Genomic DNA, 916,687 nt, shown 5'->3' on the forward strand with positions numbered 1-916,687 from the left:
GCATGCGCGGGTGATGACACCGAGTACTTGGCTGTTTGACATTGAATCAGCTGTGAATCGCCCCACCCCCGAGCAAAGCCTTCGCCTTTGTCGCTGGAGGAGGCAGCGACAAAGGCCGTGCACGCCCGGTCTACGTCCGAAACTGCCGACGATACAGCCCAGACTCGCGGGCGATCCTCTTGGACAGTTCCTGTGCGCGCGATGTTTCATCCGGCGTCATCGCCGCGGTCTGCGGGACCCAGTTTTCGCGTTTCACCGGGAAGCATTGCGCAATCGGCGTGCCCTTGGGCAACACGCCGTTGAAATTGGTGTCGTGCCAGCGTGCCGGGAAATGAATCCAGCTGTCGTGAAACAGATCGCAATCGACCAGGCCGGTCAGTGTGGTGAAGGGCAGGTCGAACCGATTGACCGGATGCGTGAAGAACAGCGAGTAGCCCGCCGGCGCCTCGATGGTCCACAGATTGACAAACTTGATGACGAAGCGGTCGGCCTCGAACAGCGGCGAGCCGACCACCTGGCTTTCGTCGTGGAATCCGACCGGCGAGCGCGGGAATTCGAGCTCGCCCCCGGCCGGAAGATCGTTGTCCCATGTGATCGCGCCATTCTCGACCTTGAGATCGCACACCAGCGGCAACAGGAAACCTGATGTCATCGCATCGACGAATGGCGGGCAGCGCTTGACGGTATCCTCCTCGCGATTGCTCATCGCGTTGAAGGACTGCGTCGGCATCGCCTTGAGCCATCCTGGAAGACCCAATGACGCGGGCACCGGCGGCGGAATCTTGCCCTCGAGCTCCGCCGGACAGCGGAATTTGATGGTCATCGCTTCGTTGTTGTTGGACACGGCTTTGGCCCTTGGTTCGTTCAATGTCGGCAGCGCCCTTGCGCCAGTCGATGCTGATCTAGCACGCGATGACGCCGCGGAGAAAGCAGCCGCATCTGCCGCGGCGCGAACCGCGGTATGGAGCTATAAGCTGTTGTTATCGTGACGGATAAGGCAAGTCCTCTATTCCCGGTTCGACGCACGCCAATGCTGCTTTGTCGCGTCGTTCCGTTCGCCGGTGTGCAAGACTCAACCGACAGGCATTGGCTTTCGATGCCTGTCGGGCGCATCATGGCGGGTGTCGCTGACGACGGGATTTGCAAGAGGTAACGGAGGGACCGATGGCCGAATCGAAGGTTGAGACCGCCAACACCGCGGGCGCCGCGCCACCCTCCGGCGAGAGCGGCGGCGTGAGCGAGCTTGCGATCGCAACCGTCCGCACCGTGCCGATCGAGCAGGCGCAGTCTCGCACCGAGCACGATCTGCTCGGCGAGGACGATGTGCCGGCCAACGCGCTGTGGGGCATCCATACCAAGCGCGCGGTGGTGAACTTTCCGATCACCGGCGTGCCGGTCGGCCATTTCCCGGAATTCGTCCGCGCACTGGCGCTGGTGAAGCAGGCGGCCGCCCGCGCCAACAAGCGGCTCGGCTATCTCTCGCCCGAAAAGGCCGATGCGATCGATAAGGCCTGCACCCTGATCGCGACCGACAAGGTCTATGCCGAGTCTTTTGTCGTCGATGCGATCCAGGGCGGCGCCGGCACCTCGACCAACATGAATGCCAACGAGGTGATCGCCAACGTCGCGCTGCGATTGATGGGCAAGAAGCCTGGCGACTATCACACGCTGCATCCGAACGACGACGTCAACATGGCGCAATCGACCAATGACGCCTATCCGACCGCGCTGCGGCTCGCGGTGATTTTTGCCACCCAGCCGCTGGTGCGCGCGCTGGATGACCTCGCATATGCCTTCAAGGGCAAGGCGGTGGAATTTGCCGACGTTTTGAAGATGGGTCGCACCCAGCTCCAGGACGCGGTGCCGATGACGCTCGGTCAGGAGTTCGACGCCTTCCACGCCACCGTGAAGGAAGACGTCGCACGGCTGAACGAGATCTCCTCGCTGTTCCGCGAGGTCAATCTCGGTGCCACCGCGATCGGCACCGGGATCAATGCCGACCCGCGCTACGCCGCACTTGCGGTCGAGGAATTGTCGCGGCTGTCCGGCCAGCCGATGGTGCTGGCCTCGAACCTGATCGAGGCGACGTCCGACCTCGGCGCCTTCGTGCTGTTCTCGGGCGTGCTGAAACGCGTTGCGGTGAAAGTGTCGAAGATCTGCAACGACCTTCGCCTGCTGTCGTCGGGGCCGCGCACCGGCATCGGCGAGATTCGGCTGCCCGCCGTGCAGGCCGGCTCATCGATCATGCCCGGCAAGGTCAACCCGGTGATCCCCGAGGTGGTCAACCAGGTCGCTTCCCTCGTGATCGGGCACGATCTCACGGTGACGATGTGCGCCGAAGGTGGCCAGCTCCAGCTCAACGCGTTCGAGCCGACCATCGGCTACTGCGTGCTGAGCTCGCTGCGCATGCTGACCGCGGCGATCGACACGCTGACCAAGCGCTGCGTCGACGGCATCGAGGCCGATCGCGAGCGCTGCCGCAGCCTCGTGCAGGGCTCGATCGGCCTGATCACGGCGCTGGCGCCGGCGCTCGGTTATGAGGCCTCATCGCGCGTGGCGCGCCGCGCGCTGAAGGAGAATCGCTCGGTCGCCGATATCGTGCTGGAGGAAAAGCTCCTGACCGAGGCGCAGCTCAACGAGTTGCTCGAGCTCGAAGCCATGACCCGCCCGGCGCGCCGGCAGCCGGTGCCGAAGGGGTGAGGGGGCTGCGAAGGAGCTGTGCTCCCTCTCCCGCTTGCGGGGGAGGGCCGGGGTGGGGGCGAGTCGCAATGCGGAGAGAGCCCCCACCCGCATCGCATCTTCGATGCGCTGCGACCTCCCCCGCAAGCGGGAGAGGTCGGCCGCGAGACCGATGCAAGCAAAGCCCATCCTACTCAGAGCGTCTTGATGAACTCGATCAAAGCGCGGCGCTCGTTTTCCGTCAGCTCCGGCCCGATCACGCCGGCACGCTTCTCGTTCGAGAATTCGTGTCCGGAGTTGCTGTTGCCGCGCTTGGTGGTGTCGAGCACGAAGCCGTTCTTGACCTTGTCCTTCCAGGCATAGCCGAGATCCTTGGGATCATACTCGCGGCTGCCGAGATAGAAGGTCGAGGGACGCTCCTTCACCGGCGACAGCAGTGCGTAGATGGTCGGGACCGATCCGTTGTGCAAATAGGGCGGCGTCGCCCAGATGCCGTTGAGCGGCCGGACCTTGTAGGCGAGCGGCGCCTGGATCTCGTTCGGCCGGTAGCCGTTGATGCGCTTGCGATCCTCCGGCGGGGTCTTGTTCTGGTCGTACCAATAGTCGACGGCCTTCTCGACGAGGTCGCCGAGCGCGGGGCCAAAACTGGCGTCCTTGATCTTCAGATTGGCCGGCGTCTCGACCGTACGGCTCGCAAGGCCCTCGGCCTGCGCGCCGTCGGTGCCGATCAGGCTGATCGGAATCATCTCGACGTCGAGCAGCGGCTGGCCGGCGTCGTTCTTGATCCAGCGCTTCTTGTCCTTGAACAGCGCAAAGGCTTCGCTCGCGGGCAGCGCCTTGCTGTCGATCGCCGGGCCATGGCAGCCCTGGCAGCGCGTCTTGTAGAGCCCGCCGCCGATCTTCGCGAGATCCATGTTGATCTGCGGCAGGATGTTCTCCGGCCATTTCGGCGACGCCAGGCCACCAAAGCCCTTGTCCTCGCTGGGCGGCTCGCCGGCGATCATCCGCTCCATCTCGTGCAGCACGTCGATCCGCGCGCTCGACTTGAACAGGCCCCTGGATTCGTCGAGCAGATTGAGCTCGGCGCTGACGCCGAGCGCCTCGCCGGCGTTGCGTACCATCGGCTGCATGATCGAGCCGTCATATTGCACCCAGCTGAACCATGGCGCGTTCCAGATCCGCGGGAAATGCACTGGCGCCGAATGCGAGGCGTAGTTGTCCGGATTGTTCAGGTCGATCGAGAACACCTGGTTGCCGATCCGGTTCAGCGCGTCGAGCCGCGCATAACCTTCCTCGACGCTGTTGGCGGCGACCTTGGTCTCCAACGAGTTGATGTTGGCGTATTGCTTCAACACCAGGTCGAGTTGGCCGCGCAGCGCCATGCGCTCGTCGAGGCTCGCATCCTTGCCGAGGATATCGTCGGCAAAGCGCGAGAAGCGGCCCGGCCAGAACCGTGTCAAGAGCAGCGAGACGCCGACGCTCTTCTGGAATTCGAACAGATTGGTGTTGGCCGGCCCGCCGTCGATCACGATCTCGGTGCCGCGATAGGTGAAGCTTCCGGTGTGACAGGCCGCGCAGGTCAGCCCGACCCCGGTCATGTCGGCCTTGCTGTGCGGGTTGCGCCAGGGCGCGCCATTGGCATCCGCCATCGGACTGCCCTGCGCGAAGCCGATCGGCAGCGCATCGGGCTTGCCCGGGATCACAGTGTCGGGAATAAAGCCGAAGCGGCCGAGATAATTAGTCTCGCTGAGCCGCGGCGCCGCCGTGAACAGCGGCCAGACCGTCGGCTGTTCCAGCGCCATGAACCATTCATGGGGAATGCCGAAGGTCCGGGTGCCCTGGTCGGCGTGGTAGAACCAGCGCAGCCGCTCGGCGCTGACATTCTGATCCAGCCACACGCTCTTTGCCGGCGGCTGGTAGTCGACGACCTTGACGCGGAAGCTGCTGACCACCGTCTCGATATCGTCCTTGAAGTAGAGGACGCCGGCGACAATCAGCAGTCCGATGAAGAAGATCGTCTTGCGAGGCATGCCCCGTCCCCCGATTCGTGGTACCCGCGCGTCATATGGACGAGATGTTAAGAATCGCCGAAAACAAGTTCGCGTTCTGCGTGTATCATGCTGCGCGCTATCCTACAGTGGCGCCTCTTGGTCTAACAACGGAAATGTTGCAAAGGCAATGTTGCAAAGGAAATATTGATCGGCTGTGAGCCGGTTCACTTACGGCATCGCTGTCGCGGCGGCATTTGCGCGCATCAAGGCGTGCGGCTAGAACTAACGGCACAACAATTCTACGAGAAGTCATCTTGAACGCGTCAGGCGCGCAACCGATCACGATCACGGTCTCCGGCGATAGCACGGTGTCCGCGCTGCTGCTGCGCCCGGCGCAGGCGCGTGCGGTCTATGTGCTTGCGCATGGCGCCGGCGCCGGCATGGCCCATGCCTCGATGGAGTCGATTGCGGTCGGCCTCGCCGAGCGCGGCATCGCGACGCTGCGCTATCAGTTTCCCTACATGGAGAAGGGCAGCAAGCGGCCCGATCCGCCCGCCGTCGCGCAGGCAACGGTGCGCGCCGCGGTGGCGGAGACCGCGCGGCGTTGCGGCGAACTGCCGATGTTCGCCGGCGGCAAGTCGTTCGGTGGACGCATGACCTCGCAGGCGCAGGCGAAAGCGCCGCTCGCCGGCGTGCGCGGGCTGGTGTTCCTCGGCTTCCCCCTGCATCCTGCCGGCAAGCCGTCGAGCGAGCGGGCCAAACATCTCACCGAGATCAAGGTCCCGATGCTGTTCCTGCAGGGCACCCGCGATGCGCTGGCCGAGCTCGACCTGCTCGAGCCTGTGGTGGAGGCGTTGGGTAGCCGTGCGACGCTGCATCTGGTGCAGGAGGCCGACCACTCCTTCCATGTCCTCAAGCGCTCCGGCCGCAACGACCGCGAGGTGATGGCCGAGCTGCTCGATGCGTTCGCGGCGTGGGTCGCCAAGCATTCGTGAGTCGTAACCCATGACCAAGATCCTGATCGTCAATCCCAACACCACCGCGTCGATGACCGCGACCATCGCCACCGCCGCGCAGGCGGTTGCCGCATCCGGCACCGAGATCGTGGCGGTCACCTCGTCGATGGGGCCGGCCTCGATCGAGGGCTTCTACGACGAGGCGTTTGCCGTTCCCGGCCTGATCGAGGCGCTGTTGAAGACGCCCGATGCGGACGTCGGCATCATCGCCTGCTTCGACGACACCGGGTTGGATGCCGCGCGGTCGGCAGCGCGCTACCCCGTGGTCGGCATCTGCGAAGCGGCGCTGGTCACGGCCGGACAGATCGCCAAACGCATCGGCATCGTCACCGCGCTGCCGCGCTCGATCGTGCCGCTGGAAGAGCTGGTCCGCCGCTACGGCTTTGCCGATCGCGCTGCGGTCACGGCCTGCGACGTCGCAGTGCTCGATCTCGAGAAGCCGGGCTCTGGCGCAAAACCAAAGCTGCAGGCGGAGATTGCGCGGGCGCTGGAGAAGGGCGCCGACGCCATCGTGCTCGGCTGTGCCGGCATGGCCGATCTTGCACATGAGCTGTCGATGCAATTCGGTGTGCCGGTGGTCGATGGCGTCGCCGCCGCGGTGAAGCAGGCGGAGGCGCTCGCCGGTCTCAAGCTCACGACGTCACGCCGCGGCGCCTACGCCTCGCCCGCGGCGAAGGTCTATTCCGGGCCGTTGGGGAAGTTCGCGCCGCCGTCAGCCTGACGTCGCACCGCCATAGATCCGGTCGCGCAGCCGGCGCATGCCGGAGAGCCAGCGCTCGCGGTTGGTGGCTTTGCGCTGCATGTATTCCTGCACCTGCGGATGCGAGAGAATCAGGAAGCGCTCTTCGGCCATCGCCTCGATCACCATGCGCGCGACTTCGCCCGGCTGCAGCACGCCGTCGACGCGCGCCGCGCTCGGGCCCGGCGTCGTCATGCCTGTCTGCACCGATTGCGGACAGAGCACGGAGATGCGGATGCCGCGATCGCCATACTGGATGGCGAGATGCTCGGCGAGCGCGACCGCGGCGCTCTTGGTCACACCGTAAGGCATCGAGTTCAGCGAGGCCAATAGCCCCGCGGCCGATGCGGTGTTGATGAGATAGCCGGAGCCGCGCGCCAGCATGCCGGGCACCAGCACACGCGCCGCGAACACGTGACTCATCACATGCACCCGCCAGCTCACGTCCCAATCGGCATCGGTCGCGGCTTCCTGTCCCTTGCGCGACAATCCGGCATTGGAGAAGAACACGTCGACCGGACCATATTTGTCCTCGGCCGCGGCGATCAGCGCCTTGATGTCCTCTTCGAGCCCGACATCAGCGGTGACCGCAAGCCCGTCGATATCGCCGGCGACATTGGCGAGCCGGTCGCGCGAGGTCTTGAGATCGGCGACCACGACGCCGCGGGCGCCGGCCTCCGCATAGGCCCGCGCCACCCCTTCGCCGATCCCGCTCGCACCGCCGGTGACGACACAGACCTTGTTCTTGACGTGCATGGTTCGATGTTCCTGCTTGTGATCGTGGTGGGGCGGATTGTCAGCCCTGGTACAGGTCCTTGTCACGCGCCTTCTGGATCGCGAGCGCGGCCATCAGGTCGAGCATCGGGGTCGAGAGATCAGCGGCGCGGGCAAACGCCGCCGGGGCGCGCACCAGCACGTCGATCTCCATGGCGCGGCCGAGCTCGTAATCCTGCAGGATCGAGGGCTTGTGGTCGGGCGCCGGCCCGCTGCGGGTGACGCGCTTGACCGCAGGGAGATAGCGAGTCGCCACCGCATTGGCCTCGTCGAGCAGGCGCGGGATCACGTCCTGCATGACAGGATCGTCGCGGACGGCACGCGCGGTCAGTCCGGTCAACAGGCACAGCACCGACATCGACATGTTGGTGAGCAGCTTCGACCAGATCGTCTCGCGGATTTCCGTGACCTCGGGCGATTCGATCGAGGCTTCATTCAGCGCCGCGCGCAGAGTGGCAATGCGCTCGCTCTGACGGTCGTCGCACTCGCCGATCAAAAGGCGGTTGCGATCCGGCGACAGGTTTGCCGCCACGCCGGGCGCGATCACCTCGTTGGACGAGAAGATCACGCCGCCAATGATCCGTTGCTTCGGGATGGCGCTGCGCAGCCGCCCGCCGGGGTCGAGGAAGCCGAGATCGGGGATGGCGGGATGCTGTGGCGGCAGGCCGAGATCGTACCACCAGGGAATGCCGTTCTGCGCGAACACGATGGCGGCGTCGCGTTGAAGCAACGGCGGGAGCCCGGTCGCGAGCGCGCCGATGCCGGTGGCCTTCAACGTGCAGATGACGACGTCCTGCGGACCCAGCTCGGCGGGATCGGCCGACGCCTTCACCTTTGCGGTGAGCCTGGTGCCGCCGACCTCGAGCGTCAATCCGTTGGCCCTGACCGCGTCGAGATGCGGCCCGCGCATCACGCAGGACACGTCGTGACCGGCGCGTGCCAGCCGGACCGCGAAATGGCTGCCGACGGCGCCCGCGCCGAAAATGCAAATACGCATGAGTGGAACAATTCCTTGCAAACGTGCCGCGTCAGTTTCCACAAGCGCGGGGCATCGCGCAACCCGTCATGCGCGTGGCGCGGTCGCGCGCGCTTGAAAGTGATGGATCAAGGCATCTCCGCTCGCCATAGTGCGAGGCTAGTACAAGGCAAGAGCAATGCCGAACGAGGGAGAAAAATCATGTCGGCCAGCCCAGTCCTGTGGAGCCTCGATGCGCGCGGGGTCGCGACCGTCACGCTGAATCGCCCCGAGGTCAACAATGCCTATGACGGCGCGCTGATTGCGGGCGTGCTGGCCGCGATCGACGATCTCTCGACCAAGCCGGTGCGCGTTGTCGTGCTCAAGGGCAATGGCAAGCATTTCCAGGCCGGCGCCGACCTGAAATGGATCAACGGCGTGCGGCCGAAATCATCAGAGGAGAACGAGGTGGCGTCGCGCGCCACGTTCGAGGCGGTGCAGCGCCTCAACACGCTGCCGGTCCCGACGGTCGCACTGGTGCAGGGCGGCTGCTTCGGCGGCGGCACCGGCGTGATCTCGGCCTGCGACATCGTGATCGCGGCTGATAACGCGTTGTTCTCGATCACCGAGGTGCGCTGGGGCCTGACCGCGGCGATCATCATCCCGCAGCTCTGCGACGCCATCGGCGTGCGCCAGGTGCGCCGCTACGCGCTGACCGGCGAACGCTTCGGCGCCGAGGATGCGCGCCGCATCGGCCTCGTGCATGAGGTGGTGCCGCTCGCCGATCTCGAAAGCGCCGGCGCCAAGGTCGTGGAGCAGCTGCTCGGCAACGCACCGGATGCGATGGCCGAGACTAAGAAGCTCGCGATGGAAAGCTCGTTCGGCGGCATGGGCGTGGACGACGACGCCTACAAGCGTCTCGTCCATCTGCATTCGGCCAAGCGGCAGACCGCCGAGGCGGCCGAAGGGCTCGCGTCCTTCGCCGAGAAGCGCGCGGGGCGATGGGGCGGTGGCACGGCGTAAGTCTCTCTGTTTCGTTCAGCAGCCGTTGCAGATGCCGCGCATGCTCCGGTAGACCTCCGCGTCGTCGCGGCGCATCTGTTGCAGCTGATCGAATGTCTTCGATTCGCTCGACCGCGTCACAGGCGCTTCGGGCTTGCGCCGGGCCGCCAGTTCCTGCTCCTGGCGGTGGTAGCAGGCCTCGCGTTCCGCCTTGGCCTCGATGAAGCGGCAGGTCTCGATCGCCGCCGCGGGCCCAGCGACGATGATGAGGCCGAGCGAAACCGAGATCAGGAGTTTCAAGCGGGCGATCCTTTCGTGGTCTTGTCTCAGGTCCGCGTGCGAGGGGCAAGGCTGTCGTCGGATCACAGCGATTGCGACAGCATTTTTTTCAATGTCCTTAGCAGCGCCTGCACGGCGGCGGCATTGATGCGGCGTTCCGGAACGGCGGCCTTCACCCACAGTTCCGGGATCGGAAACTCAGTGAGCACCGGCTGCAGGACGCCGTCGCGCAGCGCGTCCGCGACCAGATAGTGCGAGAGCAGGGCGATGCCGTTGCCGGCGATCGCGCTTTGCGTCAGCACACGGCCCTCGTTCGACGAGAGAATCGGGCGCACCTGGATATTGATGCGGCCACGCGGCCCCTCGAACGGCCATTCCGGCCCGGTCGGCAGGAAGCTGAGGCAGCGATGATCGACCAGGTCGCGCGGATGCTTCGGTGTGCCGTGCTTCTTCAGATACACAGGCGAGGCGCACAACAGCCGCGGCAGCCGGCACAACGGCTCGTCGACGCCGCCGCCGAACGAATGCGGGAAGGCGCCGATCGCGATATCAAAACCCTCGGTCACCGGATCGACCGGACGGTCGATCATCACGATCTCGAGCTTCACGCTGCGGTTTTGCTTCTGGAAGATCGTGAAAGCATCGGCGAGCCGCGCCACCGTCAGCGATGTCGGTGCCTTGACGCGGAGGTGATCGGTGAGATCGCGCTGCTTCTCGCCCATCCGAGACAAGAGATCGCCGACATCGGCAACCACGCCGCGGGCGCGATGGACATATTGCTGCCCGGCCTCGGTCAGCCGCAACTGGCGGGTCGAACGATGGAACAGCGCGGTGCCGATCCGTTCCTCTAGCTGGGTGACGCGCTTGGCGACGACTGACGTTGCGACGTTGAGCTTGCGCGCAGCGGCGGAGAAGCCGCCGGCGTCGGCGGTGGCGAGGAAGGCCTCGAGGTTAACAAGCGTATCCATCCGCTCTTACCTTTTTCTCCCTTTGCCTTTCTCGATTCGCGAAAGCTGATTACATAATTTGGTGGATTGTACTGCAATCCGCATCAATTCATAGTTGGCCCAATCAACTTTGTTCAGGGCGGAAATGATGCGAGCGAGCACGATCGAAGAACCTGCGCGGCAGGTCCCCCTCTATGGCGAATATGACGTGGTGGTGCTCGGCGGCGGACCGGCCGGCATCGCGGCGGCCGTCGGCGCGGCACGTGCCGGACGGCGGACGCTGCTGATTGAACGCTACGGATTTCTCGGCGGCATGGGCACCGCGGCGGGCGTGACCAACTTCTGCGGACTGCACGCCAACATCTTCGGCGAGATGCACCGCGTGGTGCAGGGCATCGCCTCCGACTTGCTGGCGCGGATCGACCGTCTCGGCGGGTTGAACGCGCCGCATCTGATCCTCAGCAAGATCCTTGCGCAGGCGTATGACACCGCCGCCTACAAGATCGCGGCGGACGATCTGCTGGCGCATCACAAGGTCGACATCCTGTTCCACGCACTCGGTGCCGGCGTTGTGATGGACGGCGCGCGGATTCGCGCGCTAATGGTGGAAACCAAGGCCGGCCGGCAAGCGGTGCTGGCCGGCATCTTCATCGACTGTTCCGGCGACGGCGATCTCGCGGTGTGGGCGGGCGCGCCCTATGAAGTCGGCGACAACCAAGGCGGCATGCTCTACCCCTCGATGATGTTCCGCCTCAACGGCATCGATCCGGCGAAAGCGGGCGACGCGTGGCGCACGATCCCGGCGCTGATGGCGGAGGCCGAGGCCGCCGGCACGCATAAATTCCCGCGCAAGTCGGCGATCGTGCGGCCGCAGAAATCGCAGATCGAATGGCGGGTGAATTTCACGCAGGTGACGCGGAGTGACGGCGGCGCCATCTCGGGCATCGACCCCGATGACATGACGCGCGGCGAGATCGAGGGCCGCCGCCAGGCGGTCGAGGCCTTCGCGTTCCTGCGCACGGTGCCCGGCTTCGAGAACTCCTACATCGTCGATCTGCCGCCGCAGCTCGGCATCCGCGAGACGCGGCGCGTGATCGGCGGTTACATGCTATCAGGCGAAGACGTGCTGGGCTGCGCCTCGTTCGAGGATTCGATCGGCGTCAATGGCTGGCCGAAGGAGTCGCATGTTCCGGGCGACGTGATCTTCGAATTTCCGCCGATCCCGGAGAGCCGCGGCTACAACGAGTTGCCGTACCGCATGCTGGTGCCTGAGGGTGTCGACAATCTCCTGGTTGCCGGCCGTTGCGCCTCGATGACCCATGAAGGGCAGTCGGCCGCGCGCGTCTCCGGTGCCTGCTTTGTGATGGGCGAGGCGGCGGGAACCGCGGCTGCGCTGGCGCTGTCGGGCAACACGATTCCGCGCGACATTTCCGTCGAAAAGTTGCAACAACTGCTCGGCAAGCAGGGCGCGTTCATCGGCCGCGATCAGGCCGTGCCCGAAGGACTTTAGGCGGAGGACGGCAATGAAGGGTTGGACGCGGCTCGCACTCGCGGGTCTGCTGGTCTGGGCCGCGAGCGGCATCGCGCAGGCCGATGATCTCCTCAAGGCGAAGATCGGCGTCTTGCGCCTGTCGTCATCCGCACCGGTGTTCATCGCGCAGGACAAGGGCTATTTCCGCGACGCCGGCCTCGACGTCGAGCTGAAATTCTTCGATGCGGCGCAGCCGATCGCGGTTGCGACCACCTCGGGCGACATCGATTTCGGCATCACCGCGTTCACCGCGGGCCTCTATAACCTCGCCGGCAAGGGCACGCTGAAGGTGATCGGCGGCATGAGCCGCGAGAAGGCCGGCTATCCCCTGATCGGCTATTTCGCCAGCAACAACGCCTATGCTGGCGGCCTCAAGACGCCGAAGGATCTGGCGGGCAAGCGCGTGGCGGTGACCCAGGTCGGCTCCAGCTTCCATTATTCGCTCGGCCTGCTCGCGGACAAATACGGCTTCAAGCTGTCCGACGTGAAGGTCGTGCCGCTGCAGTCGCTGTCGAACGCCGCGGCGGCGCTGAAGGGCGAGACGGTCGATGCGGCGCTGCTGCCGGTCTCGACCGCGCGGACGCTGATGGATTCCAACGGCGCGAAGTTTCTCGGCTGGGTCGGCGACGAGACGCCGTGGCAGCTCGGCGCCATCTTCGCTTCGCCGAAGACGCTGACCAACGCACCGCTGGTGACCCGGCTGCTCACCGCGCTCACCCGTGCCGACCACGAATATCACGACGTGATCCTCACAGCGATCAAGGACGGCGTGGTGCCGATCAACGACAAGACGAGGCCGCTGCTCGAGATCATCGCCAAATACACCAACCTGCCGGTCGGGCAGGTGGTCGGCAACTGCGCCTATATCGATCCCGACGGCAAGCTCGACGTGAAGAACGTCGACAACCAGATCAAATGGCTGCAGGCGCAGGGTTTTGTCGACAAGGGCTTTGATGCCGGCGCGATCATCGCCAAGGACTATGTGAAGGCGGATTGATGTCGAGCCGCGTGCACCATAGTCCACCCGTCATCCTGATGAGCGCGCACTTGCGCGCGTCTCGAAGGGATGCACGGCCGAGCTGCATCCGGGCCGTCGACCCTTCGAGACGCCGCTGCGCGGCTCCTCAGGGTGACGGATCAGATAATGAGCCTCTAACATGGACCTGATCGCCGACCATATCAGCCATCGCTTCGGCGCGCTCGACGTGCTCGATGATGTCTCCTTCCAGGTCTCGGCCGGCGAGATCGTTGCGATCGTCGGTCCGTCCGGCTGCGGCAAGAGCACGCTGCTGTCGATCCTCGGTGGGCTGCTGCGGCCATCCGCGGGCGCCGCCGAGCTGCGCGGCGCGCCGCCGGCCGGCAGCCTTAATCCGCTGACCTTCGTGTTCCAGGATTTTGCGCTGTTACCTTGGAATACGGTCGAGGAGAACGTCGCCTTTCCGCTGTTGCACACGCCCCTGAGCGCCGGCGAGCGCGATGCAGTGATCGACGACGCGCTGCGCCGCACGGGCTTAACGGATTTTCGCGCGGCCTACCCGAAGCAGCTGTCCGGCGGCATGCGTCAGCGCGTCGGCATAGCGCGTGCGCTCGCTGTCCGACCGGCGATCCTGCTGATGGACGAGCCGCTGTCGGCGCTGGATTCGCAGACCCGCGAGCTCCTGATGGAGGATTTCGTAGGCCTGCTTGCCGACGGCACGATGGGCGCGGTCTATGTCACGCATAACCTTGAGGAAGCTGTGCGGCTCGCCGACCGCGTCGTCGTGCTGTCACGCCGCCCCGGCCGCATCAGGGAGATCGTGACCATTCCGATGACGCGCGCCGAACGCGGTGCTGTGGATGCGCGCGGGCCGCTGGCCGCCCTTCAAGGGGAGCTGTGGTCGCTGATCCGGAAAGAGGCGATCGATGCCGAGCGCGAGGTTCAGCATGCTTGACCGCGCGCCGCAGGAGACGAACGATCAGTCGGCGGAAGCAACACGGCCGGTCGCGTTTCGCGGTGCCGGCTTTACCCCGGGCGGCAGCCGCTATGCCGGCTGGATCGCGCTCGCGCTTGTGATCGCGGTCTGGCAACTCGCGGGCAGCGCAGGATTGGTCAATCCGCTGTTCCTGCCGGCGCCGTCGGCGATCGCGGTTGCGATCACCAAGCTCGCGATGTCGGGCGCGCTGTGGCAGCATTTGTCCTGGTCAATCATGCGGATCGGCACCGGCTGGATCATCGGCACGGTCGCCGGCGTCATCGTTGGTTTCGCGATCGGGCTGTCGACCCTGGCACGCGGTGTCGGCATCACCTTCATCTCGGCGCTGTTCCCGATCCCGAAGATCGCACTGCTGCCGCTCCTGATCCTGTGGCTCGGGATCGGCGAGGAGCCGAAGATCGCGACCATTGCGCTCGGTGTGTTCTTCTCGACCGCGATCTCGGTCTATAGCGGCGTCGATGCAGTGCCGCGCAATCTGATCCGGATGGCGCAAAGCTTCAACGTGCCGTTCCACGCCATCGTCCGCCGCGTGATCTGGCCGGGCGCGCTGCCCTCGATCCTCGCCGGCTTCCGCATCACCGCATCGGTTGCGCTGCTGCTGGTCGTCAGCGCCGAGATGATCGGCGCGCAATACGGCATCGGCGCCTTCGTGCTGCAGGCCGGCAATCTGATGCAGACCGATCAGCTGCTCGCCGGCGTCGTGATCCTGTCGCTGTTCGGGCTAGCGGTGGGGAAGCTGATCAACTGGCTGGAGACACGGCTGCTGCACTGGCGGTGAAAGCCGCGCCGTTCGCCACACACCCGGTGTCGTCCCGGCGAAAGCCGGGACCCATAACCACCGGGCATGGTTGTCGGAGACGAATGCAGCCCCAGCGCCTTCGAACAACCGAGCCCTGTGGTTATGGGTCCCGGGTCGCGCTTCGCTTGCCCGGGACGACGGGTGTTACGCGTTCCCCCTGTCCTCGCGGAACAGGTCGAGCTTCTGCTGCACCGGGCGGTCGGAGAACGAGAACAGCACGGAGTCGGCATCGGCCTCGTGGGTGACCCAGTGCCAGCTCGGCACCACGAACAGGTCGCGCGGGCCCCACTCGAAGGTCTGGTCGCCGATCCGTGTGCGGCCCTTGCCCTCGATCGCGGCGAACACGGTCGCGTCGGTCGCGCGATAGCGCGCGGTCTTGAAACCCTTCGGCAGCAGCTGGATGAAGGTGCCGATGGTCGGCATCGCAAAATCACCGGTCTCGGGATTGGAGAATTTCAGCTTCAGGCCGTGGCAGGCGTCCCATTCGTCGCTGCCCTTGGCCTTCTCCAGCGCCTCGCGGGTGTATTCATAGGGGTAGTTGAAGATCGGCGAGGTCTTCGAGGTCCGCTTCTGGTCAACAGGCAGCAGATTGTGGCCGTAGCGCGCGAAGCTCGCGCCGGCTGGTTTCGAGATCGACTGCTGATCTTCCTTGGCGCCTTCGGCGAACGAGCAATCGAAGAACTGCACCATCGGAATGTCGAGCCCGTCGAGCCAGAACATCGGCTCGCTGGTTTCGTTGGAATGGTCGTGCCAGGTCATCGACGGCGTGATGACGAAATCGCCCGGCGCCATCGCGGTGCGCTCGCCATCGACGGCGGTGAAGGCGCCCTTGCCCTCGAGCACGAAGCGCAGCGCTGACTGCGCGTGACGATGGGCGGGGGCGATGTCGCCCGGCACCACCATCTGCACGCCGGCGAACAGCGAGGTCGTGATTTTGGACTGGCCGCGCAGGCCGGGATTTTCCAGCACCAGCACGCGCCGCTCGGCTTCCTTGGCCGTGATCAGCCTGCCGGCCTCGTTCATGTAGTCGCGGATCTGGTCGAATTTCCAGAGGTGAGGGCGGCAGGCGCTCTTCGGCTCCGGCGTGATCAGATCGTTCATCACGTTCCACAGTGCCGAGAGGTTTTGGCCGTCGATCTTCCTGTAGAATGCCTCGCGCTCCGGGGTTTTCTGCACGGCTTCCATGGCAAGCCTCCCATCATTCTTGTCGGTTCAATTTAATTGACAGTATACTGACAATATGGCTAGCGTCAATGAAACAAGCCAATGACGAAATGCAAGGGAGGTTCCGATGAAGCTGCATGGCTATTTCCGGAGCAGCGCGTCCTATCGGGTGCGAATCGCCCTCAATTTGAAGGGGCTCACGCCGGAGCATCTGCCGCATCATCTGCGCAAGGGCGAGCAATGCGCGCCGGCCTACCTCGCGATCAACCCGCAGGGGCTGGTGCCGACGCTGGAGGATGACGCCGGCGCGATCCTCACCCAGTCGCTCGCGATCATCGAATGGCTCGACGAGACCCATCCCAATCCGCCGCTCTTGCCAAACGATCCGCTGCGGCGTGCCAAGGTGCGGGCGTTCGCGCAGGCGATCGCCTGCGACACCCACCCGGTGCAGAACCTGAAGGTGCTGGCGCGGCTGCGTCAGCTCGGCCTGCCGGAGGCGCAGGTGACGGAGTGGGCGGCCTGGGCCAATCGCGAGGGTCTGTCGGCGTGCGAGACCCTGATCGCGCAAGAGGCGGGACCGTTCTGCTTCGGCGACCAGCCGACCCTGGCCGATCTCTGCCTGGTGCCGCAGCTTGCCAATGCGCGGCGCTTCGGCGTCGAGCTCGCCGCTTATCCGCGCCTGCTCAAGGCAGAGGCCGCGGCGAAACAGGTCAAGGCGTTTGCCGACGCCGCCCCGGACAAGCAACCCGATGCCGAATAGCAAGCCAACGCCCGTCACCATGGACGCGGTCTACACCGCGCCCGGCTATCTGTTTCGACGGATGCAGCAGATCGCGGTCGCGTTGTTCATCGAGGAGTGCAAGGCGTTCGACTTGACGCCGGTGCAGTACGCCGCGCTGGTGACGATCTCGACCCATCCCGGCATCGACGCCACCCGGCTCTCCGCGGTGATCGCGTTCGACCGCTCCACGCTCGGCAATGTGATCGAGCGGCTGCAGGCCAAGGAGTTCATCGCCCGCAAGCCGTCGCCCGAGGACAAGCGCGTCAAGCTGCTCTATCTCACCAGGGCCGGCGCCGCCGTGCTCAACGACATCATGCCTTCGGTCGACAAGGCGCAGGCGCGGATGCTGCAGCCGCTGAAGCCGGCCGATCGCAAGACGCTGCTGGCGCTGCTGACGCAACTCGTCGACCTCAACAACGAGTCCTCGCGGGTACCGCTGCGCGCCGAGGACGCGCTCGAACATCTGGGGAGGTCGGGCTGATGGCAGACAGCAAGCCGGTCCTGATCGCGGGCGGCGGCATCGGCGGTCTCGCCGTGGCGCTGGGCCTCGCGCAGAAGGGCATCCGCTCGATCCTGCTGGAGAAGGCCGCAGCACTCGGCGAGATCGGCGCCGGCATCCAGCTCGGGCCGAATGCGTTCCACGCCTTCGACTATCTCGGCGTCGGCGAAGCCGCGCGCAACATGGCCGTCTATATCGACCAGCTGCGGCTGATGGATGCGCTGACCGCCGACGAGATCACCCATATCGATCTTGGCGACAGTTTTCGGGCGCGGTTCGGCAATCCCTATGCGGTGGTGCATCGCGGCGATCTGCATGGCGTGTTCCTGCGCGCCTGCCAGAACCACGAGCTGATCGAGCTCCGCGTCTCCAGCGAGGTTGTCGGCTACGAACAGGATGGTTCATCGGTGACTGCAAAACTCGCCAGTGGCGAGCGCATTACCGGACGTCTCCTGATCGGCGCCGACGGACTGTGGTCGAATATCCGCAAGCAGGTGACATCAGACGGACCGCCGCGCGTCTCCGGCCACACCACCTATCGCTCCGTGATCCCGACGGAGCAGATGCCGGAGGATCTGCGCTGGAACGCGGCCACACTGTGGGCCGGCCCGAAATGCCACATCGTGCATTATCCGCTGTCAGGCTGGAAGGTGTTCAACCTCGTCGTCACCTACCACAATGACGCGCCGGAGCCGGTCGCCGGAAAGCCGGTCTCCGAGGACGAGGTGATGAGGGGTTTTACCCACGTCCACGAGCGTGCGCAGAACATCATCCGCCACGGCACCAACTGGAAGCTCTGGGTGCTGTGCGACCGCGATCCCGATGAGCGCTGGATCGACGGCCGCGTCGTGCTGCTCGGCGATGCCGCGCATCCGATGCTGCAATATTTCGCGCAAGGCGCCTGCCAGGCGATGGAGGACGCAGTCTGCCTGTCGCACATGCTGGCCTATCACGATGATCAGGCGGCGGCACTCGATGCCTATCGTATCAGGCGCTTCCCGCGCACCGCGCGCGTGCAGCTGATGTCACGCGCGATCGGCGAGCACGTCTACCATCCCGCCGGCGAACACGCCCGCATCCGCAACGCGATCATGAGCGCGAAGTCGCAACAGCAGTGGTGCGACGATATTGCGTGGCTGTATGGCGGGACAGGGCTGGGTAGCTAGCTCCCCCGTCGTCGTCCCGGACAAGCGAGCGCGATCCGGGACCCATAACCACGAATGTCTATGAGGTTGCACGCTGGGGCCACAGTGCAATGCATCAATAAGCATTGGTGGTTATGGGTCCCGGCCTTCGCCGGGACGACAGCGAGCAAGTGGTGGCGTCGCGGCCCTCACATCCGCATCACCGCCTGCCGGTCGATCTTCCCCGTGCCGGTCTTCGGCAGCTCGTCGATGAACTTCACCTCGCGCGGATATTTGTATGGCAGCAGCTTCGCCTTGACGTAATCCTGCAGCCGCCGGGTTGCCTCATCGGTATCGAAGCCGCCCTTGTTCATCACAACCACGGCGCACAGCGTCATGCGGCGGTCCGGCAGTTCGGCGGCGTAGACGGCACATTCGCGGACGTCGGGGTGATCGGCGAGGCAGAGCTCGACCTCGAGCGGATAGACCCACTGGCCGGAGATCTTGATCAGATCGTCGGCGCGGCCGCGGAAGAAGTGGAAGCCGTCGCCGTCGCGGACAAAGCGGTCGCCAGTGTAGATCCAGCCGTCCTCGCGCACGGTCTCGGCGGTCTTGTCCGGCCGGTTCCAGTACAGCGGGGTCGCGGAATCGCCGCGTACCCACAAAATGCCTTCCTCATTGTCGCCGACCTCGCGGCCGTCGCTGTCGCACAGCATGATCTCGTAGCCGGGCACGCGCAGGCCGGCGGCGCCGAGCCTTTTCTTTTCCGCGCGGTTGCAGAGATAGATGTGCAGCACCTCGGTCGAGCCGAGGCCCTCGATGATCTCGAGCCCGGTGAGCTCTTTCCAGCCGTTGAAGACATCGGCCGACAGCACCTCCGCGGCCGAGACCGCCATCCGCAGCGAGGAGAAATCGGCAGCGTCCGCGCCTTCGGCCTTGGTCAGCGAGATGTAGAGCGTCGGCAGGCCGAAGAACACGGTCGGCCGATACTGCGCGATGGCTGCGAAGATCGCCGCCGGCTTCGGCTGGCCCGGCAGCAGCAGCGTCGCGGCGCCGACCGAGAAAGGAAACGTGATCGAATTGCCGAAGCCATAGGCGAAGAAGATCTTCGGCACCGAGAAGCAGATATCGCCGGGCGAAAGCTTCAGCACGTTGCGGGCAAAGGCGAGCTCGCTATAGGCCATGTCGTGCTGCAGATGCACGATACCCTTGGGACGGCCGGTCGAGCCCGACGAATACATCCAGAACGCCATCTCGTTGCGCTGCGTATCGGCCTCGTCGAGCTCGCCCGGAAACGCCTGCAGCCAGTCGCCGGCGTTGCGCATCTCAGGCACGGCATGCTCGCCGGCAGCGCCGTTGACCACAATCAGCGTGCGCAGCGGCGTGTCCTTGCAGGCCTCCGCGTTGAAGCGCGTGCAGAATTCGGCATCCGTCACCGCCACCTGCGCGCCGCCGTCGGACAGATAGAACTGCAGCAGCTCTGATGTCGTCAGCGTGTTGATCAGCAGCGGCACGAAGCCGGCGCGCACCGCGCCGAAGAATGCGGCCGGGTAGGCCGGCGTGTCGTCGAGGAACAGCAGCACGCGGTCGCCGCGCGTCAGTCCGAGCGATTTGAAGGCGTGGCCCCAGCGCGCCGCCTCAGTGCAGAGCTCGCGATAGGTCCGCGTCCCGGCGGGACCGATCAGCGCCAGGCGTTCAGCGTTGCCATTGCCGAGATTGTCGAACAGGATGCGGCTCGCATTGTAGTGCTCGGGTATCGCAAAGCCGATCTCGCGCGCACCGGGATTGTCCAGCGGAACCTGGTCGGCGATCCCTGTCATGAGTGTCCCTTTGCGGCTTCATAGCGGGCCATGAAGCCGGGCGACATCGCGCGCAGCCGCGCGTCGTCGATCCGGCCGGAGCGGGTGATGTAGCTGTAGGCGAAGTCCATCAGGTCGCGCTTCATATGCGCGGGGAAATGCTCGTACCAGTCGGCGCTGGTCCGCGCCGCGGTGACGAGCTTCTTCACGATCGGCTTGCGCTCGCTCTCGTAGCGCCCAAGCGCGGCGGCGATGTCGGCCTCGGTCTCCAGCGCCTTGGTCAGCGCGATCGCGTCCTCGATCGCAAGCCGCGTGCCCGAGCCGATCGAAAAATGTGCCGAATGCAGCGCGTCGCCGATCAACACCACGTTGCCGTGCGACCAGCGCTCGTTCCAGATCCACGGAAAATTGCGCCACACCGATTTGTTCGAGATCAGCCGGTGGCCGTCCAGCGTTTCGGCAAACACTTGCTCGCAGATCGCCTGCGATTCTTCGATGCTCTTGTCGGCAAAGCCGTAGGCCGCCCAGGTCGCCGCGTCGCACTCGACCAGGAAGGTGCTCATGTCCCTGGCGTAGCGGTAATGATGGGCGTTGAAGCTGCCGCGCTCGGTTGCCACAAAGGTCTGCGACAGTGTCGCAAAGGTTTTGGTGGTGCCGTACCAGGCGAATTTGTTGGTCGAATGCGAGACCGACGCGCCGAACGCGGTCTCGAAGCCGCGGCGGACCATCGAGTTCAGCCCGTCGGCGGCAACGATCAGGTCGTAACCCCTGAGCTCCTCGACCGATTGCACCACGGTGTCGAAGCGCGGCGTGATCCCGACGCTGCGCACGCGCTGCTGCAGGATCGTCAGCAGTTCCAGCCGGCCGATCGAGGAAAACCCGACGCCGTCGATCTCGACGCTCTCGCCGCGCAGGTTGAGGGTGATGTTCTTCCAGCTCTCCATCCGCGGCGCGATGGCGTCGACCGTCTCGGGGTCGTCGGCGCGCAGGAAGTCCAGCGCCTGCTCGGAGAACACCACGCCGAAGCCCCAGGTGGCGCCGGCGGCGTTCTGCTCGAACAGTTCGATCTCGGCGTCAGGGTGACGCTTCTTCCAGAGATAGGCGAAATAGAGCCCGCCGGGCCCTCCGCCGATCACGGCGATCCGCAACGTCTGCCTCCCAGATTGACAGTGTACTTACTATTTGCTCCACACTAATCTCCCTCCGGCGGGAACGCCAGAGGGAAAATGCGCGAGGCGACTATCCTGTTGGCGCTGAAAGGCTCAGTAGCAGCGGCGGACCTTCACGCCGCCGACCCATACCCAGCGGCAGCCGGCGACGACGGGGTTGCGGACAACGACGGCGCCGCGCGCGCCGGCGCATCCGGCGCGATAGACGCCGCGGGCGCAAACCACCGCGCTGGCGTCGGAGGATTCAAAGGTCATGGTCGCGGCAAAGGACAAAAGGGCCGCAGCGATCAGCAAAAATGAACCGCATAATATTCCCTCTCCCGGGGTGAGGCTTGATTGGCCTGTGATTGATCAACAAGGTGCTACGGCTCCGTGACCGGCAATCGCCGGGCACATGTCGTCTCACCGCCTGCGCGGCTACTTCTTTTCCGCCTCCGCCAGCACCTTCTTGCAGGCCGGCGTCAGCTTGTCGCTCTGCTTGGCGAGACAGGCGATGATGCGCCCGCCGCCGGGCGTCACGCTCTTGCAGAACTTCTCGTAGTCGCCCATGCAGGCGTCGCGTTGGGCGTTGGTCAGCTCCTGGGCGTAGACGGCGGTCGTGCCGCAGAGCAGTGCGGCAGTCAGGACAATACGCAGCATCGTTGGCTCCCTTTGCGGTCAGTCTCGTGACAACAGGATTACCGCGCCGCGAACGGCGCCAGCACGTCGCGGCATTCCGGCGAGAGCGAGCCGGCATTGGTCGCCAGGCATTGCAGGATCCGACCGCCGCCGGGTTGGACGCCGCCGCAGATCGAGCGGACGTCGGCGCCGCAGGCCGAGCGCAGCACCAACAGCTCTTCGCGCGGGCGCATCGGCCGCAGCACGATCACAGTCGGTGTTGCCGCCGGTGCCGCGGCCGGCGCAGCTGTCGTCGCAGCAGCGCCGGCGGCCGGCGCGGCGCCACCGCCGGCGGCGGCCACCGCCTTCTCGCAGGCCGGCGAGAGTTTTGCCTTGTTCTTCTCAAGGCATTGCAGCGCAGGCGCGCCGCCGGTCGGCACACCCGCACAGACCTTGGGATAATCGGAGCGGCACGCGCTGCGGATCGCCGAGATCTGTGCATTGGACGGCGTCCCAGCCGCCTTCGGTGCGGCCGCCTCAGCGGCGGGCTTGGCCGCCGTCGCCGGAGCTGCGTCGGTCTTGGCTGCATCGGTCTTGGCTGCCGCGGGCGCGGTATCCGCCTTTGGCGCCGCGGCCGGCGCTTCCACGGCCTTCACGGCGCTGGCGCAACCCGGTGCGAGGCTTGCCATGTTCTTCTGCAGACATTGCAGCGACGCTTCGCCGCCTGGCGGAACGCTGGAGCAGTGCGCGATATAATCATTGCGGCATTGTGACTTGATGGCGTCGCGCTGCGCCTGGCTCGGCGCCTGCGACATCGCCGGTGCGGTGCTCATCAGTGCCGCAAGCGCAAGCCATGCGGATAGCTTCGTTGCTCGTGTCAACGCATTGATCATCTGACTAAATCCTCTCGTCGCGCCGGAAGCCTCCGGCTCAACTGAACTGCGTTCTGAAAAGTCTTGCTCTAACAACCTTCGCGAGCGGCATCATTTTCGGTTTCGAGTTCCGCTGCAAGCGGATTGTTGCTATGAAAGAACCAGGCTGTTTTTTTTGCTCGCTTCGACATCTCTATCCTTGAATTAAGTCATTTGAATTGAGGCTCGGAAATGAGGCATGCGCGCGCATCGGCACATTTCATGCGGAGCAATTTTGTGCGGCTGCGAAACGCGCCACTGACGCGTTCGGCTTTCGTCATATCCGCCTTTGTCAGTTTAAGTGCCTGCGAGCAAAACAGTTTTGTTGCGCCTCCGCCACCCAAGGTCGAGGTTGCGCCGCCGGTGCAGCGCGCCATCACGCGCTATCTGGACGCCACCGGAAACACCGCGCCGATCAAGACCGTCGATCTGGTCGCGCGCGTGCAAGGCTTCCTGCAGTCGATCAATTATCAGGACGGCGCTCAGGTCAAGGACGGCACCACCCTGTTCACGATCGAGCCGGAGACCTACAAGCTGAAACTGGAGCAGGCGCAGGCGGCCGAAGTCGGCGCACAGGCGACGCTGAAGCAGGCCGACGCCGACTTCAAGCGGCAGACGGATCTGGTGCAGCGCCAGGCGGTCTCGCAGTCGACGCTGGATAGCTCGACCTCGGTGCGGGACAACGCGCAGGCCAGTCTGCAGCAGGCCCAGGTCAATACCAAGATCGCCGCGGTCAATTACGGCTACACCAATGTGGCGGCGCCGTTCGACGGCATCGTCAGCAACCATCTGGTCTCGGTCGGCGAACTGGTCGGTGTGGCGTCGCCCACCCAGCTTGCCACCATCGTGCAGCTCGACCCGATCTATGTGAATTTCAACGTCAGCGAACAGGACGTGCAGCGGGTGCGCGACGAGGCGCGCCGCCTCGGCATGACGGTCAACGACATCAGACAGCTGCCGGTCGAGGTCGGCCTGCAGACCGAGACCGGCTATCCGCACAAGGGCAAGCTCGATTACGTCTCGCCGACCGTCAATCAGTCGACCGGAACGCTGCCCGTCCGTGGCTTGATACCCAATCCGGATCGCGTGCTGCTGCCGGGCTTCTACGTCCGGGTTCGCGTGCCGTTCACCAAGCAGGAGAACGCGCTGCTGGTGCCTGACGTCGCGATCGGCAGCGATCAGGCCGGCCGCTACGTGCTGGTGGTCAACGCCGACAATGTGGTCGAGCAGCGCAAGGTGACCACCGGGCCGCTCGACGGAGGGCTGCGCGTCATCGAAAGCGGGCTGAAGGCAGACGATCGCGTCGTGACCGCCGGGCTGCTGCGCGCGATCCCCGGGCAGAAGGTCGATCCGCAGGTGCAGAAGGGCGACGCGGCGCCGGCACCGGCCAAATAGGGGCGAGCCATGATCTCGAAATTCTTCATCGAGCGCCCGGTCCTTTCCAACGTCATCGCGATCCTGATGATCCTGCTTGGCGGCGTGGCGCTGTACAATCTCGCGGTCGCACAGTATCCCGACGTGGTACCGCCGACGGTGCAGGTGACGACGCGCTATCCCGGCGCATCGGCCAAGACGGTGGTCGACACCGTGGCGCTGCCGATCGAGCAGCAGGTCAACGGCGTCGAGGACATGCTGTACATGCAGTCCTACAGCGGCGCCGACGGCACCTACACGCTGACGGTGACCTTCAAGATCGGCACCGATCTCAACTTCGCGCAGGTGCTGGTGCAGAACCGCGTCTCCTCGGCGCTGGCGCAGCTGCCGTCCGCGGTGCAGAACCAGGGCGTCACGGTGCAGAAGAAGTCGACCTCGATTCTTCTCTTCGTGACCCTGACCTCGCCGAACAGGACCTACGACAGCCTGTTTCTGTCGAACTTCGCCACCATCAACATCCGCGACGAGCTGTCTCGGCTATCAGGCGTCGGCAACGTCACGGTGTTCGGCGCCGGCCAGTATTCGATGCGGGTCTGGCTCGATCCGAACAGGCTGCAGGTCCGCGGGCTGGTGCCGCAGGACGTCATCCAGGCGATCCAGCAGCAGAGCCAGCAGGTCACCGCCGGCCAGGTCGGCGCGCCACCGACGCCGGCGGGGCAGGCGTTCCAGTACACGCTGAACGTCAACGGCCGCCTCGACGACAAGAGCCAGTTCGAGGACATCATCGTCAAGACAGGCACTGTCGGCGACGTCACCCGCGTCCGCGACGTCGGCTGGGTCGAGCTTGGCGCGCAGACCTACAGCCAGATCTTTTCGCTGAACCAGAAGCCGGCGACCGGCATCGGCGTGTTCCAGTCGCCGGGCGCCAATGCGCTGCAGGTCGAGAAGGCGGTCGAGAAGAAGATGGCGGAGCTGGCCAAGCAGTTCCCGCAGGACATCCAATACGACACGCCGTTCGACACCACCAAATTCGTCAACGCCTCGATCGAGGAGGTCTACAAGACCCTGATCGAGGCCGGCTTGCTGGTGCTGGTCGTGATCCTGATCTTCCTGCAGGACTGGCGAGCGATGCTGGTGCCGGCGACCACCGTGCCGGTCACGATCATCGGCGCGTTCGCAGGCATGGCCGCGCTCGGCTTCACCATCAACCTCTCGACGCTGTTTGCGATCGTGCTGGCGATCGGCATCGTGGTCGACGACGCCATCGTCGTGGTCGAGGGCGCGGCGCACAATATCGAGCGCGGCATGTCGGGCCACGACGCTGCGATCAAGGCGATGGACGAATTGTTCGCGCCGATCGTCGGCATCACGCTGGTGCTGATCTCGGTGTTCTTGCCGGCGGCGTTCCTGCCGGGGCTGACCGGGCGGATGTACGCGCAGTTCGCGCTGGTGATCGCCGCCACCGCGCTGCTCAGCGCGGTCAATGCCGCGACGTTGAAGCCGACGCAGTGCGCGCTGTGGCTGCGTCCGCCCGCGCCGCCCGAGCAGCGCAACTTCTTCTATCGCGGCTTCAACGCGGTCTATGACCGGCTGGAGCGTGGCTATGCAAGGCTGGTCGGCGGCATTGCCGGGCATGCCAAGACCTCGGTCGCGGTCGCGCTTGTTATCATCGGGCTCGCCGGCTACGGCCTGTCGCGGGTGCCGACCGGATTCATCCCGATCGAGGACCAGGGCTATCTGCTCGCCGCGGTGCAATTGCCCGACGGCTCAGCGCTCGACCGTACCCAGCAGGTGCTCGACCAGGTCACGGAGATTGCCGGCAAGACGCCGGGTGTCGACCAGGTGGTCTCGATCGCCGGCATCTCCGCACTCGACAACTCCTCGAGCCTCGCCAATGCCGGCGTCGCCTATCTGATCCTGAAGGACTGGAGTGCCCGCGGGCCGGGCGAAGATCTGCGTTCGCTGGTCTATGGTCTCAACGACAAGCTCGCGGTGATCCCGGAGGCGCGCATCCTGGTGATCCCGCCGCCGCCGATCCAGGGCATCGGCAACGCCGCCGGCTTCGCCATGCAGGTCGAGCTGCGTGACGGCAATGCCGATTACGGCAAGCTGCAGGCGGTCACCGGGGCGATCGTCGCCAATGCCCAGACCCAGAGCGCGCTGCAACGCGTCCAGTCGTCGTTCCGTTCAATGGTGCCGCAGTTCGACGTCGAGGTCGATCGGGTCAAGACGCAGATCCTGCACGTCACCCCCGACCAGATCTTCGCAGCGCTGTCGACCTATCTTGGCGCCAGCTACGTCAATCAGTTCACCAAGTTCGGCCGCACGTTCCAGGTCTATACCCAGGCCGAGGCGCAGTACCGCCTGTCGCTGCGCGACATCGAGAACATGATGGTGCGCAACAGCAATGGAGACATGATCCCGCTCGGCACGGTGGCGAAGATCACGCCGTCGGTCGGGCCGTCGCTGATCAGCCTCTACAACCTCTATCCGTCCGCCACCATCATCGGTCTGCCGGCGCAGGGCTATTCGTCCGGCCAGTCGATGACGCTGATGGAGGAGATCGCGGCAAAGACGCTGCCGCCGGGTTCGGGCTTCGAATGGACGGCGATGTCGTACCAGGAGAAGGAGGTCGGCGGCCAGATCTACTATGTGTTCGCGCTGGCGCTGTTACTGGTCTACCTCGTGCTCGCAGGACAATATGAGAGCTGGTACGCACCGATCTCGGTGATCCTGGCCGTGCCGCTGTCGTTGCTCGGCCCGACGCTGGTGCTGCTCAGCCTGCGGATCGAGAACAATCTCTACACCCAGATCGGCATCATCCTGTTGATCGCGCTGTCGGCCAAGAACGCGATCCTGATCGTCGAGGTCGCGCTCGAGCACCATCTACGCGACGGGCGGTCGGTCCTGGATTCGGCGATCGATGCGGCGCGCGCCCGGTTCCGGCCGATCCTGATGACGTCGTTCGCCTTCATCCTCGGCGTGCTGCCACTGGTGCTCGCGACCGGCGCCGGCGCCAACGCCCGCAAGTCGATCGGCATCACCGTGTTCTCCGGCATGATCGCCTCGACCTGCCTCGCCGTGCTGTTCGTGCCGGCATTCTTCGTCGTGGTGCAGACGTTCGAGAACTGGCGCAAGGCGAAGAAGGGCAAGGTCGCGCTGCCGCAAGCCGCACCGCAGGCGCCGGGCACGGTGCACTGATCTCCCTCGCCCCGTTCTTCACGGGGAGAGGGTTGGGGTGAGGGGCTCCATCCACCAGGAGGTGCGAGTTGCGAGGCCTGTACCCCCTCACCCGGATTGCATCTAACGATGCAATCCGACCTCTCCCCGCAAGCGGGGCGAGGTAAGAGAAGGCCGAGCGCGGTCCAGTAGCTCCGCCCATTTCAGACTTTCCCCGTCACCCTGAGGAGGCCGCGAAGCGGCCGTCTCGAAGGGCGAACGGCCCGGCTTTCTCCGCGCTGCCGCAGCCGGGCCGTGCATCCTTCGAGGCGCGCAAGGGCGCACCTCCAACGCCAAAGGCGAAGCCTTTGCGCGGGGATGACGAATTGAGAGCTATCTCTGCCGCCTACACCTTCACCATGCGCTTGCCGCGGTTCTCGCCGGCCAAGAGCCCGATCAGCGCTTGCGGGGTGTTCTCGATCCCGTCGATCACGTCCTCCTGCACCTTGAGCTTGCCGGAGGCGACCCAGGACTGCAGGTCGGCGAGGGCGGCCTGGCTCTGGTCCATGTAGTCCATCACGATGAAGCCCTGCATGACGAGCCGCTTCACCACGATCAGGCCGGGCACGCCGCGCGGGCCGTGCGCGGAGGGGACGCCGTCATATTGCGAGATCGCACCGCAACAGGCGATGCGGCCGCGATTGTTCATCTGCGCGAGGCACGCCTCCAGGATGTCGCCGCCGACATTGTCGAAGTAGACGTCGATACCCTTCGGCGCGGCGGCACGCAGCGCTTTGTAAGTGGCGCCGTCCTTGTAGTCGACCGCGGCGTCGAAGCCGAGCTCTGAGGTCAGCCAGTGGCACTTGTCCTTGCCGCCGGCGATGCCGACCACCCGGCAGCCCTTGATCTTTGCGATTTGCCCGACGATCGAGCCGACCGAGCCCGCGGCGGCCGACACCACCACGGTCTCGCCCTCCTTGGGCTTGCCGACATGGAGCAGGCCGAAATAGGCGGTCAGGCCGGCGATGCCGTACACGCTGAGCAGATGCGTCATCGGCTCGAGCTTCGGCATCTTGGTCAGATGCCGCGCGGGCACCGCGGCAAAATCCTGCCAGCCGGTGTCGCCGAACACGATGTCGCCCGGCTTCAGGCCGGGGTCCTTCGACGCCACCACCTCGGCGATGCCGCCGCCGGCCATCACGGTGTTGGCCTCGACCGCGGCGCGGTAGGTGGCGCCGTGCATCCAGGCGCGGTTGGCGGCGTCGAGCGAGATGTAGCGCGTTCGCACCAGCGCCTCGCCGTCCTTCGGCTCGGGGATCGCACCCTTGGTCAGACGGAAATGCTCGGGGCCAAGCTTGCCGGTGGGCTTTTCAACAAGCAGGATCTGGCGATTGACGGTGTCGTTCATTGGCGGTGTCTCCCCTCGCGTTGGTCGTTTCGCATGCAGTTTGACTGCGGTGCGCGCAGCTCTCTGCACAGATTGTGCGCTGCATGAACGCTAGTCCTCGCGCTGGCATTCCACAACGGGAACATTTCGGCAAAGGCCCGCTCGGCGCGAAGCGTGTTGCTTAGCTGCGTAAATCTGCCACACTTGCCGTTCGTCGGGAACTTACGGGGGTAAGAGAATGTCGAACAGGTTTACGCAGTACATCCTGATTGCGATGGTCCTTGGCATCGCGATGGGGACGATTGTCTTCAACTACTTTCCTGACAGCCGTGCCGAGATCGCAGCAGACGTCAATTTGATCGCGATGCTGTTCCTGCGCCTGATCAAGATGATCATCGCGCCGCTGGTGTTCGCAACCCTCGTCGGCGGTATTGCCCATATGGGAAGCGGCGCCCGTCTCGGCCGCATCTTCGCCAAGACCATGGGCTGGTTCGTCACCGCATCATTTGTCTCGCTGCTGCTCGGCCTCGTGATGGTCAATTTGCTGCAGCCCGGCGCCAACTTCCCCGGCACGCTGCCCGACAAGGCGCAGTCGACCGGCCTGCCGGTGTCGGCTTTCTCCTTTGAAAAATTCTTGACCCATTTGATCCCGACCTCGATTGCGGACGCGATGGCGCAGAACGAGATCCTGCAGATTGTGGTGTTCGCGGTGTTCTTCGCGGTCGCGCTCGGCGCCATGCCTGAGCGGGCCAAGCCGATCATGGGCCTGATCGACGACCTCGCGCATATCATGCTCAAGGTCACGGGTTATGTGATGCTGTTCGCCCCGCTCGCGGTGTGGGCCGCGATCATGGCCACCGTCTCGAAGAACGGCCTCGGCGTGCTCTGGAAGCTCATCGTCTTCATGGGCGGCTTCTATCTGTCGCTGCTGATCCTGTGGAGCATTCTGGTCATCGTCGGGTTCATCGCGATCGGGCCACGCTACAGCCACCTGCTGCGGCTGATCCGCGAGCCGCTGATGATCGCGTTCTCGACCGCCTCTTCGGAGGCGGCCTATCCGAAGACGCTGGAGGGGCTGAACCGGTTCGGCGCCTCCTCGCGCATCTCGGCCTTCGTGCTGCCGCTCGGTTATTCCTTCAACCTCGACGGCACGATGATGTACTGCACCTTCGCGAGCATCTTCATCGCGCAGACCTACCACATCGAGATGTCGCTCGGTACGCAGCTCGCGATGCTGGCGACCTTGATGATCACCTCGAAGGGCGTGGCCGGCGTGCCGCGCGCCTCGCTGGTGGTGATCGCCTCGACGCTGGCGCAGTTCAACATCCCCGAGGCCGGGCTATTGATGATCATGGGCATCGACACCTTCCTCGACATGGGCCGCAGTGCCACCAACGTGATCGGCAACTCGCTGGCGACCGCGGTGGTTGCGAAGTGGGAGGGCGAGCTGAAGGCCGAGCACGAGCTCGGGCCCGACGACGCGGTGCCGCAGGATGCGGTGCCCGGCGCCGTGATGGCCGGCCATTGACGGGAGGTATGCATGCATCGCGCCCGCTGGAGGCCGATACGGGCTGAGAGGCTACTGCTGTCAGCATGTTTGCTGGCAGCAAGCCTGCTCGCCGCACCGGTGTCCGCACAGCCGGCGGGCGAGGGGCTCAGCCCCACGCTCGCCAACATCAAGGCCACGCACACGGTGCGGATCGGCTATCGCGAGAGCTCGCCGCCGTTCTCGTTCCTCGACCACTCGAACCGTCCGATCGGCTACAGTCTCGAGCTGTGCGATGCGATCGTCGAGGAGATCGGGACCGAGGTCGACGACGCCAACCTCAAGGTCGACTATGTCAAGGTCACTTCCGACGACCGCATTCCGGCGGTTGTCGACAAGAAGATCGATCTCGAATGCGGATCGACCACGGCGAATGCCGAGCGCGGCAAGCTGGTCGCGTTCTCGCCGCTGATGTTCGTGGCCGGCACCAAGCTGATGGTGCCGAAGGCCTCGGGCGTCACCCAGGTCGGTGACCTGAAGGGCAAGACGGTGGTGGTGACCAAGGGCACCACCAACGAGCAGGCGATGCACAATGTCGACGCCAAGCAACAGCTCGGCCTCAACATCGTCACCTCGCCCGACCACGAGCAGTCCTACCAGATGCTGGTGGACGGCAAGGCGGATGCGTTCGCGACCGACGACATCCTGCTCTACGGCCTGATCGCGCGGCACAAGTCGCAGGACAAGTTCCGGGTCACCGGCGACTATCTGTCTTACGATCCCTACGGCATCATGTACCGCAAGGGCGAGCCGCAGATGAAGGAGGTGGTCGAGCGCGCATTCCGCAAGCTCGCCTCGAACCGCGACATCGTCCCGCTCTACAACAAGTGGTTCGTCGCCCGCCTGCCGACCGGCGAGAAGCTCAACGTCGCGATCTCGCCGCAACTCGAAGAGGCCTTCAAGGTGCTCGACGAGAACCAGTAGGGTAAACACCCGTGTCGTCCCGGCCTAGTGGGCAATTGCGCACTAGGCCGGGACGACGAAGTTACGCGAACACCTGATCCAGCGCCGCCGAATACGCCGCCTCGACCAGCGCCGGATGCCGGCGGCCCAGCGCTTCCATCTTCACCCCGGAATTCACCTCGAGGATTTGCCACGCGCGGTCGGCGCGCACGACGTCGATTGAGGCAAAGCGGATGCCGACGGCCTGCGCGGCCTTGATCGCGAGCGCGACGCAGGCCTCACGCGTCGCGTCGTCAGTGAGCAGCACGGGCTCGGCGCCGGCATCGAGATTGTGCCGCCAGTTCAACAGCCGCCGCTCGCCGGCCGGTGGAATGGCGTCGAGCGCGGCGGCGTCAAAATCCTCGGTGATGGTCTCGAGCTGCTCCGCCGTCGCGGTCGCCTGCGCCAGCGCGCGCAGCGAATGGACGCCGTCGCCAATCACCGACGGGCGCGTCTTGCCGTAGACGATCAGCGCGCGATCATCGAGCAGCACCACGCGCACCTCGTCCTCGATCTCGACGTAAGGCGAGATCGCAAGGCTCGGATGCGCGGCCAGGATGCGCGCGACCGCGGTCTCCAACTGCCCGCGCGTCGTGACGCGAAAGACGAGCTCGCCGGATGTCCCCTCGTTGGGTTTGACGACAAGCCCGCGCGGATGCTCGTCGAGCAGACGCTGCATCGCCTCCAGCGAGTCCGATCCCGGGATGTGCTTGCTGAGCTTCGCGCCGAGAACCAGCGTGTGCGGAGTGGCTGATACGCCGGCCGATGCCAGCACCTCGGCGCAGGCCGATTTGTCGTTGGCGACCTGATGCGCGACCGCGCTGTTCAGCCCGATGTCGTAGCCGATCACGAGCCGCCGTTCGCTGCCCCTGGTCATGATGACCAGCCAGCCGCTGGAGCGCACCTCGACCGCGATTCCGCGCGCCAGACAATATTTTTTGATGGTTTCCAGGAAGATTCGCTGGCTGATCAGGACCACGAGATCATTTTCCCTTCGCCGCGGTTTTCGTAGCAATTATTTGCCAGATCGGCGCGGATATCAGCAAGTAAATTACGTGCAGCACCACGCGTTAACGATGTCGTGGTTGAACCTCTGCGCGAAATCGAACGACTGCCATTCCGAGATCGCAATTGCACGCCAGTTGATCTTGACTATCTCACGTATAGGCGCAATGGACACGCGAGATCTTCAGTGATTTTGGCCACTTCTGCGCCGTCGCGAGCAGTCTAGAAATCAAACCATTCTAAATCTGGTCAGTCGAGAAAACGAAAACACATGAGCGCGTTCTATCGAGAGAAAGTTCTTTCCGTTCAGCACTGGACCGATACGCTTTTCAGCTTCCGGGCGACCCGTGATTCCGGTTTCCGCTTCCAGAACGGGCAGTTTGCCATGATCGGCCTCGAGGTCGACGGCCGGCCACTGCTGCGCGCCTATTCGATGGCGAGCGCCAATCACGAGGAAGAGCTCGAGTTCTTCTCGATCAAGGTGCAGGACGGCCCGCTCACCTCCAAGCTGCAGAAGATCCGCGAGGGCGACACCATCCTGGTCGGCCGCAAGGCGACCGGCACGCTGATCACCGACAATCTCATTCCCGGCAAGCGGCTGATGCTGCTGTCGACCGGCACCGGCCTCGCGCCGTTCGCCAGCCTGATCAAGGACCCCGAGGTCTATGATCGCTACGATCAGATCCTGCTGGTGCATGGCTGCCGCCAGGTCTCCGAGCTCGCCTATGGCGAGGAGCTGGTCGCCAAGCTGCGCGACGACGAATTGTTCGGGCCGCTGCTGTCCGAGAAGCTGTCGTACTATCCGACCGTGACGCGCGAGCCGTTCCGCAACCGCGGCCGCATCACCGACCTGATCACCTCCAACCAGCTGTTCACCGACCTGCACCAGGGCCCGCTCGACATCGAGACCGACCGCATCATGATGTGCGGCAGCCCGGGCATGCTGGAAGAGCTGAAGCAGCTGTTCGAGACCCGCAGCTTCAAGGAAGGCAGCGGCAACACGCCCGGTCACTTCGTGATCGAGAAGGCGTTCGTCGAGCGCTGATCCTTGTCGTCCCGGCCAAGCCAACGGGTCGCGCGAATGCGCGCCCGATGACAGGCTCCGCGCGAGCCGGGACCCATAACCACCGCTACCGATTTGACGAAGGCTGGGGCCCCATCGGGCTCCAGCCTTTGCATGTGTGGTGATGGGTCCCGGCCTTCGCCGGGACGACGACAGTGTTTGTGGTACGCAGCATTCCCGCGCTGCTATAACGCCCCCAACGCCGCGCAGCCGTTTCCCGAACGCGGCGAGTAAGGGAGCTGCACCTTGTCCATCACCGATCCGGATGCCCCGAAGACCGCCTTTGTGTTTGCCGGCGGCGGCAGCTTTGGCGCGGTCCAGGTCGGCATGCTGCAGGCACTGGCTGCCCACGGCGTGGCCGCTGACATGGTGGTCGGCTCCAGTGTCGGCGCGCTGAACGGCGCGTTCTATGCCGGCGACCCGACGGTCGCGGGCGTCGCGCGGCTCGCCGAGATCTGGCGCGGCCTGAACCGGAATGACGTGTTTCCGGTGACCTGGAAGACGCTGGTCGGTTTCCTGTGGCGGCGCGACTTCCTGATCCCGCATGACGGCGTTCGCAAGCTGATCGACGACCACATCCCGTTCCGCAATCTTCAGGACGCGCGGATCCCGATCCACATCGTCACCACCGACATCATCAGCGGCGACAGCGTGGTGCTGTCGGAAGGCTCGACGGCGGAGGCGATCGTGGCATCGACCGCGATCCCCGGCGCGTTCACGCCGGTGCGTTATCGCGATCGCTTCCTGGCCGATGGGGCGATCTCCAGCAACACGCCGGTCCGCGTCGCCGTGAAGCATGGGGCGAAGCGCCTGATCGTGCTGCCGACCGGGCACGCCTGCGCCAACCAGGCGCCGCCGGTCGGCGCGCTTGCCAACGCGCTGCATGCGCTGACGCTTCTGATCGCGCGGCAGCTCGTCAATGAGCTCGAGAACATCGGCCCCGATGTCGAGTATTTCGTCGTACCGCCGCTCTGCCCGCTGGTCGGGTCGCCCTACGATTTCTCGCGGACCTCGGATCATATCGCACGCGCCCTCGACACCACCAACGCGTGGCTGGAGAGCGATGGCCTGAAGGCGGGCCGCATTCCGCACGAGCTACAGCCGCACGACCATTAAGCGAACGGCGCTTTCACCTCTCCCGCTTGCGGGGGAGGTCGCATAGCATCGTAGATGCAATGCGGGTGGGGGCTTTCTCTACGGAAAGAGCCTCGCGTGTGGAGGCACCCCCACCCCAACCCTCCCCCGCAAGCGGGAGAGGGAGCGCAGTCTTCACGCAACCCCCTTCGTTGCACTGCAACAGATGGGATCAAATTGAACGATCATGACCGGCAACCGCCCATCCGGGCGGTTGTCACATCTGTGACTGCTCGGCCGTATAACCGTGGTGCACTTGTTCCGCGAGTTGGATTAGGCTCGCGGCCGACAGGGGATTTCAGGCAGACCGGTTGAGGGTTTCCATGGACACGATACTGCTTCCGTTCTCGCCACGCTTCATCGTGCTGACGATCTGCGCCGTCGTCACCGCGCTCCTGCTGCTGGTCGGGATTTTCGATCCCAAGGTGTTCAAGATCGTTCTGATCCCGCTGATCATCTTCGGCGCGCTGACATTGCTCGGCATCCGCGACCTCACCCAGAAGGGCCACGCGGTGCTGCGCAACTATCCGATCTCGGCGCATGTCCGCTTCCTGCTCGAGGAAATCCGCCCGGAGATGCGGCAGTATTTCTTCGAGAGCGAGAAGGACGGCATGCCGTTCTCGCGCGACACCCGCGCGGTGGTCTATCAGCGCGCCAAGATGGTGCTCGACAAGCGGCCGTTCGGCACCCAGGAGGACGTCTACCGCGAGGGCTATGAGTGGATGCACCATTCGGTGGCGCCGAAGCCGCATGCCGACCAGAAATTCCGCATCACCATCGGCGGTCCCGACTGCACCAGGCCGTATTCGGCCTCAGTCTTCAACATCTCGGCGATGAGTTTTGGCGCGCTCAGCCCGAACGCGGTGCGGGCGCTCAATGCCGGCGCCAAGAAGGGCGGCTTCGCCCATGACACCGGCGAGGGCGGCGTCAGCCCCTATCACCGCGAGATGGGCGGCGACATCATCTGGGAGGTCGGCTCCGGCTATTTCGGCTGCCGCAACCGCGACGGCACCTTCAATCCGGAGCTGTTCGCAAGCGTCTCGGGCGACGACCAGATCAAGATGGTCGAGCTCAAGATCAGCCAGGGCGCCAAGCCCGGCCACGGCGGCGTGCTGCCGGCCGCGAAGGTGTCGGAGGAGATCTCCAAGATCAGGGGCGTGCCGATGGGCGAGGACTGCATCTCGCCGGCCTATCACAAGGCGTTCTCGACGCCGCTGCAGATGATGGAATTCGTCGCCCAGATGCGCAAGCTGTCGGGCGGCAAGCCGGCCGGCTTCAAGATGTGCATCGGCCATCCCTGGGAATTCCTGGCGATCTGCAAGGCGATGAAGGAGAGCGGGCTCTATCCCGACTTCATCGTGGTCGACGGCAATGAGGGCGGCACCGGCGCCGCGCCGCTCGAATTCATGGATCATTTGGGCATGCCGATGCGCGAGGGCGTCAATTTCGTCCATAACGCGCTGGTCGGCATCGGCGCGCGCGACCGCATCAGGATCGGCGCCTCCGGCAAGATCGCGACCGCCTTCGACATGGCGCGCGCGATGGCGATCGGGGCCGACTGGTGCAATTCGGCGCGCGGCTTCATGTTCTCGCTTGGCTGCATCCAGTCGCTGAGCTGCCACACCGACCGCTGCCCGACCGGCGTGACGACGCAGGATCCGATCCGCAACCGCGCGCTCTACGTGCCCGACAAGATCGAGCGCGTGTACAATTACCACCACAACACGCTGCACGCGCTGACCGAGCTGCTCGCGGCCGCCGGCCTCGAGCACACCAAGGATCTGCGGCCGATCCACTTCTCGCAGCGGAGATCGACCACCGAGGTCTCCTCCTTCGCCGAGCTCTATCCGGCGCTGCGCCCCGGCGAGTTGCTCGATGGCACCCAGGACCGCCGCTACCGCGACGCCTGGGCGATGGCGCGCGCGGATTCGTTCCAGCCGGCGGGGTAGGGCGGTAGCGGTTTCGGTTCACCTCTCCCGCAAGCGGGAGAGGTGACGCAGTCCCGATGCTGCTACCGCTTAGACTCCATCTGTTCACGCAGCAGTCACGCCGAACCATTTGGTCAGCGCCTCGGTCAGTCCTACCTGCGTTCGCTCGCCAACCCACGCCACATATCCGTCGGGCCGCACCAGAACCGCGGCCGGCGTCGGAACGGTTCCGAGCACCGGAAGCTCCCACGCGCCGTTGTATGTCGCGTCGATCCGCTGAATCCGGTCGGGCCATCCAGTGCTATCGATGGTACCGAGGCCACCAAAATTGATCAGCAGCGGCCGGGCTTCGTGCAGTAGGGCGAAGACCCGAACCCCACCGTCAGGCAGGACCAGATCGAGATCCGGCATGCGGCGTCCAAGCAGCGGATGGCCGTCGGCAAGGCCGTAACGAATGTCCAGCCCGGACATCATGCCGGCGTGGCGCTTGCGCGGTTCGTCCATTCTGAGCAGTTCGGACACGAACTCGTCCAGCGCCTTGCTGCGGTCGTCGGTGCGGCGAAGCGCGACCTGCGCCAACGTGTTGCGCAGCACGCGGACGCCGATCGGATGGCGTTCAGCGTGATAGCTGTCGAGCAGACCGTCAGGTGAAATGCCCATGATCACTTGTGCCAGTTTCCACCCCAGGTTCACCGCATCCTGCACGCCGATATTGAGCCCCTGTCCACCCATCGGCGCATGCACATGCGCGGCGTCACCGGCGAGCAGGACGCGCCGGTCGCGGTAGGCGGCGGCCTGACGTGCCATGTCGGTAAATCGTGAAATCCAGGTCGGATTGTTGATCCCGAAATCAGTTCCGTAGACGGCGATCAGCGCTGCGCGCACATCGCTCAAGCCAGGCTCCGTGGTCTGCAACTGCCGCTCGGTCAGCACCAAGCGTATGCCGCGCCCGTCCTCGAGCTTGCCGATCCCGTGGATGCCGGCGGTATCGTGGCGGAAGCCAAATGGCGGCTCCTCGGACATCTGCGCTTCCGCGATCAGCCAGCTCGTGGTCGGATTCCAGCCGGGGAACTCGATGCTCGCTGTCTTGCGGATCAGGCTGCGTCCTCCGTCGCAGCCGACGAGATACTGCGCTCGCAGCGAATGCCCGTCAGACAGCGCGATGTCGACGCCGGCGTCGTGCTGCGCAAAGCCGGTCACCTCACGTTGGCGATAGATCGGCACACGGAGCTCGCCGACCCATCCGGCCAGGATGCGCTCGATATGGTTCTGCCAGAGCGCGAGCGTGTAATTGTGCCGGGTCGGAAAGTCGCTGAGGTCGAGCGGCATCGGGTGGACGTGCACGACTGGATGGCGCTTTCCTTCGGAGACGAACCGATCCGCGATGCCGCGCTGGTCGAACACCTCGAGCGTTCGTGCATGCAGGCCGCCGGCGCGCGAACCGGTGAGGTCCTGGCTGGCGCGCCGCTCGACAATCGCCACGTCGATATCAGCCAGTGCCAGTTCCCCCGCCAGCATCAGCCCGGTCGGACCTCCGCCTGATATCACCACCTGATGTTCGTTCATCCCGCGCGCTCCCTCGGTTCGATTGGGCGCGCGTTCTACGGGATGACCCCGGGCTTGCGGCAAGCCCGGGGGGTCTACATATATCTGAGTGGGGAGAGGGCTTTTGCCGCCCCGATCAATCCAGCCATCATTGCCTGAGAATCCGTAGCCCGGATGGAGCGGAGCGCAATCCGGGATTCTTTGCCGCGCGGATAAAGCAGCCCCGGATTTCGCGGAGCCTGTCATCGGGCGCGCGTTCGCGCGACCCGTTGGCTTCATCCGGGCTTCTGTAACGGGCCTTTGTAAGTCAATCCCTTTTTGCGTGATCCACTCGCCGGGCACTTGCTTCTGTACGGGATCGGCGCGAAGGCCGTCGCCTGATGGGGTGCATTGAGGAGCCGGCCGGCCAATCTACGGAAGCGTGGTTGTGAGCCACTTCCCGGATGGCGGCCTGACCGGATCCATCGTCCCGGCGCAGGGACCTCGCTCAGGGAGAGCCTGGTGTCGTGGCCCGCCCAGAACCGATTGCTGCTCCTTGCTTAGGTTGCCGAGGCCTTGGCCATCGGGTTGAACGGTTTGGCGTCGGCGAGCATGCGATGCAGAACGACGGCGAGCTTGCGTGCGAGCGCCACCTTGGCCTTGCGCAGGCCTGCGCGCCGGGCGATCCGCATCGCCCAGCCTTTCAGCGCCGAGCAGTTCCTGACCGGCTTGGTCAGCATGACGTGAGCCGCCTGATAGAGCGCCTCGCGCACGGAGGCATCGCCGATCTTGCTGATGCGGCCGGTATAGTCGGTTTCGCCCGATTGGTACTTCTTCGGGGTGAGGCCAAAATGCGCTCCCGTCGCCTTCGAGGACCGGAAGCGCTTCGGGTCGTCGACCGCCGAGGCGTAGGTAAGCGCCACGATCGGGCCGACGGACGGTGTCGTCATCAGGAGGCGGGCTTGAGGGTGCGACCTGGCGAGCTTTTGGGTGTGCTTATCCAGGCCATTGAACTCGCGCCGCAGCACGGCGTGGGCTTCGAGCAGCGCCTGTGCCACGATCTCAAGTCCGGGATGGCCCGCTACGAGCTCCCGGATGCGTTCGGCGAACGTGCGCTCGGTGGTCGTGCCGACCTTCAGACCGAAGCCGCGGAGCACGCCGCGCAGGCTGTTCTCGATGTCGCGCAGCTTGGACTGCAGCAGCTTGCGTGCCGTCAGAACCGCCCGCGTCTCCTGCGCTTCGATCGACTTGCAGTGCACCGGCCGGAACCAGCCCAGCCGCATCAGTTGCGCGATCCCGCGGGCATCGTTGCGGTCCGACTTCACCGGCATCGCCTTGAAGGCATCGCGGACGTGCCGCGTCTCCAACAGTTCGACTGCCAGGCCCGCATCCCGCATCGCTGCGTAGAGCCATTGCGACAGCGGACCAGCCTCCAGCCCGATCCGTTCCAGCACCAACCCCAGCGACCGCAACCAGGTGATCAAGGCCTCCGGCTCACTCGCAACCCTCGCCTCGCGCAAAATCTTACCTGTCCCATCGACAAGGCAGACGCTCGAGCATTCCAAAGACACGTCGATTCCTGCATAGTGGTACATGGTCGTCCCTTAATGATGCTTGGAGCGGGCTTGCCCGACTCCGTTTATTGACACCATCAGTTTGAGGGACGACCGCCTTCCAACCAACAGGCCGCTCGCGAGCGCGCTTCCAAATCGCGCCGTAGCGAGCGGGCGGCCGGCCCGTTACCCCATCTACGCTAGCTAGCTCCGAGACATCATTGCGAAGAACGGCGCGGCAAATTCACTGTCGTCCCGGCGCAGGCCGGGACCCATAACCACAGGGTGTTGTATTTGCCTCGCTGTGGCCCCGGCCTGCCATAACCACATACAGCGGTGGTTATGGGTCCCGGCTTTCGCCGGGACGACGTGGGGAGATTGCGCGTCTCAAAACTCCCCGTGGATGCGGCCGGAGAAGATGTGCACCGGGCCGCGGTCGGCGTTGTAGGCGGGGTTGGTGATGAACTGATAGTCCGCGGTCAAGGTCAGGTTCTTGTTCACCTGATAGGCGTAGTAGGTCTCGAAGATCCGCTCCGGGCTGTAGTTCAGCGCGCCGTCGCCGATCAGGAGGCCAAGGCCGCCGGCGGCGAGATAGTCGTGATGCGCGGCTGACAGCCCGTTGACCGCGCCGCCGATGCCGATCGTGTCGTTGGCCCGTCCCCAGCGGCTGCCCTTGATCGACAGGCCGCCGGAGATGCTGCGGTCGACATCGGTGAACGACAGGATCTCGTTCTGGCCGTCGTTCCAGCTGAGGCGGCCAAACAGGCCGACGTCGGTTGCGATCTGCTGCTCGCCGTTCAGATAGAAGCCGTATTTCAAATTGTCCTTGCGGATGCTTGCCATCACGTCGTTGATGTCGAGCCCCGGATTGGCGTCCTCGATCGCGAGCGCTTGGCGGTAATTGCCGGTGTTGCCGCGATTGCCGAACACGCCGACGCGCAGTTTGCCGGGTTGGTCGAAGATCGAATAGCGGCCCTCGAACTCCACCACCGCGCCGCCGGTGTTGAACACCAGGACGTCGCTGTTCGGCGCATTCGGCACCTGGAACACGCCGGCGCGCACCGCCCAGTCCTTGCGGTTGAGCTCGACCACGGCGCCGCGGGTATAGCCGGGCAGGTCGGCCGGGAAGTCGTAGGCGGCAGAAACCCACATCGCCCAGTTCATGAAGTCGGCGCGCGGGTCCTTGGCGTAGGAATTGCCGTCGAAGAAGTCGCCGACCGCAAAGCGCCCGACCACGACCGTGAGGCGGTCGATGTCGCGCTTGCCCGCGATCTGGTTCGGACCGTCGGCGACGTCTTCCTGCTCGCCGCCGAAGCCGAAGGTCTGCTTGAAGTAGTAGCGCTGCGGCCGGATCTTCGGGTATGGCGCGCCGGCCTTCTGCGCTTCGCCGTTGGAGAAGCCGGCGAGGCCGAGCGTGCCGTTGAGGCCAAAGCCCTGCGCCGTTTCCGGATTGAAGTAGAACTCGCCGCCCTCCCAGAGCCGCACGCCGAGAAATGCCGTGGTGGTCCAGGTCTGCTGCATCTGCCCGGCGCCCGGAAGGCTGTTGGTGCCGGAATACGGCGCGCGGAACGAGGCGTAGCCCTGCGGGAGCAGCGTCGTCTGCGCGTGCACGCTCCAGTCGGTGGATTCAGGCAGCAAGGTCTGCGCCGGCGTCGCCGACCATGGCGAGTCGCCGAACTGGTAGTTCAGGCCGAATTTCAGCAGGTGAATGCGCGGATCGATGCTGACGCCGGGCATGCCGAAGTCGGCGAGACCGAGCGTGCGGCGCGACAGGTCGATGTAGTCGTATTCGACCTTGGCGGTCCAATTGCCGCTCACCGCAAACTCGGCGCCGGCGCCGGCGGTCCAGCCGGTCTGGTACTGGCCGGGCTCCGAGATCACCTCGCCGTCGGTGTCGTTGACCCTGACCTGGCTGTGTCCCCAGGCGAAGCCGCCGGTGACATAGGGCATCCAGGTGCCGAAGCTGTAGCCGGCACGGCCGCGCACCGTGCCGACATAGTCGATCGACGAGTTGAACGGGCCGAGCCTGCGCCGCGGCAGGTCGGTCGGGCCGGTGAACGTCGCGTCGGCCTCGACGCCGAGCACGAAGCGGTTGGCGAATTCCTTGTTGTATCCAACCTGGAAGCCGCCGATCCCGCCGGTGATCGTGGGCGGAAAGAACACGCCCTGTTCCAGAATTGGGTTGGTGCCGGGGCCGAGCGTGCCGTCGCCATAGCCGACATGGGCGCCGACATAGAAACCGGTCCAGCTGTAGACCGCCTTGGCGGCAGGAGACTTGAGCGCCAGATCGGCCGCAGTCGCCGGCGTGCCGAGGGTGGCCGCGCCGAGCGCTGCGCCGGCGGCGATCTGAACCCGGAAGAGGCGGACGCAGGTCATGACGCGGCTTTCGGCGAACGGTTGGCGGTTTCGCCCGGCATCACTGCAGATTTGGCGGCCGCTTGCCACCCGAGATTTGAAATCATCGCCCGCCGTCCCCGGTCCGATCCGTGTCGGTCCATCCAAAGCCAGATCAGCACCTAGCATCCCTGTTGCTTATTGCAAATAATTCGCAATAGCAACTGAGGCGCCCCAGATACCTCCTCGATTTGCACGCCACCATGACAGTCACGTAACAGCGCCAGCTGGCATGCCTTGTCCGCTGCGATCGGCCGCGCCTCCGCGGCGAACAGGTCGAGGGCACGACCCGATCAATCGACACCACCATCGTCTTCGTCCCTTGTTTTGCCGAACGCCGGTTGCGCTGTGCCGCCGAGCACGACCCGTGCGCCAGCCCGTTCGACACATCGCGCCATGGACAGCGCTGTCCGCATCCCGGCGTCTGAAATCACGCGTCGCTGATAGAGCGCGGTCGCGCCGCGCAGGATGGCGCTTGCCAGCCTGAGCAACACGATCGCGCCCCATCGCCGTCTGCGGCCAGGCGCGGTCACGCTCCCACCGTGGCGAGCTGGACGATCCGCAGCAGCACGAGACCGGCGGCGACGACCAGATAGCCACGCAGCACCAGCATCCAGATCCGGCTCAGCGGGCTGAGGCGCGCCTTTGGCAGCCGGTCGAGCGGCGGCATCCGCCAGCTGTCGCGGTCGAACAGCGGCGGCTTCAGCTTGGGGCGGAAGGAGGCGTTACGGTGCGACGACATCTCGTACAGCTTGACGAGCGCGGTGAGCGCGAGCGCAAGCCCGCTGCCGCCGACGAGGATGCCGATGATCCATTGCTCGCCGAGGTCGGGGAATAGCACCGCCGCGGTCAGGATCACCGACAGCATCACCAATGCCGCGACCACCGCGCCCGTGAACAGGTTCAGTTTGGTCGAATTGGCCCAGGGCCCAAGGATGTGGCGGTCATTGCACAGCAGGAGCAGGAACACGGTTGCGCTGGGCAACAGCACGCCGGCCAGCGTTTGCACCGCGTTGGTGAGCAGCCCGAGCGGCGTACCCGGCGTCAGCACCAGCACGGCGGCGAGCACGATCAGGCCGCAATAGACGGTGTAGAAGCCCTTCGCATCCCACGGCTTGCGATGCAGCGAGTGCTTGACCGCGAACACGTCGCCGATCGCGTAAGCCGTTGCGAGCGAGACCGCCGCCGCGCCGATGATGCAGGCATCGAGCAGCGCGAGGGCGAACAGCACCGCCGGCAGCCGGCCGGCATATTTCTCGAGCCCGACCGCGGTTCCCAGCGCGTCGGTGTAATTGCCGAATTCGGGCCGTCCGGCGAACACCGCCGCACAGAACGAGATCATCGCCACGGCGCCGACCACCACCAGCGCGATGCCGATGCACAGATCCATCCGCTCATAGCGGATGAAGCGCGGCGTGATCCGCTTGTCGACGATGTAGCTCTGCTGGAAGAACAATTGCCATGGCGCCACCGTGGTGCCGACGATGGCGACGATCAGCAGCATCACCTCGCTGAGCCTGGCGTCGTGCGGCATCTTCGGTACGAAGAAATCGGCCGCGATCTGCCCGATCGGCGGATGCACCATCAGGATGACGGGCACCAGCAGCAGGCTGCCGACCACCAGCACGATGCCGAAGCGTTCGAAGCGGCGGAAGTCTCCGGTCGAGACCGCCAGCATCACGATTCCAGCTGAGGCCAATACGCCCCAGAACTGCGAGACGCCGAGAAAGCTCAGCGCGAGCGTGATGCCGATGAATTCGGTGACGATGGTCAGCGCGTTCAGCACCAAGAGGTCGATGACGCTGAAGGTGCCCCAGAACTTGCCGAAGCGCTCGAAGATCAGCCGCGCATGGCCGACTCCGGTGACCGCGCCGAGCCGCACCACCATCTCCTGGTTGACATAGAGCACCGGGATCAGGAGCAGCAGCGTCCACAGCAGCGTGGTGCCGTAATTCTGTCCGGCCTGGGTGTAGGTGCCGAAGGCGCCGGCATCATTGTCGCCGACCATCACGATCAGGCCGGGCCCGACGATCGCGAGCAGTGTCTTCAGCCGGGCCAGCCAGGTCGCGCGCGGCGCGGTGTCGTCGCGGGCGATGCTGCCGAGCGCGCCGTGGATGTCGCCGGCATGCGCGGTATCGAGAATGGCGGTTGGGGTGGTCGTGGTTTCGGTCATTTCGCGTCTCCTCGCCGCCCTCTGGGGCACGGCGGAGGGACGCGGAGCCGTCAGGCGCGCACGTCTCCGCTGCCGTGAGCAGCGGCATTTCCAAATGTCATGCAGTTCGAGAATCCCGCTGCAGCGCCTGAGTGGCGCGCAACGGGGCAACTAGGTCCTTCGTCCATGTCGGCCTCCTAAATCCGCGCCGCGGCTTTCACCACGTGGCGCGGTAATGTTGCGCGCGGGCCAAGGCGTCGGCCCGCGCGTCGCTGTTGATCGAGATCGCCGCTGGTGTTGTCGATGGTCCACCGGCATTCCAACTGGCCATCGATCAGGACCCAATGACAGACCGGGGTTGGACGCCGGCGGTCCGTCGGGCGGCGAAAGCCCGGCCGATTGTCATTGCAATGCATGGCCGGCCGCGGCGGCATGCGCCGCGGCTCGACAACACGCCGCGGGCTTGCTTGCCGGAATTTTGCGAGCTTTTCGAACATCGCTCACCTCCACTTCCGCTGGTCGCGGCAGGCCGGTGAGGAGCGGGCGGTCAGCTGAAGCGCGACCGCCTGTCCACGCAGGCGATATCTGCGCGATCAGTCTTGCTGTGTTGCGGCGTCAATGGTCCCGGCGTTGCGGGGCTACTGTCGCCAGAGTTGCTACTGCCCATGTGCCTTCTGTGCTGGCTCGTGGTCGGGTTGACGTCCGGGGGCGAACCCGGTGCGGAACGATTGTTCCGGCAATCGGGCACTACGCCCGGCCCAATGGCCTGTCAAGCCGATTCTGCTATCCTCCCGGGAGGATCGTGATTATCCTCCCGGGAGGATAGGAGAACCGCATGTCCGACGACCATCCGCACGCCGCGATCGCGCGCCGCCTGAAGCGCGCCAACGGCCATCTCGAGACCATTGTCGAGATGATCGAGCAGGGCCGGCCCTGTGCGCAGATCGCCCAGCAATTGCAGGCGGTGGAGAGCGCGATCGAAAGCGCCAAGAAGGCGCTGATCCACGATCACATCGGCCACAGCCTGGAAGACACGCTGAAGGCCGGAGGTCCGAAGGGCCGCGCCGTGCTGCGCGACTTCCGGTTGATCGCGAAATATCTGTGAGCTGGGCCCGCCTGTCGCGAGCTCACAACGATTGACCCGCCCGGGGGGATTACCGGGCGGGTCGGTTGCGGCACGGGGTGGATGAGGACCCGTGCCGAACACCGGATCCGCAGCCTTAAATGTCGTCGATCAATAGCAGGAGCGCACGCGGCCGATATAGTTGCCGAAGGCGTCGTACTGGCGCACCCAGGCGCAGCGCCGATAGCCGCCGTTGTAGGTGTAGCCGTCGCTGGCCGCGATCGCGCTGCCGACAACGGCGGCGCCGACGAGGCCTGCGCCAACGCCCCAACCCCAGCCATACGGCCTGGCTTCAGCCTGCGAGGTGGTGGACGCGATGGTGCCGGTCACGGCGAGCGCGGTGAGGGCGATGGCGGCAAACTTGGTCTTGATCGACATGGAATACTCCATCCTGTGTGGGCGCGGCGCCGGTGTGGTCCGCATGCCCGTTGGACGGAGGCTTCCCGGTTCCGGTTCGAGAGATGAGGCCGGAAATATGGTTTCGTGAATTGTTTCGTCGCCATTGCCCCGACGAAGCAATTCCGATCAGCTGCCGCGAAAGATGCTCGGATCGAACCTGTCGACGTCGGCGAGCAGTTCGCAGAACGCGCGTGCGCCGTGCTCGATCAGCTGCTCGCCCTTCTCGGCCGAGGCTTGGGTCGCATCGCCGATCGCGCCGCTCGGATTGAGGTCCTGCGCCTGCCAGGCAAACGGCGCCGGCCGTTGCGTCGACAGCAAGCGATAATCCTTTTCGATTCTTACGCTGGCGGGCTTGAAGTCGGCGATCGCATCCTGGCGCACGGCGTGCGGATATTTCGCCAGCATGATCGAGGTCTCGACCGCGCCGCCATGGATGCCGTGGCGCAATTCGTCGGCATCGAACAGCCCGTCCGGCGCACCGAAGCGCGACCAGCTCGTCGTCACCACCAGCATGCCGTGTTGCGCGCGCAAATCTTGCGCCACGAGCTGCATCGCGGCGGAGTTGCCGCCATGGCTCGTCACCATCACGAGCTTCTTCACCCCGGCGCGCGCCACGCTCGCGCCGAGCGCCATCCAGCTGTTCAGCGCCACCCTGGTCGGCAGCGTCAGCGTGCCCGGAAAATCGATGTGCTCGGTCGAGATCCCGACCGGCTGTAGCGGCAGGAACGTCACAGACCGGGACGCCGGCAGCAGCTCGCGCACCCGCGCCAGATAGGCCTCGCCGATCATGACGTCGGTTCCAAGCGGCAGATGCGGCCCGTGCTGCTCGGTCGCGGCCAGCGGCAGCACCGCGATCCAGCGCGCGGCCGCGTCCCCGGCGATATCGGGCCAGTGGATCGCAGTCCAGTCACGGGGCGGAAGCTGAGAAGTCATCAAGCAAGCGTTTCATTGGGTGGATTTGCAGGCTAGTTCGTTTAACATCATAGAGGCGTCTGCGTCTTCGGGCGCGATCCTCGTCGCCGGGGCATGATCCGCGCCCCGGCCTTCCATCATGGGCCATAATGTCAGACGGAGTCCAACCATGATCCGGGCCTTTTTGCCGCGAGCGTTAACCACGAGCCTTCTGGCTGCCGCCCTTTGCGTTGCCGCGGCCATCGTCCCGGCGCAGGCACAGACGCTGGACAAGGTCTCGTTCGGCACCAACTGGGTCGCCGAGGGCGAGCATGGCGGCTTCTTCCAGGCGGTCGCCGACGGCACCTACAAGAAATACGGCCTCGACGTCACCATCGTGCCCGGCGGTCCCAACGAGAACAACCGCATGCTCCTGATCGCGGGCAAGCTCGACTTCTTCATGAGCGCGAACTCGCTGCAGACCTTCGACGCCGTCACCAACAACGTGCCGCTGGTCGCGGTTGCCGCGATGTTCCAGAAGGACCCGCAGGTCTTCCTGACCCATCCGGAGGTCAAGGCCAGCAAGATCGAGGACCTGAAGCCGCTGACGCTTTTGATCTCGAAGGAGGGCATCACCAGCTACTTCCAGTGGCTGAAGTCGGAATACGGCTTCGACGAGAACAAGGTGAAGCCCTACACCTTCAACCCGCAACCCTTCATCGTGAACAAGCAGACCGCGATGCAGGGCTACGTCACCTCGGAGCCCTTTGCGGTGGAGAAGGCCGCCGGCTTCAAGCCGAACGTGCTGCTGCTCGCCGATTACGGCTTCAACTCCTACTCGACCCTGATCGAGACCCGCCGCGACCTAGTCGACAAGAAGCCGGATCTGGTGCAGCGCTTCGTCGACGCCTCTGTTGTCGGCTGGTACCATTACGTCTACGGCGACAACTCGGCCGGCAACGCGATGATCAAGAAGCTCAATCCCGACATGAACGACGAGTTGCTGGCCTATTGCGTCGCCAAGATGCGCGAGCACGGCATCGTCGATTCCGGCGATTCCATCAAGAACGGCATCGGCGCCATGACCGACGAGCGGATGGCGAGCTTCTTCGACAAGATGGTGCGCGCCGGCGTGGTCAAGAGCACCATCGACTATCGCCAGGGCTACACGCTGCGCTTCGTCAACAAGGCGGTCGGCGTCGAGCTCCGGCCGAAGAACTGACGGCCGGATGGCGGGGGCTGCGTTGTCTGGATCGAATGCCCGGTCAGCCGTGCGCCTGCGCGGCGTCATCAAGACCTATGACTCCGGCGTGACGGCGCTCGGGCCGCTCGACCTCGACGTCGACAGCGGCGAATTCGTCTCGCTGCTCGGGCCCTCCGGTTGCGGCAAGTCCACCGCGCTGCGGCTGATTGCCGGCCTCGCCACGCCCAGCGCCGGCACGGTCGAGATCGCCCATCACGGCACCGAGCAGCGCGGCAGCCACAGGATCGGCTTCGTGTTTCAGGAGCCGACCCTGATGCCGTGGGCCAATGTGCGCGACAATGTCCGCCTGCCGCTGAAGCTCGCCCGGGTGCCTACGGCCGGCGCCGATGCACGCATCGATGCGGCGCTGGATCAGGTCGGGCTCAGCGAGTTCGCGACCGCCTATCCGCGCGAATTGTCCGGCGGCATGAAGATGCGGGTGTCGCTGGCCCGCGCGCTGGTCACCGATCCGGATATCCTGTTGATGGACGAGCCGTTCGCGGCGCTCGACGAGATCACGCGCTTTCGCCTCAACAACGACCTGCTGTCGCTGTGGCGCAATTTGCACAAGACCGTCATCTTCGTGACGCACTCGGTGTTCGAGTCGGTTTATCTGTCGCAACGCGTGATCGTGATGACCGCGCGCCCGGGCCGGATCGGTGCCGAGTTTCGCATCACGTCCTCCGAGCCGCGCGGCGAGGAGTTCCGCACCTCGGCCGAATATGCCGCGTTCTGCCGCGAGGTCTCGGGCGCGCTTGCGCCGTCCTATGCAGGGCAGGCGGGCGCATGAAATCTCCGCAGGATCTCGTGCGCTTCCTGCTTCCCGTCGCGGTGTTCGCCGCGGGCCTCGTGCTCTGGGAAGCCATCGTCCGCGCCTATGCCATTCAGCCCTATGTGCTGCCGAGCCCGCTATTGGTGCTGAAGACGCTGGTTGCGGACTGGCCGGTGCTGTCGCAATCGCTCGGCGTCACGCTGTTGACCACGCTCGAAGGCTTCGTTGCCGCCGCGATCGGCGGCGTCGCGCTGGCGCTGCTGTTCAACCAGTCGAAATGGCTGGAATATTCGCTGTTTCCCTATGCCGTGGTGCTGCAGGTCACGCCCGTGATCGCGATCGCGCCGCTGCTGTTGATCTATCTGCAGCAGCAGACCGCCGTGATCGTCTGCGCCTGGATCGTGGCGTTCTTTCCGGTGCTGTCGAACACGACGCTCGGCCTCAACTCGGTCGATCGCAACCTCGCCGGATTGTTTCAATTGTATGGCGCCTCACGGCTGCAGACGCTGCTGTTCCTGAAGCTGCCAGCGGCGCTGCCCTATATCCTCGGCGGCCTGCGCATCGCCGGCGGGCTGTCGCTGATCGGCGCCGTGGTCGCGGAGATCGCGGCGGGCAGCGCCGGCGCCGGCTCGGGCCTGGCGTTCCGGATCGCTGAATCGGGCTACCGGCTGAATATTCCCCGCATGTTTGCAGCACTTCTGCTGCTATCGCTGGCCGGGATTGTCATCTATGGGGTGCTGGCGCTAGTTTCGCACGTTCTGTTGCGGCGTTGGCATGAGAGCGCGTTAGGAAAGGACAATTGATGGCCCCGATTTCTTCCGAAAAGATCGATCTGTTGATCTATGGACCTGTCAGGCCAATCCTCGAAAACGGCTTTTCCGATCAATACGTGCTGCACCGGGCCGAAAGCCGCGGCGACCTCGAACGGCTGACGCCCGACACGCTCGCCAAGATCCGCGGCATCGCCGTCACCTATCACACGATGGCGACCGACAAGACCGCGATGGCGCTGTTTCCGAAACTCGAGATCGTCGGCAGCTTCGGCGTTGGCTACGACCACGTCGATTCCCATTACGCCCGCGATCACAATATTGTGGTCACCAATACGCCCGATGTGCTGACCGAGGAGGTCGCCGACGTCGCGATGGGGCTGTTGATCGCGACGCTGCGCGAGTTCGTCAAGGCCGACCGCTACGTGCGCTCCGGCCTGTGGCAGACCCAGAACTATCCGCTCAGCGTCGGCTCGTTGCGCGACCGCAAGATCGGCATCGTCGGCATGGGCCGGATCGGCCAGGCGATCGGCCGCCGCCTCGAGGCGTCGCGCGTGCCGGTGTCCTATCACTCGCGCAATCCGTCCAAGGACGTCGCCTACAAGCACTATCCCGATCTGATCGAGATGGCGAAGGCGGTCGACACCCTGATCGTCATCGTGCCGGGTGGCGCTTCGACGGCGAAGATGATCAATGCCGACGTGCTGAAGGCGCTCGGCCCGCGCGGCGTGCTGATCAATGTCGCGCGCGGCTCGGTGGTCGACGAGCCGGCGCTGGTCGCGGCGCTGAAATCCGGCACGATCCTGGCCGCCGGCCTCGACGTGTTCGCGGCTGAGCCCAACGTGCCGGACGAACTTAAGGCGATGCAGAACGTCGTGCTGCTGCCGCATATCGGCTCGGCCTCGGTGGTGACGCGCAATGCGATGGACCAGCTCGTGGTCGACAACATCAAGAACTGGTTCGCCGGCAAGCCGCCGCTGACGCCGGTTGCCGAGACCCCGGTGAAGGACCGCTGATGTCATCGTCCCGCTTCAAGGTCGCGCTCCTGCTGCTGCTGGCCGCATGCGGTCCGGCAGCGGCGCAGGATGCCTCGACGTTGAAGAAGGACATGATCGGGCAGTGGGAGCTCGCCACCACCGAGCGCAGCAAGACCTGCGTCGTGACGCTGAAACCGGATGCGACACCGCAAGGCTTCAAGCTCGAGCTCGAGCCGGCCTGCGCCGCCGCGCTGCCCTTCACCAAGGACATCGCCGGCTGGAGCATCAAGGGCCTCGGCGACATCGTGCGGCTGCAGAACGCGGCCGGCGAGGCGGTGATCGATTTCACCGAGGTCGAGACCGGCATCTTCGAGGGCATGCGCACCAACGAAGGCGTCTACATCCTGCAAAACCTCGCCGCCGCCCGTTCGCTCGCCAAGTCGATGGACCAGATGATCGGCGACTGGTCGATGGTGCGCGGCAATGGCCAGGCGATCTGCGTGCTGGTGCTGACCAACACGGAGGCTGGCAACGACAATTTCCAGGTGTTCCTGAAAGGCAAATGCGATCCGGCGGTCGCGGCCTTCAACCCGACGCTGTGGCGGCTCGACCACGGCCAGATGGTCCTGATGTCGCCCAAGGGCGAGACCTGGCAGTTCGAGGCCGACGACAACGCCCAGTGGCGCCGCGTCCCCGACAGCGCCGACCCGCTGATCATGCTGCGGGAGCAGTAGGGTCGCTTGCCTCTCCCGCTTGCGGGCCTAGTTCTCCGTCATCCTGAGGAGCCGCGAAGCGGCGTCTCGAAGGATCGACGGGCCACCAGCCGGGCCGCGCACCCTTCGAGGCTCGCCCAGCGGCGCACTTGCGCCGCAAGGCTCGCACCTCAGGGTGACGGGGAGGGGGTTGTCGCCCTCTTACGCAGCAATACTCAAAAATAATTCCCAGCCCCCTGTCGATCCTGCCCGCCCCGGATCGTCGTCCCCCATAGCGAGCCGATTTCACCGCAATAATCCTGCCGCTCGCCGGGAACAGGAGCATTTCATGCGCTTTATGTCGATCGTCCTCTCGTCTCAGCCGCCACAGCAGCCGACCCCGGAACTGCTGGAGGCGATGCACAAGCTCGCCGACCGCGAGATCAAGGCCGGCCGCATGATCGACAATGCCGGCCTGATGCCGCTTGCCACCGGTGCACAGGTTCGCCTGGTCGGCGGCGAGCTCAGCGTCGTCGACGGCCCCTTCGTCGAGGCCAAGGAGGTGATCGGCGGCTACGCCATCTCGGAGCTGCGCAGCAAGGAGGAGGCGGTGGCGCTCGCGGTCGAGTTCATGCAGCTGCACAGGGACCACATGCCGGGCTGGGAAGGCACTTGCGAGGTCCGCGCCTTTGCCGGCTTTGCCGGCCAGTGCGGTGAATAGAGGAGGGCACGCGATGCGCTTCATGTATGTCCTGGTCGCCGAGAAGCCGATGTTGCCAAATCCCGCGCTGCGCGAGGCGATCGGCAAGCTCGCCGACCGCGAGATCGCGGCCGGCCGCATGCTTGATACCGGCGCACTGCTGCCCCGAACGGCGGGCGCGGAGGTGAAAATCAAGGACCGCAAGCTCACCGTCACCGATGGTCCTTTCATGGAGGCCAAGGAGGTGGTCGGCGGTTATGCCGTTTTCGAGCTGAAGGACAAGGAGGAGGCCGTGGCGCGCGCGGTCGAGTTCATGCAGCTTCATCTTGACCACATGCCGGATTGGGAACTGTCATGCGAGGTTCGTCCCTTCATGGAGTGCTGACGATGATGGTGTGTTGCCGGTGTCCGGCGTGACCGCGGACGACATCCAGCGCACCATTCTCGGTGTATGGCGCATCGAGCAGCCGCGGCTGATCACCAGCCTGTCGCGGATGCTGCGCGACGTGCCGCTCGCCGAGGACCTGACCCAGGAAGCGCTGATCGCGGCGCTCGAGCATTGGCCGGTCAGCGGCGTGCCGGAGAAACCGGACGCCTGGCTGATGGCCACCGCCAAGCGCCGCGCGCTCGATCATCTCAGGCGCAATCGCATGCTCAGCCGGCGGCACGGCATGCTTGCGCACGATCTGGCGCGGGAGCAGGAGACCATGCCCGATTTCGATTCCGCGCTAGACGACGATATCGGCGACGAATTGCTGCGGCTGATCTTCACCGCCTGCCATCCGCTTCTGTCGCGCGAGGCCCGCGCCGCGCTGGCGCTGCGGATGATCTGCGGCCTGACCACCGAGGAGATCGCGCGCGCCTTCCTGCAGACCGAGGCGGCGATCGCCCAGCGTATCGTGCGCGCCAAGCGCACGCTGTCGGAATCCGGCCTCGCCTACGAAACGCCGCGCGGCGCGGAATTGTCGGAGCGGCTCGCCTCGGTGCTCGAAATCGTCTACCTCATCTTCAACGAGGGCTATACCGCGGCGACCGGCGACCAATGGCTGCGGCCGCAGCTCTGCAACGAGGCGCTGCGCCTGGGCCGCGTGCTGACCGCGATCGCCCCATTGGAGCCGGAAGCGCACGGCCTCACCGCGCTGATGGAGCTCAACGCCTCGCGGATGGCGGTGCGCACCGATGCGAACGGCGAGCCGATCCTGCTGATGGACCAGAACCGTGCCCGCTGGGACCGCCTGCAAATCCGCCGCGGCCAGCTCGCACTGGCGCGCGCCCGCGAGCTCGGCGGCGCCGGCGGCTTCTATGCGCTGCAGGCTGCGATCGTCGCCTGCCATGCCGAGGCCGGGACATCGGACGCGACCGATTGGCGCCGCATCGCTACCCTCTACGGCGATCTCGCCGCGCTGGTAAATTCGCCCGTGATCGAGCTCAACCGCGCGGTCGCGATCGGCATGGCGGAAGGCCCGCTCGCCGCGCTTGCGATCGTCGACGGTCTCGCGCACGAGCCGGCGCTGAAATCCTATCATCTGCTGCCGAGTGTGCGCGGCGACCTGTTGCACCGCCTGAGCCGCTTCGAGGAGGCCCGCGTCGCGTTCGAGGCCGCGGCTGATCTCGCCGGCAATACGCGGGAGCGCGAATTGTTGCAGCGGCGTGCGGCTGCGGCCGCGCGCGCCGCGCAGGATCACGGCTGCCGCTGACGGCTTCGCGGTTTCGACGCAAAGCGCAACCACGTAGCCCGCATGAGCGCAGCGACTTGCGGGTCTTTGCGGTGACCAACCCCGGGTATCGCTTCGCTCACTCGCTCTACGAGGCTGCATGCTCCGGAAAGTGTGCGCTGCTGCCGTGCAGCGCTGGGTCAGGCCTTGGGCGCAACCAGCGCCGCCTTGCTGCGCAGCCCCCACAGCAGCAGGATCGATGCTGCGATGATCGCAAGGCCGATCGAGATGAATCCTGCGGTCACGAGCGTTTCCTGCCATGGCGCGGCGCTGAGGCCGGGCGCGGTGATCGGCGAAAGTGCGCCGGTTCCGAGAATGGCGGCGATCGTGGCCACGGCCCAGTTGCCGTAGGTCCCGCACAGCAGCGCCCAGTAGGCTATCGTGCTGGCGCGGGACGGCAGCCTGACCTCGCTCCAGATCGCACCGACCGCGAGCAGGAAGGTGCCATTCATCACGCCTTCGAGATGCGCTGCGAGCGCCATCCGCACATTGCTGAAGTGCTGCTCAAGAAGGCCGGTGACCAGCCCAATCAGGAACAGGGCCATGCCGTGAAAAAGCAGTCGTCGCCGATAATCCATTCCCGTCCCCTCAAATTGCCTAAGTGAATGTCGGTCGACCATAGCAGAAAGCGCGAGGGCGTCGGCGTTCCGCGCGGTCGCTGCCCGGGGCGGGCCGAAGGCCGGCCGCCGCGAGGGCCGGGCGGTTGTGACCGGCAGCAACCTATGACAGCATCCCGATTTCGATTTGTCGTGACGTCTGGAGACCCATGCCGCGCCCGAACTATGCCTGGGAGAAGCTGACCGATGAGCAGTTGCTGGAGCAGCGCCTCAGCAGCCTGAGGGTGAAGGTCGAGGGCACCTGGCTGGCGGACTGTGTCCGCACGCTCAATGAGGAGCTCGATGAGCGGGGGCTGCGGCTGCGGCCGCACGCATGGATCTCGAGCGAATGGTTCAGTCCGTCAAATACGCCGGGGATCGCGATCCCGTTCTATCTCGCGCATCCCCGCCTGATGAAGCTCGAGAAGAAGATGATGCTCGACGTCGAGGGCGGCACCTGGTCCGAGTGCATGGCCATTCTCCGTCACGAGGCAGGCCATGTCATCCAGCATGGCTACCAGCTGCAGCGCCGCCGGCGCTGGCAGCAGCTGTTCGGTCCGTCGTCGCGCCACTACCCGCGCTACTATCGGCCGAATCCGGCCAGCCGGAGTTATGTCCAGCATCTGCGGCTCTGGTACGCGCAGAGCCATCCTGATGAGGATTTTGCGGAAACCTTCGCGGTGTGGCTGCGGCCGCGCTCGAACTGGCGGACGCGCTATGCCGGCTGGCCGGCGCTGAAGAAGCTCGAATATGTCGACGAGCTGATGGGCGAGATTGCCGGCAAGCGGCCGCTGCTCACGGCGCGCGAGCGCGTCGATCCGTTGCATTCACTCAAGCAGACCCTCCGCGAGCACTACAAGAAGAAGCAGGCGTTCTACGCCTTCAATCCACCGAAGACCTACGATCGCGACCTGTCCAAGCTGTTCTCCGCCGATCCACGGCATCAACGGCATCCGGCCGCCTCACTCTTCATTAGGCGGCACCGCGCCCAGATCAGGCAGCTGGTGGCGCGCTGGACCGGCGAGAACCAGCTGACGCTCGACGCCGTGCTTGATGATATGATCTCGCGCTGCCGCGAGCTCAATCTGCGCGCGGTCGGCCCTGAGCAGAAGCTTGTGGCCAACTTCACCATCCTGCTCACCGCCAAGACCATGCACGCGCTGTTCGGCCCGTCGCGCCGGAAATGGATCGCGCTATGAAACGTCTTCGCATTCTCGTGCTGATGCACCCGGACTTCGTGCCGCCGGATTCCTCGGACGGCTACTCCGCCCAGGAGATCAATGCCTGGAAGACGGAATACGACGTCGTCAGCACCTTGCGCGCGGCCGGCCACGAGGTCCGTCCGCTCGGCGTGCAGGAGGAAATCAAGCCGGTCCGCGACGCCATCGAAGATTTCAAGCCGCATGTGGTGTTCACGCTGCTGGAGGAGTTTCACTACGAGGTGGTGTACGACCAGCACATCGCGAGCTATCTCGAGCTGATGAAGATCCCTTATACCGGCTGCAACCCGCGCGGCCTGATCCTGGCGCGCGGCAAGGATCTGTCCAAGACGCTGGTGCATCATCGCCGGATTCCGGTGCCGGCCTTCGCCGTGTTCCCGATGCGCCGCAAGGTCAAGCGGCCGCCGCGTCTGGAGCTGCCGCTGATCGTCAAAAGCCTGAGCTCGGATGGATCGCTCGGCATCTCGCAGGCCTCGATCGTCGACACCGACGAGAAGCTTGCCGAGCGGGTTGCCTTCATCCACGAACGGATCGGAACCGCCGCCATCGCCGAGCAGTTCATCGAGGGGCGCGAGCTCTATGTCGGCGTGCTCGGCAACAACCGGCTGCGGGTTCTGCCGGTCTGGGAATTGAAGTTCGGCAGCATGGGCGGTCACAGTGCGCGGCACATCGCCACCGAGAAGGTCAAGCACGATCCGAGCTATCAGGAGCGCATCGGAATTGAGGACGGGCCGGCCGGGAATCTGACGCCGGAACTATCCGCCCATATTCAGCGGCTGGCGAAACGCATCTACCGGACGCTCGGGCTCGACGGCTATGCGCGCATCGACTTCCGCCTCTCGACCAATGGCGTTCCCTATTTCATCGAGGCCAATCCCAATCCTGAAATCGCCAAGAGCCAGGAATTCGCAACCGCGGCCCTGCATGACGGACTGGACTACGCGGGTCTGCTGCATCGCATTGTGACCCTGGGCATGAGCCGCGCAAAGGCGGGCGTATCCCTGGGCTGAACCAGAAGCCACTATAGGCTGCGCTGCATCGGCGTATGGCGCCGGCCGTCCCTGGGGATGAACATCGCAAACGTTTCCCTAACGCGCGCCGCCGGCGTCGGGTCGGCAGCGGCGGCTGAGACCGGGGCGGCCGTGGGACGGAACGCATCCCCTTCCGGCCAGCGCTGTGCAACGACGTCGCCGACCGGCGCCATCATGAGCAAGTCGACGTTGCGGCAGGCGTCGTAGACGTACAAACTGGCAAGAAAAATCGATACGGCAACAAGAATCGTCCTGAAAATCGGCATTGTGATTGCGCCTTCTTGATTGAGGCGAACAATGCCCTGCGACAGTGAACCGCGCGTTTAGCGGTCCGATCGATCGGTCGATACGGTTCCCACGTGGTGAAACGGTTCCCACTTCGTGCGATGGCTGCGTAAACGGCTCGCTTACCAATGCCCTCAAGGTTGCAGCAACCAGCTTTCCTCACCGGGGCGAAAGAAGTCTCTGGCATTGAGAGACCAAGAAAAACACTGAGGAGGCACCATGTTCGTCGCCATTCGAGTCATGATCCTGATCGCCAGTGCTTATGCAGGCTCGGCCGTCGCCGAGATGCAGTTTGCGCCGTTGCCGAGCCCAGCGGTTTCGTCCGCGCCGTAGGACCGGCAGGCGACGCACATCTTCCAGCGCGGTTACACCGGATTGGGTGCGGCGGCCCCGATTGCGCGGGCCGCGTTCTCCGTCATCCGGGTCGCCGTCAGTCGCAGGAAATACAGCGACAGTCCTGGATTGCGCTCGCACAGCTTCTTCAGCGCAGCGTCGCTGATCCACAGCAGATCCACATCAGTCGCCGCCACGGCTGTCTGAGTACGACGCCGTTCAAGGGAAAACAGTCCGATCTCTCCGAACAGTTCGCCTGCCGATACCCCGCGATCGATCTCGGGAAACCTGACCTGCCCCGACACGACCATATAGAGAAGGTCGGCATCGTCGCCTTTCCTGAAGATCGTTTCTCCCGCCTTGATGTGCTTTGCGTGCATGAACGGTTGCAGCCAGTTCGGAGAAAGATCCGTCGCCGCAGCAAGCTTGGCCTTGCGGAGCAGGCGGACCATCTGGAACAGCAGCAGCACGTTCAGCGGCAGCAGAATGATGTGCAGGATGAGCACCGGATAGATCCGGTCGCCCAATCCATAGCTGATGAACGCCAGATTGCTGAATATCGCGACGGTGCGCAGGCTCAACATGGTGCTCATGCAGAACGTCAGCAATACAAGCGCCGACGCGAGGTAACCCAAGCCATCGATCAAGGTCATGGCAGCACCCACTGGAAAATGAACTGCAAGAAAAGTGTTCTGAAAGCGACTTCCAACCTTTGCTAGAGCGCTCATTTTCTTGGGCGGAAATGTGGCCGTCGGGCGCCCCTGCCAGTGAGTTGCCCGACGGCGCAAGCCCTCGCAGCAGAGCAAGGATGGGTGGAGCGAAGCGAAACCCATCGATTTATGCCCGCGGCGCAGATGATGGGTATCGCTTCGCTCCACCCATCCTACGAGCCGTCAATCCTCGGCTATCTCGTTCGGCTTTTCAGAATTTTGCTTGACACCTGACCCAACTCAGATGTTCAATATGCCCGTCTCATCCGATCGAGGGGCGCTTCGCGGTCGTCACGAACGCGGTGTGAGATGCGGTGGACGCCGAGCGTGTGACTGACGAGAGCACGCGAAGCGGACGGTGAAGTCGTGTGGTCCTGACGCCCTAGCGGCAGGTGTCTCGTCGCAACACGCGAAGGCGTGATGCGAAGGCGGTGACAAGCAAGCCCAGTCTCGCCGGGGAGAGCACTAAGTAAGCCGTAACCCATCGCGCAGGGAAAGCCGGATTGCTCCGGTTACACCTGTGGTCCTACCCCCGAGCTTACTACCCATTGCTCGGGGCCCATGGGTGCGATCGGCACCCGGCTTTCCCTGCGCCCTCTGCGAGAGGAGGGTGGAACGAAGAGCAAAGCTCGGACAAATCATGTCGCGAGAACGCGAAGCTGCGTCCCAACCCAAACTGTCATCGCCCGGCTTGACCGGGCGATCCAGTACGCCGCGGCCCGTCGGCTCAAGCGCTGGCGTCTCTGGAATACTGGATCACCCGCATGCGCGGGTGATGACACCGAGAGCCTGGCTGTTTGACATTCGAATCGCATCCCCCGTCTCCCCGCGCAACGGCCTCGCCGTCGTGCCCGGAGCGGCCGCATCACGATTGACGCATGCCAGCACACACCGGCCATGGCAGACGGTCGCGCGAATCAGCGGTGAAGATCGTGTGCCTTAGGGTCGAGACGCGGCAGCGGCCCTACTGGTCCGTCTTCGGCGTCTTGCCTGCAATGTCGAGGCCGAGCCGGAGCGCGCGCTCATGGCGCTCTTCGGTCAGGAGCTTCAGTTCCCGTTCCAGCGACCGCACCACCTCCTCCTGCGTTTCCTTGGAGTGGCGGCGGGAGCCGCCTTGCGGTTTGGCCGGTTGGGCAGTCACGGGAGGCCCCTTGTCATCACACTGTCATCGCCCTGATGACACGGCCGGAGTCGCCGCGACAATCAAAAAGAATTCAGCGGCCGCACGTTTGGTATGTTTGTTGTGCGTCTGACTCAAATTTGGGCAGAAAATTCTCTTTGCCTTTGTCTCGAATGGAGCCGAAGCCGGTCGGGCCCGCGGTCTCATCAATTGGGATGAGAGAGGCCGGTTCCGACGAAATCATTTCCGGATTGGCACGAAGGCGTCCTGAAACCGACAAGGTCTAACCTTAGTAGCGTTGTGAGGACGGACGCCTGGTGAGACGCTGATGATCTCGGTCGTGAGATTCACGACCAGGGTCGTGAGACTGGTCAGTGCTCCCAGGACGTGGGGATGATCTCGGAATGAAGAAGCTGAATGCTGTGCCATATGTCTGGGCGGCCGCGCTGATCGCGGTCGCGGTCTGGGGCGTGAGCGGCACCCCGCAGATGGCGCACACCTCTGCCAGCACGCATTTGGCGCGGGCGCGGTAAGGCGTTTCCCCTAAAGCTTCGGCCGCAGCGAGCGCTGCATGTCCATCGTGTAGGTGTAGCGCCCTTCAGGGTGCGTGGTGATGGTGACCTCGAACAGTTCCTCGCGCAGGCCGTAGTAGCGGCGTACCACGGTGAGCGCCGGCGAGCCGGTCTTGACGCCGAGCGCCTTGGCAATCGGCGCCGGCATGCCCCGCACGAAGATTTCCATCTGGGCGCGCTCGGTGACCTGGCCGTACATCTTGGCGATCTGCTCGTGCACCGGGGTGCGCCCATGGTCGCTGCGGGTCACGACATCGGCGAACCGGCGCAGCACGTAGATCTCGGTCCAGCCGAGCGGCGCGGCGAACTGGTCGGAGCGGCGTACCGCCTCGATCAGGAACCAGCTCCTGCCGGGCTCGCATTTCAGGAGCCCGGCCAGCTTGCGGTCGGCGACGATATCGCTGCTTGCCACGACGTCGCGGTAGGTCTCGTTGGAATAACGCAGCCACTCGCCCAGCGACTTGACGCTGTGGGTGAACAATACCGGCGGCTCGGACGCGATCACCACCGAGCCGAGGCCGGCGCGGCGCACGATCAGGCCCTGCTCGATCAGGATGCGCAGCGCCTCGCGCACGGTTTGGCGGCTCGCACTGAAGCTTGCCATCAGCTCGGTCTCGGTCGGCAGCAGATTGCCGACCGCGTAGGTGCCGAGACGGATGTCCCTCTGTAGTCCGGTGGCGATGTCGCGATAGCGGGACGATCTCGCCCTGTCCGGTTGTTCAGACATGGTGGGTCACTGGTATGCCATATGGCAGGCGGCCGGGTGTCCTGTCTGCATCGACTGCAGTGCGGCCTCGAATGCAGCGAGCGTTGCCAGCACATCTGCCTCCGGCACCGGGAACGGCTGCTTGCCCTCGACCGCGTCGGCAAAGGCGGAAAGTTCCGCGGCGAGCGTGTCGACCGCCGGATAGCGTGTCGTCGCGGGCGCCTCCCCGGATTTCCGCAGCACCATCGTCACCTCGTCGAGCACTTCGGCAGATCCCTTCGTTCCGAACACATGCACGCGCCAATAGAACGGTGTTGCGCGGATTGTCGCAAGGGTTGCGCTCACGCCATTCACAAATTCAATCGCCAAGGTTGCAGTGTCGAGCGGCGGCGGTCCGGCCTCGCGCGCACTCAACCGGGCATAGACCTGGCGTGCCGGGCCGAGCAGGCTGACGAAGCCGTCGAGCACATGCAGTCCGGCGCCGGTCAGCCCGCCGCCGGGCGACTCTTCGGGCGACAGCCGCCAGCCCTGCGTGATGGTCTGCGAGTTCTCGTTGCTGTTGTGGCCCTCGACATGCAGGATCGTGCCGAGCCCGCCACCGGCTGTGATCGCGCGCAGCGCCCGCATCGAGGGCCAGAACCGGCGATTATGCCCGACCGCGAGCAGCACGCCGGCGTTGCGGCAGGCCGCGAACATCTCGGCGGCGTCGTTGCGCCGAAGCGCCAGCGGCTTCTCGCAAAGCACCTGCTTGCCGGCCGCGGCGGCCGCGATCACTTGGCTCCGGTGCAGCGAATGCGGCGTCGCCAGCAGCACGGCGTCGATCTCGGGCGCGGCGAGCACGGCCTCCAGGCTCGTCGCGGCGGATAGGCCATGAGCCGCGCAAAAATCGGCGGCGCCGGTGATGTCGGGTTCCACCGCGCTTGTGATCCTGAGCCGCGGCTCGTTCTGCGCGGCCTCGACCAGCGCGCGGCCCCAGCGGCCGAGGCCCACGATCGCACAATTGATCATGAATGCCCCTCATCCCGGCCGCGCCCGGCACGGATCGCCTCGATCACGGCGGCGCTGTCGCTCTCGGGGCCTTCGAGCGCGATCGCCGCGCGCAGCAAGTCGGCCTGCACTGAGGTTAGCGGCAAGGCAAGGCCGTGCCGGCCGGCCTCCTGCAGGATCAGCTCGGCATCCTTCAAGGTCTGCGCGATATGCGATTGCGGCGAGAAATCGCGCGCCAGCATTTTCGGTCCCTTGCTGTCCATTACCCTGGAATATGCCGCCGATTGCCGCGCCGTCGCAAGGAACGTCGCGCCGTCGAGGCCGAGGCTCTCGGCAAAGGCGATGCCCTCGGCCAGCGCGGCGCGGTTGTTCTGCAGGATCAGGTTGATGGCGAGCTTGGTGCGGCTCGCATTGCCGATCGCACCGACATTGATCTGCTGCGGGCAGAGAATATCGAGCGTCGCTGCGGCAGCTTCGATGACATCGGCATCGCCGGCGACCAGCGCGGTGGCGGTGCCGGCGCGGACCTCGGCGCTGGTGCCCGAGATCGGCGCCTCGATCAAGGCAAGGCGCGAGCGCGCCGCGAATTCGGCGATCACAGCGATCTCGCCCGGCGCGCAGGTGGTGGTGCAGATGACGAGCGGCGGCACCGCCGCGTTGGCGAGGTCCGGCAGCAATCCCTTGACCTGGGCCGCGTCGTACACCGCGATGACGATGGTCCGGCAGTGGGCCGCCACATCGGCGGCGAAGGCGGCGAACTCGGCGCCGCTGGCCCTCAAGCCGTCGTTCTTCGCGGCATCGATGTCGAAGCCGATTACGCCGACGCCGGCGTCGATCAGCCGCGCGGAGAGGGCCGATCCCATGAGCCCCAGGCCAATCATGCCAACAGGTGTCTCGCGAGCCATGATGCGACAGAGCTCTCGTCTATTGCGGCTGGATGCCGGCCGCCTTGACCTCCGCCGACCAGCGCACGACCTCGCTCCTGACGAAGGCGCCGAACTCGGCGGGCGCCAGCGGCGCCACGATCACGCCGACATCGGCGAGCTTCTTCTTCGTCTCCGGCATTGCGAGGTACCTGGCGCATTCGGCGTAGATCCTGTTGACCACCGGCTCCGGCGTGCCGGCGGGCGCGAACAGCCCGTACCAGATCGTGGCCTCGAAGCCGGGCATCGCTTCCGACAGCGCGGGCAGGCCCGGGGTGAGCTCGTTGCGGGTCGCCGACGTCACGCCGATGCCACGCAAGGTGCCACCCTGCATCTGCGGGATCGCGACCGAGAAATCGCCGAACGTCAGGTCGATCACCCCCGCCATCACGTCGGTCATCGCCTGCGGCACGCCGCGATAGGAGGCGGCGATCAGCGACAGGCCGCCGCGCGATTGCAGCTGCGCGATCGAGATCTGCGACGCGCCGGAGCCGTAACCCGCGGTCAGATTGGGGGTGGCCTTGGCGTAAGCGAGGAACTGCGGCAGGTCCTTGGCCGCAAGCTTCGGGTTGACCAGCAGCACCATCGCCGTCGTGGTGGTGCGGATGACGGGCGCAAAATCCTTCACCGGGTCGTAGGGCAGGCTCTTGAGCGTCGCGACGTTGCTGGCATGGGTCGTGTTGGTGCCCATCAGCAGCGTGTAGCCATCGGGCGCGCTGCGGGCGACTTCCTGGGCGCCGATGCTGCCGAGCGCGCCGGCGCGGTTCTCGATCAGCACGGTCTGGCCGAAGGCGTCCTGCAGATGCTGGCCGACCAGCCGCGCGACATTGTCGGGGCCGGCGCCGGCCGGGAAGGGCACGATGATCTTGAGCGGCCGTTGCGGAAACCCGTCCGCCGTGAGAGCCGGCAGGACCGGAAGTGCCGAGAGCAGGACGGCAAGCAGCCCCAGCCGTAACTTCATTCCGGTCCCCTCCTGTGCCTGCTTTGATAAATTTATACGGACAAATACGTCAGAAATGCAAGCGGAAGGCCCATTGCAATATTGAGGTGCGCCATAATTATCCGTATAAATAGCCCATACAGGGAGCCAGACGATGGTCGACATCAGCGATCTCCATGCGCGCGGGCTGCGGCGGCGTCAGAAGATGTTCGGCGAGGTCGACGTCGCCAAGCGGATGGCGGCCGCGGGCGATTTTGGCACGCCGCTGCAAAACATCATCAATGCTTATGTCTACGGTGACGTCTGGGAGCGCAGCGGCCTGTCCGACCAGATCCGCAGCCTCGTGATGCTCGGTATCACCGCGGCGAGCAGCAAGCCCGCTGAGTTCCGCGTTCATGCCAAGGGCGCGCTAGCCAACGGCTGCACCGCCGCGCAGGTGCAGGACGTGCTGCTGCTGGTCGCGATGTATTGCGGCATTCCGGCTGCGATCGAGACCAGCAAGATCGCAGCCGAGGTGTTCGGCGAGGTGCCTGCGGAGGGGTAGGGCGCAGGGCTGCGCCGTGATAGGGACGTTGCCGACTGCGATCGGCAACAGGATGCGCCCAAGGATCTGTCCATGTCCGGCTTCCCCGCTTCGACCACCGTGCTCGATTCCGTGCTGTTTCGCGATGCCTTCGGCACAAGCGAGATGCGCGAAGTGTTTTCCGATCTGCGGCTGATCTCCCGTTATGCCGAGGTCGAGGTCGCGCTGGCCAGGGCCGAAGCGCGCTGCGGCGTGATCCCGGCGGAAGCGGCGGAGGAGATCGCTGGCCGTACCGATGTCGCCGCGTTCGATTTCGATCTGCTGCGGCAGGAGACGGACGTCGTCGGCTACCCGATCCTGCCGCTGGTGCATCAGATGGCGAAGCAGTGCGGTGAGGCCGGACGCTATGTCCATTGGGGCGCGACCACGCAGGACATCATGGACACCGCCGTCGTGCTGCAGCTGCGCGACGGCCTCAGGATTGTCGAGGCCGACATTGCTGCATTGCGCACCATCCTCGCCGATCTCTCGAAACGCTATCGCGACACGCCGATGGCCGGCCGCACCCATCTGCAGCAGGCGCTGCCGGTGACCTTCGGCTACAAGACCGCGATCTGGCTCGCTGCCTTCGATCGCCATGCCGCGCGCTTGGCGGAGCTGAAGCCGCGAGTGCTGGTCGGGCAGTTCGCCGGCGCCGCGGGCACGCTGGCCTCGCTGGGCGACAAGGGCTTCGACGTGCAGAAGGCGCTGTGCGAGGAGCTTGGCCTCGGCGTTCCCGTCTCCACCTGGCATGTCGCGCGCGACGGGCTGGCGGAGGCGGTGAATCTCCTGGCGCTGGTCACGGGAACGCTCGGCAAGATCGCGCTCGACATCATGATCATGGCCTCGACCGAGTTTTCCGAGGTCTACGAGCCGTTCGTGAAGGGACGCGGCGCGTCCTCGACCATGCCGCAGAAGCGCAATCCGATCTCGTCGGAGCTGATGCTCGCCGCCGCCAAGGCGGTGCGCCAGCATGCCGGCCTGATGCTGGATGCGATGGTGCAGGATTTCGAGCGCGCCACCGGCCCGTGGCACGCCGAATGGATGGCGATCCCGGAAAGCTTTGTGCTGACCGCCGGAGCCCTTCACCAGGCAAGGTTCGCGCTTGGCGGCTTGATCGTCGACGAGAAGCGGATGGCCGACAATCTCGACATCAGCCGCGGGCTGATTGTGGCTGAAGCCGTGATGATGGGGCTGGCGCCGGCGATCGGGCGGCAGGAGGCGCATGATGTGGTCTACGACGCCTGCCGTGTTGCCAACGACAAGGGTCTGACGCTGGCCGAGGCGCTCGCCGCGGACGATCGCGTCGCAAGCCGGATCGATCGGGCGACGATTGATCGCCTCACCGCGCCGAAAAACTATCTCGGCCTCGCGCCCGAGATGGTCGACCGGGTGCTTAATTCAGTGAAGCGGTAAAATTCGAGGCAATTGCTCGCCGTCGCGTGATCGGGCGCGGCGGGCGGGAACCTTGCGAATGCGGATCGAATTGGACTACGAATCCCAAAACCCTCAAACGACACGGCCGGACACTTCATGACCGCACATCAACGCAACCTTTCCGCCTCGATCGATCCTGTAAAACTCGATCGGCTCGCCGAAGTCGCGATCAAGGTCGGTCTGCAGCTGCAGCCGGGGCAGGATCTGCTGCTGACGGCGCCCTCAGTGGCAATGCCGTTGGTGCGGCGGGTCGTGGAGCATGCCTACAAGGCCGGCGCCGGTATCGTGACCCCGTTCTTCTCCGACGAAGAGCTCACGCTGGCGCGCTACCGCCACGCCAACGATGCGAGCTTCGATCGCGCCGCGGGCTGGCTTTACGAGGGCATGGCGAAGGCGTTCGGCGCCAACACCGCGCGGCTTGCGATCGTCGGCGACAATCCGATGCTGCTGTCGGGCGAAGACCCGGCGAAGGTCGCGCGCGCCAGCAAGGCCAATTCGATCGCCTACCAGCCGGCGCTGGAGAAGATCGTCAATTTCGACACCAACTGGAACATCATCGCCTATCCGAGTGCGTCCTGGGCGAAGCAGATGTTCCCCGATGATGCCGAGGACGTCGCGGTCGCCAAGCTGGCGGATGCGATCTTCGCCGCGTCACGGGTCGACCAGGACGGCGCCGTCGCCGCCTGGGACAAGCACAATGCCAGACTGCGCGAGCGCACCGACTGGCTCAACGGCCAGCGCTTCCATGCGCTGAAATATTCCGGTCCGGGAATGGATCTCACGATCGGGCTCGCCGACGGTCATGAATGGGAAGGCGGCGCCTCGACCGCCAAGAACGGCATCGTCTGCAATGCCAACATCCCGACCGAGGAAGTCTTCACCACGCCGCATTGCCGGCGCGTCAGCGGCCACGTCGTCAGCTCCAAGCCGCTGTCCTATCAGGGCACGCTGATCGACAATATTTCGGTCAGGTTCGAGGAGGGCCGCATCGTCGAGGCCAAGGCCTCGCGCGGCGAGGAAGTCTTGAACAAGGTGCTCGACACCGACGAGGGTGCGCGCCGCCTCGGCGAGGTCGCGCTGGTGCCGCATTCCTCGCCGATCTCGAAGAGCGGGCTGTTGTTCTTCAACACCCTGTTCGACGAGAACGCCGCCTCGCATATCGCGCTCGGCCAGTGCTACTCGAAATGCTTCGTTGGTGGCGACAAGCTGACGCCGCAGCAGATCGCCGAGCAGGGCGGCAACAAGAGCCTGATCCACATCGACTGGATGATCGGCTCAGCCCACACCGACATCGACGGCATCCATGCCGACGGACGCAGCGTGCCGGTGTTCCGGAAGGGCGAGTGGGCGTAAGGCGCGGCTAGCCCAGCTTGCGCTCGCGCGCGGCGATCAGTTCGCCTCGCGGGACGCTGAAGCGGCAGGTCTCGTGCTGCGGCCGGAAGCCGAGCCGGCGGTAGATTTTCAGCGCGGGGGCGTTGCGGCTCGAGACGTTGAGCCAGCAGGGATGCTCAACCGAGACGTCGTGTGCGCTCAGCACGCGATAGACCAAGAGCTGGCCGAGCCCGCGTCCCTGCCGCGCCGGGTCGACGGCGACCGATTCGATCCACATCGAGTTCCGCTCTGGCTCGGTCAGGCAGAATCCCGACACCTGCCCATCCTCCGACGCGATCCAGACCTCGCTCTCGGTCAACACCTGCGCCATCTCCTCCGGTGAATACAGGCGGAACGCGGCGTCCGAGGCATAGGCGGCATTGTGGATCCGTGCGACCTCGGCCGCGCAAGCGGTCACGTCGGTCACCTGCTCGATGGTGGCGCGGGCTGCCGCGAGCGTGCGCGCCGGTTGCAACGGCTCGACGCACTTCATCCCGATCTCGGACTCGACATGAACAAAGCCGAAGGCGGTCACGAAGGCCATTCCTGCCGGCCAATCGCTGCTCACCAGCGTCTGCACGGTGAGATCGGGATCGGCATCGATCGCAAGGATGTCGTCGATCAGCGCGAGGCCGATCCGGCGGCGGCGCATCTCGGGCGCCACGACGATCTTGAGGAACCGGGAATGATGCGCGCCCTGGTCACGCAACGAGGATTCGGCGAGGCCGACGAGCCGGCCATCCCGCTCGGCAATACGAAAGTCGCGCCCGCCACGGTTCTGCGGCAGCTTCAGGAACTGGTCCCATTGCGGCAGCGTGACAGGTCCCAGCCGCGGTTCCACCGCAGCTGCCTTCGCGTAAAGTGCGACCACCGCTTCCGCATCAGCCTCGCGAAGCGGTCGGATGGTGATGCCGTCATCCATGAGTCGAGAGCTTACCCGATATCGAGCCGATAGACATCCTTTGCCGTCTTCGAGAACAACGCCGTCTTCTCGGCTTCGCTATATTGTGAAGCAAGCCGTTTAAAGGTGTTAAAGATCACCTGGTAACTGCACTGCCCCTTATCAGGTGGGAAGTTGCTCTCGAACATGCAACGGCTTGGGCCGAAGGCCTCGACGCAGGTTTCCACATAGGGCCGCCAGGCGGCGGCGAGTTCCTCCGACGACGGCGGCCGGGGGCGGAGGTGGAAGTCGTAGCCGAGCAGGCACATTGCAAGCCCCCCGAGCTTGACCACGACGTTCGGGCATGTGGCGATCTCCTGGATCGACGCCTTCCAGACCGGAAAGGTCTCCGCGCGCTTGCCGGCGAACCGGCCGGTGCCGACCGGGCCGCCGCAATGGTCGAGCACGATCCTTGTGTCGGGGAAGGCGCGGGCGAGGTCGGTGAGCTCGCCGATCTGCGGGTGGAACAGCCAGGCGTCAAAGCTGAGACCGAGCGGCGCCAGGCAGGCAAAGCCCTTGCGGAAGGTGGAATCGAGCAGAATTCCCTTCGGCCGGTTCGCATACATGTGGGCGACGTTGGGGTCCTCGTCCCAGGCCGAGGAATGGCGGATGCCGCGGAACCGGCCGTTGCCGGCGGCGATCTCCGCCTCCAGCACCGCCTTGGCCTGGTCGCCGATCAGAAGATTAACGTGGCTGACGATGCCGGCGCAGATCGCTGCCTTGCCGTAGCCGCCGCTCGCCGCCATCGCCGCGACGCCGTTGGCGAACTCGACCTCGCCGACCGGGCGGAACGCCTCCGGGCCGTCGGCGCGATACATCGACCGGCAATCGACATAGACGGTGGCAACGATGTTGTGGCCGGAGGCGATGTCGTCGCGCATCTCCTCGATCAGATAGCGCAAGCCCCCGCGGTCCCAGAGATGGTGATGCGGATCGACGATCGGCCGGTCAGGATCGATGATCTCCTCGGCATATTGGGCGAGCCAGTCCTCGCGCGGATTGGCATAGAGCCCGCTGGCGGAGGCGGGCAGAGTGCTGGTGCTGGTGGCCATCGATTCTTCACTCCCGTTTGGTTTTGCTTCTTCTTGTAAGAGACTTCACACCCCGTCGAGGATGATCACCGTCGGCGTTGCCGGCAGGGTGTCGCGCGAAATCCGCAACGTGCGCTCGCCGCCGCGGCGGTCGATCTCGAATTGCTGGCCGATCAGGCGCATGAACTCGTCGAGCGGGGTGGCGAAGCGGTGCATCGGCAGCACGACGGCGGCACGCAGCCGCTTGGTGATCTCGGAGACGCCGTCGAGCGACATCGTATAGGTGCCGTCGATCGGCACCATCACGATGTCGAGCCGGCCGATCGCGGCGAAATGGCTGTCGTCGAGCTTGTGATGCAAATGGCCGAGATGGCCGATGCAGAGGCCGGCGACCTCGAAGATGAAGATCGAATTGCCGTCCTTGATCATCTCGCCGCCGGTGCCCTCGCCCCAGTAGCGGCGGATGTCGGTGGTGACGTTGCGGATATAGACGTCGCCGATCCGCATCGCATAATGCGCGGCCTCGCCCTTCTCGCCCCAGCCATGCAGCACGTGGGGAATCCTGGGGTCGGGAAACAGCGTGTAGTGCGTCGCGTGGGCCCGGTTCATCGTCGCGACATCGGGCAGCCGCCCGGTCTGATAGACGCCGTTGTAGTCGGTCGCGATCCGGATACCGCCCGGCGTGTCGATGTAATAGGTCGAATGGCCGGCATAGGTGATCGCGACCTCGTCGGCTTTGGCCGCGACGCGCCGGTAGTTGACGGGTATGGCGCGCGGCGGCGCATTCGCCATCGCCAGGCATTCGCTGCGCTGGGCGTCCTGCGCGAAGGCGTGGCCGGTCAACGTTCCGAGCAGGACGAGTGCGGCGAGCAATCTCAGCATGACCTGTTCCGTCTGCGGCGGCATCCGTGGCCGCGAGACTATCGCGCAATTGGCGTGCCGTCATGATGAGACCGGCGCATCGCTCCATGGCGCTGAGTGCAACACGATCCGGGGGATTAATCCGGCAGGACGCGCTACCATGCCGAGCAGATCACAGCATCAGGGAGTTATGCGTGACTGATACTGCCCCTTCGCCGCGCGCGCCTTCGACCAAACGGCTCGAGCCATTGCGCCATGTCGACGCAGGCGTCCTCAACATCGGCTATTACGAGGCCGGCCCCGCCGACGGTCCGGCGGTGCTGCTGATGCACGGCTTTCCCTACGACATCCACTCCTATGTCGACGTCGCGCCTGACCTGGCCGCGCAGGGATGCCGGGTCATCGTGCCCTATCTGCGCGGCTACGGGCCGACGGTCTTCCGCGACAAGGCGACGCCGCGCTCGGGGGAGCAGGCGGCGGTCGGCGCCGACATGATGGCACTGATGGATGCGCTCGGCATCAAGCGCGCGGTGTTCGCCGGCTACGATTGGGGCGGCCGCGCTGCCTCGGTCGGTGCCGCGCTCTGGCCGGAACGATGCATCGGGCTCGTCTGCACCAATGGCTACATGATCCAGGACATTGCACATGCGATGGTGCCGGCGCGGCCGGATCACGAGGCGGCGCTCTGGTATCAGTATTACTTCCAGCTCGAGCGCGGGCGCGCCGGGCTTGCCGCCAACCGGCGCGGCATCGCGAAGCTATTGTGGTCGCAATGGTCGCCGAGCTGGGCGTTCGACGAGGCCTGCTTCGAGCGCAGCGCGATCGCGTTTGATAATTCCGGTTATGTCGACGTCGTGATCCACAGCTACCGGCATCGCTTCGGCCTCGCCGATGGCGATCCGCAATATGCGGAGGTGCAGCGTCGGCTGGCCGCATTGCCGGTGATTGCGGTCCCGACGATCTCGCTCGACGGTGCCGACGACGGCGTGACGCCTGCGCGCGACGGCGGCGCCAGCGCGGCAAAATACACCGCCCGCCGGGCGCATCGCGTGATCCCGGGCGCCGGTCACAATCTGCCGCAGGAAGCGCCGGAGGCGTTCGCCGCGGCGGTGATGGAGCTGGTGAAAGGCTAGAGCGTTTTCGAGCGAAGTGGATACCGGTTCGCGTGAAGAAAACGCGTCAAACTAGAATCTACCGCGGTCTCACGCGCGCCGCGGGCTGATCTTCCAGGCGATGACGAGCGTCAACAGCGTCAGAATGCCGCTGACGAGCGCGGCCGACGGGATCGTCAGGACGAGCGCTGCGGTTGCCGCCCAGCCGATCGAGGAGAAGGCCTCCGCGAAGGTCGCGATGCGGGAGGAGGTCTGGCGCCGGCGGAACTGGCTGCGCTTGGCCTGCGCGCGGAACCAGAGTTGAATCCCGGCGGCCGATGCGGTCGCGATGACGATCGCGATCGCGGTGACCGCGGCCTGCTGCGGCGAGGCAAATGCCAGCGCGGCCACCAGCGGCGCGAAGATGGCGGCGATCGCGATCAGCACGACCTCGACCTTGGCGCGGGTCACGCGCGACGGCGGCAGCGGCGCGGTCGCCACCAGATCGGGCGCGTCCTCGCCCGAGATAGTCAGCCAGGCAAGCCCGCCGGCGAGCTGGCCTGCGGCCATCACGATGACGGGCGTGATCAGCACGATCGCGGTCGAGGTGCCGGAGAAACTGCGCCACAGCATCAGCGCCGGCGGCACCAGATAGAGCATTTGCATCAGGGTCTGCGAGAGCAGCCACGGATCGCGGCGCAGCAGCAGAAACTCCTTGCGCCGCAGCGCCTGCTGGCGCGAGCCGGAGCGGAACGCGCGGGCGCGCCCCCGCGTCACCGCGGCCGGATTGGCGGCGACGCTCGCGACGGTGTCGGCAAACCGTGGTGCGAACACCGCCATCACGACGCCGAGCATCACCAACGCCAAGGCGAGCAGCAGCATCATGATGTCGAGATCGCCCAGCGATGCCCGCGCCGGCCACCACAGCAGGCTGTCGGGGGCGGGGGCAATTCGCGCCGCGGTATCCGAGGTCAGGAAGGCAAAGCGCGACAGCGTGCCGTAGGACAGCACCGCGACCACCTGCAGGGCGATGACGAAGCCCGCGCCGATCACGGCGGAGACGATCTGCGCCACCAGCCGGGTCCGGCTCGGCCCGATCAGGCGAAACAGGAAGGCGGTGACGGCGATCGCGGCAGCCGCCGCCGACAGCCCGATCGCAAGGACGACGCCGAAGCCGGCGAGCCAGCGCGGGCCGCCGAGATAGACCAGCACGTCGACGAATGGCGTCGACAGCAAGAGCGCCATGCTGCTCACCGTCAGCGCGATCGCGGCGATCCGGATCGAGAAGATGTTGGTCAGCTTCGCCGGCGACGACATGATCAAATCGAGATCGGCGCGGGCATAGAACACCCGCGTCACCGACTCGATCGCCTGCGACAGCATCAGCGCCCAGGACAGGAAGATCGTCGCGGTCAGCACGATCAGCGACGACGGGTCGAGCGGAAACCGCAGGTCGACATAGCGGGCGACCACCGCATAGGCCGGCAGATGCAGGATCGCCGCGAACAGCAGCAGGCCGATCACGGCGCGGTTGCGCCGGCGCCGGCCGCCGGTCATCATCGCCAGCCATTCGCGCCAGGCCAGGCGGAATTCGTGGCGGACGAACCAGGTGAGGTGGGCGGTCGAGCTCACGCCGCCGCCGCCTCGGTGTCGACCAGCGCGATGAACATGTCCTCGAGGGTCGTGTCATTGCGGCCGTTCTGCTCGCGCAGCTCGGCCAGCGTGCCCTCGGCGATCAGCCGGCCGGCCGCGATCACGCCGATGCGGTCGGCCATCCGTTCGGCGACTTCGAGAATATGGGTCGTCATGATCACGGTGCAGCCGGCGCGGACACGCTCCTGCAGCAGGCCCTTGACGTGACGCGCCGACAGCGCGTCGAGGCCTGTCAGCGGTTCGTCGAGAATGATCAGGCGGGGATCGTGCACCAGCGCGCCGGCGAGCGCCACCTTCTGGCGCATCCCCTTGGAGAAGCCTTCGCAGCGCTGGTTGAGATGCGGCTCGAGCCCGAGCGAGGCCAGCAGATCGCGGGCCGACAGCTCCGACGTGCGGGGGTCGATGCCCCAGAGGCCGGCGACGAATTCGAGATATTCCAGCGGCGTCAGCTTGTCATAGATCATCGGCTCGTCGGACACCCAGGCCATGATCTGCTTGGCGGCGACCGGATCGGCCAGCGCATCGATGCCCAGGATCGACACCGAGCCGGCATCGGGCCGCAGCAGGCCCGCCACCATGCGCAAGGTCGTGGACTTGCCGGCGCCGTTCGGCCCGAGCAGCGCGTAGAATTCGCCGGTACGAATGGTGAGATCGAGCGCGTCGACCGCCGGGCGGTCAAAACGCTTGGTTAACCCTCGCACGGCGAGTGCCGACAGTTCGGATGTCATGGTGTGGTGGCGATCCGGGATTGCGCTCTTCGGTTGCGTGACCTTGGACAAAAACCGTTTCGGTGCGGTGAATCGCACGGGGCAAATCGAACGCGATATCCGTATTAGTCCGTGCTGCGGCATTTATCCGCAAATGTGACGATGCTTACGGATCAAGGGTTTGTTGACAGGGATCGGGCCTTTTGGCTCAATCGGGGCGGACATAGGCAGCTTTCAGCGCTTCCGACACAAGGGCGCGAAGGCGGGATGCAACGAGCGATCGGAAAGAATCGCCGGGCATCGGGGAGGGAAGGATGCTGGACTTTGTTCAGCAGCTCGTCAGCGGCATCGCGCTCGGCTGCGTTTACGGCCTGATCGCGCTCGGATTCGTGCTGGTCTACAAGGCAACCGAGGTCGTCAATTTCGCGCAAGGCGATTTGATGATGCTGGGCGGCTTTTTCGCCTTCACCTTCATCGGCATGCTCGGGCTGAATTACTGGGTCGGATTCGCCGGCGCGGTGATCTGCATGGCGTTGTTCGGCATGCTGGCCGAGCGGGTCGTGGTGCGGCCGATCCTCGGCTATCCGCAATTCTCCATCATCATGGCGACGATCGGGCTCGGCTATTTCCTGCGCTCGATCTCCGGCATGATCTGGGGCACCGACGACTTCAAGATCGAAACCCCGTTCAGCCAGGGCGTCTTGAGAATCGGCAGCCTGGTGCTCGCCTATGACAAGCTGTCGGTGATCGCGGCAACCATCATCCTGTGCGCGCTGCTCTATCTGTTCTTCAACCGCACCACGCTCGGCACCGCGATGCGCGCCAGCTCCGAGAACATGCTGGCTGCCTATTACATGGGCATCCCGGTCAAGCGCGTGGTCTCGATCGTCTGGGCGATCTCGGCGGCGGTGGCGACCTGCGCCGGGGTGCTGCTGGCGCCGATCACCTTCATCCATTCCAATGTCGGCTTGGTGCTGGGGCTGAAGGCGTTTCCGGCCGCGGTGCTCGGCGGCTTCGGCTCGATCCCCGGTGCCGTGGTCGGCGGCGTCCTGATCGGCGTGATCGAGAGCATGGCCGGCTTCTATTTGCCGCAGGGATGGAAGGACGTCGCGCCCTACATCGTGCTGCTCGCGGTGCTGCTGCTCAAGCCCGAAGGCCTGTTTGGCCATCACGTCCGCAAGAAGGTTTGAGGAGCGACATTATGCGGTTTCTCTTCAAGACCAATTATGAAGACGACATCAGGCTGTTCCCGCATTCGGGCTATGTCTATTCCTACGGCCTGTTGCTGGCGGTGCTGCTGATCGCGCCTTACGTGCTCTCAAGCTACCTGATGAGTCAGCTCGTCTTCGTCTGCATCTATGCAACCGTCGGCGTCGGGCTCTTGATCCTGACCGGCTTCACCGGACAGGCCTCGCTCGGCCACGCCGCGTTTCTCGCGATCGGCGCCTACACCGCGGCCTATCTGCAGCAATTCAACGTGCCGTTTCCGGTCTATTTCCTGGCGGCGGGGCTGTTGACCGGCGTGGTCGGCGCGCTGGTCGGATTTCCGGCGCTGCGGCTGCAGGGCATTTATCTGGTGATCGCGACGATCTCGTTTGCCTTCATCGTCGAGGAAATCCTGGCGCGCTGGGAAAGCGTGACCCATGGCAATGAGGGCATGCGGGTCAAGGCCATACAGTTGTTCGGCACCACGATGTCGCGCGACGGCCCGACTTTCTATTATCTCTGCCTCGCGGTGCTGGTGCTGACCATCGTCGGCACGCTCAACCTGTTGCGCTCGCCGACCGGGCGCGCCTTTGTCGCGATCCGCGACAGCGAGACCGCGGCGCGCAGCATGGGCATCAATGTCGCGCTCTACAAGGTGAAGTCGTTCGCGATCTCGGCGGCGATCACAGGCTTCGCCGGCGTGCTGTTCGCCCACAAGCTCTCCTTCATCTCGCCCGAGATGTTCACGCTGCAGCTGTCGATCGAGTTCATCATCGTGATCCTGATCGGCGGCACCTTCAGCCTGCATGGTGCGGTGCTGGGCGCGATCTTCCTGGTCATGATCGATCCGTTCCTGACCTATCTAAAGGACGACATGCCCGGCGTGATCGCCGGCGTCGCGGCCACCCTCGGCGCCGGCACGGAGCGCGCCGGACATATCCAGGACGCGGTCGCAGCCTTTGCTTCCGCCAACGGGCTGAAGGGCGCGATCTACGGCGTCATCATCGTGGTGTTCGTGCTGTTCGAGCCGCTGGGGCTCTATGGCCGCTGGCTCAAGATCAAGCTCTTCTTCCAGCTGTTCCCACTCTACAAGCGCGCGACCTTCAAGCGGCAGAAGATCTACGTGAAATCGGAGCGGAACAGATGAGCTATTTCCGCGCCGAGAACCTGTCGCTGCATTTCGGCGGCCTCAAGGCGGTCGATGCCATCAGCTTCGCGGTCGAGAAGGGCGAGATCCTGTCGATCATCGGACCCAATGGCGCCGGCAAAAGCTCGATATTCAACCTGATCTCGCGGATCTATCCGCCGACCTCGGGCAGGATCTTCTTCGAGGATCAGGACATCACCCAGGAGCCGGCCTACGATATCGCGAGGCTCGGCATTGCCCGTACCTTCCAGAACATCGAGCTGTTCGAGAATGCCACCGTGCTGAGCAATCTGCTGGTCGGACGCCATCGCCATTCCACCACCCAGCTCTGGCAGGAGCTGTTATTCCTGCCGAGCGTCCGCGCCGGCGAGAAGGCGCATCGCCGCCGCGTCGAGCAGGTGATCGAATTCCTCGATCTCGAGCCCTATCGCGACAAGCTGATCTCGGGCCTGCCGTACGGCGTGCGCAAGGTGATCGAGTTGGCGCGGGCGCTGTGCTCGGAGCCGAAGCTGATCCTGCTCGACGAGCCGTCCTCGGGCCTCAATGTCGAGGAGACCGACGACATGTCGTTCTGGATCCGCGACATGAAGAGCGAGCTCGGCATCACGGTCTTGATGGTCGAGCACGACATGACGCTGGTCAACCGGGTCTCCGACCGCGTGATTGCGCTGAACTACGGCCGCGTGCTGGCGATGGGCTCGCCGTCGGAGGTGCAGCACCATCCCGACGTCGTCGCAGCGTATCTCGGCGCATGAGGATGATGCCATGACCACATCAGACATCATCCTGAAACTCTCCAACATCGAGAGCTATTACGGGCCGATCATGGCGATTCGCGGCATCAGCCTCGAGGTGCCGCGCGGCCGGATTGTCACGCTGCTCGGCGCCAACGGCGCCGGCAAGACCACCGTTTTGAAGACGATCTCCGGCATCCTCGATCCGCAGAAGGGCTCGATCGAATTCCTCGGCAAGCCGATCCAGCGCATGGAGGCCGATCGGATCGTGCGGCTCGGCCTCAGCCATGTACCGGAGGGACGGGAGGTGTTTCCGTTCCTGTCGGTGCGCGAGAACCTGATGATGGGCGCCTATCTGCGCAAGGACCGCGACGGTGTGGCGCAGGACCTCGAGCGCGTCTATGGCTATTTTCCACGGCTGAGGGAGCGGCTCGGCCAGCCGGCCGGGCAGCTTTCGGGCGGCGAGCAGCAGATGCTCGCGATCGGGCGGGCGCTGATGAACCGGCCGACGCTGCTGCTGCTCGATGAGCCGTCGCTTGGGCTGTCGCCGATCCTGGTGAAGGAGATCTTCACCATCATCCGCCGCGTCAATGAGGAGCAGGGCATGTCGATCCTGCTGGTCGAGCAGAATGCCAAGATCGCGCTGGAGACGGCGCATTACGGCTATGTGCTGGAGATCGGCCGCGTCGTGATGAACGACACCTGCGAACGGCTGATGAATTCGCCCGATATCCAAGAGTTCTATCTCGGCGCCAAGGAAGCGGGCGCGCGGGGCGAGCGGCGCTGGAAGAAGAAGAAGACTTGGCGGTGAAGGTTGGCGGTGAAGATCGGCGTTGAAGAAAGCCGGCGCTGAGGAAGATTGACGTCGACTAAAGTTGGCACTGCGAAGGTTTGGCGTTGGGAACGAGTTGGAGCTAGATTTCAAGCCTGTTGCACGAACAAGACCGGCACGAAAGCCCGGCACGTGAGGCAGGCGGCAGAGGAGGGAGCGCGCATGGCAGGACCAGCGGTTCTGACGGTTGCCGACACGATCGCGAGGAGCTTTCTGCTCGCGGTACAGACGCGTGGCGACAGGCCCGCGATCCGCGAGAAGAAGTTCGGCATCTGGCAGCCGACCAGCTGGCGCGAATGGCTGCAGATCTCCAGGGATATCGCCTTTGGCCTACATGCGACCGGCTTCCGCCCCGGCGATGTCGCCTCGATCATCGCCAACGCGGTGCCGGAATGGGTCTATGCCGACATCGGCATTCTGTGCGCCGGCGGCGTCTCCTCCGGTATCTACCCGACCGATTCGGCGGCGCAGGTCGAATATCTCGTCAATGATTCCGGCACCCGGGTCATGTTCGTCGAGGACGAGGAACAGCTCGACAAGGTGCTGACCTGCCGGTCGCGCTGTCCGACGCTGGAAAAGGTCGTGGTCTTCGACATGGAGGGCCTGAGCGGCTTCTCAGATCCGATGGTGCTGTCGCTTGCCGAGTTCACGGCGCTCGGCCGCAATCATGCGCAGGGCAATGACGCCTTGTGGGACGAGATGACCGGCAGCCGCACCGCCTCCGATCTCGCGATCCTGGTCTACACCTCGGGCACCACAGGTCCGCCCAAGGGCGCGATGCATTCCAACCGCAGCGTGACGCACCAGATGCGCCATGCCAACGATCTCTACCCCTCGACCGACAACGAGGAGCGGCTGGTGTTCCTGCCGCTCTGCCACGTCGCCGAGCGGGTCGGTGGCTATTACCTCTCGCTCGCGCTCGGCTCGGTGATGAATTTTGCCGAGAGCCCGGAGACGGTGCCGGACAATCTGCGCGAGGTGCAGCCGACCGCGTTCCTCGCGGTGCCCCGGATCTGGGAGAAGTTCTATTCCGGCATCACCATCGCGCTGAAGGACGCGACCCCGTTCCAGAACTGGATGTACGCCCGGGCGCTCGCGATCGGCAACCGGATGACCGAGTGCCGGCTTGAGGGCGAGACGCCGCCGCTGTCGCTGCGGCTCGCCAACCGCGCGGCCTACTGGCTGGTGTTCCGCAACATCCGCCGCATGCTCGGGCTCGACCGCTGCCGGATCGCGCTGACCGGCGCGGCGCCGATCTCGCCGGATCTGATCCGCTGGTATCTCGCGCTCGGCATCGACATGCGCGAGGTCTACGGCCAGACCGAGAATTGCGGCGTCGCGACCATGATGCCGGCGGAGCGCATCAAGCTCGGCTCGGTCGGCAAGGCCGCGCCCTGGGGCGAGGTGATGATTTGCCCGAAGGGCGAGATCCTGATCAAGGGCGACTTCCTGTTCATGGGCTATCTCAACCAGCCGGAGAAGACCGCCGAGACGATCGACGCGAAAGGCTGGCTGCACACCGGCGATGTCGGCGCGATCGACAATGAAGGCTATGTCAAGATCACCGACCGGATGAAGGACATCATCATCACCTCCGGCGGCAAGAACATCACGCCGTCCGAGATCGAGAACCAGCTCAAATTCTCGCCCTACGTCTCGGACGCCGTCGTGATCGGCGACAAGCGGCCGTATCTCACCTGCCTGATCATGATCGATCAGGAGAATGTCGAGAAATACGCCCAGGACCAGGACATCCCCTTCACCAATTACGCGAGCCTGTGCCGTGCCCGCGAGATCCAGGACCTGATCCAGCGCGAGGTCGAGGCGGTGAATACGAAATTCGCCCGCGTCGAGACCATCAAGAAATTCTACCTGATCGAGCGACAGCTCACACCCGAGGATGAGGAGCTGACGCCGACCATGAAGCTGAAGCGCAGTTTTGTGAACAAGCGCTATGCGACCGAGATCGACGCCATGTATGGCGCGCGGGCGGTGGCATAGAGCATGATCCGCCGCGACAAACGCGCAGCGTTTGCGCGGAGATCATGCCTAAGGAGAGATGCGACGACGGACTTGGCGAAGGAGCGAGCAGGCCCGACCCTTCGCTCAACATGGGCCACTGAAGGAGGAGACTGCAATGTCGAAATCGCTGAAGGCGCTGGGCCTTGCGGTGAGCGCGCTGGCGCTGACCTGTCTGCCGGCCGCGGCCCAGACCAAGGTCACCAATGAAGGCATCTCGCCGACCGAGATCGTGATCGGAACGCATCAGGACCTGTCCGGCCCGATCAAGGTCTGGGGTGTTCCGGTGTCCAACGGCATGAAGATGGCGGTGGAGGAGATTAATGCCAGCGGCGGCATCAACGGCCGCAAGATCAAGATGATCCTGGAAGACAACGGCTACGACCCGAAGAAGGCCGTGCTGGCCTCGCAGAAGATGGTCGAGCGCGACAAGGTGTTCGCGATGATCGGCCCGATGGGCTCGCCGACCGTGCTCGCCGCGCAGGACATCCTGTTCGATGCCGGCGTGCTGCAGCTGTTCCCGCTGACCGCCGCCGAATTCACCTTCAAGTTCGATCCCGCCAAGCCGCAGGAGCGGCTGAAGTTCAACAACCTCTTGCCCTATGTCGAGAGCACGCGCGCCGCGCTCAAATACATGATGGACTGGAAGAACTTCAAGAAGCCCTGCATCATGCATCAGGACGACGAGTACGGCAAAAACGTGCTCGACGGCTTCACTCAGCAGCTCGGCGCGATGAAGGTGCAGCCGGCCTCGGTGACGAGCTACAAGCGCGGCGCCTCCGACTTCTCGGCGCAGGTCGCCAAGATGAAGTCCGACGGCTGTGACCTCGTCGTGCTCGGCACCGTGATCCGCGAGACCATCGGCGCGATGAACGAGGCGAAGAAGCTCGGCTGGGACGTGACCTTCCTCGGTGCTACCCCGACCAACGTGCTCGAAGTGCCGGCGCTCGGCAAGGAGGCCGTCGAGGGACTCTACGCGGCGTCAGGCTTCGAGATTCCCTATGAGGACACGGCCAAGGGCAAGGTGAAGGACTGGCTGCTCAACTACAAGAAGATGTTCAACTCCGACGCCAACACCCAGGCGATCATCGGCTATAACGCGGTGATGACCTTCGCCTTCTACGCGCAGAAGGCGGGCAAGGATCTCACCGGCCAGAAGATGCTGGACGCGCTGGAGTCAGGCGACAAGTTCCTCGACATCTTCTCCTCGCCGCCGACCAAGTTCTCCAAGACCGATCATCTCGCCAACACCATCACGCAGGTGCAGCAGGTCAAGGGCGGCCGCTGGGTGCTGGTGAAGGACAATTTGATGTTCTGAGCGGCGGTCCAGACGTCGGGATAACCGTCATTGTGAGCCACCGGGCCGGCCATCGGCCGGACCCGTTGGCGCCTCGTAATGACGGAAACGAGTTTCGATCGCCTGGTTCAATGCATCCGCGCCGGCCGCCACGCGGCCTCGGCGACGAGCGGCGGATCGACATATCGGCTGACGCCATGCTGGTCGATCACGAAGGTCGGCCGAAAACTCCTGATGTCGCTGTCCTCAATCATCGCCATGCGGCGGTTGTCGAGCGTCAGCCAGCGGCCGTCGAGCCGCGCCGCGACCACGGCATGGTCCTCGCCGCCGATGAGGTCATGCATGACGACGATCCGCAGATCCTCCGGCGCGACGCCGGCGATGCGCAGGGCCACGAACTTCGCGATCGCATAGTCCTCGCAATCGCCGCTGCCGCGGGCAAAGGTGGCGAGCGGCGTCGCCCAGACATCGGGCTCGCCATAAGTCGCAAGATCGTTGCCCGGGCGGATCGCGAGGTTGATCGCGCGGTTGATCGCACCGAGCCGGGCGCGGCCGTCGTGCGCCCGTCCGGCATCGACGATCGCGAGGAAACGCAGCGCCTCCGGCGATGCACAACCGGTGCGGTCGCCTTCACAGATGGCGAGCTGCACCAGCTCGTCGGCGAGCTGGCGCTGCACGCCGCGCCATTTGTCGTGCAGGCCGCCGTCGGCAAGCAGGCTGGTGGCCAGGCCAAACGGCTCGGTCGATTGTCTGAACAGCGTTGCCGGGCCGGGCGAAAGCAGCGAAGCGGCATTGAGCTCGGCGACCGGCGCGGCCAGCGCCAGGCCGATGCCCAGCATGACGGCGCGCAGCGCAAATGAGCGAAGCGAGAATCCCATGTGACACCCCCTGTCCGCTCTTCGGCGGGTGGATGCTGCACCGCGCACGCGACCGGATCGTTTCATGCCGTCCAGCATGGCAAGCGATCCGTTCGAATCGATTTAAGATGTGGGGAAACTGGACAAGAGGCTGAAGGGCGCGTGGGCCGGGTCCCGAAAACTTTACCGGTTTGTGAAACGAACCGGCGAACCTTTATCCACCGTCTTCCGTCTCATGCTTGCCTCCTGGTTAACCGGCCGGTCCGCGCGCGGGACTGCTGTGATTTGTAAGCTAACTCACAGCTTTGGCCGGGAATTTGGAGTCAAATGCCCTCTCGGGGCTGCGGGGAAATAGAGGCAAGTACAGAAATGACGGTCAATACCACGAATACGTGGTCAAATACGTATCTTGGCTGCAATCCCACCTTATGGTACCGTCTCACAAATCAGAACTACACCACTCATACAAGAGTGAGCCAAGTCACACCCGCTCAAACGGCGCGATCGAAGCACCTTGCGCAAGCACAGGACAGTTTCGTCGAGCTTTATCCGATGATATGCAGGCAAAATCATTCGGATATTCTTGAGTCATTAACCTTCGTGGTGCGGTGATCCGCAGTGAACTTTGTCGAGAAATTCGACGGCCTTTTGCCGAACGCGGATGCTTATGCCCGTGGGTCGGTCCACGTCGACAGCGTTTCCACGCACGCGCCGCGCGGCGCGATCACCGTCGACGACGGGCAATTGCTGTTCACCGGCGACTTCAAGCGGACGGGGCTCGACCTCGTCATCGCGAAGGATGATCGGGAACTCGTCCTCCACGACTACTTCAAGGGCGAGAAGCGCGCGGCGCTGGCGTCACCCGATGGCGCACATCTCACCGGCGACCTCGTCAACGCGCTCACCGGCTACACCCAGTATGCCCAGGCCGGCGGCGCGGCCGAACCGGCCAAGGTCATCGGCCATGTCACCAAGCTGACGGGCAGCGCCACTGCCGTCCGCAACGGCGTCGCGGTCGTCCTGAACCAGGGCGACAACGTCAACAAGGGTGACGTGGTGCAGTCCGGCAGCGACTCGACGCTGGGCATCACCTTCATCGACGGCACCGTGTTCGGTCTCGGACCGAACGCCAAGATGGTGCTGAACGAGATGATCTACGACCCGAACGGGTCGAGCAATTCGTCGCTGATGAGCCTCGTCTCGGGCACGATCTCGTTCGTTGCGGGCGCGACCGCCAAGCACGGCGACATGAAGGTCGATACGCCGGTCGCGACCATGGGCATCCGCGGCACCGCGGTGCTGGTCGAGATCGATTTCGACGTGCAGGGCTCGGGTGGCGTGCCGCCGGCCAAATTCCAGGTGCTGGTCGAGCCTGACGGGACCACCGGCTCCTACATCCTGTTCGACAAGACGACGCTCAATCCGATCGCAACCGTCGATCAGGCCGGCACCCAGACCATCGTCAACGGCCAGGGCAGCGTCAGCTTCGTCTCGTCGGCGCAGCTGTCCGCCGACGCGCAGCGGCTGATCTCGGACGTGTTCGCGCTGAAGTTCACCGACAACAACAATCCCAATACCAAGCTCACGACGAACTTCACCGACAGCGTCGTTCCGGTCACGACCACCCTCAAGCTTGCCGGCGGCGACGTGACCTTGCCGATAAGCTTTCTGCTGGCCTTGACCGGCCATGCCGGACCAGAAGCCCCCTCCAGCAAGACCGACCACGCACCCGGGGCGCCGGCGGTCGTGACACAGAATGCGGAATTCGCCGAGCAGGCCGGGCAGACCCATAGCGGACTACTCGACACGGCGACGGGCCGGATCGCATGGGTGGACGTCAATCTCGGCGACAAGCCGAGTGCGATCGTCAGCTTTACCTCGTCCAGCTATCGGGACGCAGAGGGTAACGACGTGACATCGTCGCTGACGGCGGCACAGCTTGCGGCCATCCATGCTGTCGAGATCCCGCTGCAGCTCGTGCACGATCCGCTGAACAACAATATCGGTTCGGCGACCTGGACCTACAACATCGCCGACGGCGCCTTCGACTTCCTGGCTGCCGGCGAAACGCTGACGCTGACCTATACCGCGCGCGTGGACAACAACTACGCTCCGAGCAACGAGACCGCGTTCAGGACATTCACCGTCACGATCACCGGCGCCAACGACACGCCGGTGGTGACGTCCTCGGCGCAGTTCGGCTCGATCACCGAGCTCGCAGCGACGACGAACTCCGCCGTGCCGGATGGGGTGCACGGCACGTTGACGTTCACCGATACGGATCTGACCGATACGCATTCGGTCACCATCACCGGCGTCACCGAGGCCGGCGTCACCACCGGACTTGCCAACCATGCCACCGTGCTGAGCTGGCTGTCGCTGGGCGCGCTGACCGATTCGACCGATGGCGTGACGGGATCGCGCGCCTGGACGTTCTCGGCCGCCGACAGGAGTTTCGACTATCTCGCCGCAGGCGAGACGCTGACGCTGACCTACACGGTCCAGATCGACGACCATCAGGGCGGCGTCGTCACGCTCCCGGTCACGATCACGATCGTCGGCACCGACGACACGCCGGTGATCACGTCGCCGACCCAGGCGGCAGCGATCACCGAACATGTCGGGACGACCGGCTCGGTGATATCCGATACCGCGTCCGGGACGGTGACCTTTACCGACGTCGATCTCAGCGACACCCACACTGTCACCGTGGCCGGCGTCACCGGAACGGGCGTCACCGCGGGCCTTCCCAACCAGGCGACGATGCTGAGCTGGCTGTCGCTCGGTACGCTGGCGGATTCGACCGGCGGCGTGACCGGATCGAGCCATTGGACCTTCTCGGCGGCCGACAGGAGTTTCGACTATCTCGCCACCGGCGAGAAGCTGACGCTGACCTACCTGATCCAGGTCGATGACCATCATGGCGGCGTCGTCACCCAGCCCGTGACGATCACGGTCACCGGCACCAACGACACGCCGACGTTTGCGTCGGCGCCGGGGACCGCCGCGATTCCCGAGCAGCCCGACGAGACGGGTTCATCCAAGCCGGACGGCGCAACGGGCGCGGTGACGTTCGCGGACGTCGATCTCAGCGATATCCACACCGCGTCCATCACCGGTGTCGCGGAATCCGGGACCACTACGGGTCTCCCCGAGGACGAGTCCACCGTCCTGAACTGGCTCTCGCTGGGGACGCTGACCGACTCGACCGGCGGGGTCACCGGATCCCAGTCCTGGACCTTCTCGGCCGCCGATCGGAATTTCGACTATCTCGCCGATGGCGAGACACTGACCCTGACCTATACGGTGGAGGTCAACGATCATCATGGCGGCGTCATCAGCCAGCCGGTGACGATCACGGTCACCGGCAGCAACGATTCGCCAATCGTCACCTCGGGGGCGCAGGCGGCGACCATCCCCGAACTGCCCGACACCACGGATTCATTGAAGCCGGACGGCGCGACGGGCACCGTGACGTTCACCGACGCAGACCTCAGCGACACTCACGGCGTGACGATCATCGGCGTGGCCGAAGCCGGCTCGACCACGGGCCTCCCCGAGGACGAATCCACCATCCTCAACTGGCTGTCGCTGGGCACGCTGACGGACACGACCGGCGGCACGACGGGGTCGTCGACCTGGACCTTCTCGGCCGCGGACCAGAATTTCGACTATCTCGCCGCCGGCGAGACGCTGACGCTGACCTACACGATCCAGGTCGACGACCATCATGGTGGGGTCATCACCGAGCCGGTAACGATCACGATCAACGGCGCCAACGACGCGCCGACGCTCGCCGACGTCAACGCCGGCACGCTGACCGATACCGCCGCCGATGACACTTTCAGCGCGCTCACCGGCGCACTCCACGGCCACGATGTCGATCACGGCGAGACCGCGACGCTGACCTATGCCGCGCTCAACTCGGACCACGTTGCGGTCAACTCGCCGATCGCAGGCCTCTACGGCTCGCTCACGGTCAATGCGGACGGCACCTACAGCTATGTTCCGGACGCCGCCGCGATCAACGCGCTGGCCAAGGGCAACTATACCGACACGTTCACCGTCGAGACGATCGATGCGCATAACGCTGTCGGGACGGCGACGCTGACGATCGACGTCGTCGGCGCCAACGACGCGCCTGTGATCCACGCCGACAACGTCAGCATCACCGAAAATCGCGACGGGACCGAGACGATCACCGGCCTGACGGTGACCGACGCCGATGCGACATCGGACGAGATCTTCACCGTGGCGGCTACGCCGACGGCCGGTTCGGGCAGCAGCGTCACGCCTCCATCGCAGGAGGGGCTCCTCTCCGGTATCAACACCGCGCTCGGGACGCCGGGCCTCATCTACAACCCCGGCCAGACGCCGCCGGCGACCGACAAGATCGCGCTCGCCGTGACCGACGGCCATGGCGCGACCGACACGGTCAACCTGATCTTCAACGTCCAGCAGGATCCGCCCCAGCCGGTGACGCTGACCGGCACCAGCGACAAGGACGTGTTTTTCGGATCTGGTTTTCAGGACAAGTTCGTGTTTGACCAGAATTTCAACCACGACACGATCGTGAACTTCACGCCCGGCCTCGACCAGATCGACCTTTCGGCGATCCTGTCGACCGGCGGTATCGATCCCGATACCTGGATCAGCGAGCACGTCACGCAATCGCCGACCAACGCCGCGGATACCCTGATCACGGTCGACAGCGCCGACACCATCACGCTTCGCAACGTCACGCCCGCGCAGCTCAGCCACAACGACTTCCTGCTTCACGTGACCTGACGGACGTGCGGCCTTGCCGCCATTGGCGGTGCCGCCTGGCCGGGCCGTTTGTGCACCGCGGGTGCTTGTTCGATTGGAACAATGCTCCGCGCGTGATATCCAGAGGGCATGAGACGGCTGAAGGCGATACGACGGTGGTTCGGACGGCGCTTCGGTTATGCGCGGCTGGTCTGCGTGGTGCTTTTGATCGGTATCGCGGCGCTGCGGGTGATGGACCCGGCTCCGGTGCAGGAGCTGCGGGTCAGGACCTTCGATACCTTCCAGTTGATCGAGCCCCGCAAGAAGACCGCGCGTCCCGTCACCATCGTCGACATCGACGAGAAGAGCCTCGCCGATCCCCGGCTCGGGCAGTGGCCCTGGCCGCGGACGCGGATCGCCGAGATCGTCACCAATCTCACCAGGCTCGGCGCCGTCGTGATCGCATTCGACGCGGTGTTCGCCGAGCCGGACCGTCTCAACCCTGACATCGCAGCCGATACGTTCGGCAATCTCGACGAGGAGATGCGCGCCAGGCTCAGGCAGCTGCCGAGCAATGACAGCATCCTCGCCGAGGCCATCAGGAACTCGCGCGTCGTGCTCGGCGAGTCCGGCGGTCCCAATGTGCGCGCCGATCTCAACGAGAAGCTCCCGGTCACCGGACTGGCGATGCTCGGCGAGGCGCCGCAGCGCTTCATGTTCGAGTTCGTCGGCCTGCTGCGCAACGTCCCGGTGCTCGAGGAGGCCGCCGCCGGCCGCGGCCTGTTCACAATCAGGCCGGAACGCGACGGCATTGTGCGCCGCGTGCCGATGATCATGGTCGCCCAGGGTATCACCATGCCGTCGCTCACCTTCGAGATGCTGCGGGTGGCGAGTGGCGCGGGCACCATCCTGATCAAGACCGACCAGGCCGGCATCAAGAGCCTCGGCGTCAAGGGCTTCACGATCCCGACCGATCTCAACGGCCAGCTCTGGATCCGCTACGCGCGCCGCGATCCCTCGATCTATGTCCCGGCCATCGACGTGCTGGAGGGGCGTGTCGCGCCGGAGAAGATCGCCGGCAAGCTTATCCTGATCGGCACCTCCTCGATCGGGCTGAACGACATCAAGACGACGCCGGTCACGCCCGCAATGCCCGGTGTTGAGATTCACGCCCAGGTGCTGGAGAGCGCGCTGACCGGCGACGTTGTTGCGCAGCCCAATTACGGCATAGGCATCGAATTCTTCGCCGCGCTGATCATGGGGCTGCTGGTGATCGCCTTCGCGCCGAAGTTCGGCCCGGTGACGCTGGTCGTTGTCGGCGGGATGTTTGCCTCGGTGCTGATCGGCACGTCCTGGTATTTCTATTCCCAGCATCGGCTCCTGATCGACTTCACCTATCCGCTGATGTCGACCACGGCGATCTACCTGACGCTGATCTTCTCCGCCTTCGTGCGCGAGCTGCAGCAGCGTCGGCAGATCAGGTCGCAGTTCGTGCAGTACATGTCGCCTGCGCTGGTCGAGCAGCTAGCTAACGCGCCGGAACGGCTCGTGCTCGGCGGCGAGGAGCGCGAGATGACCATCATGTTCTCGGACATGCGCGGCTTCACCTCGATCTCGGAAACCTACAAGAGCGATCCGCAGGGCCTCACGCAGCTGATGAATCGCTTTCTCACACCGCTCACCAACGCGATTCTCGCCCGCAAGGGCTATATCGACAAATACATGGGCGACGCCATCATGGCATTCTGGAACGCGCCGCTCGACGACAAGCAGCACCACCTCAATGCCTGCGACGCCGCGCTCGACATGCTGCAGCGCGTCGACGAACTTAACCAGGAACGCGAGCTGGAAGCGCAGGAGGGCGGCCACGTCTATGTGCCGCTCAACATCGGCGTCGGTCTCAACACCGGCACCTGCGTGGTCGGTAACATGGGTTCTGATCTCAAATTCAACTATTCGGTGTTGGGCGACAGCGTCAATCTGGCCGCGCGCCTGGAGGGGCAGTCCAAGGAGTACGGCTTCCCGATCATCGTGGGATCGAAGACCGCGCTCGAGGTGAAGGAGAAGTTCGCGATCCTCGAGCTCGACTTCATCATGGTCAAGGGCAAGAAGGAGCCCGAGGTGATCTATGCGATCGCCGGCCGCGAGGACGTTGCGCAATCGGGCCGCTTCCAGCGGCTGCGCAACCTGACCATCGAGATGCTCGCCTGCTACCGCGGCCGCGATTGGGACGGCGCGCTGGCCGCGATCGAGCGCGGCCGCAAGACCGACGAGGCGCAGACGCTGCAATACTTGTATCGCCTCTATGAGGCGCGGATCCGCGCCTTCCAGAAAGAGCCGCCGCCGCAGGATTGGGACGGCGCATTTGCGTTGACGACGAAATAGGCGCCAAAAATTCGGTGTCGTCCCGGCGAAGGCCGGGACCCATAACCCCAACTGTCAAATGTTGAGAGGCGCTGGGGCCACAGCCTTATCACGTGCAACGGTGGTTATGGGTCCCGGCTTTCGCCGGGACGACGACGGAGAGGTTCGTGCAACGGCAACCGAGGCTTACTCCAGCCCGATCTGTGTCAGATCCTGGAACCAGTGCTGCGCCTGCACGAATGTCTTCACCTTCGGCGACAGCGCGTGCGGATTGGTATCGTGCACCACCCATACCAGCGCGGCATCGTCGACGATCAGCGCGTGCGCCTGCGCCAGCAGCGCGTCCTGCTTGGCAGGATCGAAGGTCTGCTTGGCCTCGTCGATCAGCGCGTCGACCTTCGGGTTCTTGTAACCGCCCCAGTTGACGCCGACCGGAGCGACCTGGCCGGAATGGAAGAACCGCACGATGGCGTACAGCGGGTCCGACGTCACATAGGCGATGTTGTTGGCCGTGATGCCGGCGTTCATCTCGTCGGCCGCGCCCTTGCGCCAGTGCGTATAGAGCGTCTCGAGCTCCACCACCTTGAAGTCGACATCGATGCCGATCTCCTTGAAGCTTTGCTGCAGGAACTCGTTCATCGGCAGCGACAGCATCTGCCCGGTGCCGCCCTGGGCGATGATGAAGGTCGTCTTCAGCGGCTTGTCCTTGGAATAGCCGGCTTCCTCCACCAGCTTCTTCGCGGCCGCGAGGTCGTATTTCAGTTCGAAGGTCGGCTTGCCGAACCACGGGCTCGACGGGTCGACCTGGCCCTTGGCGGGCTTTGCCAGCCCGTTCATCAGGGCAACGACCGCGTCGCGGTCGATCGCGAGGTTGAGCGCCTTGCGCAGGCGGATGTCGGCCCAGGGCGAACCGGGCAGCACGCTCAGATGATAATTCCAGACGTGCGGCGTCACGTTGTCGACGATCTTCATGCCGGCGGCCTTGAGCTGCGGCACGGCGTCGGGCGCCGGCGTTTCGATCAGGTCGACCTGGCCCGCCAGCAACGCGTTGGTGCGCGTCAATGCCTCCGGCATCGGGATCAGGATCATCTTGTCGACCTTCGCAAGCCGCTTCTTGTCCCAATAGTCCGGGTTCCTGGTCAGCTCGGCGAGTTCGCGCGGCACGAGTTTCGTCAGCTTGAATGGGCCGGTGCCGGAGGGCTGGCTGGCGAACTTGTCCCAGTCCTTGCCGAGTTTTTCATATTGCGCGGGGCTTGAGACCAGGAACCAGAGCATCTGGTAGGGGAAGAAGGAGTCGACCGTCTTGGTCGTGATCTCGATGGTGGAGTCGTCGATCTTGGCGTAGCTCGCGACCGAGGGCAGGCGGGTCTTGACCTGCGCACTCTGCCGCTTGTCGAATTGCGGTGCCTTGTCGTTCAGCACCTTGTCGAGATTCCAGATCACGGCGTCGGCGTTGAAGTCGCTGCCGTCGTGGAATTTGACGCCCTTGCGCAGCGTGAAGCGCCATTTGGTCTTGTCGGTGTCGTCGACCTTCCATTCGGTCGCGAGCCCCGGCACCAGCTTGCCCGGCCGGTCGGCAACATCCATCTCCCAGGCCACCAGCGGATCGTAGATCGTGTAGGCCGTGAATTGATAGGCGCCGGCGCCGCGATCGGGCTGGCCGGTCGTCAGCGGAATGTCGGCCATCGAAATGCCGTAGCGCACAATGGACTCCGCTCGCGCAGACAAGGCAGGCCAGCCCGCGGTCAGGGCAAGCGCCATTGCTGCCATCAGGATCGAATTGCGCGCACGCATATAAAGGCTCCATTGGTGGGAAGTCGGAACCAAATCTTGCAAGCGTGATGCCAGAATAGGCACTATTGCCCCGTCTTAGTCTAAGGTGGGAAGAAATGACGCGCCCAGCGGTTATTTGCTGAAGAACTATTCCCCTTGGCACAGGCATTGCATACGCTTGCCCAAGAAATAATCACCAAAACGTCACCGGACTCGAAGGGGTTGCTCAGATGCGTAACGGGAAGACCAATGCGACAGCGATCATGCTGGCGCTCGCGATTGCTGCCGGTGTGCCGGCGATCGCCCGTGCCGAGACCGTGCTGCGTATTGGCATGACGGCTGCCGATATTCCGCGCACCCTCGGGCAGCCGGACCAGGGGTTTGAGGGCAATCGCTTCACTGGGCTCACGATGTATGACGCGCTGACGATGTGGGACCTGTCGTCGTCGGACAAGGCGAGCGCGATGATTCCGGGCCTCGCCACCGAATGGAAGGTCGACGATTCCGACAAGACCAAGTGGGTGTTCAAGCTGCGTCCCGGCGTCGCCTTTCACGATGGTTCGCCGTTCAATGCCGATGCCGTGGTCTGGAATGTCGACAAGGTCCTGAAGCAGGACGCGCCGCAATATGATGCGAGCCAGGTCGGCGTCACCGCCTCGCGGATGCCGACGCTGGTCTCCGCGCGCAAGATCGACGACATGACGGTGGAGTTGACCACCAAGGAGCCGGACAGCTTCCTGCCGATCAATCTCACCAATCTGTTCATGGCGAGCCCGACCAAATGGCAGCAATTCTACGACAAGGCCGAAGGCGCCGATGCCAAGGCGAAGTCGCAGGCCGCATGGGCCGCGTTCGCCAAGGACGCTTCGGGCACCGGCCCCTGGAAGATGTCGAGCTTCACTCCGCGTGAGCGGCTCGAACTGGTGAAGAACGACAACTACTGGGACAAGGCCCGCGTGCCGAAGACGGACAAGATGGTGCTGCTGCCGATGCCGGAGGCCAATGCCCGCACCGCGGCGCTGCTGTCGGGGCAGGTCAACTGGATCGAGGCGCCGGCGCCGGACGCGCTGCCCGAGATCAAGCAGCGGGGCTTCTCCCTCTATTCCAACGAGGAGCCGCATGTCTGGCCATGGCAGTTCTCCCGCGTCGAGGGCTCGCCCTGGAACGACATCCGCGTCCGCAAGGCCGCCAATCTCTGCATCGATCGCGAAGGGCTGCGTGACGGCCTGCTCGCGGGCCTGATGGTGCCGGCGACCGGCACCTTCGAGCCCGGCCATCCGTGGCGCGGCAATCCGACCTTCCAGATCAAATACGACAAGCCGGCTGCGCAGAAGTTGATGCAGGAGGCGGGTTTTGGGCCGAACAAGAAGCTGACGGTCAAGATCCAGACCTCGGCGTCCGGCTCGGGCCAGATGCTGCCGCTGCCGATGAACGAATACCTGCAGCAGGCGCTGGCCGAGTGCTACTTCGATGTGCAGCTCGACGTCATCGAGTGGAATACGCTGTTCACCAACTGGCGGCGCGGCGCCAAGGATCCGTCGGCCAACGGCTCGAATGCGACCAACGTCACCTATGCGGCGATGGATCCGTTCTTCGCGCTGGTGCGCTTCCTGCAATCGGGCATGGCGCCGCCGGTCTCGAACAATTGGGGCTTCAACAACAACCCGAAGTTCGACGAACTGGTGAAGAAGGCCCGCCAGACCTTCGACCCGGCCGCCCGCGACGCAGCGCTCGCCGAGCTGCATGCGGCCTCGGTCGACGATGCGGCGTTCCTCTACGTCGCGCACGACGTCGCGCCGCGCGCGATGAGCCCGAAGATCAAGGGCTTCGTGCAGCCGAAGAGCTGGTTTGTCGACTTCTCACCGGTCTCGATCGTGCCGTGAGGCATTAGACGCGCAATCGGTGCACCCTCTCCCCTTGTGGGAGAGGGTGGCTTCGCGAAGCGAAGCCGGGTGAGGGGTTGTCTCCGCGGACGCTCCTCCCCGATCTGCAATGACGTTGTCCGCGGATAGAACCCCTCATCCGGCGCGCTCCGCGCGCCACCTTCTCCCACAAGGGGAGAAGGAAGAAAGAGCGCAACGTGTTCGCCTATACGTCCAGACGGATCGTCTACGTCATTCCGATCGTGCTCAGCGTTGCGCTGGTGTGCTTCCTGCTGGTGCACATCACGCCCGGCGATCCCCTGGTTGCGGTGCTGCCGGCCGATGCCTCGCAGGAGCTCGCCGCGCAATTGCGTGCCGCCTATGGCTTCGATCGGCCGCTGCCCGTGCAATTCGGCCTGTGGCTGTGGCGCGCGATCCATGGCGATCTCGGCAATTCGATCGCGACGGGGCGGCCTGTCCTGACCGAGGTGCTGCGCGCGGTCGGCAATACCGTGATGCTGGCGATCGCGGCTGCGATGATCGGCTTCACGCTCGGCCTGCTGTTCGGCCTGATCGCCGGCTATTTCCGCGACACCTGGGTCGACAAGGTCGCGACCTCCTTTGCCATCGCCGGCGTCTCGCTGCCACATTACTGGCTCGGCATGGTGCTGGTCATCATCTTCTCGGTGCAGCTCAACTGGCTGCCCGCGGTCGGCGCCGGTCCCGGCGGCTCCGGCGCCTGGGCGTGGGACTGGGAGCATCTGCGCTATCTGGTGCTGCCCGCCATCACCACCTCGGTGATTCCGATGGGCATCGTCACCCGCACCGTCCGCGCACTCACCGGCGATATCCTGAGCCAGGATTTCGTCGAGGCGCTGCGCGCCAAGGGCCTGCGCGAGACCGAGGTGTTCCGCCATGTGATCAAGAATGCCGCGCCGACCGCGCTCGCCGTGATGGGCCTTCAGTTGGGCTACATGCTCGGCGGTTCGATCCTGATCGAGACGGTGTTCTCCTGGCCCGGCTCGGGCCTGCTCTTGAATTCGGCGATCTTCCAGCGCGATCTGCCGCTGCTGCAGGGCACGATCCTGGTGCTGGCGCTGTTCTTCGTGCTGCTCAATCTCTTGGTCGACATCGCGCAGGCCGCGATCGATCCGCGCATCAAGCGGAGCTAACCATGAGTGCGATGAGCGATACCGCATTGCGGGCGGCACCCGCGACCAAGGCACGCGGCTACTGGGCGACGGTTGGGCGCCGCATCAGGCGCGACAAGGTCAGTATGGCCTGCGCCATCATCCTGGTGCTGATCTTTGCCTCGGCGCTGCTGGCGCCCTGGTTGCATCTCGCCGATCCCTATCAGGGCTCGATGATCCGCCGCCTCCGCCATATCGGCACGCCGGGCTATCCGCTCGGCACCGACGAGCTCGGCCGCGACATGCTGGCGCGGCTGATCTATGGCGGACGTCTCTCGCTGGTGATCGGCATCCTGCCGGTGATCCTCGCCTTCGTGATCGGTACCTCGCTCGGCCTCGTCGCCGGCTATGTCGGCGGCAAGCTCAACACCGCGATCATGCGCACCGTCGACGTGTTCTACGCCTTCCCCTCGGTGCTGCTGGCGATCGCGATCTCCGGCGCGCTCGGCGCCGGCATCACCAATTCGATCGTGTCGCTGACCATCGTGTTCGTGCCGCAGATCACCCGCGTCGCCGAGAGCGTCACCACCGGCGTGCGCAACATGGATTTCGTCGAGGCGGCGCGCGCCTCCGGCGCCGGTCCCTTCACCATCATGCGCGTGCACATGCTCGGCAACGTGCTCGGCCCGATCTTCGTTTACGCCACCGGCCTGATCTCGGTGTCGATGATCCTCGCCGCCGGTCTCTCCTTCCTCGGGCTCGGCACCAAGCCGCCGGAGCCGGAATGGGGCTTGATGCTGAACACGCTGCGCACCGCGATCTATGTCAATCCATGGGTCGCGGCACTGCCGGGCGCGATGATCTTCGCGGTCTCGATCTGCTTCAATTTGCTGAGCGACGGCATGCGCAGCGCCATGGACATCAGGAACTAGTGCGATGGGTGACGCCAATCTCTCAGCCGACATGCTGGAGCCGGTCGCCGACATCGGCGGCGCTGCGCAGCCGCTGTTGCAGGTCAAGGGGCTGACAAAACACTTCCCGGTGCGCGGCGCGCTGTTCAGCCCGCGCAAGACCGTGCGCGCCGTCGACGACGTCACCTTCGCCGTCATGAAGGGCGAGACCGTTGGCATCGTCGGCGAGTCCGGCTGCGGCAAGTCGACCACCGCGCGGCTGTTGATGCATCTGATGCCGCGCGACGCCGGCGACATCGTCTATGACGGTTTGCAGGTCGGCCCGTCGCTGTCGCTGCGCGATCTGCGCCGCGGCATGCAGATGGTGTTCCAGGACAGCTACGCCTCGCTCAATCCGCGCCTCACCATCGAGGAATCCATCGCGTTCGGGCCCAAGGTGCACGGCATGGCCGACGGCGCGGCGCGGGCGCTGGCGCGCGAGCTGCTCGGCAAGGTCGGTTTGCGGCCGGAGATCTTCGCCAACCGCTATCCGCACGAGGTGTCCGGCGGCCAGCGCCAGCGCGTCAATATCGCCCGCGCGCTCGCGCTATCGCCGCGGCTCGTGATCCTCGATGAGGCGGTGTCCGCGCTCGACAAATCGGTCGAGGCGCAGGTGCTCAACCTGCTGGCCGATCTGAAGCGCGAATTCGGCCTGACCTATCTGTTCATCAGCCACGATCTCAACGTGGTCCGTTACATCTCCGACCGCGTGCTGGTGATGTATCTCGGCGAGGTCGTCGAGCTCGGCCCGGTCGACGCTGTCTGGGACGCGCCAGCGCATCCCTATACCCGCGCGTTGCTGGCGGCGATGCCGTCATCCGATCCCGACAAGCGCACCGAGGTGCCGCCGATCTCGGGCGATCCGCCCAATCCGATCGATCCGCCGCCGGGCTGCCGGTTTCACACCCGTTGTCCGTTTGCGGAGCCGCTCTGCGCAAACGACACGCCAAAACTCAGCGATCTCGATACAATGGGCCATCAAGCGGCGTGCTACATGGCCATTCCTGGCTCGGGGCACAGCCGCGCGCCGGCAAAAGCAAAAGGAGAAAACGCGGCATGACCAGACCCACTCCCAAGGACGTCAAGGTGATCGCGCACGTCGCCGACGTGCCCGTCGATGACGAAACTGCCACCCGCATCGCCAATTCGATCGGGCCCGCCTTCGACGGTTTTGCACCGATCTCCGGCACGCTGCCTCTCGATCTCGAACCTGCGAGCTTCCTGCTGGCGCAGATCGCAAAGGTGTCGAAATGAGCACCGAGCCGGCCCTGATGACGCTGACCGCGGTCGCCAAGGCGATTGCCGACAAGAAGGTCTCCTCGCATGAGGTGACGCGCGCCGTACTGCATCGCATTGCAGAGTGGCAGCCGCGCCTCAACGCCTATATGGCGGTTGAATCCGAACAGGCGCTCGCCGCCGCCGCAGAGGCCGATGCCGCGCTCCCCAAAGGCAACAGTCGCGGTCCGCTGCACGGTGTGCCGCTGGCGCACAAGGACATGTATTACGACGCCGGCAAGGTCGTGACCTGCGGCTCCCTGATCCGCCGCGACTTCGTGCCGAAGACCACAGCGACGGCGCTGCAGCGGCTCAAGGATGCCGGACAGGTCCGGCTCGGCTCGCTGCAGATGGTCGAGTTCGCCTATGGGCCGACCGGCCACAACGTGCATTACGGCGCGGTGCGCAATCCCTGGAATACCGAGCACATCACCGGCGGCTCGTCGTCGGGCTCGGGCTCGGCGGTCGCCGCGCGGCTCACCTTTGCGGCGCTCGGCTCCGACACCGGCGGCTCGGTGCGCATGCCCGCGCATTTCTGCGGCGTCACCGGGCTGAAGACGACGGTCGGCCGCGTCAGCCGCGCCGGCGCGATGCCGCTGTCGCAATCGCTCGATACCGTCGGCCCGCTGGCGCAGACTGCAGAGGATTGCGCGCTGCTGCTCGGCCTGATGGCCGGCGCCGATCCGGAGGATCTCACCGCGTCGACGCAGCCGGTGCCCGACTATCTGGCCGCGACCAGACAGTCGCTGAAGGGCGTCAAGATCGGTGTGCCGACGGCATTCTATGTCGACGACCTCGATCCTGAAGTCGCGCACATCCTCGACGAGACGGTTGCCACCCTGAAGAAAGAGGGCGCCGAGATCGTCAAGGTCGAGTTACCCGATCAGCGCCAGCTCAGCGCGGCGTCGCAGCTGGTGCTCGCGGCCGAGGCCGCAGCCTTCCACAAGCGCTGGATGATCGAGCGGCCGCAGGATTACGGCGCGCAGGTCCTGATGCGGCTGCAGAACGGCCTCACCATTCCGGCCGTCAGCTATCTCGAGGCGATGCGCTGGCGCGGCCCCGCGCTCGCCGCACACAACGCGGCGGTCAGCGGCGTGGATGCTGTGATCGCGCCGTCGGCCCCGGTGCCGGCGCCGACGATCGCCGAAAGCGACGTCGGCAATGGCCCGGGTGCGGAAGCGGTGATTCAGCGGCTGACGCGGTTCACCCGGCCGGTCAATTATCTCGGCGTGCCGTCGCTGTCGATTCCGGCGGGCTTCACCAGAGCGGGTTTGCCGGTCGGCATGCAGCTGATCGGCCGCTCCTTCGAGGAAGCCACATTGCTTCGGATCGGCGCCGCGTTCCAGCGCGCGACCGATTTCCACGCCAGGGTGCCCAAGCTCGCATGACCAACCTCGTCGAGATCAACAACCTCAACATCCGCTTCACCGGCGATCGCACGGTGCATGCCGTGAACGATCTCAGCCTGTCGCTTGGCGAGGGCGAGGTGTTGGGGTTGCTCGGCGAGTCCGGCTCGGGCAAGAGCGTGACCTTGCGCGCGTTGATGCGGCTGTTGCCGAAGAAGCGCACGCAGATCTCCGGCAGCGTGACAGTGCTGGGTCGGGATGTGCTGGCGATGGACGACGAGGCGCTGTCCGCATTCCGCGGCCAGACCGTCTCGATGATCTTCCAGGAGCCGGCGCTGGCGCTCGATCCGGTCTACACCATCGGCCGCCAAATCGCGGAGACGGTGATGCGCCACGAGGGCAAGAGCGAGCGCGACGCCACCGCGCGTGCGCTCGAAATGCTCGAAGTCGTGCGAATCCCCTCCGCCAGGCGACGGCTGGAATCCTATCCGCACGAGATGTCGGGCGGCATGCGCCAGCGCGCGATGATCGCGCTGGCGCTGGCCTGCAAGCCAAAAATCCTGCTCGCGGACGAGCCGACCACGGCGCTCGATGCCACCGTGCAGATCCAGATCCTGCTGCTGCTGCGCGAGCTGCAGCGCGAGTTCGGCATGTCGGTCATCTTCGTCACCCACGACATCGGCGTCGCCATCGAGATCTGCGACGCGTCGCGGTGATGTATGCCGGCCAGATCGTCGAGCAGGGCGCCCTCCGCGACATCGTGCGCACGCCGATCCATCCCTATGCGAAGGGTCTGCTGGCCTCGACCATTCACGGCGCGATGCGCGGCCAGCGGCTGGAAACCATCCCGGGCACGCCGCCCTCGCTCGATCACGCGCCGGCCGCTTGCTCGTTCGCGCCACGCTGCAAGTTCGCCGAGCCGCGCTGCAGCGAAGGCTTGCCGCCCGCCGTACAGGTCGCGCCCGGCCATCTGGCGCGCTGCGTCCTCGCGGAACCGGCGGTCGCCGCGGTTTAGCTCGCCCTGGCGACCGCGTCGGCGATCCAGCGCCGCACCGCGGCAATACGCCGGTCGCGCGCCTGTTCGGTGCGGGAGATCAGGTAGATCGTCTCGCTTGGCGCAGCCTCGAACGCGAACGGCGCCACCAGTTTCTTGCCGAAGCCCGGCCGCGCCTTGATCAGGGGAGCGATCGCGATGGCGACGCCGAGTCCGTGTTCGGCGGCCTCCAGCATCGCCGGCACGCTGTCGAGCCAGAGGTGTCCTCGTGGCGCAAGATTCGGCAGCCCGGCCTGCTGCAGCCAGGCCGGCCAGGCCCGCGGCTGCGTCGTGACATGGATCAGCACCTCGCGCGACAGGTCCTCCGGCCGCCGCAGTCCGGCCTTGACCAGCGCCGGCGTGCAGACCGGCTGCCCGCTGACCCGGACCAGCGGCTCGACCTTCAGCCCGGCGGCATGCTCTCGTCCGTAGCGGATCGCGACGTCGACGCGCGAGCCGATGAAGTCGGCATATTGATGGGTGGCCTCGATCCGCAGCGTCAGCTGCGGATGGCGCCGCTTGAACTCCGGCAGCGCCGGCAGCAGCACGGCGCTGGTGAAGAACGGCAGTGAGCTGATCCAGAGCTCGCCGCTGCTCTCGCGGCGTTGCCGCAGCATGTCGCGGCTCGCCTCCTGCAGCGTCGCCAGCGCGGCCGACACCTTTGCGAGATAGCGCTCGCCGTCCAGGGTCAGCCGCACCGAGCGCGCGCCGCGGACGAACAGTTTTGTGCCGAACTGCTGCTCCAGTCCGCGGATCTGGTGGCTGATCGCCGACGGGCTCAGCGACAGGTCGCGCGCGGCGCCGCGGAAGCTCAGCTGTGTGGCCGCGCGCTCGAAGGCGAGCAGCGCCGCGAGCGGCGGGATCAGGCGAGGATCCGGAGCATCCAATGGGTGAATTTTGTTCACCTGAAGTGATGAATGGCCTTTTGTCATGGCCACTATTCTTGGCTCAGATTGCCAGATCGCTCAATCCTGCTCACCTCAGGGAACGTCACCTTGGCCATCTTCGAACCGCTCGCCACGCCCCACCACTGGAAGCCCGCCGCGCTGGCGGCGGGGCCGTTCGCAGGCCTGCAGGGCGGGGCGGTCGCAAGCCTCTTGACCGCCGAGGTCGAGGCGATGGCCGTTGCGCGCAACTGGGGCACCGCGATCTCAGCTTCGGCCTGGTTCCTGCGGCCGACGCCGATGGCCGAATTGCGCACGCAAGTCACCGTCGTGACCGAGGGCGGCCGGGTCAGCGTCGTCGACAACACGCTCTGGCCGGCCGGCGAAGCGCAGCCCTCTGCGACGGTGCGCGTGACGCTGTCGCGCGAACGTGCCGTCGAGGTGCCGGGCCTTGACGGAAGTGCAGCCGACCCGGTCGATCCCACGGCCTTTCCGTTGCGCAATCTGCGCGCCGTCCATGGCCATGGCCGCAGCTGGTTCATGGATGCGATGGAAGCCCGTGTCGGCGGCGAGGCTGCCTGGTTTCGCATGCACCATGACGTGACGACCGATGCCGGCCCGCTGGCGCGGGTGCTCGGTCCCGCCGACTGGACCCACGGCATCGCTCGCCCGGTCCAGAACGTGGTGGCCGACCCCAATCCGAACCTTGCGGTGCAGCTGTTCAGGCCACCGCAGGGCGCGTGGATCGGTGTTCGTCCCGAGGCCCGCTGGCGCCCGGAGGCCGGCCTTGGCGTCGGCAGCGGGGTATTGCTCGATGTGAACGGCGAGATCGGCCGGGTCTCGATGTCGGTCATTCTCGTGCCCTTTCCAAGAACTGCACCTGTTACCGCGCTGGGTTCCGCGGCCGGTTAACCCTAATTATTCCGTCAACTGTCTGTGGGATCACAAAAATAGCCCGCGAACCATGCTCTGGTCGACGCGACTTGAAATGGACGATGGCCGCAAACGCCTATACAAGGTGGTCATCACGTAACGCTTTTGTTTGCAGAGATCAGTTTTCATGACAGCCGCGCCCGCTGTCCGGCGTTCCGAACTGGCTGAGGCGTTGCGCGCATGTCGCAGTGCCTTCATCGGCGTCGGTCTCATCAGTTGCATGATCAACCTGTTGTACCTGACAGGTTCGATGTTCATGCTGCAGGTCTACGACCGCGTGCTGCCGAGCCGCAGCGTTCCGACCCTGGTCGGCCTCGTGGTCATCGCCGCGGTGCTCTACATCGCCCAGGGCGTGCTCGATCTCTTGCGCGGACGGATCCTCGGCCGCGTCGGCACCTCGCTCGACGAGGCGCTCAATGCGCGGGTGTTCGACACCATCGTGCGGCTGCCGCTGATGGCCGGCAATCGCAGCGAGGGCCTGCAGCCGCTGCGCGATCTCGACAATGTACGCTCCTTCCTCGGCAGCATGGGTCCCGGTGCGTTCTTCGACCTGCCCTGGCTGCCGTTCTACATGGCGATCTGCTTTGCGTTCCATTGGCTGCTCGGCGTCACCGCGCTGGTCGGCGCCGTCATTCTGGTGACGCTGACGCTGATCACCGAATACATGTCGCGCTCGCCCGCCAAGGAAGCGATGTCGCTCGCGGCGCGGCGCAACGATCTCGCCGCCTCCAGCCGCCGCAACGCCGAGGTGCTCGTGGCGATGGGCATGGCCGGGCGCATGAACAAGCGCTGGAACGAAGCCAACGAGGAATATCTCTCCGGCAACCAGCACGCGAGCGACGTCACCGGCGGGCTCGGTGCGGTCGCCAAGGTGCTGCGCATGATGCTGCAATCCGCGGTGCTCGCGGTCGGCGCCTATCTCGTGATCCACCAGGAAGCGACCGGCGGCATCATCATCGCCGGCTCGATCCTGAGCGCGCGGGCGCTGGCGCCGGTCGATCTCGCGATCGCGCATTGGAAGGGCTTTGTCGCCGCGCGGCAGAGCTGGCAGCGTCTCAACCGGCTGCTGCAACAGATTCCGGCGCGCCCCGAGCAGACGCTGCTGCAGGCGCCGGAGAAGAAGCTTTCGGTCGAGGCGGTGACCATGGTTGCGCCCGGCGACCAGCGCGCCATCGTGCAGGACATCACCTTCGCGGTCGAAGCCGGCAGCGGCGTCGGCGTGATCGGCCCGAGCGGTTCCGGCAAGTCGTCGCTGATCCGGGCGCTGGTCGGCGTCTGGGTGCCGGCGCGCGGCAAGGTGCGGCTCGACGGCGCCGCGCTCGACCAGTGGTCGTCGGACGAACTCGGGCGCCATGTCGGCTATTTGCCGCAGGACGTCGAGCTGTTCGCCGGCACGGTGGCGCAGAACATCTGCCGGTTCGATCCGGACGCCAAGTCGGACGGCATCATCGCCGCGGCCAAGGAAGCCGGCGTGCACGAGATGATCATCAAGATGCGCGAGGGCTACGACACCCAGGTCGGCGAGCAGGGCACCGCGCTCTCCGCCGGTCAGGCGCAGCGCGTCGCGCTGGCGCGCGCGCTCTACGGCGATCCGTTTCTGATCGTGCTGGATGAGCCGAATTCCAACCTCGACAGCGAAGGCGACGAGGCGCTGACCCGCGCGGTGCGTGGTGCCCGCGAACGCGGCGCCGTCGTCATCGTGGTCGCGCACCGGCCGGTCGGCATCGAGGGCGTCGACCAGTTGCTGGTGCTGAAGGACGGTCGCATGCAGACCTTCGGGCCGAAGGAGACCGTGCTCGCCCAGGTGCTGCAGCGCGTCGCGCCGCCGGTGCCGACGCCGATCAAGATCGTCGCCGATGCGGGGGCAGCCAAATCATGAGCGATCGCATGACCGATCAGCCGCGCAACGCACATCTTTCGATCCGCAAGCATCTGCTCGTCGGCCTCGTCGTGGTTCTGGTTCTGGGCGGCGGCGTCGGTGGCTGGGCGACCACGGTGCCGATTTCGGGCGCGCTGATCGCGCCGGGCTCGGTGGTGGTCGAGTCCAACGTCAAGAAGGTGCAGCATCCGACCGGCGGCGTGGTCGGCGAGGTCCGGGTGCGCGACGGCGACGTGGTCAAGGCGGGCGACATCGTCGTGCGTCTCGACGAGACGGTCGTGAAGGCGAGCCTTGCGATCGTGGTCAAGACGCTGAACGGCCTCTATGCGCGCGCAGCCCGGCTCGAGGCCGAGCAGCGGGGCAGCGACAAGATCGCCTTCCCGCCGCAGCTCACGGAGCAGGCCAAGGATCCCGACGTTCGTGACATCATGGCGAGCGAAACCAAGCTGTTCGAAGTCCGCGTCAACGGCCGCAGCGGCCAGAAGGCGCAGCTGCGCGAGCGCGTAACCCAGCTCAACGAGGAAATCTCCGGCCTGCAGGCGCAGGAAGCCGCCAAGGACAAGGAGATCGCGCTGGTGCAGCAGGAGCTAGTCGGCGTCCGCCAGCTCTATGAGCAGCATCTGGTGCAGCTCACCCGCCTGACCACGCTGGAGCGGGACGCGGCGCGGCTCTCCGGCGAGCGCGCGCAATACATCGCCTCGCGCGCCCAGGCCAAGGGCAAGATCACCGAGACCGAGCTGCAGATCATCCAGGTCGACAAGGACATGGTCTCCGAGGTCTCGAAGGACCTGCGTGAGACCAACGACAAGATCGGCGAATTTGTCGAACGCAAGGTGACCGCCGAAGACCAGCTTCGCCGCATCGACATCCGCGCGCCGCAGGACGGTGTCGTGCTGCAATCGACCGTGCACACGGTCGGCGGCGTCATCACCGCAGGCGACGCCATCATGATGATCGTGCCGAAGGCCGACGATCTGTCGGTCGAGGCCAAGGTCAATCCGCAGGACATCGATAAGCTGCAGGTCGGACAGAAGACCGTGCTGCGGCTCTCCGCCTTTAACCAGCGCACCACGCCCGAGCTGAACGGCGTCGTCACGCGCGTCTCCGCCGACGTCAACACCGATCAGCGCACCGGGCAGAGCTACTACACCATCCGCGTCTCGATGCCGCCGGAAGAGGTCGCGCGCCTCGGCAGCGAGGTCAAGATCATCCCGGGCATGCCGGTGGAAGCCTTCGTTCAGACCGGCGACCGCACCATGCTGTCGTATCTGATGAAGCCGATGAGCGACCAGTTCATGCGCTCGTTCCGCGAGAAGTGAGTTTTCGCGGCTATCCATAGTCGACCCGTCATCCTGAGGTGCGAGCGGAGCGAGCCTCGAAGGATGCACGGCCCCACTCTGGCCGATTCATCCTTCGAGGCTCGCCGAAGAGGCTCGCGCCTCAGGATGACGGGGAGAGCTTGAGCAAGCGTAGCCCGGATGAAGCGAAGCGAAATCCGGGGCCGCGCGCACCGCGGATAGAGCAGCCCCGGATTGGGCTGCGCTCCATCCGGGCTACGGCGTCATAGTTGAGCGGCGGTCCTTCCCCGCGTCGTCCCGGCGAAAGCCGGGACCCATTACCACCGCAGATCATCGTGGCGCACCGCTGTGGCCCCAGCACTCTTGAACGCTGACAGTCGTGGTTATGGGTCCCGGGTCGCGCTTCGCTTGCCCGGGACGACGGCAGAAAATTACTGTGCGAGATTCCTCAGCAGCAGCTCCAGTGCCGCCTTGGCGAACGCCTGCATGTTGGCCTGCCGGTCGCCGCTGGCGGTTTCCAGGGTGATGACCTGCTGCTGCGGACCGGCGACCGCCATGCAGCTGTGGCCGGCGGCATCGCCGTAGCGGTTGCCGGTCGGGCCGGCGGCGCCGGTTTCCGACAATCCCCAATCGGTCGCGAGGCGTTCGCGGATCTGGCGCGCGAGCGGCTGAGCATAGGGTTCTGACGACGAGCGGAGACCGCGCATCGTGTCGTCGGAAATGTCCATCAGCGCACGCCGCGCGTCGCGGGTGTAGATCACGCCGCCGCCGAGGAAATAGGCCGACGCGCCGGGCACCGCGAGCAGCGATGCGGAGATCAGTCCGCCGGTGGAGGATTCCGCGACCGCAATCGTCTGCTTGTTCGCGATCAGTTTCGCGGCGACCTGCTCAGCGATGGATATGAGTGCGTTCATCGGCGCTCTTTCTCGTTGCTTGCCATGAAAATCCTGTAGGGCGTTCTGCCTTCCTAGCACACCACACCGGCCCCTGCCGAGTTGCGGATCGCAGCACGGACTGATTGAATGTCGGACAACAACCAAGCGGCGCCCCGACAGTTGTTGTGAGAGCGTGCGCGGAGGAAACACCATGACGTCGCCGATCGCGGGCGGCGTGGATTGCGATCTGCATCCCGCCGTACCTCACCTCACCAGCCTGCTGCCTTACATGAACGACTACTGGCGCGACCAGGTGACGACGCGCGGCATGACGGATCTGATCTCGCAATCCTATCCCACCAATTCGCCGATCTCATCGCGGCCGGACTGGCGCCCCGCGCAGGGCAAGCCGGGCTCGAGCCTTGCCGACATGCAAAGCCACGCGCTCGACAGGTTCGGCACCGCCTACGGCATCTGCAATCCGCTCTACGGCGTGCAGATGGTGTTTTCCGAAGACATGGCCGATGCGTTCTGCCGCGCGCTGAACGACTGGCTGGTCAAGGAGTGGCTCGACAAGGACGATCGCCTGCGCGGCTCGATCGTGATTCCTGTGCAGAGCATCGACAAGGCTGTGGCCGAGATCGAGCGCTGTGCGCAGGACAACCGCTTCGTGCAGGTGCTGATGCTGGTGATGGGCGACATGCCGCTCGGCAAGCGCCACTATTGGCCAATCTACGCGGCGACGGAACGGCTCGGCCTGCCGATCGGCATCCATGCCGGCAGCGCCTATCACAACCCGCCGACCTCGGTCGGTTGGGGCTCCTACCACATCGAGGATTACGTCGCGCAGGCGCAGGCGTTCCAGACCCAGCTCACCAGCCTGATCGTCGAGGGCGTGTTCGCGCGCCATCCAGCCTTAAAAATGGTGATGCTGGAGTCCGGCTTCACCTGGCTGCCGCCGTTCCTGTGGCGGCTGCACAAGTTCTGGCGCGGTGTGCGCATGGAAACGCCGTGGGTCGACCGTGCGCCGCTGGAGATTGTGCGCAGCAACATCCGTTTCTCGCTGCAGCCGGTCGACGCGCCGCCGGAAGGCGACACCCTGAACCGGCTGTTCGACCATATGCAGTCGGACGAATTGATCCTATTCTCGACTGACTATCCGCACTGGCAGTTCGATGGTGACGAGGTGCTGCCGAAGGGGTTGTCACCGGATCTGGTCCGCAAGATCATGATCGACAATCCGCACGCAACCTATGGACGGTTGAAGGTGAAGGAGATGACGCCATGAACATCCAGGTTCGGGAACGTCCCGAGGCGGCCGCGTCGACCGGCATCAAGACCGCGATCGCCGATTGCGACATCCATCCGGCGCGCGCGACCAAGGATGAACTGTTTCCGTACCTGGCCAAGCGCTGGCACAGCCATCTCGAAACCTTCGGCGTTCACGCCTATCAGGGCATGATGGAAGGCCCGCCCTATCCGAAGGCGCAGCCCAACGCCTCGCGCCGCGATGCCTACCCGCCGGAAGGCGGGCCGCAGGGCTCGTCGCTGTCCTTCATGCAGAAGCAGCATCTCGATCCCAACAATGTCGCGCTCGGCGTGCTCAATCCGCTCAACACCGGGCAGGGCATCCGCAACCAGGATCTCGCCGGCGCGATCTGCTCGGCGATCAACGACTGGCAGATCGAGAAATGGACCAGCAAGGACTCGCGCCTGAAGGGCTCGGTCGTCGTCGCCAATGAGGACGGCGTGTCGGCGGCAGCGGAAATCCGCAAGCGCGCAGGGGATAAGAATTTCGTCCAGGTGCTGCTGCTCAGCCGCAATGTCGAGCCGCTTGGCCAGCGCCGCTACTGGCCGATCTATGAGGCGGCGCAGGAGGCCGGATTGCCGATCGGCGTGCACGCCTTCGGCTTCGGCGGCAACCCGATCACCGCATCGGGCTGGCCGAGCTATTACATCGAGGAGATGGTCGGCCATTCGCAGTGCCAGCAGACCGCGCTGGCGAGCCTGGTGCTCGAAGGCGTGTTCGAGCGCTTCCCGAAACTGAAGATGGTGATGGTCGAGGCCGGCTTCGGCTGGGCGCCGTCGCTCGCCTGGCGGCTCGACAAGGTGTTTGCGCGGCTGCACGCCGAGGTGCCGCATCTGAAGCGCAAGCCGTCGGAATACATCCGCGACCACATCTGGTGGACCACGCAGCCGATGGAGGATCCGGAGAGCCGCGACTATCTGTTCCAGACCATTGAATGGATCGGCTGGGACAGGCTGCTGTTCGCGACCGACTATCCGCATTGGGATTACGACGAGCCGTCGCGCGTGCTGCCGGCCGGCGTCAGCGATGCCAACCGCCAGGCGTTCTATCTCGACAATGCGAAGCAGCTTTACGGTATCTCATAGATGGCGCGTCATGTGATTGCCCCGGTGGACGAATTGCCGCCGGGGTCGCGAAAATTCCTTGAGATCGAGGGACGGCCGATCGCCGTGTTCAACGTCAAGGGCGAGTTCTTCGGCCTGTTGAACCGCTGCCCGCATCAGGGTGCGGCGCTCTGCGAGGGGCCGCTGATCGGGCTGGCGTCGTCGTCGGATCCCGGCGAGATCGAATACACCAAACTCGGCGAGATCCTGCGCTGCCCCTGGCATGGCTGGGAGTTCGACATCCGCACCGGCCAGTCCTACTGCGACCCGCGCCGCTTCCGTGTGCGCGCCTATTCGGTCAGCGTCGAGCCGGGCACCAATGTGGTGAAGGGGCCGTATGTCGCCGAGACCATCAAGGTCGCGGTGGAGAGTGATTACGTGGTGGTGGATCTCTGACCACTGTCATTCCGGGGCGCGTCGAAGACGCGAACCCGGAATCTCGAGATTCCGGGTTCGATGCTGCGCATCGCCCCGGAACGACGCTTACTCTGCCTTGCCCTGCATCATCATCTGCCGTTCCCGCGCATAGCGCACCAGCGCGACGAAGCGGTAAATGCCGTGCACGAATTTTCCGTAGGGCATGGTGATGAACAGCGCGAACACCACGCCGAGGTGCAGCGCCAGCAGCGGGCCCATCGCGGCGGTCTCGCGCCACAGCAGCAAGGCGAGGCCAGTGATGCTGGTCAGGAACAGCATCAGGATGAACGCGGTGTCCATGCCCATCTGCTTTTCGTCGACCAGCACGCGGTCGCGCTTCCATTTCTCTGACAAGAGCCCGATCGGGCCGACCACGAGCCCGATGCCGCCGAGCGTGCCGAGCACCACCGGCAGATCCCACCACGCATAGGGCGCCTCGCGCGCCAGCAGATAATGGTACAGCGTACCGACGCAGGTCGCGGCGAAGCACAGCGCGAAGCCGTAGAAGGTGAAGTGGTGATACAGCTTGCGGCGGTCGGTCGGACGATCGTCCTCGTTGAAGCAACCGACGCCGCCACCGTCGAGATAGCGCAGCTCGCCGGCATCGCGCATCGCCTGCAACAGCGATTTCGGGTCCGTTTTCATGCCAATGGGCTCGCCGATCGCGCGCCAGAACGCGCGCACGCCCATCACCAGCGCCAGGATGGCGTAGAGCAAAGCGGCGCCGAACAGCAGCGCCATCGCATTGTGCGGCATCAATTTGTAGAACGCGCCGGGCCCGGTGTGGATGCCATAAAGTACGCCGCGGTCATTGATCGCGGCGAAGCCGAAGATGAAGGCGGCGACGCTCAGCGCCGCGATCAGGCTGATGACGAGGCCGTTGCGCGCAAACGCGCCGGCGAAGGCGCGCGGCCAGGCATAGGCGGCATAGGATTCGGCGCGCGCCACCGCCAGCGTCTTCGGCACATTGACGTTGAATTCGTGCGGCGGCGAGAACTGGCAGTCGGTGTAGCAGGCGCCGCAGGAATGGCAGAGATTGGCGAGATAGTTGAGGTCGCCGTCGGAGAAGGCGCGGCGCATCTCCATCGCGGGAAACACCGCGCACAGGCCCTCGCAATAGCGGCAGGAATTGCACACCGTCATCAGACGGTCGGCTTCCTGCAAGATCCTCGTCCCGTGCATCGTGCCAGCCTAGCCCTTAGTTCCGCGCATTCTTCGCCGCTTCCCGCCCGGCGACGCGGCCGAACACGCTGCCGATGGTCATGCCGATGCCGGCGGCGTAGCCCTTGCCGAGCACATTGCCGGCCATGATCTCGCCGGCGGCGAACATGTTGGCGGACGGCTTGCCGTCCTTCATCAGCATCCGCGACTGCCTGTTCACGCGGGTGCCGAGATAGGTGAAGGTGATACCGGGCCGCACCGGATAGGCGAGATAGGGCGGCGTCTCGATCCTGCGCGCCCAATGCGTCTTCGCCGGTGTGATGCCTTCGGTGCGGCAATCGTCAAGGATGGTGTGGTCGAAGGTGCCGGGCTGCACCGCGGCGTTGAACCCGGTGATGGTCTTCTCCAGTGCGGCGGCGTCGAGCTCGAGCTTGCCGGCGAGTTCGGCAATCGTCGCGCCCGCGATCGGCGGAAACAGTGTCGGCATGAAGCTCGTCACGACGGTCGAATCGAAGATGATGTAGGCGATCTGGTCGGGCTGCGCGGCGACCAGGCGGCCCCAGATCGCATATCGCTTCGGCCAGATGTCCTCGCCCTCGTCGTAGAAGCGCTCGGCGTGCTTGTTGACGACGATGCCGAACACGACCGAATCGTGGCGCGTGATGATGCCGCCGTCGAATTTTGGCGCACGGGCGTCGATCGCCACCGCATGGCACTGCGTTGGATCGCCGATCTCCTGCACGCCTTTCGCCAGCAGCATCTTCAGGATCGCGCCGCGATTATACGGCGTGCCGCGGATCAGGAAATTGTCGGCGGCCTCGCCCCAATATTGTTTCAGCCATTCGATATTGGCCTCGAAGCCACCGGCAGCCGCGACCAATGTCGAGGCGCGCACCTCGGTCCTGCCGCCGACCGGCTGCTTCAGCTGGGCCGAGAGGAACATGCCGTCCTCGATCTTGAGCTCGATCACCTCGGCATCGTAGAGGATGTCGACGCCGAGCTCCTCGGCCGTGCGATACAGCGCGTTCAGCATCGCGCGGCCGCCGCCGAGGAAGAACGAATTGGTGCGGCCGAGGCTCAAGGTGCCGCCGAGCGAAGGCTGCCAGCGCACGCCCTGTTCGACGATCCAGTTCAAGATGTCCTTGGACTCGTGGATCATGAAGCGGGCCAGTTCCTCGTCGGTCTGGCCGCCGGTCACCAGCAGCAAATCCTGCCAGAATTCCTCCTCGGTGTAGGGACCGGTGAGGATTTCGGTCGCCGCGTCATGGGCGCAGCGCATGTTGCGGGTATGGCGGGTGTTGCCGCCGCGGTAGAACTTTGGCGCGCCTTCCAGTACCAGCACCGAAGCACCGGCGCGCCGTGCGCTGATCGCAGCGCAGAGCGCGGCGTTGCCGCCGCCGATCACCAGCACGTCGAACCTGCGCGTCAGATCAACCATGCGCTCTTGTTATCGTTGTTGGCATGGAAAGCAACAGGGGCGGGCGAATGAGCATGATCCGGAAAAGTGTGTAGCGGTTTTCCGAAAGATCATGCTCAAATAAAGAGTCTGCCCCAATTGCATGCGCACGATCAGGCCGCGACCGCCTCGCGCTGCTCGATGGTCTGGCCGTCACGATAGACGATCAGCGCGGCGACGATGCCGAGCACAGAGGCGCACATCAGCCAGTAGCCGGGCGAAGCCTTGTCGCCGGTCTGCTGGATCAGCCAGGTCGAGGCGAACGGCGTGAATGTGCCGAACAGCCCGGCCGCCAGCGCGAAGGCCAGCGAGAAGCACGTGGTGCGGACATGCGCAGGCACGATCTCGACCAGAGAGCCCAGCATGGTGCCGCTGTAGACGCCGAAATAGAACGAGAACATCATCTCGACCGCCAGCATCTTGCCGAAGCTCGGATTGGTCACCAGCCAGTGCAGCGCCGGATAGGCCGTCACCAGCGACAGGCCGGCGATCGCCAGCAGCACCGGCTTGCGGCCGATCCGGTCGGACAGCGCGCCGCCGACCGGATTCCAGATGAAGTTGGTCACCGCAACCAACAGCGTCACCAGCAGCGCATCCTGGGTCGAGAGCTTCAGCACGGTCTTGCCGAAGGTCGGCGTGTAGACGGTGACGAAGTAGAACGTCGTGGTGGTCAGCACCGCGATCATCATGCCGAGGATGACGATGCGCCAGTTGGCGAGCGCCGAGGCAAACACCTCGCTTGCCGTCGGATGCGTCTTCATCGCCAGGAACGCCGGGGTCTCCTCCAGCGTCCGGCGCAGGAAGAAGATCACCGGAATGATCAGGCAGCCGACGAAGAACGGGATGCGCCAGCCCCAGTCCGCGACGGTTGCGGCCGGCATGCTCTCGCTCAGGATGAAGCCGAGGATCGAGGCGACGAAGATCGCCACCTGCTGGCTCGCCGACTGGAACGAGGTGTAGAAGCCGCGGTTGCCGGGCGTGGCAATCTCCGCGAGGTACACCGAGACGCCGCCGAGCTCGACGCCAGCGGAGAAGCCCTGCAGCAGGCGGGCAAGCAGGACGATAATCGGAGCGGCAATGCCGATGCTTGCGTAGGTCGGGCAAATCGCGATCACCACGGTGCCGACCGCCATGATCGCCAGCGTCACGATCAGGCCTTTGCGGCGGCCGATCTTGTCGATGTAGGCGCCGAGCACGATGGCGCCGACCGGGCGCATCAGGGCGCCGAGCCAGAAGACACCGAAGGCGTTGAGCAGCGCCGCGGTCTCGTTCTCGGAGGGGAAGAAGGCCTTGGCGATCAGGGGCGCATAGAAGCCGAACAGGAAGAAGTCGAATTGCTCGAGGAAATTGCCGCTGGTCGCGCGCAGGATGGCGCCAAGACGCGACTTGATTTGCGGGACTTGTGGTGAACTCGACTGCGACATAACGCCTTTTCCTTCCCCGAAACAAAAGGGCCGGCGAAAATTGTCTCGCCAGCCAAGGCAGTTACCCTGCCATGTGCGGCAATTTGGCACGCCTGTCCGGCGCGACCAACCCCGAAATCACGCCGAGGCCATCGGAAAAAAGCCGTAGGTGGAACTGCTGGAAGCGCCTTCGAGCGAAGCTTGAGCGCAACGTGCGCCGCTTCAAGGCGCGGTATGTGCCGCAGCGCCGAGCCAGGACCGGAACGCGGAGAGTTTTGGCGTATCGGCGCGTCCCTGCGGCGACACCAGATAGAAGCCGGCGTCCGCCGGCAGTGCGATCTTGAAGGGAACCACGAGCCGGCCCTTGGTGATGTCGTCCTGCACGTAGGAGGTGCGGCCCATCGCGACGCCGATCCCGTCGATCGCAGCCTGGAGCGTCACGAACAGCAGGTCGAAGGTCACGCCCGGCTGTTTGGAGACGTCGGTCGGCAGGCCCGCCGCGGTCAGCCACAGCCGCCAATCGTCGCTGTTGGCATTGCTGGTGTGCAGCAGCACGTGATCCCTGAGATCCTCAGGGCATTTGAGCGGCTTGCCTCCCTGCAGCAGCGAGGGGCTGCACACCGGAAACAGCTCGTCCGCCATCAGCCAGTCCGCGCGCAGGCCGGCCCATTGGCCGCGGCCGTAACGGATCGCGGCGTCGACCTTGTCGCGGTGGAAATCGACCAGGCTGGTCGAGGTGGTGATGCGAACGTCGATGCCGGGATGCGCCTCCTGGAATGCCGACAGCCGCGGCAGCAACCATTTGGCGGCGAGCGACGCCAAGGTCGAGACCGTCAGCACGTGATCGTCGTCCCGGCGCAGTAGCCGATCGGTCGCGAGCCGGAGGTCGTTGAAGGCGGCGCGGACGCCGGGAAGGTATTCGGCGGCATCCGGCGTCAGGCTCAGTGAGCGGTTCTGGCGGACGAACAGGCGGACGCCGAGTTCCTCCTCGAGCCGCCGGATCTGATGGCTGATCGCGGTCTGCGTCACGTTCAGTTCGGACGCCGCCAGCGTGAAGCTCATGTGCCGCGCGGCGGCCTCGAATGCCCTGAGACCGTTCAGCGAAGGCAGGCGGCTGGTCATGCCAGAAAGGTCTCCTAATGCATGACGTTAATTCATGCGAAGCGGTACAAAGTGTCGTTTGTGAACAGGCCGAATAGCTCCGATATTACCGCCAACAGGTTACCGATAGGAGCCGCAAATGTCCATTTTCACCCATGAATCGATGACAAATCATCATACGCCCGATCATCATGCATCGGGGCTGCTGAACCAGGTCGGCGAGACCCTGCATGTCTGGTGGGAGCGCTACGAGCGCCGCCGCGAGCTGTCGCAGTGGACCGAGCGCGACCTGCACGACATCGGCATGTCCCGCAGCGACATCGTGTTCGAGACCGACAAGCCGTTTTGGCGGGCCTGAGAAGGACGCCGTCGCTGGCGCCGCCTCCATCGAGGGGCGCCGGCCAATTTCTTCACCCGAGGAGCGTGTCATGGTTGCGCTGCGTCTCGACGATCTCAAGCAATACTCTGATGTGCTGCGCGCCAAGGACGGCAGCGAGATCAAGGTGCGCTTTGTCGAGCCGCGCGATCGCGAAGAGCTGCAGAACTACATCCGTTCGCTCTCCGCGGGTTCCCGTTATAACCGCTTCCTGGGCGCACTGAGCGAGCTGCCGAAGACGGAGCTCGAGCGTTTCATTCATGTCGGCGAGGCTGACCGGTTCACGGTGGTCGCGACGATGCTGGTCGATGGTTTCGAAACCATTGTCGGCGAAGCCCGCTATGCCTTCCATGCCGATACGTCGAGCGTCGAGTTCGGCCTGTCGATCGATGACCGGTGGCAGGGCCACGGCATTGGCAAGGCGCTGCTGAAGAATCTCGAATGCCGCGCGGCGTCCCTCGGAGCCGAGCGCATTTTTGGCGACACGCTGCGTTCCAATGCGACGATGATCGGGCTCGCCCGCAAGTCGGACTATGCCTTTATGCAAAGCCCCGGCGACTGGAAGCTGGTGCGCTTCGCGAAAGAGATCCACGTCGAGCCGCAAGACATTCCCTGTGCCAGCTGGCGGCTTGCCGCCACTTCCCGCTTGGCCGCGATGTCCTCGCTTGCGGTTTGACTGACTAGGCCCGGTTCTGGCCCCTCCAGAACCGGGCCCTTTTCTTTGCTTCTGCCGCGTTTGCTCTTACCTCCCCTTGAAAAGGGGAGGTCGCTTTGCTCGTCAGAGCAAAGCGGGTGGGGATCCTCTCTCTCCACGAGCAACCGTGCGTGTGGCTGACCCCCATCCCGACCTTCCCCCTTTCAGGGGGAAGGAGAAGATCGCGCGGACGCTTCTCAATTGCCCCGGAACACCGGCTTGCGCTTCTCGATGAAGGCCTGCACCGCCTCCTTGTGATCTGATGTCGTGGTGAGGCGGATCATCCGCTCGGCCTCGTGGTCGCGCGCGGTGGCGAAGTCGAATTGCAGCGCCTCGTCGAGATTGTCCTTCATGTAGCGCAGCGCCAGGGTCGGGCCCTCGGCCATCGACTTCGCCAGCGCAAAGGCTTCGTCCTGCAGCGTCTCGTCCGGCACCACGCGATTGACGAGGCCGATCTGCTCGCATCTGGTCGCATCGACCTTCTCGGACGTGAACATCAATTCGCGGGCGCGCGAGGTGCCGACCAGCCGCGTCAACAGCCAGGCCATGCCGTAGTCGCCGCTCAGCGCCACGCGCAGATATCCGGTCGAGATGAAGGCGGATTGCGCGGCAATCCGGATGTCGCAGGCCATCGCGATCGCAAGGCCCGCACCTACCGCCGGACCGGGCAGCGCCGCAATCGTCGGCTTGCGCACCGAAGCGAGTGCGCCGGTGAGCAGGCGTTGGCGCTCCTGAAGGTCCGCGACCTTGTCTTCATAGGACATTTCGAGCTTCTTCGGGTCGCGATGCGCGCCCATGCCCTTGACGTTGCCGCCGGCGCAGAACGCCTTGCCGGCGCCGGTGATGAGCAGCACGCCGACCTCGGGGTTCTCGCCGCAGGTCCGGATCATCGTGCGCAGCGCCGGCGTCAGCGTGTCCGACAGCGAGTTGCGGGCATCCGGACGGTTCAGGGTGATGATGGCGACGCGGTCGCGGATCACGCAGAGCAGTTCGTCGGTGCCGGTTTCGATCTTGATTTCGCTGGTCATGTCACTCCCCGTAGTCGTTTCGTTTGCTAAGTCATTCCGGGGCGATGCGAAGCATCGAACCCGGAATCTCAAGATTCCGGGTCTGGTGCTAACGAACCATCCCGGAATGACGAAGAATATCTTTCGAAGGCTAGCGCGAATGCGGGCACGTTGAGCACGCAGCCTACGCTCTATAGATGATTTACGTCATCTCAAAACTTCTCAACCCAGGGCCGCAATTCCAGCTCCCAGCTCCAGGCGCTGCGCGGCTGTTGCAGCACGTTCCAGTAGCTCAGTGCAATCGCGTCGGGATCGAGCATCGAATCCGGGCGGTCGGCGGGCTCGGCGCGGGCGGCGCTGCGGATGCCGCCGTCGATCACGAAATGCGCGACATGGAGACCCTGCGGCGACAGTTCCCGCGCCATGCTCTGCGCCAGCCCGCGCAATGCGAACTTGCCCATCGCGAACGGCGCCGATTGTGCATAGCCCTTGACGCTGGCGGAGGCGCCGGTGAACAGGATCGCGCCCTTCTTGTTGGGCAGCATGCGCTTCGCCGCTTCCTGCGCCACCAGGAAGCCGCCGAACGCCGAGACCGCGATCGCCCGCTCGACCTCGGAGGGGACGAGTTCAACGAAGGGCCCACGCGAGCGGCCGGAAGCGTTGTAGACCACGATATCAGGGGTTCCGATCTCGCGCTCGACGAGGCCGAACAGACGCTCGACATCCTCGGCCTTGGTGGCATCGCAGGCATAGGCGCGCGCGCCGGTTTCGGTGCAGAGCGCGCCGAGCTTCTCGATGCTGCGGGCGCCCAGCGCCACGCGAATTCCCTCCCGCGAAAATAGCCGTGTCAGCGAGGCGCTGAGGCCCTCGCCGGCGCCGACGATCAGGGCGATCTTGTATTTTGGAATATCCATTGGGCTTTCCTTTGCTCGGCCGGAGGAGGATAGTCGTGCCCAAACAAATGAGAAGCGAAGCCGGGAATTCAATGCAGCCGCTCACGCAGGATTTGAAAACGTCGTCCACCAGCCAGCCGGGACTGCTGGCCCCCGATACGACGGGAATGAATTTCTACCGGGCCGATCCCGCGCTGACCGATCTCCTGAAGCTGCATCTGCCCGAAGCGTTGTTCCGCCACATCGAGCCGCATCTCGACCGTCTCGGTGGACTCGCCGGTGGCTTTCTCGACGAATGCGCACGGCTTGCCGACCGGCATACGCCGGTGCTGCACCAGCGCGACAAGTTCGGCCGCGACGTGCAGCACATCGAATATCATCCGGCCTATCGCGAGATCGAGAAGGTCGCGTTCGGCGAGTTCGGCATTCACGCGCTGTCGATCCGCAAGGGCATCATGGGCTGGCCCGACAAATATCCTGTGGTGGCCAAGCACGCCTTCACATTCCTGTTCAACCAGACCGAATTCGGCATGGGCTGCCCGATCAACGTCACCGACGGTTGCGCAAAACTGCTGGCGAATTTCGGCAGCGAGGCCTTGAAGGCGAAATATCTCGACGGCCTGACCCAGACCGACATGAGCAAGCTGATGCAAGGCGGCCAGTTCATGACCGAGAAGGAAGGCGGCTCCGACGTCGGCACGCTGACCACGCGCGCCGTGCAGGAGGGCGACCACTGGCGGCTCTACGGCGAGAAGTGGTTCTGCTCGAACGCCGATGCCAAGGTGGTGATGCTGCTGGCGCGGCCGGAGGGTGCGGGGCCGGGGACCCGCGGCGTCGGCCTGTTCCTGATGCCGCGCATCCTCGACGACGGCTCGCAGAACCACTACCGGATCGTGCGCCTGAAGGACAAGCTCGGCACCCGCTCGATGGCCTCGGGCGAGATCAAGTTCGACGGTGCGATCGCTTACGCCGTCGGCAAGCTCGACCGCGGCTTCGTGCAGATGGCCGAGATGGTGAATTCGTCGCGGCTTTCGAACGGTGTGAAGTCGACGGCGCTGATGCGCCGCGCCTTCCACGATGCGATGACGGTCGCGAGGGGCCGCGTGGTGTTCGGCCAGCGCATCATCGATTTGCCGCTGGCGCGGCGGCAGCTGATGAAGATCATGCTGCCGACCGAGCAGGCGTTGTCGATGAGCTTCCTGACGGCTGACGCGCTCGACCGCGCCGAGGCCGGCAGCCAGGATGCCGCGGCGCTGCTGCGAATCCTGACGCCGACGCTGAAATTCCGCGCCACCCGCGATGCCCGCAAGGTCTGCGGCGATGCGATGGAGATGCGCGGCGGCATTGGCTACATCGAGGAATTCGTCACGCCGCGGCTGCTGCGCGACGCGCATCTCGGTTCGATCTGGGAAGGCACCGGCAACATCGTCGCGATCGACGCGTTGAAGCGCGCGGTCGGCCGCCATGGCGCCGACAATGCGCTCGCGGCCGATCTGCATGCGCGGCTCGATGACAGCCAGAACGTCCCGCAAGCCTGGCGCAACCGGCTGCGCGACCTCGGCGACCGCGCGATCGCGTTTGCGCGCGAGGTCGCTGGGAGCATCGACAACGAGGGCGATGCGCGGCGCGCCACCAGCCTGCTCTATCATGTCGCAAGCGCCGTGGCGCTGGCATGGGAGGGTGGTCGCATCCACGAGATGCGCGGCGATGCGCGTCGGCTGTTGCTGTCGCGGATGGTGATCGATCATCGCATGCTGCCCGGCGATCCGTTCCGGCTTGCGGAAAATACCGTTCAGCGCAGGATGACCGAGCATCTGCTCGGCGATCGCGCCATCGGCATGGCCGAGGTTGGCGAATTGCTCGTCGCAGCGTAGGCTGCCGCGCGAGCGCACCGTTCAAACAATCAAAAACGCCAAGGGAGACACTGATGAAGGCCGCTGTCCTGCATGAAGTCAACAAGCCGCTGGTGATCGAGGATGTCAGCGTGCCCAATCCGGGGCCGCGCGAGGTCCTGATCCGCACCGCGGTCGCGGGCCTCTGCCATTCCGACCTGCACTTCATGGAAGGCCTGTATCCGCACCCGCTGCCGGCCGTGCTCGGCCATGAATCGGCCGGTGTGGTCGAGAAGGTCGGCTCCGACGTCAACTACGTGAAGCCCGGCGATCACGTCGTCACTTGCCTTTCGGTGTTCTGCGGCACCTGCGACAATTGCACCACCGGCCGCACCGTGCTGTGCACCGACACCACGGTGAAGATGCTCCCCGGCGCCTCCAACCGGCTGTCCTGGAACAGGTCGGAGAAGCTGCACCAGTTCCTCAACCTGTCGTCATTCGCCGAACAGATGCTGGTGCACGAGAACGCCATCGTGAAGATCAAGAGGGATATGCCGCTCGATCTCGCCGCGCTGATCGGCTGCGGTGTCATCACCGGCTATGGCGCCGTGGTGAACACCGCGAAGGTGACCGCCGGCGAGACCGTGGCGGTGATCGGCTGCGGCGGCGTCGGCATGGCCGCGATCAACGGCGCGCAGATCGCCGGCGCCGGCCGCATCATTGCGATCGACACCAATCCGGCCAAGCTACAGCTTGCGACGAAACTCGGTGCCACCGACATCGTCGATCCCGCCCGCGGCGATGTCGTCCAGCAGGTGCGCGAACTGACCGGCGGCGGCGTACAGCATTCCTTCGAGGTGCTCGGCCGCAAGGATACCGCCGAGCAGGCCTTCGGCATGCTGGCGCCCGGCGGCACCGCGACCATCGTCGGCATGATCCCGTTCGGCCAGAAGATCGAGCTGCACGGTTTTGACTTCCTGCGCGAGCGCAGGATTCAAGGCTCCTCAATGGGCTCCAACCACTTCCGCGTCGACATGCCGCGCCTCGTCGACTTCTACATGCGCGGCAGACTGCATCTGGAGGACTGGATCTCGGCCAAGCTGAAGCTTTCCGAAATAAACGAGGGCTTCGCCAACATGAAAGCCGGCAAGACGCTGCGCAGCGTGATTATGTTTGATAGCTGAGGTCGTGTCGTCCCGGCGAAAGCCGGGACCCATACGCCGCGGCTCCGCTTGGGGCACAGAGGTGGACGACCTTCTTTAGTCACCACAAATAGCGGTGGTTATGGGTCCCGGCGTTCGCCGGGACGACGGTTGAGATTGTTGTCAGCCGTCATCGCGCGACATGCGCGGACACGGCGAGCCATTTGCCGTTCTGCCGCGCCCAGCAATCGGTGTAGCGGCCGTGCGCGGGCTCGCCGTCGGCGTTGGTGTAGCTGGTCTTCGCGTGGATGATGGCGAAATCGCCGAGGATGCGGATTTTGACGTCCTCGGCCTTCAGGCCCTTGATCTTCACCGGGATCGCCGTCTGCTTCAGGAAGGCGGCGCGGTCGACCAGGCTCTTGTCGGGATTGGTGCAGTAAAAATCCTGCGCCAGGATTTCGTCGAAGCGCTTGACGTCGCAGTTCTGAACCGAGTCGACGTAATCCTTGTTGAGTTTTGTCAGGTCTTCGAGATCGTTGCTCATTGGTTTCTTCCCTGTTGCTATTGTTCGTATTGCTGTGCGAGCGCCGTAGCGGCGCTGTCGATACCGTCATCCTGAGGTGCGAGCTCTTGCGAGCCTCGAAGGATGCACGGCCACAGTCAGGCCGTCGACCCTTCGAGACGGCCGCTCGCGGCCTCCTCAGGGTGACGGTGATGGAGTTAGGTGCGCCTCACTGCTCTGCAATGACGGGTCACCTAGTCATCAAACATCTTCGGCGGCACGAAGCCGCCGAACTCGCGCTCGATCAGCTCGGCGAGCTTGAGCGGCGTGCGGTCCTCGAGCCATGCGCCGACGATCTGCACGCCGAGCGGCAATCCGTCGGGCGCAAAGCCGGTCGGGATCGCGGTCGAAGGCAGGCCGGGCAGCGTCGCGATGCCGGGCCAGGCGAGCTGGTCGGTGTAGATGTGCGGTTCGCCGTCGATCAGGATTCTGCGTTGTTCCTGATCGGGCGAATGATCGTGCGGATAGGCCGGCGTCGGCATGATCGGGCAGATCACCGCGTCGAAGGACTGGAAGAACTCGCGCCATTGCGCGCGCAGCCGCGAGCGCGCCGCCGTCGCCTGCACCCAGTCGCGATGGCTGAGCGCGATGCCGCGCAGCCGCTCGGCCTGCAGGCTGGTGTTGTCGGCCGGCAATGCCGCCGCCGCCGCGCAGGCGCCGGCATAGACCTCGGGCGGGAAGTTCGCGCCGAGGAACGACAGCAGCATCCGCATATAGAGCCGCGACGACGCCGCGAAATCCGGCAGCAAAGGGCTCGCGCGCGAGACCTTTGCGCCGGCCTTGTCGAGATGGCTGGCGAGCTTGTCGATCGTGCCGCGGACCGCCTTGTCGGTCGGCAGCACCGGATCGGTGTCGATGACGAGGATACGGAAATCCCGCAAGTTCGCATGCCGCGCCGCCGGCAGTTCGAGTTTGTAGGCTTTGCCGGCGTCGAGCGGATCGGGGTCGGCCATCACGTCCAGCAGCAGCGACAGGTCGGCCGCGCAGCGTGCCATCGGGCCGGTCACCGCGAGGTCGCGTTCATAGATCAGCGGCGGCGCCGGCGGCGAGGTGTGGCCGCGCGACGGCAGCAGCGCGAAGGTCGGCTTGTGCGCATAGACGCCGCAGTGGAATGCCGGCACGCGTAGCGAACCGCCGATGTCTGAGCCGAGCGACAGCGCGCCGTAGCCCGCCGCGAGCGCCGCCGACGATCCGCCGGAGGAGCCGCCCGGCGTGCGGCCGAGGTCGTAAGGGTTGTTGGTGGTGCCGTAGATCTCGTTGTAGCTCTGCCAGTCGGCGAGCCCGACCGGCACGTTGGTCTTGCCGAGGATCACGCCGCCGGCGTCCTTCACCCGCGTGATCGAGAGCGCGTCCTCAGTCGGCGTGAAGTTCTTCTGCGCCGGATAGCCCCAGGTCGTCGGCAGGCCCGCGACGTTGAAGGATTCCTTCACCGTCATCGGGATGCCGAGCAGCGGCTTGTGCTCGCCGCGTGCGATCGCGGCATCGGCCGCGCGTGCCGCCGCGAGGCCGCGCTCGAAATCGCGCACGCAGACCGCGTTGACCTTGCTGTCGTGGCGCTCGATGCGACCGATCGCGTCCTGTGCGAGCTCGACCGCCGAGACCTGCTTCCTGCGCAGCGCCTCCGACAGTTCGACGGCGGTCCTGAAACTCCATTGCGATTTGGCCACGGCGTGCTCCCGGTTCTGGTTGGCGCGATGATGGGCAGTTTGGCTGCCGCCCGCAAGCGCTGTAGCCGCCGCATGGCTGCCGCGTTTGATCGGAATTGCGGGTGCGTGATCGAAGGCAATGCCCATTTCACCTCGCCCCGCTTGCGGGGAGAGGTCGGATCGCATCGCAGATGCGATCCGGGTGAGGGGGTACAGGTCTCACTGCGTTCACAGCTTGCGGAAGCAGCCCCTCACCCCAACCCTCTCCCCGTAAAGAACGGGGAGAGGGGGAACGATCGATTGCTACGCCGCGCCGATCAGGATGCCGACCGCGAGCACGATCGCGCCGCCGAGCACGATCTGGAACACCGCCTGCAGGAACGGTGTGTCCATGTAGCGCGAGCGGATGAAGGCGATCGCCCATAATTCGAAGAACACCACGATGCCGGCGATCGCGGTCGCGATCCAGAATGCGTTCGGCCAGGCGTCGGGCACCAGATAGGGGATGGTGTGGCCGAGGCCGCCGAGCGTCGTCATCAGGCCGCAGGTCAGGCCGCGCAGCCAGGGCGAGCCGCGGCCGGTCAGCGAGCCGTCGTCGGACAGCGCCTCGGCAAAGCCCATGCTGATGCCGGCGCCGATCGAGGCGGCAAGGCCAACCAGAAAAGTCTGCCAGTTGTGATGGGTGGCGAAGGCGGCGGCGAACAGCGGCGCCAAGGTCGAGACCGAGCCGTCCATCAATCCGGCGAGCCCCGGCTGGACATATTGCAGCACGAACATCCGCCGCCGCGTGCGGTCTTCCTCGGCGCGCACATCGGGCTTGAGGATGTCGCCGGTCAGCTTGACCGCGAGCTTCTCGTGGCCCTTCTCCTCCTCGGCGAGATCGCCGAGCAGCCGGCGCACGCCGACATCGTCGGCATTCTCGGCGGCGCGGATATAGAAGCGCTCGGCTTCCAGCTCCATGGTCTCGACTTCCTTGCGGATGGTGTCGAGCGGCAGGTTCTTGGTCAGCCAGATCGGGCGGCGACGCAGAAAGCCTTTGACGTCCTCGCGCCGGATCGGCGGCAAGTGCTGACCGAAGCGCTGCTCGTAGGTTTCCAGCAGCCGGTGGCGATGGCCGCGCTCCTCCTCGGCCATCTCCTCGAAAATCTTCGCGGTATCGGGATATCGCCCGGCGAGGTCCTCGGCGAAAGACATGTAGATGCGGCTGTCCTCCTCCTCGGAGGCGATCGCGACCGCCAGCACCTCGCGCTCGGTCAGATCGGCAAAGTTCTTCACGGCAACGCACCCTGTTCATGCAGTTTAGAATTAGAATAGTTCTAAACTATAAAAGCGCGCCGCGGCCGGGTCAAATCAAGGTGGCCCCGAATCCGCAACCGCGCCGGGCCGCAGCGCGGTTCTGGCGAAGAACGCGTTTCAGAACAATGAGATGAGCTTGGATCGATCGGCGCGCTCAGGGCCGGGAGCCGGCCTCTCGCAGGAATGTGAGCAGGAGCCGGCTGACCTCCTCCGGCTGCTCCTGCTGCACCCAGTGGCCGGCGCCGTCGACCAGATGGCAGCCGATCATCCTGCTGCAGGCCTTCGCCTGCAACGCCTCGAACACGCCGGGCCGCTGATAGGTGCCCCAATCCTGCTTGCCCGAGATGAAGGCGGAGGGCTGGTCGATGCTGCGGCCGCTCCAGGTCTGCAATTCCGGGGTGAACGCGCCCGAGGTGCCGCAGCGATACCATTGCAGCCCGCCCTGGAATCCGGTGCGCTGATACTCGGCGCTGTAATAGGCGAGCTCCCGATCCGGCAGCCAGGTGTTTGCGGCGATCGCCTCAAGCGACGGCATCTCTTCGGCCACCGTCGCCGCCATGTCCTTGGCGATATCCATCACGTAATAGGTCGGCAGTTTGGCCAGCTCGCCCGCCGACCAGGACTGCAGCGGATACGGCCTGTTGTCTTTCCAGTCCGCGCTCTTGTGATGGTAGTAGGCGCGCAGGAAATCATGCACGCCCTGCGGCGCGCGATGCATGTCGTCATTGGCCGGGCGCGTCGAATAGTACCATTGATAATGCTTGCGCGGCCGCGACAGCGCGGCGAGCTCGCGATGTACCGGATCTTCGCTCACGGGTTTCGCCGGCGCGTTGGCGATGTTGAACGGCAAAGTCGGCGGCCCCGCGAACGGCGCGCTCATCATCACGACCGCGCGGAACACGTCGGGCCGGATCAGCGCGCACCATGCCGCGACCGACGAGCCGAAATCATGCCCGATCACCGCATCGACATGCGTATAGCCGAACGCTGCGACCAGCCCGAGCGCATCGCGCACCAGGTTGGGCAAACGGAATGAGGCGAGGTCGCCGTCATAGTCCGCGCTCCAGCCGGTGGTGCGGCCATAGCCGCGCTGGTCCGGCGCGATCACGTGATAGCCGGCGGCAGCCAGCTTCGGCATCACCTTGCGCCAGGAGAACGCCAGCTCCGGAAAACCGTGCAGCAGCAGCACGCAGGGACGGCCGGATGTTTCGAAGCCGGCTTCGAGCACATGCATGCGCAGGCCGTTGATCCCGTCGACATAGCGCGAGCGGAGGGTGGCGGGGAGCGGGACGTCGGGGAGGGCTGCCATCGTAAGGATCACCTGTTCAGGACAGCCGCAGAACCAGCGCATTTGGCTGTATGCTGGCGGTCATTGTTCTCACGATAGCAACTTTGGCCAGGGGATGCATACCGCATGCGCCACGCGAGGATTGCAATGCTGCCCGGCTGGATGGCGCGTTCCGTTCTGGCGATCGTGGCCGCAGGCCTGCTGCTGCTGCCGGCGGCGCGTGCCGCCGATATCAAGGAGCTGACCGAAAAATTTCCGCACGCCTATATCGGCGAATTCCTGTGGGATGGTGACAAGACGGTGCAGAATGTCGTCATCACCTTCGACCAGGTGCACGCCCTGAACGAGCAGAACGCGGAAGCGCTCGGCTGCGGTTCGTATGAGGTCGGCCGTCGCGTGACCAAGATCAAGGTGCGGATGTTCGTCCGGCTGTCCGATCTCGAGGTCGAGCTGTTCGAGCGGTCGCCCGACGGCGACGGCTCGTTCGAGACCGGCGGCAGCCATCGCGGCAAGCTGTCGGAAGATTTTCAGCAGATCGACGCGCAGTGGACCACCACGGCCACCGGCCAGCACGGACAACTCCATCTGCGCGCCGTGGCGTCGGCCGCCTGCGAGCCGGCGGCGGCGCTGTAGCGGAAGATCAAGCCAGCAGCCCCGAGAATGGAATAACGTGCAGCCCTCCCTCCCTTGAGAGGGAAGGCTACGGCCATGCCGATGCGGAGATCAGGTTGTCGTCAGTTGCCTGCCGCAAGTTGTTGCATCGCCTCCGCCGAAGGTTGCTTGGCGTGAGGCGCGCGTTTCATCCAGCGCAGATATTTGCCGGGTTCACGACGCTTGATGATCCGCCACGTCCAGGCCATCGCCCGGACGACGTTGCCGTCCTTGTCTGCGAGCCAGATACGACCGGCACCGACAGGTATCGGCGCCTGATCGATCTGCTTCCAGGTTTCCTCGTCAGAAACTTTCCCGAACAGATTCCAGAAAGCCATGGGACCCCCGCATCCGGTTATCCGCAGGTCTGTAGTATGGCTGAAACGTTGCCGCTTTTGAACCGGCTTTCCGTCAGGCGGCGATCCCCCTTAAGGGGGAGATCTGCAGGGTGGGGGAGGGCGGCGGCACCGCGCTCACCTGCCGATCTACGCCTTGCCCGCCGCCTTCGGCCAATACCGGTCACGCAGATGGCGTTTCACCAGCTTGCCCGTCGGCGTCCGCGGCAGCTCAGCTTCGAAGTCGATGCTCTTCGGGCATTTGATCGGCGACAGATGTTGTCTGCAGAACGCGATCAGCTCGGCCTCGAGATCCTTGCCGGCCTTGGCCATGTCGTGCGGCTGCACCACGGCCTTGACCTCTTCGCCCATCTCTTCGTTCGGCACGCCGAACACTGCGACGTCGGAGACCGCGGGATGCGTGATCAGCACGTCCTCGGTCTCCTGCGGATAGATGTTCACGCCGCCGGAGATGATCATGTAGCTCTTGCGGTCGGTCAGATAGAGGAAGCCCTCTTCATCGAGATAGCCGACGTCGCCGAGCGTCGACCAGCCCTTGGCGTTGTAGGCCTTCTTCGTCTTCTCGGGATCGTTGTGATAGGTGAAGGCGGGCGCGTCGGCGAAATAGACCTGGCCGATCTGCCCGGTCGGCGCCTCCTCCTCGTTCTCGTCCAGGATCTTGACCTTGCCGACCACGGCGCGGCCGACCGTGCCGCGATGGGTGAGCCATTGCTGCGAGGTCGAGACCGTGACGCCGTTGCCCTCGGAGCCCGCATAATACTCGATCAAGATCGGTCCCCACCATTCGATCATCTTCGCCTTGACGTCGACCGGGCAGGGCGCCGCGGCGTGGATCGCGCCTTTCAGTGAGGAGACCTTGTAGCGGCTGCGCACCTCATCGGGCAGCTTCAGCATGCGCACGAACATCGTCGGCACCAGCTGGGACTGCGTCACGCTGTGCTTCTCGACCTGCTTCAGAAATTCCTCGGCGTCGAAATGCTCCATGATCACGGAGGTGCCGCCGAGCACGGTCGCCATCATGTTGAAGCGCAGCGGGGCCGCATGATACAGCGGCGCCGGCGACAGATAGATGCTGTCGGCGTTCATGCCGCACATGTCGGCGGTGAGGATCCGCAGGAATGGGTTCGGCACGTCGATCCGGTTGCCTTCGAACTCTTTCTTGATGCCCTTGGGCCGGCCGGTGGTGCCGGAGGAATACAGCATGTCGTAGCCCGCGACCTCGTCGGCAACCGGCGTGGTCGGCTGCGCGCCGGCTTCCTTGTCGTAGGAGCGGAAGCCAGGGGCCGGTTCGTCCATCATGTAGAACAGCGGTTCGCCCGGCTCGCCCTTGATCAGGCCCTTCACCTTGTCGGCGCATTGCGGCGTGGTGATGAACACTTTCGCCCCGCAATCCCTGATGATGTAGGCGATCTCATCTTCCGTCAGGTAGCGGCTGATCGCCGTGTAATAGAGCCCTGAGCGCTGCGCCGCCCAGCAGATCTCCATGAAGGCGAGGCGGTTTTCCATCAAGAGCGCGATGTGGTCGCCGGCCTTCAGGCCGAGCGAGCGGAACAGATGCGCGCCCTGGTTCGAGAGCTCGTCGAGCTCGCGATAGGTGATGGATTTGCCGGACACCGCCATCTGGTAGGCGATCTTGTTCGGATGGTTGCGCGCGTGGATGGAGGGGTGGGTCACAAGGCGTTCCTCAAACAAGGTGGTCGTCCCTGCCTAGTGCGCAATTGCGCACGGGAGCCGGGACCCATAACCACCGATCTTATTTATTGAAATGAGCTGGGGCCTCAGCTCGCCATAGCCACATCGACCTGTGGTTATGGGTCCCGGCTCAAGGCCGGGACGACACCTTTTGTATGGAGGCTCTTGCGGCCTCTCAAACGCTTCTTAAAGGTCAGGCGCTCTTACAGCCGCTCGACAATCGTCACGTTCGCCATGCCGCCGCCTTCGCACATGGTCTGCAGGCCGTAGCGCTTGTTGCGCTGCTTCAGCGCATGCAGCAGCGTGGTCATCAGCTTGGTGCCGCTGCCGCCGAGCGGATGGCCGAGCGCGATCGCGCCGCCGTTGACGTTCAGGCGCGCCGGATCGGCGCCGGTGGTCTTCAGCCACGCGGTCGGCACCGAGGCGAAGGCCTCGTTGACCTCGAACAGGTCGATGTCGTCGACCTTCATGCCGGCCTTCTGCAGCGCGCGCTGGGTCGCCGGCAGCGGCGCTTCCAGCATGATCACGGGGTCGCCGCCCATCATGGTCAGGTGATGGATGCGCGCCATCGGCTTGACGCCAAGCGCCTTGAGGCCCTTCTCGTTGACGACCATCACGCCGGAGGCGCCGTCGCAGATCTGGCTCGCGCTCGCCGCGGTCAGCTTGCCGTTCTCGGCGATCAGCTTGACGCCTTTGATGCCGTCGAGGCTGGCGTCGAAGCGGATGCCCTCGTCGATATGGTGGGTATCGGTCGAGCCGTCGGCGCGGGTGATCTTGACCGGCACGATCTCGTCCTTGAAGCGGCCGGCTTGCGTCGCCGCGATCGCGCGCTGATGGCTGTTGTAGGAGTACTCGTCGAGCTCATCCTTCGACAGGCCGTACTTCTCCGCCATCATCTCCGCGCCGGTGAACTGGCTGAAGATGATGTTGGGGTACTTCGCCTCGATGCCCGGGCTCTTGTAATGGCCAAAGCCGTTCTTGGCGGGCAGCGAGGAGGCGAGCCCCATCGGCACGCGGGTCATCGATTCCACGCCGGCGGCGATCACGCAGTCCATGGTGCCGCTCATCACGGCCTGCGCCGCGAAGTGCAGCGCCTGCTGCGAGGAGCCGCACTGGCGGTCGATCGAGGTCGCCGGCACGCTCTCCGGCAGCTTGGAGGCCATCACCGCGTTGCGCGCGACGTTGTTGGACTGCTCGCCGGCCTGCATTACGCAGCCCATGATCACGTCCTCGACCTGTGCCGGGTCGGCGCCGGAACGTTCGACCAGCGCATCGAGCACGGTCGCGGCCAGATCGGCCGGATGCCAGCCGGCGAGACGCCCTCCCTTGCGGCCGCCCGCGGTGCGAGCGGCGGCGACGATGTATGCCTCGGCCATGTCTGATCTCCCTGATGTTCTGATTGGGCGGTTTTGAAAGTTGGGCCGGATTTAAGGGGCGGCTCCGCATTTAGTCAATCAATCAATTAACTCTTGAGTGCAGCCCCGCCATGGGCTTATGTGCGGCCTCGATTTACCGGCGAACCCGGAACCAAGAGCGGGACCAGAGCGCAGTTGAATACCAGCGTACCGACGAAACTTGCTGCGGGCAAAAACGCCACTGCGGACAAGCTATTGGTGGCAGCCAGCGAGCTGATGATCGAGCGCGCCTCGATCGAGGTCTCGCTGTCCGACATCGCGCAGAAGTCGGGCGTCAACGCCGCGCTGGTGAAATATCATTTCGGCAACAAGGACGGGCTGTTGCTGGCGCTCTTGGCGCGCGACGCCGCGACCGAGATCTCGCAACTCGAATATCTGCTGGCGCAGCCGATCTCGCCATCCGCGAAGCTGCGGCTGCATATCGGCGGCATCATCCGCGCCTATCACCAGTTCCCCTATATGAACCGGTTGATCCATTATCTGCTGCACGAGAGCTCGGCAGGCGCTCCGGACGAGGTGTCGAAATTCTTCGTCGCGCCGCTGCTGGATTTTCATCGCCGGCTGTTGGCCGAAGGCATCAAGGCCGGCGAGTTCCGCAAGATCGATCCGGTGCTGTTCTACACCAGCCTGATCGGCGCCTGCGATCATCTGTTCTTCGGCCGCCACGCGATGTCGCGCGCGGTCGGCGTCGGTCCGGTCACCGACGAGGTCTGCCGCGAATACATCAAGCACATGGAAGCCTTGATCTTCGGCGGCGTGCTCAATCCCGATAAGGAAACGGCGGCTGTCGCCGCCGGATAACAAAGTTCGAAGTCCAGAGAAGAAACGCCCAAGGAAAGGTTGCTCCATGCAGTTGAAAGACGTTGCCGTTCTCATCACCGGCGGCGGCTCCGGCCTCGGCGCCGCGACCGCCCGCGCCATGGCCGCCAAGGGCGCCAAGATCGGCGTGATCGACCAGAACAAGGAAAACGCCGAGAAGGTCGCCGCCGAAGTGAGGGGCGTCGCCCTGCACGCCGACGTCACCGACGAGGACGCGATCAAGGCGGCGATCGCCAAGGCCGAGGACGCCCACGGCATCGCGCGCGTGCTGATGAACTGCGCCGGCATCGGCGGCTCGCAGCGCATCGTCGGCAAGGACGGCGTCTATCCGCTGGCGAAGTTCGTCCGCATCATCAACGTCAATCTGATCGGCACCTTCAACGTGCTGCGCCTGTTCGCCGAGCGGCTGGCGACCGAAGCCCCGATCGGCGAGGAGCGCGGCGTCGCGATCAACACCGCGTCGGTCGCGGCCTATGAAGGCCAGATCGGCCAGATCGCCTATTCGGCCTCGAAGGGCGGTGTCGTCGGCCTCACGCTGCCGGCCGCGCGCGACCTCGCCAGCCTGAAGATCCGCGTCAACACCATCGCGCCCGGCCTGTTCCTGACGCCGCTGCTGATGGGCCTCAACGAGGAAGCCCGCAAGAGCCTCGGCGCCCAGGTGCCGCATCCGGCCCGCCTCGGCGATGCCTCGGAGTACGGCAACCTCGCCGTCCACATCGTCGAAAACCCGATGCTGAACGGCGAAACCATCCGCCTCGACGGCGCCATCCGCATGGCCCCGCGCTAGCGGCGAATTCCGCCGTACTTCCCTTCTCCCCTTGTGGGAGAAGGTGGCGCGGACGTAGTCCGCGACGGATGAGGGGTTCTCCCCGCGGAGACAGACCCCTCACCCAACCGAATGCAAGGCTAATAGCGAACATGCCCTCTCCCACAAGGGGAGAGGGCACAGTAACGAGCATCGCGTTCGCTGAACGGTCGGGAGGACCATGCGCGTGTCTCAACCGCTGCTGATCGAACATCACGACGGGGTCGATTGGGTCACGCTCAATCGTCCCGAAAGCCTGAACGCGCTCGATCCCGCCATGATCGATGCGCTCAACAGCTACTTCCAGGGCCTGCAGCGCAACCGCGACACCCGAATCGTGGTGCTGAAGGGCGCCGGTGCGAATTTCTGCGCCGGGCTCGACCTCAAGCACGCGATGGCGCGCCGCGGCGGGCAGACCGAGCCGCCCGGCGTCACCGAGTCGCTCGACTCGCAGCGCAGCATTGCCGACATCGTGATGCTGATGCGGCGCTGCCCGCAGCCGATCATCGCGCTGGTGCAGGGCGCGGCCGCCGGCGGCGGCTTTGCGCTGGCGCTCGCCGCCGACATCCGCATCGCCGCAAAGAATGCGCGGATGAACTGCGCCTTCATCAAGCTCGGCTTGGGCGGCTGCGACATCGGCACCAGCTATTTCCTGCCGCGCCTCGTCGGCGTCTCCGTCGCGTCCGAACTGATCCTCACCGGGCGCTTCATCCATGCCGATCGCGCACTCGCCGTCGGCCTTGTCTCCGAGGTGGTCGAGGCCGCCGATCTCGACGCCGCCGCCAATCCTTATGTCGAGGCGATGATGACGGCCTCGCCGGTCGGTCTCCGCCTCTCCAAGGAATGCATCAACATGAGCGTCGATGCCGGCTCGATCGAAGCCGTGATTGCGATGGAGGATCGCAATCAGGTGCTGTGCAGCCGTTCGGAAGATTTTCAGGAGGGCATCAGGGCCTTCCTTGAGAAACGAAAGCCTGTCTATATCAGGCGCTGACAAAAAGTCCGCAAAGGACAAGAAATTCCGGGAGACGCAAAATGGATGGTGACGCGGCGATGCTGACAAAACCCGCCTTTCGCAAGGTGGACTGGCTCGCGCGTGACATCGCGGTCGAGCGGCGCGACGACGGCACCGTCGTGCTGCAGTCGCGGATTCCGCTCCAGGCTTATGAGACGCACATTCCGGCCTATCTCGCCAAATGGGCGGCGCAGGCGCCGGAGCGCATCTGGCTCGCGCAGCGTGGCGGTCCCGACCGAGCGTGGCGCAAGCTCTCCTATGGCGAAGCCAAGCGCACCGTCGATGCGCTGACGCAGGGCCTGCTCGATCTCGGCATTGGTGCAGACCGGCCCGTCGCGATCCTCTCGGGCAATTCGATCGAGCATGCGCTGATGACGCAGGCGGCGATGCAGGCACGGTTGCCGGCCGCGCCGGTGTCGCCGGCCTATTCGCTGATGAGCCAGGATCATCTCAAGCTCAAATATCTGTTCAACCTGATCAAGCCCGCCGTCGTGATGGTGCAGGATGGACCTGCCTTCGAGAAGGCGCTGAAGGCGATCGATCTCACAGGGATCACCGTCATTCACGTGCTGCGTCCGTGCGAGGGCATCAAGAGCGTGGCCTTTGCCGAGCTTGCCGCAACGCCGGTGACATCCGCGGTCGGTGAGTCCATCGCGAAGATCACGCCCAATACCGTCGGCAAGCTGCTGTTCACCTCGGGCTCGACCGGCATGCCCAAGGCCGTCATCAACACCCAGGAGATGATGTGCGCCAATGCGGCGATGATGATGCAGGTGCGCCCGCGTGAAACGGCTGGGCCGATCCCGACCGTGCTCGACTGGATGCCGTGGAATCACACCATGGGCGGCAACGCTGCGTTCAATCCGGTGCTGGTCGACGGCGGCACGCTCTATATCGACGACGGCCGGCCGATGCCGGGCCAGCTCGAGGAGACCATCAGGAACTTACGCGAGGTCTCGCCGACCTATTACGCCAACGTGCCGGCCGGCTATGCCGCGCTCGCAGCCGTCATGGAGAAGGACGAAGCACTGTGCCAGAGCTTCTTCAAGAACCTCGCGATCATGGGTTATGGCGGCGCGCGGCTGCCTGACGATCTCTACGACCGCATGCAGACGCTGGCGGTGAAGACCACTGGCGAGCGCATCGTGTTCTACACCGGCTGGGGCTCGACGGAGACCGCGCCGACCTCGACCGGCACCTATTGGGACACCGAGCGCGTCGGCCTGATCGGCTTGCCGTTCCCCGGCGTCGAGCTGAAGATGGTGCCGTGCGGCGCGAAATACGAATTGCGGTTGCGCGGCGTCAATGTCACGCCCGGCTATTTCGGCCAGCCCGATCTCACGGCCAAGATGTTCGACGAGGAAGGCTTCTACTTCATCGGCGATGCCGGTGTGTTCGTCGATCCCGAGGACCCGCTGAAAGGCATCATCTTCGCCGGCCGCGTGGTCGAGGACTTCAAGCTGACCACCGGCACCTTCGTCCATGTCGGCTCGCTGCGCACCGATGCGATCGCGGCCGCGACGCCGGTCGTGCATGACGCGCTGGTGGCGGGGCAGGACCGTGAGTTCATCGGCCTGTTGTGCTGGCCGAACCTGCATGCCTGCCGTCAGCTCGTCGGCAATGCGGACGCGAGCTATGAGGACGTGATCCGGCATCCCGACGTGGTGGCCTGCCTCAAGAAGGGTTTGCAGGCCCACAACGCGTCGACCACCGGCAGCAGCATGCGCATTGCACGTGCGATGCTGATGGTCGAGCCGCCGTCGATCGACGGCAATGAGCTCACCGACAAGGGCTACATCAACCAGCGCGCCGGCCTCGAGCGCCGCGCCGCGCTGGTCGAGCAGCTCTATGCCGACAAGCCCGGCGACGAGGTGATCGTTTTGAACTGACCGTAGGATGGGTAGAGCGCAGCGAAACCCATCATCTGACCAAGCAATCGATGGGTATCGCTTCGCTCCACCCATCCTACGAAGCCAAACAACAACGCGGGTAGCGCCATGAATTTCGATTTCTCCGACGAACAGAAGCAGATGCGCGACGAGGCGCGGAAATTCCTGAGCGAACAATGCCCGCCGAAGGCCGTGCGCGAAGTGCTCGACGGCAAGGTGCCCTACGACAAGGCGCTGTGGAAGGGCCTTGCCGAGATGGGCTTCCTCGGCGTCGCGATCCCGGAGCAGTTCGGCGGCGCGGGCGCCGGCCATCTCGAGCTTTGCGTGATCGCCGAGGAAATGGGCCGCGCGCTGGCGCCGGTGCCGTTCTCGTCGACCGTCTATCTCGCCGCCGAAGCGATCCTGATCGCCGGAAGTGACGCGCAGAAGCAGAAGTGGCTGCCGAAGATCGCCTCCGGCGATGCCATCGGTACGCTCGCGCTGTTCGAGGGCCACGGCAACCCGTCGCCGAAGGCGGTCAAGGTCACTGCCAATGGCGGCGTGCTCAACGGCGTCAAGAAGCCGGTCGCCGATGGTGCGATCGCCGATTTCGCCGTGGTCGCCGCGCGCACCGGCTCGAGCGGACGTGAATCCGATATCTCGCTGTTCATCGTCGACCTCAAGGCCTCAGGCGTCGAGGTCAAGTCGCTCACCAACATCGATCTGACCCGCGGCCAGGCCGAGATCACCTTCAAGGACGCCAAAGCCGAGCCGCTCGGCGCCACTGGCGAGGGCTGGAGCGTGATCACCCAGGTGCTGGATCGCGCGGCGGTGCTGACCGCGTTCGAGCAGGTCGGCGGCGCCGACCGCGCGCTGGAGATGGGCCGCGACTACGCGCTCGACCGCATCGCCTTCGGCCGTCCGATCGGCTCGTTCCAGGCGGTGAAGCACATGCTGGCCGACATGTATGTCTCGGCGACGCTGGCGCGGTCGAATTGCTATTACGGCGCCTGGGCGCTCTCGACCAATGCCGGCGAGCTGCCGGAAGCCGCCGCCGCCGCGCGCATCAGCGCGACGCAGGCGTTCCAGCACTGCGCCAAGAACAACATCCAGGTTCACGGCGGCATGGGCTTCACTTGGGAGTTCGACTGCCACATGTACTACCGCCGCGCCAATGCGGTGGCGCTCGGCCTCGGCAGCCTGTCCTATTGGGAAGACGCGCTGATCGACCGCATGCGCAAGAAGAACGCGGCGTAAGGGGTGCTCGTGTCCCGGACGCGGTGCAGCGTGAAACGCTGCTCCGCAGAGCCGGGACCCATCGGGCTACTATGGACCCCGGAACAGCAGCGCACCACTCCGTGCTGCGCCGCATCCGGGGAACGCAGGAGAGGACAGAGTCATGAATTTCGACGACACTCCGCAGGAAGCCGCATTCCGCGCCGAGGCGAAAGCCTGGATCGCGGCCAATGCGCCGAAGCAATATGAGGAAGAGCTGCGCAAGGCCTCGCTCGGCCGCTTCCAGCTCAAGGGCGCCAATATCCTCGAGGTCGCCAAGGCCTGGCAGAAGAAGAAGGCCGACGCCGGCTGGGCCTGCCTGCACTGGCCGAAGGAGTATGGCGGCCGCGGCGCATCGCCGATCGAGCGCGTGATCTGGCAGCAGGAGGAGGGCCCGTTCGGCCGCCTCAGCTCAATGTTCATCATCGGTCACGGCATGTGCGGCCCGACCATGATGGCGTTCGCCGGCGAGGAGCAGAAGCGCTCTTATCTGCCGCCGCTCGCCTCCGGTGAGAAGATCTGGTGCCAGCTGTTCTCCGAGCCCGCCGGCGGTTCCGACGTCGCGGGCCTGCGGACCCGCGCCGAGAAGCATGGCGACGAATGGGTGATCAACGGCCAGAAGATCTGGACCTCGGGCGCGCACTATTCCGACTACGGCATCCTGCTCACCCGCACTGATCCGACCGTACCGAAGCACAAGGGCCTCACCATGTTCTTCCTGGACATGAAGAGTCCGGGCGTCGAGGTGCGGCCGATCAAGCAGGCGAGCGGCGCTTCCGACTTCAACGAGGTCTATTTCACCGACGTCCGGATTCCGGACTCGCAGCGGCTCGGCAATGTCAATGACGGCTGGAACGTGTCGCTGACCACGCTGATGAACGAGCGCATGTCGATCGGCGCCGGCGTCTCGACCGGCTTCCCCGAACTGTTCGACTTCTGCAACAGCCTGATGCTCGAGGACGGCCCGGCGATCGAGAACCGTGCGGTGCGCTCGAAACTGGCGAACTGGGCGGTGAAGGCGAGCGGGCTGAAATACACCAGCATGCGCGCGATCTCGGCGCTGTCGAAGGGCGAGCGGCCGGGGCCGGAGAACTCGATCGGCAAGCTGGTCGCCGGTTCGATGATCCAGGACGTCGCGACCTACGCGCTCGACCTGCAGGGCGCCGCCGGTGCGCTGAGCGGGGTAGAGGATGCCGAGGTCGCCGGCAAATTCCAGGCGATGCTGCTGCGCGCGCCCGGCACCCGCGTCGAGGGCGGCACCGACGAGATCATGCGCAACATCATCGCCGAGCGCGTGCTGGGCCTGCCCGGCGACATCAGGGTCGACAAGGACGTTCCCTTCAACAAGATCCCGACCAAGGGAAGAGCTTAACCGTCGTTCCGGGGCGGCGCGTAGCGGCGAACCCGGAACCTCGAGCAACATAATAAATCTCCAGATTCCGGGTTCGATGCTTCGCATCGCCCCGGGATGACAGAACAAAGGAGCCGCCATGAATTTCGATGACACGCCGCAGGAAGCCGAATTCCGTGCCATCGCCCGCAGCTGGGTCGCAGCCAATGCGCCGAAGGAGTTCGAGGAGGAGCTGTCAAAATCATCGCTCGGCCGCATCAAGCTCGCCAAGCACGACATGGTCGAGGTCGGCAAGGCCTGGCAGAAGAAGAAGGCCGAGGGCGGCTGGGCCTGCCTACACTGGCCGAAGGAATATGGCGGCCGCGGCGCCACCCCGATCGAGCGCGTGATCTGGCAGCAGCAGGAGGGTGTCTACGGCAAATTGACCCAGCCGTTCCAGATCGGCGAGGGCATGTGCGGCCCGACCGTGATGGCCTGGGGCAGTGAAGACGCGAAGCGCCGCTATCTGCCGAAGCTTGCGTCGGGCGAGGAGATCTGGTGCCAGCTGTTCTCCGAGCCGTCGGCCGGCTCCGACGTCGCGGGCCTGCGCACCCGCGCCGAGAAGAAGGGCGTCAACTGGGTCGTCAACGGCCAGAAGATCTGGACCTCCGGCGCGCATTATTCCGACTACGGCCTGCTGATCGCGCGCACCGACCCGAATGTGCCGAAGCACAAGGGCCTCACCATGTTCTTCCTCGATATGAAGAGTCCCGGAGTCGAGGTGCGGCCGATCAAGCAGGCCAACGGCATGCAGGAGTTCAACGAGGTCTATTTCACCGACGTCGTGATCCCGGACAGCCAGCGCCTCGGCGCGGTCGGCGAGGGCTGGAGCGTGTCGCTGACCACGCTGATGAACGAGCGCATGTCGATCGGCTCGCGGCTCGCGACCGGCGTCCCCGAGATGTTCGAGTTCTGCTCCAATCTGATGCTGGAGGACGGGCTTGCGATCGACGATCCGGCGGTGCGCTCCAAGCTCGCGAGCTGGGCGGTGAAGGCGAGCGGGCTGAAATATACCAGCTACCGTGCCATCTCGGCGCTGTCGAAGGGCGAGCGGCCCGGTCCGGAGAACTCGATCGGCAAGCTGGTCTCCGGCCTGATGCTGCAGGACATCGCGACCTATGCGATGGACCTCGAGGGCGCGGCCGGCAGCCTCACCGGCACCGATGAGGAGCAGGCCAACGGCCAGTTCCAGCAGATGCTGCTGTCGTCGCCTTCGATGCGCATCGCCGGCGGCACCGACGAGATCCTGCGCAACATCATCGCCGAGCGTGTTCTCGGTCTGCCCGGCGACATCCGGGTCGACAAGGACGTGCCCTACAACAAGATCCCGACCAAGGGGCGTTGAGCATGGATGCCGTGACCAAGCCACGTTACGCCACAGAAGATCGCATCGGCGCGCTCGAGGAGCTGCTCAACGAGCGTTACTCGGTGCGCGCGTTCCAGCAGCGCGAGGTGCCGCGCGAAATGATCGAGCACATCCTCACCACCGCGCAGCGCACCGCGTCCTGGTGCAACAGCCAGCCCTGGCAGGTCCTGATCGTGTCCGGCGAGGCCAAGGAACGGTTTCGCAAGGCGATCTATGCCGATGCCTCGCGCGGTCTCGGCGAGGATTACGACTTCACGCCGCCGCGCGAATATGTCGGGGTCTATCTGGAGCGCCGCCGCGAAAGCGGCTTTCAGCTCTACAACACGCTCGGCATCACCAGGGGCGATAAGGCGGCCTATGCCAAACAGGCGCTGGAGAACTACAATTTCTTCGGCGCTCCCCACATTGCCGTGATCCACACCAACGAGCCGCTCGGCATCTACGGCGCGATCGATTGTGGCGGCTATGTCTCGAACTTCATGCTGGCGGCGCAGGCGCTCGGGCTCGGCACCATCCCGCAGGCCGCGATTGCCCGCCATTCCGGCCTGATCCGCCGCCATTTTGGCCTGGCCGACGACCGCCGGGTTGTCTGCGGCATCTCGTTCGGCTATGCCGATCATGCACACAAGGTGAACAGCTACCGCACCTCGCGTGCGACCGTGGCCGATACTGTCACATTCGTGGACGTATAATTCCCTGAAGGCTGAGTCCGCCCGGGACAAAAGCGACCAAGACAAGAAACGACAAGAAAAAAAGCGACAACAAGAACAATGGCGAACGACGCCTCGCTCACGGCGGGCAGGATCAACAGGCAGCTGCACCGTCTCCCCGCGCTCGAACGCGACGCGTTCATCGCTGCGCATTATCTGGGCCAGCCGGTCGCCTGGGAAACCCGCTTCTTCGACGCGATCGACTGGGGTGCGGGCTCGGTGCTGCAGTTCAGCTTCCTGCAGCGCGGCTGGCACCGCCATTCGCGGCTCGACAATCCGATCTATGCCCATATCGATATCGAGCAGCATCCTGAAACGCGCGGCCTGCGCCGCGGCCGGCGCATCGATCTCTACGGCACGATCAAGGGCATCGACTTCGTGACCGGGATTACGCTGACGCTCGACCGTTTCGAGATCCTGCCGGTCAATTTTCTCGACCGCTTCGTGATCAGCTCCGATAGCCGGTACTAGCGCCGGGCCGCGCGGCGCGCCTGCCTCTCGGCATAGCGCGCGAACATCGCGCCCGCCAGCTCGGCCATCTTCTCGCGCAACTCCGCGGGCGCGATCACCTCGGCCTCGGCGCCGAGCCGCAGCAGCTCGGTCGCCGCATGCCACACCGTCTTGCCGACCGGCATGGTGGCGACCCGCCAGCCGTCGGGCTCGGTGCCGTCAGCAAGCTGCATCCGCGCCTTCACGTAAGGATGCGCCAGCGCATCGAACAGTTTCAGCCCGAACGGCGACAGCCGCACCGTGGCCTGGTTCGGATGCAGCTCGGCCTCAAGCCGTTCGATCGAGGCGCGCCAATAGGCGGCGAGGTCGAACTCCGCCGGCCGCGCGAATGGCGTCTCAAGTGTCTCACAATCCAGCACGCGAGCCACCCGATAGGTGCGCACATTGCCGTCGACGAGGCCGGCGAGATACCAGCTGCCGCCCTTCAGCACGAGCCCGAGCGGCGCCACAAGCCGCCGCTTCTCGGCCTTCCAGCTCTGGTAGCGGATCTCGATCAGATTTTCGCGCAGCACTGAGGCTGCAATGGCGCGCAGATGCTTCGGCTCCTCGGTCTCGCCGAACCAGCCGGGCGCGTCGAGATGGAAGCGCTGCTGCATGCCCCGCGCGTTGGGCCGCAGATTTTCCGGCAGCGCGGCCATCAGCTTGCTCTGCGCCGCGACCATCGCGGTGTCGAGGCCGAGTGCCGCGGCGGGGCCGGGCAGGCCGGCCATGAACAGCGCCTCGGCCTCGCCCTGCGACAGCCCGTTCAGCCGCACGCGATAGCCGTCGAGCAAGCGATAGCCGCCCTCGGCGCCACGGTCGGCATAGACGGGCACCCCGGCGGCCGAGAGCGCGTCGATGTCGCGATAGATCGTGCGCACCGAGACCTCGCAGGCCTCGGCCAGCTCGGGCGCGGTGACCTGCCCCCGCGCCTGCAGGGTGGTGAGGATAGAAAACAGCCGGCTTGCGCGCATGGCCAGATCATACCTGACACAAGATGTCAGGTATAGGCGGACATAAGGAGGCCATGCCGCCCGACGGCGCAAGGAGACTGCCCATGACCACCGCTGCCACCACCGACCGCGTCACGCTGTATTACTCGCCGCAAAGCCGCGCCACCGGCACGCGCGTGCTGCTCGAGGAACTCGGTGCGCCCTATGATTTGCATGTCCTCAACATGAAGGCGGGCGAGCAGCGCAAGGACGCCTATCTCGCCATCAATCCGCTCGGCAAGGTGCCGGCGATTCGCCATGGTGGCGCGCTGGTCACCGAGCAGGTCGCGATCTTCATCTATCTCGCCGATCTGTTTCCGCAGGCCGGCCTGACGCCCGCGCTCAACGACCCGCGCCGCGGCCCGTATCTGCGCTGGATCGCCTATTACGGCGCCTCGTTCGAGCCGGCCGTGATCGACCATTTCATGAAGCGCGAGCCGGCGCCGATCACCCAATCGCCCTACGCCGATTACGACAGCATGCTGGGCGCACTGGAGGCGCAGCTCGCGAAAGGGCCCTATCTGCTCGGCGAGCAGATCACGGCGGCCGATATCCTCTGGGGCATCGCGCTCAGCTGGACCATGATGTTTGGCATCGTGCCGAAACGGGATGTGTTCGTCCGCTATGCCGAACGCATCACGGCGCGCCCGGCTTTCGCAAGGATATCGAAGGCCGACGACGCGATGGCGGCGCAGCATGCTGCAGCCGCCGGCGTGTGATACGATCGTCGCGATGGCCAAGACACTGCAAAAGATGCCGCACAGCCCACTGCACAGCACCAACTGCTTCAACACCTTCATCCGCGTGGCGGAGGATTGTCCGGCGCGGAGCGGCGAGGAGCCGCAGCCGCGCGGCGGCCAGCCGACGGTCGCCGTGCTGCAATACCGGATGATATCAGGCGCGCCGTACACATACACTTCCGACGACGTGGTGTTCGCCACGTCGGCGGCCGGCCGCGCGCTCGATGCCAAGGCTGCAAACAGCAAGGTGGCGAAGCAGGCGCGCAGCCTCGCCCGCGAGGCGTTCTTCTCGCGCGGCCAGGCCTGCATGCGCGCCTCGCCGCTCGGCAAGCGCTTCGGCTGGGGCGTCCACGCCGATGCCGAAGGCCGCATCGCGCTCTACGCGGTCGACAGCAAGCGCTACCAGGCCCTCGCCGGCGATCCGGAGATCGCGCAAGTCCCTGCGATGCGGTCGAAGCGGGCGTAAGGGGAGAGTGAAGCGTCGCGCGTCGCTGCTAAGCCCGTCATCCTGAGGAGCGCGTAGCGCGTCTCGAAGGATGCACGGCCACACTCGGGCCGTCGACCCTTCGAGACGCGCGCAAGAGCGCGCTCCTCAGGGTGACGGTACTATCGATTTGGAGCGCTGCGTTAGAACTTCGGCGCCCGCTTCTCGGCGAATGCCTGGATGCCTTCCTTGATCTCGTCGCCGCGCATGCTGTCGCGGTGGCGGGCGTCGGCTGCGGCTGCATCGAGCTCGCCGCGGGCGAATTCGTTGACCGCGCGCTTCATGCCGGCCATCGCCTTGGGCGCATTGCCGGCCAAAACATTTGCAAGCTTGTCGACCTCCTCGTCGAGCAGGTCGATTGGCACCATCGCAGTGAGGTAGCCGATCCGCAGCATCTCGGGCGCGGTGATCCTCGAGGCGGTCAGGAACAGCATCTTCGCGTTGTCGACGCCGAGCCGTGTGACGTAGCGCTTGATGCCGCTGGTGTAATAGTGCAGACCGAGCCGCGCCGCCGGCATGAACATCTCCGCGGTATCGACGCCGATCCGGAAGTCGCAGGCGAGCGCGAGGTCGGTCGAGCCGCCATAGACGCCGCCATTGAGCCGGCAGATCGTCGGCACGGCCAGATCTTCCAGACGGTTGACCACGACCTCGAACGCCGAGCCCGCACTCTGCTGCTCGCTGGCGCTCACCGCGCGCTCGGCCACCGAGTTGAGGTCGTAGCCGGCGGAGAACGCGCGGCCGGTTCCGGTCAGCACCAGCACGCGGATCGCAGGATCGGCCTCGATCCAGTCGAACAGTTTCAGGAGCTCGCCGAGGTCCTCGGCCTGCAGGCGGTTGAGATGCTTCGGCCGGTTGAGGCGGATGGTGGCGCGCGCCCCCGCAATCTCGAGCACGGGTCCGCTGGCGGTGTCGGCCGCGTCAGCCATCTTGGTCTCCATTATTGGTTCTCACGTTCGCGCCGCTTCGCCTCGGCGTCGATGGTCTCGGCGAGATCGGGATGCCTTGCCATCAACAGTCGGAAATCAACCAGGTCAAGCACCAACAGCCGGGTCACCTTGCTGGTGGCGACGCTGGCGGCGCGCTTGGCGTTGCCGAGCAGCGCCATCTCGCCGAAGAACGCGCCTTCGCCGAGCTTGACCTTGCGCCCGGGCAGGTCGACCTCGACCTCGCCGGCGGCGACGAAATACATGCAGTCGCCATTGGTGTCCTTGCGGATGATCATGGTACGCGGCGGCAGGTCCATGGTCCGCAGCACCTGGGTGACGTCGGCGATCGCGGCCGGCCCGAGATGCGCGAAGAACGGCACCTTGCTGACGGTCTCCCAGGTCTTCAGAAAATTGTCGCGCCGGGTTTCCGCGGCAAAGCCGGTCGCCAGGATACCGGTCCACAGCCCGAACACGCCGAGGCCCGAGATCATCACCATGGCGGCGACCACGCGGCCGAGCGGGGTGATCGGCACCACATCGCCATAGCCTGTCGTGGTGAGCGTCACCACCGCCCACCACAATGCCGCCGGCACGCTGCCGAAGGTCTGCGGCTGGACGTCCCGCTCCAGCAAATATTCCGCGACGGAAGCCAGGAACACCACCATCAGGAAGATCACGAGCACGCTGAGCAGCGGGCCGGACTCCACCACCAGCACGCGCCGGAGCTGGCGCAGGCCGGGAATGCCCGGCACCACCTTGAGCACCCAGAGCACGCCGAACAGCCATGCCGTCTTCGGCTCGAGGCCGGAGAGCAAGGCGAGCGGCACCGCCAACGCGCCGATTGCATCAACCACGCCTGCGCTGGACAGCGCGTAGAACCAGAGCTTGCCCTGCCGTCGCATATGGCGCAGCCGCACCACCCATTCGAACACGAAATAGGCAAGGCAGGCCGAGAGCAGCGCACCGATCCAGTGCGGGGCGGCGTCATAGGCCGGCTGCACCGTCAGCAGCGTCATCATGGCGATGCCGGTCGCGACCGCGACATAGGCCGCCGTGGTCATGTTGCGGCCGGCGGTGGCCGAAACGAAGGCGGTCAAAGCCGGAAGGACGAGCCGCTTGGACATCAGGACGGAGGTTGCCTGTCGATGAACTGCTGGAATCGGGCCCCGCGCGCGGCGGAGCCTGCGTCACAACGTGCCCGTCCTCCTTGAGGCCGTCAACGCGCGGGCCATTCGCGCATCAAGTCAGCAGGGCAGCCGTTCGTTGGACGAATGGCCCAAAAGGCCTAACCATCCTGCCCCGATTTTGCGCCCGCGAATGTGAGAAATCGGACAAATCGTCGCTTTTTCACCGTATATCAGGGATGCTGGCGGCCGATACGACCCCGGCCGGAATGAAGCGACTAATAAGACGATCTATTCACTTCTTGAGCATTGGTTGGTTTCCGATGGACACCTCACACCTCGCGGAACACGCCGGCGCCGCCGGCAGTCTGTTCGCATCGATCTTCGTGGTCGCCACGCTGTCGATGCGGACCATGATCCCGTTGCGCGTGTTCGCCATCCTGACCAACATCATCCTGATCGCGACCGCGATCCCGACCCACAATTACGCCGTGCTGATCCTGCATTCCGTGCTGCTGCCGGTGAACACCTACCGCCTGCACCAGATGCTGCAGCTGGTCCGCAACGTGAAGAAATCGGTCAACAGCGATCTGTCGATGGAGTGGCTGAAGCCGTTCACGACGGAGCGCAAATGCACGGCGGGCGAAGTCCTGTTCTACAAGGACGAGAAGGCCGACAGCATGTTCTACATCGTCAGCGGCCGCTTCCGCCTGGTCGAATCGGGCATCGAGCTGCCGGTCGGCGCCATCGTCGGCGAGTTCGGCATGCTGTCGCCGTCGAACACACGGACCCAGACGCTGGAATGCGTCGAAGGCGGCATGGTGCTGTCGGTAACCTATGACCAGGTCGAGCAGCTTTACGTCCAGAACCCGGCGTTCGGCTTCTACCTCCTGCGGCTGTTTAGCGCCCGCCTGTTCCAGAATATCTCGACGCTCGAGCAACGGCTCGCGCAACACACCACGCCGCAGGTTGCGGAGCCAAAACCTGCATGAGCCCGCCGTGACCAGTTCTGGAGGCGCCGCAGTGCCGGATGACGATAGTCTCCTGGCTTCGCTCCGCTATCTCTTCGCCGACATCATCGGTGACGAGGACGAGGGGCCGCCCGTGCTGCCCGAGGCTTGTCCGGATCATCTCGAGCCCGCGGTCACCGAGGCCATCCATCTGTTGATCGCCTATCAGAGCACGAGCTATGCCCAGCTCTATATCGACCGGCTCAAGCGCTTCGTCGGACGCCGCGGCGTTGACGATGCCCTGCTCGCCGACATCGCGCGGCTGATGGCGGAGCGGATGGCCTATGAGGATGCGATCCGGATCGCGCAGCTCAAGCTCGGCGAGGTCAATGCGGCGGGCGGCCTTGCGGCGCGCTCGGCCGACGACGTCAAGCGATTTCGTCTCGACGAGCTGATCGACGCCTTGCCGGCGGTGGTTGCCGATCCGATCCTCGCCGTGCTCGATCAGTTCGGCTGGCGCCGCCGCAGGGTCTCGATCCGCTTCAGCGCCAACAACCGCTTCAGCGTTCGCCGGCTCAGGATCGAGGCGGGCCTGAAGCGCTGGCGGCTGTTCTCGGTGCGCTATGCCAAGGAGCGCGTCTGGGTCGAGCGCTGGCTGCACATGATCGACCGCAGCCTCACCAAGCAACCGGCCGCCGCATCGGCGGTGGTGCAGACCGCGACCATGATCCAGGGCTATGGCGATCCCTATCGCCAGGGCATCGCGGACTGGCACGCGATCATCGACGGGCTCGCCAAGCCGACCTTCGACGGCGTGCTCGCGCTTCCCGATCTCGCCGCCGCTATTGCGGAAGCCCGCGCCGCCATCATGCCCGATCCCCGGCAGGCCGCACTGAAGCGCAAGATCGCGGAGATCCGCGCCCGGGTGCCGGCGGTGGCGCTGTAAGAGGCGCAGACGTTCTCGCTCGTGATGACGTGTAGAACGTAGACCGTCACCCTGAGGTGGCCGCTTCTTCAGCGGCCCTCGAAGGGTCGACGGCCCGGCTGTGGCCATGCATCCTTCGAAGCTCGCGTTGCTCGCACCTCAGGATGACGGGTCTAGCGGGGTTGCATCGGCGCGTCAGGCACGATCAAGCCCTCAAACGCGTAGGCGCCGCCGGCGGCCAGGATGACCAGGAGGCCGATGCTGATTGCAATGCGCATGCGTAGCTGCCTCTGCAAAGGCATGGAGCAGCAAGGCAGGTTGTAGCGGCTATTCCGCCGCGGCGGTGACCTTGGTCAGCGCCTGCTGTCCGGCTTCAGTGAGCTCGGAAAGCGTCGTTCTGCCGCTGCTGGCGCACTTGATGATGTATTTGGCAACGTATTTTCGGGTGGCGTGTTCCTCGCCATGACGCGCCTCGGCGCAAACCCGGTCGAGCGCAAAATTCATGATGGCGAGTGTATGTGAGTCGAATCTCTCCTCGATCATCGCAGCCCCTCCCTATGGGCCGGTGTCCGGCGCGGCTTATTTGCGGAGCGTCAGCCACTCGCTGACTTCCATCACCGTCTCGGTCTGTCTGGCTCTCTTCATCAGCGTTTCGCGTTCGCGCCCCGGCGGCAGCTCGCGTGCCGCAAGGCGTGCATCTTCGGCAAATTTTTGCAGACGGTCCTCGAACGATCCCGGGGGACGCGCCCTATTGCGTTTCTTCTTGATCATGCCGCCTCCAGTCTGGAACCGGGAATACTTGGCATGCTCCCCGGAGGCCGTCGTTAACCCATGACATCAGCGGATCGAATTCGTCTTTTGCATCGCAGGAACGATCTCCGCCGCCATGCGTAACACCCGTGCGTTCACTGCTCTTCACCCCGGGAGCAGTGGACCACTCCGGTGACGGGCCTCGGCGAATTTCATCGTCGGGGCCCGCATGGCTTAGAGGATATCAGCCAAGGGATCTCAGCGATGGCACATTCCAATCACGGTATCGTCAAGGACGACAAGGGTCAGGAGCAGCCGGCCGACAAGGAGCGCGCGCAGAGCGCTCACAAGACCGACCCCCGAAAGTCGCAAACGCGCGAAGCGACGCGGGACCCGAAGCTGAATGACGCCGGCAAGACGCCGGGCTCGGGCATGACGCCTGACGACAGCGGCGATCCCCCGACAGGCTGAACGTCGTTTTGCCCTGCAGCAACTGCGCAATGCGGCAGGAACGATGACCCTGGTCCATCGTTGGCCTCGGAAGATCACAGGAGATTTGACATGGCGACAGACGCAAAAGAAATCGGAAACCTCATCGGCAGCGACAAGGTCGAGGGCACCGCGGTTTACGGATCGGATGAGCGCAAGATCGGCTCGATCGAACGCGTCATGATCGACAAGACAAGCGGACGGGTGTCCTACGCCGTGCTCGGCTTCGGCGGCATTCTCGGCCTCGGCAACGACCATTATCCGCTGCCTTGGCAATCGCTCAAATACGACACAAGGCTGGGCGGTTACGTCACGGGCGTGACCGAGAGCCAGCTGCGCGGCGCACCGAAATACGGCAGCGAGCGGGACTGGAATTGGGCCGATAACGGCACCACACGCGCGGTCAACGATTATTACGGCGTGCCGCTCGTCTGAATGACGTCGGCCTGAAGGCGTCACGTTTTGCTGGACGCCGCCCCGCTGGCACCGGATCTGTACCGCGCTTGAGGACATTACCGTTGCGTCCTCCGGCGTGTGTACACTAGTGAACAGACGGCAATAGCTATGCAATGTAACATACGTTATTGAAAACGGAGCGGCGGTTACCCGATTTAGCATCCGGGGAGACCAATGTCGTTGGCGTCGCTAGTCCGGAAATTGGAGCAGTTCGTACGGCTTTCGCCGGTCGACCACGCTATTCTCAATCGCGCGTCGACCGAGCGCGTCCGTCACTTCGGTCCGCGCGTCGACATCGTCCGTGAAGGCGAGAAGCCGAAGGACGTCCATTTGATCCTGTCCGGCTGGGCCTGCCGCTACAAGCAACTCGAGGATGGCCGCCGCCAGGTGGTGTCGTTCTTCCTGCCCGGCGATATCTGCGACGTGAACGTCTTCATCCTGCGCGAGATGGATCATTCGATCGGCACCATCACGCCGGTGTCGATCGCCGACCTCTCCCGCGAGTTCTTCGACAAGGTCGCGGCCGGACATCCGCGCATCGTCACCGCGTTCTGGTGGGAGACGCTGGTCAACGCCGCGATCCAGCGCGAGTGGACCATGAGCCTCGGCCAGCGCACGGCGCTGGAGCGCATGGCTCACCTGCTCTGCGAGATCTGGCTGCGCCTGCGTCTCGCCGGCCTGACCCAGGGCGACAGCTGCGACTTCCCGCTGACCCAGGGCGATCTCGCCGACGCCACCGGGCTCTCCAAGGTCCACGTCAACAGAACGCTGCAGGAGCTGCGCGCCGACGGCCTGATCGTGCTCAAGGGAAAGACGCTCGCCGTCCCCGATCTCGACCGGCTGATGCGCGCCGGCCTGTTCAACCCGAACTATTTGCACATGGATCACGAGGGACGGCAGCTCGATGCCGTCGGGATGCCAACGGACGCAGCGGCCGGGTGATCGGTGGGTCGATTTGTCGAGGCGCACGGCGCTCTCCTCGGCGGGCGCGGGTGGAACAGGCAATTAAGACGCCCGGCACCTCGATGGCGGTCGATGAGCCCGGCCGCCCCCTCCAGCTGGCCCTCGCCCCTTTACGCTGCGCTGTCGCGGTTAGCGACGATCGGATGCGCGAGCTTCAACTGGATCACACTGCCCCTTAGGCCGCTTCGGCGTTCACCGCGGAGACGGCAATCGAGGTCAGCGTCTCGTCGGTTTTCTTTTCTTCATTCAGGGTCTGACCGAGCAGCTTGACGGCATCCGGCATGTTCAGCTTGTCGGCCCAGGCTTTGAGCGTGCCATACCGCGAGATTTCATAGTGCTCCACCGCCTGGGCGGCAGCGAGCAGGCCGGCGTCCAGCGCGGGCGCGTCGGCGTATTCCTCCATGATTTCCTTGCCCTCGTCGAGAATGCCTTCGATGGCATCGCACTTCTTGCCACGGGCGGGCTTGCCGAGCAGCTCGAAGATCTTTTCGAGGCGTTCGATCTGGCCTTCGGTCTCGTCGTGGTGCTTCTCGAAGGCGGCGCGGAGCTTGTCGGACGCAGCCGCCTTCGCCATTTTTGGCAGCGATTTGTAGATCTGCTTCTCGGCGTAATAAATGTCCTTGAGGGTATCGAGGAAGAGAGCGTTGAGGTCTTTTTCTGACATGGTCGACTCCGTTGCGAATGATGGTGCAGATGAGCCTTCCAACACACGGCCGTGATCGACGTTCCTATTCTGGCTGATGGCGCCTGCCGAAATCACGTCCTGTCAAGCACGTGGCCCATCTGTCGCAGGGCGACGCAGGAACGAAGGCCTCTCTCCTCGGTTGATCGGTCTCCAAATAACGGAGGTCGACGATGGATTGGAATCGAGTTGAAGGAAACTGGAAGCAGGTGAAGGGGAAGGTGAAGGAGCAATGGGGCAAGCTGACCGATGATGACCTCGACGTCATTGCCGGCAAGCAGGACCAGCTCGAGGGCCGTCTGCAGCAGCGCTACGGCTACGCCAAGGACCAGGCCCAGAAGGAAATCGACACCTGGTATGGCCGCCAGAAGTGGTGAGCAAAAAAGCCCCGCACTCGCGGGGCTTTTTTTGCAAGGATCTCGGCCAGAGAGAATGATGTTGGGCAGGGTGCGCCCCTGTTGGCACCTGTGCGATCGCGGGGTCTCGATGAGACCCCGCTTTCCAGTGACCGCATCCCGCGGGCGGCGTCAGATCCTTGCGCCGGGACCGGCTACTTGCCTTCCGGGACCCAGGTCGTGCTCGCCTTGTCGTATTTGAAACCCGGGGCGGTCTTCAAACCGTCCTTGGACTCGTTCAGGGTCAGCCACCATTTGTTGTCCTTCTTCGCCGTCTTGACGGCGGTGAATGGAACGATGACGTCCTTCTCTCCCGCACCGAGAAAGCCGCCGACGCCGATCACCAGACCGTTGACCTTGCCGGACTTGTCGACGAGCACATCATCGATGTCGCCGATCTTGTTTTGCTGCGGATCGTACACCGACTGCTTGTAATAGTTGGTCACGGTCCAACTCTCAGCGGGCGCGGCCGACATGGTCTCCGCGGCATGCGCCGCTGTCATCATTCCAGCCGCAACGATGCATCCTGCAATCAACTTGTTCATTTTCTTCTCCTCCATATGAGGCATTTGTAACCTCACGCCTTTGAAGAAGTTCCTGTTCAGTGGAGTTGCTGGACGTTCTTCGGCTTGTTGCCGACGAACGACCATGCCTCATCAAGTTCTAGGCGTTCGGTGCGGATGCCGACGCCTTCGCAAAGCGCGGCAATGACTCAGGAGGTCTCCAACCTCCCCGAGGCGACGGTCACGATTACCTTTCCGAAGCAGCTTTCCATGGGAGAGCGACCAGGACGTGGAGGATCAACTGAGTTTGCTTTTGCGTCGCGTTAAGCGACCGGCGAACAAGGACGATGAGGCCGTCAACTGAGGCAGCCTTTCAGGCATCCCATGATCGACCGTGTGCCGCGCGCAGTGCTGTTGTTGCTGGCGCTAACGCTAGGTGGCCGCTTGCGCGGTGATCTTGTGAAGCAAGCCAACTGAGCTGACGCTCAAGCGCACAACGCGACCAAGCTGTATAAGACTTGGCGGCGCTGGCACTTAAACTGGAAACTGCAATCCTCCAGTATGAGGGATACGTTTGGGCGCGCAAAACGTTGCTATGCGTGGCGGCTCGACGCGCAAGTCGTTGGTTGGTCTCTACTGGGGAGGTCGAAGCTCGGTGGATCGCAGCCACTCGCTCATATGCGATCCGGTCTCAGCCTGTCTGGCCTTCTTCAAAAGGGCTTCCCGATCAGGCCCGGGTGTGAGCGCGTGAGCTTGCCGGCGCAGGAGTTGCGCCTCGTCAGCCAAACGTTCTTCCAGCGATTGTGTTTGCTTGAAACGACGCCGTTGCATGGCGCGCTCCTTTCCATATGAGGAAGGCGGGAGCGCAACCAGGCGGTCTCGTCACCGATAGTAGCCACGAGCGGGGCGGTGATAGCGATATCAAGCATCATTAATGCCCTTGGTTCTGTCCACTAGTGTACACAGCGGCGGAAATAGTTTCGGCCGCAAACCGGAAGGACAGATGGCGAGCTATGGGAATTTATGTGCCCAGAACTGAATAGGCTTCTCAGTAGTCCTGCCGAGAACATCGACCAAGCCTTGGTTTCTGTTCGCTTAAAGCAAAGCAGGTCACTCCCAAATTCAACCCATCGCGCGCGGAAAGCCGGAGTGTTTCCGGTTACACCTGTGGTCCTACCCCCGAGCTTTCTACCCATTGCTCGGGGCCCATGGGTGCGATCGGCACCCGGCTTTCCCTGCGCCCTCTGCGAAGAGGAGAGGGCGGAACGAGATGCAAAGCTCGGACGATTCATGTCGCGAGAAGGCGAAGCTGTGTCTCCACCCACACTGTCGTCGCCCGGCTCGACCGGGCGATCCAGTACGCCGCGGCCTCTCGGGTCAAGCAACGGCGTCTCTGGAATACTGGATCACCCGCATGCGCGGGTGATGACACCGAACAAGTTGCCTCACCCGCTCGCCGCCTTCACTACCACGATATTTTCATCCGGTGCCGCCGGGTGGCGCTTGAGATGATCGCGGCGCAGTGCGATCTCGTCGCGGACCAGCTCGTAGCCGAGCTTGAAGGTGTCGAGCCCGTCGCCGGACACGGTGCCGTCGCGCAAGCCGATCACCGCACCGCGCAGGATCGCCTCGAGCTCGTCCTGCAATTCGTCGAGATGTTCGGCGCAGGTGGTGTGCTCGACGCGCTCGCCGATGTCGAGGATCCGGCCCGCCAGCTCGCTCGCCTTCGCCGGCGCGACGCGGGTGATCTTGGTGTAGATCGCGGCGAAGATCGAGCCGATGATGCTGAGCGCGGCGGCGCCGAGATACATCACGTCGCTGTAGCGATCCATGAACGACTTGGTGTCGTCGTTGATGTACTCGGCGGCGCCCTGATGGGCGACGATGAAGGCGTCCTTGTCGGTCTCCGCCGGCTCGATCTTGGAGGCGAAGCCGTCGTCGAGCGCCAGCTCGGACTTGTTCTCATAGACGATGCGCGCGAGCTCGGCGGCCGTCGTCGTGGACATCCAGGATTGCGCGACCAGGAGCCATTCCAGTCCGATGGTGTCGACGTCGTCATCGGGGATCGCCGGCGAGGACGACAGCATGCCGGTCGAGACCGTCTCCTCCGAGATCGCCGGGTATTTGCGCGCCAGCGCCTTGGCCGCGTCGATCGCGTTCAACGTGAAGCCGCCGGAGCGCTTGGCGTATTGCTCGTAGGTCTTGTCCTTTATGATCTTCGAGGCATGCTCGATCGCGACCACGGCGGAAAAGCCGGAAGCGAACAGTTTGTCGAACGGGGTGTTCGGCGGCGCCTGCTGCACCCGCTGCGCAGCATCCGGGCTGTCGGAAATCTCCAGCGCGCTGCGGACGAAATTGACGCTGTTCTCGCCGTCGCCGACCACGGCGATCTTCTTCTTCTTGAGCTCGGCGAGCGACTTGATCTTCTTGCCGCCGGGGCTGAGCACCAGCACCACGTCATGTTCGAGGATCGCAATCGCGCGGGCGCGCGGCGGCACTTTTGCATCGGTGCGCAGGATGGCAAGCGCGGCGTCGCGGCGATCGAACTGCGCCAGCGCCTTGGCGTTGTCGGGGTTCGGCGCGATCTTCAGCCGCAGCCGCGACGAATTGGTCGTCAGCACGGTGGCGAGACGTGCCGCGAACTTGGCCTCCGGGCCCTTGGCATCGCCGACCGCGAACACCAGCGTCTCGGAATTGCGCAGCCAGACCCGGCCGCCGACCACCGTGATCGCGCTCAAGAACAGCGTCAGCAGGGTGAAGACGATGATCTGCGCGCGGTTGCTCTTGGCGACCGGGGGACGCGGCCGCGGCGGCATTGGCGAAGGCGAGGGGGCTTCGGCACTCATGGCTGATCACCTGGCTCATCACCCGCCCGGGGCTGCGCTTGACGGCCCTCGGCCGCAACCGGATCGGCGCGGCGCTGCCCGGTGAATCCGTAAATGACTATAAAAGAAAGAAAATTTCCTGCATCCTGACGATATACCTCCCGGGCGGGAATGCAAACCGGCGAGCCGCCGTAACCTTAACCTCGGCTGCCCCGCGTTGCGTTGCCGCATGACCATCGCCACTATCGACGCCGGGAGGAGGATGTGATTTTCGCAGCAACCGCTGGTGCATTCCGCCGCCGGAGATGTCATAAATGAGACAAGCTTCGGTTCGCGGAATTGTGCTGACGGCCTGACCCGGATTTCCTGCAATCACTTTCATCGAAGTAAAAGGGCGTCAGCTTGTTGTTTCCTGCCATGTCATCGTCGGTGTCGGTTGGTGCCCTGGTGGGATGGATGTTGCTTCTCACCGCGAAGCACATCATCGCCGACTTCATGCTGCAGAACGCCTGGATGGCGATCGGCAAGGACCAGAAGACCGGCTGGGCGATGCCGCTGCTCGCGCATTGCCTGGTGCATCTGGCGGTCGCGCTGGCGCTGATCCTGGTGGTGGCGCCGCGGTTCTGGTACGTCGCCTTCGTCGACTTCGTGATCCACATCATCGTCGATCGGTGCAAGGGAATCTGCGCCTCGCATTTCGGTGTGACGCTGGAGTCAGGCCATCCCTGGTTCTGGACCCTGATCGGGGTCGACCAGGCGCTCCACCACCTCACCGGCTTCGCACTGTCGATCTACATGGCCGCGAACTGAGCGGCTCCCGGACCTCTCTTCTCTCGATTCGAATCACTGACCATCCGCCCGCTTCGGCGCGGATGTGATTCGCGTGCAACGGGCAAGGGGCCCCGGAAACGACCGGAGGCCGTGGTTAACCTTTCGTTAGAGGATTGCGCGGCATCTTCCGGATCAAGGGGGATTTGCAAATGTTTTCAAGCCGCGACGCATTCGATAACGATGCCTGCCCAGTTGCGGACGACCTGCTCGGCCAGATGTACCGCGCCAATCCCAACGGGCTTTCGCTGCTGGTCGCCAATGTCGCGCCCGACGCCAGGGCGAGGCTGGCGCTGTTCTGCTATCGCCGCAGCCATCTGCACGCACTCGCGGTCGCGATTGCGTCGAGCTGCACCGAGCGCGAGCTGATCAATTTCGGCGGCCGCGTCGGGTCGACGCTCTACGCGCTGGCGCGTGAACCGGCCCGCGTTGCGACCGTCTCGCATGGCGGCCGCAAGCCGATCACGCTGTCGACCAAGCCGCTGTCGACATTTGCGCCTGTTGTCGATGACGAGATCGACGACGAGGAGTTCACCGCGACGGTGACGGCTTAAGCAGCGCGATCAAACCGGCTGCGCGCTCGGGATGAGCGGCAGCCCGTGCCGGCGCCGTGCCATCGCGCATTCCGCGTCGCCCGGCAAGCAGGTGCGGCACACCTCCGGCCGCGCCGCATAGACCTCGCAGCGCGTTGCCTCTCCCACCCGCCCCGACAGTGCCGAGCAGCGATCGCCGTCGCAGCGCATCCCTGACTGTCGCGTGTTGACGAACTGCGCAGGGATCAGCTCGAGCTGCGCGTCGTCCTCGACGGTAAAGCGCGGCCAGTTCTCCGAATAGCTGCAGCAGGCGCCGCAGGACTGGCAGGGGCTTGCCTCCGTCGCGTCGATCTCGCTGTCGGCCATCAGGTGTCCCTCGGCGCTTCCCACACCAGGCTGCGCCGCCAACGCGCCCTGAGCAGGTCGCGCCGCTCCGGATATTTCTCGTCGTGATAAACAGCAGTGACCACGCGATCGGTGCGGAAGCTGCGAAAATCCTTGCGCAGCTCGCACCAGGCGGCGAGCAGCCGCACCGCCTCATGATAGCCGACCGCGATCGGCCAGACCGTACGCTCCGAGTCGCGGCCATGCTCGTCGCGATAGTTCAGCGTGATCTTCTTGCCCTCGTGGATCTGGCTGCGGGTCCTGACCATGTCGATGCGGTCGGGCTCCCGGTTCCAGGCCGAGCGGGCGCGGCTCGCCGGCTCCAGCACGAATGGCCGCAGGCGGTCGGGCACGGTCTCGGCGATCTTGGCCATCAGGTCCTCGGCCGCACGCGCCAGCGCCGGATCGGCGTGACCGACCACCCATTGCGCGCCGAGCACGCAGGCCTCGATCTCGTCGGGTGTCAGCATCAAGGGCGGCAGGTCGAAGCCCTTCTCCAGGATGTAGCCCATGCCGGCCTCGCCGCGGATCGGCACCCGCTGCTCGATCAGGCTGGCGATGTCGCGATAGATCGTCCGCTTCGATGTCTCGAGCTCGGCTGCGATCGCATCCGCGGTCAAAGGCTTACGGGTGCGGCGGAGCACCTGGATGATCTGAAACAGCCGGTCGGCGCGTCTCATGGCAACTCTCTTGGCAATTCTCTGGTCGCTCTCTTCTCAGGTCTGTTCTCAGCTGTCTTGACGAGTGTCTTACAGGCGTCTCGGCAGCTCTGTTGGTCTCTCGGCGCGTCGGCTTTTCTGCGTCCCGTCCAACTGCTGCTGACAGCATGTTGGCAGCAGGTGGGGGCTATATCAGGACAACACCTCAAGTGAAGGGAATTTGTCCATGACGAATCTTGATGAACTCGGTTTCCGGCAAGCGCAGAGCTTCGCGCTGGAACAACTGGTCACGGTCTACTCCACCTCCGGCGACCTGCGCTGGGCCCTGGTTGCGCTGGTCGCACAGTCGATCGGCGCTGCCTGGTCCTACGGGCGGGCACGGCTGGTCAAGCGCGTTCGCGAGGCGGTTCGCCGCCTCGCACCGGTCGGCCCGCTCGACAGTGAATGCCACTACTGCTGACACCATGCTGGCAGCAGGGGGCCGCTAGCTTCACTTCACGACCACAGGCGATCGGGAGCTTCATATGATTACGCTTTTTGGCTTTGGCACGGGTTTCGGCCTGCCTGAAATCAGCCCCTTCGTGACCAAAACCGAGGTCCAGCTCAAGATGGCCGGGCTCGCTTACGTCAAGGAAAAGGCGATGCCGCCCGCCTCTCCCAAGGGCCAGCTGCCCTTCATCGCCGATGACGGCGAGACGATCGCCGATTCGACCTTCATCCGCGCCCATATCGAGGGCAAATACGGCTTCGATTTCGACGCGCCGCTCAGCCTGCAGGCGCGCGCTCAGGCCTGGGCCTTCGAGCGTATGATCGAGCATCACGTCTACTGGGCGCTGGTCGGCGCACGCTGGGTCGACGACACCAATTTCGCCAAGGGCCCGGCACACTTCTTCGACGGCGCGCCCGATCACATGCGCGACAAGCTGCGCGAGGACGCCCAGTTCCGCGTTGCCGAGAACTATCTGCTGAGCGGACTCGGCCGCCATGGGCCCGATGAGGACGTCGATCTCGCGCTCCGCTCGCTGTTCGCGCTGTCGGTCCAGCTCGGCGACAAGCCCTATCTGATGGGCAACGCGCCCTGCGGCACCGACGCCACCGCGTTCGGCGCGCTGGCGGGAATCCTGACACCGTTCTTCGATTCGCCGCTGCGCGAGCGTACCGAGAAGTTCGACAACCTCACCGCCTATGTCGGCCGGATGATGCAGCAATATTATCCGGAATTCGCCTGGGCGCCGCTGCAGCAGCAGGCAGCCTAGCTCGTTGCGGCGAGAGCGGGCTGGCCTTTCAGTGCGGCCAGCTCCGCCTCGAGCTCGGCAATGCGCTGGTCGCGTGAGGCGAGCGCCGTCGCCACATCGGCAGCGTCGAATCTCTGCGGAATGTGCTGCGGGCAGTTGGTGTCCCATGCCGTGACCTTGAACAGGATCACCTGTTCCGGCCGCGCCCGGTAGCCCTGCGGCATCAGCGAGCGCAGCAGTGCCGGATCGTCTTCCACCACCTGCGCCTCGCCCCAGATCTTCACGCGCTGCCGGTACGCATAGTTCATCACGAAGATATAGGCCTTCGGGTTCTCCGAGAGATTGCCCTGGGTGATGAACTGCCGGTTGCCGCTGTAATCGGCAAACGCGATGGTGTGCTTGTCGAGCACCTTGATGAAGCCCTTCGGCCCGCCGCGATGCTGGATGTAGGGCTGTCCATCGGCCGAGGCGGTCGCGAGATAGAAGCTGTTGGTGTTGGCGAGGAAGGCCCCGAGGGTTTCATCGACCTCGGTCCGCCAGCCGCCATGTTCCTCGACCTCTGCATAGGTATCGCGCGAGCCCTTGCGGGTCTGGATCGCCTTCACGGCAGGCGTGAACCCGACATCGCTCGGATAGCTGCGAACGTCTGACATCCTGAGCCTCCCGCCACGGGCGACAAAGCGGTCGTCCTCGCCCGCTAACATGGGTATTTCCGGATCGTAGGCAATCTTGTGAATTGACACTTCACTGTTGCCGATTATGCAATAGTGTCATGGACCGGATCGACGCCATGCAGGCCTTTGTCGCGGTGGCGGACCTCGAGGGTTTTGCCCCCGCCGCCCGCAAGCTCGGCCTGTCGCCCTCGGCGATCACACGGCTGATCGCGGCGCTGGAGGAGCGGCTGGGGGCGCGGCTGCTGCAGCGGACCACGCGGCAGGTGACGCTGACCGACGCCGGCTCGCGCTATCTGGAGCGGGCGCGGCGGATCCTGGCCGATGTCGAGGAGGCCGAGGACGCGGTGGAGAGCGAGCGCACCCGCCCCGAGGGCCGGCTGGTGATCTCGGCGCCGTTCGGCTTCGGGCGGCTCCATGTCAGCCCGGTCGTATCAGTCTATCTGAAGCGCTATCCCGATGTCGGTGTCGACCTGCGGCTGTCCGACCGCAGGATCAACCTCGTCGAGGACGGCGTCGACCTCGCGGTCAGGCTCGGGCACCTGCCGGATTCGACGCTGGTTGTACGGCATGTCGGCCAGATGCGCCGGATCGTGGTGGCGTCGGCCGGCTATCTGAAGCTCCGCGGCGAGCCGAAGCGGCCGGCTGATCTCATCACCCATGACACGATCCAGTTCGGTGCCATGACCGCGACGCCGGATTGGCGCTTCATGGAGGACGGGCAGGAGATTCGCATCACGCCTACGCCGCGCTTCACCAGCAACAGTTCGGACGCGGCCATCCAGTACGCCGAGCAGGATGGCGGATTGACGCGGGTGATGGCCTACCAGGCCGCCGAATCACTGAAAGCGCGGCGGCTCAGGATCGTGCTCGCCGAGTTCGAGCAGCCGGCGGTGCCGATCCACGTCGTCTATCCGACCACGCGGCTGCTGTCGGCCAAGGTGCGGACCTTCATCGATCTCGTCACCGAGATCACCGACTGGCATTTTGGTTAGCTAGCGCAAGCGGTCCGTCATTTGGCGTCCTTGTTCAGTTCGATGGTGACCTGCGACAGCCAGGAGCCGGGCGCTTCCATCACGAACGACTGGTGGCCGCCCTTGGTTCGGATCGTCACCAGCGCGGCAACCGTCTCGCCCTCGATGCGCGCCTCGATCAGTCCGTCGGAGTTGGTCCCCGAGATTTTGCCTCCCTGCCGGTACTCGCTCTCGAACCAGTTGCCCGAAAGCTGCGTTTCGTTCTGCTCGATGTTTGCAGACAGCGACATCTTGTAGGCATCGCTTGCGCATCGGAGGTCCAGGCTGATCGCCTTGCCTGGCTTGGTGACGTTGTAGGCGACCTTGCAGCGGACCTTCTCCCAGTCCCCGTTCGAGGGCTTCATCGAACCGGATCCGGACCAACCGCCTGCCAGGCTGTCCAGACTTGTCGCCGCATACGACGAGCCCGAGGTCACCAGTGCGAGGCACGCCGCGATGCCGGTTCGCACGATGGAAAATTTCCAAGACATTTGAGCCGATCTCCAAATCGCAATGCGATTGACCCTACCCGCGCCCGGTCGTGGAGATATGGCGGCGACGTTAAGAGATGTTGCGGAATTTGCCTTTCTGTTTACCGCGGCAAGCCGTGCGCTCCGCTCGAGAGCACCTCAAGTCACGGGCGCCTTCTTCGGCACCACGCGGAACGTGCCGCTGGCGCGCGCGATCGTGACGCCATCGGCCTTGATCAGGCTCTGCGCGAAGCAGATCGTGCTGCCGGCCTTGATCACATCGCTCTCGATCGCGAGCCACTGTCCGACATTGGCGGAGCCTACGAAATCGACCGCGAGCGATATCGTCACGAACGAGGTGGTCCAGCCGGTCGCCTGTCCGCAGCTATAGCCCATCGCGTTGTCGGCGAGTGCGGCGATCAGCCCGCCATGGATCAGGCCGCGGCCGTTGGTGTGCGGCCTGGCGAGCCGCAGGCCGATGATGACGGCCCGTTCGGTCTTCTTTTGGTAAAGCGGTTCCCAAGGCTCCGTGAGCGGGCTCTTGCGGAACAGCGGCTCGAAGCCTTGAGGGACGTCTTGGGGGATATCGGGGGCGACGGAAGTATTGGTGGTCATCTGAAGCTCGCATATGGCGTTGCGTGACGCCATTGAACGCGATGTCGATGACGGTTTCACCGCCTACAAAGTTTTAAACGGGATTCGCGCCTGTGTTTGAATGTGGCTCCGGCCTGTCGCCACATTTCCCGCTGTCATCGCCCGGCTTGACCGGGCGATCCAGTATTCCAGAGACCGCACGGCATGATTCGAGAAGCCGCGGCGTACTGGATACCCCGCATGCGCGGGGTATGACGCCTGAGGGTGTAACGACGAGGTTGCTCGACGAAAGAAACAGCGACCTCGTCTAGAACGGCAGCCCGACATAATTCTCCGACAGCGAGGTCGACGCTGCCTTCGAGCTGACGAGATAGTCGAGCTCGGCGATCTGGATGCGCGCGGCGAAGTCGCCCTCGTCGGGGAATTTGTGCAGCATCGAGGTCATCCACCAGGAGAAGCGCACCGCCTTCCAGACCCGCGCCAGCGCTTTCGCCGAATAACCGTCGAGACCGGCCGAGGACTTCTCGTCGTAGAATTCGCGCAGCGCCTGCGACAGATAGTGCACGTCGCTGGCCGCAAGGTTCAGGCCCTTGGCGCCGGTCGGCGGCACGATGTGCGAGGCGTCGCCGGCCAGGAACATCCGGCCGAACCGCATCGGCTCGGCCACGAAGCTGCGCAGCGGCGCGATGCTTTTTTCGATCGAGGGGCCGGTGACGATCTCGTCGGCGGCCTTCTGGTCGAGGCGCCGCTTCAATTCGTCCCAGAACCGCTCGTCCGACCATTGGTCGACATGATCGTCGAGCGGGCACTGCACGTAATAGCGGCTGCGGTGGGACGAGCGCATCGTGCACAGCGCAAAGCCGCGCTCGTGGTTGTTGTAGATCAATTCCGGCGAGACCGGCGGGGTCTCGGAAAGAATCCCGAGCCAGCCGAACGGATACACCCGCTCGTAGCTGGTGATCGCCGAAGCGGGGACGCTGGCGCGGCTGACCCCATGGAAGCCGTCGCAGCCGGCGATGAAATCGCAGGCGATTTCGTGGGCGACGCCGTCCTTGACGTAGCTGACGCGCGGATGGTCGGTGTCGAAATCATGCGGCTTGACGTCGGCGGCGGAGTAGACCGAGGTCAGTCCGGCCGCCTTGCGGGCGTTCATCAGATCGAGCGTGACCTCGGTCTGGCCGTAGATGGTCACGGTCTTGCCGGTCGCCGCATGCATGTCGATGCGGTGCCGCGCGCCGCCAAACGCCAGCTCGACGCCGTGATGGACCAGGCCCTCCTGATGCAGGCGGGTGCCGGCGCCGACCTGGTCGAGCAGGGAGACCGTGCCTTCCTCGAGCAGGCCGGCGCGAATCCGCCCCAGCACGTAGTCCGGGGTCTGCCGCTCAAGAATGACGTTGTCTATGCCGAAAGAATGAAGTAGTTGCCCAAGCAACAGTCCGGCCGGACCTGCGCCAATGATTGCTACTTTTGTCCGCAATACCTGCTCCTCCCGATACGATAGGCTGACGTCGGGCGCCCGCGCCGGGGCGTGCGCCATCCACTTGCCAAGGCAACTATATCATATAGCCGTCCTGGCAAAGGGCGTTTCGCCCGGGAAAAGTGTTCGCCGCAATGCGAGATGCACAGGGGTCGGCCCGGGGGCGGAGGTGCGACGAGGCGTCCACCATGCGGATTTCGGCTTGAATATGCGCTCGAATTAGATAACATGTTAAGTAATGAGGCGGGTACCAAGCCCGTCCTGGAGAGGAGGAGACGTGATGAGGAATAAATTGTTGGCCCTGCTGATCGCAGCGGCCGTCGTGCCGGCTGCAGCTCCCGCCGTGGCGCAGGACAAGACCGTCTATCTCAAAGTGTCGCTCTGGGTGCCGCCGGCGCATCCGCTGGTGCCGGCGACGCAGGCCTGGGCCGCCGATATCGACAAGGCGTCGGGCGGCACCATCAAGGTCACCGTGTTCCCCTCCGAGCAGCTCGGCAAGGCGTTCGACCATTACGACATGGCGCGCGACGGCATCGCCGATGTCACCTATGTCAATCCCGGCTATCAGCCCGGCCGCTTCCCGATCGCGGCTGCCGGCCAGCTTCCATTCGTGTTCTCCGACGGCAAGAAGGGCACCCTGGCGCTGAACGAGTGGTACCACAAATACGCGCCGACCGAGATGAAGGACACCAAGCTGTGCTTCGCCTTCATCCACGATCCGGGCGCGCTCCACGGCAAGAAGAAGATTTTGCTGCCGAGCGATCTCTCTGGCGTGAAGGTGCGTCCGGCGCAGAGCACGATCGGCGAGATGGTCAAGATGTTCGGTGGCACCAATGTGCAGGCCTCCGCGCCGGAATCGCGCGATGCGATCGAGCGCGGCGTGGCCGACGAGATCACCTTCCCCTGGGGCTCGATCTTCCTGTTCGGCATCGACAAGGTGGTGAAGTACCACATGGACGTGCCGCTCTATTCGACGGTGTTCACCTACAACATGAGCCTCGCCAAGTATAATTCGATGTCGGACGCCCAGAAGAAGGTGATCGACGATCACTGCTCGCCGGAATGGGCCTCCAAGGTCACCGACCCCTGGACCGATTTCGAAGCCAATGGCCGCACCAAGATGAAGGCGCTGGAAGGCCATGAGGTCTATCCGCTGACATCAGATCAGCTCGCCGAGTGGAAGAAGGCGGTCAAGCCGCTGCGCGACAGCTGGGCCGAGGCCGTGAAGAAGGCCGGCGGCGATGCGGAAAAGATCGATGCCGATCTGCAGGCCACGCTGAAGAAGTACGAGGCGGGGATCTGATCTCGTCATTCCGGGGCGCGCGTCAGCGCGAACTATGGTGCGCTGTTGCGCACCTGAGAATCTCGCGCCACAACCTCTAGATTCCGGGTTCGCTCGCCTTGTGAGCGCCCCGGAATGACCGTCCCTGACAGCGATCGTCCGACATCATGGCTGCCAACTCCGAAGTGACCCAAGACGGCGCGATCACCGGTCCACCCGAACCGGTGCGCAAGAACTTCATGGACCGCTTCATCGATTCGATCGAATGGGTGGCGGCCTTCTTCGTCGGCGTCGTCGCGCTCAACACCTTCACTGCCGTGTTCATGCGCAAGTTCTTCTCGGTGACGATCCCCGACTACTACAATTTCGGCCAGTTCCTGCTCGGCATCCTGATTTTCTGGGGCATTGCGGCGACGAGCTATCGCGGCACCCACATCACCGTGGATCTGGTCTGGGCCAATGCCTCGCCGCGCTACCAGCGCTGGATCGACATCTTCGCGACGCTGGTGCTGCTGTTCGTGGTGACGGTGCAGACCTACACGTTGATCGACAAGGTGATCGACACCAAGAACGGCCACATCGTCACCATGGACCTCGGCGTGCCGATCTGGCCGTTCTTCCTGGTGTCGTGGATCGGCGACGTCTCGGCGGTGCTGCTGATCGCGATCCGCACCTACCGGCTGATCTTCCATCCGGAAGAAATCCACGATGCCAAGATCAAGACCGCGGAGTAGACGGCCATGAGTCTCGACCTGAGTCCGGAGACTGTCGCCGTCATCGGCTTTGTCAGCCTGTTCGCGCTGATGCTGCTCCGCGTGCCCGTCGGCATGGCGATGGGCCTCGTCGGCATCACCGGCTTCGGCTATCTCACCGGCCTCGCGCCGGCGCTGAAGCTGATCGGCCAGACCACGATGCGCACGGTGACGGATTATTCCTTCGGCGTGATCCCGATGTTCCTGCTGATGGGTGCCTTCGTGTCCGTTTCCGGCATCAGCCGCGAGCTGTTCCGCGCCGCCAACACCTTTGTCGGCCACTGGAAGGGCGGGCTCGGCATCGCCACCATCGCGGCCTGCGGCGGCTTTGCCGCGATCTCCGGCTCGTCGGTCGCGACCGCCGCGACCTTCTCGGCGGTGGCCTATCCGGAGATGCGCCGCTTCGGCTATCCGCAATCGTTCTCCACCGGTGTGATCGCGGTCGGCGGCACGCTGGGGGCGATGCTGCCGCCGTCCACCGTGCTCGCGGTCTACGGCATCATCACCCAGCAGGACATCGGCAAGCTGTTCATCGCGGGCGTGGTGCCCGGCCTGCTCGCGATCCTGATGCACATGATCACGATCGGCATCATCGGCGTGACGCGGCCGGGTTTCCTGCCGGCGGGCAAGAAGGCGTCGTGGCATGAACGCTTCGTCGCGCTGCGCGACGTCTGGTCGCCGTTGCTGCTGTTCCTGTTCGTGATCGGCGGCCTCTATGGCGGCTTCTTCATCCCGACCGAAGCCGGCGCGGTCGGCGCCGTCGGCGCCTTCATCATCGGCATCTTCCGCGGCAAGCTGACCAAGGACGGCATCCTGCAATCGCTGCTGCAGGCGACGCGCACCGCGGCAGCCGTGTTCACCGTGCTAATCGGCGCGCTCTGCTTCGGCTATTTCCTCACCATCACCCAGACACCGCAGAACGTCACCGCCTTCCTCACCGGGCTCGGCATCGGCCCCTATGGCGTGCTGGCGCTGATCCTCCTGATGTATCTGGTGCTGGGCTGCCTGATGGACGCGATGGCGATGGTGATCCTCACCGTGCCGATCGTGTTTCCGGTGGTGACCGCGCTCGGCTTCGATCCGATCTGGTTCGGCATCATCATCGTCATGACCGTCGAGCTCGGCCTGATCCATCCGCCGGTCGGCATGAACGTGTTCGTGATCAAGAGCGTGATCAAGGACGTCAACATGTCGACGATCTTCGTCGGCGTGCTGCCGTTCGTCATCACCGACCTGATCCGGCTGGTGATCCTGATCCTGTTCCCGCTGCTCGCGACCTGGCTGCCGCAGCGCATGATAGGTTAAACCCATGGCACCGGAGCTTCAGACCAGATACGTCTTCACCATCACCGCCCGGATCGCCGAGGTGACGTCCGCCGGCGACATCGGCACCGGCGTCCGTCGCATCATCCCGATCATCGGCGGCGAGGTGAGGGGTGAGACCGTCAACGGCAAGGTGCTCTCGTTCGGCGCCGACTTCCAGATCATCCGGCCCAACGAGCTGATCGAGCTGGAAGCGAAATATGCCTTTGAGACCGACGACGGCGCCGTCGTCTATGTCGAGAACAAGGGCATCCGCTTTGGGCCGGTCGAGCTGCTCGAGAGGCTCAAGCGCGGCGAGCCTGTTGACCCGAAGCTGATCTATTTCCGCACCGTGCCGAAATTCGAAACCGGCGCCAAAAAGTACCGCTGGCTGATGGAGCATATCTTCATCGGCTCTGCCGCCCGCCACGCCGACCGCGTCGTGATCGACGTGCATCAGGTGCTGTAGGCGGGCGCGCGTGAGGAGAGTACGAGCGGAAGGGTTCCCTTCTCTTGCGGGCCACGCAAGGGCAGGGAGCATGGCTGATGCGCTCACCTCACTCGCCGAGCTGATGCAACCATCGCTGCCGCGCCGGGCAAAGTGCGTCCCAAGCAATATCGAGAGCGTGAGCAGGCCTTGACGTCGGACTATTTTGTATCTACAAAATAGTCCGTGAGGATCATTTGGGACGAACCAAAGCGGCTCGCCAATCTCGACAAGCACGGGATGGATTTCGCCGATCTCAACGAGAAATTCTTCGATACCGCTATCGTTTTGCAAGCCAAGCGAGATCGATATCGCGCAATCGGCGTGAACATTCGCGGCGTCGTTTCTGTGATCTTCGCGGTATACGGCAAGGAGGCCGTCAGCATCATCAGCATGCGCCACGCCAGCAAACCAGAAAGGGAGCTCTATGAAGCGAACCGTCGCTAAGAAGCGCTATACGGCCAGCGATATGCGTGCTGTAAGCGATAACCCGGAATGGACTAAGCGCGACTTTGAAGAGGCAAAGGCCTTCGACGAGGTCTTCCCAACGATGCGCAAGGGCCGCGGCCCCAATAAGGCACCGACGAAGAAGCTGGTTTCGCTACGGCTCAGCCCCGTTGTCTTAGATCATTTCAAGGCCGGCGGCCCCAATTGGCAGAGCAGAATTGACGCAGCGCTTGTGAAGATCGTCAAGCGAAAGGCCGGCTAGGAGACGTACTTTGGTCGGCGCTGCAATCGCGGTGAGATAATTTCTTATTTTCAGAATTATCTCTTGACGCGCACCCCAACTCAGCGATCTAATGCCGCCGTCTCACCCGATTGAGGGGCGTTGCGCACGTCACGAACGCGCGGTGGGATGCGGTGGATGCTGATTGTGCGACTGACGAGTGCGCATGAGGCGGACGGTGAAGTCGTGTGGTCCTGACGCCCTAGCGGCCGGTGTCCCTCGCGAAACGCGAAGCGTTTTACGAAGGCGGTGACAAGCAAGCCCAGTCTCGCCGGGGAGAGCGCGTATAAGCCGTAACCCATCGCGCAGGGAAAGCCGGGATGTTTCCGGTTACACCTGTGGTCCTACCTCCCGTGCTTTTTGTTGCACGGGACCCATGGGTGCGATCGGCACCCGGCTTTCCCTGCGCCCTCTTCGAGGAGAGGGCGGATAGAAATGCAAAGCTCGGGCAAATTATGTCGCGAGAATGCGGATGTATGATCCACAAGTGGCGCAAAAAACTCAGTGTCGTCCCGGCGAAGGCCGGGACCTATAACCACCGACGGTGATTGTTGCGCGACGCTGGGGCCACAGCTTTCCTCACCAACCCAATCCTGTGGTTATGGGTCCCGGCCTTCGCCGGGACGACGGTGGTGTGTGTAGAGGCGGTCCTGTGACAAACGCGATGCTGCGTCCCCACTCGCATCTGTCATCGCCCGGCTCGACCGGGCGATCCAGTACGCCGCGGCCTCTCAGCTCAAACACGGACGCCTCTGGAATACTGGATCACCCCCATGCGCGGGTGATGACGCCGTGAATGGAATTGGGCCTTGCGCGCAATGACGAACGTTCCGCCGGTCTCCCAACATGCCCATATTGACTCTCTCGCCAATAGTTATAAAACATAACTATTCTGAACAGGAAGCAATAACGCCATGGGAAACGCTGCCGACGCGGGTGACGCCTCGCTGCTCAAGATCGAGACGCGGGGCGCGGTGCTGACCGTCGGGCTCAACCGGCCCGCCAAGCGCAATGCGCTGAACGACGGCATCATCCTGGCGCTGCGGGACTGCTTTTCGGCGATTCCCGATGACGTCGGCGCGGTCGTCATCCATGGCGTCGGCGATCACTTTTCGTCTGGCCTCGATCTCTCCGAACTGACCGAGCGTGACGCCACCGAGGGCCTGGTGCATTCCCAGATGTGGCACCGCGTGTTCGACCGCATCCAGTATTGCCGCGTGCCTGTGATCGCGGCGCTGAAGGGGGCGGTGATCGGCGGCGGGCTGGAGCTCGCCTGCGCGGCGCATATCCGCGTCGCAGAGCCGTCGGCCTATTTCGCGCTGCCCGAGGGCCAGCGCGGCATCTTCGTCGGCGGCGGCGGATCGGTGCGGCTGCCGCGCCTGATCGGCGTGCCGCGAATGGCGGACATGATGCTGACCGGCCGGGTCTATTCCGCGACCGAGGGCGCAGCCTACGGCTTCTCGCAATATCTCACCGAGGCCGACGGCGCGCTGCCGAAAGCGCTGGAGCTTGCCGAGCGCGTCGCTGCCAACGCGCCGCTGACCAACTTCGCCGTGTTGCAGGCGCTGCCGATGATCGCCGAGGCCAATCCGCAGACCGGCCTATTAATGGAATCGCTGATGGCGACGGTGGCGCAGAGCGACAAGGAAGCCAAAAAGCGCATCCGCGCCTTCCTGGACCGCAAGACCGCCAAGGTGAAGCCGACATGAGCGCCACGCCGTCCGTATCCGCTGCGAGCGCGCATCCGCTGCGCCCGATCTCGTTCGGCAACCCCGACGTCACCGTCGAGCTCCGCGACGACGGCACGATCTATCTTCGCCCGAAGCTCAGTCTGACCGATTATCCCGTTCGGCTCACCGATCGCCTGCATCACTGGGCGACCGCCGAGCCGAACCGCGTGTTCATGGCCGAACGCGCAAGCGGCGGCGGCTGGCGGCAGATCAGTTACGCGCAATTGCTGGAGACGACCCGGCGCATTGCCTCCGCGCTGATCGCGCGCGGGTTGTCGGTCGAGCGGCCGATCGTGATCCTGTCGGGCAACTCGATCGACCACGCGCTGATGGCGCTCGGCGCGCTCTATGCCGGCATTCCGTTCTGCCCGGTGTCGCCGGCCTATTCGCTGGTGTCGCGCGACTACGGCAAGCTCAGCTTCGTCATCAAGCTCCTGACGCCGGGCCTTGTCTTTGTCGACGACGCCGACAAATTTGCCGATGCGCTGCGTGCCAATGTCGCGCCTGATGTCGAGATCGCGGCCAGCCGCGGCGCGGTGCCCGGCCGCGACGTGACGCGGCTCGCCGGTCTCATGGCGACGCCGGAAGATCCGCGTCTCGACGCGATCAACGGCGGAATCGGGCCGGACACGATCGCGAAATTCCTGCTGACGTCGGGTTCGACGGGCAATCCCAAGGCCGTGATCAACACCCAGCGCATGATCTGCGCCAACCAGATGATGCTGCGCGAGACGCTGGCGTTCCTGAAGGACGAGCCGCCCGTGATCGTCGACTGGCTGCCGTGGAATCACACCTTTGGCGGCAACCACAATGTCGGATTGACGCTCTATAACGGCGGCTCGATGTATCTCGACGAGGGCAAGCCGATGCCCGGCGGCATCGAGGAGACCGTGCGAAACCTGCGCGAGATTGCGCCGACGGTCTATTTCAACGTGCCCAAGGGTTATGAATCGCTGCTGCCCTATCTGCGCGACGACGCCGCCTTGCGGGCAAGATTCTTCGATCGGCTGCATGCGATGTTCTTCTCGGGCGCCGCGCTGTCGCCGTTCATCTGGAACAGCCTCGATGCGCTCGCCGTGCAGGAGAAGGGCTATCGCGTTCCGATGCTGACAGGGCTCGGCGCCACGGAGACCTCGCCGTTCTTCGTGTCGGTGCGTCCCGATACCAGCCGTTCCGGCCATGTCGGCCTTCCGGTGTCGGGCAATGACGCGAAGCTGGTGCCGAACAACGGCAAGCTCGAGGTGCGTGCCAAAGGTCCGAACGTGACGCCGGGCTACTGGCGTCAGCCCGAGCTCACCGCCAAGGCATTCGACGAGGAGGGCTTCTACAAGTTCGGCGATGCGCTGAAGCCCGCCAACGCGAGCGATCTCGCTGCCGGTTTTGATTTCGATGGCCGCATCGCCGAGGATTTCAAGCTGGCGAGCGGCACCTGGGTCAGCGTCGGTCCGTTGCGGGCGCGCTTTGTCGGCACCTGTGCGCCGCTGGTGCGCGACGTCGTGATCGCGGGGCTCAACCGCGACGAACTCGCGGCGATCGTGATCCTCGATCTCGACGGCTGCCGCCTGATCAATCCAGAGCTTGTCGCGGGCGACATCGCGGCCGCGGCCAATGATCCGCTGGTGCGGGCTGCCTTCCGCGAACGCTTCGCGCGCGTGCTTGCCGGCGCTACCGGCTCGTCGAACCGGATCGCGCGGGCGATCCTGCTGGATACGCCGCTGTCGATCGATCGCGGCGAGGTCACCGACAAGGGCTCGATCAACCAGCGCGCGGTGCTGGAGCATCGCACTGACATCATCGAAGCGCTCTATGCGCCGGTGCCGCAGGCATCGGTGATCACGTCAGTCTAAAATTTGAAGAGGAGAATGCCATGCAGTTGAAGGATCAGGCCGCCATCGTCACCGGCGGCGCATCGGGATTGGGCGCGGCGACCGCGCGCCGGCTGGCCGCGCAAGGCGCCAAAGTCGCGGTCTGCGACCTCAATGCCAAGCTCGCCGAGAGCGTGGCGGCCGAGATCGGCGGCATTGCTGTTGTCTGCGACGTGGCCGATGCGGCGGCCGCCGAGGCTGCGGTCGCTGCCGCCGCCAAGGCGCATGGCCCGGCGCGGGTGCTGGTGAACTGCGCCGGTATCGGCGTGGCAAAACGCGTGATCGGCCGCGAGGGACCGATGGCGCTGGCTGACTTCGACAAGGTGATCAAGGTCAATTTGATCGGCTCGTTCAACATGCTGCGGCTTGCGACCGCTGACATGGCGAAGCTCGAGCCGCTCGCGACCGGCGAGCGCGGTGTCGTGATCTCGACGGCCTCGGTCGCGGCCTATGACGGCCAGATCGGGCAGGCGGCGTATTCGGCCTCCAAAGGCGGCATCGTCGCGATGACCTTGCCGATCGCGCGCGAGCTCGCGCAATTCGGCATCCGCGTGCTGACCATCGCGCCCGGCCTGTTCATGACGCCGTTGCTGGCCGGCCTGCCGCAGGAGGCGCAGGATTCGCTCGCCGCTGCGATCCCGTTCCCGCGCCGATTGGGGCAGGCCGACGAGTTCGCCTCGCTGGCGTTGCACATGATCGACAATCCCTATCTGAACGGCGAAGTGGTGCGGCTCGATGCCGCGCTCCGGATGGCGCCGCGCTGACGCATGATCCGGAAGAGCATGAAACGCTCTTCCGGATCGATCACGCTCAATCGAGGGTAAATCATGTTCGTCCATCGGCGCGACGTGCAGATCCAGTGGGGCGATTGCGACCCCGCCAACATCGTCTACTACCCGCGCTATTTCGCGATGTTCGACGACTCGACCTCGATCATGTTCGAGGCCGCCGGCTGCTCGAAGCAGGACCTCATCCACAAATACGGCTTGGTCGGCATTCCTATGGTCGACACGCGGGCGAAATTCCACATCCCGTCGACTCATGGCGACTGGATTACCATCGAGAGCAGGATCGACAGCATCAAGCGCTCGAGCTTCGAGGTGGTGCACCGCGTGTTCAAGGGCGAGGCGTTGGCGATCGAGGCATTCGAGACAAGGGTGCTGGTCGGCCGTCATCCGGACGATCCCGACAAGCTGAAATCGGCGCCATTTCCGCTGGAGATCATCGACCGCTTCATGAAGGGCTGACTCGCTGTCCTTCATGACCTAAAGAAGGGGCTGAATTGGCCCGCAAAACCGGCTTAAACCCAAAAGACTTACTTGCAGGGAGGAATGAATGAGGAAGGCCACTCTCGCCGCCGCGGCGCTCGCAGCTGTAATCGCGCTGCCGGGCGCGCCCGCGCAGGCGCAGACCAACGAAATCACCATCGGCATCACGATCTCGACCACCGGGCCCGCCGCGGCGCTCGGCATCCCCGAGCGCAACGCGCTCGATTTCGTGCCGAAGGAGATCGCCGGCGTGCCGCTGAAGCTGATCGTGCTCGACGACGCCGGCGATCCGACGGCTGCGACCACCAATACAAGGCGCTTCGTCACCGAGTCCAAGGCCGACATCATCATGGGCTCCTGCATCACGCCGACGACGATCGCGGTGTCGACGGTCGCCAACGAGGCCGGCATCCCGCATCTCGGGCTCGCGCCATTCCCGATCAATGAGGCCCGCGCAAAATGGTCGGTGGACCTGCCGCAGTCGATCCCGATCATGGGCAAGGTGCTCTACGAGCACATGAAGGCGCACAACATCAAGACCGTCGGCTATATCGGCTATTCGGACTCCTACGGCGATCTCTGGGTCAACGACTTCAAGGCGCAGGCCGTGCCGATGGGCTTGACCATGATCGATGAGGAGCGCTTCGCGCGCCCGGATACATCGGTCGCGGGCCAGGTGCTGAAGCTCGTCGCCGCCAATCCCGACGCCATCCTGGTCGGCGCGTCCGGCACCGCCGCGGCGCTGCCGCAGACCGCGCTGCGCGAGCGCGGCTACAAGGGCCTGATCTACCAGACCCACGGCGCCGCCACGATGGACTTCATCCGCATCGCGGGCGCGTCGGCGGAAGGCGTCATCATGTCGGCCGGCCCGATCATGTCGCCGGAAACGCAAGCGGACAGCGCGTTGACCAAGAAGCCGGGCCTGACGCTGAACGCCGCCTATGAAGCCAAATACGGTGCCAACAGCCGCAGCCAGTTTGCCGGCCATGCCTACGATGCCTTCGAGGTGCTGAAGCGCATCATCCCGACGGCGCTGAAGACCGCCAAGCCCGGCACGCCGGAATTCCGCGAGGCGATCCGCCAGGCGTTCATCTCCGAGAAGGAGATCGTCGCGAGCCAGGGCGTCTACAACTGGACCGAAAAAGACCGCTACGGCCTCGACGACCGCTCGCGCATCCTGCTGACGGTCAAGGACGGGAAGTACATCCCGGCGATGTGAGCGGGTCACGATCCGCTGAGGTAACAAGCCGGCCTTCGAAAGAAGGCCGGCTTCGCCGTCTAAACCGCGCTCTCGCCTTCGTGCTGGAAGCCGAGATAGCTCGCGGCGACGCCCTTGTTGGCGGCGATCTCCTTGGCGGGACCCGACAGCACGAATTCGCCGAGCTCCATCACATAGGCGCGGTCGGCGATCTGCAGTGCGGCCTGGGCATTCTGCTCGACCAGCAGCACCGAGACGCCGGCCGAGCGGAGCTCGCCGACGATGCGGAAGATGTCGGCGACGATGATCGGGGCAAGCCCGAGGCTCGGCTCGTCCAGCATCAAGAGCTTCGGCGCGCCCATCAGCGCGCGGCCCATCGCCAGCATCTGCTGTTCGCCGCCGGACAGCGTGCCGGCGAGCTGCTTGCGCCGCTCCTTGAGCCGCGGAAACAGCGTGTAGACCCGCTCCAGCGAAACGGCTGCGGTTGCCTTCGCGATCCGGAAGGCGCCGAGCTCGAGGTTGTCCTCGACGTTCATGGTGCCGAACAACTCGCGATGCTCGGGCACCAGGCTCAGGCCCGTGGCGACGCGGTCCTCGATGTCCAATGGCGCCATGTCGACGCCGGCGAAGGTGGTGCGGCCCTTCAGCGGCAGCACGCCCATGATGGCGTTGAGCAGCGTGGTCTTGCCGGCGCCGTTGGCGCCGATGATGGTGACGATCTCGTTGTCGGCGACGTCGAGCGAGACGCCGCGCACGGCCTCGACCTTGCCGTAGGCGATGTGGACGTCGGTAACCGACAGCAGCGCACTCATGCGGCGGCTCCGAGATAGGCCTTGATGACGTCGGGATTGCGCTTGATCGCGGCCGGCGTGCCTTCGGCGATCTTGGTGCCGAAATCCAGCACCACGATGCGGTCGGCGAGATCCATCACGAACCCCATGTCGTGCTCGACCAGCAGCACCGACATGCCGCCGTCGCGCAATTGGCGCAGCAGCGCGGCGAGCCGCTGCTTCTCCATATGGCGCAGGCCGGCGGCCGGTTCGTCGAGCAACAGCAGCATCGGATCGACGCACAGCGCACGCGCAATCTCGACGATGCGCTGCTGGCCGAGCGACAGCGAGCCCGCGAGTTGGTCGATCTGGTCGGACAGGCCGACGCGCGCGATCTGCCGCGCGGCCTCCGCCAGCAGTTTTGCCTCATCCGCGCGGTCGAACCGCAGCATGCTGGAAATCGCCCCGGAATTCCCACGCAGATGCGCGCCGATCGCGACGTTTTCCAGCACGGTCATGTCGGGCACCAGCTTGACGTGCTGGAAGGTTCTGGAAACGCCGAGCTTGACCACTTCCTGGGGCGGCGCGTTCTCCACTTCCTTCCCGAGCACGGAGATCTTGCCGCCGGTTGCGGTCAGGACGCCGGTGATCAGGTTGAAGGTCGTGCTCTTGCCGGCGCCGTTCGGGCCGATCAGCGCGACGATCTCGCGGGCGTTGACGTCGAACGAAACGTCGTTAACCGCGACCACGCCGCCGAACTGCTTGCGCGCCTTGTCGATGTGCAACAGCACCGAAGACGAACCGGGCGCGCGCTCGCGATGCTCCAGCTTCAGCGATGTGTCCGGCGTCTTGCGGGCCGGCTTGAACGGCAGCCGCGACATCAGCCAGGGCCAGACGCCTGATGGCGCGAGCTGCAGCAGCAGCACCAGCATGATGCCGAACACGATGGTCTCGAGCTGGCTCTGGCCGCCAAAGATGTAGGGCAGGTAGCTCTGCAGCACCTCCTTGAGGATCACGACGATGCCGGCGCCGAGCACGGCGCCCCAGACGTAACCGGCGCCGCCGACGACGGCGATGAACAGATACTCGATGCCGGCCTGCGCGCCGAACGGCGTCGGGTTGGCGGCGCGCTGGAAATGCGCATACAGCCAGCCGGACAGGCCGGCCAGCACCGCTGCATAGATGAACACCAGGAGCTTGGCGCGCGGCGTCTGCACGCCGAACGCTTCGGCTGCGACATGGCCGCGCCGTAAGGCGCGGATCGCGCGCCCGGTGCGGGAGTCCAGGAGATTCATGGTCAGCAGCGCAGCGATCAGCACCGCGACCCAGATCGCGTAGTAGATCGTATCCGGGCTCAGCATCTTGAACGAGCCGATCGAGAGTGGCGGAATGCCTGAGATCCCGTCATTGCGGCCGAGGAATTCGAGCTTGCTGAACAGATAGAACAGGCCGATGCCCCAGGCGATGGTGCCGAGCGGCAGATAATGGCCCGACAGCCGCACCGTGACGATGCCGAGCAGAACCGCCGCAATGCCGCTGACCACGAGCGAAGCCGGCAGCGTCAGCCAGGGCGAGACGCCATAGGCGGTGGTCAGCACCGCCGTGGTGTAGGCACCGAAACCGCAGAACGCGGCCTGCCCGAACGAGGTGAGGCCGCCGACGCCGGTGAGCAGCACCAGCCCCATCGCGACCAGCGCGGCGAGGCCGATATTGTCGAGCAGCACGATCCAGAACGGCGGAATGCCCGGGACGAGCGGGACCACCGCCAGCACGAGCGCGAAGATGATGAGAGGGAGCCGCTGCGTCATCGCGCTCAATCCTTCTCTTCTTCGACCGCGGGCGCTGCAAGCGAGCGCAACACGAGCACGGGGAGGATCAGCGTGAACACGATGACTTCCTTGAAATTGCTGGCGTAGAACGATGAGAAGGCTTCGACGATGCCGACCACGATGGCGGCGACCGCGGTCAGGGGATAGCTGACCAGGCCCCCAATGATGGCGGCGATGAAGCCCTTCAGGCCGATAAGGAAGCCGGTATCGTAATAGAGCGTGGTGATCGGAACGATCAGGATGCCGGAGATGGCGCCGATCACCGAGGCGAGCAGGAATGCGATCTGGCCCGACAGCGTGGTGCGGATGCCGACCAGGCGGGCGCCGAGGCGGTTGACCGCGGTAGCGCGCAACGCCTTGCCGGTCTTGGTGTAGCCGAAGAACAGCCACAGCGCGACGATGAAGCCGACCGTCAAGGCGTAGACGGCGAGGCTTTGGCCGGTGAACCGCAGCGGGCCCGCAGTCAGCGCGGCATTCGACAGCGCCGGGGCGCGCAGGCCTTCGGCGCCGAAGAACACCAGGCCCAGGCCCTGCAGCGCAAGGTGGCAGCCGACCGAGGCAATCAGGAGCACCAGCACCGATGTGTGCGCAATCGGCTGGAAAGCGATGCGATAGAGAAAGACCCCGATCGCCGCCACGATCAGGAGCGCCAGTGCAATGTTGACGGCGACCGGCGTGTTGGGACCAACCAGGACGTAAACGAGGCCGAGCAGCGCGAACGGGAAGACGATGTTCAGCGCGACGGAGCGCATCACCAGCCGCGCATGCAGCGCCTTGCGAGCGAAGAACAGGTCGAGGGCGAAGGCGACGAGGCCCATCGCGACGGCTAGCCGCACCGTGCCGGGCACCTGGCCGGTCGCCAGCATGGCGTAGCTCAGCGCGCCGTAGGTCACGAATTCGCCCTGCGGGATCAGGATGACCCGCGTGACCGCGAACACCAGCACCAGGGCCAGCCCGAGCAGTGCGTAGATCGCGCCATTGGTGATGCCGTCCTGCAGCAGGAACAGCATGATCGTTGTGTTCAAGGCCGAGCGCTCCCCCTTAGGCGTCGGACCGCCGCTACCGGTTGTGCCGGTCGGGTCGGCCGATATCGGCTGTTGATAGGTGCCGATATTTGATATAGTGCATAACGATTATTAGATATAATCTCAAGGTCCCCGAGCGTCCCGCGGGGTTTTTGTACCGGGATTGCGAGCCTGGAGCGATGACTGTTTCCAAGACCGCCGCCGATGCCGTCCGATCACCGCGTGCCCTGCGCAGGGAACCGGTCGATCCTGCCGGGGACGACAGCATGCTGCAACTGGGCGAACTGTCCGGACTGCTCGGCTATTCGCTGAAGCGTGCGCAGCTCAAGGTCTTCGAGGACTTCCTGCGCTGCGTCGCGCCGCTGCAGCTGACCCCGGCGCAATTCTCGGTGCTGCTGCTGCTCGACAAGAATCCGGGCCGCAACCAGACCGAGATCGCCAACACGCTCGGCATCCTCAGGCCGAATTTCGTCGCCATGCTCGACGCGCTGGAGAGCCGCGACCTTTGCGCACGGATGCGCTCCACCAACGACCGCCGCTCCCACATCCTGGTCCTGACCGACAGGGGCCGTGCCGTGCTGGCGCGCGCCAAGAAGCTGGTCGCCAACAAGCACGAGGCGCGGCTGATCGAGGTGCTTGGCCCCGCCAACCACGCCGCGTTGCTGGAGATGCTGGCGAAGCTCGCGCAGGAGTTTTGAGGGGGCGTGACGGCCCATCCGCTCGCAATGACGCGCTGGGTTGATACGTATCCGGCATGCGGGCGCCGCCAAGCGACCACGGTCTAAAGCTTGTAGCCGATGTTTCGCAGCAGATCCTTCCGCCACGCTATGTCGGCGTCGGTCTCGACACCGAGCGGCGAGGCGCCATCCACCACGCCGAGCACGCCGCGCCCGAGCTCCGTCTGCGCGACGATCACCTGTGTAGGATTGGCCGTCGCGCAATAGATGTGGCAGACCTCCGGCACCGCGCGCACCGCCGCCAGCACGTTAACGGGAAAGAACCCGTCGCCGAGGAAAATCAGGAAGGTGTGACCGGCGCCGATCGCCAATGCGTTGTCGCGTGCCAGGGCGAACGAGGCGTCGTCGTTACCGGAGCAGCGCACCAACCGCTTGCCGGAGGCCTCGCAGAAAGCCACCCCGAAGCGGATGCGCGGTACCGCGCCCACCAGCGCTTCGTGAAGGTCTTCCACGGTCTTGATGAAATGCGACTGGCCGAAGATGAAGTTGGTCTCATCCGGCTTGACGATGGGCACCACGGTGAGTTCCATGGCTTCGCTCCTGCACGGTGAGCTCCCCAATCCATGGTAGGCCGTCGGAGGGCGTTTGCAAGCGGCCACAGGCGGTCAAATGTGCCGGCTGTCTGCTTCCGGCTCACGCCGACCAGACCCAGCATCCGTACTCACGACGGCCTCTCAAGGGAAGGCCGGAAATCGCCGGGAGGGTTGCGCGCCCAAGGGCGGGAACTGTGGTATCCTCCGTCAAGCGCGACATGGTGCGCCCGAATGTTGCATGGCCCCTCGCCAAAGTGGCCGCAAAGCGTACCGAGCGTTTGCTAACGGATCTGAAGGGATCGCTTCCGGGGGGCTCGAGGAGGATCAACGCCGTGAAGCGGGACTTCGACCTCATCGTCTATGGCGCGACGGGTTACACCGGCCGTCTCATCGCCGAATATCTGGCGACATCCTATCGCGGGGACGATGCTCCGTCTTGGGCAATTGCGGGACGCTCGACCGACAAACTCCAGAAGATCCGTGCCGACATCGGCGCACCGGACGATTTGCCGTTGGTGAAGGCGGATGCGGCCGAGCCGGCCAGCCTGCGTTCGATGTGCGAGCGCGCGGCCGTGGTCGTCACCACGGTCGGGCCTTATCAGCTTCACGGTCCCGAGCTAGTGGCGGCCTGCGCGGCCACCGGCACGGCCTATGTTGATCTTTGCGGCGAACCGGGCTGGATGCGGCGCATGATCGACGTCCATCACGAAGAGGCGAAACGGACCGGCGCGCGCATCGTCTTCTCCTGTGGCTTCGATTCCATCCCGTTCGACCTCGGTGTGCTCACGTTGCAGGAGAAAGCGCGCGAGAAATTCGGACGCCCGGCGCGGCGGGTCAAGGCCCGTCTGCGCAAGGTGAAGGGCGGCATGTCCGGTGGGACCGCGGCGAGCGCTCAGGCGACGCTGGCCGCCGCGGCGCGCGACCCGGCCCTGATCCGGTTGCTGACCGATCCGTTCGCGTTGACGCCCGGCTTCACCGGGCCGTCTCAGCCGTCGGGTCTCGTCCCCGAATATGACACGAGCATGCACGCGTGGCTCGTGCCGTTCCCGATGGCGCCGATCAACACCAAGAACGTGCACCGCACGAACTTCCTGTTGGGACATCCCTACGGCAGGGACTTCGTTTATGACGAGATGATGGTGGCGCCGGGACTTGGGGACATCGCGAGCGTGACGACGGAGGCGTTCGCCACGGTGGTGTCCTTGTTCGGGACCGGCGGTCTCAAACGCGGCGCAGGCCCGACCCGAGAAGCGCGCGAGAGGGGCTTCTACGACATCTTCTTTCTGGGCGAGGTGCCGGACGGCGGACGGGTCGAGGCCGTCGTCACCGGCGACCGCGATCCGGGCTATGGCTCGACCAGCAAGATGATCGCCGAGAGCGCACTCTGCCTCGTGCGCGACGTGCAGGGCGAGGGCGGCATCTGGACGCCAGGTGCGCTGATGGGGCCGGCCTTGCGCGAGCGTTTGAAGGCGCGTGCCGGCCTCACTTTCAGCGCGCGTTGAGGTCGCACTCAGAATTGGGGCGGCGTGCTGGGTTGCTTGCGCCATCGCCAAGGTTTCGGCGGACAAGTCGCGGAGCCCGTCATGCAATGACTGGATGGTTACGCGCCATTCCGGGGCGCGCGTCAGCGCAAACCCGGAATCCAGAGGTGGTCGAGTGAGATTCCGGGGTCGATGCTACGCATCCCCCCGGAATGACGATGGATCAATCCACCAGGATCACGCGCACATCGTTGACGTTGGTCAGCGTCGGCCCGGTCAGCAGCAGATCCCCGGTCTGCGCGAAGAAGCCCGTGGCGTCATTGTTCTCGAGATAGGCCCTCGGATCGAGGCCGGTCGATTTCATCTTCGCGAATGTCGCCTGATCGATCACGGCCCCGGCGGGGTCGGTGGCGCTGCCGGCGCCGCCATCGGCGCCGTCGGTGTCGGCGGCAAGCGCGGAGATGTCGGGCGTGTCCTTGAGCAGATCGGCCAGCGCCAGCGCGTATTCCTGGTTGGGGCCGCCGCGGCCATTGCCGCGCACGGTCACGGTGAGCTCGCCGCCGGAGATGATTGCGATCCGCTTGCCTTCGCTGCGCGCCTTCAGCGCGAGCCGCGCGTGCTCGGCCGCGACGTCGCGGGCCTCGCCTTCGAGATCGGCGCCGAGCGCGATGGTCTCATAGCTGGCGTCCTGCGCGACCTTCACGGCGGCATCGATCGAGGCCTTCGGCTTCGCCAGCAGTTCGAACGTCGCCCGCGCAAAGGCGGGATCGCCGGGCTTGCAGCTCTCGTTCCTGGGATCGTCAAGCGCACGGCGGACCGCGTCATCGACGGAGAGATTGTATCTGGCGACCAGCGCGCGGGCATCCGCTAGCGTGGTTGGATCCGGCACCGTCGGTCCCGAGGCGATCGCGGAGGGATCGTCATGCGGCACGTCTGATATCGCCAGCGTGACTATCTCGGCGGCGTGCTGGCCGGCGCGCGCCAGCCGTCCGCCCTTGATCCGCGACAAATGCTTGCGGACGATGTTCATCTCGCCGATCGGCGCGCCGGAGCGCAGCAGCGCGCGGTTGACCTGCTGCTTCTGGGCGAAGCTCACGCCCTCGACGGGCGCGATCCAGTTCGCCGAACCGCCGCCGGTCAGCAGCACCAGCAGCAGATCGTCTGCCGTCGCCTCGGCGGCGAGCCGCAGCGTATCGTCGGCTGCGCGCAAGCCGGCCTCATCGGGCACCGGGTGGCCGGCCTCGACCACCTTGATGCGGCGGGTCGGCACACCATGGCCATGGCGGGTGGTGGCGATGCCGACCAGCCGCGATGGCGCAAGGCCGAGCGTGTCGAGATAGTGCCGTTCCGCCGCCGCGGCCATGGCGCCGGCGCCCTTGCCGGCTGCGAGGCAGATCACGCGTCCCTTCGGCGCCGGCCGCAGCCGCGATGCCAGCACGACATCGGGATGCGCAGCCGCCACCGCGGCATCAAAGATCGAACGCAGGAAGGGACGACGGTCGGTCATGGCTATACCTTCGCGAGAGCCGGGACGTGGGTAAATTGGGCCGCATTACACGCTGTGTTCCCTCTCCCGCTTGCGGGGGAGGGTTAGGGTGGGGGTGCTGCCACGAGTCGTATTGCGGAGAAAGCCCCCACCCGGATCGCATCTTTGATGCGATCCGACCTCCCCCGCAAGCGGGAGAGGTGAAGGAAGGTTGCGGTGCCTCCAATCGAAACAAGCTCCGTTCCGTCTCTAGTTTCCGGCGACTTCGCCGCTGATGACGTCGCCGAACAATTGCCAGCGCTCGCCCTTGAACTGCATCAGCTGCAGTTGCTCGATCGGCTGGAAGTCGTCGGGACTTGTACTCAGCGTGACGCCGGGCAACAGGCCGCCCTGCGCAAACTGCTTCAGGCTTGCGGCCTGCTTCATCACATTGGCGCGGGTGAGGTCGTCGCCGCAGCGGCGCAGCACCTCGACCATGGTGGTTGCCATGTTGTAGCCGGTCATCGCCGAGGCATCGACGCGGTTGGTGTCGGGCATGTATTTGGCGAGCAGATCGTCGAACGCCTTCATGCCGGCGTCGTCCTTCCACTGCGGATCGCTGGCGTCCTTGGCGTAGGCCGCCGAGATCACGCCTTGCGCATTGTCGAGCCCGGCCGGACGCATCACCGTCGCGGTGGAGGCCGAGACGTTGGACACGATCGTGACCGGCTTCCAGTTCATCTCGCCGAGCTTCTTGATCGCCTGAGCGCCGAATTTCGGCGTGGTGAAGAAGATGATGACATCAGGGTTGGAGGATTTCAGCCGCACCACATGGGAATCGATGGTCGGTTCGGCGACCTCGTAGCTCTCCTTGGCGGCTATCCGCACCGGATCGCTGGCGAAGCCGTCCTCGAGGCCCTTGAGGTAGTCCTTGCCCATGTCGTCGTTCTGGTAGAGCACCGCGACCTTGGCGGCCGGCTTCTCCTTGAGCAGGTACTTCGCGTAGATGCGCGACTCGCTCTGGTAGCTGGGCAGCCAGCCCATGGTCCAGGGGAAGCTCTTCGGGTGTTCCACTTGGTGGCGCCGGTGGCGACGAACAGCTGCGGCACCTTCTTGGCGTTGAGATACTTCTGGATCGCGGTGTTGGAGGCGGTGCCGAGCGTGCCGAACAGGAACAGCACCTCGTCGCTCTCGACCAGCTTGCGGGCCTGCTCCACGGCCTTCGGCGGCGAATAGGCGTCGTCATAGGAAACGAAGTTGATCTTGCGCCCGTTGATGCCGCCGTCGTCGTTGACCTTCTTGAATACGGCGGCCATCGCCTTGCCGACCACGCCATAGGCCGACGCCGGGCCGCTATAGGGCACGATGTTGCCGATCTTGATTTCGGTATCGCTCGCACCGGTGTCGTATTTCTTCTGCGCCCATGCGGCATTGCCGGCCGCGGTGGCGACGGCGAGGCCGAGCAGGGCGGTTGCGACACGGTGTCGGATCGGCATCGGCATTTCCCGAAAGCTCCTTGTTGTTGCCGCCGCGCGAGGGGCGGTTTCTTGCGGGATTTCCTAGCGCATTGCCGGGCAAAGTGTAAGCGGCATCGCCCGGGCCGGTCGGCGGGCGGATGCCCCGGCTAATGAAAAGCCCCCTGCGACGGTATCGCAGGGGGCCATTCTCAGCCTGCAATTTGCGGGAAATCAGCCGCCGACGTCTGCGCTGATGACGTCACCGAACAGTTCCCATTTCTCGCCCTTGAACTTCATCAGCTGCAGCTGGCTGATCGGCGCGAAATCATTCGCGGCGGTGTTGATCTTGATGCCGGGCAGCAGCACCTCGGTGCGGAAGTCCTGCAGGTTCGCCGCCTGCTTCATGATGTTCTCGCGGGTGAGGTTGTCGCCGCACTGCTTGAGCACCTGAACCAGGGTCTGGGCCACGCCGAAGCCGACCACGGTGCCGCCGTCGAGCTTGTCGCCCTCGGGGAAGTCCTTGGCCATGAAGGCGTAGAATTCCTTCATGCCGGGATCATTGTCCCACTGCTTGTCGGAGGCGTCCTTCAGATAGGCGGCGGAGATGATGTCCTGCGCGTTCTCGAAGCCGGCCGGCTTGATCACGCTGCCGACCGAGGCCGACACGTTGTTGAGGAAGTGGGTCGGCTTCCAGCCGATCTCGGCAATCTTCTTGATCGCCTGCGCCGCGAATTTCGGCGTCGCGATGTCGATGAAGACGTCGGCGTTGCTGGCCTTCAGCTTGACGATGTTGCTGTCGATCGTGGGCTGGGAAGTCTCGAAGCTCTCTTCGGCCACGATCATGCTGGCGGCCTTCTGGCCAAGGCCGTCCTTGAGACCCTTCAGATAGTCCTTGCCGTAATCGTCATTCTGGAACAGCACCGCGATCTTGGCGTTCGGCATGTTCTTCAGAATGTATTTTGCGTAGATCTGGGTCTCGCTCTGGTAGTTGGGCTGCCAGCCCATGGTCCAGGGGAAGTCCTTCGGGTCATTCCACTTGGTGGCGCCGGTGGCGACGAACAGCTGCGGCACCTTCTTGGAGTTCATGTATTTCTGGATCGCCGAGTTGGACGGCGTGCCGAGCGAGTTGAAGATCAGCAGCACCTCGTCGCTCTCGACCAGCTTGCGGGCCTGCTCCACGGCTTTCGGCGGCGAATAGGCGTCATCGTAGGAGATGAAGTTGATCTTGCGGCCGTTGATGCCGCCGGCGTCGTTAATCTTCTTGAAATAGGCGGCCTCGGTGCGGCCGATGATGCCGTAGGCGGATGCGGGTCCGCTGTAGGGCATGATATTGCCGATCTTGATTTCGGTGTCGCTGGCGCCGGTGTCGTATTTCTTCTGGGCAAACGCGGCGCTGCCGGACGTGGCGACGAGCGCGAGCGCGGCCCCGAGGACCGCAAGTCTAGTGGTAGCGGACATTGATGTGTCTCTCCCTGTTGTCAGACGGATGTGTCGCGGCCCCCTTGTTTCGAGGGCTCTCTTATTTGGCTGTAGTGATTAGCATTTTAGGCGGTCGGTCTCAATGAAAAGCCCCTGCGACAACGCCGCAGGGGCTCTCGTCTTTAGTCGACAATTTCGGGTTAGCCGCCGACGTCGCCGCTCAAAATTTCACCAAATCGCTCCCAGGTCTCGCCCTTGAACCGCATCAGTTGCAGTTGCGAAAGCGGCGCGAAGTCGGTCGCCGAGGTGTTGACCTTGACGCCCGGCAACAGGCCGCCGAGCTCGAGGTCGCGGATGCCGGCGGCCTGCTTCATGATGTTCTCGCGCGTCAGATTGTCGCCGCACGCCCGCAGCACGTGCTCGAGGCCCTGCGCGACGGTGTACGCGTACATCACGGACGCGTCGGCGCGGTTTGCTTCAGGGTAGTACTTATCCAGGAACTGGTTCCAGGCGATCATGCCCTTGTCGGTCTTCCACTGCGGATCGGTCGGATCCTTCAGATATTGCGACGAGATGATGTCCTGGGCGTTCTCGAAGCCCGCCGGCTTGATCACGCTGCCGATCGACGAGGAGACGTTGTTGAGGAAATGCAGCGGCTTCCAGCCGAGCTCGTTGTTCTTCTTGATGGCCTGCGCCGCGAATTTCGGCGTCGTGATGTTGAAGAATACGTCGGCGCCGGTGGCCTTGAGCCTGACGATGTGGGAATCGATGGTCGGCTCGGTCACCTCGTAGCTGTCCTCGGCGACGATCATTGAGGCGGCCTTGGCGCCGAGCCCGTCCTTGAATCCCTTCAGATAGTCCTTGCCGTAATCGTCGTTCTGGTAGAGCACCGCGATCCTGGCGTCCGGCTTGTTCTTCAGGATGTACTTCGCATAGATGATGGACTCGCTCTGGTAGTTGGGCTGCCAGCCCATGGTCCAGGGGAATTCCTTCGGGTCGTTCCACTTGGTGGCCCCGGTGGCGACGAACAGTTGCGGCACCTTCTTCTGGTTCATGTATTTCTGGATCGCCGAGTTCGGCGGCGTGCCGAGCGAATTGAAGATGATCAGCACCTCATCGCTCTCGACGAGCTTGCGCGCCTGCTCGACGGTCTTCGGCGGCGTGTAGGCGTCGTCGTAGCTGATGAAGGTGACCTTGCGGCCGTTGATGCCGCCCTCGGCGTTGACCTTGCGGAAATAGGCCTCCTCGGTCTTGCCGATCACGCCATAGGCGGAGGCTGCTCCGCTGTAGGGCATGATGTTGCCGATCTTGATCTCGGTGTCGCTGGCGCCGGTGTCGTATTTCTTCTGCGCGATGGCGGGGCTCGTGGCCGCCGCGAGCAGTGCGAGGGCAGCCGAAATGGCCCCCAATCGCAAGTGGATAGCAGGCATTTTGATCTCCCTTGGATCACCATGAATGTGTCACGATTTTTGGAATGGGAGCACTTCGCGGCCCCTCGCGACATTGAATACCTTTCGCCTGGTGCCAGCAACAGGAAGCCCCCCGCGGCGGTGCCGCGGAGGGCGTCATTTAGTCGAACGCGTTGCGAGGAAAACCTGCGTTGCTGAAGCGCCTCGCGATACACGCGAAGCGTTTGCGTTGAGGTCGTGCGTCGTCCTAGTTGCTCAGATTGCTCGAAATGATGTCACCGAACAGCTCCCACCTCTCGCCCTTGAACCGCATCAGGCGCAGCTGCTTGATCGGCGCGAAGTCGGTGGCCGAGGTGTTGATGCTGATGCCCGGCAGCAGCGTGTCGGGGACATAATCCTTCAGGCTCGCGGCCTGCTTCATGATATTGGCGCGGGTGAGATCGTCACCGCACATCTCGAGCACCTTCACCATGGTCTGCGCGGCGGCGTAACCAAAGGAGGTGGCGCCGTCGAGCTTGTTGGCGTCGGGATAATCCTTCTTGAGGAAGGCAAGGAATTTCTCCATGCCGGGATCCTTGTCCCATTGTGGGTCGGCGCCGTCCTTGAGGTAGGACGCCGACAGGATGCCCTGCGAATTCTCGAAGCCCGCCGGCTGCATCACGCCGCCGACCGAAGCCGAAACGTTGGCGACGAACTGCAGCGGCGTCCACGCGATCTCGGCCGCCTTCTTGATGGCCTGCGCCGCGAATTTCGGCGTCGTGACGCTGACGAAGGTGTCGGCGCCGGCGGCCTTCAGCTTGATGATGCGGTTGTCGATTGTGGGCTCCGACGTCTCGTAGGCCTCTTCGGCGACGATCATCGTGGCCTTGTCGCCGAAAGCGTCTTTCAGTCCCTTGAGGTAGTCCTTGCCGAAATCGTCATTCTGGTAGAGCACGCCGACCTTGGCGTCGGGCTTGTGCTTCATGATGTATTTTGCGTAGACCCGCGCCTCGTCCTGGTAGGACGGTTGCCAGCCCATGGTCCATGGATAGTTCTTGGGGTCGTTCCACTTGGAGGCGCCGGAGGCGATGAACAGCTGCGGCACCTGCTTCTCGTTCATGTACTTTCGGATCGCGGCGTTGCTTGAGGTGCCGACCGAGCCGAACACCAGCAGCACCGCGTCGTCCTCGACCAGCTTGCGCGCCTGCTCGACGGTCTTGGCCGGCGAGTAGCCGTCGTCATAGGAGATGAACGTGATCTTGCGGCCGCGGATGCCGCCGGACGCGTTGATCATCTTGAAGTAGGCCGCCTCGGTCCTGCCGATCACGCCATAGGCCGAGGCGGGTCCCGAGTACGGCACGGTGTTGCCGATCCTGATCTCGGTGTCGCTGGCGCCGGTGTCGTAGGCCTTCTGCGCCAAGGCGACATTGCAGCTCGTCAGGATCAGAGCGAATGCGGACAATAGCGCCGTCAGGGACGGGCGTACGGCAATCATGGTTTCCCCACCTCGTATTCTTGTGCCGTGTATTCAATACCATCGGCGCCGGGCGTCAACAAAAAGCCCCCGCGACGTTGATCGCGGAGGCTGTTGTTTTATTCCCGCAGTGCAGCGTTACTCGGAGGGAACGTCGCCGGAAATGATCTCGCCGAACAGTTCCCATTTCTGGCCCTTGAAGCGCTGCATCTGCAGCTGGGCGATCGGGGCGAAGTCGGTGGCCGAGGTGTTGATCTTGACGCCGGGCAGCAGGGTGTCCGGCGTAAAATCCTTCAGGCTCGCCGCCTGCTTCATGACGTTGGCGCGGGTCAGATCGTCGCCGCACATTTCGAGCACCTTGGCGAGCGTCTGCGCGGCGCCATAGCCGTAGACGACGCCGTTGTCGGTCTTGTCGACGCCCGGCATGTACTTGTCGAGGAAGGCGTTCCACTTCTTCATGCCGGGATCGTTGGCCCATTGCGGGTCGGAGCCGTCCTTGGCATAGGCGGCCGAGAGCACGCCCTGGGCGTTCTCGAAGCCGGCGGGCTGCATCACGCTGCCGACCGAGATCGCCACGTTGGTGATGATCTGCAGCGGCTTCCAGCCGAGCTCGGCGGTCTTCTTGATGGTCTGGGCGCCGAATTTCGGCGTGGTGTAGATCAGGAGCACGTCGGGATTGGCGGCCTTGATCTTGACGATATGGCCGTCGATCGACGGCTCGGAGACCTCATAGCTCTCCTCCATGATGATGCTGGAGGCCGCTTTGGCGCCGAAACCGTCCTTGGTGCCCTTGAGGTAGTCTTTGCCGAAATCGTCGTTCTGATAGAGGATCGCGACCTTGGCGTCTGGCTTCTCCCTCAACAGCCATTTGGCATAGATCTGCGCTTCGCTCTGGTAGCTGGGTTGCCAGCCGATGGTCCACGGGAAGTTCTTCGGGTCGTTCCACTTGGTAGCGCCGGTGGCGACGAACAGCTGCGGGATCTTCTTGGAGTTGAGGTACTTCTGGATCGCGGTGTTCGACGGCGTGCCGAGCGGGTTGAACACGGCGAGCACCTCGTCGCTCTCGACCAGCTTGCGCACCTGCTCGACCGCCTTCGGCGGCGAATAGGCGTCGTCATAGCTGACGAAGCTGACCTTGCGGCCGTTGATGCCACCCTGATCGTTGATCATCTTGAAGTAGGCTTCTTCGGTCTTGCCGATCACGCCATAGGCGGAGGCCGGTCCCGAATACGGCATGATGTTGCCGACCTTGATCTCGGTATCGCTTGCGCCGGTGTCATATTTCTTTTGGGCGAATGCGGCAGTGGACGTCGCAGCAACAGCGACGATCGCCGCGGAAATCGCGGCGATCCGAACGGTAGAAAGCATAATATCTCCTGGTTTGCTTCGATAGGCTGTTAGTTTTTCTTGAGCTTTGCGGCCAGCTGGTGGGCAACGATCGCAACCTGCCTGGCGCCGTGCGGCACGAGGAAGATGACGAGGAACAGCAGCACGCCGAACACAGCGCCGGAGAGGCCCTTGGAAATCCCCTCCGCGATGTTGGGCACGAAGATGATGAAGGCGCTTCCGACGATCGAGCCGGGCAGCCAGCCGACGCCGCCGACCACCATACCGAGGAACAGCGAGATCGCGAGCTGGATGGTGTAGCCGTCGGGTGCCACGAACTGCACCGCGATGGCGCCGAGACCGCCGGCAACGCCGGTGATGCCGGCCGAGACGCCGAACGCCAGCGTCTTGTAAAGCGCGACGTCGACGCCCATCGCGGAAGCCGCGATCTCGTTGTCACGGATCGCCATGAAGGCGCGGCCCGAGCGCGAGCGCAACAGGTTCACTGAAGCGATATAGATCGCGATCGTGACCACCAGCGTGAAGTAATACAGCCACATGTCCTGCCCCATCGGCAGGCCGAACGGCGCATCCGGCTTGGTGACCACGAGACCCTGCACGCCGCCGGTCCAGTGCTCGAAATAGCCCAGCTTCAGAAGCTGCGGCATCGCGGTGGCGAGCGCAAAGGTGGCGAGCGCCAGATAGACACCGGAAAGCCGCAGCGCCGGCTGGCCGAACAGGAAGCCGAAGCCGAAGCAGACGATGCCGGCGATCGGCAGCGTGAGGGCATAGTTCATGCCCACATGCTCCATCAGGATCGCCGAGGTATAGGCGCCGACGGCGTAGAACGCGCTCTGACCGAGCGAGAACTGGCCGGAGCCGCCGGTCAGGATGTTGAGCGCCATCACCGCAAGGCCGTAGATCAGAAGCATCGTCATCTGGAAGATGATGAAGTTCTTCACGAACATCGGGATCAGGATCAGCGCGGCGAGCACGACGAGCGACGTGCCATAGCCCAGCGTCATGGCGCGCTTGGGAACGGCCTCGACGGCCTGGCCTTCGGTGACGACTTCGACTTCTTCAGCGGCGCTCATGATCAAACTCGCTTCACGATGGCGCGACCGAACAGGCCTGCCGGTTTGACGACCAGGACGACAATGATCAGCGCAAGCGCGATCGGAAGTTTCAGCTCATTGCCGACGCCGGGGATGTAGGTGCCGACGAGGTTCTCGAAGATGCCGACCAGGAAGCCGCCCATCACGGCACCGAACGGGCTGGTCAGGCCGCCGAGCACGGCGGCGGCAAATCCGTAGATCAGCACGCCCAGCATCATGTTCGGCTCGAGGAACACCACCGGCGCGATCATCATGCCGGCGATTGAGCCGATCGCCGCGGCCATGCCCCAGCCCAGCGCGATCATCCACGAGGTGTTGATGCCGACCAGCCGCGCCGATTCCGGCACCGATGCGGCGGCACGCATCGCAAGACCCACCCGGGTGAAGCGGAAGAAGAAGAACAGCAGGAGCAGCATCAAGAGCGTAATGCCGATCATGCCGGCCTGGTGGGTCGAGATCAGCTGGCTGCCGAGGAACGGGGAAGAGCCGAACGGCGTCGGATACTGCTTGATGGTGAAGTCCCAGATCAGGCCGGCGACGCTGTTGATGATCGCATACAGCGCGATAAAACCGGCGACGTTGGTCAGGATCGGCGCCTTCGCCAGCGGCTTGAACAAGAGCCGCTCGATCGCAATGCCGGCGGCGAAGGAAAACGCGACGGTGAGCACGAAAGCGCCCCAATATGGCACGCCCCATTGCATCAGCTGCCAGGACACGAAGGTCGAGAACATCGCCATTTCGCCCTGGGCGAAATTCAGATGGTCGATGGCCTGGTAGATCATGACCACCGCGAGCGCCATGCAGGCATAGATCGCGCCGGTGGCGATGCCGGCCAGGACCTGGTTGGCAAAAAGCTCCATTGTGCCAGCTCCTCAGTAGCCGAGATAGGATTTGCGGACGTCTTCGTTGTTCGCGATGTCCTTGGCATTGCCCGACATCACGATCCGTCCAGTTTCGATCACATAGGCCTGGTCGGCGAGCTCGAGCGCGAGCTGCGCGTTCTGCTCGACCACCAGGATGGTCACCTTTTCCTCGCGATTGATCTTGCCGAGGATGCGGAACAGGTCGCGCACGATCAGCGGGGCGAGGCCGAATGACGGCTCGTCGAGCAGCATCAGCCGCGGCCGCAGCATCAGCGCGCGCGCCACCGCGAGCATCTGCTGCTCGCCGCCCGACAGCGTGCCGGCCTGCTGGGTGTAGCGCTGCTTCAGCACCGGGAAATGTTCGTACATCCGCTCGATGTCGGAGCCGATGGCCTGCTTGTCCGAGCGGCTGATGGCGCCGAGCTGCAGGTTTTCCTCCACCGTCATGTTGGTGAAGGTGCCGCGGCCCTGCGGCACATGGGCAATGCCGAGGCGGACCACGTTTTCAGTAGAACGGGTGCCGATCGGCTTGCCCTCGAACTCGATCGCGCCGGTCGAGCGCACCATGTTGCAGATCGCCCGCAGCGTGGTGGTCTTGCCGGCGCCGTTGGCGCCGAGCAGCGTGGTCAACGAACCCTCGTTGAGCGAGAAACTGAGGCCGTGCAAGGCCTGGACCTGACCGTAATAGGCGCGCAGGTCCTTGACGTTGAGCATCGCTGTCATTGGTCCTTGCTCCCCAGATAGGCCTTGATGACATCAGGGTCGGCCTGGACCTGGGCCGGCGTGCCTTCGGCAAGCTTGCGGCCGAAATTGAGCGCGACGACGTGGTCGGCGATCGACATCACGAGACCCATGTGATGCTCGACCAGCAACACCGTAATTTTACGGTCGTCGCGGATTTTGCGGATCAGGTCGCCGAGCACGTAGACTTCCTCGTGATTGAGGCCGCCGGCCGGCTCGTCGAGCAGCAGGATCTTCGGATCCGCGGCCAAAGCGCGCGCCAGCTCGACCCGCTTCTGGGTGCCGAAGGGAAGCCCCGAGACCACGGTGTGGGCGACGTCCTCGAGATCGAGATAGCCGAGGATGTCGTGCACCTTCTTGTTCATGTCGTGCTCGCTGCGGCGGACCCAGGCGAGGCGCAGCGAGTCGCTGACGATGTCGCTCGAGGTGCGCGCATGCGCGCCGACGCGCACATTGTCGAGCACGGACAGGTTGGGGAACAGCGCGACGTTCTGGAAGGTGCGGCCGATGCCGATCTCGGCGATCCGGTGCGGCGGGCGCGACAGGATGCTCTTGCCTTCCATCAGGATGTCGCCGGACGACGGCTGGTAGAGCCGCGACAGGCAGTTGAACAGCGTCGTCTTGCCGGCGCCGTTCGGCCCGATCAGGCCGAGGATCTGTCCATGACACATGTCGAACGACACGCCGTTCAACGCAATGATGCCGCCGAACACGACGCTGACGTCGCGAACCGCGAGCAGAGGATCATTCCCCTGCGCGAGCTGTGCCTGCGTCATCTCGTCTCGCCCGCCATCTTCGAGCGGTGCGAGCGGCCCTGCGATGTGCTTCGCCGGACGTGATGGAGGCTATCTGATCCCCTCGGCCAAACGTGCAACTTTCCCTCCTACTCTGGTCTTTTTGCTTGTTTCTTTTTTGGATTGCGGCGCCATTCCACCGAGCGCCTGCTCGATGTTCCTTACCATCGCGACAAGGCGAGGTCCAATGTCGTTGAGCAATCGATCTTCCGTGAAGCGGAATGCCGGCGCGCCGCAATTGAAAGCATAGGGGCCGGTTCCGTCGTTCAGTTTCAATGCAACGCCGGCCGCGGCGACATCATCCTGCCAGTCGCCGGTGGACAAGGTGAATCCGTACTTCGCCACCGTCTCGCCGGAGCGCTCGATGCCGTCGCGGATCTTGGCCCAGCGGCTGCCATAGTGATCTCGCAGCTCGCGTAATAAAGCCGCACGCTCCTCGGGTGGCAATGCCCAAATATAGGCACGTCCCATCGCCGTGGTTGCGATCGGCACCCTCGAGCCGACGTCGAGTTGCACGCCGAGCGCCAGGCCGTTCCGGCTCTGGCCGAAATAGATCATGCTGTGACGGTCGCGGCCGCCGACGGCGACTGCGCCGCCGGTCGCGCGCATTACCTCTTCCCGATAAGGTTCGGACAAATGCCGAACGCCGAGATTGGCGAGCGCGGCGTAGCCGAGTGCCATCGCCGACGGCGCGAGCTGGTACTTCTCGAACTTCGGTACAGGTGTAAGGTATCCCAGCTTGGTCAGCGTGTAGGTCAGCCGGGAAATCGTCGGCTTCGGTAACTTGGTGCGGGCCGCAATCTCCTGATTGCCGAGCAGCCCGTCATTGGGTTGAAATGCACGCAGGACGTCCAGTCCGCGGGAAAGCGCGACGACGAAATTGCGATCGGTCGCTGTTTTCTTCCCGGCGCGCTTCATTCCCTGACCTTGTCATGCTCGTTGACAAGGCTCGTGCTTCAAAATAACCCTCCGTGTCAAGATGTGGAATTAAATTTCGCAGTGCGAAATTGGTCTAATCGTAGCGGCTCAACGCAAGTCGTGCAGCTACTCAACACAAGAAGCATCCAGGGAGAGTCCCGGTGAGTGAAGTCGTCAAGCTCGAACGTCATGACAACATTGCAGTCGTCACGGTTAACAGCCCGCCTGTGAACGCGCTGAGCGCGGCCGTGCGCGGCGGCATCTTCGATGGCATCAAGGCCGCGATCGACGACCCGCAGGTGCAGGGCATCGTGCTGACCTGCGCCGGCCGCACCTTCATCGCCGGCGCCGACATCACCGAATTCGGCAAGCCGCCGAAGCCGCCCGGGCTCGCCGAAGTGCTGAGCCTGATGGAAAGCTCGCCGAAGCCGATCGTTGCCGCGATCCACGGCACCGCGCTCGGCGGCGGTCTCGAGGTCGCGCTGGCCTGCCACTATCGCGTTGCCACCAAGGACGCCAAGCTCGGCCTGCCCGAGGTGAAACTCGGCCTGCTGCCGGGCGCCGGCGGCACCCAGCGGCTGCCGCGCGCGGTCGGTCCCGAGCTCGCGGTCAAGATGATCGTCGGCGGCGATCCGATCAGCGCCGAGGTGGCGCTCAAGAACGGCCTGATCGAGGAGATCGTGGAAGGCCCGGCGTCCGGCGGTGAGGCATTTGCGCGCAAGCTGGTCGCCGAGAAGCGTCCGCTGCGCAAGCTGCGTGATGACGACAGCAAGCTCGCCGCGGCCAGGGCCGATCGTTCGATCTTCACCAATGCGGTCGCCGCGCTGACCAAGAAGGCGCGCGGCCTCGAGGCGCCGTTCGCTGCCGCCGACGCCGTCGGTGCTGCGATCGACCTGCCGTTCGATGAAGGCCTGAAGAAGGAGCGCGAGGGCTTCCTGAAGCTGATGAACGGCGACCAGTCCAAGGCGCAGCGTTATGCCTTCTTCGCCGAGCGTGAAGCCGCCAAGATCTCCGGTGTTCCCGAGGGCACCAAGGGCCGCAATGTGGCGCGCGTCGCCATCCTCGGCGCCGGTACCATGGGCGGCGGCATCGCGATGTCGTTCGCCAATGCCGGCATCCCGGTCACCCTGGTCGAGACCGGCGAGGAGCAGCTGAAGCGCGGCCTGGGCATCATGCAGAAGAACTATGAGGCGACCGCCGCGCGCGGTGGCATCCCGGCGGACGCGCCCGCCAAGCGCATGGCCCTGATCAACGGCGTCGTCGGTATCGAGAACGTCGGGGATGCTGACCTGGTTATCGAGGCGGTGTTCGAGACCATGGCGGTCAAGAAGGAAGTGTTCGGCAAGCTCGATCAGTACGCCAAGCCGGGCGCGGTGCTGGCCTCCAACACCTCCTATCTCAACATCGACGAGATCGCGCAATCGACCAAGCGTCCGCAGGACGTGCTCGGCATGCACTTCTTCTCGCCGGCCAACGTCATGAAGCTGTGCGAGATCGTGCGCGCCGACAAGACCGCGCCGGACGCGCTGGTCACCGCCGTCTCGATCGCCCGCAAGATCGCCAAGGTGCCGGCCGTGGTCGGCGTCTGTGACGGCTTCGTCGGCAATCGCATGCTGGCGCAGCGCGGCAAGCAGTCCGAGAAGCTGCTGTTCGAAGGCGCGCTGCCGCAGCAGGTCGACGCCGTGGTAACGAAGTTCGGCATGCCGATGGGCCCGTTCGCGATGGGCGATCTCGCCGGTCTCGATATCGGCTGGCGCTCGCGCAAGGACCGCGGCATCAAGTCGGAGATCGCGGACGCGCTCTGCGAAGCCGGCCGTTTCGGCCAGAAGACCGGCAAGGGCTACTACAAGTATGAGCAGGGCTCGCGCGCGGCGCTGCCCGATCCGGAGGTCGAGAAGCTGATCGACGAAACGCTGTTGCGCCTCGGCCGCAAGAAGCGCGTCGTCAGCGACGACGAGATCCTCGAGCGCATGATGTACCCGATGATCAACGAGGGTGCGAAGATCCTCGCCGAAGGCATCGCGGCCCGGCCGTCCGACATCGACGTGGTGTGGCTCTATGGCTATGGCTGGCCGATCTATCGCGGCGGCCCGATGTTCTGGGCCGACACCGTCGGCCTGAAGCACATCGCCGATCGGCTGGCCTTCTACGCCAAGGAGACCAACGATCCATCGCTCGAGCCGGCGCCGCTGCTCAAGAAGCTCGCCGATGAGGGCAAGACCTTCGCCTCGCTCGCCGCAGCGTCGAAGGCGGCGTGATCGTCTTCGACGACGCGAAGGCGGTGACAGGGTTCCCTCCCCCCTTGCGGAGGAGGGTTAGGGAGAGGGATGGCGGCATCGGGACTGCCCGAGTGGTACCCCTTCCCCCAACCCCTCCCCGCAAGGGGGAGGGGAGCCCGTGCGCCGGTGCTCACCTTACGAAAGCGAAGACGTTCATGACCTATCCCGGCGAACAATATTATCCCAACGGCGTGCAGTGGAGCGACGAGATCGCGCGCGGCACGCTGCCGGACCTGCTCTCGAATGCGGCCGCGGAGTTCGGCGCGCGTCCGGTGCTGGAATTCCGGGAACGCCAGATCGGCTACGGCGAACTGGAAACCCTGGTCGAGACCGCCGCCGCCGCCTTCATGCGGGCCGGCTACGGCAAGGGCACGTCGGTCGCATTGTTTCTCGGCAACTCGCCCGATCATCCGATCAATTTCTTCGGCGCGCTGAAGGCCGGCGCTCGCGTCGTGCATCTGTCGCCGCTCGACGGCGAGATCGCGCTGTCGCACAAGCTGTCCGATTCAGGCGCGCGCGTGCTGGTCACCAGCAACCTCTCGGCGCTGTTGCCGACCGCGCTGAAATTCCTCGCCAAGGGTCTGCTCGACCGGCTCATCGTTTGCGAGGATGATAATTGGGGCAAGGTCGGCACGCCGCAGACTGCGTTGCCGGACAATCCCGCCATCATCACCCACCGCCAGTTCATCGACGGCGCGACCAGGCCGGCGCAATGGCCCGCGGTCGACGTCGAGGACGTTGCGCTGCTGCAATACACCGGCGGCACCACCGGCCTGCCCAAGGGCGCCATGCTGAGCCACGGCAATCTCACCGCGGCGGTGTCGATCTACGACGTCTGGGGCAAGCCGGGACGGCTGGAACGCAATGCGATCGAGCGCGTGATCTGCGTGCTGCCGCTTTTTCATATCTATGCACTGACCGTCGTGCTGCTGTCGGCGATCCGGCGCGGCCATCTGATCTCGCTGCATCAACGCTTCGACGTCGAGGCGGTGATGCGCGACATTGAGGTCAAGCGCGCGACGGTGTTTCCCGGCGTGCCGACGATGTGGATCGCGATCGCCTCGCTTCCCGATCTCGACAAGCGCGATCTCTCCTCGCTGGTGGTCGCCGGCTCCGGCGGCGCGCCGCTGCCGGTCGAAGTCGCAAAAGTCTTCGAGCGCCGCGTCGGCATGAAGCTGAAGAGCGGCTGGGGCATGACCGAGACCTGCTCGCCCGGCACCGGCCATCCCAAGGAAGGGCCGGAGAAGCCGGGCTCGATCGGGCTGATGCTGCCCGGCATCGAGATGGACGTGGTGTCGCTGGAGGATTCCACCAGGGTGATGCCGGTCGGCGAGGTCGGCGAAATCCGCATCCGCGGCCCGAACGTCACCAAGGGCTACTGGAACCGGCCCGCGGAAACCGCCGAGGCCTTTGTCGGCGACCGCTTCCTCACCGGCGACATCGGCTACATGGACGCCGACGGCTATTTCTATCTGGTCGACCGCAAGAAGGACATGATCATCTCCGGCGGCTTCAACGTCTATCCGCAGATGATCGAGCAGGCGATCTACACCCATCCCGCCGTGCAGGAAGTGATCGTGATCGGCATCGTTGATGACTACCGCGGCGAGGCGGCAAAAGCCTTCATCAAGCTGCGCGATGGGCAGCCAGCGTTCTCCGTCGACGAGCTGCGCGCGTTCCTCACCGGCAAATTGGGCAAGCATGAACTGCCGGCTGCGGTCGAGTTTGTCGCCGAGCTGCCGCGTACCCCGGTTGGCAAGTTGTCGCGTCACGAATTGCGCCAGCAACAGCCGAAGACATCGCAACCTCAACAACAGACTGCATCAGGACCCCGCTCATGACGGACGCAGTCATCGCGCCTGTTCGAGGTGTTGTAGTAATTTCGTCGTCCCGGCCAAGCGAAGCGCGAGCCGGGACCCATACGCCGCGGCCTTCGCAAGAGGCACAAGCGGCAGCCGGCTTTGCCAGTTGCGATGGCCGGTGGTTATGGGTCCCTGCTTTCGCAGGGACGACAGCGAGAGAGTTAGAAGGGTAATTCAACTTTCAAAGGAGGATCCGATGGATCTCGCTTTCACCAAGGAAGAGATAGCGTTTCGCGAGGAGGTGCGGGAGTTCTTCAAGAACAACGTGCCGCCGGAGACAAGGCGCAAGCTGCAGGAAGGCCGCCATCTGTCGAAGGACGAGATGGTGACCTGGTGGCGCATCCTCAACAAGAAGGGCTGGGGCGTCACCCACTGGCCGAAGGAATATGGCGGCACCGGCTGGACCACCGTGCAGCACTACATCTTCAACGAGGAGCTGCAGTCCTATCCGGCGCCGCAGCCGCTCGCCTTCGGCGTCAGCATGGTCGGCCCGGTGATCTACACCTTCGGCAACGAAGCGCAGAAGAAGCAGTATCTGCCGCGCATCGCCAGTGTCGACGACTGGTGGTGCCAGGGCTTTTCGGAGCCGGGCTCGGGTTCGGACCTCGCGTCGCTGAAGACCAAGGCCGAGCGCAAGGGCGACAAGTGGATCATCAACGGCCAGAAGACCTGGACCACGCTGGCCCAGCACGCCGACATGATCTTCTGCCTTTGCCGCACCGACAACAATGCGAAGAAGCAGATGGGCATCTCCTTCATCGTGTTCAGCATGAAGTCGAAGGGCGTCACCGTGCGCCCGATCCAGACCATCGACGGCGGCGTTGAGGTCAACGAAGTGTTCTTTGACGACGTCGAGGTGCCTTACGAGAACCTGATCGGCGAGGAGAACAAGGGCTGGGATTACGCAAAATTCCTGCTCGGCAATGAGCGCACCGGCATCGCCCGGGTCGGCGTATCGAAGGAGCGGCTGCGCCGCATCCGCGCGCTGGCCTCCAAGGTCGAGGCCGGCGGCCGCCCGGTGATCGAGGATCCGGCGTTCCGCGAAAAGCTCACCGCGTGCGAGATCGAGCTGAAGGCGCTCGAGCTCACCCAGCTCCGCGTCGTCGCCGATGAGGGCAAGCACGGCAAGGGCAAGCCCAATCCGGCGTCTTCGGTGCTCAAGATCAAGGGCTCGGAAATCCAGCAGACCACCACCGAGCTCCTGATGGAGATCATCGGTCCGTTCGCCGCGCCCTATGATGAGCACGGCGATGCCGGCTCGAACGAGAGCATGGATTGGACCGCGCAGATCGCGCCGAGCTACTTCAACAACCGCAAGGTTTCGATCTACGGCGGCTCCAACGAGATCCAGCGCAACATCATCAGCAAGGCGGTGTTGGGGCTGTAGTTTCCTCTCCCTCTCCCCGCGCTTGCGGGGAGAGGGTTGGGGTGAGGGGCATCTCTCCGAGCAACGACTGTCGAGAGACCTGTACCCCCTCACCCGGATCGCATCTGACGATGCGATCCGACCTCTCCCCGCAAGCGGGGCGAGGTGAAGAGGGCCTCGGTTTCGGTAACGGCTATTGGTTTAAGGGAACGAACATGGATTTTGATCTGTCCGAGGAGCAGCGGCTTCTCAAGGAAAGCGTCGACGGGCTCCTCAGCGATGCCTACGACTTCGATGCGCGCAAGAAGTACATGAAGGAGAAGGGCGGTTGGAGCAAAGCCCTCTGGGGCAAGCTCGCCGAGCAGGGCCTGCTCGGTCTGCCGTTCGCGGAGACCGACGGTGGCTTCGGCGCCGGCGCGGTCGAGACCATGATCGTGATGGAGGCGCTCGGCAAGGCGCTGGTGGTCGAGCCCTATCTCGCCACCGTCGTGGTCGCCGGCGGCTTCCTGCGCCATGGCGGCTCGGCCGAGCAGAAGGCCAAGTACATCCCCGGCATCATCGACGGCAGCAGGACCTTCGGCTTTGCGCAGCTTGAGAAGAACTCGCGCTACGACCTCTTTGACGTCGTGACGACCGCGAAGAAAAAGGGCAACGGCTGGGTGATCGACGGCGAGAAGTTCGTCGTGCTCAACGGCGAGAACGCCGACACGCTGATCGTGACCGCGCGTACCAAGGGCGGCCAGCGCGACAAGACCGGCATCGGCGTGTTCCTGGTATCGGCGGACGCCAAGGGTGTCACCCGCAAGGGCTATCCGACCCAGGACGGCCTGCACGCGGCTGACATCACCTTCACCAATGTCGAGGTCGGTGCGGACGCTGTGATCGGCGATCCCGAGAACGGCCTGCCCCTGATCGAGCGCGTGGCGGACGAAGCCCGCATTGCGCTGTGCGCGGAAGCCGTTGGTGCGATGGACGAGTCGCTGAAGGAGACCGTCGAGTACATCAAGACCCGCAAGCAGTTCGGCGTTGCGATCGGCTCGTTCCAGAGCCTGCAGCACCGCGCCGCCGACATGTTCGTGGCGCTGGAGCAGGCCCGCAGCATGTCGATGTTCGCGACCATGGCGGCGGACTTCGACGATGCCAAGGAGCGTTCGTCCGCGGTCGCGGCCGCCAAGGTGCAGGTCGGCAAATCCTTGAAGTTCGTCGGCCAGCAGTCGATCCAGCTCCATGGCGGCATCGGCATGACCATGGAGGCCAAGATCGGCCACTACTTCAAGCGGCTGACTATGATCGAGAACACGCTCGGTGACACCGACTACCACCTCCGTCGCGTCAGCGAGGGCGGCGGGCTGCTGGGTTGATCGCACGGCATCTACGTCAAGATCGTCATGCCCGGCCTTGTGCCGGGCATCCACGTCTTGGCTGCAAACATAAGACGTGGATGGCCGGGACAAGCCCGGCCATGACGGAGCAAGAACAAACAGGGAGGCAACAACAATGAAAAACACCCCGTTCGATCTCACCGGCCAGGTCGCGGTCGTCACCGGCTCGAGCCGCGGCATCGGCCGCTCCTCGGCGGAGCTGCTGGCAAAGCTCGGCGCCAAGGTCGTGATCTCCTCGCGCAAGGCGGATGCCTGCGAGGAAGTTGCCGACGGCATCAAGAAGGCGGGCGGTGATGCGCTCGTCATCCCCTGCAACATTTCACGCCGCAACGAGGTCGAGGCGCTGGTCTCGGGCACGATCAAGCACTACGGCAAGATCGACATCCTGGTCTGCAACGCCGCGGTGAACCCCTATTACGGCCCGCTGCTCGACATCACCGACGAGGCCTTCGACAAGATCATGGGCTCCAACGTCAAGAGCAACATCTGGCTGTCCGCGCTGGCGATCCCGCAGATGGCCGAACGCGGCAAGGGCTCGGTCGTGATCATCTCCTCGATCGGCGGCCTGCGCGGCTCGACCGTGATCGGCGCCTACGGCATCTCCAAGGCAGCGGATTTTGCGCTGTGCCGCAGCCTCGCCGGCGAATGGGGCCCGAAGGGCGTGCGGGTCAATTGCGTGGCGCCGGGCCTGGTGAAGACCGATTTCGCCCGCGCGCTATGGGAGGACCCGGATAATCTGAAGCGCCGCACTGCGTCGACGCCGCTCCGCCGCATAGGCGAGCCCGATGAGATCGCAGGCGCGGTGGCCTATCTTGCCTCGGATGCGTCGACCTTCATGACCGGCCAGACCATTGTGGTCGATGGCGGCGTGACGACGGCGGCGACGTAGCAGCAGACTGGCTTCACCTCTCCCGCTTGCGGGGGAGGTCGCATCGCATCGGAGATGCGATGCGGGTGGGGGCTCTCTCCACGGAATGAATCGTGGAGAGAGCCCCCACCCCGACCCTCCCCCGCAAGCGGGAGAGGGAGCAGAGCTCTCTCGAGGGCTTCTCTGTTAGCCCCTCAAACCTGCTCCAGCGCCCGCACAAAATCCTCGATCAGATCGTCGGGATGCTCCAGGCCCGCCGAGAAGCGAATAAAACCTTCGCTGATGCCGAGCTCGGCGCGGGCTTCCGGCGCCAGGCGCTGATGCGTCGTGGTCGCGGGGTGCGTGACGAGGCTCTTGGCGTCGCCGAGATTGTTGGAGATGCGCGAGATCTTCAGCGCATTGAGGCAGCGGAAAGCACCGGCCTTGCCGTCCTTCACCTCGAAGCCGACCAGCGTCGAACCGGCGCCCATCTGCTTCTTCACCGTCTCGGCCTGCGGATGATCGGCGCGGCCGGGATAAACCAGTCGCGTGACCTTCGGATGCTTGGCCAGCGCGTCGGCGATCTTCGCCGCGTTTTCGGTCTGGGCGCGGACCCGGACGGGAAGCGTCTCGAGACCCTTCAGCAGCACCCAGGCGTTGAACGGCGACAGCGACGGACCGGTCTGGCGCATGAAATTATGGATATGCTCGGCGATGAAGGCTTCCGACGACAGGATGATGCCGCCGAGGCAGCGGCCCTGGCCGTCGATATGCTTGGTCGCGGAATAGACCACGACGTCGGCGCCGAGCGACAGTGGGCTCTGCCAGATCGGCGTGGCAAACACATTGTCGACGATCAGCCGGGCGCCGCCGCTATGCGCGATCTCAGCGATTGCCGCGATATCGAGCACGTCGAGCGTCGGATTGGTCGGGCTCTCCAGGAAGAAGGTTTTCGTATTCGGCCGCAACGCGCGCTGCCACTGGTCGAGATCGAGGCCGTCAACCAGCGTCGTCTCGATGCCGTAGCGCGGCAGCAGGTCCTGCACGACATAGAGGCACGAGCCGAACAGCGCCTTCGACGCCACCACGTGGTCGCCGGCCTTCAGCGGCGCGAGGATCGCGGTGGTTACCGCGGCCATGCCGGTCGCGGTCGAGCGCGCGGCTTCGGCGCCCTCGAGCTCGATCATGCGGCGCTCGAACATCGCAATGGTCGGATTAGAATAGCGCGAATAGATGAAGCCGGGGTCCTGGCCCTTGAAGCGCGCCTCGCATTGCTCGGCGCTGTCGTAGACATAGCCCTGGGTGAGAAACAGCCCTTCCGACGTCTCCCCGAATTGCGAGCGCAGCGTGCCGCCATGGACGAGGCGGGTTTCGGGACGAAAGCGGGCGGTAGCGTTGGATTCAGACATGTGACCTCCGAGGTGGCCATTCCAAAGAAAATGGCCACAAAAAAACCGGCCTGGAGAAACCTCCACAAGCCGGGATCACACTGTCCCCGGCCTGTTTAGCGACTTATTTAACGTGGCTGCAAGCCGGCCGGCTCAAATCACCACGGGATAAGTGCAGCTGATATTCCCTCGCGCCCTTTCCGTCAAGACGGTCATCGGATAACCCGTAAAAGCCCATATATTGGGGCTTGATGGCCGCTCAGAGGTTGATTTTGGGCCATCCCGAGGGACCGCGCCGTGTCGTTCACGCTGGAAGATGAATCCAACGGAATTCTGCCCGACCGCATGATCGCGGAGATGGCGGAGGCCGGCCTCATTCTGCCCGCCTACGACTTTGTCGAGAGCCAGATCCAGCCGGCGAGCCTCGATCTCCGCCTCGGCGACATCGCCTTTCGGGTGCGGGCAAGCTTCCTGCCGGGGCCCGACGCCACCGTCGCCGAGCGGATCGACCAGCTGAAGCTGCACGAGATCGATCTCTCCGACGGGGCGGTGCTGGAGACCAATTGCGTCTACATCGCCCCGCTGCTGGAAAGCCTGGCGTTGCCGCCGGAGATTGTGGCCGCGGCCAACCCGAAGAGCTCGACTGGACGGCTCGACGTCTTCACCCGCGTGATCGCCGACGGCACCCGCCGCTTCGACATGATCGGCGCCGGCTATCACGGCCCGCTCTATGCCGAGATCAGCCCGAAGACGTTTCCCGTGCTGCTGCGCGAGGGCTCCCGCCTCAGCCAGGTCCGTTTCCGGATCGGCGAGGCGACCTTGACGGCCGACGAGCTCGACGCGCTGCACGCCGCTGAGCGGCTGGTCGACGCCGACAATGCCGATCTCACCCACGGCGTTGCGCTGTCGGTCGATCTCTCCGGCGAGAGCTCGGGTGGCTTTGTCGGCTATCGCGCCAAGCGCCACACCGGCGTCGTCGATGTCGATCGCCGCGGCGGCTATGCGGTCGACGACTTCTGGGAGCCGATCAAGGCGCGCTCCGACGGCAGCCTCATTCTCGATCCCGGCGAGTTCTACATCCTGGCTTCGAAAGAGGCCGTGCAGGTGCCGCCGGACTACGCCGCGGAGATGGTGCCGTTCGATCCGCTGGTCGGCGAATTCCGCGTCCACTATGCCGGCTTCTTCGATCCCGGTTTCGGCTATGCCGGCGCCGGCGGCAAGGGCGCGCGCGCCGTGCTGGAAGTGCGCTCGCGCGAGGTGCCGTTCATTCTCGAGCACGGCCAGATCGTCGGCCGTCTCGTCTATGAGCGCATGCTCGAGCGCCCCGATGCGCTCTACGGCCAGCGCATCGGCTCAAATTATCAAGCGCAGGGCCTGAAGCTCTCAAAGCATTTTCGCGTGTAATTCCGTAGCCCGGATATCGGGTCGCGAAGCAAGACCATCTTGCAATCATTCTTCGCTGTCATTCCCCGCGAAAGCGGGGAATCCAGTACGCCGTGGCCCTTCGATCGACAACGACCGTCTCTGGAATACTGGATCGCCCGATCAAGTCGGGCGATGACACCGCGCTTGGGTTTGGTTGCGTCGTCATGCTGACGATGACACACTCCACCAAAACAAGAGATCGGGAGTGAACATGAGCGCCGCAACAGATTCAGCGCAGCAGGAAGCGCAATGGCGGAGATGGCGCAGCGTCGCCGATCTCTATCATGCCTTCTTCACCGGGCTGATCCTCACCGTGGTGACGCGGCGCGGCACGGCTGATGCTGCCGAATTCGTCTTCCGCGTGTTTCGCCGCCAGCAGCAGGAGCGCTTCCTGCCCGGCTTGAAGAAGCTCGGCCTCGATGGCCTGCCGCCCGCGGTCGCGGCCGCGCAATATCACTATCTCTCGAACTGGATCGGCGGCGTGCATGTCGAATACATGTACGAAACCGATCGCAAGGCCTGGATCCGCTATCCGCCGCCGCGCTGGATCTGGAAGGGCACGGCGATCTGCGGCGTGCCCGGCGAGGTCTCGCGCGCGATGCTGCGCGGCTGGCACGCCAACAACGGGGTTGCGCTCGGCGATCTCCGGCTCGGCTTCGTCTGCACCAAGCAGAGCGTCGACGGCCAGGACGGGCTCGAAGGTTACTATTGCGAGTACGATCATCCGCTCGAGCTCGACCAGCGCCTGGTGTTCGCGCGTCATCTCGAAGCGCCGTTGTTCGATTCCAGAACCGCGCCGGCGCTGCCGGTCGGCAGCTGGCCAAAACCGCGGCTGGAAAAGGCCTATCGCAACTACGCGATGGAATATGTGAAGACGGCCGCGCCCGTCATGGTGCAGGTGTTCGGCCCGGAGGATGCCAGCTATCTGCTGCACCTGACCGGCAAGCTGATTGGCATGCAGTATTACGACGAGGTTGCGCAGGCGCTCGGCGGCAGCCGTGGCCGTGCTGCGGAATTTGCCGCATTCCTGCGCGTCCTGTTCGAGTCGCAAGACGATGTCGCTGACATCAGCGAGTCCGAAGGCCAGTTCGAGATCCGCCAACAGGGCTGGAAGCTGATGGCTGATGTGGCCGATGATCACCCGGCCTGCGCCAGCGTCCTGACGGGCCTGTTCGAGGGGCTGGCCGCCGGGTGCGGGCGGCATATTCCTGTCCATCTGAAGCCGAATGGCGCAGCCGGCGCGCCGTTGGTCTGGTCGATCGGCTAGCGCCAAGGTTCATCAGCGTTCACCTGCAATCCCGCAGGCCCCCCTTGCGTCCCGCGCACGTGGATTCCGCCGTTGCCATGGTAGGGAAACACCATGGCGCGGCTCCCCAGATCGCGCGCGGGAGTGGAAATGTCCGACCTCGGCCTCGCCGAAATACCTGTCGACGAACATGAGCGGCCGCTGCCGCCGCCGGTGACCAGACCGGCGCGCAATGCGCTGCTCGACGGGCCGATCCTCCGCACGTTGTTGTGGCTCGCCTGGCCGAACGTGATCGCGCTCTCCGCCGGCACCTGCGTCGTGATCGCGGAAACCTCCTATATCGGCCGGCTCGGCGTCGAGTCGCTCGCGGCGATGGCGCTGCTGTTTCCCTGCGTGATCCTGACCATGACGATGTCCGGCGGCGCGATGGGCGGCGGCGTCGCATCCGCGATCGCACGCGCACTCGGCGCCGGCGAGATCGAGCGCGCCTCGACACTGGCCATGCATGCGCTGCTGATCGGCCTGACTTTTGGTCTCACGTTCATGCTTGGCATGCTGATCTTCGGTCCGCGCCTGCTCGAACTGCTCGGCGGCCGCGGCAATGTGCTGGCGCAGGCGATCGGCTATTCGCAGATTTTCTTCGGCGGCGCGATCCTGCCCTGGCTGATGAACACGATGGCCGGCATCCTGCGCGGCACCGGCAACATGAAGCTGCCGTCGACCATGATCCTGTCGTCGGCGGTGTGGCAGATCATTCTCGGCGGCACGCTCGGGCTCGGCCTCGGTCCGGTGCCGCAATTCGGCATGCGCGGCGTCGCCGCGGGTTCGCTGATCGCCTATTCGATCAGCATCAGTGTGATGGGCTGGTATCTGTTCTCGGGCCGCGCGCGCGTGAGGCCGAAGCTCAAGGGGCTGCGCGTGCAATGGGCGATGTTCATCGACATCCTCAGGGTCGGCGCGGTCTCCTGCTTCTCGCCGCTGCAATCGGTTTTGACGATCTCGATCTTCACCCACATGCTGGCGCAATTCGGCACCGCGGTGCTCGCCGGCTACGGCATCGGCGCGCGGCTCGAATTCATGCTGACCTCGGTCGCATTCGCGGTCGGTATCGCCTCGGTGCCGATGATCGGCATGGCCGTCGGCGCCGAGCGCGTCGCGCGTGCGCGGCGCATCGCCTGGACCGCGGGCACGCTGTCGTTCCTCTCGGTCGGCGCGGTCGGCAGCTTCATCGCCGTCTTCCCCGATCTCTGGGTCAATCTGTTCACCAGCGATCCGCATGTGCGGGCGACCAGCCACCAATATCTCTCGACCGCGGCGCCGATGTACGCCTTCATCGGCCTCGCGATGTCGATGTATTTCTCCTCGCAGGGCGCCGCGAAGGTGCTCGGTCCGGTGCTGGCGCAGACCGCGCGGCTGATCTTCATCGGCACTGGCGGCTGGTGGCTGTCGACGCATGAGGCGAGTGCGCAAAACTTCTTCACACTCGCCGCCGCCTCGATGGGCGTGCTCGGCGTGCTCTCGTGCCTCAGCGTGATCCTGACGCGCTGGGGCAACGCAGCGCCGGTCGCCGAGCCGCACCCGGCGCTGTCGTAAGCGTGTTAGACCCGTGAGCGAAGCGAGCCTCGAAGGATCGACGGCCCCGATGTTTCGGCGTGCGCTCGCGGAGACAGCTGGGCCGTCGACCCTTCGAGACGCCGCTTCGCGGCTCCTCAGGGTGACGGTGATAGATGGGTCACGCTGCGTTCTTTTCCCTGGCCGATCGCGCCAGCGCCGCCTGCATCGCCGCAGCACCGAGGTCCATCTGCGCGTCCATATAGGGCGCGACCTCGTGCGGCAGTACGTCCGCGATCCACACCATCCGGCAGCGCCCGTCGCCCTCGGCAAACACCTGCGCCGAGGCGGAGTGCTGCTTCAGCCGTTCGCTGCTGATCGCATAGACCAGCCGCTGTCGTTTGTCGTCGCAATCGACCAGCGTCTCGCGCGCCACGGTGCCGTTGGCGAAGGTGACGGTGCGGACGTCGCCGTCGAGTTGAGTGTCGGTCACGAAGCCTCGCGCGAGCCGCGTGTGCAGCGCGCCGAAATCGCGCAGCGCGTCCCAGACCTGATCTGCCGGCGCGTCGATCGGGATGTCCTTGTAGATGGAAGCCATGGGAGTTGAGTCCTTTCGCTAATCAGGATGACGATGAAGGCTTACGTGGACACCGCCTCGACATTGTTGCCGTCGGGGTCGAGCAGGAATGCCGCGTAATAGGTCGGGCTGTAATCCTTGCGATGGCCGGCCGCGCCATTGTCCTTGCCTCCGGCCTTCAGGCCTTCAGGCCTTCAGGCCTTCGGTGTGGAATGTCTTGATCGCGTCATGGCTCGGCGCACGGAATGCGATGTGCGCGCCGCCTTGGGCCGTGCCCTTGTGCAGATGCAGCCAGAGCGCGGGTTCGCCTTTTGGCCCGAAGCCCGCGCCGCCGTCGTCGCGCGAGCAGAGCACAAAGCCGAGCGGCGCCAGTACGGCGGTGTAGAAGCGAACGCTGGCGTCGAGGTCGGCAACGCGCAATCCGATATGGTCGTACATGATAGAGTCTCCAGTCGTTGAGCGCGTCATGAGACGCGCGGACCGGATGAACCCTAGCTATTGCAGTGCAAGGCGTTCTTGGAAAATCTTGCGGTCGCCGCGGGAGGCCTGGCGGAATTTCAGCGGTGAGGCACCGGCGGCGCGGTGGAAGCTGCGCACGAAATTGGAGAGATCGCCGAACCCGACATCATAGGCGATGTCGGTGATCGGGCTGTCGTCGTCCGCCAGCCGTCGCGCCGCATGGCGCAGCCGCGAGCGCACCAGATATTGATGCGGGGTGACGCCGAGCACGGCGGAAAACAGCCGCAGGAAATGGAACGTGCTGAGCCCGGCCTGCTCGGCGGCATCGTCGAGATCGATCTGATGGTGCGAATTGGCGTCGATCCACAGTGCGGCCTCGACGGCGCGGCGGCGATCGCGCAAGCCGGCGGTGAGGGGCTTTGCCTTGCGGTCGGACACCAGCTCGACAAGCCGGCTGGCGAGGAGGTGACCGATCTCGTCAAGACCGACGTCGCTGTTGCCAGCTGCCGCCGTCTGGGCGAGCTCACCGATCACCATCAATTCGGGCAGCGGCGGCACCGAGCCGACCTGCCAGACCGTGGCGCGGTCGCCGATCGTCTCGACCAGCTCCGGGTCCAGGAAGAAGGACAGGCATTGGTCGCCGACCACATGGTCGTGCGTGCAGGTGTATTCGTCGCCGGGATGGCCGACCAGGATCGAGCCCGCCACCAGCTCGTGGAAGCGGCCGCGGCAATGGCAGCCGAAGCTGCCGCTGCGCACATAGGACACCGAATGGGACGCGAACTGCTCGACGAACGGCTTGTCGCCGGGCTCCGCCGTGCAGCGAAACTCGTTCACCGTGATGCGATCGCGCTGCAACAGCGTGGTCCGGGTCATACCCCAGATTTAGGGTTGCGGCCGGGGCCGTGCAACGGGCAGCAGCACGTCGAACAGGGTCTTGCTGGTGGTCGGCTGGGCGCCTTCGATCGAGAGCAGCCGCCGCTTGGAGACGCTGCCGCCGTTCGGCGAGATCCGGTCGGGATACTGGCCTGCCTCGAGCACGCGGTGGCAGGGCACGATGATCATGAAGGGATTGCGGCCGAGCGCCTGCGCCACCGAATAGACCGCGCCGGACGCGCGCAGGGCGCCCGCCACCTCGTCGTAGGTCCGGGTCTCGCCGCGGGGAATGCTGCGGACCGTCTCGTAGACGCGCTGGTTGAAGGCCGGGATGCCGGCCATGTCGAGCGTAATGGCTGCGAGATCGCCATCGCCGCCGCGCAAGGTCGCTGCAATGCCCTCGATCGCAACCTCGACCTCTTCGGGCGGCCGCATCTCGCGTGCATCGGGGTAGTGCTGGAGCAGCCGCTTGCGGGTCTCGATTTCGCGGAGCTCGGGAAGCTGGACGCCGGCCACGCCTAGCTCGCCCCATGCGATGCCGCATCGGCCGATTGCCGTGTCGAAAATGCTGTACCCACGCCCCGCCATGACGCCACCAACCCCCGAGCGCGATCTTAAGCATCGCCGCCGTCCGGCGCATCTGGAATCTTGACGTTTAGTTAAGCATGTCGCGGCCGGTTCTGTGTGACCCCGCCAATTGCCAGTCACGCATCTTAAAGGCTTTGCCCGCTATCTGGTCGCCAGCATGCTGCTCCACGATACGATCGGCGGAACGATGACGAGCACGAGCGCCGAGACCGCGCCCGGCAGCAAAGGCGTGGTCGGGAGAGCGACCGGGCGCTTTCACCCGCTGGTCGCATTGCTGTTGCTGGCGCTGGTCGTGCGCCTTGCGGCCGCCGTCTGGCCCAACGTGATGTATCCCGACGAGATCTTTCAGTATCTCGAGCCGGCGTGGCGGATGCTCGGCCATGACGGCATTTTGACGTGGGAATGGCGTGAAGGCATTCGCGGCTGGTTGCTGCCGACATTGCTGGCCGGCCCGGTCGCGCTGGGTGACACGATTGCGCCTGATGGCCCGGGCGCCTTTCTGGTGCCGCGTCTGGTCGCTGCATCTGCGTCGCTATCGATCGTGGTGAGCGCCTGGTTCTTTGGCGCACGGATCTCGCGAACCCATGCCGTCGTCGCGGGTTTCGCTGCCGCGATCTGGTTCGAATTGATCCTTCTTGCGCCACACACTTTGGGCGAGCCGTTGGCGACGGCGCTGATCGTACCAGCGGCGCTGCTGGTGACCGATCGTCCGTCGCAGCTTCGTCTCGCGATCGGCGGCGCGTTGCTCGCCTTCGCCTTTGTCTTCCGCTTCCAGTATGGGCCGGCCATCGCCGTGCTCGCGCTCGGCGCCTGCTGGACACACTGGCGCAACCTGATTCCGCTGGTCGCCGGCGGGCTTGCCGCGCTGTTGCTCGCCGGCGCGATCGATCTTGCGCATGGCGCCGTGCCGTTCGCCTGGCTGATCGGCAATATCAAGGAAAACCTGTTGCACGATCGCGCGACCGAGTTCGGCGTGACGCCGCCTTCGGCCTATCTCATCAACTTCCTGATCGTGTGGTCGGTGGCGATCGTGTTGCCGCTCGCCGCAATCTGGCGCGGCGCGCGGCACGCGCCGCTGCTGCTGGCCGTCGCGGTCGCAAACCTCGTCTTCCATAGCCTGATCGCACACAAGGAATACCGCTTCGTGTTCCTGTCGGTGGTGCTGTTCATCATTGTCGCGGCGCTGGGGTCGGGCGATGGGGTGCGATGGCTGCGCACAAAAGGCGGATGGCGTCGCGGGGCGTTGCCGATCGTCATGGGCGGTTGGGCCCTGCTCTCGGTGGCGCTCGCCGGCGCCAGCGAAGGGATGCGCGACTATTGGACGCGCGGCGTCGGCGCCGCGCAGCTCGCCGCCGAACTCCGCAGCGATCCGCAGATGTGCGGGCTCGCGCTTTACAACGTTCGTTTCCAGCTGTTGCCGGGGCGGGAACGATTGGTCGGCCCGGTGCCGCTCTATGCGCTTGCGCCCGCCGATCCACTCGCCGAGCTGATCCTGCCGCCGCTGTTGCAGGCGACCAAGCCGGCCTTCAACCGCATCCTTGCGCGGCCCGCGGCCGCCGGCGATCTGCCGGCGGATTTTTCACGACGGAGCTGTGCCCAAGTCGGCATTGCCGATGCCTGCATCTACGCACGCAGCGGCACCTGCAATGCTGCTGCCGCCGCGCCCTTTGTCATCGATGACGTGCTCGTGAGGATGGGCCACTAGCGGCGGTGGGCTTGAATGCACGCTTGATCCTCCGCCTCCGCCCGGGCTATGGTCCGGCAGGTCGCATCCGACAGGGGCGGCCTCAAGAAATTGAGATCGCGGGCGTAGTTCAATGGTAGAACGGCAGCTTCCCAATCTTTTTTGAAGCCTCTCCACCGTTACACATGGTGCCCGCAAACCCCTTATTTTACAGTAGTTTACGCGACTCGACCGTCGTATAGTACGGCATGGTTATCCGCCTCAATCCGCGTGAAAGGCGTGCCAAATCGTGCCAATTCTTGGACTCACAGATCTCTCGGTTCAATCACTGAAGCCCGGTCTGTATATGGACCGGAAGACGCCAGCTTTCGGCTTGCGCGTAGGCAAGCGTCGAAAGACCTGGATCGTCCTCAAGGAGCCAAATCGCACCAAAATTCGACTTGGTCACTATCCTGATCTGAAGCTCGCGGAAGCGCGCCGCCGCGCCTTCGTCGCTCTCGGCACGCCGGTCGGGCAGAAAGAAATCAGCATTGAGTTCGAGCAAGCGAAGCTCGTCTTCGTTGAGGAAAATTACAAAGGCAAAGCCGAGCGCACGAAATCTGAGACGCTCCGTCTCCTTAACCGCTTGGATTTTAGATGCACGCTCATTGAACTCGATGATGCGATGATTGAGCGCGAACTCGGGAAGCTCGCCGACGTGCCCAGTGAACAGCTTCACGCATTCCGCGCACTCCGGACGATGCTCCGTTGGTGCACGAAACCTCCGCACCGCTACATCAAGCGCAGTCCGCTTGAAGGCTATCCCGCTCCAGGCAAGGACATAAAACGCAGCCGTATCCTGAACGACGACGAACTCGGGAAAATCTGGCAGGCATGCGAGGGCTTTTTCGGTGACATGATCCGCCTCATCATCCTGTGGGGATGCCGGAACGGCGAAATAGGAAGGCTGCAACGCGGCTGGCGAGAGGAGCGTCTGCTTACCATTCCGGGCGAGTTCACGAAGAACGGGCGCGCCCACGCAATTCCGATCCTTCCCATGGCACGTGCGATCCTCAATCGGCAAGAAAAGATGGGTGACAATTGGCGAGACAAGACCACTGATTATTACTTCCCTGGTCACATCAAGGGCTCTCACTTCAATGATGGCTCATGGGGCAAGCTGAAGAAGGAGCTCGACAAGCGATCGGGCGTGACCGGCTGGCAAGTGCGCGATCTGCGCCGAACGTTTAGATCGATGCTCGCGCGCCTTGGAGTCTCGCGAGAGATCGCAGAGATCATGCTCAACCACGTGACGGGCGCGGGGAAAACGGACCTCGATGAAATATATGACAGGTATGACTATCTGCCTGAGAAGCGGGCCGCGCTGCAGAAGGTCGAAGTTCACCTTAAAAAGGCGGTGATTAGCTAGCGTCGACTTCTTGAGCGAAGTTGGCGTCGACTGTCCAGAGATAAGATAAGTGAACTGACTTGGTCAGGGATGAGGAAAAGAAAGCGCGGCGGCTCGCCAAGCCGTCCTGCTCCGGGTCAAAATGCGAAGAACTCACTGAGCAAATCAAGGCCGCTATGCCCCGGCAAGCAGACATGCCAAGCGGGGCTACCGGCACGTCTCAAACGGGCCAACTCCGGACCTTCCTAGGAGCGCGGTCGCGGCCTTCGGGCAGTACGCCAATCGGGCCTTCGGGCGAAGCGGCCTGTTTCTCAGGTGCGTCAAGTGGCGTAGAATGTAATTGCCGTTAAGCGGGATGTGCCGAAATCACCGTTCGGGGACGAACGAGCTGTACGAGTGCTGTCGGCAGGTACGCATCCTAGGAGACCGCTCCCTTTTCCGGTTTCGCAGCAGACTAACCGACGAAATGCGAGCGCCGCCTCTGCGGCGGCTCGTTGCTGTAACTTCAGGAGAAAGCGATGAGCAAGATCGATCGAAGGTCAGCATTGGGTATCGGGTTGGCAGTGGCTTGGGCAGCCATAATAGCGGTGCAATCGTCTTCATGGTCGATATGCCCGATGGACAAACGGTCGCGACCACGTTGATGGGCCGGGAAGGCGCCTTGGCTTCGCTCTCCGTGCTTGGCCCCTCGCGTTCGTCCGTTACCGCGATTGCTCGCGTGGCCGGCACCGCATCGCTGATTTCTGCCGCAAAATTTCGGGGCGCTTATGCGCGAAGCGCGGCCATCAGGCATGTCGTGCAGGTCCACGTCCGCTCGTTGCTGTTGCAGCTCCAGCACGTGGCCGCCTGCAACGCGTTACATCGGGTTATAGCGCGACAATCAGGATGAGAGCGGCGCGTCAATCAAGATGAGACGAGGCGGCCGAGTCAGGAGATAATTGACGCTGGCCGCCTACTTGGCAAGCGTTGATTGACGCTGCGCGACAATCAAGCGGCGCTGCCAGCGTCAATCACAGTCTTGTCGAGTTCGTTGGGGGTCGTGTGAACAGGTGGCCGGCCTGGACCGCGCTTGCGATCGAGGGCAACTTTTCGACGGTAACTTTCGACGTTCATCTCGAGGATCGTGGCGTGGTGGACCAAACGATCGATGGCAGCCAACGTCATTGCCTGGTCCGGGAAGATACGCCCCCATTCGCCAAATGGCTGATTGGCCGTGATCAGCAGCGAGCGTCGTTCGTAGCGGGCGGCGATCAACTCGAACAGCACACTGGTTTCCGCCTGATCCTTGCTCACATATGTGATGTCGTCGAGGATCAGGAGGTCATAGCGATCGAGTTTGGCGATCGCGGACTCCAGCGCCAGCTCGCGCCGCGCGACCTGCAGCCGTTGCACCAGATCAGTGGTGCGCGCGAAGAGAACGCGCCAACCGTTCTCGACGAGAGCCAGGCCGATCGCCGTGCCGAGATGGGTCTTGCCGCCGCCCGGTGGACCGAACAAGAGCAAATTGGCGCCGGCCTTCAACCAGGCGTCGCCAGCGGCGAGCGCCATCGCCTGTGCCTTTGATAGCATCGGCACGCTTTCGAAGTCGAAGGTGGCGAGCGTCTTGCCGGCGGGCAAACGCGCTTCCACCATGTGTCGCTCGATCCGACGGCGGGTGCGATCGGCCGCCTCGTGCTCGGCAAGGGCGGCGAGGAAGCGGGCGGCAGGCCACCCTTCCTTGTCCGACTGTGCGGCGAGCTTCGGCCAGATCGCCTTGACGCCCGGCAGGCGGAGCTCATTGAGAAGCAGCTCGACACGGGCAGCATCGACGGAGGTAGCGATACCGGTCATGCTGCCTCTCCCAGGTTCGAGCGGCCCGACATGACGCTGACGGAGGCGAGTTCATCGTAGACGTCGAGCGGCGCCAGCTTGACGGCGACACGCGGGATCGAGGCCGCCTCGGGTCGGAAGCGGTCGCGCAGCGCGGCAAGATCGGGTAACTGTCCGGCGTCCAGATCCATCGCGATCACCTCGGCGAGTTCTGCTTCGCAGGCGCGCTCGTGAGCCAGCGCCAGAAGCTCGACCGTCACCTTGCAGGCGCGCCGGTCATCACCATGCTCCCGCAAGGTCTCGAACAGACGTTTGTAAGCTGCACGCGGGAAGAGTTGGTCGCGATAAACGAGATTGAGGAGCGCCATCGGCTTGCGCCGCAGGGCATGGATGACGTGCCGGTAATCCACAACATGACCGCCCTGGCTCTCGGACACAGGCCGACCGCGCCGCAGCGTCACGACCGGCGTGACGCCAAGGAAGCATTCGAGCCGGTCGTCGAAGATGCGCACACGCAGGCGATGGCCGATCAATCTTGAAGGCACGGTGTAGAATACGCGCCGCAGGATGAAGCCGCCTGACGACGTCACCGGGATCACTTTCTCCTCGAAGTCGGTCGTGCGGCCTTTTGGCAGCGGCGCCAAGGCCTCCTTCTCGAGCGCGATCGGCTTGGCGAGGTTGGCGTTGCGCCGGCCGACAATCTCGTCGACAAAAGCCCGGTACGCATCGAGACTGGCGAACTCGCGCGTCCCCCGCAGCAACAGCGCATCTTCCAGTGCCCGCTTGAGATGGCCGTGCGCGCTCTCGATCGAGCCGTTCTCATGTGCGATGCCCGCATTGTTGCGCGTTGGCGCCATGCCATAGTGGCCCATCAGCCCGGCGTAGCGCTGCGTCAGATCCCCCCGTGCGTCGGCGGCCAGATTGCGGAATGCTGCCGACAGGCTGTCGCTGCGATGCTCCCGCGGCACGCCGCCAAGCGCCCACAGCGCGTTCTGCAAGCCCTCCGCCAGGGCGACGAAGCTTTCGCCGCCGAGCACGACATGGACATGCTCGAAGCCGGAGAACGCCAACCGGAAGTGATAGAGCCGGTGATCGAGCGGCTCACCCGCGATGGTAATACCGAGCGCGCTCACGTCGGTGAAGTCGGACAGACCCAGGCGGCCGGGCTCGTGCTGCTGGCGGAAGATCACGTCCTGTTCGGGGCCGTTGAGCGCCCGCCAGGCGTTGATGCGCCGCTCCAGCGTGCGGCGGATGTTCGGGTTCAAGTCATGATGCCGTCGGCGCAGCTCGTCCAGCACGCCGATCACGCGGATGCCGGGCGCAGCCTTCAGGATCGGAACGATCTCGGCGTCCCAATACTGCCCGAGCGGATCGGACCGGCGCCGGCCCCTCGGCGTCTTCTTCTGCGATGGCGGGCGACAATCGCCCTCGATTCGATACGCGCTTGCCTTCGAGAACCCCGCCTTGGCCGCGGCGGCCTCGGGGGACAGTGTCAGTCGGTACGTCATGTACAGCCTCATCTGGTGGTCGGTGATGTGGAGGCCAGGCAAGGCATCGATTCCCTCTTGTCGAGACGAACCAACAGCTTGCACCAGCCGCACCCGGCCGCCAGACGGGTCCAAAAACGCGCGACGCCGATGGGGACGGTCCTCCGGTCGGGCTGCGCCCTCCCTTCGGTCCGTCCCCATCGGCGCAGTCTCACCTTGATTGTCGCTGGAGTCTCACCCTGATCGCCGCCGCGCATCGGGTGGATGGCCGCGCTGCGCGGTGGCTACTGCAGCTCCATGACCGCCTTCCCGACGACATGCTTCCGGTGACGCAGGAGGCGCTTGCCCAATTGCTCGGGGTACGGCGGACGACGGTGACGCTGACGATGAGCAATCTTCGCGCGGCGGGCGCCATCCCGTCTGACCGGCGCGGCTTCGTCGAGATCGACCGGGCGCGGCTCGAAAGCGTGGCATGCGACTGCTATGCACTGATGCAGCGCACGATCGATCGCATGTACTGCCAGGAATTGTCCGAGCCCCAACCTGTCCTTGTGCCGTTCCGGTAAAGTTCTGTCATCGCCTCAGACGGAACCGGCGAAGTCGGTGCTGAATTCAAAAACGCTTTGCCGGAGGGAAAATAGTGCTCGTGGCGGCACATTGTCCCACGCCGGCGGCAGGGATGGCGCTGAGCATAACTGAAAGTTCGCGACGCAACGGCAGACAATTCGCTCTACCCTTCGGATCAGTGTTTTGAGGTCGGGGCAAGTGCCGCCCCGCTGAAACACCAGCAAGTCGAGCGAAGGTGGTTCGCCACCCGTCAGGATCGATAAGCACGCATGTGCTTGTCCGCGATGATGCGTCTGGTGATGGAACAGGTGCCACAGAATATCCGCAAGGACCTGAGACTGCGGCATCCCGGAGGTTGTCTTGTAGCCGTGGAGATTGGCAAGCGTCGTTTCGTCGTACTGATCGACAACCGCCATCAACCGATTGTCTTCATCGATCCGCGCCTGGGTTAATTCGACACGGTCTTCATACAAAATAGCGTCAAGACGATCCGGTTGGTCGCCTTCTCCGGTCAGCCGTCTCAGCCAAAGGCGGTCGGTCAGCAGCAAGTAGTTTAATGTGCCGTGCAGACTGCCGAAGGAGACGCCGATGTCAAGACGATATGCCCGATCCGATAGATCAAGTGCAGCAGCATACAGGCGCGCATTGGCCCACCGATTGTAGGCGGCAAGTTGCCGAAACTGGGAGATGGTCATGATTTTGTCTCACAGCCGTATCCTTAGGGATCCAGCGAGCCGATGTAAGCTGCAAGGGCGATCATCTCGTCCTGAGAGACCTTCTCGACAGTCTGTTTCATTTGGGAGCTTGCGCCGCCTGCCCGGCCGCCGTGCTGGAATTCATAGAGTTGGCGCACGATGTAGGTTGGTGAGCGCCCTGCGATCGGTGGAGCAGAGTCGAAGCCCTTCAATTCCGGCCCATGACAGAGATTGCAGGCTATGGTCGTTCCCGATCCACCAGTCGTCGCGAGTGCCTTTCCCTTCGTCACACTCCCAACCGGCACATAAGCCGTGAACGTAGCTCGTGAGTCGCGAAGTTCGAACTGGTCGACATCGTCCGGCATCTCGACGATGCGCTGGCCGAGCGATTCGGTGCCGCCATCCAAACTCTTCACGTAAAATAAGCGCGACGGGGCCGTTTTCGGGATCGTCTCGCTCTCGACGACCTTGATAACCCGCTTGGGTTTAAGCGCAGCGAAATATTCCGCTGCGGCGTGAATTTCGGCGTCAGTTAAGTCTTTGACTGACGCCAACATCAATTGGGTGGAAGGCCTCTGGGGGCCGGACATATTTCTGGAGCCGCTCTTAAAGTCGGTGATTTGCTGGACAATATGCGACGGGTAAGCCGGCGAGGCTTGCATTCTCCGGACGACCGGTCCCCTCGACGCGATGACATGATCCGCAAGCGCGAACGTTGGGCTTGCGTCCGTACGCGACAATGTCCGGCATCGGAGGATGGGCGTCCGGATGCCAGTCGGGCACGACGAAAAGATCGCGCGCCTGTTTCCAGCTGAATGCGGCGCTGCTGCCCGGGAGTGGATTGGGCTTGTCGTCGGGTGGGGGCACTTTGACAGTCGGATCCCACAAGAAGGCCCAAGCAGGAAGCCCATTAGGCGGAGAGGCAGCAGATGGCCCGACACTTTGTATGAAGCCATCACTGCTTGCGCAGATCGCGATCGACGACAACATCAGCGCATAAAGCAAATTTGTTTGAAGCGATTTCAAATTAACGCCTCCTGCGAAAACCCGAGCCTACGTGAATAGGAAAAATAACAAAAGCAGAGAAATCCAATTTGCTCGGCTCTCCGCCTGGGCACATTGCCCGCTTTTATGCCGGATTCAGAAGTCATCTCGGTGACGGCCATTCGCCCATGAGAGACGTCGACGAAGGCCGGCGGCTTCGGCGGAATTCCTCTCTTGCGCGGTTCGGACAGCAGTTGACGCTGATCGACGACGAGCCCGACCGATTTCACGCCGTTCTTGCCCTTCCAGGCGATCACCTCAAAAACGACGACGGAATCTGGATGTCGTTCGCCCAAAGATCAACCTTGTCATCGAAGATCGGCCCCTGAAAGACGCAGATACGGTTGGCGGTCTCTTCGGCGATGGCTCCGTTTTCGAGGACGTATTGCTCGGCGCCCTGCCAGAATTTGGTGCTCTCGTTGAAGCGGAAGTGCTGCGGGGTGCAATTGGTGAAATCATAGGTGTCCGCATTCGCGCGTTCGGCTTCCTCCTTCCTTCCCCAGTCCGGGTCCATCCGGCGAGTTAGATGGCTCCTGTCGAAGAGATTGGACCAACCAGAATAGAAGGTCTGGTCGATGAAGAAGCTCGCGCCGATGCGGGGGTTGCCGTACCACGTTTCTCCTTCGGCGCCATCGGTGACCTCCCCGTGGAGCGATCCACATTCAGAAAACTCTTGCCGTCGATGTTGGTGGCCGTGAAGGGAGCCATCTTCTTGGCTTTGTTCATCTTGATGCCGAAGTGCTCATACTTCAGTTCACCGGCCTCGGCGTTCTGTTCGCCGGCCCGCAAGGGAGCGAGCTGCTTCGCCAGTTTGCCGACCGGCGTGGGCAGCGGGAACGTCACGCCGCTCACGAACCGCGGGTCGTAGCCGTCGCGATTGGAATAGTCCTCGTCGACTGATATCTTTTTCCGCTGCGCGCGTGAGCGTACCGGTGCTGGCGCGATCGATGCTGCAATCGCGTAGCTTCCGCCCACCCGGTCCCACCCGGTATCTGCGTAACGCCTACGCCGATATTCCGGCGGCCGTCGAGGTCTTGCGCCAATACTGGATGCCGATCCGCTACGCTCGCGCTCGCTGATCCCGCAGGCGTGGGAGCTCATGTCGGTTACCCTGGACGTGAAGGAAGCCATCGATTTTCGTTGATTGGCGTCGCCACGCCGTGAGCAGCCCGCGGGAAACGCCATTGTGCCGACGCCACCTCGGAGATGTTCGCCCCCTCCGCAAAGCTCTCCGCTACGATCCGGGCCTTCTCCTCGCCCGTCCACCGTCGCCGTCGGCGCTCCCCAGTGATCACCTCGACGCGACGATAGGAGTCACCTTCCTGCCTGACATCAAGCATGGCATTTGCCATCGCTGCACCTCCACCGTCAGCTCATGCCAGGCTGTATCGCAGGCGAGCCTCGCTATGGCGAGGTGGGGGCCTCATGCCGCTTACTTTTTATCGATGATGCGATCCACCTGCGCTTTGAGAAGAGCGCGTCGAGTATGACCTGCCCGACGATCAGAAGGCGTGTCCTTGCTGCCGTGGAAGAAGGGCGGCGGTCCGCCCGAACAGGCCTTGCGGAAGTCGACTGGATGGCTGGCCAAGAACTCCTTCACGCCGGAGGGGATCATGCCGAACGGACCGCCCGGATCACCCGCTGCAACTGCGCCCCGTCGACGTCCAAGCCGGCGCGCACGATCACCTCGCCAATGGCAATTTCGATCACCGCGCTTGACACAGACGCCGCCACACCCTCGCAACTCGAGTGCCGCGCGCGGTGCCGCTGCCAGCCTTTGCAGACAGCCGAACTCCAGCACCGCGTCGGAAAAGCGGCTGCGCTTCATGCTCGGATCGTTGTCGTGAGCCCGAGCGATTTTCAACCAGGATTGAGCCTGAGGCCTGCGGTTAACGCCCGTTGGAGTTTTTAAGACGCGGCTTTGATGAAAACAGGCGATGAAACCTTCTCCTCGAACTAATCCTGGAAGGATCAGGGATACGCCTTATCACAGGTGATTGAATCGCCCGTTCATCGTACCTTCGGCCGGCTGGCCACAAACGCGCCGCCTAATCGCCTCGTCGCCCAAATTCCCGCAACTTTCTACCACGTCAAACGATTCTTCGAATCGATCGACATCATATTCAGAATATAGAAGTCCTATTTTATTTCACGATGCTAGGCTGCGCATGCTGGCGATAGGCCAGTCACCTAGGAGAATGCGATGAATAAGGAGAAGTCGATGAATACAACGACTATCAATGACACAGCGCAGGACGTCGGGGATGCCACCGAGCTCACGAAAGGCTTCGGGGGCGATTGGACCTATGAACCTACGTCGGACGATTATTACCCAAACGATTGACGTGGACCGCTTGATGGGATGGGCTTCGGCCCATCCCATCAATTTGACGGCGCGGTGGGCAGAAGGATCGCTGCTGTGAGCAACGTATTTCATGCGTGGTCTAACGGCCGTTGGATCAGCCTCGACCTGCAATCCAATCGTTACAGCATGGCTAGCACATCTGTAGCTTGTCCGGAGGAGCGTGAACGGCTGACTGAGACGACAGCAAGGTTGCGCGATTGTCTGAACTCACTGCCAGCCTTCGTCCCGCCCCTCCATCTGGTGTGGCGCTATGCGCGTGCGGCTCATGCTGCCCGCCTCATTCGCAGCCAGAGCATCGCTTGTCAACTCGACTTTCTGCGTGCATCACGTCACGGTACGGCACCTGTGGGAGGCGAAACGATCCATTGCTACGCCAGCGTATTCCAGCATCTGCGCAATCTTCGGTTACGCCGCCCGCGCTGTCTTGAGGATTCCGTAGGTGGATATCTTTTTTTCTATCCCTACATCGCATCGCTCGAGCTCCTCGTGGGTGTGAAGCAGCCACCGTTCAGTGCCCACGCTTGGCTGCAATCGGGCGACCTCATTTTGAACGACACGAGGCGGGCTGTGGAGGACTACAGCGTCATCTTGAGATTCGCGTAATGAGACTGAACGCCGATGGGCTCCTGGATTCAGTCAAGGAGCTTGCCAGCATCGTTGTAAACGGCCGCGTTGAAATCACGGTGCTCAACGATATTGTTGACGCCAAGACCGGCGAGCCGACTGAATTGGAACCAACACACTTCAAAGGCACGTCTCTGCCGGAGATTGTAGCTGTGCTGCAGGAGCGGTACGCTGGCGATGCGGCTTTCATTGTTCGCGCGCCGAGTGGCACTGCGATCGTACGCCCCCCTTTCTCGGAGATCTCCATCTTCTACCAAGTCAGAAATGATGTAATTGAGTGTTGGGCAGGACTGAAGCTGCCAGATGCCGTCTTGGCGCAACGCCACGCCTTCAACTTTGACTATTTGATTGGACTAATGTGCAACACGTCCTGGATGACCCCGGAAACAGGGTTGTGTGGGGTTTTCGAGCTGCTGAGTGGCGCGGCCCTCATCATCTCAAGGGGGAGCTTTCAGCAAGTCGACTTTCTGGCGAGCGCCGTAGCCAGGCTCAAGGGAACCGCGGTCTCTTTCGAGGATGATGTGGCCAGCTTTCGCCGATTGATCTCGGCGAGCGTCGCTCACAAAACGCGCCGATATGGCGGTGGTTTTAGCATTGAATGTTCCGGGGGGCTTGATTCATCGGTCGTGGCATTGGCAGCGGCCGACCTCCATCGAGATAGGTCCCTCTCCCTCCTGAACAGCTACTCAGAGACGGACGTCAAGGGTGACGAACGTTTCTTTTTTGCCGCGCTGGCCGAGCGGGCGCGCGGCGTGCCAACCTATGTCGAAACGAATGCTCGCTCGTCGATGACCGACCTGTCATCAGAATTGCTGGCTCCAACGCCGCGACCTTGTAAGCTAGCGGCCACGATCGCCACGACAGCTCAACTTCACGAGGCTGCGCAGGCTGCAGGATCGCGTCTGGTGTTGACAGGGGATGGAGGCGATCAACTATTTCTCAGAATGCGCCGCTTGACGATGGCCAGAGAGCTGCTTGCCGAAGCCCGATCGCCACGAGAGACATTGCGCGAGCTCGCCGGCCTTGCGATCCAGGCCCGAGCGTCTGTCTGGCGTGTTCTTGGCGACGTGATCACCGGCCAGAGCAGCCGGGACTTACGCCGGCACATGTTCGGTGATCTTCGATTTCCGCAGTCGCCTGTCGCATCAGCACGGCCGGATGTCCGAGCAGAGCTCGTACCGGGCTCTAGGGCCCTACGCCACCTGCCGACGACGCGACTGTTTCAGTTCTTCGGCATGCGTAATGCAGAGCTCAATCGCATCGCACTACGAGACATTGCGGTAGAAGAGCGAAAGGCCTTTGTGTTCTGGCCGCTCATCAAGGCGGGACTTCTCGCGGCTCGCCGAAATCACTGCTCAAATGGAATTGATCGCGCACTTGAGCGCGAGGCCTTCCGGGAAGACTTGCCCGACGTGATCTACTATCGACTTGGCAAAGGTGCCGGGCGCGATCTGCTAACTCGGTACAAATATGGTGCCTTGGCGGCACGTGTCGAGCGTAGTGCATTGTATCGGCACGGCTTGATCTCCCGTGATCTGCTCCGTACTGCTATCGATAATTTGTCTTACGATTCAGCGTCTGCGCTCGTTCGGGTATGCGCTGTTGCCGATTGGATGGATCGTTATGAACTCGGGTAAGCCGCCCTTGCCCCCGCTCCAATGGGACGTCATCAAGACGAGCATGCAATCTTCCCGCCTTCTTGTCGCGGGTTTCGTGCTCACGACCACTGTAGCGTCCGGCTGCGCGGTCGCCGGGCCGCTCTTGTTCTCACGGGCTGTCGCCCGGCTGGTCAGCGCGCCGCCGCTTTACACGCTCAGTTTGTTGTGGCTGTTTGCCGTTACGGCCGCGCTTGCTCGGTGCTTGCAAGACGTCAAGGTGGTTCTATCGAACAGGCTGGAACAGCACGTTCGCAATCTCTCCAGCAAGAAGATCATGACCGCTCTGGCGACTGCCGAGCTATCGCTGTTTGCTCAAAACAATCCGAGCAAGCTTTCGGCAATTGTGGAGAGTTGGCACCAGTCCAACAAGATCTACATTCAGCTCTATTCGATGGTGCTAATGGGCGGGGTCGCCGATGTTGCGTTCTCGTTCCTTGCCGTCGGAGGAGCAGCGAATTGGGTGGTGGCGTTGTTCATCTTAGCCTACGGCGCCGTGCTCGTACTGACAACATGGAAGAGCAATAGGGTTACAAAGGTGTATCAAGCTCAAGCGCAGGCTTCGACTAATGAGAGCTCGAACCTTTTAGGAAGTGCGATCGAGAACATCGTTCCGATTCGCGTGTTCCGCGCTCAACCTTGGATAGCTGAGCTGTATGATCGCCAGACAGCCGCCACGCGCCGAGCTTGGCTTACTTTCTATAGCGTCCGGTTGCGCTATGGCGCTTTGCAATCCACCTTCTTGTTCGTTCAGTATGCCTCGATCTTGGGGCTTTTGCTGTGGCTCTATGACCGGTCAGGCGAGATAAGTGGGCTCGTCATGGTGAGCATGATCCTCGTTCAACTGAACCGGCCTTTCGAGCTTATCGGCATGTCAATGCGGGACATCACCGTTGCGCGTGGCATGGCTGGGCCGCTGCAGGAGCTGCTTGATGCACATGCGCCAGCGGTGCGACCCGCTATGCTCAGGCGTGCCATGCCGATATTGGGCTCACTCAACGTTTCTATCAGCGCGCTTTCGTTTGGTTATGAACGAGGCGCTTCGCCGCTCCTCTCTGAGATAACGGGCGAGTTCAAGCCCGGCGTCATCAACTTCATCATCGGACGGTCGGGTGCTGGCAAATCCACGCTTATGCAACTCCTGCTAAAAATGCATCAAGGCTACAGCGGCCTGGTGCGCATTGGCCCCCTGGACTTGGCCACGCTCGATCCGGAAGATTACCTGGCGTACGTAGGTTACGTGCCCCAAGAGCCCTTGATGATGAATCTGAGTATCCGCGAAAACGTTCTGCTGGGCCGCCCGTTTTCCGATGCGGATGTGCTTCACGCACTCGATTGCGTCCATCTGGCTGATAAGGTGACTTCCTTGCAGAACGGTTTGGACTACCGCGTCGGCGAGCGGGGCCAATTGCTAAGCGGCGGCGAGAGGCAGCGCCTTGCGATCGCCCGTGCACTCATCGCGAGGCCCCGGTTGTTGCTTCTCGACGAGCCCAGTGCCGGGCTGGACGAGCAGACCGAGGGCTGGATCTTCGACGCACTTCGACAACTCGCATCGGGCACGACGATCATAGCAGTTACGCACCGTCGGGGCGTGATAAGTCCACATGACTACGTGTTAGATTTGTCGTGCTCGGCATCCGCGAAAGCCTCGCGTGCGCTTGAACAATTTCCGTGATCCGGCGTCTGAAGTAGGCCCGGACGGCACGGACTGCGGCCTTGTGCTGTCCTTCGATGATCAAGGTGCTAATACCTTGGCTTTCGACAAGCAAATCGCCGTAGTACGAACGCGTTCCCATTGCGCGTGAAAGATAGACATAAACCACGTCTGCGACGTGATCCGCAATGTGGCGATGCTGTTTGACCAGCAAAGCGCGCCGATAGCACTCGCCTACTTTCAAGAAGAGTGTCGCGGGATCCTCATTGCTCGCGTAAATGGGCTTAATTTCATCGCAGAAGCTTGCCGCCACCTTATCGATCAGCTTCGCCTTGGTGAAGCTGCTGATGCTATCGACATACATTTGTGACAGCATCTTGCAGAATAGGATGGCTTGGTCTGGGTCGATCCGCCTAGCGCTGAACCCCTTGTGGTTGACATTTTGCACCACATCGCGCTCAGTCAGCCGTATCAAAGCCTCTCGTACAGGCGAAATACCGACGCGAAGCTCATCCGCAATGTCGGTCGGCTTCAAGGCCATGCCGGGTAGCCAATAGCCGAGTAATAGACGTTCGCGCAAAGCCTGGAATACTGGATGCTGTGTCTCAAAGGTCATGATTACTCGTCCGTTCAGTCGTCCTAGCTGCGGCGGCCAAGCGCGCCTGACCTCTTCGCGTGGCTCTGCTGCACGCGTTCCAAGGGCATCGCGATGGCGCCCTACCCCAGCGGCCATTGCGCCACGGACCGGACCGCGGAGAGGCTCCGGTCGGCGTTTTGCAAGGTCCCGCCGGACTGAAGATAATCTTCGACTCCATTCTCTGGAGGGGCCAGCGAGGTGAAGGTCGCATTCCTCGCGACCTCGAGCCAGCTCGCGTCGATGTTCCCGCAAATCGCTCGGCCACGAAACAGGCCGTCGTCCAGACTTTGAAAGGGCGAGCAAGTCGGGGTGCCGACAGCGCGCCGTCCAAAGGACTACAAGGTCTCTGCAGGCGTTCCGTCAGGGCCGCTAAGCTCTGCCGCCGAGTAGGACCTCGGCATTTCCAAAGCGGAAACAGGCAGTCGGAACGGGTAGAGGCGGCAATCCAGCGGCATCTCTGCGATTGGGCCTCTCGCCCAAGAAGCAGCGTCGCTGCCATCGTCAATGTCGGCACCGACACCTTTGTTTCGCTCGTCACGGTGTTGGCCGATTGTTGCGTCCGCACTCGCGGTCCTCCCTTGTCATGACCAACGCGCCGGGCGCGATGGAGAGGTTGAGTTCCACCGTTCCAACTACCGGGTCAGGTTCGCATAACAACGTCAGAGCGCCTCGTGTATCGGCATGAATTGCGCGATTAGCTTTGTCTTTCCCTTGGAACGGGGAAGCAAATCCGTCCTGTCTGCGCCAATAATCAGAGCATAGCGGGCTGTGCTCGATCATGAACGATGTGCGCGAAGACAGTAACGAGCGATCGAGCGGCGGGTACGTTGATCCTGCCCTCAAAATTGCGACGATCGCCGTCGCCCAGTCGAAGCCCCCTTTACCCCAGACGACGGCGCGCTGAGCGCCACGCTCTCGTAACTTCATTGCGAGGGCAACCGCTGTTAATCTTGGCTCCCCACAGGTGAGCTCGTCTGTGCCGCACCTCAGCGCACCCCTCTTCGGATCGGATCTTGCAAGGCGATCCGTCGCCGCAATCGCTTCGATCGGTCGGCGTTGTACAGACTGATTTTCACCGGATCGACTTTCCCTAGGCATACGCCCCCGCCATCGCCTAGTTGTGGAGCCTCAAGAGGTTGTCCTTGGTCAGCCCAAGTCTGCTGATCGGCGTTCGTCAGTCTATACCACCATGAGGCCGGTGCCAGTTGTATTGATGCAGCCAGATCGGCAGCTCTTGTGCGCGGCGATCTGATGTCGGATAGGCCTTAGCGTAAGCCCATTCCCGAAGTGCGGTCTGGATGAAGCGCTCGGCCTTGCTGTTTGTTCTGGGCGTGTAGGGCTTCGTGCGGATGTGCTTGATACCGAGGTCCCGGCAGGCGTCGCGGAAGGCAAACGACTGATAGCAACTGCCGTTATCGGTCATGACACGAGGGACGATGACGCCGAGGCTCTTGTAGTACGCCATGAGCAACGGAATAGCGCCGTTCGCCGTCTCGTCAGGTTTGATCTCGGAGAAGGCGACGCGGGAATGATCGTCAATGCAGACGTGGACAAAATCCCAACCAGCGCCGCGGCTCTTGTTCGGAGCACTCGGATCGCCGGTGATGCGGTGTCCTACCCGCTTGAAACGCCCCGGCTTTTTGATTTCGATGTGAATGATCTTGCCTGGGTGCTCGCGCTCATAGCGACGCTCCGGCTCGGCCGGCTCCAGATCGCGTATCCGGTTCAATCCCAGGCGGCGCAGGACGCGGCTGACGGTGGCCGGCGACACCGCGATCTCGGCTGCGATCTGCTTGCCGGTGTGGCGCTGGCGGCGCAAGGCCTCGATCGCCGTGCATGTGGCGAGCGGGGTTTGGCTTGGCGATGAAAGGGGTCTGGAGGAGTGATCTCGCAATCCCTCCACACCTTCTGCGCGGAACCGTTTGACCCATTTGGCGACCGTCTTCGGCGATATGTTGAACAGGTCAGCCGCGGCGGCCAGGGTCAACCCGCCCTCGACTACGCTCCGCACCATCGCCTCTCGACCTTTGGGCGTCAAAGGCGCATTCTTGTGGACGTTCATCTGGTCTCTCCCTCAACCCTGGCTGCGCGCCAAGCTTGGTCTGCTCAGCCAGAAGACCAAACTCGCGGAGCCCAGCGGCTGAGGCAGTAATTGATCGCCTTGGTCGTGTCGTTGTTCCTGGAGAGCTTGGCGCGCTGCTCGCGCAACCACGCCTCCAGCTCGACCATCAGGGGGCGGCTACGCTCCTGGCGCACACGCAAACGCTCCTGCGCGGTAAGACCGTTGATCTCGCGCTCAATGGCGAACAGAACATCGACGCGCTTGACCGCCTCGGCCGCGATCGACGCCTTGCTGAGCCGCGCGAGATCAAATAACTTGCGCCTGCCGTGCAGCATGGGCTTATCGTTTGCCGCCGTTCGACTTTCCGGCATCTCCGCCAGTGCTCGCGCGGTTCTCGCGCTTACGAATGAACGTCTCATATCCCTCGGGATTAACCTCCTTCAGGCGATCTAGCGCGCGCTCAGCTTCCAGATCGGCGGCCTGGCTATGACGCTGTTTGATCTCGTTTACTTTTGCTTCCATCCCTGTGAGCTGCCCCATTGCTGTTGTTACATTCTCGGATGCGATCTTGAGCTTCGCGCCTGGTCGTGTTTCCTCAATGCCTACGAGCATCGCCCTAAGCTCTTTAACGGCATTGGAAAGAATGACCAGCTGTTCAGCTAAGCCAATCTCAGCGCTTACGTCATTATCGACTTGCCGGTGAAAATTCGGTGCGATGTCCTGCACCACCGACCCGCTGAGTGGCGCGAAAAACGGAAAACTCAACCAAGAGAACCAATTAGGGTTTGACATTGATATCCTCTCGGCGATCGTGGTGTTCTACCTCAGCATATTCCAGCAATTGGCGTGCCAATCGGCCTTGGTTCCGATGACGTCGCAAAGTACAGATATCATTTCCATCGGGCATGCAAACCTAGCGCGGCCCGGATGTACAGTTCGGCTTGTCGCCGCAGGTTAGGCGGCACCGTCAAGTTAACGAATTGGAGCGGCCGAGGGGGTAGACAGCAGGCATGCCGACCGCCCGGGACCCTCTTTATCGCCGCCATCGCTTCCCACCGGAAGTAATCAGCTATGCCGTTTGGTTGTATTTCCGGTTTTTCTTAAGCTTGCGCATGGTCGAGGAAATGCTGGCGGCGCGTGGCATTGGCGTGACCTATGAACCGTGCGCCAGTGGGTACGGAAATTCCGCAGGGCGTTTTCCGATCGGATACCCGAGCGCGCACTCGCTCGCGGTGACAAATAGCATCTGGACGAAGTCGTTATCTCGATCGCGGGCGAACAACATTGGCTCTGGCGCGCTGTTGACCAGAATGGCTTCGTTCTCGACGTCTTGATCCAGCGCCGAAGAGACTCGCGCGCTGCGCAGCGGCTCATGAAATCGCCGGCACGCCGCCGCGCGTGATGATCACGGACAAGCACCGTTCCTACGGCGCTGCGAGGGCGAAGATGGGCTTTCACGTCGAACATCGCTAGCACAAAGCTCTCAACAATCGGGCCGAGAATTCTCATCAGCCGACGCGGCGACAGGAGCGGATCATGAAGCGTTTCAAATCGTCCCGTCGGGCTCAATGGTTTCTGGCAGTTCACGATCAGGTCGCGAACCTTTTCCACATCCCCTATCCCGAAGCCGTCACTGCCGACTTCCGTCGTGCTTCGCGCGAGCGAGCCTTTGCGACTTGGGCGAGATCTCCACGACAAGCGCTATCGCCGAATCTCGAACCTTTGAAAAGCGCCTCCTTCGGCTCGGCGGTCGATTAAGTTGACGATGCCGCCCGCCGAGACGAGCCGGGGTCGGTTATCGGCGCCGATTGTCAGCTTTCAGACCAATGTCGACAACTTGACCTACACACCCGATACGAAGTGCCTGCAGAACCTCCCATTTTCGATTCGGCACGGCCCTTGCGTGGTTCGGGGCACCATCGCCGATCGCTCACATCCTAATCGAGGGAGTAACATGCCATGCCGCAGAGAACTTTCGTCCTGTCCGCTGGCCTTGCCGCGCTTCTTGCTATCGCGCTATCGCGCCGTCGATTGCACCGGCCTGCACGCGTCTCGTCTGTCTCGGCGTCCATGACCAAGTGATCACGGCGCGGACGATGGACTGGAAGAGCGATCTGAAGACCAATCTGGATCTTCCCGCGCGGCATGGGGCGAGGTCGGGCCTAACTCGCTGGCGTGGACCTCGAAATACGGCAGCGTGATCGCGTCAGCCTATGACTGCACCACTGACGGGCTGAACGAGGCTGGCCTCGTCGCCAACGTGCTGTGGCTGGCGGAGTCGGAATATCCAAAGTTCAACCCGAGCAGGCGGGGCCTCACGATCGCGGCCTGGGCGCAATATGTGCTCGACAACTTCGCGACTGTGGAGGAGGCCGTGGCCGACTTGGAGAGGGAGCCGTTCATCATCGTGACCGACGACGTGTCGCAGGACGAGAAGCGGCTTGCGAGCCTGCATCTGGCGATCTCAGATGCGAGCGGCGACAGCGCCATCGTCGAATACATCAGAGGCAAGCAGGTCATCCATCACAACCGCAAGTACCAGGTGATGACCAACTCGCCGATCTTCGACAAGCAACTCGCGCTCAACGCCTATTGGGAGCAGATCGGCGGTGCCGTGTTCCTGCCCGGCACGAACCGCTCCTCCGATCGCTTCGCCCGCGCGGAATTTTATGTCAACGCGATTCCGAAGGACGAGAATCGCAACCATGCGCTGGCGAGCGTCTTCAGTGTGATCCGCAACGTCTCGGTTCCCTACGGCATCACGACGCCGAGCTCAAGAAGGTGTGGCACGCGTGCGCCGGCTTCTTCGGCGACATGATCCGGCTCATCATTTTGTGGGGATGTCGGAACGGAGAAATAGGACGGCTGGAACGAGCCTGGCGTGAAGGCCGCGTGGTCACCATCCCCGGAGAATTCACCAAGAACGGGCGCGCGCACGCAATCCCGATCCTGCCGATGGCGCGTGCGATCCTCGATCGACAAGAAAAGATCGGCGACAATTGGCGAGACAAGAATACCGACTATTACTTCCCCGCTCACATCAAGGGTACTCATTTCAACGACGGGTCGTGGGGAAAGCTGAAAAAGGAGATCGACAAGCGATCAGGTGTGACCGGATGGCAAGTGCGCGATCTTCGGCGAACTTCCGATCCATGCTCGCGCGCCTCGGAACAACACGTGAGATCGCAGAGATCATGCTCAACCACGTGACAGGCGGGGGCAAAACCGACCTCGACGAGATCTACGACAGGTACGATTACCTGCCGGAGAAACGCGCTGCGCTGCAAAAGCTTGAAGCGCGTCTGAAACGAATGGTCGGCTAATCGGCGAGCTAAGACAGATTCCGTAGATGCAGTCGACGGCACTTGCGACGGCTCGCCGCCTTGCGTTCGACAGCGGGCCGCTCGGCTGCGAGCGTCTGTTCGGAAAGTGCGATCTTCGTCTGCACCTCCGCCAGCGCGTCGGCATAACCGTCACGCGTCAACGAGCAGGTGGCGACTGCCGCCTCCAACTTCGCGCGAGCCTTATCGTCGACATCAAGATCGGCTTCGAGGTGGTGGCGTTGGAGCTTTGACTTGGCGTCAAAGAACTCCGCGTCAGCAGCCGCATGGCTGCTGTTCAAGGTCTCGGCGCGCGCGCAGCGAGGCCAGTTCGGCTTCGAGTTGTTCCATGGGTGATTTTCGTCGGAGGAATGCCATGCCGACAAACTACCGGCCGCAAGGCGATTTGCAGAGGCCGGCGTTGTGGCGCGTCCCACAGCGAATGGCTTCTTGTGGCGTGCGCCAATGCTCCGCAAGGGCGCACGGTCCGCTTCATGCATTGCTGAAGATTATCGAGAACACCCTCCTTCCTTTCCCTTCCCGGAGGTATATGGTGAAAGTGTTACTTGGAGCTGCCAGACGGACGTGCCGAAGTCCCCAAATATTTGTAGCGGCAGCCTCAGCGCCAACGGCGGGCATTAGTCTCAATAGATCAAGTTATTCTTTGGCGATCCTACGGCACTCGATCCATCGGTGTGCTGGCAAATACATTTTGAGGAGACTTTCAATGGACAAGCGCATCATCATCATTACTGCTGTCTGCTCCGCCCTAGGCTCAATCGGCGCAAGCGGACTTGCGCTGGCGGAAACCGTCGGCCGATATGAATGCAACATCGTTGGCGCGGTAAGCCAAGAACCCATCGGTGACAAGGATGGGCATCGGATCACTGGCGTCCAATATTCTTGCTCTGGTGTGGAGGGCCTGGTGAAAGGCGCGGTCTACTCAGGGACTTCGACCAGTGAATGGGATGGCCCTCAAGGAACCTATCTGTCCGGCGGGGGGACTGTCCGAGCGGCCGGGGGGCTCGCGGTCACCGAGATCACCGAAGGTAAAGGGGCCGCTGTCATGAAGGACGGCAAGCCTGCCGGCAGCGAAAGTTCCGGAAAAGCGCTGTTCAAGTTTGCTTCCGGCACACTTGCCACACTCTCAGGAAAAGCCGTTAGATGGGAAACCAAACCAGCTGGCGTTGGTCGATTTAGCATCGAATTGACGGATGACAGCGAAACGGTCGCGGTCAGTACGAGCAAGCAATAGCAGGTGCAAGTCATTGGTAGGCTCCTGTCCTGAGTGAAGGTGAACCCATCATCTCAGGACAGGGACGCGATGTTAGGCCGCATCTGATGGTGCTTCGGAGCCATCGGGTGTTTGTTGCACGCGTGGGCATCGCAGCTGGCTGCTGTGGCCGCGCCCACCCGTCATATTTTTGCGCCCGGTTCTCGGCGCGCTGACGCGCATGCGGACCACGGCGGCGGTCGCGAAGCGAGTTCAACCGGATTTCCCCTTCCAGTCTCCCTGCGTTTCCAGTCCGTGAAACAATAGATTCCGGTCCAATGATGGACGGGTTTCTCGCAACCTAGGCAGCTAAAGAGGCCTGAGCTGATCACCGGAGCGGCGCTCCGCTCTTGAACCGCAGAATAAACCGCGTCGCAGCCGGGGCATGAAAAATAGACGATCATTAGTCTTCCTTGGAGCGCCCAAAGCGTCCTTTAGCCGCGTCGTCAGTGCGATGCTAGGAGTTGGTTGCCGGTGCGGCGAAGAAGAGCATGCGATCGATGATCGCAAGCGTAGGGCATCACCACTCCAAGAATCGCTCAATGTCGGAGGCGCTTTTTAGACCGGCGGCCTAGATGGTCGACGAGGACGAAAATTGTCCCGATCACGACAGCTCCGACTGCTACGGCATCGATGATCAAAAGCACTGGAATTTCGCGCAAGAACTTTACCCCTAATGAAAAAGGCCGCAATGCACTGCGCACTGCGGCCCGTCCGGGAAAATTGCCTGTCAGTGCAATGATAATACTCCAGCCCCGGTTAAGATCGAGGGTGCCGCAACGATGTCGAGAAGTGGAGTCTAAACTGTTGTTCCTGCAGGCGGAACATCCCGCATGTTGCGGAGCGGTGACAGGAAATGCCGCAGTGTGAGGCGGAGCCTTCTGGATGGACACGTTGCAAGCGGCGAGGCGGCTTATCGAGACGGCTGGGTGATAACGGAATGGATCAGCGCGCCACCCCTTGCCATGACGCAAGAGTAAGCCTTGTGCGACCAGCTTTCGGCACGTTGGATTGACGCGCTGTATCGCTGCGTTCTCTCTTGTGACGCCGCTCTAGTGGGCGGCCTATTTCACTTCGAATGTCATCGGTAACGTTTCAGAAAGTGCCGCAATGTCGGGCTTGAACCGGGAGGACGATCGTCGAGCAAGTTCGTGAGCTCGTGACGCAATACGACAGGTACTATGACGTTTACTAGCACAGGAGCCACGTATGGAGATCTGCTATAAATGTACGTCGGCTGACACTTAACAGCCGTCGCGACGGCTCCAAACAAGGAGCTAAGCGATGACTGGAAAGGAAGTGGTCAACTGGCGTGGACTTAAGGCACTTGGAATTCCCTACAGCCGTACACACTGGTTTCGGCTTTGCGCTTCTGGAGAGGCACCGCGGTTTTTCAAACTCGGCCGACACAGAAACAGCCCGCCAGTATGGTGGCTGCACGAGATTGTCGAGTGGCTTGAAGCTCGCGCAACAGCCAAACCTGCCGACGCTCCGAAGAAGTAGGAGCGGGGCTGGCCCTCCAAAGCCAGCCCTTCCTTCTAGAACTTTCCTGTCGAAGCATCTTATGCCCCGCCGTACGCCCCGCCTTTAAGGTAAGGCGGGGTCAACGGATGGTATGCGCAAGCCTGGGGCAGCATGTTGTCGTCGACAAACCGGACTTCTGCGCGCGACTTGCGTGCCTAGCGGCACGTAGTGGCGACGCCCGCGCCGCCTAAACCCATCAGGCGGAACCACGGATAGGTTGGCGTGCGGCACGAGGACGGCCAGCTAAGAAGCTGTACGATCGAGCGCCGTTCCGGTTGCTCCGAGGTACCGCTGTGTAGTTGCAATAGCCCGGCGTCCGCTTCGCGCTGTCGCGCGTACCGTCCGAGCGCTCATCCTCAAGCAGATCGGGCAGACACCACCTTACGCGCGCCAGACCAGGGCGCGCGTCCAAACGTGCTCGCCCGATTGATGCGGCGCATCAGCGCCCATCGCGGGAACTTCTGGTCTTTCGCATGTCGAACGTGCATACTCATTTCTTTGCAGAGGAGGGTTACTCCATGCAACTAAAGCTCAAGCGCTCACAACGCACGGGCGGCATGCTGAGCGGCAAGGTCATCTTTGCTCTCGATGCACGCACCGATCTCACGCCCGATGAAAAGGGTTTAGTGAGCAAGTACGGCCTTGGAAAACTTGTCGTATACGACAGCGAGGCCCGCAAGAAACATGGCGAGTCTGCCTACGGCCATTTCGATGAAGGCGCCAGCAGCACCGTTGGACGCTCGCTGTGGAAAAACGCACGCGGGATTGCAAGCGCCGCCATGATGGCACTCTCGCTGCGCGTCACCGTCGAAAGCTTGACGAGCGGCCAACACATCGAGTGCAAGGATCTAGATGAGCTGCTTGGAGCCGAGGCGGCCATTCTCAACGCGTGTAAGAGCCTCAAGGCCTATCTCGAAACGGCGCGGACCTTCGACGGGCGGGAGGAGGTCGTTGAGTTCTAAGCTCCCAAAATACGAACGCCCTTCTCCTTTCACCCCGTTCCTGCGTCGCTTCACGGACGAGCGGGCACGTGAGCTGTCGGACACTATTACCCTATATGACCAAGTACGCGCGGCGCATCGCGGATCAATGTGGGCGCAAGAAGACTCGATCGCACGCGTGAATGCGCACGTTGCAGAGCAGGTCGGGGAGATTATTGAACGGCCGGCGCCAACTACGGTTATCAAGGCGTTGGATCGGTGCCAAGAAGAGATCCTGGCCCTAGAAACGACCATCTTCTCCTGGCCCGACATGGACCTGAACGCCGCGACGCTGTCCATCAAGGAGCACGTGGACCTGCGTCGCTTTCTCCGTGCGAAGCAACACTTTCTCGCGAACGACGAGCGCGTAGGCGATCTGCTCATTACGGCTCTACGCAATGTTGGATGGGGCTTTATTTCCAGCTTGCCTGAATTGTCCGAGAGCGCGGATGCTGCGCCGCTCACGGTTCCACTCATCTGTCTGCTGCGCAATCCGCATCAAGTCGTGGACAGGATCATCGGCACGATCTGCAAGCAGGGGCACGTGGAGGCGGGCCTGTTTACGGCGTTGTACGAGCGATTGTACGCCAATTTGTGCGAGGCCTCGGGGGTTTCGCCGGAAGATGAGAAACATCGAAGGCCGATGGTCTACGCAGCCGACTCCGAGCTCCCGCCGATCGAGCTAGTCGAGACATATCTGAAATGCACTCCCTTCGTTGACCTCTTTCTTTGCCCGGTGCCCTTTAGTATTCCTGCAAAGACCCGCTTTGAGCACCAATGGATTGTTGCGCCGCCAGGCGCCGGAAAGTCGACGCTCCTTCAATACCAGATTTTGCGCGACCTCGATCTTGTAGCCGCGGAGCAAGCGTCCATCGTCGTCATGGAAAGCAACCGCGACCTCATCAAGGCGGTCGAAGGGTTAAAGGTGTTCGCGCCGGGAGAACGCCTCGACGGCAAGCTGGTCATCATTGATGCCGAAGACATCGAATGGCCGGTCGCTCTCAATCTATTCGACGTGGGGATCGAAGAGACGCAGTCCTACTCCCCTGCCGAGCACGAAGGTTTCCGCAACGCCGTGCTCGCGCTGTACGACTACATCTTTAGCTCGTTGCTGTCGGCGGAGATGACCAGCCGCCAGAATACATTGTTCCATTTCACGATCGAGCTTCTGCTTACCATCCCGTCGGCTACGATCGATACTCTCATTGACCTGATGCAGCCCCGCGGCCTCACTCAGTTCGAGCAGCATCTGTCCAAGCTCGATCCGGATGCGAGGCGGTTTTTTGAGCTAAAGTTCAACAGCAAGGAGTTTGATCGCACCAAGGAGCAGGTCGTTGATCGCCTATTCGCTGTAAAGCGCATCCGGACGCTCTCGAGAATGTTCGCGGCGCCGAAATCTAAGTTCGAGTTTTTCACCGAAATGGGCGCTGGGAAGGTTATCCTCATCAATGTCCCACAGAGCCTCCTTCAAGAAGACGGTGTCGAAATTGTGGGCCGCTTTTTCATCTCAATGATCTTGCTCGCGGCGCACAAGCGTCAGCTTCTTCCCAAGGAGCCGCGTCTTCCGTGTTTCGTCTACATCGACGAGTGCCAGGACTTCATCAAGCGCGATCCCAAGATACCGGTCATTCTTGATCAGGCACGTAAGCTCAACGTCGGCTTAGTCCTCGCGCATCAACGATTGCAGCAAATGCAACCGCATGTCCTTGATGCACTGTATGGCGCGACCGCAATAAAATTCGCTTCCAAAATCAGTGACGCGGCTGCTCATGCGCTTGCCCGCGACATGCGAACGACGCCAGAGTTCATCCTCAATCAGCCATCGTATCATTTTGCGGCATACATCCGCGGCATGACAGATGCCGCGCTATCGGTCGGCGTGCCGGAGACTGACATGAATGCGATGCCTCGCATGACGCCGGCTGAGCATGCTGCCGTTCGTCAAAGCACCCGAGAACGCTATTCGGTCGAGCCAGCGGCACCGGCAGCTGCTTTGAGGGATGCCGGGACGCGGCGTGCAACGGTAGAAAAGCCGCCTGATGCAGGGCCTGCGGCAGCACCAGATTTTGGCGGCGATGATTGGCGATCATAGCAAATCAAAAGGAAGCCCGCCGAAGCGGGCCTGAAGTCGTTACGTTGCGTCGGCTGCCTTTGAAGGACACGTGCTTGCGCGGTGTCCTGGCTCGTTACAGATCGAGCACTTCGGAATGCGTCGCTCGCGAGCCGTGCCGCCCAATAGCTCATTGAGTTCGGCGTCTAATTCTTCGCGCTTGTCGATCAGATCTTTGACCCGTGCGATCTTGCCGTCCAAGTCCATTTGCATCACCTCCTTCCGTGAACAAATAGCCGATCGACGATCGGTCGTCACTGCTTGCATGGATGCACGTCACAGCGCGTGCTGTGCTATGTGCCGCTACACGCATGGATGACGAACTGTAGCTATTGTTCACTTTTTATTGGTCGCTCGGCTCTGATCGTACGCCTGCGAGGTCGCATCTGGTACAGTCCTCTCTTATGAATGCGACCTCAACGTCGGCGACGAACCGTCGGCCTCGCTTTCGGCGCTCGGCAGAACCGGTCCCGTTTCGAGTCACGGAAGGTGATGTGCTGATCTTGCGGCAGTTGCTGCGCTATCGCTTCTTGAGATCCACCCACATTGCGGCGCTCGTTGGCCGCTCACTTGATCGCACGAATGACCGATTGTGTCGGCTGTTTCACGCCGGATACGTCGATCGGCCGCGAGCACAGCTCGACTATTATCCCACCGCTGGGTCGGCGCCGATGGTGTATGCACTCGGGGCACTCGCGGCACACCTTCTCTCCGAACGCGGGGTGGACTGTGCAAACATGGATCGGACCCGAAACAATCGAGAAGCGGGCCGGCCATTCATTGAACATCAACTGGAGATCGTGGATTTTCACGTTGCCCTGGAGCGATCTATGCGCGGCCGCAGCGACCTCCGGCTTATCCACCCTGAAGAGATCATCGCGAGCGCGCCTGAATCCACTCGAAGAATGCGAAACCCGTTCGCATTGCGAGCCAGGATCTCGCAAGCCGAGCGCGCGTACGATGTTGGCGTCGTACCGGATCTTGCGTTCGGTCTCCAATTTCCGGACGGCTCTCGCCGTTGCTTCATGGTAGAGATCGATCGTGGCACCATGCCGGTGAATCGTGCTGACGCCACACAGTCAAGCTTTGGACGTAAGATGCGGGGGTACCTCCATGCGCATGCTGAGGGACGGCATACAAATCAGTTCGGGTGGAAGACATTCCGCGTTCTCGTCGTCACGACCGACCAACACCGTACCCGATCGATGCTCGAAACGCTGCGGCAATTAAAAATACCGCAGAGTCTTGGACCATCGCTGTTCTTCTTCGCCTCAGGCGGAGAGCTGCGATCGAGCGATCCCCTTAGTCACATCTGGAAAGACGGAACCGATCGCGCCGTGCAGCTGATCTAGGTACTCTGTGAGTGCACTACCGCTTCCTGCTGCGGCCGGAGGCCTGGATGGGCCAGCGAAAAGGCCGTGGACACAAGTGCACGGTGATCTAAACCTAGGAGAGAGCCGTGAATGGAGAGCCTACAGCGCATCAAGGGACTGCTCAACAAGAATAGATCGGGTTTGAACTCGATCAGATCCGTCAGCAAGTGAAGGCAGAGAAAGCCGCCTTCTCAGCAGCCAAAAAGCCACGCCGGAAGAAACTGGGTAATCTAGGTCTGGTACTTCAGAAGGCATGAGAGGGCGGGAGAGAGGAACATAGGACCACTAAGAGGAAAGGTCCGCGCGAATGCGGGCCTCACTTTTTATTCCGGTGCCCTGTCTGTTTCGTAGCTTGGCGCCAACGCGATGTCGAAATACAAAAAGTTCGAGGACGAGAGTGAGCACGATCCCAGCGTTTTCATCTTCGCCCGGCTACCCATTTGAGTGGCATATCGAATATCGTGGCGAAGACGGCGCCCGACGGCAGCTTGAACCAACCACCGTTATCAGGAGCCTTTGGACGCAGTCGTGCCGAACAGCGCGCGCACTTACATGCGGTGTTCTTGTTCACAGAGTGGGGGAGAGCAGCACCTCTTTCAACGCTCGCTGAAAGAACGAGCGGAAAACACCTCATCATAAGAAAGCTGGCAGTGATTCTTGCGCACGTTTAGCAGCATTGCGGTGAGAAGGAGCCAGGTTGAAAAGAGCTACTTTGTGAGTAGTTCCGATTGGCCTGTCCACATACCCATCTCCCCTGTTCTCACATACGTGATAAGATTTTCTGTATGGCTAAGAAGTACCGTAATGCAACGATTGTTGGGGGCCTGCTCTACCTAGTGATTTTCTTCTGTTTAGATCATTTACCATCAGTGTTTTTTGAATCGCAAACCGCACTGGGGAGATTGATTATATATACAATTATTGCTCCGGTTCTCAGTCTTGATAACCTTATGGGTACTTTATACCAACCGTGCATCTTTCATTTCAGCGGGTTTTGCGCCATAGGTGCTTTGGTTGCCGCTGTGCTGCCATATTTGCTGTTGTTTCTTGTTGGCGGCGCTTTCGGCGTATTTGTACAATTAATACTCGATAGAATTCGTACCGCTTTTTTGTAGACATTGCTTCTGCTAAGCGAGACCCGCCAGGGCGATTCAGCTCGCTGTCGGTAAAGAGAACTGTGTTAAACGAACGGCCGGGTTGGGCCGATCGGGCTCGATGCCTATTGATTACAAATCCAACAGATACGGGAATCTAAAACTAAACGTGTCGAAGGGCGCCATCGCCTTAGACCAAGTGGAAATCGCTCTGGTGCCCTTGCAGCTGCGATAGCGTCACGCCGACCAGCGTGATCGCATCTCCGTGTCCATCAGCAATGATCGCGCCGGCGCTGCCGGCCGTTGCGTGATTTAGTACGTCGGCAACACTCACGAACATCGATCTTTCGAACTGAATAAAATCATTGTTGATATTAAAATCCGTGATGACGTTCGTTCCGAAATTGGGACGGAAGACAAATGTATCCGGCCCAGCGCCACCAATGAGCGTATCGCCGCTGCCGCCGATCAGAACGTCCGGCGCGTTGCCGCCGACCAGCGCATCATGCCCGGCTGACCCATCGAGCACACTTTTTCCATTGATGATTCCAGTGAGCGTCGTGCTCATCCCCGATTGATAGATCACGTCCGGGTTGGAGACCAGAACGGTCAGCGTCGACGTGTGGGATCCGCCGTGCCCGTCGGAGACCGTGTAGTTGAAGGTGTCCTGAGCCACGACTTGCGATGGAAGAGCGCCTTTATTGGCATTGTAGACATAGCTCCCATCGGCATTCAGCGTCAGCGAGCCGTAGGCGCCCTTCACAACATGTCCAACGCTGGCTTCTGAACCGTTAACGGCACCGACGACTAAATGATCGTGAATATCACGATCGCTGTCATTCGTCAGCACGCCGACTGAGGCCGGTACCGAAAGCGTCGTGCCCTTGGCGACGCCGTTGCTATCGGGAAGCGCGGTGGGGTCGTCGTTGGCACCATTGATGACAATGGCAATCGGCTCGATGGACGTTGCGCCGTGGTCGTCCATGACTGCGATGTTGTATGTCCCACGTAACGACTCACCAGCTGCTAGGAAATCGAAGTAGTGATCGTCGGCACTGAAAGTCCACGAAACCTCGCCAATATTTCCGTTCGTGCTGTCGCTGACCAGCGCGGCTTCAACGGCATGGATGAGAGCATTGGACGTATCAGTGGGAAGCGGAGTCCATGAGACAGCTCCGTCGGCGTTCATCCACTTGAATGAAAATCGATCAAGAACTGCGCTAAGCTGATGCGTATCTGAAAGGTCTGCATCGGTAAACAGCAGCTTGCCACTCGTGGTATCTAGATCGTTGCTGCCGGTCTTGCCTACAACTTCGGTAATCGAATGCGACGCCACGTTATCCGTTGCAAGCCACGGTGCGTGATCCGCACCGGTGGACTGTGGAGAAATTGCGTTCGTGAGGTTTGAGCCGGTGAAAGCGTTGGCGATGACGTTAAGGAAGCTCGGATCCTCGGCTGCGCTTTGAAGCGCTGCCGACTCGGCGCCCTGCGCAAGCTTCTCGACCGCGCTGACCGCGTGAATTAAAGCCTGGCCTGTCAGCTGCGAACTATTCTGCTCTAGAGCAGAATTACTTGCAGACACTACGGCTGCCACAGCAGATACGATTCCCGTGCCAACTGAATGATGCAACGCTTCGGCGGAGGTCGTAACAAGCTGACTCACGAAGCTCACGTCGGCCAGATTGATTGGTTCTGTTCCCGAGGCGGCGATCATCTTCGCGAGCGCCTCGAAGACCTCGACTGTGTTTTGTTCTATAGGAGCTCCATTGCTGGTCAGTGCCGATGCAACCAGTGCGACGGTATTCATTACCTCAGCGCCGACAGAATAGAGCTTCGCGGCATTCTGGTTGTTCGCTAGCATCGCCGCAATTGGGTCAAAGGTCGTCAACTCCGTCGAAGTATCGATCCCGAAAGCTGCGCGCACTTGCGCTTGCGCATTCGACCCGCCTTGACTTTGGAGAACTGAAACAAGTGTCGTCAGTGGCGTGATAACACTCGATCCAGATGGTGCTGAAAGCGTGCCCTTGAATGACAACCCGGTCGAAGTGTCGATTCCTCCGGAAGCAATCAGTATGCCACTGCCTCCTGTTAAAACGAAAACTCCATCTGTGTTCGTGGTGGTCGAACTTTCACCAGAATCGAGCTTCCCATTCCCATTGGCATCGGCAAAAATGGTTGCCCCAATGACATATCCATCAACCAGCCAGCCGACGAGCTTGTTATACTCGACGTCCTGCAAGTACAAGCCGGCATCGTGGCCACCAAATCCGACCCATATATTGTGTCCAGCACGGACTTTTGGCAAACCATTGACTAGACTGTCCAACAAGGAGTTTGAATCGCTGAAGTTTAGTTTCCAGGTCGACTCAAAAAAATTGAGTGTGGTGTCCCTCAATAGTTCAATAGGAATCGAGCCACTTGGAGCGAACGCTGAAGCCTGATGGGACAATAGTGGAACCGCCGCGATTGGATCGCGTAGATGAAGGAAGTTCGTTATGCGAGGATCATCCGACGATGATCCATTGTCTGACCCAGGTGATCCGATTGTCCAAGCTTGGAAGCGCTGATCGTCCGGAAATTCGGCCATGAAGTCTTGGGCCATCGCAGCGCCAAGGCTGTGACCCGAAACGAGGACCTGCTGTATACCGTTGGACCCGTCCTCAATGTAAGACTTCAGGGCATCCACGAGTGGGTGAAATTTATGGTAGTGATCCGAGAAGTTGACGAAATCAAAGGTGTCGCTCTGCTGGTCCGTACCGCGGAATACCACAGCAAGCGTTCTCTTTCCTTCTACGACTCCCGTCAATATCAGAGCACCAGCCTCCGATGGATCGGAATTTGACGGAAGCTTGTCTGCCTCGTCGTATGCCTGGTAAAAGCCATTCACCAGCGAGTAGTGGAGGGTGTCCAGTGCGCCGTAGTCGGCGGGCTTTATGCCTAATTCCATGGCAGACAAGGCGTGCCATCCACGTACCTCGGCATCCAAGCTTACGTTTTCGCTTGTGTCCGGTGTATGGGGCTGCCACGCCAGCGGATCTGCGGGGTCTGGGGGGTAGGGGTGAGAGGGATCTGCGGGGTGAGTAAAGGGAGTATTGGGACCATACACCTCGTTAGCAAGCTTAATCATCTCGACGGCCATTTGGCGTTCGGTTGACGTTATATTTTCACTGTCAAACGGTTGAACCACATTATTGATTGGGCCCTGAAATTTCACAGCTTGAACACGTGACGTAACCAAGTCGACCGCAGGAAGCTGCTCCGATGCTGGACCCACGCCTGTGGTTGTGGTCTGCCAGCTTGGTCCAAATCCAAAAACCACCGAAAAGAGGTAATTCCCGGATGACCCCGGTAGTAAGAGAACGTCATTCGGATTGTCCCCGCCCGTAATTGTCTGGCGCGTATTGTCCTGAAAGCCGGCGAAGCCTCCGTTGGTGAAATCGAAAGTGTCAGCCCCGCTGCCGGCGGTAATCGCGTCGTTGCCCGGAGACCCGACCAAGAGATCATTGCCATCCCCAAGAGCAATTTTGTCGGGCCCGTTGCCGCCGGTTATTTTGTATCCTTGCCCGATCGCGTCGCCCGCCGTGAAGGTGCGCGTCGGGTCCCAGCGAACCGTCGCCGTTAGTTGGTAGTTCGCCACATCGGGCAAGGTGACGACATCGTTCCCGCCCAGCCCCTGGTAGATCGATTGCGGGTTCGCGTCTATCGCCTGCTTCTGCGCGTCAGTCAGATGGTTGAAGTCGACCGTGTCGGCTCCCGAGGTAAATAGAGGCGCCGTTTGCGTAACCGTCTGAAAGACAAGGTCCGTTCCGCCTATACCGTCAGTTTGGATCTTGAACGCGTTGCCGCCAATAGAGCCGGTGATGTGGTATTGAAATGTCGCACTAATTGTGTGGACAGTGAGCGTTGATCCATCAAACAGCGCACTCGTTGTCCTCGGGTCGATACCGGCGAGATCGACGATATCTCCCGGCAATAATCCGGATACTATTCCCTGGAAACTTTCGGGATAGTCGAGACGCAAAGTCGACGTGCCGAAATTGAAATATGTTACCTGACCGGTACTGGTCAGTGGCGACGCTAGCTCCAGAGTGGAGCCAGCTATCGTTGCTGAGAGACCGTTACTCAGAGGGGAGTTGAGATACACTCCACCGCCGGTGACATTGATAACGCCGCCCTGTGGGGCCGGCTCCACGATCGGATTAAATGCGAACTCTTGGACATTCGTCGCTTGCAGAAAATGAGCGGTGTTGCTCCTACTGTTGATGATTAAACTGCCAGCAAGCTCCGAAATGACGTAGTTGGACCTTGCAGAAGGAAAAATAGCGACATTAAAGCCATTGTCACCTCCCGTGAAGCTATCGAAATTGGGCGAAAATGAAATGCCATCAACGTCATAGAACTCGTTGAGAACATTCGGCTCGCCGATAAAGAAGTCACTGAATTGCGTACCCGCAACGTATTTGTTGTTTCCGTCTACCAGCGGAAAGTCGTTGATGTTCACTCCGGTGACACGAAAATCGAACACGTGTGACACTATCTGCGAAGTGCCCGACGGATCGAGGGTGTTGTCGTAAAGGATATCCACGCGTCCGTCGCCAAGTACCGCTATGCTATCGAACGTGTGGTCCGTCGGGTCAGTGGCGCTTGCGAGCACGTTTCCGTTTGTGTCCAACCGAACGATGTGCGTCGCGATATTATCGCCATACGCAAGAACAAAGACGTTGTTGCTCTCCAGCTGCAGTCTCACCTTCTCCGGCGAGGTACTGGATGTCTGGAATGCATGGCGGTGGAGAACTCCAACAAGCGGTTGGAATATTGCAAGCTCGACTTGGTTGCCGACGACGTTTCCGTTGCCATCGGCAATGCTCTCGTCCCACGCGATGGCGTAGAGGTTGCCGGGGGAGGCTTGTTGGACAAGACACAATGATCCGGGGGCGTCCTGAAAAGTAATGTGGTTGGTGTCACCCGGATAGGCACTGAGATCGGGATCGATTCGGAAGGTGAAGCCATTACTCTTGAGCGAACCATCGAGATTGTATCCATTTACAAGAATCGAATCATGACCGGAAAATGAAAACGCTGCCGCGACGACATAGGCACCACCGGCCGCGGCGAAGGTCCAGTTGGGTAGGGATGCTTCGCTTGCAAATGTTCCAAGGTTCAGCGTTACGATACCCGTAGGAGTGTAATCGCCGGCACTATTGAAACTTGGATCGCCGCTGTTATGATTGAAGATGTCGAAGCTGATAGAGTATGCACTAGTTGTTGGATTGTATTGATCCCATGCAACGCCGTACGAACTCAGTACGCCTGCGCTCGTTCTGAACGGCTCGAAGATGGTGTTTTCGATCTTGCCGCTAAGCGGACCGGCAATCTGAGTGCTTGCGCTCGCGGAGAGCGATCCATCGCCCCCCGTGATAAAGCTCTCTTTGATGTAATTGTTACCGTTCGAATCTTGTGTCTGGAAGACCGAGATCCCCTGCACACTACTCGGGCCGGTATTGGTGAGGATAAGATTTTGGTGGAGCGGCGATTGGTAAATCGTCGAAGCGTCCACGAATGCATAGCCATCCGTCGACGACGACAAGGGAGGCTTTGGCAAGAAAAACGGATCAAGCTGAACGGCGTAACGGAAGAGCGTGCCAAAGTCGCCGTTGGGCGAAAATCCATAGAAAAGCTCTAGCGTGCCAGTGGCAACGTTAACAGTCAGAGTCGGAGGATAAATATGCGGCCCCGGGACGGGCTGAGACCAGGGAAACGCAAACGTGCCCCAATAAGTTGTCATGGCGCCGTTCCCTCCAGAGCATCGTGGCGGTCCCCTAGACTTGCGCCCAGGCCGACACGTTCGTTGAGGTGCTCGCCTTTCGCCCTGGCCGTTTCGCAACCCAATCGTTACGCGCAATGACGCTCATCGCGACGCCCATGGTCTTTGCCGCTGTTAGGAACGGCTATGCCAGCGAACATCCAATCTTGATTTCAGCCGCAGGAAGAAAAAATCCGGCGGGGCTGCCTGCCGATGGCATTGATGCTGCCAGTTGAGATAACGGAGACTTCGGTGAGTCGCCGTTTTGTGGGCAGCTTCCGGCGCGCAATTGCGCCTGTCTCAATCTGACGCTCCTTTCGTCTGAGTGGCAAGCGGTAAGAAGCGAAAAGTGATGGCGCATTAACGGGCGAAGCGCGGCACCCGCGTACTCGTAGGCTTCGTCAAGCGCTTCCGGGTTAAGGCCGGGGATTTATTTGGAGGTACTCCCACAGGAGCCGCGGCGCGTTCGACGAACAGCAGGATGGGCAGTGTCGGCGCGCAAGACGTTTCTAAGGTGCGCATGTTCGCACCGAGGGCCCTGACAGCTTTTCGCGATCTCTTGATCCCGAACTCCCAGGCGGACAAGTTCGCGCACTGGAAGTAGCAGGCGATTTATATCCTCCTTTGCCCCGGTCGAGCCGGGCTAGCGAGACCGACGACAATGACTTTCGTCATCGTTTCAAGTCATCTTTGTTTCCTCTTAATTTCTTGCTCTTGAAGTCGCGTGCATGAATCATTTCGTGCGTTGCATATGTCTCCAACGCAGGCAGCTTTTCCGCCCGGTTTTGTCTCGCAGCTATTCGGGCCGACGAAACAGTCCTGTGCCCCAGGGCGATATTTTGTGCACCAAGCGGCGCAGGTTATTTTCCCTGCCGAACATGCCGCCGTCGCCGCATCTGCTGTCCCAAGCGTAAGCACGAGCAATGCCACTACAGCAATCCAAACTGTTTTCTGCATCCTATCCTCCCGTGTAACACTGCAGACTAGCAGGCGCACCACGGTAGCCTGAACGGGAATGTTGCGGAAGTCGCCAACAGGACCAATTCGTCCCGAGCTCCCTCGATCGAACGTCTCAACCTAGGAGCCGTGAATGGAGAGACTACAGCACATCAAGGAACTGCTCGACCAACAACAAAAGATCGGGCTCGAACTGACGGCTCTTTGGGTGCCGAGCGTCGGCATCGGTGGAGTTACAACGAGAAGGTCCGCCTCATTGACGAGACCATGCAAGTCGAGGAGACCGTCTGCGGCGTTGCGCGCCGACATGGATTGGCACAAAGCCTGCTGTTCACCCGGCGTCGGCGTCAAGGCGCGCCAGGGCTGCCTAGGCGGCGAGGCCGTACCGGCTCTTATTCCTGTCGAGATCGCTTCCGCGCTGCCGGCCCTGGCGTCGACGTGCGCGTCCGCAACCGTCTTCGCCTCCGGGACCGCGTGCAAAGGCCGGAATAATCGTAAATCGTAAGTTCACGGTCGTGCCGGCGTTAATTATTGCGTTTGAACCCCTTTTCTCTCAGGGCTCTCCCCAAAGGAGAGTCCGGGTAAGAGCCACATTGCGAGACACAGATATCCCTCTTGTTGATGTGGATATTGGGGTTGTTCTGACAGCAGGAAACGCACGTATTGTAGTGGCCGGTAGAGCACGAGCCCGCCGCGTAAAGAGCAGACGTGGAAAGGATGACGAATGCGACACCACCCAGGATCGTTCGGATCATGACATCCTCCAAAGCGGGCATACCTGAGCGCGCTTCCAATCAGACCTAAACCTGGTTGCAATGCAAAGAAATAACAAGCGAGACAACATCGTTGCCCGCGGGTTCAAGAGCCGTCCTTAAAGGTAGGTACCATTTCGATCTTGAGTGGGTACTCGCTACTTTGCGTTTCGCCGAACTCAAGTGCTTTTTTAACGACACTCATGATGCTCTCGTCGCTCAACAAAAACTGTCCTGAGAGCTTGTTAAAGTGATCCATGTTTTCGAGCCGTGTTACGCGCTTTCCCTGTTTTCGAGTGGCAGTGACAAAGCGAAACCGAGCATCCAACTCGACGGAAAATCCGTTCTGACGAAGCATATCCCAGAAGTGCGCGGGATTGTACATCGAAACAACCAGGACTTTCCCGAACACCATATCGAACAGATTGTTCCGCTCGATGGGCCACCAAAAAAGCGGAATTGTTCCGCGGAGCACGATCGGAAGACCGTCGGTGCCATATCCTACAAACGAAGCAACAACGCAGTTATCACGAAGCGCCTTATCCATGATCGTTGGGATGTGCTCTATGACGGGGGCGATCCTTGCGTTGAGGTTTTCGCCGTCTCCATTGAGTAGCCGGTTAGAAATCCGGCGTTCGCTAAGCCGAATTGCTCCAATGAGAAGGCTTTCGCTCGCTTTTTGATACGCGAATCCTGCTTTTAGGCTTTCACCAACCGCCCGGTTCAACTCATTAAAAAATATGCGGCCGTTTACATTGATGGGACTTTGCTGTTCGCGCTGCTTGGAGGATTCAAATGCGCGAGCTATCTCCGCCATTTGCCGCTTTAAACGATCCCTAATCTTTTGGGCCAGCGGTTCCGAACGTTGCGAAGGCGTTTCTGCGAACGCGCCTGCCAAGCTTGTCGGAAGATTGAAGCCCGCGCCAAAGAGACAGCCCAGGGTTATTTCATATCTGTCTTCGCCGATTTTCTTTGTCTTCAACTCTCCTATTGACGCAACTCTACCCATTTCTGGGCTGATGAAGCTTACATCTCCCATTCGAAGAAATGATGTAATACCGTGATAAAGAACAAAGTGTCTGTTGAGCCCCTGTAGCTTCTCGACGAAAGCTCGTTCGCCTATTCCACCCACGCCTGGCGGGAGATGCGTTTGTCGCTGACGGTTGAGATGCTGCTCAATCAGAGGCACATCATCACGGTAAAATATCCAAGCGTACCCATCGCCGATAACCTTTCCGATGCCAATCGCGGACTTAATAGCTTTCGAATATCCATCCAATCGAGCCATTCGACGACCAAACCAAGCGGGCTGATAGGTTGTCCTTCCCGCTATCAAACGTTGCTTTTCTTGAGCGACTGCCATGTACTGGGTTTGGAGTATCCACTGAGCGTCAATCAAGTGCTTTTGGACTGCGATAAGATCAGCCCCGTCCGCGTTTTTTGCTTCGGCTTTTCCGCTCCTGAGAGTCTTCCAACACAATTCAAATAGCGCACCAGCCCGATCGATTGATGCTGCTACCTTCCGACGCGAGATCATTGGGCTGCGATCCGAATTCTGCTTGGGAAATTTACAAGAACGGGCGGCTCTTCACTTTCCGAATCATACGCAACTTCAGCAACATTGCGTCCCAAACGGCTTCTCCAGCAGGGTATCAAGCGGACCGCTATCTTAGCTTGCTTTTTTCACAATTTGCGCTCTAGACTTTGGCGATACGGCGAGGAGCTGAACATGCCGCGTTTCGTTACGTTGGGCGCGATGCTCGTATATATTTGCCTGCCGATTTCGTCTTCTTTTGCCGATAGCATACTTGAGTTGAATAAGGGCTTCATCGAGAAGTTCAAGAATAGACTTACGATTTCGGCTCACTATACGGTAGATGCTGCGCACAAGCGGCCCAACCCAGCAAGCAAGGACGGCGACATGTATGTCGCCGGTCGGGCGCCGGAAATTGGTCTAGCTACGGTTGCGGAAATTCAGAATGCAAAGGATGTGCCCGATGCTGTGAGTGCCGTGAAGGACGCGGAGGGCTCAGGACAAGCAATCGACCTGTCGGGCGTTTGGCGCATCTGGCCGGAACACGGCGGGGACAATACGCACATCCAACAATCCGATGCTGGATCGCCCTATGAGGGCGATGGCCCAACCAATCCGCCCCATGTTTTTGAGGTCCATCCGATTCTCAAGGTCGGCGATCAAGACCTCACGAGCACGCTTCGACCGATCGAAGGGTTCGATGCCAAGGAGGCTGAAGAGGCTTTTCCGCGATATGAGGGTGGCAGCTTTGAGATTACCCCGTCCGAAGGCCGCGTCCGCATGCGTATGCGAATGATGGGATTTAACTACGTCAAATTTCTCATGAAAATCCGCAAGCGCTTTCACAGAGAAGAGGACGGCGAATTCGTTTCGGCCGCGATCTATTCTGGTGAAGAAGAATTGCTCGTCCACGACCGCCGTGTCGGCTTTGTTGCGGGCACAGCGCCAGATGAAAAGCAGAAGACGATGAGCGTGGGTGACTGTATGCTCGTCCTTGGAATTCCAAGAATCGATTTGGCTCTCGTCTCGTGGCGAATTCGCCACGGTGGCGATGCGCTGCGATGGTCGGTGCCATATGAAATCATTGTCGTCGGCGTATATGACGATCAGCCACGCAGGTGCGGTGACTGATTCAATTCGAACGCGCCTGATGGCGGTGAGATAGGCCGTCCGAGTTACGGAGTTACAACCAACCCACCTCTCGTCAATAAGCTATTTTGGCTCGCTACCGTATACGGGTCGTGCTGATCATTTCGTGGGTAGATTCTGTAGCTCGCCCAACCGTTCGCTAGTGAGGTCTTGTGGACGGTGATTCTGAGATGCAGCTTGGCCGCTGGAGGATTTGGAAATACGAACAGGTCCATCGAACCCTCGACAAACATGTTCGCTCCGGTGGGAGTAGTGCCAGTGGCCGGGTCAGTGACGAGCCGGCTCTTCGCAATGCCAATACTCTGCCAGCTGCCGGGCGCCCCAGTGTCGGAGACCGCGCCCTCAATTTCAGTGATGCCGTTTGTGTGCTGAATGACAAGCAGATCTCTTACGCTGGTGGCAGCCGTGAATTGATACGTCACATTGGCACGCGAAGCGTCAGGAGTATTGTTCGATGAGTAATGATGATCGTGCAGTGCGAATGGCTCAGGCGCGAAGACAAAGGAAGCCGGTTCAACGAGATATCCAACTCCTATCCGAGCGGGATCAGTAATCGGAAAGTCCATCTGCCATTTATTGTGGCGTAGCGGCATGCAGTCGGCGTCACAAGAATTGGCAGGAATCTGGATTGTTTGAATGCGAACGGTCGTCATGTGCAAACTCCAAAATGAAAATAGTGAAATCTAATAAATTGAGGCTTGGATTATGCACAACTATCGATATACTTCAATTCTAAATTGTTCTAGGATGCGGACTCATAAAAACGCAGCCACAGTCTGATTGACGCGAGTTGGATGAAGGCAAGGTAGTTGGCAGCGAGCCTGTCGTAACGCGTCGCGATTCGGCGGCATTGTTTGATCCGGTTGAAGAACCGCTCGACCCGGTTGCTAGCGCGGTAGAGATAGGGGCTGAAGCAGATCGGATCGCTCCGATTGCTTTTCGGCGGGATGTTGGCCCAAGCGCCCTTCTTCATGGCAAGCTCTCTGATCCAGTCGGCGTCATCGTGGGCGGCAGCAAGTGCGTCGATGATGCGGCCCCAGACACCAGCCCGCCGCCACGAAGCGGTTATAGCAGGTCGTGTAAGGGCCAAAATGAGGCGGCAGATCGCGCCAAGGTGCCCCGGATCGCAGGACCCAGAAGATGCCGTTGAGGACACGTCGGTCGTTGACCCGAGGAACGCCACGCGGCTTGTTCGGCAGCATCGGCTTGATGGCAAGCCATTCATAGTCGGCGAGTTCGTAGCGCATGATTCGACCCCCAGTTTGGGAGTTTGAATCATGGGGGTCGGTCCAAGCGCAACGCTTCTGGCCCGGCGCCGGTTCGGCGCTTTCGGGGCAAAGCGGAAGTCAACCAACTGACAACGCCCGTTGAATCCGTCGAAAATGACCCCGTGCGGACATCCGATCATGTATCTAATGGTGTGACCATATCGATACAACCTGTAGGTGAGAGCCAACTCTAAACGGATAATTGGACGGCCCTAACGGATTAGGGCTTGCCCACAGCGTTTGCGTGCAGGAAAATATCCCGCAATCGCCTTCGTAGTATTCTGGTTACTTGCATGCCGTAGATTGATGTTACCGCTCTCTCCAGCCGCCGTTGGTGGCGAGAAATCGAACATGGGAGGGTTTGCAGATGGTTTCTTGCTGGAAAAGCCTGGGAGCCTCGGCGGGAACTGCTTCTCTGCTTTGTGGAGTTCTCTTGTTCACGCCCTTAATCACCACGGTTGCGTTCCCTGCCGACCTAAATGCCGCTGCAGACAGCGTGCTGGGCGACGTAATCTCTCAGACCCAAAGTTTAATGGTATCGATGAGCCAGGGCTGCTCAGGCGGCGCCAGCGGAGTGCCCCCGGTTAACTGGGGTGGGTTGCAGTCTCACGGTAACTCGGCTGTGAATGCACTAAACGCCGCAAGACTAGCTTTGGCAAACCAGAATAAGCCCGGCGCCATACAACAGATCAATTCTGCTGAGGGCGAGCTAGACGCATTAATCAATGGTGCGCATTACGCTTGTTCTGGAGGTGCACACGGTGAGGATCCCGTCGGCTTTGCCGGGTATGTGGCGATCAAAGCTGCGGTCAAAGGGCAACTGGACGTTGTGAAACGTTTTTTGAGTTAGGATTGCATAGCTTTCACAATATGAGGCGCATTGAAGCGAATTTGAGGACAGCGAGAGCGTTGAGTTGAGCTCGCTCCACCTGCTCTCGGCTTTCGGCCTAAAGTGCGTTGGGATTGGTTGCCATGACAAATCTCGACATCACAACTGTTGTTGTCGCCGTTGTAGCGATAGCGCTGCTGGGTTGGTTGTGGTGGATAGTGCCGAAATGGCAGCTCAATAGCCTTCGACCAAGAATCCCCCCCGCCAATCCGAAAGACCGTGCGGATGTCGAAGACAACTTCCGCAAGACTTTCGGTCAGGCGCTCGGCGGAGCCGCCGTTCTGATCGGTGCTGCGTTTGCATTCTTCCAATTCCAAGAGCAGCGATTAGAGTTCTCGCAACAGCAGCAGGCGGCGCGCGATCTCCTAATCAGCAATCAGGTGTCAAAAGGCTTTGAGCAATTTGCCGGCAAGAACACCCAGATGCGTCTCGGTGGCATCTATGCGCTGGAAGGCGTTATGAATGATAAAAAGTCCCCAGGATATCATCAGCCGGTACTTGAGGCGCTTTGCGCGTTTGTGCGTGAGGCAACGAAAGGAAAAACCGTCCCCGAAAAGCCGGCCACCGATGTCCAGACGGCGCTTACGGTTATTGGAAGGCGCACGGAAGGACTCGGGGTGGTAGACTTGGCCGACGTGAGCATCCCAGGCGCCAACCTGAGCAACACCAATCTGAGCGGCGCCATCCTGAACGGCGCCGATCTGACCGGCGCCATCCTGACCGGTGCCAACCTGACCGGCGCCCAGCTGAACAGCGCTAAGTTGAGCAAGGCCAACCTGAGCGGCGCTACCCTTAAAGCCAACCTGTCCGGCGCCGACCTGACCGGCGCCATCCTGATCGGCGTCGAGCTGCGCGATGCCCTCCTAGTCGGTGCCAACCTGACCGGCGCCGACCTGGCCGGCGCCTTCTTGGGCCCCGACCTGACCGCTGCCTTCCCGGGCGCCGCTCCCTCCGGCGGCCCCGCCAACCTGAGCCGCGCCGACCTGACCGCAGTGAAGAATTTGACCCAAGGGCAATTGGACAAGGCGTGCGGCACAAACACGATGCTGCCTAACGGCCTCACACTGAAGCCGTGTCCATAACGTGCTGCGAGAACTTGCTTGCAAACATACGCCGGTGAGCGAAGCCGGTTGACTCAGCGACCGCGGAAGCTTGTACGTCGGCGCAATGATTTTGACCGGTTGGACCGTATATCACCGTATAGTTTGCAGATGTTCTGGGTTGATGAGCATTTCGATGCGGCGGGCGCTGATCGAATCAAATATGTGCTGGTTGTGTCAGTTTATGGCCCATCGCGTCATTTGCTGCGGTTGCACAAAGGCCGTCGGTCTCGGAGCGAAGCGGACATCGGCGAGGCTTTATGAGTACGCGCCCTAGCCGAGCTGCCTGGACGCGAACCAGACAGTATGTCAGACCAGACATGCCGTTCCCGCGACGCAACAGCGCGTTGGACCAAGGTGAAGGTGTGCGTTCTACTCGGAACGCTCTCTGCACGCGACTACCCCACCCAATTGTCGACTGACTGAAAGAACACGAGCGCGAGCGCCGTTGCATCGAACAGCCCCATCCGCCGATCTTCGCTCATCCACGGCTTGCGGGGCGGTGGAACATAACGCTCGAACGCGGGAATGTGCTTCGCGATCAGCTCAGCCCGGCGATGCTTGTTCGGGCATTCGTAGCGCTCGAACGCGCTTCGGACCTGATCGCGCGAATATGCGAAAACTGGAACGTCGCGCTCTTTCGCGAGTGCACGGATCGAGGCATTGAGGGTCGTGATCCACCGCGCTCGTTGTGTGCCTTGCTCGGACGTGTCCTGAATAACGAGAACATCGGGAGCATACCGATCGACAACTTGCGTGATACGCGTGAGACATCCTTTGCGTTTTCGAGGCCCGCGTATCTCGCGTATTCCCCAGTCGAACGGCGAGAGGTGGCCTTCGAACACGACGAATGCGAACCCGCGCGTGTTTAAATAGATTGAAAGAGCGAGCCCATGTCGATCGGGGCGCCTCATACGGCACGAAACACGCGCTTTTCAGCTCGTTCTAGTAATCTCTCCAGGAAGTCCAACTTGAATTGCGTCGTGTTAGACGGGTTTCCTTGAAGCTCCTCATAGAGATCATTTACTCGCCGAACGGTGATCTCATGAAGCTCCGCCATAAGCCCGGGAAACAGTTCCGAGGGAGTTGTATCGAACAGCAGCGCGAATATGAACGCAGCCTCTAGGTGTCAATCGGCCTGCAAATTTGACCCCTCATCGGCGTCCAATTTTGACCCCTTCGTGCGGCGGGGTTTGCTGGTAGCGCTCGTCTCGTCGGAGCTGGCCGGGATAGCGGAGGCGAGACGAGCGCGGGTGGCGTGATTGTCGTCTCGGCTCTTGAATCGCCAGCTGTCGTTGCCGGTCTCGACGATGTCGCAGTGATGGGTCAATCGGTCGAGCAGCGCGGTGGTCATTTTGGCGTCGCCGAACACGCTCGGCCATTCGCCGAAGGCGAGATTGGTGGTCACGATGATGGAGGCCCGCTCATAGAGCCGGCTGACGAGGTGGAAGAGAAGCTGTCCACCGGACTGGGCGAAGGGCAAATAGCCGAGTTCATCCAGCACGATGAAGTCCATCCGGGTCAGATGCTCGGCGAGCCGTCCTTGCCGTCCGTTGCGGGTCTCGGTCTCGAGGCGATTGACGAGGTCGACTACGTTGAAGAAGCGGCCGCGGGCACCGGATCGGATGCAGCTTCTGGCGATGGCAATGGCCAGGTGGGTCTTGCCTGTGCCGGTTCCGCCAACCAGCACGACGTTGCGTTGTTGGGCGATGAAGCCGCCGCCAGCGAGATCATTGACGAGCGTCTGATTGATCGGCGTGCCGTCGAACTGGAAGTCGGCGATGTCCTTGGCAAGCGGCAGCTTGGCAATGGTGAGCTGGTATTTGATCGACCTTGCTTGCTTCTCGTTGATCTCGGCGTTGAGCAGGTCGCCGACAATGCGCTGAGGTTCGTGCTGGCGCTTGACGGCGGTTGCCATGATCTCGTCGAAGGCGGCCTTCATGCCGTAGAGCTTCAGTTCGCCCATGAGGTCGAAGATTTGGGTTCGTTCCATCAGATGGTCCTCCGGAGGTTGTCGTAGCGGGCACAATCGGCGATCGGTGCATGACGGAGCGTCAGTGCGGCCGGCGTCATGATGTTGGCCGGTGGGGCGGGTTCACGTTGACGGGCCAGGATATTGAGCACGACATCGGCGGAATGGACGCCATGACCGAGCGCTTCGGCACAGGCCGCTTCCACCGCGGGCAGACCGTCAGTCAGCACCGCGTTGAGGATGTCGACCATCTGCCGATTGCCATCGTCGGTGCTGGCAAGCTTGCGCCGGATCCGCTCGATCGCGGCCGGCAGCACCCAGTCTTTGAAGGGAGCACCGTTGCGCAAGGCGCCGGGTTTGCGGGCGAGCACCGGCACATAATGCCAGGGGTCGTAGACGGTATCGCCGCGGCCAAAGGATCGCGGGTGCTCGGCAACGATGCATCCATCCTGACGGATCACGATGCGATCGGCATAGGCTTGAACCTCGACCGGTCGTCCGACTGCGCTGGCTGCGACCGAGTACTTGTTGTTGTCGAAGCGCACCAGGCAGGTCTTCGAGACCGATGCCGTCACCGCATGGAAGCCGTCGAAGCGGCCGGCATAGGGAACGAGTTTGGGGCGTTCGGCTTCGAACACTTCCCAGATCGTCTGATCGACCAGCTCCGGATGGCGATGAGCCTTGGCGTAGGCGATGCATTTGTCGAGCAGCCAGGCGTTTAACTCGTCGAGGTTTTTGAACCGCAGCCGCGGCGTGAAGAAGCGTTCCCTGACCAGCCCGACCTGGTTCTCGACCTGCCCCTTCTCCCAGCCCGACGCTGGCGTGCAGGCGACCGGATCGACCAGATAGTGGCTGCACATCTGCAGGAAGCGGCGATTGTAGAGACGCCCTTTACCGACGAAGATCGTCTCTACGGCAGTCTTCATGTTGTCGTAGATGCCGCGGGTGCAGGTACCTTTGAACAGGGCGAACGCCCGGTCGTGGGCGTCGAACACCATCTCCTGCGTCTCCCGCGGATAGGCCCGCACGAACAGCATGCGGCTGTGGCAGAGCCGGACATGGGCGGCCTTCACCATTACCGTGGTGCCGCTCAGCAAGACCACCTCGTGGCTCCAGTCGAACTGATAGGCTTCGCCTGGGGCAAAGCTCAGCGGGACATAAGCGGCCGCGGTCGATTGCCCGCGTTCTTTGCTCCACCGCCTGGCGTAACGCCGCACCGCATCGTAACCGCCGTCATAGCCGCGGCCGCGCAGCTCTTCGAAGATCCGGATCAACGTCAGCTGTTCACGAGCCGATTTGGCCGCGTTCGCCGCCAGCAATCCGTCAAGCTCTACTGCCCATCGTCCCAGCTTTGGCCGCGGCTGCACCTGCCGCTCGTACTCGAAGGAGGTCTCTCCCGACCTCAGCACCTTCCGGACCGTGTTCCGCGACACCTTCAGGTCACGGGCGATCTCCTTGATTGTCTTGCCCTTGATGAAGTGCTCGCGCCGGATCCGGGCAATCGTCTCCACGATCAGCATCCCCCACCACCTGCTTCGTTCCAAAGCAGGCAGCGCAACAGACCAATCTGTAGGGGGTCAATTTTGGACGCCGATCCCCCGGCTTAGGGGGTCAATATTGCAGGCCGAATGACACTCTAGGCTCGGTTTCCGCTTCGCGCCTTCAAGGCGCGAGATAGCCGTGCGGCACTTGACCCCGATAAGAAAAGCAATCTCCTTTTGCGTAAAGCCAAAGCGGCGGCGAAGAGGTCGAATGTATGATTTGAGGTCGTAGTTCATAGCGTGGTGGCCTTATGACAGGCACACACGCAATTATTCACCTGAGAACGCCTCAGTTCGAGACACGAAAAAGTGCCGACTTGTCACCGAAATAGAACGCCGTACCCCATTTTGGCTTTGACAATAGTGCCAGCGTTTCGATGAAAGGAGGGTGGAGCGGGACAAGGGGACGTGGGGAGCTCGCGCGGGCGTGCCGAGAGTCGCTACTTGTCGATCATGCCGTAATCACCGCCACCCTATGGTGTACCTGCTACGTCCCCGAAGTCCCATGTCCCCTTCTGTATCCATCATTACGTTATCGGCAAAGACATTCACGCCGTAACGTTCGCACAGAAGCTCCACTTTCTCCTTCTCGTTCAGCGGAACGAACGTGCAATCGCTACGCTCTCGCCACGACATCTCGGCGTACAGTGGCGTATCGCGGCAACTCGAGGGTCCGTAGTTTCCCACGGGTCGCCGAGAGGTTAGTTGCTGACACTCATTTGGACTACTACCAAAACCGAGAGGCATTCATTCGCCCCTACCCGCGAATGCCAAGGGTTTCACAACGGTTGATCAACAACTTGGTGCGGTTCGGCGCATTGGGCCGGAACGGAAGCGATTGCTGGTATCGAAAGCCATCGCCTACACGGTAGAGTGCGCTTCCTAAAGACAAAATAAAAACGAGCCGATCTGTGTCGCGAAGGTGACGCCAGCAAAGTGTTCACGTCGATAACATGGTCGCGCTGTCAGCCTCGATGAGCACTAAAGACCTGTGTTGCGTTTGCAAGGTATGCCGACCATCCTGAGCGACTCCAAACAGCCGAAGCCGGATGGGCAGTAGAAAAGCCGTGAACGACCGGGTCAGCTCAACCTTAGCTAATAAGGCAATCGCACAAATGCCGCTCATGGGCGGCATTTCTGATTCTTGGAGTGTTGTACTTGCGGAAATGATGGGAGCTTGCCGCGGGGCGGGCCGCCCTTCACGTCAGAGGACGAACACAGGGGCTAGGGAAGCCTACCAGTTTCGGTAGTAACTTCGACTAAGGATCAGCGGTATTCTACAAATATCGAGCGCGGTGCGAAAGAATTCCGCCGGGCCCCTAAGAGCCGTCAAATGCTTGTTGCTGTGTTTGCGGTAGAGCAACCAACAAGGCCACCATAGCATGCTCAGCGCCGAGCAAATTGCGGAAGCCAAGACGCGGGTTCGCTGTCACGGACAAGACAATCCTCACGAACATGACGACTGCATCAGGATCGCATACGAATGGCTCGATGCGCAGACCACGACGAAGGGGTTCTTGAACCGTACCCACCCAATCAAACATTTCATCGAAAGGTGGGGCGGGAGATACGTTTCATCATCAGACGTGCAAGTTGCGGCGGAAATACACCCTCGTATCAAGGGAAAGTATCCTCATTTTAATATCAGTTCTCGCCTTACACTGCCCTCCGATCGACGCCTGGCAGATATTTCGGAAGCGAGAACACAAAGTTACCAACTTACGTCGGCGCACATCACGCAAACGTATTTTCGAATCGAAGAACCCTAGAAGGCGGCCCCAATCTGGTCAGGGCCAGCGAATGACAGCTTAGAAAGCAGAGAGGTTTGTCGTCGGCGCCCGCTTTAGAGAGAGCTGGGGAATATTCAGTGCCTGGAGCTAGGTTACAAAACACGGGCGGGCGGGCGGGGCGACGCAGAACGCGACACGCGCACACAATCACCTGCGAATGCGAGCGTCGCGGCGAACCGCGGAGGAGATCAGGTTATGGAGATCATCAAGTTCGGGCTCCCAGCCTTCATCGAGGACTTTCCGCCGAATAGTCCCGAATATGCCAACCTGAGCCATCGTTGGACCATCAACGTCAACGGCTGGATCCAGCAGGCGACCCCTGACCCGGCCTACTACTTCTACAATCCACTCGACACTGATATCCCTTCGGGCACGGAGGCAGTGTTGGTCGAATGGGTGGCGTTTCCGGGCCGACTTGACCAGTACTATTCCAAGACGCCGCCGGTCAGTCCACCGAACCCATACAATCTCCTACAGACCCAGGTTTATGAACTGGCCGACACCGGCTATTACGATACCGGTCGGAAAACTTTCGAGAACATTCCGGCGACGCTCTGTCCGCAGGCCGATTGGAGCGGAACGCTGAAGACGTTCGGACCCTACGGCCCGCGTGGCTGGCTCGACGAATATTGCGAATGGTCGACGGTGCGCGACGGCGACGGCAATCTCATCCGCGTCGATTTTGCCTGCGAGAACCCTGAATACTGGAATACGATGTGGAAGGTGTCGCAGGAGCGGGTGCGCGAACTCTACGAACAGACGCTCAACCACGGGGCGTCAGTCGTGAACCAGATCAAGGTCACCCTCGACGACCTTACCCTGATGGATTCGAGTGGCAATCCCGTGATTGATCCCGACACCGGCAAGCGCGCTTACAATCCGCTCAACAAATGGAATTCGGGGCCGATTGCAACGCGCGGCGGCGCCAATCCGTATGGCGGGGTTATGCATCTCACCAGCACGCCGAATACCTTGCAAACCGAGCTCGGCCTCGCCGGCGCTGCCACGGTGCAATACGTGCCGCCCCAGTTTCAGGACGATCCGGCCAGCCGCAACAGCGATTCCCAGGCGCTGATCTGCTGCGGCAACTACGGCCAAGCATATCGCCACAGCGATCCAACCATCGGCCAGACCGTCAATCAGGTGGTGGGCGGGCAAGCGGGCAATATGCTGGCACGCCACTGCGCGCCTGCCTCGCCAACCCGGTCGGGCTCTATATCCAGGTGCCGGATTCGTCGAGATTCGCCTTCGGGCCCAACATCAAGGCCGGCGTCGACGTGCCCGGCGACGCCAAACCGATCGACATCTACCAGATTCTGCGCGGTTCTGCCGAGGTCAACGATCCGGTCAGCGGGGCACCGTTTCGCGGCAACATGGTGCTGCATGCGGCCGTGCAGATTCCAGGGAGCTGGCTCGCCATGAATCCGAATCTAACGCTTGCCGACATGCTGATTAACGGTCAGCCAATCCAATATGACAACAACGGCAATCCGGTCGCGCCAACCTTGCCGCGCAATCCCAACCAGAAGCCATCGCCGGGCTATACGTTCTTCAATCCGAACTGCAATCCGCAGGCCGACATCTATTATCGCTGCAAGCCCAACAACCCGCCGGGCGACGCGTGTCCGATTGGCAAGCCGCCGACGCCAGACTGCTTTCCCTATTCGGCGCCGATGCAGATCACCCGCATCACGCCTGTGGACTCGCAGGCGAATTCCGTCACTGATTATGCTTGGAGAATCCTGCCGGCGGATTCGGTGTTCAACTATTACCGCCTGATCGACGTGCAATGGCCGAACAGCCCGCAGCCAGTACCGCCGCAGAGCACTGTACCGCTCTCGACCGGCGACATCACGCCGTCGAGCGCCAGTCACATCGTCGCCAACACCACACTTGAGACCTACTTGCAGACCCAGAAGTCATGCATGGATTGTCATCAATCCGCCAGGATAGGCAATCCATCGCAGCAAATAACCGCTAAAATTGCCGGCCGCCGGGTGCGCCGCGTCTTGGTCGCGTCGCCAAAAGGGTGGATGGGTGCAACTGATAATCCGGACTACGCGTCCGATTATTCCTTCGTATTTACTGTGGAAACGAACCGATGAGCTGAAAGGGAACAGTCCAATCCTGCTCAGGACGGACCATCAGAAGGGCGATCCGCCGCACCTTCGGTTCGGCCGCTGCGATCCAGCGCTGCCAGATCCACAAGGCGCGCAACATCATGGAACGCCTGCCGAAAGAGCATCATGCGGCCACCCGTCGGGTGCTGCGCCAGGCCTGGCAGCTCGATGACGCCGACAAGGCTGAAAAATTGATCCACAATCTCGCGCGTCGACTCGACCAGCAATGGCCGGCGTAGCGGCCAGCATCCTCGAAGGCCTCGACGAAATCCTGACTGTCGTCCGGTTGAAGCTGCCGAAGGAGCTTCGTCGATCGCTCGCCTGTACCAACATCGCCGAGAACATGATGGGCACCATTCGCCGCGTCACGCGCAACGTCAAACGCTGCCGGGATGCCGGTATGGCCTTGCGATGGGTCGCGGCCGGCATGATCGAGGCCAACAACGGCTTCCGACGATTGAAGGCGCATAAGCAATTGTCGGTTCTGCGTGCGGCCCTTCACGCTCACCACGATCGCATGACGATCAAGCCCGTAGCCCATGTCTCGAGGGCCGCGTAACATTCATTCCGGCAACGTCGTGTAGTTCAACACCGATCGGACATCTCCATCCTAGTTAGCAGTGAAGGAGAAAGCTTGTGCCTCTGCCTAAAACGTCTAAGCCCGCCGGGTCCGGGTGGTTCTCGTTAATTCTCGGTGTCGCGCTCATTCTTGTAGTGGTCGTAATGGCGTCGCTTCGAAGGCGGGCTAAAGATGTCGTCGATCCCGATCTGCTTCTCGCAGCGTGGATGATATGTTCCGGCGTTATCATGGGAATATGGGGACTTCAGCGTATTATCAGAACTACGGCAAAGTGGGATTTCCAAATAGGGCAGGACACTATCAATGTGTGTGTTGCAATAATTGCGGTGACCTTCACGATTCTGGCAATCATTTTGCAAAAGTAACCTTGGGCCACGGCTGCCGGGATGGGCAAAAGCCCGCCGAAGCGGGCTTTGAAGTTCATTGGACGGCTCCGGTCTGTTTTGCTGGGCACGTGCTCGCCCGGTGCCCGGGTTCGCCGCAGACCGAGCACTTCGGTGCCCGTCGCTCTTTCACAGATCCACCGAGCAGCTCCTGGAGTTCAGTATCCAGTTCCTCGCGCTTTGCAATCAGCTCTTTAACGCGCGCGATCTTGGTATCGATGTCCACCTGCATCACCTCCTCTCTTGAAGTGAGTGTATAAGGCGTGCGACCATGCGCGTCCTTATGGACAGTGACAGAAAACTCAAGTGATGTTTCGCTATGTTTCGCTATGTGTCGCTACATGGTTGAGTGAGACTGTACGATGATTTTTCACTTTTTGTTGCGTTCGCGGGGGTCGACGGCCGACGCGCGGGCGATTCTGGTACGGTCCCCGACATGCACGATGTTACAAATACGAAGCGCACGCGCCGGCCGCGATTCCGCCGCTCATCGGAGCCGCCGGTTTTTCGCGTAACCGATGATGACGTGGTCATCCTACGCTTGCTCGCGCGGCATCGCTTCCTGCGCTCAACGCACATCTCCGCGCTTGTCGACCGCTCACTCGACCGCACCAATGATCGACTCTGTCGACCCTTTCACGCCGGATACATCGATCGCCCACGCGCGCGGCTCGACTACTATCCGACCGCGGGCTCGGCTCCAATGGTGTATGCGCTCGCCGATCTCGGAGCCAACTTACTCAACGACCGGGAACCGCACACAGCCCTCGAAGATCGAGTGGAGCGGAAAGAATCGCGAAGCAGGCCGCCCGTTCATGGAACATCAACTGGAAATCGTGGACTTCCAGGTCCCGCTTGAGCGTGCCGTGCGGGATCGCTGCGATATCCGCCTCATCCGTTCTGACGAACTCATCGCTGCATTTCCTGAGCAAATACGTGGCGTTCGCAATCCACTCGCGATGCGGACCTGCGTCTCACATAGCGGGAGCGGCCACGACATCGGCCTTATCCCAGATCGTATCTTCGGACTCGGATTCCAATACGGTTCGCGCCGCTGTTTCATGGTAGAGATCGATCGGATCTGGCCGCAGCTTCTCGGACTTCGCGCCGAACTTCTCGCGCCGCAATTCCCTGAGAATAACCTCCATCCCAGGCCGCGACACCGCAGTACGCCATCGTTTCCCAACCTCTCATCGAAGAGATCGAAGTGAAAGCGTTTTATGGCGCTGACATCAAGCGCCCTTCCGGATAATCCGCAGATCTACTCGGATTTTATATCGACCAAAGCCGAAGAGCGCCGCAAACGTTGCCAGAACCAAGGGCACACCGACAAAGACACGGACGACGCACGATACTTCGCCTTGTCGTGTCGATGAAGTTCGGTATCACCCGGCTGAACCGGGAGGATCCATCTCTGGGCATAACGGCCGATTCGATATCGGATTTAAGTGCCTCTCTTGGTCGCCAATTGCATCCTTGCTAGAAGATCAGCTTTTTCAGATAGTTGCTTTTTGGCCTCTAGTTGAGCTCTACTGGCGAGCGATGCCTTTTCAGTTAACTGACGCTTTGCTTCCAGCTGATGTTTGGCGACGGTATCTGCTTTCGCAGCTAGTTGCTTCTTCGCTTCAAGCTGAAGAGAGGCTGTATCAGACATTCCCGCACTCCTTTGCTAAGTTGGGGATGTGAGTCTTAACGAATGCAGTTTGTTCGTCGTTTAATCCGGCGAGCAAGCGCTCTGCGGTCAGATCGGCTGAGGTGAGCTCGCAGTCTTTTGTCAGGCTTGGGTCCTTGCCTTCGATTGTAAAGCTAACCTGCTTTTCGAACCCAGCCTGACAGAGCTTCGATAGAGCACATTTGATGCATGGGCTTCTATCTCTGGAAGCCTTCAGGTACCCCTTTTCCGCGATGCAGAATTCGTCGAAGTCGGGTCCATCATATAGAAGGTTTGGGTCAACGTTATAGCGCGGCGACATATCGCCCCCTCCACGTCTTATTATCCCGAACTCATATTGCACCGACGTGTGCAGCAATTCAACTACAATCTTCGGGCGAGCTGCAGGAATTCAGTTTCTACAGTGGCCGGCAGCGTCGATTAGGCGAGTTACCCGCCGAACGCAAGGCTGTTCGCGGTCAGTCCTGCGAGACAGATTGAAGGATTTTGCGGAGGGAGGATTTCTGGTTCATCGTAGCCACCAGGAGCGAAGATGAAGCAGAAATCCGGACCGGGCAAAGCACCGGCAGAACAAGTTCTAAACGACATTAGGCGACAGCCACGCCGGCATTATTCGGCGGAAGAGAATATCCGCATTGTGCTGGAAGGGTTGCGCGGCGAGGAAAATATCTCCGAGCTGTGCCCGCGAGGGCATTGCCGCCTCGATGTATTACGGCTGGTCCAAGGAGTTCCTCGAGGCCGGCGAGCGCCGCTTGGCGGGCGACGCGGCGCGAGCTGCGACCTCCGGCGAGGTGAAGGATCTCCGCGGGGAGACCGCCGCCCTGAAGGAGGTCGTAGCCGATCTGACCCCGGAGAACCATCTGCTCAAAAAACGCATGAACGGGGATGGGGAGGACGAGGCATGAGGTATCCCGCCTCCCAGAAGGCCGAGATCATCCAGCTGGTCGAGCAATCGCATCTTCCGGTCAAGCGCACGCTGGACAAGCTCGGTATCCCACGCGTCACGTTCTATCGCTGGTATGATCGCTACCGCGAGGGGGGCGTTGAAGCGCTGGCCGATCACCGGTCTCGACCAGACCGGTCGCATCCCCGACGATGTGCGGGGCTAGATCATCGACCTGGCGCTGGAGTTACCTGAGCTGTCGCCACGCGAACTGGCCGTGCGGTTCACCGACGAACGAAAGTACTTTGTGTCCGAAGCGTCCGTCTATCGGCTGCTGAAGGCCATGACCTCATCGCCAGCCCGGCCTATGTGGTGATGAAGGCGGCGAACGAGTTCAAGGACAAGACGACGGCGTCAACCAGCTCTGGAAGACCGACTTCACCTAGCTCGAGATCACCGGACGGTGGTAGTACTATCTCTCGACGGTGCTTGACGACTTCTCGCGCTTCGTCATGGCCTGGAGGCTTGGTTCCACCATGTGCGCTTCCGACGTCACGGCCACCCTCGACCAGGCACTCGCTTGCATCCGGCCTTGACCACATCGCCGTCGCGCACCGGCCAAGGCTTCTCAGCGACAATGGTTCGAGTTACGTGGCGGACGATCTGGCCAAGTGGCTCGACCAGAAGGGCATGCAGCATGTGCGCGGTGCTCCAGACCCAGGGAAAGATCGAGCGCTGGCATCAGACGCTGAAGAACCATTCTGCTTGACAACTACTACCTGCCTGGCGATCTCGAACGGCAGATATCGGCCTTCGTCGAACACTACAATCAAGTTCGCTATCATGAGAGCATCGACAACCTCACACCAGCCGATGTCTACTTCGGCAGAGCCGAGGCGATCCTCGCTGAGCGAAAACGGATCCAGCGCGACACCATTGCAAGCCGCCGCTTGCAGCATCAACTGCAGGCTGCTTAAACTCTAACCCCTGATGAGCCAGAGCCTCCCTTCTCGAATCTGATCAGTCTCAAATCATCTGACGCGGACAAACAGACTGCTAACGTACATGCATAGCGCTACCGTTTGCGGATTGTGTACGTCTTTGTGAGCGTTTCTTTAAATATGAACCACCCAAGCCAAACTAGCAAAAATCCGAATGCCAGCATTAAGAGCCATTCGAGGTTTAAGTTCGCCACCCCGTAGGCGGCAACGAAATAGCAAGCGTCTCGAATGGTTACCAACCCCAGCAGTCCAATTGAGATCGCAACTACGTAGGGCATCGATGCACCCGCTGTTTCTTGACCTTGGCGTCGAGGTCAGCGCGCATGCATTGATAGATCTTCTTGATCATCCAGCGCGTATGGCCCGCGGAGGACCACCGATCTGTGCGCACTCGTTTGACGATCGCAAAATATGGAGCCATCCACTCCTCAATCGGGATGTGCTTTGCCGCCAAATCGGGGCTCGCCTCCTCGAAGACAATCTCAGCAGGAATAGGGGCAGGCTGGCCCAGCCGGACAATCCAGCCCGTAAATGTTGGCGCTCCGACGTCCGCGTCCATCGTGATGATTGGCGCTAAAAAGTCTTTCCAGTTCTTCTGGGCCTCCGCAGCCCGCTGCAACGCCGCGCGAATAGAAGGCATGTCTCCCTGACCGCTACCGGCTACGCCGCCAGTTAGGTTCTTCAGGTTTGATGGGTGCGTGTGGATCACGCCGAGGACGTATTTGTTTGCGGGAAGCAATTCCATGTTGAGGTAGTATTCAATAAATGGTGCGTTGAGCTGAACGTGACCCGGGCCTCTGTTTAAGCGGCCGTCGGGCCCAACCATTGGCGGCATCGGTCTGCAATCGGTCACACGGTGCGGATCACTGAGGCTCCCCGCGAGAATTGCGTAGTGCTCAGGCGGATGTCGGCAAATCGAATTCAATAGAATCTGCCGGACGCCATGATCCATTCTAATTATCGGATGATCTCCACCACTGAGAGCTCCCCTCATGATCTCCTTTTAGCTCCATGGTTTGCCATCGCGGATATAACGAGACGTGCGTTCAGCCCACAACATCGCGAGAAAAACGGCTGCCGGTAGATCACGAGGCTCCTTGCCGGGCCAGATGCAGATACGCGGTCGTCCCAAGCAGAGGCCCAACCGATGGGTGGCACTCGCATCGCTGGCACGGCCACCATAGTCTCGCTGTTGCTCGATGAAAATGTTGTAGCTTTCCGCGGTGCGCTCGAACCGGAACACGAAGAAATCGCCAAGTACGCTTTGGTGGCTCAGTCGCCCGTTGCTCTGTTCGGGAACCTGTTGACGGATTGAAGCCAGGTTCGGGTTGCCGCCGCAGTATACATTCTTTAACTGCACAGGCATCGATCCCTCCGTCCCCGGTCTCACTGCGATGGGCAGTCGCCTGCCCATCGCATCGCTCTGGTCGAGTTCGGCTCCCCAATCAATGGAAAGTGTCGGGACCAATCGGTGATGGTTCCCAGACCGAAAGACGTTGAGCTGTCGTTCCCATATTCTTCTCCTCATTGCCTATCGCGCTCCTGGTTAGGGTCTTCCGGGCGCTGCACCGGAGGCTTCGCGCACGCGCTCGTGCCACACACCGGGCACCGCCAGCCGACGGGAAGCGGCTCGCGGTAGGCCCGGATCGGAAAAATCTCTCCACTTGCGGCATGAATTCCATTCAACCCGATCCAGCATGGCAGCTGGGTGAAATGCTCCCCAATGGATGCGATGGATAACGTCGAGCCAACCCGGTAGTGGAGAAGTCCGAGCGCGACCCACGCCGCCTTGACATTCAAGGTCTCCGGAACGATGCGGTGACTATTGAAAAACGGCGGCGATTGATGTCCGGCCTCATGACGATCGCACGCGCTCTTGAGGAAGCACCGTACGCAGCCGAGCCCCGCAGCATTCCGCAAAGTGCCCGCGATAACGTATTGCCGATTGTCGCCTTCCGTCCTGATATGCAACGCATCGACGCCGAGCTGAACGGCGGCTCGGCTCAGTCGAATTGCTGCGGACAGACTATCTGTTCCGTCGATGACGAGATCGGCACTTCCAAGGACGGTGTCGAGATCTTCAAGCTCATTGTCGCGGCAGGCGAACGTCTCGACCCGTGCATCTGGGTTAATGCGCCTGACACGGTTGGCAGCGACATCCCCCTTTAGTTGTCCGATGTCATCCCACGCGAAGCCGGACTGACCAATGTTTTCGGGTTCGACGATGCCGCCGTCGACGAGGATAAAATGACCGATTCCACTTGAGGCAAGAACTTCGATCTTGCTCAAGCTCCTACCGGTGCCGAAGAACGCGATCGTTGTCCCGGACAGGAGCCGGGTGCAGAGCTGTCCCCGTTGTCGATCCGCTATTTCACCCATCACAGTCTTACTCCTGGATGTGGTGAGGGATTGAATCATGGCCAGTCGCCGCTGAGAATCGATCATGAATGCGGCATTTTGACTCACAGGCGCGGGCGGCTATGTCACCTGCCGGTCTCTCCTATCAATTGAGTAAAAAAATTTCAGCCCCAAAGCCGCCGCGTCAAAGATCCCCATGCGCGCGTCCTCGCTCAAGGACGACATCTTGAAGACGAGCGCGCATATGGATACCGCATCAACACTCGGCCTTCGCTTAGACCCTTCAATTCGCGCGACGGTGGTTCTCCTTACACCGATCAAAACGGCCAGCCCCTCCTGGGTGAATCCCCAGCGGCGGCAAAGCGGACGAAGGTATGAACTGCGAGGGTGGTGCATATAAGTGATACGGCCAGCCAGTAAGAATGACAGGCACGCTCACTATAATCGCATACGGTACGATCCCTTTCGAGACGCGAAAAGTGCCCGCGTGGAACGAATGAGACACAAAACACGCGGCGCGCCATTTCCTCTCGTGGCTGTAGGAATCATGCACAACGTCACATGACGAGGACGTGGACGTGGGGACATGCGGGCGTGAAGGGCGCCGCCGCGCCTTGGAGTTGTAAGTACTCGTACTAGAACATTTCGTCGCACTGTTTCGTTGTGGAAGTTGCGCTACAACGTCTCTGTAGTCCCCACGTCCCCCTTCGCCGCCGGGACATCGGTGATGATATTCACACCGTATCGGCCGCACAGCAGCTCTACTTTCTGCCTCTCATTCATGGGAACTACATACACGCCGTGGCTCTTGTAGGTTTGCAGGTTGAGCTTCTTTCTCAAAATGCTGCCAATCCACCGATTCGTGATCGGTCGCTCGTACTCGGCGCCGTACCGCTCGATGAGCCCCATGGTGACATCGGCGACGGGAACGATCGGGCGGTCTGTCGTAATCATTAACTCCGCGAGAATTTCGAGCACCTGAGCTTCCATGAGGAGGCCACGTTCCGCAACGATCGAGGCCTGAGCCTTATGGGCCGCGTTCCGAAGTTCGGCACGCAGTCCCGGGTCCCCTATGACGCTGAGTAGGGGCAACATGATCTGGTTGAGGCGTGGTTCGAGCTTTGGATCAGCCAAAGTTGGGTCGAGCATGACATCATGCCTTCTATGAAAGCGGTACAGTAGCAGCTTGTTGCGTAGCTCGCGCGCTTCTTCCTTGAACGTTTCCGGAAGGTTGATCGGAACATCATCCCGAAGCGGCCGTGCGCCCGTTTCCTCTGTGATAAACCGGCTCTCTAATCCTCGATCTTCATAAAGGCCGCGCGTGGCCACGATCTTGGGACCAAACACATGGAATGCCTGCGGGTTGAACTCCCGTTGTTGGTTCATCATGGTGCGCAGCACCGGCATACCACGCACATTTCCATTGTTGAGAATTTTGACAATTTCTGATCGCTCGTCGCTAAAGCGAAAATCGGCCTCATCGAAAATTAGCGTTCCGCGGAAAGCATCGAGCGTATGGAATATTGGCGAGACGGTCGAAGCGCCGCTCGCGAAGAACGGTTTGTAGCAAAGCGAACCAATAGTGAGGAGCATGCGCGTCTTGCCCGTGCCGAAGTCGCCGCGAAGCCGCAGGTACGGCAGGTCATTGAATGCATCGTAGAGCCACGTCAGCAAGACGTAATAACAAGCGACCTTCTCGAAGGACGGACTGAGGTCCGCGTACCGATGTATGAACTCCGCAATGTCCGAAACGAGCTGTTGCTCACTGCCGTAGATGCGAGGCTCTGATGGCAGAAGCACAACCTCGTTCTTGATAAGATTGTTGTTCGGAGAGAATGGGACGAGCCGGTGCCGCTCCGACACGTCTACGTGGCTTTGCAGCGTCCAGCGTCCGGCATTGAATATGGCAAGAGACGTGTTCCGAATTTCCGGCCGGTATACGAGTTCAACAATCGTCCCGTCCTCGAGCACCTCTGAAACCGTTGGGATGATCTTCCTTTTCTGTTCGCCCTGCGCTGGTCCCGGCATAGAACTGAGCGTACAGACCTGATGAGCAACTCAAAGACTGGGTTCCGTTCCTTCGGGGCACGAACGATGCTCTGTGGGTGCTACGGATCGAAGTATCCTCCCTTTCTGATCACGGCTCACGATATTTCGTTCATAGCGAGGAGCCGGAAGCGCGATGCAAAACTGAAAGGGAACGTGGCACATTTTCGGATGTCGAGTTACGCTCACACCATCCCTATGGCTAGTTTTGAACTCGACATGATCTTTTACCGGAATATAGCCGTGGACCTGTAATTGCTGGGGTGTTCCCACGACTTGCTCTACCGTGCTCAGTAGTATCGCCCGTCTCGCTTGAAAACTCAAGTTGTGGAGCATTGTCTGAGCCGCATCAGAGAATTCTCTTATCTCGGAGGCACTCGGCATTTTGGTGACATCAATAGCGCTCGATTCTTGTTGCGCGCTCGCAATTTCGTTTTTTAACAACGCGAGTTTCTCCCGAAGCGGGGTCGTGTACTCACTCAGCTGTTCGACCGTGAACAGGCCTGCGCCATACGCCTTGTTGTAGCGATGCTCCTGTGCCTTCAATGCAGTAACTTCCTTTTCCGCCGCGGCAACGTCGCCACCAGATGACTGCAATTTCGCCCGGCGCGTCCCCAACCAACGACTGACCTGTTCAGAGAGCAGTTCTTCCGAGCCCATCAAATTGGCGATCTTCTCCCAAACAAGCCTGTCGGCGACGCGTGCATTTATTCCCCGTTCTTTGCACGTTGCGGACAGAGGAAAGCTGAGCACTCTATCGCTGCAACGATAATACAGGTGCTTGCCCTGCATCGGTCCTTCGCCGGTTCTAGTCCTCCCGCACACGCATCGAATCTTGCCAGCAAGGAGATATTCGTTCTTTTTGTTTCGTTGAGACAGCGCGAAGTTAGCGTCGAGTTGTGCGCGAGCGCGTTCGAAGAGTTCCTTATCTATGATCGCTGGTACCGGAATAATGAACCACTCGTCTCCTGGTCTCATTCGACGACTCGTCTTTTTTACTTTTCGATACGCGTCTTGCTTGATTGGACGCTGAGGCGCTACGGCGTATGATGCGCCCCAGTGGGCTTCGCCGATGTACCCCTTGTGCCTCAGCAATGTGCTGAGCGTACTCGTGTTCCATACCCCCCGCTTGCTTCTGCGGGGTTTTATGCCGAGTCCCTGCAGTCTGCGCACGACTTTCCGCAAGGTGCAGCCGTCGTCGGCGACCCAGCTGAAAATCAACTTCACAATCCGCGCTTCCTCCGGATTAACTTCGTAATATCCGTGCTTGCCGTCGAGCTTGGGAATATAGTTATAGCCATAGAGTGCCTCACTTACGAGGATGTGGCCCTCTTTTACTTTGCGAAGTTTACCGAGCCGAAAGCGTTCTGCGATTTTCGCCCGCTCATACTCCGCAAACAGACCTCGCACACCATGCAAAATTTTCTCTTCGCTATTCTTCGGGGCAGACACAGTAACAAATATGATCTCAATTTCGGCCTCGCGCAGCTCGTCCATCACCAGTTCTTGGTAAGAATATCGTCGAGCTAGCCGATCCGGGTCATAGACCAAAACGGCCTGCCATGTTTTTCCTCGCGCTTCCTGGCGCAGCTGATCCAGTGACGGTCTGGCAAGAATGTCTCCACTCCAACCGTCGTCAATATACTCTTTGACGATTCTATAACCGTGCTGATGAGCGAAATCGCGAAGCGCTATTAGTTGGGTCTCGACAGTTCCTTCCTCTTCTTGTCGAGCAGTCGAGACTCTCGCGTATATCGCAATCAGCTTTGCGTCCGCTAGCTCAGGACGAGTCATAGACTACAGTTTACTGCCGCCTCCGGAACGAGTCGAATCCGATGCGGGGCGGCGAGCCGCTTTCAATACTTCGTCGAAGAGAATGTTAAAAGCGGTGTCGAGTCGACGTTGCCGCTCAACCGACTGTTCATCTGTTGATCGATAACAAACATTAAGTGCCGTCGACTTTCGCATCCGGGTATCATGCACGGTCAAGCAGATAGGATGCTAGGCGGTCGAAATTGCCAGAGACGCACAAACACCCTCCGCTGAGACCGACAGCGCGCCAACTCGGCAACTCTACTGGGAGTCGACGAGGACGTTAGAACTTTGAAAGGTAAAATGTGCCGCGTGGTCACAAGAAGTATGGCGCGAGCTGCAAACCGAAGGCGGTCAGCGCATCTTGCACAACATCAAACTTCTTCGGAGGCGCTAACTCCGACCGAGTGCGCCGTTCCACTCTCCGAACTTGCTCGAGCTCCTCCATCATTTCGGGCGGTAATGAGACAGGGAACGTTGCGGTTGTTCTTTTCATGGTCGAACAAATCCTTGCCTATGCACTGACTCCCACATAGGGGTGAGAAGCGGCCAAATTGGCAACCACGGCTCTGTTTGAGCCAAGTAAGACATAATCGGGCTCCGTACGACGAGGTATTACAGAGCTGGGAGTCGTCGACGATGTTCGAACCTTGCGGGGTAAATTTGCCAGAATGGCAAAACGAATTTGGCTGAGTGTGCAGGACGAGGACGGTCAGCGCATTCTGCAGAATATTAGAGTTCTTCGGCAGTGCTTTGAGCCCGAGGTGGTGGCGAAGGAGCAGGCTGCTCACCAACTTTCTCGTCCCCGTCGGGTAAAGGTACGCGAACTCGACTTCTCAACCGAATGTGGACTAGCTTTGGGGGGCGTGCTCTGGAATCACACGGAGATCAAAAGAATTGATCCCCAGTGAGCAGTTGCTCACCGGGGATTTGTTTCTCCTAGGCACATCATGCCCCTTGTTCGCAAATATATTTTGCCAGGGATTCGCCGATGTATCCGCGCATCATCAGATGAGGTTCTGCATCGCCGGAACGCCAACGACTGATGGTGGATAGGGAAACCTTTGCAATGAGCCGGAATTGGTCAGGAGATATCTTCAGGTCGTCAACCACGAGCCGTACCACGTCCTCCCAGGGCACCGACGGGTCCTTGGAGGCGCGCTCTATGATGGAAGCGAGGCGCGTCGATGCCGCTCTTTGGGCCGAAGCGGCTTCAACGAAATCCTGTCGATAGCCCTTGGCCTTTGCCAATGGCGTTGCAAGGATGTTGTTCATGGCACATACTCCTCTAAGTAGAGAGGCGCAGTCGTTCTCCTGAGCGGTGCCGATGACCTTCAAAGAGCTGCGACACCGCCTGAATTCATATATACAACGGATTATTCCGTTTCGCAAGTATTTTTCCATGACGCAAACAATCGTGAGGATCGCAAAAAAACATGCACCATTTCAGGCCGCAGAGGGAGTGGAGGAACGAATAGTCATCAAACAGGTTTGGGAGCAGGCTCAAATAACGCAAGTTATTGAATTTTTGGAACAAATTCGAGACAGGATGTTGGCGGCTAACAAGTCCTTCTTCCTGCCAATACCGGATCAAAAAGAACTGAAACCCGCCTGCGAGGCCGGCGACGTGTATGCCGCTTTTGATACTGCTGGGAGGGTAGTCGCTACCGGAGGAGCCTTCCATCTCGCGTGGGAAACTGACGTGGGCGGTCCGAAACTCCTTCACGGAGTAAGGGTCTACGACTATGGAGCAGCATGCGTCGACCCGCGTTTTGGAGGGCTTGCTCCTTACACTCTTCAAGATATGTTTTTCTGGTTGAGAACACTTGGACTCTTGCTGACGCAGTTCAAGGCTAGGGGCGGGATTTGTCTTTTGGTAAGCGTCGCCGAAGACAACACGCCTTCGCTTTCCTGCATTCAGCGCAATTTCTTCCAAGAAGTGGATCAGGTGCCGGAGTGGCTTGCTGAGGTTTCAAGCGGTTGGTTGACAATAGGGCGTGCGCGTCATTTCTGGCTCGACAGTAACGGTGTGCTTGCGCAAGCAAAAAGGTTTGTAAATGCGATGCAGAACCACACGACGGTTTCTAGGATTGAGCGCGAAAGCGGAGCTACCCGAACGATACATGTGGACCTAGACATCGAATGGTTCAGCAAAGCTTTTCCAGTAATTACCCAGATCGTGCGCGGCGAGATATCTTTAGATGATTGCCGGTTTTCGCGCACTCCATATCATGCGATGGTCGATCACGGCGACCCATTATAGAAACACTCGAGACGAACAAGCGCTCCATGACGCCTTCTGAATAGCGTTCTTATCTACCTTGCTTCGTGTATCAGACTTCTCCGGGAACGCTTTGAGCCGGAGGTGGTGCTGAAGGAGAGGGTTGCTCCATCTCGCCCGGCAAAGGTTGCGAAACGAGCTTGTAAAGCGCGAGCAACCGATGCGTCATGGCAGATGCCTCCCCAACGCTAATCTCCTCTCCGCATGTTTCTTTATATATGCGACGAAACTCTTCGAGACGTTCGGGTAAGACCTGGTGGCCGGTGGGTGGCATGCCGGAATCATATGGCCTCGCCTTTCGACTCAAAGGCGGGAGATTGTACCGCACTGGCAAAAATCGCATAGCCAACGAGCGATGCTATAATCGTTTTGCGTATGGAGAAAGAGTTTGATGACTGGAATACCAAAAAGAAAGAAATCCACCAACGAGCTGACGCGCCGTTCTATGGCGAACGGGAACTGTGGTGGTGCTCGCTTGGCGTGAACGTCGGTTTTGAGCAGGACGGATCCGGCAAGAAGTATGATCGTCCCGTCCTCATACTGAGGGGTTTCAGCAAAGAGACATGTCTGGTGATCCCCCTCACCACATCTGTACAGCATCATCCGCTGCGACCTTCAATTGGGATCGTGGAACGAAAGGAGGCGCATGCACTCCTTTCACAGATGCGCATCATCGATACAAAGCGATTGATTCGAAAAATCGGATTCCTCGACAAAGAGATATTCGAGGCCATGCGAAAAGCCGCCAAAGACTTGCTTTGACGGCTTTTCACTGTTTGCCCCTTGCGGGGCGAGGCCGAAGCCACTTGTAGCTCAAAGGTACCACTTCCCAGATGGAGCGCAAGTGAATGAGGTTTAATCCCCCGACGTACGATCTCCCTCAAAATTCAACTGCAAAGCGCGGCTGAAATTGCCGGTTCGTCGAATGTACCGAAACGATCTTGTCGCAAATGAACTGTTTGATTCCTGTTTTTCCGCTTTTGCCACCGCTCGTATCCCAGCCCCAGAAGTATTCTAGACCTTGGCCGTCCTTTTTTCGTACGTAATACTCAAGCTTGTACGGCTCAATTAAGCGGTCATAGCCGTCATACGAAAGCTGCACCATCGTTCCTGAACGACCCGCACTTATGATTGTGTTTCGGACATCCGAAGAAAAATAGTTTCGAAAGCCACCACTGATTGAGCGCTCAATGCCGCCCGATGGCCGCAAGATACGTGGTGCCAACGCTCCGCCTCCTCCACCGGAAAATGCGGGTTGCGGTACGATTATCAACGCGAAAAGAGAATCCACCAGTCCTTGGAAATTTGTTGCCACAAAATCAAAATTGAAAAGGCTTGCCACCGGGGCCACGAGAGATGTCCAAAGTCCTCGGAAATTCGCTATCGGAACTGCTCGCAGCTGGTCCCGCGCATCGGTAGGATTTGCTTCGAAGATGGATTTCTTGAGGAATGTTGTAACGACTTCGCGCCGGCTCACTCCGAACTGATCCCGGAAAACGATCGCGTACAGGAGATCGAACAGATCGACGGGATTGCGACGATGCAGCAACGTCGTGAGCTTTGAGGCGAGCACCTCCTCAAGCTTCTGGCACTTGATTGTAGCGGTGCACGCTTCTCCATCGGAATACGGATGAAGGAGCTGACGGTCCTGGACAGGAAGATAGATTTTATCGAACTGCGTTATATCGAGCTGAGTTCTCAAACTGAGATTTTCCTCGCCATAGAAACTCTTGAAGTACAAACGCGCTTCTAGCGCCTCGATGTCTGGTATGGCCAAGTCCTTGTCACGAACGATCAATTTGTCGAGAAACTTCACTCCGGTCTGCCCTTCAACGAAGGAGCACACTTCACGAAGCTCCGCCTCCAGGACAGTCTGCGTTATGGCTTGTCGCGCTGAGAAATCGAGATCTTTAGAAAATCGGGTGTCCAGAAGGTAGCCTTTTCGAAGCGCGTTCCCACCCTTCAGGACGAGCTGACTCGCAAGAGCCGGTCGTTGAAATATGCCTTTCAACAACCAGCCGTAGACATAGTCCTTTTGCACGTCCAACGGACGAAGCTGGAATTCCTTAGCCTTTGCGTCAATTTCTTGGTCGGAAATCATGTCGCCCTCTCGACTCGGTCGAGTGCCGAAACAATATCACATTGTACAGCGCCGCGTTGGTAAGCACGACAATCATCTGCAATGGTAGCAGGAAATCTCCCTTTCTGTTGTGAGCTTCCTGGCGCGGCCAGGGCATGGCTTCTTAAAGAGCCGCATGCAAGCTCAGCAACAGTTGAGGCAAGGCGCTAGGCGAGAGGCTGCGCCTCTTTGCTGATCGACGGTAAGGGTTGGAGTTTGGTGGGGGCCGATTTTGCAAGAATCATCACCCGAGCAGTTTACAACGCCGTTGACCTGGGGTTGTATACCTTGATGCTTTGCTTCAGTGCATTGCTTAGCGGCTGCCGTACGTTCGTTTGTGCAATTCAGGAATTCCGGCAAACTCCGATGAAGCGCAGAATTTAGTAGATGTTGTTGTTAAGCGCATCAAATTCACGATCGAATCTAGCGGTCAGTCTCTGGTATTGAACGCCATCGACTTGGTGCCAATTCGAAAGAGCCCTTTAAGTCCGCTCAACGCTTCTCTACGTCAACGGACGGTATAAATGACTGATTCCGAGACCAATGGAATTCCTCAAGATACTCGTGCAGCGATCAGGAAGGAAGTCATCCAACAAACTGCCAAGTGGGCAGTTAGCGCGGTCGTTCTCTTGATCGGCTTTGCGCTCGCGGGCTGGTGGCTGTATCTCCGCCCGAAGATCGTTGAGATTATCGGCGGAGTACCGTCGAGCGCGATTGTCGCATTTGATTCGACCGATCTCGATGAAAACACTTGCCCGCCGGGTTGGTCACCATTCTTGCTTGGGAGAGGTCGAACGCTCGTTGGCGCAGGCGATCCATCCAAGGCGCCAGAGAAGATGGCGGCCGATGAGAACGGACGGCCTCTCAAGGGATACGTCTTGCGACAACATGGTGGCGAACAGGCGCATCAGCTGACGCCGGATGAACTTCCAGCATACAAACCTGAAATTATCAAAGAGAACCGAACGCCGTTTGATTTTCGCGAGACAGACGTCGTCCCCTGTCTCGACAACGGGTGCAACCAAATGGGCGCTGTAACGGATGGCCATCGTGGCGGGCAACACACCGATGTAAAACTGAATATCTCCGGAATTGGAAAGGACAAACCGCACAACACAATGCCACCGTTCGTCGCTATCTACTACTGCAAGAAGGACAAGTGAACCATTCGGTCGCCGTCGTTCACGGATGAGTGAGATAGCTCGACAGAGTTCGTCCGCTGCCGTTTTAGAGGGAGCCAGGTAAACATGCCGATCGATGCAGCAAATCTCGTAGTGAGTTTCCTGGTCGGTACCGTCGGTGCGGGAGTCGCCGGCGAGATTATCAAGCGACGGTTCACGACTATTCTTGAAGTTTGGCGGTCCCAGCGTGGCTGGAAGGAGCGAGCGGTTACCGAATTACTGGGACCCGTGTATATGCAATTGGATCGAACCAAGCGGGCCTTCGATAGGTGGGATAGGAAAAATCTTATCTTGGAAGCAGAAGTCGTACGAAAGGGAAATTTGGCAGTTCGGGATTTGTTGCTTGAAAATCCGCATCTCATTCCGCCAGATTTTGCGCAATGATGCATCGGCATTGATACAGCACTACGACGTTTGGCTTGAAGAATTTGAGCGCGTGCGATTATCGGACGCTCCTAACCAGCCGCACTTCGTCTTTGCCGGTCCTGTTGGCTACCCGTTTCCCACATCGGCGGATGCACACTTTCGCGCGGCGTTTCGTGACTATTGGACTCCTTATACGCGGCGGAACAGAAAGCTGCCAATCGACAACCACCTTAAAACAGATCAATCGTTTCGGAGCCGAGCGATCTAACCGTGCAAATAATCGGAGACACCAATACCGCCGAGCGCAACCTCTTGCGGGCTCTGACAATTTCTCGCGAGAGCCTCAGCCGACATAATGTGCTCGCAAATCATCAGAGAGAAGTTTATGACCATTGACGCACGCGAGTAAATCGTTCCCGTCGATCGTATGGCCTCCGGCATCCTGAATTGAAACGTTCGTCATTCCCCGCTGAACCATGGAACGGGCTGCCTCCAGCGCCTCGTGAATATGTCCGACTTTCTTCCCACTGAATCTTTTCCGCTAATGAAGTAAGACAATGTATCTCTCCTCATGTGCATGGAGACACAAGAGAATCATGGTGGCGCCTTGATTGGCGACGTGACATTTTGACTCATCTGGAAATGTTCCTGGGAAATTACCATGATGGAGCGCTCATCGCGTGATGTTGACCAATGGCAATTATCAAAGTCGAAGCCACAAAGAAAACCCTCGCAATAAAGCGAGGGTGGTGGACAAAAATAACGTCCGAGTAAATCCGCGCTGGTTGGGCTCTACGGCATCACGCCGCAAGTCGGGCCTACCAACAGTCCCCGCAACGGGCACCAGCCTGCTGGGTGCTTCTTCCGTTGCGTCAAGAAGGGAGGCGGATAAGGTCAGTGTCTCGCGCGTTGACGCGGCAACCCTCTCTTGGCCGTCTTCCCAAGAAAGAGCTCCGCCACCGGCGGGGCTGGAAAGAACAACGAGCTAATCATCTACGATGCGAAGGCGCGGCTCCTTACGAGGTACATAAAGCCGGGCGCAAATCTCGGAGCAACACAACATTTCATCCTTTGAGACCCATGCCACTCCCATGCCGCTTCGTTCGTCAAACCCACCGTCGCAGAAAGGACAAGACCAAGTGGGATATCGCACGCCGTTGAACGTATCCCACAGTGGCCCTTCGGGATCGAAGGTGACCCTCTTTGACGTCATCAGTACTCCCAGGCGAGCATAAGCGTGAGTACACGCGTCGTACGTTCCGGGTCGCCAGGATCTTCAGAACCGTTCAGCAGCTCCTTGTCGTAGTAGTCAATCTTCCAAAAGAACTTGCGCCCCACCAGGTCGAAGCTCCCAAAATCGTGTTCGTCATGCGGATCGTTGTCCGCCGAGAATTCCGAGAACTTCGCCACTTGAACGAGCGCCTCGGCCTTCACACAGTCGGGCAGTTCGTAAACGCCTGATGTCATCATGACCCTGCCGCCGTGGAATGTGCAACGGAAAGCGTCGTTGAGTTCGCGAATGCGGTCCTTGCTCATGGCCGCACCTCCTCAGATGAGGCCGGCGAGTACAAGCGCCGATGTGACGGTGTGGCCGGCACACGCCTCACAGAAACCCTCCTCCTGGTCGGGTTCCATCTCCGCCGTGTAGTCGCATCCCTCCGTCATGCAGATGGCGGGGCACACACTGTCCGTGAGAGCTGCTAATAGAAGAAGATCGTCGAGGCCTTCAAAGCCTTTGAGATCGCAGAGCTTCATCAGCTTTACTGCCTTATTGGAAAGAACAAATGTCGACATATCATTCTCCTCGCTGTGGGCATCCGAACCATTCGGGTGCTCGGTTGCGAGGAGATGTCGAAAGATCAAACTCTTGAATCATGTTCGCCGGTAACAAGAAATTCGTGGAGACACGGGATTGTGCCGGCGCGGCACATAGCGATCTCGGGATACTTTTGGCACCGTCTCCCACCTAGCGTGCTCTCAAGCTATGCGCGACGATGCTGCAACCTATGTCGACAGATAATGTTACGCATTTTGCACGTATTGATTTTCGTCGTGATCAACGCCTTGTTGGGATCAAGAACGAAGATCGCCTTTCGCACATCTACGTCATCGGAAAAACCGGGACTGGGAAATCGACGCTCCTGGAGACGATGGCGCTGCAGGACCTTGAACACGGCCGTGGTCTTGCCCTCATTGATCCACACGGCGATCTCGTGGAGCGCATTAACGCGCATGTGCCAGCGAATCGCCGAGACGATGTTATCTATCTGAATGTGCCCGATCCCACACAGCCCTACGGCTACAACCCGCTTCGCCACGTTAGAGAGGGCTATATTGCGCTTGCCTCGTCGGGGATGTTGGAAGTGTTCAAGAAGATGTGGCCCGATGCCTGGGGCGTGCGCATGGAGCACATCCTCCGCAATGTCCTCATGGCTCTCTTAGAGCAGCCCAACGCCACAATGAATGATGTCCTTCGCGTCCTGTCCGAGCGATCGTTCAGACAAGAGATCGCCCACGCGCTAAAAAATGAGACCGTCCGCACCTTCTTATTGAAAGAATTCGATCGCTTTTCATTTGGCTACCGGGCAGACGGAACTGCCCCTATTCAGAACAAGGTGGGGGCCTTCCTTTCGGATCCGCTGCTCAACCGGCTGCTGACCGCGCCCGAGCACGACCTCCACATTCGCCAAATCATGGACAAGGGCAACGTGCTTTTGGTCAATCTGGCCAAAGGGCAGATCGGCGAAGATAGCGCATCACTTTTGGGAGGATTGCTGGTTACGACCATAGGGCTCGCAGCACTCACGAGAGCCGAACTCCGGCCTTCCGACCGGCACGACTTCTTCGTATACGTGGATGAGTTCCAGACCTTCACGACACTGGCCTTGGCAAACATGTTCGCGGAGTTACGCAAGTATCGCGTCGGCTTCACGGTCGCCCACCAATACCTGCACCAGCTCGACCCGGACGTGCGCCACGCGATCATTGGAAATGCCGGTTCCATCATTTCCTTCCGAGTTGGTGCCGAGGATACTCCGTACTTGGTCCGAGAATTCCATCATAGATTCGAGGAGATGGATCTCTTGCAGCTGCCGAACTACCGCATCTATCTCAAGCTTATGATCGGCGGGACGCCGTCAAAACCGTTCAGCGCTGTCACCTTAACCCCACCCCGAGTCGAGAATCCAGAAAGTTCTTAATCGCCGATGCAGGCTTTGTATGAAAACTTCTCGCTGCTGCCGTCGACACGATTAACCCAAAAGCATTTCGTGCCGAAGTCCGCGCTCCTGACGCTGAAATGCGTGATGCCGGCTCCCACTTTTGCAGCAGCGTCCGGGTGAAGCGCGAGCGCGGCGTGCAGTACTTCGGCATCTTGCGCGCCGACTTTGTCTCCGACGCCATATTTGTGAAGGATTGCCTGCAGAAACGTAGCCGCATCGCCCTTCTTGTCGAAGTGATAGGGGCCGATGGTAACGGGCTTTTTGGTCATCAAAGTCTCCTAATTCCGCTAGGATGTTGACGTGGCAGCGCCTGAACTACCCTCGGGCAAGCAGTTTGGCGCGAATCTCCCGAAGGATGATGGCCGGGATGTCCATGCCATCAAATTGCGCGTAACGTTCTCTCACCCAAGCGACGCAATCCTCTTTATTAAGGTCATCTCGCGCAATCTTTTCATAGAGTGCGACCGCGCTTACGCGCGACAGCCCAAGCTCGATCAGCGAAAGCAAGGTCCGCGAAGAAACGCCGAACTCAAGCTGCGTACCGATATCGACATCGCTATCGATCAGGTCTTCTCGTCCTATCGAAACGAGGTGCACATTTAGAATGTCGACATAGGCGGACAAATATTTTGGCGCCCGAAACCGGGCGATCTGTTCGACGAGTTCCATCGTGTCGCGGATGAGGACCGGCAGCTTGAATGACCGGCCGGTCCTGCGATGATAGTCGATATTCCGCTCGATCATCCGAGACAGAGAAAAGCCCTTTAGCCATTGCACGACGATCAGAGCGTGAAGCGGAATGATCCCGTCCGGTGTGAACGCCGGAAACAGATACTGGTTGATGCGGCGCATGATGTAACGAAGCGATCATAGCTGTCCTGACTATCGACGGCGGCCGGCAATAGGTTTTCGACATCACCTTTATAATTGCGAAACGCGTCGAGCAGACGCTGCATACCTAGGGCACTGACGCCGGGATGGCGGCCCGCGATAGCGGCGCCGACCGAGATTTGGGCGGCTATGTTGGCAAGGCTCGCTTCCAGCCGCTCTATACTCGCAGGATTGTGGGGCTTGGCGAGGCTGGATTCTGCGATAGATCCCTGCCGCAGATATGTAGCGAGCAGATATGAAGCTACCTGCTCGAATTGGTTGGGATCCTTGAATTCGGCCAAATCGGTGGTAGCCCGCCGGTCCAGGAACGACGTGGCTTGGCCGCCGCGATCACACCTTGCTGCTGGTTGCGGCCCAGACGGGCTTGCGCCTCTCAGAGCTGACTAGCCTTGATCGGGATGCCGTCCACCTCGGGTCTGGCGCACACGTACGATGCGTCGGTAAGGGCGGAAGGAGCGGACCACTCCGCTGACCACACTCGCTCGGTGTGCGCTCCAGGCATGGCTCAAGGAACCGTTGCGGAAAGGAGCAACAGCGTTGTTCCCGAACGTGCACGGGGGCCGGCTTAGTGCCGATAGCGTCCAGTCCCTGCTGGGAAAGCATGTTCGTGTCGCTCACAAGAGTTGCCCGTCTTTGAAGGCCAAGAGCGTGTCGCCGCACGTGCTGAGGCACAGCGCTGCGATGGAATTGCTGCAAGCCGGCGTCGACTGCTCCGTGATCGCGCTGTGGCTCGGTCATGAATCGGTCGAGACGACGCAGACGTACCTGCACGCCCACCTCGCCCTCAAGGAAGCTGCCCTGGCGAAGCTCAAGCCGTACGAGCGCGGCAAGCGAATCCGCTTCCAGCCGAACGACCGCCTGCTCGCCTTCCTCGAGGCGCTCTGAACGACCAGACTATGCCGAATGGAAGTAAGCGCTGTTCAGCGGCCACCTACCGGTTGACGGGGCGATCTGCGAGTCTGCGGTTTGTTTGAACCGTTAGGCTTAGAATGGACACAGAGCATAGTGCTATCACGGAGCCGGTGAGGCGGCTTGAGGTCTTCACTGGAGCCGGCCGTCGGCGGAAGTGGAGCGACGAGGACAAGGCGCGGATTGTTGCGGAGATCGTTGCGAGCGGCGACTCGGTCTGTTCGGTAGCGCGACGGCATGGATTGTCGCCGCAGCAGTTGTTTGGCTGGCGCCGTCAGTTGCGAGAAGCTGCGGGCGGTCATTCCGAAGTGGAAGAAGTACAGTTTGTGCCGGCGGTGGTGGATGCCGTAGTGCCGGCGCCCGCTCTTGGCCGTGAGCGCAAAGCGGTGCGCTGCAAGGCCAAGGCGGATACCCGGGCTCGCCGTTGCGATGCCGGGATCATCGAGATCGAAGTCGACGGCATCACAATCCGGGCCGGTCGTGGTGCGGATACGACGATGATTGCGTCGATTGTCCAGGCACTGAAGGCGAGCCGGTGATCGGCCCGTCGGGTGCGGTCCGGGTGATGGTGGCGACTAAACCGGTAGACTTCCGCAAGGGGATGGAAGGGCTCGCGATCCTGGTGCGCGAGAGCATGCGGGCAGACCCATTCTCGGGAGCTGTCTATGTGTTTCGGGCCAAGCGGGCGGATCGGATCAAGCTGGTGTTCTGGGACGGAACGGGTCTGTGCCTGTTCGCCAAGAGGCTCGAGGATGGGATCTTCCGCTGGCCGACGATCGAGGACGGCGTGATGCGCCTGTCGGCGGCGCAATTGTCGGCGCTGCTGGAGGGGCTCGGCTGGCGGCTTGTGCATGAGGCGCGAGAGACGCCGGCGCCAACGCAAGCCGGATATTGTTGGCAGCGCTGCGGCGAAGTGAATCAGGAGCGTCGAACGCGTCGTCAGACGGCGGCGAATATGCTCTGAATTGGGTGTGAGCGACGCCCTGCCTGACGATCCCGAGACGCTGAAAGCGATGCTGCTTGCGGAGCGGTGCGAGAGCGAACGGCTGCGTCAGATCATCAAGGAATTGCAGCGGCATCGGTATGGCCGGCGGGCAGAGACGCTGCCTGAAGATCAGATGCTGCTGGGCCTAGAAGACGTCGAGCAGGTGGCAGCGTACGGCGAGACGGCGCAGGACGTCAGCGCACCTGAAGGCCGTGAGGTGCAAGCCGGTAGGCGCCGCGTCAACCGTGGCGCCTTGCCGGCGCACCTGCCGCGGATCGAAGGCGTCGTCGACATCGAGGACAAGACCTGTCCCTGCTGCCAGGGCGAGTTACATCGGATCGGCGAGGATAGAAGCGAGCGGCTGGACCTGGTCCCGGCGCAGTTCCGGATCCTCGTGACCCGGCGTCCCAAATACGCCTGCCGCGCTTGCGAGGACGGTGTCATGCAGGCGCCGGCCCCGGCCCGGTTGATCGAGGGCGGACTGCCGACCGAAGCAACCGTCGCCCAGGTTCTGGTGTACAAATATGCCGATCACCTGCCGCTCTATCGGCAGGCTCAGATTTACGCCCGCCAGGGCATTGAGCTCGATCGTTCGACGCTGGCGGACTGGGTGGGACAAGCAGCCTTCCACCTGCGTCCGTTGCATGAGCGCCTCCTCGGCAAGCTCAGGCGACGGCCAAAGCTGTTCGCCGACGAGACGACGATGCCGGTGCTCGATCCCGGCCGAGGGCGCACCAAGACCGGTCAGCTCTGGGCCTATGCAGCGGACGACCAGCCATGGGGCGGCGCCGATCCGCCGGGCGTCGCCTATGTCTATGCTCCCGATCGCAAAGCCGACCGACCAATCGCCGATCTGGCAGGCTTCAAGGGGATCCTGCAGGTCGATGGCTATGCTGGCTATGGCAAGCTGGCCGAGCGTGGCGACGTTCAGCTTGCATTCTGCTGGTCCCACATGCGGCGTAACTTCTACGAACTCGCCGCCCCCGGTCCCGCGCCCATTGCGGGCGAGGCGCTCAAGCATATCGCCGAGTTCTATGCCATCGAGAAGGACATCCGTGGCCGTATCGAGCTCGACAACAACGCCGTAGAGCGCTCGATCCGTCCGATCACGCTCAACCGGAAAAATGCGCTGTTCGCAGGCTCCGACGGTGGTGCCGAGCACTGGGCTATCATCGCCTCCCTGGTCGAAACCTGTAAGCTGAACGATGTCGATCCGCTTGCCTACTTGACCGACGCGCTCACCAGGATCGTCAACGGTCATCCGAATAACGAGATCGATCACCTGCTGCCGTGGGCCTATTGCCGTCACGACCTCAAAGCTGTGGCCTGAAAACAGCGCTTACGAATGGAATGGGGCGACCGTGCACGCGATCGACGGTGCCAGCGTGACAACGGCGTGCCATACCAAATCCGTTCGGCATAGTTCGGTGGGCGGCATAAACCTGTCAGATGAACGACGTTGATCCGCAAGCCTGGCTCGCTGATGTGTTGGCCAGGCTTCCAGATCACCCCGTCAACAAAGTCGCCGACCTGCTCCCGTGGAATTGGAAGGCGACCCAACAGTCCAGAGCGGCTGCCGCCTGAGCGCCACGGCTGACCGGCGCGCCTGCCCGGGGTGCTGACCGGATGCGTACGTTGAGCCCGCGCCCGAGTTGCACGATGAGGCCTTTTTCCTTCATGCGGGCGATCGTCGCCGCTGTGACGCCCGCCGTGGCGAGCTCGGACGGCGCGCGATGCGGCGCTCTTTGAGGAGTTCGATGGCCGCCTGTGGGTCGAAGAAGGCTTGGCCACGTCTTCTGATCTGATTCGTCGGATATATTCAGTTCATGTCCGACATTTCGAAACTACCGCTAACAGCCCGTAAACAGTCCGGCAAGCCATTGATAGATATCGCATTACCACGGACGCATAAACCCCGCGGCGACCGAAGAACAAGGCTACGGCACGGGGAAGGCTATAGGATCGTGGTCGAGTAGCTCGGCCATTCGGCTTTGTCCTCACAGATCCGGGCGGGCAGCTTTCCCGCACCCGGCTCTTCCCGACAGCAACCCGCGTAATATCCGCGCCTGCGCCCATGGTCACGAGGCTCCGCCACACTTACGTTTTTGCAACTACAACGCCATCGACGTGCTCACTGATCCCCCCAGAGGCAATAGCCGCACACATTCTTCGATTACATACTCCGGAATGCTCTCGAACTTATGCGGATTGAGCTGCATCACATACTCATTTTCGATGTGATAAGACTCGTTGATAAACTTCCGGATTACGTCGTCGTCGTGATCAATGTTGAAAATCCGGAATAGCTGGATTTTCTCGTAACCAACGTCTGTTGCCAGAAATTTCGCACGGATGCAGCTTACGTCGTTCACCTCCGCGACAAGTGCGTCATAGGAAAAACTGGGAAGGTGTTCTACTTGGATGCTGGCTTCTGCTGACTGCTTCTCCTCGGGCGTCATATCCCGGTTCTCGGTTTTTGATTGCAGCGTCGGCACGGCTCGCCCCTTGAACAGGCTAGCGAGAAGATTGTATTCTAGCCCGACTTCATCCCGCAGCTCGTAATCGCGCCGTAAATAAATGGCGGCGAGAATTGGGTCCTGAAGGGCGGCGATGTTTGCTTTACAGACCTTCCCAAACGTTTGGATGTCTTCCTTTGAGATGGGAACTTCCCTCACCACACCACCACGCGACGACAGGAACGATGCCGAAGGCTTGGATGCTTGGAATAAATTTTGTGTGCTCTTTATGACATCAATGGCAGGCTCGATGTCGTGCGTGAGCATCAACGTCGTTCGTCCGTTGAGATTGGCTTTGCCTTTGACTAATTGGTGAAGAATGGCGAACTTTTTGTTCTTGTCGAATGAAGATATGGGGTCGTCCAATACCACTAGGTCCGGACTCTCACTGAACACCTGGTACATGAAAAGAACTAGTGCGAATGCGTTTTTCTCGCCGTAACTCAAGTGTTTTGAGGCGGTCTCTAGGTGCCCAACCGAATCACGGTGCACCAGCTTCATTTTGTAGGATTCGGCCTCCGGCACGATCTCCACCGTATATTTATAACCTGCGGACTTCAGGAACGCGTTGATGCTGGCCTGATTGGACTCAATGGTCTTCTTGATTTTGCTTTTCTGCTTTTTGACCTGCCCGGTCAGTTCGCCAACTTTCGACAATAGGCTTTCTAGCTGCGCATTGATGGGATCCGTGATGCTCCTTGTGCTCTCGGAGTCCAGCTTGTCCATAAGCGCAAGGTCGATCTTCAGTGGCGTGATCCGCTCGCTGATTTGCTCAACGTCCCTCAATGAGAAGAACGAAATAGCCCGCAGGCCTTCGAGTTGAGTGATCAACCCGTCTATTTCAGCTTTCAGCCCCGTCAAGAAGCTGACTTCCTGCGCTGTCAGCTCAATCTTGGTTTTCGTAACCTTTTCAAGGTTTTCACGGCACTTCTCGCTGAAGTATTTGCCAAGCCTTTCGATGATCGTCTTCAATGTATTTAGATGGCCAACCGCCGTGGCGTCGTACTCTTTCTCTACAGCGAGAGCAGTGTCTTTCTGGCCCTTGCCTGCCAGCGCAGTGGAGCAATAAGGGCAGGTGTCGCCCAGCTTCAAGAAGTCATTGCCCTTGATCTGCCAGGCGATCCACTTGGATGGCTCGTCGCTCTTGATGAATGTCTCGAACGGTTTAAGCGCCACTGGGATGTTTTCGATCTTGTTGCCAGTGCCGAACGCCTTATGAATCTTGCTGTTTTTTGGAATGCTGCCTGGTTTGGACTTACCAAAAGCATCGCGCAGTTCCTTCAGATCGGTGATGGTCTGCTCGATCTCTGCATTGTTCGTAAGCGCCTGCTTAATCCCTGATAGCAGGGAGTCGATGGCGTCCATTGCTGCGACGTATTCGGGGGTCTTTATGAAAATGTCGAAGCTGTTTTTGAGCACTTCGTCTTTTTGGAATACGAACTGCTGAACGTAGTCGTCGTCAAAAACCAAGGCCGACGCCAAGTCGTCGACGCCTTCAACTTCTGGGGTAGGCGCGTCCGCATTACCACGGTGTTTGAATGGCACGAGGTCTTGGAGGCTACCATCCCCCCTGATCTTGCTGACGATTGCCTTAGCCAAGGTGCTTTTGCCCAAGCCATTCGGTCCATATTTGATGTTGAGCGAGCCTTTCGTGAGAACGACTTCGGCACGGTCCACGCTGTTGCAGTTGCTGATAACAATATTGAATTGAGTCATATGCCCCCCGACAACCGAGGTTTACATATCCTCGATCAAAGCTTTAAATGTCTACGCGACTTTAGGGTGTAGAGCACCAGTCTGGAAGTCCAAGAGGGCTCTCATGACTTTTTTGAGCCCGAGCGAGCCCCCTCTTCTCTTTCCGGAAACTCTGGGGCCTCGCGGTAGATTCCGCCCGTCCGGTCTTGGACTTTCTTTCCCGTCGCTCCCCCCGACCGTGAAAGCGCAGCCGCGATCCGATACAAGGGAGGTGGTGCGGGCGCAGGCGAAGCCGAGCCACGGCCCCCTTGTAAGGCCCGCAGGGCCGTTCGGAGCGTGGCTGCGCTAGCTAGATCTGTCCGAAACAGTAGGAGAACGCTATGTCTCACGGTGCGCCCCGGATTGAAGCGCAGTACCTCCAAGCGGCTGCTGAAGGTGCAGCCAGTTGGCGGCCAGATCGGCTATAACTGGCAGAACAACGGCTGGGTGTTTGGCGTCGAACTCGATGCCAGCGGGGCTGTTTCCGACGGTACAAATACCTGCCTCGCCGCCTCCGGCTTTATCGTGAGCGCAAACTGCAAGGCAGGTCCCAACGTCTTTGCCACCGGGACCGGTCGCATCGGTTATGCGTTTGGCGCGCTGGGTCACACGCTGGCCTATCTCAAGGGAGGCGTGGCGTGGCAAAACAATCGGGGCGACGTCTTCAACAATTTTGAACGCGGGGGGCCACAGGAGAAAACCCACTTCGAGTATGGCCGGGTCGGTGGCATCATCGGGCTAGGCGTTGAGCAAGCGCTTACGCCTGCATGGTCGGTCAAAGTCGAGTATGACTACCTGCATTTCGGTGGGCCAAGTGTCGCGACTCCTCCGACGGTGCAAAATCCGCCATTCGCAATTCTGCCAGCGAACACAACGGGCCTGTCCAGCGACTATCACGTCGGAAAGATCGGATTGAACTACCATTTTGCGGCCGACCCGTGGGCGCAGTCGGATGCGCCACTGTACGCGAAAGTGCCTGCCGGCACCGCGCCCATTGCTTACACGGCCGGTTGGTCGTTCGAAGGCGGATCGCGGCTCTGGCTTAGCCGGGGACGATTCCAATTTAACAACAGCGCAGTGCGCTATGGTGGGCTTGAAGACCCCAACATTCTTATATCAAGGATCACTTACCACGGCCTCGACGGGCTTTCCGGGGAAGCATTTGGCCGTGTTGACAGCCCGTGGGGAATATTCCTGAAGGGCACTATTGGCCTCGGACGCTTCAACAAAGGAAACATGAACGATGAAGACTGGGGCCTTACGGGGAAGACGGGGCCGCTTTCCTATGTCAACACGCTATCCGGCCAGGCAAACGGGAGGTTCACCTACTACACGGCCGACGCCGGTTACGATTTCTTGCGCGGCGCCAACTACAAGGTCGGCGGATTTATCGGCTGGACCTACTACGAACAGAGCTCCGACTCGAGGAGGTGTGTACAGATCGCCAACCCGGCGAGTCCATGCTTGCCTCCCGGCGACGATAGGGTCATTGGCAGCCAGAATACTCAGTGGAATGCACCTCGGCTCGGCCTCAGCGCCGAAACCATGCTCACCGAGCGTTGGCGTTTGAGCACGGACGTCGCCTACCTGCCCTGGACCGATTTCAAAGGGCGTGACAACCATCTGTTGCGCCAGGCAACTACCATCGTTGAACAACGCGGAAATGGTGGCGGCGGCGTCCAGATTGAAGGCGTGTTGTCCTACTTCATTACCAAGAATGTCAGCCTCGGAGTCGGCGGGCGCTATTGGGCAATGTGGACCAAAACGGACAGCCCATGGACATGCACAGGCTGTGCTGGCCCGGGAATCATTAGTCCGACTCAGTTTTCGAAGTTCAGCATGGAGCGCTGGGGTACGTTCTTTCAGGCGTCCTATCGATTCGATTGAAAAGATCACAACTGCAGCCAAGCAGCAGGCTTTCGACGGCACCGTCAAGCTTTGGTAGTGACCAATGACGCCGGCGCCAATATTGGCGCCGGCGTCATTGGCAAGTGACGAAACTCGTCGCTTCATGACGGCAGCGAAAAGAAATATGGCGCGTCGATCACGATCGTCGACCGTGCCGTTGCCGGGCAGGCGCCCTGTCCAGTTCTGCTAACTCGACGTTGAGGGCTTGGTCCGCTAGCCGAGGCGCAGGGCTGAAGCCGAATTCCACAACGCCTACGGCGCCACGGTGCACAGCGTGGTCACTTACAAATACGATCTCAATAGCCGTCAGGTCGTGGACGTGAGCGTCGACTAAGGTCGCTAAATGCCCCGCGCACGTCCACGCGAGGGAGGCGTTCATAGCGGACATTGAAGGACGCTGCTTTCGCTGTAACCGCAACCACGAATTTTCTCGCAGCAGATACCCTCAATAGGGGCGGTCGCGCGTCCCCCGCGATGTCGGGGACCCCCAAAGGACCCGGACGACGGCGGGGTCCTCCTTGAGGCCTGCCCAGGGGCGGGAGCTGGCCCTACGTTCGCGTGCGCGCATGGCGTGGCGTTGAATGAGGAGGGCTTGGCACGACGCAATGTGCAGCCTTTATTGGGGGGATGGACCGGGGCTTCCCTTCGGCTCCGGTCCAACAAGGCGAGCTTAGCGGCGACGCCTATGCTGCTCTCTCTCTTCGCGAGCTGCGGGTGCCGTGAAGCTGAAGGCGATTGGGTCCGAATAGCCAGGGCCGTTGCGAACCTTCACCGGCACAGTGGCGGCGGCGAAGAGGGACGGCTTGACGATCGTGGTCACTCGGTGTCGGAGACCAGCGTGGTCTCTTCGTCGTAGTCGCCAAAGATGATCGTCGTGCTCTGGTCGAAGCCGGTGCCGATGCATGAAAGCACGAAGTCCGGATCGCCAGAGACGGCGGTGTCCGGGCTGAGTGAGGTCAGCACAGGGGGCGCAGACGGTGGCTCAGCCTGGGCGCTCTTGGCGAGCGCATGTGCAGTGTCGTAGGCGACTCCGGCGTAAGCGGCAAGCTGAGCCAAGCTGAGGCCGTCAGGCGGCGTGGTTCCATGGCATAAGCGCGTCGATTTCGCTGCTCGGCCGTTCGAGCCAACGATCGCATTGAGAAGGCCGAGCTCTGCTTGCTCGGGGCTCCTTGTTACTGGGGCATCTACAAAACCTAGGCCACGTTCTTGAGCCTGCTCCGCCAGCGCAACTGTCGAAGTAGGATAAGATGTCGTGCAGTCAATTATCAAGCCTCCACGGGACATACGGACAAAAAGCCCATCCTGCCCAAGGCACGCTGCCTCAACCTCGCGGCTTGACGGCAGGGACAGCACTACCGCGCTTACATGCTGCGCCAGCTCAGCGATCGAAGGATGTTCACAGGCGCCGGCTGTAGCCAATCGATCCGCACCGAAACGATTCTTGTTGGCTTTGATATGCAGTTCAATTTGGTGACGCATCAGACTAATGCCAATTCCAGTTCCCATGCGCCCGACGCCGACCAGGCCTATTCTCCGCTTCGCATTGTTAGGACCGGGGTTTTGTGATGATGCCTCGCTGAACATGGTTCACGCATTCTGGAAGAAGCCGTGCCTTTGTAAGATGGGCAACAGCTCATAATGGTTGTTAATCGTGTAGTCAGGATTCGCCGCCCGCAACCGCGAATCCGAAACAAAACCTCCGGTGATCGATATGCTTACGAGTCCGAGATTGCGTGCGATATCGATTTCGATCGGCATATCGCCGATCATGAAGGTTGACGCCGGGTCGAGCTTGTTCTTCTGCATGTAGAGGCGAAGCCGCTCTCCTTTGCTCATCGATTTGTATTGAGTGGCGCGGCTTTCAAAGGCGATAACTTCGTTGATGTAGTCATGAATTTCAAGTCTTCTCAATTGGGATCGAAGGGGGGCGACGATATGGTTGCTCACGATGACCGACAAAGCTGCTTCTCGGTGCGCTAGCTCCAGCAGTCTACGCGCGCCCTCTCGCAGATCCGCTCGATCGGCAAGAGGTTCATAGGTGTCGTGAAAGACAGCGCTCCCATCGCGGTCGACGGCCGCAATCTCGTCCTGCGACATTCCGATATTGCGATAAAGAAGAGATAGCGGAACGTCGCAACGTTCCCGAAAGGTCTTCATGTCGATCGGCGCGTGACCAAACCGGTCGAGAATAGCATTGGTCGTTTGGAGCAACGCGTGCGCATCATCGAGCAGCGTTCCATTCCAATCAAAGACGAGAACGGGTTTCATGAGCTGACCTCAAGCGTGAACTGATGCGTGCTGGGAAGATCCCCCATCAATTCGCGCAGATTCCTGTCCGCGCGCTCCTGTCCCGCTGGAGTTCGCATCTCGAATGTAAAGGGTGAGAAATCGAAGCCGTCAGGTCTGCGGGGCAGCAACGCTTCTAGCAGTGGGAAGGGCAGATACGTTATCGTGGCTGCGTTGATGGATGTCGCGATGTTTCTTTCGAAGAGTCTCAGAACGTGGGGTTCCATCTAGTGAAAGCGAAGGCTTTGCGCTCGTTGCTCGGATGGCAGTCGTTTCCAAATCTGCCAGAATGCGAGCTCATCGAGTGTGTCGATACCCATGCCGTAGTAGTTCGGCGCCACTATTGGCGGCGAACCGATCGCCCAATGCACGGCTCTGGCTCCGGCGGTAAGGAGCATGCTCGTGACAGCTTGACTGGTATCGCCGCGAATGAGTGCTTCGTCCACAATTATTATGCTGGTTTTGGCAAGGTCAGTTTCCAGTACTCGGTACTTTTGAGAAATGCGAGACTTTCGTTCGCCGGTTGTGCCGAGGAGTGTTCGCTGAAGAAACGTCGTTGCGACCACTTCACGACGCTTGGCGAACAGCCCGTACTCAGCAAGAGAAGCAAACAGGCCATCGGCGAACGGGCCACCAGTACGCGGCATGGATGAAACGATCGTGCATGTAGGATCTGCTTCTGCTTGCAGTCGCTGCGCAACAATCCCTCCCAGGGCAACCCCGATTGCGCTTGCGCGTCCGATCTCGTTCTGCCGCGTCCGGTTGATGACATGTATGTCCGGAAGCCGCCATCGAAGTGCGAGTAGTTATTCGGGCCTTGGCTGAAAGTGGCGTTTTGCCTTTCTTTAAGCGAAGCTGCATTACGACTATTTGGCACGCTGGTTGCTGAGAGTTACGTGGCTTGGCTGCTATTTTGTTGCCCTCATGAAAACAGCCAAGCCGTCCTTCGTACCACAAACTTGCGCGCGTGCGGCCCCCCGCCCGCGCGCCTTTCTGTGACATCGGGCTAGCGGCGCGCTGTGGAGATCATCTCGTGACCCATGAAGAGGCTTTCGAGAACGCCACAGCGGCGCTCAGACAACGGTCTGAGGGGAAGATCGAAACCGGCGCCATACTTGCCGCGATTGCGGAGCTTGTAGCGACTAGACCGCCGCCTAGGCCGCCTCCGAAACAGAAGTTTTCTTCATAGGCTAGCTCTCACGATTTCGCAAAAGAAGCGTCCAATGGACAAGCTTAAATTCATACCGCTTCGAGGTCGCAGTTCGCTCTGCCGATTCCCAAAAGCTCGTCGCGCTTCGAGAGCCCATTCGCGAGCGCGGAGACCCTACGAGTTCGCGATCACGAGCACAGACGCCATACACATCCGCCTACCTTGCCTGGCCGGGCTTCGAATTTGTCAAGCGCCTGTCAGACCAGCGTCCTATGCTGTGTCGATGGGAGGACTGGTGCCCAATGAGCAGCAGAGAGCTTGAAGATCGGTATGACCGTGAGGAAGCCGAGGCGATTGCCGCGGCACTCGGCCTCACGCCTGATGAGCTAGATGAGATTGAGTATAGCATACACGACATCGCCAACGATGATGGGCTGGTCTTCGACTACGGCGTCGAGATCAAAGAAGGGGCGCCGCAGTACATCCTCGACAAGCTCGCCAGGCTGCCTAGGTACGGTAACTTGATATCTGTCGGCCTAGTACCCGGAATCAGAGCTGAGTGATACGGCGGCCTTTGAAGCGTCGTTGTCGGACCTTTTTCTTGGTCCAGACGAAGGGCTCAGCTTTGTCGTTGTACGCGTTGACGTAGGCATCGATGTGTTCCTGCAGCTGCTTGAGGCTTGTGAAGGAAGCACCGCTGAGCGACTGCCCCTGCAAGATCGAGAACCATATCTCGACCTGATTGAGCCAGGACGCGCTTGTCGGCGTGAAATGAAATTGCACATTGGGGTGGGCCTTGAGCCAGGGCTCGTTCTTCTTGTGGGTGTTGAGGTTGTCGAGGATGACGTGAAGCTGGCGGTCCGGAAAAGCAGCGGTGACGCCGTTCATGAAGTCGAGGAACTCGACACGACGCCGCCGTTTTGAATGCGTCGCGATGATCTTTCCGGTGGCAACCTCGAGTGCCGAACCAGCGTTGTCGTGCCATGCCGCTTGTAGTCGTGGCTCTGACCGGTCAAGGCGCGGCCATTGGGCAACTTCAGATAGCCCTGCGCTCGCTTTCGTCCACGCATAGCACAATGGCCTCGCGGGCGGGGCGACGTAGAGGCCGACAACATCGGTGGCCTTGGCCGTGAAGTGCGGGTCATTGCTCTCGCACCAGGACTTGCGAACCACAAGGTCGATCTTGTGGTTGTGTTTCGGCATGGAATAAGGACCCCGTTTCGGGGTGATCGGCATCCAATCGGGACCCCGGGATAAGGGTCCACAGTGGCTTCCATCGAGTCATGGAAGCCGAGGTTGGGATGCTGGTGGTGGAGACGATTGGTAAGATCCGTCGCGCCTACTTTGTTGATGGTCGTCCGATCAAGGCGATCTGCCGAGAACTTGGCGTATCGCGGAAGGTGGTTCGCAAGGTCATTCGTTCTCAAGCGACGGAGTTCCGGTACGAGCGCGAGACGCAGCCGCTCCCGAAGATGGGTGCCTGGAGTGCCGAGCTTGATCGGTTGCTGGCAGGGAATGAGAGCAAGGCGGCGCGGGAACGGCTGACGCTGATCCGGCTATTCGAGGAACTCCGCGGCCTGGGTTATGCCGGCGGCTATGATGCGGTTCGTCGATACGCCCGACGGTGGACCAAGGAACGCGGCACCTCGACAGCGTCGGCTTATGTGCCGCTGAGCTTTGCACCAGGCGAAGCCTACCAGTTCGACTGGAGCCACGAGGTGGTCCTGCTGAGCGGCACCACGGTGATGGTGAAGGCTGCTCATGTTCGGCTCTGTCACAGTCGCATGCTGTTCGTGCGGGCCTATCCGCGGGAGACGCAGGAGATGGTGTTCGACGCCCACGACCGGGCATTCGCCCTGTTCAAAGGCACCTGCACCCGCGGCATCTACGACAACATGAAGACCGCGGTGGAGACGATCTTTGTCGGTAAAGGCCGTCTCTACAATCGCCGCTTCCTGCAGATGTGCAGCCACTATCTGGTCGATCCGGTCGCCTGTACGCCAGCGTCGGGCTGGGAGAAGGGGCAGGTCGAGAACCAGGTCGGGCTGGTCCGGGAGCGCTTCTTCACGCCGCGGCTGCGGTTCAAAAACCTCGACGAGTTAAACGCCTGGCTGCTCGACAAGTGCATCGCCTACGCCAAGGCTCATCGCCATCCGGAGCTGGTCGATCAGACGATCTGGGACGTGTTCGAAGCCGAACGCCCCAAACTCGTTCCCTATGCCGGCCGCTTCGACGGCTTCCATGCGGTGACAGCATCGGTCTCGAAGACCTGCCTGGTGCGCTTCGACAACAACAAGTACTCGGTCGCAGCCAGTGCAGTCGGACGACCGGTCGAGGTTCAAGCCTATGCCGATCGCATCGTGATCCGTCAGGATGGACGTATCGTTGCCGAGCACCCGCGATCCTTTGGCCGCGGCGATACCGTCTACGACCCCTGGCATTATGTGCCGGTGCTCGCCCGCAAACCCGGCGCCTTGCGCAACGGTGCTCCCTTCAAAGACTGGGTGCTGCCGGCCGCGATCGAGCGGATCCGGCGCAAGCTGGCCAGCACCGACGATGGCAATCGGCAGATGGTCGACATCCTCACCGCGGTGCTGACTGACGGTCTGTCCGCGGTGGAAGCGGCTTGTGCCGAAGCGCTCAGTCACAGCGTCCATTCCGCCGATGTCGTTCTCAATATCCTGGCCCGTCAACGTGAACCCGCCCCACCGGCCAACATCATGACGCCGGCCGCACTGACGCTCCGTCATGCACCGATCGCCGATTGTGCCCGCTACGACAACCTCCGGAGGACCATCTGATGGAACGAACCCAAATCTTCGACCTCATGGGCGAACTTAAGCTCTACGGCATGAAGGCTGCCTTCGACGAGATCATGGCAACTGCCGTCAAGCGCCAGCACGAGCCTCAACGCATTGTCGGCGACCTGCTCAACGCCGAGATCAACGAGAAGCAAGCCAGGTCGATCAAATACCAGCTCACCATTGCCAAGCTGCCGCTCGCCAAGGACATCGCCGACTTCCAGTTCGACGGCACGCCGATCAATCAGACTCTCGTCAATGATCTCGCTGGCGGCGGCTTCATCGCCCAACAACGCAACGTCGTGCTGGTTGGCGGCACCGGTACAGGCAAAACCCACTTGGCCATTGCCATCGCCAGAAGTTGCATCCGCGATGGCGCCAGAGGACGCTTCTACAACGTAGTCGACCTCGTCAACCGGCTCGAGACCGAGACCCGCAACGGTCGGCAGGGACGGCTCGCCGAGCATCTGACCCGCATGGACTTCATCGTTCTCGACGAGCTGGGCTATCTGCCGTTCGCGCAATCCGGCGGTCAGCTCCTGTTCCATCTCATCAGCCGGCTCTACGAGCGCACCTCCATCATTGTCACCACCAATCTTGCGTTCGGCGAATGGCCCAGTGTGTTCGGTGATGCCAAAATGACCACCGCGCTACTCGACCGATTGACCCATCACTGCGACATCGTCGAGACCGGCAACGACAGCTGGCGATTCAAAAGCCGCGACGATGTTCAAACAACCCGCGCTCGCGCCGTCTCCGCAACCCCGACCAGCTCCGACGACCCGAGCGCTACCAGCAGAGCACGCCGATCAAAGGGGTCCCTTTTGGATGCCGATAGGGGGTCCCAGTCGAACGCCGATTGACACTTGTGGTTGCGCAGGAACCGCCAGACATATTGGACGTCAACATCGCCCAGCGCCTCGGCCAGCAGCGGCCCGGTCCAACGTGCGAACCGCCTCCGGCGGCGGTTGGTTCAGCAGCTTCAGAATCCGCTTGTCGGTCGTCTTCGAATAAATCGGCTGCTTGCCCGGTCGCGGCTTGTCTTACAGCCCTTCAAGGCCATGGTCGGCATAGCGATGCCGCCAAAGGCTGACAATCCGCGGCTGGACCCCGACTTCTTTGGCGATCGAGCGGGTGCTGCGCCCGTCCGCCGCCAACAGAACTATCCGCGCCCGCTTCAAATCGCACTGCAGCGTCACCGGCGAGCGACAGCACGCCTCAAGAACCTTGCGGTCTCTCCGCGAAAGGTGGACTTCTCTTGCTTCGGGGATCATCCATATCTTGAATCACGACTCACGTTCCAAGAAAAGTGGGTACTAGGGTGGTGCGCTGACGCCCCGGATCAAGAGTAAATGTGGCTAGCCTTGGACATGTGGTTTCTTGGTTCTGGTCCTTCAGCTTGCCGCGGCCCGCACCCGTCGCGAACTTAAAGGAAGAGAGTGGCCGTCCTCGGGGTGGGCGAGAGATGAGTGGAATGGATATGCGAGCAACGCAGCGAAGTTGCTTTGTTGGTCTTTCCTCGGCCGTTCTTCACATTGTGGTTACGCCATCGATTGTCTCGGAAGCGTGACTGCGGCCAGTATATCTGCGTCGTCCATGGCGTTGGCCATTCTGCGTTTTGCTCCAAAGGCTGACGAGAGTCGGATTCAGAACCTTCAGATAGATGCAACTGTAATGCTAGGGCGATCAGCCGCGGCGCTTGGGTTTAGATCGCGGTTGCGGGGCCACTAAAAGCGGCTCGTCGATCGGCAGGGATTCTTGGACTTTCGATTTCCCTCCCCGAATTGGATATTTGAAAGGCGGTGACTCCCTAACCTCCGCAGGTGTCGGCGCGCGCTTAGGCTTTTTCCGATCTTCCGCTTTCGCGGCAATTGCGACTTGCACTGTGTTCAAATTGGTTATGATCCCCAAACTTGGACCGGCAAGAAGGTCGTCCAGCGTCACGATTTGAATGCGCGGGCGGATCCCGCCCGGCAGTTCTATATTACGACCGGTCGCGGCCTCGGTCCGCATATCCTTCGACGGCTGATCGAGACAAACAAAGACTCCCATATGCGCGCCTTCACGCTCAACTGTGCCCTTCAGCGCCCTGACCATATCTGGATTGACATTTTTTCCAGCTTTAACGGAGACAATTGCTCTGCCGTAGTCCTTGGCACCACGCAGAAAGATGATTTCTCCATCGATACCGCGATCAGCGCCCTTTCCACGCGGCTGTCCACCAACCCTGCCTACGGCCCAAAGCTGAAATTGGTATGGATCGAGGGCGGCCAATTTTCTGCCTGAGAGTTCGTCTCGAGGTATCCCGTCAACTTCATATAGCGCGTGCGGAAGCCACGTCTTGAAACGGTCTTGTATGACTTGAATAGCGAGATACGTAACATCAATCCCGACCCACCTGCGCCTCATCTTCTCGGCTGCATGAATTGCAGTGCCGCATCCGCAAAATGGATCGAGGATCAGATCACCCTCTTTGCTTGAGGTCGCTATTATTCTTTCGAGAAGTTGCAGCGGCTTTTGCGTCGGGTAATGAAGGCGCTCTTTAGCTTGCGAATTTATGGCGCTGATATCGCCCCAATCGTCGCTCACTGTGACGCCCGGCATCGTATCCAGGTATCGTTTGAACCGAGGAACTGCGCCGGGTCTGGGCTGAACAATGAGCCCTTTCGATATCAGATCGTTCATTTTCTCGCGGGAGTAGCGCCAGTACCGCGTCACCCCCATAACCTCGTATGAGGGATTGCCCTTGGCTGCGCCGCCCGGACCGGTGATGTTGTCGAGCTGGTACGCTCTGCCGTCAGGGTCTCTTAGGCCATATTTCTTCGCGATATAGGCCTCGTCATACGCAGCGAATTGCTGAGTGAAAGTCGCCGTGGCGGACGCATCCTTGCGATAAACTAACAGCACGTCTCGCACGCGAGGGTAGTGTGTCGCTCCCTGCGCGTAATCTGATTTGGCCGTTGTTCGCTTCCAACTGATTTCGTTGATATAGCCTTGGCCCTCAAACACGCAATCCAAAAGCATTTTGAGGTAGTGGCTGTTGCTTGGGTCGCAGTGCAAATAGAGCGTGGCAGTAGGTTTCATCACGCGGCGCATTTGAAGCAGCCGTGGCGCCATCATGGCGAGATAAGCCATTACATCGCCTTCCTTCAAAAAGGTGCGGCGAAGTGCGTCCAGAAGCATAAAGGTGTCTAGGTCCAGCGTTCGAACGTGATCGAGAGCGCGCTCTGCGCCATTCTCCCAAGTCCATGTATCGTCGAAGGCAGCAATCTGTGACGATGCGTCCTCAGCCACCGGGGAACGAAACAAGATGTTGTAGGTGGCGTTGGAATTGAACGGAGGATCAAGATACACCAAGTCAACGCTGTTCGGCTCGATCCGCTGCAACCAGTCTAGGTTGTCTCCAAAATAAAGCCGATTTCTTAGACCTGATTTAGTCACGTCAGAACCCCGTCCTCATACGGGAGCGGATATTCGGATACAACCTCCAACGGTTCCCTTACGGGGGCGGGATTGGTGTCGGCATGGTTAACCCTGAGTGAACACTCATGGCCAACCCCGCCTCGATGCGCGGCAGGCGCATTTCGCGCGGCGTGCATTAGGCGACCGTGACGGCATGCATTCGGCATCTACCAGTACGACGTCGATCTCAAGACGCTCGTCTGGACGCGCGGTGCGGTCTTCCCCGGCTCCGATCTCGCGTCAAGACTCAAATGCCCGAGCTGTGGATCGCGTCGGGTGTCGCGCTCGTTTTTCACATGCCCAGAGAGCGCAGGCCATGAAGTCCAAGGGGGACCGAGTTGGGAGAGCCGGAAGGCCGCGCAGGAGTTCATTGCGCGCAGCCGGTGTTGATTGCGAGTGATTGCTTCAAGGCGACTAGGCCCCATCGGAGGGGACGCGATGTGCGGCCGGCCAGAATTGATTTTTTGGGGACAATTCCTCGTTGAGATCGCGACGAAGCGATTGGTGCGAGCCATTGGATATGGAATTTTATATGCCGCTGCGCTAAGGTCGGGTGGCAACGGCGTGCCAAAACCGTGCCACGGCACTTGAGTGCCAAATAATAAAGTAACGGTATCAGTTACTTGCGGGCGTAGTTCAATGGTAGAACGGCAGCTTCCCAAGCTGCATACGAGGGTTCGATTCCCTTCGCCCGCTCCAATGTATTTCGCGGTGACAGCAGGAGACCTGATGTGAAGTTGCTTGGAGCGCTGCTGCTTGCGCTAAGCGCGCTTTGCATGACAAGGTCGGCGTCTGCACAAATGTATGACCCACGCTATCCGGTCTGCATGCATGCTTACGGTTCGTTGATCGGCGACCGAATGGACTGCATCTTCGCGTCGCTGGATCAGTGCCAGGCGGCCGCCATGGGGCTTCCGGCGACCTGTCTGATCAACCCTTATTACGCGCCAAGATCGGTGCGCTCTTACAGGCTGGAACGGTAAATTTGTCGCGCGTATTCGCGAGCATCCATTTGAGATCGATGCATGGAATGGTGGCACTACGCGCTCTTTGCGATCGTTTTGATCGGGTGCGCATTTGTGGTTCGCGGCCGTCGCGGCAAGAATTCGAAAGAGGATCAGGAACTGAACCGGCGGATTGACGAGCGCGTCGAGCGTCTCGATCTCACTCGCCGCAATCGCGACAGGGATTCCTGACCGAAAATTCGCAGAGCCAATCCGCAGACAGGCTTCCCGCGATGATCCCGGGATAATACGGCGATCTGTTCACGCAACGTGCGCGTCTAACGAACTGTACTCAACCTGTTCTTCTCACAGCGCGCACTTATGTTTCCGTAGTTCTCCGCGTTTGAGAACGAAGTTCCGCCGGAACGATCTCGCCGGTTCCCGCATTGGCCATATAGAACCGACCATCCTCCGGCGAGAACGGTCGGTTCAAGCCCGCGGCGGATCGTCCCCCTCTCAACCACCCCCTGGAAGACGGCCGCCGCGGGTCCTGGTCCCGCGGCAAGCTCAGCGCCAGCCAAGCTCAGCGCCAGCCCAAGGCGGGTGCGATCTGAGTCAAGATCGTCTCGATCACATGCGCGTTGTAGGCGACGCCGAGCTGATTGGGCACGGTCAGAAGCAGGGTGTCGGCCTCGGCGATCGCCTCGTCCGTCTTGAGCTGCTCGATCAGTTTGTCCGGCTCGGCAGCATAGCCGCGGCCGAAGATCGCGCGCGTCCGCTCGTCGATGAAGCCGATCTGGTCTTCCTCCTGCCCGTTGCCGAAATAGGCGCGATCGCGATCGTCGACCAGCGCGAAGATGCTGCGGCTCACCGAGACCCGCGGCTCGCGGGTGTGGCCGGCCTCCTTCCAGGCGGCGCGATAGGCCCGGATCTGGGCGGCCTGCTGGATGTGGAAGGCTTCGCCGGTCTCGTCGCTCTTCAGCGTCGAGCTCTGCAGGTTCATTCCGAGCTTCGCGGCCCAGACCGCCGTGGCGTTCGAGCCGGCGCCCCACCAGATCTGCTCGCGCAGGCCCTCCGAGAGCGGTTCGAGCCGCAGCAGGCCGGGAGGATTGGGAAACATCGGCCGCGGATTCGGCTGCGCAAATCCCTGTCCGCGCAGCATGTCGAGGAAGATCTCGGCGTGACGCCGGCCCATGTCGGCGTCGGTCTGGCCTTCGCCCGGCTGATAGCCGAAATAGCGCCAGCCATCGATCACCTGCTCGGGCGAGCCGCGGCTGATGCCGAGTTGCAGGCGTCCGCGGGCGATGAGATCGGCCGCGCCGGCGTCCTCGATCATGTAGAGCGGATTTTCGTAGCGCATATCGATCACGGCGGTGCCGATTTCGATCCGGCTGGTCTTTGCGCCGACCGCCGCCAGAAGCGGGAAGGGCGAGGCCAGCTGGCGGGCGAAGTGATGGACGCGAAAATACGCGCCGTCCGCGCCCAGCTCTTCGGCGGCGACCGCAAGGTCGATGGATTGCAACAGCACATCGGCGGCTGAGCGGGCCTGCGATTGCGGCGAGGGCGTCCAGTGCCCGAACGAGAGGAATCCGATTTTTTTCATATCGGCAATGTAGGCATGCCCGGCATAAATTGCGATCGGTGGCGTGATACGACGGTGATCGAAAGTATTTACCAACCGAGGAAAATTTCTGCAGCCGGGGCTTCGGGTTTGGATGATTGCCCATCGCGCGCGCGGCGCATGCATCCAGGTCCTGCCGCCTGCGCCGTTGTGCAGCTTGCGATGATGCGGCGCGCCGCCTAGCTTTCGGCGGCCGTTGTCCCGCCACCACGTTCCGAAGGTCCCGATGTCGCAGCCGCTTCTGTTTCAGCCGATCACGCTTCGCGGCGTGACCTCCCGAAACCGCATCCTGATTTCGCCGATGTGCCAGTATTCGGCGACCGACGGCGTCGCCAATGACTGGCACCTTGTGCATCTTGGTAAATTCGCGCAAGGCGGTGCCGGGCTCGTGATGGTCGAGGCCGCGGCGGTTACGGCCGAGGGCCGCATCACCCATGGCGATGTCGGTATCTGGAACGACGAGCAGATCGCGCCGCTCGAGCGCATCGCGGCCTTCCTGAAGGACAACGGCGCCGTGCCGTCGATCCAGCTCGCGCATGCCGGCCGCAAGGCCAGCATGCAGCGTCCGTGGTACGGCAATGCCGCACTCGACGAGGTCGACCGCGCCCGCGGCGATCTGCCGTGGCGGACGGTGGCGCCCAGCGCGATCCCGATGGAAGAAGGCTGGCTGATGCCGCACGCGCTCGACGCAGCTGAGCTCGCCGCGTTGCGCGAGCAATGGCGTCGCGCCACCTTGCGCGCGGTGGAGGCCGGCTTCGAATTCGTCGAGGTGCATTGCGCGCACGGCTATCTGCTGCACGAATTCCTCTCGCCCTTGTCGAACCGCCGCAGCGATGCCTATGGCGGCGACCGCGCCGGGCGGATGCGCTATCCGCTCGAGATCATCGAGACCGTGCGCGCGGCCTGGCCCGCCGAGCGGCCGCTGTCGGTGCGGATCTCCTCGGTCGACGGCATCGACGGCGGTCTCGCGCTCGAGGACCAGATCGCATTCGCCCGGGAAGCCAGGGCGCGTGGTGCCGATCTGATTGATTGCTCGTCGGGCGGCCTGCTCGGTTCGGCGACGGCGGCGCGGATTCCGCGCGGCTACGGCTTTCAGGTGCCCTATGCCGCCGAAATCCGCCGCGCCGCCGATGTTGCCACAATCGCCGTCGGCCTCATCCTGCATCCGCAGCAGGCCGAGGATGTTCTGGCGGGCGGCCATGCCGATCTGCTCGCGATCGGCCGCGAGGCGCTGTTCGATCCGAACTGGCCGCTGCACGCCGAGCTTGCGCTTGGCGGCGGAAGCGGCGAGGTTTTCGCGTCCTGGCCGAAGCAATATGGCTGGTGGCTGGAGCGGCGCGAGCCGGGCCTGCGCAGGCTCGAAGGCCCGCCGCTGCCGTTCCGCAAGATCTGACAAGAGCCCTGAGAGGTCGTCATCATGACATCAATCGCAAAGCGTCCCTATCGTGGCGTCTTCCCCGTGGCGCCGACCATCTTTGATGCCGACGGCAATCTCGACCTCGACGGCCAGCGGCGCTGCGTCGACTTCATGATCGACGCCGGCTCCCACGGCATCTGCATCCTTGCCAATTTCTCCGAGCAGTTCGTGCTGACCGATGCCGAGCGCGAAACCGTGATGCACGCGGTGCTCAAGCATGTTGCGGGGCGGATTCCCGTCATCGTCACGACGACGCATTTCTCCTCGGCGGTCTGCGCGGCGCGCAGCCGCGAGGCGGAAGCCGCCGGTGCCGCCATGGTCATGGTGATGCCGCCCTATCACGGCGCGACCTTCCGCGTGCCGGAGCCGGGCATCTATGAGTTCTATCGGACGGTATCGGATGCCATCAAGATCCCGATCATGATCCAGGACGCGCCGGTCGCGGGCACGCCGCTCTCGGTGGATTTTCTGGCGCGAATGGCGAAGGAGCTTGCCAATATCAGGTACTTCAAGATCGAGGTGCCGATGGCGGCGAACAAGCTGCGCGGTCTGATCGAGAAGGGCGGTGCCGAGATCGAAGGGCCGTGGGACGGCAAAGAGGCGATCACGCTGATGGCCGATCTCGACGCCGGCGCCACCGGCGCGATGACCGGCGGCGGCTATCCCGACGGCATCCGCCAGATCATGGATCCGTTCTTCGCGGGCCGGCGCGACGAAGCGGTGCGGGCCTATGCGCGCTGGTTGCCGCTGATCAACTACGAGAACCGCCAATGCGGGTTGCAGGCCTGCAAGGTCCTGATGCGCGAAGGCGGCGTCATCAAGTCCGATGCGGTGCGCCACCCGTTGCAGCCACTGCACCCCGCGACCCGCGCGGGGCTGATCGAGATCGCACGCACGCTCGACCCGGTCGTGCTGCGCTGGGGACGATGAGCGCGCCCATAGCGTTTTCGAGCGAAGTGGACACCGGTTCGCGTGAAGAAAACGCGTCAAAAAAAGAGCTAGAGCTTCGGTTCTGATACAATCAGAACCGAAGCTCTAGACGTCCCACCTCACCGGCAGATCCAGCAGGCCGCGGAACGCCCAGCCGCCGATCCGCGGCGGCTTGTCCTCGATCAGACGCAGGTTTTTCAGCCGGTTGAAGATCGCGGGCAGCGCGACGTCGGCGACCATGGCGCGCGAGGCCCAGGCGCCGGCGCAGAAATGCGGGCCGGCGCCGAACGCGATGCTCTTGCTCGCGTCGCGGCGGACGTCGAACGCGTCGGGCCTGTCGAAATGCCTCTCGTCGCGGTTCGCCGAGCCGAACATCAGGAACACGCGCTCATTGGTCTCGAACGCGACGTCCCGGATCGTCCAGGGCTTTGCGATCCGCCGCGGCGACATGCCGATCGGCGAGATCCAGCGCGCATATTCTTCGAACACCTGCAACCACGGGATCGTGCCGCTCGTCGCGAGTGCAAGCTGATCCGGATGGGTCAGCAGCGCCCACACCGTGCCGGCGATCGCGTCGCGCGGCTCGTTCTGGCCGCCCGAGATCGCGAGCTTGATGTTGGCGCGCACGCTTTCCATCGGCATGTCGGTTTGCAGCATCACGCCGAGCAGGCTGAGATCGGGCGTCTTGCGCAGCACCGGCACCATGTCGTCGATCGCGGCATCGATGCCCGAGGTCGCCGCGTGGCAGCGCGCCTCGATCGCGGGGTCGCCGACATAATTGGCGATGCCGTCGATCATGCCCTGCGACCAGGCGTTCATGTCCTGGAAGCGCATGTTGGTGAGGCCGGTGATCGACTTCAGGCATTCGGCTGAGAACGGCAGCGCGAAGGCCTGCACGAAATCGACCACCCCGTCCGGCTTCAATTCGTCGAGAATGCGCGCTGCATGTCGCTCGAATTGCACGGTCCAGTGCGATCGGACGGTCTTCGGCGAGATCGCCGGGAAGATCGCCTTGCGTTCGTTCATGTGCGCATCACCGTCCTTGCGCATCATGTTGTGGCCCATCAGTTTGTTCATCAATCCTTCGGGCTGGTGCGACGAGAACACGTCGATCTGCTTCTCGGAGACGAAGATGTCGTCGCGGTTGCACAGCAGCGTGCTGCCGAGCTGCGGCACGAAGGCGATCGGCGCCTCCTTGCGCATCCGCGCGAGTGTCGGATAGGGGTCCTGCCAGAAGGCTGGCACATCGATGTCGAAATGGGGAGCGGTGCTCACGACGTGTATCTCAGGTTGGCCTCAGGTTTCGGACCCAGCATAGGCCGGAAAGCACCTCCAGTCTGTCCCCACCGTTGGGGACAGGCGGCGGGGCAGCGAGCTAGAGCGTTTTCGAGCGAAGTGGATCCCGGTTCGCGTGAAGAAAACGCGTCAAAACAAAAGCTAGAGCTTCGGTTCTGATTCAATCAGAACCGAAAATGCTCTAGGACGAGGAACCGGCTCCCAGCGCGTCGGCGAGCGCGGTGAAGCTGTCAACATGGATGTCGAACCAATCCTCCGCCGTCACATCGGGCTTCACGTCCGGACCGAATTCGAGCGGACGTGCAACGAATGCCGTGCGCATGCCGAAGGCCCGCGCGGCCTTCAGATCATATTTGTGGCAGGCGACCATCACGATCTGATCCGGCCGATAGCCGAGGAAATCGACCGCCAATTGGTAGACGGAAGGTGCCGGCTTGTAGCTGTGGGCGAGCTCCGCCGTGAGGATCGCATCGAACGGCAAATTGGCGTGCTTCACCACCGCCACCACCGCCGCCATTCCGGCGTTGGACAGCGTAGCGGTCGTGAACCGCCGCCGCAGGCGGGCAAGTCCCGCGACGGCATCAGGCCAGGCATCAAGCCTGGTCCAGACGCTGTTCAGGTCGTCGCGTTCCTGTCGGGTGAACGCGTCGCCGAGGCCCCGTCGCTCCAGCAGAATGTCCAGCGCCTCGCGGTAGATCCGGTCGACCCGCAGCCATGGCCGCTGTCCGGCGATGACAGTATCAAGCGCCACGCGATAGAGGTCGCGCCACTCCGCCAGCAGCGTCGTCCAGTCGATCGCCAACCGCGGAGAACCGGCTGATAGAAGTCGACACACGTGCCCTGGACATCGAATGCGAGCGCCTTGACGTCATTGACGTTCCGAAACTGGGTGGGTGGATGCTTGCACCAGCGTCTGTCCCTTCCAACTTCTGCGTCTGACCTCACCTCACGGGATCGTCGGCCGACTGATCTGCTGAGGTACAAACAACTAGCAGCCGCGCCGGGAAACGACACCTCGTTGGGGCGCAAAACAAGGAGATGATGTCACAGATGTCACGCGCCCTCTGTAAGGTTGTCATATCCGGAGATGCGCATCCGGATTATTCAGGTGGGTGCGCGACGCCCGAGACTGCGCGAGCGATCGGCTTCAGTTCAGGCTGCGGGTCGAGGCCATCAGGCGCAGCGCGATCGCGAACAGCTCGTTCTGCGAGGAGATGCCGAGCTTGTCATAGGCACGCTTGCGATAGGTGAGGGCGGAATGCAGCCCGATGCCGAGTTCGGCCGCGATCGCTTCCGAGCTGAGACCCGACAGGATGCGCAGGCAGACCTCCCGCTCGCGCCCGGTCAGCCGGGCGAGCGGTGCTGCCGTCGCAAACAGGGTCTGCAGCCGCGCGATCGGATCGGCATCCGGCGCCATGTCGGGCTGGAAGTGCCGCGCCACCGCTGCCGTCAACGCGGGCGCGACCGCGGCCAGCCGCGCGATCTGTTCGCGGCTGAAACGGCCTTGCGCTGTGATCTGGTAGAAGTTGACATAGAAGCAGGTGTCGCCAGTCCAGATCGCCGAGGCGAACTTGTCGACGATGTCGGAATCGTCGAAGAAGATCTTGCGGTAGCCGTCGCTGTACATCCGGCGAGCAAAGGTCGGCAGCACGATCGGCGTGGCCTGCGCCTGCCCCTCGAACACGGCATCGCGGTTCGGGTCGGCTTGATGGAAATGTTCGGAATAGGCGATCCCTAGCTCACGCCCGGTCGGGATGTTGCCGACGTCGAGCAGGCACGCGGCGGACCGCGGGCCTGTAAACGAGAACACCATGCAGTGACCGACACCGGCGACGCGGCGCAGCGAACCGATCAGGGCCTGCGGAAAGCTGTCGCGGCCGATCGCCAGCAGCGCCGGCGTGATGTCGCTGACGACAGAAGTCTTGAAGGCGAAATCTGCCTTCATGGCGTCCTCCCTGTGTTTCGGGAAGATTAGCAGCGACATCACCGGGTTGGAAGCGGACCATAGCGTTTTCGAGCGAAGTGGGGCCCGGTTCGCGTGAAGAAAACGCGTCGATCAAGAAGCTCGGGTCAGGCGCCCGGCACCTGGTCGAGGAAGCCCGTGATGCTCCTGATCCGGCCGTCCTTCAGCATGGCGAAATCGGTGCCCTTGATCGGGCTGTCGACGCCGTCGGGTCCGAGCCCCCAGGAGAAGCGGACATGGTCGCCGAAGCCGTTCGGTTCGCCGATCAGCTTGAAGGTGAAGTCCGGAAACTTCTGCTGCACGCCCGCGATCAGCGCGTCGACGCCCTCATGGCCGTCACCGCTCATCAGCGGATCGACATAGCGCGCATCGGCGGTCCAGTTCTGGCTCAGCATCTCGCGGCGACGGCTCGGCGTCCGCTCGTTCCAGAGCTCGATATAATTGCGGGCGATGGTGGCGTGGTCGGTCATGCTGCTCTCCTTCGATGGGCCGGACTGTGCGGCTGTCCGGACTATCGAAGGTTCGCAGGCATCGATCGATTACCTCGGAGGTCATCGCGCGAGTTACGGCGCGATCGTCAGCACCGCCTTCATGTTGGGATGGTAGCGGCAGTAATAGTCGATCGTACCGGCCTTGGTCAGAACCGACTTGACCGTCTTCTTCGGCGCGATCGTCACATCGAAGTCGCTGTTCTTCGCGGTGGCGGTGTGCGCCAATACGTCCTTGTTGACCCATTCGATGGTGTCGCCGACCTTGGCCGATACCTCGGCCGGCGAGATCACCAAATTCTCCATCACGATCTGGATGGTGGCCGCATGCGCCGGGACGGCCGTCGCGCCGAACACGAGCAAGGCGAGCGTTGCGAGATAGCGCAACATCATGCGTCTCCTTATTTCAGGCTGGCTGCGACATGTTCGGCATGCTGCTGGTGGCCCTGGAAGATCTTCAGGCCGGTCTGCAGCAGGCCCTTCAGCTCGGGATTGCTGGCCGAGGGGATCAGCTGCGTCTCCAGCGCCGTGTTGACGGTCTTGTGGTAGGCGACCTCGTTGTCGATATAGGCCTTGTCATAGGCGGCGCCTGTCAGCTTGCCGAGCTCGGCGAGCTTGTCGGCCGCCTGTTTCGACAGCGCCTTGCTGGTGTCGTTGTCCTCCGGCGTCACCTTCAGCTTCTTGACGAGGTCGAGCGCCTGCTTGTTCACCGCCTCATGGTCGCGCGCCATGTCCTGGGCGAACGCCTTGACTTCCTTGTTGGAAGCCTTCGACTCCGCCTGTTTGGCGGCATTGATGTCGATCACGCCGGCGGTATAGGCGATGTGCGCGATCTGCGGATCGGTCGGCTTTGCGCCCTGCGCCAACGCTGCTCCGCTGAGAACGCTGAGCGCGGCGACCGCGATGCTCAATCGAACGAACATGGTTTGACACTCCTGTTGAGCCGGGCGTAGCGCACGGCACGTTGTTGGTTGCACAGGAGTTGGATGGTGCGGACGCGCCGAGGTTCCCGAAAATCTATGCGGTGGCGCCGAGCCGTTTCAGGACCGCCTCGGTCAATCGCTCGCAGCGTCTGCCCGCAAAGGGAAAGGCCTCCATTACGACGGGGCCGATCTTCCGCTCGACATTGTCGCGAAGCATGGTCCGGGCACGGTGCAGGCGGGTCTTCACGGTTTCCGGCTTCAGGGCGAGGATTTCAGCGGTCTCCTCGACATTCATGCCCTCGATCACCCGGGTGATGAAGACGAGGCGGAACGCCTCGGGCAGCTCATCGATCGCGCGCTCGACAACATGCTGGATTTCGCGTTGGGCCATGGATTTTTCCGGATCGTCCGCTGACGACAAGGGGAACTGGATGATCTGAGCTTCAAGGGCGCCTCTCGGCAGCTCGGACCATTCCACGCTTGTGTGCCTGCTACGCAGGCGGCCGAGCGCCTCGTTGATCGCGATCCGCGACAGCCAGGTCGAAAGGCTCGAGTTGCCGCGGAACTGGTCCAGATGGGTGAAGGCGCGCACATAGGCCTCCTGAACCACATCCTCGGCCTCGTTGTCGTTGCGCAGGATGCCGCGCGCCAGCCGGAACAGCCGGCGATTATTCGCCTGCATGATGGCGCGAACCGCGGCCTCGTCGCGGGCGAGCGCGCGTTGCACGAGCTCGGCTTCGGCTGAGCGGATCGGCGGTGGTTGCTTTACCTGGGCTTGGCGCATGGTGGGATTGCCTCACTGTTCACTGATTATCGACATTAGATGCCGCGGGGCCGGCCAGGTTCCCGAGAAAATCGTGGTTGGCCAAAACAGCCGTCAATCAGTAGTCACGGTCTGATATAGGCCTCCGGATCGCCCCGCGCATGCGCCTCCATCGCATCGAGGAAGCAGCGCACCTTGGCCGGGACAAATTGCCGCGCCGGCAACAGCGCGTGCACGTTCAACGGCTCGCAGGCGTGATCCTGTAACAGCCGCCGCAACTCGCCGGCCGCCACCGCGGCGCGGGTGTAGCTCGCGGTCACCCGCAGCACGCCATGGCCGGCGAGCGCGGCCTGCAAGCGGACATGGGCATTCGAGCTGGTGAGGCGCGCGCGGTCGACTGCGAGATGCTCGACCGCACCGCCGGGAGCGGTGATCGCCCATGGCGGATCGCTCGGGCCGGTCAATAGCGGCAGCTTTCTCAGCTCAATCAGCGTGCGCGGTTCGCCGAACTTCTCCAGCAGCGCCGGCGCGGCGAACAGGCCGCGTTCGAGCGTAAAGACGCGGCGGATCACGATGCCGGCCGACGGCAGCGGCGCCTCCAGCATCGCGAACACGATGTCGTAGTTTTCGGCGATCGGGTTGACGATGTCGTGCTCGACATCGATCCGGATCGCAAGCTCCGGGTAGCGGCCCATCACCGCGCAGGCGACTGGCCCTGCGTGATGCGCACCGAATTCATAGGGCGCCTTGATGCGCAGCGTGCCTGCGACCGCGCTGCTCATCGCCAGCGCCTCGCTGTGGGTGTCGTGCAGCGCGGTGAACAGCGGGCGCACCTTGCGATAGATGGTCTCGCCGGAATCGGTCAGCCGCAGGTGTCGCGTGGTCCGCTCGATCAGCCGCAGCCCGAGATTGGCTTCGAGACGCTGCACCGCAGCACTGAGGCTCGATTTGGGATGTCCGAGCACGCGCGCGGCCGCGGTGAAGCCGCCATGCTCGACAACCTCGCAAAACAGCTCCCAATCGCGCCACTCCATGGCCGATTGTCCATCCAGCGGTACAGTGTGTCCAGCCAAATCGGATTATCCCGGCGATCGCAATCACCTAACCTCGTCGTAACCAAATTTGCATCGGGAGGGCGAGATGGCTGACGACAACGGAATTTTCCTGCGCAACGCCTGGTATGTGGCGGCGCTGAATCACGAGCTGATCGACGGCAAGAAGCTGGCGCGCACCATCCTGGAGCGGCCGATCGTGCTCTATCGCGGCTCCAGCGGAAAGGTGGTCGCGCTCGACGACCGTTGTTGCCATCGCGCCGCGCCGCTCTCGATGGGACGCGTCGAGGGCGACGACATCAGGTGCATGTATCACGGCATGAAGTTCGCGGCCGACGGCAAGTGCATCCAGATTCCCGGCCAGGACGCGATCCCCGCCAAGCTCGGCGTGCGCAGCTATCCCGCGGTCGAGCGCTACAACATGATCTTCATCTGGACCGGCGATCCCGAGAAGGCCGATCCGAAACTCATCCTCGATTATCCGCCGCTCGAAGATCCAAAATGGCGCGGCCTGCCCGGCTACATGCACTACAAGGCCAATTGGCTCCTGATCGTCGATAATCTCAGCGACTTCGCCCATCTCGCCTTCGTCCACACCAACACGCTCGGCGGCTCCGAGGAATACGCCTACAAGACCAAGCCGGTCGCGATCGAGAAGCTGGACGACGGCTTCCGCGTCGAGCGTTGGCACATGGGCGCCGATGCGCCGCCCTACCACAAGAAGGTGATTTCCAACCGGGCCGACAAGGTCGATCGTCGCAATATCGGCCGCATGATCGTTCCGGGCATCTTCACGCTCGATACCACGTTTGCGCCGGCCGGGCAGGGCGTGGAGAAAGGCGTTCAGGTTCCGGGCACGCGGCAATACCGCAACGCCCAGTTCATGACGCCGGAGACCCGCTCGTCGACGCACTTCTTCTGGAATTACCTGCACGATTTCGACATCGGCAACCCGAACATCGCGCTCTCGTTGCGGCATTCCCTCGAGGAGGCCTTCAACGAGGACAAGGACTTCATCGAGGCGCAGCAGAAGGTGCTCGACGTCGATCCGGACTATCAGCTGCTTGCGATCGGCGCCGATGCGCCGCTGACCTATTTCCGCTGGCTGTTCGCGCGCAAGCTCGAGGCGGAGAGGGGCACAGCACGCGCCGCATAGTCGCTGAAGCGATGGCCGTCACCGCTTGGCCGCAAGCCGCGCCGGGATCGCGAGATCGTGACGTGCTGGCGTGGCTGCGCTCCAGCGGGTTTGGCGTAAGGTGCTCAACGTGAATTCGTCGGTTTTTGATTAGGGTCAAGGCTTCGACCCGCGCCGGCCAGACTATTTCGGTGGCGATCAATCGGTGAATGAGCTTGCCCGAAAAGACGGATCCATCGGAACGACGTGCGAGCGCCAGCTGGGTGCAGGACGCCTGGCTGTGGCCGTTTGAAGCCACGCGTTTGGCGCTGGACATCTACTCGCAGTGGTACCCCAATCGCGCGCCGGAGCCGGCGGATGCGCCAGGCGACGCGGCGCTGCCCTGGACGACGGCCCATTCGGTCGCGCTTCAACTGCCGTCGATGCTCCTGCTCGACTTTTCAAGCGCGGTCGAAGGCCCGCCGCTGCTGGTCTGCGCGCCCTATGCGCTGCACCGCGCGCAGATCGCGGATATTGCCCCCGGCCACAGCCTGATGGAGGCGTTACAGCAGGCGGGTCTAGCGCGTCTCTATCTCACGGATTGGCGCTCGGCGGCACCGGAGATGCGATATTTCTCGATCGACACCTATCTGTCTGATCTCAACGTGGCCGTCGACACGATCGGGCCGCCGGTCGACCTTGCCGGTCTCTGTCAAGGCGGCTGGCTGTCGTTGCTTTATGCGGCGCGCTTTCCCGGCAAGGTGCGGCGGCTCGTGCTTGCAGGCAGCCCGGTCGACGTCTCGGTGCCGTCGGAGCTTTCGCGGATGGTCGCCTCGCTGCCGCAGCAAGGCTTCGAGGCGATGGTGCGTCAGGGAGATGGGATCGTCAGTGGCAAGTACATGCTGCAGCTCTGGAGTATTCCGTTCAGCCTGCCTGACGTGGAAGCGGCGCTGCAGCGGCGTCTCGACGGCAAGTCGGACGATGCACAGGCGCTGCTCGATCGTTTCATGCGCTGGAACAGTGAGACGCTTGATTTGCCGGGCACCTACTACCTGGAAGTGACTGACTGGATCTTTCGTCAGAACCGGATCGCGGCCGGTGACTTCGTCGCGCTTGGCACCAAGATCGATCTTGCCGCGGTGAAGCTGCCGACCTTCCTGCTCGCCGCGGAGAACGACATCGTTGTTCCGCCCGACCAGGCATTTGCGACAATGCGACTATTGGGCACGCCGCCCGCGTGGCTGCGAAGCGAGACTGAGCCGTGTGGTCATCTCGGCCTGTTCATGGGCTGCAGGGCTCTGGCCGGTTCATGGCGCCGGATTGCCCGCTGGCTGCAGTCCGATCTCGGCGAGGCCGCGGGCGAGCGAGCACGGATCAGCGCGTGAGTGAAAAAAACGAAAATGCCCCGAACTGCAATTTTGCAATCCGGGGCATCCGATATCCGTCGCGACGACGTGCGTCGCGGTTGATTGTCGCGCTTACTTCGCCGCGACAACCATGATCTCGACATTGTACTGCGGCGCCGCGAGCTTGGCCTCGACGGTGGCGCGGGCCGGGGTGTTACCCTCCGAGACCCAGCCGTCCCACACCGCGTTCATCTCCGGGAACGTCTTCATGTCGGTGATGTAGATGGTTGCGCTGAGGAGTTTTGACTTGTCGGTGCCGGCCTTGGCCAAATGGCCATCGATGATCGACAGGATGTCCTTGGTCTGGTCGGTGACGCTGCCGCCCGCGGCCTTGCCGGCGACGACGCCGGCGAGATAGACGGTGTTGCCGTGCACGACGGCCTGGCTCATGCGCGGGCCGGTTTCGAAACGTTGAATGCTCATTTGGGTCTCCACTTGAATGGCGGGCATGTCTATAGCGTTTTCAAGCGAAGTGGCTACCGGTTCGCATGAAGAAAACGCGTCAAAACGAGAGAACCTCTAGCCTGCCACAGCGACCACCGCCACTGCACAATTTGCAGCACCGCTCACGGAAAACGCGCGAAGAAGGCCCAAATCGTGTCGGCGCCGTCGATATCGCCGTTTTGCGGTCCGAGCAGCGCGGCCGCCAGTTTCGTAAAATGGGCGTCCGGGAAGTGGCCGGGCATGCGGTGGCCTCCGCTATTCACCCGGTAGAGCACGACGTCACGTCCTTGCGGACAGACCGAGTCGATCCGTGTGACAGTTGATTGATCGGAAGGGTTGCGGTCGGGCAGATCAGTGGTTGCGGCGTCCTTGCTCTCGCAGCCATTGATCCGCCGCCAGAATTGCAGGGTGCGTTCGGTCGACCAGAATCCGTCGACCGCGAAATAGCTGGTGCCGCGTCCACCCTGATAGGGGATCAACGGGTCGACGGTGCCGTTCATCAGGAGCATCGGCACCGGACGCGCGGGCCGGCAGGCGCGAGCGGATTCGTCGGTCAGGTTCATGACCACGCTGGCCGCCGCCGCGAACAGGTCGGCGCGTTCGCAGGCCAAGGTCATGGCCATCGCGCCGCCATTGGAGATGCCGGTGACATAGATGCGCTTCGGATCGGCGGTCCCGTCGCCGACGAGCTTCGCGATCAATTGCGCAATGAAGGCGACGTCGTCGGTGCCTTCCGGCGGCGGATCGGCGGCGCGCCGCGCGTTCGGCCGGGAGTCGGCCCAGGCGTGCTTCAACCCATCGGGATACGCCACCGCGAAGCCGTCGCGCCTGGCGATCAATGGACACGACGTCCGTGTGATCATGTCGGCGCTGCTCTGGGTCTTGCCGTGCAGCACGATGACGAGCGGCGCGGGCCTGGTTGCAGGTGGCTGCAGCGTGAATGTTCGCGTCGTGCCGTTGACGGTGAGTGAATCCGCGCGCACCGGCACGATGCTCGAGGCGATCGCGCCGGCCAAAACCAGCATACCGATTGGATGCCGTCGCATCGCTGAGGTTTCCTGTCCTCGCGATGGCGATATCAGCATGACGACACAGCCGGTTCAACCGGTCCGGCCGAACACGGCTTTCACGATCCGGTCGGCGGCTTCAGCGCATCGGCCCAGCGTGCGAACAGCGCGACTTGTTCCGCCGGCCAGGCGCCGTCGCAGGGCATGGTGCCGGCCTCCAGACGGGCCAGGATCTGCTGGCGATGCTTGATGACATCCGCCTCCTTCCAGAGGTCGAAGGCGAACAGCATCGAGTTGCGATCCATCAGCCGGAACAGCGGCCGGATGTGCGCTTCGAACTGCAGCGCCTCGCCCGGACCGGGCAGTGCTATGCTGGTCTCGGTTGCGGCTTGCGCGTCGCCTTCAATTGCGGACAGCCGCGCCGCGGGCGTTGCGTTGCAGACCCACCACCATCGCGGCACCGGCATGTTCGGCGGCGGTTTCGCACCGGCCCCCGAATTCTCCACCGCGATCCGTGAGCCCCATTCGATATAGGCGACGAACGCGGCGCGGAATTCCGGATCGGACGGCAGCCCGGCATCGTCGGCGCTCTGCACCATATAGGTGGCCCACAGCGCGCGTTGCTCCGTCCGGATCTCCTTGCCGATATGCTGCGACACCATCCGCCGATAACCGCCATAACGTTCGGTGTAGAAGCGCGGGCCGCCGAACACCTCGCTCAGCCACGCCGCCACCCGTTCGGGATGGTCCGGCGACATTTCGGCGAACAGCGGGCCGAGCAGCGGATCTTCCGGCACATAGCGGCCGTAGAAGATGCGGGTCATGTCGAGCAGCGCCGGATAGCCGCCGGCCCATTCGAACAGCGTCGGCTCGCGCAAGGGATCGGGGACCGGATCGCGAAATGCGACGTTCCAGTGCATGCCGCTGCAGAACGGCTTGTTCAGCGAAGAGCCGCAGCGGCACAGACTGACATGTTCCTGCGACGCGCCCGCGTTCCGTGCGACCGGCGTGCCATCCTCATCGACCAGATCGACATGGCCGGTGACGCGATAGGGGCCGTCCTTCGACACCTCGATCTGCGCCGCCCGGCTGACGTCGGACAGGTTGGCGTCGCGCGCGGGGCCAATGCCGATCCCGAGCGCGCCCGATGGGCACCTGCGCACCGCGTTGAAGAGATCGTCGAGCCGCGCGCCGCTCGGCGCGATGAAAGGCTCCTCGCCGAGATGAAACACGGAGCTGAGCCGGTCGGTGCAGAAGCCGGAATGCGCGCAGGTGCCGCGATTGTCGAACACGAATGCTTGCTGTCCCGCATAGACGTCGAGCTTGTCGGGCACGCGACGCGGATCCCTGGCGTCGGTGAAACCGCGCGCGACGTGGCTGTCGTCGCAGAACGGCTTGGTCTGCGATTGCCCGCAGCGGCAGAGCCGCACCGGCGCCTCGGCTGCGATCGGCACACCGAGATGATCGACGATCGGAATGCCGGGCTCGGGTTCGTAAGGCCCGTTGCGTCTGACGATGATGCGCTTGCGAACCTGTTGCTTATCGCTCGGGCCGTGAGCGGAACTGTCTTCTGTCATGCCTTGCAATGATCCCTGAACTCGCCCAACCCGCGCAAAGCGTGCTTAGATGGATCGATGGCGGCTCTCAACGAACCAGATGGAAAGTGCCGCGGGAGAACGGGATGATCCGCAAGACCAAGCGCAAATATGGCTGCCCGGTCGAGTTCTCGATCGATCAGCTCAGCGGCAAATGGAAGACCGTGATCCTGAGCCGGCTGAAGGTCCGGCCGATGCGCTACGGCGAACTGCGCCACGACATCCCGCAGCTCAGCGACAAGGTCTTGACCGAGCGCCTGCGCGATCTCTGCAATTCAGGCTTCGTCAGGCAGGAGCGCGGCGGTGGTTCCTCGCGCTACTGCCTGACCAAGCGCGGCGAGATGCTGAAACCGATGTTGCAGGCACTCTATGACTGGGGCGAAACCAATGCCGACGCCTTCGGCGTCCGCTTCCTCAGCGCCGAGGCAGACTAGAGCAAGATGAGATTAAGCTGTGGCCGCGAATTAAGGCGCGTTCGCTCTCCCGCCTGCGACGTGGAGCGTCAGTAGCAGCAGTCCGCAAATGCCATATGCGACAGCCTTGGGGCGAAGGACATTTGCGCAACTTCGGAATATTAGAAAAATATCCCTGAATTGCCCGACGTGTCAAGTTGCTTGGTCGAACGCCGGCCACCGCCGGCTACTTTGCATGGGGTTGTTTTCGATATTTTGGCAGCGCCCGCGGCGACGGTCCCATAAGTTCATACTGCACTAGTCTAGCGAGCGGATTTCCGGCCGGAACCTTAAGCAAGGATAGTCCGTTGTCGCGGGATGTTGGGGGCAATCAACCAAAGGAATGCTCATGCGCATCTCTACGGCATCCGTCATCGTTGCGGCGCTCTCGCTTGGAACACCTGCTTGGGCGCAAGTGCAGGGAACGCAGCCGAAGGCGCCGCCACAGGCTCAGTCTGACGAGTCCACCACCATCCGGAGCATACAGGTCGTGAACATCAAGGACCTCCAGCCCGACGTCCGGTCAAAGATCGAGGCTGTCGTAGCAAAGGCAAGCGAAGACGACCTGCGGAACCTTCGGGGTTCCATCGAGGGGTCCGCGGAAGCAGTATCCGCGCTTAAGGCGAAGGGCCTGAGCTCGTCACAGGTTGTCGCTGTCAATCTCGCCAACGGCGTGCTGACGCTTTTCGCCAAGACGGCCTGACAAGACGGCCTGAAGAAAATCGCAGCCTGAAGAAATTTGGACTCAACAAGAAGAGCCCGCCGGTTCATGCCGGCGGGCCTAGCCCGCCGCCTTCGCCGCCGCGCGTCCGGCGTTGCGGCCAGAAAACAGACAGCCGCCGAGGAACGTGCCCTCCAGCGAGCGATAGCCGTGCACGCCGCCACCGCCGAAGCCGGCGGCTTCGCCGGCCGCGTAGAGCCCGCGGATGATCTGGTGATCATTGCCGAACACGCGCGAATCCAGATCAGTCTCGAAGCCGCCGAGGGTCTTGCGGGTGAGGATGTTGAGCTTCACCGCGATCAGCGGGCCGTGCTCGGGATCAAGGATCCGATGCGGCTTCGCGGTGCGGATCAGCCTGTCGCCGATATAGCGGCGCGCATTGTGCAGGTTCATCACCTGCGCATCCTTGACGTAGGGATTGGTGATTTCGCGGTCGCGTGCCTCGATCTGCGTCTTGATGGCATCGAGCTGCAACAGCTCGTTGCCGGCGAGCTTGTTCATGGCACCGACGAGATCGGCGAGATTGTCGCGCACAATGAAGTCGGCGCCGTGCTGCTTGAAGGCTTCGACCGGCGCCGGCGCACCCTTGTTGGTGGCGCGCTTGATCGTCATGCGCCAGCTCTTGCCGGTGAGGTCCGGGTTCTGCTCCGAGCCTGAGAGCGCGAATTCCTTCTTGATGATGCTCTGGGTCAGGATGAACCACGAATAGTCGTAGCCTGTGCCCATGATGTAGTGCAGCTGCCCGAGCGTGTCGGAGCCCGGGAACAGCGGCGCGGGCAGCCGCTTGCCTGACGCGTCGAACCACAGCGATGACGGTCCCGGCAGAATCCGGATGCCGTGACGCGGCCAGATCGGGTTCCAGTTCCGGATGCCCTCAACATAGTGCCACATCCGGTCGCGGTTGATCAGCCGGCCGCCGGCCGCCTCGGTGATGCCGATCATGCGGCCGTCAACATGTTCGGGTACGCCGGAGATCATGAATTTGGGCGGTTCACCGAGCCGCTTCGGCCAGTTCTGCCGCACCAGTTCATGATTGCCGCCGATGCCGCCGGAGGCGACGATCACCGCCTGCGCGCGAAGTGCAAAATCGCCGACGACGGTGCGCGAGGAACTCTTGCCGCGCTCGACGCCTGTTGGTTCCAGGATGACGCCGCGTACGCCGTCGACCGCGCCGTTGCTGACATCGAGCGCGTCGACCCGATGGCGGAATTTGAACACCAGCCGTCCGCTTTTCGCGGCCTCGCGTGCGCGACGCTCGAATGGCTCGACGATGCCGGGACCGGTGCCCCCAGGTGACGTGAAAGCGCGGCACCGAATTGCCATGGCCCATCGCGTCATAGCCGCCGCGTTCGGCCCAGCCGACCACCGGGAAGATGCGATGGCCCATCGCGCGCAGCCAGTCGCGCTTCTCGCCCGCCGCGAACGCGACATAGGCTTCAGCCCATTTGCGCGGCCAGTGATCCTCCTCGCGATCGAAACCGGCGGTGCCCATCCAGTCCTGCAGTGCGAGGTCGGCGGAATCCTTGATGCCAAGCCGGCGCTGCTCCGGCGAATCGACCAGAAACAATCCGCCGAACGACCAGAAGGCCTGGCCGCCAATGCTCTGTTCCCCTTCCTGGTCGAGCACGATGACGCGCTTGCCCGCGTCGGCGATCTCGGTTGCGGCGACCAGGCCTGCCAGCCCGGCGCCAATCACGATCACATCCGCATCGTCAGCCATGTTTGATTCCCCCGTCCCGTTGCGATTGAAGACCGCGTGATTGCGCGCGGTCAACGCCAAATGGACCTTGCCTGTGGCGGCGCGGCACCAAGCTGTTGTTGCAGGCTGTTCCAGTTTGGGACCTTTTCCACGCTCCACTGCAGCGCGCGCGCAACACCCAATTTGAATTTGTTTTGACCGGCTTCGCTCGTCTGGACAAAAATCCGCGGCCGCAACACGCTCACAACCAACTTGCATCACAAGACCAACAGATTCGGTTTCGACTGGGGCTGGCCAATGAAGTTGATGACGGGGTTGCTCGCTGCGGTTCTCCTGCTGGCGGGAATGGGGGCGTCACAGGCAGTGGTCAGAATCGCCGACGATCGCGGCGGCAAGATCGGGGTCTATGTCGACAGATATCAGGACCTGCGCACGTCGGGTGAGACCGTCATCATCGACGGGTTGTGCGCCTCGGCCTGCACCATCGTGCTCGGCAAGGTTCCTCATGACCGGATTTGTGTGACGTCACACGCCAGTCTCGGCTTCCATGCGGCCTGGGATTACGGTGACGACGGCCGCCCGGTCCCCAATCCCGAAGCCACCCATATGCTGTACCTGATGTACCCGCCGGCCGTTCGCAGATGGATCACGGACCGCGGTGGCCTGACCCGCCGGATGATCTTCCTGCGCGGCAAGCAGCTACAGGCGCTGTACAAGCCGTGCTATCTCAATGCCCAGGCCTCGGCGTCGAAGCCCGAGCACTGAGCTCCGGCTGATCTCTGCATTTAATCCTCGTCTGCCATCGCCGGCGTGATCCGGCCGCTGCCGGGAGTAGCCTCGCTATCATTTGACGGCCTGCGGCCGCCGTTGCGCTTGCTGCCTGCCGGAACCCGGCTTATCTCAACCGTATGGTTCAGCCGATCTCCACCCGATCCGAGCTCGTGACGGCTCCGCAGGGCCGGGTGGCATCTGCGATCCTGTGGGGCGCCGCCGGCATCGGCGGGGTGGTCCTGCTTGCCGCCGCGGCGCTCTGGTTCCACTACGGGACCGCGGTGTTTTTCGAAATGATCACGGCCGGCATCTCCGCCTGCTTCTGACAAGGATGTCCTGCCCATGCCCCGGACCACTCGCCCGCTGGTGATCTTCGCCGCCTTCGCCGGCAGCCTCGCGGTCGGCCTGTTCCTTATGCTGTGGGCGGTCGGGGGTCTCCGCACTGTTGCCGCCCCGGCCGCGATCGGCGGCCCGTTCCAGCTCACCGACCAGGCCGGCCAGATCGTCACCGACAAGAACCTCCAGGGCAAGCCGACGCTGATCTTCTTCGGCTTCACCCATTGCCCGGACGTCTGCCCGACCTCGCTGTTCGAGATTTCCGAGGTCCTGAAGGCGATGGGCAAGGACGCCGATCGCGTGAATGCCTATTTCGTCTCGGTCGATCCGGAACGCGACACCGCCACCGCGATGAAGGATTACCTTTCGAGCTTCGATCCGCACCTCAAGGGCCTGACCGGCGACCCCGCCGCGATCGCCAAGGTGCTGTCGAGCTATCGCGTCTACGCCAAGAAGGTGCCGCTGAAGGATGGCGACTACACGATGGATCACACCGCGCTGATCTATCTGATGGATCGCGACGGCCGTTTCGTTTCGCCGTTCAATCTGAAACGGACGCCGGAAGAGGCCGCGGCCGATCTCAAACGGTATCTCTGATTGCCATTTCCGCTTCAGAATTAACCCAATCGGCGCTCGCATCACGCGCCGGATGGTCTATAAGCCGTTCAATTCCCTAAAATTGCCGGTTATGCCAGATTTGTCCGCCCAGCCCTTTGCCGTCCGCTCGCGCCAGCTTTGCCTGGCCGCGGGGGTGATGGCGGCTGGCTTGCTGGCTCTGGCAGGCCCTGCGATCGCGCAGACACCCCCCACCCAGGCACAGCAGGCGCCCGCGGCCAAGACGGCTCCCGCTCCAACTCCGGCTCCTTCCGCCAAACCGGCCCCTGCACCGATGGCGCCTGCGCCGCCCCCGGCCGCTGCCGTGCCACCGACCCCAACCCCGCCGCCCAAGGCCGCTGCCGAGGCCGCGCCGCAGGCGGTGCCGGGCTTCTGGGACCCGCGGCGCCGCCCGGATCGGCCGGACCTGTCGCGCCTCACCGTGATCCGCTTCCTGACCGAGACCGACTATCCGCCGTTCAACTTCACCGGGCCGGACGGCAATCCGGCCGGCTTCAACGTCGATCTGGCGCGTTCGCTCTGCGACGAGATCAAGGTCACCTGCACCATCCAGATGCGCCGCTTCGAGACCCTGATCGACGCGCTGGCCACCAACCGGGGCGATGCCATCATCGCGTCGATGGCGGTGACGCCGCAGCTGCGCGCCAAGGTCGATTTCACCGATCCCTATTACCGCGCGCCGGCACGCTTCGTGTCGCGCCGCGACAATGTGATGCCGGAAATCCGGCCGGAATATCTCGAGGGCAAGAAGGTCGGCGTCATCGCCGGCACCTCGCACGAGGCCTACCTCAAGGCGATGTTCACCGACGCCGAGATCCATTCCTATCCGGATAACGACGCGTTGCGCGCGGCGCTGCGCCGCGGCGAGGTCGACTTCATCTTTGGCGATGCGATCTCGCTCGCGTTCTGGATCAACGGCACCGATTCCGGCGAATGCTGCGCGTTCTCCGGCGGCCCCTTTGTCGAAAGCCGCTTTTTCGGTGAGGGCGTCGGCATCGCCGTCCGCAAGGGCAACGATCTGCTCCGGCAGTCGCTGAATTGGGCGCTGTTCCGGATCTGGGAAAAAGGCCGCTTCACCGATCTGTGGCTGCGCTATTTCTCGATCAGCCCGTTTTGAATCCGTCATTCCGGGGCGATGCATGGCATCGAACCCGGAATCTCGAGATTCCCCGATGCACAATTGTGCATCTGCGGTCTGGTGCTAACGCACCATCCCGGAATGACGAACCTGCCGTCGTTTTGCATTTTGCCGCGAAAGCGTTAGTTTTCGCGGCCTTTTTGGAGAAAGCCTGAAGAATGTCCGTGATTGATCTTGCTGCCAGCCCGAGCGACCTGCGGGCGCTCGCCGAACAATCCAACGCCTGGCCGTTCGAGCAGGCGAAAGCGATTGTGGCGCGGCTGAAGAAAAATCCGAAGGACGAGGTGCTGTTCGAGACCGGCTATGGTCCGTCGGGCCTGCCGCATATCGGCACGTTCGGCGAGGTTGCGCGCACCACGATGGTGCGCCACGCCTTCCGCGTGCTCACCGAGGACAAGATCAAGACCCGCCTGCTCGCCTTCTCCGACGACATGGACGGCCTGCGCAAGGTGCCGGACAATGTGCCGAACAAGGAGCTGCTGGAGCAGCATCTCGGCATGCCCTTGACCAAGGTGCCGGACCCGTTCGGCACCCATCCGAGCTTCGGCCAGCACAACAATGCCCGGCTGCGCGCCTTCCTCGACCAGTTCGGCTTCGATTACGAGTTCGCGAGCTCGACCGAATATTACACCTCGGGCCGGTTCGACGCCGCGCTGCTGCGCATGCTGGAGCGGATCGAGAAGGTGATGGCGATCATGCTGCCGTCGCTGCGCGAGGAGCGGGCGGCGAGCTACTCGCCGTTCCTGCCGATCTGTCCGCGCACCGGCCTCGTGCTCTACGTGCCGGTGACGGCGCACGACGCCAAGGCCGGCACGATCTCCTATGAGGATCCCGACACCAAGGAGAGCGTCACCGTTCCCGTCACCGGCGGCCGCTGCAAGCTGCAATGGAAGCCGGACTGGGCGATGCGCTGGTACGCGCTCGGCGTCGACTATGAAATGGCCGGCAAGGACCTGATCGACTCGGTGAAGCTGTCGGGCAAGATCTGCTCGGCGCTCGGCGGCACGCCGCCGGAAGGCTTCAACTACGAGCTGTTCCTCGACGAGAAGGGCCAGAAGATCTCGAAGTCGAAGGGCAACGGGCTGACCATCGACGAATGGCTGCGCTACGCCTCGCCGGAATCGCTTTCGCTGTTCATGTACCGTGAGCCCAAGGCGGCGAAGCGGCTTTATTTCGACGTCATCCCGCGCAATGTCGACGAGTACCAGCAGTTCCTCGACGGCTTCACGCGGCAGGAGGCGCGGCAGCAGCTGCAGAATCCGGTCTGGCACACCCATTCCGGCAAGCCGCCGCAGGCCGACATGCCCGTCACCTTCCAGCTCCTGCTGACGCTGGTGTCGTCGTCGAATGCGGAAAACGCCGAGACGCTGTGGGGCTTCATCGGCCGCTACCGGCCGGGCGTGACGCCGCAGACCCATCCCAAGCTCGACGCCATGGTCGGCTATGCCATCAACTACTATCGCGACTTCGTGGCGCCGACCAAGCAGTTCCGCGAGCCGACCGATGGCGAACGCGCCGCGCTGCAGGATCTGCGCGATGCGCTTGCCAACATGCCGGCGGATGCGACCGCGGAGGACATCCAGAACGTGGTCTATGAGATCGGCCGCCGCGAGCCGTTCCTCGACGTGGTGAAGAAGGGCAAGGACGGCCGTCCCGGCGTCTCGCTCGACTGGTTCAACATGCTCTACCAGGTGCTGCTCGGCCAGGAGAAGGGCCCGCGCTTCGGCTCCTTCGTCGCGGTCTACGGCGTGCAGAACGCGGTCAACATGATCGACGGCGCGCTGGCGCGGTCGTCGTAGATCGATGAGCTTTCACGCCATGGTCGTCCCTGCCTAGTGCGCAATTGCGCACGCGAGCAGGGACCCATAACCACAGCTGCGAGACGGTAGCGTAGGCTGTGGCCTAAGCTCGTAACGTACGACCATTCGTGGTTATGGGTCCCGGCTCAAGGCCGGGACGACAGCGATGATTGCGGCCGCCATAGACGACAAGCCCGCAAAATCCGGATGGCTGATCCTCGCCAATTTCACCCAAGGCCGCCGCCGGATTGCGCTACACTCCGCCCATAAAATCAGGACGGCCTCCGCCGAGAGGCCGGCACAGATGGGAGCATGCGCATGCAGTTCAGGGTTTCGCCGACATCGCTGCAGGACAGTTCGAGCGCCGAGGAATGGCAGGCGCGGGTCGATCTCGCGGCAGCACATCGGCTCGCCTTCAACCACGGCTTTTCGGAAGGCATCTTCAACCATCTCACCTTGGTGGTGCCCGGCCGCACCGACCGCTACTACCAGATCCCGTTCGGCATGCATTGGTCGGAGGTCACCGCGTCGTCCTTCATGGAGGTCGGCATCGACGATGCCGAGGTGAAGCGCGGCGAGGGCGAGGTCGAGCGCTCCTGCTATTGCATCCATGCGCCGATCCACAAGGCGCTGCCGCAGGCCAAGGCGGTATTCCACACCCACATGCCCTATGCGAGCGCGCTGACCCGGCTTGAGGATCCGCGCATCAAGGAGATCGGGCAGACCGAGGTCGGGCTGTCGGAGGCGATTGCCTATGACGATCTCTACACCGGCCCCGCGCTTGATCCCGAGGAAGGTGCGCGGCTCGCCAGGGTGATCGGCAACAAGACCATCTTGTTCATGGCCAATCACGGCATCTCGACCGTCGGCGCGACCGTCGCCGACGCCTATGACCGGCTCTATTACATCGAGCGCGCCGCGCAGGTGCAGATCTACGCGATGTGGACCCAGCAGCCACTCAAGCAATTGCCGCAGCACGTGGTCGAGAAGACCAAGCGCGATTTCCGCGACGACCATCTCTACAACGGCCCGACCCCGGCGCAGCGGCATTTCGATGCGCTGAAGCGGATGCTGGACCGCAAGGAGCCGGACTACGCGACGTAAGGGGCTCGGACGGCGCTACAACCTCCGCCGTCGTCCCGGCGAAGGCCGGGACCCATTACCACAGGATTGAGTTGTTGGAGCAGGCCGGGGCACCAGCCTGCTCAAACAGGGCGTGCGGTGGTTATGGGTCCCGGGTCGCGCTTCGCTTGCCCGGGACGACATCGGTATTGGTGGCGACGGACTCGCCAGCTACTGACTTGCCCACACGATGCGTGCGATCCACACCACCTCTTCGGCGTCGAGCATGCGGTCGGGGTGCTCCGGATTGAGCGACGCGAGTTCCAGCACCTTGGCGGTGCGGCGCCTCAATTCCTTCACCATCACCTCGCCGCCGGTCGTGCGCACCACGACGCGGTCGCCGCGGCGGATCGCGGTCGCGGGTGACACCACGATGATGTCACCTTCGCGATAGGCGGGCTTCATCGAGTCGCCCTCGATCTCCAGCGCATAGGCGTGCTCGTCGGTGGTGGCCGGCAGCGCCACTTCATCCCAGCCCTTGCCGGCGGGAAAACCGCTATCGTCGAAAAAGCCGCCGGCGCCGGCCTGGGCGAAGCCGATCAGGGGTACCGACTGGCCGCCGCGCGGGCCGTCGCCGAGCAGCTGCACGAAGGTCTCCATGCTGGCATTGCTCGCGGCCAGCGCCTTGGAGAGCGATTCGGTCGACGGCCAGCGCTCGCGCCCGTCGCTGGTCACGCGCTTGGACTTGTTGAAGGTGGTGGGATCGAGGCCGGACTGCTTGGCAAGGCCGGACGGCGACAGGCCGGCGCGTTCGGCGAGCCGGTCGAGCGCGGCCCAGACCTGAGCGTGGGTCAGCGGTCGGGCGGCTTTGGGCTGTTTGGCCATCGAGGATGTCCCCGGGTGCAGTCCTAGGAATTATTGCCTGAAACTCGCGAATTTCGCAAATCTGCCGTGTTCTGTGTCCCGGCGCCGCTTGAGTTGCGCCGCCGCCGCCGATACGGTCCCTCGCTCGCCCGGTGGCGTCTGGGGCAATCCCCATCAAATCCGGATAAACCCCAAGAGATTCAAGGACAAAAGGGAGCGCCGGCCCGTGCCTATGATCTACAAAATCACCCCCGCTTCGGCCTGGCGTGAGGCCGAGCGGCAGGGCGTGTACCGGGGCAGTGCGGACGACCAACGCGACGGCTTCATCCATTTTTCCACCGCCTCGCAGGTGGCCGAGACCGCGCGCAAGCACTACCACGGGCAAACCGGCCTATTCCTGGTCGAGGTCGATGCCGATGCGCTCGGTGACGATTTGCGCTGGGAGCGTTCGCGCAACGACGAGCTGTTCCCGCATCTCTATGGCGAGCTCGACCTCGGCGCAGTCACCGAAATCCTCGACCTGCGCGCGCGCTCCGACGGCGGTCACGACGTTCCGGAGCTCGAGCCGTGATCCGTGCCTTCGACGCCTTCTCACTGCCGCTGCTGCGCTGGTTCGATCCGGAAGATGCCCATCGCATGGCGATCCAGGGCCTGAAGCTGCTGCCGCCGATCCGGCAGCGAGTGGATGATCCCAAGCTCGCGGTGCGCGCCTTCGGGCTCAACTTTCCGAACCCGATCGGCATGGCGGCGGGCTTCGACAAGAGCGCGGAAGTGCCCGACGCGCTGCTGCGGCTCGGCTTCGGCTTTGTCGAGATCGGCTCGGTGACGCCGAAGCCGCAAGCAGGCAATCCGCGGCCGCGGCTGTTTCGCCTGGAACGCGACGAGGCCGTGATCAACCGCATGGGCTTCAACAATGACGGCGCGGAGGCCGTGCTGCGACGGCTCGCCGCGCGGGCCGCCGGCGGCGGCATCATCGGGGTCAATGTCGGGGCCAACAAGGATTCGTCCGACCGTGTCGCCGACTACGTGAAGCTGATCGAGACGTTTGCCCCGGTCGCGAGCTATTTCACCGTCAACGTGTCCTCACCGAATACGCCGGGCCTGCGCAATCTGCAGCAATCGGCGGCGCTCGACGATTTGCTGGCGCGGGTCATCGATACCCGCGAGCGCGTGCGCAAGAACGCCGGCGATTCGCCGGTCCTGCTGAAGATCGCGCCGGATCTGAGTCTCGCCGAGCTCGACGACGTCGTGCACATCGCCCGCTCGCGGCGCGTCGACGGCATGATCGTCGCCAACACTACGCTGGCGCGTCCCTCGACCTTGCGCGAGGAGAACCGCGCCAAGGAGCAGGGCGGCCTGTCGGGCCGTCCGCTGTTCCGCCTGTCGACGCGGATGGTGGCCGAGACCTATGTCCGCGTCGAAGGCGCATTTCCGCTGATCGGCGTCGGCGGCATCGACTCCGGTGGCGCCGCGCTGACGAAAATTCGCGCCGGCGCCAGTCTGATCCAGCTCTATTCCTCGCTGGTCTACAAGGGCATCGGTCTGGTCGAGGGCATCAAGCGCGATCTGTCTTCGACCCTGCTGCGCACCGGCCGCGACTCGCTGTCGGAAATCGTCGGCGCCGATGCCGCGACCATCACGGCCGAGGACTGGCCGGTGAGATAACGACTCTCTCGTGCCCCGGATGCAGTGCAACGCAAGTTGCGGCGTGGTGCGCTGCTGGTCCGGGGCACATGGTTGACATAGGTCCCGGCTCTGCGGCGCGTCACTTCGTGCCGCACCGCGTCCGGGACACGAGAGGCTTAGCCGGGCTACGCAGCCTTGAACGTCTTCCTGAACAGCGCCGGATAGCGCAGGCCCTGCAGGCCGCCGCGTGCGACGTAGAAGCCGAGCAGCGCGATCCACAGTCCGGTGTTGCCGAACGAGTTGAGTGCCCACCAGGCGGCGAGGAAGATCGCGAGCGAGGCCAGCATCAAATTGCGCATCTCGCGCGCCCAGGTCGCGCCGACATAGATGCCATCGAAACCGAACGCGAACACGCCGGGCAGGGGCGCCAGGATCACGAACAGCAGGAAGTCGCGTGCATAGCGGCGCACGTCGTCGCTGGTCGTCATCAGATTGATCAGTGCCGGTCCGAACAGCGCAAACAGCACCGATACGACCAGCGCAAAGCCTAAACCCCACAGCAGCACCAGCCGGGTCGAATCGGCGAAGCCTCGTGCATCGCGCGCGCCGAACGCACGGCCGCACAGCTGCTGGGCGGCGTTGGCGAGGCCATCGAGGAAGAAGGCGCTGACCAGCAGGAAATTGTTCAGCACCGAATTCGCCGCCAGCGTCACGTCGCCTTCGCGCGCGCCCTTGGCGGTGAAGAACAGGAACACGATGATCAGCGCCGCGGTGCGGACCATGATGTCGCGGTTGACCGCCAGCATGCGCATCAGCTTGGCGCGATCAAACAGCGTGGCTGCGGGAACGGCGAAGCCGCCCTGCGAGATCCGCCAGGCCGCGATGATACCGGCTGCAAAGCCTGTGGCTTCGGCCAGCACGGCGGCGATCGCGGCGCCCGCGATGCCTGCGGCGTAGACCTGCACCAGCAGCACAGTGGCGGCCACGTTGATGAGATTGACCACGATCTGTAGGACGAGCGCGAGATTGGCGCGCGCCTGTCCGACCAGCCAGCCCAGGATGACGTAATTGGCCAGCGCCAGCGGCGCCGACCAGATCCGGATCATGAAATAGCTCTTGGCCGCGTGCGTGACGCCCTCGCTGCCGCCCATCAGCTGGAACGTGACCGTGGCGAGCGGCACCTGCAGCGCGATCAGCGCAGCACCGATCAGGCCGGCGACGATGAAACCGCGCATCAGGATCGCGGCATATTCCCTGATCTCGCCGGCGCCTTGCGCCTGCGCGGTGAAAGCCAGCGTGCTCATGCGCAGGAAGGCGAACAGCCAGAACAGGCAGTCGAAGATCACCGAGGCCATCGCCACGCCGCCGAGCAGCGCGGCATCGTCGAGCCGGCCGATCGCGGTGGTCGAGACGATGCCGATCAGCGGCGTGGTCAGGTTGGCGACCATCGCGGGTCCGGCGATGGCGAATACCTGGCGCGTCGTGATCTTTGGGTGGATGGGTGCGTGCATGGCTACAGTTGCGAGGAATGTACGTTTCTATCGCGTCATCCGTCGCGCGGCCATGCTGGAATTGTTCTCAGAGCAATGCGGTGGCGAGGGGGCGGAGCAGCGACAAAGCCATCACATGGTCAGAACTCGACCACCATGCCGTCGCTTGCCGCCGTGTAGGGCAGATCGCCGACGCGGCCAAGCATGTCGTCGCTCATATGGGTGAGCACCACGCGTTTCGCGTTGATGGCCGGCAGATGCGCATCCAGCGTTGTCAGGCTGAGATGGTTCTTGACCATTTTGTCGTAGGTGTAGGCTTCGGCGACGAAGAGGTCGGCATCCTGCGCGGCCGGGATCAGCGCGTCGGTCCACTCGGTGTCGGCGCTGTAGCTGATGACGCGGCCTTCCGCCTCGATCCGATAGGCCAGAAACGGCCCGCCGGATTCGCCATGCATGACCGGGTAGGGCGTCACGGTCACCTCGCCAAAGCTGCGCCGCTGCTGCGGTGTGAGCGTGACCACAGACAGATCGAAGCGTTGTTTGGTTTTGGAGGAATGCTCGAACGTCACCTCCATCACCGCAGGCAATTTCGTTTCGATGCCCTCAGGCCCGGCGATCACGAGCGGCCGTGCGCGGCGGGAGAACTGTGCATCGAGCAGGAAGAACGGCAGGCCGGCAAAATGATCGCCGTGAAAATGCGTGATCAGGATCAGGTCGATCGCCTCGCAGTCGATCTCGAGCCGCTTCAACGCCGGGAGCGACGAGGCGCCGCAGTCGATCAGGAAATTGGCGCGCCCGCCGCTGACATGGAAACAGGTGTTGAAGCGGCCTCCGGAGCCGAATGCATCGCCGCAGCCGACAAATCGCAATTGCATCGGCTGCGAGCTCTCCTTGGGATCAGCGGCCGCGCGGCGCGCCGAACAGCCGCGACAACAGCCAGATCGGGATCACGATCACCGCGCCGAGCAGGAAGTAACGCCAGGCCCAGTTGATCGCGTCGAAGCCGAAATCCCAGAGGCTCTGGAACAGCCTGCGGATGCTGTAGAGGATGTTCCAGGGATCGAGGCCGATCGCGGCGAGCACAACGCCGACCAGGATCGAAAGCAGGATCAGCCGGAACGCCACCGCGAGCGGCGATCCGCCGAGAAAGCGGTACAGGCCGTCGCTCTGGCCGGCCGGCAAGCCCCGGATGTCGTTTGGCATCGCTTTCTCCTGGCGGAATCGCCCGCGCATTATAGGTCACGGCGCAGCACATGGGAAACCCGTGAGCCGCGATCAATGGCTGCCATGCGCGCTCCAGGTTTAATTTCCCGTCATGGAGATTAACAACCGTTCAAGTGTCTCCAGGCGGTCGGCCTCGCGCGGTGGCTTGTCCCAGCGCAGGCGGCTGATCCGGGGAAAGCGCATCGCGACGCCGGATTTGTGACGCGGCGAGCGCTGCAAGCCCTCGAACGCGACTTCGAGCACCAGCCCCTGATCCGGCTCATGCACGACATGCCGCACCGGACCGAACTTCTCGGTAGTGTTGCGGCGGACGAAGCGGTCGATCTGCAGCAGCTCCTCGTCGGTGAAGCCGAAATAGGCTTTGCCGACCGGCACGAGTTCGTCGCCGTTATCGCCCCGGGTCCAGACCCCGAACGTGTAGTCGGAATAATAGGACGAGCGCTTGCCATGGCCGCGCTGGGCATACATCAGCACCGCGTCGATAATGTGCGGATCGCGCTTCCACTTCCACCACGGGCCCTTCGGCCGTCCGGGCAGATAGGGCGCGTCGCGCCGCTTCAGCATCACGCCTTCGACCGCGTCGGCATCGTCGCCGGCGCCGGCGCTTTTCGGATCGGCTCGCGCCGCGGCCAGTTCTTCCCAGCTCGCGAACGGAACGGTCGGCGACAGGTCGATGCGCGGATCGTTCAGCTTGGCGACGAAACTCTCAAGATGCGCGCGGCGCTCGGTGAAGGGCAGCTCACGCAGATCGTTATCGTCGTCGCCGAGCAGGTCGTAGGCGCGCAGATGGATCGGAAATTCCTTGATCAGCTTCGGCGAAACCACCTTCCGGTTCAGCCGCTGCTGCAGCACGTTGAAGGTCTGCACGCGGTTTTCGCGCAGCACCAGCAGTTCTCCGTCGATTGCACCGGGCAGATGCAGCGACGGGACGAGGTCGGGGAAGCTGCCGGTGATGTCCTCACCGCTGCGCGAATAGAGCCGCGCCTGGATGTGACCGCGCGCATCGCGGCCGGCGACAGCCTGCACGCGGATGCCGTCCCACTTCCATTCCGCGCTGAAATCGGCGGCGTCGAGATCGGCGAAATCCGCATCCTCGATCGCATGCGCCAGCATCACTGGACGGAACGGCGTCGGGTCGCGGTTGACAGGCTTGTCGCCGCGGCCCTCAAGCCAGGCGAACAGGTCGAGATAGGGCGGCGACAGGCCGGGCCACATCAGCTCGATCTCGTGCGGATCCTTAGTCCCGAGCGCAGCCGCCGCGGTTTTCGCCAGCCGCGCGGAGATCCCGATCCGCATCGCGCCGGTGACGAGTTTTAGCAGCGCCCAGCGTCCGGTCTCGTCGAGCTCGTCCAGCCAGCGCGCCAGCTGCGCCGGCAATTCAGCCTTGCCGAGCGTGCGCAGCGTGGTGACGACGTCCGTCAGCGTCGGCGGAGGCGGGTTGTTGTGGAGGCTGGACTTGCCGCCTTCTTCACCTCTCCCGCTTGCGGGGGAGGTCGGATCGGCGGACGGCGCGCCAGCGCGGTCGGCCGATCCGGGTGGGGGCTTTTTCCGCTTGTCGATCGCGTGGAGAGACCCCCACCCCGACCCTCCCCCGCAAGCGGGAGAGGGGGAAGCCTTCGGCCACATCAGCGCGACGGTCTCGGAGAGATCGCCGACGTAATCATAGGAGTAGCCGAACAGCACCGGGTCGGCGCGTTCGGTGATCAGATCGCGGATCAATCCCGGCTTGGCGTGCTTGAACGACAGCGCACCGGTCAGCGCCGCCAGAGCGTAGCCGCGGTCGGGGTCCTCGGTTGCGCGGAAATAGGCAACCAGCAGCTTGATCTTGTTGTTGCGGCCGGGCTCGTAGGCGAGGCGGTCGAGCAGTTGGGCAAAGCGGTTCATGTTTCGGCCTCGCCGGCGGGCTGGGCCTCGCCGGTGACCGCCGCCGTGTCGCCCTCATCCTCGTCGCCATAGCCGACCAGATCGAGCGGCCGCGCGGCAAGGCCCTTGCTCTTGCACCAATGCACCAGCGCGTCTTCCTGGCCGTGGGTGACCCAGATCTCGCCGGCGCCGGTCGCGGCGATCGTCGCCGTCAGCCCGTCCCAGTCGGCATGATCTGATATCACCAGCGGCAGCTCGATGCCGCCCTGCCGGGCCCGGGCGCGCACGCGCATCCAGCCCGACGCAAAGGCCGTGACCGGATCGGGAAAGCGGCGGGTCCAGACGTCGGATGTCGCGCTCGGCGGCGCCAGCGTGATGGTGCCGGCCAGCTCGGCCTTCTTCATGCCGCGCGCCGGCCGGAGCTCGCCGAGCGCAATGCCGCGCTCTTGATAATAGTACGTGATCTTCTCCATCGCGCCGTGCAGATAGATCGGCGCGTCGTAACCAGCCTCGCGCAGCAGCGCGATCACGCGCTGCGCCTTACCCAGCGAATAGGCGCCGACCAGGTGCGCGCGCTCCGGAAACAGTTTGACCGATGCCAGCAGCTTGTTCACTTCGCCGGCCGCATCGCCATGGCGGAACACCGGCAGGCCAAAGGTCGCCTCTGATATGAAGACGTCGCACGGCACGAGCTCGAACGGCGCGCAGGTCGGATCGCGCGCGTCCTTGTAGTCGCCGGAGGCGACGATGCGGGTGTCCTTGCAGGTGACCGATATCTGGGCGGAGCCCAGCACATGGCCGGCGGGATGAAACGTCACCGTGACGTCGCCGAGCCTGATCTCCTCGCCGTAAGCGACGGCCTGCACTGAGCCGGCGAAATTCTCGCCATAGCGCAGCCGCATCATGTCGAGCGTTTCCTGGGTCGCGAGCACCGCGCCATGACCGGGGCGCGCATGATCGGAATGGCCATGCGTGATCAAGGCACGTTCGACCGGCCTGACAGGATCGATGTGGAAGCCGCCGGGCTTGCAGCAAAGCCCGGCCGGGACGGGCATCAGGATGTCTTGCGGGCGCATTGCCCCTATATAGGCGCTCGATCCCTGATGTTTAGCCGTCATGCGCGGGCTTGACCGGCGCGTCCATCTCCGGAAAGAGTCCGTGCTTTGATGGATGGCCGTAACAGGCCAGATCGGTTCCTTAAGACAAGATCGGTTCGTTAAGAAGAGAATGGCCCCCCGCCTGTTTCTGTCCTCCGGCGACCTCGTCGCCGACCGTCGCTACGAGTTCGCGCGCGACCTGCAATTGAAGGGCGATCTGCCGGCTGCCGCCGATCTGCTCGAACAAGCGATCGAGCTGGTGCCGAATTTCCCCTCCGCCTGGTACACGCTCGGCAAGATCCGCCTGGAGCTCGGCCAGCGCGAGGCTGCGATCGCAGCCTTCCGCGCCGCGCGCGACGCCGATCCCGAAGACCGCCATGGCGCCGGCCTGCATCTGATGCAGCTCGGCGTCGAGGCTGTCAGCGCGATGCCGCCGGGCTACGTGCAGACATTGTTCGATCAATATGCGCCGCGCTTCGAGGCCGCTCTGGTCGGCGATCTCGGCTATCGCGGGCCGGCGCTGCTGTTCAAGGCCGTGCTGTCGGTGCGCGCGAGCGCGAAGAAGCCGGCCTTCTTCAAGCGCGCGATCGATCTCGGCTGCGGCACGGGCCTGGCCGCAGGCGCTTTCGCGGAGCATGTCGACCGCTTCATCGGCATCGACCTGTCGCCGCGCATGATCGACAAGGCGCGCGCCACGGGTCTCTATGCCGAGCTCGAGGTCGACGACATGCTCAACGGCATTTCCGGCAAGCCGGACGCCAGCGCCGAATTGATCCTGGCCGCAGATGCGATGGTCTATGTCGCCGATCTCGCGCCGCTGCTGGCCGAGGCCGCACGCGTCCTGGTGTCAGGCGGCGTGCTTGCCTTCACGACGGAGACCCATGACGGCGAGGGCGTCGTCATCGGCGAGGGGCTGCGCTACGCCCACAGCACGCCCTACGTGCGCGCCTCCGTCGCCGCTGCGGGGCTGACGCTGGCTCTGCTCGACGATCTCTCGGCGCGCAATGAAGATAACATCCCGGCGCCCGGACTCGTCGCCGTCGCCGTCAAGCCGTGACGCTTTCTTACCCTCTCCCCTTGTGGGAGAGGGTGGCTTCGATGCGGTAGCATCGAAGCCGGGTGAGGGGTCTCCATCCGCGGATGCAGACCCCTCATCCGGCGCGGACGCTGTCCGCGCCACCTTCTCCCACAAGGGGAGAAGGGAAGAGTCGTCCGCGTTGTGTGCTCAAACTTGAGTCTACACGCTACGCATTTGCCGTGACGCGGCATTGCGCCGCAAAGCGGTGACTTCGCGCTTGCCCGGCGCAGGGCGGAATGCGAGAGCTTTTCGCCTCAGGGAGAGAAGCAATGAAAAAACATACTCGGCGCGAGTTTGGTGCCACTGCATTGTCTGTCATCGCAGCGTCCGTGCTGCCCGCGCCGTTCGTCCGTGCCGCGGACAAGAAATACGATCCGGGTGCGAGCGACACCGAGATCAAGCTCGGTCAGACCGTGCCGCATTCCGGCCCCGGCTCGCTCTATGGCGTGCTCGGCCGCGTCGGCGAAGCCTATTTCCAGATGCTGAACGACAAGGGCGGCATCAACGGCCGCAAGGTGAAATTCCTCACCATGGACGACGCCTACAGCGCGCCGAAATGCGTCGAGGCGACGCGCCGCCTGGTCGAGCAGGAGGAGGTGCTGGCGCTGTACGGTTCGCTCGGCACCGCGCCGCAGACCTCCGTGCACAAATACCTCAATTCCAAGGGCGTGCCGCAGCTGTTGCTCAATACCGGCGCCTCGAAGTGGAACGACCCGAAGAATTTCAAATGGACCATGGCGGGCCTGCCGCTCTATCCGACCGAAGCGCGCATCCTTGCAAAACACGTCGTCAGCGTGAAGCCGAACGCCAAGATCGGCATCCTCTACCAGAACGACGATTTCGGCCGCGACTTCCTCGGTCCGTTCAAGAAGGTGCTGGCCGATGCCGGCGGCACCGCGCAGGTGATCATGGAGCAGACCTACGATCTCACCGATCCGACGGTCGATTCCCAGCTGATCAATCTCTCGAAGTCGGGCGCCGACGTGTTCTACAACATCACCACCGGCAAGGCGACGTCGCAATCGATCCGCAAGGTGGCGGAGCTCGGCTGGAAGCCGCTGCAGCTGCTGTCGGCCGGCTCGACCGGCCGCTCGATCCTGAGCGCGGCCGGTTTCGAGAACGCCAAGGACATCGTCGCAATCCGTTACGCCAAGGAAGCAGGACCGGGCCGCTGGGAGAAGGACCCCGACTCGATGGCGTTCGAGGATCTGCGCAAGAAATATCTGCCCAACATCGATCCCGACAACACCATCGCCTTCGCCGGCTACGGCCAGGTGGCTACGATGGCGGAGATCCTTCGCCGCTGCGGCGACGAGCTCACCCGCGCCAACGTGCTGAAGCACGCCACCACGCTCGCCGGCTTCCACTCGCCCTTCTTCCTTGACGGCGTCAATTACAGCTACACGCCTGACGACTACACGCCGATGAAGACGCTCTATATCTCGATCTTCAACGGCAAGGACTGGGACATCTCCGACAAGCCCGTGGTGGAGTAGGGGGCGGGCGCGCTCTCTCGCTGTTCCTCAACCTCGCCCCGCTTGCGGGGAGAGGTCGGATCGCATCGAAGATGCGATCCGGGTGAGGGGGTACAGGTCTCACCGCGCTCGGCACTCGCGGAAGCAGCCCCTCACCCCAACCCTCTCCCCGTGAAGGACGGGGAGAGGGCGTCGACGCGCACCGTCGCTCCCCCTGCCACTTGCTGCCATCCCCGCTCCGCCCTCGACGAAACCGCCTGAACCACCTACCTCTTGGGCGTGTCGACGCTCGATCTCTTTTCCGTCACGCCGTCGGAAACGGCCGATCTCTTGCCGCGCCGGTTTCGCGACTGGTTTGCCTCACGCGGCTGGTCGCCGCGCGAGCATCAGCTCGCGCTGCTGGCGAAAGCGCGCGAGGCGTGCTCGGCGCTGCTGATCGCGCCCACGGGCGCGGGCAAGACGCTGGCGGGGTTCCTGCCGACACTGGTGGAGCTGAGCGGGGAAGCGCCTAGCGGCGGTGATTTTGGTTACCTCCCCCTGAAAGGGGGAGGTCGGCGCGCTCCGGCGCGCGGGAGCGCTGCCGAGCGCGACGGGTGGGGGTCAGCCGCAGGCACCGAACAAGCGGCTGACCCCCACCCCAACCCTCCCCCTTTCAGGGGGAAGGAGCCTGACGACCTTGTAAGCGGAGAAGGAACCGCATCGGCGAGATCGCGGCCAAGCCTGATCTCCACCGGCCGCGGCGTTCGCCGCTCCGCCGGCTTGCACACGCTCTACATCTCGCCGCTGAAGGCGCTCGCGGTCGACATCGCGCGCAATCTGGAGACGCCGGTTGCCGAGATGGGGCTGCCGATCAGAATCGAGACCCGCACCGGCGACACGCCGGTGTCGCGGCGGCAGCGGCAGCGGCGCTATCCGCCGGATATTCTGCTCACCACGCCCGAGCAGCTCGCGCTGCTGCTCGCCTCCGACGACGCGCCGTTCCTGTTCTCGTCGTTGAAGCGCATCGTGCTCGACGAGCTGCATGCGCTGGTCACCTCCAAGCGCGGCGATCTGCTGTCGCTCGGGCTGGCGCGGCTCTGGACCATCGCGCCGCAGGCGCGCGCGATCGGCCTCTCGGCCACGGTGGCCGAGCCTGAGCAGCTGGCGCGCTTCCTGGTGCCGCAGCCCCGCGGCGCGAGCGTGTCCGCCGACGTCGTTATCGCCGGCGGCGCCGCGCCGCCGGTGGTCGAGATGCTCGACACGCGCGAGCGGCTGCCATGGTCCGGCCACAGCGCGCGCCATGCGCTGCCCGAGGTCTATGAGCTGATCAAGCGCAACAAGACCACGCTGGTGTTCGTCAACACCCGCAGCCAGGCCGAGATGCTGTTCCAGGATCTCTGGCGCATGAACGATGATGGGCTCGCGATCGCGCTGCATCACGGCTCGCTCGACGTCGCACAGCGCCGCAAGGTCGAGGATGCGATGGCCGCCGGCCGGTTGCGCGGCGTGGTCTGCACCTCATCGCTCGACCTCGGCGTCGACTGGGGCGATGTCGACCTCGTCATCAATATCGGCGCGCCCAAAGGCTCGTCGCGGCTGATGCAGCGGATCGGCCGCGCCAACCACCGCTTCGACGAGGCCTCGCGCGCCGTGCTGGTGCCGGCCAACCGGTTCGAGGTGCTGGAATGCCGTGTCGCGATCGATGCCATCGCCGAGAATGCACAGGACACGCCGCCGCTGCGCTCCGGCGCGCTCGACGTGCTGGCCCAGCACGTGCTCGGCTGTGCCTGCGGCAAGCCGTTTCTGTCCGACGAACTCTATGATGAGGTCAGGACCGCCGCGCCCTATGCGTCGCTGGCGCGGACGGACTTCGACGACGTGGTCGACTTCGTCGCGACCGGCGGCTACGCGCTGAAGACCTATGAGCGTTTCGCGCGGATCAAGCAGGACAAGCAGGGTCGCTGGCGCGTCACCAATCCAAAGGTGCGGCAGAGCTACCGGCTCAATGTCGGCACCATCGTCGAGGAGACCATGCTGAAGGTCCGGCTGGTGCGGTCGCGCGCCGGCGGTAGCGGTTCGACGGGTGCGATCGCCCGCGGCGGCCGCATGCTCGGCGAGATCGAGGAAGTCTTCATCGAGGGCCTGGTGTCCGGCGACACGTTCGTGTTCGGCGGCGAGGTGGTGCGCTACGAGGCGCTGGTCGAGGACCAGGTCTATGTCTCCCGCGCCAATGACAAGGATGCAAAAGTGCCGTCCTATATGGGCGGCAAGTTCCCGCTCTCGACCTATCTCGCCGAGCGCGTGCGCAAATTGCTCGACAACAGCCGCGCCTGGAACGCGCTGCCGGATCAGGTGCACGACTGGCTGTCGCTGCAGCGAAAGTTCTCCCGCGTCCCGGCGGCGCGCGAGTTGCTCGTGGAAACCTTTCCGCGCGGCGGCAGCCATTATCTGGTCTGCTATCCGTTCGAGGGCCGGCTCGCGCACCAGACGCTCGGCATGCTGCTGACGCGCCGGCTGGAGCGCGCCCGCGCCCGTCCGCTCGGCTTCGTCGCCAACGAATATGCGCTCGCGGTCTGGGGCGTCGGCGATCTCTCCTTCATGATCCGGCAGGGCAAGCTCGATCTCAATGCGCTGTTCGATCCCGACATGCTCGGTGACGACCTCGAGGCATGGCTCGCAGAATCCGCGCTGATGAAGCGGACCTTCCGCAATTGCGCCATCATCTCCGGCCTGATCGCGCGCCGCTTCACCGACGAGGAGAAGTCGCGCCGCCAGGTGCTGTTCTCGACCGACCTGATCTACGACGTGCTGCGCAAGCACCAGGCCGACCATGTGCTGCTGCGCGCCGCGCGCGGCGATGCCGCCACAGGGTTGCTCGATCTCCGCCGCCTCAGCGACATGCTTTCGCGCATCCACGGCCGAATCACCCATAAGGCGCTCGATCGCGTTTCCCCGCTTGCCGTCCCCGCACTGCTGGAAATTGGCCGCGAGTCAGTTTATGGCGAAGCATCCGACGAGCTTCTGGCCGAGGCGGCCGAGGAACTCGTGCGGGAGGCGACGACATAACGCTGGGGAACGGACGTGACGGCAAGCGCGCAGGTTTTGACAGACGGTGACGAGATGCGCGTTTCGAGGGTCACGGTGGCGGATATCGGCTTCGTGGCGGATTTCTCCGGCGCGCTGTTCTGGGAACAGCAAAGCTTGCTCGTGGTGTCCGACCTGCACCTCGAAAAGGGCTCGAGCTTCGCTGCCCGCGGCGTGCTGCTGCCGCCCTACGACACGGTCGCGACACTGAGCCGGCTTGCCGCCGTGATCGCGCGGCACGATCCGCGGCAGGTGATCGCCCTCGGCGACAGCTTTCACGATCGCGATGCGCATGCGCGGCTGTCGGATCCGGATCGTGAGGCGCTCGCGGCGCTGCAGGTGCGGCGCAACTGGATCTGGATCTCGGGCAACCACGATCCGGCGCTGCCGTCCAATCTCGGCGGCGTGGTCGCGACCGAAGTCGCGATCGGCCCGATCGTGTTCCGCCATGAGCCGACGGGCGCGAGCGGCGAGATCGCCGGCCATCTGCACCCCAAGGCCCGGGTGCCGACCCGCGGCCGTTCGATCGAGCGGCGTTGTTTCGCCTCCGACGGCGAGCGCGCGGTGATGCCGGCCTTCGGCGCCTACACCGGCGGCCTGAGCATCCGCGACGCGGCGTTCGCCAGGATTTTCGGATCGCCCGGCTTCATGGCCCACGTGCTCGGCGACAACCGCGTGCATGCGTTCGCGGCGTCACGGTGTTATTGACCACTCAACGCGCCAAACCATCCCCGTCATCCTGAGGTGCGAGCCTCTTCGGCGAGCCTCGAAGGATCGACGGCCACCAGCTGGGCCGTGCATCCTTCGAGGCTCGCTGCGCGAGCACCTCAGGATGACGGGGTGAAAAGCGTTGCCGCAACTCAAGCCGCCTTCGCCTGCACGCTCTCGCAATACTCCGCGAGCCTGTCCGCCAGCCGCAGCGTCGCGGGGCTGGCGTCGGGCGCTGCGACAAGCGCGACCTCGGTCCGCTCGATCGGCGCAAAGCCTTCCTTCGCGGTCAGCACGCGATGCTCGGCCTGGATCGACATCTCCGAGAGGATGCTGAGCCCAAGGCCGGCGGCGACCGCGGCCTGGATGCCGGCCAGGCTGGAGGAGGTGTAGGCCATATGCCAGTTGCGGCCAGCGCTCTCCAGCGCGTGGATAGCGCGGGCGCGATAGAGGCAGCCCGAGGCGAAGCCGATCAGCGGCACCGAGCCGGCCGTGATGTCGCGCGGATGGCTCTTGCTGGTGACCCAGTGCACGCGTTCCGGCCACACCGCGATGCCACCCTTCTCATCGGCGGCGCGCTTGATCAGCGCGAGATCGAGATCGCCGCGCTCCAGATCTCGGTACAGGAACAGGCTCTGGCCGGAGCGCACGTCGAGCCGCAAATTCGGATGGCTGCGCGAGAAGGTCGCGAGCAGCTTTGTCAACCGATAGGCGGCAAAATCCTCGGTGATGCCGATCCGGATCGCGCCTTCGCTGCCCGGACGCGACACCACGTCACGCGCCTCTTCGGCGAGTGACAGCAGCCGCCGCGCATAGCTCAACAGCCGTTCGCCGGCCTCCGTCGGGGTGACATCCTTGCCGCTGCGAATCAGCAAGGGCTGGCCGACGTCCTCCTCCAGGCGCCTGATCTGCTGACTGACAGTCGATTGGGTGCGGTGAACGCGCTCGCCGGCGCGGGTGAAGCCGCCGGCATCGACCACCGAGACGAAACTGCGCAACAGCTCCAGGTCGAGCATCGCAGCCTCCATTAATAAATCCACTGCATGTCAGTTTATCATTTAATTTCCAAATATCAAGGCGCGGGCCTAGATCATGGGCGAAGGAGAAATTCCCATGTCCGCCGCAACCTCGTTGGCCGCCCCCCGTACCCGCTTCAATACCCTGCCGCTGCTGATCGCGCTGTTTTGCCTGCTCTGGAGCTACGCCTTCGTTGCCGGCAAGATCGGCGTCACCGATTGCCCGCCGCTAATCCTGCTCGCCGCGCGGTTTTCGCTCGCCGGCGTCCTGATCCTTGCCGTCTCCTGGCTGCGCAGCGACAGATGGGACCTCACCTGGCGCGACGCGGCGGTGTTTGCCGTGATCGGCGTCGCCAACAACGCGCTCTATCTCGGTCTCGGCTATACCGGCCTGCAGACGGTCTCCGCCGGGCTCGGCGCACTGATCGTCTCGGCCAATCCGGTATTCACCGCGATGCTGGCCGCGATGTTCCTCGGCGAGAGCATGACCTTGCGCAAGGTCGTGGGCCTCGCGCTCGGCATCGTCGGTGTCGCCTTCATCGTCTGGCATCGCTTGAAGGTCGGCACCGACAGCCCGCACGGCATCCTGTTCACCTTGGCCTCGCTCGCCTCGATTGTCGCCGGCACCATGTTGTTCAAGCTGCGGGCGCCGAAGGGCAGCCTGTGGATCGGCAACGGCATTCAGAACATCGCCGGCGGGCTTGCGGTGATGCCATTCGCCTTCACGCTCTCCAGCATCAGTGACATCGTGCCGAGCATGCGGCTCGCCGGCGCCTTTGCCTTCCTCGTGCTCGGCGGCTCGATCCTCGCCTATCTGCTCTGGTTTCACCTTCTGAAGGTGTGTGGCGCGACCGCCGCCAGCGCCTATCACTTCCTGATGCCGCCGCTCGGCATGCTGTTCGCCTACCTCGTGCTCGGAGAGCATGTCGAATTTCGCGACCTGCTCGGGATCGTTCCGGTCGCGCTCGGCATCTACCTGGTGACCCGCCCCGCCGCATCGCCCAAGAGGAGTGTGACGTGAGCATCGCCACGCTACGGCCATAGCGCCCCAGTTTCATCGGAGGAACCCTGTGGTATCCGGTTCGTTGTCGCGACGGCCGGAACCGCATGACACAAGAGATCACCTCGCGAAAACATCACGACAAGTCGGGCAGCGCGCCGGCAGGGAAAGCTCCGCGCCAGCCGTTCAGCGTCCGCAATGTCGTGAAGTCGCTCGGCCCCGGCCTGATCACCGGGGCCTCCGACGACGACCCGTCGGGGATCGGCACCTACAGCCAGGCCGGCGCGCAACTCGGCTACGGCATCGGCTGGACCATGCTGCTGACCTTTCCGTTGATGACCGCGATCCAGGAGATTTCCGCGCGGGTCGGCCGCGTCACCGGGCACGGCATCTCGGGCAATGTCTGCCGGCATTATCCACCCTGGCTGCTGATCATCGTGGTGACGCTGCTGTTCATCGCCAACACCGTCAACATCGCGGCCGACCTCTCGGCCATGGCGGATGCGACAAAGCTCCTGATCGGCGGCCCGGCCATCCTCTATGTCGTGCTGTTCGGCGTGACCTCGGTGGCCGCGCAGATCTTCATGAACTACCGGCGCTACGTCGCCGTCTTGAAATGGCTCACGCTCACCCTGTTCGCCTATGTTGCGGCGCTCGCCTTTGCCAAGGTGTCGTGGACAGAGGCCTTGGCCGGCGTGCTGGTGCCGCGCATCACCTGGAGCGCGGACTATTTCACGACCATTGTCGCGATCTTCGGCACGACGATCTCGCCTTATCTGTTCTTCTGGCAGGCCTCGCAGGAGGCAGAGGACCAGCGGGTCGACGTCACCAAGCATCCATTGATCGAGAAGCACTACGGCGCCCGGAAGGAGTTTTCCCGCATCCGCGCCGATACCATCACCGGCATGGCGTTCTCCAATTTGATCGCACTGTCGATCATCGTCACCGCTGCGGCGTCGCTGCATGCCGCCGGCAAGACTGACATCCAGACCTCGGCGCAGGCAGCCGAGGCGTTGCGCCCGATCGCCGGGCCATTTGCCGAGGTCATCTTCGCACTCGGCATCGTCGGCACCGGCCTTCTGGCAATCCCGGTGCTGGCGGGTGCGACGGCGTACGCGGTCGGCGAAGGATGGCGATGGCCGGTCGGGCTGGCACGCAAGCCGAGCGAGGCAGCTGCGTTCTATTCGGTCCTGGCATTTTCGGGCGCGATCGGCATCGCGCTCAACTTCACGCCGATCAATCCGATCTCGGCGCTGTACTGGAGCGCGGTCGTCAACGGCGTGCTCGCGGTGCCCGTGATGGTGTTGCTGATGTTCATGGCCAGCCGCAACGACGTGATGGGCCGCTTCGTGATCGGCGGGTGGCTCTACCGGCTCGGCTGGCTCTCGACCAGCGCGATGGCGCTCAGCGTGATCGCGATGGGCGTCGGGCTGCTTCTATGATCCCTGCGGTCAGAACAGCGACGTATCGATCTTGGTCGTCGATTTGACCTTCCGCAGGATGATGGTGGTGCGGTAGCTCGCGATATCGGTGTCCCGATGCATCAGGCGGTCGAGGATGAACGATTGATAGCGTGCGAGGTCGGAAGACACGACTCGCAGCGAGTAATCCCAATCGCCGGCAATCATGCAGCATTCGACGACCTCCGGAAGGCCGGTCACCTTCTTCTCGAAGCGCGCGAAGGATTCCCTGGTCTGCTGCTTGAGGCGGACCTCGACGATCACGTCGAATCCGAGCCCGATCCTGGCAGGGTCCACCAGCGCCACATAGGAGCGGATGACGCCGGCCTCTTCGAGCGTCCGGACACGTCTCATGCAGGGGGCGGACGAGAGGCCGATCTGTTCGGCGAGCTCGAGATTGGTGATGCGCCCCTCGACCTGCAGCACGTCGAGGATTTTCCGGTCGATCTCGTCAAGCACGATCGTGGTTCCCATTTCTTTCGCATTTTCCGTATCTTGCGCAATTGATCGCAGAAGATGCGGCCAAATGCATCCCAAAACGCAATGTCATTGCGGTTGTGTCCGCATAGGGTGCCTTGCGAGAACTTGAAATCGCGCGATTCACCAAAGGGAACGGGGCATGGCCGGAAATGACGACAAATCCTTCTGGGATCGCGCGCGGCGTCACCTCATCCGTTATGGCGGGACGTTCGCTCCTGTGATCATCGAGCGCGCCTCCGGATCCTTCGTCTATGACGCCGACGGCCGCGCCATCCTCGACTTCACGTCCGGCCAGATGAGCGCCGTGCTTGGTCACGGTCACCCCGAGATTATCAGGACCATCAGCGAGCATGCCGAACGGCTCGATCATCTGTTCAGCGGCATGCTGACGCGCCCGGTGGTGGCGCTGGCCGAACAGCTCGCGGAGCTGCTGCCGCCGGGGCTTGATCGCGTCATGCTGCTGAGCACGGGGGCTGAGTCAAACGAGGCCGCCATCAAGATGGCCAAGCTCTTCACCGGCGGCTTCGAGACCGTTGCGTTCGCGCAGTCCTGGCACGGAATGACGTCGGGTGCGGCCGGCACAACCTATTCGGCCGGCCGCAAGGGGTATGGTCCCGCGCCGGTCGGTTCGCTCGCGATCCCGACGCCGAATCCCTATCGCCCGCGCTTCGGCAATGCCGACGATTGGCGGGCCGAACTGGCCTACGCCTTCGATCTCGTCGACCGCCAGTCGACCGGATCGCTCGCGTGCATGATCGCCGAGCCGATCCTGAGCTCCGGCGGGTTGATCGATCTGCCGGAGGGCTACCTTGCCGAGCTGAAGCAGCAGTGCAGCGCGCGAGGCATGCTGCTGATCGTCGACGAGGCACAGACGGGCCTCGGCCGAACCGGCGCCATGTTCGCTTTCGAGCGCGACCGCGCCGTGCCTGATATCCTGACGCTGTCGAAGACGCTCGGCGCCGGCCTGCCTTTGGCCGCGGTCATCACGTCAGCCGAAATCGAGGAGCGGTGTCACGAGCGCGGCTTCCTGTTCTACACCACGCATGTGTCGGACCCGATGCCGGCCGCGGTCGGGCTGAAGGTCATCGAGATCATCCTGCGGGACAGACTGGTCGAGCGCGCCAGGACCGCGGGTGTGCGGCTGAGGGAAGGGCTCCTCGCCCTGCAGAACCGGTTTGAATGCATCGGTGACGTGCGCGGGCGAGGGCTGATGCAGGGCATCGAGATCGTGCGCGACCGCCACAGCAAGGAGCCTGACGAAGCGCTCGGAACGCTTGTGTCGCAGCGCTGCATGGAGCTCGGACTGAGCACCAACATCGTGCAGTTGCCCGGCATGGGCAGCGTGTTCCGCATCGCACCGCCGCTGACGATCAGCGACGACGAGATCGACCTCGGCCTCTCGATCCTGAGCGACGCCTTCGAAGACGCGTTGCAACGGCAGGGACCGTAGGATGGGTGGAGCGCAGCGATACCCATCATGTCGCCGCGGCTCCAGATGTTGGGTATCGCTTCGCCAACCTACGCAGCTTCAATCCTTGCGGAACACGATCGAGGCCATCCAGCCGGTCATCAGCGCCATGAATGCGGTGACGAGGCCGTAGACCAGGCCGTTCTGGCGTGCGGTGGTGGCAACGAACTGCTCGAAGCCAACCTTGACGATCTCGAACGCGGTCTCGGTCTTGGTCACCAGCGCGCCGTCGGCAAACAGCTTGATCTCGACATTGTAGGTGCCGATCGGCACCTCCGCCGGCAGCGGAATGCCGGTGCGGAACAGGGTCGGGGTCAGGAACGTCACCGCCGAGGTCGCCTCACGATAGAGCCCGTGCTCGGAGCGCAGCCGGACGTACGCGCTGCGGAAGGCGTCGTTCGGCACCACGTCGGCATAGTCGGCCCCGACCCGCTGCATCAAGAGCACGTTGTTGAGCCCGAGCTGCTGACGCCGCTGCACCTCAGGCGAGGCGATCTGGTCGAACGGACGGTTGGAGAACAGCGCGAGATAGCCCGGCACCTGCAGGAACTGCCGCGAGTCGGTGTTGATCCAGATCCCGAACTTGCGCTCCTTGCGCCGCGTGACCATGTCGGCGCGCGGGCCGGACACCGTGACGACGAGATCGTAGTTGCCGCGGTTCGGCGTCTTGTCGTCCTTCTCGACCGAACCGAACAGCACGAGCTCGCCGCCGGAATAATTCGGCGTCACCGTGACGCGGTGGTTGGAGACCGACACGATCAACCGCTCGGCATGGGCGGGCACGGCCGCCAGCATGGCAGTCACGACACCGGCGATGGCGAGCAGCGCGCGCGATCTCATGGCGGGCCTCCGCCACTGCTTTCGCGGATGGTGAAGAGATCCTGCGGCCGGATCACCAGCTCGACCGCAAAGCGGATGCCGACCGCGAGCACGAGCAGGCCGAGCAGCAGGCGCAGATGCTCGCCGCGGATCTTCTGGCCGGCGCGGGCGCCGAACTGCGCGCCGGTGACGCCGCCGATCATCAGGATCAGCGCCAGCACGGCGTCGACCAGATGATTGGTCACGGCGTGCAGCAGGGTGGCGAACACCATGGTGACGAGGGTGAGCACCATCGAGGTGCCGATCACGGTCGAGGTCGGCACCCGCAGCAGATAGATCATCAGCGGCACCAGGATGAAGCCGCCGCCGATGCCCATCACCGCGCCGATGAAGCCGATCACGAGCCCGACCACGACCACCGGGATGACGGAGAGGTAGATCTTGGAGCGCTTGAAGCGCAGCTTCAGCGGCAGGCCGTGGATCCAGCCATGGCTGCCGGGCTTGCGCAACGCGACCGGACCGCCACGGCGGGCGCGCAGCATCGCGCGCAGGCCTTCCCAGAACATCAGCCCGCCGACCGTCGTCAGCAGGATGACGTAGGACAGCGCGATCATCAGGTCGAGCTGGCCGAGCGAGCGCAGGAAGGTGAAGGTCCACACCCCGAGCGCGGTGCCGATCGTGCCTCCGACCAGCAGGACCGCGGCCAGCAGCGGGTCGATCGCGCGTCTGCGCCAATAGGAGATCGCGCCAGAGAACGAGGAGGCCGCGATATGGCTTGCGACCGAGGCCACCGCGACCGCGGGCGCGATGCCGACGAAGATCAAAAGCGGCGTCATCAGGAAGCCGCCGCCGATCCCGAACATGCCGGAGACGAATCCAACCGCCGCGCCCATCGCCAGGATGAGGAAGACATTGACCGGAATGTCGGCGATCGGGAGGTACAGCTGCACGCGCGTCGCTTCTTGTCGGTTCGCCGCGAGCTGGGGCGCAAGGCCGCATCACGGGGTGATGTCGTTCGGGTCGGGCATTCTCCGGCTGAACGAATCCGGTCGGCGCGCAAGACGCAGGCGCAGGCGAACGCGGGTCGATTGCCGCATTCTTGCATAACTGAAATCGGCGGGGGGAGGGACTCAAGATTCCGCCTCGGAGAGCATTTTTCGCCGCACGTTGCAGCTCAGCTGCGGACGTGGTTGATAATTGAGATTAATGACGTCCGTGTTGCCTCAGGGCCGATCGACCGGCCTGGTGATCAGGTTCAGCGCGAGCGCTTCCTTCGGGCTCAGCCAGCGGATATCCGAGGTCTGCGACATCGCCTCGACGATCCCGGACGAGACGCCCATCTTGGTCATGTAGCCCAGCACCATGCCCTGGATGCGTTGCGCCTCGGCGAGGGGATCGCTGACCGGTGCGCTCGTCGTGAAGCGATGCACGCCGAGCCGCGAGCCCGCGATGCCGTAGCGGGTCTGGCCGCCGGCATAGACCAGCACACAGGCGCTGGCGCAGGCGGCGGGGCGGAGCTTGCCCGATGCGTCTGATGTGGCGACGGCGGTGACGAGCCCGCGGGTGCGGATCGCTTCGCCCATGATGGCGGCCTGGTTCAGCGCGCCGCCCTGCGACGACAGCAGCACGGCATCGCCCGGTTTGAGACGCGCCTCGCTGAGCCGGTCGCGGAGCCAGCTCGCGCTGGCCGAACCGATCTTGCCGCTGATCGCAAGCGCCCGCCGGCCGCGGCCCGATCCGTCGATGTCGACATCGGGAATCACCGCCGACGTCATGCTCGCCGCAATGTAGGTCTCGCGCCAGAAGTCCCAGGCGCCGGGCGTCGACAGGTCGCGGTAGGCCTGGATGGCGACGCTCGACAGCAGCAGGACAAAGATGATGATGGACCAGAGCGAGAACCGGAAGGCACGAGGCGGTGACGGCGCGTTGCCTTGCGGCGGCGCGTTGGGACGCGCGGCAAACGGCGACGGCCTCTCGCGCGGCGGCGCGACGCGGGGACCGGTCGGCGACGAACGGTGGGCTCCCGCTGCATCATCCTGACGGTCATCGACAGACAAGCCGGCTCCTCCGGAACGCGTGCGTTAATGGCGCGGGACTGCGCACCTCTCTACACGGCGGAAGCGCGGAGGTATAGCAGAGCGGCGCCGTCAAGGCGCCGCAGCCGTTTTCAGTTCATAGCGTTTTCGAGCGAAGTGGACACCGGTTCGCGTGAAGAAAACGCGTCAAAACAAGAATCTAGAGCTTCGGTTCTGATTCAATCAGAACCGAAATGCTCTAGTGAGCTGGAGCGGCCAGCGCCGCGGTCCGCTTCGATGGTTGCTTGGCGGCAGGCTTCGCTGCCGCGGGCTGCGCCGGGGCCGTGTCCCAGCCGCCGGCAGGCGTCGGCACGTTGACCGCATCGCTCGGCTGCGGTTCGGGTGTAAAGGTCTGGATCGCAAGCTTCGCTGCGGCGAGCGATTGCGGGTCGAGCCGCTTGGCGATGTCGTCGCGCTTGTGACCGGCGTCGGCGTCGCCCTGCGCGGCCGCGAGGCTGAACCACTTGAAGGACTCGGCGAGGTTCTGTTCGACGCCGATGCCGCGGGCATAAAGGATGCCGAGATTGACCTGGCTGTCGGCGACGCCGCGATCGGCCGCCTTGCGGAACCACTGCGCCGCGCTCTTGTAGTCGGCGCCCTTGCCGCCGCCATCGGCGTCGAGCACGGCGAGGTTATGCATCGCCTTGGCGCTGCCGCGTTCGGCGGCCTGCACGTAGTAGCGCCGCGCCATATCGAAGTCGCGCTTCACGCTGAGGCCCTTCTCGTAGAAGGTGCCGAGCCGGAACATCGCGGGCACCACGCCGGCCTGTGCCGCGCGGCCATACCATTTGGCGGCCTCGTCGAGATTGGCGGTCACGCCCTTGCCCTCGGCGAAGCGGATGCCGACCTCGTAGGCCGCGGCCGCATCGCCCTTGATCGCGGCCGTGCGCAGCGCCGGCCCGCCGATCGCGTCGGGCAGCTTCTCGCCTGCGGGAATCTGGATCGTGCCGAGCTTGCCGCCGAGCGGCGGCGCGGTCGGGATGGTGCCGGTGATGTCGTTGGTGCCAGCCGGTGCCGCTGCGGCCGGAGCCGCTGACGGCACTGGAGCAGCGGCGGGCGCGGCGGCCTGCGGGATCGTGACCTGCGCGCTATCGAGCGTGTTCGGCGCCGGCGTGTTGTTGGACTGGCGGCCGAGCGGGGTCGGCGAGGTCATCGACGGCACGGGCAGGCCAGACGGCGCGGCCGGTGCGGGGGCTGTGGAATTCTCGGCAGGCGGCTGCAGCGGCAGCGGGGGCGCGGCCGGCTCGCTGTGCTCGATCGCCGGCATCTGCGGCGCGGAGCTGGTGTCGAGCAGGTTCATCGCCATCTTGGCGGTAGAGAGCAGGATCACGACCACGCTCGCGCCGACCAGCAGCGAGCGGATCTTCGAGGTGATGGTCGACGGCTGGGCCTCCGGCGCGCCGGTCGCCGGTGCACCGGCCTTTCCAGCAGCGGCCTTCGCGGCCTTGTCGGCCTTTTCCTTGGCCTTGGCTGCGGCCTTGCTCGCGGCGCGCGCCGCCTTCTCGTTGACGGGTTGCACGGCGGCGGCCTGTGCGGCGCGGCGCGCGGCGGCGATGAAGCTCGATGTCGAGACCGGCTCCTTCTTGCCGGCGGGAAGATCAGAGATCGCGCGCTCGGAATCCGCGATACGCTCCGACGGCGACGACATGCGGCCCGAGGGGCGCGTGCCGGGCTCGAGCGGATGATCAGGCGGCAGTTCCGGTGCGATCGCGGCGCGCGCGGACGCCGCATGCGGTTCGAGGATTTCGCTGATCGCGCGCGGCGGCAGCGGCGGCGGCGCAGTCTCGACCGGCTGCGCGGCATGGAATTCGCGCGGCGCGGACATGAAGTGCTCCTGCGCCTGCGCAGGATTCGGCAATTCGGGCCTGTATGCTTCAGGCTGGTACGTTTCAGGCTTGTACGTTTCCGATCTGGGCTGCGGCATCGCCGCGCGCGGCATCTCCATCCGCGGCGCTTCCATCCGCGCTTCGGGGGCGGGCGGAGCCGGCGGCGGCGCCGTGCGGACCGTGCGCAGGTCGTTCTCGATCATCGCCAGGCGATCGACGACATGGCCGAGCGTGTTGTGAACGGTCTCCAGCGAATCCTGGGTGCGGCGATCGGTCTCCGACTGGCTGAAGCGGATGTCGGACAGTTCGCGCTTCACCAGGTCGACGATGCCGGTGTCCATCATCGGCTGCGGCGCGGCGCCATTGAAGTTGCGGGTGGCGTCGGCGAGCGAGGCGATGTGGGCGTGCTGCGCCTCGAGGTGCCGCATGATGTCATGCAGCCCTTCCTCGACCCGGCCGAGATTGCCGGAGCGCTGGTCGGCGGATTCGAGCCGCTCGAGCAGATACGAGACGCGCTGCTCGAGATGCGTGAATGCCGATGAGCTGTCATTGCCGACCTGCAGGCGGTCGATCCGCTCCGACAAAGCGCGGACCGCGCCTTCGATGGCATCGCCATTGTCATAGCCGGCCGGCCGCTCGCGGCTTTCCAGCGTCGACGCCAGCGCGGCAATGCGCTGCTCGATCCCGGCGAAAGCATCGCCGTGGGATTCGCTGCGGGACATCTGCGACAGCTGGTCGACCTTCGCCGACAGCGCATGCACGTCGGAGGAAAGCTGCAGCAGCGCGTCGTTGGAGGCGACATTGGAGACGATGGCGCGCAGCGCCGCGATCGCGCTCTCGAGCTGATGCACCGTCGACGGATCGTCGTTGGCGCGCAGGATCATGTCGAGCTTGGCGCCGAGATTGCGGATCGCCTCGTCGTAGCCGGTGAGCTGCTCGGCCGGGGTTAGCGTGCGCAGCGCCTCGCGGATCTCAGACAGCGCGCGTTCGATGCCGGCGATCGCCGGGGCCTGGCCGTTGCTGTTGTCCTGGCGGATCTCGTCGATCCGGTGATGCAGCGAGCGGATTTCGTTCTCGATCGATTCGATTGCCCGGCGCGGCATCGCCTCGGTAATGGCCTGGCGGATCTCCGCCAGCTCGCCGCGGAAGGCCGCGATCGACTGCTCGATGTGGTCGGGCCGCTGCAGTGCCTCGATCTGGCTCGTGATCTTGAGCAGATGACGCTCGAGCGAGGAAAAGTCGGGGCCGGCGGGCGCAGCCGGCGGCGGCGCGTAGGCGGCCATCGGCGGGGCCGATGGCGGCATCTGCCGTGATGCTGATCCGTCCAGCTCGTTCTGGCGTGCGGCGATTTCCGCGATCGCGGAATCGAACGACGCCGGGCTCAGCGGCGGCGAGGGGCGGTAGACCTGGGCTGCGGCGCGCTCGACCGCCTCGGTCTGGCGCAGCCGCTCCTGCAATTGCCGCTCCTGCAACTGGCGGTCCTGGACCTGGCGGTCCGGCATCTGCGGCTCGCGCTGCATCTGCGGTTCACGCACCGGCTGGGGCTGCGGCTCGCGCGCCGGCTGCGGCCGCGAGATCTGCGACAGTCGCGCATCGAGGCGCGAGATCGCGTCGTTCAGCTGCCGCGCGACGGCGGGCTGGCCGCGCGGTATTTCGGCGCGCACGGCTTCGCCGCGCGACAATGGTTTTGCGATCTGTTCGATCTGGTGGGTGATGGCGTCGAGCCGCTGATGGATGTCCGCAACCTCGCGGCTTTCCCGGCTCGGCATCGGCTGCTGCCGTTGCTCCATGCGCCAATCCGGCGGGCTCGGTTCGCCGACGGTGGAATTGAGCCAGTCGTTCAGCGACATGCCGGCGCGGCGCGCCGCCGCCTCGGCCCTTTCGCGGACGGAGGGATCGATGCCGTCAACACTCCACGATACGCGCGAATTCATGATTCCGTCCGGTCCCGACTCCGGCGCTACACCCTGCGCCCCGCAGCCTCCCCGCGCATTCCCGTTAAGAGACAATCGAATTCTGCGCTGGTCGTCTGCTTCAGCTGCTGACTTTTTCCCGTCACGGTAAATAACGGGTTAAGGAATGCGGCCGGCGGGCCTTAAAGTTAGGGAATCCGGGAACCTGTTGCGCCGGATCAGGACAGTGATCTGCGGTGCCGCTCCAACTTCTCCTTCCCCCTGAAAGGGGGAAGGTCGGGATGGGGGTCAGCCACACACACTGCGGCGTGTGGAGAGAGATGATCCCCACCCGCTTTGCTCTTCGAGCAAAGCGACCTCCCCTTTTCAAGGGGAGGTCGGAGACTTGTTTCTAGCCGTTGCTCTCGCGCTTGCCGTCATCGAGCGGCAGCACATTGCCGCGACCGGAGATCGCCGACAGCGCGTCGAGCGCCTCCTCGCACCACTCGATCACGACGCGCTCGTGGCGCATCCCGATGCGCAAGCCCAGCATCTTGCCGACATCGGCCGGCGGCGCGGTGCCGTCGGGAAAGCGCTTGTTGAGCAGCCGCTCGTACCGCTCATAGCGATCGCGGTGATGCTCGAGCCGCGCCATCAGGTCGGTGCGCAGCGGCTCGATGTCGACGCAGTCGAGCGCATAGAGCCGGACCAAAAGATCGTCCTTGATCGAGGGCGGGACGCTCGGCCGCGCCGCCCAATGCTTCAGCGCCGCGCGGCCCTCGGCCGTCAGGGTGTAGACCAGCTTGTTGGGCTTGCCCGATTGCACCACCTCGCGGCCCTGGACGTGGCCCTTGTCGCGCAGCCGCGAGAGCTCCCGGTAGATCTGCTGATGGTCGGCCTTCCAGAAAAAGCCGATCGAGGCATCGAACGTCTTGGCGAGCTCATAGCCCGTCATCGGACGCTCCGTGAGGCATGCGAGGATTGCGTCACCGAGTGCCAACGCCCACCTCCATCTGAGTTCCCGAAAGACCGTTCTGAAGTTTGCTTGACTTTATGCGTTACTGTGCATATGCGTCAATATGCATATGGTGATCGGCGTGCCGCCTTGTCGCGCGCGCCGGTGTTCAGGCTTCTTTCAAACCCGCCGCAGGAGACGTCCGAATGAGCAAGCCGGGCCTCGACAAGTGGTACGCCTACATGAAGTCCCACGACACCGCCGCTCTGTGGGATCTGCTGCATCCCGACGCGGTGTTCGAAAGCCCGGTCGTGCACACGCCGCAGCGCGGTCGCGACATCACCTTCAAATATCTCACCAGCGCCGCCAAGGTGCTCGGCGGCCCGACCTTCAGATATCTCGACGAATGGCGCAACGACACCGGCGCGGTGCTCGAATTCGAGAACGAGATCGATGGCATCAAGCTCAACGGCGTCGACATCATCACGTTCGATGCTGACGGCCGGATCACGCATTTCAAGGTGATGGTGCGTCCGCTCAAGGCGATCAACCTGCTGCATCGGCTGATGGGCGAGCAGTTGATGCAGCAAAGCGGCGCAACGTCGCAATCACAGTCTCGATAGGACCTGCCGCGGACCTCCGGAACCGGATAAGGTCCGCTCCAACAAACCAACGACAAAGCTGCGCAAGCGTCAGTCGCAGATGCGACCACGGCCAGCCGGGAGACCAGCATGCCAACCTACAAAGCCCCCGTTGAAGACGTCAGCTTTCTGCTGAACGACGTTTTCCAGATCGATCGCTACGGCAATCTTCCCGGCTTCACCGACGCGTCGGCCGATGTGCGCGAGGCGATTCTCGGCGAGGCCGCCAAGCTCAGCGAGGAAGTGCTGCAGCCGCTCAACCGGGTCGGCGATCTCGAAGGCTGCAAGCGCAGTGACGACGGCAGCGTCACCACGCCGAAGGGGTTCAAGGACGCCTTCAAGCAGGTCGCCGAAGGCGGCTGGCTCGGCCTGGCGGCGCCGACTGAGTATGGTGGCCAGGGCCTGCCGGTGACGCTCTCGCAGGTGGTCGGCGAATTCCAGATCTCCGCCAACATGGCGTTCTCGATGTATGGCGGCCTCACCATGGGCGCGACCGCGGCGCTCCTGGTGCACGGCACCCCCGAGCAGAAGAAGACCTATGTGCCGAAGATGGTCGCCGGCGAATGGACCGGCACCATGAACCTGACCGAGCCGCAGTGCGGCACCGATCTCGGCCTGCTCCGCACCAAGGCGGTGCGCCAGGCCGACGGCAGCTTCAAGATTACGGGCACCAAGATCTTCATCTCCGCCGGCGAGCACGACCTCACCGAGAACATCATCCATCTGGTGCTTGCTCGCGTCGAGGGCGCGCCGGCCGGCATCAAGGGTGTGTCGCTGTTCGTGGTGCCGAAGGTGCTGGTCAATGCCGACGGCTCGCTGGGACAGCGCAACGGCGTCACCTGCGGCTCGATCGAGCACAAGATGGGCATCCACGGCAATTCCACCTGTGTGATGAACTACGACAATGCCACCGGCTGGCTGATCGGCGAAGAGAACAAGGGCATGCAGGGCATGTTCGTGATGATGAACGAGGCCCGCCTCGGCGTCGCGGTGCAGGGCCTCGCGCAGTCCGAAGTCGCCTATCAGAACGCGGTTGCCTATGCACGCGAGCGCCTGCAGGGCCGCGCGCTGACCGGCGTCAAGGCGGCCGACAAGCCGGCCGACCCGATCATCGTGCATCCCGACGTCCGCCGCACCCTGCTCACCATCCGCGCCTTCAACGAGGCGGCGCGTGCCATGGTGGTGTGGACCGCGCTGAAGAGCGACGTCGCGCATCGTTCCCAGGACCCCAAGGATCGCCAGGCCGCGGACGATCACATGGGTCTGATGACGCCGGTGCTGAAGGGCGTTTTGACCGACACGGGTTTTGCCAACACGGTCTCGGCGCAGCAGATGTTCGGCGGCCACGGCTATATCGCCGAGCATGGCATGGAGCAGTTCGTGCGCGATGCGCGGATCGCGATGATCTATGAGGGCGCCAACGGCATCCAGGCGCTCGACCTGGTCGGCCGCAAGCTGCCGCGCGACGGCGGCCGCGCCGTGATGGCGTTCTTCGGCGAGGTCACGGCCTTCGCCAAGGAGCACGGCGCCGACGAGGCGATGAAGCCGTTCGTCGCCCCGCTATCGTCGGCACTCGGCCATCTGCAGCAGGCCACCGGCTGGCTGATGCAGAACGCGCTTGCCAAGCCCGACAATGCCGGCGCCGCCGCGACCGACTACATGAAATTGTTCGGCCTGGTCGCGCTCGGCTATATGTGGGCGAAGATGGCCAAGGTGGCGCAGGACAAGATCGCCGCCGGCACGACGCCCTACCTCAACACCAAGCTCGTCACCGGCCGCTTCTTCATGGAGCGGCTGCTGCCGGAGACCGCCGTGCATCTGGCCCGGATCCAGAGCGGCAGCGCCACCACGATGGAACTGGCCGCGGAAGCGTTCTGAAAAATTGCCGCCGCACCCGGTGCGGCGGCGCTTCCTTCCGTTATATATTATGATCCTCATATCAAGGAGGGCGTCATGCCTGAGGCATACATCTACGATCACGTTCGTACCCCACGCGGCCGCGGCAAGGCCGATGGCGCGCTCCACGAGGTCACCGCGCTGGCGCTCGCCACGGCGCCGCTGACGGCGCTCAAAGAGCGCAACAATCTTCCCGAAAACTCCGTCGACGACGTCGTGCTCGGCGTGGTCGATCCGGTCGGCGAGGCCGGTTCCGACATCGCGCGCTTCGCGGCGCTGAAGGCCGGCCTCGGCGAGAAGGTGCCGGGCGTGCAGATCAGCCGGTTCTGCGCCTCCGGCCTCGACGCCGTGAACTTCGCCGCGGCCCAGATCATGAGCGGCCAGCATGAGCTCGTGATCGGCGGTGGAGCGGAATCGATGAGCCGCGTCGGGATCGGCGCCTCCGGCGGCGCCTGGCCGATGGATCCCTCGATGGCGGTGCCGGCCTATTTCATGCCGCAGGGCATCTCGGCCGATCTGATCGCGACCAAATACGGTTTTTCGCGCGATGATGTCGACGCCTACGCGGTGCAGAGCCAGCAGCGCGCGGCCAAGGCCTGGGACGAAGGCCGCTTCAAGAACTCGGTGGTCCCCGTCAAGGACGTCAACGGCCTGACCATCCTCGCCAGGGACGAGCACATGCGCCCGACCACGACGATGCAGTCGCTGGCGCAGCTGCAGCCGTCCTTCGCGGCGCTGGCGGCGATGGCCGGCTTCGACGCGGTGGCAATCCAGTCGCATCCCGAGGTCGAGAAGGTCAATTACGTGCATCACGCCGGCAACTCCTCCGGCATCGTCGATGGCGCCGGCGCGGTGCTGCTCGGCAGCAAGGAGGCGGGCGCGAAGCACTGCCTGAAGCCGCGGGCAAGAATCCGCGCCTTCGCCAATATCGGCTCGGAGCCCGCGATGATGCTGACCGGTCCGGTCGACGTCACCGAAAAGCTGTTCGAGCGCTCCGGCATGAAGAAGTCGGACATCGACCTGTTCGAGCTTAACGAGGCCTTCGCCTCGGTGGTGCTGCGCTACATCCAGGCCTTCGACATCGACAACGCCAAGATCAACGTCAATGGCGGCGCGATTGCGCTCGGCCATCCGCTCGGCGCGACCGGCGCGATGATCCTCGGCACCGTGCTCGACGAGCTCGAACGCACCAACAAGGAAACGGCGCTGGTGACGCTGTGCATCGGCGGCGGCATGGGCACCGCCACCATCATCGAGCGGATGTAGCCGAGCAGGCAGCGTCATCCTGAGGTGCGAGGGCGACAGCCCGAGCCTCGAAGGATGGATAAAATTCACCGAGTCATCCTTCGAGGGCCTCGCAAGAGCGAGGCCACCTCAGGATGACGGAGAGACTGGGAGCGACTTACATGACCTACAAGAATTTCAAGTTCGAAGTCGACGCCGACGGCATTGCGCTGGTCACCTGGGACATCCCGGGCCGCTCGATGAACGTGTTCGACGATCTCTCGACCCAGGAGATCGGCGAGATCATCAAGCAGACGACCAGCGACGCAGCGATCAAGGGCGTCGTGATCACCTCGGCCAAGGAGGCGTTCTGCGCCGGTGCCGATCTCTCGATGCTCGAGAGCATGAACCGCAGCTATGCGCAGCTTCTCAAGGAGAAGGGCGAGGAAGCCGCCAACCAGATGCTGTTCGAGCAGAGCCGCCAGATGTCGCAGGCGTTCCGCGCGATCGAGACCTCGGGCAAGCCGTGGGTCGCCGCGATCAACGGCCTCGCGCTCGGCGGCGGCTTCGAGATCACGCTGGCCTGCCACTACCGCGTCGCGGCGGAGAATCGAAGACCCGGCTCGGCCTGCCCGAGATCAAGGTCGGCCTGTTCCCCGGCGCCGGCGGCACCCAGCGCGTGCCGCGCCTGGTGCAGCCGCAGGATGCGATGACGCTGCTGCTCAAGGGCGAGGCGATCAAGGTCGATCGGGCCAAGGCGCTCAATCTGATTCACGCCGTCGTGCCCGCGGCCGACCTGATCAAGGCCGCCAAGGACTGGATCAAGGGCGGTGGCAAGGCCGTCGCGCCGTGGGACGAGAAGGGCTTCAAGCTGCCCGGCGGTCTGGTGTTCTCCAAGGCCGGCATGCAGATGTTCCCGGCCGGCAACGCGATCTATCGCCGCGAGACCTACGACAATTATCCGGCCGCGCGCGCCATCATGAGCTGCGTCTATGAGGGCCTGCAGCTGCCGATCGACGCCGCGCTGCGCGTCGAGTCGCGCTACTTCACCAAGGTGCTGCGCTCGAAGGAGGCGGCGGCGATGATCCGCTCGCTGTTCCTGTCGATGCAGGAATTGAACAAGGGCGCGCGCCGTCCGGCCAATGTGCCGCCGACCAAGGTCAAGAAGCTCGCGGTGATCGGCGCCGGCTTCATGGGCGCCAGCGTCGGCTATGTGTCGGCGCAGGCCGGCATCGACGTCGTGCTGGTCGATCGCGACCAGGACAGCGCCGACAAGGGCAAGGGCCACGCCAAGAGTGTGGTCGACGGGCAGATTGCCAAGGGCCGCATGAAGCAGGAGGCCGGCGACGCCATCCTGGCGCGCATCTCGGCAACTTCGGATTACAACGCGATCTCGGACTGCGACCTCGTCATCGAGGCGGTGTTCGAGGACCGCAAGGTCAAGGCCGACACCTATGCCAAGGCGCAGCCGCTCTTGAAGGCGGACGCGATCTTCGCCTCCAACACCTCGACCCTGCCGATCAATTCGCTGGCCGAGGAATTCAAGGACCAGGGCAAGTTCATCGGCATCCACTTCTTCTCGCCGGTCGAGAAGATGATGCTGGTCGAGATCATCCTCGGCAAGAACACCGGCGACGTCGCGCTGGCGACCGCGCTCGACTACGTGCGTGCGATCGGCAAGACGCCGATCGTTGTCAACGATAGCAGGGGCTTCTTCGCCAACCGCTGCGTGATGCGCTACATCTCCGAAGGCAACGAGATGCTGCTCGAAGGCGTGCCGCCGGCGATGATCGAGAACACGGCCAAGATGGCCGGCATGCCGGTCGGTCCGCTGTCGCTGCAGGACGAGGTCGCGCTCGATCTCGGGCTGAAGATCACCAAGGCGACCGAGGCCGATCTCGGCCCCAACGCGATCGACCAGGCGCAGAAGAAGCTGATGGTCGAGATGGTCGAGAAGCAGGGCCGCTTCGGCCGCAAGAACGGCAAGGGCTTCTACGACTATCCGGAGAAGGGCAAGGGGCAGAAGAGCCTGTGGCCGGGGCTCGCCAGCCTGCAGCCGAAGCAGCTCGATCCCGACACGCTCAGCGTAGAGGAGCTGAAGCAGCGCTTCCTGGTGGTGCAGGCGGTGGAAGCCGCGCGCACCGTCGAGGATCACGTCATCACCGACGTGCGCGAGGCCGATGTCGGCTCGATCCTGGGCTTCGGCTTCGCGCCGTTCACCGGCGGTGCGCTGTCCTATATCGACTTCATGGGCACCAAGAACTTCGTCGCGCTCTGCCACAGCTTCGAGAAGAAGTACGGCTCGCGCTTCACGCCGCCGAAACTGCTCGAGGAGATGGCGGCAAAGGGCGAAACTTTCTACGGCCGCTTCCCGCCGAAGAAGCAGGCGGCGTAACGAAATTAGGTCGAATAGCGATTGCGCTCCCTCTCCCCGTTCTTACGGGGAGAGGGTTGGGGTGAGGGGCCCTCTCCGCGTACTCGGAAATAGTTAGATTTGCGGAGACTCCCCCTCACCCGGAACGCATCTAACGATGCGTTCCGACCTCTCCCCGCACGCGGGGCGAGGTGAAGCGGAGTGCTCGATTCAAAGTAGGATCAGGCCGGGTCATCGATCCGACTTGATCCTGTTGCGTGACGGTCACGCCGGTCAAACTCCCGCCACGCTTGCTCCGCACTGCCACCACGCTGCTGGCATCACTCTTGCTGGGTGATCGAAGACGATCACCGGGGTCGATCGTCAAGTCGATCGCCGGGGTCGATCGTCAAGTCGATCGCCGGGACGACGATCAGCATCAAGGGTGGGCGTGCCATGAGTTCTGCGTTCAAGGAAGGTGCCGCCGGGACCGCGGATAGACACGCGTTGCTGCCGCGGCCGCGCCGGATTTCCCCTCGCCTGCGTGGCAAAGGCCCGCTGTGGACCGGCCTGATGCTACTTTTTCTGGCGGCGGATCTGATGCTCGCGGTGGCCGCCTGGCACGCCGTCGATTTCTTCCGCAACTGAGCCGTCAGCCTCCGGCGGCAGCAAGGCGCCGGCGAGATAGGCGAGTTGGCTGAACGCGAGGCAGGCGACGACGAGCGGAGCGCCGGTGGCAAACGAAAAGCCGTCGGATTGGAGCATGACCGCCGCTAGCACCGCGATCAGCGGTGACACCAGCATCAACGTCCAAACCCGAAAATACAAACTGGTCGCCAACCCAACGAGGGTGCTGGTCAACAAAAGGGTAAAGGCGATCGTCACATTTTTAGACCAGTTGGAGCGGAAGGCGCGCCGCAGCTCATAGTCGGTCAGTTGGATCGCGCGAACAAGGACAGCAACGCCCTCAGCCGCAAGTACACCGACTTAGTATTAATCGGTACAATGCGGGTCAAATTGAGACGTTCTATCTTCGGTTGCCGAAAGTAGCCTGGTGGCCACACAAAAAAGAGCCGGATCGGCGATCCGGCTCTTTGTCGACTGTGGTGTGCCAGGCTCAGGCCGCCTTCAGCAGGCCTTCCTTCTTCAGCGCTTCCTGCACCTTCGGGCGCGCCGCGATGCGGGCCTTGTAGGCCGTCACGTTCGGCAGGCCGGAGAAGTCGAAGCCGAGCCGGTCGTTCGCCCACATCATCATCGTGAAGAGGTAGCCGTCGGCGACCGTGAACTGGTTGCCCATCAGGTATTCGCGTCCGGCGAGCTGGCTCTCGACATATTTGAACTTGCCCATGGCGCGGTCCTTGAAGAAGGCCTTGGCGTCGTCGGCGAGGGCCGGCGCGAACATCGGGCCGAGATTCTTGTGCAGCTCGGTCGTGATGTAGTTCAGCCATTCGAGCAGCTTGTAGCGTTCGTTGGAGTCGCGGGCGGGCGCCAGCTTCCGGTCGGCGACCCTGTCGGCGATCATCTGGATGATGATCGGCCCCTCGGTCACCATCTCGCCGCTATCCAGCGCCAGCGCGGGCACCTGGCCCTTGGGGTTCACTTGCAGGAAATCGTCGCCGTTTTCGAGCTTTTTGGCGCGCAGATCGACCTTGACCAGGTCGTAGGGCAGGCCGGCCTCGAGCAGGGCGATGTGGGGGGAGAGGGAGCAGGCACCGGGGGAGTAATAAAGCTTCATGGGGGTATTCCTTCCCTTGTTCTTGGCGTCCGGAGAGGGATTGCCTACATGCACCTGCATGAAATAGTCAAGATTGATGCAGATGCATTCAGTGCGGTACACTGGTTCCGGGACCTTATGAGCTAGACCATGAAACGCAAGCTATCGAGCGAGGCGACGGCCGCCTGGATCCGCCTGATGCGGGTGCCGAGCCGGGTGCTGGACTGCGTCGAGCAGGATCTGAAGAAGGCCGGCTTTCCGCCGCTCGCCTGGTATGACGCCTTGCTCGAGCTGTCGCGCGCGCCGTCCGGCGAGCTGCGCCCGGTCGAGCTCGAGCGGCAGATGCTGATTCCGCAATATTCGACGTCGCGGCTGATCGACAAGCTGGTCGACGAAGGGCTTGCGGCGCGGCGCGAATGCAAGATCGACAAGCGCGGCCAGTTCGTCGAGATCACCGAGGCTGGACGCGAGCTCCAGAGGAAGATGTGGAGCGCCTATTCGGCCGCGATCGACAAGCATGTCGGCTCGAAACTATCCGATGCCGACGCGGCCCGGCTGTGCGGTCTGCTCGACCGGCTCGGCTGCTCCTGCGGCGACGCCAAAAGCGACGCCAAGAACGAGACCAAGAACGATAGCAAGGCTGCGCCTGCCCGAGACGGCGCGCCTGCCCGATGATAGTCCTGATCCCATCATCCGCAGCCGTTGTGGCTCGCGGTTGTCCCTGCCACCGCGCGCGTTCGATCGAAGCGCCCTTGAGTTGGATTTCGTATGGCGCGTGACCAGATCGACATGACGCCGCTGCAGTCGCGCGACGAACTCGTGGCGTGGCTTGAAGCCGGCGTGAAACCCGAATCCGAGTTCCGGATCGGCACCGAGCATGAGAAGACACCGTTCACGCTCGAGGGCCGCCAGCCCGTGCCCTATGAAGGCGCGAAGGGCATCGGCGCGCTGCTCGAAGGCATGAAGCTCCTGCTCGGCTGGGAGCCGATCATGGAGCGCGGCAACATCATCGGGCTCTATGACGTCACCGGCGGCGGCGCGATTTCGCTCGAGCCGGGCGGCCAGTTCGAATTGTCGGGCGCGCCGGTCGAGACCGTGCATCAGACGCAGTCGGAGCTGATGGCGCATCTGGCACAGGTGCGGGAGATCGCGACCCCGCTCGGCATCGGCTTCCTCGGTCTCGGCATGACGCCGTCCTGGTCGCGGGCGCAGATCCCCGTGATGCCCAAGGGGCGCTACAAGATCATGCGAAACTACATGCCGAAGGTCGGCAAATACGGCCTCGACATGATGTTCCGGACCTGCACGGTGCAGACCAATCTCGACTTCTCCTCCGAAGCCGACATGGTGAAGAAGCTGCGCGTGTCGCTGGCGCTGCAGCCGATCGCGACCGCACTGTTCGCCAACTCGCCGTTCACCGAGGGCAAGCCCAACGGCTTCCTGTCGTTCCGCTCCGAGATCTGGCGCGACACCGACAATGCGCGCTCCGGCATGGTGCCGTTCGCGTTCGAGGACGGCATGGGCTTCGAGCGCTATGTCGATTACGCGCTCGACGTTCCGATGTATTTCGTCAAGCGCGGCGAGGAATATATTGACGTCGCCGGTTCCTCGTTCCGGGATTTCTTCGCCGGCAAGAATGCCGCCTTCCCCGGCGAGCGTCCGACCTTGTCGGACTGGGCCAATCATCTCTCGACGATCTTCCCCGAGGTGCGGCTGAAGCGTTATCTCGAAATGCGCGGCGCCGACGGCGTGCCGTGGGGCCGGCTGCCGGCGCTGCCGGCGTTCTGGGTCGGGCTGCTCTACGACAATGACAGCCTCGATGCCGCCTGGGACATCGTCCGGCACTGGACCGCGCCGGAGCGCCAGGCGCTGCGCGACGACGTGCCGCGTTTCGGCTTCAAGGCGCGGATCAAGGACCGTTATCTGTTCGAGATCGCCAAGGAGTGCCTGATCCTGTCGCATGCCGGATTGCGGCGGCGCGGCCGGATCGACCATCTCGGGCGCGACGAGAGCCGCTTCCTGGAACCGCTCGAGCGCATCATCGAGACCGGCCGCTCGCCGGCCGAGGAGATGCTGGAGAAGTTCAACGGTCCCTGGAAGGGCTCGGTGGAGCCGGCCTATCGGGAATACGCCTTCTAATCCCTGGCTAACCCCAATCCGGGCTCGAAACGCGCGCGGACGGCGGTGGTGTCGCACCCGCCGTTCATCAGCCGTACAGGTTCATGGCGTTCAAATGACGGCCCGCGGGATGCGCGGGGCTGCGCGAATTTGAAAGCAATCTCATGGGGATAGGCCGCCTCTTTAGGGCGTCTGTGGTGATGTTCGCGGTCTTTATGGCCGCTTTCGTCGCGCGCCCGGCATTGGCGCAGACCAATTTCGACCGTCCCGGAGGCGACTATCTGAACGCGCCGGTGACGTCGGGCGATCCCGCCGATTGCGCGCTTACCTGCGAGCGCGATCGCCGCTGCCGTGCCTGGAGCTTCAGCTATCCGAACGACGTCAACAACGGCGCGGTGTGCTGGCTGAAGAACAGCGTGCCGCCGCGGGTGCAGGACAATTGCTGCGTGTCCGGAGTACGCGGCGCGGGCGTCGTCGAGCCGCGCAACGGCGCCATCGAAACCTCGATCGACCGCCTCGGCGGCGACTACAAGAATTTCGAGTTGAAGAGCAGCGACGGCGACGAAGCCTGCCAGGCCGCCTGCACCGCCGACAACAAGTGCCGCGCCTGGACCTACGCCCGGCCCGGCTATGCCGGCCGCGACGCGCATTGCTTCCTGAAGAAAGAGATCAAGCCGCCGCGCCGCAAGGCGGGGTTCACCTCGGGCGTGGTGCGGTGACGCCCGCTTCTCTCCACACGTCGTGCCGGCCTTGAGCCGGGACCCATAACCACAAATGCCGGTGTTTCGCGACGCTGGGGCCTCGATCCCGCCTGCAATTTCCTGCGGTGGTTATGGGTCCCCTGAGTTCACAAACGAAGTGCAACACTTCCTTGAGGAGGTGTTGCGATGGGGCGGAGTTACGAGCAGCTATCCCTGGACGAGCGATGCGAGATTGCCCGGCTTTCGGCCAATGGCAGCTCGGTCCGGCAAATCGCGGCAGCTTTGGATCGCTCGCCATCAACGATCTCTCGGGAGCTGACCCGCAATCGAGGCGTCCAGGTCGGCTACAAACCCAGCTATGCCCAGCAACAGATGCGAGCACGGCGCTGGACGGGCGTACGCCTCGAACGGGAGCCCGGCCTGCGCCGTGCGGTGTTGGAACGCCTGGGTCGGGGCTGGTCGCCCGAGCAGGTCGCCGGCCGGCTGGCCCGCGAACACGGCCGCAAGGTGATCTCCCACGAGACCATCTACCGCTTCATCTACGCCCAGATCCGACGCACCTCGGACTTCAGCTGGCGGCGTTATCTGCCGCGCGGCAAGAGCAAGCGCGGTTACCGCGGCAAGAAGGGCGGCAGCCCCGCAAGCTTCATCGAAGGCCGTGTTTCCTTGGATCAACGGCCTATCGAGGCCGCCGATCGCAGCACTCCCGGTCATTGGGAAGCCGACCTGATGATGTTCTCCAAATACGGTCAGGCCGTCCTGACTGTGCATGAGCGCACCTCGCGCCTGCTGCTCGGCATCCGCCTCGCCAGCAAGGTTGCGCGCGGGGTCGCCCGTCATCTCGTTCGCTTGTTCGCATCCCTGCCACAGGACCTGTGCCAGACCGTCACCTTCGACAATGGCACCGAGTTCGCCTGCCACACGGCGCTGCACCGCCTCGCGATCGAGACCTTCTTCTGCGATCCGCACGCGCCCTGGCAGAAGGGCGGCATCGAGAATGCGATCGGTCGAATGCGGCGCTTCATCCCGCGCAAAACCGACCTCGCAACCCTCCCGACCCGCCGCTTCCATCAGTCCTTCAACGCCTACAACAACACCCCGCGCAAATCTCTTGACTTCCAAACTCCCGCCGAGGCCTTCTCCCAAGTGTTGCACTTCGAGTGTGAATCCACCTCCCTGCTTTCGCAGGGACGACAGGCTAACACTGAGCCGCCAGCACGGTGATCTCCGGCCACAGTGCCTTCCACCGCGCTGTCTTCGCCGCATAGTTCGCCGCGGAAAAGTTTGCGGTGAGGTTCGGCCGTACGATCAAGCCCGCGACATCGTCGAAACCGCTCGGCGCGTAGACGTCGTAGCCTGTGGCGCTGCGGCGGATGCCGATCCGCGTGTTCTCGGTGAGGAAGCGATCGATGCCGTCGCTCGAACGCGACAGCGGCGGGTAGGGCAGGCCGTGCTTGCCGGGATACCAGAGATGGACGCGGGCCTGGTTGCGCGCCTCGATCGCGACACCGAGATGGCCGAGCCGCGCCTTGATGTCGCGGATCACAGCGTCCTCGGCCTCCCACGACGTATCCGGATCGAAATAGAAGATGTCGTAGTCGCTGATGCCATGATCGAGCGGCCGGTTCGTCAGCACGTTCCACACGGTCTGCACTAGGCAGCCGGCCACCAGCCAGGCTTCGGGCAAAGCAAGGCGGTGCAGCTCGTCGGCTATCGCTTGATTGGCCGGGTTGCGGAGCGCAGCCGTGAGGAATTCGTCTTGCGTCACGACGAGGCGGTCGCGTCGTAGTCCCTGACTGCCTTCTTCGACGCCAGCGTGCGCCAATGCCGGCGCAGCAGCGGCTCAACGGTCTGACGCCTGGCCTTCGACAGGCGGATCAGCATCATCGGGTAGTCGCGGTAGTGATCGGTGAAATAGAACACTTTGGGCTGGCTTTCGACCAGTATGTCGCGCTCATCCGGCGGCACGCCCGGCATCACCAGGCTGTCGCCGTCCTCCTTGAGCCGCGCCAGCATCTTCTTGCGCACCTTCAGCGCCGACGTGCCGTAGGAAGAGCCGTCCTCGACCTCCGGCCACGCCAGCACCAGGGTCCTGACGTCGTCGAAGGTCACGGTTGGTGAGCTTACTGCACCGAGGTGAAGAAGCGCGCGAGGCGGAAGCCGGACAGCCAGGTCCAGACCGGCTGGCTGCGGATGCCCATGTCCCAGGAGCCGACCACCGCGTCGGCGCGGCCGATCAGATTGTCGATCGGCAAGAGGCCGACGCCGCCGTCGCGCACCGGCACGCGGCTGTCGGCGGAATTGTCGCGGTTGTCGCCGAGCACGAACAGATTGCCCGGTGGCACCGTGACCTCTTGCGTGTTGTCGAGCCGGCCGTTGTCGCGGATCTTGAAGATCGCGTGGCTGACGCCGTTCGGCAGCGTCTCGACATAGCGATAGGCCTCCTCGCCGCCACCGCGATCGTCTTCGGCAAAGCCGGTGCCGTCGGGCTTCAGCGCCGCCGGATGATCGTTGATGAAGAGCTGGCCCTGCCGCATCTGGATCCGATCGCCGGGCAGTCCGACCACGCGCTTGACCCAGGCCTGCGAGCGGTCGCCGGGCCAGCGGAACACGACGACGTCGCCGCGCTTCGGCGTCTCGCCGAACACCCGGCCGGTTTCCGGCAGCGTGATCTGGATCGGCAGCGACGCCGCGCCGTAGCCATAGGGAAACTTCGAGGCAACCAGTGCGTCGCCGATCAACAGCGTCGGTTCCATCGATCCCGACGGGACATAGAATGGCTCGGCGATCGCGCCCTTGGCGAGGAACACGACGGCCACGATCGCGGCCAGTTGCACGGCCTGCCCGCGCCAGCTGGTCGGCTTGGCCGCCACGACTTCGTTTCCGCTGCTCACTAGCCCGTTCCTCCGACCGTAATCCGTTCCATCCGCAACGTCGGCTGGCCGACGCCGACCGGCACGCCTTGGCCGTTCTTGCCGCAGGTGCCGATTCCCGTATCCAGCGCAAGATCGTTGCCGATCATGGTGATCCTGTGGAGATCGGTCGGTCCATTGCCGATCAGCATGGCGCCCTTGAGCGGCGCGCCGAGCTTGCCGTTCTCGATCTTGTAGGCCTCGGTGCACTGGAACACGTATTTGCCCGAGGTGATGTCGACCTGGCCGCCGCCGAAATTAGCGGCATACATGCCGTTCTTCACCGAGGCGAGGATCTCGGCCGGGTCGTGGTCGCCCGACAGCATGTAGGTGTTGGTCATGCGCGGCATCGGCACATGGGCATAGCTCTGCCGCCGGCCGTTGCCGGTCGGCTTCATGCCCATCAGCCGGGCATTCTGGCGGTCCTGCATGTAGCCGACCAGGACGCCGTCCTCGATCAGCACGGTGCGGTTGGTCGGCGTGCCCTCGTCGTCGATGGACAGAGAACCGCGGCGTGACGCCATGGTGCCGTCGTCGACCACGGTGACGCCCTTGGCCGCGACCTGCTTGCCCATCAGCCCTGCGAATGCCGAGGTCTGCTTGCGGTTGAAATCGCCCTCGAGACCATGGCCGACGGCCTCATGCAGCATCACGCCGGGCCAGCCGGCCCCGAGCACCACGTCCATCTCGCCGGCGGGTGCCGGCACCGATTCGAGATTGACCAGCGCCTCGCGCAGCGCGCCGTCGGCGGCGTCGCGCCAGGCCTTGGTCTCGATGAAGCGCGCATAGCCTTCGCGGCCGCCGTAGCCCTTGCTGCCGCTCTCCTGCCGGTCGCCCTGGCCGGCGACGACGGAAATATTGACGCGCACCAGCGGGCGGATGTCGCGATAGCTCTCGCCATCGGGCCGCAGGATTTCCACCACCTGCCAGGTCGCGGTGAGGCTGGCCGAGACCTGCCGCACCCGCGGGTCCTTGTCCCTGACGTAGGCGTCGATCTCGCCGAGCAGCTTGACCTTGGCCTCGAAGGCCGGCCCGTCCAGCGGGTTCTCGTCGCCATAAAGCTTGATGTTGGTGTGCGCCGGCGCCGCGGCGAAGTTGCCGGCATAGCCGCCGCGCACCGCCGCCACCGCATCCGCGGCGCGGATCAGCGCCGGAATCGAGACGTCGGAGGAATGCGCATAGCCGACCGCGTCGTCCTTGACGGCGCGCAGGCCAAAGCCCTGCGAGGTGTCGTAGGTCGCCTGCTTCAGCCGGCCGTTGTCGAACACCAGGGCCTCGGTTTGCCCGAACTCCAGGAACAGCTCGCCGTCGTCGGCGCCTTCAAGTCCGCGCGCCACCTCGCGGCGGACGGCGTCGCGGTCCAGATTGGCGCGGTCGATCAGGGAGGTCGTGGCAGGATTGGTCATGGTCACTCCGACGCAGTGCGATTCCTTGGCGATTCCTCGTCATCCTTGCCTGAAGCGCGGCTGATTGCCAGTGCGGAACAAGCAGCAGGGATTTCGGGCAAATGAAGCAGAAACGAGCGCAAAACTCATCTCACAACCCGGAAACCTGCGCCGGTCCCGGTTCAGACCCGGATGACGACTGTCAGAGATAGTGTTTCGGGGCGTAAACCGGGAGAGCCTGCAGCCATGCGGCCGATCCTCACCTTGTCGTCATCAGAGCATGCTCCGGAAAAGTGCGAAGCGGTTTTCCGAAAAGATCATGCTTAAACAAAGAGCTAAAGCGCGATGACGGTTCAACCTGAACTCATCGCACTTGAGAGCGCCGATCCGCCTTGAGCAGTTGGTCTTCCGGCGCGCCTTCGCTGGATTGCGGCTTCGGCTACCCGCCTTTGCCGGCCGCACCCTGCGCCGAAGTCGGAAAACCATGCTCCTGCGCCCAGCGGTATAGCTCATCGAACACCGGTTTGAGCGCCCTGGCGGATGGCGTCATCTCGTACTCCACCCGCGGCGGCACCTCGGGATAGACCGTGCGCTTGACGAGGCCATTGGCCTCGAGATCGCGCAGCTGGGTGGTCAGCATGTGCTGGGTCACGCCGGGGATCGACTGTCGCAATTCGCCGAACCGCCGCTTGCGGTCGACCAGTTGCCAGAGGATGTCGCCCTTCCATTTCCCGGCCAGCACCGAAAGCGCCCGATGAAATTGCGCCGACAGGTCGCCGTTGCACGGCTCGGATGCCACCGGAGGCTCGGCGGGCTCAATAGTCAGTTTTTTCATACTACCTCACAAAAAGCATCCTACTTGTTCTTTTCATCTTACTCCCGAATTTAGTGCACCGGAAGCGACGGGGCCTGCCGCCAATCGGACAGGTGGCCGCGCGGTGGGATCGGTTCGAACATCTCGGGGAGAGATCAATGTCAGTTGCTGTTGCCTCGGCGCCGTCGCGCTGGAAATCCGCCACGCTGTGGGTGGTCAGGGGATTGCTCGCCCTGGCCTTTGCCGCCGCCGGCGGCGCAAAGCTCTACGGCGTGCCGATGCTGGTCGAGGAATTCCAGCATATCGGGCTCGGCCAGTGGTTCCGCTATCTCACCGGATCGCTGGAGCTGTTCGCCGCCCTCCTGATCCTGGTGCCGTCGCTCGCAGCCTTCGGCGGCCTGCTGCTCTCCTGCATCATGGTCGGCGCGACCGTCACCCATCTGTTCGTGATCGGCGGCTCGCCGGTGCCTGCGCTGGTGCTGCTGACGTTGAGCGCGATCGTCGCCTACACCAAGCGCAGCCAGTTCGCCCTGTTCGCGATCGCGCCGTGAGGTCGACGCGATGCGCCTCTCTCGCAGCACACTGACGGTCGCGGCCGGGCTGGTGCTGGCACTCGTGGTGCCGTTCGCTGCGACATTGCTGCTCACCGGATCGGTCGCGGCGGTGTCGAAGCCCGAGCCCGCCAAGCAGGCCGCGCAGCCGCGGATGCATCGCCTGGTGCTGCCGATCAACTCCGACGATCCGACCACGATGCGGGCGCTGATCTCGACCGCGCTCAACCTCCCGAAATATTATCAGGAGCGCAACGAGCCGTTCGAGATCGAAATCGTCGCCTACAATGCCGGCGTCCATATGCTGCGCGCCGATACCTCGCCGGTGAAGGATCTGCTGCGGGTGGTGCGGGGACTCACGCCCGGCATCCGCTTCGTGGTCTGCGAGGCCACCAAGCTCGGCATGGAGCGGGCCGAGGGCCATCCGCTCGTGCTGCTCGACAATGTCGATCTGGTGCCGAACGGGCCCGGCCGCATCATCGAATTGCAGGAAGCCGGCTGGTCTTACATCCGGTCGTGAGCGAGCAAGCCCAAGCGGAGAACCCATCATGACGTCAGTTCGCGCGCCCACCCGCCGCGCCATCGTCGCCGGCATGCTCGGCGCCGGCGCCTCGCTCGCGCTGCCGCAAGCACCGGTGCGCGCAGCGTCCGGACCGCCGCCATTCGGCACCATCCGCCATCAGTTCACGCTGGTGCAAGGCGCCCGCCCGGTGCCGCAGGTTGCTATACCCGCGCTCGCCGGCGGCGCGCTCGATCTCACCTCGTTCAAGGGCAGGATGGTGCTGGTGAACTTCTGGGCCACCTGGTGCGCGGCGTGCCGGACCGAGCTGCCGATGCTGGACCGGCTCGCCGCGAGCGGCCGCAATGATCTTGCAGTCGTCGCGATCAGCACCGATCGCAACCGCGCGCTGGTGCCGCCCTACGTCAAGCAGTTCAAGCTGCGCAGCCTCGCGATCGGCTTCGATCCCGGCGGCCTCATTTCGCGCGTCGACGCCGCCGAGCTCGACACGCCGTTCGCGCTCTACGGCATGCCGATCTCGTTCCTGATCGGCGTCAGCGGACAGGTCGAAGGCTACATGACGGGGGAGGCGGACTGGCTGTCCGCGGAGGCGGGGCGGTTGTTTGATTATTATGCCGGTGGCGCCCGGTAAGTTGGGCTGATTCCATAGCGCCGGTCAAAGCGCCAGCCCTCACAGGCCTCCTGCTGTGAGCCGCCATTGTCGCAGCGCTTAGATCGGTCCGAACCCCAGCAACAACGCGCCGGCCCCACGGGCGCCTCCAAGTTCACCCGTTTTCTCGCTTGAACAGTATTGTCGTCGAGCGGAGAGGTTGTGTGAGGCGCCGTGGTATTCCGTTGCGTGTCATGAAGCCTTCGAGATAATCTCTCGGAGTTGCGAGGGGCCTAAGCCCGTCGCACCGCATTGGCATATTTGAGACATTTTCAATGCCCGATACGACGCCCTACCTGCCCAAAGATTTCAAAGCGATCATGCTGTCGAGCACCTTCACCGACTTGAAGGAGCATCGGGCAAGGGCAATCCAGGCGATCCAGAAGCTTGGCTACATGCCGAGGGTCATGGAATTTTCTGGTGCCCAGGCAGAAGCGGACGTGATCGACACGTCTTTGGCGATGGTCCGCGATGCTGTCGCTTACATCGGTGTAATCAGCCTCAAATACGGCCAAACACCGGTCGACCCCGGCCGAAATCCGGATCAGCTCTCCGTCACGGAGCTTGAATTCAACGAAGCAATGCGGCTGGGCCGTCCGATCGTGCTGTTCATCATGAGTGACGAGCATCCAGTGAAGAAGGCGGACATCGAAGCCGACCCGGCGAAGCTCAATAAGCTCGACGCGTTTCGCGAGCGTGCCAAGCGGATGCGTGACGGCAGCGAAGTCAATCGCATCTACGAGGTATTCGACAGTTTGGAGCAATTTTCGACCGCCGCGGCGGCGGCCATCGGCAATCTCGTGCGATATCTGGAGCGGTCCGCCTCATCGGAAACGAAGGGGACAGGTCGGACGTCGCTTCACACGATCAATATCCCTTTCCACTTTGTCGGTCGCGAGGATGATTTCGCGGACATCGACGAAGCACTGGCAAGGCGGGGTGGGCGTTCCGCTCTCACGGCGCTACACGGATTGCGAGGTGTTGGTAAGACCACATTGGCTGCGGCATACGCGGAGCGAAAAAGGGGCAACTATCGAGCTACTTGGTGGATCAGGGCCGAAACGGAGCCTACGATGCGTGCCGATCTTGTTGGCCTTGGTATTCAGTGTGGCTGGACTGCGACTGATGCCCCGGAAGAACAGGCAACGGCGCAGGTTCTTGAACGGCTGCGCGCCGAAGGCCAGGACATTTTGCTAATTTTCGATAATGCGATCGACGCCAAGACGGTAGCGAATTTCCTGCCTCATGGAGGCGGAGCGCACATCATTGTCACCTCAACGGCCCCGAATTGGGGCGGCCTTGCAGCCCGGATCGAAATCGACGTTTGGCCGAAGGAAATCGGTGCTGATTTTCTGATGGCGCGAACCGGCAGGGCAGCCGAACGCGATGCCGCGCTAGCGCTCTCCGAGGCGCTCGGTGGGCTGCCTCTTGCCCATGAACAGGCGGCGGCCTATTGCGAGCGCGTTGGTGTTTCGCTCGCGCAATATCGCGAGCGCTTTGACAACGAACCCTCGAGTTTTTTAGGCAATGCTCAAGATGCGTCACAGGAATATCATGACGGGCTGACCGTGGCGAAGACCTTCGCTCTGGCAATCGATCAGGCCGCGATGCTTCATTCTGCGGCAAAGCCGTTAGTCACGTACGCCGCGCTATTGGCGCCTGAACCGATACCATTGTTTCTGTTTGCGGACGGGTGGGAGGAATTTATTGAACCTTTCGCCTCCGCGATTGCTAGGGACGGTCTCGACGAAGCCGTAGCGGCATTGCGCGCTTTCGCGTTGGTTGATCGTGAATCAATCCCGGATGAACGCGACCCGTCGATCTTAACTGATTGCATCCGCCTGCATCGCCTCGTCCGAGAGGTTGCGGCGGCTCAGACCGACGAAAGTACGAAAGCTGATATTCACCATGAGCTGATAAAGGTCGTATCTCGTGTCTATCCTCAAGATGTCTATCGCAATGCCGCCACTTGGCCGCGAGCGCGCAGACTTGACGCTATCGCCGTGGCTCTTGTGGAGGAAAACGATGGCGTTTCGGAAGAAACTGATGAGTGCACCGCGACACTCCTAGGCAAACTCGAATCCTACAGGGACGGTGCACTCGCCGCCTACGCTGAAGCGCAAAAACTCGCAGAGCGAGCGCTATCAATCCGCGAGAAGCGACTCGGTCGCGACCACCCGGATACAGCAGGGAGCCTCAACAATCTCGGCGCACTGTTGCTGGCGCGGGGCGACTTGGCTGGCGCAAGGTCGTACTATGAACGCGCCCTGGCGATCCGTGAAAAGGCGGTCGGTCTCGATCATTCAGATACAGCAACGAGCCTCAACAATCTCGGTTATCTGCTGCGGCGGCAGGGCGACTTGGCTGGCGCGCGGTCGTGCTATGAAAGAGCACTAGCGATCTTTGAAAAGGTGCTGGGCCCCGAACATCCGGATACGGCAAGAGGCCTGAGCAATCTCGGCGCGCTGCTCAGCTCGCTCGGCGATCTCCGCGGCGCGCAGCCTTACAACGAGCGCGCGTTGGCAATTCGCGAAACGGCGCTTGGCCCTGACCACCTGGATACTGCAATGAGCCTCAACAATCTCGGTTACCTGCTGCGGGCGCAAGGCGACTTGGCTGGCGCGCGGCCATACTATGAACGCACGCTTGCGATCTTTGAAAAGACGCTCGGTTCCGACCACCCCGATACAGCAAGGAGCCTCAACAACCTCGGCTACCTGCTACAAGAAATGGGCAATTTGGTTAGCGCGCGGCCGTACTATGAACGCGCCCTGGCGATCCGTGAAATGGTGCTCGGTCCCGATCATTCCGATACGGCGACCAGCCTCAACAATCTCGGTGGGCTGCTGGTCTCGCAGGGCGACTTCGCCGGCGCGCGGCCTTACTATGAGCGCGCGCTGGCCATCTGTGACAAGGCGCTCGGGCCCGACCACTCAGATACGGCAACGAGCCTCAACAATCTCGGTTATCTGCTCCGGCGGCAGGGCGACCTAACTGGCGCGGGGCAATATTACGAACGCGCGCTGGCGATCAATGAAAAGGCGCTCGGTCCCGACCACCCCGATACAGCAAGGAGCCTCAACAACGTCGGTTCCTTGCTGAGGGCGCAGGGCGACCTATCTGGAGCGCGACGGTATTATGAGCGGGCATTGGTGACCTTTGAAAGGGCATTCGGCCCGAAGCATGGTGACACCAAAACGGTCGTGGAGAACATCGCCGCGCTCTTGGATCAACTCGGTCAGGCCAAGGAAGCTAGCGCGCTTCGTCGCAAGTATGGGGTATGAGTCCTACCTCACGGCAGCTTGTCATACCCTTCGCCCAGCCCATTCAGGCTGAGCGGAAACCCGATCCCCTCTTCCGGCGTCTCGAAGATAATGAACGTCGCGGTCTTGGCGTTCTTCAACTGCCCGAGCAGTTTGTCGTCCATCACGACCTCAGCGACGCAGCCGTTAGGCAGGCAGCGGACAAATCCGGCGCGGCCGACGTCCTGGTTGTCGAGCTTGAGGCCGAGGCCGGAGGGCAACAGCACGCCGAGCGGGGCGACCACGCGCATCAGGCGGCTCTTCTGGTCGGCGGTCTTGAGCACGATCACGGTCAGGCCGGCGTTGGAGCGGTCTTCCGCTACCACGCTCTGGATCAGCGCGCATTGCTCGGCCTGGGCGCCGGGCGGGGTGTCGCAGCGGATCTGCCAGTCGCCGTGGACCGAGCGCACCGCGCCCTGCGCGTTTGCCGCCTGGGTCAGACCGAGAGATAGGGCCAGAATCAATAGGACGCTGAGCCAACCGGCCTTTGGTCTCACCTGAATGTTCGAAGCGCCCATCCGGGTCGATCCTTTGATTGTTCGGTCGGTCCGGCCGTCGAGGCCGCCGGTAGCACGCATCAGTCGACTGATACCGCAATAGGGCGCCTTGAAGGCGATCTTGAAGCCATTCCCGCGCCGGATTGGGGCGGCCCGCAGCGAATCAGGTTCCTGTGGGCTGCCCCGCCTGTGCGTACATCCGGTAATCCCCCTGTCAACTGCGCGCCGCCATGTTTCTGCGACTTTCGCTTGATTCTGCGGGAAAAATCGCAAGCGGCAGGTTCATCGCAGGCGCATGGCTTTCGGCCCCACTACTGCATTGCGAGCGCCTGCGAATTATGGTTTGAGAGGCTGGATTTCGACGCGTTCTAGCGATCTGGCTCCCGTACCCACCTTGACTCAGAGACGGGTATGTCCGGAAGGCCATTAGTCAGGGCGGATCGTGCTGCATTTCCGGTCACGTGCCGGAGGTGTTTTGGGGAATTATCAAGGGAGCGCGAACGGCATGAAGATGTCGATTGGCCGGTTGGGCAGGCAGTTGCTGGGGTTGGCGGTGGCGGGGATGGCGTCAGTCGTCGCGGGATCGGCCTTTGCCGAGCTGGGACAGCCGGCGCCGTGGGAGCACACGCTGCAGGAAGCCGCGACCCCGGTGATGGAAAACATCATCTGGTTCCATAATTTCCTGCTGGTGCTGATCACCGTCATCACCCTGTTCGTGCTGGCGCTGCTCGTCATCGTGGTGGTCAAGTTCAACGCCAAGGCCAACCCGGTCCCCTCCCGGACCACCCACAACACCCTGATCGAAGTGGCCTGGACGCTGATCCCGGTCCTGATCCTGGTCGGCATCGCGGTGCCGTCGTTCCGCCTGCTGTTCCTGGAGCTCGACGTGCCGAAGCCGGACCTCACCGTGAAGGTCACCGGCAAGCAGTGGTACTGGTCCTACGCCTACCCGGATAACGGCAAGTTCGAGTTCGACTCGCTGCTCGACAAGGACAAGCAGCCCCGTCTGCTCGGCGTCGACAACGAGATGGTGGTCCCGGTCAACAAGGTGGTGCGGATCCAGACCACCGGCGCCGACGTCATCCACTCCTTCGCGGTGCCGGCCTTCGGCGTGAAGATCGACTCGGTCCCCGGCCGCCTCAACGAGAGCTGGTTCAAGGCCACCAAGACCGGCGTGTTCTACGGCCAGTGCTCGGAACTGTGCGGCAAGGACCATGCCTTCATGCCGATCGCGGTGCGGGTCGTCAGCGACCAGGAATTCGCGACCTGGGTGGAGGGGGCGAAGAAGAAGTTTGCGACCAACCCGGCGAATTCCTACGCCTCGGCTGGTCAGGCGGCGCAGTAAGCCTGAGGGCTTGCGGCGCGGGATGGAATAAGGGCGATGGGACCGCAAGGTCCAAGAGGGACTGCAAGGCAGGATTTTGAACATGGCGACAGGCGCAGCGACACACGACGATCACGCCCATGATGATCACGCCCACCATCCGACCGGATGGCGGCGCTATCTCTACTCCACGAACCACAAGGACATCGGTACGATGTACTTGGTCTTTGCGGTGATCGCGGGCATCATCGGCGCCGCGATGTCGATCGCGATCCGTGCCGAGTTGATGTATCCGGGCGTCCAGATATTCCACGAGACGCACACCTATAACGTGTTCGTGACCTCGCACGGCCTGATCATGATCTTCTTCATGGTCATGCCGGCGATGATCGGCGGGTTCGGCAACTGGATGGTGCCGCTGATGATCGGCGCGCCTGACATGGCGTTCCCGCGCATGAACAACATCTCGTTCTGGCTGCTGCCGGCGTCGTTCGCGCTGCTGCTGATGTCGACCTTCGTCGAGGGTGAGCCGGGCGCCAACGGCGTCGGCGCTGGCTGGACCATCTACGCGCCGCTGTCGACCTCGGGCCATCCGGGCCCGGCGGTCGATTTCGCGATCCTGTCGCTGCATCTCGCCGGTGCGTCGTCGATCCTCGGCGCCATCAACTTCATCACCACGATCTTCAACATGCGCGCGCCGGGCATGACCCTGCACAAGATGCCGCTGTTCGTGTGGTCGATCCTGGTGACGGTGTTCCTGCTGCTGCTGTCGCTGCCGGTGCTCGCCGGTGCGATCACCATGCTGCTGACCGACCGCAATTTCGGCACCGCCTTCTTTGCCGCTGACGGCGGCGGCGATCCGGTGCTGTTCCAGCATCTGTTCTGGTTCTTCGGCCACCCCGAAGTGTACATCCTGATCCTGCCGGCCTTCGGCATGGTCAGCCAGATCGTCTCGACCTTCTCGCGCAAGCCGGTGTTCGGCTATCTCGGCATGGCCTACGCCATGGTCGCGATCGGCGGCATCGGCTTCGTGGTGTGGGCGCACCACATGTACACCGTCGGCATGTCGTCGGCGACGCAGGCCTATTTCGTCGCCGCCACGATGGTGATCGCGGTGCCGACCGGCGTGAAGATCTTCTCCTGGATCGCCACGATGTGGGGCGGCTCGATCGAGTTCAAGGCGCCGATGATCTGGGCGATCGGCTTCATCTTCCTGTTCACCGTCGGCGGCGTCACCGGCGTCGTGCTGGCCAATGCCGGCGTCGACCGAGTGCTGCAGGACACCTACTACGTGGTGGCGCACTTCCACTACGTGTTGTCGCTCGGTGCCGTGTTCGGCATCTTCGCCGGCTGGTACTACTGGTTCCCGAAGATGTTCGGCTACATGTACTCGGAGACCATCGCCAAGGCGCACTTCTGGTTCACCTTCATCGGCGTCAACCTGGTGTTCTTCCCGCAGCACTTCCTCGGCCTGTCGGGCATGCCGCGCCGCTATGTCGACTATCCGGATGCGTTCGCCGGCTGGAACCTGATCTCCTCCTGGGGCTCCTACATCTCCGGCATCGGCGTGCTGATCTTCATCTACGGCGTGATCGATGCCTTCGTCCGCAAGGAGCAGGCCGCGAACAATCCGTGGGGCGCGGGTGCGACCACGCTGGAGTGGACGTTGACCTCGCCGCCGCCGTTCCACCAGTTCGAAGTGCTGCCGCGCGTGCAGTAAATCCAAAGACGGCGCGGCGCACTTAAGAGTGCGCCGTGCTCTTTATAGAAGCGGGACCTGATCTTGTCGGTTGTCGATCACAATGCCATCGAGTTGCCCCGGATCTCCGAGGCCGAAGTGGGCGATTACATCGCGCTGTTGAAGCCGCGCGTGATGTCGCTGGTGATCTTCACCGCGCTGGTCGGGCTGATGATCGCGCCGGTGCATGTGCATCCGGTGCTGGCCTTCACCTCGATCCTGTGCATCGCGGTCGGCGCCGGCGCCTCCGGCGCGCTCAACATGGCCTATGAGAACGACGTCGACGCGTTGATGACGCGCACCGCCAACCGGCCGATCCCGCGCGGCCGCATCACCCCGACCGAGGCGGCTGCGTTCGGCATCACGCTCGCCTTCTTCTCGGTGATGACACTCGGCATCCTGGTCAACTGGGTGGCGGGCGCGCTGCTTGCCTTCACCATCTTCTTCTATGCCGTGGTCTACACGATGTGGCTGAAGCGCTGGACCGCGCAGAACATCGTGATCGGCGGCGCCGCCGGTGCGCTGCCGCCGGTGGTGGCCTGGGCGGCCGCGACCGGCTCGCTCTCGGTCGAGCCGATCCTGCTGTTCCTGATCATCTTCTTCTGGACCCCGCCGCATTTCTGGGCGCTGGCGCTGTTCCGCAGCGACGACTATGCGCGCGCCGGCATTCCGATGCTGCCGGTGGTTGCCGGTCCCGACGCGACCCGCCTGCAGATCCTGCTCTACACCATCGTGCTAGTCGCGGTGGCGCTGGTGCCGTGGCCGCTCGGCTATTTCGACGCGATCTACGGCGTCACCTCGCTGGTGCTCGGCGCCGGCATGCTGTGGCTCGCCATCGAGGTCTATCGCCGCCGCGAGGGTGTTGCGGCCAACCGCGCCACCCGCCGGCTGTTCGCGTTCTCGATCCTTTATCTGTTCGCGCTGTTTGCCGTCCTCCTCGCCGAGGTCGTGGTCCGCGCGATTGCGCCTGTCTTGATCGGATAGGGAACGCCGGGGGGGCGAGATGGGGGCGCATGGGACATCAATGGACGAGAAACGCGAACCAGACGGAATCGTCCTCACCGAGGCGCAGCTCAGGAGCCGGCGCCAGCGCTCGATCGCCATTGCGCTCGCGCTCGGCGTCATGGTCCTGCTGTTCTTCGCGGTCACCATCGTCAAGGGGCCAGCCGTGCTGGTGCGGCCGCTGTGAGTGAGATGGCAAACCAGCCGGCACCGGATGGCCCGCAGGGCGAGCGCGCCAAGGTCACGCGCCGCACGCTGTCGCGCGACGCGATGGTGGCGTCGATCTGCGGTTTTGTCGTGGTGCTGATGCTCGGCGCGTCCTACGCGGCGGTGCCGTTCTACAACTGGTTCTGCCGCACCACCGGCTTCAACGGCACCACCCAGGTTGCGACCGCGCTGCCTTCGGATGCGCCGCTCGAGCGCACCATCACCGTCAGCTTCGATTCCAACGTCGCGCCGGGCCTGCCCTGGAAGTTCGAGCCGGAGCAGAACAATATCGACGTCAAGATCGGCCAGGTCGTCACCGTCTATTACACCGTGACCAACCAGTCGGCCCGCACCACCACGGCTCAGGCGTCCTACAACGTCGCGCCGCTGACGGTTGGCGCCTATTTCCAGAAGATCAACTGCTTCTGCTTCACGGAACAGACCTTGGCGCCCGGCGAAAAGCGCGAGATGGCCGTCGTATTCTATGTCGATCCGGCGCTGGCCAAGGACAGCGAGAACGACACGCTGAAGACGATCACCCTGTCCTACACCTTCTTCCCCGTGCGCGACGCCGCGCCGAAGCCCGTGGCGGCGGGCGAGGCGGAGCAGCGCAAGGGCGGCTAGTTTTGGAATTAAAGACTTAAGACGTGCCTCGCGGCACGCGAATGGAGAGACGGCAATGGCTGAGGCGCAAGTCAAGCATCACGACTATCATCTCGTCGACCCGAGCCCGTGGCCGGTGGTCGGCTCGATCTCGGCCTTCATCATGGCGGTCGGCGCGATTGGCTGGATGCACCACATGTATTCGGCCGCCCCGATCGTGTTCGGGGTCGGCACCATCGGCGTGCTCTACACCATGGCGAGCTGGTGGGGCGACGTGATCAAGGAAGCCCAGTACAAGGGCGACCACACCCGCGTGGTGCAGATCAGCCACCGCTACGGCATGATCCTGTTCATCGCCTCCGAGGTGATGTTCTTCGTCGCCTGGTTCTGGGCCTTCTTCAATTCGGCGCTGTTCCCGGCCGATGCGGTGCATGCCACCCGCGACGCGGTGTTCGGCTGCGGCGCCGGCACGGCGATGGGCGCCTGCTCCGTTCCCGGCACCTGGCCGCCGCACGGCATCGAGACCTTCGATCCCTGGCATCTGCCGCTGCTCAACACGCTGCTTCTGCTGACCTCGGGCACCACGGTCACCTGGGCGCACCATGCGCTGCTGGAGAACGACCGCCAGGGCCTCAAGCAGGGCCTGATCCTCACCGTGATCCTCGGCGCCCTTTTCACCTGCGTGCAGGCCTATGAATACGCCCACGCGACGTTCTCGTTTGGCGGCAACGTCTATGGCTCGACCTTCTTCATGGCGACCGGGTTCCACGGCTTCCACGTGCTGGTCGGCACCATCTTCCTGCTGGTCTGCCTGATCCGCGCCTATGCCGGTCACTTCACGCCGAAGCAGCACCTCGGCTTCGAGTTCGCCGCCTGGTACTGGCACTTCGTCGACGTGGTCTGGCTGTTCCTGTTCATCTGCATCTACGTCTGGGGCCGCGGCGCCGAGGCGATGGCCCACGGCGCGCACTAATCACGGGCTGACGTGCTAAGAGGGGGCGGCCCATTGGCCGCCCCTTTTGCTTTTGAAGAGACCCGATGACGGATACCCCGCCCACTGTTACCGAGAGCGCGATCCGCGGCATCGCCTGCCGCTGTCCGCGCTGCGGCAAGGGCAAGCTCTATTCCGGCTTCCTGACGCTGGCGCCGCGCTGCCAGGCCTGCGGCCTCGACTTCGCCTTCATCGATGCCGGTGACGGGCCGGCGATCTTCGTCATCATGCTGGCCGGCGCCATCGTGGTCGCGGCGGCGCTGATCGTCGAGGTGAAGTACCAGCCGCCGTTCTGGGTCCATGCCGCGCTGTGGCTGCCGTTGATCGTGGTGACCACGATCCTGCCGCTGCGTTCCATGAAGGCGCTGCTGATCGCGCTGCAGTTCCACCACAAGGCCGCCGAAGGCCAATTGATCGAGCGCGACCCGCAATGAATGACACGACGAACAAAGCGTTTCCCAGCGAACTGGACACCGATTCGCGCCAAGAAAACGCGTCAAAACAAGAAACGAGAGCCCCGTTCCGATTCGATCGGAACGGAAAGGGCTCTGGTCGGCCGAGCGCGGCCGGCTTCGGCATTTTCACGTTGATCCTGATCGCGGTGTGCATCGCGCTTGGCGTCTGGCAATTGCAGCGCAGGGTCGAGAAGCACGCGCTGATCGCAGCGCTCGACGTGCGGCTCGCCGCCCCGACCGAGGCGATGCCGCCGCCGTCGGCTTGGTCCACGCTGACTTCGGCCAAGGATGAATTCCGCCGCGTCACCCTGACCGCGACCTATGCGAAACAGCCGGACGCGATGGTGTTCAGCTCCGGCTCCGCAGTGCGCGACGACATCAACGGACCCGGCACCTGGGCGTTCCTGCCGGCGAAGCTCGCCAGCGGCGAGACCGTCGTGGTCAACACCGGCTTTGTCCAGAACACGATGCAGGACCGCGCCTTCGAGGATCGCGTCGCCGGCCGCCTCGTCACCGGCGCGCCGGTCGAACTCACCGGCTACATCCGCTTTCCCGAGCCGCCGGGCCGGCTGACGCCCAAGGAAGATCCGTCGAAGCGGCTATGGTTCGTGCGCGATCATCGCGCGATGGCGCAGACTCTCGGCTGGGGAGAGGTCGCGCCGTTCTACATCGACCTCGAGGCGCCGGTGCCGGAGAGCGGCACGCCGAAGCCCGGGCCGCTCAAGGTGCGGCTCAAGGACGACCACATGCAGTACGCCATCACCTGGTTCTCGCTTGCCGCCGCGGTCACAATCGCCTTCGGCCTGTGGTGGCGCGGCCAGCGGCGCCGGGCGGGTTGAGCAGGGGCTTGAAGTCGCCCTTGCAGCATTTACATAATTGCTGTATTTTACAGCAATTATGGAGCTCGGCCGTGGCGGAGTACTCGACCAGCGACCTCTCGCGGAGGTCAGGGGACATTATCGCTGAAGCGCTTCGGCGACCGGTGACCATCACCCAGCGGAACAAGCCGCGCCTGGTGCTGCTGAGCATTGAAGACTACCGCCGCCTCGTTACCCGCGCCGATACGCGGAAAGCCGGTCGGCTCGAGACGATGCCCGACGACGTGTTCGAGGGTCTCAAGGAAGCGATCAGCGCCTATGAACAAGAGGGCGACGAGACGTGAGTCTCGACGATCTTCGCACCGGCAGTGTGATTCGATTTCCCTATTTATGGGTACGCGAGGCGGAACGTGGCGAGACGGAGGGGCGCAAGCCTCGCCCCGTCGCAGTCGGCGTGAGGATCGCCCGCCCAAAGGGCGGCGACGTGCTGGTGCTGTTTCCAATCACCAGTCAACCGCCGGCACCCGATCGCTTCGCAGCGGAGATCCCCGAGATGGAGAAACGTCGCGCAGGGCTCGACGCTACGCTTCGTCTCTGGATCATCCTTGATGAATACAATCAAGATATCGTCGATCAATCATTCTATCTCGAGCCGGCGCCGCCGCTGGGGCGGTTCAGCAAAGCGTTCTTTCTGCCGTTGATGAAGCAGTTCATCGCACGTCGCGCCAGCATCCGGGGCGTCAACCGCCACAGCTGAAGGGCGCGTCGCTGAGATACGGCGCACACCTTGATGCGCGATGCTCAATGGCCGGCACGAACGGGGCCGCCGAGCTTGACCTTGCGCAAGGTCAGCGCCAGCGGGATCGCCGAGAGCGAGATCAGCATCAGCACCCAGAACGCATCCATGTAGGACAGGAACGAGGCCTGGGTCTGCACCTGCTGGCCGATCCACTGGATCGCCTGCTGATGCGCCTGCGCCAGCGAGTTGCCCTGGGCGACGAAGAAGTCGGTGACCTGGTGCAGCGTGTCCTGATATTGCGGGCTTGACGGCGTCACCTGCTCGACCAGTCGGCTCTGGTGGAACTGCTGGCGGTGCGTCAGCACGTTGGACACGATCGAGACGCCGATCGAGCCGCCGGTGTTGCGCGCCGCATTGATCAGCGCGGAGGCCTGGTCGGTCTTGTCGGGCGGGATGCCGTCATAGGACGCCGCCATGATCGGCACGAAGATCAGCGGCAGGCCGACGCCGATCAGCATGCGCGAGCGCGCCATGAACCAGAAGCCGAGATCGCCATAGACGTTGGTCATGCTGTACATCGAGGCCGCAATCACCAGCGCGCCGAGCACGATCAGATATTTCGGCTGCACCTTGGCGGCGAGCCGGCCGACCGCGAACATCATCGCCATGGTGACGAGGCCGCCGGGCGAGAGCACCAGGCCGGCCCAGGTTGCGGTGTAGCCGAAATCCTGCTGCACCAGCTGCGGCAAAAATTGCGTGGTCGCAAGCAGGATGGCGCCGGTCGCCAGCATCACCAGGAAGCAGGCGCCGAACTGTCGGGTCGCCACCATGCGCAGGTCAATCATCGGATTGCGCCGGGTCATCTCCCACGGGATCATCAGCACGAATGCCGTGCCGCAGATCACCGCTGATGTGACGATGAAGGACGAGGCGAACCAGTCGTCCTCGAGGCCGCGGTCGAGCATCACCTCGAGCGCGCCGAGGAAGGTCGCGACCAGCGCGAAGCCGATGACATCGAAACCGGCCTCCTGCCGTTGCGGCTTGGCCTTCTTTGCAGGCTCCTGCAGCACTGCCGCGATCAGGATGGTCGCAAACGCGCCGACCGGGGCGTTGATCAGAAAACACCAGTGCCAGGACAGATTGTCGGACAGCCAGCCCCCGAGCGTCGGCCCGACGACCGGCGCCACCACCACGGCGATGCCGAACACCGCAAACGCTTGTCCGCGCTTGGCCGGCGGAAACGCATCCGCGAGGATCGACTGCGCCACCGGCACCATGCCGCCACCGCCGAGGCCTTGCAGGATGCGGAACAGCAGCAGCGCGTTGAGGCTCGAGGCGAAGCCGCACAGGATCGAGCTGACCGTGAAGATGCCGAGGCAGATCAGGAAGAACCGCTTGCGCCCCAGCATTCGGGCGAGAAAGCTGGACGCGGTCAGGATGATGGCGTTGGAAACCAGATAGGAGGTGACCACCCAGGAGGCTTCGTCCTCGCTCACCCCCATGCCGCCGGCGATATAGGGCAGCGCGACGTTGGCGATCGTGGTGTCGAGCACCTCCATGAAGCTCGCGAGCGCAACTACGATGGCGATCAGCCAGGGATTGACGCTGACGGCTGGAGCCGGCATGGCTTTGGCGTCGATCGCTGCGGCACTCATCACAGCCTCCCAAGATTCAGCTTCTCAAGACGCTCGAGCAGCGACGGCGCGGCGTCGATCCGCACCGTCGGCACCACCGACATGCCCGGCCCGAGCGCGACGTCGGTCGGCGGATTGTCCATCACGATCTTCACCGGCACGCGCTGCACGATCTTGACGTAGTTGCCGGTGGCGTTCTGCGCCGGCAGCAACGAGAACGCGGTGCCGGAGCCGGGCTGCACGCTCTCGACATGGCCCTTGATCGTGCGTCCGGGATAGGCGTCGATCTTCAGCGTCACTTGCTCGCCCGGCCGCATCTTGTCGAGCTGGATCTCCTTGAAGTTCGCGGTGACCCAGGTCTGGTCGGGCACGAACATGGTCAGGTTGGTGCCGGCCTGCGCGAACTGGCCGACGGCAGCCGAGAGGTTGACGACGCGGCCCGGCTGCGCGGCGGTCACCGTCGTGTAGGACAGATTGAGTTGCGCCTGGTCGCGCTGCGCCTCGGCCTGGGCGAGATTGGCGACCGCGCTCTTGCGCTGTGCCTTCAGCGATTCGACCTGGCGCTGTGCAAGGTTGAGCGTCGCCTGCGCGCTCAGCAGTGCGGCCTGCTGCTGATGCAGCTGCGAGGTGTATTGCTCGGAGTTCTGCACGGTGCCGTAGCCGGTCTGCTCCAGATGCTGGAAGCGCGTTGCCTGCTGCTGGGCGAACACCAGCGCCGCCTGCGCCTGGTCCACCTGGGCCTGGTTGGCGGCGATCTGCGCCTGCTGCACATCGAGCTGCGCATCGACATTCTCGATGCTGGCGCGCGCCGCCGCGACCTGGGCCTCGGCCTGCGCCAGCGCGACGCGATAGTCGCGGTCGTCGAGGCGGGCGATCACGTCGCCCGCTGTGACGTGCTGGTTGTCGGTGACCGGAACGGCGGTGATGTAGCCGGAGACTTTTGGTGCGAGGGCGGACTGCCGCGCCGCGATGAAGGCGTCGTCGGTGGATTCGAAATGGTCTGTGTAATCCATATAGAGGGTGCCACCGCCGACCGCGGCGGCGAGCAGCACGGCGCCGATCGCGGAGACGACCGGACGGCGGCGCAGGAAACCGCGCCGCGGCGCCTTGCCGGTAACCTCCGGTGGGACTGTTTCCGGTGGCGCGGGCTGCTTGCCGGCTGGACGCTCCGGCGCGGGAGCCTTCGCGGTGATCTCCGGCCGGTCGGATTTGGCATCGGCTTCGTGCGGGGCCGGCACCGGGGGCGCGCCCTCGATGCTCGGATGCCCCTCCTGGTCGCGCTCCAAAACAGTGTCTTCGAACATGATGGCGGCTCCTGCTGTCCGGCGAGGTCCGTGCGGGCTCGCATAAAGGAACGAAACAGTTTCGTTTCTACGCCGCAAATAGTCTCGCGGCAGCGCAGCGTCAATAGAAACGGAACTGTACCGTTCTATTTACAACCAGATGTGATAGGGCTATATTGCCTGTTGTTGCCGGCGCGACCGGCCAATGGCACCCGGGTAAAGGCGATGACCACCAGCACCTTGAAGAAGCCGCGGGCTCCCAAGGCGAGGCCGGTCGAGGTGCGTGCCGGCCGGCCGCCGAAGGAGCTGGCCGGCGAGGTCGATGGGCGCATCCTGGATGCGGCGCGCAAGGTCTTCCTGCAGCGCGGGTTCGAGGGCGCGAGCATCGACGAGATCGCCGAGGCCGCGCGCTCCGGCAAGCGCACGATCTATGCGCGCTTCCGCGACAAGCGCGCGCTGTTCACCGAGGTGGTGACGCGGGACATCCTGTCACGTATCGCCGAGTTCAAGGCGGACGCGCCGGTCGGCGTGACGATCGAGGAGCGTCTCACTAGCGTGGCCTCGACCCTGCTGCATTGGGGCCTTGACGCCGATCGGATCGGGCTGATGCGGCTCGCCATCGCGGAGGCGCATCGCTTTCCGGATCTCGCTGCCACCGTCAACCGCAGGGCGCGCGCGCTCGCCACCGAGCTCGGCGTTCACCTGCTGCGTGACCTGACGCAATCCGACGAACTCGGCAAGCTGCCGGCCTTCGCCCCGGAGCATCTGCCGACAACGGCGCGCTTGTTTCTCGACATCATCGCGGTGCCGATGCTGCTGCGTGCGCTGTTCGAGGTGGACCTGAAAGTGCTCGACCCCGAGATCAATGATCATGTTGCACGCGGCGTCGCGTTTTTCGTTGCTGCGTGCAGAAATGGTTTCTGACTCGAAACAGACTGGTCTCCGGTTGATCAAGAGATGATCCGAGACAGGTTCGCTCACGCGGTTGTGAGCGCTAGTCGTTGCAACTTCGACACAGCTTGCGGGAAAGAATGCAATTCGAGTGAGGCATGCTGTCGCACGCCTTCCTTCCATGGCAGAGATTTGGTCGCTCGCTTTTTGGGGCGACTTGCTTGCGGCAAGGGCAAAGGGGAATGGAAGTGCGTCGTTTTGGAATCGTTGGGGCTGGAGCCTGCTTTTCATCACGGGATTTGCGAGCGCGGCGTCAGCCGCTGACCTGCCGGAGCGCAGCTGGACCAAGGCTCCGCCATTGGTGGCTCCCGCGTTCAACTGGTCCGGATTCTATGCCGGCGTGAATGTGGGCGGCGGCTGGTATGATGGTGGGAATATCACGACCAGCAGCAATGTCGTTTCGATCGTCGGCGCCGGCAACGTTGTTCGTGTCCCCGTTTCGGACAGCAACCAGGCGGGCATCACCGCTGGCGGATTGCTCGGATACAACTATCAGATCGACAGGGTCGTCCTCGGTGTGGAAGCCGATTTCAACTATGTCGACCTGAAGTCTTCCCGGGGTGGAAGCACCACCGTCACTTTCTTTCACGGCCCGACGGAAAGCTTCAATTTTCAAAACACCAGCAAGATCGATTGGTTCGGCACTGTGCGGAGCCGCATCGGCTTTGTGCCGGCCGAGCGCCTGCTGATCTACGCGACAGGCGGTCTGGCCTATGGCGAGGTGAAGACCAACATCACCAACTCGGAAGTCTTTTCCACGGGTCTCTCGCGGCTCTGGCTTGGCAACAATTCCGACATCCGCGTCGGTTGGACCGCCGGCGGCGGCCTCGAATATGCCTTTCCCGGCAACTGGACGCTGCGCGGCGAATATCTCTATGTCGATCTCGGCGGAAGCGGCACGACAGCGACCTTCCAGGGCACGGATCCGGTGCAGAGCCAGATCCGTTACAATGCCAGCCGCGAGAACAGGTTCAGCATTGCTCGCGCCGCGTTGAGCTACAAGTTCTGACACCGGCTTGAGCAAGGCGTTGCGTTCTCTCTCCCGCAAGCGGGAGAGGTACCGCCGGATCGATCCATTCATGCCAACGGCGGGACTGCCTCCGATGGGCACGAGGCAGCTTGTTGCGCGCCTTTGCGCACGCCGCCCAGCCATCGCCTGATGTCGTCGAGATAGATGTAGACGACCGGCGTCGTGAACAACGTCATCAGCTGCGAGACGATCAACCCGCCGACGATCGCAAAGCCGAGCGGTTGGCGCAGCTCGGAGCCGGTTCCGGTGCCGATCATCAGCGGCACGCCGCCGAGCATCGCGCACATCGTCGTCATCAGGATCGGGCGGAAGCGGGCCTTGCAGGCCAGATAGACCGACCGCTCGGCGGAGAGGTGCTGGTGGCGTTCGGCTTCCAGCGCGAAGTCGATCAGCATGATGCCGTTCTTCTTGACGATGCCGATCAGCAGGATGATGCCGATCAGCCCGATCACGTCGAGGCCGAAGCCGAACGCCCATAGCGCAAGCAGCGCGCCGAGGCCGGCGGAGGGCAGGGTCGAGAGGATCGTGACCGGATGGATGGTGCTTTCATAGAGCATGCCGAGGATCAGATAGACCGCAACGATCGCCGCGACGATCAGCATCGGCGTGCTGGTGAGCGCCGCCTGGAACGCCTGCGCATTGCCCTGGAAGCTGGTGGCAACGGTCGCTGGCATGTGCATATCGGCGGTCGCCTTCTGGATGGCGGCGACCGCCGTTCCGACTGCCGCGCCCGGCGCGAGGTTGAAGCTCAGCGTCACCGACGGGAACTGGCTTTGATGGTTCACCGCAAGCGGCGCGGTGCCGTAATCGATGCTCGCGATCTGGCTGAGCGGCACCATAGATCCGGTGGACGAGCGGATATAGATGCGGTTCAGCGCATAGGGGCCGAGCTGGAACGACGGATCGACCTCGAGGATCACGTAATAGGTGTTGAGCGCCGTGAACAGCTGCGCGACATGGCGCTGGCCAAATGAATCATAGAGCGTGTTGTCGACTGCGGCCGGATCGATGCCGAGGCGCGCGGCGGCGTCGCGGTCGATTTCGAGCTTGAGCTGGCGCGCCGCGTTGGCCTGGTCGGTGGCGACGTCGGCGAGCTCCGGCAGCGTCTTCAGCGTCTGATACAGCTTGCCGGCCCACAGATTGAGCTCGTCCTGGTTCACATCGGTGAGCGTGTACTGATATTGCGTCTTGGACAGGCGGCTAGCGAGATTGATGTCCTGCGTCGCCTGCAGGAACACCGACATTCCCTTGATCTTCTGCAGCGCGCTGTCGAGCTGCCGGATCACCTGGTCCGCGGAAGCAGAGCGCTCCGCTTTAGGCTTCAGCAGCACGAACAGGCGACCATTGTTCTCGGTGACGGTCGGGCCACCGGGGCCGATATAACCGGTCGCATTGGCCACCGCAGGGTTTTTGGCAATGATGTCGATGGCGCTGCGCTGCAAGGCCGCCATCTGCGCCGGCGAAACGTCCGCCGATGCCTCCGTGATGCCGGTGATCATGCCGGTGTCCTGCTGCGGAAAGAAGCCCTTGGGGATCGCGACAAAGAGCAGGCCGGTCACCACGATGCTGGCCAGCATGATTGACAGCGTCGTGGCCTTGAAGCGCAGCGCCACGGCGAGCAGCCGCTCATAGCCGGTCTCGATCGCGACAAAGCCGCGCTCGAGCGCGCGCGACACCCGCCCGGCGTCGGCGCCTTGGTTCGGCGACAGCAGATAGGCGCACATCATCGGCGTCAGGGTCACCGAGACGACGACCGACACCAGGATGGTAACGCACACCGTCACGGCGAATTCCTGGAACATGCGGCCGATCACGCCGCCCATCAGCAGGAGCGGAATGAACACCGCGACCAGCGAGACCGAGATCGAGATGATGGTGAAGGCGATCTCTTTTGCGCCCTTCAGCGTCGCCTGCATCGGTGAGAGACCCTCCTCGATGTGCCGCGAGATGTTCTCGATCATCACGATGGCGTCGTCGACGACGAAGCCGACCGCGATCGACAGGCCCATCAGCGAGAGATTGTCGAGGCTGTAGTTGAGCAGGTACATCACGCCGAACGTGCCGATCAGCGAGATCGGAACCGAGACCGCGGGAATGATGGTCGCCCACAGATTGCGCAGAAACAGGAAGATCACGCCGACCACCAGCGCGATGGTCAACAGCAGGGTGAACTGCACGTCGGCGACGCTGGCGCGGATCGTCTGCGTGCGGTCGGACGCGATCTGGACCTTGATGTCGGACGGCAGGCCCGAGACCAGCTGCGGCAGCAGCTTCTTGATGCCGTCCACCGTGCTGATCACGTTGGCGCCGGGCTGGCGCTGGATTGCGAGGATGACGGCCGGCTTGTCGTTGTACCAGCCGTGCAGCGTGACGTCTTCCGCGGCGACGATGGCCTGGCCGACGTCGCGCAGGCGCACCGGCGCGCCGTTGCGATAGGCGATGATCAGATCGTCATACCTGCTCGCTACCAGCACCTGGTCGTTGGTGGCAAGCGTGTAGGCCTGCTGATTGCCGTAGAGCACGCCCTTGGGCTGGTTCACGGTGATGTTGCCGAGCGTCGTGCGCAATTGCTCGAGGTCGAGGCCCGCGGCGGCGAGCTTGGCCGGATTGACCTGCACCCGGATCGACGGCTTCTGCATGCCGCCGATCGTCACCAGTGCGACGCCCGGCACCTGCGACAATTTCTGGGCCAAGATGCTGTCGGCGTAATCGTCGACCTTGGTCAGCGGCTCGGTGTCCGACGTCAGCGCGATCAGCAGCACCGGCACGTCGGCGGGATTGACCTTGTGGAAGGTCGGCGGCGACGGCATGGTCTTGGGCAGTTGTCCCGCTGCGGCATTGATCGCGGTCTGCACGTCCTGCGCGGCCGAATCGACGCTGCGGTTCAGCGCGAATTGCAGCGTGATCTGGGTGTTGCCGAGCCCGCTGCTCGAGCTCATGCCGGTCAGGCCCGCGATCTGGCCGAACTGCCGCTCCAGCGGCGTCGCGACCGAGGAGGCCATGGTCTGCGGGTCGGCGCCGGGCAGCTGCGCCGTCACCTGGATGGTCGGGGTGTCCACCGTCGGCAGCGCCGAGACCGGCAGCCGCACAAAGGCGACCATGCCGACCAGCGTGATGGCGATGGCCAGGAAAGCGGTCGTGACCGGTCTGCGGATAAAGCCTGCGGAGATGTTCATGGCAGCATGCCTGCGCTTGCAGTGGTCGCGTTCTGGACCAGGTCCTTCTCGTTATCGGGCACGATGTCGACCGTGGTCCCCGGATTGAGCCGGTACTGGCCGGCGGTGACGACGGTCTCGTCCGCCGCGAGGCCTTGCTCGATCAGGACCTGTCCCTCACGCGATTGGCCGGCTGTGACATTGCGTACGCTGACGACGTTGTTGGGGCCGACCACATAGGCGAAGGCCCCGCTTGGCCCCTGCAGCACCGCCGTCAGCGGCACAGTGAGCGCGTTGTGGCTGACGGCAACGGTCAGATGGACGTTGACGAAGTTGCCGGGCCACAGCATGCGGCCGGCGTTGGGGAAGGACGCCTTCAGCCGCACCGTACCGGTCGAACTGTCGACCTGGTTGTCAATCAGCATCAGGCTGCCGTGGTCGAGCTTCTGCTGGTCCTTGGCATCATAGACATCGACCGACACGATCCCGGATACGAGCGCCTGCTGCACGCGCGGGATGTCGGCGGACGGCAGCGTGAAGATCACCGCGATCGGCTGCAGCTGGGTCAGGACCACGAGTCCGTTGAGATCGGACGGCTGCACGATGTTGCCGGGATCGATGCGGCGGATTCCGGTGACGCCGTCGAACGGCGCGGTGATGGTGGTGAAGCTCAGCTGTGTTTGCGCGGCTTCCAGCGCCGCCTTGTCGAGCGCGACCGTGCCCTCACCCTGCGAGACCAGCGAATTCTGGGTATCGAGCAGCTGCTGGGTGGCAAAGCCGCGGTTGGCGAGCGGCTGGGTCCGCGAAAGGTTGGTCCTGGCGTTCTTCAGGCTGGCCTCGTCGCGGGCCAGCGCGGCCTCGGCCTGATCGACCTGGGCCTCATAGACCCGCGGGTCGATCTTGGCGAGCACGTCGCCGCGCTTCACCTGCTTGCCCTCGACGAAGTCGACGCTGTCGAGCGTGCCCTGCACCTGGGTGCGGATGGTCGCGGTGTTGATCGGCGTCACCGTGCCGAGCCCTTCGAGCACGATCGGCACGTCGTGCTGCCGGACCTTGGCCGCCGTCACCGGAACGGCCCCGGACAGGGCCGCCGCGGGTGCGTGATCTGTGCGGCCGTCGCGCAGGTGCACGAGATACGCGCCGGCGCCGATTGCGGCGGCGATCGCCAGACAAACGCTGGTGATCATGAGGGCCTTCGGTGTCATGGGTCGCCAACTCCATCAATTGTCCGGCGGCCGATCGTTGCGACCAGCTCGAGGACGAAGGTTTCAGTGACGCTCGCTGCCGCGCCGGCAGCGCGGCCGGCCGTCAGGTCGAGCGTGATGATGCGTGCGTCGAGATCGGCGGAGCGCAGCGCGCCGATGAGATCGCCGCGCAGCGCCTCATCGCCGTCGCGGCGGATGACAAGCCGCATCGCCGTGACCGTGGGCACGATGGGAAACGGCAGCGCGCCGCAGGGGACGTCGATCGCGACGATGCCGCCGCACGGCAATTCGCCCCGCAGCGCCAGTTCCAGCATGCTGCGCGCGACCGGCCCTTCGCCGAGCAGGATCAGGTGCCGCCGCGTCATGCCGGAGCGGCTGAGCGCGGCCGCGACGCCGCTTACGATGTCGGCATAGCCCGGTTCGCCCAGCGCGATCGGCAACCACTTTGCAAGTGGCGTCAGTGCCCGCCAGCGCGCGAAGGTTTGGGGGATGGCGGCAGCCGGTGCATCCGGTGTGACCAGGACACCGACCAGCACACTCGCGGCGGTGCGAACCGGTCTTGCTGGAACTGCGCTGTGCAGGCTCTGGAACATGCCCGGAAGTTGGGCCCTGCCGCGATATTATTCAAATGAATTGTCTTTATCCGCCAATTCACATTGTGCATGATGAGCGCATGCGGCTGCGCAATCTCGACCTCAATTTGCTCCTGGTGTTCGACGCCGTCATGCGCGAACGCAGCGTGATACGCGCAGCCAACGCGCTTGCCATCAGCCAGCCGGCGGTCAGCCACGCGCTGAACCGGCTGCGCCACGCGCTCAAGGACGGACTGTTCGTCCGCACGCCATCCGGCATGCTGCCGACGCCGCGCGCGGAGGCGCTGGCGCTGCCGATCCGCAAGGCGCTCAACGAGCTGCAGCTCGCGGTCGAGGGCGATCAGTTCGATCCGGCGCAGGCCAACCGGCGCTTCAACATTGCGGTGAACAATTATGCCGCGGTGGTCGCGGTCGGCCTGATCCTCGCGGCCGCGCGGGCGCAAGCGCCGATGGTGCGGCTGACGCTGCTGCCGAGCGGCACCTTGAATCTTGCCGACCGGATCGACCGCGGCGAGCTCGATCTCGCGATCTCCGCGCGCGCGCTCGAGAGCGAGCGCTTTGCCTCGCAGCTTTTGATCGAGGACCGCTTCGTCGCGGTGCTGAGGGCGGGGCACCCGTCCCTGCGCAAGAAGCTGACCGCCGAGCTGCTGGCCAGCCTGCCGCATCTTGCGATCACCTCCAGCGGCGAGAATCTGGACTTCGTCGACGCCTGGCTGCAGGCCCGCAAGGCCGAGCGGACCATTGCCGCCGACGTCCCCTATCTGTCCGCCGGCGCGGTCCTGGTGCAATCCAACATGGTTGCGATCCTTGGGCGGAAGCTCGCGCTCGAATTCCGCCGCGCCTATCCGATCGAGATGCGCGAATTGCCGTTCGACGCACCGAAGCTGCAGAGTGTCATGAGCTGGCACCGCCGCTTCGACGATCTGCCGGCGCACCGCTGGCTGCGAGACACGATCGTTGCTGCCACGGCCGGCGTTTGACATCCGCACGGGATCGTCGCGCTTGCGGCAGGCCGGCGCTCAACCCGGCACGCGCTCCACGGCATGCCGCAGCCAGACCATGCCGCCCTCCAGCGTCTCGCAATGGGTGAGCCGCAGCGATTGCCCGGCGCCGGGGCGGTCGCCTTCGGGGCCGTGATAGTCGACGATGCTTTGCGATCCGGCGACGCCGTCGACCGCCGGATGGATCAGCGTGCTGAACTCGTCGATCAGCCCGTGCTTGAGGAAGGCGCCGTTGATCCCGCCGCCGCCTTCGAGCAGCAGCGTTTTGGCGCCGAACAGCGACGCAAGCTGCGCCATCGCACTCGCCAGATCATCGCCCTTTGCGCCGGCAAACAGGTAGGACGCGCCGTCCCCGCGCAATTCGGCGAGGTGGGCATCGGAGACCTGTTCGCCGAGCACCGCGACGGCGTGATCGCCGCCGACATTGTCCTTGCCGAAATGCACGCGGCCCGAGGGATCGATGCCGATCGCGAGCTTGCGGCCGTTGCGGTTGCCGAGATGCGGCTCGCGCGGCAGTTTCGGTGCATTGGCGACGTGCCGCTCCGATCCCTTGGCCATCTCGTTCATGGTGACGCGGCCGATGATCCATCCGTCGGCGTTGAACTCGTCATGGATCCGTTCGTAATGGGAGCGCAGCACGTCGGCCGGGATGCCGGCGGCGGGTTTGGTGAAGCGGCTGGGATGTAGCCGGCCGTCGATCGATGTGCCCATGTGGCAGATGATGTGGGGTCGCATAGGCTAACTCTTCGGTGGAGCGGCGCGGTGACTGCGCCGGGGAGGGGCAACCTCTGATCTAGAGTGGCCGAAGCACATTCTCAATGCCGATAACGCGGCAGTGTTTGGTAACATGCCCGCCGAATGGAACCGGCCGCGCCGCTCCGCGTCTCTCCTCACGTCTCCTTCGCGTATTGCTCGTAAAGCCTGGCTGCATTGTCCCAGCGAATGGCCTCCATGTAGATGTCCACATAACGCGCCGCGGCGGCACCGAAGTCCATGTGATAGGCGTGCTCATACATATCGAGCACCAGGACCGGACGACCGCCGGCAAGCGTCGTCGTATGATCCGCGGCCCATTGATTGACCAGCCGCTTGTCGCGGGGCGAGTAGGCGAGGATCACCCAACCCGAACCGCCACCTTCCGCCTTGCCCATCGCGGCGAATTCGGTGCGCCAGCGCTCCATGCTGCCGAAGTCGCGCGTGATCGCCTCGGCGAGCGCTCCGCCCGGTTTGCCCGCGCCGCCGAGCCCATCGAAATAGACTTCATGCAGGATCATCGAGTTCGCCGCGATCAACTCCTCGCGCTTCAGGCCGTTGATCATAAAGTTCGGCGCCTTGGCGAAGTCGAGTTCGGCAAGCTGCGTGCCGATGGCGTTGAGCCGCTTCACCGCGCCGACGTAATTGTTCTCGTAGTGGCTGACGAGGATCTTCTCGGAGATGCCGCTGATCGACTTTGGATCGAACGACATCGGTTTTGCCTGATAGGACATGGCCCTGGCTCCTGTCTGCTGGTTGGTTTCGGCAGCGGCGCGGTTGCTACCCAGCACGACTGCCGATGCGGTAGCTACGCCGGCCGCGGTGATGAAGTTGCGGCGCTCTGTGTCGATGGTCATCGGCTCCTCCTGATGTTGAGCAATGCCGGTACGCTTGGATCAAAGGGTGCGAAAGTTCGATGCGTCAGCCGCTCCGCTCAGATCATGCCCACGAGGCGCAGCAGCACGCCCACGATGCAGGACGCGGCGAGGACGGCGAGCATCCCCACATTGAAGCGGAAGATCGCAATCGCTGCGGCCACCGACAGCGCCAGCGCCGGCCAGTCGATACTGCCTGGCACCGGCGCGTCGAACGACAGGCCAAGCCCGTGCACCGGGAAGGTCTGCCGGAACAGCGTGTGCAGCGCGAACCAGATCGAGAGGTTGAGGATCACGCCGACCACGGCGGCGGTGATCGCCGACAGCGCGCCGGCGAGCGCCTTGTTGCCGCGCAGTGCTTCGATGTAGGGCGCGCCGACGAAGATCCACAGGAAGCACGGCGTGAAGGTCACCCATGTCGCGAGCAGGCCGCCGAGCGTGGCGGCAAGCATCGGCGGCAGGCCGCTGGCCTCGCGGAACGCCGCCATGAACCCCACGAACTGCACCACCATGATCAGCGGTCCGGGCGTGGTCTCGGCCATGCCGAGCCCGTCCAGCATCTCGCGCGGGCTGACCCAGTGGTAATATTCCGCGGCTTGCTGCGCGACATAGGCGAGCACGGCATAGGCCCCGCCGAATGTCACCATCGCCATCTTGCTGAAGAAGATCGCGATCTGGCTGAACACGTCACCGGGCCCGAGCGCGATGAGCAGGGCGAACACCGGCACCAGCCAGAGCGCGAGCCAGACCGCGCCGACCCGCAGCGCGCGCGACGCGTTGGGACGGACGTGATCCGGCACCGCCTCGCCAAGCATGCTGTCGATCACGGCGGAATTCTTGCCGCCATGTTCGATGGCCGCAAATTCGCTGCGGCCCAGGTATGCCCCGATCAGCCCGACGCCGGCAGCGGCCAGGATGATCAGCGGAAACGGCACCGCGAAGAAGAAGATTGCGACAAAGGCTGTCGCCGCGAGCGCGATCATCACCCGGTTGCGCAGCGCGCGCTTGCCGACCCGCACCACGGCCTGGATGACGATGGCAAGCACCGCTGCCTTCAGGCCGAAGAACAGCGCCTCGACAAATCCGACATTGCCGTAGGCGGCATAGATGTAGCTGAGTCCCATGACGGCGAAGATACCGGGTAGGATGAACAATCCGCCTGCCACGATGCCGCCGAGCGTCCGGTGCAGCAGCCAGCCGATATAGGTCGCGAGCTGCTGCGCCTCCGGCCCCGGCAGCAGCATGCAGTAGTTGAGGGCGTGCAGGAAACGCCCCTCCGATATCCAGTTCTTCTCCTCGACCAGGATGCGATGCATCACCGCGATCTGGCCGGCCGGTCCGCCAAAGCTCAGGATGGCGACGCGCATCCACACCAGCAGTGCCTCGTTGAACGAGATGCCGTGGGAGTGTTCCTGTCCGCGCGTCCTTGGGTTCGCCGCGACGTCGGTCATGGCTTCACCTTGCTGGTCGGCCAATTGTGCGTCTCCCGGGTCGCGTCGCGGCACCAGCGATAGAAGGCGTCGTAGAGTAGCAGGCCGGCGTTCAATTGTTCGAGGTCGTCGTCGAACATGCGCGACAGGCCGAGCGAGGCGGCAAGCAATCCGGGTGCCTCAGGGGATAGATCGAGCCGTGCGGTATCCGCGGCCCGCACCATGGTCGCGAGCCGCTCCAGCGCCGGCGTCGCCAGACCGAACTCCTTGACCATGATGTCGAAGGTGCAGAGTTCGCCGCGATGGCTCCAGAACACGTTCTCGATGTCGAACGGCGTCGCCCCGAACCGCTCGGCGACGGCCTCGACCTCCGCTGACGCGACGAACAGGAACACGGCCGCGGGATCGACAAAGCGGCGGATCAGCCACGGACAGGCGATGCGGTCGATCTTCGGCCGTGATCGCGTGACCCAGACGGTACGGCCGCGCCCGTCGCGTTTCGGAATCCTGTCGGCGGGAACGGTGGGAAGCTCCGCCGTTTTCCAGCCGAGATGGCCGCCCTCGAGAACCTCGGCAGCAATGTTGCCGCATCGCAGCCAGGCTGCGGTGCCTTCGGCGAGCTTCTGCCCCTTTTGGCAGATGACGACCACGGACTGGCCGGAGAAGCGGGAAGCCCAGTCCTGGACGTCGCGATGGGAGTGTCTGATCGCGCCCGGGATCAGCTGCGGATCTGCGGCGAAATCCTCATCGAGGCGAACGTCGACCAGCGTCGGCGCCTTGGCGGTGCCGATCAGACGAGACAATTTTTCGGATGAGATCGATGTGTATGACGACATGGTGCGCCCTTGGTGAACAGGACGCGATTCTTGGGCATGTCGCCTCGCGGGGAGATCGCACATCCCCGTGGCTGCAATAAAAGACGAATGTCCGTTGCTGTCAACGGTCTTGCCGAAGCGGATTCATCAGCGATTGAAGCGGATCACCAAAAGTTCACTGTCTATGACAGGGACGGTGTCGGTGCTGAACCTCGCTCTCAACCGCTCGGCGGGATTGGTTCCACTTCCATCTTGAAACCTGCGCGCGGTCGTCTAGATTCCTCGCTACGGGGAAAAGGCAGACTCCCCGTGAGACCTCGGTCCAAGCTCTGCGCGACACCCAACCCGTCGTGGAGCTTTGATATGGACACCGAACAGCACACACCCCGTCGTTCCAGAATAGCGATCCTGTGGCGTGGCGATGCCGCGGCGCGGCAGGAGGCGACCCCACACAACAACCGTTTCGTCCGCGTCTTCGAAGCGCTCGAAGCCTCCGGCATCGAGGCGTGTCCCGTCGTCTACGACGAGAGTTTCGCCGATGCCGTCCGCGACCAGTTGCTGACGATGGACGGCGTTCTCGTCTGGGTCGATCCGATCCATCAAGGCAAGACGCGCGCGGCGCTCGATCCCCTGCTGTGCGAGGTCGCGGCGAAACATCCGATGAGAGGTCTATGGGTCAGCGCCCATCCGGACGTCATCCTCAAGATGGGTGTCAAGGAGGTGCTCTACCGCACCCGTCATCTCGGCTGGGGCGCCGACACGCATCGCTACGCCACCGCCGACGCTTTCCGCGCCGAATTCCCGTCGCGCCTGCGCACCGCTGGTCCACGCGTGCTCAAGCAGAACCGCGGCAATGGCGGGCAGGGCGTCTGGAAGGTGGAAGCGTTGCCGAACGCGGACGCGACCGTTCGCGTGCTCCACGCGCTGCGCGGCAGCCAGCCCGAGGAGACGCCGCTGGACGCGTTGATGGCGCGTTGCGAGCCTTATTTCGGATGGGGCGGCTGCATCATCGATCAGGCTTTCCAGCCGCGGCTGCCCGAGGGCATGATCCGTTGCTATGTCAGCGGATCGAAGGTCGCGGGCTTCGGGCACCAGCTGATCAAGGCCTTGATCCCGCCGCCTCCGGAAGGCCCCGACGCACCCGAGGCCCAACCCGGACCGCGCATCATGCACGGTCCCGATGCGCCGCAATTTAGGACGTTGCGACGGCTGATGGAGAACGAATGGATCCCGCAGTTGATGGCGACGCTTGTGATCGATGAGGCGTCGCTGCCCGTGATCTGGGATGCGGACTTCCTCTACGGTCCGCGCGATGCCGACGGCGCCGACACCTACGTGCTCTGCGAGATCAACGCGAGCTCGTGCTTCGCGATCCCCGATGAGGCACCGGCCGCGATCGCGCAGACGGTCAACGAGCGCATTGATCGGAGCGTGGAGAGCGTGAAGTGAGCACGCCCTTCAGGCTCCCTCCCCCGCGCAACCGGGGTCTACCCCGGTTGCGCATCAATGATTTGCGCAAGTCGGGCAGGCCCGGCTTGCGATGGGGGAGGGTTGGGGAGAGGGGTGGCTCCGGGCGAGATGATCGATGAGGGCACTAACCGCGCAATTGCGCTAGCCTATTGCCGTGAAGAATTCGGAGAGAGCTTGCCGTTTGGCACCCCTCTCCCCAACCCTCCCCCGCAAGGGGGGAGGGAACCCTGCCGCCGATGGCTCCCTCACGCGCGCGTGCCACTGAGTTGCCCGACGGCGCAAGACCCCGCGGCAAAAATATTTCGGTTTATCGGAACCATAATTTGATGTATGGTTCGCCCGTCTCACCCGATCGAGGGGCGCTTCGCGGTCGTCACGAACGCGGTGTGGGATGCGAGTGGACGACGATTGCGCAATCGACGAGTGCGCATGAGGCGGACGGCGAAGTCGTGTGGTCCTGACGCCCTAGTGGCCGGTGTCCCCTAGTAGAACGCGCAAGCGTTCTTACGAAGGCGGTGACAAGCAAGCCCAGTCTCGCCGGGGAGAGCGCGAAGTAAGCCGCACAACCATCGCGCAGGGAAAGCCGGAGTCTCCGGTTACACCTGTGGTCCTACCCCCGAGCTTTCTACCTTTTGCTCGGGGCCCATGGGTGCGATCGGCACCCGGCTTTCCCTGCGCCCTCTTCAAGAGAGGGCGAGACGAAGAGCAAAGCTCGGACAATTCATGTCGCGAGAATGCGAAGCTGTATCCTCATCCTCATCTGTCATCGCCCGGCTCGACCGGGCGATCCAGTACGCCGCGGCCTCTCGGCTCAAGCAGCAGCGTCTCTGGAATACTGGATCGCCCGGTCAAGCCGGGCGATGACACCGAACAAGCTGTTTGACATTCGAATCCGAACCCAACGCCGTCATCCCCGCGCAAAGGCTTCGCCTTTGTCGCTGGAGGTGCGAGCGGAGCGAGCCTCGAAGGATGAATCGGCCACCAGCGGGGCCGTCGATCCTTCGAGACGCGCGCAAGAGCGCGCTCCTTAGGATGACGGTATTGAGAGCACGCCCACTACTTCGCCCGCATCGCCTCGGGCGTGTCCGGCTGCGCGGACGGATGCGCCCTGGCGAACGCCGGCAGCGCCATTGCGGTCTCGTGGATGCGCTTCACGGTCGGCCAGGGCGACAGGCTGATTTGCTGGTTGATCGCCGCGGTGACGTGGCCGACCACGCAGATGTCGGCGAGGCCCGGCGTGTCGCCGTGGCAGAACTGGCCGGTGGCCTTGTGGCCGGCGAGGTGCCCCTCGAGCGCCGCCAGCGTCTCGACTGTCCAGTGCCGCCGCCAGGCATTCTGCTGGCTGTCGCGCAAATCGAGCTCGCGATCGAGATAGCGGCGCACCCGCGGCGTCAGCAGCGGATGGCCCTCGCAGGCGACGATCAGCGCCAGACCGCGCACCCGGGCGCGGCCAAGCGGATCGGGTGGCAGCAGCGGCGGGGTTGGGTAGGTCTCGTCGAGATAATCGATGATCGCGAGCGACTGGAACAGCACCGCGCCATCGTCCGTCACCAGTGCCGGCAGCGCCATCTGCGGATTGATCTTGCGATAGGCATCGGCGCGATGCGCGTCCGCATCGATGTCGACGAACACGACCTCGGCCGGCACGCCCTTCAGATTGAGCGGCGATCCGGACCCGAAAGCTCGCCAGCGACCGCCAGAAGGAGAAGAATTGCATGGGGAATTCACTCCGCTCGTCATGCGCGGGCAAAAGCGCGAAGCGCGTCTTCGCGCAGATGACCCGGGTATCCATCGATCTTCGCAAGAAGATTGTTGGAAGATGGATCGCCGGGTCAAGCCCGGCGATGACACGTCTTGGCGAGGCCTACCCCGCGCCGACCTTCTTCTTCCGCCAGGCGAGGTGCACCGCGCAGGTGCAGCCCTGCGGATGCGAGGCCAGTTCCTCGTCGTTGGCGGGCGTCGCGGCGGGCGCGATCGCCTGTCCCTTCGCGTCCTGCGACGGGATGTAGTTGAGCACCGGCGCGAGCCAGCGCTCGACCTCGGCAACCGTCATGCTCTTGCGCGCGGCATAATCCTCGACCTGGTCGCGCTCGATCTTGCCGACGCCGAAATAGAAGCTGTCGGGATGCGAGAAATACAGGCCCGAGACCGACGAGCCCGGCCACATTGCAAAGCTCTCGGTCAGCTTCACGCCGGCGGTGGTCTCGGCATCGAGCAGCGCGAACAACGTCCGCTTCTCGGTATGGTCGGGCTGCGCCGGATAGCCCGGCGCGGGGCGGATGCCGTCGTACTTCTCGAGGATCAATTCGTCCGGCGACGAGCTCTCGTCCGGCGCATAGCCCCAGAACTCTTTGCGCACGCGCTGGTGCATGCGCTCGGCGAAGGCTTCGGCGAGCCGATCGGCCAGCGCCTTGCACAGGATCGAGGAGTAGTCGTCATTGGCGTTCTTGAAGCGGTCGGCGACCGCGTCCTCGCCGATGCCGGCGGTGACGACGAAGCCACCGATATAGTCGGGGACGCCGCTGTCGACAGGCGCAACGAAGTCCGACAGCGCGGCGTTGAAGCGGCCCTCGCGCTTCTCGAGCTGCTGGCGCAGCGTATGGAAGGTCGCGATCTTTTGCTTCCGCGTCTCGTCGGCATAGACCTCGATGTCGTCGCCGACGGCATTCGCCGGCCAGAAGCCGATGGTGGCGCGCGCGGTGAACCACTTCTCCGCAATGATGCGGTCGAGCATCTTGCGCGCATCATCATAGAGCGAGCGTGCGACCTCACCGACCTTGGGGTCGTCGAGGATCGCTGGGAAGCGGCCGGTCAGTTCCCAGGTCTGGAAGAACGGCGTCCAGTCGATGTATTCGGCGAGCTCCGCGAGGTCGTAGGCGTCAAAACTCTTCAGCCCGAAGAACGTCGGCTGCTTCGGCGGCGCCGCGGCGAAATCGATCGCGACCTTGTTGGCGCGGGCAGCAGGAAGCTTCAGCCGCTTCTTGTCGGCCTGGGCGCGGAAATGCGCCGTCGAGATCTTGGCGTATTCGGCGCGCACCTCGGCGGCATAGGCCTGCTTCTTCTCGGCCGACAGCAGCGAGGAGGCAACGCCGACGGCGCGGCTCGCGTCGTTGACATGCACCACCGGGCCGCCCGGATAGTTCGGGTCGATCTTGACAGCGGTATGCACCCGGCTCGTGGTGGCGCCGCCGATCAGGAGCGGCAGGTTCATGCCCTGCCGTTCCAGCTCGCCGGCGAGGAAGCTCATCTCGTCGAGCGAGGGCGTGATCAGCCCGGACAGGCCGATGATGTCGGCGCCCTCGGCCTTGGCCGTCTCGATGATCTTGTTGGCGGGCACCATGACGCCGAGGTCGATGACCTCGAAATTGTTGCACTGGAGCACGATGCCGACAATGTTCTTGCCGATGTCGTGGACGTCGCCCTTCACGGTCGCGAGCACGATCTTGCCCGCGGCGTTGCGGCCGCCGGTGATGCCGTTGGCGAGGTTGCGCGCCTTCTCCTCCTCCATGAACGGCATCAGATAGGCGACGGCCTGCTTCATCACGCGCGCCGACTTCACGACCTGCGGCAGGAACATCTTGCCGTCGCCAAAGAGGTCGCCGACCACGTTCATGCCGGCCATCAGCGGGCCTTCGATGACGTCGAGCGGGCGGGTGGCGTTCTGGCGGGCGGCCTCGGTGTCGGCTTCGATGAACTCGGTGATGCCGTGCACCAGGGCATGCGACAGCCGCTTCTCGACCGGCCATTCGCGCCAGGCGAGATCCTGCTCCTTGGTCTGCTTCTCCTTGCCGCGGAATTTCTCGGCAAGCGCCAGCAAGCGTTCGGAAGCACCCGGATCGCGGTTGAGGATGACGTCCTCGCAGGTCTGGCGCAGCTCGGGGTCGATGTCGTCATAGACGATCATCTGGCCGGCGTTGACGATGCCCATGTCCATGCCCGCATGGATGGCGTGATACAGGAACACCGAGTGCATCGCCTCGCGCACCGGCTCATTGCCGCGGAACGAGAACGACAAATTGGAGACGCCGCCGGAAATGTGGGCGCCGGGCAGGTTCTGGCGGATCCAGCGCGTCGCCTCAATGAAATCGACGCCGTAATTGTTGTGCTCCTCGAGGCCGGTCGCGATCGCAAAAATATTCGGATCGAAGATGATGTCCTCGGGCGGGAAATCGAGCCGGTTGACCAGAATGTCGTAGGCGCGCTTGCAGATCTCGGTCTTGCGCGCGAACGTGTCGGCCTGGCCGGTCTCGTCGAACGCCATCACCACCACGGCGGCGCCGTGGCGTTTTGCAATCGTCGCCTCGTGCAGAAACTTCTCCTCGCCCTCTTTCATCGAGATCGAGTTCACGATCGGCTTGCCCTGGATGCACTTCAGGCCGGCCTCGATGACGTGGAATTTCGAGGAATCGACCATCACAGGCACGCGGGCGATGTCGGGCTCGGCGGCGACGAGGTTGAGGAACGTCACCATCGCCGCCTCCGAATCGAGCAGGCCTTCGTCCATGTTGACGTCGATGACCTGGGCGCCGTTCTCGACCTGGTCGCGCGCCACCTGCAGCGCCGCGGTGTAGTCGCCCGCGGTGATCAGCTTGCGGAAGCGCGCCGAGCCGGTGACGTTGGTGCGCTCGCCGACGTTCACGAACGGGATCGCATCGGTCAGCGTGAACGGCTCGAGGCCGGACAGCTTCAGCCGCGGCTCGATGTCAGGCACCACGCGCGGCTTGTGCGGGGCGACGGCCCTGGCGATCGCGGCGATATGGTCGGGCGTGGTGCCGCAGCAGCCGCCGACGATGTTGACGAGGCCGGCGGAGGCGAACTCGCCGATCAGCCGCGCCATGTAGTCCGGCGTCTCGTCATATTGACCGAACTCGTTGGGCAGGCCGGCGTTCGGATAGGCGCAGACCAGCGTGTCGGCGACGCGGCCGATGTCGGCGATGTGGGCGCGCAAATCCTCGGCGCCGAGCGCGCAGTTGAAGCCGATCGTGATGGGCCTGGCGTGCCGCACCGAATGCCAGAACGCCTCCGGCAACTGACCGGAGAGCAGGCGGCCGGACTTGTCGGTGATGGTGCCGGAAATCATCACGGGCACGTCGATGCCGCGCTCCTCGATGATCTCGGCGATCGCATACAGCGCCGCCTTGGCGTTCAGCGTATCGAAGATGGTCTCGACCAGCAGCAGGTCGGCGCCGCCGTCGAGCAGGCCCTTGGCCTGTTCGCCGTAGGCCTTGCGCAGGTCGTCGAAGGTCACTGCGCGATAGCCTGGATTGGAGACGTCGGGCGAGATCGAGGCGGTGCGGTTGGTCGGGCCGAGTGCGCCGGCGACAAAACGCTGCTTGCCGTCCTCGGCGCTCACCCGCTCCGCCGCGGCGCGGCCAAGCCGCGCGCCCTGCAGGTTGAGCTCATAGGCGAGGTCCGACATATCGTAGTCGGCCTGCGCGATCGAGGTCGAGGAAAAGGTGTTGGTCGCGACGATGTCGGCGCCTGCGCGCAGATAGGCGGCGTGGATGTCCGTGATCGCGTCAGGCTGGGTCAGGATCAGGAGATCGTTGTTGCCCTTGATGTCGCGGTGGAAGTCGGCAAAGCGCGCACCGCGAAAGGCGGCTTCATCAAACTGCAGGCCCTGGATCATCGTGCCCATGGCGCCGTCGAGCACCAGGATGCGCTCGCGGGCAGCCGCGAGCAATGCGTTACGCTTGGGGGAAACGGGAACGGACATGTGTCAGGCAGCTTTCTGGGCACCGTTCGGCCGGATGCCGAGCAAATGGCTGATCGCGAACACGAGGTCCGCGCGGTTCATGGTGTAGAAGTGGAAGGTGTCGACGCCGTGCTTGAACAGCTTCTGCACCTGACCGGCGGCGACGGTGGCCGCGACCAGCTTGCGGGTCTCGGCGTCGTTGTCGAGGCCCTCGAACTTCTCGGCGAGCCAGTCCGGCACGCTGGTGCCGGCGCGGGTCACGAAATTGCGGGCCTGCTTGAAATTGTGCATCGGCATGATGCCCGGCACGATCGGAATCTCGATGCCGCGCGCCCGCACCCTGTCGACATAGCGGTGGTAGAGGTCGTTGTCGAAGAACACCTGGGTAATCGCGCGGGTCGCGCCGGAGTCGACCTTGGCCTTCAGCGTATCGATGTCGGCGTCGAAGTCAGCGGCTTCCGGATGCTTCTCGGGATAGGCGGACACCGAGATCTCGATGTCGGCGTGGCGCTTCTTGATGGCGGCGACGAGCTCGGCCGAGCTCTGGTAGCCGTCGGGATGGGTGAAGTAGGGCGTGCCGATGCCGCCGGGCGGATCGCCGCGCAGCGCCACGATGTGGCGGACGCCGACCTCATGGTAGCGGTCGACGATGTCGTCAATCTCGCCGCGCGAGGCGCTGACGCAGGTCAGATGCGCGGCCGGCAGCAGATCGGTCTCGCGCAGGATGCGCGTGATGGTGGAATGGGTGCGCTCGCGGGTCGAGCCGCCGGCGCCATAGGTGACCGAGACGAAGTTCGGCGTCAGCGGCGCCAGCCGGTTGATGGTCTCCCAGAGATTGCGCTCCATCTCCTCGGTCTTCGGCGGGAAGAACTCGAAGGAGATTTTCGGCGTCTTTGGCGCACGATACCCGTTCGGCACGGAGGAAATGGTCTCGGTCATGATACGCAAGGGCTCCGCAACTGAAGGGCAGACGTCTGGCCTGGATATGATCTGCGCAAGATAGGCCAAACGGGTTGGATCAAACAGCCCATTGGATATGGGAAATTGCCCATTTGGATGCGTTGGAGTGGCAAAAATTGACCATCAAAAGCCAATAGTGGGCAATGTGTTCTCTTTGATGATGATACAATTAATTAATTGAATTATATAGATAAAAACTATGTTCTGCGATTGGTTTGCGGTCAAAAACAGCTATGGGCAGCTGGCTGTGTCAATGAATCGTTGCATTTCGTCCCAAAAACCGTGGCGGCTGGCGCCGACCTTCCGGTGCGGGACTGCCCTGCGCGGCCGGGGCCTTTGTCGCCTCGTGGCGTCACACTAGGTTGACTGCCATGATTCCGCTCTCCGTCCTCGATCTGTCCGTCGTCACCACCGGTACCAAGCCAGCCGCTGCGCTCCGCAACAGCATCGATCTGGCGCGCCATGTCGATGCTCTCGGTTACACACGCTATTGGCTGGCCGAGCACCACAACCTCGCTTCCGTCGCGAGCCCGGCGCCCGATCTGATGATCGGGCAGATCGCGGCGGTGACGCAGCATATCCGCGTCGGCTCCGGCGGGGTGATGCTGCCCAACCATGCTCCGCTCGTGATCGCCGAGCGCTTTAAGATGCTGGAGGCGCTGTTTCCCGGCCGCATCGATCTTGGGCTTGGCCGCGCGCCCGGCACCGACGGCGCCACGGCTTACGCGCTGCGCAGCCGGCTCGATCGCCGCGAGGGCGACGATTTCCTCGAGCGGCTGCATGAGCTGACCTTGTGGGAGACGCGCGATTTCCCGGCCGGCCATCCCTACAACAATGTGGTGGCGATGCCGGATGATTCGCCGCTGCCGCCGATCTGGCTGCTCGGCTCGAGCGATTATTCCGCCGAGCTCGCCGCGCAGGTCGGGATGGGCTTTGCATTCGCGCATCATTTCGCGAGCCATGATGCTGTCGCGGCGATGACGAATTATCGCGCGCATTTCAAGCCGTCGGGCTGGCGCGCGACGCCGCAGTCGATCCTGGCGGTCGCCGTCGTCACGGCGGAGACCGACGCGGAAGCCGAGCAGCTCGCGATGTCGATGGACCTCAACCGGCTGCGCCGCGACCGCGGTCAATATCTGCCGTTGCCGAGCGTCGAGGAGGCGCAAGCCTATCCCTACACCGACGCCGAGCGCGCCTCGATCGCACGCAACCGCGCCCGCTTGTTCGTCGGCAGCCCTGCGACCGTGATGACCAAGCTGCCGCCGCTGATCGCGGCGAGCCAGGCGGACGAACTGATGGTGATATCAGCGGTCTACGATCACGACGCGCGGAAGAAGTCGTATGACCTGCTGGCCAAGGCATTCGGGCTGCAGGAGAAGGCAGCCGCATCATGATCGTCGTCCCGGCGCAGGCCGGGACCCATACGCCGCGGCTTTAGTTATTGAGCAAACTGGTTGTCGCCGTGCCGCTTACGAAGGCCGGTGGTTATGGGTCCCGGCCTTCGCCGGGACGACGTATGGAGGACAGCGCGTGCGATTCAATCCGCCTTCTCGCTAAACGTCGCGCGGAACGGATGGCCGGGATAGACGCCGACGATGCGGAATTCGCGCGAGAAGAATTTCAATTCCTCCAGCGCAAAGGCGAGCCCGCGGTCGTCAGGATGGCCGTCGACGTCGGCATAGAACTGCGTGGCGAAGAAATTGCCGTCGACCATGTAGCTCTCGAGCTTGGTCATGTTGACGCCGTTGGTGGCAAAGCCGCCCATCGCCTTGTACAGCGCGGCGGGCAGGTTGCGCACCCGGAAAACAAAAGTGGTGACCAGCGGCCCCGAGCCCTGCGCCGCCCATTTGGCCTCGCGCGCCAGCACCACGAAGCGGGTGGTGTTGTGGGCCTCGTCCTCGATGTCCTCGGCGAGAATGTCGAGGCCATAGATATCGGCGGCGAGGCGGGAGGCGATCGCCGCCACGCTCTTGTCGCCGCGCTCGGAAATATCGCGGGCGCTGCCGGCGGTGTCGCCGGCGACGATCGGCCTGATGCCGAGCTTGCGGATGATGCGCCGGCACTGGCCGAGCGCGTGGACGTGGCTCTCCACGCTCTTGATGTCGGCGAGCCTGGTGCCCTTGACCGCCATCAGCTGGTGGCGGACCGGCAAGAACCATTCGCCGACGATGAACAGGCCGGAATCCGGCAGCAGATGGTGGATGTCGGCGACGCGGCCGGCGACCGAATTCTCGATCGGGATCATGCCGAGATCGGCCTCGCCCGAGGTGATCGCAGCCAGCGCGTCCTCGAAGGTCGCGCAGGGCATCGGCTCGGCGTCGGGATAGGCCTCGACGATCGCGATATGGGAATTGGCGCCAGGCTCGCCCTGGAACGCGATTTTCAGCTTCTTGGTCATGGGTTCTTTCCTGCGGCGCCTTTTAGCACCCGGTCAGGCTTTGGAAAGTATTCTGCGGGCGGTTTCGAGGTCGGCCGGGGTGTCGACGCCGCGCGGGACGGTGTCGACGATGGTGATGTCGATCCGCATCCCGGCCTCCAGCGCGCGCAGCTGCTCGAGCTTCTCCTGCTGCTCCAGCGGCGAGGGCGGCAGCGCCACGAAGCGCTGCAAAGCGGCCCGGCGGTAGGCGTAGAGGCCGATATGGTGGTAGCGCGGTCCGTCGCCATGGGGCGCCGTGGCGCGGGTAAAATACAGCGCGCGCAAACGATTTGCCCCGATCGGCGAGCCCACCGCCTTGACGACGCTGGGGGCCCGATCCTCGTCCTCGGTATGGATGCGCGAGGCCAGGGTCGAGATATCGACCGCGGGATCGTCGAGCGCCGGCATCACGCTGCGGATGGTCTCAGGGGTGATGGTCGGGAAATCGCCCTGCAGATTGACCACGATCTCGGCACGGCCGTCCGGGTCGAGGGTTGTCATGGCTTCATGAATCCGGTCCGAGCCCGAGGGATGCTCAGTGCGGGTCATCACGACCTCGCCGCCGGCAGCCTTCACCGCTTCAGCGATCTCGACCGCATCGGTGGCGACGGCGACCCGGCCGATCCCGGCCTCCTCGGCCCGCCGCAGCACGTGGACGATCATCGGCGCGCCCGCGATATCGAGCAGCGGCTTGCCGGGCAGTCGGGTGGCGGCCATGCGGGCCGGAATCAGCACCAGGGTGCGGGGTTGGGTCATTCGTGTCGGGGCCCGTCCGGCCTGCGGAAATTGGCGGGGAGGAGGTTGAATTCGGCGCGTTTATACGGGTTGCCAGAGCGCGGGCAAACCGATATCTCAACCCTGCTTGGGGCGGTGCGATAAGGCCGATTCCCAGGTCTTTCCCCGCGGCCGTATTCCCGGCCTGAAGTCGACATTCAAGGCCCGGAGCCTGACCCGAAATGGACTCCTTCGAACTCAACAAAATTCTCGGTGCGCTTCTCGGCACCTGCATCGTCGTCCTGGTGATGAGCTTTGCCGCCGGATCGGTGTTTTCCGCGAAGCTGCCGGAAAAGCCGGGCTTTGAGATCGCGGTGAAGGAAGAGTCCCATGGTGGCGGCGAGGCGGCTGCGGCCGCATCCGAGCCGATCGAAAAGCTGCTGCAGACCGCCTCGGTCGAGAAGGGCGCGGCGGCCGCCAAGAAGTGCCAGGCCTGCCATACCTTCGAGAAGGGCGGTCCCAACCGCGTCGGTCCGAACCTGTTCGGCGTCGTCAACGAAGCCAGGGGCGAAGGCCGTGGCTTCAATTTCTCGGCGGCGATGAAGGCCAAGGGCGGCACCTGGAGCTTCGACGACCTCAACAAGTTCCTGACCAATCCGAAGGGCTTCATCCCGGGCACCGCGATGGGCTTCGCCGGTGTTCCGAAGGACAGCGAGCGCGCCGACATCATCGCTTATCTGAATTCGAACTCGGAGCATCCCGCTCCGATCCCGACCGCTTCGAAGTAACGATTTGCTTCGCGCAAGCATGTGGATGAAACGGCCAGGCAATGCCTGGCCGTTTTCGCATGCGGAATCCGCTGTCGCAGAGTTGTTATCGGGACGTTTCGCCGCACCGGTATTGTTCCCGGGCGACTATCATGAGGAAAAAGCAACGTAATTTGTCGAACCGTTGCCTTATATTGGGTCCCATGTAAGCGGGGCCGCAAGCAGGAAGAGCGAATTTGGCGATCACCCGACGACACCTCCTTCAAGGCAGCGCACTGGCGGCAATGGCTCCGGCGCTCGGTTTCGGTTCCGGCACTGGCGCGGTCACACCGGCGCTCGCTGACGATGCCTCGAATGGACTAAAATGGCGGCACGCCCTGTCGCTGTTCGGTAATGTCAAATACCCGGCCGACTTCAAGCGGTTTGACTATGTCAATCCGGTTGCGCCCAAGGGCGGCGCCGTTCGCCAGATTGCGATCGGCACTTTCGATAATTTCAACGTGGTGGTTTCGGGCGTGAAGGGCGCGATCGCAGGTGCGGTCGCGCTGGTCTACGAACCCCTGATGATGCAGTCGCTCGACGAAGTTTCGACCCAGTATGGCGCGCTCGCGGAGTCTGCAACTTATCCCGACGATTTTTCGTACGTCATCTACCGTCTTCGTCCACAAGCCAAATGGCATGACGGCACGCCTGTCACCGCGGATGACGTCATCTTCTCGCTCGATGCGTTCAAGAAGCATCATCCGATGTACTCGGCCTATTACAGCCATGTGGTTCGGGCCGAGAAGATCGGTGATCGCGACGTGAAGTTCACGTTCGACATGCCGGGCAATCGAGAGCTGCCGCAGATCGTGGGCGAACTGACGGTTCTACCCAAGCACTGGTGGGAAGGCACCGACAGCGAGGGTCGCAAGCGCGATGTTTCCGCGACGACGCTGGAGAAGCCGCTCGGATCGGGAGCCTATCGCATCAAGGAGTTCGTCGCAGGTCGGACAGTGGTTCTCGAACGCGTCAAGGATCATTGGGCGCTCGACCTCCCAATCAATGTGGGGCGCAACAACTTCGACGAACTGCGCTACGAATACTTCAGGGATCCGACGGTTGCGATCGAGGCATTCAAGGGCGATCAGATCGATTGGCGTTTGGAGAACAGCGCGAAGGCATGGGCGACCGCCTATAATTTTCCGGCAGTCACCGACAAGCGTGTGGTGCTAGAAGAGTTTCCGAACCGCAGTTCGGGCATCATGCAGGCCTTTGTCCCGAATCAGCGTCGCGCCAAATTCAGCGATCCGCGTGTTCGCCGCGCTCTGAATTTCGCGTTCGACTTCGAGGAGGTCAACAAGCTGCTGTTCTTCGGCCAATACAAGCGCATCACCAGCTACTTTGATGGCGCCGAGGAGTTGATGGCGACCGGGCTGCCGCAAGGCAAGGAACTTGCCATCCTTGAATCCATGCGTGATCAGCTGCCAGCCGAAGTATTCACAACGATCTATACGAACCCGGTCGGTGGCAATCCCGAGGCCGTCCGCGAAAATCTCCGCGAAGCATCACGCTTGCTCAAGGAGGCCGGCTATGAAGTACGAGACCGGAAGCTCGTGGATTCCAAGAGCGGAGAGCCGTTCTCCATCGAACTTCTGAGTGAGGATCCGAATTTCGAAAGGATCATGCTGGCATATAAGCCGGCACTCGAGCGGCTCGGGTTTTCGATCACCGTGCGCACGATCGACCCGATCCAATACGAGAATCGGCTTCGCAGTTGGGATTTCGACGTCGTCGTCGCGTCTTGGGGAGAATCCCTGTCACCCGGGAACGAGCAGCGGGAATACTGGGGATCGAAGGCCGCAGACAACGCCGGATCGCGCAACATTGCCGGCATCAAGAGCCCGGTGATCAACAAGCTGATCGAGCGGGTGATTTTTGCGACGGATCGCGAAGATCTCGTTGCCGCGACGAAGGCGCTCGATCGCGTGTTATTGTGGAACCATTACGTCGTTCCGCAGTGGAATTATCCGAAGGTGCGTACAGCGCGCTGGGATCGCTTCGGCCGTCCGGCAGAATTGCCTAAGTATGGCCAATCGGGATTCCCGGCGATCTGGTGGTACGACGCCGACAGGGCAGCCAAGCTCAAGCGTTCATAAGATTAAGGATTTGCGCATGGCGCTGTTTACCCGTCGGCACGCACTCGGTCTCGGCATCGGTGCATTGAGTGCTGCAGGATTGCGTGCTGCGCCGGCGGCAGCCGACAACGGAACCGAGATGCACGGCATGTCGGTGTTCGGCGACCTGAAATATCCGGCGGATTTTCAGCAGTTCGACTATGTCAATGTTAAAGCGCCGAAGGGTGGCGCGTTCTCGGTGATTCCGTGGGTGCGCGGTTACAACCAGTCCTACTTCACCTTCAATTCGCTGAACGCTTATGTCCTGAAGGGCGAAGGCGCGCAGGGCATGGACATGACGTTCGCGACGCTGATGTCGCGCGCCAATGACGAGCCCGATGCGATGTACGGCTATGCCGCGAAGTCGGTGCAGATCTCGCCGGACAAGCTGACCTATCGCTTCACCATGCGTCCCGAGGCGCGCTTCCATGACGGCACCAAGCTGACGGCGCAGGACGCCGCCTTCTCGCTCAACACGCTGAAGGAAAAAGGTCACCCGCTGATCCAGGTGCAGCTGCGCGACTTCGTCAAGGCTGAGGCGCCCGATGACGCGACTGTGGTGGTGACCTTCGCAGCGGGCCGCGCCCGCGACGTGCCGCTCTATGTCGCGGGCCTGCCGATCTTCTCCAAGGCCTATTACGCGGCACGATCGTTCGAGGAATCGACGCTCGATACGCCGCTCGGCTCGGGGCCGTACAAGGTCGGCCGGTTCGAGGTCAACCGCTACGTCGAATTCGACCGCGTCAAGGACTGGTGGGGCGCCGATCTTCCGGTCAATCGCGGCAGCTACAATTTCGACACCGTGCGCTATGAATTCTATCGCGACCGCGATGTGGCGTTCGAGGGCTTCACCTCGAAGAGCTATTTGTTCCGCGAGGAGTTCACCGCGCGCGTCTGGGCGACACGCTACGATTTCCCCGCGGTGAAGGATGGCCGCGTCAAGCGCGAGACGTTGCCCGACGACACGCCGTCCGGTGCGCAAGGCTGGTTCATCAACACGCGCCGCGACAAGTTCAAGGATCCACGTGTACGCGAAGCGCTGATCTATGCCTTCGACTTCGAGTGGACCAACAAGACCATCATGTACGACGCCTATGCGCGCACCGTCTCGCCATTCCAGAATTCGAACATGGTGGCCGAGGGACCGCCGCCGCCGGAGGAGCTTGCGCTGCTCGAGCCGTTCCGCGGCCAGGTGCCCGACGAGGTGTTCGGCCTGCCCTTCGTGCCGCCGATGTCCGACGGCTCCGGCCAGGACCGCGCGCTGCTGCGCAAGGCGGTGCAGCTGCTCAACGAGGCCGGCTGCGTCATCAAGGACGGCAAGCGCGTGCTGCCGAACGGCGAGCCCCTCACCATCGAATTCCTCAACGATGAGCCCTCGCTGCAGCCGCACCATGGGCCCTACATCAAGAACCTCGGCACGCTCGGCATCGAGGCTACATTCCGCCTCGTCGACGCCGTGCAGCGCCGCGCGCGGGTGGAAGATTTTGACTTCGACATGACCATGGAGCGCTTCAACTTTTCGGCGACGCCTGGCGACAGCATGCGGCCGTTCTTCTCCTCGCAGGCGGCGAAGACCAAGGGCTCCTACAATCTCGCAGGTATCGCCAATCCCGCAATCGATGCCCTGATCGAGAAGATCATCGGTGCCAATAATCGCCAGGAGCTGACGATTGCCTGCCGTGCGTTCGACCGCGTGTTCCGCGCCGGCCGTTACTGGGTGCCGCAATGGTACCGCAATACGCATCCGGTCGCCTATTGGGACCAGTTCGGTCATACCGAGAAGCTGGCGAAATATACCCAGGGCGTCGGGGCGCCAGAGAACTGGTGGTATGATGCGGCCAAGGCCGCAAAGCTCGAACAGGCGAAGAAATAGCCGATGAGCGCCTATATCGCCCGACGTATCTTCCTGATGCTGCCGACGCTGCTCGGCATCCTGTTCGTCTCCTTCGTGGTCGTGCAATTCGCGCCAGGCGGGCCGGTCGAGCGCGTCATCGCGCAGATTAACGGCGCTGACACCGGCGGCACTTCGCGCGTGTCGGGTGGCGGCGGCGATTTCGGCGCGCAACGCGGCCAGGGCGCGGGCGCAGCCGGTGCCACCAACTCGAAATATCGCGGCGCGCAGGGACTCGATCCGGATTTCATCAAGAAGCTCGAGGTGCAGTTCGGCTTCGACAAGCCGGCGCCGGAGCGGTTCGCGCTGATGGTGTGGAATTTTGCGCGCTTCGACTTCGGCAGCAGCTATTTCCGCAGCGTGAGCGTGCTGCAGCTGATCAAGGAAAAGCTGCCGGTCTCGATGTCGCTCGGCATCTGGATGACGCTGCTCACCTACCTGATCTCGATCCCGCTCGGCATCCGCAAGGCGGTGAAGGATGGGTCGCGGTTCGACACCTGGACCTCGGCCGTGATCATCGTGGGCTTTGCGATACCGGGCTTCCTGTTCGCGATCCTCCTGATCGTGCTGTTCGCCGGCGGCTCGTTCCTCAATATCTTCCCGCTGCGCGGCCTGACTTCGGACGGCTGGGCGCAGTTTCCCTGGTACTGGAAGATCATCGACTATTTCTGGCATCTGACGCTGCCGCTGGTGTCGATGGCGCTCGGCGCCTTCGCCACCATGACCTTGCTCACCAAGAACTCGTTCCTCGACGAGATCCGCAAGCAATATGTGATGACCGCGCGCGCCAAGGGCTGCAGCGAGGGTCAGGTGCTGTACGGCCATATCTTCCGCAACGCCATGCTGATCGTGATCGCGGGCTTCCCGGGCGCGTTCATCCACGCGTTCTTCTCCGGCTCGCTGTTGATCGAGACCATCTTCTCGCTCGACGGGCTCGGCCTGCTCGGCTTCGAGAGCGTCTTGAACCGCGACTATCCGGTGGTGTTTGGAACGCTGTTCATCTTCTCGCTGGTCGGATTGGTGGTCAATCTGCTGTCCGACCTCGCCTATATGTGGATCGATCCCAGGATCGACTTTGAGGCGCGGGAGGTCTGATGACGATGCTCGCGCCCCAGCCGGTCGAAACCACGACGCAATCACCGCTCGGCGAGGCGGTGCCCGCCACGCGCCACGGCTTTGCGCCGTCGCCGCTCAACAAGCGCCGCTGGCAGAACTTCAAGGCCAACCGCCGCGGCTACTGGTCGTTCTGGATCTTCCTCGTGCTGTTCGTGCTGTCGTTGTTCGCCAATTTCATTGCCAACGACAAGCCGCTGGTCGTCAAATATGACGGCCGTCTCTACTGGCCGGTGGTGTTCACCTACGCCGAGACCACCTTCGGCGGGGACTTCGAGACCGCGGCCGACTATCGCGATCCGTACTTGCAGAAGCAGATCGCCGCCAAGGGCGGCAGCATGATCTGGCCGCCGATCCGTTACTCCTACGACAGCCGCAACCTCGACCCGCCGACCGCGGTGCCGTCGAAACCGACCTGGCTCCTGACCGAAGCGCAGTGCAAGGACGTGGTGAGGCGCAAGGGCCTGACCGGCTGCCGTGACCTCGAATACAACTGGCTCGGCACCGACGATCAGGGCCGCGACGTCGTCGCGCGGCTGATCTACGGCTTCCGCATCTCGGTGCTGTTCGGCCTGACGCTGACCATCCTGTCCTCGATCATCGGCATCGCCGCGGGCGGCGTGCAGGGCTATTTCGGCGGCTGGATCGATCTCGGCTTCCAGCGATTCATCGAAATCTGGACCGCGATCCCCTCGCTTTATCTGCTGCTGATCATCTCGGCGGTGCTGCCGCCGGGCTTCTTCATCCTGCTCGGCATCCTGCTGCTGTTCTCATGGGTCTCGCTGGTCGGCCTGGTGCGCGCCGAGTTCCTGCGCGGCCGCAACTTCGAATACATCCAGGCCGCGCGCGCGCTCGGCGTCTCCAATCGCGTGATCATGTTCCGCCATCTGCTGCCGAATGCGATGGTCGCGACCATGACGTTCCTGCCCTTCATCGTGTCGTCCTCGGTGATGACGCTGACGGCGCTGGATTTCCTCGGCTTCGGCCTGCCGCCCGGCTCGCCCTCGCTCGGTGAATTACTGTCGCAGGGCAAGGCCAATGTGCAGGCGCCGTGGCTCGGCCTCACCGGCTTCTTCTCGGTCGCAATCATGCTGTCGCTGTTGATCTTCATCGGCGAAGCTGCGCGCGACGCCTTCGATCCGCGCAAGACATTCTCGAAGGGCTGACGCATGGACGCGACCAACCAGCCTCTGCTCGATGTCAGCGACCTCTCCGTCGCCTTCGGCCGCTCGCTAGCGGTCGATCGCGTCTCCTTCTCGATCAAGCGCGGCGAATGCACGGCGCTGGTCGGCGAGTCCGGCTCGGGAAAATCGGTCAGCGCGCTGTCGGTATTGAGGCTGCTGCCCTATCCGGCGGCGTCACATCCCTCCGGGGCGATCCGTTTCAAGGGCCGCGATCTCCTGGGATCGTCGGAACGCGAGATGCGCGGGATTCGTGGCAACGACATCTCGATCATCTTCCAGGAACCGATGACCTCGCTCAATCCGCTCCACACCATCGAATCCCAGATCGGCGAGATCCTGTCGCTGCACAGCGGCATTAGCGGTGCGGCGGCGCGGGAGCGGACGCTGGAGCTATTGGGCCAGGTCGGCATCCCCGAGCCGGAGACACGGCTCAAGAGCTATCCGCACCAATTGTCCGGCGGCCAGCGCCAGCGCGTGATGATCGCGATGGCGCTCGCCAACGAGCCCGATCTGTTGATCGCGGACGAACCGACCACCGCGCTCGACGTCACCGTGCAGGCGCAGATCCTGGCTTTGCTGGCGGAGATACGCGCGCGGCTCGGCATGAGCCTGTTGTTCATCACCCACGACCTGGGCATCGTCCGCCGTATCGCCGACACGGTCTGCGTCATGAACAGCGGCAAGATCGTCGAGCAGGGCCCGGTCGAGCAGGTCTTCACCGCGCCGAAGCACGCCTATACCAAGGCGCTGCTGGCGGCCGAGCCGAAGCCCGACCCGGCGCCGCCGCAGCCCGATGCGCCGGTCGTGATATCGACGGACAATCTCAAGGTCTGGTTTCCGATCAAGCGCGGGCTATTGCGCTCGACCGTCGGCCACATCAAGGCGGTCGATGGCGTCAGCCTCGCGGTGCGCAAGGGCGAGACGCTCGGCGTGGTCGGCGAATCCGGCTCCGGCAAGACCACACTTGGGCTCGCGCTGCTCAGGCTGATCTCCTCCGATGGTCCGATCGTGTTCCTCGGCAAGGATATCCAGGGCCTGCGCTTCAAGCAGATGCTGCCGTTCCGCCTCGACATGCAGATCGTGTTCCAGGATCCGTTCGGCTCGCTCAGCCCGCGCATGTCGGTGGCCGACATCATCGCCGAGGGACTTGAAGTGCACCAGAAGCAGCTGTCGCGCGAGGAGCGCGAGGTGCGGGTGATCAAGGCGCTCAAGGATGTCGGCCTCGATCCCGAGTGGCGCTTCCGCTATCCGCACGAATTCTCCGGCGGCCAGCGCCAGCGCATCTCGATCGCGCGCGCGGTGGTGCTGGAGCCGAACTTCGTCGTACTGGACGAGCCGACCAGTGCGCTCGACATGCTGCTCCAGGCCCAGATGGTCGACCTGCTGCGCGACCTGCAGCGCAAACGCGATCTGACCTACATGTTCATCTCGCACGATCTGCGCGTGGTGGCCTCGCTTGCGAGCCATCTGATCGTGATGAAATCCGGCAAGGTCGAGGAGGAGGGGCCGGCCTCCGAGCTCTTCAAGAACCCGAAGAGCGACTACACCCGCGCGCTGTTCGCCGCCGCGTTCCGGATCGAAGCGGCCGGCGGGGGGGCCGTGGCGACGTAGCGAACCCTGTAGCCATTGTAGGATGGGTTTCGCTGCGCTCTACCCATCCTACGGCTGGAAGCCGACGGTAAGGGGCGGTGGCGACGTAGCTCCACGTCGTCCTGAGGTGCGAGCGGAGCGAGCCTCGAAGGATGCGTGGCCCGAGTGGGGCCGTCGATCCTTCGAGACGCGCTTCGCGCTCCTCAGGATGACGGGGATGGATTTGCTTATAGCCGCTTGATCGCCGCCACCTCGCTGCCGGCGGCCTTGATCCGCGCGATGGCGGCGTGCGTGTTCTCCACTGCCGTTGCCATGTGATGCGCGTTGGCGTGCACGATCGTGGTCGCATCGCGCACGATGGCGACATGGCCCTTCCAGAAGATCAGGTCGCCGCGTTGCAGATGCTTTGATTCCGCCACGGTCAATTCGCGGCCGAGCCCTTCCTGCTGCATGTCGCTGTCGCGCGGGCAGCCGGTGCCGGCGGCGGTCAGCGCGATCTGCACCAGGCCGGAGCAGTCGATGCCGAGGCTCGATTTGCCGCCCCAGAGATAGGGCGTGCCGACGAATTGCTCGGCGATTGCAACAAAATCCTGCGCCATCGCGTCGAGCGGCGCAACATGCCGGCGTGGCAGGTGCCAGCCTTCGCGGCTCACCGCGAACGGACCGTCCTCGCGGACGATCGCAAGCTTCGTGCCCATCGCCAGCGCCTCGGCCGGCGGCAGCTTGATCGACGTCCCCGGAAACGCCAGCGTGCGCAGCACCGTCACCTTGTGCGTCGGCGCCGCGCCCGGCTTGGTCAGCGCGGCCTCGGGGATCCAGCCGACATAGCCGTCATCGGCGAGCTGGCCCCAGGCCCAGCCTTCGCCATTGCGATCGTACACCGTGACGCGCTCGCCCTTGAGCGCCTGCGTCATCTGTTCGGCATCGGCCGATGGCGCATGACGCAACGGGGCAATGGCGTCGCTGACCTCGAATATCTCGCCGTCGACGAAGCGCGCCGCCTTGACCTTGCCCTCCAGATATTTTGCGGCGACCTCGTCGCGGGCCGGCGTCAGTCTGACATCATGCATAGCGCTGGCTCAACAGTTTATAGATTGCGCGCGCGGCCTGGCACTCGCCGCCTTCGGGGCGGCCGGGCTTTGCGGACGGCGTCCAGCCGTAGATGTCGACATGCAGCCAGCTTCTCGCCTGCTCGACAAAGCGCTGCAGGAACAGCGCGCAGGTGATCGAGCCGGCGAAACCGCCTGACGGTGCATTGGTGATGTTGGCGGTTTTGGAGTCGAGCCATGCATCGTAGGCCGGCCACAGCGGCATGCGCCACAGCGGATCGTTCTCGCGCTTCGCATGGGCTGCGACGTCGCCGGCCAGCGTCTCGTCATTGGTGTAGAACGGCGGCAAATCCGGGCCCAGCGCCACGCGCGCCGCACCGGTCAGCGTGCCCAGATCGACCAGCAGATCGGGCTGCTCCTCGTCGGCAAGCGCCAGCGCGTCAGCGAGCACCAGCCGTCCTTCGGCGTCGGTGTTGCCGATCTCGACGGTGATGCCCTTGCGCGACCTGAAGATGTCGAGCGGGCGGAACGCATTGCCGGCAACCGCGTTCTCGACCGCCGGGATCAGCACGCGCAGCCGCACCTTCAGCTTTGCGTCCATCACCATCTGCGCCAGCGCCAGCACATTGGCGGCGCCGCCCATGTCCTTCTTCATCAACAGCATGCCGCTGGACGGCTTGAGATCGAGCCCGCCGGTGTCGAAGCAGACGCCCTTGCCGACCAGCGTCACCTTCGGATGGGCCGGATCCCCCCAGCTCAGGTCGATCAGCCGCGGTGCGCGGGTCGATGCCATGCCGACGACGTGGATCAGCGGAAAATTCTGCGCCAGCTCGTCGCCGCTGATGCAAGTGAAGTCGGCGCCGAACCGTGTTGCCAGATCGCGCGCCACCTCGGCGAGCTCGGCCGGCCCCATGTCGTTGGACGGCGTGTTGATGAGGTCGCGCGCCAGCGCCGCCGCATCCGCCATCCGCGTGATCTCGGCGGCATCGATGCCGTCGGGCGGCACCAGGCGAACCTCCGGCGTCTTGTTGGTGCGATAGCGAGCGAAGCGATAGCAGCCGAGCGCGAAGGCGAGCGCGGCGAGCCGCGTGTCATGCGGCGCGTTGGCGAAGCGGTAGATGCCCGGCGGCAGCAGGCCGGGCAGGGCGCCGGGCCGGAACGGATCGGGTGATCGGCCGCTGGCCTCCTCGAGGCCGAACAGCACCTGCGCGATGCTGCCGTCGGCGGCCGGCAAAGCGAGGGATTTGCCGGGCTTGGCCTCAAAGCCATTCGCCTCCGCGAACTGCCGCGCCGCCGCCGGCAGTTCGCCCCGGATCGCATCCCATGTCGATTTGGTGACGAAGGTGATCGGTGTGACGGCGGTCGCGGGGGCGGTCTCGAACACGGATGGCATGCGGCTCTCGGCTGTTCTGGCGTCGTGGGTGGCTACTACACGCCTTTCGCGGTGGATGGTAGCGCACGAGCGGTTCACGCGACGTGCGGAAACGGAACCGAGCCCGCCGGTTGCAAGTGCCGCCAGTTAACCAGACGTTAGGGTTAACAGTCTATTGCTGGCACGCTCGGCTGGATCCATTCGCCCGATTTCGTGAGTCACAGTGCAATGCGTCGACAGTCCAACTTGACCCGGCATCTTGCTTCCGCAGCTCTCGTGGCGGTCTTCGCCGCTGGCCTTGGCGGCTGCCAGACCATGTCCGATGTGACGGGATCGATTGCGTCCAAGTCGGATCCGGTGCCCGATGATCCGCGCCGTGCCGCCGAAGTCTATGGCGAGCGTTATCGCAAGAATCCCAAGGATGTCGACGCCGCGATCGCCTACGGCCAGGCGTTGCGCATGAGCGGACAGCGCTCGCAGGCCTGCGCCATGCTGGAGCAGGCCACGATCGCCAATCCCGGCAACAAGACGCTGCTCGCCGCCTATGGCCGCGCGCTGGCCGACAACGGCAATTCGCAGGCTGCGTTCGATGTGCTGAGCCGCGCCCACAGCCCGGACAATCCGGACTGGCGGATCCTGTCGGTGCAGGGAACCACGCTCGACAAGATGAACCGGCACGAGGAGGCGCGGCGCTATTACGCAAGCGCGCTGCGGCTGGCTCCGGACGAGCCGTCGGTGCTGTCCAATCTCGGCCTGTCCTACATGCTGACCAAGGAATTGCCGAAAGCGGAAGAGACGCTGCGCCAGGCCTATGCCAGCGCCCGCGCCGACACCCGTATCCGGCAGAACCTTGCGCTCGTGGTCGGCCTTCAGGGCCGCTTCGCGGAGGCCGAAACCATCGTCAAGGCCGACCTGCCGGCAGACGAGGCGGCGGCCAACGTCGCGTATCTCCGCGACATGCTGAACCGCAAGGACGGGCCGCGAACCGCATCGCGCGCGGCCCCTGTCGTCGCCAAGGACGATTAGCCAACACGGCAACTTCCATACCTCCCCTTGAAAAGGGAGAGCGGGTGGGGATCTGCTCTCTCCGCAAGCAGCGTCGCCTGTGGCTGACCCCATGCCGGCCTTCCTCCTTTTCAGGGGGAAGGAGAAGGCGGTCGGCGCGGCGCCGCCGCTCAGTGCATCGTGGCGATCTTGATGTAGGACGGCCCGAGGATCACGATGAACAAGCAGGGCAGGAAGAACAGGATCATCGGCACGGTCAGCTTGGGCGGCAGTGAAGCCGCCTTCTTCTCGGCCTCGTTCATGCGCATGTCGCGGTTTTCCTGCGCCATCACGCGCAGGCTCTGGCCCAGCGGCGTGCCGTAGCGTTCGGATTGCTGCAGGGCCATGCACACCGACTTCACGCCCTCGAGCCCGGTGCGGCGCGCCAAATTCTCGTAGGCAGTCCTGCGGTCCTGCAGGTAGGACAATTCCGCGGTCGTCAGCGCGAACTCCTCCGACAGCGCGACCGACTGTCCGACGATCTCGTTGGCGACCTTGCGGAAGGCGACCTCGACCGACATGCCCGACTCGATGCAGATCAGCAGCAGGTCGAGCGAATCAGGGAAGGCACGCTTGATCTGGAGCTGACGCTTGGAGATCGCGTTCTTCAGGAACAGCATCGGGGCCTGGAGGCCGGCATAGGCCGCGCCGACGCAAATGCCGATCTTCAGCGTGAGCGACCAGGTCGCGCCGGCGATGAAGAACGTATAGATGATCGCGGCGAGCAGCATCACGACCGGCGTCGCCGCGCGGGCTGCCAGGAAATAGACGTACGGGGCGTGGCCGCGATAGCCGGCCATCACCAGCTTGTCGAGCGCCGCTTCCTGGGCCAGCCATTTGGTGAGGTTGAGGTCATCGACCATCCTGGAGACGGCCTGCTTCGGCGTCTGCCGCAGCGTCACCTTTTCCGACTTGGAGAGCCTATCGCGTTCGCGCTGCCGGAGACGTTCGCGCTCGCTGGCGACCGCCTTCATGCGCTTGTCGAGATCGCCGCCGGCGAGCAGCGGCATCACCAGCGTGTAGACCGTCGCGCTTGCCGCGAAGAAGGCAAGCAGCATGGTCATGAACCTGACGTCGTGGAGCTTGGCGATAAGGAAATCAATCATGCTGCACCGTCAGAAATCGAAATTGATCATCTTCTTCATCACCAGCACGCCCATCGACATCCAGACGGCGCAGGCGACCAGCATCAGCTGGCCCATCGAGTTGGTCCACAGCAGCGCGATATAGTCCGGCGTCGTGAGGAACACGAGGATCATCACGATCGGCGGCAGCGAGCCGATGATGGCGGCGGAGGCCTTGGCTTCCATCGACATCGCTTGGATCTTCTCGGCCATCTTCTTGCGGTCGCGCAGCACCTTGGACAAATTGCCGAGCGCTTCCGACAGGTTGCCGCCGGACTTCTGCTGGATCGCGATCACGATGCCGAAGAAGTTTGCTTCCGGCAGCGGCATGCGCTCATAGAGCCGGGAACAGGCCTCGCCGAGGGGCATGCCGATCGCTTGGGTCTCGATGATCGCGAGGAACTCGCTGCGCAACGGCTCCGACGCGTCGTTGACGACCGCCTTGAGCGACTCGAACAGCGGCAGGCCGGCCTTGATGCCGCGCACGATGACGTCGACGGCGTCGGGCAGCGCCTTCAGGAAGGCCTTCTCCCGCCGCTTCTTCAGCCAGCCGAGCAGCCAGCGCGGTGCGCCGAGACCCATGGCAAACCCGATGCCGGCCGCGCCGAGCATGCCTCCGCCGGCCAGAAATGCGGCGCCGAACCCGAACAGGCCGAGGGCGCCGGAGATGATCCAGAATTTCTGCTCGGACCATTCCAGTCCGGCCTGCGAGATGCGCATGCCAAGCGGGACTTTCCTGTCCTTCTGCCGCCGCGCTTCGAGCTCCTTCAACGATCCTTCGACCTGCTCGCGGCGCGAGCGTTGCGTGCGGTCGACATTTCGTGCTGCTGCAGGCTCGCTACGCGCCACCGATGCGCGGCGCGACTCGGCTTTCTTCTCTCCCGACAGGTAGGGATAAAGGAAGACCCAGGCGATGCCGCCCACGGTCGTGGCGGCGAGGAAGGCCAGGGCAAGGGTTTGCGTCTGCATCCTGCGTTCCCCTAGACCGGCGCCGGCGCGTCGGAGGCGTCGAGCGCCGCCGCGAGCCGCTTCTCTTCATTGTAGTAGCGCGCACGCTCCCAGAAGCGCGGCCGGCCGATGCCGGTCGAGCGGTGCTTGCCGATGATCTTGCCGTTGGCGTCTTCCCCGACCACGTCGTAGAGGAAGACATCCTGGGTGATGATGGTGTCACCTTCCATGCCCATCACCTCGGTGATGTGCGTGATGCGGCGCGAGCCGTCGCGCAGGCGCGCAGCCTGCACGATGATGTCGACCGAGGCGCAGATCATCTCGCGGATGGTGCGCGACGGAAGCGAGAAGCCGCCCATCGTGATCATGGATTCGCAGCGCGACAGCGCTTCGCGCGGATTGTTGGCGTGCAGCGTGCCCATCGAGCCGTCGTGGCCGGTGTTCATCGCCTGCAACAGGTCGAACGCCTCGGGTCCGCGGACTTCGCCGACGATGATCCGCTCCGGGCGCATACGCAGGCAGTTGCGCACCAGTTCGCGCATCGTCACCTGGCCCTCGCCCTCGATGTTCGGCGGCCGGGTTTCCAGCCGCACCACATGCGGTTGCTGCAGCTGGAGTTCGGCGGCGTCTTCGCAGGTGATGATGCGCTCGTCGTGCTCGATATAGTTGGTCAGGCAGTTCAGCAGCGTGGTTTTGCCGGAGCCGGTACCGCCTGAGATGATCACGTTGCAGCGGACCCGGCCGATGATCTGCAGGATGGTCGCCCCTTCCGGTGTGATCGCGCCGAACTTGACGAGCTGGTCCAGCGTCAGCTTGTCCTTCTTGAATTTGCGGATGGTCAGTGCCGGACCGTCGATCGCCAGCGGCGGTACGATGGCATTGACGCGCGAGCCGTCGGCGAGGCGGGCGTCGCAGATCGGCGAGGATTCGTCGACGCGCCGGCCGACCTGGCTGACGATGCGCTGACAGATGTTGAGCAGCTGCTGGTTGTCGCGAAAGCGGATGCCGGTGCGCTGGATCTTGCCGGCTACTTCGATGAACACGGTGCCGGCGCCGTTGACCATGATGTCGGCGATGTCGTCGCGCGACAGCAAGGGCTCCAGCGGTCCGTAGCCGAGCACATCGTTGCAGATGTCGTCGAGCAGCTCTTCCTGTTCGGCGATCGACATCACGATGTTCTTGATCGCGATGATCTCGTTGACGATGTCGCGGATTTCCTCGCGCGCGGACTCGCTGTCCAGCTTGGCGAGCTGGGCAAGGTCGATCGCCTCGATCAGGGCGCCGAAGATCGTCGCCTTGACCTGATAATAGTTGTCCGAGCGGCGGGCTTCGACGATTGGGGCCGGCGGCGGCTTGGCCGGGGCCAGCGGCGGCGACGAGATCGTGGGCGCGACGGACTCGCGCGCCATCGGCGGCGCGCCGGCGGGCTCCGGCGCCTGAAAGGCGGGCTTGGGTGCCCGCACGTCCCCATCGTTTCCGCTACGCTTACCAAACACGACGTCTTGACTCCACGCGGGCCACTATTTGGACCGCAGCTTTTCGAGCAGGGGCGACAGGAAGGACCCCCGCGGCTTCTTGGTCTCGCCGCGGCCTGTCAGCCGCTGCGCCATCTGCAGGAACATCTCGACCGCGCGGTGATTGGCGGAGATTTCCGCGATCATCTGGCCGTTGTTGGCAGCCGAACCGAAGATCTGCGGATCGAACGGGATTGCGGCGATCGGCTGGCTCTCGATCGCCTTGGCGAACTCGCCCGCAGCGATCTCCGGCCGTTTCGGCACGCCGACCTGGTTGAGGCAGTACAGCGGCGCGCGGTCGTTGGGCCGGGACGCCTTCAGGAGGTCGAACATGTTCTTGGCGTTGCGCAGATTGGCGAGATCCGGCGCCGCCACGATCAGGATGTCGTCGGCCGCGATCAATGCGCGCTTGGTCCAGCCGGACCATTGGTGCGGCACGTCGAGCACGATGCAGGGCATCGTGGTGCGCAGCGTATCGAAGATCGCATCGAACGCTTCGGCGCCGAAATCGTAGACCTTGTCGAGCGTGGCCGGCGCCGCCAGCAGGCTCAGATGGTCGGTGCATTTCGACAGCAGGCGGTCGACGAAGGCGGTATCGACGCGGTCCGGCGAGAACACGGCGTCCGCGATGCCTTGCGCCGGATCCTGGTTGTAGTTGAGGCCGGCGGTGCCGAACGCGAGGTCGAGGTCGGCGACCACGGAATCCAGCGCCAGATCGCGGGCGATCGCCCAGGCCACATTGTGGGCGATCGTCGAGGCGCCGACGCCGCCCTTGGCGCCGACGACGGCGACGATGCGGCCGACCGCCTTGGCTTCCGGCGCCGAGAACAGGTTGCAGACCGCGCGCACCACGTCGATCGCATGGGCCGGCGCGATCACATAGTCGCTGACGCCGCGGCGCACCAGCTCGCGATACAGCGTGACGTCGTTGACGCGGCCGATCACGACCACGCGGGTGCCGGCATCGCAGACCGTGGCGAGCTGATCGAGGCCGGTCAGGATGTCGCCGCGGCCCTCGGTCTCGAGGATGATGACGTTCGGCGTTGGCGCCGAGCGATAGGCCTCGACGGCAGCGGCCATGCCGCCCATCTGGATCTTGAGGTGAGCCTTGGCCAGCCGGCGATCCTCGCCGGCCGACTGTACGGCGGCGGCGGTCTCGACCGTTTCGCAGAACGCCTGAACCGAAACCCGTGGCGCCGGAGCAATATGGTCGTCCACGGCCTGCGACGTGGCGTCCGGCTGCTCTTCGGAGTTTTGCTGCGCGTAGGTGATCATTTTCCTGTATCGCTTAGCTTGGCCCTGTCGGACTCGGGATACGTCGTGGCGGTGGTGGTGCCCTTGCGATACTTGTCGAAGGCGATATTGCGACGCGACGTGTAGGCAGGGGTCTCCGCGCGCGGCTGCACGAGGTCAGACGGGTTTTCGACCATGGCGGCGAGGTTGCGCTGATTGGCGCAGCCGAAATTGTAGTACTGCTGGTTCTCGATGTAGGCCCTGTTGTGGATCGACGGGCCGAGGTCGTCCGGCCAGAGGCCGCACGGCCCCGCGGTGGCCTTCATCTTTGGATAGTTCACCCGGATCGCCGGCATCATCCGCGGATCGTCGGGGTGATATTTGCGAACCAGCATCCCGCGCGGCGGCACGCCGGCGGCGGCGAAGGTGGCCTGGATCTCGCGCAGGGATTCCTGGGCGGGCCGGGCGTTCGGCGTGTCGACCGGCACGTCGATCGTCACGGCGCCGGTTCCCTCGCGCATCCAGTCCCCTGCCATCTCCATCACCGAGGCGCGCTGATCCGCGGTCAGGCCGCCGCGGCTGCGGCCGACGAACACCACGATCGAGCGATCAGCCTCGGTCACCGAGATCGGATGACGCTGGCGATAGTCGGCGGGGGCGTCCATCGCGAAACTGTTGTCGGCGGCGTGCTGGCAGGCGCCGAGCGTCACGGCAAGGCCGACGAGCGCCGCTGCGATAGCGATCGGGCGCTTGGTACCGGCGGGTGTCCTGGATGTGGTCTGTGTCATCGTCCGCCTCAGTCCGTGATAAAGCCGTAGGTGCCGCGGTAATTCCGCGCCGGCTCGGTGCGGCCCGGCACGCCGTAGACGCGATTGATGCTGCCCAGCAGGTCGGCCTGCGGATCCGACGCATTGGCGAAACCGTCGTCCGGACGCGACAGGTCCTTCTGCGCCACCGCGCGAACGATATAGGGCGTCACCAGCACCATCATTTCGGTCTGGTTGTTGACGAAGTCGCGGCTGCGGAACAGCGTGCCGAGCACCGGCAGCGTCGACAGCCCGGGAAGGCCGTTGATCGCCTGCTTGGTCTGGTCCTGGATCAGGCCGGCCATCGCCATCGAGCCGCCCGAGGGAATTTCCAGAGTGGTCTCTGCGCGGCGGGTCTTGATCGAAGGGATCGTCGTTCCGTTCGCGCCGCCGGTCAGCGAGTTCTCGGTCGAGACTTCCGACACTTCCGTCATCACGCGCAGGCTGATCCGGCCCTCGGTCAGCACCACCGGCGTGAAGTTGAGCGAAATGCCGAATTTCTTGAAGCTGACGGTCTGAACGCACTGTCCGATCGCGCCGCCCGTCGTGGTCTGACAGGTCACGCCGGTCGGAATCGGAAATTCGCCGCCGGAGATGAAGGTGGCTGATTCGCCTGAGATCGCGGTCAGGTTCGGCTCGGCGAGCGTGCGGACGACGCCGGCGCTTTCCATGGCGCGGATCGTTGCGGAGACCGAGGGCGCCGACCCGAACGCGGTGGTGATGGCGTTGTTGGGCACCAGCGCTGCGTTGTTCGCCGTAAACGGGTTGGCGTTGGCGAATTTCACCACCGCTGTGCCGTAATTGAGATTTGCGGTGAGGTCGATGCCGAGCTGCTTGATCAGGCTGCGCGAGACTTCGGCAACTGTGACTTTCAACATCACCTGGTCACGGCCGCGAACCGTGATGGAATTCACGACCTTGTCGGTGCTGCCGACCAGCCGGGCGGCCATCTCGCCGGCCTGCTGCGCCTCGACCGGGCTCGCCGCACTGCCGCTCAGCACGACGCCCTCTCCGACGCCCTCGATCTGGATGTCGGAATTCGGCATTGCCTGACGCAGCGCCGCACGGACACCGTTGAGGTCGCGCTTGACCGCGATGTCATAGGCCGCGATCTGCTGGCCGGCGGCATCGAAGAACACGATGTTGGTCTGGCCGACCGTCGCGCCGATGATGTAGGCGCGTTGCGCCGAGCGGACCACGGCGTTGGCGATCTTCGGATCGGCGACCAGGACGTCCTTGATATCCCTGGGCAGATCGATCACCACCGATTTGCCGACGCCGAGCGCAAGGAAACGGGCGTTCATCTGACCATCGGCCGCCGCAGGGGCGGCGGCGGCGCGGTAGTCGCTCGCCACCACCGGCGTCAGCGCCGGGTTGAGCGTGAGCGCTGCGACCGCCGAGAACGACAATGCGCGGACCATGTAGGCCCGCATCGTCCGTTGAGTTGCCCCGCCCTTCATCACGTCTGTCCTCATGATCACTTCTGCATCGTTGCCTGGTTGGCAACGCCAAAGCGGATGACGTTGATCGTCTCACCGCGCTTTTGGGGGTTGTCGTCGGTCCTGACGTCGGTCGCGTTGACGTCGACGATGCTGCGCAGCGCCAGCGACAGGATGCCGCTCTGGCGCGCGCGCGCCAGCGTCTCGGTCTGCTCGGGCTTCAGCTCCAGCGTCACCGTTTTGCCGATCAGTGCGTTGGTGCCGTCCTTCTCCTTCGGAGCCTGATCGATCGCGAGCACCCGGATATTGGTCAGGATGACCTCGGAATTGACGATGTCGGCGCCGTTGCGGTCGGGATTCTTGTCCCGCTTGGACAGCAGGACGTCGACGCGGTCATTCGGCAGGATGAAGCCGCCGGCGCCGGTCTCCGGCGAGATCTCGGTCGATACTGCCCGCATGCCGGTCGGCAGGATCGCAGCCATGAAGCCGCTTCCGTCCGCCTTGACGAGCTTCTGCTCGCGAATCGGCTCGCCCTGGATGAAGGGGGCACGCGCGATCGAGCCGGTGACGTCCTTGATGGCTTCGGCGTTGCTGTCCCTGCGCATGAAGCTGGCGCTGGCGGTCGCCGCCGGCCAGGTCTGCCACTGCAGATCCTCGGGCTTCACCGCTTGGCCGAGGCCGATGTCGGCTTTCGCGACCAGGATGTCGACGGTAGGCAGCTGCGCGACCGGGGGAGGCGCCGCCGGCTTGTCGTCGCCTCCGCTTGCCAAATAGAGCGCCGCAAGGCCGGCGCAGCCTGCAATTGCCAGGACCAGAATGCGGGCCTTATCCATTACGCTTCACTTTCCACATGACGCCGCGACGCTGCCGCCGCCGTGATGGGAGTTGACCAGCTATTCGTCAAAGCATGGTTAATGAGGCGTATCTAAATCGCCTTAACGAGCGGTTACCGCTGCTTTCTCAGCGCATCGCGAAGTGCGCGAGATCAATCGTCTTGATCCAGTCCGTCTCGGGATAGATCAGCAGGGCGCCGAGGGCGAGTGCGATGCCGTAGGGAATTCCGGTCTGCTTGTCGTGCAGCCGGCTGAGCCAGGCCTGGGACGCGAGCGGGTAGGGCAGGGGCCATTGCCGGAGCTGCAACAGCAGCACGGTCAACGCACCGCCGAACAGCGACGCAAACACCAGATAAGGCAGCAGATGCTCGAACCCGAACCACAGGCTGGCTGCGGCCGCGACCTTGGCGTCGCCGCCGCCGACCCAGCCCATCGCGAACATGCCGAACGCCACCACCAGCACCAGCGCGCCTGCGCCGGCATGGGTAAGAATGTCGTGGACGCCCATCCCGGTCAGCGGCGCCAGCACGAAGAAGCCGGCCGCCAGTGCCAGCGAGATCCGGTTCGGGATCGTCATGGTCAGGAGATCGCTCGCCGCCGCGAAGGCCATCAGGGCCGGAAACAGCATCAAGCGTGCGATGTCGAGGATCATGGATTCATGCCGTCAAGCTGGAGCTGCGGTCGAGACCCGACGCTAGCGGCCATTGGTGAACAATCGGGAAAGGACTGCCGGCCGCTTCGAAGGCGGCCGGCAATTGGAGCCCGACAAATAGCAAAGGTCCCGGGGTTGCCGGGACCTTTGATGCGAACTCGTCGGAACCGGCTTACTTCAGCGAGCCCGAGATCGAGTTGAAGGTACCCGAGAGTTTCGTGCCGACGCCGTTGACCGCAGCGATGATCGCGATGGCGATGCCGGTCGCAATCAGGCCGTATTCGATGGCGGTCGCGCCCGACTCATCCTTCACGAAGCGCGAAACGAGGTTCTTCATAAAATTCACTCCTGTGTACACGTGGCTGGTCGAACTAGGTTTGGTCTGGCCGGCGTTCTCAGCACCGTGACCATGGCGGCACCCTACGGTTCGACGATTTCGGTGCAGTTAATTTGATCGCATAAACTCTGGGGGAACCCGCTGTTGTTGCGCAAAGTAAATTTGGCATTAAGCGGCTCGCCAAAATTGCAGATTGTTGCCGAGGCCGGCCGCGGCCGGGGTCTATTCACGGCTCCTTAAGCGCACATCTATACCCATGAGGCTTCCGTAGAATGAGGCTGTCATGTCCACCCTTCCGCTTGAAGTCATCGAGATGCTCGGCCAGACGATGATGAGGGTGGTGCCGATCACGATCGGCCTCGCATTGTTCTTCAGCGTGCTGACCCACTTCTGGGCCTGCAATCCCGGCAAGCCGTGGTGGCAGAAGCGTGAGCTGGTCACTGACATCTGCTACTGGTTCTTCGTGCCGGTGTTCGCCCGCGTGCTGCGCATCGGACTCCTGGTGGTCGGCGCGGCCGCGGTCTTCAACGTGCACGGCGCCGACGATCTCATCGCGTTCTACGAGAACGGGCACGGTCCGCTGTCGCAGCTTCCGCTCTGGCTGCAGTCGATCGTCTTCCTGGTCGCCTCGGACTTCATGCTGTATTGGCTGCACCGGATGTTTCACGGCGGCGGCTTCTGGAAGTACCACGCCATTCATCACTCCTCCGAAGACCTCGAATGGATTTCGGCGGCGCGCTTCCATCCCGTCAATCTCCTGATCGGCACGATCACGGTCGACGTGATTCTGCTGATGGCCGGCATCTCGCCGAACATCATGCTGTGGGTCGGCCCGTTCACCACATTCCATTCGGCCTTCGTCCACGCCAACCTGAACTGGACACTCGGCCCGTTCAAATATGTGATCGCGACGCCGGTGTTTCATCGCTGGCATCACACCGCGCTCGAGGAAGGCGGCGACACCAATTTCGCGGGCACGTTTCCGCTCTGGGACATCCTGTTCGGGACGTTCCGCATGCCCGAAGGCAAGCTTCCGGAGGATTACGGCGTCGACGCCGAGCAGGGCGTGCCGGCCGAGATCGGCGGACAGCTGGCCTATCCGTTCCGGCATTGACGTCGTTGTCCGGCCCGTGCCCGCATGAGTGCTGAGACCGCAACCATCCCGCAGGCAAGGGCCTCCATGTTCGCCGAGGTCCCGGCCTGGTTCTGGATGGCGTGCGGCGTCTATGCGCTGCTGCTGATCGTCGGCGACAGGCTGCTCGCCGATTCCGACACCTACTGGCAAATCGCGGTCGGCCGCTGGATCCTCGACCATCGCGCGCTGCCGTCGGTCGATATCTATTCGTTCACCAAGGCAGGTCAGCCATGGATGTCGTCGTCCTGGCTGGCGCAGGTCCTGTTCGCGAAGGCCTATGATCTTGCCGGGTGGACCGGGCCCGCGGCGCTGGCCGCGGCCTGTGGTGCCGCCACCTTCGCGCTGCTTACGGCCATTCTCAGCCGCGCGCTGCCGGCGATCTATGCGAGCCTGGTCGCGTTGGCGGCGCTGGTGCTGACATGCGGGCATCTGCTGGCCCGTCCGCATGTGCTGGTGCTGCCGATCATGATGGTCTGGGCGAACGGCCTGATGGTCGCCAGTGAACGCCGCGAGGCCCCCTCGTTCTGGCTGCTGCCGCTGATCGCGCTCTGGGCCAATTTGCATGGCGGCTTTCTGTTCGGCCTCGTGCTTCTCGGCGCCTTTGCGCTCGATGCGATGTGGAATGCCGCGCCCGCGCAAAGATTGCCGCTCGCGCTGCGCTGGACGGCATTCGGTATCGGCGCGCTGGCCGCGTGCTGCGCGACCCCCTACGGATGGGGTTCGCTCCTTGCCTCCTTGAAGATTCTCAGCCTCGGCGAACTGCTGCATCTGATTGCGGAGTGGATGCCGGCGAACTTCAGCCACATCGATGCGTTCGAGCTATCCATTCTCGGCCTGATCGGCGGGGCGCTCTATTGCGGAGTGAGGCTGCCGCTGCCGCGGATCGCCCTGGTGCTGGGCCTGCTGCACATGGCGCTGTCCCATGTCAGGAATCTCGAGCTGTTCGCCCTGCTGCTGCCGCTGGCTGCGTTGATGCCGGTGGCGACCCAGTTCGATCTGCGTGCCGCGAGCATTGTCCGGCTGAAGGCTGCGCCGACTACGATATTCATCGTCGCGCTGTGCGCCTCGACCTGGTTCGTTGCGGCACGGGGCAACATCGCGCCGCCGCCGATCCATTCGCCCGCTGCTGCCGTTGACGCGCTGAAGGCGCACAATGCCCGGCGCGTGCTCAACGATCTGCAGTTCGGCGGATATCTGATCTGGCGTCAGGTGCCGGTGTTCGTCGACGGGCGTGCCGAGCTTTACGGCGAGACGTTCGAGATGGCCTATTACCGCGCGCTCCAGCTCAAGGACGTCGACGGCTTCTTCGATCTGCTCAAGACCTACGACATCGATGCGGTGATGCTCGACCCGGCGACGCCTGCCTCCAGATTTCTCGATCATATCGATGGATGGCAGCGCCTCTACGCCGACGATTGCGTGGTGATCCATGTGCGTACGGGCGGCGAGGCGGCGGCCGCGCGCCCTGCGGGATAGGCGCGAGATTCCAAGGCCGCTGGCCGATCCGCTCCGGAAGTCGTGACATCCGCGCAATTCGGCGCTCGATATTTGCGCTTCTTAAATGAATTGCCGTCAGATTCGCCTGCGTCGGGCGCCGGTCCGCTGCGTATCGCTTTTGCCGGCCTGTTAACGTCCCGGGGTACAATATGTCGTTTCAGTCCCATCGTATTCGCGCCGTCACGCGCATTGGATTCATCTCGCTGGCCGCAGCCGTGCTGCTGTCGCCCGCGTTCGCAACGGCTGCGCCCGATCCCGACCGGATCGCGGTCAATGTCGATCAGGCCAAGCTCGTCAAGCTGCCCGGAGGCATTGCCACGATCGTGGTCGGCAATCCCCTGATTGCCGATGTCACCCTGCAGAATGGCGGTGTTGTCGTCGTGACCGGCAAGGGCTACGGCGCAACCAATTTCATCGCGCTCGACCGCACCGGTCAGGTGCTGGTGGATCGCCAGATCCAGGTCGAAGGCCCGACCGATCAGCTCGTCACCGTCTATCGCGGCGTCGATCGCGAGACCTACAGCTGCATGCCGGTCTGTCAGCGCCGCATCACGCTCGGCGACGGCGACGTCTATTTCAAGTCGACCATGGACCAGGCCGGTACGCTCAACACCCAGGCCTCCGGCCCGGGCGCGGGAGCGAAACCGCAGAACTAGCACGTGTCCGCTCCGGCGCCACTCACGCCGGGGCCCTGGCCGATCGGGTGCCGTTCGTTCGACATGGTTAAGCAAGACCTAACGGATCGGGGCACTCTGTCTCGATCCGGCGAAACACTTCAACAATGAGTCTTGGGGTAGTTGTTGCTGCCATGTTGATCCGGGGTCGTTGATGCCGCTGCCCGCTCGTTCCTTCGCAGGCCTGCTCCGCCGCTTTCGCCGAAATCGCCGTGGCGTGACCGCGGTCGAATTCGCGATGGTCGCACCGCTGTTTTTCGGATTGCTGTTCGCGATCATCGAAGTGGCAATGATCTTCCTTGCCAGCCAGGTGCTCGAGACGGTGACGCAGGATTCGGCCCGCTTCGTCATGACCGGTCAGGCCCAGGGCCTGAGCTACACCCAGCAGCAGTTCAAGGACTACGTCTGCGGCCGGGTCAGCGCGCTGTTCGATTGCACCAACGGCATATTTGTCGACGTGCGCAGTTATTCCTCGTTCAGCAGCGTCAACATCACGCCGCCGATCGACTCCAGCAATGCGTTCATTCCGGCCACGAAATGGTGTCCCGGCAAGGACGGCGACGTCGTGGTTGTCCGGCTGTACTATCAGTGGCCGCTGTTCGTCACCAAGCTCGGCTTCAACGTCGCCAACCTCTCCAACGGCAAGCGGCTGTTGACCGCGACCGCGACGTTCAAGAACGAGCCCTCCGGCACCTCCGGAGCCACATGCTCATGAGCAAAGTCGTGAAAACCTTAGCTGCGGCATTGCTGCGTTCCGTCGCCGCCCTCGGCCATGACCGCCGTGGCCTCGCCGCCGTCGAGTTCGCCTTCATCGTGCCGCTGATGCTGGTGATGTTCTTCGGCACCGTCGAGTTCTCATCCGGCGTCGCGGTCGACCGCAAGGTCACGCTGATGGCGCGCGCCGCGTCGGATCTGACCTCACAGGCAACGGCGGTGGTCGACACCGACCTGCAGAACTTCTTCAGCGCCGCCGTCGGCATCATGACGCCGTACGATCCGTCGCCGACCAAAATCACATTGTCGGAAATCTACGTCGACAACTCCAATATCGCGCGGATCCAGTGGAGCAAGGCGGGAACGATCGCCAGCGGTGCCACGCAAGCCACGGTGACGGCCTCCGCGCGCAGTCAGGGTGATGTGGTGACGAGCCTGGTCCCGGCGTCGCTGCTCATTGCGGGCACCTATCTGATCTTCAGTGAAGTCAGCTACAAATACGTTCCGACGATCGGCTACGTGATGGCCAAGAGCGGCATCAATCTCAGCGACGTCGCCTATACCAGGCCGCGGCAGTCGCTGTGCGTGAACTATTCCTCGACGTCGGCCACCGCGTCGAACGCCTGCACGACTTACTAGAGCGTTTTCGAGCGAAGTGGGCACCGGTTCGCGTGAAGAAAACGCGTCAAAGTCTAGAAGCGTTTTCGAGCGAAGTGGGCTGCGGGCCCGCGATCCATACAAAAAGGGCCGTACCCGGAGGTGCGGCCCTTGATGCTTTGACGACAATTTCCTGGAGCTTCGCGCTTCCGGGAAATCGGCTTATCCGGCGGCGCGCAGATTGTCGGCCGAGGATTTGCCGGAACGGCGGTCAGCCACGATCTCGTAGGAGATCTTCTGGCCTTCACGCAGAGTGCCAAGGCCGGCGCGCTCGACTGCACTGATGTGCACGAACACGTCGTTCCCGCCTTCATCCGGCTGGATGAAGCCGTAGCCCTTGGTCGCGTTAAACCACTTCACGGTTCCCATGCTCACGTGGGTAGTCCCTTCTCAGATATACAAGTTCAAGACCCGCTGATCGGCGGGGTGGTGAGATCGAATTTTTGGAAGGGTCGTCAGCGTCTGAACCGGCTGTACCGGTATTGGCTAATGTCGTCCGGCCGAAAATCGATGGGTAGGATATTATTCGATAGAAGGCTTCAAAACAATCCTGACGTGCGCGATTTTTTGGCCGGCGCAGGCGCCGGCCAATTGCTGCGCAGGACATCAGGATGTCATGCGCGCAGCAGTTGCAACCTTGTTTATCGGCGGCGGAACTGGCCGCCGCGCTGCGCTCCGCCTCGTGGCGGGCCGCCGGGCGCGCCGCTCGGACGCTCGTCCTTGTGGCGGAAAATCAGGCGGCCCTTTTCGAGATCGTAGGGCGACATTTCGATCGTAACGCGGTCGCCGGCCAGCGTCTTGATGCGGTTTTTCTTCATCTTGCCGGCGGTGTAGGCGACGATCTCGTGTCCGGCATCGAGTTGTACCCGGTAACGAGCGTCGGGGAGGATTTCGGTCACCAGTCCTTCGAACTGGATCAGCTCTTCCTTAGCCATATGGTTCTCCAGATCGAGCGACGGCTAGTGCTTCGGTCGGTTGTTGCGGTTGGGTTGCGGATTCGGCCGGCTCTCGCGATGCAAGAAGGCGACGCCCTGGATGCCTTCGCTGTTGCCGGCCTGCGACGGACGCGGCGACTCGCTCCGGCTCGTCTGCGGCGCGCCATTATTACCACCTGGACGGCGGCGGCGGCGAGGCCCTTTTCCACTTGGAGCCGTCTCATTCTTCCCACGGACATTATGCGCGCGTGGCGCAGAACGGCCACCCCGGTGCGGGTGGGGCGCCTGAGCCGGTGCGGTTTCGCGGTTGCTGCCCGGCGTGCGACGGTCTTCCCGCGGCAGCGTGACGCGGATCAGCCGTTCGATGTCACGCAAATAGCCCATCTCTTCGGCACCCGCGATCAGCGAGATCGCGACCCCGTCGGCCCCGGCGCGCGCGGTGCGGCCGATGCGGTGGACATAGGTCTCCGGGATGTTGGGCAGGTCGAAATTCACGACATGGCTGATGCCGTCGACGTCGATGCCGCGGGCGGCGATATCGGTCGCCACCAGTGTACGGATTTCGCCGGTGCGGAACGCCGCCAGCGTACGCTCGCGGTGGTTCTGCGACTTGTTACCGTGGATGGCATTGGCGCTGATGCCGGCTCGCTCCAGGCCTTTCACCACCTTGTCCGCGCCATGCTTGGTGCGGGTGAAGATCAGGGCGCGATTGACCGGTTCCTGCTTCAGCAACTGGGCGAGAATCGCCGGCTTGGCCGCGAAATCGACCTGGATCACGCGCTGGGCGATCCGGTCGACCGTCGAGGCCACCGGCGTCACCGCCACGCGGGCGGGGTCGCGCAGCATCGCTTCGGCGAGTTCGGCGATGTCCTTGGGCATGGTGGCCGAGAAGAACAGCGTCTGCCGCCGGATCGGCAGCTTGGCGACGATCTTCCGGATGTCGTTGATGAAGCCCATGTCGAGCATGCGGTCGGCTTCATCGAGCACCAGGAACTCGACCTGGTTGAGCTTCAGTCCGTTGCTCTGCACGAGATCGAGCAGGCGGCCGGGGGTGGCGACCATCACCTCGACGCCCTGCATCACGCTGCGGACCTGGCGGCCCATCGGGACGCCGCCGATGGCGAGCGCCGAGGACAGCCGGAGGTGGCGGCCATAGGCATTGAAGCTGTCGAGGATCTGCCCGGACAGCTCGCGGGTGGGCGAGAGCACCAGCACGCGGCAGCTCTTGGGCTGCGGACGGATGCGGTTCTCGAGCAGCCGGTGGAGGATCGGCAGCGCGAAGGATGCGGTCTTGCCGGTGCCGGTCTGGGCGATGCCGACGACGTCGCGGCCGGCAAGTGCGAGTGGGATGGTCTGGGCCTGGATGGGGGTCGGTGTGAGATAGTTCTCTTCACGAAGCGCGCGGGCGATGGGTTCGGCGAGGCCGAAATCCTGAAAGGAGGTCAAAAGGTGGTTCTTTCCATAAAAGCCGTCGTCGTCCCGGTCCAATATCGGCCGGAATCGCTTGAAGGCGTTCGGGACACCCGCGTGTCTGGGGCGTCAAGCTGGGTTAGCTGAAAGGCGAGCCAGAAGCCGCTTGGGGCGGCTTGTACACGCAGCTCGCGAAGGCACCGCGATTTCGCGGGCATGGAGAGGATATGGACCAGGAACAGGGCGGTTTCAAGGTGAGATTGCCGGATCGGTGCCCGAAGTTCGCCGATCGCTCGCGCAAACTGTCACAAATCGGCGCCGGAATTTTAGCCAAAACGACAAATTTGCCCACAAAATAATCTGATTGCACTTTCGGCAGTCAAGATGACGGCCCAATGATTGAGCAATCGATTTCCGTATTTGCCCGGAACTCACAAAATTATCCAGCCGGTTCATTGGCTTAAGGTGCCCGCGCACCGTGGCACAGTTCTTGCGATTCCCTTAACCGCAGGCGGCCAAGCGGCCGTTTCGCAAGCGTTCACGCCTGCGTCAGGGAGACGACATTTCATGCTTACTCAGCTTACTCACAAAATAACGACGATGACCCGCCGCCGCGCGCTCGCGGCGACGGCCGGCCTGGTTTTGGGCCTGGCTGCGTCCTCGCCGTTCGCGCCCGCGCAAGCGGCCGACGACACCATCAAGGTTGGCGTCCTCCATTCGCTTTCCGGCACCATGGCCATCAGCGAAACCACGCTGAAGGACACCATCCTTTTCCTGATCGACGAGCAGAACAAGAAGGGCGGCGTGCTTGGCAAGAAGCTCGAGGCCGTCGTGGTCGATCCCGCATCGAACTGGCCGCTGTTTGCGGAGAAGGCGCGCGAGCTGATCACCAAGGACAAGGTTGCGGTCGTGTTCGGCTGCTGGACCTCGGTGTCGCGCAAGTCCGTGCTCCCGGTGTTCAAGGAGCTGAACAATATCCTGTTCTACCCGGTGCAGTATGAGGGCGAGGAATCCGAGCGCAACGTGTTCTACACGGGTGCCGCGCCGAACCAGCAGGCGATCCCCGCCGTCGACTATCTGATGAAGGACGAGAAGGTGAAGCGCTGGGTGCTGGCCGGCACCGACTACGTCTATCCGCGCACCACCAACAAGATCCTGGAAGCCTATCTGAAGTCGAAGGGCGTCGCCCCGGAAGACATCATGATCAACTACACGCCGTTCGGTCATTCCGACTGGCAGACGATCGTGGCCGACATCAAGAAATTCGGCTCGGCCGGCAAGAAGACCGCCGTGGTCTCCACCATCAACGGCGACGCCAACGTCCCCTTCTACAAGGAGCTCGGTAACCAGGGCATCAAGGCGACCGACATTCCGGTGGTCGCGTTCTCGGTCGGTGAAGAAGAACTCGCCGGCATCGATACCAAGCCGCTGCTCGGCCATCTCGCCGCCTGGAACTACTTCGAGTCGATCAAGACGCCCGAGAACGAGAAGTTCATCAAGGCGTGGCAGGCCTACACCAAGAATCCGAAGCGCGTGACCAACGATCCGATGGAAGCGCACGTGATCGGCTTCGACATGTGGGTCAAGGCGGTCGAGAAGGTGAAGTCGACCGATCCCGACAAGGTGATCGACGCGCTGCCCGGCATCGAAGCCAAGAACCTGACCGGCGGCACCTCGAAGATGCTGCCGAACCATCACATCACCAAGCCGGTGTTCATCGGCGAGATCAAGGCCAACGGCCAGTTCGACGTGGTGTGGAAGACCCCGGGCCTGGTGGCCGGCGACGCCTGGTCGAAGGAGCTCGAGGGCTCCAAGGACCTGATCGGCGATTGGGTCGGCAAGAAGTGCGGCAATTACAACACCAAGACCAACAAGTGCGGCGGCCAGGGCTCCTGATGGAGAGCTTGATCCGGACCCGGAGGGCCGCGTTAGCGCAAAGTGCGAAGCGGTTTTCCGAAAAGATCACGCTCAATCAAAAGTCCTGACCTCAACAACGACACAACACAACCATCCAAGAACCTGGAGAAGGCGGCACAGCTCGCCGCCTTCTCCTCACACTCCTGCCGGGGTACTGACGTGTTCGCCAATTGTATTGATCGCTTTCGTGCGCTGCTTCTCTCGATCCTGCTGCTGAGCTGTTTCGCCATTCCGGCGCTGGCCGGCCCGTTCGAGGATTCGGTCGCCAAATTCGCCAATGACGAGTTCTCCGACACCGAGGAGGCGATCGGCGGGGTTGCCGCATCGGGCAATGCGCTGGCCTCGCCCATCATCAGCGCGCTGCAGGACGGCCGGCTGTCGGCCGATCCGGACAGCAAGAAGGTCTTCATCACGCAGACCGACGGCAAGATCATCGACGCCGCCACCGGCGCTGCCGTCGACAAGCTGCCCGACAACGCCGCCGCCGTTCGCCTCAACAACCGCCTGCGCCGCACCGTGGAGGCCGCGCTCGGCGGCCTGACGCTGTTGTCGCCGGATCCGGCCAAGCGGCTCGCGGCTGCGCAGTCGGTGTTCAAGAGCCACGAGGAGAACCTGCTGCCGACGGTGGAGGGCGCGCTCGCCAAGGAGAGCGTCAAGTCGATCAAGCAGGCTTTCGCCGAGGCGCGCGCCGCCATCATCCTGTTCAAGTCGGATGCGTCCGACAGCGACAAGCTCGACGCCGTCGCCGTGGTCAAGGCGCGCGGCGACCAGGAGGCGCTGGCGCTGCTCACCGGGCTCGGCGACCAGCCGCCGCTGGTCGCCCAGGCGGCGGCAACCGCGGTCACCTCGATCCAGAGCAATCTCGCGATGTGGTCGATGGTGCAGAATGCCTGGTACGGCCTGTCGCTCGGCTCGGTGCTGCTGCTCGCCGCGATCGGGCTTGCCATCACCTTCGGCGTGATGGGCGTCATCAACATGGCGCATGGCGAGATGGTGATGCTCGGGGCCTACACCACCTTCGTGGTGCAGGAGGTGATCCGGACCCGTTATCCCGCGCTGTTCGACTATTCGCTGCTGATCGCGGTGCCGCTCGCCTTCCTGGTCGCCGGTATGATCGGTGTTTTGATCGAGCGCACGATCATCCGCTTCCTCTACGGCCGTCCGCTGGAAACTTTGCTCGCGACCTGGGGCCTGTCGCTGGTGCTGCAGCAGGCGGTGCGCACCGCGTTCGGCCCGACCAACCGCGAGGTCGGCAATCCCTCCTGGATGAGCGGCGCCTTCGAGCTCGGTCAGATCACCATCACCTATAATCGGCTCTGGATCCTCTGCTTCACGCTCGCGGTGTTCGCCATCCTGCTCGCGATGCTGCGCTACACCGCGCTCGGCCTCGAGATGCGCGCGGTGACGCAGAACCGCCGCATGGCGGCCTCGATGGGAATCGCCACCTCGCGCGTCGACGCATTGACCTTCGGCCTTGGCTCGGGGATCGCCGGCATTGCCGGCGTGGCGCTTTCGCAGATCGACAATGTCAGCCCGAATCTCGGCCAGAGCTACATCATCGACAGTTTCATGGTCGTGGTGTTCGGCGGCGTCGGCAATCTCTGGGGCACGCTGGTCGGCGCCTTCACGCTCGGCATCGCCAACAAGTTCCTGGAGCCGGTGGCGGGTGCGGTGCTCGGCAAGATCGCGATCCTGGTGCTGATCATCCTGTTCATCCAGAAGCGGCCGCGCGGCCTGTTCGCGCTCAAGGGTCGGGCGGTGGAAGCATGACGCCGCACATCCTCACCCGTTCGCTCGACCGCGCCGCGACCGCGTTCGTCCTGCTCGTTGCCGCGGTCGGGGTGCTGATCCCGCTGTCGAACCTGCTTTTGCCGCAGGGCTCGATGTTCCAGGTGCCGACCTATCTGGTGGCGCTGTGGGGCAAATATGTCTGCTACGCCATCCTAGCGCTCTCGATCGACCTGATCTGGGGCTATTGCGGCATCCTCTCGCTCGGTCACGGTGCGTTCTTCGCGCTCGGCGGCTACGCCATGGGAATGTATCTGATGCGCCAGATCGGCAGCCGCGGCGTTTACGGCAATCCTGTTCTGCCCGACTTCATGGTGTTCCTGAACTGGGACAAGCTGCCCTGGTACTGGTACGGCTTCGACAAATTCGCATTTGCCGCGCTGATGGTGCTTTTGGTGCCGGGCCTGCTCGCCTTCTGCTTCGGCTGGCTCGCCTTCCGCTCGCGCGTCACCGGCGTCTATCTCTCGATCATCACGCAGGCGATGACCTATGCGCTGCTTCTGGCATTCTTCCGCAATGATTTCGGCTTCGGCGGCAACAACGGCCTGACCGACTTCAAGGACATCCTCGGCTTCAACGTGCAGGCCGAAGGGACCCGTGCCACGCTGTTCCTGCTGAGCTGCCTTGCGCTGATCATCGCTTTCCTGATCTGCCGCGCGATCGTCACCTCGAAGCTCGGCAAGGTCCTGATCGCGGTGCGCGACGCCGAAAGCCGGACCCGATTCCTCGGCTATCGCGTCGAATCCTACAAGCTGTTCGTGTTCACGCTGTCGGCCTGCATGGCCGGCGTCGCCGGCGCGCTCTACGTGCCGCAGGTCGGCATCATCAATCCGAGCGAATTCGCCCCCGGCAATTCGATCGAGGCGGTGATCTGGGTCGCGGTCGGCGGCCGCGGCACGCTGATCGGAGCGGCGCTCGGCGCCGTCGTCGTCAATTACGCCAAGACGGTCTTCACATCGGGGCCGCTCGCGCCGTACTGGCTGTTCATGCTGGGCGCGCTGTTCATCCTGGTCACGCTGCTATTGCCCAAGGGCATCGTCGGCACCTTCAACAGCTGGTGGGAGACGCGGCGTAGCGCGGCCCTTGCGGCCGACCGGGAAAGCGCCGCGCGCGAAGACGGCGTCGGCGCACCGAACCCGGCGGAGTAGGCAGATGAACGTCATGGATACCCGCGCCACTTCGGCCATGCTCTATCTCGACGGCGTGCACGTCTCGTTCGACGGTTTTCACGCCATCAACAATCTGTCGCTGACGCTCGCGCCCGGTGAGATGCGCGCCATCATCGGCCCGAACGGCGCCGGCAAGACCACGATGATGGACATCATCACCGGCAAGACCAAGCCGGACGAGGGCACGGTGCTGTTCGACGGCACCGTCGACCTGACCCGGCTCGACGAGACCCGGATCGCCGAGCTCGGCATCGGCCGCAAGTTCCAGAAACCGACGGTGTTCGAGAGCCAGACCGTGCAGGACAATCTGCTGCTCGCGCTCAATGTCGATCATTCCGTGCGCGGCACGCTGTTCTGGCGCGGCAGCAAGGCCGAGTCCGAGCGCATCGACAAGGTGCTCGAGACCATTCGCCTGACCGATGCGCGCAACCGCCTCGCCGGCAGCCTGTCGCACGGCCAGAAGCAGTGGCTCGAGATCGGCATGCTCTTGGCGCAGGACCCCAAGGTGCTGCTGGTCGACGAGCCGGTCGCCGGCATGACCGATGTCGAGACCCATCTGACTGCGGAGCTTCTGAAGGAGATCAACAAGAACCACACCATCATGGTGGTCGAGCACGACATGACCTTCGTGCGCGAGCTCGGCGTCAAGGTGACCTGCCTGCACGAAGGCACGGTGCTCGCCGAAGGTTCGATCGACCAGGTGTCGTCGAATGAGCGGGTGGTCGAAGTGTATCTGGGGCGCTAGCGCGATGCTGAAGATCGACAACATCAACCTCTATTACGGCGCGGCGCAGGCCTTGCGCGGCGTGTCGCTGACCGCAGAGCCCGGCAAGGTCACCTGTGTGCTCGGCCGCAACGGCGTCGGCAAGACCTCGCTGCTGCGCGCCATGGTCGGGCAATACCCGATCGCCTCCGGCGCGATCAATTTCGACGGCAAGGACATCACCGCGCTGAAGCCCTACGAGCGAGCGCGGCGCGGCATCGGCTTCGTGCCGCAGGGCCGCGAGATCTTTCCGTTGCTGACGGTGGAAGAAAACCTCAAGACCGGCTTCGGCCCGCTGAAGCGCGAAGACCGCAACATCCCCGATGACGTGTTCTCGCTGTTTCCGGTGCTGCAGACCATGCTGGGCCGCCGCGGTGGCGACCTCTCCGGCGGCCAGCAGCAGCAGCTCGCGATCGGCCGCGCGCTGGTGATGCGGCCAAAGCTGCTGCTGCTCGACGAGCCGACCGAAGGCATCCAGCCCTCGATCATCAAGGACATCGGCCGCGCCATTTCCTATCTGCGCAACCTCGGCAACATCGCAATCGTGCTGGTCGAACAATATCTCGACTTTGCCTGCGAACTCGGCGACAGTTTTGCCGTGATGGACCGGGGTGCGGTGAAATATGCCTGCGACCGCGCGAACCTCGATCCCGCCGAGATCAGCCGCCAGATGGCGCTGTGAACCAGCTATGACGCCGCCTCGCGCGGCGTGCGTGAGGGAGCATCGGGGGAATGCGGACCGGGATCGGAGGCGCGGCAGCGGCGACGTTTGCGGCCAACCGCGCCCAGGGTGCTGTCAGGTTCGGCGTGCACCGCAAGGATGGCGCCACCCGCCGCGGCGACCTGCATGAGTCAGGCTCGCTGCGCGTCCGCTTTCCATCGCCGGAGGACGACGGCCTCTCGGCCATGTTCGTCAACACCGCCGGCGGCATTGCGGGCGGCGACCGCTTCGACATCGCGATCGCAGCCGGCGAGGGCACCCGCCTGACGCTAACTACGGCAGCGGCGGAAAAGGTCTATCGTGCGCCGGCAGCGCCGGCTCGACTCGATATTGCGCTGAAGGTCGCGGACGGTGCGCATCTCTCCTGGCTGCCGCAGGAGACAATCCTGTTCGACCGCGCACGTATTGTCAGGAGCTTCGACATCGATCTTGCGGAAGGCGCTTCGCTCCTGCTCTCCGAGAGCGTGGTGTTCGGCCGTGCTGCGATGGGCGAGACCATGCGCCATGGCGAATTCGTCGACCGCTGGCGGATGCGGCGCGGCGGCCGGCTGGTGTTTGCTGAGACGATCCGGCTCGACGGCGAGATCGGCCAGAAGCTCGCACGGCCCGCGATCGCTGGTGGGGGCTGCGCAATCGGCACGGCGCTGATCGTGCCGGGCGACGAGGCTTTGATCGAGCGCATCCGCGAGGCGTCGGACAGCTTCGGCGGCGAAGTCGGTATCTCCGCCTGGAATGGCTTTGCAATGGCACGCTTCTGTGCCCAAGATGCGGCCCGGCTGCGCGCCGATATGATGACGGTGCTCGGCCGCGCCTCCATGGTCCCGCTGCCGCGGCTGTGGCTCAACTAGACCTCATCAGAACGATCAGAGTGCTCGCATGAATTTGTCTCCCCGCGAAAAGGACAAGCTCTTGGTTTCGATGGCGGCCATGGTGGCGCGCCGCAGGCTGGAGCGCGGCGTCAAGCTGAACCACCCCGAGGCGATCGCGCTGATCACCGATTTCATCGTCGAGGGCGCACGCGACGGCCGCACCGTCGCCGATTTGATGCAGGCCGGCGCCAAGGTCCTGACCCGCGATCAGGTGATGGCCGGCATCCCCGAGATGATCCACGACATCCAGGTCGAGGCGACATTCCCCGACGGCACCAAGCTCGTCACCGTGCACGAGCCGATCCGATAGTCACGAGCGTCATTCCGGGGCGGCCGGAAGGCCGAACCCGGAATCCAGAGATTGTTTAAGGAGATTCCGGGTTCATGCTTCGCATGCCCCGGAATGACGAGGAGAAGGACATGATCCCCGGCGAACTCTTCATCAAGGACGGCGAGATCGAGCTCAATGCCGGCCGCAAGACCGTGACGCTGTCGGTCGCCAACACCGGCGACCGTCCGATCCAGGTCGGCTCGCACTACCATTTCTTCGAGACCAACCCGGCGCTGAAATTCGACCGCAAGAAAGCCCGCGGCATGCGCCTCGACATCGCCGCCGGCACCGCCGTCCGCTTCGAGCCCGGCCAGACCCGCGACATCAAGCTCGTCGCACTCGCCGGCAAGCGCGTGATCTACGGCTTCCGCGCCGAGGTGAAGGGGAAGCTGTGATTCAATGTGAGGTGAGCACCCTGGTTGGGCTCCCTCCCCCCTTGCGGGGGAGGGTTGGGGAGAGGGGTAAGCCCCGGGCGCTGACAGACGTCATTCTTCGGCTCTGCTCTGATTGTGAGTGTGAACAAAGGGGAGCACTGTAGCCGCATGCTTCCGGCGCTCCGCATGGTCTCCGAGGCTGCCGAGCTTGCCGCGCGCCGTCATAACGGGATGGCGCGCAAGGGGCGGGGGAGCGAGCCTTACATCAATCATCTCGCCGAGGTCGCGAACCTGCTGGCGCAAGTGACCGATGGCGCCGATGCCGAGCTGGTGGCGGCCGGCTGGCTGCACGACACCATCGAGGATACCGAGACCACGCGCGAGGAGCTCGCGCAAAAATTCAGCGAGCGTGTTGCCTCGCTGGTGGTCGAATGCACCGACGACATGAGTCTGCCCAAGGCCGTGCGTCGGCAAAGGCAGATCGATGATGCTCCGCATAAGTCGCCTGATGCGAAGCTGATCAAGACCGCCGACAAGGTCAGCAATATCGGCGCCCGGATCGTGCCGCATCCAAGCAAGGACGAGCGCGACGATCTGGCCGATTATGCGGCCTGGGCCGGCAAGGTTGTTGCCGGTTGCCGGGGGATCAATTCGCGGCTCGACCGTATTTTCGACGACACCATTGCGCGCGCCAAGGCTGCGCTGGCTGAAACTGGGGGCTGATATGTCCGTGAAGATCAAACGTTCCGTCTATGCCGACATGTTCGGGCCGACCACCGGCGACAAGGTGCGGCTCGCCGACACCGATTTGATCATCGAGGTCGAGAAGGATCTCACCACCTATGGCGAGGAGGTGAAGTTCGGCGGCGGCAAGGTGATCCGCGACGGCATGGGGCAGTCGCAGGTGACCAATGCGCAGGGTGCGGCCGATACCGTCATCACCAACGCGCTGATCGTCGATCACTGGGGCATCGTGAAGGCCGACGTCGCGATCAAGGAGGGCATGATCGCCGCGATCGGCAAGGCCGGCAATCCGGACATCCAGCCCAATGTGACCATCATCATCGGGCCCGGCACCGATGTGATCGCGGGTGAGGGCAAGATCCTCACCGCCGGTGGATTCGACAGCCACATCCACTTCATCTGCCCGCAGCAGATCGAGCACGCGCTGATGGCTGGCGTCACCTCGATGCTGGGCGGCGGCACTGGCCCCTCGCACGGCACCTTCGCCACCACCTGCACGCCCGGCCCGTGGCACATGGGGCGGATGATCCAGTCGTTCGACGCCTTTCCGGTCAATCTCGGCATCTCGGGCAAGGGCAACGCCTCGCGCCCGGCGGCGCTGGTCGAGATGATCAAGGGCGGCGCCTGCGCGCTGAAGCTGCACGAGGACTGGGGCACCACGCCATCGGCCATCGACACCTGCCTGTCGGTCGCCGACGATTACGACGTCCAGGTGATGCTGCACTCGGACACGCTGAACGAATCCGGCTTCGTGGAGGACACGGTCAAGGCATTCAAGGGCCGCACCATCCATGCCTTCCACACCGAGGGCGCCGGCGGTGGCCACGCGCCCGACATTATCAAGATCGCAGGCCTCAAGAACGTGCTGCCGTCCTCGACCAATCCGACAAGGCCGTTCACCCGCAACACCATCGACGAGCATCTCGACATGCTGATGGTGTGCCATCACCTCGATCCGTCGATCGCCGAGGATCTCGCCTTCGCCGAAAGCCGGATCCGCAAGGAGACCATCGCCGCCGAGGACATCCTGCACGATCTCGGCGCGCTCTCGATGATGTCGTCGGACTCCCAGGCGATGGGCCGGCTGGGCGAGGTCATCATCCGCACCTGGCAGACCGCCGACAAGATGAAGAAGCAGCGCGGCGCGCTGCCGCAGGACAAGGGCAACGACAACGACAATTTCCGCGTCAAGCGCTACATCGCCAAATACACCATCAACCCCGCGATCGCGCATGGCGTGTCGAAGCTGATCGGTTCGGTGGAGAAAGGCAAGCTGGCGGACCTCGTGCTGTGGTCGCCGGCGTTCTTCGGCGTCAAGCCGGACTGCATCATCAAGGGCGGCTCGATCGTGGCGGCGCCGATGGGCGATCCCAACGCCTCGATCCCGACGCCCCAGCCGGTGCACTACCAGCCGATGTTCGCCGCCTTCGGCAAGGCGCTGACCGCGTCCTCGGTGGTGTTCACCTCGAAGGCCGCGGTTACCGGCGGCCTCGCACGCAAGCTCGGGATCAGCAAGAAGCTCTACGCGGTGCAGAACACCCGCGGCAAGATCTCCAAGAAGAGCATGATCCACAACGATGCGACGCCGAACATTGAGGTCGACCCCGAGACCTATGAGGTACGCGCAGACGGCGAGCTCCTGACCTGCGCGCCGGCCGAGGTGCTGCCCATGGCACAGCGTTACTTTATGTTCTAAAACCGCTCCCGGTATCCAAAGCCAAAAGAGAAAAATCGGGAGGAATTTCCGTGATTTACGTCGTAGCCACGCTGACCATCAAGCCCGAGTCCCGCGCCGAATTCATCGCCGCGGCGACCGCCTGCATCAAGGAAACCCGCAAGGAGCCCGGCAACATCGCCTATGATTTGCACGAGAGCGTCACCGACCACAGCAAGATGGTGTTCGTCGAGCAGTGGGAGAACGCCGAGGCGCTGGTGCCGCATCGCACCGCCGAGCACATGAAGACGTTCGGCCGGGTCGCCGTGAAGTGCATGGCCGCGCCGCCCAAGATCGAGGTGATCACGCCCGAGAAGGTCGACGTCCGCTAAAATAACAACAAAAACGGGACAAACAGCATGATCTATGTGATCGCCACCACGCCGATGAAGCCGGAGAATAAGGACGACTTCATCAAGGGCCACAAGGCCTGCACGGTCGAGACCCGAAAGGAGAAGGGTTGCATCTCCTATGACGGCAATGTCAGCGTCAACGATCCCAACCTCTATGTGGTGGTCGAGCGCTGGGAGAGCCGCGAGGATCTCAACGCGCATGCCAGGGCGCCGCACATGAAGGTATGGCGCGAATATTCCGCGCAGATGAAGACCGGCCCGACGGTGATCGAGATCATCAGTGACGCCAAGGTCGAGAAGCTCTGAGGCATCGATGATCCGCGCAACCAAGGTTCTGGGACAGCATCGCTGGACTGAAGCGGCGGCCGATACCGTCGTGCTCGATTTCGACGACCGGCACCGGCGGCGGATGGCGATGACCGGCACGCGCGGGCTCGAATTCCTGCTCGATCTCGAGAACGCCGTCGCGCTGCGCGGCGGCGATGCGCTGGTGCTGGAGGACGGCCGCCTTGTCGAGGTGGTCGCGGCTCCAGAGCCGCTCGCGGAAATCCGCGGCAGCGATCCGCATCATCTGATCCGGGTCGCCTGGCATCTCGGCAACCGCCATCTGCCGACGCAGATCATGCCGAAAGGCCTGCGCATCCGCCGCGATCACGTGATCGAGGCGATGGTGAAGGGGCTCGGCGCCCGTGTCATCGAGATCGAGGCGCCGTTCGATCCCGAGGGCGGCGCCTATGCCGAGCATGCGCACGCCGATGAGCACGCGCATGGTCATACCGGGCACGATCACGCTGATAGCCATGCGCACGATCATGGTCATCATCACGGTGATGGTCACCATCACGATGATGGACATCACCATGATCGCGCGCATGACCACGACCACCACCATCATGACGAGCATTGCGATCATGCTCATCATCACCACGACCACTCCCATGCTCATGACCGCAAATGAGCCTGATCCCGCCGCGGTGCGCGGCGGAATCACGGAGGATGAGGCAGCCGCGCTGTACCGGCTGATGACGTGGCTGTCGCCGTCCTTTCCGGTCGGGGCGTTCGCCTATTCCAGCGGCATCGAATGGGCGGTCGAGGCCGGCGACATCACCGACGCCGCCTCGCTGCGCGGCTGGCTCGCGGCGATGCTCGCTGACGGCAGCGGATTTTGCGACGCCCTGTTCCTGGCGCAAAGCCATCGCGCGGCGTCGGAGCACGACCACAGCGGGTTGAAGGAGATCGCCGAGCTCGCCGCGGCCTTCGTGCCGTCGCGCGAACGGCAGCTCGAGACCACGACGCAAGGACGCGCCTTCATCGAGATCGCCCGCGCGGCCTGGAATTCACCCGGCCTCGACGCGATGATTGCGGCCTGCGATGGCGCGATCGTCTATCCCGTCGCGGTCGGCATCGTCAGCGCCGCGCATGGCATTCCGCTTGCGCCGTTGCTGCGCGCCTTCCTGCACGCCGTCGTCTCCAACTGGATTTCCGCAGGCAGTCGGCTGATCCCGCTGGGCCAGACCGACAGCCAGCGCGTGCTGGCCGATCTCGAGCCGGTCGTTGCCGCGACCGCGACGCGAGCCGGCGCCGCCTCGCTCGACGATCTCGGCAGCGCGACCTTTCGGGCCGATCTCGCCAGCCTGCGTCACGAGACGCAATATACGAGGCTGTTTCGGTCATGATGCGCAATCGAGCGACAATGCCAGCGCCGCGTCCTCAACCGTCGTCTCGGCGCAGGCCGGGACCCATAACCACAGGCTTCTGTGCTTGTGCAACGCTGGGGCTCCAGCTTCTCGCAACAATTCAATTCGGTGGTAATGGGTCCCGGCCTGCGCCGGGACGACGATAACAGAGAGAGAGCTTCTCACATGCCCACTTCTCATGGCCCGTTGCGGGTCGGCGTCGGTGGTCCGGTCGGCTCCGGCAAGACCGCGCTGATGGACCTGCTCTGCAAGTCGATGCGCGAGCGCTACGACATCGCCGCGATCACCAATGACATCTACACCAAATGGGACGCCGAGTTCCTGGTGCGCTCCGGCTCGCTGACACCGGACCGCATCGCCGGCGTCGAGACCGGCGGCTGCCCGCACACCGCGATCCGCGAGGACGCCTCGATGAACCTCGCCGCGGTCGCCGACATGCGGGCCAAATTCCCCGATCTCGACCTGGTGCTGATCGAATCCGGCGGCGACAATCTGGCGGCGACCTTCTCGCCGGAATTGGCCGATCTCACGATCTACGTCATCGACGTTGCCGCCGGCGACAAGATTCCCTCCAAGGGCGGCCCCGGCATCACGCGATCCGACCTCCTCGTGATCAACAAGATCGACCTCGCGCCCCATGTCGGTGCGTCGCTGGAGAAGATGGACACCGACGCCCGGCGGATGCGCGGCGAGCGGCCCTTCGTGATGACCAATCTGAAGAAGAGCGACGGCCTCGACCGCATCATCAGTTTCATCGAGACCAAGGGCGGCCTTCGGTCGCAGGCCACGGGCAAGGCGGCCAAGGCACGTACGAAGGCGGGCTGACAAGGCAGGCTGACGTTAATCATTGTGGCAGACCGCTCGCGCCGGCTGCTCGCCCCGTCATCCTGAGGAGCGCGTAGCGCGTCTCGAAGGATCGACGGCCACCAGCCGGGCCGTGCATCCTTCGAGGCTCGCTCCGCTCGCACCTCAGGATGACGGTAACCCTCGTCAAGCCGCCGCGAAAAAGCTGCGCAATCGCCGGAACAATTTCCAACTTTGACGATTAGCAACCTTTGGCGCCGCCAAAGACCGCCGGGTGGCGTCGTCGTTAATGTTGCCGACCGGCTCCTGTTGCGTACCGATGATCGCTATTCCATATTCCTTTGCGGCCGGCCGTCTTCGCACCCTGAGTTATCGCCGCTCCCGCAGAAGCCAGATGCTTTCCGTCCCCTTTCGCCACCCCCTGATTGCCGAGTAAGCGTGTGGTTCGACTGGGCTTCATCGTTGCCTTGATTGCACTGATCGGAGTTCTGCTCTCCGGTCTTGCCGCCTATCGGGTGCACGATCAGGAGCTCGCGATCGACGGTATCGCGCTGGCGCGGGCGATCGACGTCCATGCCAGCTTGGTGCAGGACCGCCTGACCGAGCGCGAGCTGCTGGCGCGGGTGGCCTCGGGGTTGTTCCGGACGCCGTCGATGGTGAAGGCCAATATGCTGCAGCCGCTGCGCTCGGCGATCTACGCCTTCAAGACCGATTTCGTGTTCGCCGCCTGGATCGCGCGGCTCAAGCCGGACGAACTGGCCGCGGCGGAGGCCGAGCTCAAGGCCAATGGCTTCACCAATCCGACCATCCGGGACTTCGACGACCAGGCGCTCGACCTCAAGGCGCTCGACAAGCCGATCAACGTGCTGATGGACGTCGAGCCGCGCAATCCCGAAACCCTGAGCATCCCGGGCCGCGCCTTCGACCGTCATTCGGTGGTCGGTCCGATGCTGGCGCGGGCGATGACAGACGCCAAGCCGGTGGCCTCGGACCCGGTGCCGCTGCTGCGGCAGAACGGCCCGGTCGGCGTCGTGCTCGCCGCGCCGGTGTTCCAGGAGGGCGCATCCGAGCCGGCCGGCTTCATCACCTTTTCCTACGAGCTGTCGTCGCTGATGCTGACCAACGACGATTCCTCGCTGTTCGCGGTGGCGCTGAAGGATCCGCGCGATTCCAACGACGAGTTTACCGCCAACGAGCAGGGCATCGTCACCTCGCGCGCGGTGCGCCAGGACGGCCCGATGCCGTCGATGGTCCGCACGGTCACATTCGGCGGCCGCGACTGGTCGCTCGACTATTACGCCAAGAGCAATGCCACGGTGCGTGCGCAGCAGACCGCGACCATCGTCGCGGCGATCGGCCTGGCGCTCACCGGCATCGTCTGCGGCCTGTTCGGCTATGTCGCCTACAACAACCTGCGCCTCAGCCGCGAGATCGAGGTCCGGATCGGTTTCGAGCGCCGGCTGACCGCGGTCATCGACGAGCTCAACCATCGGGTCAAGAACATCCTTGCGGTGATCCAGTCGATCGTGACCCGCACGCTGCGGCACGGCGCCGATATCGACGTCGCGCGCGAGCTGTTGATCGGGCGCATCCATGCGATGTCGAACGTCGTCACGCTGCTCAGCGAGAGCCAGTGGCAGGGCGTCAAGCTGAAGGGCCTGTTCGAATCGCGCTCGATCCCGCATGCCGACCGGATCGCGGTGAACGGACCCGACATCACGGTGAGCGCGCGCGCCGCGCAATCGCTGTCGCTGTTGTTCTTCGAGCTCGCCTCGCACTCCGACGAAGGGCTGTCGCTGGTCGGCAAGCATCCGCACATCGTCGCCAATTGGGAGGTGGTCGGCGACGGCGAGGACGCGGTCTTCAATTTCCGCTGGGAGGAGTTCAACACCAGCCAGGCGACGCGGCGGGCCGACAGCGATTTCGGCCTGATCCTGCTCGACCGTGTCGCGCCGGAGGCGCTCGGCGGCACCGCGAAGCGCTACTTCACCGACGTCTCCTATGTCTACGAGCTGACCGCGCCGATGGACACCGTGGTCGACATGACCGAGCGCGACCGCACCGAGCAGATCTCCGCGCCGGTGCGCCCCGTGAAGAAGTAGCAGCTGCAGCTCCCTTAGGTTGTGCTACTCTGTCGCTGCCCGGATTGATCGAAGTCAAGCGCGCGCGAAGCGCCGGCATCATTCGTGACCGGCGCCGGCCATCCGTACTAACCCGCAACCGATTGTTAAAACTTCGTTGAACATGCTTCGGCATATACCGGGCAGGATACCGTCTGAGGACCCCGATGAGGCTTTGGGTCAGCCTGACCTTGCTCGTGGCAGTTTTGCCGGTAGGGCTGTCGCTTGCGCTGACCCCGGCGACGGCGCCTGGCGACCCTGCGACAATTCGTGCCAGCTATCGTCGGCCGGAGGTTGTTCCCTTCCCGAGCAGCAATCCCTATTCGGAGGCGAAATCCGCGCTTGGGCAGATGCTGTTCTTCGATCCGCTGCTGTCGCGGTCGAAGACGCACTCCTGCGCGAGCTGCCACAGGCCAAGCCTGTCCTGGGCCGACGGCCTGCCGCGCGCGATCGGTGAGGACCCGAAAGGCCTGCCGATCCGCTCGCCGACGCTGATCGACGTGGCCTTCTTCGAGCCCCTCGGATGGGACGGCAAGTTCAAGGATCTCGAATCCGTGGCGTTCGGCCCGATCCTGTCTCCCATGAACCTGAATATGACGGAGCCGGAATTGATCGCGCGCCTTGCGGCGATCCCCGGTTATGTCGATGCGTTCGGCCGCGCGTTCGGCGACGGCGCGATCACGCGGCCGAGGATCGAGCAGTCGCTGGCGACCTTCGAGCGCTCGATCATTGCAGGCGAGGCGCCGTTCGACCGCTGGATCAAGGGCGACAATAGCGCGATCGGCGCATCGGCCCAGCACGGCTTTGAGCTGTTCAACGGCAAGGCGCGTTGCTCGGCCTGCCACAGTGGCCCGTCCTTCTCCGACGGATCGTTTCAGGATATCGGCACCGCCAAGGGGCATGACATCGGGCGCGGCCGTTTCTTTCCGACGTCGGCGAAGCTGAAATATGCATTCAAGACCCCGACCTTGCGCGACGTCGCGCGCCGCGCGCCCTACATGCACGACGGATCGGTCGCGACGCTGGAAGATGTCATCGAGCTGTACAACAAGGGCGGGATCGAACGGCCGAGCCGATCGCCCGACATCAAGCCGCTGTCGCTGACGGCAGCCGAGAAGAAGGATCTCATCGCCTTTCTTGAAACGCTGACCGCCACCAATCCACCGGTGCCCGGGGTGCCCAAGCTGCCGCGATGACCGCGGCCCAGGCTGTCGAGAACAAGGCTGTCGAGAACAGGACTCGCTCAGGCCAGGTGCGGCAGCGCAGCCCCGAGCAGGCCAAGTCCGACGATCAGGAAGGCACCCGCGCAGGTCTCCAGCGTCTCCACGCGCGAAGGATGCGATTTGGTCACGTAGGCGAGGGCCGAGCCCACCCCGATACTCACGACACTCAACGCTCCGAACATTGTACCGGCCTCCCGAACCGATTTGTCCGGATTTCACTACGACAGTTGAATTGAGCTCCCGTGCCGGAATTAGCTAAAATTTGAGGGAACCGGCTGTAAAGACTGCACAAAGGGACGGGCTGGGCTGGTCCGTCGCAATTAACCACAATGCAACCAGCGGCTGTCTGGGGCAGGCGCAAAGCTTAAAATTTGATATAAGTTAAACAAGTCCTTAAGCGTGTGTGTGTGGGCGGTTGGTTCAATGTTTAGTGGATGGGCGCGAGATGCCGGCTCGGCTGTGCGCTCCTTTTCTGCCACGTGCCTTGCAGCGGTTTTGTTTTGTGTCGTAGCCGCGCGCAGTGCCGAGGCGCATGTCAAATGGTTCTGTGCCTACGACGTCGCCGGCCAGCCGCGCGGACTCGAGAATGTCCTTTGCCTCGACTTTGAACTGCTGCTCGGCATCGCCGTCTTCTGGCTGTTTGCGGGCTGCGTGATCGAGCCGACGTCGCTGGGGGACGCGACGATCCGGGTGCTCGACCGCGTCACCGCGGGATTGCGGCTGCACACCGAGTTGATGATGCGCGCGGTCTGCGCGTTCTTCTTCATTTCGATCTGGACCGTCGGCGGCATCCTGCTAACCCCCGAGTTGAAGACGTCGTCACCGCTGGTCGGCGCGCTGCAACTCGGCATCGCCGCCGGCATGCTGTCGCGACGCACGATGCCGCTGTCGGCCGCCGGGATGGCGATCCTGTTCGGAATCGGCGTCCAAGGCTACGGCGTCTTCCATCTCGCCGATTACCCGATCTTTCTCGGCGTTGCCGCCTATTTCGCGCTGGTCGGGCTGAACAAGGATCTGTTCGGAATCCGGCCGATCGACGTGATGCGGTACGCCGCGGCGGTGACGTTGATGTGGGCCTCGATCGAAAAATGGGCCTATCCGGAGTGGAGCTTCCCGCTCCTGATCGAGCATGCCTCGATGACCCTCGGCTTTGACAATGAGTTCTACATGCGCGCCGCGGGCATGGTGGAATTCACGCTCGCCTTTGCCTTGATCTGGACGCCGTTGATCCGGCGCTGCGCCGCCGCCGTGCTCGCCGGGATGTTCATCAGCGCGTGCTTCGAATTTGGCAAGATCGACACGATCGGACATTCGGCGATCATCGCCGTCCTGTTTGCGATCGTGGCCGACAACAAGGTCCTGCAACGCGATCGTCGCCCGGCGTGGCTCGCCCCGGTCGCGCTCTGTGCCGCGCTGTCTCTGACGCTATTCGTCTACTATTTCGGCCATGCCGCGATCTTCAAGACCTCGGTCCTGTAAGATCGTCGCCAGAGCATTTTCGGTTCTGATTGAATCAGAACCGAAGCTCTAGATTCTTGTTTTGGCGCGTTTTCTTCACGCGAACCGGCGTCCACTTCGCTCGAAAACGCTCTAGTTGAGCCTGGCTATTTGGCGACGTGGACGGCGAGCTTCATCTTCGGATGAATGCCGCACAACACGGTGTAGTCGCCGGGTACCGAAAAGGTGACGTCGAATTTGCTGCCCGGCTGCTGGTCGCCGGAGTCGAAGCTGAACGTCTCGGTGCTCAAATAAGCGTGATGCAACAGCTCGCCGTCATCGTTAACGAACCGTAAAGCCTCGCCCCGCTTGATCGAGATTTCCGCGGGTTTGAATTCACGATCCTTCTGCGAAATGACGTACGGGGCTGCACCCAAAGCGGCTCCGGTGAGCACTCCCGTGACAATCGCGGAAAATGGCACACGGCTGAACTTGCCGAGGCGCAAGCCGCGCAACAAGCCTGACTGCATGAGACCCCCGCCTGAACCTCGACCACCGGATACCGCTACACAAGGCTGCAAAAGTCGCCTCAGGGATTACCTGTGAGGGTGATTATCGCAAGCTGATCTTAACGATTTCAGCATGAGTTCCAGTCACTACTAAGGCAATTTTGAGCAGACAGTCATTTTCCGCATGCGCTGCGCGTTTCTGCGTAGCTTGAGTACCGAGCACTACGGCGAAACGCGGGCATGGATAGCCTCTTGGGCAATCTCACGGTGAAGAGCAGTGCGGCGCTTCGGTACGCAACCGGCCGCCTGTCGCGCTTTGCGCTGACGACTGGCTCGATCCGCGCCCAGATTCTGATCTTCTGCCTTGCGATGAGCGCCATTGCCGTCGCGCTCGGCGGATACTCCATCCTCGGCATCCGTCACGCCGGCGATCTGGTGGCCAAGACGTTCGACGAATCCCTGATGTCGATCAACTACGCCCGCGCGGCGGGCGCAGATTTCGCCACAATGCGGGTGGCTTCGTCGCAGCGCCTGCTGACCACGGATCCCGAGATCCGTGCCAGCCTCGACAGCCAGATCGAAAAGCTCGCCAGGACGCTCTCGGAAGACCTGACGATCGCTGCCGACCGGTCGCAGTCCTCGCGGGCTGCGCAAGCCGCCGCCAAGGTTCAGGAAGCCGCCGACGCCTGGATGGCGCTGCATCGCCGTGCGATCGGATCGCCCCTGGAGGGAAGCCCGGCGTCGGATCCGCCCGCATCGAGTACGACGGTCGGCGACGTCGATCGTTACTCCAAGATCGTCGGCCAGCAGGTCGAGCTGCTGGTCAACTATACGGCTGGCGACGGCTTCCTGTTCCGGCAGAAGGCGCTCTCGACCATCAAGCGTGACCTGCAGCTCAACGTGGCCGGGCTGACCGTCGCGCTGTTCCTGTCGGCACTGTTTTCATGGTTGCTGGCGCGCCGCATCATCGGACCGGTCGCCATTGCATCCCGCGCCGCGCGCAGCATCGCCGGCGGCGACCTTGATGCGACCGTCCCCAAGGGCGGCACCGACGAACTGGGCATCCTGCTGACCGCCATGGAAACGATGCGCGACAATATCAGGCGGATGGTCGATCAGGAGGTGTCGCAACGCCGCTCCGCGCAGGCGCGGCTTTCGGATGCGCTCGAAACGTCGCGTGAAGGCGTCGTGCTGCTCGATGCGGACGGCCAGATTGCCCTGGCCAACTCGCGCGCCAGTGAATTCATTCGTCTCTCGCCGCAGCTGCTGCAATCGGATCGACTGGAGGCTCCCGAGCTCGCTCCGACCGAAGGTGACATCGACGGTTTCGCGAGCGAAGCGCAGCTGTCCGACGGACGCTGGCTGCGCGTCAGCCGGAGCGAGACGCAGGAGGGCGGCGTCGTCCTCGTCTACAGCGACATCTCCGCGCTGAAGCAGCAGAAGGCAGAGCTGCACGAAACCAATCTGCGGCTCGATGCGGCGCTCACGCATATGTCGCAAGGCTTGTGCCTCTACAACAGCGAGGCGCGGCTGCAGGTCGCTAATCGCCGGTTCTGCGAGATCTTCGATATTTCGCCGGAGCTCGTCGTTCCCGGCATGACCATGGAGGACGTGCTCGACCTCAGCATCGCCGCGGGCAATCATGGCGATCGCACCGTCGCCGACCTGCTGGCCGAGCGCGAGCGATCGATGGGCCAGCAGGAGGGCGGCAACTATCTGCAGCATCTCAGCGATGGACGGATCATCGCCATCGCGCAACGGCCGACCTCCGACGGCGGCTGGCTCGTCACCTGTGAGGACGTCACCGAACAACAGCGCGCCGAGTCGCAGATCGCGTTCATGGCCCGGCACGATGCCCTGACCAAGCTGCCGAACCGCACTTTGCTCGCCGAACGGATCGAGCTGGCGGTTGCTCAGGTCGGCCGTGGACTTGGCTTCGCGGTGTTCTGCCTCGACCTCGACAATTTCAAGCAGGTCAACGACACGCTCGGGCATCCGGTCGGCGACGAACTGCTCTGTGCGGTCGCGGACCGGCTCAACGCCTGCGTCCGTGAGGTCGACACCGTCGCGCGTTTGGGCGGCGACGAGTTCGCGGTCATTCAATGCGGCGTCCAGGGCGGAGACGAGGCCGAGCGCCTCGCTCGCCGCATCGTCGAATGCGTCGGCGCCCCGTACGAACTGAACGGGCATCGCGTCATCGTCGGATGTAGCGTTGGCATCTCGATGTCGCCGGGCGACGGCACCACCGGCGAGAAGCTTCAGAAGAACGCCGACGTCGCGCTGTACCGTGCCAAGATGGAAGGCCGGGGCACCTGGCGATTTTTCGAACCCGCGATGGACGCCAGCCTGCAGCGGCGCCGGGCGCTCGAGCTCGACCTTCGCGAGGCGATGGTCAAGGACGAGTTCTCGCTGTTCTACCAGCCGCTTTACGATCTCAATCTCGACCGCATCTGCGGCTTCGAGGCGCTGCTGCGCTGGCATCACCCGAAGCGCGGACTGGTGCCGCCCGACCAGTTCATCCCGATCGCGGAAGAGATCGGGCTGATCTGCCCGCTGGGAGAATGGGTGCTCAATCGTGCCTGCGAGCAGGCCGTCACCTGGCCCAGCGAGATGAAGCTCGCGGTCAACGTCTCGGCGGTCCAGTTTCGCGACCCCGACTTTATCGACGTTGTCGTCAACGCGCTCGCCGCGTCAAAATTGTCGCCGCGCCGGCTGGAGCTCGAAATCACCGAATCCGTCTTCCTCGCCAACAGCAACGAGACCCTTGCCACGCTGCACAAGCTGAAGGCGCAGGGGCTGCGCATTGCGCTGGACGATTTCGGCACCGGCTATTCATCGCTGAGCTATCTGCGAAGTTTTCCCTTCGACAAGCTCAAGATCGACAAATCCTTCGTGCGCGACGCGACGGCGACGCATGGATCGAAGTCGATCGTCCGCGCCGTCATCAGTCTCGGCAAAAGCCTCGGCATGACCACGATCGCCGAGGGCATCGAGACCGTCGAGCAGCTGAATCACATGCGGGCGGAAGGTTGCAACGAGGCCCAGGGCTTCCTGTTCAGCCATCCGGTCCCGGTGACCGAAATCGCGGCCAAGATCCTCGAATTGAGAAACGGCTTCAAGCCGGCCGCTGTCGAGAAGGCGATGGCCAGCTAACGCTGCGAAGACGAGGCGTCTGCCGGTCGCGCGAACGCGATCTCGTTGTTTCCCAATCAAAAAGGCGGCCCGATCGGGGCCGCCTTTTCGCATTCAACATCGGTCGCGCTCAGCCGCCATTGCCGCCGATCACGGCGCGCACGGTGTTGTCGGGGCCGAAATCCTCGGCGCTATCGACATAGAGCAGCGCACTCAGCTTCGATCGCGCGCGGTTGACGCGGCTCTTGATGGTGCCGACCGCGCAGCCGCAGATCGCCGCGGCATCCTCGTAGGAGAAGCCGGAGGCGCCGACCAGGATCAGTGCCTCGCGCTGGTCCTGCGGCAGCTTTTCGAGTGCGGTGCGGAATTCCTCGAACTCCAGATGAGCGGTCTGCGACGGCTGGCTCTTCAGCGTCTTGGCATAGTTGCCCTCGGCGTCCTCCACCTCGCGCCGCCGCTTCCGGTAGTCGGAGCGAAACAGGTTGCGAAGGATGGTGAACAGCCACGCGGGCAGGTTCGAGCCAGGCTGGAACGAGTCGATATTGGCGATCGCGCGCAGCAGGGTCTCCTGCACCAGATCGTCGGCGCGGTCACCATTACCGGACAGCGAGATCGCGAACGCGCGCAGGCTCGGGACCGACGCAAGAATGTCGTCGCGAAGTTCATTCGTGAGAGGCATTAGTCCCCTCCATTGTTCTTGTCGGTATCACCACCCCCGGCGACGGCCGCCGCGGCAGCCTCGGGTCCGTCGAGTTTGCGGATCAGCTCCGCAAAGCGGTCGGGCACCCCCTGTCGCACCACGTCGTCGTACATGGCGCGAAGCTGGTGGCCGATTCTCGATTGAATCTCGGCGTTGAGACCGCCCTGCTTCTTTACTTCCTTCATGATGTGATCCACGCTTCCCCGGGAGTTAAGTCTCTGATTTCCAAGATGTTTCCTCGAAATTAGAGGCTGGCCGCGTTGCCTCGTCGGTCACGAGCTAATGCAAAGTTGCGCAGAAAGTTCCGGAAGGCTGGAACTATTTCGTGGAACTTTTTCGTCGTTCACGCGTAATCGGGATGCAGGGGAACCGGGGGGTGCCTCGAAATGGATGCGCCGCCCCCGGACAACGGGTTTCAGGCCGGCAGGCCTCACGAACAAGGATGGAGTGGGAATGTCCCGATCGCAGATCGTTGCCGAACACCTTCCGCTGCTGCGCCGCTATGCCCGCGCACTGACCGGAAACCAGGCGTCGGGGGACGCCTATGTCGGGGCCATGCTCGAGGCCCTGTTGCAGGACGGATCGTTGCTGGACCAGACGCACGGCCCGCGCGCCGGGCTGTTTCGGCTGTTCACCCAGATCTGGAATTCGGTGTCGGTGAATAACAATGACAATGCCGACGTGGCGACGCTGTCGCTGCCGCCGGAGCGCCGGCTTTCCAACATTACGCCGCTGCCCCGCCAGGCCTTCCTGCTGCTGTCGCTTGAGGGCTTTTCGGAGGAGGAGGTCGGCTACATTCTCGGCACCGACATCGCCGAGACGCGCAAGCTGACCGATGCCGCCGGCCGCGAGATGGCCGCCGAGATCGCCACCGACGTTCTGATCATCGAGGACGAGACCTTCATCGCCATGGACCTCGAGAGCCTGGTGAAGAATCTCGGTCACAACGTGATCGGCGTTGCGCGCACGCACTCCGATGCGGTGGCGCTCGCCAAGAACAAGAAGCCCGGCCTGATCCTCGCCGACATCCAGCTCGCTGACGGCTCGTCGGGCCTCGATGCGGTGAACGAGCTGCTGCGGACCTTCGAGGTGCCGGTGGTGTTCATCACCGCCTATCCCGAACGCTTCCTGACTGGCGAGCGGCCGGAGCCGGCATTCCTGATCTCGAAGCCGTTCCAGCCGGCAATGGTGTCGGCGGTGGCGAGCCAAGCGCTGTTCTTCCAGCGCAACTCGCGCAATCGGACGCCGCGCGCGGCGTCAGCATGAAGTTCTGAAGGTAAGCTGGTCGACTGATCCGGCGCATCGCAAGGTGCGCCGGATTTTTCTAGGGTGGCCTGCTATTTCGGTGTGACGCGGACCGGCATCGTGCTGAGCGCCCGCAGGCCCGAGCTGTCGCGGAAGGCTGAGGGGCCCGCAATGTCGAACTGCTTCACGCGGGCCGCGAGCGCTGCGATCACGGCCTCCGCCTCCAGCCGCGCCACCATCTGCCCGACGCAGCCGTGGATGCCGATGCCGAACCCCATGTGCCCGGACAGCCGCCGTCTGATGTCGAACTGGTCGGCATGCTCCCAGCGCGCCTCGTCGCGGTTGGCGGAGGCGAGCAGCAGCAGCACCTTCTTGTGCTTGCCGATCCCAACGCCCGCGATCTCGGTGTCATGCGGCGTGGTGCGGAACACGAACGGCGCCGGTGAATCGAAGCGCAGCGTCTCGTCGAACGCCGCGCGCGACAGCGACGGATCGGCCGCGAGCAGCACCCATTGGTCAGGATGGCGCGCGAGCGTGTACAGCGCCATGCCGATCGCGCTGATCGTGGTGTCGAGCCCGGCCGAGAGCAGCGAACGCACCAGCAACGGCGCTTCCTCCGCGCTGATCTCGCCGGTGTCGGCCGCCTCGTAGACCTGCGCGCCAAAGCTGCCCGGCCGCAGCGCCTCGCGCTGACAGCGCGCCGCGACCCAGGGCAGCACGCGCGGCGCCTCTTTCATCAGGTTGCGAAAATAGTCGTTCTCGGGTCCGAAGCCGGCGAACACCATCGCGCCATAGGCCAGGAAATTCTCGCGTCCCTCCTGGTCGATGCCGAGCGCGTCGGGAAACACGCTGACCGGAAACACCTCGGCGATGTCCGTGATCGCGTCGAACGATCCGCGCGCGACCAGTTCGTCGACCAGCCGTGCCGCCTTTGCCTTGAAGTCGTCCGCGAGCCGTCGCATCGCGCCGGGCGAGAGGATGCGCGCGAGCACCGCGCGGGTCCGGGTGTGCAGCGGCGGATCGGCTTCGAGCACGATGCTCGGCGGCCGCCACGGCTTTTCCTTGAAGTGGTTGGCAAGCCCGGCGCCGCCGGCGTTGCTGAAGTTGGCATGGTCTCCGAAGACCGTCTTGACCTCGGCAAAGCGCGGCACCGCCCAGATGTCGTATTTGGTCAGGCGAATGACCGGCGCCGCGGCACGCAGCTCCGCGTAAGTGCCGTAGGGATCGGCCCGCGTTGCAGGGCTGAACGGATCGAAATCGCTGCGGACAATTTCGCCGGCGAGGGGGCTCGCAAGGGCGCTCATTGCATCCTCCCGTCTTATGATCAGTTAATTGACCATAGTTAATTAACTCGGGTATGGCAAGGGGAGCCTCGTTTCGATTCCATCGGCACGGAAAAGGCTCTAGGAGACGGCAATGTCGATCGAGGAGCGATCCAAAGGCGGGCGGCGCTTTCAGCGCCGGGCACGGCAGGAGGCCGACAAGGAGGCGTTGAAGGCGCTGATCCTCGAGACCGCGCGCAAGGAGTTGGCCGCCGGCACGCTCGAGACCGTCTCGATCCAGAAGATCGCCGACGCGATCGGCTACTCCAAGGGCACCGTCCTCAAATATTATCCGACCAAGCTGCTGCTGCTGCTCGCTGTGAAGCAACAGAACCTCGAGGCGGTGGCCGAACAGCTCGAACGGGTCCGCGCGCAAACCGCCGACAGCGATTTGCGGCTGCGGCGCGTGATGGAAGCCTATCTCGACTATTGGGCCGACAATCCCGATCACTTCCGTTCGCTGTTCTCGATGTCGGGCACGGTCGAGGACCGCCGTTTTCCCGACGGCGTCTATTTCGGCGAGACCGAGATCGCGCGCCGCAGCTACGAGCTGTTCGTCACCTCGGTGCGGGAATTCCTGGCGGCACATGGCGCCGAACCGCCGTCGGGCCTGCCGCAGCGGCTGGCGACTGCGCTGCTTGCGGCCGTGCATGGCGTGGTCGCACTCACGCTCGGTACGCCCACCATGAAACTGCCCGACATGCGCGGCACCGGCCGCCTGCTGATCGCGAGCCTGATCGACGCCTGGGCGAGCAAGCTTGCCGCCGCACGGAAAAGCGAGGGCTGGCCGCGGATCACGATCGGCACCTTCGCCTGACCAAGTGGGATCGGAAGGGACACGCCGGATAATTCGCGCGTTCAACGCCCGCCCGCATACGCGATGCGATGTGGCATGCGCGATGCGCTGTGGAATCACGCTCGTCCGCCTGCTAAGCGCGGCCGATGGATACGACTCAACGCGATAGAACAGTCGGTTTTCTCTGCCTGGTCATCACGGCGTTCGGCTGGGCCCTGAACTGGCCGCTGATGAAGCTGTTGCTGCAGCAATGGCCGCCGCTGTTCGCCCGCGGGCTCGCCGGCACCTGCGCGGCGGTGATTCTGGGCACGCTGGCGCTGGCCCGCGGCCAGTCGCTGGCCGTGCCGCGCGAGGCGATCCCGCGGCTGTTGTTCGCCTCCTTCACCAATGTCTTTGCCTGGATGGGCTTTGGCACCATTGCGATGAAATTCGTCACCGTCGGCGAGGGCGCGCTGTTGGCCTACACGATGCCGATCTGGGCGATGCTGTTCGCCTGGCCGGTGCTGCACAGCCGCCCGACCTTGCGGGATCTCGCCGCGCTGCTGCTCGGCGTCGCCGGCGTCGCGCTCCTGCTCGGCGGCAGTGGCTTTGCGTTCAGCGCCGGCAAGCTCACCGGAATTGCGCTGGCGCTCGCCTGCGCCATCCTCTTCGCGCTCGGCAATGTGCTGAACCGCAAGCCGCTGCCGATGCCGCCGCTCGCGGTGGTCGCCTGGCAGGTCGGCATCGGCTGTCTCGTGATGCTGTTGCTCGGCATTCTCTTCGAGCACCCGAACTATGCCGCGATCACGCCGTTCGGCCTCGGCTGCTTCGCCTACATGACGCTGATGCCGATGGGCATCTGCTACCTCACCTGGTTCGAAACGCTGCGCCGCCTGCCGCCGACATCGGCGTCAACCGGCATGCTGCTGGTACCTGTCATCGGCGTGGTCTCGGCCGCGATCATCCTCGGCGAGCCGCTTGGCCTGCGCGAGATCGGCGCGATGGCGCTGACGCTTGGCGGCGTAACGCTGGCGCTGCAGCGGGCCTGAGCGCACGGCGGACGGAACCGACGTTCGCGAGGCGCGTTCTCCCCAAAAGGGAGCTTGGCCATGCGAAAGGCAATCGCGCGGCTTGATGCGGAGCAGAAGGCGCAGCTGCTTTATCTCGCGGATCTCGGCACGGCGATGTTCTCGTCGGCGCTCGTGGTCTCGATCCTGAAGGGGATCGTGGACCTCTTCGTCGCGGCTTGAGCCGCGACAGTCCTGCGCGCCAACGCGCCGCTATTCCTCTTGCGGCGCGTCCCCTTGGACGTGCCCGTCCGGCCCCCGATTAAACACCCCATACTCGCTCGATTTCACCCCGGCTCCCCCATCGATGCCGTTGCCGGCCAGGCCGAGCTTGAGCAGCTCGCGAACCGCCGCAGCACGAGTCGGCATGCGGTGCTTGAAGCGGAAATCGTCGAGGGCAGCCAATTCCTCGGGTGACAACATGACTTGAAGACGTTCAGCGCGAAGCTCATTCATCGCAAATCGCCCAGAATTAGTTAGTTGAGTAATTTGCTAAACGAACCAAGTTGCGGCGGGTTCCTCAAGCTCCTAAAAAAACATCAATTTAGCATTTTTATCAAGTAATATCAATGACTTAGACAAAAGATTGAGGAACGATCCGGATGCCTCTCCGTTGTCTCGCGGGAGTGATGCCATGACCAACCACGTCAAGTTGCCCCGCAAACTTTCCGAGGAGCCGGAAGCCCCGGAACCGCGGCGTCCGAGCCACGCACAGGTCATCGATCAACTGGACCGCTGGGCCAACAGTCCCGGTCTGCAACCGCCAAGGATGAGTGATGAAGACGATTCAGAAGCGGAAGCGATCTGAACCCCACACATTTGAGCAGCGCCTCGAGGAGCACCGTGCGCGGCTGGAAAGCCGGCTCGCACAGCTGCCGCGCGGCGCCGAACGCGAGCAGGTTGCTGCGCGCATCGAGCAGCTGCGGACCGCCGTCGAGCTGAACGCGATGCTGTCGATGGGCGAGTGAACCAACAGCGAAGCGGTGGGAGGGCTACTTGCTCCCGCCGCGCCGCTCGCCTACCATTCCCGCGTTGATGGGGATGGAGTCCCCCGATAACCGCCGCAAGGCTGATGGCTCCTACCGGGCGCGAGAGCGTCGGTAGGAGCATGCGCCACCGCCGATCCGCTACGCGCGCCCCGCGAACGAGAAGGGGCAGAGCATGACGGGTCTTCCTGGGTCACTCTCAATCGCATTGTCGCTGGTCGGGTCGATCTGGCTCGTCGGCGTCGTCGCCCTGTGGGTCGGCGCGCCGGGCGAGCCGGTCGCCGCGACCTTCGTTGTTGGGCTTGTGGCAGGCATCGTCGAGTGGCGGGGCGGAAAGGTGAGGCATTGAACGTTCAATTGTTGGCGGCGGTCGCGATCGGCGGTTCGCTGGGGTCGGTCGCGCGCTATCTGGTGGCGATCGGCGCGGGACGCCTGGTCGGCACGGAATTTCCCTGGGGTACGCTGGCGATCAACATCGTGGGCTCGTTCCTGATCGGCGTCTTCGCGGAATCCTTCGCGTTGAGCTGGAATATCAGCCAGGCGACGCGGGTGTTTCTCACCGTCGGCATCTGCGGCGGCTTCACCACCTTCTCGACCTTCTCGCTCGATGCCATCGTGCTGATGCAGCGCGGCGAGTTATGGTCGGCCGGGGCCTACATCGCGGCCTCCGTCGCGCTCTCGATCCTCGCGCTGTTCGGCGGCCTGCTGCTGGTCAGGGCGCTCGCGGCCTAACCAGCCGTCCTGCCGATCCGTGCCGTTCCAGAAAAGTGAAGGGCTGGAGGTATCGTCTGCCGCCCGGAATCCTTGGCGCGCCCGGGACCAGCCGGTAGTATGGAACCCGGATGATGGTCAGCGGACAAGGGAAAGAGCGGGGGATGAAGCATGTCGACGTCGCGGTGATTGCTGCCACGCTTTGGCTGCTGGCGTCGATGGTGCTGGACATCCTGACGCCGAAGTCGATCACCGCCTTGATGATCGCTGCCGCGCTTGCCCCGCCGTTCCTGATCGGGATCGGCATCCATTTCGCGCGCGAATATTTCAAGGCCAAGCGGCGCAACTACCCGCCGCCGCAGGGACAGACGCTTCAGGACCTGAGCGGGGCAGGGCTGCAAGAAGGGCCGCACGAGCCGCATTGAACTGCGCAAATGGCTTGCTAAGCTCGCGCCATGACCGAGCATCTTCCCGATACGATCAGCCGCCTCTACACTGTTGCAGGCGAATATGTCGACAGCGATCATCCCGCCGTCGCGGCGTTCGCCCGCGCCGCCGTGCCGGCCGACGCCAGCGCGCGCGAACGAGCGAGCCGGCTCTACACCGCGGTGCGCGACGGCATCCGCTACAATCCCTATGTCAGCATGCGCTCGCCGGAGAGCTTCCGCGCCTCCAGCGTGCTCGCCGCCGGCAACGGCTATTGCGTCGGCAAGGCGGCGCTCTATGCGGCGGCCTGCCGGGTCCACGGCATCCCGGCCCGGGTCGGCTTCGCCGACGTCCGCAACCATCTGACCACCGAGAAGCTGCGCCAGAGCATGGGCTCGGACCTGTTCACCTGGCACGGCTTCACCGAAGTGTTCGTCGACGGCGCCTGGCGCAAGGCGACCCCGACCTTCAACGACACGCTGTGCGCCAAGCTCGGCGTCAAGCCGCTCGATTTCGACGGCCATTCCGATGCGCTGCTGCATCCCTTCGACGGCGCCGGGCGTGCCTACATGCAGTATGTCAACGACCACGGCACCTATCACGACGTCCCCGCCAAATTCCTGATGCGCGAGATGGCGCGCGACTACGCCAACATGCAGGGCGAGGACATGTCCGGCCGCGACATGGAGCGGGAAGCCGCCGAGCAGTGAGGCTGTGCGCGCGCCGCGGCGGGCGGCTGCGCTGACGGGATTTGTCTTCGTCGATTGTGCCGGCTGAGGGGGCGGTGTCATGGATGCGGAGTTGCCGAAAGCTCCGGCCGTCCGTCCGGCCACGGGCTGGGAGGACGCGGTCGCGCTGACCGGCTTCATCCTGGTTGCGGTCGGGCAGGCCTCCAACCAGGTGCTGGCGCGCGGCCTTGCCGGCTCGGTGCCGCCGTTCTCGCTGGCCTTCTTCCGCTGGAGCATCATCGCGATCGGGCTGGCGCCGTTTGCGATCGCGGCTGTCAGGGACGGCAAGATCCCGCTGGCGCAGAACCTTTGGCCGATCCTCGCCGCGGGCTTCCTCGGCATGTTCCTGTGCGGCGGCCCGGTCTACATCGCGGGCATCACGACGACCGCAATCCATATCGCGCTGATCTTCGCGCTGTCGCCGATCATGGTGTTCCTGATTTCGGCCGCGCTCGGCATCGAGCACATCGGTCCGCTGCAATGGCTCGGCACCGCGCTCGCGCTGGCCGGTGCGCTGTTGATCGTCTCGGGCGGCCATCTGGCAACGCTGACGCAATCGAGCGCGGCCTGGGGTGACCTGCTGGTGGTGCTCGCGATGCTGGGCTGGTCCGGCTACACGCTGATGCAGTCGCGCGTCGCACCGCGCGCCTCGCTGCTGGCGCGGGTCAGCCTGTTCTCGGCGGCCGGCGCGCTGTGCTCGCTGCCGCCGGCGATCCGGGAGATGTGGGCCACGCCGGCGGAGGTTTTCAACGCCAGGGCGTTCGAGGCCTATGTCTTCGCCGGCCTCGTGCCCGGCCTGATCGCCTATGCCGGCTTTGCCTGGCTCGGCGCAAGGTTCGGCTCGGTGCGGACGTCGCTCGTGCTCTACGTCGCGCCGATCGCCAGCGCGCTGTTGTCCTGGATCATCCTCGGCGAGCCGCCGAAGCTGATCCATTTGATCGGCGGCCTTTTGATCCTCGGCGGCGTCTGGGCCAGCCTGCGCAAGTAGAGCCAGTTCCCACGTGTGCAACCTTTTCCGGCCTCGTGCGTTGAATCCAGCGTTGATTCAAGAGCTTAGTTGGAGGCCATATGAATTTGACTCCCCAGCAGCGGAAGGCCCGCAACGAGTTGCGTCAGCAAGAGGCGTCGGAGGCGATAAAGGAGCATCGCGCCAGCGAGAAGGCCTTCTACGAGAATTTCAAGCGGCTCAAGGCCGAGCGGCAGGCGCGCGAAGCCGCGCAGTTCCAGACGAAGACGCAAGCTGCTTCGAAACAGGCTTCAAAATAAATCTGGGAACGTCACCCCCATTGTCCGGATTGCCCGGACGTTACCGGCCGAAAAGGAGTGGAAGCGATCGGAAGGGGCAGTCGAGTTCGCCCCAATGACGAGATGAAATCTCCAGCCCACGGAGGGACGTCCGATGTATTTTGCCGACAGCAAGACGGTGACCTGCAAATGTGGCGAGCCCCTGAGCGAATTGATGCTCGTCGACGACCAGACGACCGGAATCAAGTTTCACGTCGGTCGTTGCCTGTCCTGCCGTGAAGTGACAGTCGTTCGTTCCCAGGACATGCCAGCAAACGACAACGCGTAGTCAGGCGGTCCTCTCACCAGTGGGGGATCAGCCCTCGGTGCCTCACTTCAAATGCAACCGGTGAGTGAGATGCTGGCGGACGGCCACCCGCAGCTCACCGCCAAAAAGAGCAGGGCGCGACCGGCATCACCACGGTCGCGCCCTACGTCGCCGGTCAATGGGGCAGGGGGAATAACCGGCTCTTGCAATGACTCGCATCCCCCCGGACTCGTTCCCTGCGCGTGAAAATATTTTCGTACACGGTTAAGTGATGGCCGGACGCGAGAACTCCACAGGTTCCGCTCGCGTTGTGTCCGTGATCGCCAAGGGAAATTTCCATGGGGCGAGGGACATCACCATGTCAAAGATTCAAAGGGGAATTTTCGCTGCGTTGGCGGGCGGATTGACGCTTGGCGCGGTGCAGCTCGCGTCCGGCCACGATCTCATTGGAACTCAGAAGGTCACCACCGCACTGGCACCGGAGAGCGCGGTCAACCGCGCCGCCAAGACCGACCGCGCCGCGGTTCCATCGAGCGGCCTGCCGAGCCGGACCGTCGCGCTGAAGGTCGACCGGCTTCCGGAGACGTCGGTGCTGGTCCGCGTTCCCGTGGCGCGGGAAGAGGCTCGCAATCGCCCCACAGCACCCGCCCGGGCCCGGCCCGGCGACACCCGCAAGGTGGCCTGCGAGCCCGTGGTCAGCGTGCTGACCGAAGTGGCCAAGCTGCTGCAGCCCGGCCGCTGCGTGACCTGAGAAGGGCGCTCCGCGATCTCAACTAGAGGCTCCGCGATCTCAACAGGCACAGCTGTCATCGCCCGCGAATGCGGGCGATCCAGTACGCCGCGGCCTATCGGCTCAATCACAATTGTCTCTGGAATACTGGATCGCCCGGTCAAGCCGGGCGATGACACCGGTTGGGTGGTGACAGTTTGGATAGCTGACGGTCGCGCATTCTCGCGCGAGAGCGTCACTCCTCCGCCGGCTCGCTGCTCGCGGCGGCGCTGCGGCTGGCCATCAGGCCGAGTGCGAGGCCACCGACCGCCAGGATCGGGATCAGCCGCTTCACGCCGATCGCCCGGACGATCTGCAGGCCGGTGGCGATCAATGCGGGGTCGGCGAACATGGTCGCTGCAGCCGATTTCGCGGCCTTGGCCGCCTTCTCCGCACGCTGGCGTGCCTCGCGCTTACGCACGATGTAAACGGCGACAGCGACCAGCGTGACGACCAGGAACACCGCGGCGCCGGCGAGGCACGCCTCTACCGGACCATAGCGCTGCAGCACATAGACGAAGGCGGCCGCGCACAGGAAGGCGATGGTGATGGACAGCGCGATCGCAGCGGCGGCGGCAAGCGACGTCAGGCGCAACGCGCTGCCGGTGGATTCCTTGACGTCATTGATCAGCCGCTGAAGCATTGCCAAGCCTTGTTTTCAATCTCGCCTTGAAAAGCGCATCGACAAACGAAGCGGCGGCGCGCCAGCGCTGCCATCGCGTCTAGAAAGGTGGTTTTCGCTTGACCGCCACCGCGGGCCTCATCCGAGAATATCCGTTAGCGCCGCCAGGCGACGCCGATCAGGAAGCCGAGGCCGAGCGCCAGGCCGACGGTCGCCAGCGGTCGCTGCGTGATCACGTCTTCCAGCGATTCCTCGATCGAGGATGCCGCGTCCTGCGCCGCGCCCATCATCGCGCTGCCGCGCTCCGACATGTCGTCGAGCGTCGATTCCGCGTTGGCGCGTGCATCCTTGTAGTGGCGGCGCGCCTGCTTGCCCGCGTTGTTGGCAAACGAGTTGAGCGCGCCGGTGATCTGTTCGGTAAGGGCTGCGATATCGTTCTTCACGGCGGTGACATCCTTTTCCAGGCGTTCGTAGGTCGCTTTGTCCGTCATGTTCTTGATCCCAAATGCGCTGTCCGTGCTCGACATCGAAAGCTCCCGGAGATTCGCGTGTTGTAAGGAAAAACGCCTCGCAGCAGGCAAAGTTCCTGATGCGAAACCGGGCCTGATCGTTCAGGAGGCTGTTCTCGACGCGAACCGGCGCCTGCTTCGCTTGAAAACGCTTCCTATTCCTCGGGCAGCTGCGGCGAATTGTCCGGCATCAAATGCTCTTTGACGATCAACGCCACGATCAGCAGCGGTGACGACAGGAAGGCGCCGATCGGGCCCCACAGCCAGGTCCAGAACGCGAGCGCGAGGAAGACTGCGAGCGCATTCAGCGACAGCCTGCGGCCGACGATCATCGGGGTCACGAAATGTCCTTCCAGGAAGGTCACGGCCGCAAAGCAGGCTGGCGCGATCAGCCCGGCGCCGATGGTCGGCGAGGAAACGATGCCGACTGCGACCAGAACCACGAACATCGCGACCGGCCCGATGATCGGAATGAAGTTCAGTGTCGCGGCGAGCGCGCCAAGTCCGGCCGGATTGGGCGTGCCTGTCGCCGCGCAGATCGCACCGGTGACGATGCCGACGCCGACATTGATCATGGTCACCGTCAGCAGGTAGTTGCCGAGATGGGTCTCGATCTCGTTGAGGATGCGCAGCGTGCGCAGCCGCGCCGCGCGTTCGCTGAAGTTCATCACTAGCGCGCGGCGCAGGTCGTTCCAGCTCGCGATGAACAGGATCAGGGTTGCGATGAACAGCAGGAATTCGGCAAATGTCGGCGACAGGAATTCCAGCGTCGGCTGCACCCATTCGAATTTCGGCAACTGCAGGGTGGCAAGCGTGTCGGAGCCGCCGAGCATGCTCTGCAGCTCCTGCCACAGCGCGAGCGGCCGGTCGAACACGTGCAGCTTCTCCCTCAGGATCGCGCCGAGCTCGGGCAGCCGCGAGCTCCATTCCATCAGCGGGGCCGAAATCAACCCGACCATGAAGCTGACGGTCGCGACGACCGCGAACACCAGCAGCACCGCACCAAGCGCGCGCGGGATCCGGTAGCGTTCGAGCAGGCCTGCGGCCGGCGACAGCATGGTGCCGACAATGAAGGCCATCGTGATCGGGAGAAAGAATGCGCGCGCCAGATAGAGTACGGCCACGACGACGATGACCAGCAGCGCGACCAGCGCGAAGGCGACGACCTCGGCACGGCTGATCACCGGCGGCAGTTCGGCTTTGCTGTCGGGGAAGGGCGTGCCTTCGGGCGGATTGCCAAGCAGACGTTCACCCGGTAACGCGCGCACCAGTTTTCTCCCGCACGAAGGCAAAATAAATTTCGCGCTGCGAGGTGACCCCGCGCGTCCAATAGCGCCTGACAACGGCCCGCGTCGGCAAAGGTTCCATCGCGGGTTCGTGAGACGCGGCGGGTTGACAATCTCGGCCTTGCGATGATTCGCGCCGGAACTGTCTGGCGGCCACGCGCGTTGCTCCGGCATCGCATCACCACGATGCGCATCCCGTCCAGGGGCAGCACATGACACATCAGTCTCTCTCCAGCCGCCGGCTTGCGTCGCGCGCCGCGCGCACCGTTGCCTTCGCCAGCGTCCTGTTCGTGACGCCGTTCGTTGTCACCACCTCGGCCGACGCCCAAGTCCGCTCGTCTGCGCTCGGCTATGCGTCGACGCAGCCGGGTGCATTTCCGTCCGACGAAATGATGAACGATCCCTCGACCGGGGCCAGAGAGGACGGCGCGCTGCCGGAGCGGCTGCGCCGCACCACCGTCGCGCTCAACACGACGGAAGCGCCCGGCACCATCATCATCGATACCGGCAACACCGCGCTCTATTACGTGCTCGGCGGCGGCCGGGCGATCCGTTACGGCGTCGGCGTCGGCCGCGAGGGCTTTACCTGGGCCGGCGTCCAGACCATCAGTCGCAAGGCGGAGTGGCCGGATTGGCATCCGCCGGCCGAGATGATCAGGCGCCAGCCCTATCTGCCGCGCTTCATGGCCGGCGGCCCGGGCAACCCGCTCGGCGCACGCGCGATGTATCTCGGCTCCAGCGAGTACCGCATCCACGGTACCAATGATCCCTCGACGATCGGCAAGTACGTGTCGTCGGGCTGCATCCGCCTGACCAATGAGGATGTCTCCGACCTGTTCAGCCGGGTCGATGTCGGTACCAAAGTCGTGGTGTTGCCGAAGAACGCGCCGCATCTCGCCGCCCGCGAACTCGGCCCGACCACGACGCAGATTTCGGTCCGGCCGGCACCGGTGCAGCCGCGTCCCGCGGTGACGACGCTGCCATCAGGCCGCCAGGCGATGAACATTCCCACCGCTTCCTCGTTGTACTGAGGATCGGCGTTGTATGAGGGGCGGTGATGGTGAAGCGACATTCCAGGCGGTGGGTGTTCGGGACGGCGGCGTTGCTTGGCCTGTCCCTTGCGCCTGCCGCGCAAGCCCAGGATTTCTTCTCGCAACTGTTCGGCGGCTTCATGCAGGGCCGGCCGCCGGTGATCCGGATCCCGTTCGACGACGGCCCGGCGCCAGTCGCGCCGCGGGGCGAGCGTCGCGCGCGCTATGACGGCGGTCAGGCCTACTGCGTGCGGACCTGCGACGGCCGCTATTTCCCGCTGGCCGCGACCGGCAACCAAAGCAAGGCGGAGAGCTGCAATAGCTTCTGCCCGGCGAGCGCGACCGAAGTGGTCTATGGCGGCAATATCGACAACGCCGCGACCGAGAACGGCAAGCCCTATTCCGAGCTGCCGAATGCGTTCCGCTATCGCGACCAGATCGTCGCGGGCTGCACCTGCAACGGCAAGGATTCGGTCGGCCTGGCCGCGGTGAAGATCGAGGACGATCCGACCCTGCGCAAGGGCGACATCGTCGCCGGCAAGGACGGGCTGATGTCGGTCGGCCGCCCGGACCGGCGCGGGGCTTCGCTCAACTTCACGCCGGCACCGGATCGCATCCGCGCCAAATATCAGCGTCCGGCGGTGCTGGCGCGCGAGTAGCGTTGCTCACTAGAGCGTTTTCGAGCGAAGTGGACAACGGTTCGCGTGAAGAAGACGCGTCAAAACAAGAATCGAGAGCTTCGGTTCTGATCTAATCAGAACCGAAGCCACATTCGGTTCCTGGCCCGGAACCGACTTCCCCCCTGCACGTTAGCAAAGGGCGAACAGCACATTCACCGATGCCATCAGGGGGCCCCGCATGCTCGTCGGCGTACTCGTCACCTTCCTTGTCGTTATTCTCGTTCTTTATCTCATCAACATGCTGCCGCTCGACGGCCGCGCCAAGCAGATCGCGCGCGTCGTCGTCATCATCATCGGCATCGTCTCGCTGCTGAAATATTTGGCGGTATTTTAGTCCAGCGCGCGACGCCAACAAAAAAGCCCCGGCTTGTCGCCGGGGCTTTTGCTTGTCGTCGTGACCCGCGGATCAGCCCGCGGCCTTGGCCTCGCGGCGGCGTGCGGTGAGGATGTATTCGGTGTAGCCGTTCGGCTGCGTACGTCCCTCGAAGATCAGGTCGCAGGCGGCCTTGAAGGCGACACCGTCGAACGACGGCGCCATCGGCTTGTAGAGGGCGTCGCCAGCGTTCTGCTTGTCGACGACGACGGCCATGCGCTTCAGCGATTCCATCACCTGATCTTTGGTGATGACGCCCTGATGCAGCCAGTTCGCCAGATGCTGGCTCGAGATGCGCAGCGTGGCGCGGTCTTCCATCAGCCCGACGTCGTGGATGTCGGGCACCTTCGAGCAGCCGACGCCCTGGTCGATCCAGCGCACGACGTAGCCCAATATGCCCTGACAGTTGTTGTCGATCTCCTGCTTGACGTCGTCGGGCGCCCAGTTCGACTGCGACACCGGAATGGTGAGGATGTCGGAGAGCTTTGCGCGCGGGCCGCCCTTGGCGAGCTCCTGCTGGCGGGCTGTTACGTTGACCTGGTGATAGTGCAGCGCGTGCAGCGTGGCCGCGGTCGGCGACGGCACCCAGGCGGTGGTGGCACCGGCCTGCGGATGGCCGATCTTCTGGACCAGCATGTCGGCCATCTTGTCGGGCGCGGCCCACATGCCCTTGCCGATCTGGGCATGGCCGGGCAGGCCGTCGATCAGGCCGTTGTCGACGTTCCAGTCCTCATAGGCCTTGATCCAGGGCTGCGCCTTCATGTCGTTCTTGCGGATCATCGGACCCGCTTCCATGGAGGTGTGGATCTCGTCGCCGGTGCGGTCGAGGAAGCCGGTGTTGATGAACATGATGCGCTTGGAGGCGCGCTGGATGCAGGCCTTGAGATTGACCGTGGTGCGGCGCTCCTCGTCCATGATGCCGACCTTCAGCGTGTTCTCGGCGAGCCCGAGCATCTTCTCGACCTCGGCGAACAGCTCGCAGGTCAGCGTCACCTCGTCGGGGCCGTGCATCTTCGGCTTGACGATATAGACCGAGCCGGTGCGGCTGTTCTTGACCTTGGAATTGCCCTTGAGGTCGTGGATCGCGAGCAGGCCGGCGACCGCCGCATCCAGCAGGCCTTCCGGGATTTCCTCACCCTTGGCGTCGAGCACCGCGTCGGTGAACATGTGGTGGCCGACATTGCGCATCAGCAGCAGGCTGCGGCCGTGCAGCTTCAGCTCGCTGCCATCGGGCTTCTTGTAGACGCGATCTGCATTGAGCGAGCGGGTTAGCGTCTTGCCGCCCTTGTCGAAATCGGCCGACAGCGTGCCGTTCATCAGGCCGAGCGTGTTGCGATAGACCAGCACCTTGTCCTCGGCGTCGACGGCGGCGACCGAGTCCTCCATGTCGAGAATGGTGGAGACCGCCGATTCCAGGATCATGTCGGCGACGCCGGCCGGATCATCCTTGCCGATGATGTTGCTGCGGTCGATCTTGATCTCGACATGCATGCCGTTGTTGACGAGCAGGATCGCGGAAGGGTGGGCGGCATCGCCCTGATAGCCGGCGAACTGGGCGCCGTCCTTCAGCGCGGTCGAATTGCCGCTCTTCAGCTTGGCCGACAGCTGGCCGGCGATCACGCTGTAGGAGGTCACATCGGTGTGGCTTGCGGTCGCAAGCGGCGCTGATGCGTCGAGGAAGGCCTTTGCCTTGGCGATCACCTTGTCGCCGCGGGCCTTGTTGTAGCCCTTGCCACTTTCGCTCGGATCATGCGGGATCGCATCGGTGCCATAGAAGGCGTCATACAGCGAACCCCAGCGCGCGTTGGCGGCGTTCAGCGCATAGCGGGCGTTGGTGAGCGGCACCACGAGCTGCGGGCCGCAGATCTTGCCGATTTCCTCGTCGACATTTGATGTCTCGACCTTGTGGGTCGCGGGCTCCGGCAAGAGGTAGCCGATCTCCTTGAGGAATGCGGTGTAGGCGTTGATATCGAACGCCTTGCCCTTGTGGGCGCGATGCCAGTCGTCGATCTTGGCCTGCAGCGTGTCGCGGACCGCGAGCAGCTCGCGGTTCTTCGGTCCGAGCTTCTGGATGATGGCGGCAAGTCCGGCCCAGAACGCGTCGGGAGCGATCCCGGTCTTGGGCGTCGCCTCCTTGGCGATGAAATCGAACAGGACAGGGGCGATCTTCAATCCATGGGCATCGACACGAGTCATGATGGGCTTTCTCAAAGAAACGGGCGTTTTAGGAGCTGTTTTCGAAAGAAATCAGCAAAAAACGCGCCAAAGGGCCGCGTTCACGGCTCTTTTAGCCCTAAAGTCCCGGCTCTGAGAAGGCCCTCTGTCACCCCACTCTCAGGTGTCATGCCCCGCTTCAAGCGGGGCATCCAGTACGCCGCGGCCTATCGGCTCACGCACGGGCGTCTCTGGAATACTGGATCGCCCGGACAAGCCGGGCGATGACTGGCGAGCGGGTCAGATATTCGCCGCGAGATCGGTCAGTTCGTCGAACAGGATGCCGGTCTCGGCCAGCATCCGTTCGATCTCGTCGGTGGCCTCGGTGACCGATCGGCTCGAGGTATCGATGGTCAACTCGTTGCCGGCCGGCGGCTGGTAGTCGTTGGTGATGCCGGTAAAGGACGGCAATCCGCCGGAGCGGGCCTTGGCATAATGGCCCTTGGGGTCGCGGGTCTCGCAGACCTCGGCAGGGGTCGCGACATAGATCTCGCGGAACGCGCTGTCGGCGATATGGCGGGCTGCCGCACGGTCGGCGGCCGACGGCGACACCGCGGCGACGATCGCGATATGACCGTTGCGCGCCAGATGGGTCGCGACCTCGGCGAGACGGCGGATGTTCTCAGCCCGATCCTGCGGCGAGAAGCCGAGGTCGCTGTTGAGGCCCGCACGCAGCGTGTCGCCGTCGAGCAGGATCGGCGAGCCGCCATTGCCGAACAGCCGCCGCTCCAGCGCCCGCGCCAGGGTCGACTTGCCCGAACCGGGCAGGCCGGTCAGCCAGATCACCGCGCCGTTGTGGTGATAGCGCGCCGAGCGCTCGTCCGGCCGCAGCGCGGACTCCACCGGCACGATATCGACCGGCACCGCAGGCCGGCCGGCGTCGACCGACAGCACAAGGCCACCGCCGGCGATGCGGCCGTAGACCTCGATCACGAGGCGCCCGGTGCGCGGATTGTCAGTGTAGGGATCGGTCGCCACCGGTTGCGCCAGCGAGATGTCGATCTCGCCGACATGGTTGCGCGCGATTGCGCTGTTCTCTTCGTTGGAGAGCGCGCCGGGATCGATCGCCTTCTCGATCGCGACCACGGTGGCACGGCTTTCCTTGGTGCCGAGCCGGATCAGGATCTGCTCGCCCTTGGTCAACGGCTTGTCGTGCAGCCAGAAGATCCGTGCGCGGATGCGGCGGGTGTCGCGCGGGCTCTGTCCGCTATGTCCGATGATGTCGCCGCGCTCGAGGAACAGCTCGCGGTCGAGCGTGATGCCGACCGAGCGCCCCGCGCCCTGCGGGCCGTCGACCGGCGTCACCGGCCAGCTTTCGACGGTCTTGATCCTGGCGATCTTGCCGGTCGGCATGATGACGATCTCGTCACCGGCCTTGAGGCTGCCGGACTCGATGCGGCCCGCCACGATGCGACGGTCGTCGAACTTGTAGATCGCCTGCACCGGCAGCCGCAGCGGCAGCTCGGCGAGCGGGCGCGCCGGCTCGAGCGCATCGAGCGCATCGACCACGGTCGGTCCCTTGTACCAGTCGATCCGCGCCGTGCGCTCGGCGACGCCGTCGCCGTCGCGCGCCGAGATCGGGATCACAGCCGTCGGCCTGACGCCGAGGCCGATCAGATGCGCCGAAATCTCGTCGCTGATTTCCTTAAACCTCTCGGCGCTGAACTCGACGCGGTCCATCTTGTTGACGACGACCGCGACCTGCTTCACGCCGAGCAGATGCAGCAGATAGCCGTGACGGCGGGTCTGGTCGCGCACGCCTTCGAGCGCGTCGATGATCAGCACCGCGCCATCGGCCTGCGAGGCGCCGGTGATCATGTTGCGCAAAAACTCTGCATGGCCAGGCGCGTCGATCAGCACGACGTCGCGCGAGCGGGTGCGGAAGCGGATCTGGGTGGTGTCGATGGTGATGCCCTGGTCGCGCTCGGTCTGCAGCGCGTCGAGCAGGAACGACCATTCGAACGGCATGCCGCGCCGCGCGCTGACCGCCTTCAGCATTTCCAGCTTGCCGTCCGGCAGGCTGCCGGTCTCATGCAGCAGGCGCCCGACCAGCGTCGACTTGCCGTGATCGACATGGCCGACGATGACGATGCGCACTTGCGGCCGCGTCGTGCCGTTGGGCGTTGCCGAGATCGAGGCGGTGGGAAGGATCATGTTCATCGGAACGCTCGCGCGAAATGGGAAGCCAAATGTTGAGAAGCCAGTTGATCAGAGATAGCCGGCGACACGCAGCCGCTCGAACGCATCCTCGGTCTCGTGGTCGAGCGCGCGGCCGGCGCGCTCCGGGATCTTGGTGGCGTCGAGTTCGGCGAGGATCTCGTCGATATTGGACGCGGTCGAGGCGACCGGGTTGGTGATGTCCTGATCGCCCAGCGAGCGGTAGCGCTTGCCGTCCTTGGCGAGATACAGCGGAATGATCGGGATGTTCTCGCGCTTGGTGTAGGCCCAGATATCGGCCTCGGTCCAATGCAGGATCGGATGGATGCGCAAATGCGCGCCCTGCGGCGGCGAGGCGTTGAACTGGTCCCAGAACTCCGGCGGCTGGTCGCGCACGTCCCACTCGCCCTCGAGGCCGCGCGGCGAGAACACGCGCTCCTTGGCGCGTGTCGCCTCCTCGTCGCGGCGGATGCCGGCGATCAATCCGTCAAAGCCATACTTATTGAGTGCGAGCTTCAGCCCTTCGGTCTTGCGCGCGGCGGAGCGCGCGGCCGGTGGCAGGGTCGGATCGACGCTGTCGATCGACGGGCAGGGTTCGACGCGCAGGTCGAGATCCCATTCCTTGCCGAAGCGGTCGCGGAACGCGTACATCTCTGGAAACTTCTTGCCGGTGTCGACATGCATCGCCGGGAACGGAACCCGGCCGAAGAATGCCTTGCGTGCCAGCCAGATCATCACATTGGAGTCTTTGCCAAGCGACCAGAGCAGCGCGAGCTTCTTCAGCCGGGCGAATGCCTCGCGCAGGATGTAAACGCTTTGCGCCTCGAGCTCGTCCAGGTGATCCATGGTCGGGGGGGCCTGATGGGCCGAAATCCCCGGCACGGAAGATGCTTGTGCAAGGGCTGCAGACCGTGATCCGGCAGCGGCGGATTCTTTGTCGAGAAGATGCATCTATCGGCCTTGGCCTGTGGAGGTGAAAATTCTAAAGTTGCGCTGCAATAGAGAAGAAATAATTTTCTCTTTGCTGGCCTTGATCGAGAGATAAATAGAAAATAATTTCAGTCAACCCCCAAGTTGGGGAAGCGAGTGTCTGATGCGATATCTGCCGGTGTTTCTGGATCTGCAAAGCGGCAAGGTGCTGCTCGTTGGAGCGGGCGAGCTCGTGCGCGCCAAGCTGCGGCTGCTTGCGGCCGCCGGCGCCGCGGTCCGCTGGTACGCGACCGACGGCAACCATGATCTCGCCGGCCTCGCTGCGGAGGAGGCCGCGCGGATCGAGCGCGCCGAGGGCGATCCGCTCGCCGCTGATCTTTCAGATGTCATCGCCGTGCTCTGCGCCGGCGCCGGCGACATCGGCGTTGCGATGTCGGTGCGCGCCAAGGCGATTGGCCTGCCGGTCAATGTGATGGACGACCTCGTCCACTCCACCTTCATCATGCCTGCGATCGTCGATCGCGGCGATGTCGTGGTCGCGGTCGGTACCGGCGGCACGTCGCCGGTGGTGGCGCGCCGCATCCGCGAGAAGATCGAGGCGGTGCTGCCGGCACGGATCGGCGACCTCGCCGGCTTCATCGGCCGCTTCCGCAAATCGATCCATGCCCGCATCGAAGAGTTTCCGCTGCGCCGACGCTTCTGGGAGCGCATCGTCGACGGCCCGATCGGCGCGCTGGTGCTGGCCGGCCGCAAGGACGAAGCCGAGCAGGCGCTGAACGCGATCCCTGATCCCGCCGCATTCGCCGGCGCGAGCGCAGAGGGCAAAGCCATTGGCCACGTCACGCTGGTCGGTGCGGGTCCCGGCGATCCTGATCTCTTGACGGTGAAGGCGCTGCGCGCGCTGCAGGATGCCGACGTCGTGTTCTATGACGAACTGGTGTCATCTGAAATTCTCGACCGCATCCGGCGCGATGCCGCGCGCATTCCGGTCGGTCGCCGTGTCGGCAAGCCCGGCATCGGCCAGGACGCCATCAACCGCCTGATGATCGAGGCGGCGCAGGCGGGCCAGCGCGCGGTGCGGCTGAAGGGCGGCGATCCCTTTGTGTTCGGCCGCGGCGGCGAGGAAATCGAGGCGCTGCGCGACGCTGGCGTTGCTTACTCCATTATTCCGGGCATCTCCGCCGGTCTTGGCGCGGCCGCGCAGTTCGAAGTGCCGCTGACCTTCCGCCACGAGGCGCTGCGCATCACCTTCCTCACCGCGCACAAGGCGCGCGATGCCGAGGTCGTCGACTGGTCGGTGCTGACCGACAACAAGATGACCGTCGTCGTCTACATGGGCATGACCGCGGCGCCTTCGGTCCGCGAAGGCCTGCTCGCCGCGGGCCGCTCGCCGGAGACGCCGGTCGGCGTGTTCGCGCGCGTGACGCGGCCGGACGCCAAGGCGGCGGTCGGCACGCTGGCGCGGCTGCCCGAGCTGGTCAAACAGGTCGATGGCGGTCCCGCTGTCCTCATTATCGGCGACGTGGTCGCGCATTCCGCGCCGTGGAGCCGATCCAACGTCACCCAACTCTTCTCCAACCAGATGTTCTCCGAACTGCTGAAAGCTGCCGAATGACCTCTCCGCTTGAACAGAAGAAAATCAGGATCACGGGCCCGTCGGTGGTCACCGCCAACCGCACCTGGGATGGTGCGGTGGTGTACCGGACCGCGCAAAAGGGCTGGTCCACCGAACTCGCTGACTCCGCCATTGTCAGCACCTCCGACGATGCCCGCGCACTGCTGGCGGAGGCCGCCGCCGACGACGTCGGCGCGGTCGGCCCCTATATCGCGCCGGTCGAGCTCAAGGACGGCGGCAAGGTCAAGCCGGGCAATCTCCGCGAACACATCCGCGCCAAGGGCGTCACGATCGATCTTCAGGTGCCGGCGTAAGGCTCATCCATCATGTATGCATATGACGAACTCGACCGCACGCTGATCAACGAGCGTGTTCGGAATTTCGCGACCAGGTGAAGCGCCGCCTCTCGGGCGAGCTCACCGAGGACGAATTCAAGATCCTGCGTCTGCAGAACGGCGTGTATTTGCAGCTGCACGCCTACATGTTCCGCGTCGCGATCCCCTACGGCACGCTGTCATCGAAGCAGCTGCGCCGCTTCGCCCATGTCGCGCGCCGCTACGATCGCGGCTACGGCCACTTCACCACCCGGCAGAACATCCAGTTCAACTGGATCAAGCTCAGCGAGCTGCCCGACGCGCTGTCCGACCTCGCCGAGGTCGGCATCCACGCGATGCAGACCTCCGGCAACAACATGCGCAACGTCACCTCGGACCAGTGGGCCGGGGTCGCGCCGGGCGAGATCGAGGACCCGCGGATCTGGTCGGAGCTGATCCGCCAGCACACCACGCTGCATCCGGAATTCTCGTTCCTGCCGCGCAAGTTCAAGATCGCGATCACCGCCTCCGAGCACGATCGCGCCGCGATCAAGATCCACGACATCGGCCTGCGGCTGCACAAGAATGCCGACGGCGAGACCGGCTTCGAGGTGCTGGTCGGCGGCGGCCTCGGCCGCACCCCGTTCATCGCCAAGACCATCAAGCCATTCGTCCCCGGCCGCGATATCCTGAGCTACATCGAGGCGATCCTGCGCGTCTACAACCAGTACGGCCGCCGCGACAACATCTACAAGGCGCGCATCAAGATCCTGGTGCACGAGCTCGGCATCGAGAAGTTCGCCAAGGAAGTCGACGAGGAGTGGAAGCAGATGGGCGATGTCGGGCTGACGCTCGATCACGCCGCCATCGAGGAGGTCCGCTCGCGCTTCTCCTATCCGGCCTACGAAAAGCTGCCGCACATGCCGGACGAGCTGAAGCAGGCCGCGCATGACAAGCTGTTCGAGCGCTGGCGCAAGAACTCGGTGTTCGCGCACAAGGTGCAGGGCTACTCGATCGTCGTGCTGTCGCTGAAGCCGGTCGGCGGCCCGCCCGGCGACGCCACCGCCGAGCAGATGGACGCGCTCGCCGATCTCGCCGACAAATATTCGTTCGGCGAAATCCGCGTCGGCCACGAGCAGAACCTGGCGCTGCCGCACGTCGCCAAGCGCGACCTGCCAGCATTGTTCAAGGCGCTCGACCGGCTCGGCCTGGCGACGCCGAACGTCAACCTCGTCACCGACATCATCGCCTGCCCGGGACTCGACTACTGCTCGCTGGCGAATGCGCGCTCGATCCCGATCGCGCAGGAGCTGACGCGGCGCTTCGCCAATCACGACACCGCCGACCTGATCGGCCGGCTCCACATCAACATCTCCGGCTGCATCAATGCCTGCGGCCATCACCATGTCGGCCACATCGGCATTCTCGGCGTCGAGAAGAACGGTGAGGAATTCTACCAGATCACGATCGGCGGCCGCGCCGACGAGAACGCGCAGATGGGCACCTTGATCGGCCCGGCCGTTCCCTATGCGGAAGTCGCCGACGTGATCGAAGACATTGTCGAAGCCTATCTCGCGCTGCGCGACCGTCCCGAGGAATTGTTCGTCGATACGGTGAAGCGTCTGGGCGTCGAGCCTTTCAGGGAGCGGGTCTATGCCACTCGTTAAGCAGGGAAGACTAACCACCGATTTGTTCGTGCATGTCGCCGACGGCGCCGAGCTGCCGGGCGACGGCGCGGTGCTGGTGAGCGCCGAACGCTTTCTCGCCGGTCCGGAGGCGCTGCTGCGCCGCTCCGGCAAGGTCGGCGTGATCTGGCCGAACAACCGCAATCTCGACGATCTGGTGTCGCATCTCGATCGTCTCGCCTCGGTCGCGCTGGTGTTCCCGACGTTCCGCGACGGCCGCGCCTACAGCCAGGCGCGCCTGCTGCGCGAGCGCTACGGCTATGACGGCGAGCTGCGCGCCACCGGCCAGGTGCTGCGCGACCAGTTCGTGTTCATGACCCGCGCCGGCTTCGACGCCTTCGAGGTGAAGAAGGACGCCGATGCCGATGCCTTCGCCGCGACCATGAAGCGCTATTCGGTGTTCTACCAGCCGACCGGCGACGGCCGCGTCACCGCGCTCAACCGCCGCATGCAGCTGCGTCACTCGGAGAGCGCGGGCCAGTGAGCACGCTTGCACCAGAGCTCGCAGCCGCGGCGCCGGGCGGATTGCCCGCGGCCGATGCGCTCGATCGCGCGCTGCGCACGGCATCGCCCGCCGAGGTGATCGCGGCCGCGCTGAAGACGGTCGGCCGCGAGAGGCTGGCGCTGGTGTCGTCGTTCGGCACCGAGTCCGCCGCGCTGCTCAAGGTGATGGCGGACGTCGACCCGGCGATCCCGGTGGTCTTCCTCGACACCGGCTGGCTGTTCGAGGAGACGCTCGCCTATCGCGACACGCTGATCAAAACGCTGGGCCTCACCGATGTACGGTCGATCAAGCCCGACGAGCAGGCGCTGTCGCGCCAGGATCCGGACCGCGAATTGTGGTTCACCGATCCCGATGCCTGCTGCCGGATCCGCAAGGTCGAGCCCTTGGCGCGCGCGCTAAAACCGTTCGCCGGCTGGATCAATGGCCGCAAGCGTTTCCAGGGCGGCGCCCGCACCGACATTCCGGTCGTCGAGGACGACGGCGTCAGGCTGAAATTCAATCCGTTCGCCAACGTCTCGCGCGAGGAGATCGAGGCGATCTACGCGCTCGGCAAGCTGCCGCCGCATCCACTTGTCGCATCGGGATATCAGTCGGTCGGGTGTATGCCTTGCTCGAGCCGGTCTGCCACCGGCGAGGATGCACGCGACGGCCGCTGGCGCGGCCGGGCGAAGACGGAATGCGGCATCCATACGATGAAGATGTCGTAGAGCATGATGTCGTGGAGCAGGCGCTCAATCGCGATGACGGTTCATCGCGATCTGGCGACGCGACAAAGCCTTCGCAGTGCGGCGCCTTCGTAGCACAAGCGCGCTGCACGGCCGCAAACAAAGAAAACCGGTTTCGTTGACTTAGAGCCACTTCGCCGCGAGTTATGTCTGGCGCGTTCCCTGACATTCTCGGGTTGAATGGAGACAGAAATGATCCGTCGTATCCTGCCGCTGGTCGCGGGATTGTTGTGGGCGAGCTCGGCCTTCGCGGCCGACTATTCGCTGCTCAACGTGTCCTACGATCCGACCCGCGAGCTCTATGTCGATTTCAACAAGGCGTTCGCCGCGGCCTATCAGAAGGAAACCGGCAAGAGCGTCGAGATCAAGCAGTCGCATGGCGGTTCGGGCTCGCAGGCGCGCTCGGTGATCGACGGACTGCAGGCCGATGTGGTCACGCTGGCGCTCGCCTATGACATCGATGCGATCGCGGGCAAGGGCCTGCTCGCGGCCGATTGGCAGAAGCGGCTGCCGCTGAACGCCTCGCCCTATACCTCGACCATCGTGTTCCTGGTGCGCAAGGGCAACCCCAAGGGCATCAAGGATTGGGATGATTTGATTAAACCCGGCGTCGCTGTGATCACGCCGAACCCGAAGACCTCCGGCGGCGCGCGCTGGAACTATCTCGCCGCCTGGGGCTACGCGCAGAAGAAGTTCGGCTCGGCCGACAAGGCGAAGAAGTTCGTCGCCGACCTCTACCAGAACGTTCCGGTGCTCGACACCGGCGCGCGCGGCTCGACCGTGACCTTCGTCGAGCGCGGCGTCGGCGACGTGCTACTCGCGTGGGAGAACGAAGCCTTTCTGGCACAACGCGAATTCGGCAAGGACAAGTTCGAGATCGTGGCCCCGGCGCAGTCGATCCTCGCCGAGCCGCCGGTCGCCGTGGTCGACACGGTTGCCGACAAGAAGGGCACCCGCGCCGTCGCCGAAGCCTATCTGAAGTACTGGTACACCAAGGAAGGCCAGGAGATCGCCGCGCGCAACTCCTACCGGCCGCGTGATCCCGAGATCGCCAAGGAGTACGAAAAATCCTTCGCCAAGGTTGAACTTTTCACCATCGACGACGTTTTTGGTGGTTGGACCAAGGCGCAGAAGGAGCATTTCGCCGAGGGCGGCATTTTCGATCAGATCTACAAGAACTGATCGGGACTATCGTTCGGGTTAAACAGGGGGATTTGTGAGCACAGCGGTTGCACGGCGCAGTACCCTGCCGGGGTTCGGTCTCACCATGGGACTGACCCTGACATGGCTCTCCGTTATCATCCTGATTCCGCTGGCCGCGCTGTTCCTCAAGACGTTCGAGCTCAGCCTCGATCAGTTCTGGGCCATCATCACCAGCCGCCGCACCCTGAATGCCCTGAAAATTTCGTTTGGGCTTTCGTTTGCGGCCGCCTGCGTCAACCTGGTGATGGGCACCATCATCGTCTGGGCGCTGGTGCGCTACCGTTTTCCGGGCCGGCGGCTGTTCGACGCCATCGTCGATATTCCATTCGCCTTGCCGACCGCGGTCGCCGGCGTCGCGCTGACGCAATTGTTCGCGCAGAAGGGCTGGCTTGGCGCGCCGCTCGCCGAACTCGGCATCAAGGTCGCGTTTACGCCGATCGGCATCTTCATCGCGATGATCTTCATCGGCATTCCCTTCGTGGTGCGCACGGTGCAGCCGGTGCTGATCGATCTCGATCCCGAGATCGAGGAAGCCGCCGCGAGCCTCGGTGCCAACCGCTGGCACACCGTGTTCCGCGTCATCCTGCCGAGCCTGATCCCGGCGCTGCTCACCGGCTTTGCGCTGGCCTTTGCCCGCGCCATCGGTGAATACGGTTCGGTGATCTTCATCGCCGGCAATCTGCCCAACGTCTCCGAAATCGCGCCGCTGTTGATCGTGATCCGGCTGTCCGAATTCCGCTATGCCGACGCCACCGCGATCGCGGTCGTGATGCTGGTGGCCTCGTTCCTGATCATCTTCGTGATCAATCGCCTGCAGCGCTGGGCGCAAGCCCGCATTCCCGTGCATTGAGGTTCGCGATGTCGATGCAGACGGGATTGGTGACCTCGACGACGCAACTGCGGACCTACGCGCCCGCGACCGATGTCAGCGTGGCGGCGCCGGCGCCGCGGCTCGAGATCGCGCGCGCGGAGCCCGGCACGGCGCAGCGCAATCTGCGCACCGAGCCCGGCCCGATCCGCTTCATCATCATCGCGCTGGCGATCACCTTCCTCAGCGTGTTCGTCGTGCTGCCGCTGGTCGTCGTGTTCGCGTCGGCCTTCTCGAAAGGGATCGGCGCCTATGTCGCCGCGCTGGCCGAGCCCGAGGCGCTCGCCGCGATCAGGCTGACGCTGCTGATCGCCGCGATCTCGGTCACGCTCAATCTGGTGTTCGGCGTGGTCGCGGCCTGGGCGATCTCGAAATTCGAATTCACCGGCAAGACCTTCCTGATCACGCTGATCGACCTGCCGTTCTCGGTATCGCCCGTGATCTCCGGCCTGGTCTTCGTGCTGCTGTTCGGCGCCCAGGGCTATTTCGGTCCGTGGCTGCAGGCGCACAACGTCCATATCCTGTTCGCGATGCCCGGCATCGCGCTGGCGACGATCTTCGTCACCTTCCCGTTCGTGGCGCGCGCGCTGATCCCGCTGATGCAGGAGCAGGGCACCCAGGAGGAGGAGGCGGCGATCTCGCTCGGCGCCTCCGGCCTGCAGACCTTCTTCCGCGTGACGCTGCCCAATATCAAATGGGGCCTGCTGTACGGCGTCCTGCTCTGCAACGCGCGCGCGATGGGTGAGTTCGGTGCGGTGTCGGTCGTCTCCGGCCATATCCGCGGCGAGACCAACACGATGCCGCTCCTGGTCGAAATTCTCTACAACGAATATCAGTTCGTCGCGTCGTTCGCGATCGCATCGCTGCTGGCGATGCTGGCGCTGATCACGCTGGTGGCGAAGACCGTTCTCGAGCAACGGCTCGACGAGGCAGAGGTGCCCGATGGCGATTGAAGTCAAGAATATCGTAAAGACGTTCGGCAGCTTTGCCGCGCTCGACAATGTCGATCTCAAGGTCGCCGATGGCGAGCTGTTGGCGCTGCTCGGCCCGTCCGGCTCCGGCAAGACCACGCTGCTGCGGATCATCGCGGGACTGGACTGGCCAGACAGCGGCGAGGTCGCGATCGACGGCGAGAATGCGCTCTCGCGCGGTGCCAGCGAGCGTCAGGTCGGCTTCGTGTTCCAGCACTACGCGCTGTTCCGCCACATGACGGTGTTCGAGAACGTCGCGTTCGGGCTGCGCGTACAGCCGCGCGCGATCCGCAAGGACGAGGCGACGATCCGCGCCCGGGTCAAGGAATTGCTCGACCTGGTGCAGCTCGATTGGCTCGCCAACCGCTATCCCAGCCAGCTGTCCGGCGGCCAGCGGCAGCGCATCGCGCTGGCGCGTGCGCTCGCGATCGAGCCGCGCATCCTGCTGCTCGACGAACCGTTCGGCGCGCTCGATGCCAAGGTGCGCAAGGAGCTCAGGCAATGGCTGCGCTCGCTGCACAACGAGATCCACGTCACCTCGATCTTCGTCACCCACGACCAGGAGGAGGCGCTCGAAGTCGCCAACCGCGTCGTGGTGATGGACAAGGGCAAGATCGAGCAGATCGGCTCGCCCGGCGAGGTCTATGACAATCCGGCGACCGCTTTCGTGCACGGCTTCATCGGCGAATCCATCGTGCTTCCGGTCGATGTGGCCGGCGACGCGGTGCGGCTGGACGGCCGTCCGCTGAACATTCCGGCGCTCGGCGCGGCATCGGGCGCCGCAAAGCTGTTCGTCCGCCGCCATGACATGGCGGTCGGTCCGGCCGGAACCGGCGCCCTGGAAGGCGCCATCCGTCACGTCCGTTCGTTCGGGCCGATCCAGCGCGCCGAAGTGGCGCTGTCGGGTAGCGAGGGCAAGACCGTGATCGAGATCGACGCCCCCCGCGATCGCGAGCTGCAGGCCGGCGAAATCGTCTCCTTGCAGCCCCGCCGCTACCGGATTTTTGCGGCACAGGAGTAGGACCCGGCCGCAGTGCCCAAACCTCCCCTTGAAAAGGGGAGGTCGCTTTGCTCGTCAGAGCAAAGCGGGTGGGGATCCTCTCTCCACGACATCGGCTGTCGCCTGTGGCCGACCCCCATCCCGACCTTCCCCCTTGCAGGGGGAAGGAGAAGCAAGTGCCGTAGCTCGGATGAGCCAACAGCCTGTGACTAACGCGCCCTGACCGGCCGGTTGCCGTGGCTGTCCTGCGGTACGCCACGCTGCAGCGACATGTGCGAGTGAATGCCGAGCCAATGTCCGTCGGCCTGAGGCGCGAGGATGATCGTCGCCCGCCCTGGCCGATCGAACCGGCTTCCGTCGGGATGGAAGCCAGCGCTCGTCCACGGCGTGATCACCGTCGCCGTGCCGCCGTCGGCGCTCACCAGCACCGCCGTATTGTCGAGGTCGAAGGCGAAATCCGCCGTGCGCGGCCAGACATTGTCCCATTGCATCTCGGTCCAGCGCGTGCGGCCGCGGATCAGTTCCTGGTAGGTGCCAAACGAGATGATATCGGAATGCCAGAACGGACGGGCCGCAGCATAGTCCACCGCCCTGACGCAGGCCGCGAACCGCTCGAGCCAATCGAAGACGGATCGGGTCGTCGCTGAATCGGCGATCGGCAGGGCTGTTTGCTGGCTCATCATCTTCCTCAACCCGACGGCTATGGCGGCCGACGGAGCCAGAAACGCACAACAGTGTCAACGAAGCGAAATCCGGGGACTTGCTCCGCGGATCGGTCCCGGCTCGTGTGGGAGCTCCATCCGGGCCACGGGGTCAAAACCTCCCCTTGAAAAGGGGAGGTCGCTTTGCTCGCCAGAGCAAAGCGGGCGGGGATCTGCTCTCTCCACTTGCAGCGTCGCCTGTGGCCAGACCCCCATCCGGACCTTCCCCCTTGCAGGGGGAAGGAGAAACAGGGCTCCCACGAAACCTGGGCGTTCCAGGGAATGACGGCATTTGGCGGCCAAAAGTTAGCCCCTGTTCACCATTCAGCCACGGTTGGTATGCAACAACGGCGGGCCAACCTTGGGGGTTTTTACCAGTGAAACGGACGACGGTCGCCCTGTTCGGGCTACTGGTGCTCGCCGGCTGTGCCGCAGACACCAAAATCCCGGAAGAACCGACCATGTATCTCAACATGGCGCAGGCCGGCGCGGTGCTGGATAGCCAGGCGGCCGCGATCATGTTTTCGCAATACCGCCAGAACAATGGTCTTGGCACCGTCGTGGTGGATCCGGACCTGACGAAGCTTGCCGAGCAGCAGTCGCAGGCGATGGCCGCCCGCAACAAGATGGACCATGACGTGAAGGCCCCGCTCGGCAAGCGGCTGCAGGCCGGGGGCTATCCCGCAACCGTCGCGGTCGAGAACATCTCGGCCGGCTATCACACGCTGGCGGAAGCATTTTCAGGGTGGCGCGATTCACCGCCGCACAAGGCCAATATGCTCAAGAGCGGTGTCACAAAAATGGGCATCGCGGCCGTCTATGCTCCCAACACCAAATACAAGGTGTTCTGGACGCTCATTTTGGCGGCAACCTGATTTCGATAAAATCCGCGTGATCCGCCCTCCGCATCTGGCGCAAGCATGATCCGGAAAAGTGGAGACCGGTTTTCCGAAAAGCTCATGCGAAAACAAAGCAATGAGATCGTGATGCGATCGTCGGAGATCGCATCACGATCTCATTGACGCGGCTGCGAACAGCCGCCACGGTGCGCTGCAAGGTAATCCTGACTGGGCGGTTACGAATGGATACTTCTGACACCGCGCCCGCCTCGACGCCGGCGCAAGCGCAGCGTGTGCTGGTTCTTCAGGGCGGCGGTGCGCTCGGCTCCTATCAGGCCGGCGCCTTCCAGGCGCTCTGCCATGCGGGCTTCGAGCCGGAATGGATCGCCGGCATCTCGATCGGCGCCATCAATGCCGCGATCATTGCCGGCAACGAGCCGGACAAGCGCGTGCCGCGGCTGAAGGAATTCTGGGAGATGGTGTCGGCGCCGGTGCCGTGGAATCCGGTCTTGAAGCATGAGCGCGCCCGCTCGCTGTTCAACGAGACCTCTGCGGCGATCATCGCGACCTTCGGCGTGCCCGGCTTCTTCACGCCGCGGCTTCCGCCGGCGCCGCTGTGGCCGCCCGGCAGCTCGCAATCGCTGAGCTATTACGACACCGCGCCCCTGAAGAAGACGCTGGAGCGGCTGGTTGACTTCGATCGCATCAACGATCTGAAGACGCGCCTGTCGGTCGGTGCGGTCAGCGTCACCTCGGGAAATTTCTGCTATTTCGACAATTACGAGTTCAAAAAGCGCGGCAAGAAGATCGGCCCCGAGCACATCATGGCCTCGGGTGCGTTGCCGCCGGGCTTTCCCGCCGTCGTGATCGAGGGCGAGCATTACTGGGATGGCGGCATCGCCTCCAACACCCCGCTCGACTTCGTGCTGGACGAGGAGATCAGCCGTGATCTCCTGATCTTTCAGGTCGACCTGTTCAGCGCGCGCGGGCTGTTGCCGGAGACGCTGCTGGAGGCCGCCGAGCGCGAAAAGGACATCCGCTTTTCCAGCCGGACGCGGATGAACACCGACAAGAACAAGCAGATCCATAACGCCCGCATGGCGGTGCGCGACCTGATCAGCAAGCTGCCGGATTACCTGAAGAACGATCCGTCGGTCGAGCTGCTGCGCAAGGCGTCCAAGGAGAACACCGTCACGGTGGTTCACCTGATCTACAAGAGCAAGAACTACGAGAGCTCGTCGAAGGACTACGACTTCTCCCATGTTGCGATGGTCGAGCACTGGGGCGCCGGCGTGCGCGACGTGCATTTGTCGATGCGTCACAAAGAATGGCTAGAACGGCCACAGTCCGGGGAAACCATGGTGACTTACGATCTCACGGGGGACGAACCCACGCCCCCGGCAAGCAAATAGGAGCGAACAACAATGGGTACGTTGACAGGCAAGACCGCCGTTGTGACCGGCTCGACCAGCGGCATCGGATTGGCTTATGCGCGCGCCTTTGCCGGCGCCGGCGCCAATATCGTCCTCAACGGCATGGGCGTGCCGGCCGACATCGAGAAGGAGCGTTCCGGCATCGAGACCGACTTCAAGGTCAAGGCGGCCTATTCGCCGGCCGACATGACCAAGCCGGCCGAGATCGCCGACATGATCGCGCTCGGTGAGAAGACCTTCGGTTCGGTCGACATCCTCGTCAACAATGCCGGCATCCAGTTCGTTTCGCCGATCGAGGAGTTTCCGCCGGAGAAGTGGGAAGCGATCATCGCGATCAATTTGTCGTCGGCGTTCTACGGCATCCGCGCCGCGGTGCCCGGCATGAAGAAGCGCGGCTGGGGCCGCATCATCAATACGGCTTCCGCGCACTCGCTGGTCGCCTCGCCGTTCAAGTCGGCCTATGTTTCGGCCAAGCACGGCATTGCCGGCCTGACCAAGACCGCGGCGCTCGAGCTCGCGCAGTTCAAGATCACCTGCAACTGCATCAGCCCGGGCTACGTCTGGACGCCGCTGGTCGAGCACCAGATTCCGGAGACCATGAAGGCGCGCAATCTGACCAAGGAGCAGGTCATCAAGGACGTGCTGCTCGCCGCCCAGCCGACCAAGGAGTTCGTCACCTCGGAGCAGGTCGCAGCACTCGCGCTGTTCCTGTGCGGCGACGATGCCGCGCAGATCACCGGCGCCAATCTCTCGATCGACGGCGGCTGGACCGCGGAGTAGTTTTTCCGGCGGGATTTGTCGCTGGACTGCCAGAAACAATGAGCCGGCCCTGATTGGATCAGGGCCGGCTTTTACTTGAGACCGCGAGCTAGTGGGGATCCGGATCGGACGGGGAGAACGGCATCCGAGATGTATGTCTGATGTGCAGGATGTCGATTGTATCGCTGCGGACCCGATAGAAGATACGGAACGGATAGCGCAGGACGGTGATCGCACGGACCGCGGAGCGCTGTGAGACGCGCGGCGCTGATCCGGGCGCGCGGCTCACACGGTCAATAACTTCGTGGAAGCGGCGTTCAGCCGCAGCGATTGTCGGGCTGGCGTGGGTCGAATAGTAAGTCGCGATTTCGTCCAGATCAGTCAGCGCTTGGCGCGAGAAGACGACCTTCATTTGCGACGAAATTTGGCAAACGCGGCTGCGACCTCTTCGTCGGTCGCGCACTCGCCTGCGTCGATGGACTCCATTGCGGCATCGATGACCCGCAATTCGTCCCGCGTCGCGACGTAGTCCTGGGCCTGCAGTTCGATTTCGATCTGGTTTGCGATCGATACGAGTTCATCCTGTGCCGACTCGGGCCAGGATTGAACGCGATCGAGCAGATTTTTCAGTTCGGCGGCGGTCATGTCGCGTAATATATGCCGTAGTCGGTGGAAATGCTACGGCGCGGAACGGGCCTTCCCGAACGCCAGCACGTGCAGCCCGAGCCGCGAGCGCACCACGTAGAACAGCAGGATCGTCTCGAAGGTCAGCGACAGCGAGGTCGAGGCGGCCGCGCCCATGCCGCCGTAGCGCGGGACGAGCGCGATGCAGAGCCCGACATTCATGAAGAACGACACCGCATAGGCCGTCGCGCAGATGCCCTGGTGTCCGAGCATGTTCAACAGGCGCTCGACCGGCCCGATCGCCGAGCGGATCACAAGCCCGATCGCGGCGACGAACATGATGCTGTAGCCGTCGACGAATTTCGGGCCGAACAGCCACAGCAGCGGCTTGCCGAACGCGAGCAGCGCGATGGTCGCGAACAGCGAAGGCCAGAATGTCCAGCTGATGGCGTGCGCGACATAGGCCGACAGCCGGTCCTTGTCGCCGAGCGCGTTGTACTCGGCGAAGCGGTGCGCCGTCGTCGCCGACATCGCGTAGTGCACGAACGACACCAGCGCCAGCGTCTTCACCACGGCGAAATAGATGCCGACCTCTTCCGACGAGCGGAATTGCTGCAGCATCAGCACGTCGGTGTAGCCGAGCAGCAGATAGAAGCTTTCGACCAGCATGATCGGCAGCGAGATCGCGAACCAGCCCTTGACGTCATAGGTCTTCTCGCCTGGCCCGACATGGGCGGCGAGCCGGCGGTTCAGCACGATCATCTGGCCGATCGCCGCGATGTACACGGCAGCCGCGCTCGCGATCATCGCCACCGTCGCGCCGAGATTGAGGCCGAGCGCCAGCGCGCCGGCAGTCAGCGCGATGATCAGCCCCTGCCGGACGATGAACTGCGGCATCAGGCCGAGTTGCATCCAGTCATGCGCGCGCGAGATGCCGTCCTGGGTGTTGGCGACCACGAAGGGCGGCAGCGTCAGGCAGCCGATATAGAGCGGCACCACCGCGTTGGGATCGATCCAGGGCGAAGCGAAATGGATCACGCCGGCGAGCAGCAGCGCCACCGTGCTGGACGCGGCCAGCACCACCCAGCGGCCGCCGGAGAGGAAGCCGCGCAGTGCGGCGAGGTCGCCGCGCGCGCGATATTCCGGGATGATCTTCTGCGAGGACGGCGCGATGCCGAAATCCATGGTGCTGCCGAGCAGCAGCACCCAGGTCCAGACATAGACATAGATGCCGTAGTCCGAGCCGCTCATCCAGCGCGCCAGCAGGATCTGCGCGAGATAGGCGATCGCGGCGCTGATGACGCGGATGACGAAGATGGTGCCGGCCAGGCGCTTGGTGACCGAGGCCTCCTTGGTGCCGCCGAGCAGGCGCGCGGCGAGGCCCCGCAGGCGTGCGACCGGGCCCGATGGCGCAGAAGTTGCGGTTTGGGTTTCCATCACAGCCAAGGCGGAAAATTCCTGAAGCGCCGCAGCGCGGCAATGCGCCTCGATCTATCAACGAAACGTTAAGATTGGGTTGGATGTCCGCCCGGGCAGGGAACCTGCCGATGCGCCGACTGCGTATCGGACGCGGCTCGCGCTTGCGGAACTGCTCGCTTGGCGAGCACCCACGGCACTAGCTCAAATGGCGTCAGTTCAGATTGATATTGAATTCGTAGCTCTTGTCGCCGCCGACCAGCGTCAGTTTCAGCGCCGCGCCGTCCGCCGTGGCGCCGGGCGGCAGCCCGTCGAGCTCGAAAGAGAAGCGCTTCACGCCGGGCGGCGCGTGCTCGACCAGCTTGGGCACCGGCAGCGCCCAGTCGGGCGTCGGCCCCTCGACGAACAGGCTGAGGTCACGGCTCTCGGGCGCGGTGACATCGACCAGCACGTTGTTCTTGCCGTCGCGCTTGACGTCGCGGATCGTGAACGGGGTCGGATCGCCGATATTGGCGGGCTTCGGCACCGCGTTGAGCGCGTCGGTCAGCGCGGCGTCCTCGGTCGAGGCGACGCTGGCGAATGCCAGCTCGGCCTTCGCCTCTACCGGCACGCACAGCTTCTCGCACACCGCGTAGTTGATGTCGGCGCGCAGCACCAGCGGCTTGTCGGGATTCTTCGCGACGATGCGCAGCGGCAGCACGACCTGGTGCTTGTAGCCGAGCGAGGTGCCGCCGGCGCCGTCGTCGAACTGGCGCGGCGCGGGCCACATCACCGTGACGGCCTCGACATTGTCCGACCTGGAGAAATCGAATCGCGGCGGCACGCCGGAATCGCCCGGTGTCCGCCAGTAGGTCTTCCAGCCGTCCTGCAGCTGGAAGGCAATGCCGCCGAGCAGCACCGTGCCGCTGCGCGATCCCGCGAGCAGCCGTACCGCCGAATGCGTGTCCTGCTGCCACGGCGAGGCGTCGTCGGCGCGAACCTCCGTTGCCCTGGACGCGACGGAAAGTAGGGCGGCAACGCCAAAGGCGGCCCGCAGGGGAACTGTGACGATCATGAGACGTCTTTACCTGCAACTTTCGTTGCAAACCATTGAATTGCTTGTGATGCATCGCCGCATGGCGGGCGATGGTTGATTGACAGAACCGCGACCCAATATCAGGATGCCAAATCAGCAGGAAAGGCCTTTGCGGATGCGCCCTGAAGGCAAAACAGGCAAGACTCGCAGGACCGCCGCCGGCAGAAACCCGGCCCCCGGTCCCCATGCCGCCGATGATGGCTATCTCGACGGCCAGATGCTGATTGCGATGCCTGTCATGAACGACCCGCGCTTCGAGCGCTCGGTGATCTACATGTGCGCCCATTCCTCCGAGGGCGCCATGGGCATCATCGTCAATCGCCCGGCCGGCAGCATCGATTTCCCGGGGCTCCTGGTGCAGCTCGACATCATCGAGAAATCGGACCAGATCCAGCTGCCCGAGAATGCCGAGATGATGAAGGTGATGAAGGGCGGCCCGGTCGACACCGGCCGCGGCTTCGTTCTGCATTCCAGCGACTTTTACATCCAGGATGCGACGCTCAACATCGACGACGGCATCTCGCTGACCGCGACCGTCGACATCCTCAAGGCGATCGCCAAGGGCTCAGGTCCCAAGCACGCGATCCTCGCGCTCGGCTATGCCGGCTGGGCGCCGGGCCAGCTCGAGAACGAGATCCAGCACAATGGCTGGCTGCACTGCGACGCCGATCCGGAGCTGATCTTCGGCGCCGATGTCGACGAGAAATACGCGCGCGCCCTGCGCAAGATCGGCATCGAGGCCGGCATGCTCTCCAACGACGCCGGCCACGCGTAGTTTGTGCGCGTCTCTCTCCGTGTCATGCCCCGCGAAAGCGGGGCATCCAGTACGCCGCGGCCCTTCGGCAATCCACAAATGTCTCTGGAATACTGGATCGCCCGGTCGAGCCGGGCGATGACAGCTTGGGATATGGCTGCGCCCGCTACTCCGCCGCTTCCTGCGCCACCGTCGGCTGGGTGCCCGCCACCGTGGCGCGGCGCATGTCGCGGGGCTGCGACTGGTCGTAGCGGCGGACGCGGTGCACGGTCTGGCGGTTGTCCCACATCACGAGGTCATGCACTGTCCATTTGTGCACATAGACGAACTCGCCCTGCGTCGCGTGCTCGGTGAGGTCGCGCAGCAGCAGCCGTGCCTCCGGCATGCTCATGCCCCTGATGGCGCCGGCATGCGACGACAGATACAGCGACTTGCGGCCGTGCACCGGATGCGTGCGCACCAGGCGCTGCAGCACCGGCTTGAACATCTGCTTTTCTTCATCCGTATAGTCGAGGAAGCCGAGCGAGCCGCGCGAATACATCAGCGAGTGCTCGCAGATCATGTCCTCGATCTCCGCCTTGGTCTCGTCGTCGAGCGCGTCATAGGCGGCGCGCATGTCGGCGAATTCGGTGTTGCCGCCCTTCGGGTTCACCACGCGCGCCGACAGCAGCGAGAATTTCGCCGGAATCGGCCGGAACGAGCTGTCGGAATGCCACAGGCAGTTGCCGAGGTTGAACAGATGGGTGCGATGATCCTTCGGCAGCGGCTTGCCGTCCTTGCCGAGATTGGAGACGTCGTTGAGCCCGGCGGAGAGACGGTAGTCCTCCTTCTTCGCCACGGTGCCGCCGCGCGCATCCTCGCGCTCGCCGAAATTCAGCGCGAACGCCATCTGCTGGTCGTCCGTGATGTCCTGGCCGTGGAAGACGAGCACGGCGTACTTGTCCATGCCGGCCTCGATGTCGATCGCTTCCTGCTTCGTCAGCGGCTTGCGCAGATCGACGCCGGAGACCTCGCCGACGAAATGCTTGTGAAGCTGGCGGATCAGGACCGTCATGGCGTATCTCCCCGTATCGCGCGGGCGGTTGTCCCGCTTCGTTTGCCGGGAAAGGCTACTCCCGAGGAGCGCCCTGTCAACGCACGGTACGACATGCAGGGTTGCGCCGACTCGTGTCCCGGACGCGGTGCAGCGTCTCTTGACGGTGCACCGCAGAGCCGGGACCCTTGCTGCGTGGCCCCGGATCAGCAGCGCACCACTCTGTGCTGCGCCGCATCCGGGGAACGCATCAAGCGTTTCTGGCCATCAACCCGCCGTCAACCGGAATCACGGCGCCGGTCAGGAACGATGCCGCGGGCAGGCACAGGCTCAGCGTCATGTGCGCGACCTCTTCGGGATCGCCGTAACGCGCGAGCGCGGTGCGGCGCTTGGCGTAGATCGTCTTGTGCTCCTCGGAGATGCGGTCGGTGATGGCGGTGCGGATCGGGCCCGGGCAGATGCAGTTCACGGTGATGCCCTCGCGCCCCAGTTCCACCGCGAGCGAGCGGGTCAGGCTGGTGACGCCGCCCTTCGCCGCGGAGTAGGCGCTGTGCAACCCGGTCGAGCCAAGCGCCTCGGTCGAGGCGATGTTGACGATGCGCGGCGATCGCGACTTGCGCAGGTACGGCAGTGCGGCGCGGATGATGCGTGGATGCGCCGTCAGCATCACCGCGATGCCCTTGGCCCAGGCGTCCTCGTATCCGGGATCGTCGATCGCCACGCGCACCGAGATGCCGGCATTGTTGACGACGATGTCGAGCCCGCCGAAATGCGCGGCGACATCGTTGACGACCTTGGTGATCGCATCGCGATCGGCGACGTCGAGCGTCCAGGCCTTTGCCGAGCCGCCGCTCGCCGAGATTTCCTTCGCCACCGCCTGCGTGCCTTCTTCGGTCAGGTCGGTGACCGCGACATTGGCGCCTTCGTCGGCGAACACCCGCGCGGTGGCGCGGCCCATGCCGCTGGCGGCGCCGGTGACGAGAACGGTGAGGCCCTTCACCGAACGGCTGAGCTGCTTGAATTCGGACATGACGGACCCCCCGTTGATTTTTTTGCGTTGTGAGATCGACAACGCTGGCACCGATCCGCGGAGACGTCAAACCACCGATCCGATATCGGCGCGCGCGCAGCGCGTTAACGCAAGTTTCCCGGTTGGCTTTTCGAAAAGGATGATGCTCAATCAAGAAAACAGAGAAGGAGGAACGCGATGAACGAGCTCGATTTCGGCGGCAAGCAAATATTGGTGGTCGGCGGCTCCAGCGGCATCGGCAACGGCATCGCGCAGGCCTTCCGCGCCAAGGGCGCGCGCGTCAGTGTGTACGGCACCCGTGCGCAGGCGAGCGATTATTCGAAAGAGGAGGGCTCGGATCTCGAGGGCCTCGCCTACGCGCAGCTCGATGTCTCTAATCCGCAGGCGATCGAGAGTTTCACGCCGTCATTCGACCGGCTCGATGTGCTGGTGCTGGCGCAGGGCGCGGTGATTTACCGCCGCGGGGAATTCGAGATGGCGGGCTTCCGCAAGGTGCTCGAGGTCAATCTGATGAGCCTGATGGCCTGCGCCACCAAATTCCACGCGATGCTGACCGCGAGCAAGGGCTCGCTGATCATCGTGAGCTCGACCGCGGCCTATCATTCCACCATGGGCAATCCGGCCTACAACGCCTCGAAGACCGGCGCCGTCGGGCTGACGCGCACGCTGGGCGAGGCCTGGGCGGAGAACGGCATCCGCGTCAACGGCATCGCGCCGGGCCTCGTCGACACCAAGATGACCAAGGCGACGACGGCCAATCCAAAGCGTCTCGAAGGCGCACTGGAGCGCATTCCGCTGAAGCGTCTCGGCACGCCGGCCGACATGGCCGGCGCCGCGCTGTTCCTCGCCTCGCCGCTCGCCTCCTACATCGTCGGCCAGACCATCGTCGTCGATGGCGGGCTGATCCTTTAACGCCAGGAACCTGCACGCGGTTCGCCGGTTAGCCCCCTGACATTTTCAGGGAGTCGTTGTGATGGACAAGGATCGGATTCTCGGTACGGCGAAGGAGTTCGCGGGCAAGGCCGAAGGCGCAGTCGGTGACGTAGCCGGCGATGCAAAGACGCAAGCATCGGGCCGCGTGCGCGAAGCGGCTGGCGCGGTGCAGGATCTCTACGGTCAGGCCAAGGACGCGGCCGACACCGCGGTCAACTACGCCAAGGATGCCTACGAGCAACGCGGCGAGACCGTTCGCAGCGGGCAGAAGGCGATGGCGCAGACGGTGCAGGACAATCCGCTCGGATCGCTGCTGATTGCCGGCGGCATAGGCTTTGCGCTCGCGCTCTTGATGACGCGCCAGCCGCGCCGCCCGCCGCCGTCGCGCTGGCGCTATTACGGCTGAGCGCCGTAGCTGCGTAGGGCGGGTTAGCGATAGCGTAACCCGCCGTTTCTCCACGATTGCGATATCGGCGGATTACGCCGGAGCCTGTCATCGGGCCGCGCTTCGCGCGGACCCGGTGGGTTAATCCGCCTTACAAACCCTCAGCTATGTTTGAGGCCGCGCGCCTCGCGCTTACCACTGCCAGGGATTCCCCGGCGCCGCGGCCCGCTGTCCGATATTGCCGGGCGGCCGCGGCGGGCGCGGCGGCGGTGCGACCAGCGGGCGCTGCTGCGGCGCGCCGAAGCCGAAGATGTCGCGCAGCCAGGGTTGGGTCTGCGGCTGCTGTTGCTGCGGTTGGGCCTGGGCCGGACGGAACGCACGCCGTTGCGGCTTCGGCGCGGTGATGATCGAGCCGTCGGGCGCGATCGCCGTGGTGGAGGGCGGCGGATTCGCCGGCGCACCGCTCGGCGCGGCTGGCGTGGTCGCGGCGACAGGCACGTCGCCCTTGGCCTGCTCGCGGCCGATCTCGCGGCGCGGCCAGGCGAAATCGTCGGCGCGGCCGGCGGGCGGCGCCAGGGCCTCGCCCTTCACCAGCGTGCGCGCGGCGAGCGCATCGACGGCGGCGGGCCGCGAGCCCGGTCCGCCGAGCAATTGATCGGTGCCGACCGTGGAGGCGACCAGCGGCAGCACGGGGCCCGCCAGCGGCCGCGGCGCCGGCTTGCCAGGCTCGGCGCTGGTATCGGGCGTTGCCGGCTCGCTCGGCAGCGCGATCGGGCCGGTGCGCACCGCAAGCAGCCGCGTCACCTCGCGCTCGACATAGTGCGCGAGCTTGCGCGCGCCGGCCTTGGTGAAGAACACGCCGTCATCGGAGCGCAGCTTGCGGGGCTGGCCTTCGAAGTCCGGGCCCTTTTGCATGAAGCGGCCGGCCTCGTCGACAAAGCCGTCCCAGACGTCGACATAGGTGATGCCGGCCTTGCCGGCGCCGTCGCGATACAGCGCGTCGAGGAACAGCATGTCCGACGTGCCCTTCTGGCCGCGGATCGCGGGCAGGCCGACCCACAGCACCGGCACGCCCTTGCTCTTCAGCACGTTGATCAATTCCTCGATCTTCTTGCCGTAGAGCTCGACCCAGCGGTCGTCGCGGAATTCATAGAGGCCGTTGGGCGAGCGCGCGGTCTTTTCCGGCGCGGCCTGGGCATCATTGTCGGCGTCGTCGGCTAGCGGCTCGGCATCGGCGGGCTTGCCGTCGGTCTTGCCATCAGTCTTGGCGGCGGTATCGGGCTTGTCGCCGGGCTTTGCGTCCGGTTTGGCGCGCGCGTCCTTTTTGTCGTCCTTCTTATCGACCTTCTTCTCCACGACAGGTTCGCGGATCGCGGTGCGATCGTTGAGGCCGAGCATCACGACGATCGCGTCGGGGTTCTCGGTGGCGAGAATGCCCTTGGCGGCGGCGGCCCAATCGGCCGGATCGCCCTTGGGCTGATAGCGGATCAGGCCGGACACCGTCTTGTGCTTGCGGATCACGCCCATGTCGGGCTGGTCGGAATAGGCATCCTCCAGGCCATAGGCGAGCCAGTCGGCCATCGCGTCGCCGATCACGAGCACGTTGCGCTCGGCGGCGGCCTCGCGCTTGGCCGGCGCCGGCGCGCGCGAGAAATCCTCGCGCGGCCGCTGCTGCTGTGATTGCGGTTGCTGCTGCTGCTGGAACGGCGCGAAGAAATCGCCCCCGAACCAGCCGCCGCCGCCACCGCCACCGCTGCGCGGCGGCGCCGCGCGGCGCTGGGGTGCGTCACCAAAGCCCGGGAAGCCGAAGAACTGGGCCGAGGCGGGCTGGGCGACGCCGATCAGGAGCGCAAGCGCCACCGCGAGCGCGACCAGCGGGCCGGCTTCGGTGAATATGCGCAGGAAGGACTTCGGCTTTCGCATCGGGCGGTCGCAATGATCTGGAAGTACCACCCCATACTAGCGGAATCGGGCCGCAAGCGGGCAGCTTTTTCACCATAAATCGGGTGCCCCCGGCGGCCGTCAAGGCGCCGGGCAAATATCGGATTTCACGGTTACTTTTGGGGATGAGGGGGCCGGATGCCGCCACGACGGAACTGCGCCCCCTCTCCCGCTTGCGGGGGAGGGCTGGGGTGGGGGTATCACCGCGAGTCACCTAGCGGAAGGAGCCCCCACCCGGATTGCATCTAACGATGCAATCCGACCTCCCCCGCAAGCGGGAGAGGTGCAGCGAGCTCGCGGCTACGAGTGGATCGCCCTACCTTCCCCGCAGCCGCTCCAGCACCTCGGCGGTGGCAAAGCCGTCGGCGGGGGCGCCGATCGAGACCTGGAAGCCACGCAGCGCTTCGCGGGTCTGGCCGCCGAACTGGCCGTCGGGCGTACCCTTGTAGAAGCCGCGCTGGGCCAGCAGCTGCTGCAGTTCCAGCCGCTCGGCGCGCGACAGTACCCGTTCCTGGCGCGGCCAGGGCTGCACGAAGGGCTGGCCGCCGCGCAGGCGGTCGGCGAAATGGCCGATGGCGAGCGCATAGGCCTCGGCCGGGTTGTACTTCATGATCACCCGGAAATTCTGCAGCATCAGGAAGCCCGGCCCCGCGGCGCCGGCCGGCGCCAGCAGATAGGCCTTGTCGGAGGACCGTGGGAACGGCTGGCCGTCCGGCCGCTTGAGGCCGAGCTGCTCCCATTGCGACAGCGGCATCGCCTTGGCGCGGTCGGCCAGCATGTAGTTGAAGCCTTCCGGCAGCACGACCTCGTAGCCCCAGCTCGCGCCGGTCTGCCAGCCGTCCTTCTTCAGATTATTGGCGGTCGAGGCGATCAAATCGCTCGGATCGTCGACGACGTCGCGGCGGCCGTCGCCATCGCCGTCGACCGCGTAGCGCTTGAACGCGGTCGGCATGAACTGGGTCGGGCCGAAGGCGCCGGCCCAGGACCCGCGCATCTGCTCGGGCCTGAGATCGCCGCGGTTGAGGATTTCCAGCGCCGACAGGAACTCGTCCTTGAAATAGGCCTGGCGGCGGCCGATGCAGGCAAGGGTCGCGGTCGACTGCACCACGCTGCGATCGCCCATCTGGGTCGAATAGTTCGATTCGATGCCCCAGATCGCCGCGATGATATAGCGATCGACGCCATAGGCCTGCTCGGTCGCGTCGAATTGCGCCTTGTACTTCGCAAGGATCTCGCGGCCTTTCGCCAGCCTCGCGTCGCTGACGAGAATGTCGAGATAGTCCCAGATCGCCTTGGTGAATTCCGGCTGCGAATCCATCAGATCCATGATGCGCAGATCGGGCGTGAGGCCCGCAGTGAAGCGCTCGAAATTCTCGCGCGTGATGTTGCGTCGTGCGGCATCTGGCCACATCGCTGCGACGCAGTTCGGGAAGTCCGACGCGGCCTGGCGGATCGCCGCCGCCGTCATCAGCGGATGGCCGGAGGCGCCGTCTTCCCCGCTCCAGGGGGGCGCGGTGCCGTCCTGTCCGGTCGCGGCCTGCGGCGGCGTCGCGGCGTTCGGTCCCGAAAAGATGCTGTCGATCAGGTTGGTCAGGCCGTTGCCCGATTGGGCCCGGGCGCCGCCGGGCATCAACAACAGCAGAAGGGCCAGCGCGACGAGGCGCGCGCTGAAAAGCCTGGTCCTTGATGTTCCCGTCGCGTGCATTGTCGTGTGCCTGTCAAAAACGTGCGGTTTCAGAAGGCCCCGGCACGGTTTCCATTAACTTAACATCGGCGAGATTTTGCTGCCGCAGCTTTGGCCGGCGGGAACGGCGAAATTAAGCCTCACCACACATCCGCCTTTGTTGGCGGCTGCAAAACAGGTACCAAGGCATGATTCATTTCGTGCCGCCGTCCCACCCATTTCAAGGCTTCCGATAATCCAATGAAGATCCGCAAAGCCGTATTCCCCGTCGCCGGTCTCGGTACCCGCGTGCTGCCCGCCACCAAGGCGATGCCGAAGGAGATGCTGACGATCGTCGACAAGCCGCTGATCCAGTACGTGGTCGATGAGGCGAGGGAAGCCGGCATCGAGCACTTCGTGTTCGTCACCGGCCGCAACAAGGGCGTCATCGAGGATCATTTCGACCGCATGTTCGAGCTCGACACCACGCTCGCGCAGCGCGGCAAGAAGACCGAGCAGGAGATCCTGGCGCAAAATCAGCCCGAAGCCGGCGCGATGAGCTTCACCCGGCAGCAGTCGCCGCTCGGTCTTGGCCACGCGGTGTGGTGCGCGCGCGACATCGTCGGCAACGAGCCGTTTGCGGTGGTGCTGCCGGATGAGCTGGTGCTGAACACGCCGGGCTGCCTGAAGCAGATGATCGACGCCGCAAGCAAGCTCGGCGAGAAGTCGAACCTGATCGCGGTCGAGGCAGTGCCCGACGAGCTCACCCATCAATACGGCATCTGCAGCGTCGGCAAGCGCACCGGAAACATCTTCGAGGTCGATCGCATGGTCGAGAAGCCGCCGCAGGGCACCGCACCGTCCAACCTCTCGATCACCGGCCGCTACATCCTGCAGCCGGAGATTTTCGACATCCTGGCCACCCAGGAGCGCGGCGCCGGCGGCGAGATCCAGCTCACCGACGCGATGATCGGGCTCGCCAGGACGCAGAAGTTCTACGGCGTCGAGTTCGAGGGCGAGCGTCACGATTGCGGCTCGAAGCCCGGCTTCCTCCGCGCCAACATCGCCTTCGGCCTCAAACGCCCCGAACTGCGCGACGGCCTGATCGCCGAGATGAAGAAGTATCTGGAGCGGTGAGGCGCTCCTCGTCATTCCGGGGCTCGCGAAGCGAGAGCCCGGAATCCATTTCACCACTTGTTTTGCGGCTCGATGGATTCCGGGCTCGCGCCAAGAGGCGCGCCCCGGAATGACGGTGAGGTGAGCACGCCCCTCAGGTTCCCTCCCCCGCAAGGGGGAGGGAACCCTGCCGTCGGTGCGTCCCTCAAGCGCGTGCCACTGAGTTGCTCGACGGCGCAAGCCCCCGCAACAAAAATATTTCTATTTATCAGAACACCCAACTCGGTGTATGGTCCGCCCGTCTCACCCGATCGAGGGGCGCTGCGCATCGTCACGGGTGTTGCGGTGAGATGCGGTGGACGCTGATTGCGCAGTCGACGAATGCGCGTGACGCGGACGGTGAAGTCGTGTGGTCCTGACGCCTAGTGGCCGGTGTCCTCTCGCAAAGCGCGTAAGCGTTTTGCGAAAGCGGTGACAAACAAGCCAAGTCTCGCCGGGGAGAGCACGAAGTAAGCCGTAACCCATCGCGCAGGGAAAGCCGGGTTGTTCCCGGTTACACCTGTGGTCCTACCCCCGAGCTTTCTACCTTTGCTCGGGGCCCATGGGTGCGATCGGCACCCGGCTTTCCCTGCGCCCTCTGATCCTCAGAGAGGCGAAACGAGATGCAAAGCTCGGGCAAATCATGTCGCGAGAATGCGGATGCGTGACTCGCAGGCCATGCAACACACTCGGTGTCGTCCCGGCGAAGGCCGGGACCCATAACCACAAAAGGATGTTGCTGAGCGTCGCTGGAACGACGAGTCCCGTTCACTATAATTGCTGCGGCGTATGGGTCCCGGCCTTCGCCGGGACGACAGTTGTGGGGGTGGTGCGACGTGCGTGTCAGACGCGGCCTGCGGCTCCGTCGTGCCACAAGAGCGATCAAGCGACCTTCCGCCGCCCCGCGCGCTTTGCCGGCTCTTTCGCACCATTCCCCTTCGGCGCGCGCAATTCGTCGGCGGCGAGACTGACCACTTCGGCGATCTGCAGGAGCTGTGCCGCCAGCGGGCTGGTCTTGCGCCAGACCATGCCGATGGTGCGCGAGGGTTGCGGGTTCTTGAAGCGCGAGACCGTGACCGGCGCGGAGCGCGTCTCCACCGTCACCGCCATCTCGGGGATCAGGGTGACGCCGATGCCGGCGCCGACCATCTGCACCAGCGTCGACAGCGAGCTCGCGTCCAGCACCTCGCGCGGCGGCGACGACGACTGCATGTTGCAGAACGACAGCGCCTGGTCGCGGAAGCAGTGGCCTTCCTCGAGCAGCAGCAGCCGCATCTCGCGCAGCATCTCGGCGCTCGGCACCGGCGTCTTGGCGTCTTCGCCCGGCCGCACCAGCAGGAAGTTTTCCGAGAACAGCGCGACCTCGGTCAGCGACGGTTCATGCACCGGCAGTGCCACGATCGCGGTGTCGAGCCGGCCTTCGGCGACCTCCTTGATCAGCTTCGGCGTCAGCGTCTCGCGGACATGGATGTCGAGCTCGGGATGCAGCCGCGCCAGCGTCTCGATCACCTTCGGCAGCAGATACGGCGCAATCGTCGGGATCATGCCGACGCGCAGCCGCCCGGCGAGCTTGTCGCGCGAGGCGCGCGCGAAGTCGCCGAGCTCGTCGACCGAGCGCAGGATGTCGCGCACGCGATGCAACAGGTCCTCGCCGAAGGTCGTCAGCGTGACCTGTCGCGCATTTCGTTCGATCAGCACGCCGCCGACGGCGCGTTCCAGCTCGCGGATTTGCATCGACAGCGCCGGCTGCGAGACCGCGCAGGCCTCCGCGGCGCGGCCGAAATGCCCGTGCTGCGCCAGCGCATCGAAATACCTCAGTTGCCGGAGTGTGACATTTATCATCAGATTATCTTATCGCCGCGATCATTAAAGTCAATTTCACCTGATGGATTGGGGCGCGTAGAATCGTTCTTGGAAGAGCTCCAGCCCATTCCAGAATCCATCACCTCGGAGAAGAAACATGGACGCAAAAACCGACGAAGGCGCGGGCAAATGCCCATTCACGGGCGGGCCCCGCGGGCACTCGAATCGTGACTGGTGGCCGGAGACGCTCGACGTTCAGGTGCTGCATCAGAACTCCAGCCTGTCCGACCCGATGGGCAAGGGCTTCGACTACGCCAAGGAATTCAAGACCCTCGATCTCAACGCCGTGATCAAGGACCTCACGGCCCTGATGACGACGTCGCAGGAATGGTGGCCGGCTGACTTCGGTCACTACGGCGGCCTGATGATCCGCATGGCCTGGCACTCGGCGGGCACCTACCGCATCACCGACGGCCGCGGCGGCGCTGGCGCCGGTCAGCAGCGGTTCGCTCCGCTCAACAGCTGGCCCGACAACGCCAACCTCGACAAGGCGCGCCGGCTGCTCTGGCCGATCAAGCAGAAATACGGCCGCAAGATCTCGTGGGCCGATTTGATGGTCCTCGCCGGCAACGTCGCGCTGGAATCGATGGGCTTCAAGACCTTCGGCTTCGCCGGCGGCCGCGCCGACGTGTGGGAGCCCGAGGAACTGTACTGGGGTCCGGAAGGCACCTGGCTCGGCGATGAGCGTTATAGCGGCGAGCGCCAGCTCTCCGAGCCGCTTGGCGCGGTGCAGATGGGCCTGATCTACGTCAACCCGGAAGGCCCGAACGGCAATCCGGACCCGGTTGCCGCGGCCAAGGACATCCGCGAGACGTTCTTCCGCATGGCGATGAACGACGAGGAGACGGTTGCGCTGATCGCCGGCGGCCACACCTTCGGCAAGACCCATGGTGCGGGCGATCCGTCGTTGATCGGTCCGGAACCGGAAGGTGGCGCGCTCGAGGAGCAAGGCCTCGGCTGGAAGAGCAAGTTCGGCACCGGCGTCGGCGCTGACGCGATCACCGGCGGCCCCGAGGTCACCTGGACCCAGACCCCGACCAAGTGGAGCAACCACTTCTTCGAGAACCTGTTCAAGTACGAATGGGAGCTGACGAAGAGCCCGGCGGGTGCGAAGCAGTGGAAGGCAAAGGGCGCGGACGCCGTCATCCCGGACGCGTTCGACCCGTCGAAGAAGCATGTCCCGACGATGCTGACGACCGACCTGTCGCTGCGCTTCGATCCGGCCTACGAGAAGATCTCGCGCCGGTTCTATGAGCATCCGGATCAGTTCGCGGACGCCTTTGCCCGCGCCTGGTTCAAGCTCACCCACCGCGACATGGGTCCGATCGTGCGCTACCTCGGCCCGCTGGTGCCGAAGGAAACGCTGATCTGGCAGGATCCGCTCCCGGCGCTCGATCATGCCGTGATCGACGACAAGGATGTCGAGGCGCTCAAGGCGAAGATAACAGCCTCGGGTCTGTCGGTGTCCGAACTGGTGTCGACCGCCTGGGCCTCGGCCTCCACGTTCCGCGGCTCCGACAAGCGCGGCGGTGCCAACGGCGCGCGCATCCGTCTCGCTCCGCAGAAGGACTGGGATGTCAACGAGCCGGCGCAGCTCAAAACCGTGCTGGGCAAGCTCGAAGCCATCCAGAAGGAGTTCGGCAAGAAGGTCTCGCTGGCCGATCTGATCGTGCTCGGCGGCGCCGCTGCGATCGAGAAGGCGGCGAAGGACGGCGGCACCAATGTGAAGGTCCCCTTCACGCCGGGCCGCACCGATGCGACGCAGGATCAGACCGACGTCGAATCGTTCGCTCCGCTCGAGCCGCGGGCTGACGGCTTCCGCAACTACATCAGCGGCAAGCGTCAGTTCATGTTGCCCGAGGAGGCGTTGGTCGATCGTGCACACCTCATGCGGCTGACCGGACCGGAATTGACGGTTCTGATCGGCGGCCTGCGCGTGCTCGGCGCCAACGCCAAGAAGTCGAAGCACGGCGTCTTCACCGGCAAGCCGGGGACGCTGACCAACGACTTCTTCCTCAACCTGCTCGACATGGGCACGGTGTGGAGCGATGCCGGCGAGGGCGTCTATGAGGGCCGCGACCGCAAGACCAAGGCGGTGAAGTGGACCGGCACCCGCGCCGACCTGATCTTCGGCTCGCACTCGCAGCTGCGCGCGTTCGCCGAGGTCTATGGCTCGTCGGATGCCAAGGAACAGTTCGTGAAGGACTTCGTCGCGGCCTGGGCCAAGGTGATGAACGCCGATCGTTTCGAGCTCGTGAAGTAAGCGGCCAGCAACGACAACATAGGCAGGGCGGCGCTTCGGCGTCGCCCTGTTTCATTTCAGGGACGAAAACGAAGGGTTTCGCGGTTTGGCTATCCCGCTCAGTCGTGCAGCTTCATGTCGCGAATCATCGCTGCGATCTCCGCCTGGGTCGGAGCCGCGAGCGGGACCTGCGGCACGCTGCTTGTCGCATAGGGGACATCGCACTGTGAGGCCACGCGCGAGGGCTCGAAGATCGCGGTCAGGCTTGCCCAGCAGACCAGCAGCGCCACGATCCAGTCCAGTACATTGGATGCCATCATTGCAGCACCAGTATCAGCATTGTCATGCCCTGATGCTGCAGCCGCCGCGGACATTGCGCAATTCGGAAGGTGCGAAACGTAACTTCGGCGCAGCCGAGACAAACGCCGACGCCGCGATGCTATTCGGTCCGCGCCCGGCGTCCTTCGATCGGATAGGCGGGATCGTTGAACCCGGGCGTCGAGGGATGGCCGGTGACGACGAGGCGATCGATCAGCGCCTCGTCCTCGGCGGTGAAGCGATAATCGAGCGCGCGGATGTAATCGTCCCATTGCGCTTCGGTGCGCGGGCCGGCGATGACGGCGCTGACGAACGAGGAGTTCAGCACCCAGGACACTGCGAACTGCCCGGCGGTGATGCCGCGGCTCTCGGCGTGGTGCTTGATCTGCTGCGCGAGCTGCAGCGATTCCGGCCGCCACTCGGTCTGCATCATGCGCTTGTCGTTGCGCCCCGCGCGCGTGTCCGCGGGCGGCGCCGCATCGGGCGCGTATTTGCCGGTCAAGACGCCGCGCGCCAGCGGGCTGTAGGGCACGATGCCGAGGCCGTAATAGGCGCAGGCCGGAAAGTGCTCGACCTCCGGCATCCGGTTCATCGCGTTGTAATAGGGCTGGCTTGCGACCGGGCGGTCGATGCCGAGCCGGTCGCAGATGTTGCAGATCTCGGCGACGCGCCAGGCGCGGTAGTTGGAGACGCCGAAATAGCGTACCTTGCCGGCGCGGATCAGGTCGCCGATCGCGCGCATTGTCTCGTCGAGCGGCGTGGTATGGTCTTCCTTGTGCAGGTAGTAGACGTCGATGTAGTCGGTGCCGAGCCGCTTCAGGCTCTCGTCGGCAGCCTGAAACACCCAGCGCCGCGACAGTCCGCCATGGTTAGGGTCGTCGCCGATCGGATTGGCGAGTTTTGTCGCCAGCACCCAGTTCGACCTTCTGTTCGAGATCGCGCGGCCCACGACCTCCTCGGATTTGCCGCCATTATAGGCGTCGGCGCTGTCGATGAAGTTGATGCCGGCCTCGCGCGCCTTCGCCACGATCCGCGACGAGGTCGCCTCATCGGTCGGTCCGCCGAACATCATGGTGCCCAGGCAGATCGGCGAAACCTTCAGGCCGCTGCGGCCAAGCTGGCGATATTGCATCGATCGTTCCTCCGGAATGACGCGTCAGCTCTCGTTCTTCAGAATCTTGAACACGCCGTTGGCCATCGCGATGCAGCGCTTGTCGACGGTCACCTCGGCCGTGATGAAGATCAGGCTGCGGGTCGAGCGCACCACGCGCGGGCGCGTCGTCAGGATCTCGCCGATCTTGCCGGCCTCGACGAAATGGGTGTCGAGCTGCACCGTCGCAAGCGTCGGCTTGCCCGAGACGAAACGCGCGGCCATGCCGCAGGCGCGGTCGGCGAAGGTCATGATGACGCCGCCCTGCACCAGGCCGCGGCGGTTGTGGTGCTTTTCCTCGGTGATCAATGCGAGCTCGAGCGCGCCGTCCTTCAGCCGTTCCCACAACGGGCCGATCAGCGTCAGGAAGCCCGTGGTGTCGGCGACCTTCCAGCCGTCGGATTTGAGCTTGTCCGCGGCCTTGGCCGTCATGAGGTGAGGATCCGTTGCTTGCAAATGATTGATCGCAGGAGGCATGCCGTTCAGGTCATTTCATCAATCGCTGGACTGTTGTAGTCAAGGTCAATGGCCCGCACATTTGACGATGCCACCCGGCGCAATATCGCAGAGCTCTGCTCGGCGTTCGCGCGCCTCGCGCCGGCCGATGCCGCACTGACGCTGAAGCGCGCGGCGGTGGCGATCGCGCTGACCGAGAGCGATGACGGCAACGGCGCGGCCTTCCTCCTGACCCGCCGCAGCGCGCGCCTGCGCGCTCACAGCGCGCAATGGGCGCTGCCGGGCGGGCGCTGCGATGCCGGCGAGACGCAGGGCGAAGCCGCGCTGCGCGAATTGCACGAGGAGCTTGGCATGGCGCTGTCCGACCGCGACGTGCTCGGCATGCTGGACGACTATCCGACCCGGTCCGGCTATCTGGTCACGCCGGTCGTGGTCTGGGCCGGCGCCAATGCGGCGATCGTGCCGAACCCGGATGAGGTCGCTTCCGTCCACCGCATCGGCCTCGATGCGATCGAGCTAGAGGACGCCTTCAGCTTCGTCACGATCCCGGAGAGTTCGCGGCGGGTGATCCGCTTCCGGCTCGGCGGCCAGCATATTCATGCGCCGACCGCCGCGCTGATCTATCAATTCCGCGAGGTGCTCGCCGGCCGCAACACCCGCGTCGCCGATCTCGAGCAGCCGGTGTTCGCATGGAAGTGAGTGGAGGAAGCTACTGTGGTGCCGCTTGTGGCGGCGCGGCTTCGTTACTTTCGGTGGTGCGGCAGGATGCGCCGCGACCGCGGGTTCCGGATTGGGCGCCCGCGACACGTTCTCGTAACAGGTGAGACGTGAACGGGTATCCGGAAACGACCCGCAATCCGGAAGTTCAGCGCGCGCCGGCGCCGTCAGCGTCAGCGCGCCTGCGGCGGCGAGCCAGAGTGCGTTCCTCATCGCGATCTCCACTGCTTTCCTCGGAGAACACCGCATTATGGCGAAAATTCTGGATTTGGTCGCGGCATCCCGCCGCTTTCGATCCGGACAATTCCGGGCTGACTTCACGGCCGCGCTTGCTACAAGGAGGCGATGCGCTCGCAATTGATTCGCCTCTCGTCAGGATTTGTCGCGCTCGCGCTGGTCGCTAGCGCGCCGTCTGTGTTGGCCGGCGAGGCCGATGCGTTGCCGCCTTCCATCGCCAATGCGATGGCGCAGGCCGCGCCGCAGGCGATCATGGAATATCGCCGCAAGCTGCAGGAATATCAGGAGGCGCGCGCCGCCTTCGAGCAGGATGCGACCGCCTATTGGAACGCGATCGCCGACAAGCGGCGCGGCCGCAATGCCAAGCGCCGCGACCGCGTGCAGATTTCGCTGGACGATTACGTGCTGCAGCAGCCGCCGGTCTATGAGGGCCCGAAGCGGCCGGTCAACCCGGCTCCGGAAGAGGAGGAGGGCGGCAAGCGTCCGCCCAAAACCATACCGGTGGTCTCGGATTTGCTCAGGGCGGCGGCCGAGCAATTCCAGTTTACGCCGCAGCGGCCGGCCAAAGAGCTCGAGTTCAAGCGCGCCTATGCCCGCTACGCACGCGCGGCGGGGCTGACGCCGGAGCAGGCGGTGCGGGTCTATTCGTTCGAGACCGGCGGCACCGGCAATTACGACGTGCAGGCGGGCATCGAGCATGGCGGCAAGCGCGCCATTTCCACCGCGATGGGCTACAACCAGCTGCTCACCACCAATACCGTGGAGCTATTGGCCGAGCAGGGGCATGAATTCGTGCGGGACCTCTCCGAGCGGGTGGCGGCGACGCAGGGGCCGGCGCGCAAGGCCATGGAGCACAAGCTCGCGGTGCTGAAGAAGATGGTCGCGTTCAGTCGCACCGTGCCGGACGACTGGTCGGCACATCAACGGCTCGCCGACACCGCGCAGGGCTGGGCCTGTCACGCCATGGTGCTCGACATCGATGTCGGCCCGATGCTGCAGACCCACAAGCTGCTGACCTCGGTGATCTTCGCCCGCAACAAGGGCTACACAAGGCCGCTGACCGCAGCCGAGCTCGAGATGATGAACCTGACCGGCGACGGCACCGGGCTCGACATGGTGACCATGCCTCAGGCGATGCGCGAGCAGGTGCCGACCTCGAATTTCTTCCAGCGCTCCGGCTACGAGCGCAACCCGGTCGCGATCCGCCACAACACCGTGGCCCGGCTGCTCGCCGTCACCAACGAGCGGATGGACTTCAACAGCAACAAGCCTGGCGCCCGGGAATTGGCCGCGGCGTTCTGAGGTCGGCCGAAAAGAGCTTCGGTTCTGATTGAATCAGAACCGAAGCTCTAGACTCTTGTTTTGACGCGTTTTCTTCACGTGAACCGGTGTCCACTTCGCTCGAAAACGCTTTAGTTCGAGCCGAACATGAACTTGCCGTCGCCCTCGAGATAGGGCCCGGAGCGCATGTAGAGCTGGCCGTTGTGGCCGATGAAGAACAGCGTTCCTCTCGGCACCTTCTTGGCGCCCTTCAATAGCGTGCCGGCATTGCTGGTGCCCATCTTGTAGGCCCAGGTCTTGCCCTCCTTGTCATAGGCGTAGCCCATGTCCGGCTTCAGCTCCCAGGGCGCAGCCTCCTGCGCGAAGGCGCAGGTCGTCAGCGCGGCAAACGCCGCAGTCGCAACAAAGGTCTTGGTCAAACAATGCGTCATGATCCACCTCCGGCCGAGAAAAACGGCGTCGTCCCCACGGTTCTGAACAAATCACGAACGCCATTCGTGCGTCAATACGACAATCGGCGCGACCGCTTACGTCTGTCAGCGACTTTGTGATTTCCCGCATCGAGCTTGACGACTATCTTCGCGTTACCGTTTACAAACGCCTCGATTGCCAGAAACACGACCTTGGGGATGGATCAGGATGAACCACGTCATGAAGATCGGTATCGGTGTCGCGCTGTCGTTCATGACGCTGGCGTCAGCCGCGCAGGCCGACGAATTCAAGCTCTCCAACAACCAGCGCATCTCCTGCAGCCGCGGCCTGTCCGCCGGCAAGCTCAACACCGCGACCTGCAAGTCCTACGCCTATCTGTTCAACGCCAAGACCTCGGAATACTTCCGCTGCCAGGTTTCGCTGGCGCTGACGCGGGACAACAAGGAGGTCATCAACGTCCAGGCCGATGGCGGCTGCACCAAGAAGCCGCGCATCTTCGAGACCGACGGCAACTACACCTTCGACGCCACCGAGACCGAGCCGCCGAACACCAATTCGTTCTTCGGTACGGGCGGCTACGCGATCTGGGCGAGCGACGGCAACACCCAGAAGATCCGCGGCTGCATCACCATCTCGTCCGGCCTCGGCTCCGACATCTCGAAATGCCTCGACATGACGTTCCAGTGACGGCGGTGCGGATAGCGTGATGCGCAAGCTGCGTCCAGCCCCGCTCTGCCGCTCCTGGCTGTTTCTCGAGGGCGCCAATGAGGCGGTCCTGCAGCGGGCAGCCGCCAGCGGCGCCGACGTGTTGATCCACGAGCTCGAGGATTTCACCCCGCCGCCGCTGCGCCCGAAGGCGCGGCGACTTGCGGCCGAGCTCTATGCGGCCTGGCGCGACCAGGGCGTCGTCGTCGCGGTCCGCGTCAATCCGCTGGACCAGGACGGCATGGATGACCTGGCCGCGGTGATGCAGGGACGTCCGGATATCGTTGCATTGCCGAAGGTCGCCGAGCCGCACCATGTCGTCCGGCTTGACGAGGCGGTGACGCGGTTCGAGCGCGACTATGGCATCGCCGAGGGATCGACGTCCCTGCTGCCGAATATCGAGTTCGCGCGCGGTCTGGTGCAGACGGGCGCGATTGCGGCGACGAGTCGCCGCATCATTGGTTGCCTGATGGCCTCCGAAGATCTCGCCGCCGATCTTGGTGCCGAGCGCGGCAGCGATGCCCTGGAGCTCGCCTATGCGCGGCAGCGCTTCATCGTCGAATGTCGCGCGGCTGGCGTCGTGGCAGTCGATTGTCCCTACACCTGGAGCGACGCTGAAGGCGTCGCGCGCGACACTGCCTGGGCGCGACGGCTGGGCTACACCGCCAAGAGCCTGGTCGATCCCGCACATGCGACAATCGTCAACGGCGTCCTCACGCCGAGCGAGGACGAACTCCGCCAGGCGGGCAGGATCGTCGCGGTGTTCGAGGCGGCGCGGACACGGGGCCTTGGGCGCGTCGAGCTCGATGGCTCGCTGCTCGAGGTCCCAACCTATTCGAACGCAAAGCGTCTGATCGCGCGCGGCGAGGCGCTGCGCGCGATCGATCGCAACACTCAAGCCTGACCAGAGGCCACGCCTCAGGATACGATCGGCTCTTTCTCCGAGAAGTGCATGCGTGAGCGCGCGAACTTCTTGACGCCCATCGGCTTGCCGAACAGGTAACCCTGGACCTGATCGAAATCCATCTCATGCGCGGCGAGGAAATCCGCGCGCGTCTCGACGCCTTGGGCTACGACCTGCGCGCCGCTGTCGTGAGCTAGCTCAATGACCCGCCGGCACACCGTCTGCTTCAGGCGCTGATCCGCACAGCCGGTGACGAATTGATGGTCGACCTTGAGCTGGACGAACGGGAAGTTCGGCAGTCCGAGCAAGGACGGCCAGTTGGCGCCGACATTGTCGATCGAGATGCCGATATTGTGCAGCCGCACGCGCCTCGCGACATCGATCGCCAGGTCGAGATTGTCGACCACCTCGGTGCTGTCGATCTCGATCAGCAGGCCGGCGAAGGCCGCATGATCCGGCATGCGGTAACAGAGCTCGCGCACCGCATCGTCGTCGGCGAGAAACGAGATCGGCAGGTTGATCGAGAGATCGACCGGCCCGATCTGCTCGAGGAGATAGCGCCAGTCCTCGATCGCGCGCGCGATCACGAATTCGGACAGCGCATGAAAATGCGGATCGCTCTCATCGGGGATGAAGTAGGCCGGCGGCACCACGCCCCAGGCGGGATGGCGCATTCGGATCAGCGCTTCGGCGCCGCTCGGAACCAGCGTGCGGAGATGAATTTTCTGCTGATACCAAAGCTCGAGCCAGCCGGCCTTCAGCGCTTCGGGCACATCCACCGCCGGGCTCGGCGCGGGTTCGAGCGGCAGCAGCGACGCAAGACTGTCACGCAGGGTTCCCGCGCTGAACGGCGTCGACAGTGCCGGCAGCATGACGATGCCGTATTCATCGCCGATCTGCCGGACCGCCTTGACGATGATCGAGTCCGGCTGGCCGATGACGAGGACCTTGCCGCCGTAGTCCTTTCTCACCAAAGTCTCGAGAATTTTACTGACTTCGATGCCGTCAACGGACACGCCGAGCACCAGAAGATCGGGCCGTTCCGCGTCCAGGACGGTTTCGAGTTCCAAAGCCTGGCTGCATTCACTGGTGATGAAGCCGAGGTCTTCCAGCGCCTCAACAAGGAAGGTCCGAAGGTGTTTTTTGCTGTCCGCAATGCATGCGCGTGGGGTCAGCTTGCGATGTCCGAACCATCCGGCTCGCGCGTGTCCGATGTGACTGATGTGGTTCATGCCCCGCCTTATCCGTAATTACCCCGGCCTGACTCGTACATCCAAGAGCGGCGGCAATCATGGAAATTTCTGGCTCATACATTGATTGCGCCGCTAACCTTAAAGGATTCAATTCGAATCAAATGGCGCGGGAATCGGCGCGTCTCACCGCTGTCGCGCGCGCAACAAATGCGTCATCTGACGTTCATGAGCGCGATCGCGCCGGCTTTTGACGTCGGCAGAAACATTGCGCGCGTGTTTCATCGAGAGACGGTGTTAAGGACTGTGGTGTCGCTTCGATGCAGATGTGAATCTGCGTCATTGTCGGACATCAGATCGGTGTCACGCGGCGCGATGCGTTGATTCGCTGCCGAGTGCCGACGGCGAATCGGATCATCGATTCTGCGGTGCCAATGCAGTCGTGCGTGACGTCGTCGTTGCCATGCGCAATGTCTCCGGCATCAACGCGCAGTAGCCGATCAGCCCGGCACAAGCGACGGCTGCAAGGAACAGGAATGCGGCGCTATAGCCAGCGTGGACGATGATGAATCCGGCGACTGCCGTGCTCAGCGCGCCGCCGAGGCCGGTTGCGGTGGCGATCGCGCCCTGGCTGATGTTGAAATGCCCGGTACCGTGCGTGAGATCGGCAACCACGAGCGGGAACAGCGCGCGAAGATGCCGGCGCCAACGCCGTCGAGCAATTGCACCGACACCAGCCAGTAGGGGTTGTCCGATAACGGATAGAGCGCGCCACGAACAGCCAGCACCGCGAGCGCCACGGCGAAGATCGGCTTGCGGCCCCAGACGTCGGCCTTGCGTCCGACCAGCATCGCAACCGGGACCATCACCATCTGCGCCGCGATGATGCAGACCGACATCAGCGAGGTCCCGAGGTTGCGGTTGACCAATGCGAGCTTCTGTCCGACCAGCGGCAGCATCGCCGCGTTGGCAAAGTGAAAGATCACGGTGGAGACCGCGAAGATCAAAAGCGGCTTGCAGGTCAGCAACACGCGAAAGCCGGATGGCTGGTCATGCGCCGCGCCTTGTCCCTCTGCGACATCGTCGAGCCCGCGCGCGACCTGATGGTCGATGGCGGCGGCCGGGATCGACAGCGTCGCGGCGACGCTCGCCAGCGCCATTGCCGCGAGCAGCCAGAACACGACGATTGGTCCGAACCAGTAGGCGGTTGCGCCCGCGATCGCCGCAGCCACCGCGTTGCCGGCGTGATTGAACGCCTCGTTGCGGCCGGTCCGCGCCGCGAATGCCTTGGGTCCGACGATGCCGAGCGTCACCGCGGCGATCGCCGGCGCGAACACCGAGCCGGCGGCGGCCGCGAGCGCCTGGGTCGCGGCGACCAGTTCGAACCGGTCGAGCAGCGGCAGCAGCAGGCACGCGGCGGTCACGGCAATCGCAGCCGCGAACATCAGGGCGCGCTTGGCGCGGCTGCGGTCGATCAGGGCGCCGGTCGGGGTCTGGGCGACGATCCCGGCGATCGCCGCGATCGACATCACTGATCAGATCGAGGCCTCGTCCCATTTCCGTTCGGTCAGCAGGTAGATCGCCAGATAAGGGCCGAGCCCGTCCCGCACGTCGGCGAGGAAGAAGTTCAACGCATCAAGCGCTCGCTCAACGGTCGTCCGGGACGGCTGCAAGTCATACCTCGCCGCTGGATTGCACATCTCAATCCGCTGGCCGACGGAGAGTTCCCGCGCCTTCATCGAGATCGCGGTTGCGTTCGGCGCCGCGCTCTGCCTGCTCGGCGATTTCCGGTTCTCGGATACGGCGGGCTTCACGCTCGCAGCAGTGGTGCTGCTGTGGCAATGGCGGCAGCGCCCGCGCAATGCGGTGGCGGCGGCTTGAGCCTCTGCCTCGCCTCCGCGGGTGTCGTGAAGGCGCTGTCGATCGCGGCCTTCACGCTGGCCTGGACGCATTCGATCGAGAAGACCGCGTGGCAGGAGGATTGGCTGGTCACCCCGGCCGGGCTCATGCTGCAACAGGCGCGCATCAAGGGCGTCGGCGCCGGCATGGAGCCGCCGCCGGAGGCGCGGCTGATTGACGGGTGGTTTCAGTGGTCACCGGCCCCGGAGCCGAGGCGAGAGGTGGTGCTGGGCAATTCCGGCGCCGCCGGCGAATGGCACCTGTGCCAGGCGGGACGCTGCCAGACGCTCTCGGAGATTTTCGGGCATCCGATCGGTGCTAATGTCACGACGATGAATGCATGTGATCAACGGTAGTAGCCCGGGCGAGGGCCAATCCAACAATTGCAACCCTAAGCATGCTGTTGATTCGCTCGTGAAATAGTCGCCAAATCTCCAAAAGCTCTTTGTTTGTGCGGGGTTACCCTGCAAAAGCAATCGAGAAAAATGACGTCTCGCGAATTACTTATGCACATAGCGCTGAGCAGCGATTGAAAAAATGACCGGCGCGCGACCAAATGTAAATTTTCTATGAAAAATTTTTGGTATTGCACCGGCGTTTGTGAAGCGCGCGAATCTGTGCGCTGATTCAAAAACTTGCTTGCGCAGTTCTGTATTTGCAACGTCGCAACAATCGCGAAGAGTCTCGATCTTCTTAGAATCCACGGATTGTCAGAAAATCCGCTTAGTGTAGTTTTTTTCTTGTTCGCGACGCTCACGGCTCTCCAGACCAGTGCGGTTTGAGACCCAAGGGCGGATGTGCAAATCGGCGGCGGTGTGCGCGTTAGCGACGCTTTTCCAAGCGAGGCTAGATCGGCGACTCATAGCAATATGAGCTCGGTCTTCTTGTGCCTGAAGTCTGCGAAGAACCTGACTTCAGTGGAATGAGACAGTGGGGCGGGTGCATCGCCTATTCTAGTCTGGACGAGTGAGTGAGGCTTGCCGATTTCGATTGGCGAGGCGGTGAGCTGTTGCCTTTTTTCTACCTCTAACAATTCGACCCATACTCCCAGGAGGATCAAATGTCTGATGTGAATGGAGTGAGTGCGCGTAAAGTTAGCGTCACTGTTACCGTCGATCTTGAGCAATCTAGCGATGCGGGTGGAAGGGAATCTTGGGCTAGCGTTGGCGCATTTCTGAAGAAGAAGCTCATCGGGGTTGCCTCGATAGCTGCCCGTTTTCTCTTTTGGAAGTGGCATTGAGCTGCTACGGCTGCTGGTCAAGAACAACAACGGAGAACAAACGATGGATCGGCTCAAGGGCAAGGTTGCGATGGTGGTCGGCGCGGGCTCGATCGGGCCCGGCTGGGGCAATGGCAAGGCGACCGCCGTGACCTTTGCGCGCGAGGGCGCGAGCGTGTTCTGCGTCGATCGCGACGGCGCCGCGGCCGAGGAGACGGTCAAGATCATCACGGAGGAGGGCGGCAAGGCTGTCGCATTCACCGCCGACGTGTCGCGCGCTGCCGAGGTCGAAGTGATGGTCGCGGCCTGCCTGAAGGCCTATGGCCGCATCGACGTGCTCGACAACAATGTCGGCATCGCCGAGGTCGGCAGCGTGGTCGAGGTGGCGGAGGCCGATTGGGACCGCGTGTTCGCGGTCAACCTGAAGAGCGCCTATCTGTCGATGAAGCACGTCATTCCCGTCATGATCAAGCAGGGTGGCGGCTCGATCATAAACATCTCGTCTATCGCCTCGATCCGCCATGTCGGCATTTCCTATGTCAGCTACAATGCGAGCAAGGCCGCGATGAACCAGATGACGCGCTCGACCGCCGTCGAGTTCGCTTCCAAGCATGTGCGCGTCAACGCGATCCTGCCCGGGCTGATGAAGACGCCGATGGTCGCGCATTCGGCCGGGCTGGCGCAGAGCTACGCCAAGGGCGATGTCGAGGCGATGTGGCGAGCCCGCGACGCGCAGGTGCCGATGGGGCACATGGGCGATGCCTGGGACGTCGCCAATGCCGCGCTGTTCCTGGCGTCGGACGAATCGAAATATGTCACCGGCATCGAGCTCGTGGTCGACGGCGGCATCACCTCCAAGTCGGGCGCGTGAAGTCGGGTGCGTGAAGGAGGTTACTGCGCCAGCGCCAGGATGCCGCCGGCGAATGAATGCCAGGCGGCCGAGGTGCTGATCGGCCAGTTCAACAGCTTCACCGCGACCAGCGCCAGCCCGCCATAGACATAGACCGGGTGTGGACGGCCGCGGGTACGCCAGTCGAACACGATCGCGACGACCAGCAGCAGATAGGCGACGAATGCCGGCGCGATCGTGACCGGGACCGGCGGTGGCCCCGGCGGGCCTGATGGTGCGAGGAAGGTCAGGAACCAGCGCGCAACCGCGGCGTCGAGGATCGAAATGGCCGCGAGCAGCATCAGCCGCTTGTGTGCTTCGCGGTCGCGGACATAGACGATCGCGAGCGCGAAGACGACCGCAAAGAACAGGATGCCGCTGAACGGAACGATCGAAAAGGCGATGCCTTCGTTGATCTGCCCGATCGCGGCCGAGCGCTTCATGACGCTGATCGAGGCCAACAGGCCCAGCATCGTCACGGCGGTCGCAAGCGACACGCCGATCATGCCGACGCGGCGGTGACGCACGATCCGCCCCGAAGCCGCAAGCCAGCTCTGGAATACGAAATAGAGCGTCCAGGCGAAGAACAGCAGGCCATGCAAATGCACGACAGGGGGCGCTGTCAGCGAACCCCGCGCCATCGGCACCCAATAGGTCGGGGCAAAGCCGAGCAGGGCGACCGCCATGCACGACAACGCCATATAGAAATAGAAGAACTGCGCTTCGATCTTCGCCGAGGCGCGTTGTGAATTGCGATCGATGAGGATTGTCATGATGTTGGGTCTGACAAATCCGGCGATGGTTCAACCGGGCCCGGCTGCGAACGATCTTGTGAAGACGGCGGGCCGTCACGCTTCAGCGCTGAGTTCGGCGCGGTCGAGCTCTTCTTCGACCAGATGGAAGGCGTCGTCACCGATCGCCTCGGTGTGGCGCAAATTGAGCAAGGCCTGACGCGCTGCTGCGATCGCGCGCCGGCGCAGCGGATCGGCCGGCAGCTCGCCCGAGGCGATGCCGCCGTCCGGCTCGGTCTCGGCGCGCAGCAGCACCGCGCGGTATTCGAGCCGGAGGATCTCGGCCTCCTCGGAGGGGTCCGCATCGATTTCGTCCAGCGCCGCGCGAAAGGCGACGCCGCGGGCGTGCGCGGCCTCGCGCGCGATCGGATCGTCGTCATCGAATTTCATCGCCAGGATCAGCGGCCGCAGCGTCAGGCCCTGGATCACCAGCGAGCCCAGCACCACGGCAAACGCCGTCAGCAGGATCAGGTCGCGATACGGAAAATACTCCGGCAACGCAAACGCGGCCGCCAGCGTGACGATGCCGCGCATGCCGCACCAGGACACGACGATGCTACGCCGCAGCGACGGCACCGCCGCCACCACGTAGCGCGGAAGCAGGCTGCGCGCCTTCAGGGCACGCAGGAAGGCGCCATAGGACATCACCCAGGCGATGCGGACCACGACCACGACCGCGAGGATCACGGCGGCGAAGCTGCAATATTTCCACCGCACCTCGTCGTCGAGCTCCGACCAGATCGGACGCAGCTGCATGCCGATCAGCATGAAGGCGAGCACGTTGAGGACGAAGATCACGGTTTCCCACACCGTATAGGACGACACGCGCAGCCGCGCCGATGTGCGGGCCGGAGCGGTGCGGGCGATCGTGATCGCATAGGCGATGATGGTGAGGATGCCCGACAGCCCGATATGCTCGGCGGCGATCCACACCATGAAGGTGCCGCCGAACTGGGTGATGATCGCGCTCGGCGCCTCGGTGATGCGGCGAGTGATCATCATCCAGACCTGCGCGAACAGATAGCCTGCGGCGAGGCTGCCGACCAGCGCGACCGCAAGCGACGGCACGAATTCGCGCACCTTCATGTGTTCGGCCGCGATCAGGCCGACGGCGACGCGATAGATCAGCAGCGAGCTGGCGTCGTTGAGCAGGCTCTCGCCTTCGAGGATCTTCTGGATCCGGTAGGGCAATTTGACCTGGCGCAGGATCGCGGTGGCTGCGGCCGCGTCGGGCGGGGCGACGATGGCGCCGAGCGCGATCGCGACCGGCCAGGGCATGTCGGGAAGCAGCCAGCGCGCCACCACCGCGACCGCCACCGTCGTGATGCCGACCGCGACCAGCACCAGCGTCGAGACCGGCAGCCAGTTGTTGCGGAGATCGCGCAGCGAGGTGTCGAACGCGGCATCGAGCAGCACCGGCGCGACGAACAGGGCCAGCGCCAGTTTCGGTTCCAGCGCCCAGGACGGGCCGGACGGCACGAAAGCCAGCAGCACGCCGCCGACCGCCAGGAAGGTCGGGTAGGGCACCTTGATCTTGCGTGCCAGTGCCGACAACGCAACGGCCGCGAGCAACAGGCCGATGATCCATTCGAACGTGAGCAAGGCGAACCCCCAGTGCAGCCGATCGTCGCAATTGACGTATAATCCAGCGTGTGGTTTTGCGGCAAATGGCGCGCTGCCGGAAATCGGGGACCGGTGGTTGGGTGCGGGAGAGGGATGTCTTGTCGGCGATTGGGATGCGACGCAATTCTGCAAATCTGGTCTTGAATCTGGCTTTGGCGCTGCTGTGCATTTGCCTGGCAGGCGCGCTGACAGCAGGCGTTGCGTGTGCCACGAGCAGCGAGCCCGGCAAGGATGTGCAGGTCGATGCCGGCCCCTGCATCGCGGCGGTTGCGGCGGCGGATGACGACAAGACCATCGATGTCTGCGGCGCGCTGATCGACAATGAGAAGGCGGCGAAGCCCGATCGCGTCAAGGCGCTTGTGGCGCGCGCGAGCGCCTATGACCGCAAGCAGATGATCGATCGCGCGATCGCCGATTACGACAGCGTGCTCAGGCTCGATCCCTCGCTTGCCGACGCCCATAATGCGCGCGGCGAGCTGTGGCGCCGCAAGGGCGACCGGCCGAAGGCGATCATGGATTTTGGCGCCGCCGTCAAGCTCGACCCCGATCACGCCGCCGCCAAGGCCAACTACAAATCGCTGTCGCTGGAGCTGGAGCGGATCGGCGCCATGATGGCGGTTGCCGGCAAGCCGAGCTTCGATTGCCGCACGGCACGCCGCGCGGTGGAGAAGGCGATCTGCGCCGATCCCGCGCTCGCCGATCTCGATCGCGAGATCGGCGCGTCGAGCTTTCGCGCGGTACACGAGTCGAAAGACCCGCGGCAGGCGCGCGAGCTGCAGCGTGTGCAGGATCAGTTCATCGCCCGCCGCAACGCGGAATTCGGCCAGCCGGGCTATGATTTGCAAAAGGCGATGCGCGAGCGGCTGCAGCGGATCAACGGGGTCGACGGCTACTAGCCGGACCCGGCCGAAGGTCGCGGTCATTTCGGCTTGAAACCCGGCCGCTTCCCGTGACAATGGTCGGCAAATGACGCGCGACCGCGCGAGGGAGAAACGCGATGAACAGCCAGCAGATGAGCCGGTATCATGAGGTGCATGCCCGCTCGCTTCGGGACCCCGAGGGCTTTTGGGCGGAAGCGGCGCGCGAGATCGACTGGATCGAGCCGGCGAAGAAGATCTTCGATCCCTCTATGGGCGCCTATGGCCGCTGGTTCACCGGCGCCGTGGTCAACACCTGCTACAACGCGCTGGATCGCCACGTCGCCGGCGGCCGCGCCGGCCAGGTCGCGCTGATCCACGATTCTCCGCTCACCAACACGATCACCAAATTCACCTATTCCAAGCTGCTCGAGGAAGTGCAGACGCTCGCCGCGATCATGCAGGATTTCGGCGTGAGCAAGGGCGATCGCGTCATTCTCTATATGCCGATGGTGCCGGAGGCGGTCGTCGCGATGCTGGCTTGCGCGCGGATCGGCGCGGTGCACAGCGTGGTGTTCGGCGGCTTCGCGGCCAAGGAGCTGGCGACCCGGATCGACGACGCCAAGCCGAAGCTGATCTTCTCGGCGAGCTGCGGGCTCGAGCCCGGCCGCATCGTGCAGTACAAGCCGCTGCTCGACGAGGCGATCCGGCTCGCCGGCGCCAAGCCCGAGACCTGCATCATCCTGCAGCGGCCGCAGCAGGCTTGTGAGCTCACCGCGGGCCGCGACCACGACTGGGCGACGCTGCGCCGCGCCGCGTTCGATGCCGGCAAGGCCGCGCCCTGCGTGCCGGTGCTGGCCACCGATCCGCTCTACATCCTCTACACCTCGGGCACGACCGGAATTCCGAAGGGCGTGGTGCGCGACAATGGCGGGCATCTCGTTGCGCTGAAATGGTCGATGTACAATCTCTACGGCGTCAAGCCCGGCGAGATCTGGTGGTGCGGCTCCGACATCGGCTGGGTGGTCGGCCACTCCTACATCGTCTACGGCCCGCTGATCCATGGCGCGACCTCGATCATGTATGAGGGCAAGCCGGTCGGCACGCCGGACGCCGGCGCGTTCTGGCGCGTGATCAGCGAGCACAAGGCGGTCGCCTTCTTCACCGCGCCGACCGCGTTCCGCGCGATCAAGAAGGAGGACCCCGAGGGCAGGCTGCTCAAGAGCTACGACCTCTCGAGCTTCCGCACCCTGTTCCTCGCCGGCGAGCGCGCCGATCCGCCGACCGTGGCGTGGGCGGAGCAGCAGCTCAAGGTGCCTGTGATCGATCACTGGTGGCAGACCGAGACCGGCTGGTGCATCGCGGGCAATCCGGTCGGGCTCGGCATGCTGCCGGTCAAGCATGGCTCGCCGACGGTGCCGATGCCGGGCTATCAGGTCGACATCGTCGACGAGGCGGCGAAGCCGGTGGCGGCGGGCACGATGGGCTCGATCGTGATCAAGCTGCCGATGCCGCCGGCCTGCCTGCCGACGCTGTGGCAGCAGGACGATCGCTTCAGGGACGCCTACCTCACCGAATTTCCCGGCTACTACAAGACCTCGGATGCCGGCTACAAGGATGCGGACGGCTATGTCTGGGTGATGGGCCGCACCGACGACATCATCAATGTCGCCGGCCACCGGCTATCCACCGGCGGCATGGAGGAGATCCTGGCCTCGCATCCCGATGTCGCCGAATGCGCCGTACTCGGCGTCAAGGATGCGATCAAGGGCGAGGTGCCCTGTGGCTTCCTGGTGTTGAAGGCCGGCGTGACCAAGCAGCCCGCCGAGGTCGAGAAGGAAGTCGTCGCGTTGGTGCGCGAGAAGCTCGGGCCGGTTGCCGCGTTCAAGCTTGCGATTACAGTGGCGCGGCTGCCGAAAACCCGCTCCGGCAAGATCCTGCGCGGCACCATCAAGAAGATCGCGGACGGCGAGCCCTGGACCATGCCGGCGACGATCGAGGACCCCAAGGTGCTCGACGAAATCGGCGAGGCGCTGAAGGGGAAAGCGTAGCTCCTTCGGTGCGAGAAGCGACGAAGCAATCCATTGTCACTGCCTGCCGGATCGATGGATTGCTGCGTCGCTTCTGAGAGAGTGTCCGTGTGAACCCCTCTCCCTAACCCTCCCCCGCAAGGGGGAGGGAACCCTTCCGCCGGTGGCCTCCTCACGTAAGACGAACTGAACGGCATGCAGTTGCTGCATCATGTAAGGTGAGCACGCTGGTCAGGCTCCCTCCCCCCTTGCGGGGGAGGGTTGGAGAGAGGGGTGGCCCCGGGCGCGATGATCGATGCTTGCGCGATCGTCCAACGCGCTCGCCCACTCTCGAAACGCACCCAGAAGCAAAACGGCCTTGATTTTGATGGATTGCCGGGTCATCCCGGTTTTCCAACGCCATACCCCACGAGATACGGACCCACGGATGCGATCCATTTCCGCACGCGCGCCCATTGCATTGCTGCTCGCACTGCCGCTGCTGGCAGGCTGCCTCGAACGCGGGCGATCGCCAATCGCGGAGAGCATGGGCGACGACGACCAGTACTGCCAGGCCAGCGGCAAGGTTGCGGTCGGTTCGCCAGAATATGTCGCCTGCCGCAAGGACCGCGACGTGCAGCGCCAGAACGCCGAAGCCCGCACTGATCGGCGGCAGCGCGACCTCGGCGAATACATGATGAACAATCCGGACCGGCACTAGGCGCGTGATGACGGCCCGGCCGGCGGGGTATGCGCGGACTGGACGAGACCTGATCTTGTGCGTGTGGAAGGCGAGCTCGCGTTGGAACGTGACAGGATCGGAGAGCTCGACGGGCTGCGCGCGATCGCGCTGCTGACCGTCGTCATCTGGCACTATTTCGGGACGCCGGACGGTCCGCAAGGCTCGCCGTGGAAACTGCTGCATGTCGGCCGCTTCGGCGTCGATCTCTTCTTCATTCTGTCCGGCTATCTCATCACGGATATTCTGCTGCGGCACCGCGCGGCCAAACAATACTACTCGGCCTTCTACGGCAGGCGTGCGTTCCGCATCTGGCCGCTCTACTATTTGATGTGCGGCAGCGCAGCGATCGGCTGGTATTTTTCGCTAAGCCCTCATTTGTTTGACACCAGGGGCGTGCCTGGCTGGCTGTATCTGTTCGGCTTGCAGAATTTCGGAATGGCCATGGCCCAGACCGATGGCGCCTACTGGCTGGCCGTAACCTGGTCGCTCGCGATCGAGGAGCAGTTTTATCTGCTGTTTCCGTTGCTGGTCCGGAATATCCCGTCCGAGCGGCTGTTCGCGATCTTGCTCGTCCCGATCCTGATCTGCCCGATCGGGCGCCTGATCGACAGCACGCTGCCGGATGCCTATGGCTGGTACGTGCTCCCGCAATTCAGGATCGATTCGCTTGCGATCGGCGCGCTGATCGCCTGGTGGCGTCTCTATCGCAAGCCGGATGCCGAGATATCCGGACGCGTCGCCGCGATCCTCAAATGGTCGAGCATTTCGCTTCCCCTGCTGTGGCTGTTCGGGTGGAAGCGCTGGTCGGTGGCGTTCTCGCACACGCAGGTCGAGATCTTCTTCGGTTCTCTGCTGTTCGTCGTTCTGGAAAATCGCGGCTCTGCAAAACTCGCGATCCTGCGCAGCTCGGTCGCGAACTTCTTTGCCAGAACGTCCTACGCGGCGTACCTCACCCACCACGTCGTCGTGTACCTGCTGTTCGCCGTGCTCCATCAACCCAGGACAGTCACGAGCCTCGCCGGCATTCTGCTGACCTTCGCCGCGCTTGCCCTGACGTTCGGGCTGTGTGCGCTGAGCTATCGATATTTCGAACGTCCGCTGCTCGACTTTGCCCACCGACGCTTCTCATTCGGGTGAGCGAAGCCGGTGAGAGCATTTTCGGTTCTGATTGAATCTGAACCGAAGCTCTAGCTTGTTGTTTGGACGCGTTTTCTTTACGCGAACCGGCGTCCACTTCGTTCGAAAACGCTATAGCGGCGCGCCGCGTGCCGGATCAGGGCAACTCGTGCGCAAACAAGAACGCGGCGAGTTGCCCCGCCGCGTGTCGTCGTCCGGTGGTCGCGCGAGGCGCTTACTGTTCGTCGTCGTCGGCCTTCTTGCCGCCGATCGTCTTCAGCTTGGCGAACACGGCATCGACGTTGAGGTCGTCGTGCTTCTCGATCGGCTGATCGTCCAGTTCGTCCTTGCGCGTGGTCTCGGAGGCCGGCAGCAGCGTGGCGCCGCCATAGACGGTCGTGGTCGGCTTCTCCTTGGCGGCGCGCTGCACCTCGAAATCGAGCTCGATCTGCGAGCACAGGCCGAGCGTCACCGGGTCCATCGGGGTCAGGGTCGAGGCGTTCCAGTGCGTGCGGTCGCGCACGCTGGCGATCGTGGTCTTGGTGGTGCCGACCAGGCGCATGATCTGGGCGTCCTTCAGCTCGGGATGGTTGCGCACCAGCCAGAGGATCGCGCTCGGCCGCTCATGGCGGCGCGACACCGGGGTATAGCGCGGGCCCTTCTTCTTGGCGGCGGAGGGCAGCACCACCTTGCTCTCCTGCAGCTTGAGACGATAGTTCTGGTCCCTCTCGCCCCGCTCGATCTCCTCGCGGGTCAGCTGGCCATTGGAAATCGGGTCCATGCCCTTGATGCCCTGGGCGGCGTCGCCATCGGCGATGGCGCGGACCTCCAGGGGGTGCATTTTGGTGAAATCGGCCACCTGATCGAACGTGAGGGCGGTATTGTCGACCAACCACACGGCAGTAGCCTTCGGCATCAGCGGTGCGTTGCTCATGGCAAATCTCCTTTGTGCTTCGCCCACCTCTGTCGAGGCGAAGCTGGTAGTCATCGGTGATGACGGGAATTATGGCGCCTATATAAGCCCTCAGGGGGGAATGGCGCAATGGGCCAGCAAAATCGCCTTGACAGCGCCCGAAAGCAGTCCCAAGTCCTTATCCTAACTGGCCGTTCCCCGCCCGCCGGCGAGGGGTGATTCGGTCCCGAGATTGCCCGAGACAGACCGATGTCAGCGAAAAAACCCGACCTTAGAATCGTGCTTTGTTCCCCCCGCGGCTTTTGCGCAGGGGTGGTCCGCGCCATCGACACGGTCGAGCGTGCCCTTACCATTTATGGCGCCCCGGTCTACGTCCGGCACGAAATCGTCCATAACAAGTATGTGGTGGACAGCCTGAAGACCAAAGGCGCCATTTTCGTCGAGGAATTGGCCGAAATCCCCGACGATACCAACGCGCCCGTGGTGTTTTCGGCCCACGGCGTTCCGAAATCGGTTCCGGCCGAGGCGAAATCCCGCAATTTCTTCTCGCTGGACGCGACCTGCCCGCTGGTGACCAAGGTCCACCGCGAGGCGGCGATCCATTTCAAGCGCGGCCGCGAGATCCTGCTGATCGGGCATTCCCATCATCCCGAGGTTGTCGGCACGCTGGGCCAGCTTCCGGTGGGCGCCGTGACCCTGATCGAGACCGCCGACGATGCAAAGACCTTCGTCCCGAAGGACCCCGACAACCTCGCCTTTGTGACCCAGACCACGCTGTCGATCGACGACACCGCGGAGATCGTGGCGCTGCTCAAGCAGCGCTTCCCGAACGTCAACGGTCCGCACAAGGAAGACATCTGCTACGCCACCACCAACCGCCAGCTCGCGGTGAAGAAGGTGGCGCCGGTGGTCGATGCCTTGATCGTGGTCGGCGCGCCGAACTCGTCGAACTCGCAGCGCCTGCGCGAGGTCGCCGAGCGCGAGGGCTGCCCGATTGCGGTTCTTGCCCAGCGGGCCAGCGATCTCGACTGGAGCAGGTTTGAAGGCATCACGAGCCTCGGCATCACTGCGGGCGCATCGGCGCCGGAGGTGATCGTCGAGGAGATCATGGGCGCCTTCGCCGAGCGCTACCAACTGCACGTGGAGACGGTCTCGGCCGCGGAAGAGAACGAGTTCTTCCCGCTGCCGCGTTCGCTACGGCCCGACGCTGCCGCGGCGGAATAGACCATATGGCGGTCTACACCGACGTTGCCGCCGAAGACCTCGCGGAATTCCTCAAGAGTTACGACATCGGCGAATTGCTCTCCTACAAGGGCATCGCCGAGGGCGTCGAGAATTCGAACTTCCTGCTGCACACCAGCCAGGGCGCCTACATCCTCACGCTCTATGAGAAGCGCGTGGCGGAGGACGACCTGCCGTATTTCCTGTCGCTGATGGCGCATCTCGCCGAGCGCGGCGTGTCGTGCCCGCAGCCGGCGCGCAACCGCAAGGGCGAGGTCTACAGCCGGCTCGCCGGCCGGCCCGCGGCGATCATCAACTTCCTCGAAGGCGTGTGGCCGCGGCGGCCGAACGTGGCGCATTGCGGAGGCGTCGGCGAGGCGCTGGCCAAAATGCATCTCGCCGGCCGCGACTTTCCGCTGGTCCGCAACAACCCGCTGTCGGTCTCCGGCTGGCGGCCGCTGTTCGATCTCGCCGCCGCGCGGGCCGACAGCGTGCAGCCAGGCTTGCACGACTTCATCGCGCGCGAACTCGATCATCTCGAAGCCGCGTGGCCGGCGGATCTTCCCGTCGGCGTCGTCCATGCCGACCTGTTTCCCGACAACGTCTTCTTCCTCGGCGACAAACTCTCCGGCCTGATCGACTTCCCGTTCGCCTGCAACGACATCCTGGCCTACGACGTCGCGATCTGCCTCAACGCCTGGTGCTTCGAGCCGGATCTTTCCTTCAACGTCACCAAGGCGCGCGCGCTGCTCAATGCCTATGGCAGGGGGCGGCCATTGTCGGCGGCCGAGGAGGCCGCGCTGCCGCTGCTCGCGCGCGGCGCATCGATGCGCTTCCTGCTGACGCGCCTGGTCGATTTCCTCAACGTCCCCGAGGGCGCGCTGGTGCAGCCGAAGGACCCGCTCGAATACGTCCGCAAGCTGCGCTTCCAGCAGAACGTCGCTGCCATCAACGACTACGGCATCACGCCGGCGGGATGCGCGGCGTGAGCGACAAGCCGCATGTGATCGTGTTCACCGATGGTGCCTGCTCCGGAAATCCCGGACCGGGCGGCTGGGGCGCGATCCTCAGATTCGGCGACGTCGAGAAGGAATTGAAGGGCGGCGAGCCGCACACCACCAACAACCGCATGGAGCTGATGGCGGCGATCTCGGCGCTGGAAGCCCTGAAGAAGCCCTGCGCGGTCGACCTCACCACCGACAGTCAGTATGTCCGCCAGGGCATCACCGGCTGGATCCACGGCTGGAAGCGCAACGGCTGGCGCACCGCGGACAAGAAGCCGGTCAAGAACGTCGAACTGTGGCAGCGCCTCGACGCCGCGCTGAAGCCGCATGAGGTGCGCTGGCACTGGATCAAGGGCCATGCCGGCCACGCTGAGAACGAACGCGCCGACGAACTGGCGCGCGAGAGCGTGGCGATGGCGCGGCTGAAGGGCTAGGTGGTGTGGACACTTATCGCATCCATAAGACGATGGCTGCGAGAGTGACGACGGCCAGGTAATTTCGGGCGGTCTTTTCGAAGCGGGTTGCAACGCGGCGGAACTGCTTGAGCTTTGAGAAGCAGCATTCGACGAGATGACGCTGGGCATAGAAATGCTTGTCGAGTGGATATTTGAGCGCACGTGACGGGTTGTTGGGGATCACGGCGAGCGCGCCTTTGGCGGCGATGGCTTGGCGCAAGTGATCGGCGTCATAGGCCGTATCGGCCATGATGACCTCGGCGGATAAGCCTTCGATCAATGCGGCGGCTTGCGGTGCATCGCCCTTCTGACCTGCGGTGAGCTTGAACCGCACCGGACATCCCAAGCCTCGAACGGCCATATGTATCTTGGTGCTCAGGCCGCCGCGCGAGCGGCCGATCGCTTGATCTTCCGCTTGATCTTCAGACCCCCCTTTTTGGCGCCGGCGGCGTGCTGATGCGCCCGAACAATGGTGGAATCGACGATCAGATATTCGAAGTCCGGATCATCGGACATCGCCTCGAAGATCCGCCACCAAACACCCTTGATGCTCCATCGACTGAAGCGCCGGAACACGCTGTTCCAGTCCCCAAACACCTCCGGAAGATCGCGCCAGGGAGACCCCGTACGCACGATCCACAGCACACCTTCCACGAACATCCGGTTGTCGCGCCCGGTGGAGCCCTTCTGATCGGGGCGCCCTATGATCAGCGGCGCTATCCGCTCCCACGCCGCGTCGCTCAATACCAAACGGTCCATCACACCCAAGGCGGCCTCCCCAAAAGCAGCCTTGAATCTGATTTGCTCCTAAAAGGGAATCCTTAGAGTCCACACCACCTAGGGCGCGTGACGTGGAAGATGGTCAAACCCCGCCATCTTCGAACTACCCCAACATCGTAACCAATCTGATCAGCTCGGACTGGCGATGGGTACCGGTCTTGAAGAACACCGACTTCAAATGGTTGCGCGCCGTTGCCAGAGAGATTTCCAGTTTCTCCGCGGCGGCGTGAATCGGCAGGCCGCCGGTTAGCAACGCCGTCAACCTGGCCTCTGCCGGTGTCAGATCGAATGCCTGCGCGATGAGCTTCGCATCCAGCGGCGGGGGTGGCGACAGGTTGGAGAAGACCAGCATCGCGCGAGCGCCCAGGAAGACGCTGCTTGCCGCACCGTCGACCGGCAGCACGCGGATCAAGGCGGGAGGCTTTGCGGCGCGGCGGACCACGATCGGCTCCGTCGGCAGCGCAACGCCGTCGGGCGACGACCGGATCAAATCGACAAGGCGGTGATATTTCGCCATCGCCTCCTTGTCGCGGAGAGCAAGCCGCCTGTTCCGGACCAGGATGTCCTGATCGAATCCGGCATCGGCCGCCGCATTGCAGCTCAGGACAAGGCCCTGCCGATTGAGGACGAGAGCAGGCCGCTGAACCTTCTCCAGCACGCTGGTCATCGACGAGAGGGCAACTCGGCCGACTGCCGTCGCCAGTGTCGCGGTCTCGGTCAATCTTGGCGCAAGACGGGCAAGCGCCCGCTTGTCCGCCGCGTCAAACGGCTCCTCGTTTTGGGTGCGCTGAAGCGTGAGTGCCCAGGCGGCGGAGTCGGCCCAAAAACCGATGCCGGCAAACCATTTGAAGCCGAACGGAAACAGGACTTCATTGTACATCGGATCAGCCCGGATCTGCTCGGGTGTCAGCAGGTCATGATCCGTGACGACCTCTCCGGCCATCATGCGCGGAAACCCGATCGCACGTGGGTCTTTTGTCTGCCAATCATTTGCAAAGTAGAACCGGGTGCCTTCGTCGATGGATTTCGTTCGCGGCACGTCCGGTGTCCGAACGTCGCTTTGCAGCAGCAGAGCAGCTGATGCGCCAACCGCCGCGCAGATGCTTTCCATCAGCTCTGGCCACAGCGATGGATCCACCACGGCATCGCCGAGGCGGCTCATGACTTGGGTCAACCGATCGTGGTCTATGGCTTTCGGACTCAAGGGGAGCGTCGTTGAACAGGCGGCGGGAAACATCAACAAATACAGACGGATGGGGCCCCGCAATATCGGGACTGTCGCGGGTGTGCGCAATTGTCGCACCCAAATGGGTCAGGATCGAACCCTGGCCTGCATGATATCCGGATCGAGTCGTTGTCTTCCTAGGCAAGTATCTGACTGAATTGAAGATTTGTTCGATCCGGTGGTTCGGATCGTCTGCGATTTTGATTGGGGGATTGGGGATGGGATCTTTTCAGGGGACCGCGGGTGACGACACGGTTACCGGCACAGCCAACGGTGCAAACACCAACGATACCCTTCAGGGGCTTGCCGGAAACGACACCCTGATCGGCGGAGACGGCGCGGACGCCCTCGACGGTGGTACCGGCATTGATTTCGCGTCCTACGCGGACGCGCCGGCCGGCGTGGTGGCAAATCTCGTCAGTCCCGGACTCAACACAGGCTACGCACTGGGCGATACCTACACCTCGATCGAAGGCCTGATCGGAAGCAACAGCAACGACACGCTGACGGGCGACAGCAGCAACAACCTGCTTCGCGGCGGACTGGGCGCGGACGTCCTCGACGGCGGCGCCGGCAGCGACACCGCCGACTATTTCGGAGCTTCGGCGGGACTGCTGGTCAGCCTGGCAAATCCCGCTGGCAATACCGGCGAGGCCGCCGGCGACACCTATACGTCGATCGAGAACATCCGCGGCTCGGCCTTCAACGATACGCTGATCGGCGATGGCAACAACAACACGCTGCGCGGCGGCCTCGGGGCGGATTCTCTCGACGGCGGTGCCGGATTCGATTTCGTATCCTATGCGGATTCGACAACGGCAATCACCGCAAGCCTTGCCAATCCGGCATCCAACACGGGCGAAGCGGCCGGCGATACCTACGTCTCGATTGAAGCGATCCGCGGCAGCGACTTCAACGACTCGTTGACCGGCGATGCCAACATCAATTTCCTGCAGGGCGGTGTCGGCGCCGACACGCTGGACGGCGGGGCCGGTTTTGACTTTGCCGACTATTTCAACGCAAGCACCGCGATTGTCGCCAATCTCTCGGATGCATCGGCGAACACGGGCGAGGCCGCCGGCGACGTCTATGTCGGCATCGAAGGGCTCAGAGGCGGCGCATTCAACGATCTCTTGGTCGGCGACAATAATGGCAATTATCTGCGGGGCGGCCTCGGCGCAGATACGCTGAACGGCGGCGGCGGCCGCGATGTCGCCGATTATGGCAATGCCAGCGCGGGTATCGTCGTAAATCTCAATAACCCTTCACTGAACACGGGCGAAGCCGCCGGAGACGTGTACGTTTCGATCGAGGGCATCCAGGGAAGTAACTTCAACGATACGCTGATCGGAGACGCCACGGCGGACACTCTATTCATCGGCGGACTTGGCGCCGACTCGATGGTAGGTGGCAGCAGCGGCATTGATGCGGCCTCGTATATAAGTGCGACGTCCGGCGTCACTGCAAGTCTCGCTAACCCGGCAGTGAACACCGGCGAAGCAACTGGAGATTCCTATAGCGGCATTGAGGTGCTGATTGGCAGTGCGTTTGCCGACCATCTGATCGGCGATGCCGGCAACAATCCGCTCGACGGGCGCGGTGGGGCAGATACTCTCGATGGCGGCGCCGGCTTTGACACCGCTTCCTACGACCAAGCATCAGCTTCTGTGGTGGCCAATCTTGCTGACAGCTCGCAGAATACTGGTGACGCGGCCGGCGACGTCTATAGCTCCATCGAGGCTCTGTCCGGGTCGCGTTTCAATGACACGCTTGTCGGAGATGCAAACGACAACATTCTGAGTGGCGGTCTCGGCGCCGACGCATTGAACGGAGGAGCAGGCAACGATATCGCCTCCTATTCCCGGGCCAGCTCCGCCGTGGTGGCTAGCCTGGCAAACCCGGCTGCCAACACCGGCGAGGCGAGTGGAGACATCTACACCTCCATTGAGGGTCTCGACGGCAGCAGTTTCAACGATACGCTGACCGGTGACGGCGGGAATAACGTCCTTAGGGGAGGCGGAGGGAACGATTCGCTTGACGGTGGGTCTGGCACCGATACAGCGTGGTTCTTCGGCAACCGAAGCGCATATACGATCACCCGAACCAGTCCCACGAGTTCGGTCCTCGTCGCCGGCGAGGGATTTGACACGCTGACCAATATCGAACTGCTGCATTTTTTCGACGTGACCCTGAACGTTGCGGATCTGCCGATCGCGAACACCGGGACGGCTGGTGCCGATAATCTTTACGGCGGCGTGGGCAACGACTCGCTCGTCGGGCTCGGCGGCAACGATGTCCTGATCGGTTTTGCCGGCGACGACGTCGGATATGGCGGCGACGGCAATGACTATTTCTATGCCGGCTCCGGAAACGACATTCTTGTGGGTGATGCTGGTCTCGACGTTCTCCTCGGCGAAGCGGGCAACGATTCCCTCTATGGCGGGTCCGGCACCAACTATCTGTTCGGCGGCGACGGCAACGACCTCATCATTGGTAACGGTGGGATCGTCGGAGCAGGGGATGTCAATGTGATGTTCGGAGAGGCCGGCGCCGATGCCCTGTATGGTGGCGCCGGCTTCAACTATTTCTATGGCGGCGCCGGCGTCGATACGATGTTCGGCGGCAGTGGTCTCAACATCTTCGTCTCCTCAGGCGAAACGGATGGCAACGTCATCTACGGCGGCGCGGGCCAGAACTACGTCTATGGCTCCAATGGTGGCGATACCGTCACCGGCGGCGCCAGCGTTGACGTATTCCTGATGGGCTCGGGCGCGGACAACATCAGCGGAGGCGGCGGAGTGGATTATGCCTGGGGTGGCGGGGGCGCCGACACCTTCTCCATCAGCGACACGACCTCTGGGGTCATGGTCATCCAGGATTTCAACACGGGTGGGGTCAACGATTTCCTGAGCTTTGCCGGCACATCGCTGCATTCGTTTGCTGATGTACAAGCAGCCGAGACCTATGTCGCCGGCATCAACACGACCATCATCACCGATGCGGCAGGCAATGCGGCCTGGCTGATCGGGATCGCACCGGGACAGCTGGATGCGAGCATGTTCAAGTTCAGCTAGGACCTGCTCGACCATTTTCCGGATGCACGGGCTCGCGCGCGACGCGACCTCAACGAGGTTTCGGGCCGTGCCGACGAGATCATTGAATGAGACCGCACCTGCGCCGAGGCAGGTGCGTCTCAGCCTTAGCCAAACTTGAACATGCTGGCGTCCAGTTGTCCTGGTGCCAAGCCGATCAGCCAGACCGCACTGCCCGCGGCGTCGGTGATGATGGTCGTGTTGATGCCGGGTGAGTAGAACTCGGCGGCCTGAACATCGGCGAACGAATGCAGTGACGTGCCGGCGAAATTCACGAAGTCATTGACGCCGCCCGTGTTGAAGTCCTGGACAACCATGACCTCCGGCGTGCTGTCATTGATCGTGAACGTGTCGGAGCCGCCGCCGCCCCAGGTATAGTCAACGCCGCCGCCACCGGTGATTTTGTCGGCGCCCGAGCCCATCAGGAAAACGTCGACGCCTGCGCCGCCAGTGACCGTGTCGCCGCCGTTCGAGCCATAAACATAGTTCTGGCCTGAACCGCCGTAGATGAAATTGCCGTCGGTCTCGCCCGACGAGATGAAGATGTTGAGGCCGGAGCCGCCAACCATCGTGTCGACGCCGGCACCGCCGTAGAAATAGTTGGTACCGATGCCGCCGTAGAGAAAGTCCGCGCCGTCGCCGCCGTACATGACGTTGACGTCGGAAGCCGTCGCTCCGCCGCTTCCGATCAATGTGTCATCGCCGCTGCCACCGAACAGATAGTTGAACCCGGTGCCTCCGTAGATGAAGTCGTTGCCTTCTGCGCCCAAGAGCACGTCAAGTCCATCGCCGCCGACCAGCGTGTCATCGCCGCCATAGGCATAGATGTAATCATTGCCGCTTCCGCCATAGGCCGCGTCATCGCCGATCGTTCCAATGAGGATGTCATTGCTGGCCGAGCCCGACAGCAATTGGCCGGCAACCAGGTCAAAGCCGCCGTCGCTGAAGGGGCCGGCGGAATAGACCACCGATGTCGTGCCGAAAACCCCCGGATGGATTGATGAATCTGCAAAAAGCTCGTTCGGCGCAATTGAAGTCGTGAAGGTGAAGCCAGTGAGCGATTGGCCGGGCTGCAGCGCGGTGGCGGTGGAGTCTGCGACCCAACGGACGCTGTAGCCGTTCGCCGGGGGGACACCGTCCGTGATGCTTGCGGTCCATCCCGAAGGGGCGACGAAGGTCGGAATCTCGCTCAGGTAGCCCTGGCCGGGCAGCCAGGAGAACCAGAATGTACCAATCGGGGTGGTACCATTGTCGATCAAGGTGATCGTGTACTGATAGCTTGTCGGGGAAAGCTGCACGAATCCGATGAACGCGGATGCATTTTCAGCCATGACGGGCCTCCCTGATCAGTGCGGCCGAACATTAAGTTATTGGAATTTAATCGACTTGAGCCGAAATCAGCGCAGCATCAATGCTCTGCGTGTTGACCAAACACCGGCGCGCCCGGGAAATTCCGGCAAGCTCGGGGGAGGCGGGACGAAAAAGCCGATCCGCGGAGGGAACCCTTCGTCCGGCACAGATTGCACGTAGCCGGCCCTGCGTAGGGTGGTCAAGCGCAGCGAAACCCACCATTTCAGTGCACGGCACGAAGCTGATGGGTTTCGCTACGCTCTACCCATCCTTGAGCTACAACGCGGCGATCCCCAGCTATCGCCACGCCCAAAACTGTCATCGCCCGCGAAAGCGGGCGATCCAGTATTCCAGAGACAGTGGTGATTGAAACGAGAGGCCGCGGCGTACTGGGTCGCCCGGTCCCGTCTACGCCAAGGCTTCGACGAGGCCATAATCATTGGCGCGCCGAAGCTTTAGCGAAGGCGGCGAGCCGGGCGACGACAGCCAGGTTTGCGGCGAAAGCTCAGCTCAGAGCTGCCCGAGCAGTGTGTCGCCGCCGGAGACTTCGACCTTGCCCGGGGCGGGTTCGAGGTTGAGCTTCTTCACCACGCCGTCCTCGACCAGCATCGAGTAGCGCTTGGAGCGGATGCCGAGGCCGTTGCCGGAGGCGTCGAGCTCCATGCCGATCGCCTTGGCGAAGTCGGCATTGCCGTCGGCGAGGAACACGGCTTCGTCGCGCTGGTCGGTGTCGCGCTTCCAGGCGTTCATCACGAAGGCGTCGTTGACCGAGACGATCGCGATGGTGTCGACGCCCTTGTTCTTCAAGGCGTAGGCGTTGAGGAAGATGCTCGGCAGATGCATCTTGTGGCAGGTGCCGGTGTAGGCGCCGGGCACCGCGAACAGGGCGACCTTCTTGCCCTTGAAAATGTCGTCGGTGGTTTTGACCTGCGGCCCTTCGGCGGTCATCACGCGAAACTTGGATTCCGGCAGCTTGTCGCCAACATTGATCGTCATCGGTGTTCTCCCTCGGTGAAGCGGAACTCTCTTAAACCCGGCTGCGGAACGGCACAATACGACCTGGCGGAAGAACGGCAATGCCGGATGCTGGTCACCGTTCCGTCATCAGCCGGAAAACCCGCCGGCGTCGAGAAACGCCTGCTCGTCCGCGGTGGTTTGGCGGCCCATCACCCGGTTACGGTGCGGGAAGCGGCCGAACCGGCGGATGATGTCGGCGTGGTCCTCGGCATATCTGAGGTTGTCGGGATGGCCGCCGCATTGCCGAAACAGCGCCACGCAGCGCTGCTGGTCGGCGAGATGCTCCGAATGCTCGAAAGGCAGATAGAGGAATTCGCGCAGCAGCGGATCGATCCGCGCGTCGACGCCGCGGTCGATGGCCCGGCCTGCCACCTCGCGCGCCAGCGGATCGCTGGAAAAGGTCTTGGCGTCGTTACGAAACAGATTGCGGGGAAACTGGTCGAGCACGATGGTGAGCGCCAGGGCGCCGTCGTCGCTCGCCTCCCATGACGACAGCTCGCCGGCAGCCGCCTTCTGCCAGGTGGCGAGGAAGCGGCTGCGGATCTCGGCATCGAACGCGTCGTCGCGCGTGTACCAGCGGTCACGGCCGGCCTTTAGCCAGAAGGTGATGATATCGGCCGGCGTCGCGAGGCGCGCGTCTGTCATGTCCAACGCTCGCCTCGCCGGTCTCTTACGCCGCAGCCTTCTTCTCGTCGCGCAGCTCGCGGCGCAGGATCTTGCCGACATTGGTCTTCGGCAAATCGGTCCTGAACTCGATCTGCTTCGGTACCTTGTAGGCGGTGAGCTGGGTGGCGCTGAACTTGATGATGTCCTCGGCGGTGATGTTCGGGTCCTTCTTGACCACGAAGGCCTTCACCGCCTCGCCGGACTTCGCGTCGGGCACGCCGATCACGGCGCACTCGAGCACGCCCGGATGGCTCGCGAGCACTTCCTCGATCTCGTTCGGATAGACGTTGAAGCCCGAGACCAGGATCATGTCCTTCTTGCGGTCGACGATCTTGGTGTATCCCCGCTCGTCCATCACGCCGATGTCGCCGGTGCGGAAATAGCCGTCCGCGGTCATCACCCGCTCGGTCTCGTCGGGCCTGTTCCAGTAACCCGACATCACCTGCGGACCCTTGGCGCAGATCTCGCCGGCCTGGCCGATCGCCAGCTCATTGCCGTCGTCGTCACGGATCGAGAGCCATGTCGACGGCACCGGTAGGCCGATCGTCCCGGAGAACTCTTCGATCGTTGCGGGATTGCATGTCAGGGTCGGTGAGGTCTCCGACAGGCCATAGCCTTCCGACAGCGCGGTGCCGGTGACTTTCAGCCATTTTTCCGCGACCGGCCTTTGCGTCGCCATGCCGCCGCCGTTGGCGATCTTCAACTTGGAGAAGTCGAGCTTGTCGAAGCCGGGCGTGTTCAGCAAGCCATTGTAGAGCGTGTTGACCGCCGGAAAGAAGCTGACCTGGTACTTCGACAATTCCTTGATGAAGCCGGCCATGTCGCGCGGGTTCGGGATCAGCAGATTGGTGCCGCCAGTTCGCACGCCAAGCAGGTAACACGCGGTCAGTGCGAAGATGTGATAAAGCGGCAGCGCGCAGACGATGATCATGTTGTCGACATGCGGCGGCTTCTTCAGCGCCGGCTGCAGCCAGGCGTCGTTCTGCAGCACGTTGGCGAGCACGTTCTGGTGGATCAGCGTGGCGCCCTTGGAAACGCCCGTGGTGCCGCCGGTATATTGCAGGAAGGCGACGTCCTGGCGCGTCAGCACCGGCTTGTTGAGCTTCATGCCGCGGCCCGCCGACAGCGCGTCGTTGAACGAGACCGCGCCCGGGATCGACCAGGCCGGCACCATCTTCTTCACCCGGCGTATCACCAGATTGACGATTACGCCCTTGAAGCCGAGCAGGTCGCCCATGCTCCCGACGATCACCTGCTTGACCGCCGTGTTCGCCAGCACCTTCTGCACGGTGGTGGCAAAGTTCTCCAGCACGATGATCGCCTCCGCGCCGGAATCCTTGAGCTGATGCTCGAGCTCGCGCGGGGTGTAGAGCGGATTGACGTTGACCACGGCATAGCCGGCGCGCAGCACGGCGGCGGTCGCAACCGGGTATTGCAGCACGTTCGGCATCATCAGCGCGACCCGCGCACCCTTCTGCAGGCCCTTGCTCTGCAGGTAGGCGCCGAGCGCCGACGACATCTCGTCGAGCTCGCGATAGGTGATCGACTTGTCCATGCAGATGAACGCCTTGCGATCGGCGAACTTCTTAAAGCTCTCTTCCAGCAATTCGACCAGCGACGAATATTGCGTGACGTCGATATCGGCGGGCACGCCGGCCGGATAGTGCTTGAGCCAGATGCGCTCCATGGTGGTCAATCCCCTCTCTCAAAATTGCCTGGTGTCCCGGATTGCTTCCGGGTTTCCGGCGCTTTGGCCGGCACTTGGTCGGCTGTTGGCCGCGTTATTTTCGGCAGTATTGAGCAATGCCGCGGTCAATGGCAAGCCGCGCTATCGACGCATCGGGGAATAGGAGGGCCGGCTGCGCTGCTAGCCGGCCGGCTTGGCGTCAGCCTTCGGCTTGTCGGCCGCCTTCGGCTTTGCCGCCACGGGCTTCGCTGCCGCGGGCTTGGCGGCAGGCTTCGCGGCGGCCGGCTTGTCCGCGGCCGGCTTCGCAGCTGCGGCATCCGGCTTGGCGTTGGCGTGACGCACCGGCTTGGCCGCCGGCTTGTCGGATTTGGCGTCGCCCTTGTCGGCCGCCGCATCGGGCTTCTTGGCCGCGACGCGGGTGTGCTTGCCCTTGCCGCGCTTGACCGGCTGCATCTTCTCGGTGTCGGCCTCGACCGCGGCGATCAACGCGGCGCCGGTCTTGGTCGGGCCCGTATAAACCACGACCGGCTCCGACGCCGCCGGCGCCTGCGCCAGCATCTCTGATGGTTTCGGCATCGCGGCCTGCAGGCCCGCGGCGAAGAAGCTGACGCCACCCTCGCCGTTGGTGGTCGAGCCTCCGGCGCTGGCGACGGTGTCTTCGCCGTCCTCGTCGCTGGCCGGCCGCTTGTGCTTGCCGCCGCACATCTCCTCGCGCAGGTTCGGCGGCGAGGCATCGATCGGCACCAGATTGTCGACGGTGCCGAGTGAGGGCCGCAGCCACGCCAGCCCGTTATTGGCAAAGCCGCGATCCAGGAGCTGCGCGGCGCGGATCGCGCGCATGCGGCCCGAGGAGGCGCCGAGCACCACGGCGATCAGTCGCCTGCCGTCGCGCGTCGCCGACGCCACCAGATTGTAGCCGGAGGCGCAGATGAAGCCGGTCTTGAAGCCGTCGGCGCCGGGATAGCGGCCGATCAGCTTGTTGAAGTTCGGCGTGATGCGGCGGCCGAAGCGGATCGACGGGATGTGGACGAAATATTCGTATTCCGGCAGGTCGCGGATGATGGCGCGGGCGAGGATCGCCATGTCACGCGCCGAGGTGATCTGGCCGTCGGCGGGCAGGCCGTTCGGGTTGACGTAGCTCGTTTGCGTCATGCCGAGCTTTTGCGCGGTCTGGTTCATCATTCCGGCAAAGCCGTCGATCGAGCCGCCGACGCCCTCGGCGAGCACCACGGCCATGTCGTTGGCCGACTTCACCAGCATCATCTTCAGCGCGTTGTCCACGGTGACCTGGGTGCCGGGCCGGAAGCCCATCTTCGAGGGCGACTGCGAGGCCGCGGTCGGCGAGACCGTGAGCAGCGTGTCGAGCGACACGCGGCCGTCCTTGACCGCCTTCAGCGTCACATAGGCCGTCATCAGCTTGCTGATTGACGCCGGATACCACGGCATCGCCGCATTGTCGGCCTGCAGCACCTTGCCGGAATCGGCCTCGACGACCAGCAGCGCCTCGGCTCGCGCCAGCTGCGGCGTTGCGATGGCGAGCATCGCAACAGCCAGAATCCATTTCAACGACGGGCGCAGCGGGCGAGGAAAATGCACGAGTCCGGTTCCGGTCCTTTGAGACCCGCCTTAAAACAAGGAGGTCTTGCGATTGTAGCGTACGGGTTTCAAGCGTGTCCGGCGCCGCGTTGCGGCGATGCAAACCCTATACCGGCTTGCCAGCAGAGAACAGAGGCCGGCCAATTATATCGTGGACGAAATCGGCTGAATTTCGGCAGCCGCCTCAATTGGAAAGCCGGAATTATGGTGTCTCGATGCCGGCGCGTGCCTGCTCATGGACCATGAACTGGGCCCGCGCGAGCTCGGCAAAACGCCCGCCTTTCGCCACCAGTTCATCGAAAGTTCCGCTTTCGATCACCCGTCCCTGGTCGAACAACAGGATGCGGGTGGCGTGGCGGATGGTGGACAGGCGGTGCGCGATCACAAATGTGGTGCGGCCCTTCATCACTTCATCGAGAGCGGCATTCACCTTGGCTTCCGTGACGGCGTCGAGCGCGCTGGTCGCCTCGTCGAGGATCAGGATCGGCGGATCCTTCAAGAGCGCACGCGCGATCGACAGCCGCTGACGTTCGCCGCCGGAGAGCATACGGCCGCGCTCGCCGGCATGGGTGTCGAATTTCTTGTCGCTGCGCTCGATGAAATCCAGCGCCTGCGCCCGCGCCGCGGCGGTACGCAGTTCCTCGTCGGTCGCATCGGGCTTGCCGACGCGCAGATTGTCGGCGAGCGAGCGGTTGAACAGCAGCGCCTCCTGGAACACCACGCCGATGTTCCGCCGCAGCGCCGTCAGCTTCAGCGCGCGGATGTCCATACCGTCGATCTTGATGATGCCGGATTGCGGATCGAACGCGCGATGCAACAGCGCAATCGCGGTGGACTTGCCGGCACCGGTCGAGCCGACCAGCGCGATGGTCTGGCCGGGCAATGCGGTGAAGGAGAGATCCTCGATCGCCGGCCGCTTGCCGTCATAGGAGAACGAGACGTTGTTGAACTCCACCAGGCCGGACAGCCGTCCGGGATCGACCGCGCCGGGCCGGTCGCGCACTGCCGGCACCGCATCGAGCACGTCGAAGAACTCCTGCAGGCGCGGCGCTTCCATGAACACGTTGTTGATGAAGCTCACCACCTGCTCGAGCTTCTGGATCAGCATGGTGGCGAACGAGACGAACATCACGATCTCGCCGACCGTGGTGAGGCCCTCGTTGTGGAGCGCGATGCCGACGGTGAAGATCGCGAGCACCGTGATGGTGGTCGAGGCGCGGGTGATCACGGTGACCAGCGCCCACCATGACAGCACCGGCATCTGCACCGCGAGCAGCTTGTCGGCGACGTAGCGCAGGCCCTGCACCTCGGAGTCGATCCGCACGAAGCTTTGCACCAGCGCGACATTGCCGAGCGCGTCGGAGGCGCGCGCCGACAGGTCGCTGTAATAGGCCTCCACCTCGCTCTGCATGCCGTAGGTCTTGCGCACCACCAGCGTGGTCAGCACGGTGAACACGACGCAGAGTATGAACAGCAGGATTGCCAGCCGCCAGTTGATGTAGAGCGCGAGCGGCAGCAGCACGATCAGCGACATGATGGCGGCGAAATGCTCGCGGAAGAAGCCGAGCCAGAGTCGCCACAGCGCATCGGTGCCGTTCAGCATCACCTTCATCAGCCGCCCGGAATGGGTGCCGGAGTGGAAGGTCAGCGGCAGCTGCATGATGTGCTCGAAATAATCGGTCAGCACCGCCTGGCGCTGGCGGTGCGCCAGCCGGTCGGCCTGCAACGCGACGATCGCACTGCAGCCGATCGTGAACAGGCCGAACGCTGCCCATGCGATCAGCAGCGGCCATGCCGAGGAGGTCGCGAACAGTCCGGTGACCGGCCGGCCCGACAGCACGTCGACGATCTTGCCGAACAGCACCGGCTCGGCGAATTGCGCGCCGGCGAGCAGCACGTTGGCGGCGGCGAGGATCCAGCCGAGCCGCGCCTCCTTGCCGAGCAGTTCGAGGACGCGGGTATAGAGGCGGAGCATGGACATGCCGGCGGGACTCGTAAGCGGTGGACGCCCGGTCAGGCGGGACGCGATTTAATCAGGGTTCGCGATGCAGGGCCAGCGGGCGGAAGTACATCACGCTCTGTCATGGCCGGGCAGAGCCGTCCAAAGGACGGCGTCGCTTCCGCTCGCCTATGGACCCGGCCATCCACGTCTTTCTCGCAAGCGATCACCGAAGACGTGGATGCTCGGGTCGTCTGCGCGAAGACGCGCTTCGCGCTTTTGCCCAGGCATGACGAATACGGAGAGCTGTCCTCAATTCACAAGCCGGCCGTCGATCGGCGGCAGGAACTGGTCGTCGAAGATGTCGGCGGCGTGCGGCCGCTTCTGGAATTTGAAATCCTCCGCGAGCTGATCGATCGACCGCTCGAAGCGCTCCGCCTCGATGCCGCCGATGCCGTCGCGCTTCACCTCGCCGGTCAGGATGTTGTCGCGGATGATGGCGCGCAGCCGCTCGAGCTCCAGATCGCGCGAACCGCCATCCATCCGGCTCACCACCTCGCCGGCGGCGCGCCCCGGGTCCTTGATGGCGAGGTTGGTGCCGCCGATCACCGCGCGCACGAAACCTTTCACCGCATCCGGCTTCGCCGCGGCAAGGCGCGGGCTGACGATGACGGCAAACCCATAGGCCTCGCAGCCATAGTCGGCGAAGCGCAGCACCGCGAGATCGTCGGCCGGCACGCCGCGATCCCGTAAATTGATCGCCGAGAGATAGGAGAAGCCGGTCACGGCGTCGACCTGTCCGGCGGACAGCATCGGCTCGCGCACCGCGGCGCTGATCGTGTTCTGCTTCACGCTCGATAGCTTGATGCCGTTCTGCTTGGCGACGGCGGGCCAGAACAGGATCGAGAGGTCGCCCTCGGCGACGCCGAGGTTCTTGCCTTCCATATCCGCCAGCGCCTTGATGCCGCGGCTCTTGCGGGCAATGATCGCGTAGGGCGCCTGGTTGAACAGCACCAGCACCGCCTTGACGGGCGCCGCACCGGGCTTGTCGCGAAAGCGGATCAGCGTGTTGATGTCGACCAGCGCGAAGTCGCTCGAGCCGTCGGCGACCCGCGCGATCGCGTCCGCAGAGCTGGTGGCGACGTTGGTGCCGACCGCAAGCCCCTCGGCGCTGAACAGGCCGCCGGCCTGCGCCATCACGAACGGCGCGGCGGCAGCATCAGGCGGACGGTCGAGCGTGAGCTGGATGGCGAGCGGCGGCGGCTGGTCGCTGGCACGGAGCGGGGTGACGGCCGGCCACGCGCCGCCCGCGAGGCCGATCATGCCGGCCAGTATCCAGCGGAGAACGGTGGTCCGAGTTACCTGCATCATGACATCCGGGAGGCGAGACAAAGTGCCGCGCCGGTGCGCCTGCTTCATGGCATCGAATGCGCCAGGGCAACGTGCAATTTCAAGCGTTATTTGCAGGCATTTTGCCCCAGGCAAGGTGAACGGCCGATGACTGCCTTGTTTTCGCCTAGGGTTGTTCAGCTTGCATTCGGTTTGGGGAACCTAATCTGGAGGGACTGGTTAGCTAACCAAGGCCCGTCGGGCCGGCTTCCATAAAGGATGACTGCAATGTTTGCGCGAAAAGGTGTTTTTTCGTCCATTGGCCGCACAGCCACATTGGCAACGGTTGCTGCTGTGGCGCTGACGGCCGTTGAGCCGACGATGGCGTTCGCAGGCTCGGCTGCGGCGGGCAAGGCGGCCGCTGTGACCACGTCGCACGGCACCAGCGGCGCGACCGATATCAGCGCGCGCCGTCGCTACTATGGCGGAGGTGGCGCGGCTGCCGCGGCCGCGTTCGCCGGAATCGTCGGCACGGGTCTCGCGATCGCCGCGACCCAGAGCCGCCGCGATTACTACGACTCGTACGGCTATTACGACGGCGGCCCGGCCTATTACGGCGGTGGCCCCGCCTATTACGGTGGTGGCCCGGTCTACTATGGCGGCGGACCGTATGGTTACCACGGCTATTACGGGCGCCGGTCGCAGCTGCCCTATACGCCGTACTGAGACTGCCGGCGGTTCTCAGAACTGTCACAAACGATCAATCCACCGGCCTCAGGCCGGTGGATTTTTTCATGAGCGCCGTTAACACGCTGGCGACGCGTTTCGATTAGGTTCGAAGGATGAGTGATTCGATCGATCGGCTCTACCAGGCGGTGATCGCGGCCAAGGATCTCGATCCGGCAACGTCGCGCACGGCACGGCTGTTCCAGCGCGGCCCGGCCAAGATGGCCAAGAAGCTCGCCGAGGAAGCGATCGAAGTCGTGATCGACGCCGTCGCCGGCAAGTCGGATGCCGTGGTCCGCGAAAGCGCCGACCTGTTCTACAACCTCACCGTTCTCTGGGCGTCGGCCGGCGTCAAGCCGGAGGACGTCTGGCGCGAGATGGAGCGGCGCGAGCGCCTGCTCGGGATCGCCGAGAAGCTGCCGAAGTCGCCGGTCAAGCTGCCCAAAACCGCGCCCGTCCCGGTGGTTCGGCGCCGAATTGTCGCGCTGGAGAACCGGCTGCGTAAACGGTAGCCCCAAATCGTCCCAAATCAGCCAATTCCCGGCATGGACAAATCCGCTCCATGATGGTTCATCGCGCCCATGTTGAAACGGATTTACGACTGGTGCGTCGAGGCGGCCGACAAGCCCTACGCACTCTGGATTCTCGCGGCCGTCTCGTTCGCTGAGAGCTCCTTCTTCCCGATCCCTCCCGACATCATGCTGCTGCCGATGTCGCTGGCGCGGCCGAAGCGGGCGTGGTGGTTTGCGACGGTCTGTACGGTTGCGTCCGTCGCCGGCGGCGTGCTCGGCTACGCGATCGGCGCGCTGCTCTACGACTCGCTCGGGCAGTGGCTGATCCATCTTTACGGCCTGTCCGACAAGGTCGACGCGTTCCGCGCCTCCTATGCCGAATGGGGCGCCGTGATCATCCTGCTGAAGGGGCTGACGCCGATCCCCTACAAGCTCGTGACCATCACCTCGGGCTTTGCCGGCTACAACATCTGGCTGTTCGTCCTGTGCTCGATCGTCGCGCGCGGCGGCCGCTTCTTCTTCGTTGCGGTGCTGCTCAACCGCTATGGCGATGTCATCCGCGCGGAGCTCGAGAAGCGGCTCGGCCTGTGGGTCGCGATCGGCGCGATCGTGCTGGTGCTGGGCTTTGTCGTCGCATTCAAGCTGATCTAACCAAAGTTCTAGCCCTTCGCGTCTTTGTCCGCGGACGGCTTCGGACTACGCTCGCTGCGATGCTGATTGAATCGACGACCGGTGAATCTCGCGAGACTCAATCCCGCCAGGGCGCGTTGCGATGGCGGGCCTTGCGCTGTCGATGGCGCTGCCTGCGATCGACAGGGGATGGGCGCAGACCGCGCCGCCCGCGCTCGGCGTGCAGTCGCAGCCTGTTGAGCCTCAGCCGCAACAGATCGATCTGCCGCCCGCGCCGGTCGAGCGCGAGAATCCCGGGCTGATCAACGAAATCGGAAAGCTGTTCGAGAAGTCGAAGTCGGCGCTGCCGGCGCTGAAGAGCCCCGGCGAGACCATCAACGACCTGTCGAACATCGCGCGCCCCTCGACGGTGGTGACCGGACGCGCGGCCTGCGTGGTGGCGTCGAACGATGCGCCGGATTGCAAGATCGGCGCCGACCGGCTGTGCCAGAGCAAGGGGTTCGGGAAGGCAAGGGCATCGATACCGACGCCTTCGAGAAATGCTCGCCGCTGGTCTATTTGCCCGGCCACAAGCGCGGCCCGAACGACTGCAAGACCGAAAATTTCGTGACACGGGCGATCTGCCAATAAGGCGGGCAAAACCACGTCTGGGATGCCAGACGCCTGTAAAAAATGCCGTGCCTGGATGAGGTTTTGTCATTCATTTTGCAGCGCCATAACGCAATACTTGACACTGGAAAGATTCTTGTTGGAATGACGGTCAGCAATCGAGACCAACGATCAACCCGAGGATCCGCACCCAATGTCCATGCCTGCTCTGTTCAAGGGCCGCCTGTCTCTTCCCGTGATCGGGGCGCCGCTGTTCATCATCTCCGTGCCCGACCTCGTCATCGCCCAGTGCAAGGCCGGCGTGGTCGGCTCGTTTCCGTCGTTGAACGCGCGGCCGCCGGAACTGCTCGACGAATGGCTGTACCGAATCAAGGAAGAGCTCGCCGCCTATGACAAGGCCCATCCGGAGCGGCCGTCGGCGCCGTTCGCGGTCAACCAGATCGTGCACAAGTCGAACAACCGGCTCGATCACGACATGGCGCTTTGCGAGAAGCACAAGGTGCCGATGATCATCTCCTCGCTCGGCGCGCGCGAGGAGCTCAACCAGGCCGTCCATGGCTGGGGCGGCATCGTCTTCCACGACGTGATCAATCAGAAGTTCGCGCACAAGGCGATCGAGAAGGGCGCCGACGGCCTGATCCTGGTCGCGGCCGGTGCCGGCGGACATGCCGGCACGCTCTCGCCGTTCCCGTTCGTGTCGGAGACGCGGCAGTGGTTCGACGGACCCATTGCGCTGTCGGGCACGATTGCCAACGGCCGCGCCATCCGCGCCGCGCGCATCATCGGCGCCGACTTCGCCTATGTCGGCTCCGCCTTCATCGCGACGCAGGAGGCGAACGCGGTCGAGAACTACAAGAGCATGATCACCAATTCGTCCGCCGAGGACATCGTCTATTCCAACTTGTTCACCGGCGTGCACGGCAACTATCTGAAGCCGTCGATCGTCGCGGCCGGCATGGATCCAGAAAACCTGCCGACCTCCGATCCCTCGAAGATGAGCTTCGGCACCGATTCGTCCGGCGAGCGCGCCAAGCCGAAGGCCTGGAAGGAGATCTGGGGCTCGGGCCAGGGCGTCGGCAGCATTTCCAAGGTGGTGCCTGCCGCCGAGCTGATCGCGCGCTTCAAGAAAGAGTACGACGAAGCGGTCGATCCGGCGCTCTGATGGAGCCGATCTTTCGCGTTGACGGCGACCGCGTCGTCACCAGTCCCGACGCCGCGGGTCCATGGGATCCGCGGATGCAGCACGGCTCCGCGCCGGCGGCGCTCGTGGTGTGGGCTGCCGAGGCCATCCCAACGCCGGTGCCGATGCGGATCGCGCGCGTCACGATCGACCTGATGCGTCCGGTGCCGGTGGCGCCGCTGACGATTGAGAGTGAGATCCTGCGCGACGGCCGCAAGATCCAGCTCTGCGGCGTCAGGCTCTTCGCCGACGGTGTCGTCGTGGTCTCGGCCAGTGTGCTGAAGATCAAGCAGCAGGCGGCCGAGCTGCCGCCTGATGTCGCAGCACTTCCGGTCGATCTGCCGGGACCCGACGAATGCATGGTCGAGCCTGGCAACCTTGCGAACAGTCCGTTCGTGAAATGCATCTCGATGCGGGCTGCGCGCGGTCGCTTCGGCGTGATGGGCCCCGGCGCGATCTGGTTCCGCGTCGACCGTCCGCTGATCGCGGGCGCCGCCGTCTCGCAGGCGATGCGCGCGGTGGTCGCCTCGGATTTCTCCAATGGCACCTCGCCGGCGCTCGATTTCAACCAATGGACCTTCATCAACGCCGACCTCACAGTGAGCCTGGCGCGCGAGCCGGTCGGCGATTGGATTCTGCTCGACGGCGAATCCTGGATCGGGCCTGACGGCGCCGGCCTTGCGATGTCGCGGCTCGCCGACCAGCGCGGCTATTTCGGCCGGGCGGTCCAGAGCCTGGTGATCGAGCGGCGCTAGCGCAAGGAACCGCTGCCAAGCGGCTGCCCTTGCAGCAAAAATAAACCGGCTTCCCGGGAACGGTTGGCAGCACCAGCGAGTTTCGCTCCCGTGAGGGGCCCCATGATGCGTATCGATCCCACCGCCGGTATCGTGGCCATGGCCGCCCGGCGGCGGTGTGACGTGGCGCCGGTTCGTGGTGAAGCTCGGCAGTCGCAGGGGCGGTCGCGATGAGGCCCGGCCCGTCCTCGGAACGCGCGGTCATCCTTGCCGCAAGCGAGCGCGACGCCGTCAAGACGGCCCATCTGATCAAGGAAGCCGGCTACTACGCCAATATCTGCGGCGATCTCGCCGAGCTCGAGCGCCAGGTCGCAAGCGGGGCAGGCCTTGCCATCATTGCCGATGAGGCGATCCGGAGCGCCGACCTCGCCCGCCTGACGCGCTGGCTGAACGAGCAGCCGTCATGGTCGGATTTCCCAATCGTGCTGATGAGCGAGGGCGGCGGGCCCGAGCGCAATCCCGAGGCGGCGCGGCTCGGCCGCGTGCTCGGCAATGTCACCTTCGTCGAGCGTCCGTTTCATCCGAGCACGCTGGTGAGCCTGGTCGCCGCGGCGGTGCGCGGCCGCCGCCGCCAGTACCAGACCCGCCAGATCCTGGAGGATCTGACCGAGAGCGAAGGCCTGTTGCAGACCGCGCTCGATGCCGGCCATCTCGGCGCGCTCGAACTTCATCTGCCGGATTTCGAGCTCGAAGCGTCGCCGACCTGCAAGAAATTTTTCGGGCGCAGGCCCGGCGATCCCTTCACCTATCCGGAGCTGCTGGACGCGGTGCATCCCGACGACCGCGCCCGCCGCAGCGGAATCGTCGAGCAGACGCTGCGCACCGGCGCGGATTACCGGATCGAATACCGCAACATCTGGCCCGACGGCACCGAGCACTGGCTCGACGTCCGCGCCCGCGCGGTGCGCCGGCCCGACGGCAGCATCCGCTCGCTGGTCGGGGTCTGCTCTGACATCACCGCGCGCAAGACCGCCGAGATCGAGCGCGAGGCGCTGCTGGCGCAGCTCGCCGCCGAGCGCACCGCGCTCGCCGAACTCACCGCGACGCTGGAGCAGCGGGTCGAGCAGCGCACCGCCGACCTGATGAAGGAGGTCGCCGCGCGCGAGCGGGCGCAGGAGCAGCTCCGCCATGCCCAGAAGATGGAGGCGATCGGCCAGCTCACCGGCGGCGTCGCGCACGACTTCAACAATCTGTTGATGGCGGTGATGGGCAATCTCGACCTGCTGCGCAAGCGGATGCCGGAGGATCCGCGCCTGCGACGGCTGGTCGACGGCGCGCTGCAGGGTGCCGAGCGCGGCGCCTCGCTGACGCAGCGGCTGTTGGCATTCGCGCGGCAGCAGGATCTGCGCGCGGTGCCGGTCGATCTCGGCGCGCTGGTGCGCGACATGAGCAATCTGCTGGAGCGCTCGCTTGGACCGCGCGTCATGCTGCGGCTCGACATTCCCGCCGGCTTGCCGCCGGCCTGTGTCGACACCAACCAGCTCGAACTCGCGGTGCTCAACCTTGCGATCAATGCGCGCGATGCGATGCCGGATGGCGGCACGATCGAGATCAGTCTCGCGGCCTTGCAGGCGAAGAACGATCCGGCCCTGCAGCCGGGCAATTACCTGAAACTGTCGGTGGTCGACGGCGGCACCGGCATGTCGCCGGACGTGCTGAAGCGGGCGATCGAGCCGTTCTTCTCGTCGAAGCCAGTGGGCAAGGGCACCGGGCTCGGCCTGTCGATGGTGCATGGGCTCGCGGTGCAGCTCGGCGGCGCGCTGCAGCTGTCGAGCGCGGTCGGCAAGGGCACCACGGCCGCGCTGGTGCTGCCGGTCGCAACCGCAGCGCCGGAGGCCGAGAGCCCGGCGCCTGCGGCGCAGACGGTCAAGCGTTCGGCGGTGATCCTGCTGGTCGACGACGATCCGTTGATCGCGATGTCCACCATGGAGATGCTGGAGGACCTCGGCCATCGCGTGATCGGCGCCAATTCCGCACCGCATGCGCTCGATATCATCAGGAGCGACCAGGAGATCGACCTGATGATGACCGATCACGTGATGCCCGGCATGACCGGCATCGAGCTCGTCGCGGCCTCGCGCAAGCTGCGGCCGCAACTTCCCGTCCTGCTCGCCACCGGCTATGCCGAATTGCCCGACGGCATCCAGGTCGATCTGCCGAGGCTGGCCAAGCCCTACCACCAGGATCAGCTGCGCGAGCGGCTCGATCAGTTGCTCGGGCAGGGCGCCGGTCAGCACACCGCCGCCACCAGCGCCGACAGTCTCGCCACGCCTTCCAATCTCTTCCCGTCACCCTGAGGAGCCGCGCTTGCGCGGCGTCCCGAAGGGCGGCGGCCCGGCTGCGGTCGCGTGGCTGACAATGTCGCAAACGTGATCTGCGCGTGACGGCTGGGCGGGAAGGATGCGCGCGTGATCGGTGTTGCTCACATCACGTCGAAGAACGCCGAGCACCACGCAGGAGCTGCCTTATGAAGATGCCCACCCGAATAGCGATGTCTGCCGCACTGGCCAGCTTGGCCATGCAGGCCTCGGCAAGTGACCTGCAATCGAGCCGACGGTCGATCTCGTATCACACGGTGGATATCCTGGGCGTCAACATCTTCTACCGCGAGGCGGGGCCCGCCGACGCACCGGCCGTGCTGCTGCTCCACGGCTTTCCATCCTCATCGCGGATGTGGGAGCCGTTACTGCCTCTTCTCGCCGACAAATATCACGTGATTGCCCCTGACTATCCGGGGTTCGGCAACAGCAGCGCGCCGGCGCCGTCCAGTTTCGAATACACCTTCGACAACCTCGCCCGCGTGACGAGCGAGTTCACGACAAAGCTCGGGCTCGCGCACTATGTGCTGTTCATGCAGGACTATGGCGGGCCGGTCGGCTTTCGCCTGGCGCTTGCGCACCCCGAACGAGTCCGCGCGATCATTGTCCAGAACGCGGTCGCCCACGAACAGGGCTTGAGCCCGCTTTGGGAAGCGCGCAGGAAATTCTGGGCGGATCCGGCGCACGAAGTCGACAAGCTCAAGGCCAACTTCACGTCTTTCGAAGCGACGCGCCAGCGTCATGTCGGAACGAGCCCGCATCCCGAACGCTACGATCCGGATCTGTGGGTCGACGAAGCAGCGTTTTTGTCCCGCCCGGGCCAGGCCGACATCCAGACCACGCTGTTCCTGGATTACCGGACAAACCTTGCCTCGTACCCGCTATGGCAGAAATGGCTCCGCGAGGTGCAGCCGCGAACCCTTGTCGTCTGGGGCAAATACGACCCGTCGTTCACCGTCGCCGGCGCAACCGCCTATGCCGACGATGTGCCGGGAGCCGAGGTACACATCCTGGATGCGGGACATTTCGCGCTCGACGAAGCGACCGACGAGATCGCGACGCTGGTTCGCGGCTTCCTTGCGCGTCTCGACCGGCGCAAGGAGTAACGCGGAATGTGCCGCCGCCGGCGGCCTCTCCCCGTCACCCTGAGGTGCGAGCGGAGCGAGCCTCGAAGGGTCGACGGCCCGGCTGGGGCCGTGCATCCTTCGAGACGGCCGCTGTGCGGCCTCCTCAGGATGACGGTGATAGGTTTTGCGCGCGCCGCGGTGCTCACCCCACCATGCGGTCGCGGCCGGTCCAGAAGCGGGCCTTCAGCACCTTCTTGTCGACCTTGCCGACGCCGGTCATGGGCAGCTCCTTGACGAACTGGATCTGCTTCGGTGCATGCGCCGAGCCCTTCTTCGCCTTCACCAGGCCGATCAGTTCGTCGGCGTCGGGTGTTGCGCCCTCGCGCGCCACCACGACGGCGGTGACGGCCTCGCCCCATTTGTCGTCGGGCACGCCGACGACCGCGACCATCGCAACGTCAGCGTGCTGCGACAGCACATCCTCGACCTCGCGCGGAAAAATGTTGAAGCCGCCGGAGACGATCATGTCCTTCTTGCGGTCGAGGATGAACATGTAGCCGCGCTCATCCATGCGGGCGATGTCGCCGGTGTGCAGCCAGCCGCTCTTCAGCGTTTCGGCCGTGATGTCGGGCCGTTTCCAGTATTCGGCCATCACATGCGTGGCACGCACGCAGATCTCGCCGGCCTCGCCGGTCGCGACCTCCTGGTCGTCCTGATCGAGGATCTTGACCTGGCAGGCGGCGATCGGGAAGCCGCAGGACAGGAACAGCTCCGGCGTCTTCGGATCGTGATCCGCCTTGCGCAGGACCGAAACCGGATAGCATTCGGTCTGGCCGTAAAGCTGCGAGAACACCGGGCCAATCCGCTCGATGCCCTCGACCAGCCGGCTCGGCGACATCGCGGACGCGCCGTAGAGCAGGAGCTCGAGCGAGGAGAGGTCGGTCTTGTCGAGCGCAGGGTGATCCAGCACCACATAGATCATGGTCGGCACGAACAGCGTGAAGTTGATCTTCTCGCGCGCGATGGTCTTGAACACGGCCTCCGGATCGAAGCCCTTGAGCATGTGCACGGTGCCGCCGCGCATCAGCGTCGGCAGCACCTTGGTGCCGGCCACATGGCTGATCGGCGCCACCGTCAGATAGCGCGGCGTCTCCGGGATTTCGAAGTCGGCGAGGATGGCGGCGGCGAAGCCGCCATATTCGCGATGATGGCGCAGCGCACCCTTGGATTTGCCGGTGGTGCCGCCGGTGTAATTCAAGGTCGAGATGTCGTCCGCAAGGGCGAAGTTCTTCGGGCTTGCGCTGCCCGTACCTTCGACTGCCTGCAGCAGGTCGGCGCCGTAATCTGCCGGGCCGAGCGTGAACACGGTCTTCAGCCCGGACGCTTTGGCCGCGAGCTCGCCGCCGCGATCGCGAAACGTGATGCCGTCGACGATCAGCATCTCGGCCTCGGAATCCTCGATCTGGAACAGCTGGTCGTCGAGCGAGCCTAGCGGATGCAGCCAGGTGATCGCAAGCCGCGACAATTGTGCGGCGACGCCGGCGCACCAGGTGTCGGCGCGGTTGGCGGTGAGAAAGGCGACGCGGGTGCCCGGCGCAAAGCCGAACCGCACGAACACGCTCTGCATCCGTCCGATCAGGTCGGTCGCGCCCTGATAGCTGAGCGAGCCGCCCGGCCAGGCGAAGGCCGTGCGCGACGGATAGCGCGCCAGCGCCCGCACGGTCTGCTCGCAGACCGCCGGAAATGCATAGAGCGGATTGCTCATCTTGTTCTTCCTCCCGCCTTTGTCTTTGGCTTCTCTCGTGCCAATGTTGCGGGCAACGCTAACACAAGGCTGCACGGAAGAAACAACTTGTCCGCTGATCTTCTTGCGCGTTTTCGCGATCGCCTTCGGCTGCCGCTGATCGCGGCGCCGATGTTTCTGGTGTCGGGCGTCGAGTTGGTGGTAGCGGCCTGCCGCAACGGCGTGATCGGCTCGTTTCCGACGGTGAATTGCCGTGAGACGGAACAGCTCGATGCCTGGCTCGGCGAGATCGAGCGCCGCCTGCAGGCGCATGCCGATGCGAACGGCAAGGCGGCGGCGCCGATTTGCCCGAACCTGATCGTGCACCGCTCCAATGCGCGGCTCCAGCAGGATCTCGCTGTGCTGCTGCGGCACAAGGTCGAGCTCGTGATCACCTCGGTCGGTTCGCCCGCACCGGTTCTCGCGCCGTTGCATGATGCCGGCGCGCTGGTGTTCGCCGATGTCGCCTCGATCCGCCATGCTGAGCGCGCGGCCGCCGCCGGCGCCGACGGGCTGGTGCTGCTCACCGCGGGTGCCGGCGGGCAGACCGGCTGGCTCAATCCGTTCGTGTTTGTGCGCGCGGTGCGCGGTTTCTTCGATGGCCCGATCGTGCTTGCTGGCGGCATCAGCGACGGCCACGCCCTGCGCGCCGCGCAGGCGCTCGGCTGCGATCTAGCCTATATGGGCACCAAGTTCATCGCGACGCGCGAGAGCATGGCCGACGCGAGGTACAAGCAGATGCTGGTCGACAGCTCTGCCGACGACATCCTGCTCACGACGGCGTTCACAGGCCTGCAGACCAACATGCTGCGGCCCTCGATCGAGGCCGCCGGTCTCGATCCCGACGATCTGCCGGCGCGCGGCGCGATCGACATCGGCAAGGACATCGACATCGGCGCCCGCGAAAGCCGCCCGAAACGCTGGCGCGACATCTGGAGCGGTGGTCATTCCACCTCGGGGGTGACCGGAGTGCTTGGCGTCGACGATCTCGTGGCGCAGACGGTTGCGGAGTACGAGGCGGCGAGCGTGCGGGTGCGGCTCGCCTGATACCAGACCCAGCTGTCGCTCAAGTCCCGCCTGTCCGCTTAACGCGGCATTAACCATGCCAGTCCCAACAATGGCGCCATGGGACGGTCTGCCGCCACGGCCGGCCGCCCGGCAGTTGTGGGAATGCGACATGGCTTTTGAGGCGCTTTTCGCCAAGGATCTGGCCAAGGATCTGGACAAGACCCCGGCATCGCTCGACGAGCTCCGGACCCGGGTCTTCTACGCCCTGCAGCGGCATCCGCTGTGCCGTCAGGTCGAATTCGACATCGTCAGCACGCCGCGGACCCGGCGCACCAACTGGACGGTCAGCCTGCACTCGGTCCAGCCGGGGGCGCTGTGGACGGCCCATGAGATCGTCGCCGACATCCAGGAAGCCTATGAGCTTGCCGCCGCGGCCTGATTTTCGGGCCGTTTCGGGACAATTTCACCTATTTGGCATCGTCATGGCACGGTAACGCCGCATTTGGCGGTCAGCCTGCGGTGATACTGGCAGGGAATGGAGTAATTTTTGACCAGAGCCATCACCCTCGCCGCGCTGACATGTTTCCTCCTTGCCGGCGCTGCGATCACAGCCATTTTGGGCCGCGACAGCCTGCCGGCGGCGCAGGCCGACATCGGCCCGGTCGCCAACCGCGCCAGCAAGCAGGACAAGCTCGCGGTCACGACGCTTGCCACTGCCGCCTTTGAGGCGCCCCAGCCGACTGTGCCTCCCGCCAATCCGTCGCCGCTCCTGCTGCGGGCGCAGGCCGCGATCCCGGGCGCGACCGACACCGTGCGCCAGGCCTATGCCTCCGCCGAGCCCACCGATATCGGCCTGCCGAAGCTCACCGACCCGGTCGATGCCGGCCTGCCGAAGGCCGCCGAGCCCGGGGCATTGCCGACGGCTCCCGCGCCGCCGAAGCCCAAGGCCGCCGCCAAGCCGGCGCCGCAGAAGAGCTACGCGCTGCTCAGCGACGCGCAGATCGCCGGCATCAAAGACCGCCTCAAGCTGTCGTCGTCGCAGGAATATTACTGGCCGGCGGTCGAGACCGCGCTGCGTGCCGTGGCGCGCAAGATCCACGCCAAGCGCCAGGGCGATCCTGCGGCGGGCACTATGCCGATCGATCCCGATTCCGACGAAGTCCAGCAGCTGAAGTCGGCGGCGATGCCGCTGCTGTTCCAGCTCCGCGAGGACCAGAAGAACGAAGTGCGCTCGCTGGCCCGCCTGATCGGACTCGAACGGGTCGCCGCGATGATCTGAGTGCCGGGTCCGGTCGAACCGGACCTTTGCTCCAGCTTCGCGGGTTTATTACATCGGCCGCAGTTTCTCGACCCTGCCCTGGCTTTCGACAAGCAGCTGTTTCATGAAATCCTTGTTGCGCTTCAGCCAGGGCTCCAGCGTCTGCTTGATGTCGCCTGGCGACCTCTTCTCGACAGCCTGCGCAAGCCGGGTCTGGAAAGTCCCCCAATCCTTGAACATCTCCTTCAGCAGCGCATCGTCGGAGATGTTGATCGCCGACTTGATATCGCCGACGGTTTCGAGCTCGCGCATGTTGCTCTGCCGCAGGATCGAATCCAGATTCTCCAGGCATTCGTGGTAGCGCTCGAGCAGATCGTCCCATCGCTTGGCGTTGACGTCATCGTCCATGCCCTCGACCGCGTTGTACAAGGGTTCGAGAAACGACCAGCGGAAGCGCCTTGCCAGCCGCAGCAGGATCGACAGGAAGACGATGTCCTTTGGCATGTTCTGCGCGACCATCAGGCGGGGATCCTCGCTGAAGGGCGGCATCGGGACGAAGATGAGGACGACCGAGAACGGCGTGTTGTCGAGATATTCGAGCCGGGCAATGACCGGCTGATAAAGCTTCAGGTCGCGAAATATCGGGCTCAGCACCTGTTCACGGCTGCGGCGGCTTGCGATATCGACGTCGGCGAACGAGTTCGCGACATAGTTGGTCAGTTCGTCGAGCCAGGCGCCGCTGTCGTAGCGGTTTTGCGCGCGGAGCAGGTCCTCCCAGTCGAGCTCCGCCGTGTCGGGACCGGACAGCAGCGTGACGGTGGCGGCGTCCGCCTCAAGTCTCGCATCCTTCAGGAATCCGCGTGCGCGGTCCGCAGGGGCGAGCGGTGCCAGCAAGTCGGCCTTTTGCCGGAATGACAGCTCGTCGCTGAACACGATGCGCAGCCTGAGCCGAAACAGCTCTTCCGGACGGGTGATCTGCATGAACTGCGCGTGAATGTCCTTCGCCGCATCGTTGAACTCGCGGGCGTGGTTGGCATTCAGTCGCGGCCTGAGCGGGACGTTACCGAAGGTCGGTTTCACGAACAGATCCTCGAGAAACCGCCGCACATCGTCTTCGCCGATCCCGTAGAACTCGTTCTCCGCCAGCATCGGAAACGACGGCGAACTATCGACCGAGAACCACAGCACTTTCGACATCAGCTTCAGCGCGCGCTTGTAGCCGTCGAACTGCGAAATCTCCGACGCGCACCAGGTCCAATTGTGCTCGGCATTGGTGTGGATGAAGATCAGGCAGTCGGCCCTGGCCGTGTTGTCGATCATCCATTGGCGCCACTCCGCGCCGCCCGGGATTTCCTCGCACACATAGCACTCCACCGGACGCTGGCGGTCGAGGCTGCTGAGATATTCGAGCCGCGCCTTGAGCAGGCGCGCGAGATATCTGTCTTCGGCGCGATGGCTGAGAAAGACCGAAAAATCATCCGGCATGGCAAAACCCGATCCGCATGAATGTTATGCGACGGCCGGCCGCATCTTCGTCGGCCAAATTCCGTAGCTCGCCGCGGACGGAATGATATCCCGTCCTTGAAATCTGCAATCGCCAGGCGAGAAAAAGAAAAACCGTCTGCCAGTGAAATATCTCACTATACCTTAGGGTGTATCGCGTGCAAGCTGACTGCCGCGGAGAGCCGGCGCGCAAAATTGTCCGGCTCCGGCATCGAATGACTAAAATTGTAAGCAAGCCGATGCGCCGGGTTGGGCGCGTTGCTTCATTTCATGACGTCATGGTTCCGCGGGGGCAATTATGCCGAAGACCAAGCAGCAGCATCTCGATCGCGACGCCGGACCGAAGCGGATCCTGGCTCTCGATGGCGGCGGCATTCGCGGCATCCTGACGCTCGAATATCTCGCCGCGGTCGAAGCGATATTGCGCAGGCGGTACGGCAAGGACGATCTGCTGCTTTGCGACTATTTCGATCTGATCGGCGGCACCTCGACGGGATCGATCATTGCGGCCGGACTGGCCTGCGGCATGACGATCGACGCCTTGAAGAAGCTCTATCGCGGGATCGGCACCGACATCTTTCAGGGTTCGTTCTGGCGGCGCGGGCTGCTGGCGCCAAAATTCAAGGCCGACGCCTTGCAGCGCGCGCTCGACGCGCAGCTCGGCGCCGACACGGCGCTCGGCGGCGATCACATCCGCACCGGCCTTATGATCATGACCAAGCGGCTCGATACCGGGAGTCCCTGGCCGCTGCATAACCATCCGGACGCGCCCTACGCAAAGCAGGACGGCGCGTTGCGGCTGACCGAGGTGGTTCGCGCCAGCACCGCGGCGCCAACCTATTTCGAACCGCAGAAGATCACGATCTCGGCGCGCGACGGCAGCACGGTCAGCGGCGCCTTCGTCGACGGCGGCGTCAGCCCGTTCAACGATCCGGCCCTGCAACTCCTGATGCTCGCGGCACTCCATGGCCATGGCTTTCGCTGGCATACCGGCAAGGACAATCTCCTGCTGATCTCGGCCGGTACGGGCGTGTTCAAATCGACATTCTCGACGGACGAGATCGTCCACATGCCGGCGGCGGAGCAGGGCGTGCGGTCGCTGCAATCGCTCATGGACGATTGCGGGCGGTATAATCACGGCATGCTGCAATGGCTGACGAACTGCCTGACGCCGTGGATGATCGATCGCGCGGTAGAAGACATGGTGGCCGACAGCCAGAGCGGGCCGCAACTCGCGACCTATGCGCGCTACAACGTGCTGCTGGAAACCGACTGGTTGAAGAAGACGGTCGCCATCGACCGGACGCCGGACGCGCTGGTGAAGATCGCGGCGATGGACAACCCGAACAACATGGACGAGCTCGCCGACATCGGACGACTCGCAGCAATCAGGCAGGTCAAGCCGGATCACTTCCCGCCGGCCTTCGATATCAAATGATGCCGCGCGGAGCGGCTTCTCAACACGTAAATCCCAGTTTCGACAATCAAATCGCCTTCAGCTAAGTTCGCCACCGAGACACAATGATCCAATCATTTAGTCGAGGTGTCGCGATGACCACAGAGCCGGATGCCAGATCACCGAACAAGGTGGTTCTCTTCAGCGGTCACATGATCGATGCGCGAGATCGAAAAACGCCCCGCTTTCCGCCGGACAAGGAGCCGGCAGCCGCCGCTGCAATCGCCGATGCGCTTTCGCGGATTGGCGCGGCCGAAGGCGATCTTGCCATCTGCGGCGGCGCTTGCGGCGGTGACCTGCTGTTTGCGGAAGCTGCTCTGGCGCGGGGCATGCGGCTTGAGATCTATATTCCGTTCGACGAGCCGACCTTCCTTGCCGGTTCGGTGGATTTCGCCGGCGGCAACTGGCGCGCGCGCTATTTCGCGGCCAAATCGCGCGCGACGCTCCACGTCATGCCCGACGAGCTGGGGCCGCTGCCGGCCGGCGAGAACGCCTATGAGCGCGACAATCAATGGATGCTGGAGCAGGCCGCGCGATATGGCGGCGAAAGGATCGCCTTCATCTGCCTGTGGAACGGCGAGGGCGGCGATGGCCCTGGCGGTGCCAAGCACCTGATGGAGGAAGCGGGGCGCAGGACGACGTGGATTTACTGGCTGGATACACGAAAATTATGGGACTGAAGGATTTGCAATATGCCGTCGTGTTTCATGATCATGCCTTACGGCCGCAGGGCGACGCAGAATGACTCGGGCCGCGGACCGGCCGAGATCGATTTCAATGCGCTTTGGGATCGCGGCTACGTTCCGGTTATCAAGGATCTGGGCTACGAGCCGGTGCGCGCGGACCAGGACACGAGCGCTTTGATCATCAGCGAAATGCTGGAGCGCCTATACTTCGCCGATCTCGTGCTGGCCGACATGACGATTCCGAACGGAAACGTCTATTATGAAGTCGGGATCCGCCACGCCGCTCAGAAGACCGGGTGCGTCCTGCTCGCGGCGGAATGGTCGAAGCAATTGTTCGATGTCGCGCAGATGCGGACTGTCCGCTATCCGCTGCCCGAAGGTGACATCAACCCCGGCACCGCCGCGGCGTTCCAGGCGTCGATCAAGGGGGAAATCGAATTCCGCCGTAACGGCATCTCGCCGATGCACCAATCGATCCCGGGCTATCCCGACAAAGTCGATCCACGCAAGGCTGTAACGACGCGGGGCCAGCTTGCGGAGCAAGCCGCATTCCAGACCAAGGTACGGGCCGTGCGCGCGGCGCCCGCGGCTGAGCGCATGAAGCGGGCGCAGGCGTTGATCGCCGCTGAGGGAAATCCGCCTGCAAGCTATGCGAAGGCCCTCGCTCTGTTGTTGCTGCTGCGCGATTGCGTCATCGATACTGACGACTGGAATGTTATGCTCGACTTCACGCAGAACCTTCCGGACTGCTTTGCTGACGAACCCGAAGTGAAGGAGAACCGCGCATTTGCGGGGGCCCAGGTTGGAAACCACATCGAGGCCATCGCCGAGCTTGAAACGTTAATCGACCTCGCGGGACCGACGCCCGAGCGCCTGGGTCTGATGGGGGGCCGTTACAAGCGTCTCGCTGACGATGCTGCGGCCAACGAACGAGTCACGTATCTTGCCGAGGCTATCAAGTATTACGAACAGGGAATGGATCTCGATCTCAACGCCTATTATTGCTCCAGCAACCTGCCCCGTCTCTATCGTGCGCGCGGCACGGAAGGTGACGAGGATCGCGCGCAGGCGACGGTGAGGCTTGCGATCGCCGCGTGCGAGCGTGCCCGGCGGCTGAACGTCGCTGACGAATGGCTGCGCCCGACGCTGCTTGCCGCGGCCTTCGATCTCGGCGATCCCGACAAGGCTGACAAACTCGCCACCGAGGTGATTGCCGAGGGTCAGGTGAAATGGAAAGTGCGCAGCGTTCTTCGCGATCTCAGGGCCAGCGTCTTGTATGTTGAGGACGCCGCGAAGCGGGCGCGGCTGTCCGCAATCATCGACCAGATCAAGGGGCCCGACGAGCCGCCGGGGCCTCCGCCTCAGCCAAGCCGCATCGACAGCTCGACGTCCTCGCCGAACGGCACCGACAGGTAGCCGCTCGCCGGCGAGCGCACGCGCGCCAGATAGTCGGGGCTGTCATCGGCGTTGTCGGCGACCACGAACGCGCCCGGCTTGAGGCGGTGCTCCACGAGATCGAGGATCTCGGGATAGAGCGCCTTGGCGCCGTCGAGCAGCACGAGGTCGATCGTATCGGGCAGATCGGTGCGCAACGTCCGGAGCGCGTCGCCCTCGCGGATCTCGACCAGGTCGTAGAGGCCGCCGGCGACGAGATTGTCCCGGGCGCGCAACACCTTGGACGATTCGAACTCGCTGGTGATCAGGCGGCCGCCGCCATTGTCGCGCAGCGCGGCGGCAAGGTGCAGGGTCGAGATGCCGAACGAGGTGCCGAACTCGACGATGCTCCGCGCGCCGCTGCCGCGCGCCAGCATGTAGAGCAGCGCGCCGGTCTCGCGCGAGACCGCGAGCGGCACGTTGCTCAGGCGGCCGTAGAGCGCGCGATAGTCGGTCTTGCTCCGCAACAGGCGCGTCCGCTCCTCGTCGGTGAGGTCGGCCACCGCGAGCTGGGTTTCTTCCTGCGCGGCGGAAGCCTGCTCGAACAGGCGATCGAACAGGCCCGCGAGCTCAGGTGAAATGAGGGTGGTCATATCGGGTCTCTCGGTCTGAAAGCGGCGCGTTCTTGCGCCTCGTCAGAAATACGAATAATTATTCGCATTCGCTAATCGCATTCCCCAGAGCGTTCATGACCGAGCGTCGAAGCTCTTCAATTTCCTCGCGAAAACAACCGCAACAGGCCCGCTCGGCCGAGCTCGTCGCGGCGATTCTCGATGCCGCTGTTCAGGTTTTGACCAAGGAGGGGGCGCAGCGTTTCACCACGGCGCGGGTGGCCGAGAGGGCCGGCGTCAGCGTCGGCTCGCTGTACCAGTATTTTCCGAACAAGGCGGCGATCCTGTTCCGGCTGCAGAGCGACGAATGGCGGCAGACCACGACCCTGCTGCGCGACATCCTCGAGGACGCAAAACGGCCGCCACTCGACCGGCTGCGCACGCTGGTGCACGCCTTCGTCCGCTCGGAATGCGAGGAGGCCGCGGTGCGCGTCGCGCTTGGTGACGCCGCGCCGCTCTATCGCGATGCGCCGGAAGCGCGCGAGGCGCGGACGTCGGGCGAGCGCATCGTCGAGACCTTCATGCGCGCGGCCTTGCCGAAGGCGTCCGACGCGGTGCGCGCGATGGCCGGCGATCTGATCGCGACGACGCTGAGCACGGTCGGCAAGGATTTTTCGGAAAGCCCGCGAACGCAGGCGGAGATCGAGACCTGCGCCGACGCCATGGCCGACATGTTCTGCGCGTATCTGAGGAGCCTTGGACGACGCTGAGGCGTCTGCCATCGCGCCGCGGCCGCGCCACGCGTAGCCCGACAGGGCGAAGCGTGGTGCCCAACCCGGATCCTTCGCAGCTGTCCTTCAAACCGCCGCTTTAGCGGTCCATTGACAATCCCCGCCAGGCGTCGTCTCCCGGGTGAAACACTTCATAAGCGGAGTTCCGCTTCGCAACTGACCTAGCGCGCAGCGCGGCGTCAGATCGCGGCAAATATTCTTCCTCGATCTCGGCCGGGTATGTTACGCAACGGGTCGTTGGTCGGTCGTCCCTATGAGGAAGGTCACTGACGCCTTGCGGGCTGGCTGGACGCGTGTCGCAACGTGCAGCCCCGATCGCTGGCAGATGATGTCCGACGGAGATTTTCAGATGAAGTTTATTCCCCTCGCGGCGGTTCTCATCCTTGCCTGCCAGGCTATTGCTTGCCACGGCGCCGCCGCTCAAACGTCCGGATGCTCGGCGATCAGCAATTCCAATGACCGGCTGGCCTGCTATGACAAGGCCGCCGCGATCACGGGTGGAAGTCCGGACAAGGGCAAGACCGCCTTATCGGATCCGTCGGCCAAGCGTGGCAGCGTCGTCGAGATGCTTGCTGATGAAAATGCAAAACTGAACGCCAAGCTCAAGACCATCTGCCGCGGCTGCTGACACTGCCCCATGGCAAGCGATCTGATCGCGACGACGCTGGGCGCGGCCGGCAGGAGCTGAGCCGCCGGCGCAATTGCTCCGAGAGCATGATCTCGGTACCGCTTCACGCCGAACTCGGCTATCAGGGGCGCCCGGCGGAGGTCACGCCGCGATCCGAGAAGAGGGCCAGTTCGCTGGCAAGCAACCGTGAAGCTCGAACAACGTCTGCACGAACTCAACATCGAGCTGCCGATGTCGGCGGCGGCCGGCGGCGCCTATGCACCGGTGGTGGTCCACGGCGACACGATCTATGTCAGCGGCCAACTTCCGCGCGATGGTGACAAGGTGCATGTCGTCGGCCAGGTCGGTCGTGATGTCACCTTGGAAGACGCCAAGCGGGGTGCGCGGCTGGCGCTGATCCACGGACTGGCCGCGATCAAGGCACATCTGGGGTCGCTCGACAATGTCGCGCAGATCTTGAAGCTCACCGTGTTCGTGCACAGCGCCGCGGATTTCAGCGGTCAGACGGCAGTCGCCGACGGCGCGTCGGAGCTCATCATGGAGCTGTTCGGTCCCGAGCGCGGACTGCACCCCAGGACGAGCGTCGGCGTCGCGCAGCTTGCCGCGCAACGCAGCGATCGAGGTCGAGTTGATCGCTGCGTTGGCGCGCTAGAGCGTTTTCGAGCGAGGTGGACGCCGGTTCGCGTGAAGAAAACGCGTCAATACAACAGGCTAGAGTTTCGGTTCTGATTCAATCAGAATCGAAGCTCTAGCTTAAGCCGCTTGGTCGCGCCACACGCAGCAACAGTCAAACGATCAGGGGCCGCCTCGGTTGGCGGCCTCGTTCGCTTCATTGTCGTCGATGTCGCTTCGATCGCGGCCCGCCGGTTCGCTCCGGCAGATCAACTGACGATCAAGAAGTTCGCCGCCGTGAGCGTGCCTGCCGTGGCGCCGTTGAGCCAGACCGCGGTGTCGCCGTCGACCTGGACAACGAAGTAGGCGCCGTTTTGGTAGGAGTGCGACAGCACGTCGGCAAAGAAGCTGAAGCCGGAGCCATTGAGTTGCACGACGTCGGTCGCGCCATTCCAATCCTGAACCACCTGCACGCTGGGCACGTCATTGGAGACGAACGTGTTGCTGCCGCCGCCGCCGAAATAGTAGTTCACCCCCATGCCGCCGTCGAAATAGTCGTTGCCGACGCTTCCGAGCAGGATGTCCGAGCCATCACCGCCGTACAGCGTGTTGTTGCCGGCGCCGCCATAGAGGTAGTCATTGCCGCCGTAACCGTAGAGCACGTCATTGCCGTCATCGCCGTTGAGTACGTCGTTGACTTGCGAACCGATCAGCACATCGTTGCCGGTGCCGCCGTAGGCGTTTCCACCGCCAGTCGGCAGATAGATCCAGTCATCCCCGCCGCCGCCTTCCAGAAGATCCACGCCGGCGTCCCCGACGATGGTGTCTTACGCGCCCCCGCCGTAGACGCTGTCATCGCCCAGGCCGCCGTAGATCGCTGATCCGCCTGTGCCGTTGGTGCCAGTCAGCACGATGAGATCGTTGCCATTGCCACCGAATGCAAGTGTCGTATCGCCAATGGCTGCGTAGCCGCCAAACAGGCTGTCGTTTCCGTCGCCGCCATCCCAATACAGAACGGTTCCGGTCAGCAGGTCATCCCCGGTACCGCCGTAGGCAACCCCGCCATAAAAGCCGCTCAGAGATGTATTGATGGTGTCGTTTCCATCGCCTCCGAAAGCGCCGCCTTGACCGGTTGCGGTAATCGAATCGTTGCCCCCGTCGCCGTAGAATGCACCGATACCCGAGAGAGTATCGTTTCCACCCCCGCCGTAGATTCTTATGCCTGGGCCCGTGGGGCTCCCTCCGGAAAGGCTGTCATTCCCCTCACCACCATAGAGCGTTTGTCCGCCTCCGGTGGTGGCGTTGCCGTTGAGGGTGTCGGCGCCATCCAGGCCATACATGACGTCTTCGTTGCCGGTATGGCTGTCATCGCCCAGGGTGCCGACATAGGTGGTCATGATCTCTTCCTGCTTTCCAGACGCTCCTCCGGGGATGATGGCGGAACGATCCCACCCAGGCAAGCTCCAGGGTTGATAGCTCCGCTGCCGACATCCTCACGTTGGGATATCGCGCAGTCAGCGACGACGGCTGTTTCCGGGCTGCGTGAGATCGGCTTGCAGAATGCCGGCGGCGCGCGTCTGACGATTTCGGATCAGGATTGCGGCGCGGGTTGCGCGCGCTACTGCAGTTCGCTTGGGGCAGTCCGTCTTCGCTTTCGCGCTGCTCAAGCTTCGCCGGACACGCTTCGCCCTTCTGGGCCATTGCGTGGCTGCTTCACGCGGTGCGGTGCCCGGGCGTCCGCCTTCGCCAAGGCTTCGGCGGGACAGCCTTCTCTGCTTCGCTTGGATAGAGCCCGTAGTGGCTCGCCCGGCCGAAGCTGCGAAGCAGCGAAGGCTGGTGCCCCTGGCCGGCAATCGCCTAATACCATAACCGATTGAATTTAAAACTGTTTTTGTCGCCGATTGCTGCCGATACCAGCAGAAATACCAGCAACGTGATGCTCGGTATTAGCTCGCAAAAATAAAAGCAAGCTCCTCGGCAGTCAGCAGGCACGGCGGCAGCAGGCACGGCCCATGCCGTTCCGGTCACCACAGTCGTCCGACCGGAATCGAACCCGGCTCTGATCGAATTGCTGCGGGATCGACCTAACTCAATATCGGGAGGTCAAGGACGGGTCTTGTCATACGTAGCCGACCATTAGCCCCGACGATGTCAAGCGAGACACTTACTTCGTACTGGATGACTTCGGCGGTCAACTCGGTTGCGGTTGGCACAAGACCGACGTCGAAAAGCGCTGATCGCGCGACGTAGTAGATGTCCAATGCGCTCACGACACGGAGAAATAAGCGCGGCGGCGCGACGAGGTGGTGAGGCGCTTGCTTGGCAAGGGCGACAAGAACAAGCCTTGCGGTATCTATAACCTTGCGGCCTATTGGGCCGAGTACGTGCGTTTAGCGTAGCATTGGTCGCATCGCCTCGACAGCTCACGCGCCAGTGCGCCCGCTGTCTCGCTTCGGAGATCGGCGGCCTAGCTCGCTCTCGTTTCGACCCGTGGCAGCGAAGCGTGATATTCGTCCACGCTGTCGAGGTCAATCATGGTCTTGCCTCCCATCTTGTATGCCCTGATCCTCTCGTGGGCGATCAGCTCATAAGCCTTAGTCTTTCCGAATTTGCCATTGCGGCAACCGTCCTTGAACTCGACGAGGCCACGCCGCTTGTTGTTATCATTGTCAACCATGGTTCCTGCAGGTGCTTCGATGATCTCCGCCATGGGATCAAGCCCCGCTGAGCGAGATAGGCATTTCCATGGCGTGACTTACCAGGAAGACGCTGCTTTTGTGGTAGCTGACGAGTTTCCTGCTGACTTGTTTCGACGCCATATGCGCATGGCCCAACTGCCCGGGATGCGCTGATCTAAATCTCTTACGTGCCAAACAAAAGGCTCTCTGATGCCGCTGCTAACGCCCGCGCACTGTAGAGTGCAAATCGGACAGACACCGGAAGCGCTCTTGGCGAGCTCGAGCAGACCAATTTCGACAGCTACCAAATGCTGCGGATCGATCAGGCGCCGGCCATCGAGGTCCATATCGTGCCGAGCACCGAACCGCCCGGCGGCATGGGCGAGACCGGAACCTCGGGCATCGTGCCTGCGATCAGCAATGCGATCTTCGCGGCCACAGGCAAGCGGCTGCGCAAGATGCCGGTCGATCCCGGGTTGTTGAAGCGGACGTAATGAGCGGTTGGTTGCGGTAACCGGAGCTGCTGAAGTCCGCTTTTGACCTAAGCGATTTCGACCGCAACTTCGTTGTCACTGAAAGGGGCGCGCGCCTGCCGCCCAGGCAGCAGGGTTCGTAGCGGTCAACTCGGACGGACGGCTGGCGGACAAGCGGGCTTGCGGACGCTGGTCTCAAGGCCGTTGGGCGTGCTGGACGTGGACCGACGCGCTTCAATTCGCCTTCGGCGCCGGGCGGCGCGGGACGATCGTCATCGGAGTGAACTCATAGACGGCTTGGCCATCCTGGTTGTACATCGTCCATTTCATATTCACCGTACCCTGCGGTTTGCTCTTCGAAGGGGTAAGGCTTTCGACCTCTCCTTCCAAGCGCAGCACATCGCCGGGACGTACTGGCGCCAGCCAGCGCAAGCCGCCTCCCATTCCGATGATCGGATGATCGCCGAAAGGGCGGCTTTCCACCAACAACCTCATTGCAAGTGAGGCCGTGTGCCATCCGGATGCCGCAAGGCCCTTGAAGAAGGTCCTGCTAGCCGCTTCTTCATCCAGATGCATCGGCTGCGGGTCAAATTCGGCCGCGAAGCGCTTGATTTCTGAAGCGGTGATCTGCGCTTCACCCGACTTGAACTGCATTCCGACGGAAAGATCATCAAACCACGCGATCGCCGTCATGAGCTTCTCCTTCCTACGGGCTGGATCACTTGCGCCAATCCGCCGTAGCTGTGCGCTAGTTCCGCTGCGCGGTCCAGTAGCCCGAGCAGCGCGCGGATCCCGAATGGCCACTCCACGTGCCACGGCCGGAACTGGTTGCGAGCCTGCCCGAACCGGAAGCGTACTTGTCGTGCACGGTCACGGAAGCGCGGACCGCACCCGAGCGAGCCACATAACCGCTGAACCGCACCAGATTTGGATGTGTGACGATTCCGTTGCTGATGTTGACAGCGAAGTTGTAGGTCGGATCGCATGCGCCTCTCTGCGTCACGAAAATGAGGTCCCAGGATCCGTCATAGGCCGAGCTGGCTTGTGCGACAGAAGTCAGGGCGAGGCAGCCCGCGACCGTCGCGGAAAACAAGAGCGGCTTTATCATCGTCGTTCTCCAAAGCGTTGTACGTGTTGGGTCATGTAGCCATCTTCAGCGTTGCATCTGCAGGTTCATGAGCTCGGGATGTCCCATCATCATGTTCTCGTTCAGATTGGTCATGATCACGAGCGATCCGTACGATAAGCACGCCAAACGCCAGCGCCAGGACATTGTGGCTGCTGTCGGGCCCGGTCGTGATGTGAAGAAAGAAGACCAGGTGCACCCCCATCTGGGCGATGGCGAGGACGGCGAGTCCGGCCGGCACGCCCGGCGCCCAGATCGCCGAGGTGTTTGCCACCCAGAAGGATGTGGCCGTCAGGATCACCGCCAGTAGCAAACCGATCGTGTACACAAGGAAGCCGGAAGAAGCTCTTTGCTCCGAGGCCGGGATCGCTGGCCTGTCTTCCGGTGCAACATCCCAACGCATTTCAGTCATGGAAGGACTCCCATCAGATAGACAACGGTGAAGATCAGAACCCAGATGATGTCGAGCGCATGCCAGAACAATGAGAAGCAGTGCAGACGGCGAACCACGACGTCCTGAAAACCTCTCAATGACAGCTGGACCATCATGAGAGCCAGCCATGCCAGTCCGAACGTCACGTGCAGCCCGTGACTGCCGACCAGCGTGAAGAAGGCGGACAGGAACGCGCTGCGTTGCGGCGTCGCTCCTAACGCGATCATGCCTTGGAATTCGCGAAGCTCGAGCGAAAGAAATGCCGCTCCCAACAGGAATGTCGCCAGGGCGCCAACAAAGACGACGTGATACCGCCGCGCATTGATGGCCAACGACATCATGCCGCAAGTGTAGCTGGAGAGCAGGAGAAGCGCGGTTTCTATCGCAACGTTCCGCTGGTCAAACAGCTGAGCACCGGTGAGGCCGCCGGCACTCGCTTTTGCGAGCACGGCATAGCTCGCAAACAGCGCCGAGAACATCACGATGTCGCTCAGCAGGAAGATCCAGAACCCGAAGCCTGCGACCACTCGCTTAGGCGCGGGCCCGGCTTCGCTTGCATTCAGCAGTTCGCCTCGGCGGACTGCATCCATCTCAACTGCGACGTTCATGGCGATACCTCCACCGGGTGTGCGCGATCGAACAGGCGGATCTCATCTGCGGAAATCTCGACTTCGTCCTTTCTGCGGAACATGAAGGCGAGCAACGTCACGGCCGCGCCAAGAACTCCGAAGCCTGCCATCCACCAGATGTGCCAGATCAGGGCGAAGCCGGTGACTACGGCAAAGAACGCGGTCACGAAACCGACAGGAGTGTTCTTGGGGACTTCGATCGGCTGGTAAGCGTGCTGCCGCAAGGGCAGCTCCTGCTTCGCTAGCAGGCGCTGCTTCTGCGTCCAGAATGCATCGAGTCCGTCAACGCGCGGCAGGACCGCAAAATTCCAGGCCGGGGGCGGCGACGCGGTAGACCATTCCAGTGTGCGGCCATTCCACGGATCACCCGTCGTGTCGCGCAGTTGCTCGCGGTGACGAATGGACACCACGATCTGGACGATCTGACAGATGATTCCGGTCAGGATGACGAGTGCGCCTACCTCGGCGACCAAAAGCCAAGGCTGCCAAGAAAGGACGTCGTAGTGCTGCAGACGGCGGGGCATGCCCATCAGCCCCGTCACGTAGAGCGGCATGAACGCGAGATGGAAGCCGATGAACCAGCACCAGAAGGCGGCCTTGCCCCAGCGCTCATCCAGCTTGAAGCCGAACGCCTTGGGAAACCAGTAATTGTAGCCAGCGATGCACCCGAACAGCACGCCCGGGATGATGACGTGATGGAAATGGGCGACCAGGAAGACACTATTATGGACCTGCCAATCGACCGGGGGCAACGCCAGGAGCACTCCAGTCAGGCCACCGAAGACGAACGACACCATGAAGCCGATCGTCCATAACACCGGCACCGTGAACCGGACCCGCCCGCCGTACATTGTAAACAGCCAGTTAAAGACTTTGACGCCGGTCGGCACGCCGATGATCATGCTCGTGATGCCGAAGAAGGCGTTGACGCTCGCGCTGGCGCCCATGGTGAAGAAATGATGGAGCCAGACCGTGTAGGAGAGGACACAGATAGCCATGGTCGCGAGTACCATCGAGCGATAGCCGAACAGCGACTTGCCCGAAAAAGTGGCGGTCACCTCGGAAAAGATGCCGAAGGCCGGGAGAACCAAGATGTAGACTTCGGGATTTCCCCAGACCCAGAACAGGTTCACATACATCATCGCGTTGCCGCCGGCGTCCACTGTGAAGAAGTGGAAGCCCAGGTAACGATCGAGGAGCAGCATTGCGAACAGCGCGGTGATCACCGGAAAGGCGGCCACCATCAGCAAATTCGATGCAAGCGCTGTCCAGCAGAAAACCGGCATGCGCATGTAGCTCATTCCGGGAGCCCGCATCTTCAGAATCGTCGTGACAAAATTGACGCCGCTCAACAATGTCCCAAGCCCGGATAATTGCAGCGATCAGAGGTAATAGTCGACGCCGACACCCGGCGAGAATTGCAGCTCGCTCAACGGCGGATAGGCAAACCAGCCGGTCTTTGCAAACTCGCCGACTGCCAGCGATACGTTCGGGAGGAGAACACCGGACGCGGTCAGCCAGAAGCTGATCGAGTTCATCGTTGGGAACGCGACATCGCGGGCGCCGAGTTGCAGCGGGACGGCGAAGTTCATCAATCCGATCACAAGCGGCATGGCCACGAAGAAGATCATGATCGTGCCATGTGCCGAAAAAATCTGGTCGAAATGCTCAGGCGGCAGGTACCCCTGAGCTCCGCCGGCCGCTACCGCCTGCTGGGTGCGCATCATGATTCCGTCCGCGAAACTGCGCGAATGCCGCTGTGCGGGGATCAGCCTTCACTAAGAAAATTGAGCGGATGCGCGCGCCCGAGTTGGCGCCACTTTTAACAAGCACTGAGGGGGCATCGAGTTCCTCGAAGTCGAGGTGGTAATCGGCGCAACTGGTATCCGATGGTTTCCCATGATCTTTCCAGTGGTCAAAATTGCTCACAAAGAACAGATCACGTTTAATCAATGTCGGCGGAGGGATCGTCGGACCTTCTGTTGGAATAGGTCGTCGATTTGACGCACCGATAGCGTCTATTGTGGTAAGATGCGCTTCTGGGGCGGTCGCACGCCACAATCCTCGAAATACAGATCGGTTCGCGACCATGCCTGATGGGTCCGCCACCGCCCATACTTATTGTCCGAAAATTGTCACGGTGTTGGCGGAGGGTTATAACTTTGACTGCTTTCGGCGGGATATGTTGGCGGCACTTACCGTCGCAATCGTCGCTCTGCCGCTGTCGATGGCGATCGCTGTAGCCTCGGGCGTTTCGCCGGAACGAGGGTTATATGCCGCCGTCATTGGCGGTTTCTTAGTGTCGGCGCTAGGCGGGAGCCGTTATCAGATCGGCGGTCCCGCCGGTGCATTCATCGTTCTTGTTGCAGCAACCGCTACGAAATATGGCCTGGAAGGGCTTTTGCTCACGGTTTTCCTCTCCGGGCTGATGCTCACCCTGATCGGTTTGCTTCGGCTTGGTTCGCTCATTCGCTACATTCCGCATGCCGTGACCGTCGGCTTCACTTGCGGGATTGCGGTTACGATCTTTGCCAGCCAGCTCAAGGATCTCGGCGGCCTGAAATTACCCGGTGTCGAACCCGGACAGCTCTTGCCCAAGCTCGCAATGCTCGGCCGGTCGTTACCGACCCTTAGCCCGGCTGCGTTTGCTGTTGGCGCGGGCTCCGCCGCCTTGATTTTCTTGCTGCGACGCTTGCTGCCAAATTGGCCGGGAATGTTGATCGCTGTCGTGCTTGCCTCAGTAGTCGCGTGGCTGTTCCATTTGCCGGTCGAGACGATCGGCAGCCATTTTGGCCAGCTCCCGAATGGCGTGCCTTCCCCCCGACTGCCATCGTTCTCAACGCCATCCGTGCTTGGAGTGTTGCCGGCCGCGCTCTCCTTCACGTTGCTTGGGGCAGTCGAGAGCCTTCTGTCCGCCAAAGTGGCGGATGGCATGACAGGACGCAAGCACCGCTACAATATGGAAGTAGTGGCGCAAGGCGTTGCGAACATCGCTTCTGCAATATTCGGCGGGATCAGCGTGACCGGAACGATTGCGCGCACGGCGACCAATATCCGCGCCGGTGCGTGCAGTCCGGTCTCCGGCATAGCTCATGCCGTCTTTCTCCTGGTTTTCATTTTGGTCGCAGGACCGCTGGCGAGCTTCATTCCCTTGTCTACGCTGGCCGGCGTACTGGTGGTGGTCTGCTGGAATATGGCCGAGAAGGACGATTTCTTACTCCTGCTTCGCGATTGGCGCGGCGGCAGCGTACTGCTGGCCACATTCGGCCTTACGCTCGTCGAGGACCTACCTTCGGCATCATCGCGGGATGCGTGCTGGCAGCGGCGTTCGCGATCTTCGACCGAATCAAGCGGCGACGACGGGGGCATTCCTGAGAAATGTCGAATTTTCTAGCGCACCAATTGTTGCGGTCAAGGTACCACGTCTGAGTGGCCCGTCCTGACACAAAACAAGCGGTTAGTTGGGTGGGCCAGTGCATGTCCGCTCTGCCCAGTATTTCAGACATCAACTTGTTCCGCTATTGCCAAAGGCGCCATCGACCTGGATGCCGAGATACCGGGCCGTGCTTTCGATCTTGGTATGACCGAGCAAGAGCTGAACAGCCTGAATACATCGCGGTTTAGAGATTTGCTTCTTAGGGTAACCGACAAAGACCAGCGCTAACAAATCCACCAGTTGCTGGCGGAAGAGGAAGCTAAAGCACTCCCTCGAAAACTAGGGCCGCCGCTAGAAATGATCAGAGCAGATTGATCGTCGCCGATGGTTCATGGAGCAGTGTCAGGACCAATCGCCGTCGCTCACACGCCGCGCGCCAATGTTGGCTCTCTAGACCCGCCCGAGCACGGGGATGCTGAGGACTCCGCCGACGTGGAATGGGGACCTTTTAAGCTAAAAAGACGGCCGGAGTTCCACGGTTTTGTCGGCATATCTTTTCACCGGAGTGAGCAAAATTGACCACTTACTCCGGTGCATGAAGGGCATATTCAATCATCCCTCATACCGGTGAAGCTCATGCGTTGGATGATTTCTGGATTCCTTGGAGCCGTTGCAACTATGGCCCTACAGTTTCCGATCCTTGCTCAGCCGCTTCGTGGCGACGCAGCATCTGGCCGCCAGATCGCAAACTCGCAATGTAGTTCGTGCCATCGCGTCCTGCCGATCCTATCTCCCGGTAGAGGTGAGACTTCGATGATCGACAAAGATGGTCCTCCCAACTTCCAGAGCGTCGCTGACATGACATCGACGACCGAACTTTCATTGAAAGTGTTTCTGCGTTCTAACCACAAGAATATGCCGAATCTCATCCTTACCGAGGCGGAATCAGACGACATAATCGCGTACATCTTGAGCTTCAAGAAGTGATCAGTGTCGTAAGCCCATCAGACTGATATACAGACATATTCCTTCACGTCCCGGGGCTTTAAGCGATGATCTTCAAGTTCGTTGATATTTCGCAGCTTCACAGCATTTCGGGCCGATTGCGAGGTTAAAGATTGCAAGATTGCGACTTGAGCCCGCGATTCCTTCGGATCGTTGGCGATCAGCTAAGGTCCAGAAGCTTATTTAAAAGAATGCTGCAGATTGAGGATGGAGAAGATTATTGGATCTCGGCGATCTTCGGTCCACGACGCTCTCATTGATTAGCCCGACACCGCCGCCGTCGAGAAAGCGGTAGCACCATCGGCCGTCCTGTTGAGGAAACGATCTGGAGACCGCGCTTCGTGCAGCTCCATCCGCAATTGAATTCAACCACCGGCAACCTGCCAGGCGTCAGTCGCGCGATGTGGACTGCCCCGCGAGAAGCGGAGCGTGCGCGGCGAGTCGGCGGGATACGAACTCCGTGAAGAGCCGCACGCGCTTCGTCTTGCGTGTCTCCCCCTGTGTGAGAAGCCAGAGTGTTCCGTACATGTGCAGGTCGGTGCCCGGCACCCTCACTAACAGGGGGTCGGCATCTCCGATAAAGCACGGCAGCGTCGTGATCCCGATCCCTTGCCGTACAGCAACGATCTGCGCCTCGGCGTCTGATGTCCTGAATGGAACCCCCGCGGCGCGAACCTCACCCTCGCTGGCCCAATCCGGAATTCCATGAATGCTGATGACGATCCACCGGATGGGATCAGGCGCGCCGGTACGCCATGCGGCCAGTCGATCGCGAGACATGTAGACACCGCCGAACAGCTCCGGTCCTTTCAAGCCGTGAAGATTGAGCGGCAGGGTTTTGCGGTCGTAGACGACGCGGATCGCCACGTCGGCCTCCCGGTTGGTCAGGTTTGCCAGTTCGCCGGACGACAGGATTTCCATCTCGATGTCCGGATGCAAGCGCGCGAAATCGGCGAAGTCCGGCATCAGCAGGTGTGTCGCGAGGGGCGGCGCCAACGTCACCCGAAGTAGCCCGCGCACGCTCTGGTCGCGACCCAAGACGCGCGTCTCCAGTTTGAGCGACGACGCTTCCATCTGCTTCGCGAGTTCGAGGACCTCCTCGCCCGCAGCCGTCAGGCGGTAGCCCACAGGCAGCTTTTCGAACATGAGCGCCCCGAGGCGTTCCTCAAGCTGGGCGATGCGTCGCAGCACGGTCGCGTGGTTCACACCAACGCTTTTGGCGGCAGCCCGCACCGAGCCGCCGCGCGCGACGGCAAGAAAGTAACGAATGTCATCCCAGTCGATCATGGTGCAATCCAGCACCACGCGGTGCGCCTTCCAAAGCCCGCATCTAACGGAGCGTATAGCAGTATTGGCGGAAATCATAGCTTGGGGCGACGAGCCCAGCCCAATTCAGACCGGCAACCATGGATCATCGCGGCCGGCATCAATCATGGACCCGGATCGTTTTCGCACCATCGATGTGCGCTTTTCCGCACTCAACGCCTGACCCCGGCGGACCTATGTCGAGGTTCTCGGGGGCGTCCCCAAACGATCAGAGGCGGAAGCCTGGAAGGAAGCAGTCATGGGAAAGCTTGAAGGCAAGGTTGCAGTCATCACGGGTGGATCGAGCGGCATGGCGCTGGCGAGCGCCCAGCGGTTCGTTGAAGAAGGCGCCTATGTTTTCATCACGGGCCGGAAACAGGAGGCGCTGGACCAGGCCGTCAAACTGATCGGCCGGAACGTGACCGGCGTGCGCGGCGACGCGGCCAATCTCGACGACCTCGGCCGTCTGCTCGACACGGTCAAGCGGGAAAAGGGCAGGATCGACATCCTGTACGCGAGCGCTGGCACGGGCGAAGCCGTCCCACTGGGCGAGATTACCGAGCAGCATTTCGACGCGACCTTCGGCCTGAATACGCGCGGCACGCTGTTTACGGTCCAGAAGGCGTTGCCGCTGTTCAACGACGGCGGATCGATCTTCATGACCGGGTCAGTTGCTTCGATTAAAGGTTTTCCTGGTTACAGCGTGTATGCGGCGAGCAAGGCGGCGCTGCACGCATTCGCACGCGGTTGGCTCAACGAACTCAAGGGCAGGAATATCCGGGTGAACGTGCTGCACCCAGGTCCGATCGCCACACCGATGCAGGACCAGGTTCTCACCGAGGAAGCGAAGCGGATGTTCGAATCCCTGATCCCGCGGGGAAAGATGGGTCGTCCCGAGGAAATTGCGGCAGCCGCGCTGTTTCTTGCTTCAGACGATTCGAGCTTCGTGAACGGGGTGGAGTTGTCCGTCGATGGCGGCTTCTCGGCCATCTGAATTCGCGTCGAGCGAAAACGGAGAGATACGATGAGCACCGAAGAGAATGTCAAGCTTGTGAAGAATTTCTTTGCAGCCATGGGCAGCAGCAACGCGCGCGATCTGCTGGCGTTGGCTGCCGAAGATATCGAGTGGATCATTCCGGGCGAAGGCTGGCCGCTGGCAGGCACGCACCGCGGGCACGCGGAGTTGGCGGCTGTGCTCAAGAAGGCGTCCGAAGAGGTGGAAACGCAATACCCGAAGCCCCCCGAATTCGTGGCGCAGGGAGACCGGGTTATGGTCGTCGGTGTCGCTACGGGAAAATCAAAGCCACGAACAGGCCGTTCAAGGACGAGTGGGTCTTCGACATAACCGTTCGAGACGGCAAAGTCGCCCGCATCCAGGAATACATCGACACGCAAGCACTGGCGCGGGCCTCGCAGATCGACGCAAGGACCTAGTCAAGTTCGACGTGTGAGTCGTGATGGCATATCGCGATGTTGTGCCGACCAACATCCATTTCCTGAAAGGGCCCCCTATGACATCCCCTCTAAACGATCAGTCGCTTGATCAAATCTTCCGCTCCGCCCGCACCCCCAACGGATGGGCAGATCGTCCTGTAAGGGACGATCTGGTACGCGAGATTTATGACCTACTGAAATGGGGACCGACATCCGCGAACAGCAGCCCCGCCAGGTTTGTCTGGGTGCGTAGCGCCGACGGAAAGGCAACGCTTGCCGGGCTTGCCGCGGAGCCGAACAAGCCCAAAATTCTGAAGGCTCCCGTCACGGTCATCATCGGCCACGATTTGGATTTCGCCGGCGAGCTACCAAAGCTTCTGCCTCATAATGCCGAGGTCATGCAGAAGTATTTCGCGGCACCAGGCGTGGGCGAGGCGACGGCAATGCGAAACGGAACGCTGCAGGGCGCTTACCTCATCGTCGCTGCGCGGGCGTTGGGGCTGGACTGCGGGCCCATGTCCGGCTTCGACAACGCCGGCGTGGATAAAGCGTTCTTCTCGGGCACGCGGGTTCGGTCGAACTTCATTTGCAGCATTGGTCACGGCGATCCAGCTTCCGTGTTTCCACGCAACCCTCGCCTTAGCTTTGAGGAGGCCGGTCGCTGGGCGTAGGCCCACCCGTCTAGCGTGAGCTTTTCGGGGTCGACGGCGAATGAGCCGTGGATCGCCGTCCCGCACGCTCGTCGAATTCCCAAACGTAATGGAGATCCCAATGTACGACCAATTCAAGCTATCCGAGTTAATCCGATTCGCGCGCGTGGATGCCGGCGCCACCATCATCGACGTTTACCCAGGCGACGGCGACTGGACCCGTCTCTTCTCCGACGTCGTGGGACCCGAAGGACGGGTCTACAGCTTCGTGCCGGCCGAAGTCGCCCACTTCAAGAACGATCCGGTCGGCCGAATGCGGACGCTTGCGAAGGAGTCGGGCCGGGAGAATGTCGAAGCCGTCTCGGCGGACCTCGTGGCGATGCCGGAGGTCACGCAACCAGCCGATGTCCTGTGGTTGCACCTGTTCTACCACGATCTCCACACTGCGCTGATCCAGGCCAGGGGCGCGACGGCGGCACAATTCAATCGAGCCGTCTACGAGCGGCTGAAGCCCGGTGGGTCTTACGTCATCGTCGATCACACCGCCGCCGTCGGGGCGGGTACGGGCGACGCCCAGTCGCTGCATCGGATTGAGCCTGCATCCGTTCGCGCGGAGGTGGAGGCGGCCGGCTTCGTACTGGACGCGGAGAGCACCATGCTCGCGAACAAGGACGATCCGCACTCGATGAAGGTGTTCGATCCCGCGATCAAGGGTGTGACCGATCGCTTCGCCCACCGTTTCACGAAGCCCTGATAGGTCGCGGGAGGGACTGGTGCGACCTGACCGACGGGAAGGCACGCTTGTCGCGTCTCGACCTGTCTGCCGGCGCGCGGCGGTCACAAGCATCTCCCGCTGCGCGCAGGTCTTCTTCACCCAGTCGTTGCTTCGTCCGGTCGGGTATCGAACGGCCGGTACTGGCGCAAAGGAGCCATCCAAGCTGTTAAAGAGGTGGCCGTTGGACGGCTCCATCTAAGCACGTGCGCGGGACATCGACGATCAGCTAGTGCGAGTGACGTCAACGGGCGAGATTTCCTCTGTCATCTTCATCGCTCCTGACAGTCTTTCGTCATATGCGTGGTCTAAGCCGCGATGGCGCGCTCGGTGGACCGCAGTCTGCAGGCTTTCCCGCCCGGCGGGTGGCGAGGCCCGCCGTCCAGGTCGCACAGGGCTTCCAAGATGGCGTCGATGCTGACTGGCGCCTTTAGACCTGCCGGAGCGCGCAGTGCCGGGCAAGACGCGATCGCCGATGCATCGGAGGCCCAGGAAGCAAGGATCGCTCGCTTCTCGGCCAGCGTCAGGTCCGGATGCGCTACCACGTCCTTGGGATGTTCGAAGACGGTGCCCGGGTGCAGCAGCGCCTGGAAGTCAAATACGTTGTCTTTGATGGCGGTCGTCGGCCGCATGGTATCCTCCATTCAAGACGAGTGGGGCGGCAGCCCGAGACAACAATTCCGGGCCGCCGCAGGGTGTTCGCTCAGGCCGCCTTGGACTCGATCTGATGCACGTTGGCCGGCTGCGCGCCATTGATGGCGATCCGCCGCGGCCTCATGGCTTCTGGGATTTCCCGGACCAGTTCGATCTTGAGCAGGCCGTTGTCGAAGGCTGCATCCTTGACCTGCACGTAGTCGGCCAGGTTGAACCGCCGCTTGAAGTGGCGGGTCGAGATGCCGCGATACAGGAACTCGCGCTCGGTTTTCTCGGTCTTGCCGCCTTCGATGGTGACGACGTTCTGCTCTGCAGTGATCGAGATTTCATCGGGCGAGAAGCCCGCAACCGCCAGCGTGATCAGGTAACGGTCTTCCTCGATGCGTTCGATGTTGTAGGGCGGGTAGCCTCCCTCGGCGCCGCGCTGGGCGGTTTCGGCGAGGTCGAAAAGACGATCGAAACCGATGGTCGACCGGAAGAGGGGAGCGAAGTCATAAGTGCGCATAGCCAGATCCTCCTAGGAGCAAAATGGTTAATAGCGGCACCGGACACGACCGGTGCCCGTCTCAGGTCCCGGGCCCATCAGGCGCCCGGGAGCCACCTTGCGGCGGCGACTTGGAAAATAAAAAAACCGGATTTTGGTTTCAAGAGGGAGCCCGAAAATTTTTCAATATCCGTCTAACGGCCGGCTGCGGTCGGCCCCTAGGGGCTGGAAATCGTCTCCCCCCAGCGGTGGCGCTGTGCTACGTTTTCCGTGCGGCCCGCCACGCCGCAGCCTCTTATTTGACGGGACTACTCATGCCCACCCAACCGGGGAAGGAGTCGGTATCGGCACCCACGGCTGCCGCCGATCTCACCAGGGAGGAGCTACCTTACCGGTTGCGGCAACAGTCCCTGCTTGGAGAGTTCGGTCGCTCTGCGATGCAGACTCGGGACATTGGACAAATCCTGCAACGCGCAACCGAACTCTGTGCCCAAGGCCTCGAAACATCCTTGGCTAAGGTGCTCGAGTATATGCCTGACGACAGGCGGCTGCTGGTCCGTGCCGGCGTCGGTTGGGCACTCGGAACGATCGGGCAGGTGTCGCTCGGGATTGATATGGAATCTCCCGCCGGCTACGCGTTCCAGACCGGCCAAATGGTGATTTCAAATCATCTTCAGGAAGAAACACGCTTTCGCACGCCCATGCTGCTGTCGGATCACGGGATCAAGCGGGCGATCAATGTCCTGATCGCGAGAGGCGGGGAGGGAAATGTGCCGTTCGGTATTCTCGAGGTCGACAGTGCCGACCCCGGCCAGTTCGATGCCGCGGATGCCGACTTCCTTGCTGGCTTCGCTGGTTTGCTCGGTATTGCCATCGAGCGACAACATGCTGACGCGGACCTCAAGGAAGCACTCGACCACCAGGCCATGCTGACGCGCGAGATGAGCCACCGCGTCAAGAACAGCCTGGCGTCGGTCGTGGGTCTGCTGCGCGTGCAGGGGCGCAACGCGGAGTCGGAAGATGTCCGAAATGCCCTGAAAGACGCGGCTTCGCGCATCACCACGATTGCCCAGGTCCACGACCACTTATGGCGCAGCAACAAGATCGGCTTTGTTGACATCGCCGACTTTGCGGGCGAGCTTTGCCGGAAGCTGCAGGAAACCGTGGCGCACAGGATAAGCTGCGCTTTCGATCCTCTGATGATTTCCGCCGACAAGGCGATTCCGCTGGGCCTTCTGATCAATGAAATTGTGACTAATTCCGCCAAGCATGCCTACCCAGAGGGGTCCGGCGAAATCCGTGTTTCGGGCAAACTGCACGGCAGCGACTTGCGTGTGGAGGTGTCAGATCAGGGAATCGGTCTGCCGACGGACTTCGATATCGACCAGCCACGGGCGAGTCTCGGCTTCAAAGTGATTAAAAGCCTGATCGCCCAACTTGAGGGACGCATTGCTGTGACGTCCAACACGCCTAAAGGCGTCATGATCCAGCTTGACGTGCCCTTGGACGAGAACACGGGCTGAGCCACCGGGCGTGGAGTTTTCAAATATAGGTTGTGGTCAAGGGAACTCCCCATGGACCGCGCCGTTATGTTCACGATCCCCGAGCGAGCCGGATCGGCGATAAGCCACAGTCAGCAGCCTCACATGAACAACTCTCTCACGTCCCTGGCCATATTTGGCCTCTTGGGAGCGGCGGTTATTGCCTTGCCGGGGTTTGCGCCTCAAGTGGCCGCGGGCGAAACCTCCGTGCTGGCGAAGTCGGACCGGCTTGAACTCCCGACTGTCGCGCGAAATTGTTCGCAGCAGGTCTGGCCTCGCTTTGAAGCCCACTGTCTGCACGGCGGCGAGGCGATGGTTCGCGAAGTTCGCCTGGTCACGGCGCGCCGCTAGTAAGCAGCTTGCAGATGTGGCGAACGGGAGATTTTGATGATCAGTCCAGAAGCTCGCAATGCGATTCAGATCGACCGAGTGTGTAGCGCCGCGATCTGCGAGGAAATAGGTGCTCGGCTGCGGATCAGACTGGCAGGCGAGCATGACCGATTACCGCTACACCTGATTACGCTGATGGACGTCATTCGGACCAACGATTGAGGTAGCAAGATGAATATGTCGAGCGAAAGCCTCTTGGTCATACTGTTCGTAGGTCTCGTTGCAGGCTGGTTGGCCGGTCAGATCGTGCGCGGGACCGGATTCGGGATCGTCGGCGATCTGATCATCGGTATTCTCGGCGCCTTTATAGGCAGTTGGTTGCTGCCCCGGCTCGGCATCCATCTCGGCAGCGGCATCATCAGCGCGATCATCAACGCCACCATCGGTGCGGTACTGCTGCTCTTCGTGGTGCGGCTTCTCCGCGGTGGCGGTGGATGGGGAAGCAGATGGCGCGGCCGTTGGGGGTGACCCAATGCCCGCGGCTCGTCCGTCTGCCGCGTTACTTAGCTCCGGGATCGATTCCAGATGAAAGACTTCTCGAATGCGTCGTTTCCGCCTGAAACGATTGCGATCATGAAAGCGGCGTTGGATAGCGCGGTTGCCTCGCTGCCGGATCCCGTCAGTTCCGCGCATGTCCAGGCGATCGCGGAAACGATTCTTCGTACCGCCAAGGACGGCGAACGAGACCCCGCTATATTGCGAAGAATGGCATTGATGGAGCTCCAGATCCTCACACGCCTTTGATCGGTCCGCAGGACTTCGAGCTATCGCCCGACCTGCGATCCGTTGAAAGGAACGATTGCTCCTCGCCGGGCTTTATGCATGCAGTCGTGGCCTGGATGTGTCCACCGAAAGGGTGGAAATGCCTACAGTCTTGGTTGTCGAAGATGAGACCCTGTTTACCGATATCGACATGCCCGGCTCCATGGATGGGCTGAAATTGGCCGCTGCGGTAAGAGACAGGTGGCCTCCGGTTCACATCATAATCACCACCGGCAAGGTGCGGTCGCTGGAAATCCCGGCGAACGCGCTTTTTATTCCCAAGCCTTATGTCGGCAAGAATGTTGTGGCGGCGATGAGAACGTTCGAAAATATGAATTAGAGCCAGGGGCGAGCGGGTCTTCGCTTCCGAGCGGCTCAAGAGCTCGCTTGCCTAACTCAATCGACGCATCGCGGTCTCATTAAACGAGCCAAAGGGCACAACAATCCAAATTGATGTACCACTCGATTAGAGGAAGGTCCGCCCATCCCACTCCCCTTCGGGTTCCGTCACATCGCCACATCATGCCGAATGGAAAAACACCACCAATGCGCCAGCAAGTCGGCGCCGGGACAGGGCTTCACGAACCGGTAGAAAAAGGTCTCGCCCTTGATCGAGGGTCGAACCTTGATCGAGTGTGGATCTTCCTTGTTCGCGAGCATGGTGCCTTCCGCATCCAGTACGAAGCCAAGCTCAATCCGATGCAGCGACTGGGCGTCGCTCGTGCCCGTTCCGACGGCGGCGGCGTGGTCGACGATGACCCGCCGGGCTTCAGCTGCTCGTAGACAGCTCGATTGAAGTCAGCCGCCGTCGCGCCGGTGGCCTGGATTAGCGCGGTGGGGAGATCGTGATAGAACGGGTGCAGCCACAGAACATCCGCTGGTTGCGCGGCCAATCGCCCACTGTAGAAAGCAGATGTGCGTTTCTTTGTTTGGCGCTGACGCGAAGTTTGACATCAAGAAGAAAATCTCAAAGCTGTGCTACGCAGTGCTGAGGTCGGTCAGGTGCTGGTTGTTGACAAGCGAATTTTGTCTTCCTGAAGCGTGAATCGAATGAGGGATATATCTGCGCGAGTGAGAGCGCGTGTCACGTCTTCCGGGATGGCTTCCCCGTCGGGCAGGACGAGAAATCGTTTGCAATCGCCATCCGGAGAAGCGTCATGGACTACGACTTGACCGATTGCCGTGTAGAGGGCCTGACGCTCACAGCTTGTCTTCACCTCATAGATTTCTCGCACCACGCCGCGCGCCTGCACACCCAGATCAACGTAAGCGTCTTTGAAGATTTTCTCGCCCGACTTTAGCGTTCGTCGTCGCCACTGGCGCACCGCATCGACAATATCACCATGACGAGAGATGTATTCGATTTCTTCTATGCGTCGCCGTCGCTTTTTGCCGGAAAATTCGTCAAAGTAGTTGCCGTAGCGCCGCTGCGCTGCGCGTGCTTGAGGTGTATTCGTCTCTCCCCTCTTTACCGCATCCTTGAATTCTATAGCCCTTTGTACGAAGCGGGCGATATCGGCAGCGGTACTCTTCGCGTCGACTGGAGCGACCACGATTCCTAGGCGAATTTAGAACCGATGACGAGAAGGACGCTTGGCAACAAGGCTACATCGCTTCCATCGAAGTATTGATGGACCTGCATCAGGACTTGCCTGAGAACCTGCATGGTGCCTTGTGCGCTGGTTGGTGGTGCGCTTTTGAGGACGCGACAAAACGCGGTCGATAATCGACTGAGAACGACAAGCAACGAGCAACGCCCATCACATCGAGCAAGCGACATCGAGAGCTGCGCGCCCATCACTGCGACCGCGTCACCGCGCTTAACTAAGACGTTCGCAACAGACACAGAAGCTAAGGATTTTGGGCGAACCAAATTCAACGACGGTTTGATCGTCACTGCCGGAACCATCATCCCGCACCTGCCGAGAGTGTCAATCCCATCGGTAGAAATTCCAGCGTGGCTTGAACCGCGCGGCCAAGTTGATCCAGATCAATAACGACCTCAGGCGTCGCGGCCTGATCTCATGGCAGGCGCGATTTGTGCCTGACTATCTCCATCAGGAAGACAGCTAGGCGAAGCCCTGATGATCAAGAATCAAGGCGCTTCATCGTCCACAGGACGGCCACATTGAGAACCCGATCGGCACCATCGCGAACTTCAACTGCCGCATCTCGAAACCCGCGCTCCAGCACCTGGTCACGGACAAGGTCGAGCAGCGAGCGGCTCGCCTCTTCCTTGACTGCCTCGAGGCTGTCAAACTCCAAGCCTTCTTCATCGGGCGCGAGGACGCCATCTTCGCGTAGATCGAAATAGTAGCGTGTCATTGGCAATGAATTGCGAAACGTTGATCTCGTTCCAGCGAGTGGCGCGTGAACGCCAGCTCCTGCGTACCAAGTTCCAGGAGGCAATAGCGGGTACAATTGGGCGGGCCCCCAGGGCTGACTTGACTGGGGTGCTATAACTGGTGGTGTCGATCGATTCGAGACCACATCATGAAGAGCAACGCACAACGCCGCCTGCCCCTGCAGGCCAACCGCCCCGCTTATCGCAGCCTCGAAGGCTGGGCGCTGGGCACTCTGATCGAACACCACGCCGTTCGCGAATGTGAACACCACGGACACGCGCTCGACCGCAACGATCCGGATGCAAGGAACCGCGCCCGTGAGGCGGCTTGGAACCACCCCTTTCCCGGCGCCACCCCCGAGCAGTGCCTGGCCGCGATCGAGGACGTTTTGCGCGGGATCGGCGATAGCTGTCCGGACTGCTAGATCCTAAAATGGACGTTTGTGCGGGTCTTCCGCCCGCTGAGTCCGCGCCGTGTTTTGGTCTAGGCGTGCTCGCTCACTCCATCGCAGCCGCCCTGCTCGTATGACGCCATAGGTGAGCGCGGCGCCCAGCAGAAAAGCACCTATGAGCCATAACACCATCAGATAAAAAGCCTCGCCCGGCACGGTCGCTCCCGTGGGTTGGTTCCCGGGCAAGTGCCGGCCGTGCGAGCAGTTCCTATCGGCTGATGCGCCTAATGTCGCGCTTGCGACTCCATTTCCCTGCCCCTCCGCCTATATTGGACTCATTGAGTTTAGGTGGAGTTTGAGTATGGCCCCGCGCGCCAATTGGAAGGATCCTTGCGGCTGTCCCTCGTGACGTGCCCGGTCGCACTGTTTCCGGCGACCTCTGAATCCGACAAGATCAGCTTCAACCAGATCAACAAGAAGACCGGTCACCGGATCAAGTATCTCAAGGTTGACGCCGACAGCGGCGAAGAGGTCGCATCAGACGACATCGTCAAGGGCTACAAGGTCGACACCGACCAATATCTTGAGGTGACGAAGGACGAGCTTGAGAACATCGCGCTCGAATCCACCCGCACCATCGAGATCGACGAGTTTGTGCCAAGAAGCGAGATCGACGATCTGTATCTCGTTCGGCCCTACTCATCGTCCCGGACGGCAAGGTCGGCCACGACGCTTATGCCGTTATCCGCGAAACCATTCGCTCGCTCGACAAGGTCGCCCTCGCCCGCGTGGTGCTGACCAACCGCGAACACGTCATCGCGTTAGAGGCCCGCGACAAAGGGCTGATGGGCATGCTGCTCCGCTATCCGTACGAGGTTCGAGACGCCGCGGAATATTTCGACGATATCCAGGACGTGAAGATCACCAAGGACATGCTGGATCTCGCAAAACACATTGTCGAGCAGAAGTCCGGCCATTTTGAGCCGACAAAATTCGAAGATCATTACGAGCATGCCTTGCAGGAGCTGCTCGACAAGAAGCAAAAGGGGCAGCCGATAGCGACGGCTCGCAAGGCCGCCCCGAGCAATGTGTTCAACCTCATGGATGCACTAGGGCCTGTTTGGATTCATCTTGAATTTATCACAGCGGCGGTGAGATTGATCATGGCTTCGAAGCTGATATCTGTTTTGTCGGCTCGCATGGCGATCCGCTTGAATTCCTTGAGCTTGCAGAAGAAATTTTCGATCAGATGTCGCCATTTGTAGATTTCCGCGTCGATGGCGAGAGGTTTTGCGCGCCGCGGGTGCTGGGAGATGACGACCTTGGCGCCGCGTGCGTCGAGGTCGGCAATGATGGCGTTGCTGTCGAACGCCTTGTCGGCGATCATCGCATCGAAGGTCGGCCCTTCGATCAACGGCGGGACGCCGACCGTGTCGAAGCGCTGTCCTGGCAGCAGCACGAAACGCAGGAGATTGCCGAGCGCGTCGGTCAGTGCCAGGATTTTGGTGGTCATTCCGCCTTTCGAGCGGCCGATCGCCTGGTTTTGCGTCCCCCTTTTGCGCCCTGTCCGTGGCGGTGGACTTTGACGATGGTGGCATCAACCATGACGTACTCCATGTCCGGCTCGTCCGAGACCGCATCAAACATGCGCTTCCAGACGCCCGCCTTGGCCCAGTCGCGGAAGCGCGTGTACACGGTTATCCAGTTGCCGAAGGCGCGCGGCAGATCGCGCCACGGACTGCCCGTGCGCGCAATCCACAGCACGGCTTCGACAAACAGCCGGTTGTTATTGCCGCTCCGGCCGGGATCACCCGGCTTGCCAAGACAAAGCGGCTCCATCTTCGCCCATTGGGCATCAGTCAAAACGAATCGGTCCATCCCAAGCTTGAATCACAACCAAGCCAGGATGAGAATCCGGAATCCAAACAGGCCCTAAAGCAGAGCATCAACGGGATCATCCAATAAGTCGGCGCCGGCGGCGAAACCAGCGAAGGCCAAGAAGGCGAAATCCAAGCCTCGCCGCAAGGCCGGTTGAGCGATGAAAGATACGGTCGAGTGGCACTCGCCATCTGGGCTCGATGCCTAAGCCATTGAGGCCCTTGCCAAGGCGCGATCCCTGCCGCCAGGACAAGCTCGCACGGAAGGAAACTTGCCGGCGCTCTTCGTGCGGCGGCCGACAAAATAGCCGGCCCTCGGTTGCCGCGCCGTGGCCGCCCGCCAGGCTGATCATGCCAGTTAATCTTTTCGAACCTTGTCTTCCAACTCGCGCGCCCGTCGTGAAGGAAGCGGGTGAATGCATTCCAGCGGCTAAGGCAGTAATTGATCGCCTTGGTCGTATCGTTGTTCCTGGAGTGCTTGGCGCGCTGCTCGCGTAACCACGCCTCTAGTTCAACGATAAGTGGACGGCTAACTACCGATTATTTGACGTAGCCGACACCCCTGCGCTGCCGCCGCACAGCTACCTCTTAGACTCAAGATAAGTGGTCCATGCAGCGCTGGCTAACGGCTGCGACGTTTGTTGAGCGCATGTCTTTTCGACTTGGGCCGCTATCGCCGCCTCGTCAATCTTCGCCTGTGTTTGATCGCTTGCTGCAGCAACGTAATTGAGTCCCGTCCAGAAACCGTAGATCCAGGTGGTCCCCTCTAATCGACGCGCTTGCGTAGACCGCCAGTGGACGCAACTCATACGCCCTATTCCGATCATATCGACCGAAATTTTGGCATCTTGCGCTGAGACCAGGCAGGCCGGTGCGGCAAAGACCAGCGCCCCAATCAAAACTCGTTTTATCATGCGTCAAATCCGGGCCCCCCTACATCATCATTACAAATCAGGCCGTAGCGTGACGGTTGATCGCGGTTGGAAACGACGGTTCGACGATCCGATACCATTGTCCCGGGGGCCGCCAGCTTGTCACGCTGCAGGACGCCAAAAACTACGCACGCCCTAGCTTTCTTCCTCTGGCGGTACTTCCGGAAAATCAGGGCCGTCGAGGTAAGCTTCAAAACTGCCCGGTTGCGCGCTTTCAAAATCGTTCTCGATTGTCACGACTTACAAGTCCGATTTGATGCGACTGGAAGTGGACAAGGGGTCCTGAAATTGAAAGCACGTTGCAGCGCGGCACCGGTATGCGCCGTCCTGACGGTTCTTTTTGCAAGTAGCTTGCTTTTGAACGGCGGTCTCAGGCGACGCCCGGAATTTCGATTGTACGAGGTCGATCTCGCCCGTCCATATCCAACACCACGCAAAGTAATCGCTCCGTGTCGTTTTTGTCACATCCGGCAAAGAAACGACCGCACGAGCACCAGCTTTGATACAGCGTTAATTGCCGTGTAGCCGTTAGAGGGTAAAGGTGTTCGTGCTTAGGTACCCATCTCGGAGATCACGATGTTGAAGTTTCTGGTTGTTGGAGTTGCGACTTTCGGTTTCATGGCTGCTGCCAGCGCTGCCGACCTCCCTCGTCCGCAGCCGGTTACTGCAACGGCTCCGGTTGGCAAGATGCCAATCGGGAAATATCCGGTTGGCAAGTACCCGGTCGGAAAGTACCCGGTTGGAAAAGCTCCTGCTCCGATCGTAACGAAGGGCTAGATCACCGCCGAATATCTATCTGCCTCAAACCTGTGTGGCAGTCGCGGCGCCGCGCCATCTGCAGGCTTGTTGCATCCCGGGCAGTGCGCGCCGGCACCGCCGCATGTGCAGGCCGTTCTCGAGGTCGCCGTCCTGTGGACGGCGAAGCGCCTTGATTCTTCCTCATAGGGCTTCGCCTAGCTGTCTTCCTGATGGAGATAGTCAGGCACAAATCGCGCCTGCCATGAGATCAGGCCGCGACGCCTGAGGTCGTTATTGATCTTGATCAACTTGGCCGCGCGGTTGAAGCCACGCTGGAATTTCCACCGATGGGATTGACACTCTCGGCAGGTGCGGAATGATGGTTCCGGCAGTGACGATCAAACCGTCGTTGAATTTGGTTCGCGCAAAATCCTTAGCTTCTACCTCTGTTGCGAACGTCTTAGTTAAGCGCGGATGTCGCCGCCTTGACAGCGTGCCATCTGTCGGAACTTCAAAAGTGACATACCACGTGTGCTTCATACCGCGATACCGCCACCCAGTATCGGTCGCCTGTTCTCCGCGCCGGGACGATAAAAAGCCATCACCGGGATGAAGCGGTGACGGCTTCTCTTTCGCTCGTGACCGCGAACAAGCTCTTACCGCCGCGCCCCAACGCGATTGACGCCACCATTCATGTTGCCACCGGCGTTATGACGAACCGCAGCGCGTGCCACCGGACGAGGCCTCAGCACGACGCCTGCGCGGGCAACGCAACCAGCCGGATATTCAGTGTACTGGCAGTACACGACCGCCTTGGCTGGCGCTGGATTGAGGGTGACGCCTGCAAGCCCCAACAGGGCGCTAGCAGCAATCCCGGCAACAGTCGCTGACTTGATCGAAAGACGCTTCCTCGAATGCATCGCGGACCTCCCTTTTTCGTGCCTGCGGAACAGATGCACGGGAGCCGCCTCAGGTGCGGCTGAACATAGCGTAAGCGCCAAAGGATCGCTGACGTTGACCTAGATCAAAGGAGCTGGGACGCTGTGTGGCCTTCTAATGGCCTCGACGCTGGTAGCGAAGAGGGCGGCGCGTGACAATCGCTCGTTGCTGGGGCTATCCACCAGCCCGCTTGGAGCGGCGGCCCGGATGGTCACATGAACAAGGCAAATGCAGTAAGGGCGACCGTGCAAATTCCGAGCACGACAATGCCGATGTAAAAGAAAATCTCTGGCATAGAGCAAGCCTCTGGTGCTTGCTAAATCAGCACACGGCCCGGCTCTCGTCTGAGCAAAATTGCTCACTTTTCCTCTCTTGCAGGGGAGCGCCCGACTACATCAAATTAGGACCAGCACGGAAAGTGCGATTGTGGCGCAACCGGCTATCGTTATTGCGTCCCATTTCATGCTGTGAACGCTGGAGCCGTTGCCGTTCCGCTCGTTGATTTGGATCAAGAACGAATTGCGACCTATTGAAATTTATGTGCCCAGAACAGTGAATAGGCTTCTCGATGTGAGCGATGGCGATTTTATTTCGCTGTGTATGTCGATGGCTTGCCGCCCGGAGAGATCAGCCCGCGTGACACTGCAAAAAAAAGCCATGGGCGCGGCAAGTGTGTCCGAGATCGCACTTTTTCGTCGGCTTCTGGGCGTATTGCGGGTGTGGGATATCATCATCACCGCCCTGCCTTCGGCTGTTATCGGTGACTGAGAGTGTTGCGCTCCCGCCTGACCCATGGGGAGTGCATCACATGCCGGAATGTCATTCCCCTCGCATGATCGAGCGATCTCGCTGCCCCAAGTGCGACATTCGCATGATGCTGGTCTATGTCGAGCGCAGTTTTGCTGGTCCCGATTTGCACACGCTTGTATGCCCTAAGTGCGAACTGGCGTACAAGGCGCTGGCAGACCAATGAAAGAACCAAGCGGGCTGGCTCATCCGCCCTTTCACCAGAGACCGCCGGTCGTCAACGATCAAGCCAGCAGCGCGTAGGAAAAGGCAGGAGGGGTTAAATGCAGCGGGCCTGATGCAAACGCGCAGTGCTCTGACGCGCACCACGGGCCTCCCTATTCGCTTACCGGGTCCCTCGGGGCGCGTCATGAACCGCCGGGACCGCGCGACCGCATCCATTGAAGAAATCTGGCGCGAGAAAATCCGTGGTTGCAGCTTCAGGCGAGGCAACACGTCTGCCTAGGACGCGCCCAGCTCGACGAAGGTCTCGCTGCATTTGCGGGCACGATCAATCCGCACTCACCGAAGCAGCTTGTCCCAGCTTCCCAGATCTTCGCCTGGCTCGCCGATGAAGACGCGAGTGGCGAAAGGCCTCACGGCAACGACCAGCAATAGTGCAGGGTGTCGTGCATAAACCTTTGTATATGAGTGTTGCCATTTTGTTACGGAGGTCTTGCCCGACACACACTACGCTCTAGGCTGGTAGTGCAAGTGGTTTGCACGCGAGCGTGCAGTTGAGAGAGAGGGGACACTGGGATGAGAAAGTTCTTAGCCGCCGCTGTCAGTTTCGCGGCAATTGCCATGGCCGCCGCACCTGCATCGGCCGCCGACATGGCCGTCAAGGCCCCGCCTCCGGCTCCGCTGCCGGTGATCTACAACTGGAGCGGCTTCTACATAGGCGCCAACGGCGGCTGGGGACAGAGCCGGAATTGCTGGGATTTCGTGGGGGTGGCCGGTACGGTCATCGGTGACGGCTGCCGCGAGCGGTCAGGAGGCCTCGTCGGCGGGCAGATAGGCTACCGTTGGCAGGCCAATCAGTGGGTGTTCGGCCTGGAAGCCCAGGGGGATTGGGCTGATCTCAGCAGCCAGCGTGTCAGTATTATCGCTCCGGCGTTCTCGACCCGCACGACAACGGACGGCATCGGGCTTTTCACCGGCCAGATCGGCTACGCCTGGAACGCCTCACTGTTGTACGTGAAGGGCGGCGCGGCGGTCACAAGCAATCGTTTCAGCATCCTTAGCACGCTTACCGGCGCCGAACTGGCCTCCGCAAGCGCGACCCGCTGGGGTGGGACCGTGGGTGTGGGCTGGGAGTACGGCTTTGCACCAAATTGGTCTGCCGGTATTGAATACGACCACCTGTTCATGGGGGACGCGAACAATTCGTTCTCTGTCGCCAATCCGATTGTTGCCGGTGCGCTCAATCGGATCAGCCAAGACGTCGATATGGTCACCTTGCGCATCAACTACCGCTTCGGCGGTTACGGCGCAGCGAGATACTGACCTCGTCCTTTCCGGGATCATCGAGATCGAAGTTGACGGCATCACGATCCGGGCCGGTCGTGGTGCCGACCCAACAATGATTGCGTCGATCGTCCAGGCGCTGAAGGCGAGCCAGTGATCGGTCCGTCGGGTGCGGTCCGGGTGATGGTGGCGACTAAACCGGTAGACTTCCGCAAGGGAATGGAGGGGCTTGCTACCCTGGTGCGCGAGAGCATGGGGGCTGACCCATTCTCGGGAGCTGTCTATGTGTTCAGGGCCAAGCGGGCGGATCGGATCAAGCTGGTGTTCTGGGACGGAACGGGTTTGTGTCTGTTCGCCAAGAGGCTGGAGGATGGAATCTGCCGCTGGCCGAAGATCGAGGACGGTGTGATGCGTCTGTCGGCGGCGCAATTGTCGGCGCTGCTGGAGGGGCTCGACTGGCGGCTTGTGCATGAAGCACGGGCGACGCCGGCGCCAACACAAGCGGGATAGTTGTTGGCGGTGCTGCGGCGAAGTGAATCAGGAGCGTCGGACGCGTCGCCAGTTGGCGGCGAATATGCTCTGAATTGGGTGTGAGCGACGCCCTGCCTGACGATCCCGAGACGCTGAAAGCGATGCTGCTTGCGGAGCGGTGCGAGAGCGAACGGCTGCGTCAGATCATCAAGGAATTGCAGCGGCATCGGTTTGGCCGGCGGGCAGAGACGCTGCCTGAAGATCAGATGCTGCTGGGCCTAGAAGACGTCGAGCAGGTGGCAGCGTACGGCGAGACGGCGCAGGACGTCAGCGCACCTGAAGGCCGTGAGGTGCAAGCCGGTAGGCGCCGCGTCAACCGTGGCGCCTTGCCGGCGCACCTGCCGCGGATCGAAGTCGTCGTCGACATCGAGGACAAGACCTGTCCCTGCTGCCAGGGCGAGTTACATCGGATCGGCGAGGATAGAAGCGAGCGGCTGGACCTGGTCCCGGCGCAGTTCCGGATCCTCGTTACCCGGCGTCCCAAATACGCCTGCCGCGCTTGCGAGGACGGTGTCATGCAGGCGCCGGCCCCGGCCCGGTTGATCGAGGGCGGACTGCCGACCGAAGCAACCATCGCCCAGGTTCTGGTGTCCAAATATGCCGATCACCTGCCGCTCTATCGGCAGGCTCAGATTTACGCCCGCCAGGGCATTGAGCTCGATCGTTCGACGCTGGCGGACTGGGTGGGACAAGCAGCCTTCCACCTGCGTCCGTTGCATGAGCGCCTCCTCGGCAAGCTCAGGCGACGGCCAAAGCTGTTCGCCGACGAGACGACGATGCCGGTGCTCGATCCCGGCCGAGGGCGCACCAAGACCGGTCAGCTCTGGGCCTATGCAGCGGACGACCAGCCATGGGGCGGCGCCGATCCGCCGGGCGTCGCCTATGTCTATGCTCCCGATCGCAAAGCCGACCGACCAATCGCCCATCTGGTAGGCTTCAAGGGGATCCTGCAGGTCGATGGCTATGCTGGCTATGGCAAGCTGGCCGAGCGTGGCGACGTTCAGCTTGCATTCTGCTGGTCCCACATGCGGCGTAACTTCTACGAACTCGCCGCCCCCGGTCCCGCGCCCATTGCGGGCGAGGCGCTCAAGCATATCGCCGAGTTCTATGCCATCGAGAAGGACATCCGTGGCCGTAGCGCCGAGGAGCGCTGTCTCGTTCGGCAACAGAAAAGCCGACCGCTGGCGGAAGCCTTCGAGCAGTGGCTCCGCGCAAAGCTCGCGTTGATCAGCCAAAAGGGCAAGCTGGCCGACGCCATCCGCTATGCGCTCTCACGCTGGGAGGGCCTGACGCGCTTTATCGATGATGGCCGTATCGAGCTCGACAACAACGCCGTAGAGCGCTCGATCCGTCCGATCACGCTCAACCGGAAAAATGCGCTGTTCGCAGGCTCCGACGGTGGTGCCGAGCACTGGGCTATCATCGCCTCCCTGGTCGAAACCTGTAAGCTGAACGATGTCGATCCGCTTGCCTACTTGACCGACGCGCTCACCAGGATCGTCAACGGTCATCCGAATAACGAGATCGATCACCTGCTGCCGTGGGCCTATTGCCGTCACGACCTCAAAGCTGTGGCCTGAAAACAGCGCTTACGTATTGACGCAGATCAACGCGGCTAGACGTTCAGCCGGGGCATCGGTCACGTTCCCGTTATCGCGCGATATAGCGGACCCAGTCCTGACCGACCGCAAGACGCCCGAGCGGCTGATGTCTCTGATGGGTCAAACACGGAAGTCGGAACACGCAACAGTAGCGTCCGCTTCACCCCGACACCGGACTTTCGATAGCCCGCGCGGCACTTCCGAAAAAGGCCAAGAGGCGACATGGGATCGCGTCAATAAATGAAAGAAGCCGCCAACTGAGGCGGCCTCTGGTCGAGCGCTCCGGCAACACCTTTTTTGGGGCCACGGGGCCGGTACTGGGGCCATCTACCGGCCCGGGTGGCCGGTCGGGTCGGGTTGCGGGGAATTACCCTGAAATAAACATAACGGCGGCTGCCAGTGCGACAGGGCAAAGCCCGAAAACTACAGCGAGCACCTTGTAGAGTAGGTCGTCCGGCATAACGCAACCGTCCTCTCTTTTAGGTTGAAGACGTAAGCCGGGAAAACTCGGTAACGCCAGTGCAGTTTGTGCCAAGCCATAAAAGTTATATCACCGGAACTCCGTTCACCCACGGAGAGCGCCGGAAGGCGCTCGGCTACATCGTGAAGATGACAATCAGGATCAGCACGGAAAGTGCGATTGAGACGCAGCCAGCCATCGTTATCCGATCCCATTTCATGCTGTGAACGTTTGAAGCTGTGGCCGGTCCGCTCGTTGATTTGGGTCATGAAACGCATTGCGACCTGTCGAAACTTATATGCCTAGAACAGTGAATAGGGCCTCTCTGTAGTCCTACCGAGAACGGGCGAGGGCGCTGCGATGCCGGATGTTCGTCATCGTTCCTTAAGGGTCCTGTCGAGGCGCAACTTATGCGGGGACCGCGCTACCCCGGATACCGATTTCGGCGAGATAGATCGCTGGGCCTTTGCGTAGCTCCTCGTGCCTGAAGCATAAAACGATGACGAAGGTTGCCAATGGACCGTTCGATCCCTTGAACCGACAAGGTCGCTTGGTAGGATGCTTCGATGAACCGGCATGGCGTTGGGGTGCAATTGACGGTCAGTGATGCGCCCGTTGTGGTCGACGCAAGCTCCGATGCGCCTGAAGCGCGTGTCGCAAGCCGGCTCTCTCTCTGCTTGGCATACGGAATGATCGCCGCTTTGTCCGTGGTCTCCAATGCGAAGGCACAGGAGGCAGAGCCGCGATCCTACTCTAATACGCCTATCGGGTTGAATTTTCTGATCGCGGGTTACGCTTACTCGCAAGGCAAGCTCGCGTTCGATCCCAACACGGCGATTGCCGACACTACATTCCGCTCCGACACCGGGGTGCTGGCCTATGTTCGGTCCTTCGAGCTTGCGGGCCAGTCTGCCAAGCTTGATGTGATCGTGCCGACATCGTCCTTCGCCGCGCATGGCCTCGTGAACGGTGAGCCGCGCGAGCGGGAGACGTTGGGCTTGGGCGATCCGCGATTTCGCTTCTCGGTCAACTTGTTTGGGGCACCCGCGCTCTCGGCGAAGGAATTCGCCAGCTATCGGCAGGATCTAATCGTCGGAGTAAGCATGCAGGTCTCCGCGCCGGTCGGGCAGTATGACAACACGAAGCTGCTCAACCTAGGCGGAAATCGCTGGTCATTCCGGCCCGAGTTCGGGATTTCAAAGGCATGGGGTCCATGGACCGTCGAGCTAGCCCCAAGCGTAACTTTCTTCAGCAACAACACCGACTTCTTCGGCGGCAATACGTTCTCGCAGGCTCCGATCTATGCCGTGCAGGGACATGTCATCTACACGTTTCAGTCCGGCGTATGGATGGCGCTGGACGGGCTCTATTTCGCGGGCGGCCGCACGGCCCTCAACGGCGTCAAAAGTGATAACGAGCAGGCGATAACGCGAGCTGGCTTGACGGTCGCCTTGCCGATCAATCGACAGAACTCACTCAAGCTCTCTGCCAGTACCGGCATCACGACCCGCACAGGAAGCGAACTGACGGCAGTTGCTATCGCATGGCAGTATCGTTGGGGCGACGGATATTGAGGAAGGATGTCGTATGGCAGGGCGACAGTCCGTAGCGGTTCTGGTCGCTCGATCAGGCGCGGGCCATCGTCGCGGTAAGACAGCAATGCAGTTTTGGCTAGTTGCCTTATCATGGCGATCTTGCACGTGGACCTTCGCCGCTGCGCTGGCGGTCGCATTTTTGCTGGCGACGCTGGGTCAAAGTCAGGCGGCTGATCCAGGGCCCAAACGAGTTCTGATGCTGCATTCATTCGGTCCTCGTTCCAAACCTTGGAGCGACTACGCTCAGGCCATTCGCACAGAAATAGACCTGCACTCGCAGAGTTCGGTGGAATTTCTGGAACATTCACTTGTGAATGCCGGCCAATCTCAGGAAAAATTGGAAGGTGCCGTCGTTGAGTACCTTAGCACCCTCTACACGGACCATCCGCCCGACCTTATCGTGGCCCTCGGCGCACCGGCAGCCAGTTTCATCCAGCGCCATCGTCAGCTTATTTTTCCAATGGTGCCGATGATCATTACAGCCGTAGACCAGCGCTTAGTTCAATATGAAAAACTGACGGATAATGACGCTGTAGTGTCGGCCACGAATGATGTTCCGTTTCTCTTCGAGAATATCATGCGCGTCTTGCCCGACACAAAGACCATCGCAATTGTAAACGGCACTTCCCAAATAGAGCGATTTTGGACGGAAGAAATGCGTCGAGAACTCGCGCCACTCGCGGGCCGGGTCGAGCTAAAATGGTACGATGAACTTCCATTCGACGAGCTTCTTAAGAAAGCAGAACATCTTCCGCCTCATACCGCAATCTTCTTTGTTCTAATGAATGTCGATGCGGCAGGGATAACACACGAAACGGGCAATGCTCTGAATAAGCTCGCTGCCTCAGCCAGCGCGCCGATTTTTTCTTTCGATGGTTCTTTTTTCGGAGAGAATGTCGTTGGCGGACCGATGTTCTCTCCGCTTGAGGGAGGGCGGATAGCCGCAGCCGTTGCCATTCGCATCCTTGAGGGAGAAAAAGCAGGCAATATCAAAACTCCGGCCATTGAATACGCGTCGCCAAAATTTGACTGGCGGCAAATGCAGCGGTTTGGGATCAGCGACAGTAACCTGCCTATTGGCAGCACCGTCTACTTCCGACAGCCAACGGTTTGGGAGCGGTATAGGTGGCAGATCGCATCCATCGTCGCGGTTCTTCTGATACAGATCGGGTTTATCTCGGTCCTGCTGCGTGAGCATCGTCGGCGTCAACTTGCCGAAGTGCAGGCGCGGCAGCGCATGGCTGAACTTGCTCATGTCAATCGCTTCTCGACTGCTGGTGAACTGACCGCCTCAATCGCTCATGAAATCAACCAGCCGCTCGGGTCCATTCTGACCAATGCCGAGACCGCAAAGGTAATCCTGCAATCTCCCAGCCCTGACATTTCCGAACTGAACGAGATTGTGGACGATATTTTGAACGATGACCGGCGCGCTAACGAGGTCATCCGGAGTATGCGCAGCCTTCTGAAAAGGGCACCCTTCGAACTGAAACGTCTCGACCTCAATGACGTCGCGCGGGAAACCATCGAATTTCTCTCGGCGTTGGCTGTCGCGCGAAAGGCCGAGTTGATCGGCGTGATAACGCCGGGTGCGCTTCCGGTGCTCGGCGACCGCATCCAGCTTCAACAAGTCATTCTGAACCTTGTCGTGAACGGGATCGACGCGATGAAGGACATGCCGAGCGAAAATCGCATCATCAGCATCCGAACTTCGCGGGTCGAAAGCTTCGCTCAGCTATCCGTGTCAGATCATGGTCCAGGCATTCCCGAAGACAAACTAGAAAGGGTCTTCGCGCCGTTCTACACCAGCAAGGCCGAAGGCATGGGGATGGGACTATCCATCGCGCGCACTATCATCGTGGCACACAAGGGGCTGATATCAGCGAGAAATAGGGATCACGGTGGCGCGTCGTTTAGGATCAGGCTTCCTCTTGTTAGTTGACCCAGAGCGGCGGCTCCGCGCCGAAAGCCACCGTCGAGCCGATCCATCCGAAGGCCATGCCGGTGGCTGCAAGAAGGCGAGTGGATCGGTCGTCAGTCAGCAGGGCGGCGCACTTGCCCGATCCCGCCTATGGGCCTCCCGGTCGGTCGTGTTCGCTTGATCTGGATCAAGCCCTCCGCGCGAGAGGGGGGACTAGGCTCTCTCACCCGCAACTTGCGTGGCCAAGGCTGAAGGCGCGTCCGTGAGAACACTGCGTCAGATCATCTCCGGAGACGAGATCATCCAGCTTGTGATCCGGCTGGGTTTGCTCGCGGTCCTGATCGCCTGGACACTGCTCCTGATCCGTCCGTTCGTGCCAATCCTGGCCTGGAGTGTCGTGCTCGCCGTTGCGCTTAATCCGGTGTTTCAGCGCCTCGCCAAAATCCTCGGCGGCCGGCCCAAACTTGCGGCAGCGATCCTAACCCTTATCAGTCTTGCCGTTGTCATCGGGCCCGCGACGTGGCTCGGCATGGGCGCAGTCGACGGGATCAGGGATCTTGCCGGTCAAATGACGGCGGGCGAGATGTTGGTTCCTTCGCCACCTCAATCGATCAAGGATTGGCCACTCGTCGGGCCTCGGCTCTTCGATCTCTGGGATCAGGCCTCGACCAATCTGCGTTCGCTTCTGCGCGAAGTGGTGCCCTATCTCAAGCCCCTCGCGACGACCTTGCTTGGATTTGCCGGCAATGCCGGTGTGGGGACCGTGAAGTTCCTGCTGTCCGTGGTCGTGGCTGGCGTCCTGTTTCCATATGGCCCGCAGCTCGTGGCCGCGGGTCGTGACTTTCTGTCACGGATCGTGCCGGACCAGAGCGAGCACTTTCTGGACCTCGCGGGTACCACCATCCGTGCGGTCGCCCAGGGTGTGATCGGCGTCGCGATCCTCCAATCCTTGCTCGCCGGCATTGGGTTCAAGCTGGCCGGTATCGCCAGCGCGGGACTGCTGGCGTTCGTGGTGCTATTGCTGTCGATCGTGCAGATCGGCGGAACGATCGTCATCCTGCCGGTCATTATCTGGATCTGGACCGACAAGGAATTCCCGATCGCACTTCTGCTGACGGTGTTTCTCGTGATCGTATCAGTGCTCGACAACATCCTAAAGCCGCTCGTCATGGGGCGAGGCCTTACCACGCCCGCACTCGTCATCCTGATCGGGGTGATCGGGGGAACCCTCGTCCACGGCATCATTGGCCTCTTCATCGGACCGATCATTCTGTCGGTGGCTTGGGAACTGACGGTTGCCTGGATCCGTACCGAACGCGCTCCGCGGCGGGGAGATGTTGGCTATGGGCCGCCGCGCTCTCTTGATCTGCATCAAGGCGTCTCTTCAGCCCCTTCGCTGGATAACAATCGCTGACCCACCAAACCAAGAGCATGGCCGAGTCCGCGATGGGAGCACGCGATGGCAGTCCAGTTCCTGCTTGGCACCGTCATCAGCGTGATCAACATCGTGATTCACGCGCTCGTGACTGTCGTGGCAATCGGCATCGCCCGCACCGCCGGATTGTAGCACACGGCACTGCCTCGATCGCACCTGATGGCTGTGATGGTCACGACAGCCGTCATTTGGTGGTCGCACACACGGTCGAGGTCCTGGTCTTGGCGCTTGCCTACGCCATGGTCGACGCGACCACCGCGACCTGCTGCAAAGGTGATGATCGCCCTGACCTGCGGCGGGTTCACACTCGACAGCGCGATGGAAGCCCAGCCGCGGCGGACTGTCCGACGACGACGTCGTCCTTCGGGAGAACGCGTTTCTCGGCTACCATGTAGTCGATGATCCAGAGATCGACCTGCGCCACCGAACGCCCGGCGTCGGGAAAGCGGATTGGTACAGTTTCCGACCATGGAGAAGAACGGCCCGTAGAGACCGTGCTCGGGAATGTCGATGGCGGCTGAACCATATCCGCTGCCGACCGGCGCCACCACGAAGTAGCCGCGTTGGCGAACCACTTCGCGGCGTCGCGGAATTCCAGCAGCGGAAAGAAGCCGCGATCGACCGGCTTGAGCGAGACGCCATGGTTCATGACCGCGAGCGGGAAGGGGCCGTAGCCGACGGGGCGAACATCGAAAGTGGCAGCGGCAGCGCCCAGATCTCCTCCTAGGTACGGACATTGTCCTCGGCGATGGACGGCAAGCCGAAGGCGGCAAGGAGCCCAAAGCCCTCAAGAGCGGTCGGAAGATTGCGGCCAACTGCCTACGCATCGTCGCCGCCGTCAGCCGGTATAAGTGAGCGCCACGATGATCGGGCCGAGCACGGTCAGGACGACATTGCCGATGGCGTAGGGCACTGCGACGCCGAGTACTGGGGTCTGACTCTCGGCGACTTCGCAGGCTCCGGTCACCGCAGCGTCGACGGTCATGGCGCCAGCCAGCGCCCCACAGGTGATGACCGGATTCATGTGCAACACATAGCGCGCAAACAGCGTCGCGACGATCAGCGGCACCAGCGTGACGACCAGGCCCATGCCCACCAGCAAGGCCCCATGCGCCTGTATCGCAGCCCAGGCCGCGGCTCCGTTGCCGAGGCCGATTGCTGCGATGAAGCCACCGAGCCCGAGATCGCTCAGTGTCTGCTGTGCCGCGCGTGGTAACGCTCCGATGGTCGGCCGGCGCGACCGCAGCCAGCCGCAGACGAGGCCAGCGATCAGCGCGCCGCCGCCGCCGCCCAAGGTCAGCGGGATGCCGCCGACCCTGAAGCTGACGAGACCCGCGAGGAGGCCCGCGGCGATGCCGGTTGCGAGAAAGGCGATGTCGGCGCGGTCGCCGGAGCGCAGGATCTGCCCGACCTTCGTGGCGGCGCGCTCGATGTTGTGAGTGCTGCCGACGAGCGTCATGACGTCCCCGACATAGACGCGGGTGTCCGGGCCCAACGGGACCTCGCGGCCCATCCTGGTCAGCGTGCGGAGATAGACGCCGCGGGCGTCGTTGCCGACGCGTTCAGCGATCTCCTTGATCGATCGGCCATGGAGATGGCGGCTGTCGACGAGGACGTCGATCACGTTGCCCGGGATTGCCTTCAGGATTTCGTCGGCATCGATTTCGTTGCCGATGACCGGCTTTGCCGCGACGAGGGCAGCGGTTCGCCCGGCGACGACGATGTCGTCGCCGGGTTCGAGAATGGTGTCGAGGCGCGGCTCGATATCGGCTCCCTGCCGCACGATTCGCTCGACGACAGTGCGGCTGCCGATTTCCTCTTCGACGTCCTTGACCGTGCGTCCCGCGGCGGCCAATACCCGGTACGCGCGCGCCTGGAATTTGCGATAGTGGAGATTTTCACTCTGCGGCGGGTTGCCGCCGGAAAGCTCCGCCTCCAGCTTCGCCGCCTCCGCCTTCAAATCGATCCGCATCAGTTTCGGTGCGACAAACGGCACGTACAGGAGCGTGAGAATATAGCCGAGGACATAGGTGACGGCGTATCCGGCTGCGATGTTTGCTTCCTGCTGCTTCAAAGCATCACTGGACAGGCCGACCTGCGCGAGCGCTCCGGACGCCGTGCCGATGATGGAAGATTGCGTCAGCCCACCCGCGGCAAGTCCCGAGGCCGTGCCCGGATCGAGCTTGAACGTGAATGCAAATATCAAAACGAGGATGAGGCCTGTGCTGCCGAGCACGAGCGCCATGCCGACCTGCGCCAGGGTGCGGATGCTCAAGGAGGCGAAGAATTCGGGGCCGGACCGGTAGCCGATCGTGAACACAAACAGGCTGAACAGAAGCACGCGCAGCACCGACGGGAATGTAAAGGTCCCGAGCTGACCAATGAGAACGGCCACCACCAGTATGCAGGCTGTCGTTCCGATCGAGAAACCACGAATCTTGACTCGGCCCAGCACCGTGCCGATGGCGATCGAAAGCAGCAGGAAGATTTCCGGAGCGGTGGTGATCATCCACCTGACGGTACCCATGGCGCATGCCCTCCAGCCATTTGCGCGGAATCTGGTCAGTGAAACCCGGCGACGCTTGATTCAGATCGATCCTCGCACGGTTGAGAGCCTGCGGCCTCAAGGCCATCGTCGATAAGAGGGGCACGTCTCGGTGCTTCGGTGCTTGCCACCCTTCTGCAGCGCGGCACAAAAGAAAGAGCTTGATCTAGATCAAACCCGCCGCCGCGTTTCGCAGATTGATCTGAATCAATACTGGCAGCCGATTCTCCTTCCTGAATGCGCCTCATCGGTGACGGAGTTGATTATGCGGAAATCCGTGCTCTATCTGATCCTCGCGGGCGCGACCTGGCCATGCGCAGCCCATGCGCAAGTTAAGATCGATATGGCCCGTGTGACATGTGCCGACTATCTAGCGCTTTCAGCCGAAGACTCGGCGGTCTTTTCTGCGTGGATGAGCGGTTGGTTCAATCAGAAAACCGGTTACGTGTTCGTTGACTTGAATGCCTATGCTCGAAACGTCGCGAATGTGAAGTCGTGGTGCGCTTTAAACCCGACGCAAACCGTGATGGCCGGTCTTCAACGCGCAACGGCTCAATAGCGACCACAAGCGACACTGGAGGCCTTATGAAACGGACCATCATTTCCAGCTTCTGTGTGTTGATCCTGATGAATATTACGCCAGCCCACGCCCAGGTCGTGATTGACCTTTCGGTGCTCACCTGCAAGCAGCTCCTTGATTCAGATGCCGAGCGACAGGCCCTGATAAGTTCGTGGATGGGCGGCTATTTCAGCGCGACAAAGAATCTCAGCGAACTCGACATCCGCTACGTTAAGCGGAACGCGAAGGTTGTAGGCAGCTACTGCAAGACGCACAGGTCGGATACCGTCATGAATGCAATGCAGAAGAACTGGCACTAGACTTAGCGTCCGGGCCTGCCGGCACTCTCTTTTGGAGGCTGACCCACGATGGGGTTGAGCCGAAGTTGCCAGCTTAAGGGCGGATCTTCGCGGTTGACCAGGTCGACATCGTCACATGCAGTATGAAGCCCGGCGGCGCGCATCTCCGCGGATCCGTCAGCAATACTTTTTGCCTGGCTCAAATCCAGCGCGGTGTTAACGGGTCATTCCGGTCGCACATCTGCGGACGGCTCGGCGAGTCCGGCGCACCGTCGTTCTCTCGACGCACACTCCGTTAACGCGTGTCCTACCCGCGCCGCAGACAGCAGCGATCCGGGTGATCATGGCGTCCGTCTGATAGACCATCGGCGGGGTCACCGCTGGCGCTGGTGTCGCAATCAACAAGGCGAAGACAGCAACACCCGACGGGTCTGTCGAAACCTCGCGCGCGGGAGCTTGCTTTTGATCTAGATCAAACCTCCAGTTCATCTACGTGCTCCATCACTGTTGCAGTGACAGTTGTAAACACGGGTTGCCTGCTTGAAGGGCTGGAAGCTGGTACGCACCGTATCAAGTTAAGGATGTCGCTGATGAAAGCGCAGGAACCACGGCCTGACATCTCCTCGGCTTTGACGGTGACACAGTTTTGCCAAATGTTCGACATCGAGCCAGAGCTGTATGCCGCGCTAAAGCGAACCGGCCAAGGTCCACGCGAGGTCCGCATTGGACACTGCATTTTGATTCCTTCGGAATATGCCGCGCAGTGGCTCGTCAAGGCCGACCCACTGCAGGTGTTCGCGCAGCGCTATCTCTGCGGATGATCAACATCGCGCGTTGGGTCGAGCGCCTGCCGCGCCTTGGCTTTTTTCAATTCGTCCTTGCGCGTGTTGAGTGGGCACGCAAGGAAGCCGACCGGCTCGCCTGCGAGGCGTGGAACGAGCGCATGCTCGGATTTCAGGGTCCGAAGGGAGGCCTGCCGGACACCAAGGTTGGGACCCTTACGCAGGCGCTCTATGATGAGGCAAAGAAGAAAAACTGGACAGTGATCGGCATGAAGAACGACTGGAAGAAGATTTTCTCGTTCGAGTAGAGGAGCAGAACAGATGAGTGACCTTGTCGTAATTGCATTTCCAACCGAGGCGAAGGCGGAGGAAGTTCGTCAAAAATTGCTGGCCATGCAGAAGGAGTATTTGATCGAACTCGGCGATGCCGTGATCGCGGTGAAAGACAGCAAAGGAAACATCAAACTAAATCAACTGATCAATACCACGGCTGCTGGTGCGGCTACTGGCGCCTTTTGGGGCACGCTGATTGGCCTGATCTTTTTGATGCCGCTTGCTGGTGCTGCCCTTGGCGCCGCGTCCGGCACACTCAGCGGATATTTAACGGATGTCGGCATCAATGACAAATGGATGAAAGAGACTGCTGCCGCCGTTCAACCCGGAACCGCGGCGCTCTTCGTACTGGTGCGCAAAGTCACGGCAGACAAGGTTCTTGAGAGGCTCAAAGGCGAAGGTGGTACGGTGCTAAAGACTTCTCTCGACCACACTAAGGAAGCCGCCTTGCAAGCGGCTTTGGCGGAGGTCAAAGCGGCGGTACCGGCTTCGCCTCCTGATTTGCCGGGCGTTTGAAACCATTGCGACGCCTGCCGACGACCGCTCTCGACATTACCTCAGCCCTCTCTGGCCCAATTTCGGTTTGGGCCCAAACAGGTTCGACGGTGATGCCGCGGGTGAGGTCATTGGTGCGGCTGCCGAGGGACATCGAGGCTAGCCGTGATTCCTCCGGCCATGGTCCAGCAGCGGCGTCATCCCTCCGGCTTCATCGAACCGTGCCTGCCGTTCGCGGTTCCTTGGACGCCTGCCTTCCAGATTGCACGCAACGACATCCACTGGCACCGAGGCATTCATAATGGGCTAGGAGGCCGCGTAGAGCCGACTTGGCACCTCGGGCGTCAAATACTCGCCTCCAAGCGTATCCCTGCTCCACGCGGCCTCGCAGGCGCAGGGTTCCGCCAGCGGACCGCGAATGGTCCCGAGGCCAGTCTGACCTCCAACTGAGCGATGCGCGGCCCGCGTAAGGTCAACGCAGTCTCAAGCGGGCATGCGGCAGATGAGTCAAAATCGACACGATCAAGATTGGCAGGCGCGAGTCGGCGATCTCGGCGCTGCTGCAGGCCTGGCAGCGAATGGAGGAGAACAGGCTCGGATCAGCGTAACAGAATTCCAGAGAAGTGTCGGTCCGGGCATAGCCCGTTTGCGTCATACAGATTGTGCCGAAAGACCATGCTTCAAATAGGTTATGCCTGCGCCGTCGACTGCCTTTTTTCAGGCGCGACGGGGGCAAAGGTATTAGCGCGCCGCAGCAACTCCGAAACTTTGTGAAGAAATTCGGGAAAGCCGTAACGTTGTGAGTAGAGGCTGTGCCGCTACAGCCTCCTAGCCCCGGCAGCCCCAGCTCACCCCCTGAGTTGGGCTCGCCGTGTCTCTCCGATCCTCCGGATATGATTCAGCGCTCATAGGTCCTCTCGCACCCCTCTGAAGAAAGGATGCCGCACCTTACCTCCGGCCGATTTGGCGCGGTACTCGATCTCCGCCAGGACCTCTGGCTCGACCCAGATGGCCTTATGCGCAATGCGCTTGGTGTAGGGCTGTGTTTTCCGGATTAGCGGCGTCAGACGCTTGCGTAGGTCGGCGGCCGACGCCTTGTCGAAGCCATGGTCAACTTTACCGGCATAGATCAGATCATCGCCCTGGCGGCGGCCGACATAAATGCCGTCCCATTTGTCGCCATCCAACGCGAAGCCCGCGATGGTCAGCGTCTCGCGCTGGGCGCAGGTCTTCTTGACCCAGTCCCGGCTGCGCGTACCCGTCGGGTAAATGCTGTCGGCGACCTTCGAAACAACGCCCTCATAGCCCAGCTTGCAGGCATGAGCGAACATCTCGGCGCCGTCGACTTCGAAGCTCTCGCTGAACTGGATGGCAGTCCCGGCAACCAGCTTCTTGAGCACTGCCTTGCGTTCCTTCAGCGGCAGCTTCCGCAGGTCGCGGCCGTTGAGGTAGAGCAGATCGAAGGCGACCAGGACGATCTTGGTTGATTTGCCCCGTAGCTCGTTTTGCAGCACTGAGAAGTCGGTAGTGCCGTTTGCCGCTGGTACTACGACCTCGCCATCGACGATCGAAGAGGCCGCCGAGATATGCCAAGCGTCGTCGGCGATCTTCTTGAAGCGCTTGGTCCAGTCGTTGCCCCGGCGGGTGTAGATCTTCACCTCCTCGTTAGCGAGATGGACCTGAACGCGATAGCCATCGAACTTGATCTCATGGTGCCATCGCGTGCCGCCCGGCACCTTCTCGATTGGCGACGCCAGGGCCGGCGCAATGAAGCCGGGGAAAAGCGCCTTGGTCCCGATCGCCTCAGGCTTTCTGCGCTGAAACGCCACAACGCAACTCCACAGCAAAGGAAGGTCAAACTGGCAAATTAGCAATCGTTCCGTGCGGCGCGCCGCGCGGAAAGGAACCCTCGATCTTAGCCTGCGTTTCAAGGCGATGCGCTGGCGAAAAAGCACCTACCGAGGAGAGCGTGATGCCTAAAGAAAATGACGCGGAGGGCGTCCAAGATCAGGGCGGAAAGCACGGCGGTCAGGCCGGTATGCCGAAGTCTAAGCCACGCCCGCGCACAACCGAGAGGGATAGGGATGTGGTGCCAAAAGGGCAGAGCGGTCCTGAGGAGCGTCAAGATTAAAAGAACCATCACGCGTACCGACCGCTATTCGATCGCCTCGAATATCGTCCTGCTCAGCGTGATAGGCGTTCAAGTGCGCCGGCATGTGAGCTGTTCGCCGATCGTTCCGCGACGGCTGCCGGGGTGGCTCGCGCTTAAGGCCCAGTAGCCAATGTCGAATTTGAGCCGGCTAAGTTTTAACCCACCGGGGCGCCGCTTTTTTGCCGCGCCTCGTTCGCTGTGCCCAACTCTGTTCATAGACCTTAGTAGGTAACACAGCTGTCATCTGTTCGCGGTCCGTTTCAGATTTTGCTGCGGACCGGTATCCAATATGACTATACCGCCTTCATGGCGCCGGTCAGGTCGTCAGTCAGCATCTGCATCAGTTCTTGGGCCTGGTCCTTGGTTAGCTTCTCGGCGAATGGGCCATTTTTCTTTGGCTGCGCTGGCCCCTTGAGTTCCCGATCATAAACCATCCAGTCGTCACCGCTTCCTCTCCGAACGAGGAACCTGTTTTGTTGGAGCGCTGTGTAATGCAACGATACCTCCCAAAATGAGCGGTTACCGGTCTCAAAAATACACACCTGATGACCGTTTGTTCCCGAACCGGGACATTGAAATTCCCAGCAGCTAATCATCAGCACGATTCATGCCGCGCCCCCTTAATTCGGGTGGCGCTTGGTCGGCATGGCGCACCAATTTCTTTAAGCTGGAGAGCTGACGCCGGCCTGACGAATGGCTGCTAAATATATTGCCGAATTGTGCGTACTTGAGGACGTCTGCCAGTCGGCGCTTCGCGGTAGGCCGCCTCAGGGACACGCACACTATTTATCAGAGAGGCACAGCGGCGGTGTCGTTTGTCGCCCTGATCGCCAGCATGGCGTGGCTAATCTCGGATGAGAGGACTTTCGGCTTCGCCAAACCTTCGGCTGTAAGGCTGGTGTCAGCTAGAGCGTTTAGGTTTAGACACGGGATACCTTCCGGCCCCGGCGTGTACCGCTCTGAGGCCGTCTTTTTAATCGATCACGATTTCGTTTTGGCAGATTAGATTTCAACTGCGGCGTGGAGGTTGCGTCATGGGCAGTGACAGTCTCCTTGGAAGCGTCTGCATCGTATTGTTGGGGCTGAGCCCACTCGTTGTCATCGGCATCGCAATGTATGGGCAGTAAATCGGCATTGGCCCGCATGCACCAACGGGCCGGTAGAAGGCCCCAGCAGCCAGCCTCCCTCAATGCACAGGCCCCCTATGGTTGCTGGGGTAGCTTAACGATCAAATTTGACAGAAGACGAAGGCCGCCTCAGTTGGGGCATATCACGCGAGCAGGTCGCTCCCCGCGTGCAGGACCCTCACGTAGGTCCCGCTTTCGTGCTTCTCCAGCCAGTAGTGCTCGATGGCGTAATTGAGGCCGGCGGTGTATTCGGCCGGCGATGCGCCGTCCTTATCGATGAAGGGATAGTTGATCTTCTCGATGTAGATCCGGCCGTCCTGGATCGGTTCGAATGCTCGAGCGTGCTCCATGATCCTGCGGGCAGCTTTCTACCCTTCCTTCATTTTCATCGTCGGATTCCATCGCGCTTCCCGCAGAGGGTGACATGCCCGGAAGGACCCGGCGACCGGTAAGGTTGCCGCGCGAAGGTACGCCCAGCGTGTCATCACCTCGACAGTCACGACCCTATAATTTTCCATCGGACGCAATCTGTTCTTCTCCGCAATAAGACCAGTATACCCGGCATATTCCCGCATGGGATGATCCCGCCTTGCCAACGGGATTTTTGGATTGTTCCTATGGAGGACATGCAGGCGCACTTGGAAAAGCTTCGGGTCGAGGCTGAGGAGTGCGAACTAATCAGTAAGCTCGCGACCAACGCGACCAAGAAAGAGCTGTTCGCCAAGCTGGCCGCGCATCACCGGGCGCTGGCTGATGAAGTCGAGCGGACCATGAAGGCGAGCGAACCATAAATCGGCAGGCCTCGCACGGATCGAACGACGGACACCGGGGCAAGCTGCGACAGCGTCGAGCGCGTCAACGTCACTGGCGTTGATCGACCACGCCAGTGTCGAGCGTGTCACCGCGACGGGACAGGCGGGAGGGCATCAGGCGCTAATTGTAATGTTAGGAACCTGACCTTAGTGGCATGATTAGGTTATTCGCTAACGACCGGCCTACAGGGCGCGCTTGCTCTCGAGCCAATCGGGAGTGTTGCGATGACTTCCATCGACGAATGCAAAGCACGCGCAGCCGAATACAAAATTCGAGGAAGCGAGCCGCACATTTCGGCACGCCGATCCACGGTGCTTTTGTGCATTTCACGCAGTTGGACAGCATTGGCGCATCAACTTGAGAACTTGGCGGCAGTCGTCAAAGACGAAAAGATGAAGTAGGTCCGCCGTTGATCTTGCGACCAAGAGAACCACGTCACCATCACCATAGGCCCCCAAGTGGCTGGGGCCATTCTCAGCGGGCGCCTCAGTTGAGAACGGTCGCCCTTGGCATTCAAATTGCGCTAGCATTGCCGAATTTTCCAGATGATAGATTTTAAGTCCTACGCGGGATTACGTCATGAGCACTGGCATACTTTTCCCACTCTTAGCGCTAGGGTTGAGGCCGATTGTCATCGCTGCGATCTCTATGTTCGCGCTATGAAGACGTCGGGAGTGCCGCCCACGGAGCGTGAAAAACAGATCCTCAGGCGGGTGGCTCTGGGGCGGTCCGATGCTGACATCGCTCGCCAGATCGGCGGGACCGAAGCGCAAGTTGCAACCCAACGCCTTCGCTTGATCAGAAAGCTAAATATCTGCTCGCATGCAGAGATCATCGAAGCGGCCATTAATCTGGGGCCGTGGCCTCGTCAGATGAAGTATCCTAATCTCCCTTCGCGAGTGTCCTAATTAGGACAGCACCATCAACCGCAGCGGCCTCGGGTCAAAGGACATATTCCTCACGTACATGCCGTGTGTAGGAGAGCTAAATTAGTTCCAGAGTTTGGCCAAAACGACAGGGCGTCTCAGTTGGCGGCCTTGTTCAATTTTGATGCTCGCAAGTTTTGCTCAGCCGTCATTTACTGGTTTGGCTTTGGGTGAGGCATATGCGGAAGACGGACGCGACCTGTCCGCGCTGCGGAGCTGGTTTCCGGCGGTTGGAACTGTGGTGCGGACGAAGGTCCGAAGGAGAGCACCGCTGTTCTGTGTGCGATACGTCGCTTGAGGTTTTTGATGGGAGTAAGTCGGTTGCCTACCGGCTTACGATCCAACCATCGCGGCGAGCATGAACCGCTGGCGGGGCCAACCTGGGGCCGCGTAACGCGAGTTGTCCCACGCCCGCGCTGGCAGTCCATCCCGCAGGTTAAGTGAACGCCGCCAATCGCGGCTCTCACGAGCCGCTACCCGGTTGACGGACCCCTATCCGGGTGACGGTAAAAGATCGCCACGGTGAAACAACTTTCGCTCAGTTAAATGGCTCGACGATACCGATCCGGCGGCGACCTTTGATCGAGGCCTCCCCGGTCATTCCCAACCAGTTCGACTGCGGAGGGAACCCAAGATGAACAACACCGTGGTTATTGGGCTTATCGCCTTTGCCGCTATCCTCGCCGGGGCGTTCGCTGGCGCGGAGGTCAGAGAGCGGTTGCCAAAACATCACCTGACGGACGAGACAAAAAATCTTGTATCCGTATCGACCGCGGTGGTGGCCACCGTTTCGGCGCTGGTGCTTGGGCTGCTTATCTCTAACGCCAACACATCGTTCACTCGGCTCGGCGGGCAAGTGACGGCGCTGTCGGCGGAAATCCTCCGGCTGGACCACATACTTCGCCGATACGGGGCCGATGCGGAACCGGCGCGCAACATGCTCCTACAGTATGCCGAGCACAAGACGGTTGACCTGTTTCCGGACGATCGCGCCGATGTGCGTCTCAACAATCCGTCAACCTACGAACTGCTGCAGCGGCTGGAGGACATGCTCCTCGCCTTGAAACCCGCTAATCCCCGCGATCAATGGTGGCTGGCTCAGGCGATGACCCTTGCGGCCAAGATCGGGGAGACCCGATGGCTTCTCGCCCAGCAGATTGGGCAGGGAACGCCGAAAGCGTTCGTCGCGCTCCTCGTCTTTTGGCTTGCGTTGCTGTTCGCCAGTTTCGGACTTTTTTCGCCGCGTAACTTCACCTCAGCGATCACCTTGACTTTGTGCGCGCTTGCGGTGGCCGGTGCTGTCGCAATGTTCCTCGAATTGGAGCAAGGCCTTGGCGGCGTGGTCCGTATCTCACCTGAGCCGATGCGGCAGGCAGTCCAAACCTTGGAGGTCGAACCGAGCAACCAAAATGCACCTTAGGGCACGGCACGCGGTTCGGTCGCTGACCTTGCCCGAAGGCATGGCAATACGTCGCGGGGTAACTAGGCAGGGGTGCGACCGGTAATCGGCGGCGTGCATGAGCCTGGGCGGGGGAGCCTCGGCCCTAGAGGGGCAGTACCAGGCAAATGATCTGCGGATCTCCTCCACCCCGCTTGTGAAAGCCGAATTTGCTGAAAATCTTTCGCATCGCCGCGTTCTCCGGCAGGACTTCGGCGACGATTTGCTTGAGCCCGGTCGTGCGCGCCAGAATGATGAGGTGGTGCATGAGCAAGGTGGCGACGCCCTGTCCCTGGTAGTCGTCGATCACCACGAAGGCGATCTCGGCTACTCCCGACGCCGCGACGACATAGCGACCACCGCCGATGATCACCTCGCGTCCGTCCTCGTCGGCAAGCGCAACCAAGGCGACGTGTTTGGCAAAATCGATGTTCATGAAGAAAGCAACTTCCTTCTCCGAAAAGCTGCGCTTGGAAACGAAGAAGCGGCGTTGAAGTGATTGGCTGCCGGTGCGGCTGATTGCAGCCAGCATGTCGTCTTCGTCGTCAGGCCGTAACGAGCGGATTTTGACCCTTCGGCCATCGCGCAGACATTCGCTCACTGCGTAATTCTCAGGCACCGGCATGGATCCGTCCTCCCGTGCCAAAAAGGGCGCAGGGCCGTGCTCGTGGCTTGACCTAAATCAACATTCCGGGCGCGCAAAACGCTTTCAATTGGATTGCTAGCGGAAGGACTGAAATGATGTCGCTGGACAATCTGCAACTCCCGGGCGGGCCCATGTCGGGGGTCATCGCCAAGGCCGTGGAATATATGGTGGATGCCGGACAGCGCAGCGTGCTGCTTCTGGACATCCTGCGCCAGCGCGGTGACCAGTATCGTGAGCACGTTGCCCAGACGGCACCGCACGTCTTGAGCTATGCCGCCGAGCTGATCCTGGACGGCCGCAAGCTGGACCAGCCTGTCAACTATGCGCTGGTGCGCATTGTCCCACCCAAGGGCGTGGAAATCGATCTCAAGCGCCGGCCGTTCGTTATCGTCGACCCGCGCGCGGGTCATGGACCGGGGATCGGCGGCTTCAAGGCCGACAGTGAGATTGGCGTCGCCATGAAGGCAGGGCATCCCTGCTATTTCATCGGCTTCCTGCCCGAGCCAATGCCGGGACAGACCATCGAGCGCATTGCGCGCGCTGAAGCCATCTTCATCGAAAAGGTCATCGAGCGGCATCCCGAAGCTGATGGTAAGCCGTGCGTGATCGGCAACTGCCAGGCCGGCTGGGCAATCATGATCCTTGCCTCGCTACGGCCGGAACTGTTCGGTCCGGTGATCGTGGCGGGAGCGCCGCTCGCTTATTGGGCTGGCGTCCATGGCAAATATCCGATGCGCTATTCCGGCGGACTGCTCGGCGGAAGCTGGTTAACCGCACTTTCCAGTGACCTCGGCGCAGGCAAGTTCGACGGTGCCTGGCTGGTGCAGAACTTCGAGAACCAGAATCCCTCGAACACGTTGTGGTCCAAGCAGTACAACGTCTTCTCCAAAGTCGACACCGAGGCCGATCGCTATCTTGAATTCGAGCGCTGGTGGGGCGGGCACGTCAACCTCAATGCCGAGGAGATCCAGTTCATCGTCGACGAGCTCTTCATCGGCAACAATCTAGCTGGCGGCCGTGTCAAAATGTCCGACGGAGTTGCGGTCGATCTGCGCAATATTCGTTCGCCGATCGTGGTGTTCTGCTCAAAAGGGGACAACGTTACGCCTCCGCAACAGGCGTTGCATTGGATTCTGGACCTTTACGCGGACGTCGACGAGATCAGGGCGCACGGGCAGACCATCGTCTACACCGTGCATGAGACGGTCGGTCATCTCGGCATTTTCGTTTCCGGCGGCGTCGCCAAGAAAGAGCATGCGGAATTCTCAAGCAACATCGATTTGATCGACGTGCTGCCGCCCGGCCTTTACGAGGCGACGTTCGAGGCGAGGGGATCCGACACGCTCAATGATGAGCTAGCGGTTGGCCAGTGGGTGATGCGCTGCGAGGCCCGCACGCTCGACGACATTCGCGCGATGGGCGGAAATTCGCCTGAAGATGAGCGGCGGTTCGAGACTGCCAAGCGTGTCTCGGAAATGAATCTCGCCGCTTATCAGAAATTCGTGCAGCCATGGGTCAAATCGATGGTGACGCCACAGATGGCGGAGATGATGCGCAAATGGCATCCGCTCCGCCTGCAATACGAGGCGTTCAGCAGCGAGAACCCGTGGATGAAAATGGTGGAGAACGCTGCGGAGAAGGCGCGCGACGAGCGCAAGCCGGTCGCCAAGGACAATCCCTTCCTGGCGTTCCAGGAACGGCTATCCAAGCAGATCGTCAGTTCGCTCGATCAGTGGCGCGACTCGCAGGAGGCGCTGAGCGAGGCGATGTTCCTTGCCATTTATGGCTCGCCGGCGCTGCAAGCCGCCGTCGGCGTTGATCCGCAGTCGGCACCCTCCCGACGCCGCGACATGGATCCAAAACACCGTGAGCTCTTGCAAGCCCGCACTGCGGAGCTGACATCCAGGATCGGCTCCGGTGGTATGCGAGAGGCAGGCATTCGGGCCTTGCTTTATGTCGGGTCGGCCCGGGGCATGGTCGACGAGCGCAGCCTTGAAGCGCTGCGGCGGCTTCGCCAGGCCGATGAGGCCGCGCGCATGACCCTCGCGGAGTTCAAGATGCTGGTCCGTGAGCAGTTCTTCATGTTGCTGCTCGAGCGGGAGGGCGCCCTCGCGGCCATTCCGAAACTGCTGCCGGACAGTATCGACGAGCGTCGCAGGGCCTTTGCCGCCATTCAGGACGTGTTGTCGGCAAGCGCGGAGATATCAGGCGAAGTGGCCAAGCGCTTCAAGCAAGTCGCCGGGCTGTTCGGGCTCGACGGTCGAGACAATACGGTCCCTTTCGATCCAAAAGCCCGCGCATCATAACAACTCAGAGCGGAACGAGGGGAGTCATGGCTACCGGAGCGAACGAGACCCAGCCGGGATCGAAATACGATCGCCTCATAGTCGCCGCGAAGGGCGTCCCGTCGGTCTCCACGATCGTCGCGCATCCCTGTGACGAGAGCTCACTACGAGGGGCGATCGAGTCCGCTGAAGCCGGGATCATCAAGGCGATTCTTGTCGGTCCGGCCGCGCGGATCCGGGATGCCGCAGCGCAGCACAATCTCGACATCGCGGGCTATGAGATCGTCGATACGCCGCCAACAGAGGCCGCTGCCGCGGCCAAGGCTGTCGAGCTGATTCATGAAGGCAGAGGCGAAATCCTGATGAAGGGCAGCCTCCACACCGATGAGCTGATGCGCAGCGTGACAGCAAAGGTCGGTGGGCTGCGCACCGACCGGCGCATCAGCCATGTGTTCGTCATGGATGTGCCTGCCTATACCGAAACGGTGTTCGTCACCGATGCCGCCATCAACATATTCCCCGACCTCGACGACAAGCGCGATATCATCCAGAACGCCGTCGATCTCTATAATCAGGCCGGCTTCGGCACGACACCGCGGGTGGCAATCCTGTCGGCGGTCGAGACGGTGACGTCGAAGATCCCGTCGACCATCGAGGCGGCTGCCCTCTGCAAGATGGCAGACCGCAGGCAGATTACCGGCGCGCTGCTCGATGGTCCACTCGCTTTCGACAATGCGATCGACATGGAGGCGGCGCGGATCAAGGGCATCAGGTCTGAAGTCGCTGGCCGGGCCCAGATTTTGGTCGTGCCCGACCTCGAGTCCGGCAACATGCTGGCGAAGAATCTGGCTTATTTCGCCAAGGCGGATGGCGCCGGCATCGTGCTCGGCGCGCGCGTTCCGATCGTGCTCACATCGCGCGCCGACTCTGCGAGGTCAAGGATGGCATCCGCTGCCGTGGCCTGCCTCTACGCGGCTGCCCGGCGTCGCAGTGCTCCCATCGCAGCAGCGTGACCGCCATGGATACGATCCTTGTCGTCAATGCCGGCTCCTCCAGCGTGAAATTTCAGGTCTTCGAGGTGGAAGGCGAGGGTCGCCTGTGGCGGCAACTGAAGGGCCAGATCGATGGCATCGGCAGCCGGCCGCGGATGCGTGCCAGCGGCTCCAGCGGCGAGCCGCTGGTCGACCGCGCTTATCCGATCGAGGCGATAGCCGATGTTCCTGCCGCCATGTCCGTCGCGGGCTCCTGGTTGAGAGATGAGTTCAGAATCAACCCCGTCGCCGTCGGCCATCGGGTTGTTCACGGCGGTCCGGACTACGCGCGTCCGGTGCTGATCGATCCCGTGGTCGTGTCGCGGCTGGAACGCTATGCGCCGCTGGCGCCGCTGCACCAGCCGCACAATCTGGCGCCCATTAAATCTCTGATGACGAATTTTCCGGCCTTGCCGCAGGTGGCCTGCTTCGATACGGCGTTCCACCGCGATCATGACCCGCTGGCGGACCATTATGCCATTCCGCACCAACTGTACGCCGAAGGCATCAGGCGCTACGGCTTCCATGGCTTGTCCTACGAATATGTGGCCAAGCGGCTGCCGCAGATGGCGCCGGAGGTCGCGGTCGGACGTGTGATCGTGGCCCATCTCGGCAGCGGCGCCTCGATGTGCGCGATGCGGGCAGGCCGGAGCGTCGAGAGCACGATGGGATTCACGGCTCTCGATGGTCTTGCGATGGGAACGCGGCCCGGCCAGATCGATCCCGGTGTCGTCCTGTACCTGCTCACCGAGAAGGGAATGTCCGCGCCCAAGGTACAAGACTTCCTGTACCGCGATTGCGGCTTGAAAGGTCTGTCCGGCGTCAGCAACGATATGCGCGAGCTCGAGAATAGCGCCGACCCGCGGGCTGTATTTGCGATCGACTATTTCGTCTATCGCGTCGGCCTCAACGCCGGCATGCTGGCAGCCGCGCTGGAAGGGCTCGACGGCTTTGTCTTCACCGCGGGGATCGGCGAAAACTCGGTTTCGATCCGTGCCCGCATCTCGGAAAGGCTGGCATGGCTCGGGATCGAACTCGATCCCGTCGAGAACGCACGGCACGCGACCAAAATATCTCGATCAGACAGCCGAGTTCCCGTCTACGTCGTGCCGACCGATGAGGAACTGATGATCGCGCAGCATACGTTGACGCTGCTCATGAGCCAGCCATTGCCAAATTCAAAAAGCGAGCGAGTGTCATGAGTATCCCGGTTTATCCTGAGACCAAGATCGCGCTGAAGGGCAAAAAGGGCTTGATCGTTGGTATAGCCAACGACCAATCGATCGCCTGGGGCTGTGCCAAGGCATTTCGCGCGCTCGGTGCCGACCTCGCTGTCACTTATCTGAACGAGAAGGCCAAAAAGCACGTCGAGCCGCTGGCCAAAGCGCTGGAATCGCCGATCTTCATGCCGCTTGACGTGATGGTCGAGGGCGAGACCGAGAAGGTATTCGAGCGGATCGAGAAGGAGTGGGGGCAGCTCGACTTCCTGCTTCACTCGATCGCGTTCTCACCGAAGGAAGCGTTGCACGGCCGTGTGGTCGACGTCGATCGGGCGGGCTTCCAGAAGACCATGGACGTGTCCTGCTGGTCGTTCATGCGCATGGCCCATCTCGCCGAACCGCTGATGAAGAACGGCGGCACGTTATTCACCATGACCTACTACGGCAGCCAAATGGTGGTGAAGAACTACAATGTCATGGGCGTCGCGAAGGCGGCGCTTGAGGCGGCGGTGCGCTACATTGCGGCCGAGCTCGGCCCGAAAGGCATTCGGGTCCATGCCATTTCGCCGGGGCCACTCGCCACGCGCGCGGCATCCGGGATTCCTGAATTCGATGAATTGATGGACAAGGCACAGTCGCAGGCGCCGACGCGCAGTCTCGTCAGCATCGATGACGTTGGCAAGGCCACGGCGTTTCTTGCGCTCGACGGCGCCAAGCTGATCACGGGAAGCGTGCTGTACGTCGACGGCGGTTACCACATTATCGATTAGAGCGCGGAAGGTCCGGCTAGCTGTAATGCAGGCCGATGACGTCGGCGACGCAAGCGGGGCGCGTGCCGCCCTCCATCTCGATCGCCACGCGGTAGTGGACCCTCAGCCCGTTCGGCGGCACGTCGACCGCTTCGACGATGCTGACGCGACCGCGCAGCTTTGATCCAGCAGGGACTGGCGCCAGATACCGGATCCGGTCCGCTCCATAATTGATTGTGTTTTTCAGGCCTTTCAGGCCAATCACCGAGCGGATGAACATCGGTGTCAGGCTGAGCGACAGAAGGCCATGCGCGATGGTCATGCCTCCAGGCATTTCGGCCTTCGCGCGCTCCTGGTCGACATGGATCCATTGCTCGTCGCAGGTGGCATCCGCGAATTTGTTAATGCGCTCCTGCGTTATCTCGAGCCAGTCACTGACGCCGATTTCGGTGCCTACCGCTGCCTTGAGTTCGTCAAACCCGTTAAATACCCGCATGGCGTCGGCTCGCTCTGTTCAGAGGATCATTTCCGGAACTGCATCGGGAATTGTGAGCTCGGCGTCCGTCACCGCCAGGACCTCGGCGACCGTCAGACCCGGCGCCGTTTCCAGAAGGGTCGCCTTGCCACCCGGGAAGGCGATCACCGCAAGATCGGTCACCACGAGATCCACGGCGCGCGCGGATGTCAGAGGCAAGTTGCACCTGGCGACGATCTTCGACTTTCCCTTTGCCGCATGTTGCATGGCGACGATGACGCGCTTGGCGCCGCTGACGAGGTCCATGGCGCCGCCCATGCCTGGCACCATTTTACCCGGGATCATCCAGTTGGCGAGGTGGCCGGCGGCGTCGACCTGCAGGCCGCCCAGCACCGTGATGTCGACGTGACCGCCGCGGATCAGGCCGAACGACATCGCACTGTCGAAAATGGCCGCTCCCGGCAATGCGCTGATCGGCTTGCCGCCGGCATCGGTCAGCAGCGGATGGGTCATGCCCTGTTCGGGAATTGGACCAGTGCCGATCAAGCCGTTCTCGGACTGGAAGAATACCTTGAGCTCGGCGGGAACGTAGTTTGCAACCAGGGTCGGAATCCCGATGCCGAGATTGACGAGGTTGCCGGGCCGTAGTTCCCTCGCTACACGACGCGCGATGATGGTTTGTGCATCCATGGGTCACCCGTTCGCGACGAGATAATCGACCAATGGTCCCGGCGTGATGACGTGATCGGGAGCAATGACGCCGACCGGAACGATATGTTCGGCGGTCACGATCACGGTGTCGGCCGCCATCGCCATGACTGGATTGAAGTTTCGTGCAGTGAGAGCATAGGACAGGTTGCCGGCATAGTCGGCCAGGAAGGCGTGTACGAGCGCGAAATCGGCGCGCAGCGCGGTCTCCAGCAGATATGGCTTGCCGTTGACTTCGATCTTCTGTTTGCCTTCCTCGACCAGCGTGCCGACGCCGGTAGGCGTCAGCACGCCGCCAAGACCGCAGCCGCCCGCGCGGATGCGTTCAACGAAAGTGCCCTGCGGAATCAGGTCGACCGTGATCTGTTTGCCCAGCATCTGCTGCTGCGCCTTCGGATTCAGCCCGATATGGGTGCCGATCATGCTCGACACCTGCGAGCCCTCGAACAGTTTGCCGACACCCTTGCCGGGCGTTGCCGCATCGTTACTGATTAGCACCAAGCCCGATTTGTTCTGTCGGACCAGTTCGTCAAGCAGGCGCTCCGGCGTGCCCACGCCCATGAAGCCGCCGACCATGACGCGCGCGTTGTTCGGGATCATCGCAACAGCTTCTTCGGCGGATACGGCCTTCATGTTCAAGCTCCCGCAATCGGTCCGAGGTAGCATGGTTCAGCGAACACTGTCGTTTGGCGTGATGGCAACGTTGATCTGGGTCAAAGTCAGGGCGTCATTCGTCGTCTTTGCGGCGCCCAATCCCGATAGATCTGTGCCTGGATTAGGCGGCTGCTTTCAAATTCGATGCGGCGCAAAGCCGGAGCCGTTTCGATTCAGCGTGGGTCATGGACAAACGACCGATACCCATCGGTGGTGAACAGATCATCACCATCGCGTTGCTGGTGATCTTCGCGCTGGTGCATTGAGGCGGAAAGCCGAGTCCTTGACGTCGAGATGGGAGTGGCTGATAGCGCCCGGGATTAAGCGTGGATCAGAGGCAAAATGTTCATCGAGGCGAACGTCGACAAGCGCCGGCTCCTTGGCGGTGCCGATGAGACGGGACAATCTGTCCGGTGAGACCGATGGGTATGACGACATGGTGCGCCCTTGGTGAACAGGACGCGATGCTTGGGCATGTCGCCTCGCGGGGAGATCGCTTTCCCCGAGCGAAAATACAAACCGACCATGGATAGCAATGTCAACCTGCTGAGTAGTTGCTCAGATCACAGGTAGTTTTACAGGTTAGTTGGAACCTTTGGATCGCATCGGCTCCTGCTCGCGCACGTTTCCAATGACGGTTTTTGGGTCAAACAAGTCGGATGACGCAACCGTGACGTCCGCTTAAACCCCGTCACCAGACTTTCGATAGCCAGCGCGGCCTTTCCGAAAAGGGCCAAGAAGAGACATGGCTTTAGTACATGATAACGGGCATCGCCTGAGACATTCGTCCAGCTCAGACGGCAGCTCCGGCCAGCAAGAAAGCGCCGCCAAGCGCGACCATCACAAGTCCAGGCCAACTCGATTTGATGCCGAAGCCACTACCCGGTCTTTCAGGTTCCGGCGTGTCCCGCCCGGAGCGAAGCCACCTTCCACCGCTCAATCGGCCTTGCCAGATTGGCCGATACGCCATCTGGAGCACGCCGCCGAAAACCAGGAGCACACCAAGCCATATGAGGGTCATGCTCTCCTCCCGCACCAGTGAAAGCCAACAGGTTGCTCCGCCGGGAACCGTGGTTCGTTCAACGTCTGCCGGCTCTCTCGGAATTAGAACGACCTTGAGAGCCGCCGGACGCGCCAGCGCGCCGCACGTAGGCTGGGGATCACGCTCTCCGATCCTGCTCAGTCTTCGTCCGGCTCGCGCACGACCGGCGGTTCGTCGGTTCGGTCCTCTTCGTCGTCTTGCTCTTCGTCCTCTTCGTCGTCATCGGGATCTCGGGGTGGCATCGTGTTGCCCATGATCGCGAAGACACGCCGGTCGATCCTGGTGGGAACTACCTCGGGGATTTGTAGGGTCATGTGTTGCTCCTCGGATGTGACCCTGAGGCACTTTACCCCTTTTTCGGAGGGGCAGACACGGAATTGGCGGGCCAGAACCGTCGCGCACGTTCTGCAGTCTCAATTTTCCAGGGAGCCACGCACGGTCATTCTGGCAAATCAGCCCTCTCGAAAGGCGACTAAGCCTCAGTTCGCGGCCCAGCGCTGTCCCTAGGAACGGCCAACCGCGTGACCGATTACATCATGGGACGTCGCCGACCGCAGCACCGACATCGCCCGCGCGCAAACACCTTGCGGCGCACCGACGGAACAGCATCACATGTGAGAAATTCGCGGAACGAACCGGCTCGTCAGTCTTTTCTGGTTTTAGGGAGGTGCCCATGACGACTTCTCAAGCCATAGAAGGCGCGTGTGCGTTCGCTTGGCGGAACTACTTGCTGCTCCACGCCGGTATCAGCGAGAACGATAGCAGGCGTTCCGCCCTTTATCGCTACGTCACCAATCTTCGTGATACCGGCGAATATGATTTCGATCTCTTGCAAATAGCGGCAGTCGCTTACTTGAAAAAACTGGACGAATTGTATGACGACCGAGGTGCGAGACTCGCGGCAGATCGAGTTTTGGCCGAGTGTTTAGAATAACGCAGTGCACAACCCGACACTTAGCTTTGGGCCACAACCAGAGCAGAAGGAGTGGACTGCATGGCAGACAAGACATCTAGCGTAGACCGTTTCGCGCGCGACCCACAAAGGCGCATCACCGAAGCGACAGCAATCGGCATGAATGCCTTGAAGCCAATAATGCACTTTCAGGTCTCAATGCTGAGGATGTGGGCCGACAGTATCGAGAGGTTCGCGGGCAATTACGAGAAGGGGTTTGAAGAAACCGCGACCACTGTCGAGGAACGGTCGGACAAGGAACGGGCCGCGTAAATTAACGCGAATGGTTAGGCGCAATCCGTTGGGTCAAAAGCCGCCCAGCGCGGCCAACTGGACGACGAGCTGACGTTACGATGGTCAAAGAGACCGTCGGCTGTTGGCCCAGAAGCGGTCAAGGAGCCCGCGCGGCCCCTTGATCGCTCCATGGGTTTGGTTTCACAGAACGAGTTCGACCTCGCTCGGCCGCCAAGTTTTCGCGAAGAACGGCTCAAGTGGACTGTAAAGCCGCAGGCAGGGGATAAAGCCCTTGCCCGGCATGGTCTGTATCCAGTTGCCCCGTTTGACATTCGCTGGTTGCGTCGGGCCGAAGTAGACCGTTGTCGTGCCGTCGGCGTTCGGTTCAGCGGCGGGTGATGGGAAGCTCTGGCTACCCGCGCGCGGGTAGCGCTGGGGCGTATCGAGCATCGAGCGCGACATGTTGTCGTAAAGTGTAAAGGACCAGAAGTTTGCCTGCGGGATGTCCTTCGGCAACGTCACCTTGTACGTCTTGGCTCCATCGAAGGGCTCCTTGTTTGCATCGACCATCGTCCACAGGTAGGTCGAGCCGATGCCGGGCAGCCGCATGGCCATCGCGGGCGTGATCCCGGTGACGCCGTAGAAGAAGTCCGTCCGCGCGTCGAGCGTGCGATAACCGGTGGACGGGAAGGGCTTGACGCCTTCGGGTGTAATCAGCGGGATCGGCGTCTCGAACTCATAGCCGACTTCAAACAGCATGTTCTGCCAACCCGAGCCGGGGTAGTAGTACAAAGTCGGATCGCGAGGAGCCATAAACACCGTCCGCGAGGTGGCATTGGCGAGCGCAAGCGCTTCGGTGAGTATCTTCTTCATCCTCGCATCCGGCGCGAACGGTTTGCCCTTGATGACGCCGATGGCGGCGATGGGGCCCATCAACTCGGGGTCGAGGGATCCTGCAGGCTCCTGCTGCACGACCTCATTGAGCATCTCGTAAAAGCTGAAGTCGTTCGGCGGGATGGTGTTCATCACCTTGCCGGTACCTTCATGGAAGACGGTCGGAGGCGGGGGCGTCACTTTTCCAAGTTTAGCTTTGCCGCTCAGGAAGTCCGCGATGGGGGTCCCGACGCCACCGGCCTCGTACGGATAGACCTTGGTGAACTTCCGGATCGCTTCGGCAACTGGCTTCGGATCGTTGTTCTCTAAGAACGCGCGAGCAAACCATATGACAAGGCTGGTGCGGGCGCGGGCGATATTGAACCCGCTAGGCAGCGGACCATCGTAGCCGGGCGGTAGAATGAGGTATTTCCCGCCCTCGCCGCGATCGGACCCCGGCAGACCGATATCGACGACCCAGCGGAACCAGTAGTCATCGATCGCGCCAAGCGCCTTGGGTGGCACCTCTAGCACCATGGGACCCTTGGTCAGGTCGAGCATGCCCATGGAGTATACGGTGTCCGCATTGGCGGTCAGGTACAGCGACTTGGCATCCATCAGTTCGGAGAAGACAAGGACTTCGTTATCTTTGACCCCGGCGCTCAGAAGGCCCTTGTGGAGGGCACGTATACTGACCCCTTGAAAGGTGTTCACGAACGCTTCGAACGCATGCGTGAAATCTAGATTGTCATAGACCTTGGCGATGGTTTCTTTGCTCGGCATGCCGTCCTTGAAGTCGAGCGAGCCAATGCGCGTCTCGACTTTGTCCGGCGTGCTGATCGCCGGAGAAATCGGAGCGCTCGTCTGGGCCGCGGCTTCATTTCCGTTGAAAACCATTGCGGCGAGGATAAGCGCCTGCATGGAGAACGTACTTAGTAAGTGTTGCATGATTCGCCTCCGACACGTATTACGGGTGCCGAAGAATAGTCGAGTTCCAATGTGAGAGATATTGGTCTCTGGGGCGCGGTGGCGCGACTTTATGTCCGCTCAGGGTCTAACTCGGAAGTCGGAACACGCCGTAACGTCCGCTTCAACGTTGAAATCGGTGACGATCTCTTCTTCCCCGAACGGCCAACCGCCGCGGGCGAGCACGATGTCAAGATTCCGATCCCTGAGTTTCTGGGAAAAGAAAGCGTGTTCACGGTATCGACGTCGAGCACAACACGGGGATACGCCTGCTCGGCCTTGTCGCCGATGACGTGGCAAGAGCGGTCTCGACAAGTTCTCGCGGGAAATTGGATTCGTTCCCGGCCCAGTCTCGAAAACTGGAGCGGAAGCCGTGCACGGTGGCACTTTGGATTTTCATCCTGCGAAGCACCATTTCCATCGCCATGTTGGAGAGTGGCTTGTCACGCGCCTGCCCTTGAGGGATGAACGTCACGCCTTTGTGAGCGCGTGCAGTCACGCGCGCTGAAAGGAAACCACTTTTCCGGACTTCTGGGCCGCGCAGTACGCGGCCCAGGCCTCCATCAGTTTGCGGCGCTTCTCCAGAGCGTCGCTTCGCCTATACGCCTGCTCGGCCTTGTCGCCGATGACGTGGGCAAGAGCGGTCTCGACAAGTTCTCGCGGGAAATTGGATTCGTTCCCGGCCCGGTCTCGAAAACTGGAGCGGAAGCCGTGCACGGTGGCACTTTGGATTTTCATCCTGCGAAGCACCATTTCCATCGCCATGTTGGAGAGTGGCTTGTCACGCGCCTGCCTTGGGAAAACGAACTCGCCCGCCTTGGTTTCTTCAAGCTGACGCAGGATTATGACTGCGCGGGTGGCGAGCGGCACACGATGCTCTCGTCCCGCCTTCATTCTATGCGCAGGCACGGTCCAGGTCTTCTTGTCAAGGTCTACTTCGGGCCACCGCATCCCAAGGATCTCACCGGATCGCGCTACTGTAAGAATGCAGAGCTCAAGTGCCAGGGCGCCGAGAGATTCGCCTTCCTGGAGCCTTCTGAGGAAGGTAGCTACTTCCTCGTATGGCATAGCGGCGTGGTGTCCACGGCTTAGCTTTGAGGGGCGTGGTAGTAGGTGGTCAAGGTGACCGCGCCAGCGAGCCGGGTTCTCGCCATGTCGGAAGCTCTTCGCCTTGGCTGCATCAAGGACCTTCTCAATCCGACCACGAAGCCTCGATGCTGTTTCGGTCTTGATAGTCCAGATCGGCTTCAGCACCGCGAGCACATCGTCAGTGCCGATAGTGTCGACCGGCTTGCTCCGTAATGGTGCAGCGTAGGTTTCCAAGGTGCTCTTCCACTGAGCCTTGTGCTTCTCGTTTCTGAAGCCGGCGGACAACGCCTCTCGGACGCTGTCAGCCATTTCACCGAAGGTGGGGATACCATTGTCGCGCTTGCGCTCGTCGATAGGGTTCAATCCCTGCACGACCTTCCGCATCGCCATAGCGGCCTGCTCACGCGCGTCGGCCAAAGGCACGTTTATCGCGCTGCCGAGACCCATCTCATTTGCCCGGCCGCGCCAGGTGAAACGCAAGACCCATTTGCGCGCGCCGATGGGCGACACGACCAGGTAGAGGTTGCGGCCGTCGCTGTACTTGCCCGGCTTGGCGGTCTCGATCTTACGTGCGGTGAGATGTCCAGCCATCGCGTCTCAGTTGGTCCCCATATCCGTCCCCAAATGTGGTGCGGTTTGCAGCGAACTTGAATGGACGATAGCAAATATCTGCAGCAATATGGTTAGCGCAATTCGCGCGCTTTCACGACAGTCACGGTTGTTGACGAACGTCGCTGAACGAATCTGCGACGGACACTCTCTCCGCCATTTGTACGATTTTGTGCGACAATCCACTCAAAGCGCTGCCCGAAGCAAAGTTGGCTTCATGCAATACAAAAACGCGACCGTCATCCTCGCTGCAAAGCGGCCAGCGATCGCCGTTAGAGCTATGGTAGAGTTCGCGCTGACCGGGCATGTGCAAGTGCGCCGAGGCGCGCTCGAAAAACGAGCGCGCCGATGAGTTGAAAGCAATCAGAAGGGGACGCCGTAGTAGTCATTTACCGATCGGCCGACCGTTGGATCATTCCAATTCCAGCCGGCCTCGTCACGATACTTCGGCGCGCCTTGAAGCTGGCTCTCGGTTATGCCGGTAACATAGCCTTCGAGATTGGTATCGTACTTTAGCGAGGGCCAGGGCAACGGGTAGTGGTCATCACCGATGCCAAGAAAACCACCAAAGCTGAGCACCGCGTATGATACCTTGCCACTCGTCTTGTCGATCATCAGCCGCTCGATGCTGCCGATCTTGGTGCGGTCGACTCCGTAGACGGCGGTGCCTTCGACCTTGTCGCTTCCAATCAGATTGCCGGTCTCTTTGCTGTCCAACGCCATGGTGGTCCTCCCTTAAATAACTTTGGAAGCCAATCATCGTGATCATCAGACGTTCCTATCGGGGACGCCTCAATCTGTTAGACGGCGGTATTAAGGAGCCAGCCGCGAACGACCGGCCATTTGTCATCGCTGGATCGAAAGTCGAGCACGATGGAATGTGCAGATCGCAATTCAAGGAAAAACTTCAAGGCATCACGCTCCGTTGGATTTGCCAGGCCTGGCTGCGTCTCAATCCAACGGTCGCTTCCGCGGTTGTCAGGATGCTGCATCCAGAAAATGGCCCGACCATCCGAAGCCGGGGCGCCCAACCTTGGGGCAAGGTTTTCTTGCCGGCGAGGAGATGATTTTGGGGCTTCGCCAGCGAGCAACGGAGCCACGTTCTAGGAGCACGCAAGTTCCTACGCTGCCGCAGCTGCCTTCAAGGACACTTGGAACCGTCGTGTCACCGGCAGCGTTTCGTAATGAGTGAGCAGATCGTGCTCATATGTGCATGGGCATCGATCGATGATACCGCACCGCAACGGGGATCGCCGTCGGCCCAGCTTCGGTTATCATGTGAAAGTCCAATCGTTTCGCCTGATCACAGAACTGCTGACCGGCGCCCAGCGCCACCTTCAGCGTGGGATCGAGGCCGTTGGCGATGCCATCCCGCCGCCGTGGGTCCGCGGATTGAATTTGTCTTTCGGGAATCGGCGGTCTGATCTGGCTTCAGATCGCGCTTGCCCTCGTCCCAGAACAGACATTCATCACCTCGATGTGGAATGATGTGGTCGCAGACCAGCATTGAGCCGTTACGGCACTGCCGCGCATGCACTGCACCGTGAATTAGTTGATCAGCTCGGTCGTGGTCGCTATGCTGGTTCGCGGCCTGCGAGTGCTGATTGGCGTGCTCCCGGCCCTTGGCGTGGTCGCCCTTGCCATGATGCTCAGCGGAGATGCGTCTGTCCGATCTCGAGCCGCGGTTCACCTGCACAGCTTGTGGCAAGCGAGGCTCGATCATTCGTTCGGCTGATGCGCCCCGAGGATGGCACCGGTTAATGGGAGTCGCTAGCAATCGCGGCGTGAGGCGATGGCGGGTTCCGGGGCTGGAAAACCTATGCCTCGAACCGCATATTCGGCGGATGACCGCGAGGGACCATTTCAAGGCTTATTTGAAGTGCCCGCGTTGTGGGCTTACCGGCGTCGCCAGCTTGGCCGAACTTGATGAGCCGAGCCAGACAACCATGGTGGAGCAGCTTCCACGAGGCTTTAAAGTCGTGAATCAGCCTAGCAATTTCGCTAGCATCGATCTGTTCTGCGAACGGTGCGACGTGTCAGCAATCACCACAGATGAGTAGCCATCCCGAACGTCCGAAGATCGATCTCATCCAACTCGCGAACCGCGGAGACGTAGCCGTAACGAAGTTCCTTTGGAACTGCCGCCAAGGGGCGTACGTTAGCCTTTATCACCGCCCGGATCAGTGGCTTTTATCGGTGATGAGACCGCCCGGTTAGCGCTCCCGCCTTCCTCGAACAGGAAAGGAGCGCCCCATGGTCATCAAGCGGCGGCGTTTCAAACAACACCAACCCCTTCAAGAACGTCTGTGTGAGGAAGGACAGCGCCTGCGGGCGATGGCCACCGAACTGCCCGTTGGCGCGGCCAAGGAGGCGGCGCTCGAAAAGGCCCGGCAGATGGAAACCGCCTCACATGTAGACGAATGGCTTTCCTCCGCCGGCTCGCAGAGTCCGAAGTGAAGCGGACGAACCAGCGGCGTCCCATCATCGTAGACGTTGCAAGTCCCGACATTAAGCCCCGGGGAGTGTTCGCCGTCGACCTTGCCGACGATGAAACCGCGAGAATCGTGGCTCGAAAAATCGCCGCTGCAACCGGGCGGCGCGTGACACTTCGGGATGCTGACAGGATAGCGATAGAGACGGTTCCAGCCCCCAAAAGGCATTAAGCCCCGCGTCAGGAACCTGTTCTGCCTGCCTGCTTTGACAAGTAACGCAGTGAGGCGAACCATGACGCGCTATTATTTTGATCTGCGCGACGGTGAGGAGTTGGCCCCCGATGAGGAGGGCCTGGAACTCAACAGCATGCAGGCGGCGCAAATGGAGGCTGCTAAGTCGGTGGCAGATATGGTCCGGGACGTCGTGTATCAGTCTCAGCGCGTACACAACCACCGCATGGCGATAGAGGTCCGAGACGACAAGGGCCCTGTGATGCAGCTCAAGTTTACCTTCGAGATCGAAAAGAAATTGCAGTAAGGCCTACGCTTGATGGCGTTGAATCGGTTTGCGTTGGAGTGCATTGCAGTCGCCAATCGCCGAACTGCTCTGATATTTGTGATCGCGCTCGCGTAGCCAGCAACGAGACGCCCCCAGGTACGATCGGGCTGGCTCGGCCGCATCCGCCGTTTGATCTGGCGCCAGGCGGGCGCCACAACAGAGGGAGGGTAGGCAGGACGTGTGGTGTGAGGCTTGATGGTGTGGTCCGGCAATATCGTCGCCAAGGCTCTCACGCCGCAATCAATGCCCGAAGAACAACCACAGTAGGATGATCACAGGAATTGGCACGCCCAAAAGCCAAAGCAAAACTCCTCGTCCCATGGATTTCCCACCCTCGCTTAATCGCTTGGAGGGAAACGCCAGAGACAGCGTCCATGTTCCTGTTGCTATTCGATAGCCTTTTACATGGATCTTTGTCGGGATCGGAGCGACGCTTTCATGGCCGTGAGTCAAAGATCCGGCAGAGGTGGCAACCGGGCACTCGGCTCCTTGGCTCGGTGCCCGGTTCGCCTTGGACATCGGCCCGACGCCGGCGGCTGATCACAAGGCCGATCAGGCCGACCACTACCAGCACGGCGCCTGCGAGCATAAGCCAGTGCGGTACCCCCAACCAACCTATCGCGGACGTTTCACCTTGAGCCCTTCGCTTGGTAGCCGGGGCGATTAACTGTGCACGAAAATTCGCTAGATCTCGAAGTAGATCGCCGCGACCGAGCCGCCCCTGAGGAAGCTTGCGAGCGGTGGCTTCTAGCTTCACCGCCATCTTCTAACTTCCGAAGGTCGGTCACCGCCATTTCTTTACTTTCAGCCCGATCTCGACCAGTCGCCCGAAAACAAGCGGATTACTGCTTTTCTGCGGGGGCGCCGACGTCGCTTGGGGGTGGTGCAGCTGGGGATGACGGCGGCGGAGTTTCCGCCGTAGCAGGTGCACCGATGCAGTCACCCGCCCAGATCTTGGTCCCTCTGACCGTGCCGACCAGCTTGCAACCCATTGGCGCTTGCGGCCTGACATGAACGGGCGGCCTTTTTGCCGCCTTCGGTGGAGCAGCTTGAGCAAAGGCGCTAGCTGCAAAGAGCAGCGCGACAACTCCGATTAGCGGCTTCATAATTCCTTCCCCCTCTGCTGTCGAACGCGCGTTCACTTCCCATTCGCCTCAGCCCAATCTCCACCGCCGGTGCTTCATCGCAGCAACGATCGGAGGTAGATCGAAGCTAGCACCGACAACAGAAACGCAATTATTGCCGCCAACAAGACCGGTGTCCCGGAAGGTGCCAACGCATCCCGAATCCACCGGAGAAACCTCATTTCACACTGCCCCTCAACCCGAGCTCAACCAAACGCAAGGGCGTCCCTCCTATCATTCGTCGTCATAGTCGTAACGCCTTGGCCCATATTCGTCGTAACGTCTCGGACGATCTCGATCGTAACGCCTTTGCCCGTAGTCTCGATCCTCACCACGTCTGGGCACATTGTCGCCTTGTGCAAATACCGCGCGACACCCATCGCTGAGTTGTGAAGCATTTCGCCGTAAGCAAGCCACTATCCTGCCCGCATCGGGGACCTGCGCGCCGCATAGCCGCCAGACGTCGGGCGTGCAGGCCCTTTGTTGTTCCCACGTTCCCCTATACTCTTGCGAAAACGCGGTGCTTTGTAGGGTGATGCCGCAACCAAACGCTAATGCAAAGCTCAGTAAGATTGGAGGCGCTCGCATGTCTACCTTCCTTTGGATTGAAACGTGCGCGTTCCGCACGGAAAAAGTGGGTGGTCCTGCGATTGAAATAAACAATCGGGAAGGTCCGCATCGCACAACAACGAAAAAAAATGTCGGTCCGTTCCTATTCCAGCGAGGCGATGCCGCGAACCACGGCCCAGACGAGGCTAAATGCGCCATCGCCGCAGCCACGATTACCACCTGAAAGAACCCGCGCCCGATCGCATTGATGACTTTGGCGTATTGGGCAGCGGCCGGTTGCGAAAACCATCCGATCACGATGCCGACGGCCGCAAGCACGATCCCTAGTGCTAGGCCTCCGATCAACATGAAGATCATGACGACGCCCATCGACTATCGGTCCCCGGCGCAGCGCACTCGGCGATCGCGCTCCGCCGAATGTGGTCAGATCTGTGGACCGTGCTGGAAGGCTCTCACTTCTCGTTGCCCGACAGTGACAGCCTGCAGTCCGACCTGACGGGCCCTGGTTACAAATACACCAGCGACGGGCGCCTGATGCTCGCGAGGCGGTCGTGCCGATTCTGGTGGTCATAGCCTGGGTTTGCTGGGCTGTTCGGCTAGCGCCCGCCATCAGAAAAAATCAATGCTCTACGATCGGGCAGAAATCATCGAACCTGTGGAACGAGCAATGGCGAAAGTCAAAAATCCTGGAGAAGAAGCGGCGACGGGCGAAATCTCGCGAGAAAAGTTAAACGTTACAGCATCTAGACGCCGTCAGGAATGAGAGAAAGCCCGAGCAGCAACGATCAGAAGATCCGTCGAAGCCCCCGTCGAGCCGACCTTAATTCCCGGCTGATCCGGCCCCGTACGACTAAGGGACGCTGCACGTTTGCGGTCGGTCAGCCAAGGCATGTTCGAATTTGACGCGCCGTCTCGCTGACGATTGGAAGAGGCTCTTCTCTGCAGCGCGCGGAAGAAAAATCAGAGGGGAATGACTTCCTGGGCGCGGATGACGATTTGCTCCTGCGACAGTTCTGTTTCGAGCCGCTGGCGTAAGGAACGCCAGAATTCGGGTGCGAGCTTCGCGGCCATGACCTCGGTGACTGCGACATTGTCGCGTTCCGTCATCCCGCAATTGCGCCAAAGGCCCTCTCCAGGGGCGCGGACTAAGCTCGTCGCCCCGCCGAGTTTCTGGGTCAGTTCCTTCAGGAATTCATCGAACCATTCCTTGGAAACCACCTCACCCTTTCCGTTCCTTCGGTACGAGAATCTGCACGAGGTAAAAGTGGTTCATGACACAAATCTCGCGTCGTCGCCGGGCCAACTCGCGAGAAGGGTTTCAGTCGTGACGCATTCCACCTGCTGGCCGAACCGGTTCATGTAGATGTTCATCATGGAATCGTGTGTTTCGTCTGCCGAGCTGCAAAGCGCATCGGTTATGAGAATGACGCGGAACCCCCAGTCGACCGCGCCCAGTACGGTGGCGAGGACGCAAACCTCGGTCTCGCCCCCGGTGACGACGATGGTGTCGACATCAGCATCCCGCAGTTGCACTTGAAAATCGCTGCCTGTCCATGGCGAATACACGTGCTTGTCGAGGGTGCGAGCAGGCGGGACGAACCGCGCGAGATCCGGGACGAGTCCGATCATCTCGGGACCAAGCCGATCGATGGTCATCGAGTCCCAGCGCTCGTAGTAACGCCGCCACATCCCGACGCCCTGACCAGGGCTTTGCGCCGGAATGAAGCGGGTGAAAATAGTCCGCTCCGGATGGGCCGACGTAATCGCAACGACATTGGGCAAGACACGAGACAGCCAGGGCATCGTCCAATCCGTGCCTATCGCGAACATCCTTTGCATGTCTACGCAGATATGAACCGCGTTTCCGGGCGCGCCGTAGCGGAGTTCATCACCCTTTGACATGGATGCGTCCTCAAAGCCGGTTTCAACGGAGCGGTAGGAGCTTGGTTCCAGCGAGGGATGGCCGAGGCAGCGGCGCCGTGGTGGCAGCGAAGAATCGCACCGGCTATCGACCGCGTTCGTGGCGGGACGACGGCAAGCCCCGAAGCTTTCGCGGGAATTTTTAGGACCGATCTGGCCCCACGGTGTCTGCCATCTTGGCACCTCTGACGCCGAGTGGCTTGGGCCTTCCGGGCGTGCTGTCGCGAACAGTCTGATGCTCCATCTCGGCGTTGAGCTCTGCGCCAAGCAATATCGTGATCGCCGAAATCCAGAGCCAAGTCATGAAGCCGATGACCGCTCCCAAGGAGCCGTAGGTGGCGTTGAAGGTTCCGAAATTGGCGGCGTAGAAGGAGAAGAGGACTGAGGCAACAAGCCACAGGACGGCGGCTGCGGCGCTGCCCCAGGTGATCCAGGACCAGCGTGGCGCCTGCCGACTTGGGCCGAAGCGGCAGATGCAGGCGAGGGCGAGTGCCAGCGCCCACGAAGAGAGCCGGCCAGCGACCAATCCGGATCAGAAGGTCGGGCGGTGTTCGAATTCGACAGACCTACTACTGCAACACCACCGGGATCACGACGACCCCGCCGAGCGCCGCAAGGACGAAGGCAATCCCTCCGACTGTGAATCCTACCGGCGACTTCGTCGAGGTGCTTGGCGATGCTGGCGGGATCGGCAAACAGGCCGTAGATGGCGACGAGGGCGGCAATCGCGGGAAAGATCGCGAGCAGGCTGTAGTAGGTCATGCCGGCCGCGAGCGCGAGAATGCGGTGCTCACCGATGTTGCCGTAGACGCGCCATCCTCGTGCCGGGATTTGGGCGGGGGAGCTGGCGTATAGCGCGACAATCAGGATGAGAGCGGCGCGTCAATCAAGATGAGACGAGGCGGCCGAGTCAGGAGATAATTGACGCTGGCCGCCTACTTGGCAAGCGTTGATTGACGCTGCGCGACAATCAAGCGGCGCTGCCAGCGTCAATCACAGTCTTGTCGAGTTCGTTGGGGGTCGTGTGAACAGGTGGCCGGCCTGGACCGCGCTTGCGATCGAGGGCAACTTTTCGACGGTAACTTTCGACGTTCATCTCGAGGATCGTGGCGTGGTGGACCAAACGATCGATGGCAGCCAACGTCATTGCCTGGTCCGGGAAGATACGCCCCCATTCGCCAAATGGCTGATTGGCCGTGATCAGCAGCGAGCGTCGTTCGTAGCGGGCGGCGATCAACTCGAACAGCACACTGGTTTCCGCCTGATCCTTGCTCACATATGTGATGTCGTCGAGGATCAGGAGGTCATAGCGATCGAGTTTGGCGATCGCGGACTCCAGCGCCAGCTCGCGCCGCGCGACCTGCAGCCGTTGCACCAGATCAGTGGTGCGCGCGAAGAGAACGCGCCAACCGTTCTCGACGAGAGCCAGGCCGATCGCCGTGCCGAGATGGGTCTTGCCGCCGCCCGGTGGACCGAACAAGAGCAAATTGGCGCCGGCCTTCAACCAGGCGTCGCCAGCGGCGAGCGCCATCGCCTGTGCCTTTGATAGCATCGGCACGCTTTCGAAGTCGAAGGTGGCGAGCGTCTTGCCGGCGGGCAAACGCGCTTCCACCATGTGTCGCTCGATCCGACGGCGGGTGCGATCGGCCGCCTCGTGCTCGGCAAGGGCGGCGAGGAAGCGGGCGGCAGGCCACCCTTCCTTGTCCGACTGTGCGGCGAGCTTCGGCCAGATCGCCTTGACGCCCGGCAGGCGGAGCTCATTGAGAAGCAGCTCGACACGGGCAGCATCGACGGAGGTAGCGATACCGGTCATGCTGCCTCTCCCAGGTTCGAGCGGCCCGACATGACGCTGACGGAGGCGAGTTCATCGTAGACGTCGAGCGGCGCCAGCTTGACGGCGACACGCGGGATCGAGGCCGCCTCGGGTCGGAAGCGGTCGCGCAGCGCGGCAAGATCGGGTAACTGTCCGGCGTCCAGATCCATCGCGATCACCTCGGCGAGTTCTGCTTCGCAGGCGCGCTCGTGAGCCAGCGCCAGAAGCTCGACCGTCACCTTGCAGGCGCGCCGGTCATCACCATGCTCCCGCAAGGTCTCGAACAGACGTTTGTAAGCTGCACGCGGGAAGAGTTGGTCGCGATAAACGAGATTGAGGAGCGCCATCGGCTTGCGCCGCAGGGCATGGATGACGTGCCGGTAATCCACAACATGACCGCCCTGGCTCTCGGACACAGGCCGACCGCGCCGCAGCGTCACGACCGGCGTGACGCCAAGGAAGCATTCGAGCCGGTCGTCGAAGATGCGCACACGCAGGCGATGGCCGATCAATCTTGAAGGCACGGTGTAGAATACGCGCCGCAGGATGAAGCCGCCTGACGACGTCACCGGGATCACTTTCTCCTCGAAGTCGGTCGTGCGGCCTTTTGGCAGCGGCGCCAAGGCCTCCTTCTCGAGCGCGATCGGCTTGGCGAGGTTGGCGTTGCGCCGGCCGACAATCTCGTCGACAAAAGCCCGGTACGCATCGAGACTGGCGAACTCGCGCGTCCCCCGCAGCAACAGCGCATCTTCCAGTGCCCGCTTGAGATGGCCGTGCGCGCTCTCGATCGAGCCGTTCTCATGTGCGATGCCCGCATTGTTGCGCGTTGGCGCCATGCCATAGTGGCCCATCAGCCCGGCGTAGCGCTGCGTCAGATCCCCCCGTGCGTCGGCGGCCAGATTGCGGAATGCTGCCGACAGGCTGTCGCTGCGATGCTCCCGCGGCACGCCGCCAAGCGCCCACAGCGCGTTCTGCAAGCCCTCCGCCAGGGCGACGAAGCTTTCGCCGCCGAGCACGACATGGACATGCTCGAAGCCGGAGAACGCCAACCGGAAGTGATAGAGCCGGTGATCGAGCGGCTCACCCGCGATGGTAATACCGAGCGCGCTCACGTCGGTGAAGTCGGACAGACCCAGGCGGCCGGGCTCGTGCTGCTGGCGGAAGATCACGTCCTGTTCGGGGCCGTTGAGCGCCCGCCAGGCGTTGATGCGCCGCTCCAGCGTGCGGCGGATGTTCGGGTTCAAGTCATGATGCCGTCGGCGCAGCTCGTCCAGCACGCCGATCACGCGGATGCCGGGCGCAGCCTTCAGGATCGGAACGATCTCGGCGTCCCAATACTGCCCGAGCGGATCGGACCGGCGCCGGCCCCTCGGCGTCTTCTTCTGCGATGGCGGGCGACAATCGCCCTCGATTCGATACGCGCTTGCCTTCGAGAACCCCGCCTTGGCCGCGGCGGCCTCGGGGGACAGTGTCAGTCGGTACGTCATGTACAGCCTCATCTGGTGGTCGGTGATGTGGAGGCCAGGCAAGGCATCGATTCCCTCTTGTCGAGACGAACCAACAGCTTGCACCAGCCGCACCCGGCCGCCAGACGGGTCCAAAAACGCGCGACGCCGATGGGGACGGTCCTCCGGTCGGGCTGCGCCCTCCCTTCGGTCCGTCCCCATCGGCGCAGTCTCACCTTGATTGTCGCTGGAGTCTCACCCTGATCGCCGCCGCGCACTGGCGTGCCGTCCGCGATCTTTACCCTCGGTCGCCATCTCGGCGGGCGAGGCATGTCGGTCGGTTTCTCGGTTTTTAGGGAACGCTTCGTCCTTTTCCGGCTGGGCGAACCGGTCGGGCGGGACGATGCGATCCCACAGAAAAGCGACAGCCATCAGACCTCTGCCGCCAGACTCCATCCGGTGCCCTCCGCGCGTCGGGCTCCAATCTTTCCGGGTTCTGCCGTCACATCCTCCGCGAACTTCAATCTCACCGCGGAGGTTGGGTTCCTGCTCAAAGGCTCCATCGGCCTCGCAGCGATTTCAGCGGCAGCGAAATCCGGACGCAGAGACCTTCAGAGCGCCAGTCGCGCTCGATCTCGCCACCGCTCCGCTCGATTGTGGTTTTGAGCACCTTCGTGCCGAAGCCGGTGGTGGCGGGCACCTCAACTTCGCACGCGTCGTGTCCAGTCCAGGTCATCCGGACCCGGTTCGCATCCGTCACAAGTTACGGCACGCAGCCGCCTTCGTGGCTTACGGCCGTTCCCTGAGCGTGGTGGCGGACGCCGGGCGGTGGAGAACCGGGCACCCACTTCCGCGTTATGGAATCTGTAGATCGAAAAACCAGAGGACCGATGTCTCTTCTCACTGTGAAACCGACGAAGATCGACGAGAGGATCGCACGGACGGTGGCGCGCAAGACCAACTATCGCGTGGAGGAAATTGCACGCGGGTTAACTTGGGGCGCCGACGAGAAAATCCTTCTGGCGTTGGCCGCTGCGGGCTGGATGGCCACCCGTACGAAACAAAGGCCGCTGCGCCGCGCCGGCAACCATGCGCTGCTGGTCGCGGCAATAGCATCGCTGCTGCCGCACGTTATGAAGTCGGTCTTCGACCAGACGCGGCCGGACCGAAGGACCGTGTTGGGACATATTCACGGGATCTCGTTCTCCGGCAAGCGCGAAGACGCCTTTCCGTCCGGACACGCGATGCACATGGGCGCGCTCGCATCGGCGGCCGGTCCCCTGTCTCCGTGGCCGCGCCGTGCGATCTGCGCGCTTGCGGTCGGCCTCTGTTTGACGCGCATCATCGTGCTGGCGCACTGGGCAAGCGACGTCGTCGTCGGCTTCGCCCTTGGTGTGGCGCTCGAACGAATGCTTCGCCTGTGGACCGGCTATCCCGCCAAGGAGACAGATGATGCCGATACTTGAGGACCTGAAGGAATACGCAGAGCGTGCGACCGGTCTCCGCCGCCCGGGCAGGCGGCAGGCTTTCGGGCTCGCGCGGCCCCGAAAGCCCCATACCGTTCGGTTCAAGGACGATGGCTTGGTGCCCAACCATCCGCGCTGGCCGCTAATGCTCTACCGAGGCGTCGTCGGCCTCGACGAGCAGCATGATCCGGCGGCGGTGCTCGAAGACCTGTTCGAGGCCAACGGCTGGGGGGATAGCTGGCGCGACGGCATCTACGACTACGTGCACTATCACTCACGGATTCACGAGGTGCTCGGCATCGCCCGCGGCAAGGGCCGAATACGCTTTGGCGGCAGCAAAGGCAGGATATTCACGCTGAAGGCCGGCGACGTTGCGATCCTGCCCGCTGGAACCGGGCATCAATGTCTGTCGGCGGACAAGGACTTCCTGGTCGTCGGCGCCTATCCCCCGGCGGGCACCTACGACGAGTGTACAACCGCCGAGGAACGTCGGCGTGCGCTGAAGACCATCCCGAAAGTACCGGTGCCGCGCAAGGATCCGGCCTACGGCGCCGCAGGGCCGCTCATGAAGCTTTGGAAGAAGCAGAAATGAGCGAGTATGTCCTCCGTTTCCTAATCGGAGGCGCCGTCGTGTCGGCGTTCTCGATGCTGGGCGATGTCTTGAAACCGAAGAGCTTCGCCGGTCTGTTCGGGGCGGCGCCTTCGGTCGCGCTCGCAACACTAGGCCTCGCGATCTATCAGCACGGCGCCACCTACGCCGGTTCGCAAAGCCTTTCCATGATGGCCGGCGCGGTCGGGCTGGTGGTCTACAGCATCCTAGTTTGCCAGCTCCTCGTGCGTGAGGGGATGCGGGCGTTGCCGGCGACAATCGTCTCGATTGCCGTCTGGGTGGGCGTAGCCTTCGGTCTGTGGGTGCTCGCGGGAGGGCAGGCGTGAGGCTCCCGATCAAGGTCACGCCCTCGTCGCTGCGTGAAGGGCGGTGGTACGAATACTTGGTGCGTTTCGCCCTGGGCGGCGCTGCCACCGTGTTCACGGGGCTTATCAGCGGTTCTTACGGACCCTCGATCGGAGGTCTCTTCCTCGCGCTCCCGGCAATCTTCTGCGCCAGCGCGACCTTGATCGAGAAGCACGAAACCCGTCGCAAAAAGAAGGCTGGTCTTGAAGGGAGGCGGCGAGGGCAGGAGGCCGCCGCACTCGACGCCGCCGGTGCCGCGCTGGGCGCTTTCGGCATGCTCGCCTTCGCCGCAGTGTTCTGGCTCCTCGTGGAGCGAAACGTGGCATGCGCGTTCATCGGCGCTTCCCTGGCTTGGCTGACGGTGGCAGTCACCGCCTGGCTCGTGCGGCGCCAGGTCCGCGTCGTTCGGTTAGCTCAAAGAGAAAGCGGCCCCGCGCTGTCGCGGAGCCGCTGAAACCATCTTGAATTTCAATCAAGCTGCGTTCGAAGCCTTGGCTTGACGCCTTGCGCAGCGACACCGTGTTGAGCTTGGTGTTGGCCGCCCTCTTCGTTCAGATTAGTATTGAGGAAGCGCGCGATCTCGTCGTGACCAAGTTCCTGTTCTAGATCGCTTGGGACTACCGCGATCCGGACGGAACCAAGGTTCGGGCCATAGGTTGCAGGTGCGGCAATAAGCACACTTCGTCCGCTTTTGCAGGGCGACGGGTTAGCGGACCTAAAAGAAACGCTCTTGCGCGAGGCGGACGCTCCATCTTCTCGCCAGAGCTTGCAGTAGCCGCCTAGGAACGCACCCGTTCCCGAACGATTAAAACAAAATGCGCTATCGAAAGTGGACTGCTGAAGAAGTTGAGCGACTGAAAGCTATGATCGCTGCGCGCGCGAGTGCTAACCGCATCGCAGTCGCACTGAGGCGTCCTGTCCATTCGGTTTATCTGCGGGCCCGCAGCTTGGGTCTGCCCCTTCCAACTCGCACAGAAGAGCGCACACGAGCTAGAAATTTGCTTAAGTCCAGCGCAAGCTCGCAAAGCTAAACGGCCGCCTGCTTCATCCTCGATGCGTCCCGCATTTAGGTTACTCGACCGCCGGGCCGCGCGAACTCTTTCGTCAAGACCTGTGCGGTCAAGTTGATCGAGCAGATGCTGGCTAGACGGACGAAACCCTCAGCTTGCGGGCACGGCAAAAATCCTTAAGCGGCCTAAGGCGCCTAGTGGCACGAAAGCCGCGCCGGTCGATCGTCGGGGCGGCCCGGCTTGGAGTACCGTTAACGCTTCGCAGGCGGCCCGCTCTTGTTGCCGGGCAACCCTTTCACGTTCGAAGAATCCTGCTGCTGAACGTGCTCGTTCTGAGGATTCGAGCCTACGGTGCTTGGCCCGGCGCAGGCCCGTTCTTGTTTCCTGGCGAGCCCGCTATGCCGGTGCCGGAATTTTGACACCCGGCGCCCGGCCGCCTTCGATCGTGTGGGCCACGGTCCGAGTGGTGTCCCTGGCGGTAAGGTAGCAACGTCTTCTCCGATGGTCTCATAATCGGGAGCATAATCGAAGGAACGCATAAAGTATCTCTCCGTTTAAGGGGCAGGAGAGGCCCAATGAACAGACGGATTGACGAAGCAGTAGCGGCGCGCGCCTATAAGCTTTGGGAGAAGGCCGGCAAACCGGAAGAACGGGATGAGGAGTTCTGGCATCTGGCCGAGCAGGAATTGCTCAACGAGGATAAAGGATCGCCGCTGCGGACCCCGGATACGTTGTGACCAACCTTTGCTGCGAGTGCGAGGGGATTGGCGGAGCGGATGGCGAGAACGCGCGGTAACGACCAACCCGGATTAGGCTATCACTTGAAGGTGCATTCCTTCCGCACAATCACGGCGATCCTGGCATGGGTGTTGATCGTAGCCGCCTTCTACGAGAAGCCGGAACTGCTAACTGGCGCACAGCGCATTCTCCAACGCGGCATTGAGACGATCGGCGACGCCATTCCGCCCCCTTGGGGACCTCGCATCGAATTCGTCTTCCGGGAGATAGGTGGCCTGATCTGGCTCCAGATTACATTGGTTGTCCTCGTCCTACGGATCGGTCTTTCCACGATCGCCGGGCTTTGGCGGATGACCGCGCGCCGCGACCGGGTTCTGTATCGGTCCGAAGAGTAGCACGGCATCTGCATGTGGCGCGTAGACCATGACCATGACCACCACGATAGGATCGACCGATGGAACCAGCGACCCTGCCTGCTACCGCCTTCAAGTCGCCGGCGATCAGCCTTTCAGGCGTCGTCGACTACAATATGTACACCGCGTTTCGAACGCAGTTCGACAACGCAGCCGATAAAGACTGTCATTCGGCCTGCAATATTGACCCCCTAAGCCGGGGGATCGGCGTCCAAAATTGGACGCCGATGAGGGGGCAAATTTGAACGCCGATTGACAGATTTGAGCGAAGCCTAGTCGCGCGAAGGCGAGGAAATGTGCTCGGCTTCAGCCCGCAGCCGTTCAATCGTGTTGCCGCAAAGTAATCCCTGCGCGCATGCATGAATCGCAAGAACCACCCTGTGAGAAATTCATACTTGTCGCTCCAAGCGAAAGAAAAACGGAACACGCTATTCTCCCTGAAATGCCTTCCGAGGAGACGTCGTCGGCTCGATGACGTCGGTGCTTTTAGCCACCGCTAAAGGCGAAAAATAAACTTGTAAAGGATGCGACCGTGACCGGTGTCTCGGGCAGAGCGATGCTCTGAACTTTGGAGATTTGTGATGGGTGAAAATTCGAAAATAGAATGGTGCGATCATACATTCAATCCATGGATTGGCTGCCAAAAAGTCTCGCCGGGCTGTGATAATTGCTATGCCGAAGGTGTTTGCCGTCAGGGCGTGTGAGACAAATTGAAGGATTTTGCGGAGGGAGGATTTCTGGTTCATCGTAGCCACCAGGAGCGAAGATGAAGCAGAAATCCGGACCGGGCAAAGCGCGGCAGAACAGGTACTAAGGGACATTCGGCGCCAGACCCGCCGGCAGTATTCGGCGGAAGAGAAGATCCGCATCGTGCTGGAAGGACTGCGGGGCGAGGAGAACATCTCCGAGCTCTGCCGGCGTGAGGGCATTGCCGCCTCAATGTATTACGGCTGGTCGAAGGAGTTCCTCGAAGCCGGTAAGCGCCGCCTGGCGGGCGATACGGCGCGTGCGGCGACCTCCGGCGAGGTGACGGATCTCCGTCGTGAGACGGCCGCATTGAAGGAAGTCGTGGCCGACCTCACCCTTGAGAACCGCCTACTCAAAAAAAGCATGAACGGGGATGGGGAGGACGAGGCATGAGATATCCTGCGTCCGAGAAGGCCGAGATCATCCAGTTGGTCGAGCAGTCGCACCTGCCGGCCAAGCGCACGCTGGACAAGCTCGGGATCCCACGCGCCACGTTTTATAGATGGTATGATCGCTATCGTGATGGCGGCGTCGAGGCGCTGGCTGACCACCGGTCTCGACCTGACCGGATATGGAATCGCATCCCCGACGATGTGCGGGGCCAGATCATCGACCTGGCGCTGGAGCTGCCCGAGCTGTCGCCGCGCGAGCTGGCCGTGCGGTTCACCGACGAACGGAAGTATTTTGTCTCCGAGGCATCGGTCTATCGGCTGCTGAAGGCGCATGACCTCATCACCAGCCCCGCCTATGTGGTGATCAAGGCGGCGAACGAGTTCAAGGACAAGACCACCGCCATCAACCAGCTCTGGCAGACCGACTTTACCTACCTCAAGATCACCGGCTGGGGCTGGTACTACCTGTCGACCGTGCTCGATGACTTCTCGCGTTACATCGTCGCCTGGAGGCTTGGTCCCACGATGTGTGCCTCCGACGTCACGGCCACACTCGACCAGGCACTCGCGGCCTCCGGCCTTGACCACATCACCGTCGCGCACCGGCCGAGGCTTCTCAGCGACAATGGTTCGAGTTACGTCGCGGACGATCTGGCCAGGTGGCTCGAACACAAGGGCATGCAGCACGTGCGCGGCGCTCCGTATCATCCCCAAACCCAGGGAAAGATCGAGCGCTGGCATCAGACCCTGAAGAACCGCATTCTGCTCGAGAACTATTATCTACCTCACCACCTCGAACGGCAGATCGGCGCCTTCGTCGAGCATTACAACCACGTCCGCTATCATGAGAGCATCAAAAACCTGACCCCGGCTGACGTCTACTTCGGCAGAGCCGAGACCATCCTAACCGAACGACAGCGCATCAAGCGTGAGACCATCGCAAACCGCCGCTTGCAGCACCAACTGCAGGCCGCTTAAACTCCAACAACAGATGAGCCAGAGCCTCCCTTCTCGAAAAGCCTGATTAGTCTCAAATTATCTGACGACGGACACGCCGAAATTTGCCCAGAATAAGGCGGCTAAGTTATTGGCCGATATCATAGAATGAGGATGCCAGGGACGTTAAATTCCCAATCCCAATGCTGTCCCAGTGCCCTTGAGAGTCGGTCGCCACATGTTTGTGGGTACGATTGTGGGTGACACTGATCGATTTAGAAAAATCATTGTTTATCAAATAGATACGAATTTCATAAGCGGCTGATGCCGTTAATCGGAACGCAGCGACCGGCCCCATTTTGCTGCCGGCCTACTGCAGAGCGTAGGTAGGTTTTGGGCTTCAGGGGCGCGGGCGCCATCAACTACTTGGGGCGGCAGCCCTTCGCCAGGGCTGTAGCGCTTTTCTTCAAGCCTCGACCCACCGGCGCTTGATTGTATTGACGAGCGCCGGGGAGTTTCTAATTGCTTCTCGCGATGTTTCCCAATCGCTTCCCAATTCTGAAATCTGGGAAACAAGAATGATCAGAACTAACGATAACTTGCTGTCTTTGCTTGGTGAGCGCGGAGGGGACTCGAACCTTCGACCCCATAATTAAAAGAAATGGGCGATGACATTTGGACAATGAACGGAGCTTGTTTGCTCGTTTATGGGAGTGGATGAGCAGAAGCCACATCCTGATATCGCGAAGTTCTTTTCGAGTAAGTCCCACTACTTCACCAAGCTCGGAGATGCTCTCAACAGAGTTCGGCCGCAAGAGTTCTCGGACATCATGATTGAGCAGACGTGGTTTGAGCCGCCGCGCCGCTACGTCGAGATTTCAGAAGCCATCGAAAAGCTACTCGCTCAGGTCTGGTACAATCGACATCAGGTCTGGAACGAGAAATTGAGGAGCGGCGAAGCAACGCTGATCGATAGCGACGCCGAGCGCGGGAAAGACCCGTTCGGCCTCCGCATCCATCGCCGAATATGGGAGGGAGCCGAGAGAATGCGCGCAGGGTCGAGCAGAAATATGGATTGGAGCAGCTCGGCCCTTGGGACGATTTCGAATGGGGCATGATCAAACGGCAAGCTGTCGGCGCTACGATGGGTGCTCAGCGATGACTGGGACATGCTTGACACTTGAGCCGAACCATCACCTGCGAGGCAGGCAACTTTCGAATACGAATGGGCTAGGGTCGGCATCGCCTAGCGTGTGGCCACGCAATCGGAGCTAGCCGATCCTCAGTGGTCGGGAGGGCGCCAGGGTGTATTATTGTCGGAATCCTCTAATGTCGCACTTTTAAGCGGACTTTAGTTTGCAATGCTATCCGGTTTTGCCGTTGAGGCGAGTTCGTACTGGCGCGCTTTCTCCAGCAGAGCGTCGCGTACCGGGCCAGGAGGCAGCAGCGCGGCCTGTCTTCGAGCTTCTTTTGCGCACTCAGCACTGGCTTCCTGATCTTTCGTCATGGGTAGCCTCCAGCTCCTTACGAACGGCCGCGGCAGCATTCCCAACTTTATCGATGACCTTACAAAGCTCTTCCTTTGAGATACCGAGCGCATGAGCCCAACATTTCATTTGGTCCGGCGAATGCACGTTGATCTTCGAACGCTCGAACTGCTCTTTCTTCGCAAGGCCGTCCATAATCCAACAACTCGAGCTCGGGCACCGCGTTCCTAACTAGAAGCGGGGCGCTCGCGCGTTCACCGATCAGGAGGTGCATAGCGTCGTCCGATCGTCGAGTTTAGGCTGTTCCCGATCAGAACTGCCTAAACGGGCCACGTTGAGTTACATTGCCGTCGGTCAGCTCGGTGTCAGCGCGCGATTGGCTTCCGAAAGCCCAAGCAGCCATGGAAGCGGCCGGGCTCACTTGTCGAGAGGAAGGGACCACGAAGGACCAATCCAAATAGAAGCGCCGCTAGCGTGAGCTTGGACGGGCGAGGAAGTAAAGCAGGTTAGGTCGCTGGAAAGGGCACACTGTCAGTGCGCGAGGGTCTCACGGAGCAGTCCGCTCCGCTTTGGCCAATATCGCCAAGTCTATTACACTCACATCTCATGCCGGCGCCACACTGGCATCCGCGCGGGTCTTTCGTCCACGCTAGGTGCGGATGGTTCTCGCACATCCAGCCGAGGCCGCCACAGATCGAACAGTTAGGATTAATCATGCCGCGAGCAGGCGCTTGTAACGCCGGTAAGCGTCAATGGCATGGTTTGCCAGCACAAGCATACGATGCTCGCCAGCCCGGGACATGTCGTCGATATTTCTAAAGAGAAAGCGGCTCGCGTCGCCAGGGTCTGCAATTTCACCCGATCGCTCGAGGAAGTCCCAGGCAACCTGGACCGACTTCTCTACGACGATTGGCAGCGTCTCGCTCATAGGAAGGAAACTTTGGTCGATCTTGATAGTTCCTCCGGCAAACTCCGATACACTGGGCTCTTAGCGCGGCCGCCCTTTAACGCCGTTACAAATCACCGGCCTGTTCGCCGTCGTCGAGCCCATGAAACCACGAAAACTAGCTTTGCTGACTTTTCTTGCCGGAGTCGTCGGTTCTGGCTGGCTGATCGGAGCAACCAACTTGCCGGGCATGGTACTCCGCGCTTCGAAAGCCGGCATTCAATCTTCCAAATTGGATTTTTTCGCCAACCTGGACGGCCCTCTATGTGATGATCGCGATCGCTGGCTAGCGTAAATACCTGCAGGAGCGAGATGGCGCAGCCTCGCAAGTCTGGCTTGGAGAGATGGTACTCAATTTCCTTTAGTTTCCCACCGTCTTTCGATTTCATAGTTTGGCAATGGGTATCGTCGTTATCCTGCTAATGCTAAGTCTAATTCTGCTGTTCATTCGTACGCCTCCGGTGGAGGCCGCCTTCCCGGATCGGGTTCGAGCGTGAGATGGTTTGCGCATTAATTCGCAAACAAATGAGCAAACGTGACGACGGTTACGGTTCTGTGCGGTCCTGAGCGGCGACGGCGGTGGACGAGTGCGGAGAAGCTTCGGATCGTGGAGGAGAGTCTGGCGCCTGGGGCCAGTGTTGTCGAGGTTGCTCGGCGACACGACGTTCACCGCAATCTGGTTACGGCCTGGCGGCGGCAGGCGCGGACCGGTGTCCTCGCTTGCGGGGCCGAGCCGATGCAGCGGCAGGATGACGAGGTCGGTTTTGCGCCAGTCTCCATTGCGCCAGACCGGCAACCGTTGACCGCGCCCTCGGGAAGCTGCGGTGCGATCGAGATTGAGTTCGCGGCCGGGGCTCGGATGCGGATCACCGGTGCGGTTGACGCGGCGACGCTGACCGCAGTCGTGGCGGCGCTGACTGATGGACGGCCGCGATGATCCCGTTGCCAGCCGGCGTGCGGGTATGGCTCGCGACCGGCCATACCGACATGCGGAAGGGCTTTCCGTCGCTGGCATTACAGGTTCAGGAGATCTTGCATCGCGACCCGCTGGGCGGCCACCTGTTTTGCTTCCGCGGTCGCCGCGGCAACCTGCTGAAGGTGATCTGGCATGACGGCCAGGGCGCCTGCCTGTTCACAAAACGCCTTGAGCGCGGCCGCTTCATCTGGCCGAGCCCGGCCGAGGGTGTGGTGACGATCTCATCGGCGCAGCTCGGTTATCTCTTGTCCGGGATCGACTGGCGGCACCCACAAGAGACGTGGCGACCGGCATCGGTCGGATGAGGCTTTGAGCTTGCGGATCGTGATGGATGTGATTCCATCATCATCGTGACCACATCTGAATCGCTTCCGACCGATCTTGCCGCTGCGCATGCGATGATCCTCGCGGAGCGCGCCGCGCGCCTGGAAGCGGAGGCGGTTGCGGCGAACGCTAAAGCGGAAGCTGCCAATGCGAAGGCGGCCGAGGCACTGATCCGTTACCTCAAGCTCGAGATCGAGAAGCTGCGTCGCCAGATTTACGGCAGCCGCTCGGAGCGCAAGGCGCGGCTCTTGGAGCAGATGGAGCTTGAGCTCGAAGAGCTGGAAGCAACCGCAACCGAAGACGAGTTGGCGGCTGAGAGGGCGGCAGCCAGGGCGCAGACGGTGCAATCCTTCCAGCGCAAGCGTCCGTCGCGCAAACCGTTCCCCGACCATTTGCCGCGCGAGCGTGTCGTAGTCGCCGCACCGCAGAGCTGCCCTTGCTGCGGCTCATCGAAGCTATCAAAGCTGGGCGAAGATATCACCGAGACGCTGGAGGTCATTCCCCGGCAGTGGAAGGTGATCCAGACGGTGCGCGAGAAGTTCTCGTGCCGGGACTGCGAGACGATCACCCAGCCGCCAGCCCCCTTCCACGTGACGCCGCGCGGCTTTGCCGGGCCGAACCTGCTGGCCATGATCCTGTTCGAGAAGTTCGGCCAGCATCAGCGCTTGAATCGGCAGAGCGAGCGCTACGCCCGGGAGGGCATCGATATGAGCCTGTCGACACTGGCTGACCAGGTCGGCGCCTGTGCGGCGGCCCTGCAGCCGCTCTATCGGCTGATCGAGCGTCACGTCCTCTCCGCCGAGCGACTGCATGGCGATGACACCACGGTGCCGATCCTGGCCAAGGGCCAGACGGTCAAGGGACATATCTGGACCTACGTTCGCGACGATCGGCCGTTTGGCGGGCGGGCGCCGCCGGCCGCGCTCTATTACGCCTCGCGCGACCGGCGGCAGGAGCATCCCACACGGCATCTTCAAAGCTTCTCCGGCATCCTGCAGGCCGATGCCTATAGCGGCTACAACGAGCTGTATGACGCCTCGCGCGTGCAGGGGCCGATCATGTCCGCACTCTGTTGGGCCCACGCCAGGCGGCAGTTCTTCGAGCTGGCGGACATCGCGGCCAATGCGAGGCGAGACAAGAATGCCGCAGCGATCTCGCCGATTGCCCTGGAGGCGGTCAAGCGCATCGATGCACTGTTCGATATTGAGCGCGGCATCAACGGCCAAAGTGCCGGAGAGCGTCTGCGGGTGCGCAAGGAGCAAAGCGCACCCCTGCTGGCGGTGCTGGAAGCGTGGCTGCGCGAGCAGCGTGCTCGGCTATCGAACTCCTCATCGGTCGCCAAGCCAATCGATTACATGCTGCGCCGCTGGGATCGGTTCACTCGCTTCATCGATGACGGGCGGATCTGCCTGACAAACAATGCGGCGGAGCGCGCGCTGCGCGGTTTTGCTCTCGGCCGCAAGTCCTGGCTATTCGCCGGCTCGGAACGCGGCGCTGACCGCGCCGCCATCATGGCGACGCTGATCATGACGGCAAAGCTCAACGACATCGACCCGCAAGCCTGGCTGGCGGACGTCTTGGCCCGCATCGCCAGCACCCCGCAAGGTCGGCTCAGTGAGCTGCTGCCTTGGGAATGGAAGAACAGCCCCGTCCAGTCTGCGGCCTGATCGGGCGACCGCACCGCGCGATCATGCCGCGGCCCTCACCGGACGGTTACGTTCATTCGTCTGCAATGGCGCGCAAATCGGCTCGCGGCGCTTCTATTCGTTCCTTACGCGTTTGCATCGCTATTAAACGTCGCTCTGTATCGATTTCGCGTGCACCCATCTTTCCACTGTGCGATCCATTCTGCAGGGCAGCCTAAAGGACCTCGACGCGAACGTCGACAACGCCACGATCCATAATTCCCAGGCTGCGCGCAGCGCCGTGCGAAAGGTCGAGTACGCGACCCCTGATGTTTGGTCCGCGGTCAGTGATGCGGACGACGACTGATCTTTCGGTCACAAGATCAGTTACGCGGACTTTTGTGCCGAACGGCAGGCTGCGATGGGCGGCAGTTGGCAGCTCGCGGTCGAATGCAACACCGCTTGCTGCTTTACCCGTCCGATACGAATAAAACGAAGCCTTGCCAGAGAAGGTGCGGCTGGCAATCCGCGTGGCGGGTTTATCTTCCGAACCGTCCGGTACCTTTTCAGCGGTTGGAGGCTGCCCTTTTGGATCTTCCTTCGTCTGATCAGGTGTCGGGGGAGCGGGGTCCGCATGCGCCTTCGGGATGATAGACCATCTCTCGTCGAACGTTTGCGCTGCAACAGGATTTGCGAAGGTGGCGGTCGAGACCGATACAGCCGCTATTGCAATAATCTTCGGAAAAGCACGCATGGCACGCTACCTCACCAAAAAGCAATAAAGAACAATGCGGCGTACTAGGCAGCGTTCCCATGCATCGAAATAGGTGCGTTGCTTTGCGTACATATTCGCATAGGAACAAGAGGGGATCGTGCAAATCACGAGGTCGAGCCGGGCTGCTTAGCTAGGTCAAGCTTACGGGGGATGAAGCGTCCGCCTGTGCTTGGCATGTTCGTTTACGCGCCGTGACGACTGGATTGTGATCTTGCGGGCGACCCATCTGAAGCAGTGCATGATTGCGTTGCACAACGAAGTTCGGGGTTTAGAAAGAATGCGGCGGATGTAAAGTTGGCCGTAAGCTCACACGCCCGGGACCTTTGGCATGCGGCGAACACTGCTGATCAATCCTTTCAACTTGCTCGCCGAAACACCAAGCCGGGGTGCGGGTTCAGCTCAGCGGTCTACGCCAATCTGCGCCGGCTGCGGTTCAGACGACATTGTTTGTCACGCAACCATCCAGTGGAGTAATGAAGCGCAAGACTGGCAATTGACCAGCACGTTCGGGCAGCCCGCGCAGTGCAATCGCTGCAAGTCCGCGTGCAGCATTGAATGGATCACGGTAACCTAGCCGCTGGGTCTGTCTGTGAGCCGGGCTGTCTGACCATGATTGCCGGTTCCACTCGACGGGGAGCAACTTAAGTAACCTTGCGAGATCAAGCCCGACCGGTTGTTGGCCGTTGAGAATTGCTTCAGTGAGCATGGGCGAGAGAAGCGTCAGTCTCAGCACTCGGCAAAGATAGGATTCGTTGATTCTTCTCGGCCTTTGCCAACTCGCGGACGGAAGCAAATCGCTTCGACTCAAGCATTCCACGCCATCGATGGGCGCGAGCAATCGCACGGTGGGCTTCGGCGGGCGATTGCGTGCTTCGTCGTGTCGGGATCGCCTTGGTGATCGTTGACGCGCAGTCCCATCATCTTTGTCGAGCTGCGGAGCGGGAGCATCGCGTTGGGAAGAAAGGTTAGCGTGGGATTTCGGTCGCATTTGACACGCGCCAGAGTGCGTCGATTCTTCTGATCTCCAAAATGTCGGGTCGCGGCAACAGCGATCTGGTTTATCGGTTCAGACGTGCGCCTAGTGCAAAGTTGCAACTTTCTTACCGCCCCGGGGCCGCTCGAGCATGACCTCCTTCAAGTGATCACCACTGGCGATGACGACCACGAAGTTGAGTTTGCCATCCTGCTTCATCAGGCCTCCGGCGAGAGCGCTTCCGTCTGCAGCTTTCTCGGCGATGCGTACGGCGTCCGACAACTCTTGCTCAACTATCTTCAGGGCAATGATTTTGTCCAGATCCTCTCGGTCGAGCTCCTTCGGTGAAGATGAAATTTCCTTTTCCGTCACGCTGCCGGTGTTCGCATCTAGCGATGGCGGCAGGCGCGTACGCCGTTTCGCTGCCACTTCTGCTCTGGATGTCGCCGGTCATCGCAGGGCTGCTGTTTGCCGTTCCCATAGGCGCGCTGACTACCAGGCCCACGACCGGCAAGTTGTTCGCCACCCCGAAGAACGAGCGCCCCCTCCGGTCCTGCTTCGGGCGAACGAATTGAGCGCGTCGGTGGATGTAGGAATCAAACCCGCGTTGGTGGAGTTACGCGAAGACGCCGCACTCCTAGCCTTCCACATCGCGCAGCTGCCGCCTCCTCGCGCCGCTCGACCTGACACGATCGATGCAAACCTGGCGGTCGGCCGTGCCAAGGTCGAAGCGAGCGACACGTTCGAGCAGGGCGTTGCGCATCTCTCGTCCCGGGAGGTTTTTTCGATCCTGAACGACGACACTATGCTGTCGGCGTTGTTGCAAAAGCGATGAACACGCGCCGGGCGCACGGAGACCAGGCCTGGGCTCGAACTAGGATAGAAAGTAGTCCGCTCCTTTTGCATTGAACTCCACCGGATCGATCGGACCCTCGACCCGTCATGGGAGGAAAATCAATGTCCCTGGCAATAGCGGCCGACGGGCCTGGTAGAGATTCGTGTTCCCGGAGGGCGCCTACCGGCGAGAGGCAAGGGTTGGACCCGAAGCTTTTGTTTGATCCGTGGCGCCGCTCAGCAGCGTCGCTCGCCTTTCGGCGACGGCATGATCGTACAGTTCAAGGACCAGACCGAATGCCGCCAGGTCCTCTTGTTCGAGCGTTCCATCATCGTAGCACTTCAGCGTCTCGCCGATGATCGCATCGACTTCGCGCTGCGACGCCAGCAGGTCCTGTTCGGACTCGGCATCGCGAACCTCCCGGACTACGGCCAGAATGCGGTTGCGATGGCTGGTGGTGTCGTCCCGGTCGTCGCGGTTCAGATAGCGACGCAGCCAGGCGGCTGCCGAACCGATCCCGGAAAGAAGAAGCAAGGCAAACCAGAAGTAGTCGCTGTACTTGTCCAGAAAGGTCCGCTCGGTCCCGTTGATGACCGCCGCGGCGCCCCGGTGCACGGAGGGCTCCGCCTCCTTCTCCGTCTCGGGCTTCGTGATGTGCGCGGCGCCGGCAACGCGGTGCGCGATCGTGTCGCGGACAGCGAAAAGCTGCCGGTAGAAGGCCGCCGCCTTGGCTTCGGACAGTTCTTTCCTGGCTAGGATGAGATGGTTGACGCTGATGGTGTCGACCTTGTCCTCGGGCCAGGCCGGTTTCGCGTTGAAAACACTGCCCGGAATCTCCTCGGCTTCGTAGCGGGCGTGCTTCAGAGCGATGGCCTCGGATGCTTCGACCGGAAGAAACTTCGGAACTCCGCGCGATCGCGAAGTCGCGGCGATCGCGGCCGCAGTGATCCGGCTGTCGAGCGGGCCGACGGCGAGATAGGCGTCGAGAGTGGGGTCCTGCGCAAGCTTTTCGATTTCGTCGGTCCTGAATTGGACCGTCGCAACCTTGTCCGGCTCCACGCCGGAGGCGACAAGAATAGTCCGTAGCAGTTCGAGGTTGGCTCCGGTCCTTCCGATGATGGCGACCTTGCGACCCGCCAGATCGGCGATCTCCCCGATCTTGCCGCTGGCCTTCTTCTTGGAGTCTTTGCCCGGTCGCCCGGAGGGCGACCACAGGACAACGTAGTTCTTCCGCAGGACCGCCAGTGTCTGCGCGTCGGCCGGCATGCCAAGGTCGCCGCGACCTATCGCCAGGTCGGCTTTGCCGGCGCCGAGCAGAGCCAAGGATTCGGCCGCTCCTTCGGTCGTGATCGGGGAGAGCCTAACGGTCCTGCTTTCATCGCCGAAAGCCTCGGCCATCGCTTGGACCACCTGATGATCGTCGCTCCCTGCGGGGCCGACGGCGATCGAGAGGGTCTCGGGCTGCAAGACGTAGAAGAGGGCGGCCGCAGCGGCGCCGAAAACAACAAATCCCAAAGCCAACACGAGCAATAGCCTTCGTTGGCGTCGATCGTGAGCACTCCTGAATGGATCGGACGGTGACATCAGCAGAACCTACGTGAACAAACGCCTGCTTGGGAGCTACAAGTTCGCCGCCCGGAACTTGGGCGAACCAATGTCCGACCGGAATGTTCCGACGCGCGAGAATGAGTTCACGAAGGGTCCGGATTCGACTGCAAAAGATTACTTCCTCGGGCGCCGATTGCGGAACCTTGCCATCATTTCGTTCTCGATGCTGCCTGATATGGCGGCGGGAGAAAAACATGAACAAGCTTCTACTGACGACCGCGATGGCGATGATCTCGGTGGGCGCGATGGCGCAGTCCACGGTCGTAACCGCCACCGGCACGGGTCCTACTGCCGCCGTGCAGATCGAGCCGGAATATGACCCGCGTTAAGATCGTGGTGGGCCAACCCGTGCCGCGCGAGGTCGAGCTCGAGGCCGTGCCTGCCGATTGGGGTCCGTCGCTCACCAAGTACCGCTACGTCTACTCGGGCGAACGCGTGAGGCTGGTCGATCCGTCGACGCGCACGGTCGTACAGGAGATCGACTGAATCCTTCGAGGCGGGTCGCTGAAAAATCGGTCCTCGTGCCGATCCGGTCCCGGCCTATTTCCAGATCTCTTCTTTGCGAGCGCCCGTCCATGCCCATCATCCGATACTTCGTCTTCGTCGGCGGACTGCTGCTGGCGCTGCTCTTCGCGGCGGACCGGTATCTGCCGGCTCCCGTCGAGCATGCCGGCGCAGCTGATCCCGATAGGACCACCATCCGGAACAGCTCGGCGACAAGTCTTCCGGAGAAGATCGTCTTCGACACGCGTCCGTGCGCCGACGCCCTGCAGATCGTGCAGGCCGAGCCGACGAGCAACGAACCGCAGCAGCCGATGCGGGAGGTGATGGCAGCCCTCCCTGCAGCGCCTCCTTCCGAGATTAACAAAGAAACGCAGACCAGGTCCCGGGCGGAGCCGCGCTCGCGTGTCAAGCAACTGACGAGGATGTCGAGAAGAGCTCCCGGTCGGCTGGCTTTCGAACGCCACGACCCGTTCTTCGGAGATTGGTGAGCGGAAGACGGGCCCCATTGCTAAAAGGCCGCGCCTTTGGTGCGCGGCCTTCGTTGCGTTTGGATGGACTAGTTTCACCAGTGGTGGTGGCGATGCCAGCATTGACGCACGACCGGATAGGATCCGCGGTAATAGGCGTAGGACGGGCGCACGACGCGGCGATAACGGTAGCCGTAGGATACGGGCGCCGTGTAGTAGGTCGTGGTGTAGCCGCCGCCCCAGCGATAGGGTTCGTCGTAGCCATAATCTTGGCGTAGGGACCGCCATAATTGCCTGCGCCATAGTAGCCGGCGCCACCGTAATAGCCGTCGCCGGGTCCCCAGCCGTACGCCGAGGAGGCAAGCCCGCCGATCACGGCGCCCGCGACCAGGTCGCCGGCAATACCCGGTCCCCAGCCGCCCCAGCCACCTCGCCAGTGAGCTTCGGCCGGAGACGTCGTGGCTACCGAGGCCAGACCAAGGGCGCCGACCGTCAGCGCCGACATTGCAATCTTCTTCATCGGGACTCCTTTCATATTGCGCATGCCCCGCCGATAACGGGAAAAATAGGCTTGCTGCTGTCCTCGGCGGAGAGCGGCAATGGGAGCTCGGCGCCGGGCACCGTCGTTCGAAGCTTAGCGCTTAAAACACAACGCCCCCACGCAGAGGAGTTCGGTCCGGAATGCTGCGGCGCGAGAAGAGCTGCACAAAGAGGCATCTGAAGTGGCGGCGTTAACAATGTTGAATTCGCCAACTGAGTTTTATGATCGCCTTTAGCGGTTCCATGTTCGATCCGGGCCACGACTGCGCTTCTGCGCGCCGTACTCGACGCGGTTTCCGAAGACATCTCGCATTTCGAAACCGGCGCTCGCAGTCACGTCGCTTGAAGGACTCTGGAAGCTGCCGCCAAGGGCGCCGGCGCGCTGCGGCGCGTGCGCGAGCGCGTGCGAAGGCGTCCTGACTCCTCCTCTCTTCGTCCAGGATCGGGAAAAACCGGAAACTTTCCGGGCCGCCTTGAGTTGCCAGCGATTGAATGCGGTCGCCGGAGCGCGAAGATGGTCGACGAAGTCGTGTTGAAGTTAGCCGCGGAGACCGCGTGGACGATCTACCGCTCAAGGGACCCCGACGTCGATTCCCTGGATAACCGGCGCTTCCTGCTGGAGCGCCACCCTGCAAAGGAGATGGGAAGAGCGACGGAGCGATTCCGAAGAGCTCGCCAGCTTCGGGATCGCCTACCTGGACCGACTTCCCCGCGACGAATGCTAAGGGCGATGAAGATGCTCGTCGTGCGGGTGGCCCGGGGAAGCACCAGGCCCAGTTGGACACTGCTTGCGATATCTTCGCTCGTTTCCGCCGCCATCGTGATGGTCCTGCGCTGCGCTTTCGGGGCCTAGACCGATGCGGATCGCCCAGCTTGCTCCGTTGGCCGAGAGCGTCCCTCCGAAACTTTATGGCGGTACGGAACGCGTGATCGCCTGGCTGGTGGACGGGCTTGTCGAACTCGGACACGACGTCACTTTGTTCGCGAGCGGCGATTCGAAAACGAAGGGAAGTCTTCACGCGGTATGGCCACGCGCGCTGCGCCTAGGGCAAAGGGGCGTTGATCCGAACGCCGCCTGCGCGCTGCTGATCGAAGCGATTGCCGCGCGGGCGAGCGACTTCGACGTGATCCACTCTCATGTCGACTGGCTGTCCCTTCCGGTGTTGAGCCGGACGGGCGTGCCCTATCTCACGACGATGCACGGACGTCTCGACCTTCCTGGGCTGGCCGAGGTAATCGGGGCCTTTCCGAATGCGGCCTCCGTGTCGATCTCGGACAACCAGCGTCGGCCGCTCCCGGACGCGAACTGGATCGCGACGATCCAGCACGGTCTGCCGAAGGACCTCTTTCGGCCCTCGTATGAGCGCGGTTCATACTTGGCTTTTCTTGGTCGGTTGACGGCGGACAAGGGACCCGAAGAGGCCATGCGCATTGCACGTGCTGCCGGGATGCCGCTGCGGATCGCCGCCAAGATACCGCGCGCGGAGACGGCCTACTTCAAGAAGAAGCTTGAACCGAACATCGACGGCGAAGAGGTCCAACTTGTCGGCGAAGTGAACGAAGTGAGGAAACAACCGTTCCTCGCCGGGGCCGCCGCGTTGCTGTTTCCGATCAATTGGCCGGAGCCTTTCGGGCTCGTCATGATCGAAGCGATGGCGTGCGGGACGCCGGTGATCGCCTACCGCTCGGGCTCGGTGCCCGAAGTGATTGAAGACGGCGTTACCGGCTTTATCGTCGACAACGAGGAGCAGGCGATCAGGGCGGTGAACGATCTGGGCCGACTGGACAGAAGAGCAGTCCGCGCGCGGTTCGAGGATCGCTTTACCTCGAGCCGGATGGCACAGGACTACGAGGCCCGATATCGCGAGCTGGTCGCTCGCGCAAAAGATCCGTCCTGAGCTCCGCCCGATGCGGAACGGCTTCGCCGTCCCGCGTTGAGTTGCTGATCAACGAGGCGCGCATGAAATCCATTTTCAACGACGGCCGTTTTGATTCTTCTCGCCACGCCGGCACTGGCGGAAGAAGCGCCTGTCCAGCTGCCGAAAGTCCGGACGAACGAGGCCGCGAAGGAAGCGGAGGACTGTTCGAAGCAGGTGTGGCCACATTTCACGCAGGCCTGCCTACGCGCCGAAGGTAAGGGGATCGCTGCCGTCCGCCTGGTTACCACCGAACGTCGCTAACGATTTCGGATCCTTCGGGTCTGCGCTCCACGCAGGAACAAGTGGCAACGGGGAACGTTGGAGGGGCGGGCATCCAAAGGGCTGCCGGCTCACGTTGGAGGAGATGATCGATGAAAAGCTTTCTTGCCGTTGCTCTGATTGGGGCTGCCGTGATCGGCGGCTCTGCGTTCGCGCAATCCACTCAGCCGGCGGATCGCGCTGCGCCGGCAGCGACCAGCCGGCCGACCGACGCCAAGATGGCGCTTAAGGGAAGCTGGCGCGCCTCGAAGCTGATGGGCCTGAATGTCTACAACGAGGCTAACGAGAAGCTCGGCGACATCAACGAGCTGCTGGTCGATAAGAGCGGCAAGATCGAAGCCGTAGTTATCGGCATCGGCGGCTTCTTGGGAATGGGCGAACACGACATCGCCGTCTCCATGGACAAGTTGAAGTTCGTCGAAGAGCCGGTCCGGACGAGCTCGACCAGCAGCTCGACCACCGCGCGCGATACGACCACGGGGACGGCGTCGACCAACACCTCGAATCGCAACGCGAACGATTGGGTGCCTGACCACGCCGTCATGAGCGGCAACAAGGAACAGCTGAAGGCGCTGCCGCAGTTCAAATACTCGGATTACAACTGAACAGAAGCAAACGCTCGCGTTCAGGTTCGGCACCTATAGCTGGTGATCGATGATTTTCGGCAGGGGCCCGCCTCATGACACGCGGCCCCTGCCGTTCGCTGCCGGCGAACATCCCAATTCAGGTCGCTTGGACGTTCGAAGCCGGCATTATCGTGAAGGTCTAGAGAAGCACCGCATGGATGCGGCGGTGGGTTACTTCGGCCGCTGGAGTTCGGAGGATCGCAGCCGCTCGCCCATATGTGAGCCGGTTTCAGTCTGCAGGGCTTTCTTCAGATAGCTTCCCGATCAGGCCCAAGCGCGAGCGCGTCGGCTTGCAGGCGGAGGTGTTGCGCCTCATCAGCTAGACGTTCTTCCAACGATTGGGTTTGCTTGAAACGACGCCGCTGCATTCACGCTGCTCCCGCACTGTTCTCTCCATATTTGATATGATCAGGATTCAAGCGGTCCACCGGCGAAACCTTCGCCGCCGCGAGGAACCCCTGTGAGGCCAACGCTTTGTTTCCCATTGACAGGAGCGAACATGAGTTAGGAAACACCCAAGGACGATCCCCGGCAGCGGTCCGACAAGGCCTCACACAAACAGACGGACAAGCCATGGGAGGGCAATCCGGAAAAGGAGCAACGTAACGAGTCCGATATCGACCTCGAAAAATGGCATCGGACCAATACCCATTAGGGAGCGCCCGGACGGTGCTGACTCCGCCATTTTCGGCGGCGCAAGCGGTGGAGCATTACGAGATCTTCCGCTGCGGAACCCGCCAGCTTGGCCGCATGGATGCGGTCAAGCTGATCGACCCGACGCTGGCTGACGAGAAGAAGACGGACGAAACATCTCAGCAAGATCGCCGTCACCGCGGTGAACGCCCAGGCGGCCTAGAAGCGTAGTGAGCCTCAAAGCCGCCCCGGTCGATTGTCGGGGCGGCCATGGCTTTTGGAGCAGCAACATCCCAGCCGTTAGCGCTTTGCAGGCGGCCCGCTCTTGTTGCCGGGCAAGCCTTTTACGTTCGAGGGATCCTGCTGCCGTACGTGCTCGTTCTGAGGATTCGACCCTACCGTGCTTCGGCCCGGCGCGGGCCCGTTCTTGTTTCCCGGCGAGCCGGATATGCCGGTGCCGGAATTTTGCGCGCTAGGTGCGTTGCTGACTCCGGCCGGATTGCTCGCTGTGCCCGGACGTCCCGGAGGTGTTGCGGCTGCTCCAGGACCATTCTGGTCTCCCACGTACCCGGACTCACCGGAATTACGCGTCTTCACGCCCTTGTCGGCCTCACTCTGCTGGTTCTGGGCGATGGCCCGTTCAGCCGTCATCGGACCGGCTGCCGCAATGCCCGCGACGAGCAACGCAATGGTACATGTTCTCATGAGCTTCCTCCTGAAGATTGCCCCATCTCTACAACTCTCTCGGGCGTGATCATTTCCTACAGATGAAGTAACCGTTCGCGTTAGTCACTCGGAAGCCGTGTTCGTCCTCCTCCAGTTGCGCAGCCCGAACGAATAGGACCGACCTTGCGTGTTGGAACGGAGTGCATCCAGATCTGTTGGATTCTTGCATCTTTTACGATCGGAGACCGAACATGAAATGGATTTTGGCATCGGCATGCGTAGCCGCGATTTCTTTTACTCTAGGCCCCCCTGCCGACGCCAAGGGATGCATCAAGGGTGCCATCGTCGGCGGGGTTGCCGGACACATGGCAGGAGGACACGGTAAGCTCGGCGCTGCAGCCGGCTGCGTCGTCGGTCATCACGAAGCGAATAGGGCGGACTCCAACAAGGCAAACGTCCAGGCGCCTGCGGATCAAAAGTGACCGGCTTTCGCCTTCGCCCGGCAGGCCGGCGCGCGGCTCTTGGAGGCATTTTCATTTGGTTCGCGCTGGCGACGAGTTCCGCGCTCGGTGCGGAAATCAAGGCTGCGGCGATCGACATCGCCCAACCATCGAAGAAGAACCTCTCCAACGAGAAGCCGACCCCGACGGGGGTCAGGCTACAGGTCTTGCTCGACCGAGCGCACTTCTCACCCGGCGAGATCGACGGCAGATTTGGAGAAAATGCGAAGAAGGCGCTACGTGCCTACGAGGAGGCGCAGCAATTGTCACCCTTGGACGACATCAGTCCCGACGTTTGGGCAAAGCTGGCGGCTGACAGTCGTCCGGTGACGATGAACTACACAATTGCGGAGGAGGACGTCACAGGACCGTTCCTCAAGAAGTTCCCGGCGAAGATGGAAGACATGAAGAACACCCCGAAGCTGTCCTATACTAGTCCGCGCGAAGGTTTGGCTGAGAAGTTTCATATGAGCGAGGACCTGCTGTCCGCCTTGAACCCGGGTCGGCACTTCGACCGCGCCGGCGAAGCCATCGTCGTGATCGATGTCGCAGCCGAGAAGAGTTCGGAGAAGGCGGCGAAGGTGGAAGTCGACAAGAGCCGCCAAACGGTGAAGCTTTTCGACAAGTCGAATTCGCTGATCGGATTCTACCCCGCGACAATCGGTAGCGAAGAGAAGCCGTCTCCTTCCGGCACATTAAAGGTCACGGAAATCGATCGGAATCCGACATACCGATACAACCCGGAGTACCACTTCAAAGGCGTCCATTCGCACAAGCCGTTCACCATCAAGCCGGGCCCGAACAATCCGGTCGGCTCAATGTGGATCAATCTTTCCGCGGATGGCTACGGAATCCACGGTACGCCGTTTCCGGGAAAGGTCTCCAAGTCGGAGTCGCACGGCTGCGTCCGTCTCACGAACTGGGACGCCGAGCGGGTCGCGGAACGGCTTTCCAAAGGCACGCCGGTAGAATTCGTCAACCGTGTCCAGTGACGTTGCGGCGCCTTCGCTTCAGGGCGCGAGCCGAGTCGAGGGCCGCGTCTTAATTCGGCAATCGTATAAAGGCAAGATGGAAGCGATGGTGCGCGTGCTCGGCACCTAGGGCTGGCATTACGACTCTTGGCGAGGACCGTTTTATCCAAGGGGTCTACCGCTCCGACGCCGAAAATTGGGGCTCACTGAAGGGTGGACGAGGCGAAACGAGGCCTGGGCGAACGCGGGCCGGTCTGTTGGGACGACGGTACCACGAACGCCTTCAAAACACCCGTACGCTGGGTGGTACGCCAAGGCTAAGCGATGCGGCCGATCCGCGGCGGACGCGACTAGGCCTCGGACTTGAGGGCCCAAAGCCGTTTGTGGAGGAAGGCGAGAACCATGATCTCGTCCGAGGTCAGCTTCGCGTACTGTCGTTTGAACTTCTGCGCGATCTTGGCGTCGATCATCTTGATGAGGTCGCCGGACATATAGGCGGTCAGGATCTCTGGATGGACGTAGCTCTTGCGGCAGATGGCAGGTGTATTGCCGAGTTGCTTGGCCACCTTTTCGATGGCCGCGACGACGTTACGCTTGGCTTCGGCCTGGCTGTCGTACTTCTTGAACTCCGAGAGCGCGAGGGCCGCAAGCACCGTGCCGGCCCAGGTACGAAAGTCCTTGGCGCTGAAATCCTGTCCCGTGATATCCTTGATGTAGCCGTTGACCTCGCCGGAATCGACCGTTCGGGATGCCCCATCGTCATCGAGATACTTGAAGAGTTCGTGCCCTGGAATCTCCGCGCAGCGCTTCACGATGGCCGTGATTCGCCTGTCCTCGACCTGGAGCTTCCATTGTTTGCCGGACTTGCCGGTAAAGTCGAAGCGCAGCACGCCTCGGCCGATCGCCACGTGCTTACGCCGCATCGTGGTGAGCCCGTACGATTTGTTCTTCTCGGCGTATTCGGCGTTGCCGACGCGGATGAGCGTCTTTTCAAGCAAGCCGACGATCGTCGCAAGCACCTTCTCGCGGGGGAGACCGCCCAGCTTCATGTCCGAAGCGACGCGTGCACGCAAAGCCGGCAAGGCCGCCGCGAATTGCATGATATGCTCGTACTTGTTTTGCTCCCGAAGCTCTCGCCACTTCGGGTGATAGCGGTACTGCTTGCGCCCGCGCGCATCGAGGCCCGTCGCCTGGATGTGCCCGTTGGGAGACGGACAGATCCAGACGAACTCGTACGCCGGAGGGATGCCGATCGATTTGATACGGCGGACCACGGCGGCATCGGTGATGCGCTTGCCGTCTTTGTCGTGGTAGGTGAACGAGGTGCCTTTCCGTCTTCGCCGGTAGCCCGGCGTCGCGTCGCTCACGTATCGCAGGCCTTCTTCTGCGATGGCGGCGGCGACATCGGCCGTGCGGTCAACTAGCCCCTCGTCCTTACCTTCTCGCAGCATTGTTCGTCCTTGCCGTCAGCCGAGGACCCGAGGCCCCCAGTAGGAAAAGTCGAATCCATCGTTTGGTTCCGACTCTGCGAGGGAGGCGCGCTATCGCCGAGCCTTTGGCCGTTCGCGCACCACGTTCTTCGCCTTTTTGTCGGACCGCAGACCTAGATAGACGGGCTGGCGAAGCTCGCCGTTCTTCGTCCATTCCGCGAACTTCACTTCAGCGACCAGAGACGGCCGGACCCAGGTGGTGGCGTGCTCGTCTTTTACCTTGTCGGGGAAGGGCGACTTCGTAACCTTCAACCTTGTGAGCTTGCCGTGGAGCTCGTCGAGGGTCTGATGGCTGAAGCCAGTACCGACGTGCCCGATATACCGCCAGGCGTCATCGTCCCGCACCGCGAGCGCAAGAGCGCCAAAGTACGGCCGGGTGCGGCGAGGTGCCGTGAAGCCTGCGATCACGACTTCCTGCCGCTGCCCAATCTTCACCTTGAGCCAGCCGGCAGTCCGGCTGCCGGAGGCGTACGGGCTGTCAGCGCGCTTGGCTATGATACCTTCGAGGCGCTTGCGCTCGGCTTCGGCGAAGAACTTCTTTCCGCTGCCTTTGCGGTGGTTGCTGAACGCAATCAGCTTATTGAGCGGGAGGATTGCCTTTAGCCGCGTCTTGCGTTCGAGCAGTGGCAACCTGCGTAAGTCCTCGCCATCCAAAAACATCAGATCGAATGCGCAATACAGGAGCTTTGCTTCGTGACGTAATGCGTTCTGCAGCAGTTGGAAGTGCGAAACGCCGTCCTCGCCGATAGCTACCAGCTCGCCGTCGATGACCGCGTCGCTCTTCACGTCTTCGAGCGCCTTCGCGACCTCGATGTATGAATGGCTGATGATCCTACCGTTGCGGCTGTAGAGCGCGACCTTACTGCCGCGGATCTCCGAAACCATGCGGAAGCCGTCGTACTTGTCCTCGAACACCCAATCGGGGTCGTCGAACGGGGCGTCGGTCTACGTCGCCAGCATTGGCTGCAGGCGTTTCGGCAGTGTGGACTTGCGATTCATCTCCGCGCGGACTTGGGGGCAAGGACTGGCTTGGCGGCCGGGGCTGCGCGCTTCCAAGAGGAAGACGCGATCGGCCTTCGATCACTGCGAAGGCCGATCGAAGTTTTGAGGATCCGCCATACGCGCGTTCGGACGAAAACGAACCCTTCCCAGAGCTTGGCGAACCAGGGAATCATCAGAAGCTTTGGCTTCACGATCACGAAAAGCTGCTCGACGACCAGGAGACTGAACGCGTAGCAGGCGACAATCATCGCCGTGCCGGCGATCCAGTGACCTTTTCCGGCTACAGCTACCGCAGCTAGCCTCAGCGGCTCGACGGTGGCGATCGACACCGCCAGCAGGAGCGTTTCGCGCCGCGGTCCATCGGTCCTCCAATGACTGATCGCGGACGGCCGGTTTTGCTGTGCAGATTATGTTTGGCGCAGCAGTTTCAGTACTTTTGATTTTGACTGTTGGCATCCTCGTCGCTCACGCGATCGATGCGTTCAGATCGTGACATCAGGCAGCGATCTGCACTTTCGCGCCCAATAGATAGCGCTGGCGTCATTGGGGAAAAGTAGCAATTTTTCACCGCGATTCACACACGTGATTTCCGGAACCTCAATCCGCCCCGATCATCCGAAACTTGGGCAGACTGTTTCATTTCGTATTTTTACAGGCCCAGCACGGCCGTTGAATTTCGCGGCAATCGGCGGTCGGCGACAGCATAGGAAGTAGGGCCTCAGCGTTGGTACCCAACGCTGAGGCTGCTTTCGTTGCACGCGGAGCTTGATCAACTGGGAGCAGGAACGAAGCGTATCCGGTGATGGTTGTAGTATATCCGGTGTTAGGTAACGCCGGGGATGACCACAGTGTAAACTTGGCCCTCGGCGTGTTCCCCCTCGCCGGGGCCGCTTCTTCGGGCAAGTCGGATGGAGAGCCGTCCATGCATGATGATTACGAAATCTTTTGCGATGCGGAGCTTTGGTTAGCCGCTGGGGTGAGCTGCGCCCCGGCGTTTCTAATCGCGGCGGTGATGATAGCATCGCTCATTCAGCCGCAATTCCCGGGCTGAATAACAAGCGCGGTCGGGTCTATAACCCCAGGGCAACCACGATGGCGGGTTCATGGTTGAGATCCCTGTTCGTCCGCAATGCCATCTGGCTGCGCTTGAAGGGGACGAGCTGGCGTGAGCATTCCTTGCACCGCATGTAGCGCTTAATCAGTTCATCTTGCGACCGTATCGGCTGTGGGGGCGCACGCGATGCACGCAAACTTGCAACGAAGTCAATCTTCGTATGTTGCCTATTCGCACGGAGATCAGCGGTGCCTACCCGGTACATCATGGGCCCGGCGGATGTATCGCTGTTGCCTCGTGTGTCTCCGCGACCGCCCAGGGCCGCAGCCTGTGCGGGCGGCCGGCACCGCGACGGCGCGACGCTGCCAGAGTGGATGGGCGGCAGGCCAACGACCCCTGTGCCGGTGGTCTGATGCAAGGGCGAACGTGCTACGATGGGAGACGATGATGGCAATGATCTTGGTCATGGACCACACCGGCGACACAAGGCAATCTTTCGATCCCGAGAACAGCGAGCAACTGGCCTGGGCGAATGCACGCTTCGCGGAGCTGACGTCGGACGGCTACACCGCCGCAGTGCGGAGATCCTCCGGCGAAGCGGCGCTCGTCCGCACGCTGGATCCGACCGCCCAGGAAACATTGTTCTATCCCAGGCTGGTGGGCGGCTGACGCCGTGATCGCCCGTCTGCGCGCCGTGTCTCTGCTGTCAGTGCTGCAGCACGCCGTCGGCACGCTGCGTGCGACGCTGGTCGCGATCCGGGAGCGTTGGCAGGCTTATGAACGAAAGGAGGCGCGCGGGCTGGCGCTGCTGTCCGCATGGCTCTCGCCGGAGCAGCGATCGCAATTTGAAAAGCACAACCGCTTCGACGTCATCGGCTCGGAGTCCGGCAAGCGTTATCGGATTTGCTACGGCACGTCGACCAATGTCTATGAGATGGACGGCCGCGACCGCGTTGTCCTCGGCTGGTGCTTCCGGCCTGTCGGTTCGCTGGTGGCGGGCGACGTGATGCTTGCCCAAAAGATCGCATTGGAGACCGATGAGCGCGCGACGCTGATGGTGGCGCGGCCATTTCCGAGTTCCCTGCCGCCACGCGCGATACTCCCTCCAGCCCGGTAAGCCCTCGGTCCGCTCGCCGTGCCCGCTATCGGGAACGCGACTTTCCCTGGCGCGTTTGCCTTGCAGCCGGCGGCCATGTTGGCCGCCTTCGCCGTAGGGGGACCCATGGCGCTCAATTTTGAAACCCTCAAGGCGACGCTGGTCCTCTATGGACTCAATGCGATCTTTGCCGTTCTGCTGCTGGTTCTTGTGGTTCTTGGATGGTACGCTTCAGCCATCGCTCAGCGATTTGTCCTGCGCGTGCTCACGGCCACGCACCGTGTCGACGCCCTGGTCACGGTGTTCCTCTCCAGCCTTGCGCGCTATGCGGTGCTCGCCGTGGTCGGCATCGCCGTGCTGCAGCTTTTCGGCATTCAGACGGCGAGCCTGGTTGCGGTGCTCGGCGCCACGTCGCTGGCCATCGGGCTGGCCTTGCAGGGAACGTTGTCCAACCTAGCCGCTGGCGTGATGCTTCTGTTGTTTAGGCCGTTTCGGATCAACGACGACGTCGAGGTTGCCGGCAAGGCCGGTAAGGTGCAAACCTTGTCGCTGTTCATGACCGAACTCATCACGTCCGACAACACCCAGATCCTGCTGCCCAATGGTTCGGTATGGGGTAGCGCCATCATCAATCACAGCACCTATCCCGGCACCGGTGATGTGAAGGTGTCCTTCCCGGTCCGCGCGGTCAGGCCGATCGGGCACATCGGCGAGCAGATTTTGAAGCATTTGCGCGAGGACTCGCGAATCGAGGCGCGACCCGCGCCCGAAGTGCACGTCTCGAAAGTGGTGGACATCTCCGATGCCGCGCATCCGATCGTCGAACTGACGGTCAGTGCAAAGGCGAAGCCTGCCGATGCGGAAGCGTTGAAGCATCGGCTCCTGGACCTCGTCACCGCAATGCTCAGCGACGCAGGCGCCACGCTGCCGGAGCGGTCACGCGTGGCGGGGTAGGGAACGGCGATCACCCTGCCGGGTTGTCCGATGCCGACTAGCAGTGGACACCGCCATGCGCGCCAACGCTCGACCGTCACTCAGCCTGATCGCCCGATCTTACCTCGCGGACTTACGACAATGGATCGAGCGTCTGGTGACCGGCTACGCGCTGGCATGCGGCTTCATGCTCGTCGGCGCGGTGTCGCTTCTGGTGGCAATCGGGATCGGGGGTGCCGCGGCCTTCCATGCTCTCGAGCTGCGTTACGGCATCTTGATCGCCTATGCCGCGACCGGGAGCGCCTTTCTCTTCCTCGGGTTGCTGGGGCTGGGGACGGGCCGCGGGCTGCTCGCGCGTCCAGCGCCGGCGGCCCCGCGGCCAGGCCGGCAAGCCGACATGCTCAAGCGAGCGGTCGCAGTGCCCGTGGCGGCGCGCCTGATCGCCACCTCCCGATCGGGAGCAGGGGTAAACGCCGATCCCACGACCCAGGTATTGGCCGCCGGGGCTGCCGTGATGCTTATCGGCTGGTTTGCCGTTTCGCGTTTCAAGCGTCCGCGCGACGTTATTCAGGACTAGCGATGGCTCCGCGCTCGAATTGGCCGAATGACCTGCTGCTCGCTGGCGCAGCCGCGCTGGCGACCTTGGCGATCTATCGCCACGTGTCACGATCGGAGACGCCGTGCGTCCCAGGGCGGCGTGCGGAGCCCGTGCTCGCCGAAGCGCAAGAGCGTGGACGGCTGGCTCACACGCCGCTTCGGATTCCGGCCGCCGGCTGGAAGGACATCCTGCTGCGTACCTATCAGCAGATCGACGAGGACCGGCTGCTGGCGACCGCCGCCGGCGTCGTGTTCTACGGGCTGCTCGCGATCTTTCCGGCCATCACGGCGCTGGTCTCGAGTTACGGCCTGTTCGCCGATCCGTCCACGATCTCATCCAATCTGCAAAGCCTGGCGCTGATGCTGCCGGAAGGTTCATTTGCCATCGTCCAGGACCAAGTCGCCCGCGTGCTCGCGAAGGGGTCTTCGACGCTCGGCCTTACCTTTGCCTTCGGTCTGCTGATCGCGATCTGGAGCGCCAACGCTGGAATGAAGGCGGTCTTCGATGCGCTCAACGTCGTCTACGAAGAGAAGGAAAAGCGCGGTTTCGTCAAACTCAACCTGATATCCCTCTCTTTCACGATAGCAGCCCTCATTTCGGTCATGTTGATGGTCGGGGCCGTGGTGGTCGCGCCGCTTCTGCTCCAGCAAGTCGGTCTAGGTACACGGGCCGAACTCATCATTCGATTCGGACGGTGGCCTATCCTGGTCCTCCTGCTCCTCGTCGCGCTCGCGGTGCTCTATCGCTACGGCCCCAGCCGGAGCACGCCGCGCTGGCAATGGCTGAGCGTTGGTGCCGTTGCCGCGGCTGTGGCTGATCGGTTCGGCGCTGCTGTCTTGGTACCTTGCGAATTTCGGCGATTACAACGCGACCTACGGCTCGCTTGGCGCGGCCATTGGCCTGATGACCTGGATGTGGATGTCTGCCATCATCGTGCTGTGTGGAGCGGAACTGAACTCCGAGATCGAGCGTCAGACCACAATCGATTCGACCGTGGGCCGCGGGAAGCCGCTCGGGGTGCGCGGCGCAAGGATGGCGGATACGGTCGGCAAGGCTTCGTAAGGAGGAGACAATGGGATTGGCTCAATACGCTGTGATTGCAACCGGCAAGGAATGGGGCGTACTGCACGACGGCAATCTGAACAGCGGGTACGCAACCAAGGAAGCTGCATTCGAATCTGCGGCGGCGGCCGCGTCGCTCGCGATTAGGATGGGGCACGAAGTCCATATCAGCGTGCCCGGCCGCGAGGAAGGGGAGGCCGCCCCGACCAAGCGGTCAAACTGAGACCATCGAAGAAATCTTGTAGCGCGGACTGCTGGAGATGAAGCCAGCGTTCTGAGCGGACCGGATGGCGCCAGTACGGTTCCAGAAGCGCAAGCCGTTGCGATGCGATCCGCAACCGTGCCGACTTGATTGGAACGCAAGTCAGACGTCCAAGTCCTCCAACTTCGCGGGCAGCTTCCGCAGGCGCTGGCCGGTGGCATGGAAGATGGCATTACACACTGCCGCGTTGGTGCCGACGTTGCCCAGCTCGCCGATGCCCTTGCCGCCAGCGGGATTAATATTGTCGTCCTGCTCCGACAGCAGGACAACCTCCACGCTAGGCACGTCGGCATTCACGGGCAGAAGATAGTCCGCCAGATTGTCGTTGACGTAGCGCGCGTAGCGCTCGTCGAGCTCGGTTGCTTCATGAAGCGCCGACGACATGCCCCAGATCAGGCCCCCCATCAGTTGGCTTCGGGCTGTCCGGGGGTTCATGATGCGGCCAGCTGCGAACGCTCCGAGCAGCCGCTGCACGCGTATCTCGTGGGTCCATCGGTTGATGCGCAGTTCGACGAATTCGGCGCCGAACGCGTAGGCAATCTTCTCCTTCATCTCGGGGCCGCCGACCATCCGCACTTGGCCCTTGTTCATGGCCCGGAACGCGTCCATCGGCGCGCCATCCGGCTTCCACTCGCCGTATTCCTCGATAACGCTAACGCCGAGAGCGTCGAATGCGCGCTCGAAGTCGATCGCCCGGTTGCCCTTGGCAGCCAGGGCTGACCCGAGACGTCATGGTGAAGAACCTGCAGAACGAGCGTTTCCGGCATCGCCAGAACCGCGTATTATGCAGTGCTTGTATCGTCCTCGAGGCTATCAAACCCACCAAGTTCAAGGACCTTTTCGAAGTCACGAAGCGTGACGACCCGGTTCCTTAAATCAAGGATGCCCTTCGTTCGAAACGCCTGAAGCACCCGGTTGACATGCACAACGCTCAACCCAAGCGCGTCGGCCAGCTTCGATTGGGTAATCGGAAAGTCAAACTGCTCGTTGGCAACCAATCCCATCGCGGCAAGCCGCCCCCGCAACTCTGCAAGTAAATAGGCCATGCGGCCAGATGCCGATCGCGTGCCCAAGTTGACGATCCACTGCCTGAACAGCGCCGAGTCGGTAAGCGTCTCGCGCCAAAGTGCTTGTGCCAAGGCTGGCCGAGTGCTGAGGGTCCGTTCGAGCAACTCATGTTTTATAAAACCAACCTTGGCTTCCGAGAGAGTCGTCAGATCATGATCCATCCGCTTTACTGGCAGGCCTTGGAGATCAGGCATGTCACCGGCGACGTGGAACGACAGGATTTGCCGCTTGCTAGTTTCGGAGACTTTGGACCGATAGACGAAGCCGCTCATGATTACGCAGCATTGGGTGCTGAGCTCCCCCTCGCGAACGATGGGCGAATCCTCCGTCAGCGATGCTTGAATCCTAATTGTTTGTGGAAGAGCGACATTGGTCGACGTAATGCCCATACCCTCAAAAGTGAGCCGGGGCCAAAAGTGAGCTGGGGCAAATTTGCACGTTGCGACTATTGGTCGCTATATCTCGTTGGATACAACAGGAACGACTCTTTGTGCGCGGAGTTTCGGCTCATGAGCAAATACTTCTTTCATATATCTAACGGCCACCCCTTCGACGATGCGGATGGCGAAGAACTCCCAGACGACAAATCCGCCTGGGACCAGGCCGTCATGACCGTTCGAGACATCGAGTCAAATCTTGACCTCGATAGATCCAACCGCTGGTCGATTTCGGTCAAGCGAGAAGACACGCCAATCGTCCAGATCAGTGTAACCGCCAAGCGTATTGGCCCGGCCCACCGAACGGGAAGGTAGGTAACGACTGAGCACAGTCAGAGCGGCATCACGCCGCCTGCTGTCGACAAGAGCTCTTCCATCTGCAAGGCGCGATCGGCCTCGTATGCTTTCCTGAGAAATCGATCACGCTCCTCACCTGGTGGCAGGCTAGCCGCTCTCGTCCTTGCTGCTTGTGCGAGCTGGATAAGCCGATAGCTCAGTGACGTCGTCTGCTTGAACCGGTTGCGCCTTTTCATCGTTGTTGCCTTCGTACGTTCGCGATAGGGCACCATCGCAAGACCGATCCGAAAATTCAGTAACTTGCGATATAAAGCGGCGGACCAAATTTTATTCTCTGATCAGAAACCAGTCGGGTTCTCGGAGTTGGAGGCGTGACTCCGACGACGAGGTGCCGGTGGGTGTTCCTCGCGAGGAACGGATACCGATATTCGCGCGTTCAGACCATGAAAGGATTCGATCATGACGAGAACATTTGACCCGGCGCCCGTGGACAAACACGCCGAGGACCCAAAGCAGGCCAAAGGCCGAGCCAAAGCGAAAGACGATGAACTCACAAGGAGACTGGAGGAAACATTCCCTGCGTCAGATCCGGTGAGTAGTACGCAGGCGTCAAAAGCGACGCCCGACGGCTAATTTGAAACAAAGGATGAGATTGGCATCGTTTGTGGCAGCGATGGCCGGCCAAAGGCGTCAATGTTCCCATGTCATATCGCGCACTAACGCGTTTGAGCCTTCCGCTCTTGGTTATTCTGAGTGGTTGCGAACAGCAGCAGATTGAGTGCGACTCGATCGAAACACGAAAAGCAGTGCTTCAAACCATTTCGGACAACCATCGGAATCCTTTAGTGGGTTATGCCGCTAAAGAATCGACAGCGAAGCCAACTCCCGAAAATTTGCAGCCGCAATACCTTCTCAGCGAGAGGATGGTAACGACCTCGAGGAGCAAAGATGGGAGAACCGTCCAGTGTAGCGGCGGAATTTCTGTTGCAGTCGGTGACACGAAGGCGTCAAAAGAGGTCGAGTTTACGGCACAGCAATCGGCCGACGGGAAAATATCCGTGTCAGTTGTTCCGTTTCAATTTTGAAATGGCCCGTTGCGCAATCAGACTCCAGCTGGGCAGACAAATACCGGCTCTGCTGCTTTCATCGCACTCGCGCTCGAGGCCATTCTGCTGACCTCTCGCGTTCGTATGCGGCAGAACGCGATCGACGGGATCGCCCGCCATCTGCGGGATCGCGAAGAGGCGAATGAGGGGACATGCGGTTCCCGCTGAGATGACGGCGGACGTCGGACAAGAGGACGTGCGTAGCCCCTGGACGCTTTGGCAGCGGCCCATGCGCATCAATTCCCGGACGCCCTTCCGCCGGTTTCCTTGCGACGTCCTGGATTGTCGGCGCTGGAATTACCGGCGCGCTCGTGGCCGAGCGGCTCACCCGGGAAGGCCGTCAGGTCGTTCTGATCGAGCGCGAAGATGCCAGTCACGGCAGCACGGCCGCCAGCAATCGATGAAGCCATACTCCGATCACGGCTAAGGTAGGACCGGACCGGCCGAGTTGCGCGCCGTGTTTTCGTCAATATCACTCCGCTTCAACAGATAATCCAGCCCGCCGACCCGGTACCAGCGGTACCCGTACGGCTCCAGAACGATGCGATGCTGGCCGCGTTTGTCGGCGTGGCTGTGGTCTTCCGCGAGAAGGTTGATCAGGTGCTCGCCGGCATCGCCCGGCAGCCCCGTCGCGAATGCGATCTCACACGGCTTTTCGTCAAGATTGTGCACGAACAGCACAGAATTGTTGCGCCAGTCATAGCGCATGATGAAGACGGCAGGATCGCGTGTCGCGATCACCGCAAAATCGCCCCAGCCGATCTCGGGCACTTCCTTGCGCATGCGGACGATGCGCTCGGTCCAGTTCAGCATGGAGTTCGGATCGCGCCGCTGTTTTGCGACGTTGACATGCTCGTAGCCGTAAGGCCCCTTGTCGATCACGGGGCTCACAGGCTTGCTGCTCTTGGTGAACCCGCCATGCGGCTCGGTCGACCATTGCATCGGCGTGCGCGCGCAGTTGCGTTCGGGCAGCGAGAGATCGTCGCCCATCGCGATTTCGTCGCCATAGCGGATGACAGGCGTTCCCGGCAGCGTGCACATCAGGCTGTAGGCGAGCTCGAGCCGCCGACGATCGCCTCCGAGCATCGGCGCGAGCCGGCGCCTTATGCCACGATTGTAGAGCTGCATATCCTTGTCGGGGCCAAATGATTTGAACACGATATCGCGTTGTGCCTTGGTCAGTCGTCCGAGGTCCAGCTCGTCATGATTGCGAAGGAACAGGCCCCATTGCGCCGTGGCTGGCCGCGGTTTTGTTGCTTTCAGTGCCTTGGCCAACGGACCTGAGTCGCTCGACGCCAGCGCATAGAACAGATGCTGGTTGACGTGAAAGTTGAACATCATATGCATGCGGTCGTCGTCCTTGCCGAAATACTCCATGTCCGTTTCCGGCAGCACATTGGCCTCGGCCAAGATGATGGCGTCACCCTCGCGCCATTGCAGGAATTCGCGGAACGCGCGCAGCATGTCGTATTGCTCGACCGGCTTCGTCACCTTGGCGCCCTTGGTCGCGATCACGAAGGGAACCGCGTCCATGCGAAAGCCGGAGACGCCGAGCTGAATCCAGAAGCCCATAATCTTCAGGATCTCCGCCTGGACATGCGGATTCGACGTGTTGAGATCGGGCTGGAAATCGTAGAAGCGGTGAAAGTACCAGGCGCCGGCGGCCCTGTCGCGTGTCCAGGTCGATTTCTGCACGCCGGGAAACACCATGCCCTTGTTGGCGTTGGCCGGTTTCTTGTCCGACCAGACATACCAGTCGCGATAAGGCGAATTCTTGTCGCGCCGCGCCTCCTTGAACCAATGATGCTGGTCGGAGGTGTGGTTGACGACGAGATCGATGATGACGCGCATGCCGCGCTGCTTGCAGCCATGGGTGAATTCGACGAAATCGCCGAGCGTGCCGTAGCGGGAATCGACACTGTAATAGTCGGCGATGTCGTAACCGTCGTCGCGGCCGGGCGAGGTCTGGAAGGGCATCAACCAGATTGTGGTGATGCCGAGGCCGTGCAGATAATCGAGCCGGCGCAACAACCCCTTGAAATCACCGACCCCGTCGCCGTTGGCATCCATGAAGGTGCCGACGGACAGGCAATAGATGATGGCGTTCTTGTACCAGAGATCGTCGATCATGCCACGGGCTCGATGTATCCGCCGGGCCGGCGGCTGCGTGATAAGTGCTTGAGGACGGGGAGGTTCCGTGTCGCTGGTGCTGCACGGAATTCGATACTGACAGAATAAGGATCTCCCGACGGGCTTAACAGCAACGATAAGCGGGACATCGAACGAACTGGGCAGCTTTTCCTGATCGGGCGCGTTGCGGAGGCCTTGGAGGGCGTGGCGTCCTGACGAGGTATCGGATCGGCCGGGCTCGGCCCGGTCATGATGACATGGGAATTCCAAAACTACGCCGCCGGGCTCGAAACACGATGTCCCGGCGCGATATGATCGGCTATTAGGCCGATCAGATTACCTTTGCTTCCTTTGTGATGGCGGAAATCGAGGAACCTGACTTTCGCGCGATTGAAGCAAACTGTTGATTGGAGACCTTCAAGCGCTTCCTCAATATTTTGACTTGGACCTTGTCTCGCAGATCCAGCGAACTGCGAAAATAGCTTTGCCTACGCTTGTTCATGGTGGCTCGCAAAGAAAGATTGCACGCGACGTTGCGGCATTGCCGTCGACATCGATTGGTCGACGATCGGGACCGGGTTGTTGCTCCCGCGTGAGCGCCGTCTCCATCTACGCAACGCCGAGCCTAGGACGACGTTCCGTCCCTCCGAAAGAGAAGATGGATTGCCGCTGTGCCCGTGGACCTTTGACGACGACAAAAACTCCAATCGCGCATGCTTGATAACGAGCGGAGTTGATTCGGCTATGATGCTGGAAGCCGTCGTGCCGCTGATGGGTCTGGGCGCTTACTCCTTACTGGTTATTGCCTTCTGGGGGCTTACGTTGCGCTAGGTCCAAAAGACGCCGGTCTCACAAATAGACGTTGGCGATGCCTAAGTGAATGTCCGCCAAGGGCCACAACCGGACTTGGCCCATTTAGCGGAGTGGACGAAGGTCTCTGGAGGTTGAAAGGCGATCATAGGGTCCGGCGGCCCCGCGACGGGAGGGGTTCCTTTTTGCTCGCCGCCGGTGTTTCCTCTGCACGGCGGAGAACGGGCATGCAGAGATTGCTGGGAGAGAAGATCGGCGAAGGCGTCTTCGCTGATGTCCACGCCTGGGCGCCTGGTCAGATCGTCAAGTTGTCCAAGCCAGGTATCCCGCAGTGGGTCGTCCAGCACGAGACGCAAATGACCCGCGCGGTCTTCGCCGCCGGCGGCCCAGCGCCGGAGGTGCTCGGCGAAGTCACCCTGGACGGCCGCTTTGGCATCGTGCTGCCGCGGTTCGATGGGCCGACCCTGACGCAGGCTACGCGCACCGGCGCCATCACGCGTGAACAAGCGGGCGCAATCCTTGCGACGCTCTGCCTTGCCGTTCACAAGACGCGACCGCCGCCGCACGCACTCTCGCTGCGCGAGGCGATGGACGCCAGATTGCGGTTCGGCGGCAGCGTGCTTCCGGAGCGCATCACCACCGGCGTCCTCGCGCTGATCGAGCACCTCGCGCCCGATGACGTGCTGTGCCATTCCGATCTTCACCCCGGCAACGTGATTATGACGGCGCAGGGTCCGAGACTGATCGACTGGCTTGGCGCGGCTCGTGCGCCCGCCGCCTACGAGATTGCACAGTGCCATGTCCTGCTTGCCGAGATTGGCCCGGAACACGCCGACGATCCGGAGCGGGCCACGGTCAATTCGGTTCTGCAGGCGGAGTATGCGCGGCTGGCCGGCATAGCCCCTGCGGCGCTGACGGCGGCGATGCAGCCCTATTTGCCGATCGTCCGCGTCTTCCTCCTGCTCGGCGGGGCCATGCCTGACATGCGGGAGCGGCTGATCCAGCGCGTCGAGGCGGCCCTGCGCTCGGAAGGCTGAATTGTTTTGGTCGCGCGCGAGCCGGAGTGGCCTGTCGAAGCGAGCCGTCAGTGTCTCCTTTGGGGCAAACTCGGAAGTCGGAGCGTGCAACCGTCACGTCGGCTTCACCCCCGATATCGGGCTTTCGATAGCCAGCGCGGCACTTCCGAAAAGGGCCAGAAACGGAACCGCGTCAAACGGCCACGCTCTGGCGCTCGTCCTCAATGGACGTCCCCGTAGTACGATGTTCCGATCTCTGGTTGAGCTTTGCTCCAAAGCGTCGGAGATTTCCGTGACAGATGCAACGAAGTTTCAGTACACAAGCTCTTCGGTTCCGAAAGCTTACGACACGTTCTTCGTGCCGAGGATATTCGAGCCGCGGGCAAAACTCTTGCTCACGAAGCCAATCTTCAAAAGGGCGAGGCCGTCCTTGACATCGCCACTGGCCCCGGGACCGTGGCACGGCTAGCCGCAGCACAGCTTGGGCCCAAGGGCCGCGTCGTTGCGGTCGATATCGCCCAGCCAATGTTGGACATTGCTAGATCCAAACCTCCGCTTGCAGACGCAGCCTCGATTGAATATGTGCAATCCGCGGCCACACCGTTGTCTGCCGCAACCGGCGCCTTCGATGCCGTCCTATGCCAACAGGGCTTGCAGTTCTTTCCTGACAAGCCGGGCGCACTCAGAGAGATGTATCGGGTATTGAAGCCCAATGGACGTGCGGCGATTGCCGTGTGGGCCGAGATCGAACGCAATTCGATATTTGTTGCGTACCATGCAGCCCTGCGCGCTACGGTGCCCTCCGAGCTCGCCGAATTGGCGACAGCACCGTTCAGTTTCCCAAGCGGCACGGTGCTAATGGCTGCAATTGAACACGCAGGTTTTCGCGAAGTCCGCCTATTGACGCCAACGCTGCCCATGGTGTTTGAGGCGGGATTGGACCAAGCAATACAATCCTTCGCTGCTACGCCTGTTGCGCCAAGTGTTGCCGCACTACCCCAGGATGTTCAGGAAGCCTTCGCCGCCCGCGTGAGGCACGAAATGACGCCGTTGCTGAGGGACGGCAAGGTCATCGGCGAGATGAATTCGAACATCGTTGTAGCGTATCGTTAGTCCGTATTTCCGAGGTTGAGCAGTTTCTCAGTTCATTGCGGCGCAACGACGGCTCCGCGTTCTGCGCGAATATGGTCGATCGCCAGTTCGCAGCGTGCCTGTCAGGCCGAGCCACTAGCGGGACCGCTATTGGTCGATCCATGATCCCTCGATCAAGGCAATCTGCGCGCAAATGCGTTGCGCTGAAAACGAAGCCCATCAACAGCTGCCGGCAGAATACAGGAAGCGAGGCTAGCGGCTTCTCGCCGCGGACGAGGAACTGATGTGCATATCGGCATGTTGCGCATACGAGAAGATGGAGGTTTCAGTGCGAGCCCGATTAGCATCGATATGCCTTGTGCTGTCTTGTGGATTAGCGACGGCGCAACCTGCCACAAAAGGGGACGTCAATGCGCCAACTGGGCGTTCAGCGCCCGAAGACAAAGGTCAATTGCAACCCCAAGGCTGGACTGGGCCAATCAACACCGGCTCAGGCGGCGCTCCGCCGGAAAGCCCCCAGGGACAAAGCCCGCCAGGAATGCAGCCGGCGCCGGACGGATCGACAAAAACGATGGTCGCGCCTCCTAAATAGAAGGGTTTGCTTTTCTGGTGCCCACGCTACTGTTGGCTGCTTGCACGCCGACGGAAGCTGTCGATCGCGCGGTTCGATAGCACAAGTCTCCGTCTTTCGCCCTTCAGCATCTGGGACTTGATGTTCCCGAGGAGAAATTCGGCGGTTTGCTGAGCATCGTCGATCTCGTCCAGACCGCCGAGAAAGTCCCAGGCGATCTGAAGCGAGCTTTCGATAAGCGGTGGAAGTGGTTCGGTCATCCGTTAGGAGCACCCGCCCACCTCGCACTGATCCTGAAAATTGATAGCGGAAGCTGCAAACGACCAAAGCCCGCCCGTGTCAACGCTCCGGACAGTGAAGGGCACGGCCGGTCCGCTCGCCGAGCTTCTTCGCTTTCTTTGCCATCACGGCCGGTCAGTTTCAATGAGGCCAAACGCAACTACATTTCGTGGGTTTCTTGGCAAGTGACTGCTCGAGGAACCAATCGGACGGCGCTCGCTTGAATGGAGTTGTTTATGTGTCCAGCCGCGATCGAACTGTCCAACGAGGCAGATTAGCCAGCCGGCCGCAGGCGGCCCGCCTGTGATCGTTCCGGGCGAACCGCCCATGCATTTAACTGTGATGAGAACAGAGGTGCGTCGGGCAATCGTGCTCATTCTTCACGATACAAACAAGCCACCGACAACGCCGCATCACGAGTGAACCCCAAAGGGGCTTTACAAGAGCTGATGCGCGCTTTGCGGTCAAGGCCGAGATCGCCGCGGATGCCGCCGCATCGCGATCGTCATGCGCGTGGCGGGCCTCACCGGCGTCAGCTTCTCGCCATTTGCCGCCGGCGCTATTTCGCCGGCGGCCTCGCCGTGCTCACCGGTGGCGCTGCGATCGCCGGCGCCACGCATCTCTACAACGCCGGCTTTAGCTCGGCCGATGCCAAATGCGAGGCAGCGCAGGTCGCCGAGCAGAACGCTCAATTGGAGGCGCGCCTCCAGGAAAGGGATCGCCAGCTCGTTTTCGCCAACGCCCTGCAACCGCGACGCCAAGCGAGCCGCGGAGGCCGAGAGACATCGCCGACATGAGCCGACCTTCCCGGCGTCGTTCCGGGCATTTCGTTTGCGCGCGGTGCCGCGACCAGCCGCATGCCAAGCAGCGCGAGCGGCGAGATGTCGGTTCGATGCTCGATGGGCAAGCCTTGCGCCTGCACTGACCACGCAAACCAGCTTTCATCGGGCTCGACGCTCAACAGGTCAGCCATCGTCTCGGCTTCGGCTTTCTGGCGCGCTTCGTGCGTCGAGGCGGCCTTGTCATCCGCTTCGCTGGCGGTCGCGCGCGGCGATCGCCTGCTCAATGCCGTGGGTGGAAAGGTTCACCTCCTCAGCGCAGTTACCGCGCACGAGGCGTCCTATTCCTTCTCGCATATCGACGTGAGTGTGGCGCGGCAGCACAATCTTGCCGCCTTGCCTTAGCGCGGCCCAGACCTACTCGTCGTCGGCAAAGGCGGGACCGGCCAAGATCGCCAGCAAACACACCAAACGAAGGAGGCGCGCAGCTACCCGACTGTTGAAGACTGTAAGCATGGGTAGGGATGCTCGGGTTCAACAAGAAGGGCCTAAGAGAAATCATGATTGCGCGAGTTGGAAGTCGCAAGATCACTTCTGCTCCCGCATTGTTGCTGCGGCGCGCACGCCTGATGGCGTCTCGCCGAAGTACCGGCGGAACATGCGATTGAAGTGGGAAACATCACCAAAGCCGACCCCAAACGCAATATCGATGATCGCCAAGCGCCGATGGTGCGGGTCAGTCAACATCGCGAAGGCACGCTCAAGCCGGCGTCCTGAAAGGTGCTCGGTGAACGACTTTCCGGTCCCCTCGTCGAGCAGTTTTTGCACGTATCTCCGCGACATGCCGAGCACCCCGGCGACACTGTCCAGATCGAAATTGGGATCGTTGAAGCGTCGCGCGACCACCGCCAGGATCGCCTGCAGCCTGGCTGCTTTCACGCCGCGGTCCGTAACAATGTTTGCAGCTTCGTCGGTCGGCCCGAGCGTCGCGGCCACGAGATCAAGGAGATGTACGCCGATGGTGGAGGCCAGTTCTGATGACGGAGGTTCCTTGAGGGTTGCGAGCGATCGCAGGTAGCAGCCCAGGAGTCTAAGCGCCGGTCCGGGACGCACCGGCCGACCTGATAGATCTTCCGGCTGCGCAACCAGAGACTTAAGGGCGGCAGCCTGCACGGTCACGTATCTGACTCTGGCACCACGCGGCCCAAATACTCGCAGCGGCCTTCCCCGGTCAATCAAACAAGCGGATCCGGCATCATAGACATGTTCCTGGCCAGCATTTGCAAATTTGACCGGTCCGGTCTCGACGATGTTCAGTCCGAATTGGTCACGGCTATCCTTGAGGTGGTGTTTGTGACGGATGAACTCCACCGGCGTGGCGACAACGCCACAAACGCCGACCGCGCCAAGCGGCAAGTAGGTGACGTCGATACGCGGGCGGCCGCCGCTGTGATCTATCACGTCCAATGCGAGGTTCAGCCGCGCAAACTCCTCACGGAACGTGGAGAACCTCGCGCGCTCCGGCAGCATCTCGGTCGACCATCGCAAAAGGTGAGATGATGTTGGCATCTCGACCTCCCACTTCGGGGCCCCCGCAAGAAATCATATCGGACGCGTTTCGCTGCATGTGTGAAATGGATTACAAAGGAGAGGTAGCCTGCGCGACATGATCGAGCGCGACGCGTTGCTCGCTGCACGCGATGAGTTGGCGCGCACCGCGCGCAGATTGTGGCGGCCAACGAGACCGCAGCTTCCTTCACTTGCGAGAACAACCAGCCTTTAGCCGCAATCGTCGCAAATGGCGGTGTCGGCTTGTTGCGCGCATAAATCGATCAGCGGCTGGAAGCAGCATAGTCGGCATTTGGCCCAAAGCGGACACGGCCCTAGTCAGGGCTCATGTCCGCTATTTGACCCGAAACGGGCATTGGTGGCGCACCGGCAACTTCCTGCCGTTCATTCCTCCGGCACCCCCGCCATGCGCATGCCCTCATACACACGCTCGCGGCCGGCGAGATAAGCCATATAGTCGCTCGCCGCGCGGGCTCGGTAGCCCAGCGATTGCAGCGGACGGCCCCCAAACCCAAGAGCTACTTTGCGCCAACGTTGTCCTCCAAGGTGTCAAATCCGCCAAGTTCAAGGATCTTTTCGAAGTCGCGAAGTGTGACGACTTGCCGCTTCAAATCAAGGATGCCTTGTTTTCGAAACGCCTGGAGGACCCGATTGACATGCACAACGCTTAACCCAAGCGCATCCGCCAGCTTTGATTGGGTAATCGGAAAGTCAAACTGATCGTTGGCGACCAACCCTACCGCTGCAAGTCGCTGGCGCAATTCCGCTATCAAATAGGCCATGCGTCCCGCTGCCGATCGCGTGCCAAGGTTCACGATCCACTTCCGGAACAGTGCAGCGTCCAAAAGCGTCTCACGCCAGAGTGCTCGCGTTAACATCGGGCGCGTATGAATAGTTCGCTCAAGCGACCCGTGATTGATAAAACCAATCCTCGCTTCCGAGAGCGTCGTCAAATCATGATCCATCCGCTTTATTGGCAGGCCCTGAAGGTCTGGCATGTCACCTGCGACGTGGAACGACAGGATTTGGCGCTTGCCAGTTTCGGAGACTTTGGACCGATACGCGAAGCCGCTCATAATCACGCAGCATTGTGTGCTAAGATCCCCCTCGCGAACGATAGGTGAATCTTCCGGCAGGGTTTTCGTTGGCGCCACGATGGACAACAAAGCCGCGACGTCTTCGTCCGGCAACTCGGAGTGCAGCCGCAACTTGCGTACCATCATCTCGAGGGGCATCTGAGGCTCCTTGTCAACCTTTCGGGACGGGGAGCCGTGGGGCCCCAATCATAGGACTAGGAACGAGCGTTGATGACAATAATTATCCCCCGAGCTTCAGCGCAATAGTTCCAATCACGATCGTCTGAAATGCCGCGGTATTTTTCACATCCAGCATCGGAAGCGGAATCCCGACGAAATCGGTATGGACCTTCCCGACATTGACGCCGCTTGGAAGGAAGCCACCGTCACTGCCGGAAAATACCTCCAGGACCTAGATGGTACGCTTAAGCCCAGCCATGAATGGCGGATGGAAATAACTGACGAGGCGGGAAATCTGATTTGGGTTCTCCGCCTGTTGGCCGAACGGCACCGCCAAGGAATCAAAGCATAGGCCTATGCGCACCGTCTGGGTTGTCGCGGTGCCTATGCACGGTACCAATCACATGCGGTCCATTCGCGTGGTTGCCGCTAGGGGCGCATCACGCGCGCCCGACATTCAAGTCTAAACTAGGCCCCAGCTTGTGGTCCCCTCGCTGGGGCCGTTTCTTTGAGCAAAACGGAATCGGATTGGAGGATCCTACAACGTTGGGAACGCCCTCGAGATCTGTCCGTTGATAATTCGACTTGTTGGAGGACCCGTCCATGCAAGACGATTACGAGATCTTTCACGATTCGGAGCTTTGGTTAGCTGCTTTAGTCAGCTGCGGGCCAGCGTTTCTGATCGAGGCCATGATGATCGCATCGCTTATTCAGCCGCAGTTCCCGGGCTGACAAGCTATGAACCAGCCCGCAAAGCTGCGAGTACCAGGCAAAGTGCTAAAGATAGCAGGAGCAACTGTTCTGCTGGCGCTGTTGCTCATGGGTTTTATTTTTAGCGCGATATAGCTGCGGGCGGATTGCCTTGACCGATGGATGGTGGATGGACCGATAGCGGCCCGCTAGGCTTCGTGGGATTGCCGTCGGCACGCGAAGCGGCTGTAGTCGGCCCCATGAGCGACTACCCCATGAAGATCACGTTCCGCGAAATGCGCGAAACGGGCGCCACGCGCATCATCGTCTTTTGCAAAGACTATCGGTGCTCTCATAACATCCAGATGGACGCGGCGAAATGGCCGGACGAGATGCGGCTGTCGGATCTCGAGCCGCGGTTCACCTGCACAGCTTGTGGCAAGCGAGGCTCGATCATTCGATCGGCTGATGCGCCCCGAGGATGGGCACCGGTTAATGGGAGTCGCTAGCAATCGCGGCATGAGGCGATGGCGGGTCCGGGCTGGAAAAGCTATGCCTCGAACCGCATATTTGGCGGGATGACCGCGAGGGACCATTTCAAGGCTTATTTAAAGTGCCCGCGTTGTGGGCTTACCGGCGCCGCCAACTTGGCCGAACTTGATGAGCCGAGCCAGACAACCATGGTGGAGCAGCTTCCACGAGGCTTTAAAGTCGTGAATCAGCCTAGCAATCTCGCTAGCATCGATCTGTTCTGCGAACGGTGCGACGTGTCAGCAATCACCACAGATGAGTAGCCATCCCGAACGTCCGAAGATCGATCTCATCCAACTCGCGAACCGCGGAGACGTAGCCGTAACGAAGTTCCTTTGGAACTGCCGCCAAGGGGCGTACGTTAGCCTTTATCACCGCCCGGATCAGTGGCTTTTATCGGTGATGAGACCGCCCGGTTAGCGCTCCCGCCTTCCTCGAACAGGAAAGGAGCGCCCCATGGTCATCAAGCGGCGGCGTTTCAAACAACACCAACCCCTTCAAGAACGTCTGTGTGAGGAAGGACAGCGCCTGCGGGCGATGGCCACCGAACTGCCCGTTGGCGCGGCCAAGGAGGCGGCGCTCGAAAAGGCCCGGCAGATGGAAACCGCCTCACATGTAGACGAATGGCTTTCCTCCGCCGGCTCGCAGAGTCCGAAGTGAAGCGGACGAACCAGCGGCGTCCCATCATCGTAGACGTTGCAAGTCCCGACATTAAGCCCCGGGGAGTGTTCGCCGTCGACCTTGCCGACGATGAAACCGCGAGAATCGTGGCTCGAAAAATCGCCGCTGCAACCGGGCGGCGCGTGACACTTCGGGATGCTGACAGGATAGCGATAGAGACGGTTCCAGCCCCCAAAAGGCATTAAGCCCCGCGTCAGGAACCTGTTCTGCCTGCCTGCTTTGACAAGTAACGCAGTGAGGCGAACCATGACGCGCTATTATTTTGATCTGCGCGACGGTGAGGAGTTGGCCCCCGATGAGGAGGGCCTGGAACTCAACAGCATGCAGGCGGCGCAAATGGAGGCTGCTAAGTCGGTGGCAGATATGGTCCGGGACGTCGTGTATCAGTCTCAGCGCGTACACAACCACCGCATGGCGATAGAGGTCCGAGACGACAAGGGCCCTGTGATGCAGCTCAAGTTTACCTTCGAGATCGAAAAGAAATTGCAGTAAGGCCTACGCTTGATGGCGTTGAATCGGTTTGCGTTGGAGTGCATTGCAGTCGCCAATCGCCGAACTGCTCTGATCGTATTTGTGGTCGTGCTCGCGATTGCGCTTATCGCTGCGACCATTACGACGCTCGAGAACGTTCCTACGCGCGCGTTCAGCAACGAGACGCCCCCGTACGATCGGGCTGGCTCGGCGCAGCCGCCGTCTGATCTGGCGCCAGGCGCACCGCGGGTGTCGTCCGGCAACGTCGTCGCCAAGGCTCTCACGCCCCGCCCAGCAGCTTCCGCGCCCATCCGTTTTCCGGATCGGATAGCGCAGGTCAGCCCTGATCGGGCTTTCTTAGAAGAACGGTAGGTTCGCAGCCGCCGCGGTGTCGCATCACGCCAATGTCCAACTCGCCTGCACCGAGCTACCGGGCTTACTGCGTGGGGACTGACGGTCACATTGTTGGTCGTGAGGACCTGACCTGCGCCAGCGATGCGGAAGCCATCGCCCTGGCACCAATTTTACAGACAAGCGCGCGGTGGAAGTCTGGGACGGGGACCGCCTCGTGACCAAACTCGCACGTGCGAAACCTTCTAAATGAACAATTTGCGTCCTTTTTCGTATACGGAGAATGCTCAGGGAAGAGAAAGACAGCCGTCGGGGACTGGAGCGCGAGCTCGAAAGGGCGAAACGGCTTGCCGCGGTCACAACGGATCGCACGACCTATGAGCGGATACGCGATTTTGCCGAGGACATCCGGCAAAGGCTCCAGCGGTTAGTATCCCGCCGAGGTAAACAAGACGAGATCCGTGCACGCGCGCGTCAGCTTTGGCAAGAGGCGGGCCGACCAGCGGGCCGCGACTTGGATTTCTGGCTGCAAGCCGAGCGCGAACTCGCGGACGATGAAGCGATCGACGGGTGAGGCCGTAGCGTTTTGGAACTAGCGCATAGGACCGAACCGCCGGCTCGTCTTCGTAGTCACCGCGCCGAACAAGATGGCGGCAACGATAAGGTTGCCGTCTTGAAGGTCGCGATGTTGGCGGAGGCATCGTTTCAGGCGGCGCAGGCGATGCTCACGGAACGGCGGTAAGGCTGCGACTCTCATCGTTCCGGCTCCATCGGTGAGGGCGAACTAAAGGGAGGATCGGATGAAGATCGAATCCTGGCATCGACGGCATGCCGTCCAGCTGGCGGCGCAACTGCCGGACAAGGCTGAGGACAGCCTCATAATCCTCCGGCTGGCAACGGAGCTTGTGACGGACTTCCTCGCCGTTGATGAGCAGGGTAGGAAGTCGGCCCCGTGGTCGCTCTGATTGGGTGCAACGACGACTGCGCCTGATCGCGGTCCCGGCCGCTGTCTCAAGAAAATACGCCGCCGGTGTCAAAAATACACGCCCGACGGCGTTTCCTTCCTGAACTGGGACGCTGAAATCCCCAGCACGGTCTCAATTGCAGCGCCTATGCCAGATCGGCTCAAGCTGGCGGCGCCTGACGGCAATTGGTTAAGACGAAGCCGGACTTGCTACATTGCCACTCGCTGCCGAGCGCATTGCTCGAGACAGAATGGGGAGCGGCCATTGCTAGCAAGATGACGACACAGGACAGTGAGACCGCGGTTGCCGCGAAACGTGCCTTGCGCATCCACACTGAATTCATCATGGCCGTCGCTCCCTTCTGGTGCTGAACGACAGGCTGCGCGCGGTTTGTTTCTCGCTCGCTTCGAGACAACCGAAATGGTGTTTCGTTCACGCGGAGGCGTTTGGAGACGCCATTCGGCACATCATCGAAAAGTACGCCGCCGGGCCCGAAATGGTTTGTCCCAGCGGCGTTCATTCCTAAAACCTGGGCCCTGAAAATTCCCCCGGCGCCTTAACCGGCGTCGGGCTTTTTGTCATTCGAGGCGGTATTTTCGGCCGTTCGTGTTTGGGTCGGTATTGTCGCTAGACGAGAACATCAAGACTGATCCGAAATAGTTGGCTTCGTCTCGATAGAGCCAAAAGCGCCCAGCTCCTTTGTCGATGATTTCTTGCTGAGGAGTGTTCGCCGGTCCGAGCAAGCGGTCGTCTTCATAGAGATTGGCATTCTTAAGCGGGCTATCGAAGTGTTTGAAGGGCACCAAATACGCGTGCCCCTGATAATGACGCATCATGCCGCGGATACGGTGGTGCTCGATCGGGGTCGGAGGAATGAGGTAAAGGAGAGCACTCGACGCCAACGCAAAAAACGTCGATCCGATCACGACCCGATTGCTTGCAGATATCTTACGCCCCAACTTTTTCGGGCTCTTTATTGCGGGGCTTGCCTTCTGGGCCAAGTCCCTTGACCCCATAAAGCCGGTAGGAGTCGGTCAAGCCTTGTTCGCGTCCGTCCCGATACCCGGCTTGGTAAGCCCAGCGCGCGGAAAGACCGGCCAGCGCAACCAGCACGAGGAAGACAAAAGCGGTCAGCATGGGGGCGGGCCGACGATGCTAAAGGTTGAATCTGCGATCCAATATAACCGGTTGGGGGAAAGTATCCATCCCTAGAAACGCCGCAGGAGGACGATTAGTGTCCAGCTTGAACACTTATCGGGCCTCCGCCAAAGCTACACGATGCATCGCCGGATGCGTCCTGTTCTTCACCTTAATCCAGTGTGTGCACCGGCCGCCTCGATAGGGCCGATCCGATCGCTTGGACACCAGCCCCTAAAAACCGAACTCGCAGGTCTTGCGGAAAAGTTCCGGGCCGATCTCCCCTTACTCATAGTCCGACAGGAAGATGCCCTCTGCCGGCGCGCAAGGAGCCGCTGCAGGGTTCGTCTTGCGCATCGACAGCGGCAGATCCCGGAGGTCGTCACCGTCCAACACCAGGATGTCGAAGGCGATCATCTCCACGGCCGCATTGTGCTTGCCGGAATGCAAGGCGTTGAAGTCTGAATAGCCGTCACACCACGGACGATGGCCTCTTCGTCGATCACGAACTGCTTCTGGCGGCCGAAGCCGGTGGCGATCGATGCGATCGCGATCCCGGCGTAACCCCACCATGGCATTTCTGAAGTCTCAAGCGAGCCGCAGCGTGAGCTGACGCCGACCGCCGGTATGTCGATCCACGAAGGCCTCGAGCGCAGCCGGGATCTCGATCTGCTGCAGGTCGCATCGGCGCTGGATCTCGTGTGCGATGTCCTCGGAGACGTCCTCGCTCCAGCGCTCGGCGGTGTTGAAGCCGATCACCCGGATCGGGCTCGCATACTCGCCGGCCAGCATGCCCCGGATCACGGTCTCGAGGTCGGTCGTCTTGAGGTTGGCCTCGCGCCAGGCTTTGCCGATCGGGCCACCAGGTAGACGATCTGATCCGTCGAGGGAACGATCGAGGGTGTCCAAGCGGACCGACGCATGACGCAACTCCACGCAACTAACCCCCTTCGCTGGGGTCGCTGGTTAGCTGTTCCGGAGCGAATTCGGAACTTTCAGTCGTCAATCTCGCTTAATGACCAGGAGATCGTAGATCGAGCCTGTAAGATTTTTGAGCGGTATCCGATATCCGTCTTCGCCTTCGTGGTGGACAGTGTCTTGAGCCACGCGCTGGAAAGCACCTAGGTCGTTCGAACCATTTCCGGCGGGTTGGATTGAGAATGTACGATCATCGACGATTGTAGCGCGGTGCAGCCGCGATCCCTTACGAAGCTTATCGAAGTAGTGCATTCGCATATCTCCCCAGAGACAATTCCAATACCAAAAGCAGCAATCCCTTATTTGGTTCCGTTCCAGCGGAGGAACCAACTTTGCCAGACCGACTTCTGATGAAAAGGAGAGATTCATGGTCAATACACCAGAACGACGCATTGTTGAGACAACTATGGAAGCTCGGCAGGCGGAGCCAGGACCAAGTGTGCTGAAATTGCTAATCGCCAGCCTTGGCCTAGCCGCGGTAACCTTGGTGGTTATCTGGATGTTCTTCTTCCGCGCCTGAGCGGACACGCTGGAGTAGCCTGCTCACGATCTCCAAGTTTCTGAAAATGGCACGCGGCCCCCCATGTCGTGCCAGTTAGGCGTCACGTGCACTGCGCCGGCCACGCCGCAGACCTTGCAGACCAAACGCCAACCGACGCGCGACCATGGCTGATCCTGCGGTAGGTCGCCCAGCCGTACATCCACCATCCGACCGCAACCTCCGTGGCATTAGATGTTACAGCTAACGTGGCCGTTAGCGAGCCATTCCGCGGGGCTACCAGGCGGGAACGAGCGGCCGGACCATTTGGTATATCGACGCTGGTGCATGCGCCAATAATCGCGCCGCTCGCGAGCGGAGTGAAGCCGCTAGGGATCGCGGCGAGTGGCTGCGAGCGAACAAGGAATTGGTCAAGGGGCGTGGAGCGGCCCTTTCGATTCCGACCGTTTTGATTTGGCGCGCGGCCCAAACTAATAAGTCCCGGCGCTCTGGGGAGGAACGCCGGGACTTTGGGGCACTAAATGAATGCGCAAACTTGGGGGCTGAAAAACGCATCCACTGTTGCCCAATTTTCCCGACTTGGAATCGTTCCTAATCAGCGGCCTGTTTTGAAATGGCGAGTGGCCTAGTTCGGCCGCGGCAAACCGCTTGGCGATTTCCGGCGGGACCTCGATCGGCCCTCAGGTAATCGGCATCCCCGCCGCCACCCGAGCAGTACGGGTTTTCTTCCAGCAGTCGGGGGCGCCCTTGGCTGGAAGCTTGGGAATGAACGTTCTGTCGGTCAGATCGTTCCTGCAGCACGAACTCGGGAAAAAGTGGCAATTCCTGTCAGCGATGTTAGTTTTGGAATCTCGGGTGTCACGCCCCGATTTTTGTTGATGCATAGGAAAAACTTGGCCCCGGCGCTTCAACGCTCTGGGGTTCTTTATTTTCACGACACCTTCTGGGGTAGCCCCCGCTAGCGCGGTACCGATTGCCACTTTCTCACGTTGCTATGGGGCAACACCGGTCAGAAATCTAGGAATTGCCGCTTCGTGGTGAGGTTCAGAATTGCAATCGTCGCGAGGGGCAACGAGGATTGGTTGGAGCGGTCGACCGTCACAGGTGGTCAAATGAGCAATCGTCTTATTTCCATTGTCTGCGGGAGTGGTTTGATCGTCGCAACAAGCGGGACTGTTTTTGCGGCTGATATGGCCGTCAAAACTCTTCCGTCAGCGCCGCCGCCTGCTATGTGGGATTGGTCCGGGTTCTATATCGGTGTAGGCGGCAGCTATAACTGGACCCATTTCGACCAATCGCTGCAGGGCGTATCCGGCCTCATCAGTGTATTTGATGCGGGGGTGCTAACCGCCCAAGGGCAAGAGGGTGGTCCCTTTTTCGACTTCAATCGAAACAAATCCGGTTTCGCCCCCGATGTTCAGTTCGGCTATATGCAACCGTTTGTGTTTCGGCATGGAATAAGGACCCCGTTTCGGGGTGATCGGCATCCAATCGGGACCCCGGGATAAGGGTCCACAGTGGCTTCCATCGAGTCATGGAAGCCGAGGTTGGGATGCTGGTGGTGGAGACGATTGGTAAGATCCGTCGCGCCTACTTTGTTGATGGTCGTCCGATCAAGGCGATCTGCCGAGAACTTGGCGTATCGCGGAAGGTGGTTCGCAAGGTCATTCGTTCTCAAGCGACGGAGTTCCGGTACGAGCGCGAGACGCAGCCGCTCCCGAAGATGGGTGCCTGGAGTGCCGAGCTTGATCGGTTGCTGGCAGGGAATGAGAGCAAGGCGGCGCGGGAACGGCTGACGCTGATCCGGCTATTCGAGGAACTCCGCGGCCTGGGTTATGCCGGCGGCTATGATGCGGTTCGTCGATACGCCCGACGGTGGACCAAGGAACGCGGCACCTCGACAGCGTCGGCTTATGTGCCGCTGAGCTTTGCACCAGGCGAAGCCTACCAGTTCGACTGGAGCCACGAGGTGGTCCTGCTGAGCGGCACCACGGTGATGGTGAAGGCTGCTCATGTTCGGCTCTGTCACAGTCGCATGCTGTTCGTGCGGGCCTATCCGCGGGAGACGCAGGAGATGGTGTTCGACGCCCACGACCGGGCATTCGCCCTGTTCAAAGGCACCTGCACCCGCGGCATCTACGACAACATGAAGACCGCGGTGGAGACGATCTTTGTCGGTAAAGGCCGTCTCTACAATCGCCGCTTCCTGCAGATGTGCAGCCACTATCTGGTCGATCCGGTCGCCTGTACGCCAGCGTCGGGCTGGGAGAAGGGGCAGGTCGAGAACCAGGTCGGGCTGGTCCGGGAGCGCTTCTTCACGCCGCGGCTGCGGTTCAAAAACCTCGACGAGTTAAACGCCTGGCTGCTCGACAAGTGCATCGCCTACGCCAAGGCTCATCGCCATCCGGAGCTGGTCGATCAGACGATCTGGGACGTGTTCGAAGCCGAACGCCCCAAACTCGTTCCCTATGCCGGCCGCTTCGACGGCTTCCATGCGGTGACAGCATCGGTCTCGAAGACCTGCCTGGTGCGCTTCGACAACAACAAGTACTCGGTCGCAGCCAGTGCAGTCGGACGACCGGTCGAGGTTCAAGCCTATGCCGATCGCATCGTGATCCGTCAGGATGGACGTATCGTTGCCGAGCACCCGCGATCCTTTGGCCGCGGCGATACCGTCTACGACCCCTGGCATTATGTGCCGGTGCTCGCCCGCAAACCCGGCGCCTTGCGCAACGGTGCTCCCTTCAAAGACTGGGTGCTGCCGGCCGCGATCGAGCGGATCCGGCGCAAGCTGGCCAGCACCGACGATGGCAATCGGCAGATGGTCGACATCCTCACCGCGGTGCTGACTGACGGTCTGTCCGCGGTGGAAGCGGCTTGTGCCGAAGCGCTCAGTCACAGCGTCCATTCCGCCGATGTCGTTCTCAATATCCTGGCCCGTCAACGTGAACCCGCCCCACCGGCCAACATCATGACGCCGGCCGCACTGACGCTCCGTCATGCACCGATCGCCGATTGTGCCCGCTACGACAACCTCCGGAGGACCATCTGATGGAACGAACCCAAATCTTCGACCTCATGGGCGAACTTAAGCTCTACGGCATGAAGGCTGCCTTCGACGAGATCATGGCAACTGCCGTCAAGCGCCAGCACGAGCCTCAACGCATTGTCGGCGACCTGCTCAACGCCGAGATCAACGAGAAGCAAGCCAGGTCGATCAAATACCAGCTCACCATTGCCAAGCTGCCGCTCGCCAAGGACATCGCCGACTTCCAGTTCGACGGCACGCCGATCAATCAGACTCTCGTCAATGATCTCGCTGGCGGCGGCTTCATCGCCCAACAACGCAACGTCGTGCTGGTTGGCGGCACCGGTACAGGCAAAACCCACTTGGCCATTGCCATCGCCAGAAGTTGCATCCGCGATGGCGCCAGAGGACGCTTCTACAACGTAGTCGACCTCGTCAACCGGCTCGAGACCGAGACCCGCAACGGTCGGCAGGGACGGCTCGCCGAGCATCTGACCCGCATGGACTTCATCGTTCTCGACGAGCTGGGCTATCTGCCGTTCGCGCAATCCGGCGGTCAGCTCCTGTTCCATCTCATCAGCCGGCTCTACGAGCGCACCTCCATCATTGTCACCACCAATCTTGCGTTCGGCGAATGGCCCAGTGTGTTCGGTGATGCCAAAATGACCACCGCGCTACTCGACCGATTGACCCATCACTGCGACATCGTCGAGACCGGCAACGACAGCTGGCGATTCAAAAGCCGCGACGATGTTCAAACAACCCGCGCTCGCGCCGTCTCCGCAACCCCGACCAGCTCCGACGACCCGAGCGCTACCAGCAGAGCACGCCGATCAAAGGGGTCTGCGCGGCGGCGATCAGGGTGAGACTCCAGCGACAATCAAGGTGAGACTGCGCCGATGGGGACGGACCGAAGGGAGGGCGCAGCCCGACCGGAGGACCGTCCCCATCGGCGTCGCGCGTTTTTGGACCCGTCTGGCGGCCGGGTGCGGCTGGTGCAAGCTGTTGGTTCGTCTCGACAAGAGGGAATCGATGCCTTGCCTGGCCTCCACATCACCGACCACCAGATGAGGCTGTACATGACGTACCGACTGACACTGTCCCCCGAGGCCGCCGCGGCCAAGGCGGGGTTCTCGAAGGCAAGCGCGTATCGAATCGAGGGCGATTGTCGCCCGCCATCGCAGAAGAAGACGCCGAGGGGCCGGCGCCGGTCCGATCCGCTCGGGCAGTATTGGGACGCCGAGATCGTTCCGATCCTGAAGGCTGCGCCCGGCATCCGCGTGATCGGCGTGCTGGACGAGCTGCGCCGACGGCATCATGACTTGAACCCGAACATCCGCCGCACGCTGGAGCGGCGCATCAACGCCTGGCGGGCGCTCAACGGCCCCGAACAGGACGTGATCTTCCGCCAGCAGCACGAGCCCGGCCGCCTGGGTCTGTCCGACTTCACCGACGTGAGCGCGCTCGGTATTACCATCGCGGGTGAGCCGCTCGATCACCGGCTCTATCACTTCCGGTTGGCGTTCTCCGGCTTCGAGCATGTCCATGTCGTGCTCGGCGGCGAAAGCTTCGTCGCCCTGGCGGAGGGCTTGCAGAACGCGCTGTGGGCGCTTGGCGGCGTGCCGCGGGAGCATCGCAGCGACAGCCTGTCGGCAGCATTCCGCAATCTGGCCGCCGACGCACGGGGGGATCTGACGCAGCGCTACGCCGGGCTGATGGGCCACTATGGCATGGCGCCAACGCGCAACAATGCGGGCATCGCACATGAGAACGGCTCGATCGAGAGCGCGCACGGCCATCTCAAGCGGGCACTGGAAGATGCGCTGTTGCTGCGGGGGACGCGCGAGTTCGCCAGTCTCGATGCGTACCGGGCTTTTGTCGACGAGATTGTCGGCCGGCGCAACGCCAACCTCGCCAAGCCGATCGCGCTCGAGAAGGAGGCCTTGGCGCCGCTGCCAAAAGGCCGCACGACCGACTTCGAGGAGAAAGTGATCCCGGTGACGTCGTCAGGCGGCTTCATCCTGCGGCGCGTATTCTACACCGTGCCTTCAAGATTGATCGGCCATCGCCTGCGTGTGCGCATCTTCGACGACCGGCTCGAATGCTTCCTTGGCGTCACGCCGGTCGTGACGCTGCGGCGCGGTCGGCCTGTGTCCGAGAGCCAGGGCGGTCATGTTGTGGATTACCGGCACGTCATCCATGCCCTGCGGCGCAAGCCGATGGCGCTCCTCAATCTCGTTTATCGCGACCAACTCTTCCCGCGTGCAGCTTACAAACGTCTGTTCGAGACCTTGCGGGAGCATGGTGATGACCGGCGCGCCTGCAAGGTGACGGTCGAGCTTCTGGCGCTGGCTCACGAGCGCGCCTGCGAAGCAGAACTCGCCGAGGTGATCGCGATGGATCTGGACGCCGGACAGTTACCCGATCTTGCCGCGCTGCGCGACCGCTTCCGACCCGAGGCGGCCTCGATCCCGCGTGTCGCCGTCAAGCTGGCGCCGCTCGACGTCTACGATGAACTCGCCTCCGTCAGCGTCATGTCGGGCCGCTCGAACCTGGGAGAGGCAGCATGACCGGTATCGCTACCTCCGTCGATGCTGCCCGTGTCGAGCTGCTTCTCAATGAGCTCCGCCTGCCGGGCGTCAAGGCGATCTGGCCGAAGCTCGCCGCACAGTCGGACAAGGAAGGGTGGCCTGCCGCCCGCTTCCTCGCCGCCCTTGCCGAGCACGAGGCGGCCGATCGCACCCGCCGTCGGATCGAGCGACACATGGTGGAAGCGCGTTTGCCCGCCGGCAAGACGCTCGCCACCTTCGACTTCGAAAGCGTGCCGATGCTATCAAAGGCACAGGCGATGGCGCTCGCCGCTGGCGACGCCTGGTTGAAGGCCGGCGCCAATTTGCTCTTGTTCGGTCCACCCGAGTCCGATTCATACTGCTCACCTCGCTATGCCGTTATAGTTCAAGCTCTCTTTGGCGCAGATCGTCGGACGGCGGCCGCCGGAAGCGTCGCGCCTGCGCGGCCTTCTTGACCTCGGGTTGCTCCAGATCAAGCGCTTTGATCACCCAAGGTGCGCCTTTGCACAGCTGGTGCGCAGGTAAGCTCTGCTCCGCGATCAGACGGTGAACCGTCGATGGGCTGACCTGCAAGGCTGCGGCGGCTTCATCCAGAGTGATTTCTCCTCTCTCCTTGCGTTCGCCCTCTCGGTAGGGCGCGATAGCCTGCTGGTTGCGCAAGTGGCAAACGCGGGCGCGGGTCCAATTGTTACCCCGCCCCGTCGACTTGCCGGCCCGGTTGAGGACTGCCGCGATCGTGTTGTCGGGCATCTGCCGTGCCAGAACACGCACGAGATCGATGGCATCCGCGGACGTCCTCCAGCGGTGTTGACCCGTACGGTTCTTCCTGGTCTTCAGTGCTGTATGATCGCCGCCCTGCCAGTGGATGACAAGCTCGATCGCCTCATCGTGGACGCGCACAACGATCTCGCGGATCACAGTTCGGATGATCCGCTTGCGCGTCGCAGGCGTCGCCCCAGGGCTGTTCCAGGCTCGCTCCAAATCGGAGCCAAGCGCGAGTAACCGCTCGCGATCCGCCTCGCTCAGAGTCGTCTCCGGCTTGGCTAAAAACGCCCCGCGCTCATCCTCGAGCGCGCGGACAGCCAGCAGGCGTTCATTCCAACGCCGCTCCAACTCGCCAGCTACCAAGCGATGGTCGGGATCGACGGCCTCATAGTGCCGACGAGCACGAGTGGCCTCATAGCGCGCTTGCTCCAGAGCCAGTTCAAGTTGGCGCAGCTTCTCGGCGTGCTCACGGCCGCGAGCCTCCATGGCAGCCAGCGCAGCCTTGACACCGAGCGGCTGCAAACGTGCGATGACTTCCGCGCTGATTGCGCGATCCACGCGCAGGCCGCCGAATGAGATGCACGGATCTCCGCCATGGTTGATCTGGCTACCGCGGCAATGATAACGCCCAACAGTGCCGTGCGTGCCACTGTAGGCAACGTGAAGTTTGCGACCGCAGTGACCGCAACGAAGGAGCCCTGCAAGAAGGGCCTCGCCGCAGCGGACCGAGCCACGACTCATGAAGCTCTTCCCATTGGCGTTATCGGTGATCAAGCGCTGATTCCTCTCGAACTCCGCCCACGTAATGTAGCCCTCATGGTGATCCTTGATCAAAACTTCCCAGTCGCTGCGCTCCCGCCGGAAGCCCCGCACGATCCTCTTGCGGCCGGCCTCGATCGTCACCCGACTGCCCGAGCGCCCGAAGGCGTAGGCGCCAGCATAGATGGGATTGGTAAGGATGTGATAGATCGTATTGTAGACTGGTAACTTCCACTCGACGTGGCGACCCTCGGGGCCATGGCTGACCGCGGGCAAAGTGATTCGTTCTTGCCGTAACCACAGGTGGACCTGGCGAAGTGTCTGCATCTCAGCAAACCTGGTGAACACGAGTGCGAGCGCCTCCTGAATGCGCCGATCAGGGTCCTTCTCGATCCGATCGTGGGAGACTTTGAGATAACCGATTGCAACGTTGAGGAAGAGCTCCCCCCTGCGGGCCTTCTGCTTCAAGGCTTCAAGCGAGCGCTGCCGAAAGATAGACAGCTCCATCTCGCTCATTGTGCCCTTCATGCCGAGCAGAAGGCGATCATTGGGGTGGCGCGGATCATAGACGCCGTCCTCATCGGCGATCAGTGTTCCGACGAGCCCGCAGAACTCCAGGAGCGTATGCCAATCCCTGCCGTTGCGGGCCAGCCGAGAGGCCTCAATCGAGACCACAGCGCCAACTCGCCCTTCGCAAATGGCGGCAAGCAGCTTCTCGAACCCGGGACGCGTGGTGCCGCCACCAGAGCGACCGAGATCATCGTCGATCACGACCACCTCGCTCCAGCCCAGCTGCCGCGCACGGTCGGCCAAGCCGTACTGGCGGCGCTGGCTCTCTCGGTTGTTGATAACCTGGTCGGCCGTCGACTGACGAACGTACACGACGGCCTGGCGAGCAAGGTGCTCAGGCGTGATCTTGCTCACCGCTGTCCTCCCGGTTCACGTCGTTTGCGTCGACCGCGCTGTCGGTGAGTGCTTCGGTCAGAAGCTCCTTCAACAGCTCCAACATTTGCTGGTGGGCTTCGATTGGAATGCTGCTGTATTTTGGAGGGCTCCCGAAAAGATCCCCCTGACGACGTGATGCGTCCGCCATGACCGCCTCCTCGCGATTGGGACGATTCCCTGGGAGAGGAGGCTAAGACCGCGTCGGCAAGAACGCGCGCCTCCAGCAGACGATCCACCGGAAGCCGCGGATCAGCCGTCAGTCGGAAGGAAGCGGCGGCGGGGGCCGTCATCCATGCCGGCAGAAGCGTTAACGTCGCATCAGGTTGTCTGATAACAAAATGCGTCTCACTCCCGAGCCGCTTGCGGGCGACAACGACGACTAACGCTCCACATCGCGGATGAAATGGGTAGAGGATCTCAACCTCAGATCCCAGACACCCGGCATTATGACGCTGGCCCGCCGGGCGGCGGCAAGACCCATCTCGGCACGGCGATCGGCCTGGCTCTCGTCGAGAACGGTTGGCGCGTTCTCTTCGCGCGCACCACTGATCTGGTGCAACGGCTGCAGGTCGCGCGGCGCGAGCTGGCGCTGGAGTCCGCGATCGCCAAACTCGATCGCTATGACCTCCTGATCCTCGACGACATCACATATGTGAGCAAGGATCAGGCGGAAACCAGTGTGCTGTTCGAGTTGATCGCCGCCCGCTACGAACGACGCTCGCTGCTGATCACGGCCAATCAGCCATTTGGCGAATGGGGGCGTATCTTCCCGGACCAGGCAATGACGTTGGCTGCCATCGATCGTTTGGTCCACCACGCCACGATCCTCGAGATGAACGTCGAAAGTTACCGTCGAAAAGTTGCCCTCGATCGCAAGCGCGGTCCAGGCCGGCCACCTGTTCACACGACCCCCAACGAACTCGACAAGACTGTGATTGACGCTGGCAGCGCCGCTTGATTGTCGCGCAGCGTCAATCAACGCTTGCCAAGTAGGCGGCCAGCGTCAATTATCTCCTGACTCGGCCGCCTCGTCTCATCTTGATTGACGCGCCGCTCTCATCCTGATTGTCGCGCTATAGGGGTCCCTTTTGGATGCCGATAGGGGGTCCCAGTCGAACGCCGATTGACAGCTAGTCTCGACAAGACCGACGACTACGTCTGCCGCGAGCTCGAGGACGATGGCGAGGATCCCTCGGCTTCCAAGAGGCGTTTCCAGGCCAAGGCCAAGGCCGGGGGGCAGCGGCGACGATCGCGGGTTAGATCTCGGCACCTTCAACCGCATGACCGACCAGCGGCATTCTTCGCGGCAGCGGCTCGGCGCGGAGCGGGTCAAAGTGGATGCTGAGCTAGACCGCGCTGACCACGAGCCCAGCTTGGGGGCAACGGAAACCCATCCAACAGCACCCGCGCGGATAGTGATCGGCCACAAGGGGCCGGGCACCTCAGCCACTCAATACAGCGACACCTACGCGAACCAGGAACACTGGGCATTGTCCGGCCGTGACGACCGGGAGCACGAGGACGACAACGGGCTTGGCGACCTTGACGGCATGGCGGAGCAGATCGGGACGGCTTGGGGAGGGATGCTATGGAAAGAACCGAAAGAGCAGCCCTGGCGCAGACGTCATGCGGTTCAGCTCGCTTGCCAATTGCCCGAGTATCAAGAGGACGCACTGCTCGTGTTGCGCCTAGCCGAGCAGCTTGTGACTGGCTTCCTGTTTGAGGCCGAACAGGATGTAGACACGTGGCCGATAATGTCGGTAGTGCACCGTCTTGAGCCGCGAGATCGGGTGTGACGTAGAATCCGCAAAAGTACGCCGCCGGTCTCAGAAAAACGTGCCCGGCGGCGTTCATTCCTTAAACCTGGGCCCTGAATATTTCCCAAGCGCGAGCAAACGTCAGTGCAGTGCCCAAGTTGCTATTTTTTCCCGCCGGGTCACGCTCGTGTGACGTGTTCACAGTAAGTGGAAGAGGAGCCGGCGCCAGGGCCCGCGCGCCAGGCTCCTCCCCGAAACGCGACCGCGTTGCGTCCCCATCGGTCCCGTCCCGAAGGAAGCGTGCGCCAATCGGGTTGCTCATTTGCTAACGGGTTCGAGGCGGCCGGCTAGGAACCTTTCGTGTTTTTCTGCCTAGGAGGTTCGGGCCAACTTTTCGTTGGCGGAGGTGGAAAGATGTTGAAGCGCTCCTGGACCGCCGAAGAAATCGAAAAGTTACAAGCTATGGCGGGCAAATTACCCGCTGGCAAAATTGCCGAGCAATTGGGCCGCGGTCCGATGGCCATCGCAATGAAGGCGCACCAGCTCCAGATATCTTTGCGAACCAGCGGCGACCGTCCCCCGCCGCGAGTACCCAAAGAAACGGCCCCAGCGAGGGGTACAAGCTGAGGCCGAGTTGGGCACGCTAGGTTCATCGTCCGGTACCGCTGGCCGGCCCGAACCTGCGATAACTGTAGCCGTCCCGCCCATGTTCCAAATAGAAACGGCCCCAGCACTTCTGGGGGCTGGGGGGCCAGTGCTGGGGCCGTCACTTGATCCGCCGATTTGTCTCTTGGAGGTCGGCAGCTTCGATACTGCATCCCTCTCTGATCTTCCCGCAATAGCCTGCGTGCAACAGTGACCTCGTTTCCCGCTGCGAGCATTGGCCGGGCTGGGAATACCGTTGTTGCTGACCTCTCATCTCGCCGCTGTGCTGACCGGACTGGTCGTGGTCGGTGTGGGGACGTTCTTTGCGCAGGCGGCTGCGACCGGATTTGTCGGGCGTGCCGCGCAGAAGAATCGCGGTGTGGCGAGCGGGACTTAACTGGCATGCTATTTTTTCGGCGGGCTGGTTGGCACTGCGGTGCTCGGCCAACTATTTGATCGCTTCGGATGGTCGGTTTGCGTGGGAGGCATTGTGCTGCCGCTCGCGTTGGCGGCGGTCATGACCCTCTATCTGTGGAACAGGAGGTCGGTGGTTCAAGCCCACCCAACTGTACCAGCTAAATCAACAACTTGCCATAATCTTCGCTCGAAGCCAAAACTACTAGCTACCACGGCGACGGAAACGCGGTCTGCTTCTAAAAGCAATCGTTCGCAATGACTGGGTCACAGGTTCGAGTACTGCTTGCGACTTCACTCAACCTGATGAATTGCTCTCGAGTCGTTGCGCGATTCGCGCCGGTGATAAGGTGAAGAGCGCAAGTCAGTCCCGTCGACCGACGGCAAGCGAATTCCCTACGCGGTCGTACCATATCGCGGCGGCCCGTCAAGGCAGCGTCCACCCGGTTTGCAATGCGCTATCGGTAGCGAGCCAACGACGTTCATGGAAAAGCAAGCCAGGCGAAAAAGATCGTGAGTTTCTTCGAGCGTCTAAAGACAGAAGCATCCGCTGAGTGGCGGGCCTACACCGAGCATCCCTTCACGAACGGATTGGCAGACGGCTCGCTCCCCGAAGCGGCGTTTCGTCACTACCTCGCTCAGGACTACCTGTTCCTCATCGAGTTTGCTCGCGCCTACGCGCTCTCGGTCTATAAGTCGCCCAAACTTGCCGACATGCGTGAAGCAGCTGCCGGCCTCTCGGCTATCCTTGATGTCGAGATGAATCTGCATGTGAAGCTCTGCGCCGGTTGGGGTCTGTCCCCGGGCGACCTTGAACAAACCCCTCCGGCGGTCGAGATGCTGGCCTATACACGCTACGTGCTCGACGTAGGAATGCGCGGCGATTTGCTGGCACTCAAGGTGGCGCTTGCCCCCTGCGTGATCGGGTACGCGGAGATCGCAACGCGGCTCTCCTCGCGACCCAATGCGGACGCTGCGACGAACGCCTATCGCGTTTGGATCGCCGAGTACGCTGGCGCGCCGTACCAGGAGGTCGCGGCGAAAGCGCGGGCGCACATGGAGCATCTCGCCGATCTCTACGCCACACCGGCCCGCGAGGCAGAGCTGATTGCGATCTTCAAGGAAGCCACCCGACTCGAGGCAGACTTCTGGGAGATGGGCTGGCGCGCAGGGCAGCGTGTTGAATAGGCCCTATCTGCGCTCGATCAGTACCGGCCGCGGCCGGTCTTTTCGTTTGGCGCGGCTTTTCTTGATTGTGCTGGCATCGGCTGGCCTAGTTTGTGTTCCTGAATCACGGATAGTCACATTTTCATTTTGATTAGACCGCGGACGAACGCTGGTCATGCGACTTTCGTCTCGCGACATGCGCAGCCTGCCATAAAGCGCCGCCATAACGGCTTCAAAGCTGTCGAGGCGCATTCGAGTGAAGAGACGATCCGAAACGCGTAGCTTCTTTCTGTCCTTCGTCAATGGAAGGGTTGCGGTTGGCAGAAGAAAATAATCGCGAATGCGGCTGTTGCCGCTGTCCATTCGAATCAACAGTGTTAGTTCGGCCCTTTGGTACTTGAGCCTCCGGACCTCCCACCGACGCGATCTGGTGTCACCGTCCGAGACGGCGCGCGCCACCGCAACTGATACAGTCAATCCGCCGGAAATCGTAATAAAGTACAGCTCGTGCAAAAACGAGGCGTTCACGCCGCGTCCCCTGAGATTGATGATGATGTCATCGACTACAGAGCAGATCGTGCGATCAATTTCTGCCGCGACCTCCAAAAAGCGGTACCGAGCCTCAGGCCTGTAGCCAACAAGTTCGTAGGCCCTCATTAACGACCCAAATCTGTTTGTGTACCCTATCCGCACGGAAGATGTTGTCCCCGCGGGGACTTCCGACCCTGACATCGCATCAAATGCGGCCGGCGACATTGTCGAGATCAGGAGTGCGCTCGTCGCGATTCGCGACGAATCGCTGGCCTCCAGGACGAGACGCTCAAGCGTCGACGACCATGACACGACACGAGCTTGCCACGGATTGAACCAGGCAGCATCGATCACGCCTGAAGATGGGCGGCTCAAGCCTGGGTGCCGCGCTTGATCGGCGTCACCTGGCCGACAAACGATTAGGCCAATGACCTCTTGAATTTAAGCCGACTTCCCTAGCTCTTTGTTGTCGATGCCAAGAGGAATACCAACAGGGGACGCGGTACCAGCCGGTAAAAAGTAAAACAGTGGGGTTCCAGTAGCAGACCCGTCCCCGCCGTTCCGGTCTCCACAATCGCCTCGACCGGAATCGAACTCGGTTCCGACCTGGAATTTCCGCTGGATCGACCTGGCAGCAATGGGGTCTTGTCATGAATAGGCCATCCATTGCCCTACGTTCCAGAACAAGACACTTAGTTCGTGCCGGATAGCTTCGGGGCGACCCGCACTCGGATGCCGGATTGTGGGCCCGAAAGTACATGAACCTGCAACCAGATCGTTATGAGTGGTCAGGCTGACCTGAGCGTGCAATCCGGCGAGGCGTTCTCCGCGCCGCAAGGGGATTGTGCATGATCCAATCCGTCTGCACTCATCGTAGGCAGGGCGAACGGCCCTTTGAGCGGAAGTAGCCGCGGTAGCGCAGAGCTTGGCGAAGCAACTCCAGCGCAGCTAGTGATCGGCATGCAGGGAAACGCTCCGGCCCCACCAGATCCAACGACAAAAGCTCCGGCCGGAAGGCGTGGGCGTGTTCTGCGGTGCCCGCTAAATTCGGAATTGCCACTACGGCTTCACCAGGATCGCGTCGACCATCCTGTTTATCGCTTCGCGCGCATTCAACCGCGCCTTCGGACTGGACTTAACCAATTGGAGAATGACATGACCGTGCACCTCAACCAGCATCCGATCGACGGTCTCCTCGATCGATAGGTCGCCGCGGATTTCGCCGAGCTCCTTGCCTTCCGTAAGAAGCTTGATCCAGAACCGGCGCTGTTTATCGAAGCGTTTGCTTTGAACCGTTTGGACTTCAGGGTCGCGGGTGCTCATTGCGACATAGTTTATCCAGAAATTCCACCAGCGCTCCTTGGGCGACTGCAATGCGTAGGATAAAGCAATGCGGCGAAGCTGGGCGGCTGGCGAGCCCTTATATTGATCCCAGTCATCCGGCAATTCATAACCAGCTTCCAGCGCGGCGGCGATCAACGCTTCCTTGCTACGAAAATGATACGTGATGGTACCCAGGCTTACCTTGGCAGCATCGGCAACTTGCCGCATCGTAAGGTTCTCTATCCCTGAATCCGCGATGAGGTCATACACCACGCCTGCAATGTATTTCTGTTGCAATTTTCCACGGGTTTCGGGCTGTGGCACCCGTTTGAGGGAATTGACGGCCATTTGCGATGTTACGCTCGTTCCTCAGGTGGGCACACTTAGCCTGTCAGTGTCGTGTGCGGAATAGCGTCCGCAATTCATTCTTGGTTACCTTGCCGGTGCTGTTTCTCGGCAATTGACGCAAGAACACCACGTGCTTCGGCTTTTTATAGCTCGCAAGCTCAGAGGCACACCATCGAATCAACTCGTCCTCAGTGAGGATAACATCCGCCTCAGGCTCAATGAACGCAGCAACGGCTTCTCCGTAAACGTCATCGGGCACGCCTACGACAGCGGCGTCGGCAACCCCGTTATATCGGAGCAGCACGTGCTCGACCTCTTTGGAGTAGATGTTATACCCGCCCGACAGCACCATGTCTTTCTTGCGGTCGACAATGTAAAGAAATCCGTCCTCATCGAAACGGCCGATGTCGCCTGTCTTGAACCAGCCTTCCTGGAAGGCGTCTCGCATCGCCTGCGGTTGATTGAAGTAAGTCCTGAACAGCAAGTACTGTCCGGGCAAGCCGCATCTCACCCAAATCTCGCCTGCTTCGCCGCTGTTGACCGTCCGCCCGTCCGGATCAGCGAGGCGCATTTCGACACCGGGGGTTACGCGACCGACTGAAGCCCCATGGTCGAATTGTTCGTCCGGCTTGAGCATTGCCAGCGACCCTGCCTCTGTCATCGCGAAAAATGAAAATATCTCAAGCGTCGGCAACGCTGAAAGTAAACGCCGCTTGATCTCAGCTGGAAAAGCCTCGCCCGTTGCGACCAGCACGCGCAATGAACTGAACCGGGTCGGTTCGGCCTCGATGACTGGCAACATCATTCGTCCGACGGTCGGAACGATCGAAATCAAACTGATCTTTTCCGCCTCGATCAGTTGCATCGCTTCATTCACGTCAAAGCGAGGCATAATATACAGCGTCGCGCCCAGCACTGCCATATTGCCGACCCGTGCAAATGCCGTGCGATGCGCAAGTGGCGTCGTCACGACGATGCGATCATCGGGCGACAGCTTCCAGTACATGGCGTTCAGGAAGCCGTTTCCAACGATATAGTTTGCCTGCGTGGTGATGACGCCTTTTGGGTGTCCAGTCGTGCCGGACGTGTAGGAAATCATGCAATCATCATGCTCGGGAGGTAGTTCGATTGGTTCCGGCTGACATGCGAGCATCGACGCAATAGAAAGTTCAGCCGAGCCGCCGGAAGGCCCGATCACGAAGCGGCGGACGACGGCTCCGCCACAGATATTCTCGACCACCGCACGCTCGTCTTCACTGAAGAAAACCGCAGCCGGCGTCGCGTCCGCAAAGATGGTCGCAATCTCGTTGGCTGACAATCGCATGTTGATCGGCATTGCCAGCGCGCCACTCTTCACAATTGCGAAAAAGACTGTGACGAACTCGCAGCAGTTGGGCAGGCACATTGCCACCCGATCGCCGATGCCAACGCCCGACTTGCGCAATGCCGTCGCTATACGATCGCTGTCCTCGTGCAGTTGACGAAACGTCACGCGGGTTTCGCCGCAGACGAGTGCAGATTTGTCGGGAAAAGCCTGCGCTTGCGCAGCCAGATAGGATGTAAGCTTCACGGCCCGACCCTTACAGGAGCGAAGTCAGGATAGACGGTGTCGTCGTCTAGCCGGTCCCAGCGAACCTCGACCGGCATGCCGATGGAAACTTCGTCCTCTGAACAATCGACGAGATTGCACAGAAACCGCACTCCCTCCGCGAGGTCGACATAGGCGCAAAGGTAAGGCGCCCGCGCCTCATGACCGGGCCAGGGCGAGCGCGTTACCGTCCACGAGTAGATTGTGCCCTTTCCCGAGGTCTCGCGCCATTCGATCGTATGTCGACCGGTATAGAGACTAATCGGCCGCGGATAATGCTGGTACCTTTGCGTCTGTGTGCAGAACTGCAGCATAAGCTTGCCGCGCTTAGCCCCGCTCCAAAACTCTTTGGTATCGAGATAGGAGCCGATCTTGGGCAGTGGGCGTTGGGGCTTGTTGTTATGTCCGATCATATCATTGCTCCAGGATCATCACGCCGGACGTGCACCAGTTGCGCGCATAGGGAATGCCGCCGATACCGGTCACCATGGCATTCTGAGTTCTCTTGATTTGACGCGGACCGCCGTCACCAAACATTTGCCGAACGGCCTCAACTAGATTAAGCCCGCCGCCCGCGAGTCCCGGTTGACCGGCAGATATCTGACCGCCTCCGGTGTTGAGCGGCAAATCTCCCTTGAACGTCATGTCCCGACTGAGGACAAAATCCGCACCCGCACCCTGTGAGCAAAAGCCGATCTGCTCAAGCTGCAACATGATGGCGATGATGAAATCATCATATGGATGAAACGACTGGATGTCCGAGGCTTTGAGCCCGGCCTGCTTGAGCGCCCGTGGACCGGCCTCGAGAAATCCGGAATCCATGATTTCAGTCATCGGCTCGGTCACCTTGTAGTGTGTCCTTTCCGCATAGCTTGTCGGATAGACCGCCTTGAGACCTCGCCTCGTCGCCTCTGCCGCGGACATCACCAAAACGGCATTCGCACCATCGCAGACCATGACGCTGTCCAGTACACGCAGCGGGTCCGAGACCAATTTCGAATTCAGATAGTCGCGCTCGGTCATCGGCTTGCGCAACCGCGGGCAGGCATTGTCATTCAAGATTGAATGCTGGCGCTGAGTGACCGCCAGCTTTGCCAATGCGTCCCTGTTCAGGCCGTAAAGGTGGTCATAGCGGCGCATGATCATGCCGAAGGCACCGACTGGTCCGCGCAAGCCGGTTGGATATTGAAACTCGTGGCGCTGTGCCCCCTGCTCCGGGGTCGTGCCACTGGATTGCGCGTCGGCTGCAAGGACCAACGCAATCGAGCACATGCCGCCGCGGATCGCCATTGCAGCCCGCGCTACGCCGCCGATGCTCGATACGCCGCCCAATCCCATCAGTTCGAGCCAGCTCGGCGAGATGCCCAGTACGTCAGCCATGTACTGCGCCCAAAATGGATTAGCGCTCTCGCTCATAGTTTCTGAAACGGAAAGCCCATCGATTTCAGACTTATCGATGTTAGTCCGGGCCAGGATCCCGTCGAGTGCGTCTCCCGCAAGCTCATAGGATGTCCGCCCGGTACGTACATCTGTCAATCGGCCTGCAAATTTGACCCCTCATCGGCGTCCAATTTTGACCCCTTCGTGCGGCGGGGTTTGCTGGTAGCGCTCGTCTCGTCGGAGCTGGCCGGGATAGCGGAGGCGAGACGAGCGCGGGTGGCGTGATCGTCGTCTCGGCTCTTGAATCGCCAGCTGTCGTTGCCGGTCTCGACGATGTCGCAGTGATGGGTCAATCGGTCGAGCAGCGCGGTGGTCATTTTGGCGTCGCCGAACACGCTCGGCCATTCGCCGAAGGCGAGATTGGTGGTCACGATGATGGAGGCCCGCTCATAGAGCCGGCTGACGAGGTGGAAGAGAAGCTGTCCACCGGACTGGGCGAAGGGCAAATAGCCGAGTTCATCCAGCACGATGAAGTCCATCCGGGTCAGATGCTCGGCGAGCCGTCCTTGCCGTCCGTTGCGGGTCTCGGTCTCGAGGCGATTGACGAGGTCGACTACGTTGAAGAAGCGGCCGCGGGCACCGGATCGGATGCAGCTTCTGGCGATGGCAATGGCCAGGTGGGTCTTGCCTGTGCCGGTTCCGCCAACCAGCACGACGTTGCGTTGTTGGGCGATGAAGCCGCCGCCAGCGAGATCATTGACGAGCGTCTGATTGATCGGCGTGCCGTCGAACTGGAAGTCGGCGATGTCCTTGGCAAGCGGCAGCTTGGCAATGGTGAGCTGGTATTTGATCGACCTTGCTTGCTTCTCGTTGATCTCGGCGTTGAGCAGGTCGCCGACAATGCGCTGAGGTTCGTGCTGGCGCTTGACGGCGGTTGCCATGATCTCGTCGAAGGCGGCCTTCATGCCGTAGAGCTTCAGTTCGCCCATGAGGTCGAAGATTTGGGTTCGTTCCATCAGATGGTCCTCCGGAGGTTGTCGTAGCGGGCACAATCGGCGATCGGTGCATGACGGAGCGTCAGTGCGGCCGGCGTCATGATGTTGGCCGGTGGGGCGGGTTCACGTTGACGGGCCAGGATATTGAGCACGACATCGGCGGAATGGACGCCATGACCGAGCGCTTCGGCACAGGCCGCTTCCACCGCGGGCAGACCGTCAGTCAGCACCGCGTTGAGGATGTCGACCATCTGCCGATTGCCATCGTCGGTGCTGGCAAGCTTGCGCCGGATCCGCTCGATCGCGGCCGGCAGCACCCAGTCTTTGAAGGGAGCACCGTTGCGCAAGGCGCCGGGTTTGCGGGCGAGCACCGGCACATAATGCCAGGGGTCGTAGACGGTATCGCCGCGGCCAAAGGATCGCGGGTGCTCGGCAACGATGCATCCATCCTGACGGATCACGATGCGATCGGCATAGGCTTGAACCTCGACCGGTCGTCCGACTGCGCTGGCTGCGACCGAGTACTTGTTGTTGTCGAAGCGCACCAGGCAGGTCTTCGAGACCGATGCCGTCACCGCATGGAAGCCGTCGAAGCGGCCGGCATAGGGAACGAGTTTGGGGCGTTCGGCTTCGAACACTTCCCAGATCGTCTGATCGACCAGCTCCGGATGGCGATGAGCCTTGGCGTAGGCGATGCATTTGTCGAGCAGCCAGGCGTTTAACTCGTCGAGGTTTTTGAACCGCAGCCGCGGCGTGAAGAAGCGTTCCCTGACCAGCCCGACCTGGTTCTCGACCTGCCCCTTCTCCCAGCCCGACGCTGGCGTGCAGGCGACCGGATCGACCAGATAGTGGCTGCACATCTGCAGGAAGCGGCGATTGTAGAGACGCCCTTTACCGACGAAGATCGTCTCTACGGCAGTCTTCATGTTGTCGTAGATGCCGCGGGTGCAGGTACCTTTGAACAGGGCGAACGCCCGGTCGTGGGCGTCGAACACCATCTCCTGCGTCTCCCGCGGATAGGCCCGCACGAACAGCATGCGGCTGTGGCAGAGCCGGACATGGGCGGCCTTCACCATTACCGTGGTGCCGCTCAGCAAGACCACCTCGTGGCTCCAGTCGAACTGATAGGCTTCGCCTGGGGCAAAGCTCAGCGGGACATAAGCGGCCGCGGTCGATTGCCCGCGTTCTTTGCTCCACCGCCTGGCGTAACGCCGCACCGCATCGTAACCGCCGTCATAGCCGCGGCCGCGCAGCTCTTCGAAGATCCGGATCAACGTCAGCTGTTCACGAGCCGATTTGGCCGCGTTCGCCGCCAGCAATCCGTCAAGCTCTACTGCCCATCGTCCCAGCTTTGGCCGCGGCTGCACCTGCCGCTCGTACTCGAAGGAGGTCTCTCCCGACCTCAGCACCTTCCGGACCGTGTTCCGCGACACCTTCAGGTCACGGGCGATCTCCTTGATTGTCTTGCCCTTGATGAAGTGCTCGCGCCGGATCCGGGCAATCGTCTCCACGATCAGCATCCCCCACCACCTGCTTCGTTCCAAAGCAGGCAGCGCAACAGACCAATCTGTAGGGGGTCAATTTTGGACGCCGATCCCCCGGCTTAGGGGGTCAATATTGCAGGCCGAATGACAATCGAGCGGATCGGTCGGTGCTTCGGTTGCCTTCTTTGCGCGCGTCATCAGAAGCTTCCCCCGATCACGGCTTCATATTCGGTAAGCGGACGCAACAACGAATGCGGTGGAGACGATCCCGGCACCGCCGCTGCAGTCTCCGGCCGGCGGACCGCGCCATTGCGCCCGGCAACACCGTCGAGATGAACCGGATCGACGATCCGCAGCCGGCGCCCCTTCGATTGCTCGTGAACCGCGACCTGGTGCACGCCATGGCGGATCCGCACCTCGCCGGCCGCGATCGTTACCGCTACGCGCTCGCCAATAAGGCGCCACGGCACCGAGTAGCTGTTCGTATCAATCTCGACGGCGCAATCATTGCCGACGACGCGGGTCAGTTCACGCAAGGATCCGAACGGCGGCTGCTCGCCGAGCGGCTTCAACCGATGTATTTCGTCACGCGCGAAGCGGATGATCGGCGCCTCGCCGGTCGTGCCGTGGATACGAACGTTCGCAACCTCACGCTCCCACCTGTCGAGATGCGCCTCGAATGCTTCCCAACTAAGGAATGACCGGCGATCGCGTTCTTCTTCACGTAGCCGACGCCGTTCTCCGTCTTGCCCTTCGTGCGCGCCCGATATGGCGCGGACGCGCGAGGACGGAAGCCCCAATGTTTTGCGAAGGCTATCAGCTTGTCGTTGAACTGAACCGACCGGCTCACCGCGTCGTGGCGCACGACAAGCGCGCGTGGATTGTCCATCAGCACTTCCTCCGGCACACCGCTGAAGGTCGTGAACGTGCTCTCGAGCCCGGCGAACCAATGCTCCTGCCTCTCGGCCCGGAACGCACGCACATGGAGCCGTCGCGAGTGTCCAAGCGTTGCCACGAACACGAATGCCTTGACTTTCGCCCCTCCGATCTCGACCAGACGCTCCCCGAAGTCGATCTGCAGCTGCCGGCCCGGCGGCGTCTCAAACCGCGTCGTCGCCAGCGCCTCCGCCTTCAGCGCCTGGCGATAGGGCTGCACGGAGCGTTGCAGTGTCCGTCGGCTGACGGCCACGCCTTTCTCGGCCAACAGGTCCTGGCGCACCACGTCGGCATTGCCGCGATGCCGAATGAGCCTCTCGCGCAGCCAGCCCTCAAGGCCGTCGAGACGCTTCGGCCGCTCAGGCGACTTGAACGGCTTCACCCCGCCCGCCGCCACGTAGTCCTTCACCGTGTGATGGCTGCAGCCAAGCTGCCGCGCAATCCGCTTCACGCCCCACCCGCACGCTCTCAGGCGCATCATTTCCGCCACGTCATCCGGCGTCTTCATCACCTGCCCCCGTGGATCATTCCACGGCGAGCCTTCAGTGATTCGTTCCCGCTTCATTCACTCTCTCCTCAGCTATCCGAGGAGGGGGCAATTCCTCGTGACGCTGAGGGGGCAGTTTTCCATGGCGCGCGACAGCAGGGTGCAGGATTCACGGACAGTGCGAATAAGGGCATAAGGTCGGAATCGCAGTCGGCGCCCGTGATTCGCCTTGCTCCAAGCCTTCCGCTCACTGGTTTCCCCCGAGCTTTCGATTGTCCAGATCCTTCCCCGGACCGACAGGGTGGCGCTCGTGGCTCGGCTGAAGTCAGCGGTCTTGCTGTGTCCCTGTTGCGTCTGCCAGACGAGTCGCGTCCACAGCCATTACGTGCGACGCTTTAGCCGATCTGCCGTGGCAAGGTCGGGTGGTCGAATTCCGGCTTCACGCGCGGCGGCGAAGGCTGCCTCCGTTCATGTCTCTGATATCGGCGCGAACGATCTGGCGAGCCGATTAGAGGCGGTCTAGGCGCTTGCAATCGCCATTCCGGGTATCGTCGTGAACCACGACTTGCCCGATCGCCGTGTAGAGCGCCTGCCGCTCGCAACTCGACTTCACCTCGTAGATCTTGCGCAAGACGCCGCCGGTCTGGACCCCGAGATCAACATAGCTATCCTTGAAAAATGGTCTGAAGCGGTAGCTGCAATGACCCGTGCCTTGCCCGGGAATGTCCCATCGCTGATAATGGCGCAATCAACAGAGTTGCCGAACGAAACGTTCTGCCCATAAAAAACGTGCCAAGGTGCTCGTTGCGGAAAATTCGTGTGTTGTTATCACCCTGTTCAAGAGTGCCATGACAGCCTCTTGCGAAACCAAGCCGAAGTCGGCCAAGGCGCAAGAAGCAAGCTGTGATGAAATTATGTCCGCACGAGCCGCAATCGCCTTTGGCAGTACAAGCGCGAAAGTCTCCTTTGCGTAACCGCGTGGAAATACGTCAGAGCCCAAGCGCTCACGCAAGTAAGAACGGAGGAGCTCCTTGCCCGAGCGAAGTGCAAACGGAAGCTTCGCTCCAAAATTGATCAATCTCGGATCGCCGAATGGGCGGACGGGCCAAAGTCCTCGCGTCGCGAGTGGGCGAGCATGACAAAGACTTGCGAGCAGAGTTGTGGATAGAGTGGCGCTGATGGGGGCGCTAAAAAGGAAGGATGAACGAGCGGCGTCAAGCCCGCGTTTCGTCAATAGGTCTTCTGCAAGCCCAAGCGCGATATCCAGGTTGGGTGAAGACGGAGATCTGGGTTCCTCCTCGTCGCTGCTGAAGCGAGCGCAAAGCTCGTCTCCTCCTATGCCGGTCCAGATTATTTCGCAGCCATCACCTCGGAACCGATCCCAGAGTGACCCGAACGCCTCAAGGTAATACTCTGAAATGAGTGGCAGGCGTCCTTTCAGGTCAAGATCTAGATCAATCGCCGGCATGTGGGCGTGCATGTCAACTTTGTGATCGCGACAATCCAGTGCGCTCAAAATGCTAGCTCGGCGGTCAATCTGCTTGGGGCTACTCCCGTCGCCCAATAGTATCCCGCCACATGCTAGCGATGCTACACTCTCGCTAACAGCAACTGCGACGGAAGCGGAGTCCATTCCTCCGCTCAGCTCCACAGCGTTTGCGCAGAAGGCCGTCGGCCGCGAACGAACAACCGCCTGAAGAGTATCAGAAAACTCAAGGACATAATTGCTCCCCTCTCGTCCAGAGAGCTCAGGGGCTGATGAGGTTGTCGCGCCGTACTCAAATGACGTTTGCGATCTGTCGACGTACAAGGTGGCGCCAGCAGTCAGCAGATTAACGCCAACGCGGCCTGTCGCGCAGAGTAGAACGTTCTCATAGATAGATGATGGGCTATGATTTCTGTATCGATCGTTCCCGATTTATCCAAGAGATCCATGAAATCCCAGGAGAGCGTAACCGTACGAGTGCGCTCCTCCACGTGGAAGTAAATTGGGAGGCTGGCTATATAGCCTGCTCGTACACGCAACCGAGGGCCCCGTCGAGCCGCCTCGATCACGATAAAATCGAGCGGCCAGTGCATACATTTCTGGTAGTGCTGACGAAACTGATCCATAGACGCATGGGCTATTACGACCGAATGAACGCCAGCCTCGTCCGCCGCTACTTGACGCTCACGTATGACGAAGAACCATTGTTCAGTGTTCTTCACTAACGAACTCTCAAGACTCTTATGTTGGAACGGCCGGATGTAGCTTTCACCAACCTGTATCGAACTGCCTTTGGCAACAGGATCGTAGTTTTCCAAGTCGGCTATTTTCAGAGTGGCCTTGAGCATTGGTTCCTTAAACGTTGCCGCCTCTCGTGGGAGAGGCGGTAACGGAGTTAAGAATGATCTTAAAGGTAGCCGAAGTTACTGCTGTCGTTAGGGAAGGGGCCCTTCTCTCCCTGAATAGTGGGAGGTGGCAGTACCGGTAAGGGGAGGTCAGTTGTATCGGGCCGCGATGGCCGCTTAGGCGCGTCTGCAGTTGTGCTCTTCATGTCAATCTCCGGGTGATCGGGCTTCTCGTCGTCTCAAATCTAGGCTTCAGTAAAAGCCAGAGAGAGAGTGGCGCGGCACCGTGTCGAGCCACAATGGAAGGTCTCTCATGTGAGAAGGCGGGCGACAACCTACCAATGTCGGCAGTTGGATGACGGTGCTGGACAGAAGAGCTATCGCCAAATTTTGGTGACGGCGCGGCCGGTCAGGCGGCGGCGGTTATGGGCTGACGGTCAGTCGGTTTGGCGATGACCTCGATCCCGTCGTTGAATGTCACACCGAGAACGAGTTTTGGCAACTGGTTGTGGCCATCGAGACAACGCCGGCTTTTCTGCGCGGCCTCAAGCAGTTTGAAGACCATCGCGAGCGCCGTTCTGTTGGACAGGCTATCGTGCGGTGGCGCACGGTAGCGAAGGTGCTTCCAATGGGATTGATGGTCCGCAGGTGTTTCCAGTGTTCGGCCGGGAAGTCGTAGAACGCCAGTAGCGTGTCCCGATCCTTGCTCAGGCAGTCGGCCGCCTTCTCGTATTTGGGCGTATAGCTCTCGATGAAGGCCTCGAACGCCAGCTCGGCGGCGGCCTTGGTTTCGGCCATCCAGATCTCCTGCAACGCGCGTTTGGCTTTAGGCTGCTGGCTCTTCGGCAACTTGGCGATCACGTTGGCGGTCTTGTGTACCCAGCAGCGCTGCTCGCGCGTTTTCGGCCAGACCTCGCCGGCGGCCTTCCAGAACCCGAGCGCGCCGTCGGCGATGGTGAGCCGCGGCGGCACGCCGAGCCCGCGCCGCTTCAGGTCGAGCAGCAGATCGCGCCAGTCCTGCGCGCTCTCGCGGGCGCCATCGGTGAAGCCGACCAGTTCCTTGCGGCCTTCCGGCGTCGCGCCGATCAGCACCAGGATGCAATGCTTTTCGTCTTCGAGGCGTGCTTGGAGATGGATGCCATCGGCCCAGATGTAGACGTCGCGCTTCGCCGACAGATCGCGCCTCTGCCACGCGGTGTGTTCGTCAAGCCAACCGTCCTTCAGACGGCCGCTGGCGGATGCCGACAACCCGGCAGCATCCTTGCCGAGCAGCGCCGCCAGAGCCTCGGAGAAGTCGCCGGTGGAGATACCCTTCAGGTAAAGGATCGGCAGCAGCGTCTCGATCGATTTCGAGCGGCGCATGTAGGGCGGCAGGATCGACGGAGAGAACCGGATGCGGTCGGGATCGGTAGCCTCCGCCTCGCGATCGCGTACACGCGGCTGGCGGACGCCGACCGGACCGATACCATCCATCACCTCGCGTTCCGGCAGGTGACCGTGGCGCACGACGCGCTGGTGGCCGTCCGCAGTCTTCAAATCGGCATGCTTGCCGAGAAAGTCCGCGACCTCGGCCTCGACCGCCTGGGCCAACAGAGCACGCGCCCCATTGCGCAAGATTTCGGTGAGTTGATCGTCGACGTTTCCTGGCTGAATCAACTTGATGATGTTATCTTTGGACACGGCATATCGCTCCTTCGGTGGAGAAGTGGAGGCGTCAAGCACCCCCACGATATGCCGCCTTCCCGATTCCCGCCGTCACCAACTTTCAGCGATAGCTCCTCACCCGCCGAATGTGCCAATTACTTCGCCGACGCCGGATATGGCCAAAACTAAAGTAATCACGCTCTAGGTTGTGACGAACCGAAGTTGCATCCGATGCAAAGACCGCCATGGGATATCGCCCCGAGCGATCAGGCCTTGACGCCTTATGACCGGGAGCACGCCGTCACCTACATGCGCATGCTGGAAGCGGACTGAACCTCCTCCGAATGAGTGGACACCTGTAGTAGGCTCATTGAGCGCGGAGGTGTCGAATGGAACGTCAACGTCGGTCGTTTACCGAGGAGTACAAGCGGCAAGCCGTTGAGCTGGTGGTGTCGAGCGGCCGCTCGATTACGTCGGTTGGCAAGGAACTTGGTCTGCGAGACTCGGTGTTGCGGCGCTGGGTGGATAAGTCCGGCGGACCAGGCTTCGGAGATCGCCCGGTTGCGCCAGGAGAACGAACGGCTGCGCATGGAGCGCGACATTTTAAAAAAGTCGATCGCGATCTTTGCCGGAACCCGGACATGAGCTTCCGCTTCATCGAGGATCACCGCGATGCCTATCCGGTACGGCTGATGTGTGCCGTACTCGAGGTCTCGCCGGCCGGCTATTACGCCTGGCGCGATCGCCCGGTGAGTAAGCGGACAAAGTCCAATGCCGCGCTCCTGGCCGCGATCCGGCAAGTCCATCAAGACAGCAACGGCCGCTACGGCAGTCCCCGCGTCCATGCCGTCCTGCGGAGGCAGGGCCGCGGCGCCAGCCGCGGCCGGATCGAGCGGATGATGCGTCGGCACGGTATCCGCGCCATCATGGCGCCGCCGCGCCGTGTGGGCACCACCGACAGCCGTCACAACCTGCCGATCGCGCCGAACCTGATCGCGCGCGACTTCTCAGCCCCGGTTCCGAACCGGATTTGGCTCGCCGATATCACCTACATCCCGACCGCGGAGGGCTGGCTGTATCTCGCGGCCGTGATGGATCTCTTCAGTCGAAAGATCGTCGGCTGGGCCATGCGCGATCATATGCAGGTCGAACTCGCAGCAGCGGCACTGACGATGGCCATCCAGCAACAACGGCCCCAGCCGGGTTGATCCACCACTCCGATCGAAGTGTGCAGTATGCCTCACACGCCTATCGCAATGCTCTCGCAGGCGCCGGCATCACCGCATCGATGAGCCGCAAGGCCGATTGCTACGACAATGCTCCGATGGAGAGCTTCTTCCATACCTTGAAGACTGAGCTCGTTCATCATTGCAACTACAAGACCCGCGCCGAGGCCCAGCGCGATATCTTCGCCTTCATCGAAGGCTTCTACAACCGAATAAGGCTCCATTCCGCCCTGGGATATATCGCCCCGATCGAAATGGAGCTAAAAGCCGCCTAAACCAGTCCACTTTCTCGGGGGAAGATCAGACGCAGAGTGCGCAGACTGGCGAGAGGTAGCGGAGATCGTATTGCGCATCAATCCTAAACGCGAGCCGCAGCGCGCCCGCCGAGCGTATGAGACGTATATCGCCCGGACCAAGTGGATGACTAATCAAGGATACCGGCACATCTTGCGTGACGGCGGCCCGGCCGTCGTGGATAACTAACTTCAGGTATCCATGTTCCTTAGGCCGCAATTGCTTTGTTAAGCAGGCTTGCCTGAGGCCATCCACATATTCGGCTGTGTCAACGGCCTCGGAGCCGTCCACCGCATGGACGCGGACTTGGCGACCTCAAGATCTGCCAAAAGCTGATCAATGTTCGCTCGCTCTCGCTGCAACTCTTCAATGATCGAACCGTGTTTTGTCATCCCGCTTCCTTACTCATCAGGTTTGACTGTTGTGTTCGCAGCCACCGTTAAACTCGACGAGCGGGCGTGTTCGGTGATCTTATCGCCAGCACGCTCGGGAGTGTGGCCGCTTGTGAACGTGCCGCGATACCCGAAGAAGAAAAGATGCATGTCGCCGAAATCGGGGCGGTCACCTTCGTAGTCGTCAAGCTCCACTTCATTCCACGCAAGCCCGTCATCCAGATCATTGCGGGGCTCGCCAGGCATGAGGACAGCAGAGCTCGCAGGGGGATGGTTGTGGTCGTAGTTGACCGGAGTTGGCGGCTCTGCGTGCACGCTCAGGCTTACTTGCATAGCTTCGATGACGGCAGGGAGCTTCCCATAGTTTGCGACCGAGTAGGAAGGCCATTCCCACCGCGAAAGTGGCGACCGTGAGCAAGCAACCTATAACAATCTCGGGCACTCAGAACTTCATGCTCGCTCGTCTGATTGAGAGGTGCCATTGCGTCCGTACAATCGAAGGGTGCTGCACCAAATGGTGGTTCAATTGAATAGCTGGCTTCCAGCCCGATCCCTATTGGGATTCGGTTGCGGGAGGTCGGACCTTCTCCCCGCGATGCGTCAACGAGATACTCCGCAGGTTGAGCGCGTGCTAACGTCTAATGGCGTCGCCGTCAGGTTGGCACCTATGCAGACAAGTAGGTGTAGGGCTCGGGTTGCCGTGTCAGGGTGCGGAACGCGTGCCGGCCTGTGCTGGTGTGCCGCGTCTCGGAGTGCACGCTCCGTCAAGTGCTAGAGATGTGTAGTGCGTGGCGACCTTCCGTATATCGCATACGTCATTTTGATGGGACTAACCTCGCTCGCCATCGCCGCGGTCGTAATATTTATGCAATGAGGTGGCCGTCCTCGTGTTCAGCCGCGGTGTCCGATGCCTCGGGATCTTAAGAGGTTCGGCAGCTCAGGGCCCACGGAGCTCAACAAGATGGATGGTTGGATAGTGACAGCGGCTTTCTTCAAGGAAGATGGCGACGATGACGAAGAATTCGGGCACATAGCTTGCGTGGGGGCCGTCGCCGATCCTGCGGAAGTGGTGAGGATGACCATCGCGGAATGCGGCGCAAAAGCCGCAATGCTCAACTGCCCAATCGAAGAGGAGCAGTTGCGAAGACTTGGCGTGAAGCCCGGCGAGCTTCTCATCGTGCACGATGACGAGATCAGTCCGACTATTTCGCACGCTCGTCGTCATTAACGCGGCACGTCTGATGTCGCTCAGTTGCGTCCGGTTCGTGACATTGTCGTCCGGAAAGCACCGCTCGCGCGAGTAGTTAGTCTGCACAAGGTATGAAAGCGCGCCGTTTGCCTCTCTGCGCAATGTGGCCGTCTGGCCCATTGATTGCTGAGCCAAGTATGGCTTGGTCGCTTATTGATTGAGGGCCAAGTCCTCGCACCGTAACTCGTGCGGGCGGTCCCTCAGCCACCGCCCGCGCGGCTTTCCATCGTGGCGCTAGCCGCCATGCTCTGTCGAGGTCAGGCTACGACGGGCGAAAAGACTGGCACCGCTTATCTCTACACTTGAAGTTCGTGACCGTCTGGCACGCGAGTTGCTGAGAGCCTTTTGGCTTGGCTGTTTATTTCACGCAACCCCAGCAGCCAAGCTTGGCGTAGCAAACTTCGCGCGGGCGGCTCCTCCAGACGCCCGCGCCTCTTTTCCTGGGTTCTACCGGTCTTCTGCAACAGGCTCGCTGGGGAGATAGTTCACATGAGCCGTGAAAAGGCTTTGGAAGGCGCCATCGCGGCGCTCGGAGATTGGTCTGGGGGAACGACCGAAACGAGCGTAGTTCTCGCGACGATTGCGCAGCTCACGGCGACTGGGCCGCCCCCTAGCCGGCCTCAAAACCAAAAGCTCGTTTCCCCGACTGACACTCACGATGGCTTTGTGGAGTGTGCTGTAATGGACCGGCTCAAATTCATACCGGCCTTCGAGGCCGCTATTCGCTCTTCCGCCCCTGAGAAGCCATCTGCACTCCGAGAGGTCATCCGCCAGCGCGGAGGCCCTGATGAGTTCGCGGTGACGAGCACTTAGCTCTTTAGGCTGATCAAGATCATATTCTCGCGGCGTGTGCGAAGAGTATCGCTCATGAATGGCAAGCTGCCGCCCGCTCGTGGTCGCTTGGCTAGGGGCGGCTCGCGAGCAATGAAAGACAGCACGGGGAGCATCACTGCGGATGTTGGACCGACATCGATCGGCCTTATCGGCATCTTAATGACAGCGGTCCAACTGGCCGCGCACTTCAAGACCACGCCTCGAACAATCGCTCGTTGGGCTGAAGAGCCAAATTTTCCGTGGGCGAGCACTTCAGCAGGTGAGGTAATGTGGCTGTTAACGGACGTACAGGAGTGGAACCGCCAACGCCGACGCACCGCGCCGCGCTACGCTCCAAAGAGAAGACCATCGAGAAGGTGGTGGAAAAAGCTGGCCGCCGCCAGCGCCTCATTGCGGCGTTTTCCCGGCGATATCCGCCGCAGATCCGGCGATCAGCAGTTCCGCCGCTTGGCGCGCCCCTCTCGCCCAAGATGATCGTTCAGGCCGATGGCTCGCTAGCCCCTGCGCCCACTGAAGAACAAGAATCGAATGAAGCCGATTTTCATCAGTGACAGAATCTTAGTGCTGCCGTGTTTCGCCAGGCTGTCAATGCACTGCCGGCGGCATTGATCGCGTCGATAACGCGCTTCTCAAGTGCACCCAGCGTGTCTTTCGGCACGTAGTCCCGGGCCACCTCAACGCGGAGATCGGCCAGCCTTTTTCAAGCGAGATTGTTCGAGCGACCGCCGGATGCCGATTTGGCTGCCTCATCCGCGGTCACTTTGCATCCGTTATAAGGTTGGAAAGTTCATCCAGAATGTGAGGGTGCCTCCGATGGAGACCACGGCCCCGAGCAGCCGGTGCGCGGCAGGAGAGAGGACGCCGATGGCCCTTGTTTCCATCGAAAATCGCGCGGCGGTTCGTATCATCACCTACGCAAACGCCCCGTTCGGCACCATGGCCGCTGCCGGGACGGCCGAGTGTTCCATGCAGCCGCAGCAGATTAACTGATTAGCGCCAACGCAGGCCTGCCGCGCAGAATAGAACGTTCTCATAGATGGATGATGGGCTATGATTTCTGTATCAATCGTTCCCGAGTTATCCAAAAGATCCACGAAATTCCAGGAGGGCGTAACCGTACGAGTGCGCTCCTCCACATGGAAGTAAATTGGGAGGCTACCTATATGGCCTGCTCGTACACGCAACCGAGGACCCCGGCGAGCGGCCTCGATCACGATAAAATCGAGCGGGCCAGTACATGCATTTCTGGTAGTGCTGACGAAACTGATCCGTAGACGCAAGGGCTATTACGACCGAATGAACGCCATAGTTTTCCAAGTCGGCTATTTTCAGAGTGGCCTTGAGCATTTGTTCCTCGACTTAAACGTTACCGCCTCTCGTGTGAGAGGCGGTAACGGAGTGAAGAATGATCTTAAAGGTAGCGTTCATTAGCGCCGTCGTTAGGGAGGGGCCCTTCGGCCCCACAATAGTGGGAGGTGGCAGCACCGGTAAGAGGAGGTCAGTTGTATCGGGCCGCGATGGCCGCTTAGACGTGTCTGCAGTTGCGCTCTTCATGTCTGTTCCTATTGATAGCGTGATCGGGCTTCTCGTCGTGTGGCGCGGCAGCGTGTCGAGCCACACTATAACTTCTCTCATGTGAGAACCCGGGCGACAACCTACCAAGATTTGGCGGGGTTGGATGACGGTGCTGGACAAAACTGGGTTGGAGTCTAGTAACGGTAAACGGCAGCAAATTCCACAGAGCCGCATCTTTACGTGAGATCGTATGGAATCCAGATCGCAAGGCCATGTCGGCTCTCTCAGTGTAAGCAAAGCCCCATTCCCTGGATCAACCGCAGATCAGGTCAACGACAGCGCATTGTCGCCGGTTTCCGAAATTCTGCATGCGTACTGGCGATCCGATCGGCGCTTGCTTCTCATCGTTGCCACAGTGGTGCTGATCTCCAGCGCGAGCAGCGTCGCAGCCCCCTATGTATTTTCGAGTCTCATTGATCGTCTCCCGCGGGGGGAAGGCATGTCGGCGCTTGCCTGGGGATTCGCCGGCTATGCGGTCCTGCTCGGCATAGCCTCCGCATTGCAGCGCATGCTGCAGTATCTTTCCTTCATGACAGCCGAGAACCTGGGCTTCATCGCTGCAACTCGCTTTTTCGATCGCATCCTGAGAAAAACCTCGGCCTTTTTTCTTGAGCACAATCCCGTGGAGATACAGAGTGCGGCCGCGCGCGGGTGCAGCGGGTTGACGACGTTGGTCCAGCTTGGAATTATGATATTCATCCCGGCTGCAGCGCAACTTCTGCTTACGCTCGCTACTCTCGGTGTGCTCGTCAATATCCAAATCGCTGCAATCGTCGTCGCTTATGGGGCTGTCGCGATTACATTGGGGTGGAATTCCACGCGTCGGGCGCGCGTGTTTCTGGACCGGGCCATCGAAGCCGGACAGGAGAATGCGCGTTTCGTCGGCAACGTCATGAACTCCATGGACACGTTGCGCCATTTCGGCAGTCATTCCTGGATGAGCCAGCGCTTTACGATGAAGGCGCGGGAGGTGCGCGATAACTGGCGAGCCTACGTGTTTCAACGATTGGCCTACATAGCCGTGCTCGGCTTAGCCATCGCGCTACAATTTGCCGTCACACTTCTCCTTCTAATGCCTGAATACCGGGCCGGCGCGGTCACGATCGGCGATATTGTGCTATTCAACACGCTTCTACTCCAACTCAATACGCCCTTCGAGATGGTCGCGCGCGCGATCTCTGACGCGGCGCGGTCGCGAGCCGACCTCATTCCTCTCGCCAGACTGTGGGTCGCACCAGAAGAGCGGCGAACATCTCATGCTCATGATTTCACGCCCTCCGCTGGCCAGCTATCCTTCGAGGGCATTCGGTATGCCTACGACAACGGTCGTGGCGTTACGAATGTCTCATTTCTGGCTAGGCGCGGCGCCATTACCTTCCTTGTCGGCGAATCCGGATCGGGGAAGTCGACAATATTCAAGCTCGTCCTGAAATCGATCGAGCCAGACTGCGGCCGTATTCTGGTCGATGGAACCGATATAGCGACCATCGATCACACGGATTGGTATGCCGCAGTTGCTGTTGTGCCGCAGGACGTGATGTTGCTCAATGAGTCGGTAGCCGACAACATTCTGCTAGGACGGCCCCGCGACGAGGTGCGCCTTCGCGGTGCGTCGGAAAAAGCCGCAATTCTCCGCATTATCGAGGCTCTGCCGGAAGGATTTGAAACAACCGTTGGAGAACGCGGTTTGAAGCTTTCAGGCGGGGAGCGCCAGCGTGTTGCGATTGCCCGCGCGCTCTATGGCGAGCCGGCGATCCTTCTTCTCGACGAGGCCAGCTCCGCGCTTGACGAACGAACCGAGCGCGACATTTTGGACCATATTCGCAGCCTGGCGGAAGATGTGACCGTGCTGGCAATCACTCATCACAAAGGCGTCATTTCTACAACCGACGTCGTGGTCGAGCTGACCGACTGCGGTTTGTCCTTGACCTAGGCGAAGGGGATGATCAGCCCGGCGCATTGATTGTCTGCACTGTAGGCGCATTGCTGGACGAGATGCCTTCGTAATTGCAAGAAGTGGCCCACGCAATCAAGACGTGTCAATTGTGCATACGATGACGTAATTGCGGTCAGCGCCTGCGGCTCAAAAAGTCAGCTATCTTCAAGCCTTCCCGCAAGCTCGCGAATCGGAGGGGACTATGAAGGAACCGCCAGCCAGTTGAGCTCGTCGGATAGCAGGAGAAGGTATTTTTCGAAGCGTTCGGCTCTTTGGTTGGGGACGAGCGCTGTCACCACTTCCTGGAGGTCCTGTCCGACGACGGGTACGATTGACAGCACCGATCGCGCTTCGGCGGTCGTGACATCGGCGGCTCGTTCCCAAGTCTGGTTTTTCTGAAACGCCCGGGTGTTCTGTCATGACGACGATACAACCCGAACGGGCGAGCGAACGCAATTCCCCGAAAGGAGATGAATTTTTAGGTGCAGGCTGACCGCGGGTTTAGGAACCCGGACCGAAACAGGCTGGCGATCGATCGGCGTCGATTGCTGCCGAAAGCGCGGTGAGCCTTGGCGGGCGCGCTGGACTCTCCGGTTTGGCAGAAGGCCAAAAGATTTCTTACGAAGTCAAAGTCGCCCCCAAGCGAGCAAAAGCACCGCAGAAAACCTGCGGGTCTGATCACGTCCGCCTGTGATAGATCTCCGGCAACAATCGCTAAGACGAACAGGCTGCGTTCTTTTCAGAGAGGACGCAGCGAATTAGGATTGCGGCACGTCTTTGGACTGACCATGTTCGCCGTCTTTTGCGTCTATATCCGCGTCGGGCTTTCGATCGTAAGTGCAGTAGGCCACGGCAAGCACGGCTTGCAGGTTCGTTGTCCGCGCTTTCGGCAGGAGCTTGAGCAATTCGGAGTTTGATAAAGCCGAGCGGCCGAGCGCAGCCGTGTGCACGAAAACCCAAGGGAGAGCGCGCGGTTTCGTCGCGCCCTGAGTAGACAATTACTGTTGCAAACGTCTAGGTTGTATGCAACCGTAGACTTGGGCGTCAGAAACCCGAGATAGCATCAGTGGCCATCAATGGGCTAGCGTATAACAGCCCCGTTCGGTGGGACGGTGCGCCCATGTCGAAGGGGCACCCCAAAAGCACATTGGCCGTTCAGGATTACGGTTTCTGAACCGCCGGCAGCCAGTCCGCTACCGGCATCAGAGCTAAAAGCAAAATCCATGAACCATCAGCGAATCTCGCGCCGCGCCGTGGCGATCGCTCGCGTCTGCAGTCTCGAAGTGTTGCACGACAACGAAACATCTCAGCAGAGAGCCGACCGGTTGCTGGTGCCGCACAAGCGGCGTAACGGCATCGTCAACTTAATCGACCGCCGAGCTGAAGGAGGCGCTTCTCAAAGATTCGAGATTCGGCCATTGTGCTTGTCGTCTCGCACCAAGTCGCAAAGGCTCGCTCGCGCGAAGCGACGGCGGTGACGGCTCCCCATGCGAGCCAACAAATAAGCCCGCTAGCCTCTCCGGATTTGTTAGCGATCTGTGGACGCTCACATTGCTGTCGGCCGCCAAAGACGATCTTGGCGGGGTTTCCTCGGCAAGGCGGTTGATACCTTGGTCCGGCGAGTGTCGCCCACGTGTGGATTCAGGATCACTCGCCGAGGAGCTTCGACAATACAACGCCGCTCGCTTGAAATGATTCGAGCGGCGTTGGCTCCTAGCCCCGCGAAGGTGATGCAAAATCCCGACAAGGATGGGGCAGCACAAAGCGTGCCAAGGTTCATGTCTCAAACTGGAACTTTGTAGAACTGCGGGAGTCGATTCCTGGCTCTCGACCCCTTCACTACGCTCAACAGATGGAAAGCCCAACCAACTGAGCTGACGCCATTTAGTGTTCTTCGCGCTGGGACCCTTTGACTCTCGCGGAGCAGGGATTTCCTGTCTCTGGGGCTTCGGGTTCTGTCGCGTCCTTCCAGCAGTTGATGTCGCAATATGGTGCAGGCCCGGAACGTGTTGGAAGTTCAAACCAACCCGCCGGGGAGGGCGGCTGCGCTTCGGTGACAACATCAACCGCCCGTCGACCCGTGCGGACTGGTTTTCGATCCGGCGCGTCTTTTTTCTTTGGCTGGGCCGACCTGACTCTTCTGGCAGGGGATTTGTGCCGGGCTTTGAAGATTATCTAGAAAGCGCCGGTCCGTAGCGGCTGTTGGTTCCAACCAACAGCAGGGATGAAGAGGCCGGTTTCATCGAGATCGTGCCAGCAGGAGCAGCACGATCGGAAGGAATAGTCATCAATGAACACGATCGTCATCAACAATGAAAAGTCGTCCGTTAACAAGCGGGATTGAGGGCGACTGGGGTTGCGAAGGCGCGCCAAAGGACGATCAGGATGAAGCGCAAGAGCTTCCTGAGCCAGGCGAGGATGCGGCGGAAGTTATAGCCGACGGCGGAGAGGATGACGTTGGCCGCATCGCCGGCACGGCAGGTAGCAGCGGCCGAGGTGACCATCGACTTTCAGGTGTCCGATGATGGGTTCGATGGCGGAGCGGCGGCGCAGCTCGCGCTTGATGACACCGAAGACGCCGCGCTTCTGGCCAGAGATGAAGACGCGACGGGGATTTTGTGCGTCGTGGCCGCGATATCCCTTGTCGACATAGGCCCGCTCGATCGCGCAGCCGGTGAGTGTCTCGGTGCGGTCGATGACGTCCCGCAAGGTGTGACCGTCGTACGGGTTATCGGGTAGCGCCCTGGCGTGCAGCACGAACAGGCCACCGTGAGCCCGGCGGTTGTTGGTGACGATAGAGGCTTTGACACCGAACTCGTAAGGCGCGGCTGCTTTGCCCTTGCCGATGCATTCCACCTCCGGGGCGTGGAAGGAATAGAGCTTCCAGCCGCGCTGGCGCTGCTGCTGCGCGCGAATCTGCGTGGCCCGGCTGAGCGAGAGGGCGAACGCGTTCTCGAGCACAGCCTGACCTTCGATCTTGCAGCGGATATCGCGGATGATCCGGCCCAGCCGGCTGCGCAGCTGCCGGTGATGCCGCTTGAATTGCTTGGCATGGGCGTAGCGTCCAGCCATCATTGCCGCGGTCTTGGCAATGCGAAGGTAGGACTGCCGCAGCTTGACCCCGTTCCTCGCCAGGCGGTTGAGCCCCTTGATCGCCGCGTGCAGCAGCTTGGCGTCGGTCGGGAAGGTGATCGCCTTCGGCTGCACGGTGGTATCGACCGTGACCCGCTTGAGGTCTTGGCTGCGTAACGCGCCGGCCTCGTGCGCCACCCGCAAGCTCTCGGCCAGCAACAGCTCCAGCTTGCCGCCGAGCCGCTTGCGCCAGTGGCTCAGGTCCGAGCGCTCGTGCGGGAACGCGTGCTGAAAGAACTCTTCGCCGGTGAAGTACTGGAAATACGGGTCGTGGACTCAACCCACACCCCCTCATCGGACAGGCCGTAAATGTGCTTGAGCAGCAGCCCGATCATGAAGCGGGTCGCGATGCCCGGCCGGCCGTTCTCGCTATAGAGCGGCGCGATCTCGCCGTCGATCCAGTCCCAATCGACCTTGCCGGCGAGCTGAACCAGCTCGTGCTTCATATTGATGATCTGGTCCAGCCTGGCCCGGAACAGATCGCCCGATCCCGTCGTCTTGTGCTTCTTCGGTCGCATCGCCACCTCCGATGCAACGACGGAATCATGACTGGCGATTCGACGGAATCCCGAAAATGAAACTGCAAGGTTCCGATGTCCGAAGCATCAAAACCCTGCAATCCTAACAATCCAAAACGACAAATGCGATTCCAGCTCAATCACTTAGCCGCTCTTCACGGACGACTAAAAAGGGTGTCGGCAAGACGACGCTTGCTGTGCATCTGGCTTGTTTCATGGCGGAAGCGGGCCACCGGGTTCTGATGATCGATGTTGACGCGCAGGGCAGCGCGACCGACACGATCAAGCAGAATACAGGGTCGATCTCGGCGGCCGATCTCTTCAAGCCGGCGACCCGAGTCGCTGGTGAAAACAACGGTATCACGCTGGCGCCGGCCGACAGTGACTTTACGGATATCGATCGCGGCAACGCTGCTGCCGTCATGACCCTGCAGCAATCTCGCCGATGCCGCCGAGCGGTTCGATATCTGAATGATCGATACCCCGCCATCGCTTGGGCTTCGCAGCGCCGCTTGCCTGGTCGCCGCCTCGCATGTGCTGGCGCCAATTTACCTGGAAGATTAAAGGCCTGATGCAGACCGTGATCGGTGTCCAACGACGGTGCGGTCGCCAGGACACGAGAATCTCGGCTTGCTGCATTCGAATTTCAATACCAAGTCGCCTCGTCAACGGACGCACTTAGAGCAGCTCTTGCGCGAAGCGGGAACGTACGCATTCCCAGGCCAGATTGTTGCACGAGACCGCTATGCCGAAGCCGTTGCGGAACGCGTGCCGGTGTGGAGATTGAAGCGTCGCTGGGCGCAAAAAATCGCGTAGTTTCACAACCGAGGTCGGCAGCATCGTCGCTGGCAATAAGGGTTCGCTATCAGAACCGGACCGGAGAGCTTGTTGTCGATCAAACGCAAGCAGTCGCAGCACTCAACGCAGCAAGGGTGGAGACGGAAAAAGAGCTTGGGATCACGGTCATAATGGAAAAATGGATCGTCTCCCAATCCGCCATCAATCCAGCCTTCGACTCCAACGAGAGAGAGCGAGAAGATTGGCTAGCAGCTAGGCGACATCTCGCTCTCGATACTCGATCTCGCCGATTGAAGCCGCTACGTTCCAGCTCTCGTAATAAGGGATATAGCGCGACAATCAGGATGAGAGCGGCGCGTCAATCAAGATGAGACGAGGCGGCCGAGTCAGGAGATAATTGACGCTGGCCGCCTACTTGGCAAGCGTTGATTGACGCTGCGCGACAATCAAGCGGCGCTGCCAGCGTCAATCACAGTCTTGTCGAGTTCGTTGGGGGTCGTGTGAACAGGTGGCCGGCCTGGACCGCGCTTGCGATCGAGGGCAACTTTTCGACGGTAACTTTCGACGTTCATCTCGAGGATCGTGGCGTGGTGGACCAAACGATCGATGGCAGCCAACGTCATTGCCTGGTCCGGGAAGATACGCCCCCATTCGCCAAATGGCTGATTGGCCGTGATCAGCAGCGAGCGTCGTTCGTAGCGGGCGGCGATCAACTCGAACAGCACACTGGTTTCCGCCTGATCCTTGCTCACATATGTGATGTCGTCGAGGATCAGGAGGTCATAGCGATCGAGTTTGGCGATCGCGGACTCCAGCGCCAGCTCGCGCCGCGCGACCTGCAGCCGTTGCACCAGATCAGTGGTGCGCGCGAAGAGAACGCGCCAACCGTTCTCGACGAGAGCCAGGCCGATCGCCGTGCCGAGATGGGTCTTGCCGCCGCCCGGTGGACCGAACAAGAGCAAATTGGCGCCGGCCTTCAACCAGGCGTCGCCAGCGGCGAGCGCCATCGCCTGTGCCTTTGATAGCATCGGCACGCTTTCGAAGTCGAAGGTGGCGAGCGTCTTGCCGGCGGGCAAACGCGCTTCCACCATGTGTCGCTCGATCCGACGGCGGGTGCGATCGGCCGCCTCGTGCTCGGCAAGGGCGGCGAGGAAGCGGGCGGCAGGCCACCCTTCCTTGTCCGACTGTGCGGCGAGCTTCGGCCAGATCGCCTTGACGCCCGGCAGGCGGAGCTCATTGAGAAGCAGCTCGACACGGGCAGCATCGACGGAGGTAGCGATACCGGTCATGCTGCCTCTCCCAGGTTCGAGCGGCCCGACATGACGCTGACGGAGGCGAGTTCATCGTAGACGTCGAGCGGCGCCAGCTTGACGGCGACACGCGGGATCGAGGCCGCCTCGGGTCGGAAGCGGTCGCGCAGCGCGGCAAGATCGGGTAACTGTCCGGCGTCCAGATCCATCGCGATCACCTCGGCGAGTTCTGCTTCGCAGGCGCGCTCGTGAGCCAGCGCCAGAAGCTCGACCGTCACCTTGCAGGCGCGCCGGTCATCACCATGCTCCCGCAAGGTCTCGAACAGACGTTTGTAAGCTGCACGCGGGAAGAGTTGGTCGCGATAAACGAGATTGAGGAGCGCCATCGGCTTGCGCCGCAGGGCATGGATGACGTGCCGGTAATCCACAACATGACCGCCCTGGCTCTCGGACACAGGCCGACCGCGCCGCAGCGTCACGACCGGCGTGACGCCAAGGAAGCATTCGAGCCGGTCGTCGAAGATGCGCACACGCAGGCGATGGCCGATCAATCTTGAAGGCACGGTGTAGAATACGCGCCGCAGGATGAAGCCGCCTGACGACGTCACCGGGATCACTTTCTCCTCGAAGTCGGTCGTGCGGCCTTTTGGCAGCGGCGCCAAGGCCTCCTTCTCGAGCGCGATCGGCTTGGCGAGGTTGGCGTTGCGCCGGCCGACAATCTCGTCGACAAAAGCCCGGTACGCATCGAGACTGGCGAACTCGCGCGTCCCCCGCAGCAACAGCGCATCTTCCAGTGCCCGCTTGAGATGGCCGTGCGCGCTCTCGATCGAGCCGTTCTCATGTGCGATGCCCGCATTGTTGCGCGTTGGCGCCATGCCATAGTGGCCCATCAGCCCGGCGTAGCGCTGCGTCAGATCCCCCCGTGCGTCGGCGGCCAGATTGCGGAATGCTGCCGACAGGCTGTCGCTGCGATGCTCCCGCGGCACGCCGCCAAGCGCCCACAGCGCGTTCTGCAAGCCCTCCGCCAGGGCGACGAAGCTTTCGCCGCCGAGCACGACATGGACATGCTCGAAGCCGGAGAACGCCAACCGGAAGTGATAGAGCCGGTGATCGAGCGGCTCACCCGCGATGGTAATACCGAGCGCGCTCACGTCGGTGAAGTCGGACAGACCCAGGCGGCCGGGCTCGTGCTGCTGGCGGAAGATCACGTCCTGTTCGGGGCCGTTGAGCGCCCGCCAGGCGTTGATGCGCCGCTCCAGCGTGCGGCGGATGTTCGGGTTCAAGTCATGATGCCGTCGGCGCAGCTCGTCCAGCACGCCGATCACGCGGATGCCGGGCGCAGCCTTCAGGATCGGAACGATCTCGGCGTCCCAATACTGCCCGAGCGGATCGGACCGGCGCCGGCCCCTCGGCGTCTTCTTCTGCGATGGCGGGCGACAATCGCCCTCGATTCGATACGCGCTTGCCTTCGAGAACCCCGCCTTGGCCGCGGCGGCCTCGGGGGACAGTGTCAGTCGGTACGTCATGTACAGCCTCATCTGGTGGTCGGTGATGTGGAGGCCAGGCAAGGCATCGATTCCCTCTTGTCGAGACGAACCAACAGCTTGCACCAGCCGCACCCGGCCGCCAGACGGGTCCAAAAACGCGCGACGCCGATGGGGACGGTCCTCCGGTCGGGCTGCGCCCTCCCTTCGGTCCGTCCCCATCGGCGCAGTCTCACCTTGATTGTCGCTGGAGTCTCACCCTGATCGCCGCCGCGCAAAGGGAAGCGGCCAAGGCGCGGCAGTTGGTCCCCGCGGTCACAGCAAACAGGCCAGCCCTATCACTACAAGGCACTGCTCCTTGGGAGCCCACCAAAACGGTAGTTGAGGCGACCGCGGCAGATTTGTAAGCGTCGTTCTCGGGCCACAGCGTTGAGGTCTTGACGGCAATAGGCCCACGGAAGCAGCTGATCGATGTCGCTGTTTGGATGGCCGTTGACGATCCTGGTGAGGGCGCCGGGCAGGTAAGCGAGTGGATCGACGTCGTTCAGCTTACAGGTTTCGACCAGTGATGCGATGATGGCCCAGTGCTCGGCACCACCGTCAGAGCCCGCGAACAGCACATTGTTCCGGTTCAGCGTGATCGGACGGATCGATCGTTCGACAGTGTTGTTGTCGAGCTCGATATGACCGTCGTCGATGAAGCGCGTCAGGCCCTCCCAGCGTGAGAGCGCATAGCGAATGGCGTCGGCCAACTTGCCCTTTTGGCTGATCAACGCGAGCTTTGCACGGAGCCATCGCTCGAAGGCTTCCGCCAGCGCCCGGATTGTCTGCTGCCGAACGAGACGGCGCTCCTCGGCGCCGCGACCACGGATGTCCCTTTCGATGCGTAGAACTCGCCGATAGAAGTTACGTCGCATGTGCGACCAGCTTGCGTCAGGATAAGTCCTGGAAAGGAGGAAGAATGTGACCTGAAACCTTTCAACGTGACCCAGAGGGTTCGACGCCCTCGCGGCAAAGGCGGAGCCCGCCAGCCGGAAGCGAGTCTTGCATGGGTGACGGCAACGTCATTCGTGAAGCGTAGACAGCGGGTACTGAAGCCCTGTGGCAGCCTCGAAATCATGGTCGTGCTGAAGCCTTCGCCGTGTTGGATCCGGGGGCAGCACTGGGAAAGCCGCTATGGTCAGGCTTACCGGTTCGGCCGGGGTCTCAGAGCAGGGCAAAGGTACGGGATGGGCCACCAGGAAACCTGAGAGGTCCCGTTTGTGTCCACATGAATCGGCCGGACAGGAGCACCGGCCTGAACAATGCTCCGGGCCCGATGACCGACTTGGCGAACATCGCGAGCGCAGACGCGAACACGAAACACCAAGGCATGTGGAATCCCGAGGCGAAGACATAAGCTGACGGACATGCGCGGCGGGAAGTCGTAGCGGCTTCGTAGTACCGAGGAAGGCGGGGAACTGGGCTCACCGGGACCCGCTGGAGGGAAGGGAGCCGTCACGCGTTAAGACCCATTGACGAGAAACACGGGAGGGAACCCTGAGTCCCGCAAACCTGTCCACGAAACGACAATGGATAGCCGATCTGGCGAGGCAACATCCCGAGCGGGTGCTGACCGCGCTGCATCACCTGATCGACCGTGAATGGATGCTCGAGGCTTATCGTCTGACGCGCAAGGATGGCGCGCCCGGCGTCGACGGCATGATGGCGACGGACTATGAGGCGAACTTGGAGGTCAATCTTGATGATCTCCTGGCGCGCATCAAATCCGGCCGTTACATCGCGCCGCCGGTGCGACGGCACTACATCCCCAAGGCGGATGGCACGGAACGGCCGCTGGGCATCCCGACACTGGAAGACAAGGTGGCGCAGCGGGCGATTCTCCTGCTGCTAGAGCCGATCTACGAGACGGACTTCTTGCCGTGCTCGTACGGGTTCCGATCGGGACGATCGGCCCATGACGCCCTGCACGCTCTACGTACCGGGTTCATGGAACAAGGGCTGCGCTGGGTGGTGGACGTCGATATCTCGAAATACTTCGACACCATCGACCACGCACACTTGCGCCGATTCCTCGACCAGCGAGTCACGGACGGTGTCGTCCGGAGGATGATTGATAAATGGCTGAAGGCGGGGGTGCTCGAAAAGGGCATCCTGCGCCGCACGACTGTTGGAACGCCCCAAGGCGGCGTGATCTCGCCACTGCTTGCAAACATCTACCTGCATTATGTGCTGGACGAATGGTTCGAGCAGGTGGCGCGACCGCGGCTCAAGGGGCGGTGCCAACTGGTTCGATACGCTGATGATGCGGTGATTGCCTTTGAGGACCACCTGTCCGGCAAGCGATTGCTGAACGTGTTGGCCAAGCGGCTTGATCGGTATGGGCTTCAACTCCATCCGACCAAGACTCGCTTCGTAGACTTCCGGTTCAAACGCCCAGGCGGGCGTCATCCTGCGACGGCGGGGACCACGTTCAACTTCCTTGGCTTCACCCACGTGTGGGGTCTGTCGAGGCAAGGCAAGAATGTCGTCCGTCAGATAACGGCAAAAGACCGTTACGCACGCGCGCTGGCTTCTGTGATGGAATGGTGTCGGCAAAACCTGCACTGTTCGTTCAGGGAGCAGCACGCCCATCTGTCACGGGTAATCCGGGGGCACTGCGCCTACTACGGCATCTCCGGAAACGGCCGACGCATCAGATGGTACCACCACCAAGTCACGCGGATATGGAGGAAATGGCTCGCACGGCGTGGCCGCCACAGCAATCTGCCGTGGACGCGCTTCCGGGCCATGCTCGCGCGATACCCACTGCCAACAGCCAAGATCGTCCACCAATATGCTGCCGTCTCGTGAGCGAAGCTTGCGCGTGAAGAACCGGATGCGGGTAATCCGCTCGTCCGGGTCTGTGAGGGGCGGGGATGGCAACACCCCCGCCTACTCGGCAGAACGCAAGTTGGACATCGCCACGCTCGGCGAGCTTGCCATAGCCGGAAGCCATCGACCTGCAGGATCCCTTCGAAGCCTGCCAGATGGGCGATTGGTCGGTCGGCTTTGCGATCGGGAGCATAGACATAGGCGACGCCCGGCGGATCGGCGCCGCCCCATGGCTGGTCGTCCGCTGCATAGGCCCAGAGCTGACCGGTCTTGGTGCGCCCTCGGCCGGGATCGAGCACCGGCATCGTCGTCTCGTCGGCGAACAGCTTTGGCCGTCGCCTGAGCTTGCCGAGGAGACGCTCATGCAACGGACGCAGGTGGAAGGCTGCTTGTCCCACCCAGTCCGCCAGCGTCGAACGATCGAGCTCAATGCCCTGGCGGGCGTAAATCTGAGCCTGCCGATAGAGCGGCAGGTGATCGGCATATTTGGACACCAGAACCTGGGCGACGGTTGCTTCGGTCGGCAGTCCGCCCTCGATCAACCGGGCCGGGGCCGGCGCCTGCATGACACCGTCCTCGCAAGCGCGGCAGGCGTATTTGGGACGCCGGGTAACGAGGATCCGGAACTGCGCCGGGACCAGGTCCAGCCGCTCGCTTCTATCCTCGCCGATCCGATGTAACTCGCCCTGGCAGCAGGGACAGGTCTTGTCCTCGATGTCGACGACGACTTCGATCCGCGGCAGGTGCGCCGGCAAGGCGCCACGGTTGACGCGGCGCCTACCGGCTTGCACCTCACGGCCTTCAGGTGCGCTGACGTCCTGCGCCGTCTCGCCGTACGCTGCCACCTGCTCGACGTCTTCTAGGCCCAGCAGCATCTGATCTTCAGGCAGCGTCTCTGCCCGTCGGCCAAACCGATGTCGCTGCAATTCCTTGATGATCTGACGCAGTCGTTCGCTCTCGCACCGCTCCGCAAGCAGCATCGCTTTCAGCGTCTCGGGATCGTCAGGCAGGGCGTCGCTCACACCCAATTCAGAGCATATTCGCCGCCATCTGGCGACACATCCCACGCTCTTGATTCACTTCGCCGCAGTGCCGCCAACAACTATCCCGCTCGCGTTGGCGCCGGCGTCTCCCGCGCCTCATGCACAAGGCGCCAGTCGAGTCCTTCCAGCAGCGCCGACAATTGCGCCGCCGACAGACGCATCACGCCGTCCTCGACCTTCGGCCAGCGGAAGATCCCATCCTCGAGCCTCTTGGTGAACAGACACAGACCCGTTCCGTCCCAGAACACCAGCTTGATCCGATCCGCCCGCTTGGCCCGGAACACATAGACAGCGCCCGAGAATGGGTCTGCCCGCATGCTCTCGCGCACCAGGGTCGCAAGCCCTTCCATCCCCTTGCGGAAGTCTACCGGTTTGGTCGCCACCATCACCCGGACCGCACCCGACGGACCAATCACCGGCTCGCCTTCAGTGTCTGGACGATCGACGCAATCATCGTCGGGTCCGCGCCACGACCGGCCCGGATCGTGATTCCGTCGACTTCGATCTCGATGATCCCGGCATCGCAACGGCGAGCCCGGGTATCCGCTTTGGCCTTGCAGCGCACCGTTTTGCGCTTCCGGCCAACAGCGGGCGCCGGCACCACAGCATCTACCACCGCCGGCACAAACTCTACTTCTTGCTCTTCGGAATAATCGACCGCAGCATCTCGCAACTGACGTCGCCAACCAAACAACTGCTGCGGCGACAATCCATGCCGTCGGGCTACCGAACAGACCGAGTCGCCGCTCGCCACGATCTCCGCAACGATCCGCGCCTTGTCCTCGTCGCTCCACTTCCGCCGGCGGCCGGCTCGGGTGAAGACCTCAAGCCGCCGCACCGGCTCCGTGATAGCACTATGCTCTGTGTCCATTCTAAGCCTAACGGTTCAAACAAACCGCAGACTCGCAGATCGCCCCGTGGTCCGGAAGGTGGCCGCTGAACGGCGCTTACCCAGATTTGCAGAGTACGACCCGTCTATCGATCACGGGGGCGATGCCGGAGCCAAGCTTTATGGAAAGCGTTCAGTACTTCGTCACGCGCCATGAAGGCCAGTGGAGGGTTGCGCTCATTGTGAGCACTCCGGCGCTTACGCCACTGAGGAAGAGGCGATCCGCGCCGCGGTCGACGCAGCCCACAAGGAGGGAAAGGCAGGACGCGACGCTCAGGTTCTAGTTCAGGGCCATGACCACAGGTTCAGAAACGAGTGGACATATGGCACCAAGACCTATACCCACCGTCCGGCTAATCGGGCTGGAGCCCCAGATACGCACCCACGCTCGATGCCGATCGAAAACGCCGATGGGTCATCGATCGTATGGCGGAACGTCAAGGCGGTCACTACGAATTTCATTTCTCCGCAGGACTCATCGAAGCGCGTTGGCGTGAGTTTCCAATTCAGCGAATCTCGGAACGTCAGCTCAGGAGCACGAACACTGTTCGCGCGACAAGGTTTTTTCGTGTGTCTCCAGCCGACCGGAGACCCACGATTGGGTCACGAATTAGGCTTCTCGCCCGCCGTTGTCAAAACGAACTCTGCCGGCCGGCCGCGCGCAGCATCTCGTTCTGGGCGGTGGCGTAAAGCGTCCGCCACGATTCCCTCAGCTCGGGGTGAAAGAAGGGCCGAATTTGCAATCAAAGCTCCACATCAACGCCTCGCCCATTGCGACGAAGTGCGATGGCTGAACGCAAAGTCTGGCGTGCTTGTGACCTGAAAGCGTGATCAGCGATTGGAACATCGGTCTTTCGTCGAGCGAGGCGGGCAGCGCGGTGATCATATCCAGCGCCTTCATCCGCTGCTGCTCGATATCGCCGCCGAACATATCTCTTGCATCAGGAGCTAGTTCAACGAACCTGTTGTAACACAGGTCAGCGAGGTCGCGACGGACCGGCCACATCGCGTCAAACGATATCCTGATAAGGTCGACCTGCTCGGGCGTCATTGGTCAGACGAGCAGGCTCGTAAAGAATGGTTTTGTGATCTCAGCGACTGACGGCTCCCTTTCGTGGGAAGTGACGACGGAGATAAATTGGTGTTTGCAGTTCCAGCAGCGCCAAAGAACCTGAACTTCGTTCGCATTGACGCGTTCATGCCACTCGCTGGTGACTAACCCAGAACCACAGCGAAGGCATTCTTTGTGATGTGGTATTGAGATTGGTGTCATGTGAAACCTCGTTTCGTATGCACAAGCGACGCAAACGGTAGAAACGCGATAATTTGTAAGCCATCACTTGCGCTTCCTTGAGCAGCTGTGCTGGATCAGATCTCCGTTTCAAGGCTCGTGCCGATAAGCGAGCATACTGTGACCGACAGCATGCTGGAAACCGGTCAAAGAGGGAGCGCCGGAGCGGGTCACAGTGTCTTGAGGTATTCAAGCAACGCCTCTTTGTCTCGGTCGCTTAAACTGGTCCCGTACTCGTGTCCGCATGGGCTATTTCCAGAATTGATATTACTACAATCCGTGACAGACAGAGTTTCGCTCAGCGGCTTCCTGGGTCGCAGCAAGACCAACGTCTTCAATGTCATATTTCCGTCCAACGCTGAACTGCGGTTTGCGCATCCCCTGATGGCTTGAGCAATTCCGCCAGGGTAGGGACCGAGCCGTTATGAAGATGAGGTGCGGCGGCCCAAATACCCTGCAGAACACGAGCCTCGTAGGCGCCCCACGGCTGCTCCCTGCCGCTTGGCCTTTTTGATTGCTTCGGAGGTGCTGGCAGTATCGAAAGCCGTTAGCAAATCCTGCAGCGTTGGTGGTAGTCGCACGAGCCCCAGAGACTCCGGTGTGTCCGACGATCCCGGGTCTGGCGCCGCTGCCACCCGTGCGTTAGTGGAAGGCGCGCCGCCGGCCAACAGGTGTTCTGCGATCGAACCAATGACCGAGGTCGCAAGAATGTTAAGGATCTCATCGTTCTCCTTGAGTGGGACGGTCGCGAAGGGATGTACGCTCCCTTCAGCACGCCCGTCTTCGCTTTCCAGGCGAGGACGTCGTATTCTCGTGTATCGGTACCAACGTTCTGGACCGTAGTCCTCCATGTTTTGATGAATGGAATGCGTTGCTCTCCGTCTTCAATCCCGTGGCATTCGCGACACCCCCTTCAGCGGAATCCCTTTCACCCTTGCCTCGGGGGGGCTAAAGCAGCGTCAATCTTCCAGGGCCATTTCGGAGTGCCGATTCACTTCACCAAGCTTCAAGCTCACTCAGGCCGTCGAAATTGGCGGAGTTATTGTCGAGGAAATTGATGATCGCGCCCTGACGCATCGGCTCGAACGTAGTGAATACCCCCAGAACCTCGCCAACGTTCCGAGCTAGCCCCAAGATGTCACTTCCATCTTTGGCGAATCCAGGCCATTGTCTTTTGTCCTGTCGCGGCGAATTCCAAAGGAATGGGTATCTCACAGGAGCGTCCGCGGTTTTCATGTTTTCCGGGATCATGAAGTCGGGTGGCGGGCCGATGTCCAGTCCGGATATGCGCTTGAAAATCATACCTACAGCATCCAGACGGCCAACTCCCCAGCCGTTCTTGGGCAGCGCACGCACCATGAGCGTGTGAAACCGCAAGTACCACCCATCTACCTGTCGACGAAGATCCGCAACATCGGCCGCATCCGGCGTTGCGGACCGCAGAACAGCTGCAGAAAACGGAGCGAACGAGCTGTCGCTGGCGATCACGTCGCCGACTGCCTTGTCCAGATCGCCAAGCAGTGCGTAGAAGTCTACAAACCCCGGACTGCCATCCACCCGATACACCTTGCCGTCAACTTCGATCTGGCGCGAGTGACATGCCGAGCTGGTCATTCCGACGACCTGGAAGTCTTGAGGGCCAGAAGCGTGAAAGCCGGCGGGAAGGTTGGCCGTGTTTGCAGGATTCCGTAGATACCCGTACCGTGACAAGCCATCCGCGAGGAACGGCTGTCCGTTCGTTTGCTTCAGGGCCTGCATCCAAGATAACGAAATCAAACGCGAACCCTGATCGCGCGAATAGAAATCCGCTCTCGCTGCCGCGGTCCAATCCATACGCGGTCCAATCCATACCTTGGTCAACATAGATAGGGTTGGCGTCGGTACCCTGAGCGCTCGATCTTGTCGTGACGAAACGCTAAGGCAATTAGAATGAGAGTACGGAGCATCGTGTGGCCTACCGCTTCCATTGTCAAAATCGCCCGAAGAGACGTTCGCCGAAACCCCACGCCGTCTCCGGCAAACTTGGGCTCGCCTTTCGGCTTGCAGGTCGCCTGATCATTGGTCATTAGAGGGCGCTGTCCAACTAAGTTCAACCTACCAAGTCTTGGGAGAAGGCACCGGCTAGCGGTGTATCGGTAGCCTTACTAATCGCAGAACTTGCCGTAGCGAACCAGACCCACGCCGATTTGTCTCCAGAGACTGACGATCGCTTTGGAGGCCTGGCTAGGTATTGGCGTGCGCTGCCGGGCAACATGCGTCTCACCGCATCGGGGTATCAAAGTCTCGGACCGTGAAATCGTTGGCCAAGCTCTCTTCTGAAAAGCACAAAGAGTCGTTGGGCAGACCTCTTGTTGCTGATTCCGCAACGAGCGCGGTACGATACGATCGATCATCGTACCGGATCTTTGTGTGTAGGGCGTCGACAATTGATCAGCATCAGCCTCATCGCCCAGGGGCCAGTCCTCTTGCGCCGCCGTTCCCCAGATCGTACGTGCGGGGACATAGGGACATAGGGACATAGGGACATAGGGGCGGGCGGCGCAAGCGCATCTGCACCTTCGATCGCAACGAATTTTCGTCGCAGGTCGTGTTACGTCGCCCAAGGCCCCGCATCCCCTGACCGATCGGGTTGGATCAACGTAACCGGCATGAAGCCCCCACCTCGCCATCGTGAGGCTCGCCTGCGATACAGCCTGGCATGAGCTGATCGGTGGAGGTGCAACGATGGCAAATACCATGCTTGATGCCAGGCAGGAAGGTGATTCCTATCGTCGGGTCGAGGTGATCACCGGACAGCGGCGGCGATGGACGGGCGAAGAGAAGGCCCGGATCGTAGCGGAGAGCTTCGAGGAGGGGGCGAACATCTCCGAGGTGGCGCGGCGCAATGGCGTTGCCCGCGGGCTGCTCACGGTGTGGCGACACCAAGCTCTCCGGGGTAATCGAGATCGAGATGAAATCCATCTTCGTGCACCGCGTCCTGAAGGCGATCACGTCGTGTACCTGGAGCCGGCTGTTCAGGTCGCTTTCGTCAAGTGCCGCAAATGACCGAGCGGCTGGCACGTTGATTGCGGAGGCGCAGCGGCTCACTGCGCTGAAGCGCGAGCAAATCGAGTTGGTCGTCGCCGAGACGGCCCGCAGCAGTGAAGCCATCGACCTCGCTGCTATCGACCACATGCACGACAACCCAGTGACGGACGACGACCGCGAAGTGATCGCGTTTGATCGCCATCGTCTTGCGCAACGTCTTCCGCTGCGGATGCCGAACCTGGGAGCCGTGATCCTGCCCGCGGGGTCACCTCGGGCGAGTACTCGATCCTCCGCGCCGGGGTCGCGCTCGCCATCGTCTCCTCGCTCGGCGGCACGCTGGGCGCGGCGTTTCAAAGCATCTCGGCGTACCTCAGGGGGGAGATGGAGAGCAAAGAGATCATTTGACTGACGGCGACCGAGTTCATTGAGGCGGTTCGTGCCGGCCTCGTTCTATACATCGAAAAGCACATAGGAGCGTCCATTGATGGCCGTTCTTTGGTGAATACGAGGCGACGATATCCGATGCTCCCGTCCGTGTCGTTCCGGCTTGAGGAGGACAGGGGCATGTCCGTCCCGCCAGAACGCCAAGCGCTACTAGTGGTTCATCACAGTGATTTTGACGTTTTTATTCCGAGCCATTCGAGGATCGGCAAGCTTTCCGGCGGCACGAGAATTTCGATGCTCCTTGGGACGCCGGGTTGACGACGGATGCATCCGTTTCGTTCGAGAGTTACGATCATTTGGTGGACCGAAGGCGGGCTGACGCGGAAGTGGCGCTGGATGTCTTTCTCGGCGGGCGGCTGTCCGAACATGTTGGAATATGTGTAGATGAAAGCGAGGTAGTGCCCCTGCTTCTGGGTGAAGCGCGCGCCTGATTTTTGACTCATGGATCGATTCGTCCCGGCCTTCCGACAAGGAGGCAAAGGATGAATGTCCGTTATCGGGTCGAATTGAGCCAAGCCGAGCGAGACGAACTGACGGCGATGCTCGGCGGCGGCAAGTGCGCCGCCCGCAAGCTCAAGCGGGCGCAGATTTTGCTGGCGGCCGATGGAGGGCGCCGCGACGAGGAGATTGCCCGGACCGTAAGTGTCAGCCTCTCCACCGTCTATCGGACCAAGCGCCGCTTCGTGGAAGGCAATCTGGAGCGGGCCCTGAGCGAGGAGCCGCGTCCAGGGGCGGAACGCAAGCTGACGGGCAAGGAGGAGGCCCTGCTGGTGGCGACCGCATGCGCCAAGCCGCCGGCCGGCCGCAAACGCTGGACGCTGACGCTGCTGGCCAACGCGATGGTCAAGCTCACCGATCACGACAGCTTGTCGGGCGAGACCGTGCGCCGCCGGCTGGCGGAGAACGACCTCAAGCCATGGCGCAGGGACATGTGGTGCATTCCTCATGTCGATGGCGAATACGTCGCCCGCATGGAGGACGTGCTTGACCTCTACGCCGAGAGGCCGGATCCCGCCCGGCCGCTGGTCTGCTTCGACGAGACCCCGGTCCAGCTGATCGGCGAGGTGCACCAGCCGGTCTCCGCCAAGCCCGGACAGCGCGAGCGCTACGATTACGAGTACCGCCGCAATGGCACCGTCAATCTCTTCGTTACCTTCGATCCACATCGGGGGTGGCGCAACGTGAAGGCGACCGAGCGCCGCGCCGCCGTCGACTACGCCCATTGCATGCGTGAACTCGTCGACGTCCATTATCCCGAAGCCGCCTGCATCCGTGTCGTGCAGGACAATCTGTCGATCCATACCGCCGGTGCGCTGTATCAAGCATTTGCGCCCGCCGAAGCCCGGCGCATCCTGCGCCGCCTCGAATTCCACTACACCCCGAAACACGCCAGTTGGCTCAACATGGTTGAGTGCGAGATCAGCGTGCTGCAGCGCCAGTGTCTCGGCCGCCGCATCGACGACCCCAAAAAGCTCCGAAACGAGATCGCGGCATGGCAACGGCAGCGAAACAAGGCGCAAGACCGCATCAAGTGGATGTTCACAACCGACAAAGCCCGCGCCAAACTCCGCCGCGCCTATCCGGCCGTCGTCAAAGAGTCAAAATCACTGTGATGAACCACTAGCTGAGGTATGGACCATTCTCTCAGCCGCCCGCGATCTCGGAGATATCGTTACGCACTTGGTTGCGCGCCGCATTGTGGACGCTCACTTGACTGACCGTCAGCCCCGCATCACGTCGGATATCGAAGTGATTATGATGTACTTCCATTGAGCATATCAAGCTATTGAAGATTTGCGGGGCCGGCCACTGCGCCGGCTTTTTGTTTTGGTCGATCTCTTCGCTTTCGCTTATGGTCCGATCACTTGTGCCTTCTCTGTCGGTCCGGTCGTGCAGCCGCCATGCTGTGCAAGCCGTATTAACGACAGATACGGCCGCGTCTGCGATGAGAATACTATAGCTTCGAGAAGCTGGGTTGATGCTCATGTGCGCCTCCCCTCATCGGCAGACGAATAGCAGCCTCGAAGGCCAGTATAATGTGGTCTGTCCATTGCACCAGCCTCCAGCGATCGTGAGCGCTGGCGTAGGAAGTGACTTTCCGTTTTCGAGGCCGTCTGGGCGGCGGCCTAGTCAGTTCGAGCTTCGCGATCGCGGCAAGCACGACAGCTGTTGCGACCGTCCCTTGGGACCACTGTGTGAGTGCCTCAATGGCGTTCTTCAAGGCCTCTTCACGGGTCATAGCATGATCTCCACGCCGCGCCGCTAGGCCGATGCTACGGAAAGACGCGCGAGCGGCTGGAGGAGCCGCTAGCGCTAGTTAAGGCTGCGCGGACTTGGCCATCTCACGGGGGTTGTGCAAAAGTATGAGAAGCCAAATCCAAACGTCTCTCAGCAACTCGCGTGCCAGACAGTCAGGGAGGCGAAAAGCTGCACAGCCTCTTCACGGGTCATGATCGACACGAAACGCGGCGCTAGGGCGATCAATGAAAAGCGTGCGGACGGCGGAAGGAGCCGCCCGCACGAGTTGCTGGTGGAGACTTGGCCGTCTCACGAGGGTCATCAATAAGCAACCAAGCCAACAGGGCTCAGCAACTCGCGTGCCAGACGGTCACGCTGCAGAGACGCAAAACGGCTTGCTTTCACACCTTGTGCAGACTGACTACCTGCACTGTGGTGGCAGCTTCCGGACGTGCATGTCATGAACCGGACGCGACTGAACGAGATCAGACGTGCGGCGCTTTTAGTCACGTCTGGGGCGCGGGATGATTGGATCAACCTCGTCATCGTGTATAGCTATCAGCGCGCCGGGCTCCAGGCCGAGCCTTTGCAACTGCTCCTTTTCGATCGGGCAGTTAGCATTGCGGCCTTTGCGCCGCAGTCTTTCAGGGTCAGCTTCACGGCTTCCGCCGGATCGGTGACCGCAACCGTGTAAGTTACATGCCCGAAGTCTTCGTCGTCGTCGCTGTCTTTCTTGAAGATGGCGACAGTCACTATCCAACCATCCACCTTGCTGCCCTCGGGAGCAGCCCTCGTCATGTGAAATCGGCTCGGACCGATGATCCTGCAAATTCGGAGCCATCGGGCGTGCATGCCGTCAACCGAGCGCGGCTGCACGCAAACAAGAAACATACCCAGACTAGCCTCAACGGCTCGCGGGAGGCAGGTAACGAGGCATGATGCGCATTGCGCACTCATTAACCTGTGCGTGAAACGCGTCGGCGGTGTCGCTGTTTCCGAAAAATATTCGACGGCGGTCACGGCCAAGAGCTTCGATACAAAATTCGCGCGCTTTGTGGATAGCTCCACGTTCCGCGTCAGTTAGTGCGCTTTGGGCATTCACAGACGAATCGGTCAGGAGGAGGAGCGCGGCGGCGATCAACGGTCGTTTCATATCGGAGGCTCAACAAAGGCGCAGGCGAGATTGGTCCGGAATACTAATCGAGCCATCCCTCGTTGTCGAATTCGGCCGGTCTTGATTAATCCGTATCATCCCGGGAACCTCCTCCACACGAGCCGGGAGTTGCGCTAGACTCATAGCCTCAAGAGGAGGCGACTGGAAGTGCCGAGCGAGAAGCGGGTCAGTGTTGAAGAGCGGCCGGCGATCCTCCCGCGCCTTCGTCCCATACAGGCGTGACGCAGGGCGCGTTTCCAGCGTCTCCTAGCTGATCCTGACATCGCTCAGAATGATCCGGGGCGGTTCAAGTCCATCAAGGCGGCGCAGCACCACACGGCCGTCGGGATGCGCGCGGAAGCCATCCTGCGCAGGCTGATCGAGAGTTAAAGCGTGTCCGCCCGTTGTCGGCCTCGCCACGATGTGAGAGCTTACTTTGAGGATGAAACCGGGGTGCTTTGCGATCACATCATCATCAGCGAGATGCGAGCATAATCAATGGCCGTGACGAACGAACAGATAAAGTCTGTTGCCGTGCTCGGGACCAAAGGTATTGAGTTGCAGCTATCGCTGGCGGACAAGACAGTGCAGGAAGTTCTCTATCAAATCGGGCCATTCGCTTATTGCTACGGAGTTGCGACCGCCGTCACTACTGCCTCGGCAGCGCCGACGATCATCCGGCTCGCGATGATGTGATAGATGTCGTTAAGCCAGACCGGCGCCGATTCCGCGATCGCGTCGCTATCAAAGTACTCTTGCGTGCAACGCGCTTGAAGAAAACGCCTACGAATGGCGACAGGATCGCGATGATCACCGCCGACCCGGCAAGCACCGTCGGAACCAATACTTGCGCTTCGGTGTTCTGCGCAAGATCTTTCATCATAAACGGCAGGACTGGCGATACAGAACCACTCCAAAAATCGTCAGCCATGGGGCAGATGTCAAAATCCATCCCTGCAGCGACCCCGCCTGTCTTGTCATACAGTTCCCCTTCTCGTGACATACTTGTTGTGGGCCGAAGTGAGTACGGAGTTTGCATTCGGTCCACGGACGTGGCCCTGCCACCGCGGAATCGACGTCCGTCCCTTCCCAGCTGACTTCGCCTGCTTCCGATCAGACGGGCGTAGCCAGAAACGCGTAGCCTTCACGAAGAAGGCCCATCGAATGGTCCCGGCCAGCTCCGGTTTGCGCTGTTCCCGGCAAATGGCGCATGCGATGTCGTATACGCGACTGACCCTTTGCTCGCGCCGACGGCAATAGGTCACGAGCGAAGTCTACAAGTCGTCGTTGCGATCCAGTTCCTGGGCAAGAACCAGTGCATCCTCGATTGCCATACCGCCGCCGGATGTCATTTGCGGCGTCAACGAATGGGCCGCGTCGCCCAATAGCACGACACGGCCACGGTGCCAGGGGGCTGGCATCATCAAGACATCAAATGGGCGATAGCTATGTAAATGAAATGGGCGGTAGCTTATGTGCTTGTCTTCCGATCACCTTGGCAGCCGCGACCAGTTCGGGCGCCGTAAAGGGGGCGAGCAGTTTACGGAGATAGTCGCACACCTGATCTTGCAGAATACGAAGCTTTTCGTCCGTGCGTTCCAAGAAGAACAGATAGCACAGTTCTTTCGATAGCGGCAGCGCGCCAACTACTCGGCCCGTCGGAAGGCGATACAGGACGAAGCCATTCATCGCCTCGGTGCGAAAACCGTATAACGCCATACGCCTTGACCGGCGTAGTGCGGCTTGAACTCTTCGCCGAAGATGCTGTGGCGGATGTTGGAATAGATACCATCCGCAGCGATCAGCAGGTCGGCGCGGCCCGTCTCGCCGTTCGATAGCTGAACCGTCACCCCTCCATCGTCCTGATCAATTCGGGTGACGGTTGTGTTGAATCAATCTTCGCGCCGCCCTCCGTCGCAAAGTCTTCCAGGATCTGTCCCAGACGTGGCCGCATGATTCCCAGTGCGCCAGGACGATCGGCGTCCCAAATTCTTGGGGTGGACTGTTCGCTCAGAATCGTTCCTGCGCCATCGCGCACCGACACGAAGTCCCAACCAAGGCCACCTTCAAGACACGCATCCACCAATCCCAGTTCGGCGAGTGCCAGCAAGGTGTTCCCCAGTAGCGTAATTTTGGTGCCGATCCGGTCACGCTTGTCTCCCACTTCAATGACTCTGGTGGATGCGCCGATCTGTTGAAGCGCATGGGCCACCGTCAAACCGCCAATTCCGCCACCCACGATGAAAACCGTCTTCACCGCGCCCATGTTTTCTCCTCTCCTTGTTGGCCTTTTATTATCTTGGCGATCACACCTCGCGGGCGTCAACAACTCGGTTGCCAAGGAGGAGAGAAGCAAGCGACTCGCGTCTTCACAACGCGCCAGCTAACTGCTCGTGGAGCTTCCGGACATGCATGTTTCCAATCCGACGCTGTTGAATGAAAAATCCGACGTTGGCTAATGATGCCGAGGCCGTGAGGTGATTGGATCAATGTCATCGTCGTGAACCACGGCCAGTTCGCCAGCTTCCCAGCCGAGACTTTGCAACATTGCAGCTTCGAGCGGACGGTTAACCATTGCGCCCTTTGCGACGCTATCTCTCATGGCCAGCTTTGCGGCTTTGCTCGGGTTTGCGACTGCGACCGCGTAAGTTATGTGCCTGTACCCGTCGTCGTCGTCATCGCCGTCTTCCTTGATGGCGACCGTTACTAACCAGCCGTCCATCTTGCCGCTCCGTGAGGCATTGGCGTACGAGCTAACGAGCCTCTGCCAGAGCCATCGAACATCCGTGACACGGGGCTGGCCGCGAGGTCGGGGCCGCGTGCGCCAGTCCGTTGATCAGGTCTCTTGTGCTTTCGAGGCGCGTGACGACCTAGCAGGCTGTTGAAGAACTCAGCCGCGTTCGCAAACGAAGGCTGAATCGTCGCCATTGTGTATGTAGAAGTGACCGACGAGCCTGCCCGCGGTGCCGATCATAGCCCATCGGCGACCGCAGGCGGGGTCATTCTCGTCGTGCCCTTCCCATGAGATCTCCGCGCAGGCCGAACTGTCTCGCGCGCCGTAGCGGACACCGCGCCCGATTGCCGGTAGACCGCGAACCATCGCTCCTTGCCAAGTCATCGTGTTCACTGATCAAACTTAATGGAGCTGGCGGGGCCAGATCAGCCAATCATGCGTGTCGTCCCATAGGGAACAAATCCCGCCTTTCACCATGCCGAGATCATCCAGTTGCTGTAGACTGAGTTCAGAATTCGCCAAGGCCACCCAGCCAAGACCGGCATCCAATGAGAATCGGGAGGCGCCGACATCCAGTGAAGCCTTGATGGCTTCGGTGGCGTTAGCCACCGCGACCGCATACGTTACGTGCCGAAGTTGGCCGCTTTCTATGTAGCCAATTGAAACCATCCAACCTGCTGCCATGTGTGCAATCCGATATGGAGACTGCCCCAGCTTACTCTGCGCCACTAAGCGCAAAGCGCACCTACTAATAGTGGGAGGTTGGAAGGGCCGGCTCCCTTAGGCTCGCAACCTCAAGAGGAGTGGCAGATTTGACGAGCGAGAAGCGGATCAGCGTTGAACGGCCGGCGATCCTGACGTGTCTCCGTCGGGTGCAGGCGTGGCGCAGGCACGGCTCCAGCGGATGCTAGACTTAGACTAACCGATCCCACATCGCCAGAATGATCCCGCGCGACACAAGTCCATCAAAGCCGCGCAGCACTACTTAGCCATCTCGACGCGCGCCATAATCATTCTGATTGGGCTGACGGAACGCTAGGCATATGGTTCCGTGGGCCGGACCCGCTTGCGTAGCGATCTCACGTCGCGCCGAGAACGGCTCAGTCGCGGTCAGTGTAGGGATGCACGTTGCCACCGCTATGCTGTCCGCTCGGGCTTAGAGGCCCCCAGAGGTACTGGGTCCGTTCTTTTGAAGCGTCCACACAGGACACTGCCGCTGACTGACATACGCGAAGCGCTCTCCTGATCCGTCATGTAATGGTGAGTATTATGTTCTGGACCGATTCTGATGGCGTCGAGTTTAGCCTTATAAGCTTAGCGGGGATATCGCTCGTCGTCAGCGTAAGTTGGCTGCTGATCGGGTGAGCGTCCTACTTCTCGTGATGAGGACAATTCGGCCTCGGCGTGTAGCCTCTTCTTTTGGGGGGCGCGAAGTTGACTCTTCGCTTTGATGATGTGGAACAATTTACCACGGCTTGGTGCTCTTTCCGGGGCGTTGCGACCGTCCTTTCCAAGGTGGGACCATGACGGAGGAACACCGCGATTGGACTCTCATCATCGTACTTCTGAGTATTGCCGGCGCCGTGCTGCTGGTTGAGCGTATGTTCTAGACCTAGACGGCTATTCGAACCGGTTTTTACCGGCCTGCGTCATCCTCGTGTAGGTGCCGCTCTCGTGGATGGACTCTAGCGAGCCACGCGGGATCGCCCTTTTGTAGCCCAGCAGTGAACTCTCGGTGGCGCTACCTGGCTATGTTCTGTTAATATCAGTATTGTAGAAGTTTTCGGTAAGGGGCCGTTGGCATGACGCGGCCCGTTTCATTGTCTCACCCTAACCGGAGAGAATTAGGGCATGTGTATATTCCGGCAATCAGCAATGATTTTTCGGAAGCGGAACGGGACGAACGCGTGCGAACGGACTCAATCGCTGGACTGAGACCGAAGAGCGCTTGCTAGTTGCGCTGCACAAGTCCGGGATGGATCACCGGCCCACAGCGCTCCAGTGCGGCGCCAACCTTCGAGGCTATCGAGATCGAGGGAGTCATGGTGTCAATTCGCCCTGATTTCATCGTCGGCGGCGGCGGAGGTGGGACCATGGCGTCGCGGTGCTCGATAGCGTCGGCACGGAGATCGGGCGAGAGGTTATTGGCGAGATGCCTCGCTGAGGAGCGACCCAAGGCATCCAAAGTTCGCCGCTCTCCTTCGTCGATCCAGAATTTCACATTCGCTATATGCGACATAATATGCGCTCCGTGTACTGGTGGTTGGCAAAGTCGGTCATTGCGACTGCCGAGCCGTTAACGAGCTATCGCTGAAAGTTGGTGACGGCGGGAATCGGGAAGGCGGCATATCGTGGGGGTGCTTGACGCCTCCACTTCTCCACCGAAGGAGCGATATGCCGTGTCCAAAGATAACATCATCAAGTTGATTCAGCCAGGAAACGTCGACGATCAACTCACCGAAATCTTGCGCAATGGGGCGCGTGCTCTGTTGGCCCAGGCGGTCGAGGCCGAGGTCGCGGACTTTCTCGGCAAGCATGCCGATTTGAAGACTGCGGACGGCCACCAGCGCGTCGTGCGCCACGGTCACCTGCCGGAACGCGAGGTGATGGATGGTATCGGTCCGGTCGGCGTCCGCCAGCCGCGTGTACGCGATCGCGAGGCGGAGGCTACCGATCCCGACCGCATCCGGTTCTCTCCGTCGATCCTGCCGCCCTACATGCGCCGCTCGAAATCGATCGAGACGCTGCTGCCGATCCTTTACCTGAAGGGTATCTCCACCGGCGACTTCTCCGAGGCTCTGGCGGCGCTGCTCGGCAAGGATGCTGCCGGGTTGTCGGCATCCGCCAGCGGCCGTCTGAAGGACGGTTGGCTTGACGAACACACCGCGTGGCAGAGGCGCGATCTGTCGGCGAAGCGCGACGTCTACATCTGGGCCGATGGCATCCATCTCCAAGCACGCCTCGAAGACGAAAAGCATTGCATCCTGGTGCTGATCGGCGCGACGCCGGAAGGCCGCAAGGAACTGGTCGGCCTCACCGATGGCGCCCGCGAGAGCGCGCAGGACTGGCGCGATCTGCTGCTCGACCTGAAGCGGCGCGGGCTCGGCGTGCCACCGCGGCTCACCATCGCCGACGGCGCGCTCGGGTTCTGGAAGGCCGCCGGCGAGGTCTGGCCGAAAACGCGCGAGCAGCGCTGCTGGGTACACAAGACCGCCAACGTGATCGCCAAGTTGCCGAAGAGCCAGCAGCCTAAAGCCAAACGCGCGTTGCAGGAGATCTGGATGGCCGAAACCAAGGCCGCCGCCGAGCTGGCGTTCGACGCCTTCATCGAGAGCTATACGCCCAAATACGAGAAGGCGGCCGACTGCCTGAGCAAGGATCGGGACACGCTACTGGCGTTCTACGACTTCCCGGCCGAACACTGGAAACACCTGCGGACCACCAATCCCATTGGAAGCACCTTCGCTACCGTGCGCCACCGCACGATCCGATCGAAGGGCTGCCTGTCCAACAGAACGGCGCTCGCGATGGTCTTCAACTGCTTGAGGCCGCGCAGAAAAGCTGGCGTCGTCTCGATGGCCACAACCAGTTGCCAAAACTCGTTCTCGGTGTGACATTCAACGACGGGATCGAGGTCATCGCCAAACCGACCGACCGTCAGCCCATAACCGCCGCCGCCTGACCGGCCGCACCGTCACCAAAATTTGGCGATAGCTCTCGTGCTCATCGGTCGATGATGACTTTATGCCTCAACGCATGTGATGCAGCCGGATCGGCACAGTTTTCAGTGACGATCATTAACTAGGGTGGTCATGCCCCCATCAGCAGGTCAATTGCGAGCATTGGTAGTTGATCGCTTGCGGCAATTGTCGTCGATGAGGGGCTTGACTATTTGGCAGGCCGTCGGATCGACCCAGCCCAGAAGGGCGGCCAGAAGATCAGGTTACACCGGCAGACCTGACCACGTCCCGCGCCGCTGAAGCCTGGACAGGTTCAGGCCACGCCTGCTGATGTCCTCAAGCTGAAATATGCCCACCAGGATGCGACGCAGCCGGCGGGAGCGAAGCAATGAGGTATCCGCTGTCTAACGCAGCCCCGATGCTTGGCTCGCTGGCGCCATGCGCGGCCCACGCTCAGGAAAACACGCCAGAGCCGATCCTGCGGGTGACGCTCGATCCGCCCTGCGTCGTGGTGAGACAGGCCGCCACGCAGCGGATCGAGGTGCTGGCGCCGAACTACAAGACGGCGCCGCCCAAGCTGCCAGAGTTCCAACCGTGCAATGTCCTGACGCGGCAGCTGCGCAGCCCCTATGAGAGCGAAGAGCGCGACGGCCTCACTGATGGCGGTGTCTGGTTCGAATTCGCGATCCATCCGCAGGAGCCGGGCAGTTATGCGATCTCTGGTCTGACGATCGTCGCCAAATACGCGGCCGATCCGCCGGCCACACGCGAGGCAACGCTCACGCTCCCCCGGATCGCATTTCAGACCTTCATCCCGCATGTGGCATCCGATCTGCCCTTCCTCGCTGCAGGCAGTCTGTCGATCGCGCTGACCATCAATCGCTCGTCGGATCGGCTCGAGACCGGGAATGCCGTGACGCGAACCGTCACTATCGAGGACCGAGGGCATTCCTACGATGCTGTTGTCGCCGGCGAAATTTGCTGCCTAGACGGGCTCATGCTCTACCCCGCTCAATCGTCGCTTCAGACGCCGGCGCGCAAAGAATCGACGTGACGCATTTCGATGCGGTGACCTGCATATCGAGGCAAACCCGTCAGCGAACGGCGCATCGCCGGTTGGTACGTCCGGCGCACGCCGGTCGTGAGGCGTATTGCGCGGCGTGCTCGCGCGCGACTGGCTGCAACAGTTCGAACCGGTCGCGCCACGCATGCGATCGAGGCATTGCGGCTCGCTGCCCACGATCCTGTACTCGACGCCGAGATCAGCGTGGTCGAGCGCGCGCTCTTCCGCGGCAGCCGTTCAAAGCGATTCTGGAGAAGGACAGCAGGGCGCTTGCCGCCAGCGGCGAGAAGGGCCTGGTGCAGATTAATGGCGGTGCCGTATGCCGGCATGACCACCGATGCGTTCGCAAGCTCAGTGCGCGGCTGGCTCGGACGGCTCAGTTGCGGTGCCAGTTTGGAGGCTACGACGGCAAGATCCAAAACTGCCTGCCGATCACCAAAGTCTGGAACTACACGGTTCGGCTCTACCGGGCGACGATGGCAATTGCCCGAGGCAAAACCGGCGGACTGAATACGCAAGGAGGTGATGCGAAATGAAAGCGCTCATCTTCGAGGGGCCCGGTAAAAAGTTTCTCGCGCAGCGACCGAAACCGGCCATCCTGGAATCGGGAGACGCCATCGTGCGGATCGTGAAAACCACGATCTGCGGCACTGATCTCCACATCCTCAAGGGTGATGTAACGACCTGTCAGCCCGGCCCAATTCTAGGCCATGAGGACGTGGGCGTCGTTGACAGGTTGGCTGTGGCGTGACCGCTTTCAAGGCGGGTGACCGCGTCCTAATCTCCTGCATTCGTCCTGCGGCAAATGCGACTTCTGCCGGAGAGTTATGTATTCGCACTGTCGCACCGGCGGGTGGATCCTCGGCAACAAGATCGACGGCACGCAGGCCGAATATGTCCGGACGCCGCTGCCGACACCAGCCTCCACCATTTGCCTGATGGGGTCGATGAGGGAGCTCTCGTCATGCTCAGCGACATCCTTCCCACCGGATTCGAGTGCGGCGTGCTCAACGGCAAGATCTCGCCCGGCTCCGCCGTCGCCATCGTCGGTGCCGGCCCCGTCGGCTTGGCTACGCTGCTGACCGCACAATTCTACTCGCCTGCCGAGATCATCATGATCGATGTCGATGACAAGGTCACCGGGCGGCGAGATGACGGCGCTCGAGATTGGCTGGAATCCGGCCTCTACCCGAAAGGCAACGCGCGGACATGGGCCGAGCTCGGCCCGTCCCGGATCCGGCCGCTCCTGGTCGTGAGCGCGATGGTCTATGGTAAGCGTAGCTCTGCGGCTCTTTTGATTGGCTCTTGACGCCCTATTTTGATCGTAGCTTTTGCCGACGTGGCTTCCAAATTCCGGACAATGCGTTGACGGCGGCCTCAAGCGCCTGGTCGACGACGTTGGGATCAAACCGCTCCGGGCCCCAGAGGCGCATATGTTCGTGCTCCGGATGGGTGGGGTCACCGATGGCATCGAGGTATTCGGCATAGCCTGGCGCACCGCCGACGTCTTCCGGAGGACAACGACCGGCGGCCTCGAGCAGGAAGGGCATGCCCTCCGTCGTGGTGTTGTCGAACCACTTTTCGAGCTTGATCACGTGATCCCAGCTGTCGCCGAAGTCATAGAGATAGTGGATCGTCTTGGCGCCGGTCTCTCGAACGATATCGCAAAGCCGCGCTTTACGGGCATCAATGGGCTGGTGGCCGTAAGCATTGTCGGGGTCGGGAATCCCCCAATGTGCCTCACCAGCGAAGAACTCGAAGAGGTGACTGTTCGTCCAGCCGAATGCCTCCTGAAGCGTCAGATGCAATCGATCAAGGCGTAGGGTAACGGGTACGACAAGGCGACGCATCACCTCCGGCTTCACATCCTTGAGAGTTACCTTGATCCGGACCGCGGTCGTGTTCAAGCTCATGCCGCCAGCCTCGGATCGTGTGCATGCATCGTATAGGTCGACGCCCAGGGAAGCAGCTCGTCCAGTCGCGCCGCTGGCCAGCCATTGACGAGCTTCGCGAGAACGTCAGCGAGCCAGTGCTCGGCACTGACGCCATTGAGCTTACAGGTCTCGATTAACGAAGCGAGAACTGCCCAATTCTCGGCGCCCTCGTCGCAACCGGCAAAAAGGGAGTTCTTGGCGTTGAGCTTGATCGGCCGCATCGCACGCTCGACAGCATTCGTGTCCATCTCGATGCACCCGTCATAAAGATAGAGCGTCAAGCCGTCCCAATGACGCAGCGCGTAACGCAGGGCCTTCGCCGTGTCGCTCTTCTGTGCAAGGTGATCAAGCTTGGCCTCAAACCACTGCTTCAAGGCTGTCGCCAGAGGTCGGGCATGCGCCTGCCTGCCAGCACGGCGCTCGACATCTGATCGGCCGCGGAGCGCTTTTTCGACTGCGTAAAGTTGGGCGATGCACTCAAGAGCCTCGCGGGCAACCGGAGCTGGCGCCGGAGCGGCCTCGCGCTCGATCTTCACAAACTGGCGCCTCAGATGCGACCAGCGGAAGGCGAGCGTCCCGGACAAGGCGTCCGCACGCGTCTCTCGGGTCATAGTCTTGTAAGCCTGATAGCCGTCGCAGTGGATGATGCCGCGAAAGCCCTCAGGCAGCTGCAAGCCATGAACGGCCCCACGGCCCGGTGCATAGGCGTAAACCACGCCAGGTGGGTCAGGTCCGGCCCAGGGCCTGTCATCGCGTGACAGCGCCCAGAAGTAGCCGGTTTTGGTCCTGCCGCGCCCCGGATCCAACACCGGTGCGGGGGTCTCGTCGACACAGAGCTTCGAAGAGCCGAGCAGAAGCTGGCGCAGACGATGCCACAAGGGCTTCAATTCCTGGGCGGCATAGCCGACCCAGAAGGCGAGCGTAGAACGGTCGATGGCGATACCGTGCGTCGTCAGCATCTGCGCCTGGCGGTAGAGCGGCAAATGCCAATGATACTTGGCGTCGATCACATGCGCGACCAGCCGCTCGGTCGGCAGTCCTCCCCTGATCAATCGCTCGGGAGCAGCATGCTGGAGGACGACGCCGTGACAGACGCGGCAGGCCAGTTTGGGGCTGCGGGTGACGATGACGCGATACTGCGCCGGTACGACGTCCAGCATCTGGCTCTCATCGTGACCGATCTCAAAAAGGGCGCCTGCGCAGCACGGGCAGCAGGTTGCAGCGGGCATCAGGGTCTCGACGATGCGTGGCAAATGCTCCGGCAGCTTGCCACGATTGGCCCCGCGCTTGGAAGTTCTCTTCTCGCAGGTTCTTGGATTGGCGTGATTCTCGGCTGCTTCGAGAGCCGCGACGGCCTCTTCGATGTCCTCCAAAACAAGCTGTAGCTGATCAGCGTCCAGCTTTTCCGACGATCGACCGAACTGCGCATCTTTTGCAAGCTTGAGCAACCGCTCGAGCCTGGCGCAGCGATCCAGCAGAGCCGCGGCAAAGACACGCAAGTCGCCTGGATCGCTCGGCAGCCATCAGGTAAATCACTCATTGGCCCGAGTCTGCCATGCTTCGCGCCACGATGCAGCGAAGATTTTATGTCCTACGCAAAGCGCTTTCGGCTGCGGGATTCGAGGCGCATGCATGCGTGTCCACTCAATGCCGGCCAGAAGCGCGGACAGCTGCGCGACATTCACCCGCATGACGCCGGCCACGATGGGAGGACATGAAGCGGCCGCCATCGAGCCGTTTCCAGTACATCACAAGGCCGCTGCCATCCCAGACGACAATCTTCACCCGATCAGCGCGCTTCGCACGGAAGACCACCACCACACCCTTCATCGCGTCTTGGGTTGAAGCTTCCACGGGGTAAGATGAGGGCCGCCGGCTAAGTTGGGCACCTAAGCCCGGACGATCTAATCCATCTGCCATGTGGGCAGTCACTTGATGCTCCCGCGCTTTGCGCAATATCGCGTCGCACTTTGGGCATGCCGGCATCTGGTCAGCGCAGTTCCTTAAGCGCGCCGCCTCTTCCAACAGACGGTCAGTAAGGGGCTTTGCTTGCTTGAAAAGCATTCGGTGTTTGATCATGCGCTTTATCTCTGCCGAGAGAAACCTATGATGGGTCGCTGGCAATACCATCGCGGGCCGCCCGCGCCAGTTCTGACTTTGACGATTTGGTGTCCCGCGACATCGGGGCCAAGCAACCAAGCCCAGCAACGAGCGTGCCAAACGACCGCACGCGGCCCGAAAGGCTCTGGTCAGCGGTGCCTTGAGAATTGGGGCGGCTCGATCCTAGCCGGTATCAGGACGCCACGTCCGTGAGATCAGCGGATCATTCCGATCATCATATATGGTCACAAGCTCGCCAGCTCTCACGCCGAGGCCCTTCAAGTCAGCTTCGCGTAGTTCGGAATTCGAGATCGCTGCTTCGCCCGCGCTGGCCGCCAACGAAGCCTTTACGGCTTCTGTCGCATCGGCCATTGCGACCGCATAGGTTACATATCGAAGCTTGCCGTCGGCTTTGGGAACGCCGATCGAAACCATCCATCCTGCTGCCATCTCACTCGTCCGATATTCAAGACAGGCGGTTACTCTACGCATCCACGCTTAGTAGCCACCTCCCAATAATGGGAGGATTGCAGATCCGTGGCGGCCCAGTCCGTAGGATCACGGGACCCTCTTCCATGCGTAGCGCGAGCTGCGCTAGGCTACGACTTGGAGGAAAGCCGCCGTGGCGAGCAAGTTTGAGCGGATCGACACTGTCGCGCGGCCGGCCATCCTGCCACGCCTCCTCCGTGTGCAGGCGTGGCGCAGGGCGCGGTTCCAGCGCCTCCTATCTGATCCCAACATCGCACAGAATGACCCGGGAAGGCTCAAGTCTATCAAAGCGGCACAGCACTACATGGCCGTCTCCGTGCGCGCCAAAGCCATCTTCGCCGGGATCATCGATCGCTAGGGGACGCCGGGGGCAGCGCAGCATATAGCCAAATCAAGCATCGGGCCGTAGAGCCTGCCAGCTCCGATCAATAGTTCTTCCGCGACAATTTCGATAGCGCGCCAGCTTTCCGCCACGAGCGTCTTTGCTTTCGCCTCATAGTGCTCGCGCGGCTCCGGCAATTGCGTCATTGCGCTGGTGATGTTGGCTTCGTCATCGCCAGCACAAAGCAGCCGGCCGGTGAAGCGAGCTTCCGCGAATGGCCCTGCCATCGTGATCAAGTTTTCAGTCTTGGGGCTGGCCTTCTCGTGCCACACGTGCCCAATGCGACCCATAAAAGGAATGATGGCAACACACGCGACCTCTATGTCTAGTGCGCGAGCAATCACTGCATGCCCCGCCTCGTGATATGCAGCGATCTCGCGCTCTTCGAATACTTCGGTGTACTCCTGTTCGATATCCGGAGGATGGCAGCGCGACCCTAGGGGCCTGACATTGCTAGGGCGTAACTTTAACGCGCGCATCCGCGTTATGGAAGAGAGCTTCCGTTTTGGAGGCCGCCTAGGTGTCGGCCTACTCGCTTCGAGCTTCGCGATCTCGGCAAGCACGACGGCCGTTGCGACCTTCCCTTGAGACCATTGTGTGGGCGCCTCAATGGCGATCTTCAACGCCTCTTCACGGGTTATGGCATGATCTCCGCAGCGTGCACTAGGCCGATGCTACCGAAAGACGCGCGAGCGGCTGGAGGAGCCGCTCGCGCTAGCGCAAGGCTGCGCGGACTTCGCCATCTCATGGGGGTTGCGCGAAAGTATGAGAAGCCGAGTCCAAACGTCTCTCAGCAACTCGCATGCCAGACCGTCGCGACGCAAAAGAGGCGAAAAGCCGCGCAGCCTTTCCACAGGTCACGATCCACACGAAGCGCGGCGCTAAGGCCAGCACCGTGAAAAGGGTGCGGACGGCGGAAGGAGCCGCCCGCACGAGTTGCTGGTGGAGACTTGGCCGTCTCACGAGGTTCATCAGTAAGCAACCAAGCCATAAGGGGGTAGCAACCGGCGTGCCAAATAGTCGAAATGCAACTCTGCTCGAAGGAGAGGCAGAACGCATCGCTTCCAGCTTTGGCCCGAGGCTTCCAGCTTTGGCCCGAGCAATTTCTCGCAATTCAAATGGCGGCTTCCGGACACATGTCATCAATCGGACACGGGTGAGCGAGATCAGACGTGCAGCGCTTTTAGTGACTTTGGGGTCGCGAGATGATTGGGTCGATCTAGTCATCGAGTATAGCGATCAGCTCGCCGGGCTCCACGCCGGCCTTTGCAATTGCTTCTCTTCGATCGGGCAGTTTAGGATTGCGGCCTTTGCCCCCGCAGTCTTTCAGGGGCAGCTTCACGGCTGACCGCAAAGTTACATACCTGTTCGTCGTCGTCGCTGTCTTCCTTGAGGATGGTGACCGCCACTATCCAACCATCCATCTTGCTGCACCTTGGAAAGAGTCCTTGCTATGTGAGGCCGGCTCGCACCGATAATCTTGCAAATCCGGAGCCACCGGACTTATCAACGCCGCGCAGCACCGCACGGTCGTCTATGCATGCCAAAGTCATTCTGTTGGGGCTGATAGGCGCTAGGCATATGCCGCGCGGAAAGGCGAAGGTCTTCTCAGCCCTATGGGCGAGACGCTAGGTCTTTACGCTCTCTTAACCACTCATGCTGCGGATGTCAGGCAGAAAGCAGGTGACTGCCATGACACTCGACGAATTTGTCGCTGCCGATATCGCTCATCTTCGAAAGCCAATTGCGATCGGCGATAGCTGCCCGCCAATAGCGGACAAGAACAGGCACAGCGCGCTAATCGCAGAACTCGATGCATCGCTCGAGACGATTGATCAGCCGCAGAGCGCGGCCTGGTCAGGCTAGATGCGGTAAGGGGCCCTGCTCCGAGCAAGGGGGCATGATGGTGGCTGTCCCCTGATCAAACGGGGTCACGACTTGAGTCGGCCCAAGCATCCTGAGACGGAGGGTTGCCGTGGAGAACTAGGCCGGAATCGACGTGTCATTGGAACTGTCGAGCGTGTGCGTTGTGATGCCCAGGGTAAAATCCTGAAGGAAGCAAAGGTCGCGAGCGAACCCGACGCCTTACTCAACGGCGCGATGGTTTCCAGTGTCATGTAACGGGCACGCTGGACGGCCCATTCATCGTTCTGCTCGAGCAGGATCGCGCCGATGAAGCGGAGATGGCATCCTCGTTGGGGAAGATGCCAACCACCTCGGTGCGCCGCTTGATCTTGCTGTTGAGGCGCTCGATTGGGTTGGTGGAGTGCAGCTTGGTGCGATGTTGCGGCGGGAATTCATGTAGGCCAGCACATCGGTCTCCGCTTCGTCGAGGAAGTCGGCAAGCTTGGGCAGCTTGGGACGAAGCTGGTCGGCGACCTTCCGCCACTTTACTTGTGCGGCCTCGGCATCGTCCTGGGCGAACGCCGTGGCAATGAAGGCGGAGACGACGCGCTGCCCGCTCTTGCCGGCGCGCGCCAGCGCGTTGCGCATGAAGTGGACGCGGCACCGTATTGCCAGCCGGCGTTGAGCACTTGGCGACGGTGGCCTTGATGCCCTCATGGGCGTCGGAGACGACCAACTTGACGCCACGCAAGCCCCGGCGAGCGAGCTTGCGCAGGAACGCCGTCCAGAACGTCTCGGCCTCGGAAGGGCCAATATCCATGCCGAGAACTTCGCGCCGGCCGTCGCTGTTGACGCCAACAGCGACGATCACTGCGACCGACACGATACGCCCCTGCTGGCGTACCTTCACGTAGGTGGCGTCGATCCACAGATACGGCCAGTCGCCCTCGATCGGCCGGGCGAGGAACGCCTTCACCTTGTCGTCGATCTCCGCGCAGAGCCGGCTCACCTGGCTCTTGGAGATGCCGCTTATCCCATCGCCTGGACGAGATCGTCGACTGAGCGGGTCGAGACGCCCTGCACATAGGCTTCCTGAACTACGGCGGTGAGCGCCTTCTCGGCCATCCGGCGCGGCTCCAGGAAACCCGGGTAGTAGGAGCCCTTGCGCAGCTTGGGGATGCGAAGCTCGACCGTGCCGGCCCGGGTCTCCCAGGTCCGGTCGCGGTAGCCGTTGCGCTGGGCCAGCCGTTCGGGGTTCTTCTCGCCGTAGGCCGCCCGGTGTGGCCCTCGACTTCCAGCTCCATCAGCCGCTGGGCGCAAAAGCCGATCATCTCGCGCAACAGATCGGCATCAGGGGTCTTCTCCACGAGCGTGCGCAGGTTCATCATATCGTCGGTCATCGGTGGTTCCTCGGTTGCGTTGGCGTGTCGCAACCCGATCCTACCGGCGAATCGCCGGTGACCACCGCAAAGCCGCCCGCCCGCTACGGCGCTATTTGAGGCGCGCGTACGGGCGGCTTTGCTCTACCGAGCTACACCATCACTGGGACACGACCGGATTCTCATAGAGCAGTTTCTCGGTGGCTCGCGCATCATCCACATGTACGGGAAAATACGAGACGATGTAGCCAACGCTATTCAGGTTGACTGAGAAGCAGAGGGCACGGTCTTAGAAGCTGCGTTCGGCCGTGGCACCGGCGAATGTCATATGAGAATGAAGCACCTTCTTGATGTGGTACATGCTGTGTCAGCGGGGTTGCGTGTGATCGATCCTCACGACAAGCAGGAGTCGTACCAGCAAGGTCGTTGCCAGCACCAATGTCTGTCCCTCAACTGCTGTGACATCGGCCAATGAAACGCCTTCGAATGCCACGACATCATCTGATGAAACGTTCGCCCAGAATGGCCAGGAACGGAAGCTCGCCTTCGTCAGCGCATCCGTCGACCGCCGGACGACCAGTCCGGATCGCCTCGTGAGGCCAGCTTCGCCGTTTGTGGTGCAGGCCGGCACAGTCATTCCGGCCGCTCTCATCACGGGCATTCGATCCGATCTACCGGGGCAAATCACGGCGCAGGTGACGGAAGCTGTCTATGACAATCCAACGCGGCGAGCTCGAAGGCTGATCGGCACCTACGACAGCCAGGCGGCATTTGGCCAGTCGCACGTACTGTTGGTTTGGACGCGGCTGATTATGCCGAACGGGCGTTCGATCGTCCTGGAACGGCAGCCTGGCGCAGATGCATCTGGATACGCCGGCCTCGAGGACGAGGTCGACAATCACTGGAAAGAGCTCTTGGGCGCGGCAGCGCTTTCGACACTGCTGGCTGTTGGCACGGAGGTCAATTCGGGCGCGGACGCAGGCAACACCAACAGCGACCTCATTGCTGCGCTCCGGCGTGGAGCGGAGGATTCCGCAAATCAGACAGGACAGCAGCTGGTTCGCCGCAATCTCAACATCCAGCCAACGTTGACGATCCGCCAAGGATTCCCGGTGAGGGTGATCGTCAACCGCGACCTGGTGCTCGAACCATATAGAGGATAACGCGATGGCCAAGCTCAAGCTTGGAGCGATCGAAGACGACAAACCGATCAAAGTGGCGCACGAACTGCCGGCAATCGTCCACCGGGACCTCGCTGCCTACGCTGAAATCCTGGCCCGGGAAACGGGACAACCCGTTCAGGATCCAGCCAAGCTGATCGCACCTATGCTGGCGAGTTCATGGCGGCGGACAGGAGCTTTCGCAAAGCTCGGCGCGCGCGTTAGCGTGCGAATGGAGGCGAGGGGTAGCGCTCTGACAGCAAGTTCAATGCGGCCAACTTGGGTTGTCGTTGTCCGCTCGCGAATATGCCCAAGAGTCGAGCCGGCCGCGGCCGGTTCCGTCGCGCATTCGCGTAGAAGAGGCTCGCATACGATTCCTGCGTTCGTGCTAATCAGGCTCGCGGCGGCGGCTGACACCGTGGCGCTCGATTTTTGGCGCCTTCAGGCTAAACTAGCTTGGAAAACAAAAAATCCCCAAAGGCTTTCCGTCTCTCGTAGTTCTGCATCGTCACGCTATCGCCGTGGGTGCTGATGACGGACTATCGCTGGGCATGGCTGAAGAGGAATATTGGCGCGTTCCAACCCAATGATCGATCGCGGCTCAGCATCGACTTCAGATCGCGCTTATCAACTGTCGACTTCGGCGGAGTAGAATAACACATCCGCGATCATGATCATTTTGCGTCGTGATGCAAGCCGGTTGATCCGCATGCTGGCCAGCATGTGCCGGGACTTACATGTTGAGGATCCAACCGGTCGCTGTGTTGAGAAGAAGGCCGTTCACGGAATACATTATTACCGAGTGGCCTGGGCTGACGGACGGCCGGGAGAGTCGCCGCGGACTCGTCGTGCAGGATTGCCTTCCCTTAAGCCCCCACTTGCCGGGGATGAGCTGGATCACTCTGGTGGCCTTTATTGCTCTGGCCGAGATACGCCCGGTACGCCAACTTAATGCCTTCCTCCAGTGAGGTCTGGGCACGCCAGCCGAGCCTGGCCAAATGGCTGACGTCGAGCAGCTTGCGCGGGGTGCCGTCCGGGCGCGACGTGTCGAAGCTGATCTCACCGCGATAGCCGACGGCCGCCGCCACCAAGAGTGCGAACTCGGCGATAGTGATGTCTGCGCCGGTGCCGATATTGACCAGGTCCGGCGACGAATAGGTCTTCATCAGGTGGATGCAGGCGTCGGCGAGGTCGTCGACATAGAGGAATTCGCGGCGCGGCGTCCCGGTGCCCCACACCACGACGTTACCAGCGCCTGAGACCTTGGCCACGTGGAAGCGGCGGATCAGCGCGGCGACGACGTGGCTGTATTCGGGATGATAATTGTCGCCGGGACCGTAGAGGTTGGTCGGCATCACGCTGATGAAATCGGCTCCGTACTGGCTGCGATAGGCCTCGGCCATCTTGATACCGGCGATCTTGGCAATGGCATAGGGCTCGTTGGTCGGCTCCAGCGGACCGGTCAGCATCGAATCCTCGCGCAGCGGCTGCGGCGCCAGGCGCGGATAGATGCAGGACGAACCGAAGAACATCAGCTTCTCGCAACCATTGGCGTGCGCCGCCTGGATCACGTTGGTCGATATCGCGAGATTGTCGTAGAGGAATTCGGCCCGCAACGTGTTGTTGGCGACGATGCCGCCGACCTTGGCGGCGGCGAGGAACACGGCCTGCGGCCGCTTCGCGGCAAACCAGGCGTTGACCGCGGCCTGGTCGCGCAAATCGACCTCGCTGCGCGATACCGTCAGCAGATCGGCCTGTTCGCGCGCCAGCCGGCGCATCAGCGCCGAGCCGACCATGCCGCGATGGCCGGCGACGAAGACCGTCTTGCCGTTCAGTTCAAACGCCGTGCTTGCCATGGGCCGCATCCTGCTTGGCCTCAGCGAGATCGCTGGCGACCATCTCCTTCACCAGCTGCGCGAATGGCGTCTTCGGCGCCCAGCCGAGCTTGGCGCGTGCCTTGCTGGCATCGCCGATCAGGAGATCGACCTCGGTCGGGCGGAAATAGGTCGGATCGATCTGCACCAGGGTCTTGCCGGACGCCTTGTCGACGCCGACCTCGTCGACGCCCTTGCCGCGCCATTCGATGCTGCGGCCGACCTCCGCAAACGCCAGCTCGACGAACTCGCGGACCGAGCGCGTCTCGCCGGTCGCGAGCACGAAATCATCAGGCTCGTCGGCCTGCAGGATTTTGTGCATGCCTTCGACATAGTCGCGGGCATGGCCCCAGTCACGCTTGGCATCGAGATTGCCGAGATAGAGCTTGCTCTCGAGGCCGACCTCGATGCGGGCGACGGCGCGCGTGATCTTGCGCGTCACGAAGGTCTCGCCGCGGATCGGGCTCTCATGGTTGAACAGGATGCCGTTGCTGGCGAACATGCCATAGGCCTCACGGTAGTTCACCGTGATCCAGTAGCCGTAGAGCTTGGCGACGCCATAGGGCGAGCGCGGATAGAACGGCGTCGTCTCCTTCTGCGGCACCTCCTGCACGAGCCCGTAAAGCTCCGAGGTCGAGGCCTGGTAGAACCGCGTCTCCTTTTCCATGCCAAGGATGCGGATCGCCTCCAAGAGGCGCAGCACGCCGATGGCGTCCGCGTTCGCAGTATATTCCGGGCTCTCGAAGCTGACCTGGACGTGGCTCTGGGCGGCGAGGTTGTAGATCTCGGTCGGCCGGATCTGCTGCATCAGCCGGATCAGATTGGTCGAATCCGTCATGTCGCCGTAGTGCATCAGGAACGGCACGTTGCCGGCATGCGGGTCCTGGTAGAGATGGTCGACACGCGCGGTGTTGAACGAGGACGACCGGCGCTTGATCCCGTGCACGGTGTAGCCGAGGCCAAGCAGATATTCGGCGAGATACGCGCCGTCCTGCCCGGTCACGCCGGTGATCAGCGCCACGCGCCGCTTTGAATTCTGAGCCGCCATGGTCTCTATTGGTTGCGCCGTAAAGAGCCCCCCTTAAGAACGCCAGTTGTGAAGCGGCTGCGAGAGATCTAGATGCTCAAGCGCGCTCCACCCGCAACTAGAGGAAAGCGATCGTCAGCTCCGATCATACACATCATATATTCATGTACACTACATACATTGATTTATACCGATCCGGCAGTTGCTCCCAATATTAAAATCATTCGGACCTGGCTTATCGTGGCCGGATAAAGCGACGTGCTGAGGTTAGCCAGTTGCAAGTGAGGAGATCGGCATTGCATTGATAGAATCGCAGCATGCAGGCCGACACCCAGCCACAGCCTGTGCATAGATAGTCGTCCGTTAACAAGCGGGATTGAGGGCGACTGGGGTTGCGAAGGCGCGCCAAAGGACGATCAGGATGAAGCGCAAGAGCTTCCTGAGCCAGGCGAGGACGCGGCGGAAGTTATAGCCGATGGCGGAGAGGATGACGTTGGCCGCATCGCCGGCACGGCAGGTAGCAGCGGCCGAGGTGACCATCGACTTTCAGGTGTCCGATGATGGGTTCGATGGCGGAGCGGCGGCGCAGCTCGCGCTTGATGACACCGAAGACGCCGCGCTTCTGGCCAGAGATGAAGACGCGACGGGGATTTTGTGCGTCGTGGCCGCGATATCCCTTGTCGACATAGGCCCGCTCGATCGCGCAGCCGGTGAGTGTCTCGGTGCGGTCGATGACGTCCCGCAAGGTGTGACCGTCGTACGGGTTATCGGGTAGCGCCCTGGCGTGCAGCACGAACAGGCCACCGTGAGCCCGGCGGTTGTTGGTGACGATAGAGGCTTTGACACCGAACTCGTAAGGCGCGGCTGCTTTGCCCTTGCCGATGCATTCCACCTCCGGGGCGTGGAAGGAATAGAGCTTCCAGCCGCGCTGGCGCTGCTGCTGCGCGCGAATCTGCGTGGCCCGGCTGAGCGAGAGGGCGAACGCGTTCTCGAGCACAGCCTGACCTTCGATCTTGCAGCGGATATCGCGGATGATCCGGCCCAGCCGGCTGCGCAGCTGCCGGTGATGCCGCTTGAATTGCTTGGCATGGGCGTAGCGTCCAGCCATCATTGCCGCGGTCTTGGCAATGCGAAGATAGGACTGCCGCAGCTTGACCCCGTGCTTCCTCGCCAGGCGGTTGGGCCCCTTGATCGCCGCGTGCAGCAGCTTGGCGTCGGTCGGGAAGGTGATCGCCTTCGGCTGCACGGTGGTATCGACCGTGACCTGCTTGAGGTCTTGGCTGCGTAACGCGCCGGCCTCGTGCGCCACCCGCAAGCTCTCGGCCAGCAACAGCTCCAGCTTGTCGCCGAGCCGCTTGCGCCAGTGGCTCAGGTCCGAGCGCTCGTGCGGGAACGCGTGCTGAAAGAACTCTTCGCCGGTGAAGTACTGGAAATACGGGTCGTGGACCCAACGCTCGCACACCCCCTCATCGGGCAGGCCGTAAATGTGCTTGAGCAGCAGCAGCCCGATCATGAAGCGGGTCGCGATGCCTGGCCGACCGTTCTCGCTATAGAGCGGCGCGATCTCGCCGTCGATCCAGTCCCAATCGACCTTGCCGGCGAGCTGAACCAGCTCGTGCTTCATATTGATGATCTGGTCCAGCCTGGCCCGGAACAGATCGCCCGATCCCGTCGTCTTGTGCTTCTTCGGTCGCATCGCCACCTCCGATGCAACGACGGAATCATGACTGGCGATTCGACGGAATCCCGAAAATGAAACTGCAAGGTTCCGATGTCCGAAGCATCAAAGCCCTGCAATCCGAACAATCCAAAACGACAAATGCAACTCAATCGCTTAGCCGCTCTTCACGGACGACTAGATATCGCAGCCCACAATGCGTACCGCTCACTCAACTTCCAACAGAACACTCAGCCTAGGGCGCAGCAAGCTCATCGACCGTATCGATGACAATCGCTTCTGCTGGTGCAGGAAATACGGGGAGCTTGCAAACACTTGTATAGTTCTTCGAACGTTTCGACATCGAAAGTTTACCTTCGTACAATCGAGCTATCGATATTGATCGCTTAGTCTGATCTCGACAAGCGGAGCATGCATCTGTCCGAGTATCGCATGTTCGCCTGAACGAGCGCGACAAACATTTCCAGTAACAAATGGCAACACACGCTAGAGCAGCCCCGCAACTAGGTCGACAGCAGACCATTCGGAAGCCGCGGCTTCGCGAACTTGGGGTGCATTGATCAGCATGTGTGGAATTGTCGGCATCCTGGGGCGTGGTCCGGTCGTTGGACAGTTGGTCGCTTCGCTCGAGCGGTTGGAGTATCGTGGCTACGACTCCGCAGGCGTTGCGACGCTCGAAGGTCTCCGTATCGAGCGGCGCCGCGCTGAAGGCAAATTGAGAAACCTTGCCGAGCGGCTGCACCGGCAGCCGCTATCGGGTCATATCGGTATTGGTCACACCCGATGGGCGACTCATGGAAGGCCTACCGAAAGAAATGCCCATCCGCATGCGACGGAAAATGTCGCGGTCGTTCATAATGGGATCATCGAGAATTTCCGCGAGCTGAGAGCCGAACTGGAACAGAATGGAGCTCATTTCAGTTCAGAGACCGACACCGAGGTGGTGGCTCATCTCGTTGAATCCTATCTCATGAATGGCTACTCGCCACAGCATGCGGTGCAGGCGTCGGTGCTGCGGCTGCACGGAGCCTTCGCGCTGGTATTCCTGTTCAAAGGCCACGACGATCTTTTGATCGGTGCGCGCAAGGGATCACCCCTTGCGATTGGGCATGGCAATGGCGAAACGTATCTAGGATCGGACGCGATCGCGCTCGCACCCTTGACCGATTCCATTGCCTATCTTGAAGATGGCGACTGGGCCGTGCTTACCCGCACGACTTGTGTGATCCACGACGCGGACGGCACTATCGTCCACCGGGAAACATCAAAGTCAGGCGCGTCGTCACTCCTGGTAGATAAAGCGAATTACCGCCACTTCATGGCTAAGGAAATCCACGAGCAGCCGATGGTGGCCGGGCAGACATTGGCTCATTATGTCGATATCGGCGCCGAGCGCGTAGCCCTGCCGCTGACTCTACCGTTCAACTTCAATTCGATTCAGCGAATCTCGATTACGGCCTGCGGCACGGCGAGCTATGCCGGTTACATCGCCAAATACTGGTTCGAGCGGTTAGCACGCCTGCCGGTCGAAATCGATGTGGCATCCGAGTTCCGTTACAGGGAGGCGCCTTTGCGTAAGGGCGATCTCGCGATCGTCATCTCGCAGTCGGGGGAGACTGCCGACACACTGGCTGCGCTGCGTTACGCCAAGAGCCAGGGTCTGCACACGATATCTGTAGTCAACGTCCAGACCTCGACGATTGCGCGTGAGAGCGAATCCGTGTTGCCCACGCTGGCGGGACCGGAAATCGGCGTCGCCTCCACCAAGGCGTTCATCTGCCAGCTAGTGGTAATGGCGGCGCTTGCCCTGGCAGCAGGCAAAGAGCGCGGTAAACTGCACGAGATCGATGAATCGAAGCTTGTCCGCGAGCTTATCGAAGTGCCGCGGCTGATTGCTGCGGCGCTGTTGATCGAGCCGCAGATCGAGAAACTCGCGCGTCATGTCGCCAAGTCGAGCGATGTGCTCTATCTCGGCCGCGGCACATCGGCCCCCCTGGCACTGGAGGGTGCGCTCAAGCTGAAGGAAATCTCGTATATCCATTCAGAAGGCTACGCCGCTGGCGAGCTCAAGCACGGACCGATTGCATTGATTGATGAGACGGTGCCCGTGGTGGTGATCGCGCCATACGACGCGGTCTTCGGAAAAACTGTCTCGAACATGCAAGAAGTCGCGGCTCGCGGCGGCAACATCATCTTGATCACTGATGCGAAGGGCGCTTCGGAAGCGACGGTGGATACGCTCATGACCATTGTGATGCCGGACATGGGTGGAAGCTTTACGCCCATGGTTTATGCCATCCCGGTTCAGCTTTTAGCCTATCATACTGCCGTCGTTATGGGGACGGATGTGGATCAGCCGCGCAATTTAGCAAAATCGGTCACCGTCGAATAGCCGGCCGCGGCAATGTCGAGGTGCTTCTCCGTTGTCTAGCCATCAGGCTGCGGTGGCTGCCCCATCTGGTGGATTCAAAATCCGGAAAGGCTGTAGTCTCGCGCTTATCCATGGTTGGTCATGGTTGGCGGATACTTGGTTGTCGCCAATTCTGGTAACTGTTAGCAGGCCGTGCGCTCCCCCGGACTTATCGAGACTGCAATCTGGGCATACGTCTAGCATGGCGCGCGGCATCAGAAGGAGAGCGTTCGACGGCTGATTCAATCAGGTGAACTATCGATCGAACCCGCTCCTGATAGGCTGACATTGCGAGCCATGCTCGTAGCCTCACCAATCCCGGCAACGCCAATGCGACGTGCATTGGTGCCGCTTTAGGAAAGCTTGCCGAAAGGATGAGAGGGCATTCACGGTCGAGCTATCGCTGAAAGTTGGTGACGGCGGGAATCGGGAAGGCGGCATATCGTGGGGGTGCTTGACGCCTCCACTTCTCCACCGAAGGAGCGATATGCCGTGTCCAAAGATAACATCATCAAGTTGATTCAGCCAGGAAACGTCGACGATCAACTCACCGAAATCTTGCGCAATGGGGCGCGTGCTCTGTTGGCCCAGGCGGTCGAGGCCGAGGTCGCGGACTTTCTCGGCAAGCATGCCGATTTGAAGACTGCGGACGGCCACCAGCGCGTCGTGCGCCACGGTCACCTGCCGGAACGCGAGGTGATGGATGGTATCGGTCCGGTCGGCGTCCGCCAGCCGCGTGTACGCGATCGCGAGGCGGAGGCTACCAATCCCGACCGCATCCGGTTCTCTCCGTCGATCCTGCCGCCCTACATGCGCCGCTCGAAATCGATCGAGACGCTGCTGCCGATCCTTTACCTGAAGGGTATCTCCACCGGCGACTTCTCCGAGGCTCTGGCGGCGCTGCTCGGCAAGGATGCTGCCGGGTTGTCGGCATCCGCCAGCGGCCGTCTGAAGGACGGTTGGCTTGACGAACACACCGCGTGGCAGAGGCGCGATCTGTCGGCGAAGCGCGACGTCTACATCTGGGCCGATGGCATCCATCTCCAAGCACGCCTCGAAGACGAAAAGCATTGCATCCTGGTGCTGATCGGCGCGACGCCGGAAGGCCGCAAGGAACTGGTCGGCCTCACCGATGGCGCCCGCGAGAGCGCGCAGGACTGGCGCGATCTGCTGCTCGACCTGAAGCGGCGCGGGCTCGGCGTGCCACCGCGGCTCACCATCGCCGACGGCGCGCTCGGGTTCTGGAAGGCCGCCGGCGAGGTCTGGCCGAAAACGCGCGAGCAGCGCTGCTGGGTACACAAGACCGCCAACGTGATCGCCAAGTTGCCGAAGAGCCAGCAGCCTAAAGCCAAACGCGCGTTGCAGGAGATCTGGATGGCCGAAACCAAGGCCGCCGCCGAGCTGGCGTTCGACGCCTTCATCGAGAGCTATACGCCCAAATACGAGAAGGCGGCCGACTGCCTGAGCAAGGATCGGGACACGCTACTGGCGTTCTACGACTTCCCGGCCGAACACTGGAAACACCTGCGGACCATCAATCCCATTGGAAGCACCTTCGCTACCGTGCGCCACCGCACGATAGCCTGTCCAACAGAACGGCGCTCGCGATGGTCTTCAAACTGCTTGAGGCCGCGCAGAAAAGCTGGCGTCGTCTCGATGGCCACAACCAGTTGCCAAAACTCGTTCTCGGTGTGACATTCAACGACGGGATCGAGGTCATCGCCAAACCGACTGACCGTCAGCCCATACCCGCCGCCGCCTGACCGGCCGCGCCGTCACCAAAATTTGGCGATAGCTCTTCACGGTCTCGCGTCAGGTTTTGGTAAGGCAGTCAGCCTATCAACTCCGCCGGGTCTAACAAGCCTGAACCAAATGCGGAAGTGTATGCCCGCTGGGAGCATCAATCGCCATGTATAATCGGATCAATGGCTCCAATCCTCACGCTTTGTCGAAGCTGACGAGCAAGGGGATGCAAACAGCTTCGCGGATGCGTTCGCCAATATGCGCTTGGCCGCGCCAGGCCCCAGTGGCAGCTCATCGTCGGCAACAAGACCGTATTCGCTCGTTCAAAACCCTCCTGTGGTGGAGATCAATAGGCTCAGACCTATCACGGCGAAGAGATCAAGTACATCGCCGACAACCCGCAAGAGTACTCAGATTTCGTGTCCGCAAGAGCAAGGCGAACTGCGGAAATTGCTGAGGACTATGGAACAACTCGAGATTCCGATAATGCGCGATACTTCAGCTGCCAATTAGGAAACAAGAGTGTCGGGCTTCTAAGAATGGAAGGCGGCGACAGCATGACAGAGTTCGACGTCAAGCGATGGCGGGAGCTGTTTCCTGGGCGAACGGGGGCTACCTCGAGTGTAGATCTTCAGGTCGTTCATCCGCTTGTCGAGAACGCTGGCGATATTCTGCTCGAGCATCGACTTCGAATGGACGGTAAGGCCGTTGCTCAATTTGCGTCGACCCAGAGACGTCAGAAAATTGGATAAGGAACAGTGATGGTGAATGGCGGCGAAATGGCGCTGCCGCGCGATATCTTTCCGAAATTGGCAACTGTGAGAACGGTGATACCGAGATCGCAGAAGGCTCAGCGACATACGATTGCGAGGATGATTTTATGTGACTAGAGTATAGTTGCGTGGAACGTATCTCGTCGTGCTCTTCGCGCCGTCTTTGCTGCGCTAGGCGGCCTTGGGGAAGGCTCACAGTCAGAAGAGCTCCTGCGCAGAGAAGATGGTACGCAGACTGAGCCGGCCGGCGTAGTCTTCGCCGAGCTGCTAGTGCCTGGTGCGCTCTGTGACAGCATTGCACAAGCCGATAGATCGAATTGGCGGCGTCGTAATAACTTTACGAGGCGCGGCCAAGATCCGCCCGGCCGTCGAAAGGAGGCCGGGCATTTTGCACGCAGATTATGTGGGGTATCTGGAGGCAAAGGTCTTCCGGGCGATCTGATGAGGCCCAAGAGTTCATGAGGAGCAAAGGAGCAGCCTGAGATAGGGCGTGAAGGAGCTACGGAGCGATTGCTGCCTCCCAATAGACAAGGAGGATAGAAGCTGTGACGGCTGTGACGGGCGGCGCGGTGAACAGGAGCTCGTCCCACAGAGCTTTTCGCCCGACGACCAACATCGATGATGAACAAGACGCAAGCAATTGGTTCGAAAATGCTTTCCGGAGAGCTCCTGGGCTGAGCAGAGCTCTTTCGTTGTTGAAAATAGTATGCTTGCTGCAACGAGACCGAGCTAAGCAAGCGCGCGAACCTGTCGAATCCTGTCCGGGAGGAGGATCACCCTGAGCACCAGCCTACGGAGATTGAACGGATCCGGGAGTGCCGAGTACCGCGAGCCTCGCGGCGGCAACGTTGGTCTTGATCAACGCGGCTAGCGGGCGGAGCACGTCAAAGGATCAATAAGCCAAAGTAAGAAATCGACCGCTGGTGATGCCGGCCGATTTCGGGGAGTTCATTCCAGTAGATCGTACGAGCTCGAGATAGGATTTCAACATGCAGGTCTTGAACCCTGCTTGAGCGAACTCGCGGGTGACGAGCCTAAAAAAGCGGACCAACCAATTAGACTGGAGCGCGCGGACCCAGCCTCTGGGAGTTCTAATTACAGGCGCAGCGTGCTCGGCGCCAAGAAGCTGATCGATGTCGTGTAACGTGAGAAGTGCGCAGATTGGACATGAGGTTGGCGGTCTTCTGGATTAGGTGTGCCCCCCGTCGCGATTCTCCTGCAGTGCAGCATCGAGGCACTCGATCAGCGTATGCCCGGCGAAGGGCTTGGCCAGAAAGCCAATCGCTCCCGCGTCCAGGGCTGAGGTGCTCACGCGGTCGTTCGGGAACGCAGTAATGAAAATGAACGGCACACGGTGACCCCTCGCCCGCATTTCTGCCAACAGGTCCAAGCCGCTCATAACCGGCATCTGCAGATCCGAAATTACGCAGGAGGTTTCGTTCAATCGCGGTGACCTCAAGAAGTCCTCGGCCGACGCAAACGTTTGGACGATGTAGCCACGCGATTTCAGAAGGTTCTCTGTCGCCGCGCGGACCGACGCGTCGTCGTCAACGACAGATATTAAAGGCGTGCACAAGACGTGCCCTCCGGACGCGGGAATGGCGGCTGCCGCAGCATTAGCCACCCTCGGCGAAAAGTGGGCTTGAGTGTTGAAATTGTAAAATCATACTTAGGTTTGTTCGGGCCGATTTGCGCGGATGCTCAGCGTCTCAGTCATTCTGATCAAATCCGCGAGCGACCGGGCGCGCATCTTTTTCATTACGTGTCCACGGTAGATCTTGACCGTAATCTCGGCGAGCCCCAGTTCGGCGGCTATCTGCTTGTTCATCAGGCCGGTAGCGACCAGCTTCATCACCGCCTGCTCGCGCGGGCTTAAGGTGTTAAATAGAGCCTGCAGTTCCGCGACGGTCTGCTCAGCCTTCCGTCTTTTGCGATCACGTTCGGTCGCGGCGACCACGGCGTCAAGCAGCTCCTGATCGCGAAACGGTTTGGTGAGAAAATCGACGGCTCCGCCTTTCATGGCCCTGACGCTCATGGGAATGTCGCCATGGGCGGTGATGAAGATGATCGGAATATGAATGTTCAACCGCGCCAGGTCAGCCTGGAACTCAAGTCCACTCAGACCTGGCAGCCGGATATCAAGAACCAGGCAGCTAACAACATCGGGAAGCCCGCTCTGTGGCATTTCGCGGGCCGATCCGAATGCAACGACGTCCAGGCCGACCGATTGAAAAAGGTTCGTTAGCGACCGACGCATCGAGACGTCATCTTCGACAACGAAGACTGTCGCATTTGCCGACGCTTCAGCTTTGCTGCCTTCGCGCGGGGGGGAAGGGCGTTCGCTCACGGCACGAGCTCCTTGTGCAACGGCAGGTCAAACCGAAAGCTCGCTCCCGGCCCCTGCTTGCGAACGACTGAGAGGCGCCCTGCATGAGCTTCCACAATCGAGCGGCAGATGGAAAGGCCCATGCCAAGGCCACTCGACTTTGTCGTGAAGAAGGGGTCTAATACTCGGTCGGTATCATCTTCAGCGATCCCGACGCCGCAATCCGTCACGGTAACCTGCACATATCCCGTGCCGTCCTCCGACGACTGAATCACCAGTTCGCGCGTCCGGTCCGTAACTGCGTCCATGGCTTCGATCCCATTCATCACCAGATTGATAATCACCTGTTGCAGCTGAATCCGATCACCGAGGATTGCGGGCAGCGCTTCCGTCAACTTGGTCTTTAGCGTCACTCGGTGGTTAACCAGCTCACGTGCCACCAGAGCAATAACATCCTTAACGACATCATTGATATCGAGCGGTACCATCTCGATCTCGCCTTTCTTCGCAAGTGCGCGAATCCGACGGATCACCTCGCTTGCCCGGATTGCGTCTTCGATTATCCACTCAACCGAACAGCGAGCGGCGGAAAGGTCAGGTGTCTGGCGGCCCATCCAACCGAGGCACGCGTCGGCGTTGCTGATAATCGCGGCGAGTGGCTGGTTGATTTCGTGGGCGATGGAGGTTGTCAGCTCTCCTAGCGTCGTCACACGCGTCACATGCGCAAGCTCCGCCTGCGCCTTTCGGAGCTCTTGTTCGGTTTGATCTCCGCGAATCAAAGCGGTGATGTCGGTGCTGACGCCGCGGTAGCCGAGGAAATTGCCGTTTAAATCAAAAAAAGGCTTGCCGCTCGTCCGGACGTAGATCGGAGATCTCATACGATTGACAGTGCGGTAGACCAGATCCCGAAACGGAAGATGCGCCTCCAGCGTCGCCCGATGTTGCCGCCACTTCTCAGGTTCTTCCTCGACGTCGCACGCGATGTCCCAGCGAGGCAGGCCTATCAATCCCGTCGCCAATATTCCTGCAGCGCTGGTGTGCTCGGATAAGTGGGTGACCTGATGATCTGGTCCCGTCTCCCAGAGCCAGTCGGAAGCTGTTTCGGCGTAATCGCGAAAGCGCTGCTCGCTTTCGCGCAGCGCGGCAAGTGTGTTTTCCAAGCGTTCCCTAGCGGCGTATTGCTCGGTGACATCCATGTGTGTTCCGATCAGTTCGCGCACATTGCCATCGCTGCCGACCACCACATGCGCGACGGAGTGTATGCGTCTTATCCCGCCATCTGCTAGAAGGATTCGAAAATCATACTCGAAGCGCTCTTCCTTGCCTTCGATAGCCTGGCGCTGCACTTCCTGAAGCCGCGGCAGGTCATCTGGATGAACGCGCGACCGAATGGTCTCGATCGATACAGTCTCTTGCGGTTCAAAGCCAAATAGACGGTCGACCTCAGCGGAGCGATACACAAAGTCGAGACTGTAGAGGTCCCAGGACCAGCTGCCCGTGTGACTGAGACGCTGGGCCTCGGCCAAATAGGCTTCGCTACGGCGTAGCTGCTGTTCTACTTGCCTTGCTGCCGTGATATCCGTCGCTGCGCCGACAAACTCGATGTCACCGGTGGCAGTTCTTGTTGCTCGCACCCTCGCGTGGATGTGCTTCACCGAGCCGTCCGGCAGCAGCAACCGGTATTCGTGCTCGAAGTCCCTTGGGTCTCGCATCGCTCGATCGATGATCTCTTGGACCGAAGCTTTATCGTCTGGATGGGTACGCTCGACAACCAGTTCCGGCCCAGGAGCCGTCTGCGGGTCCAATTGGAAAATTCGAAAGTTCTCCTTTGACCAAAAGACCTCGCCGGTAGCAACGTTCCAGCCGAAGCTGCCTGTGTGGCTCAACTCCTGCGCCTGAGCCAAATGGGCTTCGCTCCGCTGCAGGGCAAGTTCGGTTCGCTTTCGCTCCGTGACATCTTCGCACGCTATTAGGACAATGGGCTGGTCATCGGCCCAGAGCATGGCTTTAGCGTTTTCACGTACCCACAGTACCGAGCCGTCTTTCCTGATTTTCTGGACATCCCAGGTGCGCGATTGGCCGATATTTTCAAGGCAGGTGCGAACGCATTTGTGAACGAACGCCCGATCTTCCTTGAGAAAGATTCCCAGCACGGATTGGCCGATCAGTTCGTCGCGAGCATACCCGAGTTGTGTTGCGCCGAAGGTATTGACGTTGAGGACCGTACCGGCTTCATCGAGCATGAAGTACATGGCCGGGTTGTGCTCAAAGATCGCGTGCCACCGTTTTTCGCGATCCTTCAAATCGGCCGCGCCGCGCCGCAGCTGGGCCGCAGCCTCATGCGCAGCCTCTCTTTCCTGGCGGACTCTTCCGATCAGGTGTGTTCCAACGATCGAGACCGTAAGAAATGCGACGACCACCGGAAGAGCTTGGGGGTCGTCAATCCGTAGACTGAACGCCGGCGGCGCAAAGCAGTAGGCCAAAGCAGCGATGGCTAAGACGGAAAGCGCGTATGAAGCGACAGAGCTGCCGATCAACGAAAACAGCAATATCACCAGCAGATAGACGAGCGCCATCGCGGCGAAATGCGTTTGAAGGTAAAAGGAAGCTAGCGTCACCACCGCCAGCGTTATGCTGCCGAAGGCAAACTGCGTGGCCGAACGTTTGAAATTGCTGATCTGATTATGCATTCTTCGACCATCCGGCCGTTATGCGGCAGGAGAGCTATAACATTCTAGGCAAAAATAAGGCAATCCTTTCTGCCCCAGAGACGCTCACGAGCATTTCCGGGATCGATTGCTTACGGTTGAACTGAGCACGTACCGAAGAAAGGCGCATTACAAACGTACGTATAGTTGTCCTAAACCATCCAATATCGCGCGCTGACATGCGTACAACCGAGCCCGGGCTATCTGTTTTCCTTCGCTATTTGAAACGCTCGCGGGCGCGTGAGGCTGCGGCCGAGTACAGCTGCGTGGCGCCAAGGCACATCAAGGTCAGGCTCACCGGCCACATCAATTCAGCTAAGCGCTGACGCTGAACAATGCGGCAGGCCTTCTGCCTATGCGGAGAGCAGCGAAAAGCTGTGGAGCGCCGTGACGTTACCCTCTGGGATCCATCTCATGCTGGTGAAGGGGGCAATCTGGTCCACCGTGATCACGTCCATCGCGGTCTCTTCCGCAATGCGCACCGGAACAAGCCAGATGATCGAGTTGCGCCAGCGTGGTCGCCGCCACATTGTGGGTCGGACATGGCGGGTTCAGTAGCCACGTACCAACCGTTTCATGGGCGGACCGGGTACCGTGGACCGTCACGCCGCACAGATTCTGTCATTAACCGTATGGTCTGGCTCGGCCAACGTTGCCCCGGCATTTGGATGGCCAGGAGCTGTACCTCAAAAGGCGCGCCTGGAGATGGCTGCCGAAAACAATGCTCTCTTTTCCCTTTATATGTGAGGATCTTTCTCAGAGCGGTTGCCTGGACCGCAGCGCAAAGCAGGCGGTCCGAGATCGCGTGAGAAAACGCTCCGGTTTGCAGTTCAGGTCGGCTGAGCCGATCTGAACTGCGAAGAATCAGAAGTTTGGGCAACACTCGCGTTCGACGCGTCTTGTAATCACGGATAAAGTCCGGGGCCTACCTCCTTGTGCTTCTAACGTCGATGCTGGTGGAATCGGCGGGCTGGTTGAGGCGGGCGTGCAGCGTCCCGTGCTTGAGTTCGCCTTCCCACCAGGAGACGAACACAGCTGCGATGCCGTTGCCGGTGATATTGGTAAGGGCGCGTACCTCGCTCATGAACTTGTCGATCGAGAACACGATTGCCATGCCCGGCACTAGCGTTGGGTTGACCACCGACAACGTAGCAGCGAGCGTGATGAAGCCCGCGCCGGTGACGCCGCTTGCCCCCTTCGAGGCCAGCATTGCCACGAGCAAGATCGTGAGCTGCTGGCCAAGAGTGAGATCGACCCCGAGCGCCTGGGCAATGAACAAGGTCGCAAGCGTCATATAGATGTTGGTGCCGTCGAGGTTGAAGGAGTAGCCGGTTGGCACCACGAGGCCGACCACGGGCTTGGAGCAGCCCAGCCGCTCGAGCTTCTCCATCAATTGCGGCAGCGCGCTTTCCGAAGACGAGGTGCCGAGCACGATTAGAAGCTCATCCTTGATATAGGCAATGAACTTGAAGATCGAAAAGCCGACAAGGCGCGCGATTAGGCCGAGAACGACCACTACAAATATCGCGGCCGTCGCATAAAATAGCGCGATCAGACCGATCAGATTGCCGAGCACCGCCGGCCCGAACTTGCCGATCGTGAAGGCCATTGCGCCGAACGCGCCGATCGGAGCCGCTTTCATGATGATAGCGATCACGCCGAACACCGCGTGCGCAACGTCGTCAATCATGCCGCGCAGCCGCGCTCCACGCTCTCCCAGCGCCATCAGCGAAAAGCCAAACAGGATCGCGAACAGGAGCACCTGCAGAACATCGCCGCGAGCCAGGGCGCCGACCACGGTATCGGGAATGATATTGAGAAAGAAATCGACGGTTTTCGAGGCTTCCGCCTGCTTGACGAAATTGGCGACTGCCGCAGCGTCGGGTTTGACGGCAATGCCACGGCCGACTTGAACCAGATTGCCCATGACAAGGCCCAACACCAAGGCAAAGCTGGAGACGATTTCGAAGTATACCAGCGCCTTGACGCCGACGCGCCCAACTTTCTTTGCGTCCTGAATATGCGCGATGCCGGATGCAACGGTGCAGAAGATGATCGGCGCGATCACCATCTTGATCAGCTTGATGAAGCCGTCACCGAGCGCCTTGACCCAGTCGTTGGTCGCGACCGATGGCCACTGCCATCCGACGATGGCGCCAATCACGATAGCGATCAACACTTGGACGTAGAGAATTTTATACCAGGTTTGTGACGCGCGCGCAGGCGCCGCAGTTGCCATAGTGGTCATGACGCTTCCTTCCCGAATTCCCTCGAATGTGAGCCGCCGCGTCGTGAGAGCCGACGGCGTCATACGAGGCTGTCCTTTTGGCCGTAGCCTTGTCCGATTGAAGACGGTTCCGGGAGCCGGCGCGTCATTCCAAAGGCAGGCATTCAGTCACGTTATCTTTTTCGGCAAGCAAGATTTGCACCAGACGCTAATCTGCGGCCGATCAAACCAGGCATAAGCCGTCTATCTCTTGATGAGGTTATCTGAATGCTCGGACCTGCGTTCGCATGTTCGAATGGAAGGCGTTGCGCTGGGTGACGTATCTCTTGCTCTGGCAGGGCACGTAAGCCGAGTCGCGTCTCGGCGTTGAAGCTTGGTGTGATCGGAATGTGTCGAGTGCCGAGTTGATGCAGCAGTGCGTCGCATTGGTAAAATCGATTGTTTGGATCGCAGGTATCCGCGCGATGGAAGCTTGGCGACATCTGAGCGTCAGATCGAGATTCTTTTGGGCGCGTTATCTCCGTCTGGCGGGCCGCACGCTCAAGAAGCACCGGACATATGGCGCAGGGCCAACGTATCGAAGAATTTGGCGGTCGCGTCATCTACGCACTGGATGAGCTGAAAGAGCTGAAAGCGTGGGCCGATCTCGCTGTCAGGGCGTCAACGTCCGAACCCGGTAAAGGCATCGTTACTGCCGGCCAAGAATCGCCCAAGGCTGCGCCCTATGCACGCCAGGAGTCACGGTGATCGCCGCACGAGAATAGCGACGATGCAGGACTGTGATGCAGCAGGATGTGCCGTCTGGCGATGTCCCGGGAGTTTGACCAGCTGATGCCTCTCCATCGCCGGCCGGGACATATAGGGTTGATAAAATCAAATCGTGTATACATGCTGCCATTACGACGACGATTTGGACTGCAAAAATTTCACCATAATGAGCATATTTCCCGCGAAATCTCGAATTGGTGTATACACTAACTATACAGAGAAGCGAGGTTGCCGCATGAGCTGTTGCTTTCCGACCAATGCCTGTACGCGGCCGCTTGGGATGCCGAGGTCAAGCAGGCGCTGTTGCCGCGCACGATCTGCGGCAGGCACGCCGTAATGTATCGGCGGGCCGATGGTGAAGTGGCGGCGCTGGAGGATGCCTGTTGGCATCGGTTGGTGCCGCTCTCAAAAGGGCGGCCTTGAGGGCGACAGCGTTGTCTGCGGCTATCATGGGCTGAAATTCAATGCGCAGGGGCGCTGCACCTTCATGCCCTCGCAAGAGACAATCAATCCCTCCGCATGCGTGCGTGCCTATTCCGCAGTCGAGCGCAATCGCTTCATTTGGCTGTGGATGGGCGATCTAGCGCTGGCTGACCCAGATTTGGTGCCGGACATGCACTGGAACGACGATCCTGCTTGGGTCGCTGATGGTGAGACCATTCACCTCAAATGCGACTATCGTTTGGTCGTCGACAATCTCATGGACCTGACGCACGAGACCTTTGTGCACGGGGCCAGTATTGGCAACGACGCCATCGCGGAAGCGCCGCTTGACGTCACGCACGGCGAGAAGACTGCCACGGTAACGCGCTGGATGAAGGGGAATACCCCCGCCGCCGTTCTGGTCGAAACAGTTGCAAAAGCCTGGTCGGGTGGTCCGCTGGCAAATCATTCGTTTCGAGGCGCCGTGCACCATCAATATCGACGTCGGGGTGGCGCCCGCCGGAACAGGAGCGCCCGAAGGCGATCGCTCGGCGGGTGTCAATGGTATGGTTCTCAACACCATCACGCCCGAAACGGAGACCAGCTGCCATTATTTCTGGGCATTCGTACGTAATTACCTCTTAAGCGAACAGTGTCTGACCACCGAACCCCGCCAAGGCGTTTCCGGCATCTTCCGGGGGGATGAGTTATTCTCGAGGCGCAACAGCGCGCCATCGACGAACATGCCGATCGGGTCTTCTACAACCTCAACATCGACGCTGGCGCGATGTGGGCACGCCGCCTGATAGATCCATGATCGACGCGGAAATCCGCCGCAGCACCGGCAAGCCGCGGAGTAGGACATGGCCGAGCGTTACAGCGATCGCTCTGTCTCACAGACGGTGCGTGCCCAGCTCAGTTTGCGCGATCTGATTCTGTCGGGTGATTTGCGGGCCCGGCGAACGGATCTCCGAATTGCAGGCTGTGGAGGCGACCGGCGCCTCGCGCACTCCGGTGCGAATGGCGCTGGTTCGACTGCAGGAGGAAGGGCTTTTGGAAGCGATCTCTTCCGGTGGTTTCATGGTAAAGGCATTCTCCGAGCGTGATGTCGTGGACTCGATCGAACTGCACGGCACGCTCCAGAGGCTGGCCGCACGCGTTGCCGCCGAGCGGGGTGTTTCATTGCGCGATCTCGAACCCTTGAAAGGTTGTCTTGACGAGACTGACGGTCTTGTGCGGCAGGATCCAATCTCCGTCCAGACTTTCTCCTCCTACGTCGCGCTCAACGCGCGCTTTCACGCGCTGCTGACGGAATTGTCGCGCATCCGCACTTGATCAGGCAGGTCGATCGCGCGTCCGCATTACCGTTCGCCTCGCCTAGCGGCTTTGTGATGACACAATTGACACTGCCGGATGTGCGCCACACACTCCTAATTGCGCAGGATCAACACCGCGTCGTAATCGACGCAATCGAAAATCGAGAAGGCGCGCGCGCCGAAGCAATCATGCGAGAGCACGCGCAAGTGGCGGCGCGCAATTTGCGCTTGGTGCTCAAGAACAAGACGCATTCCGACCAGCTGCCGGACTGGCGCTCATTAGGATGGCAGGCGATTGAAGGGAGCTGCATGCGGTTCATTGAAAGCTGGATACCCGCAACCCTCGTTGCGACATGCGATCTGACGCCTTCGATCCGCGAGCTGCTGATCAAGCCGGACAACTTTGATGGCGCGACCTATCCGGTGGGCAGCCATATCAATGTCGCCGTCACTGTCGATGGACACGGCCGGAGACGCGGTCCTACTCCTTGGTCGGCGAAGTCGACCGGGCGGGCTATGGCATTGCGGTGCGGCGCGTGGAGGACTCGCGCGGCGGCTCGCAGTACATGTGGTCGCTCGCGCCGGGCACGCGGCTGACCATTACATTGCCGGTCTCACTGCTGTCGATAGACTGGGCGCGCCGGCACTACTGCCTAATCGCCGGGGCATCGATATTACGCCACGAATAGGGGCAGCTCAAGCGATAGCCCGCCGCGATAGCCAATTCACTTTACATTATGCCGTGCCTTCTCGTGATCAAGCCGTCTATCTGGATGTCCTCGCCCCCTTGCTGAACGAGAGACTTAATATCCATGCAAGCAACGAAGGGCGTCGGCTCGATTTCGATGACTTGTTCGCCTCGCTGCCGCCTGACGCCTTGACACTCTTGTGTGGTCCGATGCGGATGCTCGATACGGCCCGCCGGGCTTGGACCGGCGCAGGGCGCGCACTATCGGACCTACGCTACGAGACCTTCGGTTCGAGTGGCTCGCTGCCGACTGAAGGTTTCCGGGTGTGCCTTGCAGATCGTGCCATCGAGCTAGTGATTCCGCGCGATCGCTCGTTGCTCGATGTACTCAATGCAGCGGGTTACGAGGTGATTGCGGATTGCCGGCGCGGGGAGTGCGGCGTCTGTGCGATCGATCTCGTCAACATCGACGGTGAGCTTGACCACCGCGACGTCTTCTTCAGCGAGCAGCAAAAGCGCGCGAACGCAAAGATCTGTGCATGCGATTCTCGCGCTCACGACACGACCACCCTCGATATACTTCATCGCCTGGACACGATATAGGCTCGTTGCAGCGCTTGTTTCGGCAGTGGGTCCTAGTCCAGCGCTCGGAACAACTGGCGCATGACCACGCATGGGACTGTGGCGCGGTTGCCGGCCGTCATACCTGCTAGCGTTTAAGGAACGGCTAATCAATTCTTCGAAGCAGGAGATGCACGCGAGGATTTCCGTCGAGGAACGTTATGAGACCCCAAGGGCATCTCGCGCACGTCAACTCTGCAATTTCATTGTGCGGCGCTGTCCGCTCGAGGACAATGATGCCAGAAAGCTGACAGAGCGTTAGGTCCACTCCACAGCAATGCCCGCATCTATGCGCGTTTTTCCTCACGTTGAGCACGGAGTGCATCACATTTGGCAAGCGGCACAGACATTGCTGGACGAAGACAGGAGCTGCTGTTGAAGCGGCCCTGTCACAGGAGTCTCCGATGAGGACTGCGATTTCCGCCCTCTTGCCCTCTCTCGCAGAAACGACGCGCGTCAATATGGCACCCCTCATCAAGTTCCGCATGCCGACGGATAGGCTTGCCGGATTGTCAAAGCGGGCGAGGTGGTCCGAAGCCATGTTGAATGTCATAGCGGGCACTGAGCTATACAGCCAGGCCACGCAAGCTCCAACATTTCTGGCGTTTCGCTCGGGCGACCGCGGTCGCCCGGCTCGGCTGCTTGAGGGCGGCCTCGCGCCTCTGGAAAGCCACTTCGCCTCTCTGGCGAGTTCGGCTTCGAACGTTGTGAATCGTGCGCGCAAGCCGTCGTCGTTCTCCGTGCCGTCGATCCGCAGGCGCGTCGTCGCCGCAAAAGGGACGAGTGGGCCGGACACCGCAGATGCATTCGCAATGGGGAAGGCGGCGCGGCCGAAGCTAGTACAGTGTGCGTCGATCCCACAGATTGATCGATTGGTTCAAACCGGAGATTCTGAATCGCCGCTAAAAGGCAACGATGTGAGAATGCGCCGGCGGTTAGCAAAGGACCTTGTGAACCGACCTGGCAGGATGCTCGCTCTTGGAGGTTGGGTCCGGCCAAAAGGCGCTGCATGCCAAATCCTCAGCAAGCCGGACGTGCAGGCGATCGCTCTGCCGATATGGCAACGTGCTCTCACCGTGGAGCTGACGCACATGGATACCGTTTCGGCCGAGATCTGGCAATCCGTTGGGCTCACGATCGAGCTCGCCAGCCTGACGACGATGATCCTTTTGGTTGTTGGCGCGCCACTCGCGTGGTGGCTGGCACGTTCAAAGACGGTTTTGAGCAAGGCGGTGGCGACGATCATCGCGCTGCCGCTGGTGCTGCCTCCGACGGCGCTTGGTTTCTGCGTACTCGTCCTGCTCGGCCCGAACAGACCGGGTGGCTTTCTCGCCTCTTTCTGGGGCGAGCACACGCTCGCCTTTACCTTTGCAGGAATTGTAGTCGGATCGGTCCTCTCAGCGCTCCCTTTGGTGGTGCAGCCGATCCATAATGCCTTTATTGCGATAGGCGGGGGACCGCTCGTCAATCAGCGTGCTTCTCCATTGTATGCCTTCATTACTATCGGTCTGCCGTTGGTGCGACTGGAGTTTCTCAAGGCTGCCTTGGTTGGCTTTGCTCATTCGATCGGCACCTTCGGCGTAGTGATGATGATCGGCGGCAACATTCCTGGGCGCACCAAGGTGTTGTCAGCTTATGTCATTGACTATGTGCAAGCATCGCGCTGGAGCGAGGCAAGTTGGATTTCCGGCGGTATGGTGATGTTTGCCTTTGCCGTCATTTTTATTCTAACCTTCATCGACAAACGCTGTGCCAGAAGAGGCACATGAGGGCACCAGCCCTGATTAAATCCGCTTCGGCATGACGGCCAGACATGTCCGATCGTGAGCGAGCAGCAGCATTGCAAGCCGGATCCGGCCATCCGTTATGGCCGCGGCTGCCGCTGGAATCGGCTTTAATTCGCCGCACGTCGCGCCTCTGCGGGAGGCTGGGGCTTGACGTCGGAGTTCCAAGAGCCGCCTTGCCAAACTGGAGGAGCTCTGCGCTCGATCGCTGGCAAGTGCGTGCCGGCGCGGGTTGCATCGCCTGAGGCGGCAAGCTCATCCACTAAAGGCATACGGGCAATTCGATCCCTGCGAAAGCAACATCGATGCGCTTCGAAGCGATATTCGCAGTCGCGTCCGTCGCCAAACCGATAATGGCGATTGCCTATTACGCTGAGGCAAGTTGCCTACCTCTGCAGGCCGAGATTACCGGGCACTACCTGGACTTCGCAAAAACATGAAAGTAGAGGGGGTGCAGCCTGACGGTTGATCAAAAATTCGATCGCCGAGGGCGCCATAGATTAGCCTCACTTATGGCGCGCCCGGATAGCTCGGATCAAGCAGTGCGTCTTCATCCGAATTTCGTAGCTCCGCCAGAGCCATGAACAGGCTTTCATCGAAGCCATACTAAGCTGCCGCTGCCCCATCTTCTCGACCGATGTGCTCGGGATTGTCGTCGAAAAGTCAGCGAACAGCGATTGTGACAGTATCCCGCGAACAGCCCGTGGAGGCTGATCGAAACGCAAGATGCCACGTTCCATTTGTCGGGATCGCAACGCGAGCGCCCCGCGCGTCAATTTCTAGACGCCCCTCTGACAGGAAAGCCACAGAACTCGAGCTCCTCGAAAGTCCGACGAAGTTTGACTGCGGGGGAGCTTGCGTATTTGCGACAGTCCATGACGCTGTGCGGTTTGGACAAATGCTGCTAAACGGCAGGACCTCGATGGGCAACGCTTTCGAGATCTCAAGACGGCGCATCACATAATCTCCAACGACTTTGCGGGATTGGGACTCGGAGCGGCTGTGCGCGCATGAAAGGGCTCCTCGGCGCTTCCAGGCAATTCAGGTGAGTTGACCTGGACTGGCGCCGCTGGATGAGAGCTTTGAAGGTCCAGACTCCGATTATAGATCCTGTGAAAGTGCTCGCGCAGCAAGCGCCCACTGAATGAAAGATGCATCGGATCGATCCGCCCCGACGGATCATTAGCACGAATGGCGGACAACGCGTAGCTTGTGCCTCGCGAGCTCGGCTCGCTCATCCCTACCCATAATCGCGAAGCGGCGGTCGCGTATCTGCCGAGTGTGCTCCCATGCGGTGGCCTGTTTCTTGCTGTTGGGGTCAGTAATTGTTACGGCCGACAAGTCACTTGGAAGGGGCCATGGGCGGGGCATCGGAAACTTTCTACAGCGTGATCAGACGTCAGGGTATCACGCGTCGTAGTTTTCACAAATTATGCAGTTTGACAACCGGGAGCTTCGGACTCGGTTCGTTCGCCGCAAGCGGTATTGCTTCCGCCTTGGAGATCAAGCCGCGTGTGCCGGTCATCTGGATGCACGGGCTCGAGTGCACCTGCTGCTCGGAAAGCTTTATCCGATCGGCTCATCCGTTGATTAAAGACACGCTGCTATCGATGATTTCGCTGACTATGACGACACGATCATGGCGGCGGCAGGACACTAAGCCGAAGCCATCCTGGAGGAAACCCGTGCCAAGTACAAGGGCAAGTATGTGCTTGCCGTGGAAGGCAATCCGCCGCTGAACGAAGGGGGCATGTTCTGCACAGACGGCGGCAAGCCGTTCGTTGAAAAGCTCAGGTCGATGGCGGAAGAGTCCATGGCGATCGTCGCTTGGGGCACGTGTGCGTCCTCGGGCTGCGTGCAAGCGGCCGAGCCCAATCCGACTGGGGCGGTGCCGATCGATAAGGTGATCACCAACAGGCCGATCATCAAGGTGCCCGGGTGCCCGCACATCGCAGAGGCCATGACCGGCCTGGTGACCTTCATGACCGCGTTCGGAAAGCTGCCGCAGCTCGATCGCCTGGGACGCCCCAAGATGTTTTATTCCGAGCGCATTCACGACAAGTGCTATCGGCGTTCCCATTTCGACGCTGGCCAGTTTGTCGAGGAGTGGGACGATGAGGGGCACGCAAGGGCTATTGCTTATACAACATGGGCTGCAAGGGGCCGACCACTTACAATGCCTGTTCGGCCGTTCGGGAACGGCGGCGTGTCATTCCCGATTCAATCTGGCCACTCGGCATTGAGAAGAACGCCGATCAGATTGGCATGGCCGCTGCCGGCGTTGTTGGGCTGACCGTCGCTGCGCATGCGGCGGTCACGGCTGTGAAGCGGTTGACCCACAAGCCGGATCGCGCAACTGACAAAAGTAAGCCGAGTTGAGGGGAAGGTGACGGTGGCTGTTCAGACACCAAATGGGTTCAATCTCGATCCTTCCGGCAAGCGAATTGTCATCGATCCGCTGACCCGCATCGAAGGCCACCTGCGCGTCGAGGCCAATGTCGATTCTGATAATGTGATCCGCAATGCGGTCTCGAGCGGGACGATGTGGCGTGGCATCGAAGTCATCCTGCGCGGGCGCGATCCGCGGGACGCCTGGGCCTTCACCGAGCGGATTTGCGGTGTCTGCACCGGCACCCATGCGCTCACCTCCGTGCGCGCCGTTGAAAATGCGCTAGGGATCGCCATTCCGGAGAATGCCAACTCGATACGCAATATCATGCAACTGTGTCTGCTTGTGCATGATCACCTGGTGCATTTCTACCACTTGCACGCGCTCGATTGGGTTGACGTGATGTCCGCGCTCAAGGCCAATCCCAAGTCGACGTCGGCGCTGGCGCAGTCTATCTCGCCCTGGCCGCTGTCGTCCCCTGGCTACTTTAAGGATTTGCAGATCAGGCTCACTAAGTTCTTCGGATCCCGGCAACCCGGTCCGTTCAAGAATGGCTATTGGGGGGGCATCCGGCCTACAAGCTTCCACCGGAAGCGAATCTGATGGCCGTGGCGCATTATCTGGAGGCGCTCGATTTCCAGAAAGAAATCGTCAAGGTCCAAGCGGTCTATGGGGGCAAGAACCCGCATCCGAACTGGCTGGTCGGCGGCGTGCCCTGCGCGATCAATATCGACGGAACTGGCGCGGTGGGTGCGATCAATATGGAGCGGCTTAGCTTAGTGTCCTCGATCATCGATCGTTCGATCGAGTTTGTCGAGCAGGTCTATCTGCCGGACATTGCAGCGATCGGCTCGTTCTACAAGGACTGGCTGCATGGCAGCGGGCTTTCGGGCAAAGGTGTGATGTCCTATGGCGACATCCCCGAAAATGCCAACGACTGTTCCGCGAAAGGTCTCAAGCTGCCGCGCGGCGTCATTCTTGATGGCGATCTCAGCGAGGTGTTGCCGATCGACCATGGTGATCCAAAGCGCTGCTGTCGAGCGCTGCCGCTGCTGCTGGCGGTCAGACGAGCGGCGCCGGGACGGAACTCTACAGACTCGCTAAACTCGACGATCTCGAACGCAAGCTGATTGCCGAGGTGCTCGGGGAGGGTGAGGTGGCCGGCGTCGTTGCACTGCCGGACGGCTCTCTGGCGCAAATCGGGGAGACCGTGCATGCGGGAATCTGGCGCCTGCGCATCGGGATGGAGCCGGCACATGAATATATTCAGGTCGGGGCGATCCCACAGATTGTGCAGCGCGCCGCGACTGATCTGACGTCCACCGATCTTGTGATAGGCCCGGCGCCGGACGGTGCGATGAACGTGCTGCCGGTGCTCGCCGAAATACGCGGACGGGCTCGTGCCTGGCTGTCTGGCATGCACGCGCATGTCATCAATCTCACGCTGCTGCCGATGAGCGCTGTCGAGCTGGCGTTTCAGCGGCGAAGCGTGGGCAATGGTCCGGTCCGACTGATCTTCTGCGGCTACGGCGCATGCCGAGTGCAGGCGACCCGGATCCGGAACGTCTGGTCGGTGCAATACTTCAATTTTATGGACAACATCATTCTGGATACGCTGGAGGTCGGCGGCGTGCCGATTGTTGTGCTGGCCGCCGACGAAGATCTCGAGCATTCCGCCGAACGCCTGCAGGAAATTATCGAGGCATACTTCACATGAAGTACTTGGAAATCAATCGGCATCCGGCGCGTTCGTCGCAGACGGCGCGCCGGCAACGCGGCATTGGCTGGATCGCGTGTCGATTGAGTACGATGCTTGACCGTGAAATAAGCCCTCGCGGGAGCATGCAAAACGATATGTTCACATCGGTGGCGATGCTTGTGGTAGCCAATCGGCATATCGCCAATCGCAAGCGACGGACTCTGAGCGAACCGCCCAGGGTCGAGGCGAGCGAATTTCGCACGCATGAGCGCTCGCCCGTCGGCATGATTGCGCGTCGGGTCATGAAGGCGGTTGTCATCTTGCGTAAGGCCACTTGCCAACCGCGTGCTGGCCACAAATGGTATCTACCCCTGCGGGCCGGATCCGGTTGCATCGAACTTATTGTCGGCGAGCTAGCGCCATTCGCCGTAATTGCCTGTTGCTCCCCTCTCAGCGATCTTTGCATGCAAAGCTATGCGATCCGCCCGCGCCAAAGCAGCGGTCCTTGCCGGCGTCTGGTCGGACAACCGCTCAGCGTCACATTGGAGCCACGCGTTAGATCTCAGTGCGTCTGGTCGCCGGCTTTTGTTGCGTGAGATGATGGAGGAGCGCCGCCCATGAGTCTCGCCTCCCGCAACAAGATTGATGTCACCGTATCGATTGCTGCCGACGTAATCGCCGCAGTCGAGATCGTGCCCCGAGCCCGGCCGCCGCTGGCGTGGCTGTTCGCCGGCAAACAGGCATCGTCGGTGCTTGAGGGGCTGCCGCGGCTCTTCGCGCTATGTGCCGCTGCGCAGCAGGCTGCCTTACTGGCCGCGATCGAGGCGGCGCGCAAGGAAGAGATCATCCTCGCGACAAAGCAGCATCGTATTACCTTGGTCGTTGCCGAGCGTATCGCGGAATTGCTGCGTGGCCTCTTTGTCGGTCATCTTACGCCGAACGTCGGCCGTGCGGCAGCGGTTCGATCCGTGATGCACGGAACATCAGTGTTTATCGGCAGCGAACAGCCAATCCGCGGCCCTGCTCGACGCGAAGCAATAGCGCGAATTGGGCCGCGATGGCCGCGCTCGGCATAACGAGAGAGGCTTGTGCGCTGAAGTCCGGCAGCCCGTTCGCGCTTCGCATTGCAGAGCTTGATGAGGTCGACTTGAAGTCAATCTCGATCGAGCACTCGTTCCTGTCCGTTGCCGACGACCGCAATATCGTTGAACGGTTACTCGCGGACGACGATACGTTCTGCTGTTGTCCGGATCTCGAGGGGCATGCGCCCGAAACGGGGCCGTTGGCGCGCCAAATGACGCGTGATCGGCTTCCGCCGGGGCGGCCGGGTGCGGTTGCGCGGCTGATGGCCAGAATTACGGAGATGGTTCGGCTGTGCGCTTGGCTCGAGGCTCGTGCTCATATCGAGTCGCGGAACATGGGATCATCGAAAGCTACAGGCTAGGTCCTGGCCGTGCAGCGGCAGCAGTCGAATGCGCCAGGGGGCGCCTCTATCACGCGGTTGAGCTTGATCCTCGGGGCCGGATATCCCGCGTCGAATTCCTAGCGCCGACGGAATGGAATTTCCATCGGTGCGGACCACTTGTCTGGCGCCTTCAGGGCGCGGTGCTGACGGCGAGACCACATCAGGAAGCGGTTCGTGCGGTGATTGCATCGCTCGATCCTTGCGCCGGGTTCACGCTCAATTTTCGCGAGGTTGGCGATGCATGAAATGGCGCTTTGTCTGGGCATCATCGAAATTGTCGAGGAGGAGGCGCGTCGCCGATCGATTTCGCAGGTGCGGAGCATCCGTCTGGAGATCGGGGCCCTGAGCCATGTCGCGCCCGAAGCTATTAAGTTCTGCTTCACAGCTGTCGCAACACGGACCGTCGCCGACGGCGCGGTTCTTAAAATCATCGAAGTGCCTGGCATGGCCTGGTGCATGGCCTGTTTCGAAGAGTGTCGAAATTGCTCTGCGCGCTGAGTGTTGTCCTTACTGCGGCAGTTATCAGTTGCAGATAACGACAGGCGAACAGATGCGCGCGAAAGAGCTGGAGGTCAATTGATGTGACCGTATGCGGTTGCAGTGAAGGAATGTATTCGACCGGACGCGTCGAAGTTCATGATGCGCAAGACCACTGGCGCGCTATCATGCTCGTGTGCAGGACGGTGATCGCCACGGCGCCCATGTGCATGGTGATCAAAGCTTGCTGCATTCCTACCATGCTCGCCAAGACCATGCTTGCCATCATCATCCCGGCCATCTGCAGGCTCGTGATGGGCAGGCCATTCAGAGCTGCGGGGCCGGTGCGGCTACTTTGAAGGCAGCGGACACGAACCGCGAGCGGGTCATTCGGGTCGGACGCGACATACTTGGCAAGAACGATAGGATAGCGGCGGATAATCGCGCGCTCTTCGTGGCCGATGACCTGCTGGCGTTTAATCTTGTGTCCAGTCCCGGTGCAGGCAAAACGTCGCTGCTCGTCCGCGCCGTGTCCGAGCTCAAGCGCACTCGCCCGATCGGCGTCATCGAAGGCGACCAACAGACCTCGAATGATGCCGAACGCGTTCGCGCGGCTGGCGCGCCGGTTGTTCAAGTCAATACCGGCAGGGAACCACCTCGATGCTTCAATGATCGGCGAGGCCGACGGCCGCTTGCCGCGGCTCACGCGCGGTATTCTCTTCATCGAGAACGTCGGTAATCTGGTCTGTCCCGCAGCCTTCGACCTAGGCGAAGCCTGCAAGATCGTGATGCTATCGACCCCCGAAGGTGAAGACCAGCCGCTCAAATATCCGGATATGTTTGCCGCTTCGTCGCTCGTGCTGATTACAAGATTGATTTGACATCATTCCTTGAGTTCGATGTGAGCAAGATCATCGAGTATGCAAGGCGCGTCAATTCAAGGATCGAAGTGCTCACGGTCTTGGCGCGTACTGGCGAGGGTTTCGGCGCGCTCTATGCCTGGATCGGCAATCAGGCGCATCAGAGACTCGCCGAGAGGGACACAAGGCGATGAGCGCCGCCCCACCTGCGGCCAAACTCGGCTACGCGTGCGCGTGAGCGGAGCTGTGCAAAGGGTCGGATTTCGTCCTTACGTCTATGGCCTGGCCACGCGGTACGGATTGGCGGGGTTTGTCGTCAATGATCCAGAGGGCGTTACGATCGAGGTGGAGGGCAACCGTGCGTCGGAGTTTGTTGCCGCTTTGCCGCTTGAAGCACCACCACTGGCATGCATCGACCACATCTGCGTTCAGGAGACAGGAGCGCTCGCGGCGAAAGACTTTTCGATCGGCACCAGCGAAGGTGGCAAGTCGTCAACGCGGATCGTCGCCGATGCCGCGACCTGCCAGCAGTGCATCAGTGAGTAGTTCGATCCGAAAAGTCGCATTACCGTTATCCCTTCATCAGTTGCTCGCATTGCGGCCCGTCCCTCTCCGAACAGCTTCCCTACGATCGCCGAAACACGGTCATGAAGGCCTTTAGGCTGTGTGCCGCCTGCGTCAGCGAATATCTCGATCCGGCGAGTCGCAGGTTCCATGCGGAGGCGATCGCGTGTCCGACATGCGGCCCGCGGCTCAGCCATGGAAACAACGCTATTGTCGCGGCAATCGTCGACGGCCAAACCGTGGCGGGTGGGCGGATACCAGCTGCTTTGCGACGCGCGCAACCAGGGCGCGGTGCAGCGTTTGCGCGGCAGAAAGCGGCGTCTTGAGAAGCGATTCGCCGTCATGGTCGGTTCCATAGAGCGGGTCAATGAGATCGCGGAAGCGAATGAGCCCGAGTTCGCGCTACTCGAATCCGTAGCTCGTCCCGTCGTCCTTCTACGTTCGCGCCATAATTTAGCACCCGCGATAGCTCCCGGCTTATCGCGGGTAGGTGTCATGCTGCCCGCGGCCCCGCTGCATCACTTCATCTTTCAGGTACTTCGTTCGACCGGAGTATCGCTTGTGGGGACTGGCCCCGTCATCGTTGCCACCAGTGCCAATCTTTGTGGCGAACCGCTGCTGATCGACAACGCACAGGCGCTGCGGCGGCTTGAGGGAATCGCCGACCTTGTCGTGACCCATGATCGCGAGATCCTAACGCGTGCGGATGACTCCGTCGTGTCGGTTGTGGCGGGCCGCGCCCAACGCATTCGTCGCGCCCGTGGCTATGTTCCAGAACCGATCCGGCTGGCAAGATCTGTGCCGTCCGTACTCGCTGTTGGCGGTGCGTTGAAGTCGACCATCACCGTCACGCGGAACAACGAAGCGTTCGTCTCCCAGCATATTGGCGATCTCGATACGGCCGAAAGCATTCGTGTGTTTGAAGAGACGATTCGTCATCTCACATTGGTTCTTGACGACGATCCCGCCGTCATCGCCCACGATCTGCATCCCAATATGGCGTCCACGCGCTTTGCGGAGGGAAGCGGCCGCGCGCTGGTCGCTGTCCAGCATCACCACACGCATGCTGCCGCCGTCATCGCTGAGCACGGTCATGCGGGACCTACGCTATGTTGCAGTTGCTTGGCAGGGGAACCGAAATCGGCCATCGCTTTGCAGCGCAACGCCAGTCTGAGCGCGTGCGCGCATTGCTGGATCAGCAGGGCGGGACCATCACAACCCGCGCGGGCCGGTTGTTTGATGCGGCGGCGGCGCTGCTGGGCATTGCGAGTTTGCAGAGCTATGAGGGCGAGGCCGCAATGAAGCTCGAGGCGCTGGTGCGGCGGACTGAGATTCTCGATGCCGGCTGGACGATGGATGGCGAGCGTGCTGTCGCTTCGTCCGCTTTTTGAGCACTTGATTACAGACAACGTAGGCGCCACGGACGGAGCCGGGCTGTTTCATGGCACTCTCGCCGCCGCTTGCATTGACTGGGTCACGCGCTTTGCGTGAACAACCGGTGTCAATGCCGTCGTCCTAAGCGGCGGCTGCTTTTTGAACGCGGTGCTGGCTGACCAAATTACGCGCGGGTGAAGTCATTGCTGCGAGCCAAGGCGCTAGGCGCTGACATTCGGATGGTTTTACTCGACGATCGACGCTATTCGGCTCGCCGAACAGGCACCGAGCCGGGACGTGGTCTTCTTTGCCACTGGATTTGAGACTACGACGCCACCGACGGCGGTGATGATCCGGATTGCCGAGAAGAAGCGGCTGAAGAGCCTCAGCGTGTTCTGCAAACACGTGCTTACACCGTCCGCCATGCACAGCATTCTCGAGAATCCGAAGATCCGCAATATCGGCGGGGGCGCAATTGATGGCTTCGTCGGGCCTGCACATGTCAGCACCATCATCGGTACGCGACCTTACGAACCTCTGGCAGAACAATTCGGTAAGCCGATCGTGATCGCGGGATTTGAACCGCTCGACGTCATGCAGGCGATCCTGATGCTGGTGCGGCAAGTGAACGAAGGCCGCTGCGGCGTGGAAAATCAATACAGCCGTGCGGTTACGCGCGAAGGCAATCCGCGCGCCAAGGACGAGGTCTCGCAGATATTCGAACTGCGTGAGCAGTTCGAATGGCATGGACTTGGACTCGTACCCAAAAGCGGACTGAAGCTGAAGCGGGCATACGCGAGATTTGACGCCGAGGCGCGTTTTGCGATGCACGAACTGCGTGTCGCTGACAATCCAGCGTGCGAGTGCTGCGCAATTCTGCGCGGAGCCAAGCGGCCGGTCGACTGCAAGCTATTTGGAACTGCTTGCACGCCGGAAAATCCCATAGGAGCCTGCATGGTCTCATCGGAAGGCGCTTGCGCCGCGTATTGGACGTATGGCCGAGTTCGCGATGATCAGCTGGGACGGTTGTCATGAGCGTAAAGGCCCATCAACGCAGACTTGATGTCGAGAACGGACGCATTGATCTTTCTCACGGGTCCGGGGGCCGTGCCATGGCGCACCTAATCTCGGACATTTTTCACCGAGCCTTCGGTAACGAATGGCTCGCCCGCTGCAATGATCAATCGGCGTTTGATGTTGCAACAGGCAGAATAGTGATGACGACGGACGGCTATGTGGTTTCACCGCTGTTCTTTCCTGGCGGCAATATCGGGTCACTCGCTGTGAACGGCACGATCAATGATGTCGCTATGGCCGGCGCGCGTCCGCTCTATCTATCGGCTAGCTTTATTATCGAGGAGGGGTTCCGATTTTCGGATCTGCAAACCATTGCGGAGTCGATGGGCTTAGCGGCGCGCGACGCCGGCGTTTACATCATCACTGGGGACACCAAGGTCGTCGAGCGCGGCAAGGCGGACGGTCTGTTCATCTCCACGACCGGGCATCGGGGTCCTGGCCGATGCGCTCGATCTCTCGGCCGACAAGGCAAGGGTTGGCGACCGTGTCCTGATTTCCGGTAGCCTCGGCGATCATGGGGTGGCGATCATGTCAAGGCGCCAGAACGTCGCCTTTCAAATCGAGATCGCGCTCGGATTCAGCCGCGCTGCACGACCTCGTAGCCGCCATGGTTGCGGCCGGTGGCAGCGGTATCCGGGTGATGCGTGACCCCACGCGTGGCGGCCTTGCCGCCTCGCTCAACGAGATTTCGCATCAATTGGGCCTCGGCTTCCGTCTGCAGGAAGCCGCCATTCCTGTGAAGCCTGCGGTTGCGGCGACCTGCGAACTCCTTGGGCTTGATCCGATCCATGTCGCTAACGAGGGCAAGCTCGTTGCGATCGTCGCGCCTGATTCTGCCGATGCTGTGCTTGCAGCCATGAAGGCGCATCCGCTCGGGTGCGATGCAGCTGATATTGGAGAGGCGGTAGCTGACGATCACAAGTTTGTGCAGATGGCGACCAGTTTCGGTGGCGGACGAGTTGTCGATTGGCTGTCGGGCGAACAATTGCCTCGGATCTGTTGAACATGTCACGCCCAACTGCGGCGGGCATGAGGGGGCACGCATCAGCGGTTATTAGCCATTTAAAAAAATGAGCTAAAGTCTACGACCTGCCCTGCTGGCGGACTGTGATGCTCGCTCTTCCAGAAATTCGGCAAGGCTGGATTTTCATTTGTGGCATTCTCAAGCCGCGAACCCGGTCCCAAGCGTTTTATTCATGCGCCATTCGTCGCTCACCCAAAGTCGTTGCTCCCCACTTGACACTTCGAGGTTAAGGTGAGGCGAAAGGCGCTCTTACGAGGCTCTTTACAGCGCCTTGGCTCAAGTCGCGCCGCTTAGTTTGTAGACTAGTGTCGCACAAGAGCAGCTTAGAAATAAGAGATCCTCGATCTGCTCCCCTGAATCTCGGCGGCTTAGGAGAAGGCACTGACACCGAGGTCCGTGCATTCGCCGACCTCGTGCATAGCCAACGCGTGATTCGCAGGTAATGAGATGAGAATAGGTTTGGTCCAGAGCGGAAGGACCCTGTCATCGCGGCGAAGGTAGTTCTGTAGACGTTTTCAAGACGCCCACGGATCCGTTATATGATTTTTTCAGCGCGGGTGCCATTGCGGTCGAGAGCCTGTTCGCGTCGGCTGCGGAGGGCTCGATCGTTGAGCTCAGCGAGTACGGTTATCTTAGCCACTCAGCATCTTGCCGCATCCTGTTTGAAATCCTGCGCAGCTGGTCAAAGATCGCTGAATTCCTGCGCTATTGTGGCGCTCGCGTCGCAATATCGTTACGCACTTCCGATTAGAAAGCCCCTCCAGGCAGGGAGTTTTCAAATGAAGGTCGGAGTCCTCAAGGAAATCAAGGCGCACGAATATCGCGTGGGCCTTACCCCTGGAGCTGTCCGCGAATACGTGGCGGCGCGCCACCGCGTGATGATCGAGACCGATGCTGGCGCGGGCATTGGCGCGGCGGATGAAGATTATCGCAACGCCGGCACAACGATTCTGGCGTCCGCAGTCGAGGTATTCGAGTCGAGCGAGATGATTGTAAAGGTTAAGGAGCCTTAGCCGTCCGAATGGAGCCAGCTGCGGGAGAGCCAGATCCTCTTCACTTATCTGCATCTGGCCCCGGACCCGGAGCAGGCCAAGGGGCTCCTAAAATCTGGGTGGACCGAGATCGCCTATGAGACCGTAACTGATGAGCAAGGTGGCCTTCCGTTGCTGGCGCCCATGAGCGAGGTCGCGGATAGGCTTGCGATTGAAGGGGCGGGTAGCGCCCTGAGGCGTAGTGCTGGCGGACGAGGGCTGTTGATCGGTGGAGTGCCCGGTGTTCAGCCGGCCCGGATCGTGGTGATTGGAGGTCGCCTCGTTGGTACGCACGCGGCGCGCATGGCGATCGGTTTGGGTGCAGAGGTCACCATCATCGACCGCTCGATACCCCGGCTCGAACTGGACGAGCTTGCGCGTTCGGGCCAGAATCTCGACCATCGACGCCGTGGAGGAAGAGGTATTTGCGGCCGATGTTGTGATTGGTGCGGTACTTGTTCCAGGTGCGAGCGCGCCGAAGCTCGTTCGGCGGGGTATGCTGAGTTCAATGCGTAAGAGGGCGGTGATCGTGGACGTCGCTATCGATCAGGGCGGCTGCTTTGAGACATCGCACCCAACCACTCACGCTGATCCAACCTGCGAAGTGGATGGCGTCATTCATTATTGCGTGGCCAATATGCCCGGCGCCGTGCCGCTGACCTCAAGCCCGGCACTGACTAACGCCACGCTGCCGTTTGGTTTGGCACTGGCCAACAAGGCGTTTGCCGCCGCGCTCGAAAATCCGCACCTGCGCGCGGGCCTCAATGTCCATCGGGGCCGGCTAACTTACAAGGCCGTGGCCGAGAGCCTAGGGTTGCCTTTCTCATCGATCGAACAGGCTGCGGCCTGATCCCGGAGGCCCTTACGGGCGTTTCCTCCCTGACTTGGGCCACTCTTCGGGGTGGCTTTTTTTTCGGCTCGATCAATTTGCTAACCAGCGCGGGCGGATGTTTGAAACGCGAAGCGAAGCCGGGGAACACCAGATGATCGCGCTTGGCTTTCAGTTGCCCCATGAAGCGAGGCAATGTGCCTTTGCTCGTACAGGCATATGGATGAAGGTTACCGGTCATCTTCGGGCTTGAAAGCGGGTGCCGCGGCACCTAAACGCCGCGATCATCGGAGTGACTTTGTCTGGCGCGATCGCCGCGACAGTTTCTGGCTCTGCGGTGGAGATGTGCGTCGTTCCGGTGTGACCCCCGCCGGTTGTTCATCGTGGCGCTTTAGTCGAATCCGCCGCCATTCCGGTGAGCAGAACCAATAACATGGGGCCCGGCCGACCTGGCGGCGGAGCACTCGGGAACAGGCGACCCGATCGCAGCCGCGTGACCGCGGCCATGGGAAGGATCGCGCCATAGGGCTGGCGGACGCAGTTCACGTGGTTGGCTGACCGCCGTCATTGATCGTGCGCCACGGCACCGAGATCAAGCCACTATGATTCCGAATGTAGAGTTTGCGACACGCCGTCGAGGCGGCGACATGCGCTCTGAAAGATAGCCGAGACAAATCAGCCCAGACTGATTGGCACGAGACTTGAAGGCAAGACGCGGTCCCGCACCTTCTGCTTATGGAACCGCAGTGATGGCCTACAAGATAATCGCGTCCCAGTGCACCGTCTGCGGTGCGTGTGAGTTCGAATGTCCCAACGCTGCGATTAGCCTGAAGAACGACATATATGTGATCGATCCGACCAAGTGCACCCAATGCGAAGGAAATTCTGACGCGCCGCAGTGCGCCGTCGTTTGCCCGGTGCCCGAGACCTGTGTGCCGGCATAGGGAATTAGCTGATGAGTGGGGCCCCGGCGCGAAACAGAATGAAGACACCACTGAGAGCGGCAGCCTACCGGCTTCGTCGACCGATTCTCTTACGCGCTGGCCCCGAGTTGGTCCTAACTTGTGGGATCAGTTCGGAGAGGGGGCGCCGGAACTGGTTGGAGTTGTCTTTGCGCGAGCGGAGCAGGCAATGGTAGCTGTAGAAGAGACGGTCGAGTGCGTCCGGCGTATCGACGTCGACCAGTATCGATATGGGTTTGAGACGCAGATCGAGTCCGACAAGGCCCCGAAGGGGCTGTCGGAAGACACCGTCCGCTTCATCTCTGCAAAGAAGAATGAGCCGGCCTGGATGCTGGAATGGCGCCTGGAGGCGTATCGCCGCTGGCTGACCATGATCGAGCCGACCTGGGCGCGCGTCAACTATCCGAAGATCGACTATCAGGACATCTACTACTACGCGGCGCCGAAGCCGACGAAGGCGCTGTCCTCTATCGACGAGATCGATCCGGAAATCCTCAAGACCTACGAGAAGCTCGGCATTCCCTTGCGCGAGGTTGCGATCCTCGAAGGCGTCGAGCCGCCGCCTGGTGGCGCGCCGTCGCCCAGCCGCAAGATCGCGGTCGACGCCGTGTTCGATTCGGTGTCGGTGGCGACCACCTTCCAGAAGGAGCTGAAGGCGGCCGGCGTGATCTTCATGCCGATCTCGGAGGCGATCCGCGAGCATCCCGAGCTGGTGCAGAAATATCTCGGCACGGTGGTGCCGACCACGGACAATTACTTCGCGACGCTGAACTCGGCGGTGTTCTCCGACGGCTCGTTCGTTTACGTGCCGCCGGGCGAGCGTTGCCCGATGGAGCTGTCGACCTATTTCCGCATCAACGAGCGCAACACCGGCCAGTTCGAGCGCACGCTGATCATCGCCGACAAGGGCTCCTACGTCTCCTATCTCGAAGGCTGCACCGCGCCGCAGCGCGACGAGAACCAGTTGCACGCCGCCGTGGTGGAGTTGGTCACACTCGACGATGCCGAGATCAAGTATTCGACGGTGCAGAACTGGTACCCCGGCAATTCCGAGGGCAAGGGCGGCATCTACAATTTCGTCACCAAGCGCGGCGACTGCCGCGGCAGGAATTCCAAGATCTCCTGGACCCAGGTCGAGACCGGTTCGGCGATCACCTGGAAATATCCGAGCTGCATCCTGCGCGGCGACAATTCGAGCGGCGAGTTCTACTCGATCGCGATCTCGAACGGCTTCCAGCAGGTCGATAGCGGCACCAAGATGATCCACCTCGGCAAGAACACGTCGAGCCGGATCATCTCCAAGGGCATCGCCGCCGGCAAATCGCAGAACACCTATCGCGGCCTCGTCAGTGCGCACCGTAAAGCCACCGGCGCGCGCAACTACACCGCCTGCGATTCGCTCCTGATCGGCGACAAATGCGGCGCGCACACCGTGCCCTATGTCGAGGCCAAGAACTCCTCGGCAACGTTCGAGCACGAAGCGACCACGTCGAAGATCTCCGAGGACGTGCTGTTCTACTGCGTCCAGAGAGGCTTGAGCGAGCAACAGGCCATTGGGCTTGTCGTCAATGGCTTCGCCAAGGACGTTCTGCAAAAACTGCCGATGGAGTTCGCGGTGGAAGCGCAGAAGCTGATCTCGATCTCGCTCGAAGGGGCCGTCGGATAGCCAACCGTCCCGCGGGACCTCCCGAGTGCGGCTCACCCGGGATGATGCATTTCAGGAGATAGATCAGAATGGCGCTACTCGAAGTTCGAGATTTGCATGCCGGCATGGACGAGCGCGAAATTCTTCGCGGGTTCGATCTTACGGTCAACGCGGGTGAGGTACACGCGATCATGGGGCCGAACGGCTCCGGAAAGACCACGCTCAGCCACGTTATTTCCGGCAAGCCCGGGTATCAAGTGAGTGCAGGCCAAATCCTGTTCAAGGATGAAGATCTTCTCGCGATGGAACCGGAGGAGCGCGCTGGCAAGGGAATATTTCTTGCGTTTCAGTATCCGGTCGAAATTCCCGGCGTGACCAACATGAACTTCCTGCGTACGGCGTTGAACGCTCAGCGTAAAGCGCGCGGGCAAGAGGAATTCTCCACGCCCGATTTTCTGAAAAGGGCCGGCGAGATAGCCAAGTCGCTCAACATCCCACAAGGCATGCTGAAGCGCGGCTTCAATGTCGGATTTTCCGGCGGCGAGAAAAAGCGCAACGAGATTTTGCAGATGGCGCTATTCGAGTCGAGCCTGTGCATCTTGGATGAGATAGATTCCGGCCTCGATATCGACGCGCTGCGCATCGTCTCCAACAGTATCAACGCTCTGCGTTCGCCGGAACGGGCGATGATCGTGATCACCCACTATCGGCGGCTTCTCGACTATATAACGCCGGATTTTGTGCATGTGATGTCCAAAGGGCGGGTAAGGAAGCGCGGCGGCAGAGAACTCGCGCTGGAGCTCGAGGCTTGTGGCTACGCTCAATTCGAAGGTGCGGCCTGACCTCTCAAGAGATTTCCTGATGAAGCAAGTTTTGGCAAGAGAAGCCGACGCCGGACGTGCAAAGAGCAATCTCTTCACCGCGGCGCACGGACGGCTGCCTGGCTGTGGGCCTGTCGCCCATATCCGTGCGAGGGCATTCGAGGCCTACGAGCGTGCCGGCCTCCCGCATCGGCGCATCGAGGCTTGGAAATATACAGATCTATGCGCCTTGATCGGCGAGGTACTGCCACTCGCTCCGCGACCAGATGCAGCTGCGCTGGTGCGCGCAAAGTCGTCGGTCATGCAAGCGGCTGCCGATCAAGCAGTCAAACTGGTTTTGGTGGATGGAATATTCGCACCCGAGCTATCCGACGTCGGTAGCCTCGAAAATGGGGTCGATGTGCGGTCGTTGCGAGAGATTCTGGAGAATCCGGCCAACAGTGCAATGGCCGGCCTGGTGCTTTCGACCACAACTGATGCGATGATCTCGCTCAATGCCGCGATGGCGACCGACGGCCTGGTGATTACGATCGCCGAGGGCAGCGCGATTAAGCGTTCCATTCAGATCGTTCACGTTGCAACCTCATTGTCGGTGTCCGATTTTACCCGTTCCTACCTGCAGCTAGGTAAGGGAGCGCACGCGGCTGTGGTGGAAACATTCGTCGCGGCTGATGGCGCGAGCCGATATCAAACCAACGATGCGATAATTGTCCTGGTTGGTGACGAGGCGAGCCTTTCGTATATCCGGGTGGCAGCTGATGCCGCTGACGCCGTGAACCTTTCGTCGGGAATCATCGTAGTCGGTACCAGAGCGAGCCTCAATCTCTTCAGCATGACCTGCAGCGGCTCCATCGGTCGCTATCAGGGATTCGTCACACTGGCCGGCGAGGGATCCAGGCTCTCGGCGAACGGGGTCAATCTCATCAGGGAAAAACAGCACGCCGACACAACAATCGTAGTCGACCACGCCGTGCCGCATTGCATCAGTCGGAATAAGTTCCACGCGGTCGTTGACGATTGCGGCCGCTCGGTGTTCCAGGGCCAAGTCGTCGTACGTCCCGCATCGCAGAAGACGGATGCCGCGCTGATGACGCGCGCGCTGCTCCTGTCCGACCAGGCCGAGGCGGACAATAAGCCCGAACTCGAAATCCTTGCCGACGACGTGACTTGCGGCCACGGATCGACTTCAGGTGCGCTGGACACCAGTCTCATATTCTATCTGCGCGCTCGAGGTTTATCAGAGAAGGATGCGCAGGCGTTGTTGATTAGAGCATTCATTGGCGAGCCGATCGAGGAGATCCCCGCCGGCAATCTGCGCGAATTTGTGACCGCGCGAGCTGAACACTGGCTGCGGGCGCGATGAGTGTGCACCCCGCGATAGGCAACGGTAGTTACCAGGTCAGCCGTCTGCGCGCGGACTTTCCTGCGCTGTCCATGACGGTGTACGACAAGCCGCTTGTGTACCTTGATAACGCCGCATCCGCGCAAAAGCCGAATGCGGTTCTTGACCGCATGATGCATGTATACTCCAGCGAATACGCCAACGTACATCGCGGCCTGCACTATCTGGCGAATGCGGCGACGGAGGCGTATGAGGGCGCCCGTACCAAGGTGGCGCGGTTTGTGAACGCACATCTGAACGAAGAGATCGTCTTCACCCGCAGCGCCACGGAGGCCATCAATCTGGTCGCCCAGACCTTCGGCCGTGAACGGGTCAGCGCCGGCGACGAGATCGTTCTGTCGATTATGGAACACCACTCCAACATTGTGCCGTGGCATTTTTTAAGAGAACGGCTCGGCGCAGTCATCAAGTGGGCGCCGGTTGATGATGACGGCAATTTCCTGCTCGATGCATTTGAGCGGCTCTTGACCCCGCGCACCAAGATGGTTGCGATCACTCAGATGTCGAACGTGCTGGGTACCATTTTGCCAGTGAAAGACGTAGTGAGGATCGCACATGCACGGGGTATTCCCGTACTGGTCGACGGCTCGCAAGGATGTGTCCATTTGACCGTCGACGTCTGCGACATCGATTGCGATTTCTACGTAATGACAGGCCATAAACTCTATGGTCCGACAGGGATCGGCGTGCTTTACGGCAAGTCAGAGCATCTTTCGTCAATGCCGCCCTTCAATGGTGGCGGCGAGATGATCCGTCAGGTCTCGCGTGCCGGCGTCATCTATGGTGAACCGCCGCACCGGTTCGAGGCGGGGACGCCGCCGATTGTCGAGGCGATCGGTTTGGGGGCGGCTTTAGATTACATCAATTCGATAGGCAAAGAACAGATCCGCAAGCACGAGAACGCGCTGCTCGCCTACGCAAATGAGAAGCTAGGGGACATCAACGCCGTACGAATCATCGGGACGCCGGCCGAAAAGGGGCCGATCATCTCCTTTGATATGAAAGGCGCGCATGTACATGACATTGCCACGGTCGTCGACCGCGCCGGAGTTGCAGTGCGGGCGGGTGGCCATTGCGCGATGCCGCTGCTCGAGCGCTTGGGTGTGCTGGCGACGTGCCGTGCGTCTTTCGCACTTTACAACACAAGTGAAGAGATTGATACGCTCGTGCGGGCACTTATCAAGGCGCGACAGCTGTTCTCGTGAGCCCGTGAACTTGCGGCGTCTGGGCGGTGGAGCATCGAACTCCAGACGATGACGACGTCATAACCGTTGGCATCATCGTCGTCGCTGAAGGCAAGTATCTGTAGATCTCAACAGGCATGGATGGCGTAGGCAAACCCGGGCTCGATCAGCCGGCCTTTGCCGCTCGGTTCGCTTGTTACGGGCGCTCTCTCGAGCGCGGAGCATCGCGATCGGCAGCCGCACATCTGGAATCGTGCGGCGCTACTTCACATATCGCCGCCCCTGTTCCATTTCGAACAGGACCAAACGAAGGGTTCTCCGGGCAAAGCGCAATGTCGCGTTAGCCACAATACCCCGTGCTGCACCACCGAGCGCGCTAACTGATATAAATCGTTCCGCTTTTTGTGCTCGCGCCGCATTGGCATGCTCGTTGCAAAACTCTAGGTCACGAAGCCGCTCTCGCAACAGCTAACCCTCGAAGGACCTCAGCATGAGCCTCGCCTCGACCCGGAGCATCGCAGAAATCAGGGCTCGCAACAAAGAGCTGATTGAGGAGGTGCTGAAGGTCTATCCGGAGAAGACCGCAAAACGGCGCGCCAAGCATCTCAACGTGCACCAAGCCGGCAAGTCGGACTGTGGGGTCAAGTCCAACATCAAATCCATCCCTGGTGTGATGACAATCAGAGGCTGCGCCTACGCAGGATCCAAGGGCGTGGTCTGGGGGCCGATCAAGGACATGGTCCATATCAGCCATGGACCGGTGGGCTGCGGTCAGTACTCGTGGGGCTCGCGTCGTAACTATTACGTTGGCACGACCGGGATCGATAGCTTCGTGACCCTGCAATTCACCTCCGACTTCCAGGAAAAGGATATCGTATTCGGTGGCGACAAGAAACTGGTCAAAGTTCTTGACGAAATCCAGGAGCTTTTCCCACTCAACAACGGCATCACCATCCAGTCGGAATGCCCGATCGGATTGATTGGAGACGACATCGAGGCTGTGTCAAGAGCGAAATCCAAGGAGTATGGCGGCAAGACCATCGTGCCGGTCCGCTGCGAGGGCTTTCGCGGCGTCTCGCAGTCGCTCGGCCACCACATTGCCAACGACGCCGTGCGCGATTGGATTTTCGACAAGTTCGAGCCAGGTGGTAAACCGAAGTTTGAGTCGACGCCGTACGATGTTGCGATCATCGGAGACTACAATATCGGTGGCGACGCCTGGTCATCGCGAATTCTTCTGGAGGAAATGGGCCTGCGGGTGATTGCGCAGTGGTCTGGTGACGGTTCACTCGCTGAGCTCGAGGCAACGCCGAAGGCAAAGCTCAACATTCTGCATTGTTACCGCTCCATGAACTACATCTCCCGCCACATGGAAGAGAAGTTCGGTATTCCGTGGTGCGAGTATAACTTCTTTGGACCTTCAAAGATCGCAGAGTCGCTGCGCAAGATCGCGGGCTACTTCGACGATAAGATTAAAGAAGGCGCTGAGCGGGTGATTGAAAAGTACCAGCCGCTGGTGAACGCCGTAATAGCAAGATATCGCCCGCGCCTGGAGGGCAAGACGGTGATGTTGTACGTCGGCGGTCTTCGCCCGCGTCATGTGATTGGCGCATACGAGGACCTCGGGATGGAAGTCGTGGGTACCGGATACGAGTTCGGCCACAACGACGACTATCAGCGCACCGCCCAGCACTACGTCAAGGACAGCACGCTCATCTACGACGACGTCAATGGCTACGAGTTCGAGAGTTTTGTCGAAAAGCTCCAGCCCGACCTGGTCGGATCGGGCATCAAGGAAAAATACGTTTTCCAAAAGATGGGTATACCGTTCCGGCAGATGCATTCCTGGGACTATTCAGGTCCATATCACGGCTATGACGGCTTTGCGATCTTCGCGCGCGACATGGATATGGCTGTCAACTCGCCGATCTGGAAGAAGATGAAAGCGCCTTGGAAAGAAGCTTCGAAGGCGAAGCTCTTGGCTGCAGAATAAAGCAATGTATCTGGCTCTTCGTGGAGAGCCGGGACGATACCAATTTCGATAGTGAAGGATCTCAAAAATGGCGCAGAGTGCAGAACACGTGCTCGATCATCTCGAACTGTTTCGCGGTCCAGAATACCAGCAGATGCTGGCTAACAAGAAGATGTTCGAGAATTCCCGCGATCCAGCCGAGGTTGAACGCATCAAGGAATGGACGAAAACGCCTGAATACCGCGAGAAGAATTTTGCGCGGGAGGCGCTGGCGGTAAATCCGGCCAAAGCCTGCCAGCCGCTTGGCGCCGTGTTCGCCTCGGTCGGTTTTGAGGGCACGCTGCCCTTCGTCCACGGCTCGCAAGGCTGCGTGGCCTACTACCGCAGCCATCTGTCGAGGCACTTCAAGGAGCCGAGTTCCTGCGTCTCTTCCTCGATGACGGAAGACGCCGCGGTGTTCGGCGGCTTGAACAACATGATCGATGGACTTGCCAACAGCTACAACATGTACAAGCCCAAGATGATTGCGGTTTCCACGACCTGCATGGCCGAGGTGATTGGCGATGATCTCAATGCGTTCATCAAGACATCGAAGGAAAAGGGCTCTGTTCCGGCGGAGTTCGACGTGCCGTTTGCACACACGCCGGCGTTCGTCGGTAGCCACGTCACCGGGTATGACAACGCACTCAAGGGTGTTCTGGAGCATTTCTGGGACGGCAAGGCCGGAACAGCGCCGAAGCTGGAGCGCAAGCCAAACGAGTCGATCAACATCATTGGTGGGTTCGATGGCTACACCGTCGGAAACCTTCGTGAGATTAAGCGCATCTTGGCGCTGATGGGTATCCAATACACCATACTGGCCGATAACTCCGACGTCTTCGATACCCCGACTGATGGCGATTTCCGGATGTATGACGGCGGCACCACGCTGGAAGACGCAGCTAACGCGGTTCACGCCAAGGCGACAATCTCAATGCAGCAGTGGTGTACCGAAAAAACGCTGCGGCTCGTGTCTGAGCATGGCCAGGACGTCGTCTCTTTCAATTACCCGGTGGGCGTCTCCGCAACAGATGACCTTCTCCTGGCGCTATCACGCATCAGCGGCAAGCAGGTCCCGGAGCAACTCGCGCGAGAGCGTGGCCGCTTGGTTGATGCCATCGCTGACTCCAGCGCGCATATCCATGGCAAGAAGTTCGCAATCTATGGCGATCCGGATCTCTGCTATGGGTTGGCCGCCTTTCTGCTCGAACTCGGCGCCGAACCAACCCATGTGCTGTCCACCAACGGCAATACGGCGTGGCAGGACAAAATGCAGGCGCTGTTTGCAGGCTCACCGTTTGGGCATGCCTGCCAGTCCTATCCGGGGCGAGACCTCTGGCACATGCGCTCGCTCTTGTTCACCGAGCCGGTCGATCTTCTGATTGGCAACACCTATGGCAAGTACCTGGAACGTGACACAGGAACGCCACTGATCCGCATGGGCTTTCCGGTGTTTGATCGGCATCATCACCACCGCTCCCCTGTGTGGGGCTATCAGGGCGGCCTGAATGTGCTGGTGAAGATCCTCGACAAGATATTCGACGAAATCGACCGGAAGACCAACGTTCTTGGCAAAACTGACTACAGCTTCGACATCATTCGTTGATGACGGACAATGCACGTGCCGTCGCCGAAAACACTGGCGATAGCACAAGCGCACGATGGCTCAACTTGCAATTAGTTCGGCTAAGAGGAGAACGGATGAGTTCGCTGTCAGCTACGGTCCAGAATATTTTCAACGAGCCGGGCTGCGCCAAGAACGGCAGTAAGTCGGAGGCTGAGCGCAAGAAGGGATGCACCAAGCTACTGCAGCCGGGTAGTGCGGCGGGCGGCTGCGCCTTCGACGGTGCTAAGATCGCGCTACAGCCGTTTACCGACGTCGCTCATTTGGTGCATGGTCCAATCGCTTGCGAAGGCAACTCCTGGGACAATCGCGGCGCGGCGTCTTCCGGTTCGAATCTATGGCGCACCGCATTCACAACCGATATGAACGAAACCGATATCGTATTTGGAGGTGAGAGGCGGCTCTGGAAGGCGATCAAGGAAATCGTCGACAAGCATGACCCGCCCGCCATTTTCGTCTATCAGACCTGTGTTCCCGCGATGATCGGCGACGACGTCAACGCGGTCTGTAAGGCCGCCTCGCAAAGGTTTGGCAAACCGGTCATCCCGATCAATTCCCCGGGGTTCGTTGGCTCCAAGAACCTCGGCAACAAGCTCGCCGGCGAGGCTTTGCTGGAACATGTGATCGGAACGCGGGAGCCAGACCGCACCACACCTTACGACATCAATCTGATCGGAGAATACAATCTTTCGGGGGAGCTCTGGCAAGTTAAGCCTTCGCTCGATGAGCTTGGAATCCGGGTTCTCTCATGCATCTCGGGCGATGCCAAATATCGTGAAGTCGCGTCATCCCATCGCGCGCGGGCGGCGATGTTGGTGTGCTCAAAGGGCATGATCAACGTCGCGCGCAAGATGGAGGAACGCTACGGAATCCCGTTCTTCGAAGGCTCGTTCTACGGTGTCCAGGATTCAAGTGATTCGCTGCGCCAGATTGCCCGCTTATTGGTTGAGCGCGGCGCACCGCAAGATCTGCTCGGGCGCACCGACGCGGTGATCGCGCGCGAGGAGGCGCGGGCCTGGGCCGCGATCAAACCGTACAAGTCACGCTTCAAGGGAAAGAAGGCTTTGCTGATTACCGGCGGGGTCAAGTCATGGTCGGTCGTTGCGGCACTACAGGAGGCCGGGCTCGAATTGGTCGGAACCAGCGTGAAGAAATCGACAAGGGAGGACAAAGAGCGCATCAAGGAGCTCATGGGACAGGATGCCCACATGATCGAGGACATGTCGCCGCGTGAAATGTACGAGATGTTGAAGGGCGCAAAAGCGGACATCATGCTATCGGGCGGCAAATCGCAGTTCGTCGCGCTGAAAGCAGCGACGCCTTGGCTCGATATCAACCAGGAGCGATGCCATGCCTATATGGGCTATGTCGGAATGATCAAGTTAGTGGAGGAGATCGACAAGTCGCTCTCAAATCCGATGTGGGAGCAGGTACGTCGACCGGCACCATGGGAGGCCTTGGCCAGGGCGAAGCTGCATATGCAGTCGCCGGCGGCCGAGATCACCTGCGAACCGGCGCTCGCCGAAACGGCGCGCCGCGCGAGGAAGATTTGCCACTGTAACACGGTCGATCTCGGCACGATCGAGGATGCGATCTACGCGCATGGTCTGAGAAGCGTCGAGGAAGTCAAAGAGCACACCGATGCGGTCGGTGGTTGCTGCAAGAGACGCATCGAGGACATCTTGGTGTCCTCGCCATCTGCCATGCTGCAGGCCGCAGAATAGGGGGAATCATGGCCCTCACCACGGTGCCAACAAAAGCCTGCGCGGTCAACCCGCTGAAGATGAGCCAGCCGATTGGCGGCGCATTCGCCTTCATGGGGCTGCGCGGGGCGATGCCGCTTCTGCATGGCTCGCAAGGATGCACTTCTTTCGGGCTCACGCTCTTTGTGCGGCATTTCAAGGAGGTGGTACCGCTGCAGACCACCGCGATGAGCGAGGTCGCGACCGTGCTCGGCGGCTATGAGAACCTCGAGCAGGCGATACTCAATATCTACAACCGAGCCAAGCCAAAGATCGTCGGAATCTGCTCGACCGGCATCACCGAGACTAACGGGGACGATGTGGATGCTTACCTCAAGCTAATCCGAAACAAGCATCGGCAACTTGCGAAATTGCCGCTGGTCTATGTCTCGACACCCGATTTCAAGGGCGCGTTCCAGGACGGCTGGGAGAAGGCTGTGACGCGCATTGTGGAATTGCTGGTGGAAGGGCCCAACGTCAACGGCCTGCGCGATTCCTCGAGAGTGAACGTTCTTCCAGGATGTCACCTCACGCCGGGTGATCTTGACGAACTCCGTGCCATCCTGGAGGATTGTGGGTTGCGGCCATCCTTCCTGCCTGACCTGGCAGCGTCGCTCGATGGGCATATCCCCGACGAGTTTACGTCAACGACCATCGGCGGCATCGGCGTCGACGAGATCGCGAGCATGGGCCGCGCCGGGTGGACCATTGCAATCGGCGCGCAGATGCGGCGAGCGGCAGAGGTCATGCAGGCCAAAAGCGGCGTTCCATTTCGCCTCTTCGAGCGGCTGTGCGGCCTCGGTCCGTGCGACGAATTCATGACGTTTGTGAGTGAAATCAGCGGCCGTCCCGTGCCACCGAAATATCGGCGGCAGCGCGGCCAGCTCACGGATGCAATGCTGGACGCGCACTTCCATATTGGTGGTCGCAGACTTGCGATCGCCGCTGAGCCAGACCTCCTATATGATCTCTCCAGTATGCTGCACGAGATGGGGGCGCAGGTGCGTGCGGCCGTAACGACCACACAATCGGCGGTGATCGAGCGGATCAAGACCAACGAGGTGCTAATTGGTGATCTTGAGGATCTCGAAGAGCTTGCCAGAACCGAGAATTGCGACTTGCTGATCACGCATTCGCATGGCAGGCAAGCGGCTGCCCGGCTGAAAATTCCGTTCTATCGTGCGGGTTTTCCGATGTTCGATCGACTTGGCGCAGGGCACCAACTATCGATTGGTTATCGTGGTACCCGCGATCTGATCTTCGATATCGCCAATCTCGGGATCGCGGACCGCGAGGAGAACCATCAACCTACGCCCGATCGATGGCGGGCTCCGGTCGCACTGCCATCAAGGTCCGGGCATCTCAGTTCCATCGGTGCAGCCGAGAGGTCGACTGCATGAAGGTCGCATTCGCCACTCAAGATCTAAGGCGCGTCGATGCTCATTTTGGTTGGGCAAAGAATATTGCTATCTACGAGGTCGCGCCAAGCGGACATGTGTTTCTCAAAGCGGTTGAGTTTGAGGGCGATCTCAAGGAAGACGGCAACGACGACAAGTTAGCGCCGAAGATCGAGGCGATTAAAGATTGCGCAATTCTTTACGTTGCTGCCATCGGCGGCGCCGGTGCTGCCCGGGTGGTCGCCAACAAGATCCATCCGATCAAGGTAAACAAGCCAGAAAACATTCTGGTGTTGCTCGAAAAGCTCGAGGATGTCCTAAGAGGCACACCACCTCCCTGGCTACGCAAGGCAATGGCAAAGGACCAGCGGAGCACATTCGAGTTCGACGAATGAGATGAAATGACAGCAGAAATAGAGCAGCAGGACAGCTCCGCCGATGCGCTGTTCATCAAGGAGCTAGTAAAGATTTGGCGCGCTCAGGACACCACGGGAGCCTGGAAGGCCAAGAGCGATCTCGACCTTCTCGAGCCCTATGTCTTGGACAAGGAAAAGCGGCGTGCGTTGCCGATTGTCGGTGATCCTGGCCCCGATACGCTGTGGCGGCTGGAACTGTTCTTCAACGCGGTCGCGCTCGCGGTCGAGAGGGAAGCCGGTGTGATGATCCAGCCGATCTTGAAGCTGCATCATGAAGGATTTGGCCGCATCGTGCTGATCGGAGGCCGGCTGATCGCCGTGAACAAGCGGCTGCGTGATGTGCATCGCTTCGGGTTCGATAGCCTCGCAAAGCTCGCGCAAGAGGGAGGCAAATATGTCAGGGAGGGAATCGACCTGATACGGAAGTTTCCGGACGTGGCGAACTATTGAGGATACCGATGAGCGAACGTGAAACACTGAAGGCTGAAATAAAGAAGCTATCGGCCAAAGCGCTACAAGCCAAAATGGATCTGCACGACCTTTCGGAGGAATTGCCCATCAACTGGACCTCGATCATGGTGTTTGCGCAGAAGGCGCACGATGCCTATGCCGAACTTGAGCGCAGAAACCATGATCTGAAGGCGTTGGAAAATACTTAAGAGGGGCCGACTCATGTCATTTACAGCGCGCGATGGCCGCGACTGGACGCCAGACTACCTGATGTCGATTGACGCCAAAAAATGCATCGGCTGTGGCCGCTGTTTCAAGGTGTGTGGCCGAGGTGTCATGGCGTTGAAGGGAATCAGCGAGGACGGCGAACTTGTTGATCTTGACGATGACGAGGACGATGAGATCGAAAAGAAGATCATGGTTCTGAATGATCAGGGCGCCTGCATCGGCTGCGGCGCGTGCGCCAGAGTGTGTCCGGCCAATTGCCAGGTCCATGTTTCAGCCCCAGCCGAAGCTGCCTGACCGGTGGCCTAGCCCGCTTGCGGCAGGCGCTATATTTGCAATGGAATAGATCCATTGTTGATCACTTGATCTGCGAAGGAGATCAGACCCGCATGTTCTGACGGCTTCGGTTGTTAAGACACAGCGAGCGGAGACGTTGCAGCTAAGACTGTTTGATCGGCAAGGCAAGCGCATACCCTTGGGTGACAACACCGTCTCGAAGATCAGTCTCTTAGCAGTGGGGTCAGCGTTTCGTGCAGGTGTATTGCGATTGAGGTCATAACGCATTGCGCAATGCTGATCCAGATGAGGGAGCACGCTCCTCGGGTGAACGGTACCGTCTTTATTTGTTTGCCTGCTCCCTTGAGGATTGGAAGAGCCTAAATTGGCTGCCTATGCGTCAGGTTATGGTCAGCTAACCTGTATATCATCCTCCGCAGAGCTCGTGCGGCACGAGCTCATACAGCGAGTAATTGTGCCGAGAGGAGAGCGAATCTGATGTATGGCAGAATCGTCGGATCGTCCAGCCAGTCTGGAAGCGCCAGCCACGTTGATGAGTCTGGAGATGAGGGAGAGAGCCCGCGATTTGCGGACACAGTTGCCGGCATGGAGCCCGGTGCGTCGTCGTCGGTGACAACGACGCCATACTCTCTGGCTTCCGATCCGCCGATCATAGAGATCGATCGATCTTCCTTCACGGAGGGAGTGAGGAGATTTTTGGGCGGTGACATCAGGCACATCGCCAGTAACCCAGAAGAGTACTCGGATTTCGTGTCCGGGAAGGCTCGGCGCGCAGGAATGGTTGCTGGAAGCTACCTCCACACTTACGATGATCCAAGCAAGCCAGCACGATTCTACAGCTATCAGTTGGGTGATGAAACTGTCGGGCTTTTAAGAGCAGGTGGGCCGGCTCGAATCAAGGGGGAGCAGTTTCGGCAACAGTTTGGACGCAATGATATCACGTCCGTGGTTGACCTTCGGGTTACTCATCCGTTGGTCGAGAACGCGGGCGATATTCTGCTGGAGCATCAACTGCGACAGGACGGCGACCATCCCTTGGTCTTGTCACGTCCTGGCTTGGAGGGCATGGAACCTCGTCTGGCCGAAATGGGTTTTGTTCACATGGGGCGTAATTATTGGGCGCTTGATCCTAACCAGCATCCCGAAGTGTGGACGAAAAACGAGAGCAACGAGTGGCAGCGAGTAGACAAACCTACGAAGTATCTTACTAAGGTCGAGGATAGTGACACCGCTTCTGAAGCAAGTGTCGAAAGTGCCGAAGCGGCCTCTTCAGATGATGATCCGTCATTCTACTTGGAGCAAGCTCTCGAAGGATTGCGCATGGAGTAGAACAGCCGCAATAAAGAGACCTGGGCAGGAAATGACGGCTGTTTCGTGAATGGACGCGCCGCCGCAAAGGTCCTAGCGTTAAACGAGGGGGCGTTCGTTAGCAGCGTGCGGCCCCATTCGCCTGCCTATCCTATTCAGAAAGTAATGATATTCTCGCGCTTGCGGGCCGTGCAGCTGGAATCGGTGCAACGAAGATCGAGTACGAATCCGCGCCCCAATCGTGTAGCCAATGCAACGGCGCGTCATGATATGAGCGGGTTGAGGGCGGTATGTGCTCAAGGAGGCTTCGGATCAAACTATATGCCAAGGTGACGATCGCGACACAATTCGCAGCGTCATTTGGTCTAGTTGGCGCAAGTGGAAAGGCTGTGGCGATCAGTGAGCAACCACTGCGCTTAGTTCAGTAAGGTGTCGGAGAAGTTGGCGCGCGAAAGTTGCAGCTGCGAATGGGCAGGGAGTAGGCAATAATCCTCGATGCTCGCGCGGAGCTGACCCAATCGTGCACCTGCGCCAATCAGCTGCGCTGCACTGACGAAGCATTAAGGTCGGATCGTCAGAAAGCCGAGCGGTTCTGGCTCTTCTACGGTTCTTGCATGTTTGATCGTCCCGCGAAATGAAGAGCGTCCTGCAATAAACGAGCAATGAATGCAGCCAGATGCAATCTATGCGATTTGTGGCATTAACGACATTCCAAGCCGCCGGGCCATGGGTTTCCATCTGATGGTCGTCGATGACGAGGGCGGTCACCGGCCGTGGTCTATCGTTGTAGTGCGGTGGGGCAAGCAGGTGTTTGGTTATGCCAATAAATGCCCGCACAACAGCGTCAATCTGGACTGGAACTGGAACGAATTCCTGGATCCAAACGGCATCCGGCTGATGTGCGGCAAGCACGGATCGACCTTCGAGCTCGCCACGGGACGGTGCGTCGAAGGTCCATGTAAGGGTGGCGCGCTCACGCCGATTGCGTTGACGGTTCTGGATGGTGATATCTGTGTCGTCGGTATGCCTCTTGTCGAAGACGATGCGCTTCCCAACGAATGAAGGCTGCGTTCAGACCGGCCGGTTTTCGTTACGGTTTTTCACGGGTTCCATCCTCTTCAGCCCGTCTTCGTACGAGATCTCGTCATAGGATAGCTCAAGATCGGACAGCTCGATGTCGTTTGCCGCATCGAGCAGGTAATCAAGCTTGCCGCCCGCATCGAGCTTCTTGATGTCGTCCTTGCTGACTCCGACCAGGTCCATCATCTCCTTCCAAACGGTGGATTCGTCACACGGTAAGACGTGGAAGGTAACATCACCGAGCTTGATTCGGTATTTCGCCAGCAAATCTATGTTGTTGCAGAATATGAAATAGCTGCCATTCGGGCTTAAGGCGCCGTCAAGGACGGCTGCGACGTCAGCCAGATACGCGAAGGAATGCAGATACCCTGCCAGCACCGGAATAGTGCGTTTTCCTTCCTGCGCGATCGTTAGAACCTGCTCGATGGAATAGTCCGGCGGTCGCTTCTCGTCGGCGACCTGGGTCTGGAATTTCAGTGCGACATCGCCGCGAAAGCCGAACCGGCCCGGCTTGGTGGTCCCGCCTTTGAGTACGGCATTGAGCAGGCGACCCTCCTTCTCAAGTTTGCCGAGTGCGGTGTTTTCGATTGCAGTCATTAAAATCGTCCTCGATCTGAGCTCCTCACCGACGACTTGGCCGGTGCGAATGCAATGCAAATTGCTTGCCGTCGCATGCGTGGCGGCCTTCGGCGTATCTTAGATAAGAAAGGCGTAAGTGGGCTGCGATTGCCTCCAAGTGGCTTTGAAAGAAACCCGACACGAGTTCAAAAGCCAACAGGTGCGATCCGGAAAGGTAAGCATCATCAAGCGTCCTCTCGCTGGCACATGACTTGCCCTTCAGCAGGCAAAGCTAAGCGGTTGAGAGAGGCCATGATCAAGCTAACGGATAGCGCAGTGAATGCGGTCAGGGGCGCAATGTCGTCATCGGCGCAGCCAGCAAGCGGGCTGCGCATTATGGTCGAGGCAGGCGGCTGCAACGGACTCAAATACATGATGGGTCTGGCCGAGGAGCCGAAGCCTGACGACACGGTGATCGAGTGTGACGGTGTGAAGGTGTTTGTCCACAACAAGAGCCATGACCATCTGGTCGGCACAACCATCGATTTCGTGATGGCGCTGGAGAGCCCAGGCTTCACTTTTAATAACCCAAACGCCACTTCGAGCTGCTCCTGCGGCAAATCGTTCAGCTGATAAGAAAAGGCGTCAAAACATGCTGGCGGAACCCGAACAACTGAGGCAATTGACGGCGATCTCGACCGGCCGAGCGGGACGCATCCCCGCTGTAATTGAGGAGATCCGTGCCAATCTGCAACGCAGTGGCGCCGACTATCAGTTGATTGGAATTGATGGCAGCAAGATCATGGTAGGCGCAACCCGTGCCTGCGCGCTCTTTAAGCTCTTGAGGATGACGCTGGAAGGCGTTCAAGTGCAGCTGGCCGACAGGCTCGTCGAATTCGTCCGCCTGATCACGGTTGTTGTTGCAGGTAAGACGCGGGATTGAATGGGGATCAAATGCCGGTTTATCTAGACAACAATGCGACGACGCGGACCGATCCATCCGTCGTGCAAGCCATGTTGCCGTTCTTTACCGAGCAGTTCGGAAATGCCTCCTCGGCCCACGCCTTTGGCGGTGAGGCCGCGGCCGCGCTGAAGCAGGCGCGGCGTAGCTTGCAGGCTTTGCTAGGGAATGCCTACGATCATGAAATCGTTTTTACCTCCGGTGGAACCGAGGCCAATAATGCCGCCATTCTTTCTGCGCTTGCCACCCAAGATGGTCGCGACGAGATTGTCACGACCTCGGTTGAGCATTCCGCCGTGCTTGCGCTGGTCGAGCAACTGGCGACAAGAGGTGTCAAGACGCATATCATACCCGTAGATGCCCACGGCTGGCTCGACGTCGAGGCCTTTCGCTGCGCGCTCGGGCCACGCACAGCGATCGCCTCGATTATGTGGGCGAACAACGAGACCGGCACCATTTTTCCCGTGGAGTTTTTAGCCGGCTTGGCACGTGAGGCGGGCGCACTGTTCCATACCGATGCGGTCCAGGCCATAGGCAAGCTGCGCGTCGACCTAAGGGACAGTGCGATCGATATGTTGTCGCTGTCCGCACACAAATTGCACGGTCCCAAAGGAATGGGCGCGCTCTACCTGCGCAAAGGGACAAAATTCCGACCCCTGATCTGGGGCGGATCACAGGAAAGGCGGCGCCGCGGCGGAACGGAAAATATTCCCGGCATCGTCGGTCTTGGAAGGGCTGCGGAGCTTGCTGTGGAGCGGCTCGAGCCGGAGCGCGTTCGCATTGGTGCATTGCGCGACCGTCTGGAGCAGGGGATCTTACATAATGGCGAATGCTTGGCGCTCGGCGATGTCAACAACCGGTTAGCGAACACAGCCAATATCGCTTTCGATCATCTCGAAGGCGAAGCAGTCGTCCATCATCTCAATCGTGCGGGCATTGCCGTGTCGCTCGGCTCAGCCTGCAGCTCCGGCTCAATGGTGCCGTCGCACGTTCTGCGCGCCATGCAGGTGCCGGCGTGGAGGATGCGCGGCGCGGTGCGCTTTTCTCTCTCGCGTGAAACCACCGTCGCGGAGGTTGACGAGGTCGTGTGCGCTCTGTCAGACATTGTTGCTCGCTTGCGTGCCACCTCGCGGGAGTCTGGCGCTCCGCCCAGCTATGCGTCACAGTCGAGGGAGTTGAGCTTGTGAAAATCATGATCCGCCGCTCGTCGGACGCGGGCCTGTCGATCTACGTGCCAAAAAAGGATCTCGAAGAGCCGATCGTGGAATCTGAGTACGAGTCGCTCTGGGGCGGCTGGATCAAGATAGCTAATGGCTGGGTGCTCGATTTACCCGAGATGGCGAGCGACACACCATTGCCGATCACAATCAATGCCAAAAAACGGGGCGAGAACGGGAAAGATCCATGAACATGAGCCCAATCTTCTACATCGGCATTGGAGAGAATTGCTAATATCGTTTCGCTGACCTGCTTGGCAAGGAGGTCGATAGTATCGTTGCCGGGCTTCGGTGTCTCGATCTCGATTCCGATCAGTGCCTCGACATATTGCAGCCAGAGATCAGGAAGCTCTTGGCGGCTGCTCGCTATGGCAGCATCGTGGTTCAGTTGCCAGACGCCATCAAGGAAAGGCGGACCGAACGGAGCTTTCTTGCTCTCGCTTCAACTATCGCTATTGCGAAGCAATGCGGCGAAGATCATCAGGCGTTCCTGCCGATACCACGATGCAATCGTCGATCCGAGCGTCTTCTCAATGCAATGAGCGCCGTGTTCAGCTCAAGCAAGGCCTGACACCGATTTGGCTCGCTCGCGCGTTGGGGATAATGCTCATCAATTAACGGCGCTGTGACGTCGGATCGCCAGAAGTATCGACCCATTTGTGGCCGGCAGCAGCGCGCAAAACCATGCAGATAGAGCAAGGATCCCGGCGCCTAGCGCGAGTATGAATGCACCATCCACGGATCTCTGTGTCTCAATCACGACGTACCTGCCGCATTTCCAACATGCGCTTCTTTGCTATTCTAGTATCAATATCGATCATTACCGCTGACTGTTTAAGTAGGGCTGCAACGTCACCGTTTCCGCTATGGCATGTGAGTTGCTACTCCCCTCATGAGGCGTTCTCAGGATTGGTCTTGGAAAGCCGATGATGCCTGCACGGGGAGATGAAAATGAACGCGGTCGTTGGGCACGGCAGATATGTCGAAGGTTCATTGGACAAGATGATGCGGCCCACCGCCGAGCACAGGGGCTGCGGCACGTCGGTCAACACAGGCCAGGCGAGCTGCCGCTCACGGGCGGCCCACGGCGAACTGCCGGCCGAGATTTGGGAAAAGGTGAAGAAGCATCCCTGCTACAGCGAAGGGGCACATCATCACTACGCCCGTATGCATGTCGCGGTGGCTCCGGCCTGCAACATCCAGTGCAACTACTGCAACCGCAAATATGATTGCGCCAATGAATCGCGTCCGGGCGTGGTGAGCGAGAAGCTTACCCCCGAGCAGGCGGTGAAAAAAGTGCTCGCGGTCGCGACCATCATTCCGCAGACGACTGTGCTTGGCATCGCTGGTCCCGGCGATCCGTTGGCCAATCCAGAAAAAACATTCAAGACGTTCGACCTGGTCGCCAAGGCGGCTCCCGACATCAAGCTGTGTCTGTCGACCAACGGATTGGCCCTGCCGGACTATGTTGACACCATCGCCAAGTCCAAGATCGAGCACGTCACCATCACCATTAACACGATCGATCCTGAAATCGGCGCAAAGATCTATCCGTGGATCTTCTTCAGCCACAGGCGCTACGTTGGCATCGACGCGGCAAGGATACTCACCGATCGTCAGCTACAGGGTCTCGAGATGCTTAGCGAGCGGGGTATCCTATGCAAGGTCAACTCGGTAATGATCCCGCATATCAATGACCATCACCTTGTCGAGGTCAACAAGGCGGTGAAGTCGCGCGGAGCCTTCCTTCACAATATCATGCCGCTGATCTCGGCGCCCGAGTACGGCACAGTATTCGGCCTCAACGGTCAACGAGGTCCGACGGCTCAGGCACTGAAAGCACTGCAGGATGCTTGTGAGGGAGGGGTAAACATGATGCGGCATTGCCGTCAGTGCCGCGCCGATGCGGTGGGTCTGGTCGGAGCGGATCGCGGAAGCGAGTTCAACATCGACCGAGTCATGAAAATGGATGTCAAATATGACCCCGAGATGCGCAAAGCTTATCAAGAAAAGGTAGAGGCTGAGCGTGCCGCCAAAGTCGCGGCCAGCCGAGCGGGCCTCGCGGAGTTCGCCGGCGAGATGAGCGAAATCACCGTTCTGGTCGCGGTTGCAACCAAAGGCTCGGGGCTGATCAACGAGCACTTTGGACATGCAAAAGAGTTTCAGGTGTACGAAATTTCCACATCCGGCGCCAAATTCGTCGGCCACCGGCGCGTGGATGTCTACTGCCAGGACGGCTATGGCGAGGGGGATAGGCTTTCGACCATCATCCGAAGCGTAAATGACTGCCATGCGGTGTTCGTGGCCAAGATCGGCGGTTGCCCGAAGAGCAATCTGATCAGGGCCGGAATCGAACCGGTCGATCGATACGCGCATGAGTTCATAGAGAAGTCGGCGATCGCTTGGTTCAGGTCCTATCTCGAGAAGGTAAAACGCGGAGAAATCCAGCATGCCCAGCGAGGTGACGCCGACATTCGGTGTGGGTCCCTGATCTCTGCGGGGTAAAGGGGGCGTATGTGCCATTCAAGATCATTGCCTCGCAGTGTACGAGCTGCTCAGCCTGCGAACCGTTGTGCCCGAATGTTGCGATCTCGGAGAGCGCGGGGCGCTTCGTCATTGAACCGGCGAAATGCACCGAATGCATCGGTCATTTCGATGAGCCACAATGTGTCGCGGCTTGTCCCGTCGACGGCACCTGCGTCATTGACACCTCCTTGCCGCGTTACCAGGCGCCATCCTAAAGAATTAGCCCATGATCAGAATGCCAAGAGCTGCTGCTGAAAGCGTCCAAAGCGTCGTACTGCGCGTTAGCGGCGCCGTAGGCGCCGAGGTTCGGGCCTTTCTCAGAAACGGCGGCTGCTCTGGATTGGCCGCTGCCCGCGAGCAGAAAGAACGCTGTGGACAATTCGTCCCGTGCAGCGCTCCAACGACGTTTCTCGACGCCGGCAGCCGCCTTCCAGGCGGTGCTGTCATCGTCGATGTGACTGATGCTGCTGCGCACGCCAGTCCATCATTGGTTGGACCAGACGCTTCGCGGCGGAGCGTGACGGCGCACACCCAAGAGCACAGCTGCCGATGAACTTAACAGCCAACCCGCCGTCCGGCAGCCAGAGAGCGCTGATCTTGTCCACGCCGACCGGCGATGATCTCCCCGGCGCGACCGAGGCTCGGCTGCGGCAGGCACGGCTGTTCGATCATCTTGACGAGGTTGCAAACCAACATGTAGTCGAAGCGCGTGCGCTCACCTCGGACCGCGCCGCCGCATTGATGATCGAGGCGCGCCGCATCGCGCCGCAGCTGCTCGGTCAGCTGATGAGTGATACGGACGTCGAGTTCTGCGACATGGTGGCGCGCGATGTTCCCTATCAGTGGTTGCCAGCCGTAGTGAGCGGCCCAGATGCCTCGGTGGAGTTCGAGATCGCGCGATCGCCCTTGCCAGAGGCGCCAACTGCTCTACGGCACGGCCCTGATCGGCAGGTTTACCTAGAAGCGGCGAGCTGCATCTCAGATATTGAATTGACAAATCGCGCCGGAGGTGAGGGCGAAGTGATGCGGGACCTCGCCTGCGATGGCTCGGGCATGCCTGCATGTCCGCTGGGGAGAGGCGCATGAGCAACATCGTTCGCGACAGCGACGTCGTCGAGCTCAGCGGGCCGCCTGTCTTCAGCTTTGGCGAAAAGGTACGAGCCAATCGCACCATCCGCAATGATGGCACCTATCCCGGCAAGCAGGTTGGCGACATTCTGGTCACGAAGGGAGAGGTGGGTTACGTCGTCTCGATCGGCACGTTCCTGCAGCAATTCTTCATTTACGGGGTCGAGTTTCTGGAAACGGGCTACCGAGTTGGCATGAAGCGCAAGGAGCTTGAGTCGGTGGACACGTGCGAGGAGACCGATGATCTGCCATTGCCGGAAGAGGCTGTGTCATGAGTGAGTTCCGCTTTTCGAGGTATCGCTGGGGCCAGCGCGTTAAAGCCGTCGTCGACCTCATCAACGACGGCTCTTTTCCCAATACGGAGCCCGAGGAGTGCTTGCTCGGCGCCGGAGCGACCGGCGAGATCATCAGGGTGGCTATCCATAACCAAGCGAACGTGCCGATAAATACTGTCGATTTCGGTGAACGCCTGCTCATCGGCTGTCTAGAAGAAGAGATCACAGTGCTTTGAAGGAGGGAGTTCGCGATGAATGCCGCGCTGATGAGGAAGGTAAAGACGGGGCTGATTCCTCACCCGAACGAACTCGATCGCAAGCGGATCGAGCGCGGCTTGAGTTCGCGCAAGCGTTATCTGTATGTTTCACCGAACGTGACGCCGGTGAGGGGTGGCTATCTCATCGAGAGCGCCTGTTGCTCGCGCAATATCGATAAGGATGGCGGTCTGATTGATGTTGCCTTGATTCTTTATGATGCCGTGGGTGGGATCTGGAAGCTGTTTTGCAAGAACCACGCAAAGGGAATCTGGGAGTTCTACAGCCTTTACCACCGTCTGACTTCAGCAATCGACGAATTGAACACCGATCCGGAACGTCTGTTCTGGCAATGACGAACGAACTTGACGAGCCATAAGGAGCCACGATGGCGCTCAGTGCGGAGGAATTGATCGAAATCGAGCAGCTGCTTGCGGACGATGGCGCCGATACGGGCTCCTTTGTCGAGCTGCCGCGCCGCTTCCCGCAGCTTGCCTGGGTACGTTGCGATGCGTCGGATGTAGCGGACCAGCCGTTCCGGCAGTTTCCTCATTTCGACCTGCATTTGCTAGATGGCTCGGATCACTGCGTGCGGATTACGGCCGATCCGACACGGGCGACCGGCATTGTACTGGCGAAAAGGAATTGAGGGCGGTGAGCTGCATTGAACTCGCAGCGCACCCCGCTGGATAGCGCGGATAGTGTTGAGGCAAATCCATCCTTTATTCCACTGTCCGATCCCGATATCACCTTAGCCGAGCTCTCTGCCGTGGAAACATTGCTATGTTCACCGCAAATCTCCAATGGGCGGACCACTGAGGCGTTCGAGCACGCTTTCGTAGCGTATCTTGGCCGCAAATATGCCGTTGCCGTATCAAGCGACCCCATCGGGCTCCTGCTTGCGCTCAAGGCGCTCGGGATCGAATCAGGGCAGGAAGTCATCGCCTCGCCCTATTCCTTTCGCGAGACGGTCCATGCCATCAGTCTCGCAGGCGTACGGGTGGTATTTTCCGACATCGACTATTGGTCGGCAACATTGGTCCCAGCAAAGGCCGAGAAACGCATCACGGCAAACACGCGGACGATTGTCGCCAGCAATTCCAACGGTCATCGGGCGCCATGGTCGGAATTGCGTGCGATTGCCCAACGCGATCACCTACCGCTTTTGGAGGATTCCACCGAGGCGATCGGATCGAGCTATAAGGGCGAGCTCGTCGGCAGGTTTGGCGACCTGGCGGTATTCGACTTTGCTCAGCCCCTGGCCATAAGTTGCGGCGAAGGCGCCATGGTCGTGACCGATGATATCGATATCGCGGTTAGCTTGCGTCGGTATTGCGCCCATCGACTGGACGAGCGCTCCTCCGTTGTCGTCAGTGCCACCGCACCTTACCAGGCTCGTATGAGCGATCTCACCGCGGCTTTGGGGTTGGCACAGCTCAAGCGTCTCAACGAAAGCCTGGAGCGTCGCCGGTTGGTCGAGCAGCTCTACAACGCGCATATGCAATCATTTGAAGGCATCAAACCGCCTTACGTTGGCCCCCATGTGACCGAGGTGAACTGGATGCTCTATCTCGTCCATCTAGGGATGCGCTTCACGCGATCCGGCCGTGACGCCATTGTCGATGATCTGCGTGCCGCCAAGATTGAATCCGCCGCCTATAGCCATCCATTGCATTTGCAACGTCACTATTTTGATCTCGGCCATCGGCGGGGCGATTTCCCGGTTGCGGAAAAGATCGCCGATCGCGCCCTGGCGCTGCCGTTTCACACCCATCTCACGAACGACAAGGTCGAATTTATCGCCGAAACCACGAAAGAGGCGTCGATCAATGTGGGCGCGTGCGCAGCGATCTACTAAGATGCTGGTCATCCACGACTGAAGGAACAATAGGTTGAGTTGCGATGAGCCGCTGCCATTGCGCCAGACCAGCAACGCGATGGCGGGCCGTCTGTGGCGGCATTTGCGCGCAGATCGCCACCCCGACGAATATGGAGGAAGGCCGGATTCCACATCTTCGTCCGAAATCCCGGAAGAGAAATGCTCTCCGACAGCGATCGTGCAAAACACTGGCAAAGTAGCGAAGGCGCCGTCTCCGACCAGAGGGTCCAGGCCCGCGCCAGGGCCTCGGAACCGAGCACGTCATAAATCCAGATCCTCAGTTTCGGTTCGGGTCTTTAGGTTGACCAGTAAGGAATTGCTGTTAACTCGCAACAGGTCATTGTTCACGTCCGCTTCGCTCCGAACGGGAGGGTGGTGCAAATCAGCGAGCGCCCGGCGAAGCTCACGCCGAACCAATGGTTTGATGTCCTTAACGCCCGTGCCAGCTCAAGCTATCGCCCGATCGCTCGTGGTCGTGGTGTTTTTCGACTGACGCGGACCGCGATCGAAACCTTCAAGCAGGAAACCACGAGGCGGGAATGAGCGAAGGTATAATCGGCAACCTGCTGAGCGATCAGATCGAGGTATTCGCCGTATGTCCCGCTGATGCTATCGAGCGGACTGGCGCAAAGGGCTTTAGCCTGTCGCGGATCGATGCTAGCGGCGAGTGCCGGCCGCTTCTAATTATTGTGGTGCGCACTTTCGGGAACGATTATTTCGGGTATGTCAACCGTTGTCCGCATGACAGTGCCTGGCTCAACATCGGCTCCGGCGAGTTTTTCTCTCCAGATCGCTCCATTCTCAGATGCGGACGGCATGGTGCGAGATTCGAGGTCGACACTAGGGTATGCATTCGATGGGCCCTGCAACGGACAAGCGCTTGAGCCGGTCGCACTCACCGTGATAGATGGTGACGTCTGCCTGTGCGGCGTCAAGCTGCTGGCGGATGATCGGCGTGCCGACCTATTCGAGGACAGCGGCGAAACCATTGATGTTATGATCCACCCCGATTAACAGCTGCATCGCTTAGCTATTGCTCGAGTTGCCTTAGGCGTTTGGCGCCGGATAAAGCCTTGTGAGCGTTGGCGCAGGTGCGTGTCGTCGCTTTTTGAACTTGTAAGAGCAGAACGTTTTGAACCCGCAAGTTCAGTGGCACGCATCCGGATCCCGGTCATGCACCCGGCGATCTCCGTGGCACGAAGGAAGGGCTGTGGCGCTAACTCACCAAATGGACCTGGCATGCAAGAACCGCTTCTGGCTGCCGGTGGATGACAATAGGTTCGAGAAAGAAATGCCCTCGGCGGCTGCAAGCCCACCGAGGGCACCGTCTGGGCTGGAAGAATGGGGAGACCTAGACTGACAGGACCGTTTGAGCAGAGAAATGACGATCCTGTATCCGATGTTCGCGGGACACGCAGCGCGCAACGCACGCCGAACGATCGGATGTCCGCGGGCGCCGCCGGCGTTCGTGTCTGCGTTTCAATTGCAATGCCAACCCTCTGTACATCCGACGCCCTTGGCGAATTTCGTCACCTTAATCCACTGACGGCATCGCTCCAGGTCAAATGCTTTAACGAGCACGTGCGCGTGGTCATTCTCATCGTTCCGCAAGATGCGGCGAGCGAATCTCGAGTTGAAGCGCTCGAAGCGGTTGAGGCAAGCCGACATCGTTGTGTGGGCGGTTTTGCCGCTGCTGCCAATCAGGATTGCGGCAGGCCAGCTCTGTCGCCTCAAACGTAAGCTCGGTGATCACCTGTGCCTCGCTCGGACCCCGTCGCGATTGGGCGCTATCTTTGACGAAAACGCGTGATGAGCAGCGGCACGTGCGCGGCGCTTAGGAAGTTCTTTGGTTCGCGGTCGAACGATGCAATTAGCCGACTCCCCTGGGCAGAGCGCTCTCTTCACTGGGCCGATCGCCATACGCGCTCCTCGATAGACGGGACGCAGATCACGGCTCATTCCGCGAAATGCCGTGCAAGGTCTGAACAGACCGAGCGAGTATCTTCCGTCCAATCGCAGGAGCGGACTGCGGAAAGCTGAAGCTGAAGCGTTGAACATGATGCGACGTTTGTCATGTCCGGAACAGGAGAGAACGACATTGTCGTAACCGCGGCAATGAGTGTCAGTGACGCCGGAGGCGGGCAAGGGATCGTTGCGGAAGCGAGCGTTACGCATTGGCGTGGAAGTTGCTTGAACATGTTGGATGGTTGAGCAAATGATGCGTGAGCAGAAACGGTCGCGATTTGGGAGAAGGCGTTGAAATTGATCAAGGAGGCCGGTCAGACGCGGAGGTATCTGCTCGCGGATTTTCCGATAACAAGCACGATTAACAAGCACGATGATGTCCGCTCGCTTCGGCTGCTTTCGCGAGCACGAGTGGGAGTCAGCTGCTTCAATTGATCGATCCGGCGTTCAACTGAAGAATAGATTGTGCGGCAAGTACTCCGGCGTTGCCGCTTTTCAGATGAACCCGTTGATTTCAGGATAGGCGCATGAACGCAGAAACCGAATTCGAGCTTCCTCAACTTTACAGGTATCATGTCTTTGCCTGCCATACGCAGCGTCCGCCGAATCATCCGCACGGCAGCTGCGGTGCCTCGGGCGCGCAAGCCCTGTGGGATAGGATGGGCAAGGCGATCGAATCGCAAGGTCTGGACCATGTCGGCTTCACGGTGGCGGGCTGCCTCGGCTTTTGTAACTCCGGCCCTTTGATGGTCGTCTATCCCGACGGAGTCTGGTACCGCGCGACCACGCCCGAGGACGTGGACGAAATCGTAAATTCTCATCTCGTACAAGGCAAACGTGTGGACCGTCTTGTGATGGTGCTCAAGCGAAGCTAATGTCCTGAGTCACAAAGTTCGCAATCGTAAATTCGCAGTAGATTCGCGTCGCCGTCCCAAGGATGGAGCTGTAGCAGCGACGGAGGATCTGATGGCGGTCCAGCAACTTGCGCCCCTGACATTGAGCGATGAAGAGCATGCCGAACTGAAGTCGCTGACGATGCAGCGGAAGACAGCGCAGGCGCTGGCTCTGAGAGCCCGGATCGTGCTGACCTGCGCGGAGGGCGGTCAGAACAAGGAAGTCGCGGCCAAGCTGGACCTGGACCGATCGACGGTAGGCAAGTGGCGGCGGCGTTTTGTGGAGTGGCGCGTGGACGGGCTGCATGACGAGCCGCGCTCCGGGGCGCCACGTACGGTTGACGATGCCCGCATCGAAGCCGTGATCGTGAGGACGTTGGAGAGTTGCCCCGAGAACGCCGCCCATTGGAGTTCTCGCGACATGGCGAAGGCCAGCGGCCTATCAGTGTCGACGGTGCAACGCATCTGGCGGGCCTTTGGGCTCCAGCCGCACCGGATGGAGACGTTCAAGCTCTCAACCGATCCGAACTTCGTGGCCAAAGTGCGCGACATTGTGGGCCTCTACGTCTCGCCACCGGAGCACGCCATCGTTCTATGTGTGCATGAGAAGTCCCAAATCCAGGCGCTGGACTGCAGTCAGCCGATGCTGCCGATGCGTCCCGGCCAGCCGGCCCGAAGAAGCCATGACTACACGAGGCACGGCACCACATCGCTGTTCGCCGCCCTCGACATTGCTAGCGGACGGGTCATCGGCAAGTGCTATGGACGCCACCGTGCTGCTGAGTTCCGCAAGTTCCTCGACGAGATCGAAGCTGCCGTGCCGCGTGAACCGGACGTCCATCTCGTCATGGACAATTACGCCACGCACAAGACCCCCTTGACCCAAAAATGGCTGGCTAAACGGCCGCGTTGGCACGTGCACCTGACCCCGACCAGTTCGTCATGGCTCAACCAGGTCGAGCGCTTCTTCGCGCTCCTCACCGATAAGAAGATCAGGCGCGGCATCTATCGCAGCGTCGCCGCTCTCAGGGCTGACATCACTTCGTTCATCGGCCGCCACAACGCCGTTTCCGATGGACCAAATCTGCCGATGACATCCTTGCTTCCATCGAACGCTTCTGCCGGTACAATGCCCCCGGCAAAACACGACCCGATGTCGCGAACTTCTGGTTCAGGACACTAGAGGCTTCGCTTAGCGCCGCTTGGTCCGGGCTATCGGGAATGCACGGCTTATCTGTTCAAAGACTGGGGTCGTTGAGCTGTTCGATCGTTCTTAAGGTGACTGGGTGCCCTCACGCCTCCAAGGAGGTGCGCAACAGGAGGCCATTGACCTTGTCGCTGTGGCCTTGGATTCAAAAATGTTCGGTGAGAGACGGACCGGTCAGAGTAGTGCGCTTGATCGAGTCCGATGAGGCCCGAGCGTCACCCCTTTGTAGCGCGGTCTATCCCAGAGCGACAACCGATTTGAATTGCCGCCTTTGATAAGCGGCTGGCACTCTGCAGCGTGCAAGGAGGCAGGGAGCTGAATCTAGTCGATCACTATTAGTGATGCAGGCGTTCCGCCACTTCATGCCATCAATTCGTAGCTCACAGAGCGAGCATTGTTGCGCGTGCAGTCCGGCGCCGGCGAGACGGTGCACCTTAAACTCGCCGTCTCGCTCGCATCTGAACAAGCCGATCTCTTCCCTGGAGCTTGTGCTATCGTCAGAACTTGTACGTGATTCCGCCGCTGACGAGCCATGGGTCGATATTGGCGCGGCCAGTGACGGCTATCGCATTGTTTACGGTCGCCGAGTAATCCGGCCGCAGCCACAACTTCTTCACGTCGAAGTTGAGGCCCCAGTGACGGTCAAGCATGTAATCGAAGCCGAATTGGACCGCGGCGCCAAACTGGTTGCTGATGCGTACATCCGCCACCGCAAGCCCCGCGAGCGGCGTATTGGCTGCTGATTGGTTGAAGAATGCGGTGTAGTTGATGCCCGCGCCGATATAGGGCTTGAGCGGCCCGAAATCGGTGAAGTGATATTGCAGCGTCAGTGTCGGAGGCAATAGCCAGGCCTTTCCAACATTGAGCCCGTTGAGCGTGCCGCTACCGCTGATGTGATGGCTGGCCACGCCGAGAATGAGTTCGGCGGCAATGTTTTTTGTGAAGAAATAGGTGATGTCGAGCTCCGGTATCACTCGATCGCTGATCGACAGGCCCGAGCTTGGTGACGACAGCGGCGGGGCTCCCGCGACGTTGACCGAGCTGCCTGCGCTGTCCGGCAAGACGCCGAGTACGCGCAGGCGGATCATCCACGGATTGAAGGGGGCGATCGGGGGGCGATTTGTAATAGACCGGTGCCGGCGCCAGATCTGCAGCCTGTACCGAGATGCTGACGGAACTGAACGAGGTCGCGAGCGTGAGCAGCGATGCCGTCGTCAGAAGGGTTCTTGCTTTCATCAAGTTCTCCATTCCAAGTCCGCGCGAAGAGTCGCGCGAGAACCTCTGTCACACATCGCGGATGGAGAAGGATTTGATGCCGATCAAAATGGCTACGGCCGTAGCGCAATTAAGCAGCCAAGTTGCATAAGCACCACGGCCGTGAAGTGTCGTGGCGCCTGTTCATCGATATTCGACTCAATATTCTGTCTGAGCCGAACTCTACGAGGAACTGGTTATCATCTTATCGATCTGATCCAAGCCAGATGAGTCATGGGGCGATGGAGGCGGTCTAGCTGCAGCGGCCTCTTACACTCCGTGAGCGCGAAAGGGTTGTGTTAACACGGAGCGCAACATGGGCTCCGCTGTGTTACAGACGAGCCACTCACACTTGCTTGTCGGCGAAAAGCGTGTCGGCGGTCCCTGAAGGATTCGGAGGGCGACGACGTCGCTCTTCGCGTCAGTTTCCGCACGATAGCATTCATCATCTCATTACATCTGGAGACAGCCTGGGGCTTTTCCTTCGTGCGAACATCTCTCGAGATCATCTTGCGTCTTCTGGCCAAGCATTGACAATACGGGCTCGTCATCGAATCCGGCGTATCTTGCACCGTCGGCGTTGATCAGCGGGCGTCGGATCAGGAGCGGATCGCGCAGCATCAACGCGAGCGCGCTCGCCGCGTCGATTTCGTCGGGATTGATATCGCCCGACTTGATACGAGGCGCGGCTCGGTTGAACCAGGATGCGATCGGCTTATTGCCGAAGAAGAGGCGTAAATCCTCGGCGGTCCATGGCTCCTTCAAGATGTTCTTGGCTATCACGTCATGGCCAGCGGCCTTCAGCGCCTGCATCTGATACGCATTGGTGTCGCAGCCGGGTTTTTGATAAAAGATAATTGTCGCCATGGCCTGCTCCTTATGTAGGTACGCTGCGCTGAACGATCGGGCCGGCGACCGCCGCGTTCCAGAGTGCATTCGACCTTTTTTGAGAACCATCTCCAAGGTCAGCGGCTTTACCAACTGCCGCGGCTCATGCCGCCGACCGACTTGGCCTCCTCGAGCGTTTGCAAACGACCAAGATCCGGACATTTTGAAATTGAGCCGCTAACTCATCGATGAGCTCCTTTCGGTCTCGGAAAGAAGGCACCGAGCAGGAGTGCATTTGGCGTCAACCCATGGGTGACGCTTGAAAGGCGTCTTGGGCGGTAAGCTCGTGCGCCCCGATCTGGTTCATGCTGCATTGAATTTCAGGTCGCGCGGCAGATCGAACACCACCGGCGAAACACTACCTGCAAGGTTTCGCCGCCGACCTGTATCCTCACTCTCCTCCGATCGCCGACAAGGGGCTTGCAAGAAGAGTAGCAAGATCCGTTCCACACATGATGCATCGGACAAGCGCGCCAGACCGGCTTTTCCGATTGATTGGTTCTGGCCACTTGTTGGTTTCCTGACAGCTGCGCAGATCCTGTCAGGTCCAAAACAGCCAGGATCACGCATCGGCTCGCTGGCGTTTTTCAAAACGTAATCAGAAGCTTAATGTGCGCGGACAGGCGTTGGCATGGTGGTTGCTAATGAGCGGTAGCAACACTGAGTGAGGGCTGAGTGCGCGCCGACGCTTAAGACGAGCGATGCGCTCCTTCCCTTGAACCCGTGTGCCCCGTTTCTGAACGAGAACAAGCTGGCACGTACGAAGCGCGGAACTTTGGCAAATCGGTTGATGGAGAGCAACATGTCTTCACTGAGACAAATCGCGTTCTACGGAAAGGGTGGTATCGGCAAGTCGACCACTTCACAGAACACGCTGGCGGCGCTGGCCGAGATGGGTCAGAAAATCTTGATCGTAGGGTGCGACCCGAAGGCGGATTCGACCCGCCTGATCCTGCATGCCAAGGCGCAGGACACGATTTTGAGCCTTGCAGCGAGCGCCGGCAGCGTGGAGGACCTCGAGCTCGAGGACGTGATGAAGGTCGGCTACAAGGACATCCGCTGCGTGGAGTCCGGCGGTCCTGAGCCAGGGGTCGGCTGCGCCGGCCGCGGCGTCATCACCTCGATCAACTTCCTGGAGGAAAACGGTGCCTATGAGAACATTGACTACGTCTCTTACGACGTGCTCGGTGACGTCGTTTGCGGAGGCTTTGCGATGCCAATCCGCGAGAACAAGGCCCAGGAGATCTACATCGTCATGTCCGGGGAAATGATGGCGATGTATGCCGCAAACAACATCTCCAAGGGCATCCTGAAATACGCCAATTCCGGCGGCGTGCGGCTGGGCGGCCTGATCTGCAACGAGCGGCAAACCGATAAGGAGCTGGAACTGGCGGAGGCTCTGGCCAAGAAGCTAGGCACTCAGCTGATCTACTTCGTGCCGCGTGACAATGTGGTGCAGCATGCCGAGTTGCGCCGCATGACGGTGCTGGAGTATGCGCCCGAGTCGCAGCAGGCCGATCATTATCGCAATCTCGCGAAAAAGGTTCACAACAATGGCGGCAAGGGCATCATTCCGACCCCGATCTCCATGGACGAGCTCGAGGACATGCTGATGGAGCATGGTATTATGAAGCCTGTCGACGAATCCATCGTCGGCAAGACCGCCGCCGAGCTCGCGGCCTCGTAAAGGTCGCGAGTCGCGGCCTTGTGAAGGCGCGCGACGGATGCCGGTCTCCTCACCTACCCATCCGGGAGACCGGCATTCTGACGAACGACCGTGACCAAGATCAGGATGGGGCAGAGCAAACCAGATCGTGGAATCCATCGATTCATGTCCGAAGCGCACTTTCTTCCTTTTGTGGCTGCTTATGCCGTTGATGCGAGCAGCCGGATGCACAGAGCAATTGCAACCTACCGTCTGCTCACCGGTGTGCCTCCTGAAGATGCCGACATTGCCACTGACAGTAATTTCGATCGCCATGTCCTGGCGTCTATTCTGGCGGTTGCCTCGATGGATGGTGGCCCTCTTCCCGAGAAGGCGGGCCTGTCCGGCCACGAGCTAGCGGCCTTGCTGGAGCGGTACTTTCCCTCGGTAGGGGGCAAGCTCGTGGAGCGGCTCCTGTCGGTCGAGTGCGATGAGAACGACGAGATCGCAATGGTGCGCGATCTTTTGCTCAAGCAGCGCTCGACGGAAGGACATATCGGTCGCTGGCTGGCCGCGATGATCGCGCGCCGCGCCATTGAGCCGGACCACCTGTGGGAAGGCTTGGGATTACGAAATCGTGCCGAACTCTCTCGGCTGCTCAGCCGCCACTTCGCGCCGCTCGCCGCGCGCAATATCAACAATATGCGCTGGAAGCGCTTTTTCTACCGTACGCTGTGCGAGGATGAAGGCCTCGTAATGTGCACGACGCCCGTCTGTACGCAATGTAACGACTTTAGCCTCTGCTTCGGCGAGGAAAGCGGCGAGAGCCGGTTGGCCGAGCGCCGGCGCGACTTTCTGTCGCAGGCGGCTCGCCCGGTTGTCCGCGGCGACTGGCCCATCTGAGTTGCCACAGGAATCTTCGAACGCCTCGTCCGGATTTGGCGGGTTGGAGAGGGGGGGGGGCTGGCTAGCGCCACTACAACGCGAGCCCATCATGTATCCAAGGCGATGCCGCGCCCAAGCGCTCCGCGACAGGTCGTGTATCCCGGCGCTCTGCAGTCGAGTTCGAATTGGGCGTGGCAACAAGCAAGGTGAGGCGTCTTTTCATCGGTGCTGAGTCGTCACCGGCGAGCCCGTGGGCCGCGGTATTGTGGACGCAGCTTTCCAGGGCCAGGCTTTGGCCGTGGAGAGCAGCCGCGCGAGCTAAGGCCTGCAGCAGGATCGTAGGTGCTGCCACAACTCGTCGAACGTCGACGAACTAACCCAAGGGAGATTTTTGCAATGAGCAACTCATGCTCGCCAGCCGGGATCCTGGATCGGCTCAGCAAGGCCTCGTCGGCGGAAGAGTTCTTTTCGCTGCTAGGCGTCGATTACGAGCCGAAAATCGTCAATGTTGCGCGCCTTCATATCCTAAAGCGCGTGGGACAATATTTTGCCAAGGAGCAGTTCGCCGGTGCCGCAGAGCCGGAGATCAGAGCTCGGTGCAAAGCGATGCTGGAGCAAGCCTATGCCGATTTCGTGGCATCGTCACCGATCGAGCAGCGAGTGTTCAAGGTCTTAAAGGAAGCCGTCGCAGACCCTAACAAGTCGGTGGCGTTTGTCCCGTTGAGCGCGCTGAAGTGATTTCGTGCTCCACTGCGGTGTGGTTTGTCCCACCTGGCCGGGTGACGGTGTCTTGTACAGCCTTCGTCTTCATTCAAATCAACCCCTCTGCAGCCTGACGCGAGCCGCGCTGTCGTATTCCCGACCCATGTCTGAGCTGCTGCTCGTGCCCTTGGTGTCAGGGGCCATTTTAAGTGTCTTCCAAGACGTTGCTTTCGCGCGAAATTCCATGGTTCTTTCGACTGGTACGACACTTGCTGTTGTCCTGCCGATCCCGTCTTCGATGCCGACAGATGGTGGCCGTCCGAGATGAGATTTGAAGGAGGACCTATGACATCGCTTCTACTGTCCGCCGAGCGCTGCGGCATGATCTTATGGCTCACGCCAATGCCGTTCGAAATAGCCTTTGACGCGACCGAAGCCGGCATGGACCGCGAGATGGTGGTCAATGGGTAAGTCACCCGTCCACGCTACGCCCGGAGCGGGTATGCACATGGTCGTCCGCATCGCGCAGGCCTCCGGTCATGCGCAGATCCGCATCCGCTCCATGGCTGATGGCAAGATGCGTCAAGAAACGGGGCCAACGTTGGCTCTTATGAGTTGTCGGCGCCGGAGGCAGGGCTGGGATTGCGTGTCAGGAGCGGTGGCCAGATCCCTCTGGCCGTCACAGTCAACGCGGAGCGCGGGGCCGAAAGCGAGACGCCGGTATTGCGCGATCACCGGACTGACTGACCCAAGGCTGGCAGCCGCCGGTCAGATTGACCGCGGCGGCCTGGCCGCCGCGGTGGCGCTCGTCGAAGGGAGCGCGCAAGGAACCAAGGTCGAGCATCTCTGCGAAGTCTGGCCCGTCCGCTACGTCTACCGCGGCGGCGCGTCTCGCCGCGTGGTGGGGCGCGCCGAACGGACGAGACGGGCGAGCGGCCGGTCAGGCACTGACCAAAAGTGATCTTCCGTTGAGCGAAGTAGAAAGCAATCCTGTGGTGCGTGCGCGCGTTATTTTGAGAGGATCTAGAGCATGAGCAATGTCATAAAAGCGAGCACGCTGGCGGCTGGCGGCCGAGCGGCAGCGAAAAAGGAACTGCCCGAGCACTTTAAAGCATATAGGCATGTCTGGGTCTTCGTCGAGCAGGAGCGCGGCCAAGTGCACCCGGTTTCCTGGGAGCTGATGGGTGCGGGGCGCAGGCTCGCCGACAGGCTGAAGGTGAATCTAGCTGCGGTCGTTATCGGCCCGGAGGGACAGCCCACGCGTAACGCCGCGCTTGAATCCTTTTGCTATGGCGCAGATCTGGCTTATCTCGTGAGTGACAATGTCCTGTCAGATTATCGCAACGAGTCCTATACCAAAGCGCTAACCGAACTCGTCAACACCTACAAGCCGGAGATTCTGCTATTGGGTGCGACGACACTCGGTCGCGATCTCGCAGGTTCCGTGGCGACGACCTTGTCGACAGGGCTCACTGCCGACTGTACCGCGCTCGACGTCGACACCGACGGTTCGCTTGCAGCGACGCGTCCGACCTTTGGCGGCTCGCTGCTCTGCACGATCTATACCTTGAATTATCGTCCGCAGATGGCAACCGTTCGCCCACGCGTCATGCCGATGCCAGAGCGTGTGGTACGCGATGCTGCTCGTATCATTATCCACCCACTTGGCCTCGTTGAAGACGATATCATCACGAAAGTGCTCTCCTTCATCCCCGATCGCGATTCGGAAACGTCCAATTTGGCCTACGCCGATGTCGTGGTTGCCGGCGGCTTGGGGCTGGGGGCGCCTGACAATTTTCGGCTGGTGCGCGAGCTCGCAACTCTGCTTGGCGCCGAGTATGGCTGCTCGCGTCCTCTGGTGCAAAAAGGATGGGTTACGTCTGACCGGCAGATCGGCCAAACCGGCAAGACCATCCGGCCAAAGCTCTATATTGCTGCCGGAATTTCCGGCGCGATCCAGCACAGGGTCGGTGTGGAGGGGGCGGATCTGATCGTCGCCATCAATACCGACAAGAACGCGCCGATCTTCGACTTCGCCCATGTCGCGATCGTCAGTGACGCCCTGCATCTGCTACCGGCGCTGACAGCTGCGTTTCGGGCGCGGCTTTTGCCGAATTCCCGTGCTCGGATCGCAGTCTAGAGGAGACGATGATGATTGAGGAGAGGTTCGACGCGATCGTGGTCGGAGCGGGTATGGCAGGCAATGCGGCGGCCTTGACCATGGCCAAGCGCGGCCTGCAGGTGCTGCAGCTCGAGCGGGGCGAGTACCCCGGATCGAAGAATGTGCAGGGCGCGATCCTCTATGCGGATATGATGGAGAGGCTGATCCCCGACTTTCGCGAGGAAGCGCCGCTCGAACGTCATCTGGTCGAACAGCGGTTCTGGCTACTGGACGATCGCTCCCACGTCGGCATGCACTACCGCTCGGATGACTTCAACGAGGAGCGGCCGAACCGCTACACGATCATACGCGCGCCGTTTGACAAGTGGTTCTCGTCGAAGGTGCGGGAGGCCGGGGCGACCTTGTTGTGCGAGACGACAGTCACCGAGCTCGTGCGAGACGACCGTGAGAGGGTTGTGGGAGTTCGTACAGATCGCGGCGGCGGCGAAATACATGCCGACGTTGTCGTGCTGGCCGAGGGTGTCAATGGACTGCTCGGGACGCGCGCTGGCCTGCGCGCGCGGCCGACACCCGATAACGTCGCGCTCGCGGTGAAGGAAATGCACTTTTTGCCTCGCGAAACCATCGAGGCGCGTTTCAATCTTAAGGGCGATGAGGGCGTCGTGATCGAGGCGGCCGGAACCATTTCTCGCGGCATGACTGGAATGGGTTTCGTCTATGCCAACAAGGAATGCATTTCGGTCGGCATCGGCTGTCTCGTCGCCGATTTCCAGCGCACCGGCCAGACACCCTACGGCATGCTCGATCATTTCAAGCAGCATCCGTCCGTGGCACCGCTGATCGCAGGTTCTGAAATCAAGGAGTATGCGGCGCATCTCATTCCCGAAGGCGGCTACAAGGCAATCCCGCAGCTCTACGGTGATGGGTGGGTAGTGGTGGGGGACGCGGCGCAGCTCAACAACGCCATCCATCGTGAGGGTTCCAATCTTGCGATGACCTCAGGCCGGATCGCGGCGGAAGCAATCGCCGAGATGAAGTCGCGCCGCGAGCCCATGACGGCGAAAAATCTGTCGCTCTACAGGAAGATGCTAGCCGATTCCTTCGTGATCAAGGATCTCAAGAAGTACAAGGACTTGCCCATGCTGATGCACACCCATTCGCAAAACTTCTTTCTTACCTATCCGCAGCTCATCTCCAAGGCGATGCAGAACTTTGTGCGCGTCGATGGGACGCCGAAGCTTGAGAAGGAGAAGGCGACCCTGAAATCCTTTGTCAAGGCGCGGTCATGGAGGGGCCTGATCGGCGATGCGTCTCGCTTTGCTCGGGCCTGGCGCTGACCGCCAATAATGTGAGGTTCAGCAATGGAAGGTCAAAGCATGAATGTCGAGCCCTCGGTGCGCGTCGAAGACAAGCTGTATTACAACCGATATCTTGTCGACATCGGTCAGCCCCACGTCAAGGTACGCGCGCACACAACGCCGTCGGCGGAACTGCTTGCGCTCTTGAAAGTCTGCCCCGCACGATGCTACGAACTCAACGACAATGAACAGGTTGAGGTAACCGTCGATGGTTGCATCGAGTGCGGCACCTGCCGCGTGATCGCCGAGCCCACCGGCGACATCCAATGGAGCCATCCGCGCGGCGGATATGGGGTGTTGTTCAAGTTTGGCTGAAAGTGAACGAACAGAGCAGTATGATCGCCATGTAAAGGAGGATCTCGCCGTCACAGTTGCGCATTCCGCCTCTCTGCACGGGTTCAAGTTCGAACGAGGCGCGCACCTCGAGAGGACACCCCACAAGACAGACATTGCATCAGGATATCACGATCACTCGGGATGCGCGTAGGAATGGTTGTGGCGCCACTGAACTGCGCCACAACGGTGTCGAACCGGTGGAAAAGGAGGAATCAGCCGGTCGCCTAAGGGGGAGTAGACCCTGCGGCCTCGATAACAACTGCCACTGACTGCACGATCGCGGCAAAGCGCACGGCGGTCTGGATGGCTTCGGAACTTACGCCAGCGGCCCGCAGCGTCTTCTCGTGGGCGTCAATACAGGCACCGCAGCCGTTTATAGCCGAGACCGCCAACGACCAGAGCTCGAAGTCGGACTTGTCCGCTCCGGGATTGCCGATCACGTTCATGCGCAGCCGTGGTTGCATGGTATTGGAGACAAGGTGAACGAAGCGGTAGTAAACGTTGTTCATTGCCATCACAGAAGCGGCGGATTTCGCGGCGGCGATTGCCTCAGGCGTCATCACGGCGGCCGCAGCCGATTCCATCGCGGCACTAAGGGCCGCATTGCGGGGTGGCAATCGCGGTCGCGAGCATCAGGCCATATTGTCGCTGCGGCGAGAGCGTCTCATCGGCCACCAAGGACGTCAGATTGAGCCTGACGTCCTTGGCACAATCGGGAATCTTCTCGTGCAATTGCTCGATCGACGACATGGGGCCTCATGCAACCTTCAGGGTTTTGCCGCCGACTTCGCGGTTGCAGGGACAGAGCTCGTCGGTTTGCAGCGCGTCCAGAACGCGGAGTGTGTCCTTGGGGCTGCGCCCGACATTGAGATTAGTCGCATAGACGTGTTGGATTGTGTTGTCGGGGTCAACGATAAAGGTGTAGCGATAGGCGACACCCTCGGGTGAACGCACGCCAAGGCCATCGACCAGGGCCCCCTTTGTGTCGGCAAACTGCCAGATCGGTAGGTTGTGAAGGTCGACATGTGAGCGTCGCCAGGCGAGCTTGCAGAACTCGTTGTCGGTTGAACCGCCCAGTACGATCGCATCGCGGTCGGCGAATTCCTTGGACAGCCGGCCAAACTCGGCGATTTCGGTTGGGCAGACGAACGTAAAGTCCTTGGGATAAAAGAAGATGATCTTCCACTTTTCTGGAAAGCTTGTTTCTGTCAGCGTCTCGAACGCACTCTGTCCTTCTTCTTCTTGCGCTTGAAAGCCGGGCTTCACGCCTGTGACTTCGAACCGCGGCAACTGATTTCCAATTCCAAGCATGCTGTCCTCACGAGTTTGTTTTATGGTGATCGTGCCTCACCGGTGAAGCAAGCTATATGCCATCCGTTCTCAAGACCCGATTGCTGAGACGACGCCAACTAGTGACGTGGCTGCGTGCATTTGATCCATGTTTCGATTGAATCTCACACTCGCTTTCAATCATGCTTTGCGGATGCGCGATGTTCGCGTTGGAGTATCGGTTAGAGCCATGCTATGTGGCGATTGGGTTGCCGCGGTTCCGAAGATCCGCAGCCAGTGCACGGTCCGGGTTCGACGACTGCAGCGAAGACGGCAATCGGACCTGAACTTCGACGATCCGTCTTCGATCGACAGGCACTGCAAAACCGACTGAGGGGGTGATGCTAGCGTCGACCGGGTAAAGCACGCGCGCAGCTTGTCGAAGTGCGGCTTCTTGCCGATCAGGGTCCGCAATCAGCACGTTCACAGAGCATCACGGTGGCTCACAATGTAGGGCGGACGCCGGAGCTAAGCTTGCTTTCGTTGTCGGCGAAGTAGCCCGACGGGTGATTTCGGGGTCAACATATCCGAACTACACACATACGTCATCAAGCTGTCCGGTATCATAGCGCCCAAATGGCCGCAGCCGCGACTAACGCCCGCGCGGCGCGCTGGCGGGATGGAGATATCGCGCCACCATTCCTCGACACTAGTAGCAACCTACCAATGTCCCCAGTGAAAGTTTGCCAATCAGCAAGATATGTTCTTGGAACGGCCGTCAAGAGTGGCACACAGCGGGTGATGGCCTCTGTGAATTTGGCGCGCAGGCCGTGGCCAACGGCTTCTTGTCTGGCAAAATGTGCTGATCACAAGGAGATCGACCTTGTCGCAAAGCGCCCGGGAAGCGACAGCTGCGGCTTCGGCAAGTCCAGTCGTATTGAGATTACCGGACGTAGCTCCGCTGCCGAGTGACTGATAAATCGAGATCTCCTGCCCCGTCGCAACGTCCACTGCAAGCATAGGTGCGTACCGTTTGTTGCCCAGAAGCGACGCTGGACGATGCCGTCGACGCGTACGGCTTGCCGCGCAAGATCCTCAACGAAATCGGCGAGCAACCTATCGACGTCGTCTTTCGGCCGGTAGAAAATCGCAGCCACAGCACTCGGATCGATTTCTTCAAGGTTGCCGATCATGGCCGTGGTCCGATTTCTGTTTGTTTCTCGCGTCGACACTTACGTGTCGAGCTTCTCCTGCCGGTGTGGAAGGCGTTATGAGCAACCGCTCGGGGAGCACGGCCGGCAAGGCTCGCGCGACCTCGGCGAATACGCCCGTTCCATTGCTAAGGCCTAGTTCATCAAAGGAGCGGCGTGTGATGCGGGCCAAAAGTGGCGCGCCCGAACGGCCAGTTTCGAGAGCCAGAACCAACGTGACCTCAGCTTCGTCGAACGGCAGAGAGGCCTTGATGCGTGCCGGAAAGATATTGAGCATGGAACTTGCGCGCGGGGCCTCGCGCGCGATGCTGACGTCGCTGGCTGCGATGCGCAGCCGGAGCTGCGCGCCTGGTCTCAAGGGCGGTCCAGGTATCAACAGACGCGCACCTTGGAGGCGGAGGATGATCAGCCCGTAGCGCCCGTCATAGCCGCCGACTACGGTGTCGATGCAGACCGCCGCTTCGCCGCGCACGGCAAGCGCTGGATTGCTCTGTATGGCATGCAGGGGACCGACCGCAGTCACAACGCCATTTTTCATCATGACGAGATGATCAGCAAAGCGCTCGATGTCAGCCATGTCATGGCTGATATAGATCATCGGCAACGTGAGCTGTTCACGTATGCGCTCGAGAAATGGCATAATCTCGCGCTTGGCGGGGCGGTCGAGCAAAATGAGCGGGTCATCCAGCAAAAGTAGCCGGGGTTGGGCCAACAGCGCGCTGCCAAGGGCAAGCCGCTGTCGCTCGGCGCCCGAAAGGTGTGATGGCGAACTGTCAAGCAGTGACGCCAAGTCGAGCAATTCGACAACACCATCAAAGTCGATCAGTGCTGGCTTGGATTGTTTCGCGTTATACAAAAGGGTACGCTTGACGGATAAATGGGAAAAAAGGACCGGTCGGTGGAATACATACGTGACGGGACGCAGATGGGGCGGCCGAAACGTGGTCTCGTCCTGCCAAATCTCCCCATCGATCGCGCAGAATCCGCTCGGTAGACGCTGAAAGCCGGCGATGCAGCGCGCGAGCGTGGTCTTGCCGCACCCAGGGGGACCGAAAACGGCCGTGACACCTTTAGCTGGTACGCTGAATTGTGCATCTAGGGGGACTCTTGCGAGAGAGCCGTTGAAGGCGACTTCGATATGGCCAGGTTTTGCGTATCTCACTTGCCTGCACCTCTGCTGTAGCGATCAATCACGGTCGCGGGCGGAATGGCCGCAAGGGAGATGATCACCATGCCGCCGACAATCCAGTCTGTTTGGTTCCAGCGCGGCGTCTCCGCCCCCGGGGAGGCCACTAGGTGGTCGCTGGATTGCAGATTGACGGTGTTACGACAGCCGGCATCTTATGCGTCTCCGCGCCATCGAACATCGCGGCAATCGAACGCTCCCGCGCGCGTTTGCCGATGACACAGGTAAGGTGGGGTTCCAGTGTCGCGCAATTCGTAGCCGGGTTGGCCGGACGGAGATTATCCAATCGTTGAAATGGCACGGCTTGCGTCGTTTCGCTGTGGAGGCGTGGGCTATCGCGCCAGTTCAATACTGCCTCGCGGCTGGCAATCCAATTGCGCCACAGTGTTGATAGCCGAAATTAAAATGTGCGCCGGCGCCGATATTGATGGCTTCCGCTTTTTGCGGAGCAAGCAGCATCAAACTCAGATCGACCAGGATCAATCGGATAAGCCTCATTGGAACTCCGAGGGTGGTTCGCCGCGAGGAGCTTTCGACGCGGCAGCCCCTTGCTCCTTACCCAGCAATCCGCGTGCCGTTCAAAAATAGGGTGCGCGGCCTGCTCGGCTCATCGTGAACTCGCATAGGTCGGAGCACAGTGTGTGGAATGGCCGCATTGTATCGTTGGGTTTCAGACGTTCGCGTCGCCAACCGGCCATGCAGGGTAGACGAAATCAAAAGCTGAAGATGCTGCGGGCTTGCGTCGAGAAGTGGGCTGGTGACCGCACGGTCGTGACGATCGCTCTTGATGCAAAAGCTTAGATTATCCAATTTGTCGCCCGATCCGGTTAACGATCTATGATGATGGATATCCCCGGTTGCCTCCACAGCTGATCGGGTAAGTTCTCATCGGGTTGATCTATCGCGATCCTACGGTCAGCGTAGTCCGCGCTACCCGAAATCCTGAGGCGACTTGTTTGAGTGATTTGGCAACGGGCGCGACAAATACCTCCCATTCGCAATGACATTCCGGACATTGGTCGCTACAGCTGGCCGACACTGCATGCGTTTTGTGCTCCTCAGACTGGCGCCTTGTTTCAACAATGACCGATCTTGTCGGGTGACGATATCGTAGTCAAAAGAACGCGGAGGTACACTACTCGTTGGCATAGAGTCTGCACGCGATAAGCGGCGTGGAGGGAACACCGTAACGTCGGTGCTGCAGCAATCACAGGCGGATCGCGTGTTCGCGGAGCTATCGCCAAATTTTGGTGACGGCGCGGCCGGTCAGGCGGCGGCGGGTATGGGCTGACGGTCAGTCGGTTTGGCGATGACCTCGATCCCGTCGTTGAATGTCACACCGAGAACGAGTTTTGGCAACTGGTTGTGGCCATCGAGACGACGCCAGCTTTTCTGCGCGGCCTCAAGCAGTTTGAAGACCATCGCGAGCGCCGTTCTGTTGGACAGGCTATCGTGCGGTGGCGCACGGTAGCGAAGGTGCTTCCAATGGGATTGATGGTCCGCAGGTGTTTCCAGTGTTCGGCCGGGAAGTCGTAGAACGCCAGTAGCGTGTCCCGATCCTTGCTCAGGCAGTCGGCCGCCTTCTCGTATTTGGGCGTATAGCTCTCGATGAAGGCGTCGAACGCCAGCTCGGCGGCGGCCTTGGTTTCGGCCATCCAGATCTCCTGCAACGCGCGTTTGGCTTTAGGCTGCTGGCTCTTCGGCAACTTGGCGATCACGTTGGCGGTCTTGTGTACCCAGCAGCGCTGCTCGCGCGTTTTCGGCCAGACCTCGCCGGCGGCCTTCCAGAACCCGAGCGCGCCGTCGGCGATGGTGAGCCGCGGTGGCACGCCGAGCCCGCGCCGCTTCAGGTCGAGCAGCAGATCGCGCCAGTCCTGCGCGCTCTCGCGGGCGCCATCGGTGAGGCCGACCAGTTCCTTGCGGCCTTCCGGCGTCGCGCCGATCAGCACCAGGATGCAATGCTTTTCGTCTTCGAGGCGTGCTTGGAGATGGATGCCATCGGCCCAGATGTAGACGTCGCGCTTCGCCGACAGATCGCGCCTCTGCCACGCGGTGTGTTCGTCAAGCCAACCGTCCTTCAGACGGCCGCTGGCGGATGCCGACAACCCGGCAGCATCCTTGCCGAGCAGCGCCGCCAGAGCCTCGGAGAAGTCGCCGGTGGAGATACCCTTCAGGTAAAGGATCGGCAGCAGCGTCTCGATCGATTTCGAGCGGCGCATGTAGGGCGGCAGGATCGACGGAGAGAACCGGATGCGGTCGGGATCGGTAGCCTCCGCCTCGCGATCGCGTACACGCGGCTGGCGGACGCCGACCGGACCGATACCATCCATCACCTCGCGTTCCGGCAGGTGACCGTGGCGCACGACGCGCTGGTGGCCGTCCGCAGTCTTCAAATCGGCATGCTTGCCGAGAAAGTCCGCGACCTCGGCCTCGACCGCCTGGGCCAACAGAGCACGCGCCCCATTGCGCAAGATTTCGGTGAGTTGATCGTCGACGTTTCCTGGCTGAATCAACTTGATGATGTTATCTTTGGACACGGCATATCGCTCCTTCGGTGGAGAAGTGGAGGCGTCAAGCACCCCCACGATATGCCGCCTTCCCGATTCCCGCCGTCACCAACTTTCAGCGATAGCTCCTGTTCGCGTGGCGATATGCGATGTGGTGGATTGTTTGAGGCGCTTGCAGCTCTGGCGAGCCGCCAATGTCCATCAGAACACCGAACGGTTCTGTTCTTACCAAAGGCTAGTGCAGGCGTCACTAAAGAATCAAGGGCACGACAAAGGACAGCTGTGTCCACCGGAAATGGCATATCAATCGGGAAGTCACTCAGATTGACTTCAGCCTACAATTAGGAGCGGTGAATAAGAATGTACAAAGTTCTTGCCGTAACGGTGGCGCTGTTGGCCCAGCAAGAATGCAAGGCAGCGCAGAGCTCCTGCCAGAGGACATCGTGAATGCGCCGCTTGCACAATCCGATTACAAGCGGGCGCTCAGAACGGAGGACCGCTATGCCCGGCTTACTGTCAATGTGCCTGACGTGCCGTTCTGGCTCGGCGAGGGCGACGCGCTCGTCTACCGCCGGACAACGCGAGGCAAGCAGCAGTTCACTCTCGTTGATGCCGGCATTGGGGTAAGGCAGCCGGCGTTTGATCAAGCGCCTCGCGACGGCACTGAACAGGGCGAGCCACAAGCACTATAGGCCAGAGAATCTTCCTTTCGACCATTTCGAGCTGGCCGACAAGGGTGCCAAGATTACCTTCAATATCGAGCATATGCGTTGGAGCTGCGATCTTGTCAGCGATGCCTGCACAGGTGCTGCAATGCAACCGGGCGACAGCCAGCGGAGCCCTATGACGACACGCCACTGGCAGAGAACGATCCCGACAGGACAAGCGCCTCGCCTGACGGAAAATGGCTGGCCTACATTCGAAACTATAACCTCTACCTGCGCACCAGGATGGCTTGCAGGACATCCAGTTGACCTGGGACGGGTCCCAAGCCGACTATTATGCTCTCTTCACGCTAAGCTGGTCTCCGGCCTCAACGCACCTGGCTGCCTACCGAGTCCGTCCGGGTCTCCAGCGGGAGGTCCATTACCTCGAATCCTCGCCGGCGGACCAGCTCGAACCCAAGCATTCCACGATGACGTATCCTAAGCCGGGCGATGCCATCACACTACTCCAGCCCGTGCTGTTTGACGTCGCGAGCCGACGCGCGATTGCAATCGATAACGCCGCATTCCAAAATCCGTACAGTCTTTCGGCGGTCCAGTGGTGGAAAGACGGTCGGGGATTCACCTTCGAGTTTAATTAGCGTGGGCACCAGCTCTATCGTCTGATAGAGCTCGACGCCGCCACAGGTCAAGTGCGCTCGCTGATTGATGAGGTGAGCAAGACATTCGTCGACTTCCAGCCATTGGTGATGGACCAGGTGAATACTGGAAAAACGTTCCGCTACGACATCGATGATGGGAAGGAGATCATCTGGGCCTCGGAGCGCGATGGTAACGAGCATCTCGATTTATTCAATGGCAGGACAGGCGAGCTCCAAAACCAGATCACCAGAGGTGATTGGGTGGTCCGCGCGGTGTATCATATTGATCCGATCAAGCATCAGATCTAGTTTGGCGCGAGCGGAATGCACCCCGGCGGCGATCCCTATTTCGTCCATGCCTATCGCATTGACTTTGATGGGAAGGGACTCACGGCCTCACACCTGAGCCGGCAAATCATCACATCGAATTCTCGCCTAACGGTCGCTACTATGTCGACCTTTGGTCTCGCATTGATGTTCCGCCCCGCATGGTGCTGTACCGCGCAGTGATAATACCGAATTGATGCAGGTTGAGAGCGCCGAGATTGCCGAGCTCATCGCCGCTGGCTGGCAGCCACCCGTCAGTTTCAACGCCAAGGGGCGCGACGGCGAGACGGACATATGGGGCGTCATTCATCTGCCCGTTGATTTCGATCGAAACAAAAGATACCGCGTGGTGGAGCATATCTATGCAGGTCCGACAGGTTCCTTTGTTCCCAAATCCTTCTCGGCATCGTCTGAGCCGCTCACGCAGCTCGGCTTTATCGTTGTTCAGATCGATGGCATGGGTACGAATCATCACTCGCGCGCGTCCCATGATGTTGCTTTGAAAAATCTGAAAGACGCGGGCCTTCCCGACCGGATCCTATGGTACAAGGCGGCGAGCGCGAAGTATTCTTGGTACGATGTCGCCAGCGTCGGCATTTTTGGCGGGGCCGCTGGCGGGCAGAACGCGGCTAGCGCGTTGCTTTTCCATCCCGATTTCTACAAGGTCGCGGTCGCATACAGTGGCTGCTGCGACAACCGGCTGGACAAGATCTGGTGGAACGAACAGTGGATGGGCTGGCCGGTCGGGATCGAATATTCGCAGTCCTCCGCCATCGATAATGCCCACAGGTTAGAGGGCAAGCTGCTGCTCATTGTCGGCGAAATGGACCGCAATGTTGATCCGTCCGCCACCTTCCAGCTTGCAGATCGGCTCATTAAGGCGGGAAATACTTCGACATGCTTTATGTGCCCGGTGCAGATCATGGAGTTCCCGGCCGTTATGCGCAGCTCAAGCTCTTGCTTTTCTTCGTCCGCAACATTCTCGAGCAAGCACCGCCGAACTGGAACGCCAGCTCAATCGAGCGGCCGAAGAGCAAGTCAGGCCATGATGAATGAAGACCTATCGCGAGTCCGTCTAACAGCGCTATACCCGGCATTACCTGCTTCAATCCGGATCGGCGCGCGGCACCTTTCTGACACCGACGATCGAGGACGGATTGACGAGGGCCGCATCAGTTGCGCTCCCCAATCAGGAGCACGAAGGCCGCTCGCGCGACGGCGAGCATCGCGAAGCTGCGCGACATCGTGCTTGGTCCTCGCGACAAATAACAGTCGAAAGGAACTGACGGGCGAGCTGTTCGCGACCCGGATCGTGTGCACCATAATCGGAGCTAAATCCGTCTTGTCGGCCTTGTATCAAACTGCAAGTTCGGTCACGATCAGCGATCGATGACGTTTCACCCATCGTCGGAACGATCGCCTGAAGCGCTTTGACGATCTGGTCACTCGCGCTTGCCAGGTCAGGCGAGGGGGGCTGATGGAAGGAGAGATATAAGAGCTCACGGCACGCTCGGGCAATGTTTGCTTCTATGGCAAAGCCGATGGCACCCGCAGGAACTCGGAGCCGGATTGCTTTTTGCTGTCCAGAGTGTGAGCGAGCTCCAGCTTGAGACCGTGCCTTTTCACTTCGCCGCAGCGAACCGCATTCCTGCGCGACAAACGCCTGGTTCTGCTGCGGTGACGGCTCTATTTGTGCACGGAGGGCTTAGGCGTTGTGTCGGTACGCGTGGGCAATATCGGATAATCGATCTTAGGCAGCTGCCCGGTGAGTGAATTCAGAAATGCCACGATGTCATCTTTTTCTGTATCGCTAAGCTTCGCGCCGAGTTGACTCTCACTCATTACGCCAACCGCTTCTTTGAGGCTCCAAACCTGGCCGGAATGAAAGTAGGGCGGCCGCAATGCGACGTTGCGCAACGGCGCAGAGCGGAAAACATACTCGTCGCTGGGCATCTTGGTGACGGCGAAACGGCCCTTGTCGTTTCTCGGCAGTAGGCTTGCGGCGGGCCGCTCCACCGCCCCGAAAGCGAAGTAATCCTGCCCACCGACGTTGATACCATTGTGGCAAGACGAGCATCCCTTTTCGATAAACAGCTTTAATCCCGCTTTCTGCCGATCGCTAAGGGCATACGCATCACCCTCGAGGTACTGATCAAAAGGGGCGGCGGGCGTGATCAAGGTGGCCTCGAAAGCCTCGATGGCCTTGGCGAAATTTTCAAAGGTAACCGGCGTTGCATCGCTAGGGAACGCCTTACTGAACATAACGATATACTCGGCCATTGAATTCAATGTGTCGACCACGTGAACGGGCGTCGCATTCATTTCGACGCTAGCCTGGACGGGACCTTCGGCCTGGGCTTTGAGGTCTGCCGCTCGACCATCCCAGAACTGCGCCACATTGAAGACGGCGTTGTAGACTGTTGGTGCGCGACGTGAACCCAGCTGCCAGCGATGCCCAACCGATGTCGGGCCAGCATCCACTCCGCCGGTTCCAAGGTTATGACATGTATTGCAGCTAATGACCTCGCTCGCAGATAACCTCGGATCGAAGAACAGAGTCTTGCCGAGTGTGACCTTTTCGTGGGTGATGGGGTTGTCCTTGACCGCGGGAACGATTGAGGGGATCGGCCTGAAAATCCGCCTCGCGGCGCTCATCAAATCATTATCGGCGCCTGCCGCCGACGAAGCCAGGACCCCCGTGGCCAAGACATATAGCGTGCCCACCATGTAAAGCTCGCGTACCGCTGATTTCCTCATACTAAGCCTCACTCTCGTTGCCTTTGCCGGTATTTCGAACATCGGGGTGGGGCATGCGTGCCTGCTCGTCTCGCCCGGCTCGTGTTGCGGCTAGACTGCATACCAGGACTCATCCGCCGTCGTCGGAGTAGCAACCGCCGTGCCAGGGGAGCTTAAGGTCTAAGCCGCTGATCGGTCCAAGCAATTGCAGACTAGCAATTAGCAGAAGGCCGCTCGAATCTGCTGAATCGGGCGCCCGTCACAGACCGACAACCACTAGCCCCGACCAAAGGAGTTCTGGTCTACGCTTCGAACCTGTGTGCTCAGGTCGTGCGCTGTCGGTCCGGCGTTCTTCGACCGTGCAGGTTTCAAGACATTGGTCAGACGCCGAACAAAACGAGCAGCTTTGACGCAATCGGGCGATCGATTCGATGGATCCGCTGTGCCGTTGCGACGCCTTCAATAATACGCTGCGCTATCAACGGTGGGCCGCGATCATCGGCCGACATCAAATGGCGTTTTCGTGCGCGCTGCCGCGTGGAGTGCGCATTACTCGCTCACGTCAAGCTATAAATATTCCAGCCAAGAACGTTGTGACAGTGGCTTCGACGATCAAAGTGCTTGAATCGACCGTAGCGTCAGGTTGTAGGTGTGGGCCTTGCTAAGGAGGATCGGACGCCTTTGCAGAACGGAACATTAGTAAGGAACATAACATCGCGAATGTCTCAAGATCCAGAACGGGCTGCGGGATCTGCAAATGCAGCCAATCTCTATTGTTCTGTGGCCCGCAACAATTCTATTGCGCGTGGTGCAACAATGACTCGCAAGTGTTGCAAAGCCGGGTCCACAATAGCAGGACCGCTGCTACCGTTGCAGTGGCCTTTTCCATATGTTGCGCGTGGCGCAAAGAACGATAGTGAAGGATATGCAGTCTAGGGAGTTCTTGTTGAATGGGGAGCCACTAACGAGTTGGGCTTACCGGGCGCTTCGCTATCCAGCCGGCCTTGCAGCGATTGCGATTGCGGCCACGTGGTGTACAGGGAACGCCCGCGCTCGGGATCTGAGGTCAGAGGAGGTCTTGACGTCTTGCAGACCAGATGTGATGCGCTTCTGTGATCACTTCACAGGACGTGGAGATATAGACGCGGCCATGTTTTGTCTGAAGGACAATTTCAAAAGCTTGCGTATCGAATGTCGCCGAGTGATGCCCACCGCGGCGATGAGAAGCGGAAGATCGAAACCAGGCGTCAACAGCCAGCCGATCGTCCCGCATCGGGAATGATGCCGCCGGCGCGGCAATTTTGCAATATCAACCACAGTGACGTGCCAGAATTGATAGGGCGCCGGAGCTTTCGCCACGCTGGTTCTCGAAAGTCAATCGGGCTAAAAGCGTCGCCTAACTGGTTGCATCTGATCTTCCAGCGGGTACGTGCGCGCTACGACGCCATAGGCGTCGCTAGGCAATCAAAGCGCAAGCATGTGCGAGGTTTTAATGTGATCTAAAGATGGTAATTGCGGTGCTGTTGCGCTCGTTATCAGCGCTGCAGTCAATTCGGCGGCGTGCGAGGCCGCAGTAAATAAGCCATCGGTTCGCACCAACTGGTCCGGGGGATCTATCGGCTTGCATGTTTGGGTTAGGGTCGCGCGGTTCAACCCATGGCGGTCTTCAACTCAGAGCGCTCCGCGCTCGCCCTTCGAAGGGGCTTCTCGAGCACGAGCAGCCGTTCATATCAGCTACCAATCGACATTCCGAAGCGGTCGGTTGATGCCATTGCGGCGCTCTCGATGGGCGCTTCAGTGGAGCCGATTGTGGCGATCTTGGTCGAATTAACTTCAGAGCATAAAGTCAAGGGAATTGCGACCTGCAAGAGCCGCTTAAAGTCAGAAAGTTGTTCAAGCAGACGCTTCTCAACGACCTCGCGCTCCGCACCGGGCAGCTCCGTTTCGAGCAACCTACGACAGCGCCAGATCTCGTTCCGTATCCACCTGAGCTCACTTAATCGATCGTCAATCGAAATCATCGCGGATGTTCACCTGGCATTGGAGTATTAAGTGCACCGTCTGCAGTGCGCAGCCGATCCATGGCCCCACATTCACGCCGATTGATTGCGTCTGAGAACTTGCGGCTTGCTGCCATTCCCCGGCAAAATGTGGTGAGCGATTCAACGTATGCAAGGTTCTTATCAATCGCATATCATCTTACGATGTGCGTGGGACTAGAATTTGCAGCAGATTGCTGCGTTTTCCGGCGTTGAATCGTGTAGGTTGCATTATTCCTGCGTTCCATCTGTGTCCATAGAAGATTTAACAGTGAGGGGCGGCGCTTACCCCATCATGGGATTCGCATAGCGGTGATGTTTTCTCGCAAAGGGAATAAGATGAGCACCCGCAACTCGATCGAGTAAGCGGCACGCGCCGAGCTTGAGACCTCTGCGAGCAGATCGTAAAATGGCATTTAAAATAGTGTTGAACGAGAGAAGATCGGCGGCTGACGCCGTCCGCGTCGCAATGCCGATTTAGCAGCCTGAATCTAGCGTTGCGTCAGGTTGTAACCTCGCAGAGGTGTAAAGACAAAGGCGGTTGGCAGGCGTCTACGATTTATTGGCGATAATGATCGGGCAGGATGGCTCACTATTTGCCGATGTTCTCGCTTGGGCGACGGGCAGGAAAGTCGGCTGCATCCTCGGCGGGACGACGCCGTTCTGTCATTGTCGATCGGGGTGGAAAGAACGAAGTCGCGATATTGCGTGAGACGATAGAATGCTACGGACAGGAGTGACAACAGCTGCAACCGTGTGTCTCGTCGCGGCGACAGCGAGCTGAGTGAACAGCCGGGAGCTTGCAAGGAGATGCTCCAATTGCATAGGTGGCTAATTGCCAGCCAGAGGCGATGATCGGTCACATTGAGCGCGTGGCCGCACGGTGCGCCGTGGTGAAAGCTCGGAGGTCGTATGTCCGCTGAAGCTAACCTGACGACGGCGCTAAGCGAAATTGATCGTGCTCGTGACATCGTTGAATTCTCAACCGTAGTGGTCGCGCGCGACAAGCAGCTCCGCAAGGCAGACCAACTGGTGTTTCTGCAGAAAGCGGCCGTTGAGTTTCAATCTAGATTCTTGCCAAGCTTCGAGGACAGCATCCGTGCCGAAAGATCGTGGGGCTATGCCACGACGTGCAACGCGGTGAGTCGAAAAGCCGGAGGTCAGCCGGGGCGGGACGCTTGCGAAAAGATCGCTTCTCGCGTGTCGCAGATTGACCATGCTCTGATGGCGAAAATCGGAATCAGGGCCCTATCTATCTTTGCAGCGTCATTCGGCCGGCACTCCAGAAGCTCGGAATGTCACTATGGAGCGATCCGAATAGCTAGGCTTTGTCGCGAGGAAAGCAGGTCGCTTCAAGAGCTGAACAATCTGAGCCTGGCAGCGCTGATAAACGGTTTCAGCAAATGGCCAGAAGAGGCCGACTTTCGCCAGGCCGCCGTCGCAATCGCGGGTGAGGTTATTCGCCGTGCGAACCGCCACCACCAGCTCTCTGACTTTACACAGCAAGGGTTGGTGAGTCTGGTCAACGGTTTCAGCAAATGGCCGGAAGAAGTGACCTCGCGCCAAGCTGCGGCCGCGCTGGCACTTGAAATCGTGCGCCGTCCCGGTCGACTCCGCGCTTTTGCGCAGCAGGGATTGGCCATCCTGGTGAACGGTTTCAGCAAGTGGCCAGATGAGCGGCCCTACGGTCAAGTTACAGTCGCGATCGCGGGTGAAGTCCTTGGACGTGCCGCCCGGTTTCGTGAGTTTAGCGAGCAGGATCTGGCGAATTTGGTGAATGGCTTCAGTAAATGGCCAGATGACGCGGTCTCTCGTCAGGCGACAGTCGCGATCGCAAGTGAACTCCTGCGCCGTGCCACCCAGCTTCCTCATTATACCCAACAAGGGCTGGCGAACCTGGTGAACGGCTTTTGCGCGGCGGCGATCAGGGTGAGACTCCAGCGACAATCAAGGTGAGACTGCGCCGATGGGGACGGACCGAAGGGAGGGCGCAGCCCGACCGGAGGACCGTCCCCATCGGCGTCGCGCGTTTTTGGACCCGTCTGGCGGCCGGGTGCGGCTGGTGCAAGCTGTTGGTTCGTCTCGACAAGAGGGAATCGATGCCTTGCCTGGCCTCCACATCACCGACCACCAGATGAGGCTGTACATGACGTACCGACTGACACTGTCCCCCGAGGCCGCCGCGGCCAAGGCGGGGTTCTCGAAGGCAAGCGCGTATCGAATCGAGGGCGATTGTCGCCCGCCATCGCAGAAGAAGACGCCGAGGGGCCGGCGCCGGTCCGATCCGCTCGGGCAGTATTGGGACGCCGAGATCGTTCCGATCCTGAAGGCTGCGCCCGGCATCCGCGTGATCGGCGTGCTGGACGAGCTGCGCCGACGGCATCATGACTTGAACCCGAACATCCGCCGCACGCTGGAGCGGCGCATCAACGCCTGGCGGGCGCTCAACGGCCCCGAACAGGACGTGATCTTCCGCCAGCAGCACGAGCCCGGCCGCCTGGGTCTGTCCGACTTCACCGACGTGAGCGCGCTCGGTATTACCATCGCGGGTGAGCCGCTCGATCACCGGCTCTATCACTTCCGGTTGGCGTTCTCCGGCTTCGAGCATGTCCATGTCGTGCTCGGCGGCGAAAGCTTCGTCGCCCTGGCGGAGGGCTTGCAGAACGCGCTGTGGGCGCTTGGCGGCGTGCCGCGGGAGCATCGCAGCGACAGCCTGTCGGCAGCATTCCGCAATCTGGCCGCCGACGCACGGGGGGATCTGACGCAGCGCTACGCCGGGCTGATGGGCCACTATGGCATGGCGCCAACGCGCAACAATGCGGGCATCGCACATGAGAACGGCTCGATCGAGAGCGCGCACGGCCATCTCAAGCGGGCACTGGAAGATGCGCTGTTGCTGCGGGGGACGCGCGAGTTCGCCAGTCTCGATGCGTACCGGGCTTTTGTCGACGAGATTGTCGGCCGGCGCAACGCCAACCTCGCCAAGCCGATCGCGCTCGAGAAGGAGGCCTTGGCGCCGCTGCCAAAAGGCCGCACGACCGACTTCGAGGAGAAAGTGATCCCGGTGACGTCGTCAGGCGGCTTCATCCTGCGGCGCGTATTCTACACCGTGCCTTCAAGATTGATCGGCCATCGCCTGCGTGTGCGCATCTTCGACGACCGGCTCGAATGCTTCCTTGGCGTCACGCCGGTCGTGACGCTGCGGCGCGGTCGGCCTGTGTCCGAGAGCCAGGGCGGTCATGTTGTGGATTACCGGCACGTCATCCATGCCCTGCGGCGCAAGCCGATGGCGCTCCTCAATCTCGTTTATCGCGACCAACTCTTCCCGCGTGCAGCTTACAAACGTCTGTTCGAGACCTTGCGGGAGCATGGTGATGACCGGCGCGCCTGCAAGGTGACGGTCGAGCTTCTGGCGCTGGCTCACGAGCGCGCCTGCGAAGCAGAACTCGCCGAGGTGATCGCGATGGATCTGGACGCCGGACAGTTACCCGATCTTGCCGCGCTGCGCGACCGCTTCCGACCCGAGGCGGCCTCGATCCCGCGTGTCGCCGTCAAGCTGGCGCCGCTCGACGTCTACGATGAACTCGCCTCCGTCAGCGTCATGTCGGGCCGCTCGAACCTGGGAGAGGCAGCATGACCGGTATCGCTACCTCCGTCGATGCTGCCCGTGTCGAGCTGCTTCTCAATGAGCTCCGCCTGCCGGGCGTCAAGGCGATCTGGCCGAAGCTCGCCGCACAGTCGGACAAGGAAGGGTGGCCTGCCGCCCGCTTCCTCGCCGCCCTTGCCGAGCACGAGGCGGCCGATCGCACCCGCCGTCGGATCGAGCGACACATGGTGGAAGCGCGTTTGCCCGCCGGCAAGACGCTCGCCACCTTCGACTTCGAAAGCGTGCCGATGCTATCAAAGGCACAGGCGATGGCGCTCGCCGCTGGCGACGCCTGGTTGAAGGCCGGCGCCAATTTGCTCTTGTTCGGTCCACCGGGCGGCGGCAAGACCCATCTCGGCACGGCGATCGGCCTGGCTCTCGTCGAGAACGGTTGGCGCGTTCTCTTCGCGCGCACCACTGATCTGGTGCAACGGCTGCAGGTCGCGCGGCGCGAGCTGGCGCTGGAGTCCGCGATCGCCAAACTCGATCGCTATGACCTCCTGATCCTCGACGACATCACATATGTGAGCAAGGATCAGGCGGAAACCAGTGTGCTGTTCGAGTTGATCGCCGCCCGCTACGAACGACGCTCGCTGCTGATCACGGCCAATCAGCCATTTGGCGAATGGGGGCGTATCTTCCCGGACCAGGCAATGACGTTGGCTGCCATCGATCGTTTGGTCCACCACGCCACGATCCTCGAGATGAACGTCGAAAGTTACCGTCGAAAAGTTGCCCTCGATCGCAAGCGCGGTCCAGGCCGGCCACCTGTTCACACGACCCCCAACGAACTCGACAAGACTGTGATTGACGCTGGCAGCGCCGCTTGATTGTCGCGCAGCGTCAATCAACGCTTGCCAAGTAGGCGGCCAGCGTCAATTATCTCCTGACTCGGCCGCCTCGTCTCATCTTGATTGACGCGCCGCTCTCATCCTGATTGTCGCGCTATAGGCTTTTGCAAATGGCCGGAAGATGCGGTCTGTCGTAAGGCTACAGTCGCGATCGCTGGGGAGGTTCTTCGCCGTGCTGCGCAACTCCGCGATCTTACGCAGCAGGGGTTGGCAAACCTGGTGAACGGTTTTAGCAAGTGGCCGGAGGAGCTGGCCGTTCGCCGCGCCGCGGTCGCACTCGCTCGTGAGGTCTTGCGCCGTGCTACCCAGTTAGACGATTTTTCACAGCAGGGGCTGGCGAATCTAGTGAACGGCTTCAGCAATTGGCCGGAGGAGCTGCCGTGTGCTCAAGTGACCGTTATGCTCGCGGGCGAGGTGCTTCGCCGCACCGAGCGCGGGACCGGGCTCTCAGATTTCTCTGCCCAGGACCTCAGGGGGATAGTGATCGGTTTCAACAGATGGCCGCGAGAGAGCGCCGCTCGCCAAGCCACGATCGCAGTCATCAATGAGGTCCTTGGCCGCGGTATCCGGCTCTTTGACTTTACCAAGCCGGATTCGGAGAATCTGCTGGATGGCTTCAGTAAATGGCCGCAAGACGCTGCCCGCCACCAGGCGATAGCGGAGATCATCAGGCAGCTGAAACTTACGCAAACTGGAGCAGCGCAGCTCCGTACTGAGGAGAAGTAGTCCCAGCAGCCGAGGTAATCGAGCAAAGAAATCTCCCGGTTGCGCTGTTCAATGCGTATCATGCAGCGACTCCGCGACACAACGAATCGACGCGGCGAGCTCCTAATGATGTGATCGGGAGCGTCACATCACACAGAAGTGAGTAAACAATCAGAAGGGACGCAATTGTTGATCGAGGCTGAAAAGGATGTCGTCGACCACATGCTCTCATCATTGACGACCAGCTTGTTGCAGAACCGTATCGTACCCTCCATCGAACAGGTCATGCATCATTTCGGGATCGCCTGCGAGAGTGCGGGACTGATCGCGACGGAAGAGGCGGCAATCCGGATATTGAATCGCGTCTCACGCGAGATCAGCAACGCGCAGTCGGTGCTTGAGTTCATCGGTCGCGGTGCGGATCGACTGCAGTGACTGGGCCTTAAGAAGCACCTATCGTATCGCTGCAGATGCTCAATTGTTGACCTGAACACGCGTGCGATCATGACTCGGGCCATGGGCGTTTGCCGGCCTCTATCTGTGATCGCCATGAGCGATGTTGGAAGATCGATCCTCGCGGCTGATGTCAAGCGAGACGGCAGTTCTTCATCCAAGAAGACATAGGATAGCTTTTGTTGATTACGTCGAGGGCGGGTGCCGCCTCGTGGTGGGGGTCAGCAACGTTACAGCGGATGAGCTTTGGGCTTTTCAAGAGCTGCGGCAGGTCGCTTCGGCATGCGGTTCCTGTCGCTAGAGCGTTTCACATTTTGACTGAAGCATGACCTGCGTTTGCGAAGTAGTTTGCGCATTCGCGAGGCTGGATGTCCTGAACGAGGTGACCGATGTGGCGCCAAGTGTCTTCGACGGTGCGCCTCTGAGCCTGCCGCATCCAGTGTTTGATCTTGGAGAAGGCCTGTTCGATCGGGTTGAGGTCGGGCGAGTATGGCGGCAGGTACCAGAGCCTGGCGCCAGCAGCCTGGATCATCTGCCTGACAGCTTTCGACTTATGGCTTCCGAGGTTCTCGAGAATGACGATGTCGCCTTCGCGCAGGGTTGGCAGGAGAAGGTGCTTCACATAAGCGCAGAAGCATTCGCCGTTGACCGGGCCGTCGAAGACGCAGGGTGCCGTGAGTTGGTCATGGCGGAGCGCGCCGAGGAATGTGAGGGTACGCCAGTGACCGTGCGGGGCGAAGCCGCGCAGGCGTGCGCCCTTGGGGCCCTAGCCCCGCAAAGGGGCCATGTTGGTCTTGATCCAAGTCTCATCGATGAAGACGAGCCGGCCCGGATCAAGTCCGGCCTAGCTGTGAAGCACCACTTGATGGAAGAGCCGTCGATACGTCTGGCTCCTCGCAACGTCAGCTGGTCACTGATCTTTCCGAGAGCCGGCGTGTCCGGATCGGCCGTTCGGCGTAAGCGCTGCCGCGGACGATCACGACAAAACGGAGTGCTCTCGACTCGGCGATCCCGGCAATGAATCTGGTAGTTGCATACGTTCATCTCTAATCGAAATGGACGGCGAGACAGAACCTCACGTGGCCCTTGTGCTCCTTAGGCTCGCGATGTTCGTCGCCCGAGATCGATAGGGGCCCCGCAGGATCATACTGGATTCCAGATCGCGAAACATAGTGTAATTTCCGCGGATCCACTGATGTAGTTCGGTAGACCAGTCCTTCTCGTTGCGCAGATACCCGGTGAATGAGAAGCTAAGTCGGTCGATATATCTCTTGAGAAACGGCGGCAGCGCGGCAATCCGAAGTACCCGCTCGCCATCCATCGCTCCAGGTAATTCTCCGCGGAGCACAAATTCATTGTGCACAGTGACTAGCGCCGGCGTCGGAATCCTTTGCCGCAGCATTTCATAACTTCGCATGGAGATGCGGTCAGTGCCAGCGACGAACAAGATGATAGGGGCGACATAGCAGCGCGCCGTCTCTTTGATGAAGCCAATCTCCTCGCACATCTTGAAGAACTCGTCGAAGGCATGAAAGCCGAGGTCGATCACCTTGGCTACCCGATCGTGGATGATCAGTGGGTCCATCAGCTGCATCTTGCCGTAAGTATCAATCACATTTGCGGTCTCCGTGATGTTGGGAAGGTAATCGAGCAATGACGGCTCCTTCAGATTGACATCAAACGACAACGCGGTGCCATGTTTCAGCAGCAAGAACTCGCTTACGAGGCGAGCGATGAGGGTTTTGCCGACCTGCGGGCTAGGAGAGCAGATGATGTAGAGTGGGGTCGCTAACATAGCCAGCAGATCAATGTTGTTTGGTACGTGGCTCAACCCGGAGCGCGCCGAGAATCGGATTACTTCTCGCCAGCCTGGGTGGCTGACCTGGCGCCGGCCAGCTCCGTCAAGTTGATACGGTCAAATTCCCTCCAGACATTTGCCAGCCAGTGCCGGACATAACCGCGCAGCACGAAGGAGTTGTTCGCTGGCTCATCGTTCCGCCCCTTGTTTGCGACGAAGTCCACGAATGGGACGGAAGCGACTTCGACCTGCTCATAGGCCATCTCGTTGAGTTTCGGTATGGTCAACTCGGTCGCATGCTTGATGCGGTGAAAATAGGAGTTGTAGGTCGATTGGTCCCACTGAAAGAACTGAGTGTCGTTGATGAAGTTCTTGACCAGATAGTACTTTGCGCCGCTCATGAAGGTCGCGGTCTCAGCGATCTCGTCCAGAGAAGCGATGGATGATCCCAAGATATGGAATACGGCAAAGGTGATCTGGCCGGACCGCGCCGAATCCAAAAAGCCGATGTCGCGCAAGGAGGCCAGTGCTGAGGACAATAAGCCGGCGCGAGCATCGATGACGGTGACGGATAGCCCTGAATTTAGGGTATCGAAAATCTTCATCTGGTCCGCGGTGGTTGTCATATCGACGATCTCGGTGATCTCGGGATAGAAGCGCTTCAGCGTTCCCCGCGGCGACTCCGTGTCGAATGCGCGTGTTTGCACCTTATTGACGCTGAAGTAGTCCAGAAGCGTTCGTGATACGGTCGTCTTTCCGACTCCTCCCTTGTCCGCACCCACCACAATCACAACTGGCTTCACCATGAAAATCTCCTGAGACACTCGCTGTTGCCGCGCGCGAAGTACGCGCTCGGCGAGCCTCTGCTTTGGACGCGAACATGGCAGAAAGAAGGGGCAATGGCATCTTTGATGCGGGAGCCGCGCAATTGATGAATATTCTGCAACAGCGAGCGGCAGAGGCCACTTGATTGCAGTGAGAATGTAGGTCGAGAACAGCAACTAATCACTCGTGATCGTACTCCACGAGAGGTTTGCGAGTAGCTGAAGGGAAGTTCTCGAGGAAACAACTGTGCGCGGGTGGTGATCACCGCGATCACCATTAGCTACTTGATGCTGCCGATTCTCGATCAGCATGAAATGGCGGGAATCGCACGTAGCGTCAGATTCAAGCGTTGATCGAACTGATCGAGGCGGTGCTATGAGGTGGGCTTGCGTCGAGGCTGCGGAGCAGGACCGAACGCTGCCCAGAAAACTTTGATGAAAGTCGTCCTCTGTCTGCAGCTCGGCAGATTGGCAGTCGTTGCAAGGTGTGCCGTTCCGCAATTCGCAGGACTTCCCTAAGACGCGCCTTGTGGTTTTTCCTCATCCACCAAGTTGACAGGAACATGTCGCGATGCAGAATAGGGCTAGGTCAGACGCATCCGCCAAACAGGCGGGCGCCGCCGCCTGCCGCAGCTTCAGCGATGACTGTTTCGGCGGATGTTATCCGGTCGGTGCCAGCCTTTCTTCGCGGGCCTGGACAGGAGGGCATCGGCCGAGCCACCTCAGCCGGGCTGGTCCGCAAGCCGCTGCTTGGGGGCTCGGCCCATTCCCCTGTGGGCTTCTCGGCCCAGTTGCCGTTCGTTAGCAGAGCTGGCGTCGCCGGCACGATGTGCGCAGCTCGACCCAGATGAATATTTGTCAGTGAGAGCCTTCATGGAGCTCAGCATCAAGCTGACTTTGGATTGTATGGTGTGCAGAGCCGCTCAGGCGGTGCGCGCCATCGAGTGGAGGGAACCAGGAGCGGCGCCTCGCACCTCGGTCGCCACGGAGCTCCATACTCAATGGCGATCGCCTTTCGTTACATCGGGGCCAAGTTCCGTCGCGGCCAAGGAAGCCGACAAAGCGGGAGCCGCACACCGTTCGCAAGCAGCCGAGCAAAGCTGGACCGATTGCTCGACGGCTCTCGATGGGCGCACTGCGTGGTCAAGTGACTGCAAAACAAAACGCGGAGTTTACCTTCTTGGCAGCGCGCTCAACCGTGAGAAGGTCACGAACACGATATTGCAGGTGAAATGGACGTGAACTCGGCAGCAACTGAGCAAGGATGGCGACTTGCGGCGCACGGCGGATCGCAGGGCAATGAGAGCGACGGTTTAGCTTTTCAGGCTCGCTGTGAGATTGATTTGGATGCGCATCTGTGCAAAGAGCCTATGAGGCTGCGCCGTCCAATAAGCTGTCCGGCTCAGGCCGTCGTGCACGGCTGCTCGATTGCTGCGCGGTGCCATGGGTCGTGGCCGATGGCTCCATCCACCTCTCTCTACACCGCGATTGGCTTGGCAACGTTTCTCATCACAGCGAGACGGGAGCTGGCAAACATCTCTCTATCGTACACTCCGCCGAAATAATCCAGGACGAAGGTTCTAGAATAATTCAGATTGTCGGTAACGCGCCTGATGAGGTTGTCGAGAATTGCGGCGACTTCGCCAATGCGGTCGCTGTATGAGCGCGAATAACGTCAACGGCGTTCATTGAGTGAACCGCCTCGTCGGCAATCACTTTCTCTGAGCCAATAATGGAACGTGTCGTTTCCAAGTCCATCATAGAACGACTTTTCGGCAGCATAGGCGGGGCAAGTGCACATCTCATCAAATGCGATCATAACCATCAAGGAGAATTCGTCATTCAGGTGTGCACCGATCGGATCAAAATCATGCGATCGAGTGTCTCGATAGCGCGCGTAGCGCGTTTTCGGATCCGTTAGCGACAAGTTCAATGATGCGGATGAATCCATCGGTGTGACGTTCTTCGTCGGCCGCCCAGCTTGAAAAAACGCCTCAGCGTCATCGGTAATGTCCAGATTTCGGACCTGTAATTCTTGCCTCTGATGCGTGGCGTCATATTCTGTGTACAGATCAGGCCACAATTTGTCCCAACGTGCGCGTACAACCGATGGTTCGGCGGTGAGCATTGTAGACCATGGAACAATTCGTCTGGATTCCAGTTTCGGCGAACCGGCATGATCATCCGAGTGCTCCTGTCGTGGGCGGTGCGAGCGTCCCGGCGTACGCATGGTCTATAGTCCGAAAACCCGCAAAGCCTACTTACTACACGCAGAATGCGGGCGTCGCCTCCTTGTTCTGGCGGGGTGCAACGTCAGGCTGCGGAATCTTCGCAACTTGAGCAGTGTGGAGGTGCCTTCAGTGAAGCGTCAGGCCGCGGCGTCAAATGGCATGCCGTTCCTGGTGTGGTTTGAACTCCATGCCGCCACCGGGTCCATTCCCGCGCGGGATGCTTGGTGTCAGTGATCAAAGAGTACCTCGAATTGTATCAGAGTCGAGTCGGACCAGTGCGAGAATCCATCTTGCTGACCACCTGAGTTGTCTCATCGTGAGCGGCGCGATCTACATGAAGTCGTATCCATCATCGTACGGATCCTGCGCGGGAGTCGCTGAGTTCTGGGGCCGCCCAGCATCACTGCCGGCTCTGTCTTCAGTTGCGGCAAGATACAAGGGTGGTCTGCCCTCTCGCTGCCATTGTCCATCTTCGCTCTTCTTACACCTGTCCGCGCGCTTGGTAGGTTCAAGCACCATCATCGAATCGCTTACCTCAACGAAGCCCAATGCTCAGGCGCGAGCTTTCGCTTCCGGGTTGATCGAGTGAGACAGGACGGGCGGTTCGTCGCCATCGAGCCGAAGCTGATGTTCCAGCAGAATATCGCCTGCGTTATCGACAAGTGGATGGGTAACTCGGAAATCTATCCTTGACGTGATTTCATCTCGTCTAGGGAACTTCTCCCGCCACGCGTTGTCGCCTTTGAAGAGCTCGCTCATGAGGCCTCCGAGCTCGGTTCGAAGAAGTCCAACGCTTTTGTTGCCCAGCTGATAGCTGAAATATCGCGCCTGTTCCGATCCGGCTTTCCTGCCGAAGCGAAACGCGATATCCGCCGTGCGTTGGGCTTTTTGGGAGATTGGATCTGAGTACCGCTGCGGATGCGTAGCGATATGCCCGATATCGTCGCCATAAAACTCCTCTAACTAGCTCATTCTCGAAGGTGGACTTTGAGATCTCAACCACCGGGGCTCGGAACCGAGAAAGTACGGCCGGCTTCCCGTCGAAGATGAGCCAGCGTGCTGACCAGACGAGCCTAGCCGCATTTACGAAAACATGTCTGCGAAGCTTCGGCTATCCTCAGTGCGGTTTCCCAGTTCATCTGCCTCGGAAATGCTTGCGGGGTAGGCGATGGAAGAGTCACTAATGCGATTATACATGGCGAGTTGCATTCCTCTCGGCGACGTTGCTTGGCGGAGCCTGTCTCTTCAGTCTCCGCGCGACTCATAGGCAACATTTGCTGTCGGCAAGCTGACCGGCAGGCAGCATCGGCGCTTCGCTGCTGTTCGCCAACTCATCTCGAGCGGGTCAACGCATGCCGGCCGTCCGTTAGCGGCCGTGGGTCTGTGTTCCCGCTCTCCGTTTTGCTTTCAAGTGCGAGCGAGAGTTTGAGGTTGTTACGCAACATCGCATTTGCGGGAGCTGTTTCAAGAGCTTGGCGGTATAGCGCTTGTGCCTCGCGATGGCGGCCCTCGTGGTCGAGCACAACACCCTTGGCATTCAGCGCGCGCAGGTCGCCAGGTACGACCAGTAAGAGCGCGTCGAGCACCTCAAGCGCATCATCTGGGGATCTGCGTCCCAGCAGGGCCCGAGCAAGAGGAATCGCCGCATCGACGTTGTCCGGTTGTTGCCTCAACGTGTCGCGTAAAGTCTGCTCGTCAGCATCCCGATCGATGGCGCGAACAATGCGCTCACGCATGGCAGGATCAATCTCCACGGCGCCTGCTGGATCTGATGTGGATGTCTGCTGCGGGGAGAGCGCCGACCGCTCCGAGCCGGCACAAGCTGATAGCAGCAATATGGCGAGAAGAGCTGGGCACGAGCCCGGACCAAAGGAGCACAAGCGCCGCCCGACGCTGATCGCATATGGAGTCATGGGCCATCTCGGGATAAGCGGCTGCGTTCTGTTAAGTCGGCGCGGTAAGGAGCCCGCCACGCTCCGAGGAAGCGGCCTTATCCTTGGCAGCCGGAAGCTTGACGGACCCAATCGGCTGGACGGTGAAATCCGAAGCGAGATCCTGATAGGACAGAACGGGCAAATCGATTCCGTTGCGGGTGAGAAAGCCTCGTACAAAACGACGGATATCCATCGAACCGAGAATAATGGGTTGGCTCTGACTTCGAGCGATGGTCGAATGGATCTGACGGAATTGTGCAAGCAGCTTCTCGCTCTGCCAATCGTCCAAAACGAGGTATGGACCGACAGCGGTTTCGCGCACCGCGCCGCGGACAATATCCTCGGTCTCGCGCTCGATGATAAAGGCGGCCACAACCCGATGGGCATTGGCATAGCGAAAACAGATCTGCCGTTTCAAGGTGGCACGAACATATTCGGTGAGCAGGACCGCATTTTGCTCGCGTTCACTCCATTCTGCCAGGGCTTCCAGCAGTAGTCGGGTGTTGCGAATTGGAATGCCCTCATCGAGTAGGCGGCGCAGGACCTCGGCGATCCGAGGAACGGTGGTCGTACGCAGCACTTCCTTGACCAGATCAGCGTATTCCTGCTCCATTCGGCCAAGCAATTGGCGGGTTTCTTGAATGCCTACCAAGCGCTGTGCATAGCGTGTCAATGTGAAGTGGAGACGCAAGGCAAGAATTTCGCTCGGACGGTGATATCCGATTCCCGCGGCTTTGAGGGCGGCCGCATGACCTTCTTCGATCCAGACCCGATTCGTCTCCGGCTCTTGTCGAAAGGGGATGCCGCTCAATTCGATGTTCGCCACATCGTCGTTGAGCGCGAGTTGCGTCGGATCGATTACATCCCGTTCCACCGGCACGCTGTCGACATCTACCCTGAACTGCGACTTGGACAGATGCTGATCGACCTGAGCCGGGATACGCGGGACCGTTATGCCAAGATCCGCCGATACCAGCGTCGAAACGCGCGCGATGCACTGTTCCAGCTCGTTCTTGTCGATTAAATACGTCAGGTCCGGCGCGAGGAATAGCGCGATCGGAAGTGCCTCCGCATGAACAGCTTGTTCCTGCGTCTGTGCTAGAGCCCGAGCGGAAGCGGCGGCATCTGCACTTGTCTTACCTGCCGTCTTGTCGCTTTTCGCCCCAACCCTGACATAGCTCGCTGCAGCGAAGAGCCCAGCTAGAATGACGAACGGCGGCAAAGGGAAGCCGGGAACGAGTCCCATCAAGAGCAAGACGCAAGCGGCTAAGCGAAGGGCTTGTGTGCTTGCCGTGAGTTGGTTGACAATATCGGCACCAAGTCTGAGCTTGGAAGGCCCGTTCACACGCGTGACGATGGTTGCGGCCGTGATCGACAGCAGCAGCGCCGGGATCTGCGAGATGAGCGCATCCCCTATTGTCAGCAGCGTATATTGGTGCAGCGCCTCATCGAGCGACATACCCTTGGACAGCAGGCCGATACTGATCCCACCCAGCATGTTGATGCAGATGACGATCAGGCCAGCGATCGCGTCGCCCTTGACAAACTTCATGGCACCATCCATGGCGCCATGAAGTTGGCTCTCTTGCTCCAGTGCCGCGCGCCGGCGACGCGCTTCGTGTTGATCGATATGGTTATTGCGCAGCTCCGCGTCTATCGCCATCTGTTTGCCCGGCAGCGCGTCGAGCGTGAAGCGCGCAGAAACCTCTGCGACGCGCTCGGCGCCTTTCGCAAGAACCATGAACTGCACCATGGTCACGATCAGGAATATGACGACTCCGACAGCGATATTCCCTGATATTACGAAGTCGCCAAAGGTGTGGATAATGCTGCCTGCGTCACCCTCCGCAAGAATAAGCCGCGTGGTTGCGATGGTCAGCGAGAGACGAAATACCGTCGAGATAAGGATGACGCCCGGCAACGAGGAAAAATCAAGCGCTGTGCTGAGATAGAGGGCAACCATCAGCAGCAATATGGCAAAGCCAAGATTGAAGCCGATCAGCATGTCGATCACGATGATCGGGATCGGCATGATCATCATGCCGATCGCCAGAAGCAGCATCAACGCGACCATAAAATCCGGATGAGCCGGCGCGCGCAGGATGAATTTACGCAAGGCGTTGGCCATGAAGGTCCCTATTTCTGCTTGATGAGAGCGGTGCTGCCGCGCAATGACACATAGCGTCGGAAGACATCGCGGGCCTCGGTCATGCGGCCAGCCTCCCGCAGCGCTTGACTGCGCAGGAGCGTCAAAGGCACGCGTGAAGACGGGTGAGCATCAACGGCGTCCAGCTGATCGAGCACCTCAAGTGCTTCGTCACCAAGGCCCTCCGAGATGAGGGTGTAGGCCAGAATTCGGAGCAGATCGACATCCTGGGAATGTTCGCGGGCTGCGATTCGTAGCAGGGCCAGACTTTGTGCGCTCTGCCCGCACGCGAGGTGGACATAGGAGAGGGCGCAGAGCAGGTCACGCTCCGGCCCGGAGATCAGCAGGATATCGCCGGACTTGGAAACGTCCGGGGCCGAGGTGCGGACATCCTGCACTCGATCCGATTCGATCATGGCTAGCCCTTGATCAAGCTGTTCTGATTTTGCCGGAGCAGAAGGAACCGCCGCAGTTCTTGCTGCAGGATCGCCAAGCATTCGCCGGCCGTCTTGTCGTCTGGCGTTGATTCCAGCGTTTGCGTTAAGCGCTCCAGAAGAGCACCATGCCTGTCTGCGCGCAGCACGTCCGGATGACGCAGGCGTGGAATGACGAAGGAGAGCAGGCCTTGTGACAGATTGTGGCCATAAAGTGAGGCAAGTACAGCGCGGGGGTCGATTTCATTTGCGCCAGCAGCCCTCTCGAAGAGAGTGACGCGCGAGATTGCATCGATCGGGCCGACCTCGAGCGCGGCTTCGCTCGCAGGATCAATTGTCAGATCCTGAGCGGATGCGTCTCGCCACGACGCCTGTTTCGTGGCGCCATCTGCATGAGCGCCCGCGACTTCGATGTGGTCGGCTTTCGGGGTGGTCGGGCCGTTGACCGATGCATGCTCCCCCGCGTCATACCCCTGCGACAAGGGGCCGGACCCTACAGGGTGCTGGGGCAGTCGGGCCATAGGCTTCTCCTTTCTTCCTGCAGGGCGAAAACATTAATAGGGAAGTGCAGCGAAGCGGCCGTTCCGACTGAGCAGCACTCGTCCATCCTCGATTCGATCGACGGTCCATCCATTGCTCAGCAGCGCTCCCACGAAATACTTCTGGCCGCCGATAAGAAGATAACGTTCGCTTCCGCGCCAAACCGCTTGGACCGAGATTGAGGGCGGCGCCTTTTCGTCCTTGACGGTGACCGCGTTCACAAGGGCAGGAGTTCCGTTGGTTTGATGATCAAACCATTGCTGGATTTCCTGCCATTTTGCGCCAAGGGCTGGGGTTACGGTTCCTTCCGCGGTCACGACGCCGTGCCCCGAACCGACCTTGATATTAAGAAGGCCCCCTCGTTCAACCTCCTGCCGCAGCAATTCGGCAGTTGCATCAGCGGCCTTCGCATCCAGACGATTGATGGCTGGTTTGGCGGCAATGTCGGCCACAGGCGATGCGTCTGTGCTCGGCGGCACTGCGTTATCGTCAGGGGCGAATATGGGCGAGACGGCGCCGATCGCCATGGAGCTGAGCAAGACGAGGCTGAGCACCACGATCCAGATAAAAGAGCGGTTGCTTGAGCCACCTTGCGGCAAATCTTGCGTCGACCAGCGAATGGACATGGCGCCGACATGAACGACGGCAGGAAGAGGAACACTAACGCGCTCGCCTGGGGGCATATTCTCGCGGCCGTCCAGTCTGATATTGGCTGCAAGGGCCTCGATCTCGATCGAATTGGTATGCGGGGTGATGCGAAGGTGGCGCGGTTCGAGCCCTTGTTCAAAGAAGATCAAATCGGCATCGAGGCCGCTGCCGATGAGGCTGGCCCCAATAGCGGTTTTGCCCCTAAGCCCGGCATAGAGTCCCGATAAGACCTCAAACTCGAGAGAAATCGATTCGCTCACGGATCATCTCCTGAATAACGAGACAAGCCGTACGGCAGTTCGCCGCACGGCTCTTGCAGAGTTCGTCATTCACTGCGCGGACACGGTAGCGACTCGGTGAGCCAACCGCCTTGCAGATTTACTGGACGCGTTCGTCGGCGACCTTCTTCTCGGAAGAGAGCTCGGTCGTAATTCTGCGCATTGCCACGGCCTGGGCCTGAACTTTTTGGCTAACACGCTCGAACTCAGCCATCTGGTTCTGGAAACCGGCATCCTGGGTCTGCTGAGTAGCAGGAGCGGCACCGTTACCGCCAACACTATTAACCGCCATGTCTATTCACCTTTCTTTGTCGTGTGTCGTAGTTGTGGCCTGCTACGTCGGGCGGGCCGATGATACGATGGCAGGAATAGAAAGAAAGACGTGCTCGCCCCCCAGACTGCTCAGGCTCAGCTCTGCGTTCTTGCCGAGACCATCGGTCTTGGGCTGTACGTTGCTCGCTTCAGCGTTCTTGTTGTCGGCAGCTTTGTCGGGGTGACTATCTTCGGACCCCAGCTTGTGGATCACCTTTCCAAAGGCGTGATCAAGGGCCCCGCCCACGGCGGAACCAATCGCAGCTCCGGCAGGTCCGCCCAACCGTCCGCCGGCAGCGCTTCCGATCATTTCTCCAATCATCGACTTCTCCTATGCTCGTCTTGTTACGCTCAATAGACGACTCCTCGCCTACAGTTCAGCGGCCTCATGCTAGGAGTGCTACCTTTCGAGAAGCTGACGAGTCTCGCGTTCCAGAACATTGGGCGGCACTTTGCAGAAGCTCATCACCTGCTGACAGCTTGCAAGCTTCATTTGCCTCCCTGGCCGCGCGTATGATCATCCTGACGCCGAGCCGATATCGGCGCGGCGAACGTGCCTGCGCGTCAGGCGCAATTCGTTGGTCTGGTGAAGCTTGCAGCGAAGCTCTGACGGGTGTGCGTGGTCCGGCGATCAGGCCCGGTCGCTGGGCCTACGGCCGGGTTGTTGCGTTTGTCGGTGAGCGTTGCTGCAGAGACTGATGGTGTGATCGCTGGCACTTAGAGATTGCATCGATAGCGCGCGACGGGGGGGGGGGGGGGGGGGGGGGGGGGGGGGGGCTGGTCCGACGGGGCGACTGGCGGCTTCGCGGTGAGACCTCGTCGCTTATTGAGGCCTCGCAAGGAACAGGGCCTGCTCAGTGTAGCTGACATCGGACAGTCGATCGTCGGCTGCGAGACTGCATGTTACCGGTGATCGGCGAGCGTGGATATTCCCTAAAGGTGGCCTGTCGTGGAAGGCGGCTGCGAGCAATCATGCGATCCCCAGCCCGTGTCTGCTGACGAGGGCTGTGATGTTCAGTCGATGGTTTGTTGTCGTCAGCTTTTCGACAGGTACTGCTGGTACAGTCTTGGGACTTGGATGTGTGCGACATGCTCGTGCCAAACCGACGAGAGGAGGGGGTGGGGCTCATCAGGGTTGCCGGCGCCGGCAGCGAGAAGCATCCATTCGCTCCCCATCGGGCAGGGGTGCGTTCTAAAATGGTTCCTAGTTGATTGAGCGCAACGCTCGCAATTTTACCGCTTTCTTCGATGCAACAGGAGTGAACTAAATGGCGTATCTTCCCGTGGCCGGTCTCCCCGTGGTCGGCGCACTCGATTCGACGGTGAATGGAGTGGGGTCTGACGGGGTGGTTGCCAGCCCCGCTTTCGGCGCGCTGTTGGGGCAGTATGCCCCGGCGGGTGCCTACCAGTACCTGCCGGCAGGTGCTGCCGTCGTTGTCGCTCCGGTGGTCGTCGCTCCAGTTGTGGCTGCTCCCATGTACATGATGGCGCCGCCGCCTCCTCCTTCCATGCTGTTGAGCCAGCAAAGTTCGGGTTTGGAGCCTTCCGTCGATCCGGTATGGACGCATGAGGTCAAGGATGGTAAGGCCACGATCAACCTCGGCGACAAATATACGATCACGGCCGATGAGAAGGATGGCACCTGGACCGTTCGCAACAACCAGACCGGCCATGTCACGAAGATCCATGGCGATCCCCATGTTGACGCGGACGGGGATGGCAAGGATGACTTCGACTTCAAGAAAGATATGACCTTCCAGCTCGACGATGGGACCAAGATTACCGTCAATAATGTCGACTACGGTAATGGTGAGGCCATCTCCTCAAAGTTGACCATTACGAACGGTCACAACGCGATGGTTGTGGAGGGGCTCGGCGACGACAAGGATGGCAAAAACAATCTGAGGGTGACTCAGTCCAATGCTGGCATGACTCTTGATGAGCTGACACCCGATGGTGCCCAGGCGATCCATGAGAGCGGCCAAGGCTGGGTCGATGGCGCCGGCGGCGTGGTGAATCAGGCGAGTATCGATGCCGGCGAACAGGGTCGCGCGCCGGGCAGCTACCAGTCTGCAAGCGCAACGCCTGCCACTGCAACACCCGTGTTCTTCGTTCCTCCTCCACCGCCACCTCTTGCGATGGTTCCGCTTGCCGTCGCTCAGGCGCCAGCGCCGTCATCTCAGCCAGCGCCGTCATCTCAGCCAGCGCCAGTGTGGTCGCACGAGGTCAAGGACGGCAAGGCGACGATCAACCTTGGTGATAAGTATACGATCACAGCCGATGAGAAGGACGGCACCTGGACCGTTAGGAACAACCAGACCGGCCATGTCTCGAGGATCCACGGCGATCCTCACGTCGATGCTAATGGCGACGGCAAGGACGATTTCGACTTCAAGAAAGGTATGACCTTCCAGCTCGACGACGGCACGAAGATCACGGTGGACACGGTCGATTATGGCAAAGGAAAAACCATCTCCTCGAAGCTCACCATCACCAACGGCGACAATGCCATGGTTGTGGAGGGGCTCGGTGACGACAAGGATGGGAAGAACAATCTGAAGGTCACGCAGTCTAATGCTGGGCGGACGCTTGATCAGCTGACGTCCGATGGCGCTCAGACAATCCATGAGACAACTCAGGGGTGGGTTGACAACTCCGGACGCAAGGTGACGCAGGCGGTGATCAACCACAATGAGAACCCGGATGCGCCACCGGATTTCAAGACGATGATGCACGAGAGCATGTTCCAGCGCATTTTCCATCGCCATGCACAGCCGGCATGAGGCCCGATCCCGGGGCGTGTCGGAAACTCGTGGAAGCGGGCGCTAGCGCCCGCCTTTCATTTTCGCCAAACGGCCGCGAGAAGGGCAGCTTGGCGATCTATCGATTCAGGATCGACGGTAACAGTCAGATTGTCTCGGCAATCGCAGCCTTCGCCCCGACAAACGGGCGGAGGGCCTCCAGGCCCGGCTACCCGGCCAGAATTGCTGTGGCGCGTTCCCGCCCGTTGTCGGCGATGGAGGCGCTGCACAGGAACGGTGCTCTCAGGTTTGTCTGCATGTCAAAGTCATGCCGACGCAAGCGTCGCAGTGAAAATCCCGTCAAGATCGCAAATTGGATTGAGGGCTGCCTCGATGGCGCGATCTACCCTCGGCTCAAAAGCACAAGCCCTGCCTCGCGTTGAGCTCTGCCTGTCTTTAGCCTCCGAAGCCGGGCGTGAACCCTTGCGCCCCCCGAACATCCATCAGCTTCTCAGGAAGCCGGAGGCGCTATGGGCTTTGAGCATCGCCATTCCCGTCAAAGTAAGCTGCTAGGGACGTTAAAAGGAAATCGCAGCAGCCCGCCGCCAAAAAGATCCCGGTGCATTCGGATTCGCGGGACCCGCTCGCAGCTCGGATCTGAGATCATTGAATGCGCATCTAATTGGTGGCACGTGCCAAGTTTCACTTGGCACGTCTTCGATTCGATTACTACGCGGGCTGTATCTCTATGTGGCGCCGAGCTTCGGCTCACCCATCATCAAGCTCGCTCATGGCCTCATCCATATCCGACTGGGAATCGCTTATGACTTGCGTGGCGACGGAAACGAGAGCCTTTTCGAATGCTCGGCGCAGTAGCGCTGCACGCGTGTCATCGCCGCCGCTCTCGGCGGTGTCGGAGGGGGCGCCAACCTGCGGCGCTGTTGCATTAATATCGGCTGCGTTCATGTCGTAACACCCGGATAGCGGCGTCGCCGCGAGATGACCTATCCGCTTCATGCTAGCAGGGACAGCTTGCGAAAAGCTGACTAAGATCGAGCCTCCTTGGCGGCTTCATCCATGACCACGCAAGTGAGGACAACCGTTGTGCCGGCACGGTCATTACTGCGATCGGAGCTCTGGTAAATCATGGCGCCAAAACACTTGGCCACGTCAGCAAGCGCGACGGCGACTGTTGCGCGTTGAAGGCTCAGTGGTACCACAAGCATTTGTGGAGCTATCGCGCTCGATCTGGCGCGCGCGGCAAGCCACCGAGATCGCACGATCATGGCAGGACGCACCTCACGCCAGTTCCACAAGAAGAGCAACACCTTGCTGGCGCAGCTCGATCGCATTCTCGACCGCTTTGAATTGCAAGCCAAACGTTGCGCGTCATGAGATTATCCCTCGCCAGCATCGCCCAGAACCTTCGCCGAACGGATTCCTATCCAACGCGGACTCGCATAGGCACCCGTCATCGCGACGGAGCATCGAAATCAAAATGCTGCCACTCTTTTCACAGAATGGGCCGAAGCAGGGGGGGGCATTTGCTCGAACACAGCGTTGCGGGCCCGGACCCGGAGCGGACGTGGCGTCCTGCGTCTCGACTCCCCTGCCACAAGCCTTGACGAATCTCGACGCGCGGCGTCTGTATGTAGATCTGCCACGGTCTTCCATTCTGCATCTAGTAGGGTGGAAGCTAAGAGAGAACCCGGTGCGCCGGTAACGGCTATTCCGGGGCTGCCCCCGCAACTGTAAGCGGCGAGCGGTTGTCATAATGGTCACTGGCCGCGACAGCACCGGGAAGGCCGACAGCCGCAGCGACCCGCGAGCCAGGAGACCGGCCGCGACAGAATAGAACGTCCTCGGGCGGGGTGCCCCGTGCGTCGCTTGCAGCCTGGGACGTTTGACCCGTCTCCTCGCAAGTCGTGCGCGTGGCTTCACCCCCTAACATCGCGGGGTTGCCGATGTCGCCGTCTTACGATTTCAATCAGCATGGTCATCTAATTGAGTGGCCGAGTGTGCGGCCGTGGCCGGCGCGGCCAAAGTCTGCCGCGCCTCAGCGGTGTGTTGTGCCGCCGCCGTCATCGCCTCCGCTGCCGCGGCCTCTCGCGCCATTGCCAAAGCCGTCCGATCTCACGCTCGATCGATCGCGCGACGGCCTGCTGACCGCGTTCGGCAAGCTAACGCGCCGATCGTTCTGCTCGTCGGCGAAAGCGTCCAGGACATGTTCGCGCGGGTGTCCTGTGCCTTCGCGGACGATGTTGCGCACGCCCAACGTCTCTATGACGCGATGTCTCGGCTGTGGTTCATGCCAGCCACGCCGGTGCTGTCCAATGGCGGCACCACGCGCGGCCTGCCAATCTCGTGCTTCCTTAACTCGGTGTCGGACTCGCTCGAAGGCATCGTTGGCACCTGGGACGAAAACGTGTGGCTTGCCTCCAACGGGGGCGGTATCGGCACGTACTGGGGCAATGTTCGCTCGATCGGAGAGAAGGTGAAGGGCGGCGTCAGCTCAGGCGTCATCCCGTTCATCCACGTCATGGACGGCCTGACGCTGGCGATCGGCCAGGGCTCGTTGCGGCGCGGCTCGGCGGCGGTCTATCTCGATATCCAGCATCCCGAGATCGAGGAGTTTCTCGAGATCCGCAAGGCGTCCGGCGACTTCAACCGCAAGAGCCTCAACCTGCATCACGGCATCAACCTCACCGACGAGCTCATGCGTGCCGTGGGCGCCGGCACCGCGTTCGCTCTGCGCAGCCCGAAGACGAACGAGGTCGTCCGCGAGATCGACGCGCGACAGCTATGGCAACGCATTCTTGAGAACCGGTTGCAGACAGGCGAGCCTTATCTCTTGTTCATCGACACTGTGAATCGCGCGCTTCCCAAGCACCAGCGCGAGCTCGGTCTCAAGGTCTCGACCTCCAACCTGTGCAGCGAGATTACGCTCCCGACCGGCATCGACCATCGCGGCGAGGAGCGCACCGCGGTGTGCTGTCTGTCATCGCTCAACCTCGAGACTCGGGACCAATGGAATGAGGAACCCGGCTTCATCGAGGACGTCATGCGCTTCCTCGACAACGTGCTCACCCACTTCATCACGACGGCGCCGGAGGGTATGAAGCGGGCCCGCTACGCCGCCCTGCGCGAGCGCTCCGTCGGACTTGGCGTCATGGGCTTCCACTCGTTCCTCCAGGCGAATGGCATTCCAATGGAGAGTGGCTTGGCGAAATCATTCAATCTAAAGATGTTTCAGAAGATCCGGGGTGATGCCGACGCGGCATCCGTCGCCCTTGCTCGCGAGCGTGGCCCGTGCCCGGACGCCCTGGAACGTGGCGTGATGGAGCGCTTCAGCCAGAAGATCGCGATCGCGCCGACTGCTTCGATCAGCATCATCTGCGGCGGCACCAGCGCATGCATCGAGCCGATCCCGGCCAACATCTACACCCACAAGACGTTGTCTGGTGCCATCTCGGTACGTAATCCTCATCTGACCAGGGTACTGATCGCCAAGGGCGCCGACACCCCGGTGACCTGGCAGTCGATCATTGCGCAGGAGGGGTCGGTCGCCCATTCCGACATTCTGTCGGAACACGAGAAAGCGGTGTTTCGCACCGCTTTCGAGGTCGACCAGCGCTGGATCGTCGAGCTTGCAGGCGACCGGGCCGCATTCATCTGCCAGAGTCAGTCAATCAACCTCTATCTGCCGGCCGAGGTCGATAAGTGGGATCTCCACATGCTGCACTGGACGGCGTGGAAGCGTGGGGTGAAGAGCCTTTATCACTGCCGTTCAAAATCGATCTCGCGCGCGGCGTTCGCCGGCAAGATCGTCGACGATGACGAGGCCGCGCCGCGGCAGCTGCCTGCGCAGCGCACCGATTATGAGGAGTGCCTCGCATGTCAATGATCGATCTCTCGTGTGTCGATCCGCGCACGCTGATCGGCAAGGGACGCGTTGGTCTCCTTGACTCGATGGGCAGCTATGACGTTGATCGCTACGCTTGGGCCTACGAGTTCTGGAAGCGTCAGCAGCAGACGCATTGGATGGCCGAGGAGGTGCCGCTCGGCAACGACCTCAAGGACTGGGCGTCGGACCGCGTCACCGCCAGCGAGCGCGCGCTGCTCACCCAGATCTTTCGCTTCTTTACTCAGTCGGACATCGAGGTCGGTGACAATTATCTCAAGCGATACATCCCGATTTTCCAGCCGCTCACCGTCCAGATGATGATGGCGGCCTTCACGAACATGGAGACGGTCCACATCAACGCCTATGCGCTGCTGCTCAAGACGCTCGGCATGCCCAAGACCGAGTTCGAGGCATTTCGCAGCTATGCGCAAATGCGCGCCAAGGCGGACTACATGCACGAGTTCGGCGTTGACACCGTGGCCGATGTCGCGCGCACCCTGGCTATGTTCGGCGCCTTTACCGAAGGCATGGCGTTGTTCGCGAGCTTCGCTATGCTGCTCAATTTTCCGCGCCACAACAAGATGAACGGCATGGGACAGATCGTAAGCTGGTCGGTGCGCGACGAGAGTCTCCACTGCGAGGGCGTCATCAAGCTGTTTCACGAATGGCACCGCGAGACCGGCGCCGTGACGCGCTCGGTCCGTGACGACATCGTCGATGTCGCCAGAACGATGGTAAAGCTGGAGGAGAACTTCGTCGATCTCGCCTTTGGCCTGGGCAAGATCGAGGGCATGCGTCCTGAGCAGATCCACGCCTACGTCCGTTATGTCGCCGACTGGCGACTGACCCAACTCCGGATTGCCCCGGTTTTCGGCTTCTTCAAGGCGGAGGAGGATGGGTTCACGCAGCTCAAGCCGCATCCGCTGCCTTGGCTCGTCGAGATTCTCAATGGCGTCGAGCACGCCAATTTCTTCGAGCAGCGCGCCACGGAGTACTCCAAGGCGGCGAGCCGAGGCAGCTGGGGGACGGCGAGGACGGGGTGTGGGCGGCTTTCGGCCGTATGTAGGCAGCCGGAACAGCATGCGTCCGTTCATACATCTTGGAGGTTCGCGGAAGTCCTCTGCTGCGGCTTCCGGCGGCACAGCGGACCTCAAGCGGCATCATCCACGCCGCTCGAAAATCATAATGGGGAACACCCGCCCACGGGGCTGATGTACGAAAGTGAAGTCTGATCTTGTGCTGAGTTGCTTCGGTGCGGCAGACTTCGAAAAGGCGATCACAATCGTTGCAATTTGCAGATTGGCGAGACGTCCGTCCCGCATACGGAACTCGGAAAGTTCTGGCGGTACAACTTCGGAAGGCCGAGCCTGAGATGGTCCGGCGTGCGAAGGCCGGGCGTGAGAGGGGCCGGCGGAGGATGGCCGGCGTGCGAGGGATTTTTATCCATATCCTGCCATAGCAAATCTTGGTCGAAATCAGGATGCGCCTCGATCGCCTGAGCGATCGTCTGCTGCGAGAGGTGATGCGGGGACGGTTCTGGTGCTGGATCTGCACCGAGCGCAGCCGGCGCATGCGAATCATCCTCCCAACGCAAGCCTGGCGAATAGGGTTGCGCTATATCCAGGTACGGCGAATAAGGGTGCCGAGCATCCAAGTACGGCGAATAGTGACGGCCTGCGTCCAGATATGGCGAATAGGGCTCCCCCGGCAGCGCGGGCGAGGCGGTACGATGTGGCGCAGCACCACCCTGAGCGCCGTTGAGCTGCTGCTCAAAGCCGGTAGCGTCCGTGGGCGGTAGCGGTGAATTGGTGTCCGGGCTCGTGTTCGATGGTCCGAATTCGTTGAAATCCATCTGTCACTCCCGCATGATGGAGCAGCTCGAGCAATGCGAAGGCTCCTGTCCTGCGAGACCGAAGCAGCTGTTTCGGAGGTTCGCGTTGATCTTCAAGCTCTCCTGGATGCACACGTCTGGCGCGGTCGATGCGAGGCGCCGCCATCCAGACAGGCTCGTCCTGGGTAAGGCGGCTTTCGAAAAGCTGACGACCAGATGGATTTAAGCGAATGCAGTTCGGATCCTCGGCTCGAGCTCTCTCGTATTGTTAAGTCACTTCTGGCCTGCAGCTTCGCGCGCGATGCCGTCCTGATGCTGCGCTTCTGAGGAATAGTGGCTTTCAGGTCGTCCGTCGCGAATGACCGTGCTCGAGGAGCCACGAAACAACATCAAAACCGACCCCAGTGGCGGCTTTTCGGCAGCGGTTGGATTCCGCCGCGCCTGCGCCTCCGCCACAAGGCCCTTGAGCGTTTGGTCCACGAGCGCGATGAAGCGCGGCGGGCCCGAAGCCAGGACGAGGCCATCTCCTGGAGCCGGCTTCACGATATAGCGCTCATCGGAGATGTTGAGCACATCGAGCGCGGTCCTGAACGCATCGAAGCTGATCGGGTTCAACACAATGAGACGGCTTTGCGCCTCTTGAGCCGCGGATATGTAAAGCACGAGACCGTCGTAATACCATTGAAGATTGTACAGATTGGTCAAGCGCTCGAGGAACTCTCGCGGTGGCTGGTCCGGCATTCGCCCACGAATCCGGCCCTTTACCTCGGCGCTGACATTGACCCTGATATTGTGATTGTTGCCGAACTCCTGCAGCGCGGCGGAAAGGTCCTGATCCAGAACCGTGTAGCTGTAAGGAGCCGACGGCAGTGAGAGGGACGCGCCGAGCGCGCTTACCGATCCCAGATAGACAAAAACTCCGACATGGAGAACTCTCCTCAAAATGTAGACCGTTGTGGATCGGATGAGCATTCCCGAAGGCCTTCCGCCTGAAAAAAAACCTAGAATTTCATTCCAACGTGAAGGCCAAACGTGATCTTTAGATGACGTAACCAGCGGCATCTTCGTCAGGTTTTCGTCAGCTCGCCAATCTACGCTCATGATCCGTTCGTCGTTCAACCATGCCTGATCTCATCACACGAGCACAATGACTCCTTATATTATGATGGTAGGCGCGACGCCGATCTCTCCCCATTCAGCTGACTGTGTTTCCAGTGCCTGCTCGCCGGCCGCCACTGGCGAGCAGGCCCACTTTGAGCAGTCCCTTGCGCAAGCGTCTTCCAATGAGGTCGTCGCCTCGTCAGTCTCAGCTAGAGCGGCAGTCGCTCCGCCGGTATCAGAGGTTCAGCGTGCGGGTGCGCTCGCAAGTCCGCCGGGCGATCGCGTCCTTCATGCACTTTCCACTATGTACCGGAGTCATGCCGTTTCTCCCGCAGTCAGCGGCGCGCCTGCTCCGAATGGCGTGCAAGGGGGGGCGGCTGCGCAGCTGCTTGTGCAGGTGGATGATGTCGGCGCACATGCGGCGGTTAAGCCGATAGGTTCGGATTTCGATTCGATGATGGTTGGTCTGCGCGATGTCTACAGAGACGTCGTTCAGGTTTCACTTGTCTCCAAGAGCACCAGCGCTGTCAGTTCGTCGCTGAACAAGCTGCTATCGGCCGGCTGAGCGAGGATGATGACTGACGTGGTCCAGAGGCGTGGCGGTGGCGGCCATCGATCGTGGCGGCGGCTTCGCATTTGTCTTGCCCTGCCGCTCCTTCTTGCTTTGATTGGCTGTAAGACCGATCTCTATACCAAGATTCAGGAGCGTGAGGCTAATGAGATGCTCGCGCTTCTTCTTGGTAGGGGTGTCGATGCGGTCCGTGTTGTCGCCAAGGATGGAACCAGCGCAATCCAGGTCGAGGAAAAGCAGCTTGCGTATTCGATTGACCTGCTGAATGTCGAGGGGCTGCCTCGCCAATCCTTTAAGAATCTTGGCGAGGTGTTCAAAGGGTCGGGACTGGTTGCCTCACCGATCGAGGAGCGCGCTCGTTACATCTATGCGCTAAGCGAAGAATTATCCCGCACGATCAGCAACATCGATGGCGTCCTTTCAGCGCGTGTTCATGTCGTTCTGCCGAAGAACGATCTGTTGCGGCAGGATGCGACCCCATCCTCGGCGTCGGTCTTCATTCGACATGGCTCTAACGCGAAGCTCTCGGCGCTCTTACCGCAGATCAAGATGTTGGTCGCCAACAGCATCGAGGGGCTCTCCTACGACAAGGTGGCGGTCGTCTTTGTGCCGGTTGAGCGGGCGCCGCTTGAGTCGTCACGGGCAGTCAGTTCCCCTCAACCGGCAAAATTTGCTTCAACGCCGTTGCTTGCGTTCGGGGTGGGCGGTGCCGGCGCCGCATTCGGCATCGCCTCTTACGTGTTGTTGGGCGCGCGTATTCGTCAATTCGGACAATCGTCGCGTAAGCTGACCATGTTTGGCGGAGGTTCGAGCGTGCCGGCCGTCCGGGCTGCTGACAAGAAGACCACTTCTGATGCGACGTAGTCAGGACGCTTATGTCGGCATCGATGTCATTCACCGAATCCAATCGTTCGTCCATGTTGGCTTCCGATCGGCTGCGCGAGCTTGTTGCCTCCATCCATCCGAGCCGCTTTGCTGCGCGCCTTGATCCGCTGCTGTCGCCTCCCACGTTGCTGCGGCTACAGCAGAGTTCCAGACTGCAGCCAAAACTGGCCGGGCTGCTGCTTGGCGGCGAAGTCGATGTGAGCGGAGCCGACTGGAACGAAGACCTGCTGCTCGGGCATGATCCGCGTCGAGCTGCCCTGCTCGCAGGTAGTATCTGGCATGCGCGCTCGGTCCTGAAGCTGGTTTCAAGGCACGATCTATCAATTTTGGTCGAACTGATCGGTGCCGAAGCGCATGCTTTTGGGATCCGGCATTTATCAAGCGCGGTCGCAACGACGCCCGTTGCCGACCCGGAGCAACTATCGCGACAGATTGAACATGATGGGCACGTCTGTCTCGGCACCTGGCTCGACGAGGCTCCAGCGCTTGAGCGTACCCGCGTGCTTCTACGCTTGCCCGTTGGGACCGCCGCGGACAATCCGGCAGCCGACTACCGTGGTGCCGCAGGCCCGCTGCTTTCCTTGGTCATGGCTCATTTGAGGACGGAGGTTGCTAGGGGATGACCGCCGATGTCCCAGCATTGCCGGTGGCGCCGCGGATTCGCCCGCTCGGGCCCCTGATACGGGCAGCCGAACTCAAGGTTTGGCACGATGCAGTGCAAGCGCTCGCCGCTGCCGAGCGACATCTGCAGCGCGTTCGTAGCTGGGGACGCAAAGCTTTTGAGCTGGAACGGATGCGCGGCCATGCCGAGGGCAAAAAGACGGGAGCGGAGGAAATGACACGGCTGATCGCGCAGGCTGTTTGTGAACTGGCGCAGCGAAAGGCCGCTCTGGATCAGGAATTGCCGCAGTTGGTCATTGAGATCGTGAGCAATTTGCTGGGTGCCTTTGAGCCGAGCGAGATGCTGGTGCGGGCCGTTCGTCACGCCATCGAGCAAAAGTATAAGAACACGGAAGTGTGCCTTCACGTATCGCCCCTGAAAGCCGATCTGCTGGCCAGTGAGTTCGCGGCCTACGATGGACTTGACGACCGACCTAAGGTCAGGATTGAGCCGGATCCTGCGCTGACGGCGGACCAGTGCGTTTTGTGGAGCGAGTTTGGCAATGTCGACCTTGGACTTGCCGCGCAGGTCCGCGCGCTTCGTCTTGGCCTTGGTTTGTCCTCGCAGGAGAGCGAGCCGTGACCATGCAACGACCAGCCCATGAGGCTGCGGCAGGGGAAGGGAATGTTCACGTCGCGCTCTCGTCCTTAAGATCTTCCGCAAAGCATATCGACACCCGCGCCGTTCGTGGTCGGGTCACGCGGGCAATAGGCACGCTGCTCCACGCCGTTCTGCCGGAGGCCCGTGTTGGGGAACTGTGCCTCCTGCAAGATCCTCGCAGCGGATGGTCACTAGAGGCGAGGTGATCGGTCTATTGCCGGACGGGGTGTTACTCACCCCGATCGGCGACATGGTCGGATTGTCCAGCCGTGCAGAAGTGGTCACGACCGGGCGAATGCAGGAAGTGCCAGTCGGTCCCAATTTGCTCGGCCGCGTAATCGACAGCTTCGGCCGTCCACTCGATGGCGGGGGCCCGATAAAGACTGGTGAAGTTCGCCCGCTGCGCGGCAGGGCGCCCAACCCCATGAAGCGACGCGGCATCGAACAGCCTTTTCCGCTTGGCGTTCGCGTCCTGGACGGGCTTCTGACATGTGGAGAAGGCCAGCGGATCGGAATCTATGGTGACGCTGGTTGCGGCAAGTCGACGCTGATGTCGCAGATCGTCAAAGGCGCGGCCGCCGATGTCACCATCGTCGCGCTGATCGGCGAACGTGGCCGGGAGGTGCGTGAATTCATCGAGCGCCATCTTTGCGAGGCCATGCACCGTTCGGTCGTCGTCGTTGAAACCTCCGACAGTTCGGCCATGGAGCGGGCGCAATGCGCCCATATGGCAACCGCGCTGGCCGAATATTTTCGTGATCAAGGATTGCGCGTCGTTCTGATGATGGATTCATTGACGCGCTTTAGCCGCGCCATGCGTGAAATCGGCCTTGCCGCAGGAGAGCCTCCGACTCGACGCGGATTTCCGCCCTCGGTTTTCGCGCTGTTGCCAGGCCTATTGGAGCGTGCTGGCATGGGCGAGCACGGTTCAATCACGGCTTTCTATACCGTGCTCGTCGAAGGTGACGGCACGGGCGATCCCATCGCCGAAGAATCGCGCGGCATTCTTGACGGCCATATCATTCTCTCACGCGCGCTTGCCTCGCGAGAGCAGTTTCCGGCCATCGACGTGTTGTCGAGCCGAAGCCGCGTCATGGACGCAATCGTGTCTGTGCCGCATCGCAAGTCGGCATCCTTCTTCCGTGATCTGCTCTCGCGTTACGCCGAGGCGGAGTTTTTGATCAAGGTCGGCGAATACAAGCAAGGCTCCGATCCGTTGACGGACCGGGCGATCGCCTCGATTGATGAGTTGCGGGCATTTTTGCGCCAGGGTCAGGACCAGGCATGCAGTTTTGAGGAGACAGTGGCATGGATGTCACGTCTGACCGCCTGAATGGCGTTCATGCGTCTAAACTGCGGCTCGTCAAGGACATGAGGGAGCGAAGCGCCCTTCGTGAACTGTCCAACATGGAAACCAGGCGCCACATCGCGGTTGATGCCGTCGAACAGGCTTCCAAGCATCTTGCAAATGCCGAACGACGCCGCGCAAGGGTTGAAGCCGAGCTTTATCGGGAAATGTTGTCGGCCGATGCGATATCGGTCGCCGACCTCAAGCGGCGCCACCATCTCATCATTGGGCGGCTCACAGAAGAGATCGCAGCGACGCAACGGGCGTTTGATGAGGCACGTTCCGCTCAAGACCAGGCCGAGGCTGCCGTTCTTGAGGCGCGGACCCTCTGGGCCAAACGTTCAACGGCGAGCCAAAAATGGCAAGAGATCGAGCGCGACGTTCAGCGCATGACCGACGCGCATTGCGAAGCTGCGGCCGAAATTGAAGCCGATGATGAGGTCGTGCTTCGGTACCGGAGGGGATCAGATCGCCAAGTGGGAGGCGAGCCGACCTGATGGCCACTTCTCCAACGCCAGGACGCCCTGATGTGGAAGGGAGGGTTGCGTCGCGATCGTCGGGGGAACCCGCACCGTTCAGACCAGCGCTGATCCTCTCTCATGCTGTGGTCTCATGGCTCAATGAAATCGCAGCGTTCCGCGTCGCTCTGCAAAGCCATCTAGGAGATAAACCGCTGTCGCTGGATCATAACCGGCTGGTCTGGCAGGCCGAGCCGGCTGCGGCATCGATGCTTGACTGCGTCTTTGACGCCGGCGGCGAAACGGTCGTCTTGTCCTTGCCCGGTTCGCTTGTGGAAGCGTTGATTGCGAACGTGCAGAGTGGTTTGACCTTACCTTCCGAGCCAAGTCGTTCGCTGATCCTTGAACTCGCGCTTGAACAATTGCTCGCTCCACTGGAGAGATTGATCCAACGGCCGTTGCAGCTTATCCGCACCCATAAAGCAGTGATGTCGGGTCCATATATTGAATTCGACGTCTCCTATGGTCCGCTTACAGCGAAGGCTCGCCTGCTTCTATTCCCGTCTCTCGACGGTCCCGTTCCACCTGCGTTCAGCGCCCTCGGCGAACTGCTTGGCCGATTGCCGCGACAGCGGCCCAAGCTTCGTTCTGAGCTGCCTGTCATCGTTGCAGGCCAGATTGGCTCGCTCCGCGTCACGATTGGGCTTGTTCGTCAAGCACAGCAAGGTGACGCGCTGCTGCCGGACGCAATTCCCCTCGCTTGCGGCCAGATCATCCTTGCCGCTGACCAATTATGGGCTCCTGCCGAGATTGCCCGCGACAGGCTGGTCCTGCGGGGGCCATTCCGCTTGCAATCCCACCCCCTGAAGAGTGGACATATGACGACACAACCAGAAGCGCAGCAGCTTCCCTCTGAAGCCGACATCGACAGCCTTGAGATCACACTTGTATTTGAATGCGGCCGCTGGCCGCTGCCGCTGGGAACCTTGCGAACTATCAACGAAGGTCATGTGTTCGAACTTGGCCGGCCGCTTGATGGTCCGGTCGATATCCTTGCCAACGGCCAACGCATTGGACGCGGCGACCTCGTGCGGATTGGCGAGAAACTTGCCGTCAGGTTACGCGGCAGGTTGGCGGTCAATGACTGAGATTCAACCCAGCATCCTCGCGCTTCTGGCGGTGACAGTCGGCCTCGGCCTGCTCGCGTTCGCCGTCGTCACAACCACCGCCTTCATAAAGGTCTCCGTTGTTCTCTTCCTGGTTCGCAATGCGCTCGGGACCCAATCGATACCGCCGAACATTGTCCTGTACGGCGCGGCACTGATTCTGACCGTCTTCATCAGCGCTCCGGTCTTTGAGCAGACCTACAACCGATTGACTGATCCCCAACTTCGCTACCAAACCTTCGATGACTGGATGACCGCCGCCAAGGAAGGACAGGAGCCGCTGCGCGCCCATCTGAAGAAATTCACCAATGAAGAGCAGCGCCGGTTTTTCTTGTCCTCGACTGAACATGTCTGGTCGGAAGAGATGCGCGGCAGCGCTACGGCCGATGATTTTGTGATTCTGGTTCCGTCCTTCCTGATCTCCGAACTCAAGCGTGGTTTCGAGATCGGGTTTCTTCTCTATCTTCCCTTTATTACCATCGACCTGATCGTCACGACGATTCTGATGGCCATGGGCATGTCGATGGTGTCCCCGACGGTGATATCTGTTCCCTTCAAGCTCTTTCTGTTCGTCACCATCGATGGCTGGTCACGTCTCATGCACGGGCTGGTATTGAGCTACACAACGCCGGGAGGCGGACAATGAATGAAGCCGGTATCCTCACGCATCTGAGCGAATCGCTCGTCCTGTTCATGATCTGGGTTCTGCCACCGCTCCTCGCAGCCTTGGTCTCCGGATTGATCATCGGCCTCATCCAGGCGGCGACGCAGCTCCAGGATCAAACCTTGCCCCTGACGGTGAAGCTTCTGGTCGTCGTCGCCGTCCTCGCTGGGTTTTCTCCGGTGCTCAGTGCTCCCCTCATCGAGCAGGCCGAGCGCATCTTCAGCGACTTTCCCGCACTCACCGGCAGATACTAGCAGAGCCTGGATGGCTGGACTGTCCCCCACAGATGCGCAAGCTCTGGTCCAGGGCGCGATAGAACTTGTCGCCGCAACGGGTCTTGGTGCGGCCCGTGCCTTGGGAATCATGCTGGTCCTTCCCGTCTTTACGAGGCCACGTATCAGTGGCTTGGTTCGAGGAAGCCTGACGATTGCGATCGGACTGCCGTGTCTGGCGCAGATCAAGCTCGGCCTGGAGGCGCTGGATCCAAACACGCGACTGGTCAGCGTCACCATGCTCGGTCTGAAAGAGGTGTTCGTCGGCCTTCTGCTCGGAATCCTGCTCAGTATCCCATATGGAGTATCCAGGCGGTCGGCGACATCATCGATACTCAACGGGGAATTTCGAGCCAGGTGGCGGCGGAGGATCCCGCAACGCATAGCCAAGCGTCGGGAACCGGGCTTTTTCTCGGCATCACGGCGGTCACGATTTTCGTTCTGGTGGGCGGCCTGCAGACCATGGTGAGAAGCCTTTATGGCAGCTACCGGATCTGGCCCGTGTATCAGTTTCTGCCCGCGGTGACGGCGCAAGGGGCAATGCAATGTCTGAGCCTACTCGATCACATTATGCTGACGACGCTTCTGGTCGCCGGGCCGGTGCTGGTCCTGCTGCTGCTGATCGATGTATCGGTCATGATGCTGGGGCGCTTTGCATCGCAGCTCAAGTTGAACGATCTCTCTCCGACGATCAAGAATGTCGCCTTCGGTCTCATCATGGTCAGCTACACCGTCTATCTTCTTGAATACGCGGGAACTGAGATCCTCACGTCGGACAACGTGCTGGAATATCTGAAGAAGCTCTTGAAATGAGCGGCTCGAGCGAGGAGAAAAAGCTACCTCCAACTCCCAAGAAGCTGCGCGATGCGCGCAAGAAGGGGCAGAGCGCGCGCAGCTCCGATTTGGTGAGCGGTGTCAGCGCATGCGCCGGTTTCGGCTGTCTGTGGTGGAGAGCCGGGCCGATCGAAGACAAGTGGCACGAAACGGTCCGGCTGATCGACAAAGTGCAGGAGCAGCCGTTCACGAGCGCGGTCCCGCAAGCGCTCAGTGGCTTGCTGGAGCTTTCGCTGGCAGCCGTCGCGCCATTGCTCGCCTGTGCCGTGGCAGCGGCCCTGTTGGCGAATATCCTGGCCAATGGCGGCTTTATGTTTGCCTCGGAGCCGCTCAAGCCGAAGCTGGAGAAATTGGATCCCGTCAAGGGCCTGAAGCGGATCGCATCGAAACGTTCGTTGATCGAACTTGGCAAGACGCTGGTCAAGGTGGTGGTCCTCGGGACGAGTTTGTTCCTCACCGTGATGGCAAGCTGGAAGACGCTGGTGTACCTGCCGGTCTGCGGCATGGGCTGTCTTGGCTTCGTCTTCACCGAGGTCAAACTGCTAACCGGAATTGCCGCTGCGGCTTTTCTGGTCGGCGGATTGGCCGACCTTCTGATCCAGCGCTGGTTGTTTCTGCAGGACATGCGCATGACGGAAACCGAGGCCAAGCGCGAGAACAAGGAACAGCAAGGCAATCCGCAGATAAAGCGTGAGCACCGCCGTCTGCGGCAGGAGGCGGCGAACGAGGCTCCGCTCGGCGTCCATCGCGCCACTTTGATATTGAGAGGAGCGGCAACCTTGATTGGGTTGCGCTATGTTCGCGGCGAAACCGGCGTGCCGATCCTGGTCTGCCGTGGCGAAGGCGACGCTGCGTCACAGCTGCTTCATGAGGCGCGCGCGCTCCGCCTCCGTATTGTAGATGACGACATCCTGGCGCACCAGCTCCTCGGCAAAGCAAGGCTGGGCAACCCGGTTCCTACAGAGTATTTCGAGCCGGTCGCAAAAGCGCTTTACGCTGCCGGACTGGTCTAGATCGTTTTGACCGGGGGCTGCGATTGCGAAAGGCCGTCATCGAGGCGGCTGTATGTCCCTCGTTCCGCCCGCTGGGGCTTCCGGCGCTGCCCTGTTGGCTCCATCGTCGCCATTGCTCTTGTTGCGCGCGGTAAATGTCCCGTAGTTCGCAACGGGACCGGCGGCACGATCGCCATTGCTTGGCATAACCGATCGATTGTCCAGCAAATCGAGCGGATCGTTGACCATGGCTGCCAGATTGCTTCTGGTCGAGCAGCCGAGCGTCGGGTCAAACGAATTATCGTCAACTGCAGGCCCGACGATGGAAAGCGACGGACAGACAGGAGGATGGACTTGATAGGTGATTGCCTCGATCCTCACCCCGAAACGGGCAGGCAGATCGAGCGGGGAGGCCGACAGGCGGATGTTGTAAGGGGCAACGCCCATGGCACGGGCCTCGTGCGTCACCTGGGCGATGAGACGGGGCGAGCCGGTGACCTCGATATGAAGTGCATCCCGCCGGCCGCCACTCGCAGCTGCAATGAAACTGTGCAGCCGGTGCCTTTCGGAGCCGCGAAGGCTCTGCAGGACCAACACGCTGTTCTTCTGCTCCACCTCAATCGCTTGTTGAGCCGATCCAGAATGGGTCGAAGCATTGTTTGCGCATCCGCCTAATGCTGCCGCAACAGCGATCAAATGGCACAAATGTCGTAGGGGCATTTGACGATCCTCACTCGATGATAAAGCCGGCACTGCCAGTCAACCCTGGTGCGCTCGTGCGGGGCCCATCGCGATCTCGGGACGGCCGTGCCAGCGTGTTCGTCAGAACGCGGCCCGCATCTGAGGGCGGCGCGATGCGATCGTTCGGCGCACTCATTCGAGTCGGGTTCGATCCCGGCCGAACGATGTAGGGTGTGACGACAATGACGAGCTCGGTTTCGCGCTTTTGAAACGATGAGGAGCGAAAAAGCGCGCCAAGAATCGGCACGTCGCCGAGCCAAGGAAACTCGCCGATGTCAGTGTTGAAGTTGCGCCGGATGAGCCCCCCGATTGCAAAGCTCTGACCGCTGGCGAGCTCGACAACGGTGCTGGCACGCCGCGTCGAGAGGGCGGGCACGGCCATGCCATTGATTTTGACTTCACCTTCTGTGGACAATTCACTGACTTCGGGCTTCACGCGCACGTTGATCTGGTTGTTGCTGAGGACCGTGGGGACAAACTCCAGGCTCACGCCGAACTGGCGGAATTGGACCGAAACCTGCCGGTTATCCTGCATGACCGGAATGGGAAATTCGCCGCCGGCCAGGAAGCTCGCAGCTTCCCCGGACATCGCCGTCAAGTTGGGCTCAGCCAGGATTGAAGCGAGGTGCTCGCTGGCGAGCGCGTCGAGAACAGCGCTCAGGTTGATACTGCCGGCGCTAAATCCGATACCGACCGTGCCGCCGCCGCCCGCAGCGCCGGAACCTGCACTTTTTCCGGTGACAATGAAGGCGCCATTTTGGCCCGAGGCGGAGAGGTTAATATTGAGATCCTTGACGGCGCTGCGGGAGACTTCCGCCACGCGGACGCTGAGATTCACCTGCAAAGAGCCGGCGACCTGGATCTTGTTAACGACCAGCGCACCCGCACCGAGAAACTGCTCGGTCACCTTCTTGGCGGTCTCGACGACGTCTGCATTGGGCGCGGTCCCGCCAAGGATCGCTCCGCGCGGGGTATAGCTGACCTGAATCGGATAGTCGCCGACCTCGGCTCTCAGCGTGGCACGCAGATCCTCAATCGGCTGCGTGACCACAACACGCATCTCGGCGAGGGCCTCGCCGGCGTCGTTCAAGGCAAACAGGCTGGTCCGCCCAGGCTTTTTACCAAACACGAAGATCGTCGTGTTTGAGGGGGCCTGGTAATCGGCGATCGCCGGATCTGCAACAAAGATGCTGGCCGCAGGAGCGGTCAGATGAACTGTCTTGCCCTGTGAGGAGGACAGGTTGAGGGTGCCGGTCGCGCTGCCAGGCGCAGCTCGCGGCGGTTCTCCTTTGCCGTCCCGCTTTGTCTGAGCCGCGGCAGCAAATGGAAATAGCACTGCGAGCGCGCAGAGGGCGTAGCAGAGAAGCGGCAGACCGGCAAAGAGCGGCGCCGTGGAAACCATCGGCGACTTGTCAGCGCCGGCAGCATTGTTAATGACCTTCAAGGGATTGTGCTTTCAAGTTCGATCGATTAGGCGGCCGATGCCGCACTAACGAGCTCAAGGGTGTAACCAACGCCGCGCGCGGTCTTGATTCTTAAGGTTGCACCCGCCTGGCTCAAATGCGCGCGCAAGCGATAGATCCCAACTTCCAGCGCGTTGGTGGAGACCTCGTCGTCGAAGGCATACAGGCTATCTTCCAGTGACGACCGAGGCACGGTGCGGCCGGCGCGGCTCAGCAGATGCTCAAGAATGCACACTTCCCGGCGCGCAATCCTCAGTACTCGGCCGCTGACGGAGACTTGTCTTCCGATCGGGTCGAAATGCAGGTTGCCGAATGTCACGACCGGCGCCGTCATCTGCGTTGACCGTCGCAGTATAGCGCGCATGCGAGCGATGAGTTCGTCGATTGAGACGGGCTTGGCCAGGAAATCATCCGCACCCGCATTAAAGATCGCGATCCGCCGGGCGAGATCGTTCAAGTTGCTCATCATCATCGTAGGCATTGAACATCCGTCGCGCCGCAATTGCTTCAGCCAGTTCAAGCCGTCTCCATCCGGTAAAGCCGATTCGAGCAAGAGAATGTGGTAGCTGGCGCAATCCAGCGCTGCCGCCGCTTCATCCAGGGTGCGTGTCACGTCAACCGCGAACCCGCAACCGAGGAGCGCTTCCTTCACAGCGCGGGCAAAGTCCGCGTGATGATCAACCAAGAGAATTCGCATGTCATCGCCTCTCAATCATCAACGCCGAGACCTGCGTACGTTACGGGTGACCAAGAGCGTCGGCCCAACTCACAGAGGCGCACTTTGAAAAAGCCCGAAAGCGACGAAGCAGATCGTGGTGGCGCGCGAGCAAGTCGAGCCATTCACTTGTCACCGAACACAAAAAAGCGGCGGTCTGCCGTGGACTGGGAAGATCTCCGAAATCATTCACGAGGCCCAAAATAGAAGCAGCAGGCGGATGCCTAGGTGCGCTGATCGCGGCCAGGCGTGCACGCGCTGGGCCGCCTCGTTCGATATCGTTAGCGCCAGACGGCGCGATCGATACGCAAGCGCAGGAGACAGCTGGATCTGAACCGTCTAGCAAAATCGACATTTGGAACACTCCGCAACCTTGCTCAAGTCCCGCGGTCGGCACTGCTATGCTTGCGCCTATGGCGTCGCCAGGTCATGACAAAGCACGCTTTTCCGCTTGAAGAAGTTTACGCCCCGCAACCGACCGATGCTTCAGAAGCCGCGGCGCGTAACGATGCGATCGATGCTCCTACCGGCTAGCGACAGAGCCGTTCGGTAGCCGGTGATAGACATGCAGGACGCCAGCGATCCCGACTTTGAATCGCGTCCGATGTCCCGGACGCGGCATCCCCTCGACAGCAGTGCACGAGGCCGAAAAGGCGCGGCACGCGCAACGAGGCATCATCGGATTGAAGTCGTTACGCCAGCTGTCTCTCATCGCTTGGGATGAACGACGGCTGAATGACCGATGCTCGACCTTAAAGTGCCTTTGTGTCGGCACGGAGCGAAATAAGCGGGGGCCGCATTCTACGCGCCTGCTACAGTCTGCTCCGGCTAAGGCTGTGCTGATTCGTCCGTCCTGCAGGTAGGCGGCGTTGAAAAGTCGCCTTCGAAAGGAGTGGTCGACCCGCGTGACGGGGCGGAGTGGGGCTGCATTAAGCTTTAAAGATGTTCGCAATTCTTGCTACCTGTCAGGAAGTGTTCGCCCGAGTGGGGTTCTTTGTGGTGAGGCTGTCGGAAATCCTACAATCTCACGTACGGTGCGATTCAAGTGTCTTTAACGTTTGGTTTAGCGGAGTCCCGTCAAATGTGCGGGCGCCCTGGAGCGGCGTCGACACAGACGCGGCCATCTACATGCGAATCATGGTCGCTCTCACCTTCTTCAAGGTCGTATGCATTACCTTATGATGTCCAGCGTGAGCCGTAGCCGATGGCAGTGTGTTATGAGGCAGTCGTTCTCACTACGCGTCACCGCTGTCCACAGCGTCTGACCGGGCGGCTGGCTGATCGCCTCAGATGTGGCAATCAGCCAGACAAACTATGGCTAGTCGTGGGATGCTTGGCCCTGCCGCGTCATTTACATCCTGGATGCAAACGCGCGATTGCCCAAGTCGAGTTGACCGGCAGGGGACTGAGAAGGATTGTCACACTACATTGTAGAATGCGGCCTCCCAAGATTGCTCCGCCGACTATGGGGTCTTCGCGTAAGATCGGCAAAATCGATTGTTTCGATGGAACGCATTCAGGAGACGAATGGACTCTGTCGCGATGCACCGCATGCCGCGGTTGATGCCGCTTTACTGCGCTTGGTGGTGCGATCGGTCTGACCGTCCCTTGATCGAACGCGCGTCCAGAATCAGGCTGAGACGGCCGTGAACAGAAGCCGGGCTTTCAGCGCTTCACGTCACCGGGCTCGATGACGAATGTGACCGCTAGCCATCGGATCGATGCGGGGATGCCAGATGCGCTTGGGGCGCCGCGCCAAGAACGCGTTAAAGAGCCATTCGGGCGGCTCCAGATGCCTGACCCGTTCGCAGGGCCCGTTCGAAGGCCGCATGCGGAGGCTGCTCGATACGTTGTTTGTAAAGCCTGCGCTCATGGCACATCCTCCGTTTCTTCCCTGGGGGACATGCCTAGCGTTTCAGCATGAAGGCACTTACCGACAAAGAGCGCGCAGGAGGCCGTCTAATCATTGCCATCGCGCTTGTACGGATTTGGGTCGCCGGCGGTCCGGTAGTCGTCGAGATTGCCGCCCAGAAAAGGCGCTCGGTCTCTGGGGTTGGCGTTCTGCCCAGCGCGCACATGAGGTCCACATCCGCATCGATGTTGTGCTGATCCTCAACATTCATTCCGAGCCCAATGCTGCTCAGCACGTCGTCGGGCGTCCAGACCGCGGACCTCGGTACGGTGTAGGTGTGCAGCGCGTTCGTACTTTGGGCGATCGCTCGTGCCCAGTGATCGCGCGAATCGACCAGTTTGGATGGATCCTCAACCAGCGACACGAAGGGGAATGCTGTTCGACCGCGCATATGCCATCCGGCTTGGCGCGCCCGGTCCATGGGATATCGCTCCAGAGGATCTCCCATGGAAGAATGATCCCGCGCCGTGTTGCGCACATGCGATATTGCGCTCGTGTTATCTTCCACGCGCGGCCTGCAATCGCTGTCCTGGTGCTGGAAGCGCCGCAGCGTGACATATGACGATCCTACCACGTCATCGAAAACGCGCTCCCGATCGACACCGCCGTCGAAAGCGGCGGTCGATGGCGACCACCGTGCCAATTGCTGCACAGCCAATTCGATCTCATTTCTGAGCGCATCAAGGGGGGGCGCCTGTCAGCGTTGCGGCAAGCTGAGCGCGCGCGCCCACAAATGATGCGGCTGGATAGCGAACGGTTTGCCGGGGCTCGTTCGGCCCAGTCGAGGACGTGGAAGTTGCGGAATTTGTTGCGGTAGGAACTGAATCCGACGTTGGGGGAGTCGGATGCAGGGCATCCAGCTGCTGCTCGAAGCTTGCTTGATCAGCGGACGGTTCTGCCCTTGAGCTGGTCTGTGCGTTCGACTCATCGAGCTGCCGGGGCACCCGGTGCGGCTGCGGGAGGACATCGTGAACGCCAACCGGAGTTTCTGCAGCATTCCGCGGATCCAATATTTATTGGATGCCTTTCAAGTGCTGCTCGTTCGTGTACATTTTCGTAGATGTAGCATTCAGGAAGCTGACGGACGGGGAAATAAGCGATATCCGCTGAGGGTTGCCGGATGGATGAATTCAGTCCAGTAAGGCGAGCGGCCAGCCGAACGGAAGCCGCGCAAAGCGGTAGAGCAAAGTCGGCGCTGTTTTTCGCCGTCTGGCATTCCTGTTTGTTAAGGCCGAGATCAGACGCCCTGACTGGGCAAGGCTTATTCACGCCGCTGCGTTGGGCGCTTGTCGTCGTCGTCATTGTGAACGTATTGTTTAGGTGGCAGAGAGCCATGCAGGTATCACCGTAAACAACCTGGCAAGATGCGCCCTGGTCGAACTGTTGACCGGAAACCGCGCGCTTACACACATGTAAAGCTCATCCGCTCAATCATGTCGACCTCCGTCGGAGGAGCTTTGCCGCTCGTGGTTTCCAAGTGGCCGCGTCTTTGATGAAGTCGGTCCGGCGATGTCGCCCGAGGAGAAGCGACTTCAGCAAACCTGACCTACGAGGTTGTGACGTCGGAATAGCCGCCACAACGACTTACGCCTGTTTACGACAGATTGTTTTTGTCGCAAAGCGCGACCGCGCGTGATGCTCGAACTCGCCAAACGGCCTTGCGAGCACGAGATCCTGCAACGTTGCGCTTCTGCGATCTGTGGTTCTCACCGAGGAAAAACCTATGAAGTTTATTGGCAAAGGCCTGTCGATCCTACTGTCCTTGCTTTCGATCGCCTGCGTGAGCGCGATGGCCCGGGCCGATGAGCCCTCGCCGAAATACGTCGAGGTGCTGCCTTGCAGACGGGCGAGAGTGTGAAGCTTATACTGGATATGAGCCGCTGTACCGGCGCCGAGGGTGGAAAGGCCGGGTCGGCGACGCAGGCCGGTTTGGTCATCAATGCCTTCAGGGTGACCACCCGGAACGGCATCAGCTTCGCCAATGCGGACCAAACCGTGGACAGCTCCGGGCATGCCGTGACCGAATACATTCGTCACAGCCTCAGCCGCGAAGGTAAACTCACGGTGCGGGCCTCCAAGCTTATCATCGGGACGACCGAACTCGTGAACCAGGGCGAGTTTGTCCGCGAACTGCCTGATGGCGCGAAGTTCATCTGGTGATCGAAGCGGCGACTGCGCCGCGGCGGGGAAGCGGCGTCGCTACCTTATTCTACGGAGGTTCTTCGTATCCTGACACGATAGCTCCGTGCCGACGGCCAGAATCAGTTCTGGCCGTCTTTTGCTCCCCTCTGGCCGAGTTGCACGAATTTGCGTCAGTTCGCCCAAGCCATCGTAACGGGGGGTGCCGGTGTTCAGCAGACCTCAATAATTCGGGCGCGAAAGGCGACGCTTCGCTCCTGTCATTTCGTCGCTTACAACTCATGGCGTTGGCATTTGCTGGCCTGCTCCTCAAAAGGCGTGCCCGGCACCGGTCATGCCTCCCGACGATTGCGGTTTGGCATATTCACATCTCCTGCAAAGCAGAAAGCCGTCCATTCCGTTCATGCGATCGATGATTTCGCGAAATATCGGTGTTTCGAAGAGATCCTCGGATTCGTCTCGCAGAAAATTGCCCAGGACATGATGCCGCTCAAAATCCATGCCGCACAGACTAATGTCGCCATTCGGGAGGAGGACATTTCGATTTTGCCGTTCGCCAATGCAAGTTAGAGTGCCGACGAGAGGCCGCCGTGGTTTGATGATACTCGGATCAGTACGTCCTCGCCTGCTCGTCAGCGGCCGTAAGCGCGTTAACTGTTTGGCGGGAATGATGTCGGCGAGTTTGGGATGGACTTTGCCAAGAACGATGTATCGAATTGAGGGAATGTTCGCCTCGACCAGTCTCCGCAGGACATTGAGATAGGTCTTTCCGACAAGGCGGCTGTTCATGTAAGTGCCGTCATCGAGGACGTGCACGACGAAGCTCTTGAACTGCAGCATTTGCAAGCGTCGAACGTCACTCCTATTCATTCCGACAAGGGTCGTGAAAATGCGGATGCCATGGCCGCGTTTGTAAGCATACTCAACCATCGTCGTGCACTCCGGATGGAGCCAAGGCTCCGAGTAACCCGCAAAGCCGATATCGATAACCGCTGGTACGCGTGCCAGACATCGCTTGAGATCCTGAAGACCAAGGTGCTTCGCTTGGGACACGGGGCGTTGGCGTTCTGCGAACTTATCCTCGGACAATAGGAACATCGGACGATGCACCCTGCCGTCGTCGTAATCTGTAGTTCCCGGCGGCTGGGATTTAGCAGGTTGTTGAAGAAGTCTTTGAACGGCGCGCGATGAATGGAATGTTGTCGCCGTTGAGGAGGCAGATCTCCCCTTAGAGAGCCGTCCTCCTGCAGTTCGGCCCAGCCGTCGCCCTCGGCTCTCTCCATTTCGTCGTTTCCCTGCCAGCCGAACTCGACGGCATCGCCGTTGCAGGCTCCAGGAATGGAGCCCGTAAGGGAAGGCGAATTCGCCGCCGACCTCATTGAACAGGATGTAGGCGCTCGCCAAGGCCATGTCGTAGCCCGGTGTCTCGACGATCCGCCACCTATAACGCGACAATCCGGATGAGAGCGGCGCGTCAATCAAGATGAGACGAGGCGGCCGAGTCAGGAGATAATTGACGCTGGCCGCCGTCGAGTTCGTTGGGGGTAGTGTGAACAGGCGGCCGGCCTGGACCGCGTCTGCGATCGAGGGCAACTTTTCGACGGTAACTTTCGACGTTCATCTCGAGGATCGTGGCGTGGTGGACCAAACGATCGATGGCAGCCAACGTCATTGCCTGGTCCGGAAAGATACGCCCCCATTCGCCAAATGGCTGATTGGCCGTGATCAGCAGCGAGCGTCGTTCGTAGCGGGCGGCGATCAACTCGAACAGCACACTGGTTTCCGGCTGATCCTTGCTCACATATGTGATGTCGTCGAGGATCAGGAGGTCATAGCGATCGAGTTTGGCGATCGCGGACTCCAGCGCCAGCTCGCGCCGCGCGACCTGCAGCCGTTGCACCAGATCGGTGGTGCGCGCGAAGAGAACGCGCCAACCGTTCTCGACGAGAGCCAGGCCGATCGCCGTGCCGAGATGGGTCTTGCCGCCGCCCGGTGGACCGAACAAGAGCAAATTGGCGCCGGCCTTCAACCAGGCGTCGCCAGCGGCGAGCGCCATCGCCTGTGCCTTTGATAGCATCGGCACGCTTTCGAAGTCGAAGGTGGCGAGCGTCTTGCCGGCGGGCAAACGCGCTTCCACCATGTGTCGCTCGATCCGACGGCGGGTGCGATCAGCCGCCTCGTGCTCGGCAAGGGCGGCGAGGAAGCGGGCGGCAGGCCGCCCTTCCTTGTCCGACTGTGCGGCGAGCTTCGGCCAGATCGCCTTGACGCCCGGCAGGCGGAGCTCATTGAGAAGCAGCTCGACACGGGCGGCATCGACGGAGGTAGCGATACCGGTCATGCTGCCTCTCCCAGGTTCGAGCGGCCCGACATGACGCTGACGGAGGCGAGTTCATCGTAGACGTCGAGCGGCACCAGCTGGACGGCGACACGCGGGATCGAGGCCGCCTCGGGTCGGAAGCGGCCGCGCAGCGCGGCAAGATCGCGTCCAGATCCATCGCGATCACCTCGGCGAGTTCTGCTTCGCAGGCGCGCTCGTGAGCCAGCGCCAGAAGCTCGACCGTCACCTTGCAGGCGCGCCGGTCATCACCATGCTCCCGCAAGGTCTCGAACAGACGTTTGTAAGCTGCACGCGGGAAGAGTTGGTCGCGATAAACGAGATTGAGGAGCGCCATCGGCTTGCGCCGCAGGGCATGGATGACGTGCCGGTAATCCACAACATGACCGCCCTGGCTCTCGGACATAGGCCGACCGCGCCGCAGCGTCACGACCGGCGTGACGCCAAGGAAGCATTCGAGCCGGTCGTCGAAGATGCGCACACGCAGGCGATGGCCGATCAATCTTGAAGGCACGGTGTAGAACACGCGCCGCAGGATGAAGCCGCCTGACGACGTCACCGGGATCACTTTCTCCTCGAAGTCGGTCGTGCGGCCTTTTGGCAGCGGCGCCAAGGCCTCCTTCTCGAGCGCGATCGGCTTGGCGAGGTTGGCGTTGCGCCGGCCGACAATCTCGTCGACAAAAGCCCGGTACGCATCGAGACTGGCGAAGTCGCGCGTCGCGCGTCCCCCGCAGCAACAGCGCATCTTCCAGTGCCCGCTTGAGATGGCCGTGCGCGCTCTCGATCGAGCCGTTCTCATGTACGATGCCCGCATTGTTGCGCGTTGGCGCCATGCCATAGTGGCCCATCAGCCCGGCGTAGCGCTGCGTCAGATCCTCCAGTGCGTCGGCGGCCAGATTGCGGAATGCTGCCGACAGGCTGTCGCTGCGATGCTCCCGCGGCACGCCGCCAAGCGCCCACAGCGCGTTCTGCAAGCCCACCGCCAGGGCGACGAAGCTTTCGCCGCCGAGCACGACATGGGCATGCTCGAAGCCGGAGAACGCCAACCGGAAGTGATAGAGCCGGTGATCGAGCGGCTCACCCGCGATGGTAATACCGAGCGCGCTCACGTCGGTGAAGTCGGACAGACCAGGCGGCCGGGCTCGTGCTGCTGGCGGAAGATCACGTCCTGTTCGGGACCGTTGAGCGCCCGCCAGGCGTTGATGCGCCGCTCCAGCGTGCGGCGGATGTTCGGGTTCAAGTCATGATGCCGTCGGCGCAGCTCGTCCAGCCGCCGATCACGCGGATGCCGGGCGCAGCCTTCAGGATCGGAACGATCTCGGCGTCCCAATACTGCCCGAGCGGATCGGACCGGCGCCGGCCCCTCGGCGTCTTCTTCTGCGATGGCGGGCGACAATCGCCCTCGATTCGATCCGCGCTTGCCTTCGAGAACCCCGCCTTGGCCGCGGCGGCCTCGGGGGACAGCGTCAGTCGGTAGGTCATGTACAGCCTCATCTGGTGGTCGGTGATGTGGAGGCCAGGCAAGGCATCGATTCCCTCTTGTCGAGACGAATCAACAGCTTGCACCAGCCGCACCCGGCCGCCGACGGGTCCAAAAACGCGACGCCGATGGGGACGGTCCTCCGGTCGGGCTGCGCCCTCCCTTCGGTCCGTCCCCATCGACGCAGTCTCACCTTGATTGTCGCTGGAGTCTCACCCTGATCGCCGCCGCGCAGCCACCTGCCCCGAATGCTCATGCCGGTGCCGCCAGAAGCTTGGGCAGCCGGATCAGATTGTAGGCCGCAAGCGCAAGGACAAAGACGGCATCCACCCGGTCGCGACCTCGCCGCTTGACCTTGGCCAAGCCAGGCCGGAAGACTTCTTCGATGCGTTTGCGGCAACGCTGGCTGATGCCGTAGTCGCTGTGACATGTGGTACGTGCGTCGATCGCCGTCTTGCGCCGCTTGCCGGTTTTACTCAGATGTCCATCAATCGCGATGTGCGGAGTAACCGATCTATCCCTCAGGTCGTGGACGAACTGCGTGACATCATAGGCCTTGTCTGCCCCCAGAGTGATCCGCTTCGCGCACCCGCGCCTGTCGATCATGGCAAGTGCAATCTCTCGTTCGGCGGTGCCTGTCGCTTGGCTCACTCCGCCCAAAACCGCTAAACCATTGCGGTTCTCCATCAGCGCATGGCCCATATAGCTCAGCTTGGCCGGCTGGCCGTCACCCTTCTTGTAAAGCCGCGCTCGGCATTGCGTCCCGGACCATCCTCGTCTTTGTCGCTGCCATCCTTCTTCCGGAAGCTCTTGATCGAGGCCCAGGCTTCGATCAGCGTACCATCCACCGAGAAGTGATCGCTCGATAGCAGGCGCTTGACCTTCGGCTGCGCCAAAAGCGCGTTCAGGAACTTGGCCGCAATCTCGCCCTCAAGCAGCCGGTCGCGGTTCTTCGAGAAGGTCGAATGGTGCCAAACCACATAGTCCACTCCAAGCCCAACAAACCAGCGGAACAGAAGATCGAACTCCATGCGTTCCATCAGATGCCGTTCCGAGCGAACGCCGTAAAACGCCTGGAGGAGCATCGCCCGAAGCAACTTCTTCGGTACGATCGAGGGGCGACCGAAGTCCGTACAGAGCTTGCCGAACTCCCAGAAAGGTCACCCAGCGCCGCATTTGCCAAGTCCCGGATCACCCGTAGCGGATGGTCGACGCGAACCCGAGCCTCCAGGCCCACAAAACTGAAAAGCGAGCCGGTCCGGTCGTCACTTCCCCGCATCGCGCCCCCGGTTAAATCCTGGTCCCAGAGAATCACGATACGAAACGCTTCGCTACCGACTTCTTCAACAGCCTGTTAGGTCTTGTAACGCCATGAGGTGTGCTATCATTCGTCTGATCCTTTCAGGTCCCGGCGCAAGGAATTGCAAGCAGCGCGGCGTCCGCAGCGGGGCGACGCCACCAAACCGCAGCGGATGCGAAATGCTTCGCAAAGTGGCGATGCGGAACCTGCATGCGACCCGCCCAGCAGGACATCCTATTTTACTCCGATCAGGTCGGGTGCCGGACCCTCGTTTCTTGTTCGCGCGGGCGGCAACCAACGCGGCCGGTCTGAAGGATATGCATGCGATGCAGCAGGCGATCGCGCATCGCGAACTCGATGCCGATCGTTCGCTAAAACGTCCTGCCCTGCCTAAATGGCAAGTTGCTCCTCAGGATGATGGACGCTCGCAGGCTAGTCGCCGTATTGAAGTACAAATTGGCTTCTCTCGGCGGAACGGTAATTGATTTCGGCGGCGACGATCACTTTGTCAGTTGTCGCCCACGATCCTGCGGCCAACGAAGTAATGAAATGGACCCACGGAGCGGGGCCGCTTGAGCCGGTTTGTTAGTTGGAAACTGACCGCTCCTGATTACTTCCTATCACGCTGCCAGAGACACTGTCTGCTGCTGTTGCTATGGGCATGTGGTCAACGCGTCAGCGTTGTCCACCATTCCACAGCCTTCGCGGCCTGCATCCGTTCGCGCCAGACCGCCATCGGCGTGCGATAGCCGAGCGCCTGATGAAGGCGACGATCGTTGTAGAAGGCGATCCAGCTCGCGATCCCTGCCTTGGCCTCGCGGCCGTCGGCATAGCCCTTGAGATAGATGTTCCTCATGCTTGAGCGACCGCCACAGCCGCTCGATGAAGACGTTGTCCATCCAACGACCGCGGCCATCCATGGAGATCTTGATCCCTGCGCCCGCCAACGCGCCGGTGAAGGCCGCGCTGGTGAACTGGCTGCCTTGGTCGGTATTGAAAATCTCCGGCCTGCCGTACTTCGCCAGCGCCTCTTCCAGAGCCGCCACGCAGAACGAGACGTCGATCGTGTTCGATAATCGCCACGCCAGAACCGCACGGCTCGCCCAGTCGATGATGGCGACGAGATAAAGAAAAGCCACGGCCGATGGGCAGATACGTGATGTCGGCGGCCCACACCTGGTTCGGCCGGTCGATCGTCATGTTGCGCAGCAGATAAGGATAGATCTTGTGGCCCGGCGCCGGCTTCGTCGTGTTCGGCTTCGGTCCCAGCGCCGCGATGCCCATCTTGCGCATCAACCGCTGCACGCGCTTGCGATTGACCTGAAGCCCCTCAGCCTTCAGCATTGCGGTCATTCGCCGCGAGCCCAGGAACGGCCAGGCGATGAACAGCTCGTCGATCCGCCGCATCAGGGCAAGGTCGTTGTCGTTGGCCGGCCGGGGCGGCCGGTAGACCCCGGAGCGCGCGATGCCAAGCAACAGGCATTGCCAACGGATCGACAGCGCCTTGTCGGCGCGATCGAGCATTCCTCGACGGTCCGGCGTGCTCATCTTCCGGACCTCCGCGCTAAAAAATCGCGCTCGGCCGTCAGTTGTCCAATCTTGGCGTGCAGCTTCTCGATCTCGCGTTCGCGCGTTTCCTCGCTCTCGCGCCCGACACCCGCATCAAAGGCCCGCGCCGCCTGGTCCAGCAGTTGCTTCTTCCAGGCATAGATCTGGTTCGGGTGAACCTCATAGCGCTGGGCCAGATCGGCCACCGTCGCCTGCTCCCGCACGGCTTCCAGCGCAATCTTTGCCTTCAGTGCCGCGTCGATCTTGCGTCTCGTCTTCGTCGTCATCATGCCCTCCGTCTATCAAACGGAGCGGCCCTTTTCCAACTAACCTCTGGTCCCAAAATCGGGGTCCATTTCACGATCACGCTCACAAGTTCTTCAACATATACGCCGAAAACCGCGCCTCGCTGTTCTGCTCTTGAAGATTCATCTCAGCTCTCGCATGCCGAAAAACGAATCATCTCACGCTACGCGAGAACCCGCGCCAAAGCTCTGCGGCTTTCTGACTCAGTAAGACTAGGGCAGCGGTAGTGAAGGCTACCGCAAGGCACCGCCAACTTCTTGGCGGATCTCGAATAAGCATTTTTGAGACCAGGCTGTAGGATAGTCCGCCTGTTCATCGAATGGAGGCAATGCGAAGAGGTCCACGTATTGTGCACCCCAAGTAATTCAATTTAGACCGAACGAAAAGAAAAAATTGCGTACGCATCGTGCCAATTGAGCTCTTTCGCGCTTTCTCGTTACATCTTCGACTGGTCGGTGCTTACCGCACAACGTTAGGCAAGCGAGATCAAGTGCGCAGTGTGCCATGATCTGCCGCGGGCCAAGCTACCGCGCGCGTGACTTCCGATGTCACGCTCGGAAACTCGCTGCCAGTTGCAAAAAATTTATAAGCAACAACGTGTGAACTTCTTGAGTAAGTACTGACTCAGGGTGAAACTGCACGATAGGTTGGTTGATGCCGGTGTGCTAGAGCCATGATCTCGCCTTCACTTGAACGAGCTGTCACCATGAGCTGCGGCGCGTCGGACTCATCGAATTCGACCGCCAGAGAGTGGTAGCGTCCGGCAGGAAGTGGAGACTGAAGCTGCTTGAACAATCCCCGACCGTCATGCGTTATTGGTGAGGCTCGCCCGTGCGTGGGACAACGGGCACGGACCACGCGCCCTCCGAAAACGCTGCCGATACACTGGTGTCCAAGACAGATGCCAAGAATGGCGACGCGCCCCGAAAGCTCGCGGACGACGGCAGTGGAAATGCCGGCTTCCATTGGCGTGCGGGGGCAGGGAGAAATGATGATTGCGCGCGGCTTGAGCGCAACGAGATCGGTGATGCTGATCGCGTCATTTCGGACGACTTCTGTCTCTGCACCCAGCATGCGAAGATAACGTGCAATATTGAATACGAAGGAATCGTAATTATCGATGATGAAAATCAAGATGCACCGGGTATCTCGGAATCAAAAGCATCAAAGAGGCGCTGTGCCTTGGCAAGCGTCTTCTCATATTCGGCTTCAGGAGTTGACATCGCCGTTATTCCGCCCCCTGCATGAAACATAGTCAGGTCGCCGTCGATCGTCACAGTACGAATCGCAATGTTCGTGTCAATCTGTCCACTGAATCCAACGAAGCCGATCGCCCCGCAATAGACCTCTCGCGCCACTTTCTCGAGGTCCGCAATGATTTCTATCGATCGCACCTTTGGAACACCAGTCACGGAGCCGCCCGGAAAGCAGGCGCGAAGCAGGCTAACCGCGTCTTGGCCCGCAGCCAGAGTGCCGCTGACGAGACGAGGTGATGCACTGTTGCACAGTGCCATGACATCGCCCGAATTGTCTGTACAGACGCGTGACAGATCGTTGCGCAGCAGGTCGACCATCATGACGTTCTCGGCGCGATCCTTTTCGGACGCAAGGAGCACTTTGGCGCGGCGCCGATCTTCCTCGCCGTCGGCGGAACGCGCGATTGTCCCCTTGATGGGGCGTGTTTCGACCTGCTGTCCGTCAAGTTTCAGAAATCGTTCCGGAGAGCTCGATGCGATCGTTAGCTTTCCGTAGCGCAAGAGCGCTCCAAACGGGGCCGGGTTCGATGAGCGGAGCTGGCAATAGAAGGTCAGTGGATCGAATAGCGGCGCCACCGTGGCACTGAAACATTGCGCGATGTTCGCCTGAAAGATATGCCCGGCCAGAATCAACTCCATGACGCCGTTGGACCGCCGACATGAAGCCTTCGCGGCTAAAGTTCGAATGCCACGGGCCCGCCCTGCTAGGGGTTGTGAGTCGAGGTAACCCTGGCCTGGCAAGCAGTGCTGCAAACTCATCAGCGCGACGACGCGCACGCTCGTTTCGTCGAGCGGGCTCCTACTCCGGCCATCCCGTAGAGACGATCCAGCACCTCTGGTCGCGCTGATCGAAACTGACCACCACGTCATCGAAATGTAGAATTGATTGAGGTAAGCGGAGGCCGGGAAGGGACGGGCCGGCAGTCGCTCCAGTGTCCGGTTCATGTCGTAAGCAAGGAAGCCGGCGGCGCCACCCTGGAACGGCGGGAGATCGGGGCGATGTGCTGCTCGGTATCTGGCGAGAAGGCTTCGGCAGGACTTGGATCGCCCGCAACGGCCTCTGCATTCCAGCTTGCCTGTCCATCGGCGACCAAATAGGTGCCAAACGGTTCGCAGGTCAAATATGAGTACCGCCCGAGAAGTTCATGCCCTGCCGCGCTATCGAGAAAGGTAAGCTGCGGGCGCTGCGCAAGGCATCGCCTTGACAGGCTCGATCCACTGCAACTCGCGGACGTGCATAGGGCTATCGGTTACCGATGATCGGCAGGCCGTAAAGCCGGCTCTGATCGTTGTCCTGGCGCGAACAAGCGCAATTTCCGTCCAACACGTACAAAGCCTCGAGGCTGATCATCATCATGCTTAGCTGCGACTAGCTCGTCGGGGGCGTCGATCAACTTGGCTCAACCCCGACGTTCCAGCGAAATAGACATCTGCTGACAATTCGTAGTCAGCGGCAAACCGCAGTTCCGAAGTGGCCGCACGCACCGGATCGCTTCTTGATACCTCGAAGCAGGACCGACGCTGTGCGTGTCGCCCGCCTTTGCCGTCTTCCATCCGGTCGCATCGTGCCCGAGCGTTATCGCCTGCAAGCGGGCGACCCCATATTCGCCGGAGATTGACGAGGTTCGCATCGACCCGGAACCGCCCGACGTCACGGCGACCAACATGGGTATCTCTAGAATCCATTTGTGCGCCGGTCCATCTTGGCCCCGGGGGCGCGTCGCAAGTCTCGCGCGGCTCAAGCCAGCGTAAGGCGCCGACAAACCTTGGTATAGGTTTGGCAACCCATTCTATATCGCGCGCTTGCCTTTGTAGAGTTGAGTCACTCGTCGAGTTGTTTGTACTTTCGACGTCGCCGCTGGATCATTCGATAGTGGCGCGGAAGCCGTTAGTGCCGACTGATCCGCTTGCTGCAAGGCGTTGCTTGAGGCGTGAGGATGAAGCGGAATGGAAATGCGTGAGCCCGCTTCCGTATTCTGAGTCGGACCTCGGGCCGATTGCGCACAGAATGACATGGGTCTTTATCCTGAAGAGGTGTGTCCATACTTGCGATCAGCAATCAAAAGGGCAAAGATTCATCCAAGGAATGGTGATGAAGAAGTGGAGGATCGGATCCTCTGCCTAGGAACTAGCCGTTAGAGCAGCCGATTCCGCTTCCTTCTCGGGTCTTTGCCACTGTCAGCGCGCTGATGACCGTAACTGGAGCGCGACTTGCCAGTGCCAGCGAATTTGCGTCACCCTCCTGAATGCGAGAGCCTCGATGGCATTTGCCGATCTTTTCCTCAAACGTCCCGTGTTATCAGTCGTCATCAGTCTGCTGATCCTATTGATCGGCCTTCGCGCGGCCGCCGTTCTGCCGATCCGGCAGTATCCGAAGCTGTCAAACACGGTCGTCAATATCACAACCTCCTACCCGGGTGCCTCCGCCGACATGATCCAGGGGTTCATCACGGCCCCCCTGGAGCAGGCAGTGGCGTCCGCCGAGGGCGTCGACTACATCACGTCCTCATCGGTGCTCGGTAGCTCGACGATCCAGGTCTACATCAAGCTCAATTTTGATCCCAACGAGGCGCTTACCGAAGTGCTCTCCAAGGTCAACTCGGTCAAGTCTCAAATTCCGAAGGAATCAAACGATCCGGTCGTCACCAAGTCAGCCGGTCAGACCACGGCTGTCATGTATATCGCTTTCTCCAGCGAGGAACTGACGGCCAGCGCGATCTCCGACTATCTTTCACGCGTGGTGCAGCCGGTTATGTCGACCGTAGAGGGGGTCGCAGCGGCGGACATCCTGGGCGGCCAGAGTTTTGCGATGCGGCTATGGCTCGATCCTGTGAAAATGACCGGGCATGGCGTGTCGCCGGCGGACGCTTCGGCTGCAATTGCCGCCAACAACTTCCAGGCCGCGGCCGGTCAGGTCAAGGGCTATCTCACCATCTCCGACATCACAGCCAACACTGATCTGCGCGGTGTCGATGACTTCAAGCGCATGATCGTCAAGGCCAATGACGGCGGATTTGTGCGCATGGAGGACATTGCGACGGTCGAGCTTGCCGCGCAGACCGCAGACGCCAGTGTCTCCATGAACGGCGAGCACGCGGTCTTCATCGGCGTGCAGGCGAGCCCTCAAGGCAATCCACTGAACATCGTACGAGGCGTACGGACGCTATTTCCAGACATGGAGCGCAACTTGCCGCCTTCGCTGAAGATGAAAGTGGCCTACGACTCCACGAAGTTCATTCAATCATCGATCGATGAGGTGGAGAAGACGCTGGTCGAGGCCGTCTTGATCGTGGTGGTCGTGATCTTCCTGTTCCTGGCTTCGTTTCGGTCGGTCATCATTCCCGTAGTTACCATTCCGCTGTCGCTTGTTGGCGTCTGCAGCATGATGCTGGCGCTGGGGTTTTCATTCAATCTTCTGACCCTTCTCGCGATGGTGCTTGCGATTGGTCTCGTGGTCGACGATGCAATCGTCGTCGTGGAGAATATTCATCGCCATCTGGAACAAGGTGCGCCGCCCGCGCTGGCCGCGACCCAGGGGGCGCGCGAAATCGTCGGTCCCGTCGTCTCCATGACGATCACGCTGGCCGCCGTGTACGCGCCAATCGGCTTTATCGGCGGCCTCACTGGCGCGCTGTTCCGCGAATTTGCGTTCACGCTGGCGGGCTCGGTCATCGTGTCGGGCGCAATTGCGTTGACGCTGTCGCCGATGATGTGTTCGGTCTTCCTGAAGAACTCTGAGGAGGGGCGGTTTGCAAGGGTTGTGAACCGCGCGTTCGGCGCCACGACCCGCTGGTACGGTCGCAACCTCGACCGCTCGCTCGACTATGGTCCGATTACCGGGCTGTTTGCGCTGACCATGCTGGGCCTTGCGGGCTTTCTCTACATGCATACGTCCAAGGAACTTGCACCTGAGGAGGATCAGGGCATCATATTCGCGCTGACTAAAGCGCCGAAATACGCCAATATCGATTACTTCGATTATTACGGCGCCAAGCTCGACAAAACGTTCCAGAAGTTTCCCGAGACCGATTTGCGCTTCGTGCTCAACGGCAGCAGCGGGCCGCAGGGCGGCATGGCCGGCATGTTGCTAAAGCCTTGGGACGAGCGTAAGAGATCATCGATCGCGCTCAAGTGGTCCGTTCAGGCCGAGCTGTCCAAAATCGAAGGCATCAACGCATTTGCCTTTGGTTTGCCGCCTCTTCCGGGCGGTTCGGGCGGCCTGCCGGTGCAAATGGTGATCAGTTCGACCCTAGGTTTCCAGTCCGTCTATGAGCAGATGTTGAAGCTGAAGGATGCCGCGCGCAAGAGCGGTCTGTTCGCGGTCAGTGACTCTGACCTTGAGTTCAATCAGCCCGTGGTGCAAATCAAGGTGGATCGATCCAAGGCAAGCGATCTCGGCATCACCATGGAGAACGTCGGTGGCGCGCTTGCGACCCTGCTCGGCGGCAACTACGTGAACCGCTTCAACTTGCAGGGGCGCTCCTACCAGGTGATCCCGCAACTGGCGCGCGAAAACCGCCTGACGCCGGAATCACTTGGAAGCTATTATGTGAAGACTGCGAGAGGCTCGATGCTGCCGCTGTCGACCGTGGTTTCCATCGAGACTGCGACCGATCCGAACACGCTCACCCACTACAACCAGCTCAACTCCGCGACCTTCCAGGCTGTACCGATGCCTGGTGTCACGATCGGTCAGGCTGTGGACTACCTGGACGAGGAGGCAAAGATGCTGCCCGCAGGCTTTAGCCACGACTTCCTTGCCGACGCTCGCCAATATGTGCGCGAGGGTAATCAACTCGCCATCACCTTTGCGTTTGCACTCATCATCATTTTTCTGGTGCTTGCGGCGCAGTTCGAAAGCCTGCGCGATCCCCTCATCGTCATGATCAGCGTTCCGATGGCGGTCGTCGGGGCCTTGATCCCGCTATTCTTTGGCTTGTCGACGATGAACATCTACACTCAGGTTGGGCTGTTGACACTGGTCGGGCTGATTTCCAAGCACGGTATCTTAATGGTTGAGTTTGCCAATGAGCTGCAGCTCAAGGAGAGGCTCGACCGCCGCTCGGCTATCGAGATGGCGGCGCGCGTTCGACTTCGTCCGATCTTGATGACCACGGCGGCGATGGTCACTGGTCTCTTACCTTTGTTGACCGCAACGGGCGCTGGCGCCGCGAGCCGCTTCTCGATTGGGCTCGTGCTCGTCGCGGGCATGTCCATCGGAACGTTGTTCACGCTCTTCGTGCTACCGGCGCTCTATGTCGCGATTGCGTCCGATCACCGCGCCGGTGCGAATGCTGTCCACGTCAAGAACACCGCTGAGTTGGAACACGCCGGGGCTGTTGATGCCCACTTGGCCAAGTGATGACGCTCACAATCAATTGAGCTTCGCTGAATTGGTGCTAAAGCAGGGGGCGCTGATCGCCGACCGCGGTGACTTGATCGCGCTGGTTGGCTACAATTGGTGGCGCGGTCCGCGTCATTCTCTGCTCCGACAGGCTCGGTATTGTTGCCGACCGATCAGAAAGGGGCGGTAGCTATTGGCCTCTGCCAGAGTGAATTGCCGGACATCCACGGCAGCGCAACTCGCATGCTTGCCTGTCTGGGAGAATTCATGCACTCCCGATGACGAACAGTGGTGGTGCCGCCTTGTTTCATTGGCTCTGGAAGGGAATGATTTGCTCGGGCTTGTCTTGCCGGCAGAACAGACGAGCGCTGGTTTGCTGCAGTCTGCGTCCCGTAGGCGAGCGGGTCGGAACTGGCTGGGCGTCTGAAGCCTATCTCATTAACATAGCTATGGATTCGATACTGGTCGGGCACAGGCAGCTTATTCTGGCTAGCAAGGGGCCTCTAGCGCTGCGCAGCAAGAAACCCGCCGCGTTGCAGCGATCATCACGCGGATTGCCCATCGCTTGTTCCAATGCCGATGACCATCCAGTAGGAAAAAGCGAAAAACTCGAAAGGCTACCCGACCCCAACAAGAAGGCGCGGCCCCAACACCGGCCCCTCCTGCAAAAATCGAATGCTTCATCAAGACAATTCCTATCTCTCGGGCCGATCTACTTTCTTCCCCAAAGACTTGACGGGGAGCGCGGTATGAGCGGAAGGGACCCGTGATCACGTTGTCCAGCGCTACGACGGGCTTCGCTTATGCGCAGCGCTCTGAATTCTCGGCGGTGCCGTCTCGGGCATCATCAGCATGGCACAGAATCCGGCCGCGCTAGCGACAAGCATGTACCAGGCGGGAGCCAGTGCGTTCCCGGTAACGTGGATCAACCAGGTGACGATGGGTTGAGCTGTGCCACCGAAGATCGCTATCGCAAAAGCGTAAATCGTCGCGAAGGCGCCGCCGCGGATGTTCTTGGGCAAACCTTCGGCCATGCTCACATAGAAGGCGCTATACGGGACCGTTCCGATGAAGGTGAGCGCGCCGAGGCCTCCGAGAAGTGCGATGGCACTGCGGCTCTCTACGATCCACCAGAATACCGGATAGGTCATCAGCAGCGCGGTGACCTGCGGCCATATCATGATGTGCCGGCGTCCGGCACGATCCGCGAGCCAACCGCCCAGCAGTGCGGCGCCAATTCCTACTGCATTGCTGACGAGCGTGGTGCCGAAGGCGAGAGGCGCAGAAACTTGCAAGGTATTCAGCGCATAGGTGGTCATATATTCCGTGATGTAGGTAAAAATTGTGCAACTGGCCAAAATGACGAGTCCCAAGCTCATCATACGGCGGACGGCACGCAATCTCTTCGCACTCTCGACGACGGGAGCCGAAGCTTCCGGGCGGTGTAATGTCTCCGGCAGGGCGCTCCGCAGCCAAAGTCCGAACGGCAGCGTGCCGGCGCCGAGCAAGAACGCGATCCGCCAACCGTACGCGTCCAGTGCCTCACTTGTCATCGCGAGGGAGAGTATTTCTCCAACCAGCGCTCCGGCGGTTGCAGCTATCTGTTGGCTGGCAGGCTGAAACGAGACAGCAAGACCGCGGGCTTCGGCCGGGGCCGCTTCCATCAAATAGGCAGTAGTCGGACCGACCTCACCTCCCAGAGCGAAGCCCTGCACCAAACGTGCGAAAATGGCCAGCAACGGAGCGCCAATTCCTATCGTCTCGTACGATGGCGTAACAGCTAACGCGAGGATCGCGGCGCTCATCATGGCAAAGCTGGCAGTCATCGCGGGCCGGCGCCCGACCCGATCCGAGTACGAGCCGAGCACGATGGCCCCTATCGGTCTGGTTACAAAACCCGCGCCAAACGTCCCGAGCGACAGCATGAGGCTGGCAAACGGGTCGCTCGCCGGGAAGAACGCCTGACCTATCTGGATTGCGAAAAAGGTATAGGTCCCGAAGTCGTAAAATTCGAGAATATTGCCGATCGTTGCGCCCAACACGACGCTGCCGGTCAGGCTTTCGTCCGGCGCAACGAGAATCGGCTTTCGATGCTCCGGAGCGAATTGACTGGCCATCCCCGATCCATCTCGGTCGCGATCTGGCCGAAGGCTTCGGCCAGCCAGGTTGCGCGCGTTGCTCTCCATCTAACCTACACGCCGTCTATCTTGAGGCGGCCGGGTCGCGCGCCGATTTCCCAGATGTGGATGTAGCATGTCACGACGAAGCCCATCGTAACGCCTGCAATAAAGATGCCTGCTTCGTGCAGCCCGATTCAAGCCTTGCACTGATCGCGGCAATCGCCCGCAAAAATGAATAAAGGAAACCGGTGCAGCCATCGGGCGCGGGCAGTCGTTGTGGTCCTGCGCGATGGCGGGTTTGCGACAACATTGGCAGCCACCGAACAGAAGGCCTGCTTTCACACAGAAGGGCCGCCATGCGTGCATGCTGCGTTCAGCTGGCTGCGCGTGCGCGGAAGTGTCAGGCGATTGGCCCGGCTCTTTGCTCCACCGCGTGGTAGTTGCGCGAAACTGCATGCTTTGTCGAGATTGTTCCCTGCAGAATAAGATCTTCGTGCGATCAAACGTAATGGGAGCTTGCATTGTTGATGGCACCTTGAAAACGGCCGACATCGCGCCGGCCGCCGCAGGCATCAGGCGGTGATATCCGGTCATGGCGAGCCGCAGCTCAGCTGGCCGCAAATGACAAGCGTGATGCGCCAGAATTGAGCCCCGAAAAGTGGAGTCAAAGGCATCAGCGATGGCGACGCGCATCTGTGGGTGGATTGGATTCATCAATGTCGTCCTAGGATTATAGCCTTCCTTTCATATTGCGACGCTGCCGTCAGGTTTTGGCCGCAAAGGCGTGCGGCCTCTGTAACCAATAGCGGTCGCGCTCCGCTCACGCATCTGCGTGCGCACACGCTCGAAGCTCGATGGCAAAGCACGCCTGCAATCAAAAGTCGGTTCGCTGAAATGGACCCCGATTTTGGGACCAGAGGTTAGTTGGAAAAGGGCCGCTCCGTTTGATAGACGGAGGGCATGATGACGACGAAGACGAGACGCAAGATCGACGCGGCACTGAAGGCAAAGATTGCGCTGGAAGCCGTGCGGGAGCAGGCGACGGTGGCCGATCTGGCCCAGCGCTATGAGGTTCACCCGAACCAGATCTATGCCTGGAAGAAGCAACTGCTGGACCAGGCGGCGCGGGCCTTTGATGCGGGTGTCGGGCGCGAGAGCGAGGAAACGCGCGAACGCGAGATCGAGAAGCTGCACGCCAAGATTGGACAACTGACGGCCGAGCGCGATTTTTTAGCGCGGAGGTCCGGAAGATGAGCACGCCGGACCGTCGAGGAATGCTCGATCGCGCCGACAAGGCGCTGTCGATCCGTTGGCAATGCCTGTTGCTTGGCATCGCGCGCTCCAGGGTCTACCGGCCGCCCCGGCCGGCCAACGACAACGACCTTGCCCTGATGCGGCGGATCGACGAGCTGTTCATCGCCTGGCCGTTCCTGGGCTCGCGGCGAATGACCGCAATGCTGAAGGCTGAGGGGCTTCAGGTCAATCGCAAGCGCGTGCAGCGGTTGATGCGCAAGATGGGCATCGCGGCGCTGGGACCGAAGCCGAACACGACGAAGCCGGCGCCGGGCCACAAGATCTATCCTTATCTGCTGCGCAACATGACGATCGACCGGCCGAACCAGGTGTGGGCCGCCGACATCACGTATCTGCCCATCGGCCGTGGCTTTTCTTTATCTCGTCGCCATCATCGACTGGGCGAGCCGTGCGGTTCTGGCGTGGCGATTATCGAACACGATCGACGTCTCGTTCTGCGTGGCGGCTCTGGAAGAGGCGCTGGCGAAGTACGGCAGGCCGGAGATTTTCAATACCGACCAAGGCAGCCAGTTCACCAGCGCGGCCTTCACCGGCGCGTTGGCGGGCGCAGGGATCAAGATCTCCATGGATGGCCGCGGTCGTTGGATGGACAACGTCTTCATCGAGCGGCTGGCGGTCGCTCAAGCATGAGGACATCTATCTCAAGGGCTATGCCGACGGCCGCGAGGCCAAGGCAGGTTGTCGGTGAGGGGCGCTGGTCGGACGAGCGGGTGCTGGCCAAAGTTCGCCAGATGGTTCTGCCGGCGATCGAGCGGCATGGGCCGATCGAGGCCTGGATCTTCGACGACACGGGCTTTCCCAAGAAGGGCACGCATTCGGTGGGCGTGGCCCGGCAGTATTGCGGCCAGCTCGGCAAGCAGGACAATTGCCAGGTCGCGGTGTCGCTGTCGCTGGCCAATGCTCATGCGAGCCTGCCGGTGGCCTATCGCTTGTATTTGCCGGAGAGCTGGGCCTCTGACACTGCCCGCCGCCAGAAGGCAGGCGTGCCCGAGAAGATCGGCTTTCAGACCAAGCCGGAGATCGCGCTCGATCAGATCCGCGCGGCCTGTGCGGCGGGCTTGCCGCGCGCGTCGTGCTGATGGATGCGGGCTATGGCGCGCACATCGATCTGCGCACAGCCGTCACGGCGCTGGGGCTGCCCTACGTCGCTGGCATCCTGTCGAACACCACCGTGTGGGCGCCCCGCACCGGGCCTTTGCCGCCCAAACCTTACGTCCGGGGCCGCGGCCGGCCGACCAAACAGCTACGCCGTGATGCCAAGCACCAACCGGTCAAGGTCAAGGATTTTGCCTTAGCCTTCCGGCCAAGGCGTGGCGGACGATCACTTGGCGCGAGGGAAGCAATGTGATCCTCAAGTCGCGTTTTGCGCGGCTGCGCATTCGCATTGCCCATCGCGACTTCAACCGCAGCGAACCTTGGCCGGAAGAATGGCTGTTGATCGAATGGCCGAAGGGAGAACAGGAGCCGACAAAATACTGGCTCTCAACTCTGCCGGAGAATATTGGCTTCGCCCGTCTTGTCGATCTGGCCAAACTGCGCTGGCGCATCGAGCGCGATTATCAGGAGCTGAAGCAGGAGGTCGGGCTCGGGCACTTTGAGGGGGCGCGGCTGGCGCGGCCTCCATCATCACGCAACGCTCTGCATCGCAGCCTACGGATTCCTGATCTCCGAACGAGAGACGATTCCCCCCTCAGCACCTCGCTGCACCGCTCTCTTCTCGCAACTTGCCGTTCCCGACGGTTACAGACCCAGAGGATCCGCCATTGCGGCCTGAGCGTCACATTCCAAATTCGATCGCAACCATGCGCAGGCGGCTGGCCGACGCGATCATCAAGACCTTGCAACGATGCCCGTGTTGCCGACGCCGACAGCAAAACGTCAATCGTCGCCTACGCTTATGACGCAGTAAGACTAGGTGTTTAGTCCCGGCATTTGCTGGAGCGGATTGAGTTTGAATCGTTCTGGCTGGGAAGTCCAGGCTTTGCAGATATATTCGTAGGGCGTGAGGCCCTTCAGGGTCTTCAGCGGCCGAGCGTAGTTGTATGCGTTAATGAAGTCAGCAAGGTGTGCTTCGAGCTGATCGTGTCGATCGTAATGATAGCGTTGGACGGTCGCTTCCTTGATCGTGCGGTTCATGCGCTCGACCTGCCCATTGGTCCAGGGATGCTTGATCTTGGTCAGCCGATGTTCGATGCCATTCTCTTGGCAGCGCATATCGAACATATGTGTCACGTATCTTGCCGTCGGGCCGTCCGCGTAGCGCGGCAAGAAGGTGAACTGGATCCCATTGTCGGTGAGAACCGTATGGATCTTGTAGGGCACAGCCGCGATCAGAGCTTCGAGGAAGGCGGAGGCGGAGGTCCTTCCCGTCTTCCTGACCAGTTGCACGAAGGCGAACTTGCTGGTGCGATCGATGGCGACGTAGAGATAGAGCTTGCCTTCAGCGGTCTGGAGCTCAGCAATGTCGATGTGGAAATAGCCGATCGGATAAGCCTCGAACTTTTTCTTCGGAGGCTTACTGCCTTCGACCTCCGGCAATCGACTGATGCCGTGGCGCTGGAGACAGCGATGCAGGGATGATCGCGTCAGATGTGGGATGGTCGGCTGAAGCGCATAGAGGCAATCGTCGAGCGGCAATAGCGTATGCCGCCGGAAAGCAACAATGATCGCCTCCTCCTCGATGGAAAGCACGGTCGATTTGGCTTCCGTTGGGCCTGTCGGGAGATCGGCGACTGTCTCGCGCCCCTTCCACTTCGCGACGGTCTTTTGGTTGATCCCGTAGCGCCTGGCGAGCGCTCTCAGGCTCTCTTGACTATCTTGTATTGCTCGACGGATTGCCTCCGTCGTGGTGGCGCAGCCGTGTAAAACTTGTCCCATAGCGCATCCTTCGAATCGTGCGATAAGAATGCACCATCAAAGCTTGGGACTAAACAATCGAGTGTGGAACTTTGGAAAGCTGTTGCCTGCCATCAAAGCCGGCGGGAAGATCAAAGCCATCATCGATAATATGAAGCGGCTCGAGGCCAGACAAGCGAAGTCGAGGGAGAACCTCGCGAACGCGGCAGAGCCGCCGCCTCTCCTACATCCGATATGACGGATATCAGCGTCAGTGCCTAGGTGCGGCAGGCCACAGCATGCGAGTTGACATAGCTGCTTTCCTGGCAGCTCGTCAGCTTCTGGACAGCCGACTCTCCTACCATAGCAATCGGGTCTCTCGCCGAAGGAACTGCTGACGCTGAGCTATCCATTGGGCGGACCTGCAAGAGACCATGTTCCCAAAGGCAACAAGGAGAGCAGCATGGACTTCAACCGAATCGGCGGTGCCGGGCCGTCAAGGTCCCCAGAGGAGTACGCCTGGAATCAAGAGGATGAAGATTACCTTCGTCAGTTCCTAGATGAAGCAAGGACGAACGAGGCGGGGCCATCATCGGCTGCCCCTGAGGAAACATATGATGTCTCATGGGCGGTTCCCGAGAGATTTTCCCATGGTTCTCAACCCGCCCCGCAACGAATGATCGAGAGACTGTCCCACCACGGTCTTTTGCCGGACGCGGACCAGCCGACGATGTCCTACGAGATCCGGGGTCACCGCTATACGGCCACGCTGGACCCGACCAGCGGCACTCGTCTCATCCACAATCCTCCGGAGGACCAGAGGATGGGCGAGGGGCCGCAGGGCGTACCAGATTTCGGAGCATTCTTCCGGGAGACCTGCCGTCGCAACGTCCCGCTGCCGGAGCAGTGGGCCCCGCTGGCCCTGATCGAGAAGCTGCGCGAGGCGGGTTACATGCCTACCCCTAACCACCCAACAACCATCGCGCTCGACGGCAAGCTGCACAAAGCCGAATTAATCGAAGGAGGGTTCGTCAGACTTACGCGGCAAGGGTGAGATTGCAGACGATGACTGAACCAGCCCGTGGCTAGCGTCCTGCCTGTTACATGGTCGCCAGAGCTAAGCAACCGGGTTAGAGCGGCAATTCTTGTTGCAGGCTGCTTTGAGAATGCGAGGGTCTGAGGCTTTGAGCCTCAGAACCTCGCAATTCCGCTTTCCAAACGCCCTTCGCGGATGAAGCATGTCTCCCTATCCACGTCCGAGGAGGGATGCGCCGAAGATGTACCCAACGATGGGATCAGGCGATCTGTTCTGGGCCAGGCTGGACCGGATCAGCAAAGCGCGAATTGGTTCTGCTCGCCGGCCAGATCGATGGGATTGGATCGACAGCGAGTCGTGCCGCTTATCGCGAGAATGTTGGCCGGATTTCGCGACGCACTTCATGATCGGGCTGCTGTTGCTCAAGCGCACTTGCGGGCTCTCCCGGCAACGGCGGAACAGCTTTTTTAGTCGATCCGGAGCCCACCCGCGCGAGCAAATATGGAGGCGCCAATAGCCGACACGGCGGCGTCCAGTGGGCGATCGTCTTTATGCGCAGCGAAGCCCAGCGGTAAGCGGCAAACTGAGGCCGTTCAGGCGGCGTGGTTCCATGGCATAAGTGTCTCATCCTGTTTTGCCAGCCGTTAGTAATGTGCTTGAAGCGTAAGGGTAACCCACCCACTCCACCAGACGAGGTCTCTTTCAGTCTCTTTGCCGCTTACAGTCTCTTAGATCGGACTGAATTGTTGTGGTGAGGGAAAACGACCCGAGATATATCGATTGAGAGACCTTTGGCTGCCGCATAAGCCCCGCTCTTTGGGAATGACACGCAAGTCTGCTGCTGCAGAGGAGCGGAGCCAACGATCATGCGCCAGTCCCAACTAGATGCAGAACGTCCGTTAAAACATATTTTCTTTCTCGCGTTCGAATTGAGCAAAACCTATCTTGCGCAACGTTTTCAAAGTTGCCTCACGCTGAACTGCCGCCCATCTTACGCCTTCTCAGAATACGGTCATAGGAATAGCGCTGCGAGCGTACCAAGCGCGCCAAGCACCAGCCCGATCAGCGAACCAGCCGTCGGCACATCTCGAAAGAGCAGAAGCGTGAGACTCGGTTCCACCACTTAAACTCGCTCCCACCGAGATGGAGATGATTATCCAAATATTCTTCAGATGCATGTAGCCTAGGCTTTTAGTCCCGGCATTTGCTGGAGCGGATTGAGTTTGAATCGTTCTGGCTGGGAAGTCCAGGCTTTGCAGATATATTCGTAGGGCGTGAGGCCCTTCAGGGTCTTCAGCGGCCGAGCGTAGTTGTATGCGTTAATGAAGTCAGCAAGGTGTGCTTCGAGCTGATCGTGTCGATCGTAATGATAGCGTTGGACGGTCGCTTCCTTGATCGTGCGGTTCATGCGCTCGACCTGCCCATTGGTCCAGGGATGCTTGATCTTGGTCAGCCGATGTTCGATGCCATTCTCTTGGCAGCGCATATCGAACATATGTGTCACGTATCTTGCCGTCGGGCCGTCCGCGTAGCGCGGCAAGAAGGTGAACTGGATCCCATTGTCGGTGAGAACCGTATGGATCTTGTAGGGCACAGCCGCGATCAGAGCTTCGAGGAAGGCGGAGGCGGAGGTCCTTCCCGTCTTCCTGACCAGTTGTACGAAGGCGAACTTGCTGGTGCGATCGATGGCGACGTAGAGATAGAGCTTGCCTTCAGCGGTCTGGAGCTCAGCAATGTCGATGTGGAAATAGCCGATCGGATAAGCCTTGAACTTTTTCTTCGGAGGCTTACTGCCTTCGACCTCCGGCAATCGACTGATGCCGTGGCGCTGGAGACAGCGATGCAGGGATGATCGCGTCAGATGTGGGATGGTCGGCTGAAGCGCATAGAGGCAATCGTCGAGCGGCAATAGCGTATGCCGCCGGAAAGCAACAATGATCGCCTCCTCCTCGATGGAAAGCACGGTCGAGTTGGCTTCCTTGGGGCCTGTCGAACGATCGGCGACGGTCTCGCGCTGCTTCCACTTCGCGACAGTCTTCTGGTTGATCCCGTAGCCCTTGGCGAGTGCTCTCAGGCTCTCTTGACTATTTTGTATTGCTCGACGGACTGCCTCCGTCGTGGTGGCGCAGCCGTGTAAAACTTGTCCCATAGCGCATCCTTCGAATCGTGCGACAAGAATGCACCATCAAAGCCCGGGACTAAACACCTAGTGCGTATCCGCAGACGAGTAGGATACCGCCGAGGGATATCAGCAGGAACATCGGCAGGAGCGCTGTCAGATGCCCGCCGCCTGCCTTTCCAAACTGCTTTGAGGCAATCAACTCCGCGATTATCGAAAGCGCTTCTCCAAGCAAAAGCGCTCCCACCGCTGCAATCTTCAATATTGAGCTCATCGTCTAACGTATCGAAGACGCTCCTTAAAGGCGCCGGCATCGCAAAGGGCTTGGCCAGGCACCAGCGCTCACGGAGCTCCGTGCCCATGAGCAGCTCCTTAGTACCGATCGACGCCGATTAGGTACCAATGGAGCAGCGAGACTGGCCAAAAAGAACGCAACCGTGATGCGGGTGTCAGCTCCCAATCCAGAGCATCACGGCCTAAGCTGCGATCCGCACGGGAAGCACGGAATAACCGTGCACAAAATTTGACGCAATCCGCTCGGGCTCGCCGACAACCTTGACCTCTAGCCCCGCATTCAACATTTCCTCCCACAGGATTCTCAGCTGCAGTTCCGCAAGATGTCGACCAACGCAACGATGGATGCCGAAACCGAACGAAAGATGCTGCCGCACGTTCTTGCGGTCGATCACGAAGCTACTCGCATTCTCGATGACCTCTTCGTCGCGGTTACCAGAGATGTACCACATGACGACCTTGTCCCCTTGCCTGATTCGTTTCCCACCCACGATGGTATCGACCACGGCGTTCCGGCGCATATGTGCGATGGGTGTCTGATATCGAATAATCTCGGACACAGCGCTCGACACCAGCTTGGGATTATTGCGTAGTTTTCGCAACTCGGAGGGATACCGGTTCATGAACAGGAGCCCCCCGGTGATCGAATTGCGCGTAGTGTCATTGCCTCCCACGATCAGCAGAATCAGATTCCCGAGAAACTCCATCGGATCCATATGGCGCGTCGCAGGAGAATGCGCCATCATGGAAATCAAGTCGAGGCGAGGCTCGGCATTGATGCGCTCATTCCAAAGACGGGTAAAATAGTCCAGGCACTCGAACAGGATTTTGCTTCGCTTGTCCCAGCTATCGACAGCATGACCTTTTTTCGGAATTGTAGCACCTATGTCCGACCAATAGGTCAAGAGCCGTCGATCCTCAAATGGAAAGTCGAATAGTGTGGCGAGCATCTGCGTCGTCAACTCAATGGAGACCATGTCCACCCAATTGAACGCATCATTGCGCGGCAAGCCGTCCAGAATCGTCCTGACCCGACAGCGAATTAAGCCTTCGAGTTTTGTCAGATTTTCCGGTGCAACTATCGGACTTACTGTATCGCGCTGCTCGCGATGTTTGGGAGGACCTATCTTGATGAAACTCTGAGTCCAGTGCTCATCAGGCACATCGACAATCGTGACTCCTCGCTCTGACGAAAATACCTTATGATTTGCATCTACCGCCAGGATATCTCGGTATTTCGTTAGGGACCAATAGGGACCATAAGGACTGTCTTGGCAGTAATGAACGGGATCCTCCCTTCGCAGCCGCTCGAAGCAGCTCCATATCCTATTATCTTGAAAACGCTTTGCTTCGCTTACGTCCAGATTGCTCAGCGGGATATTGCAAGCATCGTCGGCTCCAACGTCTGCCAATCGAGTTTCCATGACCGTCTCCGCAGATCTTGCTCGCTCGAGAACTCACGGATCCATTTAGCGATTTAAGGTTTCGAGCTGCCGTAGCGTCTTGTTGGGGGTTGTCGTTCGACACGGTATCGCAAAGTTTACGCAACCACCCCCTACCATTATTGGCAGTCAGGATCGCATTGACTCTCTAAATCAATCTGTTCCAGTGGATCGATGAGAAACTATCACTGGTAGACAGGCGTCGCGTCATGGCAGCCGCATTACTGCTCGAGCTATCGAAAAGGACGCAATGTGATCCTTCTTTGAAAACGGCTAACCCCGCCATCTTCGGCGGCTCGGGACCGCCCCCTCAATTCATTACTGAAATGGACCCCGATTTTGGGACCAGAGGTTAAGTTGGAAAAGAGAGCTGGCTCCGCAAATTCGGACAGTAGCTTGAGTGGATTTTCTGCCTGAGAGCGGCGAGGATTCTTGCCGCGAAACAGGAGCGAAGATGACGAAGAGGAGTCGCCGGACGCATTCTCCGGCATTCAAGGCAAAGGTGGCTTTGGCGGCCGTGAAGGGGGAGAAGACATTGGCCGAGCTGGCGCAACTGTTTGATGTCCATCCGAACCAGATCACGACCTGGAAGTCCCAACTCCTGGCAGGCGCCGCCGGAGTGTTTGGGCAGGACAACGGACCGGCCGAGGCGCCGGTCGATTTGAAGCGTTACATGCCAAGATCGGCGAGCTTGCGTTGGAGAACGATTTTTTGTCCGGCGCGCTCACCAAGGCGGGCCTGCTGAGCGCAAAGCGATGATCGACCGCGACCATGATCTGTCTGTCGTGCGCCAGGCGAAGGTCCTGAACCTTGCCCGCAGTACGGTTTACTATGAACCTCGGCCGGTTTCGGCCGAGGACTTGTCTTGATGCGCCGGCTCGATGAGCTGCACCTCGATTATCCCTTCGCAGGGGGGCGCATGCTGCGATCGCTGTTGCAGCGTGAGGGCATGCAGGTTGGCGGCCGCCACGTCGCGACGCTGATGAAGCGCATGGGGATCGAGGCGATCTATCGCCGTCCGAACACGAGCAAGCCCGCACCGGGCCACAAGATCTACCCGTACCTATTGCGCGGATTGAAGATCGAGCGGCCGAACCAGGTCTGGGCAATGGACATCAGCTACATTCCGATGCGACGTGGATTCGTTTACCTCGCGGCGGTCGTCGATGTGTTCAGCCGAAGGGTATTGGTCCATCGCGTATCGATCACGATGGAGACGATATTCTGCGTCGAAGCGCTCCAGGAGGCGTTGGCGAAGCACGGCAGGCCCGAGATCTTCAACACGGATCAGGGTAGCCAGTTCACCAGCCTCGACTTCACCGGCGTGCTGCTGGACGCGAACATCGCCATCAGCATGGACGGCAAGGGTGCCTGGCGCGACAACGTGTTCGTCGAGCGGCTGTGGCGCACTGTCAAATACGAGGAAGTCTATCTGCGTGCTTACGACAGCGTGCTCGAGGCGCGAGCATCGATTTCCAAATATCTGGCGTTCTACAATCGAGGACGTCCTCACTCGAGCCTTGACGAACGCACGCCCGACGAGGCTTACTTCGGCGCGCAAACGATGGTGACGGCCGCATGATCGTCGCCAACGATTTTGCTGCGGCTCTGGTCGGGCTTGCGCCCTCCCGACGCCACAGCAAAATCGTAAAGCCCCGCGTTCAGAACCCGGCAGGAATCCACTTAATTTTCGCGGGGCCCTGTCCAAACAACCGGGACCAGCTCTTGATGACGACGAAGACGAGACGCAAGATCGACGCGGCACTGAAGGCAAAGATTGCGCTGGAAGCCGTGCGGGAGCAGGCGACGGTGGCCGATCTGGCCCAGCGCTATGAGGTTCACCCGAACCAGATCTATGCCTGGAAGAAGCAACTGCTGGACCAGGCGGCGCGGGCCTTTGATGCGGGTGTCGGGCGCGAGAGCGAGGAAACGCGCGAACGCGAGATCGAGAAGCTGCACGCCAAGATTGGACAACTGACGGCCGAGCGCGATTTTTTAGCGCGGAGGTCCGGAAGATGAGCACGCCGGACCGTCGAGGAATGCTCGATCGCGCCGACAAGGCGCTGTCGATCCGTTGGCAATGCCTGTTGCTTGGCATCGCGCGCTCCAGGGTCTACCGGCCGCCCCGGCCGGCCAACGACAACGACCTTGCCCTGATGCGGCGGATCGACGAGCTGTTCATCGCCTGGCCGTTCCTGGGCTCGCGGCGAATGACCGCAATGCTGAAGGCTGAGGGGCTTCAGGTCAATCGCAAGCGCGTGCAGCGGTTGATGCGCAAGATGGGCATCGCGGCGCTGGGACCGAAGCCGAACACGACGAAGCCGGCGCCGGGCCACAAGATCTATCCTTATCTGCTGCGCAACATGACGATCGACCGGCCGAACCAGGTGTGGGCCGCCGACATCACGTATCTGCCCATCGGCCGTGACTTTCTTTATCTCGTCGCCATCATCGACTGGGCGAGCCGTGCGGTTCTGGCGTGGCGGTTATCGAACACGAGCGGCTGTGGCGGTCGCTCAAGCATGAGGACATCTATCTCAAGGGCTATGCCGACGGCCGCGAGGCCAAGGCAGGGATCGCGAGCTGGATCGCCTTTCTACAACGATCGTCGCCTTCATCAGGCGCTCGGCTATCGCACGCCGATGGCGGTCTGGCGCGAACGGATGCAGGCCGCGAAGGCTGTGGAATGGTGGACAACGCTGACGCGTTGACCACATGCCCATAGCAACAGCAGCAGACAGTGTCTCTGGCAGCGTGATAGGAAGTAATCAGGAGCGGTCAGTTTCCAACTAACAAACCGGCTCAAGCGGCCCCGCTCCGCGGGTCCATTTCATCGCCCAGCGGGGCCGTTGAAACCTACGATGTCACCGATTCGAACGGCGTGCCATTCATACGGGCGCGGATATTCGGTGTCGGAGATGGCCCTTTTTGTTGTGGCCCAGGTGACGAGCAGCGCGCACTGCGGAATTTGCCGCAATGGGAAATAGATCATTCACTGGCTGCGATTCAGTATTGGGCTGAAATCATTAAGGTCATACCGGGTCAATCGCCGGCCATCGTCAACGTCGCCGGGATTGCCATTGACAACGCATGGCCTCTATCCAATCGTCACCCGATGGCGGCAACAAGGTGCAGGCGGCACTCACGAGGCGGCTCGCTGACCTACGGGGCGCTTGGCATGGTTGCGGTCGGACAGATGGGGTTTTCAGCCGAAGCATACATCCCTTCGCAATTGCCAATGACGCGAAAGATAGGTCTCGCACCCGTTATGATTCATGAGATCGCCCATCAGATGGGAATCGCCAGTACTATTGACGGCTACGAAGCATCGCCGCATTTCGCCCGAAGCGATAAATGGCTGGACGGATACCATTTGCACGATGACAATGGCAAACAAACCAAGCCGGGACAAGCGATCTATTGCTCCGGCTGCGCCAACCTGCGAGCTGACAACGTTTTCGACCTGCGCCGCGGGCTATTTCGCCGGGAAGCATATGAGTGAAGTGCTGGCCGGCGCCATGCCCGGTATTCCGGTGCAGGCGATGCATGAGGACGCGTCGCCGGATGCAGCCTTCGTCTCGCATAGCGAGCTCAAGAACAGCTTAATGAGCCACCAGCGATACCGGAATTACACATCCTTCATGGAGGCGGAGTTTGGCCGCGTTGCAGGATATCGGCTATACCATCGATCGGCGCAAGTTGTTCGGTTACTCCATCTACGGCAACGGTCAGAGTCTGATTAGCGATAACCCCTTCTTCGCTCGCAACACTGAAGGAACCGCGTATCTCCCAAATACATACAACACGGCGATGCTCGGACTGGGGCTGCATGTCTATGGCCGCGACAACACTGTGGTCCAGCGCGCCGGCCTGCTTTCGGAAGGACCAGGGGGCGCTGGCATCCGCGTCGATGGCGAAGCCAATCGGATAACAATCCCGCCGGGGATCCGCGTCCATGCGGACGGCGATGTTCGCCTATGGCAAGGGTCACTCGCTTACTCAGCGTGGCGACGTGCAGGCGCTCGGCGAGCATGGCATCGCAGCAAGCTTCGACTTTGGCAACAATGCGATGGGCAATCACCGTGAATATCGTGGCTCGTTTATTCGCACGATTGGCAATAGCGCGGCCCCGATGGTGAACGAAATCGACGGTCCGCTCGTCAACACATTCGATCTGACCGGGCGCCTGGCTGGCAGTTACGCGGCGATGTACATGTCGAACAGTGGTTATGTGGGCGAGATCAACGTGATGCGTGGCGCAACGCTGTCAGGGGACATCCTGTTTGATTACGCCCAACTTGACGAGAAGGGTTCGCCGCGCCTGACCAAATTGACGTTCGGTATGACGCCTGACACGAATGGTCACACAACGGGACAGCCCGACGCAAGCTTTGCAACCCGCTATGAAGGTAACATCATTGGACGCAACAACCTGTCGCTGCAGTTGTCCGGCGGCGTCGCGTTGTTTACTGGCAATCACGAAGTGTACGACGCAACTGTCGCGCAACACGCAACCCTGTCCGGTAACGGCAGTTATCTGCTCAATACCGATGGCCGCTTCACCAATAGCGGGGCTGTCGCGCCGCTCATCGATGGTCGTGACAACAACATAACGGTGAATGGGGGCTATCTGCAAACGTCCACCGGGCGCTTGCAGCTCGCAGTGAACGATACTGGTGCGTTCAGCCGCCTCGTGGTGAACGGAAGTGCGGCGCTCGACGGTACCCTCGCGATTATGCCGCAGCGTGGCTGGTATGGCAATGATTTCAGCGTCTGGCTCTCGGGGCCATAGGTCAGGACTCAGATTGCCGTAATCAACCAGCGCCTTATCCGTGGTGTTTTTCTCCGAGAAGTCTTGGTAGCCGGTCGCTCGAGCAGGCGATGTCTGGCTCCTAGTCGGCCATTCACTCCCTGGCATTTAATCCAAACGTCTGGTCGGCTGGACAAGTTTGTTGTTTGCAGCGCCCAGTTGTCGAAGAGGTGCACCAAAGCTGAAAATTATCTCTGGATGAAAACTAGCGCCGTATTGGTCGAGGCGTCGCCAAGGCTGATTCCGGGAAAATTCGGCAAGCGCCTGTGCCTCAGTTTGAGATTGTCTGGCTTCCTACCTGCTTCTTGCACACGCGGCGCAACCCCGGACGGTCCGCTTGTCGATCCGCGTCAGCACATCCTCCCAGCCAAGCCAGAAGCCTTCGCCGCGGTAGCGACAAGCCTCTTATCAGTCCGGCAAAAAATTTTAGAACAAAAATGGCCAGGATGCGTGACAATGGTTTTCAACTTCTTAGGGACGCGTCAGGCGGGGTGAATATGCGCTTGGTAAGGTTCTGACGCTCGGCGAACGACGTGTTGATTAGGGCCAGATCCGTTGTCCAAGAGGTAGATCTTGATCCGGCCGATGCACTTGGGTGGGCTATGGCCCCCGGATGCGGCCACCGCGAAAATCTGTTCAGCATCGCCTAATCAGCATCAAAATAACATCTCGCGGCCGCAGGGAGCCTGGCTACGGTATGATATCCGGAGCAACGATTCGGCGGCCAGATCTGGCCTTGACCCCAAGTCCGCGCCGCCGTAGCGCCCCGTCCGAAAGGGCGGGGCGCTTTCCTTTTGCATACGTCCCTTGCGGGCGATTCTAGCAGAGCATCAGATGGGTAGCCGCAACTGTATACTGTCAAACAGGCCTTGGATCGTTGGTCGCGAGCGGTATTGTGGATACGGAAGCAGGCCTTCGATCGCGGGCGCGGCAGAATGTCGTGTTCGAACTCGGCTTCGTTATCGGGAAGTTGGGGGCAGCCAATGTGGCTGCGCTTATGAAGTCGACGGTGGAGAAGCCATCCGACCTTGATGGCATTGCCTATATTTCCTACGGCCCGGGCACTTCCTTGAAGACTGAGCTTGCACGCGAAATGTATCACATGAAAATCCCCTTCGATACCAAGGCTGTTCTTACAGCTTAGGTAAGCCTCGATCGTGCATCAATCTTGAAGAATGCTCGACGTGATCGATGCCGGCGATGAGGGGGTGATTGGCCGCGACCCAGGCGCGGCTAAGTAGGCTGATCAGTTTGATCTGCATCGCTAAGTCCAAGGGAGTAACTGGTGCTGCGACCGCCTGCGGCGTCTTTTGAATGCCGCTTGATTAAGTCATTAATGTCGCGCGTTGCGGTCGGCTGCGAGAGCTTGGCAATTTTTCCTACTTCGACGAAGTGAGCTTTCCCTGGAAGTCCGTCGCGCAGCCGATTTAGCATCCGTTGCTGGCGATCGCTGAGGTCGCTCGTGGCATGCTTTTCCCAGAACGCTGCCTTCTGCAAGACGCTACCGATGATCGTCTCAGCGCCGTCGAAAGCCCGACCCAGGCAACCGAGAAACCACTCGAGCCAATTGATGATGTCGAGCGTGCCACGTCGGGTTCGCTCAAGGATGTCGTAGTAGGCTTGCGCTCCTTCCGGATTTGCCTGGACATGCTGTAGAAGCGCCGCGTGCTTTGTTCGGAACGCACGAGTGCCAAATCGGCGATCGCACGCCCTATTCGTCCGGTGCCGTCCTCGAAGGAATGGATGGTCACAAACCGCAGATGCGCAAGTGCAGCCGTGATAACAGGGGCCTGGCCTTGCTCGGTGTTGAACCAGTCCAGAAACGCCTTTATCTCGGTCTGAAGCCGCTTGGCAGCCGGCGCTTCAAGGTGAACACGTTCGCGGCCGAGGGTCCCCGACACCACCTGTATTGGGCCTGCCTGTTCGGTGCGCCAGCGGATTATTCCGATCATCGTTCTATCGCCACAAGCTCGCCATGGCCAAGGCCGCTTCCAGTCGGCTTCGCGGAGTTCGAGATTCGAGGTCGCTGCTTCGCCTGCGCCGGCTGCCGACGAAGCCTTTACGGCTTCGGCCGTATCGGCCCTCGCGACCGCGTAGGTCACATATCGAAGCCCGCTGTCGTCTTTGACGACGCCAAAGTATCCGTCCTGCCGCCATCAGTTTGTCCGAATTCACGACAGGCGGACTTCACGTCCCTTGCCTGATGTGACCTCCCAACAACGGAAGGTTGCAATTGGCGGCGACCGGAGCGGTCAGTCCGTAAAATCACAGGCTCCTCTTCCATCCGTGCGGCGGATTGCGCTAGTCTGCGACCTGGAGGGAACAGGCCGTGGCGACCAGCTTTGAGCGGATCGACGCTTTCGCACGGCCTGCGATCCTGCCGCGCCTCCGCCATGTGCAGGCATGGCGCCGCGTCCGGCTGCAGCGCCTCCTATCTGATCCCAACATCGCACAGAATGATCCGGGAAGGCTCAAGTCCATCAAAGCCGCACAAAATTGCATGGCCGTCTCCGTGCGCGTCAAAGCCATCCTTACCGGGATCATCGATCGCTAGGGGCGCCGGGAGCGGCGCGGTGTCGAGTGCGCGAGCAATCACCGCATGCGCCGCCTCGTGATATGCGGTGATCTCGCGCTCTTCTAACACTTCGACCGCTTGATTTCCGGAAATTGACAGCGGGACCGTCGACCGAGATTGCTGGGCGTAGCTTTGACGCGCGCATCCGCGTGATGGCGGAGAGCTTCCGTTCTGGATGCAGCCGCGGTGTTGGCCTACTCGCTTCAAGCTTTGCCAGCGCGGCAAGTACGGTGCCGGTTGCGAGTTAGCCTTCAGACCATCTCCTCAGCGCCTCTATGGCGTTCTCCAAAGCCTTTTCATAGCATACTCTCCACGGGCGGCCTGCGGAAAAGCGCGCGGGCGGGTGGAAGGGCCACCCGCGCTAGTTTGCGCTTCGAAGAGGCTTTGCTGTCCCATGGAGGTTGCGCGAGCATATGAGCAGCCGAGCCATACATGCGTCAGCAACCAGCGTGCCAAACCATCGTACCGGCATTCCGCTTGAACAGAGACAAAACGCTGCGCTTTCAACCCGCGGTCCCCGAACAGCTGTTTGCGCCTCGATTGCAGTTCCCCACATGCATGTCATCGACCGGACACAGCTGAGCGAGCTCAGACGTGCAGGGATGCAACGGGGCCACGCAGCGCCGATGACGGTTAATCCAGGTCTTTCATCGTGTCGAAACTGGCAGCAAAACGTGCCTGCGCTGCCGATGCTTGCGGGGGCGCCACGATCGACATGAAGCCGCTGTAAATAGGGCCGGGTGCAAACATCACGACGTTCGCAAGTCGGAAAGAGAACAAAACCCACACAAAACAATGCGAACTCTGGGCCATTTTTTGGCACGAAGAATGCAGACCTTGGATATGCCCAGGGGCGCCCTCCCCTGGACATGGCCACCATCGCAGCTTGAGGCCGTGGCTGGCCACTTGAAGTTAGCGGCGCGTGATATCGACGAGGGACAGTGCCTGTGCATGACACACGCGGGCACCTGCGTCACGTCGCCGCTAACTTCTGTCCGCCGCCAACAGCGCATCAATGGTTGGTCCGCTTAGCATGGACGTGTCGATAAGAAGGCACCCGCGATTCGCACAGAGCATTCCGCACATTCTCGACACTTCGCGCGTCATAACGGATGACCCTCGCGTTCCTCTTCGACGTCTGGAAGACGCTGCACCGCCATTGATCAACGGAACGGGTCGACGACTATGGGACGTGTGAACGACAAGGTCATTCTGGTGACCGGCGGGGCTCGCGGAATGGGGGCAGCTAATGCGCGCCTGCTGGTGGCTGAGGGGGCCAGGGTCGTGATCACTGATATTCTTCATACAGAAGGAGAGGCTCTCGCGGCTCAACTTGGCAATTCGACCATCTATATGCCTCAGGACGTTACCCAGCCGAAGCAGTGGGCCGAGGCGGTCGCAAGCGCCGAAGGGCGCTTCGGCGCGCTCCACGGGCTGGTCAACAACGCCGCGATCGCCAACATAGCCCCTATTGAGCAGTTCTCGCTCGATCAGTGGAACAAGACCCTTGCCGTCAATCTAACCGGCGTATTCCTCGGGATGCAGGCAGCCCTACCGGCCATCCGGCGCGCGGGCGGAGGTTCGATCGTCAACGTCTCGTCCGTCGAGGGGCTGCGGGGCAGTGCCGGACTCCACGCCTATGTCGCTTCGAAGTTCGGCGTGCGGGGCATAACCAAGTCCGCTGCACTGGAAGCCGCGGCCTCGGGAGTTCGCATCAACTCGATCCATCCCGGCTTCATTGCCACCCCGATGACCGAGAGCTTCGAGTCCTCCCTTTTCCCCGTTCCACTCGGGCGGGCAGCCGAGCCGCAGGAAGTATCGCAGGTCGTCTTGTTCCTCCTCAGCGACGAGTCCAGCTACCTTACCGGTTCGGAGGTCGTCATCGATGGAGGTCTGACGGTCGGCGTCCCGCGCAAATGCCTGGCGCCCGAGAACCTCTTTTGATTAACCTGACTGAATGTCCAATCTAGTCGGATAGAATGTTGCGATGTACTACGGTAGCGGAAATTACGAAGCCTTTGCCCGCCCTCGCAAACCCGAAGGTGTGGACAACAAGACTGCGTGGTTCGTCGGTGCGGGCCTGGCGGCGCTTTCCTGTGCGGCCTTCCTGATCCGCGATGGCCATATGCGTGGCGACCGGATCACCATCCTCGAACGGCTGAAGATACCGGGTGGGGCTCTCGACGGTAACCAAGACCTAGGAAGGGGCTTCGTGGTCCGGGGAGGCCGCGAGATGGAGGATCATTTCGAGTGCCTATGGGACTTGTTCCGGTCGATCCCTTCGCTGGAAACTGAAGGTGCCAGCGTGCTCGACGAATTCTACTGGTTGAACAAGGATGATCCGAACTACTCGCTGCAACGGGCGACGGTGAACCAGGGACAGGACGCGCACACCGACGGCCTTTTCACTCTGAGCGAAAAGGCGGAAAAGGAATTGATCGCCGTCTTTCTTGCCTCCCGTGAGGAGATGGAGAACAGTCGTATCGACGAAGTGTTCGGGAAAGAGTTTTTCAGCAGCAATTTTTGGCTCTTTTGGCGGACGATGTTCGCCTTTGCGGAGTGGCATTCTGCCCTGGAGATGAAGCTTTATCTGGATCGGTTCATCCATCATATCGGGGGCCTGCCGGATTTCAGCGCGCTGAAGTTTACCAGGTACAATCAGTATGAATCGCTGGTTCTACCGTTGTGCAAATGGCTGTTGGAGCAGGGCGTCAACTTCCGCTACGACGTCGAAGTCACTGATGTCGATTTCGACATAAAGGCGGGATGCAAGCAGGCCACGGCTATCCACTGGCTGGAGGGCGGCGTCGCCGGCGGCATCGGCCTTGGCGCCGACGATCTTGTATTCATGACGATCGGGTCGCTCACCGAAAACTCGGACAAGGCAGACCATCACACGCCCTCCAGGCTCGACGAAGGCCCGGCGCCTGCTTGGGATCTGTGGCGGCGTATTGCGGCCAAGGACGCGGCGTTCGGCCGCCCGGATGTCTTCGGCGGCAATATTCCTGCAACCAAATGGCAATCGGCGACGATCACGACTCTAGATGCGCGCATTCCAGCCTATATCCGCAAGATCGCCAAACGCGATCCGTTCAGCGGCAAGGTCGTCACGGGAGGGATCGTCACGGCGAAGGATTCGAACTGGCTGCTCAGTTGGACTGTAAACCGTCAACCGCATTTCAAGTACCAGCCCAGTAATCAGATCGTCGTCTGGGTCTACTCACTTTTCGTCGACGAGCCTGGCGACTACGTGAACAAGCCGATGCAAGATTGCACGGGCGAGGAAATCACGCAGGAATGGTTGCATCACCTCGGCGTGCCGGTCGAGGACATACCGGACTCGCCGCGATGGCCGCAAAAACTGTGCCGGTGATGATGCCCTACGTCACCTCTCTCTTCATGCCGCGGCAGGCGGGTGATCGACCAAATGTTGTGCCCAAAGGCGCTATCAATTTTGCCTTCATCGGCCAGTTTGCTGAGTCGGCGGAGCGCGATTGCGTCTTCACGACCGAATACTCAGTGCGCACGGCGATGGAGGCCGTCTACACGCTCCTCAACGTCGAACGTGGTGCGCCAGAGGTGTTCAATTCGACCTATGATATCCGCAAGCTGCTTGCGGCAATCGGCAGACTGCGCGACGGCAAGGAAATCCGAATTCCCGGTCCGGCGTTCTTGCGCGACCTAATGCTGAAGAATATCGGCGCTACCGAACCCGGCAAGACTGCTCAGTGAGGGCTTTGTGCGTTCGCCTGTCTTGTGCAGCTGGAGAGTTCGTTCTCCACGGCCCGTACGAGTGTGAATTGCAAGGCGCAAGCCCTTCGTCGAGTGTCGAAGGCGACACACGCGAAGGCGGAACTGTTCTCGGGCCGCAATTCATAACATGGCTGGTAATGGAAGCCGCAACAATCGTGCCCGCACATAATGCTGGCGCCGACCGTCTGCTTGACACTCGCGTTCGATGTGCCACCTGAGCTCCAAATCGACCAGGTGGCTGAAGGAGGTTTTCTCAGGACGCGCCGAGATGCAGTATCCATAACGTCGCCGGTCGGGGACGTGCAGCCCCGGCTGCGGATAAAGCAGAGTGCGGTCGGGGCCTCATTTCTCAAGCTTAGTGGGTTCCTTGCCTTACCGCAGAGGATGGCGATGGTTTGAGATGATCCAATATTTTCGAGCCTTCGCTGAACGACTTCGACCAGAATCTCTCCGCGAGGTCCAGATGGCACTTCAGTAGCTCTGAGGGAGTTTTAGAGTCGGCAAGATTTCTCAGAAAGCTTGCTTGTTCGTGCAGAGAGGAAGCAGCCAAACTTAATCCATCCTTTAATGCCGCGGCGTACAGGTGCCTTGTCGATTCGATCGATTTTTGCCATTCCGGAAAAATTGACGGAATGCGTGATGCCGCTGCTGCAGGTTCTCCAGCGCCATCGGCTGCGGCGCCGGTCAGTTGGGTCAGTCCGGGCTCTGGACGTGGCCGCCGTTCGCGTTTCTCGTCTTCGGTTGTATTCGCGTTCATTCGACGTCTCCTAGCCTAAAAGAGGATTTGTAACACCTGAGTTGTTCGCTGCTCAGTTCCGATCATCAACCTTCAGAAGGTACCACACCCTCCAACATGTCATACCTACCTCTTTTGGTACGGTGTGATCGCGCCGCAAATTGCGCATTCTAGGCGCCACTTGCTGGAATGTTCACCCATCCCCGGTTCAGAGGCTGAGAATCGCGGCAACCTCGTTGAGGACGAGCGCTGACTGCGTAGATCGACGGTGCCGCCAAAGGTGGTGCGGTCGCACGTCGATGCGCTTTGCCGTGATTGCGGCTGGCATTGGCCGCCATCACGCTCGCATCCATCGCGATGGCGCGGGAACGATAACCTGCCGTTTGGGCGGGGCGGCTCACGGGTATGGCGCGGACGCTTGGTTGATGTTGGGGGCGACGCCCGGCCGTTCAATCCGAACGACGCCGTCCATGTCGATATCCTGGATTCTCGAAGTCGGGATCGAGCAGGCGAAGCCCCGTGGCGAGGTCATCAACGTCCGTCTCCCCATCCGGCTCTCGGAATCGGCCATCTGCATATTCCGTTTCGCGATTGCGCATGCATTCGGTTTGCCTGTCGCGAGCGCGCGGCGCTTTTGCCTGCCACTTTCTCCTTTGGAGCGTCACGATGTGTAGCAGGCTATACTAAAAGCTCAGTCCAGTCTCGTAAAACCGCCGCTCGACCCGCGCCGCAGGAAACTGAGGCTTTTCCGGCGAGGTGTGTTGTGGGCATGGCGAGATACTCCTTTGTCAGTGAGCTAAGAACGGTCTGAACTGGGCGCTCATCGTACCCCGTAGGTCAAGGTGCACACCGCGCAAAGATCGGCGCAGGCAGCGATGCCGTCGGCTGTGCTGCCGATCGATAGTGATGCTGTGGCTGATGAAGGGGCGCGCACAGCTTGGGTCCGCCAGGTAGGCCCATACTGGCCCGCGGCGTTGCGGCCGGAGAGCAATATCAGCTACGCTGACGCCCGAGGCCTTTCACGTCTTGAGGCAAACGGGCTCGCGCGTTGACCTTGACGCCCCGCGGCGAGGTAAATCTGGGCCGTCGCGCTCGCGGTTAGTCAATATAGTTGAGGTTAACCGCGCTATGATATTGACGTTGCGCCCCTATGCTTGATCCATTGCACCGGAAACTGCACACCCGGCCCACCGGAGAGGTGGAAGTGTCCTTCCAGCTGACCGTCCTGAAAGTGCTGGCCGGCCAATCTGCCGGGCTGGCCTCCGTTGCCGACATAAGGCACGCCGTTGAAATCCTGATGAACAGCGGCCGTGACTGGACCGATCGCATGAAGCGGCTGGCCGAACGCGCACCTGATCTGAATATCTTCGCGGCCGGGTTTGTCTTTCGCGATACTCTTGGCTGGGAAATCACGGAAGAGGGCCGGCAATTCCTCTCCGCGCTCGAAAAGGCCGTCGCCGATCAGAGCGAGCGGCCTCGATCAACCATCGATCCCCCATCCAGCGAAGTCACCGCGCAACCGGTCATGGATGCGGCAAAATCACTTATTCCTCCCCATAGTCACCGTCAAAGGTCGCGGCGTCGCCGCGGGAAAGGCGGGTCTAATCGACGTAGAGCATGACGCGGCGCAGCTTTAACTTGTCACGCGGCCTCTGGCCGAACCGCGTGCCGATATTTTGCAGCGAAGTTTCTAAGAGTGTGTCGTGTCAACTTCCTGACAGTGGTCTCAAGCTGACAATCGAACCTGCTACGCACAATTCGAGCAACTTGCTGTGAACAGTGCCTCAAGTCGTTCTGGCAAAGGTCCACCTGCGCCGGAGATCGACAGTCCGAGGCTTTGAGGATTGTAGTCATCTGCAGATCGGAGACCGTACGTAAATGACCATTGAGCCGATCGAGGATAATTTGCGGCTTGAAGAGGAATCGAGGCGACGAGACGAGATCAAAGTCAAGCTCCTTCGCGCGCGATCGGATGTGGCCAGGTACCAAGCAGAATTGACAGAGCTCGAGCAAACGCCGAAGCGTGAAGACGGCTCATCGATCTGCTCTGGGACACTTCAGCGCACGTGCGCAGGAGGTCGGAGAGCATAACGTGCGACCACGTCAATTGGAGCCTGTCTTGGATCCCGCTAACCTGCGAGCGGATGCTGGGGGCAGCGTCCGACCGAGCGACAGCTGGAAGTAGGCTGCCAACCGGGTCTTCGCAACAGGGGCTTGGCTTGGTGCAATGGCTGAGCGGTGTAGAGCGCAAGAATTCGCGCACAAGTGCAAGTGGCGAGAAGCCAAGCCACGAACGCTCACGCGCGTGACAAGTGTTGGGATCAGCCGTTTTGACCGGCTCATCTTTGTTCGCTCACAAGCAAGGTGCTGTCGCCGGGTTGCAAGGTTCACGCCTCCTCTGCGTCTTATAAATGTCATCTTGCCGATGCCAGTGAGCCGCGCTACGGCCGATCCAGCCAGCGCTCAGCTTCACACAAAGCATGCTGCAAGGATGCGGGCGGCAAAGCTCGAGGTAGTCGATGACAAAGCGTTTCCGCAACTGGGGCTTATTGTCCTTCGTTGCTTTCATGGCTTTCTGCCCTGTGGCCAAGGCGCAGGACCGCCGCATTGTTGCCGAACCTGTTGCACCTCACACGGTCTGCGACCGCCCAGTGCCGTCTGGCACAAACGATACGGCCAGGTTGCAAGACGCCATCGACCATTGCCCCGCCGGCGCGGCGGTCTATCTGGGCCGCGGCCAGTACTTCTCGGGCCCGCTCGGGATGAAATCAGGCGTCACCTTATGGATCGGACGTGGCGCCACGCTTGTTGCCATAGCCGAACCAGCTCTCTATGACAAAGGCTGGCGCCATTGTGGACGGATCGCAGGCAAGGGCGATGGTTGCCGTCCGTTCATCAGCTTTTCCGAGACGCGTGGCGGCGGCATTTATGGCGACGGTACCATCGATGGCCAGGGTGGAGCAGCGATGGCCGGCAGCACCGAAACTTGGTGGCAGTTGGCCCGCCGCGCCCAGACTGAGAGCGGCAATCAGAACGCCCCGCGTTTGATCCAGATCGATCAGGCGCAGGACATCACGTTCTATGGTGTCACGCTACGCAATGCGCCCAATTTCCACGTCGTGATGAACAGGGTCGAAGGTGCCACCTTTTGGGGGCTCACGATCGATGCGTCGGCCGAGGCCCGCAACACCGACGGCATCGACCCTGGCGCCAGCCAGGATGTGACCATCACCCGCAGCTTTATCCGCACTGGAGACGATAACGTGGCCATCAAAGCCGGCGACAATGGCCCAAGCCGTCATATCTCCATCATCGACAATTACTTCGGCTGGGGACATGGAATGTCGATCGGCAGCGAAGTGAACTCCGGCGCCAGCGACATATTGGTGCGCGACCTGACGCTGGATGGCACGACATCCGGCCTGCGCATCAAGAGCGATGTCAGTCGAGGCGGCTTGGTGGAGCGAGTGACTTATGAGAACGTGTGTCTGCGCGGCAACCGATGGCCGATCGCCTTCGATACAAAGTACAATCCACACGCACAAGGCTTCAGCATTCCAGTCTATCGCCAGATCGCTCTCCGCCATGTGCGCGGCGACAACGGTACGCTGCTGATGCGCGGTGTAGACGGCAAGCATGCACTTGACGTGACGCTGGAGGATGTTCGGTTTGCCGAGTCTGCGACTTGGCGGCTGGAAAACGCCAATGTAACCGCCGATCATTCTGAAGTGTCGCCGCCGCTGCCCGGCTGGGCGGGAGAGAGGGGGCCGGGCGGGTGGGAGCAATGTGCAAAGGCCTTCCGGAACTAGTTAATGCGTAACCACAACAACTTCGTGTCCGGCGGGTCAGGTTTCGTGTCAATGCGGTTGAGATTGAGTGGCGTTGCGCCCCGGGTCGTTTCATAGCGCTCACGTTCTTGCCAAGCTTTCCGACAAGCCTTGTCGCGGTCAGCCGCTCTGGAAATCGCGCCCGGCGGCATACTCGCTGCGTTGGCAAGGTTCGGCTGCTGTCGCGCTGCGGCTGTTTGTATCGATCATCGAGCGCGCAGCGGATCGGATGGAGAAGGTCACATGCGAATGATCGCGCTATCCGCTGCGGCTCTCGCGGAATGTTGCTCTATCTCGGCAGCCGATACTCAGTTGCTTTTTGTGTCGCACGCCGGAGAGACGGCCTATCACTCCGTGCAGGCAGCCATTGACGCACTGCCACCGCAAGGCGGGGATATCCAGATCAAGCCTGGCATCTATCGCGAAAAGGTCAAAGTCCTCAAACCTGGTGTTCATCTCAAAGGTACCGGCAAAAAGCCGGATGATACGATCATCGTGTACGGCGATGGCGCAATCAACGTGGGAGGGACAGCCCGTTCTGCGACGCTCAACGCCTCGGGCGATGACTTCCGGCTCGACAATCTGACGGTCCAAAACGACTATTCCCTCAAGGGGGACAATCCAGCTTCGCAGGCCGTGGCTCTATCGGTGACCGGCGACCGGGACGCAATCATCCATGTTCGCCTGCTTGGCGCCCAGGATACATTGTTCGCCGGTAAGGGCCCTAACGGTCGAATGTCGCGGCAGTACTTCTCTGATTGCTACATCGAGGGGCATGTCGACTTCGTTTTTGGCAATGCGAAGGCCTATTTCAGGCGCTGTGAGTTGCACGGCATCGCAAATCAAGCAGTTGTGTATACGGCGCAGAGCAAAAGAGCGCCGGGCGAGGACAGTGCCTTTGTGTTCGATCAGTGCAGGCTGACTGCCGAGCCTGGTGCGCGCTATGTTGCGCTTGGCCGCGCTTGGCGCCCCTATGCCACAGTGATCTTCCTGTCGACGAAGATCGATGCGCCGGTCATTGCGGAAGGCTGGCGCGAATGGGCCCCCGGCAAGACGGATACGTTCAGGACGGCCTACTATGCCGAATACAAATCCTCCAGCATCGGGGCCAATCCCGCAGGCCGCGAGCCTCATTCTCATCAATTGACTGACAGCGAAGCCGCGAAATGGTCGCTGAAAGCGTTCTTCGGGGGCGCGACAGATTGGCTGTCCAGCAAACCTTCAAGATAAAAATTAGACGAACGCTCGGGAAGTGGAGGGTTTTCAAACCCTTTGACCCGAGCCTCGTTGCGCTCGGGCGGCTCGTCCACAGCAACTCGCATTCGGGCAGGGGGGGCCATCGTAGCGCGCCAGATTCTTGTTGCCTCCTTTAAGAAGGAAAGCAAAGCGATCGACATTGCCGGCTGCGAATTCCTAATTCTTGTCAGCTTTCGAAAGCTGAATCCCGTATTCTCCAGAATCCAACGGCCGCCGAACGGCTGCCGCTTGCGGCCTTGTAAGGCGTGCGGATTGCGCAAGCCCTGTACCATCGCAAGGAGAACGGATGGATCCAACCGACCCCTTCTTCAATTCGGGCGCTTGAATCGAGGAGTACGCCGCGCAACAGGCGCGAGCAGGCAACGCAAGCCAGCAAAGCAACTTTGAGCGGCGGATGGAGGATTTGCAGGTTGATTCGACGGTGGGGACCCCCGCAAGCTCGCCTTCGCCGGATCGGGCTGTCGCAGAGGGCCGTGGACGGATCAGCCGAGGCGATATCGGCGGTTCGATGCGGATGCCGCCACACCTTGGTTCTAGAGGCGGCGCGCTCAGCGGTGGGCGGGCGAGCGTGGACATTCCCCGCTTTCAGCTTGAAGCTTCGCCCTAGCGCCGCAGTCCAGTTTGCGGGATGACCCGTTCAGCAGCGAACGCTACAGCTTGCCGGACTCAGACGCTGCGGTTCACGCCAAGAGCGGAAAAATCCGCGGACTGTGGTCACGCATCAGATCGGGGGCGGCAAAGCCCTTGGCGGGAGCGGGAGTAAAAAACCCTCGCGAGACGCGGGGCAGTCAGAGGTTTCTTCAACGAAGCTTCGCATTCATTACGCGAGGCAGCCGGCCGGACGCGCGGGGTCGACGCGGCGGACGAGGCGCTCATCAAAGAGTTAGCGGCAGGCAATCTCAGCGAAGGCAACATCAAAAATGCGGCGACCGACCCGCGCCATTTGAGCGAGCGCGTGCGTGAGAACGGCAGGCGCGATTGGCTCGCTTTTCGAATTCGTCTGGCGCAGGAGGCGCAGCGCTGCCAGGAACGCGGGAGAACCATCGTCAGCAGCTGGATCGCGACCGTGGATTTACGGATACCATGGACCTACCAGCCATGCCCCTGCCGTCGACGGCTTCGCCTGTCTGTCCCATCATCCACGGCACGAGGTGCGTACGGCCGGCGACGACATAGAAAAAGATGCCGATCGGCGGCAGCCTGAGGCCAATCCTCAAATCCTGACCGAAACCGCCGCGCGACAGGTAGAGCGGAAAGGTCTGGCAGACCAGAATCGAGTCCAAGCTTAGTCGACACATAAATTCCCACCCAATTGCTTGATTCACGATGATCGTAGCCGAGTCTCGCGCCGATTGAAGCCGGTGCCCGGATCTCGTTGAGAGATCATAACTATGCTCGTGCGAACGCGAGCATGCTTGTGACCTAGTTCGCGGTGGTCATGGTTACTTCATAATCGCTTCGGCCTCTGCACGAAACGCGTGGCGCGAGCCATCTCGTGAATAGAACATGTGACCGCCTGGAAAGACGACGAGTTTGACGCGCGGTGCTGAGGCAAATGGCGGCAATTGGTCGAGCACGATCTGTGATCCGAGATAAGGCGTGACGAGGTCAAACAGCCGTGCCCGACTAGCAATTGCATCTTCGGGTCCGTTGCGAGAATCTGGCGCAGCTCCGACAGCGACTCCGGAGGCCCGCGGCCGAAATCCCAAGCCTGCCCGACCGCGCCGTTGACTAGCTCATAGGAGCCGTCCGGCCGCCAGTTTAGCTTGCGCGTAAGGAGATCGACAGTGGCGCTGCTGAGAGGTGCGAGCAGCGTGTCGCTGGAGGGATCGCCGGAAAGATGGAAATCCGAGTCCGGATACGGATCGAGCCCACGCACTGAGGCGTCATAATTGCCGATTAACTTGCCGTTCTTGCGATCGAACTCACGGCGAAGCTCGGCGAGCTCAAACCGGCCCGCGAGCCTGCGACTCACCGCCTGATCGATGCCGGTCAGCGCCGCGACCTTGTCGGCCAGACGCGTGGTCGCTTCCTTGTCCGCCTTTGATGAGGTCGACCAGAAACTCTCCGCGTGCATAAGCTTCCACGTCGGCGAGATCGGCTCGCTTTACCGGACCCTCGGCTTCACGCAGGGGCGCGAGCAGGGTCGCGACATAGCTCGGCAGTGTTGCGATGTATTGCAGCAGGCAAGTGCGGGCATACTGGCCGTAGTCGAAGAGTGGCGAGACCATTATAAGGCCCTTGACGCCTATGCCCTGCCGCATCTGCAACTGGTGCACAACCTTTGGCCCGAGAATACCCCCATAGCTTTCACCCACGATGAATTTCGGCGACAACAGCCGGTCATGCTTTTCGAGCCAGCGGCGGACCACCAGCGCGAGCGCGTTGACGTCGCCGTCAACGGAAAAGAGCCGCTTGCGCACATCATCGCCGGTCCCCACGAAACGGCTATAGCTTGTGCCCACGGGGTCGAGAAACACCAAATCGGTGAAATCTAGCCAAGTCTCCGCGTTTGGCCTCACCTCCGGAAAAGTGGATGGCGTGACCTCGTCAGCATTGATCGGTAGCCGCCACGGTCCGGCATTGCCAACTGCAGCCTGGCCGATGATGAGCCCGGTCCGCCGTTGAAGAAGAACGTTACCGGGCGCGTGCCGCGATCGGCGCCGTCAAGCTGATAGGACGTATAGGCGATGTCGGCCTCCGGTTCACCCTTCTCGTCGAACAGGCGGATGGAGCCGCCCGTCGCGATGAAAGAGAGCGTCCGCCCAGGGAGATCAAGCGTTTGCCTGGTGCTGGAGTCCGGCGGCAGGCGATGCTGCTCGGCCGCCGACGGCGTACTTCGGCGCTTGGCCGGCGTGTTCGCCGGGGGCGCCCTTCTGGCCGGCCGGCGTCGTGGCATTGGCGCGCGGTGGCAGATCGTCTGCCCGCACGCTCCCCATGATCCCGCAAGCAAACAGGATCAACGCAAGAGAGGTGCTGCGCAGTGCGGTCGACGACATAGAGGTTCTCCTGTGCAAGGCTTGCTCTGTTGGTGCGCGAGGCGTGTCTGTCAAAAACGATCTAGTCACTAGCTCATGCGGGGGAACAACAAACCTACCAGAGTCAGCAGTTGCCACCGTCGGCGGGTGCAGATCGTATGCCCGACCATCGCCAATCGCCCGGTTGGCGGTTCGACCCCTGATCAGCTCAACGCGCTCGGCCTTCACGGCATGGCCAACGCCCTTCGTCGACATCGCCAAGCTGCGGCAGCAGGCCGCCGTCGAGGACATCGACTATCGCACTCCGCGCGGTCTGGACCGCAGCCTTCTGGCAATGCTGGTCGAAGGCGGCTGGACCGCCCACCACACCAACCTGCCGATCTGCGGCCCCCCGGCGTCGAGAGCCTGCGGCGAACCCGCAAGCCCGGCCGAAAGGCCTGAGCGAGTGGCTCCGTGGACATGCCGCCGCGCGTGGACAACGCGAAGGGCGTTGCCCACCTGCCCACAGCAGGAGCAGCAAAAAAACCAAATCCTTCGAGCCGCGATTCTAGATTGACCTCGCGGCTTCGCCGATACCACAAACCAAACAGCCAGAACGCCTCGCGCCCCGGGCGATGGGCGAGATCATCTCGGAATCCTGGGCGAGATCAAATCGGTACAGCCAGGCGAAATCATCGGAATCGCAATCGAGAAGCTCGCTGTCGCATGCTCCATGAAAAGGTAGGAGCAAAACGAGGCTTGCGATGATCTAGAAGAATATCAACGTAGACACCAATAGGTCGAGGGCGTGCTCCGTTTGGGGCGTGTGTGTGATGCTCGTCGGGTTATGGATGTATGACAGGCCGATGCTCGCATATATTCCGGGCGCGAGATACGCAGTGTATGTTCCCGTGATTGCTGTTGTATCGCGATGCACGAGCTCGCCCTTGGCCAAAGCAGCATCCACCGCAAACTTGCTCCAGACGGTGTTGGTGGCAACGAGAGCCATCAGATCACTGGGCCGACTATCAAAAGGTCCCTTCGCATAAAGGCGAAGCTCGTAGTACTGGCTGATTCTGTTGAGGTCGGGCGGTGCTCCCATGAGAGAGAATCCGCCATAGATACCACGAGATGGTGCCCCCTGGACGTCACTCTGCCAGAGCTGCCGGTCCGCGGCGATGTAGTGAAAACTATTGCCGCTATGCCTTTGCCGGTCCGGGTCCGCTACATTCTTGTAGCGGCTGTTGCTGAAACCAGCGCCTGCCCGCAACCACGTGTCAGGCACACCGGGAGCCGCCTTACTCTTGTAGCCAATCTCGTCGATGAAAAGAATGC

Annotated in this window: 820 protein-coding genes, 1 tRNA gene, 82 pseudogenes and 3 riboswitches (1 of these 906 cut by a window edge); of the genes and pseudogenes, 505 read left to right on the forward strand and 398 right to left on the reverse strand. The window is 61.9% G+C overall.

What is annotated here, in order from left to right; translation table 11 throughout:
• Positions 1-130: 130 nt before the first annotated feature.
• Positions 131-823 (reverse strand): hypothetical protein, encoded by a 693-nt coding sequence (locus tag V5279_RS02605; RefSeq protein ID WP_166216271.1) that lies wholly within the window; start codon positions 821-823, stop codon positions 131-133.
• Positions 824-1,164: 341 nt separating this feature from the next.
• Here V5279_RS02605 and V5279_RS02610 point away from each other — a divergent pair, with 341 nt between their 5' ends.
• Positions 1,165-2,700, forward strand: coding sequence for an aspartate ammonia-lyase (locus V5279_RS02610; protein WP_338694838.1), 1,536 nt, complete (start codon positions 1,165-1,167; stop codon positions 2,698-2,700).
• A 173-nt stretch (positions 2,701-2,873) separates the two neighbouring features.
• Here the strand turns inward: V5279_RS02610 and V5279_RS02615 are convergent, their stop codons facing one another.
• The gene (locus V5279_RS02615; protein WP_338694840.1) at positions 2,874-4,709 is read right to left on the reverse strand and encodes a di-heme-cytochrome C peroxidase; all 1,836 of its coding nucleotides are present in this window, start codon (positions 4,707-4,709) and stop codon (positions 2,874-2,876) included.
• Positions 4,710-4,984: 275 nt separating this feature from the next.
• Here V5279_RS02615 and V5279_RS02620 point away from each other — a divergent pair, with 275 nt between their 5' ends.
• Together V5279_RS02620 and V5279_RS02625 are read left to right on the forward strand one after the other, a co-directional pair.
• Entirely contained in the window at positions 4,985-5,665 is a 681-nt protein-coding gene (locus V5279_RS02620; protein WP_338694842.1) for an alpha/beta family hydrolase, read from the forward strand.
• Positions 5,666-5,675: 10 nt separating this feature from the next.
• Positions 5,676-6,407 (forward strand): aspartate/glutamate racemase family protein, encoded by a 732-nt coding sequence (locus tag V5279_RS02625; RefSeq protein ID WP_338694844.1) that lies wholly within the window; start codon positions 5,676-5,678, stop codon positions 6,405-6,407.
• Here V5279_RS02625 and V5279_RS02630 read toward each other — a convergent pair.
• The gene (locus V5279_RS02630; RefSeq protein ID WP_338694846.1) at positions 6,399-7,181 is read right to left on the reverse strand and encodes an SDR family oxidoreductase; all 783 of its coding nucleotides are present in this window, start codon (positions 7,179-7,181) and stop codon (positions 6,399-6,401) included. The two genes, V5279_RS02625 and V5279_RS02630, sit on opposite strands and share 9 nt — an antisense overlap.
• A gap of 40 nt (positions 7,182-7,221) precedes the next feature.
• Entirely contained in the window at positions 7,222-8,196 is a 975-nt protein-coding gene (locus V5279_RS02635; protein WP_338694847.1) for a 2-dehydropantoate 2-reductase, read from the reverse strand.
• Between the two features lie 180 nt (positions 8,197-8,376).
• On the opposite strand from V5279_RS02635, the gene V5279_RS02640 reads away from it, so the two are divergent.
• The gene (locus V5279_RS02640) at positions 8,377-9,177 is read left to right on the forward strand and encodes an enoyl-CoA hydratase-related protein (RefSeq protein ID WP_338694849.1); all 801 of its coding nucleotides are present in this window, start codon (positions 8,377-8,379) and stop codon (positions 9,175-9,177) included.
• 15 nt (positions 9,178-9,192) lie between these two features.
• On the opposite strand, the gene V5279_RS02645 is transcribed toward V5279_RS02640, so the two are convergent.
• Together V5279_RS02645 and V5279_RS02650 are read right to left on the reverse strand one after the other, a co-directional pair.
• Complete coding sequence (locus V5279_RS02645) at positions 9,193-9,456, reverse strand: hypothetical protein (protein ID WP_338694851.1); 264 nt, start codon at positions 9,454-9,456, stop codon at positions 9,193-9,195.
• Positions 9,457-9,518: 62 nt separating this feature from the next.
• Positions 9,519-10,403, reverse strand: a complete 885-nt coding sequence (locus V5279_RS02650; protein ID WP_338694853.1) for a LysR family transcriptional regulator — start codon at positions 10,401-10,403, stop codon at positions 9,519-9,521.
• A gap of 127 nt (positions 10,404-10,530) precedes the next feature.
• Between V5279_RS02650 and V5279_RS02655 the strand changes: the two genes are divergently transcribed.
• The 4 genes from V5279_RS02655 (at position 10,531) to V5279_RS02670 (ending at position 14,664) form a co-directional block, all read left to right on the forward strand.
• A complete protein-coding gene (locus tag V5279_RS02655; protein WP_338701810.1) occupies positions 10,531-11,892 on the forward strand; it encodes an FAD-dependent oxidoreductase in 1,362 nt (453 codons plus the stop codon).
• Between the two features lie 13 nt (positions 11,893-11,905).
• A complete protein-coding gene (locus V5279_RS02660; protein ID WP_338694855.1) occupies positions 11,906-12,910 on the forward strand; it encodes an ABC transporter substrate-binding protein in 1,005 nt (334 codons plus the stop codon).
• 160 nt (positions 12,911-13,070) lie between these two features.
• Positions 13,071-13,844 carry an ABC transporter ATP-binding protein gene (locus V5279_RS02665; RefSeq protein WP_338694857.1) on the forward strand — a complete coding sequence of 258 codons (774 nt, stop codon included), beginning with the start codon at positions 13,071-13,073 and terminating at the stop codon, positions 13,842-13,844.
• Complete coding sequence (locus V5279_RS02670) at positions 13,837-14,664, forward strand: ABC transporter permease (RefSeq protein ID WP_338694859.1); 828 nt, start codon at positions 13,837-13,839, stop codon at positions 14,662-14,664. Before V5279_RS02665 ends, V5279_RS02670 begins: the two co-directional genes overlap by 8 nt.
• A gap of 165 nt (positions 14,665-14,829) precedes the next feature.
• Here V5279_RS02670 and gtdA read toward each other — a convergent pair whose 3' ends face one another.
• Positions 14,830-15,870 carry a gentisate 1,2-dioxygenase gene (gene gtdA, locus V5279_RS02675; RefSeq protein ID WP_338694861.1) on the reverse strand — a complete coding sequence of 347 codons (1,041 nt, stop codon included), beginning with the start codon at positions 15,868-15,870 and terminating at the stop codon, positions 14,830-14,832.
• A gap of 106 nt (positions 15,871-15,976) precedes the next feature.
• Here gtdA and maiA (V5279_RS02680) point away from each other — a divergent pair, with 106 nt between their 5' ends.
• From maiA (V5279_RS02680) to V5279_RS02690, 3 genes are read left to right on the forward strand one after another with little or no spacing between them, the layout of a single operon-like run.
• On the forward strand, positions 15,977-16,609 hold the full coding sequence (gene maiA, locus V5279_RS02680; protein ID WP_338694863.1) for a maleylacetoacetate isomerase: 633 nt from the start codon (positions 15,977-15,979) through the stop codon (positions 16,607-16,609).
• On the forward strand, positions 16,599-17,111 hold the full coding sequence (locus V5279_RS02685) for a MarR family transcriptional regulator (protein ID WP_338694865.1): 513 nt from the start codon (positions 16,599-16,601) through the stop codon (positions 17,109-17,111). Before maiA (V5279_RS02680) ends, V5279_RS02685 begins: the two co-directional genes overlap by 11 nt.
• The gene (locus V5279_RS02690) at positions 17,111-18,295 is read left to right on the forward strand and encodes a 3-hydroxybenzoate 6-monooxygenase (protein WP_338694867.1); all 1,185 of its coding nucleotides are present in this window, start codon (positions 17,111-17,113) and stop codon (positions 18,293-18,295) included. The genes V5279_RS02685 and V5279_RS02690 overlap by 1 nt, the downstream gene beginning before the upstream one ends.
• A gap of 167 nt (positions 18,296-18,462) precedes the next feature.
• Here V5279_RS02690 and V5279_RS02695 read toward each other — a convergent pair whose 3' ends face one another.
• From V5279_RS02695 to V5279_RS02715, 5 genes are all read right to left on the reverse strand, one after another.
• Positions 18,463-20,073 (reverse strand): benzoate-CoA ligase family protein, encoded by a 1,611-nt coding sequence (locus tag V5279_RS02695; RefSeq protein ID WP_338694869.1) that lies wholly within the window; start codon positions 20,071-20,073, stop codon positions 18,463-18,465.
• Positions 20,070-21,200, reverse strand: coding sequence for an FAD-dependent monooxygenase (locus V5279_RS02700; RefSeq protein ID WP_338694871.1), 1,131 nt, complete (start codon positions 21,198-21,200; stop codon positions 20,070-20,072). Before V5279_RS02700 ends, V5279_RS02695 begins: the two co-directional genes overlap by 4 nt.
• Before the next feature lie 114 nt (positions 21,201-21,314).
• Positions 21,315-21,476: a hypothetical protein gene (locus tag V5279_RS02705; protein ID WP_338694873.1), complete on the reverse strand. Its 162-nt coding sequence runs from the start codon at positions 21,474-21,476 to the stop codon at positions 21,315-21,317.
• Positions 21,477-21,638: 162 nt separating this feature from the next.
• Positions 21,639-21,860, reverse strand: coding sequence for a cysteine rich repeat-containing protein (locus V5279_RS02710; RefSeq protein WP_029083209.1), 222 nt, complete (start codon positions 21,858-21,860; stop codon positions 21,639-21,641).
• A 38-nt stretch (positions 21,861-21,898) separates the two neighbouring features.
• Entirely contained in the window at positions 21,899-22,711 is an 813-nt protein-coding gene (locus V5279_RS02715) for a cysteine rich repeat-containing protein (protein WP_166299249.1), read from the reverse strand.
• Between the two features lie 240 nt (positions 22,712-22,951).
• Between V5279_RS02715 and V5279_RS02720 the strand changes: the two genes are divergently transcribed.
• Together V5279_RS02720 and V5279_RS02725 are read left to right on the forward strand one after the other, a co-directional pair.
• Positions 22,952-24,124: an efflux RND transporter periplasmic adaptor subunit gene (locus V5279_RS02720; RefSeq protein ID WP_338701812.1), complete on the forward strand. Its 1,173-nt coding sequence runs from the start codon at positions 22,952-22,954 to the stop codon at positions 24,122-24,124.
• Positions 24,125-24,133: 9 nt separating this feature from the next.
• Positions 24,134-27,304, forward strand: a complete 3,171-nt coding sequence (locus V5279_RS02725) for an efflux RND transporter permease subunit (RefSeq protein ID WP_338694879.1) — start codon at positions 24,134-24,136, stop codon at positions 27,302-27,304.
• A 364-nt stretch (positions 27,305-27,668) separates the two neighbouring features.
• On the opposite strand, the gene V5279_RS02730 is transcribed toward V5279_RS02725, so the two are convergent.
• On the reverse strand, positions 27,669-28,670 hold the full coding sequence (locus V5279_RS02730; RefSeq protein WP_338694881.1) for an NADP-dependent oxidoreductase: 1,002 nt from the start codon (positions 28,668-28,670) through the stop codon (positions 27,669-27,671).
• A gap of 217 nt (positions 28,671-28,887) precedes the next feature.
• Between V5279_RS02730 and V5279_RS02735 the strand changes: the two genes are divergently transcribed.
• Together V5279_RS02735 and V5279_RS02740 are read left to right on the forward strand one after the other, a co-directional pair.
• Positions 28,888-30,177, forward strand: coding sequence for a dicarboxylate/amino acid:cation symporter (locus tag V5279_RS02735; protein WP_166299246.1), 1,290 nt, complete (start codon positions 28,888-28,890; stop codon positions 30,175-30,177).
• Between the two features lie 12 nt (positions 30,178-30,189).
• On the forward strand, positions 30,190-31,119 hold the full coding sequence (locus tag V5279_RS02740) for an amino acid ABC transporter substrate-binding protein (protein WP_166299245.1): 930 nt from the start codon (positions 30,190-30,192) through the stop codon (positions 31,117-31,119).
• 61 nt (positions 31,120-31,180) lie between these two features.
• On the opposite strand, the gene V5279_RS02745 is transcribed toward V5279_RS02740, so the two are convergent.
• Positions 31,181-32,116 (reverse strand): RimK-like protein, encoded by a 936-nt coding sequence (locus V5279_RS02745; protein WP_338694886.1) that lies wholly within the window; start codon positions 32,114-32,116, stop codon positions 31,181-31,183.
• Between the two features lie 297 nt (positions 32,117-32,413).
• Here V5279_RS02745 and V5279_RS02750 point away from each other — a divergent pair, with 297 nt between their 5' ends.
• From V5279_RS02750 to V5279_RS02760, 3 genes are all read left to right on the forward strand, one after another.
• Positions 32,414-33,187, forward strand: a complete 774-nt coding sequence (locus tag V5279_RS02750; RefSeq protein WP_338694888.1) for a ferredoxin--NADP reductase — start codon at positions 32,414-32,416, stop codon at positions 33,185-33,187.
• 264 nt (positions 33,188-33,451) lie between these two features.
• On the forward strand, positions 33,452-34,321 hold the full coding sequence (locus V5279_RS02755) for a patatin-like phospholipase family protein (protein ID WP_338694890.1): 870 nt from the start codon (positions 33,452-33,454) through the stop codon (positions 34,319-34,321).
• Positions 34,322-34,662: 341 nt separating this feature from the next.
• Positions 34,663-36,288, forward strand: a complete 1,626-nt coding sequence (locus V5279_RS02760) for an FMN-binding glutamate synthase family protein (protein WP_338694892.1) — start codon at positions 34,663-34,665, stop codon at positions 36,286-36,288.
• 84 nt (positions 36,289-36,372) lie between these two features.
• Here the strand turns inward: V5279_RS02760 and V5279_RS02765 are convergent, their stop codons facing one another.
• The 5 genes from V5279_RS02765 to V5279_RS02785 form a co-directional block, all read right to left on the reverse strand.
• Positions 36,373-37,833, reverse strand: a complete 1,461-nt coding sequence (locus V5279_RS02765; protein ID WP_338701814.1) for an FAD-dependent monooxygenase — start codon at positions 37,831-37,833, stop codon at positions 36,373-36,375.
• A gap of 518 nt (positions 37,834-38,351) precedes the next feature.
• Entirely contained in the window at positions 38,352-39,386 is a 1,035-nt protein-coding gene (locus tag V5279_RS02770; protein WP_166294930.1) for an IS110 family transposase, read from the reverse strand.
• A gap of 345 nt (positions 39,387-39,731) precedes the next feature.
• The gene (locus V5279_RS02775) at positions 39,732-41,720 is read right to left on the reverse strand and encodes a carbohydrate porin (protein ID WP_338694894.1); all 1,989 of its coding nucleotides are present in this window, start codon (positions 41,718-41,720) and stop codon (positions 39,732-39,734) included.
• 547 nt (positions 41,721-42,267) lie between these two features.
• Entirely contained in the window at positions 42,268-43,911 is a 1,644-nt protein-coding gene (locus tag V5279_RS02780) for an NRAMP family divalent metal transporter (RefSeq protein WP_338694896.1), read from the reverse strand.
• Positions 43,912-44,087: 176 nt separating this feature from the next.
• On the reverse strand, positions 44,088-44,387 hold the full coding sequence (locus tag V5279_RS02785) for a hypothetical protein (protein ID WP_338694897.1): 300 nt from the start codon (positions 44,385-44,387) through the stop codon (positions 44,088-44,090).
• Between the two features lie 338 nt (positions 44,388-44,725).
• Here V5279_RS02785 and V5279_RS02790 point away from each other — a divergent pair, with 338 nt between their 5' ends.
• Positions 44,726-44,995: a metal-sensing transcriptional repressor gene (locus tag V5279_RS02790; protein ID WP_029083225.1), complete on the forward strand. Its 270-nt coding sequence runs from the start codon at positions 44,726-44,728 to the stop codon at positions 44,993-44,995.
• 129 nt (positions 44,996-45,124) lie between these two features.
• On the opposite strand, the gene V5279_RS02795 is transcribed toward V5279_RS02790, so the two are convergent.
• Positions 45,125-45,391 carry a hypothetical protein gene (locus tag V5279_RS02795; protein ID WP_166299238.1) on the reverse strand — a complete coding sequence of 89 codons (267 nt, stop codon included), beginning with the start codon at positions 45,389-45,391 and terminating at the stop codon, positions 45,125-45,127.
• 147 nt (positions 45,392-45,538) lie between these two features.
• Positions 45,539-46,345, reverse strand: coding sequence for a creatininase family protein (locus tag V5279_RS02800; protein WP_338694901.1), 807 nt, complete (start codon positions 46,343-46,345; stop codon positions 45,539-45,541).
• Between the two features lie 148 nt (positions 46,346-46,493).
• Here V5279_RS02800 and V5279_RS02805 point away from each other — a divergent pair, with 148 nt between their 5' ends.
• The 8 genes from V5279_RS02805 (at position 46,494) to V5279_RS02840 (ending at position 53,154) form a co-directional block, all read left to right on the forward strand.
• A complete protein-coding gene (locus V5279_RS02805; RefSeq protein WP_166299236.1) occupies positions 46,494-47,525 on the forward strand; it encodes an ABC transporter substrate-binding protein in 1,032 nt (343 codons plus the stop codon).
• Between the two features lie 7 nt (positions 47,526-47,532).
• Positions 47,533-48,336, forward strand: a complete 804-nt coding sequence (locus tag V5279_RS02810; RefSeq protein ID WP_338694904.1) for an ABC transporter ATP-binding protein — start codon at positions 47,533-47,535, stop codon at positions 48,334-48,336.
• Positions 48,333-49,121: an ABC transporter permease gene (locus tag V5279_RS02815; RefSeq protein WP_338694906.1), complete on the forward strand. Its 789-nt coding sequence runs from the start codon at positions 48,333-48,335 to the stop codon at positions 49,119-49,121. Before V5279_RS02810 ends, V5279_RS02815 begins: the two co-directional genes overlap by 4 nt.
• The gene (locus V5279_RS02820; RefSeq protein ID WP_166299233.1) at positions 49,121-50,104 is read left to right on the forward strand and encodes a 2-hydroxyacid dehydrogenase; all 984 of its coding nucleotides are present in this window, start codon (positions 49,121-49,123) and stop codon (positions 50,102-50,104) included. The genes V5279_RS02815 and V5279_RS02820 overlap by 1 nt, the downstream gene beginning before the upstream one ends.
• Complete coding sequence (locus V5279_RS02825) at positions 50,104-50,799, forward strand: AprI/Inh family metalloprotease inhibitor (protein ID WP_338694909.1); 696 nt, start codon at positions 50,104-50,106, stop codon at positions 50,797-50,799. Before V5279_RS02820 ends, V5279_RS02825 begins: the two co-directional genes overlap by 1 nt.
• Before the next feature lie 307 nt (positions 50,800-51,106).
• Positions 51,107-51,478 carry a YciI family protein gene (locus V5279_RS02830; RefSeq protein WP_338694911.1) on the forward strand — a complete coding sequence of 124 codons (372 nt, stop codon included), beginning with the start codon at positions 51,107-51,109 and terminating at the stop codon, positions 51,476-51,478.
• A 13-nt stretch (positions 51,479-51,491) separates the two neighbouring features.
• Entirely contained in the window at positions 51,492-51,842 is a 351-nt protein-coding gene (locus V5279_RS02835; RefSeq protein ID WP_166299230.1) for a YciI family protein, read from the forward strand.
• A 28-nt stretch (positions 51,843-51,870) separates the two neighbouring features.
• The gene (locus V5279_RS02840) at positions 51,871-53,154 is read left to right on the forward strand and encodes an RNA polymerase sigma factor (protein WP_338701816.1); all 1,284 of its coding nucleotides are present in this window, start codon (positions 51,871-51,873) and stop codon (positions 53,152-53,154) included.
• A 158-nt stretch (positions 53,155-53,312) separates the two neighbouring features.
• Here the strand turns inward: V5279_RS02840 and V5279_RS02845 are convergent, their stop codons facing one another.
• On the reverse strand, positions 53,313-53,750 hold the full coding sequence (locus V5279_RS02845) for a hydrogenase (protein WP_166299229.1): 438 nt from the start codon (positions 53,748-53,750) through the stop codon (positions 53,313-53,315).
• A gap of 188 nt (positions 53,751-53,938) precedes the next feature.
• Between V5279_RS02845 and V5279_RS02850 the strand changes: the two genes are divergently transcribed.
• Both V5279_RS02850 and V5279_RS02855 read left to right on the forward strand, forming a co-directional pair.
• Positions 53,939-54,967: a putative zinc-binding metallopeptidase gene (locus V5279_RS02850; RefSeq protein WP_338694914.1), complete on the forward strand. Its 1,029-nt coding sequence runs from the start codon at positions 53,939-53,941 to the stop codon at positions 54,965-54,967.
• On the forward strand, positions 54,964-55,998 hold the full coding sequence (locus V5279_RS02855; protein WP_338694916.1) for a D-alanine--D-alanine ligase family protein: 1,035 nt from the start codon (positions 54,964-54,966) through the stop codon (positions 55,996-55,998). The genes V5279_RS02850 and V5279_RS02855 overlap by 4 nt, the downstream gene beginning before the upstream one ends.
• A gap of 11 nt (positions 55,999-56,009) precedes the next feature.
• Here V5279_RS02855 and V5279_RS02860 read toward each other — a convergent pair whose 3' ends face one another.
• The 3 genes from V5279_RS02860 to V5279_RS02870 all read right to left on the reverse strand — a co-directional run bounded on the left by V5279_RS02860 (position 56,010) and on the right by V5279_RS02870 (position 58,488).
• Entirely contained in the window at positions 56,010-56,285 is a 276-nt protein-coding gene (locus V5279_RS02860; protein ID WP_338694919.1) for a hypothetical protein, read from the reverse strand.
• Positions 56,286-56,669: 384 nt separating this feature from the next.
• Complete coding sequence (locus V5279_RS02865) at positions 56,670-57,290, reverse strand: Crp/Fnr family transcriptional regulator (RefSeq protein WP_165126799.1); 621 nt, start codon at positions 57,288-57,290, stop codon at positions 56,670-56,672.
• A 1,021-nt stretch (positions 57,291-58,311) separates the two neighbouring features.
• The gene (locus V5279_RS02870) at positions 58,312-58,488 is read right to left on the reverse strand and encodes a hypothetical protein (protein WP_338694924.1); all 177 of its coding nucleotides are present in this window, start codon (positions 58,486-58,488) and stop codon (positions 58,312-58,314) included.
• A gap of 383 nt (positions 58,489-58,871) precedes the next feature.
• On the opposite strand from V5279_RS02870, the gene V5279_RS02875 reads away from it, so the two are divergent.
• Positions 58,872-59,000 (forward strand): hypothetical protein, encoded by a 129-nt coding sequence (locus V5279_RS02875; protein ID WP_275949049.1) that lies wholly within the window; start codon positions 58,872-58,874, stop codon positions 58,998-59,000.
• Positions 59,001-59,010: 10 nt separating this feature from the next.
• Here V5279_RS02875 and V5279_RS02880 read toward each other — a convergent pair whose 3' ends face one another.
• From V5279_RS02880 to V5279_RS02895, 4 genes are all read right to left on the reverse strand, one after another.
• Positions 59,011-59,766, reverse strand: coding sequence for a GntR family transcriptional regulator (locus V5279_RS02880; protein WP_029078007.1), 756 nt, complete (start codon positions 59,764-59,766; stop codon positions 59,011-59,013).
• Between the two features lie 6 nt (positions 59,767-59,772).
• Entirely contained in the window at positions 59,773-60,753 is a 981-nt protein-coding gene (locus tag V5279_RS02885) for a Gfo/Idh/MocA family oxidoreductase (RefSeq protein WP_338694932.1), read from the reverse strand.
• Positions 60,750-61,595, reverse strand: a complete 846-nt coding sequence (locus V5279_RS02890; RefSeq protein ID WP_338694934.1) for an NAD(P)-dependent oxidoreductase — start codon at positions 61,593-61,595, stop codon at positions 60,750-60,752. Before V5279_RS02890 ends, V5279_RS02885 begins: the two co-directional genes overlap by 4 nt.
• A 61-nt stretch (positions 61,596-61,656) precedes the next feature.
• On the reverse strand, positions 61,657-62,616 hold the full coding sequence (locus tag V5279_RS02895; protein WP_338694936.1) for a Bug family tripartite tricarboxylate transporter substrate binding protein: 960 nt from the start codon (positions 62,614-62,616) through the stop codon (positions 61,657-61,659).
• Positions 62,617-62,749: 133 nt separating this feature from the next.
• On the opposite strand from V5279_RS02895, the gene V5279_RS02900 reads away from it, so the two are divergent.
• The 3 genes from V5279_RS02900 (at position 62,750) to V5279_RS02910 (ending at position 65,947) form a co-directional block, all read left to right on the forward strand.
• Entirely contained in the window at positions 62,750-63,139 is a 390-nt protein-coding gene (locus V5279_RS02900) for a carboxymuconolactone decarboxylase family protein (RefSeq protein ID WP_166299219.1), read from the forward strand.
• A 72-nt stretch (positions 63,140-63,211) separates the two neighbouring features.
• A complete protein-coding gene (gene pcaB, locus V5279_RS02905) occupies positions 63,212-64,573 on the forward strand; it encodes a 3-carboxy-cis,cis-muconate cycloisomerase (RefSeq protein WP_338694939.1) in 1,362 nt (453 codons plus the stop codon).
• Between the two features lie 117 nt (positions 64,574-64,690).
• Complete coding sequence (locus V5279_RS02910) at positions 64,691-65,947, forward strand: aminopeptidase (protein ID WP_166299217.1); 1,257 nt, start codon at positions 64,691-64,693, stop codon at positions 65,945-65,947.
• Between the two features lie 7 nt (positions 65,948-65,954).
• Here V5279_RS02910 and V5279_RS02915 read toward each other — a convergent pair whose 3' ends face one another.
• The 3 genes from V5279_RS02915 to V5279_RS02925 are packed head-to-tail and all read right to left on the reverse strand — an operon-like array spanning position 65,955 to position 68,818.
• Positions 65,955-66,887 (reverse strand): GNAT family N-acetyltransferase, encoded by a 933-nt coding sequence (locus V5279_RS02915; protein ID WP_338694941.1) that lies wholly within the window; start codon positions 66,885-66,887, stop codon positions 65,955-65,957.
• An 11-nt stretch (positions 66,888-66,898) separates the two neighbouring features.
• A complete protein-coding gene (locus tag V5279_RS02920; protein ID WP_338694942.1) occupies positions 66,899-67,957 on the reverse strand; it encodes an amidohydrolase family protein in 1,059 nt (352 codons plus the stop codon).
• Positions 67,958-68,002: 45 nt separating this feature from the next.
• Complete coding sequence (locus V5279_RS02925; protein WP_338694944.1) at positions 68,003-68,818, reverse strand: MBL fold metallo-hydrolase; 816 nt, start codon at positions 68,816-68,818, stop codon at positions 68,003-68,005.
• Positions 68,819-69,045: 227 nt separating this feature from the next.
• Here V5279_RS02925 and V5279_RS02930 point away from each other — a divergent pair, with 227 nt between their 5' ends.
• On the forward strand, positions 69,046-69,930 hold the full coding sequence (locus tag V5279_RS02930) for an alpha/beta fold hydrolase (protein ID WP_414645994.1): 885 nt from the start codon (positions 69,046-69,048) through the stop codon (positions 69,928-69,930).
• A gap of 69 nt (positions 69,931-69,999) precedes the next feature.
• Here the strand turns inward: V5279_RS02930 and V5279_RS02935 are convergent, their stop codons facing one another.
• Positions 70,000-71,520 carry a permease gene (locus tag V5279_RS02935; protein WP_338694948.1) on the reverse strand — a complete coding sequence of 507 codons (1,521 nt, stop codon included), beginning with the start codon at positions 71,518-71,520 and terminating at the stop codon, positions 70,000-70,002.
• Positions 71,517-72,269, reverse strand: coding sequence for an ABC transporter ATP-binding protein (locus V5279_RS02940; RefSeq protein WP_338694950.1), 753 nt, complete (start codon positions 72,267-72,269; stop codon positions 71,517-71,519). The genes V5279_RS02935 and V5279_RS02940 overlap by 4 nt, the downstream gene beginning before the upstream one ends.
• A gap of 293 nt (positions 72,270-72,562) precedes the next feature.
• Between V5279_RS02940 and V5279_RS02945 the strand changes: the two genes are divergently transcribed.
• From V5279_RS02945 to V5279_RS02970, 6 genes are all read left to right on the forward strand, one after another.
• On the forward strand, positions 72,563-73,438 hold the full coding sequence (locus tag V5279_RS02945) for a branched-chain amino acid ABC transporter permease (RefSeq protein ID WP_166299213.1): 876 nt from the start codon (positions 72,563-72,565) through the stop codon (positions 73,436-73,438).
• 11 nt (positions 73,439-73,449) lie between these two features.
• Complete coding sequence (locus tag V5279_RS02950; RefSeq protein ID WP_166299212.1) at positions 73,450-74,601, forward strand: branched-chain amino acid ABC transporter permease; 1,152 nt, start codon at positions 73,450-73,452, stop codon at positions 74,599-74,601.
• Complete coding sequence (locus V5279_RS02955) at positions 74,598-75,356, forward strand: ABC transporter ATP-binding protein (RefSeq protein ID WP_338694956.1); 759 nt, start codon at positions 74,598-74,600, stop codon at positions 75,354-75,356. The genes V5279_RS02950 and V5279_RS02955 overlap by 4 nt, the downstream gene beginning before the upstream one ends.
• Positions 75,357-75,366: 10 nt before the next feature.
• Positions 75,367-76,146 (forward strand): ABC transporter ATP-binding protein, encoded by a 780-nt coding sequence (locus V5279_RS02960; RefSeq protein ID WP_338694958.1) that lies wholly within the window; start codon positions 75,367-75,369, stop codon positions 76,144-76,146.
• Between the two features lie 183 nt (positions 76,147-76,329).
• Complete coding sequence (locus V5279_RS02965) at positions 76,330-78,168, forward strand: AMP-dependent synthetase/ligase (protein ID WP_338694960.1); 1,839 nt, start codon at positions 76,330-76,332, stop codon at positions 78,166-78,168.
• A 136-nt stretch (positions 78,169-78,304) separates the two neighbouring features.
• Positions 78,305-79,504: an ABC transporter substrate-binding protein gene (locus V5279_RS02970; RefSeq protein WP_338694962.1), complete on the forward strand. Its 1,200-nt coding sequence runs from the start codon at positions 78,305-78,307 to the stop codon at positions 79,502-79,504.
• Between the two features lie 107 nt (positions 79,505-79,611).
• On the opposite strand, the gene V5279_RS02975 is transcribed toward V5279_RS02970, so the two are convergent.
• The gene (locus V5279_RS02975) at positions 79,612-80,361 is read right to left on the reverse strand and encodes a transglutaminase-like cysteine peptidase (RefSeq protein WP_338694964.1); all 750 of its coding nucleotides are present in this window, start codon (positions 80,359-80,361) and stop codon (positions 79,612-79,614) included.
• A gap of 597 nt (positions 80,362-80,958) precedes the next feature.
• On the opposite strand from V5279_RS02975, the gene V5279_RS02980 reads away from it, so the two are divergent.
• A complete protein-coding gene (locus V5279_RS02980; RefSeq protein ID WP_338694966.1) occupies positions 80,959-85,128 on the forward strand; it encodes a VCBS domain-containing protein in 4,170 nt (1,389 codons plus the stop codon).
• Between the two features lie 108 nt (positions 85,129-85,236).
• Positions 85,237-87,471: an adenylate/guanylate cyclase domain-containing protein gene (locus V5279_RS02985; RefSeq protein ID WP_338694968.1), complete on the forward strand. Its 2,235-nt coding sequence runs from the start codon at positions 85,237-85,239 to the stop codon at positions 87,469-87,471.
• 165 nt (positions 87,472-87,636) lie between these two features.
• On the opposite strand, the gene V5279_RS02990 is transcribed toward V5279_RS02985, so the two are convergent.
• Entirely contained in the window at positions 87,637-89,244 is a 1,608-nt protein-coding gene (locus tag V5279_RS02990) for an ABC transporter substrate-binding protein (protein WP_338694970.1), read from the reverse strand.
• Positions 89,245-89,453: 209 nt separating this feature from the next.
• On the opposite strand from V5279_RS02990, the gene V5279_RS02995 reads away from it, so the two are divergent.
• The 7 genes and pseudogenes from V5279_RS02995 to V5279_RS03025 all read left to right on the forward strand — a co-directional run bounded on the left by V5279_RS02995 (position 89,454) and on the right by V5279_RS03025 (position 96,801).
• Entirely contained in the window at positions 89,454-91,106 is a 1,653-nt protein-coding gene (locus tag V5279_RS02995; protein WP_414645893.1) for an ABC transporter substrate-binding protein, read from the forward strand.
• A gap of 197 nt (positions 91,107-91,303) precedes the next feature.
• Positions 91,304-92,257, forward strand: coding sequence for an ABC transporter permease (locus V5279_RS03000; protein ID WP_338694972.1), 954 nt, complete (start codon positions 91,304-91,306; stop codon positions 92,255-92,257).
• An 11-nt stretch (positions 92,258-92,268) separates the two neighbouring features.
• Positions 92,269-93,147, forward strand: coding sequence for an ABC transporter permease (locus tag V5279_RS03005; protein WP_414645995.1), 879 nt, complete (start codon positions 92,269-92,271; stop codon positions 93,145-93,147).
• A 4-nt stretch (positions 93,148-93,151) separates the two neighbouring features.
• The gene (locus V5279_RS03010) at positions 93,152-94,225 is read left to right on the forward strand and encodes an oligopeptide/dipeptide ABC transporter ATP-binding protein (RefSeq protein ID WP_338694976.1); all 1,074 of its coding nucleotides are present in this window, start codon (positions 93,152-93,154) and stop codon (positions 94,223-94,225) included.
• Positions 94,222-94,419: a hypothetical protein gene (locus tag V5279_RS03015; RefSeq protein ID WP_338694978.1), complete on the forward strand. Its 198-nt coding sequence runs from the start codon at positions 94,222-94,224 to the stop codon at positions 94,417-94,419. The genes V5279_RS03010 and V5279_RS03015 overlap by 4 nt, the downstream gene beginning before the upstream one ends.
• Positions 94,416-95,828 carry an amidase gene (locus V5279_RS03020; RefSeq protein ID WP_338694981.1) on the forward strand — a complete coding sequence of 471 codons (1,413 nt, stop codon included), beginning with the start codon at positions 94,416-94,418 and terminating at the stop codon, positions 95,826-95,828. Before V5279_RS03015 ends, V5279_RS03020 begins: the two co-directional genes overlap by 4 nt.
• A pseudogene (locus V5279_RS03025) lies at positions 95,825-96,801 on the forward strand (ABC transporter ATP-binding protein). The gene V5279_RS03020 and the pseudogene V5279_RS03025 overlap by 4 nt, the downstream one beginning before the upstream one ends.
• Here V5279_RS03025 and V5279_RS03030 read toward each other — a convergent pair.
• The gene (locus tag V5279_RS03030) at positions 96,798-97,706 is read right to left on the reverse strand and encodes a LysR substrate-binding domain-containing protein (protein WP_338694983.1); all 909 of its coding nucleotides are present in this window, start codon (positions 97,704-97,706) and stop codon (positions 96,798-96,800) included. The pseudogene V5279_RS03025 and the gene V5279_RS03030 sit on opposite strands and share 4 nt — an antisense overlap.
• Before the next feature lie 108 nt (positions 97,707-97,814).
• Between V5279_RS03030 and V5279_RS03035 the strand changes: the two genes are divergently transcribed.
• The 3 genes from V5279_RS03035 (at position 97,815) to V5279_RS03045 (ending at position 101,834) form a co-directional block, all read left to right on the forward strand.
• Positions 97,815-98,615, forward strand: coding sequence for an acyl-CoA thioesterase domain-containing protein (locus V5279_RS03035; protein WP_338694985.1), 801 nt, complete (start codon positions 97,815-97,817; stop codon positions 98,613-98,615).
• 148 nt (positions 98,616-98,763) lie between these two features.
• On the forward strand, positions 98,764-100,515 hold the full coding sequence (locus V5279_RS03040) for a type I secretion system permease/ATPase (RefSeq protein ID WP_338694987.1): 1,752 nt from the start codon (positions 98,764-98,766) through the stop codon (positions 100,513-100,515).
• Between the two features lie 8 nt (positions 100,516-100,523).
• Positions 100,524-101,834, forward strand: coding sequence for an HlyD family type I secretion periplasmic adaptor subunit (locus V5279_RS03045; RefSeq protein ID WP_338694989.1), 1,311 nt, complete (start codon positions 100,524-100,526; stop codon positions 101,832-101,834).
• A 410-nt stretch (positions 101,835-102,244) separates the two neighbouring features.
• On the opposite strand, the gene V5279_RS03050 is transcribed toward V5279_RS03045, so the two are convergent.
• The gene (locus V5279_RS03050; protein WP_338694991.1) at positions 102,245-102,727 is read right to left on the reverse strand and encodes a CinA family protein; all 483 of its coding nucleotides are present in this window, start codon (positions 102,725-102,727) and stop codon (positions 102,245-102,247) included.
• A 172-nt stretch (positions 102,728-102,899) separates the two neighbouring features.
• On the opposite strand from V5279_RS03050, the gene V5279_RS03055 reads away from it, so the two are divergent.
• The 3 genes from V5279_RS03055 to V5279_RS03065 are packed head-to-tail and all read left to right on the forward strand — an operon-like array spanning position 102,900 to position 105,496.
• Complete coding sequence (locus tag V5279_RS03055) at positions 102,900-103,976, forward strand: amidohydrolase family protein (protein WP_338694993.1); 1,077 nt, start codon at positions 102,900-102,902, stop codon at positions 103,974-103,976.
• Complete coding sequence (locus V5279_RS03060) at positions 103,973-105,082, forward strand: amidohydrolase family protein (RefSeq protein WP_338694995.1); 1,110 nt, start codon at positions 103,973-103,975, stop codon at positions 105,080-105,082. Before V5279_RS03055 ends, V5279_RS03060 begins: the two co-directional genes overlap by 4 nt.
• Positions 105,083-105,496 carry a Rieske (2Fe-2S) protein gene (locus V5279_RS03065; RefSeq protein ID WP_338694997.1) on the forward strand — a complete coding sequence of 138 codons (414 nt, stop codon included), beginning with the start codon at positions 105,083-105,085 and terminating at the stop codon, positions 105,494-105,496.
• Between the two features lie 87 nt (positions 105,497-105,583).
• Here the strand turns inward: V5279_RS03065 and tcuB are convergent, their stop codons facing one another.
• The 4 genes from tcuB to V5279_RS03085 form a co-directional block, all read right to left on the reverse strand.
• On the reverse strand, positions 105,584-106,699 hold the full coding sequence (gene tcuB / locus V5279_RS03070; protein ID WP_338694999.1) for a tricarballylate utilization 4Fe-4S protein TcuB: 1,116 nt from the start codon (positions 106,697-106,699) through the stop codon (positions 105,584-105,586).
• 16 nt (positions 106,700-106,715) lie between these two features.
• Positions 106,716-108,116, reverse strand: coding sequence for an FAD-dependent tricarballylate dehydrogenase TcuA (gene tcuA, locus V5279_RS03075; protein WP_414645894.1), 1,401 nt, complete (start codon positions 108,114-108,116; stop codon positions 106,716-106,718).
• Between the two features lie 131 nt (positions 108,117-108,247).
• Complete coding sequence (locus tag V5279_RS03080; RefSeq protein ID WP_338695001.1) at positions 108,248-109,558, reverse strand: MFS transporter; 1,311 nt, start codon at positions 109,556-109,558, stop codon at positions 108,248-108,250.
• A gap of 201 nt (positions 109,559-109,759) precedes the next feature.
• Positions 109,760-110,659 (reverse strand): transcriptional regulator GcvA, encoded by a 900-nt coding sequence (locus tag V5279_RS03085; protein ID WP_338695003.1) that lies wholly within the window; start codon positions 110,657-110,659, stop codon positions 109,760-109,762.
• A 118-nt stretch (positions 110,660-110,777) separates the two neighbouring features.
• On the opposite strand from V5279_RS03085, the gene V5279_RS03090 reads away from it, so the two are divergent.
• Together V5279_RS03090 and V5279_RS03095 are read left to right on the forward strand one after the other, a co-directional pair.
• Positions 110,778-110,996, forward strand: coding sequence for a DUF1127 domain-containing protein (locus V5279_RS03090; protein ID WP_338695005.1), 219 nt, complete (start codon positions 110,778-110,780; stop codon positions 110,994-110,996).
• Between the two features lie 70 nt (positions 110,997-111,066).
• Positions 111,067-111,690, forward strand: a complete 624-nt coding sequence (locus V5279_RS03095; protein WP_338695007.1) for a GNAT family N-acetyltransferase — start codon at positions 111,067-111,069, stop codon at positions 111,688-111,690.
• A gap of 215 nt (positions 111,691-111,905) precedes the next feature.
• Here the strand turns inward: V5279_RS03095 and V5279_RS03100 are convergent, their stop codons facing one another.
• On the reverse strand, positions 111,906-112,736 hold the full coding sequence (locus V5279_RS03100; protein ID WP_338695009.1) for an enoyl-CoA hydratase: 831 nt from the start codon (positions 112,734-112,736) through the stop codon (positions 111,906-111,908).
• Positions 112,737-112,927: 191 nt separating this feature from the next.
• The gene (locus tag V5279_RS03105; RefSeq protein WP_338695011.1) at positions 112,928-113,629 is read right to left on the reverse strand and encodes an SDR family NAD(P)-dependent oxidoreductase; all 702 of its coding nucleotides are present in this window, start codon (positions 113,627-113,629) and stop codon (positions 112,928-112,930) included.
• A gap of 71 nt (positions 113,630-113,700) precedes the next feature.
• On the opposite strand from V5279_RS03105, the gene V5279_RS03110 reads away from it, so the two are divergent.
• Together V5279_RS03110 and V5279_RS03115 are read left to right on the forward strand one after the other, a co-directional pair.
• Positions 113,701-115,482: an acyl-CoA dehydrogenase family protein gene (locus V5279_RS03110; RefSeq protein ID WP_338695013.1), complete on the forward strand. Its 1,782-nt coding sequence runs from the start codon at positions 113,701-113,703 to the stop codon at positions 115,480-115,482.
• Between the two features lie 53 nt (positions 115,483-115,535).
• A complete protein-coding gene (locus V5279_RS03115) occupies positions 115,536-116,624 on the forward strand; it encodes a Zn-dependent alcohol dehydrogenase (RefSeq protein ID WP_338695015.1) in 1,089 nt (362 codons plus the stop codon).
• Positions 116,625-116,772: 148 nt separating this feature from the next.
• Here V5279_RS03115 and V5279_RS03120 read toward each other — a convergent pair whose 3' ends face one another.
• The 4 genes from V5279_RS03120 to V5279_RS03135 form a co-directional block, all read right to left on the reverse strand.
• Positions 116,773-117,126 (reverse strand): nuclear transport factor 2 family protein, encoded by a 354-nt coding sequence (locus tag V5279_RS03120; RefSeq protein WP_338695017.1) that lies wholly within the window; start codon positions 117,124-117,126, stop codon positions 116,773-116,775.
• 212 nt (positions 117,127-117,338) lie between these two features.
• Entirely contained in the window at positions 117,339-118,811 is a 1,473-nt protein-coding gene (locus tag V5279_RS03125) for an amidase (RefSeq protein ID WP_338695019.1), read from the reverse strand.
• A gap of 282 nt (positions 118,812-119,093) precedes the next feature.
• Entirely contained in the window at positions 119,094-120,065 is a 972-nt protein-coding gene (gene mbfA / locus V5279_RS03130) for an iron exporter MbfA (RefSeq protein ID WP_166299184.1), read from the reverse strand.
• Positions 120,066-120,240: 175 nt separating this feature from the next.
• Positions 120,241-121,395 carry an alpha/beta hydrolase gene (locus V5279_RS03135; RefSeq protein ID WP_338695022.1) on the reverse strand — a complete coding sequence of 385 codons (1,155 nt, stop codon included), beginning with the start codon at positions 121,393-121,395 and terminating at the stop codon, positions 120,241-120,243.
• Between the two features lie 105 nt (positions 121,396-121,500).
• Between V5279_RS03135 and V5279_RS03140 the strand changes: the two genes are divergently transcribed.
• Entirely contained in the window at positions 121,501-122,007 is a 507-nt protein-coding gene (locus V5279_RS03140; RefSeq protein ID WP_338695024.1) for a hypothetical protein, read from the forward strand.
• Positions 122,008-122,108: 101 nt separating this feature from the next.
• Here V5279_RS03140 and V5279_RS03145 read toward each other — a convergent pair whose 3' ends face one another.
• From V5279_RS03145 to V5279_RS03155, 3 genes are all read right to left on the reverse strand, one after another.
• A complete protein-coding gene (locus V5279_RS03145; RefSeq protein WP_338695026.1) occupies positions 122,109-122,363 on the reverse strand; it encodes a hypothetical protein in 255 nt (84 codons plus the stop codon).
• 147 nt (positions 122,364-122,510) lie between these two features.
• On the reverse strand, positions 122,511-124,055 hold the full coding sequence (locus tag V5279_RS03150; RefSeq protein WP_338695028.1) for an acyl-CoA synthetase: 1,545 nt from the start codon (positions 124,053-124,055) through the stop codon (positions 122,511-122,513).
• 221 nt (positions 124,056-124,276) lie between these two features.
• Positions 124,277-125,449 carry an acetyl-CoA C-acetyltransferase gene (locus V5279_RS03155; RefSeq protein ID WP_166299180.1) on the reverse strand — a complete coding sequence of 391 codons (1,173 nt, stop codon included), beginning with the start codon at positions 125,447-125,449 and terminating at the stop codon, positions 124,277-124,279.
• A gap of 174 nt (positions 125,450-125,623) precedes the next feature.
• On the opposite strand from V5279_RS03155, the gene V5279_RS03160 reads away from it, so the two are divergent.
• From V5279_RS03160 to V5279_RS03200, 9 genes are all read left to right on the forward strand, one after another.
• On the forward strand, positions 125,624-126,289 hold the full coding sequence (locus V5279_RS03160; RefSeq protein WP_166299179.1) for a TetR family transcriptional regulator: 666 nt from the start codon (positions 125,624-125,626) through the stop codon (positions 126,287-126,289).
• A 46-nt stretch (positions 126,290-126,335) separates the two neighbouring features.
• Positions 126,336-127,094, forward strand: a complete 759-nt coding sequence (locus V5279_RS03165) for an SDR family NAD(P)-dependent oxidoreductase (protein WP_338695031.1) — start codon at positions 126,336-126,338, stop codon at positions 127,092-127,094.
• Between the two features lie 205 nt (positions 127,095-127,299).
• The gene (locus V5279_RS03170) at positions 127,300-128,106 is read left to right on the forward strand and encodes an enoyl-CoA hydratase/isomerase family protein (RefSeq protein WP_338701822.1); all 807 of its coding nucleotides are present in this window, start codon (positions 127,300-127,302) and stop codon (positions 128,104-128,106) included.
• A gap of 41 nt (positions 128,107-128,147) precedes the next feature.
• A complete protein-coding gene (locus V5279_RS03175; protein WP_338695033.1) occupies positions 128,148-130,016 on the forward strand; it encodes an AMP-binding protein in 1,869 nt (622 codons plus the stop codon).
• Positions 130,017-130,124: 108 nt separating this feature from the next.
• Positions 130,125-131,252 carry an acyl-CoA dehydrogenase family protein gene (locus tag V5279_RS03180; protein WP_338695035.1) on the forward strand — a complete coding sequence of 376 codons (1,128 nt, stop codon included), beginning with the start codon at positions 130,125-130,127 and terminating at the stop codon, positions 131,250-131,252.
• Between the two features lie 142 nt (positions 131,253-131,394).
• Positions 131,395-132,642, forward strand: a complete 1,248-nt coding sequence (locus tag V5279_RS03185; protein WP_166299175.1) for an acyl-CoA dehydrogenase — start codon at positions 131,395-131,397, stop codon at positions 132,640-132,642.
• Between the two features lie 118 nt (positions 132,643-132,760).
• Entirely contained in the window at positions 132,761-134,005 is a 1,245-nt protein-coding gene (locus V5279_RS03190; protein ID WP_338695038.1) for an acyl-CoA dehydrogenase, read from the forward strand.
• A 2-nt stretch (positions 134,006-134,007) separates the two neighbouring features.
• A complete protein-coding gene (locus V5279_RS03195) occupies positions 134,008-134,718 on the forward strand; it encodes a nitroreductase (RefSeq protein ID WP_338695040.1) in 711 nt (236 codons plus the stop codon).
• 78 nt (positions 134,719-134,796) lie between these two features.
• Positions 134,797-135,207: a hypothetical protein gene (locus tag V5279_RS03200; protein ID WP_166299172.1), complete on the forward strand. Its 411-nt coding sequence runs from the start codon at positions 134,797-134,799 to the stop codon at positions 135,205-135,207.
• On the opposite strand, the gene V5279_RS03205 is transcribed toward V5279_RS03200, so the two are convergent.
• Positions 135,204-136,199 (reverse strand): YafY family protein, encoded by a 996-nt coding sequence (locus V5279_RS03205; protein ID WP_338695042.1) that lies wholly within the window; start codon positions 136,197-136,199, stop codon positions 135,204-135,206. The two genes, V5279_RS03200 and V5279_RS03205, sit on opposite strands and share 4 nt — an antisense overlap.
• Before the next feature lie 83 nt (positions 136,200-136,282).
• Between V5279_RS03205 and V5279_RS03210 the strand changes: the two genes are divergently transcribed.
• Both V5279_RS03210 and V5279_RS03215 read left to right on the forward strand, forming a co-directional pair.
• Positions 136,283-136,936 carry a glutathione S-transferase family protein gene (locus V5279_RS03210; protein ID WP_338695044.1) on the forward strand — a complete coding sequence of 218 codons (654 nt, stop codon included), beginning with the start codon at positions 136,283-136,285 and terminating at the stop codon, positions 136,934-136,936.
• Between the two features lie 13 nt (positions 136,937-136,949).
• Positions 136,950-137,423: a DUF6157 family protein gene (locus V5279_RS03215; RefSeq protein WP_338695046.1), complete on the forward strand. Its 474-nt coding sequence runs from the start codon at positions 136,950-136,952 to the stop codon at positions 137,421-137,423.
• Between the two features lie 161 nt (positions 137,424-137,584).
• On the opposite strand, the gene V5279_RS03220 is transcribed toward V5279_RS03215, so the two are convergent.
• The gene (locus V5279_RS03220) at positions 137,585-138,370 is read right to left on the reverse strand and encodes an enoyl-CoA hydratase/isomerase family protein (RefSeq protein WP_338695048.1); all 786 of its coding nucleotides are present in this window, start codon (positions 138,368-138,370) and stop codon (positions 137,585-137,587) included.
• Positions 138,371-138,381: 11 nt separating this feature from the next.
• The gene (locus V5279_RS03225) at positions 138,382-139,494 is read right to left on the reverse strand and encodes a cyclic nucleotide-gated ion channel (protein WP_029077942.1); all 1,113 of its coding nucleotides are present in this window, start codon (positions 139,492-139,494) and stop codon (positions 138,382-138,384) included.
• A gap of 323 nt (positions 139,495-139,817) precedes the next feature.
• Between V5279_RS03225 and V5279_RS03230 the strand changes: the two genes are divergently transcribed.
• Both V5279_RS03230 and V5279_RS03235 read left to right on the forward strand, forming a co-directional pair.
• A complete protein-coding gene (locus V5279_RS03230; protein ID WP_029077941.1) occupies positions 139,818-140,486 on the forward strand; it encodes a Crp/Fnr family transcriptional regulator in 669 nt (222 codons plus the stop codon).
• 31 nt (positions 140,487-140,517) lie between these two features.
• Positions 140,518-141,390, forward strand: a complete 873-nt coding sequence (locus V5279_RS03235; RefSeq protein WP_338701824.1) for a DUF6537 domain-containing protein — start codon at positions 140,518-140,520, stop codon at positions 141,388-141,390.
• Between the two features lie 306 nt (positions 141,391-141,696).
• Here the strand turns inward: V5279_RS03235 and V5279_RS03240 are convergent, their stop codons facing one another.
• Together V5279_RS03240 and V5279_RS03245 are read right to left on the reverse strand one after the other, a co-directional pair.
• A complete protein-coding gene (locus tag V5279_RS03240) occupies positions 141,697-141,912 on the reverse strand; it encodes a hypothetical protein (RefSeq protein WP_338695054.1) in 216 nt (71 codons plus the stop codon).
• A gap of 36 nt (positions 141,913-141,948) precedes the next feature.
• Positions 141,949-142,140, reverse strand: coding sequence for a hypothetical protein (locus V5279_RS03245; protein WP_166307513.1), 192 nt, complete (start codon positions 142,138-142,140; stop codon positions 141,949-141,951).
• 243 nt (positions 142,141-142,383) lie between these two features.
• Between V5279_RS03245 and V5279_RS03250 the strand changes: the two genes are divergently transcribed.
• From V5279_RS03250 to V5279_RS03260, 3 genes are all read left to right on the forward strand, one after another.
• Positions 142,384-142,590 carry a hypothetical protein gene (locus V5279_RS03250; RefSeq protein WP_166299165.1) on the forward strand — a complete coding sequence of 69 codons (207 nt, stop codon included), beginning with the start codon at positions 142,384-142,386 and terminating at the stop codon, positions 142,588-142,590.
• Positions 142,591-142,680: 90 nt separating this feature from the next.
• Positions 142,681-143,043, forward strand: coding sequence for a PRC-barrel domain-containing protein (locus V5279_RS03255; RefSeq protein WP_338695058.1), 363 nt, complete (start codon positions 142,681-142,683; stop codon positions 143,041-143,043).
• 201 nt (positions 143,044-143,244) lie between these two features.
• Entirely contained in the window at positions 143,245-144,006 is a 762-nt protein-coding gene (locus tag V5279_RS03260) for a Crp/Fnr family transcriptional regulator (RefSeq protein WP_338695061.1), read from the forward strand.
• 196 nt (positions 144,007-144,202) lie between these two features.
• On the opposite strand, the gene V5279_RS03265 is transcribed toward V5279_RS03260, so the two are convergent.
• A complete protein-coding gene (locus V5279_RS03265) occupies positions 144,203-144,691 on the reverse strand; it encodes a ferritin-like domain-containing protein (protein ID WP_338695063.1) in 489 nt (162 codons plus the stop codon).
• Positions 144,692-144,882: 191 nt separating this feature from the next.
• Between V5279_RS03265 and V5279_RS03270 the strand changes: the two genes are divergently transcribed.
• Positions 144,883-145,086, forward strand: coding sequence for a CsbD family protein (locus tag V5279_RS03270; RefSeq protein WP_338695065.1), 204 nt, complete (start codon positions 144,883-144,885; stop codon positions 145,084-145,086).
• A 173-nt stretch (positions 145,087-145,259) separates the two neighbouring features.
• Here the strand turns inward: V5279_RS03270 and V5279_RS03275 are convergent, their stop codons facing one another.
• Both V5279_RS03275 and V5279_RS03280 read right to left on the reverse strand, forming a co-directional pair.
• On the reverse strand, positions 145,260-145,649 hold the full coding sequence (locus V5279_RS03275; protein ID WP_338695067.1) for a PRC-barrel domain-containing protein: 390 nt from the start codon (positions 145,647-145,649) through the stop codon (positions 145,260-145,262).
• Between the two features lie 1,403 nt (positions 145,650-147,052).
• Positions 147,053-148,453, reverse strand: coding sequence for a TAXI family TRAP transporter solute-binding subunit (locus tag V5279_RS03280; RefSeq protein WP_338695069.1), 1,401 nt, complete (start codon positions 148,451-148,453; stop codon positions 147,053-147,055).
• 435 nt (positions 148,454-148,888) lie between these two features.
• On the opposite strand from V5279_RS03280, the gene V5279_RS03285 reads away from it, so the two are divergent.
• The gene (locus tag V5279_RS03285) at positions 148,889-149,242 is read left to right on the forward strand and encodes a DUF3307 domain-containing protein (RefSeq protein ID WP_083991990.1); all 354 of its coding nucleotides are present in this window, start codon (positions 148,889-148,891) and stop codon (positions 149,240-149,242) included.
• A 170-nt stretch (positions 149,243-149,412) separates the two neighbouring features.
• On the forward strand, positions 149,413-149,814 hold the full coding sequence (locus tag V5279_RS03290; RefSeq protein WP_338695075.1) for a hypothetical protein: 402 nt from the start codon (positions 149,413-149,415) through the stop codon (positions 149,812-149,814).
• Positions 149,815-149,823: 9 nt separating this feature from the next.
• Here V5279_RS03290 and V5279_RS03295 read toward each other — a convergent pair whose 3' ends face one another.
• Together V5279_RS03295 and V5279_RS03300 are read right to left on the reverse strand one after the other, a co-directional pair.
• The gene (locus tag V5279_RS03295) at positions 149,824-150,159 is read right to left on the reverse strand and encodes a YkgJ family cysteine cluster protein (protein ID WP_338695076.1); all 336 of its coding nucleotides are present in this window, start codon (positions 150,157-150,159) and stop codon (positions 149,824-149,826) included.
• Entirely contained in the window at positions 150,159-150,857 is a 699-nt protein-coding gene (locus tag V5279_RS03300) for a helix-turn-helix transcriptional regulator (protein ID WP_029077927.1), read from the reverse strand. Before V5279_RS03300 ends, V5279_RS03295 begins: the two co-directional genes overlap by 1 nt.
• A gap of 205 nt (positions 150,858-151,062) precedes the next feature.
• Here V5279_RS03300 and V5279_RS03305 point away from each other — a divergent pair, with 205 nt between their 5' ends.
• On the forward strand, positions 151,063-151,296 hold the full coding sequence (locus tag V5279_RS03305) for a hypothetical protein (protein ID WP_029077926.1): 234 nt from the start codon (positions 151,063-151,065) through the stop codon (positions 151,294-151,296).
• A gap of 64 nt (positions 151,297-151,360) precedes the next feature.
• The gene (locus tag V5279_RS03310) at positions 151,361-152,092 is read left to right on the forward strand and encodes a glutathione S-transferase family protein (protein WP_166211445.1); all 732 of its coding nucleotides are present in this window, start codon (positions 151,361-151,363) and stop codon (positions 152,090-152,092) included.
• On the opposite strand, the gene V5279_RS03315 is transcribed toward V5279_RS03310, so the two are convergent.
• Positions 152,089-152,724, reverse strand: coding sequence for a pyridoxamine 5'-phosphate oxidase family protein (locus V5279_RS03315; protein WP_338695083.1), 636 nt, complete (start codon positions 152,722-152,724; stop codon positions 152,089-152,091). The genes V5279_RS03310 and V5279_RS03315 overlap by 4 nt on opposite strands.
• Before the next feature lie 119 nt (positions 152,725-152,843).
• On the opposite strand from V5279_RS03315, the gene V5279_RS03320 reads away from it, so the two are divergent.
• The gene (locus V5279_RS03320) at positions 152,844-153,737 is read left to right on the forward strand and encodes a LysR family transcriptional regulator (RefSeq protein WP_338695084.1); all 894 of its coding nucleotides are present in this window, start codon (positions 152,844-152,846) and stop codon (positions 153,735-153,737) included.
• Between the two features lie 17 nt (positions 153,738-153,754).
• Here the strand turns inward: V5279_RS03320 and V5279_RS03325 are convergent, their stop codons facing one another.
• The 3 genes from V5279_RS03325 to pobA form a co-directional block, all read right to left on the reverse strand.
• Complete coding sequence (locus V5279_RS03325; RefSeq protein WP_338695086.1) at positions 153,755-154,246, reverse strand: hypothetical protein; 492 nt, start codon at positions 154,244-154,246, stop codon at positions 153,755-153,757.
• 138 nt (positions 154,247-154,384) lie between these two features.
• Positions 154,385-154,840, reverse strand: coding sequence for a PaaI family thioesterase (locus V5279_RS03330; protein WP_338695088.1), 456 nt, complete (start codon positions 154,838-154,840; stop codon positions 154,385-154,387).
• 286 nt (positions 154,841-155,126) lie between these two features.
• Positions 155,127-156,296 carry a 4-hydroxybenzoate 3-monooxygenase gene (gene pobA / locus V5279_RS03335; protein WP_338695090.1) on the reverse strand — a complete coding sequence of 390 codons (1,170 nt, stop codon included), beginning with the start codon at positions 156,294-156,296 and terminating at the stop codon, positions 155,127-155,129.
• A 280-nt stretch (positions 156,297-156,576) separates the two neighbouring features.
• On the opposite strand from pobA, the gene V5279_RS03340 reads away from it, so the two are divergent.
• The 11 genes from V5279_RS03340 (at position 156,577) to V5279_RS03390 (ending at position 166,928) form a co-directional block, all read left to right on the forward strand.
• A complete protein-coding gene (locus V5279_RS03340; protein WP_338695092.1) occupies positions 156,577-157,599 on the forward strand; it encodes a TRAP transporter substrate-binding protein in 1,023 nt (340 codons plus the stop codon).
• A gap of 203 nt (positions 157,600-157,802) precedes the next feature.
• Positions 157,803-158,312, forward strand: coding sequence for a TRAP transporter small permease (locus V5279_RS03345; RefSeq protein ID WP_029077919.1), 510 nt, complete (start codon positions 157,803-157,805; stop codon positions 158,310-158,312).
• 18 nt (positions 158,313-158,330) lie between these two features.
• Positions 158,331-159,635, forward strand: coding sequence for a TRAP transporter permease (locus V5279_RS03350; RefSeq protein ID WP_338701828.1), 1,305 nt, complete (start codon positions 158,331-158,333; stop codon positions 159,633-159,635).
• Positions 159,636-159,639: 4 nt separating this feature from the next.
• A complete protein-coding gene (locus tag V5279_RS03355) occupies positions 159,640-160,101 on the forward strand; it encodes a DUF3237 domain-containing protein (protein WP_338695094.1) in 462 nt (153 codons plus the stop codon).
• A 204-nt stretch (positions 160,102-160,305) separates the two neighbouring features.
• Positions 160,306-160,566 carry a BrnT family toxin gene (locus tag V5279_RS03360; protein WP_338695096.1) on the forward strand — a complete coding sequence of 87 codons (261 nt, stop codon included), beginning with the start codon at positions 160,306-160,308 and terminating at the stop codon, positions 160,564-160,566.
• Positions 160,547-160,828 (forward strand): BrnA antitoxin family protein, encoded by a 282-nt coding sequence (locus V5279_RS03365; RefSeq protein WP_338695098.1) that lies wholly within the window; start codon positions 160,547-160,549, stop codon positions 160,826-160,828. Before V5279_RS03360 ends, V5279_RS03365 begins: the two co-directional genes overlap by 20 nt.
• 932 nt (positions 160,829-161,760) lie before the next feature.
• Positions 161,761-162,555: a crotonase/enoyl-CoA hydratase family protein gene (locus tag V5279_RS03370; RefSeq protein WP_338695100.1), complete on the forward strand. Its 795-nt coding sequence runs from the start codon at positions 161,761-161,763 to the stop codon at positions 162,553-162,555.
• On the forward strand, positions 162,552-164,423 hold the full coding sequence (locus tag V5279_RS03375; RefSeq protein ID WP_338695102.1) for a feruloyl-CoA synthase: 1,872 nt from the start codon (positions 162,552-162,554) through the stop codon (positions 164,421-164,423). The genes V5279_RS03370 and V5279_RS03375 overlap by 4 nt, the downstream gene beginning before the upstream one ends.
• Positions 164,424-164,443: 20 nt before the next feature.
• Complete coding sequence (locus tag V5279_RS03380; protein WP_338695103.1) at positions 164,444-165,205, forward strand: SDR family NAD(P)-dependent oxidoreductase; 762 nt, start codon at positions 164,444-164,446, stop codon at positions 165,203-165,205.
• A 63-nt stretch (positions 165,206-165,268) separates the two neighbouring features.
• Positions 165,269-165,688: a thioesterase family protein gene (locus V5279_RS03385; RefSeq protein WP_338695105.1), complete on the forward strand. Its 420-nt coding sequence runs from the start codon at positions 165,269-165,271 to the stop codon at positions 165,686-165,688.
• An 88-nt stretch (positions 165,689-165,776) separates the two neighbouring features.
• Positions 165,777-166,928, forward strand: coding sequence for an ABC transporter substrate-binding protein (locus V5279_RS03390; RefSeq protein WP_338695107.1), 1,152 nt, complete (start codon positions 165,777-165,779; stop codon positions 166,926-166,928).
• A 59-nt stretch (positions 166,929-166,987) separates the two neighbouring features.
• Here the strand turns inward: V5279_RS03390 and V5279_RS03395 are convergent, their stop codons facing one another.
• From V5279_RS03395 to V5279_RS03405, 3 genes are read right to left on the reverse strand one after another with little or no spacing between them, the layout of a single operon-like run.
• Positions 166,988-167,719, reverse strand: a complete 732-nt coding sequence (locus V5279_RS03395; RefSeq protein WP_338695109.1) for an ABC transporter ATP-binding protein — start codon at positions 167,717-167,719, stop codon at positions 166,988-166,990.
• On the reverse strand, positions 167,716-169,485 hold the full coding sequence (locus V5279_RS03400; protein ID WP_338695111.1) for a branched-chain amino acid ABC transporter ATP-binding protein/permease: 1,770 nt from the start codon (positions 169,483-169,485) through the stop codon (positions 167,716-167,718). Before V5279_RS03400 ends, V5279_RS03395 begins: the two co-directional genes overlap by 4 nt.
• A 5-nt stretch (positions 169,486-169,490) precedes the next feature.
• Positions 169,491-170,531, reverse strand: a complete 1,041-nt coding sequence (locus V5279_RS03405; RefSeq protein ID WP_338695113.1) for a branched-chain amino acid ABC transporter permease — start codon at positions 170,529-170,531, stop codon at positions 169,491-169,493.
• A gap of 179 nt (positions 170,532-170,710) precedes the next feature.
• Between V5279_RS03405 and V5279_RS03410 the strand changes: the two genes are divergently transcribed.
• Positions 170,711-171,229, forward strand: coding sequence for a MarR family winged helix-turn-helix transcriptional regulator (locus tag V5279_RS03410; RefSeq protein ID WP_029077908.1), 519 nt, complete (start codon positions 170,711-170,713; stop codon positions 171,227-171,229).
• 83 nt (positions 171,230-171,312) lie between these two features.
• On the opposite strand, the gene V5279_RS03415 is transcribed toward V5279_RS03410, so the two are convergent.
• Complete coding sequence (locus tag V5279_RS03415; protein ID WP_166299075.1) at positions 171,313-171,798, reverse strand: adenosine-specific kinase; 486 nt, start codon at positions 171,796-171,798, stop codon at positions 171,313-171,315.
• A gap of 335 nt (positions 171,799-172,133) precedes the next feature.
• Here V5279_RS03415 and V5279_RS03420 point away from each other — a divergent pair, with 335 nt between their 5' ends.
• On the forward strand, positions 172,134-173,303 hold the full coding sequence (locus V5279_RS03420; protein ID WP_166299074.1) for a saccharopine dehydrogenase family protein: 1,170 nt from the start codon (positions 172,134-172,136) through the stop codon (positions 173,301-173,303).
• A gap of 202 nt (positions 173,304-173,505) precedes the next feature.
• Here the strand turns inward: V5279_RS03420 and V5279_RS03425 are convergent, their stop codons facing one another.
• The 11 genes and pseudogenes from V5279_RS03425 to V5279_RS03475 form a co-directional block, all read right to left on the reverse strand.
• Complete coding sequence (locus V5279_RS03425) at positions 173,506-174,789, reverse strand: glycerate kinase (protein WP_338695119.1); 1,284 nt, start codon at positions 174,787-174,789, stop codon at positions 173,506-173,508.
• A 228-nt stretch (positions 174,790-175,017) separates the two neighbouring features.
• Positions 175,018-176,243: pseudogene (locus tag V5279_RS03430) on the reverse strand (ABC transporter substrate-binding protein).
• A gap of 192 nt (positions 176,244-176,435) precedes the next feature.
• A complete protein-coding gene (locus V5279_RS03435; protein WP_338695121.1) occupies positions 176,436-177,662 on the reverse strand; it encodes an ABC transporter substrate-binding protein in 1,227 nt (408 codons plus the stop codon).
• 161 nt (positions 177,663-177,823) lie between these two features.
• Positions 177,824-179,053 carry an ABC transporter substrate-binding protein gene (locus V5279_RS03440; protein ID WP_166299070.1) on the reverse strand — a complete coding sequence of 410 codons (1,230 nt, stop codon included), beginning with the start codon at positions 179,051-179,053 and terminating at the stop codon, positions 177,824-177,826.
• Between the two features lie 226 nt (positions 179,054-179,279).
• Positions 179,280-180,506 (reverse strand): ABC transporter substrate-binding protein, encoded by a 1,227-nt coding sequence (locus tag V5279_RS03445; RefSeq protein ID WP_338695122.1) that lies wholly within the window; start codon positions 180,504-180,506, stop codon positions 179,280-179,282.
• Positions 180,507-180,623: 117 nt separating this feature from the next.
• Complete coding sequence (locus V5279_RS03450; RefSeq protein ID WP_338695123.1) at positions 180,624-181,853, reverse strand: ABC transporter substrate-binding protein; 1,230 nt, start codon at positions 181,851-181,853, stop codon at positions 180,624-180,626.
• A gap of 29 nt (positions 181,854-181,882) precedes the next feature.
• A complete protein-coding gene (locus V5279_RS03455) occupies positions 181,883-182,905 on the reverse strand; it encodes a branched-chain amino acid ABC transporter permease (RefSeq protein ID WP_166211378.1) in 1,023 nt (340 codons plus the stop codon).
• A 2-nt stretch (positions 182,906-182,907) separates the two neighbouring features.
• Positions 182,908-183,786 carry a branched-chain amino acid ABC transporter permease gene (locus V5279_RS03460; RefSeq protein WP_029077898.1) on the reverse strand — a complete coding sequence of 293 codons (879 nt, stop codon included), beginning with the start codon at positions 183,784-183,786 and terminating at the stop codon, positions 182,908-182,910.
• Positions 183,787-183,798: 12 nt separating this feature from the next.
• Entirely contained in the window at positions 183,799-184,512 is a 714-nt protein-coding gene (locus V5279_RS03465; protein WP_029077897.1) for an ABC transporter ATP-binding protein, read from the reverse strand.
• A complete protein-coding gene (locus V5279_RS03470) occupies positions 184,509-185,306 on the reverse strand; it encodes an ABC transporter ATP-binding protein (RefSeq protein WP_338695126.1) in 798 nt (265 codons plus the stop codon). Before V5279_RS03470 ends, V5279_RS03465 begins: the two co-directional genes overlap by 4 nt.
• A gap of 69 nt (positions 185,307-185,375) precedes the next feature.
• The gene (locus tag V5279_RS03475) at positions 185,376-186,242 is read right to left on the reverse strand and encodes an IclR family transcriptional regulator (protein ID WP_338695128.1); all 867 of its coding nucleotides are present in this window, start codon (positions 186,240-186,242) and stop codon (positions 185,376-185,378) included.
• 161 nt (positions 186,243-186,403) lie between these two features.
• On the opposite strand from V5279_RS03475, the gene V5279_RS03480 reads away from it, so the two are divergent.
• The 5 genes from V5279_RS03480 to V5279_RS03500 all read left to right on the forward strand — a co-directional run bounded on the left by V5279_RS03480 (position 186,404) and on the right by V5279_RS03500 (position 194,020).
• On the forward strand, positions 186,404-188,500 hold the full coding sequence (locus V5279_RS03480) for a 3-hydroxyacyl-CoA dehydrogenase NAD-binding domain-containing protein (protein ID WP_338695130.1): 2,097 nt from the start codon (positions 186,404-186,406) through the stop codon (positions 188,498-188,500).
• 176 nt (positions 188,501-188,676) lie between these two features.
• Positions 188,677-190,362, forward strand: coding sequence for a dicarboxylate--CoA ligase PimA (gene pimA / locus V5279_RS03485; protein ID WP_338695132.1), 1,686 nt, complete (start codon positions 188,677-188,679; stop codon positions 190,360-190,362).
• Between the two features lie 217 nt (positions 190,363-190,579).
• Positions 190,580-191,770, forward strand: a complete 1,191-nt coding sequence (pimC, locus tag V5279_RS03490) for a pimeloyl-CoA dehydrogenase large subunit (protein ID WP_029077892.1) — start codon at positions 190,580-190,582, stop codon at positions 191,768-191,770.
• 194 nt (positions 191,771-191,964) lie between these two features.
• Complete coding sequence (pimD, locus tag V5279_RS03495) at positions 191,965-193,110, forward strand: pimeloyl-CoA dehydrogenase small subunit (RefSeq protein WP_338695135.1); 1,146 nt, start codon at positions 191,965-191,967, stop codon at positions 193,108-193,110.
• Positions 193,111-193,246: 136 nt separating this feature from the next.
• Positions 193,247-194,020, forward strand: a complete 774-nt coding sequence (locus tag V5279_RS03500; protein WP_338695137.1) for an SDR family oxidoreductase — start codon at positions 193,247-193,249, stop codon at positions 194,018-194,020.
• Positions 194,021-194,193: 173 nt separating this feature from the next.
• On the opposite strand, the gene V5279_RS03505 is transcribed toward V5279_RS03500, so the two are convergent.
• Positions 194,194-195,387 carry an O-succinylhomoserine sulfhydrylase gene (locus tag V5279_RS03505; protein ID WP_166299061.1) on the reverse strand — a complete coding sequence of 398 codons (1,194 nt, stop codon included), beginning with the start codon at positions 195,385-195,387 and terminating at the stop codon, positions 194,194-194,196.
• 74 nt (positions 195,388-195,461) lie between these two features.
• Positions 195,462-195,541: riboswitch (SAM riboswitch) on the reverse strand.
• Between the two features lie 122 nt (positions 195,542-195,663).
• Between V5279_RS03505 and V5279_RS03510 the strand changes: the two genes are divergently transcribed.
• The 3 genes from V5279_RS03510 (at position 195,664) to V5279_RS03520 (ending at position 199,630) form a co-directional block, all read left to right on the forward strand.
• A complete protein-coding gene (locus V5279_RS03510; RefSeq protein WP_338695139.1) occupies positions 195,664-196,770 on the forward strand; it encodes a 2'-deoxycytidine 5'-triphosphate deaminase in 1,107 nt (368 codons plus the stop codon).
• A gap of 232 nt (positions 196,771-197,002) precedes the next feature.
• A complete protein-coding gene (locus tag V5279_RS03515) occupies positions 197,003-198,058 on the forward strand; it encodes a hypothetical protein (RefSeq protein ID WP_338695140.1) in 1,056 nt (351 codons plus the stop codon).
• Positions 198,059-198,187: 129 nt separating this feature from the next.
• Entirely contained in the window at positions 198,188-199,630 is a 1,443-nt protein-coding gene (locus V5279_RS03520) for an MATE family efflux transporter (protein ID WP_338695141.1), read from the forward strand.
• Between the two features lie 139 nt (positions 199,631-199,769).
• Here the strand turns inward: V5279_RS03520 and V5279_RS03525 are convergent, their stop codons facing one another.
• From V5279_RS03525 to V5279_RS03540, 4 genes and pseudogenes are all read right to left on the reverse strand, one after another.
• Entirely contained in the window at positions 199,770-200,186 is a 417-nt protein-coding gene (locus V5279_RS03525; RefSeq protein ID WP_338695142.1) for an SRPBCC family protein, read from the reverse strand.
• 41 nt (positions 200,187-200,227) lie between these two features.
• Positions 200,228-200,603 (reverse strand): annotated as a pseudogene (locus V5279_RS03530) (VOC family protein).
• 57 nt (positions 200,604-200,660) lie between these two features.
• Positions 200,661-201,500 (reverse strand): AraC family transcriptional regulator, encoded by an 840-nt coding sequence (locus tag V5279_RS03535; protein ID WP_338695143.1) that lies wholly within the window; start codon positions 201,498-201,500, stop codon positions 200,661-200,663.
• A gap of 9 nt (positions 201,501-201,509) precedes the next feature.
• The gene (locus tag V5279_RS03540) at positions 201,510-202,088 is read right to left on the reverse strand and encodes a methylated-DNA--[protein]-cysteine S-methyltransferase (protein WP_338695145.1); all 579 of its coding nucleotides are present in this window, start codon (positions 202,086-202,088) and stop codon (positions 201,510-201,512) included.
• Between the two features lie 109 nt (positions 202,089-202,197).
• On the opposite strand from V5279_RS03540, the gene V5279_RS03545 reads away from it, so the two are divergent.
• Both V5279_RS03545 and V5279_RS03550 read left to right on the forward strand, forming a co-directional pair.
• Positions 202,198-203,793, forward strand: coding sequence for a 4-amino-4-deoxy-L-arabinose transferase (locus V5279_RS03545; RefSeq protein ID WP_338695147.1), 1,596 nt, complete (start codon positions 202,198-202,200; stop codon positions 203,791-203,793).
• A 325-nt stretch (positions 203,794-204,118) separates the two neighbouring features.
• On the forward strand, positions 204,119-205,180 hold the full coding sequence (locus V5279_RS03550; RefSeq protein ID WP_338695149.1) for an integrase arm-type DNA-binding domain-containing protein: 1,062 nt from the start codon (positions 204,119-204,121) through the stop codon (positions 205,178-205,180).
• Positions 205,181-206,146: 966 nt separating this feature from the next.
• Here the strand turns inward: V5279_RS03550 and istB (V5279_RS03555) are convergent.
• Together istB (V5279_RS03555) and istA (V5279_RS03560) are read right to left on the reverse strand one after the other, a co-directional pair.
• Positions 206,147-206,989, reverse strand: coding sequence for an IS21-like element helper ATPase IstB (gene istB, locus V5279_RS03555; RefSeq protein WP_176535476.1), 843 nt, complete (start codon positions 206,987-206,989; stop codon positions 206,147-206,149).
• Positions 206,986-208,518, reverse strand: coding sequence for an IS21 family transposase (gene istA / locus V5279_RS03560; RefSeq protein WP_422389058.1), 1,533 nt, complete (start codon positions 208,516-208,518; stop codon positions 206,986-206,988). Before istA (V5279_RS03560) ends, istB (V5279_RS03555) begins: the two co-directional genes overlap by 4 nt.
• 185 nt (positions 208,519-208,703) lie before the next feature.
• On the opposite strand from istA (V5279_RS03560), the pseudogene V5279_RS03565 reads away from it, so the two are divergent.
• Positions 208,704-209,021: pseudogene (locus tag V5279_RS03565) on the forward strand (Crp/Fnr family transcriptional regulator); the annotation flags it as partial.
• 15 nt (positions 209,022-209,036) lie between these two features.
• On the opposite strand, the gene V5279_RS03570 reads toward V5279_RS03565, so the two are convergent.
• The 7 genes from V5279_RS03570 to V5279_RS03600 all read right to left on the reverse strand — a co-directional run bounded on the left by V5279_RS03570 (position 209,037) and on the right by V5279_RS03600 (position 212,589).
• A complete protein-coding gene (locus V5279_RS03570) occupies positions 209,037-209,717 on the reverse strand; it encodes a DinB family protein (RefSeq protein WP_338695153.1) in 681 nt (226 codons plus the stop codon).
• Positions 209,718-209,740: 23 nt separating this feature from the next.
• Positions 209,741-210,379, reverse strand: a complete 639-nt coding sequence (locus tag V5279_RS03575; protein WP_246709426.1) for a c-type cytochrome — start codon at positions 210,377-210,379, stop codon at positions 209,741-209,743.
• Positions 210,380-210,739: 360 nt separating this feature from the next.
• Positions 210,740-211,018, reverse strand: coding sequence for a hypothetical protein (locus tag V5279_RS03580; RefSeq protein ID WP_338695158.1), 279 nt, complete (start codon positions 211,016-211,018; stop codon positions 210,740-210,742).
• The gene (locus V5279_RS03585; protein ID WP_338701830.1) at positions 211,015-211,356 is read right to left on the reverse strand and encodes a DNA/RNA non-specific endonuclease; all 342 of its coding nucleotides are present in this window, start codon (positions 211,354-211,356) and stop codon (positions 211,015-211,017) included. Before V5279_RS03585 ends, V5279_RS03580 begins: the two co-directional genes overlap by 4 nt.
• Positions 211,284-211,736 (reverse strand): hypothetical protein, encoded by a 453-nt coding sequence (locus V5279_RS03590; protein WP_338695160.1) that lies wholly within the window; start codon positions 211,734-211,736, stop codon positions 211,284-211,286. Before V5279_RS03590 ends, V5279_RS03585 begins: the two co-directional genes overlap by 73 nt.
• A 131-nt stretch (positions 211,737-211,867) precedes the next feature.
• Positions 211,868-212,113, reverse strand: a complete 246-nt coding sequence (locus V5279_RS03595) for a transposase (RefSeq protein ID WP_338695162.1) — start codon at positions 212,111-212,113, stop codon at positions 211,868-211,870.
• Positions 212,114-212,193: 80 nt separating this feature from the next.
• A complete protein-coding gene (locus V5279_RS03600) occupies positions 212,194-212,589 on the reverse strand; it encodes a hypothetical protein (RefSeq protein ID WP_165126745.1) in 396 nt (131 codons plus the stop codon).
• A gap of 375 nt (positions 212,590-212,964) precedes the next feature.
• Here V5279_RS03600 and V5279_RS03605 point away from each other — a divergent pair, with 375 nt between their 5' ends.
• From V5279_RS03605 to V5279_RS03620, 4 genes are all read left to right on the forward strand, one after another.
• Positions 212,965-213,105, forward strand: a complete 141-nt coding sequence (locus tag V5279_RS03605) for a hypothetical protein (RefSeq protein ID WP_338695165.1) — start codon at positions 212,965-212,967, stop codon at positions 213,103-213,105.
• 75 nt (positions 213,106-213,180) lie between these two features.
• Positions 213,181-213,729, forward strand: a complete 549-nt coding sequence (locus V5279_RS03610) for a lasso peptide biosynthesis B2 protein (protein WP_165126739.1) — start codon at positions 213,181-213,183, stop codon at positions 213,727-213,729.
• On the forward strand, positions 213,729-215,387 hold the full coding sequence (locus V5279_RS03615) for an asparagine synthase-related protein (RefSeq protein ID WP_338695168.1): 1,659 nt from the start codon (positions 213,729-213,731) through the stop codon (positions 215,385-215,387). Before V5279_RS03610 ends, V5279_RS03615 begins: the two co-directional genes overlap by 1 nt.
• A complete protein-coding gene (locus V5279_RS03620) occupies positions 215,374-217,080 on the forward strand; it encodes an ABC transporter ATP-binding protein (protein ID WP_338695170.1) in 1,707 nt (568 codons plus the stop codon). The genes V5279_RS03615 and V5279_RS03620 overlap by 14 nt, the downstream gene beginning before the upstream one ends.
• Here the strand turns inward: V5279_RS03620 and V5279_RS03625 are convergent.
• The 4 genes and pseudogenes from V5279_RS03625 to V5279_RS03640 form a co-directional block, all read right to left on the reverse strand.
• Complete coding sequence (locus V5279_RS03625) at positions 216,980-217,675, reverse strand: GntR family transcriptional regulator (protein WP_338695172.1); 696 nt, start codon at positions 217,673-217,675, stop codon at positions 216,980-216,982. The two genes, V5279_RS03620 and V5279_RS03625, sit on opposite strands and share 101 nt — an antisense overlap.
• A gap of 1,195 nt (positions 217,676-218,870) precedes the next feature.
• Complete coding sequence (locus V5279_RS03630; RefSeq protein WP_338695174.1) at positions 218,871-219,758, reverse strand: IS481 family transposase; 888 nt, start codon at positions 219,756-219,758, stop codon at positions 218,871-218,873.
• Between the two features lie 68 nt (positions 219,759-219,826).
• Positions 219,827-220,087: pseudogene (locus V5279_RS03635) on the reverse strand (IS66 family transposase); the annotation flags it as partial.
• Positions 220,088-220,097: 10 nt separating this feature from the next.
• Positions 220,098-220,550, reverse strand: coding sequence for a hypothetical protein (locus V5279_RS03640; RefSeq protein ID WP_338695176.1), 453 nt, complete (start codon positions 220,548-220,550; stop codon positions 220,098-220,100).
• A 218-nt stretch (positions 220,551-220,768) separates the two neighbouring features.
• Between V5279_RS03640 and V5279_RS03645 the strand changes: the two are divergent.
• The 4 genes and pseudogenes from V5279_RS03645 (at position 220,769) to V5279_RS03660 (ending at position 223,081) form a co-directional block, all read left to right on the forward strand.
• Positions 220,769-221,516 (forward strand): annotated as a pseudogene (locus V5279_RS03645) (IS6 family transposase).
• A 260-nt stretch (positions 221,517-221,776) separates the two neighbouring features.
• Positions 221,777-222,528, forward strand: a pseudogene (locus V5279_RS03650) (linear amide C-N hydrolase); the annotation flags it as partial.
• 122 nt (positions 222,529-222,650) lie between these two features.
• Positions 222,651-222,968, forward strand: coding sequence for a hypothetical protein (locus V5279_RS03655; RefSeq protein ID WP_338695178.1), 318 nt, complete (start codon positions 222,651-222,653; stop codon positions 222,966-222,968).
• Positions 222,953-223,081 (forward strand): hypothetical protein, encoded by a 129-nt coding sequence (locus V5279_RS03660; RefSeq protein WP_338695179.1) that lies wholly within the window; start codon positions 222,953-222,955, stop codon positions 223,079-223,081. Before V5279_RS03655 ends, V5279_RS03660 begins: the two co-directional genes overlap by 16 nt.
• Positions 223,082-223,089: 8 nt before the next feature.
• Here the strand turns inward: V5279_RS03660 and V5279_RS03665 are convergent, their stop codons facing one another.
• Complete coding sequence (locus V5279_RS03665; RefSeq protein WP_338695181.1) at positions 223,090-223,578, reverse strand: hypothetical protein; 489 nt, start codon at positions 223,576-223,578, stop codon at positions 223,090-223,092.
• Between the two features lie 227 nt (positions 223,579-223,805).
• Between V5279_RS03665 and V5279_RS03670 the strand changes: the two genes are divergently transcribed.
• From V5279_RS03670 to V5279_RS03680, 3 genes are all read left to right on the forward strand, one after another.
• Complete coding sequence (locus tag V5279_RS03670; protein WP_338695183.1) at positions 223,806-224,333, forward strand: hypothetical protein; 528 nt, start codon at positions 223,806-223,808, stop codon at positions 224,331-224,333.
• 2,060 nt (positions 224,334-226,393) lie between these two features.
• On the forward strand, positions 226,394-226,837 hold the full coding sequence (locus V5279_RS03675; RefSeq protein ID WP_338695185.1) for a hypothetical protein: 444 nt from the start codon (positions 226,394-226,396) through the stop codon (positions 226,835-226,837).
• On the forward strand, positions 226,827-228,947 hold the full coding sequence (locus V5279_RS03680) for an ATP-binding protein (RefSeq protein WP_338695187.1): 2,121 nt from the start codon (positions 226,827-226,829) through the stop codon (positions 228,945-228,947). The genes V5279_RS03675 and V5279_RS03680 overlap by 11 nt, the downstream gene beginning before the upstream one ends.
• 39 nt (positions 228,948-228,986) lie before the next feature.
• Here the strand turns inward: V5279_RS03680 and V5279_RS03685 are convergent, their stop codons facing one another.
• The gene (locus V5279_RS03685) at positions 228,987-229,172 is read right to left on the reverse strand and encodes a hypothetical protein (protein ID WP_165126703.1); all 186 of its coding nucleotides are present in this window, start codon (positions 229,170-229,172) and stop codon (positions 228,987-228,989) included.
• 287 nt (positions 229,173-229,459) lie between these two features.
• Here V5279_RS03685 and V5279_RS03690 point away from each other — a divergent pair, with 287 nt between their 5' ends.
• Both V5279_RS03690 and V5279_RS03695 read left to right on the forward strand, forming a co-directional pair.
• Positions 229,460-230,317, forward strand: a complete 858-nt coding sequence (locus tag V5279_RS03690; protein ID WP_338695190.1) for a replication-relaxation family protein — start codon at positions 229,460-229,462, stop codon at positions 230,315-230,317.
• Positions 230,318-231,123: 806 nt separating this feature from the next.
• Positions 231,124-231,453, forward strand: a complete 330-nt coding sequence (locus tag V5279_RS03695; RefSeq protein WP_338695192.1) for a hypothetical protein — start codon at positions 231,124-231,126, stop codon at positions 231,451-231,453.
• A gap of 169 nt (positions 231,454-231,622) precedes the next feature.
• On the opposite strand, the gene V5279_RS03700 is transcribed toward V5279_RS03695, so the two are convergent.
• Complete coding sequence (locus V5279_RS03700) at positions 231,623-237,217, reverse strand: Ig-like domain-containing protein (protein WP_338695194.1); 5,595 nt, start codon at positions 237,215-237,217, stop codon at positions 231,623-231,625.
• A 116-nt stretch (positions 237,218-237,333) separates the two neighbouring features.
• On the opposite strand from V5279_RS03700, the gene V5279_RS03705 reads away from it, so the two are divergent.
• Positions 237,334-237,471, forward strand: a complete 138-nt coding sequence (locus V5279_RS03705) for a hypothetical protein (protein ID WP_338695196.1) — start codon at positions 237,334-237,336, stop codon at positions 237,469-237,471.
• Between the two features lie 988 nt (positions 237,472-238,459).
• On the forward strand, positions 238,460-238,684 hold the full coding sequence (locus tag V5279_RS46875; RefSeq protein ID WP_414645895.1) for a hypothetical protein: 225 nt from the start codon (positions 238,460-238,462) through the stop codon (positions 238,682-238,684).
• A gap of 366 nt (positions 238,685-239,050) precedes the next feature.
• On the opposite strand, the gene V5279_RS03710 is transcribed toward V5279_RS46875, so the two are convergent.
• Positions 239,051-240,481, reverse strand: a complete 1,431-nt coding sequence (locus tag V5279_RS03710; RefSeq protein WP_338695198.1) for a hypothetical protein — start codon at positions 240,479-240,481, stop codon at positions 239,051-239,053.
• A gap of 192 nt (positions 240,482-240,673) precedes the next feature.
• On the opposite strand from V5279_RS03710, the gene V5279_RS03715 reads away from it, so the two are divergent.
• A complete protein-coding gene (locus V5279_RS03715) occupies positions 240,674-241,609 on the forward strand; it encodes a hypothetical protein (protein WP_338695200.1) in 936 nt (311 codons plus the stop codon).
• A gap of 44 nt (positions 241,610-241,653) precedes the next feature.
• Here V5279_RS03715 and V5279_RS03720 read toward each other — a convergent pair whose 3' ends face one another.
• Together V5279_RS03720 and V5279_RS03725 are read right to left on the reverse strand one after the other, a co-directional pair.
• Positions 241,654-242,280 (reverse strand): hypothetical protein, encoded by a 627-nt coding sequence (locus tag V5279_RS03720; RefSeq protein ID WP_338695202.1) that lies wholly within the window; start codon positions 242,278-242,280, stop codon positions 241,654-241,656.
• An 89-nt stretch (positions 242,281-242,369) separates the two neighbouring features.
• Positions 242,370-242,874, reverse strand: a pseudogene (locus tag V5279_RS03725) (transposase).
• A gap of 454 nt (positions 242,875-243,328) precedes the next feature.
• Here V5279_RS03725 and V5279_RS03730 point away from each other — a divergent pair.
• Both V5279_RS03730 and V5279_RS03735 read left to right on the forward strand, forming a co-directional pair.
• Positions 243,329-243,745 carry a hypothetical protein gene (locus V5279_RS03730; RefSeq protein ID WP_338695204.1) on the forward strand — a complete coding sequence of 139 codons (417 nt, stop codon included), beginning with the start codon at positions 243,329-243,331 and terminating at the stop codon, positions 243,743-243,745.
• A gap of 122 nt (positions 243,746-243,867) precedes the next feature.
• Positions 243,868-244,866 carry a pentapeptide repeat-containing protein gene (locus V5279_RS03735; RefSeq protein WP_338695207.1) on the forward strand — a complete coding sequence of 333 codons (999 nt, stop codon included), beginning with the start codon at positions 243,868-243,870 and terminating at the stop codon, positions 244,864-244,866.
• A 416-nt stretch (positions 244,867-245,282) separates the two neighbouring features.
• Here V5279_RS03735 and V5279_RS03740 read toward each other — a convergent pair whose 3' ends face one another.
• From V5279_RS03740 to istA (V5279_RS03750), 3 genes and pseudogenes are all read right to left on the reverse strand, one after another.
• A complete protein-coding gene (locus V5279_RS03740) occupies positions 245,283-245,729 on the reverse strand; it encodes a hypothetical protein (RefSeq protein WP_338695209.1) in 447 nt (148 codons plus the stop codon).
• A 284-nt stretch (positions 245,730-246,013) separates the two neighbouring features.
• On the reverse strand, positions 246,014-246,877 hold the full coding sequence (gene istB / locus V5279_RS03745; protein WP_338695211.1) for an IS21-like element helper ATPase IstB: 864 nt from the start codon (positions 246,875-246,877) through the stop codon (positions 246,014-246,016).
• A gap of 8 nt (positions 246,878-246,885) precedes the next feature.
• Positions 246,886-248,376, reverse strand: a pseudogene (gene istA, locus V5279_RS03750) (IS21 family transposase); the annotation flags it as partial.
• A 2,006-nt stretch (positions 248,377-250,382) separates the two neighbouring features.
• Between istA (V5279_RS03750) and V5279_RS03755 the strand changes: the two are divergent.
• The 3 genes and pseudogenes from V5279_RS03755 to V5279_RS03765 form a co-directional block, all read left to right on the forward strand.
• Positions 250,383-251,609, forward strand: a complete 1,227-nt coding sequence (locus V5279_RS03755; protein ID WP_338695213.1) for a hypothetical protein — start codon at positions 250,383-250,385, stop codon at positions 251,607-251,609.
• Positions 251,606-252,292 (forward strand): hypothetical protein, encoded by a 687-nt coding sequence (locus V5279_RS03760; protein ID WP_338695215.1) that lies wholly within the window; start codon positions 251,606-251,608, stop codon positions 252,290-252,292. The genes V5279_RS03755 and V5279_RS03760 overlap by 4 nt, the downstream gene beginning before the upstream one ends.
• Positions 252,293-252,336: 44 nt before the next feature.
• Positions 252,337-252,866, forward strand: a pseudogene (locus tag V5279_RS03765) (transposase); the annotation flags it as partial.
• 265 nt (positions 252,867-253,131) lie between these two features.
• Here the strand turns inward: V5279_RS03765 and V5279_RS03770 are convergent.
• On the reverse strand, positions 253,132-253,311 hold the full coding sequence (locus V5279_RS03770) for a hypothetical protein (RefSeq protein WP_338695216.1): 180 nt from the start codon (positions 253,309-253,311) through the stop codon (positions 253,132-253,134).
• Positions 253,308-253,502 carry a hypothetical protein gene (locus V5279_RS03775; RefSeq protein WP_338695218.1) on the reverse strand — a complete coding sequence of 65 codons (195 nt, stop codon included), beginning with the start codon at positions 253,500-253,502 and terminating at the stop codon, positions 253,308-253,310. The genes V5279_RS03770 and V5279_RS03775 overlap by 4 nt, the downstream gene beginning before the upstream one ends.
• Positions 253,503-253,706: 204 nt before the next feature.
• Here V5279_RS03775 and V5279_RS46880 point away from each other — a divergent pair, with 204 nt between their 5' ends.
• On the forward strand, positions 253,707-254,129 hold the full coding sequence (locus V5279_RS46880) for a replication-relaxation family protein (RefSeq protein ID WP_414645996.1): 423 nt from the start codon (positions 253,707-253,709) through the stop codon (positions 254,127-254,129).
• Positions 254,130-254,244: 115 nt separating this feature from the next.
• Here V5279_RS46880 and V5279_RS03780 read toward each other — a convergent pair whose 3' ends face one another.
• The gene (locus V5279_RS03780; RefSeq protein WP_338695220.1) at positions 254,245-254,418 is read right to left on the reverse strand and encodes a hypothetical protein; all 174 of its coding nucleotides are present in this window, start codon (positions 254,416-254,418) and stop codon (positions 254,245-254,247) included.
• Between the two features lie 296 nt (positions 254,419-254,714).
• Positions 254,715-254,924 (reverse strand): hypothetical protein, encoded by a 210-nt coding sequence (locus V5279_RS03785; protein WP_338695222.1) that lies wholly within the window; start codon positions 254,922-254,924, stop codon positions 254,715-254,717.
• A 550-nt stretch (positions 254,925-255,474) separates the two neighbouring features.
• On the opposite strand from V5279_RS03785, the pseudogene V5279_RS03790 reads away from it, so the two are divergent.
• Positions 255,475-256,802: pseudogene (locus V5279_RS03790) on the forward strand (IS3 family transposase).
• Between the two features lie 289 nt (positions 256,803-257,091).
• Here V5279_RS03790 and V5279_RS03795 read toward each other — a convergent pair.
• From V5279_RS03795 to V5279_RS03820, 7 genes are all read right to left on the reverse strand, one after another.
• Entirely contained in the window at positions 257,092-257,778 is a 687-nt protein-coding gene (locus tag V5279_RS03795) for a hypothetical protein (protein WP_338695224.1), read from the reverse strand.
• Between the two features lie 51 nt (positions 257,779-257,829).
• The gene (locus tag V5279_RS03800; RefSeq protein WP_338695226.1) at positions 257,830-258,192 is read right to left on the reverse strand and encodes a hypothetical protein; all 363 of its coding nucleotides are present in this window, start codon (positions 258,190-258,192) and stop codon (positions 257,830-257,832) included.
• A 158-nt stretch (positions 258,193-258,350) separates the two neighbouring features.
• Positions 258,351-259,115: a ThiF family adenylyltransferase gene (locus V5279_RS03805; protein WP_338695228.1), complete on the reverse strand. Its 765-nt coding sequence runs from the start codon at positions 259,113-259,115 to the stop codon at positions 258,351-258,353.
• Positions 259,116-259,304: 189 nt separating this feature from the next.
• Entirely contained in the window at positions 259,305-259,580 is a 276-nt protein-coding gene (locus V5279_RS46885; protein ID WP_414645896.1) for a helix-turn-helix transcriptional regulator, read from the reverse strand.
• Between the two features lie 279 nt (positions 259,581-259,859).
• Entirely contained in the window at positions 259,860-261,212 is a 1,353-nt protein-coding gene (locus V5279_RS03810; RefSeq protein ID WP_338695230.1) for a hypothetical protein, read from the reverse strand.
• A gap of 30 nt (positions 261,213-261,242) precedes the next feature.
• Positions 261,243-263,024 carry a recombinase family protein gene (locus V5279_RS03815; RefSeq protein WP_338695232.1) on the reverse strand — a complete coding sequence of 594 codons (1,782 nt, stop codon included), beginning with the start codon at positions 263,022-263,024 and terminating at the stop codon, positions 261,243-261,245.
• A 966-nt stretch (positions 263,025-263,990) separates the two neighbouring features.
• The gene (locus tag V5279_RS03820; protein WP_338695234.1) at positions 263,991-264,317 is read right to left on the reverse strand and encodes a hypothetical protein; all 327 of its coding nucleotides are present in this window, start codon (positions 264,315-264,317) and stop codon (positions 263,991-263,993) included.
• A 52-nt stretch (positions 264,318-264,369) separates the two neighbouring features.
• On the opposite strand from V5279_RS03820, the gene V5279_RS03825 reads away from it, so the two are divergent.
• Together V5279_RS03825 and V5279_RS03830 are read left to right on the forward strand one after the other, a co-directional pair.
• Entirely contained in the window at positions 264,370-265,305 is a 936-nt protein-coding gene (locus tag V5279_RS03825) for a hypothetical protein (RefSeq protein WP_338695236.1), read from the forward strand.
• Between the two features lie 393 nt (positions 265,306-265,698).
• Positions 265,699-266,085 carry a type II toxin-antitoxin system PemK/MazF family toxin gene (locus V5279_RS03830; RefSeq protein WP_338695238.1) on the forward strand — a complete coding sequence of 129 codons (387 nt, stop codon included), beginning with the start codon at positions 265,699-265,701 and terminating at the stop codon, positions 266,083-266,085.
• 118 nt (positions 266,086-266,203) lie between these two features.
• On the opposite strand, the gene V5279_RS03835 is transcribed toward V5279_RS03830, so the two are convergent.
• Positions 266,204-267,424 carry a nucleotidyl transferase AbiEii/AbiGii toxin family protein gene (locus V5279_RS03835; protein WP_338695240.1) on the reverse strand — a complete coding sequence of 407 codons (1,221 nt, stop codon included), beginning with the start codon at positions 267,422-267,424 and terminating at the stop codon, positions 266,204-266,206.
• A 542-nt stretch (positions 267,425-267,966) separates the two neighbouring features.
• On the opposite strand from V5279_RS03835, the gene V5279_RS03840 reads away from it, so the two are divergent.
• Together V5279_RS03840 and V5279_RS03845 are read left to right on the forward strand one after the other, a co-directional pair.
• Positions 267,967-268,605, forward strand: a complete 639-nt coding sequence (locus tag V5279_RS03840; RefSeq protein ID WP_338695242.1) for a hypothetical protein — start codon at positions 267,967-267,969, stop codon at positions 268,603-268,605.
• A gap of 84 nt (positions 268,606-268,689) precedes the next feature.
• The gene (locus tag V5279_RS03845; protein WP_338695244.1) at positions 268,690-269,007 is read left to right on the forward strand and encodes a hypothetical protein; all 318 of its coding nucleotides are present in this window, start codon (positions 268,690-268,692) and stop codon (positions 269,005-269,007) included.
• Positions 269,008-270,201: 1,194 nt separating this feature from the next.
• Here the strand turns inward: V5279_RS03845 and V5279_RS03850 are convergent.
• Together V5279_RS03850 and V5279_RS03855 are read right to left on the reverse strand one after the other, a co-directional pair.
• Positions 270,202-270,525 carry a DUF3768 domain-containing protein gene (locus V5279_RS03850; RefSeq protein WP_338695246.1) on the reverse strand — a complete coding sequence of 108 codons (324 nt, stop codon included), beginning with the start codon at positions 270,523-270,525 and terminating at the stop codon, positions 270,202-270,204.
• 12 nt (positions 270,526-270,537) lie between these two features.
• Positions 270,538-270,783 carry a hypothetical protein gene (locus tag V5279_RS03855; RefSeq protein WP_338695249.1) on the reverse strand — a complete coding sequence of 82 codons (246 nt, stop codon included), beginning with the start codon at positions 270,781-270,783 and terminating at the stop codon, positions 270,538-270,540.
• A 212-nt stretch (positions 270,784-270,995) separates the two neighbouring features.
• Here V5279_RS03855 and V5279_RS03860 point away from each other — a divergent pair, with 212 nt between their 5' ends.
• On the forward strand, positions 270,996-272,189 hold the full coding sequence (locus tag V5279_RS03860) for a type IV secretory system conjugative DNA transfer family protein (RefSeq protein WP_338695251.1): 1,194 nt from the start codon (positions 270,996-270,998) through the stop codon (positions 272,187-272,189).
• On the opposite strand, the gene V5279_RS03865 is transcribed toward V5279_RS03860, so the two are convergent.
• From V5279_RS03865 to V5279_RS03875, 3 genes are read right to left on the reverse strand one after another with little or no spacing between them, the layout of a single operon-like run.
• The gene (locus V5279_RS03865) at positions 272,186-272,479 is read right to left on the reverse strand and encodes a DCL family protein (RefSeq protein WP_338695253.1); all 294 of its coding nucleotides are present in this window, start codon (positions 272,477-272,479) and stop codon (positions 272,186-272,188) included. The two genes, V5279_RS03860 and V5279_RS03865, sit on opposite strands and share 4 nt — an antisense overlap.
• A gap of 46 nt (positions 272,480-272,525) precedes the next feature.
• Positions 272,526-273,062 carry a hypothetical protein gene (locus V5279_RS03870; protein ID WP_338695255.1) on the reverse strand — a complete coding sequence of 179 codons (537 nt, stop codon included), beginning with the start codon at positions 273,060-273,062 and terminating at the stop codon, positions 272,526-272,528.
• On the reverse strand, positions 272,993-273,382 hold the full coding sequence (locus V5279_RS03875) for a hypothetical protein (RefSeq protein ID WP_338695257.1): 390 nt from the start codon (positions 273,380-273,382) through the stop codon (positions 272,993-272,995). The genes V5279_RS03870 and V5279_RS03875 overlap by 70 nt, the downstream gene beginning before the upstream one ends.
• A 26-nt stretch (positions 273,383-273,408) precedes the next feature.
• Between V5279_RS03875 and V5279_RS03880 the strand changes: the two are divergent.
• From V5279_RS03880 to V5279_RS03900, 5 genes and pseudogenes are all read left to right on the forward strand, one after another.
• A pseudogene (locus V5279_RS03880) lies at positions 273,409-273,986 on the forward strand (tyrosine-type recombinase/integrase); the annotation flags it as partial.
• 137 nt (positions 273,987-274,123) lie between these two features.
• A complete protein-coding gene (gene tnpA / locus V5279_RS03885) occupies positions 274,124-274,549 on the forward strand; it encodes an IS66-like element accessory protein TnpA (RefSeq protein WP_338695261.1) in 426 nt (141 codons plus the stop codon).
• A pseudogene (gene tnpB / locus V5279_RS03890) lies at positions 274,546-274,899 on the forward strand (IS66 family insertion sequence element accessory protein TnpB); the annotation flags it as partial. The gene tnpA (V5279_RS03885) and the pseudogene tnpB (V5279_RS03890), both read left to right, overlap by 4 nt.
• A 124-nt stretch (positions 274,900-275,023) precedes the next feature.
• Complete coding sequence (gene tnpC, locus V5279_RS03895; protein ID WP_338701832.1) at positions 275,024-276,325, forward strand: IS66 family transposase; 1,302 nt, start codon at positions 275,024-275,026, stop codon at positions 276,323-276,325.
• Positions 276,326-276,435: 110 nt separating this feature from the next.
• Positions 276,436-276,579 (forward strand): annotated as a pseudogene (locus V5279_RS03900) (transposase domain-containing protein); the annotation flags it as partial.
• A 92-nt stretch (positions 276,580-276,671) separates the two neighbouring features.
• Here the strand turns inward: V5279_RS03900 and V5279_RS46890 are convergent.
• Together V5279_RS46890 and V5279_RS03905 are read right to left on the reverse strand one after the other, a co-directional pair.
• Positions 276,672-276,818 (reverse strand): annotated as a pseudogene (locus V5279_RS46890) (hypothetical protein); the annotation flags it as partial.
• A 288-nt stretch (positions 276,819-277,106) separates the two neighbouring features.
• Entirely contained in the window at positions 277,107-279,227 is a 2,121-nt protein-coding gene (locus tag V5279_RS03905; RefSeq protein ID WP_338695263.1) for an AAA family ATPase, read from the reverse strand.
• A 381-nt stretch (positions 279,228-279,608) separates the two neighbouring features.
• Here V5279_RS03905 and V5279_RS03910 point away from each other — a divergent pair, with 381 nt between their 5' ends.
• Positions 279,609-281,132, forward strand: a complete 1,524-nt coding sequence (locus V5279_RS03910) for an outer membrane beta-barrel protein (RefSeq protein ID WP_338695265.1) — start codon at positions 279,609-279,611, stop codon at positions 281,130-281,132.
• Between the two features lie 837 nt (positions 281,133-281,969).
• Here V5279_RS03910 and V5279_RS03915 read toward each other — a convergent pair.
• The 3 genes from V5279_RS03915 to V5279_RS03925 form a co-directional block, all read right to left on the reverse strand.
• Positions 281,970-282,737, reverse strand: coding sequence for an NAD(P)-binding domain-containing protein (locus V5279_RS03915; protein ID WP_338695267.1), 768 nt, complete (start codon positions 282,735-282,737; stop codon positions 281,970-281,972).
• 3 nt (positions 282,738-282,740) lie between these two features.
• A complete protein-coding gene (locus V5279_RS03920) occupies positions 282,741-283,421 on the reverse strand; it encodes an HAD family hydrolase (RefSeq protein WP_338695269.1) in 681 nt (226 codons plus the stop codon).
• Positions 283,422-283,666: 245 nt separating this feature from the next.
• Entirely contained in the window at positions 283,667-284,086 is a 420-nt protein-coding gene (locus V5279_RS03925; RefSeq protein WP_338695272.1) for a hypothetical protein, read from the reverse strand.
• 805 nt (positions 284,087-284,891) lie between these two features.
• Here V5279_RS03925 and V5279_RS03930 point away from each other — a divergent pair.
• Entirely contained in the window at positions 284,892-285,152 is a 261-nt protein-coding gene (locus tag V5279_RS03930) for a hypothetical protein (protein ID WP_338695274.1), read from the forward strand.
• Here V5279_RS03930 and V5279_RS03935 read toward each other — a convergent pair.
• Positions 285,139-285,825, reverse strand: a complete 687-nt coding sequence (locus V5279_RS03935; protein WP_338695276.1) for an IS630 family transposase — start codon at positions 285,823-285,825, stop codon at positions 285,139-285,141. The two genes, V5279_RS03930 and V5279_RS03935, sit on opposite strands and share 14 nt — an antisense overlap.
• 65 nt (positions 285,826-285,890) lie before the next feature.
• On the opposite strand from V5279_RS03935, the gene istA (V5279_RS03940) reads away from it, so the two are divergent.
• Both istA (V5279_RS03940) and istB (V5279_RS03945) read left to right on the forward strand, forming a co-directional pair.
• Positions 285,891-287,390 carry an IS21 family transposase gene (istA, locus tag V5279_RS03940; protein WP_166309211.1) on the forward strand — a complete coding sequence of 500 codons (1,500 nt, stop codon included), beginning with the start codon at positions 285,891-285,893 and terminating at the stop codon, positions 287,388-287,390.
• On the forward strand, positions 287,390-288,253 hold the full coding sequence (gene istB / locus V5279_RS03945) for an IS21-like element helper ATPase IstB (RefSeq protein ID WP_166107168.1): 864 nt from the start codon (positions 287,390-287,392) through the stop codon (positions 288,251-288,253). Before istA (V5279_RS03940) ends, istB (V5279_RS03945) begins: the two co-directional genes overlap by 1 nt.
• Before the next feature lie 2 nt (positions 288,254-288,255).
• Here istB (V5279_RS03945) and V5279_RS03950 read toward each other — a convergent pair.
• A pseudogene (locus V5279_RS03950) lies at positions 288,256-288,664 on the reverse strand (helix-turn-helix domain-containing protein); the annotation flags it as partial.
• 412 nt (positions 288,665-289,076) lie between these two features.
• Complete coding sequence (locus V5279_RS03955) at positions 289,077-290,831, reverse strand: DNA methyltransferase (protein ID WP_338695279.1); 1,755 nt, start codon at positions 290,829-290,831, stop codon at positions 289,077-289,079.
• 646 nt (positions 290,832-291,477) lie between these two features.
• On the opposite strand from V5279_RS03955, the gene V5279_RS03960 reads away from it, so the two are divergent.
• Positions 291,478-291,551 (forward strand) — tRNA-Gly (locus tag V5279_RS03960).
• Between the two features lie 101 nt (positions 291,552-291,652).
• Positions 291,653-291,835 (forward strand): DUF3551 domain-containing protein, encoded by a 183-nt coding sequence (locus V5279_RS03965; protein ID WP_338701834.1) that lies wholly within the window; start codon positions 291,653-291,655, stop codon positions 291,833-291,835.
• A 544-nt stretch (positions 291,836-292,379) separates the two neighbouring features.
• Here the strand turns inward: V5279_RS03965 and V5279_RS03970 are convergent.
• Positions 292,380-293,399, reverse strand: coding sequence for an LLM class flavin-dependent oxidoreductase (locus V5279_RS03970; RefSeq protein WP_338695281.1), 1,020 nt, complete (start codon positions 293,397-293,399; stop codon positions 292,380-292,382).
• Positions 293,400-293,643: 244 nt separating this feature from the next.
• On the opposite strand from V5279_RS03970, the gene V5279_RS03975 reads away from it, so the two are divergent.
• Together V5279_RS03975 and V5279_RS03980 are read left to right on the forward strand one after the other, a co-directional pair.
• The gene (locus V5279_RS03975) at positions 293,644-294,810 is read left to right on the forward strand and encodes an NADH:flavin oxidoreductase/NADH oxidase (RefSeq protein WP_338695283.1); all 1,167 of its coding nucleotides are present in this window, start codon (positions 293,644-293,646) and stop codon (positions 294,808-294,810) included.
• Between the two features lie 24 nt (positions 294,811-294,834).
• Positions 294,835-295,764, forward strand: coding sequence for a dihydrodipicolinate synthase family protein (locus V5279_RS03980; protein WP_338695285.1), 930 nt, complete (start codon positions 294,835-294,837; stop codon positions 295,762-295,764).
• Positions 295,765-295,869: 105 nt separating this feature from the next.
• Here the strand turns inward: V5279_RS03980 and V5279_RS03985 are convergent, their stop codons facing one another.
• The 8 genes from V5279_RS03985 to V5279_RS04020 form a co-directional block, all read right to left on the reverse strand.
• Positions 295,870-297,039, reverse strand: a complete 1,170-nt coding sequence (locus V5279_RS03985) for a cytochrome P450 (RefSeq protein ID WP_338695287.1) — start codon at positions 297,037-297,039, stop codon at positions 295,870-295,872.
• Positions 297,040-297,241: 202 nt separating this feature from the next.
• Positions 297,242-297,862 (reverse strand): haloacid dehalogenase type II, encoded by a 621-nt coding sequence (locus V5279_RS03990; protein ID WP_338695289.1) that lies wholly within the window; start codon positions 297,860-297,862, stop codon positions 297,242-297,244.
• Positions 297,863-298,207: 345 nt separating this feature from the next.
• Positions 298,208-299,005 carry a helix-turn-helix transcriptional regulator gene (locus V5279_RS03995; RefSeq protein ID WP_338695291.1) on the reverse strand — a complete coding sequence of 266 codons (798 nt, stop codon included), beginning with the start codon at positions 299,003-299,005 and terminating at the stop codon, positions 298,208-298,210.
• Between the two features lie 125 nt (positions 299,006-299,130).
• Positions 299,131-299,493 (reverse strand): nuclear transport factor 2 family protein, encoded by a 363-nt coding sequence (locus V5279_RS04000; RefSeq protein WP_029077875.1) that lies wholly within the window; start codon positions 299,491-299,493, stop codon positions 299,131-299,133.
• 93 nt (positions 299,494-299,586) lie between these two features.
• Positions 299,587-299,904 carry a cupredoxin domain-containing protein gene (locus V5279_RS04005; RefSeq protein WP_338695293.1) on the reverse strand — a complete coding sequence of 106 codons (318 nt, stop codon included), beginning with the start codon at positions 299,902-299,904 and terminating at the stop codon, positions 299,587-299,589.
• An 8-nt stretch (positions 299,905-299,912) separates the two neighbouring features.
• Positions 299,913-300,434 carry a DUF4142 domain-containing protein gene (locus V5279_RS04010; protein ID WP_338695295.1) on the reverse strand — a complete coding sequence of 174 codons (522 nt, stop codon included), beginning with the start codon at positions 300,432-300,434 and terminating at the stop codon, positions 299,913-299,915.
• 94 nt (positions 300,435-300,528) lie between these two features.
• Complete coding sequence (locus tag V5279_RS04015) at positions 300,529-301,218, reverse strand: RNA polymerase sigma factor (protein ID WP_338695297.1); 690 nt, start codon at positions 301,216-301,218, stop codon at positions 300,529-300,531.
• 104 nt (positions 301,219-301,322) lie between these two features.
• Positions 301,323-302,270, reverse strand: a complete 948-nt coding sequence (locus V5279_RS04020) for a LysR family transcriptional regulator (protein ID WP_338695300.1) — start codon at positions 302,268-302,270, stop codon at positions 301,323-301,325.
• A 67-nt stretch (positions 302,271-302,337) separates the two neighbouring features.
• Here V5279_RS04020 and V5279_RS04025 point away from each other — a divergent pair, with 67 nt between their 5' ends.
• On the forward strand, positions 302,338-303,405 hold the full coding sequence (locus V5279_RS04025; protein ID WP_338695302.1) for an aromatic ring-hydroxylating dioxygenase subunit alpha: 1,068 nt from the start codon (positions 302,338-302,340) through the stop codon (positions 303,403-303,405).
• Between the two features lie 188 nt (positions 303,406-303,593).
• Positions 303,594-304,748: an alpha/beta fold hydrolase gene (locus tag V5279_RS04030; RefSeq protein WP_414645897.1), complete on the forward strand. Its 1,155-nt coding sequence runs from the start codon at positions 303,594-303,596 to the stop codon at positions 304,746-304,748.
• 93 nt (positions 304,749-304,841) lie between these two features.
• On the opposite strand, the gene V5279_RS04035 is transcribed toward V5279_RS04030, so the two are convergent.
• The 3 genes from V5279_RS04035 to V5279_RS04045 form a co-directional block, all read right to left on the reverse strand.
• Complete coding sequence (locus tag V5279_RS04035; RefSeq protein ID WP_028339041.1) at positions 304,842-305,192, reverse strand: RidA family protein; 351 nt, start codon at positions 305,190-305,192, stop codon at positions 304,842-304,844.
• A 143-nt stretch (positions 305,193-305,335) separates the two neighbouring features.
• Entirely contained in the window at positions 305,336-306,259 is a 924-nt protein-coding gene (locus V5279_RS04040; protein ID WP_338695309.1) for an alpha/beta hydrolase family esterase, read from the reverse strand.
• Positions 306,260-306,339: 80 nt separating this feature from the next.
• On the reverse strand, positions 306,340-307,797 hold the full coding sequence (locus tag V5279_RS04045; RefSeq protein ID WP_338695311.1) for a CDGSH iron-sulfur domain-containing protein: 1,458 nt from the start codon (positions 307,795-307,797) through the stop codon (positions 306,340-306,342).
• A 104-nt stretch (positions 307,798-307,901) separates the two neighbouring features.
• On the opposite strand from V5279_RS04045, the gene V5279_RS04050 reads away from it, so the two are divergent.
• Together V5279_RS04050 and V5279_RS04055 are read left to right on the forward strand one after the other, a co-directional pair.
• Complete coding sequence (locus tag V5279_RS04050; RefSeq protein WP_338695313.1) at positions 307,902-308,249, forward strand: helix-turn-helix domain-containing protein; 348 nt, start codon at positions 307,902-307,904, stop codon at positions 308,247-308,249.
• A gap of 367 nt (positions 308,250-308,616) precedes the next feature.
• Positions 308,617-308,970: a hypothetical protein gene (locus tag V5279_RS04055; protein WP_338028990.1), complete on the forward strand. Its 354-nt coding sequence runs from the start codon at positions 308,617-308,619 to the stop codon at positions 308,968-308,970.
• 78 nt (positions 308,971-309,048) lie between these two features.
• Here V5279_RS04055 and V5279_RS04060 read toward each other — a convergent pair.
• A pseudogene (locus V5279_RS04060) lies at positions 309,049-310,708 on the reverse strand (FAD-binding dehydrogenase).
• 276 nt (positions 310,709-310,984) lie between these two features.
• On the opposite strand from V5279_RS04060, the gene V5279_RS04065 reads away from it, so the two are divergent.
• From V5279_RS04065 to V5279_RS04090, 6 genes are all read left to right on the forward strand, one after another.
• On the forward strand, positions 310,985-311,452 hold the full coding sequence (locus V5279_RS04065) for a hypothetical protein (protein WP_338695317.1): 468 nt from the start codon (positions 310,985-310,987) through the stop codon (positions 311,450-311,452).
• 197 nt (positions 311,453-311,649) lie between these two features.
• A complete protein-coding gene (locus V5279_RS04070) occupies positions 311,650-311,784 on the forward strand; it encodes a hypothetical protein (RefSeq protein ID WP_414645898.1) in 135 nt (44 codons plus the stop codon).
• A 16-nt stretch (positions 311,785-311,800) separates the two neighbouring features.
• Positions 311,801-312,391 carry an SCO family protein gene (locus V5279_RS04075; RefSeq protein WP_338695322.1) on the forward strand — a complete coding sequence of 197 codons (591 nt, stop codon included), beginning with the start codon at positions 311,801-311,803 and terminating at the stop codon, positions 312,389-312,391.
• 292 nt (positions 312,392-312,683) lie between these two features.
• Entirely contained in the window at positions 312,684-313,526 is an 843-nt protein-coding gene (locus tag V5279_RS04080) for a transporter substrate-binding domain-containing protein (protein WP_338695324.1), read from the forward strand.
• A 179-nt stretch (positions 313,527-313,705) separates the two neighbouring features.
• Positions 313,706-315,346, forward strand: a complete 1,641-nt coding sequence (locus V5279_RS04085; protein WP_338695326.1) for a lysine--tRNA ligase — start codon at positions 313,706-313,708, stop codon at positions 315,344-315,346.
• Between the two features lie 318 nt (positions 315,347-315,664).
• Complete coding sequence (locus V5279_RS04090) at positions 315,665-316,450, forward strand: class II aldolase/adducin family protein (protein ID WP_338695328.1); 786 nt, start codon at positions 315,665-315,667, stop codon at positions 316,448-316,450.
• Positions 316,451-316,639: 189 nt separating this feature from the next.
• Here V5279_RS04090 and V5279_RS04095 read toward each other — a convergent pair whose 3' ends face one another.
• On the reverse strand, positions 316,640-317,293 hold the full coding sequence (locus tag V5279_RS04095) for a helix-turn-helix transcriptional regulator (protein WP_338695330.1): 654 nt from the start codon (positions 317,291-317,293) through the stop codon (positions 316,640-316,642).
• 205 nt (positions 317,294-317,498) lie between these two features.
• On the opposite strand from V5279_RS04095, the gene V5279_RS04100 reads away from it, so the two are divergent.
• A complete protein-coding gene (locus V5279_RS04100; protein ID WP_338695332.1) occupies positions 317,499-317,843 on the forward strand; it encodes a DUF952 domain-containing protein in 345 nt (114 codons plus the stop codon).
• Positions 317,840-318,937 (forward strand): quinone-dependent dihydroorotate dehydrogenase, encoded by a 1,098-nt coding sequence (locus V5279_RS04105; RefSeq protein WP_338695334.1) that lies wholly within the window; start codon positions 317,840-317,842, stop codon positions 318,935-318,937. Before V5279_RS04100 ends, V5279_RS04105 begins: the two co-directional genes overlap by 4 nt.
• Positions 318,938-319,083: 146 nt before the next feature.
• Here V5279_RS04105 and V5279_RS04110 read toward each other — a convergent pair whose 3' ends face one another.
• The 5 genes from V5279_RS04110 to V5279_RS04130 form a co-directional block, all read right to left on the reverse strand.
• The gene (locus tag V5279_RS04110; RefSeq protein WP_338695336.1) at positions 319,084-320,409 is read right to left on the reverse strand and encodes an MATE family efflux transporter; all 1,326 of its coding nucleotides are present in this window, start codon (positions 320,407-320,409) and stop codon (positions 319,084-319,086) included.
• Positions 320,410-320,528: 119 nt separating this feature from the next.
• Positions 320,529-321,263: an MBL fold metallo-hydrolase gene (locus tag V5279_RS04115; RefSeq protein WP_338695337.1), complete on the reverse strand. Its 735-nt coding sequence runs from the start codon at positions 321,261-321,263 to the stop codon at positions 320,529-320,531.
• Between the two features lie 22 nt (positions 321,264-321,285).
• Positions 321,286-321,591, reverse strand: a complete 306-nt coding sequence (locus V5279_RS04120) for a DUF6460 domain-containing protein (RefSeq protein WP_338695338.1) — start codon at positions 321,589-321,591, stop codon at positions 321,286-321,288.
• Positions 321,592-321,690: 99 nt separating this feature from the next.
• Positions 321,691-323,496, reverse strand: a complete 1,806-nt coding sequence (locus V5279_RS04125) for a cisplatin damage response ATP-dependent DNA ligase (RefSeq protein ID WP_338695339.1) — start codon at positions 323,494-323,496, stop codon at positions 321,691-321,693.
• The gene (locus V5279_RS04130) at positions 323,493-324,551 is read right to left on the reverse strand and encodes a ligase-associated DNA damage response exonuclease (RefSeq protein WP_338701838.1); all 1,059 of its coding nucleotides are present in this window, start codon (positions 324,549-324,551) and stop codon (positions 323,493-323,495) included. Before V5279_RS04130 ends, V5279_RS04125 begins: the two co-directional genes overlap by 4 nt.
• Positions 324,552-324,702: 151 nt before the next feature.
• On the opposite strand from V5279_RS04130, the gene V5279_RS04135 reads away from it, so the two are divergent.
• The 4 genes from V5279_RS04135 (at position 324,703) to pdeM (ending at position 330,896) form a co-directional block, all read left to right on the forward strand.
• A complete protein-coding gene (locus V5279_RS04135) occupies positions 324,703-325,629 on the forward strand; it encodes a methyltransferase domain-containing protein (RefSeq protein ID WP_338695340.1) in 927 nt (308 codons plus the stop codon).
• Between the two features lie 290 nt (positions 325,630-325,919).
• Positions 325,920-327,146 carry an ABC transporter substrate-binding protein gene (locus V5279_RS04140; RefSeq protein ID WP_338695341.1) on the forward strand — a complete coding sequence of 409 codons (1,227 nt, stop codon included), beginning with the start codon at positions 325,920-325,922 and terminating at the stop codon, positions 327,144-327,146.
• Between the two features lie 258 nt (positions 327,147-327,404).
• Positions 327,405-330,170 carry a ligase-associated DNA damage response DEXH box helicase gene (locus tag V5279_RS04145; RefSeq protein ID WP_338701840.1) on the forward strand — a complete coding sequence of 922 codons (2,766 nt, stop codon included), beginning with the start codon at positions 327,405-327,407 and terminating at the stop codon, positions 330,168-330,170.
• A 54-nt stretch (positions 330,171-330,224) separates the two neighbouring features.
• Positions 330,225-330,896 carry a ligase-associated DNA damage response endonuclease PdeM gene (gene pdeM / locus V5279_RS04150; RefSeq protein ID WP_338695342.1) on the forward strand — a complete coding sequence of 224 codons (672 nt, stop codon included), beginning with the start codon at positions 330,225-330,227 and terminating at the stop codon, positions 330,894-330,896.
• Between the two features lie 152 nt (positions 330,897-331,048).
• Here pdeM and V5279_RS04155 read toward each other — a convergent pair whose 3' ends face one another.
• Positions 331,049-331,912, reverse strand: coding sequence for a LysR family transcriptional regulator (locus V5279_RS04155; protein WP_338695343.1), 864 nt, complete (start codon positions 331,910-331,912; stop codon positions 331,049-331,051).
• 97 nt (positions 331,913-332,009) lie between these two features.
• Between V5279_RS04155 and V5279_RS04160 the strand changes: the two genes are divergently transcribed.
• The gene (locus tag V5279_RS04160; protein WP_338695344.1) at positions 332,010-332,933 is read left to right on the forward strand and encodes a DMT family transporter; all 924 of its coding nucleotides are present in this window, start codon (positions 332,010-332,012) and stop codon (positions 332,931-332,933) included.
• Positions 332,934-333,019: 86 nt separating this feature from the next.
• Entirely contained in the window at positions 333,020-334,354 is a 1,335-nt protein-coding gene (locus V5279_RS04165) for a divalent metal cation transporter (RefSeq protein WP_338695345.1), read from the forward strand.
• Positions 334,355-334,363: 9 nt separating this feature from the next.
• Here V5279_RS04165 and V5279_RS04170 read toward each other — a convergent pair whose 3' ends face one another.
• Positions 334,364-334,846 carry an Lrp/AsnC family transcriptional regulator gene (locus V5279_RS04170; protein ID WP_338695346.1) on the reverse strand — a complete coding sequence of 161 codons (483 nt, stop codon included), beginning with the start codon at positions 334,844-334,846 and terminating at the stop codon, positions 334,364-334,366.
• A gap of 145 nt (positions 334,847-334,991) precedes the next feature.
• Here V5279_RS04170 and V5279_RS04175 point away from each other — a divergent pair, with 145 nt between their 5' ends.
• Positions 334,992-336,302 (forward strand): aspartate aminotransferase family protein, encoded by a 1,311-nt coding sequence (locus tag V5279_RS04175; protein ID WP_338695347.1) that lies wholly within the window; start codon positions 334,992-334,994, stop codon positions 336,300-336,302.
• A gap of 78 nt (positions 336,303-336,380) precedes the next feature.
• Here the strand turns inward: V5279_RS04175 and V5279_RS04180 are convergent, their stop codons facing one another.
• The 5 genes from V5279_RS04180 to V5279_RS04200 form a co-directional block, all read right to left on the reverse strand.
• Positions 336,381-337,115, reverse strand: a complete 735-nt coding sequence (locus V5279_RS04180; RefSeq protein ID WP_248114515.1) for a TIGR02186 family protein — start codon at positions 337,113-337,115, stop codon at positions 336,381-336,383.
• Between the two features lie 41 nt (positions 337,116-337,156).
• Positions 337,157-338,089, reverse strand: coding sequence for a sulfite exporter TauE/SafE family protein (locus tag V5279_RS04185; protein WP_338695348.1), 933 nt, complete (start codon positions 338,087-338,089; stop codon positions 337,157-337,159).
• A gap of 273 nt (positions 338,090-338,362) precedes the next feature.
• Entirely contained in the window at positions 338,363-339,196 is an 834-nt protein-coding gene (locus V5279_RS04190) for a hypothetical protein (RefSeq protein WP_338695349.1), read from the reverse strand.
• A 217-nt stretch (positions 339,197-339,413) separates the two neighbouring features.
• Positions 339,414-342,974, reverse strand: a complete 3,561-nt coding sequence (locus V5279_RS04195; protein WP_338695350.1) for a hypothetical protein — start codon at positions 342,972-342,974, stop codon at positions 339,414-339,416.
• 370 nt (positions 342,975-343,344) lie between these two features.
• Positions 343,345-343,932 carry a PadR family transcriptional regulator gene (locus tag V5279_RS04200; RefSeq protein WP_166301901.1) on the reverse strand — a complete coding sequence of 196 codons (588 nt, stop codon included), beginning with the start codon at positions 343,930-343,932 and terminating at the stop codon, positions 343,345-343,347.
• Between the two features lie 161 nt (positions 343,933-344,093).
• Between V5279_RS04200 and V5279_RS04205 the strand changes: the two genes are divergently transcribed.
• The 4 genes and pseudogenes from V5279_RS04205 (at position 344,094) to V5279_RS04220 (ending at position 350,043) form a co-directional block, all read left to right on the forward strand.
• Positions 344,094-344,510: a nuclear transport factor 2 family protein gene (locus tag V5279_RS04205; protein ID WP_338695351.1), complete on the forward strand. Its 417-nt coding sequence runs from the start codon at positions 344,094-344,096 to the stop codon at positions 344,508-344,510.
• Positions 344,511-344,618: 108 nt separating this feature from the next.
• Positions 344,619-346,406, forward strand: coding sequence for an acyl-CoA dehydrogenase C-terminal domain-containing protein (locus tag V5279_RS04210; RefSeq protein ID WP_338695352.1), 1,788 nt, complete (start codon positions 344,619-344,621; stop codon positions 346,404-346,406).
• Positions 346,407-346,481: 75 nt separating this feature from the next.
• Positions 346,482-347,690 carry an acetyl-CoA C-acetyltransferase gene (locus V5279_RS04215; RefSeq protein ID WP_338695353.1) on the forward strand — a complete coding sequence of 403 codons (1,209 nt, stop codon included), beginning with the start codon at positions 346,482-346,484 and terminating at the stop codon, positions 347,688-347,690.
• A gap of 140 nt (positions 347,691-347,830) precedes the next feature.
• Positions 347,831-350,043, forward strand: a pseudogene (locus V5279_RS04220) (FAD-dependent oxidoreductase).
• A gap of 534 nt (positions 350,044-350,577) precedes the next feature.
• Here V5279_RS04220 and V5279_RS04225 read toward each other — a convergent pair.
• Positions 350,578-350,886: a hypothetical protein gene (locus V5279_RS04225; RefSeq protein ID WP_338695354.1), complete on the reverse strand. Its 309-nt coding sequence runs from the start codon at positions 350,884-350,886 to the stop codon at positions 350,578-350,580.
• A gap of 232 nt (positions 350,887-351,118) precedes the next feature.
• Positions 351,119-351,736 carry a glutathione transferase GstA gene (gstA, locus tag V5279_RS04230; RefSeq protein ID WP_338695355.1) on the reverse strand — a complete coding sequence of 206 codons (618 nt, stop codon included), beginning with the start codon at positions 351,734-351,736 and terminating at the stop codon, positions 351,119-351,121.
• Positions 351,737-351,865: 129 nt separating this feature from the next.
• Between gstA and V5279_RS04235 the strand changes: the two genes are divergently transcribed.
• From V5279_RS04235 to V5279_RS04250, 4 genes are all read left to right on the forward strand, one after another.
• Positions 351,866-352,390, forward strand: coding sequence for a MarR family winged helix-turn-helix transcriptional regulator (locus V5279_RS04235; RefSeq protein WP_338695356.1), 525 nt, complete (start codon positions 351,866-351,868; stop codon positions 352,388-352,390).
• Between the two features lie 93 nt (positions 352,391-352,483).
• A complete protein-coding gene (locus tag V5279_RS04240) occupies positions 352,484-353,854 on the forward strand; it encodes a glutamate--cysteine ligase (protein ID WP_166301919.1) in 1,371 nt (456 codons plus the stop codon).
• A 143-nt stretch (positions 353,855-353,997) separates the two neighbouring features.
• The gene (locus tag V5279_RS04245; protein WP_166301922.1) at positions 353,998-354,552 is read left to right on the forward strand and encodes a PAN domain-containing protein; all 555 of its coding nucleotides are present in this window, start codon (positions 353,998-354,000) and stop codon (positions 354,550-354,552) included.
• Between the two features lie 168 nt (positions 354,553-354,720).
• Positions 354,721-355,758: an IS30 family transposase gene (locus V5279_RS04250; protein WP_338695357.1), complete on the forward strand. Its 1,038-nt coding sequence runs from the start codon at positions 354,721-354,723 to the stop codon at positions 355,756-355,758.
• Here V5279_RS04250 and V5279_RS04255 read toward each other — a convergent pair.
• From V5279_RS04255 to V5279_RS04275, 5 genes are all read right to left on the reverse strand, one after another.
• The gene (locus tag V5279_RS04255; protein ID WP_338695358.1) at positions 355,733-356,302 is read right to left on the reverse strand and encodes a nucleotidyltransferase family protein; all 570 of its coding nucleotides are present in this window, start codon (positions 356,300-356,302) and stop codon (positions 355,733-355,735) included. The two genes, V5279_RS04250 and V5279_RS04255, sit on opposite strands and share 26 nt — an antisense overlap.
• A complete protein-coding gene (locus V5279_RS04260) occupies positions 356,299-356,646 on the reverse strand; it encodes an MmcQ/YjbR family DNA-binding protein (protein WP_338695359.1) in 348 nt (115 codons plus the stop codon). The genes V5279_RS04255 and V5279_RS04260 overlap by 4 nt, the downstream gene beginning before the upstream one ends.
• A gap of 11 nt (positions 356,647-356,657) precedes the next feature.
• The gene (lepB, locus tag V5279_RS04265) at positions 356,658-357,428 is read right to left on the reverse strand and encodes a signal peptidase I (RefSeq protein ID WP_338695360.1); all 771 of its coding nucleotides are present in this window, start codon (positions 357,426-357,428) and stop codon (positions 356,658-356,660) included.
• Positions 357,428-358,852 (reverse strand): metalloprotease TldD, encoded by a 1,425-nt coding sequence (gene tldD / locus V5279_RS04270; protein ID WP_338695361.1) that lies wholly within the window; start codon positions 358,850-358,852, stop codon positions 357,428-357,430. Before tldD ends, lepB begins: the two co-directional genes overlap by 1 nt.
• A gap of 418 nt (positions 358,853-359,270) precedes the next feature.
• Positions 359,271-359,666, reverse strand: coding sequence for a helix-turn-helix domain-containing protein (locus tag V5279_RS04275; RefSeq protein ID WP_338695362.1), 396 nt, complete (start codon positions 359,664-359,666; stop codon positions 359,271-359,273).
• A gap of 137 nt (positions 359,667-359,803) precedes the next feature.
• Here V5279_RS04275 and V5279_RS04280 point away from each other — a divergent pair, with 137 nt between their 5' ends.
• The 4 genes from V5279_RS04280 to V5279_RS04295 all read left to right on the forward strand — a co-directional run bounded on the left by V5279_RS04280 (position 359,804) and on the right by V5279_RS04295 (position 364,649).
• Complete coding sequence (locus V5279_RS04280) at positions 359,804-360,196, forward strand: DoxX family protein (protein WP_338695363.1); 393 nt, start codon at positions 359,804-359,806, stop codon at positions 360,194-360,196.
• Between the two features lie 10 nt (positions 360,197-360,206).
• Positions 360,207-360,716, forward strand: a complete 510-nt coding sequence (locus tag V5279_RS04285) for a hypothetical protein (RefSeq protein WP_338695364.1) — start codon at positions 360,207-360,209, stop codon at positions 360,714-360,716.
• A 28-nt stretch (positions 360,717-360,744) separates the two neighbouring features.
• Positions 360,745-361,347, forward strand: coding sequence for a TlpA disulfide reductase family protein (locus tag V5279_RS04290; protein WP_338695365.1), 603 nt, complete (start codon positions 360,745-360,747; stop codon positions 361,345-361,347).
• 293 nt (positions 361,348-361,640) lie between these two features.
• Positions 361,641-364,649 carry a tetratricopeptide repeat protein gene (locus tag V5279_RS04295; protein ID WP_338695366.1) on the forward strand — a complete coding sequence of 1,003 codons (3,009 nt, stop codon included), beginning with the start codon at positions 361,641-361,643 and terminating at the stop codon, positions 364,647-364,649.
• Positions 364,650-364,657: 8 nt separating this feature from the next.
• Here V5279_RS04295 and V5279_RS04300 read toward each other — a convergent pair whose 3' ends face one another.
• Positions 364,658-365,185 carry an invasion associated locus B family protein gene (locus tag V5279_RS04300; RefSeq protein WP_338701842.1) on the reverse strand — a complete coding sequence of 176 codons (528 nt, stop codon included), beginning with the start codon at positions 365,183-365,185 and terminating at the stop codon, positions 364,658-364,660.
• A gap of 484 nt (positions 365,186-365,669) precedes the next feature.
• Between V5279_RS04300 and coxB the strand changes: the two genes are divergently transcribed.
• The 10 genes from coxB (at position 365,670) to V5279_RS04350 (ending at position 373,059) form a co-directional block, all read left to right on the forward strand.
• On the forward strand, positions 365,670-366,509 hold the full coding sequence (coxB, locus tag V5279_RS04305; RefSeq protein WP_338695367.1) for a cytochrome c oxidase subunit II: 840 nt from the start codon (positions 365,670-365,672) through the stop codon (positions 366,507-366,509).
• 82 nt (positions 366,510-366,591) lie between these two features.
• A complete protein-coding gene (gene ctaD, locus V5279_RS04310) occupies positions 366,592-368,208 on the forward strand; it encodes a cytochrome c oxidase subunit I (protein WP_029077797.1) in 1,617 nt (538 codons plus the stop codon).
• 63 nt (positions 368,209-368,271) lie between these two features.
• Complete coding sequence (locus V5279_RS04315; RefSeq protein WP_338695368.1) at positions 368,272-369,210, forward strand: heme o synthase; 939 nt, start codon at positions 368,272-368,274, stop codon at positions 369,208-369,210.
• A gap of 40 nt (positions 369,211-369,250) precedes the next feature.
• Entirely contained in the window at positions 369,251-369,415 is a 165-nt protein-coding gene (locus V5279_RS04320) for a hypothetical protein (RefSeq protein ID WP_029077795.1), read from the forward strand.
• 5 nt (positions 369,416-369,420) lie between these two features.
• Positions 369,421-370,059, forward strand: a complete 639-nt coding sequence (locus V5279_RS04325) for a cytochrome c oxidase assembly protein (RefSeq protein WP_338701844.1) — start codon at positions 369,421-369,423, stop codon at positions 370,057-370,059.
• Between the two features lie 55 nt (positions 370,060-370,114).
• Positions 370,115-371,011 carry a cytochrome c oxidase subunit 3 gene (locus V5279_RS04330; RefSeq protein WP_166211150.1) on the forward strand — a complete coding sequence of 299 codons (897 nt, stop codon included), beginning with the start codon at positions 370,115-370,117 and terminating at the stop codon, positions 371,009-371,011.
• Between the two features lie 65 nt (positions 371,012-371,076).
• A complete protein-coding gene (locus tag V5279_RS04335) occupies positions 371,077-371,463 on the forward strand; it encodes a DUF983 domain-containing protein (RefSeq protein WP_029077792.1) in 387 nt (128 codons plus the stop codon).
• A 152-nt stretch (positions 371,464-371,615) separates the two neighbouring features.
• Positions 371,616-372,323, forward strand: a complete 708-nt coding sequence (locus V5279_RS04340; protein WP_338695369.1) for an SURF1 family protein — start codon at positions 371,616-371,618, stop codon at positions 372,321-372,323.
• 71 nt (positions 372,324-372,394) lie between these two features.
• Positions 372,395-372,646, forward strand: a complete 252-nt coding sequence (locus V5279_RS04345; protein ID WP_338695370.1) for a type II toxin-antitoxin system prevent-host-death family antitoxin — start codon at positions 372,395-372,397, stop codon at positions 372,644-372,646.
• Positions 372,643-373,059: a hypothetical protein gene (locus V5279_RS04350; protein ID WP_338695371.1), complete on the forward strand. Its 417-nt coding sequence runs from the start codon at positions 372,643-372,645 to the stop codon at positions 373,057-373,059. Before V5279_RS04345 ends, V5279_RS04350 begins: the two co-directional genes overlap by 4 nt.
• A gap of 44 nt (positions 373,060-373,103) precedes the next feature.
• Here the strand turns inward: V5279_RS04350 and V5279_RS04355 are convergent, their stop codons facing one another.
• Positions 373,104-374,696, reverse strand: coding sequence for a DHA2 family efflux MFS transporter permease subunit (locus tag V5279_RS04355; protein ID WP_338695372.1), 1,593 nt, complete (start codon positions 374,694-374,696; stop codon positions 373,104-373,106).
• Positions 374,696-375,979 carry an HlyD family secretion protein gene (locus tag V5279_RS04360; protein ID WP_414645899.1) on the reverse strand — a complete coding sequence of 428 codons (1,284 nt, stop codon included), beginning with the start codon at positions 375,977-375,979 and terminating at the stop codon, positions 374,696-374,698. Before V5279_RS04360 ends, V5279_RS04355 begins: the two co-directional genes overlap by 1 nt.
• Before the next feature lie 204 nt (positions 375,980-376,183).
• Between V5279_RS04360 and V5279_RS04365 the strand changes: the two genes are divergently transcribed.
• Both V5279_RS04365 and V5279_RS04370 read left to right on the forward strand, forming a co-directional pair.
• Positions 376,184-376,882, forward strand: a complete 699-nt coding sequence (locus V5279_RS04365; RefSeq protein ID WP_338695373.1) for a TetR/AcrR family transcriptional regulator — start codon at positions 376,184-376,186, stop codon at positions 376,880-376,882.
• Between the two features lie 328 nt (positions 376,883-377,210).
• The gene (locus V5279_RS04370; RefSeq protein ID WP_338695374.1) at positions 377,211-377,918 is read left to right on the forward strand and encodes an outer membrane protein; all 708 of its coding nucleotides are present in this window, start codon (positions 377,211-377,213) and stop codon (positions 377,916-377,918) included.
• A 68-nt stretch (positions 377,919-377,986) separates the two neighbouring features.
• Here V5279_RS04370 and V5279_RS04375 read toward each other — a convergent pair whose 3' ends face one another.
• From V5279_RS04375 to V5279_RS04385, 3 genes are read right to left on the reverse strand one after another with little or no spacing between them, the layout of a single operon-like run.
• Positions 377,987-381,115: an efflux RND transporter permease subunit gene (locus V5279_RS04375; protein WP_338695375.1), complete on the reverse strand. Its 3,129-nt coding sequence runs from the start codon at positions 381,113-381,115 to the stop codon at positions 377,987-377,989.
• Positions 381,112-382,299 (reverse strand): efflux RND transporter periplasmic adaptor subunit, encoded by a 1,188-nt coding sequence (locus V5279_RS04380; protein ID WP_338695376.1) that lies wholly within the window; start codon positions 382,297-382,299, stop codon positions 381,112-381,114. The genes V5279_RS04375 and V5279_RS04380 overlap by 4 nt, the downstream gene beginning before the upstream one ends.
• Entirely contained in the window at positions 382,296-382,892 is a 597-nt protein-coding gene (locus V5279_RS04385) for a hypothetical protein (RefSeq protein ID WP_338695377.1), read from the reverse strand. Before V5279_RS04385 ends, V5279_RS04380 begins: the two co-directional genes overlap by 4 nt.
• Positions 382,893-382,972: 80 nt before the next feature.
• Here V5279_RS04385 and V5279_RS04390 point away from each other — a divergent pair, with 80 nt between their 5' ends.
• Positions 382,973-383,872 (forward strand): LysR family transcriptional regulator, encoded by a 900-nt coding sequence (locus V5279_RS04390; RefSeq protein ID WP_338695378.1) that lies wholly within the window; start codon positions 382,973-382,975, stop codon positions 383,870-383,872.
• 39 nt (positions 383,873-383,911) lie between these two features.
• Here V5279_RS04390 and V5279_RS04395 read toward each other — a convergent pair whose 3' ends face one another.
• From V5279_RS04395 to V5279_RS04410, 4 genes are all read right to left on the reverse strand, one after another.
• The gene (locus V5279_RS04395; protein ID WP_338695379.1) at positions 383,912-384,628 is read right to left on the reverse strand and encodes a dihydrofolate reductase family protein; all 717 of its coding nucleotides are present in this window, start codon (positions 384,626-384,628) and stop codon (positions 383,912-383,914) included.
• Positions 384,629-384,783: 155 nt separating this feature from the next.
• Positions 384,784-385,380, reverse strand: a complete 597-nt coding sequence (locus V5279_RS04400) for a superoxide dismutase (protein WP_166307965.1) — start codon at positions 385,378-385,380, stop codon at positions 384,784-384,786.
• 200 nt (positions 385,381-385,580) lie between these two features.
• On the reverse strand, positions 385,581-386,972 hold the full coding sequence (chrA, locus tag V5279_RS04405) for a chromate efflux transporter (RefSeq protein WP_338701848.1): 1,392 nt from the start codon (positions 386,970-386,972) through the stop codon (positions 385,581-385,583).
• The gene (locus V5279_RS04410; protein ID WP_166301970.1) at positions 386,969-387,787 is read right to left on the reverse strand and encodes a chromate resistance protein ChrB domain-containing protein; all 819 of its coding nucleotides are present in this window, start codon (positions 387,785-387,787) and stop codon (positions 386,969-386,971) included. Before V5279_RS04410 ends, chrA begins: the two co-directional genes overlap by 4 nt.
• 342 nt (positions 387,788-388,129) lie before the next feature.
• Here V5279_RS04410 and V5279_RS04415 point away from each other — a divergent pair, with 342 nt between their 5' ends.
• Positions 388,130-389,215, forward strand: a complete 1,086-nt coding sequence (locus V5279_RS04415) for a Cj0069 family protein (RefSeq protein WP_166307968.1) — start codon at positions 388,130-388,132, stop codon at positions 389,213-389,215.
• 1,077 nt (positions 389,216-390,292) lie between these two features.
• On the opposite strand, the gene maiA (V5279_RS04420) is transcribed toward V5279_RS04415, so the two are convergent.
• From maiA (V5279_RS04420) to metF, 3 genes are all read right to left on the reverse strand, one after another.
• Positions 390,293-390,883, reverse strand: coding sequence for a maleylacetoacetate isomerase (gene maiA, locus V5279_RS04420; RefSeq protein WP_338695383.1), 591 nt, complete (start codon positions 390,881-390,883; stop codon positions 390,293-390,295).
• Between the two features lie 217 nt (positions 390,884-391,100).
• Entirely contained in the window at positions 391,101-394,952 is a 3,852-nt protein-coding gene (gene metH, locus V5279_RS04425; RefSeq protein ID WP_338695385.1) for a methionine synthase, read from the reverse strand.
• A gap of 3 nt (positions 394,953-394,955) precedes the next feature.
• Positions 394,956-395,870, reverse strand: a complete 915-nt coding sequence (gene metF, locus V5279_RS04430) for a methylenetetrahydrofolate reductase [NAD(P)H] (RefSeq protein WP_338695387.1) — start codon at positions 395,868-395,870, stop codon at positions 394,956-394,958.
• A 392-nt stretch (positions 395,871-396,262) separates the two neighbouring features.
• Between metF and V5279_RS04435 the strand changes: the two genes are divergently transcribed.
• Complete coding sequence (locus V5279_RS04435; RefSeq protein ID WP_338695389.1) at positions 396,263-397,285, forward strand: LLM class flavin-dependent oxidoreductase; 1,023 nt, start codon at positions 396,263-396,265, stop codon at positions 397,283-397,285.
• A gap of 143 nt (positions 397,286-397,428) precedes the next feature.
• Here V5279_RS04435 and V5279_RS04440 read toward each other — a convergent pair whose 3' ends face one another.
• Both V5279_RS04440 and V5279_RS04445 read right to left on the reverse strand, forming a co-directional pair.
• Positions 397,429-398,289 carry a prephenate dehydratase gene (locus V5279_RS04440; protein ID WP_338695391.1) on the reverse strand — a complete coding sequence of 287 codons (861 nt, stop codon included), beginning with the start codon at positions 398,287-398,289 and terminating at the stop codon, positions 397,429-397,431.
• Between the two features lie 33 nt (positions 398,290-398,322).
• Complete coding sequence (locus V5279_RS04445) at positions 398,323-399,063, reverse strand: 3-deoxy-manno-octulosonate cytidylyltransferase (RefSeq protein WP_338695393.1); 741 nt, start codon at positions 399,061-399,063, stop codon at positions 398,323-398,325.
• Positions 399,064-399,263: 200 nt separating this feature from the next.
• On the opposite strand from V5279_RS04445, the gene V5279_RS04450 reads away from it, so the two are divergent.
• The 6 genes from V5279_RS04450 to V5279_RS04475 all read left to right on the forward strand — a co-directional run bounded on the left by V5279_RS04450 (position 399,264) and on the right by V5279_RS04475 (position 407,743).
• Positions 399,264-399,809: a cytochrome c family protein gene (locus V5279_RS04450; protein ID WP_338695395.1), complete on the forward strand. Its 546-nt coding sequence runs from the start codon at positions 399,264-399,266 to the stop codon at positions 399,807-399,809.
• Positions 399,810-400,024: 215 nt separating this feature from the next.
• The gene (locus V5279_RS04455; protein ID WP_338695397.1) at positions 400,025-401,926 is read left to right on the forward strand and encodes an extracellular solute-binding protein; all 1,902 of its coding nucleotides are present in this window, start codon (positions 400,025-400,027) and stop codon (positions 401,924-401,926) included.
• A gap of 16 nt (positions 401,927-401,942) precedes the next feature.
• Positions 401,943-403,817 carry an extracellular solute-binding protein gene (locus V5279_RS04460; protein ID WP_414645900.1) on the forward strand — a complete coding sequence of 625 codons (1,875 nt, stop codon included), beginning with the start codon at positions 401,943-401,945 and terminating at the stop codon, positions 403,815-403,817.
• Positions 403,818-403,820: 3 nt separating this feature from the next.
• The gene (locus V5279_RS04465) at positions 403,821-404,930 is read left to right on the forward strand and encodes a microcin C ABC transporter permease YejB (protein WP_029077768.1); all 1,110 of its coding nucleotides are present in this window, start codon (positions 403,821-403,823) and stop codon (positions 404,928-404,930) included.
• Positions 404,930-406,114, forward strand: coding sequence for an ABC transporter permease (locus tag V5279_RS04470; protein WP_338695401.1), 1,185 nt, complete (start codon positions 404,930-404,932; stop codon positions 406,112-406,114). Before V5279_RS04465 ends, V5279_RS04470 begins: the two co-directional genes overlap by 1 nt.
• Before the next feature lie 3 nt (positions 406,115-406,117).
• Positions 406,118-407,743, forward strand: a complete 1,626-nt coding sequence (locus V5279_RS04475; protein ID WP_338695403.1) for an ABC transporter ATP-binding protein — start codon at positions 406,118-406,120, stop codon at positions 407,741-407,743.
• Between the two features lie 206 nt (positions 407,744-407,949).
• Here the strand turns inward: V5279_RS04475 and V5279_RS04480 are convergent, their stop codons facing one another.
• Together V5279_RS04480 and V5279_RS04485 are read right to left on the reverse strand one after the other, a co-directional pair.
• Positions 407,950-408,792 (reverse strand): NlpC/P60 family protein, encoded by an 843-nt coding sequence (locus tag V5279_RS04480; protein WP_338695405.1) that lies wholly within the window; start codon positions 408,790-408,792, stop codon positions 407,950-407,952.
• Positions 408,785-410,164 (reverse strand): leucyl aminopeptidase family protein, encoded by a 1,380-nt coding sequence (locus V5279_RS04485; protein ID WP_338695407.1) that lies wholly within the window; start codon positions 410,162-410,164, stop codon positions 408,785-408,787. Before V5279_RS04485 ends, V5279_RS04480 begins: the two co-directional genes overlap by 8 nt.
• Before the next feature lie 207 nt (positions 410,165-410,371).
• Between V5279_RS04485 and V5279_RS04490 the strand changes: the two genes are divergently transcribed.
• Positions 410,372-411,169 carry a tetratricopeptide repeat protein gene (locus V5279_RS04490; RefSeq protein ID WP_338695409.1) on the forward strand — a complete coding sequence of 266 codons (798 nt, stop codon included), beginning with the start codon at positions 410,372-410,374 and terminating at the stop codon, positions 411,167-411,169.
• 149 nt (positions 411,170-411,318) lie between these two features.
• Here V5279_RS04490 and V5279_RS04495 read toward each other — a convergent pair whose 3' ends face one another.
• From V5279_RS04495 to V5279_RS04535, 9 genes are all read right to left on the reverse strand, one after another.
• Positions 411,319-412,293, reverse strand: a complete 975-nt coding sequence (locus V5279_RS04495; RefSeq protein ID WP_029077762.1) for a type II secretion system F family protein — start codon at positions 412,291-412,293, stop codon at positions 411,319-411,321.
• 9 nt (positions 412,294-412,302) lie between these two features.
• A complete protein-coding gene (locus V5279_RS04500) occupies positions 412,303-413,280 on the reverse strand; it encodes a type II secretion system F family protein (protein ID WP_338695411.1) in 978 nt (325 codons plus the stop codon).
• Between the two features lie 11 nt (positions 413,281-413,291).
• Positions 413,292-414,755 carry a CpaF family protein gene (locus V5279_RS04505; RefSeq protein ID WP_029077760.1) on the reverse strand — a complete coding sequence of 488 codons (1,464 nt, stop codon included), beginning with the start codon at positions 414,753-414,755 and terminating at the stop codon, positions 413,292-413,294.
• 24 nt (positions 414,756-414,779) lie between these two features.
• Positions 414,780-416,048 (reverse strand): AAA family ATPase, encoded by a 1,269-nt coding sequence (locus tag V5279_RS04510; RefSeq protein WP_029077759.1) that lies wholly within the window; start codon positions 416,046-416,048, stop codon positions 414,780-414,782.
• Positions 416,045-416,794: a CpaD family pilus assembly protein gene (locus tag V5279_RS04515; RefSeq protein ID WP_166302028.1), complete on the reverse strand. Its 750-nt coding sequence runs from the start codon at positions 416,792-416,794 to the stop codon at positions 416,045-416,047. Before V5279_RS04515 ends, V5279_RS04510 begins: the two co-directional genes overlap by 4 nt.
• A gap of 8 nt (positions 416,795-416,802) precedes the next feature.
• Positions 416,803-418,287, reverse strand: coding sequence for a type II and III secretion system protein family protein (locus V5279_RS04520; RefSeq protein WP_338695417.1), 1,485 nt, complete (start codon positions 418,285-418,287; stop codon positions 416,803-416,805).
• A gap of 2 nt (positions 418,288-418,289) precedes the next feature.
• Positions 418,290-419,084, reverse strand: coding sequence for a Flp pilus assembly protein CpaB (gene cpaB, locus V5279_RS04525; protein ID WP_029077756.1), 795 nt, complete (start codon positions 419,082-419,084; stop codon positions 418,290-418,292).
• Between the two features lie 127 nt (positions 419,085-419,211).
• On the reverse strand, positions 419,212-419,736 hold the full coding sequence (locus tag V5279_RS04530; protein ID WP_029077755.1) for an A24 family peptidase: 525 nt from the start codon (positions 419,734-419,736) through the stop codon (positions 419,212-419,214).
• Positions 419,737-419,908: 172 nt separating this feature from the next.
• Positions 419,909-420,073 carry a Flp family type IVb pilin gene (locus V5279_RS04535; protein ID WP_016842642.1) on the reverse strand — a complete coding sequence of 55 codons (165 nt, stop codon included), beginning with the start codon at positions 420,071-420,073 and terminating at the stop codon, positions 419,909-419,911.
• A 283-nt stretch (positions 420,074-420,356) separates the two neighbouring features.
• Between V5279_RS04535 and V5279_RS04540 the strand changes: the two genes are divergently transcribed.
• The 5 genes from V5279_RS04540 (at position 420,357) to V5279_RS04560 (ending at position 424,732) form a co-directional block, all read left to right on the forward strand.
• The gene (locus tag V5279_RS04540) at positions 420,357-421,187 is read left to right on the forward strand and encodes a sterol desaturase family protein (RefSeq protein ID WP_029077754.1); all 831 of its coding nucleotides are present in this window, start codon (positions 420,357-420,359) and stop codon (positions 421,185-421,187) included.
• Positions 421,188-421,211: 24 nt separating this feature from the next.
• A complete protein-coding gene (locus tag V5279_RS04545) occupies positions 421,212-422,684 on the forward strand; it encodes a hypothetical protein (RefSeq protein ID WP_338695425.1) in 1,473 nt (490 codons plus the stop codon).
• A gap of 170 nt (positions 422,685-422,854) precedes the next feature.
• Positions 422,855-423,361, forward strand: a complete 507-nt coding sequence (locus V5279_RS04550) for a pilus assembly protein N-terminal domain-containing protein (RefSeq protein WP_166302043.1) — start codon at positions 422,855-422,857, stop codon at positions 423,359-423,361.
• A 172-nt stretch (positions 423,362-423,533) separates the two neighbouring features.
• Positions 423,534-424,094, forward strand: coding sequence for a TadE/TadG family type IV pilus assembly protein (locus V5279_RS04555; protein ID WP_166302046.1), 561 nt, complete (start codon positions 423,534-423,536; stop codon positions 424,092-424,094).
• Complete coding sequence (locus tag V5279_RS04560) at positions 424,085-424,732, forward strand: TadE/TadG family type IV pilus assembly protein (protein WP_338695428.1); 648 nt, start codon at positions 424,085-424,087, stop codon at positions 424,730-424,732. The genes V5279_RS04555 and V5279_RS04560 overlap by 10 nt, the downstream gene beginning before the upstream one ends.
• 180 nt (positions 424,733-424,912) lie before the next feature.
• On the opposite strand, the gene V5279_RS04565 is transcribed toward V5279_RS04560, so the two are convergent.
• The 3 genes from V5279_RS04565 to V5279_RS04575 form a co-directional block, all read right to left on the reverse strand.
• Positions 424,913-425,125, reverse strand: a complete 213-nt coding sequence (locus V5279_RS04565) for a cold-shock protein (RefSeq protein ID WP_016842648.1) — start codon at positions 425,123-425,125, stop codon at positions 424,913-424,915.
• Positions 425,126-425,391: 266 nt separating this feature from the next.
• Positions 425,392-425,685: a translation initiation factor IF-1 gene (infA, locus tag V5279_RS04570; protein WP_016842649.1), complete on the reverse strand. Its 294-nt coding sequence runs from the start codon at positions 425,683-425,685 to the stop codon at positions 425,392-425,394.
• 24 nt (positions 425,686-425,709) lie between these two features.
• On the reverse strand, positions 425,710-427,131 hold the full coding sequence (locus V5279_RS04575) for a DEAD/DEAH box helicase (RefSeq protein ID WP_338695444.1): 1,422 nt from the start codon (positions 427,129-427,131) through the stop codon (positions 425,710-425,712).
• Between the two features lie 531 nt (positions 427,132-427,662).
• On the opposite strand from V5279_RS04575, the gene urtA reads away from it, so the two are divergent.
• From urtA to V5279_RS04660, 17 genes are all read left to right on the forward strand, one after another.
• Positions 427,663-428,991: an urea ABC transporter substrate-binding protein gene (gene urtA / locus V5279_RS04580; protein ID WP_338695446.1), complete on the forward strand. Its 1,329-nt coding sequence runs from the start codon at positions 427,663-427,665 to the stop codon at positions 428,989-428,991.
• A gap of 195 nt (positions 428,992-429,186) precedes the next feature.
• Positions 429,187-430,782 carry an urea ABC transporter permease subunit UrtB gene (urtB, locus tag V5279_RS04585; RefSeq protein ID WP_414645997.1) on the forward strand — a complete coding sequence of 532 codons (1,596 nt, stop codon included), beginning with the start codon at positions 429,187-429,189 and terminating at the stop codon, positions 430,780-430,782.
• Complete coding sequence (urtC, locus tag V5279_RS04590) at positions 430,779-431,948, forward strand: urea ABC transporter permease subunit UrtC (protein WP_166302055.1); 1,170 nt, start codon at positions 430,779-430,781, stop codon at positions 431,946-431,948. Before urtB ends, urtC begins: the two co-directional genes overlap by 4 nt.
• Before the next feature lie 4 nt (positions 431,949-431,952).
• Positions 431,953-432,714 carry an urea ABC transporter ATP-binding protein UrtD gene (gene urtD, locus V5279_RS04595; RefSeq protein ID WP_050405363.1) on the forward strand — a complete coding sequence of 254 codons (762 nt, stop codon included), beginning with the start codon at positions 431,953-431,955 and terminating at the stop codon, positions 432,712-432,714.
• Between the two features lie 4 nt (positions 432,715-432,718).
• Positions 432,719-433,414: an urea ABC transporter ATP-binding subunit UrtE gene (urtE, locus tag V5279_RS04600; protein WP_029077744.1), complete on the forward strand. Its 696-nt coding sequence runs from the start codon at positions 432,719-432,721 to the stop codon at positions 433,412-433,414.
• A gap of 50 nt (positions 433,415-433,464) precedes the next feature.
• A complete protein-coding gene (locus V5279_RS04605; protein ID WP_338695457.1) occupies positions 433,465-434,301 on the forward strand; it encodes an urease accessory protein UreD in 837 nt (278 codons plus the stop codon).
• A 28-nt stretch (positions 434,302-434,329) separates the two neighbouring features.
• The gene (locus V5279_RS04610) at positions 434,330-434,632 is read left to right on the forward strand and encodes an urease subunit gamma (protein WP_166302064.1); all 303 of its coding nucleotides are present in this window, start codon (positions 434,330-434,332) and stop codon (positions 434,630-434,632) included.
• 110 nt (positions 434,633-434,742) lie between these two features.
• Positions 434,743-435,048 carry an urease subunit beta gene (locus V5279_RS04615; protein WP_029077741.1) on the forward strand — a complete coding sequence of 102 codons (306 nt, stop codon included), beginning with the start codon at positions 434,743-434,745 and terminating at the stop codon, positions 435,046-435,048.
• Between the two features lie 147 nt (positions 435,049-435,195).
• Positions 435,196-435,750: an HD domain-containing protein gene (locus V5279_RS04620; protein ID WP_338695459.1), complete on the forward strand. Its 555-nt coding sequence runs from the start codon at positions 435,196-435,198 to the stop codon at positions 435,748-435,750.
• Between the two features lies 1 nt (position 435,751).
• A complete protein-coding gene (gene ureC / locus V5279_RS04625) occupies positions 435,752-437,467 on the forward strand; it encodes an urease subunit alpha (RefSeq protein WP_338695461.1) in 1,716 nt (571 codons plus the stop codon).
• Positions 437,468-437,517: 50 nt separating this feature from the next.
• Positions 437,518-437,817, forward strand: coding sequence for a putative quinol monooxygenase (locus tag V5279_RS04630; protein ID WP_166302073.1), 300 nt, complete (start codon positions 437,518-437,520; stop codon positions 437,815-437,817).
• A gap of 27 nt (positions 437,818-437,844) precedes the next feature.
• Complete coding sequence (locus tag V5279_RS04635; RefSeq protein ID WP_338695464.1) at positions 437,845-438,144, forward strand: putative quinol monooxygenase; 300 nt, start codon at positions 437,845-437,847, stop codon at positions 438,142-438,144.
• A 7-nt stretch (positions 438,145-438,151) separates the two neighbouring features.
• On the forward strand, positions 438,152-438,796 hold the full coding sequence (locus V5279_RS04640; RefSeq protein WP_338695466.1) for an urease accessory protein UreE: 645 nt from the start codon (positions 438,152-438,154) through the stop codon (positions 438,794-438,796).
• A complete protein-coding gene (locus V5279_RS04645; RefSeq protein ID WP_338701850.1) occupies positions 438,777-439,514 on the forward strand; it encodes an urease accessory protein UreF in 738 nt (245 codons plus the stop codon). The genes V5279_RS04640 and V5279_RS04645 overlap by 20 nt, the downstream gene beginning before the upstream one ends.
• 186 nt (positions 439,515-439,700) lie before the next feature.
• A complete protein-coding gene (ureG, locus tag V5279_RS04650; RefSeq protein ID WP_166211009.1) occupies positions 439,701-440,360 on the forward strand; it encodes an urease accessory protein UreG in 660 nt (219 codons plus the stop codon).
• Positions 440,361-440,779: 419 nt separating this feature from the next.
• A complete protein-coding gene (locus tag V5279_RS04655; RefSeq protein WP_029077734.1) occupies positions 440,780-442,441 on the forward strand; it encodes a CHASE domain-containing protein in 1,662 nt (553 codons plus the stop codon).
• A 185-nt stretch (positions 442,442-442,626) separates the two neighbouring features.
• Positions 442,627-443,655 carry a cytochrome-c peroxidase gene (locus V5279_RS04660; protein WP_338695470.1) on the forward strand — a complete coding sequence of 343 codons (1,029 nt, stop codon included), beginning with the start codon at positions 442,627-442,629 and terminating at the stop codon, positions 443,653-443,655.
• A 47-nt stretch (positions 443,656-443,702) separates the two neighbouring features.
• Here V5279_RS04660 and V5279_RS04665 read toward each other — a convergent pair whose 3' ends face one another.
• Positions 443,703-443,843, reverse strand: a complete 141-nt coding sequence (locus tag V5279_RS04665) for a hypothetical protein (RefSeq protein WP_338695472.1) — start codon at positions 443,841-443,843, stop codon at positions 443,703-443,705.
• 334 nt (positions 443,844-444,177) lie between these two features.
• Between V5279_RS04665 and V5279_RS04670 the strand changes: the two genes are divergently transcribed.
• Complete coding sequence (locus V5279_RS04670; RefSeq protein ID WP_338695474.1) at positions 444,178-445,161, forward strand: hypothetical protein; 984 nt, start codon at positions 444,178-444,180, stop codon at positions 445,159-445,161.
• 125 nt (positions 445,162-445,286) lie between these two features.
• On the opposite strand, the gene V5279_RS04675 is transcribed toward V5279_RS04670, so the two are convergent.
• A complete protein-coding gene (locus tag V5279_RS04675) occupies positions 445,287-445,649 on the reverse strand; it encodes a methylamine utilization protein (RefSeq protein ID WP_338695476.1) in 363 nt (120 codons plus the stop codon).
• Positions 445,650-445,868: 219 nt separating this feature from the next.
• On the opposite strand from V5279_RS04675, the gene V5279_RS04680 reads away from it, so the two are divergent.
• On the forward strand, positions 445,869-448,781 hold the full coding sequence (locus V5279_RS04680; RefSeq protein WP_166302094.1) for an EAL domain-containing protein: 2,913 nt from the start codon (positions 445,869-445,871) through the stop codon (positions 448,779-448,781).
• Between the two features lie 109 nt (positions 448,782-448,890).
• Here V5279_RS04680 and V5279_RS04685 read toward each other — a convergent pair whose 3' ends face one another.
• Together V5279_RS04685 and V5279_RS04690 are read right to left on the reverse strand one after the other, a co-directional pair.
• On the reverse strand, positions 448,891-449,439 hold the full coding sequence (locus V5279_RS04685) for a sigma-70 family RNA polymerase sigma factor (protein WP_029077729.1): 549 nt from the start codon (positions 449,437-449,439) through the stop codon (positions 448,891-448,893).
• Positions 449,439-449,645, reverse strand: coding sequence for a NepR family anti-sigma factor (locus V5279_RS04690; protein ID WP_029077728.1), 207 nt, complete (start codon positions 449,643-449,645; stop codon positions 449,439-449,441). Before V5279_RS04690 ends, V5279_RS04685 begins: the two co-directional genes overlap by 1 nt.
• Positions 449,646-449,913: 268 nt before the next feature.
• Between V5279_RS04690 and V5279_RS04695 the strand changes: the two genes are divergently transcribed.
• Complete coding sequence (locus V5279_RS04695; protein WP_016847263.1) at positions 449,914-450,726, forward strand: response regulator; 813 nt, start codon at positions 449,914-449,916, stop codon at positions 450,724-450,726.
• A gap of 71 nt (positions 450,727-450,797) precedes the next feature.
• On the opposite strand, the gene V5279_RS04700 is transcribed toward V5279_RS04695, so the two are convergent.
• Positions 450,798-452,009 (reverse strand): cytochrome P450, encoded by a 1,212-nt coding sequence (locus tag V5279_RS04700; protein WP_338695486.1) that lies wholly within the window; start codon positions 452,007-452,009, stop codon positions 450,798-450,800.
• Between the two features lie 112 nt (positions 452,010-452,121).
• Between V5279_RS04700 and V5279_RS04705 the strand changes: the two genes are divergently transcribed.
• The 3 genes from V5279_RS04705 to V5279_RS04715 all read left to right on the forward strand — a co-directional run bounded on the left by V5279_RS04705 (position 452,122) and on the right by V5279_RS04715 (position 454,052).
• Positions 452,122-452,844 (forward strand): TetR/AcrR family transcriptional regulator, encoded by a 723-nt coding sequence (locus V5279_RS04705; protein WP_338695488.1) that lies wholly within the window; start codon positions 452,122-452,124, stop codon positions 452,842-452,844.
• A gap of 125 nt (positions 452,845-452,969) precedes the next feature.
• Positions 452,970-453,851, forward strand: a complete 882-nt coding sequence (locus V5279_RS04710) for a DMT family transporter (protein WP_338695490.1) — start codon at positions 452,970-452,972, stop codon at positions 453,849-453,851.
• Between the two features lie 60 nt (positions 453,852-453,911).
• The gene (locus tag V5279_RS04715; RefSeq protein WP_156928304.1) at positions 453,912-454,052 is read left to right on the forward strand and encodes a hypothetical protein; all 141 of its coding nucleotides are present in this window, start codon (positions 453,912-453,914) and stop codon (positions 454,050-454,052) included.
• A 30-nt stretch (positions 454,053-454,082) separates the two neighbouring features.
• On the opposite strand, the gene V5279_RS04720 is transcribed toward V5279_RS04715, so the two are convergent.
• Positions 454,083-454,325, reverse strand: coding sequence for a hypothetical protein (locus tag V5279_RS04720; RefSeq protein ID WP_166302106.1), 243 nt, complete (start codon positions 454,323-454,325; stop codon positions 454,083-454,085).
• A 178-nt stretch (positions 454,326-454,503) separates the two neighbouring features.
• On the opposite strand from V5279_RS04720, the gene V5279_RS04725 reads away from it, so the two are divergent.
• The 10 genes from V5279_RS04725 to V5279_RS04770 all read left to right on the forward strand — a co-directional run bounded on the left by V5279_RS04725 (position 454,504) and on the right by V5279_RS04770 (position 459,023).
• Entirely contained in the window at positions 454,504-454,677 is a 174-nt protein-coding gene (locus V5279_RS04725; protein WP_166302109.1) for a hypothetical protein, read from the forward strand.
• Positions 454,646-454,837 carry a hypothetical protein gene (locus V5279_RS04730; protein ID WP_166293483.1) on the forward strand — a complete coding sequence of 64 codons (192 nt, stop codon included), beginning with the start codon at positions 454,646-454,648 and terminating at the stop codon, positions 454,835-454,837. Before V5279_RS04725 ends, V5279_RS04730 begins: the two co-directional genes overlap by 32 nt.
• Positions 454,838-454,897: 60 nt before the next feature.
• A riboswitch (Fluoride riboswitch) is annotated at positions 454,898-454,958 on the forward strand.
• 72 nt (positions 454,959-455,030) lie between these two features.
• Positions 455,031-455,204, forward strand: a complete 174-nt coding sequence (locus tag V5279_RS04735) for a hypothetical protein (RefSeq protein WP_338695498.1) — start codon at positions 455,031-455,033, stop codon at positions 455,202-455,204.
• Positions 455,201-455,587, forward strand: a complete 387-nt coding sequence (gene crcB / locus V5279_RS04740) for a fluoride efflux transporter CrcB (RefSeq protein WP_338695500.1) — start codon at positions 455,201-455,203, stop codon at positions 455,585-455,587. The genes V5279_RS04735 and crcB overlap by 4 nt, the downstream gene beginning before the upstream one ends.
• 143 nt (positions 455,588-455,730) lie before the next feature.
• Entirely contained in the window at positions 455,731-455,991 is a 261-nt protein-coding gene (locus V5279_RS04745; RefSeq protein WP_224741888.1) for a hypothetical protein, read from the forward strand.
• Positions 455,992-456,021: 30 nt separating this feature from the next.
• On the forward strand, positions 456,022-456,702 hold the full coding sequence (locus tag V5279_RS04750) for a transglutaminase-like domain-containing protein (RefSeq protein WP_338695503.1): 681 nt from the start codon (positions 456,022-456,024) through the stop codon (positions 456,700-456,702).
• A 79-nt stretch (positions 456,703-456,781) separates the two neighbouring features.
• The gene (locus tag V5279_RS04755; protein ID WP_338695505.1) at positions 456,782-457,708 is read left to right on the forward strand and encodes a DMT family transporter; all 927 of its coding nucleotides are present in this window, start codon (positions 456,782-456,784) and stop codon (positions 457,706-457,708) included.
• Between the two features lie 80 nt (positions 457,709-457,788).
• On the forward strand, positions 457,789-457,986 hold the full coding sequence (locus V5279_RS04760; RefSeq protein ID WP_166302120.1) for a hypothetical protein: 198 nt from the start codon (positions 457,789-457,791) through the stop codon (positions 457,984-457,986).
• Positions 457,987-458,119: 133 nt separating this feature from the next.
• Positions 458,120-458,293: a hypothetical protein gene (locus V5279_RS04765; protein WP_165126501.1), complete on the forward strand. Its 174-nt coding sequence runs from the start codon at positions 458,120-458,122 to the stop codon at positions 458,291-458,293.
• Between the two features lie 337 nt (positions 458,294-458,630).
• Positions 458,631-459,023, forward strand: a complete 393-nt coding sequence (locus tag V5279_RS04770; protein ID WP_166302122.1) for a hypothetical protein — start codon at positions 458,631-458,633, stop codon at positions 459,021-459,023.
• 214 nt (positions 459,024-459,237) lie between these two features.
• On the opposite strand, the gene V5279_RS04775 is transcribed toward V5279_RS04770, so the two are convergent.
• The 3 genes from V5279_RS04775 to V5279_RS04785 form a co-directional block, all read right to left on the reverse strand.
• Positions 459,238-459,684 (reverse strand): hypothetical protein, encoded by a 447-nt coding sequence (locus V5279_RS04775; RefSeq protein WP_338701852.1) that lies wholly within the window; start codon positions 459,682-459,684, stop codon positions 459,238-459,240.
• A gap of 134 nt (positions 459,685-459,818) precedes the next feature.
• Complete coding sequence (locus V5279_RS04780) at positions 459,819-460,190, reverse strand: DUF883 family protein (protein WP_166302124.1); 372 nt, start codon at positions 460,188-460,190, stop codon at positions 459,819-459,821.
• A 137-nt stretch (positions 460,191-460,327) separates the two neighbouring features.
• A complete protein-coding gene (locus V5279_RS04785) occupies positions 460,328-461,440 on the reverse strand; it encodes an AI-2E family transporter (protein WP_166302127.1) in 1,113 nt (370 codons plus the stop codon).
• A gap of 230 nt (positions 461,441-461,670) precedes the next feature.
• On the opposite strand from V5279_RS04785, the gene V5279_RS04790 reads away from it, so the two are divergent.
• From V5279_RS04790 to V5279_RS04800, 3 genes are all read left to right on the forward strand, one after another.
• A complete protein-coding gene (locus V5279_RS04790; protein WP_338695510.1) occupies positions 461,671-462,489 on the forward strand; it encodes a L,D-transpeptidase in 819 nt (272 codons plus the stop codon).
• Between the two features lie 26 nt (positions 462,490-462,515).
• Entirely contained in the window at positions 462,516-463,148 is a 633-nt protein-coding gene (locus V5279_RS04795) for a DUF2865 domain-containing protein (RefSeq protein ID WP_338695511.1), read from the forward strand.
• Between the two features lie 199 nt (positions 463,149-463,347).
• Positions 463,348-463,503 carry a Thivi_2564 family membrane protein gene (locus tag V5279_RS04800; RefSeq protein WP_061880958.1) on the forward strand — a complete coding sequence of 52 codons (156 nt, stop codon included), beginning with the start codon at positions 463,348-463,350 and terminating at the stop codon, positions 463,501-463,503.
• Between the two features lie 72 nt (positions 463,504-463,575).
• On the opposite strand, the gene V5279_RS04805 is transcribed toward V5279_RS04800, so the two are convergent.
• From V5279_RS04805 to cysD, 3 genes are all read right to left on the reverse strand, one after another.
• Positions 463,576-465,738, reverse strand: a complete 2,163-nt coding sequence (locus V5279_RS04805; protein ID WP_338695512.1) for a malate synthase G — start codon at positions 465,736-465,738, stop codon at positions 463,576-463,578.
• Between the two features lie 258 nt (positions 465,739-465,996).
• Complete coding sequence (gene cysC, locus V5279_RS04810) at positions 465,997-467,916, reverse strand: adenylyl-sulfate kinase (protein ID WP_338695513.1); 1,920 nt, start codon at positions 467,914-467,916, stop codon at positions 465,997-465,999.
• Positions 467,917-467,964: 48 nt separating this feature from the next.
• Positions 467,965-468,759 (reverse strand): sulfate adenylyltransferase subunit CysD, encoded by a 795-nt coding sequence (cysD, locus tag V5279_RS04815; protein WP_166302141.1) that lies wholly within the window; start codon positions 468,757-468,759, stop codon positions 467,965-467,967.
• Positions 468,760-469,006: 247 nt separating this feature from the next.
• On the opposite strand from cysD, the gene cysG reads away from it, so the two are divergent.
• The 9 genes and pseudogenes from cysG (at position 469,007) to V5279_RS04860 (ending at position 477,750) form a co-directional block, all read left to right on the forward strand.
• Positions 469,007-470,458, forward strand: a complete 1,452-nt coding sequence (gene cysG / locus V5279_RS04820; protein ID WP_338695514.1) for a siroheme synthase CysG — start codon at positions 469,007-469,009, stop codon at positions 470,456-470,458.
• Entirely contained in the window at positions 470,455-470,772 is a 318-nt protein-coding gene (locus V5279_RS04825; RefSeq protein ID WP_029077708.1) for a DUF2849 domain-containing protein, read from the forward strand. The genes cysG and V5279_RS04825 overlap by 4 nt, the downstream gene beginning before the upstream one ends.
• A gap of 12 nt (positions 470,773-470,784) precedes the next feature.
• Positions 470,785-472,439 (forward strand): annotated as a pseudogene (locus V5279_RS04830) (nitrite/sulfite reductase).
• Entirely contained in the window at positions 472,426-472,941 is a 516-nt protein-coding gene (locus V5279_RS04835) for a DUF934 domain-containing protein (RefSeq protein WP_338695515.1), read from the forward strand. Before V5279_RS04830 ends, V5279_RS04835 begins: the two are co-directional and overlap by 14 nt.
• Positions 472,938-473,669 (forward strand): phosphoadenylyl-sulfate reductase, encoded by a 732-nt coding sequence (locus tag V5279_RS04840; protein WP_338695516.1) that lies wholly within the window; start codon positions 472,938-472,940, stop codon positions 473,667-473,669. Before V5279_RS04835 ends, V5279_RS04840 begins: the two co-directional genes overlap by 4 nt.
• A gap of 210 nt (positions 473,670-473,879) precedes the next feature.
• Positions 473,880-474,869 (forward strand): sulfate ABC transporter substrate-binding protein, encoded by a 990-nt coding sequence (locus tag V5279_RS04845; RefSeq protein WP_166302155.1) that lies wholly within the window; start codon positions 473,880-473,882, stop codon positions 474,867-474,869.
• 64 nt (positions 474,870-474,933) lie between these two features.
• Positions 474,934-475,740 carry a sulfate ABC transporter permease subunit CysT gene (gene cysT / locus V5279_RS04850; RefSeq protein WP_166216195.1) on the forward strand — a complete coding sequence of 269 codons (807 nt, stop codon included), beginning with the start codon at positions 474,934-474,936 and terminating at the stop codon, positions 475,738-475,740.
• Positions 475,741-475,748: 8 nt separating this feature from the next.
• The gene (gene cysW / locus V5279_RS04855) at positions 475,749-476,711 is read left to right on the forward strand and encodes a sulfate ABC transporter permease subunit CysW (protein ID WP_414645901.1); all 963 of its coding nucleotides are present in this window, start codon (positions 475,749-475,751) and stop codon (positions 476,709-476,711) included.
• Positions 476,701-477,750 carry a sulfate/molybdate ABC transporter ATP-binding protein gene (locus tag V5279_RS04860; RefSeq protein WP_028342240.1) on the forward strand — a complete coding sequence of 350 codons (1,050 nt, stop codon included), beginning with the start codon at positions 476,701-476,703 and terminating at the stop codon, positions 477,748-477,750. Before cysW ends, V5279_RS04860 begins: the two co-directional genes overlap by 11 nt.
• Positions 477,751-477,938: 188 nt before the next feature.
• On the opposite strand, the gene V5279_RS04865 is transcribed toward V5279_RS04860, so the two are convergent.
• The gene (locus tag V5279_RS04865) at positions 477,939-478,412 is read right to left on the reverse strand and encodes a YybH family protein (RefSeq protein ID WP_338695517.1); all 474 of its coding nucleotides are present in this window, start codon (positions 478,410-478,412) and stop codon (positions 477,939-477,941) included.
• Positions 478,413-478,807: 395 nt separating this feature from the next.
• Here V5279_RS04865 and V5279_RS04870 point away from each other — a divergent pair, with 395 nt between their 5' ends.
• The 3 genes from V5279_RS04870 to V5279_RS04880 all read left to right on the forward strand — a co-directional run bounded on the left by V5279_RS04870 (position 478,808) and on the right by V5279_RS04880 (position 481,482).
• On the forward strand, positions 478,808-479,305 hold the full coding sequence (locus tag V5279_RS04870) for a CAP domain-containing protein (protein WP_166302167.1): 498 nt from the start codon (positions 478,808-478,810) through the stop codon (positions 479,303-479,305).
• Positions 479,306-479,511: 206 nt separating this feature from the next.
• The gene (locus V5279_RS04875) at positions 479,512-480,681 is read left to right on the forward strand and encodes a patatin-like phospholipase family protein (protein ID WP_338695519.1); all 1,170 of its coding nucleotides are present in this window, start codon (positions 479,512-479,514) and stop codon (positions 480,679-480,681) included.
• A gap of 12 nt (positions 480,682-480,693) precedes the next feature.
• The gene (locus tag V5279_RS04880; protein ID WP_166302170.1) at positions 480,694-481,482 is read left to right on the forward strand and encodes a 3-hydroxybutyrate dehydrogenase; all 789 of its coding nucleotides are present in this window, start codon (positions 480,694-480,696) and stop codon (positions 481,480-481,482) included.
• An 88-nt stretch (positions 481,483-481,570) separates the two neighbouring features.
• Here the strand turns inward: V5279_RS04880 and V5279_RS04885 are convergent, their stop codons facing one another.
• The 4 genes from V5279_RS04885 to V5279_RS04900 form a co-directional block, all read right to left on the reverse strand.
• On the reverse strand, positions 481,571-481,873 hold the full coding sequence (locus V5279_RS04885; protein WP_166302173.1) for a type II toxin-antitoxin system RelE/ParE family toxin: 303 nt from the start codon (positions 481,871-481,873) through the stop codon (positions 481,571-481,573).
• Positions 481,870-482,106 (reverse strand): hypothetical protein, encoded by a 237-nt coding sequence (locus V5279_RS04890; protein ID WP_166302175.1) that lies wholly within the window; start codon positions 482,104-482,106, stop codon positions 481,870-481,872. Before V5279_RS04890 ends, V5279_RS04885 begins: the two co-directional genes overlap by 4 nt.
• Before the next feature lie 33 nt (positions 482,107-482,139).
• Positions 482,140-483,531 carry an oligosaccharide flippase family protein gene (locus V5279_RS04895; RefSeq protein WP_414645902.1) on the reverse strand — a complete coding sequence of 464 codons (1,392 nt, stop codon included), beginning with the start codon at positions 483,529-483,531 and terminating at the stop codon, positions 482,140-482,142.
• 184 nt (positions 483,532-483,715) lie between these two features.
• Positions 483,716-484,555 (reverse strand): protein-disulfide reductase DsbD domain-containing protein, encoded by an 840-nt coding sequence (locus V5279_RS04900; protein WP_338695524.1) that lies wholly within the window; start codon positions 484,553-484,555, stop codon positions 483,716-483,718.
• 136 nt (positions 484,556-484,691) lie between these two features.
• Between V5279_RS04900 and V5279_RS04905 the strand changes: the two genes are divergently transcribed.
• Positions 484,692-485,351 (forward strand): YqgE/AlgH family protein, encoded by a 660-nt coding sequence (locus V5279_RS04905; protein ID WP_166302183.1) that lies wholly within the window; start codon positions 484,692-484,694, stop codon positions 485,349-485,351.
• Positions 485,352-485,496: 145 nt separating this feature from the next.
• On the opposite strand, the gene V5279_RS04910 is transcribed toward V5279_RS04905, so the two are convergent.
• Positions 485,497-486,384: a TauD/TfdA family dioxygenase gene (locus V5279_RS04910; protein ID WP_338695526.1), complete on the reverse strand. Its 888-nt coding sequence runs from the start codon at positions 486,382-486,384 to the stop codon at positions 485,497-485,499.
• 229 nt (positions 486,385-486,613) lie between these two features.
• Positions 486,614-487,393, reverse strand: a complete 780-nt coding sequence (locus tag V5279_RS04915) for an SDR family NAD(P)-dependent oxidoreductase (RefSeq protein ID WP_338695528.1) — start codon at positions 487,391-487,393, stop codon at positions 486,614-486,616.
• 177 nt (positions 487,394-487,570) lie between these two features.
• On the opposite strand from V5279_RS04915, the gene V5279_RS04920 reads away from it, so the two are divergent.
• Both V5279_RS04920 and V5279_RS04925 read left to right on the forward strand, forming a co-directional pair.
• Complete coding sequence (locus V5279_RS04920; RefSeq protein ID WP_338695530.1) at positions 487,571-488,305, forward strand: SDR family oxidoreductase; 735 nt, start codon at positions 487,571-487,573, stop codon at positions 488,303-488,305.
• 61 nt (positions 488,306-488,366) lie between these two features.
• Positions 488,367-488,732, forward strand: coding sequence for a CsbD family protein (locus V5279_RS04925; protein ID WP_338695532.1), 366 nt, complete (start codon positions 488,367-488,369; stop codon positions 488,730-488,732).
• 171 nt (positions 488,733-488,903) lie between these two features.
• On the opposite strand, the gene V5279_RS04930 is transcribed toward V5279_RS04925, so the two are convergent.
• A complete protein-coding gene (locus tag V5279_RS04930) occupies positions 488,904-490,634 on the reverse strand; it encodes a DUF459 domain-containing protein (RefSeq protein ID WP_338695534.1) in 1,731 nt (576 codons plus the stop codon).
• Positions 490,635-490,968: 334 nt separating this feature from the next.
• Positions 490,969-492,282 carry a lytic murein transglycosylase gene (locus V5279_RS04935; RefSeq protein ID WP_414645998.1) on the reverse strand — a complete coding sequence of 438 codons (1,314 nt, stop codon included), beginning with the start codon at positions 492,280-492,282 and terminating at the stop codon, positions 490,969-490,971.
• A 294-nt stretch (positions 492,283-492,576) separates the two neighbouring features.
• Between V5279_RS04935 and galU the strand changes: the two genes are divergently transcribed.
• Positions 492,577-493,452, forward strand: a complete 876-nt coding sequence (galU, locus tag V5279_RS04940) for a UTP--glucose-1-phosphate uridylyltransferase GalU (RefSeq protein ID WP_029077687.1) — start codon at positions 492,577-492,579, stop codon at positions 493,450-493,452.
• 900 nt (positions 493,453-494,352) lie between these two features.
• Here the strand turns inward: galU and V5279_RS04945 are convergent.
• Complete coding sequence (locus tag V5279_RS04945; RefSeq protein WP_338695539.1) at positions 494,353-495,312, reverse strand: LysR substrate-binding domain-containing protein; 960 nt, start codon at positions 495,310-495,312, stop codon at positions 494,353-494,355.
• A gap of 118 nt (positions 495,313-495,430) precedes the next feature.
• Between V5279_RS04945 and katG the strand changes: the two genes are divergently transcribed.
• Complete coding sequence (katG, locus tag V5279_RS04950) at positions 495,431-497,596, forward strand: catalase/peroxidase HPI (RefSeq protein WP_338695541.1); 2,166 nt, start codon at positions 495,431-495,433, stop codon at positions 497,594-497,596.
• Between the two features lie 98 nt (positions 497,597-497,694).
• Here the strand turns inward: katG and V5279_RS04955 are convergent, their stop codons facing one another.
• From V5279_RS04955 to V5279_RS04965, 3 genes are all read right to left on the reverse strand, one after another.
• Entirely contained in the window at positions 497,695-497,895 is a 201-nt protein-coding gene (locus V5279_RS04955) for a hypothetical protein (protein WP_338695543.1), read from the reverse strand.
• 119 nt (positions 497,896-498,014) lie between these two features.
• Positions 498,015-499,025 carry an aldo/keto reductase gene (locus V5279_RS04960; protein WP_338695545.1) on the reverse strand — a complete coding sequence of 337 codons (1,011 nt, stop codon included), beginning with the start codon at positions 499,023-499,025 and terminating at the stop codon, positions 498,015-498,017.
• A gap of 24 nt (positions 499,026-499,049) precedes the next feature.
• A complete protein-coding gene (locus tag V5279_RS04965) occupies positions 499,050-499,475 on the reverse strand; it encodes a PaaI family thioesterase (RefSeq protein ID WP_338695547.1) in 426 nt (141 codons plus the stop codon).
• Between the two features lie 93 nt (positions 499,476-499,568).
• Between V5279_RS04965 and V5279_RS04970 the strand changes: the two genes are divergently transcribed.
• Together V5279_RS04970 and V5279_RS04975 are read left to right on the forward strand one after the other, a co-directional pair.
• Positions 499,569-500,198: a CoA pyrophosphatase gene (locus V5279_RS04970; protein ID WP_338695549.1), complete on the forward strand. Its 630-nt coding sequence runs from the start codon at positions 499,569-499,571 to the stop codon at positions 500,196-500,198.
• A gap of 363 nt (positions 500,199-500,561) precedes the next feature.
• Positions 500,562-501,755, forward strand: coding sequence for a hypothetical protein (locus V5279_RS04975; RefSeq protein ID WP_338695551.1), 1,194 nt, complete (start codon positions 500,562-500,564; stop codon positions 501,753-501,755).
• A 110-nt stretch (positions 501,756-501,865) separates the two neighbouring features.
• Here V5279_RS04975 and V5279_RS04980 read toward each other — a convergent pair whose 3' ends face one another.
• Entirely contained in the window at positions 501,866-502,165 is a 300-nt protein-coding gene (locus V5279_RS04980; RefSeq protein ID WP_338695553.1) for a hypothetical protein, read from the reverse strand.
• A gap of 208 nt (positions 502,166-502,373) precedes the next feature.
• On the opposite strand from V5279_RS04980, the gene V5279_RS04985 reads away from it, so the two are divergent.
• Positions 502,374-502,853 (forward strand): hypothetical protein, encoded by a 480-nt coding sequence (locus V5279_RS04985; RefSeq protein WP_166302209.1) that lies wholly within the window; start codon positions 502,374-502,376, stop codon positions 502,851-502,853.
• Between the two features lie 19 nt (positions 502,854-502,872).
• Complete coding sequence (locus V5279_RS04990) at positions 502,873-503,775, forward strand: CoA ester lyase (RefSeq protein ID WP_338695556.1); 903 nt, start codon at positions 502,873-502,875, stop codon at positions 503,773-503,775.
• 14 nt (positions 503,776-503,789) lie between these two features.
• Here V5279_RS04990 and V5279_RS04995 read toward each other — a convergent pair whose 3' ends face one another.
• Positions 503,790-505,007 (reverse strand): EAL domain-containing response regulator, encoded by a 1,218-nt coding sequence (locus V5279_RS04995; protein WP_338695558.1) that lies wholly within the window; start codon positions 505,005-505,007, stop codon positions 503,790-503,792.
• Positions 505,008-505,379: 372 nt separating this feature from the next.
• Positions 505,380-506,665: pseudogene (locus V5279_RS05000) on the reverse strand (MFS transporter).
• Between V5279_RS05000 and V5279_RS05005 the strand changes: the two are divergent.
• The 4 genes from V5279_RS05005 to V5279_RS05020 all read left to right on the forward strand — a co-directional run bounded on the left by V5279_RS05005 (position 506,658) and on the right by V5279_RS05020 (position 508,954).
• The gene (locus V5279_RS05005; protein ID WP_338701903.1) at positions 506,658-506,846 is read left to right on the forward strand and encodes a hypothetical protein; all 189 of its coding nucleotides are present in this window, start codon (positions 506,658-506,660) and stop codon (positions 506,844-506,846) included. The pseudogene V5279_RS05000 and the gene V5279_RS05005 sit on opposite strands and share 8 nt — an antisense overlap.
• Positions 506,807-507,220 (forward strand): DUF1850 domain-containing protein, encoded by a 414-nt coding sequence (locus V5279_RS05010; RefSeq protein WP_338695560.1) that lies wholly within the window; start codon positions 506,807-506,809, stop codon positions 507,218-507,220. Before V5279_RS05005 ends, V5279_RS05010 begins: the two co-directional genes overlap by 40 nt.
• A gap of 704 nt (positions 507,221-507,924) precedes the next feature.
• The gene (locus V5279_RS05015) at positions 507,925-508,104 is read left to right on the forward strand and encodes a hypothetical protein (RefSeq protein ID WP_338695562.1); all 180 of its coding nucleotides are present in this window, start codon (positions 507,925-507,927) and stop codon (positions 508,102-508,104) included.
• Positions 508,105-508,147: 43 nt separating this feature from the next.
• On the forward strand, positions 508,148-508,954 hold the full coding sequence (locus V5279_RS05020; RefSeq protein WP_338695564.1) for a glucose 1-dehydrogenase: 807 nt from the start codon (positions 508,148-508,150) through the stop codon (positions 508,952-508,954).
• 20 nt (positions 508,955-508,974) lie between these two features.
• Here V5279_RS05020 and V5279_RS05025 read toward each other — a convergent pair whose 3' ends face one another.
• Positions 508,975-509,745 (reverse strand): hypothetical protein, encoded by a 771-nt coding sequence (locus tag V5279_RS05025; protein ID WP_338695566.1) that lies wholly within the window; start codon positions 509,743-509,745, stop codon positions 508,975-508,977.
• Positions 509,746-509,820: 75 nt separating this feature from the next.
• The gene (locus tag V5279_RS05030; protein WP_338695568.1) at positions 509,821-511,365 is read right to left on the reverse strand and encodes a sodium:proton antiporter; all 1,545 of its coding nucleotides are present in this window, start codon (positions 511,363-511,365) and stop codon (positions 509,821-509,823) included.
• 134 nt (positions 511,366-511,499) lie between these two features.
• On the opposite strand from V5279_RS05030, the gene V5279_RS05035 reads away from it, so the two are divergent.
• The 4 genes from V5279_RS05035 to V5279_RS05050 all read left to right on the forward strand — a co-directional run bounded on the left by V5279_RS05035 (position 511,500) and on the right by V5279_RS05050 (position 516,131).
• Entirely contained in the window at positions 511,500-512,282 is a 783-nt protein-coding gene (locus V5279_RS05035) for a hypothetical protein (protein ID WP_166302227.1), read from the forward strand.
• 101 nt (positions 512,283-512,383) lie between these two features.
• Complete coding sequence (locus V5279_RS05040) at positions 512,384-514,294, forward strand: propionyl-CoA synthetase (protein WP_166302230.1); 1,911 nt, start codon at positions 512,384-512,386, stop codon at positions 514,292-514,294.
• Between the two features lie 406 nt (positions 514,295-514,700).
• A complete protein-coding gene (locus V5279_RS05045; RefSeq protein ID WP_166302233.1) occupies positions 514,701-514,973 on the forward strand; it encodes a hypothetical protein in 273 nt (90 codons plus the stop codon).
• 81 nt (positions 514,974-515,054) lie between these two features.
• Positions 515,055-516,131: an acyltransferase family protein gene (locus tag V5279_RS05050; protein ID WP_166302236.1), complete on the forward strand. Its 1,077-nt coding sequence runs from the start codon at positions 515,055-515,057 to the stop codon at positions 516,129-516,131.
• Positions 516,132-516,345: 214 nt separating this feature from the next.
• Here V5279_RS05050 and V5279_RS05055 read toward each other — a convergent pair whose 3' ends face one another.
• Positions 516,346-517,044, reverse strand: coding sequence for a DUF1013 domain-containing protein (locus V5279_RS05055; RefSeq protein ID WP_029077669.1), 699 nt, complete (start codon positions 517,042-517,044; stop codon positions 516,346-516,348).
• Positions 517,045-517,272: 228 nt separating this feature from the next.
• On the opposite strand from V5279_RS05055, the gene ispH reads away from it, so the two are divergent.
• From ispH to rnhA, 3 genes are read left to right on the forward strand one after another with little or no spacing between them, the layout of a single operon-like run.
• Complete coding sequence (gene ispH, locus V5279_RS05060; protein WP_166210834.1) at positions 517,273-518,247, forward strand: 4-hydroxy-3-methylbut-2-enyl diphosphate reductase; 975 nt, start codon at positions 517,273-517,275, stop codon at positions 518,245-518,247.
• A gap of 5 nt (positions 518,248-518,252) precedes the next feature.
• The gene (locus V5279_RS05065) at positions 518,253-519,233 is read left to right on the forward strand and encodes a homoserine kinase (RefSeq protein ID WP_338695579.1); all 981 of its coding nucleotides are present in this window, start codon (positions 518,253-518,255) and stop codon (positions 519,231-519,233) included.
• Entirely contained in the window at positions 519,221-519,682 is a 462-nt protein-coding gene (rnhA, locus tag V5279_RS05070; protein ID WP_338695581.1) for a ribonuclease HI, read from the forward strand. Before V5279_RS05065 ends, rnhA begins: the two co-directional genes overlap by 13 nt.
• A gap of 13 nt (positions 519,683-519,695) precedes the next feature.
• Here rnhA and V5279_RS05075 read toward each other — a convergent pair.
• A pseudogene (locus V5279_RS05075) lies at positions 519,696-520,471 on the reverse strand (IS5 family transposase).
• A 115-nt stretch (positions 520,472-520,586) separates the two neighbouring features.
• Positions 520,587-521,720, reverse strand: a complete 1,134-nt coding sequence (locus V5279_RS05080; protein ID WP_338695584.1) for a helix-turn-helix transcriptional regulator — start codon at positions 521,718-521,720, stop codon at positions 520,587-520,589.
• Positions 521,721-521,926: 206 nt separating this feature from the next.
• On the opposite strand from V5279_RS05080, the gene V5279_RS05085 reads away from it, so the two are divergent.
• Positions 521,927-524,782: a calcium-binding protein gene (locus V5279_RS05085; protein ID WP_338695587.1), complete on the forward strand. Its 2,856-nt coding sequence runs from the start codon at positions 521,927-521,929 to the stop codon at positions 524,780-524,782.
• A gap of 125 nt (positions 524,783-524,907) precedes the next feature.
• Here the strand turns inward: V5279_RS05085 and V5279_RS05090 are convergent, their stop codons facing one another.
• The 7 genes from V5279_RS05090 to V5279_RS05120 form a co-directional block, all read right to left on the reverse strand.
• Positions 524,908-526,131, reverse strand: a complete 1,224-nt coding sequence (locus V5279_RS05090) for a calcium-binding protein (protein ID WP_338695590.1) — start codon at positions 526,129-526,131, stop codon at positions 524,908-524,910.
• Positions 526,132-526,660: 529 nt separating this feature from the next.
• Positions 526,661-527,146 (reverse strand): peroxiredoxin, encoded by a 486-nt coding sequence (locus V5279_RS05095; protein ID WP_166302264.1) that lies wholly within the window; start codon positions 527,144-527,146, stop codon positions 526,661-526,663.
• A gap of 108 nt (positions 527,147-527,254) precedes the next feature.
• A complete protein-coding gene (locus V5279_RS05100) occupies positions 527,255-527,812 on the reverse strand; it encodes a DUF924 family protein (RefSeq protein WP_338695592.1) in 558 nt (185 codons plus the stop codon).
• A 25-nt stretch (positions 527,813-527,837) separates the two neighbouring features.
• Entirely contained in the window at positions 527,838-529,520 is a 1,683-nt protein-coding gene (locus V5279_RS05105) for a long-chain fatty acid--CoA ligase (RefSeq protein WP_338701861.1), read from the reverse strand.
• A 180-nt stretch (positions 529,521-529,700) separates the two neighbouring features.
• Entirely contained in the window at positions 529,701-531,116 is a 1,416-nt protein-coding gene (locus V5279_RS05110) for a D-alanyl-D-alanine carboxypeptidase family protein (RefSeq protein ID WP_338695594.1), read from the reverse strand.
• Between the two features lie 202 nt (positions 531,117-531,318).
• Complete coding sequence (locus tag V5279_RS05115) at positions 531,319-533,097, reverse strand: glucan ABC transporter ATP-binding protein/ permease (RefSeq protein WP_338695596.1); 1,779 nt, start codon at positions 533,095-533,097, stop codon at positions 531,319-531,321.
• A 270-nt stretch (positions 533,098-533,367) separates the two neighbouring features.
• Complete coding sequence (locus V5279_RS05120; protein ID WP_338701863.1) at positions 533,368-534,423, reverse strand: ABC transporter substrate-binding protein; 1,056 nt, start codon at positions 534,421-534,423, stop codon at positions 533,368-533,370.
• Positions 534,424-534,672: 249 nt separating this feature from the next.
• On the opposite strand from V5279_RS05120, the gene V5279_RS05125 reads away from it, so the two are divergent.
• The 8 genes from V5279_RS05125 (at position 534,673) to V5279_RS05160 (ending at position 542,259) form a co-directional block, all read left to right on the forward strand.
• Positions 534,673-535,110: a hypothetical protein gene (locus V5279_RS05125; protein ID WP_338695598.1), complete on the forward strand. Its 438-nt coding sequence runs from the start codon at positions 534,673-534,675 to the stop codon at positions 535,108-535,110.
• Between the two features lie 116 nt (positions 535,111-535,226).
• On the forward strand, positions 535,227-535,622 hold the full coding sequence (hisE, locus tag V5279_RS05130) for a phosphoribosyl-ATP diphosphatase (RefSeq protein ID WP_029077658.1): 396 nt from the start codon (positions 535,227-535,229) through the stop codon (positions 535,620-535,622).
• Positions 535,623-535,691: 69 nt separating this feature from the next.
• Positions 535,692-536,273 carry a YqaA family protein gene (locus tag V5279_RS05135; protein WP_029077657.1) on the forward strand — a complete coding sequence of 194 codons (582 nt, stop codon included), beginning with the start codon at positions 535,692-535,694 and terminating at the stop codon, positions 536,271-536,273.
• Positions 536,274-536,394: 121 nt separating this feature from the next.
• The gene (locus V5279_RS05140) at positions 536,395-536,862 is read left to right on the forward strand and encodes a hypothetical protein (RefSeq protein ID WP_338695600.1); all 468 of its coding nucleotides are present in this window, start codon (positions 536,395-536,397) and stop codon (positions 536,860-536,862) included.
• Between the two features lie 192 nt (positions 536,863-537,054).
• Positions 537,055-538,023: an NAD(P)H-dependent flavin oxidoreductase gene (locus tag V5279_RS05145; RefSeq protein WP_166302287.1), complete on the forward strand. Its 969-nt coding sequence runs from the start codon at positions 537,055-537,057 to the stop codon at positions 538,021-538,023.
• Positions 538,023-538,796 carry a thioesterase family protein gene (locus V5279_RS05150; protein WP_338695601.1) on the forward strand — a complete coding sequence of 258 codons (774 nt, stop codon included), beginning with the start codon at positions 538,023-538,025 and terminating at the stop codon, positions 538,794-538,796. Before V5279_RS05145 ends, V5279_RS05150 begins: the two co-directional genes overlap by 1 nt.
• Positions 538,797-539,005: 209 nt before the next feature.
• Positions 539,006-541,132: an ATP-binding protein gene (locus V5279_RS05155; protein WP_338695603.1), complete on the forward strand. Its 2,127-nt coding sequence runs from the start codon at positions 539,006-539,008 to the stop codon at positions 541,130-541,132.
• 176 nt (positions 541,133-541,308) lie between these two features.
• Complete coding sequence (locus V5279_RS05160) at positions 541,309-542,259, forward strand: alpha/beta fold hydrolase (RefSeq protein WP_414645999.1); 951 nt, start codon at positions 541,309-541,311, stop codon at positions 542,257-542,259.
• A gap of 163 nt (positions 542,260-542,422) precedes the next feature.
• On the opposite strand, the gene V5279_RS05165 is transcribed toward V5279_RS05160, so the two are convergent.
• Positions 542,423-543,985 carry an AMP-binding protein gene (locus V5279_RS05165; protein WP_338695607.1) on the reverse strand — a complete coding sequence of 521 codons (1,563 nt, stop codon included), beginning with the start codon at positions 543,983-543,985 and terminating at the stop codon, positions 542,423-542,425.
• A gap of 87 nt (positions 543,986-544,072) precedes the next feature.
• On the opposite strand from V5279_RS05165, the gene V5279_RS05170 reads away from it, so the two are divergent.
• The 3 genes from V5279_RS05170 (at position 544,073) to V5279_RS05180 (ending at position 546,290) form a co-directional block, all read left to right on the forward strand.
• Positions 544,073-545,050, forward strand: coding sequence for a nitronate monooxygenase (locus V5279_RS05170; protein WP_338695609.1), 978 nt, complete (start codon positions 544,073-544,075; stop codon positions 545,048-545,050).
• Between the two features lie 130 nt (positions 545,051-545,180).
• The gene (locus V5279_RS05175) at positions 545,181-545,450 is read left to right on the forward strand and encodes a hypothetical protein (protein WP_051345929.1); all 270 of its coding nucleotides are present in this window, start codon (positions 545,181-545,183) and stop codon (positions 545,448-545,450) included.
• A gap of 108 nt (positions 545,451-545,558) precedes the next feature.
• Complete coding sequence (locus V5279_RS05180; protein WP_338695613.1) at positions 545,559-546,290, forward strand: hypothetical protein; 732 nt, start codon at positions 545,559-545,561, stop codon at positions 546,288-546,290.
• A gap of 48 nt (positions 546,291-546,338) precedes the next feature.
• Here V5279_RS05180 and V5279_RS05185 read toward each other — a convergent pair whose 3' ends face one another.
• The gene (locus V5279_RS05185; protein ID WP_338695615.1) at positions 546,339-547,754 is read right to left on the reverse strand and encodes a toll/interleukin-1 receptor domain-containing protein; all 1,416 of its coding nucleotides are present in this window, start codon (positions 547,752-547,754) and stop codon (positions 546,339-546,341) included.
• A 316-nt stretch (positions 547,755-548,070) separates the two neighbouring features.
• Here V5279_RS05185 and V5279_RS05190 point away from each other — a divergent pair, with 316 nt between their 5' ends.
• The 3 genes from V5279_RS05190 to V5279_RS05200 all read left to right on the forward strand — a co-directional run bounded on the left by V5279_RS05190 (position 548,071) and on the right by V5279_RS05200 (position 551,330).
• On the forward strand, positions 548,071-549,210 hold the full coding sequence (locus V5279_RS05190) for a patatin-like phospholipase family protein (protein ID WP_338695617.1): 1,140 nt from the start codon (positions 548,071-548,073) through the stop codon (positions 549,208-549,210).
• Between the two features lie 113 nt (positions 549,211-549,323).
• Positions 549,324-549,908, forward strand: coding sequence for a hypothetical protein (locus tag V5279_RS05195; protein ID WP_338695619.1), 585 nt, complete (start codon positions 549,324-549,326; stop codon positions 549,906-549,908).
• Positions 549,909-549,941: 33 nt separating this feature from the next.
• Positions 549,942-551,330, forward strand: coding sequence for a tetratricopeptide repeat-containing protein (locus tag V5279_RS05200; protein ID WP_338695621.1), 1,389 nt, complete (start codon positions 549,942-549,944; stop codon positions 551,328-551,330).
• Here V5279_RS05200 and V5279_RS05205 read toward each other — a convergent pair.
• Positions 551,276-551,941, reverse strand: a complete 666-nt coding sequence (locus tag V5279_RS05205; RefSeq protein ID WP_338695623.1) for an O-methyltransferase — start codon at positions 551,939-551,941, stop codon at positions 551,276-551,278. The two genes, V5279_RS05200 and V5279_RS05205, sit on opposite strands and share 55 nt — an antisense overlap.
• Before the next feature lie 95 nt (positions 551,942-552,036).
• Here V5279_RS05205 and V5279_RS05210 point away from each other — a divergent pair, with 95 nt between their 5' ends.
• The 3 genes from V5279_RS05210 (at position 552,037) to V5279_RS05220 (ending at position 554,047) form a co-directional block, all read left to right on the forward strand.
• Positions 552,037-552,669, forward strand: a complete 633-nt coding sequence (locus V5279_RS05210) for a TetR family transcriptional regulator (RefSeq protein ID WP_338695625.1) — start codon at positions 552,037-552,039, stop codon at positions 552,667-552,669.
• 346 nt (positions 552,670-553,015) lie between these two features.
• Complete coding sequence (locus V5279_RS05215) at positions 553,016-553,318, forward strand: hypothetical protein (protein ID WP_338695627.1); 303 nt, start codon at positions 553,016-553,018, stop codon at positions 553,316-553,318.
• A 186-nt stretch (positions 553,319-553,504) separates the two neighbouring features.
• Positions 553,505-554,047: a RidA family protein gene (locus V5279_RS05220; protein ID WP_338695629.1), complete on the forward strand. Its 543-nt coding sequence runs from the start codon at positions 553,505-553,507 to the stop codon at positions 554,045-554,047.
• Between the two features lie 152 nt (positions 554,048-554,199).
• Here V5279_RS05220 and V5279_RS05225 read toward each other — a convergent pair whose 3' ends face one another.
• The 3 genes from V5279_RS05225 to V5279_RS05235 form a co-directional block, all read right to left on the reverse strand.
• Positions 554,200-554,733 carry a calcium-binding protein gene (locus V5279_RS05225; RefSeq protein ID WP_338695632.1) on the reverse strand — a complete coding sequence of 178 codons (534 nt, stop codon included), beginning with the start codon at positions 554,731-554,733 and terminating at the stop codon, positions 554,200-554,202.
• A 24-nt stretch (positions 554,734-554,757) separates the two neighbouring features.
• Entirely contained in the window at positions 554,758-555,327 is a 570-nt protein-coding gene (locus tag V5279_RS05230) for a hypothetical protein (RefSeq protein ID WP_338695634.1), read from the reverse strand.
• A gap of 1,070 nt (positions 555,328-556,397) precedes the next feature.
• Positions 556,398-556,640 (reverse strand): hypothetical protein, encoded by a 243-nt coding sequence (locus tag V5279_RS05235; protein WP_338695636.1) that lies wholly within the window; start codon positions 556,638-556,640, stop codon positions 556,398-556,400.
• 276 nt (positions 556,641-556,916) lie between these two features.
• Here V5279_RS05235 and V5279_RS05240 point away from each other — a divergent pair, with 276 nt between their 5' ends.
• Positions 556,917-557,102, forward strand: coding sequence for a hypothetical protein (locus V5279_RS05240; protein ID WP_338695638.1), 186 nt, complete (start codon positions 556,917-556,919; stop codon positions 557,100-557,102).
• Between the two features lie 213 nt (positions 557,103-557,315).
• On the opposite strand, the gene V5279_RS05245 is transcribed toward V5279_RS05240, so the two are convergent.
• The 5 genes and pseudogenes from V5279_RS05245 to V5279_RS05265 form a co-directional block, all read right to left on the reverse strand.
• Entirely contained in the window at positions 557,316-557,774 is a 459-nt protein-coding gene (locus tag V5279_RS05245; RefSeq protein WP_338695640.1) for a MaoC family dehydratase, read from the reverse strand.
• Positions 557,775-557,829: 55 nt separating this feature from the next.
• Positions 557,830-558,189 (reverse strand): hypothetical protein, encoded by a 360-nt coding sequence (locus V5279_RS05250; protein WP_338695642.1) that lies wholly within the window; start codon positions 558,187-558,189, stop codon positions 557,830-557,832.
• Between the two features lie 31 nt (positions 558,190-558,220).
• Positions 558,221-558,619, reverse strand: a complete 399-nt coding sequence (locus V5279_RS05255; RefSeq protein ID WP_414645682.1) for a cytochrome o ubiquinol oxidase subunit IV — start codon at positions 558,617-558,619, stop codon at positions 558,221-558,223.
• A complete protein-coding gene (locus V5279_RS05260; RefSeq protein WP_338695644.1) occupies positions 558,616-559,119 on the reverse strand; it encodes a cytochrome c oxidase subunit 3 in 504 nt (167 codons plus the stop codon). Before V5279_RS05260 ends, V5279_RS05255 begins: the two co-directional genes overlap by 4 nt.
• A 125-nt stretch (positions 559,120-559,244) precedes the next feature.
• A pseudogene (locus V5279_RS05265) lies at positions 559,245-561,017 on the reverse strand (cbb3-type cytochrome c oxidase subunit I); the annotation flags it as partial.
• Between the two features lie 341 nt (positions 561,018-561,358).
• Between V5279_RS05265 and V5279_RS05270 the strand changes: the two are divergent.
• Positions 561,359-562,605 (forward strand): annotated as a pseudogene (locus V5279_RS05270) (SulP family inorganic anion transporter); the annotation flags it as partial.
• Positions 562,606-563,323: 718 nt separating this feature from the next.
• On the forward strand, positions 563,324-563,632 hold the full coding sequence (locus V5279_RS05275; RefSeq protein ID WP_338701865.1) for a cytochrome c: 309 nt from the start codon (positions 563,324-563,326) through the stop codon (positions 563,630-563,632).
• A 408-nt stretch (positions 563,633-564,040) separates the two neighbouring features.
• On the opposite strand, the gene V5279_RS05280 is transcribed toward V5279_RS05275, so the two are convergent.
• Positions 564,041-564,937: a LysR family transcriptional regulator gene (locus V5279_RS05280; RefSeq protein ID WP_338695646.1), complete on the reverse strand. Its 897-nt coding sequence runs from the start codon at positions 564,935-564,937 to the stop codon at positions 564,041-564,043.
• A 277-nt stretch (positions 564,938-565,214) separates the two neighbouring features.
• Between V5279_RS05280 and V5279_RS05285 the strand changes: the two genes are divergently transcribed.
• The 4 genes and pseudogenes from V5279_RS05285 (at position 565,215) to V5279_RS05300 (ending at position 567,793) form a co-directional block, all read left to right on the forward strand.
• Positions 565,215-565,949 carry an SDR family NAD(P)-dependent oxidoreductase gene (locus tag V5279_RS05285; protein WP_338695648.1) on the forward strand — a complete coding sequence of 245 codons (735 nt, stop codon included), beginning with the start codon at positions 565,215-565,217 and terminating at the stop codon, positions 565,947-565,949.
• Between the two features lie 30 nt (positions 565,950-565,979).
• Positions 565,980-566,389: pseudogene (locus tag V5279_RS05290) on the forward strand (nuclear transport factor 2 family protein).
• A gap of 77 nt (positions 566,390-566,466) precedes the next feature.
• Positions 566,467-567,060 carry a malonic semialdehyde reductase gene (locus V5279_RS05295; protein ID WP_338701868.1) on the forward strand — a complete coding sequence of 198 codons (594 nt, stop codon included), beginning with the start codon at positions 566,467-566,469 and terminating at the stop codon, positions 567,058-567,060.
• Between the two features lie 100 nt (positions 567,061-567,160).
• A complete protein-coding gene (locus tag V5279_RS05300) occupies positions 567,161-567,793 on the forward strand; it encodes a class I SAM-dependent methyltransferase (RefSeq protein ID WP_166302378.1) in 633 nt (210 codons plus the stop codon).
• Positions 567,794-568,119: 326 nt separating this feature from the next.
• Here the strand turns inward: V5279_RS05300 and V5279_RS05305 are convergent, their stop codons facing one another.
• Together V5279_RS05305 and hspD are read right to left on the reverse strand one after the other, a co-directional pair.
• Positions 568,120-568,443: a hypothetical protein gene (locus V5279_RS05305; protein WP_338695649.1), complete on the reverse strand. Its 324-nt coding sequence runs from the start codon at positions 568,441-568,443 to the stop codon at positions 568,120-568,122.
• A gap of 71 nt (positions 568,444-568,514) precedes the next feature.
• Complete coding sequence (hspD, locus tag V5279_RS05310) at positions 568,515-568,970, reverse strand: small heat shock protein HspD (protein ID WP_166302380.1); 456 nt, start codon at positions 568,968-568,970, stop codon at positions 568,515-568,517.
• A 293-nt stretch (positions 568,971-569,263) separates the two neighbouring features.
• On the opposite strand from hspD, the gene V5279_RS05315 reads away from it, so the two are divergent.
• From V5279_RS05315 to V5279_RS05335, 5 genes are all read left to right on the forward strand, one after another.
• Positions 569,264-570,472 carry a sensor histidine kinase gene (locus V5279_RS05315; RefSeq protein WP_338695650.1) on the forward strand — a complete coding sequence of 403 codons (1,209 nt, stop codon included), beginning with the start codon at positions 569,264-569,266 and terminating at the stop codon, positions 570,470-570,472.
• Positions 570,473-570,523: 51 nt separating this feature from the next.
• Positions 570,524-570,841: a hypothetical protein gene (locus V5279_RS05320; RefSeq protein ID WP_338695652.1), complete on the forward strand. Its 318-nt coding sequence runs from the start codon at positions 570,524-570,526 to the stop codon at positions 570,839-570,841.
• Between the two features lie 210 nt (positions 570,842-571,051).
• Positions 571,052-571,348 (forward strand): GlsB/YeaQ/YmgE family stress response membrane protein, encoded by a 297-nt coding sequence (locus V5279_RS05325; protein WP_166302385.1) that lies wholly within the window; start codon positions 571,052-571,054, stop codon positions 571,346-571,348.
• Positions 571,349-571,405: 57 nt separating this feature from the next.
• Positions 571,406-571,624: a hypothetical protein gene (locus V5279_RS05330; protein WP_166302388.1), complete on the forward strand. Its 219-nt coding sequence runs from the start codon at positions 571,406-571,408 to the stop codon at positions 571,622-571,624.
• A 130-nt stretch (positions 571,625-571,754) separates the two neighbouring features.
• Positions 571,755-571,982 (forward strand): hypothetical protein, encoded by a 228-nt coding sequence (locus tag V5279_RS05335; protein WP_338695656.1) that lies wholly within the window; start codon positions 571,755-571,757, stop codon positions 571,980-571,982.
• A 233-nt stretch (positions 571,983-572,215) separates the two neighbouring features.
• On the opposite strand, the pseudogene V5279_RS05340 reads toward V5279_RS05335, so the two are convergent.
• The 4 genes and pseudogenes from V5279_RS05340 to V5279_RS05355 all read right to left on the reverse strand — a co-directional run.
• Positions 572,216-572,526, reverse strand: a pseudogene (locus V5279_RS05340) (methyltransferase); the annotation flags it as partial.
• Positions 572,527-572,640: 114 nt separating this feature from the next.
• On the reverse strand, positions 572,641-573,195 hold the full coding sequence (locus V5279_RS05345) for a hypothetical protein (protein ID WP_338695658.1): 555 nt from the start codon (positions 573,193-573,195) through the stop codon (positions 572,641-572,643).
• A gap of 5 nt (positions 573,196-573,200) precedes the next feature.
• The gene (locus tag V5279_RS05350) at positions 573,201-573,554 is read right to left on the reverse strand and encodes a hypothetical protein (protein WP_166302393.1); all 354 of its coding nucleotides are present in this window, start codon (positions 573,552-573,554) and stop codon (positions 573,201-573,203) included.
• A gap of 176 nt (positions 573,555-573,730) precedes the next feature.
• Positions 573,731-573,967 carry a DUF6894 family protein gene (locus V5279_RS05355; protein ID WP_166212944.1) on the reverse strand — a complete coding sequence of 79 codons (237 nt, stop codon included), beginning with the start codon at positions 573,965-573,967 and terminating at the stop codon, positions 573,731-573,733.
• A 168-nt stretch (positions 573,968-574,135) separates the two neighbouring features.
• Here V5279_RS05355 and V5279_RS05360 point away from each other — a divergent pair, with 168 nt between their 5' ends.
• On the forward strand, positions 574,136-574,411 hold the full coding sequence (locus V5279_RS05360; RefSeq protein ID WP_166212942.1) for a hypothetical protein: 276 nt from the start codon (positions 574,136-574,138) through the stop codon (positions 574,409-574,411).
• Between the two features lie 372 nt (positions 574,412-574,783).
• Positions 574,784-575,643 (forward strand): annotated as a pseudogene (locus tag V5279_RS05365) (Ku protein).
• Here V5279_RS05365 and V5279_RS05370 read toward each other — a convergent pair.
• A pseudogene (locus tag V5279_RS05370) lies at positions 575,574-576,256 on the reverse strand (IS5 family transposase); the annotation flags it as partial. The pseudogenes V5279_RS05365 and V5279_RS05370 sit on opposite strands and share 70 nt — an antisense overlap.
• A 389-nt stretch (positions 576,257-576,645) precedes the next feature.
• Positions 576,646-576,789, reverse strand: a pseudogene (locus tag V5279_RS05375) (IS66 family transposase); the annotation flags it as partial.
• 974 nt (positions 576,790-577,763) lie between these two features.
• Between V5279_RS05375 and V5279_RS05380 the strand changes: the two are divergent.
• Positions 577,764-577,964 carry a hypothetical protein gene (locus V5279_RS05380; RefSeq protein ID WP_338695663.1) on the forward strand — a complete coding sequence of 67 codons (201 nt, stop codon included), beginning with the start codon at positions 577,764-577,766 and terminating at the stop codon, positions 577,962-577,964.
• Positions 577,965-578,581: 617 nt separating this feature from the next.
• Here V5279_RS05380 and V5279_RS05385 read toward each other — a convergent pair.
• The gene (locus tag V5279_RS05385) at positions 578,582-578,845 is read right to left on the reverse strand and encodes a hypothetical protein (protein ID WP_166212946.1); all 264 of its coding nucleotides are present in this window, start codon (positions 578,843-578,845) and stop codon (positions 578,582-578,584) included.
• 502 nt (positions 578,846-579,347) lie between these two features.
• Between V5279_RS05385 and V5279_RS05390 the strand changes: the two genes are divergently transcribed.
• From V5279_RS05390 to V5279_RS05420, 7 genes are all read left to right on the forward strand, one after another.
• Complete coding sequence (locus tag V5279_RS05390; RefSeq protein ID WP_338695665.1) at positions 579,348-579,632, forward strand: hypothetical protein; 285 nt, start codon at positions 579,348-579,350, stop codon at positions 579,630-579,632.
• Positions 579,633-580,409: 777 nt separating this feature from the next.
• Complete coding sequence (locus V5279_RS05395) at positions 580,410-581,156, forward strand: outer membrane protein (RefSeq protein ID WP_166212950.1); 747 nt, start codon at positions 580,410-580,412, stop codon at positions 581,154-581,156.
• A gap of 114 nt (positions 581,157-581,270) precedes the next feature.
• A complete protein-coding gene (gene tnpB, locus V5279_RS05400) occupies positions 581,271-581,627 on the forward strand; it encodes an IS66 family insertion sequence element accessory protein TnpB (protein ID WP_338695669.1) in 357 nt (118 codons plus the stop codon).
• A 122-nt stretch (positions 581,628-581,749) separates the two neighbouring features.
• Positions 581,750-583,228, forward strand: coding sequence for an IS66 family transposase (tnpC, locus tag V5279_RS05405; protein WP_338701870.1), 1,479 nt, complete (start codon positions 581,750-581,752; stop codon positions 583,226-583,228).
• A gap of 1,047 nt (positions 583,229-584,275) precedes the next feature.
• Positions 584,276-585,283 (forward strand): transporter, encoded by a 1,008-nt coding sequence (locus V5279_RS05410; protein WP_166212931.1) that lies wholly within the window; start codon positions 584,276-584,278, stop codon positions 585,281-585,283.
• A 13-nt stretch (positions 585,284-585,296) separates the two neighbouring features.
• Positions 585,297-587,246 (forward strand): sensor histidine kinase, encoded by a 1,950-nt coding sequence (locus V5279_RS05415; RefSeq protein WP_338695671.1) that lies wholly within the window; start codon positions 585,297-585,299, stop codon positions 587,244-587,246.
• A gap of 241 nt (positions 587,247-587,487) precedes the next feature.
• The gene (locus V5279_RS05420) at positions 587,488-588,639 is read left to right on the forward strand and encodes an AI-2E family transporter (RefSeq protein ID WP_338701873.1); all 1,152 of its coding nucleotides are present in this window, start codon (positions 587,488-587,490) and stop codon (positions 588,637-588,639) included.
• Between the two features lie 322 nt (positions 588,640-588,961).
• On the opposite strand, the gene V5279_RS46895 is transcribed toward V5279_RS05420, so the two are convergent.
• Both V5279_RS46895 and V5279_RS05430 read right to left on the reverse strand, forming a co-directional pair.
• A complete protein-coding gene (locus V5279_RS46895) occupies positions 588,962-589,309 on the reverse strand; it encodes a hypothetical protein (RefSeq protein WP_414645683.1) in 348 nt (115 codons plus the stop codon).
• 189 nt (positions 589,310-589,498) lie between these two features.
• Positions 589,499-591,187, reverse strand: a complete 1,689-nt coding sequence (locus V5279_RS05430; protein WP_338695673.1) for an aspartate:alanine exchanger family transporter — start codon at positions 591,185-591,187, stop codon at positions 589,499-589,501.
• A gap of 142 nt (positions 591,188-591,329) precedes the next feature.
• Here V5279_RS05430 and V5279_RS05435 point away from each other — a divergent pair, with 142 nt between their 5' ends.
• From V5279_RS05435 to V5279_RS05455, 5 genes are all read left to right on the forward strand, one after another.
• Positions 591,330-591,764, forward strand: coding sequence for an HdeA/HdeB family chaperone (locus V5279_RS05435; protein ID WP_338695675.1), 435 nt, complete (start codon positions 591,330-591,332; stop codon positions 591,762-591,764).
• A 26-nt stretch (positions 591,765-591,790) separates the two neighbouring features.
• Positions 591,791-592,084, forward strand: coding sequence for an HdeA/HdeB family chaperone (locus V5279_RS05440; RefSeq protein WP_338695676.1), 294 nt, complete (start codon positions 591,791-591,793; stop codon positions 592,082-592,084).
• Positions 592,085-592,653: 569 nt separating this feature from the next.
• On the forward strand, positions 592,654-592,884 hold the full coding sequence (locus V5279_RS05445; protein WP_338695678.1) for a hypothetical protein: 231 nt from the start codon (positions 592,654-592,656) through the stop codon (positions 592,882-592,884).
• The gene (locus tag V5279_RS05450) at positions 592,881-593,153 is read left to right on the forward strand and encodes a hypothetical protein (RefSeq protein WP_338695680.1); all 273 of its coding nucleotides are present in this window, start codon (positions 592,881-592,883) and stop codon (positions 593,151-593,153) included. The genes V5279_RS05445 and V5279_RS05450 overlap by 4 nt, the downstream gene beginning before the upstream one ends.
• Before the next feature lie 13 nt (positions 593,154-593,166).
• A complete protein-coding gene (locus V5279_RS05455) occupies positions 593,167-593,694 on the forward strand; it encodes a DUF1269 domain-containing protein (protein WP_338695682.1) in 528 nt (175 codons plus the stop codon).
• Positions 593,695-594,578: 884 nt separating this feature from the next.
• On the opposite strand, the gene ligD (V5279_RS05460) is transcribed toward V5279_RS05455, so the two are convergent.
• From ligD (V5279_RS05460) to V5279_RS05470, 3 genes are all read right to left on the reverse strand, one after another.
• Complete coding sequence (gene ligD, locus V5279_RS05460) at positions 594,579-595,502, reverse strand: non-homologous end-joining DNA ligase (RefSeq protein WP_338695684.1); 924 nt, start codon at positions 595,500-595,502, stop codon at positions 594,579-594,581.
• A gap of 616 nt (positions 595,503-596,118) precedes the next feature.
• A complete protein-coding gene (locus V5279_RS05465; protein WP_338695686.1) occupies positions 596,119-596,322 on the reverse strand; it encodes a hypothetical protein in 204 nt (67 codons plus the stop codon).
• A gap of 773 nt (positions 596,323-597,095) precedes the next feature.
• Positions 597,096-597,302 carry a hypothetical protein gene (locus V5279_RS05470; RefSeq protein ID WP_338695688.1) on the reverse strand — a complete coding sequence of 69 codons (207 nt, stop codon included), beginning with the start codon at positions 597,300-597,302 and terminating at the stop codon, positions 597,096-597,098.
• Between the two features lie 267 nt (positions 597,303-597,569).
• On the opposite strand from V5279_RS05470, the gene V5279_RS05475 reads away from it, so the two are divergent.
• From V5279_RS05475 to V5279_RS05485, 4 genes are all read left to right on the forward strand, one after another.
• On the forward strand, positions 597,570-597,743 hold the full coding sequence (locus V5279_RS05475; protein ID WP_338695690.1) for a hypothetical protein: 174 nt from the start codon (positions 597,570-597,572) through the stop codon (positions 597,741-597,743).
• Positions 597,744-597,989: 246 nt separating this feature from the next.
• Positions 597,990-598,166, forward strand: coding sequence for a hypothetical protein (locus tag V5279_RS05480; protein WP_166302414.1), 177 nt, complete (start codon positions 597,990-597,992; stop codon positions 598,164-598,166).
• A gap of 258 nt (positions 598,167-598,424) precedes the next feature.
• The gene (locus tag V5279_RS46900) at positions 598,425-598,673 is read left to right on the forward strand and encodes a response regulator transcription factor (RefSeq protein WP_224742065.1); all 249 of its coding nucleotides are present in this window, start codon (positions 598,425-598,427) and stop codon (positions 598,671-598,673) included.
• A gap of 652 nt (positions 598,674-599,325) precedes the next feature.
• A complete protein-coding gene (locus tag V5279_RS05485; protein ID WP_338695692.1) occupies positions 599,326-600,111 on the forward strand; it encodes a hypothetical protein in 786 nt (261 codons plus the stop codon).
• Between the two features lie 124 nt (positions 600,112-600,235).
• Here V5279_RS05485 and V5279_RS05490 read toward each other — a convergent pair whose 3' ends face one another.
• Positions 600,236-600,754, reverse strand: coding sequence for a GNAT family N-acetyltransferase (locus V5279_RS05490; protein ID WP_338695694.1), 519 nt, complete (start codon positions 600,752-600,754; stop codon positions 600,236-600,238).
• 116 nt (positions 600,755-600,870) lie between these two features.
• Here V5279_RS05490 and V5279_RS05495 point away from each other — a divergent pair, with 116 nt between their 5' ends.
• The 4 genes from V5279_RS05495 to fabI are packed head-to-tail and all read left to right on the forward strand — an operon-like array spanning position 600,871 to position 606,081.
• Positions 600,871-603,081, forward strand: coding sequence for a DUF3141 domain-containing protein (locus V5279_RS05495; protein ID WP_338701875.1), 2,211 nt, complete (start codon positions 600,871-600,873; stop codon positions 603,079-603,081).
• A gap of 26 nt (positions 603,082-603,107) precedes the next feature.
• A complete protein-coding gene (locus tag V5279_RS05500; RefSeq protein WP_338695696.1) occupies positions 603,108-604,073 on the forward strand; it encodes a phosphate acetyltransferase in 966 nt (321 codons plus the stop codon).
• A 5-nt stretch (positions 604,074-604,078) separates the two neighbouring features.
• Positions 604,079-605,293, forward strand: coding sequence for an acetate kinase (locus V5279_RS05505; RefSeq protein ID WP_338695698.1), 1,215 nt, complete (start codon positions 604,079-604,081; stop codon positions 605,291-605,293).
• Positions 605,290-606,081: an enoyl-ACP reductase FabI gene (fabI, locus tag V5279_RS05510; RefSeq protein WP_029084594.1), complete on the forward strand. Its 792-nt coding sequence runs from the start codon at positions 605,290-605,292 to the stop codon at positions 606,079-606,081. The genes V5279_RS05505 and fabI overlap by 4 nt, the downstream gene beginning before the upstream one ends.
• Before the next feature lie 16 nt (positions 606,082-606,097).
• Here the strand turns inward: fabI and V5279_RS05515 are convergent, their stop codons facing one another.
• The 4 genes from V5279_RS05515 to V5279_RS05535 all read right to left on the reverse strand — a co-directional run bounded on the left by V5279_RS05515 (position 606,098) and on the right by V5279_RS05535 (position 609,253).
• Complete coding sequence (locus tag V5279_RS05515; RefSeq protein ID WP_338695702.1) at positions 606,098-606,556, reverse strand: MaoC family dehydratase; 459 nt, start codon at positions 606,554-606,556, stop codon at positions 606,098-606,100.
• An 18-nt stretch (positions 606,557-606,574) separates the two neighbouring features.
• Positions 606,575-607,225, reverse strand: a complete 651-nt coding sequence (locus V5279_RS05520) for a 3-oxoacid CoA-transferase subunit B (protein ID WP_338695704.1) — start codon at positions 607,223-607,225, stop codon at positions 606,575-606,577.
• 3 nt (positions 607,226-607,228) lie between these two features.
• Positions 607,229-607,876, reverse strand: coding sequence for a CoA transferase subunit A (locus V5279_RS05525; RefSeq protein WP_166302437.1), 648 nt, complete (start codon positions 607,874-607,876; stop codon positions 607,229-607,231).
• Positions 607,877-609,076: 1,200 nt separating this feature from the next.
• Positions 609,077-609,253, reverse strand: coding sequence for a hypothetical protein (locus V5279_RS05535; protein ID WP_165127410.1), 177 nt, complete (start codon positions 609,251-609,253; stop codon positions 609,077-609,079).
• Positions 609,254-609,612: 359 nt separating this feature from the next.
• Between V5279_RS05535 and V5279_RS05540 the strand changes: the two genes are divergently transcribed.
• Both V5279_RS05540 and V5279_RS05545 read left to right on the forward strand, forming a co-directional pair.
• Positions 609,613-609,873 (forward strand): hypothetical protein, encoded by a 261-nt coding sequence (locus V5279_RS05540; RefSeq protein WP_166302439.1) that lies wholly within the window; start codon positions 609,613-609,615, stop codon positions 609,871-609,873.
• A 60-nt stretch (positions 609,874-609,933) separates the two neighbouring features.
• Entirely contained in the window at positions 609,934-610,164 is a 231-nt protein-coding gene (locus V5279_RS05545) for a hypothetical protein (protein ID WP_338695708.1), read from the forward strand.
• Between the two features lie 162 nt (positions 610,165-610,326).
• On the opposite strand, the gene V5279_RS05550 is transcribed toward V5279_RS05545, so the two are convergent.
• From V5279_RS05550 to V5279_RS05560, 3 genes are all read right to left on the reverse strand, one after another.
• Positions 610,327-611,946: a DUF1254 domain-containing protein gene (locus V5279_RS05550; protein ID WP_414645903.1), complete on the reverse strand. Its 1,620-nt coding sequence runs from the start codon at positions 611,944-611,946 to the stop codon at positions 610,327-610,329.
• Between the two features lie 513 nt (positions 611,947-612,459).
• Positions 612,460-613,644, reverse strand: a complete 1,185-nt coding sequence (locus V5279_RS05555) for a tyrosine-type recombinase/integrase (RefSeq protein ID WP_338695710.1) — start codon at positions 613,642-613,644, stop codon at positions 612,460-612,462.
• Positions 613,645-614,025: 381 nt separating this feature from the next.
• Positions 614,026-614,385 carry a PRC-barrel domain-containing protein gene (locus tag V5279_RS05560; RefSeq protein WP_338695712.1) on the reverse strand — a complete coding sequence of 120 codons (360 nt, stop codon included), beginning with the start codon at positions 614,383-614,385 and terminating at the stop codon, positions 614,026-614,028.
• A gap of 1,530 nt (positions 614,386-615,915) precedes the next feature.
• On the opposite strand from V5279_RS05560, the gene V5279_RS05565 reads away from it, so the two are divergent.
• The 4 genes from V5279_RS05565 to V5279_RS05585 all read left to right on the forward strand — a co-directional run bounded on the left by V5279_RS05565 (position 615,916) and on the right by V5279_RS05585 (position 619,110).
• Complete coding sequence (locus tag V5279_RS05565) at positions 615,916-616,119, forward strand: hypothetical protein (protein ID WP_338695714.1); 204 nt, start codon at positions 615,916-615,918, stop codon at positions 616,117-616,119.
• Between the two features lie 267 nt (positions 616,120-616,386).
• Positions 616,387-616,632, forward strand: a complete 246-nt coding sequence (locus V5279_RS05570; protein ID WP_165124165.1) for a DUF6894 family protein — start codon at positions 616,387-616,389, stop codon at positions 616,630-616,632.
• A gap of 1,904 nt (positions 616,633-618,536) precedes the next feature.
• Positions 618,537-618,674 (forward strand): hypothetical protein, encoded by a 138-nt coding sequence (locus tag V5279_RS05580; RefSeq protein WP_338701905.1) that lies wholly within the window; start codon positions 618,537-618,539, stop codon positions 618,672-618,674.
• 295 nt (positions 618,675-618,969) lie between these two features.
• Positions 618,970-619,110: a hypothetical protein gene (locus V5279_RS05585; protein ID WP_338695716.1), complete on the forward strand. Its 141-nt coding sequence runs from the start codon at positions 618,970-618,972 to the stop codon at positions 619,108-619,110.
• Positions 619,111-619,307: 197 nt separating this feature from the next.
• On the opposite strand, the gene V5279_RS05590 is transcribed toward V5279_RS05585, so the two are convergent.
• The 7 genes and pseudogenes from V5279_RS05590 to V5279_RS05620 form a co-directional block, all read right to left on the reverse strand.
• Positions 619,308-619,565, reverse strand: coding sequence for a hypothetical protein (locus tag V5279_RS05590; RefSeq protein WP_338695718.1), 258 nt, complete (start codon positions 619,563-619,565; stop codon positions 619,308-619,310).
• Between the two features lie 51 nt (positions 619,566-619,616).
• On the reverse strand, positions 619,617-620,249 hold the full coding sequence (locus V5279_RS05595; RefSeq protein WP_338695720.1) for an isochorismatase family cysteine hydrolase: 633 nt from the start codon (positions 620,247-620,249) through the stop codon (positions 619,617-619,619).
• A 160-nt stretch (positions 620,250-620,409) separates the two neighbouring features.
• Positions 620,410-621,116 (reverse strand): annotated as a pseudogene (locus V5279_RS05600) (YihY/virulence factor BrkB family protein); the annotation flags it as partial.
• Positions 621,117-621,237: 121 nt separating this feature from the next.
• Positions 621,238-622,080 (reverse strand): IS21-like element helper ATPase IstB, encoded by an 843-nt coding sequence (gene istB / locus V5279_RS05605; protein ID WP_176535476.1) that lies wholly within the window; start codon positions 622,078-622,080, stop codon positions 621,238-621,240.
• A complete protein-coding gene (istA, locus tag V5279_RS05610) occupies positions 622,077-623,609 on the reverse strand; it encodes an IS21 family transposase (protein WP_422389058.1) in 1,533 nt (510 codons plus the stop codon). The genes istB (V5279_RS05605) and istA (V5279_RS05610) overlap by 4 nt, the downstream gene beginning before the upstream one ends.
• Before the next feature lie 171 nt (positions 623,610-623,780).
• Positions 623,781-623,957, reverse strand: a complete 177-nt coding sequence (locus V5279_RS05615) for a hypothetical protein (RefSeq protein WP_338695722.1) — start codon at positions 623,955-623,957, stop codon at positions 623,781-623,783.
• 118 nt (positions 623,958-624,075) lie between these two features.
• A complete protein-coding gene (locus V5279_RS05620; RefSeq protein WP_166302450.1) occupies positions 624,076-624,225 on the reverse strand; it encodes a hypothetical protein in 150 nt (49 codons plus the stop codon).
• A 190-nt stretch (positions 624,226-624,415) separates the two neighbouring features.
• Between V5279_RS05620 and V5279_RS05625 the strand changes: the two genes are divergently transcribed.
• The 10 genes and pseudogenes from V5279_RS05625 to V5279_RS05670 all read left to right on the forward strand — a co-directional run bounded on the left by V5279_RS05625 (position 624,416) and on the right by V5279_RS05670 (position 631,300).
• Positions 624,416-624,991, forward strand: coding sequence for a phosphatase PAP2 family protein (locus V5279_RS05625; protein WP_166302453.1), 576 nt, complete (start codon positions 624,416-624,418; stop codon positions 624,989-624,991).
• Positions 624,978-625,583 (forward strand): cupin domain-containing protein, encoded by a 606-nt coding sequence (locus V5279_RS05630; protein WP_166302455.1) that lies wholly within the window; start codon positions 624,978-624,980, stop codon positions 625,581-625,583. The genes V5279_RS05625 and V5279_RS05630 overlap by 14 nt, the downstream gene beginning before the upstream one ends.
• Positions 625,580-625,927 carry a DUF3147 family protein gene (locus tag V5279_RS05635; protein ID WP_029084926.1) on the forward strand — a complete coding sequence of 116 codons (348 nt, stop codon included), beginning with the start codon at positions 625,580-625,582 and terminating at the stop codon, positions 625,925-625,927. Before V5279_RS05630 ends, V5279_RS05635 begins: the two co-directional genes overlap by 4 nt.
• Entirely contained in the window at positions 625,924-626,400 is a 477-nt protein-coding gene (locus V5279_RS05640; protein WP_338695727.1) for a hypothetical protein, read from the forward strand. The genes V5279_RS05635 and V5279_RS05640 overlap by 4 nt, the downstream gene beginning before the upstream one ends.
• A 1,131-nt stretch (positions 626,401-627,531) precedes the next feature.
• Entirely contained in the window at positions 627,532-627,693 is a 162-nt protein-coding gene (locus V5279_RS05645) for a DUF2934 domain-containing protein (protein ID WP_084518397.1), read from the forward strand.
• A 39-nt stretch (positions 627,694-627,732) separates the two neighbouring features.
• Positions 627,733-628,089, forward strand: coding sequence for a hypothetical protein (locus V5279_RS05650; protein ID WP_166302458.1), 357 nt, complete (start codon positions 627,733-627,735; stop codon positions 628,087-628,089).
• A 59-nt stretch (positions 628,090-628,148) separates the two neighbouring features.
• Complete coding sequence (locus V5279_RS05655) at positions 628,149-628,352, forward strand: hypothetical protein (protein WP_338695731.1); 204 nt, start codon at positions 628,149-628,151, stop codon at positions 628,350-628,352.
• Positions 628,353-628,688: 336 nt separating this feature from the next.
• Positions 628,689-628,811: a DUF5131 family protein gene (locus tag V5279_RS05660; protein WP_414645904.1), complete on the forward strand. Its 123-nt coding sequence runs from the start codon at positions 628,689-628,691 to the stop codon at positions 628,809-628,811.
• A 62-nt stretch (positions 628,812-628,873) separates the two neighbouring features.
• Positions 628,874-630,224 (forward strand): annotated as a pseudogene (locus tag V5279_RS05665) (IS3 family transposase).
• 665 nt (positions 630,225-630,889) lie between these two features.
• The gene (locus V5279_RS05670; protein WP_338695733.1) at positions 630,890-631,300 is read left to right on the forward strand and encodes a hypothetical protein; all 411 of its coding nucleotides are present in this window, start codon (positions 630,890-630,892) and stop codon (positions 631,298-631,300) included.
• A gap of 233 nt (positions 631,301-631,533) precedes the next feature.
• Here V5279_RS05670 and V5279_RS05675 read toward each other — a convergent pair whose 3' ends face one another.
• From V5279_RS05675 to V5279_RS05685, 3 genes are all read right to left on the reverse strand, one after another.
• Positions 631,534-631,689 (reverse strand): hypothetical protein, encoded by a 156-nt coding sequence (locus V5279_RS05675; protein ID WP_338695735.1) that lies wholly within the window; start codon positions 631,687-631,689, stop codon positions 631,534-631,536.
• Complete coding sequence (locus V5279_RS05680) at positions 631,661-631,864, reverse strand: DUF3606 domain-containing protein (protein WP_338695737.1); 204 nt, start codon at positions 631,862-631,864, stop codon at positions 631,661-631,663. Before V5279_RS05680 ends, V5279_RS05675 begins: the two co-directional genes overlap by 29 nt.
• 517 nt (positions 631,865-632,381) lie before the next feature.
• Entirely contained in the window at positions 632,382-632,597 is a 216-nt protein-coding gene (locus V5279_RS05685) for a hypothetical protein (RefSeq protein WP_338695739.1), read from the reverse strand.
• A 245-nt stretch (positions 632,598-632,842) separates the two neighbouring features.
• Between V5279_RS05685 and V5279_RS05690 the strand changes: the two are divergent.
• The 4 genes and pseudogenes from V5279_RS05690 to tnpC (V5279_RS05705) all read left to right on the forward strand — a co-directional run.
• Positions 632,843-632,905: pseudogene (locus V5279_RS05690) on the forward strand (tryptophan-rich sensory protein); the annotation flags it as partial.
• Between the two features lie 245 nt (positions 632,906-633,150).
• Positions 633,151-633,552: an IS66-like element accessory protein TnpA gene (gene tnpA, locus V5279_RS05695; protein WP_338695741.1), complete on the forward strand. Its 402-nt coding sequence runs from the start codon at positions 633,151-633,153 to the stop codon at positions 633,550-633,552.
• The gene (gene tnpB, locus V5279_RS05700; protein ID WP_029085227.1) at positions 633,549-633,896 is read left to right on the forward strand and encodes an IS66 family insertion sequence element accessory protein TnpB; all 348 of its coding nucleotides are present in this window, start codon (positions 633,549-633,551) and stop codon (positions 633,894-633,896) included. Before tnpA (V5279_RS05695) ends, tnpB (V5279_RS05700) begins: the two co-directional genes overlap by 4 nt.
• A gap of 93 nt (positions 633,897-633,989) precedes the next feature.
• Positions 633,990-635,582, forward strand: coding sequence for an IS66 family transposase (tnpC, locus tag V5279_RS05705; protein ID WP_338701880.1), 1,593 nt, complete (start codon positions 633,990-633,992; stop codon positions 635,580-635,582).
• A gap of 193 nt (positions 635,583-635,775) precedes the next feature.
• Here the strand turns inward: tnpC (V5279_RS05705) and V5279_RS05710 are convergent, their stop codons facing one another.
• Together V5279_RS05710 and V5279_RS05715 are read right to left on the reverse strand one after the other, a co-directional pair.
• Positions 635,776-636,294, reverse strand: coding sequence for a septal ring lytic transglycosylase RlpA family protein (locus V5279_RS05710; RefSeq protein ID WP_338695748.1), 519 nt, complete (start codon positions 636,292-636,294; stop codon positions 635,776-635,778).
• Positions 636,295-637,393: 1,099 nt separating this feature from the next.
• Positions 637,394-637,717 carry a hypothetical protein gene (locus V5279_RS05715; protein WP_338695750.1) on the reverse strand — a complete coding sequence of 108 codons (324 nt, stop codon included), beginning with the start codon at positions 637,715-637,717 and terminating at the stop codon, positions 637,394-637,396.
• A 142-nt stretch (positions 637,718-637,859) separates the two neighbouring features.
• Between V5279_RS05715 and V5279_RS05720 the strand changes: the two genes are divergently transcribed.
• The gene (locus V5279_RS05720) at positions 637,860-638,123 is read left to right on the forward strand and encodes a hypothetical protein (RefSeq protein ID WP_338695752.1); all 264 of its coding nucleotides are present in this window, start codon (positions 637,860-637,862) and stop codon (positions 638,121-638,123) included.
• A 180-nt stretch (positions 638,124-638,303) separates the two neighbouring features.
• Here the strand turns inward: V5279_RS05720 and V5279_RS05725 are convergent, their stop codons facing one another.
• Positions 638,304-639,707: a TAXI family TRAP transporter solute-binding subunit gene (locus V5279_RS05725; protein WP_338695754.1), complete on the reverse strand. Its 1,404-nt coding sequence runs from the start codon at positions 639,705-639,707 to the stop codon at positions 638,304-638,306.
• A 218-nt stretch (positions 639,708-639,925) separates the two neighbouring features.
• Between V5279_RS05725 and V5279_RS05730 the strand changes: the two genes are divergently transcribed.
• From V5279_RS05730 to V5279_RS05755, 6 genes are all read left to right on the forward strand, one after another.
• The gene (locus V5279_RS05730) at positions 639,926-640,060 is read left to right on the forward strand and encodes a hypothetical protein (RefSeq protein WP_338695756.1); all 135 of its coding nucleotides are present in this window, start codon (positions 639,926-639,928) and stop codon (positions 640,058-640,060) included.
• Positions 640,047-640,217, forward strand: coding sequence for a DUF1236 domain-containing protein (locus tag V5279_RS05735; protein WP_338695758.1), 171 nt, complete (start codon positions 640,047-640,049; stop codon positions 640,215-640,217). Before V5279_RS05730 ends, V5279_RS05735 begins: the two co-directional genes overlap by 14 nt.
• An 89-nt stretch (positions 640,218-640,306) precedes the next feature.
• Complete coding sequence (locus V5279_RS05740; protein WP_338695760.1) at positions 640,307-640,723, forward strand: hypothetical protein; 417 nt, start codon at positions 640,307-640,309, stop codon at positions 640,721-640,723.
• 1,376 nt (positions 640,724-642,099) lie between these two features.
• The gene (locus V5279_RS05745) at positions 642,100-643,140 is read left to right on the forward strand and encodes a glycosyltransferase family 4 protein (protein WP_338695762.1); all 1,041 of its coding nucleotides are present in this window, start codon (positions 642,100-642,102) and stop codon (positions 643,138-643,140) included.
• 392 nt (positions 643,141-643,532) lie between these two features.
• A complete protein-coding gene (locus V5279_RS05750; RefSeq protein WP_338695764.1) occupies positions 643,533-644,045 on the forward strand; it encodes a PRC-barrel domain-containing protein in 513 nt (170 codons plus the stop codon).
• A 651-nt stretch (positions 644,046-644,696) separates the two neighbouring features.
• Positions 644,697-644,930: a hypothetical protein gene (locus tag V5279_RS05755; protein ID WP_414645905.1), complete on the forward strand. Its 234-nt coding sequence runs from the start codon at positions 644,697-644,699 to the stop codon at positions 644,928-644,930.
• Between the two features lie 69 nt (positions 644,931-644,999).
• Here V5279_RS05755 and V5279_RS05760 read toward each other — a convergent pair whose 3' ends face one another.
• Entirely contained in the window at positions 645,000-645,263 is a 264-nt protein-coding gene (locus V5279_RS05760; protein ID WP_414645810.1) for a hypothetical protein, read from the reverse strand.
• Between the two features lie 353 nt (positions 645,264-645,616).
• Between V5279_RS05760 and V5279_RS05765 the strand changes: the two genes are divergently transcribed.
• Positions 645,617-645,847, forward strand: coding sequence for a hypothetical protein (locus V5279_RS05765; RefSeq protein ID WP_338695766.1), 231 nt, complete (start codon positions 645,617-645,619; stop codon positions 645,845-645,847).
• Positions 645,844-646,857 carry a L,D-transpeptidase family protein gene (locus V5279_RS05770; protein ID WP_414645906.1) on the forward strand — a complete coding sequence of 338 codons (1,014 nt, stop codon included), beginning with the start codon at positions 645,844-645,846 and terminating at the stop codon, positions 646,855-646,857. Before V5279_RS05765 ends, V5279_RS05770 begins: the two co-directional genes overlap by 4 nt.
• Before the next feature lie 329 nt (positions 646,858-647,186).
• Here V5279_RS05770 and V5279_RS05775 read toward each other — a convergent pair whose 3' ends face one another.
• The 3 genes and pseudogenes from V5279_RS05775 to V5279_RS05785 all read right to left on the reverse strand — a co-directional run bounded on the left by V5279_RS05775 (position 647,187) and on the right by V5279_RS05785 (position 649,657).
• Positions 647,187-648,287 (reverse strand): DNA topoisomerase IB, encoded by a 1,101-nt coding sequence (locus V5279_RS05775; RefSeq protein WP_338695768.1) that lies wholly within the window; start codon positions 648,285-648,287, stop codon positions 647,187-647,189.
• 90 nt (positions 648,288-648,377) lie between these two features.
• A pseudogene (gene ligD, locus V5279_RS05780) lies at positions 648,378-649,325 on the reverse strand (non-homologous end-joining DNA ligase).
• Complete coding sequence (locus V5279_RS05785; RefSeq protein ID WP_338695770.1) at positions 649,322-649,657, reverse strand: hypothetical protein; 336 nt, start codon at positions 649,655-649,657, stop codon at positions 649,322-649,324. The pseudogene ligD (V5279_RS05780) and the gene V5279_RS05785 overlap by 4 nt, the downstream one beginning before the upstream one ends.
• Positions 649,658-650,829: 1,172 nt before the next feature.
• Between V5279_RS05785 and V5279_RS05790 the strand changes: the two genes are divergently transcribed.
• From V5279_RS05790 to V5279_RS05815, 6 genes and pseudogenes are all read left to right on the forward strand, one after another.
• Positions 650,830-651,051 carry a hypothetical protein gene (locus V5279_RS05790; RefSeq protein ID WP_338695772.1) on the forward strand — a complete coding sequence of 74 codons (222 nt, stop codon included), beginning with the start codon at positions 650,830-650,832 and terminating at the stop codon, positions 651,049-651,051.
• 7 nt (positions 651,052-651,058) lie between these two features.
• On the forward strand, positions 651,059-651,499 hold the full coding sequence (locus V5279_RS05795) for a hypothetical protein (protein WP_338701884.1): 441 nt from the start codon (positions 651,059-651,061) through the stop codon (positions 651,497-651,499).
• Positions 651,500-651,604: 105 nt separating this feature from the next.
• The gene (locus V5279_RS05800; protein WP_338695774.1) at positions 651,605-652,432 is read left to right on the forward strand and encodes a mechanosensitive ion channel family protein; all 828 of its coding nucleotides are present in this window, start codon (positions 651,605-651,607) and stop codon (positions 652,430-652,432) included.
• Between the two features lie 55 nt (positions 652,433-652,487).
• On the forward strand, positions 652,488-652,988 hold the full coding sequence (locus V5279_RS05805) for a hypothetical protein (protein WP_338695776.1): 501 nt from the start codon (positions 652,488-652,490) through the stop codon (positions 652,986-652,988).
• A 2-nt stretch (positions 652,989-652,990) separates the two neighbouring features.
• A pseudogene (locus V5279_RS05810) lies at positions 652,991-654,071 on the forward strand (YihY/virulence factor BrkB family protein).
• A 10-nt stretch (positions 654,072-654,081) separates the two neighbouring features.
• On the forward strand, positions 654,082-654,294 hold the full coding sequence (locus tag V5279_RS05815; RefSeq protein WP_338695778.1) for a hypothetical protein: 213 nt from the start codon (positions 654,082-654,084) through the stop codon (positions 654,292-654,294).
• A 141-nt stretch (positions 654,295-654,435) separates the two neighbouring features.
• On the opposite strand, the pseudogene V5279_RS05820 reads toward V5279_RS05815, so the two are convergent.
• Positions 654,436-655,014, reverse strand: a pseudogene (locus V5279_RS05820) (molybdopterin cofactor-binding domain-containing protein); the annotation flags it as partial.
• Between the two features lie 101 nt (positions 655,015-655,115).
• Entirely contained in the window at positions 655,116-655,673 is a 558-nt protein-coding gene (locus V5279_RS05825; RefSeq protein ID WP_338695781.1) for a Crp/Fnr family transcriptional regulator, read from the reverse strand.
• A 237-nt stretch (positions 655,674-655,910) separates the two neighbouring features.
• On the opposite strand from V5279_RS05825, the gene V5279_RS05830 reads away from it, so the two are divergent.
• Both V5279_RS05830 and V5279_RS05835 read left to right on the forward strand, forming a co-directional pair.
• Positions 655,911-656,153 carry a DUF6894 family protein gene (locus V5279_RS05830; protein WP_338695783.1) on the forward strand — a complete coding sequence of 81 codons (243 nt, stop codon included), beginning with the start codon at positions 655,911-655,913 and terminating at the stop codon, positions 656,151-656,153.
• A gap of 1,399 nt (positions 656,154-657,552) precedes the next feature.
• Positions 657,553-657,645, forward strand: a complete 93-nt coding sequence (locus tag V5279_RS05835; RefSeq protein WP_338695785.1) for a hypothetical protein — start codon at positions 657,553-657,555, stop codon at positions 657,643-657,645.
• 19 nt (positions 657,646-657,664) lie between these two features.
• On the opposite strand, the gene V5279_RS05840 is transcribed toward V5279_RS05835, so the two are convergent.
• Positions 657,665-659,371 (reverse strand): alpha-amylase family protein, encoded by a 1,707-nt coding sequence (locus V5279_RS05840; RefSeq protein ID WP_338695787.1) that lies wholly within the window; start codon positions 659,369-659,371, stop codon positions 657,665-657,667.
• A gap of 331 nt (positions 659,372-659,702) precedes the next feature.
• Entirely contained in the window at positions 659,703-659,873 is a 171-nt protein-coding gene (locus tag V5279_RS05845; RefSeq protein WP_338695789.1) for a DUF3606 domain-containing protein, read from the reverse strand.
• A gap of 493 nt (positions 659,874-660,366) precedes the next feature.
• On the opposite strand from V5279_RS05845, the gene V5279_RS05850 reads away from it, so the two are divergent.
• A complete protein-coding gene (locus tag V5279_RS05850; protein WP_338695791.1) occupies positions 660,367-661,218 on the forward strand; it encodes an aminoglycoside phosphotransferase family protein in 852 nt (283 codons plus the stop codon).
• A gap of 246 nt (positions 661,219-661,464) precedes the next feature.
• Positions 661,465-662,310, forward strand: a complete 846-nt coding sequence (locus V5279_RS05855) for a class I SAM-dependent methyltransferase (RefSeq protein ID WP_338695793.1) — start codon at positions 661,465-661,467, stop codon at positions 662,308-662,310.
• Between the two features lie 597 nt (positions 662,311-662,907).
• Here the strand turns inward: V5279_RS05855 and V5279_RS05860 are convergent.
• A complete protein-coding gene (locus V5279_RS05860; protein ID WP_165127726.1) occupies positions 662,908-663,120 on the reverse strand; it encodes a hypothetical protein in 213 nt (70 codons plus the stop codon).
• 483 nt (positions 663,121-663,603) lie between these two features.
• Entirely contained in the window at positions 663,604-663,888 is a 285-nt protein-coding gene (locus V5279_RS05865; RefSeq protein ID WP_338695796.1) for a hypothetical protein, read from the reverse strand.
• Between the two features lie 108 nt (positions 663,889-663,996).
• Between V5279_RS05865 and V5279_RS05870 the strand changes: the two genes are divergently transcribed.
• The gene (locus V5279_RS05870) at positions 663,997-664,323 is read left to right on the forward strand and encodes a hypothetical protein (protein ID WP_338695798.1); all 327 of its coding nucleotides are present in this window, start codon (positions 663,997-663,999) and stop codon (positions 664,321-664,323) included.
• A 183-nt stretch (positions 664,324-664,506) separates the two neighbouring features.
• On the opposite strand, the gene V5279_RS05875 is transcribed toward V5279_RS05870, so the two are convergent.
• Positions 664,507-665,487, reverse strand: a complete 981-nt coding sequence (locus tag V5279_RS05875) for a helix-turn-helix transcriptional regulator (protein ID WP_166299022.1) — start codon at positions 665,485-665,487, stop codon at positions 664,507-664,509.
• A gap of 518 nt (positions 665,488-666,005) precedes the next feature.
• Positions 666,006-666,722: a Crp/Fnr family transcriptional regulator gene (locus V5279_RS05880; protein ID WP_166299021.1), complete on the reverse strand. Its 717-nt coding sequence runs from the start codon at positions 666,720-666,722 to the stop codon at positions 666,006-666,008.
• Positions 666,723-666,906: 184 nt separating this feature from the next.
• On the opposite strand from V5279_RS05880, the gene V5279_RS05885 reads away from it, so the two are divergent.
• The 7 genes from V5279_RS05885 (at position 666,907) to V5279_RS05915 (ending at position 670,432) form a co-directional block, all read left to right on the forward strand.
• Positions 666,907-667,095 carry a DUF6894 family protein gene (locus V5279_RS05885; RefSeq protein ID WP_338695802.1) on the forward strand — a complete coding sequence of 63 codons (189 nt, stop codon included), beginning with the start codon at positions 666,907-666,909 and terminating at the stop codon, positions 667,093-667,095.
• 251 nt (positions 667,096-667,346) lie between these two features.
• Entirely contained in the window at positions 667,347-667,475 is a 129-nt protein-coding gene (locus tag V5279_RS05890) for a hypothetical protein (protein ID WP_338695804.1), read from the forward strand.
• Positions 667,476-667,708: 233 nt separating this feature from the next.
• Entirely contained in the window at positions 667,709-667,942 is a 234-nt protein-coding gene (locus V5279_RS05895; RefSeq protein WP_338695806.1) for a hypothetical protein, read from the forward strand.
• A gap of 478 nt (positions 667,943-668,420) precedes the next feature.
• Entirely contained in the window at positions 668,421-668,624 is a 204-nt protein-coding gene (locus V5279_RS05900; protein ID WP_338695714.1) for a hypothetical protein, read from the forward strand.
• Between the two features lie 267 nt (positions 668,625-668,891).
• Complete coding sequence (locus V5279_RS05905; protein ID WP_165124165.1) at positions 668,892-669,137, forward strand: DUF6894 family protein; 246 nt, start codon at positions 668,892-668,894, stop codon at positions 669,135-669,137.
• Between the two features lie 613 nt (positions 669,138-669,750).
• On the forward strand, positions 669,751-670,041 hold the full coding sequence (locus V5279_RS05910; RefSeq protein WP_338695808.1) for a DUF2934 domain-containing protein: 291 nt from the start codon (positions 669,751-669,753) through the stop codon (positions 670,039-670,041).
• 226 nt (positions 670,042-670,267) lie between these two features.
• Positions 670,268-670,432, forward strand: a complete 165-nt coding sequence (locus V5279_RS05915; RefSeq protein ID WP_166299019.1) for a hypothetical protein — start codon at positions 670,268-670,270, stop codon at positions 670,430-670,432.
• A 578-nt stretch (positions 670,433-671,010) separates the two neighbouring features.
• Here V5279_RS05915 and V5279_RS05920 read toward each other — a convergent pair.
• The 5 genes from V5279_RS05920 to V5279_RS05940 form a co-directional block, all read right to left on the reverse strand.
• Complete coding sequence (locus V5279_RS05920; protein ID WP_166299018.1) at positions 671,011-671,358, reverse strand: hypothetical protein; 348 nt, start codon at positions 671,356-671,358, stop codon at positions 671,011-671,013.
• 22 nt (positions 671,359-671,380) lie between these two features.
• Positions 671,381-671,569: a hypothetical protein gene (locus V5279_RS05925; RefSeq protein ID WP_166299017.1), complete on the reverse strand. Its 189-nt coding sequence runs from the start codon at positions 671,567-671,569 to the stop codon at positions 671,381-671,383.
• Positions 671,570-671,854: 285 nt separating this feature from the next.
• On the reverse strand, positions 671,855-672,142 hold the full coding sequence (locus V5279_RS05930) for a hypothetical protein (RefSeq protein WP_166299016.1): 288 nt from the start codon (positions 672,140-672,142) through the stop codon (positions 671,855-671,857).
• Positions 672,143-672,157: 15 nt separating this feature from the next.
• Positions 672,158-672,478 carry a hypothetical protein gene (locus V5279_RS05935; protein ID WP_338695812.1) on the reverse strand — a complete coding sequence of 107 codons (321 nt, stop codon included), beginning with the start codon at positions 672,476-672,478 and terminating at the stop codon, positions 672,158-672,160.
• A 93-nt stretch (positions 672,479-672,571) separates the two neighbouring features.
• Positions 672,572-672,799, reverse strand: coding sequence for a hypothetical protein (locus V5279_RS05940; RefSeq protein WP_338695814.1), 228 nt, complete (start codon positions 672,797-672,799; stop codon positions 672,572-672,574).
• A 115-nt stretch (positions 672,800-672,914) separates the two neighbouring features.
• Here V5279_RS05940 and V5279_RS05945 point away from each other — a divergent pair, with 115 nt between their 5' ends.
• The 6 genes and pseudogenes from V5279_RS05945 to V5279_RS05970 all read left to right on the forward strand — a co-directional run.
• Entirely contained in the window at positions 672,915-673,067 is a 153-nt protein-coding gene (locus V5279_RS05945) for a hypothetical protein (RefSeq protein WP_338695816.1), read from the forward strand.
• Positions 673,068-674,158: 1,091 nt separating this feature from the next.
• A complete protein-coding gene (locus tag V5279_RS05950) occupies positions 674,159-674,554 on the forward strand; it encodes a hypothetical protein (protein ID WP_338695818.1) in 396 nt (131 codons plus the stop codon).
• A gap of 44 nt (positions 674,555-674,598) precedes the next feature.
• Complete coding sequence (gene istA / locus V5279_RS05955) at positions 674,599-676,098, forward strand: IS21 family transposase (protein ID WP_166309211.1); 1,500 nt, start codon at positions 674,599-674,601, stop codon at positions 676,096-676,098.
• Positions 676,098-676,940, forward strand: coding sequence for an IS21-like element helper ATPase IstB (gene istB / locus V5279_RS05960; protein WP_338695820.1), 843 nt, complete (start codon positions 676,098-676,100; stop codon positions 676,938-676,940). Before istA (V5279_RS05955) ends, istB (V5279_RS05960) begins: the two co-directional genes overlap by 1 nt.
• 171 nt (positions 676,941-677,111) lie before the next feature.
• Positions 677,112-678,644 (forward strand): IS21 family transposase, encoded by a 1,533-nt coding sequence (gene istA, locus V5279_RS05965; RefSeq protein ID WP_422389058.1) that lies wholly within the window; start codon positions 677,112-677,114, stop codon positions 678,642-678,644.
• A pseudogene (locus V5279_RS05970) lies at positions 678,641-678,988 on the forward strand (ATP-binding protein); the annotation flags it as partial. The gene istA (V5279_RS05965) and the pseudogene V5279_RS05970, both read left to right, overlap by 4 nt.
• Before the next feature lie 34 nt (positions 678,989-679,022).
• Here the strand turns inward: V5279_RS05970 and V5279_RS05975 are convergent.
• A complete protein-coding gene (locus V5279_RS05975) occupies positions 679,023-681,092 on the reverse strand; it encodes a recombinase family protein (protein ID WP_173640842.1) in 2,070 nt (689 codons plus the stop codon).
• A complete protein-coding gene (locus V5279_RS05980) occupies positions 681,073-681,261 on the reverse strand; it encodes a hypothetical protein (protein WP_207835012.1) in 189 nt (62 codons plus the stop codon). Before V5279_RS05980 ends, V5279_RS05975 begins: the two co-directional genes overlap by 20 nt.
• Positions 681,262-681,567: 306 nt before the next feature.
• Between V5279_RS05980 and V5279_RS05985 the strand changes: the two are divergent.
• The 4 genes and pseudogenes from V5279_RS05985 to tenA form a co-directional block, all read left to right on the forward strand.
• Positions 681,568-682,071: pseudogene (locus tag V5279_RS05985) on the forward strand (ATP-binding protein); the annotation flags it as partial.
• A 322-nt stretch (positions 682,072-682,393) separates the two neighbouring features.
• Positions 682,394-682,909, forward strand: coding sequence for a hypothetical protein (locus V5279_RS05990; RefSeq protein WP_338695822.1), 516 nt, complete (start codon positions 682,394-682,396; stop codon positions 682,907-682,909).
• A gap of 838 nt (positions 682,910-683,747) precedes the next feature.
• Positions 683,748-684,047 (forward strand): annotated as a pseudogene (locus V5279_RS05995) (MFS transporter); the annotation flags it as partial.
• A 395-nt stretch (positions 684,048-684,442) separates the two neighbouring features.
• Positions 684,443-685,117 carry a thiaminase II gene (tenA, locus tag V5279_RS06000; protein ID WP_338695824.1) on the forward strand — a complete coding sequence of 225 codons (675 nt, stop codon included), beginning with the start codon at positions 684,443-684,445 and terminating at the stop codon, positions 685,115-685,117.
• A 3-nt stretch (positions 685,118-685,120) separates the two neighbouring features.
• Here the strand turns inward: tenA and V5279_RS06005 are convergent, their stop codons facing one another.
• The 11 genes and pseudogenes from V5279_RS06005 to V5279_RS06055 form a co-directional block, all read right to left on the reverse strand.
• Entirely contained in the window at positions 685,121-685,753 is a 633-nt protein-coding gene (locus V5279_RS06005; protein ID WP_338695826.1) for a hypothetical protein, read from the reverse strand.
• 933 nt (positions 685,754-686,686) lie between these two features.
• Positions 686,687-687,298: a TetR/AcrR family transcriptional regulator gene (locus V5279_RS06010; protein ID WP_338695828.1), complete on the reverse strand. Its 612-nt coding sequence runs from the start codon at positions 687,296-687,298 to the stop codon at positions 686,687-686,689.
• Between the two features lie 43 nt (positions 687,299-687,341).
• Entirely contained in the window at positions 687,342-688,868 is a 1,527-nt protein-coding gene (locus V5279_RS06015) for a class I adenylate-forming enzyme family protein (protein ID WP_338695830.1), read from the reverse strand.
• A complete protein-coding gene (locus V5279_RS06020; RefSeq protein WP_338695832.1) occupies positions 688,865-689,299 on the reverse strand; it encodes an OB-fold domain-containing protein in 435 nt (144 codons plus the stop codon). The genes V5279_RS06015 and V5279_RS06020 overlap by 4 nt, the downstream gene beginning before the upstream one ends.
• Before the next feature lies 1 nt (position 689,300).
• The gene (locus V5279_RS06025) at positions 689,301-690,266 is read right to left on the reverse strand and encodes a thiolase family protein (RefSeq protein ID WP_338695834.1); all 966 of its coding nucleotides are present in this window, start codon (positions 690,264-690,266) and stop codon (positions 689,301-689,303) included.
• Positions 690,267-690,418: 152 nt separating this feature from the next.
• Positions 690,419-691,282: an IS21-like element helper ATPase IstB gene (istB, locus tag V5279_RS06030; protein WP_338687724.1), complete on the reverse strand. Its 864-nt coding sequence runs from the start codon at positions 691,280-691,282 to the stop codon at positions 690,419-690,421.
• An 8-nt stretch (positions 691,283-691,290) separates the two neighbouring features.
• A pseudogene (istA, locus tag V5279_RS06035) lies at positions 691,291-692,781 on the reverse strand (IS21 family transposase); the annotation flags it as partial.
• Between the two features lie 161 nt (positions 692,782-692,942).
• Positions 692,943-694,246, reverse strand: a pseudogene (gene istA, locus V5279_RS06045) (IS21 family transposase).
• Positions 694,247-694,916: 670 nt separating this feature from the next.
• Entirely contained in the window at positions 694,917-695,819 is a 903-nt protein-coding gene (locus V5279_RS46905) for a hypothetical protein (protein ID WP_414646000.1), read from the reverse strand.
• Between the two features lie 173 nt (positions 695,820-695,992).
• Positions 695,993-696,502: a hypothetical protein gene (locus tag V5279_RS06050; protein ID WP_338695845.1), complete on the reverse strand. Its 510-nt coding sequence runs from the start codon at positions 696,500-696,502 to the stop codon at positions 695,993-695,995.
• 406 nt (positions 696,503-696,908) lie between these two features.
• A pseudogene (locus tag V5279_RS06055) lies at positions 696,909-698,179 on the reverse strand (IS256 family transposase).
• 353 nt (positions 698,180-698,532) lie between these two features.
• On the opposite strand from V5279_RS06055, the gene V5279_RS06060 reads away from it, so the two are divergent.
• Complete coding sequence (locus V5279_RS06060; RefSeq protein WP_338695847.1) at positions 698,533-699,351, forward strand: IS3 family transposase; 819 nt, start codon at positions 698,533-698,535, stop codon at positions 699,349-699,351.
• Positions 699,352-699,371: 20 nt separating this feature from the next.
• Positions 699,372-699,644 carry an IS3 family transposase gene (locus tag V5279_RS06065; protein ID WP_338695849.1) on the forward strand — a complete coding sequence of 91 codons (273 nt, stop codon included), beginning with the start codon at positions 699,372-699,374 and terminating at the stop codon, positions 699,642-699,644.
• 420 nt (positions 699,645-700,064) lie between these two features.
• Here the strand turns inward: V5279_RS06065 and V5279_RS06070 are convergent, their stop codons facing one another.
• Positions 700,065-700,301, reverse strand: coding sequence for a hypothetical protein (locus V5279_RS06070; RefSeq protein WP_176529002.1), 237 nt, complete (start codon positions 700,299-700,301; stop codon positions 700,065-700,067).
• A gap of 715 nt (positions 700,302-701,016) precedes the next feature.
• Between V5279_RS06070 and V5279_RS06075 the strand changes: the two genes are divergently transcribed.
• The 4 genes from V5279_RS06075 (at position 701,017) to V5279_RS06090 (ending at position 705,646) form a co-directional block, all read left to right on the forward strand.
• A complete protein-coding gene (locus tag V5279_RS06075; RefSeq protein ID WP_338695853.1) occupies positions 701,017-701,283 on the forward strand; it encodes a hypothetical protein in 267 nt (88 codons plus the stop codon).
• Positions 701,284-702,431: 1,148 nt separating this feature from the next.
• Positions 702,432-702,689: a hypothetical protein gene (locus V5279_RS06080; protein ID WP_176529000.1), complete on the forward strand. Its 258-nt coding sequence runs from the start codon at positions 702,432-702,434 to the stop codon at positions 702,687-702,689.
• Positions 702,690-703,002: 313 nt separating this feature from the next.
• The gene (locus V5279_RS06085) at positions 703,003-703,128 is read left to right on the forward strand and encodes a hypothetical protein (protein WP_275948935.1); all 126 of its coding nucleotides are present in this window, start codon (positions 703,003-703,005) and stop codon (positions 703,126-703,128) included.
• Between the two features lie 775 nt (positions 703,129-703,903).
• Positions 703,904-705,646: an ABC transporter ATP-binding protein gene (locus V5279_RS06090; RefSeq protein ID WP_338695860.1), complete on the forward strand. Its 1,743-nt coding sequence runs from the start codon at positions 703,904-703,906 to the stop codon at positions 705,644-705,646.
• Positions 705,647-707,976: 2,330 nt separating this feature from the next.
• On the opposite strand, the pseudogene V5279_RS06095 reads toward V5279_RS06090, so the two are convergent.
• Positions 707,977-709,299: pseudogene (locus V5279_RS06095) on the reverse strand (IS5 family transposase).
• A gap of 215 nt (positions 709,300-709,514) precedes the next feature.
• Between V5279_RS06095 and V5279_RS46910 the strand changes: the two are divergent.
• Entirely contained in the window at positions 709,515-709,871 is a 357-nt protein-coding gene (locus V5279_RS46910) for a ParA family protein (protein WP_414645688.1), read from the forward strand.
• Positions 709,872-710,543: 672 nt separating this feature from the next.
• Here the strand turns inward: V5279_RS46910 and istB (V5279_RS06105) are convergent.
• From istB (V5279_RS06105) to V5279_RS06115, 3 genes and pseudogenes are all read right to left on the reverse strand, one after another.
• The gene (gene istB / locus V5279_RS06105; protein WP_176535476.1) at positions 710,544-711,386 is read right to left on the reverse strand and encodes an IS21-like element helper ATPase IstB; all 843 of its coding nucleotides are present in this window, start codon (positions 711,384-711,386) and stop codon (positions 710,544-710,546) included.
• Complete coding sequence (istA, locus tag V5279_RS06110) at positions 711,383-712,915, reverse strand: IS21 family transposase (protein WP_422389058.1); 1,533 nt, start codon at positions 712,913-712,915, stop codon at positions 711,383-711,385. The genes istB (V5279_RS06105) and istA (V5279_RS06110) overlap by 4 nt, the downstream gene beginning before the upstream one ends.
• A 335-nt stretch (positions 712,916-713,250) precedes the next feature.
• Positions 713,251-713,757: pseudogene (locus V5279_RS06115) on the reverse strand (IS66 family transposase); the annotation flags it as partial.
• A 682-nt stretch (positions 713,758-714,439) separates the two neighbouring features.
• On the opposite strand from V5279_RS06115, the gene ltrA reads away from it, so the two are divergent.
• Positions 714,440-715,684: a group II intron reverse transcriptase/maturase gene (gene ltrA, locus V5279_RS06120; protein ID WP_224496549.1), complete on the forward strand. Its 1,245-nt coding sequence runs from the start codon at positions 714,440-714,442 to the stop codon at positions 715,682-715,684.
• Between the two features lie 88 nt (positions 715,685-715,772).
• Here the strand turns inward: ltrA and tnpC (V5279_RS06125) are convergent.
• From tnpC (V5279_RS06125) to tnpA (V5279_RS06135), 3 genes and pseudogenes are all read right to left on the reverse strand, one after another.
• Positions 715,773-716,685: pseudogene (gene tnpC / locus V5279_RS06125) on the reverse strand (IS66 family transposase); the annotation flags it as partial.
• Between the two features lie 122 nt (positions 716,686-716,807).
• Positions 716,808-717,164, reverse strand: coding sequence for an IS66 family insertion sequence element accessory protein TnpB (tnpB, locus tag V5279_RS06130; RefSeq protein WP_176529006.1), 357 nt, complete (start codon positions 717,162-717,164; stop codon positions 716,808-716,810).
• Positions 717,161-717,586 (reverse strand): IS66-like element accessory protein TnpA, encoded by a 426-nt coding sequence (tnpA, locus tag V5279_RS06135; protein ID WP_338695869.1) that lies wholly within the window; start codon positions 717,584-717,586, stop codon positions 717,161-717,163. Before tnpA (V5279_RS06135) ends, tnpB (V5279_RS06130) begins: the two co-directional genes overlap by 4 nt.
• A 214-nt stretch (positions 717,587-717,800) precedes the next feature.
• On the opposite strand from tnpA (V5279_RS06135), the gene V5279_RS46915 reads away from it, so the two are divergent.
• Positions 717,801-718,460 carry a DUF2188 domain-containing protein gene (locus tag V5279_RS46915; RefSeq protein ID WP_224924196.1) on the forward strand — a complete coding sequence of 220 codons (660 nt, stop codon included), beginning with the start codon at positions 717,801-717,803 and terminating at the stop codon, positions 718,458-718,460.
• Here V5279_RS46915 and V5279_RS06140 read toward each other — a convergent pair.
• The 3 genes from V5279_RS06140 to V5279_RS06150 form a co-directional block, all read right to left on the reverse strand.
• Positions 718,347-718,688: a globin domain-containing protein gene (locus V5279_RS06140; protein ID WP_224924937.1), complete on the reverse strand. Its 342-nt coding sequence runs from the start codon at positions 718,686-718,688 to the stop codon at positions 718,347-718,349. The two genes, V5279_RS46915 and V5279_RS06140, sit on opposite strands and share 114 nt — an antisense overlap.
• A gap of 580 nt (positions 718,689-719,268) precedes the next feature.
• A complete protein-coding gene (locus V5279_RS06145) occupies positions 719,269-719,466 on the reverse strand; it encodes a hypothetical protein (RefSeq protein ID WP_338701886.1) in 198 nt (65 codons plus the stop codon).
• Positions 719,467-719,924: 458 nt separating this feature from the next.
• The gene (locus V5279_RS06150) at positions 719,925-720,761 is read right to left on the reverse strand and encodes a di-heme-cytochrome C peroxidase (RefSeq protein WP_338695875.1); all 837 of its coding nucleotides are present in this window, start codon (positions 720,759-720,761) and stop codon (positions 719,925-719,927) included.
• Between the two features lie 891 nt (positions 720,762-721,652).
• Here V5279_RS06150 and V5279_RS46920 point away from each other — a divergent pair.
• Positions 721,653-721,973, forward strand: coding sequence for a transposase (locus V5279_RS46920; protein ID WP_414645689.1), 321 nt, complete (start codon positions 721,653-721,655; stop codon positions 721,971-721,973).
• Here the strand turns inward: V5279_RS46920 and V5279_RS06160 are convergent.
• The gene (locus tag V5279_RS06160; RefSeq protein WP_207835018.1) at positions 721,957-722,169 is read right to left on the reverse strand and encodes a hypothetical protein; all 213 of its coding nucleotides are present in this window, start codon (positions 722,167-722,169) and stop codon (positions 721,957-721,959) included. The genes V5279_RS46920 and V5279_RS06160 overlap by 17 nt on opposite strands.
• Before the next feature lie 391 nt (positions 722,170-722,560).
• Positions 722,561-722,842 (reverse strand): LexA family protein, encoded by a 282-nt coding sequence (locus V5279_RS06165; RefSeq protein ID WP_166106965.1) that lies wholly within the window; start codon positions 722,840-722,842, stop codon positions 722,561-722,563.
• A gap of 39 nt (positions 722,843-722,881) precedes the next feature.
• Here V5279_RS06165 and V5279_RS06170 point away from each other — a divergent pair, with 39 nt between their 5' ends.
• Positions 722,882-724,012, forward strand: a complete 1,131-nt coding sequence (locus V5279_RS06170) for an IS630 family transposase (protein WP_208067716.1) — start codon at positions 722,882-722,884, stop codon at positions 724,010-724,012.
• Between the two features lie 31 nt (positions 724,013-724,043).
• On the opposite strand, the gene V5279_RS06175 is transcribed toward V5279_RS06170, so the two are convergent.
• Positions 724,044-724,385, reverse strand: a complete 342-nt coding sequence (locus V5279_RS06175) for a hypothetical protein (RefSeq protein WP_338695889.1) — start codon at positions 724,383-724,385, stop codon at positions 724,044-724,046.
• Between the two features lie 810 nt (positions 724,386-725,195).
• Positions 725,196-725,390, reverse strand: a complete 195-nt coding sequence (locus V5279_RS06180) for a hypothetical protein (protein ID WP_224924198.1) — start codon at positions 725,388-725,390, stop codon at positions 725,196-725,198.
• An 898-nt stretch (positions 725,391-726,288) separates the two neighbouring features.
• On the opposite strand from V5279_RS06180, the gene V5279_RS06185 reads away from it, so the two are divergent.
• Positions 726,289-726,486 carry a hypothetical protein gene (locus V5279_RS06185; protein WP_338695893.1) on the forward strand — a complete coding sequence of 66 codons (198 nt, stop codon included), beginning with the start codon at positions 726,289-726,291 and terminating at the stop codon, positions 726,484-726,486.
• Positions 726,487-727,064: 578 nt separating this feature from the next.
• Here the strand turns inward: V5279_RS06185 and V5279_RS46825 are convergent.
• The 6 genes from V5279_RS46825 to V5279_RS06210 form a co-directional block, all read right to left on the reverse strand.
• Positions 727,065-727,214, reverse strand: coding sequence for an FAD-dependent monooxygenase (locus V5279_RS46825; RefSeq protein WP_349259400.1), 150 nt, complete (start codon positions 727,212-727,214; stop codon positions 727,065-727,067).
• 22 nt (positions 727,215-727,236) lie between these two features.
• The gene (locus V5279_RS06190; protein ID WP_224924199.1) at positions 727,237-727,479 is read right to left on the reverse strand and encodes a hypothetical protein; all 243 of its coding nucleotides are present in this window, start codon (positions 727,477-727,479) and stop codon (positions 727,237-727,239) included.
• Positions 727,476-727,640 (reverse strand): hypothetical protein, encoded by a 165-nt coding sequence (locus V5279_RS06195; protein ID WP_224924200.1) that lies wholly within the window; start codon positions 727,638-727,640, stop codon positions 727,476-727,478. Before V5279_RS06195 ends, V5279_RS06190 begins: the two co-directional genes overlap by 4 nt.
• Positions 727,637-728,056, reverse strand: a complete 420-nt coding sequence (locus V5279_RS06200) for an NAD(P)-binding protein (protein ID WP_338695896.1) — start codon at positions 728,054-728,056, stop codon at positions 727,637-727,639. The genes V5279_RS06195 and V5279_RS06200 overlap by 4 nt, the downstream gene beginning before the upstream one ends.
• 189 nt (positions 728,057-728,245) lie before the next feature.
• The gene (locus V5279_RS06205) at positions 728,246-728,512 is read right to left on the reverse strand and encodes a hypothetical protein (RefSeq protein WP_176529011.1); all 267 of its coding nucleotides are present in this window, start codon (positions 728,510-728,512) and stop codon (positions 728,246-728,248) included.
• A 414-nt stretch (positions 728,513-728,926) separates the two neighbouring features.
• The gene (locus V5279_RS06210; RefSeq protein ID WP_338695897.1) at positions 728,927-729,208 is read right to left on the reverse strand and encodes a hypothetical protein; all 282 of its coding nucleotides are present in this window, start codon (positions 729,206-729,208) and stop codon (positions 728,927-728,929) included.
• A gap of 1,715 nt (positions 729,209-730,923) precedes the next feature.
• On the opposite strand from V5279_RS06210, the pseudogene V5279_RS06215 reads away from it, so the two are divergent.
• Together V5279_RS06215 and V5279_RS06220 are read left to right on the forward strand one after the other, a co-directional pair.
• Positions 730,924-732,206: pseudogene (locus V5279_RS06215) on the forward strand (IS256 family transposase).
• A gap of 416 nt (positions 732,207-732,622) precedes the next feature.
• Positions 732,623-733,258 carry a hypothetical protein gene (locus V5279_RS06220; protein ID WP_338695898.1) on the forward strand — a complete coding sequence of 212 codons (636 nt, stop codon included), beginning with the start codon at positions 732,623-732,625 and terminating at the stop codon, positions 733,256-733,258.
• Here V5279_RS06220 and V5279_RS06225 read toward each other — a convergent pair.
• Positions 733,228-733,785 carry a hypothetical protein gene (locus V5279_RS06225; RefSeq protein ID WP_338701907.1) on the reverse strand — a complete coding sequence of 186 codons (558 nt, stop codon included), beginning with the start codon at positions 733,783-733,785 and terminating at the stop codon, positions 733,228-733,230. The genes V5279_RS06220 and V5279_RS06225 overlap by 31 nt on opposite strands.
• A gap of 14 nt (positions 733,786-733,799) precedes the next feature.
• Here V5279_RS06225 and V5279_RS46925 point away from each other — a divergent pair, with 14 nt between their 5' ends.
• The gene (locus tag V5279_RS46925) at positions 733,800-734,018 is read left to right on the forward strand and encodes an alcohol dehydrogenase catalytic domain-containing protein (protein WP_414645690.1); all 219 of its coding nucleotides are present in this window, start codon (positions 733,800-733,802) and stop codon (positions 734,016-734,018) included.
• A gap of 213 nt (positions 734,019-734,231) precedes the next feature.
• Entirely contained in the window at positions 734,232-734,576 is a 345-nt protein-coding gene (locus tag V5279_RS46930) for a hypothetical protein (protein WP_234600305.1), read from the forward strand.
• A gap of 4 nt (positions 734,577-734,580) precedes the next feature.
• Here the strand turns inward: V5279_RS46930 and V5279_RS06235 are convergent, their stop codons facing one another.
• The 4 genes and pseudogenes from V5279_RS06235 to V5279_RS06245 all read right to left on the reverse strand — a co-directional run bounded on the left by V5279_RS06235 (position 734,581) and on the right by V5279_RS06245 (position 737,751).
• Positions 734,581-735,180: a plasmid pRiA4b ORF-3 family protein gene (locus tag V5279_RS06235; RefSeq protein ID WP_338695900.1), complete on the reverse strand. Its 600-nt coding sequence runs from the start codon at positions 735,178-735,180 to the stop codon at positions 734,581-734,583.
• A pseudogene (gene tnpC, locus V5279_RS06240) lies at positions 735,177-736,741 on the reverse strand (IS66 family transposase). Before tnpC (V5279_RS06240) ends, V5279_RS06235 begins: the two are co-directional and overlap by 4 nt.
• Positions 736,742-736,845: 104 nt before the next feature.
• Positions 736,846-737,331, reverse strand: a complete 486-nt coding sequence (gene tnpB / locus V5279_RS46935) for an IS66 family insertion sequence element accessory protein TnpB (protein ID WP_414645691.1) — start codon at positions 737,329-737,331, stop codon at positions 736,846-736,848.
• A gap of 153 nt (positions 737,332-737,484) precedes the next feature.
• Positions 737,485-737,751 carry a hypothetical protein gene (locus V5279_RS06245; protein WP_173643880.1) on the reverse strand — a complete coding sequence of 89 codons (267 nt, stop codon included), beginning with the start codon at positions 737,749-737,751 and terminating at the stop codon, positions 737,485-737,487.
• Between the two features lie 172 nt (positions 737,752-737,923).
• On the opposite strand from V5279_RS06245, the gene V5279_RS06250 reads away from it, so the two are divergent.
• Positions 737,924-738,148: a hypothetical protein gene (locus tag V5279_RS06250; protein WP_176529017.1), complete on the forward strand. Its 225-nt coding sequence runs from the start codon at positions 737,924-737,926 to the stop codon at positions 738,146-738,148.
• Here V5279_RS06250 and V5279_RS06255 read toward each other — a convergent pair.
• On the reverse strand, positions 738,145-738,795 hold the full coding sequence (locus V5279_RS06255; RefSeq protein ID WP_176529018.1) for a hypothetical protein: 651 nt from the start codon (positions 738,793-738,795) through the stop codon (positions 738,145-738,147). The two genes, V5279_RS06250 and V5279_RS06255, sit on opposite strands and share 4 nt — an antisense overlap.
• 1,069 nt (positions 738,796-739,864) lie before the next feature.
• Between V5279_RS06255 and V5279_RS06260 the strand changes: the two genes are divergently transcribed.
• Complete coding sequence (locus tag V5279_RS06260; RefSeq protein ID WP_176529019.1) at positions 739,865-740,038, forward strand: hypothetical protein; 174 nt, start codon at positions 739,865-739,867, stop codon at positions 740,036-740,038.
• A gap of 247 nt (positions 740,039-740,285) precedes the next feature.
• On the opposite strand, the gene V5279_RS47195 is transcribed toward V5279_RS06260, so the two are convergent.
• Together V5279_RS47195 and V5279_RS46950 are read right to left on the reverse strand one after the other, a co-directional pair.
• The gene (locus tag V5279_RS47195) at positions 740,286-741,026 is read right to left on the reverse strand and encodes an IS256 family transposase (RefSeq protein WP_422653176.1); all 741 of its coding nucleotides are present in this window, start codon (positions 741,024-741,026) and stop codon (positions 740,286-740,288) included.
• A 20-nt stretch (positions 741,027-741,046) separates the two neighbouring features.
• Positions 741,047-741,337: a transposase gene (locus V5279_RS46950; RefSeq protein ID WP_414645692.1), complete on the reverse strand. Its 291-nt coding sequence runs from the start codon at positions 741,335-741,337 to the stop codon at positions 741,047-741,049.
• A 457-nt stretch (positions 741,338-741,794) separates the two neighbouring features.
• Here V5279_RS46950 and V5279_RS06270 point away from each other — a divergent pair.
• Together V5279_RS06270 and V5279_RS06275 are read left to right on the forward strand one after the other, a co-directional pair.
• Positions 741,795-742,559 (forward strand): annotated as a pseudogene (locus V5279_RS06270) (TrbI/VirB10 family protein); the annotation flags it as partial.
• Between the two features lie 4 nt (positions 742,560-742,563).
• Positions 742,564-742,781, forward strand: a pseudogene (locus tag V5279_RS06275) (DUF2274 domain-containing protein).
• Between the two features lie 641 nt (positions 742,782-743,422).
• On the opposite strand, the gene fcl reads toward V5279_RS06275, so the two are convergent.
• The 3 genes and pseudogenes from fcl to V5279_RS06290 all read right to left on the reverse strand — a co-directional run bounded on the left by fcl (position 743,423) and on the right by V5279_RS06290 (position 747,153).
• Positions 743,423-744,412 (reverse strand): GDP-L-fucose synthase, encoded by a 990-nt coding sequence (gene fcl, locus V5279_RS06280; RefSeq protein ID WP_338695907.1) that lies wholly within the window; start codon positions 744,410-744,412, stop codon positions 743,423-743,425.
• Positions 744,393-745,478, reverse strand: a complete 1,086-nt coding sequence (gmd, locus tag V5279_RS06285; RefSeq protein WP_338695909.1) for a GDP-mannose 4,6-dehydratase — start codon at positions 745,476-745,478, stop codon at positions 744,393-744,395. The genes fcl and gmd overlap by 20 nt, the downstream gene beginning before the upstream one ends.
• 342 nt (positions 745,479-745,820) lie before the next feature.
• Positions 745,821-747,153 (reverse strand): annotated as a pseudogene (locus V5279_RS06290) (IS5 family transposase).
• A 547-nt stretch (positions 747,154-747,700) separates the two neighbouring features.
• Here V5279_RS06290 and glmS point away from each other — a divergent pair.
• Positions 747,701-749,527 carry a glutamine--fructose-6-phosphate transaminase (isomerizing) gene (gene glmS / locus V5279_RS06295; protein WP_338695911.1) on the forward strand — a complete coding sequence of 609 codons (1,827 nt, stop codon included), beginning with the start codon at positions 747,701-747,703 and terminating at the stop codon, positions 749,525-749,527.
• A 510-nt stretch (positions 749,528-750,037) separates the two neighbouring features.
• Positions 750,038-751,308 (forward strand): annotated as a pseudogene (locus tag V5279_RS06300) (IS256 family transposase).
• 1,942 nt (positions 751,309-753,250) lie between these two features.
• On the opposite strand, the gene V5279_RS06305 reads toward V5279_RS06300, so the two are convergent.
• From V5279_RS06305 to dctA, 4 genes are all read right to left on the reverse strand, one after another.
• Positions 753,251-753,637, reverse strand: a complete 387-nt coding sequence (locus V5279_RS06305) for a response regulator transcription factor (RefSeq protein ID WP_207835033.1) — start codon at positions 753,635-753,637, stop codon at positions 753,251-753,253.
• Positions 753,638-753,730: 93 nt separating this feature from the next.
• Positions 753,731-754,408, reverse strand: a complete 678-nt coding sequence (locus V5279_RS06310) for a response regulator transcription factor (protein ID WP_176529024.1) — start codon at positions 754,406-754,408, stop codon at positions 753,731-753,733.
• Positions 754,405-757,077: a PAS domain S-box protein gene (locus V5279_RS06315; RefSeq protein ID WP_338695915.1), complete on the reverse strand. Its 2,673-nt coding sequence runs from the start codon at positions 757,075-757,077 to the stop codon at positions 754,405-754,407. Before V5279_RS06315 ends, V5279_RS06310 begins: the two co-directional genes overlap by 4 nt.
• A 943-nt stretch (positions 757,078-758,020) precedes the next feature.
• A complete protein-coding gene (dctA, locus tag V5279_RS06320) occupies positions 758,021-759,343 on the reverse strand; it encodes a C4-dicarboxylate transporter DctA (RefSeq protein WP_207835035.1) in 1,323 nt (440 codons plus the stop codon).
• Between the two features lie 443 nt (positions 759,344-759,786).
• Between dctA and V5279_RS06325 the strand changes: the two are divergent.
• The 13 genes and pseudogenes from V5279_RS06325 to hypA all read left to right on the forward strand — a co-directional run bounded on the left by V5279_RS06325 (position 759,787) and on the right by hypA (position 771,055).
• Positions 759,787-760,069 (forward strand): annotated as a pseudogene (locus tag V5279_RS06325) (DNA-binding protein).
• Between the two features lie 256 nt (positions 760,070-760,325).
• A pseudogene (locus V5279_RS06330) lies at positions 760,326-761,373 on the forward strand (Rieske 2Fe-2S domain-containing protein).
• 3 nt (positions 761,374-761,376) lie between these two features.
• Positions 761,377-762,128 (forward strand): annotated as a pseudogene (locus V5279_RS06335) (GntR family transcriptional regulator).
• A 10-nt stretch (positions 762,129-762,138) separates the two neighbouring features.
• Positions 762,139-763,120 (forward strand): annotated as a pseudogene (locus V5279_RS06340) (PDR/VanB family oxidoreductase).
• A gap of 1,109 nt (positions 763,121-764,229) precedes the next feature.
• Positions 764,230-764,907: a molybdenum ABC transporter permease gene (locus V5279_RS06345; protein ID WP_338701888.1), complete on the forward strand. Its 678-nt coding sequence runs from the start codon at positions 764,230-764,232 to the stop codon at positions 764,905-764,907.
• 1,373 nt (positions 764,908-766,280) lie between these two features.
• Positions 766,281-766,661: a twin-arginine translocation signal domain-containing protein gene (locus V5279_RS06350; protein WP_275948937.1), complete on the forward strand. Its 381-nt coding sequence runs from the start codon at positions 766,281-766,283 to the stop codon at positions 766,659-766,661.
• Positions 766,640-767,104: pseudogene (locus tag V5279_RS06355) on the forward strand (hydrogenase small subunit); the annotation flags it as partial. The gene V5279_RS06350 and the pseudogene V5279_RS06355, both read left to right, overlap by 22 nt.
• Complete coding sequence (locus V5279_RS06360; RefSeq protein WP_275948938.1) at positions 767,071-767,301, forward strand: hypothetical protein; 231 nt, start codon at positions 767,071-767,073, stop codon at positions 767,299-767,301. The pseudogene V5279_RS06355 and the gene V5279_RS06360, both read left to right, overlap by 34 nt.
• A gap of 13 nt (positions 767,302-767,314) precedes the next feature.
• Positions 767,315-768,342 (forward strand): annotated as a pseudogene (locus V5279_RS06365) (nickel-dependent hydrogenase large subunit); the annotation flags it as partial.
• A gap of 125 nt (positions 768,343-768,467) precedes the next feature.
• Positions 768,468-769,028, forward strand: coding sequence for a hydrogenase expression/formation protein (locus V5279_RS06370; protein WP_224924202.1), 561 nt, complete (start codon positions 768,468-768,470; stop codon positions 769,026-769,028).
• A gap of 599 nt (positions 769,029-769,627) precedes the next feature.
• Positions 769,628-770,086 (forward strand): hypothetical protein, encoded by a 459-nt coding sequence (locus V5279_RS06375; RefSeq protein WP_338695919.1) that lies wholly within the window; start codon positions 769,628-769,630, stop codon positions 770,084-770,086.
• A complete protein-coding gene (locus V5279_RS06380; protein ID WP_338695921.1) occupies positions 770,068-770,454 on the forward strand; it encodes a hypothetical protein in 387 nt (128 codons plus the stop codon). The genes V5279_RS06375 and V5279_RS06380 overlap by 19 nt, the downstream gene beginning before the upstream one ends.
• 258 nt (positions 770,455-770,712) lie before the next feature.
• A pseudogene (hypA, locus tag V5279_RS06385) lies at positions 770,713-771,055 on the forward strand (hydrogenase maturation nickel metallochaperone HypA).
• Positions 771,056-771,109: 54 nt separating this feature from the next.
• Here the strand turns inward: hypA and V5279_RS46955 are convergent.
• Positions 771,110-771,586: a hypothetical protein gene (locus V5279_RS46955; RefSeq protein WP_414646004.1), complete on the reverse strand. Its 477-nt coding sequence runs from the start codon at positions 771,584-771,586 to the stop codon at positions 771,110-771,112.
• Here V5279_RS46955 and V5279_RS46960 point away from each other — a divergent pair.
• The 22 genes and pseudogenes from V5279_RS46960 to V5279_RS06485 all read left to right on the forward strand — a co-directional run bounded on the left by V5279_RS46960 (position 771,482) and on the right by V5279_RS06485 (position 794,257).
• Entirely contained in the window at positions 771,482-771,691 is a 210-nt protein-coding gene (locus V5279_RS46960; protein ID WP_414646001.1) for a hypothetical protein, read from the forward strand. The genes V5279_RS46955 and V5279_RS46960 overlap by 105 nt on opposite strands.
• The gene (locus tag V5279_RS46965) at positions 771,621-771,833 is read left to right on the forward strand and encodes a hypothetical protein (protein WP_414646005.1); all 213 of its coding nucleotides are present in this window, start codon (positions 771,621-771,623) and stop codon (positions 771,831-771,833) included. The genes V5279_RS46960 and V5279_RS46965 overlap by 71 nt, the downstream gene beginning before the upstream one ends.
• A 20-nt stretch (positions 771,834-771,853) precedes the next feature.
• Positions 771,854-772,006 carry a hypothetical protein gene (locus tag V5279_RS46970; RefSeq protein ID WP_414646006.1) on the forward strand — a complete coding sequence of 51 codons (153 nt, stop codon included), beginning with the start codon at positions 771,854-771,856 and terminating at the stop codon, positions 772,004-772,006.
• Positions 771,948-773,945 (forward strand): annotated as a pseudogene (gene hypF / locus V5279_RS06395) (carbamoyltransferase HypF); the annotation flags it as partial. The gene V5279_RS46970 and the pseudogene hypF, both read left to right, overlap by 59 nt.
• 2 nt (positions 773,946-773,947) lie before the next feature.
• Positions 773,948-774,785: pseudogene (gene hypD / locus V5279_RS06400) on the forward strand (hydrogenase formation protein HypD); the annotation flags it as partial.
• Positions 774,782-775,830: pseudogene (gene hypE / locus V5279_RS06405) on the forward strand (hydrogenase expression/formation protein HypE). The pseudogenes hypD and hypE, both read left to right, overlap by 4 nt.
• Positions 775,831-776,630: 800 nt before the next feature.
• Positions 776,631-777,732, forward strand: a pseudogene (gene ald / locus V5279_RS06410) (alanine dehydrogenase).
• 728 nt (positions 777,733-778,460) lie between these two features.
• Complete coding sequence (locus tag V5279_RS06415; protein WP_165128097.1) at positions 778,461-778,655, forward strand: 4Fe-4S binding protein; 195 nt, start codon at positions 778,461-778,463, stop codon at positions 778,653-778,655.
• Positions 778,656-778,842: 187 nt separating this feature from the next.
• Positions 778,843-780,339, forward strand: coding sequence for a Fe-S cluster assembly protein SufB (sufB, locus tag V5279_RS06420; RefSeq protein ID WP_338695925.1), 1,497 nt, complete (start codon positions 778,843-778,845; stop codon positions 780,337-780,339).
• 68 nt (positions 780,340-780,407) lie between these two features.
• A complete protein-coding gene (gene sufC, locus V5279_RS06425) occupies positions 780,408-781,160 on the forward strand; it encodes a Fe-S cluster assembly ATPase SufC (protein WP_338695927.1) in 753 nt (250 codons plus the stop codon).
• A 19-nt stretch (positions 781,161-781,179) separates the two neighbouring features.
• Positions 781,180-782,502, forward strand: coding sequence for a Fe-S cluster assembly protein SufD (sufD, locus tag V5279_RS06430; RefSeq protein WP_338695929.1), 1,323 nt, complete (start codon positions 781,180-781,182; stop codon positions 782,500-782,502).
• A complete protein-coding gene (locus V5279_RS06435; RefSeq protein ID WP_176529032.1) occupies positions 782,499-783,746 on the forward strand; it encodes a cysteine desulfurase in 1,248 nt (415 codons plus the stop codon). The genes sufD and V5279_RS06435 overlap by 4 nt, the downstream gene beginning before the upstream one ends.
• A 469-nt stretch (positions 783,747-784,215) precedes the next feature.
• Positions 784,216-785,718 carry a nitrogenase molybdenum-iron protein alpha chain gene (nifD, locus tag V5279_RS06440; RefSeq protein WP_338695932.1) on the forward strand — a complete coding sequence of 501 codons (1,503 nt, stop codon included), beginning with the start codon at positions 784,216-784,218 and terminating at the stop codon, positions 785,716-785,718.
• 67 nt (positions 785,719-785,785) lie between these two features.
• The gene (gene nifK, locus V5279_RS06445; protein ID WP_338695934.1) at positions 785,786-787,342 is read left to right on the forward strand and encodes a nitrogenase molybdenum-iron protein subunit beta; all 1,557 of its coding nucleotides are present in this window, start codon (positions 785,786-785,788) and stop codon (positions 787,340-787,342) included.
• A 95-nt stretch (positions 787,343-787,437) separates the two neighbouring features.
• Positions 787,438-789,084 carry a nitrogenase iron-molybdenum cofactor biosynthesis protein NifE gene (gene nifE / locus V5279_RS06450; protein ID WP_338695936.1) on the forward strand — a complete coding sequence of 549 codons (1,647 nt, stop codon included), beginning with the start codon at positions 787,438-787,440 and terminating at the stop codon, positions 789,082-789,084.
• Between the two features lie 8 nt (positions 789,085-789,092).
• Positions 789,093-790,502: a nitrogenase iron-molybdenum cofactor biosynthesis protein NifN gene (nifN, locus tag V5279_RS06455; protein ID WP_176529036.1), complete on the forward strand. Its 1,410-nt coding sequence runs from the start codon at positions 789,093-789,095 to the stop codon at positions 790,500-790,502.
• Positions 790,499-790,894 carry a nitrogen fixation protein NifX gene (gene nifX / locus V5279_RS06460; protein WP_166073337.1) on the forward strand — a complete coding sequence of 132 codons (396 nt, stop codon included), beginning with the start codon at positions 790,499-790,501 and terminating at the stop codon, positions 790,892-790,894. Before nifN ends, nifX begins: the two co-directional genes overlap by 4 nt.
• Positions 790,895-790,900: 6 nt before the next feature.
• Entirely contained in the window at positions 790,901-791,365 is a 465-nt protein-coding gene (locus V5279_RS06465) for a NifX-associated nitrogen fixation protein (RefSeq protein WP_338695943.1), read from the forward strand.
• Positions 791,366-791,373: 8 nt separating this feature from the next.
• Positions 791,374-791,574: a CCE_0567 family metalloprotein gene (locus tag V5279_RS06470; RefSeq protein ID WP_166073365.1), complete on the forward strand. Its 201-nt coding sequence runs from the start codon at positions 791,374-791,376 to the stop codon at positions 791,572-791,574.
• A 13-nt stretch (positions 791,575-791,587) separates the two neighbouring features.
• Positions 791,588-791,887 carry a ferredoxin III, nif-specific gene (fdxB, locus tag V5279_RS06475; RefSeq protein WP_176529038.1) on the forward strand — a complete coding sequence of 100 codons (300 nt, stop codon included), beginning with the start codon at positions 791,588-791,590 and terminating at the stop codon, positions 791,885-791,887.
• Positions 791,888-792,364: 477 nt separating this feature from the next.
• Entirely contained in the window at positions 792,365-793,216 is an 852-nt protein-coding gene (locus V5279_RS06480; protein WP_224496567.1) for a host specificity protein, read from the forward strand.
• A gap of 645 nt (positions 793,217-793,861) precedes the next feature.
• Positions 793,862-794,257, forward strand: coding sequence for a Rieske (2Fe-2S) protein (locus V5279_RS06485; RefSeq protein ID WP_338695948.1), 396 nt, complete (start codon positions 793,862-793,864; stop codon positions 794,255-794,257).
• 9 nt (positions 794,258-794,266) lie between these two features.
• Here V5279_RS06485 and V5279_RS06490 read toward each other — a convergent pair whose 3' ends face one another.
• Complete coding sequence (locus tag V5279_RS06490; protein ID WP_207835057.1) at positions 794,267-794,872, reverse strand: hypothetical protein; 606 nt, start codon at positions 794,870-794,872, stop codon at positions 794,267-794,269.
• 273 nt (positions 794,873-795,145) lie between these two features.
• Between V5279_RS06490 and V5279_RS06495 the strand changes: the two genes are divergently transcribed.
• The 6 genes from V5279_RS06495 to V5279_RS06520 all read left to right on the forward strand — a co-directional run bounded on the left by V5279_RS06495 (position 795,146) and on the right by V5279_RS06520 (position 799,752).
• A complete protein-coding gene (locus V5279_RS06495; protein ID WP_173643898.1) occupies positions 795,146-795,466 on the forward strand; it encodes a HesB/IscA family protein in 321 nt (106 codons plus the stop codon).
• 19 nt (positions 795,467-795,485) lie between these two features.
• Positions 795,486-795,776, forward strand: a complete 291-nt coding sequence (locus V5279_RS06500) for a NifU family protein (RefSeq protein WP_338695951.1) — start codon at positions 795,486-795,488, stop codon at positions 795,774-795,776.
• An 11-nt stretch (positions 795,777-795,787) separates the two neighbouring features.
• On the forward strand, positions 795,788-796,981 hold the full coding sequence (nifS, locus tag V5279_RS06505; RefSeq protein ID WP_414646002.1) for a cysteine desulfurase NifS: 1,194 nt from the start codon (positions 795,788-795,790) through the stop codon (positions 796,979-796,981).
• Complete coding sequence (gene nifT / locus V5279_RS06510) at positions 796,978-797,202, forward strand: putative nitrogen fixation protein NifT (RefSeq protein ID WP_166073478.1); 225 nt, start codon at positions 796,978-796,980, stop codon at positions 797,200-797,202. The genes nifS and nifT overlap by 4 nt, the downstream gene beginning before the upstream one ends.
• Positions 797,203-797,962: 760 nt before the next feature.
• Entirely contained in the window at positions 797,963-799,516 is a 1,554-nt protein-coding gene (nifB, locus tag V5279_RS06515) for a nitrogenase cofactor biosynthesis protein NifB (RefSeq protein WP_338695958.1), read from the forward strand.
• 11 nt (positions 799,517-799,527) lie between these two features.
• The gene (locus V5279_RS06520; protein ID WP_029084666.1) at positions 799,528-799,752 is read left to right on the forward strand and encodes a 4Fe-4S binding protein; all 225 of its coding nucleotides are present in this window, start codon (positions 799,528-799,530) and stop codon (positions 799,750-799,752) included.
• On the opposite strand, the gene V5279_RS06525 is transcribed toward V5279_RS06520, so the two are convergent.
• A complete protein-coding gene (locus tag V5279_RS06525; protein WP_176529045.1) occupies positions 799,749-800,012 on the reverse strand; it encodes a hypothetical protein in 264 nt (87 codons plus the stop codon). The two genes, V5279_RS06520 and V5279_RS06525, sit on opposite strands and share 4 nt — an antisense overlap.
• A 74-nt stretch (positions 800,013-800,086) precedes the next feature.
• Here V5279_RS06525 and V5279_RS06530 point away from each other — a divergent pair, with 74 nt between their 5' ends.
• From V5279_RS06530 to V5279_RS06575, 10 genes and pseudogenes are all read left to right on the forward strand, one after another.
• Positions 800,087-800,623 carry a hypothetical protein gene (locus V5279_RS06530; RefSeq protein WP_176529046.1) on the forward strand — a complete coding sequence of 179 codons (537 nt, stop codon included), beginning with the start codon at positions 800,087-800,089 and terminating at the stop codon, positions 800,621-800,623.
• Positions 800,620-800,940 (forward strand): nitrogen fixation protein NifZ, encoded by a 321-nt coding sequence (locus V5279_RS06535; protein WP_166073524.1) that lies wholly within the window; start codon positions 800,620-800,622, stop codon positions 800,938-800,940. Before V5279_RS06530 ends, V5279_RS06535 begins: the two co-directional genes overlap by 4 nt.
• Entirely contained in the window at positions 800,937-801,176 is a 240-nt protein-coding gene (locus tag V5279_RS06540) for a nitrogen fixation protein NifZ (RefSeq protein WP_338695970.1), read from the forward strand. The genes V5279_RS06535 and V5279_RS06540 overlap by 4 nt, the downstream gene beginning before the upstream one ends.
• 15 nt (positions 801,177-801,191) lie before the next feature.
• Positions 801,192-801,551, forward strand: coding sequence for a DUF3024 domain-containing protein (locus tag V5279_RS06545; RefSeq protein ID WP_207835065.1), 360 nt, complete (start codon positions 801,192-801,194; stop codon positions 801,549-801,551).
• A 32-nt stretch (positions 801,552-801,583) separates the two neighbouring features.
• Positions 801,584-801,844 carry a hypothetical protein gene (locus tag V5279_RS06550; RefSeq protein WP_173643904.1) on the forward strand — a complete coding sequence of 87 codons (261 nt, stop codon included), beginning with the start codon at positions 801,584-801,586 and terminating at the stop codon, positions 801,842-801,844.
• 15 nt (positions 801,845-801,859) lie between these two features.
• The gene (locus V5279_RS06555) at positions 801,860-803,053 is read left to right on the forward strand and encodes a DegT/DnrJ/EryC1/StrS family aminotransferase (protein WP_338695974.1); all 1,194 of its coding nucleotides are present in this window, start codon (positions 801,860-801,862) and stop codon (positions 803,051-803,053) included.
• Positions 803,054-803,613: 560 nt separating this feature from the next.
• A pseudogene (locus V5279_RS06560) lies at positions 803,614-804,088 on the forward strand (Rieske (2Fe-2S) protein).
• A gap of 429 nt (positions 804,089-804,517) precedes the next feature.
• Positions 804,518-804,814: a hypothetical protein gene (locus V5279_RS06565; protein WP_338695978.1), complete on the forward strand. Its 297-nt coding sequence runs from the start codon at positions 804,518-804,520 to the stop codon at positions 804,812-804,814.
• A 752-nt stretch (positions 804,815-805,566) separates the two neighbouring features.
• Entirely contained in the window at positions 805,567-805,914 is a 348-nt protein-coding gene (locus tag V5279_RS06570) for a (2Fe-2S) ferredoxin domain-containing protein (RefSeq protein ID WP_176529052.1), read from the forward strand.
• Between the two features lie 91 nt (positions 805,915-806,005).
• Positions 806,006-807,054: pseudogene (locus tag V5279_RS06575) on the forward strand (IS630 family transposase); the annotation flags it as partial.
• A 582-nt stretch (positions 807,055-807,636) separates the two neighbouring features.
• On the opposite strand, the pseudogene V5279_RS06580 reads toward V5279_RS06575, so the two are convergent.
• Positions 807,637-808,387: pseudogene (locus V5279_RS06580) on the reverse strand (OmpW/AlkL family protein).
• On the opposite strand from V5279_RS06580, the gene V5279_RS06585 reads away from it, so the two are divergent.
• A complete protein-coding gene (locus tag V5279_RS06585; protein ID WP_338701909.1) occupies positions 808,305-808,505 on the forward strand; it encodes a hypothetical protein in 201 nt (66 codons plus the stop codon). The pseudogene V5279_RS06580 and the gene V5279_RS06585 sit on opposite strands and share 83 nt — an antisense overlap.
• Before the next feature lie 341 nt (positions 808,506-808,846).
• Here the strand turns inward: V5279_RS06585 and V5279_RS06590 are convergent, their stop codons facing one another.
• A complete protein-coding gene (locus V5279_RS06590; protein ID WP_338695981.1) occupies positions 808,847-809,260 on the reverse strand; it encodes an ArsC/Spx/MgsR family protein in 414 nt (137 codons plus the stop codon).
• Between the two features lie 823 nt (positions 809,261-810,083).
• Here V5279_RS06590 and nifH point away from each other — a divergent pair.
• From nifH to V5279_RS06625, 7 genes are all read left to right on the forward strand, one after another.
• Positions 810,084-810,968, forward strand: coding sequence for a nitrogenase iron protein (gene nifH, locus V5279_RS06595; protein WP_029084287.1), 885 nt, complete (start codon positions 810,084-810,086; stop codon positions 810,966-810,968).
• A gap of 144 nt (positions 810,969-811,112) precedes the next feature.
• Positions 811,113-811,829, forward strand: coding sequence for a nitrogen fixation protein NifQ (locus V5279_RS06600; protein ID WP_414645814.1), 717 nt, complete (start codon positions 811,113-811,115; stop codon positions 811,827-811,829).
• Between the two features lie 378 nt (positions 811,830-812,207).
• Positions 812,208-812,549: a nitrogenase stabilizing/protective protein NifW gene (nifW, locus tag V5279_RS06605; RefSeq protein WP_338695984.1), complete on the forward strand. Its 342-nt coding sequence runs from the start codon at positions 812,208-812,210 to the stop codon at positions 812,547-812,549.
• Between the two features lie 309 nt (positions 812,550-812,858).
• Positions 812,859-812,984 (forward strand): hypothetical protein, encoded by a 126-nt coding sequence (locus tag V5279_RS06610; RefSeq protein WP_256375202.1) that lies wholly within the window; start codon positions 812,859-812,861, stop codon positions 812,982-812,984.
• Positions 812,985-813,543: 559 nt separating this feature from the next.
• The gene (locus V5279_RS06615; protein ID WP_338695986.1) at positions 813,544-814,653 is read left to right on the forward strand and encodes an electron transfer flavoprotein subunit alpha/FixB family protein; all 1,110 of its coding nucleotides are present in this window, start codon (positions 813,544-813,546) and stop codon (positions 814,651-814,653) included.
• An 11-nt stretch (positions 814,654-814,664) separates the two neighbouring features.
• Entirely contained in the window at positions 814,665-815,972 is a 1,308-nt protein-coding gene (locus V5279_RS06620; RefSeq protein ID WP_338701891.1) for an FAD-dependent oxidoreductase, read from the forward strand.
• 39 nt (positions 815,973-816,011) lie between these two features.
• Positions 816,012-816,308 (forward strand): ferredoxin family protein, encoded by a 297-nt coding sequence (locus tag V5279_RS06625; RefSeq protein WP_338695987.1) that lies wholly within the window; start codon positions 816,012-816,014, stop codon positions 816,306-816,308.
• Between the two features lie 245 nt (positions 816,309-816,553).
• Here the strand turns inward: V5279_RS06625 and V5279_RS06630 are convergent.
• The 7 genes and pseudogenes from V5279_RS06630 to V5279_RS06655 form a co-directional block, all read right to left on the reverse strand.
• Positions 816,554-817,079 (reverse strand): annotated as a pseudogene (locus tag V5279_RS06630) (carboxymuconolactone decarboxylase family protein).
• A 6-nt stretch (positions 817,080-817,085) separates the two neighbouring features.
• The gene (locus V5279_RS06635) at positions 817,086-817,640 is read right to left on the reverse strand and encodes a peroxiredoxin (RefSeq protein WP_338695988.1); all 555 of its coding nucleotides are present in this window, start codon (positions 817,638-817,640) and stop codon (positions 817,086-817,088) included.
• A gap of 581 nt (positions 817,641-818,221) precedes the next feature.
• Complete coding sequence (locus tag V5279_RS46975) at positions 818,222-818,389, reverse strand: DUF2478 domain-containing protein (RefSeq protein WP_414645907.1); 168 nt, start codon at positions 818,387-818,389, stop codon at positions 818,222-818,224.
• A pseudogene (locus V5279_RS06640) lies at positions 818,349-818,791 on the reverse strand (DUF2478 domain-containing protein). Before V5279_RS06640 ends, V5279_RS46975 begins: the two are co-directional and overlap by 41 nt.
• The gene (modC, locus tag V5279_RS06645) at positions 818,775-819,971 is read right to left on the reverse strand and encodes a molybdenum ABC transporter ATP-binding protein (RefSeq protein WP_338695991.1); all 1,197 of its coding nucleotides are present in this window, start codon (positions 819,969-819,971) and stop codon (positions 818,775-818,777) included. The pseudogene V5279_RS06640 and the gene modC overlap by 17 nt, the downstream one beginning before the upstream one ends.
• Positions 819,972-820,340: 369 nt before the next feature.
• Complete coding sequence (locus V5279_RS06650) at positions 820,341-820,493, reverse strand: hypothetical protein (RefSeq protein WP_338695993.1); 153 nt, start codon at positions 820,491-820,493, stop codon at positions 820,341-820,343.
• Between the two features lie 768 nt (positions 820,494-821,261).
• Positions 821,262-822,532, reverse strand: a pseudogene (locus V5279_RS06655) (IS256 family transposase).
• Between the two features lie 413 nt (positions 822,533-822,945).
• On the opposite strand from V5279_RS06655, the gene V5279_RS06660 reads away from it, so the two are divergent.
• The 3 genes and pseudogenes from V5279_RS06660 to V5279_RS06670 all read left to right on the forward strand — a co-directional run bounded on the left by V5279_RS06660 (position 822,946) and on the right by V5279_RS06670 (position 825,528).
• Entirely contained in the window at positions 822,946-823,194 is a 249-nt protein-coding gene (locus V5279_RS06660; RefSeq protein ID WP_338695995.1) for a hypothetical protein, read from the forward strand.
• 278 nt (positions 823,195-823,472) lie between these two features.
• Positions 823,473-824,117: pseudogene (locus V5279_RS06665) on the forward strand (DPP IV N-terminal domain-containing protein).
• A 214-nt stretch (positions 824,118-824,331) separates the two neighbouring features.
• On the forward strand, positions 824,332-825,528 hold the full coding sequence (locus V5279_RS06670; protein ID WP_338695998.1) for a prolyl oligopeptidase family serine peptidase: 1,197 nt from the start codon (positions 824,332-824,334) through the stop codon (positions 825,526-825,528).
• 293 nt (positions 825,529-825,821) lie between these two features.
• Here V5279_RS06670 and V5279_RS06675 read toward each other — a convergent pair whose 3' ends face one another.
• A complete protein-coding gene (locus V5279_RS06675) occupies positions 825,822-826,892 on the reverse strand; it encodes a cytochrome-c peroxidase (RefSeq protein ID WP_338696000.1) in 1,071 nt (356 codons plus the stop codon).
• 1,709 nt (positions 826,893-828,601) lie between these two features.
• The gene (locus V5279_RS06680) at positions 828,602-828,892 is read right to left on the reverse strand and encodes a hypothetical protein (protein WP_338696002.1); all 291 of its coding nucleotides are present in this window, start codon (positions 828,890-828,892) and stop codon (positions 828,602-828,604) included.
• Between the two features lie 930 nt (positions 828,893-829,822).
• On the opposite strand from V5279_RS06680, the gene V5279_RS06685 reads away from it, so the two are divergent.
• The 5 genes from V5279_RS06685 (at position 829,823) to V5279_RS06705 (ending at position 834,547) form a co-directional block, all read left to right on the forward strand.
• Positions 829,823-830,866, forward strand: coding sequence for a hypothetical protein (locus V5279_RS06685; protein ID WP_338696004.1), 1,044 nt, complete (start codon positions 829,823-829,825; stop codon positions 830,864-830,866).
• Positions 830,867-831,014: 148 nt separating this feature from the next.
• Positions 831,015-832,547, forward strand: coding sequence for an IS21 family transposase (istA, locus tag V5279_RS06690; RefSeq protein WP_422389058.1), 1,533 nt, complete (start codon positions 831,015-831,017; stop codon positions 832,545-832,547).
• Complete coding sequence (istB, locus tag V5279_RS06695; protein ID WP_176535476.1) at positions 832,544-833,386, forward strand: IS21-like element helper ATPase IstB; 843 nt, start codon at positions 832,544-832,546, stop codon at positions 833,384-833,386. Before istA (V5279_RS06690) ends, istB (V5279_RS06695) begins: the two co-directional genes overlap by 4 nt.
• A gap of 228 nt (positions 833,387-833,614) precedes the next feature.
• Entirely contained in the window at positions 833,615-834,133 is a 519-nt protein-coding gene (locus V5279_RS06700) for a hypothetical protein (RefSeq protein WP_338696007.1), read from the forward strand.
• A 168-nt stretch (positions 834,134-834,301) separates the two neighbouring features.
• Complete coding sequence (locus tag V5279_RS06705) at positions 834,302-834,547, forward strand: hypothetical protein (RefSeq protein WP_338696009.1); 246 nt, start codon at positions 834,302-834,304, stop codon at positions 834,545-834,547.
• 325 nt (positions 834,548-834,872) lie between these two features.
• On the opposite strand, the pseudogene V5279_RS06710 reads toward V5279_RS06705, so the two are convergent.
• The 12 genes and pseudogenes from V5279_RS06710 to V5279_RS06765 form a co-directional block, all read right to left on the reverse strand.
• Positions 834,873-835,400 (reverse strand): annotated as a pseudogene (locus V5279_RS06710) (IS630 family transposase); the annotation flags it as partial.
• Between the two features lie 240 nt (positions 835,401-835,640).
• On the reverse strand, positions 835,641-836,360 hold the full coding sequence (locus tag V5279_RS06715; protein ID WP_338701893.1) for a hypothetical protein: 720 nt from the start codon (positions 836,358-836,360) through the stop codon (positions 835,641-835,643).
• A 59-nt stretch (positions 836,361-836,419) separates the two neighbouring features.
• A complete protein-coding gene (locus tag V5279_RS06720) occupies positions 836,420-837,169 on the reverse strand; it encodes a hypothetical protein (protein ID WP_029084301.1) in 750 nt (249 codons plus the stop codon).
• Between the two features lie 1,693 nt (positions 837,170-838,862).
• The gene (locus tag V5279_RS06725; RefSeq protein WP_338696011.1) at positions 838,863-839,417 is read right to left on the reverse strand and encodes a hypothetical protein; all 555 of its coding nucleotides are present in this window, start codon (positions 839,415-839,417) and stop codon (positions 838,863-838,865) included.
• 553 nt (positions 839,418-839,970) lie between these two features.
• Positions 839,971-840,177 (reverse strand): hypothetical protein, encoded by a 207-nt coding sequence (locus V5279_RS06730; protein ID WP_338696013.1) that lies wholly within the window; start codon positions 840,175-840,177, stop codon positions 839,971-839,973.
• 572 nt (positions 840,178-840,749) lie between these two features.
• A complete protein-coding gene (locus V5279_RS06735; RefSeq protein ID WP_338696015.1) occupies positions 840,750-841,154 on the reverse strand; it encodes a tetratricopeptide repeat protein in 405 nt (134 codons plus the stop codon).
• Between the two features lie 208 nt (positions 841,155-841,362).
• On the reverse strand, positions 841,363-843,480 hold the full coding sequence (sctV, locus tag V5279_RS06740; RefSeq protein ID WP_166104774.1) for a type III secretion system export apparatus subunit SctV: 2,118 nt from the start codon (positions 843,478-843,480) through the stop codon (positions 841,363-841,365).
• 8 nt (positions 843,481-843,488) lie between these two features.
• Positions 843,489-843,914: a tetratricopeptide repeat protein gene (locus V5279_RS06745; RefSeq protein WP_166106204.1), complete on the reverse strand. Its 426-nt coding sequence runs from the start codon at positions 843,912-843,914 to the stop codon at positions 843,489-843,491.
• Between the two features lie 2 nt (positions 843,915-843,916).
• Positions 843,917-844,453, reverse strand: a complete 537-nt coding sequence (locus V5279_RS06750; protein WP_176529068.1) for a hypothetical protein — start codon at positions 844,451-844,453, stop codon at positions 843,917-843,919.
• Between the two features lie 33 nt (positions 844,454-844,486).
• On the reverse strand, positions 844,487-845,380 hold the full coding sequence (locus tag V5279_RS06755; RefSeq protein WP_176529069.1) for a SctD/MshK family protein: 894 nt from the start codon (positions 845,378-845,380) through the stop codon (positions 844,487-844,489).
• Between the two features lie 118 nt (positions 845,381-845,498).
• The gene (locus V5279_RS06760; RefSeq protein ID WP_014498042.1) at positions 845,499-845,690 is read right to left on the reverse strand and encodes a hypothetical protein; all 192 of its coding nucleotides are present in this window, start codon (positions 845,688-845,690) and stop codon (positions 845,499-845,501) included.
• Between the two features lie 42 nt (positions 845,691-845,732).
• Positions 845,733-846,032, reverse strand: a complete 300-nt coding sequence (locus V5279_RS06765) for a hypothetical protein (protein ID WP_338696022.1) — start codon at positions 846,030-846,032, stop codon at positions 845,733-845,735.
• Between the two features lie 946 nt (positions 846,033-846,978).
• Between V5279_RS06765 and V5279_RS06770 the strand changes: the two genes are divergently transcribed.
• Positions 846,979-848,493, forward strand: coding sequence for a DUF1521 domain-containing protein (locus V5279_RS06770; RefSeq protein WP_338696024.1), 1,515 nt, complete (start codon positions 846,979-846,981; stop codon positions 848,491-848,493).
• Positions 848,494-849,219: 726 nt separating this feature from the next.
• On the opposite strand, the gene V5279_RS06775 is transcribed toward V5279_RS06770, so the two are convergent.
• Positions 849,220-849,417 (reverse strand): hypothetical protein, encoded by a 198-nt coding sequence (locus V5279_RS06775; RefSeq protein ID WP_166071913.1) that lies wholly within the window; start codon positions 849,415-849,417, stop codon positions 849,220-849,222.
• Positions 849,418-850,097: 680 nt separating this feature from the next.
• A riboswitch (cobalamin riboswitch) is annotated at positions 850,098-850,311 on the forward strand.
• Between the two features lie 364 nt (positions 850,312-850,675).
• Here V5279_RS06775 and V5279_RS06780 point away from each other — a divergent pair.
• Together V5279_RS06780 and V5279_RS06785 are read left to right on the forward strand one after the other, a co-directional pair.
• The gene (locus V5279_RS06780) at positions 850,676-852,355 is read left to right on the forward strand and encodes a ribonucleoside-diphosphate reductase subunit alpha (protein ID WP_414645693.1); all 1,680 of its coding nucleotides are present in this window, start codon (positions 850,676-850,678) and stop codon (positions 852,353-852,355) included.
• Positions 852,346-853,587: a ribonucleotide-diphosphate reductase subunit beta gene (locus V5279_RS06785; protein ID WP_338696029.1), complete on the forward strand. Its 1,242-nt coding sequence runs from the start codon at positions 852,346-852,348 to the stop codon at positions 853,585-853,587. Before V5279_RS06780 ends, V5279_RS06785 begins: the two co-directional genes overlap by 10 nt.
• 44 nt (positions 853,588-853,631) lie before the next feature.
• Here the strand turns inward: V5279_RS06785 and V5279_RS06790 are convergent, their stop codons facing one another.
• Entirely contained in the window at positions 853,632-854,207 is a 576-nt protein-coding gene (locus tag V5279_RS06790; RefSeq protein WP_338696031.1) for a hypothetical protein, read from the reverse strand.
• Between the two features lie 252 nt (positions 854,208-854,459).
• Positions 854,460-855,158, reverse strand: coding sequence for a nodulation protein NolW (locus V5279_RS06795; protein WP_173643971.1), 699 nt, complete (start codon positions 855,156-855,158; stop codon positions 854,460-854,462).
• Positions 855,159-855,351: 193 nt separating this feature from the next.
• Between V5279_RS06795 and V5279_RS06800 the strand changes: the two genes are divergently transcribed.
• The 11 genes and pseudogenes from V5279_RS06800 (at position 855,352) to V5279_RS06850 (ending at position 863,759) form a co-directional block, all read left to right on the forward strand.
• The gene (locus tag V5279_RS06800) at positions 855,352-855,852 is read left to right on the forward strand and encodes a nodulation protein NolB (protein ID WP_338701017.1); all 501 of its coding nucleotides are present in this window, start codon (positions 855,352-855,354) and stop codon (positions 855,850-855,852) included.
• A gap of 9 nt (positions 855,853-855,861) precedes the next feature.
• Positions 855,862-856,722, forward strand: a complete 861-nt coding sequence (sctJ, locus tag V5279_RS06805; RefSeq protein ID WP_338696033.1) for a type III secretion system inner membrane ring lipoprotein SctJ — start codon at positions 855,862-855,864, stop codon at positions 856,720-856,722.
• 23 nt (positions 856,723-856,745) lie between these two features.
• Positions 856,746-857,366 carry a nodulation protein NolU gene (locus V5279_RS06810; RefSeq protein ID WP_338696035.1) on the forward strand — a complete coding sequence of 207 codons (621 nt, stop codon included), beginning with the start codon at positions 856,746-856,748 and terminating at the stop codon, positions 857,364-857,366.
• A complete protein-coding gene (gene sctL, locus V5279_RS06815) occupies positions 857,363-857,986 on the forward strand; it encodes a type III secretion system stator protein SctL (protein ID WP_166071918.1) in 624 nt (207 codons plus the stop codon). Before V5279_RS06810 ends, sctL begins: the two co-directional genes overlap by 4 nt.
• 2 nt (positions 857,987-857,988) lie before the next feature.
• Positions 857,989-859,337 (forward strand): annotated as a pseudogene (gene sctN / locus V5279_RS06820) (type III secretion system ATPase SctN).
• Positions 859,313-859,849 (forward strand): hypothetical protein, encoded by a 537-nt coding sequence (locus V5279_RS06825; protein ID WP_338696038.1) that lies wholly within the window; start codon positions 859,313-859,315, stop codon positions 859,847-859,849. The pseudogene sctN and the gene V5279_RS06825 overlap by 25 nt, the downstream one beginning before the upstream one ends.
• A complete protein-coding gene (gene sctQ / locus V5279_RS06830; protein WP_338696040.1) occupies positions 859,849-860,958 on the forward strand; it encodes a type III secretion system cytoplasmic ring protein SctQ in 1,110 nt (369 codons plus the stop codon). The genes V5279_RS06825 and sctQ overlap by 1 nt, the downstream gene beginning before the upstream one ends.
• The gene (gene sctR / locus V5279_RS06835; protein ID WP_166071922.1) at positions 860,951-861,622 is read left to right on the forward strand and encodes a type III secretion system export apparatus subunit SctR; all 672 of its coding nucleotides are present in this window, start codon (positions 860,951-860,953) and stop codon (positions 861,620-861,622) included. Before sctQ ends, sctR begins: the two co-directional genes overlap by 8 nt.
• Complete coding sequence (locus tag V5279_RS06840) at positions 861,619-861,894, forward strand: EscS/YscS/HrcS family type III secretion system export apparatus protein (protein WP_166071923.1); 276 nt, start codon at positions 861,619-861,621, stop codon at positions 861,892-861,894. The genes sctR and V5279_RS06840 overlap by 4 nt, the downstream gene beginning before the upstream one ends.
• 10 nt (positions 861,895-861,904) lie before the next feature.
• Positions 861,905-862,725, forward strand: a pseudogene (gene sctT / locus V5279_RS06845) (type III secretion system export apparatus subunit SctT).
• Positions 862,722-863,759, forward strand: coding sequence for an EscU/YscU/HrcU family type III secretion system export apparatus switch protein (locus V5279_RS06850; RefSeq protein ID WP_166071925.1), 1,038 nt, complete (start codon positions 862,722-862,724; stop codon positions 863,757-863,759). Before sctT ends, V5279_RS06850 begins: the two are co-directional and overlap by 4 nt.
• Positions 863,760-863,795: 36 nt before the next feature.
• On the opposite strand, the gene V5279_RS06855 is transcribed toward V5279_RS06850, so the two are convergent.
• The 4 genes from V5279_RS06855 to V5279_RS06870 all read right to left on the reverse strand — a co-directional run bounded on the left by V5279_RS06855 (position 863,796) and on the right by V5279_RS06870 (position 869,227).
• Positions 863,796-864,458: a CpaD family pilus assembly lipoprotein gene (locus V5279_RS06855; RefSeq protein WP_338696045.1), complete on the reverse strand. Its 663-nt coding sequence runs from the start codon at positions 864,456-864,458 to the stop codon at positions 863,796-863,798.
• 10 nt (positions 864,459-864,468) lie between these two features.
• Positions 864,469-865,923, reverse strand: coding sequence for a type II and III secretion system protein family protein (locus V5279_RS06860; protein WP_173643930.1), 1,455 nt, complete (start codon positions 865,921-865,923; stop codon positions 864,469-864,471).
• 26 nt (positions 865,924-865,949) lie between these two features.
• Positions 865,950-866,639 (reverse strand): response regulator, encoded by a 690-nt coding sequence (locus V5279_RS06865; protein ID WP_029083933.1) that lies wholly within the window; start codon positions 866,637-866,639, stop codon positions 865,950-865,952.
• A gap of 1,925 nt (positions 866,640-868,564) precedes the next feature.
• Positions 868,565-869,227 (reverse strand): hypothetical protein, encoded by a 663-nt coding sequence (locus tag V5279_RS06870; protein ID WP_338696048.1) that lies wholly within the window; start codon positions 869,225-869,227, stop codon positions 868,565-868,567.
• Positions 869,228-870,405: 1,178 nt separating this feature from the next.
• Here V5279_RS06870 and V5279_RS06875 point away from each other — a divergent pair.
• Positions 870,406-870,729, forward strand: a complete 324-nt coding sequence (locus tag V5279_RS06875) for a VirK family protein (protein ID WP_338696050.1) — start codon at positions 870,406-870,408, stop codon at positions 870,727-870,729.
• Between the two features lie 288 nt (positions 870,730-871,017).
• Here V5279_RS06875 and V5279_RS06880 read toward each other — a convergent pair whose 3' ends face one another.
• From V5279_RS06880 to V5279_RS06895, 4 genes and pseudogenes are all read right to left on the reverse strand, one after another.
• Positions 871,018-871,797, reverse strand: coding sequence for an SPASM domain-containing protein (locus tag V5279_RS06880; protein WP_338696052.1), 780 nt, complete (start codon positions 871,795-871,797; stop codon positions 871,018-871,020).
• 385 nt (positions 871,798-872,182) lie between these two features.
• Positions 872,183-873,046, reverse strand: a complete 864-nt coding sequence (istB, locus tag V5279_RS06885; protein WP_338696054.1) for an IS21-like element helper ATPase IstB — start codon at positions 873,044-873,046, stop codon at positions 872,183-872,185.
• Positions 873,043-874,567 (reverse strand): annotated as a pseudogene (istA, locus tag V5279_RS06890) (IS21 family transposase). Before istA (V5279_RS06890) ends, istB (V5279_RS06885) begins: the two are co-directional and overlap by 4 nt.
• Before the next feature lie 208 nt (positions 874,568-874,775).
• A pseudogene (locus tag V5279_RS06895) lies at positions 874,776-875,802 on the reverse strand (IS5 family transposase).
• Between the two features lie 347 nt (positions 875,803-876,149).
• Between V5279_RS06895 and V5279_RS06900 the strand changes: the two are divergent.
• Positions 876,150-876,308, forward strand: a complete 159-nt coding sequence (locus tag V5279_RS06900) for a hypothetical protein (RefSeq protein ID WP_173643937.1) — start codon at positions 876,150-876,152, stop codon at positions 876,306-876,308.
• Positions 876,309-876,490: 182 nt separating this feature from the next.
• Here the strand turns inward: V5279_RS06900 and V5279_RS06905 are convergent.
• From V5279_RS06905 to V5279_RS06925, 5 genes and pseudogenes are all read right to left on the reverse strand, one after another.
• Positions 876,491-877,658 (reverse strand): annotated as a pseudogene (locus V5279_RS06905) (IS3 family transposase).
• A gap of 567 nt (positions 877,659-878,225) precedes the next feature.
• A pseudogene (locus tag V5279_RS06910) lies at positions 878,226-878,811 on the reverse strand (anthranilate synthase component II).
• Complete coding sequence (locus V5279_RS06915) at positions 878,808-879,572, reverse strand: anthranilate synthase component I family protein (protein ID WP_338696056.1); 765 nt, start codon at positions 879,570-879,572, stop codon at positions 878,808-878,810. Before V5279_RS06915 ends, V5279_RS06910 begins: the two are co-directional and overlap by 4 nt.
• A gap of 291 nt (positions 879,573-879,863) precedes the next feature.
• Positions 879,864-880,058 (reverse strand): annotated as a pseudogene (locus V5279_RS06920) (hypothetical protein); the annotation flags it as partial.
• A pseudogene (locus tag V5279_RS06925) lies at positions 880,055-880,180 on the reverse strand (hypothetical protein); the annotation flags it as partial. The pseudogenes V5279_RS06925 and V5279_RS06920, both read right to left, overlap by 4 nt.
• A gap of 1,013 nt (positions 880,181-881,193) precedes the next feature.
• Here V5279_RS06925 and V5279_RS06930 point away from each other — a divergent pair.
• Positions 881,194-884,295, forward strand: a complete 3,102-nt coding sequence (locus V5279_RS06930) for an efflux RND transporter permease subunit (protein WP_338696058.1) — start codon at positions 881,194-881,196, stop codon at positions 884,293-884,295.
• Between the two features lie 767 nt (positions 884,296-885,062).
• Here the strand turns inward: V5279_RS06930 and V5279_RS06935 are convergent.
• The gene (locus tag V5279_RS06935) at positions 885,063-886,394 is read right to left on the reverse strand and encodes an MFS transporter (protein ID WP_338696060.1); all 1,332 of its coding nucleotides are present in this window, start codon (positions 886,392-886,394) and stop codon (positions 885,063-885,065) included.
• Positions 886,395-887,360: 966 nt separating this feature from the next.
• Here V5279_RS06935 and V5279_RS46980 point away from each other — a divergent pair.
• The 3 genes and pseudogenes from V5279_RS46980 to V5279_RS06945 form a co-directional block, all read left to right on the forward strand.
• On the forward strand, positions 887,361-887,651 hold the full coding sequence (locus V5279_RS46980) for a transposase (protein WP_414645694.1): 291 nt from the start codon (positions 887,361-887,363) through the stop codon (positions 887,649-887,651).
• Positions 887,639-888,390, forward strand: a pseudogene (locus V5279_RS06940) (IS3 family transposase); the annotation flags it as partial. The gene V5279_RS46980 and the pseudogene V5279_RS06940, both read left to right, overlap by 13 nt.
• Positions 888,323-889,485: pseudogene (locus V5279_RS06945) on the forward strand (IS701 family transposase); the annotation flags it as partial. The pseudogenes V5279_RS06940 and V5279_RS06945, both read left to right, overlap by 68 nt.
• A gap of 137 nt (positions 889,486-889,622) precedes the next feature.
• Here V5279_RS06945 and V5279_RS06950 read toward each other — a convergent pair.
• The gene (locus tag V5279_RS06950) at positions 889,623-890,588 is read right to left on the reverse strand and encodes an IS481 family transposase (RefSeq protein WP_338696062.1); all 966 of its coding nucleotides are present in this window, start codon (positions 890,586-890,588) and stop codon (positions 889,623-889,625) included.
• Positions 890,589-891,009: 421 nt separating this feature from the next.
• Between V5279_RS06950 and V5279_RS06955 the strand changes: the two genes are divergently transcribed.
• Complete coding sequence (locus tag V5279_RS06955) at positions 891,010-891,600, forward strand: hypothetical protein (RefSeq protein WP_338696064.1); 591 nt, start codon at positions 891,010-891,012, stop codon at positions 891,598-891,600.
• A 1,165-nt stretch (positions 891,601-892,765) separates the two neighbouring features.
• Here V5279_RS06955 and V5279_RS06960 read toward each other — a convergent pair.
• Positions 892,766-893,731: an IS481 family transposase gene (locus V5279_RS06960; RefSeq protein ID WP_338696066.1), complete on the reverse strand. Its 966-nt coding sequence runs from the start codon at positions 893,729-893,731 to the stop codon at positions 892,766-892,768.
• Between the two features lie 446 nt (positions 893,732-894,177).
• Positions 894,178-895,419, reverse strand: coding sequence for a cytochrome P450 (locus tag V5279_RS06965; protein WP_338696068.1), 1,242 nt, complete (start codon positions 895,417-895,419; stop codon positions 894,178-894,180).
• A 472-nt stretch (positions 895,420-895,891) separates the two neighbouring features.
• Between V5279_RS06965 and V5279_RS06970 the strand changes: the two are divergent.
• From V5279_RS06970 to V5279_RS06990, 5 genes and pseudogenes are all read left to right on the forward strand, one after another.
• Positions 895,892-897,019, forward strand: a pseudogene (locus tag V5279_RS06970) (IS3 family transposase).
• Between the two features lie 146 nt (positions 897,020-897,165).
• Positions 897,166-898,148 (forward strand): annotated as a pseudogene (locus V5279_RS06975) (IS3 family transposase).
• Between the two features lie 257 nt (positions 898,149-898,405).
• A complete protein-coding gene (locus V5279_RS06980; RefSeq protein ID WP_338696070.1) occupies positions 898,406-898,939 on the forward strand; it encodes a hypothetical protein in 534 nt (177 codons plus the stop codon).
• A gap of 453 nt (positions 898,940-899,392) precedes the next feature.
• Entirely contained in the window at positions 899,393-900,229 is an 837-nt protein-coding gene (locus V5279_RS06985) for a hypothetical protein (protein WP_338696072.1), read from the forward strand.
• A gap of 913 nt (positions 900,230-901,142) precedes the next feature.
• Positions 901,143-901,391 (forward strand): TIR domain-containing protein, encoded by a 249-nt coding sequence (locus V5279_RS06990; RefSeq protein ID WP_338696074.1) that lies wholly within the window; start codon positions 901,143-901,145, stop codon positions 901,389-901,391.
• Here V5279_RS06990 and V5279_RS06995 read toward each other — a convergent pair.
• Complete coding sequence (locus V5279_RS06995) at positions 901,381-901,509, reverse strand: hypothetical protein (protein ID WP_338696076.1); 129 nt, start codon at positions 901,507-901,509, stop codon at positions 901,381-901,383. The two genes, V5279_RS06990 and V5279_RS06995, sit on opposite strands and share 11 nt — an antisense overlap.
• A 165-nt stretch (positions 901,510-901,674) precedes the next feature.
• Entirely contained in the window at positions 901,675-902,199 is a 525-nt protein-coding gene (locus tag V5279_RS07000; protein ID WP_338696078.1) for a Fic family protein, read from the reverse strand.
• A 377-nt stretch (positions 902,200-902,576) separates the two neighbouring features.
• Here V5279_RS07000 and V5279_RS07005 point away from each other — a divergent pair, with 377 nt between their 5' ends.
• The 3 genes and pseudogenes from V5279_RS07005 to V5279_RS07015 all read left to right on the forward strand — a co-directional run bounded on the left by V5279_RS07005 (position 902,577) and on the right by V5279_RS07015 (position 906,554).
• Entirely contained in the window at positions 902,577-902,801 is a 225-nt protein-coding gene (locus V5279_RS07005; RefSeq protein WP_166071942.1) for a hypothetical protein, read from the forward strand.
• Positions 902,802-904,007: 1,206 nt separating this feature from the next.
• Positions 904,008-904,766 (forward strand): glucose 1-dehydrogenase, encoded by a 759-nt coding sequence (locus tag V5279_RS07010; protein WP_166071941.1) that lies wholly within the window; start codon positions 904,008-904,010, stop codon positions 904,764-904,766.
• Positions 904,767-904,809: 43 nt separating this feature from the next.
• Positions 904,810-906,554, forward strand: a pseudogene (locus V5279_RS07015) (oleate hydratase).
• Between the two features lie 376 nt (positions 906,555-906,930).
• On the opposite strand, the gene V5279_RS07020 reads toward V5279_RS07015, so the two are convergent.
• Positions 906,931-907,332, reverse strand: coding sequence for a hypothetical protein (locus V5279_RS07020; RefSeq protein ID WP_338696081.1), 402 nt, complete (start codon positions 907,330-907,332; stop codon positions 906,931-906,933).
• 449 nt (positions 907,333-907,781) lie between these two features.
• Here V5279_RS07020 and V5279_RS07025 point away from each other — a divergent pair, with 449 nt between their 5' ends.
• The 4 genes from V5279_RS07025 to V5279_RS07040 all read left to right on the forward strand — a co-directional run bounded on the left by V5279_RS07025 (position 907,782) and on the right by V5279_RS07040 (position 912,368).
• Positions 907,782-907,985: a hypothetical protein gene (locus V5279_RS07025; RefSeq protein WP_173643994.1), complete on the forward strand. Its 204-nt coding sequence runs from the start codon at positions 907,782-907,784 to the stop codon at positions 907,983-907,985.
• 530 nt (positions 907,986-908,515) lie between these two features.
• Positions 908,516-908,932 carry a hypothetical protein gene (locus V5279_RS07030; protein ID WP_338696085.1) on the forward strand — a complete coding sequence of 139 codons (417 nt, stop codon included), beginning with the start codon at positions 908,516-908,518 and terminating at the stop codon, positions 908,930-908,932.
• Between the two features lie 898 nt (positions 908,933-909,830).
• Positions 909,831-911,120 (forward strand): glycoside hydrolase family 28 protein, encoded by a 1,290-nt coding sequence (locus V5279_RS07035; RefSeq protein WP_338696087.1) that lies wholly within the window; start codon positions 909,831-909,833, stop codon positions 911,118-911,120.
• A gap of 261 nt (positions 911,121-911,381) precedes the next feature.
• A complete protein-coding gene (locus tag V5279_RS07040; protein ID WP_338696089.1) occupies positions 911,382-912,368 on the forward strand; it encodes a pectinesterase family protein in 987 nt (328 codons plus the stop codon).
• A 1,469-nt stretch (positions 912,369-913,837) separates the two neighbouring features.
• On the opposite strand, the pseudogene V5279_RS07045 reads toward V5279_RS07040, so the two are convergent.
• A pseudogene (locus V5279_RS07045) lies at positions 913,838-915,334 on the reverse strand (S10 family peptidase).
• 787 nt (positions 915,335-916,121) lie between these two features.
• Positions 916,122-916,687 carry the end of a carbohydrate porin gene (locus V5279_RS07050; RefSeq protein WP_338696091.1) on the reverse strand. 1,018 nt of this gene lie beyond the right edge of the window, so the window shows 566 of its 1,584 coding nt (coding positions 1,019-1,584); the start codon falls outside the window, past its right edge; its stop codon occupies positions 916,122-916,124.

The sequence above is a fragment of the Bradyrhizobium sp. 26S5 genome (assembly GCF_036923295.1).
Lineage (GTDB): Bacteria > Pseudomonadota > Alphaproteobacteria > Rhizobiales > Xanthobacteraceae > Bradyrhizobium > Bradyrhizobium septentrionale.

Excerpts from the sequence above, each read along its gene's own strand:
- V5279_RS02605 (WP_166216271.1), bottom strand. The coding sequence starts at position 823 with ATGACCATCAAATTCCGCTGTCCGGCGGAGCTCGAGGGCAAGATTCCG.
- V5279_RS02610 (WP_338694838.1), top strand. The coding sequence starts at position 1,165 with ATGGCCGAATCGAAGGTTGAGACCGCCAACACCGCGGGCGCCGCGCCA.
- V5279_RS02615 (WP_338694840.1), bottom strand. The coding sequence starts at position 4,709 with ATGCCTCGCAAGACGATCTTCTTCATCGGACTGCTGATTGTCGCCGGC.
- V5279_RS02625 (WP_338694844.1), top strand. The coding sequence starts at position 5,676 with ATGACCAAGATCCTGATCGTCAATCCCAACACCACCGCGTCGATGACC.
- V5279_RS02630 (WP_338694846.1), bottom strand. The coding sequence starts at position 7,181 with ATGCACGTCAAGAACAAGGTCTGTGTCGTCACCGGCGGTGCGAGCGGG.
- V5279_RS02635 (WP_338694847.1), bottom strand. The coding sequence starts at position 8,196 with ATGCGTATTTGCATTTTCGGCGCGGGCGCCGTCGGCAGCCATTTCGCG.
- V5279_RS02640 (WP_338694849.1), top strand. The coding sequence starts at position 8,377 with ATGTCGGCCAGCCCAGTCCTGTGGAGCCTCGATGCGCGCGGGGTCGCG.
- V5279_RS02650 (WP_338694853.1), bottom strand. The coding sequence starts at position 10,403 with ATGGATACGCTTGTTAACCTCGAGGCCTTCCTCGCCACCGCCGACGCC.
- V5279_RS02655 (WP_338701810.1), top strand. The coding sequence starts at position 10,531 with ATGCGAGCGAGCACGATCGAAGAACCTGCGCGGCAGGTCCCCCTCTAT.
- V5279_RS02660 (WP_338694855.1), top strand. The coding sequence starts at position 11,906 with ATGAAGGGTTGGACGCGGCTCGCACTCGCGGGTCTGCTGGTCTGGGCC.
- V5279_RS02665 (WP_338694857.1), top strand. The coding sequence starts at position 13,071 with ATGGACCTGATCGCCGACCATATCAGCCATCGCTTCGGCGCGCTCGAC.
- V5279_RS02670 (WP_338694859.1), top strand. The coding sequence starts at position 13,837 with ATGCTTGACCGCGCGCCGCAGGAGACGAACGATCAGTCGGCGGAAGCA.
- gtdA (WP_338694861.1), bottom strand. The coding sequence starts at position 15,870 with ATGGAAGCCGTGCAGAAAACCCCGGAGCGCGAGGCATTCTACAGGAAG.
- maiA (WP_338694863.1), top strand. The coding sequence starts at position 15,977 with ATGAAGCTGCATGGCTATTTCCGGAGCAGCGCGTCCTATCGGGTGCGA.
- V5279_RS02685 (WP_338694865.1), top strand. The coding sequence starts at position 16,599 with ATGCCGAATAGCAAGCCAACGCCCGTCACCATGGACGCGGTCTACACC.
- V5279_RS02690 (WP_338694867.1), top strand. The coding sequence starts at position 17,111 with ATGGCAGACAGCAAGCCGGTCCTGATCGCGGGCGGCGGCATCGGCGGT.
- V5279_RS02695 (WP_338694869.1), bottom strand. The coding sequence starts at position 20,073 with ATGACAGGGATCGCCGACCAGGTTCCGCTGGACAATCCCGGTGCGCGC.
- V5279_RS02705 (WP_338694873.1), bottom strand. The coding sequence starts at position 21,476 with ATGACCTTTGAATCCTCCGACGCCAGCGCGGTGGTTTGCGCCCGCGGC.
- V5279_RS02710 (WP_029083209.1), bottom strand. The coding sequence starts at position 21,860 with ATGCTGCGTATTGTCCTGACTGCCGCACTGCTCTGCGGCACGACCGCC.
- V5279_RS02715 (WP_166299249.1), bottom strand. The coding sequence starts at position 22,711 with ATGATCAATGCGTTGACACGAGCAACGAAGCTATCCGCATGGCTTGCG.
- V5279_RS02720 (WP_338701812.1), top strand. The coding sequence starts at position 22,952 with ATGCGGAGCAATTTTGTGCGGCTGCGAAACGCGCCACTGACGCGTTCG.
- V5279_RS02725 (WP_338694879.1), top strand. The coding sequence starts at position 24,134 with ATGATCTCGAAATTCTTCATCGAGCGCCCGGTCCTTTCCAACGTCATC.
- V5279_RS02730 (WP_338694881.1), bottom strand. The coding sequence starts at position 28,670 with ATGAACGACACCGTCAATCGCCAGATCCTGCTTGTTGAAAAGCCCACC.
- V5279_RS02735 (WP_166299246.1), top strand. The coding sequence starts at position 28,888 with ATGTCGAACAGGTTTACGCAGTACATCCTGATTGCGATGGTCCTTGGC.
- V5279_RS02740 (WP_166299245.1), top strand. The coding sequence starts at position 30,190 with ATGCATCGCGCCCGCTGGAGGCCGATACGGGCTGAGAGGCTACTGCTG.
- V5279_RS02750 (WP_338694888.1), top strand. The coding sequence starts at position 32,414 with ATGAGCGCGTTCTATCGAGAGAAAGTTCTTTCCGTTCAGCACTGGACC.
- V5279_RS02760 (WP_338694892.1), top strand. The coding sequence starts at position 34,663 with ATGGACACGATACTGCTTCCGTTCTCGCCACGCTTCATCGTGCTGACG.
- V5279_RS02765 (WP_338701814.1), bottom strand. The coding sequence starts at position 37,833 with ATGAACGAACATCAGGTGGTGATATCAGGCGGAGGTCCGACCGGGCTG.
- V5279_RS02770 (WP_166294930.1), bottom strand. The coding sequence starts at position 39,386 with ATGTACCACTATGCAGGAATCGACGTGTCTTTGGAATGCTCGAGCGTC.
- V5279_RS02775 (WP_338694894.1), bottom strand. The coding sequence starts at position 41,720 with ATGACCTGCGTCCGCCTCTTCCGGGTTCAGATCGCCGCCGGCGCAGCG.
- V5279_RS02780 (WP_338694896.1), bottom strand. The coding sequence starts at position 43,911 with ATGACCGAAACCACGACCACCCCAACCGCCATTCTCGATACCGCGCAT.
- V5279_RS02785 (WP_338694897.1), bottom strand. The coding sequence starts at position 44,387 with ATGTTCGAAAAGCTCGCAAAATTCCGGCAAGCAAGCCCGCGGCGTGTT.
- V5279_RS02790 (WP_029083225.1), top strand. The coding sequence starts at position 44,726 with ATGTCCGACGACCATCCGCACGCCGCGATCGCGCGCCGCCTGAAGCGC.
- V5279_RS02795 (WP_166299238.1), bottom strand. The coding sequence starts at position 45,391 with ATGTCGATCAAGACCAAGTTTGCCGCCATCGCCCTCACCGCGCTCGCC.
- V5279_RS02800 (WP_338694901.1), bottom strand. The coding sequence starts at position 46,345 with ATGACTTCTCAGCTTCCGCCCCGTGACTGGACTGCGATCCACTGGCCC.
- V5279_RS02805 (WP_166299236.1), top strand. The coding sequence starts at position 46,494 with ATGATCCGGGCCTTTTTGCCGCGAGCGTTAACCACGAGCCTTCTGGCT.
- V5279_RS02810 (WP_338694904.1), top strand. The coding sequence starts at position 47,533 with ATGGCGGGGGCTGCGTTGTCTGGATCGAATGCCCGGTCAGCCGTGCGC.
- V5279_RS02815 (WP_338694906.1), top strand. The coding sequence starts at position 48,333 with ATGAAATCTCCGCAGGATCTCGTGCGCTTCCTGCTTCCCGTCGCGGTG.
- V5279_RS02820 (WP_166299233.1), top strand. The coding sequence starts at position 49,121 with ATGGCCCCGATTTCTTCCGAAAAGATCGATCTGTTGATCTATGGACCT.
- V5279_RS02825 (WP_338694909.1), top strand. The coding sequence starts at position 50,104 with ATGTCATCGTCCCGCTTCAAGGTCGCGCTCCTGCTGCTGCTGGCCGCA.
- V5279_RS02830 (WP_338694911.1), top strand. The coding sequence starts at position 51,107 with ATGCGCTTTATGTCGATCGTCCTCTCGTCTCAGCCGCCACAGCAGCCG.
- V5279_RS02835 (WP_166299230.1), top strand. The coding sequence starts at position 51,492 with ATGCGCTTCATGTATGTCCTGGTCGCCGAGAAGCCGATGTTGCCAAAT.
- V5279_RS02845 (WP_166299229.1), bottom strand. The coding sequence starts at position 53,750 with ATGGATTATCGGCGACGACTGCTTTTTCACGGCATGGCCCTGTTCCTG.
- V5279_RS02850 (WP_338694914.1), top strand. The coding sequence starts at position 53,939 with ATGCCGCGCCCGAACTATGCCTGGGAGAAGCTGACCGATGAGCAGTTG.
- V5279_RS02855 (WP_338694916.1), top strand. The coding sequence starts at position 54,964 with ATGAAACGTCTTCGCATTCTCGTGCTGATGCACCCGGACTTCGTGCCG.
- V5279_RS02860 (WP_338694919.1), bottom strand. The coding sequence starts at position 56,285 with ATGCCGATTTTCAGGACGATTCTTGTTGCCGTATCGATTTTTCTTGCC.
- V5279_RS02865 (WP_165126799.1), bottom strand. The coding sequence starts at position 57,290 with ATGACCTTGATCGATGGCTTGGGTTACCTCGCGTCGGCGCTTGTATTG.
- V5279_RS02875 (WP_275949049.1), top strand. The coding sequence starts at position 58,872 with ATGAAGAAGCTGAATGCTGTGCCATATGTCTGGGCGGCCGCGCTGATC.
- V5279_RS02880 (WP_029078007.1), bottom strand. The coding sequence starts at position 59,766 with ATGTCTGAACAACCGGACAGGGCGAGATCGTCCCGCTATCGCGACATC.
- V5279_RS02885 (WP_338694932.1), bottom strand. The coding sequence starts at position 60,753 with ATGATCAATTGTGCGATCGTGGGCCTCGGCCGCTGGGGCCGCGCGCTG.
- V5279_RS02890 (WP_338694934.1), bottom strand. The coding sequence starts at position 61,595 with ATGGGATCGGCCCTCTCCGCGCGGCTGATCGACGCCGGCGTCGGCGTA.
- V5279_RS02895 (WP_338694936.1), bottom strand. The coding sequence starts at position 62,616 with ATGAAGTTACGGCTGGGGCTGCTTGCCGTCCTGCTCTCGGCACTTCCG.
- V5279_RS02900 (WP_166299219.1), top strand. The coding sequence starts at position 62,750 with ATGGTCGACATCAGCGATCTCCATGCGCGCGGGCTGCGGCGGCGTCAG.
- pcaB (WP_338694939.1), top strand. The coding sequence starts at position 63,212 with ATGTCCGGCTTCCCCGCTTCGACCACCGTGCTCGATTCCGTGCTGTTT.
- V5279_RS02910 (WP_166299217.1), top strand. The coding sequence starts at position 64,691 with ATGACCGCACATCAACGCAACCTTTCCGCCTCGATCGATCCTGTAAAA.
- V5279_RS02915 (WP_338694941.1), bottom strand. The coding sequence starts at position 66,887 with ATGGATGACGGCATCACCATCCGACCGCTTCGCGAGGCTGATGCGGAA.
- V5279_RS02920 (WP_338694942.1), bottom strand. The coding sequence starts at position 67,957 with ATGGCCACCAGCACCAGCACTCTGCCCGCCTCCGCCAGCGGGCTCTAT.
- V5279_RS02925 (WP_338694944.1), bottom strand. The coding sequence starts at position 68,818 with ATGCTGAGATTGCTCGCCGCACTCGTCCTGCTCGGAACGTTGACCGGC.
- V5279_RS02940 (WP_338694950.1), bottom strand. The coding sequence starts at position 72,269 with ATGACATCCGAACTGTCGGCACTCGCCGTGCGAGGGTTAACCAAGCGT.
- V5279_RS02945 (WP_166299213.1), top strand. The coding sequence starts at position 72,563 with ATGCTGGACTTTGTTCAGCAGCTCGTCAGCGGCATCGCGCTCGGCTGC.
- V5279_RS02950 (WP_166299212.1), top strand. The coding sequence starts at position 73,450 with ATGCGGTTTCTCTTCAAGACCAATTATGAAGACGACATCAGGCTGTTC.
- V5279_RS02955 (WP_338694956.1), top strand. The coding sequence starts at position 74,598 with ATGAGCTATTTCCGCGCCGAGAACCTGTCGCTGCATTTCGGCGGCCTC.
- V5279_RS02960 (WP_338694958.1), top strand. The coding sequence starts at position 75,367 with ATGACCACATCAGACATCATCCTGAAACTCTCCAACATCGAGAGCTAT.
- V5279_RS02965 (WP_338694960.1), top strand. The coding sequence starts at position 76,330 with ATGGCAGGACCAGCGGTTCTGACGGTTGCCGACACGATCGCGAGGAGC.
- V5279_RS02970 (WP_338694962.1), top strand. The coding sequence starts at position 78,305 with ATGTCGAAATCGCTGAAGGCGCTGGGCCTTGCGGTGAGCGCGCTGGCG.
- V5279_RS02975 (WP_338694964.1), bottom strand. The coding sequence starts at position 80,361 with ATGGGATTCTCGCTTCGCTCATTTGCGCTGCGCGCCGTCATGCTGGGC.
- V5279_RS02985 (WP_338694968.1), top strand. The coding sequence starts at position 85,237 with ATGAGACGGCTGAAGGCGATACGACGGTGGTTCGGACGGCGCTTCGGT.
- V5279_RS02990 (WP_338694970.1), bottom strand. The coding sequence starts at position 89,244 with ATGCGTGCGCGCAATTCGATCCTGATGGCAGCAATGGCGCTTGCCCTG.
- V5279_RS02995 (WP_414645893.1), top strand. The coding sequence starts at position 89,454 with ATGCGTAACGGGAAGACCAATGCGACAGCGATCATGCTGGCGCTCGCG.
- V5279_RS03005 (WP_414645995.1), top strand. The coding sequence starts at position 92,269 with ATGAGCGATACCGCATTGCGGGCGGCACCCGCGACCAAGGCACGCGGC.
- V5279_RS03010 (WP_338694976.1), top strand. The coding sequence starts at position 93,152 with ATGGGTGACGCCAATCTCTCAGCCGACATGCTGGAGCCGGTCGCCGAC.
- V5279_RS03015 (WP_338694978.1), top strand. The coding sequence starts at position 94,222 with ATGACCAGACCCACTCCCAAGGACGTCAAGGTGATCGCGCACGTCGCC.
- V5279_RS03020 (WP_338694981.1), top strand. The coding sequence starts at position 94,416 with ATGAGCACCGAGCCGGCCCTGATGACGCTGACCGCGGTCGCCAAGGCG.
- V5279_RS03040 (WP_338694987.1), top strand. The coding sequence starts at position 98,764 with ATGACAGCCGCGCCCGCTGTCCGGCGTTCCGAACTGGCTGAGGCGTTG.
- V5279_RS03045 (WP_338694989.1), top strand. The coding sequence starts at position 100,524 with ATGACCGATCAGCCGCGCAACGCACATCTTTCGATCCGCAAGCATCTG.
- V5279_RS03050 (WP_338694991.1), bottom strand. The coding sequence starts at position 102,727 with ATGAACGCACTCATATCCATCGCTGAGCAGGTCGCCGCGAAACTGATC.
- V5279_RS03055 (WP_338694993.1), top strand. The coding sequence starts at position 102,900 with ATGACGTCGCCGATCGCGGGCGGCGTGGATTGCGATCTGCATCCCGCC.
- V5279_RS03060 (WP_338694995.1), top strand. The coding sequence starts at position 103,973 with ATGAACATCCAGGTTCGGGAACGTCCCGAGGCGGCCGCGTCGACCGGC.
- V5279_RS03065 (WP_338694997.1), top strand. The coding sequence starts at position 105,083 with ATGGCGCGTCATGTGATTGCCCCGGTGGACGAATTGCCGCCGGGGTCG.
- tcuB (WP_338694999.1), bottom strand. The coding sequence starts at position 106,699 with ATGCACGGGACGAGGATCTTGCAGGAAGCCGACCGTCTGATGACGGTG.
- tcuA (WP_414645894.1), bottom strand. The coding sequence starts at position 108,116 with ATGGTTGATCTGACGCGCAGGTTCGACGTGCTGGTGATCGGCGGCGGC.
- V5279_RS03080 (WP_338695001.1), bottom strand. The coding sequence starts at position 109,558 with ATGTCGCAGTCGAGTTCACCACAAGTCCCGCAAATCAAGTCGCGTCTT.
- V5279_RS03085 (WP_338695003.1), bottom strand. The coding sequence starts at position 110,659 with ATGACCAGCCGCCTGCCTTCGCTGAACGGTCTCAGGGCATTCGAGGCC.
- V5279_RS03090 (WP_338695005.1), top strand. The coding sequence starts at position 110,778 with ATGTCCATTTTCACCCATGAATCGATGACAAATCATCATACGCCCGAT.
- V5279_RS03095 (WP_338695007.1), top strand. The coding sequence starts at position 111,067 with ATGGTTGCGCTGCGTCTCGACGATCTCAAGCAATACTCTGATGTGCTG.
- V5279_RS03100 (WP_338695009.1), bottom strand. The coding sequence starts at position 112,736 with ATGACCAGCGAAATCAAGATCGAAACCGGCACCGACGAACTGCTCTGC.
- V5279_RS03105 (WP_338695011.1), bottom strand. The coding sequence starts at position 113,629 with ATGGATATTCCAAAATACAAGATCGCCCTGATCGTCGGCGCCGGCGAG.
- V5279_RS03110 (WP_338695013.1), top strand. The coding sequence starts at position 113,701 with ATGCAGCCGCTCACGCAGGATTTGAAAACGTCGTCCACCAGCCAGCCG.
- V5279_RS03115 (WP_338695015.1), top strand. The coding sequence starts at position 115,536 with ATGAAGGCCGCTGTCCTGCATGAAGTCAACAAGCCGCTGGTGATCGAG.
- V5279_RS03120 (WP_338695017.1), bottom strand. The coding sequence starts at position 117,126 with ATGAGCAACGATCTCGAAGACCTGACAAAACTCAACAAGGATTACGTC.
- V5279_RS03135 (WP_338695022.1), bottom strand. The coding sequence starts at position 121,395 with ATGGCAGCCCTCCCCGACGTCCCGCTCCCCGCCACCCTCCGCTCGCGC.
- V5279_RS03140 (WP_338695024.1), top strand. The coding sequence starts at position 121,501 with ATGCGCCACGCGAGGATTGCAATGCTGCCCGGCTGGATGGCGCGTTCC.
- V5279_RS03145 (WP_338695026.1), bottom strand. The coding sequence starts at position 122,363 with ATGGCTTTCTGGAATCTGTTCGGGAAAGTTTCTGACGAGGAAACCTGG.
- V5279_RS03155 (WP_166299180.1), bottom strand. The coding sequence starts at position 125,449 with ATGGCCGAGGCATACATCGTCGCCGCCGCTCGCACCGCGGGCGGCCGC.
- V5279_RS03165 (WP_338695031.1), top strand. The coding sequence starts at position 126,336 with ATGCAGTTGAAAGACGTTGCCGTTCTCATCACCGGCGGCGGCTCCGGC.
- V5279_RS03175 (WP_338695033.1), top strand. The coding sequence starts at position 128,148 with ATGGATGGTGACGCGGCGATGCTGACAAAACCCGCCTTTCGCAAGGTG.
- V5279_RS03180 (WP_338695035.1), top strand. The coding sequence starts at position 130,125 with ATGAATTTCGATTTCTCCGACGAACAGAAGCAGATGCGCGACGAGGCG.
- V5279_RS03185 (WP_166299175.1), top strand. The coding sequence starts at position 131,395 with ATGAATTTCGACGACACTCCGCAGGAAGCCGCATTCCGCGCCGAGGCG.
- V5279_RS03190 (WP_338695038.1), top strand. The coding sequence starts at position 132,761 with ATGAATTTCGATGACACGCCGCAGGAAGCCGAATTCCGTGCCATCGCC.
- V5279_RS03195 (WP_338695040.1), top strand. The coding sequence starts at position 134,008 with ATGGATGCCGTGACCAAGCCACGTTACGCCACAGAAGATCGCATCGGC.
- V5279_RS03200 (WP_166299172.1), top strand. The coding sequence starts at position 134,797 with ATGGCGAACGACGCCTCGCTCACGGCGGGCAGGATCAACAGGCAGCTG.
- V5279_RS03205 (WP_338695042.1), bottom strand. The coding sequence starts at position 136,199 with ATGCGCGCAAGCCGGCTGTTTTCTATCCTCACCACCCTGCAGGCGCGG.
- V5279_RS03210 (WP_338695044.1), top strand. The coding sequence starts at position 136,283 with ATGACCACCGCTGCCACCACCGACCGCGTCACGCTGTATTACTCGCCG.
- V5279_RS03215 (WP_338695046.1), top strand. The coding sequence starts at position 136,950 with ATGGCCAAGACACTGCAAAAGATGCCGCACAGCCCACTGCACAGCACC.
- V5279_RS03220 (WP_338695048.1), bottom strand. The coding sequence starts at position 138,370 with ATGGCTGACGCGGCCGACACCGCCAGCGGACCCGTGCTCGAGATTGCG.
- V5279_RS03225 (WP_029077942.1), bottom strand. The coding sequence starts at position 139,494 with ATGTCCAAGCGGCTCGTCCTTCCGGCTTTGACCGCCTTCGTTTCGGCC.
- V5279_RS03230 (WP_029077941.1), top strand. The coding sequence starts at position 139,818 with ATGGACACCTCACACCTCGCGGAACACGCCGGCGCCGCCGGCAGTCTG.
- V5279_RS03240 (WP_338695054.1), bottom strand. The coding sequence starts at position 141,912 with ATGATCGAGGAGAGATTCGACTCACATACACTCGCCATCATGAATTTT.
- V5279_RS03245 (WP_166307513.1), bottom strand. The coding sequence starts at position 142,140 with ATGATCAAGAAGAAACGCAATAGGGCGCGTCCCCCGGGATCGTTCGAG.
- V5279_RS03250 (WP_166299165.1), top strand. The coding sequence starts at position 142,384 with ATGGCACATTCCAATCACGGTATCGTCAAGGACGACAAGGGTCAGGAG.
- V5279_RS03255 (WP_338695058.1), top strand. The coding sequence starts at position 142,681 with ATGGCGACAGACGCAAAAGAAATCGGAAACCTCATCGGCAGCGACAAG.
- V5279_RS03265 (WP_338695063.1), bottom strand. The coding sequence starts at position 144,691 with ATGTCAGAAAAAGACCTCAACGCTCTCTTCCTCGATACCCTCAAGGAC.
- V5279_RS03270 (WP_338695065.1), top strand. The coding sequence starts at position 144,883 with ATGGATTGGAATCGAGTTGAAGGAAACTGGAAGCAGGTGAAGGGGAAG.
- V5279_RS03275 (WP_338695067.1), bottom strand. The coding sequence starts at position 145,649 with ATGAACAAGTTGATTGCAGGATGCATCGTTGCGGCTGGAATGATGACA.
- V5279_RS03280 (WP_338695069.1), bottom strand. The coding sequence starts at position 148,453 with ATGAGTGCCGAAGCCCCCTCGCCTTCGCCAATGCCGCCGCGGCCGCGT.
- V5279_RS03285 (WP_083991990.1), top strand. The coding sequence starts at position 148,889 with ATGTTGCTTCTCACCGCGAAGCACATCATCGCCGACTTCATGCTGCAG.
- V5279_RS03290 (WP_338695075.1), top strand. The coding sequence starts at position 149,413 with ATGTTTTCAAGCCGCGACGCATTCGATAACGATGCCTGCCCAGTTGCG.
- V5279_RS03295 (WP_338695076.1), bottom strand. The coding sequence starts at position 150,159 with ATGGCCGACAGCGAGATCGACGCGACGGAGGCAAGCCCCTGCCAGTCC.
- V5279_RS03300 (WP_029077927.1), bottom strand. The coding sequence starts at position 150,857 with ATGAGACGCGCCGACCGGCTGTTTCAGATCATCCAGGTGCTCCGCCGC.
- V5279_RS03305 (WP_029077926.1), top strand. The coding sequence starts at position 151,063 with ATGACGAATCTTGATGAACTCGGTTTCCGGCAAGCGCAGAGCTTCGCG.
- V5279_RS03310 (WP_166211445.1), top strand. The coding sequence starts at position 151,361 with ATGATTACGCTTTTTGGCTTTGGCACGGGTTTCGGCCTGCCTGAAATC.
- V5279_RS03315 (WP_338695083.1), bottom strand. The coding sequence starts at position 152,724 with ATGTCAGACGTTCGCAGCTATCCGAGCGATGTCGGGTTCACGCCTGCC.
- V5279_RS03320 (WP_338695084.1), top strand. The coding sequence starts at position 152,844 with ATGGACCGGATCGACGCCATGCAGGCCTTTGTCGCGGTGGCGGACCTC.
- V5279_RS03325 (WP_338695086.1), bottom strand. The coding sequence starts at position 154,246 with ATGTCTTGGAAATTTTCCATCGTGCGAACCGGCATCGCGGCGTGCCTC.
- V5279_RS03330 (WP_338695088.1), bottom strand. The coding sequence starts at position 154,840 with ATGACCACCAATACTTCCGTCGCCCCCGATATCCCCCAAGACGTCCCT.
- V5279_RS03340 (WP_338695092.1), top strand. The coding sequence starts at position 156,577 with ATGAGGAATAAATTGTTGGCCCTGCTGATCGCAGCGGCCGTCGTGCCG.
- V5279_RS03355 (WP_338695094.1), top strand. The coding sequence starts at position 159,640 with ATGGCACCGGAGCTTCAGACCAGATACGTCTTCACCATCACCGCCCGG.
- V5279_RS03365 (WP_338695098.1), top strand. The coding sequence starts at position 160,547 with ATGAAGCGAACCGTCGCTAAGAAGCGCTATACGGCCAGCGATATGCGT.
- V5279_RS03370 (WP_338695100.1), top strand. The coding sequence starts at position 161,761 with ATGGGAAACGCTGCCGACGCGGGTGACGCCTCGCTGCTCAAGATCGAG.
- V5279_RS03375 (WP_338695102.1), top strand. The coding sequence starts at position 162,552 with ATGAGCGCCACGCCGTCCGTATCCGCTGCGAGCGCGCATCCGCTGCGC.
- V5279_RS03380 (WP_338695103.1), top strand. The coding sequence starts at position 164,444 with ATGCAGTTGAAGGATCAGGCCGCCATCGTCACCGGCGGCGCATCGGGA.
- V5279_RS03385 (WP_338695105.1), top strand. The coding sequence starts at position 165,269 with ATGTTCGTCCATCGGCGCGACGTGCAGATCCAGTGGGGCGATTGCGAC.
- V5279_RS03390 (WP_338695107.1), top strand. The coding sequence starts at position 165,777 with ATGAGGAAGGCCACTCTCGCCGCCGCGGCGCTCGCAGCTGTAATCGCG.
- V5279_RS03395 (WP_338695109.1), bottom strand. The coding sequence starts at position 167,719 with ATGAGTGCGCTGCTGTCGGTTACCGACGTCCACATCGCCTACGGCAAG.
- V5279_RS03400 (WP_338695111.1), bottom strand. The coding sequence starts at position 169,485 with ATGACGCAGCGGCTCCCTCTCATCATCTTCGCGCTCGTGCTGGCGGTG.
- V5279_RS03410 (WP_029077908.1), top strand. The coding sequence starts at position 170,711 with ATGACTGTTTCCAAGACCGCCGCCGATGCCGTCCGATCACCGCGTGCC.
- V5279_RS03415 (WP_166299075.1), bottom strand. The coding sequence starts at position 171,798 with ATGGAACTCACCGTGGTGCCCATCGTCAAGCCGGATGAGACCAACTTC.
- V5279_RS03425 (WP_338695119.1), bottom strand. The coding sequence starts at position 174,789 with ATGACCGACCGTCGTCCCTTCCTGCGTTCGATCTTTGATGCCGCGGTG.
- V5279_RS03435 (WP_338695121.1), bottom strand. The coding sequence starts at position 177,662 with ATGTCCGCTACCACTAGACTTGCGGTCCTCGGGGCCGCGCTCGCGCTC.
- V5279_RS03440 (WP_166299070.1), bottom strand. The coding sequence starts at position 179,053 with ATGCCTGCTATCCACTTGCGATTGGGGGCCATTTCGGCTGCCCTCGCA.
- V5279_RS03445 (WP_338695122.1), bottom strand. The coding sequence starts at position 180,506 with ATGATTGCCGTACGCCCGTCCCTGACGGCGCTATTGTCCGCATTCGCT.
- V5279_RS03450 (WP_338695123.1), bottom strand. The coding sequence starts at position 181,853 with ATGCTTTCTACCGTTCGGATCGCCGCGATTTCCGCGGCGATCGTCGCT.
- V5279_RS03455 (WP_166211378.1), bottom strand. The coding sequence starts at position 182,905 with ATGAGCGCCGCTGAAGAAGTCGAAGTCGTCACCGAAGGCCAGGCCGTC.
- V5279_RS03460 (WP_029077898.1), bottom strand. The coding sequence starts at position 183,786 with ATGGAGCTTTTTGCCAACCAGGTCCTGGCCGGCATCGCCACCGGCGCG.
- V5279_RS03465 (WP_029077897.1), bottom strand. The coding sequence starts at position 184,512 with ATGACAGCGATGCTCAACGTCAAGGACCTGCGCGCCTATTACGGTCAG.
- V5279_RS03470 (WP_338695126.1), bottom strand. The coding sequence starts at position 185,306 with ATGACGCAGGCACAGCTCGCGCAGGGGAATGATCCTCTGCTCGCGGTT.
- V5279_RS03475 (WP_338695128.1), bottom strand. The coding sequence starts at position 186,242 with ATGAAGCGCGCCGGGAAGAAAACAGCGACCGATCGCAATTTCGTCGTC.
- pimA (WP_338695132.1), top strand. The coding sequence starts at position 188,677 with ATGACCTATCCCGGCGAACAATATTATCCCAACGGCGTGCAGTGGAGC.
- pimC (WP_029077892.1), top strand. The coding sequence starts at position 190,580 with ATGGATCTCGCTTTCACCAAGGAAGAGATAGCGTTTCGCGAGGAGGTG.
- pimD (WP_338695135.1), top strand. The coding sequence starts at position 191,965 with ATGGATTTTGATCTGTCCGAGGAGCAGCGGCTTCTCAAGGAAAGCGTC.
- V5279_RS03500 (WP_338695137.1), top strand. The coding sequence starts at position 193,247 with ATGAAAAACACCCCGTTCGATCTCACCGGCCAGGTCGCGGTCGTCACC.
- V5279_RS03505 (WP_166299061.1), bottom strand. The coding sequence starts at position 195,387 with ATGTCTGAATCCAACGCTACCGCCCGCTTTCGTCCCGAAACCCGCCTC.
- V5279_RS03515 (WP_338695140.1), top strand. The coding sequence starts at position 197,003 with ATGAGCGCCGCAACAGATTCAGCGCAGCAGGAAGCGCAATGGCGGAGA.
- V5279_RS03520 (WP_338695141.1), top strand. The coding sequence starts at position 198,188 with ATGTCCGACCTCGGCCTCGCCGAAATACCTGTCGACGAACATGAGCGG.
- V5279_RS03525 (WP_338695142.1), bottom strand. The coding sequence starts at position 200,186 with ATGGCTTCCATCTACAAGGACATCCCGATCGACGCGCCGGCAGATCAG.
- V5279_RS03535 (WP_338695143.1), bottom strand. The coding sequence starts at position 201,500 with ATGACCCGGACCACGCTGTTGCAGCGCGATCGCATCACGGTGAACGAG.
- V5279_RS03540 (WP_338695145.1), bottom strand. The coding sequence starts at position 202,088 with ATGGCGGGGCGTGGGTACAGCATTTTCGACACGGCAATCGGCCGATGC.
- V5279_RS03550 (WP_338695149.1), top strand. The coding sequence starts at position 204,119 with ATGGACCGGAAGACGCCAGCTTTCGGCTTGCGCGTAGGCAAGCGTCGA.
- istB (WP_176535476.1), bottom strand. The coding sequence starts at position 206,989 with ATGACCGGTATCGCTACCTCCGTCGATGCTGCCCGTGTCGAGCTGCTT.
- V5279_RS03570 (WP_338695153.1), bottom strand. The coding sequence starts at position 209,717 with ATGACCATCTCCCAGTTTCGGCAACTTGCCGCCTACAATCGGTGGGCC.
- V5279_RS03575 (WP_246709426.1), bottom strand. The coding sequence starts at position 210,379 with ATGCAAGCCTCGCCGGCTTACCCGTCGCATATTGTCCAGCAAATCACC.
- V5279_RS03595 (WP_338695162.1), bottom strand. The coding sequence starts at position 212,113 with ATGGCAAATGCCATGCTTGATGTCAGGCAGGAAGGTGACTCCTATCGT.
- V5279_RS03600 (WP_165126745.1), bottom strand. The coding sequence starts at position 212,589 with ATGAAGCGCAGCCGCTTTTCCGACGCGGTGCTGGAGTTCGGCTGTCTG.
- V5279_RS03605 (WP_338695165.1), top strand. The coding sequence starts at position 212,965 with ATGAATAAGGAGAAGTCGATGAATACAACGACTATCAATGACACAGCG.
- V5279_RS03615 (WP_338695168.1), top strand. The coding sequence starts at position 213,729 with ATGAGACTGAACGCCGATGGGCTCCTGGATTCAGTCAAGGAGCTTGCC.
- V5279_RS03620 (WP_338695170.1), top strand. The coding sequence starts at position 215,374 with ATGAACTCGGGTAAGCCGCCCTTGCCCCCGCTCCAATGGGACGTCATC.
- V5279_RS03625 (WP_338695172.1), bottom strand. The coding sequence starts at position 217,675 with ATGACCTTTGAGACACAGCATCCAGTATTCCAGGCTTTGCGCGAACGT.
- V5279_RS03630 (WP_338695174.1), bottom strand. The coding sequence starts at position 219,758 with ATGAACGTCCACAAGAATGCGCCTTTGACGCCCAAAGGTCGAGAGGCG.
- V5279_RS03640 (WP_338695176.1), bottom strand. The coding sequence starts at position 220,550 with ATGTCAAACCCTAATTGGTTCTCTTGGTTGAGTTTTCCGTTTTTCGCG.
- V5279_RS03660 (WP_338695179.1), top strand. The coding sequence starts at position 222,953 with ATGCTCAACCACGTGACAGGCGGGGGCAAAACCGACCTCGACGAGATC.
- V5279_RS03665 (WP_338695181.1), bottom strand. The coding sequence starts at position 223,578 with ATGCATGAAGCGGACCGTGCGCCCTTGCGGAGCATTGGCGCACGCCAC.
- V5279_RS03670 (WP_338695183.1), top strand. The coding sequence starts at position 223,806 with ATGGACAAGCGCATCATCATCATTACTGCTGTCTGCTCCGCCCTAGGC.
- V5279_RS03675 (WP_338695185.1), top strand. The coding sequence starts at position 226,394 with ATGCAACTAAAGCTCAAGCGCTCACAACGCACGGGCGGCATGCTGAGC.
- V5279_RS03685 (WP_165126703.1), bottom strand. The coding sequence starts at position 229,172 with ATGGACTTGGACGGCAAGATCGCACGGGTCAAAGATCTGATCGACAAG.
- V5279_RS03695 (WP_338695192.1), top strand. The coding sequence starts at position 231,124 with ATGGCTAAGAAGTACCGTAATGCAACGATTGTTGGGGGCCTGCTCTAC.
- V5279_RS03700 (WP_338695194.1), bottom strand. The coding sequence starts at position 237,217 with ATGACAACTTATTGGGGCACGTTTGCGTTTCCCTGGTCTCAGCCCGTC.
- V5279_RS03705 (WP_338695196.1), top strand. The coding sequence starts at position 237,334 with ATGACGCTCATCGCGACGCCCATGGTCTTTGCCGCTGTTAGGAACGGC.
- V5279_RS46875 (WP_414645895.1), top strand. The coding sequence starts at position 238,460 with ATGCAAGTCGAGGAGACCGTCTGCGGCGTTGCGCGCCGACATGGATTG.
- V5279_RS03710 (WP_338695198.1), bottom strand. The coding sequence starts at position 240,481 with ATGATCTCGCGTCGGAAGGTAGCAGCATCAATCGATCGGGCTGGTGCG.
- V5279_RS03715 (WP_338695200.1), top strand. The coding sequence starts at position 240,674 with ATGCCGCGTTTCGTTACGTTGGGCGCGATGCTCGTATATATTTGCCTG.
- V5279_RS03720 (WP_338695202.1), bottom strand. The coding sequence starts at position 242,280 with ATGACGACCGTTCGCATTCAAACAATCCAGATTCCTGCCAATTCTTGT.
- V5279_RS03735 (WP_338695207.1), top strand. The coding sequence starts at position 243,868 with ATGACAAATCTCGACATCACAACTGTTGTTGTCGCCGTTGTAGCGATA.
- istB (WP_338695211.1), bottom strand. The coding sequence starts at position 246,877 with ATGGAACGAACCCAAATCTTCGACCTCATGGGCGAACTGAAGCTCTAC.
- V5279_RS03755 (WP_338695213.1), top strand. The coding sequence starts at position 250,383 with ATGGAGATCATCAAGTTCGGGCTCCCAGCCTTCATCGAGGACTTTCCG.
- V5279_RS03760 (WP_338695215.1), top strand. The coding sequence starts at position 251,606 with ATGAATCCGAATCTAACGCTTGCCGACATGCTGATTAACGGTCAGCCA.
- V5279_RS03770 (WP_338695216.1), bottom strand. The coding sequence starts at position 253,311 with ATGAACTTCAAAGCCCGCTTCGGCGGGCTTTTGCCCATCCCGGCAGCC.
- V5279_RS03775 (WP_338695218.1), bottom strand. The coding sequence starts at position 253,502 with ATGCAGGTGGACATCGATACCAAGATCGCGCGCGTTAAAGAGCTGATT.
- V5279_RS46880 (WP_414645996.1), top strand. The coding sequence starts at position 253,707 with ATGCACGATGTTACAAATACGAAGCGCACGCGCCGGCCGCGATTCCGC.
- V5279_RS03780 (WP_338695220.1), bottom strand. The coding sequence starts at position 254,418 with ATGGAGGTTATTCTCAGGGAATTGCGGCGCGAGAAGTTCGGCGCGAAG.
- V5279_RS03785 (WP_338695222.1), bottom strand. The coding sequence starts at position 254,924 with ATGTCTGATACAGCCTCTCTTCAGCTTGAAGCGAAGAAGCAACTAGCT.
- V5279_RS03795 (WP_338695224.1), bottom strand. The coding sequence starts at position 257,778 with ATGGATCATGGCGTCCGGCAGATTCTATTGAATTCGATTTGCCGACAT.
- V5279_RS03800 (WP_338695226.1), bottom strand. The coding sequence starts at position 258,192 with ATGCCTGTGCAGTTAAAGAATGTATACTGCGGCGGCAACCCGAACCTG.
- V5279_RS46885 (WP_414645896.1), bottom strand. The coding sequence starts at position 259,580 with ATGCACCACCCTCGCAGTTCATACCTTCGTCCGCTTTGCCGCCGCTGG.
- V5279_RS03810 (WP_338695230.1), bottom strand. The coding sequence starts at position 261,212 with ATGCCGGGACCAGCGCAGGGCGAACAGAAAAGGAAGATCATCCCAACG.
- V5279_RS03815 (WP_338695232.1), bottom strand. The coding sequence starts at position 263,024 with ATGACTCGTCCTGAGCTAGCGGACGCAAAGCTGATTGCGATATACGCG.
- V5279_RS03820 (WP_338695234.1), bottom strand. The coding sequence starts at position 264,317 with ATGAACAACATCCTTGCAACGCCATTGGCAAAGGCCAAGGGCTATCGA.
- V5279_RS03825 (WP_338695236.1), top strand. The coding sequence starts at position 264,370 with ATGACCTTCAAAGAGCTGCGACACCGCCTGAATTCATATATACAACGG.
- V5279_RS03830 (WP_338695238.1), top strand. The coding sequence starts at position 265,699 with ATGGAGAAAGAGTTTGATGACTGGAATACCAAAAAGAAAGAAATCCAC.
- V5279_RS03835 (WP_338695240.1), bottom strand. The coding sequence starts at position 267,424 with ATGATTTCCGACCAAGAAATTGACGCAAAGGCTAAGGAATTCCAGCTT.
- V5279_RS03840 (WP_338695242.1), top strand. The coding sequence starts at position 267,967 with ATGACTGATTCCGAGACCAATGGAATTCCTCAAGATACTCGTGCAGCG.
- V5279_RS03845 (WP_338695244.1), top strand. The coding sequence starts at position 268,690 with ATGCCGATCGATGCAGCAAATCTCGTAGTGAGTTTCCTGGTCGGTACC.
- V5279_RS03850 (WP_338695246.1), bottom strand. The coding sequence starts at position 270,525 with ATGAGCAAGGACCGCATTCGCGAACTCAACGACGCTTTCCGTTGCACA.
- V5279_RS03855 (WP_338695249.1), bottom strand. The coding sequence starts at position 270,783 with ATGTCGACATTTGTTCTTTCCAATAAGGCAGTAAAGCTGATGAAGCTC.
- V5279_RS03860 (WP_338695251.1), top strand. The coding sequence starts at position 270,996 with ATGTCGACAGATAATGTTACGCATTTTGCACGTATTGATTTTCGTCGT.
- V5279_RS03865 (WP_338695253.1), bottom strand. The coding sequence starts at position 272,479 with ATGACCAAAAAGCCCGTTACCATCGGCCCCTATCACTTCGACAAGAAG.
- V5279_RS03870 (WP_338695255.1), bottom strand. The coding sequence starts at position 273,062 with ATGCGCCGCATCAACCAGTATCTGTTTCCGGCGTTCACACCGGACGGG.
- tnpC (WP_338701832.1), top strand. The coding sequence starts at position 275,024 with ATGCTGCTTGCGGAGCGGTGCGAGAGCGAACGGCTGCGTCAGATCATC.
- V5279_RS03905 (WP_338695263.1), bottom strand. The coding sequence starts at position 279,227 with ATGACTCAATTCAATATTGTTATCAGCAACTGCAACAGCGTGGACCGT.
- V5279_RS03915 (WP_338695267.1), bottom strand. The coding sequence starts at position 282,737 with ATGTTCAGCGAGGCATCATCACAAAACCCCGGTCCTAACAATGCGAAG.
- V5279_RS03920 (WP_338695269.1), bottom strand. The coding sequence starts at position 283,421 with ATGAAACCCGTTCTCGTCTTTGATTGGAATGGAACGCTGCTCGATGAT.
- V5279_RS03925 (WP_338695272.1), bottom strand. The coding sequence starts at position 284,086 with ATGCCGCGTACTGGTGGCCCGTTCGCCGATGGCCTGTTTGCTTCTCTT.
- V5279_RS03930 (WP_338695274.1), top strand. The coding sequence starts at position 284,892 with ATGAGCAGCAGAGAGCTTGAAGATCGGTATGACCGTGAGGAAGCCGAG.
- V5279_RS03935 (WP_338695276.1), bottom strand. The coding sequence starts at position 285,825 with ATGCCGATCACCCCGAAACGGGGTCCTTATTCCATGCCGAAACACAAC.
- istA (WP_166309211.1), top strand. The coding sequence starts at position 285,891 with ATGCTGGTGGTGGAGACGATTGGTAAGATCCGTCGCGCCTACTTTGTT.
- istB (WP_166107168.1), top strand. The coding sequence starts at position 287,390 with ATGGAACGAACCCAAATCTTCGACCTCATGGGCGAACTTAAGCTCTAC.
- V5279_RS03965 (WP_338701834.1), top strand. The coding sequence starts at position 291,653 with ATGTATGACCCACGCTATCCGGTCTGCATGCATGCTTACGGTTCGTTG.
- V5279_RS03970 (WP_338695281.1), bottom strand. The coding sequence starts at position 293,399 with ATGAAAAAAATCGGATTCCTCTCGTTCGGGCACTGGACGCCCTCGCCG.
- V5279_RS03975 (WP_338695283.1), top strand. The coding sequence starts at position 293,644 with ATGTCGCAGCCGCTTCTGTTTCAGCCGATCACGCTTCGCGGCGTGACC.
- V5279_RS03980 (WP_338695285.1), top strand. The coding sequence starts at position 294,835 with ATGACATCAATCGCAAAGCGTCCCTATCGTGGCGTCTTCCCCGTGGCG.
- V5279_RS03995 (WP_338695291.1), bottom strand. The coding sequence starts at position 299,005 with ATGAAGGCAGATTTCGCCTTCAAGACTTCTGTCGTCAGCGACATCACG.
- V5279_RS04000 (WP_029077875.1), bottom strand. The coding sequence starts at position 299,493 with ATGACCGACCACGCCACCATCGCCCGCAATTATATCGAGCTCTGGAAC.
- V5279_RS04005 (WP_338695293.1), bottom strand. The coding sequence starts at position 299,904 with ATGATGTTGCGCTATCTCGCAACGCTCGCCTTGCTCGTGTTCGGCGCG.
- V5279_RS04010 (WP_338695295.1), bottom strand. The coding sequence starts at position 300,434 with ATGTTCGTTCGATTGAGCATCGCGGTCGCCGCGCTCAGCGTTCTCAGC.
- V5279_RS04015 (WP_338695297.1), bottom strand. The coding sequence starts at position 301,218 with ATGCGCCAAGCCCAGGTAAAGCAACCACCGCCGATCCGCTCAGCCGAA.
- V5279_RS04025 (WP_338695302.1), top strand. The coding sequence starts at position 302,338 with ATGGCTGACGACAACGGAATTTTCCTGCGCAACGCCTGGTATGTGGCG.
- V5279_RS04030 (WP_414645897.1), top strand. The coding sequence starts at position 303,594 with ATGAGCTTGCCCGAAAAGACGGATCCATCGGAACGACGTGCGAGCGCC.
- V5279_RS04035 (WP_028339041.1), bottom strand. The coding sequence starts at position 305,192 with ATGAGCATTCAACGTTTCGAAACCGGCCCGCGCATGAGCCAGGCCGTC.
- V5279_RS04040 (WP_338695309.1), bottom strand. The coding sequence starts at position 306,259 with ATGCGACGGCATCCAATCGGTATGCTGGTTTTGGCCGGCGCGATCGCC.
- V5279_RS04045 (WP_338695311.1), bottom strand. The coding sequence starts at position 307,797 with ATGACAGAAGACAGTTCCGCTCACGGCCCGAGCGATAAGCAACAGGTT.
- V5279_RS04050 (WP_338695313.1), top strand. The coding sequence starts at position 307,902 with ATGATCCGCAAGACCAAGCGCAAATATGGCTGCCCGGTCGAGTTCTCG.
- V5279_RS04055 (WP_338028990.1), top strand. The coding sequence starts at position 308,617 with ATGCGCATCTCTACGGCATCCGTCATCGTTGCGGCGCTCTCGCTTGGA.
- V5279_RS04065 (WP_338695317.1), top strand. The coding sequence starts at position 310,985 with ATGAAGTTGATGACGGGGTTGCTCGCTGCGGTTCTCCTGCTGGCGGGA.
- V5279_RS04075 (WP_338695322.1), top strand. The coding sequence starts at position 311,801 with ATGCCCCGGACCACTCGCCCGCTGGTGATCTTCGCCGCCTTCGCCGGC.
- V5279_RS04080 (WP_338695324.1), top strand. The coding sequence starts at position 312,684 with ATGGCGCCTGCGCCGCCCCCGGCCGCTGCCGTGCCACCGACCCCAACC.
- V5279_RS04085 (WP_338695326.1), top strand. The coding sequence starts at position 313,706 with ATGTCCGTGATTGATCTTGCTGCCAGCCCGAGCGACCTGCGGGCGCTC.
- V5279_RS04090 (WP_338695328.1), top strand. The coding sequence starts at position 315,665 with ATGCAGTTCAGGGTTTCGCCGACATCGCTGCAGGACAGTTCGAGCGCC.
- V5279_RS04095 (WP_338695330.1), bottom strand. The coding sequence starts at position 317,293 with ATGGCCAAACAGCCCAAAGCCGCCCGACCGCTGACCCACGCTCAGGTC.
- V5279_RS04110 (WP_338695336.1), bottom strand. The coding sequence starts at position 320,409 with ATGCACGCACCCATCCACCCAAAGATCACGACGCGCCAGGTATTCGCC.
- V5279_RS04115 (WP_338695337.1), bottom strand. The coding sequence starts at position 321,263 with ATGCAATTGCGATTTGTCGGCTGCGGCGATGCATTCGGCTCCGGAGGC.
- V5279_RS04120 (WP_338695338.1), bottom strand. The coding sequence starts at position 321,591 with ATGCCAAACGACATCCGGGGCTTGCCGGCCGGCCAGAGCGACGGCCTG.
- V5279_RS04125 (WP_338695339.1), bottom strand. The coding sequence starts at position 323,496 with ATGAACCGCTTTGCCCAACTGCTCGACCGCCTCGCCTACGAGCCCGGC.
- V5279_RS04130 (WP_338701838.1), bottom strand. The coding sequence starts at position 324,551 with ATGCGCCCGCAAGACATCCTGATGCCCGTCCCGGCCGGGCTTTGCTGC.
- V5279_RS04135 (WP_338695340.1), top strand. The coding sequence starts at position 324,703 with ATGGCCCCCCGCCTGTTTCTGTCCTCCGGCGACCTCGTCGCCGACCGT.
- V5279_RS04140 (WP_338695341.1), top strand. The coding sequence starts at position 325,920 with ATGAAAAAACATACTCGGCGCGAGTTTGGTGCCACTGCATTGTCTGTC.
- pdeM (WP_338695342.1), top strand. The coding sequence starts at position 330,225 with ATGCGCGTTTCGAGGGTCACGGTGGCGGATATCGGCTTCGTGGCGGAT.
- V5279_RS04155 (WP_338695343.1), bottom strand. The coding sequence starts at position 331,912 with ATGCTCGACCTGGAGCTGTTGCGCAGTTTCGTCTCGGTGGTCGATGCC.
- V5279_RS04160 (WP_338695344.1), top strand. The coding sequence starts at position 332,010 with ATGTCCGCCGCAACCTCGTTGGCCGCCCCCCGTACCCGCTTCAATACC.
- V5279_RS04165 (WP_338695345.1), top strand. The coding sequence starts at position 333,020 with ATGACACAAGAGATCACCTCGCGAAAACATCACGACAAGTCGGGCAGC.
- V5279_RS04170 (WP_338695346.1), bottom strand. The coding sequence starts at position 334,846 with ATGGGAACCACGATCGTGCTTGACGAGATCGACCGGAAAATCCTCGAC.
- V5279_RS04175 (WP_338695347.1), top strand. The coding sequence starts at position 334,992 with ATGGCCGGAAATGACGACAAATCCTTCTGGGATCGCGCGCGGCGTCAC.
- V5279_RS04180 (WP_248114515.1), bottom strand. The coding sequence starts at position 337,115 with ATGCTGGCGGCCGTGCCCGCCCATGCCGAGCGGTTGATCGTGTCGGTC.
- V5279_RS04195 (WP_338695350.1), bottom strand. The coding sequence starts at position 342,974 with ATGAATTCGCGCGTATCGTGGAGTGTTGACGGCATCGATCCCTCCGTC.
- V5279_RS04205 (WP_338695351.1), top strand. The coding sequence starts at position 344,094 with ATGAGCAAGCCGGGCCTCGACAAGTGGTACGCCTACATGAAGTCCCAC.
- V5279_RS04210 (WP_338695352.1), top strand. The coding sequence starts at position 344,619 with ATGCCAACCTACAAAGCCCCCGTTGAAGACGTCAGCTTTCTGCTGAAC.
- V5279_RS04215 (WP_338695353.1), top strand. The coding sequence starts at position 346,482 with ATGCCTGAGGCATACATCTACGATCACGTTCGTACCCCACGCGGCCGC.
- gstA (WP_338695355.1), bottom strand. The coding sequence starts at position 351,736 with ATGAAGCTTTATTACTCCCCCGGTGCCTGCTCCCTCTCCCCCCACATC.
- V5279_RS04235 (WP_338695356.1), top strand. The coding sequence starts at position 351,866 with ATGAAACGCAAGCTATCGAGCGAGGCGACGGCCGCCTGGATCCGCCTG.
- V5279_RS04240 (WP_166301919.1), top strand. The coding sequence starts at position 352,484 with ATGGCGCGTGACCAGATCGACATGACGCCGCTGCAGTCGCGCGACGAA.
- V5279_RS04245 (WP_166301922.1), top strand. The coding sequence starts at position 353,998 with ATGGGGATAGGCCGCCTCTTTAGGGCGTCTGTGGTGATGTTCGCGGTC.
- V5279_RS04250 (WP_338695357.1), top strand. The coding sequence starts at position 354,721 with ATGGGGCGGAGTTACGAGCAGCTATCCCTGGACGAGCGATGCGAGATT.
- tldD (WP_338695361.1), bottom strand. The coding sequence starts at position 358,852 with ATGACCAATCCTGCCACGACCTCCCTGATCGACCGCGCCAATCTGGAC.
- V5279_RS04275 (WP_338695362.1), bottom strand. The coding sequence starts at position 359,666 with ATGAAAAAACTGACTATTGAGCCCGCCGAGCCTCCGGTGGCATCCGAG.
- V5279_RS04280 (WP_338695363.1), top strand. The coding sequence starts at position 359,804 with ATGTCAGTTGCTGTTGCCTCGGCGCCGTCGCGCTGGAAATCCGCCACG.
- V5279_RS04285 (WP_338695364.1), top strand. The coding sequence starts at position 360,207 with ATGCGCCTCTCTCGCAGCACACTGACGGTCGCGGCCGGGCTGGTGCTG.
- V5279_RS04290 (WP_338695365.1), top strand. The coding sequence starts at position 360,745 with ATGACGTCAGTTCGCGCGCCCACCCGCCGCGCCATCGTCGCCGGCATG.
- V5279_RS04295 (WP_338695366.1), top strand. The coding sequence starts at position 361,641 with ATGCCCGATACGACGCCCTACCTGCCCAAAGATTTCAAAGCGATCATG.
- V5279_RS04300 (WP_338701842.1), bottom strand. The coding sequence starts at position 365,185 with ATGGGCGCTTCGAACATTCAGGTGAGACCAAAGGCCGGTTGGCTCAGC.
- coxB (WP_338695367.1), top strand. The coding sequence starts at position 365,670 with ATGAAGATGTCGATTGGCCGGTTGGGCAGGCAGTTGCTGGGGTTGGCG.
- ctaD (WP_029077797.1), top strand. The coding sequence starts at position 366,592 with ATGGCGACAGGCGCAGCGACACACGACGATCACGCCCATGATGATCAC.
- V5279_RS04320 (WP_029077795.1), top strand. The coding sequence starts at position 369,251 with ATGGACGAGAAACGCGAACCAGACGGAATCGTCCTCACCGAGGCGCAG.
- V5279_RS04325 (WP_338701844.1), top strand. The coding sequence starts at position 369,421 with ATGGCAAACCAGCCGGCACCGGATGGCCCGCAGGGCGAGCGCGCCAAG.
- V5279_RS04330 (WP_166211150.1), top strand. The coding sequence starts at position 370,115 with ATGGCTGAGGCGCAAGTCAAGCATCACGACTATCATCTCGTCGACCCG.
- V5279_RS04335 (WP_029077792.1), top strand. The coding sequence starts at position 371,077 with ATGACGGATACCCCGCCCACTGTTACCGAGAGCGCGATCCGCGGCATC.
- V5279_RS04355 (WP_338695372.1), bottom strand. The coding sequence starts at position 374,696 with ATGAGTGCCGCAGCGATCGACGCCAAAGCCATGCCGGCTCCAGCCGTC.
- V5279_RS04360 (WP_414645899.1), bottom strand. The coding sequence starts at position 375,979 with ATGTTCGAAGACACTGTTTTGGAGCGCGACCAGGAGGGGCATCCGAGC.
- V5279_RS04365 (WP_338695373.1), top strand. The coding sequence starts at position 376,184 with ATGACCACCAGCACCTTGAAGAAGCCGCGGGCTCCCAAGGCGAGGCCG.
- V5279_RS04375 (WP_338695375.1), bottom strand. The coding sequence starts at position 381,115 with ATGAACATCTCCGCAGGCTTTATCCGCAGACCGGTCACGACCGCTTTC.
- V5279_RS04380 (WP_338695376.1), bottom strand. The coding sequence starts at position 382,299 with ATGACACCGAAGGCCCTCATGATCACCAGCGTTTGTCTGGCGATCGCC.
- V5279_RS04385 (WP_338695377.1), bottom strand. The coding sequence starts at position 382,892 with ATGTTCCAGAGCCTGCACAGCGCAGTTCCAGCAAGACCGGTTCGCACC.
- V5279_RS04390 (WP_338695378.1), top strand. The coding sequence starts at position 382,973 with ATGCGGCTGCGCAATCTCGACCTCAATTTGCTCCTGGTGTTCGACGCC.
- V5279_RS04395 (WP_338695379.1), bottom strand. The coding sequence starts at position 384,628 with ATGCGACCCCACATCATCTGCCACATGGGCACATCGATCGACGGCCGG.
- V5279_RS04400 (WP_166307965.1), bottom strand. The coding sequence starts at position 385,380 with ATGTCCTATCAGGCAAAACCGATGTCGTTCGATCCAAAGTCGATCAGC.
- chrA (WP_338701848.1), bottom strand. The coding sequence starts at position 386,972 with ATGACCGACGTCGCGGCGAACCCAAGGACGCGCGGACAGGAACACTCC.
- V5279_RS04410 (WP_166301970.1), bottom strand. The coding sequence starts at position 387,787 with ATGTCGTCATACACATCGATCTCATCCGAAAAATTGTCTCGTCTGATC.
- V5279_RS04415 (WP_166307968.1), top strand. The coding sequence starts at position 388,130 with ATGGACACCGAACAGCACACACCCCGTCGTTCCAGAATAGCGATCCTG.
- metH (WP_338695385.1), bottom strand. The coding sequence starts at position 394,952 with ATGTCCGTTCCCGTTTCCCCCAAGCGTAACGCATTGCTCGCGGCTGCC.
- metF (WP_338695387.1), bottom strand. The coding sequence starts at position 395,870 with ATGACCGAGACCATTTCCTCCGTGCCGAACGGGTATCGTGCGCCAAAG.
- V5279_RS04435 (WP_338695389.1), top strand. The coding sequence starts at position 396,263 with ATGATTCCGCTCTCCGTCCTCGATCTGTCCGTCGTCACCACCGGTACC.
- V5279_RS04440 (WP_338695391.1), bottom strand. The coding sequence starts at position 398,289 with ATGACCAAGAAGCTGAAAATCGCGTTCCAGGGCGAGCCTGGCGCCAAT.
- V5279_RS04445 (WP_338695393.1), bottom strand. The coding sequence starts at position 399,063 with ATGACCCAACCCCGCACCCTGGTGCTGATTCCGGCCCGCATGGCCGCC.
- V5279_RS04450 (WP_338695395.1), top strand. The coding sequence starts at position 399,264 with ATGGACTCCTTCGAACTCAACAAAATTCTCGGTGCGCTTCTCGGCACC.
- V5279_RS04460 (WP_414645900.1), top strand. The coding sequence starts at position 401,943 with ATGGCGCTGTTTACCCGTCGGCACGCACTCGGTCTCGGCATCGGTGCA.
- V5279_RS04465 (WP_029077768.1), top strand. The coding sequence starts at position 403,821 with ATGAGCGCCTATATCGCCCGACGTATCTTCCTGATGCTGCCGACGCTG.
- V5279_RS04470 (WP_338695401.1), top strand. The coding sequence starts at position 404,930 with ATGACGATGCTCGCGCCCCAGCCGGTCGAAACCACGACGCAATCACCG.
- V5279_RS04475 (WP_338695403.1), top strand. The coding sequence starts at position 406,118 with ATGGACGCGACCAACCAGCCTCTGCTCGATGTCAGCGACCTCTCCGTC.
- V5279_RS04480 (WP_338695405.1), bottom strand. The coding sequence starts at position 408,792 with ATGCATGATGTCAGACTGACGCCGGCCCGCGACGAGGTCGCCGCAAAA.
- V5279_RS04485 (WP_338695407.1), bottom strand. The coding sequence starts at position 410,164 with ATGCCATCCGTGTTCGAGACCGCCCCCGCGACCGCCGTCACACCGATC.
- V5279_RS04490 (WP_338695409.1), top strand. The coding sequence starts at position 410,372 with ATGCGTCGACAGTCCAACTTGACCCGGCATCTTGCTTCCGCAGCTCTC.
- V5279_RS04495 (WP_029077762.1), bottom strand. The coding sequence starts at position 412,293 with ATGATTGATTTCCTTATCGCCAAGCTCCACGACGTCAGGTTCATGACC.
- V5279_RS04500 (WP_338695411.1), bottom strand. The coding sequence starts at position 413,280 with ATGCAGACGCAAACCCTTGCCCTGGCCTTCCTCGCCGCCACGACCGTG.
- V5279_RS04510 (WP_029077759.1), bottom strand. The coding sequence starts at position 416,048 with ATGATCACCTACGCGCAGCAAAACTCCGAAGAGCAGCCGGACGCCACG.
- V5279_RS04515 (WP_166302028.1), bottom strand. The coding sequence starts at position 416,794 with ATGACACAGACCACATCCAGGACACCCGCCGGTACCAAGCGCCCGATC.
- V5279_RS04520 (WP_338695417.1), bottom strand. The coding sequence starts at position 418,287 with ATGAGGACAGACGTGATGAAGGGCGGGGCAACTCAACGGACGATGCGG.
- cpaB (WP_029077756.1), bottom strand. The coding sequence starts at position 419,084 with ATGGATAAGGCCCGCATTCTGGTCCTGGCAATTGCAGGCTGCGCCGGC.
- V5279_RS04530 (WP_029077755.1), bottom strand. The coding sequence starts at position 419,736 with ATGATCCTCGACATCGCACGCTTGATGCTGTTTCCGGCCCTGATGGCC.
- V5279_RS04535 (WP_016842642.1), bottom strand. The coding sequence starts at position 420,073 with ATGAAGAACCTCGTTTCGCGCTTCGTGAAGGATGAGTCGGGCGCGACC.
- V5279_RS04540 (WP_029077754.1), top strand. The coding sequence starts at position 420,357 with ATGTCCACCCTTCCGCTTGAAGTCATCGAGATGCTCGGCCAGACGATG.
- V5279_RS04545 (WP_338695425.1), top strand. The coding sequence starts at position 421,212 with ATGAGTGCTGAGACCGCAACCATCCCGCAGGCAAGGGCCTCCATGTTC.
- V5279_RS04550 (WP_166302043.1), top strand. The coding sequence starts at position 422,855 with ATGTCGTTTCAGTCCCATCGTATTCGCGCCGTCACGCGCATTGGATTC.
- V5279_RS04555 (WP_166302046.1), top strand. The coding sequence starts at position 423,534 with ATGCCGCTGCCCGCTCGTTCCTTCGCAGGCCTGCTCCGCCGCTTTCGC.
- V5279_RS04560 (WP_338695428.1), top strand. The coding sequence starts at position 424,085 with ATGCTCATGAGCAAAGTCGTGAAAACCTTAGCTGCGGCATTGCTGCGT.
- infA (WP_016842649.1), bottom strand. The coding sequence starts at position 425,685 with ATGGCTAAGGAAGAGCTGATCCAGTTCGAAGGACTGGTGACCGAAATC.
- urtA (WP_338695446.1), top strand. The coding sequence starts at position 427,663 with ATGCTTACTCAGCTTACTCACAAAATAACGACGATGACCCGCCGCCGC.
- urtC (WP_166302055.1), top strand. The coding sequence starts at position 430,779 with ATGACGCCGCACATCCTCACCCGTTCGCTCGACCGCGCCGCGACCGCG.
- urtD (WP_050405363.1), top strand. The coding sequence starts at position 431,953 with ATGAACGTCATGGATACCCGCGCCACTTCGGCCATGCTCTATCTCGAC.
- urtE (WP_029077744.1), top strand. The coding sequence starts at position 432,719 with ATGCTGAAGATCGACAACATCAACCTCTATTACGGCGCGGCGCAGGCC.
- V5279_RS04605 (WP_338695457.1), top strand. The coding sequence starts at position 433,465 with ATGCGGACCGGGATCGGAGGCGCGGCAGCGGCGACGTTTGCGGCCAAC.
- V5279_RS04610 (WP_166302064.1), top strand. The coding sequence starts at position 434,330 with ATGAATTTGTCTCCCCGCGAAAAGGACAAGCTCTTGGTTTCGATGGCG.
- V5279_RS04615 (WP_029077741.1), top strand. The coding sequence starts at position 434,743 with ATGATCCCCGGCGAACTCTTCATCAAGGACGGCGAGATCGAGCTCAAT.
- V5279_RS04620 (WP_338695459.1), top strand. The coding sequence starts at position 435,196 with ATGCTTCCGGCGCTCCGCATGGTCTCCGAGGCTGCCGAGCTTGCCGCG.
- ureC (WP_338695461.1), top strand. The coding sequence starts at position 435,752 with ATGTCCGTGAAGATCAAACGTTCCGTCTATGCCGACATGTTCGGGCCG.
- V5279_RS04635 (WP_338695464.1), top strand. The coding sequence starts at position 437,845 with ATGATCTATGTGATCGCCACCACGCCGATGAAGCCGGAGAATAAGGAC.
- V5279_RS04640 (WP_338695466.1), top strand. The coding sequence starts at position 438,152 with ATGATCCGCGCAACCAAGGTTCTGGGACAGCATCGCTGGACTGAAGCG.
- V5279_RS04645 (WP_338701850.1), top strand. The coding sequence starts at position 438,777 with ATGCTCATGACCGCAAATGAGCCTGATCCCGCCGCGGTGCGCGGCGGA.
- ureG (WP_166211009.1), top strand. The coding sequence starts at position 439,701 with ATGCCCACTTCTCATGGCCCGTTGCGGGTCGGCGTCGGTGGTCCGGTC.
- V5279_RS04660 (WP_338695470.1), top strand. The coding sequence starts at position 442,627 with ATGAGGCTTTGGGTCAGCCTGACCTTGCTCGTGGCAGTTTTGCCGGTA.
- V5279_RS04675 (WP_338695476.1), bottom strand. The coding sequence starts at position 445,649 with ATGCAGTCAGGCTTGTTGCGCGGCTTGCGCCTCGGCAAGTTCAGCCGT.
- V5279_RS04680 (WP_166302094.1), top strand. The coding sequence starts at position 445,869 with ATGGATAGCCTCTTGGGCAATCTCACGGTGAAGAGCAGTGCGGCGCTT.
- V5279_RS04685 (WP_029077729.1), bottom strand. The coding sequence starts at position 449,439 with ATGCCTCTCACGAATGAACTTCGCGACGACATTCTTGCGTCGGTCCCG.
- V5279_RS04690 (WP_029077728.1), bottom strand. The coding sequence starts at position 449,645 with ATGAAGGAAGTAAAGAAGCAGGGCGGTCTCAACGCCGAGATTCAATCG.
- V5279_RS04695 (WP_016847263.1), top strand. The coding sequence starts at position 449,914 with ATGTCCCGATCGCAGATCGTTGCCGAACACCTTCCGCTGCTGCGCCGC.
- V5279_RS04700 (WP_338695486.1), bottom strand. The coding sequence starts at position 452,009 with ATGAGCGCCCTTGCGAGCCCCCTCGCCGGCGAAATTGTCCGCAGCGAT.
- V5279_RS04705 (WP_338695488.1), top strand. The coding sequence starts at position 452,122 with ATGTCGATCGAGGAGCGATCCAAAGGCGGGCGGCGCTTTCAGCGCCGG.
- V5279_RS04710 (WP_338695490.1), top strand. The coding sequence starts at position 452,970 with ATGGATACGACTCAACGCGATAGAACAGTCGGTTTTCTCTGCCTGGTC.
- V5279_RS04715 (WP_156928304.1), top strand. The coding sequence starts at position 453,912 with ATGCGAAAGGCAATCGCGCGGCTTGATGCGGAGCAGAAGGCGCAGCTG.
- V5279_RS04720 (WP_166302106.1), bottom strand. The coding sequence starts at position 454,325 with ATGAATGAGCTTCGCGCTGAACGTCTTCAAGTCATGTTGTCACCCGAG.
- V5279_RS04725 (WP_166302109.1), top strand. The coding sequence starts at position 454,504 with ATGACCAACCACGTCAAGTTGCCCCGCAAACTTTCCGAGGAGCCGGAA.
- V5279_RS04730 (WP_166293483.1), top strand. The coding sequence starts at position 454,646 with ATGAAGACGATTCAGAAGCGGAAGCGATCTGAACCCCACACATTTGAG.
- V5279_RS04735 (WP_338695498.1), top strand. The coding sequence starts at position 455,031 with ATGACGGGTCTTCCTGGGTCACTCTCAATCGCATTGTCGCTGGTCGGG.
- V5279_RS04745 (WP_224741888.1), top strand. The coding sequence starts at position 455,731 with ATGAAGCATGTCGACGTCGCGGTGATTGCTGCCACGCTTTGGCTGCTG.
- V5279_RS04750 (WP_338695503.1), top strand. The coding sequence starts at position 456,022 with ATGACCGAGCATCTTCCCGATACGATCAGCCGCCTCTACACTGTTGCA.
- V5279_RS04755 (WP_338695505.1), top strand. The coding sequence starts at position 456,782 with ATGGATGCGGAGTTGCCGAAAGCTCCGGCCGTCCGTCCGGCCACGGGC.
- V5279_RS04760 (WP_166302120.1), top strand. The coding sequence starts at position 457,789 with ATGAATTTGACTCCCCAGCAGCGGAAGGCCCGCAACGAGTTGCGTCAG.
- V5279_RS04765 (WP_165126501.1), top strand. The coding sequence starts at position 458,120 with ATGTATTTTGCCGACAGCAAGACGGTGACCTGCAAATGTGGCGAGCCC.
- V5279_RS04770 (WP_166302122.1), top strand. The coding sequence starts at position 458,631 with ATGTCAAAGATTCAAAGGGGAATTTTCGCTGCGTTGGCGGGCGGATTG.
- V5279_RS04775 (WP_338701852.1), bottom strand. The coding sequence starts at position 459,684 with ATGCTTCAGCGGCTGATCAATGACGTCAAGGAATCCACCGGCAGCGCG.
- V5279_RS04780 (WP_166302124.1), bottom strand. The coding sequence starts at position 460,190 with ATGTCGAGCACGGACAGCGCATTTGGGATCAAGAACATGACGGACAAA.
- V5279_RS04790 (WP_338695510.1), top strand. The coding sequence starts at position 461,671 with ATGACACATCAGTCTCTCTCCAGCCGCCGGCTTGCGTCGCGCGCCGCG.
- V5279_RS04795 (WP_338695511.1), top strand. The coding sequence starts at position 462,516 with ATGGTGAAGCGACATTCCAGGCGGTGGGTGTTCGGGACGGCGGCGTTG.
- V5279_RS04800 (WP_061880958.1), top strand. The coding sequence starts at position 463,348 with ATGCTCGTCGGCGTACTCGTCACCTTCCTTGTCGTTATTCTCGTTCTT.
- V5279_RS04805 (WP_338695512.1), bottom strand. The coding sequence starts at position 465,738 with ATGACTCGTGTCGATGCCCATGGATTGAAGATCGCCCCTGTCCTGTTC.
- cysC (WP_338695513.1), bottom strand. The coding sequence starts at position 467,916 with ATGAACATGATCCTTCCCACCGCCTCGATCTCGGCAACGCCCAACGGC.
- cysD (WP_166302141.1), bottom strand. The coding sequence starts at position 468,759 with ATGGATCACCTGGACGAGCTCGAGGCGCAAAGCGTTTACATCCTGCGC.
- cysG (WP_338695514.1), top strand. The coding sequence starts at position 469,007 with ATGCGATATCTGCCGGTGTTTCTGGATCTGCAAAGCGGCAAGGTGCTG.
- V5279_RS04825 (WP_029077708.1), top strand. The coding sequence starts at position 470,455 with ATGACCTCTCCGCTTGAACAGAAGAAAATCAGGATCACGGGCCCGTCG.
- V5279_RS04835 (WP_338695515.1), top strand. The coding sequence starts at position 472,426 with ATGCCACTCGTTAAGCAGGGAAGACTAACCACCGATTTGTTCGTGCAT.
- V5279_RS04845 (WP_166302155.1), top strand. The coding sequence starts at position 473,880 with ATGATCCGTCGTATCCTGCCGCTGGTCGCGGGATTGTTGTGGGCGAGC.
- cysW (WP_414645901.1), top strand. The coding sequence starts at position 475,749 with ATGTCGATGCAGACGGGATTGGTGACCTCGACGACGCAACTGCGGACC.
- V5279_RS04860 (WP_028342240.1), top strand. The coding sequence starts at position 476,701 with ATGGCGATTGAAGTCAAGAATATCGTAAAGACGTTCGGCAGCTTTGCC.
- V5279_RS04865 (WP_338695517.1), bottom strand. The coding sequence starts at position 478,412 with ATGATGAGCCAGCAAACAGCCCTGCCGATCGCCGATTCAGCGACGACC.
- V5279_RS04875 (WP_338695519.1), top strand. The coding sequence starts at position 479,512 with ATGGATACTTCTGACACCGCGCCCGCCTCGACGCCGGCGCAAGCGCAG.
- V5279_RS04880 (WP_166302170.1), top strand. The coding sequence starts at position 480,694 with ATGGGTACGTTGACAGGCAAGACCGCCGTTGTGACCGGCTCGACCAGC.
- V5279_RS04885 (WP_166302173.1), bottom strand. The coding sequence starts at position 481,873 with ATGAAGGTCGTCTTCTCGCGCCAAGCGCTGACTGATCTGGACGAAATC.
- V5279_RS04890 (WP_166302175.1), bottom strand. The coding sequence starts at position 482,106 with ATGACCGCCGCCGAACTGAAAAATCTGCTCGATCGCGTTCAATCCTGG.
- V5279_RS04900 (WP_338695524.1), bottom strand. The coding sequence starts at position 484,555 with ATGATCGTCACAGTTCCCCTGCGGGCCGCCTTTGGCGTTGCCGCCCTA.
- V5279_RS04905 (WP_166302183.1), top strand. The coding sequence starts at position 484,692 with ATGCGCCCTGAAGGCAAAACAGGCAAGACTCGCAGGACCGCCGCCGGC.
- V5279_RS04910 (WP_338695526.1), bottom strand. The coding sequence starts at position 486,384 with ATGACGGTCCTGATCCGCCAGCTTCACAAGCATTTCGTCGGCGAGGTC.
- V5279_RS04915 (WP_338695528.1), bottom strand. The coding sequence starts at position 487,393 with ATGTCCGAATTCAAGCAGCTCAGCCGTTCGGTGAAGGGCCTCACCGTT.
- V5279_RS04920 (WP_338695530.1), top strand. The coding sequence starts at position 487,571 with ATGAACGAGCTCGATTTCGGCGGCAAGCAAATATTGGTGGTCGGCGGC.
- V5279_RS04925 (WP_338695532.1), top strand. The coding sequence starts at position 488,367 with ATGGACAAGGATCGGATTCTCGGTACGGCGAAGGAGTTCGCGGGCAAG.
- V5279_RS04930 (WP_338695534.1), bottom strand. The coding sequence starts at position 490,634 with ATGCGAAAGCCGAAGTCCTTCCTGCGCATATTCACCGAAGCCGGCCCG.
- V5279_RS04935 (WP_414645998.1), bottom strand. The coding sequence starts at position 492,282 with ATGCCCGGCGGCGCCCGGGCCCAATCGGGCAACGGCCTGACCAACCTG.
- galU (WP_029077687.1), top strand. The coding sequence starts at position 492,577 with ATGAAGATCCGCAAAGCCGTATTCCCCGTCGCCGGTCTCGGTACCCGC.
- V5279_RS04945 (WP_338695539.1), bottom strand. The coding sequence starts at position 495,312 with ATGATAAATGTCACACTCCGGCAACTGAGGTATTTCGATGCGCTGGCG.
- katG (WP_338695541.1), top strand. The coding sequence starts at position 495,431 with ATGGACGCAAAAACCGACGAAGGCGCGGGCAAATGCCCATTCACGGGC.
- V5279_RS04955 (WP_338695543.1), bottom strand. The coding sequence starts at position 497,895 with ATGATGGCATCCAATGTACTGGACTGGATCGTGGCGCTGCTGGTCTGC.
- V5279_RS04960 (WP_338695545.1), bottom strand. The coding sequence starts at position 499,025 with ATGCAATATCGCCAGCTTGGCCGCAGCGGCCTGAAGGTTTCGCCGATC.
- V5279_RS04965 (WP_338695547.1), bottom strand. The coding sequence starts at position 499,475 with ATGACGGCCAAGGCCGCGGACAAGCTCAAATCCGACGGCTGGAAGGTC.
- V5279_RS04970 (WP_338695549.1), top strand. The coding sequence starts at position 499,569 with ATGGCCCGCACATTTGACGATGCCACCCGGCGCAATATCGCAGAGCTC.
- V5279_RS04975 (WP_338695551.1), top strand. The coding sequence starts at position 500,562 with ATGCGCTCGCAATTGATTCGCCTCTCGTCAGGATTTGTCGCGCTCGCG.
- V5279_RS04980 (WP_338695553.1), bottom strand. The coding sequence starts at position 502,165 with ATGACGCATTGTTTGACCAAGACCTTTGTTGCGACTGCGGCGTTTGCC.
- V5279_RS04985 (WP_166302209.1), top strand. The coding sequence starts at position 502,374 with ATGAACCACGTCATGAAGATCGGTATCGGTGTCGCGCTGTCGTTCATG.
- V5279_RS04990 (WP_338695556.1), top strand. The coding sequence starts at position 502,873 with ATGCGCAAGCTGCGTCCAGCCCCGCTCTGCCGCTCCTGGCTGTTTCTC.
- V5279_RS04995 (WP_338695558.1), bottom strand. The coding sequence starts at position 505,007 with ATGAACCACATCAGTCACATCGGACACGCGCGAGCCGGATGGTTCGGA.
- V5279_RS05010 (WP_338695560.1), top strand. The coding sequence starts at position 506,807 with ATGGCGGCAGCGCCCGCGCAATGCGGTGGCGGCGGCTTGAGCCTCTGC.
- V5279_RS05015 (WP_338695562.1), top strand. The coding sequence starts at position 507,925 with ATGTCTGATGTGAATGGAGTGAGTGCGCGTAAAGTTAGCGTCACTGTT.
- V5279_RS05020 (WP_338695564.1), top strand. The coding sequence starts at position 508,148 with ATGGATCGGCTCAAGGGCAAGGTTGCGATGGTGGTCGGCGCGGGCTCG.
- V5279_RS05025 (WP_338695566.1), bottom strand. The coding sequence starts at position 509,745 with ATGACAATCCTCATCGATCGCAATTCACAACGCGCCTCGGCGAAGATC.
- V5279_RS05035 (WP_166302227.1), top strand. The coding sequence starts at position 511,500 with ATGCGACGCAATTCTGCAAATCTGGTCTTGAATCTGGCTTTGGCGCTG.
- V5279_RS05040 (WP_166302230.1), top strand. The coding sequence starts at position 512,384 with ATGAACAGCCAGCAGATGAGCCGGTATCATGAGGTGCATGCCCGCTCG.
- V5279_RS05045 (WP_166302233.1), top strand. The coding sequence starts at position 514,701 with ATGCGATCCATTTCCGCACGCGCGCCCATTGCATTGCTGCTCGCACTG.
- V5279_RS05055 (WP_029077669.1), bottom strand. The coding sequence starts at position 517,044 with ATGAGCAACGCACCGCTGATGCCGAAGGCTACTGCCGTGTGGTTGGTC.
- ispH (WP_166210834.1), top strand. The coding sequence starts at position 517,273 with ATGTCAGCGAAAAAACCCGACCTTAGAATCGTGCTTTGTTCCCCCCGC.
- V5279_RS05065 (WP_338695579.1), top strand. The coding sequence starts at position 518,253 with ATGGCGGTCTACACCGACGTTGCCGCCGAAGACCTCGCGGAATTCCTC.
- rnhA (WP_338695581.1), top strand. The coding sequence starts at position 519,221 with ATGCGCGGCGTGAGCGACAAGCCGCATGTGATCGTGTTCACCGATGGT.
- V5279_RS05080 (WP_338695584.1), bottom strand. The coding sequence starts at position 521,720 with ATGTTTCCCGCCGCCTGTTCAACGACGCTCCCCTTGAGTCCGAAAGCC.
- V5279_RS05085 (WP_338695587.1), top strand. The coding sequence starts at position 521,927 with ATGGGATCTTTTCAGGGGACCGCGGGTGACGACACGGTTACCGGCACA.
- V5279_RS05090 (WP_338695590.1), bottom strand. The coding sequence starts at position 526,131 with ATGGCTGAAAATGCATCCGCGTTCATCGGATTCGTGCAGCTTTCCCCG.
- V5279_RS05095 (WP_166302264.1), bottom strand. The coding sequence starts at position 527,146 with ATGACGATCAATGTTGGCGACAAGCTGCCGGAATCCAAGTTTCGCGTG.
- V5279_RS05100 (WP_338695592.1), bottom strand. The coding sequence starts at position 527,812 with ATGACAGACGCGCGCCTCGCGACGCCGGCCGATATCATCACCTTCTGG.
- V5279_RS05105 (WP_338701861.1), bottom strand. The coding sequence starts at position 529,520 with ATGGAGCGCATCTGGCTCAAGCACTATCCGGCCGGCGTGCCCGCCGAT.
- V5279_RS05115 (WP_338695596.1), bottom strand. The coding sequence starts at position 533,097 with ATGTCCATGCTCCGCCTCTATACCCGCGTCCTCGAACTGCTCGGCAAG.
- V5279_RS05120 (WP_338701863.1), bottom strand. The coding sequence starts at position 534,423 with ATGCAGGTAACTCGGACCACCGTTCTCCGCTGGATACTGGCCGGCATG.
- V5279_RS05125 (WP_338695598.1), top strand. The coding sequence starts at position 534,673 with ATGTTTGCGCGAAAAGGTGTTTTTTCGTCCATTGGCCGCACAGCCACA.
- hisE (WP_029077658.1), top strand. The coding sequence starts at position 535,227 with ATGAGTGATTCGATCGATCGGCTCTACCAGGCGGTGATCGCGGCCAAG.
- V5279_RS05135 (WP_029077657.1), top strand. The coding sequence starts at position 535,692 with ATGTTGAAACGGATTTACGACTGGTGCGTCGAGGCGGCCGACAAGCCC.
- V5279_RS05140 (WP_338695600.1), top strand. The coding sequence starts at position 536,395 with ATGGCGGGCCTTGCGCTGTCGATGGCGCTGCCTGCGATCGACAGGGGA.
- V5279_RS05145 (WP_166302287.1), top strand. The coding sequence starts at position 537,055 with ATGTCCATGCCTGCTCTGTTCAAGGGCCGCCTGTCTCTTCCCGTGATC.
- V5279_RS05150 (WP_338695601.1), top strand. The coding sequence starts at position 538,023 with ATGGAGCCGATCTTTCGCGTTGACGGCGACCGCGTCGTCACCAGTCCC.
- V5279_RS05155 (WP_338695603.1), top strand. The coding sequence starts at position 539,006 with ATGAGGCCCGGCCCGTCCTCGGAACGCGCGGTCATCCTTGCCGCAAGC.
- V5279_RS05160 (WP_414645999.1), top strand. The coding sequence starts at position 541,309 with ATGCCCACCCGAATAGCGATGTCTGCCGCACTGGCCAGCTTGGCCATG.
- V5279_RS05165 (WP_338695607.1), bottom strand. The coding sequence starts at position 543,985 with ATGAGCAATCCGCTCTATGCATTTCCGGCGGTCTGCGAGCAGACCGTG.
- V5279_RS05175 (WP_051345929.1), top strand. The coding sequence starts at position 545,181 with ATGGCTTTTGAGGCGCTTTTCGCCAAGGATCTGGCCAAGGATCTGGAC.
- V5279_RS05185 (WP_338695615.1), bottom strand. The coding sequence starts at position 547,754 with ATGCCGGATGATTTTTCGGTCTTTCTCAGCCATCGCGCCGAAGACAGA.
- V5279_RS05190 (WP_338695617.1), top strand. The coding sequence starts at position 548,071 with ATGCCGAAGACCAAGCAGCAGCATCTCGATCGCGACGCCGGACCGAAG.
- V5279_RS05195 (WP_338695619.1), top strand. The coding sequence starts at position 549,324 with ATGACCACAGAGCCGGATGCCAGATCACCGAACAAGGTGGTTCTCTTC.
- V5279_RS05200 (WP_338695621.1), top strand. The coding sequence starts at position 549,942 with ATGCCTTACGGCCGCAGGGCGACGCAGAATGACTCGGGCCGCGGACCG.
- V5279_RS05205 (WP_338695623.1), bottom strand. The coding sequence starts at position 551,941 with ATGACCACCCTCATTTCACCTGAGCTCGCGGGCCTGTTCGATCGCCTG.
- V5279_RS05210 (WP_338695625.1), top strand. The coding sequence starts at position 552,037 with ATGACCGAGCGTCGAAGCTCTTCAATTTCCTCGCGAAAACAACCGCAA.
- V5279_RS05215 (WP_338695627.1), top strand. The coding sequence starts at position 553,016 with ATGATGTCCGACGGAGATTTTCAGATGAAGTTTATTCCCCTCGCGGCG.
- V5279_RS05230 (WP_338695634.1), bottom strand. The coding sequence starts at position 555,327 with ATGACCACCTATGTCGGCACCCTGGGCGATGACAGCCATACCGGCAAC.
- V5279_RS05235 (WP_338695636.1), bottom strand. The coding sequence starts at position 556,640 with ATGGCGGAGATCATCGAAGCACCTGCAGGAACCATGGTTGACAATGAT.
- V5279_RS05240 (WP_338695638.1), top strand. The coding sequence starts at position 556,917 with ATGCTGCGGATCGATCAGGCGCCGGCCATCGAGGTCCATATCGTGCCG.
- V5279_RS05245 (WP_338695640.1), bottom strand. The coding sequence starts at position 557,774 with ATGACGGCGATCGCGTGGTTTGATGATCTTTCCGTCGGAATGCAGTTC.
- V5279_RS05250 (WP_338695642.1), bottom strand. The coding sequence starts at position 558,189 with ATGATAAAGCCGCTCTTGTTTTCCGCGACGGTCGCGGGCTGCCTCGCC.
- V5279_RS05255 (WP_414645682.1), bottom strand. The coding sequence starts at position 558,619 with ATGACTGAAATGCGTTGGGATGTTGCACCGGAAGACAGGCCAGCGATC.
- V5279_RS05260 (WP_338695644.1), bottom strand. The coding sequence starts at position 559,119 with ATGTTCTCGGCGCTGTTTGCGAGCTATGCCGTGCTCGCAAAAGCGAGT.
- V5279_RS05275 (WP_338701865.1), top strand. The coding sequence starts at position 563,324 with ATGGCCCTACAGTTTCCGATCCTTGCTCAGCCGCTTCGTGGCGACGCA.
- V5279_RS05280 (WP_338695646.1), bottom strand. The coding sequence starts at position 564,937 with ATGATCGACTGGGATGACATTCGTTACTTTCTTGCCGTCGCGCGCGGC.
- V5279_RS05285 (WP_338695648.1), top strand. The coding sequence starts at position 565,215 with ATGGGAAAGCTTGAAGGCAAGGTTGCAGTCATCACGGGTGGATCGAGC.
- V5279_RS05295 (WP_338701868.1), top strand. The coding sequence starts at position 566,467 with ATGACATCCCCTCTAAACGATCAGTCGCTTGATCAAATCTTCCGCTCC.
- V5279_RS05300 (WP_166302378.1), top strand. The coding sequence starts at position 567,161 with ATGTACGACCAATTCAAGCTATCCGAGTTAATCCGATTCGCGCGCGTG.
- V5279_RS05305 (WP_338695649.1), bottom strand. The coding sequence starts at position 568,443 with ATGCGGCCGACGACCGCCATCAAAGACAACGTATTTGACTTCCAGGCG.
- hspD (WP_166302380.1), bottom strand. The coding sequence starts at position 568,970 with ATGCGCACTTATGACTTCGCTCCCCTCTTCCGGTCGACCATCGGTTTC.
- V5279_RS05315 (WP_338695650.1), top strand. The coding sequence starts at position 569,264 with ATGCCCACCCAACCGGGGAAGGAGTCGGTATCGGCACCCACGGCTGCC.
- V5279_RS05320 (WP_338695652.1), top strand. The coding sequence starts at position 570,524 with ATGGACCGCGCCGTTATGTTCACGATCCCCGAGCGAGCCGGATCGGCG.
- V5279_RS05325 (WP_166302385.1), top strand. The coding sequence starts at position 571,052 with ATGAATATGTCGAGCGAAAGCCTCTTGGTCATACTGTTCGTAGGTCTC.
- V5279_RS05330 (WP_166302388.1), top strand. The coding sequence starts at position 571,406 with ATGAAAGACTTCTCGAATGCGTCGTTTCCGCCTGAAACGATTGCGATC.
- V5279_RS05350 (WP_166302393.1), bottom strand. The coding sequence starts at position 573,554 with ATGATGGTTCCGGCAGTGACGATCAAACCGTCGTTGAATTTGGTTCGC.
- V5279_RS05355 (WP_166212944.1), bottom strand. The coding sequence starts at position 573,967 with ATGACACGCTACTATTTCGATCTACGCGAAGATGGCGTCCTCGCGCCC.
- V5279_RS05360 (WP_166212942.1), top strand. The coding sequence starts at position 574,136 with ATGAAGAGCAACGCACAACGCCGCCTGCCCCTGCAGGCCAACCGCCCC.
- V5279_RS05380 (WP_338695663.1), top strand. The coding sequence starts at position 577,764 with ATGTTGAAGTTTCTGGTTGTTGGAGTTGCGACTTTCGGTTTCATGGCT.
- V5279_RS05385 (WP_166212946.1), bottom strand. The coding sequence starts at position 578,845 with ATGCATTCGAGGAAGCGTCTTTCGATCAAGTCAGCGACTGTTGCCGGG.
- V5279_RS05395 (WP_166212950.1), top strand. The coding sequence starts at position 580,410 with ATGAGAAAGTTCTTAGCCGCCGCTGTCAGTTTCGCGGCAATTGCCATG.
- tnpC (WP_338701870.1), top strand. The coding sequence starts at position 581,750 with ATGCTGCTTGCGGAGCGGTGCGAGAGCGAACGGCTGCGTCAGATCATC.
- V5279_RS05410 (WP_166212931.1), top strand. The coding sequence starts at position 584,276 with ATGAACCGGCATGGCGTTGGGGTGCAATTGACGGTCAGTGATGCGCCC.
- V5279_RS05415 (WP_338695671.1), top strand. The coding sequence starts at position 585,297 with ATGGCAGGGCGACAGTCCGTAGCGGTTCTGGTCGCTCGATCAGGCGCG.
- V5279_RS46895 (WP_414645683.1), bottom strand. The coding sequence starts at position 589,309 with ATGAACCATGGCGTCTCGCTCAAGCCGGTCGATCGCGGCTTCTTTCCG.
- V5279_RS05430 (WP_338695673.1), bottom strand. The coding sequence starts at position 591,187 with ATGGGTACCGTCAGGTGGATGATCACCACCGCTCCGGAAATCTTCCTG.
- V5279_RS05440 (WP_338695676.1), top strand. The coding sequence starts at position 591,791 with ATGAAACGGACCATCATTTCCAGCTTCTGTGTGTTGATCCTGATGAAT.
- V5279_RS05445 (WP_338695678.1), top strand. The coding sequence starts at position 592,654 with ATGAAAGCGCAGGAACCACGGCCTGACATCTCCTCGGCTTTGACGGTG.
- V5279_RS05450 (WP_338695680.1), top strand. The coding sequence starts at position 592,881 with ATGATCAACATCGCGCGTTGGGTCGAGCGCCTGCCGCGCCTTGGCTTT.
- V5279_RS05455 (WP_338695682.1), top strand. The coding sequence starts at position 593,167 with ATGAGTGACCTTGTCGTAATTGCATTTCCAACCGAGGCGAAGGCGGAG.
- V5279_RS05470 (WP_338695688.1), bottom strand. The coding sequence starts at position 597,302 with ATGGAGCACGCTCGAGCATTCGAACCGATCCAGGACGGCCGGATCTAC.
- V5279_RS05475 (WP_338695690.1), top strand. The coding sequence starts at position 597,570 with ATGGAGGACATGCAGGCGCACTTGGAAAAGCTTCGGGTCGAGGCTGAG.
- V5279_RS05480 (WP_166302414.1), top strand. The coding sequence starts at position 597,990 with ATGACTTCCATCGACGAATGCAAAGCACGCGCAGCCGAATACAAAATT.
- V5279_RS46900 (WP_224742065.1), top strand. The coding sequence starts at position 598,425 with ATGAAGACGTCGGGAGTGCCGCCCACGGAGCGTGAAAAACAGATCCTC.
- V5279_RS05485 (WP_338695692.1), top strand. The coding sequence starts at position 599,326 with ATGAACAACACCGTGGTTATTGGGCTTATCGCCTTTGCCGCTATCCTC.
- V5279_RS05490 (WP_338695694.1), bottom strand. The coding sequence starts at position 600,754 with ATGCCGGTGCCTGAGAATTACGCAGTGAGCGAATGTCTGCGCGATGGC.
- V5279_RS05495 (WP_338701875.1), top strand. The coding sequence starts at position 600,871 with ATGTCGCTGGACAATCTGCAACTCCCGGGCGGGCCCATGTCGGGGGTC.
- V5279_RS05500 (WP_338695696.1), top strand. The coding sequence starts at position 603,108 with ATGGCTACCGGAGCGAACGAGACCCAGCCGGGATCGAAATACGATCGC.
- V5279_RS05505 (WP_338695698.1), top strand. The coding sequence starts at position 604,079 with ATGGATACGATCCTTGTCGTCAATGCCGGCTCCTCCAGCGTGAAATTT.
- fabI (WP_029084594.1), top strand. The coding sequence starts at position 605,290 with ATGAGTATCCCGGTTTATCCTGAGACCAAGATCGCGCTGAAGGGCAAA.
- V5279_RS05515 (WP_338695702.1), bottom strand. The coding sequence starts at position 606,556 with ATGCGGGTATTTAACGGGTTTGACGAACTCAAGGCAGCGGTAGGCACC.
- V5279_RS05520 (WP_338695704.1), bottom strand. The coding sequence starts at position 607,225 with ATGGATGCACAAACCATCATCGCGCGTCGTGTAGCGAGGGAACTACGG.
- V5279_RS05525 (WP_166302437.1), bottom strand. The coding sequence starts at position 607,876 with ATGAAGGCCGTATCCGCCGAAGAAGCTGTTGCGATGATCCCGAACAAC.
- V5279_RS05535 (WP_165127410.1), bottom strand. The coding sequence starts at position 609,253 with ATGACCCTACAAATCCCCGAGGTAGTTCCCACCAGGATCGACCGGCGT.
- V5279_RS05540 (WP_166302439.1), top strand. The coding sequence starts at position 609,613 with ATGACGACTTCTCAAGCCATAGAAGGCGCGTGTGCGTTCGCTTGGCGG.
- V5279_RS05545 (WP_338695708.1), top strand. The coding sequence starts at position 609,934 with ATGGCAGACAAGACATCTAGCGTAGACCGTTTCGCGCGCGACCCACAA.
- V5279_RS05550 (WP_414645903.1), bottom strand. The coding sequence starts at position 611,946 with ATGCAACACTTACTAAGTACGTTCTCCATGCAGGCGCTTATCCTCGCC.
- V5279_RS05555 (WP_338695710.1), bottom strand. The coding sequence starts at position 613,644 with ATGGCTGGACATCTCACCGCACGTAAGATCGAGACCGCCAAGCCGGGC.
- V5279_RS05560 (WP_338695712.1), bottom strand. The coding sequence starts at position 614,385 with ATGGCGTTGGACAGCAAAGAGACCGGCAATCTGATTGGAAGCGACAAG.
- V5279_RS05565 (WP_338695714.1), top strand. The coding sequence starts at position 615,916 with ATGGTCATCAAGCGGCGGCGTTTCAAACAACACCAACCCCTTCAAGAA.
- V5279_RS05570 (WP_165124165.1), top strand. The coding sequence starts at position 616,387 with ATGACGCGCTATTATTTTGATCTGCGCGACGGTGAGGAGTTGGCCCCC.
- V5279_RS05580 (WP_338701905.1), top strand. The coding sequence starts at position 618,537 with ATGCGCCATCGCCGCAGCCACGATTACCACCTGAAAGAACCCGCGCCC.
- V5279_RS05585 (WP_338695716.1), top strand. The coding sequence starts at position 618,970 with ATGCTCTACGATCGGGCAGAAATCATCGAACCTGTGGAACGAGCAATG.
- V5279_RS05595 (WP_338695720.1), bottom strand. The coding sequence starts at position 620,249 with ATGTCAAAGGGTGATGAACTCCGCTACGGCGCGCCCGGAAACGCGGTT.
- istB (WP_176535476.1), bottom strand. The coding sequence starts at position 622,080 with ATGACCGGTATCGCTACCTCCGTCGATGCTGCCCGTGTCGAGCTGCTT.
- V5279_RS05615 (WP_338695722.1), bottom strand. The coding sequence starts at position 623,957 with ATGGCTGTCGCTTTTCTGTGGGATCGCATCGTCCCGCCCGACCGGTTC.
- V5279_RS05625 (WP_166302453.1), top strand. The coding sequence starts at position 624,416 with ATGTCTCTTCTCACTGTGAAACCGACGAAGATCGACGAGAGGATCGCA.
- V5279_RS05630 (WP_166302455.1), top strand. The coding sequence starts at position 624,978 with ATGCCGATACTTGAGGACCTGAAGGAATACGCAGAGCGTGCGACCGGT.
- V5279_RS05635 (WP_029084926.1), top strand. The coding sequence starts at position 625,580 with ATGAGCGAGTATGTCCTCCGTTTCCTAATCGGAGGCGCCGTCGTGTCG.
- V5279_RS05645 (WP_084518397.1), top strand. The coding sequence starts at position 627,532 with ATGAACAGACGGATTGACGAAGCAGTAGCGGCGCGCGCCTATAAGCTT.
- V5279_RS05650 (WP_166302458.1), top strand. The coding sequence starts at position 627,733 with ATGGCGAGAACGCGCGGTAACGACCAACCCGGATTAGGCTATCACTTG.
- V5279_RS05655 (WP_338695731.1), top strand. The coding sequence starts at position 628,149 with ATGGAACCAGCGACCCTGCCTGCTACCGCCTTCAAGTCGCCGGCGATC.
- V5279_RS05660 (WP_414645904.1), top strand. The coding sequence starts at position 628,689 with ATGGGTGAAAATTCGAAAATAGAATGGTGCGATCATACATTCAATCCA.
- V5279_RS05670 (WP_338695733.1), top strand. The coding sequence starts at position 630,890 with ATGGGAGTGGATGAGCAGAAGCCACATCCTGATATCGCGAAGTTCTTT.
- V5279_RS05675 (WP_338695735.1), bottom strand. The coding sequence starts at position 631,689 with ATGACGAAAGATCAGGAAGCCAGTGCTGAGTGCGCAAAAGAAGCTCGA.
- V5279_RS05680 (WP_338695737.1), bottom strand. The coding sequence starts at position 631,864 with ATGGACGGCCTTGCGAAGAAAGAGCAGTTCGAGCGTTCGAAGATCAAC.
- V5279_RS05685 (WP_338695739.1), bottom strand. The coding sequence starts at position 632,597 with ATGAGCGAGACGCTGCCAATCGTCGTAGAGAAGTCGGTCCAGGTTGCC.
- tnpB (WP_029085227.1), top strand. The coding sequence starts at position 633,549 with ATGATCCCGTTGCCAGCCGGCGTGCGGGTATGGCTCGCGACCGGCCAT.
- tnpC (WP_338701880.1), top strand. The coding sequence starts at position 633,990 with ATGATCCTCGCGGAGCGCGCCGCGCGCCTGGAAGCGGAGGCGGTTGCG.
- V5279_RS05710 (WP_338695748.1), bottom strand. The coding sequence starts at position 636,294 with ATGCGTGCTTTTCCGAAGATTATTGCAATAGCGGCTGTATCGGTCTCG.
- V5279_RS05725 (WP_338695754.1), bottom strand. The coding sequence starts at position 639,707 with ATGTCACCGTCCGATCCATTCAGGAGTGCTCACGATCGACGCCAACGA.
- V5279_RS05730 (WP_338695756.1), top strand. The coding sequence starts at position 639,926 with ATGAACAAGCTTCTACTGACGACCGCGATGGCGATGATCTCGGTGGGC.
- V5279_RS05735 (WP_338695758.1), top strand. The coding sequence starts at position 640,047 with ATGACCCGCGTTAAGATCGTGGTGGGCCAACCCGTGCCGCGCGAGGTC.
- V5279_RS05740 (WP_338695760.1), top strand. The coding sequence starts at position 640,307 with ATGCCCATCATCCGATACTTCGTCTTCGTCGGCGGACTGCTGCTGGCG.
- V5279_RS05745 (WP_338695762.1), top strand. The coding sequence starts at position 642,100 with ATGCGGATCGCCCAGCTTGCTCCGTTGGCCGAGAGCGTCCCTCCGAAA.
- V5279_RS05750 (WP_338695764.1), top strand. The coding sequence starts at position 643,533 with ATGAAAAGCTTTCTTGCCGTTGCTCTGATTGGGGCTGCCGTGATCGGC.
- V5279_RS05755 (WP_414645905.1), top strand. The coding sequence starts at position 644,697 with ATGGCATCGGACCAATACCCATTAGGGAGCGCCCGGACGGTGCTGACT.
- V5279_RS05765 (WP_338695766.1), top strand. The coding sequence starts at position 645,617 with ATGAAATGGATTTTGGCATCGGCATGCGTAGCCGCGATTTCTTTTACT.
- V5279_RS05775 (WP_338695768.1), bottom strand. The coding sequence starts at position 648,287 with ATGCTGCGAGAAGGTAAGGACGAGGGGCTAGTTGACCGCACGGCCGAT.
- V5279_RS05790 (WP_338695772.1), top strand. The coding sequence starts at position 650,830 with ATGGCAATGATCTTGGTCATGGACCACACCGGCGACACAAGGCAATCT.
- V5279_RS05800 (WP_338695774.1), top strand. The coding sequence starts at position 651,605 with ATGGCGCTCAATTTTGAAACCCTCAAGGCGACGCTGGTCCTCTATGGA.
- V5279_RS05805 (WP_338695776.1), top strand. The coding sequence starts at position 652,488 with ATGCGCGCCAACGCTCGACCGTCACTCAGCCTGATCGCCCGATCTTAC.
- V5279_RS05815 (WP_338695778.1), top strand. The coding sequence starts at position 654,082 with ATGGGATTGGCTCAATACGCTGTGATTGCAACCGGCAAGGAATGGGGC.
- V5279_RS05825 (WP_338695781.1), bottom strand. The coding sequence starts at position 655,673 with ATGAGCGGCTTCGTCTATCGGTCCAAAGTCTCCGAAACTAGCAAGCGG.
- V5279_RS05830 (WP_338695783.1), top strand. The coding sequence starts at position 655,911 with ATGAGCAAATACTTCTTTCATATATCTAACGGCCACCCCTTCGACGAT.
- V5279_RS05840 (WP_338695787.1), bottom strand. The coding sequence starts at position 659,371 with ATGATCGACGATCTCTGGTACAAGAACGCCATCATCTATTGCCTGTCC.
- V5279_RS05845 (WP_338695789.1), bottom strand. The coding sequence starts at position 659,873 with ATGAACAAGCGTAGGCAAAGCTATTTTCGCAGTTCGCTGGATCTGCGA.
- V5279_RS05860 (WP_165127726.1), bottom strand. The coding sequence starts at position 663,120 with ATGACCGAACCACTTCCACCGCTTATCGAAAGCTCGCTTCAGATCGCC.
- V5279_RS05870 (WP_338695798.1), top strand. The coding sequence starts at position 663,997 with ATGCCAAGCAGCGCGAGCGGCGAGATGTCGGTTCGATGCTCGATGGGC.
- V5279_RS05875 (WP_166299022.1), bottom strand. The coding sequence starts at position 665,487 with ATGCCAACATCATCTCACCTTTTGCGATGGTCGACCGAGATGCTGCCG.
- V5279_RS05880 (WP_166299021.1), bottom strand. The coding sequence starts at position 666,722 with ATGCCCCTCGAGATGATGGTACGCAAGTTGCGGCTGCACTCCGAGTTG.
- V5279_RS05885 (WP_338695802.1), top strand. The coding sequence starts at position 666,907 with ATGGACCTTCCCGACATTGACGCCGCTTGGAAGGAAGCCACCGTCACT.
- V5279_RS05890 (WP_338695804.1), top strand. The coding sequence starts at position 667,347 with ATGCAAGACGATTACGAGATCTTTCACGATTCGGAGCTTTGGTTAGCT.
- V5279_RS05895 (WP_338695806.1), top strand. The coding sequence starts at position 667,709 with ATGAAGATCACGTTCCGCGAAATGCGCGAAACGGGCGCCACGCGCATC.
- V5279_RS05900 (WP_338695714.1), top strand. The coding sequence starts at position 668,421 with ATGGTCATCAAGCGGCGGCGTTTCAAACAACACCAACCCCTTCAAGAA.
- V5279_RS05905 (WP_165124165.1), top strand. The coding sequence starts at position 668,892 with ATGACGCGCTATTATTTTGATCTGCGCGACGGTGAGGAGTTGGCCCCC.
- V5279_RS05910 (WP_338695808.1), top strand. The coding sequence starts at position 669,751 with ATGCTCAGGGAAGAGAAAGACAGCCGTCGGGGACTGGAGCGCGAGCTC.
- V5279_RS05915 (WP_166299019.1), top strand. The coding sequence starts at position 670,268 with ATGAAGATCGAATCCTGGCATCGACGGCATGCCGTCCAGCTGGCGGCG.
- V5279_RS05925 (WP_166299017.1), bottom strand. The coding sequence starts at position 671,569 with ATGCTGACCGCTTTTGTCTTCCTCGTGCTGGTTGCGCTGGCCGGTCTT.
- V5279_RS05930 (WP_166299016.1), bottom strand. The coding sequence starts at position 672,142 with ATGGTGGGGTTACGCCGGGATCGCGATCGCATCGATCGCCACCGGCTT.
- V5279_RS05940 (WP_338695814.1), bottom strand. The coding sequence starts at position 672,799 with ATGCACTACTTCGATAAGCTTCGTAAGGGATCGCGGCTGCACCGCGCT.
- V5279_RS05945 (WP_338695816.1), top strand. The coding sequence starts at position 672,915 with ATGGTCAATACACCAGAACGACGCATTGTTGAGACAACTATGGAAGCT.
- V5279_RS05950 (WP_338695818.1), top strand. The coding sequence starts at position 674,159 with ATGAGCAATCGTCTTATTTCCATTGTCTGCGGGAGTGGTTTGATCGTC.
- istA (WP_166309211.1), top strand. The coding sequence starts at position 674,599 with ATGCTGGTGGTGGAGACGATTGGTAAGATCCGTCGCGCCTACTTTGTT.
- istB (WP_338695820.1), top strand. The coding sequence starts at position 676,098 with ATGGAACGAACCCAAATCTTCGACCTCATGGGCGAACTTAAGCTCTAC.
- V5279_RS05980 (WP_207835012.1), bottom strand. The coding sequence starts at position 681,261 with ATGGCGGACGCATCACGTCGTCAGGGGGATCTTTTCGGGAGCCCTCCA.
- V5279_RS05990 (WP_338695822.1), top strand. The coding sequence starts at position 682,394 with ATGACCGACCAGCGGCATTCTTCGCGGCAGCGGCTCGGCGCGGAGCGG.
- V5279_RS06005 (WP_338695826.1), bottom strand. The coding sequence starts at position 685,753 with ATGAGGGCCTACGAACTTGTTGGCTACAGGCCTGAGGCTCGGTACCGC.
- V5279_RS06010 (WP_338695828.1), bottom strand. The coding sequence starts at position 687,298 with ATGGCCGTCAATTCCCTCAAACGGGTGCCACAGCCCGAAACCCGTGGA.
- V5279_RS06020 (WP_338695832.1), bottom strand. The coding sequence starts at position 689,299 with ATGATCGGACATAACAACAAGCCCCAACGCCCACTGCCCAAGATCGGC.
- V5279_RS06025 (WP_338695834.1), bottom strand. The coding sequence starts at position 690,266 with ATGGCTGACGTACTGGGCATCTCGCCGAGCTGGCTCGAACTGATGGGA.
- istB (WP_338687724.1), bottom strand. The coding sequence starts at position 691,282 with ATGGAACGAACCCAAATCTTCGACCTCATGGGCGAACTGAAGCTCTAC.
- V5279_RS06050 (WP_338695845.1), bottom strand. The coding sequence starts at position 696,502 with ATGCTCAAGGCCACTCTGAAAATAGCCGACTTGGAAAACTACGATCCT.
- V5279_RS06060 (WP_338695847.1), top strand. The coding sequence starts at position 698,533 with ATGGAACGTCAACGTCGGTCGTTTACCGAGGAGTACAAGCGGCAAGCC.
- V5279_RS06070 (WP_176529002.1), bottom strand. The coding sequence starts at position 700,301 with ATGCCTGGCGAGCCCCGCAATGATCTGGATGACGGGCTTGCGTGGAAT.
- V5279_RS06075 (WP_338695853.1), top strand. The coding sequence starts at position 701,017 with ATGGATGGTTGGATAGTGACAGCGGCTTTCTTCAAGGAAGATGGCGAC.
- V5279_RS06085 (WP_275948935.1), top strand. The coding sequence starts at position 703,003 with ATGGCCCTTGTTTCCATCGAAAATCGCGCGGCGGTTCGTATCATCACC.
- V5279_RS06090 (WP_338695860.1), top strand. The coding sequence starts at position 703,904 with ATGGAATCCAGATCGCAAGGCCATGTCGGCTCTCTCAGTGTAAGCAAA.
- V5279_RS46910 (WP_414645688.1), top strand. The coding sequence starts at position 709,515 with ATGGCGGAAGCGGGCCACCGGGTTCTGATGATCGATGTTGACGCGCAG.
- istB (WP_176535476.1), bottom strand. The coding sequence starts at position 711,386 with ATGACCGGTATCGCTACCTCCGTCGATGCTGCCCGTGTCGAGCTGCTT.
- V5279_RS06140 (WP_224924937.1), bottom strand. The coding sequence starts at position 718,688 with ATGACGCCCGAGCAGGTCGACCTTATCAGGATATCGTTTGACGCGATG.
- V5279_RS06150 (WP_338695875.1), bottom strand. The coding sequence starts at position 720,761 with ATGGATTGGACCGCGGCAGCGAGAGCGGATTTCTATTCGCGCGATCAG.
- V5279_RS46920 (WP_414645689.1), top strand. The coding sequence starts at position 721,653 with ATGGCAAATACCATGCTTGATGCCAGGCAGGAAGGTGATTCCTATCGT.
- V5279_RS06165 (WP_166106965.1), bottom strand. The coding sequence starts at position 722,842 with ATGAGTCAAAAATCAGGCGCGCGCTTCACCCAGAAGCAGGGGCACTAC.
- V5279_RS06170 (WP_208067716.1), top strand. The coding sequence starts at position 722,882 with ATGAATGTCCGTTATCGGGTCGAATTGAGCCAAGCCGAGCGAGACGAA.
- V5279_RS06175 (WP_338695889.1), bottom strand. The coding sequence starts at position 724,385 with ATGAGCATCAACCCAGCTTCTCGAAGCTATAGTATTCTCATCGCAGAC.
- V5279_RS06185 (WP_338695893.1), top strand. The coding sequence starts at position 726,289 with ATGGCCGTGACGAACGAACAGATAAAGTCTGTTGCCGTGCTCGGGACC.
- V5279_RS46825 (WP_349259400.1), bottom strand. The coding sequence starts at position 727,214 with ATGATGCCAGCCCCCTGGCACCGTGGCCGTGTCGTGCTATTGGGCGAC.
- V5279_RS06190 (WP_224924199.1), bottom strand. The coding sequence starts at position 727,479 with ATGAATGGCTTCGTCCTGTATCGCCTTCCGACGGGCCGAGTAGTTGGC.
- V5279_RS06200 (WP_338695896.1), bottom strand. The coding sequence starts at position 728,056 with ATGGGCGCGGTGAAGACGGTTTTCATCGTGGGTGGCGGAATTGGCGGT.
- V5279_RS06205 (WP_176529011.1), bottom strand. The coding sequence starts at position 728,512 with ATGGACGGCTGGTTAGTAACGGTCGCCATCAAGGAAGACGGCGATGAC.
- V5279_RS06210 (WP_338695897.1), bottom strand. The coding sequence starts at position 729,208 with ATGGCAGCAGGTTGGATGGTTTCAATTGGCTACATAGAAAGCGGCCAA.
- V5279_RS06220 (WP_338695898.1), top strand. The coding sequence starts at position 732,623 with ATGCTTGGCTCGCTGGCGCCATGCGCGGCCCACGCTCAGGAAAACACG.
- V5279_RS46925 (WP_414645690.1), top strand. The coding sequence starts at position 733,800 with ATGAAAGCGCTCATCTTCGAGGGGCCCGGTAAAAAGTTTCTCGCGCAG.
- V5279_RS46930 (WP_234600305.1), top strand. The coding sequence starts at position 734,232 with ATGCTCAGCGACATCCTTCCCACCGGATTCGAGTGCGGCGTGCTCAAC.
- V5279_RS06235 (WP_338695900.1), bottom strand. The coding sequence starts at position 735,180 with ATGAGCTTGAACACGACCGCGGTCCGGATCAAGGTAACTCTCAAGGAT.
- tnpB (WP_414645691.1), bottom strand. The coding sequence starts at position 737,331 with ATGGTATTGCCAGCGACCCATCATAGGTTTCTCTCGGCAGAGATAAAG.
- V5279_RS06245 (WP_173643880.1), bottom strand. The coding sequence starts at position 737,751 with ATGGCAGCAGGATGGATGGTTTCGATCGGCGTTCCCAAAGCCGACGGC.
- V5279_RS06260 (WP_176529019.1), top strand. The coding sequence starts at position 739,865 with ATGACACTCGACGAATTTGTCGCTGCCGATATCGCTCATCTTCGAAAG.
- fcl (WP_338695907.1), bottom strand. The coding sequence starts at position 744,412 with ATGGCAAGCACGGCGTTTGAACTGAACGGCAAGACGGTCTTCGTCGCC.
- gmd (WP_338695909.1), bottom strand. The coding sequence starts at position 745,478 with ATGGCGGCTCAGAATTCAAAGCGGCGCGTGGCGCTGATCACCGGCGTG.
- glmS (WP_338695911.1), top strand. The coding sequence starts at position 747,701 with ATGTGTGGAATTGTCGGCATCCTGGGGCGTGGTCCGGTCGTTGGACAG.
- V5279_RS06315 (WP_338695915.1), bottom strand. The coding sequence starts at position 757,077 with ATGCATAATCAGATCAGCAATTTCAAACGTTCGGCCACGCAGTTTGCC.
- dctA (WP_207835035.1), bottom strand. The coding sequence starts at position 759,343 with ATGACCACTATGGCAACTGCGGCGCCTGCGCGCGCGTCACAAACCTGG.
- V5279_RS06345 (WP_338701888.1), top strand. The coding sequence starts at position 764,230 with ATGGATACCGTTTCGGCCGAGATCTGGCAATCCGTTGGGCTCACGATC.
- V5279_RS06350 (WP_275948937.1), top strand. The coding sequence starts at position 766,281 with ATGGGCGGGGCATCGGAAACTTTCTACAGCGTGATCAGACGTCAGGGT.
- V5279_RS06360 (WP_275948938.1), top strand. The coding sequence starts at position 767,071 with ATGGGCTGCAAGGGGCCGACCACTTACAATGCCTGTTCGGCCGTTCGG.
- V5279_RS06375 (WP_338695919.1), top strand. The coding sequence starts at position 769,628 with ATGAGTCTCGCCTCCCGCAACAAGATTGATGTCACCGTATCGATTGCT.
- V5279_RS06380 (WP_338695921.1), top strand. The coding sequence starts at position 770,068 with ATGGCCGCGCTCGGCATAACGAGAGAGGCTTGTGCGCTGAAGTCCGGC.
- V5279_RS46965 (WP_414646005.1), top strand. The coding sequence starts at position 771,621 with ATGATCGGCGAGGCCGACGGCCGCTTGCCGCGGCTCACGCGCGGTATT.
- V5279_RS06415 (WP_165128097.1), top strand. The coding sequence starts at position 778,461 with ATGGCCTACAAGATAATCGCGTCCCAGTGCACCGTCTGCGGTGCGTGT.
- sufB (WP_338695925.1), top strand. The coding sequence starts at position 778,843 with ATGGTAGCTGTAGAAGAGACGGTCGAGTGCGTCCGGCGTATCGACGTC.
- sufC (WP_338695927.1), top strand. The coding sequence starts at position 780,408 with ATGGCGCTACTCGAAGTTCGAGATTTGCATGCCGGCATGGACGAGCGC.
- sufD (WP_338695929.1), top strand. The coding sequence starts at position 781,180 with ATGAAGCAAGTTTTGGCAAGAGAAGCCGACGCCGGACGTGCAAAGAGC.
- V5279_RS06435 (WP_176529032.1), top strand. The coding sequence starts at position 782,499 with ATGAGTGTGCACCCCGCGATAGGCAACGGTAGTTACCAGGTCAGCCGT.
- nifD (WP_338695932.1), top strand. The coding sequence starts at position 784,216 with ATGAGCCTCGCCTCGACCCGGAGCATCGCAGAAATCAGGGCTCGCAAC.
- nifK (WP_338695934.1), top strand. The coding sequence starts at position 785,786 with ATGGCGCAGAGTGCAGAACACGTGCTCGATCATCTCGAACTGTTTCGC.
- nifE (WP_338695936.1), top strand. The coding sequence starts at position 787,438 with ATGAGTTCGCTGTCAGCTACGGTCCAGAATATTTTCAACGAGCCGGGC.
- nifN (WP_176529036.1), top strand. The coding sequence starts at position 789,093 with ATGGCCCTCACCACGGTGCCAACAAAAGCCTGCGCGGTCAACCCGCTG.
- nifX (WP_166073337.1), top strand. The coding sequence starts at position 790,499 with ATGAAGGTCGCATTCGCCACTCAAGATCTAAGGCGCGTCGATGCTCAT.
- V5279_RS06465 (WP_338695943.1), top strand. The coding sequence starts at position 790,901 with ATGACAGCAGAAATAGAGCAGCAGGACAGCTCCGCCGATGCGCTGTTC.
- V5279_RS06470 (WP_166073365.1), top strand. The coding sequence starts at position 791,374 with ATGAGCGAACGTGAAACACTGAAGGCTGAAATAAAGAAGCTATCGGCC.
- fdxB (WP_176529038.1), top strand. The coding sequence starts at position 791,588 with ATGTCATTTACAGCGCGCGATGGCCGCGACTGGACGCCAGACTACCTG.
- V5279_RS06480 (WP_224496567.1), top strand. The coding sequence starts at position 792,365 with ATGTATGGCAGAATCGTCGGATCGTCCAGCCAGTCTGGAAGCGCCAGC.
- V5279_RS06485 (WP_338695948.1), top strand. The coding sequence starts at position 793,862 with ATGCAGCCAGATGCAATCTATGCGATTTGTGGCATTAACGACATTCCA.
- V5279_RS06490 (WP_207835057.1), bottom strand. The coding sequence starts at position 794,872 with ATGACTGCAATCGAAAACACCGCACTCGGCAAACTTGAGAAGGAGGGT.
- V5279_RS06495 (WP_173643898.1), top strand. The coding sequence starts at position 795,146 with ATGATCAAGCTAACGGATAGCGCAGTGAATGCGGTCAGGGGCGCAATG.
- V5279_RS06500 (WP_338695951.1), top strand. The coding sequence starts at position 795,486 with ATGCTGGCGGAACCCGAACAACTGAGGCAATTGACGGCGATCTCGACC.
- nifS (WP_414646002.1), top strand. The coding sequence starts at position 795,788 with ATGCCGGTTTATCTAGACAACAATGCGACGACGCGGACCGATCCATCC.
- nifB (WP_338695958.1), top strand. The coding sequence starts at position 797,963 with ATGAACGCGGTCGTTGGGCACGGCAGATATGTCGAAGGTTCATTGGAC.
- V5279_RS06530 (WP_176529046.1), top strand. The coding sequence starts at position 800,087 with ATGAACTTAACAGCCAACCCGCCGTCCGGCAGCCAGAGAGCGCTGATC.
- V5279_RS06535 (WP_166073524.1), top strand. The coding sequence starts at position 800,620 with ATGAGCAACATCGTTCGCGACAGCGACGTCGTCGAGCTCAGCGGGCCG.
- V5279_RS06540 (WP_338695970.1), top strand. The coding sequence starts at position 800,937 with ATGAGTGAGTTCCGCTTTTCGAGGTATCGCTGGGGCCAGCGCGTTAAA.
- V5279_RS06545 (WP_207835065.1), top strand. The coding sequence starts at position 801,192 with ATGAATGCCGCGCTGATGAGGAAGGTAAAGACGGGGCTGATTCCTCAC.
- V5279_RS06550 (WP_173643904.1), top strand. The coding sequence starts at position 801,584 with ATGGCGCTCAGTGCGGAGGAATTGATCGAAATCGAGCAGCTGCTTGCG.
- V5279_RS06565 (WP_338695978.1), top strand. The coding sequence starts at position 804,518 with ATGTCCGCGGGCGCCGCCGGCGTTCGTGTCTGCGTTTCAATTGCAATG.
- V5279_RS06570 (WP_176529052.1), top strand. The coding sequence starts at position 805,567 with ATGAACGCAGAAACCGAATTCGAGCTTCCTCAACTTTACAGGTATCAT.
- V5279_RS06585 (WP_338701909.1), top strand. The coding sequence starts at position 808,305 with ATGCTGACGGAACTGAACGAGGTCGCGAGCGTGAGCAGCGATGCCGTC.
- V5279_RS06590 (WP_338695981.1), bottom strand. The coding sequence starts at position 809,260 with ATGGCGACAATTATCTTTTATCAAAAACCCGGCTGCGACACCAATGCG.
- nifH (WP_029084287.1), top strand. The coding sequence starts at position 810,084 with ATGTCTTCACTGAGACAAATCGCGTTCTACGGAAAGGGTGGTATCGGC.
- V5279_RS06600 (WP_414645814.1), top strand. The coding sequence starts at position 811,113 with ATGTCCGAAGCGCACTTTCTTCCTTTTGTGGCTGCTTATGCCGTTGAT.
- nifW (WP_338695984.1), top strand. The coding sequence starts at position 812,208 with ATGAGCAACTCATGCTCGCCAGCCGGGATCCTGGATCGGCTCAGCAAG.
- V5279_RS06610 (WP_256375202.1), top strand. The coding sequence starts at position 812,859 with ATGACATCGCTTCTACTGTCCGCCGAGCGCTGCGGCATGATCTTATGG.
- V5279_RS06615 (WP_338695986.1), top strand. The coding sequence starts at position 813,544 with ATGAGCAATGTCATAAAAGCGAGCACGCTGGCGGCTGGCGGCCGAGCG.
- V5279_RS06620 (WP_338701891.1), top strand. The coding sequence starts at position 814,665 with ATGATTGAGGAGAGGTTCGACGCGATCGTGGTCGGAGCGGGTATGGCA.
- V5279_RS06625 (WP_338695987.1), top strand. The coding sequence starts at position 816,012 with ATGAATGTCGAGCCCTCGGTGCGCGTCGAAGACAAGCTGTATTACAAC.
- V5279_RS06635 (WP_338695988.1), bottom strand. The coding sequence starts at position 817,640 with ATGCTTGGAATTGGAAATCAGTTGCCGCGGTTCGAAGTCACAGGCGTG.
- V5279_RS06650 (WP_338695993.1), bottom strand. The coding sequence starts at position 820,493 with ATGAGGCTTATCCGATTGATCCTGGTCGATCTGAGTTTGATGCTGCTT.
- V5279_RS06670 (WP_338695998.1), top strand. The coding sequence starts at position 824,332 with ATGCAGGTTGAGAGCGCCGAGATTGCCGAGCTCATCGCCGCTGGCTGG.
- V5279_RS06675 (WP_338696000.1), bottom strand. The coding sequence starts at position 826,892 with ATGAGGAAATCAGCGGTACGCGAGCTTTACATGGTGGGCACGCTATAT.
- V5279_RS06680 (WP_338696002.1), bottom strand. The coding sequence starts at position 828,892 with ATGATTTCGATTGACGATCGATTAAGTGAGCTCAGGTGGATACGGAAC.
- V5279_RS06685 (WP_338696004.1), top strand. The coding sequence starts at position 829,823 with ATGTCCGCTGAAGCTAACCTGACGACGGCGCTAAGCGAAATTGATCGT.
- istB (WP_176535476.1), top strand. The coding sequence starts at position 832,544 with ATGACCGGTATCGCTACCTCCGTCGATGCTGCCCGTGTCGAGCTGCTT.
- V5279_RS06715 (WP_338701893.1), bottom strand. The coding sequence starts at position 836,360 with ATGTTAGCGACCCCACTCTACATCATCTGCTCTCCTAGCCCGCAGGTC.
- V5279_RS06720 (WP_029084301.1), bottom strand. The coding sequence starts at position 837,169 with ATGGTGAAGCCAGTTGTGATTGTGGTGGGTGCGGACAAGGGAGGAGTC.
- V5279_RS06725 (WP_338696011.1), bottom strand. The coding sequence starts at position 839,417 with ATGCGTACGCCGGGACGCTCGCACCGCCCACGACAGGAGCACTCGGAT.
- V5279_RS06730 (WP_338696013.1), bottom strand. The coding sequence starts at position 840,177 with ATGAGCGAGCTCTTCAAAGGCGACAACGCGTGGCGGGAGAAGTTCCCT.
- V5279_RS06735 (WP_338696015.1), bottom strand. The coding sequence starts at position 841,154 with ATGCGTGAGCGCATTGTTCGCGCCATCGATCGGGATGCTGACGAGCAG.
- sctV (WP_166104774.1), bottom strand. The coding sequence starts at position 843,480 with ATGGCCAACGCCTTGCGTAAATTCATCCTGCGCGCGCCGGCTCATCCG.
- V5279_RS06745 (WP_166106204.1), bottom strand. The coding sequence starts at position 843,914 with ATGATCGAATCGGATCGAGTGCAGGATGTCCGCACCTCGGCCCCGGAC.
- V5279_RS06750 (WP_176529068.1), bottom strand. The coding sequence starts at position 844,453 with ATGGCCCGACTGCCCCAGCACCCTGTAGGGTCCGGCCCCTTGTCGCAG.
- V5279_RS06760 (WP_014498042.1), bottom strand. The coding sequence starts at position 845,690 with ATGGCGGTTAATAGTGTTGGCGGTAACGGTGCCGCTCCTGCTACTCAG.
- V5279_RS06765 (WP_338696022.1), bottom strand. The coding sequence starts at position 846,032 with ATGATTGGAGAAATGATCGGAAGCGCTGCCGGCGGACGGTTGGGCGGA.
- V5279_RS06770 (WP_338696024.1), top strand. The coding sequence starts at position 846,979 with ATGGCGTATCTTCCCGTGGCCGGTCTCCCCGTGGTCGGCGCACTCGAT.
- V5279_RS06775 (WP_166071913.1), bottom strand. The coding sequence starts at position 849,417 with ATGAACGCAGCCGATATTAATGCAACAGCGCCGCAGGTTGGCGCCCCC.
- V5279_RS06780 (WP_414645693.1), top strand. The coding sequence starts at position 850,676 with ATGTTCGCGCGGGTGTCCTGTGCCTTCGCGGACGATGTTGCGCACGCC.
- V5279_RS06785 (WP_338696029.1), top strand. The coding sequence starts at position 852,346 with ATGTCAATGATCGATCTCTCGTGTGTCGATCCGCGCACGCTGATCGGC.
- V5279_RS06790 (WP_338696031.1), bottom strand. The coding sequence starts at position 854,207 with ATGGATTTCAACGAATTCGGACCATCGAACACGAGCCCGGACACCAAT.
- V5279_RS06795 (WP_173643971.1), bottom strand. The coding sequence starts at position 855,158 with ATGCTCATCCGATCCACAACGGTCTACATTTTGAGGAGAGTTCTCCAT.
- V5279_RS06800 (WP_338701017.1), top strand. The coding sequence starts at position 855,352 with ATGGTAGGCGCGACGCCGATCTCTCCCCATTCAGCTGACTGTGTTTCC.
- sctJ (WP_338696033.1), top strand. The coding sequence starts at position 855,862 with ATGACTGACGTGGTCCAGAGGCGTGGCGGTGGCGGCCATCGATCGTGG.
- V5279_RS06810 (WP_338696035.1), top strand. The coding sequence starts at position 856,746 with ATGTCATTCACCGAATCCAATCGTTCGTCCATGTTGGCTTCCGATCGG.
- sctL (WP_166071918.1), top strand. The coding sequence starts at position 857,363 with ATGACCGCCGATGTCCCAGCATTGCCGGTGGCGCCGCGGATTCGCCCG.
- V5279_RS06825 (WP_338696038.1), top strand. The coding sequence starts at position 859,313 with ATGGATGTCACGTCTGACCGCCTGAATGGCGTTCATGCGTCTAAACTG.
- sctQ (WP_338696040.1), top strand. The coding sequence starts at position 859,849 with ATGGCCACTTCTCCAACGCCAGGACGCCCTGATGTGGAAGGGAGGGTT.
- sctR (WP_166071922.1), top strand. The coding sequence starts at position 860,951 with ATGACTGAGATTCAACCCAGCATCCTCGCGCTTCTGGCGGTGACAGTC.
- V5279_RS06840 (WP_166071923.1), top strand. The coding sequence starts at position 861,619 with ATGAATGAAGCCGGTATCCTCACGCATCTGAGCGAATCGCTCGTCCTG.
- V5279_RS06850 (WP_166071925.1), top strand. The coding sequence starts at position 862,722 with ATGAGCGGCTCGAGCGAGGAGAAAAAGCTACCTCCAACTCCCAAGAAG.
- V5279_RS06855 (WP_338696045.1), bottom strand. The coding sequence starts at position 864,458 with ATGCCCCTACGACATTTGTGCCATTTGATCGCTGTTGCGGCAGCATTA.
- V5279_RS06865 (WP_029083933.1), bottom strand. The coding sequence starts at position 866,639 with ATGCGAATTCTCTTGGTTGATCATCACGCGGACTTTGCCCGCGCTGTG.
- istB (WP_338696054.1), bottom strand. The coding sequence starts at position 873,046 with ATGACCGGTATCGCTACCTCCGTCGATGCCGCCCGTGTCGAGCTGCTT.
- V5279_RS06900 (WP_173643937.1), top strand. The coding sequence starts at position 876,150 with ATGCAGCAGGCGATCGCGCATCGCGAACTCGATGCCGATCGTTCGCTA.
- V5279_RS06915 (WP_338696056.1), bottom strand. The coding sequence starts at position 879,572 with ATGGAGTTGATTCTGGCCGGGCATATCTTTCAGGCGAACATCGCGCAA.
- V5279_RS06930 (WP_338696058.1), top strand. The coding sequence starts at position 881,194 with ATGGCATTTGCCGATCTTTTCCTCAAACGTCCCGTGTTATCAGTCGTC.
- V5279_RS06935 (WP_338696060.1), bottom strand. The coding sequence starts at position 886,394 with ATGGCCAGTCAATTCGCTCCGGAGCATCGAAAGCCGATTCTCGTTGCG.
- V5279_RS46980 (WP_414645694.1), top strand. The coding sequence starts at position 887,361 with ATGACGACGAAGACGAGACGCAAGATCGACGCGGCACTGAAGGCAAAG.
- V5279_RS06950 (WP_338696062.1), bottom strand. The coding sequence starts at position 890,588 with ATGGGACAAGTTTTACACGGCTGCGCCACCACGACGGAGGCAATCCGT.
- V5279_RS06955 (WP_338696064.1), top strand. The coding sequence starts at position 891,010 with ATGGACTTCAACCGAATCGGCGGTGCCGGGCCGTCAAGGTCCCCAGAG.
- V5279_RS06960 (WP_338696066.1), bottom strand. The coding sequence starts at position 893,731 with ATGGGACAAGTTTTACACGGCTGCGCCACCACGACGGAGGCAGTCCGT.
- V5279_RS06965 (WP_338696068.1), bottom strand. The coding sequence starts at position 895,419 with ATGGAAACTCGATTGGCAGACGTTGGAGCCGACGATGCTTGCAATATC.
- V5279_RS06985 (WP_338696072.1), top strand. The coding sequence starts at position 899,393 with ATGCGGACGGCGATGTTCGCCTATGGCAAGGGTCACTCGCTTACTCAG.
- V5279_RS06995 (WP_338696076.1), bottom strand. The coding sequence starts at position 901,509 with ATGCAGATCAAACTGATCAGCCTACTTAGCCGCGCCTGGGTCGCGGCC.
- V5279_RS07000 (WP_338696078.1), bottom strand. The coding sequence starts at position 902,199 with ATGATCGGAATAATCCGCTGGCGCACCGAACAGGCAGGCCCAATACAG.
- V5279_RS07010 (WP_166071941.1), top strand. The coding sequence starts at position 904,008 with ATGGGACGTGTGAACGACAAGGTCATTCTGGTGACCGGCGGGGCTCGC.
- V5279_RS07020 (WP_338696081.1), bottom strand. The coding sequence starts at position 907,332 with ATGAACGCGAATACAACCGAAGACGAGAAACGCGAACGGCGGCCACGT.
- V5279_RS07025 (WP_173643994.1), top strand. The coding sequence starts at position 907,782 with ATGTCGATATCCTGGATTCTCGAAGTCGGGATCGAGCAGGCGAAGCCC.
- V5279_RS07035 (WP_338696087.1), top strand. The coding sequence starts at position 909,831 with ATGACAAAGCGTTTCCGCAACTGGGGCTTATTGTCCTTCGTTGCTTTC.
- V5279_RS07040 (WP_338696089.1), top strand. The coding sequence starts at position 911,382 with ATGCGAATGATCGCGCTATCCGCTGCGGCTCTCGCGGAATGTTGCTCT.